This window comes from Tunturibacter psychrotolerans (assembly GCF_040359615.1).
GTDB lineage: Bacteria > Acidobacteriota > Terriglobia > Terriglobales > Acidobacteriaceae > Edaphobacter > Edaphobacter psychrotolerans.
Genome location: NZ_CP132942.1, coordinates 4,313,468 through 5,236,213, shown reverse-complemented (window position 1 = coordinate 5,236,213; position 922,746 = coordinate 4,313,468). Strand labels below are relative to the sequence as shown.

Below are 922,746 nucleotides of genomic sequence, written 5' to 3'. Positions count from 1 at the left end.
CCTGTTCCTTGCATAACGCTGCTGCAACACCGACAGCTTGGCCGTTATGAGCGCATGTGGCCATTACGCGGGTAGAGCCAAATGCAATATGGGTCGCGCTGATAAGCCGCCCGGTAATGAATAGATTGTCCACATTTCGGCTGTACATCGATCGAAAAGGGATCTGGTAGACGCCTTTTGCATGCCACTGTGTGCAACCGGGTTGCGAACTGAATACCCCATCGGCGGGATGAAGATCGATGGCCCAGCCGCCAAACGAAACCGCATCTACGTGGACTGATTGGCCAACGATATCGTTCTGAGTGAGGATAGTATCTCCGATAAAACGACGGCTTTCGCGCTTACCGGGGATCGTGCCCATCCACTCCAATGTTAGATTTTCCGCTTCAGGGAAATTACCCGAATTCTTGATGTAGTTCCAAACTCCGTACGCTACGCGCCAGAGTTCCCATTTGATCTCTTCTGTTTGATGAACGGTATCAAGATTGCCGCCGTACTCAAGCCACCAAAGACGACAGCCGGTGTCCGCGACGCGAAGTTCACGAAATCGCGGAATGGTCGTGATGTCTCCCAGCGCGAAAGAGGGAGCAACATAGTTCACAGGGCGGCCTGTATCCCGAGTATAGAAATAAAGAGAGTGCCCGAGCAGTTCCTTGGTCTCCTCTGAACCGGCAAGAGGCTCATTGAACTCGGAAGCAGCCTCGGCTCCCATACGGAATTCAGCTCCCGAGAGGAATCCAAGAATACCGTCTCCCGAAGCATCAACGAACAGAGGCGCCTCTACGACGTAGAAGGTTTGATTTTGGCTGCAAAAAGCTTTGGCGAGCCGAATCGTTGACCGGTCAGACATCTCAACTTCGTATACGGCCGTGTTGAGCAGTAGTGTAATTCTTGGTTCAAGCGAGACCAACTCAAGCAATATAGAATCGAATACGACCGGGTTTCCTTCTACATTGCGCCACATATTTTCGACAAGAACTTCATCGATGACTCCGCCTTCGCGCGCCCACCGATTGTTATTACCCATATGTGAAGTGGCACCAAGAACCCAAAGCCGAACCTCGCTTGACGAGTTACCGCCAAGAACCGGGCGGTCCTGGATAAGCGTAACCCGAAGCCCCTGCCGCGCGGCAGTGACAGCACAGCATACGCCCGCCAGTCCTCCGCCAACGACTACCAGATCAGTCGTCAAATTGTCTTCTCGCAAAGATCTCATCTAAAGCTCTCCAATGTGACAGCCAGAGCCTCGTACAGGTTGAAACCGCCGTGTTACGTCTCTGGAAAGAGGAGTCACGAGGACGTACCTCCAAGTACAAGAAAGGAGGCTAAAGGTTAAGCGATAAACTTGTCAACCATCAAGCCACCAATATTCTTCCTTTAGACGCGCCGTAACACTACAGGCGCCCACATAATAATTTTATTAGATTAAGCGCTTGACAATGGAACTTTGGCACTCATACTATTCTCTCGCTCAACAAAGGATTAAGTGGGAACTCTTTTTTCCATTTGGTTAAGCGATTGACTAAGGAGATTTGACGAATAATGATCATGATGACTTTCGACCCCCGGACCCCGCATTACACGAAGTCCAGCAACAGTGATTGCCGCCCGTGGACCCGCCTCCTCATGATCATCTTGCTGTGTGGGTTCATCGGTGTCGCGAATGCCCAACAGGATGTCGGGTTCATTGTAGGTACGGTGACTGACTCCAGCGGCGGGGTCGTTCCTTCGGCGAAAGTACATATCATCAATGACAGTACCGGTATTACTCAGGATTTGACGACCAACGAGAGCGGATACTACAGATCGCAACCGCTATTGCCAGGCACGTACTCGACGGTGGTATCAATTGGTGGATTTTCCACCGCGTCGACGAAAGGGCTGATCGTAGATGCTGCGGCAAATGTAACCGCTAATGTCAGATTGGAGGTTGGAAGTCTCACGACGAGTGTGACGGTCGATGCGACTCCGCCGTCGCTCGACGTAGTAGATGCGGAGATCGGCAACACTGTTGACACACGTGCGGCTCAACAGCTGCCTGTAAACGGCCGTAGTGTTCTCGCATTGGCAACACTAAGCGCAGGTGTGGAATCAGCGGTTGGGGCCACGAGCGAAGGTTTCACCAATCGTGGCACGCAAGCCTCCGCAATCCGAATATCAGGTGGAGTTCCAGGTGGCAATAACAATCTTTTGGACGGCGTGACCAACCTGCAAAACTATCTCGGTGAAGTGGCGATCAACGTCAAATCGGATTCCGTGCAGGAATTCCGAATTATGAGCGGAGTCATACCAGCACAATTTGGTTACACCTCGGGTGGGGTAATCAACGTCATCACGCGTTCGGGGGCGAACACCTTACACGGGTCTTTGTATGAGTTCTTCAGAAATGATGCACTCGATGCAAACATCGCCTTTCCCACACCAGTCTTTGGAAAACCAGAGCTACGCTTTAATAACTACGGCGGGACGCTTGGTGGGCCCATCAAGCGAAACAAAGCGTTCTTCTTCGGAAACTACGAAGTTTATAGCTTTGTCAACGACACACCCTTTTACTCGAGCGTGCCGACGCTTCAGGAACGGGGCGGTAACTTCGATGATTTGGGGCAATTGGTAAAGGGCGTTTGCACAACAGTGCCGATTTACGATCCCACGACCGGAACCTCTACAACTCCCCGGACCCAATTTGCGAATAATACTATTCTGCCTGGCCAACTCGACTCAGTGGCTCTAGCCGCGCAAGCAGCTTTCTACCCTCTCCCCAATAACACGACAGGCTCTTACAACCCGTGCACCCATGCGAACAACTATATCGCGAGCCCGAAGATCATCTCGAATGAGAGGCAAGGGATTGCTCGTGTCGATTATCTGCTTGGTCCCAAGGATAGCGCCTTCGCAAGATTTGCATACTACTTGAATTACACCAACAATGGCGCCGGCTATGGTCCCCTGTATAACCGTAATGATACGTTGCAGAATTACACTGGAGTACTATCTGAAACCCATACGTTTTCCTCATCGCTCTTGAATGACGTGCGCATTGCGATGCTGCGATCCGATTTCCCCTTTCAGGGGGCTACCGCAAATCAAGACTATGCTGGTCAGCTCGGCCTAGCAAACGATACGCCAACAGTAGCGCCCATTTTCACAAATGGCCTCTCGACAATTAATGGTGTAGTCGGGTTCCGAGCGTCGACCACCATTGAACTTGTCGACGACGTAACAAAGACTTTCGGAAACCACACACTGCGTTTTGGGTTCGATGGGCGGTTTACTGAGGGTTATAACAATCAGTGCAACCCGTGTTCAGGAAACATCACGTTCAGCCCGAACCAGACAGCCGCCGGAACTAATTCCTCGATTACATCGGGAACAGGCAATCAATATGCTAGCTTTCTGGTCGGAGCGGCCAGCACCGCCAACGCACAACTTGCGAGCGGCATCGCATACCGCAAGCTACAGTATGCCGGATATGTTCAAGACGATTGGCATGCCACGCAGCGGCTAACCCTGAACGTTGGGCTTCGTTACGACTTCCAGGCCCAGCCCACTGAGAAACATAACGGCATAGACGATTTTGATATTACTCAGATAAATCCCGTCAATGGCTATCTTGGAGCGGTCCGTTATGCCGGGGTGGACGGCAATGGGCGAAATTTTGCAAAAGAGAATTTCGGCGATTTCGGTCCACGCATTGGTTTCGCACTAGTGTTGACCAGCGACAACAAAACTGTGATGCGTGGCGGCTTCGCGATCTACTACCCCACGACCGCGCAGGCCTCTTATGATGCCTCGGCTGGAAATACAAACGGCTTCGGAACGCTCACCACTACGTATGCGTCGACTACCACCAACGGACCTGCCTTCACATTGGCAAACGGGCTTCCTTCAGTCCCATCCCCACCGTTGGGTGCAGGCGGTGGACAAAATGCTTTTCTCGGCCAGAGCGGATACTATGTTGAACCGAGCGCGAAGGATCCCCAATCACAGCAATCAACTCTGACGATCTCGCGCGAATTACCTTACGGGATGGTCCTTGATGTCTCTTATCTCGGCAATCACGGTACTCACTTTCTTCTTCCTGCCTATAACATCGATACTCTGGATCCGCAGTACTTCAGTCTGGGGACCGCCTACCTCAACACCTCCGTGCCCAACCCATACGCTGGCATCGTGCCGGGGGCTCTGGGAGCAAAGACCATTACTCGAGCCAACCTGCTCAAGCCATATCCTTATATGCAGAACGTGTACCTGAGCTTTCCTCGTGGTGGGCACTTCGATGGGAACTACCTGTATGTTTCGGCGCAGCGGCGAGCGGATCATGGTCTGCAAATACTAGGCGCTTACACCTACGGTAAGCTGATGAGCCTCCCGATCTACACTGATCTTGCAACGACCTCGGGGATCACTCAGACAGGCACCGGCTTCCAAAATCCTCGCAATCTTGATGGAGACTACAGTGTGGACGCGATCGACGTGACGCATCGCGGAACGATATCAGCTTTGTACGATCTCCCCTTTGGCAGAAATCAACGCTTTCTCTCCCACTCCGGCGTTTGGGATCGATTGGTCAGTGGCTTCCAATATAACGTCATCATGACTGCGGAGAGTGGCAGGCCACTCGGCTTCACGGGAGCCACAAATCAGGGTATTGCGATACGACCAAACTTTGCTCCGGGCGTCAGTGTCGCAGCTCCTCATCGAAGCCGCTCAGAGTGGTTCAATACAGCCGCCTTCATTGATCCACCGGACTACAGCTTCGGCAATGTGCCACGATACTATTCGAAGGTTCGTGGACCGGGAACGCTTAATTTCGACATGTCTATCTTCAAAACAACGCGCATCACCGAGCGAACATCCCTCGAGCTTCGCTTGGAAGCTTTCAATGCACTCAACCATGTCAACCTCCTACAGCCCAACACAACATTTGTCGCCGGCACTCCGGCGAATCCGGCGAATCCAACTGACGAAGGTGGTGGCAATAGTAGCTCCAACTCTAACTTCGGTCAGGTACTCGGCTCCCAAAATGCCAGACAGATACAACTTGGCGCAAAGCTTCATTTTTGAGTGATCAAAAATATAGGATGAAGAACTGAAAGTTCGCTAGTTCTCGTTGAACGTCCATCTGCATGATTAAACTCTCTCGTGCCTTCATTTTCACTTCGCTCTTAGCTTCGACCACATCGCTCCAAGTGGTCGAAGCAAAAGCGCAATCGAAGTCTACGAGGATAATTTCCCCGAGCCTTGCGCCTGATGTAGTTGTTACCAGTCCCGACGGAACGCTTAGCGGCACTATCTTCGCAGACAATTCTTCGGGGCTCAGCTATCAGGTCTCATGGAACGGGCATCCCGTGGGCGGCCCTGGGCACATCGGTTTGAGGCTCGAGAGTCCCAATCAAACTACACCGCATGAGATAGGGCTTCATCCTACCCTCGGAGATATATCGAGGGATCAAATTGACGAACAATATCCCTTCCATGGCGCAAAGGCGACTGCGCAGAACAAAGCAAACATCTTAACCATCTCAGTGCGAGAGGCAAACGCGAGTCCCTACAAGATTGAAGCGCGCGCCTATGACAATGGATTCGCATGGCGCATTTTGCTCCCTGAATCTGCAAGCCCTGTACAGGTATTAGAGGAGACGTCCATTTGGACTCTCCCACAGGGTGAAGTATGGTTTGGAGAACGAAATAACAATTGGAAGCTGAAAAGCTACGCTGGTGAGTTTCGACATACGGCAGTCGATAACTTGCCTTCCATATCGCAGCAGGGACCAATCCAGACCGCACCTTTGGTAGTCGAGCTACCACACAGTGATGGATTTGAATTGGTAACCGAGGCGAATCTTGCAAATTACAGTGGCATGCGCCTTCGCGCAATCGGTAACCGTAAGCTGCAGGTCGATTTCACTGAAGGTTCCAAGGGCTTCGAAATAAATGGAGCTCTCACCACACCGTGGAGAGTCACCATGCTCTGTCGCGACCTCGGTTGTTTAGTCAACAATACTTTGACGGAAAACTTGAATCCACCGCCTGACCCGATCCTGTTTCGCGATACGAGTTACATACATGAAGGCCGTTTCGTCTGGCGTTATATGAGCCGCGAGACGGGCACCCCCGCCCAGGAAGCGGAGTTCGTCGATTTTGCCGCCGCACTAGGCTACGAATATACCTTGGTCGATGATGGATGGAAGACTTGGGAAACACCATGGCAGTCAATGAAGGAGTTGGTTCAATACTCACGATCGAAGAAGGTTGGCGTCTTTGCCTGGAAAGATTCGAACGAGATCAGTGATCCTTCGGGAGACTTTGCCAAGGCGCGGGACTTTCTTGATCATGCGGCTGACGCTGGCCTCGCAGGGGTCAAAATCGATTTCATCAATGGCGAGAGCAAGAAACAAATTGACTTCGAACGACGTGTGCTTGCGTTAGGCGCGGAACGAAAACTAATGATCGATTTTCACGGACTACAGAAACCTACAGGAGAAGAGCGGGCATTTCCAAATGCAATGTCCAGAGAAGCTGTCAGAGGTATAGAGCTAAACCGCATGCCGGAAGGACCTCTGCCAGCAAGTCACAATGCGGCACTGCCTTTTACCCGCTTTGCGGTGGGGCCAGCCGACTATACTCCAGTTAATCTGCAGTGGCCCGGAGAGACCACATGGAGCCATCAGCTCGCCACCGCAATTTTGCTAAGTTCGCCGTGGCTCGTAATCGCCGAAGATCCAGAGTTCCTCCTCAAGAACCCCGATGCCGCGCCCGCGCTCGAAGTATTAAAAGAACTATCCACCAGTTGGGACGAGACGATTGTCATGGACGGCAGTCAAATTGGAGGACTTGTCGGCATGGCACGACGTAAGGGGTCCGTTTGGTTTTTAGCAATCATAAACGGGTCATCTACACCCTCCGCATTGCCAATACTCCCTGCCAAGATTAACCTGACAAACTTCGAAGGCATTGCGCTCTCTAGTCCAGAGAGAAGGTCGTTTGCGTTAGCCAAGTACACCGATGTCGCTGTATGGGATCCGAACCGAAAACTCCAACCAGGCGACGGGTTGGTAGTCGTTTTAAAGCCACGTCACCTGGTTCCGAAATAGGCCAGCTCAAATCGAACTCGGCCGGTGGAGATTATATTGCTTCACTGCTGAGGTCTAATGGGATCGTCATCGAACGAATTCGAAACGCGGAGTTGAGTACAACTTTGAATCGACGGGAAATGCTAAAACTCACCACCGTTTCCGCTGCAGCGGGGCTGGGTTTTGTAGTTATGCCTAGAACTGTCTCTGCGAATGAGATGTCAGAGATCCCCACGAATTTGCTGTCGGCAGATCAGCTTGTATCTGACTTCGCTCAGCCGCCTGCTCAAACAAGACCGTGGTGCTATTGGTATTGGGTAAGCAACTACATCTCTCGCGAAGGGATTACTCGCGATGTGGAGGCTATGGCGCGTGTCGGAATAGGCGAAGCGATGATAGCAAACATCGCAGGTCGGGATACGCCGTTGGGCGATGTCAAATTATTCTCAGAGGAGTGGTGGTCTCTGCTTGAGCATGCTATCCGAGAGGCCAAGCGCGTCGGAATAAATGTTGGGATTTTCAACGGCCCCGGTTGGAGCCAATCAGGTGGACCATGGATTTCAACCGAGCGATCTATGCGCTATGTGGTTTCATCAGAGACCCGAATTGTGGGACCGGCGAGATTTGAAGGAACGCTATCGACTCCGAAAGAGTCATTCCAAGGCATTGGAACTTTGGCATTTCCGGTGCCAAAAAACGATACAGATACCATCGCCGCACACTTCCCTCAGATTCATTGCACCCCTGAGATTGCAAATCCCGAACATTTGATGGACGGTGATCTGAGAACCAAGTGTTTGTTCCCATCCGGACTCGCAGACAAGAAACCATTCGTCATTGACGTTGTGGTTGCAGAACCATTCACGGCGCGCAGTCTAGAACTCTATCCCATCGAGGGCAATGTATATTTCCGCTGCAAATTGGAATATGAGGACGCCTTAGGCGTGTTCAAGGCGGTCCGAACGTTCGTGATGGATAGACGAGGACTCGACCGACCTCAGTTTAGGCTGATAGTGGGTCCCATGGTCACCGGCCCAAAGGTCATAACATTCCGTCCTATCACCTCACGTCATTTTCGTCTTGTCATTGAGAACCTGATTGGAACAGGTGGTCTCACGGAGATCAAGCTCTCCGCAGCCGCGAGGTTAGATTCTTTCGTCGAGAAAGAACTTGGCAAGATGTATCCAGCCCCTCTGCCAGAATGGGATTCATACCTTTGGCCCCCCTCGACCGAACCTGACTCCCCAGACCTTGCCATCGCACCGCGTCAAATAGTTGACTTGAACGATCGTGTCTCATCTGACGGAATGTTGCGTTGGGATGTTCCAGCTGGGGAGTGGATTATTCTTCGCTCTGGGATGATTCCAGTCGGCATCACAAATCATCCCACCACCATCGAGGGACTTGGGCTGGAATGCGACAAGATGAGCCGTGAGGCCGTCGACCTTCATTTCAACAGCTTCGTCGGCAAGCTTCTTCGGAGAATGCCGCCGTCTGACCGTACCGCACTTCGTCATGTGGTGGTCGATAGTTTCGAAGTCGGATCAGAAAACTGGACCGATAACTTTCACGAGCGATTTCAGAAGGTCCTCGGTTACGATCCGCGACCGTGGCTTCCCGTGCTTACCGGTCGGATTGTGGGCACTAGCAATCAATCAGACCGCTTCTTGTGGGACATGCGACGGTTGATCGCAGACGAGATCGCCAAAGAATACGTAGGAGGACTGCGGGAGATTTCTAATCAACACGGACTTCGGCTCTTAGTAGAACCTTATGGATCCTGGGGATTTCCGGCAGAATTCTTGCAATATGGTGGACAAGCAGATGATGTGGCTGGGGAGTTTTGGGTGAATGACGATAAGTTGGCGGCAAAGGAGAATGTAGAAGTGCGAGCGGCATCGTCGTCCGCTCATATTTATGGGAAGCGAGTTGTCATCGCTGAGGCATTCACATCTGCGCGCTCATTCCTCGACTCCCCGGCGCAACTTAAGACTTTGGGAGATTGGGCCTATACCCAAGGGATCAACCATTTCATGCTGCACGTCTATATTCATCAACCTTGGGAAGAAAAAGTTCCGGGGGTGAACGCCTGGTTTGGAACGGAATTCAACCGGCACAATACTTGGTTTGAGCAATCAAAGGAATGGATTGATTACTTGAGGCGTTGTCAATTTTTGCTTCAACAAGGTAGGAGCGCGGCCGATATCGCTTATTTCATAGGGGAAGATACTCCCAAGATGGCCGGCCCGCGACACCCCGACCTACCCGACGGTTATGACTACGATTTTATAAATGCAGAAGTTCTTCTCAATGGGGTGCGCGTTAAAGACGGCTTACTCACAATACCGAACGGGCCGGCTTACAGCTTACTTGTGTTGCCGCCCCTTGAAACGATGCGGCCTGCGGTGCTTAGGAAGATACGTGATCTGGTAGCCGAAGGTATATCTATCCTAGGTGCACCGCCGAACCGCTCGCCAAGTCTTCAGAATTATCCCGCTTGTGATCAGGAGGTACGAGAACTTGTGTCTGAATTGTGGGGTACATTTGAAAATCACGAGGACAGTTTCGCCGAACGCAGTTTCGGCAAGGGACGAGTATTTGGTGGTGGCGACATGCCCGAAGTTCTGAGGCGACTCAAAACTGCATCCGCAATCTCGTGCCCTAAAGAAATTCTGTGGACTCTCCGCAAGACCGGTAACGCAGAGATATATTTTCTCTCAAACCAAACAGACGAGTTCCGATTCGTCGAAGCTACTTTTCGCGTTTCAGGTCGAATCCCTGAATTGTGGCACCCTGACAGTGGAGTTGTAGAGCAGACCGCCTGGTTTTCATATGCAGGCGATCGCACCAGTGTCCCTCTGACATTTGATCCACAAGGGTCAGTGTTTGTGGTGTTTCGTCATCCCGTCCAAGAACCACCCATAATACAAATCGCTGTGAACGATCAACCTATTAGAGAATCCATAGGATTGTGTCCGATTCGCGTTATGCGATCCGAAAACGGATTTCCTTCCGCGACAATATCGCGACCTGGTCGCTACACATTGGAGCGAGCCGATGGCAAGCGGACAAACCTCGACGTCCCAGATATTCCAGCACCAATTCCGTTGAATCGACCGTGGAAAGTGCTATTTCGTTCTAGTAGAGGCGTCGCTCTAAAACAAATAGATATACTCCAGCTGCATTCGTGGGCCGATAGTTCCGATAACCTGATACGTTTTTTCTCTGGCACGGCCTTTTATCAAACTCATGTGAACGTGCCGGATGAAATGTTGATCCCTGGGCGTCGTGTGACGCTGGATCTTGGCAGGGTCGAGGTGATTGCTCAGGTACACGTCAATGGGAAGGACCTTGGTGTTCTCTGGAAACGGCCATTCTCCGTCGATATCACCGATGCAGTATCGCCCGGCACTAACAAAATTGAGATCTTAGTGACCAATACCTGGTGGAATCGGTTGGCTGGTGACGAAGCACTCCGTCCGGATGAACGTACGACATTTACAGTTTGGCAACCGGCAACTCCGCGCGCATTTTTGTTACCCTCCGGCTTGCTGGGTCCGGTCAGCATACGAAACGAGGTTATACGTGAGATCAAAATTTAGCTTATGGGCTTCAAACTAGTTGACTTGACGCCGTGCTGATGCACGTCATAGAGCATCTCTAAATGTCAGCAGTTGAGGACCTTCTCAGTGGTGAGGCGTATTCAACTTGCGTGAAGGTTACCCATCGCGGTTATCGTCCTGGCCAGTGTATTGGTGGTGCCTGATGACAACGGGGGGCCTTACCATCGCATTCCTGTCCCTCTGGCTTGGTCGACCATGGCGATAAACCAGGCACAATTCAAAAGAATGCCCTGATAGAAATCGAAGAGCGGCGAGAGCAGAGAGAGATAGATTTGATCCCGATGTGCGACGGCGTACAGACTTCCTGACATCACGTTGAGCAAACATGCAGCCGCGGCCCACGAAGCGAGGCTCGAAAGACTGCCACCGCGGAAGACGTACAGAAGCGAGCTTCCGAGGAGAACAAAATAAAGTGGCGGGAAGAAGGAGAAATCCAGCAGGAACACAGCCGCAATCCATACCGTAACCTTGAGCGGCGACTTGCCTCCGCGCAGGGTCCTTTTGAGATACCACAGGACAACTTGCATCGTTCCGCGGTTCCAACGATATCGCTGGTTAATTAGGCCGGCCAGTGTCGCTGGGGCCTTTGTATGGGCGACTGCATGGGGCTCGTACTCGATTCTGTACCCGAGCGTGAGCATAGTAAGGGAGAGGTGAAAATCCTCCGCGAAGGTAAGGGGCGAGAATGGCCCTGGTACTTCGTGATTTTCAGAAGCTTGTGAACGCTCGTTTTCTGCCTGCACGCGCTCCAGAGCTTCGCGCCGGAAAAGCCCGATCGGCCCGGGAACAACCATTACCGCTCCAGTGGCACCTTGTGAGAGACGCAAGGCGCCGTTCGCAAGGACATACTCGAACGCTTGGAACAGCCCCACTAACGACTTTCTATTGCGGACTCTGATTTGACCCGAGACAGCGCCTACGCGCTTGTCGCGCATGTGTCGCACCATCAACCTGAGTGCACCGGGCTCGATTCGCGAATCGGCGTCGATACAAAGAATCAAGTTGCCGCTGGCGTGCCTTAGGCCGTAGTTATGAGCGCTCCACTTACCCTGATTGGGCTTTGTGAATACACGCACATCGCACCTACCCTGCGAGGAGCAATGAGTCCCCGCAAAGGAGAGCGCGAGATCGTAGGTGTTATCGCTGGAACCGTCGTCCACGAAGATGACCTCGTAGGCCGGGTAGTCCAGACGCACAAGGGAGCTCATCGCATCCTGAACACAAGTTGCCTCGCAATAAGCGGGTGCGAGGATCGATACATACGGCAAAGACTCATCACGCGGCGACGAGAGCGTCCGCTCGTGCTTCGCCATACTCGCATACGACAGGATAAGCAGGATGCACCAGCGCAACGCCAGCAGGCCTGAGAGGACGCCGAGGACGTAAACACTGACAGAAGCGAGACTCAGGCCTTGGTGGTCGATCTGTGCAGCGGCCTCGGACCACAGCCTGTATGGGGTGTACACCGTCATGAAAATCCCCAATGAGAGTGTGATCCAAAAGAGCCACGAAGTAGCTGCATCGGTCGGCATGAGGTGAAGGCGCCGTGCGTGAGCTTTCCCGGTTTTCATAATCCTCATTGTGAGACCGCCGAAAGATCGCGAGCGGATGGGTCAAGTTGCGCCAGAACCCGGTCGACATCTTCCACCATAGGATTAGCAAAGGACACTCCCGAGGCTGGTTCGCTTCGGCTCGTCCCCTTGTACTCCAGCGTTTTCATAAGATGGGCAGATATTGCCGGTTGTATCGCAAGTGCACTGTGTACCTGTTTCGCAACGACTGATGAAGGCATCTGGTTTCTTAGACTCTCGCCGAGTTTGATACCCAATTGATGAAGCTCTTCTTCCTCTGTTGAGTAGGAAGAACTCTGTTCTGATTCGTCGACATTCTTTGCGGTGCGTGGAGTCAGATGTGCACGTAGCTTCTTGAAGATCCACACGACCATCGGCAGGAGCGAGAACGCCAATCCAGCTTGAGCGATCCGATCGCTATAGAGCGGCGGCCGCCATTGCAGGGTGACAGGTATGGCTCCAGAGGCGAACGCTGCAAACTGCTCCGAAGGAAGATTGCATTCGATCAGTAAGTCGCGGCGGTCGGGGTATCCTGGAACCGCCTGAACCGACTGCAGCCGGCCGAAGACCTCTTCACTCACCAGGGAGTACTTCAGCTTCATCCGCAGCTCCTGGCCGGGCACCAGCATTGATGCTTCACGTGCCGGAAGCTGCACGGTAGCGAGGAAGCCAGGACCTTTCGCCAAAGCGAGGATTACTTTACTGTCCTCGGCGAGAGCTGGGGTTGGGTGACGATAAACCACCGTGCCGGCGAACGGTGCCACAACTCTGCGCTGCCCTTGAAGTTGAAGCAGACTTGTCCGAAGCTCGGAGAGCCTCGCGTCGAGTGCAGCCAACTCCGCCGCTCGTTCGGCCCTTGCCCGTTCACCGTCGCGACGAATTGCTGACTCTGCATAGGCTATCTCTTCGGACCCTGCCTTTGCCGACTGAATGAGATTTTCGCGCTCGAGCAACTCCTTCGCAGCGGTTTGCGCCGCTGTTTTTGCCGCCTCCAACTTATCGCGGGACATAACACCTGCTTGAACGAGAGCGGATGTTCGCATGAACTGCGCACTGGCGGCATCGCTTTTTGCTTGTTCGGCGCCAACGAAGTCATCGTTGTTGAGAACCTGCATGAAAGGGGGATCGGATTGCCGGGCGCCCAATACGCCATAACCGAGTTGACTGAGACGAGCACGTTGAGAGTCGTTCGCATCCTGGGACAATCGTATGTCTTCAGGATCAAGCACTAGGGGCTTTAATCGAGTACTGGCGATCTGGTCCTCCAATACCTTGATCTCGCCTCTGAGTTGCTCCTCTTCCCGATCGGCTTCCGGATCCTCAAAGCTGGCGATCTTGGCACCGTCATTGACGGAATCGCTTTGGATAAGATGGGGAGTCGTCTTTGCATGTGCGCGCACAACGAAAAAATCGGTGCCAAGGATGACGCCAGCCCTTCTCGTCAGTTCGCGGTTCAACCAGCCCCCGGCAAACGCCACGGCGCATAACAACAACCCTATGTACAGCAGGCCGCGCGAGACGTGAGGATCTCCATTGTCGTTGCGCTTCTTCCAGACCGCGAACGAATGAGAGATAACGAATACCAGCCAGCCGACTACTGCGGCCGCCAGCGCGATGTGAAAAGCCCCAACTGAATCATTCACTGTGCATTATTCCGGAACTTAGTATTCACAGGCTGGCCGCAACTGTCGGAGTAATTCCGACACAACAAGATGCCGAATCGTTAGAGAATGCCTGCGTGTTTTCGAAACCGCGTGATCCGACTGCGCCATCAACGCGATTCATCAAATAGAGATTAAGAGAGAACGAACGGAGAAACAATAGAGGGCACTACACAACGCATCGTGTGTTGTTACACGCCGGCCCGCAAAATGGAGCGTCAAAATCGGCGCATGCGTTGCTGCTCTTATGAATCGATCGCACATTAGGCTCTTCCTTGTCGTCCTGGTGGGGGATGGTAGCCTATGTCGCTTGTGAGCCCTACTTCGACATTGCCACGGGAAAGCTTGCCAATGACGTCCCCATGGATGTGAACAACAATAACGCTTCGACAAGCTCGAGCGGCTGCTCTCCTAAGATCGAACAATGCTGTTTTGTTTCGCGCTTCGTAAGTGACGAGTCTTTACGGGTTTCATTACTGGCTCTTACGCATTTATTCATTCCGGTGCCTTCGGCCGTCGAGTAAATATTCAGTTTCTTGGAAAATCGCCGACTCGCAGGCCTTTCTGCATTGAGCTGAAGATTCTCTCTGCAGAAGTGACGGCTGCGCCTATTCCGTTTTGCCATTTGAAGAATCTTTATCTTCCAGATCTCTCTGGATGATGAATGCTTCGAGGGAGAGCAGGTTGTCTTTGAGGGCGTAGCCTTTTGCGCCTGCGGCGAATGCAGCGTGTCTGAGGTCTTCCTGATCGTAGTCGGTGACGATGACGATGAATGCCTGCGGATATGATTTCAGAATTTCTCTTGTTGCACACAGGCCGTCCATTCGCCCCATGCGAATGTCCATGAAGACAATGTCGGGTTGATGCGTCGCATAAGCGCTCAAGGCATCGGCTCCGTCTTCGCATTCGTTAACTTCGGTGGCGAGATAGGAGATCGCTCGTCGTATGAGCTTGCGGACTGCAGGATTGTCTTCAACGATGAGAATGTTCACTTTTTCCCTGGGAATTGGGTAAAGGCGGACCGGTCACGAAGACCGACCCGCCGATTGCCTGGTTGAATGCGCAGTCTTACTGCTGCGTTTACTGTTGCTGTTGCTGCTACTGCTGGGGTTGGACGGAGCTTTCCATGACGAGAAGGCCCTGTGCGTTTTCATCAAGTTCGATGGCGAGAAGCCTGTTCGAGTCGATGGGGTAGTAGCCGAACTGACCAGCCTGTCCTGTGGTATAGGAGTTGAGGCCTGTCACGCTGAGGTTGCCGGTGGACGGGCTGTTGACCTGACCGGAGAGGGTTGCGTTGCTGTAGGTGTCGAACGGCGAGAAGTTAGGTGGATTTGCATCCTGCGACGTGTAGTCGGTGAAACCGGTGATGGCGTTGGAATTGATTGCCACAGGACCGGCGGCGCCGTAAGGAAGGGTGATGACCTCGCCATTATTGAGCACCGGTCCGTAGAGGGAGCCCTGCACTGCGAGAGCATAGTTCCCCTGGTAGGTTGGGGTCGCTGTCTGTTGATAGGCCGATCCGCTGGTTTGCTGCACACCGTCGACGCCCATGATCATTGCGTTACCGCTACCGTCGAGATACATGATGAAGGTCAAGGTGATGTTCGAGAGATTCGAAGGGATTACATTGGTGATGGCGACGCGTCCTGTGGAGCTGACCTGATAGTTCGCACCCGAGAAGCTATTGGGCGTGACGTTCTCAAGATCGTTGAAGGCGAGTTGTCCTGAGGCTGTGTTGCCTGCGCCGAAGACGAAGGAGCCGCCGAGAATCAGGGAGCCGACTGAGTCCGATCCGATGCTGCCGTCCACGTAAGTGGATCCGGAGACGGAGGCGGTGCTGAAGTTGTTGGCGTTGCTGCCCTGAGCCAGGGCCGTGCCGCCCATATCGGCGTTTAGACCGTCTCCCTGACTTTCGATGATCTGGATGGTGTGACCATCGACGATGTACGCGCTCAGGGCGATGGTTGGCACGTTCGAAGCCGTGCTCGGAGTAAGGTTGACAGTGACTCGTCCGTAGGCGTCAGGAGCGCTGACGGATCCGGAGGAGAAGGTCTGCTGGGTGAGAACGGTGCCGTCTGCGTCGGCAATATCGAAGACGCTGTTCGATGTGGAGAGAGTGGCGCCGGTGAAGTTGAGAACACCGCCGAAGGATATCTGATTGTTGTCGGAGGAGTCGTCGTTGCCGTTCATCGAGAAGGCGAATCCGCCGGAGGGTGTGGCTGCGGTGGTTTGCAGATCGAGAGAGCCGGTTGCAGCGGCAGCCGCGTCGAACTCGGAGATCAGCATTCTGGTGTTCGAGACGAAGGTGCCGTGAATCGTCTCCATGCCATTGACGCCGATCTGTGTATTGGCGGTGGCGAGAACAATCTGGATGTTGTTTCCGCTTCCGGTCGAGATAATGCTTGACTGTGCGGGAACGAGTGCATCGCTCGAGCCGATGTTGGGATCGGAGAAGTCCTGCTCACCGCCAGTGATGGCGCCGCTTTTGACGTTGAAGGCAGCAACGAGGAAGTAGGGGCCGTTGAGGTCCTGCCCGGACACATGGAGAACGTAGTTGCCGTCGGCGAGGACGGACGTGGAGCTGCTGGTGATGGTGACGGTCGCCGAGGCCGACTTGGTTTTATCTGTAACGGAGGTTGCGGTCACGGTGACGGTCGCGGGTGAAGGAACGGTGCTGGGGGCCGTGTAGGTGGTGGCCGCGTTGCTCGCGGTGGTGGTGGGGTTGAAGCTGCCGCACGAGGTGCTGCCGCAGGTCACGGTCCAGGTCACGCCGGCGTTCTTCGAGTCGTTGGTCACGATAGCGGCGATGCTGGTGGTTGCATTGATCGCGAGCGATGATGGAGGCTGCGAGGCGAACGCTACGCTGATGGCCGCGCCGGAGGAGGTGATCGTCACGGTTGCGGGGGCAGACTTGGTGTTGTCGGCGACGGAGGTCGCGGTGATGGTTACCGTTGCGGGTGAGGGAACGGTGGAGGGTGCGGTGTAGGTCGTGGTCTGACCGTTGCCGGTAGATGAGGGCGAGATGGAACCGCAGGAGGAACCGCCGCAGCTTACCGTCCAGGAGACGCCAGCGCCCGTGCTGTCGTTGGTGACCTGAGCTACGAGACCTGTGGTGGCGCCTGTGGCCAGCGAGCTGGGGGGCGCGGTGAGGAACGAGACTGAGATGGGACCGCTGGGCGGGTTCGAGCTGGAACCACCGCTGCACCCAACTACCAGGAAGGCGAGAACGCACGCCAATAGGGCTCCGTAGAATTTGCGCAAAGCCATTAGTTGCCTCCATTCTGAAGCGTCTGTGTGTGCACGCGGGTGCCGGTGCGCTCGTGAATCAGAGATCCGTGATCGTTGCGAATCGCGATCGTCTTGCCGCCAACGACGATCTGTTTGGCGACGAGGAGCTTCTGACCATCAACATCCTGGATCTGTCCGGATGCCTGCATCGAAGATCCAGGTACAACCACGTCTTGCAATGCCTTCTTTTGATAGCTGCCGAGAAGGACCAGAACCTTTCCCTGAGGTGTCGCAAGCGAGGCGCAGGACCCGGCGGAGCAACGGCTCGAAGTGGTTGAGCCCGGCTTCTGGATAATGCCGGTGATGGTTGTGAGAGTCGCGGCGGTGTTCCAGCCAACGAAGGTCTTACCCGACGGGCTTGCTGTGGCCCCGGTCTGGGCATTGAGTTCCTGATTCTCCATGCTGCAGAGCAGCGCTATGGAGAACACAAAAAATAGCATCATTTTCATCGTCCCTATCCTTGGTCGCGCCTTCAATAAATTCGGCATCAGGGGCGCGAAATTTGCGTTTTGATGACCTGGTCCAAGAGTAGGGCGAAGCAAAGACGAGAAAAATAGAGGACGTTACACAGGCGTCTGTGTGGTTCTACACAGACGCGAGCGGGGGATGAAAGGGGTTATCGAGACCCGGTCGCAGGCAGGAAGACGAACTTCCGAATCACAATCTCTTCCGGCTCAGGATTTGCCGCGTCTTTGTGGTGGAAGTCGTAGAGATCGATGTGAACCTTTTCGTTGGCGGCCGGTGGGATATCGGAGGTGAATGTATGCTGCGCGATCGTCTTTCCGTTGTCGGCTGACGGTCCGCTTACGGTTTTGAAGCTGACACGATCCGGCTGCCACGTGAAGGCGTGAGTCAGCGGACCCGAGGGGACATCGAAGCGAGAGAGATTGTCCGGGGCATAGAACGGCTGGATGACATACTGGGCGTTGTGGCCGCTTGCAATACCCCATCGGCTGAATTCCATATCCAGCTCGTTGCGGAAGTTGGTCGATTGTTCGTCGTCCCAGAGGAACATGCCCAGGACCGCGGACGGTTTGAGATGCGTACTGTCTTCGGTGGAGAAGATGTAGGTTCCGTAGCCCAGGCTCTTGTCGAGCATGAGTTCGGCGCAGGCCCAGTGTCCGTCGTGGTTGGCCATGCGGAGATGGAGATTTGCATCTCCATCGGTCCAGACGTTGGCCGCATCGTAGGCGTAGGGTTGCCCGCCATGATCGCTGACGCCTGTCTGCACGATCCAGTCGTATCCACTGAAATGAACTTTTGATCTCGACGTGACATAGCCTGATCGTCCCTTGACGACTGTGACCGCGAGGACACCGTTTCCGACCTCGGGGAGGGACATGATCTTCGCTGCAGGATGATATCCCGATTGAACGAGGAGCGCTGCATACTCGGAACCGAGATGGGTTGTGTTTTTCCAGGAGAGGTCGGGCTGAATTTTGGTGTAAGGCTGGTCAGTAAGGGGCTGGAGCCACCAAACGCCGCTGTGCGCATAAAGGACGATCTCGGTGTCGGGAGCGGTATCGCTGATGCGTCCGGCGATCTGCATCATCTGCGAAGGGCCGCCGACTGAGGCGGGAGGCACCATGGAGATATGAACCGTTAGAGTCCTGCTGTGGTTCAGCTTGCAGCCCACCAAAGTCGAAAGTGCGATCGCCAACACAATGCATCCTTGGATGCGAAGGGCCGACGCGCGATGTCGCTCTATCCGATGCCTCATTGCTGATTCACCAAAGCATAGTTGCTGCTACTTCGATCCTTTCCCGGCGAGCGGGATTTCGACGGTCATCACCGTTCCGTGATTTGCTGTTGAACGGATGCGAAAACTGCCACCGAGAGATCTAGCTCGCTCCTCCATGCCGGTGAGTCCGAAGCCGTTCCCGCTTCCTTCGGATCGGCTTCCGGCACTGAAGCCGATTCCATTATCGCGTACGGACAAGACGAGATGTTCGACGTCGCGAAGGACGGTGACCTCGGCTTCGGATGCGCCGGAGTGTTTCATCACGTTATTGAGCGACTCCTGAACGATGCGATAGAAGTTGATGCGCAGCGCGTCCGGGACAGCGTCGTCGATGTTGTCGACGGTGGCATTGATTTTGATTCCGGAGGCGGAGGAGACGGTACGAATTAGTGTTTCCACCGCTTTTGTGAGTCCTAGCCGGTCAAGTTGGAGCGGGCGCAGATTGTACGAGATTTCGCGTGTCTCCTGAATTGCGAGCGCGGCTTCAGCGCCGATCTCCTGCACGGTTTCGGCGATGGCGGCTGAGCCTTTTGCCTGAGCTCGCAAGCTCAACTGGGCAAGATTGCTGATGATGATCAGGCGCTGTCCGAGGCTGTCGTGAAGCTCGGCGGCGATGCGCTGACGTTCGCTCTCCTGAGATGAGATGAGCTGGCGGGAGAAGATGTGCTGCGCGGCCTGGGCCTGTTGCAGCCGGGAGATTCGGTAGTAGAGTATGAGGCTGACCAGGGCCGCCGCAGCCAGAACTTCGAGTGCAATGAACCACCATCGGAGATAGAAAGGAGCGAGAATGGTGATCTCCATGCTTTGCCCGTTCGTGTTCCAGATGCCGTCGCTGTTATCGGCGATGACGTGGAAGGTATAGGAGCCTGGGGGCAGGTGCGTGTAATACGCGGTGCGCCGGGAGCCGGCGTCGATCCAATTGGAATCGAGTCCCTCCATCTGATAGCGGAAACGAATCTGATCGGAACGGATAAAGCTGAGCGCGGTGTATTCGATCTCGAGATTCTGCTTGTCTGGGGGAATCTGAAGCCCGCCGTTGAGCGGAACGGGAAGATGGTCCACCAATGCGGTTTCGATGACAACGGGTGGCGGATGGGGATTGGTACTGACGAGATCCGGATCGACGACGGCTGCGCCGTCCTGTGTGGGAAACCAAAGGGTGCCGTCCTGGGCTTTGATGCCAGCCGGCCACATGCCGCCGTTGCATTCCACGTTCAACATGCCATCGACTTTTCCATAGGCGACGGAGTTGATCGACGAACGTTTTCCGTCGGCAAATTCGTTCAGATCCTGTTTGGCGATTCGATAGATTCCGCGATTGCTGCTCATCCAGAGATTTTCTCTTTTGTCTTCGAGGATCTGAAAGACGCCGTCGTCGAAGAGGCCGTTGCGCTGGGTGTAGCGCACGAACTTTCCATCCTTGTATCGGCCAAGCCCACCGTCGTAGCCGCCGATCCAGAGGACACCGTCGTGATCTTCATAAAGGGCGCGGATGCTGTTGCCGGGCAGGCCATCGCGCTCCGTCCAATGCGTGAACTGGCCATCGTGAATGCGAGTGAGGCCACCGTAACCGCCTGCCCAAATGTCTCCGGAGGCACTCTGAATAATGACGCGCACGTCGTTTGAAGCCAGCCCATCTTGCTGCGTCAGGGTTTTGGCAGGGCCGTTGCGATAAGCCACCAGGCCATTTGTAGTTCCCAGCCAGAGAGTGCCTCCTTTGTCTTCGAAAATCGCGAGGACGGTTGAATCGACGGGAAGAGGCACATCCGGTTTGTGAAACTCTCCGTTGCGAAAGACCGCGAGGCCACCGTGCGTTCCGACCCACAGGTTTCCTTCGCGATCGCCGCCGAGGGCGCTTACGAGCCGTCCGGGAAGACCGTTTTCGGTGGTATAGTTGGTAAATTTTCCGTCCTGAAAGCGACTTAGACCAGAGGACCAGGCTCCCAGCCAGATGGCTCCGGAGGGCTCTTGGTAGACGGGGAAGATGTCCTGATCGATGATGCCCTCAGCTTTGCTGTAGACATGGATTACCTGCTCGCGCAGTTGATGCACGCCGTCGCCTTCGGTTCCAACCCAGACATTGCCCTCTTTATCTTCGAGGAAGCGAGTGTATTCGATCGTAGTTGGCTTTCCCGAGGAGACCAAGTCGAGCGAGAGCACGAGGTGCTGGCCAACGTGCGCGGTCCAGAGGTTTCCGTGGGCGTCGCGATAGGTGATTGCGAGAGGGGCTTTCGGATTGACTGTCTGTATCTCGGTCTTTCCTGCTTGGATGAAGCATTGTTTGCCGTCATAGGTTTCAATCCAGATATTTCTGCCACCGTCGATACCGACGTCCCATATGGCGTTGCGCGAAAGCCATGCCGGCAAAGGGTATTCGACGAGTTTGCCCTCGGCGAAGATGTAGAGCGTGGAGGCTTGCTTGGCCCAGAAGCCTGTGTTCTCCCATCGAAGCGGTTGATAACCGACTTTGACTTCGGCTGGGGTCTGGTCGACGAACTCTGATGATTTGCTCTTCCACTTCAGGATGGAGTTTTGAGACAGAACCCATAGGTTGCCATATTTGTCTAAGGCTGTTCCTCGAATTGTGTCTTCAGGGATACCATCTTCCGGGCCATAGGTGTGGAAGGTGCCCTTGTGGTATCGAGTGAGTGAGCCGCTTTCGAGAGTAAGCCAAAGATCGCCGTTATTATCTTTAACCATCGAGCCAAAACGATTCGAGTTGATGCCGGGCGTGTTGCCTTTGTTGAATACGGTGAAGCGGACGCCATCGAAACGTGCGAGGCCGTTGAGCGTGGCGACCCAGAGATAGCCGTCCTCGGTCTGTGCGATGCCTCGGATTACATTTTGAGGAAGGCCGTCTTCCACCGTCCAGGTCTTCATGCGGTATTGCGTTGCGAGTGCTACCCCGGTCAGAATCGCGAACGACAGCAATGTGACGCTGAGTCGAAAGATCCGATGATTATGCGGGGGCGCAGACATGAAGTACGTATCGAAATTATGCAGCGAGCGAACGATTGAGAACAGCTTTTAAATAACGGGATTTTCGGGCAGGCGGCCAAGCGAAAAGTTCTGAGGGAAATCTACGGTAGAATTTGCGCTGAGATCGCAGCGACCCGAATACGCTATTTGAAATCTAACGAGGCTATTTATGGACGCGAAGGTGCGTATTGTCCTCTCGGACGATCATCCCGTAGTCCGCAAAGGTTTGAAGCTCAGTATCGAGGAAGATGAGTCATTCGACGTCATCGGCGAGGCTGGTGACGGGGAGGCGGCGTGGAGTCTGGTCCAAAAGCTCGATCCGGACCTGGCGCTTCTCGACGTGGAGATGCCGAAGATGAGCGGGCTTGAGGTTGCAGGCAAGATTCGAGAGGCCGGACTCAGGACGCGCATCATCTTTCTTTCGTTTCATAAAGACGAGGACATTCTGCGGGCTGCTCTGAAGGCGGGCGGCAATGGTTATCTGCTCAAAGACAGTGCGATCCAGGAGATTCCTGCGGCGATTCGCGCTGTTCTTGCTGGCGAACAGTATCTCAGCACTGCCATCGCGCTACAGCTTTTGCAGTCTAAGCAGGAGCCGCGTGAGCCGTTGCTGGCAAATTTGACACCTGCGGAACAGCGAATTCTCAGCCTGATTTCGGAGGGGTTGTCGAGTAAAGAGATCGGGGCGGAGCTTTCAATTCACTATCGCACCGTTGAGAATCACAGAACGAACATCTGCCGAAAATTGAATATTGAAGGCGCCAATGCTCTACTGCGCTTTGCGGTTCAAAATAAGCGCATCATCGCGGGTTGATCTTCCCAAGTCAACAAATTTAAATCCCTTGACATCAAAAAGTTCTCATTCGCCGAGAGCAGGCCGAGCCGCTCATCGAGCGCCGAGAAGAAGACTTTTGGTATATGTGAAACCCAACACCGTTTGGCCCTAGACGGAATAACGAGAATATAACGCTCGTAACCGTTACTGACGAGAAGTGCGTTTATCAGGACTAATTTGCCGAACTGTTCCTAAATCAAGTTCAATGAGTGGATTGGTCTGTACACAACAATTGAGATCTCGGTCGCAAGAAGTTTTCGGAAGTGTGGCCGACTTGGGCTCAAGCACTTTAAGTGATGATGGTCAGCCCTTCTTCTTTGCGCAGAACTGCGCTGGACGAGAAAAAAGCGACGCACGGACAGCATACGTATTGCATCCCTCCAGGGATAAGTATGCTGTCCCTGCATGCCTTCCTCAGAAGGCAGCCTGCTACGGAATCGGAATCCCAACCGCAGCCGAGCTGACCTTCGTCAACAACCACTTTCCGTTGATCTTTTTGGCTTCACCGCTAAGGTATACGTGGCTCTTTGCCGTCCAAAACGGCTGGCCAGTGGCCGGATTCGATGACACGTCGAAGTAATGGCATTCGAAATACACCGATGACTTCCATTGGCTGTCACCGTCCTTTACAGGAACATACTTCGTTTTGTACACCGGGGAAAGCGACACCCACCTATTGGCTGGCTGCAACCCGCCGGCAACATACTTGAAGAACGTGCACAGCGTGCCCTGTTTCCCGGCGGCGGATGTGTCGCCCGAGGGTGTAGGGCAAGTTGCGGGATCCTCCGGATCGCCGTTGCCGATGTAATTTCCTGCCGTGGCAGTACTGCCGATAACGGTGAGTTCGGCGTCTTTGGACCAGATCGCGAGTATGTCGCGGGTTCGCTGAATTATCACTGCAGGCGAATCGCCGTTCACGGGATCGTGGACGCTGATTGACGCATGAAAGGTTGCATGAAGCTGTTCCAGTTCCGTCTTTTGGGCCAGTCGTTCGTAATCGTCCCACCAACCATCTGCATGGGCGACTCCTATCGCCGCGATAATTCCGACAGCGAGCAGTGCCAAAAGACGTGCGTACTTCTTCCTGAATGTCGATTTCATGTCCGTCTCCCTCCGATTTTGCGGCGCGATTGTCGTTCTAACCGCGCCTGGTTGTTGGTCGTCACTCCATTTGCGAAAATCGCAGCCGGAACCTGTAAGTGGGCGGTTTTCCTCTTCGGCGGTTGTTATCTCTTTTCCTGGTACGTGACCTGTGGTTCCGTTTGTTGGAATAGTCCCGTTTTCAGCGCTGCCGTCGTGCCTGAAGGTGCGGCTTTACTTACTAACGCGACACCTGCAGGAAAACGTGATCATCAGGAAGTGAGAAAGTGCAAAGATCGTGAATTGCAGATAAAATCCCGACCATCAGGATTGCAATAACTGTTGTTTTTTGTACCGGCTACGATTGGAGGTTGGCGACGTGGTCCAGGAACCCGACGTGACGGCCCTTCTAATCGAAGCAGCGAACGGGAACCAGGCCGCTCAGGAAAAGCTTGTTCCTTTGGTCTATGACCAGCTTAAAAGGCTGGCCAGCGGGTACATGCGGCGCGAGCGGTCGGGGCATACCCTGCAGACCACAGCTCTGGTTCATGAAGCTTATCTCAAACTGGTTGGCCAGCATTCTCCCCACTGGCAGAACCGCGCCCAGTTCTATGGGACTGCTGCCCAACTGATGAGGCGCATTCTGATCGACCATGCCCGCCGCCACCTGCGGGAGAAACGTGGCGGAACCCAAGTGATCCTGCCCCTGGAAGAAGCATTGGCTTTTACCCCGGAACATTCCGAAGATTTATTGAGATTGGACGAAGCTCTCGACCGTCTATCGAAGCTCGATCCGCGCCAAAGCCGCATCGTTGAATTGCGCTTCTTTGGAGGCCTGAGTGTCGAGGAAACCTCCAGCTTTCTGAACGTCTCCCCGATCACGGTCAAGCGGGATTGGGCTGTAGCGAAGGTCTGGCTGTACGGCGAATTGAGGCCTGACAATGGGAATGACGGCAAAACAGTGGGAACTCGTTAAAGACCTGTACCAGAGTGCGCTGGAATGCAGCCCCGCGCAGCGGGCCTCTTTTCTCAAACAAAACGAGCGCGACGAAGTGGTCCGCGACGAAGTGCATCGGTTGCTTGGCATGCACCCTCGTTTGGGAAGCTTCTTATCCAGCCCGGCCTTTGTTGACCCTCGGCGCGCCCCCGCAAATCCGCTGGAACGACTCGCACCCGGTGCAGTGTTAGCGAAGCGGTACCGCATCGTCAGTTTCATCGCTGCCGGAGGTATGGGTGAGGTCTACAAAGCCGAAGATTTGCTGCTCGACCGAATGGTTGCGCTGAAACTGTTGCCAAAGGAACTAGCGGAAGATAGGGACTCGCTGCAGCAGTTTCTGCGCGAAGCGAAAACTGCTTCTGCTTTGAATCACGCAAGCATCTGCAGGGTGTATGACTTTGGAGAAGATGCCGCGAGGGCATTCATCGCGATGGAGTACCTGGAGGGCGAGACACTTTCAGCGCGCATCCAGAGGGGCAGGCTCTCGACGGTCGAGGTCCTGAAGATCGCGATCGCGGTTGCGGATGCACTCGCCACGGCACACCGTAAAGGCATCGTCCATCTCGACCTTAAACCGGGCAACATCATGCTCACCGAAAGCGGGGCAATCTTGCTCGATTTCGGGCTGGCAAAGTACGAACGCCCCATCTTGTTTGTGGAAGAGAACCTGGCAGGCCTTACCGCTGACGTCCAGGTAGTTGGCACGCTGCCGTACATGTCTCCTGAGCAGTTGCACGGTCAACCGGTGGACGCCCGTAGCGACATATTTGCGTTTGGCTCAGTTCTATACGAGATGTTCACGGGAGAGAAAGCATTTCCGCGCAAGCCCACGAGGGAAACATTGATAGCAGTCGAGCGGGAGGAGCCCAGTCCGCTGGACCAATTCGTAGAAGATGTCCCGAATAAAGATGTCCCGAATGCACTGGACCGAATCATTCGTTGCTGTTTACACAAGCGCCCCGAAGATCGCTATGCAAGCATGATGGAGGTTGAGCAAGAGCTCAAAAATTGCGCCGAACTGATTTCAGCGAATGCCATTGGCCTTAACCCGAGAGTGCTCTTCCGGCAAAGCAGGCAGCCCCGCGTCGCAATTCCCGCGCTGATTATCCTCATAGCCTTCATGAGCATCATTGGCTGGGGGATTCACCACAGTTCCAAAGTCAGATGGGCCAGGGAGCAGGCCTTACCGCAGATCGGCAAACTCATCGAACGGGGCCAACCTGGCGAAGCCTATGCGCTTGCTGTTCAGGCCGAGCGATACATTCCGGCTGACCCAACCCTGGCCAGATTCTGGCCCGATATTTCCTGGTCCGATTCCATCATCACCAGCCCTCCGGGGGCGTCGGTCTACCGCAGGAACTACAACGCGCCGAACGCCCAATGGGAATTTGCCGGTCTCTCGCCCATCCTGAAAGGGAGATTTCCCGCTGTGGATTCGAGTTGGAAATTCGAATTGCACGGATATACGACGCTCGAACGCGCTACCTTCCCGTCCGGTCCAATTACGGTGGCGCTGCATAGCGATGGGCAGGCTAACAGAGGAATGGTTCCTGTTGAGCTCGACCAGGAATCAGTGGAGGGCGACCCTTTCGCCCAGTGGGGGATTGTAGGCATTGCAGGCTTTCAGGCCTTGCCTACAGTCCGGATTGGAAAATACTGGATCGATAAGTTCGAGGTCACCAATCGCGAGTTCAAACACTTTGTGGACCAGGGCGGTTACAAGAAGCAGGAGTATTGGGAACACGAATTCCGAAAGGATGGACGCGTCCTTTCGTGGACCAACGCGATGAAACTCTTTGTCGATAAAACGAGCAGGCCAGGACCTTCCACCTGGACACGAGGCGAATATCCGCAGGGTGAGGGCGAATTTCCTGTCACCGGTGTGAGCTGGTTCGAGGCTGAAGCATATGCTGAATTTGTAGGCAAGTCGCTCCCGACCATTTATCACTGGGCTGCTGCTGCATCCCCGACGGACAGCTCCAGCCTGATACCCGCCAGCAACTTCAGTAGCAAGGGGCCTTCGCCGGTCGGCGCTTACCACGGCATGAGCTGGAGCGGCGCTTACGATATGGCAGGCAACGCGAAGGAGTGGTGCGCAAACGAAGCGACGTCGGGCAGGCATTACATCATGGGCGGCGCCTGGGACGAACCTACTTATATGTTCAACTATCCCGACGCTCGTTCACCCTTCGAGCGGTCCCGTGGATTTGGTTTTCGTTGCGCGGAATATGAGTCGACTGGTAGGGACGCCGAAGCAGCAGGAGCTCCGATCACGGTCCAATTGCGAGATTTCGGCTCAGAAAAACCTGTTTCCGATCAACTCTTCCGGGCATACAAGAACGAATATTCTTATGACAAGACGCCGTTGCATCCGAAGGTGGAGTCTGTGGAACAGGCCGAAGATTGGAGGGTGGAAAAGGTCTCATTCGACGCGGCTTACGGCGGCGAGCGAGTCACCGCGTATTTGTTTCTGCCCAGAGGAGCGTCACCGCCTTTTCAAGTCGTCGTGTACTTTCCCGGCGGTGCCGCCGCTCACATGCGATCGAGCGCAGAAGGGATCCAGATCTCTCTTTCAGACTTCGATTTCATTGTAAAAAGTGGACGAGCGGTCCTATTCCCTATCTACAAAGGGACGTTTGAACGCGGCAGCGGACTTAAGCCCATCTACTTCCCAAACACCAGCAGTACTTATCGAGACAACGTCATTTTTTGGTCCAAGGATCTTAGCCGGTCGGTCGACTACCTTGAGACACGCCCGGATGTCAATCCCAACGCGTTGGCCTACGAGGGTGACAGTTGGGGAGCAGCGATAGGGGGGCTCCTCCCCGCTGTTGAAACTCGCTTCAAGGCATTAGTTCTTATAACACCAGGACTCTGGTTACAACAGCCATTGCCGGAGGTGGATCAAGTCAACTTCGCTCCACATGTGAAGACACCTGTTCTAATGCTCAATGGCCGTTTCGATTTCATCTACCCGCCCAAAATCTCTCAAGAGCCCATGTTCCGTCTGCTGGGAACGCCCTCAGAACAAAAGCGCCGCGTGGTCTACGACACGGCACACGACGTACCGCGAACTGAGATGATAAGGGAATCGCTCAACTGGCTCGACAAATATCTGGGATCCGTGAGATAGGACAGCGAGTTTAGGGACACCCTCAATCGGTACAGTGACGGAGATAACGTGCGGTTTCCCTTGACGTGAGGGAGGTACAGGTTGTTCCTGTCTTCTTGCCAAGTGCGCCGGCGTCAGGCTGCGTGTGCTCCAGCGTTCTAATCTTCGCGAAGGGGCGACAACTGAATCTGTGGACCATTCGATGCCTATCAGGCTTCGCGCAAGAACGGTGGTGCCTCTGTCCGAGAACATGCCTTTCACCGGACTCGAAGAACGCTCGGTAAGTGACTCACAAATCAACAGCGGGTTTCGACAGGTAACGCGCCCATTGGCGTCCCATGACGAAGAATAGGGTGCTGGCTCTGGTATCAGAGAACCTTAATCTTCCCAGCACGCTTCATTAGATTCCCTGATACCCATGGATTAATTCCCTGTTATTTGTACTACTGCTAATGCGTGGTAACGAGTAAATGCCAGTCACTCAAGCCAATACAACCGCTGCGAGTTCAATTAGCCTCGCCACAAGCCCCCGAACTCCCTGTATTCATCCCTGTTAACGGGAATTCGGCTGGAGAGCGGTTCGCTGTAGACTGCGTCCACCGCCATTTTATCTATCGGGTCTCAGAGTAGCGATTCGCTACGGTAGAGACTAGAGGAAATCCCCGTAAAATTGAGTTTTCTTTAGCGAGCTTCATCTCGGGAGAGAGTTGCGGTCCGAGCCGACTGGCCTGCGTGGGCAAATTTCTCCGGACTTGTCGGCTGGAGAAATTATTGGGCGATTTTGCATCGCGGCTGGGAGCAGCTGGCAGAGAGGTTGCTGTTCGCAGGGTCTTGCCGACACGCGATGATTCAATTTGAGCCGGCCAATCTACACGTGTCTGCGCCTGGCGCAAGGGCCACCCTCACCGGTAGTATCTCCGCAAAAACGATAACCTTGCCGCCGACCTCGACATGCCAGGCTAATGCAGGGGCTGCCCGTGAAAAACACGCACGGCAGAGGCAGCAAGATCGCCGCTGCGAAATACAGCCACGTGGGTTGCGCTCGCTACCACATTGTGGGGCTGGATCTTATAGCCGCCTGCTTCTCCAGGCACGAGCGGCTCGCTGAGATACCGATATGCACCGTGTTTGTCTCCGAAGAGATCAGATGCAACTGTCGTTGAGGGGATGAAATCATTTCCCGGCGGCCTATAGATCGGTAAGGCCGTCGGTGAGTGAAGAGAAATTCGACGCGCTGCCACACTTAAGAGGGGATCGCGCGACAGCTTCGCGGGAGCATGCGCGAGATGCTGTTTCTGATCTTTCTAAGACTTCGGCTCTGCCACCGAGACCTTTTCCAGTTGAGCAACAATGTCCAGAAGTTCAGTACGGCGAGGCTCCTCCCATAGCTGAGCGGCTGTTCGGCAATCATCGAGCGTGGTATCGAGTTTCCAGACTGCGGGTCCGTCTTCCCTGACCTGATCGGCGAGCTCATGGGCTTTTTCGACGTCTCCGGCGTCAAACGCTGCGCCGAGGTACGTGGGATTCAGCCATTCATCATTTGAGTTGCGTGCGCGAGCGCGCTCGCTTGCGACGAGTGTAATAGACGCAGAGATGCGCGCTCTATCTTCGTCGCCCTTGCGACCCCGAGTGCGATACAACCGAGCCAGGTTCGACGACGGATAGTAATCGTTCAGATCCAGTCTCATTCCGTTCTCGTACTCGGTTATTGCACGGCTAAGATCTGCAGGATCTTTAGTGATATTCTTCCACTTCTGCTTGTAGCGTCCACCAAGCAGACCGCGACGTTCAGATGTGTCACCGCTGGTTCCGATGAGCTCCTTGAGGGCACCGATCGCGTCATCATGATTACCGGATTTGGAAAGCACGAGCGCACGCTGTTCTTTTACAAGAGGCGAGTTTTTGAGATCTGCGGGCAGTTCGTCGAGGAACTCCAGGGTAGTTTTCCAATCGGTGCAGTCACGCAGCGTGTAAAGCAATTCGATGGCTACAGCTTTCTGGATCGGACCGCGGGTGTAGTAACGGTCGCGAAGCTGAAGAGCGCGTGTGCGGCGCTGATCGCCAGTCGCAGAACGTGCTGCAATGATTTCCGCCTGGAAATTGGAGAGTTCCTCAAGGCTTTTCTTCAAGGATGTAGCGCGGAGCGGGTCGAATTCGGGGAATTTGGGAAACACCTGGTAAAAGGGCGAGTCGCCCGCTGCCATGACGGGAATTGCAGTTTGAACGATCTTGATGATCTCGGCGGCGGTTTCGTCGGAAATCGATTCGAGCGGCAATGGATAGCGAATCTGCCGCATTTGGTCGATATCAAAGAGCGCCTTCGACCATGTAGCTGCAGTCATAATGCAGCCTTGCTTTTGCGCAGCATGCCGGATGCCGACTTCGTAGTAGACATTGCCGTTGGGTATGGAAACATCGGCGAGCACGAGATCGGAGATCGCAAGGCGTTCGATCATCTCGTTGATGATGAGTGCGCCGATATCCTCATTGGCACGGACGGGCTCGTAGCCGGCTTGCTGGATGGCGGGGCGGAGCGCTGCTTCCCAGAGACGATCGAAGTTGACCTTGTCGGGCGCTCCACTTCCCGCTGGAGCACCGGTGGGTTTGGTGCTGTACGGCATAACCATGAAGCAGATGGGTGCCATAATGACCTCGGCAACAGATTCTACTCTTCAGACCTGACAGCCGTGTTCACACAGTGGAGATCCTCACACTGTCATCCCGCGCGACTTCGCTTCATGCACGAAGTGAACCGTAATGTCGTCGGGTCCGCGCGAGATTCCGTTCCATATCACTGGAGCTTCGGCAGACACGCCGTTCTGGGGCGCCAGTTGCTGACCGTGATCGAGGAGCTTGAGATTGGTTTCTAAGTCCCTACCCGGCCTACGGGAAGTTTTGAGATCTCGACTCGGCCGTCTTCCAAGTCGACTAGCGGAATTGACCGATAGAGTCACTTGCTTCCGCTTCCGTTCGCTAGCCAAACCTCAAAGTGATTTTGGCGTACCTTTGTGCTGTCCTCGTAGCCCGGCAGATATTTTGGCGCAATAGGTGCAGCTCCGGCGCTCTTCAGAAGGTCAACGATTTTCTGCGCCTCGGGCTCATCGGCTCTTCGGTAATAGCGAACGTCGGTCTTCGTTAGCCCGGCCGCAACAGGAACATACTGGATCCCCAAAACAAGCACGCCTCCCGCGATCAAACGATCTCTTATCTGGTTTGCATAAGCGCGATCGTCCTGGTTGACGATCTGAATGAACACCCGCGGCAGAAGCGTCGACGCCGATTGCGAGTCCACGGCCGTCTGGACATCCTTATTGCTGACACTAGACAGCACCTGCAGGGAAGCCGCAAATTTGGCGGCGTTATCCCGAGCGCTCTGCAGCGCTTGCTCCGATACCGTTTTCTCCTGCTGGGCAATTTTCTGGGAATAGATTGCGTCATCCCTGGCGGTCTTCGCCTGACGCTGTGCGATTATAGCCCACGTCGCGGTCAATACCGCAGCCAGAGTCAGCACGACAAATCCTACGATGGCGATGCGGAGACGCCGCAGATCCCTCCGATCCCGCTCCTGCCTCTCATGTGCCTGGACCCGCTCGAGTTCGAGACGTTGCTCCTCTCTTGCTTTGAGGAGGGTCTGCTTCTCTTCCTCCTGGACCTGGAGCATGGCGAAGCGCTCTTTTTCGGCGACTTCGCGCTGGCGGCGGCCGTCACGGCTGGCGCGGACGACACCTACCAGCAAGTCGTGCGTCAGTTCCAGACGTTGCGAGCCCCCGCGATCTTCGCGACGCACCAGCCTACGCTCTACCAGAGCGTCGATCGATGGCTGAGTGACTCCAGGGATGTTTAAGGCATTTTCGAGCGCCGCGTTATCGCGATACCCGGAGACCGTAAGCAAGTGATCTTCAATGAATAACCTCACCTCCGGGGGTAAATCGGCTGTGCTCCGCTCGTAGAAATCGGCGAGCACCAGCTCCTGATTTCCCTGTAGCAGGCCAGCGGTAATCTTAGGCTCCGCGAGCTTGCGGCGGTGGTTATTCAGCTCGCGGCATACGACGCTCAGCAGCGCGGGTTCGATCTCGAGCTGTGCGAGCGGGTGCTCGCGCGTGTCGGCTGCAACGAAGCGAACCACCTGCTCGGCCACATCTGGGTCGATCAAATGATGTGCATGGTTGACTGCCAGCAACGCCGCTTCACCATTCATGCGCCGGAGCCTCATACGATGGAGCGCGACGGTCGGCATGCGCGGGCGAAGGGTTTCGAGATCGGGCAGGAAGTCCTCGCGGATTCCCAGGAGGATCTCATAATAATGCCGTCCGAAGTCAAAGGCTTTCGCTTCTTCGGGATGCTCATCTAGCCATGCCTTCAATCGGGCCGGCGGACGGCACTCGGCGAGATCGGACAGTTGTTCGATCAATGCGTTGGTTGCTGTCGAGCGCTGTGCGTCGAGGCAACCGAGGGTGAATATCTCCTCGAACTGATCGAATACAAGAAGTGGCATGACGGGGCGGTTGCGAGCATTCCAGAAGTTGTTCGCGTCGCGGTGAAAGAACTCCCAGAGTGTCTCGCCGTTCGTGGGGGGTGGCGCTTCAATCTGGTGGGCAGCGGCTTCACGGGTGATCGCGGTAAGGATTTGCGCGACCAGATCGGGACGCTTCGAAGAAAAGTCGAGGCGAATGTAAACCGGAAAGATATTTTCCTGCCTCAATTCAGGAAAGAGGCCGGCCTGCAATAATGATGACTTGCCCAGGCCAGAGAGGCCAAAGAGCACGGTGAGCCGCTCGCGCAGGACGAGGCGCAACAGTTCTTCGGTCTCACTTTGCCGGCCCTGGAAATAGCCCTGGTCGCTTTCGCGGAAGGCCAGAAGTCCGGGCCACGGGTTGTCCGCGTTGACGGTCGTGCCGGCGGCCATTGCCGGTATCGTATTCTGGTCAACGCTCATGCAGTCCCCAACCGTGTAAGCTGGCGCTTGCGGTAGAGCAGCTTGATGCGATCGACAAAATCGGTTGTGGGCTGACCACCGGGCAATGACGTAGCCTGAATCGTTCTAAATTTCGCAGGCAGTGCCGGATGATCGATCGCTGTACCGTCAATCACCACGGGGAGCAAAAAAGCTTCTTCGCTAGAGAAAGACGCCATTTGAGCCTCCTCCAGGGCGAGATTCCACTCGACCCGGAAGAAACGGCGGTCAGGCGTCAGAGTCTGCTGCGATATTACGGGGACGAAAAGCGAGCACTGATGGATGCTGCGGCGCAGTTTGCCTTCCCACTCATTGCCCGGCTGCAACTGGTCCTTGTCAAAGAATACGTCCACTCCCGCTTCCTCAAGCGCGGCCTTGAGCTTTTCCACTGCTGACCAGTCTCCGCTGGCATAGCTCAGGAAGACGGCACCTGGCTCCAGATCGTGCGGCAGGGCGAAGGCGGAACTTTGTTGGCTATCGCCCCGTCCCGTGTCTGAATGACTCTCCGTCCAACGCTGATGCAGCTCGTTGATGAAGGCGATCGGGTCGGCCTCGCGGAAGATCTGTGTCGCGCTGCTGAAGCGTTCCAGAAAAAGAACCAGATCTCCGTCGTTACTGACGGTGTCGTCGGCAACATAGTCGGTCTTGTCATCGGCGGAAAGACGCTGGTGTTTTGACATGCGCATGAGGAAGCTGGTCAGCCATCCGGATAACCGGGTCCCGAGCACCAAAAGGCTGCGGCTGCCCAGTTCATGGAAGAGCTGCGCAGGCCGCCGCGTCTCCGACTGAAGCGAGTGGAAGAACTCGATTAGATCTTCCTGGGTTACAGCGTAGGCCGGGGTGGCCGAGATTTTACCCATCAGTTGGTAGACCACCGGCTCGCCAAAGCCCGCGAAGTCTCCGGGAAGATCCTGCACCTCGTTTGGAGAGTGCGTAAACCCCCGGGTCTTCTGGTTGCCTCCGAAACGTGTCTGGTTGAGCGCGCGGGTCAGGAAAGAGTCAAACGTAGTAGACACGAAGAGCTGGAGCGGACGAATAGCGGCGAGTTGAAGCAGTGGCACCGGAACCGGCAAGGATTCGGTTTCCGCGGCAACCGTCTTCAGTGCGGCGTAAATCTGTTGCCAGGGCTTTCCCTTACTCAAATAACGGCAGGCGACCTCGTTCAGTTCGGCACCTTGAGGAAGGCCATCGGTACTCACCTTCAGGTAGGCAGCGAGGCGGTCAGCGAGGAAGGGATAGAGAAGCTTGTGCCCCGTCGACTCCGGTAAGGTCAGCAGGTCTTGGCCGACCACGGGCACAACCTTTCCTTCCTCGATGAGTTGGATCAACTGATCCCAGAATATGCTCGGCTCGGCGATGAAAACTCTCCTTCCAAGTAATCTGAAGCAAGAACCATTAGCGTCCTGTGTAGTCTTGGCTATTGTGCGCTCCCTCGCATCAGGTCACAAGCGGTTCTTCGTCCTAGTTCGACGCTACGCCCAACGCGGCGGGCGGGCCATCCCTAAAGCTAATCTCAGCCTGATCCGCTCACTTGACGATAATCGGTCGATGTACTCATCGAAAAGCCCGGCAGGCCTGACGAATCGAGGCCGCTTCCGCACCACTTCCAAGGCCGTCGAGAAGTGGTTTACCGCAATTCGCCGTTCACTCCTTAACATGTTGGTGGCTGAAATTCGATGATGAAGATGAAAATGTTCCGAAGTCGTCATAGGCGGGGCTGGATAGTCGCGCCCGATCGTAGCTCGAGACTGCCCACTGCGCAAGTAGACCTAAATCAGAAATTTTCTTACGGCTGCTTCGATGTCCGTCTCCGGATTGTCCCAGTCAAAGGGCTCTTGAATTAGCCCGCTTAGGTCTGCCCGCCCCTTATCGAAAGATTTCTCAACGAGGAAAAGGACCTGGCGGTTTGTCGCTCGCATCCATCCCCACTCCATCGTGACATTCGGGTTCAACTCACTTGTATGCTGGCTTTCGACAATTGCAATGCCCTTCCCGCAAGCCAGCAGGTAAAATTCCACGTTTTTCCAGAGCAACGGGTTGTAGTTTTTGTCTGACGCCAAGTGAGATCTATAACCGCAGCCGTCAATAGCTACCCTCACCGCCTGAATCACCCTTCTAAGCTGGTCATCAATGGGCGACGCGTTCCCAGGGAATTTGGTCATGACAAAAACAGACTTCTCGAACGGAGAAGTCTGGTGGAAATGAGTCAAATCATTGAAGTGCTCAACTTTATGTGGAGGAAACTGTACCAACCCATGAAGAAGACTTTCCTGATATTCGCGCAGTTTCAGAATCTGCTGCTGGGCCAGTTTGTCCTGTTCGTCCTTCATCGCCTGGGGAAGATTTGTCTGTAGAAGATCACGTCGGTCGTTCTCCACTTTCAACATTCGCGTCATCAATTGGTTTAACAGGTCGAGTGTAGAGGGAAGATCATGCATTGCGTTCCTCCACTGCCGACTGCCACTTGATCAGTTTCATCAGCCTTTGCAGCTGGGAACGATCGTCCTCTGTCATGGAACGACCGTACTGCGCCAACTGGATTGCGGTGGAGGCGAACATCCATTCAGTCGTATGTTGCGATATCATTCGTTCAACGAGCGCAAAAGCTTCGGCCCAGTTCCGGGATATGGTCGCAAGTTCAAGTGCCGCCGCCAATGTCCAAAAGTCCGCACGTTCGTCTTGGAGTGGAGAAACTAGCGCACGCCGCACGAGAGGCACGAAGGTGCCGAGTAAAGCTCTTGCCTCCTCACCCCCATGAATGGCTAGCAAACTCACCAGATTGATGCCCAGGTAAAAATCAGATGGTTGCTTTTCAAACCCGGAGCGATAAGAAGTCACCGCCGAGGCTAGGTCATCAGGATTTCCACTACTCTCATACCGGCCCTTGTAGATGCTGCCAAGAATTCCATAAGTCTCGCTGTCTCCACCTGTCCGTTCGATAAGTTGAGTCATCAAATGGATGGCTCTTGCTTGATCTGAGTCTCCTCCACGCCTGTTGAGCGCGAGTGCCATCATCTGCTGCACTTGTGGCATTTCCCGCATGCTTACTGGGAGTTCATCAGCAAATCGAATTAGGTCATCCCACGCCGAGTTCTCACGATAGCGTCTCAGAATGTCTATAACCGCTGCGGGGTCGACGTCTTCGGTATTCCTGACTACTTCTTCAGCTTGCTTGATTTCTAGACTTGCATCTGAAGTACGTGAGCGGGATCCCACTGGTCTCCGTGCCTTAGCAGGATAAATTCCCCTCTTCCGCTGAACGCTACTTAGTTCCTCAGGCAAGTCAACATGAAGCTGGGGAAAAAACTCGTAGATTGGGCTGTCACTGCCGCGGCGCCCGATGCCTTGGCGAATGGCGGATGACAAATCTCGCCTAAACTGCTCGGCGTGATATCCAGTGACTCGTCCCGCGTCGTCTGTGCGGTAGATCAGGGCTCTAGCGTAAGTGATATCGAATGGCAGTTGCGAGCCGCTCTCCATAACAAGCAACGTGGTTCCACTCCGCAACGCATGACGGAGTCCTAGTTCGTACATCACGTTCGGATCGGCTGTCGTCACGTCGGCTAGAAAGACTTCGCTCGCGATTATCCGCTCCAGAACAGCTTTGTGGATCATGCCGACGCCACTCAACTCATTTGCGCGTATCACTTCATATCCGGCATCGAGTGCTGCAGGGCGTAATACTTCTGCATAGATCTGATCAAAGTCGGTCATGATTTGAGAACTCAGGCTGGTCTTGCGGCCGAACGGAATCGCGACGTAACACGTTTTTACTTGTTCCACGTCAACTCCCCTTTTTCAATTCACTCGACAACTTTTCCAAGAAGATCGCCCTTTTCATCTCTAATTTCTATGCCCCACCACTATCTGAAGCGGCTGACGCCTCATTACAACATGGCGGACTACCTTAAACCAGCTCCGGGCGACGGTCCGACCAACCCTCTCCTGGTTGATGATGCAAGGGTCGGTAGCTAACCCGGACCTATAAGTGCCAAAACTACCGTCGACCGCTTAATCTCCTCGAGCAGTCGTTGTTGCAACATCTCCCGCTGAAATTCCAGACCGATCCATAAAAATGCACTCGGGCCCATTATCGCGCGCAAACGGGAGTAGAGGCCCAGGGCTGCTTGCAGAGAGTCAGTTCGCCGATAGCTAATAAACACCAGAGCTTCGGGTGCTGACGCGGGTTCTGCTTACGCTACCGGAGAACCTGTTTGTCGAGTACTCGGTTGCCAGATAGACGGGCGTGAATTTGCGCGGTTTGCAGCGCTGCTGGAGAACCATAGCGGTCCGAATGAGGTGCCTGTGCTGGCTTCCATGCCTGCTCTTTCGGACTGGATGCGCGATCCGCCAGGCTATGACATTTGGAAAAGGACTAAGGGTTGGCTGCTCGAAGAGGCCCCGGCGCGGGTGCGACGAACGTGACGCTGGTCGCACTGTGGAACCGGGAGGTTGGACTATCGGGGGACGCCGGATTTTATCGAGGCGGCGAAAAAGCGCGGGGGAGCTTCTTGCTTTAGAGCTCGGTTGACTCCTCCAGCTATTTAAGCTTTGGTGTTTATCTTTCTCACTTCATAATTCGCTAAAGGAACGGTCCAAAATGCTCCGCCTGCACCGCGCCCGAAGCGGCCTGGCCGATCTTGAGCAACGTCGGAATATTGTCGGGACAATCCATCTTTTGAATATTGTCAGGATCGACATCCGGGAATCCAAGCGCGTTCAGCCCTGAACGGCTCAGGTCCGCGTTGTACCGCGCATATAGAAAGCTCCGGCCGAGATCCTTCGTTAGCGGTATCTTCGGAGCGGCATAGGACTCTTCTAGGGTCAGTCCGTCTTGCAGGCTTCTGGGCACAAGATCCATGAGTTCGCGGTCCAGCGGCGTACCATACGTACACCGGCCCACGCTGCGGCACGCGATATCTTGGTCCACCTGCATCGCGTACATCAACGCTCCCGGGAGCCCAGCGACAGTGGACACGATATTCTTATTCGGTGCCGCGGCCGTCGCACCCAGAGACTCCGCGGCACCCGTGCCGACAGAGATCAACAACAGGTTGTTTTCTCCCTTCGTCCAGTTCAACCTATACGCAGGCTCGGTTGCCATCCGATAAAGCAGAAACGCCGGGTTGTTATACGGCGTCATTCCTCCATCGACAAACACGACTGCCTTTGATGGATTGGCCGGGTTCCACGTCATGACCTCTGCAGGAAAATACACCGGGGCAGCGGTGCTGGCTCTAACCAACTTCCACAGCGGCATGTTAAGGTTGTTGTCGTTTCGCGCCGGATCGTTGTATTTCGCATCGGGGTTACTGCTCACCGGCCAAGCCGAGTCTGTGGTCACATTCTTCGTCACTACCAGTAGAAGGCATTTCAAGTCGTCGGGATAAAGCCTCGTTGTAGCCCCAAACACCTGCTGTAGCTGTCGAATCAACGGGTCTGCGGTGTGCAGATACTTGAACCGTTCGAGCAGAGCAGAAGGGTCAAACATTGCCCGCCCGAAGTCCGTATAGAACTTGACTAAGTCAGCGGTCGTCATGCCGCGAGCCAGGCTGGCGGCGATAATCGCTCCGGTGCTTGTTCCACCGATGTAATCGAAGTACTCACAGAGCGCTTGTCCAGTCTTCTCTCTGATCATCGCTTCAATTCGCTGTAAAAAGCCAAGCGTGATCAGCCCACGAATGCCTCCTCCATCAAGAGCCAGCATGCGGCGCGGACGATCGTCCTGATATCGATCGAGCAGGGATTTCCAACGTTCGGGATGAATCGGCATAAGAAACCTCAGCGTTTCTGTTGTGTGCTGCGTGCAGGTGTAGCGCGAAAACGGAACGTTCGGTAATCCGAGGCATGTATATGACCATCCTGCGAGACCGCGAATCCGATAGCAAATGAATCCGATAGCAAAAAAAGAATCATTAGGTGACTTTGGCGTGCCTATCGTTTGGCTCTGGATGGTAAAGCAAAGATTGTTGTGCCAGTCGAGAAGTATTTGGAATATGTTCGTGGTCCTAAAGACTAGAGTGTAGAAACCTCAATGATAGGTATGTCGCGCCGCTTGGCCTGTTCGAGAAAATGTGCCGTCACATCATCGGATCCACGCGATTCTTGATTCCAAATAACTAATGCGTGGACATTCGTGCGTTTCAGTTTAGCCTGTACTTGAGCTTGGTCGAGGAGCTTAAGATTTGTTTCAAGATAACCTTCCTGACCCTCTGGCAATTTCAGAACCTCAACAGTCGATCCCTGCAGCACATTCGTGTAAATCTCACCCCAATCGCCCGGGCGATCCGTTACAGAGGACTTTCGGAAATCTTCCGTGTCCGACGGGAGAAAGATGTATCGCGGAACGTGCATCCTCCCGGCAGCATCGAGTAAGAGGAGGTCTGCTCCGCAAGCAGCTGAACTCACAATTGCGACAGGCATTTCTTTTCTCAGTACCTGATTGATTCTCTTGCGAACTTCTGGTACGTTTCTCGCGGGAAAGCGAGTCACCCCGGCATCTGGGGCGTCTACTCGCCGTCCAGCTTCAACAATGACGGGTCCACGAGTTTGTTTTTCTTCGGCGTGCGGCTGCCGAGGTACTGTTGCGGTTAATGCCAGTCCTACCCCTGCGGAAACAAAGGTCCGTCTGTTCATCGACCTACTATAGTCTGGAGGTTAATTTTTCTCAACAAACATTCCGAATAAGGAAGCGGCCGGGTTTATCGCTGCCCTCGCCTCCAGAGCGCAGGCGCGGAAGCTACGACGCCGCCCGGCAGCACATGCGGTCTAACAGGGGAGTCAGATGACATTACCTCAACTAATTGAACTTCAAGCTTTGGACACCATACAAACTGCTGCGGCCAAAGTCCCACTCTCTTGGGATTCGATTATCGTACTTCTCGGCACTCTTGATCAGCCCATCGCCGCTCAGGTGCGATCCATTTGTGCGCGGAGCATTGCCCCAATGGCAGCTCGCACCAAAGCCCTTATTGTGGACGATGGAATCGATTCAGGACTTTCGTTGCTCATGGGCCAAGCGGCCGCCGAAGTCGATCAGTCGCCCAACTTGTTAGGAATTCTCGACTACGAAATAGAGGGTTTCGATCGAAACCACTCGTTCGTCGTACGTTTACCGGCCGAATGGCTTGACTCAGCAAAAGCGAAGTTCCAGCTCACGGTTGAATTGGCAAAAGGTGACCCTGCGTCTGGAATCGGTAAGGTCAACAGCGAGAAGGTGGTGCTAGCCATTCTTTTCGGTGGAGGTGAAACTGAAAGGAAGGCATTGTTGCGTTGTACGCGCCGATCTTGGCCAATCGTCTTGGTTCAAGGAAGTGGTGGTCTGGCTGATTCCATTCTAAACGCTCGGACGCCACCCATTGACGGCATCCAGAAGCCGCCAGTAAATGATCCTGAACTGCGCGAAATCCTTGAAATAGGCGTGATCTACCCTATTCCAATCGAAGACAGCGTGGATGATCTGAATCGCATCCTCCTCCGTCTGATAAAAGAGCCACTGGACACTCTTACTGATGCCTGGGGACGATATGACGCTCTCGACACGGCCGCGATCGAAAAGCAAAGGCAGTTCAGAACGATCCAGAAAGCGATCTTATCTCTCGGAATCATTGCTACAGCACTTGCGATTGTCTCGGCGGGTGGCTTTGTGCCCGATTCTCTCCGGCAACATGTTCCGGTTGCCACTAAAGTGTGGATCGCCCAATATCTACATTCATCCACACTCCATCAGGTAGTGCATGTCCTGCTGATACTGGCTCCGATTGTGATTTCGATTTTGGTCAGCTTTAATAGTCGGTTCCGCGAAGGAAACAAGTGGGTGCTGTTACGAGGATCTGCTGAAGCTCTCAAGCGCGAAATTTTTCGCTACCAAGCGAGAGCCGGAATATACAGTGATCAGAAAAGTGGAGAAAATTCCGCAGAGTCTATACTGGCTGCCAAAATAAAAGACATCAGCGGCAACCTGGCTCAGAGCGAGGTCAATAGGAGCTGCATTGACCCTCGCGCGATCGCGAAGGAAACCGGACGAACATTTATTACACCGGAGGAATATCTAAACGAACGAGTACGGGATCAGATCAAGTATTTTGAGAATAAGACTGCAACTCTCTACTCGCAGCTGAAGCGTCTTCATCTTTACATTCTGCTCGCAGGGGGATTGGGAACTTTTCTAGCAGCGATTAAACTGGACGTCTGGGTTGCATTGACCGTGGCGTTGGCTACGGCGTTTACGACGAAGCTTGAAATGTTTCAGGTTGAAAACTCGCTGATCCAATACAACATTGCTCTAACAAGTTTGAGAAACATTGCATCGTGGTGGAAGGCTCTTTCACCATGGGAGAAAGGGCGCCGCACGAACATAGATCTGCTTGTGGAGCAGACGGAGAAAACATCCGAAAGCGAAACGACGGGTTGGGTTCAGCAAATGCAATCGACGCTCGACAAATTAACAGAGAAGGAGTCCACTCCAGACAAAGGATCCACCAGACTTCAAAAGACCTGAAATCTGCCAGCGTGCGCTTTGCGTTTTGTAGGTGTTTTTCATCCCTAAGTCGGGGATATATTCAGCCTAGCTCTTTATAGAAACCAAGAATCTTTCAGAGCTATTAAGTGGGGACACTTGGTCCTTTACCGAAGGGCTTAGGTTCGTCGGGTCCGTCGAGTTCGTACAGGCGTTCATCTCTGTTTTCAGGAATACGTCGAGATAGCGCCCCCTTTCGAAAGCCGTTCTACTGCTTTTTCCAATTCCGCGTACCAGTCTTGGCCCACGTTGCGCGTTCCTCTTTGCTCACGAAGCAGTCTGAGGTTTGCAAGTGTGCTAATAGTCATCCACAGTTCGTGTGCGTCCGCCACCAGGCTACCCAGCCGGTCTAAAGCCACGGATTCTCTTACTGCGAACGCATCCCATTCTACAAGTCCGCGCATGCGCGAGTTCATTGAGCGACCGTTTCCCGATGCGAATTTACTTTATTCGTCGCCGAAGATCGGGTGGATGCTAGGAATTCTAAAATCGGGCCAGGGAGTCAGTGTGTCGCATTCTATGGTCTGATTGGAACATCATTACCCCGCAGTTTTTGGAGTACTTCGGGAGTAAATGGATTCTGACCGGCTTGCAATGCCTTCACCCAGTTCCCACGTTGTTCCCTGTACGTAGGTGAATCGCTTCCTGTTATACAAGCCTGAAAATCTAGGATTGCGCCTCGAGTATCACCTACAAGCGCTCTTGCCAAAGCCCGGCTGTCTCTGTCGTTGAGATTTTCAGGCTCGATCTCTAGAGCATTCTTGCAGGCAACCATCACTTGTTCAGCGAAGCCCTGCAGACTGCCGTTCCAGCATATATTGTTCCAAGCATTCGCAGAGATCTGGATTGACGGATACAGTTGCAGTGCCTCCTGAAAGGCACGAAGTGCCACTAGGGGCTGTGCTTGAGAGAGAAGTGTTCCACGAATCACAGTAGCGTCAGCGAGGGCCGCCATTCTTTCCTTAGCGACCTCGCGTTTCGGATCAATATTAATCTGCGGGTCGAGTTCTTGAACTCTCCGAAACGCAGCTAAAGCTCCTTCGGAATCCCCCTTACGTGCCAGATCTCGTGCGGCTTGCATCAGTGAGGGATGAACGGGAAGGTCCAGGCACGTTTTTTGATAGGGCCCTTCTCTATACTGTTGCCATTCGGCTAGACTAAGATTTCGGTTTGCCAAATGGCACGCCAGTTTCCTCCATGCTGCGAAGCTAACGTTCCATATTGTGACAATGCCTCCAGACGACGTAGCCACTATTCCCCCATCTTTTGGATTGAAGGCCACTGAAGTGGTATTGAAATTGAAATTTTTCGATCCCCCGAGAGTTCCCAGCAGCCTACCTGACTCAACGTCAAAGAGGGTTATTTCCCCGCCACGGCCACCAGCTGCCAAGGTATTTCCGTTTGGACTGAAAGCCAAATCGGATACACTATTCAAATCGTCGACTCGCCACAACTGGCTTCGTTTGCGTACATTCATCAAAATCACATCGCCCTCAGTGCTACCAGCCGCAAACTTCTCGCCGTCGGGACTAAAGTTCAGATTTGAGATCTCGTCTGCCCCTGGATCCAGGTGAAGAGGACTTAGTGATTCGGAATTCCACATGAGGATTTTGGCTGGGATTGCATCAGCACCAGTGGCGGCCAATAGAGTTCTATTGTCAGGACTAATTGCAAGCGCAGTGGCTGGGGCTTCAGCATGAAGGGTAATCCCCTCATTTCTATGATTTCTTAAGTCCCATCGTACAATTTCGAACTGATTTGACATTGTTCTCGACTCAGGAGCCGTAGACCTACACGTCGCGATAACGATCTCCTGACTGTCTGGACTGAACGCCATGCTTGTGACCATCTGATCAATTGCGATTGGTTTGTCCAACAGGGGAATTCCTCCCTTGGCATTGAACAGGCGAAACTCGCTCTTGGGGCAAGAGTATTTCAGTGGTTCAAGAAACTTTACCGCTGCTACCGTCTGCCCATCTGAGCTCACGATTATTCGGTCCCAGTCCGAGTCCTTCCATATGCTAGTTTGGAGTTCACCAAAGTTTGGACTATCCCAACTGCGGATCTCGACCTTACCGCCTGTTGGAATGTTTCCCGGAATTTGTCCTGGAGTCAGCTTGCGGTTATTCTCGAGTTCGCTGACCACTAGGCGTCCGGTTGGAGTGAAAACAGTTTCAGTTCTCATCAGCGATCTGGACGCACTTGAAATTACTTTATTTAAATCTTGTCGGTCAACACTCCAAAGGGCTATTTGGCTGCCGGCTGCCGACGCAAGCGTCTTGTCATCAGCGCTGAAAGCAATTCTAGTAACTCGGGAGGAGTGCGCCTGTTCTTGCCATATCTGTTGCTTGTTCGCAATGTTCCATATTCCGACATAACCAGATGTATTGCCCGATGCAAGGAGTGTCGCGTCATGGTTAAAAGTAAGACGTGATATTTGCGCGTTCTGCGAGACTGTCTGAAGAGTGGGAGCAGAAGAGGTAATGTTCCAATACCAAATGGTCGAAGAGTCGTAACTCGCAGCCGCAAGAAATTTGCTATTGGCCGAGAACTCGAGCAGCTCAATTCGAGAAGTTGCTGCAGCTGGCAGAGTCTTTCTACTCATATCGTGTAAATCCCACAGACCTACGGTATCCCCATCAGCCGTCGCCAATATCTTCCCATCGTGGCTTAGCGCAATCGCAGTAATATGGGCCCCAATGCTTAGACTTACGCCGCCTTCTTTTTTGCCTGTCAGATCGAAGATTTTGGCGTGGCCGTCGGACGATGACTGTACCAGAACTTCGCTATTCCCACTGAATGCAAGAAGCGACCCAGCACGCAAGGAAGTTGGCGGAATCAGATGGACAGGTTCGCTCGTAGTCGTGTCCCAAACGCGAAGTGGTGCCGAGATTCCGCTTTGATCTCCGAGCAATTGGCCGTATGTGAAAAGTAGACCTCTTTCCGGGAATAGCCTCAATGGAGTTCCAGATCCCAATTTGAGAGCGAGCTCTCCAGAGGAAGATCCATCATCGTCGCGAGTTGAAATCTTGCCACCCGTATCAACCGAGATAAGAGTGTTTCCTCGAAAGGCCATGTCTACGATTGGGGCTTGATCATTTAAAAGAGTCAGGAGGTTGGGAACCGATTGAAGTTCAGTAAGAAGGCCACTCCGGATCTCCGGAGCCTCTCCCTCGCGGCTGGCTTCTACAGCCAATAGAAACGCTAAATCCGGCTGATCACGCAAGCGATTGAGCGCTTGAGCGCTCGTCCGCGCAGCTATCGCAGCTCTCTTCTCGCGGGTTGCTTGGGCGGCATTTTCATCAGCCCGCTTTTTTTCAGCCTCAGCCCTGCTTGTTTCAAACGCCAGATCTGCGATCTTACCGTTCAACAGGCCATTTAATTTCTCCTCCTGGACTTCTGCTTGTTTAGCCTGGAATTCCGCTTGTTTAGCCTGGAATTCCGCTTTTTTAGCCTGCTGTCGCTCTACGAATGCATAGATAGCTATTAGGCTCATCAAAGCGAAGCCGATAAGTGCCGCAATTGAAATGAGTCGAAATCTGCGTGCCTTGAGTTGCTTTGCTCTCAGTTCCTCATCGCGAAGGCTTTGCTCTCGGCGAGTCTTCGCCTCTGATCGCTGACGCTCTTCTTCGCGACCGATTTCATTTATTCGATTTTCCTCACTTGCGCGGAGAAAGTTTAGAGCATCCGAAAAGCTTTGGGTATATCGCTCGGCCCACGTCTCATTCGGCTTACGCTTGTCCCACCAATCCAACGATAACTGCAGCAAGGGGCCTCGCAGATAATCAGGATCGCCCTGAACTGGCTGCTCGGCCCAAGCCGCCAACCGCATCATCGTGCGCCGCGACTCTTCCTCGTCAGCCAGCCATCCTGAATCTTCGGACGGCGGCCCCTGTAGTCGTTTCCATTGCCGCAATAGGGACTCGTGCGTTATGTCCACTTCCCTTATATCGTGAAGGTCTGTTGTCATCGGAGGCATGAGGAAAGATCTGCCCTCGCGCCGAAAGCACTCCAGAACAGAAAGCACCTCTTCCATTGACGCATCAGAAACCGCGCACAGCTCATGAAGCGACGTCGGACGTCGGATCTCACGGCCGGAGGGGTCCTTTTCTCGCAAGCGCTGGAAGATGCGCTTTGTAATCCGGCCACCATGTTCGGGCATTTTGGCGGTAGCTTCGAGATATGCCTCGTCAGCATGACTGGATAATGCATTTTGAAGTGTCCCAATCGCCTCATAGTCCTCAATGTCGACTGGCCTCTCAACGTTCCCTTGGCTGAGCCAGTGATACCAGGTGCGCATTAGTGCATGCTGCATTACCGGTAGTTGATCGGGATCCTCTCCCACATCATTCAGAATGCGTTGTACCAAGCGCGGCGTAATCGCGCTTCCGGCAATGTGGATCGGTCCTTCGATTGCCTTACGACGCTGTTCGCGCGTCATCCTGGGAATTAGATACTGTCCCACGTTGATGGTTTCTGGCAAATCCCGGAAGCGGGCACAGTCTCCGAGAAAATCCGAGCGTATAGTAATTACTACATAAACAGGTGCGCTTCGCTGTCTGGAGACCTCGAGGAGCAATTTGACGAAAGCTGCTTTTTCGTCGCGATCTTCCATATCGCCGTTACGGGATTTGTACCGAAATAATTCTTCAAACTGGTCAACAAGTATCAGGAGGTTTTCACGGAAATCGAGACCTTCTTTTCTCTCATAGATTTTGCTAACAAAATCCGACAGAGAGAGAGAGCTGCTTCGCAAAACATCGACGTCAATCGAAGTGTTGGAGAGGTGAGCTAGATCCAGTGCTGCAGCCAGATTATCGATTGGACGGCTGCCCGGCCGCATATCCACAATGCGCCAATTGGAGCCCGCTTCTACCAGGCACCCTCCTTCCAGAGAAGGCAACAGGCCTGCCCTTACGAGCGAAGACTTGCCACTACCCGATGTGCCGACAACAGCAACGAAGCGCGATTGACTCAGTTTTCGCGCGAGTTCGTCACTCTGCCCCTCGCGGCCAAAGAATAGTTCACTTTCATTCTGGGAGAATGATCGGAGACCCGGAAAAGGTGAGTGAAGAGTTTCATCTAAAGTCGGGCTGGTCGACATCACTGCTCCTTTTCAAGCAGCTGAATGAAGGGTGTGATCTTCTCCGGTCCAAAATCCTCGCAATCGCCCAATAGCAAGAGCGGTGAGAATCCCATTATTTCCAGATAGTTATGATCCGATACCGCGAGGTAGTTGGCCGCCTTAATGTCGTCCTTCGGAGTGGCCAAATAGAGAGCCCGAGTGTAATTGCGCCCCTTCGGCCTGCTGCTTAGAACTTTTAAGATGCTCTTTCGCTTGCGCATTACCCACAAGTCTTTAGCTGTACCGTAGTAAATCAACGCAGCATCCGTGTCTAATATCAGTTCCTCTTCCATCATGCGGAGCTCTTCGGGATCACCCTGAAAGACAGGCACCTCTACCGGATATCCATAGCTGCGCAAATATGCTTTTATCTTCCTTAGCTGTTCCTCTTTAAGATCAGGTTGATCGCATAGTAGATATACGGCTTTCGTCTTGATGGCGACTGGAATCGGAGGCACCTCCAGCTTCTGCGATAAAACATCCAGGACCCCTTCCTTGAAACTTTCAAACGACGTCTCAAATACATCAGCCTTCCCAGAGACCGCGGGTTCGTCCTGTGTCCCGCGTAGTTTTGTAATGAAAGTCTGCTGGGCGTTTTCCGGATTCTGCAGGTCCTCCGGTATCCAAATCAACTGATGAAAATTAATCCTCGCCCCTTGAGCCAGCGTCAGATCATAAGACAGTTCCCCGAGCGACCTCGTCTCCTCTTCAGGAATAAGGCCGTAATTTCGACCGATCAGTTGGACTGAAACGTCAGCATTCGCCAGCAGTGATTCGATGGTCGATACTAATTCGGCGGCTGTATATGGCAAAGGCACCGTAGGAATCACATTGTGACCGCGACCGACAAGCTCACTTTGAATCGAAAGGCGGTATTGTTCCAGGTCTCTCGTGGTTGGCGAAAGAAAAATTGTGCGTACATTCGGTTTTGTCGCACGTTTGGCTTGTCGGAACTTTAACAATGCCCGGGCAACTGTTTGCGCTAGAACATTGACTCGTTCGGCGAAGTTGTCGAAGCGGGGCCTTCCTTCCTGAGACCCAAACTCATAGAAGATGTCGGGATTTTGATCGTCTGTCTGATAGAACTCGTAGCCCAGCGTCGCATCAAAACTCAAAGGTTGTTGAACCCCTTCCGCGAGTCTTGTCTTTACCACTCTTATCAATCGCGATTGAGTATCTGAGCGCCATCTATTATCTCTCTCAGCAGCCTCGACGAAACAGTCCACCTCCTGGCGACAGGAGTCTGAACTTACATAACGAGGGGATAAAACGGAAAGAAATAAGGCTGAACCGGTCACTTTCGGTCGGATGGTGTCCCAAAGAAGATCGAGACCGTTGAGCTTTACATCACGCCAGATGACTATCTGATCGGTTCCTAGTAATTCCTGCAATCGCGTTTGAAGGGCCGAATGAAGATGCGTTATCCAGTTCGCCTGATTGTCGATGTGGCCGTAGCTAATAAACAGATCTACAGGGAAGCCACCAGTGAAGCCCTGCTCCGTGATTAAACTCGGGGTAGACATTGTTGACGCTCGGCTGGCAAAGATATTAGCACCAAGTTAGTTTTGAGCCCAGATCAAACTTTCATTCCGTTTTGGGGCAGGCTCGCACGGACTTCGATTGATAGGACACGTGTCCGAGCTTCTTCGGAGGCGCATCGAGGCCATAAGACTCGGCCGATAGGCCGCACTAGGCGGCATAGTTTCGCGAGCATCGCCGAGATCAGCTTCGGATTCCTGGCGGTAACCACCGGGGGCCTTCGCGCTTGGCAACCCGCACATCGCCTGGTATCGTTCGATTGGCTTGCCGCCTCGGCAAGGTGCTGGTTAATCTGATTTTCCATCGACACGCAGGCTCGGCAGCCGTTTTACCTGAAACTCAGTGGTCTTTCCTGCATTAACGCATAAGCGAGAAATCGGCATATCTGGACGGTACTCAGGCAACGACTAGCGGTATCTGAGTGGGTTCGGACGCCTCGGGTTCGGTCGTCTCAGGGACAATAACAACATTCAGATATTGGAAGTTCGAAAAGAACGGCTTCATCAAATCGCACCCTGAGGCGGATCGGACTCCTCTAAGCGAGGGATACGATCTGACCGACAACTGTAAGGACTTGAGTCACATCGTCGAGGATGTTGGTGAGCTTGGTTAAATCTCCGAGTGAGTCTTTAAGTTCCGTTGTGGCAGCTGTAATCGCTGCCTGCTGAGCTACCATTTGGTCCGCTATATCGCTGAGGGCTGCATTTGAAAGCACCTGGATAGCATGTTCGACCTTGAAAGCGGTGGCTTGAGCCCTGATCTGGTCATTTGGATTGGGTAGAGCATTTACTGCATCGATCCAATCTGAGGTAACCATCTCGTTTCGCAGGCCGACAAGACTCTGAAGGGTCATGGAATAAAGAGCTGAAGATTGCATCGGATTTCTCTCCTGATTCTGAGTAAGTCAATTTATTTAGCAGCGGGATTGACTGTAGTCTTTAGGTCGGAGACATAGCCCGCCATTTGACTGATCGTATTTAGCAGGTCACTAAAGTTGACCTTCGCTCCCTTGTTCGAGACAACGTCGCGAAAAGCTGTCCTAAGCTTGGTAACCGAGTCGTTAGCAGCCTGCGATTTTGCGAGATCTAGTTGGGTGCGAATGAGGGTTTCTCGGTCCTGTACCCATGTCTTGGGGAGTGGGCCGGGACTCTTGAACGGACCGACGACTTTCTCGTCCTCGGTATATGAGTTGATAGTACTTAAGCTCTGGGTGAGGGCGGTGGTCATCACTGAGATGGCTGCCTGCTGCAGCGCAAGCGCCCGATCGATCTCATCAGCGTTCTTCTGTAGATTTGCATCTAAGGCTTTGACTTGAAAGTGTTCAACCACTAGTGGAGCGAACTCCTTCACGGAATCTCCGACTACCTTACCGCCAATGGCTGTGCTTTCAAGGCTTTTATCGATGCTCCCTAACTGCTCCAACAATCCGTCGGCGGACTTGACGATGCCGTCACTGTTTTTGGTGTCGGCTAGAAGCGACATTTGTGTGAAGTACATTCCCAAAATCTTAGTCTGCTGGTCAACCTTGCTAAGAGTTACTAGATATGTCTCCACGTCTGTATTAGCTTGTTTAATTGCCGCCTCTAGGGCGGATGCTGGTGCTTGTGTTTTGATATCTTTCTGTCGAGCCAGCAAAACGCTGTCGGCTTGAATGTATGTGGATGAGAGCTGATCGGATAATGCTGCCTCGGCAGCCGCATAGGCCGTACCGGCAGCCGCCAGATCTGAGAACTGTTTTAATCTTTCTGAATCGCATCCGGCGATTAGAAAGATCGGCAGAAGGGCGCAGGCGTGGAAAACCGTCCTATTCAAGTGAATCTCCGCATGTGAAATTGAAAGAGGGGGCCGAGGGTTGAAGCATCCCATGCTTCAGTCCGAAGGTCAAGAAATATTCGAGTCTGTGGGTAGGGCGCGTCAAATCCCACACAATTGGCTTACCCTCGAACACTCGTCACTAGAGGTTGTAAATGAAGCCGACTGTCCCACTGCCTCTATGACGACCGTAGTGGGAACTCCTTCAGAGTCCATTGTGGGACTACGGATGAACTCGAACACGTTTCCGCATGGGATAAGCGGACGCCTTACGTTGGACCACATGACGGTCAAAGGGTTGCGATCTGACGTGAAGGGGCTTGTTGCCAAAAGTGTGCCATAGTGTTCGCTGAATCTGAAAAAAAGTTACTCGGCTTATGCCTCGTTTGCTAGGATGTGCGTTGTGGCACTCTTCGTCCTTAGCCACGCTCGTAAAGATGGCGAGTGGATCATCTTTTCGTAGCTATTTAGATCGTAATCCTGACGATTTCCTACTTGCATCGCCCAAGTAGAGTGCTATCTTTAGCGTGCAAAACTACGCTCTAGAATCCGTAGTCCACGGCTGATGTTGTTCAAAATCCGTGCACCTTCAGAGGTTCGTCGCTTCTTCGAGTGATGTCACCGAGGCGAGGGGAGCGCTGAAACGCTTGATTCGCGAAATAAACGATGTGCTCACGAGCCGACAAACTTCGCTACAAGTTCTCTGCGAATGCTCTGATGGATGCCTCAATCGGAGCTATATCTGACTTGTCCTCCAACGCGGCGTAGATGTCTCCGCCTAGATCAGCGGGCATCTTCGATCCTTTCTGGCGCACTATCAGAACGCGGTCCTTTCCTTTCGCGCTAATAAAGAACCCAGCTTCCAGCACCACATTGTCACGAGGAATCGTGTTCTCCCCGGGGGTATCCAATCTATCGTCATTTGTGAACAGGAATATACCGCCGCTACAGCGCGAAACTGCCTCGGTTATTTGATCCAAGATGCTCTTCCCAGGGGCGAAGTCGTCGTGCCAATCGAGCGAACTCACTCCAAGTTCGGTGAGAAATCGTTTAAGATTGACTGCCAGCCCGCGTGAACTGCTCGCATAACCCAAGAAGACGTCGCGTCGACGTTCTAACTTCTTCTTCCAAGTCGCGAAAGGTCTGCGGAATGCATCATTCTGGAGCCATCCGATCTGAGCATTCTGAGGTATAGTGATTATCTCGAGGCCACCGGACCAGTTGAAAAGCACCCTTGGCTCGAGGCCCTGTTCGACGGCTGCGAGAATCGGCAAACCACAGGTGTAGGCTACCCCGCCTTCGTAGTGGCAGTACTCCGTAGGCAGTAAAATCTCACGCTGTTCAGTTTGAACTCGCCATTTAGGCAAACCGATTAACGCGGCTCCAGAGCAGCGCCGCATCACCCGATCTACTTCAGCAAGGCTCCAGCCCGTTCCGGCCGCAAGACCCCATCCGCCGGTCGGACCGCCGAACACCTGGGCTTCGTAGCCGAGCCCCTCAATTTCCTTCACTATCGCCCATTTGAGATCGTTCTGGGTTTGATTCAAAGCAAAATCGGCCGGCATGCTGACAAATACTCGCCGCGTTGGCACGTTTGTATCTCCCTTCATTTTTAGTAACTGTTTTGGTTAGACTTGAGAAGGTTCATTTGGGACGACGACTCAAGCGCCGTAGATGAATGCACGAATAGTAATCGATCAGGCAATCAGGAGGTGTGATCCTCTCGCGGGTTCCCTCTATCACACGCTCAACAAAGCCGGCGCTGGATTCGTGCACACAAGTTTAATTAGACGGTGTTAACGCATCGATGAGCGAGGCAGACCCGAACGTACCCATTCCCGCGCCAGCTCAAGTGCGAAGGCGTCGCGGTCTACGACCAGCAGTTCGACGCCAGAATCCGGGGCTTTTCTGGTGCGTTGAACCGGAACGTCAGCCAGCAGAGAGTCTACGATTTGCTGCACCTGGCTCATGCTCAGGTCATAACCATCCATACGAATACAACGGCTGACCCAGCGTTCGCCAATCCATTCCTCAAGTAGCGGTGATCGTACGCCGACCTTCAATTGAAATTCGCTGATTGGTGAAACTTGGGGTGGTCCGGTGGGCGGCGGATTCAGGAATTGATTCCAGGCTGAGGTCTGACGATCGGTCTCGCGTTCAATGTCAGACGATGCGACTCCCACGCGTAAGGTGCGTGCGAACTCGTCCAACTCCGGAAAGGCGCTTGCCAGCCCATCCATGATCGCCGCCGGACTAGCCATTCCAACGAAACGGCCATCCGTGTCGCAAAAGACCACCTGCCGGACGGTGGTGAGCGAACGCAGCAAACTGGCCAGCAGAAAAAGCCGTGTCGACCACCAACGATCTCCCGAATCGATCTGGAGCACCAGCGCCCGCGACATACCGGCATTCCGAATCATGTTCTTTATGCTGAATGAGCTCGAAGCTGAAAGCTGGATCTCAACGCCTTGCGCAAAGGTGTCCATGTCGGGACTCGCGACGGAGGTCTCGCCCAGCACTCGGTCAACCATGTGGCGAGTCAGCCCTTGAGCTGACACCGCCGCTGCAACTTGGCTGGCAAGGTCATCCGGCGTACGGAAGATGCCTGCCAGGTAGTCTGTACCGAGTTCGGAGCGCAGTCGCAAAACGTCTGCACTTGCGCCAGTTACACCCCCCATTGCGTCGACCCTGTTGGGTGGCCAGGGCGTCTCCGGGTCCAGCAGGAAGGCGAGCACAGCCTTGCCGCTGGCCTTCGCCTCGGCAAGCTCTATCTCTGTGATGGAGCGAGGCGACGGTGGCGAGACAGAGAGATCCGGCACATAGCCGAAACGCCAGGCGACGATAATCACATAGACATCGGCGACACGGACATCCGCCTTGCATCGGTCGACTGGTTTGCTACCCTCGGCAATGTACTGTTCCATGCCGATTACGTCGTGTCCCATTCGACGCAGAGTCCGGTCCACCGCAGCCCGATACTCGACCAGATCCTGATAGGTGGAGGAGATGTAAACCTTCATAACGAAATCCTAAACCGCTCTGCAGATCATTGCGGAGACGATCTCTGAGGCGTGCGATTTTGTTCGAGCTAGACGCCGTCTACGGGCCATGATGATGTGCTCACAGTCTTCAACCATCAAACCCAAAAAGGCCGGATGTTTATCATTCCCCCGTTATGACACTTAACCGCATCTTATGCCGGAGCGCCTAATCGATGCAAAACAGCGCGGAAAGCTTAGCAATCTGACGCGTTCGTGCTCGTTAGCGCAAACCTCCCACGCTCGACTGAACAACGGTTGTCGAATATAAGGGCCAGCCAACGCGAAAAGTAGCGACAACTCCGAGCTTTGTGCCACTCTATTGGGGAGGATTAGTGCATGTCCAAACGACTTCGGCTATTTATAAGCCACATCTCCGACGAGAAAGAGTCTGCGGCGAAGCTCAAAAACGTTCTGACACGTGACTTCCTGGATTTATTCGAGATCTTTGTGTCGTCAGACACCGAGAGTATCGCGGCCGGTGACGAGTGGCTATCGTCGGTGGCGCAAGCACTACGCGAATGCGCTGTCGTTGTAATCCTGTGTAGCCCTGAGTCAGTACGACGTCCGTGGATCAATTTTGAGGCAGGAGCCGCTTGGATGAGAGAAATCCCGCTCGTGCCTGTATGTCACTTGGGTCTGCTACCCCGTGATTTGCCAGTCCCGCTTTCTCTGAGACAGGGCGTTGCTCTGAGCGATCCCGAAGGTTTGAAGCGACTCTACAAAAAAATTTCGGAGTTGCTCTCATGCAAAGTGCCCACTCTAGATTTCAGATCACTGAGCCAAGAATTAGAGGTTTCCTACAGTTCGTTCCTGCCCACCAAAGCAGCCCAGGTCGGAATTAAGGAGGACCGCGAAATACGCGAGCGTCTACGTCAGGAACTTATATCTCCTAAGCGCAAATGGAGATCTTTAGAGCGGGTGGCCATTGGAGCCGCCATTTCCGAAGATCACGCTGCGGATCTACTTCGATCAGATCCCGACATTCGTTTTAGCAAAGGCGTGACCGGCAATATCATTGTAGGATTGCGCTCGCGGGTCGGCGTATAAGATCGAATTCCTGATAACGTCGCATTTACTTGCAGTAGTAGGGAATTCTGGGCTCGCAATCCGCCATTTGAATAGAAAGCAGATGTGGCTTTGAACGAATCTTGCTCCTGACTTCACGAGGGCTAGATATTGTGTGTCTGTTACGAACCGTAGCGTGAACCACACAGCCGAAACTTCACTGCTGCCCGGAATCCGGTTCTAGTTCGAATGGCGCGACCGACCCTACCGCTGCACTAAGTGCGGCGGCGACCGCTTCCCGGAGTCAGCTCGATATGGCAACGAGTCCGAAGCACTCAGTACCAATAGGCTTCGATGGGCAAATTATGAGACATATAGAGGAGAGCGTTTTTCGATGTCTAAAAATTCCGATGCGAGTTGTCGTGCTCTGCTCCAAATCTCTCAAAAGCAAACGCGATAGTGTGGCATCCATTCGAGGTATAGTCTTCAATTGACCCCACAACGCGATGACGGACACGCTGCTGATCTGAACATCGTATCAATCATATTCGCCCCAAGCCGACTCTAGCGGTTCCAGCGACGACTGTCGGTATAGATTATTTATGAACTGCGTGTCGACTTCGACCGCGAGACAGCGATAGGGGAGCCAGCCAAAGGCATGTGCGACGTGAGTAAGCTTTGACTTGCGGGGTCAACGCCCCGTTGAGTCTCCAAAATATTTTAGCGATGACCACGAAGGGAGTGCGCGTTGAGACCTCGAGCGTTCGTTGTGATGCCATTTGGTAAGGTTGACGTCCGTGTGGATGAAATTTCCAAGCCTATTAGAGTTGATTTCAACAAAATCTACACTGAACTATTGGAGCCTGCGCTCAGGGAAGCAGGTTGTGATCCATCCCGTGCAGACAGTCAAGCTACCGCGGGCGATATAAGGACCGACATGTTCTTCGATCTCGTCACTGCCGATCTGGTCTTAGCGGATTTATCGATACCAAATCCCAATGTCTACTACGAGCTTGGAATCCGTGACGGAGTATGTGCGCGCGGCGTGTTTATTGTTCAGGGAGGATGGACAGTCAATCGACCCTTTGATGTCGCTTCAGATCGGAGTTTCAGTTATAAGGGGGATCTGTTTTTGATTGATGACAGCAACAGTGGCCCCAATACGAACAATATTGACGTTTCGGCGGAGGTCCAGAGATTAGCCGAAGAATTCAGAAAAGCTTTCGCGTCGGAGTCGCAAGCGACTGGCAGCCCGCTCTACTCACACCTTCCAGGACTAAGACAAGTGGACTGGGAAAATATTGACACGTCGAAGTCCCACTTTTTTGGAACTCTCGAGCGCGATTGGGAAGAGCGAGTCCGGATCGCGCAAGAGCTGCAACGCCCCGGAAACATTATCACCCTTGCGCAGGGAGCTCCCACCAGAATTCATCGGGCAAAGATCCTTTCGCGGGCGGCGCGCTCTCTCATAGGGCTCTGCCAGTTTGCTGCTGCCGAAGAGGTGCTCACAGAAATCCTGCATCTAGCGCCCGATGATGTAGAGGCGCAGCTGCAACTCGGAGTTGTGTTGAATAGCCGTGGAGAGACTGAGAGAGCTGAGAGTCAGATGCGGGCTATTTTGAGCAAGCACGAGACGAATCCCGAAGCCGGGATGGTTCTCGGAGATGTGTATCGCATGCTGTGGTACATGCAATGGAAGAATGGGCATAACGTCAGCGAATGCCGCGAGCGGGCGCGAGATAGTTCCCGCTTGTTGGTTGCGGCTATTCGCAGCTATTTAGACGTGCAGAGTCGCCACCCTGACGAATATCTAAGCGGCTATAATGCACTTCTTCTCATTGCTGTTTTCAAGAAACTATTTCCTCGAATAGAGCTGCCTCACCCACCGATATTTGACCGCGAAGAATTAAGCGTAGTTGTGAGATACGCAGCGAGAGGTGCCGGGGAGAACGCCGAGGTGACGGGTGATTATGACACCCAATTCTGGAGTGCAGTTGCGCTTTCGGGCCTCGAACTGCTGAACGACAACAAGGATGCAGTCCTTCACGGGATCAGGGATGCGTGTGCGGTGCCCTCGGCGACACTCTTTTACCTCCGATCGTTTATGCATCGGTTAGTCCTTCTTGAAAGTCTTAATTTCAAAATGGACATCATCAGCGAAGCTATAACGATCGTTCAGGCAAAACTCGATTCAAAGCGACAAAGGACAACTTGGGGGAAGGTTATTGTTTTTTATGGATATCCCATCGACAAACTGAACAGTTTAGACCCTCGTTTTCCGTCGTCCAGCGTGCCGGCGGTGAATGACAAGATCAAGGAAGCGCTGACTACGTGGGAAGTTGGAAAAGGAGACCTTGCGATTTGCGGCACTGCTACCGAGGGCGATGTAATGTTCGCTGAAGATTGCCTAGATCGCGGAGCCCATGTCCGTCTACTTGTGCTGGAGCCGACTCCAGGCGAACTCGCAGCCGGGTTCAAGAATCCTGCATTGGGCGAATGGACAACGCGTGCTTACGCTCTTGTGGAGCATCCTGGGACCGAAGTTTGGTATCACAAAGAAGAATTAGGCGATGCGGTTGATCCGGCACACCTCCCGGGGCGACAAAACCGTTGGATTTTGAATACCGCTCGTATGGAGGGCGGAAATGCAAGAGGAGACAACGGCCTATATGGAGTATTCCTATGGAACGGCGGGATGGATGTCGACAACTCGCAAGACCCATCTTTCTTTGTCGCCGAACTTCGCAGAGCCAATCCCTATAAAGGAGGCATCTTAGCTATCAATCCGTGTGCGCTAATTAGCGATAAGCCTTCGTCCTAGTTGGGACAAGTCTTGGTGTTGCTCACCCCACACGCATCTCACTCCTGTTGGACTACGTCTCAGCCTATCGAAACTCGAGTTCCGCGGAACTGGAACTTACGAAAAATGTCATTTAGATTGATCTCGCTCGTGCTAACTTCTCTAAGTAAGTTTGCTTATCCTCGCTCCGAGGAATTGCGGTCACTTTGGAAATGTACGGCAGCTCCTTCCTGGAAGAGCGCTTGCGCCTCCGGCGGTGGTCAATATGCCTGGAGGACTTCTGGCAACCTCAAACATCCTTTTTTCTATCCTCGACACAATAAAATTCGCTTCATTACAGCCGGGTCGCAAAGTTTCCAAAATCCACCTCCAAAGCCAAGAACTAGCTTGGCGAGGGAGACCTAGCGATCTGCTCAGGAGCAACTGAAATCGATATTATTTTCGGCGAGAAGTGTCTCGAAAAGAATGCCCATCTACGTCTTCCAATACTAGAGCCAACTCAATGCCAGCTTACCGAGGAGCTTGTCAATCCTGTTTCTAGTGAGTGGGCGGCTCGGAGCTCCTCTTTGCTAAATCATGCGACAGACGTTTGGTATCATCGCACCGAGTTGGCCAAGCCAGTCGATGACACCAACCTGGAGGGACTGCATATCCGATGGATCCTAAATATCGCTCGGATGGAGGCGGAAAACGCAACCGAACCGGCGCGTCTCAATGGATTGGTTGTCATGGATGGCCATCCTAATGTTGAAGATCCCGATGACCCTCTCTAACCCTTGTTTTTATTTCAGTGGTTCGGACTTCAAATCGATATAAAGGCAGAGTAGATCTAATTGACATACGCGACGACACCGAAATTGTGACACCTAGGCGAGAACCGACAGAGATAGCTGAATAGAACAGACATAAGCTTTGGCCGCTTATCATTATTCAGGAATCGTAAATACTGTAATGCAAAAGGTCGCTAAGTGCCTTCCGGGTTTGTTGCAGGATAAGAGGAAGTGGTTCTGCCGCAACCGATTTGACTTTGATAAGTCCGAAACAAATCTCCCACGTCATGAAGAAACTACAATGCATGGAGGTGCTCCCGTGCTAGTCTCTTTCTCATTGCTCCGCGCAATGAGAAAATAGCGCACTCAGGATAAAGACCGTGACTGTTCCTCCCGAAGCGTTCCTCAGCTATACAAGATTGGACGATGAGTATTTTGGCGGAGCGATTACGTCAATGAGGCGATTGCTGGAACTTGGCGTTCAGGTCGTTACTGGCGACCGAACCTTCAAAATTTTCCAAGACGTCGACGGCATCGAGTTCGGTCAAAAGTGGAAAAAAAAGCTCAACGAAGCGATTTCGACGTCGCGGTTTCTGATACCAATCGTCACTCCGCTCTTTTTCAAGAGCGATCCTTGTCGCAATGAGTTGAAGCGGTTCATAGAGCATGAGAGAAGTCTCGGCAGAGACGACCTCATTCTCCCCATCTACTTCGTGACTGCGCCGGTACTCGAACGGCCAGAATTGCTCAGAGACGATACGCTAGCCTCCGAACTCGGCAGCCGTCAGCGATATGACTGGCGTGTTCAGGCAGACTTGCCGCCCAACGACCCGCAGTTACGTCGTGCCGTTCGGGAACTAGCTGAAAAGATCGCGGAAGCCATCGCACGCACGTCAGGTTCAGTTTCCGTTCCGGGACAGGCCGGACGCGGCCAGGATGCTGACGAGGAGGCTACTAAACTATTCAAGCGTCTAGGCCTGGAAAGAGAGACAAAAAAAGGTCGGAAGCTCATTTTGTGGGTAGATGATAGGCCGAACAACAACATCATCGAGCGTCGTTCTATGGCGGCCTACCAGATAGATTTCGTTCTAGCCCAATCGACGGGTCAAGCCTTGGGAGAGCTAAGGACACAACAGTTCGACGCAATCATCAGCGATATGGGCAGACCTCCAGATCCTCGAGCTGGGTACACCCTACTAGAAGCTGTTCGAAGCAGCGGTGATCAGACACCCTTTTTCATCTACGCTGGGTCTAAGAATCCCGCGCATGTGCGCGAAGCGCGCATGCGCGGTGCTCAAGGTACGACGAATATGGGCGACGAACTGCTTCAAATGTTGTTGCAGGCTCTGAATGTGTGAGATCGGTTGGATACCCATGCCAGACATTTCAGAGGGATAGGTTAATCGCGAGATTGTGGCGATTCGACTAAGACCATTGCAACCCGACTGACAACTGCGATTGAGAGGACATGAACGCGCCTGAGTCGGCTAGAACCTCCGGTCGTGCTCTGACGCATTCGCCGCCGTAATTCGGCATCGTCAAGTATTTTGGATTGATGTGACTTCAGTCTTCGGTACAGAACCACCGAACATCTCGCACGAACCCCAAACTGGCCACCAATACAAGAAAACGTCTGTTCCATTCTTACGCCCGTCGAAGCCGTTCGACAGGGAGTGTTTGAAAACGGAAAACGGTTCCATCTTTGGAAAACGGTTCCATCTTTATTGCAGACTCGAGCATAAATTGGGAAGACACCCCCTCCCTCTGTTTCCGGTCTGAACCCGTTCTGACGGGTCTTTATGGTCCGAACGAAAATTCAGACGAGCCGAAAACCTATGTAAAACCAAATACAAGCCTTGACGACCAGGGTCAGGCAATAGATCTTATCCCACGATCAGAGATATGATCTCACCGTGCCGCAGCCCGACGTGGAATACATCCATGAGTGGTTAGGCGATGATGCGGAAAGTGATAATCCTAAGCAAGTGAAATGGATCGTATTTCCAGGCAATCGCGAGTTGTACGCAAAAATCTTTCTCCGAACCGACTCAGTACGAATTATCCAGGCTCGCAAATTCAAGGGAAAGAAAGTGGAGCCGGCCCCCCGCGTCGCCAGCGATGATGGTTCGATAGTCCGCGAAGGCACAACACGGAGCCCTGGAGTCGCAGGTAAAGGTTGCGATACACTCGCCGCTCTCCACATCCCACACCTTGAGCGTACGGTCGCCAGAAGCGGAGACGGCGCGTCGCCCGTCCGCACTCAGCGCTACGTTTCGGACCTCGCCGGAGTGGCCGGTAAGGGTGCGCAGTTCCTGGCCGCTCTCCACATCCCACACCTTGAGCGTGCAGTCGTAAGAGGCGGAGACGGCGCGCCGCCCGTCCCCATTCAGCGCCACGTTCCTGACCGTATCGGAGTGGCCGGTGAGGGTGCGCAGTTCCTGGCCGCTCTCCACATCCCACACCTTGAGCGTTTTGTCGTCAGAAGCGGAGACCGCGCGCCGCCCGTCCTCACTCAGCGTCACGTTCCTGACCCAGCCGAAGTGGCCGGAGAGGGTGCGCAGTTCCTGGCCGCTTTCGACATCCCACACCTTGAGCGTGCAGTCGTAAGAAGCGGAGACGGCGCGCCGCCCGTCCCTACTCAGCACCACGCCACTGACCCAGCCGGAGTGGCCGGCGAGGGTGCGCAGTTCCTGGCCGCTCCCCACATCCCACACTTTGAGCGTGTAGTCGTGAGAAGCGGAGACGGCGCGCCGCCCGTCCTCACTCAGCGCCACGCCATTGACCTCGCCGGAGTGGCCGGCGAGGGTGCGCAGCTGCTGACCGCTTTCCACATCCCATACCTTGAGCGTTTTGTCGTCAGAGGCGGAGACCGCGTGCCGCCCGTCCCCACTCAGCGCCACGGCAAGGACCCAGCCTTCGTGGCCGGTGAGGGTGCGCAGTTCCTTGCCGTTCTCCACATCCCACACCTTGAGTGTACGGTCGTGAGAAGCGGAGACGACGCGCCGGCCGTCACCACTCAGCGCCACTCCATTGACCTCGCCGGAGTGGCCGGTGAGGGTGTGCCGTTCCTGGGCGCTCTCCACATCCCACACCTTGAGCGTGTAGTCGCCAGAAGCGGAGATGGCGCGCCGCCCGTCCCCACTCAGCGCCACGTTTCTGACCTCGCCAGAGTGGCCGGTGAGGGTGCGCCGTTCATGACCGCTCTCGATATCCCACACCTTGAGCGTTTTGTCGTTAGAAGCGGAGACGGCGCGCCGCCCGTCCCCACTCAGCGCCACGTCATTGACCTCGCCGGAATGGCCGGCGAGGGTGCGCAGCTGCTGACCGCTCTCCACATCCCATACCTTGAGCGTTTTGTCATCAGAAGCGGAGACGGCGTGCCGCCCGTCCCCACTCAGCGCCACGTTTCTGACCTCGCCGAAGTGGCCGATGAGGGTGCGCAGTTCCTGGCCGCTCTCCACATCCCACACCTTGAGTGTACGGTCGTGAGAAGCGGAGACGGCGCGCCGCCCGTCCCCACTCAGCGCCACGGCAAGGACCGCGTCGGAGTGGCCGGTAAGGGTGCGCAGTTCCTGGCCGCTCTCCACATCCCACACCTTGAGCGTACGGTCGTGAGAAGCGGAGACGGCGCGCCGTCCGTCCCCACTCAGCGCCACGGCAAGGACCGCATCTGAGTGGCCGGTGAGGGTGCGCTGTTCCTGGCCGCTTTCGACACCCCACACCTTGAGTGTACGGTCGTGAGAAGCGGAGACGGCGCGCCGCCCGTCCCTACTCAGCGCCACTTCATTGACCCAGCCGGAGTGGCCGATGAGGGTGCGGAGCTGCTGACCGCTCTCCACATCCCACACCTTGAGCGTATAGTCGCCAGAAGCGGAAATGGCGCGCCGCCCGTCCCCATTGAGCGCCACGTCACTGACCCAGCCGAGGTGGCCGGAAAGAGTGCGCAACAGTGCGGTGCCCGGCGGGTGGAGCGCGGGCGTCAGTGGCCGGAGCCAGGGTGTTCGCATGCCTTCAGCAACACGCCTCGTGAATTCCTCAATCGTCGGCATGTCCCGGTGGGGCAACAACCGTCCAAGCATCTGTGAAGTGAATTGGCTTGGATCTCGGGCTATCACGTTCGACGACAGCCTGACCGCCCCGCGGATCAGCTCCAGCGCCTCCTTGTCTGAGTGCTGCGCGCGCACATAATCCAGTTGCAGGTCGTGCAGGCGAATACTCTCGTCTGCGCCGTCGCTTTGTGTCAGCGAGCGGTCCACCAATTTCCGGCTGACGCGTCGTGCTTCAGGTCTGTCCACGTTCCACAGTGTTTCCAGAATAGGCAGTGGCGCGGCCATGTCCTCCAGCAACACAGCCAATGCCTTATACCGTTCCTGCATCTCTGGCTTTAGCGACTGGAAGCTAACCTCCACCGCCTTGAAGAAGCTCTGCTGCCCCTCGGGAAGCTGTTCCTGGATGGCTGACAGATCGGCCTTGCGCAGCAGGTCGAGCGTGTCCGTCCAAAACTCTGCGTTCGCGCCACGCAGCATGGCGCCGACCACCGAAAGCGCCAGTGGTAGCCGTCCGCACTCGGCGATCATGTCGTCCGCAGCCGGGGGCAATTCGGCAAGCGGCAGGTTCGCCCACGATGCCAGCAGCTCGCGCGATTGCGAAACATCCAGCAAGTTGGCGCGATGCTCGTGCGCACCGACAAACCGACCGATGGCAGCATCGCGGGTGGTGAACAGAAAACGGGAACGCGGTGACTCGGCAAGCAGCGGCTCGATGTCGGACTTGCTCCACACGTCATCCACCACGATGAGCGCCGCCTTGCTGGCGATGGTGGTGCGGTACTGATGCTCGCAAGCCAGAGCAGTGTTGTAGCCGCTGAGGTCGTCGCCTAGCGCCCTGGCGACCTCGCGCATTTCCTCAATGAAGTCGCGCTTCCTCTCTTTACCTGCGGTGATCCAGACGATGCCGTCGGGGAAGGCGCGCCGCACCACTTCGTCATCAGTGAGCGCCTTTGCCAGCACCGTCTTGCCGATGCCGCCCATGCCGGCCAACGAGGTGAGGGCGATGGGCTGGCGTTGGTCTTCAGCAAACAGCGCGTCGCGCAGCGCGTGCAAGGCTTCAGACCGTTCCAGGTAATTGGCCGCGCGCGGGGGAACGGTGAGGTAGGTAACGCGAGTTTTGCGGTAGGTGTCTGGCAGGATGGCGGTGGCGCCAGTGCGGATATCGGCCAGGAGTTCGCCGAGACGCACAACGTAGCTGGCCTCGTCGGTGAAGTCTCGATACTGCCGGGCATATAGGTACACCGGGCGGCCGGAACTCGTCACGGCCAGCACGGGAATAACGCGCTTACCGTGGTCGAGGGCGAGAAGCTGTTCCGCGCGGCACATTTCTGATGAATAAGAGCCCGGACTTAGCAGCGCGATCATGACTTGGCGCGTGTCGATTTCGCGCTCGATCTGCATGCTCCAAACTGCCCCGCCACCGATACGCTGCGCGTCGAGCCAAGCGTCGAAGCCATGCTTCGTTAGATCCGATTGCAGCCGCTGGGCGAGCGCAGCTCCGTCTTTGCGGGCATAGGAGATAAAGACGCGCGATGGTTCAAACAGTAGCATTTAAACTTACAGACCATTATGAGCGCATAAGGAAAGAGGACAAAGGACAAGCCACAAAGATAACTCAAGCAAAAATCACCAGCCCAAACTCCGTTTCTGGGCATGATGCCGATGTTGGATAGGTTGCGATAAAGGACGTCATCATTCCTTAAAATCGTCGCGTCAGCGGTACGAGACTGCCGCAACAAGGCCATTTACTGCCGATCTCGCACACGCTGAAGCTCGACTTCAGGCAATAAGGCGTAGCCTTACGAAGGGCCGCCAAATTTGCGGCTCTAAGTGGCTTGTAGAGTGATACGGATGTAGTGCAACGAAAATCCAGACGAGCCGAAAACCTATGCAAGACCAAATACAAGCCTTGACGACCAGCACCATTCGTAAATGGCTGGGTCAGGCAATAGATCTTATCCCACGATCAGAAATATGATCTCACCGTGCCGCAGCCCGACGTGGAATACATCCATGAGTGGTTAGGCGATGATGCGCAAAGTGATAATCCTAAGCCAGTGAAATGGATCCTATTTCCAGGCAATCGCGAGTTGTACGCAAAAAATCTTTCTCCGAACCGACTCCGGACGAATTATCCAGGCTCGCAAATTCAAGGGAAAGAAAGTGGAGCCGGCCCCCGCGTCGCCAGCGATGACAGTTTCAGAGTCCGCGAAGGCACAACACGGAGGCCTGGAGTCGCAGGTGAAGGTTGCGATACACGCGCCGCTCTCCACATTCCACACCTTGAGCGTATGATCGCCAGAAGCGGAAACCGCGCGCCGCCCGTCCGCACTCAGCGCCACGTTTCTGACCTCGCCGGAGTGGCCGGTGAGGGTGCGCAGTTCTTGGCCGCTCTCGACATCCCACACCTTTCCGTGCATATGATAAGAACACGCCGCTGCGTTCTTTTCCAGTCATCGAACAAATCTTGCTCAAGATTCAATTGGGTCACTACGTGCTTTCCTTCGCCAACTACGATATGAGAGCGAGGACTGAATCAAGCTGGCGCCCACAGTCATTAACGAGTGACCGGCGCTGATGCGCTGACCGTGGGTTAGGCTGTGAGTTCAGAAGGAAGGCACAGCTCAGAGACACAAGCGGAAGGGAGCCGGTCATGAAGGAAAAACTACATTTTTGGGGTCTGGATGTCCATGCCGAAACAATAGCCGAGCGCGTGGAATAACTGAACGTTTGTTCGGAAGGGAGCAGCAATGAACGCCTTCAAATGGGTTCTTATTGATTCAACCAAGGGTGCTGCCACGCAGGACGGCTCGAAGCTCACGCCTGCTGTCCTCAATCATATTGCGGAGGCAGTCCAAGACCAGGTCAAACAGGAGTTCGCAGCGGAGTGGGGTGCGCAAGCCACGATACGCGCGGGCGCCAACGCGAATGATATTCAGCCTGGTGAATGGGTCTATGGTTTTGTACCGATACTTCCAGACGCGCCCGGCGCAAGTGCATACCATGACATCAATAGCAAAGGTGTCCCCTTTTCCCTGTGCGCTGTTACCACCTGCGGCAGTCTCCTGGGTCCGACCGGCGTGAGCGTCGATGCCTCTCACGAGATTCTCGAAACAGCAGGTGATGAGGGTGCAAACCAGTTTGCCAACGATAACAAAGGTTCGCTGCACGCGTTGGAGATGTGCGACGCCGTGGAGGTTCAGACATACGGCAAGACCTGCAAGGACGGTACCGTCGTTCAGGTCTCGAATTGGCTGCTTCGAGCGTGGTTCGCTCCTGGGACGGCGGGTCCGTATGACTACATGTCTTCTGCGAAGATTGCCGGTGCCGTAGCGCCTCCTGGGCCGTTGCAAACTGCGCCTGGACACGGTGGTAACTATCAGATCATCAGCAAATGGGGTGGCGAGAAGCAAGTCACGGCCGCCGCGAGCCACATCGTAGGCACTCGGCGGAAGGGAAACGATCCTAATTGGAGTTCGCGGGCCGGCCGCCGGTTGAAGGAGATAGAGAGGATGGACCAAATCGCGCGAGCGATGTGAACAGATTTGGCTACTCGTGGAGTAATCGAGCACGATGGCAGCCATCCCTATGGCGAGCAAGACGGTTTGCATTTTTAGCGCGGCTGCCATACTGCTTGGCTTGAGCTGTAGCTTGTTGCGTCCCGAACCTCTTTCAGTTTAGTAAATCCAAGTGGTTGATGATGAAGGACAGTATCGTGTTTCAACAAAGGGGGATAGCAATGGATTCAGGGCTGATCCGGTTCCCCAGAAAGCCTTGACAACATCCCCAGCATCGCGGTCTCGCCGACGTTCTGCTGGGATGGCGCCATTAGCGGCCTTCGCCAGCTTGATCGAACTCATACAGACGCGCACCATCACACGCTCACGCGATCGCCTAACGCAAGAATATGGAGATTCGTTACCTCCCGCTCAGCTCCTCGTCTGACGATCAAGGCTCAAATGCCTTGAGGTCCGTAGAGCTTATGAGCTGTCATCTGAAAGCGCACGGTTGAATTTTCCTCAAGGATAAATCTTGATGGCGCTAAGACTTATAACTGAGTCATGGTGGGTTTATTCCCTGTGGTCTCAGTTATTTCTGAAACCCTCTCTATTGTGGGGATAGTTACTGGATCGCAATACCTGCATAATGAGCTGCTACGGGTGAAGCAAAATTCCTGGATCACGGGCTATACGGAAGTTACCCCCTCCTTGATCGGCTAGCTGGCTAACTTCCTGTTTGCCGAGCATCCACCCGGGACACGAAATAATGGCTGCTCGATGAGCGCATTGGCCTGTTAGCACCAAATGAGACTTTGCAAGCCGACTCATCCAAATCCACGACGTTGACCTCTAGGCGAACCGAAACTGCTGCCAAACGCGATGACGGATCTGCTGGCATTCCGGCTTATTTCTGAGGATGGAGGTCTAGCCAGCGCGCCTTTCTGCTCGGCATTCAACCACTCCTGGACCGGTGAAGCGCATCACACTGCAAGGGGCGAGGAGAATGCCATGGCGAGGACCGACGATGTAGAGTTGGTTGAGGTCGCGGGCCACACGGTGCGCATCAGCAGCCCGTCAAAGCCCTACTTTTCAAGGGGCGTCCGGCTGACAAAGCTGGACATCGTGCGCTACTTCCTTGCGGTCGCGCCAGGCGCGCTGCGCGGCATCGTGGATCGTCCCGTGGTCCTCAAACGCTTTGTAAATGGCGCGGAGGCGGAGCCCTTTTATCAGAAGCGCGCCCCCAGTGATCTCCCGGACTGGATGCGGACGGTGACCTTGTCCTTCCCGTCCGGTCGCACCGCAGACGAAGTGGTGGTGGATGAGGCCGCCGGTCTCGCCTGGATTGTGAACCTTGGTTGCATGGAGTTGCACCCGCACCCGGTTCGCACGGGAGACCTCGATCATCCCGATGAGCTGCGCGTGGACCTCGATCCGCAGCCCGGGGTCGGTTGGAACGACGTGCGCGCTGTAGCCATGGAGGTGAAAGCTCTACTCGACGAGTTGGGTCTGGTGGCGTGGCCGAAGACCAGTGGATCACGTGGTATTCACATCAATATCCGTATTGAAGCAAGGTGGAGCTTCACCGAAGTGCGCCGGGCCGCGCTGGCTCTGGCTCGCGCGGTAGAGAAACGATGTTCGTTGGCGAGCAGCAAATGGTGGAAGGAAGAGCGACACGGAATCTTTCTGGACTACAACCAGAATGCGAAAGATCGAACGACCTGCTCCGCCTTCTCGGTGCGGCCGCTGCCCGATGCGCGAGTGAGCACACCACTGCGGTGGGATGAAGTGATGAGATGCGATCCAGCGGACTTCACCGTGCTTACCATTCCGGATCGATTCGCGAAGATCGGTGACCCGCACGCTGCCATGGACGAACGTGCGGGTGTGCTCGATGCGTTGCTGACGATGGCTGAGCGGGATGAGGCGGAGGGTCTAGGCGATGCGCCGTGGCCGCCTCACTTCCGCAAGATGGAAGGTGAGCCTGCGCGTGTGCAGCCATCGAAGGCCCGCAGCTCCGGCAAGTCGAAGAGGGTGGTCAAAGCTGAAGGTGAAGAGGTTGATCCGGCAACCGCTCCTGTCGCGAAGAAAGGACGACGGCAGCCCACGATGCCCCTGATCGTGGTCGCACAGTCATCCGACAAGGCTGCGGCGGAAGCAGGGCTCGAGCGATGGAAGCAACAGCACTACGAAGCTGCGGCGCTGCTGGCACCGGATGACGTGCTGTTGGACCGCATGCGCGGGTCGGCGTATGTGTGGTATCGCATTCGTGTAAACCTGCGACATGTGCCGGAGACGCTGCGGCCCTCGCAGGATACGCCGGATCCGGACGATGACCCAACACGGGCGTGGCGCGGGACTAAAGAAAGGCCGTGAAGCGCTCGGTTGGAGCCTGTTGACTCGCGGCTAGGTTCGCTCCGGAAAAATGCTCATCAATTCCTCAGGCGGAATGACCTCGAGTTGCTCGTAGGTGCAGTCCATTGGAACCTTGTCAGGACGCCAGCGCCTGAAGTGCGCGAGGTGGCGGAAGCGTGTGCCCTGCATATGCTCATAGGCGACTTCGACCACAAGCTCAACGCGGAGCGGCACCCAGCTCAGGTCTTTGCCACCGCTCCATCGCGACTGGCCGCCGGGCATGCGACCGCCGGCATGTGCGTCCTCGCTTTTCCAGTCTTCCCAGGGATGGTTACGGAGCGCAGCTTCGCGATAGGGTGCGAGAAACTCTACCAGCTCCCTGCGTTTGGCGGCGGTAAAGCTGGCGCAGACCCCGACGTGCTGCAGCCTGCCGGAAGCGTCATGCAAGCCTAACAGTAGCGAGCCAACTGCGGTGCCTTCGCCATCCTTGTGCCACCGGAGGCCGGCGACAACGCAATCGCAGTCACGCTCGTGCTTGATCTTGAGCATGGTTCGTTTGTCTGGCGTATATGGCCCCGCGACGGGTTTGGCAATCACGCCGTCGAGCCCCGCCCCTTCGAAACGTGTGAACCAATCCTGCGCAATCGCGCGGTTCTGTGTTGCGGGCGTCAGATGCAGCGGCGCGTGCAAGTTCACAAGGGCTCGTTCAAGCTCGTCGCGCCGCACGGAGAAGGGCTCGTCGCGCAGGTCACGATCGTCAAGCTGAAGCAGGTCAAAGAAGACAATCGAAGCCGGAGATTGAGCAGCGAGGGTCTTCACGCGCGAGGCCGCAGGATGTATGCGTAGCGTCAAGGCGTCAAAGTCAAGACCGCCATCCCGCGCAATGACGATCTCCCCATCCAGGACGCATCGTTGCGGCAATAGCTTGAGCAGCGGGTCCCGCAGTTCTGGAAAGTAGCGATCGAGAGGCTTGCCGTCGCGACTTTGGAGGAGCATATCCTCTCCGTCGCGAAAAATAATAGCGCGAAATCCGTCCCACTTCGGCTCAAAGATCCATACGTCTGCATCGGAGGGGATCGTATCGACCCGCTTGGCGAGCATTGGCAGGATCGGCGGCGACAACGGTAAGTGCATGCTGTGTTGGATGCGGCTGTCCTTGTCGCGGTTGATCGCTATCTTTTCAGTGGCTTTTTGCTATATTCGCGCTCAAGCTGGCCACCTCCCACAGGTCGAGGCTTTGCAAATACGATTGTGTTTCGTGTTGCTCTGAGAAATGCCCGTTTCGCCCTTTGGACGGAGGAAGCTAAATCCATGTTCTCGGAGAGCGATAAATCGCCGATGCACTCAATAAGTGACTCGGCCTGTTATCACCAAGTGGGACCAGCGAGAATCGAGAGTTATCGATAGTGCGACTCTTCAGGCGCCATAAGCGATGAAGTACACCGGCCAATGCGGGATCCTCTTCGCTACCTCAATTTTCCGTACTCCGCTTTCGCCTGTTGCAAGACGGGAATATCAGGGTCCGCGTCCTTCCATAGCGTAAGGAAATCCTCATAGGCCGCCTTGGCCTTGGAGAGGTTGCCCTCTAACACATAAGCGCGGCCGAGGCCAAGATGGGCAAGCGCACCGATGGGTTGGTTCAGGACGAGGCCGCGATGGTCGAGGATTTTCTGGAACTCCGCGGCGGCTTCGCTACCCCGATGGGCAGCCAGATAGGCTTCGCCGCGCACAAAGACTGGAAACATTGCGGTCCATTCCAAATCAGTAGCTCTCGTCTCCCCAAGCTCATAAGGTGCCGAGGCCGCAAGATTCGAGATGGCGCCGGGAGCATCTCCTTTGTTGAGCGCGAGCCTTCCGCGGACGGTCGGCAGATAGTTGAACTGCACAATCGTGTCTTCCGGAAAACTCTTGTCCAAATCGTCGGCCAGCACCTTCGCTCGCGCGTCATCCCTGGTGTAGGCAAACACGAGCGCAGCAAAATACTGCAGATCGCGGCCGGTTGAGAGCTGCATTGCCAAAGTAGCGCGTCGCCGCGCTTCGTCGGTGTTGCCAAACCAGGCTTCTCTCAGCCCGGAGATGCCGGAGTAGACCGCAGGCGCATCTTTCTCTCCGGCGCGTTGGGCGCTATCCATCGCGCGACGGCTGAACTCGCGAGCTTCTCTGAGGTGCCCTGCGTAGGCGGCAGTATCGCCTTCCATACTCAAAATCTTGTGTTCCCAATTCGGTAGAGACTCCGCCCTTATAACGTGTTGGGCCATCGCCGCCGTATCGTTCTGCACGAATGCCAAAAAATACATAGCGGCGTCAATTTCGGAGGTATGTAATTTGCGTTCAAGAGCCTGCGCGTAGATCGCCTTCGCCTCATCGAAGCGATTCAGAGCGGTGTACGCACGAATGCGGAAAGCATAGGCGAGGGCAAAGTCAGGGCGCAGACGAACTCCCTCGGTGGATTCTTCGGCCGCTCTTTCATACTGTCCAACGACCGGCAAAACCGCCGCCGACAGGTAGATGTGCGGCATCTCTGAGCGCGGATAGTCTTGAATCCAGAGATCGCAGGCTTCAATGGCCTTTGGGATGTTGCCGGTGACTCCTTTATGGTAAGTGGCGGTAATCCAATACTTCTCCGCCTCACTGGACCGGTCGCGCAGTTCATAGGCCTTGGTGCGGTAGTCGACAGAGAGACCGGGTTGAAGGTTATCCGTTGCCTGGACGCCCAGGTAGGCGTAAGCGACCGCAAAGTTCGGGTCGAGTTCGACGGCACGTTTGAAAAACGGCGTTGCCGCATCCGGCTCTTTTGTCCTGAGAATGCGCATGCCGGAGCTATAAGCCTTCAGAGCCTGAAGCGAGGGTGTCGTCGCCTCCTCCAAAGGGATATCAAACTTCCGGATCGTGCTGAGAGACTCGCCCAGCTTGTTCCGCATCTCGACGGAGACCTTTCCAAGTGCATTGAGCACATAGTTCTCGTCGCTCGCCTGTGCCTCCGTGCTCGCCAGCGTCTCTCCGCTTTTGCAGTTGACCGCTTTGAGCGTGAGCAGATACTGCGTGCCAATCTTGCCGATCGAACCCTCGAGCACCGCGGCGCTCGCCGTCCGTTGGCATACCTCCCGCGCAGTCGCCTGTATCAGCTTTGCATCGGCGGATTGGCCCATCTGGCCGAGGGTCTGCTGGATCTTCTCGTCAGGGATAATGCTAAGGAAGGGTGACTGCTCCAATTGCACGGAGAGCCCCTGCCGCAGCGTGCCGTCAAAGACCGGGTCGCCGGTGGCGTTGGCAAAGTCCGCAAGTACGATCGTGTCCTTGTCCGTCAGCGCGTGTACCGTGTGAGGGAAAAACATCCTGCGGCCAGCAGCCAGTCCAATTCCAATCATCAGGATCGCGGCAACAGCGGCCACCCACCATCGAGCGGCTTTCGTGCCCGTCTTCAAACCCTCCACACTGTCGCGCCTTGCACCCTCGCTCCGTTTCGCTGCTTCTGGTTCTGCAACTTCAGAAGCCGCCTCTACCCTGCGTACTTCAGAGATGAGAAACCGATAGCCTCGCTTTGGAATCGTCTCGATGTATCGGGGATCGTCCGCGTTATCGTCCAACGCCTCCCTCAGCTTGCGAACCGCCACCCGAAGACTGCCGTCGAAATAGACAAACGTATCTCCAGACCAGAGACGGTCTCGAAGCTCCTCGCGGCTGACGACTTGCCCGGGAGTTTCAAGAAGCACGAGGAGGAGCCGGCAGGGTTGCTCCTGCAACCTTATCGGTCTCCCGTTCTTGAGAAGTTCACCCGAGGCGGCGTTTACCTCAAACGGGCCAAATCGATAGACGGTTCCTGGATGGGTTTGCACACCTGGGCGCCCCAAGCCGTAGAGCATCGATGAGGAGTCGAGTCTAACACCACGCTAACCGTGGTTCACAGGGCTTTCCTACTCGCCTGAGAGACATGAAGTTAGCAGTTAACAAAGACTTCACCAAGAGTTCTTTTGACCCTGAGGTCCGCTTGCGTTTTGATGTGCCTGCTGAACCCGGTTGGCCGCCCTTTTGGTTCCGCCGGTTATCTCACTCGAGGTATTACAAAATGCTAAAGCAGAAGGCACAAATGAAATACGTAGCGACTATGGCACTAATGCTCAGTCTAGGTGTCGCAACCGTCTACGCACAACGTTATCCCGTAAAGATGGCATATTCGGGAACCTCTGGCGCCAGCGCGATCAATCTGCAGCAGCCCGGCACGACTACTGGGGAAGAGAGTTTCGCCGGGAAAGGCGAACTGGGATCCTTTACATTTCTTCTGATAAGCGCCGAGACAACTTCTCCGCAGCAGCCGCCGCCTAGCACCTGCTCTGGCCCAACTAAGCTTTATTTCATAAGGGTGGCCGGCGCCGGCGTATTCCGCTTCCATGATGGCAGTCTCTTGAAGGTAAATCTCACGCAGGGAGCCGATTGCGTAGATCTCGCGGCCAACCATGGCATCTGTACTCTGACTCTTCAGATCACTGGTGGAACTGGCCGTTTCAAAGATGCGTCCGGCATCCTTACCTTAGCCGAAACGAACGTTCCGGTCTTGGCCGACGCTCTAAACAACCCCGTCTTTTTTGCGAGTACGGGCGAGTTTACCGGAACGGTCTCGGGAGTAGCCAGAGAGCAGGACCCCCAAGAGGAGCGGCAATAGGAAGTCATATCCTTGGTCGTTGCGTTCGCTCTGGGCTTAGCGGCCAAGGGGACCACTTTGGGCAACTGGGGTAAAAGGTCTCGCTGGGATGGTTGGAAGGACAAGTTTTTCAGTGTCGAGATTTCGGTGAGTGATAAATCGCCGAGTCACTCATCGATCAAGCGCCTATTCATACTTCCCGCAAATGTATCCGCTTTCCGCCAACGGAAAAAATTGAAATTACCTCCTGAGAGGTAGCGGGTGCAGAAACACGAAGGCCGCTACTTGAATAGAAGTAGCGGCTCTGTGCTGAGTGGGAAATAGCTGGCTAGCGGAGTGGAGGATTGGCACGTTGGGCAAGGTCGAGCGCCTGCTGCGGGAACCATGCACCTGCTATCGGATCGTCGAGTCCCCAGAGTGGATCGAAGGTAGCCTGTTGAGCAGCGGTGGTGGGCCATCCGGCAGGGCCATAGACGCTGTAGTCCCAGGCCCGCGCGCCACCCGCAGAGTCACAGGTGCCATCGGACTGGCCGGGCGTCTTAACCCATAGGTAAGCGTCCAGCAGCGCAATACCCGTCTTAGCCGTTGGAACGGCACCCAGACCCCGGGTAGGCGGATTACACCAATCTCCGTTGTTCAGTGTCGCTATCACGGTTGAGGGTTGATTGTAAGGCGGGTTGGCGTAGCTGGCTGCATTGAAGGGGCCTTGTCCATTGCGGCTCGTGTCGACGACGAAATGTGTGCTCGGGACTGCACTGCCCATGTTTTGCTGAAACCACTCGTCGGTGTACACCCAGGTGGTAATGTCGTCGGGGTTCACCGTGCCGAGCGGAGAGTAATACTGGCTGGCGCAATAAGAGTAGTTGCCAAGCCGCCACCCACCATCCGCAGGATTCATGCCGAAGGCGATGCAGGAGGAGACCCAGGTATCGAACTTCGACTCGTAGGTAGATAGATTGTAGTTCGAGACGTTCGAGAAGAAACCCTGCGCCTGTTGAACGCCAGCGGTGATCAGGCGCTGAGTAATCACAGGAACGGCCTGCCAATGGGCGTTGCCGCCGTCGATGTAGACGCTGGTCTGGGTCTCCTGCTCGAGCCTCGTGATCCCATAGTTGATCTGGGCGTAGCGGTTGGCGACCGCCTGCGGGATATCGACCACGGTGGGATCATAACCGCAGTCGCTGGGCAGGTCGGCGATTGCGTCAGGCTCGAGCATGATGACGACCTTCTGATTGCCAATGGCCCCGGCAATGGCGTCTATCCAGGCTTCATAGTCGGCCGTGTTCTCGGCACCGCCTGCGGAGTAGCTTCCGCAGTCACGTCCGGGAATGTTGTAAAGAACGAAGACTGGAATGGCACGCTGAAAGTTGGCCTGGCGCAGCGTACTCGTAACGGTAGTGGCGGTCTGTGCGGGGGTATTGCCCGTGAGCCACACAGCCTGTGGGGTAGCTTCCATCTCGGCGATCAGGAGAGCGTTTCTGAGTTGGAACTTCTCGAGCAGCCCGACCGCCTGTTGAATGAAACCATTAGCAGGTTGCGGAACGAAGAAACGGGCGCTTGCGGGGATGGCTTTGTCTGCCGGGGTCTGCGCGTTTGCGTTGGTTGCCAGGGACGTAATCGATAGCAGAGCGGCTGCTGCGAACACTCTGATGAGGATGCAACGGATGAAGCGATCATGCATGGGGAGCCTCCTGAGTCGCCTTCACGAACACACGCACAACGGATACCTGCTGGAGAACATGCGTAGTTTGAAGCGCGGTTCGGTGTACTAACTTATTTAGCTGGGCTGAGATTGTCAATTGGATCGAGACTAGTTGGCGCATACATCAAATGAAGTGAATATCTCGGGTGCCCCCTTCATGCAGAGAGCCGCGCTCCGAGTGTGTCGCTCGGTTAGTTTCGGCTTGAAGATCAATTGCACCGAAACGCCGAGGAGGTGCTTAAGGAACACCTCGATTGAGTGCATTGGTCTGTTATCGCCACTGAGGGCTAAACAGGTCATCATCAGTAAATAGAAGCCCACTTATCAGCACATCCATTACTTCTAGGTAGTTTGTCTTGGAGGTTTCCTAACTGCGTTCACACCCCGATGAATCACGTCACCGCGCCAGCAACACGGCCATATAAACCTACCAAACGCAACGACGCGCCAGCAGCCTCGAAGCCGCTGGCGCGCAATCGTCTCCCGTTAGTACTTCATCGCTTCCAGGTCAGCAATCAACCCGGGCCCCGTCGGCGTCCACCCCAACCGCTCCCGCGTCAGTTTGCTCGAAGCAGACAAATCCATGCCCCGCAAACATCGCCATCCATCCAAAGTATTCCTTCGCCTCTTCGAGCGTGAGACTCTTGACCTCCTGCTTCAGGCCCTTGGCAGTTACTTCCGCAATTTCCTTCGCTGTGATGCCTTCTTCCGCAACCGCGTTATACCGGCTGCCCGCCACATTCTTCTCTAACGCCAAACGATATAGTCGCGCCACATCGTTCACATGCGCCGCTGGCCAGCAATTCTTGCCCTCGCCGAGATACGCCGTAAAACCCTTCTCCCGCGCGATCGCGATCGTGTACGTCACCAGTCCTTGTTTCACCGTCGTGCACCTGCGGCAGTCGAATCACCGACACGCTGACACCCTTTTCGCTCGCCGCAGCGCCTGCCAGCTCCGAGCCGATCCGCGGATTAGGATGCTCGGTATCAAACTGATCTTCCGTCGCAAGCTTTCCGGGCCCATTGCTGCCTACCCCCGTGCCCGACGTCACAAGGAACGGACGCTTCGATCCAACCAGCACCTCTCCCATAGCAATAATCGCGTTCTTATCGTCCTCGCAATTTTTCACGAACTGAGAGAAGTCGTGGTTCATCGCACAGTGAATTACGCCATCCGCATTCTCCGCACCCTTCCGCAAACTGTCCAGGTCCTCGATGTTTCCGTGATGCACTTCGACACCCGATGCTTGTAGCTTCTTCGCGCCTTCTTCTGACCTCGTCAGCCCAAGCACGGTGTATCCCGCGCCCATCAACTCCGGAATGTGCATTCACTTCCACGATTCGTCCGTTGCCGCTGACGGTATCGGCAATGAATGTGTCGCCTGCGGAATCCACCACGATACCGGAGGGAGAGCTCAGGGAAATACTTCCACCCGTGTTGATCGTTTGAACATTCCCCTGAAAGGTCAAACTGAACGACGCATGGGAAACTTGTGCGACGGTGAGAAGAAACAGACAAGCCAGAGCCGACGCAACGCTGCGTAGTCGCAAACCTAAGAACAACATGGAGTTAGCCTTCGGGCGGAGTCAGATCCGCAAAAAATAAATTGTGCCGTTTTGTTTGTATCGGCGCCCAAATGCTCTCAGCATGACCCATAAGTTGTAGAAGGTTGTATCGTGGCAATTCTTTACCCATTTCGGGAAATACAGGCCAGGTTGCAATCCATCATGAACCTGAGATTCGATTGTCGCGCACGAGATTCGCCGCTCCGTCAAAGACGTGCCGAGAACGAACTTGGATAGGTGTACTGATGGAGTGTTTCGACTTAATCGTTGATAAATCGCCAATGCGCTCACCGACACCGGATTAGTAACGATGTCGGTTTCTCGTCAGTTATTCATTGCTTCGCACAATACTGGGAGCAAGACCGGTGAGCGATACAAATAGATCGGCAACGTGTATCGACACCAAGGCTGTCACTGATTGCCATAGTGAAGAGGAGGGAAGCAAAAAGTCTGTGCTAGATATCAGCTCAATCTTCCCAAATTACCAATACAAATTCCCTGATACCGAGGAATTAATTCCCTGTTTTGTGTATCACCTATAAAGGTTCTCTAGCGGAAAACCGATCTTATTCAAGGGAATATTGGCCGCTGTGGCATCCTGACTTCAGGATAAACCCTTGAAACACCCTGTATTTTTCCCTGTTGACGGGAATTCGGACGGTGAGCGGCTCGCATCAGACTGCGTCCACCGCCATTTTGTCTATCGGCTTTCGGAGTAGCGATTCGCTGCAGCAGAGATCAGCGGAAATCCCCATAAAATTTAGTTTTGTTTAGCGAGCTTTATTTCGGGAGAGTTGCGGTCCGAGCCGCCTGACCTGCTTGGGAAATATCTCCGGACTTGCCGGCTGGAGAAAATATTGGGCTAATTTGCATCGCGATTGGGAACAGCTATAAGAAGTCGGTGGAACCTGAAGACCGCTTAGACCATGTTAGAGCTGAGGAAGACTTTCTCCCACATGAGGAGGACCGTTAGGGAAGCTCAAGTACGAAGTCTAGGTCGAATTGGCCATTCTCCGTCCCCCTGTGAGCTGCCTCGGGATAGTCACCGTGACGATGATCAGGGTATCCGAGTCGATGGAACCTTCGATAGAGGTGGCGAGAGAGTACGGTAGGTATACTAAACTCAAAGTCCTTCAGGCTGTCTTTGCTGGAGATTCACCTTTTGCTCGTTGTGCCCGGTCGGCACGTTGGCCTCTTCCGAATGTGTCGAGCCGTCTGCCACAGTGATAGATTCGAACTGAATTTTTTGCAACCCTGTTTAGGAGCCCGATGCTCAAAGTAGCTGCATCTCTTACCTCGCTTTTCGCTTTGTCACTTTTTACTTGGCGTCGCGGCATTTTGAGTGGCGCGCGACGATCAAGCCGCTTAGTGATGCTCCGGTCGGGAGGCATCCAGCTTCTCGCCGCCACCCTGGCGCTTCTGGTGATGACAGCCTGCGGCGGCGGAGGAAAGAGTACCCCCTCCTCTGGTCAACTTCCCACCATTACGCAGCAACCCGCGAATCAGACTGTGACTGTGGGACAGACTGCAACGTTTAACGTGACCGCCACCGGAACCGGGCCACTCACTTATCAGTGGTTCGGCAGCGGAACAGCGATCGCTGGAGCCACTTCAAGCACCTACACCACCCCTGCAACGGCGGTCGGAAACAACAATTCGCAGTTTACGGTGACTGTAACCGATACTGCTGGATCGACCAAAAGCAATCCTGCCACGCTTACGGTGATTCTTAGCTTGCCAGTGATTACGATGCAACCCGCGAGCGTCAATGTTTGCAACAACGCCTCGGCAACGCTGTCCGTAACAGCAACGAACGCAACTTCCTATCAGTGGTCCTTCAATGGATCGCCTATTGCAGGAGCCACCAGTTCGAGCTACTTCATCGCCAGCGCCACTACAATCGATGCCGGCAGCTACACCGTAACGGTTACAAATGCTTCGGGCAGCGTCACCTCACAAGCGGCCACGGTCCTGGTAGGAACGTCTATCACGTCGAATCCTGCGAGCCTTTCGATCGCTCAGGGCCAGACCGCCGCATTTTCCGTTGCGGCCGCGGGAGGCGCTCCCTTTAGCTACCAGTGGTACGCAATCGCTCCCGGTAGCACGACTGGAGTAACAATCGCCGGTGCCACCTTGAGCACCTATACGACTCCGGTTGAGGGAATTAGTTCTAACGGCTCACAATACTACGTCACGCTGACAGATACCTGCGGGAAGGTCCTTACCAGCACCTCGGCTACCCTCACAGTCACGCTGGGCAACGTGCCGCCCACAATCATCACGCCACCTGTCGGTCAAACCGCATCCATTGGTAGCACCCCTACCTTGTCCGTAACCGCTGTCGGACCTCCTACACTCACCTACCAGTGGTATCGCATCCCTGCGGGAAGCATCACCGGTACCGCGATCTCGGGCGCAACCGCGGCCTCCTACACCGTGCCAGCGACAAATACTACTGTCAGCAACGATCAGGATGGCTACTATGTCATCGTATCGAACAGTTACGGGCAGGCGGCCTCTCAACCCGCCATTCTTGCGATTGGTACTGGAATCCAGATCACCCAGCAGCCCGTGACCGTTTACGTCAGCGCGGGAGGATCGGCTACGTTCTCAGTTACCGCTACTTCTACCCTCCCACTGAACTATCAATGGTTTGAGGCCGCGCCCGGAAGCTCCAGTTTCTCCGCAATTTCAGGCGCGACGGGTGCGACCTATACGCAGGCTTCGACCGCCACCACCGACTCCGGCTCGGTCTTTCATGTCGTCGTCAGCAACGGATCTACTGCTTCTGTCACCAGCAGCTCAGCTTCAATTTTTGTTGGAGCTCTAACCAGTATCGGTAGTCTCTGCTCTGGGTGGCTCCCGCTTGGTAATGCCCTTCCTGCTTCATCTTCCTGCACGATCCAACTTTCCGCAGCTACGAACAATCAGGTCGGCGGGATCGTCTGGCCGAACCTCATCTCCACGGGCAACCTTCAACTCAGTTTCACCTTCACCACTAATGATTCGACCAGTCCCCCAGCGGACGGCTTCGCCATGACCTTGGGTGACCCTTCTCTAGGAGCGACGATCACCAAGATCGGATCGGTCGGGAGCGGGCTGGGAGCTGATGGAATCCCCGGAGTTGTGTTCGTCTTCGATGATTACCGTGATGTCAACGATCCACCTGTTCCTTACATTGCTGTGGGTAGAGGAGAGACTGCGCTGTGGCAAAGCCCCTACTTCAACCTCAATGGAAATATCCCTCCCCTCGCCACCGCAGGGACCACGGTATCGCATGCTTATGTCGTCTCTATCGTGCAGGGAAAGATCACTGTCACGATGGATGGCCTGCAGCTTTTTTCAGGCAGCGTCGCTGTCCCTCCTGTCGCCTACCTCTACTTCAGCGCATCCACCGGCAATTTCAATGAACAGACGGTCATCAGCAATCTCTCAGTCACTGTTACCGCACCGTCAAACTAACACAGATTAATTAGGCCTTCCCAAACAATTTCTCTCTTTCTTGCTGATTTCGGCGGTCTTATTTGCGCTACGACGTCATTTGCGCTATGGTCGTGGTGACGCGATGTTGACGAAGACTCCAACGCGGCTTTCCTTTTGTTGTCCTTGTCTGGACTAACGCCTAAATTTGCGCGCGCATTTTCACGTGAAGCGGGTAGACACGTTTCATATCATGCATGATCCTCTCGGCGCCGTATGGCTGAGTCTTCCCCAATCGAGGAGCATTCCATTGGCGAAATGCCGTGTCGCGTGTTGAGTTGGAAATGTTTCCCAACATATCCATGGGTTGATCGCGTACTGCACCTCGTACCACCCAGGTGGGCACATAAGAAAGGTCGGACGATGAAATTGTGTGGAGAGCAATATCTCATCGTTGTGCCGATGCACTTCTGGATTTGGCCCTGGCGCGAGCGGTTGGCGCTTCTGAACTGCTTTGAATTGCATGGTTACATTCCTTGTGTAGTTATCACGACACTGTACGAGTCGCTGCGCTAGGCAGCATCGATCGCGGAGATACAGTGCGAACAACAACCGACGAGTGTTGCATTGCGACTTGTCGGAAGGAAGACCGAAGCAACGGTTAGGTACGGACGAGCAGAATTTGTGAAGCGCCACATCGAGGTCGGCAATACGATCTTCAAAGGTACTACCGTGAAAAGCTCCATTGCGAAACTGCGTCTCATTCGTCCGGACCGTTGCCATCGCGGACGTAAGCGGAGAGATGAACGGCTTTCCAACGCCTCCCCCCGCAGGTGTGCCCGTTGGAGCGGATGGAGTGTTGCATTTCAAGCTGCTCATGGTCCTCATCAAAGAACACGGTGTCTGGTGGATCACGGAATACCATAACGTCGCCGTCACGCCTGAGGCGTAAGCGACTTTTTGCCCTATTGGGCCTGTAAGAATGATGCTGCTTAAGTTACTTCCCGCAAAGTCCGGTTATCGGCAAGTTAGGTCCAAGTCGCCGATAACCCCGGTTCCCGGGAACTACCTCTCGGTGAACTCTCGCATCCTTTATTGTTCAAGCGAGGACGTCTTGAGCGCGCGGGCTGCGTTCGCCCCTGTTTGGCCATACAAGATAGCAGAGTTGAACAATGACCACCGGTGCGAGAACCAGAGCCAAGTAGATGTCTACGGGCCAGAAGAATCGAACGGGTACGCTACAAAGACACCACGCCAACCAATTTGCAATGAAGTAGAGCCATAGAGCGAATATGCAAAGACGAACCGACCTGAAGGAGAGCATGAAAAGCGGAAACCCGCTGACCAAAGCAAACTCCAACAAGCCATCTTTCCAAGTTCCAGGCGGAACCGTCAGACCCATAATCGCGAGGCAGCCATAGAGAGACAAGCCAAGTAGGAGCAGCCCCGCAAGGAACATTCCAACTGCAACAAGAGGTTCTTTCGGTGACGTGGTCAGATGGATTGGAGCGGAGGATTGCTTCGATGGCTTTCGTATCCTCGGACGAGACTTGAAACGAGTTGACCTGAGCGTTGAGGCGCGAGTAATTCCCGGAGAAAGCAACTGGACAAAGCATGGCGAATGCTAGTTTCGTACGTTGTCTCATAGTTGTCCTCGAGAGTGAATTCTTTGAGCAAAGCTGAGGCGTGAAGTCTATCACGCGTCTCGCTTTGCAATGCGATCCGTATTCCCGGCAAACGGGGTTGTGTGACAGATATGGGGATCGAATTTTTGCCGAAAAGCTGACTTTGCCGGAACTACGAAGTTCAGTTCCGCTAAGCCAGGTTGAGTTATCGATAGTCAATGCGCGTGTGATGTTCGCTCTGTTGTAAGCTCATTCCGATGACGAAGAAGACTAGGCCATCGATGGCGCATATGACGTGGTCACGTTTGAGGACCTTGGAAACGGCCAGACGAAACTGACCTTCGTCGGAAACGAGACCATTGAGGACGCGAATGAGAGTGGTCAACTGGAGGGCTGGAACCAGGTACTCGATAAGCTTGCCGCAGTTTTTACGGACCTGGCGCAGGCGAAATAAGAAACTGAAGCTTTGATTCACGAAACTCAATCGTGGAGGAAGAAATGAAAAGAACACCGTTTCTCGCTATCGTCCTGCTGGCATTAGCATTTCCCACCCATGCCCAGGACGCGATGAAGAAAGATGCAGCCGTCAAACCTGCAGATCCGGAATTGAAAGTCGTGCTCGATTCCTGGAATGAGATTGGCCGCAAGCTGACGGCGATGGCCGAAGATTTTCCCGAGGACAAATACGACTTCAAGCCGACACCCGCGCAGCGGAGCTTCGCCGAGCAGTTGCTGCACGCGGCGGGTTCATGCTACTACTTCACGAATCCTGCGATGGGGCAGAAACCTCCCGCGGAAGATCCGAAGCGAGAGCAATACAAGTCCAAGGCCGACATCGTTGCGTTCGTCAAGAAGTCCTTCGCCGATGGCGCAACCGTGATCCAGTCGAAAGGCGAAAAAGGCCTGATGACGGAGGTTGTTTATTACCCTCAGCAGAAAGCGCGCGTTATCGACATTGCATACGGCATCATCGAGCATAGCGGAGAACACTACGGCCAGCTCGTTGTGTACTACCGCCTCGCAGGTCTTGTGCCGCCGGAGTCGCGGCCCAAGAAGTAAAGCTCAAGAGACCAGGTACCCCGTCCTTATCGCGCGCCGTCTGCGCGAATGGGCGGGGATTTTGGTTCTTGGGACCTTTAGTATTCAATGCGCCGCGCGGCATATGGATATCTCTGCTTTCGTTCGTTGCAAGATTTGGGGTTCGGTCGCCGCGCCGACCGTCTCGCCGTCCAGTGCGTATTCCACAATGAGGAAGAAACTCGCTCTGAGTTTCTGTCGTTGATTCGCCAGCGCCCCAACGGTGTCATTACTTCGCCTGGATAATCGTACAGCTCACGCAAAACGGGTTTCGGCAAAATGCGCTTTGTTGTTTGAGGCTGGCATTTACGCGCGGTCATCTGTCCAGTGGGGACATTCGAATATCAGAGTTAGGCTGTCGTAGCCGCGAATACGCCAGCACCGTTTCGGCTACTTCTGCTATATCATGCGGACAAGTATATTCGTAACCTTGCGATAACTGGCGGCCGCGCTAAAGCCTGTCATTCCCGCGAAACGAGGTTATGGGAAACTACGATTTTGAACTTGCCGCAAAGCTGACTTTTCAGGCAGTACGCGGAAATCACTTCCTGCAGATCGAGGAACCCACGAAGACGCCCTATCTTCCGACCTTAAAGCACTGGCGAGATCCTGAAAAAGACACTTTATCTCCTGCTATGACCTACCCTTGGTGTAGCGGGAAATACTACGTGATCACTGCTGCAGAACTGGCGCCCATTCCTCTCTTCGCCGTCCTGGACGAACCCGCGCGCCAAAGACTCGCACAAAAGGCTGCGCATATCCGCGTGGAAACGGTGATTGGGTCATACGCGAAGGCGAGGACCCTCGATTTTTTGTCGTTCTCGAGGGCTTACTGCAGCTATTGAAAGATATTGTGGGACAACGCCGGGAGCTTGAGCAACTCAAGGCGGGCGAGTTTTTTGGCGAGATTCCAATTCTCCTTATCGCGGAGATCGCGGGGAAGGGCAACATTCGGATCGAATCATGGACAGAAGTTACAGAAGTACTTGGTGGAGAGCGACTGGCGCGGATCGTAACTACCACTCGTGAACGAATTTCCACTACGCGTAGTGCCGATGCGTTGTTGCTGATGATCGGCGCGACCGCGAACACATCCTGGCTTCCGCCGACCCTGGAGCGTGATGCCAAAGGCTATATTTACACGGGAAGAGACCTGACCGCGTGGCCTCTTGATCGAGAGTCGTTTCCCATGGAGACAAGCCTTCCGGGCGTATTTTGCGCTGGCGACGTTCGTCACGGTTCGATCAAACGTGTAGCCAGCGGTGTGGGCGAAGGCAGCATGTCGATCGCGTTCATCCATCAATATCTGGCGCTCACCGGCGGGCCTGATCTTACCCGCGTTTGAAATTCCAAGACCCTTTGGATTAGTGGGCCAAGCGGAAAGAGGCGGGGGATGCAACGCCCCGGACAAATCCTCGGCGAAATTTTCGAACTGAGTCGATCCTTGATGCGTGGCCATTTCCGCCGTTGGAAAGGCTGGAGACATTCCCCTGCGCTGGCTCTATCAGGATCCTTCGTTGGTGAGAGAATCCATCGAGGGCGAGCTTATGGCCAGGACGAAGAAAGTTGTCATTACGGCGTTCGGCGACGGATTTGAGAGTTTCGACGAGTCCTACTCGATCTTGAAAAGGGGAGGGGTTCTAGTGGGGTATGGCATGAACTTGCCGGCGTGGACCAATACCCCTGAACGTTCGGTGATCCCTTCAGCTCTCAAACTGTTCTCGAAGAACTTGTTCTTTTGGTCGGGAAAGCGCACCACCTTTTTCGGCGTGAATCGCGGGTCAAAGCACTTCGCTTCAGATCTGCAGCAACTTTTTGAATGGCTCAAAGACGGAAGGATCTCGTGCCAATCAAAAACACCTTCAGGCTTAATGAGATCCAAGAGGCACATCGGGAGTATGCCAGCAGCGAACGCATCGGTTCTATTGTGATTGAGGTTAGCCGATAACAGCCCGTCACAAGATATCTTGCTTTATCCGGGGTCGGGTTCAGTCCTAGCAAGAGCTCTTCTAGTCACTGGCCGTATTGTTTGAAAGTTAAGTCATCGAGAAGCACGTGGTGTTGCATGAGCTGAACTCAGAGTGAAGCTGATTCAGAGAACAACCACGGGGGCTCCTCCATGACGACTGGGAACTATATCGGATTGGACCCAGTTCGCCTTTGAGGCCGAGATATAGCAGGAGAACCTGCTCGAGACGATCCTCGGCCGTCGCCTGGCCCAGGCCGAAAAAACCATCCGGGAGGCATCGAGGTGGGCCATCACCCATCGATCCCGGAAAATGGTGACCCAACCTCGCTTCAGTTCGAGCGTCGTGTTCGCTTGAGCAGCCTGCGCTACGCGCGCCAAGGGCCAGCATGATCATGCCGATACCCCCACAGCGGCTGGAGCGCTTCCTCGAGGGCGGCGGCAAAAGGATCGACGTGAGTTTTGCTTTCGTGCGACACGTCCCGAGGGATATGTGAGGGAGCGCCGTATACCGTGAGCATGCACGATGTTCAAAATCACGGTTTGAGGGTTCTATTCAAGGCGCCTCCTCGCGACCGACACTACCGGCGCCAAACGGCTACCACGCAGGTCCGAGTAAACAGTATCGAAGACGCTCAGGCTATTGATGTTCGCCACTCCACCAATAGTAGTTGGATCGCCGATGTACAAGACATTGCTATCCGCCGTGGTGAACGCTGGCCACCCTGGAAGGCTCGGTCCATTCGGATTGCCCGACTTCGCAAAATTAACCCAGTAGCTGGACATCTCTTCCGCCATTCTCCGATCTGCCTTGGTCCAGCGCCATGGCTCTTGATTCAGATGGTCGAAGACATACCACAGTTCAGCGAAGTGGCTCGCGCCCCAACCCGCGTACAGCGAGCCCGCCGGAAACGGCGGCTTCTGTCGAAACGAATAGTAGTAGACAGGCTTCTGTCTAGTACCTGCTTGCAATCTCGCCCAAGCCCGTAAGTTGCGCTCGAAGCCGAGCCGCGCCTGCCGCGCCTCTTCGTCAGTAGCGTGAGGATACGCTGCAATAAGCGCAGGCGGAAGCTGCCCGAAGCTGTGGTCAATGTCGCTGTCGAACGTGGCGGCCTTCACATGGCCGTCAACGCACGCGCCTCGTCGGCATACGAACCTATCAACAACGGCACATCATTCTGCTGCCCCGCAGCGAACGCCTCGTAGGGCGAAACAGGCAGCACATAAGGTTCGATCACCGCATGAACAATGCCGCCTCCGTCGCCAGTAAACTTGGCGGCCGGCAGACCGCGCAGTTCCTGAAGCGATGTAGCACCCAGCGAAACGGCATACTTCTCTCCGCCGCGTTCTGCATTGGGCAGCAGAAACTTTGGCGCGAGCTGAAGCGGCTCAAACAGACCCCCGCTCTCTCCAATCGCGTGCTGAAACAAGCCCTTCGCCAGCGGCGAAGCCATCAGCATGCTCACCGACATTGACCCAGAGGATTGACCGGCGATGGTTACATTCTCCGGATCACCGCCAAACGCCGCAATGTCCTTCTGGATCCATTCGAGCGCGGCCATCTGGTCCATCAGGCCGTAGTTTCCCGATGAATGGTGCGGGACTCGCGTGTGAGCTCCGGATGCGCAAGAAAGCCAAGCGGTCCCAGCCGATACGCGATCGTGACCACGATCACGCCTTTGTGCGCGAGTTTGTCGCCCCAGTACAAAGGCATCGAGGCCGACCCGTTGATGTAGCCACCGCCGTATATCCAGACGATCACTGGCAGCTTCGCCTGTCCATTCTTCGCCGGCGTCCAGATGTTGAGGTAGAGACAATCCTCACTCACTGCCGGCGGCGTCTCGCCTGGCATGGACACACCCGTTTGCATACACGCCGGGGCAAACGCATCGGCCTTACGCGTGCCAGTCCAGGATGCAACATGTGCCGGAGGCCGCCAACGCAAGTCGCCGACCGGAGGGGCAGCGAATGGAATGCCTTTGTAGACATTCAATCCGCTTTCGTGCACCCCGGATATCGCGCCGGATTCCGTCGAAGCCGTAGGACTTTGTGCCAGCGTGATAGCAGGTGTTGCTAGAACGACGATAAGAAGAAGGGCTCTGATTAAGACCTTGGAAAAGATCGGCATAATTGATGTCCTGCTCGTCAGGTTACTCCTGACAACGTTGTTACTGTCACGAGCTATCTCCGCTGGTTGAGCCGAGTCGGCTATTTACCCACTCTGGGCGAGTGGTGGGCAACTCAGAAGTTGATCGCAAGAGCCGGTCAATAAGTGCTAAATCGCTAAGAACTGCTCAATCGCCGAGTCACTCTCCGACAAATGCGCGGAATTCACTTGTTTGTATAGTCGGCTTGTCGGACAAGTGGCGTTCCGTAGTTCCTTGGAACGGGCTATCGGCAACTTCACACTGGATCAGCGCTCTTTTCGCGGCCGGTTAGCTCTCAGCAATAAAACGATACCCACTGCAATGGCTATACCACCATAAACCGCCACCTTGTCTGTCCAGTCAGGAAACTACCAGGCAGTACATTGATCCCTTGCAGGAACCAAATGACTCCCGCTAGAACCAGAAGACTAGCAGCAATATTCAATGATCCTCATCATTCCTCCCATGCCCGCATTTCGGAACAAAGGCACAGCTGTACATATTACGTCAGGGCAATTTAGGCTCTCCAAGATGATCGCTTGGAAAAGCCGAGGTACCCCATGCACGAAGTTTCACTCCTTCGCCTTTACACTTTGCGGCTTTGCTATCTGATCCTCGCCGTAGGCCTTGGTCTCGTCATCTGGCCGACCGTCGTTCACCACAGCCCGGAGCAAGCCGTTGCCCATGGCGTTCAACTCTCCTTATTCGCAGGTCTCGGACTGACTGCGGTTCTCGGACTCCGCTATCCGGTGCAGATGATCCCATTGCTGCTATTCGAGCTCATCTGGAAAGCGATCTACCTTCTCGCATTCGCTCTGCCGCTGTGGCTCGCTCACCAGGTGACCCCTCCTGCGGCCAGTGATATCCAGGCAGTTCTCGTAGTCGTCATTTTCATTCCCCTCATCCCCTGGAGTTATGTCGTAAGGCAATATATTCTGCGCGCGGATGATCGCTGGAAGCGTGACTAAATCGCTGCACAAGAGATAAAGACAGCACAGCCAAGCTCTAAGGTCTCTGCAAATATCTGAATGTGCCGTTGCTGTCAGCGCTGCCCGTCTTGTAGTGCGCGAAAAACGGGGTTTTGAGAAACGTCAGGAGCGAAGTTGCCGAGAAGGTGACTTTTCGGGAGGTGCGGTATTACTTCCGGATTGCCCGTAATCCGCCCAGGACCCAGAAATCTGGAAAGTCTAGCGCCGATAATGGCGTTCTACCGACTGGAAGATCGCTTTCGATCAGTTGCACACGTCGGAGCAATCCCTCGTCGCAGATCGAATCCATACTTATCAGCGAGGTTATCCTGGTATTCCCCGCATATTGCGTGGCCCATCTCATGTGTGACCGCATAGTCGAGGATACTTCCCGGTGGCAGTCCAAATCTGCGAGCTACCATCGCCTGTCGAGAATCCGCGGTTTCAAAGAGTTCATCTTTCAACACTGTGATGCGGGCGATTCCGTGTCCCCGCCCAACTCCTTTACCGTCTGCCTCCAGGGTGCTGAACCTGCTAGCACGAATGTCCACTGGCCCATTCTTTCAGTTGGATATCTTTCGAGTACCTTTGCCAGCGACGCGACGCTTGTAAGACATTGTGATAGGTCGTAGTCAGTTGTGAATCTTCCCAGGGAAGCCAGTCAGGGCGGTCATATAGAATCCGGCGCCTGTAAATTCCATCTTGTAAGACAGCCCCGGATCCCCTATCACGGGAGCAGGTTCAGAGATCTTCAGTTGGTTAAATCCCTCATTGAAAGATCCCAGAATCGACCTCTGGTCCCCAGGCCGCGACGTCAGAAAGTGTGCTGTCCGTTGATAGGTAGAGACCTCGTATCGATGGCATGCTTCACAAGGGGAATCTCCCGCGTATCCACTGGGCCGCTCGGATCGTCCCTCAGTCTGATTCGTTTCAAAACTGTTACCGGTCAGGAGCGCTTTGTGTGGCGACGTGTCGACCGGCCGCTGGGCTCCAACCTGTCCTTCGCCTAAGGGCCGCCAAATGAGACAACACGCAACGAGGACGTTCAGGGCTAGTCGCAACATTGTCATGGGATATTCCTGCCAGCTGACGGCCTTGGACGCACAGTACTCGAGATCAGCTTCTGATTTGCACTCATTGAAGCAGCATAGGTGGGGCGCCTGGGCTGCGGCTCTCTATCTGGATAGAGCCATCCCAGCATATTGTCGAACGAGCGGTTTTCGAACATTACCACGATGATGTGCTTGATTAGAGACAGATTGGCCACGGGCGCCTCCGGGCGGCTAACGTCGACTCCGAAATGTGGTCACAAGACGGAATGTCTTGTTCTGGATCATCTTCTCGCAGATTGATTAAAATAAGTCGCGGCAATCTAGTTTAGCCTGGCGCCTACAGCACGTAGCAGATGCAGCGAGAGCGGAACGGAACCGAGCCAGGGAGAGACATCCTCCCTACAAGAGGTGACTAATCTCAAAGAAAGACGGATCTTCCTGGGGAGGACCGACTGGTCATGACTTCATCGACAGAGAATTTTGGAGCGAATCCTGACCGGTGGCGTACCTATGCGGTCACAGGCAGCATTGTTTGGCGCCATTCACCAATTGATTCGCATTCGGTTACTGGACCTTTTTGGTCCTTCGCAAAACTCTAGCTCCGATGCAAGTTTCACAAATAAGCAAGATCGATCGAAAAACATTTTATTAATGCTTCCTGTGCATTTCGGCAACATCACGCAACTCCTTGAAACAGATGGCACAGACCCACACTCTACGCCACTGATTACCCGAAAAAATCCCCTTATTGGACCTTTTCTGGACCTTTTGAACGGGCCCAAACAGATCGCGTTTTCGCACCACATGGCTACCGCTGGATTGCTCTTTAGGGGATCGCGCAGGCTCGGCATTTGCCGAAGCGCTCGATGACCGACTCGGCGATTAGTCTTGAATTATGCGAGGGATCGATATTGTCCCTCCCGCGAGGTTTCTTGTGATGTGGCTTCTGGGCCACGAAGCGTTTCTCTGTCTCACGATTGGTTGCGGTGAAAAAGGAGGTTCAATGAATCGTCGTGATTTCTTAGGCACTGCGACAGTTGGTCTGACGGGCGCTCTCGTCGCGCTTGCAGATTCTAGTGCGCAACCGGAACCGCAGGACCGCGGCACTGCGTGGCTTTGCGTCACCTGCGGGACACAATTCCCCTCGGCCGTGCATCCTCCGCCGGCGTGTCCAATTTGCCAAGACTCCCGGCAATATGTTGGCTGGAACGGTCAGCAATGGACGACGCTCGACGAACTGAGTAAGACACATGAAAACGAGATCACTGAAGAGGAGCCCGGGGTGTTTTCGATCCATACCAAGCCCAACTTTGCCATTAGCCAGCGCGCATTTCTTGTCAAAACAACCGAAGGGAATGTGTTGTGGGATTGTGTCGCCCTTCTCGACGAGAAGACTAAAGCGGAGATTCGACGGCTCGGCGGAATCTCGGCCATCGCAATATCTCATCCTCACTTCTACACGACGATGGTTGAGTGGAGCCGAGTCTTTGAGGACGCTCCCATCCATCTTCACGAATTGAATCGTCAGTGGGTTATGCACCCCGATCCCTCGATTCGCTTCTGGAGCGGAGAGGTGAAGCGCCTGACGCCAAACTTGACCCTGATTAAAACGGGGGGGCATTTCGACGGGTTTCAAGTTATGCATTGGTCGCGCTCACGCGATGGAAACGGCGTACTGCTGGCCGGTGATCAGCCCGATGTGTGCATGGACCGTAATTGGGTCACCTTCATGTACAGCTATCCCAACTACATACCTCTCAACCGTGCAGCGATCCAAGGTATCGTCGCCGCCCTGAATCCATACTCGTTTGAGAGATTGCACGGTGCGTTTATTGGCCAATTCCTGACCAAAAATGCAAAGGAAATCGTGAGTCGTTCGGCGGAACGCTATCTCGCTGCTATTTCCTAATTTCGCGCCGTTATGGATTCCGAGCTAGTGACCGGTTCCCGACAACTTGGAAACTTCGATCTCAGTTGTTGCCAACAGGCCAATGCACTCGTTGATGTCGCCAATCTGGTCCAGATTGATACCCGTATTCATCGCCCTCTCTATTGCAGTGACCATCTGTGCTACATCCCTTGAGTCAACTGCGTAAGGTGAGGTGGAGACCGCAGGTTCCTTCCAGGTGGAGAGGATCCTGTGGTCTCACTCACCGTTTACGCGAAGGTTTCGCCGACCAACTCTTCGCTCTTCTTCCAGAGAGCCTTTGCGTTCTCCAGATCGAGAGCGTATCCGCGCACTCCTTCGTCAAGCAAGCCCAGCGTTGCATCATCTGCGACGACCTCACTTACATGGCAGTTCTCGCAATACCGTCCTCCCACCTCTTCGGCGGCCGCAACGACAGCTGCCCATACCGAGGTGGCGGCCCCTTGAGGAACTGATTTGAACTGGAACGATTCTTTGCCCGCTGCTGCGGCCTGTTGATTGATCTGGTCGACCATCTGCTCCAGGCTACCCGGATCCATGTGTCGGGCAAGCTCGGTCTGTATGCCCCCAGGATGTACAGCGGTGGCGCGCACGCCACGGTTATGATGATGGCGATCGAACTCGACCGCGAAGAGGATGTTCGCGGTCTTCGAACGCCCGTAAGCCACGAAGGGTTGGTACGGCGTCGTCTCAAAGTTGGGATCGTTCAGATCCACATTGCTGAACCGGTGTCCCGAGGAAGAGAGGTTGACCAGGCGTCCGCCGTTCTTGATCAGCTTCGCAATTCGGTTTACAAAGACGAAGTGGCCCAGGTGGTTGGTTCCGAACTGCGTTTCGAAACCATCCTTTGTCTTGCCTAACGGTGTCGCCATCACACCGGCGTTGGCGATGATCACATCGAATAAGCGGCCGTCGTCAATCAGCTTGTCCGCAGCAGCACGCACGCTCTCCAGGCTGGCAAGGTCCACCTCAACCAGCTCGAAACTTGCGCCTGCCGCCGCGGCGGCCTTACTGACTTCAGATGTCGCCCGACGTGCTTTCTCCAGGTCACGCGCTGCCCCGACGACATCGGCCCCATGTGCTACCAACGCACGGGCTGTCTCCACACCGAGCCCCGCGGATACCCCCGTCACCAAAACTCGCTTACCCTTGAGATCAACCCCTGCGAGGACCTCTTCCGTCGTAGAATTCGCTCCAAATTTCGCTGCCATGCTGCACTCTCCAATACAAATCTTTGACACCGGCCTCAGCCTGGAATAAAACGGAGTTAATCTCCGTTATGCAAAATAGATTATCGGAGAGCCCCTCCGGATTCAGAAAGCTCGATGAAAACTCCAGCCGTACAAAAAGCCGTTCGCAAGCCCAGAGCCGACGCGCAGCGTAACCGTGAACGGATTCTAGAAGTCGCGAAGCACGTCTTCACCCGCCGAGGCGGAGAGTCCAGCATGGACGAGATCGCTAAGCGCGCCAAGATCGGACCGGGAACGCTCTACCGTCACTTTGCTTCGCGCGATGACCTCTTGGCCGCTGTCTATATCAGCGAGGTCGAGAAGCTGGCTGAGGCACAGAGAAAGCTCTCCGCCGAGTTATCACCTGTCGAAGCGCTCCGGGCCTGGATGCTGGTCTTCATCGACTACATTGCCGCGAAAAAGATCATAGCCCCGGCGTTGGATGCAATGGTCGGCGGCCCTTCGCAGGTATATCGGCAGAGCACTCGCATCATGGAGGAAGCTTCCAATGCGCTGGCAAGTCGCGCAGTTGCAAGCGGAGATCTCCGGCCAGATGTCGATCCAATGGACATGCTGCGTGCGATCTATGGGGTCTCGAGCGCGGGCAGCACCGACGATTGGCCGGCAAAGGCACGCCTTTTCGTGAATATTCTCATCCAGGGCTCTCGGCCTTAAAGAATCGCATCTCCGAGAAGCGGTGCAATGAGCAGGGATGAAGGGCCGAGAGACATCGTGATATCCCGCGACCAGACCGGCAGATCAATGATCCCAAGTCGCCTACCTTCACAGGTCCGTCCTCAATGAGCGCATCGGCGATTTATCACTCAATTGACGACCGGTGAGACAGTTCCAGACTGTTCTTGCAGCGCGTGTTTGAGTTCAATGCGGAACAAATGGATGGGGGTATCGGAAAAGTTCTCATCCGCGTGCAGACCCTCCGGCTGGATTCGGATCACTCCTGTAGCCGAAGTGGGCTGAGCTGCAGGCGGATGATCGGGGGTGAAGTGACGGACCTGCGCCGGCTGGTCCACATACGCTATGGCGGCCCACGCGTCCGTGTGCATCTCTTCGCGGGAGTGCGGCGGCAGGGTGATCTCGAGGATGCGGACGTCTTCTGTTTTCAAGAGCGAGTTTGGTATGCACTGCATTGGCCATAAGAGCGTCCCCTAGAGTTAGAGGAGCAGGTGTGGGAATGATGCATACTCGCAGACGGCGGGCGAGAACGCTCTTGACTTCCACTACGTTACCCGAGAAACCGGTGATCCTAAGGTCTGCCTTCGCGCGCGCAATATTGACCGTTTTGGCGAAGACCCAGCCACCGGCTCTGCTTCTGGCTGCACTGCCGCGTGGACGGTCGAGTACGGCGTGACCAAACCGGAAGAGACGGTGTTGATCCGCCAGGGCATTGAAGCCAACCGGCCAAGCGAGATTTTCGTCTGTGCAAGCAAAAAACGCGGACCGCGTCCACAATGTCCGCGTGGGCGGATATGCAGTGAGGGTGCTGGAGGGAATCGCGATGCTATCGTGTGCCGCTAGGTAGCATTGTTTTTCCGCGGCGTCCCGGGACGCTGAGATTGGTTACTCAGGCTCTGGCGACGGAGATATATAGAGGTGTGTAATGGTGGTGGTGGCCAGAGACCGGATCGAACCGTCGAAGTTTCTGCAGTGCTTCGGAGTAATTGCCTTCCGGTATCTATTTTGTCTCGATGAGCGCTTTGGCGATTTGTTGCTTATCGAGAGTCGGATTGTTAGTTTCCGGATGGCCGACGAACGAGAGACGCATTTTGCGGCACGGCGGCCAAGTCACTCATTGAGATGCTCAGTATTTCCAGTGAACACAAGGGCGCGTAGGTACGAATCCGTGAATACCTGCGAGCATCTTCCGAAATTTATCGTGACTCAGGATGAATGAGCGCACATTGTGAGAGCCAGGTCGAATTTATCGAGTAACTAATCAGGAAATTTATTCGCGTTGCATGCACCTTTTCAAGAGGCAAATAATAGTCTGAAAAGATCCAGATTATGTAGTTAGTTTCAGACCGTCGCCAGTTTAGCCATCGGTTCCTATTCGGTTTCGGCCACAAAGACCGCTGTTGTGAGCCCAGGGACTGTAGCAGTGCCTTCTTTTGAGTTAAAGGTGGATTGCCTCGTTACTGGGTCGCTTGATTTTCGCTGCACCGGGTGCAGATGCAGAGGCAATCCTTCGAGCCGACTATTGGTAAAAGTTGCTGACTCATTGGTTGCGTTGAAGACTACCACGATGTGTTTGTAGATTCCGTAGTTGCCGCCATTCGCATCCAGCTTCATTACGATCAGTCCCGGCGTTTGGTTTGGCCCCGTGTTCAGAAAGGTAAGATTCCGCTGCACTTCCTCAAACGTCGCCATACGGAACAACTCTGAGCTGTAGCGGATATTCAACAGTTCATCGAAAGCCGTCTCAGTATATGCAATATTCGCGGGAAGCGGCGTGTAAGCAGGATCACTAAGCAGCGGCATCATGATCGGCCACTGGGGCTGGTTCTGACTTGCAATGGGCAAACCGATCCCCCAGTTTGCTGTCTTGCCACTCCAGTCGATCTTGTTAAACCAGTCTCCGGAGTTATAGCTGTTCTGGTCCATGTCCTTCGAGCGCAGGAGATCGTCACCGGCCTGGAAGAAAGGAACCCCCTCCCCCAGAGAAACCAGGCTCATGCCCATCACTTGCCTGCGGGCGCGAGTCGCAATGCTATCTTTGAAGCTCGACTTTAGCTGCACCTGATCGAAGAGATCCTGATTGTCGTGGACAGAGGCATAGTTCACGGCCTCAAACGGACTCTTGGTGTATCCCGTCGGTTGTCCGTTGTAGTTCACCTGAGCTCCGGTTACTGTCGTCCCTGCACTGTCGATAAAGCTGTAGTCGCGCAGGTTTCCTGCAAGTCCTACGTCGATCCAATCGGAGTATTGGAGCAATTGGTTTTGCTGACCGTTCGATGGAGGGTTCGCATTGGTGTAATCGCTTGGATCGGTGAAGAGTCCTGTGGCAAATCCTTGTACCCGCTCATCGGTGAACGGACTACCACCGTGAATGCCATCGCGGATGCGGTCGTTGAAGGTGCCAACGCCAAAACCGTAGAGGTTAATCTGCGAGGCATTTGGCCCTATTTGATTGTTCGCAGTGTCTCCAAAGTTGAAACCCTCTCCATACAAGTAGATCTTGGATCCATCCACACCGTCTTTTTCGGGAGTGAGCGAATACAGAGCTTTCTGAATGTTTTTAATATTGTAGGTAAACATGAAGCTCAAGATGTCGAAACGAAAGCCATCGATCTTATAGTCCCTCGCGTTGAGCACGAGGGTGTCGATGATTAGCTTTTCCATCATGCGGTGTTCGCTCGCTGTATCCGGACAGCACGAACCTGTTTCAAGGTTTCCATTCGCATCAAGGCGGTGATAGTAATTGGGCACTACCTCGTCGAGATTGGAGTTGGGACCTTCGCCGCTGGCGTTCGTGTGGTTGAATACCACATCTTGGACCACACGCAGTCCTGCCTTGTGAAGCCCATGTACCATTCCTCGATATTCGCGCACGCGGTCATCGGGATTTATCGCGTAGCTGCCCTCCGGCGTCATATAGTGCACGGGATCGTAACCCCAGTTATACGCAGGACTGGTCTGACTGGCTGCGACGGCCGCCTGCTGCTGCTCCCCGTCTGGCGGATATGCCGCAAGACCAGAGGGAATGATCCATTGGGATTTGTCTTCATTCACACTCGCGAAGTGGAAGGAAGGCAGGATATGAACTGCCTTTAGCCCACTGGAAGCCAAAGAGCGAAGATGCTTCATGCCGTCGGAGTCTTGGTCTTCGAAGGCCTCGTAGAAGCCGCGATGAGCCGATGGAACGGTGAGATCGTTCACGCTGAAGTCGCGAATGTGCAGCTCATACACGCTCACGTCGCTGAAGCTTCTCAGCGCAGGCGAAGTCTCCTCGTCCCAGCCTGCAGGCTTCGTCTCACTGGAGGCAAGATCGGTAACTCTGCTCTTGGTTCCATTCAATCCGATGTCGATGGAATAAGGATCGCTGGTTACGTTTGTGTCCACCGCACCGTCGGCTGACACCCAGACATTCACGCTGTAGAGATAGTACTTATCTTTCCAACTGGAATCCCCGCATGCTACCCATACACCATTATGGTTATGCATCGGGACGACGGACGAAGGGGCCGTATCGGATTCGCGGTCGAAGATCTGCAACGAAACACTCTGCGCAGTTGGAGCCCATACCTTAAGCTTCACGGCACAGTCCTCATCATCGGGCCAGTCACGCCAGTCTTTGTCATCCCAATGGTGGAAGACGACGCCAAGTCTGCCTGGGTAGTAATAAAGATCATCCAGAACGCCGGCGAACTGCATCCCAGTGGCATACTGCAGCATTCCGTTCGATCCGACTGCCGAAAAAGCGAGCTGTCCCTTCAGAGCCGTCTGTAGGACCGAAACCTGCGTATTCTCCGGTAGCTGGAGGACGGTGTAGCCACTCAACTGCGGGTAGCGTAGCAACTCATCTGGAGTCAGGGCTCCGCTAATCGTCAGTGGAATACTGTTGCCTCCAGTGACGCCAGTGGGAGTTACGGATAACCCGCCGGTAAGGCTGGAGCTGATCGCGAAGGTATCTCCGCTTTGGGCAAATTGCGGCTGGATGGCCACTCGTTGGCGATCGAGCCAGTAAGCCTGCTCCACGTTCAACAAACTATTCAGGATCTGGGTCGGAGTCGGCGTTGTAGGGAAGACTGTCGCGTTACCAGAAATTACCCACGCCTGGGTATTGGTGGCGACATCCAGATGCATGTCAGGCCCGGGATCCTTCACCCCCGTGGAAATGTTGTGGATGATGAATCCAAGATCCTTCGGATTCGGAATCAGGCTTATGTCAAAGTACGCACCATAGGAGTCAAAGTTGGTCACTCCAGTCAGTCCGCTGTTGAAGTCGCCGGTATATTCCGCAGTGTCGTTGAAGGCATAGGCGGTCCAGTTTGCATAATTCCCATCCGGCCGGAAGTAGTGGATGCGAGCATATCCGGGCAACAGGGCGGTAGGATTGGTCAGGCTTGGCTGGCTCTTATACAGTTTGCCGATGCCGCTATAACCCCAATACTCGAAGCCCTCCGTTGAAGGATCGACAAACAGGTTGTTTGGAGTGTCTTTCTGGTCTCCACCCGGTGCCGTCGGATTGTGAATAATAATCCCAACTTCTTGCGCGCCGGCTGTCACTCCAACGTCGAAATACGCACCGAAGCTGTCCGTGCCAGTCACTTGAACCGGACCGCCCCCATAGTTGCCAGTGTCTTCCGTAGTGTTATCAAAGGCATAGACCGTCCAACCGCTGTAGTTGCCATCCGGTCGATGGTAGTGAATGCGTATCTTCCCCGAAGGGATGGTCGGATCAGCCGCATGGGCCGGGCCTGCCAAAACGCACAGAAGAAGCAGAAGGACGGAGAACTTGGCTATGCCCAGAAGTCGGTGTATTCCAATGAAGATCTTCATGAGGGCTCCTCGAAGAAACTGGTTAGTTCCGTTTTGAGTTAAGGGCCCGGGTCGTTCGGCGGTCGCCTGAAGCGTCCAATGGCAGCGCCGCGACATTAGTTGAATAGAACTTGTGGTGTCAAGCGAATTGCGGCCTCATTTGCCTGAGGCCGAAAGAAAATTGTGCAGCCTTACAGCTGCCGAACCAACAGCATCCATGGTGGGCATGTAAGGCGTGATCTACCGGTCCATTAATCGCTGCACAAACTCACCATTGCCATAACTCGCATCGGTAGCGATGGACCGCGCTTTCCTGCCTTTCCATCGAGAGAAGCGAGCGATCATGTCGTCTGCGGCTCGAGACTTCTCACTCAGCCGAGCACCACTCATTTGCACGCCCACATCGATACAGCTGTGATTATCAACCAGGTAGTTGTTGTAATACCCCACGATCCATTCACTTGGTTTCGAGCATGATGAGTAGTTCCCGCAAATGTATGGTCCGTGTCTGACTTCAAGGGAAAAGCGAAGAGTGGATCGACAGATCTGCGCAAATGTATGGTCGGGTTATAGGGAGTTCGTCTCTGACGCACAGGAGACTTTCGAGAAGGCAATAAGAAAAAAGGAAGCCGCCGCGGCTCATTGACGTTCCGCCCCAGCCGGTTTTCATGATTTGTCTAGACGTGCTTTAGCAATCGGCTCATTCCAGAAGAAGGTTTCCCGCTAACCCTAATCTGCCCTGTGTCTCATCATCGGCAGCGCTGTGAATCTCTCTTGGTGACTACAGGCCAATTCACTCATTGAGATCTTCTCGAAGACTATTCCAAAAAGTACTGCGAAACACGCTTCACCTTATTTGAAGATACCGGGTTGCTCGGGCCATGCGTGCCTGGGATATCGACGCATCAGTTCTCGACGCACCTGAGGGTACAGGCGCTGCCAGAATCCTGAGAGATCCGTTGTCGTTTGGACGGCACGATGATTCGGAGCCAGCAGATGGATGACAAGTGGTGTTGACTGGGGTCCGACACGCGGTGTGTCGTGCATACCAAAGAAGTCCTGCAGGCGCGACGCTATCCAGGGTGGCCGCCCATGCTCGTAGTGAATCTTGGTATAACGTCCGCTGGGAAGCTTAACACTGCTCGGAGCCAGCTTCTCCAGAAGACGCGCGTCAGGCTGTTGTTGAAGCAGGACGATAAAGTTTTTTGCAGCCTCTCGGAAGTCACGGAGACTGTGCAGCCCCACACACAAGTCACGTACCGTTTGATCTGCCCTCGTCTCGTCCAATCCTGCGAACGCTATGCGAGCACGGAGTTGTTCGAGAGCGTCCTTGTCCACAAAGTTTTCTATGCCCGATTCAAGAACCTTACGGGCTAACAAGTCGGCGGCTTCGGATTCGGGCGCATTGCCGCGAGATTCCTCGAGCACCAGCTTGTCGTAGAGCAGGGCGCGAACGCGTTCGACTCGCTCGGTGCCGCGATTCCATTCCAGGCTCGACGTCTCATTGATGTGATCGGGAAAGAGTTCGAGCAGCCACTCCGGTTCGACACGTGAGACCAGGCGAATAAGGGGCAGCGAATTTTCCTTGCGATCCTCCGCCTCGATGGCGAGCAGGAACTCAGAGGCTGGTGGATGGCCGATTAGTTCGGCCGAGATGCCTGTCGACAACAATAATTGATTGCCTGTTCGACGGCGAGCGACTCGATCAGGAAAACCCGACAGCAGCGAAAGCAGCAGCTCATTCTCGTTATGACGAGCCTGTTTGGGGGCATGTGCCAATCGGGTTAGCTGGCTGGTATGCTCGCGCAGTTGATGGTCCGGTGGTTGATCCAGTGCCGCCAGTAGATCGTTCTTATCGCTTCGCAAGCCGATGCTAAGCATGGCAACAGCTCGGCATCCGTCGTATCCGACTCCTCGATCGAGAGCCTCTACTACGATTCGAGACAGTCGCGGATGCAGAGGGAACCGGACCAGCCGTTGCACCATCTCTCCGGTGGCGCCTATGCGGTCGAGTAACGACTCGGAGACCTGAACCGCCTCAGCCGGTGGAGCGTCGAGCCAGTCAAGATCATCCGGATGTTCGATCTTCATCGCCCGCAGGGTGAGCAACAGTTGAGATAGATCGGCGCGTTCGATCTCTGGCAGGTCGTGTTCTGGACGTAGCAGAAAGTCCTCTTGAGGGTAGAGACGAAGAACCTGCCCTGGTCCGGTACGTCCAGCTCGTCCAGCCCTCTGGACAGAAGATGCCTTGCTGATACGGCTGATCTGCAACGTTGGTAGTCCAGTCCAGGAGGAGTAGGTCGACATCCGCGCCAGTCCGCTGTCGATAACCGCGTTGACCCCTTCGACTGTGACGGAGCTCTCGGCGACGTTCGTGGCGAGGATCAGCTTTCTTTCGACGGAGGGCAGCACGGCGCGGTCCTGCTCGGCCGGCGAAAGATCCCCGTGCAACGGCAATACCACCAACCCCGCCTGCCGGGCAAGCGCCTCACACTCTCGCGCCGCCCGACGGATCTCCGCAATACCGGGCAGGAACAGGAGAATATTGCCAGAGTGCTGCTCCGCCAGCAGCATCTGGACAGCATCTTTTACCTGTGCGTGTAGAGGCGCGGGCGAGTAGGGAAGATGCCGTACCGACAACGGAAAGAGGCGTCCTTCAGAACGAAGTGTCGGGCAGTCTCCGAGATATTGAGCGATAGGCGTGGCATCAAGCGTCGCGGACATCACGATCAGCCGCAGTTCAGGTCGCGTTCGCTGCAGGCGTTTCAGGAGCGCCAGCGCGAGATCGCTTTCCTGGTGGCGCTCGTGAAATTCGTCGAGAATCACGGCGTCGATACCTTTGAGCGTTGCGTCGGTCAGCAGCCGGCGGATCAGGATACCCTCTGTCACAAATCGCAATCTTGTACGCGGTCCCATCTTCTCTTCGAAGCGGACCTGATAGCCGATCGTCTCGCCAACCGCTTCGCCTATCTCCGACGCGACTCTGCGAGCCGCCATTCTCGCAGCGATCCGGCGCGGCTCCAGCACTATGATTTCGCCGTGGACCAAGTCGAGCATCGCTGGCGGGACACGCGTTGTCTTGCCCGCTCCCGGGGGCGCTTCAATCACCAGATTTGAGGTGCAATTAAGGGACGCAAGGATTTCTGGCAGAATTGCATCTATTGGTAGGACGGGCCTTAGGCTCACTGGGACGATCGGAACACATCAATTCTCGAGTCGTCAATCTGGCGTGGATCAGCTGTGGACCGCAATGTCTGAATTCCTCGATGAGTGACTCGGCGATTTAGCACTTGTTGAGGGAGGACGGCGGAACATGAGGCCCGTCGAGTCCAACATGAATTGATCTGGCGGCTCAATCGCCCCGCAGAGCCTCCATCGGAGCGGTTGCGGCTGCGCGGCGAGCCGGCAGGAAGCTGGCTGCCAGGGCCACTACAATGATCAACAGAGCAACGCATCCGAGTGTTAGCGGATCGGACGCGCTCACACCATAGAGCGATTCAGCCAGCACCCGGCCAACCAGCAGAGCATTGAGAACGCCGAACAAAATGCCCAGAGCAGCGAGGCGGAGTCCTTGGCCGAGCACCATGCCGAACACATCACCTCGCTGGGCTCCTAGCGCGATGCGGATCGCAATCTCCCGTGTTCGCTGGCTCGCGGAATACGCGATGATTCCGTAGATACCGACAGCGGCGAGGACCAGCGCGAGCGCTCCGAAGAAGCCGACGACCAGCATCGAGAACATATTGGTCGCCATGGAGCGTTGCGTAATGGCAGTGAGCGTGGAAACCTCAGCCAGCGGTATCCCGGCATCGAGATCTTGAATGATATGACGTGCCGCTCCGATCGCGCTGACAGGGTCGGCTTTCGTGCGGAGAACGACGTGCATCAGCGCCATCGATGGCCAAACCTCCTGCGTGTACGGTTCGAACATGCCTGGGCCGGGCACCACACGCAGGGAGGAATATTTCATATCAGCCACGACGCCGATTATGGTAGCCGGAACACGTTGCGAGGGGATCAGAACCTGTTTGCCGATGGGGTCCTCGTTCGGCCAGTAACCCCTTCGCTCATTCACTTTTGCGTTGTCATTGACTTGCAGTCACTTGAACCCGATAGGGAGATTTCTTAATGAACATTACATCTGAAACAAAGACGGGTACAGCAGAGGAGCCGAGGAGCAGACATTCATTGTTCTGGGGGTCTTGCTTCAGTTTCTCTCCACGCCCGAGCAAATCAACGACCAGATCAGCGTGATGCGCGGAACGGTCCCCTCAGGAGTCGTGATTCCGCTCCACAGCCACGCAGATCCAGAGATATTTTATGTGCTGAACGGTTCGCTTGAGGTATTCCAGGCCGAGGGTCCGTCCGCCTTCTGTCACGGCTCTTCAGAGCCCGAGGAAGCAAATGGATGTCTGGCTCTGCCGAGCGCAGGAACCAATGCCGAGAGGCATACCTTGCGTGCTGTGCATTCTGAACTTATAGGCTTGCGCGCTATCCCTACTCGCCCGGGACACCCGTGCCTCCGCTTGACAGATGACACTTATCTCGGCAACTCGGAGGTTTCAGTGGGTCTGAGTCTCGGTGAGTGATAAATCGCCAAGTCACTAATGACATGCGATGAGTACGGATGAGCATCTGGTGGCGAGTGCGGCAGATTGCGTTGGTTGGCGCCATATCGGTTTGTCCAGCATTTGCCGCCCGAAAAGCAGGCCATGGAAATGACAGAGTTCGAAATGGGGAGAGAAGAAGCTGCATGAGGTGCGAGCCGTTGTTGTAGAGAAGTGGCTGCGTCAGCTGAAGCTAGCCAGGGGAAGTAAGGCGAAAATCCGTTCCATCATGAGCGTCTTGTTCAATCACGCCATCCGTCGCGAGTTCCTGCCTCAGGGCACGAATCCGATCACGATGGTGCGGCAGAGTGGGAAGCGGATGAGGACTCCGGACATTCTTGAAGTGCATGAGTTGGTGGCTGGTGGCCTTGTTCGACCAGCTTTCGCATCGGACCGGGCCATGGTTCTGCTCGATACTGTCACCGGGCTGCGCCGCAGCGAGTTGATCGGACTCAAATGGCTGGATGTGAACTTCGAAGATCTGGAGCTATCCGTTACGCGTTCGGTCTACCGGCAAAGGGTAGGGCGGTGTAAGGCGGAGATCTCGCGGAAGCCGGTTCCGCTCGATCCGTGGGTCGCGGAGGAACTGCTGACCTGGAAGCTCGCCGCTCCTTACAACCAGTCGAAGGACTGGGTCTTCGCCAGTACGCGGAAGAAGGGGAAGCAGCCCTACAGTCCGGACTCTCTGCTAAAGCGGAGTATTCGTCCGGCTGCGGAAAGGGTAAAGATCGCGAAGCACATCGGCTGGCATACGTTCCGGCGCACCTTTACCACCTTGCTCAAGGCCAATGGCGAGGATGTCAAAGTGGTGCAGGAGCTACTGCGGCAAGCAACGGTGAAGATGACCCTTGAGGTCTATGCATAGGCGGTCACTCCGGCCAAGCGCGAGGCGCAGTCTAGGGTGGCGGGTCTGTTCAAAGTGAGGGTCAAATGAGAGCAAGCTCTTATTGGAACTTTTTGAAAAAATGCCAAATCGTCTAAGTTGTTGGAATAGTTGGTGGACCTGATCGGGATCGAACCGATGACCTCTTCCATGCCATGGAAGCGCGCTCCCAGCTGCGCCACAGGCCCACTCTTAGGAAGGACTCTTTCTATTCTGGCCGACAGCTCGATATTAGTCAACGTCAGTGGGAACTTATCTACCCTGCTCCGGTGTCTAAGTCTAATAGAGTGAGCGAGCACTCGGCCGCCGGCGGCGCAGTTTCTAACACCTTCGTGAGCGTCGCGCGCTCCATAGTTGCATAGCGATTCGCCAAGTCGTAAGGTAAAGGACACCCGATATGCAGGCGGGCACGATAGTGGGTAATCTAGCAAGCGCAATAGGCATCACCACCGAAGACGTAGCTCTGGTCGCCGACCTCAAAGCCGGATCCGAGGAGGCGTTCGCCGTCCTCATCGCGCAATATCATCAGCCTCTCTACTCCCTCATCGCCCGCAGCCTCAACGACCCCGCCGACGCAGCCGACATCACGCAGGAAGTCTTCATCAAGGTCTTCCGCAGCATCCGCGGCTTCCACGGCGGGTCCAGCCTGCGCACCTGGCTCTACCGCATCGCTCTCCACGAGGCCTCGAATCAGAGACGCTGGTGGTCGCGCCACAAGAAACAGGAGATCACCATCGACTCCTCTTTCGAAGCCGACCCCGACGCCGAGAACAATCACCTGAGCCTCGCCGCAACCCTTGCCGATCGCTCCGACTCTCCCTTCGACCACGCCGCCCAAGCCGAAGTTCGCGAGCGCGTTGAAGCCGCCCTCCGGCAAATTCCAGAGGCCTTCCGCACGGTCGTTATCCTGCGAGAGATCGAAGGCTTCGCCTACGAAGAGATCGCCGAGATTCTCAACGTCAACCTTGGCACAGTGAAATCGCGACTCACCCGCGGCCGTTCCGCCCTTCGCACAATCCTGAATGCGGATGGCATCGTGCCCGCAGCAAGTTCTGAGTCTTTTCCGGCCTCTCAGGAATCGAAGCAGCAGATGGTGACACGATGACCTCCCTAAGTTGTCAGAAGTGCCAGTCTTCTTTCTCCGCGTATCTCGACGGCGATGTCAGCGGGAAGCAGATGCAAAAGATCGCGAAGCATCTGGAAGACTGTGCCGACTGCAGACAGGACTTCGCCTCCTTGCGCGCCACCCAGCGCGTGCTCTCAAGCGTGGGACAAGCGAAGGCTCCCGCCGATCTCGGGTTGAGGCTCAGGCTCGCTATCTCGCATGAGCATTCCAAGCGCAAATCGAGTTGGATCGACACGGTCAGTCTCAAGTGGGAGAACGCGTTCCGTCCTTTACTGCTGCAGGTTTCTGCAGGTTTCGCCGGCACTGTCGCTCTGGTCGGCGGCATCGCTGTTCTCCTCGGACTCTTCGCTGCACCAGAACCCGTCATGGCAAACGACGAGCCGCTCGGTGCGATGACCTCGCCCCACTATCTCTACTCCTCGGTCAATCCGCATGCCATCCTCACCGACCATGACGGCGTCATCGTCGTGGAGGCCAGCGTGAACTCAGCGGGGAAGGTCTACGACTATCGCATCGTCTCCGGCCCCGAAAGCCCGGCGGTTCAGAGCCAGGTAGTTGATCAGCTCCTGACCAGTGTCTTCCAGCCTGCCAGCGTCTTCGGCGCACCGGTTAGAGGTCGCGTCGTGCTGACCTTTTCAGGCATCTCCGTCCGCGGCTGATAGACGGCACTCGCCGATCCAAAAGTAGAGGTCCATGCAGACTGACCGCGAACTTCTCGCCTCCGCCTACAAGCACTTCAACGCACGCGACATCGACGCCGTCCTGAACCTCATGCATCGCGATGTAGATTGGCCAAACCTCATGGAAAACTGTCGCGCCCGCGGTCACGCAGAGGTTCGCGACTACTGGACGCGCCAGTGGGCCATCTTCGACCCTCACGTCGAACCGACCGGCTTCACCCCCGAACCCGATGACCGTACCACCGTTCACGTCCATCAGGTCGTTCGCGATCTCACCGGCAAAGTCCTCGTCGATCAGATGGTGCAACACGTCTACCTGGTACAGGATGGCCTCATCCGCAGCATGGAAGTCCGCGACAGCGAGCGGTCCTAAATATTGGGGATAAATCGGTTTGAATTCTAGGCGTTAGGCCGACAAATGAGAGGAGAGCATCTTGGTCGCAAAGATTCTCATGGTTCTTAGTGCGGGCATTTGCCTTACGCTCGGAGTCTTCCACCTCGTCTACACCTTCCGGGGCCCATTGCTCACGCCTCGTGACCCGGCACTGCAAATCAGCATGAGCCAGGTCGCCCCCGTCATTACGAATGAAACAACGATGTGGCGGTGTTGGATTGGCTTCAATGCCAGCCACAGCATGGGACTTATTTTGTTCGGCTTGGTCTTCGGTTTTCTCGCATCGGCTCATGGCGAACTCCTCTTCCATTCGCTGTTCCTGCTCGTCGTCGGGCTGGCAATGCTTGGTGGCTTTGTTGTGCTCTGCAAGCTTTATTTTTTCAGTGCGCCTCTCAGAAGCATCAGCATTTCCTTGGCCTGCTATGTCGCCAGCATTGCGGTATCGCGGGCCTCGATAATGCGCTCCTGACGTAAATAGCGATAACGGTCAGAAACTCGGACTGGCTGGTTTCGGATCTTCGGGAGGATGACAGGCGAGCCGTAAGTTATTCACTTATCCGTAAAACGGGCTAGTCGGACATGTGCTGTTCTCGATGCTGGATTCAAACTGACCCCCTACCTGAGAGTTCAGCAGTTTGCCACCCCTCCCTTCGCTCCCATAAACTTCACAGGAGCGTCGAATTCATATCGTGTCCTTTCCCACAAAATCGTTCTTCCGTCGGCATCCGCTGCTCCTCTCGCTGTGTCTGGCATCTTCTTTCCTCTTGCCTTATTGCGGCCTCAACGCACAGTCAAGCTCATCGAGCAGCAGCAACCCGGACAACGCTCCCGACGCAACGGCCCCGAAAGAACCGCCAACGAAGGTTGCGCCTCGAATCGCTCAGCCCGAAGCCGGTGGCTCTGCCATCACGCTCGAGACCAGCGAACCTCTCTTCTATCTTGCCGTTGCATTGAACGTCTGCGGTTACGACACCGATCTAGCCAACTCCGCCCCTGTTCGCCTCAAAATCCGCGATGAGATCAACGCCGAGGTAGCCGACTCCGCCGAGGCACGCACTAGCAGAGACGCCCTCTGCGGCTACGTTCGCGAACACACCCTCGACGACGCCAGCCTGAATCTCGCCCAATATATCTCGCTTGCTCTCTACCTCTCACCACCCCCCGAACTCACCCCCACAGTGGGCGAGACCGAGCTTCCCCCCGACTCCACCCAAGTCGTTAACATCCTTCCGCTCCTCAGAACCTTCGCTGAAGATGTCCATCTCAACGCCCTCTGGATCGAGCATCGCTCTGAGTACGAAGATCTCCTCAAGCGCGTTCACGATCCCCTTACGAAGACAATCCTCGCCTCCAATATCTATCTGCATCTCCCCGTCAGCAGCTACGACGGCCGCCGCTTCCTCGTCCTCCTTGAGCCGATGCTCGCACCCTCCACCACCAACGCCCGCATCTACTCAAACGACTACATCGTAGTCACCTCACCCGCAGGCCAGCCCCTCGGCGCCGTCCACATGGACGACATCCGCCACATCTATCTCCACTACGAAGTTGAGCCGCTGGTCTACTCCCGCGCCACTGCGATGGAACGCCTCCAGCCTCTGCTCAAGGCCGTACAGGACGCCCCACTCGACTACACCTATAAGACCGAAATCGTGCCTCTCATAACCGAGTGCCTCATCAAGGCGATCGAAGACCGAACGATGGATGTCGGCCTCGTCAAACCAGCTAAGCCCACCGCCGTCAAACAGCGCGCCGAAATCGAACAGTACAACGCCGAGCTAAGCACCTACGAGCACGACGCCGAAACCGTTCGTCGCAAAGCCGTCGATCTCGCCATGCGCCAGGGTTGGGTTCTTACCGAGTACTTTTACAACCAGGTCGGCCAGATGGAGAAGGATTCCGTCAGCCTCAAAGAGTACATGGGCGAGATGGTCTACGGCATGGACGTAGAACGCGAGAGCCATCACGCCAGGCAGATCGCCTTCCTGCCCTCAGGCAGCCGCGACGTTCTGCGCCGCGCTCCGCAGCAACTCACTGGCCTCCAACTAGCCGAAGAAAAGATCTACAAGGGCGATCTCACCGGCGCCTCCGACATCGCCACCAAGGTTTTAGCCGACCCCAACGGCGACCACGCCCAGGCCCACTACGTTCTCGCTCGCGTCAATCTCATGCAGCGCCAGCCCGGAGCCGCCTTCGCAGACTTCCAGGAAGTCCTCGACTCCTCCAAGGATCCCCGCACCCTCGCCTGGGCGCACATTTATCTAGGCCGCCTCTACGACGTCAAAGACGATCGCAGGAAAGCCGTATCCGAGTATCAGGCCGCTCTCACCGTCCGCGACGCCCAGCCCGACACCAAGGCCGCCGCGGAGAAGGGAATCAAAGAGCCTTTCGTCGCACCAAAAGTCGCTCAGCAGGCCAAGGACGAAGATGATGACGACGCCCCCCTCGACCCCAGCGGCAAGGCCGAAAAGGACGCCTACCGCCCTCCACCCCCCCACTAACTGGATTCATCCCGCGCAAACCAGCCGCGAACCACCAGTGCGCAACCGTCTCCGTCCGGTAAAGTAAAGCAGGGGAGTTCCATGACGACGCGCCATAAAAAGCCCGGACGATCCCAATCGAACGACGCCCCCCCGGCTCTGTTCGACCACATCTTCCAGCGTCCCGACCTCCTCACCTGGGCCCTTACCCACCGTTCCCTCGCCTACGAAACCAACCCCGAGACCCTCCCCGACCCAGCCGCCGACAACGAGCAGCTCGAATTCGTCGGCGACGCTGTCCTAGGCCTCGCCGTAGCCGAATCCCTCTTCCGCCGCTTCCCAGCCTCTCGCGAGGGCGAACTCACCCGCCTCCGCGCCTCCCTCGTCAGCCGCCGTCATCTCGGCGAGGTGGCCGCCCGCATCGACCTCGGCTCTCTCCTACGCCTCGGCCGCGGCGAAGAACAGTCCGGCGGCCGCAAAAAACCCGCGCTCCTAGCCAACGCTATCGAAGCCGTCATCGCCGCCCTCTATCTCGACGGTGGCCTCGATGCCGCCCGGGCCTTCATCGAAAAGCACATCATCGAGCCCGCTCTCCCCGACCTCCACCTCGCCCTCGACGGCAGCAAAACCTTCAGCGGAGCCATCGGCGACCACAAGTCCGCCCTCCAGGAGCATCTCCAGGCTACAGGCGCCGGCCAGCCCCACTACGTCCTCACCGACCAAAGCGGCCCCGACCACCAAAAGCGCTTCCGCGTCGAAGTCCGTGTCGACGACAAATCCGGCGGCTCCCGCGCCCTCGCCGAATCCGAAGGCTCCACCAAAAAACAAGCCCAGCAGGCCGCAGCCCGTCTCGCATTCGAGCGCCTTATCGCCGAAGCCAACCTTGTCGCCGACTCCGCCTCACTCGACATAACCGCGGAGGTGGTCGAATGACCCAACCCACCGCCGTCTCGAGCAACCCCGCCATCCAAACCGCCTCCGCCGCATCCGAGGCCCCGCAAACCCGTCTGCCAACTCCGCCCCACGCTTCAAACCACCACCGCCGCCACCCGCATCACGACAGGCCCAGCGTCGCCACTGCCCTCCAATCTCTTCTGCACCTCATCGTCATCGCAATCTTCATCATCACCTTCTGCGTCCAACCCTTCCGCATCCCCTCCGAATCCATGGAGTCCACCCTCCTCGTCGGCGACTTCCTCCTCGTCAACAAGCAAGCCGCAGCCCCCGACGGCGCAGGCACCCTCCTTCCCACAGCAGCCGTCCACCGCGGCGACATCATCGTCTTCCACGACCCCGTCGACTCCACCCTCCACCTCGTCAAACGCGTCATCGGCCTTCCCGGCGATCATCTCCGCCTCCACAACGGCCTCGTCTACATCAACGGCCACGCCCTCACCGAGCCCTACGCCGTCTACCGCCCCAGCCCGCCCGACAACTTCCGCGACAACTTCCCCCGCCTCCAGAGCCCCGACCCCGAAATCGACTCCCGCTGGTGGATCCGCATGCGCTCCCTCATCGAAAACAACGAGCTCATCATTCCCACCGGCAACTACTTCGTCCTCGGCGACAACCGCAACGACAGCGAAGACAGCCGCTACTGGGGCTTCGTCCCCCGCGAAGCCATCGTCGGCAAACCCCTCGTCATCTACTTCTCCCTCCTGCCCCATGAGTCCGACGACCCCGCCACCCTCACCCAGCCCGACGCCGCCGCCAAACCCAGCCACCCCCGCCCCAGCAAGCTCGAATCTGTAGTCGACTTCGCCCGTTGGAGCCGCACCTTCCAAATCGTCCGCTAGCCAGTCGAACTTTATTCTCTTACTGAATGAAATGGAGTCGGAGCAAGAGCCTCTCCGTCGGGCGAAAACGTCCACATCCTTCGTTCGACCCGAGTAGGTCTTTCCTTCACCGACGTCAAACGAGTCTCCTCCAGCCTCCCTCCTGGAAACACGACAAAAGAGCTGTTGCGTTCAATGAAGATGTCAGTCCAGTCCTTGACGTAGTCCGGAGTGGACATCAGCCTGTGTAACTTTCCCGCGCGCACCCTGAATATCTGAGTACTCTCCTCCAAAAGACCGCTCCCGTGTCCAGTCGTTGCATGTTCCACCAGGATCAGGTCGGTCCCCGGCAACAGGTTGATCATTTTATGGCTGACCTGTCCGCCAAAGCACTCCAGCATCGTGTGGTCCACAGCCCGCCAGTTATTCTTCCCCGTATCTTCCAGAAGATACAAAAAGGCATAGTCGTGCGCGGTTTCGCACGGCAGTGCAAGCAGACCATAGTTTTTGTTCGCATCGCCGCGTAAAGGCTCAAGCGTAATGCCACGAGTGACCCACGCAGTCGTCGTGCCCCGTGCTATTTCGCCTTCGACGCCGAAGCGTTTCAGCAGATCCACCTTCTGCTCCGGAGTAGCCACAATAAGCGCATTGTCCATCTCCTCTATCGTGCCCGCCGGGACATTACCCGGGATCCCAACTGTTAGATTTAAACCCTGCCCAAGCAACGAAGCTGTCCCCAGACAGAAAAAAGTAATCAGCACAACAAAAGCTCTTCTCATGCGCCAACTCTCTCATCCCTGATGAGCCCTGACAACCGCGTGCATGTTGTATCTCGGGATGCTGGCATTCGCGCCCAGAACAACCGAAGCCACACCTGCCAAATCGTCCGCTAAACGAGACACCGCATTTCCAAATCAATCACGATCCGCTATATTGAAACGCTATTGCCACGAAGTTCACCTATCGAATGCGGAACGAGGTAGATATTGAGCGTCCGATAACCTCTCCATCGGCCACCACATAAAAGAAATCCCGGGCCAGAATCAGAAAATTCCAAGCGACAGAAGTGAGTGGCGGCTAAAAAACGCCACCTGGGCCATTCCCAATTCTTTCGAGAGGAGATTCAAGGACCATGGCCCCCATCTCATTTCTCCGGTTCGCCGTAGCGGCACCGTTCCTGATCCTGGCCTCTACCGCACAAACCCAAACCTCACCCAACAACAAGACAGAAACTCCCACTCAAAAAGGAGTTCAGTTCCAGCTCTCCCCGGCGAAGACTCCTCTCGTCTTCGAGCCCAATCTCGGGCAAGCCGCTTCGAACTTTCAATGGATAGGCCGCGGCGCAGGATTCCGTCTCGGAATAGGCAACGACGGCGCCACACTCGAGTTCGCCGACCGCAAAGCCACCTCACCCGCGAAACCGAAGTTTCTCAATCCATCTGATCTGCTCAAACCGCAGGCAAACCCAAAGAGCGCGCCAGACACCCTCGTGAAACTGCATCTCTCCGGTAGTAACGGCTGGAAGCCGGCAGGAGCCGAACCATCCGGCGGCATCAGCAACTACTTCATCGGAAAAACGCCAGCCGCCTGGCACACCGATATCCCGCAGTACGCGCAGGTCAAAGTGGTAAGCGTCTATCAAGGCGTCGATCTCATCTTTCACGGAGACGAGAGCACACTCGAATACGACTTCGTAATCGCTCCAGGATCCGATCCACGACAGATTCAACTTCAGTTCGAAGGAGCCACCAGCCTCGAGGTGGACAAAGCCAACGGCGACCTCGTGCTCGAAACCGCCAACAAAACCGAGCTTCTTCGTCATGCCCAGCCAAAAATCTATCAGCTGGTGGATGGAAAGCATGTACCCATCAAAGGCGGATTCCAAGTTGTCAAAGGAAACACCGCAAGCTTCACCATCGAAAAATATGATCACGCCAAATCCCTCGTGATCGATCCCACCATCCGATTCGTCACCTTCCTCGGAGGCTCCGACACCGACGCCGCAAATGCCGTAGCCGTCGATGGCCGCGGATTCTCCTACGTCACAGGACAGACCTACTCCGGCAACTTCAACGTCGTCGGAGGAGTCATCCAGACCGGCCGGTCCGGCGACTCCGACGCATTTGTAACCAAACTAGGCACAGGTGGAAACATCGTCTTCTCCACCTACCTCGGCGGCGGAGACAACGACATAGGCTACGGAATCGCAGTCGACGCCAGCGGCGTCTACGTCGCCGGCCAAACCCACTCCGGCGACTTTCCAGTCGCTCAGGCTTATCAGTTTGAAAAGAAAGCAGGCGACGGTACAGTCTTCGTCACCAAGCTCTCACCTTCTGGCAACCGCCTCGTCTACTCAACCTACCTCGGTGGCTCCGACGGCGAGAACGGCGGAGCCATCGCCATCGACGCCTCTCAATCGGCCTACGTAGCGGGACACACCACGTCACGAGATTTTCCGGTTGTAAACGGCTACGAATATTACCGAGGAGCCGCCGTCAGCGGGTTCGTCTCGAAGCTTGCCCCAAACGGAGTCTCGCTCGTCTACTCCACCTATCTGGGTGGATCGAATGTCGATTCAATCTCTGGCATTGCGGTCGACAGCTCGCTCTCCGCCTACGTTACGGGCGAAGCTATATCGAGCGACTTCCCATACGCTGGCTACCAGTCCACCATGTTCGGCGGATCGCCTTCCGCGTTCCTGACCAAGCTAAGCCCGGCAGGGGACTCGCTCGTATATTCAACCTCTCTGAGCCTCGAGACCACCGTCGGCACGGCAGTGTCGCTGGACTCTGCCGGTAACGCCTACGTCGCTGGGACCTTCTGCTCGCCCTGTGAATCGCCACATCCTGATTTGGTATTCGTGTCAAAGGTTTCGCCCGCAGGCAAACTCGCTTACTCCAAACTATTTTCAGGTACCGACGGCAGCTCTGACGGCTACGCGATTGCCACAGACGCATCCGGAGAGACGTGGGTCGCAGGCAGCACCTCCTCCACAACCTTCCCCGGCGCTCCACCCCTCACACCAAACCCAACCGCTGGCTTGCTCATGAAGCTCGACGCAAACGGAAACGGTCCGCTCTACACCATATTCCTCGGCGCCTCCATCAACGGAGTGGCAGTCACAAAGCCCAACTCACGTTGGGCCTCAACTCATACGCCACCATCTACACCGCAGGCATGCGTTACACCGGAGGTAAATCCGCCTCCAACCAGGATGCCTTCGTGGTCAAGCTAGATGAAGAACCCGTGATCATAAACCAGCCCTAAAATCTTGAGACCGTGATTTCTACGGGTATCTCCATACCGAGATCGTAGGCGCCAGGCAAAAGCTGACGCGCATGAGAAGATTGTTCCCTCCATTCGGACATTTCGACGCTAGTGCCGTTAAATAAATTCCCTGCAAATCTGTGCGTCTCCATGCACAAAATTTGCATAGTGCCTCGTTCACTCGATTTAGATCACTCGATAGATCTGGATGTGAAATTGCTTGCACACAACACCTGTATCCAGTAATCGGCGTAGTACCGATACAAATCGAGTCTGAGGCATGCCCATGATCTGGCGAACTCAGATTCGTCCGTCGTCGGTTGTTCGATTCGCCACGTTGCTGACTGTTACGCCCTCGTCTGCTCATGAGCTCCCCGACGATGAGCGACGATGAGTCTTGGGGCCCCCACCCGGATGATCGGTATTTCTGAAGCATTGATAGTTGCACCTGTCTGCTGACGAAATTAATTAGAGGTTGTTAGGGTCGGCCGGAAGTTCTTGTACCCCTGCACCTATTTTTTGAATTCTGCTGATCGCCGAAGTCATTCACACGCTACGAGAGTCTGGCGTTCTGTCGCTGGCACGCTCTGGGCGAACCACGGCCTCAATCGCCAACGACCGACCGAGCGCCGCGCAACATTCACTGACAGTCGCCTGGGAAACATTGCGAACCTTGCCGGCTGCGCAAAATGCACCTTCAAGAAAGGTCGGAACCTGAAATGTTCGTCATGAATGCCCGCATGATCTTTGCAGCATTAATATTCGCAACTCTCCTGTGTCGCGCGACCGCCCAAAGCCAACCGTCTAGCCGACAACCCGACACAGATCTTCTCAAAGAGTTTCGGCCGATCGGCGGCACTGGCAATAACCTCGCCAACCCGCGCCTCAACAGCGTTCCAGGATCGCCGGAGATCGCCATCGCCCCATTGAACTTTGCACGAGGAACAAACGACGGCCTCGTGCCCGCACCCAATCCCCGCACGATCAGCAACGTAATCGCCGGCGGAACCGGTGCTAACGGCCAAAACGCCGAGACCGACGATCCCGTCGCGACCGCATGGCTCTACGTCTTCGGACAGTTCGTAGACCACGATCTCGATCTTGAAGAAACCCCGCTCACCTCAACTGCAATCAACATCGTCATACCACCCGGCGACCCCGTCTTCGCAGCGGGAACAACCATTCCCATGACGAGAGACACGCGCAGTCGCGCCACCAACACCATCATCAACACGGTCGCCGGCTACCTGGACCTCTCTCAACTCTACGGCTCAACCCCGGCAATCGCCGCCAGCCTCACCAACCCCGACGGAACCCTGATGACCTCAGACAACGGTCAGGCTCTTCCCGTCGTCGACGACACCTTCATCACAGGTGATCCCAGGGTGATGGAAAACCCCGAGCTGACCGCCGTCACGATCCTCTTCATGCGCGAACATAATCGTTGGGTCGCCATCCTCAAATCCCAGCATCCCAACTGGACAGGTACGCAGCTCTACAACATGGCAAAGGCCATCACCACCGCCGAATACCAGAACATCGTCTACACAGAGTTCCTGCCAACCCTGGTAGGCTCCGCAATCGGACCATACAAAGGCTACAACTCCACGGTAAACGCCCAGGTCACCCAGGAGTTTTCGACAGCAGCCTTCCGTGTGGGCCACTCACAGGTATCCGACACTCAAGAGGGCCTCGACAACCAGGGAAACGTCATCTTCACCGAGTCGCTCGCACAAGCCTTCTTCAACACGCCGGAGATCGATGAAGCAAACGGAATCAACCCGCTCCTGCGATCCATCGGCATTGATTTCTCTCAGGCGACCGATGTCTACACCGTAGGCGCTCTGCGAAATCTGCTATTCGCGGGCCTCGTCGGTGGAGGTGTAGATGAAATGGACTTAATCGCCATCGACATACGACGCGAAAGCGACGTAGGTCTGGGCACTCTCAACCAGACACGACGAGCCCTCGGGTTGACGCCCTACAGTTCCTTCGCCGACCTCACCGCCGACCCGGTCCTGCAAAGAAACTTCCAAACCGTCTACGGCGACATATCGAAACTCGACCTGTTCATGGGAGGCTTGGCCGAGAAGCACGCTTCAGGCGCAGTCGTCGGCCCCACATTTCAAACCATCCTCGCAGACCAGTTTCAGGCCGTGCGAACCGGCGATCGTTTCTTCTGGCTCAATCAAGGATTCAATAAAGATCTAGCTTCGGCCATATCCAAAACAACCCTCGCCAACCTCATAACTTGGGACACCGACACCACCCTCGCACAACAACCGAACCTCTTCGTGCAGAAGTCGCCACAAGCCCACAATCCACCCCACGTAGCTACCCCCTCCATCATCAATACACACAACCGGAGACCGTCTTTCCAGTACTGAACAAAAATGCGAAGACGGCCATACTTGCATGCGGTACGGCCGTCTTCCACCCGATGACGACAACTCCCAATCTCCCGCCCTTCTGTGCTAAGGTTTCCTCCAGTCCCACAATCATCCAGGCTCCCGAAAGTTTGATCACCCGTATGAAGCGGATTTGCCGAGTTGCTCCGCCGTTGTTTTTGACGGTCCTGCTGTTTTGCTCTTTATCTGCCTTTGCCCAAAGACCCGCCCGGCGACTCACCCAGGCCATCGCGGGATCTGCTCGAACCACGCTCACGGGGTCTCGCACTCCACAGGCGCGACGCGGGCAGGATCTTGGTGCTGTCGCCCCGCAGCTGTCCATCCCCGGCATCACTCTGGTCTTCAAGCGGTCGCCCGCGCAGGAAGCGGATCTTCAGCAACTGCTAGCCTCGCAGCAAAATCCATCCTCCCCCCTCTATCACCAGTGGCTCACGCCAGACACCTTCGCCACCCGCTTCGGTATGGCCGACGAGGACCTCGCTGCCGCAGAAACCTGGCTGCAGTCTCACGGCTTCCATATCGAAAGCACCACCCGCAGCCGCGATCGCATCACTTTCTCAGGCACGGCCACGCAAGTACAATCTGCCTTCGGTACAGACCTTCACTACTACCAGGTAGACGGCGAACAGCACTTCGCCCCCGCTGCCGACCTCACACTTCCATCAGAGCTGGCCGCAGTAACAGCAGCAGTACTCCACATATCGAACTTCCGCCCAAAGCCAACCATCAAAGTACAAACCCGCCCCCAACCCGACTACACGACGCTTTCAACTCAAACCCACTATCTTGGCCCGCAAGATATCGCGACCATGTACGACCTCAACGCTCTCTACAAGAGTGGGTTCACTGGCACCGGTCAGGCGCTGGCTGTTGTCGGTCAGTCCTATGTGGATACTTCAACTTCATCCAAAGTCAGCGCATTCCAAAGTGGTTTTTCAAAGTACAACCCCATCAACGCAGTCTTGGTTCCCGGCTCTGGAGTAGAGGCCGTCTCGCTCGGTGATGAGGGCGAATCAGAGATCGATCTCGAATACTCCTCCGGCATCGCACAAAGCGCCAACATCTTTCTGGTATACGTCGGCGCTAACCAAAACTACGATGTCTTCGACGCGTTAGCGTTTGCCGTCGACCAAAACATCGCTCCTGTGGTCAGCATTAGCTATGGTCTTTGCGAATCGCTTATGAGCGCGACTGATCTTGACGCTGGAAATGCACTCTTCCAGCAGGCTTCGGCTCAGGGACAAACCCTAGTTGCAGCATCAGGCGACAGCGGCTCTACAGCCTGTGCGTTCTTCACATCAGACGGACTCCCTCTCACCCAGCAGCAGGCCCTCGCAGTGTCCTATCCTGCGGATAGTCCTTTCATCACCGCGGTCGGTGGAACTCAGATGGCAGCAGGAACTTTTGCCGCAGGATCCAGTCAGTATTGGGCCAGCGCCAGCATCTTCGATACAGTGAGCTCGCTCCTGTCCTATGTGCCCGAGACAGTTTGGAATGAAGATTCAGCCACAATTGGCATCGCGGCAGGCGGCGGTGGAACCAGTGCTCATTTCACCCGCCCCACATGGCAAAGCGGTGTCCCCGGCATATCATCTGGAGCCTATAGACTGCTGCCTGACATTGCTCTCCAGTCTTCAATCGCTAGTCCCGGATACCTCCTATGCTCCGACGACTCCAGCCTCACTGATCCGGCAACCAGCTGCGTAGGCGACAGTCAGTACACCGTTGCTGGAGGGACATGTTTTGCGACCCCGATCTTCGCAGGGCTAGTAGCTATCTTGAATCAAATCGAGCACGCTACTGGGCAAGGAAACGTCAATCCCGTGCTCTACAGCCTGGCGTCAAATCCCACATCCTACGCCGCCGCGTTCCACGACATCATCTCGGGTTCGAATGCTTGCGTCTCCGGCGTCACCGATTGCGCATCGCCTGGCGAATCGGGTTACGCAGCAACACCCGGCTACGACGAAGCTACTGGATTGGGCAGCATCGACTTCGGCCAGCTCGTAAAGGCATGGCCTTCGAGCAGCACTGCAAGCCTTCCATCGACAGTGATTACCTTTGACGCGAGTAACACTTCGGTCGCGCCTGGAGCCAGTGATCAAACGCAGATCACAGTTGGCATCGTGGTTCCCAATTTTGGTGCTCCTACCCCATCGGGCTCTGTCACCGTATCGATGGATGGCACCGTTGCACAAAAGTCTCTGGCGCTCTCCCCAGATCCCGATGACTCGAGCTCCGCCGCGAACTTCAGCTTCGTAGCGCCGGCAACCAGCGGCTCCCACCTGCTGGCCGTAACCTACCCCGGTGACGCAACCCACGCGCCCTCCAGTGCAACGTTGCCTATCCTGGTCGGAAGCGTAACCGCCACAGGAACTTTCACTGTTGCAGCCGCGAATCTCACGGTCGCAAATGGCAGCCAGGGAAGCATCCCAATCAGCGCCACGCCCAATGCTGGCTACAGTGGCAGGGTCGCCTGGTCGCTCGCCGCCACAACTACTACGGGCACCGCTGAAGTCTGTTATTTCATCAGCCCATCATCCAGCAACCCGAACGCAGCCACACTCACCATCGGAGTAGGCTCGATATGTAGCTCCACTGCCCCCGCTGAACGCTCGAACTTTCGCACTCTCACCTCACGCGCCTCCTCGAGGAAAGAAAACTCATCACCGTGGGGCAACAACGCAAGCCTCGTTGTCTGTGCAAGCCTGATAGCCTGCGGCTCTTTCTTCACGAGAAGACGAAGACTCGGCCCTTCACTATGGATCGTTATAGCGCTCATTACAGCGGCTAGCATCGGACTCTCGGGCTGCGGAGGAAGTGGAGGTGGAAGTTCCGGCGGAGCCGCCAACACAACATCCCCACCCGGCTCGAGCACCTACACCCTCACGCTGACCGGAACCGACTCGGTGAACACTGCAATCAAAGCCTCAACCAACTTCACCCTCACGGTGAATTAACAAGGCCGGGTGCCCTACATCTCGAGTCTGAGATGTGGGTATTCGCGCGCCAGCGCGAACCGCTGTATCGCATTCGGCACACTCCGCGACGCAAACCTACTTCGCCTGAGCCCCAGCCTTCTCAAGTGCGGCGATGTCGAGCTTCTTCATCGTCATCATCGCCTTCATACCGCCCGGATTACTGACCAGTCTGGTTATATCTTTCGGCACGATCTGCCAGCTGACGCCAAACTTGTCCTTGAGCCAGCCACACGCCGTCTCTGAGCCACCCTCGGTCAACTTCGCCCAGTATTTATCGATCTCCTCCTGGTTCTCGCACCGAACCGAGAAAGAGAAAGCATCGCTCAGCTTATTACTCGGGCCGCCATTGAGAAAAGTGACCTGCTGTCCTTCAATCTCAATGCTGATCACGACCAGCGAGCCCTTCGGCCCCGGGCCAGCCTCGCCGGCGCGAAGCTCATCCAGCTTGCGCCCACCCGGAAAAACCGAAAGATAGAAATCCGCCGCAGCTTCCGCGTTGGTGTCGAACCATAGAAACGGAGTGATCTTGTTCATGGATTGACTCATCGAATGACTAGCCTCCTCGAAGTCTGTATTTTGCCGTCGCCCTCCCAAAAGGTCGTCCGGCCCAATGAAAGTTTGACATGCCCGGCACCAAGTCTAAAGTCTCCCAACCCAATCAGCCGCCCAAAAATAAATCCCAAAACCGTGGCGCATTTTTCAAGCCCAAAAACACCACTGCCAAAACACCACATTCACCACGCATTTCACCACAATTACACCATCAAAAAACCACATCCAACCACCAACTCTTCCCCAAAACCCCCCGCAAAAACACCAAAATCCCTCATTCCACCGCGCCCCAAAAAAATCTCACCACTCCGCACCGCCAAAACCTCCCGCCACCCCACCCCCATCAGCGATACACTGATAGATGTATCTGTGGAGAAGAGTCTTGCCCGAAACCATCACAACCGAAGCCACCACCCCCGACGTCGTCCAGCATGAGCAGGCCGAAACTCCGCTCGAGTCCCTCGCCTCCATCTGCACCGTCCTCGCCATCGGCCTCTTCGTCATGACCTTCATCTTCCAGAACTTCGAGATCCCCTCGGCCTCCATGGTCAAGACGCTCCTCATCGGCGACCACGTTCTCGTCGACCGCATCTCCCTCGCCCCACCCGCGAAATGGGCGCCCTTCACCTTCTATCGCGACGTCCAACGCGGCGACATCATCGTCTTCTTCAAGCCCGGCGAGCCTGATCTCTTCCTCGTCAAGCGCACCATCGGCATCCCCGGCGACCGCATCCACCTCCGCAACGGCATCGTCTATCTCAACGGCGTCGCACAAAACGAGCCCTACGCCGGCATGCCCGCCAACGACGACAATCCCCAGCATGCCTTCGATCCCTACCGCGACGACTTCCCCGCCGTCCCGCCCGACAACTACGGCAATGTCACCGCCAGCTGGGGCTACGAACTCCCTAGCCACGTTCAGGATGGCGACCTCATCGTCCCCCCCGGCAAGGTCTTCGCCATGGGCGACAACCGCACCGAGAGCCTCGACGGCCGCTACTGGGGCTTCGTCCCGCGCGAGAACATCGTAGGCCGCCCCCTCTTCGTCTACTGGTCTTTCCAAACCCCCGCTGACCAGATCAACAAACAAAGCATCGGCGATCGCCTCAGCTTCATGGGCCACATCCTCATCCACATCTTCGACCAGACACGCTGGAGCCGCACCTTCCATCTCATCAAGTAAGAGGTTCTTCCGGCGCGACCCAATCCACCGCGCCGGACCAACATTCATGCAGGAAACCAAACCCACCTACGAGCGTCCCATCGACCTCGGCGACGCCGCTGAACACGACACCGCTCCGTCCCTCAGCAAGCACACGCTCCGTCGCCTCCTCTACCTGGCCTTCGCCGTTCTAGCAGTAATGCTGCTCGTCCTGCTTCCTCCCTACATCAGCGTCAACCGCTATCAGCGCCGCATCGCCACCAGCATCGGCAACAGCCTCGGTCGCCCTGTCCACCTCGACAAAGTCTCCCTCAACCTTCTCCCGCTCCCCGGCTTCACGCTCGAAAACTTCGTCGTAGACGAAGACCCCGCCTTTGGCTACGAGCCCGTCATCCGCGCCAACTCAGTGCGCGCCACCCTCCGCCTCAGCTCCCTCTGGAGCCGCCGCGTCGAGTTCTCTACCATCAGCTTCACCGAACCCAGCGTCAACCTCGTCCACCTCTCCAACGGCAAATGGAACCTCGAGAGCATCCTCCTCCACGCCGCCCACATCGAGGCCGCCCCCACCGCCCAGAAAACCTCCGGCCCCGCCCCCGCTTCCCCTATATCGAAGCCACCGGCGCCCGCCTCAACCTCAAGCTCGACCGAGAAAAATCCCCCATCTCGCTGACCGACGCAGACTTTGCCCTGTGGCTCCCTGACCCCCAGCAGTGGCATCTCCGCCTCTCCGCCCGCCCCGCCCGCACCGACACCGACGTCTCCGACACAGGCCTCTTCGAACTCGAAGGAACCCTCGGCCGCGCCGCCTCTCTCGACCAGGTCCCCATCAGTCTCCGCGGCAGATGGCGCAACGCTCCCCTCGGCGGAGCAAGCCGCTTCCTCCTCGGCCGCGACGCCGGCCTCCGCGGCGAACTCGATCTCACCGCCAACGCGCAAGGAACCGTCAGCAACAGCACGGTTCAAAGTCGCCTTCGCCTCACCGACGCCCGCCGCGCCGACTTCGTCCCAGCGCAACCCATGGACATCGACCTCCAGTGCCTCGGCACCGCAACCAGCGACTTCCATGCCTTCGACGATCTTCGCTGCAGCTGGCCCCCCGCCGGCTCTTCCGATGCCCCCATAATCGCCCTCACCGGCACCCTCCCCGATCTCCGCAACCCCAAATCCTCCTCTGTCCAAATCGGAACTCCCGGCCTACCCGCCGCCACCCTCCTCGACTGGCTCCACGTCGCCAGCTCCCGCGTCCCCGCCGACATCACCGCCGCCGGCGCGCTCACTGGCAACATCGCCTACGCTCCCTCTCCAGCCGGCACCCTCCCCTGGCACGGCGACCTTCTCCTCACCAACGCCAGCCTCATCAGCCCACACGCCGGCCCGGCCTCTCTAGTCATCGGCGACGTAGCTCTGCGTTCTCCGACGGCAACCCCTCCCAACCCCCAACAGACCAGGCACCATAAACCAGCTCCTCCTACAGTCGACGGTTTTCAACTGTTCCCTGTATCTCTAGCCTTAGGCGGTAAAGATCCCGCGACCCTCGAAGGCCACCTCGACGCAACCGGCTGCACCTTCCACCTCACCGGAATGGCCTCCAACGCCCGCCTCATGGCCCTGGCCACAGCGCTTCCCCAGCTAGGCGACGGCCTTGCTGAAGCCCTACCCGCCAACCGCGCCACCGGCCCCTACCGCATCGACCTCACCGCCACCCGCTTCTGGGGCCAACCCCAAACTTGGACCGACACCTCACCCCGCACCCCAGCCTCCCACTCTCACCACTAGCTCCACCCGCACCAGATGTCGCCGCTCGCACCGAGAATTTGCCCTGATTACCGCTTTTCTCCTTTCGAGAATGAGATCGTCATTTCGACCGAAGCTACTCGCAGCTTTTAGCGAGTAGCGCAGTGGAGAAACCCCCGTATTTCGTCTTTTGCTGGTCGTTGCTACGGCCCCAAATGCCTGTCAAGCCCCTAAAACACCTAACCCTAACCCACACAACAAGATAAACGTGGCGTATCAGTTACACTCCAAACGCTATACTGGATACAGCACAAAAAAGCCCCGGCATAAACCGGGGTTTTCGTATTTAAGTGCCCATAAACCCTTTGACTGGACGAATTTAGCCGCAACCCTTTTCGAATGACGAATTTGCGAGGAGCGATCTCCCGTAAGTAGTTAAAACGAAACGACTTACACGCGGGTAACCGGGGGGGGGGCGGCACCCCCAAGAGAGGAACGACTAATGCGTAGCAATCTCCTTGATATGGATCGAAGCCGTAGTCTCCGGCACGCTACCGTCATTGACGATCACTTGGCTTGGGGTCCCTTCAAACACAATCCGGGTGGAAGCGCTCGAACGCCCCGGGATCCGCAGCCGCTGCGTCGAGGTCAACGTGCCGGATTGCACCGTCACCGGCACATCCGCCGCGGCATCCCCATCGTTCTTCACCTCAACCGACACCAGATACCCATTTCCCTTGTCCCCGATCTTCTCAAGGGCACGAGGAGTTACATTGGCGATAGAAAGGTCCGGCAGGCCGCGATCCCGATACACCCAATCATCAAAAAACCAGGCCAGATCCCGCTTCGCCGTTCGTTCCAGCACTCGCTGAAACTCCTTCGGATCGCTGTCCAGCTTGTCGGTCCGGTAAGCCTGCAGCGTCTTCTTCAAAGCGTCATCGCCCACCAGCGACCGCAACATCCAGAGGACTGCCGCAGCCTTCGTTCGGTAGTAGACGTCATCACTCGCCAGGATCAGGCTTTGTCCGGGATCGACGGGCCGATCGTTAGCTCCCGCGACCACTACAGAAGTTGGCGCAGAAGTTGCTGTCGGAGCAGGCTCTACCAACGCAAGAGCATTCGTCCCCTCCTGCAGATGCTTTATACCTGCCTCACGCCCCTGGCTCTGCTCAATCCACAGCAGCGACAGAAACTGCGCCACACCCTCATCCAGCCACACATGCGACGACCCAAACCAGGCATGGCTCAACGAATGCACCAGCGAAGGAGCCAACTCATCCGGAGCAGCCGCGCGCATCGACACCACCAGCAAAGCATCGTCCTCAAAGGGCTGCCCCCCATGGTCCAGCACGTTCAGCATCTTCAGCGGCCCGGCTCCCAGCCACTCCGTCAGCAGCGGCTGCACCTTCGTCGACGCCGCACCATAACTCGGCACTGCATCGTAGTGGTCAGTCACTGCCGAAATCAGGCTGTTGTCGGTCACAGTGCCCGCCCGGTCGGTAAGGAAAAGACTGGGTGTACGAAATCCCAACGGCTGCTCGGCGAAATCAGCTGTAGCTATTCCAGGAGACTCAGCCACCGGCAGGTTCTGATTTTCACTCATCTTCTTCAACTGCTCACGTCGGCCACAGAAGAACGCGCCATCCGGCGCATCGCCGACATACTCCACCGTCAGGTGCATTCGAATGGTCGCATCGGCCTGTCGCAGCTTGTTGAGCCCCACACTCTGGAACAGCTTCGCGCCATCGCCCAGAAACACCGGGGCCGCCGCCGTCGGATACCACAGAATGTTGCCGAACCCGCGCAACGCCGTCTGCTCCGAGGTGACTACATCCCAGTCCGCATGAGACGCCTGGTCGAGTGGTGCGCCGATTCGCTCCAGCCGCTCCGCCGACTGCACCACTTCGCCCGAGTAGAAGCCCGTAAGCGCAAGACTAGTTCCCGGCTCAAGCGGCTTAGGCAGAGAAACCACCGCCTCGGTCGCCTTGCCCGTGTGATCGGCATCCGTATCGATCGCATGCTGCGTGAAAGTGAGAGGCACAACGCGCCCCTCGCCTTGCATCGCAAAGCTCTCCCAGCTCAAAGCCGAAGAGATCTGAAATACAAGCCTCGTCAGTGGAGTCTTCCCCGAGTTCTTCACGGTGAATCTCGAGTGCACTGCCAGCATCGACTGTGACGGGGTCACATGAACATCCAGATCGTACGCAGTAAACGTGAGCGACGTGCGCTCCGCATCACTGACCTCAACGGCCACCTGATTTACCGGCGGCTTCTCCTTCTTCTCGACCTCGGGCGTATCCAGATTTCGATCGAACAGCACCTTACCCTGTGGTGGGGGAGGCGAATCAGAAGGAGGAGCCTCCTGCGCTCCCGCCAAACTCACTCCGAAGACAGCCGCCAGAACCAGCCAGCGACCTCCAGCCGAAACAACATCAAAACTCTTCAAGATCCCAATCCCTTACGTTCTTTCAAAGGCTTTCGTGCAGCCGGCGGAGCTGCAGGTTGACGGCGCTGTCGCATCGCCTCATACATCACGACCGCGCCCGCAACCGACACGTTCAGCGATGACACTTGTCCCGCCATCGGAATCCGCAGCAGATGATCGCAAGTCTTCTTCACCAGATCGTGCAATCCAGCGCCTTCACGCCCTAACACCAGAACACAGTCACTCTTGAAGTCGTACTCCGTGTAATCCGGCATTCCACGCTCATCCAGCCCAAGCACCCAGACATGCTTCTGCTTCATCTGCTCCAGCGCACGAACCAGGTTCGTCACCCGAGCGATCCTCACATGCTCCGACGCTCCCGCAGAGGTCTTCGCCACAGTCGCCGTCACCGGCGCCGAACGTCGCTCCGGCAGAATCACCCCATCGACGCCAGCTCCATCCGCAGTCCGCAGCAGCGCCCCAAGGTTATGCGGATCCTCGACGCCATCGAGCGCCAGGAAGAACCTGTGTTGTCCCTCCGCCTTCGGAGCCAGCAGATCCTCGATCCCCAGGAACTTACGCTCCCGAACCACCGCCAACACGCCCTGGTGCGCGTCCGTCCTCGCTAACCGGGTCAACTGCTCCCGCGACTCCAGAGACACCCGAACCCCGGCCGTCCGGCACAGCTCGATCAGCCTCTCCAACCGCTCATCCCGCCGCTCCCGGGCCACACTAACGTGGTCAAGCTGCCGCCCCCCCGCCCGAATAGCCTCCTCGACCGGGTGCAGCCCATAAAGAACTTCCATCCCTCAAGTCTACCGCCCAGCCCGAGAAAAGAGGCGAGGCCTTAGAATGACTGAAGAGTAATACAGTAGGCAGGCCGGGCGGTTGGCGTCTCTTGAAGGAATCTTTTTTGGACCGAGTCGACAAAAAGCGAGTCTTGCCAAGGCAAACGAACGTCTCTAGCAGTGTGCAAAATGGTGCCATCTCGCTAACCTCGGCGCTCGCTGCCCAAGTCTCGAGCGAAAGCGCGGCGATTGCTCAGGGACTCAAGAAGCAAAACCCGGAACTTCTAGACGCCCTCATTGAGCTTTATCAGCACCGCCTTCTGCGATATCTACTTTTCCTCACAGGCAAGCGTGAGGTTGCCGAGGATCTCTTTCAGGAGACGTGGATGCGGGTCCTCCTGCGAGGAGCACAGTACAACGGGAAGGCGCGGTTCGACACGTGGCTCTTTACCATTGCTCGAAATCTGGTGATCGACCTGTCGCGAAAGCGCGTGATGGCCAGCCTCGACGAGATGCGTGAGGGTAAAGAGGACGATCGCCCATTTGAGGTGGCAATATCCGAACCTTCTCCTCTGGAACAGTTTCAATCCCGTGAAAACGGCGCTGAGATCAGTGAGGCGATGCTGAGGCTGGAACCTAGCTACAGAGAGGTTCTAGCCCTCCGATTTTATGAAGAACTCTCCTTGGAAGAGATCGCAAATGTAACTCGTGCGCCTCTATCGACGGTAAAGTCGAGGTTGTATCGCGGATTGGTAGCGTTGAGGCCGGAGATGGAGCGACTTCGCTCTTCTTGTCGCTCGGCGGAGGTCGAGTTATGAGCGAGGCTCGCAACGAATTCTTTCCGCAGGACTATTCCAATACGTCTCATCAGGAAGCTTTGGGAGGAGCTCGTAATCTTGGGGTTCGTGCATCGGTGGTCAATCGAACTCATCGCGTGGTGCGGGAGCGAGCGAAGATGCTTGCCGTGCGGCGTAGTCGAATTCGGAGCTTGTGGATCCCATTAGCGGTTTGTTCCTCGCTGTTTGTCATTATCTGCACTGCAGTTTGGAGCGCGCTGGACGCCTACGACGTAACATCGAACGGCGTTCCGGATGCGAGTAATCAGTTTCTTGTTCTCTGTTTGTGGTTTTTCCCTGTGTCGATGGCTTTGCTCGCTTTGGTGTTGTTTCGCCGTGCCCGTAAGCGCGAGGTGGCTGGATGATGAGATTTTGGAGTCAGGGATCGGATCGATCGCAGGTTCCCCTGGCAGAGGGTGAGGATGAGCTGAGCATGATCCCGACGTGGTCAGTGGTGCTGGCCATCCTGGTATTCGGGGCGGTGCAGTATCTGTTCCATGGCGTGTTGCCGCATCACAAGCATGAGTTGCTGCCGATGCGGCTACTGATGGGGTACTCGTGGGGAACGGCGTTTGCCAGCTATGTTCTGCTGGTGGGGTATGTGAGCCGCGACGTTCGGCGGCGGCGAATGCCGGCTGGATTATGGATGCTGATCGTGGTGGTGCTGCCGGGCGGAATCGGGGCTGTCGTGTACTTCCTCTTGCGGCAGCCGATGCTGATGCCTTGTCCGCATTGCAGTACCGAGATCACCTCCAGCGTGCACTTCTGTCCGCAGTGCCAGTTCCAGCTGGCTCCTGTGTGTGGGCGCTGCTACCGCGGAGTGCAGATTACGGATGTGTACTGCACGCAGTGTGGGCACGATCTTGCCAAGGATCAGGCGCCGGCGCGGCTGCGCGTATATAGTGACTAGTTGCGAGCATGTCACTGACTGCACTTATCATCGACGACGAACCTCTGGCCAGGCAGGAGCTGCAGTATCTGCTGGAGCGCGCGGGTGGAGTTGAGGTTCTGGCTCAGGGAACCAATGGTATCGAGGCTGTGGAACTGATCCGGACGCATAAGCCGGACCTGGTGTTTCTGGATGTTCAGATGCCTGGTCTGGATGGCTTTGGCGTGCTGAAGAAACTGCTGGATCGTAAGGTTCCGATGCCTCAGGTGGTGTTTGCTACTGCGTTCAACCAGTATGCGGTTCGCGCATTCGAGGTGAATGCGGTGGATTATCTGCTGAAGCCGTTCGATCGGAAGCGGGTGATGCAGACGATTGAAAAAGCGCAGGCGCGGCGGGTGGCTCCGGTGGAGTCCGCCAGCGACGCGAAGCTGGATGCGCTGCTGCGGCTGGTCGAGGAACAGACGCAGGCGCCTAAGGCCAACTCCGGCAAGGTGATCGTCCGGGCGCAGAGCCGGTTGCTGCTGGTGGATCAGCGCGAGATCTGCTTCGCGTCGATCGAAGAGGGCACGATCAGTGTCGTGACGCGGGCGGTTGAGGGTCAGTCGAACTGTCGGACGCTGGAGGAGCTGATGGACCAGCTCGATCCGGAGACGTTTTGGCGGGCGCACCGGTCTTATGTGGTGAATATCCAGCACATACGAGAGGTTGTGCCGTGGTTCAAGTCGAGCTACCAGTTACGGATGGACGACGCCCAGAAGACTGAGATTCCGGTGAGCCGGTCGCAGACGAAACGGCTACGGGAGCTCTTCAACCTGTAGGCTGTGGGGGGTACCCCCCCCCCGGGGTTGCCACCGCATAAGTGTTTCATTATCATTGACATACGACCTGCCACGAGCTGCAAATTCGTCCATCGAAAGGGGTTACGGGCAAATTCGTCTTTCTAAAGGGGTTAGTAAAGGGCCCGTTGCGCTAGGCTGATACTCGATTTCCGCAATCGGGATTCATTTGTGATTTCCCTATCTCTTTGTCCAACAACTCGTTAGTCCGTAGTGTGTTTCCCCCAAATAGAAAAAGCCTCGGCTTCGCCGGGGCTTTTATTCACTGTATCCAGTATAGCGGTTGGAGCATAACTCATACGCCAGGCGAATCTTCAGGATTGGCGCGGGGATTTGCAGTTAAGGGGGTTGACAGGTTTTTCCTGTTTTTGGACCGAAGGCAAACTGTGACGGTGAAGTCCTGATCATGTTCCCCGACCAGCTACGAATTTGCGGGTTCCGACGCTTATACTGAAAGCTGAATGAAGCGCCTGGTCGGCATCGTCGCACTCTTGCTCCTGCTCTCTGCCGCAGCGCCCGTTCTGGCCTGCATGACAGACGGCGGAATGAGCCATGAGGAGAACGCCTGCTGCCTAGCCATGCACGGCAACTGTGGCGAGATGGCGAAGACGGGTTGCTGCCGGACAGAAGTTCGGACGGACGAGCATCCGCAGATTGCAACGACGGCTCCCTCAATCGAGCTTCATTGGGCGATTGTCCACTGGCTGACGCCGGTGTTTGCCGCCGTCCAGACGGTTCCATCCCCCTTCCTCGATATTCCTGACGAGCATTCGCCGCCAGGACTACTCATCGCAAAGATTACTGTTCTCAGAATCTGATCTGCCCTTCGTAGCCGATGACCTGCGTGCTTAACGTGCGCCTGTGCCTCATTTGGTTTCAACGAAGGAGTAATCATGAAATGTCTTATGGTTCTGGCATTTGCTTTGGCATTGCCAGGTATCGCTGTTGCTGCTGACCACGGCCCTGTCTTCGGTTATGCCACCCCGGTCAACTCACAGGGGGAACTCAGTTTCGATACCGGCATCTTCGGTAGGAACGGTTCCCAAGGAACACAACTCTCGACCGGGTCCGGCTTTGGATACGGCGTTACCCCTCACATCACCGTCAATGCGTTCCTGCCTGCGATGTTCGGTAGCGGCTCTCTCCCGGAGAGTCGCATCGTGCCCGGCAGCGAGTGGTCTGCCGGAGCGTCATGGCGCTTTCTGCATTCGGTTACGAGTGTCGGAAAGAGGATAGAATCGACCGCCTCTCTTGGGGTCGTGGTTCCGGGGCCGACACAGGACTCGGGGGTTCTCGACGATCTCCATCGAGCACCAGGCGTCGCCGGGACTCTTGCCACCGGACTCGCTTCCCGGAGTCAGTATGTCTGGGTCGGAGGCGGTTACACCCGTTTTGCCGAAGCCTCCCATGATCGAAGGCCGGACACGCTTTCGTGGAGTGGTGTCTATGGCTATCGTCCGGCCAAGCTACGGCGGGGCTACGACCAGTGGGACTACCGGGGTTTCGCAGAGTTCACCGGAGAACATACCGGCAATGTGCGAAGCAGCGGATTGATTCTTCCGAACAGCAGCACGACAACGCTGTGGCTTGGTCCCTCGGTACTGGCCATCTTCAAAAACGTTGCTATCTCAGGCGGGGCGCAAGCTCCTGTCTTTCGTGATGCGTCGGACACGATCTATGGCCGAGAGCGCGTTCGTTTCGCTATCAACTTCAGCTATCTCAAATACTCCGCACACACCAGCTCCCATTGAAAGGACTGACCATGAAGAAATTATTTTTTGCAGCTGCTCTCGCTCTCTCCACTGGCGCCGCTCAGGCTGAATACGAGCAGGTCAACCTTACCGTTTTCGGCATGGACTGCGCTCCCTGCGCCCATGCCATCCACGTTTCGATGAAGGGGATTCAGGGTGTCAACACCGTGGATGTCGATCTGAACACCGGCCTTGTCACGATCAAGCTTAGTCCGGGAAACAGCGCCGCCATAAGTCAGTTCAATCAGGCGGTCGAGAAGAATGGCTTTACTCACAAAGACGCTATTGTCGTCGCGCGGGGAAAACTGACCGGTACGGCGAGCGCGCCATTTTTTGAGGTCGCTGGAACGCAGGATCGCTTTGCTCTGGTTCCGGCTGCTAGTCGGATAGAGGTCGAGGCTCTTCTCGGCAAGACGGTCACTGTTACGGGCGTTCTTCCGCAGGCTCCCAAAGGGAAGGTGTCGGATACGCTGCGCTACAACACCATCACGGAGGCACAATGACACAGACTTCGTCTCCCTGCACTCCTGAAAGGCGGGCCAAGCGAGCGGCCCTGCTCAACTATTTTTCGCTTTTCAGTTCGTTCAGCACGCTTATCTGTTGCGCGCTGCCGTCCGTGCTGGTCCTGCTTGGAATGGGAACGGCGGTTGCATCGCTGCTCTCTGCCGCTCCGTGGCTTGTCAGTCTTTCTCGACATAAAGTCTGGACTTTCAGCATTGCCGGTACGCTCATCGCGGCCAGCTTCGTGATGACGTATGTTATCGCCCCACGATTGCGGGACGGTGAGAGCTGCGAGGCGGACGATCCGAGCACGTGCGGAGAAGTCAGCAAGGTGAGCCGCTTCATACTTTGGGGCTCGGCCTTGATTTGGAGCGGTGGGTTCTTTGTCGCGTACCTGCTGGCGCCGATTCTGGAACGGCTGGACCGCTAGCACGCATGGCCTTCTCCGCGAGGTCGGAGAAGGCCGTGCATGTGTGCTGAACTATGGCGCTGCTCTTTAGGCGTTCCAGGAGGGGACAGTGCGGACTATGTTCCACATCATTTGATCGATGGCTGCGTCGATTTGGTTGGAGGGTTGGGTGCGTGTGTTGGCGAGGGCTGCCCAGCAGAATCCGGTAGAGGTGCGAAGCATGATGGTGGTGGTTCCGGGGAGACTGCCGCTGTGCCACCAGGGGCCGGTTCCGTTGTTGCGAACCATCCAGCCGCGGGCATAGCGTGCGTCTCCGGGTGGGTAGGCGGGAGCGGGGGTGGTCATGAGCTGGATGGTTGCGGGCTTCAGGAGGGCCGGGATGTTGGGCGCGCCGGCGACGTGGTTGAGGAACTGGACGAGTTGCGTGGAGGAGGCGATCCAGCCGGCGTCTGAGTCCATGCGAGTGATGTTGAGCTTGTAGGGGTCTTCGGAGTACTGGCCGACGTAGACGACCTCTTTGGGGGCGCGCTGGCTCTCTTTGTTTTTGGCGATCTGCATGGTGGAGATGCCGCAGGGTGCGAGGATGCTGGCTTGGACGTAGGTCTGGTAGGGCTGACCGGTGACCTGCTCGATGACGCGGCCGAGGATGCAGTAACCGAAGTTGGAGAAGGCCCAGTTGGTGCCGGGAGGGCTGGTGAGGGGCACGTTGACGATGGTTTCGCTTATGAGTTTGGTTTGGTCCCAGCCGTCGTTGTGCATCATGGGGTCGGTGCTGTCGGCGGGCCAGCCGCCGCAGGTGTGGGTGAGGAGATGATCGACGGTGATGTCGGCGACGTACTGCTTGTAGGGTGGATTGCCGTATTTGATGCCGAGGATGGCAGAGGGGCCGAAGACCTTGTCGGTGAGCTTGAGCTTGCCTTGTTCGATGAGCGAGAAGATGGTGACGGAGGTGATGGGTATAGAGAGGGAGGCGATGCGGAAGAGGCTGTCCTGCTGGGCCTGGACGAGGTGTTGGCGATCGGCCATGCCGATGGACTGGTCGTAGACGAACTGGCCGTTGCGGGAGATGGCGATGGAGGTGGCAGGGACGGAGAATTGCTGGCGGAAGGCTCCCGCGATGCGGCCCATCTCGCCGCGCTGCTGGCCGTTGGAGCCGCCGTATTGGGGTTGAGCGAGGACCTTTGGGACGGTGGCGGCTGCTGCGGTTAGGGCGAGATTGTGAATGAGGGTTCGGCGGGTAAGGGAGCGGCTGATGGGGCTTTGAGGTGTTGGGTTCGGCATAGCCGCGGAGCGTCCTTTCGATGAACCGGGTTGGGCTGCAATGCTGGGATTGAATGCTTGGATTCGATCTCGAGATTCGACGAGGATTTTATCCTGCTATTTGTCGTGGCTGCTGTAAAAGGATGTAAGAGTCAGAGAATTGCTGTAGATTTTGCTATGCGGTTGTGCTGCCAGGAGGACGTGGTGAAGAGATACGGCTTGAGGATTCTGGTGTTTTGTTTTGCTTTGATGGTTTTTAGCAGTAGTTTTTTGTTCGCGCAGCAACCGCCCGCGGAGCAACAGCCGGCCAGCGTCGCGGGTAAGTGGACGTTGTACTGCAAGGATCCGAATGGAAGCACCTCTTCGAAGTTTCTTGAACTCGAGCAGAAGGGGAATGTGATCTCTGGCCACTTCAAGGGGCCGAACCAGTCGGGCGGCGTCGAAGGCACGATCGACAATCAGCATCTTGTGGTTCGAACCAAAACGCGCGATGTCTTGACGTTTCGTGGGAGGGTGGATGGGCCGCGTGTCGAAGGCGTGGTTCAAGGCAACACCTTCACTGGCAACTTCCATGATCGGGGAGGGACGGGTTCGTTCCAGGGAGTGCGATCGAACTAGGGGTTGTTTGATGGTGTTCGGTTAGCCGACAGGATCGCCAGCCTTAGAGTGCGCTTCTCTAAAAAACTTCTGTTCTTATGCGCGCAGGGAGACGGTTGAACGAACCGGCTCCCCTGCGTTGATAAGGGTGTGGAGTTTACTTTGCTGCTTTCGGTTTGGCGGCGGAGCCCTGGACGATGAGGTCGTTGTCGACGCTGAAGGTACCTGGGGTTGAGTTGGCCTGCATACCTGCGATAGCGGAGTCAGACTGGTTGAGAACGACGCCGTAGAGGGTGACGTTGCCGTTCTTCACGATGATGTGGATGGCGTGGTAGCCCATGGGCGGTGTGTTGGTGATGCCTCCGGCGGCGAGGGCGATGCCGGCGCCGGGTCCGATGGCGCGGCCGATGCTGCCCTGATTGGCGTTATATTTGCGCAGCGAGGGCTGGGTGTAGATGTTGTTGTAGACGGCGGCGCGGATGCGGTCGTCCATGGGGGATAGGGGAAGGACTTCGATCTCGTTGTCGACCGAGTCGATGCCCGAGATCTTTTTGACGGCGTTTTCGGCGTCACTCTTCAAGACGGGGCGGGAGGCGTAGCCCCTGAGGATGAGGGTCTTTCCTTTAATACCGAAGGTGAGCCAGTCGAAGACGCCATAGGTTGTGAGGTTGGCGAGTTTTTGCTGCACCTCTTTGACGATGCGGAGGGTGTCTTCCTGCGACCATGTGGCGTTGGGCGCGGGAGCAGGCTCCTGAGCGATGAGAGATGGAGCAGAAAGAGTGAAGATGAGCGATGCAGCAAGGGCCGGGATCACGCGACGAGTTGAGCGAATCATTTTTCTCTCCGGTTGCTATGGATTTAGGCTTCCCGCAAAAAAGATACGCTGTGCCGGGAGTTGAGTCCATAGGCGGAGACGGATTAGCGGTTATTGGGCGTGGTCATGGTGTGGGTTGAAGTCGAATACGTAGACAGCGCCGAGGGTGATGGCTTTGGGGCTGATGCTGCCGGAGGCGACGGCGGGGGTGTCCCAGTGCTGGTACTGGAAATCGACTTTGACGGCCAGCTGATGGGTGAGGTTATAGTCGAGGCCGACGCCGGGGGAGAGGACCAGGGTGTTGGAGCTGAGATAGCGAACATTGCCGAAGATGTAGCCGCCGCGAAGGTAGTCGATTCCACCACGTCCGATGAGGAAGTTGGCGTAGGGGTGAACGCGGCCGAGGGGATACTCGACCTTTGGGCCGAGGAGGAAGTTTTTCTGGCTGCTGATGGTGCCCTCGTTGATGGGATAGGAGCCGCGGATCTCGGCGGCGGGACGAAAGCGACCGAAGGTGAGAACAGTAATGTCTGCTCCGGCGGTGACGTCGAGGTTTTTTCCGCCTGCGAGATCGGTAAATGTGCCGGTTCCTCCGACGAAGGCTGAGAGTTGAAGTTGCTGGGTCGCGGTGGGAGTGCTCTGCGCCAATGCGTTGCGGCCAAGGGGGAGCGCGGAGAGCAGGGCCAAGCTGGTCAGCGTTTTCCTAAACTTCATTCGATCCTCTGGCCTCAATTTTCTGCAGTAACGCGGTGCGGCATATGGAATGACTGGTTGCGTAGGTTGGCGAGCGTTCAAGGAGGTTTCCCCTGAAGAGAGTTATCGGCTTGTCGGCCTGAATGCTTATTACCTTTGTGCAATACTTTGGCTGATGGAACTCTGGTTTGGGCGGCTGATTCGGTTGCTGGTGGCGCTGGCTGTTGCAGCCGGGGCCTTGTGGGTGGGGGATTGGGCGGTGCTGCGGGCACGCGTGTCCCATGGGACCGCATTTGAGACAGTGCAGGTTAATCAGTTTCTGGCTACTCCCCTGAAGGGCAGCAAGGTGGAGTACGACTATATGGGGACGGTGCCGGTGACATGCAGCAGGTCGATCTTTCCGCAGCAAGGGAATTCGGCCTGCTGGTGGGTGGAGCGACATAAGGCGCAGTGGGAGTGATGGCGCAGGATTTCGATTCGCGAGTCTAGAGCTCGAAGAGTATCTGGAGAATGTGGCGGGCCAGGTCTTCTGGTTGATGGAAGCGCTTTGGGTTGTCGTCGAAGGCGTCCTGGAGGTAGAGTGCGTCGTCGTCGGTGACCTGGAAGGCGAAGTGGCGCGACTTGCGATCGATTGCTGGATCGCCGGCTACGCCGAGGCCTTTGGCGTAATCAAGAATGATGGTGGGATCGTGATGGGTGATGCGGGCGTCGAACCAGGGGAAGCGGCTCCGGATGAGTTTGACCTCGGTCAGACCGTTGGTCTGGATAGTGGTTTCCGAGGCGGTGACGTCGCCCTGAAGCTGACGCTTAATCTCGGCCACGTCTTCTTCGAGACAGGAAACGAATGCAGCGAAGAAAGGCTTGCCCTGAGTGGTGATGATGCCAGCCTGGTGTTGTGAGCGACCGTACTGTTCGGCTGCTTCGTGGGATTTTTGCTTGATGTCCTGGGCGAGATTCGCGATCCACTCCTTAGCCATGCTGGTGAAGACTCCTGCATCCTTCTGCTTCGCTTGAAAGGTTCGCGAAGAGGATGTTGTTGGTTGGATGGCAGAGGCGGGCGAAAGGCAGTATGGGCGGGGCAGGATGATTTTGGTTGCGGGCTGTGAATGGGGAAGTATATGGTGTCGTCATGCTTGGCGGACGGAGTTGGGACAGTTGGATTGCGGAGTACTCGGAGAGCCATCAGCATCCGCTGAACAGGCTGACGCATACGTTTGGGATACCGATAATTATTTTGTCGCTGCCGGTGCTCTTGGCGACGATCGTGTGGCATCGCTTGTTGTGGATAGGGGTGGGGTTGTTCTGCTTTGGGTGGCTACTGCAGTTTGTGGGACACGCGATTGAAGGAAAGCCTCCGGAGTTTTTGAAGGATTGGCGATTTCTTCTGGTAGGGTCGCGGTGGTGGGCTGCGAAGATGCGCGGGAAGGCTTAGGTCTTCGGGTCTCTCCGGCTTCGGAGCAATGTTGCCAAACTTGGACGACTAATGAGTGGGCTGAGCTCGCCTGCTTTTCCTTTTGGTGTGTGGGTTCTCGTCGTTGATGGTTGCTGCTGCAGCCTCTTTGTCTGAGTACAACTTTTGTGGCAGCTGTGAGTGCCAAAAGGTAACTAGTTTCGTAACAAATCGCGGATAAGCTGGAGACGAATTCGTCGCGGACCCTCTGACTCTTTGAAGTTATGGAAGGTGTGCCTCATTTTGTACGAATGCGGAGTCATTCATGCAGCATAGATTGAAGTGCTCTCCTTCTCTGAAGATTGCATGGATGTTGGGCTTCTGCACCTTTATGAGCGGATGCGGATCAGGTTACGATAAAGGTTTTCCGTCGTCGATCTGGGCGACTGGCAGTACGGTGAGAGTTAGCCAGACGTTGCAGTTGGGGACTGAGACTGGTGTTACCGGGTCGCCTCTCACGTTCTGGGTAAACGGCGTAAAGGGTGGTAACGCGCAGTTTGGAACGGTCGATAGCAAGGGTTTGTATACGGCGCCGGCGCTTGTTCCGACGCCTGATAATTCGGTGACAATCACCAGTCTTGCGAATGCATTTCCGCAGGATGCGCCTGGGATGGCGAAGGTCAGCGTTTTGAATCCGATTCCAATTATTAATTCGGTGACGCCGTCGAGCTTTTCTGAAGGGACGACCACAATAACGATCAGCGGGTCGCAGTTTATCTATGGCGCGCAGATTTTCTGGAATGGTGTGGCGGTTCCGACGACGTTTGTTTCGAACACTGAGCTGGCGGCATCGATCTCGGCGCCCAATCCGGGGACTTACTCGCTGACGGTGAACAACCCCGATCCGGGGGCGGCGAATTCGGCGGTTGTCTCGGAGGTTGTGGGACCGGGGAAGGTTGTGCTCGTCCTGCAAACGAATGCGGGCACGACTGTGCGGGTTACAAACAGCGTGAAGATTGGCTTGACGGTCAGCGGGACGAACAATACCGGTGTGACCTGGACGGTCAACGGGACAGCAGGTGGGAATGCGCAGATAGGGACGATCGTTGCGAACGCAGACGGCAGCGTGACCTACACGGCTCCTGCTGTTGTTCCGGTGCCGAACAATGTTGTGCAGTTGACGGCGGTCAGTCTGGATGATCCGACCGTGTCGATCAGTCAAAACATCTCGGTGTACAACCCGATTCCGATTCTGAACTCTGCGGCTCCGATGACCTTTGATGTCGGGCCTTCGACGGTTGTTCTTAACGGCAGCAATTTTATCAACGGAGCGCAGGTGCTAATGAATGGTGCAGCGGTGCCCACCACGTTCAATAATGATGGACAGTTGACTGCAGCAATCAGTCCGACTGATCCGGGTAATCTCGATCTTCAGGTTTTGAATCCCAGTCCGGGACCCGCGACTTCAACCGATCTTATTGCGCAGGTAAATGGTACGCCGCCGGTGCCGCTGGTTTCGCCAGAGGATGCGTCGCGCTTCCTGGCACAGGCGACCTTTGGGGCGGCGGATGCTGACATCCATCACCTGTCGAAGATTGGCTATACGGCGTGGATGAATGAGCAGTTCAATATTCCTCCGACACTGCATGAGCCTGTTGTCGAGCAGGCGCTGGTGGTGAACAATCCGCCGTGCGCTGTGGGTGACGTGAAGTGCAACGCGGCGCTGTTTGTGCAGAACGATGCGGATGATGCTTATCTTGAGGGAAGCTTCTGGCAACAGGCGATCTCGGGGAGCGATCAACTTAGGCAGCGTGTGAAGTATGCGCTGACGGAGCAGATGGTTGTCTCGAGCCAGGACTTTGCGCTGGCCGAGATGCCACGCGGCATGGCGAACTATTACGACGTACTGGGAGCGGATGCGTTCGGCAACTTTCGACAGCTTCTGGAAGATGTGACGTTGAATCCGATGATGGGGCAGTACCTGTCGGTGATGGGCAATGACAAGGGAGATGCTACGCGCGATCCTGATGAGAACTATGCGCGTGAGGTGATGCAGCTGTTTACGATTGGGCTTTATCAGCTGAATCCTGATGGAACGCAGAAGTTGGATCCGACAGGACAGCCGATTCCTACTTACTCGAATGTGGATGTGATGGGATTGGCGAAGGTGTTTACGGGCTTCAGTTGGAATATACCGGGCGACCAGAGTAATACGGCGTGGTCGAACTGCTGTGCCTATGTCGGGACTGGCTTTGGTGAAGATATTTTGCCGATGCAGAGTTTTCCGAATCATCACTCGACTGAGGAAAAAGATTTTCTTGGGGTTACGATTCCGACTCAGTCGAATCCTGACCCGGTGGGGGATTTGAAGATCGCGCTGGATACGCTGTTCAATCATCCGAATCTGCCGCCGTTTGTTTGCAAGCAGATGATTCAGCATCTGGTGACGAGTAATCCCAGTCCAGCCTATGTGGGACGGGTGTCCGCGGTGTTTCAAGATAACGGGGCCGGGGTTCGCGGAGATATGAAGGCCGTACTGACGGCGATTCTGCTGGATGATGAGGCGCGTAATGCCGCGGCAGCGAGCAGCAATCCTCAGTATGGGAAGGTGCGTGAGGCGCTGCTTCGCTATGTTGAGTGGGCGCGGGCGTTTACGGCTCAGTCGCGGAACGGTGCTTACAATCTCGGGAGCACAGAAGATCCAATTTATGGATTGGGAGAGATGTCGCTTCGTTCGCCGAGCGTCTTCAATTGGTTTGCGCCGGGGTATGTCCCGCCGGGGACGAGCATTGCGAAAGCTGGGCTGCTGGCTCCGGAGATGGGGATGACGGATGTGTCGACTGTTGTCGGATATCTGAATTACATGCAGAGTGTGATTGGAGCAGGCACGAGTTCGGGGCCTGATGTTTTTTCGAACTACGCGACGGAGATTGGATTGGCGGGCACGCCGGATCAACTGCTTGATCGCATCAACCTGCTGTTGATGGCGGGAGAGATGGACGGGACGCTTCGCAGCCAGATTCTTTCTGCAGTCAATGCGATTGCGGTACCAGCGGGAGATCAGGATGCGATCAATGCTGCACTGGCCAACCGCGTGAAGATGGCGATTTTCCTGACAATGGCTTCGCCATCTTTCAGCGCACAGTTTTAGACGGAGAACATGATGAATGAGCATGAACTATCGCGGCGGCAGTTTCTTCGAACAGCGTCGATGGCCTCAATGGCCGGATTCTCCGTGAGTCCTTTTCTTCTTGAATTGAATTCGGTTGCTGCGATGGCTCAGCAGAGCAGTCCGACGGACTATCGCGCGCTGGTTTGTATCTTTCTGGCTGGCGGTAATGACGGGCATGGAACGGTGATTGCGACGGATGCGGAGTCTTTTAGCGCGTTTACGACGGCGCGGTCGGGAGCGCCGGGGCTTGCTTATAGCCAGAGTGATCTTCTTCCGATCGTTTTGAAGACGCCGCAGAGTGGGCGCACGTTTGCATTGAATCCATATTTGACAGGGGTGCAGAATCTTTTCAACGCTGGGCGTGCAGCGGTTGTTACAAATACGGGGACTTTGATCGCTCCTACGACTAAGGCACAGATTCAAGCTAATTCGGTTCCGCTGCCGGCTTCGTTGTATTCGCATTTTGATCAGACGGCGGCGTGGCAGGCGATTGCTGCGAATGGCGGGAGCGCAGTTCACGAAGGCTGGGGCGGGGCGATGGCGGACCTGATCTCGACAATGAATTCCAATGCTGCGTTTACTTGTATTTCGACTTCGGGAATCGCTTTGTTTCTGTCTGGGCAGACATCGTTTCAACTGAATGTCACTTCGGCCGGCCCAATACCGATCTCCGGTTTGGCGAGTCCGTTGTTTGGTCAACAGGCTGGATCGAGTGCGCTGTCATCGATTCTCTCTGCCGAAGAGACGAATCTTTTTGCGAAAGAGTACGAAGTGATCATCGGGCGCTCAATTGCGGCGCAGGCTAGCCTTGCGAGTTCGATGTTACCGGCCGGACCGGGAGGAGTGGCAAACCCACCTCAATATCTGGATCCAGTGCTGAATAAGCTGACGGATAATTCGCTCGCGATTTCACTGCAGACCGTGGCGCGAATTATGGGTGGGAGGAGCAGCCTGGGGGTGAGCCGGCAGATATTTTTTGTTCAGCTGGGCGGCTTCGATACGCATGACAATCAGGCACCGCAACATGCGCGCCTGCTGACGCAACTGGGTGAGGCACTGGAATATTTTGATACGGCTATGACGACCGCGGGGCTGAATAGTCAGGTGACCACTTTTACTGCGTCGGATTTTGGCAGGACGCTGACGGCAAACTCGGCTGGAACGGATCACGGCTGGGGGAGCCATCACATCGTTACGGGGGGCGCCGTGAACGGCCAGGATATGTACGGGCAATATCCGATGATCGGCTCAAACCAGGCAAATGATATGGGAGCAGGTCGGTTGATCCCTACAACTTCTGTTGAGCAATATGCTGGAACGCTTGCGCGCTGGTTCGGGCTCTCGGATGGTCAAGTCAAACAGGTGTTTCCGAATTTCTCCAACTTTGGCTCGAACCCATACATGGGATTTTTGAGTTAGAGGATCTCCCGCTGCGCGGGCTGATAACACTCTTAGCGCAGCCGTTTTCAGGAACAGGGAATTTGCCGAACGGGCAATGAGCTGATGCTGCGGTGTGTTCGGCTCGAGTCTTCGAATGCTGTTCCATCTCATGCAAAAAGAGATGAACCGTTGATGACTGAGAGCGAGCCTTTGCCGCAGATCTTATGCAACTTACGGGTAATGTTCCATTCCGGGACAGTTGCCTAAAGTCATGATTACCAAAGGGCATCATGGCTGTACCTTGCGATCTCTGGCGTTTCTCTCCCCACTTTGGAGCTACGTCGCAATCTCCATCTCCGCCGTTGAGCTTCTGAGGTGAACCATGCTCGCTCTTGATCGATTTGATGTACAGCTTTTCTGTCTGCGTTTCTCTCTGATGTCCTCAACCGATGGGGCCAGTAAGGGGTTGCGTTCTCGAGGAGGATGGTTTCAAGCGGGGTTGTGCACCTTGCTTGCTCTTATGGTGTTGTGCGGAGCGGCGACACGCAGCTACGCGGCGCCGGTGACCTTGCCTGGGGTGACTGTTGTGGGGAATACCTCGGCGGCTCAAACGGTTTCAGTTGTCGTGACGAAAAATGGCCAGTTGGGAAAGGTCAGTGCGCTTACGGGCGGTGTTGCGAATCTTGATTTTGCGATTTCGGGGACTGGTACGTGCTTGACCGGCAGCACGCTTGTAGTGGGTCAGACTTGCAGCTTTCCGGTGACGTTCAGCCCGAAGTACCCCGGTCAACATATAGGAGCGGTGGCGCTATTCGATCCGACGGGGTTGCCGTTGGGCAATACATGGCTGGTAGCGACGGGTAGCGGACCGCTTGCCCTGTTTGTGCCGGGCATCATCAATACGGTTGCCGGCGACGAATCGTGGATCTATCGGGGAGATGGGCAACCTGCTACAGCTTCGCCGATCTTCCTTCCGTTCGGAGTGGCGGTGGATCCGGCTGGAAATATATTCATTGCCGATTCAAGCAACAATCGCATTCGACGTGTGGATGCAGCATCGCAGTTGATGTCGACGGTGGCGGGCAACGGCGACGCGGGTAACACAGGTGACGGCGGATTGGCTACGATGGCTTCGCTCAGCCTGCCGACATCGGTTGCTCTCGATGGGGCGGGGAACCTGTACTTTGCCGATAGTAATAATCATGCGATTCGCATGGTCACGGCGTCGACGGGAATCATAACGACAGTGGCGGGCGTGCTGGGATCGCAGGGGTACTCGGGGGATGGGGGAAGCGCGATCCAGGCTCATCTGAATACACCCGATTCGGTTGCGATCGATCCGGTGAATGGCTTTCTCTATATTGCGGACAGCGGAAACAATGTAGTGAGACGCGTCGATCTTTCGACGGGAATCATCTCTCCATTCGCAGGCAACCACGCGGCAACCTACGCTGGGGATGGAGGGCCGGCGACGAGTGCGAGCCTGAACGGACCGTGGGGCGTGACGGTGGGCCCGGATGGTCAGATTTATATTGCCGACCAGAATAATCACAGTGTGCGCAAGGTCGCGCTCGACGGAACCATTTCGACGATCGCGGGAAATGGAACCTCGGGGTTCTCCGGCGATGGCGGGCCAGCAAGTGGTGCTGTGCTGGACAGCCCGGCGGGTGCCGTGATCGACGCCGCCGGAAATATCTACATCTCTGATGCGGGCAATAACCGGGTTCGAAAGGTGAATGCCGTGACCGGGGAGATCGACACGGTTGTTGGTAGCAACCAGGAGTCATTCAGTGGCGATGGTGGACCCGCGAATGGAGCGGGTATGTATGGACCGTACGGGATGGCGCTTGATGGAACAGGAAATCTCTACGTCAGCGATGTATTTCACAACCGGATACGCCTGGTCCAAAGTATCAACGCGGTGTTGAATTTTCCAGCGATTCGAGTACAGCGCGTTTCGAGCACTGAAGATGAGGAGCTTGAGAATGATGGTAACGCTGCGCTGAATATCTCGGATCTCAACCCTGGCGTCAACACACAGTTGGACCCGGTTGCTACGACCTGCTCGACCACTGTGCCGATGGCTTCGGCTTTCAACTGCATTATTGGTGCGCAGTTTGCACCGACGGTGATCGGCAACCCGGTGAAGGGAACGATTACTGTCCTGTCGAACTCGCCAAACAGTCCGCAGACGGTTACTCTAAGCGGCCAGGTTCTGACGCTTGATCCGTCGACCATTACGCTGAACACCAGTGGCTCTCCGTCCGCTACCGGCGCGCTTGTGACGTTTACTGTTGCGGTGACGAGCACGGGAGTGACACCGACAGGCACGGTTACTTTTCTTGATGGATCGACGACGATTGGGACCGCCAGTCTGAACAGCACCGGTGTCGCGGTATTTCCGACGCTGTCCCTCGCGAGTGGAACTCACATCATTACGGCGAGTTATGCCGGAGATAACAATACTGCGCCTGCAACATCCGCGCCTGTGACTCAGATCGTAAAAGATGGGACCACTACTACTGTGACGTCGAGCCTCAATCCCTCTTCGGCACAGGCCAACGTGACTTTTTCTGCGCTCGTGGTTGGGACTTCGGGAATTCCTACGGGCACCGTTACTTTCACCGATGGAGGAACCCACCTCGGGACGGTCACTCTCAATGCATCAGGAGCGGCCAACTTCAGCACGACATCGCTGATCGTTGGAACCCATCACATCACGGCAAGCTACAGCGGAGACGCCAATTCGATCGCTAGCACGTCGTCGCTTACTCAGGTCGTTGCTGCTTCCTCGACGGCGACTACATTGATTACGAGCAACCCAGATGTTTTTTTCGGAACACCTGTCACTTTTACAGCGAGCGTTACCAGCGGTGGCTCGGTGACACCGACGGGCACAGTTCAGTTTGAGGAGGGCACTGCGATTCTGGGGACTGTGACCCTGGACATTCATGGTTCAGCTACTCTTACTCTTTCGACTTTGTCAGTTGGAGGGCATCCGATTCACGTCGTGTATGGAGGCGACGCGAATAATGGCGGCAGCAGTTCTGCGACGGTGCAGGAGACCATTGAACAGATCACGACGACGACGAGTGTTACGTCGAACTCGGCGAATGCGCCTGCAGGGTCGAGCATTCAACTGACCGCCATAATTACTCCTCAGTCGTCGGTGCCATCGAGTCCGATCACCGGGACCGTGACTTTTATGGATGGCGCGACGACTCTTGGCGCAGCAACGGTGAGTGGCGGTACGGTGACCATTACGCTGAGCTCGCTGGGAGTTGGATCCCATTCCATTTACGCAATCTACGGTGGGTCTTCGATCTATGCGGGAAGCATATCGCCGACGATCACGCAGAAGGTACAGCAGGCGGTGACATCGGGCACGTTGATTGCTTCTGCTAATCCGTCGGTCGCCGGAAAGAGCGATACCCTGACCGTTTCGATCACGAGCAATGGAGGCGTTCCTACAGGCATCGTGACCTTTATGGACGGTACGACTGTGCTCGGGACGGCTGCGCTGAATGCGCAGGGGATTGCGAGCTTTACTGTGCCTTCTTTCTCAACGGGCACGCATTCGATTACGGCCGTATATCTGGGAGACAACAATAATCTCGGAACGACTCCGGCGTTGACGCTGACGGTTCAGCAGGCGACCACGGGAGTTGTAATTTCGACTTCGGGAAGCCCGTCGACTGCGGGGTTGCCGATCACATTGAGTGCGACTGTTACCGGAAATGGCTCAGCTCCGACTGGCTCGGTGACTTTTTATGATGGCGCTGCAGCAGTTGGTACGAGCCCGATCAACGCTGCTGGTCTCGGGACACTATCGTTGTCGTCTCTTACTGTGGGATCTCACTCGCTGACGGCTGATTATTCGGGAGATGCTTATAACGCAACCAGTGTATCGCCAGCGATAACGCAGGTTGTCGTGAAGGCGACGACGACGACTGCCTTGACGGCGAGCGCTTCAACGACGCCGGTCGGCGCTCCAGTGACGTTCACTGCGACTGTGGCCGGTAGCTCGGGTGCGTTGGGCGGGACTGTTCAGTTCATGGATGGATCGACGGTGATCGGCAGTCCTTCCTTAGCAGCGAATGGAACAGCGGTGTTCAGCACTTCGACGTTGATAGTGGGACAACACATCATTACTGCTGTTTATCTTGGCGATACGAATGATTCGGGCAGCACATCAGCCGGGCTGACACACATCGTTTCTCCGGTAACGGGTATTGCTCTTGCATCGAGTCAGAGTCCGGTGAGCGCCGGTGCGAACGTTACGTTTACGGCTGCGGTTGGAGGCTCGGAGCCCGCGCCGACCGGGGTTGTTACATTCCACGACGGCTCTGCAACGCTGGCCGCGATCACCCTCAACGCGGCGGGCGTTGCGGTGTTCAATACTACGAGTCTGGCTTTGGGTACGCACCTGATCACAGCGTCTTATGGTGGAGACGCGAACAATAATGCTGCCCTTTCTTCGACGCTTAGCGAGTTAGTGCAGCGAGCGACGACTCAGACTTCGATGGCGGTGAGTGCGGTGACCTCGACGGTAAACTCAACCGAGACTTTGACTGTCACCGTTACAGGTTCGGGAGGGATACCTGGAGGACAGGTTACGTTCCTTGACGGTACAGCGGTGCTCGGGACCGCAATTCTCAGCGCGAACGGCTCGGCAACTCTCTCTGTTTCGAATCTTTCGCTCGGCCAACACACCTTGTCGGCAAGCTATCCGGGAGATACAAATGATGCGGCGTCTACCTCGCCGCCGCAGACGATTACGGTGAACAAAGGCGCACCGAGCCTAACGCTGGTATCGAGCAGCAACCCTTCGGTAGCCGGGCTTCAGGTGGTCTTTACGGCAAATCTTAGTGGGACGACTGTTGCTCCGACCGGCAGTGTGACGTTCACGGACGGCACCACGGTGCTTGGGTCTTCGCCGATTGCAGCGAATGGAAGCGCTAATTTACCGGTATCAACTCTCTCGGTGGGACAGCATACGATTGTTGCGACCTACACAGGCGATGCGAATAACAGTGCTGCCACGTCGCCTGGCGTTGTGGAGACGATTCAGCAGTCTATGAGCGCGATCACGCTCAACTCTAATAAGAATCCTGCGCTTATTGGAGACGCAGTTACGTTCGCGATGATGGTGAGTGGGACTGGAGCTCAACCGACCGGTACCGTGATAGTCCGTGACGGTGCCAACAGCATTGGTACGGTTGGGATTGATGCCAACGGTCTGGCTACTCTGACTATCTCTACCCTGTCGATTGGGGCGCATACGCTGATCGCAACTTATAACGGTGATTCGAGTCATCCTGGGAGCGTGTCAGGGCCGCTTCAACAAGCTATCCTACAGCCCACTGCCAGCACACTTGTTTCGAGCAGCAACCCATCTTTGTCTGCTACTCCGGTGACGTTCACAACTGTGGTGTCAGGCAGTGGCGGGTCTCCTGTTACAGGCACCGTAGCGTTCCGCGATGGAACGGTTGTTCTCGGCACGAGCATCGTGGCGGCTTCGGGTACTTCGACGTTCACAACGAATGCGTTGAGCCCTGGGCAACACTCGATTGTTGCGACCTACAGCGGTGACAGTGTCAGCCAGACAAGCAGTAGCCCGGTGCTTATCCAGACAGTACAGAACAGTAACACCACGACTGTGCTGACCACATCGGGTTCGCCGTCGGTGGCAGGCGCTTCTCTCACTCTTACTGCACAGGTGACTGGTAAGGGGACAGCTCCTACCGGTCCTGTGACCTTCGAAGATGGGACTACTGTGATCGGGACGACTTCGGTTGGGGTCAATGGCATCGCAACTCTTACGACATCCTCGCTCACTGCCGGTCAGCATATTCTTCTCGCGATCTATCAGGGCGATAGCAACACTCTTACCAGCACGTCCAATCCAGTTCTGCAGAATATCGAACAGCGTACTACGGTTGCGCTCACTGCGGTGAATAGCTTGGGAACCATCAGTGGGACGAGCAGTGGCCCATCTCTGGTTGGCAGTCCGATTACGTTTACCGTTTCAGTGACGGGCAGCAGTACGAACCCACCTACAGGCCTCGTCTCTTTGTCTGACGGATCCACTATTCTGGGTACGTCGAGTGTTAGTAGTACGGGGATCGCGACTTTTACGATTTCGACTCTAGCTCTCGGGTCGCATACTCTTACCGCAAGCTATGCTGGCGACACGCAAAACTTCCCAGGCACTTCGCCTGCACTGACTGAAGTGGTGCAACTTCACACCTCGAAGAATACGCTGACAATCTCTTCGAGCAGCGCGATCGAGAATAAGCCGTTCACGCTGGTTGCAACGCTGCAAGGTGACGCGGCCGTTCCTCCGTCGGGTACTGTGGTCTTCAGTTCTGGAAGTACCACGCTTGGCAGCGCGACTTTGAATGCTTCTGGTATCGCTACTCTGACTACCAGCCTGGGGTTAGGAACTTACAGTCCTATCGCGACCTATCAAGGGGATTCGCAGTATCTGGGATCTGTATCGAGTCCCGTTTCTTTGACGGTGGTTCCGGCGACCAACTTCACGATCGCTTTGAATCCTCCAACCATGCAGATGAAGAGCACGCAGCATGGCACGATTCAGCTGACGCTCACCTCGATCGAGAATTTCACCGATCAACTTTCGCTCGGCTGCGTAGGCCTGCCGCGAGCTGCTACCTGCACGTTTACGGCTGATCAGGTATCGCTCGATGCGAATGGCAAGCAGACGATTAGCCTGACGATTGATACTGGATCTCCGCTGACGGCTGGGAGCATCGCGAAAGCCGAAGTGCCTTCGGCCAGCGGTATCGCGCTTTGCTTCCTGCCAGGTGGACTGATCCTCGGGTTGACGCTTCTGCGGTCGCGACGCGGCCACAAACTGCTCAGCGGTCTTCTGCTTGCATTGCTCTTCACTGGAGCGATGGCGATGTCGGGCTGCGGTGGACTCGATGTGCATGGCACACCGGCAGGCGCGTACACCTTCAATGTGACTGCTATCGGCGCGAAGACGGCGGCGACTCAGTCTGCTCCGATGACTTTGACGGTGACCCAGTGATCAAATGGTTTGATGGCTCACAGCCTCTTTGGAGATTGTCGCGGGCGCTTGTTGTTGTGCTGTTCTTCGCTGGTGCAACACCGCTCCTTCATGCGCAGGCGCTCCCGACTGCATCGGCACCGGAGCCGCGATGGCTGGTGGGGGGAACCTACTCTTTCTTTGCGGCGGATTATGGCAAGCGCGATCTCGGAGGCGGATCCGGCTTCGTCGACTACTCTCGTTCAGAGCGAATTAGCTACGAGGCTGAGGTGCGGTTTCTTACAATCAATGAAGAGGTGGGCACCCATCAGTCAACCTATCTCGTCGGTGGAAAGTTCCCATATCACAGGCGATGGTTGACGGCATATGGGAAGGTGCTTATTGGCGACGGGCATTTTCATTTCCCCTATGATTATGCGGATGGCAATTACTTTGTGCTGGCTCCTGGCGGCGGAGTCGATCTGGCATTGGGAAGAAGCCGATATAGCGTTCGGCTTGTCGATTTCGAATATCAATGGTGGCTCAATTTTCCGTTCGGCACTCTGCGACCGTACGGAGCCAGTACAGGAATTGCAGTTCATTTTCACTAGCCGCTTGTGAATGGGATAGCTTCCCGATTCGCTAACGGACGACTTCATCGATTCCGTGGACTATTTATGTGGTGCTGTGGCGACGGCTACGAGAGAGTCAGCGCATCCGTAATAAAGAAACCACTGGCTGTGAAAGTAGACGAGACCTTCGGCGAAGGTGGTACCTGCGGCGTATTGGCCGGTCTTCTCATAAGGCATGATCGGTTTCAGTACGGGATGCTCGGTCTGTTCGATGAGGTGGGTCGGATCCCTAATGTCGAAGAGGGCCTCGCCAGCTGCATATGCGTTAGGACCCAGATCCGGATCTCCGCCTGTCACTGCATTTTTTCCGTTGTAGAGGACGACGATCCCGGCGGTCGTCAGGACTGGTGGAGGGCCGGTCTCGGGAAACGTGCTGTCAAAGTGTTGAGGACGTGGGCGAAGCACTTCGATGGGATCGCCCTGTGCGCTCTCCAACGGATTCCAGTGGATCAGATCGCTCGAGGTGGCCAGATGGATGGCGCCCTCACCCCAGTACATCCAGAATTCTCCGTTGATTTTAGCGGCTACGAGGCGCCCGTTTTGAAGATGCGTCACGATCCCGGCCGACTTGTATTTGAGTTGGGCGTACTTGCCGTTCGATGCGCTTGCAAATGCAGGACCGTGCTTGGTCCAATGTATTAGATCGGATGAGGTCGCGATTCCTACAGAGTAAGTACTGCGGTTCCACTGTGTGTACGTGAGGACGTAGGCGCCGTCGCTGGTTTCGACGATGCGCGGGTCTTCCACGCCGCCTGGCCATTCCCGGAACTGTTGGGTGTCTTTCGACGGATAGAAGACCGGTTCGGCACGTCGTGTGAAGTGGATACCGTCGTTACTCTCGGCTAAACCGAGGCGTGAGGTGTGCTCGCCAATCTGCATGGTTCCGGAGTTATCTTCCGCCCGGTAGAGCACGAAGACTTTACCGTTGCGAACGATCGCTGCAGGATTGAAAGTGTGAAGAATCTCCCAGTGAATAGAAGCGTTGAGAATAGGATCGGTGAAGATCGACTGCGGACTAGGAGTTATGACGGGATCGCCGTTTGCAGGGCGGGTGAAAGGGCCGATCTCCCATGTGGCCGCACTTTGTGCAGGAAGGACGCTGGCGGCAAGCAAGGGCACTACCATGATCAGCACGCGGTCTATTTTCATGCTGTTTACAGTACAGCGCGTGAGCATTGCTAACAAGGAGTGATTCGGCGACGGGGCTTCAGCGAAAGTCGCTTTTGATCGTTGCGCGACGGGAAAGACGTCTTGGCCGATCTTGACCAGGGAGTTATTGTGTTGGTTGCCTTTCCAAGGCGTAAGGAATGGCGAAGCGGCCAATTTGAAGGATCGAATTGCTGGTGGGAGGCCATATGCGAAAGGATTCGACGCGTGAACCGGTTGCCAGATGATGAGCCGTGACGGTGCCATGTTCTTGCCCGGTTGTGGCATCGTAGAACTTGACGATGAGATCGTCGTCACCACGCCGCCATCCGATTACGTAATTGCCAGCAGCAAGTGAGAGGTCTCCGAAGGTGATGGGAGATTGAACCAAGAGGTAGTGGGAGTATTTTCCGTCGGCGGAGTAGCCGGCGGTGATGAGAACGACACCGGCGATAATCTTTCCGTGAGAGTTGATAATGCCAGAGGCGGTGCGCATCTCTGTTTCGATGTGTTCTTTTTCAACTGGAGCGCGGGCGGGTAGAGCCATCTGCAATTCTGTTGGAGTCGCTGCGCGCCAAGAAGGCTTTGATTGAGCGGCGGCAAATGACGGCGGCACAAGGATCAGAAGCAGGGCTAGGAGAGATGGCTTCATTGGGCGGGTCTCATTTGAGATGTACGATCCCTCGTTGGAGGGCGACGGTTGCAGCGTGAGTGCGATCGCTGACCCCAAGTTTTCCGAGCAGGCTATTGATATGGGATTTGACGGTGGCTTCACTGATTTGGAGGTCGGAGGCTATCTCCTTATTTGCGCGGCCAGCCACGATGCGTTCCAGAACTTTGAGTTCGCGGTTGGTGAGGGCTTGAGTGCTCATTCTCTCGGCGAGCTTTTCTGCGATTGCAGGAGAGATGAGGGTTCTTCCGCTATGAACTGCTTGAACGGTTGCGACGAGTTCATCGACGGTCATTCCTTTAAGGAGATAGGCTTTCGCGCCGGCCTGGAGGGAGCGGAAGATGTCTTCGTCTCCGTCGAAGGTGGTGAGCACGATGAATCTTGCGGCGGGGTCGTTTGCGCGAATCTTCAGGATGGCGTCGACTCCGCTGAGTTTTGGGAGCTGGAGATCCATCAGGGTTATGTCCGGGCGTAAGGTTTTGTGGAGGTCGATTGCCTGCAGACCATCGCTGGCTTCGCCCACTACTTCTATGTCGGGGATGATGTTGAGCAGAGCGACGAGGCCCTGACGAACGACGTGATGATCATCTACTACGAGGATACGAATACGTTCAGGCATTGACTGCTGCCTCTTTTCCTTCAGTGATGGGTGCTTCCAGCGTGACGGTGGTGCCTTTTCCCGGAGAGCTTTCAATCGTTAGTTGAGCATGAATTTGAGCTGCGCGTTCGCGCATACCTTGAATACCAAAGTGCCCGTTCGCGGAAAGATGTCCATCGGTCACCTGGAACCCGCTGCCATTGTCTGAGATCCATAAAAGCAATCGAGTTGCATCGTAGCGAAGCTCGACGGATACCTGGGTCGCGCTGGCATGACGGGCGGCGTTTGCCAAAGACTCCTGGGCGATGCGGAAGACTTCGTCTTCAAAGGGTTGGGCAAGAGGGCGGTAGGTACCGCTGATGTTGAGGTGAGTGCCGAGTTTCTTTTGACTCCATTGGTCAGCCAGGCGTGTGAGGCGTGTTGGCAAGCTGTTCTGCGCGGTAATGGCGCGTAGATTCCAGATGCTTCGGCGAGCTTCGGCGAGTCCTTCGCGGACGTATGTGCGGGTTTGGTCGATCTGTTTTCTCGCTGCGTCAGTTTGAGAGTGGGCGAGAAGTTGGGAGGTGAGTTCGAGCTGTACTGAGACGCCGACGAAACTTTGAGCGAGAGTGTCGTGAATTTCGCGGGCGACTCGGTTTCGCTCGGCAAGAACTGCCTGGAACTGTGATTGAAGGCGGCGAACGCGAAGACGATAGAGAACGAGCGCAACAACGGCACCGAGACCGAGGACCAGCGGGAGAAACCAGAGTCTGCGATAGAAAGGAGGCCGCACGTTGAAGACAATTTGCGCTCCGGTTTCGTTCCATATGCCGTCGTTGTTCGCTGCCTGCACGCGAAAGCGATAGTGGCGGGGAGGGAGATTGGTGTAGTAAGCGATGGGGCGTGAACCGGCGTCGGTCCATCGTTGGTCCAAGCCTTCGAGGAGATAACGATAGCGGACTTTGGCGGGCGCTACGTAACTGAGGCCAGCGTATTCGAATGCAAAGCTGGTGTGACCCGGCGCGATACGTTGTTCGGTGGACGTTAGGGGCATGTCGACTCCATCCACCGTGAAGCGTTCGATGACGACCGGGGGCGGGACCAGGTTTTCCGCAAGATGCGTGGGATCGGTGACGGCGACGCCTTTTCGTGTGGCGAACCAGAGCAGTCCTGCAGTGGTTCTCCAGGCAGCGGGATGACCTTCGCCGACAGCTTCTTCGGTTGGCATTCCGTCGACGCGACCGTATGAGACTGGGTGAGGATCGCACGTTGAAAGCAACCCGCACTTGATAAGCGCTGCAGCGGAGACGCGGATGATGCCTCGACTGGAGCCCAGCCAGAGATTGCCGCGATCATCCTGGAGGATGGAGTCGATGTTCTTAGGCAGGTCATTTCGGTGAAGGGAGATGAAGCCTGTGGTCGTAAGGGCGCTGAGACTGGCTCCCTTTGTTCCGATCCATAGTGTGCCATGTGGGTCTTCGGCGAGAGCGGTGATGGTGTCGCCGGAGAGGCCGTCTTTTTTTGTGAAGGTTGTTATGTGGCCGTCGCGGAGACGTGCGAGCCCGTCGAGCGTACCGATCCACAGGTCGTGAGAGTTGGAGGTATGAGACTTAAGAAGAGCACCGACGAGGTCACTCCCGAGGCCGTCGGAGTGCGTCAGTGTGACGAAACGATCGTTCTGCAAATGTGCGAGGCCGTGGCGAGTGCCGATCCAGAGTGAGCCATCTTCATCACTGAGGAGAGAGCGAATCAGATCATCGGGTAGGCCGTCGGCGGAGGTGTAAGTTCGGATCTTCGCGCTTTCGATATGGTTGAGACCATCTGGCGTGCCGATCCACATACTGCCGTCTGCCCCTGGGGCCAAAGCGAGAATGGTTTCGCTGAGAAGGCCTGAGTGAGTGGAGAGACGCTGAATATTTCCTGATTGCAACCGGTCGAGTCCGTCGCCGTCGGTGCCGACCCACATAGCGCCGTCGGATGCCTGTGTGATGGCAGTGATCAGGTGGTCGGAGAGGCCGGGAATGGTGCGAAAGTTTTTGGGTCTCAGGATTTGGAGGCCGCTGGTTTCTGTGCCAACCCAGAGATTTCCCTCCTTGTCTTGCGTGAGAGAGAGGATGCTGTCGGAGCCAAGGGCTGAAACGGATTGTGGGTGGTTCCCGATTTTGTCGAGCGCGAATAGTCCTCTATCGGTGCCTATCCAAAGTACTCCTTGCGAGCCGGCAAGAACAGACTGGATGCGCGAGACTGGGAGGTCGTGGCCTGTTGTTAGAGTTCGGCTATGTCCGTTTTGTAGCAGCGTGAGACTGGTACCCGTGCGCAACCAGAGACTGTGATCGGGGAGAAACCCGATGCTCTGAATGTCCTTCGGCGTAGATGTGGAGCTGAGTGGTAAAGGGAGAATCCGGCCATGGAGATATTGAAAGATTCCGGAGTTGGATGTGATCCAAATGCTGCCGTCATGTGCTTTGGTTATTGCAGACGGTATAGAGAAGGAGGGAAGGGAGATGCTTGAGAAGCGGCTTCCGCTAAAGCTAACGAGGCCCTCGGTGGTGAGGAGCAAAAGTGAACCGTTGTCTGCCGTAGCGAGATTGGTGATGCGGTTGGGGGGTAAGCCGTCGGCGATAGAATAGCGGCGAAATGTTCCTGCCGAGTACTGGAGGAGGCCGTCGGATGACGCGATCCAGAGTGGCCCGGTGTCACTTTGGGTGAAACAACAGATGTCATCGCTGGTGATTTCGGGAGTGGATTCGGGATTATAGATTTTGAAGTCGACGCCATTGAAGCGAGCTATGCCACCTTCGGTTGCAATCCAAATGTAACCGTCGGTGGACTGGAAGACCTGATGAACGCTGTTTTGGGGGAGGCCATTCTCTGTGGACCAAGACTGATGGCCAAAGCTATTTGGGTCTTGTGACTGAGCAGGGAGAGAGAGCGACGCGACTCCGCACAGCGTCCAGAGGAGTGAGGAGCTCAGGGCGAGATGGAGACGCGAAAGCAAATTCATGCGGAGGTTCGATGTGTGCGCAAGCATGATGCTCGGATTCGCTTCCATTCGGATAATACGTCTTCCTGACCTGAGAATGCGTATCGTTACTTCGGCTTTTTGTCGCGGCAGGAGTGCAGGTAGGCGACGAGGTCGTCAACTTCGGATGCCTGCAGAATGTCGCCGAAGGATGGCATCTGGCGACCACCGTGTGTGATTTGAGTGCGGATCTGGGTTTTGTTCAGAGTGCGACCAACTCCGGACAGGTCAGGCCCTCTTTCCCCGCCCTGATCGCGGATGGTGTGGCAGTGTTGGCAGCCGTTAGCCACGAAGACGGTTGTTCCGCGCTGCTTTGCAGACTCGGCGAATGCGGGGAAACAAGACGCGGATGCCAGAGCAAAGGCTAACGCTGAGCGCAGCAAATTCATTGAGCAGATGTTCCGTTGTGGACGGCGGGTTCGGGGGCAAAATCGGTGTGTGTGTGCCAGGGGACGGTCTCCGATGCGACTTCGTTGTGTCTGCGCAGATATTCAAGCGCGTACGTGCTGGCGGTGGGGTCGTCTTTTTGATCGGCAAACATCGCTGCCTCGTGAGCGGCCTTCTCTTTCATGCCGAGGCGGCGGTAGATGATGGAGAGGATATAGTGTGCGGCCAGGTCGTCGGGATCGATGGATTGTAGAGTCTCGTATTCTGTGCGGGCTTCGTCATATTTGCGCTGCTGATAGAGAGAGAAGCCGAGCTCGCGATGAGCGTCGCGTGAGTTTGGGAATTTTGTGATGACTTCGCGGAGATCGGCGATGGCGTTATCGACCTGACCCTGGTTCCGTTCGACTAACGCAAGGTAGTAGAGCGCACGGGAGTTGTGCGGACTGAGCGCGAGCGCCCTGTCGAGGTTGGTGCGGGAGGCATCGTAGCGCTCCCACTGGAAGGTGGCGATGGCGATGTTGGTAAAGGCATCGGCGTAGTCAGGCCGGAGTTGGGCGACTTGCTGGAATGCGCGGACGCTCTCGGCGTATTGCTGGGCGTCGAGCATGGCGATGCCGTAGTTATTCCAGCGCATCCAGATCTTGTTGTCCTGCGGGTCGACCGCCGGGGGATTGTCGCCGAGGGCGAAAATGCGTGTACGTTCGGACATGGTAACGACTGGCATCTCGTAGTGCTTGCCCATTCCGAAGTCCATGAAGTGCTGATCGAAGCGCCGATAGTTGACCTTAGCGGTGACGGTGATAGGTCCAGTTGCATCAGCGGGTACTTTGAATTGGTAGCGCACGACTTGAGAACGGCCAGAGGCGATGGTGTTGTTGTAGGCCACGACCCGATTATTCCAGACCTGGTGGAGATCATTGATCGTTCCTCTAGTGTTTACGAGGCGATTGGTAAAGCTGTGCGCGCGAGGATCGAGGTCGCCGTTGGGTTGAATTGTCCCGGAGTGCATGAGGGTGTGACCAGCGGCGTCCTTGGCTTCAAACTCGACCCAGCTCTCGTACATGTCGCGCTGCTCGGGTACGTGGCTGTGAGCGATGCCTTTGTTCTGAATGATGATGGTTGTTGTCAGGAGATCGCCTGAGGCGACGGTGAAGTCTTCGTTGCCGAGTGGGGCGATGATTTTGTCTTGATTTTTCTCAAGGCCGAAGATGTCTACGTTGAAGACGCCGGCCTTGAGGAAAGCTACCGTCTTTTCCATCTGAGTGTCGTAGTTGTAGAACTTTGGGATAACAGTGTTGGCGCCGAGCCATCGGTGGGAGGCAAGTTTGCCTTCCTTTGCACCAGAGTCAGAGGTGGCGAGCGCTTCTCGGGTCATATGACAGGTCTGACAGGTGGAGACCTGATCTTTGACGTAGAAGGGAAGAGGCGACTGTTTGGCGAAAGAGGAGAGCTGCCACTCGTCGGATAGGAAGATGGCGCGTTGCCATTTGTAGTCGTTCAGCTGTTTGGGGAGGGCCGCTTTATGGCAGGCCGCACAGAAGTTGCTAGTGCGGTAGAAGTCCTTCATCACTGCTTTGGAGTGGCGGTCGAGATGGGCGAGGATCTCTTTGTCAGAGACATCGCCGTAGATGGGCTGGTTGTTCTCGTCGAGGAGAACAGTCGGTTGTGCCAACACGTAGCTGCCGGTACCGCGCGCATCGACCTTCTGGATGGAGTGGCAAATGGAGCATGTGATGCCATCTTCGTCGAACTTGCGATTGACCGGTGATCCCTTGGTGAGCGCTCCTGAAACGAGTGCGATGGGGTTGTGGCAGCCTTCGCAGTGTCGTGTATATTCGATGCCTTTTTCGGCCGTCAGCAGGCCGGTGTTCCTGATGTACCAAGGGGCGCGAAAGGAGTTAGCGTGAGCGGATTGGCGCCATTCGGCATGCGCCTCCTGATGGCAATGGCTACAGTATTTGGCAACGGGGAAGGCTCTGGGATTGATGAACTGGCCGGTGTCTGTAGTGGCGTTCGACGGCAGGAAGGGTTGATTGGCCCCAAATCTGAAGTTGTAATGTTCTTTGACTGCCTCGGTGTAGATCTCTCGCTGGGCAGGCGTGGTGACGGCATCGGAGGCATGGGTCCCGTCAGCCTTCAAGGCGATGAAAAATGAGGTGGTGGCTGCGCAAATGGCCGTACAGAGGATGATGCGACCGATCCGTCTGTAAGGCATTTTCATAGGAGAAGTGATTGTAATGATCCACGAAGAGCATTCGCTATCGTTCTAGGGGTGGAAAGAGATATCAATCAAAAGTTGGAAGAACAGGATAGGGGTCGTGGGCTTAGATTTTTGCGCCCTTACCTTCAGTCAGACTAACAATCTGGTCGACCTTGGTGATTGTGAATTTCTCTTTTGCCCCGCTGGGCCAGTGTACTTCGATTGAATCGATTGTTGCGGCGTCACCGAGGCCGAAATGAACGCGAGAGTCGTGAGTGGAGGCGAAGCTGCCTCCGGAGGTTATATCACCACGCTGTTTTTGGCCGCCAGCGGTAAGGTAGACCGTAGAGCCGATAGCGTCTCGAGGGCTTTTGGGGCCGCCTACGAGTTTTAGCTCGATCCAGTGATGCTTGTCTGGGGAGACGTTACGGAGCAGGCCGGGGTGGTGGTCGAGTGCGTTGATGACAACATCCAATTTGCCGTCGTTGAAGAGGTCTCCGACGGCCATTCCGCGGCCGGTATAGAGAGCGGCGAGTGCGGTGCCTTCGACCGCGGGTTCGAGATCAAATTTTTTGCCATCGATGTTGCGGAAGAGGAGCGGGCGCTGTGCCCAAGTTGTTGCCCAGGTTGTGTGGTCGACCTGCGGGTAGACGTGGCCGTTCGCAACGAAGAGGTCCTTCCATCCATCGTTATCGAAGTCCAAGAAGGCTGTGCCCCATCCGAGGAACGGAATTGTGGGTTCTGCGATTCCCATCTGGTAGCTGATGTCGGTGAAATTGCCGTCGCCGTCGTTGCGATAGAGCGGGTTGTAGTCGTCTGAAAAAGTTGTGTTGTAGATGTCGATCAGGCCGTTGTTTCTGTAGTCGCCGATTGCGATGCCCATTGATGCTGTCTCGCGGCCGTTCTCATTGAGAGCGTATCCGGAGGCGTAGCTGACATCGTCGAAGGTGCCGTCACCTTTATTGATGTAGAGGTAGTTTGGTGTGGAATCGTTCGCGACGAGAAGATCTGGCTTGCCGTCGTTGTTGACGTCGACGAAGACGGAGGCGAAGCCGTAATATCCGTTCTTGTCGGCGACTCCGGCTTTTTCGCTTACGTCGGTGAACGTGCCGTCGCCGTTGTTGTGAAAGAGGTGGTCTGGTTCCCCCTTGAGGCCGCGTGGGCCGCACATTACTTCTACCCCACGAAACTGGCAGAAGCTGTAGGAGACATTTTTGCCGCCGGATCCAGGCTGGTTTGCGATGTCATAGTGAACATAGCCGGGGACGAAGAGATCGAGGTGGCCATCGCCGTCGTAGTCTCCCCAGGTGGCTCCAGTGGACCAGTTGCCGAGAGTGACCCCGGCTTTCTCTGCGACGTCGGTAAAGGTGCCGTCATGGTTGTTGTGATAGAGGCGATTTTTGCCGAAGTTGCTGACGTAGATATCGGGCCAGCCATCGTTGTCGTAGTCGGCGATGGCAACGCCGATTCCCCAGCGGTCATTGGTGACGTGCGCGTTTGCTGCGACGTCAGTGAAAGTGCCATCGTGATTGTTGTGGAATAGGGCAGCATGGGGCGGTGATGCCTTTCCGCTCATGGCGTCGTAGGTGGAACCGTTGACGAGATAGATGTCCAGCCAGCCATCGTTGTCATAGTCGATGAGTCCGACACCGGATCCGTTTGTCTCGATGATGAAGTTTTTTTCCGGAGTTCCCATTGTGTGGGTCCATGAGGTCAGGCCGGCTTTTGCTGCGATGTCCTGGAAGATGATGGGGCCATTCTTAACGAAGCCGCCGGCGGTGATGGGCCGTTTCTCCGCGTCGAGCACTGCGGGGTGTGCGCCCCCGGTGTTGGCTCCTCCCGTGGCGGGCGCCTGGCCACCTTCTTGAGGTTTGTCAGACTGTGTGTCTGTGGTTTGGGAGTTTGGGGCGGTAGATTGGCCTATCAACACTCCTGAACTCAAAAAGAAGGTTGCCCAGAAGACAAGGGCCAAGGGATGTGAAGTGCAACGGCGGCAATGATGAAGGGTCACGAATGTGTCCTTGTGGTTACCAATTTCAATTTGCAGCGGCAGTCGATTCCTGCACGCATTTCCAGTACTCGAGATGGACTCACGATCATGTTTACCATACGAGCCTCGCATGTGATTGCGAGTTTGTTGTTAGAGATAGCTCGGTTAGTTTGACGCTGGCAGGGGGCGGCCCTTTCCTTCGGTGAGTTCGATGATGCGATCGATTGACGCGGGAGGGTCGAAAAGTTCTGTCCGACCGTTGGGCCAGCGGATTTGGATACTTGTTAGTTGGGTTTCGAGGCCGAGGCCGAAGTGAAGGCGAAGATCGCTGGAAGAGTTGTAGCTGGAGCCGCTTCGAACTTCGTCGACCCAGAGACGGTTTGCAGATTTCAGGGTTGCGCGCGCTCCGATGGCATCGCGGTTCGAGGAGGTGCCGATGAGGTGCAGCCCGAGCCAGTGGTTCTGATTTTTCGCGAAGTTGACGAGGAGCATCGGTCGATCGCTGAGGTTGTTGATGACGGCTTCGAGACGGCCATCGTTAAAGAGATCGGTGATGGCGAGGCCTCGACTTGAGCGGGGATCGGCCAACCCGGGGCCGGAGGTCTTGCTGATGTCGCGGAATTTTCCATTGCCGAGATTGCTGTAGAGGAAGCGAGATTCGCGATAGGAGGAACCTAGCTTGGCGGAGTCAACTTCTGGATAGACGTGGCCGTTTACAACGAGAAGGTCGGGCCATCCGTCGTTATCGACATCAGCGAACATGGCGCCCCAGCCGAGAGCATCGGCGTTTATGCCGAGTCCAGCGGCGAAGGTCATGTCTGTGTAGGTCCCGTCACCGTTGTTGCGATAGAGGGTAGAGGTGTCGTCGGAGAAGTTTGTTTTGAAGAGGTCGAGTTTACCGTCGCCGTCGTAGTCGGCTGCGGTGGAGCCCATGCCCGCCTGTTCACGGCCGTCTTCGTTGAAGGCTACGCCAGCGTCTGCGGCAGTGTCTTTGAAGGTTCCGTCGTGGTTGTTGCGATAGAGGATGGCAGGGGTGGAGTCGCAGGCGACATAAAGATCGGGCCAACCATCGTCGTCGTAGTCGAGAGTAGTGACTGAGAAACAGTAGTGTCCGTTGGTGTGTTCGAAGCCACTAGGCTTGCTGACGTCTTCGAACTTTCCTCCGCCGAGGTTGTGATAAAGGATGTTTGGTGCGCTCTCGAGGCCACGAGGACCACACATGACGGGAACACCTTTCCAGATGCAGCCTGATGTCTGGCCTGGGGTGGGCGTGTGGGCGAGGTCGAAGTGTACATAGTTGGCAACGGCGAGATCGAGTTTGCCGTCGCGATCATAGTCGACGAAGGCGCAGCCCGTTCCCCACTCTTTGCCGGTACCGGCAACGCCTGCCTGCTCCGCTACCTCTTTGAAGGTTCCGTTGCCCTGGTTGTGGAAGAGGCGATTTTTGCCATAGCCGGTAACGTATATGTCGTCGAACCCATCGTTGTCATAGTCTCCGACACAGGCGCCTTGACCCCACCCGGTTGAGACGAGGCCTGCCTTCACGGTGACATCTGTGAAGGTGCCGTCGTGATTGTTGTGGAAGAGATGATTGGTGGGTTTGGCCTGGTTGGGTGCAAGAGTTGTGCCAGGCATGTGCGTGCCGTTGACGAGGAAGATGTCGGGCCAGCCGTCGCGGTCGTAGTCGAGAATGGCGACGCCCGAACCAGTCGCTTCGATGATGTAACGCTTGGAGTCGACGCTACCGTTTACGTCGCGAATGGTGATCCCGGCTTTTAGTGCTACATCGACAAACCAAGCGGGGGGAGGGTGATCGGTGGTTGGTGGGTAGGACTGCTGGCCGAAGGCCGTCATCGCAACCTTAGCGACGACGGCCATTCGAAAGAGTGCTCGAAGCTTCATGGCTTTGAGACCGGGGCAGGCGTGGTCGGTGTTTTCGATTGCGATGATGCGCCCATAGCGACAGTTTTCAGAATCTTTCCACCTTCCTGAATGACGTAAAGATGGTTTGCTGCGAGGTCGGTGAGCGTGTCTGTCGATCCGGATGGCCACTTGATTTCAACCGAATCTGCTTTTGTGGAGTGGTCGAGACCGAAGTGGATACGGAGATCATTCTGCGAGTAGTAGCTTCCGCCGCTGCGGACTTCGTCGATCTGGATGAAGGGTTTGGGCGCGCCTGGCAATGCTGTTGTGACGCTGATCTTTGCGCCGATGCCTGAACGATTGGACTTTGTACCGACCGTGCGAATCTTGATCCAGTTTCGACCGGTGGTTGATTCGCAGTGAAGCAGTTGGGGAAGGCTGTTGATGCAATTGACGACGACGTCCAACACGCCATCGTTGTCATAGTCTCCAAAGGCGCAACCACGACCGGGGGCCGGAGTCGTGATGCCGGGGCCTCCTTGCGCGGTTACTTCTTCAAATTGCCCGTTGCGCAGATTGCGGTACAGATATTTGTGTTCAGCGTAGGGTGCGTCGATGGCGGTTCCATCGACTTCGGGGTAGACGTGGCCGTTACAGATGAAGATATCGGGCCAGCCGTCGTTGTCCATGTCGAAGAAGCCAACGCCCCAGCCGAGATAGCGGGTGTTTACGCCGAGTCCGGACATGTAAGTATGGTCGTCGAAGTTTCCGTCGCCGAGGTTAACGTAGAGCGAATCGGTATCACCGGCGAAGTTCGTTTTGACGATGTCGAAGCGGCCATCGCGATTGAAATCGCCAATGGAGACGCCCATGCCGGCTTGTGGCTTGCCGTCAGGGGAGTAGGCGATACCGGCTTCGATCGCTACGTCTTTAAAGGTGCCGTCTTTTTGGTTTTGGTAGAAGGTGGCGGCGGTGGAGTCGTTTGCGACATAGATATCGGGCCATCCGTCGCCGTCGATGTCGGATACAGCTACCGAGAGGCCATAGGTTCCGATGGTGTCCCACATGCCCGCTTTTTGCGAAACGTCGGTGAAGGTTCCATTTCCATTGTTGCGATAGAGAATGTTTTTGCCGCCCTGAAGGCCGGGAGGGCCACAGGCTACCTGGATTCCTTTGTAGGCGCAGCCGGCGGCTTCGGGGAGAGGTGCGGTTTTGATGTCGAAGTCGATGTAGTTGGCGACAAAGAGGTCGAGATGCCCGTCGCGGTCGTAGTCGAGAAAGGCACAGCCTGAGTTCCAACGCGTCTTCGATTGGAGCAGGCCCGCCTTCTCTGTGACGTCGGTGAAGGTTCCGTTTCCGTTGTTGCGGTAGAGGACATTTTGACCGTAGTAACTGACGAAGAGGTCGTCCCAACCGTCGTTGTTGTAGTCGCCGACGCAGCAGCCCTGACCCCATCCAGCGCGGCCCAGGCCGGCTTTGACGGTGACGTCGGTGAAGGTGCCGTCGCGATTGTTCTTGAAGAGGCGCGAGATGGGCTCCTGGCCCTTTGGGAAGCCGTTGAGTCGAGTGCCGTTGACCAGGAAGATATCGATCCAGTCATCGTGATCGTAGTCGTAGAACGCCACGCCGCAGCCGGTGGTTTCGAGCAGGTATCGATTTTTGTGCTCACCTCCGTAGATTGTTTTTGCGTTCAATCCCGATTGACGTGCCAAGTCGGTGAAGCTGACGCCGAGCGGAGTTCCGGCGACGGGAGAGAGGAGCCCTTTGGGTGCGGGGCGAGGAACAGCGTCATAGGTGGGGCGCGACCCCGGCTGTTGGGGTGGTTGGGGATTTTGCGGCGCTGCCAGGGCCAGAACGTCATCGAGCGAAAGAACCAGTGCAGTGGTGGAGAGCGAGGTGAGAAAGCTACGGCGGGACCAATTCAAAAGGACACTCCTCGGGTAGTTGACCCGGAACCGGCGTTCGGGGTTCCCTGTTCGACGTGTAATTGTAATCACAAAATTGGGAAGGGTTGAAAAGAGTGTTGTAAGCGGCTTACGCGCGGGAGAGAGCTTATATGTCGGCGGATGAGAGTGCTGCCTCTATGGATGAGCGGAAGGAGCATCGGCAGGTGAGGCGGTGTTTGCGATGAGCTTCTTGGCTTTTTGTCGTTCGAGGGCGGCATCGGCGCTTCTTCCCTGCCTGTCGAGAGCTTCGGCTAAAGCGGAGTGAGCTTCGCTGTAGTTTGGGTCAGCGTCTACGGCGGTTTGCAACTGTGCGATTGCCTCTGCAATTTGACCTTGTTTTAGAAGGGCTTTGCCACTATCGAGCGCGAAGTTGGCGCGCTGGCGGCTGACAGCGACGCGGCTGAGAGTGGCGGCTTTTTTTCGTTCGGCTACGGCGCCCTCTGTGTCTCCCTGCTGGCTGAGGACTGCAGCAAGGCTGATGTGCGGGCTGGGCTGGTTAGGTAATAGGTCGATGGCTCGTCGTATCGCGGCGGCGGCCTTTTGTGGATCGTCGTTGTTCTTATAGACATTGCCGAGGAGGGCCCAGGCATCGCCGTTATCGGGACGTAGAGTGGTGGCCTTTTCGAGTTCAACCTGGGAGTCCGCGAAGCGTCCGAGTTGGAGATAGAGAACGCCAAGCGTGTATGGCGGATCGGGTAGGTTCGGATCGAGTTCTTCTGCGCGTTGGAACTCTGGCACCGCTGCGGTCGGGTTGTCTTTTAGCTTTAGCGCCAGCCCAAGATCGTAATGTAGGTGTGAGTTGTCAGGTTCGACAAGGAGGCCCGCACGAAACTGCTCAATGGCGTGGTCGAGATCGCTCTGCTGAAGGTAAGCGACGCCGAGGTCCTGAAGCAGGGTCGCATTCTGCGCGTACAGCGCGAGGGCGCGAAGGTAGAAGACAATCGCACCCTTTGCGTCACCCGTCTGCACGAGCGCGAGTCCGAGATTCGTAAGTGCGGCCGAGTCCTGAGGGCGTGCCGACACGACCTGTTTGAAGAGAGGTAGAGCTTCGCGGGGGTTGTCATTGGCTTGCAGGGTAAGGGCGAGTTCGTATTGGATGTCCGTCGATGCAGGGTCGACCGCCAATGCTTGTCGCAACACTGTGAGGGCGGCCTCTTCCTGATCGTTTGCGCGAAGGGCGCGGCCAAGCTGTAGTACATACTCGACATTTTCTTTGGCGAGCCCGTTCGCTTTCGTGAGTTCGCTAACGGCGGATGCGGGGTTGCCTTGATTCAAAGAGACTGAGCCGAGGTGATAGTGGGCGGATGCCAGCGATGGGTCTAGTGAGATAGCACGTTGGAAGTGAGCGGTGGCATCAGTGTAGTTCTGCTGTTGCGCAAGGATAGTCCCCAGACTATCGTGCAAAGCTGCACTGTCGGGTGCGCCGGCCAGAGCTGCCTCCAATTGCTTTTGAGCTGCTGCTGGCTCTCCCGTTGCGGCGAGCGCGGCGGCGTAGGCGATGGAAGCCTGCGGCGTGAGCGCCTGCGTTGCGTCGACTTTCGTTCTATCTAGGAGCTGAAACATCAGCACCGATTTCTGATATTGGTGTAGTTGAGAGTAGGTAATCGCCAGGTTGAGGGTGGCGTCCGAATTCTGCGGGGCTAGTCTGTGCGCCAATTCGAGTTGATCCGCGGCGTATGCAAGATCTCCTTCAGCAAGCAGGACGGTTCCGAAGGCACTGTGCCCGGCGGCAACTTCAGGGGCTAGTTTGACCACCTTTGCAAACTGTATGTGCGCGGAAAGAAGGTCATTTTGAAGATAGGCTGCGGATCCAGCACGGAACGCGTCCTCGGCTTCCTTCACTCTGTCGGATGTGGCGGTTGGTGCCGGAACTTCCGGCATAGAGGCAGTCTGTGCGAAAGCAGGGGGGATTATCGCTAATAAGCTGAAGATCAGAAGCGAACGTGTCTGGAAGAGTTGCATCTCAGCCCGATTCTAATCATGGATGAAGGGAAGTGGTGTTGTTCGTTTCGAGGGACCGGGCGAAGTCGATATAGTCGCGACCTACGTAGAGTCGGTATCCGGTGCCGTTGGGCGCGGGAAGTACCTGAAGGGGAGTGGGCCGGTGGAGGGTGGCGTCCTTGGTTGAATGGATGGAGAAGAGATCGTGGCCTCCGATGTCCATGACGACGAAGGTATTGCCGGCGATGAAGCCGCAGCCGTATGCGCCTGGCGGAAGCCGATGCCCTTCGATGTCGAGGGACGCCTCAGTGATCAGATAGGCTTGATATTTTTCCTGGACCGAGCTTGAGTAGCCTGAGGTGTCCACGAGGGTAACAAGAAGCAGTGTGTCTTTATTGAACTGCACTCCGCTTGAGTTTCGCGCTTGAATGGGTGCGCTCTGACCGCGGAAAAAGACTGTCGCGGGCAGGAACTTCGCCGCTTCTGACGCAGGCAAAGCTCTCGGTTCATTCGCAGTAGCTGGATCGCTCTGGTATGAGCTGACAGCGGGAGATGCTTCGGGCAAAGAGAGAATCGCAAGAGTAAACAAAAGGATGGAGCGCAACGGTGCATGAAGCATGATCGGCCTCTTTATCAGTGGCATCGTACTTGGTTCGGAGGGAACACAGCAACATGTAGACTGGTGATCTTTTGAAGATGGAGGCTCTATGCGGGCTGCTTTTTCTGTAGTCGTAATGCTTGCCGGAGTAGCGGCCGCTCAGACAGGGATATTGCGGCCGGTCGATGCTTTTCCAATCAGGGAAGATAGTTTGGCGATCCGACGTCACGTTGAGGCGGGTAAGCCTTTCACTGTTGCCGGGACGCGCGGCGCGATGCCCGGGCAACAGGAGGGAACGTTTGAGGCATGGTTGCTGCCTGTAAAGCTGCTTAGCCACTTCGCCATTCGGGCCGATGTGGAGGGGTATTCGGTGCCGATCGACCTAAATGCTGATGCGGCGGAGATCGAGGTGTTTCCTGACCATACGATGATCACGTATTCGCACATTGCGTTTACGGTGAGGCAGATTATGTTTGCCCCGGATGATGCGGAGGATGGTACAGGTGCGGTGGTGTTGTTTCAGGTTGATTCGACCCGACCGGTGGATTTGACCTTCAGCTTTACGCCCGAAATACGGCCGATGTGGCCACAGCGAAGTCAGGGACTTCCATCAGCGGAGTGGGTGAAGCAAGGGAGCGGGGGATTCTATGTGCTCCATACGGATTTTCCCGATCTTGCGGGGGCTGTAGCGATACCGAATTCGCAACCGGGAATATTGGCTCCGTATCAGGAGAAGCCACGGTTTTATCCGCTGGAACTGAAATTGCATTATGACCCTAAACGAGATACGAATCGCTACTTTCCTCTGTTGATGGCGGTGGGGAACACGGTGGAGACTGCGACCAACGCCACTCTGCAAGGGAAACTGGATCGCCTGAACGCGGAATTGCCGCAAATATACGCGAAGCATGCGGAACGATATGGGCAGATGCGAGATAGCCTGACCGCGATTCGCACTCCGGATGCTGGACTGAACGACGACTTTGCATGGGGTGAAGTGTCGATTGAGCAACTGAGGGCGAAGGCGCAACCGAGTGGGGAGATTGGGTTGGTTGCTGGGTACTATTCATCTGGCGATTCAGCGCGGCCAGGATTTGGTTGGTACTTTGGGCGCGATAGCTTGTATACGCTCTATGCGGTGAATGGATTTGGAGATTTCGGGCTGACTCGTGCAGAGCTTGAGTTCCTGATGAAGAGGCAGCGCGACGATGGGAAGATCATGCACGAATACCCGCAGACCGCGGCGTATTTTGATTGGAAAGACTTTTCGTATGCGTATGCTGCTGCGGATTCGACGCCGTTGTTTTTGACCACGATGCTGGACTACCTGCGGACGAGCGGCGATGTTGATTTTCTTCGGCAACATCGAGAGGCAGTTGAAAGAGCGTGGCACTTTGAGACGACCCATGACACCGATGGCGATGGCATTTATGACAATTCGCAGGGGACGGGTTGGGTGGAGAGCTGGCCGTTAGGGATGCCGCATCAGGAGATCTATCTTGCGCTGCTCGATCAGCAGGCTTCGATTGCGATGTCAAAGCTTGCAGAGTTGTTGAGCGATAAGACCACGGCGGATGCCGCGAGTGCGCGTGCTGTGGACCTGTCGAAGAAGATTGAGGCTGAATATTACGATTCTGCACGGCAAGAGTATGCCTTCAGTAGAAATATTGATGGGACTCTTGATCGCACAGCCACAGTTTATCCGTCGATTGCTTGGTGGAATGGTGGCCAGGGGTTGGCGCATCCACAGGCGAGTTTTCGACGGTGGGCGTCGCATGATTTTGCGACGGACTGGGGGTTGCGCGATGTGGCAGAAAGCGAACCTGTGTACGATCCGATCAGTTATCACCAAGGATCGGTGTGGCCACTGTTTACCGGGTGGGCTTCGGTGGCGGAGTACAGAGCGGGGCACGCGCTGGCCGGCTATGCGCATTTGATGCAGAACGCGGATTTGACTACTGCTCAGGATTTGGGTGCGGTGACGGAGTTGTTGTCGGGCGCGTTCTTCCAGCCTTTTGGTCGGAGTACCAGTCATCAGCTCTGGTCTTCGGCGATGGTGATTACTCCGGCTTTGCGGGGTTTGTTTGGCGTAGAGGTGGATGGGCTTTCGAGTTCGATCTATCTTGATCCGCATCTTCCAGCCGATTGGAACTCCGCTACTGTCGTGAGGCTTCATGTGGGTGCGTCTCTGTGCTCGCTCGAGTATCAGCGTCAGGGCAAAGATCTTGTTGTTAAGATTGCGACCATCTCGGGTCCTACTATCAGGCTGAATAGCTTGGTCAAGGACTCGCGAGTTACATATGGAGGGTCGTCGATCATTTTGGCGTTGCCGCCAGTTGAAGTTGCAGTGCCTCACGGGCTGCCGTCACCTGGTGCGCGCACCTCGCAGATGAAGGTGCTTAGCGAGACGGCGGGGCCACATTCACTAAAACTCGAATTGGAGGGTGAGGCAGGATCTTCGGTTGAGCTAAAGGTTCGGCGGAATGAACCGAAGCTCTCACTTCACGCCGAAGGTGGCACGATTATGAGTGCTGCGACCGGATCTAATTCTGGTCTTGAGCAGCTAGTTGTGAAGTTTGCGGAAGGCACCGGCTACCAGCAGCAATTCGTCACGCTGAGTTGGTAGCTTTCAAATGTTGAGCGTAGTGATGCTCTACTCGATGATGGCGTCGCAGCCGCAGCGCATATAGCTAGTTGCGTGACCTCATCTCTATTGGACCTCTGCAATCCAGGTTGCGTAGGGTGCGAGGGTGATTGGTCTGGTGAGAGGTGCGCTGGTGAGGGAAGGGTCGTTGGTTTCGAGTGTTTGGGTTGCGCCCTTGATTAGGCCTAGCGCGGTGTAGTCGTACTTCACGGTTTGGGGTTTGCCCGAGAAGTTTAGCGCTACCAGGACGGAGGGTTTGCCAGCGGGACCTTTGCGAAGGTAGGAGACGACGTTTTCGTTCGGGTCGAGCATCTGCATGCTCCCTTCATAGAGGGCGGTGTTGGTGCGGCGTAGCTCGAGGAGGCGCTTGTACCAGTTGAGCATGGAGTCGTGGTCGGGAGACTCGACGGCGACATTGACGGATTTGTAGTCGGACGCGACGGGAAGCCAGGTGGTATTGGAGGTGCTGAAGCCTGCGTTCTTCGAGTCGTCCCATTGCATGGGAGTGCGTTCGCCGTCGCGGCCCTTTTGTTTTGGCCAGCCCGTGATGCCTTCGGGATCGCGGACGTCTTCGATTCGAGTGGGTGTGGAGGTGACCATGCCGATTTCGTCGCCGTAGTACATCTGCGGCGTGGCGCGCGAGGTGAGAAGCAGGGCAGCCATCATGCGGGCGATGCGTGCCTTCATCGCTGGATCGTTGACGCCGATGCCGTAGCGATCCCAGATGCGGTCCTGATCGTGGTTGCCGAAGAAGAAGTATGGCTGGCCGTGGGCTGGATTGTTCTCGACTTCGTCGAGAAGCTGGCGAAATTTAGGAGCGTTGAGTTCGTTGACGTCGGCTACCTGGAAGTCCATCGGCAGTTGGACCTCGTCGTTGTTCTTGCCGTACATCTTGGAGAGCTCGAAGATGTTGGGCTCGTCGGCTTCGCTGATGAGGACAGGGTTGCCGGGGTATTCGTCGATGACTTTGCGCATCTCGCGCAGCATGTCATGAACTTCGGGCAGGTTGTCGGTGTACTTGTGCTGGATGTTGGGGTCGCCGAATGCGTTGAGGCCGGGCTGGATGGGATCGTCGTGCAGGTTGGGATCTTCGAAGAGGCGCGAGACGGCGTCGACGCGGAAGCCGTTGACACCTTTGTTCATCCAGAAGCGAAGGACGTCCATCATGGCTTTCACGACTTCCGGATTACGCCAGTTGAGGTCTGGCTGCTGAACGTAGAAGTGGTGGTAGAAGTACTGCTTCGTTGCGGGGTCCCACTCCCATGCGGAGTGGCCGAACCAACTCTGCCAGTTGTTTGGTGGAATCGGTTTGCCGTCGGCGGTGTAGCCTTTGGGGTCGCGCCAGATGTACCAGTCGCGTTTGGGGTTGTCGCGAGAGGAGCGCGACTCTTTGAACCATGCGCTTTGGTCGGAGGTGTGGTTGGGTACGTAGTCCATGATGACGCGGATGTTGCGGCGCTTGGCCTCCGCAGTCAGGTGTTCGAAGTCTGCCATGGTGCCGTATTGCGGATCGATGGCTGTGTAGTCGGCGATGTCGTAGCCGAAATCGATCTGGGGCGAGGGGTACATGGGGGTGATCCAGATGGCGTCGATACCGAGTTGCTTGATGTAGTCGAGGCGCGAGGTGATGCCTTTGATGTCGCCGATGCCGTCGCCGTCGGTGTCCTGAAAGCTGCGCGGGTAGATCTCGTAGATGACGCCGTGCTTCCACCATGGATCGGCGGCGGTGTTCTTTTGATCGACTGCAGGTGGGACGTGCGTTGCAGTCTGCGCCCACGCGCCCGGCATGAGACTACCGAGCGCGATCACTGTGCAGAGGAGATAGTTCGTAATAGAGGACGTGAGAAACCGCTTTTCGTTCACGAGCGTCTCCTTCTGTCGTAACTGTTGCTATTTGATGGAGCCGATCTGTCCAATCCACGACGCGTACGGCGGCAGGGTTATGTTTTTCAGGCTGGTCGTTCCTTGCAGCGAAGGCGCGTCGGTGAGCAGCGTGTTGACTGCGCTGCCTGTAACGTTCGCCTGTTTGGCGTTGAGTGAAATGGTCTGCGGCTGCGCGGTGAAGTTCATCGCCACGATGACTGAGGGGTGGCCGTCGACTCCTGCGCGAATGTAGGAGAGGACGGAGGGGTTGCTCTCGTCGATCATGATTTGCTCGCCGTCGCGCAGCGTGGGGTCAGTCATACGCATTGCGATCAGCTTCTTATGCCAGTTCAGGAGCGAGTTGGGATCGGCTTCCTCGGTCTTGACGTTGACGGTTTTGTAGTTCGACGCGACGGGGAGCCAAGTATTGGACGCGTCGCTGAAGCCTGCGTCTTTAGAGCTGTCCCATTGCATTGGGGTGCGCTCGCCGTCGCGGCCTTTTTCTTGTGGCCAGCCAGTGATGCCGATGGGATCCTTGACGTCTTCGCGCCTTGTGGGCGTGGAGGTGACCATGCCGAGCTCCTCACCTTCCCACATGAGAGCGGTAGCGCGGCTGGTGAAGAGAATGGTGGCGAGGATGCGCGCGATCTCCTGATTGTGAACGCCGTCTCCGTAGCGCTCCCAGGAACGGACGTTGTCATGGTTGTCAAAGACGAAGAGGGGTTGTGAGCCATTGATCTGGGTCTCAGCTTCATCAATGAGCTTGCGGAAACGCGGGGCGTCGAGTTTGTCGTGGTCGCCATGGAATCCGACCAGCATGTCCATGGGGAGTTGCAATTCATCGTGCTTGGCGCCCCCGTACCAATCATTGAGCGACGCTGTGTTGGGAAGATAGGTTTCGCCAATGAGGACGCGGTCGCCGGGGTACGTTTCTATCATGGCGCGCATGCGGCGGATGACGTCGTGAACCTGGGGTAGGTTGCTGGTATAGATGTCCTTGAGATTGGGATCACCCTGGGCGTTGATGCCGCCGACTTCGGGTTCATCGCGGAGTTGGGGGTCTTCAAAGAGAGTGGGGATGGCGTCGAGACGGAAGCCGGCTACGCCACGGTCGAGCCAGAAACGCATCGCGTCGAAGCAGGCTTTTTCGACGGCGGGGTTGCTCCAGTTGAGGTCGGGCTGCTGTTTGTAAAACTTGTGGTAGTAGAACTGGTGGACGGCCGGGACCCACTCCCACGCAGAGCCGCCAAAGCCGGATTCCCAGTTGTTCGGTGGTACGCGGCCTTCGTGTTCGAAGCGTTTTTGATAAGCGGTGACGTTGGGGCCGTTGGCGGGGATGCCGTCGTTCCAGACGTACCAGTCATGCTTGGGATTGGTGCGGGAGCTGGCTGAGTCGATGAACCACTGGTGCTTGTCCGAGGTGTGATTGAGGACCATGTCCAGGATGACGCGAATGTTTCGCTGCTTGCCCTCGGCGATGAGGTGGTTCATATCGGCAACGGTGCCGTACTTTGGGTCTACCGACTGGTAGTCGGAGATGTCGTAGCCGAAGTCGACCTGAGGTGAGGGGTACATGGGCGCAATCCAGATGGCGTCGACACCTAGACTCTTGAGGTAGTCGAGGCGTTGGGTGATTCCGTTGAGGTCGCCGATGCCGTCGCCGTTGGAGTCCTGAAAGCTGCGGGGATAGATCTCGTAGACGACGGCGTGTTTCCACCAGGGGCCATCGTCGTGATGGGAAGCGACGGTTGTTGCCTGTTGCTCCTGGCCACGTAGGCCTCCGGAGTTCCATGAAACGGCGGCTGCCAGTATCGCGAGGGCGGCAAGGTGACGCAACCAGGTAAGAGATGGTGCGTTGCGATGGCTTTTATTGTTGGTCAAGTTGCGCCTCCCGGAGTTCGCAACACTATAGCATTTGGCATGCGGGTTCGGACTGATGGTCATAGCGTTAAGGTTACGACCTAACTCGGCGGAAACAGGTTTGATTGCGTGGAATCTAAGTGAGTTTGTGGGCCGATGATGGATGAGTTCCGCATGAGCTGCGAAGCACTGTCTTCGTCTGCAGGAGGATGTCGCGTGTGGGGAGATCGGGTTTCTCCAGCCGTTGGAGCATTGTCACGAGCGCCATGGAACCAATGTCGCCGCAGTTTTGATGCTGGGTAGTGAGAGGAACCGGCAGAAGGCTAGCGTATTTCACGTCATCGATTCCAACGATGCGAATGTCTTCCGGGACACGAACTCCGCGAGTTGCGAGACCCTGCATGATCCGAGCTGCAGTGATGTCGTTGGCACAGACGATTGCGTCAGGACGGCAGTCTCTGAGCACGCTCTGAAGGAAGTGAAGATCCTCTGGATCGCCGATGCATACAAGGTCTTGCTGCTGGGTGAGTCGGCGAGCGAAAAGAGCTTCGCGATAGCCGGCGATTCGTCCGTGAACGGTTGAGGCAGAGAGACGCCTGGCGACAAAGGCGATGCGTTTGGCTCCATGAAGGATGAGGTGCTGCGTGATGAGAAAACCCGCACTGCGATTGTCGATCCCGACGAGGTCATACTTTGAACGAAGTGGATATGGCGCGTAGCACCGGTCGAGAAGCACAACCGGGATGCCTGCGCGATCAAACGCGGATGCGATTCGCCGGTTTACGATGTCTTTTTCCGGCGTGAATTCCAGCGGTGCGAAGAAGACTCCTGAGACCTTTTGCGCGATGTACTTGTGGCAGAGTTGCTCTGCTTCCTTTTGCTGTTGAGCTAACTCGCCCATGGAATGTCCCCACAGGAGAGAGTGTGACTTGGAGAGAGGCGATCGCATCATGCCGTTGCAGATAGGCTCGAAGATCTCGGTTCTGCCAAGATCGGGAATCAGTAAACCAAAGACGTGATCGGTGGAAGAAACAGGGGTGAGGACGTGGGTACCTGAGCCGGGGTGGCGTGATACGAGGCCTTGCAGCTGTAGTTCTCGTACTGCTTTCGCTACCGTGATGCGTGAGGTGTTGTAGCGTTTTCCGAGTTCGGCTTCGCTCGGAAGGCGATCTCCTCTGCGGAGAGTGCCAATTTTTATTGCCGAATGGAGGTCCTCGTAAACCAGTCGATATTTCGGCGTATCAGCCGCCTTTTTCTTATTCTCTGAGCGAATTTCTGGGTTGCTCGCTCCCGGCCTAGCCTCTGAGCGAGGGGTCTGGCTACTCTTCATACAATCCATCCCGAGGAAATTCGTCCAAGGATTTGTTGTTAATGTATAGACAAAGATATTCCCAGATAAGCCGGAACTTTACTAGCCAATCAGCCCGTGGTCAACCTTTTGGTTGATATTTTGTTGCATCCGATGGTCTTCTGGGCTGTCGGCTCCATAGGCGTAAATGGTTATTCACTCATTAGCTTGGCGGGTGATCGATCTTAAATCAAGTGATTTGTTTTCGGATAAATGGTCGGACCAATTATCCTTCTTTTGTCCCGATTCTTGTATCTCCGATCGGATTGTCAATAACTTGCAAAAATCTACCAAGCAAATTGTTGACATGTGGTGAACCTCTCGGTTATTTTCGGGCGATTCAAAAAGTGCGGATCATGTCGCGTTCTAGCGGGATGAGGACTAAGGGCTCGGTTAGGAACGTAGAAAGCGTTTGACTATCGGCGGAGTTCGGGCAGCGCTAACAAAATGATTGCCACAGCTACCGAATGCAGCACCTTTTTGGAGGTTCGTTATGAGATTTGTGACGCGCGTAACGGTGGGTTTGCTATTCGCCGTGTGTCTTCTGGCATTCTCGCCAGTTGCGTATGGCCAGGCGGTCTATGGCTCAATCTTTGGGTCGGTCGTTGACACAACAGGTGCCGCGGTTCCTGGCGCGACAGTTACCGTCACCGACTCGGCAAAGGGAACGTCGGTCACTGCGACGTCCAACGCGAGCGGCGAATTCACTATTGAACATCTCATTCCAGACCTTTACGACGTTACTGTAGCCGCACAAGGTTTTAAAGGGTTTGAGCAAAAAGGCATCCAGCTTTTTGCAGATACCTCGACCAAAGTTGTCGCTTCGATGACGGTGGGTGGATCCGATCAGACTGTTGAAGTCGATGCAGATTCGGTTCCGCAGTTGAAAACAGATCGTGCTGATGTGTCGACGATCTTTGGCACGAAGGACATTAGTGATCTGCCAGTAGGTCAGCGTAACTTTACTAACCTTCAATTGCTGCTGCCCGGTGCGCAGCTGCTTGGTTGGAGCCATGCGCCTGACGAAAACCCACAAGGAAGCGCCCAGATTCAGGTGGATGGACAGGCCTTCGGTGGCGTGGCTTTCATGCTGGATGGAACGGATAACCAAGATCCGATTCTTGGAATTATCGTCGTGAATCCAAATCTGGATTCTCTCTCAGAGACGAAGATCACAACGCAAAATTTCGATGCGGAGTTTGGCAAGGCAGTTTCCTCGGTTGTAACTGCGCAGACGAAATCCGGCTCGAATAAATTCCATGGCTCGGCCTTTGACTATCGCATCAGTACTGCAAACCTTGCGAAGGACCCCTACACTCAATTTCCGGCGGCGGGAGGGCAGGCAGGAAGTTCTATACCTCCAGGGCTCAAGAATCTGTTCGGGGGTTCGATTGGCGGCCCGATTTGGAAGGATAAATTTTTCTTCTTTGGCGACTATCAAGGAGCGCGTCAGAAAGTAGGAACCACTTCTTCTACCATCGTTCCGACTTCGCTGGTTACCTCGTCCTGCTTGAGCGGGAATGGATGCAATTTTAGCGAATTCAATAACCCAGCTCTAAAGCTGAATTATCCCGTCTACCATCAGACTGCTCAAGGGGTCGTGGAGTATCAAGGCGACATCATTCCCCAAAGCGATCTGTCTACTCCTGCGTTGAACTACATCAAGGCGATTTCTCAATTTGCTCCGAACAAGATTGGAGCTAGTGGTTTGCTTGATACCTATGTCCAGGGTGGAACGGGTATCTTCAACAGCGATCAGTGGGATGTGCGCCTTGACGGGCAGATTACACAGAAGGCGCATGCGTTCGTCCGGTTCAGCCGGTTCACCGATACTCTGACGGGGACCCTGCTTCTTGGAGCGGCGGGCGGTCCGGGATTCGGGCTGGGTGGCTATGGCGGCAATTCCGCCGGTGCAAATGACAGCGTGGCCAGTGGTATGGACATAGCAGTCAACTCGACTTTGGTGACCGATTTCCGTCTCGGATACTATCGCTATAACATCAACGACCAGAAGTTCGACGCCGGAACGACAGCGGCTGCTGACCTTGGATTCGGCGGTCTGAATACGGCGGACCCGATTACCAGCGGGCTTCCAGGCTTCCAGATCAATACATTCAATACCAACACCCAGACTGAGTGGGGTGCCGGTCTCAACATCAATCGCTGCAATTGTCCGTTGATTGAGAAAGAAGACCAGTATCAGATTGTTAACAACTGGACGAAGACGATACGCAACCACGCGGTGAAGTTCGGTGTTGATCTGCGCTATGCGCGCAATCTTCGCGTACCGAGCGACGTGGATCGGACTGGATTGTTCAATTTCAACGGAAATGCCACTGCTCCGGCGGACGGCTCTACCCCCGGTCTAGGCATTGCGTCCTTTGTAAAGGGGGACGTCAACACCTTCAATCGGTACGTCAGTACTTCAACCAACGCGAAGGAGTTCCAGAAGCGCACGTTCTTCTACGCACAGGATACTTGGCGAGCGACACCAAAGCTTACGCTCAACTTAGGAGTGCGGTACGAGCTGTACTTCCCTGAAGTGGTCAATGGAGACGGCAATGGCGCGTTGCTGGACCTCACGACAGGCTATCTGCACGTAGCGGGAGTTGGCAATGTGCCAACTAACATGGGGTGGGCAGCTGGGAAGAATACCTGGAATCCGCGTGTTGGATTAGCGTACCAAGCGACGGATAAAACCGTTGTGCGTGCTGGTTATGGTCGAAGCTTTGACCTCGGGGTATTCGGCTCGATCTTTGGCCACGTTGTTACTCAGAATCTTCCAGTTCTTGCAAACCAGGCGATCACAGCGTCAGGATCGAACGCTTCGAGCTATGCCAAACCTTTCGATCTTGCAACTGGACCAGTGCCGAATCAAACGGTCACGGTTCCCTCCAACGGGCTTCTTCCCAATCCTGGCTCTTTAGTAAATACCAAGGCACGTCCTAATCCGTTGAAGCTGCCAACGCTCGACGCATGGAATTTGAGCGTTCAGCAATCTATTACTCCTACCTTATCGTTGACTATGGCCTACGTCGGCAACAAGGGAACGAACACGTTAAGTGCGGGCGATACCAATAACACGAATCCTAATGAGCCAGGGATTTTCCTTCCTGCTTCAGACAGCGTGACGGGTACTCCGCTTCACTACGATCCGAATGGCGGTCAGTGCTGGCCGGCTGGGCCATTTTGTACAGTAGCTGGACAGGTTGGTCCCGTACTTCCCAACGTGCCCGCAATTCAAAAAGTGATCAACCCTGCAACAGGCGCGGTATCTACGCAGAAGTTCCTAGAACGCTATTACGGGGGGGGGCTTCCGGCCTGCCAGGATCCAAACTATTCTCAGCCTACCGGCGAAGCTCTTGCTCCAGGGGCTTGTGGATGGAATCAACCGATTACCTATTACGGAGACAACCAGAATACTCATTTCAATGCGTTGCAGGTAACAGTCGCCAAACAGATCTCTCGTGGGCTGTCGTTTACGGCGAATTACGCATGGCAGCGTGGATTCAACTACAACAACAGTTACGCTACGTGGTTGAAAGCGGCTGCTTATGGCCGCGACGATTCGATTCGTGAACAACAGTTTGTGATCTATGGTCTTTACGAGCTACCGGTAGGTCGCAATAAGCTCTTGCTTTCTCACTCATCACGACTAGTGGATGAGATTGTTGGAGGATGGCAGCTGAGTCCTGTTCTAAACATCTCAAGCGGTCTTCCCTATAGCCTCTCCATGTCAAACTGCGCTTCCTCTGTTGGAGGAACTGGGATAGGAGATAACAGCGGTCACCCAACGGCGGCTCCCTGCTATCCAAACGGAAACCCGGGCGGCTTCAATCCGAAGCAGGGTTCTTTCAACCCGGTCACTCACTCCAGGCCATACTTCCCAGGCTTCGCCGCTCTCTGCCCGGCGACGGGGTCCTCTTCTGGAGGGTTTACCTGCCCTGCTCTCGATCAGATCGGGAACACCGGACGCAATAGCAACTTTGGCCCGCATTTCTTCAATACCGATCTGGCAGTGCAGAAGACCTTCCCGATTAAAGAGAGCATCGCTGCAGTGTTTCGCATGGATGCGTTCAATGTATTCAACTACATTAGCTCTGGCACCCCGAATGGCAACTCTAACAGTCTCAACATCGATAGCCCCGCTAACATCACCAATGGTATCGGAGGTAACGGTATAGGACCTGTTGGAGCTTCGAGTCCGCGTCAACTTGCGTTTACCGCTAGAGTAACGTTCTAGGTAGGCTGCTTACGAAGAGGGGGGAGCTACGGCTCCTCTCTTTTTATTTGAGTTACACTCGGTCCAGATCTTCTATGTGCAGTCCGTTCAAAGTGGCTTTACTTCGCTTTCTGTTCCTTCCGGCGGTGCTGTCCCTATCACTTGGATTTGCGCAGTCCTCGACATCAAATGCACCTACAACGCTGACGCCAGATGCAGCGGTCTCCGCGCCAGGAACTGCTTCTGCCGACGCTTCGTCGAATCTGACGCAGTTGCGAGCGATGATTGATCGGGGACGTTCTGACGATGCCCTGAAGCAATTGGACGCATTGGCTGTGAAACAGCCGGTGGCTGCAGGAGTGAATCGGCTGCGTGGTCTTGCGCTGTACTCAGAGAATGACTTTACTGATGCGGATGTTGCGTTCACGAGTGCTCTGAAACAGGACCCTCACGATCAAGAATCGGCGCAGCTACGTGGGCTGACGTTATTTCGAATGGGACGGCCGGCGGATGCGATTCCTTTGCTCGAGTCCGCTTCGAACTGGAACTTGCAGACGAAGATCGATCCAAACTATGTGCTCGCACTTTGTTATCTCGATACCAATCAATACGACAAGGCGCGCGGGGCGTTTGCGACGCAGTACGGATTTCCGGTTGATTCGGCGCCGGCGTATCTTCTCGCCGCTCGAATGCTGTTGCGTCGGGATTATCTGCCAGTGGCTCAGCAGTTCGCTACGAAGGCGCTGGAGTTGGACCCGCAGTTGCCGCTTGCTCACTCTCTGCTTGGTGAGGTCGCACTCGCGGGCGAACATCTGGACGTAGCTATTGCGGAGTTTGAGAAGGAACGGGTGCGCAATCCGCTGGACGGCAGTATCTATGACCGGCTGGGGGACGCTTATAGCCGCGCCGGCGACTATACGAAGGCGCAACAATCCTTACAACGTGCTTTGCTTCTGGAACCGAATTCGACGGGACCGTATATTCTGCTGGGAAAGGTTCTGCTGAAGCGGCAAGATCCTGCAAGCGCGTTGATGTATCTGGAACGGGCTGAAAAGATGGACTCGAGTAACTACATAACTCATAGTCTTCTGGGACAAGCGTACCGGTCGCTAGGCAGGGCAGACGACGCCAGCCGAGAAACCGAGATCTCCCATAAGATTCAGGCTGCGAGCGAACCCAAACTCGAAACGCTTCACTGAAATCGAGGGGGTTACTTGTCGCGGATGACGCTACGGTGAGTTTCATCGCAGGGTGAGTCTTCTTCGTGGAGCGGTCCGTCTTTTCAGAATGAGAATAGATCCCCGTGGACGGATGCGAGTTTGCCGGCGGCTGGGTACGATCTTTTTTCTAATTTTGTTGGCGATTTCTTATTGGGTGCCGAAGTCTCAAGTTTGCGCCTTTGGTCATACTCGCGAACAACAAGCCAATGTGGCTGAACTACGAGCAAATCCAGATGAAGTTTGTGCAAGTTGTCACAAGGAGGTCTACGAGAAGTACGAGCTTACCCCGATGGCGCGAGCTAGTGGGACGGCTATGGAGGGACTGTTGCAGGGGGGCTTCCTTCATGTCGCTTCGGGCATTCGTTATAAGGTTTTTTCGCGGGATGGTAGAGCTTGGATGTCGTATGACCGCGACGATGCTCCGGAGGCATCGAATGAGCGATCCGTTCTGGACGGTGAGAAAGAGTTGCACTACTTTATCGGCTCCGGACGCCGTGGCCGTACTTACCTTTATGAGGAAGAAGGGCAGTGGTTTGAGATTCCCATCAATTTTTATGGGAAGAAGCAGTTGTGGGACATGGCTCCAAACTATGGCGCAACGAAGACCATGCCTGCGGCGCTGCCTGTCGATTCCAACTGTCTCCATTGTCATGCTTCGGAGGTGCAGATGGCGTTACCTGAAGCTCGTAACCGATACGCGGGGTCCCCGTTCCTACAGGGAGGCGTTGGATGCGCAGCCTGCCATGGTGATGCTTCGAAGCACCTGCTGGCGCAGGGGAGGGGGCCGATTGTAAATCCGACTAAATTGGCTGTCGCGGCGAGGGATAGCGTTTGTCTCCAGTGCCATCTTGAAGGCAATGTAGCTGTTTATCGTGCGGGAAGATCGCTGGCAGAGTTCCGGGTAGGAGACGATCTTGCGGATTACGTCGTTTACTCCGTGAAGGCAAGCGCAAAGACGGGCGGCGGTCGTGCGAGTAGCCAGTATGAGGCTCTTCTACGTAGCGCGTGCAAGCTCGCCAGCGGCGATAAATTGACCTGCACTACCTGCCACGATCCTCACAGTTCGCCAAGTTCGGAAGAGCGAGTCAACTACTTTCGCGACAGGTGTCTAACGTGCCATACGGGCTCGAAAATGGCGACAGCACACCATCCTGAGCAAAAAGACTGTGCGGTCTGTCACATGCCCACGCATGAAGCTGCTGACATTTCTCATGAACAGGCGACGGACCACAATATTCAACGGCGACCGCACTCAGCTTCTCCAACCATACGGCTTTTGGACGCTGCAGAGGAGGACGATCTGTTGCCGGTTGGTAAGGTATCGGCTGGGGATAGAGAGATGGGATTGGCGTACGCACAGTTAGCGGAGAGCGGGAACCAAAAAGATGCGGAAAAGGCATTGCGTCTTCTCCTAAGAGCTGAAAAAAACGGTGCGAGTGACGTCGAGCTTCATACGAAGCTTGGATTTATCGAGCAGATGTCCGGGGATAAAAGCGATGCTCGTAAAGAGTATGCCGATTCGTTGAAGGAAGATCCGTATGATGCTACGGCGTTGGGAAACCTTGCGGTTCTGGATGCGGTATCGGGACACACTTCCGATGCGGTCGATCTGCTGCGGCGAGCGGTGGAGGCTGATCCGAGCCAGATAACGGCCGGGCTAAACCTGGCGTTCATCGAGTGTAGGGTGGGCAACAAAAAGAGAGCTCTAGAGATTCTTACTCGGCTGGCTCGATTTGACCCCGACGATCCTACGCTTCGACAGTTTCTGTCGTCGGGTATCTACGCAGGCGAACGATGTAGCGTTGGCTAGAGGAGTGTCCGACGAGACGGTAAAGAGAAGGATCGTTAAGGATGGTCTGAGTCCTACGCTCCATTTGCAGGTGCGCGAGATAGTTATTGACGTTTAGAGAGGCTAGATTTTTTGCTTCTGTAGATGCTTTGAGCAAAGTGCTTGCCTGGAGCAGCGGGAATACTGTCTACTCGGAGAACGATGCGGCGCCCTTTGTTTACGATCTGTGTGTTGGCTTCTGCGTTCCTCTATAGGGGGATCGGTCAGGCACAGAAAATGCAGGCGACCTATGGATACTACCTGAACGGAGAACCTGTCGGGAGCCTTGCTCCGTCCGGTGCTTCCGCCGTTGTTCTTTTTTTTGCTGCGTCCGACTGTCCGATCTCTAATCGCTACGTGCCAGAGATGCGACGCATTGAAGAGGAATTTGCGGCTCGGGGTGTGGTGCTCTGGTTTGTGTATCCAAATTTTGGAACGACTGCAGATGCTGTGAAGCAGCATGAAGCAGCTTATGGCGCTGAAAATCACGTGCTTCTTGATCCGGATCATCAACTCGTTACTCTTGCTCACGCGAAAGTCACGCCTGAGTCGGCGGTTCTTGTTCCGGATCGGCGCGGTGGGGGCACTTTTCGTGCAGTGTATGAGGGACGCGTTGATGATCGCTATCTTAGTCTTGGGCAGGAACGGTCTAAGGCGACTCAGCATGATCTGGAAAGGGCCATCTCCGACGTTCTCGAGGGTCGTGTGGTGGAGCAGCCAAACGGACCTGCGGTGGGCTGCGGAATCATAGGACGTCCATGACCTTCCCTGGCGCGAAACAGTCTTCGGCGGCACTCCTATGTGCGGGTATATTTCTTGCGCTTTGGGCAAAGCCGACCTCTGTCCGTGTTCAGGCTGCGACGACACCGATTACTTTTAGCCGGCAAGTTGCGCCCATCTTATATAAGCAATGCAGCAGCTGCCATCATCCTGGCGGCTCTGGCCCTTTCAGTCTGCTTTCCTATACCGATGCGAAGCGATGGGGAACACAGATTGTGACCGTTACTCAAAGCCGTTACATGCCTCCCTGGTTACCCGAACCAGGCTTCGGTAATTTTGCCGATAGCCGTCGACTCTCTGCAGAGGATATCGCTTTGCTCAAGGAGTGGGTGGAGGGTGGTATGCCTGAGGGAGATTCCCGAGAGGCGCCGAAAGCACCAGTCTTTTCGGAGGAATGGCAACTTGGGACTCCCGATCTCGTTTTGAAAGTGACTTCGCCCATGCAGGTTCCCGCGTCCGGAACGGATCTCTTTCGCAACTTTATTCTGCCTGTGCCCATCACGGAGACCAAGTATGTTCGAGCGATGGAGATCAAGCCTGGCGCCGCACAAGTGGTGCATCACGCGAATATGCTGATCGATCGCACTGCCTCGTTGCGTCGTCAACATCCGGACGACTGGAAGGAAGGAGTTCCTGGTATGGAGCTCACGGTCGATTCTGGCGACTCTTTCGATCCCGATAGTCACTTTCTCTTTTGGAAGCCGGACTCTCCGGCTCTTGTCGAGCCGAGCGGTATGCCCTGGCGGCTTGATCCAGGTAATGACCTGATTCTGAATATGCATCTTAAGCCCACTGGCAAGATAGAGACTTTGCAAGCCACGGTTGGTCTCTATTTTGCGGACAAGCCTGCTACGGCACATCCTATGCTTTTGCAGTTGGAGCACGACGGCGCTATTGATATCCCTGCTGGAGATGAGGCGTTTGTCATCGAAGATGAGCTCAAGCTTCCTGTCGACGTCGATGTACTGGGCGTCTATCCGCATGCCCATTATCTTGGAAAGAGACTGGAGGGTTACGCCATACTGCCCGATGGAGAAAAGAAATGGCTGGTCCTTATTCGAGATTGGGATATCGATCGGCAGTCAGTCTACCGTTTTAAATTGCCGGTATTTCTGCCGAAAAATACGGTCCTGCACATGCGCTATACCTACGATAATTCGAAGGGCAATGTTCGCAACCCAAACGATCCGCCTATACGGGTGAAGGGCGGGAACCGCTCTGTCGACGAGATGGGCCATCTGTGGCTTCAGGTTCTGCCGCGACCTCTGCCACATACCGAGGAAGATCCCAGGGTTCTTCTCGAGCAGGCATGGATGCAGAACAATCTGCGGAAAGACCCCAAGGATCATACTGCGCTTTACAATCTTGCTTCTGCAGACATGATCTCAGGCGATTATAGGCCTGCTGTCGACCTCTATCGCCGAATTCTAACTGTGACACCGACAGATGTCCGAAGTCTGATTGCCCTTGGAACGGCGCTCGACGGCACCGGAGACTGGCAGCAGGCACGGGGGGAGTACGACAGGGCGTTGACTATCGACCCTCAGAGTGCGGATGCACGCTTCGACCTCGCGCATCTTGAGGCCAAACACGAGAACTATGTGGCGGCTGAACAGGAATATCGTCGCTTGTTGGCGGAGAATCCAAATGATGCTGTTGCACACAATGAGCTGGGGGGGGTGCTCGTTACAGTTGCCCGGACTGCAGAGGCGCGGCAGGAGTTTGAAGCGGCGATCGCTATTGCGCCGAACTTCGATGCGCTGTATAACCTGGCCGGCATTGAAGCGGATAACAACGAGTTGCCCAGCGCGGCGGGGTTATTAGAGCGCGCTCTGAAGCTGCGGGACGATGCTGATGCGCATCAGTTACTAGGGAACATTTATGCTCAGTCCGGAAGGCTCGCGGACGCTCTGGATCAGTTCAAGGCGGTTCAGACTCTGCGGCCTAAAGAAGCGGTGCCGCATCGGCAGCTTGCCCAGCTCTATTCGCAGATGGGACAACTGCGCGACGCAATTAGTGAACAGAATGCTGCCATTAGAATGGAGCCAAAGAATGCAGATGATTGGAATAATCTAGGTGTATTGCACGCTCGCAATGGGGAAGCTGTGTTGGCCCGCAAAGACTTCGAGCACGCTCTGATGTTGGATCCTCAACATGCGGCGGCTCGGGCAAACCTGGCGCGTCTCTGATTGTTGCGCCGTTATTCTCCACCGCCGTTAGACCTAGTTAGGTAGCGATCTTCTTTCGTGAGAGACAGGATCTGAGTTCGCCGCAAATCAATGGATAAACTTCCGCAAAACGGGTTCTCTGCTTTGAAGGCGATATTGATTGGTTCGATCGCTCTTTCGACCTTTGGATCCTCGCAAGAACCTTCGGCTGCATTAAGAAAAGCAGATGCGGCGTATCGTGCGGGGCAGGCCGCTTTGGCTCAGAAAGATCTGAGCGCGGCGCAGGCTGACTTTGAGCAGGTGGTGCAGTTGGCTCCTCAAGCTGAGCAGGGACATAGCGCGCTTGGTGCAGTGCTGGTAAATCGCGGACATGTGAAGGAAGGTATTCGCGAACTTGAAAGAGCGCTCGCGATCAAGAGCACTGACAGCACCGCGCAGATGAACCTCGCGATGGCTTATGAACAGATTGGTGCGTCCGAGAAGGCAGTAGTTTTGTTCTCAAAACTGGAGGCGGACTCACGCTTACAGAAGTATGCACTTCCTTCTTATGTGCTGGAAGGGTACGCTCGCTCGCTTGCGGCGAATCGACAGCTCGGTTCGGCAATAGCGAAGATGAAAGCTGCGCTCGCGACAGATTCGCAGAATGCAGAGTTGCATGATGAGCTGGGATCGCTTTATGCGCAGGAGAAGGAATGGAGTCATGCACAAGAGGAGTTTGCGACCGCGATTCACTTGAATCCGGATTTAGCAGCCGCACATTTACATCTTGGTTTGGCGATGCGGGCCCGAGGAGAAGGGGACGCGATGCCGGAAATGATGGAAGCAGCACGAATAGCTCCACGGAATGCGACGATCGGGTTGGAGCTCGGTAAAACGCTTGTGGCGGATGGAAAGGACGAGCAGGCGATTCCGATCTTCGAACATGTGTTGCAGCTGGAGCCAGGGTCGATCCAGGCATCGTATCAACTCGCTCTCGCATTGCAACGATCGAACCAAGTGCAAGAAGCGATTGCATTATTGAAGGAAGTAGTAGCCGCCGAACCGAGCAACGCTGAAGCTATGACGAATCTTGGAATGGCGCTCAGTCAGGCACAACAGGCTAAAGATGCGGTCCCAGTGCTGCAACGCTCCATTGCTCTGGCCCCGGAGAGCGTGACGGCGCATCAGAATCTTGCAGCCGCTTATGTGCAGTTGAGTCAATTTGGCGACGCAGTGGCGGAACTGCATCAGGCACTCAAGCTGGCGCCAGATGCGCCTCAGCTGCATTATGACCTCGGCCTTGCGCTCAAGATGCAGGATGATGCGGCGGGCGCTATACCAGAGTTAGAGACGGCCCAGAGGCTTGACCCGTCGGCGGCCGAGGCTCCCTATCTCCTTGGCGTCCTGAACCTGCAGACGGGACGGTATGAGGATGCGGCGCGTGAGATGAATATTTCCCTGAAGCTTCGTCCTGAGAACGGAGATGGATGGGCGACGCTGGGGAGCGTATACGAGAAACTGAACAAGCTGCCTGAAGCTACTTCGGCGCTGTATGAGGCTATCCGTCAACTCCCTAATCAGCCTGACCCGCATCTGACGCTCGCAACAGTGTTGACGAAACAGAATCAGCCCGGCGAGGCAGCTGCAGAACGAAAGAAAGCTGCCGAGCTTATGCGGGGCAATATGAACCGTCAGCGTGCGGAGGTCGCTACCAATGCCGGGAACTCTGCGCTGCGCGGTGGCGATGTAGAAGGGTCCATCACGCAATTTCATGATGCATTGAGTTATGACCCGAACTATGTGGAGGCGCATCTCGGCCTTGCAGCAGCGCTGGAAAAGCAGGGCAAGACCGCGGAGGCAGCTGCGGAGCGCCACAAGGCTCAGGCTTTGAAGACAACCGGAACTCCCTAGTTTTGAGCGGAACATCCAATGCGAAGCAAGCGCCAGATGTAGCAGAAAGGCGCCCGTGTACAGTGTCTTTGAGGGTTCGCTATAATTCAGCGCACAGCTGACAGGGGACGACTTAGGCGCGCCTTTTTGCGAGTTGTCCGAAAACATCAACCTGCGATATACCTCCGGTGTTGGGGCTAGGGGAATTTTGAAAAGACAATTCACTGAGTTGAACCGTCGTAAATTTATCCGATCTCTCAGCCGCACCGCACTGGTGCTTCCGTTCGCGGATATTCTGGCGCTGGCTTGGCCGCTGCAGCAGCAGACTCCGCCACCTGCCAAGGGTATAGGCCCGCAGGAACGCAGCTACGATGCAAAGCCCGCACCTCCGCCGCCCGGACAGAAGTCTCCAATAGAGGACACGCCGCTGGGATTGAGTTTCCTTGATGTCGCGAAGGAAGCTGGCCTTACGACTAAGACCATCTATGGGGGGGAAGCAAAGAATAAGTATCTATTGGAGACTACTGGCTGCGGGCTGGCTTTTTATGACTACGACAATGACGGTTGGCTTGATCTGTTCCTCGTGAACGGATGGCGCCTGGAGGGTTTTCCTGTGGGACAGGAGCCCCGGTGCCATCTGTTCAAAAATAATCGAGATGGAACGTTCACAGACGTAACTGCCGGCTCCGGCCTGGAGCATAAGACGGGCTGGGGGCAAGCCTGCTGCGTTGGTGACTATAACAACGACGGTAATGATGATTTGTTTGTGACGTACTACGGGCAGAACGCCCTGTATCGCAATAACGGCAACGGAACCTTTTCCGACGTGACACAACAGGCGGGTCTTATTCAGCCTGGACCGAAGGTGCGCTGGAATACAGGATGTACGTTTGTCGACTACAACCGTGATGGACACCTCGATCTATTTGTTGCCAATTATGTCGATTTCGACTTGAAGACCGCACCCTTGCCGGAGGACGGTCCGTGTACTTATAAGGGAATGCTTGTGGCGTGCGGCCCTCCGGGTCTGCCTGGCGGCCGGAACATTCTTTATCACAACAATGGCGATGGAACCTTCAGTGATGTCAGCGAGAAGTCCGGAATGTGGACTGCCGTAGGAACCTATGGGCTTAGTGTTGCAGCGTCAGATCTGGACAATGATGGTTGGCCCGATATCTATGTCGCGAATGATTCTGCACCGGCCACGCTCTACCTGAACCAAAAGGACGGAACCTTTCGCGATATCGCGATCGAAGCCGGAGCGGCATTGTCGGCCGAGGCCAAACCGCAGGCAGGGATGGGCGTTTCGATTGGAGATTACAGCCATAGCGGCAACCTTGACATCGTGAAGACGAATTTTGCAGGTGACACGGATTCGCTTTACACGAACATGGGGGATGCGACGTTCGAAGACCATACCTATCCAAGTGGTCTGGGGGAAAATACACGACTCCTCGGGTGGGGAGTTGGCTTCTTTGACATGGATAATGATGGGTGGCTCGATATTCTGATGTCGAATGGCCATGTTTATCCTGAGGTGGACAAGTCGAAGGCCGATCTAAAGTACGCGGAACATAAGTATCTTTATCGGAATTTGCGCAACGGCCGTTTTCAAGATGTCACGAATAAAGGCGGCCCTGGGATTCTGGAGGATGTACCTGCACGCGGCTGTGCGTTTGGCGACTACGATAACGACGGGGATTTGGACATCGTGGTCAACTGCATAAATGCAGCGCCTCAGCTTTTGCGTTGCGACTCGACCCTGAATAGAAACTGGATCAAAATTAAACTGGTTGGAGTGAAGTCTAATCGTTCAGGGATAGGAAGCCGAGTGATTGTAACTGCCGTAACAACGCCTGATGCTGCTAAGCCTTCGAGACAGGTTGACGAGCTACGAAGCGGGGGAAGTTATTTCTCGCAAAACGATATGCGACTGCACTTCGGGCTGGACCAGGCGAAAAAAGTGGATTCGGTGGAGATAAGGTGGCTCAGTGGGCAGGTAGATGTACTGAAGGATCTTGAGGTCAACCAACTCTATGTCGTTCAGGAAGGTGGGAAGATCTTGAAAGCGGGCCCACTCAAAGCTGGAAAACGAAAAACTTAGTCGCCTTGATTCGCCTCTATAGCGCGAAATTTGACTTAGTATCGAAGGAATCGTAGCTCGTTTGGTTACCTCTTCTGTTGACACCGTAGCGGGGAACGTTCAAACTCAAGCTCCATGCGACTATCTATTCTCAGTCTTGCAGCAATCGTCTTGCTGCCGTTGCCAAGCCGGGCACAGGTTCCTGTCTTCAAAACGACTCCAGAGGGCAGTGCGATCAAATTTTATGTTAAGGCCTCAGTCGCTCTCGTCGGAAAATTCGACAAGTGGGATGCCAGTCTGACGTTTAGCTCTTCGGATGTAACGACAGCTGTTCTGGATATCAAGATTGCCGCAGCTACAGTGAACACTGGAAGCGGTGTAAAGGACGGCAAGCTGAAGAGTAAGGATTTTTTCAACGTCGAGCAGGATCCGACGATCGAATTCCGGTCAACGAAGGTCGTGCAGACTAGCCCGAACTCTTTTGACATCATGGGGAATTTCTCCATTCGGGGTGTCTCCCGACCTGAGACGTTGAAACTGACGGTTACGGGCAAGGGCACTGGCGCGGGCGTTATCAAAGGTGCAATGGCGTTCGATCGCAAGGATTATGGCATGACGAGCGGGATCCCGTTTGTGAAGATCGCCGACCGCGTTGAGGTCGATGTGGATCTGAAAGTACAGCAGGTTAGCGGGCCCCGGCTGGTCTACAAAGAATAAGCGTTTGTCGCTAATTTTCCGTGCATTGCTGTCGATGGCTAAAGCCGCAGGCAAATTCTTCCTCTGAATTCAGATGAAACCCAGGTTTAGCCAATACCGTTTGCCTCCCCAAACAGTGGGGCTGGCGAGACCGCGCCGCGAGAGGATCGATACTCATCTTCGAGACTTCGTCGCGCACAAACTCGTCACGTCTTTGCGGACCTTTTGTGACTTTTCGAATATGGTTTTGGGAACCATGGGAGTAGCAACGGTTTTTTGACGTTGCAGTGGCTATGTCAAACGTCGCCGAGGTGGATCTGGTACCCGAGGTTGAATGGTGAATCAATGGTGTCGAGGCTGTTTCGGTAGCCACGAACGGGGCGGAGATGTTTCACACTCGTTGCATCATCTTGGCGGGATTGGTCTGCGAAGCGGTATTACTGACCGTATTGCCGGGACACGCATCGCAACAGGACCAGCAGAAGGACAGCATGGCCGGAATGAACATGAGTAGTGGCGGCAAAGGCAACATGAACGATATGGCTGATATGAAAAATATGGGTCCGAGTATGGCTGCCATGGCCGGTCACATGACCATTACTCCGGTGCGGCCGAAGCAGCCGGGCGATGAGGCGAGGGCGAAAGAAATAGTGGCCGAAGCCAAGGCGACCATGGAGCGTTACAAAGACTATCGAAAGGCTCTAGCCGATGGATATGTGATCGCGAACCCGAAGCTCGAACAGCCGCAGTATCACTTCAATAAAGAGGCCAATGCTCGGGATGCTGACCTCCGCTTCGACCCAACCAAGCCAACCTCGCTGCTTTACCGTAGAACTCCTTATCAGCAGTACAAACTAGAGGGCGTGATGTATACGGCGCGGCCAAACGCAACCGAAGAGGACCTAAACAACCGCATTCCGCTCAGTGTCGCGCGCTGGCATGAGCATACTAACTTCTGCGAGGCTCCTGCAGACCGGGTGAAGGACTACCAATCCGCCCATCCGAAGTTCGGCATGTTCGGCTCCATCAACACGAAAGAGGCCTGTGAGGCGGAGGGTGGGATCTTTCACCCCTACATGTTTACCTGGATGATCCATGTCTTCCCCTATGAGAGCGACTTTAAGGATGTCTTCTCGATGAATGACGACATGCCTCATGTCCATTGACAATTTTCGGAAGCAGGAATGATTGCTATCTCGAGATCACAAAGGATTTCAGGTGGGTGCCATCGTAGTAGAACTGCTTTGCAGGGCCTACGAGTTTTTCGTAAACGAAGGACTCTCGGGAGATCGTGGTTTTGGTGCCGTATAGGTCCTGGTAGTGACCGGGCCGGAGTTTCCAGACGACGAAGGGGTCTGCGACCTGTGTGGGAGGGACGACGACTGCGGTGACGGGAAGATCTTTTTTGAAGAAAACGAGGGTGAGTTTCTCAATCGGGTTTTTCTGATCGTCCCGCTGGATCGTCGCCACTAGAAACGACGACTTTCCTTTGGGGTAGAAGTTTCCAGCAGTTACTCCCGGGCATTCGCCTGGATGATTGACCCTGAAGACTTGAGGATCGTTGCCTGAGAGATCCTGCGGTTGCACGATCGTCCAGTTGTCCTGCTCGACGGCCGACCTGACAGACTGGGGCAGATTACTCAGGCAGTCTTGTGCGCGGGAATATGTGGCGAGGCAGGTAAAGATCGCCAGGAACATGCCTTTATAGAAGCTCATGGGATTAGCTTCATACCGCGTACTGGGTTTGGGCGATACATCCTTTGGGGGAGAGGGAACGGTTTGGGCTCCAAGCGCAGGTGCCCACATCTCCGACATTGAGATGTGGGGGCGGTAGAATGCCAGGCGTCTTCGCCAGTCAGTGCGGCTGGAGTTAGAGGTTTCGAGCTTTGTTTCCGGTTACCAGGCGCAGGAGCAAGGTAAGAAGGACTGCTCCGATGATGGCTACGATGACGGTGTAGATGAGGCCACCGGAACCGGCAAAGCCAAGTTTCTGCATGATAAAGCCGCCAACGACGGCTCCAATGATGCCGATGACTATATCTCCGATTGCGCCGTAACCGCTGCCCTTCATGAGCTTGCCGGTGAGGAAGCCAGCGATGAGGCCTACGATGATCCACCAAATGATGAACATTCGCGTTTCTCCTTATTGTTTTGAATTGGGGCCCGTGTGGAGTTGCCTGACAGACAAGCGGAGTGGTGTCCGATCGTTACCCGCGGCTCACATCCGGGGTCTTAGGTGTCAGACCCGTTTCTTTTGCTGCGGGTTGTTTGTCTTCAACACTTTATGCTCAAACTCGACGGATGTCTCAAGAAAAAACTCAGGGATTGGACCACCGCAGATGGTTGCCTGGCGACCGTGGATGGGATGCCTCCCTTGAGTGTGTGACGTAGTATTGGCTGCGTGATAGCAAATCATTTTTCCTGGCACTCTGCGGTGGTGAGCTCCCTGGGGCAAACGACTTTTGGGCGGCTCCTGTCGGCGTTGACTCTTGGCGCTTGTGTGGGTGCTGAGCGACAGTGGAGACAGCGCGCGGCAGGATTGCGTACCAATACATTGGTCTGTTTTGGGGCGGCGGCTTTCGTAGATCTAGGAGTGACGATTGCGCCGGGAACGACGCAGGTGATCGCATACGTGGTATCTGGCGTAGGGTTTCTCGGCGCGGGCGCCATCATGAAAGACGGTGGGAATGTGCGCGGGTTGAACACAGCCGCGACACTGTGGTGCTCTGCGGCTGTGGGAGCGTATGCCGGTGCAGGAAAGGTGTTCGAAGCCGCGTTTGTAGCGGCTTTGTTGATTGCGATCAATTCGGTGCTGCGTCCGCTGTCGCGGTTTATCGATCGACGTTCTCTGGCGGTGGTGGAGACGCATTCGCTTTACCGATTGAGGCTTGTCTGCGATATGGAACATCAGGTGGAGGCGGAGTATGAGTTGACTCGCGCGATCGCTGAAACTTCCCTGGTGTTGCGAAAGACGCACGCTGAGAGGGTGGAAGATACGGACCACTCGATTATCCAGGTGATTTTGGAGTCGCCTACGCACGATGCCAATGTCTTGAATGCGTTGGCGGCGGAGATGCGGGCGTATCCGTGGACGGAGTCTGTGGAATGGACTGAGACTGGAGGCGAGGCGGAATAGACGTTGTGCTGTCGTCGACGGTTCGAAATGTGGTGTGTCGCACTATTTTTTCTGGCGGGAGATTCTGGTGTTTTTGCTGGGTGTTTTTCGAAAAAGGCGTGTTTGGATGTGGTTTTTTGGTGGCGAGAACGTGGTGGAATGCGTGGTAAACGTGGTGTTTTGGCAGTCACTTTTTCGGTGGTGAAAAATGCGCCAGATTTGGGGATTTATTTTTCGGGCTTCCAGTTTTGGAGCGAGACACTGCGTGAGCGTCGGGAGCGCTGGCGGGTTTCGCTGTTGCTCTATTGAACCTCTGCTGCTCGTTAGTGAGTCAGGTTATTGAACAGGCTCAAACGAGAGAGGACTACCTGTTTCACTGATTCGACTGCCGAGGGCAGGATTTTGTAGGGGACGACTTCGTCCGGGTTTTTGGCTAGGCCTTCTTCGAGGCCACGGCGCCATGCAACGCGGAGCTCGGTGTTGATGTGGATGATGTTGATGCCGGCGGCGATTGCCTTGCGGAAGTCTGCATCGTTGGTTGCCGATCCGCCGTGGAGGGTGATGAAGGTTTTGACGGCCTTTTTGATCTCGGCAATTCTTGGAATGTCGAGGTGCTTGGTTGTTTCGCCGTGGATCATGCTCTTGAGCATGCCGTGCATGTTGCCTACGGCAGGGGCGAGGATGTCGATTCCGGTGGCGTCGACGTATTGTTTTGCCTGTTCGGGAGAGGTGAGGCCGCGGGTCAGGTCGGGGGCTTTGTCGTGTATCTCGGAGCCGGTGCCGATGTCGCCGATCTCGCCTTCGATGAGGATGGCGGGGTTGATCGCTTTGAGGGTTTCGACGGCTTCTTTGGTTTGGCGGACATTTTCTTCGAACGGCAGAGCGGAGAGGTCGAAGACGATGGAGTCGAAGCCGGCTTTGGCTGCTTCGATGGCTTTCGCAAGCGAGTGGGTGTGATCTGCGTTGAGGAAGATCGGGAAGTCGGACTCCTCGCGGATGCTACGCACGAGAGCGCCGAGCTGACGCGTTCCTAAAAACTCGCGTTCGCCTTCTGAAGCTCCGACGATGACGGGAACGTTCAGTTTTTGCGCGGCAGCGAAGACCGCCTTCAACAGAACCAAGTCGGAGACGTTGAAGTGACCGACTGCTACTCCGTTTTTCTGAGCTTGCGCTAAGACATCTCTCAATAAGTGCATATGAATCTCCCCTCGGTGCTGATATCTGATGTACCGCCAACACGTGCAGAGTTTACATCCGGCTCTTCACAGAAGTGTGAAAGATAGACAATCGATATTGAGAGTCTGCGATCGCGCTGTTGGATTTATTTCTGGGGGATGGATTGGTTGGTAAGGGGTTTGACGTCGCCGCAGTTGGAGGAGAGAAACTTTGCGGTGAAGGTTTTGCTCATCTCCATGTTGATGGGATGGTCGTGGGAGGTGCCGACGACTGTGGAGTGGCTCGAGCCGGTGAAGTGTTCGGAGTCGGCGAGCTGGAAGTCGGAGTGAGACTTTGAGGTGGCGTTGGGGCTGGTGCAGGTGGTGTCGAAGGCGATGTGGTTGCCGGTCTGGACCTTGTTGGAGATGGTGCACTGGACGTTAGGCGCGGACTTGGTCATGGCGGCGAGATAACTGCTGATGGTGGTTCCGGCGGTGAAGCAGGCCTGGCTCACGATGGGTTCGTTGTCATTGTCATTGAGGCCGATCTTTGCGACGACCTGAGTATTCCAGAGTCCCGGTTTGATGGGGATGTCGGCGAGTTGGCCAGGCAAAGCTGAGACACCGATGAGGAAGAGGGATGCGGTGCAAAGGGTGAGGTGGCGGGAGGGTCTCCGAGGGTTCATTTGGATGCTCCTGGAGTGGATTGTTGCCGGTGCACGGGAGGAGTTTAGCACGTGGGTTGGCTGAGGGTTGGAGCGTAAGAGACGCATGCTACTGCACGAATGCTCACTCATGCGATGAAGCCGCATGAGTGAACACCGTGGGATGCAGTGCAGCTATTCACTTACATCTGGTTATCGTGGATGTTCCCCGCCGTGGTTCTCTGCGCCGTGGTTCTCTGGCTGGCGTTGTTGCAGCTGTTGCTGTTGCGCGGTGTGCCGCTGTTCCATTTGCTGAGTCTGCTGTTGGTGCTGTTGCTCCATCTGCTGTTTTCGCTCGTCGTTTGCAGCCTGCTGCGTAGCTCGCTGATGCTCAGCGTCTTGTCTTTGCTGAAGCTGCTGGTGCTCCTGGTTTTGTTTTGCGATCAGCTTGTCTTGCTGTTGCTGATACTTCTGATCGAGTTTGGGGTTTCCGGTGTTGGGCGACCCGGGCGACTGGTGCGGTTGCACCTCGCTTGCGTGGTTAAAGTTCGCCGGTTGAGATACTGCGTTTGGGCGAGTGTTTGGGTCGGGACGATTGTCTGAATGATAGGGTGCACCTGCTTCGTGAGCGGCGACTACGTCGTGGCCGCTAAACTCGCCGGGTCTCGCGGTTGCGGCGATTGGAGGCTTGCCCTGATTGGTTGAAGCGCGGAGCTGTGGGTTCGAACGCGCTGCCTGGAGGTGTTGCTCCTGAGCGGCGACGGGTGCGATGTGGCGTTCGCGCTCTGCGGCTTCTTCTTGTGAGGTGGCACGTGCTTCGATGCCGCCGTTGCCGCCGTTGTAGCTGACGCGGTTAATGACAGTGGTGTTGTGGACGATGGTGGTGTTGTAGGTGTTGTGAATGTTGGTGACGTTTATGTTGTTGACGGTGCGGTTATAGAAGAAGTGTCCACCGTCCCATCGGCCTCCCTCGTAGCCGTTGCCGAAGTAGCCGAAGCCGTAGCTGATTCCGCCGTAGAAGCCGACCTGCGAGCCCCAGTAGCCCTGATGGAAGAGGAATCCGCTGCCGCCCCAACCCCACCAGCCGGGGGTCCAAAGATAGCCGACCTCGGGAGCGAGAACCCAGGTGCCTGGGACCCAGTAGTAGTCGCCGTAGTCGGCGTCCCAGGCCCAGTAGCCGGGGGTCCAGATGTAGCCGTCGCCTGGGCAGAGGGGCTGCGTGTAGACGGGGAGTGCGGGTGGTCCGAAGGAGACGGAGATGCCGATCTGAGCGAAGGCAGTCGAGGAGATGACTGCTAACAGGAAGCCGAGTAAAAGATTTCGAATGGATGGTTTTGTGCGCATTGTGTTTGCTCCTGAGAGAAACTAGCGTTGCAGTTATGAACAAGGGAATTGAGGTTTAGTTGTCGTTATCTTTGACAAAAACGGTCGTCCCTCATGTGCCGTCAGGGTAGACCACGAGAGCCTCCCGTGTCACATTCTTATGTCGCGTTCTCCGACGATGGTGAAGGCCGGGAGCAAGTTGGTCATGATGAGCAGGTCTCGAACCTTTTTGCCGATGTGGCGCAGCTCGAGCTCGCAGCCCTTAGTGCGGGCAGAGACGTAGATACGGACGAGTGTGCCGAGTCCCATGCTGTCCATGTGGGTGAGGTCTGAGAGGTCGAGGATGAGGCGTGGGTGGGTGGGGAGGAGCTGTGAGACGGGCACGTAGAGGAGCTCGGTGAAACCAGCCAGCAGTTTGCCGCGACAGTGTACGACGGCCAGGGTGCCGCGATCTTCGATCTCGAGCGTGAAGGGTGGTGTGGCGGCGACAGACATGGGTGCTCCTTTGGGAAGCCCATTCTATCGTTCAAGGCAGATATGCGGTACGTCTGCCCGGTTAGTTTCCTTTGTCCGAGTTGGATGTGTGCTTGCGCAGGACGAACTCCTGTACCAAGGCGTTGGCGATTCGACCACCGGTGTTGATGAAAAAGGTGGAGAAGACCAGACCTGGTCCACGATTGCTATTCGGATAGTAGGTATTCGCGAGGGAAGACGCGATCAGATCGCCGCCCATGCTTGAAAAATTAACCTGCTGATGGCCGTTGTCTCCCCTGCAGATGAATGGGGCTGATATCGCGTGGAGCGCGCGAGATTTGCCCGTGCCGGTGCCCTGATAGAAGTAGCGCGGGTCCTGATGGAGAACCGACGGCAGAAGGCCACCGCCGATCATGATGTTAGAGAAGCTGTCAGCATAAGCGGCACCGAAGCGTTGGCCATATCCCTTCCAACCTTGCTGGTAGTCGGGAGTGTCGGCCGCCTGATTGAGTCCTGCAATGAAGAGGTCGCCGGCGATGCTGGCGATATCAGTGCCGGCTTTGAAGGCAAGTTCAAACTTCAGCTTCGAGGTGAGCGGGACGGGGTTCTTCTCGTAGGAGACGTAGAAGTTGGGAATGATGCCGAAGACGCGTTGCTTCTCTGCGTCCTTCGTCTGTTCGATGGCGAGCTGCTCCATTGTGACGGCCGTTACTGTGGTTTCGACGACTGCCGCTTTGAGTTTGATGTCAGTTAGTTCGAACTGCTGGCCGGGGCTGATTGTGACGGGAGGCGCGGTCCAATCGCCGAACCCATTCGCCTTTATGACAATCTTGTGAGGGATGGTCGGGTCGATGTTTTTAAGGACGAAGAATCCTGTCTCGTTCGCGGTGACGGTCTGAGAGTCGCTTGAAGATGGTTCATCGAGGGTGATTGTGGCGTCGGGGATCACGAGGCCGTCGACATCGGTCACGTCGCCGCTGATGCTTCCGCGCTGCGGTCCGTTCGCGACGGCCCGTTGGCCTAACGCGGTGATCGGAGCGACACCTAGAATGAGGGTCAAGAAAAGTCGGCGGAAGCGCATTCAGATTAGCCCTTGGCGACGGTCTACTAAAAAAGATGCGGCAGACTTGCTGAAAGGTTCAGGCATTCATCATTCTTTAGACGAAGGGAGGGTCGTGCGCGTTTGTTACTCAGCTTATGTTGAAGATCGCAGGTGCTTTATCGTGGCTAGCCGGCGAGAAGAAATCGGCACCGGGCCGGTCATTTCCGTGCGACATCGGGATGCGGTGTCGGGCGAGCAGAGCGCCGCAGACTTGTCAATTTTGACGATAACAGCTGAGGAGGAGCAGTGATAGCGTGGCGGAGCAAATTTAATGGAGCACCGCGTGGAGGAACCATGAGATTGGATAGCAAGATTCAGACGGCAAGCTTCGATGCCGGAAGCGCCCCCTGTTAGTTGGGCCTGCCGAGCCAGGAGTATTGCCACGCTATTGAGACGTTCTGATAGTTCCCGCCGAAGCGGATGTATGTGCCGTCGCTATAGTTGATCTTTATGGATTGGTGCTTGCCGAGCGGGACGGAGGCTGTACCTCCGATGCGGGAGCCGGTCTGTCTGGTCTGCAAATTCTTGATGCCGTTGAGGGTTGTGACACCGCCAAGCCAGAAGTTGCCATCGAGCGATATCCAATAGCGCGGCTTCAGGTCATAGCTTAAGTGGCCTTCCAAGGAACCGATCGGTGCTTCGGTTTGAGGCTGAGGTGTAGGTAAAGCGAAGGACGCGGAATTGGTGGTGTAGAACCACGCTCCACCGTAACCGTCGAGAACCCAGTGGTTCCAGCGTTTTGAATAGCCTAGCTCCGGTTTGAAGGCCCAGCGATTGATGCCCCAATTCACGAGCTTCGTCGGGTCATATTGCCCGGTCGGAGCAATGATCTTTACGCTTAGGCCGATCAATGTCTTTTGCTTCCATTTCGAGAACACCTGCGGCGTCATTGCGGGACCGCCCTTCAGGTTTACTGAAAATCGAAGGGACGTATCCAATAGACCGGAGCGATAGAGCGTTTGCTGTTCGCCGAGCACTTGTCCGGTGAAGTTTCCAACGGCGTACGGCAATGACGCCGTGAGATTGGCGGAACGTCCGAAAAAGTTCAAGGTATGGTAGAGGCTGAAGATCGGGACGTTGTAGGATCCGGTTGCGCCTGATATGGGCACTGTTCCGTTGAAGTCCACACCTCCATCAAAGAAGGCCCAGGTAAGGATGACTGCGTTGGTGTGGATGGGCGTGATGACGTAGGCTCGCGGCGACAGATCCTGGGCATGGATTGCCGCAGAAGATAGCGTGACCAGACTCGACAAGAGCAGGACGGAGCGACGTCGCATGGCATACCCGCTCCGCTACTATACCAACCTCTTACAGGCGTTCCGTTCGCTCCTGATACAAGCTGCCGAACACCACGACGGGCATGGATATGTTCTCGACCTTCTGGACAAAACTGAAGGCGAACGGTCCCCGCTCAAACAGCGTTATGTGGCGGAGTAAAAGTCATTCCGATTTCATCGAAATTTTGAAACGCCCAAAGGGTACTTGCCTTGCTGGCCATGTTAGTTTGGCCTGTCGAGCCAGGAGTATTTTCACGCTTTTGAGACGTTCTGATTGTTCTTATGGGATCGACCAGGGAAGACTTTGCGAAATGCATGGGGGAGGGAATCAACGCAGCCTGCTCAGGCATCTCTCTCGTAGCCGCATTGAAGTTCAAATCTTTGTGATGGAGCCTGATTGCGTGAACGGCGCGCTCGTGGAGCGTTGCGGCGGGGCCAAGGCGTCTAGTTGAACCCAAAGGAGCAGCGAGGATGCAGATTACGGCAGAGCAAGCGGAGCGGGTCTTGAAGGCTTCCATACTGAAGGCGAAAGAACTCGGGGTTTCAGTTTGCATTGCAATCCTTGATTCGGGAGGCCACTTGAAAGCATTTCATCGCATGGACGGAGCATGGCTTGGAGTGATCGATGTGGCGCTAATGAAAGCGAAGACATCTGCGCTTTTCGAAATGGAGACGCAAACCGTCGACAACTACAGCAAAGCAGGGGGAGATGCGCATGGACTTGAGCTTACCAATGGCCACCTCGTGACGTTTGCCGGCGGAATCCCCTTTAAGAATGTCGATGGGCACACGATCGGGAGCATCGGTGTGTCGGGGGGAACGTCGGCTCAAGATTATGCAGTCGCTCAAAGCGGTCAATCGGCGTTGAAAGGCTAACTACAAGAAAAGGGAGATCACTTATATGCAGGAGATATTGATCACGGGAGCAGGCTCCGGATTTGGTGAAGGAACCGCTCTGGGATTGGCGCAGAAAGGTCACAACGTAATAGCGGCTGTTCAGAGCTGGCCACAAGTGACTGCTCTGCGGGAAAAAAGCAGCTCGCTCGGCCTGAAAACACTGCGAGTCGAGAAGTTGGATCTGCTCGACAAGTATGATGTGGCGCACGCGCTCAAATTCAAGTTCGACATTCTGGTGAATAACGCGGGCATTGGTGAGGGAGGGCCTATGTCCGAGATTCCCGTTGATCTGGTGCGAGAGAATTTCGAAACGAATGTCTTCTCGGCCTTGGATTTTACCCAGCGCGTGGTGAGGAACTGGGTGGCCACGGGCGTTAAGGGAAAGGTGGTATTCACGTCCTCAGTTGTTGGACTTCTCACGGTCCCGCCGATTCCCGCATATGCCGCGAGCAAGCATGCTGTGCAATCTATCGCTGAAGCGATGTACGAGGAGTTGAAACCCTTTGGAATTCAGGTCCAAACCATCAATCCCGGACCCTACCTTACCGGTTTCAACGAGACTGTGGTTGAAGCCGGTCTTCGCTGGCTCAACGATGACGTGAACTTCATCAAGCGTGACGCCTTCAAGAAAGTGGTTGACGGGCTGCTTGGTAAACCAGAGGGAAGACTCGATCCAAAAGACATGATCGCAAAGATGATTGAAGTGATTCCTTCTCGCGAGGGGAAGTTTCTCAACATCTTTCCTCCTTCGTCGGAAGAATGGGTCAAGAGTTACCAGCAGCAACTCTACGATCGCACTATCTGACAGGCGATTATTGGCGACCGATGGCGAGCTAGCTTTCGTCATCGGTCGCTGTAACTCGCCAGCACTAGCGTCCGGTCCACTAAAGCTCTGCGAGAGCTCGATGCACCAGACTCACGGAAGTAGATCCTTCACCAACGGCCGAGGCCACGCGCTTGACGCTTCCAGCCCGGACGTCGCCCACTGCGAACACTCCTGGCAGGCTGCTCTCAAGCATGAAGGGTGAGCGCGAAATAGGCCACGTAGAATTCCGAGCAGGATCAATTGCCGCTGGCAGATCGCGCCCTGTGAGAATAAAGCCCTTCTCATCGAGAGCCACACTGCCCTGCAGCCAGTCAGTGTTCGGGGAGGCGCCGGTCATGATGAAGAGGTGACGCGTTGGGACCGAACGGACCTGTCCGGTCAGCTTGTCAATCCAACTCACTTTTTCGAGGATGTTCTCGCCTTCAAGACCGCATAGTTCGGAGTTGCAAAGCAACTCGATGGACGGATTCCCGGAGATGCGTTGAATGAGATACCGCGACATCGATTCAGCCAGGTCGCACGCTCGCACAAGCATGTACACCTTGCGTGCTGTCTGCGAGAGGTAGACCACGGCTTGACCGGCGGAGTTGCCGCCGCCCACCACAATGACCTCTTCGTGCTCACACAGTTGGGCCTCGATGTAGGTCGCGCCGTAGTGAACTCCGCGACCCGCGTAGCGGTCCAGGGGGACTGCGGCTGGCTTGTTGTAGCGGGCGCCAGTCGCAATGACAATGGTCCGTCCGAAGAAGACAGTTCCATCGTCCCTGACGAGTTCGTAGGGACGACGGTGGCATCGAAGTTCAACAATCGCACGTGCCAACGCCATCTTCGCCCCAAACTTCTGTGCCTGCTTGGTTGCGTTCGTAGCGAGATCCTGCCCGGAGACCCCGGTTGCAAATCCCAGATAATTTTCTATCTTTGAACTGGAGCCCGCCTGCCCCCCGGGCGCATGGCTTTCAATCAGAAGAGTATCCAATCCTTCCGAGGCTCCGTACACCGCCGCTGCCAGACCCGCCGGCCCAGCGCCCACGATGATGAGGTCGTGCAGCAGGCCGGTATGGATATTGTCGTTAAGTCCGAGGCAGTCGGCCAACTGTGACGTTGTCGGATTGCGCAAAACCATCGTCCCGTTGCCGATCACTATCGGGACCTCAGAGATAGCGATTGAAAAGCGGTCGAGAAGATCCCGGGCAGTATCGTCCGCATCCAGGTCGATAAAAGTATACGGATGACCATTTCGGGCTAGAAACTCCCGAATACGCAGCGTGTCTGAAGAGTGTCGTGAGCCAATGACACAGACATTGCCCAACTGCCGATTGATCAGCATAAGCCTGCGCAACATGAACGCGCGCAAAAGGGTCTCACTCAGACCAGCATCGCGCGCCACAAGAGCGCGAAGCTCATCAGGGCGAATCTCCAGGATCTCACCTGCTTCTATCACTCGGCCCTGCACTACGGTTCGCTGCCCTGCGATCGAGCCCGCCTCGCCGGTGAACATTCCTGCGCACATGTGCGCGACCAGTCGTTCGCCGTAAACAGTTGGCTGAACGATCTCCAGGTAGCCTGATAAGACAAGGAAGCACGGCCTGCCCACCTCTCCCGGCCGATACAGAATCTCGCCAAGCTCGGTTCGGCGCGTCCGTCCATACGGTCGCGCACGATCTATCTCGGCCTCCGTAAGGATCGGCCACATCTCCCTATCCGTGCTGAGCCCACTGAGCGATGGCGATGAGGACATGGCTATAGTCTGAACTCCGAATTACGCAAGTGATTAATGCTTTGATCGTGAGCAATTATTACTGTCGATGTACGAGAATTCGCGAGAGGAAACGGGAAACCCAAGAGAAGCTTTTTCATTTCGTCTGAAGGAGTGCTTGCAGAACTACAGTTTTGTTGTTGTCCTCATCTTCGCTTCACAACAGGGGACGGGCTCTTAGTCCGGAGCTGGGTAAGCACAGTCTAAGCCGGGTCGTTGGAGAACGGCAAATCAATTGACATCTTTAAAGTCCAATCGAAAATTTGATGATGTCTCTTGCCATAGATTTCTCCAGTGCTGACTGGACGACCCGGATACGCTTCGTCCTGGCGTCGTATGCGTGTTCGATTTATTGTGGGTGGCGTTGTTCGAGTAGAAGTTGAGTCAGCCCCTGAAGGCTCTGTTCGGAGGGGCCGGCATAGTGGCGGACCTTCGCAGGGTGCTCGGCTTCTTCGCAGATCAGATAGATGAGGTTCGAGAGAGCTTCGGCGTGATTTGCTGCCTTGCGGAGAAATGCGTCGTTGGTTGGCTGAGATGTGTTGGTGTCAGGGTCTCTCATTGTTGCCTATTTCCAGCCGCGGGATTAGCGTATGGCCAAAGCCTTGGGTTCTATTGATGCAGTCGATAACCCTTGAGATGTATAGACTTATATGTCTGTTGCGCGACATTCTGGAGACGAAGTAGACTTCTAGAACTTTCGCAGCTCTGGCCTGGGGGTCCTACATACCTTGTCCCGACGAATTATGGTGTGTGGCAACGACGCGGCGCTTCTGCAGACTCGCTTGCTGGTGCTCAAACAGGCGGGGTTCGCTGTCATATCGGCATGTTCGCGAGACCAGATTGATTCTTTGCCGCTAGAACCCGCAGTCGAACTTGGAGTTCTTGGACATTCGCTCAGCGAAGAGGAGCAGGCTTCTATTGCTGAGAGGCTGCGTGCGAGGTGGCCGGGCGCGAAGATTCTATTTCTGACAGAGCATCGAGCCTCGCTGAAGAAGGTGGCTGAGAACGTGTATCGATCGGATAGTTTTCAGCCCAGTCAGTTTGTGGCGGATTGCCGCGAGATCCTGGGCGCTTAGGAGGGCTCGTACTTTCGCACGATTGCCTGCATCTCAAAATCGAGATATGGGCACCCCGCCAAATGGTAGACTGTTCTGCCATGCCACATGGTGCCACAACCCTGCTGACCGAGAAGCTGGACGCGGTCGCGATCGACATTGAGGCCATCGAGCGGCTGATCAACACGGAGCCGCTGGACACATCCGATCAGCTACTCGCACTACGCACGATACAGGAGTTATATCGGCGGCTTGCTGACGACCTGCGTGTCGCGATTTCCCTCTTCGAGTGAATCTCATAGCGAACCTGGTTCACGCCTTCGCGTGAATGCCCACATCTCTAAATCCAGCTATGGGTCACCCACTGGCTAATAGTTCAGTGTGATGTGGGAATAAGTCGGGTCGCGGAAGGTTTGCTAAGTGCTTCCTGCAGGGCGTTACACGTATGTTGAATATCGGAGGCGTTCGGTTGCATTGATGTTATTGCGTACGAACTCCTCGGGCACGATTCCACAGATCTGTGCGTGTGCGATGACGAGAGCGTCGCAGCCGGCAAGCTCGGCCTGCTATTCAGGGGGACGGCTTTCGCTTGCGGCTAGATCGCTCCGCAACAAACGCGCGGTGGGCCAGTTTTTTGGGAGGATTACAGTGTCGGTCGGATGTTTATCGATCGCATTAAAGCCCCGATCCAAGAGGCGTGGAATCAAATCTGGCCAACGAGCCCTGCCGCGCCAGTGATAACAACTTTCTTTTTATATCCAGAAGCACTAATTCGATTCGGTTAGCGTGATTTGAGTACCAATTGCAGAAATGTCGGCTCGTTTCCAAGCATAAGGTATAAGCGAGGTGCCCAGCCATGCAGTCGCCAACACGAAGGTCAGCCCGTCGAGAATCTCACGAAACATAGACAAAGAGAAGGATCCCCACATGAGAAGAACAAGGAGAATGGCTGTAGGCACGGAGCGCCGAGTGGTGCCGTTGTCGATGTCTTCGACAAGATATGCCAGTATACCCAAGAGGAAAATGAGGCGATAGTTGTAGCTTGCACCTGAGACAAAGACGAAACAAAAGATCGCAAGACCAGAGATGGCGAGACGGCCTCTGGCATGGTCGAAATCAAGCTGCGGAAAGAACTGGTCGACTCGATCGCGGTAGATGAATGCAGCAACCAGCGACAGGGCGCCGAGGGCGACTCCTCCAAGTGAAGCGACAACACGATGGCGGAATACGGGTGGGACGGAAGCGAAAATGGAATGGCTACCTATTGCCATGAAAAAGGGAAATGCCCCAAAGGACCATTGTGAATCTCGCGGTGTATTTGACAACACGACGGGAAGGCTATGTCCGGCTGTGACTATGAGAGCTGCAATGGAAAGCACTGCGACCAGAAGCGTTTTCATGAAACCGTTTCGATTGCGGATGAAGACGACAGCGGTCACGACAGGATAGATCTTCAGTACGGTCAAAACGCCAACCAGGATACCAGTGAAGAGGGATTTCAGTTCGGCTCGCTGCCGGTCGATTAAAAAGAAGCCGAAGACGAGCAGAAAAAAAATCAGCTGGTCTATGTTGCCACGCTCCACAAGAAACAGGGTGGCCTTCGATGTCAGAGCGAAGAAGACGATGAGTGCGCTCACCCATGTCTTTGTGCGAAATAAGAGCAGGCAAGCAGCGATCGTACTAAGCGCCAGCATCGTTCCAACCAGATTTGTCGAGCGCGAGGTGATACCGAGATATCGCGCCTTGAGCCAGATGGGAGGGTAGTTATAGAGGCGCTGGAAAGGGTCAAAGCTGCCCACCTTGTATGGGTTCTGGCCAGCGAGAAGGCAATCAATGGAGTTGGTAACGGTTATAGTATCTGCAAAAAGTGGGTTGGTTGAAGGGATCTGCATCATCTTCCAGGCAGCCGCCACGTTTCCCCGAGTATAAGTGCCGATGCATAAAAAGGTTGCAATCGTTATAACTGCGACCAGGACAGGCATCCTTGAACGCAAGGGATCCGTCAACTTCTGCACAAATAAGCTCCTCAGTGTTGGAAATGTCGCAATGCGTCAAGAGTAAACCATGTGAGTCGAAATGGCTTGCATCCTTAAGAGTGGAGCTGTTTGGTGTTCTGGTAGCGTACTAGGCCGGTCGGCATGGTGTGTGTGCAGTTTACCCTTCCTGCCCTTCGCAAAAAAATGCGAAGGATGGGGCACGCGATGTTGTGGTTTGATTTTATGTATGGGCCACCCGCCAAGTTTTTTCACGGGCTACCTCTGCTTCTTGGATTGCTCGCCAGTATGGATCAGGAAGTTCTATTTGCCACCGAATTGAAAATTGACGCCCGCCGAATATTTGAAGTTGTTCTGATTTCCGGTATAAGGGGTTCCGTTAACTCCAAAGCGGGTTAGCAGGTAGTCGACCTCAACTGGGCGAAGCTCCACGTAGGGGATGATCGCGTAATCCACGCCGCCGCCGAACTCCATCGCGAAGGCACTGTCCGCACTGCTCTTGTTCGTGATGCCCTCGTCCTCGAGGATCTGCGCAAACTCATTACTATGCGCGGTACCAAAAAGCGCTTCGCCGAATGGCTGGAGTTTGCCGCTATGTTTTTTAAACTGCGGTCCGAACATATAGGTAGTGAGGTTTGCGCTAAGCTTGCCCGGTGGAAAGCCGTCATGTTCGAGCGTGTTCCGCACGCTGGTGCCTTGAGTGTAGAACTGGAAGTCGGCTTTGATCCCAATGAACGATGCGAAGTTGTAGACGCCTGCTGCACCACCGCCGAAGACATTGAAGCTGGTGATTGCAGGGAGATCAGGATGAACATTAACGAAGGAAAAATCCACAGGAATCTCAAACTTCGGATAGCTCGTTTGAGCCTTCGAGATCGTGGCAAGTAACAGGACGCACATGCTGGTCGCTAGATATTTAAACATGTTCATCACCATCGAAACGGTCTTTCTGACTGGACGATTCGGATGCAAGGTTTGTTGTGTTGGAAGTGCTTCAGGCCGGTGGGCATGACTGTGTTGGACAGTTTACATCCCACCCTTCGCAAAAGCGCGAAGGATGAGGCACCCGGTACCATAAAACTTCTTACCAAAAAGGACTATTCGCCCAGAAACCGAGTAGCGGCACCAGTCCCTATCCGTCTGAAAGCTCGATGGCTAGGCCGGAGGGAACTTACCTCTGTTCCTGTTCGATGATAATTGTCTGCTTCGCCGTCAGCGCTGGTTAGAAGAGTCATGGTTATCACGGAAACGGCGGTACCGGTCAAGAAGGGATGCTGGTCCGCGGGCTCGGAGAAAGACGAGGTTTCCTTCGAAGCGTTTCTCGTCGATGATAGCTCCGCCTTCGAGCGAGGCGAGGATGGAGCCTTCGGATTGCGGGAGCCGAAAGCTGGATTCGACGAGCGGGTCGACCACGAGCGCGGCATCGATGGCAGTCAGGAGTTGTTCAAGGCCGGTGTGCTGAAGCGAGGAGACGGGAATCGCTTCGCGATCGCTGGAGAGGTGGGCGAGTTCCTGGGGCGGGACGAGATCGACCTTGTTCAAGACCTGGATGACGGGCTTGGTCGAGACTGCAAGCTCGGCTAAGACTCTTTCGACCTGAGTTTTCTGCTCTTCGCGGATAGGGCTGGCGGCGTCCTGGACGTGAAGAAGAATTTCGGCTCTCTCGACCTCTTCGAGGGTAGCGCGGAAGCTCGTAACGAGTGTGTGAGGAAGGTTGCGGATGAAGCCGACGGTATCGGAGAGCAGGATCTTGCGGCGGGAAGGAAGCTGCAGCTGTCGGAGCTTCGGATCGAGGGTAGCGAACATGCGGGCCGATTCGAGCACGCCAGCCTCGGTGAGTGCATTGAAGAGGGTGCTCTTGCCGGCGTTGGTATAGCCGACAAGGGCGACAACGGGGACCGGGACTGCCTCGCGGCGCTGCCGCTGCTGATGGCGAATGCGGCGGACGTCGTCGAGCTGGGCCTTGATGTGGTCGATGCGAAGGTTGATCTTGCGGCGATCGGTCTCGAGCTGAGTTTCGCCCGGGCCGCGGGTTCCGATGCCACCGCCCAGCTGCGACATGGCGCGACCGCGTCCGGCCAGTCGGGGCAGCTGATATTCGAGCTGGGCGAGTTCTACCTGGATCTGGCCTTCGCGGGTCTTGGCGTGGCGGGCGAAGATGTCGAGGATGAGCTGCGAACGGTCGATGACGTGGCAGGGTAGACGGGATTCGATGTTGCGGAGTTGCGAGGGGGTGAGGTCGTGGTCGAAGAGGACAAGCGAGGCGTTGGTGGAGGCGACGGCCTCAACAATTTCATCGAGTTTGCCTTGACCGACGAGACTGGAGGGATCGGGCCTCTGGCGACGTTGGACGAGGGTGGCGGCAATGGTCGCACCGGCTGATCGGGCGAGTTCCTCGAACTCTGCGCGGCTGGCATCGAAGTCGAGGGTGGAGGCTGCATGGCCCGGGAGGTCTTCTTCTCGAGCCATGACGGCGGCCGCGGTGCGGGCAAGGCGAGCGGCTGCGGTAATCTGCTTGCGCTTGCGAAGTTCTCCGGTGAACTCGACCACGACAATCACGGCAAGTTCCTGCTGAGTTTGCGAGGTACGGAGTTCGCGGGCGAGGAGTGCCGCGTCCTGGGCCTCACTTGCTTCGACAAGACTACGACGGACGGTCTTTCCGCGATTTCGGCGTGATTGCGCTTGATCCGGGGTGCCGTCAAGCTTGGCCTTCTTGCTGGTCAAAGGTGTCTCAATTCAGGGTCGGGCTTCCGACCGACTCTCATAAGGATACTGGATGGGGTTGCGGCACCGATGGCAATCGTTCCTTCCGGCGAGCGCCATCACGCAGTCACCATTTTCGCCGACCAGATCTACACAAACGCTCCGAAACGGTCGAACGCCTTGGAAAAATTGTCTCCGGCGGCGGCGAAGCCCAGGCGGCGAGCGGCTCTTCCGGCGACTCAAAGGCTTCCGCAGAACCTTCTCTCGCTTCCAGAAACTCGATGTCCTCTTCCTCGGATTTCTCAACTTCGCCCCCATTATCGCAGCCCTTCGCCAGGGTGAACACGCCCTAGTTGGAATTGGGATTTTTAGAATGGGCCACCCGCCCTGATAGAGAAACTGGAGCGAACCTGTGACGCAAATCTGAAAGACGAGAGCAGTTCGTGCTTTCGCACGAATGCCCACTCATGCGTGAGACTGCATGAGTGGGCGTTCGAAGAAATGATGGATGTTATTGATTGTTGGCTCGGAGGTGCTTCACACGACGGCGCATCAGGCCTGCCACTCCAACGAACCCACTCCCTAGCAGAATGAAACTCGATGGCTCCGGGGCGATGTTTACGGCATCCTGAGTAATTGTAAAGGTGCCGCCATTCGGATTTAGATCCTGAACTGCAAGATAGATGTCGACCTCGTCTAAGCCGGCAGTCTTGTAAGGTAACGAGACATTGGCGAAGTTGCTGCCGCTACTTCCTGTCAGATCTTGATCGAAGGAGTAACAGTAGTTTCCAGTGTTTGGATTGTCCGAAGGGCACGAGGAAAGACCAGAAGACGGAGGTATCCCAATATCCGGAATGCCTTGCGGTGGCCCGGTGAGATAGAGCGACGCTCCCGTGATTCCCAAGTTCAAATCAAGGCCCTGGGGTGGAAGCAGATATCGGAGGATCAGACGATCGCCTGGTCCGGTTGATGCGTAGTCGAAATCGAAGTCCGAGCCGTAGGTGAAGGTGATGCTGGATGTGCTGACATCCTCAAAGAGCGTGATGGGGATGATAGAAGCACCAACGATGCATGGGCTTACTCCGCCACAGCCTCCTGGGTTCCAGTTCGTGAAATTTACTAAACCGTTTGTCACCGGTCCGACTTGGGCGACGTTGAGCCTTGAGCTCGTCGCCGAGATAATGTCTGCTTTACAAGAGATACTTACTAGTAGGGTGAAGCCCAGACAGAAGAGTGCTTGCAACGATCTTTTTGTAGTGATCATCTAGTTCTCCGAATTTTAAGTTAGCTGCGGCACATTCTTCGGAATGGAGATGTGGACGGAGCAGAGTCACGTCTATGCAATCCGACAGCCAAATGGTTTATTCAAAAACCGGAGGTTATTGAACAGATTCTCCCGATCGCGAACTCGCAGCTGCATTAACTTGCGGCCCAAGATGGAAGTACCCACGTTGACGGACAGAACGAACTTCTCGCAGAGTTGTCCTCCTCGCGGCTCTCGATACTGACAAACCGACCGATTGGAAGCAACGAGCATTACCCAGGCGGTCGACCTAACCGCTTCCGGCCTAACGCCGTACAAAAATAGGGCTCAAGGAGGGATCACGATCTAAGGCCAATGTCGAGTTCGCGATGCTCTTTCTCGGGTGGAGTTGACGGGCCCTAGGGCGTGGGCATCGCAGGAGATTGCTTCAGAAACGAAGGATATATGTCCGAAACCTAAAAGCTCAACCTGACACCTAATTGCGCGGCAAAAGGAATTCCCACAGTAGTCCCAGCACCGAAGAAGTCGCCCAACGCTCCGGCTGACACGCCAAGCTGCTTGAGGCTGGTGATAGGCTCGGTCGCGGTGCAATCAGAATTGGTGCAAATGTCACTGACATTGCCGGCCTGGGCCTGCGCCGAAGGGACAGGCAGCGACGCAACGTTGGTGACGTAGTTCGCACCGGGATTGTTACGGTTGAATAGATTGAAGAACTCGGCAAAGGGCATGACGGTCCAGCGGTCGCTCAGGCGGATGGAGCGGCTGACGCGCAGGTCGGTCTGGATATAAGGAGTGGCGCGGAACTCGTCGAGCGAGGTGGGCGTTCCGTTGACCGCGATGCGTCCGCTGTTGTCGGCGGTGGTGATGGTGAAGGGACGAGCGCTCTCCGCCTGCGACAAGGTGCTAACTTGAAAACCCGCCGGGGCATACCAGGTGAAGGCGAGAACAGCGCGATTGCGCACATCTTCGCCTGATGGGCCGTAGTCGCCGGGCCCGAATGCGTTGAGGGGATCGCAGACCCCATTCACATAATCGAAGAGCTCGCCGAGAACACAGCCCCACGTCTCAGCCTTGGAGAAGGTGTAGTTTGCGACCAGGCTCAGCTTTCGACTCATATTCCCTTGTAGGTGAATGAGCAGGCCGTTGTAACTCGAACGATTGTCGGAGTGGAATACGTTGACGTCCGGGACGTAAGTTGTCTGGTCAGGATCGTTAAGTGGAAGCTGGGGCGTGAATAAGTTCGTTCCGCCAGTGTAACTGTAGGCGCGGTAGCCGTGGTTGCCCTGCTCGTGGATAAAGTCCGCGCTGAGGGACCAACTCGCGGAGAAGGCGTGTTGGACGCCTCCAGAGATATGGATCGCGTAGGGGGTCCGGTACCCGGAGTCGATGATGTTGGCGGTCCCTCCGGCGGCGTCGCACGGGATGCAGCCGGCGTTCTCGGGGCCTCCGGGATTCTGAACTGGATCCACGCAGGGGCCGGGCGGGGAATTCACCGCCTGCAATGCGGTCGCCCAACCATTCTGCGCCAGGTCGTTGAAGTAGAGACCGAATCCGCCGCGCACCACCGTGCGGCCCGTGCCCCCGGGTGACCACGCGAAGCCCAGCCGCGGCGCGAACTGCTTGTGGTCGTCGCCCGGGGCGTGGGAGACAAGAGGGATCCCGAGCGCGGCGAGGGTGATGTCGCCGGGGTTGAAGGCTTGGGTTCGTCCGGACCCGTTGAGCAGGCCGAAAGTAGTCGAGTAGCGCAGGCCGTAGTTCAAGGTCATGTTAGCCGAAGCGTGCCAGGAGTCCTGCGCGTAGAGAGCGAGGCGCTGGACATTCTGCGAAAAGCCGCCACCGAGATTCGATGCCGACGCGCCGTTGATTAGATCTGAGCTGAACTGGGCCTCGTTGTGGAGATAGTAAGTCGGGTTTTGCGGAAGTGCGTAGAGTGTTTCGGTATTGTCGGGGAACGCACCGCCCAAGACGGGCTCATGGATGAAACTAACTCCAAACTCTACGGTGTGTGCGCCCTGGACGTGAGTCATGTCATAGCGAAGCTGGTATTTTTGCTGGTTGCGCAACGACGGGAAGTAAGTGATGGGAGTTGCGAATTGGTTGTCGCCGTAAGTTTCAAAGCCTGAGATTGTGAGGGCTGTCGAACTGAACGGAAATGCAAGCGCAAAACCCAGATTGGAGTTGCGTGATTGCGTGAGGTGCAGTCCGCCGGCGTCGAGCACCAGTTTGCCTAGCCAGGTGGGCGTGAATGTGAACTGGTTTCCGATCACAAGGCTGAAGTAATTGTTGTGCGATAACAGGCCCGTCGATGGCAGCGTGCCTTGCTGCACCAGGTTATTGTTCGTGGTGTAGGTGTCGTTTGAAGCACGGAGGAACCATTCGGACCTGGACGATTGCGACCAGTCGAAGCGCAGCAGACTGAAGTAGTCGCGAAAAGGGATGGGCACGAAGGACGGCACGGCGATGGACGTAACTCCGGGGATTAGCCCCTCGGCGGCCAGCGTGGCCAGTGCGTCGAACTGGGTGATGCTGGTAGGGCTGTACGCGATGCTGGCATCTTCATGGACGTTCTCGAAAGCGGTGAAGAACCAGAACTTGTCTTTGACGATCGGGCCACTGAGCGTGCCGACATAGTTCTGCCGCGAGAACGGCTGTTTCGGGTTAGGCGCGGGGTTCTCGATCGGAAAGCGAGCGTTGAGCGCAGCAGCGCGCTCATAGACGGCCGCCTGGCCGTGCCAGTCGTTGCTCCCGCTGCGCGTAGTGATCACAATGGAGCCGGCGGTGGTGCCACCTGTGTCCGCGTCCTCCTGCGAGGTTCGAATGGCGAACTCCTGTATGGAGTCAGGAGAAAAGTTTTGCAGGAAGCCTCCGATCCAGTCGTCGGAGTTATCGCCTCCGTCAATAGAGAGTTCGTTATTGAGGCCGGAGCTGCCCCCGGTCGAGACTGCGGTGATACGCGCTTTGGTTGGGTCGGATGGCTCAACCGGCTCGGTGCCGGGCGCGAGGTAGGCTATGTTCGCGAAACTCCGCCCGGGCAGCGGCATGTCCTGAAGGTCCTGGGTAGTGACCACTGCCTGGTGAACATTGCTGGCGAGGTCGATCGGTTGGGTGGCGATGGATGAACTTTGCGATGTGACGTTGACACTTTGACTCACATGAGAGGGTCGCAGTGTCACGACGATGTCGCGCACGGTGCTCACGGCCACGGACACGTCCGCTGCGGCTCTCGCAAAGCCATGCGCTTCGACGCTCACTTGCCATTCGCCGGGGGCGAGGTTCTCAATACGGAACTCTCCTTGATCATTCGCGGTCACGCTGCGCGTTTGCGTGGAACTCGGTCGCGTAACTTCGATGGCCGCGCCCGCGATGCGGGCTTTGGTAGAGTCCAGCACCACTCCGCGGATGCTTCCACTCGAATTCTGCGCGTACAGAGAGATTGCCGGGCAGAGACACGCTATGAACGCGAACGCTATTGGGGGTGCTAATCTCGCCGTTCGCATCAGCTCACCGTCTCTTTCGTGGAATGAGCGCCGCACGGAGCACACGTCGTCAATGACGACTTCGTCGTGGAAAGTTTACAGGTTATGCTGCAAAAACCCGTCCGCTTGCCAGCAAAATTGATAATTTAATGGTTTTCCTCTGCTGCTATCTGTATATTTCGCAGCATCGCACAGTCTCTCGGTGAGAACCTCAAGGTCGGCATGTAGAGGGATTTCCGATGAAATTAGTTACAAAGTTACTGATATCGTCAACCCTATTTGCAATAGCTACGTCGGCACGAGCTTGGGATTGTCAGACCGACGGCAGAGTCCACTCCCTGACGGTCACGCTCCAGAAGATGGACATCTCGGTTCAGCCGGTTGGCGAAAAATTCGACGTAGTCTTGCAGATAAAATGTGTCGACGATAAGGTCACACTCGAAATTCCTTCTATAAAGCAAACATTCGAGTCGAGCGAACTTAGTCCCAATTTCACTGCCCCTCCGGGTTTTGTTCCTGACCCGGATGCTCCACCGACGGTCTTTCCAACTTTGTATCCTGCTCCCCCAAAAGGGGACCCGATCCCAGCGTCCTCTTATCCATGCCTGCTTCCTGGTGACAAGACGCCCGCCGATAAGGATTTTCCATGTTTGCCTCCCAACTATCCTCTGGGCGGATTCATTGACACCGTCGAGAACTCCATCCCAGCTGGCTTTCGTCCCACATCCGGACTTCCGTTTCGATTCGAAGTCGAAAGCAAGGTCACTCCCGGTCTGCGCTATAGAGGAGATATCGACAGCCAGGGACGGTTGCAATTTGCAGCTCTGGGCAACTATCCGCTCGAAATAGGAAGATTTGAAACATTGCCAAAGAGCGTAACCTATTCCATTCAGCCGACGACCAAAGTAACTCTCCACAATTTCAGGATTTCCCCCGGACCATCGAACGCCGCAAAATGGGAGCCGAACCACTACGGATGTGACACCAGCGATCCAGACGAGGTGTCCAATGGCACAGAGCCCCCGGGGAGTTGCGATAAACGAATGTCTATACACTTTGACTTTGGCGACTATGACGACCCTCAACGAGGGTTCTTAAACGGTACTTATTATTCGATATGGGCCGATAACTCCGCCGCACTCCACGTTCCCCAAACGAAAGGGTTCAAGAACTACGCTCTCGCCAAGATCAAAGTAGAAAACTTTGGTGAGGTCCATAACATTGAAAAAGTCATTAACCTAACCCGCGATCCGAACGGAGACAAACTATTTGCGGACTATACCTACGCTGAAGGGTCCGTGGCAATTGATCCAACCAACGACAAGAACGTTGTGGTTGCGATTCAGGAACGGAAGAGGAGCCGTATTGGCTTCGTCCTCTCCCGTTCGGCTGATGGGGGTGAGACTTGGACCAAAAAGCGAATAGGGCTGGCCTGCACTGACGCTAAATGTAACTGCACTACGCCCAACCAGAGCTGCCCTGACGCCCCACATTTTCCGAATGAATGCTATTCTCCTGCCTTCCCGTACGACGGCCCTCAACCTTTGGACAAAACGATTCCAACTGGCGGAGTCGATTTCCATATTGGTTTTGACCGGTTCGGAGGACTGTGGCTTAACTATCTAGCGGTCGCCAATCCGCCCGATCATGAACAGCTACTTTATAGTTCTGACAAAGGAGTAACATTCACTCCCATCGTCGAAATGAATGTGTATCCGTGCGACACGGCTGTGCCGGACTCGCCGGTGAATGTTCGGCGCTTATACGAGGGTCTCGATTACGACTATCTCGCTATTGGACCTGATGCGACACATTTAAACTACGACACTGTCTGGACAAGCGTCGGATCAATGCTAAACAATTCCACCCCAAACGAAGACGGTCAAATCGTCAGGGGGATTCGCGTAAAAGGTCTTGGCAAGGAAAATATCGACTTGTCATCCGTAAAGAAATACACCTTACCATCCAGTAAAGAGGCCGGGTTTCCTTCGATCGACGTCGACCCCAGGGGTGCCGTTATCATCTCGCTTCGACAAACCAATGTGAGGGGCACATTTCTCGATCAGATCCAAAACAATGAACGTGGTTGGATTAATGTTCTGGAAAATGGCCTCGCAGACGATCAGTTTTCCGGAAAACGCGAGTTTGCTCTAACTGCCATTGGCAGTGGATATGGGTTGCCGGCCAGGCCGCATAACACGTTTCTGACAACGGGAACTTCCATGCTCGCGATTGATAAATCGAGTCAGCATCCCGGAAGGATTTATATCGTATACGCGAACAGGCCCGGTATTTATAGCAACGCAACCAGACCCTACTTAATCTGGAGCGATGACAAGGGGTTGACCTGCAGCAATCCTATCAACGTATCTACAGATAAGTCGGCATCGACGGTCATCCTTACAACCATCGCGATCGACCCTACAACCGGAGTTGTTGCGCTGGCCTGGGGTGACACGCGTGGCAGCGCGACCAATGAAGAGGTGAATCACTACGGCGTGTTTCTTGACCCGCGCGAGTTACATTAGGCCCCATTGAGGCTCATAGAGTAAGGGAACCCAATGAGAAGAAGTTTCTTCCGCGCGGTCTCTGTCCGTGGCGTTGCCGTCATAGCCAATCCAACACCTGAAATACTGGCCGACTGTTTAAAGAAGTGATTGCCGCCGCTAATTCGCTGCGCTTCTCAATGAGGGTAAATTGCCAACGTACTCAGCGAGGGCCGGGTTAGGTAATGATCTGGCGTCTTCGTTGGCCGATCACGATCTCAATTAGCGACAACAGGCCCGATGCGCTTCACGCAAAATACCTAAGGCACGCTATTGAACTGAGCAGCGAGTTTCTTGATTTGCTGCATCTTCGCGGATAACTTCACCAGGCTCTTGGAACGCTCGGGGCGACAAGCGGGACGCTGACTTTCCTACTTTCAAAAGTTCAAAGAGGAAATAAGGTTCGGCGGAAGCAGTGACCTCAAGACGAAAGTGTTATGTCCAGGTGAATACACTCTGGATATTGTGTATGTCATTAGCAGTGTAAATCCGTCGTAAGTTTAGGAAGGCAATAGAAATGATAGAAGCAAACGTGCATCGGACGTTGATAGGCAAGTCTCTCATCATCAAAGGTGAGGTTACAGGTATGGAGGCTATGCATATCGAAGGCCGAGTTGAAGGCTCCATTGCGCTTCCCGGACAGACGATCACGGTGGGACGAACCGGTCAGACGGAGGCTCAGCTGACAGCCAACGAGATAGTTGTGCTTGGACAAGTTCGAGGGAACTGTCAGGCAAGCGATCACCTTGACATTCGAAGTGAGGGGTCGATGAGTGGGGATGCGATTGTATCGAGAATATCTATCGCAGATGGAGCTTTCGTCAAAGGAAAAATCGACGTTCGCCGCTCTTGAAGCAGGCGATGACACGAGAGACTCTAGCTGCTAAATATTCCTCTTAAGCCTCAGCGATGACGGCGATTGAAATTTTGAGGCCCGGAATGCGCGCCGGAAGTTTGGCACCTTGACGCGCCGGCGGATTCGTGGGAAACCATCGCATCCACTCCTCGTTCATCCCCGCAAAATCATCCTCGTCCGCCAGAATGACCGTAGCACTGGCGATCTTCTCCATTGATGTTCCAGCCGCTTCTAGAATGGCGGCAATGTTATTCAGACATTGCCGTGTCTGCTCTTGAATAGTAGTTCCGTTGATGTTACCCGTCTCCGGCTCTATTGGCGCTGTGCCAGAAACGAAGACGAGACCTGCTGCCTTGACCGCTTGGCTGTACGTCGGTGACGGCTTTGCGGCCTTAGATGTAAAGATGATTTGGCGCGCCATAATAAACTCCCTTGGAGCTTTCACTGAAATGTGCGAACTCGGGCCGTGCGTGCTGCAAGGTCAACCGCGCATCGGTGTGAGTTATCTTGCCAATGCGCCTCAGAATACTGTGCGACTGATAATCATGCAATTTTGAGCGAACTCTACTCCCCGCGGAGGGTGTACGTTAGACAGAAACGCCAGTTCTCCCGAAGATGATTGTCAATGTACGGAATCGTGACTTTGGACCTTCATAGTTCAACCCACGAATTATGATGGGGCTTGATAGTCCACTTTAGACTGTTGCCAAATTATCAATGCACTCGCCAAATATTGCGGGCTGAATTGTATACTTCGGAACTCTCAGAGGGGTGTTATGGAAGTGCACCTGATTGATGGAACCTACGAGCTCTTCAGGCATTTTTACGCCCTCCCATCCGCTAAAGACAGCGAAGGTCGCGAGGTGGCTGCCGTGCGCGGCGTTCTCGGCTCACTCTTGGGCATGATGCAGGCCAATATGACGTACATCGGAGTGGCGACAGACCATGTGATTGAATCCTTCCGGAACCGAATGTGGCCTGGATATAAGACCGGACAGGGTGTGGATTCCGAGCTGCTAGCCCAGTTCCCATTGCTGGAAGAGACGCTCTACGCACTCGGAGTGGTGGTGTGGGCGATGGAGGAGTATGAGGCAGACGATGCGCTGGCGTCGGCAGCTTTCCTCGCACGAGAAGATATTCGAGTTAAGCGCGTGGTCATTAGTACCCCGGATAAAGATCTCGCTCAGTGCGTTCAGGGAACGCGAGTTGTGCAGCTTGACCGACGCAGACGTCTCGAGCGGGATGAACAGGGAGTCATAGAGAAGTTCGGAGTCAAACCAAGCTCCATTCCGGACTACCTTGCCTTGGTTGGTGACACAGCAGACGGCTATCCGGGGCTGCCAGGATGGGGTGCAAAGTCTGCTTCAGCCGTCCTATTGCGTTTTGGCAGACTGGAAGCCATCCCACTTAACGCACAGGATTGGCAGGTGAACATCTCCAACCTGAAAAGCCTCTCCGAAACTTTCAACAGTAAGCGGGATCTGGCCTTTCTCTTCCGAGACCTTGCTACGCTTCGGACTGACCTTCAGCTCTTCGAAACTGTTGATGAGTTGCTCTGGACGGGGCCTACGCCTGCCTTTCCACCCATGGCAGATCGCCTGGACAAGGCTAAGTTCTCGGTGAAACGCGTTTCGCGCTCACATGACGGCAAGATTTCGAACCGCGCCAAGCCTTTGTGACTCGGCCAATCTTCTTCCAGGGAGCAGTAGCTGTCTACCAGGCGGCATATCAGTACTAAATCCTTGGCGAACCATAAACCGCAGGCAGTTTCGCATTAGTTGCGAATTGATCTTGTCAGAAATCTCGTTCTTAACAGCTTATCGCCGAGGGTTACTTGTCCGAGAAGCCGACTATTCGGCCACTGAATAACTTCCGGTCTGCCGACAATTCCGTCCGGAATCCTGAAACGTGGCGCTTCTTGAGTGCTTAGCCCTGTTATCGACAACTGAGAACTATAGTTGCCGATAGGTCAACTTTTCGGGAACTTCGGAATGAGCGCGGTCCTCTTGAAAGCGTGAATACCTGAGGTCGTTAGGAAATCATCGGCAACGGGTATGGGCCTTTAATTCGTACTCGTGATTGTTAGATTTAAGCTCGTGCTGTGGGATGATCCCGCCGATGTGGAAGCTGCCACGCTTACCGTACTGGTTCCGGAATAGGTTGTAGCGCCGACTTTTTGATTTCCCTTGCTGCTCGATCCGCAGCCCGTGGCGATCCCCATCGTGAGCACGCTGAGGACAAGAAATAAGTTGATGCCAATCCGCCTGCGTCGGCTTAGCTTTCTTCGGCGGAGACCTACACACCCCAAGGCACTTGCGAATCCGCCCGGAACAAAGAACATGACGGCGGACAGCCAAGAGTTGCGCGGCATAGCAAGTGACGATGTCTGGACATTGGTGCTTATGGTTAGAGTTGAGACGACAGCGGCTCCGTTTGGAGTGACGGTAGCGGGGCTGAAGGTGCATAAGGAGTCAGCCGGGAGTCCGGAGCAGCTGAACTGTACCTGTTGGTTGAACCCGCCAGTTGGAGCAATGGTAAGAACGACATTGCCTGTGCTCCCTTGTCCGACGGTAAGGGCAGATGGATTGATCGCGATCGAAAAGTCCCGCGCAATGGGCGCAATGGGCGCAATGACGGTCACGTTCGTACTGGAGGATGTGGCGCTGGCGAAGTTTGCGTCACCGGCGTACGAAGCTGTGATGCTGTCGGCTCCTACAGGCAGGGAGGTCACATTCAGGGTGGCTGCTCCGCTCGAGAGAGTCGCAGTTCCTAGACTCGTGCTGCCGTTGTAAAAGGTAACCGCCCCAGTTGCGCTGAGACCCTGTACTCGGGACGGGCTTAGGGTTGCAGTTAAAATAACCTGCCCCCCAGGTGCGGCGTTGGTTGGATTCGCGCTGAGTGACAAAGTCGTCGAAGCTGGCAGCGGCGCGGTGATTGTCACACGAATGCTGGAGGATGTGGCACCGGCGAAGTTTGTGTCACCGGCGTACGAAGCTGTGATGCTGTCGGCTCCTACAGCCAAGGAGGTCACATTCAGGGTAGCTACTCCGCTCGAGAGTGTCGCAGTTCCCAGACTCGTGCTGCCGCTATAAAACGTAATCGTTCCAGTTGCATTTAAACCCTGCACCAGCGGCGGGCTGACGATCGCGGTCAAAACAACCTGGCCCCCATAGGTGGCGTTGGTTGGATTCGCAGTGAGAGACAGGGTGGTCATAGCCGTCTGAGCGGTTAGCGTGGTTGTGCCAGATACGCTGGCGCTGTAGTTGACGTCGCCCGGATAGCTTGCAACCACAGCATGGGGTCCAGTGCCCAGGGGTGAGACTCCACTGACTGTCGCCGTGGCCATCTCTGTCAACTGCGACAGCAGCACGGTAGCCGAGTTGGTATTGTTATTTATCGCCACCAGATCTGCGAAGCCGTCGCCATTAAAGTCTCCCACCGCAGCGAACAATGGATCGCTGCCCGCAGGTGGACTCGCTGCCATCGTAAATGTACCATCCCCGTTTCCAAGGAATACCGTCGCCGTGTTGCTGCCGACGTTCGAGGTCGCCAGATCTGCCTTGCCGTCTCCGTTGAAATCTCCCACTGCAACGGAATAAGGTAGGGAGCCGGTGGCTGGCATCGCAGCACCCGGTGTAAATGTGCCGTCCCCAACACCAAGCAATATCGTTACCGAGTCATTGTCCCCGTTTGCCACCGCCAGGTCGGCATTGCCGTCCCCGTTGAAATCCCCGGTTACGATAGATAGCGGGTCGCTGCCTGTTGCCGGCGATGACGCTGTCTCGGTGAAGGTTCCATCGCCTTTGCCAAGCAAGACTGTCACCGTGTTGCTTTCCTCGTCTGCCACTGCCAAGTCGGCGTTGCCGTCCCCGTTGAAGTCCCCCACCGCGATGGAAACAGGAACGCCGCTCAAGGCCGGGGTCGACACAGTGGTAAACGTACCATCTCCGTTTCCCAAAAGTACTGTCACATTGCGGCCACTCGGGTTTGCCACGGCCAGATCGGCCTTACCGTCCGCGTTAAAATCTCCAGTCGTAACGAAAAAGGGTATGTCGGCGTCTGTTATCTTCTGCCCCTGAGTGAAGGTTCCATCTCCGTTACCAAGCATGACCAAGAGTGCATTGTTGTCGGGGAGCGTTATGACGAAGTCTGGTTTGCCGTCTCCATTGAAATCCCCAGCCACGATGGAACCGGCATTCATGCCTGTCACCGGTACAGCCGGAGCAGTTGTGAAGGTTCCATCGCCATTGCCCAGCAATATGCTCACTACACTTCGTGAACTGAAGATGCTATAAACCGAAATCGCCAGGTCGGCTTTGCCATCACCGTTGAAGTCCGCCACTGCGACGGATTGGGGATTGGGATTCGTCCCGGGATTTGAGGAGTTCAGAAATCCCAGCGCATGAACACTTTGTCCTGTGCCCAGCAACGCTGTCGCCAACACAAAGTTCGTGTTATTCGTGTCGAGAAAAGATACCGTGCCGGTCGGCACGATGCCCTCGTTGCCTGACAATGTCGCGGCCAGCGTATAGTTGCCCGCGATGCCCGTCTCCACGATCGACGTTATAGTCGGATAGCTTCCTGATCCCGTGACCGTCAGCGATGACACGCTCGAAGAGCTTGCCGCATCGCTGCTCGTTCCCTGGAAGACAGATTTATAGCTGTGGCTGCCAATGCCGGGGACGAAGTTCAGTGTTGCTGTTCCGGCGGTGGACAACTGAGCCGTTCCAAGGATGTGAATGTCCGTGCAATACGGCGCTGACGCGTCGCAGAAGTTCACTTGCCCGGTAGTGACGGCTGCGCTCCCGGCCAGCACCGTCGCGGTCAACGTTATCAGGCTTCCGGAAGATACGGTGTTCACCGTGTTTCCACCTGATGTCACTCCCAGTGTGGTTGTCGTCGGCACGCCGGCGAACAGCGGCTGCGAGCCTTCGCAGAAGAAAAGCCCGATCGCCGCAATCCAAAGGGCGACAACCTTCAGATAAGAAGATCGGTGAAAAGACAAAGATCGCGGGCAGCAATAACTGGACCTTGAGAACATGAACGAGGAAGTCTCCGGAACATCTGCGGAAGGTTATCCAGAAGCACGGACAGAGGCGCCAGCCAATGCAATGGAAAGTGGATAGGAGCTAAAGCGGCTGTAAGAGGTTAAATGGAAGAGTGCGGCCGGAGCTGTCAAGAAGACGATAGGCAGATATTTCCATGATTGATCCCCAAACGTTGAGCATTATGCCATTTGTAATCAATCAGGAAGGTAAGGCCGCCAGCAGATAACGCCTATAACACGAAGGCGGTATGCCACGATAATCGCCAAGGCACTCCGGACGTTATCGGATTAGGGAAGGATTCCCGGCGATGCGCAAGTTGATGCTCAATCAAGTCAAGATAAGCGCATTGGTTGTGACTATTTCACTCGGTTGAGCCTGGACCACGTGGAGAAGGTGTCTGGCGCTCAGGTTGATCGGTCGTTGCCGATGATGACCAGCTCAAGAGAAAGACTAGCCATCGACCAGCTTGCTTCCGCAATTCCCATCTGTGGCTTCCCGCCGCCTGCCTGGGAGCGGGGTCTCCCGCCAGGGAAAACGTAGTTCTATAGTTCGCCGTGAGAGACACCCTCTCGCTTGATCCACAAAGGCGGCGATCGGATATCTCGATCGAGTGAATCTGAGCATTTCCCTCTACTAAGTACGCGAGAACCGCATCGCGGCCATACACCGACGGGCCGTCCGGAGGACGTAATTCAATACCCTCAGCGCAGTAAGCCAGTAAGCCTTGTGCTTCCCCAGCCACTTCAAGGTCGATCCACGCTGAGTGGAGTCGCTCGATTGCTTGGATAGTGTGTTTCGCAAGGTCCATAGGCTTTCACATAAATCATAGGCCGATCAATGGTTCGTTCCTAGAGTTGGTCCATTGCTCCCGGGTGACGGGCAAACAGGAAGTAATCCCAAGGTAAGAGTTGCCGACCATCTAGGCTTGACGATCGCAGAGTGCATCGCGCGAGAACATGGAGGCGACGTGTATCTCGAAGAGTCGCGGCCTGGGAGAACAAGTTTTGTTCTGAGGCTTCCAAATCCGGCTCTGGGAGTGCTCTGTACAAATGTTTCTCGATGACAACCTGCTCTCCGGTTCGTTCCCCAAGACATCCCGCAGAATTCGGCACCCGAATCTGCTAGTGGCAGCGAGTCAGTCCGACATCGGTGGCCGCTGTCTCGGCGAGCGTCTTGAATTAAACTCCAGACCTCGTTGAGGAGATCGCTGGAGCACCGATTTCAATTCCAAATCCGAATTTTGCCATCCGAATGCTTTTACTATGGCCGTTAACTATGTCGCGGGAGCAAGGTTCGATGGCGCCGCCATGTCTATTCGGAAGTGCGAAGCGACGAGCGCATTCAAACTCTCCTCTCTGCACCCGAAGGCTGTCTATGCTGATAGACAATGCATCCATATAGGACTACGCTTAAGCCTCACCTAGAGAGGCCCAAGATGATCGCGGTCGGATGCCGCGCTAACTAACCCAGCTTTGTCCATTTTTCTGAAATGAACCGCATTAGGCGGTGATGATGGTAGATATCAAATTTTCCCACCGCTTCAACCCTGACGGCATGTGGCAGTCAATCTGCCCAGAATGTTATAAAACGGTGGTAGAAAGCCGCGAAGAGGAAGACTTACGGCCAGCCGAAGGTACCCATGTTTGCCTCTCACTAAATGGGCGCTTGGTTCGGATCGACTAGCCTTCTTCGCTTGCGCGCTACGAAGAAGAACCTGCATTTCACCCGCGAACTCAGCAGACCCTGCTCCGAACGCCGCAAAGAACGTGGAGGTAAACGTGCGCTCAGAACTTATCTTTCGCGCCAGGGAAACAGTCGATAACAAGTACAAGCTATGCCAGACAACCTCAAAGGCAACTCGCCGCCTTCACATCGCCGCGAAAAACACCACAGACACCATCAACGATGTCCTTGCACGAATAGCTGGTGGCGATGAGTTTTCGCTACCTGTGAATCCCATTCTTGCGTCGTCGTAGCAAGCGTTTGTTCCAGATGAGCATCATTCAGCTAACCTAGATTCAGTATGGAGTCATCGCAACGAACTCACTGCGCTTAGCTGGTCAGCTGGACTTCGCAGATTGCTAGGTTCTCCTAAAGGGTGCCCATTCTGTACTTCGATCGAGTTTACCGAGGCGGAGTTTCATCCTCTCGACCGCACCTTATCCTGGTTCGCGTTAGATCTAATTCGCTGAGTAAATTGTTGGCAAAGGTACTCCGGCTTCTCGATTGCGAATAATGCCAGCCAATGACGTGCCGCATTTTCCCGTGGCGCGGCAGCTCTACTAGAGGAGGAATATGGAAGATACTCGATCTCCATCCGGTGATACCTCGAATGACGTCTTCTTTCGGCTTGAAGCGTTGCACTCTGCCGATACTTTGAACTACCGAATCATCGTGCAAAGTGAAAGCGAGGTACGAGATATTCAGAATGCGCCTGCCATAAGCATGAGCTATTTCATCACTGAGTCAAACCAGACGAAACTACTGACAACCCTGAGCATCTACAGCCAGAGAGGCGAAACCAGTGATCAGGTGCGCCTTCTTTATATGAATGATGTGGCGTTTTCCATCTGGAAAGCCATGGGGAAGGAGCCGAAGATTATCGGCTCACAACATCGACCACCATCAACGGCCCTGCTCACGTTTGGAATCCCGTTCAGTGAGTAAGACCCTGCATAAGACCGGCTTACCTGGTGATCGCTGCAGATCATCGAGCCGAGGTCTATGACGGAATCGGACGGCAGAGTTCACGGGAGGCAGAAAGCAGATAGGGCCTCGCTGCATTATCAGTTTCCGGAAAGTCACATTATCGGCAACTTCGATCTGTGTCCACTCGTGAGCTAACCATGTTGTCGGAGGCTACTTGCAGTCGTCGCCGCACCAAGAGTTCGCCAGCATCGACATGTAGCTCGAAGGTGAGACGTTCGCCTTGTAGTCCTTGTCAATATCCACCTGATGCACGATCACCATGCCCAGCGCAGGCAGGACGGTGATGTAAGTCCCGCCCGTTCCGGCGGCGGTGTACGCGCCCTGCATGAACCCTATAAAGGTCTCGCCGACGAAATATTCTGGTCCCATACTCACCAGAGCAGACCGTAGCCCCAGCGCTCCGGCTCGCCGTAGTTGCGGAAGCCGGTGGGGTTGACGTCGCGGAACGGCGTATGGCGATAGGTACTGTAGCGCGCCCAGTCGCAGGAGATGATCGTCTTCCCACCTCACTGACCGCAGTCCAGCATGAGTAGGCCCAGGCGGGCCATATCCCGCGTGGACAGATACATCGCGTACTCGGGATGAACGCTCGCCGGGTCGAAGTTTTCTTCTGTTTTGCAATGTCGAAGTCCTGAAAGCCAAGAGGTTTGGCGAATTAAGGCGTAGAGACCGGCTAGCAAAGGGACTCCTGGCACAGGCACAGATGGAAAAGCTCTCGCTCTGCGACTGTGCCTGGAGTTGGTCTAGATCCGGACCCTTCCATGCGTCGCTCAGTTCACTCCGACAGTAACCGAGGTAGACTGCACGGTAGCTCCGCTCGTACCGGTCACTGTGACGGTATAGGCGCCGAGGGTGGTACCGGGGTTGGCGGGCGTCGTCGCTGCGTTCGTCGCGCCGCCGCATCCGATGACGGCTCCCGCGATGGAGGCAAAGAGCAACACGGAAAGCAGCGTCTTCCATCGACGACGGCGAGCCGGGATTCCGAAGAGAAGCAGCAACGACATGGAAACGCTGCCGCCAACGGTGGAAATTCGCTTCAGCGGTTTGTCGAGCTTCGCAACGTGCCCAGTTGGGGCAGACGCGCCAGTACCCGTCGTATAGACGGTGAGCGTCGCCGTCACCGCCCCCGCTCCCGTGATTATCGCGACTGGTGTGGGAACTGCGCAGGTGGGTGGATCGATCGCCGCCGCAAGACCGGCGACAGTACATGAGAGCGCCACAGTACCGGTAAAACCGCCGCTGGGCGTGAGGGTGATGGTCGAAGTCCCGGTTGCTCCGGGCGAGGTGATGTTGACTGCTGAACTGGTGAGCGAGAAGGCTGCCACGAATCGACGATTTCGGTACAGGCTATTCGACTCTCCTGCACTTGAAGAGGTTTCCGGCCAGCGAGTTCAAAATCGACCGCGGATTTGTTCGCGACCTGGCGAGAGGCACTGAAGATGTGGCAATTATTTCTGCCATCGTCGCGCTTGGCCGCTCGCTCAATCTCAATATTGTGGCAGAAGGAGTCGTGACTTCTGTGCAACAAGAGTTACGCACTCGTTTGGGCTGCACTTCTCTTCAAGGCTATCTACTCGGTCGGCCCGTCGGTCCAGACCTGATAACTGAAACTGTTCCTCAACTAACATCAACTGTTGAAGAATTGTCTCCTCGCTTGAGTTTTTTGCAGATAACTGGCGGTTGACAGGCAAACTGGAAGTAACCCTGTAGTTCCCGCAAAGTCACGTTTGTGGCAGTTCGGAAGCTTTGGAAAATAAAAGTTGCCGACAACTCCCTTTCAAGGGAACTTTTATGAAGAAAGAGAGACGACCAACTTTTGGATTCATCCACGACGCGCCGACCGCTCATATTTCCACACTCGAGTGAAGAAACCGGCGTAGGCTCTGTTCATGGGAGAACTGACATGATTCTCGTTGTTGGTGCCACCGGCATGGTGGGGATCGAGATTTGCCAAAGACTATCGAGACGAGGCGAAAAGGTTAGAGCGCTGATTCGCACGACAAGTTCGGCAGAAAAGGTGGCACTTCTCCGGGAATGGGGTACGGAAGTATTCGTGGGCGACCTCAAAGATCCCGACTCGCTAGCTGGCGCCTGTCGCGGTGTGAATGCTGTCATCTCGACTGCGTCCTCGACCCTCTCCCGGCAGGCAGGTGACTCGATTGAGTCGGTCGATGACACGGGACAACTGCACCTCGTGGAAGCGGCAAAATCAGCTGGTATCAGTCGGTTCATTTTTGTCTCTTTTCGGCCTCCGGCCGGTATCTCCTCCCCGCTGGCAGACGCAAAAGCGCACGTGGAGCATGCGATCACGGACCTGAACTTTACTACGATCCAGGCTAGTTGGTTCATGGAAGTATGGCTGAGCCCGGCGCTCGGATTCGATTACTTGAATGCTTCGGCTCGCATCTATGGACCCGGGACCAGCCCCGTGAGTTGGGTCTCGCTCCTGGACGTTGCCGAAATGTGCGTTCTTGCTCTGCGGCATCCGGCAGCAGAGCGCAGGACTATCGAATTTGGCGGGCCCGCAGCGCTGAGCCCACTCGATGTTGTTGCCCGTTTCGAAGAGATTGGTGGCAAGCCGTTCAAGCTCGAGCACATCCCGGAGGAGGCGCTACGCACACAGTTTGAGGGAGCAACGGATTCGATGCAGAAGAGCTTCGCCGCCCTGATGTTAGCCTACTCATCTGGTGACGCGATCAACATGACGTCGATCCAGCAAGAGTTTGGAATCAAGCTCACGAGCATTGACCAATTCGCCCGCATTGTTCTTAGACAGACAACGACCTATTGAGTTCAATGTCAGATTTGGGGCGAATAGAAGCAAGACCAAGATCGTTCTATCGTATTGGCCTCTGTTTCGACCACGGGATGCCAATTCAGTGTGGAAATACTCGGACTGCGCCGACTTCCGTAATGCGCGAAATGTTACGTTTTCGGAAACTAGGAGGTTGGTCGGCGGAGATGGATTCGTAACCCTTCAGCGTTCTCCGCCGACAAAGTTGGAAGCTGTCGAATGATTAGTGGTCAGCTCATCGCCGGTATCGAAGCTGCCGGTGACGGGCCGTTTTGAGGCTCGGGGGCAGGGGGCGACGGAACGGGAACTTCACCCAAGTACGCCGCGACGGTGATCGCCGCGATACCCAAATTTTGCGCGATCTCCGAAGGACTCTGGCCCTGCTGCGCGAGAAGTTGGATCTGGGCATCCTGCGACACCTTGACGCTGTCCTCGGAGTTCCCTGTGGGCTTCGAGGCTAGATCGGGGGTTGATGGGGACGCAACGGGCTGAGCCGTGGCCAAGTCGGAGATGGAGATAGCCATAGGGTCTTCCTTCCTGTACACAGTCGAAATCGGCAGACCATTGCGATGGATCATGAGTGGATCAAGAGAGACGAACACTCTTCTGCCAGAGCAGGAAGCATCCTTTCTAGTCAGCTTTGCGGCAAGTTCAAGGTCGAAGTTTCTCATAACCCCGTTTTCAAGGAACTACGGGACGCCACTTGTCCGAGAAGCCGACTTTTCGTCCAAGTGAAAAGTCGCCCACGGGAAATCAGTAAACATTCGTGCGTTCCTCACTAGTTCAATCAAGGGAGCAATCAGCCCAGCCAGCGCGGCAGCTTGATTCCGACGACTGGAATAGAGAAAATGACAGGGTAAAGCTGGGCGCCAATCTTTCAGGGTTTGAACAGCTAGTCGTATGAGTTTTGAAGGAGGTCAGCTTGGGAGCTAAGGGCTTAATTCACTAGTCAGTGACATCTCACTGAAAGTTTTCGGCCAGGGCGATGGAGCTAGTCAGCTTGTACTGCACAAAGTAGAGTGTAAGCCCATTGCGTGACGCCGCCAGACTTGCCGTCCACGGAAGGGGATTTTCCTTAAGCGTGAGCACGGGTGTAGTGCGACGTTTGTGGAAGTCATAGAACATTATCGTTGGACCCGGCTCTGCATCTGCGTCCAGAAAGTAAATTCCGGAATCGACCACCGAAAAGTGGCCCCAGTAGCCATGATGCAGAGCATCCGTGATCTGTTCCTCTGCGCCTCCATTCACCGGCACAGTCCAGATGCCTCCGCCTTCGAGTCTTGAATAATAGAGCTTCTTGCCGTCATTGGACTCGAACGCCGAATAGCCCCCTTGATGAGTGATTTGCGTTTCTTCTCCCGACGCGAGGTCCTGTCGCCAGACCTGCCAGTCTCCCGTATTGTTAGCCGTAAAGTAGATCGACTTGCCGTCACGCGACCAGCTTGGAGCCTGCTGCTCAAATCGATCAGAGCTTACCATGTGCGGATTGCGGCCCATCGAATCCATCACATAGATATGGCTTCTCAATCCCGGCCGATAGTCGAACGCTATCGACTTACCATCCGGCGACCAGCGTGGAGTTCCGGCATGACCATGAAAGTTAGTTAGCTGCAGCGGATCGCTTCCGTCCGATCTGCTTTTCCAGATTTCCATCGTCCAGCCTGCGTCCTGCGCCAAGTCCGACTCGAATACCAGCTCTCGATCGTCGGGTGAGGGTTGAAGAGCCGAACTGGTGCTCCCCGAAGCGAAAAGTGCTTGCACTCCGAGAACTCGTTCACCAGTCCGAGATAGCGTAACGCGCACAGCTTCTGTCGGCCAGGTTCCCGGACTTTGAATATATGCGAGTCGCCTGCCATCGTGGGATTGCGAGCCAACTTCCGGGTAGACGTGCTCGGCTGTCACGGGGCCGCCGTCGAGGGACACTTTCCAGATTCGATTGATACCCTGCCTCGGTGACCGGAAGATAATGCGCTTTCCGTCGGAAGACCACATCAGCGCCCAGAAACTTCCTCCATCCGGCGTGACGACACGAGTGGTGCCTCCCTTCAAAGGGATGGTACAGATTTCATTCACAGTCCTGGAGTGCATACGGATAAACGCAATCGTGTTTCCGTCAGGAGACAATACCGGACTCCGGTCGCCACGGTCCCCCGTCTCCGGATGAGACAGGCACTGTTTCTCGCCGGTTGCCAGTGAGAAGAGAACGATGCCGATCGCACCCTCCGGCGCACAGTGGTCAGCGATTACCAGCGACTTGCCGTCTGCGGTCCAAATGGGCCAACCGGCATTCCCGTAGATGCAAGCCACGCTAGTAACTCTGCGCTCCGCACCGCCCAACGCCGGAACAACAAAGACCGCTCCTCCACTGTCATCGCAACGGCCAAACGCTATCTGATGTCCGTTTGGCGACCAGCTTGCACAGCATGTGAAGCCGCTCTCAGTGTGAGTCAAACGCAGTGGTTTTTCGCCCCCGATCAAGTGGACATACACATCCCCGCGCACTGCGTTCTCCCCATCCCACGTGAACGCAATCTCTTCCGCGTTCGGAGAAAGGGCCGGATCACTGACTCTCCCCGGAAGACTGAGGATCGGAACCATCTGCATTCGGGCCGATGTTCTAGAGACATGTTCGCTGCGATGATTTCTGGCGCGCAAAATCCACCCTGCGACAAAAACTATGATTACAACGCACACGATAGTACCCAGGATGTGGAAGCCGCGTTGCCTGGAACTTTCCGGTATATCGAGCACCTGAGGAATGGGAGGTGTTTCCCTTGCCGTCAGTGCGGCCTGGGAATGGCTCAGACCCGCGGGAGGGTGGTCTGCAGCTGCCGATTGATTCTCGGCGAGAACGACGCCGGCTTGTTCTTCATTTGCGATATCCGACAGCCTTGAAGTATCGCAGACAATTTTTCTTACCGCAGGCGTAAATCGATACCCGCGTTTGTGCACTGTCTGGATGATCGAAGTTCCGTTTTTCCCGTCCCCAAGGGCCTTCCTTAATTGAGAAATATTCTGCGCAAGGGTGACTTCCTCAACAAAGACTTCAGGCCAGAGTTGCCTGATGAAGCTATCTTTTTCAATCAGCCGGCCGTCGCTCTGAACCAGGATCAGCAGCGCCTCAAAGACCTTCGGAGTCAAGACTACCGGCCGCCCATGCCGTAGCAGAAGCTGCTCAGCAGGATCCATGCGGAAGTCGCCGAATTCATAGATGTACTTCACGGATATAGAGATACCTACAAGAACTCGGGCCTCAAAATTCTATCAACTAATTTTCACACTTCTGTCAGGACTTCTTCCTCTGATCTACTGCAAAGTCTCCCTGTCGTTGCGTTGCGGCTCACATTCCCAAGGAGGGTCTATGAAAAACAATTCGACTTTAGCCCCACTGAGCACTATCACACGGAAATTTGCAGTTGGCATCATCATGGCATCGGCCACTTTTGCTCTTGGCCAGTTAAACCATTCAAGCGCCCTCGATGATCGCAACGAAGGGCAGCACAAAAAGTGTTCAAACCGCACACTGACTGGCGACTATGGAATTCAGATTGAGGGCAACAGGACGGATGTGAATGATGCCATCTTGCGGACCCTAGTTCTCGCTCACTTTCGGGGAGACGGCACCCTCACAGAGATCGACCACGTCGTTCTCAACGGCCAGCCTCCCATCGAGGAGTGGAGACCGAGCACCGGCACCTACAACGTCAATCCGGATTGCACCGGATCGGCCTCGATCGACGTTGCGCCCGGCTTTCCTCCGCTTGGCTACCACTTCATCGTGGTGAACCAGGGCCGGAAATTCATCCTGGTGGTCGACGGCGGCGCGATCAACGGGGTCGCTTACAGGGTTGATTGAGTTTGGCCAAGTCAAACATCTAGCCTCGATGAGTGGTAAATCGCCTTATCACTCAATGAGTGCATCAGACTGTTACCAATCGCCGAGATTCACCGGGAGCAACCGACTTGGGCTACGCGGATCCGCCCCTGAGGGGGGCGCGCATTTCATCCCGCGCGGAGCCGGGCCCAATGGTGTCAAGGGACCGTCTCAACGCGCGACAGACCAGTCAAGAATGCACGTCGAGTGCCTCATGCAGCACTGCAGAAGGCCACGGTAACCCGCCGAAGCGCAGTAAGGTCTATTCAGCGACTTGGAGCCGCGAAACCAGGTTCATTATGGCGCTCCTGCCGACGGCGATTTCGCCAGCTACGGTACCGTCAGATGAGAGCAGCACCGCGGAGGGGGTCCCGCCGATGGAAAAGGCGCGCCCCAGCTCAAAGGAGGCATCGTAGATGCTGGGAAAGTGGAGCTCATTTCCATTGCTGGGCGGCGCTGCGGCGCTCTCTATGACAATCAACTCGGGATCGCCGGGGGAGCGGGTCGCCTCCCACTGTCTCAAGTCGGGGAGCATGGTTTGGCAGAAGCCGCAGGCAGAACTCCAGAAGAGCAGCAAGAGAGATTTGCCCCGGTAGGAGACGAGGTCGGCCCCAGCTTCATTTAGCTTGAGCGCAAGCTCACCTGGGAGCGGAACGCCGGGCTGCAGGATCACCTTTGGGCGGTTGGAGGCGGGGATGTGATTAGAGGCGCGGACTCGGCCAGAATCCGGCTGCGGCACGCTGTTAGTGGGTGAACTTTGAGTGGTGAGTCTTTGTGGTGTAAGCGCCACGGATGCAGTGCCAGGGCTTGGCATAGAACGCAGTGCTGAGACGAGGGCGCCGATCTGTTCGCTACCTTGGGCGACTCCGCTGCCAATGGAGCCGTCGGGTGCAACGTGGAGCATGCTCGGAGTGCCAAGGGCCTCGTAGACCTGCTGAACTTCGCGGTCAACCTGAAGAAGGACGGGGATGTTGCGGGCGTTGGCTACCTTCTCGAGGTTCTCCTCTGCGGTGCCTCTGGAGATGAGGATGAACCTCAGCCGGGGATCTTCGTGCTGCCATCGCACGAGCGAGGGCAACAGCGCATGGCAGGGCCCGCAGCCGGGATCGACAAAAGTAAGCAGCAGTGGGGAACCACCGTGAAGAAGATCGGCAAGCGTCCGAAGGCGGCCGGAGAGTTCAGCAAGCTGAAAGTTCGGGGCGCGCGACCCGATGGGTAGGCCTACTCCCGTGTTGATGGCTCGGGAAGTTGCTGCGCCGCTGAGAGCGGTGCCAGGCTGGCGTGAGGAGAGTTCTTCGAACGCGAGCAAGATACGGCCATTCTGCGCAGTGAGTTGGAAAAGAAGGAAGACAATGAAAAGGCCGAGGCAGATTCCGAAAACCGCGAGCAGCAGGGCGGCCTGCTGAATCGGTAAGGCGAGCGCAGTATAAGCGGAGGGCCGCCACAGGACGACGCCGGCCAACGCCATGAGCAGAAGGTTTCGGAAGATAGTGTAGCGGCTGACGGGAGAGGAGCCCAGCTGGCCAAAGCACTGGCAACTAGGACGGCGGCCGAAATGGAGATTGACCCCTATGCCGACACAGAAGGCGCCTAGAAGGGTCAGAGCGGCCACGCCCCCGGACCGTGCCGAAGGAGTGATGAACAGGGCGACGGCGACGCACAACTCGGACAGAGGCAGCAGGATGATCGACACAGGGACGAGAGAGTCGGGCAAGCCGAAGTCTTCGAGCATCTCCCGGGTGGATTGTCTGCTGACAAACTTTGCAACTCCCGCAATCAGGAAGACGAGAGCGAGAAACAGTCTGCAAATCAAGAGCAAGGCGCCCATTCGCTACTCTCCTCGCCATCCATCAAGAGGCGGTGAATGTAACCTCGGCCGGGGCCAACGATAGGGACAGTTCCGCCACGGTCGTGAGCGTGCAGGCAAGAAATGCTTCGCGTTGGCGCAGGCAGTTTGTTGCGTCCGATTCGATGGCTGGCGTAGTATACACGGCAACCGAACGCTTACGACCATTCAACGTTCCACGATCGGAGTGTTCCAATGGCACACTGGTTCGACGGACTTTCGAAGAGCATAGGACGCTTGGAATACTTCAGAGGAACACCTTCGGTTGCGAAGGTGGTGCGTGCGCGACCCGCGCGGCCCTCAAGAGAAAAAGCACGCGTGGCGCAGCGTGGCCCGTGCACCATGTGGCGCGAGAAAGATCTGCTGAGCCAGACCTTTTCCGCGCAAGCCGCGACCTCGTCGGGCCACTATCTCACCTATGACGTCCTCTCTTCCAGAGATCTGAAGACCGGTGCGACCTCTGCATCGACTACGATTCGCAGGGATGGAGAAAGGCTCCTCCAGGTGAAGACGGCGTCGATGCCTGGTGAGGCGTCGAAGCTCTGGGTGGAGTTCGGCCACGAGGTGCAGGGCGCTCCCCACATGCAGGTTACAGTCCGTGGTGAAAAAGCTGAGACAACGCTCGAGGATGGCCACTCCTTCGCGTTGGACCCCAGGGCGAAACGGTTGCTTCACGGAAAGCACCTGGAGGATTCGGCGGCAGTGCTGGATGCTCTGGGTCTTGCCGCAGAGATAAGACTCCCGCAGATATTGCTGGACGGGCGTACACGGGAGGAGATTCGGGAGATCTCCCAGCGGGCCTCGCGGGAGATGCTGGACTGCTTTCTTTTTCCCGAACAGCAGGTGCTCGACCAGATGCTCGACTATGTGCCGGCGTCGTTTCCAGGTTGCAGCGATTGCGAGGACGAATGCGGTAAGAAGCAGACCACCTGTATTGCGGAGGCGGCTAGTGAAGCGAGCGCATGCGGATTTTTCTATGGGGTCTGCTTCGGAGTGCTCGGAGCGATGTGCCTCTCCGACGACGCGGATTGTCTCGCTGTCTGTGACAATCCGCCGGGAAAGTGCTGCCCGGTGCGATGCCAGAGAGGCGGGACGGCGGAGTGCTGCGATGGCGGCAGGCTCTGTTGCGGCGGTCGTTGCTGTCCGGAGGGACAGGTATGCGCCGACCCTGGGAGCGATCTCTGTTGTGCGGTGGGAAGCGGGCCGGCATGCGGCGATTTTTGTTGCCCCTCCGGAACCAAGTGCGCGAGCCACTCACAGGGAGTGTGTTGTCCCGCTGGCGCCGGAGACTATTGTCCCGACGAGTGGGGAACTCCACAGTGCTGTCCCCCTGGAGAAGTGTGCGTCGATCCGTCGTCGGGGCTGTGCTGCCCACGCGATCACGGGCCGGCTTGCGGCGAGTTCTGTTGTGGGCCTAACGAGGTGTGCATGCACGGACAGTGCTGCTCTCCTAATCAGCTCTGCGGCGAGGGAGACAACGCTGTCTGCTGCACCGGGGTCTGCCGCAACGGCCAATGCTGCGAGTGGCCCGCGCACATGTGCGGGCACGTATGCTGTCCACCCTTCAATCTTTGCTGCCAGACTTGGGAGACGTTCGCGACTGGGTTCGGAAGCGGAATCAGAACTCAATGCTGCGGGGCGGGTGACCTCTGCACCGGCGCCGGGTGCTGCCCTCAGGATAGGATCTGCGGACAGCGTTGCTGTCCCGAGGGGCAGCAATGCACCGATCCGGCGAAGGGCGTTTGTGTGCCATGCTCTGGGGAACTCGCGCCATGCCGGACCTACGTCAGGGGAGCCTTCGAAACGATATGCTGCCCGGTAACGCAGACCTGCTGCCTCGGCAAGTGCTGCCCGCCAGGGACCACCTGCTGCACGATCGGAGAAGAGACGGGGTGCTTCGCGCCGTACCAATGCGTGCACTGATTCAGGAACCACGCGAATGGGTGGAGGATCTCCAACGAAGCGTCGGCATACCGCTTGAGCGGAAGTACAAGTAAGCGGATACCCAAATGTTCATTGGCGAGCTACCACCAATGGCCTGCATGCTGACGTGATCATCTCTAGGCCGGCTCGCATGGCAATTTGCCGAAAGCAGGTTGTGTGTAAGTTCACCAGGCGAAACTAGTTAAGTGATGCTCGCCTTATCACTCAATGAGTGCATCGCCCTTTTATCCCCATTAGGGGTAGCCTTCCGTTTAGTTAGTCTTCTGACCGAGTGAAACCCTGGAAGTTGATTGTCTGGTCTTCCTCGGATTCCTCAACTTCGCCCTCATCGTCGAAGCCCTTCGCTAGGGTGAACACGCCCTAGTTGGAACTGGGATTTTTAGGATGGGCCACCCCCCTTCGAAAACTTCTCTGGGATGGAGATTTTTTTTGTGGTGGGGAGTTGTGGTGTTTTTCAGGGGATTTTGTGAAAAAGAGATGTTTTGAGGTGGTTTTTTGATGGTGAGAACGTGGTGGAATGCGTGGTGAACGTGGTGTTTTGGCAGTCACTTTTTCGGGGTGAAAAAATGCGCCAGATTTTTGAGATTTATTTTCGGGTGCTTCCCGTTTTGGGAGTGCGGTTCATTCTGGGTGGCTTAGGAGTTTAGATCGTTCGCGAAGGCTCGCAGTCCATTGAGACTCGATTTCGATGGGGCTTGATTCTCCGGTGGCGTAGTGGTTGAAGCTGCTCCAGCGGTAGTCTTCGGGTTTCGTGACGAGGCCGCGGGTGGTGACCGGGTTGCGGTGGGCACCCGAGCTTTTGTGTGTGGTTGGAAGCGGGAGGGTGGGCCACCCGCCAAAGCCTAGTTGCCTTTTTCTTGTTGTTCAATTCGCTTTTTTAGTTCATCAATATCCAGGCGCGTTTGACTATGAAGCGGCTGATCCTTAGATATAGATAAGAGTTCATTATCATTTTGGTCGCGAACAGAGAAAACGACCGGGGTAGGTGATATGTCTATATCATTGCCTGGTGGGGTGGGTCTGCCTTTGGTGTTTGCTGTGAACCGAAGGACCAAATCGGCGCCCTTTGCGTCCTTCACGATTTGGAATCGCCCCCACTTCGTTAGTTCATCGTAGGCTCGGTCTGTAATCTGTGCGTGGCCCGTTTGATTGTCGATGTATACAGTTTTTGCAGCTAACACGCTGGCTGGGAGCGGAGCAAATTTATCCTTCGCATGAATCGGGGACACGGCGAGAACGAGGGCAAGTGCTACTGTGCTTGCTGCTTTCATGCGGTATCTCCTTAAGAACCATAATCCACTGACTTGTGGAGCACACTCATCGTTGAGGATGGCATTATAGGCTTTCGCCGGAGCTTCGGCTCGCGTTCTAAGCCTAAGGGCATGGTTGGATTTTAGCGGTAGGGGAGGAGAGCGGTTCGTGCTTTCGCACGAATGCCCACTCATGCGGTGAGACTGCATGAATGGGGCACCCGAGGTTAGATCTGGCCATCTGTCTTGGTGGTAGTCCACCCGCGATCAATTTTGATTGGAGTGGGAGTGTTGGCAGCGTAGTGGGTGAAGCTGCTCCACGGATAATCTTCGGGTTTGGTGGCGAGGCCGCGGCTGACGGGGTTGCGGTGAATGTAACGGACCTTCTCTACGAACTTTGCGGTGGTGAAGACGTTGAAGTCGTAGTAACGGGGCTGCCAGAAATGATCGCGGGAGCCTTTGAGGAGCTTTGAGGATTGTCCTTTGAGAACTCGGATGGTGGAGGAGAGGATTCGGTCTTCGGGTTCGCTGAGGAGAAGATGAACGTGCTCGGGCATGAGGACGTAGGCGTAGATGATGAGGTTGTGAGCGCTACGGGTTCGTTCGATGACTTGTTCGAGGATGTGTTTGGGGTCGGGGTTCTGGAGATAGGGGAGACGGTGGTGACAACTGAAGGTGATGAAGTGGAGTTGGCCGGTATTCTGGCGACGTTCGAGGCCTCGAGGCATCTTTGGATTTTAGCGTGGGGGGGAGGAGAGCGGTTCGTGCTTTCGCACGAATGCCCACTCATGCGGTGAGACTGCATGAATGGGGCACCCGAGGTTGTGGCTTGATTTTATGTATGGGCCACCCGCCATCATAATCTCCGATCTTCATGATGAATCGAATGTGATTTTACTGGTGAGTTTACAAAATGTGCACAAAAAATTCGAACGAACAATGAAGACTTTACTCGTTACTCCACGGTGACGCTCTTGGCTAAGTTTCTGGGTTGGTCTACGTCGCAGCCTCGGCGGACGGCTATGTGGTAGGCGAGGAGTTGGAGGGGAACTACTTCTAAGACGGGTAGGAGGAGTTCGGGGGCCTGGGGGATTTGGATGGTGTGCTCTACCAGGTGCTTGATCTCTTCGTCGCCTTCGATGGCGATGGCGATAACGCGGCCGCTGCGGGCGGTGACCTCTTGTATGTTGCTGAGGGTTTTTTCGTACTTGAGGACGCTCGAGGGATCGGTGGGGTCCTTGGTGGCGATGCAGACGACGGGGAGGGTCTCGTCGATGAGGGCGTTGGGGCCGTGCTTCATCTCGCCGGCGGGGTAGCCTTCGGCGTGGATGTAGGAGATCTCCTTGAGCTTGAGGGCGCCTTCGAGGGCGATGGGGTAGTGGATGCCGCGGCCGAGGAAGAGGAAGTCGTTGGCGGTGTGGAAGGATTTGGCGAGCTGGTGGCACTGGTCGTCGACTGCGCGTAGAACGTCTTCGACTTTTCCGGGGAGTTTGCTGAGCTCGTTGACGAGGTGGAGGGATTCGGCGTCGGAGATGGTGCCGCGTACCTGGGCGAGATGGAGGGCGAGGACGAAGAGGGCGGTGAGCTGGGCGGTGAAGGCCTTGGTGGAGGCGACGCCGATCTCGGGGCCGGCGTTGGTGGTGAGGGTGCCCTGGGCTTTGCGGGTGATGGCGGCGCCGACGACGTTGCAGATGGCGAGGGTTTTGCTGCCTTTGGCGGCGAGCTCGGCCTGGGCGGCGAGGGTGTCGGCGGTTTCGCCGGACTGGGTGATGAGGAGGCCGATGGCGTGAGGGTCGGCGATGGGGTCGCGGTAGCGGTACTCGCTGGCGTAATCGACTTCGACGGGGAGGCGGGCGAGGCGCTCGATCATGAACTTGCCGGCGAGGCCAGCGTGCCAGGAGGTTCCGCAGGCGGCGATGGTGATCTGGCTGGCGTTTTTGAAGTCGGCGTCGGAGAAGTGCATCTCGGTGAGGTGGACTTTTCCGGTGTCGAGGGAGACGCGGCCGAGGGTGGTGTCGCGGATGGCGCGGGGCTGCTCGTTAATTTCTTTGAGCATGAAGTGCTTGTAGCCGGCCTTTTCGGCCTGGATGGGGTCCCAGGTGATGCGCTGGATTTTTAGTGGGATCGGCTGTGCGTCGAAATCGGTTAGGTGCACGCCTTCTTTGGTGAGGACGGCTAGTTCGCCGTCGGCGAGGAAGTGGATGTTGCGGGTGTGGTGGAGGATGCCGGGGACGTCGGAGGCGAGGAAGAACTCGCCGTCGCCGATACCGATGACGGCAGGCGGGCCCATGCGGGCGGCGACGAGCTTGTTGGGCTCGTGCGCGGAGAGGACACCGATGGCGAAGGCTCCGGTGATGCGCTTGACGGCGCGGCGGACGGCTTCTTCGAGGGGGATGGTGGGGGCGGAGCCGTTGAGGGGGAGGGTGAGGACGGCTTCGGAGGTGTTGGCGTCGGGCGCGGCGACGGTGGGATTTGGGTTTTTGCCGGCGGCGAGGTTTAGCTCGTCCTCGATGAGGTGGGCGATGATCTCAGTGTCGGTTTCAGAGACGAACTTGTGGCCTTTGGCGATGAGGGCGCTCTTGAGGGAGAGATAGTTTTCGACGATGCCGTTGTGGACGACGACGAGGGTGCCGGAGCCGTCGCGGTGCGGATGGGCGTTCTCTTCGGTGGGGCGGCCGTGGGTGGCCCAGCGGGTATGGCCGATGCCGAAGGAGCCGTCGATGGGGGAGTCGTGGATGACGGTTTCGAGGTTGCGGAGCTTGCCGGGGGCGCGGCGGAGGGCGAGGCCGGTGGGGCCTCCGGCTACGGCGATGCCGGCGGAGTCGTACCCGCGGTACTCGAGGCGGCGAAGGCCTTCAATGATGACGGGGACGACAGACTGAGGGCCGATGTATCCAACGATTCCACACATGGAATGAGTTTAGATGGCGACGACCGATTCTGCCTCAGGGAAGGGCTGGGACTTTTGGGGGAGGTGTTCTGCGAGGGCTGACTTGCGGACGAAGATGGCGTCGACCTGGAGGAGCCTGCCAGTGGTGGGGTCGCGGAAAGAGGGCTCGAGGTCCCAGAGATTGAAGCCGTGGTCGGACATGGCAGCGGACATCTCGGGCATGAGGGTTTCGCCCTGGTAGAGGGGGAGGAGGGACATCTCCAGCTGCACGGCGAGGGCCTGCGAGAGGATTCTGGGAGCTCCGGTGAGGACCTGAAGCTCGAATCCCTGTACGTCGAGTTTGAGGAGAGTGCGGCTTTTGAATGCGGGGGGAGGGAGGACGTCGTCGAGGCGGCGGATGAGGACTTTTTCTTTGTGGAGATAGCCGGAGCGTGGCGCGGCGGAGAGGTGCGAGTCGAGCATGGGGAGGAGGGAGCTGCAGAAGGAGTCGGCAGAGACGTTGATCTCGGTTTCGCCGGTGGTGGCACCGAGGGCGATGCCGGCTACTGTCCAGAGGGGATCGGATGCGGCGGCCGTTTGGAGTTTTTGATATGCGGTGCTGCTCGGTTCGAAGGAGAGGATTTTGCCGCGGTAGTCGACGGTGCGGCAGAGCTGCGCGAATTGGCCGGCGTTGGCGCCTACGTCGAGTATGAGGTTGAGGTTGAGAAGAGAGAAGAGGCGGCGATAGCGGAGTTTTTGTGAGCTGTAGACGTCAGTCTTCCGAATCTGATGGCCGGTGGCTTCAACTACGGAGCGGATGGAGTGTCTTATGGAGTGCGTCATGTTGTTGTCTCGAGGAGGGCGGTTGCGAAAGTTGAACAACTGCGGACTCCTATGGGATTACTGTCTCGACGGGCCGGATAGGTTGGCGAAAGCGCGGAATGTTTTGAAATATGGATGACTCCTTACGATTCTTGAAGTCGTTGGGCGTCCGTTGTTAGAAGTGGAGAACGGAGAGTTGCAGCAACTGGAGACAGATTCTCAAACGGGAGATATACGGCTGCCGCGACGACACACCAAAAGCAGAAGCCTGCCGGTTCAGCCTGGAGCTCTCCGCCGACCGCATTGAGAAAGAGCGCGGCACAGAATAATCCGACGACGGCGAAGCCAGTTTTTCCGGGACGGCTGAGATACAACTTGAATATTCCCCAACCCAGAACTGCCCAAATCAACAGGAAGGCGACCAGGCTCACAAGGCCACCACCAGAATATATTTCGATAAACGCCGAATGGGCGGTGCCCAACCCTGGATTGATCTCGGGCCCGTAGATCCTGGACACGGCGACGTACCCCAATCCTAACCACGGTCCCTTTTCGACAGTAATTTCGATCAAGTGTGTCCAGAGCTCGAGACGTCCGCTAATGGTCAAAAGATCCTCGATCTTGCGTTGAGCATTCAAGGCTGTAATGAGGCTGTCAGCTATAAAAGGCAGAGTTAAAAGAGCCAACGTAGCGGTCTTTCGAAGCACGGGGATTGGTGGACGTCTGAGAACGGCAAGTATCAGGAATGCCAACAATATTAAGTAGCTTGTACGCGTCAAGGAAAAGACAAGTACACCGCCAAAGATGATCGCCCAGAAGATGAATTTTTTTCGAGGCAAGTCACTCTTGATGGTCAGCAATAGAATTAAGCCGATGACGGACACGGTGCCAGTTTGTGCAATCAGGTCGCCTCGGAAACGTGTCGATTCAAAGTCGGATTGGACGAAGACCAGGTCAGGCATTAGAAATGCTGCCGCTATGTCCGCAATCGTCAAAATACCGCATCCGAGGAACAGGTTATGCAGAGTCTCTGCGATTCCAAACCTGCCAGTGAAACGCATGATGAATGCGACCATTACGCCGAGTTGATACACTTTGAACGCTGAAAAAACCGGTGCCTCGGAGAAGAATACGGACACTCCCAAGAGACCAATCAGGATGATGCTTAGTATCTGTAGATTGGAAAGACGGAACTGAGCGGTTGCTTGGGGTTTGGTCTGATACGAAGTGTCGAGGAATAACCAGCAACCTGCTACTCCCCAGACGATCACCTGAAGCAGGATGACCCAGTCAAGCGTGTACGACAACGAGTCAGTGGCGTCTCGCAGTCGAAACTTCGGCGGGCCCGCAAGAAGAAGAAAGAACAGGATTCTGTACGTGAGCGTAGGGTGGCTTGGATGCGAGGCATCGTCAAAGGTATCTGGTGATGAAATCCTCTGTGCCATCAGATTGATGGGGCATCATGTCGGGTTAGGAGCATCATGCCGAACCTCCGATATACCAACCCTACGTCCGGGACTGTGCTGTTTTGTCAGTATCTTGTCAACGATTTGCAACGATTCATGCTGATTGCCTGATCGCTCGAAGTTGCACATGAAGGCAGTGGATCCTGGCCTCCGCGATGGTGTCGCTAGTGCTGGCGTTGACCGCTGCGGCTTCGCTGCAGTTGCGGGGTTGAGAAGCGATCGACAGGATGAATAAGGTTTTACGGGGAATTTACGGGTGGTTGCGGTTCCCAGTGTACCGTAGCAATAGAGTGAGGTGCTGTGCACGTACTCGTTATCAACAGCGGATCTTCGTCGATAAAGTTCTCCCTTTTTGAGGCTGGGGAAGATGAGGCTCGGTCATTGTTTGAGGGAGAGGTGACCGGGATAGGCGGAACGAAGGGGGCCTTCAAATTTCGCGACGCGGGTGGGCGGGATTTGAGCGGTGGACGTAGCGAGGTAGAGGCGAAGACGCCGCTTCAGGCGATCGGGCTGGTTGTTGGGGCGGTGTGTCAGAAAGATCTGCCGAGGGTTGATGCGGTTGGATATCGGGTCGTGCATCCGGGGGCGAAGCTGGACCGACATCAGAGGATCACCGATGAGGTGCTGAAGGATCTTGAGGAGGCGGTGGTTTTTGCGCCGCTGCATGATCCCGCGGTGATTGAAGTGATCAAAGATACGATGGCGAAGTTTCCGAGTGTGCCGCACTACGCTTGCTTCGATACCGTATTTCACCAGACGATGCCAGAGGAGGCTACGACGTATCCGATTCCGCTGGAATATCGGGAGCGAGGAGTTCGTCGGTATGGGTTTCATGGCCTGAGTTGTGAGTCGATTGTGCAGAGTCTGCGAGCGGAGGAGATGATTTCGTTCCCGAAGCGAATGGTGATTGCGCACCTGGGGAGTGGATGCAGCGTGACGGCGTTGGTCGATGGATGTTCGATCGATACGACGATGGGGCTGACACCAACGGGCGGCGTGGTGATGGGGACGCGGCCGGGAGATCTCGATCCGGGGCTGGTGCTTTATCTGCTGCGAGAGACGACGGGCAATCAGGTGGGCGCGCTGGAGAAGATGCTGAATCATGACGCGGGGATGGTGGCTCTCTCGGGGCTGCCGAACGATATGAAGGCTGTTCGCGAGGCTGCGGCCAAGGGCGATGCGCGGGCCCGGCTTGCCACGGAGATCTTTACTCGAAGTGTAAAGAAAGCGCTGGGCAGCTTTACTGCATTGATGGGCGGGATTGATGCGGTTGTATTTGCGGGTGGCATCGGGGAGCATGATGCCCGATCGAGGGAAGAGATTGTTGCAGGAATGCGGGGCTTAGGGATCTCGATTAATTCTGAGTTGAACGAAGCCGGGAGCGACGCCGCGCGGGTCGTAAGTGCATCAGACTCTATAACGGCGGTGCTTGTTGTGCCGACGAAAGAGGATTGGATGATAGCGATGCACGTACACGAGCTGGCGGGATCTAACAATTAGTTCCATGTAAGTTACAAATTTATTTTTCTCTTTCCAACCTAGTGAATTCCGATTCAAGGAGCTTTTTATGAGCAGCACGTCTAAAGAATTGGCCAAGGATAAGGGTCAGGGCGGTAAGCCGCTTTCGGCTGGTGAACTACAGAAGATGGACGCTTACTGGCGGGCGTGTAACTACCTTTGTGTTGGGATGTTGTATCTGCGGGCGAATCCGCTGTTGCGGGAGCCGTTGAAGGCAGAGCATATCAAGAACCGGCTGCTAGGGCATTGGGGATCTGATCCGGGACAGACGTTTGTGTGGGTGCATTTAAATCGTCTGATAAAGAAGTACGATTTGGATTTGATTTATCTGTCAGGGCCGGGGCATGGGGCACCGGCGACACTGTCGAACAGTTACCTGGAGGGCGTTTATTCGGAGGTATATCCGGATAAGAGCGAAGACGTTGCGGGAATGCTGAAGTTCTTCAAGCAGTTTTCGTTTCCGGGTGGGATTGGTAGTCACTGTACGCCGGAGACGCCGGGATCGATTCACGAAGGCGGAGAGTTGGGATACAGCTTGTCGCATGGGTTTGGTGCCGCTTTTGATAACCCCGACCTGATTGTGACTGTGGTCGTTGGGGACGGAGAGGCGGAGACTGGGCCGCTGGCGACCTCGTGGCACTCGAATAAGTTTCTGAATCCGGTGCGGGATGGTGCGGTACTGCCAATACTGCACCTAAATGGTTACAAAATAGCTAATCCTACGGTGTTGGCGCGTATTACGCCTGAAGAACTGGAGTGGATGTTCAAGGGATTTGGCTGGGAGCCGCATGTTGTCGAAGGAGATGATCCGGCGACGATGCATCAGCTGATGGCTGGAGTGATGGAGGATTGCGTGAAGGAGATTCGCGCGATTCAGAAAAAGGCGCGGAGTGCTCCTAAGGGAACAGAGCCGGAGCGGCCGCGGTGGCCGATGATTGTTCTGCGCTCGCCCAAGGGATGGACTTGCCCGAAGGAGATTGATGGACACAAGCTGGAGGGATCGTGGCGAGCGCACCAGATGCCGATTTTGGATCCGGTGACGAATCCGAAACACTTGAAGCTGGTTGAGAAGTGGATGAAGAGTTATAAGCCTGAGGAGTTGTTTGATGAATCGGGCAAGCTGATCGCTGAGTTGAGAGAGATGGCGCCGGTAGGAAAGCGGAGGATTACTGCGAATCCACATGCGAATGGGGGTTTGCTACGGAAGCCTATGGAGCTGCCGGATTTTCGGGACTACGCGGTGAAGGTGGAGAAACCTGGGCAGATCGAGGTTTCGCCGACTGATGTGCTGGCACACTTTTTGCGCGATGCGATGAAGATGAATATGACGAGCTTTCGCGTCTTCGGGCCGGATGAGACGGCTTCAAATAAGCTGCAGGCTATTTATGAGGCCAGCGGAAAGACGTGGATGGCGAAGCTGCTGCCAGAGGATGCGGATGGCGGAGATCTCGCACGCGATGGCCGCGTGATGGAGATTTTGAGCGAGCACACGCTCGAGGGATGGTTCGAAGGCTATGTGCTGACGGGGCGGCATGGATTCTTCTCGTCGTATGAATCGTTTGTGCACATCATCGATTCGATGTTCAACCAGCATGCGAAGTGGTTGGAGAAGAGCAAGCTGGAGTTGAGGTGGAGGGCTCCGATTTCGTCGATCAACTTGCTGATTACTTCGCTGGTGTGGCGGCAGGACCATAACGGATTTACGCACCAGGATCCGGGATTTCTGGACGTTGTGACAAATAAGAGCCCAGAGATTACTAGAATCTATCTGCCGCCTGATGCTAACTGTTTGTTAAGCGTGGGGGATCATTGTCTGCGCAGCTCGAACTACGTGAATGTGATCGTCGCGGATAAAGCGCCGCATATGCAATATCTCAATATGGATAATGCGATAAAGCATTGCACGAAGGGAATCGGCATATGGGATTTCGCGAGTAACGATGCAGGAGATGAGCCAGACGTAGTGATGGCTTGCGCGGGAGATATCCCGACAGAGGAAGCGTTGGCGGCTGTGGCGATTCTGCGAGAGCACTGTTCGGATGTGAAGATTCGGTTTGTGAATGTTGTGGATCTGTTCCGGTTGATGCCGGATACCGAGCATCCGCATGGGCTTTCGGAGAGGGAGTTCGATGGCCTGTTTACGAAGAATAAGCCGGTGATCTTTAATTTTCATGCGTATGCTTCGTTGGTCCATAAATTGACGTACAAGCGGACCAACCACAAAAACTTTCATGTGCGTGGGTACAAGGAGAAGGGGAATATCAACACTCCGCTTGAGCTCGCAATCTTGAATCAGATCGATCGATTCGATCTGGCTATTGATGTGATCGATCGAGTGCCGCGGCTACAGTTGACGGCGGCGCATACGAAGGAGTGGTTGAAGGGGCAGATTATTGAAGCGGTGAACTATGCGCATGAGAACGGCATCGACAGTAAGGAGATTCGTGAGTGGAGATGGCCTCTGTAGATGGCAATAGCCGGACATGAAAAAGCCCCATCCTGCAATGTTCTGCGGATGGGGCTTTTTGCTGCCGGTTTGGGTTAGAAAATGATCTTTCCACCGAATTGAGTGTTGAAGGCTTCGCCGGCTCCGATACCAGGTGCTCCGTTGAAATCGCCGATGGTGTCGCTGAGTTGCGAGCTGCCCCCAACTGCAGGGGAAGGCGGAGCGAAGTTGTTACGGTTGAAGAGGTTGAACATCTCCGCGCGCAACTGGATGGTAAGTCGCTCGCCAATCCTCGTGTTTTTGAAGACGGAGAGATCGACATCACTATATCCGGGGGCGTAGAAGGAGTTGCGGTGAACGGTGCCGAAGGTGCCTAGAGCAGCATTTTGGAACGCGCTGAGGTCGATCCAGTTCGCGGTGGTTGACTGGCCTTGATAGCCCGCGTGTGCCGGAGCAATTTGAACTGCGCGATCGTTGCCTTCATTGGTTCCGCTGATGTCACCTGAGGAGTGAACGGTGAACGGCTGGCCCCCGTGGAAGGTAAGCAGGCTGTTGACCTGCCAGCCGCCTGTGAGGCCCTTCAGATGCTGCGATCCAGGAACTTCGTAGCTCACGAAGCTGACGAAGGTATTCCGTGTATCGAAGTCTGAGTTGCCATAGTCCCCTTTGAAGTTGGTGCTGTCCTGAGGGAGTGCGCCGCGGTAAGCGGTGACTTCGTCAAGAGCGTGAGACCAGGTGTAGATGGTTTGTGTTGAGAAGTGATGCCAGTTGGTGATACGGATTTGTGCCTGAAGCGAGTTGTAATTTGCGGTTCCGATGCTTTCGATCTGGTTGATGTTGCCGTATTGCGGATAGAGGTTGTAGAAGGGGCGCGTTACTTGGCGGTCAATATCGGCATTGTAGACGCCAGGTACTGCCTGGTTGATGTCGAGAAGGCTAAGGAGATGACGTGCTGACGATCCGACGTAGCCTAGCTGGAAGATTACGCTGGGGGCCAGAGTGTGCTCAATATTGAAACTGTAGTTTTCGTTATAGGACGGCCGAAAGTTGGGGTTTACAGAGAAGACGCCGCAGGGTGAGGTTGCCGCACAGGGATATCCGACTGAGGAGGGAAAGATTGGAACGCCCTGCACGATGGTGGTGTTCGATCCTCCATTAGCAGCCGCGACTGAGTAGACAGGGGCTGGACCGCCTGGATTACCCTCAACGCCGTTTGGAGCGGCATTACCGGGACGGTTGTCGAGGAAGGGGTTCAGGTTTGGAGTGTCAGCGTACCATCCGTAGCCGGCACGGATGACGGTGTTGGAGTCGAGAGCGTAGCTGAAGCCGACGCGGGGGCTGAAGTTCTTGTAGTACTTGGAGTAAAGAGAGTCGATCTCGGCCCCCTGGAAGGCGAGACCGTTGGTGGCGGTCAGTCCTGGACGGAAGACCGACATATCCTGGTACGAGTTATGAAGCGGGCCTTCGTAGTCGTATCGAATGCCGTAGTTAACGTTCAGCTTTGGCGAGAGTTGCCACGAATCCCCGGCGTTGAGGAACCAAGTGTTTACGAAGACCTGACGCTCTGGATCTCCGATGGTAATGTTGGCGGCCGATGTTGTTCCGGCGAGAAAGTCCGCGAGAGAGTAGCGATATCCGTCCAGACCGTCGGGACTGGGCGTTGGTGCAACGCCTCCGTTTCTGGCAGTAGCGACCGCTGTGGTTTGAGTTCCGTCGAAGGTGAAAGAGCCTGTGGCATGGCGATGATAAAACTCGTCGAGTTGAGCCTGACGATACTCTCCACCGAAGCGCATCTGGTGCTTGCCTTTGGTCCAGGAGAGTTGATCGGTGAGGTGGCCAGTGATGTCGTTGCGACCCTCAGGAGGTGTGAGGCCGACGGGATCGAAGTTGCTGCTTGCGGCAGTTGTGCCGCCACCTGTGGTCGCGGGCCTGCCAATCGTAATGTTTGGAGCGTTCGGGAAGATGGCGCCGGTGATGAAGCCAAGGCTTTGAACATCCTGGCCGGTCTCGTTGTCGTTGAAGACCTGATTGAAGTAGTTGACTCCGGCGAGGATCTGGTTGGAGATGCTGGAGGAGATCACGCGGTTGTAGACGATGGCGATGTTCTGTACGTGTATTGGTGCGACTTCGTAATAATCGAGGAGCTGGGAGCCAACAGGCGCAACCTGACTGCCTTGACCGACAAACCAGTGGGCGCTTAGGTTGTCCTTGTCGCTGAGGCGATAGTCGACCTTTCCGAGACCGTTCCAACTGTACCCGAACTCTGGGTCACTGGAATGGAAGTTGTTAACTGTACCTACGGTATCTTGGGCGAGGGTGCTGGTTCCCCATAGTCTGTTGAGGACGTTTACCATGAGCGGGTTTACCGCAAGCCCATTCTGGGCAAGGACTGCCGCGGCCTGAGCCTGCCAACCTACGGAGGGCTCGGTTGCGGTTCCAGATTGGCCGATGACAAAGCGTTGATGTTCAAAGGTAGCGAAACCGAATAGCTTGTCTTTGAGGAATGGTCCGCCTACAGAGAAGCCAGTGTTATAGTTGCGAACTTTCTGCTTGGTCGGAGAGAAGGGGCTCTTGGCTCCGAAGAGTTCGTTGCGATTGAAGTAGTAAGCGGTGCCGTGAAGCTGGTTGGTGCCGGAACGCAAGGTGAGGTTCACGGTGCCGCCTGGGTTACGGCCGCCTTCGGGACCGGACTGAGTCTGTGCGGAGAATTGATCGACCGCATCGAGTGGGAGAATGATACCGGCGATGCCGGAGACGCCGCCCTGGTTGACGGCAGGAATGTTGTGCCAGAGGTCGTTATTGTCGACGCCGTCAATCTGCCAGTTCATCTGGTTGGCGCGTGTTCCGTTGAGTGAGCCGAAGCCGCCGCCGCTGTACCCGGCATAGCCCGGGGTAAGGGAGATCATCTGGGTAAAGTCGCGCCCGTTGAGTGGAAGGTCTGACACTACCTTGGCGTCCAATACGGTCGTCTGTGTGGTGGTCGTTGTATCGAGGGCAACGGCAGCTGCATCAACTTCTACCGTTGTGGCCGAACTCGATAGTGGAAGAGAGACGGGAAGAGTGAAAATAACTCCGGCTTGTACGGAGATCTTGTCGGTCTTGACGGTTTGGAAGCCGGAGAAGCTAACCGTGACGCTGTAGCTGCCGAGGGGAAGATCCTGGAAGAGAAATTCTCCGCCGCTTGAGCTTGTGGTTGTGTGCTTGATGTCCGTGTCGGTTTGAACGGCGACGACGGTTGCATTGGCGATGGCGGCCCCTGTGCGGTCAGTTACGGTTCCATTGATACCGCCGCGGAAGGTTTGTGCGTTTGCAACGGATGATCCCAGGATGGTTAGCAGAATGGCGGCGAGACTGTAGAGCACAGCCTGTAAGGGTCTTACTGACGACCTATGCATTTGAACCTCCGAAAAAGACAAAGAATCTCCCTGATCGCTTTGGAGCGATTTTTTTTGAGGTCGTTTTAAACAACAAGCCTGCGTCGCAGCGGGATGCTGCGAGTACGTCACTATGTTCCAAGGGCCAAACGGCTGCTAGAAGTGTGGCGAAAACGGCAAATTAAGAAAGAGTGAGCCAACCCTAAATGGATTTCGAGAATATTGCAAGAATTTTTTTGAGATATCACGCAATGAGATTGAGTGGATTTGAGGGGTTTGGATTAGCGATTCAGTCAGGAGATTTGTAACTTCGAGAGGTCCGAACGAATCTCATCGTGTGCTGAAGCCAGGGAGTTGGCTGAGCGATCTGGCCGCCGGCGTAGTAACGCTACTCTACGAAAATAAATTATGATTATCATGTAAGCCGAATATTCGCAGGGCGGGTTTCATCGACTGCGGGTGATTTTGTGACGACAAGTGAGTGCGGCAAAACGAGGGAATTACGTGGCTTCGAAGATGAGAGAACAGTTTCGCGTCGTCGTGACGGGGGTTGGACTAGTGAGCCCGGTGGGAATTGGCACTGAGGAGAGCTGGGTCGCGTTGCAGCGGGGAGATTCCGGAATCGACAGGATTTCACTCTTTGATGCAGAGAAGTACAGCTGCCAGTTTGCTGGAGAGGTTAAGGGTTTTGCGCCAGAGAACTTCGTCGATCGCAAGGATGTGAAGAAGATGGGACGCTTCATCCAGTTTGCGATGGCGGCGGCGCAGTTCGCGATGGAGCAGTCGAGGTTGGATATGTCTGCGGAAGATGCGGAGCGCGTCGGCGTGTATGTAGGGAGTGGGATTGGCGCATTTGAGGTGATCGAGCGCGAGCATACGAAACTTGAGAGCAGCGGGCCGGATAGGATCTCGCCGTTCTTTATTACGGCGACGATCGCAAATCTGGCGGCCGGACAGATCTCGATACGGTATGGAGCGACGGGGCCGAATATAACTTGTGCGACTGCGTGCACGACGGGAGCGCATGGAGTGGGCGAGGCGTTTCGAATTATTCAACGGGGCGATGCGGATGCGATGATCTGCGGCGGGAGCGAAGCAGCTGTTACTCCGCTGTCGGTAGGAGGGTTTAGCGCGATGCGGGCTCTGTCGACACGAAATGATGATCCTGCGCGGGCTTCGCGGCCCTGGGATCGCGGGCGCGACGGGTTTGTTGTGGGAGAGGGCGCGGGAATTCTTGTACTTGAGGAGCGAGAGCACGCGCTGAAGCGGGGAGCCACCATACTGGCCGAGATCGTGGGGTATGCGGCGAACTCGGATGCGTTTCATACGAATGCTCCGCCGGAGGATGGGCGTGGAGTTCGCCGGGTGATGCAGTTGGCGCTCAAGGACGCTGGTCTCGAGCCGAGTGCGATTCAGTATCTGAATGCACACGCTACGTCGACTCCGCTGGGAGACAGAGCGGAGGCGAGTGCGATCGGGGAGACGTTTGGCGATCACGCGAAGGACCTTCTGGTGAGTTCCACGAAGTCGATGACGGGACATCTGCTGGGTGGGGCGGGCAGCCTTGAGGCAGGGATTACCGTGTTGGCTTTACGAGACCAGATCGCTCCGCCGACAACGAACATCGAAGATCTCGATGAGGTGTGTCAGTTTGGACTGGTGAGGGATCGAGCAATCAGTGCTCCGATGGAGTATGCGATGTCGAACTCGTTCGGTTTTGGTGGAACGAATGCTTCGTTGATCTTCCGGGTACATCATCCTGATGTGTGAACTCATGCGCCGCCGCGACGAAGCTCTTTGGTCTTGAGGACGATGAGGTACTCGTAGAAGGCCTGCAGGGTGGCGTAAGTTAGGCCGGCGGCACCGTCGAGGATGGCGCCGCGAAGGAAGACCATGTAGAGCCACTTGATGAGAGGCCGACCGGGAAGGCGGTAGAAGATGGCCTTCTGGTGGAGGCGGCGGGTGTGGAAGTCAGGGTCGCGGAGGGCTGTGACGAGAGATGGGTCTTGCAGGCCCTGATTGCGGACGATTAACTCGGCTTCCATGGTTGAGTAGAGATTGTGCTTCTCGACCCAACGAGCGATGCCTTTGGAGAATGGGAAGTGATCGAGCGGATAGCTCAGTTGGGCGACGGGGCCGTTGATCTCGAGGACCTCGTTGATGGCGCGGGTGTAGCGTGCGCGCTCGGGGCGGACGAGGCGGATGTAGAAAGGCGAGATCTGGGCGTGCTGGAGCCAGGTGTCGAAGAGGAAGTCGCGGCGGCGCACACGAAACGCTGCGGTCTGATCGGGTGCGGCAAGAGCGATCTGCTGCATCTCGCGGGATAGATCTGCGGTGGGGCGCTCGTCGGCGTCAGGGAGGAAGACCCAGGGGTGCTTGAACTTGATGCTGGTGAGGGCAGCGTTACGGTGAGTGGCGTAGTCGTCGAAGGTACGAGTGTGGACCTGGGCGCCGGCAGCTTTGGCGATCTCCACGGTGTTGTCGGTGGAGTGGGAATCGAAGACGTGGATGTCATCGGACCAGGAGACAGAGGCGAGGCAGTCGGGAAGATCGCGCTGCTCGTTGCGGGTGAGGATGAGAACGGAGATCATCTATCGGGTATGGTATCGCGACGATCTCCGATTATGGCTAGAAGCGGATGACGAGGCCGGTGGTGAGGCTTTGCGGATGGCGAGTGACGCCTTGTTGGGAGATACCGGCGGGGCTATAGCTGTAGTCAGCAATGCGCCAGTCGAGGTGAGGGAGGATGGTGGTGTCGACGCCGCCTACCCAGCGGTAGTTCGCGCTAGTGGTGTCTTTCGCGCCGTTGTTTGTGCTGCTGTAGGAGGAGAACCCGCCAAGGATTTCGACGTAAGGTTTGAGGGGAAACAGGGGAAGGTGAAGTGCGACGCGTGGGCCGAAGAGGCCGCTATTGATATTGTCGGAGAGATCTCCGCGGGCGTCGACGGAGATCGCGATGGGTCCTGCCTTGAAGATTCCGTAGTAGAGGCCAAAGGTTCCGGCGGTGGTCCAGCCTTCGTTTGCGACTTCGGTCTTCTCGCCGCCCACCGTTCCGTAGATCGCGAGTTTTGCTTGCGCGTTGAGGCTCGGAGTGAGAGCTGTGAGCAGAATGAGGGGGAGGAGTATCTTCTTGCAGTTCATGATTAACGGTAGCTGTAAGTCTCGGTGCTGCACAAGTAACAGACTTTGGACGAGGATCAGCGAGAGGCCGCCGGCAGTGAGATTTACGGGGAGATTCGCATCGGCGCCCCGGACATTGTTACTGGTATCATCGGCGGCGGTGAAGAACAATGCCGAATTTGCCTTGTGAAGAAGGCGTGATGCGTAGTGTGCCCGGTGCACCGGGCCAGACGCGGCGAGGGGTATGGGTTCTTACCGCTACGATTCTTGGTTCGAGTATGGTCTTTATCGACGGGACAGTAGTGAACGTTGCTCTATCGGCTTTACAGCGGTCTTTGAACGCTACTGTGACCGATGTGCAATGGGTGGTCGAGGCCTATGCTTTGTTTCTGGCGGCGCTATTGCTGGTGGGGGGATCGCTGGGTGATCTGTACGGGCGGCGGAAGATTTTCGTGGTCGGAGTCGTGCTGTTTGCAGGGGCCTCGGCGTGGTGTGGATTTGCTTCTGACATCCGTGCATTGATTGTGGCCCGGGGTCTACAGGGAGTAGGTGGGGCATTGCTTGTGCCGGGGAGTCTGGCGTTGATCAGCTCGTCGTTCTGCGAAGAGGAGCGCGGGCGAGCCATAGGGACGTGGTCTGGGTTTACGGCGATAACGATGGCGGTGGGGCCGGTGCTGGGCGGGTGGTTGATCGATCATCTCTCGTGGCGGTGGGCGTTCTTTATCAACCTACCGTTGGCTGGTTTAGTGGTGTTGATTTCTTTGGCGCGGGTGCCGGAGAGTCGCGACGAGAAGATGGTCCAGAGGCTTGACGGGTGGGGTGCGGTGCTGGCTACCGTGGGACTGTGCGGGATTATATTTGGCCTGATCGAGGCTGGGCGGGGTAGCGGGCGTGCGCTGGGTGCTGGCGTTATTGGCGTGGCGGCGCTTGCGCTGTTCTTTGCGGTGGAGTCGCGATCTGAGGCGCCAATGTTGCCGCTGGGTTTGTTTCGGTCGCGGACGTTCAGCGGTGCGAATCTGATGACTTTGTTTTTGTATGGTGCACTGAGTGGGGTGCTTTTCTTTTTGCCGTTGAATCTGATACAGGTTCAGCACTATTCGGCTACGGAGGCTGGCGGGGCATTGCTTCCGTTGATTTTGCTGGTGTTCTTGTTGTCTCGGTGGTCGGGTGGGTTGGTTGCGAAGTATGGTGCCAGGATGCCGCTGATTGTTGGGCCGTTGATTGCTGGCGTGGGGTTTGGCCTGCTTCATCGGGTTGGGGTGGGTGGGTCTTACTGGGTGACGGTGTTTCCGGCTGTGATTGTGCTGGGGTTGGGGATGGCCGTGAGTGTTGCGCCGCTGACGACCACGGTGATGAATTCGATCGATCAGAGCCGGGCGGGTGTGGCTTCGGGGATCAATAATGCGGTGTCTCGCGTGGCAGGATTGCTGGCGATTGCGGCGATGGGGCTGGTGTTTTCGACTGTCTTTTATGGACGGCTGGAGCGGGGGCTGGATGGGTTGGGACTGCGTGCGGCGGAGCGCCAGGCGGTGGAAGCTCAGAGGGCGAAGCTGGCGGCTGCGCGGAGCGAAGATGTGCGGGTGCAGCGGCTGATCGGTGAATCGTTCGTTGGAGCGTATGGGGTGGTGTTGTGGATTGCGGTGGGACTTTCGGTGGCGAGTTCGTTGAGTGCGGCAGCATTAATTGAGTCGAAGCCGGCGCCACAGCAAGGTAGTTGAGCTTTTTGTAATGCGGCGTGGGTGCGAAGGTATTACTCGGCGGGGCGGAAGGCCAGGACGGCGTTGAGGCCTCCGAAGGCGAGGGAGTTTGAGAGCGCGAGTGTAGAAGTGGTGGCGCGGGGGGAGCCCAGGATGATGTCCAGTTTGATGGCGGGATCGATTTCGGTGACGCCGGCGTTGGCTGGGAGGCGATTTTCTTCAAGGGCGAGAACGGTGGCGAGGGCTTCGAGGGCGCCGCTGGCTCCGATGGAGTGGCCGTGGAGGGATTTGGTGGAGCTGACGGGGATCTTCGCGGCGTTGGGACCGAAGACTTGATAGATGGCGGCTGCTTCGGTGGTGTCGTTGACCTGGGTGCCGGTGCCGTGGGCACTGATGTAGCCGACCTCGTCGGGCGAGGCGTTGGCGTCCCGGAGTGCGTTGCGCATGGCGGCGGCAGCGCCGTCGGGGTGAGGCTGGGTGACGTGGCTGGCGTCGGCGGTGGAGCCGGTGCCGACGATCTCGGCATAGATGTGGGCGTTGCGCGCGCGGGCGGAGTCGAGGGATTCGAGAGTGAACATGGCGGCGCCTTCGCCGAGGGTCATGCCGTCGCGGTCGGCGGAGAAGGGGCGGCACTGGGTGGGGGAGACGACGCGCATGGAATCCCAGGCTCTGAGGAAGCCGAAGGTGAGGGGTGCTTCGTGGCCTCCGGTGATGGCGGCGTCGATCATGCCGGAGCGGATCATCTGGAAGGCGAGGCCGATGGCGTGGGCTCCGGAAGCGCAGGCGGTGGAGATGTTGAGGGATGGGCCGGTGATCTTCTGGTCGATGGAAATATTGCTGGCGCCGGCGGAGGCCATGGTGCGGACGACGGTGAGGGGATGGACTCGTGCGTCACGGGTGTAGAGCTTGTTGGTCTCAGTCTCTTCGGCCTGGCGGCCACCGCAGGCACAGCCTACGACGATGGCAATCTTGTCTGGTGCGTAGTGGTTGGTTAGTTGGGACTCTGCGGCGGCCTGACGGGCGGCCACGACGGCGAAGTGCACGGTGCGGTCGGTAGCGGTGATGACGCCTGAGTCGAGGTGCTGGCTGGCGTCGAAGTTTTTTACGGCGGCGGTCTGGGTGAAGCGGAGGCCCTGGGTCTTGTCATGAGCTTCGCGGGCTGGGGCTTCGGGGTAGGGAGGGAAGGGGGCGATGCCGGTCGCTCCCGCGAAGAGCGAGGTGCGGAACTCTGCTACGGTGTTGCCGATCGGGGTGATACATCCGAGGCCGGTGATTACGACACGATTCACTTCTTCTCCCTGATGGTGCTCTGGTGATTGTAGATTCCTGGAGGACTAGCTTACCCCTCCCCCCTCCCCCTGGGGGGTATTTTGTAGCTAAGTTACTTGTTTTGATGAGTTTGCGGGTGGTGTGTGCCTGTAAAATATTGCATCTAAAGGGGTTACCTGCAAAATATTCCATCTAAATGGGTTAGGGCGCTGAATAAGTAAAGCCCCTGTTGGTGGCAGGGGCCTTTGTCGGTCTGATTTCATTATAGCTGGGTGAGCGAAACTCATGCGCAATGCGTTTGTGCTGGATTGGCGCGGGGATTTGGTGGTTTGGGGCTTGACAAGAATTTGAACCCGCAAGTTCGGCAATCTACATCACGAGATCGATTGGTCAGGGCTTCAACGCGTGGTATCGTTCGGAGCATCCATGCTGACCCGCATTCTGTTTGCCGCTGTTTTGTGCCTTATCTCCTCTTGTGCTGTCGCGCAAACCGACACTGGCCCTGCGACAGATGTTGAGGCTATCCACAGGCTCATTAACCAGTACACCAAAGCTGTCGATACGGTTGATCTGCAGTTACTCTCACAAATCTGGTCTCATTCGCCAGAGGTTTCATTTATCTATCCATTGGGCGAGGAACACGGCTTAGACGCTATCGAGCAGCATGTCTTTCAGAACGTAATGGGCGGCATGTTTTCGACCCGCGATCTTCTGACAAACAGGGTGGAAATTCACGTGACCGGCGATGCTGCGTGGGCCGAATTTCACTGGGTTTTTCACGCGACTATGCGCAAAGACGAATCAGCTGTAACCACGCGCGGCGTCGAAACCCAAGTCTACCGCAAAGAATCCGGCAGCTGGCGCCTGGTGCATGTGCACTATTCCGAAGATCGTCAAGCCGTCCCTTGAGTACTTGGTTCCAGGACAAAACCCCGATTGGTCCAGCAGCTGGGCGTGAGCTGTACCCCCTAATAAGGAGTGAGCTGAGTTCCTTATCCGACACTTTGGTAGTCGCAGATGAGGAGGGTCAGGTCGTCATTCTGGGAGTTGGAGGACCACTGTTCCAGCGAGGAGATGATCCTGTCGGCTGAGTCTTCGGCGCTGAGATGGGCGACGTCTCTGAGGAGGGCGTGAAGGCGGGTCGACCCGAACTCTTCGCCTTGAGCGTTGGCGGCTTCGAGGATGCCGTCGGTGTAGAGGAGGAGGCGATCGCCGGGTTCGAGTGGGTGCGCGACCGTGGCGTAGGTGGCGAAGGAGAAAGCTGCGAGCATGAGCCCGTTTTCGACGACTTCGACGACGTTTCCCGCGCGCAGCAAGAGCATGGGTGGGTGCGCGGCGGCAGAGTAGCGCAGGGTGGAGGTCGCGGCGTCGAGGTAGACGTAGGCGGCGGTGACGAACTGGTCCTGCGTGTTGCCGCAGAGGACGGAGTTCATTCCGGTGAGAAGTTGGGCGGGATCGGAGGCGTTGGCGCGTTGCGAGGTGGCGGCGAGTTTGACCATGGAGGCGATGAGCGCAGCGGGGACACCGTGACCGGAGACGTCGGCGATGAGGAGACCGGCTTCGGTTTCGCTGCTGATGAGGAAGTCGTAGAAGTCTCCTGCTACGGCAGTCATGGGGACGTAGCGGGCGGCTACCTGGAAGTGAGCGGATTGAGGGTAGGGCGACGGGAGGATCGAGGTCTGGATGCGGCGAGCGATCTCCAGTTCTTTTTGGAGGTCGTTGAACTGTTGATCGCGATGAAGGCTGCGCTTTGCGGCCACGTAGCCGAGCGTTCCGAGGAAGAAGGTGAAGGCGAGCGGTTCTCCGTTGGGAAAGTGTCCGAAGGCTCCAGCGATGTTTTCGAAGATGGCGAAGGCGGCAAAGACCAGGATGCCTCGGCGCACCAAAATGTAGTCGCGGTCAGTCTGCCTTCGGGCTACAGCCTGAATGATCAAGACGACGAGGGTAAGGATGACGATGAGGTGGTTGATCAGCTCAAAGGAGATCCTGTTGCCAAACCAGAATGTGCCTGCGAAGAGGCACAGGAAGGGAATCGAGAGAGCGAGTGCGATCCTGCGTCCTGAGAGACGAGGAAGAAATCCTGCGGCATCGAAGTAGAAGAAAGCGGGAATGGGTACCAGGTATTTGATGGCATCGTGGAGATTGTTGAAGAAGTCCGAAGGCGGGATCATGAGGCGGAGCAAGCCCAGGTCGAGCCACATGCGCTGACCATAGAGAATGGCGAAGAGGCCAAGCCAGAAGACCATGGCGTCGAACTTGCGAGTAAGAAAGGCGAATACCACCGAGATGAGTCCGAACGTGGTGCACGCCGCGCCGAGGAAGAGGTAGAGCTCGTCTCGATGAAAGGTCCGTAGGACCTGGCTGGCGGTCAGCTGAGCGTCACCTGCGTACATACGAGCGAATGATACACGGATGGTTGGGACCGGCCGGCATTGGGTGGCCGTTTGGACGCTGTTGAGGGATCAAATTCAGATGATGAAATTTTTCAGTGAATGAAGGTGAAACAACAGATTCCCTTCGGGAATGATGACCAAGAAAGACAAACGCAACCGAAAAGCAAAATGCGGGGGTCTCTCCGCTGCGTCGCACGATGAGGCCGTGCGACGTCGGTCGAGATGACGAGCTTTTGGGTGAGGAGGACGGAAACAACAGATCCCCTGAGGGGATGACAACTAGAAATGCAAAGGCAAAAGCAACTTCAAAGGCGTTGCTAGTGGGTGGTGATGGTGGAGGGGGTGGTGGCGGTGAGCTTTGTTACGCCTTCGACCATGTCGCCTACGGTGCGGAGAGTGCTGAGGGCTTCGTCGGGGATCTCGATGTTGAAGGCTTCTTCGACCTCGAAGGAGATGTTGATCTTGTCGAGGGAGTCGATGTTGAGCTCGTCGAAGGTGCTGGCCAGGGAGATGGTGTCCGCAGGAATGCTCTTTGATTTGGCGATGATGTCGATGCAGCGTGTAGCGATGTCGTTCATGTTGCTCCGGCGTCCTGGGATAGCCCCAACTTACAGGGATGCAAGGGCCGCTGTAAAGGTTATGTGGCTACCCCTGATTAACCTCAGCTTGTCAGCAGGTGTAATCCGGTTGCAAGCCATTCGTCAATACACCAAAAGGGCAAGGTCGATGACCGATGTGGAGATGGAGGAGATATTCGAGGAGAAGAGGGCGTCGCTGGAAGGCGCTGAGGGTGAGGGCGCGGAGGTGGGGGAAGCGGTCGATGAGGAGCAGGCAGCGGGAGATGATGCGGGACGGGCGCTGGATGTGGCGGTGAGCGTATTGGTAGGCGGCGAGGTTTTCGGTGTGGAGAGAGTTGGCGAGCGCAATCGCCTGATGGAAGCAGAGGCCGAGGCCGGAGCCGGTGATGGCGTCGACCGATCCGGAGGCGTCGCCGATGAGGGCGATGTTGTTTGTTGTGACGCGGCGGAGAGTGCGGCCGAGCGTGATCGATCCGCGAGGAGCGCCGCTGAGGGTTGCTGAGGCTAACTGGCGTTGAAGAGCGGGGAAGTAGGCTAGAGCCTGGTCGACGGTGGGGAATTTTTTGTTTGAGACGAAGGCGACGCAGACCTCATTGGCGGAGGTTGGGGTGACGTAGGCCTGGCCGTGATTGCTCCAATAGACTTCGACGAAGTTGGTCCAGGGGGCGATGGTGAAGTGCTGGCGGAGACCGATGCGGCGGGAGTGGATGGTGGCTTGGGTGAGGCCGGCCCAGGTCGCGATGCGGGAGTGGTGGCCGTCGGCACCGATGAGATAGCGGCCGCGGAGTGTTTGGCGATTGGTGCGGAGGAGGTGGCCGGTGGAGGTGGGCTCGATGCTTTGGACGGAGTTCTCCCAGTGGAAGCGGACGCCGAGAGCGAGGGCACGGTCGAGCAGAAGCTGATGGAGGACGGTGCGGCGGATGCCTCGGCCGGGGCTGCCGGGGAAGATGGCTTCGGCGGCGGCGGGTTGTTGGTTGAGAAAGCGAAGGCCGCGGAGGAGATGGCTTTCGACGTTGCGGAGATCGAGGTTGAGATTGAAGCCGAGATGGCCGAGAGAGCGAATGGCGTCGGGCATGAGACCTTCGCCGCAGGCCTTGTCGATGGGGGGCTGCATGGCGTCGATAACTTCGACGTGAAGACCCTTGCGCGCGGAGGCGATGGCAGCGGCGAGACCGGCGGGACCTGCGCCCGCGATGAGGACGTCTGGTTGCGCGGCTGGGGTGCTAGATGGCATGGAAAAGCGGATCCTCTGAAGATAGGACGTCGCTGGAATGAAGAAGATAAGGGGCTTACAACCAAATTACGAAAATGAGACGAGAGTGTGACCGGTGGTGCTCGGTCAGAGTCCGTTTGTTCTGTGACGTGAAAAGAGAAACGGCTGAATCCTCTTGCGGATTCAGCCGGTGTGTTTTGAAGGAGGCTTGAGTCGGCGCTACCACTGCAAGAGAACGAGCTCCGAACAGAAGGCTGGGCCCATCGCGGCGAGGATGCTGTAGGTGCCAGGCTTGCCAGGGGCGTTGACGAGGACGTCTTCGAGGACGGCGAGGACAGAGGCGGCGGAGAGATTGCCGACCTCGCGGAGGCTGCGCCAGGAGGGCTCGAGGGCGTTGTCTGGGAGGCCGAGGGTGTTCTCCATGGCTTCGAGGACCTTGGGGCCGCCGGAGTGGAAGATGTAGCTCGAAATGTCGCCGAGGGTCAGGCCATTGTCGGTGAGGAAGGACTCAACGTTGCCGCGGAGATGCTCGTTGACGACCTTGGGGACGTCGGGAGAGAGGACGATCTTGAAGCCCATGTCACCGATGTCCCAGCCCATGATGTGCTCGGTGTGTCGGTAGAAGGTCGAGCGCGTGTCGAGGATCTTGGGGCCGGAGATGCAGGTGGCGCAGGTGCGCTTGGCGAGTGCGGTCTCGGAGCCTGCGATGACGACGGCGGCGGCGCCGTCGCCGAAGAGGCCGCAGGAGATGAGGTTGGCGATGGACTGGTCGTTGTCCTGCCAGGTGAGGGAGCAGAGCTCGACGGAGAGGAGCAGAGCGTACTGGTTGGGGAAGGCGCGGACGTAGTCGGAGGCACGGGAGATGCCGGCGGCACCGGCGACGCAGCCGAGACCGAAGATGGGCGTGCGCTTGATGCTGGTGGGGAAGGGCATGCGGTTGATGAGGCGCGCGTCGATGGTGGGACTGGCGATGCCGGTGACCGAGGCGAAGAAGATGGCGGAGATGTCGGCTGGGGTGAGGCCTACGCGGGCGAGGGCGGTGTCGATGGCTTTTTCGCCGAGTTCGACGGCCGCTACGATCCAGGCATCGTTGGTGGGGCCGAATCCGGAGAGGTTCTCATAGACGTCGAGGGGGAAGACGAGATTGCGGAAGTCGACCCCGCAGTTGACGAAGAGCCGGTTGATGAGGCGAGGCTCCTCCATGCGGTCTTGCCAGCGCGCCGTAAGTGCTTCTGAGATTTGTGCCTGGGAGTAGCGATGAGGTGGATAGGCGGTGCCGACGGATGCAATACGCATGCTGATGAGAACCCTTTGTGGTGACTTTTTGAATTGAACTGCATTGGTAATGGTGCACGATTGAGTAGCACGCCTCAGGCGGTGTCGGGAGACGTGGGATTGCGAGATGGGTTAAAGGTACACGCTGAACGAGGTTCAGTGTTGAATTTCAATAGGCGGAGGGCGCGGAGGCTAGTGAAGGCGGGCTATCTGGCGCTGGTAGAGGGTGTTCTTGGGGAACTCCTGGGAGAGGCCGATGAGGATCTGTTTGCCGGACTGGGTGCGTCCGTCGCGAAGCTCTCCGACCGCCAGCATGAGGCGAGCGAAGGGTGCTAGGTAGTGGCCCTGCTCGGCGGTGAGTTTGAGCAGGCGGACGCCTTCTGCTTTGTTGGTGCCGGCGCCGGCCATGCCGAGAAACCAGCGGATGGGAGCGGCCTTGAGACTGAGCATGTAGTTCTCGATGCCGACGGCCAGATTGGCGTCGTAGAGTGTGGGGTTGATTGCGAGGGCCTGCTTGGCGTATTTGCTGGCCAGTTCGCTGTATTTGAAGGCGCCGTACTCGTGACGGTCGATGAGAGAGGCCCAGTCGGCCTGCATGCCGGAGGTGACGGCTTTGCAGTAGAGCGCGTTGGAGTCATTGGGGTTGTGCTGGAGGGCTGCGTCGGCGAGGCGGTTGGACTGGTCGATGCGGTCGTTGAAGCCCTTTTTGAGAACGGGGTCGATCGGGGGACGGGTGCGGGAGGTGAAGCGGTTGTCGTCAGCGAATAGCTCGATGTCGAGAACGCCGAGGATGTTGAACTCCGTGAAGATGTAGGCGGCGGCGTCGGAGGCTGAACCCAGGCAGTCGTCGGGGTGGGCGGTCATCCATTGGCCGAAGTGCGCGTGGGCGGCGTCGAAGTCGAGATTATAGAGGGCGTAGTAGCCATCGTTCAGCGGGGTTCCGGTGAGAGGTGCGCTGAAGGCGAAGGCGGAAGCTGTGAAGAGAAGCAGAAGGAAAGATCCGGAGAGGGCGATGCGCCGGGCGATTCTGGCCGAGGTGTGAGCAGGCGATGCTGCGACCGGAGTTGAAACATGCATTCTTTTCTTTTACCTCATGGACCCGAAACATCGTCTTTTGATTTGACACTTTGCGCAAGGAATTTTCCGAGCGCGATAGGGGCATAGCCTGACCCTTGATTGAGATGCGAAAGATGATCGTGGACCTTCGACATGCAGAATGGAAAATGTGTCATTTTTGGGCAGAGTCAAAAATGCAAAACTGCCGCCGGTGTCAGTTTCCTCTCCTAAATTGCTGATCTGAAATAGGTTTGACGATAAGTTGGCAGCTGATCCGGAAGGATGGGCCATCGGCGAATCATTAATGTGCAGATTCGATTACAGCCGGATCGTCCGGTAGGCGCCGGTTTGTCAGGCCTTGAGCGCCGTCACTTCCTTTTTCTGTTTTTCTTCCAGGTACCAGGCAACGGTCTTCTTGAGGCCTTCGTGGAAGTGGGCCTTGGGTTGGTAGGAAAGCTCCTGCGTGGCGCGGGTAATGTCGGCGAGAGAGTGCTGAATGTCGCCTGCTCTTGGGGGGCCATAGAGCGGCTTGGCCGTGAAGCCGAGTTGGCCGGCAATGGCGGCGTAGACCTCGTTGAGGGTGTGGCTCTTTCCGGTTCCGACGTTGAAGACGCGGCCTGTGGCTACTTCGCTGGGCGCGATGCAGGCGAGGAGGTTGGCGCTGACGGCGTTGTCGATGTAGTTGAAGTCGCGGCTGGTGAGGCCATCGCCGAAGATGGTGGGAGTGATGCCCTCCATCATCTTGAAGGTGAACTGGGCGATGACGCCGGAGTAGGGCGAGTCGGCAGCCTGACGGGGGCCGAAGATGTTGAAGTAGCGCAGGCAGACGCCTTCGAGCCCGTAGGCGCGATAGAAGGACTGGATGTAGTACTCGCAGGTGAGCTTCTGGACGGCATAGGGTGAGAGCGGCCGCGGGAGCATGTCTTCCTGCTTGGGCTGGGTGGGCTGGTCGCCGTAGGCCGACGACGAAGCCGCGTAGACGATGCGGCGAACCTTGGCGTCGCGCGCTGCGATGAGGAGGTTCAGGGTTCCGTTGATGTTGGATTCGTGCGAGGTAAGGGGATCTTTGACGGAGCGCGGAACCGAGGCGAGGGCTCCCTGATGGAGGATGTAGTCGATGCCCTCGCAGGCGGATTTCATGCCGGCTGCGTCCTGGAGGTCCATCTCCTGGAAGTCGATGGAGCGGCGAATGTCTGCCAGGTTGTCGAGATCTCCGGTGGAGAGATTGTCGATGCCGCGTACGTCGTGTCCCTGTTTGACGAGCGTGTGCGCCAGGGACGAGCCGATGAATCCTGCAATTCCGGTGATGAGATATCGGGCCATCTTTCCTCCGCCCAGACGTACCGTGCTGGGAATCTTCCATAATGTGTCGCGCCTGGGAAGCTTCTCTTATTATCAGGGTTCGCAGGATGAAAGCGAGTGCAGGTCGCGGACTGAACACATGATTTAAGTTTGGCGACCAGGAAGATGCAAGTCAATGCGACTTTTGTGCGACGCAGACGACGGAAGAGGGCTGATCAGTTTGCAGAGAGATGGGCTAAAAAATAACAACGGACTTTTGGGCCCTCTTCGAAGGAAATGCAGTATTGTTCCACTCGGTTTGGGTGTCGAAGATGATGTAGTTGGCTGACAGAATAATTTCTCGGGAATTCGATCGTTTTTGTCGAGTTTCGAAAGATGGAGGCACAGAAGGGTGGATGCGATAATCGAGACTATGTCGACATTGAGTCAGGTTGCTTTACCGAAGATTGCACAAGTGCGTATGACGCGTCTGGAGAACCGTACCGCGAAGATCGGAGTGATCGGGCTCGGGTACGTGGGGTTGCCGCTGTCTCTGCTGCTGGCGGAGGCGGGTTTCAAGGTGACGGGATTTGATATTGATACCAAAAAGGTTACAGATCTCGAGGCTGGGCGGTCCTATATCTTTAGAATTCCCGCGGAGGAGATTCAAAGCGCGCGCACGCAGGGCTTCAAGGCTACGGCGGACTTTGCCGGGCTTTCGGATCAGGACGCCATCATCATGTGCGTGCCGACACCGTTGACGGAGCATCGCGAGCCGGACCTGAGCTATGTGGAGAATACGGCGAAGGCGGCCGCTCCCTGGTTGCAGGAAGGGCAGCTGGTGGTGCTCGAGAGCACGACCTATCCGGGGACGACAGAGGATCTGATGATCCCGATCCTCGAGGCGGGGAACCGCAATGGGCTGAAGGTGCAGAGCAAGGGGACGGCCGCTGAGCAGGGAGTGTTTTATGTTGCGTTCTCGCCGGAGCGCGAAGATCCGGGCAATACGACTGTGGCGCGACACGATATTCCGAAGGTCGTGGGCGGTCATGAAGAGATTGCGACCGAACTTGCGGCGGTGATGTATGAGGGCATCTTTACTCGCTCGGTGCGGGTGTCGTCGACGCGCGCGGCTGAGATGACCAAGCTGCTCGAGAACATCTATCGCTGCGTGAATATCGCGCTGGTGAATGAGTTGAAGGTGCTGGCGCTGAAGATGGGGATGGATATCTGGGAGGTGATCGACGCTGCGGCGACGAAGCCGTTCGGGTTTCATCCGTTCTATCCCGGGCCAGGGCTGGGTGGACACTGCATTCCGATCGACCCGTTCTATCTGAGCTGGAAGGCGAAGGAGTACGACTTCAATACTCGCTTCATCGAACTGGCGGGCGAGGTGAATGAGGCGATGCCTGCGCATGTGGTGCAGTATGTTGCGAAGGGCTTGAACCAGAATAAAAAGGCTGTGAATGGGGCACGGATTCTGATGCTCGGGATGGCTTATAAGAAGGACATCGATGATCTGCGGGAGTCGCCTTCGCTGACTGTGATTGAGCTGTTGCGGGAGCAGGGGGCGGAGGTGCAGTACAACGATCCTTACTTCCCGACTGTGGGCAGGGGACGGCACTACAACCTGAATATGACGTGTACGCCGCTCGATGACCTGGGGCAGTATGACTGCGTGCTGATCATGACCGACCATACGGATTACGACTACAAGGATATTGTGAGCAAGTCGCGGCTGGTGGTGGACTCGCGGAATGCGACGAAGGGGATCAAGTCGGACAAGATCGTTCGTTGCTAGATCGTTTAGCAGCCGGCGCTCCGTTTCCCAGCTTAATGATCGCGCCCGGTGCTATCGATTGCGGTGCATTTTGAAGGAACGCATCGGTCGGCAGATGGTGTCGTTTCGAACGGCCTCCTACTCAGCACCGCAGTGAGGTCGAAACTTTCTCGACAGTCCCTCTCAGATACCTGCCTTAGAGTGCGCAAAAGGAGGCGGCCGCGTGGAGTCACGCGGCCGGCTGGATTCAGGGTCTGTTTATGGTTCCATGGCGCCGATGGCTGGCGGGTTGGGTCTGGTGGTTCCGTTGAAGTCGGTGGTGATTCCGGAGATGGCGATACCGGAGTTGATGGCGGGGCTGGAAGAGGTGAGATTGGGATTGATGTGGTTGATGTCAGACTCTGCCACCAGACCGGGATCGGCGCAGGTGTAGATCTTCTCAATGCCAATCGTGCTGTCCGGGCATCCTTCATCCATCGTGCTCCACAGGTTGTGGTCGGCTACCGACCCGGCGTTGGCGAAAGGATTGCCCATCCCGAAGTAAAACCCCGAAGCGAGCCTGTTTCCGTTGCCGGGATCGGGATATCCCTTGCTGATGTTGTTTTTGAAGATAAATGTCGCTCCGTTGGAGAAGCAGTTCGGTGCGAGCGCAGCACAGCCGACGTCGTACATGGTCGTGCCGTAGCCAACGGACGTATTGTTCTCCATCGTGATGACAGTGCCGTTGTTCTCTTGGAAAGACCATTCATCACCGGCGGCCCGGCAGGAATCTGCTCCGTCCAGGGTCCAGCCTGAGGGGTTGAGGGGGAACGCGGAGGAGATGGTCAGAACCCGGCAGTTGCTGATGGACACGTTATTGATGGCGGTCGAGGAGGCTCCGGCTCCGATCTTGAAGGTTGCACCGGCATTGCCCTCCGACCAGGATGTTGAGATGTGAATCGCCGGAGCGGTCTTCACGTCGTCACTGAGATGGAGCCCGTCGAAGCCGTCCTGCGTATTCCAGCGGAAGTAGCTGTGATCCACATTGAGGCTCATGTTGCCTGCGGCGATCTGGACGAATCCGTCGCCGTAGCCTCCGTCACTCTGTCCGTAGCAGTAGTTGAAGGCGTTCTGCGTGTCGGGCTTGGTCATATCGTAAGGCTCGACGGCGACGCAGCCATTCCAGTCGATCGTCGCGTACGAGATATTCATGGTCCCAACGGTCTCGCAGGAGGTGCCGCAACCTCCGCCGTCTCCATTCCAGCCAGCTCCTCCGTTGCCGATGACATAGACATCGGTCGCGGAGAAGACATCGCTGCTGGATTTGTTGAGATGGCTTCCGAGAATGCCGCTTCCCGCAATACCAACCACCGCGACATCCTGGAGGGTCAGGTTGGACGGACCTTGATCCGTCCCGTAGTTGAGAATGAGACCGCCGTAGTGGACGTAGTTCGCATTGGATCCACACTGTCCTGCACCCACGGTATTGGTGCAGGTGTCGGGCTGGGTGATCTCGATGCAGGAGATGTCTACGTAGTTCGTTCCGCGGGTATCGAGAACCGCGAAGGCGTTATCTATACCGCTGAGTACGGTCGGATTGACCAGGTGGGTGTGCGCGGAGTCGTGGCAGCTACCGGCATTCTGGCCGAGGATGCGGGTGTGCTGTGCGGCTGTTCCCGAGGGAGGAGCAGGAAGGATGCAGCTTGAACCGGCGCCCCCACCGACATTCGCCGCAGCACAGAGTCCCCCGAGCTGCGTGTGCCAGTCTGTTCCCACGCCCGCATTCTGCTCGCCCATGTAGTAGGTGTGGGCGGCAGAGGAAGAGTCGGCAAACTGGATGGTGTCGCCGCCCGCCATGTTCGCCCAGCCGCCAGAGTAATTCAGCATCTGATAGGGATGGTTGAAGGCGCAGGCTTGGCCCGTGCCAGACCCAGGATACGCCGCGTTGGTTTTGCCCGTGCACTGCGTGTTGGTGCCACCATCGGCGCGGATATACCACGTCGTGCCGGGGCCAGGGGGTGGCTGTGCTGCACTTAACGTGATCGAGACCGAGACTGACTTCGTCTGGACGGGATTGCCGTTGTCGCTTACGGTTGCGGTGAAGCTTGTCGTGCCAGTGACTGAGGGCGTACCAGAGATCACGCCGGTAGTAGCCGCTAGCGTGAGTCCGGCGGGCAGGCTGCCAGTACTGATCGACCAGGTGTAGGCAGGAGTTCCTCCGCTTGCCTGCAGAGTGCCCGAATAGGCTGTGCCATCGGTGCCTGAGGGCAGAGTTGATGAAGTGATTGTGAGTGGGGGAACGGTAACGACCAGTGGTATTGTGGCGGACGCGGTCTTCGCTGGGCTCTGACTATCGGTGACGGTGACTGCGAGGGAGAAGTTGCCGGTTGTGGTTGGGGTTCCAGAGATGACGCCATTGCTGCTGAGGCTGAGTCCTGTCGGCAACCCAGAGACGGACCAGGTGTAGGGAGCGGTTCCGCCAGTCGCGCTGAGTGTGGCACTGTAGGACTGGTTGGAGGTGGCGCCTGCGACTGCGGTGGAGGTGATGGTGAGAGGCGCGATGGCCGCGGTTACCGAGAGAGGGAGGTTGGCCGATGCGGTCTTGGCTGGACTCTGACTATCGGTGACAGTGACGGTGAGGGAGAAATTTCCGGTTGCGGTGGGGGTTCCCGAGATGACTCCGTTGCCGCCGAGGCTGAGTCCTGCGGGCAACCCGGTGATGGACCAGGTGTAGGGGGCGGTTCCTCCGGTAGCGCTGAGTGTGGCGCTGTAGGGCTGGTTGGAGGTGGCGCCTGCGACTGCGGTGGAGGTGATGGTGAGAGGCGCGATGGCCGCGGTTACTGAGAGAGGGAGGCTGGCCGATGCGGTTTTGGCAGGGCTCTGGCTGTCGGTGACGGTGACGGCGAGGGAGAAGTTGCCGGCTGCGGTTGGGGTTCCAGCGATGACGCCGTTGCCGCCGAGGCTGAGTCCAGCAGGCAGCCCAGAGACGGACCATGTGTAGGGTGCGGTTCCGCCGGTCGCGCTGAGCGTGGTGCTGTAGGGCTGGTTGGAGGTGGCGCCTGCGACTGCGGTGGAGGTGATGGTGAGAGGCGCGATGGTCGCGGTTACCGAGAGAGGGAGGCTGGCCGATGCGGTCTTGGCTGGACTCTGACTATCGGTGACAGTGACGGCGAGGGAGAAATTGCCCGTTGCGGTGGGGGTTCCCGAGATGACTCCATTGCCGCCGAGGCTGAGTCCCGTGGGCAACCCAGTGACGGACCAGGTGTAGGGGGCGGTTCCTCCGGTAGCGCTGAGCGTGGTGCTGTAGGGCTGGTTGGAGGTGGCGCCTGCGACTGCGGTGGAGGTGATGGTGAGAGGCGCGATGGCCGCGGTTACCGAGAGAGGGAGGCTGGCCGATGCGGTCTTGGCTGGACTCTGACTATCGGTGACGGTGACGGCGAGGGAGAAATTGCCCGTTGTGGTTGGGGTTCCCGAGATGACTCCGTTGCCGCCGAGGCTGAGTCCTGCGGGCAATCCGCTAACGGACCAGGTGTAGGGGGCAGTTCCTCCGATAGCGCTGAGCGTGGTGCTGTAGGGCTTGCTGGAAGTTGCGCCTGCGAGTGTAGCGGAGGTTATGGTGAGAGGCGCGATGGCCGCAGTTACTGAGAGTGGGAGGCTGGCCGACGCGGTCTTGGCAGGGCTCTGGCTATCGGTGACGGTGACGGCGAGAGAGAAGTTGCCAGTTGCGGTTGGGGTCCCTGAGATGATGCCGTTACTGCTGAGGCTGAGTCCCGCGGGCAACCCGGAGACGGACCAGATGTAAGGGGCGGTTCCTCCGGTAGCGCTGAGCGTGGTGCTGTAGGGCTGATTGGAGGTGGCGCCTGCGACTGCGGTGGAGGTGATGGTGAGAGGCGCGATGGCCGCGGTTACCGAGAGTGGGAGGTTGACCGATGCGGTCTTGGCTGGGCTCTGACTATCGGTGACGGTGACGGCGAGAGAGAAATTGCCAGTTGCGGTTGGGGTTCCTGAGATGACGCCGTTGCTGCCGAGGATGAGTCCTGCGGGCAATCCGGAGACGGACCAGGTGTAGGGAGCGGTTCCTCCGGTGGCGCTGAGTGTGGCGCCGTAGGGCTGGTTGGAGATGGCGCCTGCGACTGCGGTGGAGGTGATGGTGAGAGGCGCGATGGTCGCGGTCACCGAGAGTGGGAGGTTGGCCGATGCGGTCTTGGCTGGGCTCTGGCTATCGGTGACGATGACGGCAAGGGAGAAGTTGCCGGTCGCGGTTGGGGTCCCAGAGATGACTCCGTTGCCGCCGAGGCTAAGTCCTGCAGGCAGCCCAGAGACGGACCATGTGTAGGGGCCATTCCCTCCAGTAGCGCTGAGTGCGGACGTGTAGGGTTGGTTGGAGGTTCCGGGTCCGACTGCGGTGGAGGTGATGGTGAGAGGCGCGATCGTCGAGCTTACCGAAAGTGGAAGGATGGCCGATGCGGTCTTGGCAGGGTTCTGGCTATCGGCGACGGTGACGGCGAGGGAGAAGTTGCCGGTTGCGGTTGGGGTTCCAGAGATGATGCCGTTGCTGCTGAGGCTGAGTCCTGCGGGCAATCCGGAGACAGACCAGGCGTAGGGAGCGGTTCCTCCGGTGGCACTGAGTGCGGCGGTGTAGGCTGAACCATCCGTGCCGGAAGGCAACTTGACGGAGCTGATCGTTAGGAATGAGGGCGCGATCGACAAAGGTAGCGCAACAGAGTCAGTCTGCGCGGGAATGGAGGAATCTGAAACCGTGAAGGTTACAGAAGTGCTGCCGCTCGAGGTTGGATCTCCGGAGACGACACCGTTGCTTCCGAGACTCAGTCCTTCGGGCAATGCGCTCGATGACCAGGTGTAAGGCGCCGTACCCCCACTTACTTGCAGCGAACCGGAGTAAATTGAGCCAACTACGCCCGCGGGGAGTGAAGGCGTGATTTGTAACGGTGTGGGGACGGTCGGAGGGGGCGGCGTCGAGACAGGAGGTGGAACGGTCAAGCCGAACTGCATTGCTGCCGTTTGTGCTGGGGAACTGGAGTCGGTCACTGTGATAGTGAAAGAAAAAATTCCGTTCGAAGTGGGTGCGCCGGAGATAACTCCTGTCGTCGCGGACAGGCTAAGTCCAGAGGGTAACTGTCCTCCTGTAACCATCCAGCTATATGCGGGAGTGCCTCCGCTCGCGGCCAACGCGACACTATAAGCGGTACCTTGAGTGGACTGGGGTAGAGATGTCGTCAAGAGCGACAGGGGAGAGACGGAAGCACCGTTCGCGGGCGTCGTGATTACGACGGGCACGGAGCTTGAAGAAGCTTTCGTATTGGTGTTCTGGACCTGCAACTGAACCGTGGAGGGTGTTGCGACGATGTTGCTCGCAAGAGGGCTCGAGAGAGTGTTTGAGTCAACGACGGATGTTGCGATTGCAGTCCCATTCCAGAGGATGACGCTGTCGCTCGTGAAATTTGTTCCCGAGACCTTGATGGTCAGGTTTTTTGAACCTGCGGCGATGGTTTGGGGGATGACCTGATTGATAGCGGGTGTGGCCTCTACCTGAACCAAGCCGGAGCCACAGCCGAGACAAAAATGTAGAAGCGCGAGGCTTGCGGTTGCCGCAATCGCCCGAGAGAGTTTCGCCAATTCGCACCTCGATCTACTTCAAGACTTATCGACACTGGAACGACTTAGAGTTTGTAAAAATTACTCGAGGTCGTCGCATCAACTGAAAACTACAGTGAGAAAGTGGTTACTACAGCTACCCAATAGGGGATGCTGGAGTGCCACTTGCGTGTGATTAAGGCAAAATTGTCTCGGCTTTAGGCGCAGAACGCCTATGCAGAGAGAGGAACAATGTGGCAGGCGAATCAGAGGTACTAGTTTGGTTGGAGACAAACCAAAGTAATTCGTGACAAGTATCAAAGAACGACCGCGTCCGGGACATACCACAGAAGTAGTACGAGAGATAAAGGCAGCTTATCGAGGTGTTTCTTTTTCGGACACGATCGATCCGGGCCAGAGGCCCTGCGGTTTGTGACTGCTGAAGTTACTTATTTCAAAGGTGATTCGTGGATTCCAAGAAATAGCTCGTGAGCGTTCTGGAGAAACAAGCAGATCCTCAACGCTTGCGAGTCGAAATGAATTCGCACAGGCCTGTCGAAGAGTTTTGCGTCAACGAGTGGTCTGGAATGAGAAAGTGGGGGAAAGCGAGGATCTAGGAACCTGTCTTCAGTTTTTCTGTCGACGGCACCGGGGAAGGAACACACGCGGCTCTTGTGACAAGGTAGGTTGTGAAGATTAGGAGTAGTGCGAGCAGGCAGCAGTTAGTTGCAAGATAAGTGTTGGTATCGTGCAGAGAACTACGATCGAGAAGAGGGAGAAGGAACCAGAAGGTCAGCACCCCGCCGAGGAGGATTCCTTTAATCTTTCTGCTCTCCTGGGTAAGGGCGAAGCAGAGCAAGACAACCAGGAATACGTAATCGTAGACTAGATGCTTGACGAAGAAGAGGCTGGCAATTGAAATGAGCGTAAACTCGGCAGAGCGCGAAAGGCGGAATCGGCTCAACAAGAGAGCATAGGCCGCGCTACCGAAGAGTCCGATCGCATAGGCAATCTGACGTGCGTGAGGGACATGGGATTTGAGAGTTTGCTCAAGCAGGGTCATCAAGTCCGCGAAACCTGGGCTGACCGCGGTGGGAGAAGAGGAGACGGCAAGCGGTTCGAGCGCAAGTTTGAGAAACGGCGTCTTGACGAGCAGCCAGACGCCAACCAGCCCAACGAGAGGAACAGCGGCAGCATAAAGAAGAAAACGCAGCCGACCACGGAAGAGAAAGAGCATGACGGCCGCAGGCGAGAAGCTGTATTTCGCCAAGCTGACACCAAACGACAAGCCGCCAAGCGCGGTCGAAGTAGCGAGAAACGCGCCGGTCAGGAAGAACAGTTCAAAGAATGACATTTGGCCGACCTCCAGCGTGACGCGGAAGGGAGAACTCATCCAGAGCAGGCAGAGCGCCAACAGGGTGTGGAAGCGGCTCAGTTTGAAGAGCGATTGAAGCATGAGCATGCAAATGATCGACAAGACGACCGTGGTTGTCGTCCAAACAATCTCAGCAGAATCGAAGCTAAGAAGACCGAAGGGGAACAGGAGGAGATAGAGTGAGTGAAGATAGTTGGGTGTGACGAAGTGATCGTAGTGATGAGGGAAATGCGCGAGTTCCTCTTGCCACGGATCAATCCCTTGTCCAACCAAGCGAACCCCCATCCACTGGAGATCGTGGCAGCGGTACTCGATGGCGTGACGGATTCCCGTGAAAAGCGAGACGAGCGCAGCGATGCTCAAGAGGACAAGGACAGCGCCTTGCATCCTATCCAGCTTCAAGGCGTTGCGCATGGGACTTTCTCATCTCTTTTATGCAGTTGAAATAGTTTTCTCTGACTTATTGAGCAGCAGAATAGCACATGAAACAATGCTGCTTCTGTGTGATGTGGTTCGTCATACCGAAGAGGCATATCATGTTGTTCACGAGTCATTAGTTTAAGTAATATGACGATGTGGGCCCCTTCTTTTCTTCCAGTAGTGACACGCAGCGAGTGGGGATCAGAACCGAAATGATAGTTGGTTGCGATGGGCCACGATCATGGGGACTGAAAGTGTTCGAGGTTGTCCTGAACTATGCAGGAGTCAAGTGGGTATCGCGTTCACACTTGGCGGCTCAAGGGTCTGATTGGAGATTAAACGATGTCGTTCATTGATCGCTCACCGATACTGGCCGGGCTCAATTACACAAAGGGTCAAGTTCTGAATCGGCTGAAGCTGCGTGGGCATCTTTCAGGGTCGACAGGCCTGAGCATGTCAGTCGAAGACGCTGCCAACTATGCTCGCCGAGTGGTAGCCGATTACATCACCTACGGAGCGGATGGCGACCCAGAGCGATTGAATGGGAAGGACGTTCTTGAAATTGGTCCGGGAGACAATCTCGGAGTCGCTCTTCTTTTATTGGCACGCGGCGCGCGTACGGTAACTTGTATCGACGGATTCGCACCAAATTTCGATGCCGAACACAACTCACACATTTACCGTTCGATTTATGATGGTCTCAGCGCTGCGGAACGGGAGCGCGTTCACGACGTCGTAACGCTTCAATCTGATGGAACTGCCACCGTCGGGGGTGACCGTCTCATCAGCCGCTATGACGTGCCGATAGACGCGGTTGCGACGCCTCTTGAAGCTAGAAGTTACGACATTATTATCTCTCGTGCCGTGTTGGAGCATCTGGGAGACCTCAAGCGGGGTTGGAAGAATATGGTCACGTGTCTCCGCTTGAACGGCGAGATGTGGCACAAGGTGGATTTCCGAAACCACAATCTCTTCGGCGAAATTCATCCACTCTATTTCCTGACTATCTCCGACAACCTTTGGAATCTGATCTCACGTCCCGACCCAACTCTGAATCGCCTACGACGACCCACCTATCGCGAACTGGCCGCTCGCGATTTTCATGATTCGCGTTGCTACCTCACGCACATAATCGGAGAGAGCGAGATTGCGCCACATGTTGACAGCCTGGTCCCGGGGACGCACTACAACCAACGACACCTGGACATGGTTCAAGCGATTCGGCCGCGGCTATTAAAAGATTTCTCTGACTACAGTGACGAAGACTTACTTGTGACGGGCGTATTTGTCATAGTTCGCGGTGTTCGCACGTCGACAATTCCAAAAGATTCTTAAGGTGTGAAAGTACGCAAGATGGCTAAGGTCGACGTTATTATCCCCGCGTTCAATGCTGCTCATTACCTGCCGTTTGCTATTGAGAGTGTCATGTCGCAGACGTTCGAGGATTGGCAGATTTGGCTCGTGGACGACGGTAGTACCGATAACACTGAGGAGGTGATCGCTCCCTTCCTTCTCCGTCTTGGGTCCAAGATGAAGTACATCAAACAGGAAAATCAAGGACAGCCAGGGGCGAGAAATACTGCTGTTCGCGCCTCAGTCGGCGAGTTCGTTGCTCTGCTCGATGCAGATGATGTGTGGTTGCCTTGCCGCCTGGCCGAATCGTTGAAGATCCTTGCTGAGCGACCGGAGGCTGGTCTTGCTTACGGCGCGGTGACAAACATCGACGCAGAAGGTCGGCCCGCAGGGACGTTTTGGGGAAATCCAAAATACTCCGAAGGACACATCGCCCCGCACATTTACATGCGCAAGGTTGAACTTCCGTGCCCCTCTGTTACGTTCCGAAGGCGATGCATCGACGAGGTCGGTGCCTTTGATCCGGCGATGAAAACGATAGAAGATCGCGATCTTTGCCTTCGTATCGCGTTGCGACATGAAGTTGCGTTCATCCCCAAGGTCATCGCCTACTACCGGGTGTCTGCGGGCTCTATGTCGAGCGATCCCGACCGAGTCACGAGGGCGCAGTTAGCGTTCATTCGGAAGCACTACGGCGAGCAAGGTTGTGGATTGCGCGAGCGCCAGATCTCGTTGGCACGTGTTTACAAACAGCGAGCAGAAGCGTTGAAGCGGCAGAGGCGGCCATGGGCGGCCCTGATGAGTTCCTTGCGAGCTGTAGCCCTCTATCCCTTAGACATAGATAATCCCAGAACCGCAGGGTCACTGCTCTTAAATCTGATTGGGCGCCCCAGGTTCGGCTAGGCCTTCGTTGCTCGTCCACGCAGGGATCGCCATGCCTGCCACACGCCTGTCACGACCACTACAGCTCCCAGGGACTTCATCACCGTAGAAGCATGCGAGGTTGCGTTAGGAGTTTCAGATGCAGGCTGCGAAGAGCTCTTGTCTACTGCTTTAGGTGAAGCATCCCCGTAGCCGTACGGGTGCCAGGTTTCATCCTTCAAGTGCGGGTCACTACAGCTTCCACCGGTCTCATGCAGCCGGGTCGCAGGACACTTCCAATCGCTTTTTGGGCGGAAGGTGACATTGTTGCTGAAGCTAGCTCCCGGATTGGTCAACATCTTGAGGTCGGAGTTGCTGTAAATCGGCGACGGGTTGTTCCCTTCCGAGTTGGGGAAACCGATAAAGATGTTGTCGTCATATTTGATAGCGGCCTTGGGCGAGGGATCTCCCGCATACTCGACCTCCAAAGCAACGTGGTTATTGGAGTAGATAATGTTGCGTTGGAAGATCGCAGGCCGATCTTCCGGCATGGTGATGTCGATAGCGGTATCGCCCGCGCGGCAAAACAGGCCCAATTTGGCGTTGTATGCGGGAGGCGTGCCTGGGATCGCATGCGACATAGCGTCGCAGTTACCGACGATGTAGTTGCCGATCAATGTCGCCGTCGCGCCACCTACTTTAAGCTGCTGTCCCATGTTGCTGAAAGCGAGGCTGTCCGTAACGGTCATGCTGGATCCAGCTCCGCCGATATGGAGCGCGTCCAATCCGTCCTGCGTGTTGTAGCTGGCAGTTCCCTTATCGAAGTGCACTTGCCAGCCGGGAGGGTCACTATCTTTTGTGGCCGTTCCGAAGCCATCGCCATATCCGCCATGGTCCTGATCGGTGCAGTCTCCATAGGGCAACGGATGCACAATGGGGTATTCCTCGGCGCAACCGTTCCAACTGATGTCGTAGTGTTGCACCAGCAGGCTACCTTTGCCGGTGATTCCGTCGTTCGCGTCTGCGTTCCAACCAGCACTGGCGTTGCCTAAGATGTCGATGTAATCCATGACGACGCCATCTCCGGTAGGGCCAGCGATTCCTGAGCCAGCGAGACCATGAATATGAAGGTCAGTAAGGGTGAGGTTTGTCGTCTTGTTGCTGAGCCGGATTCCGACCTGCGCGAAGTCCTGACTCGAATCGCAGCCAAGTTTCTGCGAGGCTCGGCCGCAAGCCGAGAAGTCTGTAATGTCTAGACAAGCGACATCAACATACGATGTGCCGGAGAGGTCGAGAACGTTGGTGGTTGCCCAGCCGCCGTGAAGCTGTGTCTTGGCCGAAGGGCTTCGGCACGAAGCATAGTTCTCGCCGAGAATACGGGTGTGCTGCGCGGCAGTGCCCGATGGCGGCGGAGGTGCTCCGGAGGCGTAGGGGTCTCCCGCAATACCCCAACACGTGTTCTTCTCACAAGACCATGAGGCATGATCCCACCCGACCCTATAGGAAACACCTGTCCCGATCGAACCGCGGAGAATTACTGTATCGCCTCCAGCGATGACCCACCCCCAGTTGGGAAATTTCGTACCTGTGGCGTAGCTGCCATCCTGCCATAGCATACGAACGTCCTTGAACGCGCAGTGCTGGTTAGCTTTTCCGCCAGACGGCGCGGCATCGGCCTTTCCATCGCATTGACCGTTCGTAACATTGGTGGAGTATCGAGTACCTCCATCAGGCCGCACATACCAGGTTGTGCCATAAAGCGGCAAGGAGACGCATCCCGCAATGAGTACGCAAAGCACCTTGAGACAAATGCGAACGTTCATAAGCTCCAGTCTCCGACGGACTCTGGGAGAGTTGCCAGTATAGACGGTCGGGATTCGAGGTCGTCGCGAGCGCTGATAGAAGTGAGCAAGTGCATTTAACGAGACGCAAAAAAGCCGGCCGCGTGGAGTCACGCGGCCGGCTGGTTGGTTTGTGGTTTTGTTTATTCCGTGGCGCCTATAGCTGGCGGGTTGGGTCTAGTGGTTCCGTTGAAGTCGGTGGTGATTCCGGAGATGGCGATTCCGGAGCCGACGGCGGGGCTGGAGGAGGTGAGGTTGGGATTGATGGCGTTGATGTTGGACTCGCTCGCCAGACCGGGATCGGCGCAGGTGTAGATCTTCTCAATGCCAATCGTGCTGTCCGGGCATCCTTGGTCCATCGTGCTCCACAGGTTGTGATCGGCTGCCGACCCGGCGTTGGCGAAAGGATTGCCCATCCCGAAGTAGAACCCGGAAGCGAGCCTGTTTCCATTGCCGGGATCCGCATAGCCCTTGCTGATGTTGTTTTTGAAAACAAATGTCGCTCCGTTGGAGAAGCAGTTCGGTGCGAGCGCAGCACAGCCGACGTCATACATGGTCGTGCCGTAGCCAACCGACGTGTTGTTCTCCATCGTGATGACAGTGCCATTGTTCTCCTGGAAGGACCATTCATCCCCGGCTGCCCGGCAGGAATCTGCTCCGTCCAGGGTCCAGCCCGAGGGGTTGAGGGGGAACGCGGAGGCGGTGGTCAGAATCCGGCAGTTGCTGATGGACACGTTATTGATGGCGGTCGAGGAGGCTCCGGCGCCGATCTTGAAGGTTGCACCGGCGTTGCCCTCCGACCAGGATGTTGAGATGTGGATCGCGGGAGAGGTCTTCACGTCGTCACTGAGATGGAGCCCGTCGAAGCCGTCCTGCGTATTCCAGCGGAAATGACTGTGATCCACATTGAGGCTCATGTTGCCTGCGGCGATCTGGACGAATCCGTCGCCGTATCCTCCGTCACTCTGTCCATAGCAGTAGTTGAAGGCGTTCTGCGTGTCGGGTTTGGTCATGTCGTAAGGCTCGACGGCGACGCAGCCATTCCAGTCGATCGTCGCGTAGGAGATATTCATGGTCCCAACGGTCTCGCAGGAGGTGCCGCAACCTCCGCTATCACCATTCCAGCCTGCGGCTCCGTTGCCGATCACATAGACATCGGTCGCGGAGAAGACATCGCTGCTGGATTTGTTGAGCTCGCTGCCGAGGATGCCGCTTCCAGCTATGCCAACCACCGCCACATCGTTGAGGGTGAGGTTGGAGGGGCCTTGGCTCCCCGCGCCATAGTTCAAGATAAGACCGCCGTAGTGGACGTAGTTCGCATTGGATCCACACTGTCCTGCACCCGCGGTATTGGTGCAGGTGTCGGGCTGGGTGATCTCGATGCAGGAGATGTCTACGTAGTCGGTTGCGCGGGTATCGAGAACCGCGAAGGCGTTATTGATTCCGCTGAGTACGGTCGGATTGACCAGGTGGGTGTGCGCGGAGTCGTGGCAGCTACCGGCATTCTGGCCGAGGATGCGGGTGTGCTGTGCGGCTGTTCCCGAGGGAGGAGCAGGAAGGATGCAACTGGTTCCAGCACCGCCGCCGGTATTGGGTGCAGGGCAGATACCGCCAAGCGTGGAGCTCCAGTCGGAGCCCACTCCCGCATTCTGCTCGCCCATGTAGTAGGTGTGGGCGGCAGAGGAAGAGTCGGCAAACTGGATGGTGTCGCCGCCCGCCATGTTCGCCCAGCCGCCAGAGGAGTTCAGCATCTGGTAGGGATGATTGAAGGCGCACGCTTGACCTGACCCCGAACCGGGATAAGCAGCGTTCGTCTTGCCCGTGCACTGCGTGTTGCTCCCACCGTCGGCGCGGATGTACCACGTCGTACCAGGGCCGGGCTTCTGTGATGTTGACACTGCAACGGTAATCGAAGTCGCGGCGGACTTGATCTGGTCCGGGTTGCTGTTGTCGGTAACGGCTGCGGTGAAGCTGGAGGTGCCGGTGATCGAGGGAGTACCGGAGATCACGCCGGTGGTTGCAGCCAGAGTGAGTCCCGCAGGCAGCTTACCGGAGGTGATCGACCAGGTGTAGGCTGGGGTGCCTCCGCTCGCTTTCAACTGCGACGAATAGGCCGCGCCATCGGTACCGGCGGCGAGCGTGGCCGAGGTGATCGCGAGTGCAGAGGTGGTTGTCTTGCCTGCTGTCACAACCAGCGAGAGCGACTCGGACTTGGTGAGATTTGGGCTAGAGGAGTCCTTGACTGCGACCGTGACGGGAAATGTCCCTGAGGCCGTGGGCGTGCCGGAGACTACACCGGCAGATGACATGGTGATTCCCGCGGGCAACTTGCCGGAGGAGATCGAAAAACCGTAGGAAGGGGTGCCTCCAGTCGCCTGCAACGTTGTCGCATATTTTGTGCCTTGCGTGGCTGCACGTAAGGATGTGGTGGCAAACGCTAGAGCTGGAGTTGCAACCACGACGGTCAGTTGGACAGTCTTTACCTGAGCGGGCTTGGATGCATCCGTAACGGAGTAGGTAGCTGTGAATGATCCTCCTTCCGCTGGTGTTCCATGAATTTGGCCTGTGCTCTCACCGAGAGACAATCCTGGGACGTGAGTTCCGGAAACGAGTCTCCACTGGTACGGCGAAGTGCCGCCAGTTGCTTTGAGAGTAGTGGTATAGGCCTTTCCAAGAGTCGCTTGCGGTACCGATGTGCCGGTGATGGCAAGTGCCGTGGCGGCGTTCGCGGTCTGTGACGGCGAGGCCGCATCCAGACAAGAAAAAATAAGCGCAAGGGTGATGCTCGCTACAAGGGTACTGAATATTTTTCGCAAAATAAGCTCCGTACAAAAAGAGAAATTGGTTAGTCAAATCACGCTGCCTGAGCCGAAACTAACGCGGGACCCAGACATCCGGACGAATATTTTGTTTGGAAATGGTTACTACAGTTACCCTGTAACGGAAACCGGGGCCCACTTCATGTATCGCGAGGCAAAGGTCCTCATCTGCATGTCCAGCTTGTGTTACATGCAGTGAATTCGCAAATGGAACAGGAAATCACAAGATGGGGGATCAAGGGATTAATTACTATAGTAACTCACCCCTGCAGTACAAGCTACTTCGGCCGATAGAACTATCCCACGTTGGTTGTACACACGATCCGGAGCTCGACCAGGCAACCGTCGCAGCGTCCGCGAATATCTTCGGGACAACGGACCAGGTCCAGCACGATGCATGGAGTTTGGGAACGAAGAGGATTCGGATTTGTAAGCTCTATAACGAATTATCTTGCCCGCCTGAGAGAGAGATTGCTCTTGAAAGAGAGCGAATCACCTAACACATCAGAACCGGCAGATAGAAAGAGCGACGACTTAAGAACGAACGCTTCAGAAGAGGTACTTAATTCTTATATCACAGCTGGCCACGCTGAACGAATTTGTAACACTCAATTGTTTTCGCCGCAATTGACAGCCATGATTCCTCTCCAAAGTTCATGCTTCGCACATTATTGGCAAGTTGTGCCCTTAGAGGAGCGTCCTTCGACAACTCGGTGAGTGCGTTGGCGAGTGCGAGCGAGTCTTGAGGGTCGACCAGTAATGCATTTTCTTTGTCCGTGAGCAGTTCACGAAAGACTGGGAGGTCGCTCGCGACGATGGTTTTGCATAGAGCCAGGCCAGTCGCAAGAGCACCGCTCGTCGTGATTGCACGATAGGGATAAACCACGATCTCCGCTGCGCGGTAGAGTGCGACGAGCTCTTCTGCGGAGATGAAGCGAGGATGAAGCTGGACGCGTTGCAGGTTCAGGCGGCGAATTTGTTCGCGAATCTGTTCGAGCAACTGAGGGGAACCTGTGCCCGCGATCAGGAGGTGCGGTTGCTCGGTGGTTGCTTCAACCCGTTGCCAGGCGTCCAGCAGAAGATCAATTCCTTTGTAGGGAGAGATGATGCCCTGCCACAGTACGAGGAGCTTTCGCGGGTCGAGCGCGAAACTTTGCAAAATCTGCTCGGCAGTTACTGGCAGATCGTAGAAGAAGGGACCATGAGCAATCACGGAGACCTTTTCCTCCGGCACGGCGAACTCCTCCGCGAGCCTCTCTCTGACGGTGTCGGAGTGGCAGATGATGCGATCGACCATTTGATAAAGATCGTGGAAGATCCGCTTGTGGCTTTGGCCTGTGTTGTGTGGCAAAAGATCGTGAACAGTTAGCACGATCTTCGAGCCGCGCCGTTGGCAAAGGCGGACGAACCAGAGATCGAACGGCAGGCGCTGGGTCAACATGGTGAGGAACTGTACGTGAACGATGTCGGGCGGGGAGATGGCGAAGCGTATCGATAGTGCGGCCAGATTGAGCAATGACTCGAGGAGCTTGAAAACTCGGCGTGGCAAGCGGGGTAACCGAAACCTGCCGACTACGTCCATGAGCCCGGGGTCGAGCTTGATGCCTCGGCTCGAGAAACATTCGGGGTCGAGATAGTAGGAGATGGACCCGACGGTCACGTTGACGCTTTTGGCGAGGAGCGCCCTCGAGAGATAGGCCGTGTAGTAAGGGACGGTGGCCCAGAGATCCATCATGAAGACTGTTGGCTGCCGTGTGTCTTCGTTCACTTTGTCTTTCCTTGTGAGATTGCGGAAGAGATTGAGTGAGCGGACGCTTGTTGCTTTTTTGCCGCGATTGCCTGTTCGTAGATGTGAAGATAGTCCGTTGTCATCCGCTCTGCAGAAAACTCTTCTTCGATTAGTCTCTTTGCAGCGGCTCCCAGATTTTCTCGTTGCGCTGCGTTGTTCAGAAGGGTCACGATCTTTGCAGCCAAAGCCTCGACATTCTCAGAGGGAACGAGCACTCCGGTGTGGCCATCCACAATTACGTCTGGCACCGCGCCCACCGCTGTTGCGATGACGGGACGGCCACTTGCCATGCCCTCGAGAATAGCCATCGGCAGTCCCTCGTGGCGAGAGGCCGAAACCATGATGTCGAGCGAGGCGTAGACGCTCGGCATGTCGTCTCGACGTCCCAGCATGAAGACGTTATTTCGAGTTTGCAACTCATCGATGAGTAACTCAAGTTGTTCGCGGTCCGGCCCCTCGCCGATTACTACAAACTTCGTGGCCGGGAGGTCTGCCAGGACGCGTGCAGCAGCTCGAAGAAAGATGTCGACGCCCTTCTCTGTGGCTAACCTGCCGATGAGTCCGACAATAGGAGCATTATCTGGTGAGGAGATCTCACGCAGCGAAGGAGCGGCGTTGTCGAAGGGGCGCAGGTCAATGCCATTCCGAACGATGTGGATTTTTTCTTTGCGGACTCCCGCTTTCAGGAGGCGATGTCTTACATCTTCCGAAACCGCTACTACAGCTCCGTAGTTTCGCAATATGAAGCGGTCCGCCGCTCCGTAGAGGGAGACCGTCAGATCGTTGTCGTACCAGGTGTGGCAGGTGGAGACGAGCGGAAGGCTCGATCCGCGCAAGGCGAAGTAGCAGTAGATATCTGCCTTGTAGCCATGGGCGTGGACGACGTCAGCATTCGCACGAGCAACAAGTTCTCGAATGCTCGAAGGTACGGTGCGGTCGATCTGTCCGGCGCAGGAGATCAGATGGGACTCGATGCCCTGGGCGGTCGCGACCTCGTGAAGCTGCAGATTCGGATTTGCGGAGTTCGAAAAAACGCCGAGAATGCTCGAGTGCGAGTTCTCGTTCAGCGTGCGCGACATGTTCAGGATCACGGCCTCTGCACCGTACATTCCGCCGCTACTAATGATGTGCAGGATCTTCATAGGCTGCAGCTTCTCCTGCGTCGGTGGCGGGCTCGTGTCGATTGAGAAGAGCCCAGAGTTTTTCGTAGAGCCGGTCGCCCAGCAGAGTTTTTGCGGTGGCTTTGATCTGATGTTGCCGCTGAAGACCGGATAAAATACCACTCTCAGGTTGCAGGAGCTTTGAGATCCACTCGATCGTCATGTCGCCGCGAACATTGAGGCGACCAACGGTCGGCCCTGCTGGTTGAGGCTCTCCTTTCGGGACCGACGTGAAGACCTGCGTATAGCCGGATTCTCGGCAGGCGGCCAGGATACGCTGATTCGACCTGCCCCCGGGTAACGACATCGCCGTGATGGAGGTTCCCAGTTTGTCTTCGAGCGTGAGCCGTGCTTCAAGGAGTTCTTTTTGTAACTGTGACTGATCGCAATGGGTAAGGAGAGTGTGGGACCAGCCATGAGCGCCGATCTGCTGGCCGGCTTCCTGTAGGGCGCGCAACTCTGCCCAGCCCATGTAGCCTGGCTTTTGGCCGGTCCAGCCCACGGTGATAAAGAACCATGCCTTGATTTCTCGTGATTGCAGGATGGGCAGTGCCCGCTCGAAGTTTGAGATGTGCCCGTCATCGAAAGTAATTTCGGGATAGAAAGCCGAGGTCTTCTCTTCGCTTCTCAATTTGAGAAACAGGTCGACTTGTTTCTCAAATTGGCTTGTCTCGACCACGTAGGAGTAATCGCTTCGGCTTGGCCGAAGTTCGTGGTAGAGAAGGTAGAGTCTGTCCGACGGTTGAGTCACCTGGGTCGTCTCGATTCAACGAGCAATAATTTGTGTTTCAAACAGATTGAAAACCTTGGCTGAATCATACAGATTGTATGGACTAAATCGGAGCCTCGACGAGCTCGAATAACTGCTTGGAGCGCGTGTAGATCCAGGCGATTCTGCGGCCATTGAAGGCGACAGCGGGAGCTGGCGGGCTAACGATGATGCAGCCGTTATCTTTTGCATGAGCCACAGCCTGTTCGATGTCAGTTGTTTCGAAGCAGAGGTGGTAGGCTGCGCCGCCGCCCTTGGCGAGCATCGACTTGATGGGAGAGTCTTCGCTCAGTGGGGCTATGAGCTCGATCTCGGCTACATCGTTTTCTGACTTCGCGAGGAAGTTGACGCTGACCTTTTGAATGGGGTCGTCGAACGGGCCGGAGACGACCTTGTACCCGAACAGTGCCTCGAGGGCGTCGGTCGTCGGCCCTAATTTCGGAACTGCGACTCCTACATGGCGGAGTTTGAAGCCGAGATCCTCAGCGTTCAAAGTGTCGCTCCCTTGGCGATCAACTCTGCCTGGATGAGCGAGACGGTGGTCAGTTCCGGGATGCGGGAGGGATCAAACTGAACGCTGTACTCTCCTTCGACCGCGAGGATCGCCTGCAAGTGGCGAAAGGAGTCCCAGTTGTCGATGGTGCCGACCCCAAGCTCGGGTGTGACCTCTTCAGGCGAGATTTCGAGGACATCGGCGAGAATGTCACGAAGTGACGACGGCACTTGCTGAGAACTCATTCGATTCATTTCCTTCCAGGGTTAGCCACCTTGGGCTCTCAGGAGCCGCGGTGGTCAGATCAATTTGATAAAAGATGGAGTCGGGAGAAGCGTCTCTCGACGTAGCGTCTTTGACAAAGCCGTGATCGACGTAGAAGTCGGCACACGGTGCGTTCTTTTTTGTCGGAATGAACTCGCCCACCAGACGGGTCGCTCCTGCCGTGATAGCGTTTGCTCCGAGATGAGCCAACAGCGCGGTTTCGATGCCGCGTCCGATCACACGGCACGATAACAGCAGGGAGTCGATGGAACAGGTATCACCCTCCGTGCGCGCTAAGGCGAGACCGACGACACCGGCATCGCCGAAACGATCACGTACACGAACGGCGACTGCCTGACCTCCAGGGGAGGAAGCGAACGCTTCGACCTCGGGTGCCGAATGGCGGCGAGTCGTGAGGTTGAACTGATTCGTTTTGGCGAGAAGCTGAACCGAGCGTGCGAGTGGAGCGTCCAAAGCGCTGAGGAAAGTGCAGACGATCTCGAGGGAGGCGAGAAACTCGTCACGATTGCCGACACTGCTGGCCAGCTCTGCTCGTTGGGCCTGCGCTTTATATTCATTCAGGCGATTGACATCGTCATCCGTCACGACGGCTGCATCGAAGAACGGCTGCGCGGATAGAAGATCGACCAGCTTCCAGGGCTCTTCTACCGGCGCCGCGATGACGGCTACCTCCGGCAGTTGCTGGCGGATGGCTTCGCACTCCACGGGGTTGTCGTCGACGAAGACGAAGGAATCGAGGCCGAGAGAAAGCTCTTCTGCGAGTTCGCGAATGGAGGCTGCCTTTTCGTTCCAGCTAATCTTCGTTGCAACGAAGTCGTCCAGAGTAAGTCCAAGGTCGGCGGCTCGGATTTGAAAGGCTTCGCGAACATCTGCGTCGTTGTTCTTCGAGACGATGGCGAGCAGGATGCCTCGAGACGATAGCTGCTTGAGGTATCTCTGATACTCGAGATAGCAGTTGCCTGGGAATGCAGTTCCGGTGGCGATCCCTTCGGGACCTTCTTCTCCGAGAACTCCGCCCCAGAGGGTGTTATCGAGGTCTGTACACAGGACCTTGCGGGGAGCACGGAACAGTGGTGAGAATGACCGGACCAGGCCGCGTGCATAGGTTTCGAAGGACGCTGATGATACAGGGAGCCGCGATGCTAAAAACATTCGCGCGTCTCGCCAGCTTGCGCGGCCATGACGAGCCGCGAGATGATCCACATCGAAGAAGACGCAGTCAGAGACAGTGCGGCATAATGCAGCGAGTCTGTGATTCAGCTGGTAGACGGCGTTGGTCAGGCTGTGGCGGAGATTCGCTTCGCCGACGTCGCCGAGCGAGGTGTGGTCCGGGACGACGCAACCCTGAAAGAGGATTCGAGCGGAGTTGCCGGAGCGACAGTTCCTGAGCAACTGCTCCACTCGGGAAATGGATTCTCCGATTTCTGCTTCGACTGCATCGCCGATGCCATCTGCGCACAACTGCGGCAGGCGACCTGCAATGTCTTCGAGATCAAGAACAATGAAGATGAGGTCAGGCTCGAATTTGGCGAGGGCACTTTGCGGATTGAGCAGCTCATCCACGTAGGAGCCGTAGCCGCCAACGGTGAGGTCGAGCACATAGTTCGACAGTACCGCTTCGGTCGTCAGGAAGGGGAGGATCGGCTCGATCGTTACTGAGCGGACGATGTAGGTTTTGAGCCGGTTGGCCCGCAGTTGACTGGTCAGAGCGTCGGCTATGCCTGTGAACGTCGAGGCGCAGAACATAACGTCGGCTGGTTTGCCGGAGACGGCGAGGAGTTTTCGCGCGAGATTGACCGCGGTGCCTGCATCTTGCGACGAGGCGGCCTCTTTGATGCGCCGGCGCAGATCCTGTCGCTTTGTATCATTTTGCATCGGTGGTCTCCGCTACGGGCGGTGCAGGGGATTCGACAGGCTTCGGCGCACGCATGATGATGCGACCGGGTACGCCCATGACTGTCGCGCCGTCGGGAATGTTGCTCATGACTAAAGTATTTGCGGCGATCTTTGCACCGCTGCCTATCTTGATCTTTCCTACCAGGGTCGCGCCTGTGCCGATGTAGACCCTGTCGCCAAGGACAGGCGCGCCTTTTCGGCCCATCGCGGAGGCGCCGATGGTGACGCGATGGGCGATGTCGCAGTTGCTCCCGATGATTGCTTGAGGGTTGATGTGAACGCCGCCGATGTGCGCGATGTAGAGACCGCCGCCGATCGTCGCCTGGGGATCAAGGCACATCTCCATGACAACTTCTGAAAACATATAAGCGAAAAAGTACACGATCTTCAGGGGAATGCGAATCAGAATAAAAGGGTTCGCAGAGTACAACCAATGACCCAATCGATAGACCGCGATTGCCCACAACGCCGAATTCAACCAGAGCCGCGTTCCGCTATGGCCCAAGGACCGGTATCGTGCAACATCTTCCGAAAATTTTGACATGCTCAATGCCGGAAAACTCCTGGCTCGTCGCGGATTATATCTTGGTACAGCTGAATCTTATCAGTCCGGCGTGGAGTTCCATGGCATGACCAATCCCTCTAAAGTTTGCACCGGAAGGCTTGACAAATGCGTATTGCTGAGACGGTAGACAGGTTGCCAGAACCGGCTTTGTGGTTCACATACTGAGTCAAGATCTCACTTGCTAAACCTTTGCGTGTGCAAGTAGGTTAGGCTTTGTAAGAGTTAGCGGATTGTTCGTCAACGATAGGAATCGCAATGGTTTCAAGCCCCCAGGAAGGTTTTTGAACCACCGTGAGAACGAAAGTTACAATTGTCGTTCCCGCCTATAACGCTGAGCGGTGGCTCCGGGACGCGTTAAACAGCGCGGTCGCCCAGACCTGTGAGGCACACGAAATCATTGTCGTCGACGATGGTTCCGAGGACCGCACAGGAGAGATAGTGCGCAGCTTCGGCGGCAAAATCATATACATCAAACAATCAAATCAGGGTGTTTCGGCTGCGAGAAATACGGCTCTTCGGGCGGCGACTGGTGACTGGATCGCACTTTTAGACAGTGACGACTTGTTTGTTCCTGAAAAGCTTGAGAAGCAAGTAGACGTGATCGAGGCCAATCCAGAGTTGGTCGTAGTTTATTCTGCCTTCCAGTACCTGTTTTCGAATGGGGAAACCCATCCAATGCCTTCTTTCCCTGCCGTGAAGCTCTGGCCGGGACTTCGCTACCGTACGCCAATTCTGCCTTCAACTTCCATGATCCGGCGCTCAGCTCTTGAGGAAGTTGGTGGTTTTAGCACGGAATACCACCACGGCGAGGACTGGGAACTCTGGTTTCGTCTCGTAAGGCGCTACAGTACGAAAGCATTTCAAGACGTGCCTGAGAACCTAACGACCTATCGTCACTGGGAGAATAACGTCACGAAGAATTTTGCGCGAACCGCGGCCGCTGCGTTGCGATTGCTGGATACAGTTTTGCTCGAAGATCTTAGCGGCATCAGAAGAACTATTTGGAAACGCAAGATCGAGTCTAGAATTTTTTTCCACGTCTCTCTGAACTATAGAGAAGCCGAGAGCGAACGCTATTGGGCTTATGCAATCGAATCGCTTCTCAAGTGGCCTTTGTGGGGAGCTGTGGTGCCTGCCTACAGGTATAAAGTCTTTGCGGTTATGCTGTATACGAAGTTGCAAAACTTCCGCTTGAGTGCAACCTACTGGTGGCCGGAACGACGGTGCCGCGAGTCTCTTACGAGACAAGCTGAACTCCCAAGCGAAGTGTCCGTCTCCTGACAACCGGCAAATTCTGAAGCGACCAGCCACAGGGACCTTCAGCCCTAATCTTGTCAGGCCATCCCCTGGAGTACTGGGCGCCGCGATGCCTGCCATCGTCTAAATGCACTCGACAACGGTTTGTGGAAGATTGCCAGTACTGCAAGAAAATATACCGGCAAAGTGAATAAGACCTGACCAAAAAAGGCAACCAGAGAGCCCGGGTGCAGATGACGATCCACTAGCCTGGATGCAATTCCGAACGGGATCGAGCAGAGTACAATCTTCCCCCAACCATCCCAAAGATAGCTTCGGGGCGAAACGCCAAGTTCCTTGCTTACGAATCGTGGCCAGAAGATCAGATGAGCGATGGCCATCGAGATCGATGTGCCCCAGGCTACTCCGTATAGTCCTACGACCTTCACCAGCACAAGGCTGAGGGCCAGATTAAAAACGGCTTCAAGCGCTGCGCACGTGGCAACCGATTTGTGTTTATCGACTCCATACGCGATCTGTCCTGCGGTCGAGTTGCCGATGGTGAAGAATTGACTGATCAATAGGATTTGAAGAATTGTGCCAGAGGTTTCGCTGAACTGCGGTCCCATCCAGAGGCCGATGAATGTCTTACCCCGCAATAACAGAGTGAGGCCGATTGGCAGCATGAGTCCAAGCATGGCCTGGGTTCCGCGAATCAGGAGTTTTTTCAGGCTAGCCGAGTTGCCGCTTGCATCGAGACCGCTTGCCATGGGGATGAAAGTGGTCCCCATCGCGGTGGATATCTGTCCCGAGTACATCGCTAAACTTCCGGCGATCGAGTAGAACGTGACGACGCCCACAGAGAGGAACGCGCCTACTACGATGTTGTCCGTGTAGAAGACGATCTGCACGGCGACGATGATGATGAATGTTTTGAAGCTATAAGACCAGATGCTCTTGAGGGTTTCCATATCGGGTCGAAGAACCAGAACCCGGCACGGCGGGTACAGTTTCAACGCCGAGAGCATCTCTGCAGTGCTGGACGACAGGACGACTCCAAATTCCCAGATGGCCAAGACCACGAGACCATGGCCACTGCGAAGAATGAGAATGACTCCAACCGCTCTTACCAGAGTCTGGGTCATGGTGATCGTGCTGAGGACATCGAAGCGGTTGATCGCTCTAATCACTCCAGTGTAGACACCCGACAGCAGCGAAGCAGCGACTCCTAAAGCGCATAGCAGAACGGTGATTTGTGCTGGCCGTTCTAAATCATGCGGGATTTTGAAGATCTGGGGGAACCAGACGGCTAACCCGATGCTGATGACTACCACAAATGCCGCGATCGCCATGCGAAACCAGAGTGCAGCGCCGATCGCCTTCTGGGCGTCCCGCGTGTTGCCCTCGGTTGCGCTCTTGGAGACGAACCGGGTGATTGCGCTACGCAATCCCAGGTCGAGCATATTGAGATACGAAACTGTGGAGACCGCCAATATCCAGATGCCGTAGATTGTCGCGCCCAGATGACGAACAACGAAGGGAGCTAGAAAGAAAGGGACGACCATGCTGACAGCCATGGCTATCCAGTTCGTTACGACGTTGATCGCGAATCGCTTTTTGCTGGACATTGAACTCGAATCGAAACGTACTCGAACATGACGCGCGTGGCGGCCGGTTTTTGAAAGACGTTGTAGATCTCTACCTGATCACGGTTCTTGAAAAGCAATTCACTTTAAAAACCGGCGGTAAGGCGCGCTACCAGTTTAGTCGAGAGGTCGGATCTACCAGCAGCGATGGTTACGCAGGCTGCCCCGAAAGAGGTAGGCGGTCCGTTTTGGGATCAACGTATCATTCCTTAGATGATATCGCCGAGGAAACAGAACTGGGCATGCCATTCGGTCGCATACTGATCCAACAACGCCGTTTAGTAGAATGACGTCAATCGAGGGATTGTGAAACTTGGAGCTGGTATCTGGAGGATTGCAGGGTCCGACGGGGAGAGGCCGGTTCTTTCCTTTGCAACGAGCCGGAGCTGCCGTTTCCTGTTTCCTCCCGTTACGAATATCGGTGTTGGCTCCAACAGGATCGAACGGTGAAGTTTCTTTTCTGGATGTGCCTCGCGCTTACAGGCTATGCGTACTTTGGGTACGCCGTCCTGCTGTGGATGTGCGTATACCTTCGTAAGCAATCGATCCAGAAAGCAGACTACACTCCTGACGTTTCTATTATTATTGCGGCGCGCAACGAGGAAGCAAATCTGCCGTCGAAGATGGCAAACCTTCGTATGTTGGACTATCCAAAGGAGCAGTTAGAGATCGTGGTTGCCTCGGATGGATCGACCGATAGGACCGCAGAGATTCTTTTGGAACAGCCTCCGCCGGTTGTCCCTATTCTTCTTGAAGAGTCCGCCGGCAAGGCTCGTGCCTTGAATGCGGCTGTCGATCGCGCTAAGGGAGAGATTCTGGTTTTTCTGGATGCGCGGCAGTTTCTCGAACCGAATGCTATCTCGGAACTTGCGTCCTGTTTTGCAGATCCAACCGTGGGCGCAGTGAGCGGAGAGCTGTTACTTGAAGATTCTGGAGCGCGTTCGCACGAAGGGCTCGGCATCTACTGGAAGATCGAAAAGATGGTGCGGAAGCTTGAGTCTGCTTCGGGGTCAGTCGTTGGCGTGACCGGTGCAATCTACGCCATTCGCCGTGAGCTCTACATCGCGATTCCTCCGGGTACGATCCTGGATGATGTCTTTGTCCCAATGAATGTCGCGCGGCATGGAAAACGGGTTGTTTTTGAACCAGCAGCGATCGCGCGGGACCGATTCTTTAACGAAAAAGGGAAGGAGTTCTCGCGAAAAGTTCGCACCTTGACCGGAAACTACCAGTTGCTTCAACTCGCTCCGTGGCTGCTTTCGCCGTCAAATCCGCTTCTCTTTCGCTTTGTCAGTCACAAACTGCTTCGCCTGTTGATTCCAGTCTTTCTTCCGCTGATGCTGGTCGCGGCAGGTATCCTCGGAGGACCTTTTTACGGCGCAATCTTTTGGCTTCAGGTGCTATTCTACGTTGCAGCCACGTGCGGATCCTTGATTCCGTCCGCCAAAAGATTCAAGCCCGTTGGCATCGCCTGCACTTTTGTGATGCTCAATGCGGCTGCGGCACTCGCGTTCTATAACTTCGCTGTGGGGCGGAAAAAAGTATGGCTCTGACAGCTAACGCGAAACTGTGGCGTCGAGTCTGGTCGGATAGGTTTGCCGGCAGTGGGAAAGGTGAATTTTGGGACTAGGACTCGCACATTATGTTCCCCTGATCGCCTATTTGGGGTTCTGGATCATGTGTATCGTCTCTTTGACGGGACGTCCCCTACTGGGTCTCTACTACATGATCCCTTTCTTGCCTTATCGCACGATGCGGGATCACTTTTTGAATTATCCGCTCGGCGGCAATATGCTGACCATTCTCGTATTTGCCGTCATTATCGGTGCCCTCCTTAAGGGAAAATCGATCCCCAAGTCGTCGCTCTACACCATATGGCTGGTGTTTGGTGTCTACCTTTATCTATCGATGTGGTTTGGCACGGCGCTCGGCAATGCGCCTCCGCCGCTCTGGCTCGGCGACGTCAACTTCGAGACGTGGAAAGACTACATGCTGATTCCTTTGGTCTTCACCGCGGCCGGCATGGTCGTCGAGGACAGGAAGGCAATACGGACGGTGGTCCTTATCACGGCGGTTTCCCTCTTAGCAATCGACAGAAGTTGTCTGCTCGAAAGTATGTCCAGAACCTGGGGCAGTTTCGACGAGAATAAAAGAGATACGGGCCCGCTCGCGTACGGTTCGAATCAGACAGCAGCCTTTCTCGCCCAGTTCGCCATGTTTTTCTGGGGTTTCGTACAGTTTGTCCAAAGAAAGAAACTCAGGCTGATCTTCTATGGGCTTGTGGCCCTAACAGTCTTTGCTGACTTGTACACCTTCTCTCGCGGATCGTATGCGGCTCTCCTTGTCAGCATCGTCGTTCTGGGATTCCTGAAGGACCGGAAACTTATCGTGATTGCTGCAGTCTTCCTCTTTACGTGGCAAGCTATTGTTCCAACCGCAGTTCGTGAGCGTGTCGAAATGACGCAAAACTCCAATGGAAAGCTGGAGATTTCGGCACAGGAACGAGTCAACTTGTGGGAGGCAGCAGAGGAATCCATTCTCAGCAGTCCCGTCCTAGGAATTGGCTTCGCCACCTATCAGATAGGGAATCACGTGGATGGGCTGAAAGATACCCATAACTGGTACGTCAAAGTGATGGTGGAGACAGGAATCATCGGAATGATCATCGTGCTTGCGATGCTGCAGCAGGTGCTTGCAGTAGCATACCGCCTCTTTAAGCGAGCAGAGGATCCGCTCTATCGCGGGCTTGGATTGGGATTGTTTGTCGGCATGTGTTCCTGTATTGTCGCGAATTTCTTTGGCGATCGATGGACCTATCTCGAGATTACGGGCATACTTTGGATTCTTGTGGCAGCTGCGATTCGCGCACTTCAATTGGCCGAGACCGAACCCGCGACGGAATCAGCTATCTCCGAAGCCGTCGCAGCTAACCCGTTCCTGGCGTACCGATAATGTGCGGGACCACCGGGGTCTTCCGCCCAGCACCACAGCGACTTTGGCTTCGGGAAACTCTGTATAAGAATGATTAGGGCGCTACACCTTGAGGAATCGACCGGCAACGACGCAAGCTACTTTGAGATGCCTCACGTGCTGCTGGTCCTCGATCAGTTTCCGAGAACACTCGGCGGCGGCGAACGGATCGTACTCAAGCTCGCGGACCTTCTGCCGAAGTATGGATACCGCGTCTCGATCCTTACGTTTTCCGCGGATCCGGCGAGCGCTGGTCTCCAGTCGCCGCCATGCTCCGTGTACCTGCTGCCTTTGCAACGGACCTATGATCTGACGGCAATGCGAGGCAGTTTCGAGCTGAGGAAGTTTCTTAGAGAGCAGAAGATCCGGATCGTTCAGACGTTCTTTGAGAGCTCCGATCTCTGGGCAGGATTTGTAACCAAGGCGATGTCGGGCGCGAAACTTATTTGGAGCCGCAGGGACATGGGCATCCTTCGGACTGGCAAGCATCATGCCGCTTACCGGCTAATGGCACGCGCTCCCGATCGAGTGTTTGCCGTCTCCGAGCAGGTTCGCCAGCATTGCATTGACGTGGATGGAATCAATCCTTCGCGCGTGCAGACAATCTACAACGGACTCGATCTGGCTGACTGGAGCTCGATCTCTCAAGCAGCAAAACATGCAGGCGAGGCTCTTGTCACGACGGTCGGCAACATTCGTCGGGTGAAGGGGCATGATGTTTTTATCAGAGCAGCTGCGTCTGTTGCGGCACAATTTCCCAAAGCAACATTCAGCATCGCGGGGGATGTGCTGGAACCGGATTATTTCGCGGAACTGCAGGTGCTGGTGCGAGACCTGAAGCTGTCCGACAGGTTTCGTTTTGCGGGCGGCGTAAAAAACCTCAGGGAGCATCTTTCCTTGGCCGACATCTTCGTACTACCCTCACGAAGCGAAGGCTTCTCGAATGCAATCGTCGAGGCCATGGCCGCATCGCTACCGGTCGTCGCCACGAATGTCGGCGGAAATTCAGAGGCCGTCCAGAATGGCGTCAGCGGAGTCATCGTGCCGCCGGAGGATCCCGACGCTCTGGCGGCGGCGATTGTTGATCTGCTCTCCGATCCTGCGAAAGCGAGGCAGATGGGGGTAGAGGGTAAGAGGTCGGTGGCCAAAAAATTCACGACCGAAGCCATGATGACCCAAATCACCCGTGTCTATGGAAGTCTGCTCAGGCGTTAGCCTAACCGTGCGAGTTCTCTATCAGCGTCCTTCTCAATCTGGGTGTTCGGTGCCAGGGCTACCGCTTTTTTCAGATGAGTCAAGGCCTCGGCGTTGTTGGACAGCTTGGTGTACGTCATGCCCAGGTGATAGTGGATCGAAGCACTGTTAGGAGCCGTTTTGACGGCATCCTCTAGAAGATCGCGGGCTGAAGCGAAGTTGCCCTTCTGGTAGTAGATCCAGGCCAGGGTGTCAGCTGTGTTCGGCGAAGACGGCATGCCACGCCGCGCTACCTGGGCCAGAGAGAGGGCAACGTCAAGATTCTGTCCGGTGTCCACCATGAGGTATGCAAGGTTGTTGGCGGCGATGGGCTGCTCCGGTTGAATCGCTAGGGCCTTCTTGTAGGTGGCCATGGCGCCGTTGCGATCACCCTGCGACTCCTGCATGGTGCCCAGCATGGTGAGTCCCTGGACGTCGGTGGGGTGGTCAGTTGTCCACTGCTGCCACTTGGCCACGGCCTTGGCAGGATCGCCCGTGGTGACTTCGGCTCGAGTGTAGGTGATGACGGCTGAGCTGTCGTTCGGGTTCAGCTGCATTGCCTTTTCTGCAGTGGCCAGCGCATCTTTGGCATCGCCTGTGTTCAGCTGCAACTCAGCGAGCAGGGTGTACATGTCGGCGTTTTGCGGAGACTTCGCAATCTGTTCCTGCACGCGGCTGATGGCGTTGGCCGGCTGCTTTTCAAACATGAGAGCTGAGGCGAGCAGACGCAGAGAGCGGGAAGAATTCGGGTTCAACTCGAGAGCCTGTTCGAGGAGCGTTTTGGCTTCAGGGGTCTTCTGCTGAAATAGGCGCAGCTGGCCGAGTTCCAGATAGCCGGCGGCGTTTTTTGGATCGAGCTTGATGGCCTGATGGAAGTCCGCGTCGGCTTTGTCGTACTCTTTCTGGCTGCCTTCAGCAATGCCGCGCCAGATGTAAGGGGCAGCGACCTGCGGATTGATTGCAATAGCGGTGTCGGCTACCTGGTGGAGCGTGGTGAAGTCGTGGGTATCGATGGAGATCTCGGCGAGGCCAGCCTGCGCTTCCAGACTGCTTGGGCTAATTCTGGCGGCGTCGCGGAAGCTCTGCTGGGCAACGCTCATGTCGCCCTTAGCGCGTGCTGCGCGGCCAAGCCAGAGTTTGACGACCAGATTGTCGGGATTGGCCTTGGCCGCCTTCTGCAGCGAGTTGAAGGCATCGGCGGTCTTGCCGTCGTTAAGCAAAAGCATGCCATTGAGAACGGCGACTTCGGGAATGTTGTTGTCGGTCTTGGCCAGCTCCGCGCCAACGGTCCTCGCCTTGGGCAGATCTTTGTTAAGAATCAGCAGGCGAAGATATGCGATTTTGAGTGGAACGCTCTTTGGGTGCTTCGCGACCAGGTCTGCGTAGGTCGCCTCCCCCGGAACTAGCTGGTTGGTGCGGATGTAGTAAGTTGCCAGCATGCCCGCACCACTCTCGGAATCAGAGAGATCCTCGGATGCCTGGCGAAGGGTCTGCTCGGCCTTCGCAGTATCTTTTTGGCGCATGTACAAATCTGCGAGGCTGGCGCGCGCCATCACGCTCTTTGGGTCAGCGGCGATTGCGGCTTTCATCTGTTCCTCCGCGCCCTGAAAGTCCCCTTTCTTCTGCAATAGCGATGCGAGGACTACGTGCGCGGTTACGTTCTTCCCGTCCAGAGAGACGGCTTTGCGAAGTTGGTCTTCGCCCGCAGCGGCCGTAGCCGGGTCATTGCTTTGCAACAGGCCCAGAGTGGCATGGAAAGTGGCGCGATTGGGATCTGCGGCGAGGGCCTGCTGGATCTGGGCCAACGCTTCGATGCGATCTCCTTTCGCTGAGGCGATGTTGGAGAGCAGTGCATGGGCGTCAGCATTATTGTTGTCGATCGCCAGTACCGCCGTGGCCTGCGCGGCGGCGCGGTCGACCTGCTTGCCCGCAAGCAGAATGTTGCCCAGATCAATGCGCGCCTGAAGATTGCCAGGTTGCAGATCGACCGTGCGCATCAGCTCCCCATACGCGGGCATGACTGATCCTTGCTTCAGGAAGACCTTAGAGAGTTGATAGTGAGCGTCGGCGTAGTTGCGGTCGACCTTAAGCGCGTTGGCAAACTGTATGGTCGCCTCTTTGTACTTGCCCTGGTCGGCGTAGCGCTTGCCGCTCTCGAGGTAACGCAGCTTCTGCTTGTTCGGATCGCGATGGCAACCGGAGGTGAGTCCGAGGGCAAGCGAGATGGCCAGCACTGTAGTGATTCGACGTGCTACCAAGGGAAGGGGAGTTCTCATCGCGTATTTCCTCAACTGATCTTCAGAACGATCTTGTCATTCTCGCACTGTCATTCTCGCACTGTCATCGACACCGACGGAGCTGACGTGGCACCACGATCTACAACTTACGTGAAACTCCGGCTCATCGGTCGTTAGTCAGGGATAAACCGTGGCAGGTTCGGAGCCATCTGCTGGGTGAATTGAGTAGCCCGCTCTCTGGCGCTTTCTAACGACTCCGACGGCAGAACCTGGGTGATGACGCGAACCAGGGCGCCATCGGTGCGGTTCATCCGGATAGCATCGGCGATCATATAAAGCTTCGCCTTGTACTCGTTGGGGATGCTGCGGCCATGCGCTTGATACCAATAGATAACAAACTGTTTGATCTCCCCGTTGCTGATGACGTATTCGCCCACCCTGTAGTTTTTGCCGTTGATGTCCTGAAAGCTGACGTATCTCTGCGAGTCAAAGGTCCATCCGGCGCCAGGCAGGCAGTTCTGCGGAGAGTGCATGGTTTGACCCGTGCGCTGGCTGGGGAAGTAGCCAATAAAGAGGCTGATAGGGATCGCGTGACTATTCGTGGATGTTAGCGGACCCACGTAGATGCGATTGAGGAAGTCACCCTTACCGAGCACAGCAAGGGTATCGTCGGTGAGCGGAATGTCCTGGGCGGTCAAGCCGTCCAGTTGCTCCGGCATCTGGTTTAGCGGCTGACTGGCGGGCACATAATCCGCATCGCCACGGGTTTGCAGAACGAAAGCCGTGGCGGCAAGTAGAAGAATCACGAGCCAGAAGCGTGGGGATTTCATGTGGTTTGTGCCTTTTCGGGGGAGATCAGCCGCATGGCGCGGTGGACCAGATAGAGACAGGCGAGAGAGATGACGAACATTACCCAGCCGGAGAATTCGTGGAAGAAGCCAAGCGCCTTTTCCGGGTCCCAATACTGGACACATAAACCTGTGCCCACGATGCGGGCTACGTTGGCTGTGACAGCTATGGGGATGCTGGCCAGGGCGAGAATGACGCGGCGCCTCGTGGTGTGCTCCAGAAAATAGCCGTAGAAGACTGAGAGGGTAAACAGACTCATTAGCGAGCGAATGCCGCTGCAGGCCTCGGCTACCTCGAGCTTCATGACGGGCAACTCGATCACGTTGCCCTCATGCAGCGTCGGCACTCCGAGCAGTGGCAGGATGTCACTGGCAATTCGCGAGGCCAGCAGTTGCAGCGGGAACGTGATCTGGTTGAAGACAATCGCGGGAAAAGGAATCGCAAGAACAAGTACCAGAAGAGGGAAGCGTAATGCCCGTACCATCGCCCAGCCGAAGAAGGTCCAGATCAGGCCAGCCATCAGGAAGATGAAGGACATGCGCGAGGTGAACAGTTCGACGCCGTAGATGCCGAGAATCAGGACGGCCAGAGAGAAAACGACGAGTGGCACTCCGAGCCAGCTCTGGCGGATCGGCGTGGACTGCAGCACCTTCCTCTTGTCCCAGATCAGGAATGCGACGAAAAACGGGACCAGGAAGCCGTGAGAGTAATCCGGAAGAGTCGACCAGTCGTATACCAGTTTGATCGCGACGCGGTAGTACAAGACGGCGAGCAGAAGGGCAATTGAGGCGTAGGGCAGCCACTCAAGCCGGGCCTTAGCACCGGAGAGGGAGGTTGGCGGTGGCTCTGGATTGGCCACCTTCGCGGCCGAGTCCACTGCATAAGGCATCGTGTGAGTTGTCCCCCGTGTTGCTCGTATGACGTTATACTTCACCTGATCCCTGTAAGCAATTTATATGCCTCTTCATATTTACCTCTTCGGACCTCGGTTTCTGTATCCGTTTAGGGTCTATCGACACGAAAGTGGTACGGAGAATACCCCCAAAGGGAAAAAACTTTCACACTTGCACTGATAATCTGCACATCGAAGGACCCCATGACGGGCAACGCGCTGGTTTTCTCCCGAATCTATACATTTTTTCCAATTTCCTCGACAAAATTTGGCACAGATCGAGCTTTGGCACGCGCATTGCCTGACAGGTAATAATTGCCGAGAAGATTGGTGAGCTTCGCTGCGAAGTCTGAGTCGACGAGGTACAAAAGAGTGTTCGCCTATGCCTATCTATGACGAAATACTCTCGCCTACCAAGGGGATGCGTCAGAATGGATGTGTCGATCCACGGGAGTCAGGCGAAGGAAGGATGAGGGTTACTTTGATAAAGCAGTTTTGTTCCATGGGTGCTGTGCTGCTGCTCTTACCGATTGCAGCAGGGTCACTTGCAGCACAGGTCACATCACAACCTGCGGCTACCGCAGGCGCAACACAGAATACCGCGCCGAACGGACAGACCACGGCTCCAGCTGACCCAAAGGTTTCCCCAGCCGCGAGCGCCAACTACGCAGGCCCGATGGATGCGAATCGTTACGTGATCGGGCCGGAGGACTCCCTGCAGATCACCGTCTGGAAGGAGCCTACGCTCTCCGGTACGATTCCGGTGCGACCCGATGGGATGATCTCTCTCGTGTTGGTGGGAGATATTCCGGCAGCCGGAATGACGCCCACGGCGCTTTCGACTGACATCGGTCAACGGCTCAAAAAGTACATTCAGGATCCAGTGGTGACGGTAGTGGTTCTCGGAGTCAACAGCCAGCGCGTCTTTCTGGTTGGCGAAGTCGGGAAGGTTGGTCCGGTCGTGATGACTCCGGGCATGACTCCACTGCAGGCGATTGTCACCGGCGGCGGAGTGACGCAGTTCGCGAACGCCAAGCGCATCTATATTCTGCGAACGACGGCAGGAAAACAACAGAAGATCCCGTTCAACTATAAGCAGGCGCTGAAGGGGGAAAATTCGGGGGTCTCGCTTCTTCCCGGAGACACAATCGTCGTCCCATGAAGGAAGGTATGAAGATCCAAACACTGATTTCGGTCTTGTTGCTGTCGATGGGTGCTTCCATCGCACAAGGCCAGGCTTTGCCGACAGCGGAGTCGTCGATGGCTTCCACCCTGGGCCCGAACTTACCTAATCTCGACGGGGTTTTTCACTACTCACTCAGCGCATCGGAGGTCATCCAGTTCGGATACTACGGATCGGGCGAGACGACATACGCGACTGACCTTTCCGGCAATGCCGCCTACACCTCACAGAACACGACACGGCCATTCAGCATGCTCTTCGCGGGCGGTGTGGTTCTGGCGGACCAGACGGCCGGGGGGACCACGTCTTTTTGGAACATTTCGGCGTCACAGGGCTATGTGACTCGTCACTGGATCTTCAATATCTCTGACTCCTTCAGTTATCTGCCTCAGTCGCCCACGACAGGGTTATCGGGAATCGCCGGCGTGGGAGATCTCGGAGCAATTCCGACCCAGGGGCCAGGTGCAGGGCCGATCGGCAGCATCATAACCACCTCCGGCAATCGCATCGGTAACGCCGTCAGCGGCAGCGTAGAGCGGACGCTCACGCGCAATACGTCCATCAGCGGTTCAGGTTCATGGGGAGTGCTTCACTATCTCGACAGCGATGCCGATGCAGGGCTCGATACCAGCCAGGTTTCAGGAACTGTCTCGCTGAATCAACGACTCGATGCACGAAGTTCAATCGGTGTTGCAGCGGTCTATTCGACTTACTCGTATAGCGGCGAAGGAGCCGGCCTGAATACGCCTGACATCGAGACTCGCGGTATCAACGTTTTCTACCAACGCGTATTGAGCCGCACGATCAGCGTCAACGCCTCAGTCGGTCCGCAGTGGGTTTCGAGCTCGAACAGCACCCTCGTCCCCGACTCGACCGATATAGCGGTCAACGCGGGAATCTCTTATGGCTATCAGAATGTGCATGCGGGCATCAACTACAGCCGGGGAGTGAATAATGGATCCGGCGTGTTGCCCGGTGCGCTTTCCGATTCAGTCGTGGCGTCCGCAGGCCGTAATTTTGGCCGGGACTGGGTCGTTGGCCTCAGCGCGTCCTACACGCACAGCGCCGGCCTGGCGCAGTCTTTGAACGGCACCTCGCTCGTCACGACTAACACAATCTATGACACTGTATACGGGGGCGCACAGGTTACACGCCGGATCAGCCCTCACTTCTCCGGGTATGCGAGCTTTACGGCGGCGAGCCAGTCCATCAACAATCTAGTTGAGCCTGTTGCACCAAACATACTCAATAGCAACTTCCAGACATTTGGATTTGGGATCACGTTCACTCCCCGATCCACGAATCTGGGGCAATTCTAAGGAGTCATCATGCTTGGCCATCGCGCATTGACGGTGCAGGACTACCTCAACATCCTGAAGCGAAGATGGTGGATGATTGCCGTCCCCGCGATTATCTTTCCCATCGTCGGGTATCTCCTTACTTTTCTGGTGCAGCCGCAGTATGTCTCCCAGACGCTGGTTTTGGTGGAGCAGCAGAAGGTTCCGGAGTCTTACGTCAAAGCGGTTGTCACCGAGGATCTGAGCGGACGGTTGGCCTCCATGAAGGAGCAGATCTTAAGCCGTTCGAGACTCCAGCCCATCATTGAACGCTTCAACCTGTTTGCCAACGGGAGGCTGTCGATGGACGATCGCATCGACCTTACCCGCAAAAATATCGGGATCACGCCCATTCAATCGGAGATTGCGCGAACCAACGGACTACCAGGGTTCTTCATCTCCTTCAAGGCGAACGACCCGCGCACGGCCCAGCTGGTGTGCGGCGAAATTCAGTCGCTCTTCGTCAGTGAAAACCTCAGCGACCGGGCAGCCTCGGCCGCAGGTACGACCGAGTTTTTGAAGAGCCAGCTGGCCGATGCCAAGGCAAAGTTGGACGAACAGGACGCACGTCTTGCCAAGTTTCAGCAGACTTATATGGGTAAGCTGCCGGGTGCGGAGTCGTCGAACATCAACATGCTGACGACGCTCAACACCCAGCTGGATGCCGCGACCCAGGCGCTTGCTCGCATGGAGCAGGACAAGAGTTACGCGGAATCCATCCTGTCGATGCAGCAGGCTCAGCAGGTCCAGCAGTCGCAGAGCACAGAGCATGGAGCTGTGGCCCCCCAGGCCCAGCAGTTAGAACTCCAGCAGCTTCAGGCGCAACTGGCGGATCTGAAGGCACGCTACACCGACGACTACCCCGATGTGGTCAGCGCGCAGAGAAAGGTCAATGAATTGGAGCGCAAAATGGCCCAGGCACCCGCAGCGCCAACCGTGCCGGCGTCTTCCGCGCCGAAAACCACCGACTCCCTTAACGTGCAACAGATGCGCGCTCAAATTCGCGCAATGGAACTCGGCATCGCTCAAAAGAAGCGCGATCAGGCTGAAGTTCAAGCGCAGCTTCGGACCTATCAGGATCGCGTTGCCTCCAGCCCCGCCGTGGAGGAGGAGTACAAGAGCATCACACGGGATAACCAGACTGCACAGGCGTTTTACGATGATCTGCTGAACAAGCTGAATCAATCCAAGATGGCAACCGACCTCGAGCGGCGCCAGCAGGGAGAGCAGTTCCGGGTCATGGATGAACCAAACCTACCCGAGTCGCCCTCTTCTCCGAAGCGATCCGTCTTCGTCATGGGAGGCCTTTTCATTGGGCTTGCGTTGGGCTTGTCCTTCGTAGCTTTGCTCGAGTATCTGGACACCGCGATTCGCAGCGAACGCGATATCTGGGCGTTTACGAAGCTGCCCACCCTCGGCGTCATTGGACTTACCGGCGAACCGGAGCCTGTGGTCGCGAAGCGCAAGCTCTTCGGCCGCAGCAGTTCGGACATAACCGCGGGCGGCAAGCCGCTGATGAATGCGGGGGGCTGAGATGTATAACACCTTCTTTAAACTCCAGAGCAGTCCATTCGGAACCAGCCCCGATCCTCGGTTTCTTTACATGATGCCGCACACCCGCGAGGCGTTGGCGTGCCTGGAGTATGGAATCTCGGCACGAAAGGGCTTCACTGTCTTGACAGGCGAGGTCGGCACAGGCAAAACAACATTGCTGCGGCGCGCATTGAGCTCCTTCAGCGGCCGCAAGGTCTCGACCGCCTTCGTCTTCAACCCGCGTCTCGATGTGTTGGACTTCCTCGAGTTTGTATTGACCGACTTCGGCATTGTGCCGGCGACGCGGACCAAGTCCGGCATGCTGCTGCAGTTGAACCGCTGGCTGATCGAGCGCTTTCGCATGGAAGAGACCTGCGTGGTGGTCGTCGATGAGGCGCAAAATCTGTCGTGGGAGCTGCTCGAAGAGATTCGGCTCCTCACCAACCTTGAGACCTCATCCGAAAAGCTGTTGCAGATTGTGCTGTCGGGACAACCTGAGCTCGAAGAGAAGCTGCGCCATCCAAGCGTGCGGCAGCTCCGGCAGCGTGTTTCGCTGTGGTGCCGCACCCAGGCCTTGACCGAGAGCCAGACACACGCCTATGTGGCCGAACGTCTACGGATTGCAGGAGCAAGCTGGTCGCTGTTTTCCCTCGAGGCGCTGGATCTGATTCACCGGGCCAGCCGCGGAATTCCGCGCATTATCAACCTGCTGTGCGAGCATTCGCTGATCGTGGCTTATGTGGAACAGGTGGAACAGGTGACCGCCACCATCGTAGAAGGCGTCGCGGCAGAACTGGAGTTGGAGGTACAGCCTTTCATGCTCTCTTCGGCTGTGATCGGCAACGGGGACAAGCAGTCCGGTCTGAACTCGAAAGAAGATAATTTTATGGCAGCTTTCAATAAAGAGCCGGGAAGGCACGATCGATGAGCCGAATCTACGAAGCACTCCAGAAGGCAGAGTCTGACCGCAAATTGGACCGGCGCGAACCGGAGCCGCGAACTCCGGAGGCCTCGGTCAAATCAGCCATCTATGCGACCGCCGTGGCCACCGCTGAGGAAGATCAAGCCAGTGCACCTGCAGAAGCGCGGTCGTATGGTGAGCCCTACGTCACTCCAGTGGACCCCAACGCGCTCGACCTCAGCAGGATTCCGGTCCGCCCCTGGGCACTCTCCCTCGAGCAATTACCGTCGCTGCTCGAGCGCGGACCCGCGGTTGAGCAGTTTCGCAGCCTCCGCTCGCGAATCTTCGAGCTCCGCGATATCAGCCCGCTCAAGACCATCATGGTCACCAGTGGCGTGCCGCAGGAGGGCAAAAGTTTCATCTCGACCAATCTGGCCATGAGCCTCGCGCGCCACAAGAATAGCAAGGTACTCCTGATCGATGGAGACATGCGGCGCTACACCCTCCATCAACTTCTTGGCTGCGAGTCTCATCCCGGTCTTGCGGATTATCTCGGCGGCAAGACGAGCGTGACCGAGGTGATGCAGCGGTCGGATTCGTTTGAGGGGATGACCCCGGGGACTGCCGCGATCGCGCAGAACCTGACCTTTATTGCGGGGGGCAATGGCGGCGACAAGGCAGCTGACCTCTCCGGAAGCCCGCGCTTCGGCGAGTTGATTCGGCTGGCGGCGCCGCACTTCGACTGGATCATCGTTGACTCTTCACCGGTTCTGCCCGTCTCCGATGCCGTCAACCTGGCCCGTTCTTGCGATGGCGTTCTCCTGGTTGCACGCAGTGGAGAGACCAAATTCCCTATTGCGCAACGGGCGCAGAGTGAGCTGAAAGCCTCGAATATTCTTGGATTTGTTCTGAACGCCGTGCACGAGCAACCTCAGGTCGGCAGCTACTATGGATACGATGCCGCCAAACCGTAAGTGGGAGCAATTGACCAGATGATCCGGCTCTTCAACGTGTACTACCCCACCCGTACCATCGTTCTCTTGCTGTGCGAAGCGCTGATTGTGAGTGGTTGCTTCCTACTGGCGACGGTGTTGCTGATGGGGCCGGATACCTACCTCGTTCTGAATTATGAGAACGGGGGATTGAAAATTCTCGGTCTTACGATCCTGACGCTGCTTTGTTCCTACTACTTCGATCTCTACGAGCCACAACGCATCTCCGCAAGTTGGGAGATCTATTTTCGCCTGCTGCTGGTTCTTGGATTTCTGTCGTTTCTGCTGTCGGCGATCATCTACATCTTTCCCGCCCTCGACATCGCTCAATATGTCCTGCTGCTCGGTCTCATCTTTCTCACTCTCGCGCTGGTGGCGTGGCGAAGCGCCTACGAGTGGGTCATTGGGCGAGAGATCTTCCGGGAACGGGTTTATGTTCTGGGTGCAGGCGACCGCGCGCAGGCCATCGTCAACCTGCTCGAGGCACGCAAGGATGCAGGCATGGAGGTGCTCGGCTGGGATGGCGTAGTGGCCGATCGAGACCAGCGCAAAGAGGCCATCCATGTGGCTCTCGAGAAATTCTCCGGGCCGAAGCCGCCTGTCGATCGAGTCATCGTCGCGATTGAGGACCGTCGCGGCGAATTTCCCGTTCGCGAGTTGCTCAAGTTGCGATTCAACGGCGTCGTCATCGAAGATGCGGGAGCTCTGCTCGAGCGGCTTACCGGCAAGCTGCATCTCGACGGGCTGCATCCCAGCAGCTTCATTTACAGCGAAGGCTTCCGAGTCAAGCCGTCTCAGCAGATTGCACGAAGGATTGTCTCGACACTGACAGCCGCAGTTGGATTGTTTCTCTTTCTCCCCTTTTTCCCGATCGTTGTGCTCCTGGTTCGCCTCTCCTCGCCGGGACCGATCTTCTTCCGGCAGACGCGAGTAGGTCTAGGCGGCAAGAACTTCTCGGTCTACAAATTTCGTACGATGCGCACCGATGCCGAGGTCACCGGCGCAAAGTGGGCGACCAAGAACGATCCTCGCGTGACGCGCGTGGGTATGTTCATGCGGAAGACCCGCCTCGACGAAGTCCCGCAACTCTGGAACGTTCTGCGTGGCGATATGGGCTTTGTAGGTCCGCGTCCGGAACGGCCCGAGTTTGTGCCATGGCTCACCGAACAGATCCCCTACTTCAATCTTCGCCACATGATTCGCCCAGGCCTCACGGGCTGGGCTCAAGTCCGCTATGGCTATGGCTCGACTCTGGCCGAAGCTCGCGAAAAGCTGGAGTTCGATCTCTACTACATCAAGCACATGACTCTTGGGCTTGATCTGCTGATCATGTTCGAGACGATCAAGACGATCATTCGGCGGCAGGGCGCACAATAAGACCGCTGTCGAATCTCAAACGAATCAGCTTCGAGTAAAGGATGCGCGTGTCGGTTCTGCGTGCTAACGAATCAACACGGTAAGTCAGTAAATCCGCGTCCGAGACGACAGCGCAGTCTTAACCGTGCGCTCTTCTTTTTTTACCAGATGAGGGATACGCAGGGGCCGAGGGGGCACCTCTGGCATTCCGACCTCGCTCAGTTTGTAGAGCAGCGACCGGTAGCTGATCTGCAGCCACTTCGCCGTCTTTTGCCGGTTCCAGCTATTTTCCTGCAGCACTTTGAGAATGATCTGCCGTTCCAGGTCCTGGGTCGCCTTTTTCGTAATGTTCTTGAGCGAAATCGGCTCGCTGAGGTCGATATCGGTTGTGATTCCGCCGCGCGGAGTTTCGGGCATAAGTTCCGCTACGAGCGCCTCTTCGCTGCCGATCAAAACATAGCTACGGATCAGGTTTTCCAACTGGCGTATGTTTCCCGGCCAGTGATAATTCTGCATAAGGCGAACCGCGCTCTTAGAGAGCAATTCCGGTGCACTGTGGAAGATTTTTGCATAGTGATCGATGAAGTAATCGATCAGGATGGGCAGATCAGCGATCCGTTGGCGTAGAGGCGGCAGGTTGATAGTTACCGCATTGATGCGGAAGAGAAAATCCAGACGGAAGGTTCCATCCTCGACCTGGCTGCGAAGGTCGGTGTTGGAAGCCGAAACCAACCTCGTGACAATATTTCTGGGTTCGTGACCGCCCACTCGGACGAAGGTTCCGTCCTGCAGCACTTGAAGCAGTTTCGACTGAACTCCCAGGTCCAGGCTCCCCACCTCATCCAGAAAGAGCGTGCCGTGGTGCGATTGCTCAACGCGTCCCAGCTTCGTGGACATAGCGCCTGTAAACGCGCCCTTTTCATAGCCGAACAGCTCTGTCTCGAGCAACGTGTGGGGTATCGCAGGGCAGCTTACTTTAACCAGAGAACCCCTGCTCCGCAAAGAGAACGCATGCAGCAGGCGCACGCAGATTTCTTTGCCGGTGCCGCTTTCCCCTTGGATCAAAACGGGGACATCGGTCTCGGCTACTCTCTCCAGCTTGTTTCGAACCGCTTGCATAGCGGCCGTCTTGCCGAAAAAAATTTCGAGAGGCGGGAGATTGAGCGAGACAGCGGATTCGACGTGGTGATCCAAGGTCATTTTTTCCTATCGGCGTTGGGCAAAAACCGCAACTTTGCAATACGGTTCACATATGCACGTCAAGCGCCATTTCTTGTACGGAAACGGATGAAAGCGAGGATTTCGTGGGCCTAATTGCAAGCCCAAATATACGAATAAACTTCAGAATCGGATTGAAGTAGCACTTTTGCATGGGATTTGAAGGTCACCAGGGTCACTTTCACCAAAGTAACCCGCAAAAAAAATTCCACATTTTTTTAGTTTCACTCATGCCAGTACCATGTAAGCTAGGCCTACTTGATAGGAGAGTGGTAAACCTTTATCTCTTTTGTCGGCAAAGTTCGTAACATTTTTTTGCAAAATGCTGCGTCGGACGAGCTAGAATCTGCTGGCGTGGGGGTGGTCAGGACGACCGGCTCCCGTTTGCAACTGTCTAGATCGAGTACAGCCTGACCCTGGGGGCCAACCAGGTTCAGGATCACCGTAGGTTTGGAGAATAGCCAACCTGCAATTTGAGGTACTTTGTATGTCAGCTGCGCTGTCCTATCCCGTCACTGCCTTGAAGTCTACTCGGCCACGTGCTCAGATCCTTATTCTGGAACCGGATCTCGCCGTTCTCGATTATCTTCGCTCTACCCTCGGATCCCGATATTCACTGAGCCTCTTCTCGGACGAGCAGGCGCTGCTCGAGCGGTTGGACAAGTCGGAACAGCCTGATCTGCTTCTGCTTGCCCTGCATACCAACCGCGACCCGATGCCTCTGTTGACCCACATCCGGTGCACCAAACCCAATCTCGCGGTGGTCGTCCTATCCTGCTCGGCGGAACTTCGCGACTTGGAGATGGTGATTCGTCTGGGTGTTCGTGCGATCGTGATGAAGCCGTTTACCGGCAGCGACGTCGAACAGGCTATTGAGGAGAACCTCGCCTCGGCGGAGAAGAAGGTTCCCGCAGCCGATGCCCTGAAAGAGATTCCGCTAAACGAAACTCACTCATTTGTACGTTCCAGCAAAAGGATGCGCGAACTGGAAGCTCAGGCCGCTCTCGTAGCACGTGCCGACATTCCACTCCTGATCCTGGGGGAGAGCGGAACCGGTAAGGAGATCCTCGCGCTCTACACTCACAAAATGTCTGCTCGCAGCCAGAACATCTTCCTCAAGGTGAACTGCGCTGCAGTCCCCGCCGACCTGCTCGAGAGCGAGCTCTTCGGTTACGAGCAGGGTGCCTTTACCGGAGCGGTCAAGACCAAGCCAGGCAAGTTCGAGGTCTGCACCGGCGGAACGATCTTTCTCGACGAAATCGGCGAGATGCCCGCCATCCTTCAGGCCAAGCTCCTGCAGGTGTTGCAGGACGGAACTTTCTCTCGCCTTGGCAGCAGGTCTCCCATGAAAGTGGATGTGCGCGTGATCGCCGCCACCAACATCAATATGAAGGATGCGATGGCCAACAAGACCTTTCGCGAGGATCTGTACTACCGCCTCAACGGATTCACCCTCAGCATCCCTCCGTTGCGCGAGCGCCGCGAAGAGATTCCGGTGCTGTCGGAATACTTTATGCGTAAGGGCGCCAAGAGGTATGGCCGGGATCCGCTGCCCTTCTCGCAAAACCTGCTGAACGCCTTGGCTGATCACTCATGGCCCGGCAATCTGCGCGAACTCGAAAATGTAATCAATCGGTACCTGGTGCTTGGTGAAGAAAGATCGATCGTCGAAGAACTCTCTCCCGCAACGGTCTATCAGGGCGGAGCAGCGGCAGCAGCGGTAGCCCAGGAGTCACCCAATGGCGCCGGGCTCAAAGCGATGGTCCGCAATCTCAAAGGGGATGCGGAGTCGACGGCAATTGCACAGGTACTGGAGGGAACTGGATGGAACAGGAAGGCCGCGGCAAACGACCTGCAAATCAGCTACAAGGCGCTCCTGTACAAGATCAAGCAGTACGACCTGTCACCACGGAACAACCACGCATCCTAAAATCTCAGGGCAAATCCCAAGTCGCCGAAGAGCTGTCTGAACCGTATCGAGTTGTAGTCCGCTACGAGAGCCATGCCGTTCGCGGACTTGCCGAGTCCCGCGAACTTGGCTCCATCGAGCAGCTTCTACGCAACGACCCCGTCTATCCGCTGGACTCCATCCGGCTGAAGCTGCTCGACTCAGACACAGTCGAGGACGTTCCCACCCGCGATGCCAAGGCTGTCTTCTTCGTGAAGACCTTCGATGGTGATCTTCGCCACCGTGCTCTTCACTTTCACGAGCATGCCCCGATCGTGCCAGGGCTGTGGGTACGCGTCTATTTCTATGACGGAGAGATGATCGAAGGAATTATCAGCAATACCCGAGACTTTGTGCTCGAGTCAGGCTTCTTCCTGAGACCGACCGATCCGAACGGAAACAATACGCTGGTCTACGTTCTCAAGGGCGGACTCAAGGACTTCCATGTCCTCGGAATGCGAAACGTCCCCAAGAGCTCGAATTAGTCCGTTTGAAGAGCGGGATGACCTCGATGACACCGATAGTCAGCCGGCTAACCGGCGAGCATTACAAATGGGGTGGTCCGCGCGGAGACGACTGCGACGGCTGGCACCTCGTCAGGACACCAAACCTCAGCATCATCGAAGAACTCATGCCACCCGGCACTATGGAAGTCCGTCACTTCCATGTTCATTCACGGCAGTTCTTTTACGTTCTTGAAGGCGAGTTGACCCTCGAAGTAGAACAGCACAGTTTTATCCTTCAAGCTGGTGAGGGCCTCGAAGTATCGCCTGGACAGGCGCATCAGGCCTTCAATCGAAGTGACAACCCGGCTCGCATTCTCGTCACCAGCCAACCTCCCAGTCATGGCGATAGAGTGAATGCTAAGGACAAGGGCCAAACAAAGTAACGTGATTGATTTAGATCTCGCTTCACTCTCAGGATCTGCTCCTTACCTGTCCAACATTTTAGGTATCTAATATCCTGAACTGACAGATTCGCCAACAAGGTGATTCAACAGCACGGAGGATGTTGAAAGTGGAACAGGAAAAAGATCAGGCAAAGGTAAGCCGCCGCAGATTTCTCGAAGCCAGTTCGGCGTTGTTGGTAGCTGCAACAGGCATGCAGGTCGCTCAGGGACAAGAGAAACAAATTCGTTCGGCAGACCACCACCTTCCGAATGAATCACAGCCCGTTCAGAACAACGACCCGCTCGATAAAGAGAATCCGAGTTCCGTATGGGCTCCTCCGACCGACTCCGGCGGACAGCCTCCATTCAAATACTCTTTTTCACTGTCCCACAAGCGGCAGGAAGAGGGCGGCTGGACGCGTCAGGTCACCGTACGCGATCTCCCCATCTCGAAGAAGATGGCCGGCGTTCAGATGCGTCTCATCACCGGCGGCATCCGCGAGTTGCACTGGCACGTCGGCGCCGAGTGGGCTCTCATGCTTTACGGCAACGCCCGCATTACAGCAGTCGATCAGGAAGGCCGCAGCCATGTCAGCGATGTCACCAAGGGGGATCTCTGGATCTTTCCCGGCGGAATTCCGCACTCCATTCAGGGGCTCGGGCCCGACGGCTGCGAGTTTCTCCTCGTCTTCAATGATGGCAACTTCAACGAGTTCGACACCTTCCTTTTGACCGACTGGATGACCCATACACCGCCCGAGGTGCTGGCGAAGAACTTCGACGTTCCAGAGGCCACCTTCGATAAGGTGCCGAATAAAGAGCTGTTCATCTTCGAACGTCCGCTGCCGCGTTCTTTGGCCGAGGAGCAGAAGCAGGCGGAGGCAGGCACTGGCCGCGTCCCACACAGTTTCGACTTCAAACCAGCCGAGATGAAGCCCACCAAAGTCTCCCGTGGCGGCGAGGTAAAGATCATCGACCAGAAGATCTGGCCTGCGTCCAACATCGCTGCGGCAATCGTTACTCTGAAACCGGGCGGCCTGCGTGAACTGCACTGGCATCCCAACGAAGACGAGTGGCAGTACTACGTCACGGGCAAGGGCCGCATGACGGTATTCTCTGCTGGCGGTCATGCCCGCACCATGGACTTCCAGGAAGGCGATGTCGGCTACATCGACAAATCTGTACCCCACTACATCGAAAACACGGGAGACACAGACCTCACGTTTATTGAGGTATTCCCAACACCGTTCTACGAAGACATCTCCCTCGCAGAGTGGTTGGCTCACACACCTTCGCGACTGGTCGACCAGCACATTCAAGTTGGCGAAGATTTTCTAGCGAAGATACCGAAGAAAGAGATGGTCATTACCCCGGAATAACGGCGCAACGGCATCGCAAAAGAAAAAGGCAGCCACTATGGCTGCCTTTCCTTTTTGTTACCAACGCGGTTACTTATACGCCGACAGGCTCTGCCACCTTCACATTGACTGGAGTCAGCCAGTTGTAGCGGTCGGGAAGCGTGCCATGCACGATGCCGAAGAACTCATCGTGCAATGCTTTTGTGATCGGGCCCATTGTGCCGTCGCCAACAAGAATGCGATCGACAGAACGAAGATGCGTCACTTCAGCAGCCGTACCGGTGAAGAAAGCCTCGTCGCAGATGTAGAGCATCTCGCGGGGGAGAGCCTGCTCGACGACTTCAATGCCGAGCTGCTTCGCCAGCGTAAGAACCGAGCTGCGCGTGATTCCGTTGAGCACCGAGTTTGCCAGCGGTGTGGTGTAGAGAACGCCACCGCGCACCAGGAACAGGTTCTCACCCGAGCCTTCAGAGAGGTAGCCGTTCGTATCAAGGCCAATCCCCTCGGAGTAGCCGTTGATCTCGGCTTCCATGCGAATCAGCTGCGAGTTCATGTAGTTCGCGCCCGCCTTGGCAAGCGCCGGCATTGTGTTCGGCGCTAACCGGCTCCAGCTCGAGACACAGACATCCGCGCCAGATGTGCCGGGAACATACTTGCCCCACGGATAGTTGGCGACATAGACCTCAACCGGCGACCGCAGCGGATTAACGCCGAGCTCCCCATACCCACGAAACGCGATCGGCCGAATGTAGCAAGGAGCGACGCCATTGGCCTCCACAACATCGATCACCGCGGTCGAAAGTTGCTCAACGGTGTAGGGAAGCGGCATCCGGTAGATCTTGGCCGAATCGACCAGTCGCGCCATGTGCTCCGGCAGGCGGAAGATGCCGGCAGCGTTCGGCTGCGCGTAGCAGCGAATGCCCTCGAAGACGGACGAGCCGTAGTGAACGACGTGGGACATGACGTGGATCTGGGCTTTGTCCCAAGGAATCAGGTTCCCGTTGTGCCAGATGTTCGTGGTGGTCTGTATGGGCATTCGTACGCTCCTAAGCGTTGAAGGACCATTATAACGGCTGCCCGGCATGGGAGAATAGAGAGTGATGTTCAATCCACATGCCGTCAGTCTCAGAGGGCTGGAGCATTCGGCGTACGTTCAGTTTTCTGTTCTCGCGCTCAGCTCCATCTTCTTTCTCGTCGATCCGTTCGCTGCTCTGCCCACCTTTCTCGCGGTGACCGCAGGGGCAGATGCGCCGCGTCGACGAAAGATGGCGTGGAAGGCTTCCATTACCGCGCTGGTCGTGCTCAGCGCATTCGCCGTCGCGGGGCAGTACATCTTCAAAATGTTTGGCATCACGCTGCCAGCCTTTGAGATCGCGGGCGGCGTCATCCTCCTGCTCATCGGCCTGGATATGCTCGAAGCCAAACGATCGCCCACGCAGGAGTCGACCGAGGAGACCACCGAAGCCGCACAGAAAGAGGATGCTGGCATAGTTCCGCTCGGAATCCCAATGCTGGCCGGGCCCGGATCGATCACCAGCGTCATGGTACTGGTCGGTCAGGCTCAGACCCGCTGGCAGATGGTGGCGATCCTGGTTTCGATCTTCATTACCGCAGCAATTTGTTATCTCGTGCTCGGAAACTCCGACCGCGTCGCTCGCGGTCTGGGAGAGACCGGTGTCAGAATTCTCGTCCGCATCATGGGTTTGCTGCTGGTGGCGCTCGCAGTGCAATATTTTGTGAACGGCATGGTCGATCTCGGTGTCATCAACAAACCTTAGCCGTCAAAGCCCTGGAACGGCTTTGAGCCGCTTCTAGCGAGCGTTTAAGCATCAATCAGGCCTCAACCCCGGTAACCTTTTCGGCAACTTCGCATTCTAACAAAGCATCAAAACTTTGTTCGCCATCTCTTCACCAAGCGAGAAGAACATGTCCCAGATCGTAGAAGCTACCCCCGCAGCAACTTCGCTCCTCGCCCGCTACAAGGCTGTTCGCCATGCGACCACGCATCTTTGTCGTCCGTTATCACCTGAAGACATGATGGTTCAGTCCTGTCCAGAAGCCAGTCCGGTGAAGTGGCATCTCGCCCACACTAGCTGGTTCTTCGAGACCTTCGTTCTCCGCGAGTTTGCCGCTGGCTACCAGCCCTACCATCCCGACTTCCACTGGCTCTTCAACAGCTACTACAACTCGCTAGGCGAGATGCCCGACAAAAAACTCCGCGCATCTTTCTCCCGTCCTCCGCTCGACGCTATCCTCGCCTACCGCACTCACGTCGACGCTGCAATGACAGCTCTGATGCAGCATCCGCTAGAAGATGAAGCTGCCCGCCGGATCGCTCTCGGCCTCGAGCACGAGCAGCAGCATCAGGAACTCATCGCCACCGACATCAAGCATGCTCTCTTCACCAACCCGCTGCATCCCGCGTACGTCCAGTCGTCTGCAAAGGAAAAGGTCGATGCCATCGCGCCGCCTCTCGACTGGATCGACTACGCCGGCGGCCTCACCGAGATCGGTTTCACTCCAGATCTTGCAGACCCCATCCAATCCGTCTCCTCCTTCGCCTTCGACAATGAGACCCCCCGCCATCGTGTCTACCTCGGGCCCTACCGCCTCGCCACGCGCTTGATCACCTGCGCCGAGTACCTCGCCTTCATTGACCAGAACGGCTACAACCGTCCCGAGCTCTGGCTCTCCGAGGGTTGGACCACCAACCGCGCCGAAGGCTGGCAAGCGCCCCTGTACTGGCGTCGCGATGAAGCCACCAACTCCGGATGGTCGATCTACACCATGCACGGATTCCGCTCGCTCGACGACCTCAGCGAGACCCCTGTCTGTCACCTCAGCTTCTTCGAGGCTGACGCCTATGCTCGCTGGGCCGGCCACCGTCTCCCCACCGAATTCGAATGGGAACACGCCGCCAGCCAACTCGGGCTCCAGCGCAAAGAAGTCGACTTGCAGCCCGCGCTCCTGACGTATTCGCCGCAGACCTCGCCGCAGACGACACCCCCCACCGTCCAGGGCAATCTCATCGAAACCGGCAACCTCCATCCAACCCCAGCCTCAGCACTCCCCGGACTGCAGCAGATCTTTGGCGACGTGTGGGAGTGGACTGCCAGTGGCTATACCGGCTACCCCGGCTACAAGCCTCTTCCCGGCGCGCTCGGCGAATACAACGGCAAATTCATGTCCTCGCAGGTCATCCTTCGTGGAGGTTCTTGCGTCACGCCGGCCACCCACATCCGCGCCACCTATCGCAACTTCTTCTCGCCCTCAACCCGCTGGCAGTTTTCAGGTCTCCGTCTTGCCCAGGACGCGCCTAAGTAAACCCAACACCAACGAAAGTTTCGAATGAAAAGAAAGTCCTCCACGACTCACACTCGCTGGAGGCTTTCCTCTTTTACGAACACTCTGCGAAACTCCTTCACGTAAGCCGATTCGAAGCCGCCACCCGTCCATACCAAAGTCCGGAATCCTTCACGATTCGCCTCTGATCGCGAAAATCTACGTACGTCAGTCCATACCGTTGCGTATATCCGTCGGCCCATTCAAAGTTATCGACCAGGCTCCACGCATGATACGCACGAACATTCGCTCCATCCGCAATCGCTCGCGCCAATTCCGCGAGTATCCCCCGATGAAACGCAATCCTGCGCACATCAGGCACGCGCCCACTGTTGTCAGGCCCATCCAGATAGCAGCAGCCGTTCTCGCTGATCTCAATAATCGGATGGTCGTATTCCCTAGAGATCTGTGTCACCAGGTCATAGATGCCCCGCGGCCATATCTCCAGCCCCGCCTCAGTCAGCGGCCCCTCCGTCGGCATCTCCACATGCATCTGCGTCAGCGGATCCCGACCCGACGACCCACCCTCGCCCTCGGTCTCCGTGCCAAAGTGTCCTCCGGCAGCCTGAGCGCCGTCACTGGCATTCGAGACAATCCGCCGCGTGTAGTAATGAAACCCAACCCAATCCAGCGGCACTTTCATTATCTTGTCATCGCCGTCCTTGTATCCCATCGCCTCATAGGGCGTCGCTCCAACAAACGCTTTCGGATACTCCCCGCGCATCGCCGGGTTCAGGAAATAGAGATTATTCATCGCGTGATACCGCGCCGTCGCCGCTCGATCCGCCTTGCTGTCCGTCTTCGGATAAGCCGGCGCCATCCCATAGGCGCTCCCCACGGTAGCCTTCGCAGACGCTGCCTTGATTGCCCGAAACGCCTCGCCCTGCGCCAGGTTCACCGTATGGGCAGCCTTCAGAAACTGATTGAAGTCAGCCTTGCACGGAGGAAAAACTCCAACACCGTACCCATAGTAGGTAAACGTCCACGGCATATTGAAGGGCGCCCAGGTCGTGATCCGATCACCCAGATGCTTTGCCAGAATCCCCGCGAAGTCTGCATAGTACGACGCCAGATCGCGATTCGGCCATCCACCGCGATCCTCCAACGCCTGCGGCAGATCCCAGTGATAGATCGTGCAGAACGGACGAATCCCCGCCTCCATCAACGTATCCACCAGCCGGCTGTAATGATCGATACCCTTCTGATTTATCGCCCCTGTTCCACTCGGCTGCACACGCGCCCACGACGTCGAAAACCGATAGCTCTTCTGATTCAGCCGCTTCAAAATCGCGATATCGTCTTTATATAAATGATATTGGTCGCACGTCACATCGGCGGTCGCGCCACCCTTCACCTTCCCGACCGTGTGCGCGAAGCGGTCCCAGTTGGATTCGCCCTTTCCATCGATGTTCCAAGCCCCTTCCACCTGGTACGCCGCCGAAGCCATCCCCCACAAAAAACCTTCCGGAAACCGCGCGGCTTCAACTTCGGCCTCTGTCACGGCTCCCGGAACGCTCTCCTGAAACGCCTCCGCACCCGCTGTCCTTGTTGCACCTGCAAGCAGCGCGGCACCTCCCGCAGCCAGGGAACTCCTAAGGAAATTTCTACGATTCATCCCAGACCCTCGTTAGAAAACAGTCCCGCAGCGCACCGCCTGCGGATCTCAGACTGGACTAGGATTATCCCAGCAATGCAGGATCCCATCAAACCCGTCGTCGCCCCACCAACCCCACCGCCCGAAGACACCCCTCCAGAGCTCCTGCCCGAAGACTTCTATTACGAAGGCCCATACCTCGTATTCACCTCCATCTACCATCGAAAGCGCGGCTACTGCTGCAACTCAGATTGCCGTCACTGCCCTTACAAATAGTCCAGTTCACGCAACTTAGTCATGGGCCTGTGGCAGTGGAGGCACTCCGCCGGTCCGCGCGTCGGCAACCGAGGTCTTCGAGTTCCGCAAAGCCGTCGCGGTCCGAACCAGGGTGATCACGCGCGGGTCTTTGCGATACTTTGCCAGTACCTCATCCGAACCCATCGATCCCAGCACATCAAACCCGCCCTCACTCGAGAGCGTCAGGTAGCGAAGCATATTTTCTTCGTCGCCCCGATGAGCATAGAGCCGGGCTATCTCGAAACAATAATGCGCATGGTCCGCCGGCGAGAGCATGTGGGCCTCTACGCCGCTCGCATCGTGATGTTGCATCATGTCCGGATCAAGCGTCAGCGCAATATCAAACTGCTGCCGCGCCCTCTCGAAGTTCTTTTCTTCGAAGTACGCGGTTCCAAGGTTCGAGTGATAGATCGCCGATTTCTTGTCCAGCTTGATCGCCTTGCCGTAATCGGAAATAGCGTTTCCATAGCGCCCATCCACGTACTCGGCCGCACCAAGGTTGTTCCATCCCTGTGCGTTCTTCTTCTGCAGACGAACCACCTGCAGGAAATAAGTCCGCGCAAGCGCGATGTTTCTCAGTTCAAGTTCCGTCACGCCCATACGAATCAGAAGCTCTTGTTGCGGACCACCGCGTTGCATCGCGTAGCCGTAGTAAACCAGGGCATCTTCCGGAAAACGCCGGGCACGTAGTACATCGGCCGCAACCTCCAGCTTTTGCCAAGTGGCGGTCTGTGGATTAGGAAGGTGTGGCTCGATTGTGAACCAGTCTGCGCTTTGGTGTCGCAGGTCGCGGTCAGCGTTGGGAGTGGCGGGCGTCGCAAGCTTCTGCGAGGACATTGGAGAGTTTGAAAACACCAGACCAAGTAAGGGGAGGAGGATAGTAGAGCGAAGAATCGGTCTCATAAGAGGACCTCTCGGACTTCGCCATCATCATCGGCCCCTTATTTAACCCCTGTCAATAGCCACCTTGCCATGGTTTCATAGGACCACCGGAGCCGATTCCAACGAATGGTTTCAAATGCTTAGCCCTCTCCTCAGATCGTCACCTCGGCCGGAGCAGCGCCGCTACCCCCAACCGGAACCAGGGGAGTAGCGTAACGGGGGTGCAGCAGCCGTCGTAGCGGCTTCTCAATGAACAGGAACACCAAAATAGAAGCAAGGATCGACAGGACAACGCACGCCACGGTCACCGCGAAGAGGTGTTTCGAGTGGGCGAATTGGAGAGAGTTCCCAATGAACGATCCATGGATCAGATACAGGCTGTAGCTTGCTTCTCCAAGCAGAATCAAGGGCTTGGCGGCAAGGAAGCGGCTCCACGCGGGCTGCGTTGCAAATCCGAAGATCAGCAGCGCGAACGCGGGGGCGAACGCGCCTGAGTGCATCATCGCGAAGGGTATCCATCGCTGCAGCCCGATCCCAAGCAGCAGCAGCCCGCCTCCCAGCGCAATCGGCCAGTTGCGGCTCCGCGTCGGAAGGCGCAGGAAAGCAAGCCCCGTGGCCACCCCAAGCAAAAACTCAGGCAGGCGAACCAGAGGATTGAGCTTTACCACGCCAAGCCAGAACAGCTGATTGTCGTCTATCCCTGGGTGGGCCACTCCGTCAGGACGCAGTAGCACATAGGAGCCCGTGATCAGTAGGCTGGCCAGCCAGAAGCCCACCATCGTCAGCCGCAGGCGAGGCCACGCCAGCGCGTCCATCCGACGAATAGCAAACGGAAAGACGAGATAGAAAAAGGCCTCGGCCGAGAGACTCCAACCGACAGGGTTCCACGTGAGCAGAAGCTTTGGGAACCACGCCTCGAGAAGAAGCGGATTCGCGGTAAGGGCAAGAAAAGTCACGTGCGCCTGCTTGGTCATCGGCCAGAACATCATCAAAACCGGGATCGTCAACAACAGGGAGAACAGATACGCGGGATAGATCCGCGCAAATCGAGCCTGCCAGAAGCGCCGCTTCTGAATCTGCCGTCCCGAATAAACATAGACCAGGATGAATCCGGAGAGGACGAAAAAGAAGCTGACCCCGACATATCCCAGCAGAGCGAAAGCGAGATATACCTTCGGCCCGCCGCGGTTCAACCCTATCGCATAGACGTGAAAGAGCACGACCCACAGTGCGGCAAAGAAGCGCAGAGAGGTAAGTGCTGGGATGTCTGGTCGACGCGCGGCTGCTGTCTCAGACGGCATGCAAAGGTCCTCGTACCGGGCCCAATGCGGATACCACATGCTAGGCAGTCATCGAGCGAACGTCAACTCACTATTGTGATATCGCGGGCGTCGCCGCCGTCGCAGGAGCCACCACCGGCGTGGCCCCCGCCCACACATTCATCGCCATCCGGGGAAAGCTGAAACTCCCGCCAGCATCGTCGATCACGTTCACCTGGCATACATAAGATCCCGGCTTCAGCTGTGTCAGCGGCACATCGAACTGAAACGCTACAGCTCCACGTTCCGGAATATTGACCACCTTCGCCTCAACTAGTGGTGTTTCATACACTTTCACACCGCCAATCAGAAACTCAATGCTGGTCAGCACCCGCACTGGTCCGCCCTCACGTCGCGTCAACCCAGGAGAACTCGCTGGCTCCGCCGCACCCTTATCCCTCGTAGGGTCGTACACCTCATACAGGAAGTAGAGATGCTGATCCTGCCGAAACACATGCGGCACGTTCGGAATCCATTCCACTCCATCCCGCACCAGGGGGCTCGTCGTCTTCTTCGCCGTATTCGGTACCCGCTGGCTCGACAGCACAATCGAGCTCAGCTTCAGCGGACTCTTCTTCAAATCCGGCACCTGCAGATCAGTCTCGAAGCTACCCATCGCCCCCGTCTGGTTCTCCCGCACCACAAACTTCAGATGGTATCTCCCAGGAGCCAGCGTGAATCCCGTCGAATACTGAATCTTCTTCTGCTGAACCTGCTGGGCCGCATCGAGCGCCAGCTTCACCGTGTCGCGAACATTGCCGACGATGATCCCTTCAGCGTTCTTCACCTGGCCAATGATGTCGATATTTGCCTTATCCCGGTCGCCGTTCTTCACAATATGAATCTGCGATCCCGGAATAATCAGCGACACCGGAACAAAGAACTTGTTATCCCCCATCCGGAAGTACAGCGCTTGCAAATAGATCGCGACATCGGTCGCCGGAAGATCGCTTCGCAGCTCCTCTATCAAAACCTGCTCCCGATCTTCTGTCTTCTGGTGCTGAAAGTCTGCCGGAGCGTAGTATCCAGGCCGATATTCCAGCTTCACGTCCTTCACGTCGCTGCGATTCAGCCGGACCGTCAGATGCCGAAAGCTTCCATCACGCGCCGTGTTGGTCGAGCGGAACCCAACGATGTAATAAGCCTCAGTGTCATGCTGCACCTGCTGAAATGCCGGAGCGAAATCATTTGAATCAAAGAAAGCCTTGCCACCTGTATCAGAGGAGAGCGTTGCCAAGGTCTCCTGCGAACCGAAGTTCGCATCCAACTGACTTTGCATCGCGCCCCCGCTATAGGCCGCTGTTCCACGTAGGCTTCCAGTCGATGCGTTGCCCACCGGCGGCAGAGCTTCCAGCCCCCGCGAATCGACGCTGTAGATCGCCATGTTGGCCTTCACCGCTTCATTCGTCGCCGCACGCATACTCGCCTGGTTCTCGATACCCTGACGCGTCAATCCGCCGCTGAAGTACAACAGGCTCTTCCGCTGGTCCACTCTCTCCAGACTCTTCGCAATCGTCCGTATCGCATAAAGTTCGCGATCCGTGTTCAGCGCGTTGTACTCGCTGTCGTCCGAGGTAAAGCTCGAAGCATCATCCGCCGTTCCGCCCGAATTCCCCCCTTCATTTCCATTCGCAAACCCGGTGCCTTCCGTTCCGTTGTACTTGCCGAGCCCTCGCAATAGCGCCTTTTTATCCGACGTAAAGTCCTGATCCATCGTCAGCCCGGTGGACATACTCACCAGCGCCACAAGGTCTGCCGGCTGCATCTTCTTATTCACATAGTCCTGCGCGGATTCCACCGCACGGTCGATATCCTCTGGCTGCATGCTGCTCAGGTCGAAGAACATCACAATCAATCGGTGATCCCGCAGCGTAGCCGGATTCGCCGCAAACTCCCCATTCACCAGATCCGCAATCGTAGCCTTCCCGATGACGGTCGACTTCTCCCGCAACACCGCCGCTTCATCGACATTCTGATAGTCGAAGCTCTCAATCTTCTGCGGCTTCCCATTCTCCAAAATCGTAAAGTCGGTCGCCTTCAGCCCCTTCACCACTTCACCCGTCTTCTTGTCCCGAACCACCACGTTGGTCAGCACGATGTCGCTCTGCACCTTCAGCGTGAAGCCTCCCGACTGATCCGGCTGCTGCGCCCAGCCATCGCCCAGAGGCATGCCCGCAACCACACCCACCAGCATCGCGACCATAGCTCGACGCCAACTGAAATTCACCGCCTGTCGCAGGCTCATAGCCAGTCGCAAACTCATCGTCCCGCTCCTCAAAACCGGTACCGCGCGAGAACCGTCAGCCGCCGCATCGCCGCTGCCGAGGTCACCTGCCCAAACGTCTGCGAGTTCAAAGTCGTATCGATCCCCGAATACTGAACCGTATTGAACACATTTGTCGCCGTCACCCTCATCTCAAACGACCGCGTCTCCCCAAGCGCAACCGTTCGCGACAGGGAAGCATCCGCCACAGCGATTCCTGGCCCCTCAATCGACCCACGCGACGCCGTCCCGTATCCATTCGGAGCCGCAAACGCCGCCGTATTGAACCAGTCCAGAATCGTCCCCTGCCCTGAAATCGGCTGCGAAAACACCCTGTCCGGCCGCAGCGTATTGTTGGTTCCCGTTGCCGTCTCCGCCACCGTCGAAACATAGTGCGGCGTAAAGTAAGTCCCCGAAGCAAACGTAAAATCCCCCGACAGCGAAAACCCGTCCAGCGCCTTCGACCAGAATCCACCCTTCGTCAGGAAAGCCCGATTGGGCCCAAACGGCAGCTCCAGTACCCAGTTTCCCGTCACCTGGTGCCGCACGTCGAACGAGCTGTTGCCCTCCTCCGCATTCAAATCCATATCATTCTGCGCCGGCACAGCAGCGGTCCCCCCAATGGAGGAAGCGTTATCGATCGAGTGTCCATAGTGATACGTCGCCTGCAGCGAAACTCCCTTCTGCAGCCGCTTCCGCACATTCACGCTCAACTGCTGAAACCGCGAAAATCCGAGCGAATCCTCATAATTGAACGGCTGCGCCCCCGGATTCAGCACCCCCGTCGCCGTCCGATTCGGCGCCCTCACAATATCCAGCTCCCCACCCTTCGCTCCGTTGTACCCAATGTTCGCCACGATCCCGAGCGGAAACGTCCGCTGAATATCAAGGTTCCAAACCTGCACATGTCCCAGTCTGTAGTCCAAATTCGCTGCATAGTTGTTCTGCACCGGCGTCGTCGAGCAGCCAAATCCATTCGCCAGCGTCAGCGTCGTCGGCGAGCATCCAGTCTGCCCCACCACGTTCGTTTGCGTCAGCGCAAACGGCACCTGCGACGACAGATTCCTCGCCAGCGTCGCATACTGCCCCGTATTGAAGTTGATCCCATAGCCCCCGCGCACCACCGTATCTTTGAAGATCTTCAACTTCGGCCGATACGCAAAACCCACGCGCGGCGAGTACATATTCCTATCCGGATTCACCAGCGACCGCACCGTCCCCGCCCCGCACGACCCCGCAATCGCCACCGGACACACCGGTATCACCACCGAAAAATCCGCATTATGATCCAGATTCACCAGCCGATTATCCTTCTCCACGTAAGGCGAAAAATACTCATACCGCAGTCCATAGTTCAACGTCAGGTTCGCCAGTACGCGCCAGTCATCCTGCGCATACCAATCAAAAACATTCGCTCGCAGATACGTCTTCGCCGTCGCTGCCTGTATCGCCGACTGCTGCGGCAACCCTAGTAGAAAATCCGCCAGCCCATACCCGCTGGCCGACAAAACCGGACAAGTCACCGTCGACGAAGGCGTACAGCTGCTCGCCGGATTCTGCGTCGCATATCCCGTAAACGTAAAGGACCCCACTACATTTGTTCCGCCCACCGAATCCGCATGCACCCGCCGGATATCCAGCCCATAGCGCATACTGTGTTTCTTGTATCTGTAACTCACAAAGTCCGAGAACGAAATCGTCTGATTCACCACATCGCTCGGCAGGGCTTGCGTCAGCCCCGTGAAGTTCGAAATAGCCACACTCGGCAACCCGTTATAGATCCCCGGATTCCCGCCAATCACCGGCTTCGGAACACTGATGCCCGTCCCATCGAGCGGATCGGTCCCATCCGTAAAATAATTCCGCGCCATACTGTGCGACCGGTTCCAGTTGATCGAAGCATTATTGGTCAGCTTCCCATATCCAATCGTGTAGCCCGCCGTCACGCCATACCCATCCGTCTCGGTCGCGCCACCAAGCGGCAAAAAGATATTCCGATTATCCGCAGCCGAATGCGAGTAGCTCCCATTGAAGTTGATATTCTGCCGCAGCGTCGCGGGCCCGCTGCCTTGCTGCTGCCTGCGTCCGCCGCCAACGCTATTGTTCTGCCCAAAGTTCCTTACATACCGCAGCGCCGCCGTCGTTGAATTACTCCCTGCAGTCGTAATCGTCTGGTAGTTGTACCCCTGCCGTCCCGTCGCCGGAATATTCGGCCCGGGATAAAAGTTCAGCAGCGCCGCAGCCTGCGGAGACACAGGCAAGCGGTTATTCGCAAACGGCTGCCCCGTCGTAGGGTCATACAGCGTCACTGGAGTCGTCACGCCGCCCACTGTCTGCGTGAGGCCAGAAAAATCTCCACCACGCTCCGCCAGAGTAGGCACCGTGCCATACAGATTCGAAGGCGTAGTATTCCGCTGTCCCGTGACGTTGAGGAAGACGAATTGTTTCGTGCTCGCCTTCACCACGCCCGGTATAAACGGAGACCCCGTGAAGCTCACTCCAAACCTGTTCGTGCTGTAATCCGGCTTCACCACGGGAGCACCCGTCAACGAAAAGTTCGTAGCATCCAGCGCGCCGTTTCCTCCCTGGTAAAAGATCGCTCCATGCGGCTGTGTAGGATTGAACCCTCGAAATCCGCCTCCTCCTCCACCACCGCCACGCCCGCCCCCACCACCGCCTCCGCCCCCAAACCCTCGTCCACCACCACCGCCACCGCCGAATCCTCCGCCACCAGCCAAACCGCCCAACATCCCCGCCACTGAATTCGCAATATCGCCAACCGCGCCGCCCTGTCGTTGCGCCTGTGCAATCGCATCCTGGATTCGCTCCCGCACGTCATCCTCGCTGAATCCCGCAAGTCCGTTCGTCTGCCCCACCGCGCCATTCACCGTCACCGAATCGCTCGCCGCCGCCTCGCCTCCTCCAAGCCCGGACAGCGTCGGCACCTGCGCCCCCGCAGTCCCTCCTCCACCCGCCGTCGCATCCGCCGACCCCGACGTATCTCCAGTGACGCTCAACGCCTGCAACCCACGCGCAACTCCAGCGCTCGTCGCCGCAGCCTGACGCTCCTCCTGCTGCTGCACCCTCGAGGCCAGTTGCAATCCAAACTCCGCCACTTGCGCCGGTTTCCCGCCGTTCTGTCCAGCCGCGTTAATCAAAACCTCTTTTGTATCGGCCGTAAACGCCGCCAGCTCCGCCTTCACCACATAACGGCCATTGCGCGGAACCGTCACCGCAAAGGCACCGTTCACATCGGTCGTCGTCGCGTACTTCTTGCCGGTCAGCGTATTGCTCGCAGTCACTGCAACTCCAGGCAACGGTACCGCTCCCGCCTTCACTATCCCCGAAATCGTCCCACCGCTCGGTTCACTCGTAGCAGGCGTCGTAGCAACCGCAGCAGGTGTCGTGGCAGTCGTAGCAGGTGTTCCAGACGCATTCTGCGCATCTGCCGGTGGTTGAACCGGCGGCACAGCTTGACCCCACACGCTACCCGTCAGCACCAGGCCCACTACCATACCTTGAATCAGTCCCTGCACCTTTACCTCGCCTCGCTTCATCAACCAAGAACACATGATTCTCATCTATTGAGGCGCCGTAGCAGTCTTCGCTGGAGCAGCCGCCCCACTCGGAGCTGCCGCAGATCCGCCGCCCTCAAGCTCCCGTCGTCGTCGCCGCGTCGAAGGATCTGACACACCTAACTCCGTCGGAACGAACGTTCCATTCTTCAGTGCCCCTCGTCCAGCCACAGCGTCTCCAACCTTCACATCCGCAAGCGTAATACTCTCTCCACCAGAGCTGTTCCCACTTCCTGCTGCATTGCCTGAAGCCGCTCCACCACTACCACTCCCTCTTCCGCCACCCGACCCCAACTCAGTCACGCCCGCACCACTCGCAAGCATCGACATCCCGCGCCCGCCGCGTTTGAACGACGTCTGCTCATCCACCTCAATCACCTGGCTCACACCGTCAGGCCGCAGCACCGTGATCTTCAGCGCATCCATATCGATCGCCGTCACGCGCCCCGTGATGAAGACCTTGCCCATCCCTTCGCGCGCCTTCTTCACCTGCTCCGCATCCATCACGCCGATAAAGACTGCATGCACTGTCTTCGTCGCAGGGTCCAGCACTCCCATCGCTCCCACGCCATCTCCCGCCTTGATATCGACCATCTTCGCCGGCTGCCTGTCTTTAGTCACACGCGTGTTCGCCGAGACCGCCACCTGGTACACCTCGCCCGCCTCCGTCTTCACCGTCAGATGATCGGCACTCGCGGTCGTCACTGTGCCGCGCACCATCTGCCCACCCGCAAAAGCCGGCCCTTCCCGTTCGTCATCGCCCTGCTGAGCATGCACCGGCAAAGGCAATACTGCCATCGCCATCAGTAGCAACTTCGCTCCCGAACGCCACATCCACTGCTGTCTCATCCCGCACCATCCGAGTTGCTTTTATCCGAGTCTCGTGCTCATACAGACGGTCTGCCAACGCGAAAGACTCCCCGGCATCCGCAAAAACCTCCGTCAGACCGATCGCAACGCACATCGCTTGTCTTCCTTCGCAAACCCTGCACTAAACTACGGGAATGCATGAGGTAGCACACTCACCCCACACCCACGGCCCCCACATCGAAGGCCACTTCGAATCTACGGAAGTCGTTCGCGATATCGTCATCGGCCTCTCCGACGGACTCACCGTTCCCTTCGCACTCGCCGCAGGTCTCTCCGGTGCCGTTGCCTCTTCGCACATCGTCGTCCTCGCTGGTCTTGCAGAGATCGCCGCCGGCTCCATCGCCATGGGCCTCGGTGGTTATCTCGCCGCTCGCGGCGATGCCGAACACTACGTCTCCGAGCGTCATCGCGAAGAGCGCGAGATCATCGAACGCACTCGCGACGAAGAAGAAGAGATCTACGAGATCTTCGAACAGTACTCAGTCAGTCGCGCCAGCGCAGAGCCCGTGCTCGCAGCACTCAAACAAAACCCCACCGCGTGGGTCGACTTCATGATGCGCTTCGAACTAGGCCTCGAAGAACCCGCCGCAAACCGCGCTCATCGCTCCGCCCTCACCATCGCGATCTCCTACATCGCTGGCGGCCTCATACCTCTACTCCCGTACATGCTCGTAGCCGACAACCTCACCGCTCTCAAACTCTCCGTCGTCATCACGCTGCTTGCGCTCGCTATCTTCGGCGCACTCAAAGGCAAGCTCGTCGGAACCGGCTGGCTACGCAGCGCACTCCAGACCGTCCTCATCGGAGGAGCCGCAGCCGCAGTAGCCTATACGCTCGCCAACCTTCTAAACACCCATTCAAGATGATCGAAACACGGCCGTTTGGGCCCTCCGCTTCACGCTCATGCCCACGAAAATGCGTTTGCGAACACACGCTGGAGTTGAAAATCCAAAACCCGACCCCCCAAAAGCCCTCACACGCCTGTCAAGCCCACAAATCCCGTAAACCTCTCTGGAACAACGACATCCACGTGGCGTATAAGTTGCCGCCGCTCCGTTATAATGAAAACAGAACAAGACAAAGCCCCGACCATCTCGGGGCTTTAACGTTTGGAGCCTGTAAGTCCTTTAGGGAGACGAATTTGCCTCTAACCCATCTGGAATGACAAATTTGCATCCTGTGGAAATCGTAAAGCTCTGAATACAAGAGGCTTACAGTGGACAACCGGGGGGTGGGTACCCCTCATAGAACGTCCTAACGAACCAGCAGCGCCGAACACGCGACGACGATACCGGCCGCGCCGAGGGTAAGCCCAAGCAGGAAGTAGTGTCGCCTTCGCGTAAAAAGCGTAATGGAGCAAAGCACCACTGCGATCTGCAACAACGCCTCGCCAAGATCGTAACGAGAAGCCTTGGCCTCAGCTTTGGTCACCTCAGCCTCGAACTCACCAGCCTTCGCCTGCTCCTCCACGAGATCTTCCTTCCACTTCTCAACGTGAGCTTCATACTCCTTCCGCTTCGACTCCAGCAGGGAAGAGTTCACGGTGGGCTCTATCGCAAGAAGGTCCAGCGTCACCGATAAGTTATCCATGCGAATCTTCTTCGCCTGGTACTCGTTCCACTGATCACCCGCACGCGACTGCATCAGCACAGCCTCAGTGTGAGTGCGATGTCCAAGCACAGTGACCATCGCAACCAGTACGGCAAGTATCGAGATGCCGAGCGAGATACTCTTCAGCGACTCTTCCCCACCGGACTCCCGCATCTGATTGGCAAACTCTGAAACTTCGTTAGCTTCCATAGTGGAACGATTCTAGACCGTCCCACCGGATTGTCAGCAGCCAAACCATCACCGAGGCCACTATTCAAACAATGTCAAAATAGTCGGAACTTTTATCACCCCGTCTTTACTGGTCGAAAGCGACTTTTCGACAGGAAACCTAGATTATTCACAGCCTTGAGCTTGCACAGAGGCTCCGTCGCTGATAATCTCAGGAAGTCGCAAAGAGGCATACGGCAAGAAACGAAGTGGAAAGCATCAAGCTTGCACGGAAACAAAAAGCACGATACTCTAGGTGAGAAGTAAAGCTACACTGCTTCGCACCTTGGCTCTGGCAACACGGGAGCGAGTAACAAGGGAAGACGGAGCGCAGTCCAAGCGTTTGATATCGGTTCAGAGCCTAATGGCCTACCGGCAATCCAAACCCAAGCCACTGCAGTTGATTCAAGATTTATCAGGAGCTAAGTGCTCCGCGCTCATTTTGAGCGTCACGATGTTTTGATATTTTGTGCTGAGTGAATGATTGTCGACTTTCTTTGAAGTCTTCAGGCGGAAATAGAGCTTGAAGAAAACAAAAATAAAAGTTGACAAGCGAGATGAGAGTTGATAATCTCGAAAAGTTCGCTAAAACGTCAAGCGCTGCTGAAGCGCTCCTCGAAGAGCTGAAATAAGGCCAACAGAGAGAGTCAAAAGTAAGTAGCAAATACAGACGACAACAGCGCATCAAGTTCGAGGACACGAATATGGCTTATGCCGATTCAGTCCTTGATCCAAAGCTGCCCGCTTAGGTGGATGCAGTTAGGATCTTTGACAACATAGTTGAACGTGCCAGTCGTGAGATGATACGAAATTTGGTTTAGTCATTCTCACTAGTTATATCCTTCGCTCCTTTCGAGCGAGCGAGGGCGCTCGATCCATCCCGACCCCTGTCGTTGGATGGCGAGCAAACCAAGATTAAACGAGAGTTTGATCCTGGCTCAGAATCAACGCTGGCGGCGTGCCTAACACATGCAAGTCGCACGAGAAAGGGGCTTCGGCTCTGAGTAAAGTGGCGCACGGGTGAGTAACACGTGACTAATCTACCCTCGAGTGGGGAATAACTGAGAGAAATCTTAGCTAATACCGCATAACACTTACGAGTCAAAGCAGTAATGCGCTTGGGGAGGAGGTCGCGGCCGATTAGCTAGTTGGCGGGGTAATGGCCCACCAAGGCGATGATCGGTATCCGGCCTGAGAGGGCGCACGGACACACTGGAACTGAAACACGGTCCAGACTCCTACGGGAGGCAGCAGTGGGGAATTTTGCGCAATGGGGGAAACCCTGACGCAGCAACGCCGCGTGGAGGATGAAATATCTTGGTATGTAAACTCCTTTCGATGGGGAAGATTATGACGGTACCCATAGAAGAAGCCCCGGCTAACTTCGTGCCAGCAGCCGCGGTAATACGAGGGGGGCAAGCGTTGTTCGGATTTATTGGGCGTAAAGGGTGCGTAGGCGGTTTGATAAGTCTGATGTGAAATCTATGGGCTCAACCCATAGTCTGCATTAGAAACTGTCGGGCTTGAGTATGGGAGAGGTGAGTGGAATTTCCGGTGTAGCGGTGAAATGCGTAGATATCGGAAGGAACACCTGTGGCGAAAGCGGCTCACTGGACCATAACTGACGCTGATGCACGAAAGCTAGGGGAGCAAACAGGATTAGATACCCTGGTAGTCCTAGCCCTAAACGATGATTGCTTGGTGTGGCAGGTACCCAATCCTGCCGTGCCGAAGCTAACGCGATAAGCAATCCGCCTGGGGAGTACGGTCGCAAGGCTGAAACTCAAAGGAATTGACGGGGGCCCGCACAAGCGGTGGAGCATGTGGTTTAATTCGACGCAACGCGAAGAACCTTACCTGGGCTCGAAATGTAGTGGAATCCGGCAGAAACGTCGGCGTCTAGCAATAGACCGCTATATAGGTGCTGCATGGCTGTCGTCAGCTCGTGTCGTGAGATGTTGGGTTAAGTCCCGCAACGAGCGCAACCCTTATCTTCAGTTGCTACCATTTAGTTGAGCACTCTGACGAAACCGCCTCGGATAACGGGGAGGAAGGTGGGGATGACGTCAAGTCCTCATGGCCTTTATGTCCAGGGCTACACACGTGCTACAATGGCCGGTACAAACCGCTGCAAACCCGCGAGGGGGAGCTAATCGGAAAAAGCCGGCCTCAGTTCGGATTGGAGTCTGCAACTCGACTCCATGAAGCTGGAATCGCTAGTAATCGTGGATCAGCATGCCACGGTGAATACGTTCCCGGGCCTTGTACACACCGCCCGTCACATCACGAAAGTGGGTTGCACTAGAAGTCGGTGCGCTAACCGCAAGGGAGCAGCCGCCCAAGGTGTAATTCATGATTGGGGTGAAGTCGTAACAAGGTAGCCGTAGGAGAACCTGCGGCTGGATCACCTCCTTTCTAAGAGAGAACGTCTTGGCACACTTCAGCGTCCTGCGATTGCAGGCAGCCTGGTTTTGCGATCAGGTTGAGCTTGATAGTGATGTTGCCAAGTACCATTTGCATGCGCTTCGGTGACTGCAGATGAGCCTGAACTAAACCTTCTCTTTTTCGATATCTTGTCAACACCGATGGTCAATAGCGGCGTAGCTGCTATGCACGTTCAACTGTGTCCTCGAAACCTTTCGAGAGAGCTCGATTCTTGATTCTTCGGAGTCAACAACAGAGCAGCCTGCGCATCAGGCTCCTTGCTGATAAGCTGGAAGTCTGGTGCTGTAGAGTCGGGCCTGTAGCTCAGTTGGTTAGAGCGCACCCCTGATAAGGGTGAGGTCGGTAGTTCGAATCTACCCAGGCCCACCACCTTTATCCCGACGGTTAGTTATGCTAACCATCAAGGGGCTGTAGCTCAGTTGGGAGAGCACCTGCTTTGCAAGCAGGGGGTCAACGGTTCGATCCCGTTCAGCTCCACCATGACTTCTCGATTGGCATGTTCGACATGTAAAGCAAGCGATGTCTGCTTGAGGTTGAGTCTCTGCACTGCGGAGATTGAACCTTGAGCAGGAATGCTCAAGCCGCCCGAGGGCGCGAAGTGATGAAGCAGCAATGCGAATCGCTCCATGATTTTTGACAACTGAATAGATTGGGTAAATATAACTACAAGGCTGAGCAGCTAGCTTTCAGGTTGTTTCTGATTGCGACGCTGTCGTCAGTATTGAGTGTCTTTAGAATAATTTTCGTGTTACCGACCTGATTCTCGCAAGTTGAGATGAAGGTTGTACGACACAGGCGTGGACTATATCAAACGTAGATAGCTCTAGGTTGCAGAGGTTGTCACTCTGCTGCGTGCGAGTAAATTCTATGGTCAAGCTACTAAGGGCGCACGGTGGATGCCTTGGCAGAAACAGGCGATGAAGGACGCGGCAAGCTGCGATAAGCTTCGGGGAGCGGCACACACGCGTTGATCCGGAGATTTCCGAATGGGGAAACCCACCCAGGTAAAACCTGGGTATGTCCAACTGAATTCATAGGTTGGAACAGGCGAACGGAGGGAAGTGAACCATCTCAGTACCTCCAGGAGGAGAAAGAAACCTCGATTCCGATAGTAGTGGCGAGCGAAATCGGAACAGCCCAAACCCGTACTATTTCGGTAGTTCGGGGGTTGTAGGGCCTGCAAAAGTAGAGTTACCAATCTGGTTGCTAGTCGAATCTTCTGGAAAGGAGATCCAAAGAGGGTGACAGACCCGTAGACGAAAGCGATCCAGACTCGAAGCAGGTACCTGAGTAAGGCGGGGCACGAGAAACCCTGCTTGAATCCACGGGGACCATCCCGTAAGGCTAAATACTCGTTTCTGACCGATAGTGAACCAGTACCGTGAGGGAAAGGCGAAAAGCACCCCATTGAGGGGAGTGAAAAGTACCTGAAACCGTGTGCCTACAAGCAGTGGGAGGACTATGCCCGTAAGGGAATGTCTGACCGCGTGCCTATTGCATAATGAGCCGGCTAGTTATTCTTGTCAGCAAGGTTAAGCGTGAGCGAGCCGCAGCGAAAGCGAGTCTGAATAGGGCGATAAGTTGGCAGGAATAGACGCGAAGCGGGATGATCTACCCTTGGCCAGGTTGAAGGTGAGGTAACACTCACTGGAGGACCGAACCGGTGTTTGTTGAAAAAAGCTCGGATGAGCTGAGGGTAGGGGTGAAAGGCTAATCAAATTCCGTTATAGCTCGTTCTCTCCGAAATAGCTTTAGGGCTAGCCTCGGGTGATTTGGATCGGTGGTAGAGACATGGATAGACTAGGGGGCTTTCCGGCTTACTGAATCTAATCAAACTTCGAATGCCGATCACAACCAGCCCGGGAGTCAGACTGTGGGGGCTAAGCTTCACAGTCGAGAGGAAAACAGTCCAGACCGCCTGCTAAGGTCCCAAAATTACAGTTAAGTGGGAAAGGAAGTCGGAACGCTCAGACAGCCAGGAGGTTGGCTTAGAAGCAGCCATCCTTTAAAGAAAGCGTAATAGCTCACTGGTCAAGCGGTCCGGTGCCGACAATACAACGGGGCTAAAACTGTATACCGAAGCAGCGGATGCACACCATTAGGTGTGCGTGGTAGGAGAGCATTCTGTCGTGGATGAAGCGCAACTGGGAAGATGCGTGGACATTACAGAAGAGACCCTGCCGGCATAAGTAGCGATAATGAAGGTGAGAACCCTTCACGCCGAAAGTCTAAGGTTTCCTGAGGAAGGTTAATCCGCTCAGGGTTAGGCGGTCCCTAAGCTGAGGCCGAAAGGCGTAAGCGATGGAAATCCGGTTAATATTCCGGACCTCCCAGTTTTTCGTTATCACGATGGGGTGACGCATAAGGATAGGCAGGACATTATATGGCTATGGTGTTCGATACGCGTAAGCTGGATTCTCTAGGCAAATCCGGAGAGTCTTAACAGTGAGGCGTAAAGCAGTAAGCCGAATGGCTGAAAGCTGCTGATTTCATGGTGCCAAGAAAAACCTCTAAGGAGAGAAATTGGGAACCGTACCACAAACCGACACAGGTAGACGAGGAGAATATCCAAAGGCGCTCGAGTGAAAGCTTGTTAAGGAACTCGGCAAATTAGACCCGTAACTTCGGGAGAAGGGTCGCCCTTCAGGGTGCAAGCCCAGAGGGGCCGCAGTGAAACGCGAACGGCGACTGTTTAACAAAAACACAGGTCTCTGCAAAGTCAAAAACGACGTATAGGGGCTGACTCCTGCCCGGTGCCGGAAGGTTAAAGGGAGAGGTTAGGGCGCAAGCTCGAAGCTTTGAACTGAAGCCCCGGTGAACGGCGGCCGTAACTATAACGGTCCTAAGGTAGCGAAATTCCTTGTCGGGTAAGTTCCGACCTGCACGAATGGAGTAACGATCGTTCGACTGTCTTAACGAGTTGCTCGGCGAACTTGTAGTACCGGTGAAGATGCCGGTTACCCGCAGCTAGACGAAAAGACCCCGTGCACCTTTACTATACTTTTACTATGAGTTACGGCCACTGCTGCGCAGGATAGGTGGGAGGCTTTGATACCGGACTTTTGGGTTCGGTGGAGCCAACGGTGAGATACCACCCTGCGGTTGTTGTGATTCTAACCTGCTCCCGTAATCCGGGAGAGGGACATAGTAAGACGGGTAGTTTGACTGGGGCGGTCGCCTCCTAAATTGTAACGGAGGCGCGCGAAGCTACACTCAGGTCGTTTGGAAATCGACCGTCGAGTGCAAAGGCATAAGTGTGGTTAACTGCGAGACCTACAAGTCGAGCAGATGCGAAAGCAGGCCTTAGTGATCCGGTGGTTCTGTATGGAAGGGCCATCGCTCAACGGATAAAAGGTACGCCGGGGATAACAGGCTGATCGAAGCCAAGAGTTCATATCGACGCTTCGGTTTGGCACCTCGATGTCGGCTCATCACATCCTGGAGCTGTAGAAGGTTCCAAGGGTTCGGCTGTTCGCCGATTAAAGTGGTACGTGAGCTGGGTTCAGAACGTCGCGAGACAGTTCGGTCTCTATCTGCTGTGGGCGTAGGAGATTTGAAGAGGGCTGTCCTTAGTACGAGAGGACCGGGATGGACGAACCTCTTGTGTTCCAGTTGTCCTGCCAAGGGCACGGCTGGGTAGCGAAGTTCGGTTGTGATAACCGCTGAATGCATATAAGCGGGAAGCACGCTCTAAGATGAGATCTCCCAACCCAAAAGGGAAATGAAGGGCCCTAGAAGACCACTAGGTTGATAGGCTGGAGGTTGAAGTGCAGTAATGCATGTAGCTTACCAGTACTAATCGCCCGTTCGGCTTGTCCATAGAATTTACTCTGCGCAGTGAAGTCCACTGTTCTGGAGTCATTCAATACAAGCTTTGTAGTTATATCTTTTGGAAACTACGCAACACGTAACAAACGTCTAATCCCAATCTATTCAGTTGTGGAAGATCGCGAGAGCGATATTTCTAAAGTTTGCCGGTGAGTTTACCGCGAGGGTCACACCCGTTCCCATCCCGAACACGGAAGTTAAGCCTCGTTGGGCCGATGGTACTGCACGCGTAAGTGTGTGGGAGATTAGGTGATCGCCGGCATATTACAGAGCCCCATTCTTTCGAGAATGGGGCTTTTTTATTTCATGAGCTACCCCCAGCTATATATTCGCTATCACTGTAGCTCCGCATGCAGAGTGGCTATGAGTTAGATTCATAGTTACCGCTACTTCATTCTTCCGGAGTTATGACTTTGAGACACGTCAATTTAGTCAGAAAAGCTCTCTTTGCTTTGGTGCTAGTTGGTTTGTACGGATCGGCACAGTTGACTCGCGCACAACAAGCCTCATCTGAATCGCAGTCTCAAAGCGTAGCAAAAGCGCTCCGCACGATCGGGTTCATGACCGACTTCGATGTGAAGGACGATGCTGTGGGAATCTGCAAGGCGGTGATGAACGATGTAGCGCCTGGAGTCCAGGTCATCGACATTACGCACCAAGCGACTCCGTATGACATCGCGGAGGGGGCTAGGTTTCTCGCTGGCTCGGCTCCTTACTTTCCGAAAGATGCAGTGTTCGTGGTGGTCATCGATCCTACTGTAGGGAGTACGCGGCGAGCGATCATCGCGCGCTCCAAGAAGGGGCAGTTCTTTGTATTGCCGGACAACGGCCTGTTGACCTTGGTGCAGGATCGAGACGGGATCGAAGGGGCAAGAGAAATAACCAATCAGGAGTGGATGATCGGGGCAAAGACATCGTCCACTTTTCATGGAAGGGACATCTTTTCTCCGGCTGGTGCGCACTTGGCCCGGGGTGACGATTGGGCTACGGCTGGCCCCCCCGTTGATGTTGCCAGTCTTGTGAGGCTAGATCTTCGTACAGCGACCGTGGATGACGCGGGGTTGCATGGGGAGGTGATCGGCACTGATGGACCGTTCGGAAACCTAGTGTTGAATGTACCAGCGGAAACGTTTGCGAAACTGGGGTACAAAGTAGGCGATACGGTGCCGGTTCAGGTGAATGGACGTACCTATCAGTTGCCCTTTGTGAAGACCTTCAGCGATGTAGCGGTCGGAAAGCCGTTGGCCTATATTGACTCGCGCGGGCGGTTGAGTCTAGGAATCAATCAGAGGAGCTTTGCCGAAACTTATGGGATCCACCCGCCGGCCGCAGTGATGATCGCGAAAAAACAATGAGACGCACACCTAGCAAGCTCGCGCTTTCTCTGCATGGAGTCAGAAGAAACCTGATCCATTGGGTTGAGCTTATTCGTTCGGATCTTTTTGCTGTTTCGCATCTTTCGCCGCGCGGTTAGCTTCATCGGCTGCTTCTTTAGCCTCGCGTCTAGCTTCGTCCGCAGCTTCCTTTCCTTCACGCTTGCCTTCCGCAGCGGCCTCTTTGCCTTCACGAGCAGCTTCACGCGCCTCCTGCTTCGCCTCTTCCATGGCTTGACGCGCATCGGGTGGCATCGAAGTAATCTTTGGCATTGGAGGCATTGGAGGCAGTGGCATCACGCTTCCTTTCTTCACCGAGATGTCGCCCTGACTCGTGGAGATATGCAGAAGTGGGCCTCCCTTGCCAATCGTGCCGCTGATGACGTTCTTTTTGTCGTCATCGTCGTCGGACTTGATTTGAGAGAAGTCGCTTTCAATGTTTCCATTAGTGGCATCGAGCTGGTAACCGAAATTAGATTGTTCGGGAAGAGTCAGATTCACGGAGCCGTTGCGATTCTCCACGGTGACATTCCCAAGGGGAGGAGCGCTCGTAAGATCGACTGACCCATTGCGGTTGGTGACAGTGACGTCTCCGGCGACTCGGTCGAGTGTGACGTTGCGATTGCCTGCGGTCAGAGTCAAAGGGCCGACGGCTTCACTGGCGGAGATGTCGGCGTGGCTGATATCGATCTCGCCATCGAGACGGGCAAACTGAAGATCTGTGCGACTGGTATGAAACTTAATGGGGCCGCGAATGCGCTCGAAGTGGGTGGTGCCGAAAAAATCACCGCTCATATTGACGGGACCGCTGAGATCGGAGAGAGTCGTGTCATGGCCGCGACCCTGAATGGTGAGAGGCCCCGAGACGCTGTGCGCAGAGAGGTCAGAGTCGCTATTGTTGACGTGCGTAATGACCGGACCGGTGATTGCGCTAAGCTCGATGTTGCCGTGGTTGGCGGTGACTTGCAGTGGCGCCTTGAGGGCGCTGACGTGGACGTCGCCATGGTTAGCAGTGATGATAGTAGGAACTGTCGCCGGGATCGTGATGGTGAGATCCGCGCGGGTGCCGTCGATCGCGGGTATGGAAAGATTTAGAGTGTTTCCGCCAGAACTGCTGAGGCTTGGATTGAGGCGTTGAGCTTTGCCGTCGGCGTCGGAGTCAGAGCGAGTGTAGACCTCTTTGTGAACGGAGACGTGGATCTGGTTGTCGTCGCTGGTACCGGAGATGGAGATGTCGCCGCGAGGATTGTCGACGGTGAAGCCTGAGTTGGCAGGGAAGGACTGAGAAAGAGTCTGGTCGCTCTCATGCTTATCGCCAAGGAATTCGTCAATGTTGTCCTGGTTGAGGTTTAGGCCGTTGAGGACGTAGTTGTGACCGTTGCCGTTTCGAACGCTGCTGAAGACAATGCCCGTGATGCCCAAGATCAGCAGCAGCGTGAAGACGCCACCACCGAGACGGCGACGATATCGGGGTTGGGTGGAGTCCGACTGCATGTACTGGTCGTATGCCCATTCCAGAAGCATGACAACTCCGGCGCCGACCAGCAGGAGCGGCCAAAAGCGCCCGTACCAATCCCACAAGCTGTGAGCTCCGATCCGTCCAGTCTGCACGAGCAGAAAGAGGATGCCGATCGTGATAAGTAGCAGGGGCCCAAGGATAGAGCTACGCCTGAGACTGCGAGCTTGGTACCGGTAGGCATCACGCTGAGCGCGGGCTATGTCGCGTTGTGCGCGGGCTTGTTCCTTGAGAACGCGACGCTGATATTTCCAATCGCCTCCGTAGGGAGGGCCGGGCGGTGGTGGATAAGGTGGCGGCGGATAGCTTCCCATTGACTAGCTCCCTTCCTGATCGTGCTGGCTGGAGGGAACGATGTTGGTGCTGGTGGGAGGAGCTGCGGCCGGGGGAGCGGGGGCGACTCCGTACGGATAAGCAACTGCGGCGGCCGAGTTGAAAGAGGTGCGCTGAAAGACTGCCATTAGACCGGCAACGATGATGAAGAATGGCCAGCTATGGGACCAGGAGAGGATGTCAAAAGAGTCGAGCAGGAACAAGACGCCGACGAGGATAACCCAGATGGAACCGCGAAGTGCGCTGAAGAGACGATACTGGTACGCGGGGGTGCCGTCGTCGGAGAGACCCGTTCCTGTGCCGGTCATCTTGTGGACGAAGAGCCAGACGCCGAGTCCGATGAGGAAGAAGGGGATGATTCGGTGGATGGGAAAGTGATGGAAGAGGCCAGCATTTCCGACCAGGAAGACGCAGCCCAGGCCGATGAGCCAGAGAGCGCCCGCGGGAAAGCGATTACGCGGGAGATTCAGGTTGGGATCGACTGGGTAAGCAGCTGTGCCGTAGGGCGGGATGGGAGTTACGGGTGGTGCGGCGTAGCTTTCCCACGGAGATCCCCAGGCAGCTGAGGGTTGTTGGGGAGGGTAACCTGTGGCAGGTGGGGTGTAAGTGCTGCTCGCGGCGGAATCTGAGGTGGCGGTCGTTGCGGTGTCCTGCGGAACGAAGGGAGCAGGAGAACCCGAATGGCTGGTGCCAGGCCAGGATTTTCCGAAGCCAAGACGCTCGCCGAGATCATTCAGGCCAAAAGGATTCGGGAGAGGAGTGCCATCGCGACGGGCTCTAGCAGTGTGGTAGGCCTCGATCACCTGATAGCACATCCAGCCGGCGATGAAGATGCCGAAGATGCCGTGCTCGTCTGCGAGGCTGACAAGAATCGCGAAGACTACCAGGTGCACGACACCCTTGGCGTACTGGCCGTTGTACATGGCGCCGACGCCGGGAATGAAGCCCAACAGCGCGGCTAAGCCGGGATTGGGTGCTCCGGGAGGAGTAGGGGGTGGGACAACGCCGCTAACGGAGTAGTTCACGCCAGCTTCGCTTCCACTGTAAGTGTAAGTGCCGCCCGAGGGGCCGGTTGTGTAGGTTCCGCCAGCAGGTGGGGGAGATCCAGCACCCGCGAGTCTGGCAGCAAGGCAGGGTTCGCAGAAGACAGCAGAGCCGACAGTGCGGGTGCACTCCTGGCAGAGTGGCTTGCCGCAGTTCTGGCAAAAAGCAACACGTTCACGATCAGGATGGTTTGCGCAGTTCATACCAATCCCCCTTCCAACTTAATGACACTGGGAGTAAAGACAACAAAATTCTGAGACTGGAAGGGGAGAGGGGCCCGGGTACTAACAGACGCTACTAGCTGGACATTTCCGCCGGGAATTTCGCGCCGGCTGGAGCCAGGGTTGGGTTTGGGGCTGTTCTGCTTCTGGTCGTTCTTCTGGCCGGGCTTTTGATCCTTTGGATCATCCGGCTGCTGCCCTGCAGGTTTGCGGTTCTGCTGGGCGGCGGGGTCGTTCTGGTTGGCCGGCGTGCTAACCGTTCCGGCCGATCCCTCATCATCCGATGAGCGTTGCAAATCGCGGACGCGAGACTCGAGTTCGTAGACGACCCGAAGGTTGTCTGAGTAGCGCACGACCTTTGCCTTGGCCTCGTAGCAACTGCGCAGGATGCTGGAGGGTTTGAGGTCGCTGGCGTGAAGCTGACTGAAGCGAACCCCGGTGAGGTTCATAGTGAGTGCGATAGAGAAGAAAGCCATGGCAGCAGTCATTGCGAGACGCGGCTGCAACATCGTCTGGCCTAAGGAACGAAGCCCATGGGTGACGCGAGTACGGAAAGGAAGAACCTTGCCAGAGGCGAAAGGATTGGTTGCGAGGGGTGCGCCCAAGGGAGGGAGTAGCGACGAATGGCCGGGGAGAGGGGTCGGTGTACGAAGGTAATCAGTTCTACCGAGGACGATGGGGGGCTGGTCTTCTTTGACGGGACCAAGGGACGATTTGCCGCTGGTCTGGGCGAGGATGCTCTCAAAAAGCGAGGCGGGTGGCTCAGGACGGGGAGACCTAAGCATCTCCATCCACGCCGCTCCGCGTTGAGCATCAGCGAGCAGTGCTGCACAACTGGGGCAGCCGATCATGTGGGTGTCGAAGGTGGCCTGATCTGCCTTCGACAGAGTGCCATCGAGTGCATCCACGAGCATCGCTTCGCATTGCGCGCAGTGCTGTGGATCGCCGGGTCCACCGGGCCCGCCGCTGCCGAATTTGTTGAAGTCTGCCACTTTAAACCACCTGCCCTTCTATACGTTGCAAAAGCCTTGCAAGTTCCCCGCGACCGCGACTGATGCGGCTTTTTACCGTACCTTCGGGTATGCGGAGAACCTGGGATATCTCTTTGTAATCCATATCCTCGAGATCGCGCAGAATAACAGCTTCGCGAAGCTCAGGGGAGAGTTGTTTGAGTGCGTTCTGAACCCGAACTTTGAGTTCCAGACCGGCGACATGATGCTCCTGAGATGGCCGGGGGTCAGCAAGCCGGTCGCCCATGGTGGGACCATCTTCGTCGCCTTCAAAGGTAGCGTCCAGAGAGTCGGAGGCACGCTCGAGGCGAGTACGGCGGAAATGGTCGACCAGAAGATTGCGGGCCAGCGTGGTAATCCAGGTCTGAAAGCTGCCCTTTTGCGTGTCGAAGCTGGAAAGGTTCTTATAAAGCTTGAGAAAGACCTCTTGCGTCAGATCCTCGGCGTCGCTACCTGAGCCGGTAAAGCGGTAGCAGATAGCGTAGATGCGGCGATGTTGCGAGGCGACCAACTGCTGCCAGGCCTGCGAGTCACCTGCCATGCACTGGCGCACCAGTTTGGCGACTGCTTCCTGCGCGGCTTCCTGTTCCGGGGTACGCTCCAACTTCGCCTCAAGTGATTTTGTCGGTGGGAGCAGTGTACCGCGTGGAGCGGGAGCCGGATTGATTTGTTGGTGGACCTGTAGCCTCTCAACAAACCCGGGAGCCGGTTGAGTGAGGTGCTGTGTAGCAACTCGGGGCAGGCGGCGCGCCACGGACTTGAGTCCTGCGTGTCGGCTCACCGTCGGAATCGCCATGTGTAAAACGCCCATGCGTGACTATACGCACAGGCGTTCTGATTGGTTCAAAACACAGACATTGCGTGTGGTTAGGGGGTCGGAGCTGAGATCACGCCACAAGCGATCCGATTGCCGGAGTTACCTGAGGGGTCAGTCTTCATGTCGTCTGCCTTTTCGTGGATGACGATCGAGGTACCGCCATTGGCGAGGATGCTGTTCGCTGCGGTGGGGTCCATCGAGAGGTAGTCCACGTTGAAGGTGGCTTGGCCGAGATGGCCTTCTCCGATGGTGACATTCGTCGGGAGGTCGCCCGCGTGATGGCCCGCCGGGTTCTGGAAGCCGTGCTGTTTGTCGGTTGGATTGAAGTGGCCACTGGCCGTCTTGAAGTCAGGCGCATCGCAGAGTGGCTTGGCGTGGATGTGGACGCCGTGATCCCCAACGGGGAGGTCCTTGAGATCGAGTTTGATATGGACACCCTTCTTGGAAGGACTGAAGGTTGCGGTCCCTGCGTCCTCGCCAGTGGCGGTCTTGATGGGTACGACGACAGCATTCTTAGGCTTGGCGAAGGCGGGAACTGCGAGAAGGCTGAGAGTCACGGCGGCGGCGAGCGTCTTGCGCATTGGCATATCTCCAGATCGACTACCTGATGAGAATACCGAAGTATTTGTTTGGGTTGCGTGAAGGCTCGCAACATCTATGTAAAATTTGGAGATGATTTCAGCGCGACCCCTGTTCCTGTCGAAGTTCCTCGTTTTTTCTTTGCTCCTTACAAGTTTCTCTCCAGCTGTCCCATCCGCAGTTGCGCAAGCTGCCTCGGATGCGAAACCTGCCGACGCCAAGCCTACCGATGCGAAGTCTGCTGCAACGGCGGGAATGTCCACCACGTTGCCGCCCCTGCCAGCGGACGCTCATGTAGAGCAAAGCATGCAGATGGAAGGCAAGACGCTGCACTACACCGTAACGGTTGGAACTCTGCCTGTGCGAGACAGCAAAGGCGCGTTGAGCGGCGAAGTCGTCTACACCTCCTACGTTGCCGAAGGTAAGGACCGGCCCGTAACGTTCGCTTTCAATGGCGGCCCAGGCGCAGCCTCGGTGTATCTGAACCTGGGCGCGATCGGACCGAAGAGAGTAGCGTTTGGCGCTGAGGGACAAAGCCCGTCAGACCCGGCGACGCTGACCGACAATCCGGGGACGTGGCTCGACTTTACGGATCTGGTGTTCATCGATCCGATCGGGACGGGTTTTTCGCGGTCGCTGGTTTCCGAAGAAGAGGCAAAGAAGCAGTTCTATGGCCCGGACCAGGATATTGCCTATTTGTCGCGGAACATCTACGACTGGCTGGTGAAGAACGGGCGACTGCAGTCTCGCAAGTACATCGTGGGCGAGAGCTATGGCGGGTATCGCGGACCGAGGCTGACAGCTTATCTGCAGTCGCAGACCGGCGTCGCCGTGAATGGACTCGTCCTGGTATCTCCGGCGCTCTCTCCGCAGGCCGGTTCTCAGGATCTCTCGCCGATTCCATGGATGATGACGCTGCCGTCGATCGTCGCTGCAAACTATGAGCGGCAGGGCAAGCTGACGAACGAGAGTATGGCCGAGGTGATCGACTACACACGCGGGGAGTACGCGGTGGATCTGATGAAAGGCAACAGCGATCCGGCCGCGACCCCTCGGCTGGTAAAGAAGGTGACGGAGCTGACCGGGCTCGATCCGACGTTCGTCAAGCAGTCGGGTGGACGGCTGGAGACGCAGGCGTTTCTGCGCGAGGAGTTTCGCGAGACGGGCAAGCTGGGCAGCCGGTATGACCCGAATGTGACGGCGTACGATCCGTTCCCTTACAACCCGACGCAGGAGACACAAGACCCGATTTTGTTGAGCATTATTGCGCCCACCACTACCGCAATGGTGGATTTTGTCACGCGAACAGTTGGCTGGAAGACAGATGCGAGCTATAACGCGCTGTCGTTCGAGGTCAACAGAATGTGGGATCAGAGCGGACATGATGGCGCCTTCTCCGGGTCGGCTGCTGCGTCCGATCTGCGAGTCGCGGTAGCGACCGATCCCAAGCTGCGTGTCGTGATTGCGCATGGATGGGCGGATCTGTCCTGCCCGTTCATGGGATCGGTGCTGACGGTGAGCCAGATCCCGACGATGGGCGATGCGACGCGGGTGCAGGTGCACGAATACCCCGGTGGGCATATGTATTACGCACGGCCGGCTAGTTCGTTGGCGTTGCGCAAGGATGTGATGGAGATGGTGTCGAAGCACTGATCTTCGTCGCCTGAATTGAAAGCAAAACGCCAGGGAGACTTGCTCTCCCTGGCGTTTTTGTTGGCCTTTTGACGTGATTCGTCAGATGGAGACGATTGCCGGAAGTTCGAGCTGCTCGGAGTGGTGTTCGTCGAGCAATGGTTCGAAGTGGGTGCGGCAGCGCGCTTCGTAGAGGCCGGCAGCGCCTACGAGGACGAGCTCCTGGCTTTGGCCGAGGCGCTGGGTGTGAATGGCGGGGGCACCGCAGACCATGCAGACGGCGGAGAGTTTGGTGACCTCGTCGGCGATGGCCATAAGGTCGGGAATGGGGCCGAAGGGTTCGGCGCTGAAGGTGGTGTCGAGGCCGGCTAGGATGATGCGTTTGCCCAGATGAACCAGCTCTACGGTGAGTGGGATGATGGCGTCGTCGAAGAACTGCGCCTCATCGATGCCGATGACGTCGATGTCGTCTAACTGTGGGAATAGCGCGGCTTTCAGGTGCTCGACGTTGGTGACGGTGGTGGCTTCGTGGGTTTGCGAGCTGTGGCTGGCGATCGAGGTGCGGTGATAGCGGAGATCGATGTCGGGCTTGTAGCAGGCGACGCGTTGGCGGGCGATGCGGGCGCGCTTCAGGCGGCGGATGAGTTCCTCGGATTTGCCGGAGAACATGGGGCCTACGATGGCTTCGATTCTGCCTGGGATGGGGTGGGTCATTGTGCGGAGGCCTTTGATCGGGGTATCTCGCTATCCTAAACGCGGGGTGCGGTGGATTTCCGGTCCGTATTTTTTCTTCAGGGAGATTTGTGGTTTTTGCTGGGGGTTTTACGGAAAAGAGCGTTTTGAGTGTGGTTTTTTGCTGGTGAGAACGTGGTGGATTGCATGGAAAACGTGGTGAATTAGTAGCGTGTTTTTATGCTCTGAAAAATGTGACACGTTTGTGAACTTTATTTTTACGGCACGCAAAAGTGATCCGGACGCTTGACCGCAGGGACGGGGCAACCATAATATTCGTCCACCGATCCCCCGGGCCCCCAAAGAGGAAGCTTCACAGTCCTGCTTTCGTTGCACGCCGATACTTCTCCCATAACTGATTCGAACGGACAACCCAATTCAACGAGGATATTGCTATGACGCAGCACTCCTTTCGTAATCGTGTGTCTTCTCCCCTAACCTTCGCAGCGCTTGGAGTTATGGCGCTGCTGGCAGGTTCGGCATTCGCTGCCCCAGCCGGCCAGACCGCGAATATAGTCGGGCCGGAAGACGAGTCAAAACCGATCTCAGTGACGGTCTGGCTCAACCCGCATAACAAGGCAGCTTTGGATACGGCTGTCGACCAGATGTATGACTCAAGCTCTCCGAACTACCATCGATTCCTCACGCTGAAGCAGTTCAATGAGCAGTATGCCCCGACGGATAAGGAAGTGGGGACGGTTCGCGACTATCTGACGGCTCACAACCTGAAGGTGACCTCGACGGAGAAGAACAATCGCTTTGTGGTGGCGCAGGGTAACGTCGGGGCCGCGCAGACGGCGTTCAATACCAAGATCAACAAGGTGATGGTGGATGGAGTGATGCACCATGCCAACGCGACTCCAGCCACGGTTACCGGAGCAGCGAGTGCGCTGGTGGCTACGGTGCAGGGGTTGAGCGATCTTCGGTACAAAGCTATGGTCAAGCGTGCTGCCAATCCTGAAACAGGTGTGCCTTACGCGGGGGTTTCTCCTTCTTCTGCCGGCGCCGATGGACTGTTCTTCAGCGGAGATTGTCTCCGTCCAGCGGAATCGCATGTCTTCAAGACCGATGGGAGTTTCCCGGAGGCGTTCTATGCAGGCAATCGCTATGGAGCCGACATCACCAATACCGCGCCCAATCTGCCGCCGTGCGGCTATGACGCGAATGAGATCCAAACTGCGTATGGCCTAAAGCAGCTCTATAAAAAGGGTTTGGATGGTACGGGCCAGACCATCGTCATCGTGGATGCTTTCGGTTCGAACACAATTCTTTCCGATGCCAACTTGTTCTCTCAACTCAATGGATTGCCCGCTCTGACCTCTTCAAATTTCCAGATCGTCACTCCGACCGGCCCGGTGACCTGTACCGCGACCAACGGGTGCATCGCAGGGGACTGGCAGCTTGAAACGACGCTGGATGTGGAATGGGCGCACGCGATCGCTCCCAACGCCAACATCGTCCTGGTGTTGACTGTCGACAACTCATTGACCAATCTTGATCTTGGAGATCTGGCTGCGATCGGGAACCAATATGGCAACGTGATTTCGAACAGCTTCGGGATCTCGGAGATAGCGCTGAAGGAGTTTGATCCAGCGGAACTAGTGGTAGAGAACGGTATTGCGCAGATTGCTGCTGCATTAGGGATCTCGCTCAACGTTTCCACCGGCGACGATGGCGATCAACTTATAACCAATAATGAGGACTTCGGGATCAACGCGGTGTCAGTCAACGCGAATGCCGACTCTCCGTTTGCGACGGCGGTGGGCGGTACCAGTACGTTTCTAGACCCCAAGAACGACATTAAGCTGCAGACGGGTTGGGGCTTGAACGTTGCCTTTTTGACCACTCCAGCTCCTAACGCGCCGCTTGTTCCCCCCACGTTTCTCGGCTTTCAGAGCGGGTCTGGAGGCGGCACAAGCGTTGTTTATGCGAAGCCAAAGTTCCAGAAGAGCCTGAAAGGTAAGTTCCGCCTGTTGCCTGATATCTCCATGAATGCGGACCCACAGACTGGCAGCGAGATCATCGTTTCCCCTGATGGCAATCCTGCAAATGTGACGGTTATAGTGGCCGGCGGGACCAGCCTGTCTTGTCCGATGTTCTCCGGCCTTTGGGCGATTGCGAACCAGGCGGCAGGAGGAGGGCCGATTGGAGAGGCGGCGCCGATCCTCTATGAACTGCCTGACAAGGCGATCATCGACGTCAATCTGACGCCCGTTGATACGCTGCTGAATGTGTCCGGACTTATCATCGATCCGCCGAATGCTCCGATCTTTGAAAGCCAGACTGATTTGGCGCAGCCGCTGCAGAACACGAAGCTGTTTGTCAGCGCGCTATACAACAGCCACAGTTCGACTCGCTGGGATCTGTTCACGTTCGGAACGGACTCGTCGCTGTTCACAGCTCCCGGTTGGGACAACGTGACTGGCCTGGGTACGCCGAATGGTACGACGTTCATCAATCAGGTCGTGAAGGCTGTTCAGTAGGGACGCTGCAAAATTCTGCGTTTGGATTATGGGGCAGGCGTTCGTTAGAGCGCCTGCCGTTTTATTGGGGGCTTAATAGAGTCAGAAAATATGCAAATCACCGAACTTTGTTGTTGTCTCACGCAAAAATGATCTTGACGCTTGACCGGAACGCCGGAACGACCGTAGTATCCATCCACCGACGGCACCTCGCTCAAGACCCTGCTCTGGCAATTCCACGTTCGTTGTACGTCTTGTCGTCCCATGCAATGGATTCAGACACGCAAACCAATTTAGTGAGGCTACTTCCATGAAGCTACGTTCTCTTCGCACCGCGATGGTGCATTCTATCTGCCTGACGGCGGTAGGAATCGCTCTGCTGCCTCTGTCGGCGAGCGGACAAACAACCAGCAATACCGTGAAGGCATCGGATGTCTCGATCGGCAACGTGCTTGCGGTGACTTTTTACCTGCCACTCAACAATTCGCGCGAGGCGGAGGCTGCTGCTGCTGAGCTACAGGATCCCTTCAGCCGGAGCTATCACCAGTTTCTCAGCGTTTCGGAGTTTGTGAACCGCTATGCTCCGAGCGATGCGCAGGTGGAAAAGGTAGAGCGGACTCTCAAGGGCATGGGATTCACGATTCAATATGTTTATCCTAACCACCTTGCGATTGAGGCCATCAGCCCGACCGCGAATGCCGCGAGTGTGTTGGGTCTGAACCTGAAGACCTTCACGGTCAAGGGCCGCACGGGAACGGCTTCAACGACTCCGGTGACGCTGCCCTCTTCCTTGCAGGGCTTGATCCTCGGCGTCGGTGGCATCAATACGATGTCTCATGCGCATCCGATGCACCTCACCCCGGCGGTTGGGCATAGCGTGACGCCAAAGGCTGTACCTGGCGCGCTCACCGGTGGCACGCCTGGCGATTATCTTCCTGCAGACTTTGCAAACTTTTACGACGTCAACCCAATCTATGCACGCGGGATCAGCGGCCGTGGAACCACTATCGGAATCGTAACGCTCAACGACTTCAAGGAGGCCGATGCGTATCTCTTCTGGAAGCTGATTGGACTTAAAGTCTCGCAATCGCGAATCACCAAGGTGAACGTCGACGGCGGCGTGACTGCTTCGACCAACAATCTGGATGGTGAGGGTGAGACAGACATCGATGTGGAGGAGTCGGGAGCGCTTGCGCCTAACGCAAACGTCCGCGTCTACATTGCTCCGAACATCACCAATGCGAACTTCATTAATGGGTTCGAGGCAGCGGCTTCCGAGAACATTGCGGATACCGTTTCGACCAGCTGGGGTCAACCGGAGCTGGACTACTTCTACGACATCGCGACCCATACTGCATCAGAGACCTGGATGCTGCAGGCTTTTCACGAAGCGTTCCTGGAGATGGCCCTGCAGGGACAGACTCTCTTTGTAGCGACCGGCGACTCGGGCGCCTTTGACACGGTTCGTGGGTGCCCGGTGACGGGTCCACCTGCTACAGAGGATGATCCTCTCTGCAACTCACCTTACGCTGTCGACCATCCGGCAAGCGATCCGCTGGTGACGGCGGCGGGTGGGACTACACTTCCGTTCTCGTTCTCGCTGAATGACGGCGTTGTGTTGACCGTGAAACACGAGCAGGCGTGGAGCTGGGATTACATCTCAACCCAGGCGGCGGAGCAGGGACATGCGGCAGACATTCCGGTGTCGGCCGTGTTCTCGGTGGGTGATGGTGGCGGAGTCAGCTCCTACTGGCCGCTGCCTACTTATCAGTTCTTTACTCCTGGCTTCACTTTGACGAAGCCGGGGCAAACATTCAAAGAGGACACCGGTTCGGGGTTGGTGTTGCAGACCGTACTGCCGCCGTTTTTCCTGGGCCGCAACATGCCAGATCTTTCAACCAACGCAGACCCGGAGAGCGGCTATCAGTTTATCGAGGAGGACTCGCTTGGTGACTTCGAAGGCGGCACCAGCTTTGTGGCACCGCAGTTGAACGGCGTTACGGCGCTGTTCGTCGAGGGTCTGGGCCATCGCGTTGGGCAGCTCAATCCGGCTCTTTATCGTCTTGGCGCGAGCGCTACGACGGATATCAGAGACGGCGATAACTGGGGCTACAAAGCCGACTTTGGCTACGACAATGCGGCGGGATTGGGAGTGCTTGACGCAAACAAGCTGTTGAACGGCCTCAAGCACTAACGCCGGAAAGAATGACAGGGCCTCGAACGTTGGTTCGAGGCCTGTCTTCCCTCTCCTTCACAAATTCATCCCTTGTTGTGACGAGGTGCATCGGCTGGCGTCCCATGGGCGCCAGCCTATTTTTTAGATGAATATGTCTGGGGCTTGATAGATGGATTCCTCAGGGGTGTCGGTGGGGCTCTCGAAGTCTAATTTGTAACCGTCGGGGTCCGTGAGGATGACGACCCACATTCCGTTGCCGACGAAGGGGCGTTGCGGGTGAAGGCCTCGCGCAATGGTCTGGTGATAGATGGCAAGAGCATCGTTGCACTGGAAGCAGATTGAGACCCCTTCGCCTCGTTTGGTCGAAGGGGCTTTGCCTGGCTCATACTCCTGGAGCATGTGGGCTGCGCCGTCTCGTTCGAGCCAACACCAGCGGAGCTTTCCGTTGTCGATCCATTCTTTGGTTTTGGTGAAGCCGAGGCCGTCGACGTAGAAGCGGAGGGATGCTTCTATGTTCGAGACCCAGAAGAACGGTACGGCCTGCTTGATGTTGAGGATGCTCTTTTCGGATTCGATCTCGAGAGTTGGCATGAGATTTCCTTTCGACGAAAGATGACTAGTCTGCGAGGGGTTGCCATAGTTCGATGCGGTTGCCCTCGGGATCGGTGATCCAGGCGAAGTGGCCGTAGTCGGCGCTCTGGCGGTCTGGGTCGATGGGGATGTTTTCGGCGGCGAGTTGCGTGAGGAGTTCGTCGAGGTTGTCGACGCGATAGTTGATCATGGCCTGTTGCGGGCCTTTTTCGTTGCCTGGGCCGAAGTTCTTGCTGTTTTCTGGAAAGAGGGACCAGGTGGTCATGCCGGTGGCGGCGGGGACTTCGTCAGTCCAGAGGAAGGTGGCGCCGCCGTAGTCGGAGAGGGTGATGCCGAGGTGTTTGACGTACCAGGCTGAGAGGGATTTAGGGTCGCGCGCGCGCAGGAAGACGCCGCCTATGCCGGTGACTCGGGCCATGAAGCCTCCTTGAATTGAAGTCGAGTATATACACAAGAGATTGATTGCAGGGGGTCTTGGAGGCGGCAGGGGTTGCGCGTTGACCTTTGGAGTTGGTGGCGCGTATGCTCGTCGGCAGTTGATGGGCCCCGAGGATCTGCGCGACGTAACGTGCCGGTACGTGTGGCTAATCAAGAGCTCCTGCACATTCAAGGACGTTACTGCGATCCCGGATTATTTTTTCCGAGGAGATTGCGATGTCTACAACACAACAGGCCGCTCCACAGGGGCGGACGATCAATCCCGATGCGCTGAATGCGTTGTTGGGGCGTGTCGTTCAGGATATGGGTGCGGCGATGAACGCACCTCTGATCCTGATCGGCGACAGGCTTGGCCTCTATCGTGCGATGGGGGATGGAGTTCCGGTGACTCCGGCGGAGTTGGCCAAGCGGACAGGGACCGCGGAACGCTATGTGCGCGAGTGGCTGAATGCAAATGCCGCCGGGCGTCTGGTGGAATACGACGCGGAGAAGGGGACGTTTTTTCTGACTCCTGAGCAGGCGATGGTGATGGCGCTGGACGACACGCCGGTGCATCTGCCGGGGTTTTATCATATGCTGGCTTCGCTCATGAAGGATGAAGAGAAGCTGACGGAGATCTATCGCACGGGCAAGGGGATGGGTTGGCACGAGCATGAGAAGGGGTTGTTTGAAGGGTGTGAACGGTTTTTTCGACCGACCTATCTTGCGAACCTTGTCTCAAGCTGGATTCCTGCGCTCGAGGGAGTGGAGGCGAAGCTGAAGGCCGGTGCGCGTGTTGCAGATATCGGCTGCGGACACGGAGCGTCGACGCTGCTGATGGCGAAGTCGTACCCGGCTTCGAAGTTCTTTGGGTTCGACTATCACAGCCCTTCGATTGAAAAGGCACGCGAGAAGGCGAAGGCTGCGGGAGTCGCGGATCGTGTGACGTTTCAAGTGGCTCCGGCGAAGGCGTTTCCGGGGAAGAACTATGACTTTGTGGCCTTCTTCGATTGCCTGCACGATATGGGAGACCCAGTGGGAGCCGCAAAGTATGTGAAGACGACTCTGGCAGAGGGCGGGACGTGGATGATTGTCGAGCCGTTCTCGAACGACGATACTGCGACAAACCATAATCCCGTGGGACGGATCTACTACTCTGCTTCGGCGACGATCTGTGTGCCTTGTTCGCTTTCGCAGGAGGTTGCGCTTGGCCTCGGTGCGCAGGCTGGTCCTGCGAGGATCGAAGACGTGGTGCGAAAGGGCGGGTTCACGCACTTCCGCAAAGCTGCAGAGACGCCATTCAATATGGTTTTCGAAACGCGTGCTTGAAGGGGAGTTTCGTTGCGTTACTGCTTTTCGACGACGACCGCGGTGCCGTAAGCGAGCACCTCGGTGACTCCGTTCATGAGCTCGTTGGCGTCGTAGCGGAAGGCGATGACGGCGTTGGCGCCGAGCTGTGCAGCGTGGAGTGTCATCATGGCGAAGGAGTCCTGACGAGTCTTCTCGCAGAGCTCGGTGAACAGTGTGATGTCGCCTCCGACGATGGTCTGGAGGCCTGCGCCGATAGTCGCAAGGACGTTGCGCGATCGGACGACGATGCCGCGGACGATGCCGACGTTCTGGACGATGCGAAAGCCGGGAAGTTCGAGGGCCGAGGTGACGAAGGCGGGGTTGATGGAAGAAGAGGGCGGCGGGTAGGTCGACATGGTGGAGAGAGCTCCTTACTGCTGGAATGAGGTACGAGGAGGGAGTGGGTTTGGTTCCGGTTGATGAGCCGTCGCTAGTCGATGTGGAAGACCTCGTCGATGGGCGACATGAGTTGGTCGGGGTCTTTGCCGGCAGTTTCGACGAAGAAGTCCTTCATTTCGGACTGCCAGCGTGCATTGACGGGTTCGTCGCGCATCTTTCTTTGTGCGAGCTGAAAGTTGTCGGTTTCGAGGTAGCCGATGAGCTCTCCGCGAGGCGTGAGGAAGAGGGAGTAGTTCTGCCAGCCGGTGCGTTGCAACGCCTCAATCATGTCCGGCCAGACGGCTGCATGACGAAGACGGTACTCTTCGAGGCGGTCGGGTTTGACTTGAAGCATGAAACAGACTCGCTGCTTTCCATTCTGTTTGCTGGTCATGTCTGCTCCACTTCTCGCTTTAGGATTTAGTGCTCAGGCTGGCGATGAGTTTGGTGACGGCTCCGGAGTCGATGGTTTTGGCGGCGAGTGCGATGCCTGTCCGGAGGTCGAGGGCAAGGTCGGCGACGACGAGGACGGCAGCAGCGTTGAGGAGGACGATGTCGCGGCGCGGGCCTCGCTCGCCGGAGAAGATGGCGGTGAGGATGGCAGCGTTGGTTTGCGCGTTGCCTCCTCGGAGCGACTCGAGGTCGGAGCGCTGGAAGCCGAGATCTTCGGGTGTGATGGTGGTGATCGTGACGACACCGTCGTGAACTTCAGCGAGTTGGCTGGGGCCGCTGATGGAGATCTCGTCGAGGCCTTTTTCGCGGAAGGTGTTGCCGTGGACCACGAAGGCGTGGCGAGTGCCGAGGAGAGCCATGGCTTCGGCGACGATGGAGACCATGTGCGGAGAGTAGACGCCCATTACCTGCGCGGATGCTCCAGCAGGGTTGGTGAGGGGGCCGAGGACGTTGAAGACAGTGCGGACTCCAAGGGCACGGCGGACGGGCATGACGGCCTTCATTGCCGGGTGAAGGCTGGGGGCGTGAAGGAAGGCGAAGCGGTGGGAGCGTAGATTCGATGCGGCGTCGTCGGGGCTGAGGTCGACGGGAATGCCGAGGGCTTCGAGGACATCGGCTGAGCCGGTCTGCGAGGTGACGGCGCGGTTGCCGTGTTTGGCGACCATGAGGTTTGCGCCAGAGGTTGCTCCGGTGGCCGCTGCGACGAGAGCCGCGGCAGTGGAGATGTTGAAGGTACCGCTCGCGTCACCACCAGTGCCGCAGGTGTCTACTAAATTGAGCCGTTCTGCGTCGGTGAGTTGAATGGCCGTGACGGCGGTGCGCATGGCGTCGACGAAGCCTGCGATCTCGGACGCAGTTTCGCCGCGGGCAGCGAGAGCTCCAAGAAGAGCGGCGATCTCGATGTCGGTGAGTTGGCCGCTTAGGATCTGATGCATCAGGTCGCCGGCTTGTTCGCGGGTGAGAGGAGTGCGGACTTCGAGGATCTGCTGAAGATAAGGTTGCGGCGGCATCAATTTAAAGCGTAGCAGGTGGAGAAGAGCAGCGAGTCGTCAGTCAAACGGTTAGCAAATTCGCGAGTCTGTTAGTGTTCGACATTCTTGTTGATTCATTAATCTGTGTTGCGCGGTAACCGCACGGTTGTGCGAGTTTGCGATTGCGAGCTGTTGTTCGAGTCCGCTACACTTCTCGCGCGGGCGAAGTTTTTCGAAGACAACCTATGAAAATTCACGAGTATCAAGCTAAAGAGATTCTGCGGAAGTATGGTGTGCCGGTTCCGAACGGCGAGATGGCGACAACGCTGGAGCAGGCAGACACTGCTGCAAAGAGCTTGTTTGGCGCGGGAAACGCTGTTGCGGTGGTAAAGGCGCAGATTCATGCCGGTGGTCGTGGCAAGGGTGGCGGGGTGAAGCTGGCGAAGGCGCTGCACGAGGCGAATGACGCTTCGAAGGCGATTCTGGGGATGCAGTTAGTGACGCATCAGACCGGACCCCAGGGGCAGAAGGTGCAGCGGTTGCTGATCGAAGAGGGGTCGGCGATTGATCGGGAGCTTTATCTTGGGTTGGTGCTCGACCGGGCTTCGGCGAAGGTGGTGTTTATGGCCTCGCAGTCGGGTGGGATGGAGATTGAAGAGGTCGCGCATAAGACTCCGGAACTTATCTACAAGGAGTACATCGATCCTGCGGTGGGCTTTGCGCCCTATCAGGCGAGGAAGCTGGCATTCAAGCTGGGGCTGAAGCCTACCCAGATCAATGATGCCGTGAAGTTTATGACGGGCTTGTATAAGGCTTTTGTCGAGACGGATTCGACGCTGATGGAGATCAATCCTTTCATCACGACGAAGGATGACAAGCTGCTGGCGCTCGATTGCAAGATCAACTTCGACGACAACGCGATGTTCCGGCATAAGGATCTGAAGGAGCTTCGCGATCTTGCGGAGGAAGATCCGCTGGAGGTTGAGGCGAGCAAGTTTGCGCTGAACTACATCAAGCTCGATGGCACGATCGCCTGCATGGTGAATGGCGCGGGACTTGCCATGGCGACGATGGACATCATTCAGTACGCCGGCGGCAGTGCGGCAAATTTCCTTGACGTCGGTGGCGGAGCGAATCAGGAGCAGATCGAAAATGCGTTCGGGATTTTGCTGAGCGATCCGAATGTGAAGGCGATCTTCATCAACATCTTTGGCGGAATTCTGCGCGTGGATGTGCTGGCTCAGGGAGTGGTGAACGCGGCGAAGAAGCTCGGCGTGAAGATACCGATCATTCTTCGCCTCGAAGGCACGAACGTAGAAGAAGGCCGGAAGATTCTGGCTGACTCGGGATTGAACTTTCAGGTGGGGCAGACGATGAAGGAAGCCGCGGATCTTGCTGTGGCTGCTGCGAAAGGTGGCAAATAATGGCGGTTTTGGTTGATAAGAATACGCGGCTGATTGTGCAGGGAATTACGGGGCGTGAAGGGACTTTTCACGCGAAGGGCTGCGCGGAGTACGGCACGAAGGTGGTTGGTGGTGTGACGCCGGGTAAGGGTGGGACCACGCACGAAGGCTGGCCGGTGTTCAACACCGTTGAAGAGGCGGTGAAAGAGACGGGCGCAAATGTGTCAGTGATCTTTGTGCCGCCGCCGTTTGCTGCGGATGGAATTCTGGAGGCTTCGGCTGCGGGTGTGCCTCTGGTGATTTGCATCACTGAGGGAATTCCGGTTCTCGACATGGTGAAGACGTGGGAGTTTGTGAAGGGAACGAAGACACGGCTGATTGGACCTAATTGTCCGGGAGTGATTTCTCCGGGTAAGGCGAAGGTCGGGATTATGCCGGGGCGGATTCATAAGGAAGGCTCAGTTGGGATTGTGTCGAAGTCGGGAACGCTGACTTATGAGGCGGTTTACCAGCTGACTACGCGCGGGATTGGGCAGTCTACGGCGATTGGAATTGGCGGCGATCCGATTATTGGTACGACGCATATCGATGCGCTGAAGCTGCTGAATGAGGATCCGGAGACCGAGGCGATCATCATGATTGGGGAGATCGGCGGCTCGGCCGAAGAGGCGGCGGCGAAGTACATCAAAGAGCATGTGAAGAAGCCGGTAGTTGGATTCATCGCTGGACAGACGGCTCCTCCGGGACGACGGATGGGGCATGCGGGCGCGATCATCTCTGGCGGCGAGGGTACGGCTGCCGAGAAGATGAAGGCGATGACCGAGGCTGGGATTACCGTGGTGAAGTCGCCAGCGGAGATTGGCGAGGCGATGGCGAAGGTGCTCGGGAAGGCTTAGCGATTTCGTATAGCGAAGACAGTTAGTTAAATGAGAAAGGCCGCAGAGTGATTGCTCTGCGGCCTTTCTGTTTTGAGTGCGTTATTTGATGAGGTTGCCGGTGGTGTCGCGGTACTCGATTGGACCGAGGTTGAGTTCCTTCAGGCTCGGTTCGATCTTTGCGCGATCGCCAACGGCCATCAGGATGAGCTGGTCCGGATGGACGTCGGTTTGAGCGGCTTTCGAGACCTCGGCTGGCGTTACGGCTTCGTATCTGGCGGGTAGCTTGGCGAAGTAGTCGAGCGGGAGGCCGTAGACGAAAAGTTGACGCAGTCCGCCGATGGAGGCTTTGGTGGTTTCAAAGTCGCCGGGGAGTGAATGGAGGAGAGAATCCTTTGCCAGTTTGAGTTCGGCATCGGTGGGGGGATCGGTACGGATGCGGTTGAGCTCCAGCATGAGCTGCTTGGCGGCAGGAGCGGTGACGTCGGTACGGACCTGGGCGCCGCTGTAGAACGGGCCTCCCGTGCGGTACATCATGAAGCCTGAGGTGGCCCCGTAGGTGTACCCGTGCTCCTCGCGGAGGTTCATGTTGATGCGGCTCGCGAAGAGACCGCCGAGTACGTTGTTCATGATCATGACGGCGGGGTAGTCGGGGGTGGTGCGGGGAAGGCCGAGACCGATTGCGAAGAGCGCGGTCTGCGGGGCACCGGGTTTATCCACGATGACAATCTTGAGGCCGGGTGGGGTGGGTGCAGCAGGAACGGCGACGGCTGTGGAGGCTGCACCCGACCAGGATTTGAAGTATTTTTCGGAGAGGTGTTTAACCTCGGATTCGCTGATGTCGCCCGCGAGGACGAGCGCGGAGTCTTTGGGGCCGTAGTGAGCCTGCCAGAAGCTTGCGATGTCGTCGCGTGTGATGGATTTGATGCCATCGGTGTTTCCGATGGGCCGGATGCCGTAGGGATGGTCTCCGTAGAGCGTGTGGAAGCCCACGCGAAGGACGGAGGCTACGGGCTGATCGCCTTCCTGGAGGATGGCGACGAGGCGCTGTTTGCGGATGCGTTCGACCTCGTCAGGTGCGAAGGTGGGGTGTTCGATGACGTCGGAGAGGAGATCGAGGCCGGCTTCGGTGTTGTTGCTGAGCGCGTTGAGGCTGGCATTCGCACTGTCTACGTCTGCGACGGAGGTAAGCGCGGTGCCGATCTGCTCGGCGTCGTCAGCGAGCTGCGTGGCGGAGCGTTGGGTGGTTCCTTCGGTGAGGAGGCGGGCGGTAAAGCCGGCGAGGCCAGCTTTAGCAGGGGTGTCAGACTCGCTGCCGGCGCGAGCTACAACCGCAGCGCTGAAGACCGGGAGCGAGTGGTCTTCGAGCAGATAGACCTGCAGGCCGTTGGCGAGGGTGAAGGTTTTTGGAACGGGAAGATGGAAGGCCGTGGTTGGGCCGGGCGCGGGTGCGGTCTTGCGCCAGTTCTGTTGATCCTCAAATTGCGCGGTGTAGGGAGCCGTGAGCTTGACGTCGGCATCGGTGTTGTCAGGGCTGCGGGGGACGTCGTCTACTACTTTTTTGCCCGGGACGCAGCTGACGACGACGCTTTGATCTTTGCCAAAGTATTGCGCGGCGGCCTGCTTGACCGAGGCGAGGGTGGCGGCCTGGTAGCGAGCGATGTCTTTCGGAAGATAGCCGGGGTCGTCGAGGAACTGGTTGTAGCGGTCGAGCGTGTCGGCAACGCCGCCGAAGCCGCCGAGGCGCTGGAGGCCGGTGATCTTCGCAGTGACGTCGACGGTGCGGGCGCGATCGAGTTCGGCCTGGGTGGGGCCGTCTGTCTGAAGACTGGCTACTTCTTTCCAAAGCGCTGCTTCCAGGGTCTCGAGCGAGACACCGGGTTTGGCGGTGATGTCACAGTTGGCGACCGAGCCTAGCTTGAGGGTGTTGAGATCGCAGGTGACGGTTTGTGCGACCTGCTGCTCATAGACGAGCTTGCGATACAGTCGGCTGGCTTTGCCACCGCCGAGGATGTGAACGAGGAGGTCGGTTTCAGCGTCGCCTGAAGTGAAGACGGGAGGGGTAAGCCATGCGACGGTGAGGCGCGGGAGTTGGACAGTGTCCGTGACAGTGGCGCGCTTCTGAGCGGTGATGGGCGGGGTTTTTACGGTGACTGGCTCGACGGCAGGGCCTTGTGGGATGGGGCCGAAGTATTTTGTGAGGAGCGCTTTCAGCTTTGCTGCGTCGAAGTCACCGGCGATGGCGATGCTGGCGTTATTGGGCGTATAGAAGTGCTGGTGAAAGTCGCGGATGTCGTTGATGCGGGCGGCTTCGATGTCGGCATGGGAGCCGATGACGGAGGCGTAGTAGGGATGATCCTGCGGGAAGAGCATGTGGTAAGCCTGCTCGTCGGCCAACGCGTAGGGTGTGCCTTCGCCCTGGCGGCGTTCGTTGCGGACGACGTCACGCTGGTTGGTGAGCTTGGTCCGGTCGAGGCCTTCGAGGAGGAAGCCCATGCGGTCGCTTTCGAGCCAAAGGCCGAGCTCTAGCTGATTGCTGGGCAGGGTTTCGAAGTAGTTGGTGCGGTCGAAGTCAGTGGTGCCGTTGATGTCGGTAGCGCCTGCGCCTTCGAGATATTTGATGTGAGCTTTTTCGCCGACGTGCTCGGAGCCTTCGAACATCATGTGCTCGAAGAGGTGAGCAAAGCCGGTGCGGCCTGCACGCTCATTGAGAGGACCGACGTGATACCAGAGATCGATTGCGACGAGCGGCAGGCGATGGTCTTCGTGAGTGAGGACGACGAGGCCGTTCGGCAGAGTGTACTTTTCGTACTTGAGTTCGGGGAGCTTCAGCGGCTTGGCGGCCGGCAGATTGTCTGCGGCCATCGCCATCGACGCCGTTGCGAGACCGCAAGCGAGCGTTGCTGCTGCGAATTTCTTGAATGCGAACTGGGGTGCTTTCATCTTTTCTCCACGGAGGCCCGGCCAGGTCTTTGAGAGAGTGCCTGCTTACTCGGATAGGAACGGTGAGAGGATGATACCAATCCCACAGGACAGATGGCCCGAAGATAATGCCGCTTGCGGGGACGCTGCTTTGTATACTTGCCCAATGCGTCTCCTTTCGATCCCTTGCGTCATTACGTTCGCTGCCGTCTGTGTGTCTTTGTGTGCTGAGACTGGGAGTGCTCAGACCGGTGTTCAGGCGGTTTCGGTTTCTTTTCCTGCTGCGCAATCGGCGAAGCCGCTGGACGGGCGGGTGCTGTTTCTGTTGTCGAATGATCCGTCGGAGGAGCCCCGGATGCAGATTGACGACACGCCACGGAGCCAGATCGTCTTTGGTGTGACGGTCGATGGGTTGAAGCCGGGACAGAGCGTTGTGGTGGACGACAAGGCCGCGGGATATCCAATCAGGAGTTTGAAGGATGTTCCTGCGGGCGACTATACGGCGCAGGCAGTTTTGGATGTGTATCAGACATTTCATCGTGCGGATGGCAAGACGATCAAACTGTCGCCGGACCGCGGTGAGGGGAAACATTGGAATCTGGCGCCGGGGAATTTGTATAGCAAGCCAGTGAAAGTTCACGTCGGCCCGGGCGGTGCGCCGATTGCGATTTCGCTGGACCAGGTGATCCCGCCAATAGTGCCTGAAGCGGATACAAAATATGTTCGGCATATCCGCATTCAGAGTGCGTTGCTGACGAAGTTCTGGGGAACGCCGACGTTTTTAAGTGCCGTGGTGCTGGTGCCCGAGGGCTTCGAGGAGCATGCGGAGGCGCACTATCCGTTGGTGATCTTTCACGATCACTACGTGACGGGGTTCGATGATTTTCGCACGACTCCACCTGATCCGAATTTGAAGCCGAGCTACTCGGAGCGGTTTCATCTTGAGGGATACAACCGGATTCAGCAGGAGGAGGCTTACAAGGAGTATCAGCAGTGGATCAGTCCTAAATTTCCACGCGTTCTGGTGATGAAGATTCAACATGCGAATCCCTACTATGACGATTCGTATGCGGTGAACTCCGCGAACCTGGGGCCGTACGGCGATGCGATTGAGACCGAGCTGATTCCTGCAGTGGAGAAGCAGTTTCGCGCGATTGGACAGGGCTGGGCGCGGTTCATGTATGGCGGATCAACCGGTGGGTGGGAGTCACTCGCGGTGCAGATCTTCTATCCCGACCATTACAACGGAGCGTTTGTGGCTTGCCCGGACCCGGTGGACTTTCATGCGTACATGACGCGGGATCTTTATAAAGACGAAAACATGTTTTACCTTCAGGGCGCGAACAAGAGGGTGGAGCAGCCGGCGATGCGTGACTATCTGGGACACACGCTGATCTCGATGCGCGACAACATTGCGTACGAGGCAGCTCTGGGCGACCACGGGCGGTCGGGCGATCAGTTCGATATCTGGCAGGCGGTGTATTCTCCGCAGGGCAAAGATGGATATCCGGAGCCGATCTTCGATAAGGTGACCGGGGCGATCGATCACAAGGTCGCAGAGTATTGGAAGGAACACTACGACCTGAACGCGAAGCTACAGAAAGACTGGGAGACGCTGGGGCCGAAGCTGCAAGGGAAGATTCATCTGTATGTCGGTAGCGATGACACATATTTTTTGAACGATGCGGTCTATCTGATGGAGGATTTTCTGAAGACTACGGGGACACCCGGGCATGGCGTGCCTTACGACGGCGAGGTGCTGTATGGGCCGCGGGCGGAGCACTGCTGGAATGGGGATCCGACGCTGCCGAATGCTTTTTCGCGGCTCCACTACAACACGATGTACCTGCCTAAAATCATGGATCGAATTGCCAAGACGGCGCCGGCGGGAGCGGACGTAACGAGCTGGCGATACTAGGACAGTAGGTGGGGTTGTATAGCCCACCTCGATCTGAGCAAGTAAATCGACCTTTCTTTCGTGTAAATCAACTTCTCTTTGCAAAGAAGTCAAAATAGCAGAGAATAATTGGCACGAAACGCCTCCCAGGTGCATCAAATCGACGCAGCGGTGGGATCGACGCTGAGTCATACTTTCCATTCAGCCATCAATTTATGGGGGACACAACGTGCCATCAACGACCTTCGCGCTAGACGAGCCGGTGATAAGTACTCTTGATGCCGTTGGATACGAGGCACGCCTCGGTCTTTCTAACAATCCTAAAACCCTCACCCCGTGGCTGTTCTATGACGAGCTTGGATCGCATCTGTTCGAACAGATCACCGAACTCCCTGAGTATTACCTCACCCGGACGGAACGCAGCATCTTCACGGCACATGCCGATGAGATTCTTCGCGAAGCTGCGCTTGGGCAGGGGCCAAGAGGAAAACTCACCCTTATCGAGCTAGGGGCTGGCACTGCCACCAAAACCGGCATCCTTCTGGCCGAAGCCGTACGCCAGCAGGGAAGCGTTGTCTACCAGCCTGTTGACGTCTCCGAGACTGCCCTCGCCGAAGCCAGCGAGAACATCCTGGCCAACATTCCCGGCGTCGCCGTCCGCAGCCAGGTTGCTGATTACACACGCGAGGCTCTTCCGCTCAATCGACTCGTTGAGACGAGAACGCTGGCCCTCTACATTGGTTCAAGTATCGGGAACTTCACGCCCGAGGACGCGAAAGATGTCCTTCGCAATCTCCGCGCCCAACTTCTTCCGGGGGACACTCTTCTACTTGGCACGGACCTCGCGCCCAGCGGTGGCTCCAACGCCAACAAAACTGCAGCCATGCTGCTTGCCGCCTACGACGATGCCGCCGGAGTGACTGCTGCCTTCAATCTGAACGTTCTGACTCGGCTGAATCGCGATCTTGGCGCGGACTTTGTGCTTCGAAACTTCCGCCACCGAGCTTGTTGGAACCCAACCCAGTCCCGGATCGAGATGCATCTGGAATCGCTCGCCGACCAGCGCGTTCATATTCCCGCCAACGCCAGCGGCCCCGCATTTACGGTCGATTTCGCCCAGGGCGAAAGCATTCATACCGAGAACAGTTACAAATTTACCGCCCCTGCAGTTGAGGATCTTCTGGACTCCGCTGGCTTCAAGCGGACAAACTCTTGGCAGGACCCGCAACATCTCTTCGCCGTCACCCTCGCGGCTGCTGTCTGACCTAAAGACGGCGATAGTCTCCGCTCTTCCCGCCGCTCTTGCGCACCAGCACGACCTCACGGATTCGGATTCCTTTGTCGAGCGCCTTGGTCATGTCGTAGACCGTCAGCGCTGCAATTGAGGCCGCTACCATTGCCTCCATCTCCACGCCTGTGCCAGCGACTGTAGCTGCGGTCGCCTCTATTGCGACGCCGCCGTCTACCACTCTTGCCTGCACGTCCACGTAGCTGAGCGCCAGTTGGTGACACATCGGGATTAAGCTGGAGGTTTGTTTCGCGGCTTGAATTCCTGCGAATCGCGCGACCTCGAGTGGATTGCCTTTGGGGTTCTGCGGCAGCGCGTTGAGCACCGCATCGGACAGCTCGACAAACGCCGCCGCCACAGCCTCGCGTCGCGTCAACGCTTTCTCGCTCACATCCACCATGTGAGCCTCGCCCGCTCGGTCGTAGTGCGAGAGGTGCAAGGGGACCGGGGTTCGGGGCGGAAAGTCCGCGTCATTGCCGAGAGGCTCGGGGTCGTCATCGATCAGACGTTCGGAGGTGTAGTCCACATCATCCATCACACAAGCCTACCGCAGCAGCCCTGATCTAGCGCAAGAGCACCGTAATGACGTCGCCGGCCGCGAACCGCTCTCTCTCGGGCGGCAGCACGGCGTAGCAGTTTGCCCGCGCATTTGCGGCCAGATCGCCAGACCCCTGCCACCCCACGAGCCGCACCTCCGGCCGTACGCGGTCGGCAGTCCATCGCGCAGGTAAAACCCGCATCAGGCCGGGCTTCCCGGCGACATCCTCGGCCAGTGTCGCCTGCACGAAGCGCGGCCCCTGCGCGGTGGCCCCACCCATCGCTCGCAGCAGTGGTTCAACAAAACAATGAAACGTCACCTGCGTCGAAACGGGATTTCCGGGCAGGCCGAAGAAGAATTGTGAGGGGAACTCGTCAGTGGCCGGCAACCGTCCAAAGACGAGAGGCTTTCCCGGTTGCATCTTCACTCCGGTGAAAAAGAACTCCGCGCCGAGGCCTTCGAGAACCTCCTCCACCAAGTCATACTTGCCCATGGAAACCCCACCCGACAGAAGAATGAGGTCAGAGTCGCGCGCTGCACGGATGGTTCGTTCAAGCTCCGCTCGTCGATCCGGAGCGATGGGCATCTGCACCGGCACTCCCCCTGTGCGCGCCACAAGCGCCGCCAGCCCATAGCTGTTGGAGTTTCGAATCTGTTGCGGTCCAGGGGTTGCATTCAAGGTCACTAATTCATCGCCCGTGGCGACGATTGCGACTCTCGGTCTGCGGAACACCTGCAGGTCTGAGCGCCCGCAAGCCGCCGCAAGCGCGATTTCAGCGCCTTCGATTACAGTTCCAGGGAGTAATACCGATTGCCCCGCCCTGGCCTCCGACCCCTGCGGAACGATATTCTCTCCGCTTCGAATCGTTCGCCCGGCGGTCAGACGAATCGAGTCTTGATCGCGTTCGATATGCTCGATCATTACGACGGCGTCGTAGGCGAGCGGAATAGGTGCGCCCGTCATGATTTCAACGGTAGTGCCATGCTCCAGTGCGCCGCCCTGCCACTGCTCGCCGGCCCTTATCTGGCCCACGACCTTCAATGGGGCTGCAGTATCGGCTGCACGCAGCGCAAATCCGTCGCGGGTCGACCGGTCGAACGGCGGCTGGTCACGATCTGCGAGGATGGTCTCCGCCAGCACGCGGTCTGCGCAAGCCATCAATGCAAGCGTCTCGCTCTGCGGGCGCGGAAGTGCGGCTGCGTGCGCCAGCACTTTTGCGAGAGCTTCGTCGAAGCCCAAAACTCTAGCCGCAGCCTGCACTCTTTTCTCCCTCTCAGCCACTAGCCTGAAAAACAAAAGGCCCCGAGCAGCGTCGCCCGGGGCCTTCCACTTCTTTCAGAGATTACTTCTTTCCAGCCTTGAAGCTCGACTTCACCGGTGCCCCAATGCCCTCGAGGATACCCTTGACATCTGCAGCATGGGCGCCGTCGGGTGCCAGTTCGAGATACTCCTGATAAGCCTCAACGCAGCCCGGGGGGGCCACGATCTTCTGAGTCTTGGGATCGACGGTAGCCAGCGGAATCAGTGCCTGTCCCTTGATGTAATAAGCATCTGCCTTCTTCGGATCGGCTGCGATTGCCTTGTCGGCCGCGGCACCCGCCTCAGTCATCTTGCCTGCGTTGTAGAGCGTTGCGGCTTCGTTGTAGTAGTACATTCCCGCCTTCTCCGGTTGGGCCTTGGCAGCCTGATCGTAGGCGTCGGAGGAGGCCTTGGCGTCCCCTAGATCCGCTTCTGCTTTGCCCAACTGGTTGTAGGCCACGCCAGAGGTCTCGGGGTTTGGCTTCTTAGAGGCGGCGTTTAAATCAGCCGCTTTTTTGTAGGAGGTAGCAGCATCGGTGTACTTCTGCAGGATCGCGGGATCATTTGCAGAGGTACCTGCCGTTTTAGCCGCTTTGGCCGCAGCCTCTCCGCTACCAAGCTGTGCATCTCCCAGTGTGACCCAGAGGATTCCCTCGTCGGGTTTGCTCTCAGTGGCCTGCTTCATAGCAGTGATCGCCGAGTCGTAGTTTCCTGCCTTATTGTCCGCGCGCGCCTGGGTCAGCAGAGTGTTCAGGTTCGCAATCTTCGAATTGTTGGCGACTACTTCGGCGTTCCGCTTCTTGTACTCCTCGAGCGCCTTCCGATCTTCCGGACTCATCTTGCTGATGTACTCGGGACGAGACATGTCGAAGTTCACCAACTTGTCTTCATCCTTGGCGATTGGAACAGTCTCGTTAAAGTCCAGGCTCTTGTCGTCCTGGAAGACGAATACGACATAGTTTCCCGGAGTTATCCCGGTGCCCTTGTAGTCTCCGTTCTGATCGATGGGAAATTTATACGGATACTTGCGATCTTTCGCTTCCGACGAGCGATCCGTCGTCAGTCTAACTTCGCCATGAGTGATGGCGATGCCTGCAGGATTGAGAACATGTCCGTGAATACTTGCCGTCGCCGCTGCTGCTGCCTGTGCTGTCAAGCGAGTGGGCTGGGCCATCGCCAGGATTACCAGCAGAGCGGCTGCCGCGGTGCTGCTTATCTTGAATCCGATACGTTTCATGCTCTTTTCTCCTGGCCCATCAACCTGGGCATAAGTCTTTCTTGCGAAGCGGATTGTACTTCCTCTAGTTTGATTCACTCAATTTGATGCAAAATGCGGCGATCACAGGACCGCATACGGTATGGGATCGGCCGCGCCGGCTTCACGAAATGCCCGCAGTCGCAGAACGCAGCTCTCGCACACGCCGCAGGCCTTGGTCTCGCCGGAATAGCATGACCAACTTACATGGAACGGTGCACCCAGTTCAACTCCCAGCCGGACGATCTCGCTCTTGCGCATCTCGATCAACGGTGTCGCGACCTGGATTTTTCCGTCTTTGGTGCCCATTCTAATCAGCTGATTGAACGCGTCATAGTAAGCGGGACGGCAGTCGGGATAGCCGGAGCTGTCCTGCTCAACTGCTCCGATAAAGACCGTCTCTGCGCCCAGAACCTCGGCCCAACTCACTGCTGCCGAGAGGAAATGCGCATTCCGGAAGGGAACATAGGTCACCGGCACCTCGTTTCCGATGGCCGCCTCATCCCCTGCCACCGGCACCGCGATGGCGGTATCGGTCAACGCCGACCCACCGATCCGCCGGAATAGATCGATCTTCAGGTGCAGCAGCTCTTTTACTCCAACAATGCGGGCAACCTCCTGGGAGGAGCGCAACTCGCGCGCTTCTGTCCTCTGGCCGTAGCTGAAGTGGACGGCGAAGACGTCGTAGTCCCGAGCCGCGAGCGCCGCACACACACTCGAATCCATCCCACCGGACAGGCAGAGCACGGCGCGTGGACGGCTGTCTTCAGCCTTTGTCATCGCCAGCCTCCAACTCGTGCCGCTCCTCTTCGGTTAGCTCGTCTCCGGTCAGCTCTCCAACTGCCTCGCCCAGAATCTCGCGCGCTGTATCTTCGTCCTGCTTGTGCACCAGCAGCCGGGCGCGAAAAGCCAGCGCCAGCAGACTGTTGGCGTTCTCGCCCTGAAGAAAACATTCAATCCCTGCCGACTCGAGCATCCCCTTCGCCATCTGTGCATTCACAGGCTCGAGAAACTTGCCCACAGTTACGAACTTGTCCGGATCCGGTCCTGAATCCTGCGTTGAATCTGTCATCAAAAAGCCGTCTTTCGTCTTACTTCGTTTCGTACGACTGCAAGTGGAAGGTGATCGTTCCCCAAAACAGTCGCGCCTGAATCTGCACCGGCATATGCCGCGCGTCGTCGGTATACCACACCCAGATGTGCCCTCGGTTCTTCACGATTCCCTCGTCGGCAGTGGGCTCGACTTTGAGCGTCTGGAAGGTTCCCGCGGGTGTCTTAATCTCTTCCTTGGATTCCACCTTCATGGCCACCGTCACGGTACGCATGGAGTCGGCCAACGGAAGGCGGATACTCTGGCCCACGGCCATTGGCTGCGAGGCAGCGTAAAACATTGCTGAGAGCGAGTCGGTTACGCAGGCTGGAATCGACGCTACCTGCTCCTTCGACGTTCCCTTTACGAGATTCTTCTCAACCTGTTTCTGCTTACCTTGCGAATAGTCGAAGCTCAGCTCGCTCGATACCTTCCGCCGCCCCTCCTGCACCTGCTTGCTGAAGCCGGTCGAGCAGCCTGTTTTGGTGTCGAAGCCGGCCTGAAACTTATCCACCACGGGAAACAACATCGTCACCGCGCCGGTCGAGTCGGCCGTAGCTGTAATCTTCTGCACCGTCCCCTGCTGCTCTATCTGAAAAACGGCTGTGCCTGCCGTAAAAACTCGCCAGTCAACGGTAAAGGTCAGGGTCTGTTTTTCAGGGAAGGCAAAACTCGGCAGCGGTGGCTGCAAGGTCGGAATGACCACTGGCGTCGGTGCCGGCTTCGGTCCCAGCCCCAAAAGCTGTGCGTTCGCGGTGAGCGAGTCGAAGGAACACGACATCAGGAAAACAAACGCAAGAAAGATCCGTTCCGGCTTCAGCAAAGGGCAGCACTCTCACGAGTTGAAGTTTGTGGGCCATTCCGCCCCAGCCTCCGCGCCTTCAGCGTGGACCCCCCGTCACCCCATGGTGATTGAGAAATAGCCGGACCGCCAGCGCAAGATAGATTGCGCCAGCACCCATAAGAGCATTGTACTCGCGGTGGTGTTGCCACTGTCCCCAGGAGAACCTGCCCAGGCTCGCGTTCTGGTCGGCCGGAAACGACGCCGGCGTGAGTCGTGGCAGCAGGCGCGGCACCTTCGCCGCATATTCGTCGAAGCCCGCAAACTGCTGCCGCAGATAGCCTTCCTCACTTTGAATGGTGGGAATATAGATGACCGCAAACAGCGCCGCCAGCGCAATCAGAATCACCCAGCTGCCTGCTGCAGCCGCGAACCCAAAAGCGATCAGCATCGACCCCAGGTAGAGCGGATTCCGCGTGTACGCATAAGGTCCGGTGAACGTCAGCTCGGCATTCTTGCGAACGTACCCAGCCGCATAGGCCCGCAGCCACACACCCGGAATCACTAGCAGCAGGCTCAGCAGCATTGTCTTCCCGGTTGGTCGCGCCAGCCACAGAAACACCGCGGCAAAGACAAATCCCAACGGCACGCGAATCCGCCGCGCAATTCTCTGCCAACTCGTTCGTTCGCTCACACCTTCACTTTATCCTGTCCGGTACGCAGCAACTCGAGCGCAGCCTCCACGACCTCCTCCACGGTTATCTGCATCAACCCCGATTCGGTACGTGAGTGTCGCGAGTGGTCTGTCGTGCTGGACTCATGCCGCAACACTCGCGCCCTTGCGCCATCGGCCATATATGGGCCATTCCTCGCGGGATCGGTCGGCCCATACAAGCCAACCACCGGCCGCTCCAGCGCAGCAGCCAGATGCAGCGGTCCGGTATCCCCTGCGATCACGACCCCAGCTCTGCGCACAAGCGCGATCATCTGCTCGACCGAGCAGGGAACCGAAATAGCCACGTCGCCACTCGCCTCGACGACTGCATCGGCGAACCGATGTCCCGGGGGGTCATTCACCAGTACGTGGTATCCAGCCCGACCCAAAGCTGCCGCGACGGCGCCGTATCTCTCCGCTGGCCATTGCTTCGCGCCCCATCCAGCCGTTGGTGCAAGATAGGCGAACTTGCCCTTGGTCGATGAGGTCTGAGTCAGGAGTCTGTCACACCATGCTTCCGCCTGCGGATTTATAGGAAGCGTGACCGCCGCTGGCTTCAGAGTCTCGCCCACCGCCGCACCCAGCAACTCGCATCCCTGCTCGACCACATGGGTCGTGCTGGTCGTCACCCGTTGCCCGTAAAGCCGCCGCGCCGCTGCCTCCCGAGGCTTCGCTGGTCCCACAAACACCTGCGCCCCCGCCATTCGCCCCGCAACAGCAGACTTGAGCGATCCCTGCATGTCGACGCACAGGTCATACTCGGCCGCCCGCAACTCACGGCGCACCGTGTTGATCTCCTTCAGGGTAGATAACGCAAAAGGCCGCCTCTTCCACTCTCTTGCAGGATACGGGTGCCACTGATCGACCAGCGGTCTGCTCTCGCTACGCCTCGCTTCCTGCGCAATTCGATGGTGATCCGTCGAAGCCTGCAGCAGAACACTCCAAAAAGGCTCGATCACCCATCCGATAAACCACTCCGGATGAAGATCGCGAAGCGCAGCCACCGCCGGCATCGCGTGCAGCACATCTCCCATCGCGCCAATCCGCACAATCAACACACGCTTCGTACGATCCGCCGCGTGGCTTGCGATATCGAGCGACGAAGAGAGCGTGCGTTCAATGGCCAAGGCTCGATTTTCTCATGTAAGACTTACGCTTCAACATCTCTAGCGTTTGCGTCGATCCAGCCGGCCCACCAGGCTCACCAGCTGCTCCAGCGACTCTTTCTCGTCCAACAACTCCACGTGCAGCCGAGCTACCACGATGGGTCCCACCATCTCCAGCCGGTCTCGCATCATCGGCGTCAACTTTACGGCATCTTTCTCTGTCGTCACAAATCCATTCGCTTCGACCGCCCGTGCCTCGTGCATCAGACGCGAAATATCAGCCTCGGTGTAAGCGTGGTGGTCTTCAAAGGCGACTGTCTTCACCGCTTCATAGCCTTGCCCGGCGAGCATTCTCGTAAAGCTGTCAGGCCTCGCAATTCCGCAAAAAGCAAACGGCATCGTCGGCAGCGCCACCTCTCCAGCCTCACCCAGGCTCAGCTGCCGCCGCGTCACCCAGATCGCGGGCTTGTCCTTTGACTCACTAAATCCGCAGATTACACTCCTCAGAGAATCCGCCTCCTCCTCGCGCAGAATCACGATATCCGCCGCCGCCACGGCCTCGAGCGGCTCTCGCAGATTGCCAGCGGGCAGCAGCGTGTCTTCGACATCCTCCCGCGTCAGAAGAACAATATCGATATCACGAGCCAGTTTCCGATGTTGAAATCCATCGTCCAGCAGATGCACAACAAGTTTTTGCGACGGCTCGCTCTGTTCGGCCATCACGCCGGCCTGATAGCGGTCCGCTCCGACGTACACCGGCACTCCCGATCGCTGCGCCAGCAGCACCGGTTCATCTCCATGCCATCTCGCATCGTCAAACGGCTCGACCCTTGCAATCGCCTCCGAGTCGCGTTTATAACCTCGCGTCAGGATCCGCACTGCGTAGCCACGGTGCCGCAGAATCTCAGCCAGCATGAGAACCACAGGTGTCTTGCCCGCGCCGCCCGCAGACACACTGCCCACACTAATCACGGTGCTCTCAAGATGGAATTGCTTCAACCATCCCCACGCGAACAGCTGCCTCTTGAACGCAAGCGCAGCCCCGTAGAGCGGAGTCAGCGGCAGCAGCCATGGTCGTCGTATCTTCATCGCGCTGCACCAGCCCTCTGCTCCAACAGCGAAACCAGGGCTTGTGCCGTTCGCACAGTTGCGCCCGCCTCTGCTTGAAACACGGCTCGTCCTCGTTGCCCAAGCGCCCTCTCGTCATTCGTCCCCCGCAGAATACCGATCAGAGTCTCCGCGAGTTCGTCCTTGGCAACGATACGAATTGCCTTGGCCTCTTGCATGGTCTTCACGATCTCACGAAAATTCTCGAACGAAGGACCGGTCACCACCGGCACCCCAAACTGAGCCGGCTCCAGCGGATTGTGACCGCCCTTTGGAACCAGACTCCCCCCAACGAAGGCCACCGCTGCCACTCCATACACCGATGCGAGATCTCCAATCGTATCCAGCAAAAGGATCGTGCCCTCGGCGACAGGATCGTTACTCTGCGGCATCTGGCTGCACCGCAAAAACGGAGATCCGCTCCTCTGAATCAGCTGCCAAACCTCTTCAAAACGGTCCGGATGCCTCGGAGCTATCAGCAGCGATGCATCGGGAACCCCCTTCAAAATCGCGGGCCACGCAGCCAATAACGCCTCTTCCTCACCCGCCAGCGTACTCCCCGCGACGATGAGTTTCGTTCCGGAGAGCATGGACGCGATCCTTCTGGCCATCTGGGTGTCGCTTCTCGACTGAACGTCATACTTCAGATTCCCCATCACTCGCACCCGCGTCGTCGGAGCACCAATCTTCTCCAGCCTCTCTGCGGACTCTCTACTCTGCGCAAGAAACAGTGAGATCATCTCCAGGAACGGTCGCCACAGACGCCGCAGCCGCATGTACCTGGGAAACGACCGATCCGAGATCCGCGCGTTGACTACTGCAATTGGTACGCCATCCTTCGCGCACTCTTTGATCAATCGCGGCCAGAACTCGCTCTCCATCAGCACCAGCATTCGCGGCTGCAGCACCCGCAAATACCTCCTCACGGAAAATTTGAGGTCCAGTGGCAGATAAAACACAGGCGAATCCGGCAGTCTCTCCTTTGCCAGTCTCTGCCCCGTCTCCGTCGTCGTCGAAATCGCTACTACCCAACCCGGCAATCTCTCCTTCAGTTCGCGAATCAACCGGGTCGCGGCCATCACTTCGCCCACGCTCACTGCATGGACCCACACCACACTTTGCCCGCTCACCGCCGCATGCAGCCCTCTTGGCACCACCCCCAGACGTCCCCGCAACCCGGCTCTGTATCGTCCGCTGGTCGCCATCCGCACCAGCCAATACGGGGCGCCTACCACCAGCACGGCCAGCAGCAACGAGCTATACATCACCATCATCACCGTCGCCGTGTCCTCGCTTTACCTTGTACGCCAGCGCAGATGATAATCAACTCTGGCCATGATGTCCTACCGGTTCCCCACGATTTCGATCCTACTAGTAACAATTTTCTGCATCTTTGCAGCCACTACCCGGGCCGCCGACAAAAAGGCACCCCCCGCAAAACCTGCCAATCAGTACGCGGCCTTCGAGACGCACGCCAACGAAAAAGTCACTGTTGCCGCCGATCCCTGCGACGATTCCAAAGACTGCGACTTCTTCCGCCTCCCCTACATCCAGCACGGCTTTGTTGCGATTCGCGTCATCTTTACCAACGACAGCGACACACCGCTCTCCCTGGCCGATGCCCGCATCCAGTTCATCTCCATCAACAACGACAAGATTCCCGCAGCCACCGACGATGATCTCCAGCGTCGCCTCTTCTCCACCAAAGGCACAGCCGGCCGCAAGATTCCCATGCCGATGCCCCTGCCGCCCATCACCCTTCACGACAAGGATGTCGACAAATCGATCATCAAGGATGACAACGATTTTGGCTTCAATGGAACCACCGTCGACCCGCATAGCACTCTCGCCGGCTACCTCTTCTATGACGTCCGTTCGCTTCCAGACCAGCCGCTGAAGGGCGCTGAACTCTACATCAAGATGGTCCACACCCTTGACGGCAAAAAGCAGCTCTTCGACTTCAACATTCCCTTCGACAAATGGCTCGCCGCTCAACCTGGTGCGAAGGCCGCCGACGACTCGTCTAAACCATGAGCACAGGAAAATCAGCGATGACCGACCGCCAATCACGTACCGACGACGCGCTCAATCTCCGCCCCGCGACCCCTGCCGACGTTCCGCAGATCCTCAAGTTCGTTCGCGATCTCGCCACCTACGAGCGCGAACCGGACGCGGTCCTCGCCACGGAAGCCGACCTCCTTCGCGATGGCTTTGGCCCCACCAAACGCTTCGACTGCATCATCGCCGAGCTGATCAGCACAGACACGACCACCCCCGCAGGCTTCGCGCTCTATTTTTATAGCTACTCCACCTGGCGCGGCCACGCCGGCATCTATCTCGAAGACCTGTACGTCAACCCTGAGCATCGCGGGAAGGGAATTGGCAAAGCCCTCCTCACTCGCGTCGCCGCGATCGCCGTAGCTGAGGGTTGTCCTCGCTTCGAATGGGCCGTGCTCGATTGGAACACTCCGTCAATCGACTTCTATCACCAGCTGGGAGCTGTGATGAAGTCGGATTGGAAGGGCATGCAGGTCTCCGGCAATGCCCTGACCGCCTTGGCCGCACTATCCAAGTAGAAAAATGATCTAGGCGCCGAGGAATTTGCCCATGGTGCCGTAGGTCCGCTCGTGCTTCGGCTCCTCGCGAAGTTGAAGTCTCGAAGATCCCGCTCGTACCGTCGGAATCTCAGTCGGAACCATCGTGACAGCAACGGGAACCGCTTGAGGGGGACGCCTGGCGCTTTGAATCCAGTTGCCGATCATCGTCACGATGCGTGCTGCCGCCAGACGCTGCGATCCCGCTTCGTCCTTCGTCCCACCTTGAAATTCGCTCAGGACCTCCATCTCATGGCCGTCTGCGAGCAGCCGAAGAGTCCAGGTGTTGCCTTCATTGGGAGACAGAAGAAAGATGGCCCGTAGACTCCTGACCACAAACTCGACGACTGCCACGCCGCGCTGCACATCAAGACGTGGTTCCAGCTCGAGCTTTTCCCTGCTGGTGAAGTCGAACGCTTCTTCGATACGAGCGCCGAGCGTCTGGAGCAAACCTGCCCGCTCACCCTCTCTGCGCCGTTCCTCTTCTTCTGCGACCTTGCGGTCCGCAGCCGCTACAACTATGCGAGCCTCTTCAAACACATCCACTAGCGTCTGTTCCATGGGGAACCTCTTGAGTTAAGGTCATTATGATCGAGACACCGCTAGCCCCCAACTACACAAATGGGTTATACCCAGCGACGCGATCTTTTATGTAAATCCCTGACGACACCGTCTGCATGACTCCCTCTCGCACCCTTGTGCTTGACGCGGCCGTTATAATAAGAGGCAGGGGGCAAGACCGAATCCAAGCCACTTCATCCTGCAACACCGCAGGTAACTCCTGTGGATGGAATACTTTGCCCGGAGTTGGTCCTCGGTATCAAGGGCTGACGCTCTAAGTCCAGACGTAAACCGTTTTATTGGAATACTTTGACCAAAACAAAGGGGAGAGGGGAAGCCCGTGACAACTAGACGAATCAAAATCATCGGCGGCGGCCTCGCCGGCCCCGAAGCAGCCCTTCAAGCAGCAAAGCGCGGCTGCGAGGTCGACCTCTACGAGATGCGCCCCACGCGCTCCACCGAAGCCCACCAGACCTCCGACTTCGCCGAACTGGTCTGCTCCAACTCCCTGAAGTCCGAGTCCGAAAATTCAGCTCCCTGGCTGCTCAAGCAGGAGATGCGTCGAGCGGGCAGCATCCTTCTCGCCGAAGCCGATGCCACTGCCGTCCCCGCTGGCCACGCACTCGCCGTCGACCGCGTCGAATTCTCCAAGCGCGTCGCCGAACGCATCGCCGCCGAGCCCCGCATCCGCGTTCACCGCGAAGAAGTCACCAAGCTCGACGAGCAAGCCCCCGACACAGTAACGATCCTCGCCTCAGGCCCGCTCACCTCGCCTGCCCTCGCCGCCGAACTCCAGCGTCTCACCGGCTCAGACCATCTAGCCTTCTACGACTCGATCTCCCCCATCGTCGACGCCACCACCATCGACATGTCGAAGGTCTACTTCGCCGCCCGCTACGACAAAGGCACCGCCGACTACATCAACTGCCCCTTCACCAAAGAAGAGTACGAGCGCTTCATGGAGGCTCTCACCACAGCCGAAGCCGTCGAATCGAAGGACTGGGAGAAGTTCCCCGTCACCGGCACACCAGAAAAACTCCAGTACTTCGAAGGCTGCCTCCCCATCGAAGAGACCGCCCGCCGCGGCCGCGACACTCTCCGCTTCGGCCCCATGAAGCCCGTCGGCCTTACCGACCCGAAGACTGGCCGCTGGCCCTACGCCGTTGTTCAGCTACGCCAGGAAAACCTCCGCGCCGACAGCTACAACCTCGTCGGCTTTCAGAATCACCTGAAATACGGCGAGCAAAATCGCGTCCTCAAACTCATCCCCGGCCTCGAAAACGCAACCTTCCTCCGCTACGGTCAGATCCACCGCAACACCTACATCCACGCCCCATCGCTGCTCACCGAAACCCTCCAGCTCAAGGCTCACCCGCACATCATGATCGCGGGCCAACTCAGCGGCGTCGAAGGCTACACCGAATCCATCGCATCAGGCATGCTCGCAGGCATCTACGCCGCCGCCATTGCGAACGGCGTCGCGCCGCCAACCGCTCCACGCCTCAGCGCCAACGGCTCGCTCACGCACTACATCACTCACGCTGAAACAAAAAAGTTTCAACCCGCCAACATCACCTTCGACCTGCTCCCACCACTCGAAGAAGATCTCCGCAAAAAGATCCGCGACAAGAAAGAACGCCACAAGATCCAATGCGACCGCGCCCTCGCCGCATGGAACGAGTGGCTAGGTTCCTCGCTCTAACAAAGCCTCCGCGAGCAAGCCGATTTATGAATCGGAAAGTTGATTTCTGAATCTATATATATCGTAATACGATATAATTTCGATATGGCGAAACCTCTTCCAAACGAAGACCGACAAAGACTGCAGACCCTGGCAGAATTTCGATACACGCTCCGGCAGTTTCTTCAGTTCAGTGAACAGCGCGCTGAGCAGGCCGGTCTTCATCCCCAACAACATCAACTGCTTCTACACCTCGCCGGAGCTCCTGACGATGTCGAGACCACGGTAACGTATGCCGCCGAAAGACTAGGACTACGCCATCACACCGTCGTCGAGCTCAGCAATCGCTGCGTCGACGCTGGGTTGATCTTTCGCAAACAGGCTGCGTTGGATCGCCGTCGAGTATTGCTGCAGGTTACGCCAAAAGGACAACGAATACTACAGGCTCTGTCGGACGATCATGAGCGTGAGCTGTACGAACTGGTTCCCAGGATGGTCCGCGCACTGACGACGATTCGTAACTCTCACCGACTCAATGCTGGCGAAGAGGCAAGCCCCGCTGCGACTAAAGGAAACTCCAAATGAAGTCAGAACCATCTGCTCTACGAGACTTCACCGTTGACCGAAGGGTATGGCTGCTCTCAGGAGTCTCGATCGGAATCGGTGCCTGTGCGACAGGACTGGCTGTCCTGCTGCTGCGCCTGATTGCTCTCTCTACCAATCTGTTCTACTACCATCGGTTCAGTACTGATGCGATCTCCCCCGCTGGCAGTCCACTGGGACACTGGATGGTCGTGGTGCCTGTAGTCGGCGGCCTTATCGTCGGGGTCATGGCCCGGTTCGGTTCGGACAAGATACGCGGGCACGGCATACCCGAGGCCATCGAAGCGATTCTGCTTCACCGTGCGAAGGTCGATCCGAAGATAGCAGTGCTGAAGCCGGTCTCCGCCGCAATCGCGATCGGATCAGGCGGACCGTTTGGAGCCGAGGGCCCCATCATCATGACAGGGGGAGCTGTCGGGTCGCTGATCGCGCAATGGATGCACGTAACCGACGCAGAGCGGACAACCCTGTTGGTAGCCGGAGCCGCAGCGGGAATGTCGGCCACCTTCGCGACTCCCGTGGCCGCGATCCTTCTCGCCGTTGAGCTGCTTCTCTTCGAATGGCGGCCACGCAGCCTCGTTCCAGTCGCCATCGCGAGTGCAACCGCGGGCCTCCTGCGTGTCTTCTGGCTGGGTGCGGGACCGCTGTTCCAGATGCCCGTTCTCAGTGGAACTCACCGCATTGCCTTTGCCTTGGGTGCTTTGATGCTGGGTGCTTTGCTGGGGCTGGTATCAGCTGGAATGAGCCGCCTGATGTATGCATTTGAAGATCTCTTCGAGCACCTTCACGTTCACTGGATGTGGTGGCCCGCAATCGGAGGAATCGGGATTGGAGTCGGAGGACTGTTCTTCCCGCGCGGGCTGGGCGTAGGTTACGACAACATCGCGGAGCTGTTGCATGGCAACGCCACCATCGGTCTCATCGTTGGAATCCTCATTGCAAAATCGCTGATGTGGGCCTTCTCCCTCGGGTCAGGAACATCAGGCGGTGTGCTGGCGCCCTTGTTGATGATTGGTGGCGCAGTCGGCGCGATGGCGGGACATCTGGCCCACGCATCGGTCGAAGCACAGGCGTTCTGGGCACTGATTGGTATGGGATCAATGCTCGCAGGTGCCCTTGGCGTTCCTCTTACCGCAATTCTGTTCAGCCTGGAGGTCACGCATTGCCTGCCGGCGCTCCTCCCGCTCACCATGGCTTGCATCGCTTCGTACCTTGTGACGTCGCTGCTCATGCCGCGATCGATCCTCACCGAAAAGCTCAGCCGTCGTGGGTACCATCTGACCCGCGAATATGGCGTGGACCCGTTGGAGTTGGTCATTGTTCGAGAGCTGATGTCTCCCCTGAGCGTTTCCGCGCCGGTTCTGGGAGCGAATGCCAAACTCTCCGAGTTCTATGCGTATGCGGACGGAACCGCGCGCGGAGCCGCTGAGATCATGGCTACGGAAGGTCTGGAAACCTTGATGGTCATCGATCGCGCCACCAGGCAGGCCTGCGGAACGATTTCGCTCAGCGACCTGTTACGCGGACGAGTCCGAACGGTAGAGCGCGAGAACGAACGCCTAAGGCTGTTTGACCATGTCCCGGCAGAGAGCGGCGGCCACAATTGATCGGATCGATACCGAGTAAATTCTGTCAAGCCCCAAAACGCATGAAACCCGCTCCAATCAAGGAGATTCGCGTGGCGTATTAGTTCTGTGCAAACTGCTAAAATTGAAGTATGAATTCAAACAAGCCCTGGCCCAAAGGCCGGGGCTTTGTCTTTATAAGAGGGATGCTATGGACCAACGGCAACAATGTATCTGACTCGCCCTTGCTTCACTTGGAATTTGCGATAACCCAGCCATAGATCGTCTTCAGATCCGCTGTTCGCTGGCCTGTTAGTTCTTCCAGGCAAGCTGAATAGGCCGGAGCTGACGCAGTTCCACCGCTGTAGAGGCCGCTCTCTGCCGTACAGGTTGCGTCTCGAAACTGTATCCAGATACGTTGCGCCACTTTTAGCCGTTGCAGGTCGTCCGGTTGTAATACCTGGGATATCTGGCCGTACAACTGATTTAGTCCGCTATCAGCTGCTTTGTATGCTTTATCGAAGCAATTTTCCATGGCTACAGTTACCGCAACGTTCCGGCAGGGCGCGCTTGGGGAGTTCATGTGCTGGGCTGTGCCGATGGAGTCGAAACAAAGGAAGGCTGCAAGCAAAAGCAGCCAGAAGCGGACAAGGCTGATCATAGCTGAACGATAACAAACGCTCAGTCGACTTCTGTTCGACCGAGCGTGAAATACGACAGAGAGTTAACGCGGGTGCAAAGGCATAAATATACTTACCTCAATCTTCGACTCAGGGTTTTCGCCGAGTTTTCTTGTCCAGATAATTCACGCCGATCACGACGAGTAATATCGGAGGAAAAATTACTAAATCTTCCTTTCCGTAATGTCTCGGAAACTGAAGAATTGCAAGATCTTGAGGATTCATAGAGTTGGGTTAAGCAAGTATATTTATACCGCCGCAAAGTATTGAAAAGAAGTATTTTAGCCGTAAACCATTTAGATACAATATTTTGCAGCGACTACGCCTCTGTATGTCGAAGAAAACAGGAGGCTTGGGGATAAAATACCCCCCGGGGGGAGGGGGGTACCTCGGTAAATAGCTATTCCGTCTTCTTCTTGTTTCGCGCCTTGATTTTGAACCAGATCGGGCTTCCGATGAACCCAAAGTTTTCGCGAATCTGGTTGCCCAGGAATCGCTCGAACGAGAAGTGCATCTTCACATCCTTGTCGGTGAACAGCACGAACGTCGGAGGAGCGACCGCGGCTTGCGTCATGTAGTAGATCCGAACGCGCTTGTTCATCGGCACACTCGCCTTCTGGAAGTCCACCTTCTCCAGAAACCGATTCATCTGCCCGGTGGTCACGCGCTTGCGTCGCTCGCGCGCGACCAGTTCCACCTTCTTGAAGACTTGCTCAATGTTTTTTCCATCAGCCGCAGAAATGAACAACAGGGGAGCATATTCGAGATACTTCAACTTGTCTCGAACGTCCTGCTCATAGAGCTTTTGGTCCGCCGGAGGTTTGCCATCAAACAGACGCATCCCATCCTTGCCGGTGCGGGTCATCAGATCCCACTTGTTCACCACGATAATCACGCTGCGACCACTCTCATGCGCATAACCGCCAATGTTCGCATCAAGCGCCGCGACGCCCTCTGCCGCATCGATGATCAGCAAAGAAACATCCGCCGCTTCAAGATGCTTCCGGGCCATGATGACCGAAAGCTTCTCGGCCATCAGCTTCGTCTTGCCCTTCCTGCGGATTCCCGCAGTATCGACGAATCTGAAGCTGTGCCCATCCCTCTCTACGACCTCATCCACCGCATCGCGAGTCGTTCCAGCAATCGGCGAAACGATCGCTCGCTGCTTGCCAGTCAGAGCATTCAGCAGCGTGCTCTTGCCTACATTCGGACGCCCAATGATGGCAATCTTCGTCTCACGACTCTCATACTCGCCATGCGACCGAAGCATCCTCGGACGTCTCGGCGCAACAAGATCAGCATCTTCGGAGACGAGCGCAGCTCCAGGAGCAACCGAATAGTCCGGCCCGGTTTCGTCCTCCTCAGCCTCGTCGTTCTCCGTGAGCATTGCCTCCGGCTCTTCGATCACCTCAGCCTGCTCCGGGAGAACCTCAAACACCGCATCCAGAAGATCGCCGATGCCAGAACCGTGCTCCGCCGAGATCGGCAACACATTTCGGAAACCCAATCGCCGAAAGTTCTCGGCTTGCGACTGCATCGCATCGGTATCCATCTTGTTGACCGCGAGAAATACTGGCTTACCGCCGCGGAGAAGCAGACGAGCAAGTTCGAGATCTGGCGAAGCCAATTCTGTCCGCCCGTCGACCACCATCACAATGGCGTCCGCTTCTTCGAGCCCAACCTTTGCCTGCCGGAAGATCTCCGCTGGAATCAGCGCTTCATCATCAGGCACAACTCCGCCCGTATCGACGATCCTCGCATCGCGTCCCATCCATTCGATCTCGCCGTAGATGCGGTCGCGCGTAATCCCTGGCTCATCGCCCACAATCGACCGTCGAGAGCCCGTCAGCCGGTTGAACAGGGTGCTCTTACCGACATTTGGTCGACCACAGACCGCTATCAGTGGCAGGTCACGAGCATCTGCACTCTCGGTCTCGGTGACCATCTGCGAAGCCAGCAGCTCAATATCGCGCCAGTCTTCCTCACGCCCGTCCATATTCGACGACCGTGGCGTCTGTCGTCCCACAATCCCATCGGCTGGCCTCACCTGTTTCACCCGCGGAGCTGTGCCCTTCGGCGTCTTTGCCGAAGTTGCCCCATCTGTGCGTATCGCCTTTCGCCGTTCACGTTCTGGAGACTGCTTTGTGATCCGCGAGGCTTTATCCGCCGCTGCCCGCTTGGTCGAAAGGACCTTCCGCTTCCGAGGATCCACCGCCCCGGTCGTGGGCGTAGCCTTAGGAGCGCGCCCCTTCTTCGGTCGCGTAGACGCCTGCCTGTGCTTCTTGCCTAACCGCTTTCTGTCGTCTCGTTGCGCCATTGATCGTGCCTTCTCCCGGGCACCGGAGCGCCTTTCCTATTATATGGAGCCTTGCTCATTCACTCCGAAGGCTCCCCGTCCGACTATCATGGGATAGCCCTACCTGATGTCTACAGTCTCCCCCATCTCGATCACACCGGCCCCACCTGAGAAGCTGCCGAATCTCCGCGACTTCTTCGCTCAAGGTGGAATACTTTCGCGGTCTACCCTGTCGTTTGAATACCGTCGCGGCCAGTACGACATGGCAAAGGCCATCGAATCAGCATTCAAGGAAAAGCGCCATCTCATCGTCGAAGCCGGTACTGGGACCGGGAAGACCCTTGCTTATCTACTGCCGGCTCTGCGTCTAGCACGCGAGCGAAACCAGCGTGTCATCATCTCCACCGGCACCAAAAACCTGCAGGAACAGCTCTACTTCAAGGATGTCCCGTTCCTTGAGTCGCTGCTCGGTCCGCTCAAAGTTTGCTACATGAAGGGGCGCGCCAACTACCTTTGCCGCAATAAACTCTATGCTCTTCGCGATAATCCGCTCCTCAACGGCCTGGAAGAGATCGACCAGTTCCACCAGATCGCCATGTGGGAGAAGGTCACGGACACCGGCGATCGCGCAGAGCTTGACCACCTACCCGAGTCCTCCGCCCTCTGGCATAAGCTGGACGCCCGCACCGAGGTCTGCCTCGGTCAGTCGTGCCCAGACTGGGAGCGCTGCTTCGTAACCGCGATGCGCCGCAAGGCCCTCGAGTCGGACATTGTCATCGTCAACCACCATCTATTTTTCGCCGACCTCAACATCAAACAGCAGGCCGCTGGGGCGCCCGACGCAGGCATTCTTCCTGAAGCTGCCTGCGTGATCTTCGACGAGGCACACGAGCTCGAAGAGGTCGCCTCCAATTACTTCGGCATTGGACTCTCGACCCAGCGTATCGACGAACTTACCCGCGATGTAGAAATCCTCCTTAAAGCAAAACAAGCTAGCAGCAGCGCGATCGAAAGTGCTTGCGCCACCCTCAAAGACCACTCCCGCATGTTCTTTTCGGTCCTTCCGGCTGACTCTGGTGGTAGTTTCAACGGCGGTGGTCGCATGCCATTTCTCCACCGCGAAGCCTTTCTGGAAGAAAGTGGCGACACTTACATTGCGACCAAGAATGCTCTCACCCGTCTAGAGGGCGAACTCGATCTCCTCAAGAACGTCGAAGAGTCCTCGGGCCTTCGCAAACGCACCGCCGACATTCGCGCCCACCTCACCTTTCTTCTCGAGTCTCCCGACCGCAACACGGTCTTTTGGATCGAGCGACGTGCTGCGGGTGGTGTTCGTAACGTCGCTCGGAGTGCACCCTACGTGAGCTTCCACACCCATCTCCAGGCCACGCCCATCGACGTCTCAGAACTGCTTACCACGACCCTCTTTGACATCTACAACTCCGTCATTCTCACATCTGCGACGCTTACGGTCTCAGGTGGCTTCGATCACATCCGTAAGCGCCTGGGGCTCCATACCACCCGCGAACTCATCGTTCCTTCGCACTTCAATTATGAGAAGCAGGCTCTTCTCTATCTGCCGCCCAATATGCCTGATCCGCGCGAGCCAGATTTTCCAGAGCGCGCCGCAGAGCGCATTCGTCGCGTCCTCGAGATCACCAAGGGGCGGGCTTTCTGCCTCTTCACAAGTTACTCGCAGATGCGGAATACGTACGAGCGACTGCTTACCGAGCTTCCGTATCCTTTGCTGCTGCATGGCTCCGCTCCTCGCCACGTTCTATTGCAGCAGTTTCGCGATACCCCTAACGCCGTTCTCTTCGGCACCTCGAGCTTCTGGCAGGGAGTCGATGTGCAGGGTGAGCAACTATCTTGTGTCATCATTGACCGCCTCCCTTTTGCTGTTCCCTCCGACCCTATCGTCGAAGCTCGCATGGAAGCTATCGAAGCTCTCGGCGGCAAGCCTTTTTTTGACTACCAGATCCCTAACGCCGTCATCACGCTCAAACAAGGTTTTGGCCGCCTGATCCGCTCGCTCAACGACCGCGGTGTACTCATGCTCCTCGATCCACGCATCCAGCGCCAGCGCTATGGCCGGATCTTCCTCGAATCCCTCCCGCCCTACCGCCTCACACAAGATATTACCGACGTTGAACAGTTCTTTGAGCATCCCACTTAGCACCAGCTTGACGCGTCAGAAACTTGCGTAGACCATAGTCCGGTGAAGACTCCCTCTCTCGCCGCCTTCCTGCTTGCTTTCGCCGTCCTCGCGCCTGTGCCAATCCAGTCAGAAACCGCTGCCCCTGCTCCTGCGGCCGCCCTCGTCAATGGCTACAAGCCGACTTGGTGGAAAGAGGCCGTTGTCTATCAGATTTATCCGCGGTCCTTCAAGGACTCGAACGGCGATGGCATCGGAGACATCCCAGGAATTACCTCCAAGCTGGATTACCTCCAGCATCTGGGCGTCAACGTCATCTGGCTCAGCCCCCATTACGACTCGCCCAACGCTGATAACGGCTACGACATCCGGGATTACCGCAAGGTCATGGCCGAGTTTGGAACCATGGCTGACTTTGACACGATGCTCGCAGGCATCAAACAACGTCACATGCGCCTCATCATCGACCTCGTCGTCAATCACACCTCCGACGAGCATCACTGGTTCGTCGAAAGCCGCAAATCGAAGGACAATCCCTACCGCGATTTTTACTTCTGGCGCGACGGCAAACCCGGCCCGGCAGGACCCGACGGGAAGCCCACGCTGCTCCCACCGAACAACGATCCGTCTTTCTTCTCCGGCTCCGCCTGGCAGTTCGATCCCACCACCAGTCAGTACTACCTTCACTACTTCGCAGTAAAACAACCCGATCTGAACTGGGACAATACCAAAGTTCGCGAAGAGGTTTACAGTCTGATGCGCTTCTGGCTCGACAAGGGCGTTGACGGCTTCCGCATGGACGTCATACCCCTCATCTCGAAGAATCCAGCCTTCCCCGACCTCACTCCCGACCAGCTCCATAATTATGGCAATGCCTACGCCAACGGTCCCCACATGCACGAGTACCTTCAGGAGATGAATCGTAACGTTATGGCGAAGTATGACGTCATGACAGTAGGCGAAGCCCTCGGTATCTCTCTCGAACAGACTCCACTTATCGTTGGCGACGACCGCCACGAACTCAATATGATCTTCAACTTCGACGCCATCCGCTCTAACCGCGTCGGACGCGGCTTCAAACCCACAGACCCTCCCACTCTCAAAGCTATCTACACCCGCCATGCCGAACAACTCGATGCCCACAGCTGGGACACAGTCTTTCTCTCCAACCATGACAACCCGCGCCTTGTCTCGACCTTCGGCGACGACTCCCCCGAGTTCCGCGTTCCCTCCGCCAAGCTTCTTGAGACCATGCTTCTCACGTTGCGTGGCACTCCCTTTCTCTACCAGGGTGACGAACTCGGTATGACCAACTATCCGTTCAGGACGATCGCAGACTTTGACGACATCGAAGTAAAAAATGCCTACAAGGCGGACGTCGTCACCGGCAAGATACCCGAAGAGACCTTCATCGCGAACCTTCGCCACACGAGCCGCGACAACTCCCGCACACCCATGCAGTGGGACTCTTCCGCTAGCGGGGGCTTCACCACCGCACCCAAGCCCTGGCTCGCTGAAAACCCAAACTACACCCAGATTAACGCGGCTGCCGAGGTCGCTGATCCAGACTCGGTCTATAACTACACCAGCAAACTTATCGCTATTCGTCACGCTCATCAGGCCTTCATATACGGCGACTACAAGGACCTTGATCCCGATAACAAGGCCATCTTTGCATACACTCGTACCCTGGGCACAGAGCGTTACCTCGTCGTCCTCAACTTCTCCAAAGTTCCCGTCGCCTACGCGCTGCCCGGCGCCCTCAAGGCCGAGTCTCTTGTCCTCTCGAACCTCGCGACCAGCGAGCAAAATACGAGTACGCTTCATCTTGCTGGTTGGGAAGCCCGCATCTATAAAGTGCAATAGAGGCGATGGTCCTCGCTCCGCCGCATCATAACGCGCCTCGCACTAAAGGCCGATGCTCGTCTCGCCGTAAAATAAATTATCCGCATGGGACGCAACCTCTTCATTCTCGCTGGCAGCCTAGTCCTGTTCGCCTTCATCTCTTGTGGCGTTGCTTACACCAATATCGCCCAGCAGCCCGGTTCGCCTGGCGATGCCTCTCTCTGGCGTACTATGGGCCTCGGTCTCTTCGTCGTGGGCCTGCTTGTTGCGCTCGCTGGCATTCTTTCTTCGCTCTTCGAACAGGCTGAACGACGTGCCGAGGAAGATCGCCGCGCGAAACGCCGCCGCTAGCCCCGTATCGCCACGCAAAACGGTACAATCGAAGTGAGGCTGCCGCCACGTCCCCAGCCCACGCTCACCCCTCCAGACGCGGCCACTGAAAGATCGAAGGGATTCCCAGACTCATGTTTGAAATAACCGTAGAAGCCGGGTTTTCTTCCGGCCACTACCTCCGCAACTACAGAGGCAAGTGCGAAAACCCGCATGGCCACAACTACAAGGTCTTCGTCACCCTGATCGGAGAAGAACTCGATGAAGCTGGTATGCTCCTCGACTTCAAGCTACTTAAGCAGGTAATGCGCCCCACTGTCGACTATCTTGACCACTTCATGATCAACGACCTGCCCCCCTTCGACAAGGAGATCAATCCCAGCGCCGAGAACCTTGCAAAGTATTTTTACGAACAGACCAGCAGCCAACTCCACGAGATGACTGGCGGACGCGTCCGCGTGAAAGACTGCACCCTCTACGAGACCGACACCAGCTTCGCTCGTTACTACAAATAGTGGCGTTTCGCTAGAGAGACAAGAAATGCATCTAATCGAACTTTATAAATCCGTTCAGGGCGAGTCCTCCTTCGCTGGTCTCCCTTGTATTTTTGTCCGTCTTGCGGGCTGCAATCTCCGATGTGCTTGGTGCGACTCCGAATACACTTTCACTGGCGGTAAACCCTATAGTGCCGATGAGATTGTTGCGGAGATCGAGGGTCTCGCGCCATGCCGCCTCATCGAGTTCACCGGTGGCGAGCCCATGCTTCAGTCCAGAGAGCTACTTCCTCTCATGGAGCGTTTGCTGGCTCAGAACTACACGCTCATGATCGAAACCAGCGGCGAACGCCTTTTGGCTGACGTTCCTAAAGCCGTCCACAAGATTGTCGACGTCAAATGTCCGGGATCAGGTAGTGCAGCCAATAGCTTCCGCATGGAGAACCTCGAAGCCCTCACAAAAAATGATGAGGTAAAGTTCGTTATTTCCCATCGTGAAGACTACGACTTCGCTCGGGACTTCATTCACACGTATCGGCTTCTGGAAAAGGCAGGCCATATACTTCTGAGCCCTGCCTTTAGTAAGGCTCCAAGTCTGCTCCGTACAGCCGACAATGCCACCCTGGATCCTCGCATCCTTGTGGAGTGGATGATGGCTGACGGCATCGACGCACGCTTGTCGCTCCAGATACATAAATTCATCTGGGAACCTATCAAAAAGGGCGTTTAGCTCGAATCAGTTAAGCAAGCCGAGGGAACACACCGCAGCAGCCATCGTGATCAGGACGGCCGTTTCATATCCACTTCCTTTCTTGGTGTGGCTTGGACGCTTCATTTCGACAACCCGACCTCTTTCGCTTTGTCGCTCGCGTTCAGGTAACTTTCGCATTGCTCTTTCACAACACTTGACCAAGGGAATCCAGGCGGCCATCACAACAAAAAAAGCGACGGTCACCACAACAGCAGCAGTATCAGACATTGCAGTCTCCTTCCTTCTAATGCTGGAATAGTGCGTTCATCCATACCCGCGTTACAAGGGGAAGACCGGCGGCTACGCTACCATTACCTATGCGCATTCTTTCTGCCTTTTTTTTGCTCGCGACCATCGCCTGCGCGGCCATCGAAGCTACTGCACAGAACGACCCTCCGCCTCCACAGAAGCCCCTTGAAATCAAAGTAGTCGTTATCAACATGTTCGAGGTCGGAGCAGACACTGGCGATGCGCCGGGTGAATATCAATACTGGGTTGAGCGAGAGCACCTGGACACAGTGCTTCCGTTTCCTGCGGGCTACCACGACCTGCGCCTCAACGAAAAAAGCGGAATACTGGGGGTCCTAACGGGCGTCGGAACTGCTCGCACCGCCGCAACGATCATGGCTCTTGGTCTCGACGCACGCTTCGACTTAACTCATGCCTATTTCCTTGTGGCTGGCATCGGTGGTATGGACCCTCGTATGGGTTCGCTTGGCTCTGCAGTTTGGTCTGATTACATCGTCGATGGCGACCTTGCCCACGAGATCGACGCTCGAGAAATTCCCAAAGATTGGTCGACGGGATACGTTCCGCTTGGTAAATCCACTCCATATGAGCAACCACGCACTGCCCGCTTCGGCGACGATGGAAACGTCTATCACCTCAACCCTGGCTTAGTAGACTGGGCCTTCGCGCTCACTAAGGACACGGTGCTCCCGGACACACCGGCGATGGCTGCTCGCCGTCAACAGTACACCGAAGAGGCGGCTCACCGGCCCCCCTTCGTCCTGCGAGGTGATAATCTCTCCGCTTCGACTTTCTGGCACGGCAAGCTCCTCAATCAGTGGGCTCGCGACTGGGTTAAATATCAGACTGATGGCCATGGTACTTATGCCATTTGCGGCATGGAGGATACCGGCACCCTGCAATCGCTAACGTGGCTTAGTCATGCGCACAAGCTCGATATCAGCCGCGTTCTGGTCCTCCGCACCGCTTCTAACTTCGATCAGCAGCGACCCGGTGCAACCGCCGCGGAAAGCCTTGGCGAAACCAAAATCCGTCAATACAGCGCGTACCTTCCTGCGCTCGACGCTGCTTATCGCGTTGGGCACCTCGTCGTCGATAATCTGGTTGCGAACTGGCAGCAGACTCGAGACCACATACCCACTAGTGCTACCTCGCTAAAATAATCTCTGGAGCGCACACTGAAGATTCTCATTCTCTCCCCACACCGTGATGATGCAGCCTTCTCGCTTTCGCTTGCGATGATTCATTGGCTTACCTCACGCCACACGGTTACGTTGCTCAACGTGTTTACTCGCAGCCGCTATGCTCCTTACTCCGATGCTGGGTTCGTTCACGAAAACGACGAACTCTCTTACGTCTCGGCGATGCGCCTTCGCGAAGACGAACTCTTTCTTCGCCGCATCAAGGAGTCCCTTCCAAAGGGGCTGAAGAACAACCTGAACATGCATGATCTGAACCTCAAAGATGCGCCCATCCGACTGAGAGTGCCGATTGATCAGGTTTGTAATACTCCGGTCAACTCAGCAGACACTTCATTGGAAAAGATCCGCAAAGCTCTCACGCGCCAATCCGAATTGGGAACGATGGAGGCCATTGTCCTTCCTGCCGGCCTGGGCAAAGATGTTGACCATCTCACCGTCCGCGAAGCTGCTATGCCCTTCACTGCATCGCTTCCGGCTGCCTTTTACGAAGATCTTCCTTTTATGGCTACCCACCCTTCCGCCAGAGCTGACCTAGAGACTCTGACTTCGGCTGCTACCGGACGGAATGATCCCCTTACTGAGATCATTTGCCATACCGGCGATTCCGCAGCCGAGGCCATTGTTCGCAAGCGAAAGCTGGTTCTCAACTATGCATCGCAGATTGACGATGAAGCTGGTGTGGTCATCAGCAACTTTGCTACTCACTACGGCGGCGGAGAACGCCTATGGGTCAATAAACTGTGGCACTCGTCCTTCGCCTAGTCATTGAACGGCGAGGAAGGAGTGCCACGGTTCTGACATTCCCTGCGTTGAAGCTCTACCCCAACATCTTTCTTGCTTTCCGACGAACTGTCTCGGTCACGACTCCGTACACAACGTGGGTGGCCATCTCGCTGGTGCGTTCGCGGGTTGTTTGCTCGTGCGAATCGTCTGGAAGACCCAGTGCAGGTAGCCCGGTTCCATGAGTCAGAGAAGTCAGCGCCATTCCAAAGGCGGCACCGTCCTTCGCTGTAGCTTGCGGGTAGTATTCCGCCAGCGCTCCGTATGCGGCACCGGTTAGTGCTCCGAATCCCCAGTGAAGCGTCTCCACCGCAGCGGTCTTCTGCGAGCCCACAAGTTCGTGCCCGACTAGCTTCTCTGCCAGTATTGCGAGTGGGTCTGGCTCTCCATGAGTTCGCCGTCGGTAGATTTTCTCCGTAAGCGTTTTCGCTGCCGTCGCAACTAATCCACCGATCAAGCCTGCCAACATCCCCTTCGCCAACGACCTCGTAACCGTCTTCTCTTTCAACTTCTTCATCGCTCGACCTCAAATCAGTTCATCTAGCCTACGATGCGTCGCAGGCTCCTTTAGGTGTGTCGCATGAAACATCGTTTTTTCTCGATCTCTTGTCAGGTGGTACTGAGGGGGAGAACGGCGTCTCGTCACACTACAAAAGGCGCTGCAGGAATGCAGCGCCTCTGTATTGATGCGTGACGATTACTTGGATTCGACCTTGCTGTGCCAGGAGTGGGCTGATTTTAGAGCGTTGTTGACGTTGGTGATGTTTTCCACGCCGGTGGTGTTGAGCCAATCTTCAAAGGCCTTGGCGCCCTGCTTGGCGTAGATGGCGATGCCGTCTTTCCATGTGGCGCGGCCGCAGAGGACGCCGTTGAATGTGGTTCCGGACTCGACGGCCAGTTCGAGGGTCTCGATGAAGACTGGGTTGGAGACGCCTGCGGAGAGATAGATGAAGGGCTTGTGCGTCATCGTGGCGGCGTCGCGGAAGTGCTGGAGAGCTTCCTTACGGGTGTAGGCTTTCTCGCCCTTGAAGGACTTGGTGCCTTCGACAAAGGCCATCTCGACGGGAACTTCGACCTTGAGGACATCGACGTTGTAGTGTGCTTTGCCGAACTCCGCCATGGAGCCTGAGACGATCTCGGGCTTCTTCTTGGCGTAGGCGACTGACTTCTCATCGCCGCCGTCGGCGTCGTAGCCTACGAATTCGAGGAAGAAGGGGATGTCGTGGGCGACGCACTCGGCGCCGATGCGCTCGATCCAGGCCTGCTTGAGGTCGTTGACCGAGGTCTTCTCGTAAGGGGTGTAGTAGAGGAGAATTTTGATGCAGTCTGCGCCAGCTTCCTTCAGCCGGCGGACGCTCCAGACGTCGAGGAGGTCGGGCAGGCGGCCGGGGGTGGTGGCGTCGTAGCCGGTCTTTTCGTAGGCGAGCAGGAGGCCCTTGCCGTTGCGGTGCTTGGAGGCTGGGAGGCCGAACTCGGGGTCGAGGAGGATGGCGGAGGCGTGCTTGGTGAGGACGGAGGTGACCAGGGTCTTGAACTCCTCGAGGTCGTGGGCATCGGCGGCTGCTCCGCGCTCCTTGGCGAGGGACTTCTGGAGGGATCCGCGCTGGTCCATGGCGGCGGCGGCGATCACGCCACGATGGTCGGAGACGGCCTTAAGGCCGGCTAGCTTTCCTGGTGTCAACTTGATCATGGGGTGCATGTCTCCTGAGACGGTTCGAGTGATGGTAGGACTACGCAGGGTAATTCTACACAGCGGAGGGTATGTTCTGCGTGAAGCGCAAAGCCATCTTGCGAGGTTGCGGATGGTCTACGATTTCGATCTGCGACGGTGCAATTTGTTACAGATGAGATGCTGCGTGGGTTCATCCGGCGTTACCGTGGGTTGCGGCGGTCGGGTGGCAAACATGGCATGGCGTTTTGGGCAGGCCCTACCCATTCGCTTCCTCGTGGACGCGGGCGGACTGTGTGTCAGCCGTTGAACTCACTCCCCTGGGGGGTGCCCCCCGGGGGGTACCCTAGTGTAAGTCTAATGAATACAGTGAGATAGTAAAACGATGGCTGCTAAATTCTTGCAGGTAAAGGGGTTACGGGCAAATTCGTCTCCGGAAAGGACTTAAGGTGTTTCGTGGCTGAACGAGTGTGTCTGCGGCAGTCTTTTCGTCTCCCTTCGATCCACTTCCTTCTAGTTTACGGGATTGAGTGTAACTAATGCGCCACGCGTAAGTGATTGTGGGGAAGGGGGTTAGCATCTTTTGGATCTTGACAGGTTTTCGGGTTGCGGGATTTCCTGAGGATCGTGAAAATCCGGGAAACACCACTTCCGCTGTAACGAATGCTTTCGGTTTGTCCTTTACAGGACAATCTCCACGCGTGCCGTTTGCGCAAACAAAGTTCACATCCGTTTCGTCCCATGGTGAATCTGAGGAGAAAGACCAACGAAGACGTCTGCATAAGCACGGAAGAACGAGCGGCGGGACAGCTGAAATTCTTTCAGGAGAAGCAACATGAGCACTTTGACTGTAGACCGAACCCTATCGCTCTCTACCGTGACCGCCATCATCAACGCGCCGATCGAGAAGGTGGATATTGCAGACTGGCTTCTGCATCTGCCGGATGCGGAATATCAGCGCTGTTCGCACGCACACATTGCGGCGGGGAACACGACCACCGATGATGGTCGTCCGATGTCGATCAATGTCGAGACTATTGGCGATGCGCTGATGGTTCAGCACTACATTGCAGAGGTGCACGAGCCGCATATATGCAAGATGGTTTCGATCTCGGATTCAATTACGGCGAATGGCCGCACTAAGGTGAATGTGGAGTGGACGTTGAGCGTGAAGAAGATTGACGACAAGACCTGCGAGCACAGCAATCACATTCACGGAAGTGCGATCGATGAGTCGATGGCTTTCTTTGAGAAACAGGGGATCTCGCTTGGGAAGGCACGGGAGGCGCGACAGATTGCGTCGGATACGCACAATAAAGAAGAGACGCCTAACTTTGCGAAGAGTCTGGAGCGAAAGGTGTTGGCGAAGTAGCAGAGAAACTCCGGTGCGCTCTCTCGGATCTTCTTGATAAAACAGAGTGATGGTATCGGTTTGACCCCATAGACTGGAAGAAACGAGGTTCGAATGGTTCAGTCTCCTGCATCATCGAAGGATTTTCGGCTTTGGCCGTTCGTAGTTATTGCTGCGGTGATTGGCATCGCCGCGATCGGTTTCGCCTATACGGCTGGATGGCTGTCTCCAAACAGGCTGACGCCCAAAAAGCTGGTAGCTGGTTTGGCGCCTCCGGGCGGACCGGCATTGGGGCATCGGCGCAACCACGCCAAGGGCATCTGCTTTACCGGAACGTTTGAGGCAAACGGCGAAGGTTCGGCACTCTCCAAGGCGCCGGTTTTCGTTCGGGGCCAGTATCCGATTGTGGGACGGTTCAACCTTGGCACTCCGAATCCGAATGCTGAGGACGCAATGGTGCGTACGCGCGGCCTCGGCATCAGCATCACCACGCCGGACGGGCAGGTGTGGCGCAGTTCCATGATCAATGCGCCGATCTTTCCCGTTTCGACTCCGCAGGCCTTCTACGACCTCTTGACTGCCTCCGGGAGTAAGGACCGCGATGCGATGAAGAACTTCATTGCCGCAAATCCGGAGTTCCTTACGTTTCTCCCCTGGGCTAAGAGTGACCAATGGACCGAGAGCTATGCGGAGGAGCCTTACAACAGTCTCAACTCGTTTCTGTTTGTCGATGAGTCGGGCGCGAAGCATGCGATCCGTTGGTCGTTGATCCCGGCGGCACAACCTGTTTCTATTTCGCCAGGGGAACTGGCCAAGCGCGGTCCCGATTATCTTGAGCAGGAGATCACGCAGCGTGTGGCGGCGGGCCCTCAGCACTGGAACTTGATCGTCACCGTTGCCAACCCCGGCGACCCGACTGCAGATCCCAACAAGGCGTGGCCTGTGGATCGTCGCACGGTCAACGTTGGAACAATGACGGTACAGCAGATCGAGCCGGAGCCCGACGGCCCTTGCCGCGACATCAACTACGACCCGACCGTCCTCCCGGCCGGAATCACTACGTCGGATGATCCATTCCCGGCTGCACGCTCGGCAGCGTATTCCCGGTCGTACAACAGCCGCACAGCCGAAGAGGCAGACTATCCGCGTACCGCGACAGGAGCCAAGCAATGATAATAACCCGCACACGCTTTGCCGCGCCGCAGCGATTGCTTCACTGGCTCATGGCAGTCTGCATTCTGTCCATGTTGTTTATCGGTGTAGGTATGGTGTCGACCATCACCACCAAATACCTGACATTGGTCCAGATTCACAAGCCACTTGGTATAGCCATCCTAGTGCTGGCACTTATTCGTCTGGCGTTCCGGCTCTATTACGGCGCGCCTGCGCTGCCGGCCGATTTGCCAGAGCCGATAAAGCTGGCCGCGAACCTGTCGCAGTACATCTTTTACGCGCTGATGATCAGCATGCCGCTGATCGGTTGGGGTATGTTGTCCGCAGCGGAGTATCCAGTGGTGCTTTTCGGCGGTGTGCATCTACCATCGATCCTGCCTGTAAGTCCCAGCCTGCATACGCTGCTGTGGAACGCACATCACTACCTGGCATTTGCCTTTTTCGGAGTCATCCTGATGCACATCGCCGCAATCCTCTTTCATAAGCTGGTCAGAAATGATGGCGTGTTTGAAGCAATGGCTCCAGGGTCCTCACACAATCAGCCAGAGAGACGGGATTGACCGGAATAGTCGGTGGGCGAGCACATCACGGAGCATTCCTGCTCTCCTTGTCCAAACCCATCCTTCGATGTTCTCGAAGAGGCTGACATCAATTTCTTCTTAGTGCGGTGTCACCCGATCTGCTGAACCCACTGGCTCCGCCAAGGCGGCGCCTCGAAGGGGTCCGAGAAATACTGTGTCTCGTGCGCGACCTTACCGTCGCGGAATTCCATGATGCTCACTGTGTATGCTGGACGTCCCTGGTAGACGATGGTGTATTCAGTGATCCAGACGTCACCTTTTCCGAGAATGCGCTTGACACTGAAGCCCGACGGCTTTCCGGGATGATGACTCCGCAAGGCCTGCAAGTTGTATCGGCCGAAGATTCGCTCGCCTGACTGCGGATAATCGCAGATGGCGTCATCGTGGTAAATATCGTGTTCGGCGTTTGCATCGCCAGCTGCCGACGCATTCCAATGTGCGTTCAGGGCTTCACGTATCTGTTCCTCTTGCATGGCCGCTCCAGGTGTTGCTTGGCTTTTTTATGTTGATGAAACGCGTGGAATGAAGCCCGGGCTGCCGGTATTCACGACATCATTGAGTCTCTGCCTTGTCTGAATGCGATTGATTTCGTCAAACTCGTCTTCCGGCAGGGGGGATATGTCGAAATTCTCTTTCGCGCGACCCGGACTTTTTGGGGTGGTGAGCAAAGCCGTGCCGCGCTGCACCGCCCATGCCAGCAGCACCTGCCCCGGCGTCTTTCCAACTCGTGCGGCGATTGATGAAATGACCGGATCGTGGAGTAGCCCCGGCTTCATTCCGTGACCCAAGGGCGCGAAGGCCAGAAGCACAATGTCCTTCTCCTTACAGAACTCCAGAAGCTCCGTTTCCGGCAGATAGGGGTGTGATTCGACCTGGACCACCGATGGTTTGATTCGCGCCGATTCGTAGATGGGCAACAGTTTTTTCAGGCTGATGTCAGACAGTCCGATGGCGCGGCATTTGCCGTGGTCCACAAGACTCTCCAGCGCCCCCCAGGTGTCGAGCAGAGTCACGCCGTCGTCGTAAATTACGTTGCCGCTTTGATCGCGAGGATCCTGGTTGTCTCCGGGTTGAAATGCGAATGGAGTGTGGATGAGATAGAGATCCACATAGTCGAGCTTGAGTCTTTTCAGACTCCCCTCAAAAGCTGGCTCGACGCGCTCGGGTCGATGATTGGTGTTCCACAACTTTGTGGTAACAAAGATGTCTTCGCGCGCAATCCCACCCGCGGCGGATCCCGCCTGCAACGCCTCGCCGACCTGAGGCTCGTTCAGGTATCGTTCTGCACAATCGAAGTGCCGAAATCCGGCTTCGAGCGCCTCTTTGGTAGCACTCAGCGTCACGGCTGGGTCGGGAATCAAGGTGCCAAACCCGAGTGCCGGTATACGGCCCCCTCCGTGGTTGAGTGGGATTCTCGTAAACCGAAAATCAGAAGGCTCGATCATAGTGTGGCCTCCGCACAAACTTGGATTCAGGTTTGTTGCCTCGAGAGGCAATTCTTTTCTCAACAGACGGGTCGGCGCGCGATTACATATTACGATTCATGGCTACTTGTCCGGATAATCGGCTACCGGACACTTAGACCTACGGGAAACTTGCTCTAGTGGCCGGCGGCTGCGTGGGATGCTTGTCTGGGGTCCTGTTCGATGTCTTTGCGACGAGAGGCGAGGAAGCCGAAGAGCGCGATATAGACGTAACAGATCGTCGGGATGACGAAGGCGTGCTGGACTCCGACGCGGTCGGCGAGGTGGCCTTCGGCGAGCGGGAGGATGGCGCCGCCGACGATGGCCTGGACCATGAGGCTCGAGCCTTTGCTGGTGAGCTCCCCCAGGCCGGCGAGGCCGAGGCTGAAGATGCTGGGGAACATGATGGAGTTGAAGAAGCCGATGGAGATGACGCTGATCATCGCGACGTGGCCGGTGGTGAGCATAGTGGTGACCACGAGACAGAAGGCGATGAAGGCAGCCGCAGCGAGTGCCTTCCCGGCGCTGATGTAGCGAAGGACGTAGGAGCCGATGAAGCGGCCGATCATGGCTCCGCCCCAATAGAGCGAGACATAGTGGGCGGCAGTCCGTTCGGGAAAGCTCATGATCTGAGGTAGGCCGAGGTAGTTGATGAGGAAGCTGCCAATGGAAACCTCGGCACCGACGTAGACGAAGATTCCGAGGGTGGCCATGAGGAGATAAGGCTGTTTCCAGATGCTGCCGGCAGGGCGGCTGGCGAGTTCTCCGGGTCGGAAGTCGCGAGTGAAGTCGGTGGTAGGGAGTTTGATGAGGCCGATGGCGACGGCGAGGACCAGGAGGGTGAGAGCGATGGCGAGATAGGGCAGGCGGACCGAGGAAGCCTGCTGCTCGCGGTAGGTTTGTAGAGCTGCAGTAGAGAAGGATTTGAGCGTCTCGGGAGAGGCCTGGATGGCGCCGAGGATGAGTGCTCCGCCGAAGAAGGGAGCGATGGTGGTTCCGAAGGAGTTGAAAGCCTGGGCAAGGTTGAGGCGGCTGGCGGCGGTGGCCTGCGGGCCGAGGTTAGTGACGTAGGGGTTGGCCGAGACCTGGAGGCAGGTGATGCCGGCGGCGAGAATGACGAGTGCGGAGAGGAAGAGCGGAAAGGATGCAGTGCTGGCGGCGGGCAGAAAGAGCAGCGCTCCGGCAGCCATGACGATGAGGCCGATGACCATGGACTGTTTGTAGCCGCGCCAGTCGACGAGTTTTCCGGAGGGCAGCGCAAAGATGAAGTAGGACGAGAAGAAGGCGAACTGGACGAGCAGGGCCTGACCGTAGTTAAGGCTGAAGATGCCCTTGAGGTGGGGAATGAGAATGTCGTTGAGACAGGTAAGGAAGCCCCACATGAAGAAGAGCACCGTGGCGATGCTCATGGCTCGAACGTCGGTGGCCTCGGGGTCGCGGGTGTAGGTGGTCTGCTGGGTAGTAGCTATATTCAAGGTTTTTCCCTGCCTCTTCGGTCTAGTTATGTTGGCGTGAAAGATTCTACAGCGTTAGAGCGGGATTATCAGCATTCGGACGCAAGGGAGTACCTGGCGATTTGCAAGCCCTTGAAAGGCGACGCCATCGCAGGCTCGAGAGACTGCTTGAATGCTGTGGTTAGATTGCGTCCTTGAGGGTGGCGAGCTGGGCGGCGAGGAGTTCGTGGATGCCTTTTTCGGCGAAGTCGAGCATCTGGCCAAGCTGGGCGCGAGTGTACGAGTCGTGCTCGGCGGTGGCCTGGGTCTCGACGAGGCCACCGTTGGCGAGCATGACGACGTTCATGTCGACGGCGGCGCGGGAGTCTTCTTCGTAGGCGAGGTCGAGCAGGACGTTGCCGTCGACTATGCCGACGGATGTGGCGGCGACCATTTGCTTGAGTGGGGATGTTTTGAGGGTGCCGGCTTTTACCAGCTTGCCGAGAGCGAGGGCCAGGGCTACGCAGGCTCCGGTGATGGCAGCGGTCCGAGTGCCGCCGTCGGCCTGGAGGACGTCGCAGTCGAGGATGATGGTGCGCTCGCCGAGGGCCTTCATGTCGACAACGCTGCGGAGGCTGCGGCCAATGAGTCGCTGGATCTCGTGGGTGCGGCCGCCGACTTTGCCGCGTTCGCTCTCGCGGGCGGTGCGGGTGAGGGTGGCACGGGGGAGCATGCCGTATTCGGCGGTGACCCAACCGCGGCCGGAGTTGCGGAGCCAGCCGGGGACGCCCTGCTCGATGGTGGCGTTGCAGAGGACACGGGTGTTGCCGGACTCCATGAGGACGGATCCTTCGGCCATGGCGACGTAGTGCGGGGTGATGCGGATGGGGCGGAGTGCGTCGGCGGGGCGGTGGTCGGGGCGGAAGAGCTGGGGGGAGGGTGTAGCGGTGGTTACAGACATGAGGGAATTATAGTTGGGGTGGTTCTTTGTGCGATGGGAAGGGTTCGGGCGTGAGCCCTTTGTGGGAGTGTTCCGAAATGGGATTGGTTCCATAATGGGAGGACTTGGTTGGATTGGAGTTTTGTTGGGGATTTTGCGCGGCGACGTTGTTTGTGGTTCCGATTTGGGAAGTGGCCGCCGTGAGCGAGGGAGGTGGACAGGAGGCGTTTTCGGTTGATGTGTAATCACTTAGGAAAGGAGTTCCAGTTTGGCACTTGAAGTGATTACAGAAGTGTATCCGCGGTAACCAATATCGAAGCGGAGGAATGGTGGATTTACGGAATGCAGGCAACGCAGAGCAGTACTGCCTTGGGGCCAGAGTTTTGTTCGGGGAAGTTTGCGGCGCTTCGCCATGTGACACGCCAGATGAACCTTAATGGTTCGGCGATGCCGACGGCACGGAAGACGCCGGATGCGCCAGCGGCAGAGGTGGCTGCAATCGCAGGCGTGGCTGAGGGCGCGGGATTGGCGCATGACGCGGGAAATCTGTTGGGGGCACTAAGTCTTTACTCTGACTTGCTGGCTCTGCCTGGCGTGCTGCATGAAGAGCACAAGGAATATGCCAATGAGTTGAGGATGTTGAGCGATCGCAGCTGGGCAATGATTGACCGGCTGGTAAACCATGCGCGTGCAGGTCGCCCCGTGAAGGTGCAGGGGGAGTTTTCGGTGTTGCCGGATGTGGTGGACCGGTTGCGTGGGCTGCTGAGCCGGGTGGCTGGCCGTACGGTGGAGATCTCGTTTGGTGTGGGGGCGTTTCAACCGGTGAAGCTACCGGTGGAGTCGGTGGAGAGAATTTTGACGAACCTGGTGAAGAATGCCGCGGAGGCAACTCCGTGGGTCGGGGCGATCTCGATTCATGTGGAGGGCGTGCGGAGACAGGCGGAGCACGAAGGGGAGGAGCCGCTGCGCCAGGTCGTGATGACGGTGACAGATCGTGGCTGCGGGATGGATCAGGCGGCAGTGCGGCGGTTGATGCAGACTGGCGGTATCTCTTCGGCGAATGGGCGTGGGCTTGGTTTTCGAGTGGTGCGGGAGTTGGTAGCCATCTCGGGTGGGGCTCTCACGATTGAGAGCCAGCCGGAGGTGGGAACAAGCATCTCTGTGGAGTGGAGTGCGATGAAGCAGGTCGAGGCAGTGGCACAACAGCGGAAGGATTTGGAGAGGGAGGCAATCAGGATGAATGACTCTGGAGTGAAGACGGTTGTACGGGGAGAGGCTGGGTGGATCGCATGCTAAGGACGACGGGTTTTGTAACGGCAGGAGCGCAAACCAATGGCACGGGGAATGTGTCGGTGTTGAGCGAGAGGACCAATGAGGAGCAGATGAGAGAGGATGTGGGCACGAATTCGCCGTCGGGTGTGCTGGTAGGAGTTTCGCCGGTTGCGGCGCCGGATGCGCGAGCGCACGCGGTGAGCCCTGCGGAGCACCTGGGGCTGCTGCATGTGCTTGTGGTCGACGATGACGAGGCGGTGCGGAAGGCCTGCTGCCAGATTGCAGCGGGAATGGGGTTTGAAGTGGTGGGCGCTGAGAGTGCAACGGCGGCACGGGAGATCCTCAAGCAGCGGCGGATCGATCTGCTGCTGCTGGATCTGAAGCTGCCGGGCGGAGGTGGGTTGCCGCTGCTGGAGCAGGTGAAGGCGCTGCATCCGGATACGGCGGTAATTGTGATGACGGCGTTTGCGACGGTGTCGTCTGCGGTGGAAGCGATGCGGATCGGTGCTGGCGATTATCTGACCAAGCCGTTTGCGCTGGAGGAGTTGACGGCGGTGCTCGAGCGGACGGGGCAGCAATTGCACATGGATGTGCAGAGCCGGCAACTGCGCGAGAGACTGAGAACGCAACAGGGAATGGGCGGGCTGGTTGGCCGCTCTCCGGAGATGGAGAAACTTTATAGGATCTTGTCGAAGGTGGCTTATTCGACGCATCCGGTTTTGATCCTCGGCGAGAGTGGAACGGGCAAGGAGCTGGTGGCACGATCGATTCACTTCAACGGGCCGAACGCGGCGAAGCCTTTTGTGCCGGTGGACTGCGGGTCGCTTGTTCCGACGCTGATTGAGAGCGAGTTGTTTGGGCATGTGAAGGGAGCCTTTACCGGGGCGGATCGCGCGAAGGAGGGGCTGCTGGCCTCGGCTGACGGCGGAACGGTGTTTTTGGATGAGATTGGAGAGCTGCCGCTCGATCTGCAGGCGAAGCTGCTGCGTGCGCTTCAGGAGAAGGAGGTGCGGCCGGTGGGAGCGACGCAGGCGAGGCCTATCTCGGCGCGCGTGCTGGCGGCGACCAATCGTGATCTTGCGACGATGGTGGAGCAGGGGCGATTTCGCAAGGATCTCTACTTTCGTTTGAACGTGGTGAATCTGCGCATTCCTCCGCTGCGAGATCGGCGAGAGGATATTGCGGTGTTGGCGACGCACTTTTTGAAGCGGATGGAGAAGGAGACGGGAGTGGAGCGGAGTTTCTCGGACTCGATGCTGCGGACGATGGCGGAGTATGACTGGCCGGGCAATGTTCGGGAGCTGGAGAATGCGGTCGAGCGGGCGTGTGCGCTTTCGTCGGGGCCGGTGCTTCACCTTGGCGATCTGCCGACGCAGTTGCAGAACTTCCGTATGCTGCAGGGGGCTGCGATTCACGCGATGGATGAGGACGGGCTGGAGCAGAGTGGCTCGATGGGGGTTCCGGAGGGCGGGATTGTGTCGATCGCCGAGATGGAGAAACAAGCCATTCTTGGGACGATCCGGCAGCTAAACGGCGATAAATTGATGGCGGCGAAGTTGCTGGGGATCGGTAAGACGACGCTTTACCGAAAGCTGAAGGAGTATGGGATTACCGAGGGCTTGAGTGATTGATGGGGAGTCACTGAGCGACTTCATCGCCTGCGCAAGCTTGGTCGATGTGTGATTGAGAATTAGTGGGAAATAAAGAAGTGTGCGGGAGTAGAGCAAGGAGAGCCGCGGCGGTTTGCGGTGGTCCGTGCGCTGAAGGGTAGAATCAGGGCGAAGGAAGGTGCACGGAAATGGAATGTACGCACATGGACCAGATTCGGAAGGTGAAGCCTTCGGCGAAGGGTTGCGAGGAGTGTTTGAAGATCGGCAGCACGTGGGTGCATCTGCGGATGTGTCTGGAGTGCGGCCATGTGGGGTGCTGTGATTCATCGCAGCATAAGCATGCGACCAAACATTTTCACAAGACCCAGCATCCGATTATGCGGTCGATCGAGCCGGGTGAGAGTTGGGGATGGTGCTATGTGGATGAGATGGAAGTCAATGTGGTGTGACTGAAGCTTCTTGTCTTCGATGGTGCTGGAGATTGCTTCGTTTTGAAGAGAGGCTGAGTTTGAAGGCGGAGTCTTCTCGGATTTGGCCGCGGATGGATGGTGTGGATCTTCTTCGCGGACTTGCGATTTGCCTTGTGCTGATGAATCACGTCAACATGCAGCTGTTGGGTGCCAAGGTTCCGTTTACGCACGGGCTGCCGCCTCAGTTGGTGTCTTCGCTGGTATGGAGTGGTCAGTTTGGGGTTCAGATATTTTTTGTGATCTCCGGATTTCTAATAACCTCGACAGCACTGCGGCGTTGGGGTTCCGTGTCCTCGGTAAACGTGCTCGATTTTTATCGGTTGAGGTTTGCTCGCATTGCTCCGCTGCTTCTGCTTCTTCTTTTGATTCTCAGCGTCCTGCACCTGACGCAGGTCGAGGGGTTTGTCGTCGGTGAGAAGACAGGCGGATTGGGACGGGCTCTGGCCGCTGCGCTTACCTTTCATGTCAATCTGCTTGAGGCCCGACGAGGATATCTGCCAGCGAGTTGGGACGTCCTATGGTCGCTGTCGGTTGAGGAGACGTTCTATCTTTGTTTTCCGTTGGTGTGCCGAATGTTTCGCCGCACCAGTTTTCTGTCGGCGCTACTTTTTATTTTTGTCTTCTTAGGACCTTTCGCCCGCTCGGAGGCGTTGAACCATAATCCAGTGTGGAGAGAGTACTCCTACCTGGGAGGCATGGACGGCATTGCGCTGGGTTCTTTGACTGCGCTGTTCTGCACGAAGCTTCGTCTTTCCAAGACGAAGCTTCTAGTGGGGGGCACCGCAGGAGTTTTGATGCTTGTTTTTATTCTTTGTTTTTCGATTCGTGCCGACCGTTTGGGGCTTGGCCGTAGTGGACTGGATATGACGGTTCTCGGTTTAGGCACTTGTCTGGTGCTCGCTGTGGTTTCGCAGACGCGATGGAAAGCTTTGGGATTTGCTGGGCCTTTGGTGCATCTGGGGAGACTAAGCTACGAGGTTTATCTGACACACATCTTCGTTGTTTTGAGTGTGTTTCATCTTTTTCTGGTTCTGAATAAGCCAGTCCGAGTTGTTCCGGGAATGTTCCTTGTGGTCCTCTTGCTTTCGGGGTTATTAGGGGCCGTTGTCTCGCGGAGTTACTCTGAGCCGATGAACCGATGGCTCCGAGCGAGATGGGTGAAAGATACGACGAGGCTTGGCTCGATTCCTCGAGGAGAGGCGATGAGCGTCTAGAGAGATACCACTGTCTCGTCGTTGTGATGAGGTGATGGCGCGTCGGTGGAGGTGTGTCGTGACGATTTGCGGCTACGGATTTGCTATGCTGAACTCATCCTTTGTAAGAGAGAGAGTAACGAGCGATGTCGGAAGAAGCGGTAAAGATTACAGTTCGGCCCAATGGTCCACTGCGGGTCGAAGGACACATTGTTTTGAAGGACGCCGATGGCAAGGAGTGGGATTTGACTGGTAAGCCGGCGATCTCGCTGTGCCGCTGCGGGGCAAGTGAGAAGAGGCCGTTTTGCGACGGCTCGCACAACCGAGTGGGCTTTCAATGTGCGGCCAGGCCTGAAGCAGTTCTCACCTAGAACAAGACCGCAGACTTCCTAGAAAGCGCCGGGCCAAGAGTAGCTCTCGACCGGTTTCTTTCAAAGTGTCTGCGGTTTTTTTGTTACACGCAATGATTTCATTTTGAGGGTGGACTTAATGAGACTTGACGGCCGTTGCGCGGTGTTTCTTTTTGGGTGGATGATGGCTTCGGCAGCGGTGCTCGGGGCGCAAGGGGTTCAGGCAGCGGAGAGGACGCATGCGATCGCACTGCCGGCGGGGCAGGTAGACGAGTATGTGGGGCAGTATCGCGAGACGACCGAGCCGGATGTGGTGAACTCGGTATATCGGGACGGCAACAAGTTGTTTATCGAAGGGGAGCGGTCGCCGCGGTTTGAGTTGCAGGCGGGGTCGGCGGATCATTTTTTTGCGCCTGGGCTGCGCGTGGTATTTGCACGGGACGCGATGGGTAAGGTGTCAGGTTTGACGCGCACGTTGAGTGAGCGCGGGGAACAGGACGTTGTGTGGAAGGAGGAGCGCTTCAGCGATGTAGGGGTGCGACTGAATCAGTTTCGCGAGTATGCACGCAGTGAGGCGATGATTCCGGTGCGGGACGGGGCGAAGCTGCATGTGGTGATTCTGCGGCCGGTGGGGTCGGAGACGAGTGGTGAGGCGCTGCCGTTTTTGATGCAGAGGACCCCGTATGGTACCTCCTGGGTTTCGTCGGCTGTAGTAAACGGCAGTAAGCCGGAGTTGGCGGCGAGTGGTTACATCTTTGTGTTCGGCGATATTCGCGGACGGTACGAGTCCGAGGGCAAGTTTGTGATGAACCGCGCGATTGTTGCCCACACGACGAAGGACGATGTGGATGAGACAACGGATACGCGGGACACGATTGACTGGCTGCTGAAGAATGTGCCGAATAACAACGGCAAAGTGGGTGTGCTTGGGGTTTCGTATCCGGGGTTTCTGGCGATGTCAGCGGGGATCGATGCGCATCCGGCGGTGAAGGCGGTTTCGCCGCAGGCTCCGATGACGAATGTGTGGATGGGGGATGACTTCTTTCACAATGGCGCGTTCCGCGAAACGTATGGGTTCGACTATGTGCAACAGTTGGAGGCACAAAAGACGGATGCGCGCGTGGAGAGCAAGGAAGATACCTTTGATTTCTTTCTGCACAATGTGAACTTCGCTGGTGCTGCGGACGCTGCAAAGATGGAGAAACTGCCGACAGCGAAGGTTTTTTTGACGCAACCGGCTTATACGAAGTTCTGGCAGGATATGGCGGTTGAGAAGCATCTGACGAAGGTTGAGGTGCCGACGCTTGAGGTGGGTGGATGGTGGGATCAGGAAGATATGTGGGGGACGCAGGCAGAGTATGCAGCGTTGAAGCCACATGATGTGAAGGGTGAGGTGTTCATGGTGCTGGGGCCATGGAATCACGGTGGGTGGGGGCCAACGACGCGGCATCTCGGAGTTTTGGATTTTGGGGCAGCGACGGGGGACCAATATAGGAAGACGATTGAGGCACCGTTCTTTGAGAAGTATCTGAAAGGTCGGGCGGGATTTGATTTGACCGGTGTGGCTAGCTTCAGGACTGGCGTGAATACGTGGGAGCGTTATGAGGCGTGGCCGCCGAAGCAAGGGTTCAAAGCGGCGAAGCTCTATCTGACGACGGATGGTGGATTAGAGATGACGGCGCCTCCTGTGGCAGGTGGAGTTGGCGGCAAGATTGCAGTTAACTACAGCGCTAATCCCGCGAATCCGGTGCCTTATCGTAATCGGCCAATTCAGTCGACGTATGGGGATGGGTCGAAGTGGCGGACGTGGCTGGTGGAGGATCAGAGGTTTGTGAGCGGGCGAAAGGATTTGGTGAATTTTTCATCTCCTGTGCTCAGGAAGGATGTCACGGTAACGGGGGATGTTGTCGCGGATCTGTTTGCCTCGACGACTGGGACGGATGGGGATTTTGTGGTGAAGCTGATCGATGTTTATCCGGAGGATGCGCCGGCGCCGATGGCGGGCTATCAGCTGATGATTGTAGATGAGATATTTCGTGGGCGATATCAGAAGAGCTTTGAGACGCCAGAAGCTGTGACTCCAGGGAAGGTGACCGAGTACAAGTGGAGCCTGCATGGCGCGGATCATACCTTTTTGAAGGGGCACAGGTTGATGGTGGAGGTGCAGTCTAGTTGGTTTCCGCTGTATGACCGGAATCCACAGACGTTTGTGCCGAACATTATGACGGCTCCTAAGGGAGCTTATGCAGGGCAGACGATTTCGATTTATGGGTCGGAGAAGTATCCGTCGCACCTTGAATTTTTGGTTCCTGACTAGGCAATGAGGGCGACGGCCGGATGGGGGTGTTGTGAGGATCAAGACGATTAGCAGCCGGGAGGTATACCGGAATCCCTGGACGAGCGTGCGGGAAGATGTGATTGAACGGGCGAATGGCAAGCGCGGGATCTACGGGGTGGTCGATAAAGATCCGGCTTGCATTGTGATTCCGCTGGAGGTGACTGCGGAGGGAGAGTTTGTCTATTTGATTGAGCAGTTCCGCTATACGGTGGGGGCGCGGCACTGGGAGCTTCCGCAGGGTGGGTGGGAGGTGGCGGAGGTGGAGCCCGAAGATCTGGCCCGAGGAGAGCTACGGGAGGAGACGGGTTTGATGGCGGAGCGGATGACACTGCTGTCGACACTGCAGATTGCGTATGGAGTAATGAATCAGAAGCATTATGTGTTTCTGGCTGAGGGGCTGACGATGGGGGAGCCGGAGCCGGATGCGGAGGAGAGCGATCTGGTGGTCAAGAGGGTCGGAGTGCGAGATTTCGAGGAGATGATTCTGGACGGGACGATCGTGGACAACTGCTCGGTGGCGGCGTGGGGGCTGTACCGGTTGTGGCGGGAGCGACGATAGGGGCTTTCCGCTCGAACGGCTTGTTGACGGAGGTATGTGGCAGATGCTGAACTTCGCGTGGCGTGTCTGCATCTAACAAAGTCATCATGGTTCTGCGATCGATCTTCCTTCTCATTACGGTCTTGATTGGGAGCTTTTCCGGGCTGGCTCAGATCGTTACGACACCGCAGGCCCCAGGACGGCAGACGCCTGCGCAACAAGTGGTGGTGCTGCGAAACGCGAGGGTTATTGATGGGACTGGCGCGGCTCCGAAGGAGCATGTTTCGCTGCTGCTGCGCAATGGAAAGATCGAACAGATAGGCGGGGCGGAGATAATGGCGCCAGCGGGGGCGCAGGTTCGCGATCTGACAGGAAAGACGGTGTTGCCGGGATTGATCAGCGCGCATTCGCACCTTGGGTTGATTGTGGATGATGCCGAGTCATCCGCGAGCGGATATACGCGTGAGAATGTGACCGCGCAATTGAAGCAGTATGAGCGATATGGGGTGACTGCGATTTTGTCGCTCGGCCTGAATCGCGATCTGGTATTTGTGTTGCGGGATGAGCAGCAGGCGGGAAGGCTGGGTGGGGCTTCTATCTTTACTGCGGGGAGGGGGATTGGAGTGCCTGAAGGGGCGCCGCCGCTGCCTGCGGCGACGGACCAGATCTTTCGTCCGGCGTCGGTGAAAGAGGCGCGGAGCGATGTCGATGAGATGGCCGCGCAGCGGGTGGACCTCATAAAGATCTGGGTGGATAAGCTGCATGGCAAAGTTCCGGAGATGTCGCCGGAGATCTACAAAGCTGTGATCGATGAGGCGCATAAGCGACACGTGCGGGTGGCGGCGCATGTGTATTCGCTGGAGGATGCGAAACAACTGGTCGCCGATGGCGTAGATGTGCTGGCGCATTCGGTGCGGGACCAGGTGGTGGATGATGCGTTTGTGCGATCGATGAAACCGCACAATGTTTGGTATGTGCCGACGTTTACGGTGGATGAGTCGGCGTATATTTACGCTGAAAATCCCGCGTTTATGAAGACGCCTTTCTTTCAACAGGCTGCAGGACCGAAGCTGCTAGCGAAGTTTGCGGCGCCTGGATACTCGGAGAAGATCAAGCAGGATCCGCAGACGGTGCAACATCAGAAAGACTTCGAGATTGGGCAACATAATCTGAAGAAGCTGTTTGATGCGGGAGTCAGTGTTGGGTTTGGAACGGATTCTGGCGCTTTGCCTGGGCGCATTCCTGGGTTCGCTGAGCATCATGAACTTGCGTTGATGGTGCAGGCGGGGCTAACTCCGTTGCAGGCGATTACGGCTGCCACGGGAGAGAATGCGAAGCTGCTGCATGCGAGCGATCGTGGGACGATTGCGGTCGGAAAGCGCGCGGATCTGTTGGTGTTGGATGCTGATCCGCTGGTCGATATCGGAAATACGCAGAGGATCTTTGCGGTGTACCACGATGGACACAACATCATTGATCTTCCGGCGCGGGCGAAGTAGCAGGTTGATTCGTAATTAATTTGCAGGTGAGTTCTCTTCGAAGGCGATGCTGCAGGTTTCTTTGTCCGATGCGGCGAGACGGTTGCAGTTTTTGAGAGCGTCTTTGCGAGCATCGTCTGCGGTCATTTGTGCTACCGATGAGGCGTAGTGATGGGCAGAGAGGGCGAAGGCCTTGTGTGGGCCGAGGGTGAGATAGCCGCGAAAGGCTTGCTGACCGCGGTCGGAGAGTCCTGCCGGTGGTGGAATGTTGGGGGGAGTGATCTCGGGAAGCGGCTGCGGGAGAAGAACAAGATTGTGGGCTTGGAGGAAGTCGTCGACCATGGGGGACCAGATAGGAATGCCGTGGCTGAAGAGGGTGTGCCCATCTTCGCCAAAGGCCGGAGCGTGGAGGAATTGATCCTGCCCACCGGTGGAACGGAAGGCAGCGTCGAACTGCTGCGCTATCTCAGGCCAGAAGTATTTGTCGTTGTCGGCGTAGATCCAGAGCATTGGTGTGCGCGAGTGCCGGCCAAAGTTGCGATATGCGGCGACGAGACTATCGGAATTGCAGATATCGTGATCGGCGCTGGAGCCGCGGCCTCCAGCGAAGTTGATGGCTGCGACTAGATTTGTGGGAGCGTTGGCGGTGAGAGCAACGGTGGCCATGCCGCCGGTGGAGATGCCGACGGCGAGAACGCGGGCGGGGTCGACGGGTGGGAGCTTGCTGCCGAAGTCGATGGCGATACGGAGATCTTCGGCGGATTTGCGGGCGGCGCCCTCGTAGTCAATCTGGGGGCAACGGCCATTGCCGAGGTAGTCGGGGTTCCCGCTGGAAGAGCCATAGCCACGACGTATGACGACGAGGGAGACGAAGCCACGGCGAGCAAACCAGCGAGCCTGGGGAAGGAAGAGCCAGGGAGTGATGTTGTTGCGCGGTTCGAGCTCGCGGGATGTTCCGTGGGTGATGACGACGAGAGGATGCTTGCCGGGAAGGTCGGCGTAGACGAGAAGTGCGCTCAGACCGTTGGGCGCGGCCTGAGTCCATGGGATGCGGATGAGCTCTTCGTGCATCTGCACTGCTCGTGCGGAAGGCGCCAGCAGGAGGAGCAGAAGCACGAGATCGACGATGCGGGGCTTTGGCGGCACGGATAAACGTAACTTAATCGGATGCGGCAGGATGGGTTTTTATTTGAGGCGTAACTTTTTATGCCGATTTTCCCACTATGTTGCCTGAGATCGAATGTCTTTGCACTGGAACGTTTCATAGCTTTTCGGCATCAAAAAATATCACGTACGTTGTGATGAAAGAAAAGCATGAATGGAACTTTGAACGACCCGAAGGCTGTGAAGCGCCGAGGCGTGTGGGGCTGGATTTCGATCTCCTTGCTGATTGCAGTGATTGTTCTCGCGGTGATTGGCGAGATTGCGGTGCATCGTGCGATGCCGATTTTGAAGGGCAGAGTGATCGAGACATTGAGCACGCGTTTCAATAGCAGAGTGGAGATGGATGCCTTCTCGGTCTCGGTGCTGAAAGGGCTTGAAGTTTCGGGGGATGGGTTGCGGATCTATCCGGAGGATGAAGTAGTCGCGGCAGGGGCGAAAGATCCCCTGATCGCGCTTGGGCATTTCTCGTTTCATGCGAATATGTTGGGGCTGTTTGTGAAGCCGATGCATGTTGGGACGGTGCATATCGCAGGGATGGTGATACATATTCCGCCGCGGGAGATGCGCCAGCAGGCCCCGAAGGGGCAACGGCATCTGGGCAAGATCAAGATTCTGGTGGAAGAGATAGTGTTTGACGATTCAAGTCTGGTCATTGGAACGATCAAGCCGGACAAGGAGCCGAAGGAGTTCGAGATGAGCCGCATCGTGATGCGGAACGTGGGACCTGATGCACCGTGGAGGTATGACGCAACACTCGTCAACGCGATTCCGAAGGGCGATATTCATGCGACGGGAACCTTTGGGCCGTGGAACAACGAGAGTCCCGGCGATTCGAGTGTGTCGGGGAAGTATACGTTTGATCATGTCGATCTGAATACGATCAGAGGGATCGGCGGGATGTTGTCCTCGGTGGGCGACTTCAGTGGGCAGTTGAACAAGATTGTGGTGGATGGGACTACGGAGACGCCGAATTTTTCGCTGGATACTGCGAACCACGGCGTGCCATTGCATACGAAATTCCATGCGATTGTGGATGGAACGAGCGGGGACACGTATCTGCAGCCGGTGGAGGCGCGGTTGGGTGGATCGGATTTTACGTGCAAAGGAGCGATCGTGAATGTGAAGGGGAAGGGGCACATCATCGATCTGGATGTGAATGTGCCCTCTGGTAAGATTCAGGACTTTTTGCAGCTTGCAGTGAAAACTTCGCCGGTGGTGATGACTGGAGCGCTACAGATGAAGACGAAGCTGCATATCCGACCGGGACCTGAGAGCGTTTCGAAGAAGATCGGATTAAAGGGCGGCTATACGCTGCGGCAGATTCACTTTACGAATCCAGAGGTGCAGGACAAGGTGGATATGCTGAGTCTGCGGGCGCAGGGGGATCCGAAGGCTGCTAAGCCGGGCGCGGAGGATGTGCGCTCGCAGATGGTGGGGCAGTTTGTGATGGCGGATGGAAAGCTCAGTTTTAGCAAGCTGAATTACACGTTGCCGGGAGCTGATGTGTCGCTGGCTGGGGAGTACACGCTGGATGGAGAGCGGTTCGAGTTTGAAGGGAAGGTGAGGACCAAGGCGAAGGTGTCGCAGATGGTGGCTTCGAAGTGGAAGTCGCTTCTGCTGAAGCCGGTGGATCCGTTCTTCAAGAAGGATGGCGCTGGAGCGGTGATTCCTGTGAAAGTAAGTGGGACGAGGTCTGCGCCGCAGTTTGGATTGGACCTCGGGCATAAGGGGAAGAAGGATAAGGGAGAGCAAGGAAGGTAAGTCGTTATTGTGCGGGGGTGGTGGAGTTTCAGCAGTTCTGCTCGGTCTAATGGACGGTCTTCATGCGGCGGGACATGAAGTCCATCAGTAGATAGTTGCCTAGGTTTTGCGGGGTGGTGAAGTAGGCCTTGCCGCGGCACATGGCGCTGACCTGCTGGACGAACTGCATGAGAGAGAAGTCGCTCGCGAGCATGAAAGTGTTGATCATGATGTTGGCGCGCTTGCAGCGTGAGACCTCTTCGAGAGTTTCGGAGATGACGAGTGGGTCGAGGCCGAACGCGTTCTTGTAGATGCGGCCGTCGGGGAGAGTGAGGGCGGAGGGTTTGCCGTCGGTGATCATGACGATCTGCTTCATGTCCTTGTTTTGGCGGGCGAGGATGCGCTGCGCCATGCGGAGGCCTTCGCGAGTGTTGGTGTAGTGCGGGCCGACCTTGACGCGAGAGAGTTGCGAGACGGGAATCTCTTCGGCGGTGTCGTGGAAGAGGACCAGATTGAGGGTGTCGCCGGGGAACTGCGTGCGGATGAGATGCGAGAGGGCCATCGCGACGCGCTTGGCTGGGGTGAAACGATCTTCGCCGTAGAGGATCATGGAGTGGGAGCAGTCGAGCAGGACGACGGTGGCGCAGGAGGATTGGTAGTCGGACTGGTGGACGTGGACGTCGGAGTGGTAGATGTTGAGTGGAGCGTGCTCTTCTCCCTCGATAGCAGTGGCTAGACCCTCGCGGGCGAAGACGCTGGAGAGGGTAGCGGTGATGTCGAGGTTGAGAGTGTCGCCGAACTCGTAGAGCTTGCTGCTGCCGTTGGTTTCGACGCCCGCGGCTTCGTGGCGAGTGTCGTGGCGACCAAGGTTGGATTTGCCGAGTGGGCCGAGGAGTTCGCGGAGGGCTTTGTAGCCGAGGAAGTCCATGCCCTTGTCGGTGACCTCGAAGCGGGCTTCTCCGTTGCCGTCGCCTTGTTCGCCCTGACCTTGTTCGGGCATCTCGGCGTTGATGAAGTTCTGCTCCTGCATCTTCTGGATGATCTGGTCGATGAGTTCTTCTACTTGGTCTTCGGATAACGCTTCGTATTTTTCCTGGGCTTCGTCGTCGAAGATCTCACCGGAATCGAGAGCCTGGCGAATGGCTTCGCGGAGATTCTCCATGGTCTGATCGCCGTCGAACTCCTGGAAGCGCGACATGGGGTCGTTGAAGCCAGAGTCGAGCAGGAAGTCGGAGAGAGCCTGCATGAGGTCTTCGAGGCCGAAGGAGGAGGCGAGGTCGCCGGTGAACTTTGTGTATCGGACGCGCTTCATAGTTTGGACCTAGTGGACCCAACGGGTGTTGACGACGGTGAGTTTCGTGCAGCCTGCCTTAGCTGCGAGTTGCTGGTCGGTGAGAGCGGGCGCTTGTGATTGCTGCCTGATCTTTGATTGGAAGGATTTGATGTCGTCGAAGCGAAAGACTTCGCAGCCGCGGAGGAAGTCGACTACTTCGCCGGTGGAGCGCTCGATGGAGTACATGCGGACGAGGTGGGCTTTTTTGTAGATGCCGATGCTGTCGAAGCCGTCGTCGGTGTCGGGATGCATGGGGTCGAGCGTGTAGTCCGGGTCGCCCAGAGGCCAGCCTTCGTCGTGGGCCAGGATGGTGGCGATGTCGTTGAGCTGCGCGGCGGACATGTGAGGGCGCGGCTTTTCCGGCGGAACAACAAGTGCGATGAGCGCGAGTGTGGAGGTCAGGAGCATGGGATCCATGTACAGGCCAACTGAGGAAGACCCGAGTTTATGTGTTTTCCTCAGAAGCGGCTGTGGTTAGTTGAAGCCGCGACGGGTGCGGCTACGGGCGGCTTCTTCGCGGTCGATCTCGCGTTCGCGCATGCGTTCTGCATATTGTGAAGCTTGATCGGTGCGCGATTTCTTTTCTGCGGCGCTGAAGGCGCGCTCTTCGGTGCGGCTGAGGCGCTTGTGGGCGTACATTCCTTCGAGAAGAAACTCAGCGGCGCTTACGGCGATCTCCGGTTTAGACTTTGAGTTGATCTCGAGCGGTGAGAGTTTTTCGATGAGGCCCTGAATCTGTTTGAGCTCTTCGAGGGAGCCGCTGGCGGGTTGCTCGTCGTTGAGTTGAACGGTGCCGCCGAGGTTGAACCACTGCTCGATCTGTTGGGTGTTGGTGTTCGCGAAGTACTTGTCGAAGACAGTGGCGACGGACTGGCGGATGATCTCGCGGATGACCGTGTCTGCGCCGCGCATCTCGCCCTCGTACTCGAGTTCGATCTTGCCGCTGATACCGGGAAGGGCGGTGTAGATGTCGCCTACGCGTGGGACTGCGATGGTTTCATCGTGGAGAAGGGCTCGGCGCTCGGCATTTGAGATGACCAGCTCCATGGTGCTGATGGGGAGCCGCTGAGAGACGCCGCTGCGCTTGTCGACTTTTTTGTCTTCGCGTGCGGTGAAGGCGATCTGCTCGACGATCTGGCGGATGTAGTGGGGGATCTCGATCTTGGAGGCAGGACGTGTGGACCAGGCTTCCTGAGCGGTGATCGTGATGCCTTCTTCGACGTCCTCGGGGTAGTGAGTGCGGATCTCGCTGCCGATGCGGTCTTTGAGTGGTGTGACGATTTTGCCGCGAGCGGTGTAGTCCTCGGGGTTGGCGGAGAAGACGATGGCTACGTCGAGAGGGAGGCGGACTGGGTAGCCCTTAATTTGTACGTCGCCCTCTTGCATGATGTTGAAGAGAGCTACTTGAATCTTTCCGGCGAGGTCTGGGATCTCGTTGATGGCGAAGATACCGCGGTTGGCGCGGGGAAGCAGGCCGTAGTGCATGGTGAGCTCGCTGCCTAAATCCTGGTTGCTGCGTGCGGCCTTGATGGGGTCGATGTCGCCGACGAGGTCGGCCACGGTGACGTCGGGTGTGGCGAGCTTTTCGACGAAGCGGTCGTCGGGCGTCATCCATGCGATGGGGGTTTGGTCGCCCATTTTGGTGATAAGGTCGCGGCTGAACTTGGAGATCGGCGCGTATGGGTTGTCGCGAACCTCGGAGCCGGCGACGTAGGGGCAGTGCGGGTCGAGGAGTGTGGTGAGCGCACGGAGGATGCGGGATTTTGCCTGACCGCGGAGGCCAAGGAGGATGAAGTTGTGCTTGCTGAGGACGGCGTTGACGATCTGGGGGACGACTGTGTCCTCGTATCCGACGATGCCGGGGAAGAGCGGAGTTTTGGTCTTCGCGGAGGCGCGAAGTTTGGCGATGAGATTCTCGCGGAGCTCGTCCTTGACGCTGCGAGCGAGGCGGGCCGGGGTGAATTCGCTGGCGCGGAGAGAGCCTAGAGTGGTAGGGAGTGAGGTCGCCATGTCTAAGTATAGATGTTTGGCGGAGTCGAAGGGTTCGGGGGCATGTGGCGATGAAAGAAAAGGCGAGAATTTTTGTGTGCGAAGGCGTTTTTATTGTTCGCCGGTTTATGTAGTGATGTCGTCGCGCAGGGCTTCCATTTCGGCGAGTGCGTGCTGGTTGTTAGTGCGATTCGCGGTTGCGATGCCGTGGTGAAGGCGGTCGATAGCTTCTTCGGTGCGACCTAGTTTGGCAAGCGTCTGGGCGGACATCTGGTAGGCAGGGACGTAGTCGGGGTTGTGCTGGATGAGGGTGGTGAATTCGGCGAGGGCGGTGTCGGTGTGGCCCTGGCTGATGTGCTCCATGGCGAGGCCGTAACGGGCGAAGGCGTTGGTGGGGTCGGCGGTGAGGATTTCGGTGAGAGCGGCGATCTTGTCCATAGACCGATGGTGCTGTGTTGGAGGTAGGGTTGGCAAGTTTTGTGATTTGGATTGTGTTGTTAGCGTTTGGGTGGAGGCAGCTTGTCTTCGCAGATATTGTTGTGGCGATTTAGACTTGTAGGAATGAGTGATTTGGTTTTAGAGCGGACAGTGGCGGAGTCGCAGTCAGAACGTAGTGAGATCGTGTTGCCGGCGGATTCGAATGCTCTGGGAAGCCTGTTTGGCGGGCGTTTGATGCAATACATCGATCTGGTTGGCGCTATGGCAGCCAGCCGACATGCGCGAGCATTTACGGTGACGGCGAGTATGGATCATCTGGACTTTGTTGCTCCCGTGCGGGTTGGGGAGCTGCTGATTTTGAAGGCGAGTGTGAATCGGGCGTTTCGAACATCGATGGAGATTGGTGTGCGGGTGATGGTGGAGGATGTGCGGGAACAGAGGTTGCGGCATGTCTCTTCCGCTTATTTGACGTTTGTGGCGGTGGATCGCGAGGGAAACCGGTTGGTTGTGCCGCAGGTAGTTCCAGAGACGGAACATCAGAAGCGCAGATTCGAGGATGCGGGTCGGCGCAGAGAGATGCGGGCGGGAGAGACGCAGAGGAAGAAAGAGATGCGGGCCGCTTTAGGGGCGGGCTGGCATGTTTGATCAGTTGCGTTTTTTATCGTGACGCGGATGCTGGATTAATGAAGGTTTAGGAGACGGTTATGGGACATATGGGAGCCGGAGCACCGCAGGGGCCGCAGCCTTTGCCGGGAGTGGCGCATGTTGTGGCGATTGGAAGTGGCAAGGGTGGGGTTGGGAAGACCACGGTTGCAGTGAACCTGGCGGTTTCGCTGGGCAAGCTGGGGTATCGGGTTGGGTTGATCGATGCTGATATCTATGGGCCGAATGTGCCGATGATGCTGGGCGTGACGCGGCAGCCGAATATTGTGGGTGAGAACCGGATCGAGCCGATTCTGTCGCATGGGGTGAAGTTTATTTCGGTGGGGTTGATCTCGCCTGGCGATAAACCCATGGTGATGCGTGGGCCGATGCTGCACCAGATTATTAGGCAGTTTCTGCAGCAGGTGGAGTGGGGAGAACTGGATTATCTGATTGTCGATCTGCCTCCGGGGACGGGCGATGTGGTGATTTCCCTGGTGCAGACCGTGCCGCTGACTGGGGCTGTGGTGGTTTCGACTGGGTCGGGTGTTGCGCTGCAGGATGCACGCAAGGCGCTTGAGATGTTTCACCAGGTGAAGGTTGATGTGATTGGCCTGGTGGAAAATATGTCGCAGATGACGCTGCCGGATGGGCAGGTGATCGACGTGTTCGGCGCGGGGGGAACAGAACGGACCGCGGCGCAGTTTGGCCTCGAGTTTCTTGGGGCTGTGGAGCTCGATCCGCAGATTCGTGAAGGCGGTGATAAGGGTTTGCCAGTTGCGTTGGCGGGACCGGATTCGAAACTCGCGAAGGATTTCTACCAGATTGCGGCGAAGGTTGCGGAGAAGGCGAAGGCAATTGCCGCTAAGAGTGAGGATGTGCTGGAGATCTCGTAAAAATTTGCCCCTGCCGGACAGGCCCGCTACGCGGGGCGGTCACTTCGTGACTCGTATACCCTTCGAAACTGTTTGATCGTTATCGGTCCTCCCGTTGGTCGGATAGCGGGCTTGACGGCTGGCGTAAAGTTATAGGTGGAGGGAAGAATGGCGGATGCGGAGCGGGTTACGGCGCGGCAGAGAGCCATTCTGACGGCCATTATTGAGAGCTATATCGAGACGGGCGAACCTGTGGGGTCGGGGACGATTGCACGGCTGCAACATGGTGAAAGTGGGGGTCTTAGTCCGGCGACTGTGCGGAATGAGATGGCGGAGTTGGCCGATGCGGGGTTGCTGGAGCAGCCTCATACGTCGGCGGGACGGGTGCCGACGGCTCGGGCATTTCGGATGTTTGTGGAGCAGTTGAGTGGTGGGGTGAATCCGCGGATTGATGCGGCGCGGTTGTCGGCGCGGTCACGATCGCAGATTGACTCGAGTTTTGTTGGAGTTGCGGGAACGCAGGCGGTGCTAGAGCGGACCTCGCATGTGCTGGCTACGCTGTCGAGTGGGGTGGGTGTGGCGATTGCTGCGGCGGCAGATGGGGACATGCTGGAGCATGTGCATTTTTCCCGGTTGGCGCAGGCTCGGGTGCTGGCGGTGGTGGTGACGCGGAGCGGGCTGGTGCGGGATCGGGTGCTTGCGCTCGATAAAGATTTGACAGTGAGGGAGTTAGAGGTCGCAGCGAACTTTCTGAATGAGAACTTTCGTGGGTGGAGCGTGGAGCGGGTGAGGGCAGAGATTGCCAGGATGGTGGAGCGGGAGCAGAGCGAGTATCAGCGGTTGCTGAACTCGGTGCAGCAGCTTTGGGTGAAGACGGTGCCCGAGACGGAGTTGCCGATGCAGACCGTTTATGTGGACGGTGTCGCGAATCTCGTTGGTTCTCAAGAGGATAGGGAGAGGCTGCGGGAGGTTTTGACGGCGCTGGAGGCGAAGCAGCGGCTGGTGGAGCTGTTGAATGCTTACATCGATGCGCGGCAGGAGAGCGTGAGGGTGGTGTTTGATCTGGAGGAGCAAGCTCCTGAAATGGCGGGACTTGTGTTGATTGCGGCGCCGGCGCGGATGGGAGGGGAGAGTCGTGGGACGGTGGGTGTAATTGGGCCGAAGCGGATGCACTACGAGAACACGATGAACGCCGTGAGTTACATCGCGCAGGTCTTTGACCGGATACTGCATCCGGTGGAGTGATTTTTTTCTGGGCGTGGTGAGGGTGGCTTTTGCTGGGGTTTTTGAGAAAATAGACTGTTTGGACGTGGTGAATTTGTGGTGTAGGCGTGGTGTTTTGCGTGGTGGATGTGGTGTTTTGGACGTCACTTTTGAGGATCGAAAAAAGTGACACGGTTTAGAGATTTATTTTTTGCGGGTTGTTTGCGGGGTGGGTTTTGAAAAAGTTTAAGGTGGGGACGTTCGGTGTTGGAACGGTTGGCAGAGGATTTTCGCGATGAACGCCAAGGACCAGTTCGCGCGATGGGCCCGAATGGGCAACAATAGAAGAGGTAATTCGATGAGGAGCTCTAAAGAGATGCAGGATGAGATGAACGGGCAGGGAGTTGTTGATCCGGAGGTAGCTGTGGGTTCTGAGGCCGAGCCGATCAATGAGACGAACCCCGCTCAGGCGGAGTTGGAGCAGGTGAAGGGCGAGCGGGACCAGTTGCTGGACCGGCTGGCGCGACTGCAGGCCGAGTTCGACAATGCGCGCAAACGTGAGGTGAAGGAGCGCGCCGACTCGCGGGACTACACGATTTCGAATACGGTTGAACCGTTTCTGGGCGTGATGGATAACTTTCAGCTGGCGCTGAAGGCGAATGGGACGGCAGAGCAGCTGCGGGGTGGTGTGGAGCTGATCCTGAAGCAGATGGAAGATGCGCTGAAGGGGTTGAATGTGCAGCCGGTTGAGACGGTTGGGACGCAGTTCGACCCCCGAATCCATGAGGCGCTGGGAAGCATCGAAACGAAGGAGTTTCCGGACCACCAGGTGCTCGAGGAGATTCGGCGGGGGTATAAGATCCGCGAGAAGCTTTTGCGTCCGGCGCTAGTGAGGATTGCGGCGAATCCGGATCAGGTTGCGGATTAGAAGATTGATGGGCGGGCTTGTCGGCTGGCTGGCTAGCCCGTCTTGCTTTTGGTAGCGAAGTTGAGAACGACTGACGCTGATTCCTACGGGACGAGAACGAGTAACGACAACGACAGAAGAAGCAGATCCCCTTCGGGGATGACAGCAAGAGAACGAGCAGCGGCAACGACAGAGCAGCGGCAACGACAGAGCAGATCCTTGCCGGGTGACAGCAAAGGGACAAGCTTTGGCAAGGTTTTGGAGATAGATTAGAAAGAGATTTCAGGGACATGGCGACGGCAAACGTGACGAAGGTTGACTACTACGAAGTACTAAGTGTTTCGCGAGATGCGAACGACCAGGAGTTGAAGACTGCATATCGCAAGCTGGCGATGCAGTATCACCCGGACCGTAACCCGAACAATCCCGCGGCAGAGGAGAAGTTCAAGGAGTGCGGCGAGGCTTACTCCGTGCTGAGCGATGCGGAGAAGCGTGCGGCGTATGACCGGTATGGTCACGCTGCGTTTCAGAACGGCGGCGGTGGAGCTGGCGGTCCGTTTGGTGGTGGGTTCAACGGCAATGCGCAGGACCTGGGAGATATCTTCGGGGATCTGTTCGGCGAGATGTTCAACATGGGCGGCAATGGCCGTCAGCAGGCTTCGCGGGTGCAGCGTGGACGTGATCTTCGCTACGACATGAAGCTCGAGTTCGAGGAGGCGGTCTTCGGCAAGGAGAGGGAGATCACCATTCGACGCATGGAGACTTGCATTGATTGCAAGGGGTCGGGTGCGGCGAAGGGTAAGGCTCCGGTAACTTGTACGCAGTGCGGCGGGCGCGGACAGCAGAGATTTCAGCAGGGATTCTTTTCGGTGGCGCGGACCTGCTCGGTGTGCGGAGGGACGGGGACGCTGATCGTTGAACCGTGCCAGACGTGCAAGGGCGAGACGCGCGTGACCACAGAGCACACGATTCTGGTGAAGGTGCCGGCGGGCGTGGAGCAGGATACGCGGATCCGCTACTCGGGCGAGGGCGAAGCGGGTAAGTTTGCCGGGCCTGCAGGTGATCTGTATGTTGTGCTGAGCGTGAAGGCGCATAAGTTCTTCGAGCGCGATGGCGATGATCTGCATTGCGTAATGCCGATCTCGTTTCCGCAGGCGGCGCTGGGGACGGAACTCGAGATTCAGACGCTTGAGGGTGCAGCAACGATCAAGGTTCCTGAGGGGACGCAGAGCGGGAAGGCGTTCAAGCTGAAGGGCAAGGGCGTGCCGCATCTGAACTCGCATGGGAAGGGTGACCTGATCGTGGAGATTCGGGTGCAGACGCCGGGCAAGCTGAATAAGCAGCAGCGAGACTTGTTGAAGCAGCTGAGCGAGACGATGGTGGTGGAGAATACACCGACTTCGCGAGGGCTGTTTGAGAAGGTGAAGGATATCTTCAGCTAGTCTGTCAGAACTCCGACCATCTGGAACGCAGGTGGGCACAACACTCTGAGATACAACGCGCGTCTTTCGGGACGCGCGTTTCCTTGTCTGCTTCACATTGGCCAGACCACAATCGCGACCCAGTATCCGGGTAAGAAGATGAGTGGATATAGACTTGGAGTTCGCCGCGGCCTTTCACGAAACACAGACGGGTCTGGCGAACTTCGAGGATGGCGATAGCGAAGTCAAATCCTCTTGGATGCGGCGTCGACGGGTCGTCGTATAGCTTTGCTTCGGATGACTTGATCAGATCTGCGAGTTCATTGCGAATCTGCGATTCAAGTTGATCTTGGTTTTTGATACTCAATCGGCGGTCTAAGCCCGAGAAGAAAAAGCCATAGATTGCTGCGATGACTTTACCCAAGGTCAGCATGTAGCAAGCGTACTAGATGATGTTCTGAGGTTCGGTAGGAAGGCATAATCCCAGGGGTTGCTGCGGGGCCGCGGAAGGTTAGTCATGGAGGGTGGCATGGTCCTGGCGATTTGGCATGCGGTGGTGATGGCGCTGACGATGGGGTGGGAGATTTTGTGGGCGCTGATTCTTGGGTTTCTTCTTTCGGCGGTGGTGCAGGCTGTGGTGTCGAAGGAGGAGATGTCGCGGTTGCTCCCGGATGACAGGGCGGGGACGATTGTGAAGGCTTGCGGGCTGGGCGCGGCGAGTTCTTCGTGCTCGTATGCTGCGGTGGCGCTGGCGAGGTCGATGTTTCGGAAGGGCGCGAATTTTACGTCTTCGATGGCGTTTCAATTTGCTTCGACGAATCTTGTGATTGAGTTGGGGATCCTGCTCGCGGTGTTGATGGGGTGGCGATTTACGGTGGCGGAGTTTGTGGGTGGGCCGCTGATGATATGGGTGCTGGTGGTGCTGTTTCGGATGTTTCTGCCGCGGCCGTTGGTGGAGGAGGCGCGACGACAGGCGGATCTGGGAGTGCAGGGGCGCATGGAAGGCCATGCTGCGATGGACATGAGCTTGCATGAAGGATCGTTGTGGCAGCGGGCCTCTTCGCAGGAGGGACGGACCGCGATTAGCCATTTCTTCGTGATGGACTGGGCTTCGCTGTGGATGGATCTTGTGGGGGGATTGCTGATCGCGGGGGCGCTGGCGGCGTGGGTGCCGAAACATTTCTGGCAGGCGTTTTTCTTTGAGGCGCACCCGCTGCTGGCCAAGATCTGGGGGCCTTTGATTGGGCCGGTGGTTGCGGTGGTTTCGTTTGTTTGTTCGGTGGGAAATGTTCCGCTGGCGGCGGTGTTGTGGAATGGTGGGATCAGCTTTGGCGGTGTGATCGCGTTTCTGTTTGCCGATTTGATTATTCTTCCGATCCTGAATATCTATCGCAAGTACTACGGGTGGAAGATGAGCGCGTTTTTGTTGGTTACGTTTTATGTTGCGATGGCGGGGGCTGCGCTGGTGGTGGAGTTGGTGTTCGGTGCGCTGCATCTGATTCCGCAGGAGCGGAACGCGAAGGTGATGGAGGAGGCGATCTCGTGGAACTATACGACGTGGTTGAATATTGGGTTTCTGGTGGTGGCGGCTTTGCTGGTGGTTAGGTTTCTGCGGACGGGTGGGCCTGCGATGTTGCGGATGATGGCGACAGAGAGTGAGCCGAGTTCAGCCTCTACTTATCAGAGAAAACACCACTAGACGGCGAGGGGCGGGCCGACGAGTTGCATGTCGAACTCGTGGAAGAGGGCGGCGTCCTGGGTGACCATGGCGTTGGTTTTGCTGACTCGGCGGAAGAAGGCTTCCATCTTTCCTGCGGGCGTGAAGGAGATGAGCAGCTTTCCGGGGCCGTTTCCGGTGAAGGCCCAGGCGTGGGGCAGGTTTCGGGGGGCGAGGATGGAGTCGCCGGGGTGCAGGGTGCGGCGTTCGCTGCCGACCTCAGCGAGGAACTCGCCTTCGAGGACGTAGAACCACTCGTCCTGGTGGGGATGGATGTGGCGGGGTGGGCCGCCCTTTTGATGGTTGGCGTGCTCGATGACGAAGAGTTCGCCGTTGGTGTCGGTGGTAAGGACTTTGAAGGCAATGGTGGTGATGCCGAAGTTGTGGATCTCTTCGAGGCGGTCCTGGCCGGAGGGGACGGGGTGGAGGGAGGAGGAGAGAGGGGCGGGGGCTGATTGTCCGAAGGCGGCGGCGGATGCGGCTCCGGCGGCCAGGGAGAGGAACGAGCGACGATGCATGGATGGCACCTCGGCGATGACTGTATCGATTTTCGCGGGGAAAGTCGATTAGAGGAGATCGTGGAGGTGGTGTGTTTTAAATTGGCTATTCCTTTGCGGTGGCGGAGCGGTTATAGATTGCCAGAAAAAGGATGATGAACGGAGTGACGATCTCGGCGACGAGAAAGATTCCGGCGTTGTTCGCGGCGTGATTGTTGTTGATGGTGATTTGGCGGATGTGGCCTACAGCGTCGCCGAGGAGCCATACGGCGTTGGCAATTGCGGTTGCCAGCCAGAAGTTTCCGCGAAACCAGAGGCAGAGAACTCCTAGTACTCCGACGGTGAGATCGGCCATGCCGACTTCGTATTCGTAGGGGCTCGTGGACCAGCCGATGGAGGCCGAGGTCTCGATTGGACGAAAGACGTGCGCGTAGGCGGTGAGCAGTCTCATAAGCCCGACGTAGATGAAGAGGAGATACAGGAGATAGGTGCGGGCGATAGCTGCTTTGCTGCTCCGGCTAGTCGGGGAGAGCGCGAGGTGGATCGACGCGGCGACGAGGGAAAGGAGGACGAAGACCACTTGAAACATGGCGATCCTTTGTGTTTTGAGGATAAGAGAGCCTACCACCGGGCCGGATCGGCAGTTGTCAGATGAGGTGGGTGGAGGCGATGGCGATGGCGGCGATGGCGGCGGTTTCGGCGCGAAGGATGCGCGGGCCGAGGGTGACGGGCTGCCATCGATGCTCGGTGAAGAGGGACATCTCTTCGGGGGTCCAGCCGCCTTCGGGGCCTATGGCCAGGGCGGTATCAGTTTCTTGTTGCGATGAGGTTGCGGCTTTGAGGGCGGCGGTCAGGGTGAGGGCCTGCTCGGTTTCGCTGAGGAGAATGCGGGTGGGGGATTTTTCTTCGGCGAGGGCCTGCTTGAGGGGGATGGGGTCGGCGATATTGGGGATGTCAGTGCGGCGGGATTGTTTACTGGCTTCGAGGGCGATGCGGCGCCAGCGTTCGGAACGCTTGAGCGCGGATTGGGCGAGGTGCTTTTCGGTGCGGCGGGCGAGGATGGGAGTGATGCGAGCGATGCCTAGTTCGGTGGCTTTTTCGATGGCCCACTCCATGTGGTCGAACTTGAAGACGGCGAGGAGGAGATGGAGGGGGAGGGCGGCGTCGGATTCGAGCTCTTCGTGGAGGGTGAAGAGGACTTCGGCTTCGGAGACGCTCAGGATCTCGGCGCGGTGGAGGAAGCCGTTGGAGACGACGTCGTAGACCTGGCCGGGTTCGGCGCGGAGGACGCGGGCAAGGTGGGCGGCCTGGTCGCCGGTGAGAGATGCGGTGGTGGCGGTCCAACGGTCGGCGATCCAGCGACGGCGGGTCATGAGTACAGTTTACGGTTTTGGATTGCGGTCGGGCTGCGCTTCGCTCGAGGTTAGTTGGCGAGCTTTGAGTTGGAGTTGGGGATCGCTTCGCTGGCGCGGCTGATCATGACGCCCTGCTGGCCCTGGTGGTAGAGGTCGACGTTGAGGACAGCGGTGCGGCGGTGATCCCATACGCCCTGGGTGACGGGGAAGTGGAGGAGGATCATGCCCTGGACGGACTGGCCGGGGGTAATCATGGTCTCGCGGAGCAGGGGTTCGGAGGCGAGAGGCTTGAGGGCGGGAAAGGCGGAGTAGACGCTGGCGATGTCGTCTTTTTCGACGGCGCTGGTGGTGATCTCCTGGCCGTCGCCGGTGGTGAGAGTGGCGGTGAAGTCCTTGAGGAAGAGGGGGAGACGCAGACCGTCGGTGACGCGAAGAGTGGTGAGGACGTAAAGGTCGTCGCGGGCCTGGTCGTGGCCAACGAGGATGGATTCACCTTTGAAGACGGTGTGGGCGGGATAGATGGCGGTGTGCACGATGTCCAGATCCGCGGTTTTGTGCGGCGTGAAGCGGACGGCCAGGGCAAGGGTGATGCCCAGGATCAAAAACGCCAACAGGACCGGTGCCAGCAGGTTGCTTCGAGCGGGTTGGGCAAACTTGAGGTCGGACACTGGCATTGAGAATAGCAAGGGTAATTGGTTTTCAGGAAGGTTAAAAGAGCCAGAAGTTTACGTAATCACCTAGATGCGGTTTCGGTAAGCGCTGACTGAGGTGGGAATGCAGGGTTTGTACCACAAGAGTTGTAGGGATGGGGTGAGTCAGTCCTTGTGGACGGCGTACTCCTCCAGAAAGACAGTGATGAGAGCGGCGGTGGGGACGGAGACGAGGGCGCCGACGATGCCTGCGAGGGCGGTTCCTAAAAGCAGGGCGACGAGTACGGTGAGTCCCATGAGATTGACGCTGGAGCGCATGATTCGAGGGGTGAGGATGGCGTTTTCGACGTTGATGTAGATGGCGTAGAAGATGAGGACGCCGGCCATCTTGGTCCACGAGTCGAGGGCGGCGACACCTGCGGCGATGACGATGGTGATGACTCCGCCGGCGATGGGGATGATGTTGAAGAGACCCATGAGGAAGCCGAGGAGGAGGAAGTAGCGCACGTGCAGGAGGCCGAAGACGATGGTGCTGGAGACTCCGAGGACGAGCATGAGGAGACCCTGGCCGAGGAGCCACTTGCTGATCTTGCGCTCGGCCTTTTTGAGGGTGTTGTTGAGGCGGTTGCGCTGGGTGCCGGGGAAGAGAGAGAGGAAGAAGTCGTAGGCGTGCTCGCCTTCGAGCATGAAGTAGACGCAGAGGAAGGCGGCGGTGAGGATGTCGAAGACGTGGGAGAGCCAGAGGGGGAGCGAGGTGAAGATGTAGCCGGCGGTGGCGTCAAAGTAGCCGGCTGCGCGCTGAGCGAAGGAGTCGATGCCGAACTTGTCGGCCAGGGGGAACTTCTTGATGCGGGTGACGATCTCGGGAATGCGCTGGGGGAGTTCGTTGGAGAAGTTGCGAAGGTCGCTGAGGACGGGCGGCAGGCCGGTGGTGAAGAAGAGGGCGAGGACGGCTGCGACAGCCGCGATCAGGATGACGATAGCGATGCCGCGGGAGGGGCGGTAGTTGCGGATCTTCCACTGCCGTATTTGGGTGACCGCGGGCATGAGAACGACGGCAAAGAGCGCGCTGACGTAGAGGATCAGGAGCTCTTTTTGGAGGGTCCAGGCGAGTGCGAGCAGAAGGATGATGGCGAAGATGAAGAGGATGTTGCCGCGAACTTCGGTGCGGGTTCGCTTCTCGTAAGGGGTGAGGTCTTCTGGCGCGGAGTTGGTCAGCCGGGTTCTCCTGTGGGTGCTGACGTGTGAGATGCAGAAAGTGTCTCCGAATCGGTCCGGTGAGGGAGTGCGGAGTTTGAGTCGTGGGTATTGTGTCGAGGAGCAGGTTTAGCCGCTGAGGCGGCAAAGTGCGCCATCTCCGGTGGACGATCGAAGGTCCGTGAGGGGATCGGATCTCATTTTTTTGCCAAGGCCAGGAGCAGAGCGTCGACGGTCTGGGCGGGGCTCTGGTCGGAGGTGGGGATGGTGAGGCCGGCCATCCGGCGGTAGAGGGGGTGGCGGCGCTCGAAGCGGAGTTGGGCGGCGGCGGGGTCTCTGAGGACGGGCCGGGCGAGGGCTGGATCACCGAGATCCTGGAGCATGCAGCGGTCGTAGAGCGTGGGGAAGTGTGCGTCGAGGAAGATGGTGAACGTGTCGGGGGTCTGCTCGAGGAGGAGGCGATTGGTGAGGTCTTCGGGGGTTCCGCCGCCGAGTGCGAGGACGATGTTGCTGTAGCCGAGAGCAGAGGCGAGGGCGGTGGACTCGAGGCGGCGGAAACGGGCTTCGCCGTGCTGCTCAAAGAGCTGGGGGATGGTGGCGTTGGTGCGGGACTCGAGGTGGGCGTCGAGATCGAGGAAGTTCCAGCCGATGCGGGCGGCGAGGAGGCGGCCGATGGTGGACTTGCCCGCTCCCATGAAGCCGGTGAGGACGAGACGTTTGAGGTGGGTTGGGGCTTCGGTCATGGTTTCGATTTGGGGCTTGGATTCGGTTGGGGATTCGGTTTGGGGTTCGGTGGACGTCATTGCCTCTCCTTAGTGTGCCTGTAAACGTTGCAGAAAACGAAAGAGCCGCAACCTGGTGTGGGTTGCGGCTCGGGAAGGTCGAAGACTCTGAAGTTTTTAGGTTTTTTCAGAGATGCATGCGAGGACTCCACTGGCCGCAGGGTTGCGCCAATAGGAGCAGGTAAAAAAAGCGAACTGGAAGCGGCTCGACATGCTGGTAAGACGATACACCGGGGGTTTGGAGGATTGCAAGGGGTTGTAACGGTCACTAGCAGAAAACGCGGGGCTCTGCACTGCGCGTCGGACGTTCTCAGCTCACGCTAACAGGCCAATGCGCTCATTGACTCGGGTTGGCTATACCCATGAAAAAACTCGGCGCAGCACCTCATCGCGGAAGCGTCATTTGCCGAAACTCTGTTTCTACTAAAAATCCCGCTACTCTATTGGGTAATCACTTAAGCTTCAGAGGAGTAGTCCGTGAGCTTAGCTGTTACCCGCACATCATTTTTGGCCGGCCTTGCCATGTGCATCTTGTTGACCGTTGGGTGCGAAACCACGAAGAAGCCCGCAGAACCTGGTCTTTCGCTCTCCGAAGCGCAATCGATTGCAAAAGAGGCCTACATCTACGGTGTGCCGATGGTCGCACAGTACAAGACAATGTACGCATACTCCATCGACAAGGGTGGCCACCAGTACATGGGCCCCTTCGATTCCATCCTTAATATTGCTCGGGTCTTCACGCCTGCCGACACAGCCTTCGTTACGCCCAACTCCGACACTCCTTACTCTTTCGCCGGTCTTGACCTCCGCGCCGCGCCAGCCGTCATCACCGTTCCAAAGATGGAGAAGAATCGCTACTTCGTCTTTCAGTTGATGGACCTTTACACCTTCAACTTCGCCTACATCGGCAGCCGCACCACCGGCAACAACGGGGGAATCTATCTCATCGCCGGACCCGAGTGGAAGGGCGAAGCGCCGAAGAACATCACCAAGACCTTCACCGCCGAGACGGAGTTCATCAGTGTTGTGGGCCGCACTCAGCTGTTCAATCCTGCTGACCTCGTCAACGTGAAGAAGATCCAGTCGCAGTACAAGATCCAGCCCCTCCACGAGTTTCTCAAGACGGCCGCTCCTCCCGCCGCGCAAGCCCGACTGGCCAAAGCCCATCACTCCTGCCGAGCCTTCGCGCACAAGTACTTCCCGAAAGGCGATGCAATCGGCCACTCCATTCAGATGGTAGTTCTAAAAACTCCACCTACATCTGTGACCTGCGCGCCGGGAGCGGACGGCTGGATTCAGATCGTAGGTGTCATCGACGACAAACTCGACGACGGCCTCTGCAATCGAATAATTCCCGAGATCTTTGTCCCATTCACCATGGCGATGTGGAACTACACCCAGTTTCTAATCCGTACCGACGGCGCACCCACAGCCCTCATTCACACCATCGGCCAGCAAGTTGCTTCCGTAGAGCGCGAGCAGCAGATAGGTGCATAGGTCCGTGATCTGGAACACTGGATCAGCACTCAACCTGAGTACGCCGAAGGCCAGCTTCTCTCATGGCTCTTCGGCGCCTTCGCCCTGCTCGCTCTCCTCCTAGCAGCGGTCGGTCTCTACAGCGTCGTCTCCTATACCGTCTCTCATGGAAGCGCTGCGCTATGAGTAGCCGGCGGCCAGCCGCGGCGCGATGTCTTCGCGATATCTCGGCTCGATTGCAAGTCGAAACACTTGCGACTATTCATAGCGATGATGCGAATACCTGCAATTTCCTGATCATCGCCCCTGAGTGATTCAAGCCGAGTCAATCCTTCGGTTTCAGATCAGGAGACTTGCTCTTCACATCCACCTTCAGGTTTTGGCATACGCCTGCCAGGTCGTAATGGTGGTACTCGGCCGGCACATAAACATCAGCTGCGCGATGGCCGGCCTGCTCATCGGCGTTGGGCCGGATGCGAACCGGAGCAGTTGTATCCACTCGCGCAGCCGCCACGATATCGCCGTCTTTGTTGTATACGACGTGTAGTTTCATGCTCGTACCTCCTCTAATGACTCGGCATAACGACGACCGCAACCCGGAACGCCACGATCCCTCCGAGGTCGCTGTGGGCTCGAGTGGTTTCAGTAATAAACGGGTTTTCATTGTTGTCGGTATTGAATGATTCAGAAACCCGTACGAGTTGTGTGTCGACAAAATCACTGAAAAAGCTGACTGCGGCAAAACGGGCTTCGTCCAGCATTCCAGGCCAGCTGATCGTCCACGATACTGTTGATCCGGATGCCTGTCCCACCCAATCCGTCAGACCAAAATCTGCTTGTACGCTCATCATTGGCTCCTTTCACAGCTCACACCGGGTAGTGATCTTAAAGTGACAATCGTTTCTAGGGGAGAATGCCGATCTACAGGAGAGGGAGGAGATCTTTCGGCATGGCGACGGATTATATCTCAGCAACAGGATCAAGCGCGATAGCGGCAGTCTCGCGAGTTAGATCGACAACAGTAACCGCGCTTGTCGCCACCAATCGAAGTGGGCGCGCCTAACCATTCTCGCAATCAACTGGCCGACGCATTGCTACGAAGATTTGGAATCAGGAGCATCCAGGCAACCTTGAAACTTCTCCACGAACTGCGCCACATGCAGGCCATCCGCCAGAGCGTGGTGCACATGGATCGATACGGGCATAGTGTAGCGGCCACCCGCCTCAGTAATTTTGCCGAATGTGATGCGGGGCGCGGAGTCTTCGTGGGAGAAGTCGCGAGCGTGCGAAATGGATGTGAAGTCGAACCAGGGAAGCACCGAATAACGGATCAGGTTCGCCTCCGGATAGCGCTCGATGTCATCTCTCTGCCGCACCCGGTCGAGTTCGATAGCTGCCTCCCGCACGAACTCATCGATTCGCGGTCGGAACTGATAGTGTCCCAAGCCAATGGTGCCATTCTCGCGTCCCACAGCGCTTCCGCCATTGATCAGTTCATAGCTCCAGACGTCGCCGCCAACAATGCGCGTCTTGAAGTTCTCAACTTGGTGCGCAGCGACAAGCGAGCGATGCAGCAGTGACAAAAAGACTGACAGTTGATGCTGCTTGGCGTAACGGTAAGTCTCCGTGCAGTCAACGCGGAGACAGACGCCGTGATAGGGCTCGGTGAAACCCTTGAAGAACTGAAAACTCGCGCGTCGCTCCCAAGTTTCCAGGTCAATCTTCTGTCTGCGGCCAATCACAATTTCCTGCATGCCCCCATGCTAAATCGAAGAAGCCTTCTTTATCGTTGCTGAGGAGAAGCGCGTCGATGAGGACTAATTCTGCCTTTCGGTCGAACACGTATGGGAGACGCTGCACGGATGGCGACTTCCAATCGCCATCGAGCAGCTCAGCCTTCGGCCAGTAATAGCGGACGGTCAGCATGAGGGACCTTCGGTGCGGGCAGCCAGTTCGCTTGCTTCTCTGCTCCCGGGGAGTCGGCCTGGATGTAGAGCGTGAGGCCGCCATCTTTGTCGAGCTTGAGGTGCGGCAGCATCGGCGAGTTGATGAGATAGCGATTGATCGAATTCTTTACCAGAAGCTGGCTCGGGAGGTCGTACATGGTCAGCGACCAGAAGGCGTTGACGGGCAGAAACTGTCCTTTTGCAGAGTGCAGCGGGTATTCGCTCTTGCTGCCGTCGAAGGGCTGGCCGTCGGCGTCCTTGTCCAGAATGGGGTAGAGGGTTTCGTCACGTGAGTTGGCACCGATGCCCATCTGGGTGCCGGTGGCGCGGGCGAGGAAGTGATTGCGGGAAGCTGGCGCAGTTGTTGCCATTGCGCGGCGGTGATCTCCAAACCGTTGTAGCCGTTGCCCGTGGTGCCGCCAGGGGCCGAAGTGCACCATGCGATCGGGTGCGGCGTAGGGATAGGGGTTCATCACAACTCCCCACACGACACTGAAGACGGCGGACGTTGCGGCGATTCCACAGGCGAGAGAGAGAATTGCGGTGATGGTGAAGCCGGGACTTTTGAGTAGCTGGCGGATTGCGTGGCGTATGTCTTGAATGAGAGAGCTCATACAGACTCCAGGTCGCAGCCGATTGGATCTGGAGAGAGTTGGAGCATGTGAGCGACCAAAGCTGTTGGACGGCGGAATGCCTGTTTCCTAGTTTTTGCTGGACTTCTGGAGGTGTTCAGAGGAAACAGTGGGTGAAGCGGTGTCCTCTTATGGACGAGGGAGTCCATAAGCAGACACTCATATGCCCTGGGTAGCGGCTTGGAGTCAGGCTTTTATCGATGGGGCCAGGTAGCCTTCGGTGGCCAGGTGTTGGCCCATTTTGGCGTACATTGCGGGGTCTTCGGGCTGCCAGGTGGCGAGGCCGTCGACGTAGCGGTTGAACATGCAGAAGGCTGCGGCGATTAAGACGGTGTCGTGAATTTCGAGGTCGGTTGCGCCTTGTTCGCGGGCTTTTGCGACGTCTTCTGAGGTGACATGTTTGCCGCCTTGTTGGACTTTGCCCGCGATTGTGAGGAGGGCTTTCAGTTTGTCTGAGACGGGGGCTTGTTCGTAGTTTTGTCTTACCTGTTCGGTTAGACCCCAATCGTTTCCGAGGTGCGCGGCGGCAGCTGAGGCGTGACTGGTCTGGCAGAAGTAGCAGTCGTTCTGACTGGAGACGTAGGTTGCGATGAGTTCGCGCTCGGCGGGGGTTAGGGAGTTGGAGTCGTGAAGGAGAACGTGGGCTAGCTCGCGCATGGGTTTGGCGGTTTCGGGGCGGTAGACGAATCCGCTGCTGATTCCTGCGAAGCCTTCGGGAAGTTTGATGTGGGGCATGAGGTCTCCTTAGTGTGCGGTTTCGGCTGGTAGATATTCTTTGCTGACGTTGACGTATCCTTCGCGGGCGATCCACTTGCCGCGCTCGCGATACATGGCTTCGTCGCGTGGCTGGATGGTGGCGAGGCCGTCGACGTAGCGGTTGAACATGCAGAAGGCGGCGGCGATGAGGACGGTGTCGTGGATCTCGATGTCGGTTGCGCCTTGTGCGCGTGCGGCTGCGACGTCTTCGGTGGTGACATGCTTGCCGCCGCGCTGGACTTTGCCTGCGATGACGAGGAGAGCTTTTAGTTTTTCGGAGATGGCGGCGTTGTGGAAGTCGTGTTTCACCTGCTTGACGAGCGCTTCGTCACCGTTGAGGCTTGCGGCCGCAATGGCTCCGTGGATGGTTTGACAGTAGTAGCAATCGTTTTCGGAGGAGACGTAGGTTGCGATCAATTCGCGGTCGCCGGGGGTGAGGGAGTTGGGGGCGTGGAGAAGGACTTCTACAAGATCGTTGAGCGGCCTTGCGGTTTCGGGGCGGAAGGCCATTGCGCCGCGTATGCCGGGGAGACCTTCGGGAAGTTTGATGTGTGCCATGTGCGGTGTTCCTTTCAGGATGGAATTTGTTCGGGGAGCGGGTTGGTGTTGATGGTTGTCTTCGCGAAGAAGACACGGCGGATCGGGTCGCCGCAGAGCACGATGACCAGACCTACAAGGGCAGGGATGGGATCGTGCATCAGGATCATGAGGTTGATGATGGTGCAGCCGAGGAGGAAGACGATGGGTGCGGCGGGGAACCACCATCGGCGAACGGGCTGCGGCATGCGGAAGAGAGTGGTGACGGAGAGTGCGAGAAAACAGACAGCGGAAAAGATGATGAAGGAGAGGATGCGGTTGAAGGCTCCGAAGCAGAGGACCAACAGGGCGAGGGTTGTTTGCAGGAGGACGGCGTTGGCGGGAGTTCCGAAGCGGGGATGGAGTTTGCCGAAGGGGGCGAAGAAGGCTCCGTCTTTTGCCATAGCGTAGTAGACGCGTGGAGCGGCCATGGTGATGGCCATGAGTCCGCCGAGGACGCAGAGAAGCACGCAGGCGGAGAGGACTTTGCCTCCGGTTGTGCCGAAGAGCGCTTCGCCGAACTGGGCTACGAAGGCGGTGTTGGAGACGATCTTTTCGAGTGGAACGACCATAAGGAACGAAGCGCTGACGAGGAGATAGACGGCTGTGACGAGAAGTACGCCACCGGTGAAGGCGAGCGGCATGTTGCGGCGCGGGTTGCGGACTTCGCCAGCGATCTTGGCGGCCTCCCACCATCCGCCGAAGCTGAAGAAGGCGCTGATTATGGCTCCGGCGACGGCAGCGAAGAGAGGTTCGGAGCCTGGGCGGCGTTCGGTTAAGGGTAAGAGGTTTGCGACGGTAGCGTGTTTGGAGATCGATGCCCAGATGACGAGGCATATGAGAAGTGCGATCTTCAGCAGGTTCGCGGTTGTCATGACACGACGGCTAAGGCGAGTGCCGACGTAGTTGAGTAGAGCGAGGCCGATGAGGATCACGGCGGGGATGACGATTTGCGCGCGTGAGGGGAGACCGAAGAGGGAAAGGACGTAGGGGGCTGCGCCCACGGCAAGCGCGGCGGCGATGCCTGGATCCATGACGGCGGCGGACATCCAGCCGTAGAGAAATGCGAGGCGGGTGCCGTAGCCCTGGCGGAGGTAGACATACTCGCCGCCGGTGAGCGGGTAGGTGATGGCTAGTTCGGAGTAACAGATGGCTCCGCAAAGCGTCATGAAGCCCATGCCGCACCATACGGCGGCTAGCAGGAGAGGAGAGCCCAGGGATCTTGCCATTGCTGCGGGAGTGAGGAAGATGCCGAGCGCGATCGATTCGCCCGTGACGACGGAGAGGGCGGCGGCTAAACCCATCTGGCGGCGTTGTTCCATTAGGGAGCCATGCTACGCGGCGGAAGGGAAATCGCCCATCCATCAAAGGGTGGAGATGTGTGGAGGGGTCGTTAGTTGGTGGATGTTCGAAGTGCGGTTGCGAGGACGGAGATGCCGCGGCGGAGTTCGGCTGGGTTGCAGCCTGCGAAGCCCAGGATGAGTGCGGGTTTTGTGGTGTGTTTTAGGGCGAAGGTTGAGAGGGGGAGAACTTCGAGGCCGAGTTTGGTGGCTCGCTGGGCGGCGGTTTTGTCGGAGATGCTAGTCTTTTGGGTCTTCAGCCACGCTATGGTTCGCATGCCTGCGGCTGCGTCTACCACGTCGAGTTGGTCAGAGAGGTGAGCGAGGGCGGATTCTTTTAGCACCGACATGCGTTCGGCGTAGGTTTGGCGCATCTTGCGGACGTGCTGGTGGAAGTGGCCTTCGGAGATGAACTCGGCGAGGATGGCTTGGTCGAGTGTGGGGGGATGGCGGTCTACGAAAGTTCTTGCTGCTTCGAAGATCTCGACGAGGCGTGGGGGCAGGACGAGGAAGCCTATGCGAAGTGCGTTGAAGAGCATCTTGGTGAAAGTGCCGACGTAGATGACGGAGCCGGATTGGTCGAGGCTTTGAAGGGCTGCGACGGGGCGGCCGAAGTAGCGGTACTCGGCGTCGTATTCGTCTTCGATGATCCAGGCGCCGGCGGTGGAGGCCCAGTGGAGCAGTTCGACGCGACGCTCGGCCGACATGGTGATGCCCAAGGGGAATTGGTTTGCTGGGGTGCAGTAGACGATCTTCGCTTGTGGAGCGAGTTTGCGGGCCGCGGTGACGTTGAGGCCTTCGCTGTCTATAGGGACGGGGACGATTCTCGCGCCAGCGGCACGGAGAGTCTGCCATGCGCCGGAGTAGCCGGGGTCTTCCATCCAAACCTGGTCGCCGGGGTCGAGAAGGAGGCGGCTGATGAGGTCGAGGGCCTGCTGGGCGCCGGAGGTGACGACGATCTGCTCGGCTGTGCAGTGGACGCCGCGGGAGGAACCGATGTATTCGGCGATGACGCGGCGGAGGGGTTGATATCCGGTGGCGCTTCCGTGGCCGTAGAGGGAGCGCGGCGCGTGGCGAAGGACTCGGGCGGCGACGCGTGCCCAGAGTTCAGTGGGGAAGAGATCGATTGCGGGTTCGAAGGAGCGGAAGGCTTTGCCGATGGAGTGCGATGTGGGAAGGACATGTACGTCCTTGAGCATGGCGCGGGTGCGTTTGGAGACTTTGGCTCTGGAGGGCGGTAGGTTGGGCGTGTTGCGGGTGGGGATTGCTTTCATTGCGCGGTCGGGGAGGCCGAGGGTGACGTAGGTTCCGGAGCCGACTTCGGTAGAGGTGTAGCCTTCGGCTTGAAGCTGATCGAAGGCTGTGACTACGGTGCCACGCGAGAGTTGATATTGGTCGGCGAGGCTTCTGGTTGAGGGGAGGCGGGTGCCTGATTTGAGACGGCCGTCGAGGATGGCCGCGCGAAGTTCGGTGTAGAGCCAGCGCCAGAGGTCCTGGTTGTTTGGTGGAGGGTTGAGGGAGAGGTCTTGAAAGGTGTCGGTCTTGGGCATGGGGCTTTCTGCTTCATTACAGGAACGAAAAGTGGACTACTCGGTAGTCTGATTATGGACCTGTTCGATGATCCACAGTTCTACTAGTCTGAGTGTGGAGGAAATAACAATGAAAGCAAGAATGGAACCTCACAAGGCTTCTCCGGCGGCGTATCAGGCGATGATGGGTCTGGAGATGTTTGTTAGTAAGTCGTCGAAGCTGGAGCCGTCGCTGCTGGAACTGGTAAAGATGCGGGCGTCGCAGATCAATGGGTGTGCATATTGTTTGGATATGCACTCGAAAGATGCGCGTGCGAAGGGAGAGAGCGAGCAGCGGCTTTATGCGTTGAACGCGTGGCGGGAGACGCCCTTCTTCACGGATCGCGAGCAGGCGGCTCTGGCGTGGGCTGAGGCGGTGACTCTGGTGAGTGTGGATCATGTTCCGGACGCAGTGTATGAGCATGCGAAGCAGCACTTTTCGGAGGAGGAGCTGGTGAATCTGACGATGGCTGTGATCGCGATCAATGGATGGAACCGGATTGCGATCTCATTTCGTATGGTGCCGGGTGAGTACCAGCCGGTGGTGCGCAAGACAGAGAATAAGTGAAACTTTTGAGGGGCGAGGGCGCAACAGGAGACGGGTTTCGTCCTCGCTGGCCGGAGTGATTTGTTGACTGAGTTTTAATTGTGCCTGGGAACTTCGATAGGCTAGTAGACGTATTTGGGGGCATGAGTTTACTTGTGCGCTCAGTTTTGCTTTGTATGGCGATGGGAGCCTGCTGTTGCATGTATGGACAGGATGTGGTGCCGGCTCAGGCGGATGCTCAATCCACAATTCACGTCTCGGCTAAGTTGGTTGTGCTCGATGCTGAGGTTGAAAACAAGAAGACGGGGAATCTGATTGGAACACTGAAGTCTGACGATTTTGTGCTGTCGGAAGATGGAATTCCGCAGCAGATTACTTACTTCAGTCATGATCAACTGCCGCTGTCGGTGGTCTTTCTGTTTGACCTGACTGAGACGGTGCGTCCGGCCCTTGCGTCGCTTGCTGGGGGTGCGCGTGAGGTGCTGGGTCATCTGAAACCGCAGGATGAGGTGGCGGTGATGGCCTTCTCTTCGCATGCGGAGCTGCTGCAGGGTTTCACTACTGACCGTTCGCTTGCCGCGGATGCGATTGGAAAAGCTTCGAATATGAAGACCGGCGACGGCACGTTTATTCACGAGAGTATGTATGAAGCCGTGGACGAGGCGATGAAGTCGACTACCCCGGGAAGCAGAAAGGTGTTGGTGTGGCTCACGGACGGAACCGCAAATCAGGAAAATTCGCGGACGCGAAAGATCATGGGGAAGGAGGCTCCGGCGTATTTGCATACGAAGGAAGAGGCAACGGCGAGCCTGCTGCGGTCGGGGGTGGTGGTCTCGGCGTTGATCGACCGCACTGCGGAGACGGATGCTGTGATGGTTGCTTTTTTCTTTGTCGCGCATATGGGGGACATCCGCAAGTATGCGGATCAGACGGGAGGGCCAGTTCTGAATACGAGCAAGAAGGAAGTTGCGGACCGGCTCGCCGAGTTGATCGATCAGCTTCGGGGACGGTACACGCTGGGATACAAGCCTACGAACGTGAAGCCGGATGGGACGTTTTGCAAATTGGAGCTCCGGCTTAAGCCGGATGCTTACGCGGAGCTGCCTGACAAGCAGGACGTTGTTGTGCGCACGAAGACTGGCTACTTTCGATAGTTGCCGTCTGCCTGAATGCGTCGCATGTGGATGGGTGTTCGGTTGTACTTTACGTTGGGGTCAATGACAACGACCGCAAAAACAAAGACGAAATACAGAGATCCTTCGCTCCGCTCAGGATGACGACTTCTTAAACTCAATCGGCCACCTCTAAAGGTGGCCGATAGGGTTCATAAATTGGCTATACGGTTTGTGGAACGGGGAGGTCGTCTTCACCGCTGACGCCTTGTTTGAGCTTGTTCTGAATGTTGCTCCAGACGGCTTCGCTGGGCTCTTCGGTTGGCTCGAAGAGGCTGCGGGCCTGGTCGGCTATCGCTTCGAGATCGCGGACGAGAGCTGCGCAGTCGGGATTGTTTTTGAGGAAGGTCTGGAGGCGTGGGTCGGTGCTGACGTGACCGTCGCCGTTGGCAAAGAACTCAGGCAGATATTGCTCGAAGTCGGCCGGGGTCATGGTGTCGAAGTCGAGCGATTGGAATTCAGTCATACTGCTACCTCCTTGAGGCCGTTCGGCTGAGTAGCCGCTTCGGGCTGGCGGAGGAGTTCGCGAAGCTTGAGGCGGGCCTTGTGGAGTTGCGACTTGCTGTTGCCGGTGGAGCACTCGAGCATAGTGGCGATCTCGTTGTGTTCGAAGCCCTCGACGTCGTGCAGGACAAAGACCATGCGGTAGCCGGGGGGCAAGGAAGCTACGGCGCGCTCGAGGGCTACGCGGTCGACTGAGCCGGTGAGAGCGAGGTCGCGGCTGCCGAAGTCGCGCTTGGGTGCGTCTTCTTCCGATGGGTTGATGGTCTCCTCGAGCGAGACCAGGTTTAGGCCTTTTTTGCGGAGATGCATGAGGACCAAGTTTACCGTGAGTCTGTGAAGCCAGGTGGAGAAGGCGGACTCTCCACGGAAGCTGCCGATTTTTCGGAAGAGATGCAGGAAGGCTTCCTGGGTCATGTCTTCGGCTTCAGAGACGTTGCCGAGCATGCGGAGACAGAGGGTGTAAACGCGGCGTTTGTGCAGGGCATAGAGACGGGAGAACGCTTCTGCATCGCCATTCTTTGCTGCTTCGATGGCTTCGGCTTCACCCGCGATGGGTGGATTGCGTTTGAAGACGCCGGGAGTTGGTGATGTTTGTTGGGTCATTTGTAGGCCTTGGACGTCCATAGCTAGACTCCGGACTGATTCGTCATTTCACAGTTTAAGTTTTCGCCTGCATCGAGCCTACCGCAAACGGAGGTAATGTACTGCGCAGATAGGTTGGATGGAGGACAGGGGGGAAGGGTTGTTTGCGGCAAGACATGAGGGCTAAAGGGTTTATGAGCCGATGAAACGGGCGTAGAGGGAGCGCGCGAGGGTGATGTCGGTGGTGCCCTGAATGAGAGCGCGTCCGTCGGGGAAGAGTGTAAATGTGTGCGGGCCGCGTTTGAAGCGGAGGAGGAGCTCGTTGAAGCGGAGGTCGCGGATGTCGGTGTGGGGGGATAGGCGATCGCGCATGGCTTTGAAGTCGACTGGGCGATGGTGCTCGTGGATCTGGACGGAGTTGCGACCGCAGAGAGTGATGTGAGGGCGACCGACGCCGGCGAGATGGGTGAAGATGCGCTGGCCGCAGACGGTACATGCGGAGTTGGGTGTGGTGGTGGTGATTTCGCTTTGTTCGTTCGACCAGAGGTCGTGGGAGAGCAGCGTGCGACGCATGAGATGGGACTGATTGGTGAGGAGCTTGAGGGCTTCGGTGGTCTGGATGGAGGCTGCGAGGTTGACGGCGGTGGAGAGAATTCCCGCGGTGTCGCAGGTTTCTACCGGGCCGGTCGGCGGCTTGGGGAAGATGCAGGCGAGGCAGGCTGTGGGGATGTAGGTTGGTACGTCGCTTCGCTCCGCTCGTTGAGATGGAATGCTGGTTTTGTTCGACTCGGCGGCTTCGCCGCCATCGCTAAGAATGACATCTTTTGAAGAGTCGATAGGTTTGGGCAGGATGTTCATGGTGGCGGCGTAGGCGCCGATGGCTGCGGCGTAGATCCAGGGTTTGGATTGCTGGACGCAGTAGTCGTTGAGGAGGTAGCGGGTCTCGAAGTTGTCGGTGGCGTCGAGGACGAGATGGGCGGATGCGAGGAGCTCGTGGATGTTGGCGGGGACGAGGTCTGCGATGTGAGAGTGCACCAAGACAGCCGAGTTGAAGAGGGCGATCTTGCGGCGGGCGGCTTCGGCCTTGGGGAGGGCTTCGCGGGCGTCGGCCTCGTCGAAGAGGATCTGGCGCTGGAGGTTGGAGGGCTCGACGAAATCGCGGTCGATGAGGGTGAGGGTGCCTACGCCGGCGCGGGCGAGGAGAGAGGCAGTGGCGGCTCCGGTGGCTCCGATGCCGATGATGGCGACGTGGGCGAAGGCGAGGAGATGCTGGCCGGCGGCTCCGATGCCGGGGAAGAGAATCTGGCGGGAGTAGCGGTCCGACTCGGGGATGGCGCGGTCGGTGGGGTTAGGCAGGGGCGTTTCGGAGGGCAGCGTGTCGGCGGGGGTGCCGATGTGGATGCTCGCGGGCCGTTCTTCAAAGGTGGTTGCGGGATGCTTTGACATGATGAAGATCGCACCGTCTAAAAAAGACGGCTGTTTCGTAGTATAGGGAAGGACGGATGTGCAGGAAAACTCGGCTGCAGCCCAAAGGCTTTCGGCATCCTAAGGAGAAGGAGAGTTGCCGCGATTGCGCAGCTTCGGATGCGGACTCGCTGTGCATCATGAAAGACTTGCTGGGCTCCTCAAATTAGATAAGGAATTATGGGTGGTTTTTTGGGTCAGGTGCTTCGAGGTCGTGCGCGAATATCACGGTGGATGAGGTGCGGATGTGGCGCGGCGGCGTTGTGGCTTGGATTGTGGGTGATGGTGGGTGTGGCCGCTGGACAGGAGGTGCCGCAGACTCCGACGCCTCCTGATTCGCAGAATGCCACTCCGGGATCGACCGGCGCAGGAGCGACTCCGACGCAGGGGCCACAGACCAAGCCAGTTGAGGAGAAGAAGACAGATACGTCTCAAGATGCGGAGCCGACGACTTCGGTGTGGCAGTGGAAGGGGCTCATTGTCGAAAAGATCCTGTTCGAGGGCGTGACGTTCGATGCGACTGATACGCTGCCGAAGGAGCTATCCCAGAAGGTTGGTCAGCCGCTGGATCCGCAGGAGGTACGTGCCAGTCTGCGGCGATTGTTTGCGAGCGGGCGGTATCGGGACATTGCGCTTCGTGGCGTGCGACAGGGGGATCAGGTAACGCTGATCTTTGCTGGCGTGGCGCGGTACTACGTGGGGCGAGTGACGATTGCTGGAGTAAAGAACGAGCGCCTGGGTCCGCTGCTGGAGTTTGCGACAAAACTTTCGCCCGGGACGGCGTTCACCGACTCACAGATACCGGCGGGAACGGAAGGGATCAAGGAGATTCTGCAGCAGCAGGGGTATTACGAGCCGACGGTCTCAGTGAAGTCGGAGACCGATGAAGTAGGCCACCAGATAAATGTAACCTATACGGTTTCAATTGGGCCGCAGGCAAGAGTGGGACAGGTTAAGCTTGTGGGCGACGACACGGGGTTGACGCCGGAAGAGTTCCAGAAACAGTCGAAGCTGAAGGAGAATAGCAAGGTGCGGCGCGATTCGACCAGCAATGCGCTGGACCGGCTGCGGAAGCTGTACCAGAAGAAAGATCGACTAGAGGCGACGGTTTCGCTGCAGAAGCAGACGTATGACAATGTGCGGGACAAGGTTGATTACGAGTTCCATGCGAACCAGGGGCCGCAGGTGAAGGTGTCAGTGGAGGGTGCCAAGATTTCGACGGGTCGCCTGCATCTGTTGGTCCCGATCTTCGAGGAAGGGACGATTGATAACGATCTGCTGAACGAGGGCGTCTTCAACATTCGCGACTTCGAACAACAGCAGGGGTTCTTCGATGCGAAGGTAGCAGTGAAGGTTGTGGGGAACGGTACGACGACGGAGCAGGTTGTATTTACTGTAGAGCTCGGGGTGAAGCACAAGGTCGTTGCGGTGGACCTAAAGGGAAATAAATACTTCACGGACGATCTGCTGCATGAGCGGATGCGGGTGCAGAAGTCGAATGCGTATCAGCGGAGTGGACGGTATAGTCCGGCGCTGGTGTCCGGCGATGTGAGTGCGATTCAAGCGTTGTATCGGGCGAATGGTTTTGATGAGGCGAAAATTACGACGGATGTAAAAGATGTAACCGTCGGTAAAGACGGAAAGCCACTGAAGGCGGGTGAGATTGCTGTGACCTTCACGATCGTTGAAGGGCCGCAACAGAAGTTCGGCAAAGTGGACCTGGTGGGAGTGGATGCGAGCCGGCTGCCGGACGTGCGGGGATTAATGAATGCTCAGCAGGGCCAGCCTTTTTCACTGGTGACGCTGTCGGGCGACCGCGATACGGTGCTGCAGTACTACCTGGCGCATGGATTCGACCAGGTGAAGGTTGAGATCAAGCAGACAAAGGAGGCAGCGGACGCGGACAAGACGGACGTGTCGTTGGATGTGACCGAGGGGCAGCAGGTGTTTGTGAACCGCGTACTGCTGTCTGGAGTGGAGAAGACCAAGCCGAGTGTTGTGGCTCAACAGATTCTGGTGCATGGGGGTGACCCGCTGGACCAGACGGCTCTGCTCCAGACGCAGAGAAATCTATATAACATTGCGTTGTTCAATGAAGTGATTGCGGCGGTGCAGAATCCCGCGGGAGACGCTCCGCAGAAGAACGTGGTGCTGCAGGTGACGGAGGCGAAGCGGTGGAACGTAACCTACGGGTTCGGCTTCGAAGCGCAGACGGGAACGCCGCAGCCTGGAACGATCTCGGAGGCGTCGTGCATCCAGCTTGGACTGCCCTATCCCTGTAACCAACTGTCTCCGGAGGGCAAGCCCGGCGTGAGCCCACGGGTTTCGCTGGATGTGTCGAGGATCAATCTGCGGGGAACCGAGGATTCGCTGACGCTGCATACGTCGTATGGATTGCTGGAGCAGGTGGCGATTTTGACGCTGCAGAATCCGCATCTATATGGGAGCAAAAATTTCAGCGCGGCGATCTCTGGCGGGTATTCGAATGTACAGGACATCACGACGTTTGCGGCGTCGACGCTGCAGGGTGATTTTCGAATCACGGAGAAGTGGCGGCGGACGCATACGTTTATTTACGACTTCCTGTATCGCCGCGTAAAGGTTGACCCGAACAGCCTGCAGGTGTCGGCAGATCTGATTCCGCTGCTGTCGCAGCCAGTTCGCGTAGGTGGGCCGGGAGTTACGTGGTTTCACGATACGCGGTCGCCGGGTCCGCTGGATGCGGTGAAGGGAGAGTACTCAACGATACAGGGATTTGTGGCGTCGTCGAAGTTTGGGTCGCAGACGGATTTCTGGAAGCTGGATGGAACGAACTCGACGTACTACCGGTTTGGCAAGCTGAGGTATGTGTTCGCACGCGAGACCAGGATTGGGTATGAGAAGGCGTCGGGGACCAATCCGAACGCGGGAAGCGATGCATGCGTTGGCGTTTTGTTGACGACGAATCCGAGCTGCAACGCGATTCCGTTGCCGGAGCGGCTATACGCGGGCGGCGCGAACTCGCATCGAGGATTTCCGATCAATGGGGCGGGGCCAAGGGACTTGCAGACAGGTTTTCCGGTGGGTGGTTCGGCGGCATTTGTGAATACGTTTGAACTGCGGCTACCGGCGCAGACGTTGCCGGTGGTGGGCAATAACGTGAACTTCGTGATCTTTCATGATATGGGCAACGTGTTTCAGAATGCGAAGGACATGTTTCCAAGTTTCACGCGATTCACTCAGCCGAACAAGCAGACGTGCGCGAATGTGTCGGGGAGTATTGGGACCTGTGACTTCAATTATTTTTCGCATGCCGTGGGGCTGGGGGCGCGCTACCGGACGCCGGTGGGGCCGGTTCGTGTGGACTTCAGCTATAACCTTAATCCACCGGTATATCCGATTATTTACGACTTCAACAATAGCCCTCCGCATGAGAGCCAGGCTTCACACTTCAACTTTTTCTTCAGCATTGGAGAGAGCTTCTAGATGCGTTGGATGACGCACAATACGATGGAGCGGTTGTTGCTGGTGGCGTTCGCGACGGCGCCTGTGTTGATGGGGGTGCCGGTCTGGGCTTCGGTGCAAGCGACCTCTGGGCAGGCCGCGACATCGCAGACTGGGGCTGCGAGTTCGACACTAAATGCTGCGCCTGATTCGGTTGCGCAGCAGGGAGTGGTGCTGGATCGCGTGGTTGCGGTGGTGAACGACGATGTGATTCTCGAGAGTGATGTGGATGAGGAGCGTCGGTTTGAAGAGATTCAACCTTATCGACGAGTTACGGGAGATAACACCAGGGAGAGAGTTCTTGAGCGGCTGGTGGATCGGGCTTTGATTTTGCAGCAAGCGGCGCTGGAGCCGGAGGATGCGGTCTCCGACAAAGACCTCGACGACCAGCTGATGACGTTGCGGAAGGATATTCCCGATTGCAAGCTGCAGTATCACTGTGAAACCGAGGATGGGTGGAAGAAGTTTCTGGGTGCTCACGGGTTTACTGAAGAGGAGTTTCGAGAGCGTTGGCGGCAGCGGATGGAGTTGCTGAAGTTTATCGAGGTGCGCTTCCGGAATGGGATCAAGATCTCGGATGCGGAGATCAAGGAGTTTTATGAGAAGAGGATGCTGCCGGAGTATGCGAAACGGAATGTGACTCCTCCGAAGCTGGATACGATCTCGAAGAGGATTGAAGAGGTGGAGCTGCAGCAGCGGGTGGGCGCTCTTCTGGTGGATTGGTTGAAGTCGCTGCGGGCGCAGGGCAGCGTGAAAATTATGACTCCAGGTGAGGTGGCGCCATGAGCGATCTGGAGAAAAGACTCGAAGAAAAGAAGGAGGAGCTGGAGGCAAAGGTTGCCGGCGAGGTCGCGAAGGTGAAGCGGTCGCTGGCGAAGCGGATGTTGGTCTGGATTGGTTGGATAGTGGTGGTGCTGCTGGTTACGGTGCTGGTGTTGTTTGGGTTATTTGCGTGGTACTCGAAGACGACTGACTTCAATCGGCGAGTTGGGAAGGAGGTCGTCAAAGTCCTGGAAGACGCCACGGGCGGGAGAGTCGAACTTGGCGAGATCAGCTTTGATCTGTGGCACCTTGCGGTTGAGGCCGATGGGCTGGTGATTCACGGGTTGGAGGGGCCGGGTGAGGCTCCTTATCTTGCGGTGAACAAGATTCTGCTTCGAGTGCAGATCTTCGACTTCTTCACGCATGTGGCTGGGAGCGGGATCTCGTCGCACATACGACTGAACTATCTGGGCGTGGAGCATCCACAGTTTCATCTGATCGTGGACAAGGATGGGAAGACGAACCAGCCGGTACCGAAACATCGGAACACGAGTAAGACGTCGGTCACAGACACGCTGCTGGATCTGAAGGCGGAGGAGGTGACGCTGTCGAATGGATTGGTGCTGCTGAATAACCGGGCGATCCCGTTTCATCTTGCGGCTCGGGATCTGAGTGCGGAGGTGCACTATATCGCTGCGACGGATCGCTACGGCGCGACGGTGGATTTGAAGGATCTGCGGACGAAGATGGGTAAGCAGGTGGAGGCGCAGTCAGCGTTGAGTCTGGTGGTGGAGTTGGGAAGAGACGCGATTGACCTGCAGCGACTGGACTTCACGACTGGGAAGAGCTCGAAGCTGGATGCTACCGGGAGTTTCAAACACTTTGCCAAACCGGAGTGGCAGGCGAAGGTGACGGGCACGATCGAAGTGAAGCAGATCTCTGTGCTCGCGGATGTGGATGGTTTGAATGCGGGTACGATCGATCTGGATTTGAACGGGCATAACTGCGCGACGTCGCCTTCGGTTGCGCAGAAACATCCTCCTTTTTGGGAGCGAAGCCATCCGAAGGAGACGCGAGTGCCGCCGCGGCCATTGCCGCCTGATCCGGATTGTGTGGCCGGGTATCTGCTGGCTGGAACGGCGAAAGTTCATAAGGCTGCCTACAGGGATCAAAATGTGCGATTGCACGATATTGATGGCGGCGGGACACTGCACGTTACGCCAACCGAGTTGTTGCTGACGGCACTTACGGGATATCTGCCCGGCGGTGGAAGTGCGGCGGGTGATTTGCGCATTGTGAACTGGCTGGGCGAGGTTCCGCCGCAGGATGTTACGGTCAGCTCCTCAACGGCCAAGGCCGCTGTGACGACAGCGAATACGACAGCCAAAACGATAGGGGCAAAGGAGCCGATCACGGAGCCAGTGAAGGTGCCGCCGGTGCAGGTTGCGCATGCATACCTGAAGGCGATGGTTACAAAGATTCCACTGCGAACGATTATGGATGTGACAGCGCCTGAGCACTATGGCGACCTGGGATTCGACACAGCAGTCAGCGGGCCAGTGACGGTAGAGTGGGGCGGGCCGGCGAAGAGTATCGATCAGACGGTGGAGGTGGATGGGAGTTTGACGTTTGCGCCGACGGGGGTGAAACGCCCGGGAGCGTTGAATGATGTGCCAGTGACCGGGCAGACGCAGGCGCATTACACGGGCCGGAATGAGACGGTTCGAATTCAGCGGATCTCGCTGCAGATGCCAGAGATGAACTTTGAGGCGTCGGGAATATTGGGGGTGAATGAGGGCGACCCGCTGACTGATTTGCGAGTCGATATGACGGTGCGGGATCTATCGGAGTACAACCAGTTGCTGACTACGCTGGACCTGGAGGGAAATGGAAAGCGGGGTGCGGCGGCTATTCCGGTAGTGCTGCATGGCGCGATGCAGTTCAATGGAACGGCGCAGGGGAAGATTGCGAATTTGGATGTGAAGGGCCATCTACAAGCGACGAACGCGGAGTTCGCGCTGGGAACGACGGATGTGCTGATCGATTCGGTGGTGACGGATGCGGAGTACTCGCCGAACACTGGAGTGATCGTGGCGAACTCGACGATCAAGCGTGGGACTGCGGTACTGAATGTGGAGGGTAAGATCGCGCCACGTAAGGTGGTGTCGCGGCGCGGGGTTGCGACCTATCTGTGGGATGACGGGATGTCTTTGGATGCGAAGGCGCAGCTGGCGAACGCGCAGGTTGTCGACGTTTTGCAGATTGCAGGGCAGCAGGAGAAGGTGCCGCTGACGGGATTGGTTGCGTTGAATGGCCACGCAGAAGGAACGCTGAGGAGTTTGAGTGGGGAAGGCCACCTTTCGCTGATGAATGGTGTCGCTTATGGAGAGCCATATGAGTCGGCTTTGGCTGATGTGACGGTGCAGGGGAAAGATCTGGAAGCCAAGAATGTGGTCTTGCGGCTGCATGGCGTGCAGATTGCAGGTAATGGCGGATACGACATGGGCACAGACCGTCTGCATGGACATGTGGAGGGGCACGACATTTTGCTGTCGAAGTTCGAGACGGTGAAGAAGACCGAGAGCGAGGTTGACGGCACTGTGAACATGCTTGCGGATGCGAATGGAACGCTGACGCAGCCCGGGTTGAAGGCGAATGTAACACTGCGTGGCGTGACTTATCGGGGACAGGGGATTGGTGAGGCCGCGGTGGAGGCGCATAGCCAGGGAGACATCGTGTACTTCACGGCGAACTCGACGCTGGTGGGGGCGAAGCTGGATGCTTCGGGACAGACGCGGCTGGATGGTGATTACCAGATGCAGGCGAAGATGACGCTATCTGGGCTGGATATCGGCAAGCCGTTGGCGATGTTTGGGCCGGCGACGATGAAGGCGCAGTCCTTGATCAACGGAACAGCTACTGTGAGTGGGCCGCTGAAGACACCGAAGGCGCTGAGTGGGGAGGCAGAGTTCAGCCAGGTGGATGTGAAGTTGCAGGGGATAGAACTGAAGGCGGCTGAGCCGCTGCGCGTGGGGCTGCGCGATGGTTTGGCGACGCTCGATCAGGTTCATATTACCGGGCAGGATACGGACATGCGGGCGAGCGGGACGGGGCAGCTGTTTGGATCGACGGATCCAAAGGGCGGCAAGCTGGATGTGAGCGCGAAGGGAAGCGTGAGTATGACGCTGCTTCACACCTTCGATTCGGACATTCTTTCGACTGGCAAGGTGGAGTTCACCGTGAGTGCCGGCGGGTATGTGATGAATCCGCAACTGGCGGGGAAGGTGCAGTTCGACAACGTGAATGTTGCGGTCGATGGGGTACCAAATGGGTTGAGTAATATGAACGGCACGCTGGTGTTCAGCGACGACCGGCTGCAGGTGCAGAGCCTGACCGCGACGACGGGTGGAGGCACGCTAAAGATCGGTGGGTTCATTCGCTATAAGAAGGGTTTGTATGCTGATCTTTCGGCGACTGGCGATGTGGTTCGGGTGCGGTTGTATGGGTTGAGCGCGACGGCGAACGCGAATCTGAAGCTGCAGGGAGCGCCGGACAGCGCGTTGTTGAGTGGAACGATTTTGATTACTCGGTTTGGCGTGGGAGCGGACGTGGATTTTGCGGCGTTCGGCTCCGCGGGTGGAGTGGCTCCGCCGCCTGATCCGAACACGCCGGCAAACAAGATTCGGCTTGACGTGCATGTAACGAGTGCGCCGCAGCTGGACTTTCAGAACTCATACGCCAAGCTGGCCGGGATCGTGGACCTGCAGATTCGCGGGACGGCGGCGGTGCCTTCTGTGCTGGGGCGCATCGAGATCAACGAGGGGAGTGCGACGTTTGCGGGCACGAAGTATCAGCTACAGCGCGGAGAGATCTATTTTACGAACCCGGTGCGGATCGATCCGATTATTGATCTGGATGCGACGGCGCAGGTGGAGAACTACGATATTACGATCGGGCTGCATGGGACGGCGACGAACCTGAAGCCAACGTATCGGTCGGAGCCGCCGCTGAGCGAGTCGGATGTGTTTGCGCTGTTGGCGTTGGGTAGGACGCAGGAGGAAGCTCAGCTTTATCAGGAGCGGCAGGCTCAGCAGGGGACCGATCCGACGACGAGTGCGCTGCTGGGTGGTGCGTTGAACGCTACGGTGAGCAATCGCGTAGAGAAGCTGTTCGGTGTGGGGAGCGTGAAGATAGATCCGGCGTTTGTGGGAACGCTGGGCGGGTCGTCAGCGAGGATTACTGTACAACAGCAGTTGTCGCGGCAGATTACCGCCACGTTTGCGACCAATGTAAATACTTCGGCGCAGCAGTTAATTCAGGTGCAGTATGACCTGAATCACGACAACTCGATTGTGGTGGCGCGTGATGAATCGGGCGTATTCAGTATTGTTTATAAGCTGCGAAGAAGGTATCGTTAGCGCGCTGAGCGGATGCTGCATCGTATGAGTGTGAATGATGAGGCTTCAGGTCGTTTATCGCGGCGCTAGGAGTTTCCGGAGGCAGGTATGGAGAGGGTGAAGAATTTTGCGTGCGTCTGTGCGCTGGGATTTGCCGGTCTGGCTATGCTGGGCGGGTCATCGATTGGCGTGGCGCAGAGCACGGCCAGTAGTGTTAGCCCAGGGCCGAACGATGCGCAGATTGAGGTCGATGTGACGAAGGCGCTGGATAGCAAGCGCTTCAAAGATGTGAAGAGTTCGGTGCAGAACGGCGTGGTGACGTTGACGGGAACGGTGGAGCTTTACAGTGCAAAGATGGACGCGGACGATCGCGCGCACCATCGCAAGAATGTGAAGGGTGTCGAAAATTTGATTGAGGTTGCTGGGCCTGAAGTTGACGATGTGACTCTGCGGAATAAGTTGGCGGAGAAGCTGGCATATGACCGGGTGGGATATGGGACAACGGCGTTCAACGCGTTTACGATCGGCGTCGAGAAGGGCGTTGTGACTTTGGGTGGTACCGCGTATGGGCCAACGGATAAGGATTCGGCACTTAGCCTCGTTGAAAACTATCAGGGCGTGAAAGACGTGATCGACAACGTGGAGGTGGCGCCTGTGTCGCCGATGGATGATCGGATTCGATTGGCAGAGGCGCGGTCGATCTATGGGTTTCCGCAGTTGAACAAATATGCTATCGACCCGGCGAAGCCGATTCGGATTACGGTGGTGAATGGGAATGTGACCCTGTCGGGCGTGGTGGATAGCCAATCAGATAAGGATGTGGCGAATATACGAGCGAATGGCGTTCCGGGTGTGTTCAAGGTGGTGAACAACCTGGAGGTAGTTGGTGGTGAGGCGGAGAAATCGGACAAATAAATCGGTTTTGGACGTTTCGGGGCCACGTCGATTAGGTCGGCGTGGCCTGTCTCTTTTACGATGGAGAGATGGCATCGTTGTGGAAGAGTACGGTTGTAACGCTTGAGATGATCAAGTGGGAGCATTCGGTGTTTGCGCTGCCGTTTGCGCTGACAGGAGCAATGCTGGCGGCGGGTGGCTGGCCGACACTGCGAGTCCTGGGCTGGATTATTGTCTGCATGGTGGCTGCCCGGTCTGCGGCGATGGCGTTCAATCGACTGGCGGACGCGCAGCTGGATGCGGCTAACCCGCGTACAGCGATGAGGGCTTTGCCTGCGGGCACATTGAGCAATGGGTTCGTTGCGGGATTTGTAGTGGTGTCGATTGCGCTTTTTTTGTTGGGCGCTGCGATGCTCAATCGGTTGACGCTGGAGCTTGCTCCTGTTGCGTTGCTGGTGGTGCTGGCCTACAGCTACATGAAGCGTGTGACGCGGTGGTCGCACCTTGTGTTGGGGTTGGCGTTGGGAATCGCGCCGTCAGCGGCATGGATCGCAGTTAGGGGATCGCTGGACATAAGGATCATCGTGCTGACGGCTGCGGTGTTGCTGTGGGTTGGCGGATTTGATGTGCTCTATGCATGTCAGGATTTCGAGCATGATCGTAGCGTTGGATTGAACAGCGTCCCTCAGGCGTTTGGTATTACGGCCGCGTTCTGGATTGCGCGCTTGATGCACGTGGGGATGCTGCTGATGCTCTGCTGGCTGATGGAATTGTTCGGATTGGGACGGATCACAATGTTGGGAGTTGCGCTTGTTGCGGGCCTGCTGTTGTATGAGCACTCGATTATTTCGCCGAAGGACTTGCGGCGAATGAATGCGGCTTTCTTTACGCTGAACGGCGTGATTTCGGTAGTGTTCTTCGTGTTCGTCGCGGCAGATGTCTTAGCGCGCAAATAGAAAGGCCCGCTGGACGCGGGCCTTTTGGGGAGAGCATTCGACTTCGCTTAGCTGCGATGCTCGCGTTTGAAGTTGTCTAATTTTTCGTTGACGCTATCTTTGACGTGTTGCGCCGTCGCCGCTATTTTTTCGCGTGTATTGTGAGCGGCATCCTCAGCGCGTTCCTTGTAGTCTTCGGTCCTAGCGTCAGTGCGAGCGTGGGCCTTATCGTTTGCTACCGCAGCAGCATCTTTGGCAGTGCCCCACGTTTCCTTGGCGGCACCTTTCACCTGATCCGCTACGCCGGAGTTGGCGAGTTTTTGATTACCTACTGCTTCGCCTACGCTCTGCTTGATCTTCCCTGCTACCTGGTCGAATTTACCTTCTACCTTTTCTGTGTTCATGGGTTACTCCTTAAGTCTGTGGTGAGTGGGAGGGCTGCGTATTAGCTGTCTTGTTGGTTAAATGGCTCGTCTACCCGACATCAAGTTGAAGATGAGAACGATGATGGCAAGGACCAGAAGGATGTGAATCCATCCACCCAGCGTGTAGCTGCTTACGAGCCCAACGACCCAGAGAATAAAAAGAATAATCGTGATAGTCCAAAGCATTTCGTTCTCCTAGACGATTGCCGGCTATATTCTCCGGTTCGCCTGTGATGGCATTCACAAATTTCAGATCCTTCTTGTGGTAAGTTGCCGGGTTCGTCGAGGGGGTTGCCAAAGGGAATAAAATATGGATCGAGCAGATACGGATACGCGAGGTGGTTGGATTGAAGGTGGCGATTCAGGGGGAGCTGGGCTCGAATAGCCACATGGCGACCGTCGAGATGCTGGGCAACCCAGCGGATTTAGAGATCATCGCATGCACCCTATCGCTACAGGTGCTGGGGAAGGTAGTCGCAGGGGAGGTCGATGCGGCGGTGCTGCCGATCGAGAACAGTTTGCATGGGTCGGTTGCCGAACACTACGATCTGCTACTGGATTCGCCGGTGCAGATTGTAAGAGAGAGCTTACTGCGGATTCGTCACAACGTGATCGCAATGCCTGGCGTGAAGTTTAAAGAGGTGAGGAGAGTGATGTCCCATCCAGTGGCGTTGTCACAATGCCGGAGATTTCTGGCCTCGCATCCTGAGTTGGAGGTGATTCCCTTTTATGACACTGCGGGAAGTGTGAAGCACGTTATGGAGGCGGGTCTGCGTGATGTGGCGGGAATCGCTCCGATGCTTGCGGCCACGGAGTACGGTGCTGAGGTGGTCGTAGCCGGCGTCGAGGATCACGCAGAGAACTACACGAGGTTTTACCTGGTGCGGGCCGACGGAACGACTTTGGCCGAGGCGGACGTGGCACGCAAGAACAAGATGAGTTTGGCGTTCGCCATTGAGAATCGTCCTGGAACCCTGGTGGCTGCTCTGCAGCGACTGGCGGAGGCCGGGGTGGACCTGACGAAGATTGAATCCAGGCCGGTGCCGGGGAGCCCTTGGGAGTACGTTTTCTATGTCGATGTGAGGTTTGATTCGATGGCGGAGGCCGAAGCCGCTTTGGGTGCGTTGCGCGAACATTCCCGAATGGTGAAGGTACTCGGACGGTACCGGGCGGCCTAGAAGGGGCGGGAGCCGACTGGTCAGACTTGGTGAATCTTTGGGCTTTGGCCGACAGTGGCGCGCCGGAAGGTGGAGGCGTAGCATCCCCATTACCGTGAGTTGCCGGGGGACGATGTACGGCGACGGTCTCCTATTTCAGCTCGCGGTGCTCCCGGGTGAGGCCGATATTTGGCAGGACTCGGATAGGCCCTTTTGTTTTATTTGGGGATGAGGCCGGAGAAGTCTTTCTAAATCCAGTTAACCACAGATGGGAATGGGGTTATGGCCGATGACGGAATGTGACGAGACACGATCTCCGGAGTGAGGGCCAGAGTTTGCGACCAGATGAAGACCTGCTGCATCGAATAGTGGATAATCTGATAGAGGTACACTCAATGCCAAGCGACTTTGTAAGTGTGATTCAACCTACGGCGACGAAAAGCGGTGAAGGAGCGGGTGCCGAAGCGGTCGGAAAACGCCCTGTTCCAGTGTTGCCAGTACGGGATACGGTTTTATTTCCCCATGCAGTCCTGCCTCTGACGGTAGGACGCGATAGCTCGATCCAGCTGATTCAGTCGCTGGGCGAGGAGAAGACCATTTTGGTGGTGGCGCAGCGGGATGCGCGGCAGGATGCTCCGGTCGCCGCAGATCTGTTCGCTACTGGTACACGGGCGACGGTTCATAAGGTCGTCAAGATGCCGAACCAGAGCCTGTTTGTGTTCACCGAGGGCAACGAGCGGGTTCATCTTGGCGAATTTGTGCAGCTGACGCCGTTTATGACCGCGGAGTATGAATCGATTCCTGATGTCGAGCCACAGCAAACACCCGAGGCGGAAGCTCTGCAACGGAATGTGGTGAGCCAGTTTCAGCAGATTGTGACTTCATCGCCAACTTTGAGCGACGATCTGCAAACGATTGCGATCAACATCGATGAGCCTGGCCGGCTGGCCGACTTTATTGCTTCGTCGTTGCCGTTTTTGACTACGACTGACAAGCAGGAACTGCTGGAGACACCCGATGTATCGGCTCGTCTGGAGCGCATTAATAAGCACCTCGCGAAAGAGCTGGAGGTGCAGCAGCTGCGCAACAAGATCCAGACCGAGGTTCAGGATTCGGTGCAGTCGTCGCAGAGGGACTATTATCTGCGCGAGCAGTTGAAGGCGATTCAGAAGGAACTGGGCGATGTAGATGACACGCAGAAAGACATCGCTGATCTGAAGGAAAAGATCGAGACGGCGGGGATGCCGGAGGAAGTGAAGAAGGACGCTCTGAAAGAGCTTGGGCGTCTGAGCCGGATGAATCCTGCTGCCGCGGACTACTCGTTGACGCGGAACTATGTGGAGTGGCTGGCCGTGCTGCCGTGGTCGAAGACCTCTTCAGGCGAGGTGGACATTCTGAAGGCGAAGGCGATCCTCGATGAGGATCATTACGGCTTGAAGAAAGTTAAGGATCGCATCCTTGACTACCTTTCTGTGCGGCGTTTGAAGCCGGATATGAAAGGGCCGATTCTGTGCTTCGTTGGGCCTCCAGGCGTGGGTAAGACCTCGTTGGGGCGGTCTATTGCGAAGGCGCTGGACCGTAAGTTCTCGCGTATTTCGCTGGGCGGTATGCATGATGAGGCGGAGATTCGCGGACACCGGAGAACGTACATCGGTGCACTGCCAGGGCAGATTATTCAGCACCTGAAGCGGGTTGAGGTAAAGGACCCGGTGTTCATGCTGGATGAGATCGATAAGCTCGGCCGAGACTTCAGGGGAGATCCTGCGAGTGCGTTGCTTGAGACGCTGGATCCGGAGCAGAACAATACGTTCCGAGATAACTATCTCGATCAGCCATTCGACTTGAGCAAGGTGCTCTTTATCTGCACGGCGAACCAATTGGATACGATTCCCGGGCCGCTGCTGGACCGCATGGAGATCATTGAGCTGACCGGTTATACGGAAGAGGAGAAGGTGAATATCGCCATCAAGTACCTTATTCCCCGGCAGATTAAAGAGAACGGCATTACGGAAGAGCAGATCGAGTTTCCCAAGGACAGCGTGCATCTGATCGCGCGGCACTACACGCGTGAGGCTGGTGTTCGTAAGCTCGAACAGCAGATTGGGACAGTGTGCCGCAAGGTCGCGCGCAAGATCGCGGAGGGCGCGACGGAGAAGGTTGTGATTACTCCGGAGGTCGTTCACGAGTTTCTTGGAGGCATTAAAGTTCGCGTGGATACGGAGATTGCGGAGCGGACCAAGCGGGCCGGCGTTGCGGTTGGACTGGCGTGGACACCGGCGGGCGGCGATGTGTTGTTTATCGAAGCGAATCGGATGAAGGGCAAGGGCGGCTTCACAATCACTGGTCAGATTGGTGATGTGATGAAGGAGAGTATGCAGGCCGCGTTGACCTGGGTGCGATCGAATGCCGCGTCGTTAGGGCTCGATGAGGACTTCACGAAGGATACGGACCTGCACATTCACGTGCCTGCCGGGGCGATTCCGAAGGATGGTCCTTCGGCTGGCGTGACGATGGCGACTGCGCTGGTGAGCTTGTTGACGGACACTCCGGTGCATCCGCTGACGGCGATGACGGGCGAGATTACGCTGAGCGGCAATGTGCTGCCGGTTGGTGGAATCAAGGAGAAGTTCCTTGCTGCGAAGCGAGCTGGCGTGCGGGATGTCATTCTGCCGACGGACTGCAAACAGCAGGTAGATGAGGACTTAACGCCGGATCAAATTGAGGGCGTGACCCTTCATTACGCTACTCGGATTGAGGATGTACTGGCGGTCGCGTTGCCGAAGACGCAGGTCGAAAAGGTCCGGGATGAAGCGGTTCGCGAAGAGGTCATTCACGCTTCCGTGTAAATTGGATTGAGAAAAAAGTGGGCGGTTCGGCTGTTGCCGGACCGCTCTTTTTTTGTTTTAGTGCTAGTTTTTTTTGTTTTGTGGTGCAGTGGCGTTTTTGCGGGGGTTTTTGTGCGGAATGCGTGTTTTTGTGTGGTGTTTTTGTGGTGAGGATGTGGTGATTTGCGTGGCTGATGTGGTGTTTTGGCAGTCATGTTCTGGGCGTCTAAAAATGTGACACGTTTTTGAACTTTATTTCTGGTGGTGAAGGGGATGATGACGATTGGGCACTCGACGCTGGAGATGGAGACGTTTCTGCGGGCACTGCGGGAGAACGGGTGCCACACATTGGTGGATGTGAGGCGTTATCCGGGATCGAAGAGATATCCGCAGTTTGGGCAGGAGAGGTTGTTTGCTTCGCTTGAGGGGATTGGGATTCGTGGGGTGTGGCGAGTGGGGTTGGGTGGGCGCAGGGCAGCACGGAAGGATAGCGTGAATACGGGGTGGCGGAATGAAAGCTTTCGGGGGTATGCGGACTACATGCAGACGCCGGAGTTTGTTGCGGAGATCGATTGGTTGATGGGGCTGCCGGAGCTAGATCGGACGGTGGTGATGTGTGCGGAGGCTGTGCCCTGGAGGTGTCACCGGTCGTTGATTGGCGATGCGGTGCTGGCTCGCGGCGGCCTGGTGGAGGACATCTTCGTGACGACGGCAGGTGGGAGTTCACGGAGGCCACACGGTATGACGGAGTTCGCGCGGGTGGAGGGCGAAAGGCTTTGGTATCCGGGCGTTCAAGAGGAAAGCCTGTTCGATTAAGTTTTGGACCTCTTCTTCCGGTGGGATTTTTTACCGAGCGCGTGGAATAACTGAAACGTTCTGTGCCTCGATCTCACGATCTTGTCGAGCGAGGACGTACGAAGGGTTTCGCGGATAAAGTCTTCAGCAATTCGACGACATAAACGCCTGTGAATTGGAGTATCGATTCTTTCGAGGATTTTGTATGGGTTGTCGATTCTTGCACAACAAACACGTTTGTTCGGAAAGGAGCAGCGATGAACGCATTCAAATGGGTTCTTATTGATTCAACCAAAGGTGCAGCCACGCAGGACGGCTCGAAGCTCTCGCCTGCCGTGCTCAATCAGATTGCCGAGGCAGTCCAAGCCCAGGTCAACCAGGAGTTCGCCGCGGAGTGGGGTGCGCAAGCCACGATACGCGTGGGCACCGCGGATAAGATTCAGCCTGGTGAATGGGCGTATGGTTTTGTATCAACACTTCCAGATGCGCCTGGCGCCAGTGCTTACCATGACATCAATAAAAAGGGCGTCCCCTTTGCCCTTTGCGCTGTGACAACCTGCGGCAGTCTCCTGGGTCCGACCGGCGTGAGCGTGGATGCCTCTCACGAGATTCTCGAAACAGCAGGTGATGAGGGTGCAAACCAGTTTGCCAACGATAACAAGGGTACGATGCACGCGCTGGAGATGTGCGACGCCGTGGAGGTTCAGACATACGGCAAGACCTGCAAGGATGGTACCGTCGTTCAGGTCTCGAATTGGCTGCTTCGAGCGTGGTTTGCTCCTGGAGCGGCGGGCCCCTATGACTACATGAGTTCTGCGAAGCTTGTCGGTGCCGTAGCGCCTGCGGGGCCGCTGCAGACTGCGGCCGGACACGGCGGTAATTATCAGATCATCAGCAAATGGGGCGGCGATAAGCAGGTCTTCGCTGCTGCAAGCCACATCGTAGGTACTCGACGCAAGGGAGACGATCCTAACTGGAGTTCGCGGGCCGCCCGCCGGCTGAAGGAAATAGAGAAGATGGACCAACTCGCACGAGCCTCGTGAGCGGATCCGGCTACTCGCGAAGTATTCGAGCGCGATCACAGCCATCCTGTGGTGAACAAGATTCTGCACACACTGACGGGCTTATCCGGTCTTCAGAGGGCCGGCGACTTTGTAAAGACTGAAGATGATGCCGGACGGCATTGCTTTGATGCTGATGAGTTCGAATGAGCGTGGCGGGGTTCCGTCCGCGAAGATGCGCTTGCCAGTGCCGAGAAGGACTGGATAGACGATCAGCAGAACTTCATCCGCAAGGCCATGTTCGAGCAGCGTCGATGTCAGTGTGGAGCTGCCCCAGAGGATAACGTCCGAGCCGTCCTGCGACTTAATGCGGTGAATGCCCTCGAGGGCGTTCGGTTCAACGCCCTCGAATGGACCCCATGCAAGACTTTCGGGATGGTGGGTAACGACATATTTTTTTGCCGCGTTGAGGCGGTCCGCCATGGGACCGCTCGGCGCCTTTGGCCAGAACCTCGACCAGTTATCGTAGGTGCGACGGCCCAGCAGCAGATCGAAGCTCTCGGGATGCTCCGCGAGGAGTGCGTCCCGGCCAGCGGGAGTCCGATAGGGCGCGGTCCAGTCGCTGTAGGGGAATCCATCGTCATCGGCGGAGTGCTGGATCACGCCGTCCAGCGAGATGTGTTCCATGATTCTGAGTTTTCTCATTTGCGTCTCCGTGTCCTCGGTTGGCGTTTCTATTTTGTTGGTCTTGTGAGGAACTCGCGCACCTCGACCGATGAGCGGCACGCGACGACGGCTTTGCGTCCCCATGCCACGGCCTCGTCCATGTTGGCTGCGTTGAGTATCCAAAATCCACCAATGTGTTCCTTGGTCTCAAGGTATGGTCCATCGGTGATGACCACCCCTCCGCCGGGCTGTTTACGCAGTGATTTCGCGCGGGGCGCCGATTGCAGGCCGCCGGCGAAGAATCTGGCACCGGCAGCCTCCATCTCGTCGTTGAGCGCATAGATATTCCGGACCATCTCTTCGTCCTCTGTGGACCCGTCGTAGCCGTCGGGGTGATGAATAGCAACCAGATATTGCGGCATGTCTTCTCCTGTAATGGTCCTTCAGGCGGGGTTTTCTGCCCGGCCTTCACTATAACGACGAACGGCGAGACCGGAATTCGACAAGCCGTCGGAAAAATCTATTTCCTGGAATTTTGTCTCGTACAAGGCGTCCCCCATGAGCGCATTGGCGAGCCAGTTGTGCTGATTCTGTCCGTTTGCTAGTTTGGCATGCATGCCGCTGAATGCGCCCGAAGATCTGAGCAGGATCATTGAGACTCTTTACCGGTGTGAATCGGGCAGGATTCTGGCTACACTGGTGGGCCTTCTCGGCGATCTTGATCTCGCCGAAGAGGCGATGCACGAGGCCTTTGCCACCGCTTTGGACAGATGGCCACACGACGGCATACCGGAAAAACCGCGCCCCTGGCTGATTTCAGCCGCGCGCTTCAAGGCCATTGACGGAATACGGCGACGGACGCGCTTTGACGGAGTAGAGAAAGATCTTGCGCTGCACCTTGAAGCGCAGATGAACGAAGCACGCATCAACGAAGCGTCGCAGGAAGAGGAGATCGAGGACGATCGACTACGTCTCATCTTCACGTGTTGCCATCCCGCGCTGCCACCGGAGGGACAGATTGCGCTTACACTGCGTGAAGTCTGCGGCCTGCCAACAGAGGAGATTGCCCGGGCGTTTCTCGTTACGCCGGCGACGCTGGCACAACGTATCGTTCGCGCGAAAGCCGTCATCCGCGATAAGGCGATTCCTTACCAAGTGCCCTTGTCGCAAGAGTTATCGGCAAGATTAGGGGCCGTGCTTCAGGTGGTGTACCTGGTCTTCAATGCGGGTTATTCGGCGGTGGCAACGGGAGCCGAGCTGAGCCGCGAGGCGATCCGCCTGGGTAGACTGCTCGTTGACCTCCTTCCGGAACCCGAGGTGATGGGCCTGCTGGGGCTGATGCTGCTGCAGGAGTCGCGTCGCGTTGCGCGAAGCTCTGCGGAGGGAGAACTGATTTTGCTGGAGCAGCAGGATCGGTTGTTGTGGAACAGGGATCAGATCGCGGAGGGCATCTCGCTTACGGCGAACGCTCTTGCATCGCGCCGTTTCGGTACCTACACCCTGCAGGCGGCCATTGCGGCAGTTCACGCTGAGGCTACCTCGACGGCGTCCACGGACTGGCGCCAGATCACGCTGCTCTACGACGGGCTGCTTCGTATTCACCCATCTCCGGTGGTGGAACTGAACCGCGCAGTTGCCGTCGCGATGTGCGAAGGTCCAGAGCAGGGTTTACGTCTCATTGATGGCTTGCTGGCGCGCGAGGAACTCGCCAATTATCACCTCGCGCATTCTGCTCGCGCGGATTTGTGTCGCAGACTGGGACGGCTTTCGGAGGCCCGTGCTTCGTATGAGAGGGCGCTGGCCCTGGCGGGGCAGGAGCCGGAGCGCCGTTTTCTCGCGGGGCGGCTGCAGGAGTTGATTTAGAAGAACTGGCTCTGTCGATTTTCTCTACGCTCGACGACTATAGGGTGAACAATCCAGCGCGCAAGGTTCCGCCGCTAGCCAACAAGAGGAGAGGTCCAATGAAATACATCTGTCTGGGATACTACGAGCCAGCAAAACACGCGAGCATGACCGCGGACGAGCGAAACGCGATGTTCGACGAATGTTTTGTGTATGACGATTATCTGCGCGCCAACGGGCACTTTGTTGGGGGAGAAGCTCTTCAGCCTGAGGAAACTGCGTTGACCGTGTATTGGAAGAAAGGGAAAGTGGCGACGACTGACGGTCCCTATGCGGAGACCAAGGAACAGCTCGGCGGCATTCTCATGCTTGAGGCACGAGACATGAATCATGCCATTCAGCTCATGTCGCAGCATCCGTCACTGAAGTATGGGACGCTATTCGAGATACATCCAACTTTCGATATGAGTGGAATGATTCAGGAGAGCGAGCAGCGACGGGGAAAGGTCGCCGCGCGATGAGGAAAGGCGCGTGGCTTCTCTCACCACGCCTCGTTCGGCTGGGGGATAAGATCACTCATGGTGATTCATAATCTATCTACCGTTTGGAGAGAACTGTGTTGACCGGACTTTTACCGCGAAGTGTTGCCGAGGCAGAAGGACCTGCGTTCTGGTTCCTCAACAATCTGTGCATCGTCAAAGCGACAACGGAGTCAACCGGCGGAGCCTTCTCGATGGTGTATCAGATTGCAGCGCCGGGCCATGCCACTCCCTACCATCTTCATCATGTCGAAGATGAAGCTTTCTATGTGCTGGACGGGGAGTACACGTTTATCTGCGATGGTGTGAAGACGGTCGTCGGACCGGGAGGGTATATGTTTCTGCCACGGGGAATTCCTCACGGAATTCGTGCGAGTGGTTCTGTTCCCGCGACTATGCTGATCCTGGCGACTCCGGGAACTGGGTTCGTCGGAATGATGGAAGAGATGGCAGAGCCTGCTCTAGAGCGGGTCTTGCCGAAGCCGACGAAGCCGGATTTGGAGAAGCTCAATCGCCTTTGTGCCAAGTACCAGATCGATATTCTTGGGCCACTACCGAAGTAGCAACTGCCTCCGTCTCATTCAGATCCTTGCGGTCTCGGTACGTTGCGAGGCCTCTTGCGATTGCTGTCGCAGAATGGCGGCGGGGAGCGCTGGAGTTCCGGTGTCAGGAGGTGGCAGCTGATATCGGGTGTGGCCTTGACCAGGTACCTACCAGTGGGTATGGTGATCTGCAGAATTTCCCGGGCGTAGTTTGTGCTCTTTGGGAGTGAACTTGATTCGGGTTCTTGCGTAGTTCTGAAGACGGTGCTTCGTTGCTGGCTGGGCTCGGCCGGTTTAGCGAAGACCGTAACGGTGACTTCTGTTCGATCAACGAAAGGAGAAGACGATGACGCTTCAAAATGGGAAGGGCGGGCCCTCGAACTTTGTGTGGTATGAGTTGGTGACTTCAGATGCAAAGGCTGCGGAGGCTTTCTATCGCGGCGTGGTGGGATGGGAGGCCGATGTGCAGCCCGGAATTACTCCGGGGGAGCCTTACACGATTCTTAAGGCCGGCAAGGTGCCGGTTGCGGGAATGTTGGCGATGCCGAAGGATTTCTTCGCGAGCGGGAACAAGCCGGGATGGATCGGCTACCTCGGCGTGGACGATGTGGACGAGTACACGAAGCGAGTGCAGGCGGCGGGGGGGAAGGTGCATCGGCCGGTGCGGGAGATTCCGAGCGTTGGACGGTTTTCTGTGGTGGCGGATCCGCAGGGGACGGTGTTTGTGTTGTTTCAGGCGAAGGAAGGGGCGCAGAGGCCGCCGCAGCCGCCGCCCGCAACACCGGGTTTTGCGAACTGGCATGAGCTGCATGCAGTGGATGGGAAGTCGGCGTTCGAGTTTTACTCCGGAATGTTCGGCTGGAAGAAGACCGAGGTGATGGATATGGGGCCGTCGGGGGTGTATCAGATGTTCGCGGCGGATGGTCCTACGATGGGCGGAATGATGACGGCTGAGGATCAGGCGAATCGTCCGGGTTGGATTTATTACTTCAATGTGGACAGCGCGGATGCGGCGGCCGGAAGAGTGAAGGAGAAGGGCGGCAAGGTGTTGATGGGGCCGCATGAGGTTCCGGGCGGGAGTTGGATTGTTCAGGGAATCGATCCGCAGGGGGCTTTGTTTGCGGTGGTTGGGCCTAAGTAATTCCTCAAGGGCTGAGACGAGATTCTCGACCGAAGTTGCTCACCAGGGCGTGAGCAGCTTCGGTCGGCAGTTGCAGAAACAAAGGGGAACGGACAATCGCGGGCAAAGAGGACGGCGGAGATTGAGGAGCGTGGAATGCAGACAGTAATGGTGTTCAACAATGTGTCGCTTGATGGCTACATCGCGGACGATAAGGGTGACATGAGCTTTGCTCGCAATGATGACGCAGAGTGGGATGAGTTTACGCGAGGAAATGCCAAAGGCGGCGGGATGCTTTTGTTTGGAAGGAAGACGTATGACCTGATGGTGGGCTTCTGGCCGACGCCCGTCGCGGCCGCGATGATGCCTGAGGTCGCGGAGAGGATGAATGGCGCGAAGAAGGTCGTGTTTTCGAAGTCAATGGAGAAGGCGGAGTGGAAGAATACGACGCTGGTGAAGAGCGATCCGGTGGAAGCGGTGAGGAAGATGAAGGCGGAAGCCGGGGAAGGGATCGTGATCTTCGGGAGTGGGACGATTGTTGCACAACTGGCGGGAGCGGGGCTGATTGATGAGTATCAGATTGCAGTGATCCCGGTTGCACTGGGTGGCGGCAGGACGATGTTCGAGGGGTTGAAGGAGAAGCAGCGGCTGAAGCTGACGAAGCATCGCGTGTTTGGCAATGGGAGCGTGTTGCTGAACTATGAGCCGGTGCGGTAACTGCGGATTTTGTGTGATGCAGATGGTGCGCGGTCGCCGTTGAGGGTATGAATACGATTCGAAGTTGAGAGCCACCCGTGAAGATTGTGGGTGGCTCTTATGCTTTGAGGTAATTTTTTATGGCAACGATGAAGAAGAGTGTGGCGAAGAAGGGTGCGCCGAAGACGACGGCGACGAAGTCGATGCCTGCGAAGGGGCGGGATCCTGAAGGTGGACTGACTGCGGCTGGACGGGAGTTTTATAAGAAGACTGAGGGGGCGAATCTGAAGCCCGGAGTGAAGGGGAATGCGGATACTCCGGAGAAGATGCGAAGGAAGGGATCGTTTCTGACGCGGCACTTTACGCATCCGCGTGGGCCGATGGTGAAGGATGGACAGCCGACGCGGCTGGCGTTGAGCGCGCATGCGTGGGGTGAGGCGGTTCCGAAGACTGAGGCTGCGGCGAAGAAGCTGGCGGTTAAGGGGAGAAAGCTGTTGGAGAGGTATCAGGCGGCGAAAGAATCGTAGGTTAGGCGGTCGCCCTGGGAGGTGATCGCTGCTGGAAGAGCGAAGTTGCTCGCTGGGGCGGTGATGTTGAGCTTGTGGTGACGTCAAAGACTCGTGCTCGCGTATTCTGATGGGATATGCGGGTGCGAGTTCTTTATTTTGGTGTGCTAAAGGATGCTTTTGGCCGGGGTGATGAGGAGATGGTGTTGGCGGAGGGAGCTTCGGTGGCGGATTTGATTACTGCTTGTCGAGGGCGTTATGCAGGGGCGGGGAAGATTTGGGATTCGATGGCTGTGGCGGTAAATCAGGAGTATGCGCGGGCAGAGATGGTGTTGGGGGAGGGAGATGAAGTGGCTTTGTTGCCCCCGGTCAGTGGTGGCTGAGTTGGTGGAACTGGAAGATAGGCATCGGCAACAACAGATCCCCCTTCGGGGCTGACAACAAGAAATACAAAGGCAAAAGCAAAGGTAAGAGCAAAAGCAAGGGTAGTGGCGACAGTGAGGTTTGGGAGACGGAAGTCGATGCGGGTTGAGATTACGGATGAGGTGATTGCGGCAGAGGAGATCGTCGCGGAGATTAAGGCCGGCGAAGATGGTGCGGTGTGTGTGTTCGACGGGATCGTGCGGAATAATACCCGGGGAAGGAAGACGCTTTATCTGGACTATGAAGCGTACCGGGAGATGGCGCTGGAGAAGATGCGTGGGCTGGCGGACGAGGCGGTGGAGCGGTTCGGCGTGAGGGAGGTGGCACTGGTGCATCGGCTGGGCCGGCTGGTGGTGGGGGAGACGAGTGTGCTGATTGTGGTGGCTTCGGCGCATCGTGGCGCGGCGTTTGAGGCTTGCCGGTGGCTGATCGATACGTTGAAGAAGACGGTGCCGATATGGAAGAAGGAACAGTTTGTGGATGGGGCTATCTGGGCGGATGGAGAGCCGTTTCCTGATGAGATTGCGGTTGCTGGGCCGGAGAGACAGGGATGAAGTGGTCGGGGCTCGTGTTAGGTGCGGGGCTGCTGTTTGTGCGGGGGGATCTGCTTGCGCAGGCTCCGGTGGTGCGGGAACCTCCTCCTGTGGATGGAGCGCAGGCTCCGAAGGATCCGGACGATGTGGTGAGTCCGCCGGTGGTTGTGACGCAGACGGGCGGTAAGACGAATGGCTCGCAGAGCGGATCTCCTACGGGTGGATTTCCGACGATCAAGGTTGAGACGCGGTTGGTGAATGTGGCGTTGAACGTGGTCGATGCGAAGGGTTCGCCGGTGGGTGGGCTGGGAAGGGATGACTTCGAGATTCTAGAGGATGGGAAGCCGCAGAAGATCGCGGTGTTTGAGAAGGAGGCTACGACGCCGCTGTCGATTGTGCTTGCCATTGATGCGAGCGAGACCGTGTTGAGCAGTGAGCGGCTGGAGAAGGAGGCGGCGAAGCACTTTGTGCGAGCGCTGCTGCGGGAGCAGGATGAGTTGGATCTGATGGAGTTCGCGGATGTGGTGCGAGAGATTGTGCCGTTTACGAATCAGCCGAAGAGGATTGAGGCTGGGCTGAATCAGATTCAGCATGGGGATGCTACGGCGTTGTATGACGCGATCTATCTGGCGTCGGACAGGCTGGCGGGGACCTCGGCTGCGAATGGGCGGCGGCGGGTGATTGTGCTGATCACCGATGGCGGGGATACGGTGAAGGGGGCGCGGTATACGCAGGCGCTGGAGCAGGCGCAGAGGGCGGGTGCGATGGTGTACTCGATCATTATTGTGCCGATCTATGCGGATGCGGGGAGGAATGAAGGCGGGGAGCATGCGTTGATTCAGATGGCGGAGGATACGGGTGGGAAGTACTACTATGTCGTGGATCCGAAGGACCTGGAGCCGGCGTTTGCGCATGTGTCGGATGACTTGAGGACGCAGTATTTGTTGGGGTACTATGCGCCGCGGCGAGGAGCGGATAATTCTTTCCGGCAGATCAAGGTGCGGATGGCCGATGCGGAGCTGAAGGGGAAGTATGACCTTCGCTACAGGTCGGGGTATTACGCGGATGCGCGGTGACAGTTATGCGGTCATGCCGGGGCGATGGTGTTCTGGATGAGGGTGATCGTGTTCGCGGGGAAGCCGCCTTCGAAGGCGTTGCGGCGGATTACCTCTTCGTCGGGTGCGATGTAGATGCAGTAGATCTTGTCGGCGGTGACGAAGGAGGTGATCCACTGGACTTCTGGGTCCATGCCGCGAAGGGTGCGGCAGGAGCTCGAGGAGATGGCGAGGAGTTGCTCGGGGGTGAGTTGGCCGGCGTCGGGAATGTCGCGTTCGATGAGGAATTTCGGCATGTCTTGACCTCGGTGTGAGTTCAGCGAGCGGAGTTTCGAGGCAGGCTGGGCCGGGCGCAGGATACTCTGGTGGAACGATAGCACTGGAGACAGTTGCGGTCGATGGGAGGGTTACGGTGAAGAAGTTTGAGTTTGCGCATATTGCCGAGGGGATTGCACGGCAGGCGGGGGCGTTGCTGCGTGGTTTTTATGCGAAGGGTGTGGCGACCGAGTACAAAGGCGATGTGGACCTGGTGACAGAGGCCGACCGGGCGAGCGAGCAGTTGATTGTGGAGAAGCTGAAGGCGGCGTTTCCGACGCATGGAGTGTATGGCGAAGAGGGGACGCGTAGTGGGTTGGAGAGCGAGTATCGGTGGTATGTCGATCCGCTGGATGGGACGACGAACTTTGCGCATGGGTTTCCGGCGTTTTGCGTGGTGCTGGGGCTGGAGAAGCGTTCGGCGGGGCTTGCGCCTGATGCGGATGGGGAGATGGCTGCGGGTGTGATCTACGATCCACTGCGGGATGAGATGTTTTCGGCGGAGCGGGGGAAGGGCGCGTGGCTGAATGGGCGGAAGATCCATGTGTCGAAGACGGCTTCGCTGCAGGAGTCGCTGACGGCCACTGGCTTTCCGAGTAAGAAGCGGCACGAGAGCCCGAATATTCACTTCTATAACGAGATTACGTTGCGGTCGCATGGGGTGAGGAGGGCGGGGAGCGCGGCGTTGGATATGGCTTATGTGGCAGCGGGGCGGCTGGACGGATTTTGGGAGTTCAATCTGAATCCGTGGGATACTTCGGCGGGATATCTGCTGGTGGAAGAGGCTGGGGGGACGGTGACTCACTTTGATGGAGGGAAGTTCACGCTGGATAGCCGCGAGACTCTTGTCACGAATGGGTTGATTAAGAAGGAGATTGTGCATCTGTTTACGGAGATGTTTGCGGGGCGGGAGTTGACGGCGATTCCTTCGGCGGCGGAGTTTGCGGCGAAACGGATGGCGGCGGAATAATGGGATTGATGGATGCTCCGGAGTATAAGTCTCGACCATCCATTTTCTTCAAGTTGCGTATGTTCTGGCTCAAGGGGGAACTCTGGCAACAGCTGATTGTTGTTCTCAGTTTGGCTATTTTTACTCAGCTACTTGGTTATGGATGCGGCAGAGCTATCGATTGCAAGCCCGGCCAGCAGGATGGTCAATGCGGATTGGGCACCTCTATGGGATTGCTTGTCGGCTTTTTTGCGGCGTGTGGAATCGTGGTTTTTGGAGTCGCCGGAACTGTACTCAAAAAAATATCAGCTAAACGGGAAAAAACAGGGAGAAGGCCAATTGCAGTTGGCAAAATTCTCGGCGTTGGCCTTGGCCTGATCTTGTTCTATGTGGGGTCGCCTACGCTTTTTCAGTATCGAGCATATTTAGCCGCTGGGAATTCTAGCGCTGTCGTGCTCAGCGCGGTCGAGGTTGTGGCAGGGTGTTGGCTTATCTTGCGCGCATTTTTCAAGCGCTCACTATCTTGATTCACTTTGCAGCGGAAAAAATTTAGTTTCAATAGCCGTGGCGATTGAGGGTGCGAGGTAAGGTGCGGAAGAGGCGGACGGCTCGGGTGATGTTGTTTGATGAGGCTGGAGATGTTTTGCTGATTCGTTTTGTGGTGCCGCGGGACGGTGGGGAGTTTGTCTTCTGGGCTTTGCCGGGTGGTGAGATTGAAGGGGGCGAGACGGAGCCTGAGGCGGCGGTGCGCGAGGTGAAGGAGGAGCTTGGGCTGGAGGTTCGCGTCGAGGGGCCGGTCTATTGCGATCGCAATCAGTTTCTTCATCAGGGGGAGATGCAGGACAATACGGATTTTCTTTTTTGGGCGAAGTGTCGGCGCGAGGAGCCTCAACTGATGGGAGTTACAGCCGATGAGAGGGAGATCATGCGGGAGATTCGGTGGTGGAGCGAAGAGGAGATTGCGTCGTCTCGGGAGACGATCTTTCCGGAGAACCTGGCGGAGCGGATGCGGGAGCAGATTCGTCGAAGTGAGTTAAATAAGGGCTAAAGCGGTCGTAGTTGCATTGAGGAGCGAGTTGCGGATGAGTGCGGTTGTGCTGCTAAAATCTAGGAACGAGCATATTTTTGCGCGACGAATTTAGACGGGAATAAGGGAGATTTTTGAGATGGCTTATGTGATTGCGGAACCGTGCATCGGGACGAAGGATTCGGCTTGCGTGGATGCCTGCCCGGTGGATTGTATCCATCCGAAGAAGGATGAGTCTGGGTTCGGCGAGTCTGAGCAGCTGTTTATCGATCCCGTAGAGTGCATCGATTGCGGCGCGTGCGTGCCGGTGTGCCCTGTGTCGGCGATCTATGCGGGGGATGATCTGCCGGAGAAGTGGGCGGAGTATCAGACCAAGAATGCGGCTCACTACGGGCGGTAAATTTCGTTTGGTGATTCGAAAAGAGACGCGTGGCCTTCGGGCTGCGCGTCTCTTTTTGTATGCGGTCTGGTTCAGTTGAAGATGAGACCACCGCTCATCTTGTGATGGTGTCGATGACCAGGCCGTGGGAGCCGTTTCTTGCGTAGTCCTTTCCAGTGACCGTGACGTGCTCACCGGCGTAGGGGAGGAGCTTCGGGTTCTGCGATGCCGAGGGTGTGGCGCTGTCGATCGGCAGGTAGATGGTTCCATCATCCTGCAGGATGACAAGAGGAGAGCCATTTTTGGCGCAGCCTTTCGCGCAGGCTACTCCGAGGGGTTTGCTGAGGCCCTTGGTGTACGCACATGCCGAGTCGATGACCCAGCCGGTGACTTTGATGTTTGTCCCGGGTTCTTCTGCCATTGCGATTAGGGAGACCGTCATTGCGGCTGCGATAAAGAGTCGTTTTGTTTTGTTCACGCTTATCCTCCGGAAGTGTTGCGGGCGGCAGAGGGGTTTGCTCGCCGAACGCAATGCTACACCTTGCATGGCTGGAAGAGAGCTATTTTGCGCTTATTTGGAAACCTCAATCGATCGATTGAATCCATTAGAGTGCCAGGTTTTCGTCTGGAAGATGTGGATTCGTTCATCTAGAAAGGTTATATGTCGAAGGTTTGGTTGATTACGGGAAGTTCTCGTGGGCTTGGACGGGCATTTGTGGAAGCGGTGCTTGAAGCGGGCGATCGCGTGGTAGCGACGGCACGGAATCCGGCGCAGCTTTCGGATTTAGTAGAGAAGTATGGGGAGCGGGTTCGTGCGGTGTCTCTGGATGTGACGAGCGAGGCGCAGGCGAAGGGCGCTGTGGATGCGGCGATTGAGAGCTTTGGAGGGTTGGACGTGCTCGTGAATAACGCGGGCTATGGGAATGTTGCGCCCGTGGAAGATACGACGCTTGCGGAGTTTCGTGCGCAGATTGAGACCAATCTCTTTGGTGTGATCATTATGACGAAGGCGGTAATTCCTTATTTTCGCGAGCGTAGAGCGGGCCATATTGTTCAGGTGACTTCTATCGCAGGGCGGCTGGGGCCGGTGGGACGTGCTCCTTACGCTGCTGCGAAGTTTGGAGTTGAGGGTTTCTCGGAGTCGTTGGCGAAAGAGCTTGGCCCCATTGGGGTGAAGGTGACGATTGTTGAGCCGGGTGGGTTTCGTACGGATTTTGCGGGCTCGTCGACTGAGCTTCGGGAAGGGCGCGCGGAGTATGACTCGAGCGTGGGAGCGACGGTGCGATTTCAGCGGAACTACAACGGGAAGCAGCCGGGTGATCCGGCGAAGGCGGCTGCGGCTCTTTTGAAGCTTGTGTCGATGCCGGAGCCTCCTCTGCGGCTTTTGCTTGGGAGCGATTGCTACGGGGCCGCGGAGAAGAGCGCTCTGGCGACGATGGAGTCCGATAGGAAGTGGAAGGATCTTAGTGTCTCGACAGACTTTTAGTGGCTTGTCTGAGTAGATGCATCGGTCAGGCGGGTTAGCGGTGGAATAGTCTGGTAGGGATGATTGAGCGGCAGGGAGAGGCGATCGTGTTGCGGGTGTGGCCGTTCCAGGAGGCGGACCTGCTGGTGAGCCTGTTTACGCGAGAGCAGGGCAGAGTAAAGGGCGTGGCTCGGCATGCGATGCGGTCGCGTAGGCGGTTTGGCGGGGCGCTGGAGCCGATGACCCATGTGAGGGCGACCTATGCCGAGAGGCCGAAACAGGAGTTGATGCGGCTGGATGCGTTTGAGATTTTGAGTTCTCCGCTTTCGCGACCGATTGATTATGCGCGTACGGCGGCGCTGCAGTTTGTGGCGGAGGTGGTGGAGGAGGCGCTGCCGGAACAGGCTCCTGAGGATGCGGTGTTTCGGCTGGTGCTGGCGGTACTCGACCAGATACAGGTGGGTAAGGTGTGGTTGCCGGTGACTTATTTTTCGCTGTGGATGAGCCGTTTGATGGGGTGGATGCCGGAGTTGGGACGGTGCGTGGTGTGTGGGTTGGTGCTGGATCCGAGACACGGGGGCGGGGAGACGGTTTGGTATTCGGCTACGAGCGATGGAGTGACTTGTGCGGATGACCGGCGGGGTGGGAGTGTGGCGCTGTCAGCGGATTCGGTGGGGGAGGCGGTGAGGATATTTCGCGGGACGGTGGGGGAGTTGGCGAAGGAGGATTGGCCAAAGTCGCGTGCCGCGGATTTGAGGAGGTTTGCAGTGGAGACGCTAGAGCGGCATCTGGAGCGGCGTCTGGTGAGTGCGCGGGCGCTGGGTAGAGCTTAGAGTTCTTTGCGCGTGGCGTGAATGTCACTCGATTGATTAGGTGTGTTGTTCAACCTTTTGGTGGATGTCGGAGGTGTTTGGTGTGAGCTAGACTTGGCTTCCTCATGGGCTCAACCAGATTTGCTGCGCCGAGTTCGTCTCGACGGTCGCTAGAGGTCTCTCTGGCCGCGCTGATTGCTGTGGGGGTACTGCTGATTTTCTGGAGTCAACAGCGTTACCCTGCGTTGTTGAAGAAGCTTCATGCTGGCGCGGCGATCAAGGTGGCCGGGCCGATCTCGTTCGATGCGTTGCTGAAGGTGACGCCTGCGATGCCGGCGCCCACGAGAGTGATGCGGACCAGCGTGAACTGGCTATATACGAATCGGTTTGGGATGTACTTTGCGCTGCCGTTTGGAGCGGCGATGATGACGCTGCTGGCAGGTGTGGGAACGCCGCCTAGACGATTTTCTTCGGCGGCAGGGAATGTGTTGTGTGGAGCGGTGGCTGGCGCGCCGATGGGAGTGTGTACGAACTGCGCTACCCCTGTGGCTCAGAGTCTGTTGTTGGCGGGAGCGAGCACGCGGCTGACGGTGGCGGCGATGATCAGTTCGCCGAGCTTCAATCCGGTGGTGGTGGCGATGGTGTTTGTTCTCTTTCCACTGCCGCTGTCGGCGATGCGGATCGTGGCTCCGACGTTGTTGCTGGTTGCTCTGCCGTGGGTGGTGCGTGAGAACGAGCTGACGGTAAAGAGCTTTGGGGTTTCGTCGGGCGCGGAGGGTCTGGGCGCGCGGTTGATTGCGTTTTGCGGAACATATTTGCGGAATCTCTTGCGATTGACGGTGTTGACCTTGCCCTGGATGCTGCTGGCGGCGGTGGTGGGGGCGACGGCGGCTGAGATGATTCCTGCTTATGGGACGCATGTGCCGGTGTCTTTCGTGGGAGTGGTTCTGGTTGCGCTCCTCGGAACGCTGCTGCCGGTGCCTATGGCGCTTGATGTTGCCTTGGCTTACGTGCTTTATCACGCGGGCGTGCCGACGCCGTATGTCGCAGCGATGCTGTGCACGCTGGGGCCGGTGAGTGTCTATTCGTTGAGTGCTTTGGGGAAGGAACTGGGCTGGGCGACGAGCCTGCGGTTGGGTGGAGCAGTCGCGTTGCTGGGTTGCATAGCCGGGTTTGTGATGATGCGATGGCCGGTTTCGTGAATTTGTGCCGCGTCGAGATTATGGGTGCTGCTGCGTCGAAGTTTGATTTGAAGCAGACCGAACAAAAATCATGATGTCGTTTGGCATCTATCGTTTGGCAATTCGCTAAGGGATGTCTTATGAAAATGTGCTAAAGTCACAGGTCCCGGGCCCCCACTTATTCATGATGCACTCTGTGCGAAGGGGGAAGCATGTCCATCACACGCAAACGCCGTTTTTCGATTTTCATTTGCGCGGTAACCGCTATCGCAATCTTTGCGTTTTGCGTGCCCATCGTTGGACATGCCGCCGATAAGCCCCCTTACCTGACGGCTACAGCCGCTGAGGTGCAGGCGCAGATTGGGCTGTCGCGAAAGTTAGGTGAGATGGATGGCGATATTTATTATTTCAAGCCGGCGGGCGCGGGAACGGGGACCGGTCAGATATTTCGAGTATCGAGCAAAGACCAAACCAAGTTTGCTTTCGTTGGCACGATTATCAGCAACCAGTACATGATTTCGACTGCGGAGAAGAGCAACTTTTTCGCGGTGGTTACGGATACGCCTCCAAGCGCGCTTACGGGTGACACGTCTGTTGTGCCAATCGGTTCGGCTCGGCCCGCGAATGTAACACCGACCCCAGTGCCGCCGACGGGCGCAGCTGATGCGGGCAAAGGTGTGGTTTCAGGGAAGGCGTCCTGGGGCGATGGGCACATTCCCGTTGTTCACTTCAATCAGGATCCTCACTTTCATGATGATGTGGTTGCGTGGCGAAAGGGGCATATCGAGATCAGTCGTGATGGCAGCAAGTTTGCCGATCTGGGTTATAGCGGCGGCGGTTATGGGGAAGGGGCTGCTACGAAGGGAATGAAGATGACCATGAATGAGATCGTCGGAGGGGTGAGCAACGGGCGCAAGGCGAATGTCACCAGTTTCGGGTGGGAGATAACGACGATCAAAGGAGGACGGAACACCTCTGTCGATACTGCAGCGTCGATGAATGGGATTTACCAGAAAAGTCCTTATGGGCTTGAAGGAGAATCTGTGGCTGCGACGGAGTTATTCAAGCAGCAGGTGGATCCGACGTTTACTTATCCCGGATATGACAAACTGCGACAAGCCGCTGGTCTTGAGCCTCACCCGAATGAGCCTCCTCCGCAGTGAAGTGCGTCGAGGGTAGAGCTGGACGTGCAAAATTCATGACATGGCGTTCTCTTCAGTACGCACGGGCTGACTCAGCACTTAATCTCTTTATTAGCTCCGGGACGTTTGGAGACAACAGAGGCGAGAGATATTGAAGCAGTCAGTGCATAGTCTTGAAATTTCGACGCGTGGGCAGAGATTGTATGAAATTACGTCGGCTGTCAGCGAATGGGTGAGGCAGCAGAGGATGCAGACCGGTCTGCTGACGCTCTTCTGCCGGCATACGTCAGCATCACTGTTGATCCAGGAGAATGCTGATCCGACTGTGCGGAGCGACATCGAAGCGTATTTCGATCGTATCGCGCCTGAAGGTGGGCCTTACAGGCACGACTCCGAAGGGAGTGATGATATGCCAGCGCATCTGAAGACGGCACTGACTCAGGTGCAGCTATCGATACCGGTGATAGAGGGCGGGCTCGCGCTTGGGACTTGGCAGGGCATCTACCTTTTTGAGCATCGAGTCCGCCCTCATAGACGGGAGATTGTGTTGCACCTGATTGGGGAATAGGTGCGTTCTTTCCACTCAGGATGGGATAGCGAAACTATCGGGACAGCTCGCTTAGTGGGAGTTGCGTTCGAGAAACATGAAGTTGAGCGGCGGGATTCTTTGTGGAGATGTTCCGTCTAAGCTCTGTCATACTTCTGGGATGGCGAAGGTGAGCTTGTTCGCGTTTTGGCGGGGAACGGTGAGGGGATTTGCGGGGTTTCGAGTCTGGGCCCTGTGGTTATGGATCGCATGGGGCTGTTCGGCGTGGGCTCAAGATGCGGATGTTTTAACGTTGCATGTTTATACGAACACGATCCAGATTCCTGTGCTGGTGTTGGGGGCGGATCAAAGGAAGCTTGCGCCGTTCGCTCCAGACAGGTTCAAGGTGAGCTTCGATGGGGGACCGCCGTTCCGCGCCTCGCATGTTCGTCTGGAGGGAGACGATCCGATTTCGCTTGCGATTCTGCTGGATATGAGCGGGTCGGAGCTGGAGCTATCAGCGAAGCTTGAGAACGCGATCGCTAAGCTTACGCCGCTGTCTCTGGGGGCCAAGGATCATGTTTCCATCTACGGGCTGGATTGCGAGTTTACGCAGTTTGCGAGTGACGTGCCAGCAGATGAGGAGCACTTAAAGAAGTCGATTCATGAGGCGCTGCAGTCAGCAGGTGACCGACGACACGCGAAACATGGTCCGAAGTGCGAGTCGCAGGTGCATCTGTGGGATGCTCTGGCCTTCGCGACTAATCAACTCTCCGGGCTTCCAGGACGGCGGGTGATTCTTGCGGTGAGTGATGGGCAGGACAAAGGAAGCACTCATAAGTGGAATCAGGTGAGGGTATTCGCGCAGAATAGTGCGGTGGCGGTCTTTGGTATGAGATACGTGCCTTGGCTTTCGGATGACTCTCCAGCTATGGGCAACGCCATGGAAGATCCTTTTCGTTCGATCTGCGAGCTGAGTGGTGGCCTGGTGTTTTCGGCGAATAGGGCCGATGTCGAAAAGAGGCTAAAAGATTTTGTGGCAATGGTTCGCGGACGCTACATTGTCGAGTTTCCTCGGCCGCGGAACTCGACGAAGGGGCAGCACGAGTTCGTGGTGACCATCGATAAAAGTAAGGCATTTATTCGCTCGACGGGGATTTCTGTTCCTCTGCCGGACGCGAAGGTGCTGGCTGATCCTACGACCGTTCTTCCTTCGGAGAAGGACCCGGCACCGGAGGAGGGAACACGGCACATACTCGAAACTCCTCAGTGAAGTGGGACTCGGGGTGGGTATGTCACAAGAGACGAAGGCGTTGCTCTGGGAGATGCCTTCGTTGAGCGGTTAGAATCGAAAGATTGCGGGAATTGAAGAGAGATATATGACTGGATCGGTTTCTGAGGTTACTGGGAAGAAGCGCGCGCTGACGTTTCAGGAGCTTTTGTTTACGCTGCAGAGGTTTTGGGCGGATCGGGGTTGCGTGCTGCAGCAGCCGTACGATGTGGAGGTTGGGGCGGGGACGATGTCTCCGGATACGTTTTTGCGGGTACTGGGGCCGAAGCCGGTGAGGATTGCTTATGCTCAGCCGTCGCGCAGGCCGGCGGATGGACGGTATGGTGAGAATCCGAATCGGCTGTTTCGGCATACGCAGCTGCAGGTGATTTTGAAGCCGCCACCGGTGCGGATTCAGGAGATGTACCTCGAATCGCTGGTGGCGATTGGGATTGACCTGAAGGAACACGATATTAAGTTTGAAGAAGATAACTGGGAGTGGCCTGTGGGCGGCGCGTGGGGCGTGGGATGGCAGGTGATGCTGGATGGGCTGGAGATTACACAGTTCACTTACTTTCAGCAGTGCGGCGGGATGGATCTGGATCCGATTTGTGGCGAGATTACGTATGGGCTGGAGCGGATTGCGGGATTTCTGCAGGATGTGGATTCAATCTACGACATTGTGTGGGCTGTGGAGCCTGATACCGGGCGCAAGGTGACCTATGGCGAGATGCGGCTCGCGGAGGAGGAGCAGTTTTCGGCTTACAGCTTTGACTATGCCAACGTGGGGAAGCTTTGGGAGCATTTGAATTTGTATGAGGCGGAGTGTTTGGCGCTGTTGTCGCAGGTGAAGGATTTTGGCGACATGGACGAGCTGAAGTTGAAGCGTTTTCCGGTGCTGGGAGCTTATGAGCTGGCATTGAAGTGCTCGCATCTGTTCAATCTGCTGGATGCGCGCGGGGCGATCTCTGTGACGGAGCGCGTTGGTGTGATGGCGCGGATTCGGGCGCTGGTGGTGGGAGTGGCAAAGGCGTATGCGGCGCAAGGTGATCGAGTGAGCGAGTTGGCGAGTCAGCAAGTCAGTGGGATGGTGGGATAGAGATGGCGGATTTTCTGTTTGAGATTGGATTGGAAGAGGTTCCGGCGCGGATGATTGCAGGAGCGCAGATGGAGCTGGAGCAGCGCGTGGTGAAGATGCTGGAGCGCGAGCGGCTGGTGCGATCGGGTGCGGTGGCGAAGAGTTTCGCTACGCCGCGGCGGCTGGCGGTGCGGGTCTCGGGTGTTGCGGAGCGGCAGGAGGATGTGGCTGAGGAGTTGGTGGGGCCTTCGGTGAAGGTGGCCTACAAGGATGGTGTGGCGACGCCTGCGGCGGTTGCGTTTGCGAAGAAGGCCGGTGTGGATGTTGCCGGGTTGAAGACGATTACCAATGCCAAAGGGGAGTATCTTGCGGCGACCTCGGCGAAGGCTGGGCGGGGTGCGGTGGAGGTTATTGCCGGAGAGATGCCGAAGGAGTTGGCTGGGATCTACTGGGCCAAGAATATGTACTGGCGCGCGGGGCGACCGGAGAGGTTCGTACGGCCGGTGCGTTGGATGGTCGCAATGCTGGGCTCGGAGCCGGTGCCAGTGGAATTTGGTGGATATGTAGCAGGGAAGGTTACGTATGGGCACCGGGTTCTGTTTGGGGAGCAGGAGATTTTGTTGAAGGCTCCCGGTGATTATGAGGATACGCTGCTTGGCGGCTTCGTGATTGCTGAGGTTGAGGTGCGGCGGCAGAAGATTCGGAAGGCTCTGGATAAGGTAACGCGGGCTGGCGATTCCGACGGTGCGGGGTTGCGGTGGCGTGAGGATCATGAGCTTGTCGATAAACTGACGCAGTTGACAGAGTGGCCATCGGTGCTGCTGGGTGGGTTTGAGAAAGAGTATCTGGCACTGCCGGAGGAGGTTCTGGTGACGGTGATGCGGGATCACCAGAACTACTTTGCGGTGGAGGATAAGGACGGGAAGTTGGCTCCGCACTTTCTGGCGGTGTTGAACACGGAGGCCGATGAGGCTGGGGTCGCAGTGATTCGGCATGGCAATGAGCGGGTGCTGAGAGCGCGGTTTAATGATGCGAGATTTTTCTGGGAGTTCGATCAGCGGGTGTCGTTGATGGACCGGGTTTCGTTGCTCGAGAACGTGACCTTTCAGAAGGACTTAGGGAGCTACTTTGCGAAGTCGGAGCGGGTGCGGAAGGTTGCCTCCGGCCTTGCGGGGCTGGTTGCTGCGCGAGGAGTTGCGGTGGATGCTGTGTCGCTCGATACTGCGGCATTGCTGGCAAAGGCCGACCTTACTGCGGAGTTGGTGAAGGAGTTTACGGAGCTGCAGGGTGTTGTGGGCGGGCTATATGCGCGGGCTCAGGGCTTTCCGGCGGCGGTGGGAGATGCGATTTACGACCAGTACAAGCCTGAGTCGATGGAAGATGTAGTTCCGAGGACGGTGGAAGGTGCGCTGTTGGCGGTAGCTGACAAGGCGGATACGATTGCCGGGATGTTTGGGTTGGGGCTGGAGCCTACAGGGTCGAAGGATCCGTTTGCGTTGCGCAGAGCGGCGAATGGGATTGTGAAGATTTTGGCGGAGACGACGGTGGAGTTGGCGCTTTCGCTGGATGAGATTTCGGCGCTCGGCACCGATGACGTTGCTGTTGCTGCGAAGACCCGAGGGTTTTATGCGGAGCGGCTGGAGTTTTATCTTCGCGAGGTGCACGGGCAGGCTTATGACATTGTGAAGGCGGTGCTGGCGGCTGGTGCGAGCGATGTAAGGGATGCCGTTGCGCGCGCGAAGGCGGTTACGTCAGTGCGTGGGTCGGAAGATTTTGCTGCGGTGACCGCGGCGTTCAAGCGGATGAAGAATATTCTTTCCCAGGCCAGAGAGAAGGATATCGCGGCGGCGCCGGGTGTTAATGAAGGGCTGCTGACGGAGCCTACGGAGAAGGCGCTGGCGGAGAAGTCGGCGGAGTTGGCGGAGAAGGTGAGTGCGCTGCGCGGGAATGAGAGCTACACCGCCGCACTGGAGCAGATTGCTATGCTGCGGCCTCAGGTGGATGCATTCTTCGAGGCGGTGATGGTGATGTCGCCCGATGAGGCTGTGCGGGCGAATCGGTTGGCGCTGCTCGAGAAGGTGCTGGGAGACTTCTCCGGGATCGCTGACTTTTCGGAGATTGTGGTCTCAGGCTAGGTGGTGATGAGCATGACGCCGAGCATGAGGAGGAAGACTGCGAAGAGCGAGCCCAAAGGTATGAGGACACCTTCGCAGAGGCCACTCCAGCGACTGCAGTCGAGTTGACCGTCTTCGGCGCGGGAGTTGGACTGGAACGTGGGTGCGATCTGTGGTGAGTCAATGTAGTTCATCTTGTTTTTCCTGTTCGAACTTCGTTTGCTCCGGCAGAACGTTTAGACAAAGACTGCAAGGTTCTGTTTCGCATAAAGCTACTGGTTGCGGGATGCGAAGAATGCGGTGAAGGTTGCCATTCTACGCGGGTTTTACGATGTTTGTCATGATGCATGATCCAAACTGTTGACGGCAAGGGTAACCTGAAAAGGCAGTGCCTTGAATGACACTTCCGGGTGATTGGTCAGACCTGCAGTTGTACCAACTCTGTGGGTTGATAGTGTGGGAAGAAGTCGGTTCGTGACAGATCTCTTGGAGTTGGAAGCTCGCCGAATGCCATCGCGGTCTCGTCGCAGGCGTGGCGACGGGCGCAGTGGAGGCAGTCTTTGAGCACCTTGTCGCTGAAAGCTTGGCGATCGTAGGTGCTGAAGTGGAAGTGCTCGAAGAAGTTGGGGATGCGGGTGAAGAGGCAGAGGCACTTGATGCTGCGCGCTTCGGCCTGGCGCATGAGTTCGTGGACGAGCTGGCCACCGGCTCCGCATCCTTTGATATCGGGACGGACGACGATGGAGCGGATCTCGGCGAGGTGCGGGCCATAGACGTGGAGGGCTGCACAGCCGAGGAACTGATGGGTGTGAGTTTCGACGATAGTGAAGGTGCGGATGTTGGCGCAGATTTCGGCGTAGGAGCGGGGAAGGAGGGTGCCGTCGTGAGAGAAGCTGTCGATCAGCTGATGGATGGCGCGGGCGTCCTGCAACTGCGCTTTGCGAGTTCTGAGGAAGATGGTTTTGAGGTCACTGCGGAGGGTGGCGGAGCGGTGTTGCGATGGAGTGAAAGGAGTCTGTGCTGTTGGCGCGATGGGGGATTGGGAACTCGGAGGTTCTAGTACAGGGGACAATGCCATAGGACACTGCGCTTTTCTCTTTGGTGAATCGTGGGCCGGGGCCGGTTGGTAATGGTTACGGTTTGGTTTCTGACTTGAGGAGTTGCTTAGCTGCCGTAGTGGCGGCCTTCGCTTGAGGACTCCCAGGGAATGGGGGCGAAGGTGCGCTGGAAGAAAGTGTTGTCTACGATGTAGCGCTCGTGGTTTTCGCCTTCGATGATCCAGTCGCCGGGATAGGCTTTGCGCTGACCGGAGTCGGTAAGGATGAGGGTGGGGTGGAGGCACTGCGTTGCGTTTACAAGAAGCGGTCTGCGGGTGCGGAAGGTGTTCATCAAACTCTCCTGTCGGCTCTTGTTCTCGTCGACTTGATATATTTCAGCACTGCTTTCGTAAAGATTGCATAAGAGATTTCGATGAAGTTCGTAAAGGCGCTTCGTCTTTGTTTTCTTCGTTTCCTAGGGCCTTTCGGGGTCTTGAAATTTGGACTTGAACGTTGGGTCGACTGAAGCGGATTGGTTGTTCGAACGTCTCATCCTGAGAGGTGGAGTGGCTTTTTGGCTGGATCAATAAGAAGCAAATTTTGTGAGATGCCGCTACTGCCTGACCGCCTATGCTGAAGGTGGCCTTTTTCCGGCGAGGGTTTGACCTGTGATCGTGAGCGATCCAAAGACGCAGAGAAGGCCGGAGCTGGACGCACTGCGTGGGCTGTTCCTGGTGTGGATGACGTTCACCCATATGCCGACACACTTCAGCGACTTTGTGAATCAGCCGGTGGGATTTGTGTCTTCGGCTGAGGGGTTTGTGTTTTTGTCGGCGATGCTAGTCGGCACGGTCTATCTGCGGGAGGCGATGGAGGATGTTTCCGGTGTGATTGTGAAGCTTTGGCGACGGACGCTGAAGATATACGGCTATCACCTGTTGATGCTGGCTTTCGCGTTTACCGTGGCGGCGTTGTTTGCGGAGAAGACGCACCGGGCAGCGATCTATAACCTGATCAATTTTTATCTGGCGCACCCGAAGACCGCGATCATCGGAGGAGTCCTGCTGATTTACTGTCCTCCGCTGCTCGATATTTTGCCGATGTATGTGTTGTTCATGTTTTTGACACCGAAGGCGCTGGCGCTTGGCTTGCGCTATGGCTGGAGGTGGGTGCTGGGTGGGAGCGCGATGCTCTGGATTGCAGCACAGTTCGGATTGAGGGAGCTGGTGCATGCGTGGATCGTGAGGATCACACATTTGCAGATTCCGCTGCAGGAGACTGGCGCCTTCAATCTGTTTGCGTGGCAGGGGGTTTGGATCGCGGGGTTGTGGCTGGGGGCGAAGAGTGTTCAGGGCGAGATGCCGCTGAAGCGGGTTCCGGGATATGCAGTGGCTGTGTGCGGTGTGGTTTGCGTGTTCTTTCTTGCGGTGCGGCATCACTGGTTAGGGCCTGTGTTGAACCAGGAGTCGCTGGGAATTAGCTTGGACAAATGGCAGATTGGACCGATGCGCGTGGTCAACCTGACGGCGTTCGTCATTGTTTGTTACTGGATGCGCCGGTATCTAGTGCGGCTGATTTCTGTTGAGCCTTTTCTAACGTTGGGGAAGGCGTCGCTGCAGGTGTTTTGCGCACACGTGTTTTTTGTCTTCATGGGGCTTGCGCTGTTGTATGAAGACGTTCCGCAGCTGCATGGTGCGCGGGCTTATGGGATGTTGTCTCTTACTTTCGCGGGGCTGATGCTGGTGGCAATACGGGAGGCGAGGCTGCGCAGCGAGGCGAAAGCTGCGGCTGCAGCGGCGAAAAATGCGGCTACGCAAGGGCAGGCTGCGGTGGCCGAGAGTGCTAGTTGACGCGTTGCAGACGGTCGATAAGCTTCTGGGCGAGGGGTTCGCCGGATTCGGTCCAGAGGAGACGGCTGCTGATGCCGCAGTTTTTTTCGACCGAGAGGGTGAAGGCTAACAGCATCTCTACGTTTTGCTGGATGTGCTTGGTGGCGTCTTCGTTGAGTTGCTCGTCTTCGAGGGTCTCGGCGAGCCACGGGGTGTCGAGGCCGAAGTCGATGCGGATGTGGCCGTTCTGGTCGAAGCTGGCGTCGTCGAACTTCGGGCCGAAGCCGAGGATGCGGACGGTGGCGGGCTGGAGCTTCCAGAGCGGATCGAGGGTGGCGGATTCATACTCGGGATCGACGTCGTAGTCGGGGTCGGATTCGGGATTGATGTCGGGGTAGCCGGAGGCGACTTCAGGGGACCAGAGCTTCCAGCGCATCTCGAACTCGTAGGCCATGTCGTCGTGGAGCTGCTCGGTGGCTTCGGCGACGGCATTTTCGATGATGGAACCTGAGGTGTCCTGGTTTTCTTCGGCACGGTCGTCGTTGACGTAGATGCGCTGGTAGGTGGGAGCCTCGGTGAAGCTGATGGGGTAGACGCTGGCCGCAGTTACGCGCTTTTCTCCGCTGATGAGCGCAAACTGGCGCATGACCGAGACCATCGTCGCAGGGAGGGTTTCGAAGCGGAAGTTGGGAAACCAGAGACTGAGGTAGAGCTGATCGGCCATATCTCCAGTTTAGACCTTTTAGGCCTGCTTCGAAGACATGTCCTGCCGGACGGGCCCACTACGCGTGGGGCGGTCACTTCGTGACGCGTATACCTGTCTGGGCAAGATCAGCAGCATCGGGCCTCCCGCTGGTCGACATCATCTTTCCTCCGACCAACGGGAGGACCGTTTCGCCTGGACAAGGAACAGAGGTCACGAAGTGACCGCCCCACGCGTAGTGGGCCCGTCCGGCAGGACATGTAGAGATGAGAAGATAGAAGGTGAATGAACGTTTCGGTAGAGCGGCTGCGGGTCTGGTTGCTGGCGGGCGCGGGCCTGTTGGTGATGGTGATCGCTTCTTTTCTGGGGTATGCGCACTACCGAGCGCACCGGTTCTTGACGAATCTGCCAAAAAAGCTGGGAGTGAATGTCCGGCGAGAGACCAATGGCTTTACGTACTCGCAGTCGGTGCAGGGTCGGACGATCTACACGATTCATGCGGCCAAGGCGGTGGAACGCGCGGATGGCAAGGTGACGCTGCATGACGTGGGAATCGTGTTGTATGGGCGGAAGGAAGATCGGGCCGATCGAATCTACGGGAAAGAGTTTGAGTATGACCAGAAGAACGAGGTCATTCGTGCTGATGGGGAGGTGCATATTGATCTGCAGGCCCCTGCAGCGGCTGATGCAAACGCGAAGATGGACTATGCGGCAGGAAAGGATTTGCATCAGAACCCCGAGCAAAAGCAGGAGCATGAGGCTAAGGATGGGCGGCTAATTCATGTGACGACGAGCGGACTGGTGTTTTCGCAAAAGCAGGGTGTGGCGGCGACGGATAATGACATCGAGTTTGAGACAGGTGGACTGACAGGACATGCCGTGGGGGCGGATTACAACTCTGATTCGGGAGTAGTGGTGCTGCACTCGGCGGTGAGGGTGACTGGGCTGGAGCGTGACAAACCGGTGGTGTTGACGGCTTCTCGTGCGGAGTTGGATCGGCAGCATGAGAGAACGTTACTGACTCAGGCGAAGTATGTCGCGATGGGGGGTAAGGGCGGTACGGGAGAGACCGCGCAGGCGAGAGATGTTGTCGTGCATCTGAGGCCGGATGGAACGGTTGAGCGGGTTGAAGGCGAGGGTGAGGTGAGGCTGACTAACGGATTAGGCAGCTCGATGGAGGCTCCGCGGGGGGAGATGACGTTGAGTGCGCAGAGTCAGCCGCAATCGGCGATTATGCAGGGCGGGGTGAAGTACACGGCGGATGAACCGCTGCGACAGGGTAAAGGTGAGGCGGCGGAGGTACGGACTGCGTTCGATAAGGCGGGTCACCCGGAGCATGTGGTGATGACTGGCGCGGTGCACTTTAAAGAGCGGGTTCGGACGGACGCGACGGGAGAGGCATGGGGAGAGCGCGAGTTGAACGCTGGACAGATGGATGTGGCGTTGTCTGCGGATAAAGCGGGGAAGACGCTGCTGCGAGATGCGAAGGCCACGGGAAATGCGCATTTTAAGGTGATGAATCCGGCTGTCAAGGGTGGCGGGGCCACTAGCAGCTCCTTGGCGGGGGATGTTTTGACGGCTCATTTTGTGAGAGTGGGAGATGCAGACCATCTTGCGGAGGTGCACGGAGATGGACATACCTCGATGCACAGAGTGGATGCGAAGGGAGTGGTCGAAACGAGCTCTGGGGATTCCTTAGTGGCGTACTTCCGTCCAGTGATTGCGGGTGCGACGCGTGGATCGGACGGCAAGGGCCAGGGGGCGGATGAAATTTCGAGCGCAACCGAACAAGGTCATGTGGTGATGACGGAGCTGCCGGTGAAGAAGCCGGGGGACTCGGCCGCGCCGGTTGAAGAACGCGTGACGGCGGAGCGGGCGGTTTATGACGGCGAGTTGGAGCGGACAACGTTGACCGGTAATGTGCAGGTGAGCGATGGAACGAGTGTGCTTTGGGCGGATCGTGTGGTGAGCGAGCAGAAGACGGGGGACGCCACTGCGGATGGTTCGGTGAAGGCGAGTTTTAGTCAGGCGGGCAGTGCGCAGGAGCCGGCGCACGTACTGGCGGCAAGGGCAGAGCTGAAGCATGACTCCCAGGTAGCGATATTTTACGGAGTGACTGGCAAGCCTGCGCGATTGTGGCAGGGGGCTTCGCAGGTCGATGCTCCGGTGATTGAGTTTGAACAGAAACATAAGAGACTGCTGGCGCATGGCGAGGGGCTTGGTGCTCCCGGGGCGGTGCATACGGTGTTGGTGAGTGGTGGGTCTAACGCGAAACCAGAGGCGGCCAAGGCTGGCAAACAGGTGGTTGGTGGGAAGACGAGCGTGGTGCGGGTGGTCAGCCGGGAGTTGGTGTATTCGGATGAAGCGCGGAGGGCAGACTTCACGGGCGGGGTGCAGGTGGATGGCGCTGATGGGAGTATGCGGGGGGAGCGGGCTGTAGTTTATCTGCAGGCGGCGAAGACGGCAGTTGCGGGGGGTGCTGCGGGGGAAGGGTTTATGGGCGGCAGTGTGGAGCGAGTTGTGGCGAGTGGGCATATCGAGATGCAACAGCCTGGCAGGCGGGCGAGCGGAGAGCAGTTGGTGTATACGGCCAGTGATGGCATGTTTGTTTTGACTGGGACGGCGAAGGTGCTGCCGAAGGTTGTGGACGACCAGCGAGGGACCGTGACAGGTACATCTTTGCGATTCCATGCCGGGGATGAGAACGTCGTGGTTTCTAATGAAGGAGACAGTGGCGTGGGGCAGCACGTGCGCACGGAGACGCGGGTGAAGAACAAGTAATGAAGACGTTATCGACGGAGGAGATAGGCAAGTCGTACGGTGGCCGCCAGGTGGTGAAGGGGGTGAGCCTCCAGATCGAGCAGGGCGAGGTGGTGGGGCTGCTGGGCCCGAACGGTGCGGGGAAGACGACGAGCTTTTACATGATCGTTGGGCTGGTACGTCCGGACGCAGGACGGGTGCTGGCGGATGGTCATGACATTAGCCGATTGCCGATGTATCTGCGGGCGAGGAACTATGGCATCAGCTATCTGCCGCAAGAGCCTTCGGTATTTCGCAAGCTGACGGTGCAGGACAATATTCTGGCGGTGCTGGAGGCGCAGCAGTTGAGCTGGGAGAGTCGCCGGACACGCACCGAGAAGCTGATTGAACAGCTAAACCTGGGGCATGTGCGAAAGACACGGGGGTATGCGTTGAGCGGGGGTGAGCGCAGGCGCGTGGAGATTGCGCGATGCTTGGCGATCGAGCCGACTTTTATTTTGCTGGACGAGCCCTTTTCGGGAATCGACCCAATTGCGGTGCTGGATCTGCAGGAGATTATCTTCGGATTGAAGAAGAGCGGGATCGGAGTGCTGATTACCGACCACAATGTGCGAGAGACGCTGTCGGTGACAGATCGCGCTTATATCATTGCGGAAGGGAAGATTTTTAAGACTGGAACGCCTGGGGAACTGGGGCGGGATCCTGAGGTACGACGGATCTATCTGGGCGAAAATTTCTCGATGGGTTGAAGGGCCGCGAAGTTACAACTTCTGTTGTAAGACGAAGATGCTATCGGTGCAGGGCGCTCAGCCTTTGACAGGGTTAGACTTACAGCGAGATCGAGATAGGCAGTAGACTGGCAAAGCCCAAGGGGAATAGCGTTCTGTTTGTAATTAATTGCACAATGAGCACGAGACGTGCCAAACGGCATACATTCAGAGCAACGTCAAAGTGATCAAGTCGAAGAGGGGTTAACGTGCTGCTGCAACCGAAGCTGAACTTGAAAGTCTCGCAACGACAGGTGTTGACGCCTGGACTGGTGCAGATGGTCAGCGTGTTGGCGTTGAACAAGCTTGAGCTCAGGGAGATGATCAACACCGAGATGGTGGAGAATCCGGTGCTGGAGGAGCTAGAGGAGACGGTGGTTTCGCTCGACGAGAGAGCGGGGATTGAAGGGGACCGGGAGCGATCGGCCGAAGAGGTTGCGGCGGAGAGCGAGAGGGTAGAAAAGGACCCGTTCGATGAGATCGATTTTGGCAGCTACTTTCAGGATTATCTCGATCCGGGTTTTCGTACAGCCTCCAATTTTGAAGAGTACGACAAGCCATCGTTCGAGAACTTTCTTTCGCAACCGAGTACTTTGAGCGATCATCTGGCGTGGCAACTGGGTTCGTTGACGCTGACTCCAGAGGTCCGGGCGGCTGCAGAGCTCGTCGTAGGGAATCTGAACGAGAATGGGTATCTGACGGCGAGCGACGAGGAGCTGGTCGAGGCTCTCATGCAGATGCGGGAGCCGGAACGGTCGGAGCCCATTCCATTTGAGCGGGGAACCAGGAGCAAGCCGCCGCATGTGTGGGATATTCCGGAGGTCGGCGGTGTGGAAGACGGCGCTGTGCAGGATGGGTCGGTCGATTTAGCGGCTGCGTCGGACGAGACGGTTGGGGCGTTTTTAGCCGCTGTCCGCGAGGCGCGGAAAGTGGTGAATTTTCTTGATCCGGTGGGAGTGGGGTCGAGGGATTTGCGCGAGTGTTTGCTGATTCAGATATGCGCCCAGCAGGGTGAAGCGGCGTTGGTGCTTCGACGTCAGCAGGCTCACACGGCGGCTGCGGCGGCGGCAAAAAATGGTGCGGCCAGCGAAGAAGATTATGGTGCGGTAGAGGCGGTTGCAGCTGTCGACAATCCCGGTCGCGAAGACGTGTTTAGCATCGCGACGCACATCGTGACGAACTGCCTGCCGTTGTTGCAAAAGAAAGATATGCGCGAGCTGACACGGAGCTGCGGACGCACGGCGGATGACGTGAATGCTGCGGTTGAGTTTATCCGGACGCTCGATCCGAGGCCGGGGCAGCGCTATAACCAAAGCGAAACGCGGCTCATCGAGCCAGATGTTGCTTTTGTGAAGCGCGATGATGTCTATGTCGTATTGATGAATGAAGAGGATATGCCTACGCTTCGGTTGAATCAGGGCTATCGCAAGATGCTGCAGCAGAAGCAGACGGAGAAGGAAGTCAAGGAGTATGTGAAGGAGCGGTACAAGTCGGCGATCCAGCTGCTGCGAAATATTGAGCAGAGGAAGAATACGATCGTGCGGACTTGCGAAGTGATCGTCAGGCGGCAGCAGGAGTTTCTAGAGCATGGGGTGAATGCGCTGAAGCCGATGATGATCAAGGAGGTTGCCGAGGAGATAGGAGTGCATCCTTCGACGGTCAGCCGCGCGGTGGCGAACAAGTATGTTCATACTTCGCAGGGAGTGTTTGAGCTGCGCTTTTTCTTCTCCGAAGGAGTGAACGGGCCGGAGGGCGGCGATCTGCCGCTGGTCCTGCTGAAGCGCAAGGTGAAGAAGCTGATTGAAGAAGAGGACGAGCGCAAGCCTTTGACCGACGACCAGCTGGCGGCTGAGCTGCAGCGGCAAGGGATTCAGGTGACCCGCAGAACGGTTGCGAAGTACCGAGAAGATATGCAGATTCCAAGCACGCACCAACGTCGTGTACGCTGATCGTCTGCGAGAGATACGAATCGATCGCAGGGACGAGGTGAACGTATGGACGTGGAGTACACCGGCAGACAGACGACCATCACAAAGAAATTGAAGTTGCAGGCTGAGGAAGGGCTGGCGGCGATTGCGAAGATTGTCGGCAACTCCGCTAGCGTGCATGTGATTCTTTCCACGGACAAGTATCGTCAGATCGCCGAAGTGACGGTGAAGACCAAACACCAGAAGATGGTGGCGCGGTGCGAGGATACCGAGATGATCGTCGCGTTGCATGACGCGCTCGCGAAGATCGAACAGCAGGCCATCCGCCATAAGAAGAGGTATGGGACGATCAAGCGGCATCCGAAGTCAGATTCGAAGGCCTCGGCGGCTGGGGTTGCGTCGCCGGTTGCGCGGAAGACTGCCGTGGTGAAGGTGGCGACAAAGACCAGCGTTGGGCGTAAGGCGGTACCTATGCTGGTACATTCCTTTCCGTCGCACTCGCCGCTTGCGGAGCCGCACGTGGTGCGCTCAAATGATGCGGTTGCGCTGAGGCCGATGTCGGTGGAAGAGGCGGTGAAAGAGGCCGCGTTTCGTGACCGCGAGGTGTTTGTGTTTCGCGACCACGCGGGACAGGCAATGGTGCTCTATCGCAAGCGCGACGGAAAGATGGAGCTGATCGAGGTTCCTTAAGCCGAGGTGCTAGGATTTCTCCATGGCGAGGAAGCAGGTTAGGAAGAGTTCTGTGAGGTCGTCCGCGAAGACAAGCAGGAAGAAGGTAGTGGAGGCCGTGCTTCCGAAACATCAGGGAGAGTTGGTCATTCTGACTGGGCTTTCCGGGTCGGGAAAGCTGTCAGCGCTGAAGACATTTGAAGATCTGGGCTATTACTCAGTCGACAATCTACCGCTGGAGTTAGTGCCGCGCTTCGCGGATCTTGTGCGACAGTCGGCGGAGATCAAACGTGCAGCGCTGGTGGTCGACGTACGTGAGGGAATGCGGCTCGATGAGTTTCCGGCGATTCTAAAGAAGGTTCGCAAAGTGCTCCCGACACGGGTGGTGTTTCTGGAGGCTAGTGAGAATGCGCTGATTCGGCGATTTTCTGAAACGCGCCGACCGCATCCGATGGGACGCAGCGATACAGTGGTGAAGTCGATTCGAGCAGAGCGTAAGCGGCTGGATCCCATCCGCAACGTTGCCGATATCGTGCTGGATACGACCAAGTTTAACGTGCATGACCTTCGAGCGCATATCAACTCGCAGTTCGAACGTGAGGAGACTGGCCGGGGCCTGGTGATCTCGTCCAACAGCTTCGGGTTCAAAAATGGTGTGCCTACAGAGGCGGATCTTGTATTCGACGTACGCTTTCTGCCGAATCCTCATTTTGTACCGGAGTTTCGCAAGCTGACGGGAAAACATCCCAAGGTGGCGAAGTACGTGCTGCAGTTTCCGCAGACGAAGGAGTTTCTAGATAAGACAACGGAGATGTTGAAGTTTCTCTTGCCTCACTACATCAAGGAAGGGAAGAGCTACCTGACGGTGGCGTTTGGATGTACAGGAGGGCAGCATCGGTCGGTCTTTATTGCGGAAGAGATGAAGAAGCGACTGGCGCAGGAAGGGTATCGGGTGAACACCGCGCACCGCGATATGCCCAAGTAACAGGTCACGATTTGCAAGGGCGCAATAGAATACTAAGATGCGCAGTGTGATGGCAACGATCGGGAGAGTGACGGCTTGAGGCGCATCTGGCGATTGCTGCTGTACGTTCGTCCGTATGCTCTGTACTCTTTAGCATCGGTGGTATTGATGGCAGTGGTCGGCGCGATGGCTGCATTCCGCGTACTGCTGGTGAAGCCGATCTTCGACAATGTGCTCAGTCCGGATGCTTATACGCATGACGTGTTGGCATTTCCCCATGTACCCATTCTTGGAAGACCTCTAAATCTGCACTTTTTAGTGCCCAGTTCGTTCCACAATGCGTGGACGGTGGTGGCGTACGCGTTGGTGGTCTCGGCGCTGGTGAAGTCGGTATGTGACTACGCGGGGACGTACCTGGTGAACTACGCAGGCTTCGGGATGATTACCGATCTGCGCAATGACCTGTACAACGCGGTATTGAGACGGTCGGTGGGTTTCTTTCAGAAACACACGACGGGCACTTTGCTGTCGACACTGATCAACGATATTGAGCGTGTACAGACGGCGATGTCGAGTGTGCTCGGCGAGTTTCTACAACAGATCTTCACGCTGATTTTCATGATCGGCGTGGCGATTTTTTATGGTGGGAAACTTGCCTGGGTGCTGCTGCTTTTTGTTCCTGTGGTGATCTCCTCGGCGCGACGTATTGGACGCAGGGTGCGGCAGACTACGCGTAAAGGGCAGGACAAACTGGCGGAGATACAAAACATTCTTCACGAGACGATTACAGGCAATCGAATCGTGAAGGCCTTCGGGATGGAGTTGTGGGAGATGAACCGCTTTCGGCGCGCGGCACGGCGGTTATTCAGCGCCAACCTGCGGTCGGTTAGCGTGCAGGCGATTAGTTCTCCTCTGATGGATGGGTTGGGTTCGGTTGCGATAGCTCTGCTGCTACTGCTCGGGCGCGAACGCATCAAAAGCGGCTCGATGACGATCGGGTCCTTTATTTCTTTTCTCATCGCCGTGTTTACGCTTTACGATCCCGTACGGAAGTTTGCGCTGTTTTATAACAGCTTTCAACAGGCGCTCGGTGCGAGCGAAGAGATCTTCAAATTTATGGACGCGCAGGATGATGTGCAGGAGAAAAAGCGCGCTTTTGTGTTGAAGGGATTTAACGAAGAGATTCGATTCGAAGATGTCGGCTTCGCCTATGAGAGCGATGGAGAGGTGAAGCAGGTTCTACGTGGGATCAATTTGAATGTGAAGCCCGGGGAGGTCATTGCGTTTGTGGGACCGAGTGGCGCAGGCAAGTCTTCTCTGGTGAACCTGATTCCTCGATTCTTTGATGTAAATGAAGGAAGGATCTTGCTGGACGGACACGACCTTCGCGATGTGACGATTGCGTCGCTGCGGCAGCAGATTGGGAAGGTGACGCAGGAGACGGTGTTGTTCAATGACACGGTGCGGAACAATATCGCATACGGTCAGCCGGATGTTCCGATGAGCACAGTGGAAGAGGCGGCGCGGATGGCGCTGGCGCATGAGTTCATTCTCAACATGCCTGAGGGATACAACACGATGATCGGGGAGAAAGGTACTCGGCTGAGTGGGGGAGAACGTCAGAGGCTTGCGATTGCGCGAGCGATTTTGAAAAATGCGCCGATCTTGATTTTGGACGAGGCGACGTCGGCGCTCGACATGGAGAGTGAACAGTTTGTCCAGGCGGCGTTGGCAAATCTAATGCAAGGACGGACTGTGTTTGTGATTGCTCATCGGCTGTCGACGGTGCGGCGAGCCTCTCGGATCGCGGTGATTGAAGGTGGGAGAATCACGGAGATCGGCCCGCATGACGAGCTGATGCAGCAATCAGGGACCTATCGACGGCTTTACAACATGCAATTTAGCGAAGATGACATTGCCCCGGCCAGCAGCGAAGGCGCTTTGCAGGTCGGGTTGGAGGGGATTGCGTGAGGGATATTTATTCGATGACCGGGTACGCCAGTCTGCGTGGTTCGACGCAGGATAGCGTTGCCTTTACGTTAGCGATGAAGAGTGTGAACCACCGGTTTCTGGATCTTCACCTCCGGCTGCCTGGTTCCTGCGATGGGTTGGAGGTTCAGTTGCGCAGGATGCTCAAGGAGAATCTGCGGCGTGGTCATATCGAAGTAACGCTGCAGCTGGAGCGCAGAGGAAACGTTGAGATCCAGCTGAACCCGGGATTGCTGGAGGCCTACATACAGGCCTTTCGCGAGGCTGCGAGATTGCATGGAGTGGAGAGCGAGCCGGACCTGAATTCGATGCTGCGAATACCGGGTGTGATGAGCTCTGAGAGCGTCGGTGGAGCGGCTGAGATTGAGGGACTCGAGACGGCAGTGCTCGCGCAGATTGTGCCGTTGATTGGGATGCTGAACGAGGGGCGAGCGCTTGAGGGTGCTTCGCTGGCCGCGGAGTTGAAGGCTTCGATGTTACGGCTGCAGGCGTTTGCGGAGGAGATGGCTGGCTTGAGGAATGGAGTGCGCGAGGCGCAGTTCGAGCGGCTGCGGAGCCGGCTGATGGAGTTGACGCAGGGCGTTCCGGTTGGTGAGGAGCGGCTGCTGGCTGAGGCTGCTGTGCTGGCGGAGAAGAGCGATATCGAGGAGGAGATCGTTCGGCTGCGGACGCATGTGGAGCGCTTTGTGGCGATGCTGGAAGAAGGTGGTGAGTTGGGCAAGCGGTTGGACTTTCTGCTACAGGAGCTGAATCGCGAAGCGAACACAATGCTGTCGAAGACCAGCGGAGCGGCGGGCGAGAACAGTCTGCGGATTACGGAACTGGGACTCGAGATGAAGGCAGAGATCGAGAAGGCGCGGGAGCAGGTTCAGAATCTGGAGTAGTTCTTTTGGGTTCGATTGTTAGACTGGCAGAAACAAATTGAACAGGTGATTGAGGCGCATGGCAGGAATACTTTTTATCATTTCGGCGCCGTCGGGTTCGGGAAAGTCGACGCTGGTGAGTCAGCTGCGGACGCTGGTGGAGGGGTTGGATTTTTCGATTTCGTATACGACGCGGGCGCCACGGGGGTCGGAGACCGATGGGCGGGAGTATCACTTTACGACCCGGGAAGAGTTCGAGCGAATGATTACCGCGGGAGACTTTCTCGAGTGGGCGGAGGTCTTCGGGAACTACTACGGGACGGCAGTGTCTGCGCTGGCGCATGCGAAGGATGCGGGAAAGGACTTGTTGCTCGACATCGATGTGCAGGGCGCGATGCAGGTGATGAAGAAGATGCCGGACGCGGTGTCGATCTTCGTTCTTCCGCCGAGTCCGGTGGTGTTGGAGATGCGGCTGCGGAACCGGAGTGAGGCGGAACATGTGACCTCTGAGAAGGTGATTCAGAGCAGACTAGCCGAGGCTCGGACAGAGTTGAAGCGGATGTGGGACTACAAGTATGCGTTGGTGAATGATGTTCTCGACCAGGCTGTTGCTGAGATGCGAGCGATTGTTCTGTCCGAGCGCGGCGAGCGGGACGGGGTCCAGACGCTGGCATCGAGTTGCAGAACTGATGCTGCTTCTCCTCGGTTAAAAGCCGCATTGAGTACCTTTCACGAATAAGTACTAGTTATTCACCACGAATTGTGTATGGCTTTTCGCCCGGGTGAGTTATAACTTCTGCATCGGGGTGAAACGCATGACGATTGAAAATGCATTCCACAATAAGTACAGCCTGGTTAAAGGTGCTGCGCGTCGGGCGCGGCAACTACAGTCTGGCGCCTCTCCTCTGATCGTGGCGAAATCGATGAAGGCTTGCCGCGTAGCACAGGATGAGATCAAGCAGGGACATGTGAAGTTTGTTCTCCCGGAGCGTGTTGTAGAGCCAGTGGTCGATCTTCCTCCGCAATAACCGCGATACCATAGAGCCATGGCAGGTGAAGCAGAGCAGCAGCTGCGGGCTTACGTGGAATATCTTCGCGACATCGGCGTCTATGACTTCTATCGTCAGGGCGAACCGGTGTATGGCGATGACGTTGTTGTTCCTTCGGTGGCGGCGATTGATCTAGCTGCTGTTGCCGAGACTGTGGTGGAGACGCAATCGCTGCCCACGAAGGCGGCGGTCGTCGAACGTCAAGCTGCTCCTGTTCCAATTGCTGCTGCCCAAAGTTCTCCTGCCCCAAGTCGACCTCAATTTCTGGAGCCTCCGATTGCGAAGCTTGTGAGTTTCGACGATCTTGTTCCCCTGCCTGCGACCCGGGTGGATGCGGCGCATAAGGCTGAGGCGTTGGCTACGATTCGTGCTGAGATTGGCGACTGTACGCGTTGCCCGCTGGCGTATGCGGGCAGGCGAACGATTGTGTTCGGCGATGGCGATGCGAATGCGCGGTTGATGTTTGTCGGCGAGGGACCGGGCGCGGATGAAGACACCTCGGGAATCCCGTTCGTCGGTAAGGCTGGGCAACTGCTCAACAACATGATTCAGGCGATGGGCCTGAAGCGGGAGCAGGTTTATATCGCGAACATCGTGAAGTGCAGGCCGCCGGCGAACCGGGTTCCGGAGCCGGTCGAGGCGAATACCTGCGATCAATTTCTGTTGCAGCAGATCGACGTGGTGCAGCCCCAGGTGATCGTAGCGCTGGGGTCTACGGCTGCGACGTACCTGCTGGGTGTGAAGCAGTCCCTGAGCGCCCTGCGGGGCAAATGGCATAGTTGTAGGGGAGCGAAGCTTGCAGTGACGTACCACCCGGCGTTTTTGCTGCGTGACCCGGGGATGAAGGGTGAGGCGTGGAAGGATCTGCAGAGGGTGATGGCGGAGATGGGGCTGAAGGGCGCGAGCCGTGGCTGACGGTGGGGTGGCCCCCCGGGGTCGTCTGGTCTAAGTTCCTTTCTTTGAGTAACATCCATTTTTTGGCCTCTCCAAATTCGTCTAAATAAAAGGGTTGCGGCTAAATTCGTCCAGCCAAAGGGTTTAGGTGCTTAATGGCGAAAAGCCCGCGCAAACGCTCGGGCTTATTCTCATCTCTATTCAGTTTACGAGATGGGAGGTAACTAATACGCCACGCTTATGTCTTTGATTCGGCTTGGCTTATGGGCTTATGGGGCTTGACAGATGTTTTCGTCTTGATTGGAAGGGACGAGCGTGCCATTTGCTCTAAGTACCGAATGAGGTAGTTGTTACCAGTGCCATATTTGAAGCCTGAAAACTAACGTCAGTTTGGACTGAGGTTTCCGAAAACGTGACTTTCGGGAGATGTGCGCAAGACTTCCCATAGGAGGTTCCGATTAGGAAACAGAAGCGCGTTTGGGTTATCAATCCACATCTGCGATGGTTTAGAAGGTGACCTTGCTTATGGATAAGAGAGCACGTCAGTGCCGTCGTGCCAGTGGTTGGGTAACCGGTGGCGAATTAAGAGGGGGCAGATCTCTAACACTGTCGACGGGGATTTCGACCGCACCGTCGTGATCGGCGACATCGTCGTGGACTCCGATACGAAGGTAGAACTCTCCTTTGACAGGCACGCTGATCTCCTGATGGAAGAAGAGACCAGTGTGAAGGGCGCGATCGTAGAGTGCAGGCGCTAGGTCTGAATCGTCGATTCTGTTGGAGGCGTTGATGAGCCTGCCGTCACTCGAATAGACATAGGTGCGGAAGAGGAGGCTGGCGTGATGGTTGCCGTCGGCCGCCTGGGTGAAGATGATCGCGCTGGGATCGGCGGCGATGGTGACGTCATAACGGCGGTACGGGCCTGTGATGTTTCTGGAGGCAATATTGCCGGAAGCGAGGCTGTCTTCCGGATGGCCGGCGGCGGGAAGGATGAGAACCTTGAGGGTGATTTGGGTGGGAACGGGAGAGCCGAAGATCATCGCGTTGTGCATGGGGTCGGCCACATGGTCCGTAGGCAAGGCTGCGAGTGGAACGAAGTGAGAAGTGGTGTTGGAGACTGTAACTGGCGTTGGAGCTTGGGCGGGAACGGGAGCAGCGGCGTAGTAACCGCGACGGTATGCGAGTGAGTAGCCGTTGCGTCGAAGTTTGAGCTGGATCTTGCGAAATTTACCGTCGTTGGCGGTGTCGGTTGGGGAATAAGTAAGGGTGTAGTAGTTGGATCCGGCTTCGATGGACTGAGCGACAGCATCTGCGAGACCGTTGGTGTTGATATAGGCATGGCCACCGGTTTGTTCGGCCATCTGGAGCATGGTGGAGTTGTCATCTGCGTTCTGGCGAATGGAATCGTTGAGATGGTTCGTAAAGACGTCCTGGTTACGACCTTGATTGGGGTCGAGCGTGGGGTTGTACTGCACGCCTGAGCTTTCGACGGAGTATACGGACGGGGCAGCGAGGCCGCGAGCGTCGATCGGATAGACAGCGACCTGGCTCTTGGCGAGCAGGTCCGTAGTCTGGCGAAATTCATCCGAGGAGTCTGCGGCAATCGCGAAGGGGTTGAGGATATTGTCGTCGGGCAGGATGCTGATGGGAAACGAGCCGGAAAACCAGATGAGATTTTTCCTTCCAGGTAGACCGGCGAGGTAACGGGCCATCTGATTCAGTGCGTTGAGTGTGTATCGCGTCCGGAGTTGGAGGTTATCGGAGGAATGCTCGGCTTCGAACTGCTGCATGCGCTGGACGATATACGGGGGCGTATGCCCTACTGACATCTCTAGAGAGAGGGTGTCGGATTTGTCGCCCGTGGCTGCGTTGTCCATCAGCGAAGAGGTCCTCGGAATCTTGTGATCAACCGCGGCCTGGAGCAGGCGGGGATCTGCGGTGAATGGCTGCAGAAGCCAAAGGTGTGTGCTGAGACCAAAGATCGCGAGGGGGACGTTCGGCGGAGATTTCTTGAGGAAAAGGCGAATCTGATTGCGGACATAAGTCTGGGCGTCGTTCGGTGTGTTTAGGGTGTCGAGCAGAAGAATGTTGAGGGGGGCACCCGCAGGGACGTTTGTGTAGTTGGTGAAGTTGCCGGGTGGTAGAACGAGAGGTGGCTCGGGCTTGGCGGGGCTTGCGGTCGTGTGCTCCTCGAAGCTCTTGATGCGTTCGGGAACGTTGTTCTCGAGTACGGTAAAGTCCGAGGAGGTGAGATTGTGAACAGGGTTCTGTTTGTTATCTGTAACTACAACATCCACGATGACGAGCTGTGTCCGGGCCGTCAACGTAGGCGAAGATGCTTGAGGCAGAGCCGGGAAGGTTACGGCGAGGAGTATCGCGAAGAGGGTAGGACGGATCGGCATTGGATACCCGGTGAGACGTCATCCATTTCAACATAGTTGCGGAATTCTGATTCATTTACACGGTTTTCTTGCAAAGTACCGCCAAGACGGCTTGTCGGTCGTAGCAATTCTCTGACCTCGTATGATCGTTCCCTGAAAACGGAGTTGTGGGCAACTTGAAACGAACGGCTGTTCCCACAACGGAACCAGAGATAACTTTGGTTGTGCCGGAGCTCAAGTTGCGCGGCAGCTCAAAATGAATTCTGCCAGGCATTCAGGTGCGAACGTACGTACGAGGACCTTAAATTCTTGCTTATAGAATGAGTCCCATGCCAACCTTCGCCGCCGTGGACACTGGAGAGAACCGGTGCGCTTGAACGGTATTAGAATCGCTCCCTTTTTGTTGGCCTCTATGGCCTGCGCGCAGACTACCTTTCACTTCACCGAGAAACCGGGTCCCCACGCAGTGGGCCTTAAGGTCGTTGAACAGTACGACACTTCGCGAACCTATCGACCTGCGACCGATGAGCTTGGCAAGCCACTGACTGGAGAACGCTCGCGGCCGCTTCAGACGCTTATTTGGTATCCCGCACAGTCAACTTCTGAGAAGGCAATGACCGTAGGCGACTATGCCCAGCTGGCGGCGACCGAGACCAGCTTCGGCAAACCCGACTTGTCGCCTGATTGGAAGGAGTGGATTGACGGGATAAAGCCTACGCTGAAGGACGCCATGTGGGCTCGACGCGATGCGCCGCTTACCGCAGGGCGCTTCCCGGTTGTGATCTACGCGCCGAGCTTCTCTTCGATGTCGTGGGAGAACGCGGACTTGTGCGAGTATCTTGCGAGCCACGGATACGTTGTGATCGCAAGTCCTGATATGGGCACTACGACACGCGATATGTCGGGCGACGTAGCTGGCGTGCGCACGCAGGCTCGCGACATCTCCTTTCTTATTGGATACGCTCAGACGCTACCTGACACCGATATGTCTGAGGTTGCGGTAGCGGGCTTTTCCTGGGGAGGGCTCTCGAACCTGTTTGCCGCTGCTCGAGATTCGCGGATTGATGCGCTTGTGGCACTCGATGGTTCGATGCGCTACTTTCCTGGGCTCATCAAGGATTCGGGAGAGGTGCATCCTGAGGACATGACTCTTCCGCTGCTGTTCTTTACGCAGGGTGAGATCTCGCTTGAAGATTCGGAACGAAATCATTCTGGTCCTTCGCAGACGGGCCCCAACGCTCTTAATGCGTGGACGCATGGCGACCTTATCACGGTTCACGATCTTGCTCTGACGCACACGGAACACAGCTCGATGTTTCAACGCAACGAAGATATCTGGAAGGGGTATGCCCAGGCGCAAAAGGGAGACTACAGCCGCGAAGACGGAATCATTGGCTATGCCTGGATATCGCGTTACACGGTGAATTTTCTCGACGCCTATCTGAAGCATGACGCGACTGCGCTCGCTTTTTTGAAGAAGACGCCAGCGGAGAATGGCGCGCCGCCGCACTTGTTGAGAGTGGATTTTCGGGCAGCGAAGGGAATACCAGCGTCGCTCGAGTCATTTCGCGCGGAGTTGGGGCGGCTGGGGTTCGATCACGCCTCTGAGATCTATAGCTCCATGAAAGAGGAGAAGCCGGATTTCAAACTCGACGAGAGCGCGATGAATGACTGGGCGTATCACCTGATGCAAAGTGGACACCTGCCGGAAGCGACTGCGCTGATCAAGCTGAATATCCAGAATTACCCTGATTCGAGCAGCTCCTATACGACTCTCGGTGAGATTTATGCGAGATCAGGTGATAAGCAGCTGGCTCGTGAGAACTATAACAAGGCGCTGAAGAAGGATCCGAATAGCTCTGAGGCCACGGAAAAACTCAAGGAGCTTGATGCTCCTGCGCCTGTATCGAAGTAGTGCGCTGCCATAGAGACTGCCGGTGTTTCGCTACGAAATTTATGGTGGGGTGATTCGGACGGAGTTGGCTCGGCAGGAGCGGATTGGGCCGCAGGGGGTGGGATGGGCGCGCTTGTCGAGGCAGACCTCGACTGCGGTGAGGTAGTTGTTGCCACAGCTGATGGCTAGGCTGGTGGCGGGGATGGAGGGGTTCGCCGTCTGGAAGAGGTCGATGAGCTGGTTGGGGGTGAGCGAGATCTTGTGGTCGAGCTGGGTGAGCGTCGGCGGAATGGCGACAGATTTGTATGCGGTGCGGGCGAGCGTGAAGAAGGCGTCGGGGGAGAGGCCGGAGCAGGTACCGTGGGTGCGCCACTCGTGCCGAAGGAGGCCGGGGTCGGGATAGATGTCGGAGTAGGAGGAAGGGTCGCGCGGGCCGGGGTCGGTGGAGCAGTTCTGCGGATAGCCACCGTTGGTGTTCTGGGGCCAGAGGCCGTGGAGGACGAAGGCGGGGCGCTGGGCGCACTCGGTTGCGGTGGGGTGTGAGTGGCAGAACTCTGGCGACCAGGAGAGGTTGAGGAGGTAGTAGTCGAAAGGCTGGTCGGTGACAGTTGCAGGTTCGATCGTCTGCGCGGCTGCCGCAGTGGGGCGAGGGGTAGGCTCAGGCGTTGGCCGAGGGGGCGGATTGCAGGCGGCGAGGAGAAGAAGGATCAGAAGCGAGGGTGAGGCTTTCTTCTTCATAGTGGGAGAAGGATAGCGTTTGCGGAGCGATGATGCCAGCGAAGGTCGGTCCTACTTGCTGAGCCATTGGAAGGGCACAGCGGAGAAGCTTGTGACGGTGCGTCTTTAGTGATCATTGACCGTGTCCGACTATGGTTAACCAAATATTTTTGAATCCAAAAATGAGGGCGTATTCTGCATATAGAATGGCGTGTTTCGCATATCAGTGACCAACGGTGAAGGTCTACATTTGAACCATGTACAACGCAAAAGCATTCTCTGCTGCCAGTGCGTCATCGCCGCTTGCATCCACAACGATCGCGCGGCGCGATCCAACCGAAACAGACGTGCAGATCGAGATTCTCTTCTGTGGGATCTGTCACTCTGATCTTCACCAGGCACGTAACGAGTGGAGCGGTGCGCTGCCCACGGTCTACCCCTGCGTTCCGGGCCACGAGATCGTGGGGCGTGTAACCAAGACCGGCTCCGCGGTAAAGAAGTTCAAGACCGGCGACGTTGTTGCGGTGGGTTGCATGGTCGATTCGGATGGCACATGCGAGGAGTGCAAAGCGGGCTTTGAACAGTTCTGCCACAATATGACGCTGACTTACAACTTTCCTGACAAGCACACCGGCGGAGTCACATACGGAGGCTACTCGGACAGCGTTGTCGTGGACGAGAGATTTGTTCTCAAGGTGCCCAGCAACCTTGATCCTGCGGGCGCTGCACCTCTGCTCTGCGCGGGCATTACGACCTACTCGCCGATGCACCACTGGGGCGTGACGAAGGGCAAGAAGGTCGGCATTGTGGGGCTCGGCGGACTCGGCCATATGGGCGTGAAGTTTGCTCATGCGCTGGGTGCGCACGTCGTCCTGTTTACGACTTCGCCGAACAAGAAGGACGATGCTCTGCGTTTACGAGCGGATGAGGTCGTGATCTCTCGCAATGCTGACGAGATGGCGAAGCATGCTGGCAGCTTTGACTTTATTCTCGATGCTGTGTCGGCTGACCACGACATCAACGCCTATCTGGGCCTGCTTCGTCGCGATGGAAATCTCTGCCTCGTGGGCGCGCCGGAGAAGCCGTTGTCTGTGTCTGCGTTCAACTTGTTATTTGGTCGTCGCAGTCTCTCGGGTTCGCCGATCGGCGGTATTGCGGAGACACAGGAGATGCTGGACTTCTGCGGCAAACACAACATCACGGCGGACATCGAGAAGATTCCTATCCAGAAGGTCAACGATGCTTACGAGCGGTTGCTGAAGCAGGACGTGAAATATCGGTTCGTCATCGATATGGCATCTCTGAAGGGCGGGGCGTAGTTTCACGATGAGCAAACACTTTCGGGTTCCCGGCCGTTTGTCGTCGAAGTTGAACGAATCGGGAGTCCGTGTGTCTTCTGTTCTTGAGAGTGCGGGGTTGCCTTCGGGACTCTTCGATCAACCTCGGATTCTCCTATCGACCGAAGAGTTTTTTGCGCTGTGGCGGGGGATTGGGCAGGCGAGCCCAGACCCCGCCATCGGGCTTGCGTTGGGCACGGAGACCAAGACGGAGCACTTCGATCCTGTGGTGCTTGCGGCTCTTTCGACGAGCAGCTTTGGGGAGGCGATGCGGCAGATCGCTCGCTATAAACAGCTCTCGTGTCCGGAAGAGGTTGTGCTTGATCCGGGTGATGAGGAGTGGGCGATTCAGTTTCGCTGGCTGTTGGCGAATGAGACCGAGCCCGCGGTGCTGACCGATCTGTGCTTCGCGTGGGTGCTTTCGATTGCGCGGCATGGGACGGGAATGCGGATTTCCCCGGTGCGTCTTGAGCTGCAGCGACCGCGTGCGAATGCAAGATCGCTCGAGCGACACTTTGGCTGCACGGTTGTGTTTGGCGCGGCGCGAAATGCGATTGTGTTTCGTGCGTCGGATGCTGAGCTACGATTTGTGACTCGCAACGCGGAGCTGTTGGCGATGCTTGCGCCGCAGCTGGATGAGGAGTTGAAGCAGCATAAGGGCGAGGAGAGTTTTCCTGAGCGTGTTCGCGCGACGATTCAGCGGAAGCTTACGGGGAGTCGTCCGAAGATGCAGGAGATTGCGCGTGAGCTTCATATCAGCTCGCGTACGCTGCAGCGGCGTTTGCAGGATGCGGGATCGAGTTTTCAGAAGGCGCTGGAAGAGGCGCGGCATCAGCTGGCGCGGCACTATCTTACGAACTCGCTTCTGGAGTTGAGCGAGACGGCGCACCTGCTGGGGTATGAGGATTCGAATTCGTTTGTGCGGGCGTTTCGGGTGTGGGAGGGTGTTCCGCCCGCGCACTGGAGGGGAACGCAGCGGGAGAAGGCTGTTTCGTAGACTCGTCACGAGTCGGGTGGAGATCGGCAGTGGTCTGGTCGGCTAAGCTGGTGGGATGGCTTTGTTTTGTGATGTTGCTTTGCCGGTGCCGCTGGACCAGACGTTTACCTACGCGGTGAACGGTGTGGTGCCGGTTGTGGGAGCGCGGGTGCTGGTGCCGTTCAGCGGGCAGAGGCTGATGGGTGTGGTGGTGAGGGTGCACGAGGATGCGCCGGTGGAGGAGTTCGAGATCAAGCCGGTGCAGCAGGTGCTCGACGATGCGGCGCTGCTGCCGGAAGAATTGATGAAGCTGGCTGGGTGGATCGCGCAATACTATGTTGCGCCGCTGGGTGAGGTGTTGCGTGGGATGCTGCCGCTGGCGGCGGAGGTGAAGCGGCACTTCTCTTACCGGATCGCGGAGCAGGGGAGGAAGGTGCTGTATGAGGGCGCGATGAAGGGGTCTTCGCGGCGGTCGAAGCTGTCGGTGGAGGAGCAGGATCGCGAGTACTCGGTGCTGAACTATCTGGAGGGCGGGGAGGCGGCGAAGATGTCGGCGCTGCGGTCGGCTACGGGGGCGAATAAAGGGCTGCTGGAGGGGATGGTCAGGAAGAAGTGGCTGTTGCGCGAGGTGATTGCGGAGGAGAGAGACGCGCGGCGGCTGGAGAAGGTGGCGGTGCTGGTGGCAGAGGCGCGGCTGCCGAAGTTGAATGAAAATCAGACGGCGATCCTGGCGGAGCTTGCGGCAGTGGGTGGGCGAATGCGCGTGCGCGATCTGCGGTTGAGTCTGACGCGTGCGGGAGTGCCTGAGTCTACGCTGGGGACGCTGGTGAAGCGTGGGCTGGTGGTGGTGGAGGAGGTCGCGGAGGAGTTTCACCTGGGCGGCGTGGGGGCGCATGGGAAGAAGCATGCGCATGAACACGCCTTGAATGAGGCGCAGATGGAAGCGTTGGGAACGATTGCGGCGGCGATGGAGAGGGGTGGGTTTCGGCCGCATCTGCTCTACGGAATTACGGGGAGCGGGAAGACCTCGGTTTATTTTGCTGCCATGCAGAGGGCGCTTGATGCAGGGAAGTCGGCGCTGCTGCTGGTACCGGAGATTGGATTGACGCCGGCGATGGCGGGGCAGATGGTCGCGGCATTCGGCGGCGAGGTGGCGTTGCTGCACTCGCAACTGACGCCTGATGAGCGCGCTGAGCAGTGGCACAGGATTCGGCGAGGTGAGGCGAGGATCGTCGTGGGGACGCGGTCGGCGGTGTTTGCGCCGATGGTGGATCTGGGGTTGGTCATCGTCGATGAAGAGCATGACTCGAGCTACAAGCAGGAGGAGACGCCGCGGTATCACGGGCGTGATGTGGCGGTGATGCGGGCGAAGTTCAATGAGGCCGTGGTGGTGCTGGGGTCGGCGACACCGTCGCTTGAGAGCTGGTCGAATGCGGAGAAGGGTCGATATGCGCGGGTGGAGATGCGCGCTCGCGTGGCGGACAGGCCAATGCCACTGGTGGAGTTAGTGGATATGCGGGAGGAGTTTCGCGAGACCGGGCAGGAGCAGATCTTTTCACGGAGGTTGATTGAAGAGACGCAAGCCACGTTGGACCGTGGTGAGCAGGTGATTTTGTTGTTGAACCGGCGGGGGTACTCGTCGACGGTGCTGTGCCGGAGCTGCGGGGAGAAGATCGAGTGCGAGAACTGCGCGGTCTCGATGACTTACCACAAGCCCGTGAGTGGGAACGATGCGATTGCGCAGCCGGGGCAGCGATTGGAGTGTCATTACTGCGGGTCTCGCAGGTCGGTGCCGAAGGCTTGTCCGAAGTGCGAGAGCGAACATCTTTATTTTCTGGGGGCGGGATCGCAGCAGGGCGAGGAGAGATTGCAGGAGCTGTTTCCGACGGCGCGGATCGGGCGGATGGATCGCGATACCGTGCGCGGGAGGAGCGACATGGAACGGCTGCTGGCGAGGCTTCATGGAGGCGAGATCAATCTGCTGGTGGGCACGCAGATGATCGCTAAGGGGCATGACATTCATGGAGTGACGCTGGTGGGGGTAATTGGGGCGGACTTTGCATTGGGGCTGCCGGATTTTCGCGCGGCGGAGCGGGTATTTCAGCTACTGACCCAGGTCTCAGGCCGGGCAGGGCGCGGGGATCTGATCGGCAAGGTGCTGGTCCAGACATATCATCCCGAACACTATGCGATTCAGTTTGCTGCAAAGCATGACTACCCGGGGTTTGTGGCGAAGGAGATGCAGTACCGGCGATGGATGCACTATCCGCCGTTTGCAGTGCTGGCGAACGTGGTGATCCAGAGCGAAAAACTGGAGGAGGCTACAGCGTGGGCGGGAACGCTGGGGCGGTGGTTTCAAAAAGCCCGGCTGGATAAGGTGAGGGTGCTGGGACCAGCCGCGGCGCCGATTGTGAAGCTGAAGCGGATCTATCGTTTTCACTTCGTGTTGAAGGCGGAGCGGCGGCAGACACTGGGTGAGACGCTTCGGGCGATGCTCGCCTATGCGGAGACGCAGGAGATCGCGCGCCGGAACCTTGTGGTCGACGTGGATGCGGTTCACCTGATGTGACGCTGCATCGCTGCCATGAATTGTTGGGGAGGTGTGTTGCAGACAACTCCCGGACGCCGGTGCGGCAGGAGATGTTGTGGTGCTTAGTCGAGCAGGTGCAACTCTTTGCCGGGCTTGAAGCGAACTGCCTTGCCTGGGGCAATGGTGACTTCGGCTCCGGTCCGCGGATTGCGACCGATTCCGGTTTTGCGCGGCTTGACGGTAAATACACCAAATCCGCGGAGTTCAATGCGGTCGCCCGCGATAAGAGTCGCCTTCATGCTTTCAAAGATCGCATCGACAGCTGACTCTGCTTTTGTCCTGGGAAGGCCGGTTCTTTCCACCACCCTCTGTATGAGATCCTGCTTAATCATCTTGGCCGCCCTTGGGCTGTAATTTGTTTGAAACTGGATGCTGACCTGGTAGTACGGTGATGTTAGAAACTCAAACTCAGATTGTCAACGAAAGAACGCTACCGTAAGATGAAGAATCTAATGACGCAATGGGACCTGGGAGACTAACGCACCCAATTTACACCCTTCTGCGACAATTAGGGATACCACCATCTGCGAGAATTGAAGAAATTTCAAAAAGCAGGACCGAAGGGGCACCAGAGTGGCAATTAAAAGCGACCGTTGGATTCGCCAGCAGGCGAACGAGCACGGAATGATCTCTCCGTTTAGCGAAAAACAGGTTCGAGAGGGTGTTATCTCGTATGGACTCTCTTCTTACGGGTACGATCTGAGGGTCTCGGACGAGTTCAAGATCTTTACCAACGTCAACAGCGCGATCATTGACCCGAAGGCGTTTGATGAGCGCTCGTTTGTGACGGTGCAGGCTGAGAGCGTGATCGTTCCTCCGAACTCGTTTGCGTTGGCGCGGTCGATTGAATACTTCAAAATTCCTCGCGACGTGCTGACGATCTGCGTGGGTAAATCGACGTATGCGCGATGCGGGATTATCGTGAACGTGACGCCGTTCGAGCCGGAGTGGGAGGGTTTTGTAACTCTCGAAATTTCCAACACAACTCCGCTGCCAGCTCGGGTTTATGCGAACGAGGGGCTGTGTCAGATTTTGTTCTTTCAATCCGATGAGGTGTGCGAGGTCAGCTACGCGGATCGTAAAGGAAAGTATCAAAATCAGCAGGGAATCGTTTTGCCGAAGCTGTAGACGGGTTACGATCTTCTGAAGCGCTGATGACGGCCTACTAAATGCAGGATGCTGAGTAAAGGGGCTGCACAGTCGATGAAGGACAAGAAGGTTAAGAAGGACAAGGGGGCCCTGCGCGTCGGTCTTGTGGCGGCAGACCCTTTACGGGTGTTGGGGCTGCAGACGATCTTCCCCGAAGGGGGCTCGGTGGAGATCGTTCCTCTGTCGGTCCCGGGGGCGCTGGACGCGTCGGGCGTATCGCTGATCCTGATCGATTCGGCTTGTACGGAGCACATCTTCGAGCTGCTGGAAACGTTTCGTCGAAGCCGTCCACGGTTCAGGGTGATCGTGCTGGGGCTTGATGAAGGTCACGATCATATCCAACGCATTATTGGCGCCGGGGCGAAGGGTTACCTGGCCCATTCTGCCAAGGAGAGCGAGATCCGAATGGCGATCGACATCGTGCAGGATGGGTCGGTGTGGGCTCCGCGCAAGGTAATGGCGCGGTTGCTGGAGTCGACCTCGGCAGAATCGAAGGCGACCGCCAAGCCCGCGAAGGTGCCTAAGTTTACAAAGCGGGAGCTGGAAGTGCTGCGGTTACTGGCCGCGGGACATCCTAATCCGGCGATCGGGCGCGAGCTTGGGATCGACGTGAATACCGTGAAAAAGCACGTCGGCAACCTGATGCGGAAGGTTGGGGTTGATAACCGGATCGCCTTGTCGGTTCAGGTGGTGAACGAGAAGCTGTTGTTGAAGCAGTTAACCTAAATTTTGATGAAAAAATTTGGTGATTCGAGGCGGCCATTTTGCCTTGGCGATTAGCAAGTGTTGATACATGTCTACTTAAGCCTAACTTTCGCAACACTATCTTGTTAACCATTAAGTTAACAAAACCTGCTCAAAGGTGTACCCACCTTCGTACCGTTGTGATCGAAGGTAATGTGGAGCAAAGTACTAACAAGCAACACAGACCTGGGAGAGGGGTTGTAGAGATAGCGTCGGAGTTCTACCGACATTATCTCTACAACCCCCATTTTTTTTGCGTGTGTAGGTGTATCTCCGCGTATGCTATTCCCGTCGTGTAGTGGACAACCTCGAGTCGATTTCAGCCGTCCTATATATTGTTGGAAATAGGCAGCTTGTTGGGCCCCCTCCAAAATCCAGAACGATAGACGTGAAAGGGATAACGATAATGCTCAAGAAAATTTCGGTGGCTCTGTGTGGTTTGGCGATGATTGCTGGTTCTCTGTCGGCACAGGCGGAGGGCGACAAGTCAAAGGTGGCAGAGCGTCTTACGGCTGCGGGCCAGGTGATTAGCGAGATTATGGCGACACCGGACAAGGCAATACCGGGTGGGATCCTTGCTGGCGCATCGTGCGTCGTGGTGATTCCGAGTTACAAGAAGGGTGCCTTCGTTGTGGGTGCACAGTATGGCCAGGGCGTTGCCACCTGCCGTACGCCAAGCGGAAAGTGGAGCGCACCTGTATGCGTTCAGCTCGCTGGTGGAAGCTTTGGATTTCAGATTGGTGGACAGGCGACCGACCTGGTACTGGTGGCAATGAACCAGCAGGGTCTGCAAGACATGTTGAAGAACAAGTTCAAGCTGGGCGCGGATGCTGCAGCTGCGGCTGGTCCTGTGGGACGCAATGCGCAGGCAGGAACGGACTGGAAGTTGAATGCAGAGTTCCTGAGCTACTCGCGTAGCAAGGGGCTGTTCGCAGGTATCAATCTGGACGGTACGGTGTTGTCGCAGAATCAGGATGACACACGCGCTCTGTATGGAACGGACATCGGATTCGACCAGATCCTTGGCGGCAAGCAGGTGACGCCGGTTGAGGCTCGTCCCTTCGTGCGGACGGTGGCGAAGTACTTTGTAGCTGCTCGGAATAAGTAACGAAATTCTTGTTTGATTGCGGAGGGGCGGCTTATTCGGCCGCCCCTTCTGTTTTTGCTGCGGCTGGGGTTGGAATCGGTAGACTAGAGGCTTGAGCAAAGTCACGCAAAAAGAGCAGATTGACGCGGAGGTGACATTCCGCGAACGGGTTGAGTTTGCCGTGGTGTGGAGCGGGGTCCACCTGATGCGGTTGTTGCCACGAGGATTGGCCAGAGCGGTGGGCGCTGGCATCGCGGGAGTGGCTTTTCATGGGTTGGGTCGGCTTCGGGGGGTGGGTGTTCGGAATCTAGAGCTTGCATTTCCGGAGATGCCGGAGGGGGAGCGAGAGAAGATCTTGGGTTCGGTGTATCGCAATCTGGGGAGGCTGCTGGCGGAGTTCTGCCTGATGTCGGGATATACGCCTGAGGGGGCGAGCCGGTTTATTCGCTATGAGGGGCTCGAGAACTATGTGGCCGCCCGTGAGCGCGGGAAGGGAGTGCTGGTGTTGACCGGACACCTGGGGGCGTGGGAGCTGTCCAGTTTTTATCACTCGCTGATGGGGATGCCGATGGGGATGGTGATTCGTCGGCTGGATAACCCACTGGTGGATGAGTTTGTGAATCGCATTCGGTGCCTGCATGGCAATCGGGTGATTCATAAGGATGACTTTGCGCGGGGGCTGATTGCGTCGATGCGAGCGGGCGAGACAGTGGGAATTTTGATGGATACGAACATGACACCGCCGCAGGGAGTGTTCGTACCGTTCTTCGGGGTGGAGGCGTGTACGGCGTCGGGAATGGCGCGAATTGCGGCGAAGACGGGGTCGGCGGTGGTGCCGGGGTTTCTGTTGTGGGAGGAGAGCGAGCAGAAATATGTGCTGCGCTTTGGCAAAGAGCTTGAGGTGGTCTGTACCGGCGATTCTGAAACGGATGTAGTTACAAATACAGCGGCGTTTACCGCAGCGATTGAGCGGACTATCCGGCAGTATCCTGATCAGTGGCTGTGGATGCATCGGCGATGGAAGACGCGACCGCCGGGAGAAGAGGGGATCTACTGATGGCGACGATGAGCAAGGTGGCGGATTGGGTTGGGGTGAGCGCGCCGCTGCTGGAGGTGGAGGTTGCGGCGGTCTCAAGCATCGAGGACGCCCAGGAAAACTCGGTGGTGTTTGCCGTGGAGGGCGAGACGCTGGGACGGGCGTTGGCCTCGAAGGCTGGTGTGATCCTTGCCAGCAGAAAGCTGGAGTCGGCGGAGCTGCCGCTCGATCCGCGGGTTTTGTGGGTGAAGGATGCGAGGTATGCGTTCGCAGTGGTGGCGCGCAGACTTGCCGGTGGTGGTGTGCGCGAGGGAGTGCATCCCTCGGCGGTGGTGGGGCAGAAGGCTGCGATTGGCGTAGGAACTTCCATCGGGCCGGGAGCCGTGCTTGGAGATGGCGTGGTGATTGGGAGTGGTTGCGAGATTGGTCCGCGGGTGACGATCTACGCAGGGACGGTGTTGGGGGATCGCGTGGTGGTGCAGGCGGGGGCGGTGCTGGGGTCAACGGGGTTTGGATATGTGCGGAGCGACGAGACAGGGGAGTACCTGATCTTTCCGCAGCAGGGAAGGCTCATCGTCGAGGATGATGTGGAGATTGGCGCGAATACTACGATCGATCGCGGAGCGTTGGGGCAGACGCGGATTGGGCGCGGGACGAAGATCGATAATCTGGTACACATCGGGCACAACTGCGTGATCGGCAAGAACGTGATCATTGCGGCACAGACGGGGATCTCGGGGTCGAGTGTGGTCGAGGATGGTGCGATTCTGGGTGGTCAGGTTGGAATTGGAGAGCACGCAACCGTAGGCGCGGGCGTGATTCTTGGGGGTGGTGCCGGCGTGCTGAGTGGGAAGAAGATGCGCGGGGCTGGAGAGGTCTTCTGGGGAAGGCCGGCACGGCCCTTGAAGGAGTATCTGCGAGATCTTGCGAGATTGAAGCACAGATGATTGCGGCCTGTGCTGCGGATTGTGTGGTGAGCGATGGCGATTGTCGTGGTTGGCGGACATACAAGAAATATCGGCAAGACGAGCGTGGTGGCGGGGCTTATCGCCGCGATACCGGAGATGCATTGGACCGCGTTCAAGATTACGCAGTTTGGACATGGGATGTGCTCGGCAAACGGGGAGCCGTGTGACTGCGAGACGGCGGAGCATACGGTTGCAGTGAGTGAGGAGCGCGTCGGTGGGGACGCTACAACTGACTCCGGACGGTATCTGGCGGCGGGAGCGGTGCGGTCGTTCTGGGTCAGGACTCGCGCCGGAGACTTGTCGGAGGCGATGCCGCGCATTCGGAAAGAGATTGAGCGAGCGGAGAACGTAGTGATCGAGTCGAACAGCATTCTGCGGTTTCTGCGACCTGATCTTTACCTGAGCGTGCTCGATCCCGAGACGGCGGACTTCAAAGAGTCGGCGAAGTATTTTTTGGATAGGGCCGACGCGGTGCTGGTTGTGGAAGGTGTCCTGAAAAGGCCCGAGTGGAATGGAGTTTCGTTGAAGCTGGTGGAGGGAACACCAGTGCTGGCGATGCGCCCGCCGGTTTATGTGACTGAGGAAGTTGTGAGATTTGTGAGAGAGCGACTGCGGACCAGGGCAGCCGTCTAATCCGCGTCCAAAACAAAAGAGCCGCAGGCTGGGATCGCCTGCGGCTCTTCTTTGGTGCGAAGAGTTAAGGTTATGAGATGGTGCCGTTGAGGCCACTGGGGAAGAATCCTCCCGTAAACGCCGTGGCGGTTGCGGGGTTTCCGGTGACGATTGCCAGGATCTGAGTCGAGTTGCGCGACCAGCCCAAAGCGTTGAGGTCCGTGTCAGCGATGGTGGTAGACGTGAAGGCAGGCGATGTGCTGCTGCCATTGAGACTGACTGGGGTTGTTTGGACTCCCTGATCGTCTGCCGTCAAGCCTGCGTACGTGATGAACGGGCTGGTGATGGGGTTCTTGGGATCCGGATTCGCCAGCGTGGAGCGTGCCGCCGAGATTGCCTGCGTAATCGTGCTGAGTGGTCCTGTGCTGACGCCGTTATCGTAAGCGCTGATGACGGTGCGGATCAGACCGGCGTGGTAGGCCTCGACAGCATGAAGCCCGAGAGCTGCGGGGAGGATGCCTTTCTTGTCCGCGATCAGAGGAGCAGCGCCATGGTAGGCCGAGACTCCAACATCTTCGAAGATGTAAGCGCCGATGAGGAAGTTCTGGTCGTTGGCGAAGGGATCGAAGGATGTTCCGATGCCTGCCAGGTTAGCGAGTGCGTTGAAGGATTTGAACAGGTCGATATCGGGCATCGAAACCGCAACGCTACCAAGCGTCTTCTGCAGGAAGAGGACATGCTTGCCTTCTTCCGTGGCCGTCTCTGCAGCATAGGCCTTGACGATGGACGATACGAACGGCACCGCGGCGAAGCTGGGCTTGAGGGTGACGGTACCAGCGGTTCCTCCGTTGACAGCGACGGGAATCGGTGTCGGAAGATTGTCGATGGTGACGCCCGAAACGGCGAGGTTGTAGAACTGTGCTTCGAGGTACTCGAGGTTGAGAGCGAAGTTGAGGATGTCCTGGTCGGGGGTGGTGGTCGACTGGGCCTCTGCTTTGGTTGTACCGCCGAAGGCGAGCGCAGCGAGAGCGGCGCCTCCCATTGTGAGCATCTTACGGCGGGTCTTTACGATGATTTCGTCGAGCTGCTGTGTCTCTAAAGTTGCCATGATCTCTCCGTCCTTAGGATGCCGTTGTTGTGATGGTGCCGTTTAGGCCATTGGGGAAGAAGCCGCCTTTGGACAGGCCTGCTCCGCCAGCCTTGCCGTAGACAATGTGCAGAACCTGATCGGTTGTGCGAGCAAAGCCAAGGGCATTGGTGGGATCAGCAGCAACGATACTGGAGAGGCTAAGCGCGGTTTCGTTTCCTCCGCCCAGAGTGGCGCGCAGTGCAGAAATATCGTTCGCCCAGTTGAGGAAGGTTGCGTCGCCGGTGTTTGCCGCACCACCTGCGATTTGGGTACGGACAGCGGCTGCGTGATAAGCTTCTGCGGCCTGGAGGCCTGCCACGCCCGAGAGGAGAATGTTGCTGATGAGTGCGGGACCTCCGCCGGCGTAGGCGGTGACACCCACATCCTCAAACGTGAAGGCACCGACGAGGAAGCTGTTGGGATCTGCAAACGGATTGAACGGTGTGGTGATGCCGGCGGCGGTTGCGAGAGAAGCGAAGAAGGTGAGGTCGATGGCGGGGCGTGCAACCGGTGTGCCGGTGTTCGCCGTAATAGCACCCTGGAGATAGCGAACGTGATCGAGTTCGGTCTGGGCGAGCTCCGCAGCGAATTGTGCCTGAACCGGCGATGTCCAGGGAACGGCCACGAGATTGGCCGGAACGATGGTGGTGCCTGCGCCGGCAAGGGCATCGGCTGTGGAGAGGCCAGATCCGGTAGCGGCATAGAGATAGAACTCGGCCTCAAGGTATTCGAGGTTGAGGGCGAAGTTCAGAATGTCGTTGTCGGGAAGATCGAGGGGGGTCGGCGTCGGGGTGGGTGTTGGCGACGGCGTGGTTGTACTGCTGTTGCACCCGACTACGAGCGCTGCCGCCGCAGTCGTTCCTGCACCTGCCAGAAACTGACGTCGTGACAGTGCCTTATCAATAAGGTCGTTTAGCTTTTTCTCCACAATTAACCTCTCCTTGGAACGTACTGCAGCTGCATCTATGTTTTGATGACGTACCGAGGAGTGTAATGGATTTGCCGTGGATTGGAAACAGTACTTTAAATGGATTGAACCGGAAGAAGTATCAGGTCATCAACTAGGCCGACTTCTTTTTGAACGAAGGGCTCTGCATAGCGGACGCCAGCGAGCAGGCCATAGTGACGGGCAGTCGCGAAGGTTCGTTCGCGAATCTCTTCTTCGGGGACGAAGATGCCGGTACCTTCAGGTTGCGCGCCGTATTGCGAGCGATAGGCCAGCAGGGATTGCAGGCGCTGCTCGGCAAAGGGTGTGATGTCGACCACAAAGCTGGGGCGGACATCGGCGTAGAGGCTGGCGTACAGAATCTTGAAGGGTCGATGCGGTGGATTCGATTCGCCCGGGGTTACAACTTTGGCAAGGCCGCTGACGAAGCAGGCTTCGTAGCCTAACGTTGCGGTGGTGTAATGGTCGGGGTGCCGACCCTGCCAGTAGGGCAGAATGACGACGCGGGGACGCAGACGGCGCAGGACGGCGCCCAGCTTCAGACGATTGACCAGTGTGTTTTCGACGTTGCCGTCGGGCAGGTCAAGCGCTTCGCGATGGGAAACATTGAGGATGCGGGCGGCAGCGGTGGCTTCGGCCTCGCGCTCGGCAGCCGTGCCGCGGGTGCCGGACTCTCCCTGGGTGAGATCGAGGATGCCGGTAGTCCAGCCACGGGCTTGCATGGCCAGGAGAGTGCCGCCGCAGGTTTGTTCGACGTCGTCGCGATGGGCTGCGATGGCAAGAATATCGAGTTGCTGGGGTGAGGACATAGGGTGAAGAGCTTAAGGGTCACGGCTTCGGGGTAGGGCTCGGTGGGAGACGTCCTGAGCCCTGTTCCCTGAGCCCTTCATTGCATTAGTTTGCTGCGTCAGTGACGGCGTCCATGTAGGCGACGTCGAGGGCTGTGCCCTGAACGATGATGTTCGCGTTGTTGATCTCAGAGCCGGCGGCGGGTGTCGTGCCAATGGCGGGATCCATCGGGGCGGTGATCGCTCCGCCGGTGTAGAAGGCGTGGACCTGCCCCCCGTAGGCGGTGTAGACCTTGTGAAGGCCTTGGACCCAGCAGAGGCCCGTGAGGTCGCCGTAGTAGAACTGGTTCTGGTTGGTATTGGGGTAGGGGACGACGACCGGCGACGTCGCGCTTTGTGTGACGGCGGGAACGATGGCAGCGCTGATTCCAGCAGAGCCTGAGGGCAGTGTGACGAGGGTAAGGCAGTTGTAGTTCGCCGTCTGGTCGGTGGCCTGTCCGGCTGCTATCTGTTGCGCGGCTCGGGCTGCGCGCTCACCGCTGGCGCATAACTGGGAGCCGATCCAGAGCGTGTTGTCGTCGGCAAAGAGGATCTTGGTGTGAGTGCCGTCGGAGATGGAGGTAGTGCTGGTGACGGTGTTGCTGGCAAGGTTGATGGTGGAGAGGTTGCCCGCGAAGAGACCATCGGGCTGGAGCTGTTGGCCAGCCAGGTAGAGGGTCGTCCCGTCAGAGACCGCCGCTGTGACTCCTCCTGCGACTGGAACATTGCGAACGAAGGAGTTCGGATTCTGCTGAGCTGGGCTGGTGCTGTCGGTGTAGCTGTTGACCTGAAGCGCGCCGGGCGAGAGATAGGTGACGCTGGAGGTGGTTCCGCCGCACTCGGCACCGCAGTTGAGAACGTAGACGACACTGCCGTCCAGCGAGACGTAGGCTCCGACAGGACGGTCGAAGGTGCTGGCGGTGGGAGCGGCGGGATTCACGCTGTTGACCGGGATGACGCAGTAGATCGGCAGGTTGAAGGGCTGGCAGTCGACCGCGCCGATGCCTGCGATGGCTGCGGTCGAGGTGAGGTATTGGTTGGCGTTCAGCTTGATGACGCGATAGAGCGAGTTCGAGTTGCGAACCATGGCGAGTACGACCGTGTCGCCTGTGTTGACGACGACCTGAAAGACATTGGGCAGGTTGAGCGCGAAGGTTTTTCCGGCCGTGTTGTCGACGATGCCGAGCAGGCCGGCACCCTCCTCCGCAGAGTAGACGTGGGCGAAGGTCGGGGGAACGGCGATGCTGGTGGATTTCGCGGGGAAGGGCCCGACAGGGCCGGTGACGGCTTCTGTGCCGTAGTTGATGGCCTGTACGTCACCCAGCGTGTTGGAGTAGACGTAGCCAGTGATCTCTGAGGGGAAGTTGAGGATCAGATTCGGAAAGCCGGAGGAGTAGCCGCTGATAGAGAACGAAGTCTTGGTGTTCTGTACGTTATTGCGGAGCGCGCGGAGGGCATCGAGGATCTGCAGGCTGCCGGTGGTTCCTCCGTTGGCGGTAACACTGACCATGACACGATTGGCGAGCTTGCTGGGAGGAATGGGGCGGTTAGCGAACGTAAATTGAGGGAACTTGTAGTAGTACGGGCCGCAGGCTGTGAGTCCCAGAGTGGCGGCGGCGATCAGAAGGCCGCAGAAGATCTGGGCACGGAGAGACTTGGTAAAAAGACTTCGATTCGTCAACGGTAACTAACTCCAACCTGAGCGCTGCGGCAAAATTTTCGGGACCACCGGCTATGTGCCGAGTATAACAAAGGACGCGCCAGACCACGGTTTGGAAGCAATCGGCAAAGGCTTGAATTTTATTGGTTTGGAGCAGGTCCGTCGATTGGCTTAAGATGGTGAGAACACTTGGAGACGGTTATGGCGGATGCGGTAGATGGTGCGAAATCGATCTCTGTTGCAGGATACGCTGCGGTCGACTGTCTGTTTGAAGGCGGCAGGACTGTGCTGTGCGATGGAGCCATGGGCACGATGCTGTACGCGCGCGGCGTCTTCATCAACCGGTGTTACGACGAGCTGAACCTGTCGCAGCCGGAGATGGTGCGGGAGATCCATACCGAGTATCTGCAGGCAGGTGCAGAGGTTGTCGAGACCAATACGTTTGGCGGCAACCGGTTTCGGCTGGGCCTGCATGGGCTGCAGGATCAGGTGCGCGCAATCAACGTGGCCGGCGTGAAGCTGGCGCGGGAGTCGGTGAACCAGATACGCGATAAGCAGGCGTGCGAGGCGTTTGTGGCCGGTTCGATGGGGCCGCTGGGCGTGAGGCTGGAGCCGCTCGGCAAAGTTGGCCTCGACGAAGCACGGGAAGCTTTCGAAGAGCAGATTCGGGCGCTGGTGGAGGGTGGGCCGGGCGTAGGCGTGGATCTGCTGATCGTAGAGACGATGACCTCACTGGCCGAGGCGCAACAGGCAATTCTGGCAGCGCGGCATGTAGCTCCAGGAATTCGCGTGGTGGTGATGATGACCGTCGATGAAGACGGGAACTGCCTCGATGGGGCCTCGGCAGAGGTTGCCGCGATCAAGCTGACCGAGTGGGGCGCCGATGCAGTGGGATGCAATTGCAGCGCGGGACCTGCGACAGTGCTGAGTGTGATCGAGCGGATGCGGCCAGTGACGACGCTGCCGCTGTCTGCGATGCCGAACGCAGGAATTCCGCGCGCCGTCGAGGGCCGCACGATCTACCTGACTTCGCCCGAGTACATGGCCAGCTTTACGCGCAAGCTGGTCAAGGCGGGAGCGAGCATCGTCGGCGGATGTTGTGGAACGACGCCAAGCTATACGCGAGCGATGAAGAGTTCGTTGCGCGCGCTGGGTGCGATGGAGGGTGGCATCGAGGTGATGGAAAACGCTCGTCCGGGCAAGGCGACGACCATCAAGGAGAGCAAGGTTTCGCCCCCTCCGCTGGCGGATCGGTCGAAGATCGGTTCGATGGTAGCCGCCGGCGATTTTGTGACGATGGTGGAGATCGTGCCGCCGAAGGGGATCGACTGCAGCAAGGAGCTGGATGGCGCGGCACAACTTCACAGGCTCGGTGTGGACGCTATCAATGTGCCGGATTCGCCGCGTGCCAGCGCAAGGATGAGCGCGCAGAGCCTGTGCGTGCAGATTCAGCAGCACGTAGGAATTGAGACGATTCTGCATTACACCTGCCGCGATCGGAACGTGCTGAGCATCCAGAGCGATCTGCTGGGAGCGTCATCGATCGGGCTCAAAAATATTCTCTGCCTGACGGGCGATCCGCCGAAGCTCGGCAACTATCCCAACGCAACGGCGGTGTTCGATGTCGACGCAATCGGGTTGGTGAACATCGTCCAGAATTTGAACTACGGCTTGGATATCGGGAAGAATCCTATCGGCGACTCGACCGGCTTTACGATCTCTGTCGCGGCGAACCCCGGCGTTCAGGATATGGACCAGGAGGTGCGCCGGTTTGCGTTCAAGGTGGAGGCGGGCGCAGAATTCGCTATTACGCAACCGGTGTTTGACCTGCGCGTTCTCGAAGAGTTCCTGCGCAGAATCGAAGGCTTCCGCATCCCGGTGATCGCGGGGATCTGGCCGCTGACCAGTCTGCGCAACGCGGAGTTCATGAAGAACGATCTGCGAGTCAGCATGCCGGAAGAGATCATGGCGCGGATGGCCGCAGTGGCCTCGCCTGAAGCGGGCCGGATGGAAGGCGTAAAGATCGCGCAGGAGATGTTGGCAGAGGCGCGGCCGATGGTGCAGGGCGTTCAGGTAAGTGCGCCGTTCGGGCGCTACGGCGTCGCGGCCGATGTGCTGGGGCTGGCCGAAGTCGAGGTTGTGTGATGGCAAACTTTGAAGAGCAGTTGATGGCCTTGGAGTCGGTGGTCGAGAAGCTCGAGCGTGGGGAGCTTTCGCTCGATGAGTCGGTGCATCTGTTTGAGGAGGGCGTGAAGCTCTCGAACGCGTGCAAGAAGGAGTTGGAGGCGGCAGAGGGTAGAATCCAGGTGCTCGTGGAGCAAGGCAGAAATGCGATGCGGGTGGTGAACCTGGACGTCGAAACGAGTGGCGAGGAGTAGGAGCCGGGTGGGCTGTCTGCTTTCGCGATCTAGAACGTAAGTCCATAAAAATAAAGAGGCTAAGAAGTTTTGCGTCTACAACTTCCGAGTCAGAGACTCGCGGCAGGGGGCGTGATTTTCTACAGTCGCGGATTCGAAATCGAGTGCCGTGACCATTGGCGAGATCCGCCTGTTGTGAGTGCTGTGCCATCAGGGCAAACGGCCGATGAAGCCTTCAGTCGGGAAGGTGATCTGGCCGCGGATCGTTCTCGTTGTGAACAGGAAATTTTCAAGAGGAGGAGCTTTGAAGGCTCTGCGTGTGTCTGCACGGAATGATCGCGCGCTAATGCTGCTGGTGCTGGGTGCTTGTCTCGCCGTCTCGGGTTGCGGCAGCGGGGGAGGCTCGACGCTCGCATCTGCAAGTGGCACAAGCTCTAGTTCTCCATCGACGCCGACCCCTACGCCAACACCAACACCAACACCAACACCAACTCCCACACCAACACCTACGCCGACTCCCACACCAACGCCAACGCCCACACCAACACCTACGCCGACTCCCACACCAACGCCAACGCCAACTCCCACACCAACGCCAACTCCCACACCAACGCCAACACCGACACCAACGCCTACACCTACACCGACGCCCACACCGACGCCGACTCCAACTCCGCCGTCGGCGTCTAAAAGCGCCAAGCGTGGGATTGCCTATGATCTGGCGTCGCCGACCGACCTGTCTGCGCTCTCATCCGGTGTGAGTTGGTGGTACAACTGGAGCCCGAGTCCGAACGCGGCCGTTCCGACCGACTATGCGACGCGCTACGGGATGGTTTTCTATCCCATGCTGTGGAACGGGAGCTTCAACGCGGCCGATATTGTGACTTATTTGAAGGCAAATCCGACGATCCAGTACATGCTGGTTTTGAATGAGCCGAACCTGGTGAGCCAGTCGAATATGACGCCGCAACAGGCCGCTCAGCTGTGGCCGCAGTACGAGGCCATTGCCGCGCAGACGGGAGTGAAGATCGTCGGGCCCGCGATCACCTGGGGAACGATGACGAACTACGAAGATCCAGTCGCGTGGCTCGATGCGTTCTACGCCGCCTATGAAGCGGCGAACAGCAACCGCGCGCCGCAGATCGACTACCTCGCCTTCCACTGGTACGACTACGGACTGGATGCGCAACTGGACCGGCTCACCAAGTACGGAAAGCCTTTCTGGGTGACGGAGTTTGCAAACTGGCACAGCCAGAATGACGGCGCACAGATCGACACGCTGGCAAAGCAGGAGGCTCAGATGACCGACATGGTCGCAACCTGCGAGAGCCGCACCGATGTCTTCCGCTATGCGTGGTTCACGGGGCGAGTAAGTCCCGATCCACACTTCTCGAGCCTGCTGGGCGCGACCGGCGTGCTGACCGATCTGGGGACGCTATACCTGTCGTTACCGATGCAGTGATGTAGTCACAAGACCTGATTTCCTGATTTAGGCGAGTTTGAACATTTTCACGTCGCCGTCAATTTCTTTGATTTCAAATCTCTCTTTTGGGAGAGAGAAGTTATCAGTGTCGATCATTCGAATTTCAACAATTGTGAATTCATTTGGAATGTCTACGCCATCAATCACAAAGTCGAAGCCGTGAGAGTTCTTGCCTTTTTGCTTCTTTACCCAAGGTGCGACCCAATTTTCGCGTGACATGTTGGCCGCAACAATGAGATATCTTGCCACACCTATTTCCAAGTCAACAGAATCAGTAGGCTCCTCTAGCCAACAAGCGGAGGGAATGTCTAACAATTCGTTGCCGGATGCATCGCGATAGATTACATGCGCCCTAACTCCATGCAGGCTATGGGCCGACTTTCCTGCAATCCCGTCGTTTCTGAAACCGACTACTAAAGCTGAATACCCTTTGGCGTCGGCAACAAAGCTATCTTTGAAGAAATTAATACTGGTCGTCCTATTCAAGATGGCGACGATGCTAAAAGCTGGTTTGGGTGTAGCAGGAGCGGCGACTCTAGCAGGTTTCGGAGGATAAGCGTAAACCTCAACATTTTGAGTTGTGATGGGACCTGCTGTCCAAGGCGGGTTTGAAGAACTTGTGTTTTTAGTCTCGTTCGGATGTGTGGGAACAGCGCCTTTGCCGTCGTGGGATAACAAGGACTTAGCAATCCCGAAAGCCATTATCAAAATACCGACGAGCATCAAAATGAAAATGGCCTTTTGGTCGACCATAAGGATCAACTTCTCAGGCAATAGATGCTCTAACAAATTGAAATAGTGAGCGGCTTCTAAGAGGCACGCGAGGGTAAAAACTATAGCCCCTACCCGAATCTCTATTCGATGTAGCATCTACGCTTATCCCTCATAAGCGCAATGCTCTCACTAGGATGTAAGCAAGTCGAGGCTAAAAGTTAAGTACCTTGGATTTGTCCATTTTCCAGGACGGGCTTTGCCATTTGGGGTGTCGTCGGTTTGCTCACCGCATCCTTGAACCTAGCGGTCGCGTGAGGTGACGAAGCCGGGGACCCAAAGAAGGGCGCGCTTGGCTTCGGAATCGGGCAGATCGGCGATGGTGAGCCGGGCTGCTTCGGCGTAGGCGCAGGCTGTGTCCATCGCATAGTCGATCGAGCCATGGCGCTGCAGAATCTCGAGAATCTGCGGATGAGAGACTCGGGTGAAGCTCCGGTCGGCGAGAACGGTGCGAATGGCTTCGCGGTCGGCTCCAGTGCCACGCTCGAGTGCGTGAATGACGGCGAGTGTGGCCTTGCCTTCGCGTAGATCTGAAGCTACGGGCTTGCCGAGCACGTCTTCGGCGGCTGTCAGGTCGAGAACGTCGTCGACAATCTGGAAGGCGAGGCCGAGATTGCGGCCATACTCGCCAAGCTGCGCTTCAATCTCCTCGGGGTCGCCGAAGTCGTGGGACGGCGTGACGGCAGCGCCCAGCTGCATGGAGACCTTGAAGAGGCACGCGGTCTTGCGGAAGATGAGGTCGAAGTACTCCTCTTCGTTGATGAGGTGACCAAGCTTTTCGATCTGGAGAAGCTCGCCTTCGACCATCTGCTGGGTGAGCGAGATGAGCAGCTCGAGGACACGGAAGTTGCGCTCCTCAAGCGCCGTCGAGAACGACTGCATGTAGAGCCAATCGCCCGCCAGGACGCACTTGGCGTTACCCCAGGTAGTGTTTGAGGAAGGACGGCCGCGGCGCGTGTCAGCTTCGTCGATGATGTCGTCGTGGACGAGCGTTGCGGTGTGAAGCATCTCCACCACGGCACCGAGCCGGATGCGGCTTTCGCTTGTGCAGCCGAGCGCCTTCGCCGAAAGCAGCAGCAGAAGAGGTCGAATGCGCTTGCCGCCGCCCGCGATCAGGTAGCGTGCGATGTCGGTGATGACCTCGACGTTTGAGGCCGATTGGCGGGAGAACTCCTGCTCAATGGCGGCTAAATCGTCACGCAGGAGGTCGAACACCTCGGCTGCTGTCGCGATGGAGAGCGTACTCACTTACTAGTCAGAGTATCAGGATGTGGATTTGGCTTCAGAGTAAGCTCGAAAAAGTAAGCAAGATTTTTGATCCGGGCAACGCTTTGGCAAGGCGGCAGCAGGAATGGGCTTGCTGCCGCGCTCGCAATGAGAATCCGTCTTAGTTAGAGCGGAAGTTCGTAAACTGAAGCTCGACGCCGATATCTTTGCCCTTGAGCAGCGCCATGACCTCCTGCAAAACGTCGCGGTCCTTGCTGACGACGCGCACAGTATCACCCTGAATGCTGGCCTGTGCCTTCTTCTTCGAGTCCTTGATCGCGGCGACGATGATCTTCGCCTTCTCGGACGGAATCCCCTGCACCAGCTTGATTTTTTGCCGCACGCTCGAGTTCGCCGCAGGCTCGATCTTCTCAAACTCGAGGTTCTTCAGCGACACCCCACGCTTCACCAGCTTCTGCGACAGAATCTCGGTGACCGCCTGAAGCTTGTACTCATCCTGCGACGCAAGCTGAATCGTGTCGTTGCCCTCAAGCTCGATCTTCGACTTCGAATCTTTCAGGTCGAAGCGAGCGTGAACCTCTTTCGAGGCCTGGTCGATGGCGTTTTTTACTTCTTGAATCTCTACTTTGCTGACTACGTCGAAGCTGTTATCGGATGCCATGGGTATGTTCCTTCGTCTGTAACTTTGTCGCTCTCTATTATGTCAGCGCCCGAGTGTTTAGCGCGTCGAGGGGAAGAGATTTTTAAAGTTGGCGGTTGTCAGGTCCGCGAGCTCTTCTGGTGTGATGCCGCGAAGCTCAGCCAGGGCTGCCGCCGTTTGCGTGACAAAAGCGGGCTCGTTGCGTTGACCCCGAAGCGGAATCGGCGCAAGAAATGGCGCGTCCGTCTCGACCAGAATCCGATCCGCGGGGGCGAGCACGGCGGCATCGCGAATACCCTGCGCCTTCGGATACGTCAGGTTCCCCGCAAAGGAAAGATAAAATCCCGCAGCGAGAGAACGTTCCGCCTCAGCCGGAGTACCGGAGAAGCAGTGCATGATCCCAGGCAGCGCGTGCGGCGTCCAATGTTCATCGATCAGCGCAAGAAGATCCTCCCACGCATCAGCCTCGCCATACTTCTCCTTGGCCTGCGGCGTCGCAAGTTCGCTGGTGCGGCAGTGGATCAGGATCGGCTTGCGCAACTTCGCTGCAAGACGCATCTGCGCGATGAAAGCCTCCTGCTGCGTCGCAATGTCGGGATTATCGAAGTGGTAGTAGTCGAGGCCGATCTCTCCGATGGCAACACATCGTTCCCGAGCGGCAAGCGCAGCCAGCTTTTCGAGCGCGTCCGGCCCAGCGTGAGCCGCCTCCTGCGGATGAATTCCAGCGCTCGCAAAGACCTGCGGAAGCCCCTCCCCCGAGGCCGTTTCGGCAATCTCGAGCGCCTGGTGCATCGTCGCGGGGCCATCGCCAATGCCGATCGCCAGAACCGTGTGAACCCCCGCGGCGTAGGCGCGTCGCAGCACCTCCACGCGCTCGGTCGGAGTCTCGTTGTAAAAGTCGAGGTGGGCGTGAGAGTCGATCAGAGGCATCTCTTTCAGGTTATCGCATGAGGCGGGAATCGCAACGCCGGCACAAGCACAACAAAGCAGCAGATGACTGATTTAGTTCGGACCGCGTAGTATGTCCCCATGAAAAATTTGAACCGTCGTGAACTTTGTGTCGCTCTATCGGCTCTTGCAGCGATGGGCGGTGCAGTGGCAGAAGGACAAAACAATGCGCCCGGTGGAGAGCCGGTGCTCGCCCACTCCGAGATATTCTCCTTCGACAAGTTGCCGGTACACGCCTCAGCGAACGGCGGCGCCAGCCGAGCTGTGGTTCAGGGCCGCCTCGCAACGGGAGAGTTTGTCGAAGTCCACGAGACCGCCTTGCCGCCGGGCCAGATGCCGCATCCACCGCACCGGCACACGCACTCGGAGTTCCTCCTGATTCGCGAAGGAAAGCTCGAAGTCACCAGCGACGGCAAGACGGGGATCGTCGAGCCCGGCGGAATCATCTTCACCGCGTCCGGCGTGTTGCACAGCTTGAAGAACGTCGGCGACGTGATGGCCAACTACTTCGTCGTCGCAGTCGGAGTCCAGAAGGTCATCGCCTAACAGGGAATCAGCCTGGCGAAGTTAGTTCGCTGCCGAACCGGACCTCGACCCAAGCCTCTTCCGCGCAACGCCGATCAGACCCAGCAGCCCGGTGCCGAACAGACCGAGCGTGGACGGCTCAGGCGTCTGCGCGGTCGTCTCCGGCGTGATGCTGAGGCTGTAGTCAAGAACAGGTGGATCGCCCTTAGGGTTGATCGCACCCAGGTCAAAGGTGCCGATCAGGAAGGTGGGATTGGCCGCGTCAGGCGCGAAGAGCACAGGGCCGTAGAGTCTTCCCGGAACCAGGCCGAGGCTCAGCCCCCCAAGGAAGCGGAGCGTTGGAAAATCAATGGATTCCATCTCGCTAACCCCGTTCGTGGTGACCAGCGTAGAGACGGTAAAGGCTGTCTCTGAACCGGGCAGGCAGGAGGTGATGATGCCGATGGGGCAGGTACTCTCATTGCCCGGAGGCGAGGCAGGCAGGGAAAACGTGACATCGAGGCCGTTGCCGGTAAGGACGAAGTTATCGATTGTGTCGGCGTGGGCGGTGAGAGAAAGAACCAAGGCAGAGGCGAGTAGGGTAACGGGGAAGACAAACTTTCTCATCGGTAAGAGCTTCTTTCCGTTGATCTGGATAAATTTACGGACAAGCATGCGTCGGCCCAGAGAAGTTGTCAAGCAGATTTTCTCTGCTCCACTTCGAGCACGCAGACTGCCCAACTCATCCTCACAGCCTTCCTCACCCCCAGGAAAGCTCTCGTTTCAACCCAAACGAACTGCTCGCGGCCCCGTCGATCAACATCGAAACTTATTTCAATCGTGAGCCCACGGGGATGTCTTCGGCGAAGGTCGCGAGAACGGGTTTGCCGTCGTCGCCGTGTGAGGCGGCCAGCAGCATGCCATGAGACTCGAGGCCGCGCATCTTGCGGGGCGCGAGGTTCGCAATCACGACGATTTTTTTGCCGACAAGCTCTTCGGGCGTGTACCACTCTGCGATGCCGGAGAGGATCTGGCGCTTTTCGTAGCCGAGATCGACTTCAAGGCGAAGCAACTTATCGGCCTTCGGGATGCGCTCAGCGACGACGATCTGCGCGACGCGAAGATCGACCTTGACGAAGTCGTCGATGACGATCTGCGGGGTGTCGGGAATATCCGAACGAGCCGCCGAGTTGGCAAAGACACCTGAGGCGCGTGCTTCGGTATGGGACGGAGTGCCGGGACGCTCGGTAGAGATCGCATAGCTCCCTGCGACCGTCATTCCGGGCGCTCCTTCGGGCAGCGACGAAGTTCGAGGCGCAGCGGCGGGATCGGTCGGATCGGACGGTGCGGGAGAGGTATGCGTCGTCGTCTCATCCACTAACTTTGAGGGCTTCGGCTGCTCAGGCTTTTCAGACGTAGAGTTGGGATTTTCCATATCAATCATGATCTGCGCGAGTCCTTTGTCTGCTCGTGGAAAGATGGGAGCGAGCGCACCGAATTTCGTTCCAGGTTTCAGTCCGCCCCATTCGAGATTGTTTAGTTCGCCGTTCTTTGCGGCTTGTTCAATATCGCCGAGACCAAGTTGCGCCCATACCTTTGCGGTAGAGAACGGAAGGATAGGGTACAGCAGGGCAGTGACGATGCGGATCGATTCCGCGGCGGCATATAGAACTTGTCGCAATCTAGTCGCTGACTCACTGGTTCCAGCTTTCGCCAGCTTCCAAGGCGCCTGATCGCTAATGAAAAGATCCATTACCGCGATCAGACTCCAACTGGATTCCAAAGACTTACCAAAATCGTACGTACTGAAGCACTTAGTTACTATTTCCAGAACTGCTTCAGGGAAAGAGAATTGATCCGAAATTTCGTTGAGTTCAAACGATGAGTTGTTGTTCTCGAGAAGGGGAATTAAGGAATCACCGCCAGGCCGTCCCTCTGTCTCACCTGCACTGAAATACTGCCGGATCATACTCAGAGTGCGGCTGACTAGATTGCCGTAGCCGTTTGCCAGATCGGCGTTGTAGCGGGTGATCATCGCATCAAAGCTGAAGCTGCCGTCTTGTCCGAACGGGATCTCGCGGAGAAGAAAGTAGCGGAGTACATCGGCGGCGAAGAGATCTTGTTCTTTCTTCGTGCTGTCGGGGAACTGCTTTTTATAGACCTCCGTGCCGAAGGCATCGAGAATCGTCTCGGTGCGGACGACGTTGCCCTTGGACTTCGACATCTTGCTGTCATCGAAGAGCAACCAGCCGTTGGCGACGACGGACTTTGGCGTGGGGATGCCTGCGGCGAGCAGGAACGCAGGCCAGTAGACGCAATGGAAGCGTGTGATCTCCTTGCCCACAAGATGCAGATCTGCCGGCCAGTAGCGCTTGAACTTTTCCTGCTCGGCGGGGTCGTCACTTCCGTAGCCGATGGCGGTCATGTAGTTGGCCAGAGCGTCGAGCCAGACATAGATGACGTGCTTCTCGTTGCCGGGTACAGTGATGCCCCACTTAAAGCTGGTGCGCGAGATAGAAAGGTCTTTGAGGGCCCCCGGAAGATAAGGCTTACCGAGGGCCGACAGTTCGAGGACATCGCCGCGTTCACTTGCTTCGGCGACATTGCCGCGAAGAAAGCTCAGGACTTCGTTGCGGCTCGACTCGGGCTGGATGAGAAGACGATTCTCGGGGTCTTCACTCTCGATCAGATCGATGAGGGGGAGCTGGTATTGGGACAGGCGGAAGAAGTAGTTCTCCTCTGTGACGGTTTCGGTCGGCTTGCCATCGGGCCCGATGGTGCCGGGAGGCCCGTCGACGAACATCTCCTCGCCGATCGAGTACTGGCCGGTGTAGCTGCTGAGGTAGATCTTGTCGCGGTCGAGAAGAAGCTGAAAGAGCCTCTGGACGGCTTCGGTATGACGAGGTTCGGTGGTGCGGATGTAGTCGTCGTAGGTGATGCCCATGCGGTCCCAGAGGGCGCGGAAGGTGGCCGAGACCTGGTCGGCGAATTGAAGGGGCGGAATGCCCGCAGCAGCGGCGGAGCGCTCGACCTTCTGGCCGTGCTCGTCGGTGCCGGTCAGGAAAAAGGTGTCGTCACCGAGCAGGCGGTGGCGGCGCGCGATCACGTCGGCCGCAATGGTCGAGTACGCATGGCCTATGTGTGGGCGTGCGTTGACGTAGTAGATAGGGGTAGTGAGATAGAACTTTTTCTTGGGCATGGGCCAGAGCCCAGTTTAGCAGGGTGACCCGGGAGTTTTCGGGCAAGCGCGTCGTCGCGAGCCACGCACCGAAAAATAAATCTCAAAAAGTTGGCGTATTTTTCAGAGCCAAAAAAGTAGGTGCTAAAACACCACGTTTACCACGCAAATCACCACACCCACACCGGCAAAAAACCACGTCCAAACACACTTTTTGCCAAAAACTCCCTGCAAAAACGCTGTTCCACCACGAAACTAAAAAAGTCCTGAAAAGTCTATCGATCCGGAAGGATTACGTCGGCCAGAGGAGCCGGAACTTCCTCAACGGGAGGCTCAACATGTTCGGTTTCGGAGGCCTGGGCGAGCCGGGCGAGGTTCAGGTGCTGCTCCATGGCGCGACGGGCCTGCTGGGGGTTGTGAGAGCGGATGGCGCGGTAGATCTCGCGATGCATTTCGGAGGATTCTTTGAGATCGACGGCGTTTTGTATGGTCTTGCTGCGAAGCTGATAGAGACTGGCGGTGAGGGTCTCCATCAGCGCGCCCAGGATGGGGTTGCCGGAGGCTTTGGCGATAGTGCGATGGAATCGAACGTCGTGGATCAGGTACTGCTGCGGGTCTTCGAGGGAGGCGTACATCTCAGCCACTTCTTCGGCCAACTCGGCGATGTGCTCGTCGGTGGCGCGCTCGGCGGCGAGTGCGGCAACGTTGGACTCAATGACGATGCGGGCTTCAAACATCTGCCATGGATGAAACCCGTGCAGAGCTCCGAGGACGGAGAAGGAGCTGGAGTCGAACGATGGCGGCCCAGAGGCGACGAAGGTACCGGCGCCGTGGCGGCTCTTCAGGACCCCCATGGCGGCAAGAAATCCAATGCCGGAGCGGAGGCTGGAGCGGCTGATCTTAAGCTGACGAGCGAGATCGCGTTCGGGAGGGAGGCGGTCGCCGGGCCGAACCTCGCCTGAGCTGATGAGAGAGCGAATGTGCTCGACGACGTGCATGGTGAGCTGGCTATGTCCAGAGACCTCGTCGAACTGCTCTTTTGCCTCTTTTTTCACGCTGCGTGCTGCTCCTTGAGCGGGATTTGATGAAGGGTAACACGGCGATAAAGGCGCGTGTTTTGGGAGAGGCGACGGAGCCGGACGCGCGAATGGTCCAATTTGAGCAACATTCGTCAGGTCGTGGGTAAGGCGAGAGTTAGATGGTCTGCCGGGCGCCGAGACGGGGTATGAGTACTTGGAAGATGAGGAGAGCGGTCACGTAGGCGAGGCCCGCCATCGTGAAGATGAGCAAAGGGTGGAGGGAGAAGAAATGAGAGACGAGCCAGGTGAAGCACGCGCCTCCGAGGGCGCCCGCCGCGCCGCCGATACCTACAACGGTGCTGACGCTGGTGGATGGGAACATGTCGGTTGGCGTGGAGAAGAGGTTGGCGGACCAGCCCTGGTGAGCGGCGGTGGCGAGGCAAAAGAGGCCGATGGCCGGCCATGCATTATCGGGGAAGAGAGTGTGCATATGCGGAACCAGCATGATGGGAAGGACGCAGATTGCGCAGATAAGAAGAGCGAATTTGCGCCCGGAGTTGACGCTGTGGCCGTGTTTCATGCGGAAGCCGGAGAGCCAGCCGCCGGCGATGGAACCAACGCTCGCTGCAGCGTAGATGACAATCAGCGGATATTTGACATGACTTAGATTGAGGCCGTAGTTGTCGTTGAGAAACTTAGGGAGATAAAAGAGATAGAACCACCAGATAGGATCGGTGATGCCTTTAGCAATGCAGAAGGCCCAGAAGCCACGGTGGCGGAGAAGGATGGGATAGATCGAACCGCCCTGGGTGACGGGAGCAAGGTTGGCCTGGGTCTGGGTAGCGCCACGGCGGAGTTTGTTGTACGGGAAGATGACCCATAGGATCGCCCAAACGAGTCCCATAGAACCTGTGCAGATGAAGGCGGCGTGCCAGCCCCAACGGGCGGCGACGGCTGCGATGAGGACGGGCGCGATAAACGCGGAAGCGTTGGTGCCGGAGTTGAAGAGCCCGGTGGCGAGAGCGCGCTCTTCGGAGGGGAACCACTCGGTGGTGGCTTTGATGGCGGCGGGGAAGTTGCCGGACTCGCCGAGGCCGAGAAAGATGCGGGCAATGCAAAACCCTGCGACGCTGGTGACGACAGAGTGGCTGATCGAGGCGCAACCCCAGACCAGGATGGCGAGGGCGTAGCCGGTTTTGGTGCCAAGCTTGTCGATGATGCGGCCAGCGAAGAGGAAGCCGATGCCGTAGGCGATCTGGAAGCAGATGAGTACGCGGCCGAAGTTGAGGTTGTAGGCGGTCTGGTGGGCGGCGTCCACGCCCGGAATCCAGCCCATGAAATCGAGGTGGAGGAGCGGCTCGATGAGGGAGAAGACCGAGCGGTCCATGTAGTTGATGGTGGTGGCGAGGAACAGAAGACCGCAGACGACCCAGCGGATGTTTGATTTTTCCGGGGTGGTGGCGGAGAAGCCCGAGTCAGGCAGGCTGGCAGTATTGATCGACATTAGTTGCAACTCCAGCGTAAATGTTGGTCTGACGTGTGCCCCGGACTGGTCCTGCTGCGGCAGATTCGGTGCAAGGGGTGTTGAGGAAGAGGATAGTCCGTATTGGGCACTCGGTGTCAAGCGACATCCTAGCCAATTTCCCGATCATTCCCGGTTACAAATATCTTGCTAACTGCCGAAGCCATGATAATGGGTGAATTCAGAAGATCTGCGCTTGGCGCAGCCCGTGATAGGCGAGCCAAGAGCACGGTATCATCGCTGACGTGGATGAGGTTTTTAATACGGACGGGACAAGTGTCGTGAGTATGGTGTCGCGGCTGCGGTCGGGGGATGTGCGCGCTCTCGCTCGGGCGTTGTCGATCGTGGAGGGTGGCGGCGCGGCGGCGGCAGCGTTGATTGAGGCTTGCCGTGGGTTTGCGGGGAACTCGCTACGAGTGGGAGTGACGGGACCGCCGGGGGCAGGTAAGAGCACGCTGGTAGACCAGATGGTGAGATGGCTGAGGCAGCAGGGGCAGAGTGTTGGGGTGGTGGCGGTCGATCCCTCAAGCCCGTTTACGGGGGGCGCACTGCTGGGGGACAGGATTCGGATGCAGGGTTTTGCCGGGGATGATGGGGTGTTTATCCGCAGCATGGCTTCTCGGGGTGCGATGGGTGGTGTGACTCGCGCTACTGCGGATGTCTGCGTGGTGATGGAGGCGGCGGGGCGGGAGACGATTCTGATTGAGACGGTGGGGGTGGGCCAGGATGAAGTAGATGTGATCGGGCTTGCGGATGTGACTGTGCTGGTGTTGGTTCCCGGGATGGGCGATGAGGTGCAAAGTCTGAAGGCCGGGGTGATGGAGGTGGCGGATGTGTTCGTCGTCAATAAGAGCGATCGTGGGGGCGCCGAACTGGTGGAACAGGAGATTGTTGCTATGCAGGGTTTAGCGTTGGGCCCAGATGGTTGGGTGCCACCGGTTGTGCGGACCGTTGCGACGACAGGGGAAGGTGTGCAGGAGTTGATGGAGAAGGTGAAGCAACGCGCGCTGGAGAAAGTAGCGCGAAAGGTGAGGATTGACGGCGCTGCGGGGCTGAGTGCTGTGCGGCAGCGTGGACTGCGGCTGGATCATCTGGGTGTTGCGGTGAAGAGTATTGCGGGGGCGCGTGGATTTTATGAAGCGTTGGGGTTAGCGGTGAGTCACGAGGAGACTGTGGAGCATGAACAGGTAAAGACGGCGATGCTGCCGCTTGGCGAAAGCCGGATTGAGCTGCTGGAGGCGACGGAGGAAGACTCTACGATTGGAAGATTTCTAGCGAAGCGCGGTGAGGGGCTGCATCACGTTGCTGTGCATGTGGATGGGATTGACGCGATGTTTGAACGGCTGACCAAACAGGGAGTGAGGTTGGCAAGCGATGCGGTGAGGGTGGGGGCAGGCGGACACCGGTATTTCTTTGTGCATCCGGCGAGTACAGGAGGCGTGCTGTTGGAGATTGTGGGAGATGCTGAGCCGCATCAGGGTGCGGAATGATGCGGTTTTTAATGATTCATACGGCTGGTGCGGAGGGGAGCGTCGCGCTGGGAGACGCAGGCGCGGCACAGACGATTGTTGCGACTGAGATGTTGCCGGGGAGAACTTCGTCGGAGCGGCTGGTGCCGGCAGTGCGTCGTCTGATGCGGGCAAGTGGATGGAAGCTGAGTGAACTGACGGCCGTGGTGGTGGTGCATGGACCTGGATCTTTTACTGGTGTAAGAGTAGGCGTGAGCGCAGCCAAGGGGTTGAGTGAGGCGGGTGGTGTGCCGCTGATCGCGGTGTCGCGTCTGGCGTTGCTTGCCGGCTCCGTCGATGACGGCGGTGAGAAGGTGCACACGGTGCTCGATGCGGGGCGCGGTGAGTTTTATTACGGCGAATATGTCGGGCGAAGCTGCGTGCGGGAGGCCTTGATGTGCGCGCAGGATGTGATGGTTGCGGCATCGGGTGGGTTGGTGGTGGTGTGTGAGGCGAAGGTAGAAGAGAGTTTGGTGGAGTTGCGGTTGAGGCTAGTGGAGGAGCCATTGGCTGGGGATGCTTTGCCGTTTGCGGTGGAGCGGGTTGTATCGGGGGAGTTCGACGATGCGGCTACGCTGGATGCGAATTATCTGCGGCGGACGGATGCTGAGATTTTTGCAAAGCCTGCCGTGCCGAGATCGGCTCGATGAGTGTTGTTGATTATCGAGTCCGGGAGGGTGTCGCTGCGGATCTTGTGGGGGTGATGCGGCTCGAAGAGGAGACTGCGGAGGCTCCGCATTGGGCTGCGGCGGAGTATGCAGCAATTGTGGATTCGGGCGGACTTGCTGATGGTGCGGTGAGGAGGCGCCTCTTCGTTGCGGAGGACGAGGCGGGGTTGCTGGGGTTCGCCGTGGGGAAGGTTCTGGTTTCAGAGGTTGTGAATTTGGGGGAGCTTGAAAGCGTTGCGGTGGGCGTGTCGACGAGGCGAAGTGGGGTTGGCAGGATGCTTTGCGAAGCGGTCATTCGCTGGTGTGTGGAGCGGGGCGCGACGGAGATGGAACTCGAGGTTAGGTCTGGGAGTGCGGGGGCGATTGCGCTTTACAGAGGGTTGGGCTTCGTTGCCGTCGGTGAACGTGCTGGATACTATCGAGATCCCGACGACGACGCGTTGCTGATGCAGTTGAAGTTAGCGGAAGGTGCGTAATCCACATTGCCCGTGTTGATTGCGCTGTGATAGTTTGTCGGCCATCAGTGCGTTGTTGTCTGTGCTGGAGGTATTCTCACGTGCAAACTGGCAAGTTCACCGAGCTGCCCCACCCTGCGTCGTTTCCTTCCATTCAACAATTGATGCAAGAACATAGCCTGTATGATCGCAGGCTGGATACGTTGCGATCCAAGTTGTTTCTGACGGATTCCGAACAACTGGAAGAGGTACGTTTGAAGAAGTTGAAGCTCAGACTGAAGGATGAGATCGAGCGGCTTCGGCGGCTGGGAGTAGCATCCTAAGGTCCAAGAGACAAGGCTTCGAGGGCACGGTGGCGATCGGCTGGGGCGAAGTCGCGCCCAAGTCCGAGGTGTACGTGGCCTTATAATCGAGTCACTTATGGTGCGAGACGGTTTCTTCTATGCCTTAGGGCTTGGGTTGGTTGCGGCAGTGCTCTGGTATTTGAATATGCCGATTGCGCTGGTGGCGTTGCCGGTGGTGCTGGCGGCTTTCTTTTTGTGGTTTTTTCGTGATCCGAACAGGACGATTCCTCAGGCGCCGGGACAGATTGTGTCTCCCGGCGATGGCGTGGTTACGGAAGCTGAGTGGATCGAGACGATTAGTGGAAGCCGGTTACGGCTTAGCATCTTTCTGAATGTCTTTGACGTGCATGTGAACCGCTCGCCTGTGGGCGGTGTAGTGAAGGTGTGCGAGTTTCGCAAAGGCGAATTTATGAATGCGATGAAGCCGGAGTCGGTGCTCAATAACGAGCAGACTTTGATCACGATCGACGCCGGCGGTTACGAGGTCAGCTTTAAACAGATTGCGGGGCTACTGGCGCGACGCATCGTTTGCAATCTGAAGGTGGGTGACCGGGTGGAGCGCGGACAGAGAATCGGCCTCATCAAATTTGGGTCGAGGGTAGATGTTCTGATTCCTGCTGCTGCGAACCTGAAGGTGAAGACGGGGGCTCGCGTAAAGGGCGGATCGACTGTACTGGCTGTGCTTCCAGAGCAGGCGCTCAATGAAGCATCGGCAGTGGTGGCTTGATGGAGGATGCACAGATAGGCACTGACGGTAAGATGAGGCGTCAGCCCAGTCGCGGGATGTATGTGCTGCCGTCCCTGTTCACGGCGGGCAACATGGCTGCGGGATACTACGCGATTACACAGAGTATTCAAGGGTCGATGGCGGACCAGAGTTACTTTGACCGAGCTGCACTGGCCCTAGGAATTGCGGTGCTGTTTGATGGGCTGGACGGAATCATCGCAAGAATGACGAATACGACGAGTGACTTTGGTAGGGAACTCGATTCACTTGCGGACGTGATTACGTTTGGCGTTGCGCCGAGTTTACTGGCTTACATTTGGGGCTTCCGCATGTTGCCGTCGATGGCGCATCCGGAGGCGCGGCAGCAGATAGTCCATATCGGGGTGTTTGTCTGCTTTATTTTTTTGATCTGCGGCGCCAGCCGGTTGGCTCGATTTAATATCAGCATCAATCCGCAGCCGCGCAATCCGGGTCGTCCGGGCAAGAAGTATTTTGTAGGGATGCCGATACCGGCGGGTGCGGGCGTGATCAGTTCGGTGGTTCACTTTCAGCGTGGATCGCCAATCGACAACCCGTGGGTTTCAGTGGTGTGGCTTTGCCTGTTGTTGTTTACCAGCTTTCTAATGGTGAGCAACTGGCGCTTCTGGAGCGCGAAGGAGATTACGGTTGGAGCACGACACCCCTACAGGCTGTTTGCGGTTATAGCGGTAGTAGGTGCGTCGATTGTGCTGTATCACCAATACATGCTGATTATTATCGCGATGGCGTATCTGGTATCTGGCGTGGTGGCTCGGCTGGCGTATTCGTGGGGCAGAGAGCGACGGCATTCGAGTGCTGCGATTCGGTGATGCAGGGTGAACAGATAAAATAGTGGTCTGGCTCTTCAGATCCCTTATCTAGACGACTTTTCAGGTAAATATGACGGACACAATGTATCGAATCGGAATTGTTGGTGCGTCCTCGCTTGCCGGTAAAGAGCTGAGCGAAGAGTTGGGTGAGTCGTTGCTGGGAGCATCGGACTTTGTGCTGCTCGACGAAGAGGAGGCGGCGGGACAAGTGACTGCGGCTGGGGATGAGGTTGCGTTTATACAGCGGCTGGAAGCATCTTCTTTCGATCGGATGGACTTTGTTTTCTTTTCGGGCGATGCGGCTGTGACGAAGAAGCATTGGCAGGCCGCGCGGCGTGCCGGCGCAAGTATTGTCGACCTAACCTATGCATTGGAGGACGAAAAGGATGTTCTGGTACGGGCGCCATGGGTGACGGAGATTTTAGCGGACAAGAACCGACAAAGTGGACCGGAACCGGACCTAAAGACGCCTGCCGTTGTCGCGGCACATCCAGTCGCCGTAATGCTTGCCTTGGTTGCGGGAAGGGTGCAAGAGAGATTGCCTTTGACGAGTGTTGCTGCAACCGTCATGGAGCCAGCGTCGGAGTATGGTCGCGCTGCAATGGATGAATTGCATCAGCAGACGGTCACGTTGCTTTCGTTTCAGACGCTGCCGCGGGAACAGTATGATGCGCAAGTGGCTTTCAATCTACTGCCTTCGCTGGGCGATACCGCGAAGGTGAAGTTGCGTGCCACTGAAGAGCGTATCCGCAAACACTATGCGGGGTTGGCTGACTCTCGGCTGCCGACACTTGCGCTGCAGATTGTGCAGGCTCCTGTGTTTCATGGATATGTTGTTTCGATGCTGGTGGAACTCGCCGCAGACAGTACGCGGGAAGAGGTGGAGGCAGCGCTCGGCGGGGAGCATATCGACGTCGTCAGTGAGGAATCTGACCCGCCTAGCAACCTGAGTGCGGCCGGACAAGAGGACGTCATGGTACGAGTAAGTAAAGACGCCGGTGAGGGCGAGCAGGGAAGGCGGTTCTGGCTTTGGCTAGCCGCAGACAATCTGAAGCTAGCGGCGCTAAACGCGATTGCGTGCGGCACGGAGCTGCGACGGTTGCGTCCCTTTGGCAAGATTCAGTAGGTTCGTTGTACCCCATTTTTAGAAGGGTGAGCGAGAAGATTGGAAGGTTTAATGACAGAGAGCGGAATGCGCATCGGGATTGATCTTGGTGGAACGAAAATTGAGGCATTGGCTATCGATGGTCGCGGTACAGAGTTGGCTCGACACCGTGTCGATACGCCGCGAGACGACTATGAGGCGACGATCAAAGCAATGGTTGCGCTTGTTCACCGTATGGAAGCGGAGACCGGTAAGACTGGCACGGTGGGAGCAGGAATTCCAGGAACCATTTCAAGGGTTACAGGGCGTGTTAAGAACGCCAATTCAACATGGCTGAATGGCCAACCATTTCACACAGACCTGACCGCAGCTCTTGGCCGTGAGGTGCGAGTCGCTAATGATGCAAATTGCCTTGCGGTGTCAGAGGCGACGGATGGCGCTGCCGCTGGGGTACGTTTTGTGTATGGCGTGATTCTGGGGACTGGATGCGGAGGCGGAGTGGCTTTGGAGGGGTGCGTCCACGACGGACCGAATGGAGTTGCGGGCGAGTGGGGGCACAATCCACTACCTTGGCCGAAGCCCGATGAGTCTCCTGGGCCTGCATGCTACTGCGGGAATCGGGGATGTATGGAGATGTGGGTCTCGGGGACGGGAATTGCGCGGGATTACAAAAGTGTGACGGGTACTGCGAAGACTACGCGGGAGATCGTTGCAAACTTCGCTGCGGGCGATCGGGTGGCCGCAGAGGCTATCGAGCGGTTCGAAGATCGTCTGGCGCGCGGGCTATCCAATGTGATCAACATCCTCGACCCAGATGTGATTGTGGTTGGCGGGGGAGTATCCAGGGTGGAGCATATTTATGGAGCGCTGCCTAAGCTGTTGCCGCAATATGTTTTCGGAGGGGAGACCTCGACACCGATCGTTCAAGCAAAGTACGGAGACTCTAGCGGTGTCCGCGGGGCTGCCTGGCTTTGGCCTAACCGTCGCGGTTGAAAGTATGTCGGTAGACGAATGCTATGCGATACTAGAGGCATGAGGTCACTAATTTAGCAGGCCAATCTTAGGCGCTCTAGTTTCGCATTGAGTGCTGGAGAGCAAAGAATAGAGTCTCTCAGAGATTGCAAATATAGCCGGGATGGCGGAACTGGCAGACGCAGCGGACTCAAAATCCGCCGAGGGCAACCTCGTGGGGGTTCGACCCCCCCTCCCGGCACCAATACGACAAATGACTTACCAGTAAACGGATCACTTCTGCGCGAGTGCCATTTTTCCCTATGCATGGTCGGTGCCTGTTGCGCCTTTCAGTGCGTGCGGAACGCCCCCCGGATGTGCTTCGGTGTTCACTGATGCGCACCGAGGAGACCGATGGTAGGAACTTCAGAAGCAACCTCGAACAATGAGCGAGGTTGCAAGCCTCCCGCTCCTTAAAAGCCAAAAGTAATCCAGGGCTATGTGATTCTGATTGACCACGGATCTCACATAGCTTTAGTGCGTCCGACTACTGATTTAGCGCTCGATCTTGGAAGGGTTGAAAACACAAGCACACTTCTACTACCCAGCTATTTTCCTCGTGTGGTATGTTGAGCAATTACATCGTATTGCGATGTATTCTCTTGGCAAGAGTTGGCTGTGCCATGGTTAGCTGACTATCAAGTGAGACGAGCTACACGCGGAGCATAGAACATCAACCGCTGTTCGCCGGACTACGAGCGTTCGCGAGTAGCAAGGCAAGATAGACAAATTTGGTCTTGGGGAGATGTCCATGATCTTCTATGTGTTGTTATTAGTTCTTTTTCCGCTGGTTGGAATCGTCGCCGCTGTCGTAGTAATTACAAAAGATTCCATTCAGCGACGTGATCTTCATCGCAACCGATGAAGATGAGGCAAGTGTTACCGTCCCGAATGTGCACTTGGGTCCATCGCAAGGGATTACACTGTTCTTACGCAAAACACAGATGCAACTACGCTAAAAAATAATATGGATGACCCAATGAACCCTGGGTTCGCAGGGACTGGACAGGAAGCACAACTCATCGCCTGGCGAGAACAAAAAAGGTCAGAGCTTCTTGAATTGCGCACTTCCTTTCCTGAAAAGCAACGGACCAGCGCAAGCGATGACGTCCTCAACGGGGTGAATTCTATATTCCAATCCCATGGGACAAGGATTGCTGGTTTCTATTGGCCCTTTCGGGGCGAGATCGAAGTATTTCCTCTAATCCATCGTTTTCTCGCTGAAGGAGGAACTGCTGCACTCCCGATGGTTGTTGGGCGATCGCAACCGCTCACTTTTCGCCTCTGGACCCCAGGATGCCGTATGGTTGCCGGTGTGTTTGGTATTCCTTATCCTGCAGAGTCTCGCGTTTTGGTCCCCGACACTTTGGTAGTCCCGCTGGTTGGTTATGATGATTGCTGTTATCGGCTGGGGTACGGTGGTGGTTATTACGACAGAACGTTGGCAGCGGCTGAACCGAAACCTCTTAGTATCGGCGTAGGCTTTGCGGCCTTGCGACTCGAAACGATTTGGCCCCAGCAGTATGATGTGCCGATGGACTACGTCGTTACCGAGGCCGAAACGATACGACGAAGTGTTTAAAGAGTCTTGACGTCCCGCGTTCTTTGTTGACGAACCTTTCATCTATTTGCGCACATTTGTCAGTCTAGAGTTCCAGTTCTAGCAAATGTACCCGAATATGATCTTGAGTTCAGTAGCTAAGCCCGTACCCGTACGCATAGAGCGGGGGAGCCGAGTCATGTGGTTCAGCGCCATTCTGCTTCATCACTCCATTGAGCGATGAGGGTAGCTCAAAACGCAGATGACCTTGAGGATTTGCGCGACCCTGTAGAACCTCCAGCACCTCTTTGCTATCGATGCCGAAGTCTCCCAGAAGCGCAGTGGCCTTGTCCTTTACATTCGTCAGGATCAGCGGACGTTCGAGGGTAGTCACAAACACTGTCGGTACGACTTTGCTCGCCGCCACGAGTGCCTCATAGTCCGGATCGGATTCGATGTAATTCAGCCTGCCCTCATGCTGACGACTGCCAAAAAAATATCCCCGATGTTCGCTGGCAAACGGAGGTGCTGCGTGGATCACCGCCAAGTCCGCCTTGCTGACCTCCGAAACCACGGTGAAGCCAGCCGCTTCTGCAACCGCCGGATCGATGCCTCGCACATAAAGGCGGAGCTTACTTGATGGCAACGGAAGCAACTTTCTACCCGTGTTCGGGATGGTCTTGTTTTCGAGGATGACAACCGCACGCGCCTGCGCGTCCCCGCCGGCCTTCACGAACTCCCCATTCCCAACGATCTTGCCCGCAGCGGCAACATCCACATACGGATCCTCGAACAGCCCCATCGAGAACTTCTGTTCCAGGATGCTTCTGGCTGCCATTTCTGCTCGATCCCGAGAGATGGTCCCGTTCTTGACGCAGGCCACAATCGCATCTGGATTGTTTGTGCCGCCAATTTGGTCAACTCCTGCATTGATCGCCTTGGCAAATCGTTCCTTGCGGCTCAACGACTCTACGCCCCACGGCACCCCGATATCGGCGGGAGTCGGTTTGGAGCCTTCAGGTTCTCCATTCATGCAAGCTTCCGTACAGTCTTCCGTGATTCCCCAGTCGCTGAGCACCAGACCAGCGAACCCTTCTTTCTTCCTTAGCAAATCGGTCAACAGTTGTTGGTTGAAGCCTGCTCCCACCTGCTCCAACGCTGTTCCGTTCAGAGTCACTCCCTGCAGGATCGCGTAAGTCGGCATCACAGTCGCTACATGAGACCGAAAGGCCGCCACAAACGGGATCATGTGCATTGCTAATTCGTGATCGTCGAGTGCAGCGAATCTGCCGTAGAAATTGTGGCTGTCCCAGCCGTCTTTCACCGCGCCGTATCCCACCCAGTGCTTTACGACCGCGGCAACGCCGTTGCGGTTTAGGCCGTCCTTTCCGTTTTGAATGCCTTCGATGTAAGCCGCAGTCATCTTGCCCGCAACCTCGGGATCTTCACCGAAAGTCCCGTCGATCCGCGCCCATCGGGGCTCTGTTGCCAGGTCGGCTTGGGGCGCTAGCGATTCCCGTATACCGACCGCGATATATTCTTGGCGCACAATGTCTCCAAACCTTCTGGTTAAGTCAACGTCGCCGATGGCGGCGAGGCCGAGCGTCTCGGGCCATTGGGAGAACGCCGGATTCACTGAACTGGCTCCCAGAATATTTTGAAAATGGTGGCGCGGATCGGTCGAGATCGTAATTGGAATGCCGAACGGCGAGGATTCCGCCAGCTCCTGGATTCGATTGTTCTGCTCGGCCAGGCCTTTCGCATCGCCCCCCATACGAGTAATAAAGCTGGAGATATTCCGATTCACGATCAGATCACGTGACTTTTCCAGATCGTATTGATTCCCGGTGCCGATAGCCGCGAGAGCTCCTGAACCCGGCAGCGTTCCATGCACCATCAGTCCGGCCAACTGCTCTACGTTCAGACGCTTGACGAGGTCTGCGGCTCGAGTCTCCGCCGGCAGGCGCCAGTCTTCATACGGATCAAGACGGCCATTCCGATCCAGATCCTTGAACGTCAATCCGTCGACGGTCAGCAGCGGCACGGACCGATGGCCGAACACGCGTTGCGTGGTCCCGTGTTTAAATGACTGCCCAATTCCGACAACACCAGCGCCCACAAAGCAAACCGACGCGAGTAATGCAAGCATCTTTGTTTTCACCAAAGCTCCTCCTCATTTACCGGGTCGCTGCAAGATCGTCCATCGTAAACGCATATCTTCCCAAGATGCTGATTACTCTCCTGAAGGTGAAACGCGTCCGCGACTCTCGTGAACGGTAACATGCATCCTTCGGAAGCGTGAGATACCTAGCGCGTCCCAGTGAAACTACGTTCAGCAGTGGCAATCCAGCGAAGCGCAGTCTCAGGGAATCTATTTAGAAAACCAACTTGCCCGATCTATCCGTCAAATCAGTATCGATGCTGAGGACCCTATGTCGACGCAAAGCAGACCAGTTCTATATCCCACCTTCGTATGATTGGTCAGTCTCGAGTATCCTTCTATAAAGCAATTGGCAAGTGAGTTATTCTCCTTGACGGGGTTAGCTGATCCTGGCTAACCATTGGGGGATTTCGCGCCTCTTGTGTCCTCTCTCACCGGTAACGCGGAGCACGAGTAGCATGTGGTTGGGAAAGATTACGAAGCTCGCTGTTGTCTCGCTTCTCGCTTTAGCGGTCGTTTTCGCGCATGCGCTTTCAGCCGACAATCCCTCCTTCCCAGCGTCTGCCATAGCAGACAAAGTGCTAGTTCTTAAGGGGGAGAGAAAGCTTCTGTTGATGAAGGGCAATGAAGTGCTGAAAACGTACACCGTATCGCTAGGAGGTAATCCGGTCGGCCTTAAGGTCAGGGAAGGCGATCTCAAAACTCCTGAAGGCAACTACGTACTCGATCGGCATAACGCACATAGTCAGTATCACAGGTCCATTCACATCTCTTATCCGAACGCGGAAGACGTGGCTCGCGCAAGAAAACTGGGTGTCCCAACCGGTGGCGACCTGTTCATTCATGGGCTGCCAAATGACTTCAAAGGGCCAGATCAGCGACAGGGTGACTGGACTAACGGGTGCATCGCAGTAACCAATGCAGAGATCGACGAAATCTGGCGAGTGGTAGTCGACGGCACACCGATTGAGATCAAACCCTAATTACATTCTAGTCGCGACCATCTGCGATTGAGGGGCGCTTGAGTTCATTTGGGATAAGGGTAACCCAAGGCCAACTCCTGCTTGAGCGTTCTGTCGTGGTCGTAGATATCGTGAAAGAAGTGAACGTCGCCGTTCTCTTCCACGACAACAGTCATGTAGAAGATCATCACGGGAACAGCTGGGGCGAGATTTACTTGCAGGTTATCTCGGCCGTCGTGCATGGCCTTCTCAACTCGGTCCGAGTCCCAACCGGGAGTGTTGCGGAGGAGCCAGGCTGCAAACTTGGCGGGTTCTTGTAGGTGGATGCACCCATGGCTCGCGACGCGTTTCAACTCTCCTTCTTCGCCTTCCGTTGCCTCAGAGAACATATCGAGGCTCGCAGGAGTGTCGTGGATATAGACGTCGTGTTGGTTGGGGAACATAAATTTGACGAGTCCCATTCCATTCTCGGGACCGGGAGGTTGCCTCACCGTCAGCTGTCCTGATCGAACCTGCTGCAACATCGCAGGAGTGACGTTCCCGGAGCGGATGACTTTCCCGCTTGCGCTGACCAGCTCCAGATTTTGGGTTTCCAGAGAAGGATTTTTTTCCATATCGGGGATGATCTCATTGCGCAGAATATTCGGCGTGGGAGTCCAATAAGGACGAAAGACGAGGTACTGGATATTGCCTTCAAACATAGGTGTTTGGTGGCTATAGTCCTCGCCCACATTCACTCTCATCGTGAGACCCACTTCATTTTTTTCGTTGAACGCGTAGAGGCGGAACTCTGGAACATTGATAACAATGGGAGGCTGTTTGAATGTGTATGGTAACCAGCGGAACCTTTCCAATCCCAACTGCATCTGCTCAATACGATCGCTCAGCGGCACATTCATCTCGACCACGGTTTTGTAATCGAGTTCTCCGGTTGGCCGCAAACCAAAACGTCTTTGAAAGTGTTTGACTGCATCGACCAACGGTCCGTCATAAATCTTGGCGTCAGGTGGTATCGTGACGTTGTCAGGTAGATCGCCCAACAGTCGCAATCGGCTTGTCAGTCCTGCGATCCCTGCGTACTGGCCGCCCGGAGAAACTCCACCGACGTCAAGCACTTTCTCCCCGTCACCGCTCTTCTCCAGTTCCATATAGTGCAACAAAGCGGCGCGGAGTCGTTGGTAGCTTGGGAAAGGGGGCTCGATCCCGGCCAATTCTGAATGTAGATCGGAGCCATCAAACAGTCGTTCGCGCACAAAGTGCGGCAAGTCTAATTTCTTGTGAGAGACATCAAACTCGAACCCTAGATTTTCAGGGTTGATCCTTCCAATGTGCACGTCGGAGACATAGCGCATGATGCACGCGGTGAGAGCGGCATCGAAGCGCGCTTCGTCAGCGCTTTCATGCGGCCCCCGCAACAGTCTTAGGCGATCTGCCCAGCGTGAGGCGTCGTAATCCTCCGCTCGAAGGCCCTCCCGATCGGCGTTCTGCAATATCTGGATCAGCTCGATGGCCTGGGGGGTCGGCTCGCCGTCGCGAACCCATGCCAGTTTGTATCCGGAAGGGCGGTAAAAGTTGACGAGGTGCAACCGGTAGTCTGAGAAGTTGGGCCAACGAAGATCCTCAAGGCGCCCAGAGGCGACGATCGCACTCAACTGAGCCGCTGCACCGTCTGGCTTTTGTGTGGAACTAGCTTTGGCGCTGGCCACGACAGGTGAATTCTTTCCGTTCTGCGCGAAGGTCTGCCTGCTGAACGTCATTGATGCGAAAAAAAGCAGAATGGCAATCTTGAGCTGTCGTGGAGATCGCACAGGGTCATTCCTCTCGGAGTACTTCGCAATGATAAACAGGGGGCACCACAGAGGTATGAAAGTGGCTAGGAATGGAAAGGCCACCGAAAGGCAGATCCGCCACCAAAGGTAGGGATTTTTTGCGCTCGGGCCCGCGTTTGCATCTCCTCGGGCTATGTCACCAGACATCTTCCGACAGACGGCACTTTTTACGATCAGGTCATCTGCAAAACTGAAGTTCAAAGGGGGATGAAGCCCCGACGAGAACTTGACTCTTTCAGGCACTCTGAACACTCTTTGCAACTGACCGCAAGTTTTTGGATGCGTTGTCGGAGGCGGACAAAAAGAGAGCCGTCACCCTTCGAAACCTACCTCTTGGCGCATCAATCTAACCGCATAAGCCAATCATTAGATCGAGAAACAACTCAATCTACTGGACCACGACAATGTTGAGCCGTGCCGGTAGTATTGCGTCGCTGTAAGCCGACCACGAATTTCCGCGGCAAAAACGTATGAGAGGGTGCGCCTTGAGATACACCCTCGTAGATTCGTGCGGGTATTGGAGTGCGACGATGCGTAAGACCCTCGCAGTACTTGTTTGCATGACGGTGACAACACTGGCTTACGGCCAACTTCCCAGCAGCACACTCAACGGCAGGGTCACCGATCCGCAGGGCCTCAGGGTTTCCGAGGCACAAGTGACCGTCACGAATCTGGCCCAGGGCACATCGCGCGAGACGCAGACCAATGCCGAGGGTCTCTACGTATTTCCTTCCCTGGAAGTTGGAACCTACGACCTGCGAGTCGAGAGTCCGACCTTTGCGGCGACCGAGACCCACGGCCTCATTCTCGCAGTGGGGAAGACACAGACAGTCGACGTTGGTCTGCACGCCGCAGGCGCCAAAGAGACAATAAATGTCACTGGCGTCAACCAGGCGGTCGATCTTACGCAGTCTATGATCCAAGGCCAGATCACATCGCAGACGATTTCGAGTATTCCCCTCAACGGTAGAAACTTCCTCGAGCTCGCATATCTCGTCCCGGGTAACCGCCCGGCGCCGACCTTCGACCCCACAAAGACGAACACGCTCGAAGTGAGCTCAGCGGGCGGCTTCGGAAGAGGCGGCAACATTACTGTCGACGGAGGAGACAACAACGACGAAGTGGTTGGTGGCACGCTCGCAAACTTCCCCGAAGACTCCATCCAGGAGTTCCAGATAGCGACCGCAAGATTCACAGCCGAGGTCGGACGTTCGGGCAACAGCATCGTCAACATCGTCACCAAGACCGGGACGAACCAATATCACGGCTCGCTCTTTTTCTACGAACGCAATCGCAATCTGCAGGCACTCCCAGCGACGTTCGACCGGTCCCTCCGGACGCCGCCATTCGACAGAGAACAGTATGGCGCGACGCTCGGTGGTCCTATCCGAAAGGACAAGGCCTGGCTCTTCACAGGTTTTGAATACCGCGACCAGAATGCTGCGCTTCAAACCGGCACGCGTAACTTCACGACCTCTCAGATTCAAAACACCTCCGCTCCCTCCCCACTTCGCGAAGCGCTCTGGTCAACGCGATACGACCAGCAACTCGGCTCAAATAACAACCTCATGGTGCGCTACTCCTTCAATCGTTCCACGGATACAGGGGAAGCCACGCCCTCCCAAACCACACCCTCCTTCACCGCCGCAGAACGGCAGAACTCGCTCAACCGGTTCAACTCGCTCGCCGCTGGTCTCACGACAGTCCTGTCTTCCACCCGCGTCAACAACTTTGCGTTCCACTACGACAACTTCTACAACAACATTCCGCCCTACTCACCAAATGCGCCCACAACGAATCCCCAATTGGGCCTGACCAACGAACTCATCTTTCCAGACCTCGCAGACGGAGCAAACTTTAACCTTCCACAGGCCACCTATCTGAATCGGTATCAGTTCGGCGATGCATATTCCTGGGCCCTTGGGAAGCATGCCCTCAGGTTTGGCGGCGAATTTCAGCACTACACCGCACATGGAGAGATCAACGTCTTCGGCACCGGCACGGTAATCCTGACGACCAACTTCGGCTTTGCCGACCTGAACGGAGACGGTCAGATTAACGATCTTGATATTCCCGAGGCAGTTGGAATCGAGAGCAGTGCGCCGGTCACTCCGGTCCCGATCCCAACAGTCTTCAACAGCTATTTTGCGTTCTATGCCCAGGATGACTGGCGCGTCCTGCCCAAACTGACTCTCAACCTTGGTCTGCGTTGGGAGTATGACTCGAACCTCACCGGGACCTCCAGTGCTCACGACCCGTGCCCCAACCTAACCACTGTGCCGACCGTCCCATGCACCTGGATGGCGAATGTTATCGACCTCAAAAAAACACCCGACAAGAAGGACTTCAGCCCCCGCATCGGTTTCGCCTACGATCCGTTTGGCATGGGGAAGACAGTCATCCGCGGCGGCTATGGCATCTATTACGACCGCATCATTCTCGAAAGCGGTGCTGAAGAGCTCGTGCAGAACGATCGCGCTTTGACCGTCACCCAATACGCGGGCTCTTACTGTGTCTCTCCTTTTGTGCCAGGTCCGCCCAGTCTCAACGCCTGCTTTGCTCCTCAAGCAAGCTTTGGCACAGGCAGTCCCAGCCTCGCAGCGCCATTCAGCGGCCCTCATCAGACCGGCGGAGTGGGCATGATTGGCATGGGCCCCGACGCCCATCATCCTCTCGTTCAACAATTCTCTCTTGGCTTCCAGCAGCAACTCGGCAGCAGCTGGGTCATGTCAGCCGACGGGCTATACGTCTTCGCCAATCGGCAGTTGAACGGCCATCTGCTTCGTAGCACAAGCTCTACATCTCCATACGTCGAGTGCCCAGGCAATGACGTACCGTGCAGCTTAACCGACCCGCTCAACGGAGTCTCCGACAACATCACACTCATCGAGTCCAGGGCAAAGTCCTGGTACGACGGCCTGATCTTCAGTCTTCAGCACCGGCAGTCGCAACTGGGCCATATCGGTTATCAATACAACATCAGCTACACGCTATCGAAGACGCTCGACTACTCCGATGACGATCAACTCACCAACAACAACGCCAACGAACAGGTCAATCTAGTCGAAGGGATCGACCAGCCTCAACTCGAGAAGGGATACGCCGTCACCGATGAGCTGAACCGCATCACGTTCTACGGCGGAGTCCAGTTTCCGTGGCAAATCTCCTTCGCGCCAATCTACACCTTCGGATCGGGTGTGCCCGCCGACACCTTCCTTCCCGGCACAGCGATCAATGGAGCCAGCGGCTCTCGCCTTCCCCTCATCTCGCGCAACTCCCTCGGTCGCGAGATCAAAAACAGCAACCAGCTGAACGCAATGATCGACAAATGGAATGCTCTCCCCGTGTGCCCCGCGGCGTTTCCGTGCCTCGCCGGGGGGACGCTTCAGAACGTCCCGGCTAACATAAACTTCTTCAGTCCGTTCAGCTCTCTCGACTTTCGCTTGCAGAAGCAATTCAAATTCAAGGAAGGAATCGCCCTCAACCTAATCGGAGAAGCGTTCAATATATTCAACGAGACGAACATCCGTGGGACCAGCAACAACAACTACCCAGGCCGCAACATCTCGATCGGCCCATTTCAACCGGCACAAAACGGTCAACGCCCGCAAACAGTGCAGTCGAATTTCTACTCCGCAGTCACAACCGCAGGAGGGTTCTTTGGTTCTGGCGGCCCCAGGGCTTTCCAGCTCGCCGCACGTCTAACCTTTTGATTTCCGCACTCGAAGACCAGGCTCTTACAGGCAGGCCAGACCAATGACCACAATCGCTACCATCATACCCATCGTGGAGGAAGATGCAGCAACCGGCGCAGTAGCGGAGGCATACGCCGACTACCGCACCCGTTTCGAACGAGATCACATCCCAAGCATCCTGAAATGCTTCGCGACTCATCCGCCGCTGCTGGAGCAGATGATCGCACTGGCTTCCACTCTGCTGTTCACCGAAAGCCATCTCAGCCGAAAGATCAAAGAGATGATCGCAACCTACATCTCGGCGCTCAACGCATGCCCCTATTGCCTCGACAGCCACGCGTCCTTCTTGCGAACACAAGGAGGCAGCAACGAGTTATTGCAGGCACTGTCCAACGCAAACCTGGATAGTCCGTCGCTGACTCTCAGGGAGAGCCGCATGCTCGACTTCGTCGGCAAAGTCACGATCGAATCTCACAGAATATCCCCGGACGATATCAACCTGATGAAAAGCGTCGGATGGGCTCAACAAGAGATCGCTGAAGCAGTCCACATCACCGCCCTCTTCGCCTGTTTCAATCGTGTCGCCAATACCTTCGGACTGCCGTCCCAGAACCTCCTCGATCACGGTCCCAATTTGGTGCACGCAAGGGAGAAAGCATGAATACGTTGAATACTGAGCAAGCCCCCATATTTCTTCGCGGAGTCGAAGAGAACCCCAAGCCTAGCGTCTACCGCGATCTCATCGAAAATGCGAAAGGCGCCGGCACCGACTATTGGCAGATTTGGCATCTCCTCGCCTTCGATCCTGAAGCCGCCCATCACCTCGCCGCCCTGTCGCACACCCTCATGCACAGGGAGTGTTCCATCAGCGCCGGCCTGCGAGAACTCATCGCAGCCTACACATCGTCGCTCAATCAATGTGAGTTCTGCATGAAAGCTCACGCTGCCGTAGCCTCACAGTTGTTGGGTGATGAGCCGCTCGTCTGGAGCATCATCCGCGACCTCGACGCCTCTACCCTCGGAGACAAAGAGAAAGAACTCCTGCGATTTGTCCGCAGGGTCACGCTGACCCCATCCTCCATCACCGCAACAGACACGCAACAATTGAACGCCGCTGGTTGGGACGACGCTTCAATCTTCTACGCTATCTCTGCCTGCGCTCTGTTCAACTTCTACAACCGTTGGATCTCGGCAACGGGCGTGAATCCAGTAAGCGACGAGGCCTTCAAGAATCTGGCCTCCCGCATGGCAAGGGTTGGGTACGCCCGATAACGCTCTGGTCTACTCCCCGCGAATTCGAATCTACTCAGGGTGCCGCCCGCAAGCTTTTGAAAAGAAGGGATAACGTAAATGGTCGGGGCGAGAGGATTCGAACCTCCGACCCCCTGGTCCCGAACCAGGTGCGCTACCAGACTGCGCTACGCCCCGAATGTACTGCGGTGAGATGTCGATGAGTGGTGCTTTCCGTAAAACTCAAGCGCGCGGGAAGGCTTGCTGGATCGCTGTACCGACTGAGATAGTTTAGCAGATATCGTGGCTGGGGGCGAAGAGGGGCGGGAGCGGGGACTTCGGTTGGACCGGGTTGGGCGCGAATCTAGCGTGTTGAAGAAAAGGAGCAATCAACAGCGAAGACCAGAGGCTAGGCGATAGTCTGCGCCGATGTGTGGAAGTGCTTGGGCAAGGCAACGATGTCGCTCGGGTGCTTTCGCTCAATAGTGATTCGAGGTCAACGGTGATTCGCAAAATTGGGGAGAGATCTGTGGAGATCCTCCCCAATGAGGAATGGAAGGTTTATTGACTTGGGCGGTTAGTGATTCGTAGTGGTTTTTGGTTTGGCGTAAGGCTGGCCCACCCGCTTCACCGTATCTGCGTCGAAGGTTGAAGTGTCGCCAGGTATGAAGGTGGCTCCGTCCGGAACGAGAGTGCTATCGAGAATACGGCCGGGTTGACCGCTGGTTCGCATAGAGATACGTGCTGGGTCGATGCCCTTTTCGTCGACGAGGTACTGCTCGACGTTGAGGTCGCGTTGGGCGGCGGCGTCGGCGGTTTCGTCGTCAGAGTGTCTGCCAACGATCACGAGTTTGGAGGTGGTGTCGCGGTTAAGCGTGAGGGCGATGTCGTCAAGGCAGGCCTTCCCTTCGTTGTCGACGCGGATGGGACGCTTAATGTCACGCTCAAACGAGACGCTGCAGAGGGGACGGACCTTGGGGACCGGAGGTGGTGGAGGAGTGACGATGGTGACAGTGGTGTCGGCGGTGGCGTGTTTGCCGAGATCGTCGACGACGTTGCAGGTGACAGTGACCGTGCCTGAGGGAGCGCCACTGGTGATAAGCGTGGCAGTGGGGGTCGTTCCCGAAATCTGGCCGGCAGTGGAAGAGTAGGAGTAACTCAGTGTCAAGCCTTCCAAGCTATTGGCGTCGGCTGTGATTGTAGAAGGGTCGCCGGGCATGACAGTGCTTGGGTTGGCGGAGCAAGTAATGGTGGGCGGTGCGGGATTGTGGACACGGAAGCTGGTTGTGCAAGTGGCGCTCTCACCGGGGCGTTTGCCTTCGCTGAGATGGCCGGTGACGGTATAGTCGCCTGGAGCGAGGCCAGCAGTGTTGATGTTGGCGGTGTCATTATTGCCAGTGACTGCGCCGCCGCTGGCGGTCCAGGTGTAGGAGAGCTTCTTCTTCGGTTCGAGATTTGTTGCGGTGCCCGTAACGGTAACAGGGTCGCCAGAGTAGACATTGGTTGGCTGAACGGTGCAACCGAGCTGGACGGGTGGAGGCGGCTTTTGCTGTCCGAGCCGCAGAACTACTCCGGCGGAGAGGCGGTAGGCGGTGATCTCGCCAACGCCTCCGGTTACCTGAGCGGCATCGAGAGGACCGTAATCGACATGGGAGTAGTTGAAGTCTGCCTGGATTAGGCGAAGTGCGAGGTGGTTGTTGAAGTAGGGGAGAACCAGGTCTAAACCCCCTCCGGCGGTCACGCCCCAGCCCCAGGTGCAGGGTTGGAAAGCTGGGCCTCCTGCCCTGGCTCCTCCACCGAGGACGTGGGCGAAGGGGATGAGGCGGCCCTTCTGATAACGCAAGATGGGTCCTGCCTGTGCTGTGAAGTAGCAATCATTCGGGCCGTCGGGGAAGAAGCTGCCTTCAGCCTGAACACCAAGGTAGCGATTGAAGTAGGCCGTGGCGCTGGCGACCGCGCCGGGGTTGATGGGTTGATAGACGAAGGGACCGATTTCGCTGTTGAAGGGATGGAAGTAGGCGTAGCCGCCGTAGAGGTCGAGGCGCGAAAATTCGGGAGGAGGCGTGGAGGCGGTTTTGACAGCCTGCGCTATAGCGGACAATGGCGAAGCTGCGATGCAAAGGGCGACGAGGAGCGTAGTTCCGAAATTGAGAATGCCACCGGCGAGACGCACGGTCGGGGAACTCGATCTTTCGGCGCTCACGGGGCGGAGATGCATAAGGATGAAACCTCCAACTGCGGTGCTTCCTGATTTTTTCTTAACTCCTGTTCCTTGCGAGATCGACAGGACAGACGAGTGACAATGCTGCTACTGACCGACGGACAGAAAGACCGAGGTGGATTGAGCCGGCGTTGTGAAGCTGACGCTGGTGCCCGTAATGTTTACGGTGTAAGTCTGGAATGTGGTATTGAAGCAGCAACCTGCCAGGCCAAGGATACCGAAAGAAAGTAGGATCGCGGTGAGAAGACGAATCTTCGGAGTACCTGGCTTTCTACGGCGACGGAATCCGGCAAACAAGACTCCGAGGCCGGTTAGTTCAAGTGGAAAGACTGCGGCAACGGTGATGGGCGCGAATTCTGTTGCATTGAAAGAAGGGATCGCCGGATTGCGAAGTCTGGCGTCGGCTGCGGTGGTGTTGATGGTCAGGGCGACGGTGGCGGAGCTTCCCGCAGTGAGCGTCGGGTTACTGGCGAAGGTGCAGGTGGCGTCAGCAGGGAGTCCGGAGCAGGAGAGATTGATCTGACCCGCGAAGGCTCCTACTGAGGTGAGAACAACCTGGTAGGTCGTCGTACCGGGACCGCGGATGAGCTGAGTCGGGGGCGTGGCGGAGATTGTGAAACTGCCCACGGGAGTGTTGATGACCTGGGTGAGCGTGGCGGAGCTGGTGGAGAAGTTGATATTGGCCTGGAAGGTGGCTGTAACTGTATGACTGCCGGCGGTAAGTGTTGTGGTGGAAAATGTTGCGACGCCGTTACTGTTTAGGGTGCCGGTTCCGAGGAGGTTGCCGCCGTCAGAGAAGTTCACCGTGCCGACGGGTACTCCGTTTGCAGTGGTGACGGTAGCAGTGAAAGTGACCGAGGCGGCTGCCGCTGCGGGCGAACCAGAGCTTGTGACGGTGGTGGTGGTGGCGACGGGGCTGACATCGAGCGTGCCGGGATGGATGGTCGCGACGTAGTTGCCAGCGGAGGTTCCGGAGACGCTGGCGCCGATGGCGTATTGGCCTGCTGGTGAGGCAGGCGTGGCTGTAGAGGTGTAGTTGACGACCACGTCGTCACCGGGGGCAATGCCAGTGACCGTGCCGGTGAAGGTGGGGTTCGGTACTCCGTAGAGGCGGTTGGCGCTGTTGACGCTTATGACCAAAGCGGCCTGGTTTTGCGTGATGGTGAGCGAGCCGTTGACGAGATTGACAGAGTAGTTGGAGAGAGCCGCGCCGGAGACGGCGGGGATGATCGGATAAGTGCCCACAGCGGAACTGAGGACGGCGGGGCTGGTGAAGGTGGTAAGAACGGTGTCTCCCTTAAACAGGCCGGTGGTTGTGCCCGTGAAGGTTGGATTTGCGGTGTCGTAAGCTCGGGTGGCGTTGTTGGCGGTGACGGTAAGCACAGCCGGCGTGACGATAAGGGTTCCGTTGGTGGTTGTGATGTTGGTGTAGTTTGCGGCGGCTGGGCCGGAGACAGTGGGGATGATGGTGTAGGTGCCGATGGGCGAGGCAGGAGTGTCGGTGGTCGTATAGGTGATGGTGAAGGTGTCGCCGTTAAGAGCGCCGGTGACAGTGCTGGTGAAGGTGGGTTCGCCTCCGCCGTAGGGGCGGGTGGAATTATTCGCAGTTACGTTTACAGCGACGGACGTCGGAGTGATAGTCAGCGTTCCAAGGGTAACGTTGACGGTGTAGTTGGAAGCTGCGGGGCCACTGATGGTGTCGTTGATGGGATAGGACCCGACCGGTGATGCGATGTTGGCCGGAGTGGAGTAGGTGTTGGTGAAGGTGTCGCCGTTGAGGGCGCCAGTAACCGTACTGGTGAAGGGAGGGTTGGGTGTTCCGTAGGTGCGGGTTGTGTTGCCAACTGTGACGGTGAGCGTCGCCTGTGTGACGGTGAGGGTGCCGGGAATAACGATGATGTTGTAGTTGCCTACGTTCGTTCCAGAGACAGTCGCATTGATAGGATACGATCCAGCCGGCGAAGTGATAATAGAGGGAGAGGAATAGGCGATGGTGAGTACGTCGCCGTTGACGGTGCCGCTGCTAACCGTGTTGCCGTTGAGGACGCCGAGGGTAGTGCTGTTAAATGGAGGATTGGCCTGAGCGTACTGACGGGTTGCGTTGAGAACTGTAACAGTGATAGCGACCCGAGTGATGGTGAGGGTTCCGGGCGTGTTGATGACTGTGTAATTGGAGAGCTTTGTCGTTCCGATTGGCGTAAGAGTTGCGATGATGGGGTAGGTGCCTACAGGGGACGTGATTGTCGCGGTACTGGAGTAGGCGACGAGTATGGTTTCGCCGGAAACCACGCCGGTGATGGTGCCGGTAAAGGTGGGATTTGCTGCTCCGTAGGGGCGGGTGAAGTTGTTGACGGTAATTGTAAGTGGAGCCGGAATGACCGTGAGGGTCACATTGCCAGTGGCGGGCGCGTAGTTGGTGTCGCCGGAGTAGGTGAAGGTGACACCGTAGGAGCCCACAGCCAGCCCGCTGTTGAGAGCGTTGCAGGTGGATCCGGTTCCGAGGGTCGCCGTGACGGTGCATAGAATCTGAGTGCCGAAGCTGAAGGTGATTGTGCCGGTTGGAGAGGGACTGCCGTTGGTTACGCTGACATTCTCGGTAAAAGGCTGGCCGTAGACCTCGGTTTCGGGGGGCAGTGTGAACTGAAGCGGTATAAAGACCCGTCCGGTTCCGGTGAGCGTGAGAGTCTCAGGGCTGTTGTAAGCGTTTGAGGGGATATTAACAGTCGCAGTTAGCGGGCCCTTGGCGGTCGGAGTGAAGATGAAGCCCAGGTTGCAGGTTGAGCCCGCGATGATAGTGGTGCCGCAGGTTGTGGTGCCGGGATCGATGGTGAAGTGAGGGTCCGAGGTGGTGATGGCACCGTTGAGGGTGAAGGGAGCAGAACCAAAGTTGCTCAGGCTTTGCTGGATGATGACTGAGCTTTGGCCGACAAGAACTGTGCCGAAGGCGATAGTGGGATTCGGATAAGTGATCTCGCGGATAGAGCTGTTGCCGTTGTCGACCTCGAAGAGATCGCTGTTGCCTTCAACAGCGATGCTAAGAGGATTGTCGATTTGGGCGAGATTGGCGAGGCCTCCGTCGCCCGAGTTTCCAGCGGTGCCGGTACCGAGGATGGTCGAGATGTTGCTACCGTTGCTGGTTGTAGAGACGAAGACGGTGTAAACGACGTTGGCGGTGGCATCGGCGATGTAGAGATCTCCGGCGGCGTCGAAAGCGAGGGAGGAGGGAGCGATGAGAGCGGTGCCAGTGGCTTGGCCGGGGACGGTCGTAGTCGTGGTTCCGTTGCCGGCTATCTCATGAATGATGCCGAATTTATCGACTGCGTAGACAACGTGACCACCGGTGTCGGCGATGTAGAGGATGCCTGCGGCGTCGAGAATGATGCCGCCGGGTGAGACGAAGCTGGCGGTCGTGGCGAGGACGCCGTCGGCCGAGGAGTTACTGCCGCTGCCCGCGATGATGCGGCTTCCGCCGCCGGCGTAGACCTCAATCACGTTATGCGTCGCGCCGGCCTGCGCAATGAAGAGGTTGTCAAAGCCGTCGACGTAGATGGACGTGGGGGTGTCAAGTCCGTTGACGTAGCCATTATTGAGGCTGCCGTCAACGCCGAACCGGGCAACGGTGCCGTGAACGGCGTCGGTCATAAAGTAGTTGCCAGTAGAGTCGATGGTGATGGCTGACGAGGTAAGCAGACCAGATCCGCCTGGGATGATGGGGACCGGTGTGCCGCCGCCAGCCAGAAGGAAGAGGAGGTTACCAGTGCCTGGGGTCGCGCCCGTATCAAGTATGTATGAGTTGCCTGCCGGATCTACCGTAACGGCGGAAGGCGCGTTGAGAGCCTTGACGACAGTGTTGACTGTGCCTGGGGTGAAAACGCCCAGCGAGCCGGTCGCTCGGGCCTCAAGCCCTTGGGAGACGCTGTTTCCGGAGATTGAGTCCGCGAGCTTGATGGGTGCGCTGCGAAGACCGAGAAGAGTAGGTGTAAAGCGGACGAAGACCTGACAGGTGACAGGCGGGGTGCCCGGTGCGGAAGGGGTAAGAACGCCCGTGCAGGTGTTTGTGATGATGTTGAAGTCTGGTCCTGAGGTGACGGAAAGATTTACCTTTTGATTGACGACAAAGGTGACTGGGAGCCCAGCGCTGACACTACCGATTGGAGTGGTGGGAAAGATGATATTGCTGCTGAGTTTGCGCAGGATACTGTTGCCGGAATCGGCGAGGGAGAAGTTGCCAAGGTCGTCGACTGTAATGCCGCGTGGACCATTAAGCGGAAAGTTGAGAGTGGAGGTTCCGTCCTGAGTTGGGCTGTATGGGCCGGAGGCGCCATTGGGCAAGCCCGCGGCGATGGTCAGGTTACTTGACCCGAGGACATAGCTGACGACGACATCTGGACTGGTCTCACTAACGTAGAGCAACTGCGTCGGGGAAAAGGTCAAACCGTAGGGCTTGTTCAGCGCCGTGGCGAAGGTTCCCGAGTTGTCATTGGAACATTGGCCGACGGCTGTCCGATACGTTGAGAGACCGACGATTTGGCGGACGCAGTTGTTGCCGGTATCTGCGATGAAGAGGTCGCCCGCGCCATTGATTGCGAGACCCGAAGGAGCGTTCAACGTGACGCTGCTGGTAATGCTTGGGCAAATTGTGGGTACCAGGGCAGACGGCGCGCCTGCCATGACGCACAAACTCGCACTAGGCGCCTGAAGCAGGACCTGATAAGTGCTGAGCGAGGCCGGGACCTCAGTATCTTGAATTGCGATATATAGATTGTTACTGACGTCGAGGACGAGACCGTTCGGGTTCGGGGTGGCAGATGCCGCGGAGCCGCAGGTGCCGGCGATGGTAGTGAGAGAGGCGACTCCAGAGGCTCCGAAGGGGAGTTTGCGGACGCAGTTATGACTGCTGTCGGCGATGTAGAGGTTGTTAGAGTTGTCCACGGCAAGTCCGGTAGGTTGGTACAGGCCTTGGCCCGGGGTAGGGGTGTTGTTGGTCGCAGTGGAACAGGTATCGCCCTTGCCAGAAACCGCTAGTCCGACCAGAGTGCTCATGGAACCCGTGGTATCGATCTTGCGGACGCAGTTGTTCAGGGTGTCCGATAGATATTGATTTCCATTTGAATCGAAGACGATATAGGACGGAGTATTGAGACTAACCGTCGTCGCAGGCCCGAAGTCCCCGTTAAAGCCTGGCGTAATGGTCCCGGCAAATCGGGTGCCACTCTGCACCAGAGTCAAAACCTGGGCAGATGCGAGAGACGGCAGAATGGCGAATGCAACCAGAACGACCAGAGCAGAGAGGGCCTGGACACCAGAGAGGCGGTTGAAATGCATGGGTGAAGCTCCTAGGTTCGTGCCGCAAAGTGAAGCAGGTGAGTCGTAAGTTGCAGGTAAAGCGGTTCTTGCGGAGTTTTGACCCTTCCGCTGAAAGTAGGTATCCGGTCTCCTGCGCCAAAAGTATTGCATGTAGAGGATTTGAAGGAACTACCTATAAAGTGGCAGTCGAATACGCTTCAAAACGGTTGAACTTAGAGGCCGGAACTGGTTTTCGAAAAAGGCTAACTGCTCAGGAGAGAGGATTGGTAAGAGCAACCAGAGGAAGGAACCTTCGCTAGCAGGCACAAATTTTGTCCGCGAAAGGCCTCCCCAGCGATTTCGAAGGGCCATTCTGGCGTGGGTCGAAGATTCTGCCTATTGCCGCGATGGACAGATGAGACTCTGGGCGGGGACAATGGGAACTGGTGCCGATCAAGACAGGACTTTGGCGTGAGAGAAATTCGACAGATCGTTCGACTTTGGCATCAGGATACGGCTACCGTATTTGTGACCTTGGTGCGGACCGAGGGGTCCAGTTATCGCCGACCCGGGGCTCGCCTGCTGCTCGGGCAGCAAGGAGAGTACGCCGGGACGATCAGCGGAGGATGCCTGGAGGCTGAAGTCGTGCGTAAAGCAGGATGGCTAGTCCAGGGTGGGGCCGTGGTGGAACGGTACTCGACGATGTTTGACGATACGGCAGAGATACCTTTTGGATTGGGATGCGGGGGCGTGGTCGATCTGCTTCTCGAGCCGGCTGATACTCCCGAATGTCGTGCGGTGCTCAAAGCTCTGGAAGGCGCGCTTGCCGGGGATGAGGCAACTGTGCTGACCTGGCTGCCACGTGAGGGGAGGGGATTGAAACGCGCAATACTCGCGGCGAACGGGGATTTTGCGTACGCCAGCGCGGGGCTGACTGAATCCGAACTGGTCGAGGCGAGGGCAGCCGCGTTATCCAGAGGTGAGTTTGAGAGTGTGTGCTCCGAGATTTTTGTGGAGCGGATTGCAACTCCGCAGCGGTTGTTCATTTTGGGGGCGGGTGATGATGCGAAGCCGGTGGTGAGTATGGCGGCGTTGCTGGGGTGGAGCGTTTCAGTGATGGATGGACGGGCGCAAATGGCTCGCGCGGAGCGATTTCCGGAGGCGGAACAGGTCATTGTGACATCGGCCATATCGCGTGAAGTGTTGGTCATTCGACCTGATGATGCAGTGGTTTTGATGTCGCATAGTTACGAACAGGACAAGGAGTTACTGGCTGCGGTGCTGCCGTTGCATCCCAAGTATCTTGGGCTTCTGGGTGCACGCCGCCGAAGTTCGTTGCTGGTGAGCGAGGCGGCAGCGATCCTAGGGTGGACGGTTAGTGAATGCTGCGACCGAATCTTTGCCCCGGTTGGGCTGGACCTGGGTGGTGACGGACCAGAGGCCATTGCTCTCGCGGTGATTGCCGAGGTTCAGGCTTGTTGCATGGGCAAGGTCGGTGCTTCGCGCAGGTTGTCGCCGGAAGATATCGAGAGGCATCTGGCGGAAGGTGATGTGGGTCGCTATCTGCAAGCCCAGTGCGCGCTGGACCTCGCCTGAGGCGGGGTTGGCGGATTATCTTGTGGGCGGAGCTTGGAGGCGGTTGCGTGAGCCGGTAGAGACGACGAGGCATGACGAACGCGCGCACGCTTATTAGATTAAGGTTCCTGTCCGAGGAGTACTAGAGGGTCTGCAGGAATTCTTCGATAAGGTTGGCGGCCACGACGGAGCGGTATTTTGCGGTGCTGCGAATATCGTCGATGGGAATCGTTTCGCTCAGAATCGCGGCCCGGACCTTTGCGATCGTCGCGAATGCGATGGGCTGGCTCTGGAGAGACTGTTCGGTGGCGATCAGACGCGCGGGAGTCTCGCGCAGGCTTGCAGCCCCGATGCGGATGCTTTCAATGATGCCGAGGTTGGTGCGGGCGACTATGGCGATGGCAACCTTTGAAATGGCCTGGGCATTGCGTGTGCCCACTTTGCGAATATAAGTTGTGTAACCGTCTATGTTACGTGAGAGCGTAATGCTGTGGAGAAGTTCGTCTTGGGCGAGATCGGTTTTTTTGTAACTGAGATGGAAGTCGCGGTAAGGGATAGTTCGGATCCCGCGAGTAGAGACGAGGGTGACGGCTGCGTCGTAAGCGAGGAGCACTGGAGGAGAATCTGCTGCGGGGCTTGCGTTGACGATGTTGCCGCCGAGTGTGCCACGGTTCTGGTTTGCGATGCTTCCAGTCCAGCTGGCAGCCTGGGCGAGGATGGAGAATTCGGCGGTGACGATTGGGTGCTTGCGGATGTCGGCGAAGGTTGTAGCGGCACCAATGATTACCGCATCGGGTGTGACCTCGATGAATCGGAGTTCTTTGAGATTCCACAGAGAGATGAGTTTTTTGGGCTGAAGACGTCCCGCGCCTAGTGCTACCATCAGCTCGGTGCCACCGGCGATTGGGGTGTAGTGGTCGGGTGAGTCAGCGAGGACCTGGAGTACGGCGTCGAGAGAGCCTGGGGCCGTTAGTTCGTATTCGGTGACGTTGGAGCGCATTGTTTTCTCTATTGTTGAAGTGGGTTTGTTGGTACACGCACGACGACTATTGTGACTCCGATTGTGAAGTTGCTTTTGCAGCTGCGGCATGCACGGCGTTGAAGATTCGCATGTAGCCGGTGCATCTGCAGAGATTCCCGTTGAGACCTTCCTGAATCTGTAACAGTGTTGGTTGCGGAATGTTTTCGAGAAGGTGATATGTGGCGAGGATCATACCGGGGGTGCAGATGCCGCACTGGGCGCCGCCTTGTTCCAGGAAGCATTGCTGAATCGGGTGGAGTTTCTTGTCGATTGCAATGCCTTCGATTGTGGTGATCTCGGCGCCCTGAGTTTGCAGGATCGGGACCAGGCAGGAGTTGACGAGGTCACCATTCATAAGTACAGCGCAGGCTCCGCATTCGCCTTCGCCACAACCTTCTTTGGCTCCAGTGAGATGCAGATCTTCACGCAAGACGTCGAGGAGGCGCTTCATTGGCGGGGCTTCGATGGCTCTTTTTTCATTGTTAACGGAGAGAGTGACTCGAGTCATTTAGAATTTCCCGCGGTATGCTTGCACCAGTTTGCTTGAAAGATACTTCTCATGATCGCGAATGTTGTATCGTTCACGCCGGCACCTCTGTACTTTCGACCTGCGTGTCACGATCGATGCTGTTTAGGTTTTCCGTTCCAGAGTCAGGTAAGCGGGTGGTGCGCTCGAAGATGTCTTCGGGCAGGAGGGGTATCTCGTTGAAGGCGAGACCGGTGGCGTGCTCGATGGCGTTGAGGATGGCGGGTGCGGGGCCGTCCATGGGGAGCTCGCCTATGCCCTTGGCTCCGTAAGCGCCGTGTGGTGAGGGGACCTCCTCGAAGCTGACATGGATGGATGGGAGATCGGCACTGGTCGGCATAATGTAATTTGTCATCTGGTTGTTGGTGAGATGTCCATTGCGCCAGAGGCACTTTTCATAGAGAGCGTAGCCAATGCCTTGGGCAACGCCACCTTCGATCTGGCCGGCAGCGAGGATTGGATGGAGGACTTTGCCTACTTCTTGTAGGGCGTAGAAGTTGGTCAGTTGCGCGGAGTAAGTAGTTGTGTCGACGGTGACTTCGGCGACGTAGACGGCCCAAGCGTAGGCCGGATAGGCTTCACCACTGTAGGTCTCGTCGTCCCAGAAAATGTCTCCGGGGGACTCGTAGCGAGCTTCGGCCTTGAGGGAGCCGTGCTGGGCGAGGTATTTGAGGGCGGCACGGCAGAATTGAGCTGGCGTGTATCTGGAAGGGGGCAAAAAGGGAGCGAGAGCGGCAAGCAGGGATTGAGCGGCGCGTTCGACGAGTTTACCGACGACCATGGCGGTGCGGCTGGCGACGGTGGGGCCGGAGTTGGGAACCAGAGTTGTGTCAGGTTGTGCGATCAGGACTTCTTCGTAGGGAAGGCTGAGGGTGTCAGCGGCGATCTGGCAGAGGATGGTGTTGGTGCCCTGGCCAAACTCGGTGGAGGAGACCAGGATGCGAGGTCGTCCTTCAGATGTCAGCTCGATCTCGACGAGGGAGTTGAGGCGCCGCTCGCCGGAGCCGGTGAAGCCTGCTCCGTGGAAGAAAGTGGCGAAGCCTATGCCGCGTTTGATGGTGCTGGTCGGGTTTTCAGCGTCGAATTGTTCGCGTTTGGCGTGATAGCTCGATTCTTTAAGAGCTCGTGTGAGTAGATGCTGCATGTCCACGGGGTCTTTGAGGAGTTGACCGGTGGCGGTGCGGTCGCCAGTTCCCAAAAAATTTCTGCGGCGGAGCGCCTCGGGGGTGAGGCCGACGACTTTGGCGATCTTGTCCATGTGGCGCTCGAGCGCGAAGATGCTTTGCGGGGCGCCGAAGCCGCGGAAGGCGCCGTGGGGCGGAATATTTGTTGCGACTGCTTTGGCGCGGACGGTGAGGTGGGGCCAGTGGTAGGGGCCGGGGGCATGGATGGTGCCGCGGGAGAGGACTACTGGGGAGAGGGTGGCGTAGGCTCCTCCGTCGATGGCGAAGTCTATCTCACCGGCGAGGAGCTTGCCGTCCTTGCTGACGGCGGTGCGGTGGCGGGTGCGGGATGGGTGGCGCTTGGTGGTGGCGGCCATGTCTTCGGCGCGGTCGTAGCAGAGCTTAACCGGGTGGCCTGACTTCATGGCGAGGAGGGCGGCGTGGCTGCCGATGACGGAGGGGAAGTCCTCCTTGCCTCCGAAGGCTCCGCCGGTTTCGGTCTGGATGACGCGGCACTTGTCGGCGGGGAGGTTGAAGACTAGCTCGAGGGCGTGGACGAGGTAGAAAGGGCATTGCATGGAGCCGCGGACTGTTACTCCCTTTTCTGGGTCGTACTCGGCGATGACTCCGTTGTTCTCGATGTAGAGCTGCTCCTGAGCTCCGGTGCGGTACTCGCCTTCGACGATGTAGTCGGCGGTCTGCCAGATCTCGTCGGGGATCGGCTTCTTGTCCTTCTGCATGAGGTAGGTCTTGAAGGTGTTGGCGCTTTCGCCTTCGCCCCAGATGACCTGTTCTTTTTTTTCGGAGTCTTCGATGGTGTAGATGGCGGGGAGTTCTTCGTAGGTGATGTGGACCGCGGCGACGGCGGCGGGGAGTACAGCCCGGTTGGGGTGGGCGAGGAGGAGGATGGGTTCTTCGCAGTGGTTGACGTGGGTGACTGCGAGGCAGGGGTGGTCTTTGGTGAGGTGGACGATACAGTTTTCGCCGGGGATGTCGGCGGCGGCGACGATGGTGTACTCGTGCCAGGGGATGGCGGGGTCGAAGGAGATGGAGGTGATGCGTCCGCGTGGGATGCTGCTACGGACGGTGGCGCCGAACCACATGTTGGGGAGGGTGATGTCGTCGATGTACAGGGCGCGACCGAGGACCTTGTCTCTTCCCTCCTTGCGGATGGGGGAGCTGCCAACGATCTGGGGGCGGCTGGTCATGGAAGGTGTTGCATAAGCATAGACCAAGTTTTCGTGGCGGGGGAGAGGATCGTTCGGTTGGGGTACCCCCTCCCCCCTTGGGGGTATTTTGTGGCCAAGTCTTTTATTTTGAATAGTCTGCAGATAGGTTGTGTCTGCAAAATATTCAGGATAAAGGGGTTGCGTGCAAAATACTTGTTTTCAAAGAGATGCCGGCGATTGGCGAAGTGAAAGAGGCGGGTCGGGTCACGCTGATCTTTCGGTTTCGGACGCTGTATTCAGTATAGAAGGTTGGAGGTAACTCATACGCCATGCGATTTCGCTGGATTGGCGCGGGGTTTTGCGATTAAGGGGCTTGACAGTGTTTTTTGCTAGTGAGACGGGCGGGATGACAACGAAAAGAGCAACTGCAACAGCAGATCCCCTTGCGGGGATGACAACAAGAAAGGCAACTGCAAACGCAAATACGGGGATCGTTCCTCTTGAGCTACGCTCAGGGGCAGGATGACGGCGAAAGCGAAGACATCTGTGGGCTAGTGGTAGGTGACTGTGTCCTGGGCTTGATGGGTGAAGTTGTCGTAGAAGAGTCTGTAGCCGGCTTCGTTGCCTCCCTGGACCTGGAAGAGTAGTTCGGAGCGGCCTTCGTGGGCGAAGTCGGCGGTGCCGGCGAGGTGCATGAGCCGGCCAAGATGGTGGACCTCGCCCGTGGGTGAGATGGCGAACCAGTGATCGACGTAGGCGTCATCGGGTGGGCCGTCGCAGAGGTAGCCGCCGAGGGTGATCTGGAGCATGCGCCAGTTGGTTTTGTTCGAGAGGTAGGAGGCGTCCAGCTTGATCTGGGAGTCTGAGTAGGGGGAACTGTGGTAGTTCGGTGGTGAGTTGGTGGTGTTTTGCGTGCAGTTTTTTGGCTGCGGATAGAGCTTGTGAAAAGCCTGGATGACGTGGGTGAGGTCGAGTGGGAAGACGGCGGCGGGTTGCCAGTTGTCGGGGTCGGTGAGGGAGGAGAGGTTGGTAGCGAGGATGGTGTGGGGCGGGTCGGGGCGGTCGGGTGTTGGGCGCGGTTCGAGGTGGAGCACGGCGGCGGGGTTGGTGATGGCCTGGACGCCGATCTCGGAGTAGGAGTGATAGGCCGTGGGTGTGGTTGCGGCTACTTTCGCGACGGATTTGCCTTGTTTGACGAGGGTCCATGTGGTCACGGGCGGATAGAGGTGGACGATGGTTTTGAGGCAGGCTTCGTCCTGACAGGTGGCGTTGTAGGAGCGCCATTGCCGGCCGGATTGATAGAAGAGGACGCGGACTCCGGGCTGGCCCAGGTTGTCGCCACTGCCGGAGGAGGTGGATTCGAAGATGCCGATGATGGGTCGCTGCGCAGAGGCTGTGAGTGCGGGGAGAAGCAGCAGGAGGGTGAGGGCTCGTGGCTTCATGTGAAGTTAGTGTACGCATCGCCGGAGAGAGATTATTCGATTTTTTCTTGATCCGCGAAAGCTTCGTTTCCCTGAGGGCCTGGGAGGATTTCCATGAGATGGCTTCGGGATGTCAGACGCTGTCAGAGCAGCTTCGTTCCTATGCTAGCCTCGAGAGGAGTGAACGCCTTTGCATCAGTCGTGACCGCCACTGTCACCACATTCGCGGCGACCAACATCGATGACATCCTGCTTCTGACAGTTTTTTTCGCACGGCGCGTACCGACGCGGACTATCGTGGCTGGCCAATATCTCGGTTTTCTGGCAATCATTTTTCTAAGTTGTGCAGGGCTTCTTTTAGCGCTCGCAATTCCCCATCCATGGATTCGCGCACTCGGTTTCATCCCTCTTGCACTAGGAATAAAGCAGCTAGTCCTGCTGTTTCGACACGAGGCAGAGGGGAAAAATATAGCGGCCCGACAAAGCGTTGCGTCCATCGCTTTGCTCACGCTGTCTAACGGAGCAGACAATGTGGGTGTCTATATCCCTTTCTTCAGTGTCAATCGCCAATATCTTTGGTTCATCCTGACGTCGTATGCGCTCTTTGTTGCTTTGTGGTGCATGTTGGGCAGGTGGCTCGGAAATCACCCAATCATCCTGAGCACCGTGAACCGTGTCGGGCGCTTGTTGGTTCCAATCGTGTTTATCGGTCTGGGAGTTCGTATCCTGATGTTCTGACCGCGACGATTCGAGATGGGCTCGCCTTCTCAATGAGCGTTAAGTCGCTCAGTCACTCATCCAGACCGATTTGACTTCGATTTGGGTCACGGTATCGAGACGGCGACGCGTCTGATCTCGGTCTTCAGGATTGTCACGCCGGGAGCGGACCATTTTGTTGCCGGAGGCGTTGCTGCTGCGGCGTCTTCTTCGGTTTTGAAGAGGAGAAAACCAAATCCTTCGCCGTTGATGGGATCGACCCAGTATCCGGAGACGAATCCTGGTGCCGTTCTTACTTTGGGCAGGATCTCGTTGTTGAAGGCTTCGGCGGCCTTTGGGGCGAGCGTTGGATCGATGGTGAGATGCATTAGCGCGGCGTGCATAATGGTCTCCTGCGGTCGGCGTGAGAGTGACACGGCGGACCGGACCTTCATCTCTGAAGGTCGGTTATTTTCTATCGAGACCTTGACGGCTTACCTCTGCTGATGGGGGATTTTTTCGCGGCGCGCTTTCTGATTGGTTTCTTTTTGCTGCCTTTGGATTTGGCGGAGGATGTAGACGAAGGGTTTACTACGGTGATGAGTTTTGTGCCGATGGGGGAGCCGAGGCCGGTGCAGGCGTCCCAGCCGGGGCCGGCGGTGAAGCCTGTGGGAGAGCCGGAGTAGTTGGTGCCGGAGGTGATGTCGTTGAAGGCTGCTTTGCCTTTGGCGGCGTAGATGGCGGGTTGGATGAAGCCGGCGGAGGTTCCGTTCTGCGCGTTGGCGACGGCGATGAGTCCGGCCCAGAGAGGCGCGACGGCGCTGGTGCCGCCGATGACCATGTTCTTGCCGTCGACGCGGATGATGTAGCCGGTGGAGGGGTCGGCGTCGCCGGAGACGTCGGGGACGCCGCGGCCACCTGCGGAGTTGGTGGGGGCGGGGACGTTGGAGTTTGCCTGCCAGGACGGGAGCGGGAAGAAGTTGCTGACGCCGCCGCCGGTTGCGCCTTCGTTGTTGGTGAGCTCGTTCCAGACGACCTCGGAGCTGATGGAGGAGCCGCTGGCTTCGAGTTTGGTTCCACCGCAGGCGAGCACGTGGGGGCTGGAGGCGGGGAAGTCGACGTGGTTCTGGCCGTCGGTGAGGCCGTCGGTGGAGCCGTTGTCTCCGGCGGCGACAGTGATGGTGATGCCGAGGGCGGCGGCGGATTGGCAGGCGGCGTCGAGTGCGGTCATGGCCTGTGCTGTCCAGCTGGATTCGGGGCCGCCCCAGCTGATGGAGATGACGCTGGGTTTGTTTGTGGTGTCGTGGACGGCGGTGGCGATGGCGTCGATGAAGCCCTGGTCGGTGTTGGGGGTGAAGTAGACGACGATGTTGGCGCCGGGTGCGACGGCGGCGGCGACCTCGATGTCGAGCATGACTTCGCCGTCGGCGCTGTTGGCGTTGCTGGGGCTGTTTTTGCCGCCGTCGACGGAGACGGTTTTGACTTTGGGGGCCTTCTGGCCGAGGGATTTGAAGTAGGTCGTGAGGTCGGTGGTTTTGTAGCCGCCGCCTAGCTCGATGATGCCGATGGTTTGGCCTGCGGCAGTGGCGTTCGCGGGGAACTGGTAGAGCTGTGCGACCTGGATGGGCGAGTAGGAGGTGTTGGCGCCACTGGCGTGAGGATGGGCGAAGCCTCCGGCCTGGGCGATGTTGGCGGTGATGTCGCCGGCTTCGCCTGCGATGCGAAAGTGGGGCTGGGCTTGCGGGCGGTTGTCGAGACCGAGGACGGCTTCGATGGGGCCGACGAGTTCGCTGGGGAGGGTGATGCTGCCTTCGCGGACACGGTAGGTGGTGCCTTCGTGATTCTTGTGGACGAGGGTGACGCCGAAGGCCTTCTGCATGGCAGCGATGGTGCCGATGAGCTTGAGGGTGCGGCGCTCGGGGCCGGGGGTGTCGGGCGCGACGGTGAGGCCGAACTCCTTGGCGAAGGTGCGGACGAGCTTTACCGCGGCTGGATCGGCGCCATGGTTTTTCTTGTACTGGGCGTGGGTGAGGCGCTGTTTGCCGGTGCGGTTGGCGGCCTTGAGAGGGGTCTTGCGGCGGACGACGACCGAGACGGTGATTCTGGTGCCAGAGGGCGCGGGCTTTTCGTCTGCGGTTTGAACGAAGGCAGACTTTTCGCTGCCGGGAAGTACGGTGCGAGGGGAGGCAGAGATGTGAGGAGTGGATTTCTTTTTCGTCGCCATGGGGTGGTCCTCTCGATTTGCGGATGAATTGGTAGTGAGGGGCCGATGAGTGGAGCGAGATTCGCGAAAACCCATACTATGCCTGCGTCGTTGCGGATGGAAGCAGAGTTAGACAATTATTCGCTACGCCTGAAGGGATAGTGAGCGGAGGTGAACGGCGAGAGAGCAGCAGCGAGGTGTGAGAGCGGAGTCAAGGAACAGCGGATCCCCTTCGGGGATGACAGCCAGAACGACAAAAATGCTCGCACTGGATTTAGGCGCACTGGACGCTTGAAATTGCTAGAAGTGGCGCAGGGGTTCGGAGGTCGTGGAGGATTTGTAGTCGGGGTCGCCGGGAATGGGGTCGAGGTTGGAGCGGAGATCGGCGCTGCGTTCGAGCGAGCGGCTGACGATGTCGCGGGAGCCAAGGCCGACGGCGAGAGCGAGGGTGAGGACGATGCCTCCGAAGAGGATTCCAAAGGCGAGCTCGACGACGGCGCCGCCGATCTGGAGGTGGTCAAGAACCATGGCGGCGGTAAGGACCAGGACGAGCCACTTGATGCCGAGAGAGAGGAAGCGAGCGTACTGGAGCTTTGCGTTGACGGCGCCGATGAGGACTGAGCGCTCGAGGAAGCGCGCGATGAGAGTGCCGGCGATGAGGAGGAGGACGGCTCCGATGGAGTGGGTGAGGTAGGGAAGGACGAAGAGAGAGATTTGGGATTCGCCGGGGAAGGCGGCGTCGAATGCCGAGATGCCGATGAAACAGCCGATGGCGACGCAGCCCCAGAAGACGACACGGGCGAGCAGCGCGGTGGGGCTATGGGCGGGGGACCAGTCGGAGATGGTGGCCGAGGAGTTGCGGGCGAGACGCTCGTCGAACTTGGCCGCGGTGAGGCTGCGGCGGAGAAGCGCGGCGAGGCCCATGCCGATGGCGGTCATGATGACGAGCGCAAGCAGAAGTGCGATGAGAGCCGGGAGAAAGCTCGCCAGTTTGAAGAGGACCTGGTGAGTGGATTGGCGAAGTGCCTGTTCGACTTGTTGCCACATGAGAGGGTCTCCTTACGGGTTGCTGGCCTATTAGTTGCCGCTTGATGTCTATGGATTGAAGCGGTCTGGCCAGCGCCAGCGTGATACGAGATAGGGTTTGTCGGCTTCAAATGCGACGGCGAGATCCTGAATGTGTTTTTCGGGCGCAGTGCCTGTGCTGATAAGAGTGAGATGGGAGGCGACCCAGGCGAGATAGAGGGGCGTGAGCGCTCCGAGAAGGTGACCGCGGTTGATGGTGCGGAGGCGATAGGCGAGGACGAAGTCGTAGACGATGCGGGCCCAGAGATTGTCGGGCATGCGGAAGTTTTCGGGCTGCAGGATGGAGAGCTTTTTGAGTCCGAGGAGCGAGTTGGGTGGCAGGACGAGCGACCAGATCTCGTGGAGGTTGGTATAGGCGAGGCGGAAGGCTTCGAGCATGGGTGCGATGTCGGGGGGCTCGGAGACGGAGGCGGTTTGGGGAAGGATCGGGGCGGGATGAGTGCCACGGGCGCGCTGCCAGAAGGAGGCCTTGGCGTCGATGTCGGAGAAGAAGGAGCCGGCGATGAGGCCGAACAGGCTGTTGAGATCGCGTGCGCTGGGTTGCGGAATGGTGCGTGGGGTGACCTCAACCTCGGTGATGGTGAAGTTGGCCGAGGCCGCTTCGGCGAGTGGCCAGAGGAAGGAGTCGTCCTGCGAGGTGGCGGCGGAACGTTGTGCGATGTTGGCGAGACGGCCGGCCATGCGGAGAGAGAGGCCGAGGTCGAGGGCGAGAGGAAAGCGGGGGCGTGTGCCGAAGAGGGCGCGGGTGACAGGGTAGAGGATCGCAGAGTTGGCGAGGCCTTCGCGGGGGCCGAGATCGTAGTGGGCGACGGAGAGGTCGGAGGTGAGTGCAGATTTTGCGAGAGCGCGAATGGCTTCGGGGCGGAGGGACTGGCACTCAGCGCCGAGGAGGAGACAGGTAGCGGCGTTGTTCTCCTGCGCGAGTTTGTACGCGTTGAGATAGTCGGCTGCTGTGAGGACCCAGGGGGTAGCGGAGACTGCGGTCGGTGTGTATGGAATGAGGCGGAGCGGACTGCCGGAAGAGAGTTGAGGTGCGGCGTCCGGTGTGGCGACCAGGACCGTGTCGTTGGGAAACGCAAGGGCGAGGTTGGCGAGAGTGGCCTCGAAGGCTTCCTGCGGGAGGGAGCCGAGGCTGATGAGCAGACTGCCGGTTGCGGTCGTCGAGGTCATGGCGTTCGAGGTGAGGTCGATATTTGTCTGCGCGGAGGCCATCGTACGATCTGGACTTTCTCGGGTCGGTTAGTGGCGGCTCAGATTCCGGGTATCTGACGGAAGGTTTCGGTGGTTTCGGGATGCACTTTGCAGATGTGGTCTGCCGTGAGTGTACTGCCGATTTCGAGGCGGCGCGAGTGGTCGAGCGAAGGGTGCCCAGATTTGGGGAGGGCTGGTTGTGGGATTATTATTTTTACCGGCATGGTTCGGCGCATTCCATGAGTTCGTCGTTTGTGCATCTACTCTTTTGCGATCACTCCTTAAACAGATGCGCTAAGTGGCATATGTGGTTGCTGGCACTGTAAATACCCGGGAAGGCTGGAGGCGTTTGGGATGGGTAGGAAGAAAGATGGGCCGGTGGCGGGAGAAGACTGACGGCAACAGCGGATCCCTTCGGGGATGACAAACAAGAAAGGCAAAGACAACAGCAACGGCAAGGCAAAGGCAACATCTGTGGGAGGAGTTGTGGCAGAGCCGAAGAAGAAAGAGACCGGTCCGCTGCACGGTTCGAGAATCGAAGACTATTGCATGATCGGGGACTGTGAGACGGCGGCGCTGGTCTCGAGGGAAGGCTCGATCGACTGGCTGTGCTGGCCCTCGTTTCCTGCGGCCGCGTGTTTCGCCGCGCTGCTGGGCACAAGTGATCATGGGTTCTGGAAGATTGCGCCGAAGGGTAAGGTGAAGGCGATTCGGCGGGAGTATGTGGGGTCTACGTTGATTGTGCAGACGACCTTTGAGACGAGAGAGGGAGAGGTCTGCCTGACCGACTTTATGCCGCCGCGAGAGAAGCACTCACACGTTGTGAGGATGGTGCGGGGTCTTCGAGGACGGGTGGCGATGCAGATGGATCTTGCCATCCGGTTTGATTATGGACGAACAATTCCGTGGGTGACGCGCACCGCGGATGGATTGCGCGCGATTGCTGGCATGGACATGATTACGTTGAGGACGAGGGCGAAGTTGCGTGGAGAAGGGATGACCACGCGGAGTGACTTTACGGTGCGTAAAGGCCAGACGATGACCTTTACGTTGACGAACTCCTCTTCTCTTGAGAAAGCTCCGCCTGAACTCTCGACAGAGAAGGCGTATGCGGAGACAGAGAGATTCTGGACTAAGTGGAGCAAGAGGAATGCTTATACCGGCCCATACAAAGAGGCGGTCGAGCGGTCTCTGATCACGCTGAAGGCGATGACGTATCGGCCGTCGGGAGGGATTGTGGCGGCGGTGACGACTTCGCTGCCTGAAAAGATTGGCGGGCCGCGGAACTGGGACTATCGCTACTGCTGGCTGCGGGATACTGCGTTTACGCTGCTGATTCTGATGCATGCCAACTATATGGACGAGGCGGTGGAGTGGCGCAAATGGTTGCTGCGCGCGATTGCAGGGGCTCCCGACCAGGTGCAGACGATCTATGGAATTTGTGGAGAGCGGCAGTTGGTGGAGTGGGAAGCAGATTGGTTGCCGGGGTATGAAGGTTCAAGCCCGGTTCGGATCGGGAACGCGGCGGTGGATCAGTTTCAGCTGGATGTGTTCGGCGAGGTGTCATCGGCTCTGTCGCGAATTCCGCAGGCCGAAGATGAGATTCGCGTTTCGGCGAGTTCGATGCAGGCTTCGTTGACGGATCATCTGTGCAAGATTTGGGAGAACCCGGATGAAGGGATATGGGAAACGCGTGGAGGGGCGCAACACTTTACTCACTCTAAGGTGATGGCGTGGGTGGCGCTCGATCGGGCGATCCGACACCATGAACAGTTTGATGGCAAGGGGGACGTGAAGCGATGGAAGAAGAATCGCGAGATGTTGCATAGGGAGATTTGCAGGAAAGGATTCGATAAAAAACTGAATAGCTTTGTTCAGTCGTATGGGTCGAAGCAACTGGATGCTTCGTGCCTACGGATTGGGCTGGTGGGATTTTTGCCGATGGACGATCCGCGGATTATCGGGACAGTGGAGGCGATCGAGAAACGGCTGATGAAGGATGGATTCGTCGAACGGTACGACACGAAGAAGACCAAGGATGGGCTGGCTGGAAGTGAGGGAGCGTTTCTGGCGTGCAGCTTTTGGCTGGTTACGAATCTGTGGTTGATTGGTCGGAAGGAAGATGCGAAGGCGATGTTTGACCGGCTGCTGGCGCTACGCAACGATGTGGGTTTGTTGTCGGAGGAGTACGATCCGGTGGGAAAGCGCATGGTGGGAAATTTTCCCCAGGCGTTATCGCACATTGCGTTGATCCATTCTGCGTTTGCGATGTCGGGTTTGTGGACGCCGATGGGGAACGCGAGAGCCGAGGCTGGGCGTCGTCGCAAGACTTAAGGGGATCGATCCATCGGTTTGTGGGTATGTTTCTATCGCGATTTGGATCAAGATTTGCGAGCGCGGATTGTTGGCTGAGGATCCAAATGCAACCAACGCGAGGCTTTGCGTCTCTAAGAAGAGACCTGGATCATTTTTTGTGTGGGTGCCTGCGTAATATTTCCTGCCTTGTTTCCTGAACGCCATTTTTTGAACGGTTGATGATGCTACGAATTCCAGGTTCTACTTATAGGCTGCAACTTCATAAAGACTTTACCTTCGACGATGCGGCGAGGATCGCCGATTATTTGCATGAGCTTGGCATCTCGCATGTTTATAGCTCTCCTTATCTGCAGGCTGCGCCGGGGAGCATGCATGGTTATGACGTGGTCAATCATCAGAAGGTGAACGAAGAGTTGGGTGGTGCGGAGGCGCACAGCCGGTTTTGCAAAAAGCTGGGGCAAGCCGGGCTGGGGCAGGTGCTGGACATCGTGCCGAACCACATGTCGCTGGGTAAGGAGAACCAGTTCTGGTGGGATGTGCTCGAGAACGGAACGTCGAGCCGGTATGCCTCGTTCTTCGATATCGACTGGCAGCCGCAGGAGGAGCGGCTGCGGGATAAGGTGCTGGTGCCGATCCTTGGTGATCAGTATGGGCGGGTGTTGCAGGCGGGTGGGATCAAGGTGGTGCGGCGCGGGATCAAGTTTCAGGTGGAGTGTTCGGAGCAGTCGCTGCCGGTGTCGCCGCCATCGTTGCCGGTGATTCTAGGGAAGGCGGCGGAGTATGCGAAGTCAGATACGTTGAGTTTTCTTGCAGCTTCGTTTGGTCGCTTGCCTGCGCCTGAGTACGTGGATCGCCGGACGATTCTGGCTCGGCATCGGGATAAGGTGGTGCTGTTCACTCTGCTGCAACGGTTGTGCGCGGAGGAGCCTGAAATCCTCGTGGCAATGGACCGGTCGATGGCGGAGTTGAATGAGAATTTGGATGCGCTGGATGATTTTTTGAATCAGCAGAACTATCGGTTGGCATATTGGAAGACTGCGGATCAACAGTTGAGCTATAGACGTTTCTTTGATGTGAATACTCTGATTGGACTGCGCGTGGAAAGGGAGTATGTGTTTGAAGAGACGCATGCGCTGCTGTTGGATTGGTTGAAGCGTGGGGTTCTTGATGGTCTGCGGGTGGATCATCCGGATGGGTTGCGTGATCCGATGGAGTACTTCAAACGACTGCGGGAGCGCGCTCCGGATGCGTGGGTGATCGGGGAGAAGATTCTTGAGCCGGGTGAATTTTTGCGCGAGGGCTGGCCGATTCAGGGGACGAGCGGGTATGACTTTCTGAACGTTGCGGCGGGCGTTCTGGTGGCGCCTGAGGGCTTGATGGAGTTGAGTTCGATCTACAGCGGCTTTACGGAACAGCCTACGGACTTTCACGCGATTGCCCATGAGAAGAAGATTAATGTGTCGCAGGAGGCTCTGGGTAGCGATGTGAATCGGCTGACGTCGATCTTTGTGGAGATATGCGAGGCGAATCGCGACCGGCGTGACTACACGAGAGCGGAGGTGAGGCGCGCGATTCGGGAAGTGGCAGCGTGCTTTTCGATCTATCGGACGTATGTGGTGCCGGAGCGCGAGGAGATTACCGAGGAAGATCGAGAGTACATTACGCAGGCGACGGAGTGCGCGAAGGAGAATCGACAGGATATAGATGCAGGGCTCTTTGATTTTCTGCGCGATGTTCTGACGATGGAGGTGAAGGGGAAGCTGGAGAGCGAGTTTTTGATGCGCTTCCAGCAGTTCACCGGACCAGTGATGGCGAAGGGTGTGGAGGATACGGCGTTTTACTGCTTCAACCGGCTGACGGGGATGAATGAGGTTGGTAGCGATCCGGGGCGCAATGGATTGAGCATCGAGGAGTTTCATTCTTACTGCGGCAAGATGCAGGAGACGCATCCGCTGACGATGACTACGCTGTCGACGCACGATACCAAGCGCAGTGATGATGTGAGGGCGCGGCTCGCGGTGTTGTCGGAGATACCGGCGAAATTTGGTGAGGCGATACGGCGCTGGTCGCGAATGAATAACGCGTTTCGGGTGCGAAAACCCTGGGGGGATCCGCTGCCGGATCGTAATACGGAATATTTTTTCTACCAGACTTTGATTGGGGCGTGGCCTTTGCCGATGGATCGCGCGAAGGCATATATGACGAAGGCGGTGCGCGAGGCGAAACAGCAGACGACGTGGGTGGCGAATAACAAGGAGTTTGAAGACGCGCTGAATTTGTTTATTGAATTTACCTATAGCTATGCGCCGTTTCAGCGGGAACTGCAGCAGTTTGTGGAGAGGATTCTGGAGGCGGGCCGTGTGAATTCGCTGGCGCAGACGCTGTTGAAATACACTGCACCGGGTGTGCCGGACCTTTACCAGGGGACGGAGCTGTGGGATCTAAGCCTGGTCGATCCGGACAACAGGCGGCCTGTGGACTATGCACTTCGGCAGCGGTTGCTGGAGGAGTTGAAGCTGATGACTGGAGATGATGCACCGGCAAAGGTGCTGGCAAAGGCCGATGAGGGGTTGCCGAAGATGTGGACGATTCATAAGGCGCTTCAACTGAGACGAGAGAGGCCTGGGTCGTTTGGCGCGGAGGCTGACTACGTTCCGTTGATGGTGGATGGAACGAAGCATGATCACGTGATTGCGTATCTGCGGGGTGAAGATGTGGTGACGGTTGTGCCAAGGCTGACGCTGAAGTTGGGTGGAGCGTGGAAGGATACATCTGTGACTCTGCCGGAAGGACGATGGAGAAATCGGCTGACCAGAGAGAATATTGAAGGTGGTGAAGTCGGGGTGAAGGAGTTGCTCAAGGATTTTCCGGTGGCACTTCTGGCGCGCGAGGACGTGGGGGGGAAGGCTGATGCATGAGTTCAAGGTTTGGGCGCCGGGTGCTCAGAAGATTGGTGTGAAGATTGGCGATGCGACGTATCCGATGAGCGGTCCAAATGAGCATGGATGGTGGACGGCTTCGGTGAAGCAGGCGGGACCGGGAACGGATTATGGATTCGTATTGGGGGATGATCCCAAGGCGTGGCCTGATCCGAGGTCGCAGTGGCAGCCTGATGGAGTGCATGGACTGTCGCGTTTGTATGACCAGGCGACGTTTGCGTGGAGCGATCGGGGCTGGGATGCGATGCCGCTGGCGCGGGCTGTGATCTACGAGTTCCACATTGGAACATTTACGCCGCAGGGGACGTTCGATTCGGCGATTGATAGGCTGGAGTATCTGATTGAGCTTGGCATTACGCATGTGGAACTGATGCCGGTGGCTGCGTTTCCAGGTGGCTACGGATGGGGGTATGACGGGGCATCGTTGTTTGCGGTGACAGAACAGTATGGCGGACCGGATGGGTTGAAGCGGCTGGTGGATGCTTGTCATGAGCGCGGGCTCGCGGTTCTTCTGGATGTTGTCTACAACCACTTTGGACCTGTGGGGAACTACTCCGGAAAGTACGGACCGTACACTACGGAGAGGCATCACACTCCGTGGGGCGGGGCAATCAACTTCGAAGGCGAGGGAAGTGATGAGGTGCGGCGGTTCTTCTGCGACAACGCGCTGATGTGGATGAGGGACTATCACATCGATGGTCTGCGGCTGGATGCGATACATGAGTACGTTGACCGGTCGGCGGTCCACTTTATGGAGCAGCTGTCTTCTGAGGTGAAGGCGTTGTCGAAGGAGCTGGGAAGGCGGCTGGTTCTGATCGCCGAGAGTGATCTGAATGATCCCAGAGTTGTTACCCCTGCGAGAGATGGCGGCTACGGGATGGATGCGCAGTGGAGCGACGATTTCCATCATTCGCTGTTTACGGTGCTTTCGTCGGAGGGTGAGGGTAAGGGCTACTACTCCGATTTCGGAACGCACGAGAAGCTGGCGAAGGCGTTGACCAAGAACTTCGTGCAGGATGGCAGTTATTCGAAGTATCGAAGACGTTCGCATGGACGGCCGGCCGATGATTTGTCGCCGCATCATTTTCTGGGGTACATCCAGAATCACGACCAGGTAGGGAATCGAGCGGTTGGCGACAGGGTGGATCAGACGGTGGGAATCGACCTTGCGAAGGTGGCGGCCGCGCTGGTGTTTACGGCCCCGTTTATCCCGATGATTTTTCAAGGAGAAGAGTTCGCGGCTTCGACACCGTTTCTGTACTTCGCGGATCATGAGGATCCGGAGATGGCAAAGGCAGTAAAGAACGGTCGACGGGGCGAATTCGCTGCGTTTGGATGGAATCCGGAGGACATTCCTGATCCGGAAGATGCGGAGACGTTTCGGCGTTCGAAGCTGAAATGGGATGAGATTCACCAGGGGCGCCATGAAGAGATGCTGGATTGGTATCGCAGGCTCATTCAACTGCGGCGCGAATCTGTGTCGTTGAACGACGGATTGCCTGGGCACGTGAAGGCCAGGTTCGATGAGCGAGGTCGATTGCTTGTGATGGAGCGCGGGGCGGTGGCGGTGATGTGCAATTTTGGGTCGGAGCGGGCGGAGTTTGCTCATCCACGCGATCTCCCCTTGCTGCTTGCTTCGCGGCCGGGAGTCGAGATCAAAGAAGGCTCAGTGATTTTGCCTGCGGAGAGTGTGGCGATTCTGTCAGGGGAGCAAAGCCGCCTGGGTTCTTAGCTTCGCGACGAGTTCGGCGGCGTGGTTGTAACGCTTCGAGCTGATTTTGGTTCTCCCGGAACTTAAGCAGTGGGCGCGGGAGAGCAAAGCGTTTAGCATGGGGCGGTGGGTTTGAATCGGTTCGCTACGGTTTCACCCTTCTTCAAGGCAAAGCTTCTCGATCCCAGGGAAACTTTTGCGTTGCTGGCTCGTCTTCCTTAGTGAATGGCGACTTGGATGAGTAAATTCCAGGCGACCGACGAGAACGTGACGTATTCGGGCTAGAGGAAGTGACCATGTTTAAGATCACTCAGTTTTTTGGGGCGGCGGTATTGGGTGCCGTGATTTCCCCGATGGTGGCATTGTTTGCCTGTTGCGGTGTCTCGGTGGCGCAAACTCCAACAGCTTCCGCACCTGCGGCTGCGCGTCAGATTGGCACCGTGAAGGCAGTGGCGGGAGGTAGTCTGACCCTGACGACTGATGCGGGGCAGGAGGTTGTTGTCAGCGTGGCGGATGGTGCGCGGGTTCTGCAACTGGCCCCGGGTAGTACCGATTTAAAGACGGCACAGACGATTGGCTTGGCGGATATCGCGGTAGGGGATCGTGTGCTGGTGAGTGGTAAGGCGGCCGATGGCGCTGGGTTTACGGCGTCGCGCGTGATTCTGATGAAATCATCGGACATTGCGCAGAAGCATGAAGCGGAACAGGGCGACTGGCAGAAGCGCGGGACTGGTGGCATCGTGAACTCTGTGGATGCTGGCAGCGGTGCGATTACGGTGTCGGTCGGCGCGAAGAAGCTGATTGTGAATACGTCGAGTACGACGAAGTTTCGGCGATATGCGGGCGACTCGGTGAAGTTTGAAGATGCGAAGCCGGGAACGCTGGCGCAGATTCAGGTCGGAGATCAACTGCGGGTACGGGGAGCGAAGTCGGACGATGGATCGTCGATCCAGGCCGAAGAGATTGTCAGTGGGTCGTTTAAGAACGTGGCGGGGCTAATCTCGTCGATTGACGCGGCCAAGGGGACGGTGACCTTGAAGGATCTCGCCACGAAGAAGACAGTGACGGTTCTGATTACTGATAACTCGAGCCTGAAGGCGCTGCCACCGCAGGCTGCGGCGAGGTTTGCGGCGCGGGCCAAGGGCGGGGCCTCGGACGCGGGTGAGGAGTCACACGCTGCGAGCCAGACCAGTGGTTCGCCTGCGGAACGAACGGGCGGTCAGGGGCGGTCTGCTGGAGCGGATCTGTCTCAGCTGGTGAGCCGGCTGCCGAACCAGACGGTTGCGGATCTGAAGACGGGAGATGCGGTGATGATCGTCGCGTCACAGCCGGATTCGACCAGCAGCACGATTACATGTGTGACGTTGCTGTCTGGAGTGGAACCTATTCTTGCGGCAACGCCCAGTGGGGGGCCAGCGTTGACGTTGTCTCCGTGGAGTCTTGGTGGGGGCGACGCCGGCGCGCAGTAGCCGGGGTCCATGAGCGAACGATAAAAGTTTGAGGAGCAGTATGTCATTTCGTGCGGTTCTGAAGTTCGTTGTGTCTTTTCTCATCGCGTTGAGCCCGGTGGTTGCGCGGGCGCAGCAGGTGGGCGCTACGGTGCATGGAACGGTGGCGGATCCTGAAAGTGCTGTGATTCCTGGGGCGACGGTGACGCTTACTCCTGCCTCAGGCAAGGCGTTGGTTACGCAGTCGCAGAGCGATGGAACTTATACGCTGCGTGGGGTTGGTGCGGGAACCTATTCACTGACCGTGACGATGAAGGGGTTCGCTTCCTACGTGAAGCTCGGTGTGAGGATTGCGGCGGGGCAGAATCTGGCGCTGGACGCGCGAATGGCGATTGAGGAGGAGAAGCAGGAGGTCAACGTCAACGCGCAGGGTGGGCAGGTGAGCGTCGACTCCGACAACAATGCCAGCAGTACCGTGATTAAGGGGAAGGACCTGGACGCGCTGTCGGATGATCCTGATGAACTGTCTTCAGAGCTGACTGCGCTGGCGGGGCCGGCTGCGGGCCCGAATGGAGGACAGATTTACGTGGATGGTTTTACCGGCGGACAGCTTCCTCCGAAGTCTTCCATTCGCGAGATTCGCATCAATCAAAATCCTTTTTCGGCGCAGTATGACAAGCTCGGTTATGGGCGGGTTGAGGTTTTTACGAAGCCGGGTACGGATAAGTATCACGGCAATATCAGCGTGCAGGGTGGGGACAATGTGTTCAATACGTCGAATCCATTTTTGGGGGAGTCGAACACGCAGCCGCCGTATTACACGACCTTCATTCTGGGGAGCGTGAGCGGACCTATCAACCGGTTCGCGTCGTTCACGGTGGGTGGATCGCATCGGACGATTCAGGACAACAATATTGTGAATCCGAGCGGGTTTTATGCGAGTTCTGCGACTTCGCTTACGCCTTGTTTGCCCGGGGATCTGACGTGCTCGTATTTTTCTTCTTACCCGGAGTCGGCGCGTGCTTTTTCGCATCCGCAGACGCGCAGTGATGTGGCTCCGCGCGTTGATTTTGCGCTGGGAGAGAAGAACACACTGACGGTGCGCTATCAGTACAACGTGAACGGACAGAACAATAACGGTATTGGGAACACGAATCTTCCCACGGCGGGTTACAACACGGAGTTTACAGAGAATACGGTTCAGATCAGCGATACGCAGATTCTGAGCCCGCGCGTGATCAATGAGACGCGGTTCGAGTATCAGCGGGACTACTCGACGCAGGATCCGTTGAGCACCGATCCGACGTTGTCTGTGCAGGGAATCTTTACGTCGGGTGGATCGAGTCTGGGGACGCAGCAAAGTACCAGCACCCATCTTGAGGTGCAGAACTACAGTTCGATTGCGACGACGAAAAACTTCATTCGGTTTGGTGGGCGGCTGAGAACTACGAATGAATCTCTCTCCTCGAATGCCGGGTCGAACGGGACGTTTACTTACTCTTACTTACTGGATCCTTGTACAGATCCGAATCCCAGCATCAAGAGGCCGAGCAATTGCGCTATTGGTGTGACGGTACCGTGCGCTTCGGCGAATGCGACCATCTCGTCGTACCAGTGCGGGCTGCCGGGGCAGTATGCGACGACGGCGATCAACAAGCTGACGGTGGACGGGCGCGTGACGGATGTTGGGCTGTATGCGGAGGATGACTGGAAGCCGAAGGGGAACCTCACAATTACATACGGTATCCGGTTGGAGGCGCAGAACGTCATTAGTAGCGCGCATGACTTTTCGCCGCGTCTGTCGTTTGCTTACGGAATTCCGCGAAGTGGCGGCAAGTCGCCCACGACGGTGCTGCGAGGTGGATTCGGAATCTTTTACGATCGCTTTACGCTGGCGAATTATCTGACGACGCTGCAGGAGAATGGCTTCAACCAGATCACCTCGACGGTCATTAACCCGGGGAGCGTTTGTACGCCGGTGCCCCCTATCAACTGCGGCAGTCCGACCTCGAACAAGATTACGACTTACGGTCTTGGAGACGGGATACGGAGTTCGTACACGATGCAGGAGGCGGTTGGGGTCGATCAGCAGCTTGGGCGTGCGGCCACGATGTCGGTGAACTACCTCTATGCGCGTGGCGATCATCAGTATTTGAGCAGAAACTTCATCGTCGCCAATGGTTTCGATCAACAGTTTCAGTCTGGCGGGGTCTATAAAGAAAATCAGTTGTTGATCAATGGGAGTGCGCGATTGAAGAAGCTGACGTTGTTTGGCTTTTATTCATTGAACCTTGCGGCTGCCAATACGTCAGGAGCGTCTTTCTTTCCGACCAGCAATACGGACACGAAGGTGGACTATGGACGCGCCTCGTTTGCGCACACAAGCTTCGCGGTGGTGGGCGGGAGCTGGCAGCTTCCTTATGGGTTCTCCGCAAGCCCGTTTGTGATTGCGCAGTCCGGGACGCCTTATAACCTGACGAGCGGGCTCGATCCTACGGGTTCGTCGATTTACAACGCGCGTCCGTTTTTTGAGAATGGGGACAGCGGGAACTGCAAACTTTCGTCCGACTTCAGCGCCACGCAGACGGGTAGTTTGACGCCGGTGCCGATCAACTACTGCTACGGACCTACCAACTTCACGTTCAATCTTCGCGCTTCGCGTGTATTTGGATTCGGGGAGCGGTCTGGCGGGGCTGCAAATTCTACGCAGGGAAGTGGCTCGGGGCGCAACAATGGTCCGGGCGGTGGAGGTCAGGGCGGTGGGGGCCTTCGGGCTGGTGGGCCCGGCGGAGTTCGGGGAGGTTTCGGCCCTCAGGGATCCAGCTCGGGACATAAATATACCTTCACGCTGGGAGCGCAGGCTTTCAACCTGTTCAACGTCGTTCCTTTTGGAACGCCAACAAGCGTTTTGAGTTCGCCGCGATTTGGAGAGTTCACCACGCTGGCGGCGGGGCCGTTCAGCTCAGCAACTGCTGTGCGCCGAATTACGCTGCAGGCTTCGTTCAACTTCTAGTTCGATTGAAGACAGCATAGGCGCGACCTTGGTCTTCGGTCGCGCCTGTGCTGTTTGTGTTGGAGGAGCTTTTACGGCTTGAAGTTTTTCTTCAGGGCCTGCCAGCAGGTGTAGTACTCGCTTTGGCGGGCGGCGGTGTCCATCGCGAACTTTGTGGGACAGCAGACGAAGCGGGTTTCGAACATGAAGGCGAGGGTGCCGTCGAGTTTGACTGGCTTGAGTTCGGCGTTGCTGGCGCGGTCGAAGGTTTCGGCGTCGGGGCCGTGGCCGCTCATGCAGTTATGCAGGCTGGCACCGCCGGGAACGAAGCCTTCGGCTTTTGCGTCGTACTCGCCTTTGACGAGACCCATGAACTCGTTCATGAAGTTGCGATGGAACCATGGTGGACGGAAGGTGTGTTCGGCGACGAGCCAGCGTGGGGGGAAGATGGCGAAGTCGACGTTGGCGGTGCCGGGAATCTCGCTGGGCGAGGTGAGCACGGTGTAGATAGAGGGGTCGGGGTGGTCGAAGCTGACGGAGTTGATGCAGTTGAAGCGCGCGAGGTCGTATTTGCAAGGCGCGTAGTTGCCGTGCCAGGCGACGACGTCGAGTGGTGAGTGGCCAAAGTCGGTGGCCCAGAGATTGCCCTGGAACTTTGCGACGACCTGGAAGGTTCCGTTGTCGCGGTCGTCATAGGCGGCGTGAGGGGTGTGGAAGTCGCGGCTGTTGGCGAGGCCGTTGGCGCCGATTGCTCCGAGTTCGGGGAGGCGAAATTGCGCGCCATAGTTTTCGAGGAGATAGCCACGAGCCTCTGGGTCGAGAAGCTCGACGCGGAATTTGATGCCGCGCGGGACGAGGGCGATTTCCCCGGGAGTGATTTCGAGGATCCCGAGTTCGGTGTGGAGCGTGAGGCGGCCGAGCTGCGGGACGAAGAGAAGTTCGCCGTCGGCGGAGTAGAAGAAGCGGTCGGTCATGCTTTTGGTCGCGGCGTAGATGTGGATGGCGACGCCGGAGTGCATGGAGAGGTCGCCGTTGCCCGCGAGGGTGGTGAGGCCGTCTACAAAGTCGACTGAAGTGGTTGGCAGGGGTAGAGGATCCCAGCGGAGTTGGCTTGGGGTCGTCTCGACTTCGTTGAAGGGGGTGGAGCGGACCATGCCGTTTGCGATGCGCTCGTAGGGTTTGTGCATGACGGAGGGGCGGATGCGGTAGGTCCAGGTGCGGCGATTGAGCAGGCGGGGCGCGGTGAAAGGGCTGCCGCTGAGTTGTTCGGTGTAGAGGCCGAGCGGGGCCTTTTGCGGGCTGTTCTGACCGACTGGGAGGGCACCGGGGTGTGCCTCGGTGGCGAACTCATTGCCGAAGCCGCTGAAGTACTTGAGATGGGGCATGATGATCCTCTTGGTAGAAAATATCTCGGGTCGATGTTTGCTTCGCGACGAGCGAAGAAGGCTTCTTGACGACACAGAAGCTTAGCCGAAAACAGCCGTCTCGTGTTGAGAGAGCTACCGGGTGAGGGAGGGGTCGGCGGTGTCGACCAGATAGGGTTTGGTGGCGGGCTCGTTCGCAGAGGTTGCCGCGGAGATGACGACGGTTTTTGCGTTGAGGAACTCGCGCATGCCTGCGGCAGAGAGCTCGCGGCCGTAGCCGGAGCGTTTGATGCCGCCGAAGGGGAGGCGTGGGTCGCTGGCGACGATCGCGTTGAGGAAGACGCCGCCGCACTGCAGCTCGGAGATGAAGCGCTGTTGTTCGGCGGGCTCGCGAGTCCAGACGGAGGCGCTGAGACCGAAGGGTGTGTCGTTGGCGATCTCGATGGCCTCCTCGGTGTCTTTCGCGCGGAAGAGCATGGCGACGGGGCCGAAGAACTCTTCGCGATAGACCGCGGAGGTGCGTGGAACGCCAGTGAGGACGGTGGGTTCGAAGTAGTTTCCGGTGCCGAGCATGCGTTCGCCGCCGGTGAGGATGCGTGCGCCGGCGTGTGTGGCTGCGTTCACCTGTGCTTCGAGAAGTTCGAGGGCGCGAACGGTCGCGAGAGGACCGATGTCGGTGTCGTCTTTCATGGGATCGCCGACGCGCATGGCTTCCATGCCTGCGACGAAGCGGGATTCGAAGACGTCGTAGATCTCGTCGGCGACGATGAAGCGTTTGGCTGCGATGCAGGATTGTCCGCTGTTGACGCAGCGGGCGCGGACGGCGATTTCGACGGCCATGTCGAGATCGGCAGAGGGCATGACGATGAAGGGATCGCTGCCGCCTAATTCAAGGACGGACTTTTTGATAAGCCAGCCGGCCTGTGCGCCGATGGCTCGACCTGCGGCCTCGCTGCCTGTGACGGTGACGGCGGCAATGCGCTCGTCTCCCAGGACTTTTTCGACCTGAGGAATTTCGAGAAGGAGGTTCTGGAAGGCGCCGCGTGGGAAGCCCGCTCGACGCACGAGGGATTCGATGGCGAGAGCACATTGAGGGACATTTCCGGCATGTTTGAGGAGAGCGACGTTGCCGCCCATCAGTGCGGGAGCGAGGAAACGGAAGACCTGCCAGAAGGGGAAGTTCCACGGCATGACGGCTAAAACGACGCCGATCGGATCCCAACGCACGTAGCTGTAGCTGTCGTCGGTGGGAATGGATTCCGGTGCGAGGATGCGGGCGGCGTGCTCGGCGTAGTAACGGCAGACGCTGGCACATTTGAGGATTTCGAAGTGTGCGGCCTCGATGGGCTTTCCCATCTCCTGGGTGATGAGCGTGGAGAGATCTTCGATCTCGTGTTCGAGAAGGAACGCGAGCTTGCGCATCCAAAGGGCGCGATGCTCGAGCGGCACCTGGCAGTAGGTGGGAAACGATTCGGCGGCGAGAGCGATCTTCTGGCGCGCGGCTTCGTCGGTGAGGGGGTCGAAGCTGCGTAACAGCTTACCAGTGGCGGGATTGATCGATTCGATGGCCATGCTGAGTGCAGAGTTACTCCGACGCTAGTTTAGCAAGGGCTGAGGCAAGCACCTCTACCCCGAGAGTGGTATCCGATGGAGTGGCGTATTCGTCCGGTCTGTGGCTTACGCCGTTGCGGCACGGGATGAAGATCATGGCGATGGGTGCGATGCGGGCCATGAAGAGGGAGTCGTGATAGGCGCGGCTGACCATCTTTTTGTAGGGGATTTTTTGGTCGGCGCAGGTCTGTTCGAGGAGTTCGACGATATGGGGCGAGGATTGTGCAGGGGCGTCGGCGTTGACTAACTCTTCGGTAATTGTGACTTTGCGGCGCAGGCGTAGTTCTTCGCAGTCGCGGCGGAGGGCTTGCATGACGGATTCGCGGCGGGCGGGGTCGGTGTCGCGGATGTCGAGTTGTAGGACGACGCGGCTGGGAACACTGTTGACCGCGCCGGGATGCACGTCGCAGGTGCCGATGGTAGCGACGGTGTCGATGGCTCCGGTGGCGTGGGCGTGCTTCTCGACGGAGAGAATGAGTTCAGCGGCGGCACAGAGGGCGTCTTTGCGATCGGGCATCAGAAGCGCTCCTGCGTGGCCGCCGAAGCCGGTGATGGTGAAGCGATATCCTGCGGGCGCTGCGATGCTGGTGACGAGGCCTAGTGGGATGCCTTCGCGTTCCAGGAGGGGGCCTTGTTCGATGTGGAGTTCGAGCCAGGCGTGGTAGTGGTTCGACGGAAGCTGCACCGAGGCGAGGGAACCGGAGAAGCCTGCGGTCGCACGAACGGTGGCTAGTGTCGCTTCATCTTTGTCCTGCATGGCGTCGGCTCGGCTGGGATCGAGAGTTCCGGAGATGAGTCTGCTGCCGAGACAGCCGATGCCGAAGCGGGTGGGCTCCTCGGAGGTGAACATGACGAGCTCGATGGAGCGACGGGGTTGCAAGCCGCCGCGCTTGAGCGCTCGCATGGCTTCGAGGCCGCCGAGGACTCCGACGGTGCCGTCGTACATGCCGGCGTGAGGGATGGCGTCGGTGTGGGATCCGGTGGCGACGGCAGGGAGTTCCGGCTCTGTGCCCGGCCAGCGGATGAAGATGTTGCCTACAGCGTCGTCGTGGACTTCGAAGCCTTCGGCGGCGGCTAGTTCTTTCAGCCAGGCGCGGGCGCGGAGGTCATCTGCAGAGAAGACGATGCGGGTGACGGAGGTGCCGTTGCTGACGGGCTCGGCGTGGGTGAAGGTGGCGAGGGTTTGGAGTTCGCTTATCAGCCGCGCCTGGTTGATCTGGATCTGGTGTGTCAAAACTTTTCGCCTCGGGTTGCGTGGGATTTGTCGCGGATCTGTCGCGAAATTCAGGCCAGTGGGTGACGGTTCCAGTCTTTGTAGATGAGGTATTTGGCGGGGTGTTTTCCGATGGCGCCAAACCATTGCGGACAGTAGGGTCCCATCCAGATGAAGTCGCCTGCGGTGACTGGGTACCAACTGTTGCCGAGGCGGTAGATGCCACCGCCTTCGAGCATCAACAGGCCGTGCTCCATGATGTGGACTTCCACCATGCTGAGCGCGGCGCCGGGTTGATAGGTCATTGTGTTGACGGCGAAGTCGAAGGATGGCGAGCCGGGCAGGAGGCTGCGAACCTGAACGTCGGGGTCGTCGTTGAGCGGGACCGAGAGTGTTTTGTCTTCGTGGCCTACGAAGGTCTCTGGTGCCGGAGCAGATGCGATTGTTTCGTAGGGCTTTTCGATGACGACGAGTCGTGTGGGCTGCTGTGCGGTGAGGGTGTGTGTGGCGTCCTCGGGGATGTAAGCAAATCCGCCGGGGATCAGTGTGTGGAAGCTGGTATCGGTTGCGAGATCGGCTGCGCCTTCGAGCGCATAGATAAAACGTTGGTTCGACGTTGATCCGAGCTTGCCGCCGGGCTCGAGCTCTGCTGTGTACTGGGTGAAGGCTGCGCCGCCTGCGGGTGAGATGTGAACGACGGCGGCGGCGCGCTCCATGCCTGGCAGCACTGTGCGGACGAAGGTGTCCGGCGTGTGGAGAAGATGATCGCGCTGATTGGTGCTGCGAGTGTGTCCCAGATTATGCATGGTCGTCTTTGGTTTTATCATCACTCAACTGTTCGAGGAACTCCATTGCTGTTGCGAGGGCGGCCTCTACGTCCTGTGGAAGCACGGCTTCGTCGGGATGATGGCTGAGACCTCCGGGGCTGCGGAGAAAGAGCATGGCGGAGGGAATGGTTGGGGCAAGAATCATTGCGTCATGGCCGGCGCCACTGGTCATCCTGCTGTGGGGAAAGCCGAGTTTCGACGCGGCGTTGTGCAGTATGGTCGTCAGGTGCGGATCGAGCGGTACGGCGGGCTGATCCATCTCGATCTGTGTTGAGACTTTTATGCCGCGTTTAGCGGCGAATGAGGTTGCACTGTCGATCAGCGCAGTCACGGCGGCGTGGCGCGTTTCGTCCTTAGCGTGGCGCACATCGAGCGACGTCCGCACTCTTCCGGCGATTACGTTTCCAGCGCCAGGGGAAGCTTCTAACTTCCCAACGGTTGCGACGAGGCCTTTGTGGGAGATGGCGTACTCTTCGACGGCGACGATCCATTTGGCGGCTGCGGCCATCGCGTCGTGTCGCAGGTGCATGGGCGTAGTTCCTGCGTGATTTGCCTGTCCGTCAAAGATGAACTGCATTCGGGTCTGTCCTACGAGAGCCTCGACTACTCCCAGTGAGGCATCTTCGTTCTCGAGTACGGGACCCTGTTCAATGTGAAACTCGAGATACGCGAAGACATCTTTAGATAAAACTGCGGCAGGAAGATGCGCAGGATCGAGGCCGTAGTGCGCGATCGCGTCGGCCACGCTGATGCCATCTTGATCTGTGCGCTTCAGTGCTTCGTCATCCAATCTTCCGACAACTGCGAGGCTGCCGAGGAATGGCTTGGTGAAGCGGACGCCCTCCTCTTCTGAAAAGCCGATGACTTCGATGGAGAACGGAAGTTGACGCCCCTGCAACTCTTCGATAACGGCGATACCAAGGACGACTCCGAGGATTCCATCGAAGGCTCCAGCGTTGGGGACAGTGTCCAGGTGCGACCCGATGATGATGCGCGGTGCATTGGAAGCGGAAGATTGCAACAGTCCGCGAATGTTGCCGATGGCATCAATTTGGACCGTCATTTCGGCCGCTTCCATCCACTGGCGAAGCGATGTGTGAACGGCGTGCATCGGAGGGGTTAGGAAACGGCGTGTGATCTCGCCCGGGACTTCGGTGAATGCGGCAATCTCCCGGCAGCGGGCTATGATCCGAGTGGCGCGATCTATATTTGTTACTGGCATAGGTGCTTATTTGACGATTTAGGATTTGCGACGAACGCGAGCTTCGATGTATCCATGCGGCTCGTCGGTGGGAACGAAGATCTCGTTGGGATTGTCCTGGCCGAAGCGGGAGAGGTCGACGAGGAGGCAGTGTTTGTTTGGCATCGTGATTTCGATCTCGTCGATTTCTGGTACGTCTTCGAGCGCGCTTGCGGCCATCGCGTAGAGAGTTTGCTGCACGGACTTGCTGTCGTGGTTGGCGAAGGTGCGGAGCATGGTCTCTCGAATTTTTATGCGAACGGCTTCGAAGTCGAGGGTAGCGGAGGTATATTGCCACTCGGCGCGGACTGCGGTTCCGAAGAGGCGATCCTTGGTCTCGGGCAGAGTGGTGAGCGAGTCCTTGATGTAGCCTTCGAAGCTGGAGTGCGCGGTCTTGAGCAGGACGAGATTGTCGAGGCCCGAGAGGATAAGGAAGCTCCCGCTCTGTGTGCGCTCTACGTTGGTCGTTTGAAGTTCACCGCTGCCGCGCATGAAGGCGCTGGGATGAGGGTTGCCGTCAACGGTGAGATGCTTCCACATGGTGCTTTCGATGCTGACCGAAGCGGATGAGACCTGCGGATTGTGCCCTAAGAGGAAGTCAACGAGTTCTTTGGCGAAGTCCTCCATCGAGGTTGCTTGGGAGGTTCGGGCAAGAGAGTAGACGGTGTTCTTCATGGTGTCCGTCGACAGAATTTTGCTGTTGTCGCCGTCAAGGTGGGCGCTATCGAAGGCTCCCTTTAGAAGTACCTGAACGGTCCACTCGCGCAGTTCGTGGCCGTGGGAGTGACGGGTCACCTTCATCAAGCGGACGCGGGATTTTCCGTAACGATTTTGAGCCAGCTCAATCATCGGGTCAGCTTCCTCGGTAGGTGGTGTAGCCGTTCGCGGTCAAGAGCAGAGGGATGTGGTAGTGCTGCTCACCTTCGGATACGGTGAAGACAATTTCGACGTAGGGATAAAGGCCGTGTAGCTGGTGTTGTTTGTAGTAAACAAGGGTTTCAAAGTGGATACGATAGATGCCCGGTCGCAAGACGTCTGCTTCGGGCAGAAGATGTTTGCAGCGACCGTCTTCGTCGGTGGTTGCTTCTTTCAGTGTGAACCACTCTTCGTTCGTTATGCGGGCGAGAGTTATTGGAACGCCCGCGGCTGGCCTGCCAAGCGATGTGTCGAGGATGTGCGTGGAGATGCCCATGATTACTCTGACTCTAACCAGCGGTGAAGACGAAGGTGTGTGATCTGGCGTTGTTGTTCGGCTGCTTCACGAAGTTCGGTTGCGTTGTCGTTTTGCATTCGCGTTTCCACAATGGCGAGGATCTCTGCTGAGGTTTTTCCTGAAGCGCACACAATGAAGATTCGGCCGAATCGCTCTTCGTAGCGACGGTTTGCGTCTTCGAGCGCTAGTTTAGTGGCTTCATCTTTTGTGAGCGCGGCGCGCTGCTCCCGTGCCGACCAGCGCAAGGACTCTCCAGTTGCGTGAACCTGAGCATGATTTTGGCCGATGCGGGGATGACTGTCGAAGGCCTCCTGCCATGCGTCCTCTGGGAGACTGAGCCAGATGGAAGAAGATTTTTCGATAAGCGATCCTTCGTCTTCGATCGGACGCGTGGAGGCGAGTGAGGTCGCCCACGCCAGGGAGCCGCAGCAGGGAAGAGCTTCGCGGGCGGCGGCGGCGAGATCGAGTGAATTCCATCGGGCCAGGACTTTGTTCATGAGTGTCTGCCTACTATAACTTGACTTCTCGGCCTGAGGGTGTCGAAGCAAAGATGCCGTTACGGTATACCGGTTCCCCGCGCAGATAAGTAGCTTTCACCACGCCCCGGAGAGTTTCGCCCATGTAGGGTGAGATGGTGTGGCGATAGTGCAGTTTGTCGAGAGTTACGGTGAACTCTGTTTCGGTGTCGAAGAGGATGAAGTTTGCGTCGCGGCCTGATTGGAGAGAGCCTGCTCGATGGGCGAGGCCGGCGAGTGCGGCTGGTGCAGTGCTCATCCAGCGGGTGATGTCTTCGAGCGTGCCGCCGCGATGAGAGGAGTCGGTGTGGATGATCGAAAGGGCGAGAGGAAGGCTGGCGATGCCGCCCCAGGCTTGATCGAAGCGGCCAGTATCGATGCGCTTCATCGCGGGCGGGCAGGGCGAGTGGTCCGTGACGATCATGTCGATGGTTCCGTCGTGCAGGCCGCGCCAGAGGGCGCGCTGGTTTTCTTTGCTGCGGATTGGAGGTGCGCACTTGAGTAGAGTTGCGCCGTCTGGGATATCTTCGGCGGCGAAGTGCAGATAGTGTGGGCAGGTCTCGACGGTGAGGGGAAGGCCTTCGCGGCGTGCAGCTTTCAGTTCGGAGAGAGCGAGCGCGGTGGAGAGATGAACGATGTGCAGGCGAAAGCTGTACTGGCGGCAGAGACGAATCATCAGGCGGATGGCCTGGAGTTCAGCTTCGTCCGGGCGAGACGCGAGGTAGGTCTCGTATCTTCGCCAGTCTGCGTTGGCTAATCGCTGGGTTGCTGCGTCGATAGGGCCGGCGAGTTCGGCATGGACAAGGAGGGGGAGGCCGGACTGCGCGATGGATGGGAGTGCGGCTTCCAACTGCTGTTGGTCGATCATGGTGAAGCCGTCGCAGCCGGGGTAGATGAGAAAACATTTGAAGCCGAGTACACCCGCGTCGGCCAGAGGAAGGATTTGTTGCTGATTGTTTGCAACGGCTCCTCCCCAGGTGGCCCAGTCGATGAAACACTCTCCCTTTGCAGCGTTGCGCTTCTGCTCGAGTGCGGCGACTGTTGTGGTTTCAGGAAGACAGTTCAGCGGCATGTCGATCAGGGTGGTGTAGCCCCCGGCGGCGGCAGCACGTGTTGCCGTGCGGAAACCCTCCCATTCGGTGCGGCCCGGTTGGTTGATGTGGACGTGGGTGTCGACCAGTCCGGGGAGCAGAGCGTCGTTGCCGCAGTCGTGAATGATGGCGTCGGCTGGCACCTCAGATGGGCGGCAGACGGCGCGTATCGTTCCATCTTCTACGAGAAGCGCTCCCGGTTGTGTGCCTTGGGGCGTGACGATGCGTTTTGAGAGAAAGGCATGTGCCATAATTTGATATTCCATCACTTCCGCAACAAAATTGTGATCTAAGGATACCGAGCCGAATGCAGGGCAACCGAATCTTCATGCAGAAAGCGATTGCGCTGGCGACGGAGAACGTCCGGTCCGGTCGCGGAGGGCCGTTCGGCGCGGTGATTGTGCGTGGCGGCGAGATCATTGCGACTGGCGCGAATCTCGTTACCGCGACCAATGATCCGACGGCGCATGGCGAGATTGTAGCAATCCGAAACGCGTGTGCGGCACTCGAGAGCTTTCAGCTTGTTGGCTGCCATATCTATACGAGCTGCGAGCCTTGTCCGATGTGTCTTGCGGCAATCTACTGGGCGCGATGTGAGGCGATCTTTTACGGCGGTTGCGCAGCTGATGCTGCAGCGGCCGGATTTGACGACGCTTTTCTTTATGAAGAGATGAAGCTGCCGCTCGACCAGCGCAAGATCCCGGCGGTGAGACTTCTGCCTGAGGAGGCGATTTCGAGCTTTGAGGCCTGGCGTGAGCGCGTCGGCAGAATCGATTACTAAGACATGGCGATAAAGCAAACGAAGAGAGCTGCGGTCAAAAAAAATAGAGCGAATTCTGGTGTGAAGGTTGCGCTGCTCGGATTCGGCACCGTCGGAGGGGCGGTGGCACGGGTGCTTGCTGCGTCGAGATTTCAGGGTGTCGAGCTGACGCATATCTTCAATCGCAATGTGGATCGGAAGCGTAGCTCGGCAGCCGCGAAGGCCGTACCGGCTTCGGTTGTGTGGACCGATAGCATCGATGTGATTCTGCGGTCGGATGTTGATGTTGTTGTTGAATTGATGGGTGGCCTCAATCCGGTGGAAGGGTGGTTGCGCAAAGCTCTCACGGCGGGTAAGTCTGTAGTTACGGCGAATAAGCAGCTTATCGCTTACCGAGGGACCGGCCTGGCGAAGCTCGCCGAGAAGCACAACGTTCATCTGCTGCACGGTGCGGCGGTCGCGGGTGGTGTGCCGGTGATTCCCGGGATGTTGCAGGGGTTGTGTGGCGATCAGGTGACGCGGCTGAGCGGCATCGTCAATGGTACGTGCAATTACATTCTTAGCCGCATGGAAGCTGGGGCGGATTACAGCACCGTTCTGGCTGATGCACAGCAGCTTGGGTATGCGGAGGTTGATCCGGCGGCTGATGTCGATGGGTATGATGCGCGTGCGAAGCTCTGCATCTTGTCGCGGATAGCGATGCACGCTGAACTGGACCCGGATGCGGTGGCGATGCAGACGATTTCGGCCATTGAGGCGATCGATTTTTCTTATGCGAAAGAACTGAACTGCACGATTCGCCAGGTTTCGCGTGCGGAGCTAGATGGGAAGCTCGTGCATGCGCGCGTGGCGCCGATGCTGGTGCCGCTGGCTTCGCCTATGGCGTGGTCGCATGGGACGCAAAATATGGTGGTCGTGAGTGGGAGATTCGGCGGAGATGTTGTTTTCTCGGGGCATGGTGCAGGCGGGGAGCCAACGGCGGTCGCGGTGGTGTCCGATCTGTTGGCCGTGGCTCAGGGTTGTAAGAGCGTGGAGCTGCCATTGCGAAGACGCGAGGTGACAGGTGATTTTTTTGCGCCGCACTATCTGCGGTTTGTCGTTGATGACAAGCCTGGGATTGTCTCTGCGATTTCGGGTGCTCTTTCGAAGGTTGGGGCGAATATTGATTCGCTGCTGCAACGGCGCGGGTACCCGAAGCATCGACTGCCATTTGTAGTGACGACCGAGCCGTGCCTGAGCTCGACCATTGAGCGTGCATTGGCTTCGGTTGCTCGTATGGATTGCATGTTGGAGAAGCCATTGTGTCTGCAGATGCTTGAGGTGGAAGACAAGGCAGAATAAAAAAGCGGCGCAGGGTGAGTGCGCCGCTTCTTCCGTTGCTGGTGTGGGGTTAGTACTTTGGCAGGGAAGGATCGATTTTGTCTGCCCAGGCGAGGATTCCGCCTGTCAGGTTCGATACGTTCGTAAATCCAGCCTGTTTGAGAGCGAGTGCGGCTCGTTGACTGCGAGCGCCGGACTTGCAGTGGACTACGATTTCGCTGTCCTTCTTGTCAGCTAGTTCAGCGGTGCGAAGAGCGATCTCGCCGACGGGAATAAGTGGGGCGCCGAGATTTACGATCTTGTACTCGTGTGGCTCGCGAACGTCCAGGACGAAGACGTCTTCCTTGGCATCGAGCTTGCGTTTGAGTTCCTGAACTGAGATTTGTGGGATGCCATCGACGACGGGAAGGTCGGTGACAGCCTTGTCGCGGGCGACTTCGAGGGGACCGACTTCGCTCGGCGGCGTGATGCCGCAGAACTGGTCGTAGTCGATCAGTTCGGTTACGGTCGGATTGGGGCCGCAGACGGGGCACTCCGGATTTTTGCGCAGCTTCAGGGTGCGGAAGCTCATGCCGAGAGCGTCGACCAGGAGCAACCGGCCGATGAGTGGCTCGCCGATGCCGAGAATGAGCTTGATGGTCTCGGTCGCCTGGATGACCCCAACAAGGCCGGGAAGAATGCCGAGGACGCCACCTTCAGCGCAGGAGGGGACCAAGCCCGGCGGTGGCGGCTCAGGGTAGAGGCAGCGGTAGCAGGGGCCTTCTTTTGTGCCGAAGACGCTGGCCTGGCCTTCAAAGCGGAAGATTGAGCCGTAGGCGTTGGGCTTATTCAGCAGTACGCAGGCGTCGTTGACGAGGTAGCGGGTCTGGAAGTTGTCGGTGCCGTCGGCGATGACGTCGTAGTCCTTCAGAATCTCGAGCGCGTTGGCGCTGGTGAGCATGGTGTTGTGCTTGATTACTTTGACCGTGGGATTCAGGCCCTTGAGCATGATCTCGGCGGAATCGACCTTGAGCTTGCCGACGGTTGCGGTGGAGTGGATGATCTGGCGCTGCAGGTTGCTGGCGTCGACGGTGTCGAAGTCGACGAGGCCGATGGTGCCGACGCCTGCGGCAGCGAGATAAAGTGCGAGGGGTGCGCCAAGACCGCCGGTGCCGACGCAGAGTACCTTCGCGGCTTTGAGCTTCTGCTGGCCTTCCATTCCTACTTCGGGCAGTATCAGGTGACGGGAGTAGCGGGCGATCTCGTCATTGGAGAGCTTTGGGAGTTCTACAGTCTCTTCGATTGCTGTTGGCATTTTCTTTTCCTCTGCCTCACTTGGAGGGCGTCAAAATCTTCACTTCATAAAACCGCCTTGACGGTTACAAATAGGAAAATTTTAGAGTCGACAGCTCGTTCCCCCGGCGATGGAGGGAATGATGGTGAGCTCATCAGAGTCATTTGCCGCGGTCTCTTCCTTGTTGGGGAGATAGCGGATGTCGTCGTCATTCAGATATACGTTCACGAATGAACGGAGCTTGCCTTCTGGGGTAAACAGGTGCGGTTTGAGTTCGGGGTATTGGACGGTGAGCTGCTGAAACACGCTGCTGACGGTGGTTCCCGCGACGCTGACGGTTTCGAGCCCTCCGGTGTAGGCGCGCAGCGGGGTGGGGATGTGAATGTTCATGCCTGACCTTTCTGGGTTTGCGCCGCTGCTTCGGCGACGTTGGGGGCGATGTCTATCTGAATGGGTTCGTCCTCGAATGTTTTATCTTCTTCCGTTGTGCCGCTCAGCAGGAAGGAGTTCGTCAGTGCAGCTTTGCCCTGTTCGACGCTGGTGATGACGTAGGAGCAGCCGAGCCAGTGGGCTTCGGCGAAGTCGGTCTTCGACCACTGCGCCGGGTGGTCCGGATGAGAGTGGTAGAAGCCGACGATGTCCAGGCCCAAACCGCGTGCCTGCCGCTGGATCTTTACGAGCTCCTGCGGGGCGATGTTATAGCGGTTGTGAGCGGAATCGGTGCGGGTGTTGCCGGCGCGAACGATCTGCTGCACGTGGTTGACTGCCTCGGCGTCATTGCCCTCATCGGCGATGTTCTTGCCGAGCAGGACGCCGCAGCACTCGTTCGGATAGGTCTCCTCACCGTGCGTGCGCAGGGCCTCGTAGTCAGCGTAGTGGATGCGAAGCATCTGTATTACTCCTCCTGCCAGAAGCGTTCGCTCATGTATTTTTCTGCCGAATCGCAAAGGATGGTGACGATGACTGCCTCGCGGCCAAAGCGGGCCTCTTCTTCGCCGATCTTGAGAGAGGCTGCGACGGCGGCTGCGGCTGAGATGCCTACCAGCAAGCCCTGGTTGCGACCGAGATTTTTCACCATGCTGTACGCGGTTTCGGTTGGTATTTCGATGTTCGCGTCGGCGAGGGAGGGGTCATAGATGCGCGGGACGATGGCGGTTGCCATGTGCTTGAGGCCTTCGAGGCCGTTGAAGGGCGAGTCCGGCTGCATGGAGATGCATCGGATCGATGGGTTCAATTCTTTCAGGCGGCGCGTTGTGCCCATGAACGTACCGCTGGTCCCGAGGCCTGCGACGAAGTGGGTGATCTGGCCTTCGGTCTGCTCCCAGATCTCGTTTGCGGTGGTGCGGTAGTGCGCCTTCCAGTTCTCGTCATTCGAGTACTGGTCGGCGTAGAAATATTTATCTGGCTCTGCCGCGGCGAGTTCGCGAGCTTTACGGATCGCTCCGTCGGAGCCGTTGGCAGGGTCGGTCCAGAGGACTTCTGCTCCGTATGCGGCGAGATAGCGCTTGCGCTCGGGGGAGACATTCGATGGCATGCAGAGGGTGACCCGGAACCCCAACGCTGCGCCCAGCATGGCGTAGGCAATGCCGGTGTTGCCGCTGGTGGCGTCCAGCAGGCCACGGCTGTCGGTAAGGAGACCTCTACGCTGTGCGTCGGCGACGATGGCAGAGGCTGCACGATCTTTGACGGAGCCGCCGGGGTTGGCCCATTCGGCCTTCCCAAGTATCTGGATGCCGGGCAGATGGGCGCCTAGGCGCTCGAACCGCACCAGCGGCGTGTTGCCGACGCGCTCGAGGATGCTTGTTCCAAACGGTTTGAGGGTGGTAATCATGCGGCTTCCATCTTCAGATCTTCATGGTGTCATTTGATTCATTTGAAGCGTTCGCACCGTGCCGATTGAAGGACTTCGGCGGATGTGCGACAGTTAATCGAGTCTAACGTATTGCACTTATGGCGAAAAAGATCCCAGTACGAAGCTTCAATGATGTTCTCGGCCTTCTCGGTGGCCAGAGATTCGATGTTGCCCCTGCTCAGGAGGGTGCAAAGCGAACGCCAAATGCTGTGCAGGTAAGGAAATACGGCTGCGCGGCGGAGATTGCTGCGTCACCGGACGGCACCGTGGAGATACTGTCCCGCCCAGGCTGGCTGCTGAACGGCGAGATCGCACGCGTGCTCGACCGGGGCTACCAGAAGTTTCTCCGGACCAGCAAACTTGAAATTCCGGCGATGGCGGATCATCTGCGCTCAATTCACGAGTTTACGGAAGAGCTGAACGAAGCGATTGGAAAGACGAGCCTGTATAACCAGGCGTTGGGGACGACAAGCAACGTCTATCACTACGATCGCGTCGAGGGACGGGACGACTAAGTCTATCCGCTAATAGGCCGCGGCAGGGAAGCGGCTTAGCGGCGCCGATTCTGCTCGCGCTGTAACTCGCGATAGGCTTCGCTTTTGCCGATGCCACGTTCGCGAGCGACACGTTTGAGGGCGTCCATTTCGCTGATTGCTTCTGATTTCATCAAGGCTGCCACCTCGGCGGCCAGAGTTGTCTTCTTGTCTTCGGAGGCGCTTTCTGTTGGCGTAGGCGTGAGCATAAGCACGATCTCTCCGCGGACGCTGGCGCGAGATGCCAACTGTGACCGAATGCCGGCGGCCGATCCTCTCAAGAACTCTTCATGGATTTTTGTTAGCTCGCGCGCAATGACGACGTGCTGCTCTGGACCGAAGACGGCCTCGACATCTGCAAGCGTGTCGAGGATGCGGTGGGGGGCTTCGTAAAAGATGTGCGTTCCGTCGTCTCGTGCAAGTTCTTCGAGCGCGGTCTTGCGCTGACCCGCTTTGGCGGGGAGGAAGCCGTGGAAGGTGAATCGCTCGGTCGTAAGGCCGCTTGCGATCACTCCGCTGATTGCGGCGTTTGCGCCGGGAATCGGGAAGACATCGACTCCGGCAGTGAGGGCCGCAGCGACGATCTGGCCACCGGGATCGGCTATGCCGGGAGTTCCGGCGTCGCTTACTATGGCGATGCGTGCGCCATTTTTTAGCTCTGCTATAAGTTCTTCTGTGCGCGAGCCTTCGTTGTGCATGTGATAGCTCACGGTGGGTGTGCGGATCTCAAAGTGGTTGAGCAGCTTCTGCGTCTGCCGGGTGTCTTCGCAGCCGATGCGGTCTGCCTGGCGCAGCACTCGCAGCGCACGCAGAGTGATGTCTTCGAGGTTGCCGATGGGTGTAGCTACGAGATAGAGTCCCGGTGCGAGGGGCCGGTCGTCTTTGTCTTGGTTCGCGGACATTACTCTGTCTGCCGCAGTTTGCGGCGCTGGTTCAGCATTCCCATGGAAAGCGCGAGATTTTGGGGAGTGATAATGCCGACGATGCGGTCACCCTCGAGGACGGGAACCATCTGTGCGCCCTGACCGGCCATGATGCGACGCAGGGTCTTCACGAGGGAATCGTCGGGTTGTGCAGTCTGGAAGGAGCGCGTCATGACGCCCTGGACGTAGCCGTTACCGTCGCTTTGCAGTGCATCGACGATGCTCTGGCGCGAGACCGCGCCGACGAGGTTCGCTCCCCGGACGACGGGGAAGACGTCCTGCAGGGTGTGGACCGAACGCTGAAGCGCGTCTTCAAGGGTGTCCGAGGCGGAGAGCATGCTGAACTGTGTCAGCATCACGTCGCGCATCCGGACGGCGTCCACATCGGTTTGCAGCAGGAGGCCCTGGTCTTCCATATGCGCGCCAATCATGAGGAAGGCGCCGATCATGACGAGCCACATATTTGGCCCAAGCAGGCCCGCGACGATGAGTGCGATGGCGATGAACTGACCGAGTCCCGCTGCGGCTCGGGAACTCTTCATGACGCCTTTGGTCTTGGCAAACTCGCCGCGAAAGACACGTCCTCCGTCGAGCGGGGAGGCAGGCAAAAGATTGACGACGCCGAGCAGGATATTCATCCACACCGCAGCCCGTAATAGGTGGAGGGGTGACATCCACGGACGCTCGAAGAGGCTAACCTCAGGCGCAATTGTCAGGGTCATTGCGGCCAGGAGCAGGCCGAATCCGATATTTGCTGTGGGCCCGATCACAGCCATGCGCTTCTGCATCTCGGGAGTCGAGGCTTTCTCTGTGGCTTCGGTGGTTGCATAGCTCATCAGGCCACCGACCGGTAGCAGGAGAATACTGCGAATGTCGAGCCCGAACCACGCGGCAGCGATGGCGCGAGCTACTTCGCGAACGACCACTGCGAGCAGCAACAGCAGCCAAAGTGCAAATCCACGGCCTCCCGTTGAGCCGGTCATCGAGGCATAGCTGATCGACAACCCAAGGATGAGGAGGAAGAAGGTGTGGATGCGGACATCCACGCCGAGAAATCTGCCGATCGGAAAAGACCACCCACGCATGTCCTCCATTGTATGCGCAGCGGTTTAGCATTCCGTGTTCCGACGGCTTACCATGATGAAGATGCGCATCATTGCAGGTATTTACCGGTCTCGCCAACTCGCTGCTCCCCGTGGTCTACAAACTCGTCCCACCAGTGATCGGCTACGCGAGACGATCTTTAATATTCTTGCGCCGCGCGTTGAAGGTTGCCGCTTTGTCGATCTCTACGCCGGGACAGGGGCGGTTGGAATCGAAGCGATTAGCCGGGGGGCGGAGCATGTTTGGTTTGCGGAAAATGCTGAACCCGCATTGGTTTCGCTGCGAGACAATCTTGCTGCTCTGAAGATCAGTCGCGGCTTCACCCTGGAGGACCTCGGCGTCGGTGCGATATTGCAGCGTCTTGGCAAGCTGACGCAGCCGGTTGATGTCGTTTATCTCGATCCGCCGTACGAGGCCGAGGACGAATACTCGGGGACGCTCAATTTTTTTGGAAGTGTGCGAGGCCGTGCGATCTTGAGCGCAAATGCTCTGGTTATCGCCGAACACAGTAGCAAGGCGAAGCTGGCGGAGCGCTACGGCGTGCTCGAACATACTCGGCTTTTGAAGCAGGGCGATGCTGCTCTTAGCTTTTTTGCCCCTGCGGCGGCTGAGAAAACCCGCCCCCCTGATGGTGGCCAGTAAGCAGATCGACTTCGAAGGCGACCTCGCGGTCGGTCAGCAGGTTCCATCCCATGCCGTGCAGTGTGCCTGCTTCAATGCTTGTAATACGTACGCCCTCCCAACTGAGGCGCGCCGTCTCCCAAGCTGAGCCGCTTGGACCCCAGGCGATGATTGAGTGAAAGCCGACGAAGAGCAGGAGCTTTTGCGGCACGAGCGGACGCACTTCGACTACTGGCTTCATCGCGACATGAGTGCAATGTTCCGGTTGTGTCGTATAGATCACGTAGGCGTAACCGCCAGCCACAGCGCAGATCTCTCGCGCATCGGGGCATGCGAAGACCCCGGTTGGCATCGTTGGGTCTGTAAATCCAAGAGCGCAGGTCGCGAGAAACGTGCCTTCGCTCGCGGGGTGAACCATCAACTGGAACGCGCCTCGGGCGAGAGCGTCTTCTTCGCCTGCGATCTGCTGCGGGTAGATAAACTGTCGAGCAGGCGCGATCAGAGGAGGCGTCTTCAGGATTTCGACGCTCCAGTGGTGAGGAAATTGTTCGGTCTCATCTGGCGGTCGATCGAGCATCATCGGACCGCGTCCAGTGCCTGCGCTATATCTTCGATGAGGTCCTCGATGGCTTCGCAGCCGACGCTCATGCGGATAAAACCATCGGGGACCACGTCCCCACCCCACTTCGCTCTACGTTCTGCTGTTGTCGTCACACCGCCGAAGCTGGTCGCGTCGGTTAGCAACATCGACCTGGAGAGAAAGGTTTCCGCGGCGGTTTTATCTTGCAGGACAAAGCTCAACACTGGTCCGAAGTAGCGCATCTGTTGCTTCGCGAGCTCGTGGCCCGGATGCGACGGCAGGCCGGGGTACAGCACGCTTGTTACTTCTTTCCTCGTCGTGAGAAATTCGGCGATGCGTTGCGCGTTCTCGCAGGAGCGCTCGAGGCGCAGAGGGAGTGTCGCGATTGAACGCAGTGCGAGCCATGCTTCCATCGGGCCCAGGGCTGCGCCGGTCAGGGTGCGCCACTGGTCGATCTTTGCATGGAGCTTCGGATCGCGCACTGCGACGTGACCTAAGAGAAGGTCGCTGTGGCCGGTCATCGATTTCGAATCTGAGGCGACGGAAAAGTCTGCACCGAGCGCGAGTGGAAGCTGCCCCAAGGGCGTTGGTGTGGTGTTGTCTACCGCGACCAGAGCGCCTGCACGGTGCGCCGCTTCGCTCAACAGGGCGATGTCGCAGATCTCCATCCCGGGATTGCTGGGCGACTCGATCCACAGTAGCCGCGCGCCCTCCAGTAGCTCGGCCTGTGCGTTTCCGGCGGTGGGCGACATACGCAGCGTGACGCCTATGGGAGCGAAGTGTTCTTGCAGCAGATTGCGAGCGGTGTAGTAGGCGTTCGAAGGGAGAACGACCACATCGCCTGGTCGAAGGACCGTTCCAAACACCGCAGCACACGCGGCCATGCCGGAGGCGAAGACAAGCGCGCTTGCCGTGTAGCTTTCGCCTGAGGCGAACTGCCCGGACTCCATCTGGCCGATGGCCTTCTCAAGAGCGGTCCAGGTTGGATTGTGTGAGCGCGCGTAGGTGTAGGGAGTGTCCGATGAATCGCCCGGCGTATGGTACGGCGCGGCGAAGACAGGCCCCGCACTCAGCGGCTCGCCAGGTACGGTTCGGCTCAGTGTGGAACGAATGATTTTTGTGGCGTCGCGCATAGCTTCGAGATGCAGATTGGATCGAACCGATTGATGGTAGCAGGCTCAGCGTGCTTTCTTTTTCGCGTTGCGGGATGGTTTGGCGAAGTGCTCCCATCCGCCTTGCTTCAACTCTTCAGGGCCGCTGTCTGGCACTAAAAGCGTCATGAGAGGCTGACTGGTACGACGAGCCTTGAGGGTTCCAATTCGTGTTAGCGGCACCCCTGCGAGCGAGGTTGGCATCCGTGCCGAGGCGGGCGCGGTGAAGAGTAACTCGTAGTCCTCACCGCCGTGCAAGGCGGCATGCAGGGCAGATTTGGCACCGAGCCTGGCGGCGAGCGGATGGATGGGCAGCGCCTCCTGCTCGATCTCTGCATTCACTCCGGAGGCGCGGCAGAGGTGAGCCAGGTCGGTTGAAAGGCCGTCGCTGATATCGATGCATGCGGTGGCAACGCCTCGCCGCAGAAGGGCTTCGGCGACATCCAGACGTGGTTCGGGAAACATGTGCGGATGGTCTTCGGTGGTTTTTACGCTGGCGATACGTTTTCTTCGGCCAAGCATTCCGGCTAACTCTGCCGCGGCACCGCCTAGTTGGCCGGTCACGTACAGAGCATCTCCGGGAAAGGCTCCCGAGCGTCGCAGGGCCTTACCCTTTGGGGCATATCCGATGAGAACAATGTCAGCCAGGATAAGGGCATTCTTGCCGCCGGGCGACTCCGAGGTGTCTCCGCCCGCAAGAGGCACGCTGTGCAACTCAGCCAGTGCGCGGAGGCCGCTGAAGAATTTCGCTATCCAAGTCCGGCCCTCAGCTTTAGTAAGCATGGAGGAGGGAAGCGCAAGGGAGAGGAAGGCAGCGAGTGGGGTCGCGCCCATTGCAGCAAGGTCGCTCAGGCCACGTGCCAGGCAGCGATGGCCTACCGACTCGGGCGGGTGGGCGTCGCGGCGGAAGTGTCGACCCTCTAGCGTAAAGTCCGTGGTGACAAGTACTTCGCATCCGGCGGGAGGGCGAAGGATTGCGCAATCGTCGCCGATGCCGAGCTTTACCGCGCTGCTGTTCGTGGCGAAGTCGCGCTGGATTTGCTCGATGAGTCCTAATTCTCCGGAGGGTAGCGAGCGCTTTTTCATACTGATGGCAGCATAACCGGAAAGCGCAAATGTGACTCTTTTGTGGGAGTTACAGGTTGAAGATCTCGACTATGCTCGTTTGCACAGCGGGTAACTGGTTTGGTACCCTCTAAGAGGACGCTCAAGAGAGACGAGCAATCAGGAATGGCGATTCCAGAAGTCGATTCGCCTAGCATGATTCTTCCGATTGCAACCTCTCCGAGCCGCGGTTTCGCTTCGCGGTCAAATCTGGGCCAGGGATTTTGATTGAAGCTGAAAAAACGTTACTACATCATGCTCGTCAGCCGTGACGAAGACGGCAGCCTGAATAAGGTTCCGGTCCCCTTACATTACGCATATATGTTTGTGGCAGCCGCGGTTATCGGCATGTTTACCATTACCGGCCTGGCTGGTTCTTATTCACGGATGCTGATCAAAACCGCCCGGTTCAACCAATTGCGCGAAGACCACAACTCGCTTCAGAAGGACTATGCCCACCTTGAGAAGGCTGCGCATGAGAAAGACATTCAAGCAGCTTCGTTGGGTTCTCTGGCAAGCGAAGTTTCCGTTCTGTACGGTCTGACGGCGAGCAAACTTGCTTCGCCCATGGGCAGGCTCACCGACAAGCATCACGCCAAATCTTCGGGAGTAGCCGAAGCGATCGCGACAACGCCGCTCACTGGGACCTCCGACTCGTCGGATAACTCGGAGCAGGGCTACTACAAATCCATCGACGCCTTCTACTCGCTTCGCACGTCCGCGATGAGCGGTACGGCTACTCGGGCGATCTCGAGTCTCAATGGCCCGGGCTATCTCTCCACCGATCTGCTGGGAGCTGGCAGTCTGGAAGTTGCGTCGTATGTTCCGACCCTGTGGCCGATCATGGGGCCCATCACCAGCAGCTTTGGCCAGCGCGAAGATCCGATCCTGGGTAACGGCGAAGGCGAGTTCCACACCGGAATCGACATTAGCGCGCCGAATGGAGTACCAATCCGTGCAACAGGCGACGGCATTGTTCAGCTCGCTGAGATGTCCAACGGCTATGGCCGAGAGGTCGTCATCGACCATGGGCACGGAGTCGAGACGGTCTACGGACACATGTCCGGCTTCGCGTGCATCGCAGGGCAGACGGTGGTCCGCGGTCAGGTGATCGGCTACGTCGGCCACAGTGGACGCACGACCGGCTCACATCTGCACTACGAGGTCCGTATCAGGAATACGCCGGTCAATCCCCACAAATATCTGCGGACGACGCTGGCGGACCTAGGCACTGAGATAGCTAAGGGCCAGTAGTTTCAAGGAAATCCAGACGGCAGAGCTGATATCAGCCTGCCGTTTTTTTGCGTCCGTGATTCGGTGTGACGAAGAAATCAGCCGAGGGCGATTCCCACATAGGGAAAGTCTTTTCTTTCCTTCCTTCGTGCACCATTTGGGTAATATCCACCCCCATTTGCCGCCGATATAGTGACCGATGAAGATTGAAGTGCTGCAATGAATCGCGCCAGTCAGCCTTGGGATCAAAGAAGCGAATCCAATCTGGCTCCACGAAAGAGCGAGACATACATGACTCAAACCTCGGCTGCTTTTCGACGTGACACGCAGAGCCTCGACGGATCCATCTCACTGTCGGAGATTATTTCGGCACTCTCCTATGCGCTGGACCTGACCGAAGGCGCAGTGCATGGGCACGCTCTGCGCAGCTGCCTGCTGGGCATGCGCATCGCCCAAGAGGCGAAGCTGCCGTCGGAACAGACCAGCAGCCTCTACTTTGCGCTCCTGCTCAAAGACATCGGTTGCAGCCGCAGCGTCGGCCGCATGAGCAAGATGCACGGCGCAGAAGACCGCCCCGCAAAGGCGGGTTTGGAATCAGAAGATTGGACCAGGGCGCATAAGCCGAGTCTTTCTACTTTGAAGCTGCTCTGGAGCAATGTTCTTCCTGAAACTGGATACCTGGGCAGGGCCGCTCGATTTGTCAGGAGCGGGGTGACGCATCACCAGAACATTTCTGCACTGAGCAGCCTCCGCGATGATCGTGGAGCCGCCATTCTCAGCAAGCTAGGCATGGATCAGATTGCGGCCGACGCCGTACGCAGCGTAAAAGAGCGCTGGGATGGAAGCGGTCATCCGGACAGTCTTAAGGGAGAGCAGATTCCGCTGCTGGCCCGTATCTGCTCCGTGGCACAACATCTGGACTTCACCTCCGCAACGGATGGGATGCAGAGCGCGATCGACACACTCGAACAGCGCAGCGGCACCTGGTTCGATCCGGAGCTCGTCCGGATGACTCGTTCCTTGCACCGTCGCGGGACTCTATGGAACAACTGCTCTCCTGATAACGCCGAGCAGGATACGCGACAGGCTGTTCTCGACCTGGATTCAGGTAGGCGGCATCAGCTGGAACCAAATCAGATCGATCGCATCTGTGAGGCATTCGCGGATGTGGTCGATGCCAAGTCTCACTTCACTTATAGTCACTCGCAGGGGGTTGCGGACGCCGCCTTCGGCATCGCACAGGCTATGGGACTCTCTCGAGATCGCGCGCAGCTGGTTCGCAGAGCCGCGCTGCTGCACGACATCGGCAAGCTGGGTGTAGCGAATACCATCCTCGACAAGAAAAGCCAGTTGAGTCCGGAGGAGTGGAAGACAGTCTACGAGCATCCACGCATCACTCGACGCATCCTGGAGCGGATTGCACCCTTTCGCGAGATGGCTGTCATTGCAGGCGAGCACCATGAGAAGTTGGATGGCTCGGGCTATCCTGACCATCTGAAGGCGCCTGATCTCTCGATCGAGTCGCGCATCGTTGCCGTTGCGGATGTATACGCGGCGCTCTCGGAGGATCGTCCGTATCGCGCAGGCATCGAGCTTGATGAGACGATGTCAATCATGTCGAAGCTGATCCCAAGGCAGCTCGATGAAAGCTGCTTCGAGGCGCTGGTTTCAGTGGTCTCGGGTCAACAAGAGGCCATCTCTGCGCCAACGGTGTTAATTGTGGGTTCGCCGATGGGCTACCCGTTCAAAAATGCGGGCTTCAAAAACACAGCTTTTGAGAGCGCCCTCTGACACAACAGCTCAGAGGAGCCCTACAAAACAAAAGAACGGCCGATGTGATCGGCCGTTTTTGTTTTAAGTTTGTGTCCCGGGACGAGCTATTTGCCGGTGTAGCTGACGTGCCAGATCGTCTTTGAACCGTCGTCGGTGACGAAGAGCGAACCATCTTTCGCCACGGTCACGCCCACAGGCCGTCCCCAGACCTTTCCGTCTGAGGTAACAAAGCCGGTGAGGAAGTCCTCGTACTCTCCGGTTGCATGGCCGTCCTGCATGGGGATGCGGATGACTTCATAGCCGGAGCGGTGGGCGCGGTTCCAGGAGCCGTGCTCGGCTGCGAAACCGTCACCGTCGTAGGTGGAGGGGAACTGCTTGCCGGTGTAGAAGGCGAGCTCGAGCGACGCAAAGTGCGACTGTAGGATGACGTCCGGGGTGATGACTTTGTCCTTCAGCTCCGGGTGAGTGCCTGCCAGGCGTGGGTCCTGGTGGCCGCCCATGTAGAACCAGGGCCAGCCGTAGAATCCGTCCTCCTTCACGCTGGTGATGTAGTCGGGGACGAGGTTGTCGCCAAGGCGGTCACGTTCGTTGGTGGAGCACCAGAGCTGGCCGGTCGTGGGGTTGATTGCTTCGCCGACGCAGTTGCGAATGCCGCTCGCGAAGATCTTCACGAACTTGCCCTCAGGAGAAAACTCAAGAACGTCGGCGCGGCGGAATTCGTTGGGGTGAGTGTCGGGATCGTCGGCGTTTGAGGCTGAACCGACGGAGATGAACATCCGCTTGCCGTCCTGGGAGAATGCGACGTCACGCGTCCAGTGGCCACCACCGCGAAGCTGAGCATATCCGGGCAGCACCGGCACAATCACCTCAGGTGCGGCACTGGCCTTCAGGTCGCCTTCCTTGTAAGCGAAGCGGACGACGCTGGTCGTGTTCGCGACGTAAACCCACTTCGAATGCTCGCCGAGCGGATAGAAGGCGATGCCGAAGGGGTGGTCGAGTCCTGTCGCGAAGACCTCAGTCGTTGTCGCTTTGCCATCAGATCCGACGCCTCGCAGTACCTTCACCTGGCCGGCTTTGCTGTCTGCGAGAAAAAGATCGCCGTTGGGTGCGGTGCGGATCAGACGTGGCTCCGTGAAACCCTGCGCGTACATCTCAACCTTGAAGCCTGCGGGCGCTACGGGCAGCGCGCCCTCAGGCCGCGGAACGACGCTGGGACCATTGTCGACCGACTCGTCTTCCTTTGGCTCGGGCAGGTCGGCAAGGGTGATCTTGCGGCGGACGCCGGGGTGCTCCTGCGTGTAGTCGGCGAAGGCGGCCTTCCCGGTGATGACTGCGTCGGATTGCGCGAAGGCAGAGAGCGGCAGTATCGACGCCACAGAGGCCAGAGCCAGGACTCGAAGAGCGGAGGGAGTAGAGCTATGCATGAGACGATTCTCCTTGGAGCGTAAAAGTTGTTAGATGCTGCTGCCCAACCATTCGAAGTTGACCGTTGACGGCCTCGAGCTCAACCGCTTCGAGGTTTTCTATGAAGTGGACGAAATGAAAGCGTCGAAAGTTTGAGATCAGCTGCTGATCGGTCGCGGTGGGGAACAGCAAGAGGATACGAACTGCCTGCATAAAGAAGCCGTGCGTGAAGACGACGATACATCCGTCAGATTTCAATTGAGTCAACCGCTTGATCACGTCGCGAACGCGTCCTAGGAAGACGCTGAATGACTCAGCGCCCGGGCCATCGGAGTGAGCGGGGTCGTCTTGCTTCCAGAACTTTAGAATGTGCGGCATCTGCTGTTCTTCGCTGGTGTTTTTGAGCCGCCCAGGCTCCAGATAGTTGAACTCATAGATGGGCCACTCCTCGATCGGCACTTCCGGATAGCGCTGACGGAGGGGCACTGAGGTTTGCTGTGCGCGGGTATAGGGCGAGATGAGGAACACTGTAGGTTCGCAGGAAAATCCATCCGCGAACGCCTTTGCCTGCGCGTGACCAAGTTCAGTCAGTGGATTGGTGATGTGGTCTGGGGGCGTGCCACCTGCGTTTGCGACGCTCTGGCCGTGGCGAATGAGGAGAATCCTGGTCGGTTGCTGCGCGGTATCGTCGTTCATCATGGCTGAGAATCGGGATTGGTTGCTGCTAGTTGCTTAACGAGTTCGAGCGGGATGTTCGCGGTTAGAACAGCTCGATCTTTGTGCTGTTCGATCTTCGTCGAGTCGGTCAGTTCGCGAAACGCCGCATCAGTGACGGGATGCGGTTGCATCTGTGCCTGAGCCTGCTGCACGGTCTTCAAAAGAGTGAGCAACGTGTTGAGAGTTTCTGTTGCGTGGGCTGCATCGGCATCGTTGGGAGTGATCTGCTCGATACGAAGATGAATCGTGCCTAGGTAGCGCAGGCTGGCGACGAAGGTTGTGTCCTCCGGCAGAGGCAGCTGTAAGCCGAAGACGCTGACGAAGCCACGGTCAGAGAAGGGAAGTCCTATGTGGCCGAGCGCCCAGACACTCGAGAAAGCGGGCACATCACGATAGCGTGCCGATAGCAGAGACGAGCCTGAAAACGGCGAAGCCGCAGCACGATGCCGATCGAGGATGGAGTGAATCTGCTCGGCCGTCGGCATGTTCGAGGCGGCGATGGTGTCATAGCCAAGCTGCGCGACTCGCAGAGGCCTGGTCGCTTTTTCGTCGCCGACCCGGACGGTGAAGATATCGTGACCCGCGTAGGTCTCCTTTGCCGTGGCTATCGTTGCGAGGTAGCGAGCGAGGCGCTCTCCGTCGAAGCGGCCCTCGAAGACCTCCGAATAGCCAACGGGGCCGTTCGGTCCGTTGGGATTGTCCATGCGATGCAGTGCAAAGGCGGCTGAGTCGAGATCGCGTTCGGGCACAATGCCTGTGGCGTCGATGAACTGCTGGTATTCGGGACTGCGGTTTATCGGGGAGCGATCGAAGTGGGTCGCGGCGCGCAGCGGCTTCAGGTTGGCGTAGACGATCGCGTCGGACTCCGGCAGAAGCCTCGCAACTTCAGGCGGAGCGGCCTTGCGCAGCACCAGCGCGACCACCAGCGCAGCCATCAGCGACAGCATCAGCAGCAGAGAGTAGCGTGTGCGCTTATGCATTCGTAGGTGCATCAGGGACATGGCCCGTCGGGCAAAGTGTCAGCATAGTCAATACGATTCACGAACTGCAGCGCCTCAAGCAATAAGCATAGCCCATCCTTCTGCCCGATCGCGGATATACGAAGCGAGTTGCCGCGATGCTGGATGTTGCGCAGGTGTGTGAGCGTGTTTTGACGCTACTCGACGATGGCGAAGGTATAGATCTTTCCGCCATTGGTGACGTTGCCAGTGCCTGGCGGAAGGATCCCAAATTCACCGCCTGCGATCTTGTTTTCGACCGTAAATTCGTAGGTGCGCGGAGCGGTTCGCTTCGCTGTAAAGGGGACCTCATCCCGGTCCGCACCTCCACTGGAGTGAAAGACTCCGCCTGTAAGAATGCGGAACTCGCGGTTGCTGGAGTTGAGGCGAAATCGAACGAAGGTGTACTCGCTTGCAGCGACGCCCTCCGGCGTGTAGAGCAGAATCTCAATCGGATGTTTCAGTGCAAGCGCCGATTCCCGGCCATTTACGCGGCCATTGCGATCCTGCTTGATGATTCCGTGAGTCGCAGTCGATTTGATGAATCCGCCCGACTTGATGTGAACGATCTCCGGATCGATCGCGATCCACTTGCCTGAGTGGTCTTTGTAATAAACCCCGATCTCGTTGACGTCGGACAGAACGACAGGCTTCTCTGTCTCGGGTAGGTTGGTGATCTGGCGGCGGCTTTTGTTCATCATCGCGGCGATCACGCCGTCGGAGAGCCCCGCAGTCTTCAGCGCGACGAGGGAGTCGGCGTCGGTGATGTACTTGCCAGGCTGCGTGTTGATGGTCTGGATGATCAGATCGTCACCGAGGCCTGCTTTCATCATTTTGACCACGGAGTCGTTGTTCATCACGGCCGTTTTTGGCGGGGGAGCAGACTGCGAACCTTCAATCAATTGCGGCACATTGTCCGTGCTCTGCGCCACTATCGGGAAAGCGCTGAAGAGAAGAGAAAAAAGTAGAAGCAGCAAACGCATGAAGTTAGTCCGACCGGGTCCCTGGATTCAAACGGATAGAAACAGAAATGCTCGCATAGCCTAGCACGGGATCGCGTTTTGGACGATCTCATGGAGGGCCTCGTGAGCGGAAGAAATCCGCAGCTTGCGCACCATTGCTCCGAGGTTCCTGCTATGCTAAAGTTACGTCTGCGGCGCACTCTGCGCGGGCACTGCTGCGCGTCGAGCGGCTGAGCTTACAGAGAGCAAATGGCTGTTTTGGGCTGGCGTAGCTCAGCTGGTAGAGCATCTGATTTGTAATCAGAGGGTCGGGGGTTCAAGTCCCTTCGCCAGCTCCAGTTTCCAGGCAGCAGAAAAAGAAAGATGGTTTTGGTTGTACTGCTTGCCGTTCTGGCTCAGCAGGCCTCCTGGTCCTTCCTTCAAGGGTAACTACTCGCCCGATTCGCGGTTTAGAATCGTAGTGCGGGCTTGAAAGATTGAGATGTGGGCTGCGCGCTGGAGTTCAAGCAGGATGTGCACAGGTGGCCGAGTGGTTAATGGCAGCAGACTGTAAATCTGCCACTCTTCGAGTTACGGAGGTTCGAATCCTCCCCTGTGCACCATAATTTTGTACTGCTGTTGTTGAAGGTTGCTGTAACTGGTGGTGTTGTGGATCTAAGTCCGGCAAGCAGCGGAAGAATGTGGATTGCGCTGGTTGTGCTGGGGCTGTTGGCGGTAGCGGTCTGGCAGACAATGGAGCCGGGCAAGTATCAGCAGCTAACTTGGATCCTGTTAGGTTTTTTTGCCTTTCGTGTCATACTCGGACGGTTGCGTTCGAGGTAAGATTGAAAGGTTAGTTTTAGATGCTGGCGTAGCTCAGTGGTAGAGCACTCCCTTGGTAAGGGAGAGGTCGAGAGTTCAAGCCTCTCCGTCAGCTCCAGATATTGAAGCAAAGGGCTCGGTCCCTGCAGGTAAGCGGGAGTAACTCAGTGGTAGAGTCACAGCCTTCCAAGCTGTTGGTCGCGGGTCCGATTCCCGTCTCCCGCTCCAAAGATTTGTAGACGCGGTCAGGCAGCAGCGATCGCAGGAGAGTGTGTTGAGCAGTCTGTATCAGCAACCCGTACTTACCGTCTCCGATCCGGAGACCTTCAACGCGGTGAAGGCAGCGGTCGAGGCCTCCTTTTCTTCCGGTCGCGTCGTGGACTTCCTGAAGTCGCTGGAACGCTCGAAGCTGCGGATTCGCGACTTCGAGACGGTTCTCGGCAAGGGAAATCTCGGGGCAGCCACAGAGGCTGAGTACCACAAGCTGGGCAACTCCGATCAGGGCCAGATTCGCGAACTTTATCTCGCCAGCCTGGAACGTGTCGCGCCTGAGCTGCGAGATAAGTTCTTCAAGTTGTACGCGTACTACTGAGATCCAACCTCTCCAATCAAGTTTAGTTTTGCGCTTTCAGTTTTCGTTTGAAGTATTCACCTGAACCCCGGTGCACGCGCCGGCCAACACGAGGAGACGAGCAGTCATGGGCAAGGAAAAGTTTGACCGGTCAAAGCCGCACGTAAACATCGGGACGATCGGGCACATCGATCATGGCAAGACGACGCTGACGGCAGCGATTACGAAGGTGTTGTCGAAGCACAACCCGAAGAACACGTTCCGTTCGTTCGACACGATCGACAACGCACCTGAAGAGCGCGAGCGCGGTATTACGATTGCGACCTCGCACGTGGAGTACGAGACCCCGAACCGTCACTATGCGCACGTCGACTGCCCGGGCCACGCGGACTACATCAAGAACATGATCACCGGAGCGGCGCAGATGGACGGCGCGATCCTGGTGGTTGCCGCAACCGACGGCCCGATGCCTCAGACCAAGGAGCATGTGCTCTTGGCGCGTCAGGTTGGCGTTCCCTTCATCGTGGTGTTTTTGAACAAGTGCGATGCGGTTGAGGACGAAGAGCTGGTCGAGCTGGTGGAGATGGAAGTTCGTGAGCTGTTGTCGAAGTATGACTACCCTGGCGACGACACTCCGATCATCCGTGGCTCTGCGTTGGGCGCGCTGAACGGCGAAGCCCAGTGGGAAGCGAAGATCGACGAGTTGATGGCAGCGGTGGACAAGTACATTCCGCAGCCTGAGCGTGCGGTGGACCTGCCGTTCCTGATGCCGATCGAAGACATCTTCTCGATCTCTGGCCGTGGAACTGTGGTGACGGGCCGTATCGAGCGCGGCAAGGTGAAGGTCGGCGAGGCCTGCGAGATCGTGGGTTTTGGCGACACGCAAGCAACGGTCTGCACCGGCGTCGAGATGTTCAAGAAGCAGCTGGACGAGGGTCTGGCGGGCGACAACGCTGGTCTTCTTCTGCGCGGTATCGCGAAGGAAGCGGTTCAGCGCGGCATGGTTCTAGCCAAGCCTGGTTCGATCAAGCCGCACACCGAATTCAAGGGCGAGGTCTACGTGCTCTCGAAGGAAGAGGGCGGACGTCACACCCCGTTCTTCAACGGCTACCGTCCCCAGTTCTACTTCCGTACGACGGACGTGACCGGATCGGCGAAGCTTCCTGCGGGCACCGAGATGTGCATGCCTGGCGACAACATCCAGCTGGAGATCACGCTGCATACGCCGGTCGCGATGGAGAAGGGTCTGCGCTTCGCTATCCGCGAAGGCGGACGCACCGTCGGAGCAGGCACCATCAGCGAGATCATCAAGTAAAGAATTTCAAACGACTGGCGGCAGGGAGGACTCTGCCGCCTATCTTTTTGATTTATTGCTACATTGTCCTACTCGGCGGCTATCGTTCTGACAGTTCGGAGCTACGGCTTTCCTGAAACACTGTTTTAAGAGATAATTTATGAGGACGAGCGTGGCCTGACCGCTTTTCTTTCCGTCTTACAATCAGGATTTGGTTGCAGGGGCCATTGCCCTGTGTTGCGGCGTGTCACTACGCTGCTTGCCAGCCGAAGTGGCTGGCCACGTTAGAAGGAGATTTACTATGCGCGAGATCATTACTCTGCAGTGCCCGGAGTGCAAGAACAGGAACTACTCAACCACGAAGAACAAGAAGACGACCACCGGCCGTCTCGAGTTCTCGAAGTTCTGCAATACCTGCCGCAAGCACACGGACCACAAAGAAACCAAGTAATCTCCAGCCGGATTTGGGGTGAGACGAACGGTCTCACTCCGCACCACGGGGGAGTAAGCTCAACGGTTAAACTGTCGGTCTCCAAAACCGAACTTCTCGGTTCGAATCCGAGCTCCCCCGCCAGTTTGCCCGGTCCCTCAAGTCCGGGAAGAGACAACAGAACGCACTACGAAGATTGAGGCAGTACTATGGCCAAGACAATAGCGGTAACCGAACAGCCCAGCACCGGATTGCAGCAGTTGAAGGCGCAGCCAGCACGTCTCGGCGAGTTCCTCAAGGACGTTCGCAGCGAGATGCGGAAGGTGATCTCTCCCTCGCGCGCCGAGGTGCAGTCGACCACAATCGTCGTCCTCGTCACGGTGTTCATCTTCGCCGCGTACTTCTGGCTGGTGGACAACATCATCGGACGGGCGATCGAAGCATTGCTACATCGCCTGACCCAGCACTAAAAGATTTCGTATTCCGAGTAATAGCGGTAGAGAGAAGTACACGATGCGTGAAGAAGGCATAACGATGGCGGCAGAAGAGCAAAATCCGGTAGAGCAAAATCCTCAGGGAGATTCCACTGAGCAGCTCGCTCCCCCGGTCAATGAGAACTTCAAGTGGTACATCATCCACGCTTACTCGGGCTTCGAGCGCAAGGTGCGCGAGTCGCTTGAGAGCCGCATCACTGCCTTTGGCCTGCAGAACCGCATCGGTCGCATCATGATCCCGACCGAACCGGTCACCGAGCTGCGAAACGGCAAGAAGTACACCATTGAGCGGGTCTTTTTGCCTGGCTACGTTCTAGTCGAGATGGATCTCGACAACGATTTGTGGCACGTCATCAAGAACACCCCGCGCGTCACAGGCTTTTTGGGAACCGGCGACAACCCGGTTGCGCTGTCTGAGCAGGAAGTCAGCTCCATCCTCTTCCGCACCGAGACCGCAGGCAACAAGCCAACCATGAAGGTCAAGTTCGACAAGGGCGAGCAGGTCCGCATCAACGAGGGTCCTTTCGCCAACTTCACCGGCGCAGTCGACGACATCAACGAGGACAAGCAGACCCTCAAGGTCATGGTCAGCATCTTCGGTCGTTCTACCCCGGTCGAGATCGAGTTTTCCAAGGTCGACAAGATCGTCGACGAGTAGTTCGAGAGTTTTGAAATAACATTAAGCAGCAGGCGTTTCGACACATCGACGCCCGCCGCTGGAAGAGTAAAGAGGATTTACCCGAATGGCACCGAAGAAGATCACTGGATACGTCAAGCTTCAGATCCTGGCCGGCAAGGCCACCCCTGCACCTCCGGTCGGCCCCGCGCTCGGCCAGGCTCAGGTCAACATCATGGAGTTCTGCAAGCAGTTCAACGAGCGCACCAAGGCTCCTGACATGGCCGGACTCACCATCCCCGTCGTCATCAGCGTCTACGCGGACCGCACGTTCAGCTTCATCACCAAGACGCCTCCGGCTCCGGTGCTGCTGCTCAAGGCTGCCGGCATCGAAAAGGGCTCGGGCACTCCGAACAAGGAGAAGAAGGGCAAAGTGACCGAGAAGCAGATTCTCGCCATCGCGACGCAGAAGATGCCGGACATGAACGCAACTACGGTCGAGGCTGCAGCGAAGACCATCCGTGGCACCGCCCGCTCGATGGGCATCGAAGTCGTAGCCTAAGCTCGCGGTATCAACTAGCCTCCGTTTTCACGGGCGAGGACGCAAAGGAACCATTACCGACTCTGTCTGTCGGCCATGGCATCCAGGCGTCCTTTTTCGTCCTTAACTTCGCTTTCTATTTTTTCAGACCGGGGGCCAGGGGCGGCATCGTCTCGGAGGTCTTCGAGTCAAAGGTTGGCAGTATGGAGCGACATCAAACCTTCTCTTCAGATTTGAGAGTCGCGCCCTACGTCGCCTGTGACTTTGTCTTATCGTCCTTGCAGGCCGGATCCTCCACCACGTTCGCATCCCTCACCTCTTCTGAACTCTAGGCAAACAATCTCTGCTGTCTGACAACGGTTGCCACATTCTGCGCCGGCCTTTTGCCTCCGCCTTCTTCGTTCCGAGTCAGCAGGGCATCGCTCGAACGCTTTCCCAGACCGTGGCGCCGGCACGCACCATCGACCATCTTTGCCAGCCGCTCGCGATACTCTTTTCCGGCAAAGTCAGCCGTCGCGAAACGTTTCGCGTAGTCAGTCTGCAGGGTGGGGAAGTGCTCACGAACGAAGCTCAGGTAAGTAGGACGTGAACACGGCTTGAGGAAGAGCGGATGCGCTGCGAAGAAACTCGCACCCACCGCGGCGGCTCGGCGAGCCAGGCTGTCCAGCGCTTCTTCGGTATCTGTAATCCCCGGCAGCAGCGGCGATCCAAATACCCCTGCAACGATTCCCGCCTCTCGCAGCCGCTTCACAGCCTGAAAGCGTAGGTCCGGCCGAGGCGCTCGAGGCTCCAGCAAGCGCGCGAGTTTCGCATCGGGTGTCGTAATCGTCACATGCACTACCAAGGTGTTCCTGCGTGCGATCTCGACCAGCAGATCAATATCTCGTTCAATCAGGCGCGATTTCGTCACGATCCCGAGCCGGTATCCATCCTTCCGCGCAAACACTTCCAAGAGGCTGCGCGTGATCCTCGCCCGCCGCTCGATCGGCTGGTAGGGATCGGTCGCGGTGCCCAAAGCGACTTCATCTCGCTGATCGATCTTTTTCAACTCCTGCTCAAGCAGCCACGCCGCGTTTTGCTTTAGGAAGATCATTCTCTCGAAGGTGAGCGGATCACGGAAGTCTGCCGCGGGGGCTATCCCACCCGGCATCGATTCCCCAAGGGTCTTCGGCGCGATGAACTCATGGGTATACCGCGCGTAGCAGTACTTGCACCCGAACTCGCATCCCCGGTAAGGATTGATGCTGTAAGCCAGCGACAACTGCCTCTTCGAGACCGATCTGTTCAGAATGCTGCGTACCTCAAGCGTCTTGAATTCAATCAGGTGACCGTCATCGGCGTGCTCTGCTGCGGCGGCCATGCGAGCGATTCCGACTGGCATTTGAGGAAGAATCGGGAAGAGTGGAGCGTCATTTGATTTCGCCATTTGTTCGCCTTATGATGTCGAGAGTAGGCGCGCATTTCTAATCCGTCAAGGGCCAATTTAGTAGACTTCCCCGTATGAACTCCGCCCTGGCGGGAAAGCGACCGCCGTTTCGCTTCCGGCCCGAAACCCCGATGAGCGATGAAGACCTGATGCGCTTCTGTGCTGCGAACGACATTGCGCGTGTAGAACGCGAGGTGGATGGGGAGATTCTTGTCATGTCGCCCGCAGGAAACCGCACTGGGAGAAGAAACGCGGCCATAATCAGCGCACTCGACACATGGGCCCAGAAAGACGGACGCGGCTATGTCTTCGATTCGAGCACGGGCTTCACTCTGCCCGACGGCTCTATGCGTAGTCCCGATGCGTCGTGGGTAGAAGCCTCCAGGTGGAACGCACTTAGCCGCGTCGATCAAAATCGCTTTTCGCCAATATGCCCTGACTTCCTGATTGAACTGCGTTCGCAATCTGACGAGTTATCGGCTCTGGAAGCGAAGATGACAAGATGGATTGCGAGTGGCGCGAAGCTGGCGTGGCTGATCGATGCCGAGCGAGAAATTGTTGGCATCTATCGTCCCGGTGCTGCACTCGAAACCTTTCAGCGACCGGGTTCGATTCAGGGTAGCGGAGTTGTTGATGGCTTTACCCTGGATTTGGCGAGAATCTGGGCCTAGGTGGGACAATTCTTCATCTCTCCTCTCAATCAGGCCTATTGTTGTTGACGTTTCGTTGAATTCACGGCATACTTATAAGAGTGTCTCAATGTCAAATTGAGGCCAGTCGAGAACCACGCCCGAAGAGAACAGCTTCAGAGGGGTGGGAGACGAGGAAAAATGGCAAGGAAGCTCTCTAAGAATCTAGTGAAGGCGCGTGCGCTCGTAGAGCCCCGTCCTTATCTGTTAGCGGACGCAGTTCCGCTCCTGCAAAAAGCAAAGTATGCGAAGTTCGACGAGACCGTCGACCTGACCATGCGTCTCGGCGTTGATCCCCGCCACGCGGACCAGATGGTTCGTGGCACTGTGGTGCTCCCGCACGGTCTCGGCAAGTCCAAGATCGTTGCCGTTATCACCTCCGGCGATCGCATCAAGGAAGCAGAGGCCGCTGGCGCCGAGTTCTTTGGTGGCGAAGAGTTGGTCGAGAAAATTCAGAAAGAAGGCTGGACCGCCTTCGATGCTCTGATCGCGACCCCCGACATGATGCGTTCGGTCGGACGTCTCGGCAAGGTGCTTGGCCCCAAGGGTCTGATGCCCAATCCGAAGACGGGTACGGTCACTACCGACGTTGCCGCTGCGGTCAAGGAGATCAAGGCCGGTAAGATCGAGTTCCGCACCGACAAGACTGCGCTGGTTCACGTTCCTGTTGGCAAGCTTTCGTTCGATCCGCAGAAGCTGGTTGATAACGCGATGACTGTCATCACGAGCGTTGTGAAAGCCAAGCCGTCTGCAGCCAAGGGCAAATACATCAAGGGTGTCACGTTGAGCTCGAGCATGGGCCCTGGTATTCAGCTCGACTACGCCGCTGCAGAGGCAGCCGGCAAGGCCTAATTTTTAGCCAGCATCAACCCCTCTGGCCGCGGAAGCGAGGAGCGGGGAAGCGAAAACGAAGAGGATTCAGTCATGGCATTGTCCAGAGCATCAAAAACGGAGAAGGTGAAGCAGCTCGCGACCGAGCTCGAGCACTCGACCTCCGCTATCATCGGCACCTTCAAGGGCCTCACCGCCGCGAAGGACTTCGAGCTGCGCAAGACCGTTCGCGCTGCTGGTGGAAACTATCACGTTGTCAAGAACAAGCTGGCTGCACGCGCCAGCGAAGGCACCAAGATCGAGTCGGCACTTCAGGGGCTCAAGGGCGTGTCGGCTGTTGCCTACACCTCGGGTGACCCTGTTGCCCTTGCCAAGGCCCTTTCGACCTGGGTCAAGGACAACGCCGAGTTTACTTTCAAGCTGGGCATCGTTGACGGCAAGGTGATCGACGTCCGCGAAATCGGCGATCTCGCCACCATGCCGGGCAAGGAAGAGCTCTTCTCGAAGCTTCTCTTCCTCATCCAATCCCCTGCGCAGCGTCTGGCTACTGTCATCAACGCCACCGGCCGCGATCTCGCGGTTGTCATCAATCAGGGCGTCGAGAAGGGCAAGTTCGCTGGCGCAGCCGCTCCGGCAGCTGCAGTAGTCGAAGCGAAGGCAGAAGCTGCGGTTGCCGAGGCTCCCGTTGCTGAGGCTCCGGCAGCAGAAGGTCAACTCGTCGCCGAGGCTCACGCTGTTGAAGCTGCGGCCACTGAGCAGCCTGAAAACTCCACCGCATCGCAGGGTGGGGAAGCCGCGACCACGGACCCGGTCGAAGGATAAACCAAGTTTCGCCTGGTCTTCCCGGGGGCGCTGGTCTGGGCGCAACGGAAACCCTGGAAGGCATAGGCAGCCAAAGCGCATTCAGGCTTTGGTAGAGCAATAAGCACCACAAAGTTCAGTTCTAATTGGAGAAATAAAATGGCAGACATCCAGCAGTTGGAAGATTCAATCGTTAGCCTCAGCCTCCTCGAGGCTTCGGCTCTGGTCAAGAAGCTCGAAGAGCGTCTCGGCGTTTCGGCAGCAGCAGCAGTTGCAGCCCCGGCAGCAGGCGGCGGCGGTGCAGCGGCAGCAGCTCCGGCCGAAGAGAAGACCGAATTCACCGTCATCCTGAAGGATGCCGGCGCGAATAAGATCAACACCATCAAGGCTGTACGCGAAGTAACCGCTCTTGGGCTGAAGGAAGCCAAGGACTTGGTTGACGGCGCTCCGAAGCCTTTGAAGGAAAACGTTTCGAAGGATGACGCAGCTGCCATCGCGAAGAAGTTCGAAGGCGTTGCAACCGTAGAAATCAAGTAATTAACAGTTAGCTTGCACGTTAGGGCGGAACGCGATATTCTTGAGGTTAGAGAAAATTCGTTCCGCCTCGGCGTGCTCCTTGGCGGACTGCGGTATCCAGTACAAAACTTCGTTGTCTCCGGATCATCCTGTCTTCACACAGGCTAAGGAACCGGCCACTATACGCTTCGAGCGGCGGATGCGCATAGTGCAATAAGCAACATGCGAGCGGCACAACTTTGGGGTAGGCGAACCTCAATGGCGGCAGGCATTAATACCACCTATATAGAAACAGTGCACAAGTCGACCTTTGCGCTCATGGGGCATGCTGTCCCTGCGAGCGCTTTGCCGTGTTTACAGGCATCCCCGTTGCTCAAGGGGCAAGCAGCATTCTGCACGCGTTCTTTATAGCAGCTTCGAACGCTCGCAGGTAGTAAAAGTTTCAAGTTTTATCCGTGCCGCGGACCATTACGGCAAAACATTTTGCGCATGGGGCTCGCTGCCATCGAGGACAGCAAGACCCGAAGATCTTAGACACTGCGCGATCAGAAGCAAACCCGGAGGGCCTGACCGAAGCCCTCCCCTAACGAGTGAAGCCAGCAATACGATGCCGGCAAACGCACTCGGGAGGCCTCGACGGTCAGTTTTCAGGAGAGAGCATGTCTGGCGAGTCCAACAACAGCGAAATGCGCGCGATCCGAAGCCGTCTTGATTTTTCCAAGATCCCCACATCCATCCAGATTCCCAACCTCATTGAAGTTCAGCGCCGCAGCTACGAGCGCTTCCTGCAGATGGACAAGCTCCCGCAGGAGCGCGAAGACAACGGCCTCCAGTCCGTCTTCACCTCCGTCTTCCCCATCACCGACTTCCGCAACGTCTCCGAGCTTGAGTTCGTCGACTTCTCGATCGGCAACTGGGAGTGCAAGTGCGGCTACCTCAAGGGTCTCAACCACCTGCGCACGGCCTGCACCAACTGCGGCCACATGGTTATCACCGACCCCTTTCATCCGGGCGACGTTCTTTGCAACTTCTGCGGAACCTACAACAAGAACACACCTGACTTCTGCACCAAGTGCGGCGACCCTGTCGGCCTGCAGCTGAAGTACGACCAGGCAGAGTGCGAAGAGCGTGGCATGACCTACTCCGCCCCTCTCAAAGTCACCATCCGTCTGAAGATCTACGACAAGGACCCGGAGACCGGCGTCAAGAGCCTGCGCGACATGAAGGAGCAAGAAGTCTTCTTTGGCGACATTCCGCTCATGTCGCAGAACGGCACGTTCATCGTCAACGGCACCGAGCGCGTTATCGTGTCGCAACTCCACCGCTCGCCCGGTGTCTTCTTCGAGACTGCGAACAACCGCACCTACTTCCTCGGAAAGATCATTCCGTACCGCGGCAGCTGGGTCGAGTTCGAGTACGACCAGAAGAACACCCTCTACGTCCGTATCGACCGCAAGCGCAAGTTCCTCGGCACCATCTTCCTGCGCGCGCTCGGCCTGCGTACCGATGAAGAGATCCTCAAGACCTTCTACACCGTCGACACCATCAACGTAGCCGACGGCAAGCTGCACTGGAAGGTCGTTCCTGAAGGCCAGCTCAGCAACCTGCAGGGAACTCGTCCGGCCCATGCCATCACCGTCAAGGGTGAAGAGATTGCTCCTGCCACACGCAAGATCTCCGCTCACACTGTGAAGGGTCTACGCAGCCACAAGATCGAGTCGGTCGAAGTTGAGACCAGCGAGTTCGACGGTGCGATGACTGCCTCTGACGTCGTCGATCTCACCACCGGCGAACTGCTCTACGAAGCCAACCAGGAGCTGACCGCCGACAAGCTGCACAAGATCATCCAGTCCGGCGTCACCAGCATCGAGGTCTTCTTCCCCGAGCGTGACGACGTGGGCAACATCATCACCAACACTCTGCGTCGCGACTCCGTTCGCAAGCCTGAGGAAGCTCTCATCGAGATCTACCGCAAGCTGCGTCCAGGCGACCCACCGACGCTCGACACCGCGACTGCACTCTTCGAAGGCATGTTCTTCGATCCGCGCAAGTATGACTTCTCGCGCGTCGGCCGTCTCAAGTTCAACATCAAGCTGTACGAGAACCAGGATCCCTCCGGCCTCGACAACCGCACGCTCACGCCTGAGGATTTCTACGGCACCATTCGCTACCTCCTCAAGCTGCGCAAGAACATCGGCGTCGTCGACGACATCGATCACCTTGGCAACCGCCGCGTTCGCGCTGTCGGTGAGTTGATGGAGAACCAGTTCCGTATCGGCCTCGTCCGTATGGAGCGCGCCATCAAGGAAAAGATGTCGGTCTATCAGGAGATGTCGACCGCGATGCCGCATGACCTCATCAACGCCAAGCCAGTCATGGCCGCGATTCGTGAGTTCTTCGGCTCCTCGCAGCTCTCGCAGTTCATGGACCAGACCAACCCCCTGTCGGAGATCACGCACAAGCGTCGCCTCTCCGCCCTTGGGCCCGGTGGTCTGTCGCGTGAGCGCGCTGGCTTCGAAGTCCGCGACGTGCACCCCACTCACTACGGCCGCATCTGCCCGATTGAGACGCCGGAAGGCCCGAACATCGGTCTTATCTCGTCGCTCTCCTGCTTTGCGCGCATCAACGAGTACGGCTTCATCGAGTCGCCGTATCGTCGCGTGAAGGATGGCCGTGCGCTCGACTACGTCTCCGTGTCGAACGCCGGCGAGTCCGGTCTGCGTCAGGGTGACTACCTCGAGATCGAAGAGGCCCGCGCCAAGAATGCAGAGCTGAAGAAGGCTGGCAAGCGCACTATGGATCTTGCTCCGTTCAGCTTCTACCTCTCGGCTTGGGAAGAAGACCGCCACACGATCGCGCAGGCGAACATCGAGCTCGATGAGAAGTTGAACATCGTGCAGGATGTCGTCGACGCTCGTCGTCAGGGTAACTTCGTCCTCGTCAACAAGTCCGAAGTGGACTACGTTGACGTCTCGCCGAAGCAGCTCGTCTCGGTTGCCGCTTCGCTCGTGCCGTTCCTTGAGCACGACGACGCCAACCGTGCGCTGATGGGCGCCAACATGCAACGGCAGTCGGTTCCTCTGCTCGTCGCTGAAGCCCCGTTCGTCGGTACCGGTATGGAAGGCGTCACCGCCCGCGACTCCGGCGCCGTCATCCTGGCCAAGCGTAACGGCATCATCGACTCGGTCGACTCCGAGCGCATCATCGTGCGCGTAGAAGGCGAGCATCACCCCACGCAGCTCTCGCGTGAGGTTGGTTCGGACATCTATCAGCTCACGAAGTTCAAGCGCTCCAACCAGAACACCTGCATCAACCAGAAGCCGATCGTTCGTAAGGGTGATCGCGTCGTCAAGGGTCAGGTCATCGCCGACGGTCCTTGCACCGAGCAAGGCGAACTCGGCCTCGGCCGTAACGTTCTGGTCGCCTTCATGCCGTGGCGCGGTTACAACTTTGAGGACGCGATCCTCATCTCGGAGAAGCTGGTCCGCGAGGACTACTACACCTCGATCCACATCGAGGAGTTCGAGATCGAAGCCCGCGACACAAAGCTTGGGCCGGAAGAGATCACGCGCGATATTCCCAACGTCAGCGAGCACGCATTGCGCGATCTCGATGACTCGGGCATCATCCGCATCGGCGCGAAGATCGGTCACAACGACATCCTCGTCGGCAAGGTAACGCCGAAGGGTGAAACGCAACTGACGCCGGAAGAGAAGCTCCTCCGCGCCATCTTCGGCGAAAAGGCCGGCGATGTTCGCGACGCTTCGCTCACGTGCCCTCCGGGTATCGAAGGCACCGTCGTCGACGTCCGCATCTTCTCCCGGAAGGGTCAGGAGAAGGACGAGCGCGCCAAGCAGATCGAGCAGGAGATGATCGAGAAGCTCGAGCGCAACCTCGCCGACGAGATTCGTATTCTCACCGACGAGCGTCTCAAGCGCCTCGAGGCCATCCTCGGTACGAAGGAAGTTCTCGCAGACCTGCACGACGAGCGCACGAACAAGAAGTTGCTCAACAAGGGCGATATCCTCGACCGCGACACCATCGAGCTCATCAGCACTCGTAACCTCAAGCGCATCCGCTACGCCGACAAGGACCCCCGCGTCAACGAGCAGATCGATGAGATCGAGGAGATGACCTCACGTCAGATCGATGTTCTCCGCAAGATCACCAACGAGAAGATCGGCAAGATGCAGAAGGGCGACGAACTCTCGCCTGGCGTCATCAAGATGGTCAAGGTCTACATCGCGATGAAGCGCAAGCTCTCTGTCGGTGACAAGATGGCCGGCCGCCACGGTAACAAGGGTGTCATCGCACGCATTCTGCCGGAAGAGGATATGCCGTACCTCCCCGATGGAACTCCCGTCGAGATCGTCCTCAATCCGCTCGGCGTGCCTTCGCGTATGAACGTCGGTCAGATCCTCGAGACGCACCTCGGCTGGGCTGCACACGAGCTTGGCAAGCAGGTCGCCGAACTCGCCGCAACCATGCAGTCGGCCAACGAAGTCCGCGAGCTCTTCAAGGCGCGCTTCGCCGGTACCGCTGCGCTGAACCAGCTTCTTGACCTCGACGACGAGCAGACCCTGCGCGTTGCCGCCGGCATGAAGCGCGGTATCTGGTTCGGCACGGCAGTCTTCGACGGTGCACGCGAGACCGAGATCAAGGCGCTTCTGAAGTCCGCTGGTCTTCCCAGCTCGGGCAAGTCGCAGCTCTACGATGGCATGGTCGGAGAACCTTTCGAGCAGCCCGCCACCGTCGGCTACATCTACATGCTCAAGCTGTCGCACCTTGTCGATGACAAGATCCACGCTCGTTCCATCGGACCGTACTCGCTCATCACTCAGCAGCCGCTGGGTGGTAAGGCACAGTTCGGCGGACAGCGCTTCGGTGAGATGGAAGTCTGGGCCCTTGAAGCTTACGGCGCCGCCTACATCCTGCAGGAGCTGCTCACCGCCAAGTCCGACGACGTCTTCGGTCGTACCAAGATCTACGAAGCCATCGTCAAGGGCGAAGCTGCCATCGAGCCGGGTGTACCCGAGTCGTTCAACGTTCTTATCCGCGAACTGCAGTCTCTCTGCCTCGACGTCGAACTGATCAAACAGGCCGACCAGAAGAAGCAGCCGCTGCCAGCTATCGCCGCAGCAGATTAGTCGATACCGCTCCACCCCAGGCACGGTCCTTCTGAATGAGGCTCACGCTCAACATTCACGAAGGGCCGGCCAAAAGGGAAGAGCAACAAATTGAAGCAGGCAGTGGACCTAACCACCCACCGCCCAGCAGAAGTAAAGCAGCAGTAACCAGCAGCAAGGCGCAACAAACGCCAGACACTGCATACGGAGACGTCAAATATGTTTCGCTCCAGCCCATTTGAACTGACCGGACCCATCGCCGACTTCGACGCCATCAAGATCCAGCTCGCCAGCCCCGAGAAGATCCGCAGCTGGTCGCACGGCGAGGTCACCAAGCCAGAAACCATCAACTACCGCACCTTCAAGCCCGAGCGCGACGGCCTATTCTGCGCACGCATCTTCGGACCCATCACCGACTGGGAGTGCCTCTGCGGCAAGTACAAGCGCATGAAGCACCGCGGCGTCATCTGCGACAAATGCGGCGTCGAAGTCACCCTCTCGAAGGTTCGCCGCGAACGCCTCGGCCACATCGAGCTCGCCAGCCCCTGCTCGCACGTCTGGTTCTTCAAGGGCCTGCCCTCGCGTATCGGCCACCTGCTCGACATCAGCCTGCGTGAGCTCGAAGCTGTTCTCTACTTCGAGTCCTACGTCGTGGTCGATCCAGGCGACGCGCCCGTCAAGGAGCGCGAAGTTATCAAGGACGAGACCAAGTTCCGCGAACTCGATCAGCAGTACCGCCCCTCCGGCTTCAAGGCCATGATGGGCGCCGAGGCCATCAAGGAACTCCTCAAGCGCGTCGAAGTCAACGAGCTCTCCATCGAGCTGCGCGAGCGCATGAAGTCCGAAACCTCGCTGCAGAAGAAGCTCAAGTACTCCAAGCGCCTCAAGATCGTCGAGGCCTTCCGCAAGTCCGACAACCTGCCCCAGTGGATGATCCTCGACGTGATCCCCGTGATCCCGCCAGAGCTGCGTCCTCTCGTTCCGCTCGACGGCGGCCGTTTCGCCACGTCCGACCTGAACGACCTGTATCGCCGCGTGATCAACCGTAACAACCGGCTCAAGAAGCTGATGGACCTCCACGCTCCTGAGGTCATCGTCCGCAACGAGAAGCGCATGCTGCAGGAGGCCGTCGACGCTCTGTTCGACAACGGCCGCCGTGGCCGCGTCCTCCGCGGTGCGAACAACCGTCCGCTGAAGTCGCTCTCCGACACCCTCAAGGGCAAGCAGGGTCGCTTCCGTCAGAACCTTCTCGGTAAGCGCGTCGACTACTCCGGTCGTTCGGTCATCGTCGTCGGTCCCGAGCTGAAGCTGCATCAGTGCGGTCTTCCCAAGAAGATGGCGCTCGAGCTCTTCAAGCCCTTCATCTATCACCGCCTCGAGCAGACCGGTCACTGCACCACCATCAAGCAGGCCAAAGAGATGGTCGAAATGCAGGAACCCATCGTCTGGGACATCCTCGAAGAGGTCATCAAGGATCACCCGGTTCTTCTGAACCGCGCCCCGACGCTTCACCGTCTCGGCATCCAGGCCTTCGAGCCCGTGCTCGTTGAAGGTAAGGCGATCAAGATCCATCCGCTCGTCTGCACCGCCTTCAACGCGGACTTCGACGGCGACCAGATGGCCGTTCACATCCCGCTCTCGCCTGAGGCCCAAATCGAAGCCAGCGTACTCATGCTCGCTTCGCACAACATCCTCTCGCCCGCCAGCGGTCAGCCCATCACCGTTCCGACGCAGGACCTCGTCCTCGGCCTCTACTACCTCACCAAGGCGAAGGTTAACGCCAAGGGTGAAGGCCGCGTCTTCGCCAACATCGAAGAGGTCTTCATGGCTCTCGAAGCGAAGCAGGTCGAGACCCTCACCCCGATCCGTCTGCGCTACACCGGCCCTGTCCTCGACATGACCACCGCGTACGACGATCAGGACCTCACCCACACCGAGCCGGTCGAGTTCAACAAGCAGTACATCAACACGACCGTCGGCCGCGCCATCCTCAACGATGCGCTTCCCGAGGGCATGCCTTACGTCAACGGCCTGCTCAAGAAGAAGGGCATCGGTCAGCTCATCAACTACTGCTACCTGAACCTCGGCCTCGAAGTCACCGTCAAGACTCTCGACCGCGTCAAGGATCTGGGCTTCACCTATGCCACGCGCTCCGGCCTTTCGGTCGGTCTCGACGACATGGTCATCCCCGACTCCAAGTACACCGTCGTGGGCGATGCCGAAAAGCAGGTTCTCGCCATGCAGCAGCAGTACCTCGACGGAGCCATCACCAACGGTGAGCGCTCCAACAAGGTCATCCAGATGTGGTCGGGAGTTACCGAGCGCGTCGCCGATGAGATGTTCAACAACATGAAGCGTGCCGACAAGGAAGGAGCCATGAACCCGATTTACATCATGGCCGACTCCGGTGCTCGTGGATCCAAACAGCAGATCCGTCAGCTCTCCGGCATGCGTGGTTTGATGGCCAAGCCCTCCGGCGAAATCATCGAAACCCCCATCACGGCGAACTTCCGCGAAGGTCTCACCGTGCTGCAGTACTTCATCTCAACGCACGGCGCACGTAAGGGCCTCGCCGATACCGCACTCAAGACCGCCGACTCGGGTTATCTCACCCGCCGTCTGGTCGACGTTGCGCAGGATGTCATCATCTCGCACAACGACTGCGGCACTGTCGAAGGCATCTACGTCACCCCCATCATCGAAGCCGGCGAGACCATCGAGCCCCTGCGCGACCGCATCATCGGCCGCGTCTCGCTCGAGAAGCTCAAGGACTTCGAGGGCAAGACCATCGTCGACATCAACCAGGAGATCGACGAAGATCTCGCCAACGCCATTCAGGCCGCGGGTATCGAGCGCGTCAAGATTCGCTCGGTTCTCACCTGCGAATCCAAGCGTGGCGTCTGCATCCTCTGCTACGGCCGTAACCTCGGCTCCGGCAAGATGGTTGAGATGGGCGAAGCCGTCGGCGTCATCGCGGCGCAGTCCATCGGCGAGCCCGGTACTCAGCTCACCATGCGTACCTTCCACATCGGCGGTACGGCATCACGCGTATCCGACGCTTCGCACCTCGAAGCCAAGAACGTCGGTACCGTACGCTTTATCAACCTCGTCACCGTTCGCTCCAAGGACGGCGGCCTGGTTGCCTTCAACCGCAACGGTTCTCTTGCCATCGTCGATGACAAGGGCCGCGAGAAGGAGCGTTACGCTGTCGTCTACGGTGCCAAGCTCAAGGTCGAAGAGGGCCAGCAGGTAGCGCAGGGCGATCGCCTCGGCGAGTGGGATCCGTACACCTTCTCGCTCCTCACCGAGATCGCTGGAACCGTCCAGTTCAAGGACCTCCAGGAAGGCGTCACCCTCAACGAAGAAGTCGACGAAGTCACCGGCCTCAGCCGCCTGGTCGTTGCCGACTCCTCCGATGAGAAGCGTCAGCCCGCGATCATCATCAAGTCCGCTCACGGCAACAAGCGTTACCTCATGCCTTCACGCGCTCACCTCATGGTGGCCGACGGCGACGAGATCTTCCCCGGCGACATCCTTGCCAAGATCCCACGCGAAACAACGCGTACCAAGGACATCACCGGCGGTCTCCCACGCGTCGTCGAACTCTTCGAGGCTCGCAAGCCGCGCGACCCGGCAATCATCAGCAAGATCGATGGTGTCGTTCGCTTCGGTGAAGTCTCGAAGGGTCAGCGCAAGGTCTACGTCACTGCGGACAACGGTCAGGAAGAGGAGTACAGCGTTCCCCGCGGTACGTACGTCAACGTGCAGGAAGGCGAACGCCTCCGTGCCGGTGATGCGCTCATCGACGGTCCTCGCAACCCGCACGACATTCTGGAAGTTCTCGGCGAGCGCGCATTGCAGCAGTACCTCGTCAACGAAATCCAGGAAGTCTACCGGCTCCAGGGCGTTACCATCTCCGACAAGCACATCGAAACCATCGTTCGTCAGATGCTTCGCTGGGTCAAGATCGAAGAAGTCGGTGACACCAGCTTCCTCGTCGATCAGCAGACCGACCGCTTCCGCTTCAACGCCGAGAACCAGCGCGTGTTGATGTCCGGCGGCAAGCCTGCCATCGGCCGTTCGCTCCTGCTCGGCATCACCAAGGCGTCGCTCTCGACCGACAGCTTCATCTCGGCCGCCAGCTTCCAGGAGACCACCCGCGTACTCACTGAAGCCAGCATCAACGGCTCCATCGACACGCTCCGTGGCCTCAAGGAAAACGTCATCGTAGGCCGCCTCATCCCCGCCGGCACCGGCATGGAGTACTACCGCAACGTCCAGCTCTCACCCGAGCTAGAGGAAGCGGCAGCCCAGGTCCAGCAGGAAGTGGCATCCGCCATCGAAGCCGAAGAGCGCGAGCTAGAGCAGATGCGCATGGAAGGCGAACAAGAAGAACTAGCCGCCGAGTAGGTACTTCGTACCGTTCTCGACGCTTCGCGTGAAACCTTAAACTACAGCAACAACAACGGGCGGACTCGAAAGAGTCCGCCCGTTGTTGTTGACGAATTCCCAAGCGAGCTAAGGTGTAAAAGTTTGCAATCCATTTTCTATGAAATTCGAATTAGAAATATCACTCCCAAAAAATCTACGGTAGTTCTGGCGAGTGCGATCCAAACTCTCTGGGTAGCCCCCGCTAATCACAATAATTTCGGGTTGATTAGTCCTACATAATTGCATTCGTTTTAGTAAGTACTTAAACTCGAAGTCAGCAGATGGCAAAGAATACCCTATAAACACCCATCGGGTAGCTTCGCGTAAGAGTCGCTCTGCTGCGAACCAAGACTTCTGAAACATCGGAAATTCTAATGCCTTTCGATAACTAAACGTGGCAATCCTTGTGCCCAACGGTACATCCTCCGCACATATACACGTAACCTTCGGTATTCTGCTCATTCGCTCCACGGTTGCTTGAGCCCTTGTTTTCTTTTCGCCGATCGATTTCCCGATTCGCTTCAAATCCTCCACCGTCGTTAGCTGATTTGCGATTCGTATTGGCGGGTGGCCCACACATAAATTTCACTAGAACGGGTGCCCCATTCATGCAGTGTCATCGCATGAGTGGGCATTCGCGCCACGCGCGAACCGTCTCGCGGCTGAATCTAAATCTTCAGCGGATGGCCCACCCTTACGACAGCCACAGATGATCGGGTGCCCCATCCTCCGCGCACTTTTACGAAGGGTGGGAGAGTAATTGATCAACATTACAAGCCCGAACGAAATCTCCGTCGCAACGCTCCTGCCAAACCAACCGCGCCGGTGGCCAGCAGAACAAGGGAGGACGGTTCAGGTGTCGCGGTCGTCAAAGTTACCAGGCTTACGTCGTCCACGCCCATATTGAAGTAGCCGTCGTTATCGGCTTCGGCAAAGCGTAACTGGTAGGTTCCGGGAGCGAGCCCCGAGAGATCAAACGTGTAAGAAATGTAAGGATTCACAGTTCCGAGAGGAGTGTCGGACCCCTCGATCAGATTTTCGACGACACCCGAGCCCGTATCAAACGCACTCGCACCTGCGGTGAGGATGTCCACACGGTCGCATTCCACCGAGGAGACCGTGTAATCTAAGCCGCCGCCGCAGACCGTGCCATCAGAACCGTAATTATTGACGAACATGTCGAAGCTCAGAACAGCACCTCCGCCCGGGAGGGTGAAGGTCTGGGTAAGAGAGTGGGCGCCGGGATCGTCCTGATCAGTCACCGCGTAATAGGTGCCTGAAGCTGGTCCAACCGTGGTGCCCACTGATTTATTGTTAACACTGGTCCCGGAAGAAAGGTACCAGGTACCACTTCCCCCAGCTTGGTCTGTTTCGGTCCAGCCGGCTAATGTGCCAGTTTCAAAACCGCCATTTTGAATGAGCTGGTCGGCCAATGCTGGCGACGACGCAACGAGGAATGAGAAAAGGCATACAAGGACCTGACGCAGAATCCGCATAAGGATTCCTCCGATTTAAAGTGCCCCCCGTAAATCTGCTCGGGTGCAGAGTTAATGCAATCGAATCGCCAATGTCCGTTAGCCGCAAGTGGGCAATTGCACAAGCAAATAACTTTTCTTTTCAACATCTCGGTTTCACATGCAAAAAAATGCAACGCTAAGGGGAGTTTTTTCCTTACATCCCCATAAATAGCGGGTGGGCCGGGTGCCCCATATCTCGATTCTGAGATGTGGGCATTCGCGCTGGCGCGAACACCCTTATTCCACGAAGTTGATCAGGACTTTGGGGAGCGTCGGTGCAGATGATAAACGAGGCCTGCATCTAGGAAAGCGGAACCGACACTTTGATTGGAGCCACTCGCGACCGCTCCTAATTCGAACACCCGAACATCGAAGGAGTGATTGAGGCGAACATCAAGACCGCCAGCGAACTCGACATCGCCACTGGTAAATCGAGTGGGTTGTGTAGTGAGATCTTGGGCAGCAGGGCCTGTAATGTCGTTGATCTTGAAAGTTGAGGTAACCACTCCGCCTCCGAGCATGAAATAAGGCCGAAGCGCGACATGTTCGGGTACGAACCCGATTCGTAAAGCCGCTGTTGCCAGGCCTCCTCCACGAACGCCAACACCGTAGGAGCCGCGTACATCCACTCCAGCCGTCAGGCGACTCTGTATCGGAAAGTTATAAAAGACGCCACCGATGAACCCGGCCGTGTCACTCTTCGCTGCGGAGGTATTGTTATTTTCGAAGTCGTAATTGACGAGCGCGACCGATCCGTAGATGGATGTCTGCGCAAGTGCATTCTGTTTGGGAGCGAAAACAAGTAATAAAGCGAGCAACGACGCGAAGCAGCGAAAGAGGGGCACCATGTTCCTTATGTTGGGTATTGGGAAGTCGCAAACTATCGTGGAGTATACCCAAGGTCAGTAACGGCGGGTGGCCCACGTTAGTTGTACTCATTTAATCCAACCACAGATGATCGGGTGCCCCATCCTCCGCGCACTTGCGAAAGGTGGGATGCAAATCGTCCGTACCAGAGGTTTAGGGTCGTCGCGCTTTCCCAAAACGGGAAAGCCCCAAAATAAAATCTAAAAAAGTGGCGTATTTTTCGTAGCCGATTTGAGGTAGTTTTCTGACCATCTTTTACCAGCATTCCACCACAATTTCACCATCAAAAAACCACGTTCTGCACCTCGTTTTTCGCGAAAACCCCTGCAAAAAACAAACTCCACCACGCCAGAAAAAAAGGAAAAACTTACTTGCCGTGTACCCCACATCTCGACTTTGAGATGTAGGCATTCGCGCCACGCGCGAACCCTCCCCGCTCAGCGCCGCGCCCTCACATCACCATAACCACGATCATCTCTGATTCTCAGCCATGATCGCTTTTAGGCCATAGTAGCTGATCAGATAGAACGCAACTCCGAAAGAGATAATGTCCTTGAAGAGAAACAGGCCGGTGTTGTTCATGTAATGGATTCCGTGAACCACGACGGTGTCATCCGGAGTCGTGATCAGCATGCTGCTTGTTGTGAAGAACATGCCGACTAGAATGATCCCGCCCACAATGCCTGATTTTGGCTTGAAGTAGCCAATGATCAGCAGGACTGCTGCTGTCCACTCCGTGATCCCGATCATATCCCCCAAAACATATGGCCCAAAGTGCTTGAACTGCCAACTGGTCAATGGGCTGTTACTGACAAGCGGGATGATGCCCTCTGCTCCGGGTGCTGTCATTTTGAATTTTCCCGCCCACAGCAACATCACGATCATTCCAATGCTGCACACAAGGAAAGGAATATTTCGATCTGCGACAAACGCCGCGATCTTCGTTAGCACACTCTTCGCTTGCAGTCCGTTATCGCCCCATGCCCCAGCAGATGTGGTTTCAGCCATAAAAAGACTCCTTCGTGTAATGTCATCATCGAGCAGATGGCCCACATCTAAAAGTCTCGATACATCTGGCCCTATATCTCGATTTTGAGATGTAGGCATTCACGCTACGCGCGAACCACTCTGCGTTTCCGAGGCAACTATATCACCGCTCAGAGAAGCCCCAACTTCCCGCTCTCGGGCATGGCTCCCGTTCCCCTATCCCGATTTTGAAGTGTGGTTCATGCTGGCGCAAATCATCTTCACACACCTATACTGGCGGCTCACTCCCAGGAGCCACTATGCTCAAAACGATAGGCCTCATCGTTGTTCTGGCTGTAGCTGCAATTCTTCTTCTTGCGCTCACCAAGCCGAGCAGTTTCCGAGTCGAGCGTTCCACCACCATCGCCGCTCCGCCCGAAAAGATCGCCGCACTCATTGACGACTTCCATCAATGGAACGCCTGGTCGCCCTGGGCGCAGCTCGATCCTAACATGAAGACCACCTATTCTGGACCCACCAGCGGCGTCGGCTCCATCTACGAGTGGGAAGGGAACAGCACAGTAGGGAAGGGCCGCATGGAGATTCTCGCCGTCGAACCCACAAAGACCACCATCAAAATCGACTTCCTCAAGCCCTTCGAAGGCCGCAACACCACCGACTTCGTGCTCGAACCGCAAGGCACCGCTACCCGAGTCAATTGGATCATGAACGGCCCGATCAGATTCTTTCCCGGCAAAGTGATGAGCGTCTTCACCACAATGGACAAGGTAATTGGCCCCGACTTCGACAAAGGCTTAACTAATTTGAAATCCGCTGCCGAACACTAGGTAAGTGGCCCCATCAGCTGAGTGCCCAATTCACCTGTCAACTGAAGCCTCTACTTCCCGCTCCTTGACATAGGTTCCCGCATCGCTCACTGAGCGCAGCTGATTCGGCACAGCAAGCGAGATGCGGAGGCCAGGTGACGCATTCATGGCACTGATGACCCCATGATGCGATTCAATCGCTCGTCTCGCAATGCACAGGCCCAAACCCAGATTGGTTTGCGACGGCGAGCGGGCAGGATCCACCTGAAAGAACGGATCAAAGATTCGATCAAGTAAATCCTTCGGCACGCCCGGTCCAAAGTCGCGCACCGAGATAGTGGACCACTCTGCGCTCTGCTTGAGAACAACTTCGATCGTCGCCCCTTGCGGCGAATATCGGACGGCGTTCCGCAGAACATTGTCGATGGCTCGTTTCAGATCCTCTGGGCGACCGAGAATAAGCTCCGGCGCCGAGCCCGTGCATACAATCGAGCACTGCTTCGCAGTCGACTCCAACCTGCAATCGTGAACCGATTCGGCAACCATCGTCTCCAGATCCGTCAGGGTGTTCCGCCTGTCGTCCTCGCCTCCGCCCAGCGGACTGATGCTAAGAGCAGTCAACTCCGAGACGAGGAAGCCGAGACGATCCAGATCCCGCTTCACCTCGTCCAGAGCGGCTTGTTGATCTTCCGCAGTGCGGGCCAAATTCGTCGAAAAGCTCAATCTGGCTAATGGAGCGCGTAGTTCGTGAGAGAGGTCTTGCAACAACTGCCGCTCCCTTTTGAACGCACCCTCAATCCGATCCGCCATCGAGTCATACGAGCGAGCCAGGATGCCGATCTCGTCCTTGCGTTTCGCTCGTATCCGCACTCCCATATTGCCGACACCAAAACTCCCCACAACCGCCGCGGTCCGTCGTAAGGGAAGTACGATATAGCCCGTGCAAAGCGCGCCCAGGCTAAGCACGATGCCTATGATGAGCAGATAGAACGAAAGGAAGGATACAGGTCTCGATTGGATTGGCTTGGTGGCAATGAACCAGTAGGCTCCGTCGTCGGATTGCTGTTCGATATCAAAGACGCCATGATGTTCGCCACGCGCATGGGTCAACGGCGTGGGCGGAAGTAAGTCGAAGTGGTTGACACCATTTTCAACGTCTCTTCCAGAACGATCGAGCAGAAAGTGTTCCCCCCCGAAGTCAGCATCGAGCCTGGCAAGATACGTCCGAAGGGCAGGAAGCCCGCCGTTTTCGAGCGCCGAACGCGCGTCCTGCAGCTCGATGCGGTCCATGGTCTGAAAGACAGGCTGGATGCTGACCCGGTCCATCTTGTCGAAGAAGCCGTGTGCAAGCATTAAACAAATAACCAGAACGAAGAGGCAGCCGATGCTAACCGCGGTGGAGAGCGAGCGCATCATCGTACGTACTCTTCTGTGGCAGCGGGTCGTAAGGCTGTGGGATCTCCGGTGGCTAGCAAGTATCCAACACCGCGCACCGTCTGAATTCCAGCTCCCGCCCGTCCAAGCTTGGCGCGTAAGTGGCTGATGTGCACGTCCAGGCTTCGATCGAAGAAGCTGGGCTTGCGCTCCTGTATCGCTATGGTCAGGGCATCGCGCTTCACCACGCGGCCGCCAGCGCGGCTCAACATAAGCAGCAGGTCGAACTCGACGGTTGTGAGGTCGACCTCAACTTTGGCGCTCAGCACCTGGCGGCTTGATTCAGAGATGCGAATGGCTCCAAAGCTCTGCCACCCAACCTCCTGTTTAGGGGCCTGGGAACGTCGAAGGACGGCACGAATTCTGGCAACAAGCTCTTCGGGTTCGAAGGGCTTGCAGAGATAATCATCCGCTCCTTTGTCAAAACCATTGAGCCGATCGGCTGACAGACTTCTGGAGGTCAGCATGATCGTCGGAATGCTGCTGCTGCGGCGCGTCTGACGCAGGACCTCGAACCCATCGAGGAGCGGGAGGGTAACGTCGAGCAACATCAGGTCGTAGGCGCCTGAAAGCGCCTGTGCCACGCCATCCCGCCCATCGACGCTACAAGTCAGTTGGTATCCGGCGCGGTTGAGATAGAGCCGCATCAAACGGCAGAGTTCAACATCGTCGTCGACAAGAAGCAAAGACGGCCGCGACTCAGAAGATGAGGACGAGCCTGGGGCGGAGCTCATCATGCGTGAATCCCCCGCGCCGCCGCGGCTGCGTCCTCTCTGAATCGTCCGGTCATAACTGTCACTACTGAGCAGCGTTTGTGTTGGAGCTCTGCTTAGAATCTGAATCTACAATTGTGATGCTTGTCGACTGCACTTTCAAGCCTTGAAGCACAGACTTATCTCCTTCGTGAGTGACGGAAAGAGCAAGCGGGCCAGCAGGGGCTGCCGCGGTGGTAATCGGTACCGAGAAGTTAGCTTTATTTCCAGTGATAAACAACTCATTGGAGCCGTCCGCCCACTTGACCGAGTAGTCGCCTGGATTGAGCAGGTGGCTTCCCACATAGACCTTGTCATAAAGCGTGATGCTGGTAGAGTGCTTCCCTGCGGCATACGAAACGCTCGCGAATGAAACCATGGCTAGGATTGTGATCAATAGCTTTTTCAAGTTACCCCCTCTTCGCTCCAGCTAGCTGGTAGCTAGATTGATTGAAGCATCGGTCGTCGGCCGCGAATCATAAGAAGTCTTAATTTGGCGCCTAAGGGGATCGGCCGACCTCGACAAAGGGCTTGACATTGAACGTCAAACCAACAATCCTTCAGTCGCGGTCAAGGAGCCAATATGAGCGACAGCCCCAAAAATCCAGGACTCGACGGTCGTGCCCGTGACAAAGACGGGCAGATCGATCACAAGCATCCCACCACAAAGATCAAACACCTGCGGGAACACTATGGAAAACACTTCGCCCCTGACTGGGACGGCGAGCGCACCCTCGGCGAACTCCTCAAGGAATCCAAGTTCGAATCCCTCTCGCAGTAAGTCAAGCATCACGGGCATCATCCCGCGAGCTGAATCTTTCTAAAGCGAAACCGAAACCGGAGCCGCAGTCGATGCTCCGATCCGCATCGGCTGCCGCTTCCAATATGTCAGAGAGCGCCACACCCACTCCATCGGTCCAAACTCAAAGTACCGCAGCCATATTGAGCTGAACGTCATGTTGAAGATCCACATCCCCAGCACGGCATAGTAGATCTTGTAGTACTCCACATAGCCATACCAGTGCCACGCACCCCACACGAAGATCGTCTTCATCGTGAGACTTGTCAGCAAATAGTTCGACAGCGCCATCTGTCCCACCGCGGCAACCCGCGCCAGCAGCCACCGAAACACCCCCGCCTTTATCAAAATCAACAGCAGCGCAGCATTCCCCAGTGCGCCCGCAATCCTCCCAATGTCATACGGAGATTGCATCCAGATCAACGTATTGAACATGTCGAAGTGTCCGGTCCACGCCTTCCAAGCCCCGATGCCAGGCACCACCCAGCCGATCGGAAGCCCGATCACCGCGATCCACACATATGTCTTCATACTCAGTCGACCGGGCAGAAATCCATTCTTGAACAGAGCCATGCCCAGCAGCATCAATCCCACCCAGTCGCCAAACCCGAAGTACGCTCCCTTCAACTCGCCCAGTAAAACGTTTTGAGCCACATGCCCCTGCGCTGACCAGTACCCCTTCTGCATGGGTGCGATGTCTTCGTACTTTTTCTTATCGGGCGCTCGCCAACGGTCTTGAGCGTTCTGCCACTTCTTCAGATCGCCAATCTCATCCTCCGTCAGTGTCTGATGCTGCGCCAGCTTTGCGTTAGCCTTCGCCGCTGCCTTCTTCGCGCTATAAGCGGAGCCGTACTGGCCGCCCATCATCAATATCGAGTTGAGAAACAAAATAATTCCCGCAGTCCACATCAGCCGTTTCACGCGAACATTGCGGAACGGAAACAGAAACAGCAGCGCCGCCACGCCATAGTAGAAAAGTATGTCGCCGTCCCAGATCAGGTATCCATGCAGCATTCCGATCAACACCAGCCACATATTGCGTCGCGTAAAGATATCTGCTGCCTTGATCCCCGCCCCACGCGACAGCGCCCGCTCCGTCAGCAGAATCACGCCCGCACCAAACAACATGGAAAACAAAGCGCGCATCTTGCCCTCAGCAAAGATCCAGCGCAGAAACCACATCGTGGTATTGATCTTCCAGTGCGGCCCATCGAATACCGGCTTCACCGTGCTCAGCGGATACGCATAGTTATTGAATCCATACGCAAAGTCACAGATGTTCATCACCAGGATGCCCATCAGCGAGAAGCCCCGCAGCACGTCCATGCTGCTGATCCGCTCCGCACGCGCAACCGGCCTAGTAGCACTCAACTCCTCATGCGCCGGTCCAGCCAGTTCCTCAGGAGCCCCTGGCGCAATCATCCCCTCATCGACACCCACTCCCGTAACACTCGCCATCAATCCTCCAGGGACATCGCAAGTCTTTTGGCCCGGGAACCTCGCGCGCAACAATTCGTTCACCGTATATTTAGCCGAAGTATTCCATCGGCAACCTCGCTAATCAAGCGAAATCGCTTGCTCCTGCTGATCATCCACGATTCAAAAACACGGGTCGTTCGCGAGAAAGCCCCTCGCCACGCCCTGACCAATGAAAGAAATCAATCTTTATAGCTTGCACTTACGTTTGCCGCGTATTTTTAGTTCCCTCAATTTAACTCCATCGATTTATGCGCTCCGGCACGATCACATCATCAAAAGAAGCACTCAGCCGTCACCCGCTCGCAGAACCCATCCAAAACCCCGCTCCACCGCATCAGAAAAAAATCGCACCCTCGTGCATTCTGCATCCAACCACCCATGGCACCCTCCCCCATCCCGCCGCCTGACCAACGACCAGCCTTCTGCAGTCCACTCCTGCTTATTGTCATCACCTGCATCGTCATCGCTTCGATTGCGCTCTTTATCATCTTCCATCCGAATCCCAGCGGCAAAGGCCCGCAAAGCCCCACTGCAACTCCCGCAGCCTCGCAATGACGACCCATTCGCGCCAAAAAAAAAGACAGACTCGAATGAGCCTGTCTTTTCTATTTCAATGCAACATCTAACGCTTTGTAGGGAAGGGCTGCGCTAAAACGACTAATTACCGAGACGCCTTCAAAATCACCGCCAGATTCACAGGAACCGCAGTGGGCTGGTCATCCAGGGTGCCCGGAGTGAAACGATACTGGCTGACTGCGTTCAGAACATTGCGGTCCATTACCGGGTTCACCGACTGAACGATCTTCAGATCGGTCGGCTTGCCGCTCGCGTCGACCGTCATCGAAACAACAGCAGTTCTTTCAAATGAGGTCGCTGGAGAAAAGTCGGAGTCCGATTCCACTCCGACGGTGTAGACCAACTTAGGAGCGTTGACTCCGGTAGAGACGCGGACAGAAGACGTTGTGCCGACGGAGTCCGTACCGGTCAACGCTGGGGCAACCAGCTCAGAGCGCAGGGTGTTGGCGGCAGTGGTCTGGGTTTTTGCAGGCGAATTTGCCTGAGCGTGAAGCAACATAGGGGACAGGGCGAGGGTGGCCACAATGACTCGACGCATAATATCAATTCCTAGGGCAAATGTGCCCATCACCACAATAAACCAGGCTAAACATAGTTGTCAATAAAAATGTAGAAGAATGTATAACCAACTTATTTTGAATGATTTATTTCGAGAAAAAGCGACCAAGACAGGAATATTCTTGACCAATTCATTATTTTAAATTCGCTTTTCTTTTGCTTTAAAGTTCCTGGGAGAATCAACAAAGACTGCTCACAACGCGATCAATGAAAACGCCAACCTTTGCTGAGACACAGACATGCAGATTTCGCCCAAAAAACGCATGTCAACCCCCGACGACGATAAAACCCGCGTCCTATAAGGCTTTTCGTGTTGCGTATTAGTTATGCACCGTTCTGTAGAATTAAATTAGGTTTTGGGGCGAAAAGGTCGAAAAACCTCGTCATTAATAGACAAAAGCCATAACCTCAATGGAATGACGATTTTGCGTATAAGCCCTTTGCTGTGACGATTTTAGAGAGAGGCTAAATTGTAAGTAGCTGATAAAGCGATACTTGGGTGGTATAAGCCCAGGGGGGCACCCCCGATTCTGGGTCCGTTTCCGTCAATACGCCCAAAGGTATCCGCAACGCTGCTAACATCCAATTCAATGAAAGTTCTGGTCATAGACATAGGGGGCACCAACATCAAGGTTGCCTCGACCGACATGCGCGTCCCCGTCAAGATTCCGTCCGGTCCTACCATGACCGCGGAAGAGATGACCAAGGACGTCCTCGCCGCCACAGCAGGTTGGGCCTACGACCGTATCTCCATCGGCTACCCCGGCCCGGTGGTCCACCATCGTCCCATCGCCGAGCCTCATAATTTGGGCGCAGGCTGGATCGATTTTCCTTACGAGAAGGCTTTCGGTAAACCGCTCCGCTTCATCAACGATGCAGCCATGCAGGCTCTGGGTGGTTACAAGGGTGGCCGCATGCTCTTCCTCGGCACCGGCACCGGCCTGGGTTCGGCGATGATCTTCGACGGCATCGTCATTCCGCTCGAACTCGCTCATTTGCCGTACAAAAAAGGCCTCACTTACGAACAGTACATCGGTGTCGCTGGCCTCGAACGCCGGGGTGTCAAGCGATGGAGAAAGTCAGTCCTGGACATCATCAATCGCCTTAAGGCCGGCATGGTCTGCGATACCGTGCTCCTCGGCGGCGGTAACGCCAAGCTCATGAAGGACCTTCCGAACCACGTGATCCTCGGTGCAAACAGTAACGCCATCGACGGCGGCATTAAGCTCTGGCAGGACGTCGATCCCGAGCTGACAGGTAACGGCCCCGCCAAGCAAAGTTCGACCAAGCAAACAGCAAAGGCCTGACCAGACGGGGAGCATCCACGACGGTTCGGCAAGCGATAAATCGGTCGCAGCAAGACCGCATCTTCGCTCGCACGATCTCGTGCGAGCCCCAATCGCGGCCTCTAAGGGTCAGAAACAATCCTCACAGGAGAGACACTATGGCGAACAGATACGGCGAAGCCGCTCTCATCGCGGCCCGCATGGAGACCTACGGCAAGGCCATCACTCCCGCAGCCCGCTGGGAGCAGGCGACCGCCAAGCTCTATCCCACCAGCCCCTCGGCCCAGCGAAAGGGAGGACCTCGTTTCGCCTTCCTTAGCCTCTGCGAAGCCGGTCTGGTCAAGGGCATCCCTGCCGGCCAGTACGCCCCCTCCAACAAAGCCAAGGCTTACACCCTTCGCGCCGTGTCGCTTCTCAACGCCGGAACCCATAAGACAGTCAACGCCCTCTGGGCAGAGGTCACCGACGGCGAAGACATCGCTCACAACAGTCAGATGGATGTCGTCCTCGCCCTCTGGAAGAACGGCCTGATCGTCCGCAGCGCCTGAGCCCACGGCACCCACGCCGTCGAACGAAATCTTGACACCTGGCAGGATCAACCTCTTGCATCGGCGGAAAGTAGGAGTATTCTTCTCCCATCAATCGAGACGTCTCCGGCCGCCCCGGAAACCAACATGGAGGACAGCTATGCTGCATCTGATTTGGACGGCTCTCATCGGTCTGATCGTCGGCGCGCTCGCCAAGCTCATCATGCCAGGCAAGGAGCCCGGCGGCATCTTCATCACCATGTTGATCGGTATAGCGGGCTCCTTCCTTGGAACCTTCCTCGGACGGGCGATCGGTCACTACGAGCCTGATCAATCGGCTGGTTTTCTAATGTCGATGGTAGGGGCCCTTATCCTGCTAGGCATCTATCACCTGATCAGGCGCAGTCGGGCGACTACCTAACGATCACAGCCAAGATTTCGAACATTTAGCAATAGCGATTGCAGCTTACCGGACCAGCCCAGACACCGGCTCCGACTCTGGAGCGGAAGGATTGTTTGCGTACCGACGGACTACCTCACAGAACTCAGCCTGAGACACCGGCTTCGCAATAAAATTCCCTTGCGCTTCGTCGCACTTCCTGCGCAACAGAAACCGCATCTGTTCGTCGGTCTCGACGCCTTCTGCCACGACCTTGATGTTGAGTCCGTGAGACATTGCGATGATAGTTCGAACCACCGCTGCAGCGTTTGCATCGGTCCCTGCCTTCTTCACGAAACTCTGATCGATCTTCAATCGATCGACCTGATATTCGAGCAGATACGAGAAGCTGCAGAATCCAGTGCCGAAGTCGTCAATCGAGATACGGACTCCCAACTCCCGCATTCTCTGCAGCTTGTCCAGAACATGCTCGGAGTTCACCATCAACATGTTTTCCGTGATCTCGATCTGCAGTTTGTCGGGGGATAGGCCGCTCTTCGAGAGCGAATGTTCAATCACATGAACTAGATTCTTTTGTTGAAATTGTCGTGGCGATAGATTGATTGAAACGGTCAGATCCATATCAAGCTCGTCTCGCAAGGCTTTACCCTCGCAGCACGCGGTCATGAAGGCCCATTCCCCGATCGGAACGATCAGCCCGGTTTCTTCAGCCAACGGAATAAATTGCGACGGCGAGATGCTCCCTAGCCTAGGATGAGTCCAGCGCAGTAAAGCTTCCATGCCGGTCACTCTTCCAGTCGTCAACGAGATTTGGGGCTGGTAGTGCATGCTGAGCTCTTTGTTTCCCAGAGCGTGGCGCAACGCATGCTCCATCGTGAGACGTTCGGCTGTCTCTTTGAGCATGCTCTCGCTGAAGATCTGGAACTGGTTTCTCCCATTCTCTTTCGCCGCGTACATCGCTGAATCTGCTCGTTTGAGCAGGTGCTTGGCATCGCTTGCAAAGTCAGGGTAAATGCAGACACCGACACTTGCCGTCACGTGCACCAAGTGTCCTTCGATTGAGATCTCCGGCGCCAACCTGGCTACCAGATTGGCCGCACACTGCTCAACGTCGTCGACGGTGGTGATGTCTGGCATCACCACCACAAACTCGTCTCCACCTACCCGCGCCACCACATCCGTGCTGCGTACCGAGCGACTCAATCTCTGCGCCGCTTCGATCAAGATCTGGTCTCCCGCAGTATGTCCCAAGGAGTCGTTGATGCGTTTAAAGTGATCCAAATCGATCACAAAGACCGCGACCTTCGTTCCATAGCGTCGTGCCAGTTCCACCGTCTGGACCGTCTTGTCCTGCAGCAGCGCTCGCCCTGTCAGTCCTGTCAATTGGTCATGCGTGGCCAGATGAGTGACATACTCCATCATCTGACGGCGATCAGTAATATCGAACGCGATGCTCACAAAGCCGCTCACCTGACCAGATGGAGTGGTCACTGCTCTCACGGCAAGATTGATTGGAGTTCTCGCCCCGTCGCGTCTAATCAGCGTCCACTCTTGCTCCTCCATCTCTCCCACGGCTGCTCCAGCCGTCAGAACTTCGAACCCATATTCTTCTAATGTCGCGGCAGAGTCGATAGCGACGGCCCTGCCCAAAAGCTCTCGCTCATCGTGGAGCCTCGTTAGCGAGGCCTTCCCGACTAGTTCCTCACGGCGATAGCCTGTCAGCTTTTCTGCCTCGCTGTTCATCGCTGTAATCATTCCCTGGGTATCGGTTGTGACGATGCTGAAGGGAGCATTCTGAAAAACGGAGTCAGTGAACTCCGCAAGGTGCTCATATCGCTCTTGGGTCTCCTTGGCTCCGCTAATATCACTGAAGGTAATTGCGAGCCCATCTCCGAGCTTCACGACCTGGATTTGCAACCAGGACGCCTTAATATTCGCAGTGCTTACCGGGAACTCTTCATTCAAAGATTCGCCGGTCGCGACAACCCTGCAAAACCTGCCGAACAACGAACCTGAAGCCTTCATTGGAGTCACTGTGCAGAGGGTCTTTCCGAGGAGTTCGGATCGTGATTGTCCTACCAGTCGTTCGATGTTGGCATTGACGTACAACACACGGAAGTCCAAAATCCTGCCCGCTTCATCTCGCACAGATTCAAAAAGCCCAAAGCCATCGAGGCTGGTCTCAGCCGCTGCCAAAAACTGCGAATGCGCCTGCTCAACCCCTCTCATCTTCCCCACGCGGCTATATTCGCGCCACAGCGCCCACACTGCAATCGAGGTGCCCGACATCATGATGATGATGGTGCTCAACTTCCCAACCCCGGCCCCATGATCGACTCGCCAGAGTTGCGTCACCGTCAGCGTAACCGCCACCGCTGAGAGAATTGTCTTCCAGACCCAGGGTCGCTGGGAGTCGAGCGCAGAAGCCTTCAAGAAATACCTCGAAATACAAGCCAGGATTGTGCCAGCATCGTGTTTCCTACCGTCTGCCAGCGTAAACAAACGAAGCCACTCTTTCGCAACAAAATATGTAGTGTCCGGATATCTCCTAAAACGCTTGTTTCGACTCCTTATTCCGCGGTATTCTGCAGCGACGCCTAGTGCAGTCTATTTGTTCCTTGCAGCCCAGGATCAATTATTTCAAGTCCATCTTGCTTGGAAGATCTTCACGGCATATTACTCCTGCGACATCCAGCCGTGCATTTCCATCCAGTTTGCGACCAATGTGGGATAGATGGCTAGCTCGGACATTCCCTTCATCCCTTGCGCCATTCCGGTCCCATGTTGCCCAAGCTCGAAGATGTGCAGCTCCACAGGCACGTCTGCCTGTTTGAGTGCGTCGTAGAACGCAGTTGCATTCATCGGATTTACCGTCTGGTCGGCTGTAGTCGAGAAGATGAAGCAAGGAGAGGTATTTTTCGTCACTCGCTTCACCACCGAGATGGAGTCCAGCATCGCCTTCGTAGGATGATCACCCAGCAACCCTTCCATATTCGTCTTCCTGGGTATCGAGTCGTCCAACGTATATCGTCCGTAGGACACAATGGCGAAGTCCGGCCGATCGCTAACTCTATCGATTGGATCCTCAGCGCCTGAAGTGCCGTTGTCATTCACTGCCGCCAGATAGCTCGCCAAATGACCACCTGCCGAGAAACCCCAAAGCCCAATCTTGTCTCTCGCTACTCCCAGTTCTGCCGCGTGGCTGCGAACATAGCGCATTGCCCGTGCACCATCCAACATTGGAGAAGGAAAGTGGTATCTTGGGCCGAGTCGATACTCCAACACAAAAGCAGTCACGCCGTGCGCATTCAGCCAGCGCGCCTCCTCGCCCCCTTCCTTTTCGATCGCCAGGTGGACGTAACCGCCCCCTGGGATCACGATGACCGCGGAATGTATGCCGGGCCCCGGCGCCGGATACACATAAATCTTAGGGATATCTCCCTCGCCGTCACCCAAAGCACCGGGTGCCCCGTTTGGCCATAGCGCCACAGCCCTTGCGAAGCCTTTCGGAGGCTTCGTAATGGTTGCCGGTTCTACGGCGACGGAGTGCACTGAGGTAGCAGCCGTAGCCGAGGTCGAGGCGCACCCTACTCCAAGGCACCCACAGAAACAACCAAGTGATAGCCAAAGAAGTTGTTTCATCGTCCCGTTAAGATACATGCTTCTCATACGTGGTGGCAGTCCTAAACTTCAAGCCGTTGAATCCGCAGTGGACATCTCGGTTCGATTTATTACGGCAGCTGCAGACTCCACCCGGTTACGTCCCAAATACTTCGCACGATACAACGCGTGATCGGAGGCTGTGAGCAAAGATATTGCCGCGGCGTTCCGGTGCGGTACTCCGGCCGCTACTCCTACACTGATTGTTTGGATCCCAAGTTGATTTCCCGAGTGCGGTACCTTCATGCCAGCCACCGCATGCCGGACGTCTTCGGCGACTTGCACCGCGGTTTCCACAGTCGTGTTCGGAAGGATGACGGCGAACTCTTCGCCTCCAAACCTCGCGGCAATTTCAGCTCTACCTTGTAGTGCGCTCGCAATCACTTTCGCGATGCAGCGCAGACACTCATCTCCACCGACATGTCCGTAGAGGTCGTTATAGGCTTTGAAAAGATCCACATCGATCAGTAGCAGCGCCAACGATTGCTCGTTGCGAGTCGCCCAATTCCAGGCCTCCTCCAACCTTTCATCGAAAGCTCTGCGGTTCGCTAGTCCCGTCAATGCATCCGCGTTAGCCAACTCGCGATATCGCAGTTCGCTCTTCTGCAGCGATATTTCGAGTGCTTTTCGTTCCTCAAGCAGGGCAGCTACCGGGAAGAACGTGAAAAGGGCTACCGCAAGAAAGATCTGCTCAATCACAATCTTGTGGAGCAGATTTGTCCCGGTGATCAGCATTAATGGACCATGTCCGGTAACTGTGAACCAGATCGAGATCAGCGCAATCACAAACACGGCGAGCACAGTGCCCGGAAAGCCCAATCGGAACGTTACGAGCAACAGCGCGGGAAAGATAAAGAAAATTAGCGGGTCCTTGCTGTGACTAAACACCAGTGCCGTCGCGGCAGCCGGCACCAACAGTAACAACAGTGTCCTCGGTAGTTGCTGACTTTGCAGCATTGTGAAAAAGCCTGGTCGCTGCAGAATGAAGACCAATGGCGCAATGATGGCCATACCCAGGACATCCCCGAGATACCAGGTGCGAAACAGCATCCACCAGGGGCCTGCGTTTACAAAGAGCAAAGTCCACGAAGCTCCCAGGGCACTGGTCAGCGCTGTCGCACCCACCACCGCGATTCCAAGAAAGCCCAGCAACGGAAGGCGTTTGGTTAGCTGCAGAGGACTGCCGAACCACCGCGTCAACAGCACAGACGAAATGATCACTTCCACGGAGTTGGCGACCGCCACGCCGATTGACAGCCGCAGCGGATCCCCATAAATCACATCGGCCAACGTATCGGCCAGGAAACCCGCAATAAAATAAGGAATCCAGGTGTTTTTCGGTCGCGCTACCACTAGCGCAAACAAAAGTCCGTTGGTGAACCAGATCGTCGCGACACCGTCAGATTGTCGCGAAAGCACGATTCCCAGCCAGGAAAACAAAAGCAGAACTAAGAATGTCGCAGTCAGATGTCCCCAATGAAGGGGCTTGGACTGTGTATGAGCATTTGGGATCTCAGCGGCAGCACAATCATTTACCTCCACATCGAGCGACGCTTCGCCAACACTTTTGACTATGTCCATCGCATTCTCGTTCCGCATCTCCCAACGATCTCAGCATACTGCAAGGGGGTTGTCTGACAGGTTCAATGCACAGAGCACCCCATACTATCCTTCGCCCGCCTCTCTAGGAATTGTTGATCCCTAGGATTCGCCGGTGATTTGAATGGCCGCAGAAGTCGATGACACAGAATGACCTCACGAGTGCAGAACCCACCTTCTGCCAGCACCTCACTAGAATCCGAAAACCGGAAAACAGAAGAGCAGATTGAAACGATGACTCGATAGTAGCAAGCCGGAGATTTCTCGTCAGCAGAAACGTCTGGTCAAACCACCCCGGATTGAAACCCCAACAATCCGAAATCGTCTAAACTCACATGATCACCCGCCAATTGCTCCGGCCCGTTCTAGTGGCCGTTGTCCTATTCATGCCTAGCCTCTCCGTTCCAGGCCACAGCGAACAGCAAAAAACAGCTCCGCCTGATGGGTCGCCCTCCACCGCGGTACCGACGATCGCCGTCGACGCCCGCCTGGTCAATCTCCCGGTTGTCGTCCGGGACAAGAAAGGAGCGCTCATCCAGAATCTTAATAAGGACGACTTTACCCTTCAGGTGGACGGCAAACCACAGGCCATCCGCTACTTCGATAAGGATATGAACCTCCCGCTAACCTTGGGTCTGCTCGTAGACACGAGCCAATCCCAACGCAGCGTCCTCGGCGAAGAGCGTACCGCCAGCAGCACCTTCCTCGACCAGATGCTGACCAACCCGAAGGATCAGGCCTTTATCATCCAGTTTGCGCGTCAAACCGAGTTGTTGCAGGATTTGACGACGTCCCGTCCGCTCCTCCAGAAGGCGCTCAAAGAAATCGACAGCCCGGGTGCATCCTCGACCGACGACGACACCGACACCCGGAGTCGCGCTCGCGGAGGCACGGTTCTCTACGACGCTCTGTTTCTTGCCTCAGACGAACTGATGAGCAAGCAGACTGGCCGCAAGGCTCTCGTCATCCTCTCCGATGGAGTCGACCGAAACAGTAAGGAGAATCTCGTACGCTCCATCGAAGCCGCCCAACGAGCCGATACCATCATTTACGCCATTTATTTCAAAGGCGAGGAGTCCCATCCACAGAACTACAACCCTCAGCACGGGCGTAGCGGTTATCCTGGGGGTGGTTTTCCTGGAGGTGGATATCCTGGCGGTGGCTACCCAGGTGGCCGTGGGGGATATCCAGGGGGAGGTAATGGTGGGGGTAATGGAGGCAATTATCCGAGCCAGAGTCACGTTGACGGTAAGAAGATCCTAGAACGCATGGCTCAGGAGACCGGTGGGCGCCTCTTTGAAGTAAAGAAGAATCAGGATGTCGCCCAGATCTACAACCAGATAGCTGAAGAACTCCGAGCACAATACCGCCTCGGTTATACCCCCACTCAGGAGGCAGCGTCCAACGGCTACCATCAGGTTGCAGTGGACCTACATCAGAAAGGTCTGGTTATTCAGACCCGTGATGGTTACTACGGCGGAAAGTGACTCTTATCTCGGTCTTTCTAACCTTAGTTTTGCGTCACGCTGCAATCTTCGTGCATCATCTGTGAATAGCGGCAACGCTTCATCGCACAGCCATATGCCACTTCCCACGAAACCCGCACAAGGTTGTCTCATGAATACGAAACTCAGCAATATCTTTCTTGCGGTTGCAACAATGCTGGTGCCGCTCACTGTCAGCTCTCTTGCTCCAGCTACTGCACAGTCCGTCTTCATGGTCAACAGGAACCTCTATTCAGAGACCGCGAACGCCAGCGCCGATATTGCGGCTGCAATGGTCACCGCGCGCCGCGAGCACAAGCGCATCATCCTCGACTTCGGCGCAAACTGGTGCGGTGACTGCCAGGTTCTCGACTACTACTATCGGCAGAGCCCCAATGCAGAGCTTCTCGCGAAACACTTCCTTGTTGTGCATATCGATACCGGGCATGTCGACCACAACGTGGACGTGGCAAAGAAGTATCATGTTCCCATCGCCCATGGCATTCCTTCTCTCGCTGTCATCGACGCTCACGGCAACCTCCTCTACGCCGAACACGAGAAGGAGTTCGAACACACCAGTGTTGAGGCTGTCACTGCCTTCCTCAATCGATGGAAGGCTTAGCCTGCCTCTTTCATGCTTCGGACCGTTCCCATGAGGAGACTCCTTCGTCTTCCCGGGATCCTTCACGGAACATTGCTCCGCGCGATGAGGCACGACAGCCTCAACCTCGCCCAGTCCACCGCCTACTCCGCGATCGTCACGCTCTTCCCGGCGCTCATTGTCGCCGCCGCGATGATCAGTATGGTTCCTGATACCGCGCCGCTGCGTTACCAGTTCTCCATCTTTTTCGATCGCATCCTCCCCCCGGACGTCAGCCCCCTCCTTCAGAGCTACTTCGTCTCCTCGCCGGAAACCGCCCGTTCCACGCATGCTCTCAGCGTCGCGTTCCTGGTCAGCCTCACAGGAGCCTCAAGTGTTCTCGCCACAATTATGGAGGGGCTCCGCCGTGCCAATGACCTTCCTGTTAATTGTTGGACTTTTTGGCAGCGCCGCCTTCGCGCTCTCGTGTTGGTTCCACTCTCACTAATACCTTTTGCTCTGTCCAGCGTTCTCGTGGTCTTCGGTCACTTCATCACGACCTGGCTCGCTGTGCACATTACTCCTTCTGCCCGCACTCCGGTCTATATCTTCGCGCTTCTCATCCGTTGGAGCGTCGCACTCACCGGCAGCATTGGCATCACGGCCCTGATCTATCACATGGGAACGCCTATGCAGCAGTCTTGGAAGCGCACCCTTCCCGGCGCTTTCGTCTCAACAGCCATGTGGTTCCTCGCGACGGTCATCTTTGGCTGGTACGTCACGCGCTTCGCCAACTACTCCCAGGTTTATGGATCACTCGGCGCCGGCATTGCGCTGCTCTTCTGGCTTTACATCATCTCGCTCTGCGTTCTTTGCGGAGCCGAGTTCAATGCCGAGTTCCACTCTCGTTTTTTTCACCCTCATTCCCGGCCCCCTACGCCAAATAACATCGCACCCGGTTAGAATTGCGAGGGAAGTCAAACCTACTGGTCATACCATTCGTAACCTTGGGATGGTGAGAAAGTTTCCGCAAGCTGCCCATGAAGAAATCTTTGAACTCAATGCCCGACGTTGCCCCCTTTATCGCAATGGAACGAGGCCGCCGCGCCAAGATTGTGGCCACGCTCGGTCCCGCTTCAAACACCCCTGAGGTCTTCCGCCAACTCGTACGGGCTGGTCTTGACGTCGCTCGCCTCAATTTCTCCCACGGCAGCCACGATCAAAAGGCCGAACTTATCCGCATGGTCCGCACGATCTCTAAAGAGGAGCGCAAGCCCATCTGCATCCTGGCCGATCTGCAGGGTCCCAAGATTCGCACAGGCAAGCTCAAGGGACACAAGCCGGTCCAACTGGTCGCGGGCAAACGCCTAACTATCACCCCGCGCGAGATCGAAGGCAATGCTGCACTCGTCGGCACCACTTTTAAGACACTCGCTGAAAACCTCGAGCGGGGTTCGCGAATCTTGCTTTCCGACGGCCTTATTGAGCTGCATGTCGAGTCCGTCAAAGGAGTTGACGTTGTTTGCGAGATCGTCAACGGAGGCATGCTCGGCGAAAATAAGGGAATTAACCTTCCTGGCATCGCGGTCAACGTTCCGTCTCTCACGGAAAAGGACGAAGAGGACCTTATCTTTGCCATCGCTCAGGGAGTAGATACGGTCGCTGTCTCTTTCGTTCGGACGGCCGATGACGTCCGCCATGTGAAGAATCGTCTGGCCGCTCTCAAATCTGACGCATGGGTCGTCGCCAAACTCGAAAAACCACAGGCCATCGAGCATCTGGATAGCATTCTTGAAGTCACCGATGCCATCATGGTCGCCCGTGGCGACTTAGGCGTCGAGGTTCCACCAGAGAAGGTTCCAGCTCTTCAGAAGCACATCATTCGGCGCGCCGCGGAGTTCCGAAAGCCCGTTATCACCGCGACGCAGATGCTAGAGTCGATGATCGACAACCCGCGCCCCACCCGCGCCGAGGCGTCAGACGTCGCCAACGCCATCTACGACGGCACTGACTCCGTTATGCTCTCAGCCGAGAGCGCAGCTGGTAAATACCCCGTAGAAGCCGTTGCCATGATGGCAAAGATTATCACCGAGACCGAGCACCAGATCCGCCTCGATCCTCGTCCTGCGCTTGGCCATCACCCTAGTGTCCGCCTCTCCATCGCGGAGACTATTTGCGAGTGTATGTCCCACGCGGCGGACGACCTCGACGTGGCAGCTATCGCTATCTTTACCGAAAGCGGCATGACCGCTCGGCTTCTCTCCAAGTATCACCCTGAACCGCCCATCTTCGCGCTCTCGCCCTTTGAGAAGGTCATCAATCGCTGCATGCTTCTGTGGGGCACTTATCCCATCCTGTGCGCTCGCTTTCGCGATACAGACAAGCTCGTCAACATGGCTGAACAGATCCTCGAAACGCAAGGCCATGTTCACCAGCGCCAGATCGTCGGTATTGTCGCCGGGACTCGAACCAAATCTGGTGCGACGAACTTCATGCGCCTCCATATGGTCGGCGACCGCGATACTGAAACCCCCAAATCCAGGTCGGTAGCCAGGAAAAGAAGCAAATGATGGAATAGAACGCCGGACTCGACTCTCTGTTCGACAAATAAAAAGCTGCTTCGTTGTTCCGAAGCAGCTTTTTATGTAACCAGAGATCCAGCAAATCAGCCAAAACGCAACTTGAGGCGTATGGCGCCAGCGATACCAAAGATGCCTGTACCAAACAGCGCAAGGCTGCTGGGCTCAGGAACTGGAGAATTTTTAACGATGCCGATGGTGGCGACCTCGGGAAGGGCGAGTCCTTTCGGCGCGCCTATCACTGCATATCCGGATCCCCTGGAATCGTTCACATTAATAACGTCCCCGTCGGCGAGAGCAAAAGACACGCCGTTGGCGTCAAAAAACTTAGTGGGCAAGAAGAATGGAGAGGCGACGCCAGAAAAGATCAACTTGTTGTCGTTGCCGTTGAAGTTGTTCAGTCCGACAAGTGATGAAATGTTCGAAGATCCCGCCCAATCTCGGATAGTACCTGTGGCGCCAGTTACGTCATAAACGTCTGTAGCGCCTTCCTCTGTTGCCGTGAATGTACCTGAGCCGGAGAAGAGGATACCCGAAAAACTGAAATCGAAGGTGTCGGCGTGAGCAGTGGAAGAAATTGCGAGAGTAACCAAGGCAAGAATGCAAAGTCCCAGTGTTCTGTGTTTCATGAGGCTCCTAAGAATTGCAGGACGAGTACTTGCAACGGTTCGTAGCATTCTGATGGCCAATTCGGAGACTAGGAAACGCCTTCATATTGGCTTTTGTAATGACAATCTGAAAACGAGTTACATCGATATGCGCAAAAAAATGCATGTTAAAGTGGTATTTATCTGCTCAATTGGGTATTGAGTGAGAATCTATTTCCCACACGAACACAAAGTCGTCTCTCTCGACTTGCTGAATGCTTCTGTCTCTCAATCCAGCAAGCGCTCGGATCCTCGTACAATCGATCTCATGGGCCGCATTCGTATCCTCTCCGACCTCGTGGCGAATCAGATCGCCGCCGGCGAAGTCGTCGAACGCCCGGCATCCGTGGTAAAGGAGCTCCTCGAAAACTCGCTGGACGCTCAAGCAACCCGCATCCGCATCGAGGTCGAGGGCGGTGGCCGAAAACTCATTCGAATAGCCGACAATGGCCACGGGATGGTGCGGGACGACGCCCTCCTTGCTTTTGAGCGCCACGCCACCTCTAAGCTTCGCAATGCGGACGATCTCCTCTCCATCGCGACTCTTGGCTTTCGTGGGGAAGCCCTGCCTTCAATTGCCAGTGTCTCCCGCCTGCAACTGGAAACTCGCGTTGCGGACGAGGTCTCGGGGACTCTGGTTGAGATTGCCGGGGGAAATATTCTTCGCGTCGAAGATGCTGGCCTTCCAGTCGGCACAACCATCACTCTTCGCGACCTCTTCTTCAATACACCCGCTCGTCGTAAATTCCTTAAGTCCGAACAGACTGAGCTATCGCACATTGCTGCTCTCGTCACGCATTATGCCCTCGTACATCCCACAAAACACTTTGAGCTTCACTCCTCCACGCAGGCTCTCCTTGTCGCCCCAGCTGTTGGCAACAGCGCAGATCGACTCTTCCAGATCTTCGGCAGAGAGACCAGCAACTACATGCTCCCCACTACGGCCGAACTTGATTTCACTCGCATCGGTCTGCCCGAGCCCCCTCCCTGGAAGCGCGAAGAGGACTACGTTGCACCCGACCCTGGTTTTCTTCGTCTCACTGGCTTCGTCTCCAAACCCGAGTTGCAGAAGCTCAACCGCAACTCAATTTATGTTTTCGTCAATCAACGCCTGATCCGCGACAAGCTCATCCTCCATGCACTCTCGGAGGCTTACCGCAACATTCTTCCTCCCACTTCTTACCCCGTGGTTCTTCTCTACCTTGAGATGCCGCCTCAAGAGGTTGACGTCAATGTTCATCCGGCAAAGACGGAGGTGCGGTTCCGCCAACCAAGCTTCGTCCATGATTTCGTCCGAGACAGCATTCGTACCACGCTCACTCAGGCGCGTCCCGCTGCAAGCTTCGTTACCGCACTCCAGAATGGCCCGCACGGTGTATCGAGTTCACTCCTCCTGGATGTGAGTCCACTTCCGGGCTCTCCGGACGGCGGGGACTCCATCCCCCAGCCGGTCTTTGGCGCAACCTTCCGACCTACGACATTTGAAGACGGTCGCGCTGAGCCTATGGGTGCTAAAGGGGAAGGAGCTGCCTATTTCTCAAATGGTTCTGAAACCGCCCAGTGGGATATTCCAAACCCCGCTGAGCCCGTAAAGTCCCCCACCTTCGAACTTGCCGCGCCGATCGTTCCACCCTCCCCAGGGCGCTTTGCCTTTTCCGGACACTGTATCCCTGTCGGTTATGATTCCGCGGACGCTGAATCCAATTACGAATCAGCGGCGCCACAGCAAGCAGATACACTCACCGCTCTTTCGACCCTCAAGCCCCTGGGTCAGTTCCGAGACTCCTTTATCCTTGCTACTAACGATGAGGGTCTGTGGATCATCGACCAGCATGTGGCTCATGAACGCGTTTTATTTGAAAAAGTCCTGCACGACCGCGATACAGAACAGATCCAACGTCAGCGCCTCCTCATGCCGCTCCTGGTCGACTTGCTGCCAGCGCAGATGATCACCTTTGCCGAAATTGCCGATGAGTTGGAACGCAATGGTTTTGAAGCTGAACCCTTTGGTCCCCGCACTCTCGCGGTCAAAGCCGCTCCAGTAGGTCTCCAAGGTCGCGAGCTCGAACACCTGCTCGAAGAGATTCTGGCCATTCCGGACCGGAATCGGCAGACCGAGAACTCAGAAGCGCGCCGTCGCCGCATTGCGGCTTCGATTGCGTGCCATGCCGCCATCAAGATCAATCAGCCGCTTGAACTTTCGAAGATCGAATGGCTGCTCGATGCCCTGGGAAAAACCGAACACCCCACAGCTTGTCCCCATGGCAGGCCTATTGCGTTGCGTTATTCCCACAAAGACATACAAAAGGCATTTCAACGCATTTGAGTCACTCGCAACTTTATGAATATTCGTGGAATATCCTTCCCGCCAGCAACCTGCTCTCTGTTTTTGTGCAACCAATCTAAGATCAAATACCGCGTTCTATGGAGGATCTCTTGCGTAAATCTGCCGATAACTCCTGTGTACGACTCCGAGCGGGATATGCTCTCTGTCTGGCATCCACACTTTTTGTTGTCTTCACGGGTTGCAAATCAAGCTCCAGCGGTGGTGAAGGTCAGAGCGTAGAACTCAACGGGGCAGGAAGCACCTTTGTTTATCCCGTAATGTCCCGGTGGACCTCCGCTTTCTCGAACGCGCATTCCAATGTTCGCATCAACTATCAGTCAATAGGCTCAGGCGGCGGCGTACAACAGGTTAAGAACGGCACAGTTGATTTCGGAGCTTCAGATGCCGCACTCAACGACGATCAACTTAATGGCATGAAGCCCACGATCCAGATTCCCGAGTCGGCTGGTCCCGTCTGCATCACCTACTCGTTACCCGGTCTAGACAAGCCAATGCAACTCTCATCGGACGCCATCGCCGGCATCTTTCTCGGTAAGATCACCTCTTGGCATGATCCACTTCTGGTCAAAGACAATCCCGGTGTGAACCTCCCTAATACGAAGATCCTTGTGTCTCACCGTACGGACGGCAGCGGCACGACCAATGCCTTTACTACTTACCTCGCTGCCGTCAGCCCGGAGTGGCAGCAGAAGGTTGGTGTTGGTAACTCAGTCGACTGGCCCGTCGGAATCGGCGGCAAGGGTAGCGAAGGCGTGACAGCGCAGGTTCGTCAAACTCCTGGTGCTATCGGGTACGTTGAGCTCACTTTTGCCCAGCAAAACAAGCTCCCTGTAGCCGCAGTAAAGAACCTTTCCGGCAAATATGTTCTGCCCGACACCGCCAGTACCACGGCTGCCATTGCCGCGTTTACCGATCAACTCTCGAAAGACCCACGGACGCCGATCGTCAACGCCCCGGCTTCAGCTCCAGATGCTTATCCCATCTCCACTCTCACGTTTCTAATCATCCCGAAGGATGGCCCCGACGTGGCCAAGCGTACCGCTCTTAGAAACTTCGTCCAGTACGTCATCACGGATGGTCAGGCTGCTGCAGCGACACTCAACTACGCGCCGCTTCCCGAGGGGGTCAAGAGCTACGATCGGCAACAACTTCAGCAGATGACTGCGGCGGGCCAGCCTCTTCCTTAGCTGAACGCATTTTGGCCGTCTTCTCCGGGTGAAAGATGAAGGTGCTGATGGGGCGGCTTTACCGTTTGCAGAGAGAAACCGCAGATCCTGCTACCTCTGCGGGGGCAGACCAATCGCTTTGGGGTATCCTTATAAAGACATACGAAGCATTTCAGCGCATCTCGCCGATCGTCGCTTGAATCCGAACATTAGTGTCATCCTTTTAGCCCAGGCTAAGGATATGTTGTCGTACGAGCATCGCTCGGCGCAGCAGGAAGGCAACACCTTGAGCAACCTAAGCACCCCCACGGCTGACCAGCTCGCCGCCGCTCGCCTCGTGCATTGGCATCACAACGCCGATCCCATTCTTACAATCAACATGCTCCGCGATTGGCTCAACACTTCAGGGTTGGTCTTCTTTACACCTCGCGCAGCGCAGCTTTCCGCCCCTGCTCCATCCTTCGTTGAAGCGACCCTAGGTACTCCCAATGCTGCCCCGACCCTGGCGGATACTGAACAGTCCCGAAGCCTCCTCTCTCGGCTCATTCTCGATGGCGGCGCGATTCCTCTAAATCTTCTCGGCTCGCCCACCGGCACCGGCAGTGAGATCCCGGACTTCATCGTATCCCCGCTTGCTTTTCCCTATATCTTCACGCTCCGCGGCGACAAGGCCTGGAAGCAGCCGCCGACAACAAGCGGAGCCAGCAAAGTCTCCCCGCTCGCCTTGAACACATACAATCTCCTAGCCGAGCGCGCCAAAGACCACGCCACCGGTATGAGCTCCTATGACCTCACGACGCAGCTCGGTAAGGAGGTCACCGAGACAGCGGTGCTCCGCTCACTGACTGAGCTCTGGCAGCACCTCCGAGTTATTCCAGTTCCGCAACTTGATGGTGCCTCCACCCTGTGGGAGCTCACCACTACTCGTTTCACCAAGCAGATCAAAGCGGGAGCCAACACCGGACAACCTACGGCACTCTCAGCCCTCATCTCGCTGTACCTCGGTCAGGCTATCGTAGCGTCTGAAGAAGACATAGAAACCTTCCTTTCCCCGGTCGCCGCTCGTTCGCGTATCCGCGATGTCATCCATGCGCTTATCTCTGCGCGCCAGCTCGAAACCATCGCCGTAGAAGGCCGCACGGTCCTTCATGTCACCGGCGAGCTTCCTGTATTCCTCGCAGTTGCTGTCCCTTCCACCACTGATATCGACTCTGTCGTCGCGATCGAAGGCGAGAGTAGCGAAACCGGCGAGACGTCTGGTCGCATCACCAAATTCATCCCCAAACCTCGCAAAGTCGGCACGGGATTTATAAGCAAACCGAGTCGCGACCCTGGAGCCGCTACAGCACGCGAGCGCCGCCCCTTTACCCGCGAATCGAATCGCCCTGAGCGGCCAAGCTTCACCAAGCCTTGGGAGGAAGAGAAGGCCAATCAATTTGAGGCCAAATCGTCCTCGCGGCTTTCAGAAGATGGCGGCGATACCGCAAGAACACAGCCTCGCGTCGCCGAACGCAAAACCAGTTTCGACAGAGCAGGGAAACGACCTTCTTTTGGCTCCAAGCCGGCGTTCGGTTCAAAGCCAACATTCGGGGACAAACCTCGCTTCGCCGGCAATCGTCCATCTTTCGGCAAGGACAAACCCTCCTTCGGTCACGATCGGCCGACCTTCCGCCGCAGCGAAGGCTCCAGTGAGAGCCGTCCGCCTCGCCGCGAATTCACCCAGCGACCTTACAGCGATGCCCCGGTTGAGGGCAACGACCGTCCTCGTAGAACGTTCTCCAAATCAAGTACCTCAGGCCGCGATCGTGAAGGCTTCGCCGGCAAACCCAGCTTTGGCCGCGATAACAGCGAGAGGCGTCCTCCTCGCCGCGAGGTCACGCCTCGGCCGGTCGGCGAGTCCCCCGACAGCCGTCCTGCACGACGTACCTTTGGAGACAGATCAGCCAAGCCTGGCTTCGGCAGCCCACGTAAGGCGGCCAGCTTCTCCTCCCGCCCACAGCGAAGTATCGACGGTGGCGACCGCACCAACGGCTTCGCGCCACGGAAATCCTTTGTCCGTCGCGACGAAGCGGCAGGACCTTCTCGCTTTGGCGGCAAGCCCAGTCCCTCCCGCGACCGTAAGGATAGTGGGGGCCGAAGCGAAAGTGCAGCAAGCCGTCCCAGTGGACCACCATACCGAAAGTTCGACGCTCCGCGCAGTCCTCGTTCCTCCCCGTCCGACCGGTCGGCGCGTCGCGAAAACTCTGGCGATTCCTCGCCGAGGCCGAGTGGCGGTTATGCAGGTAAATCCGGTGGGGGATTGGGTGCCAAAAAGCCCTTCGGTAAACCCGGCGGAGGCTATGTTGGAAAATCAACAGGTGGCAGTTTCGCTGGCAAAAAAGCCTATGGAAAATCTACGGCAACGACTGGAAAACCCGCTAGCACTTTCGACAAGTTCAAGGGTAATAAGAAGCCCTTCGGCAATCGACCTCCCGCACGTAAGTTCAAACGTGAGGAAGGGGAATAGGCCGGATGACCCAGCCGCACCAAGACTCTGCCGCTACATCACAGCCTGAAACAAAAAAACGCGAGCGCCCCATCATTGCCATCGACGGGCCTGCCGGTGCCGGCAAGAGCACCCTTGCTGCTCACCTGGCCCGTCGCTTCGGTTTCCTTAATCTCGAGACAGGAGCCATGTACCGTGCTCTTGCCCTAAAAGCGATCGAGAACGACTACGATTTTGATGAAGAAGCTCCCCTGATGGCTCTTGCCGCCCAAACCCGCATTACCCTCGAGCCTCAACTAGACGGTAATCGGGTCCTGCTGGACGGCATGGACGTCTCCCGCCGCATCCGCGAGACGGACGTCACCTCCGCCGCCTCCAAGGTATCCGTCCATCCGCACCTTCGCGCTTGGATGGTCCAGGAGCAGCGCACTCTGGGTGAGGCCGGCGGAGTCGTTATGGAGGGCCGCGACATCGGCACCGCCGTCTTCCCGGACGCCGAGGTCAAGATCTTCCTCGACGCTGCTCCCGAGGTTCGCGGTAGCCGCCGATACCGCCAAGCTGCTCCGCGCTCGCCTGCTCTCGAAGCGACTCGGGAGCAGAATTCGGCGCGCCAAACATCAGATCCAGTGACCGCAGAACAGCAGCGACTCGACGAAGAAGTCATTCTGCGCGAGCTGAAAGATCGCGACTATCGCGATCGCAACCGGGCCGAGTCACCCCTTAGACCTGCCGCCGACGCAGTTATCCTCGACTCTACCGCGATGACTCTCGACGAGGTCCTTCTACAGGCCGAAAAGATCGTCCGCTCACATCTAAAGCATGAACCTGCGTGATATCTAACATCCTCGGAGTACGTTTGTCGAATCCAACTGAGCTTGAATTCCTAGTTTCTGCGCGGATATTCACATTTGTTGCACCATAAATAGTGCGACTGTAACTATTTAGGAGATTAAGTAAAAAAAAAATGCCAAGTGTGCTAACCTTCACACATCGTTTGAAACAGATTGGATTTCTGCAAAGCTCGTACTGTACGAACCCCGATTTGGATCTGGCGGCAAATTCAATAGCAATAAGGAAATAGCGAACATGGAACAAGGAACAGTTAAGTGGTTTAACGATGCCAAGGGGTTTGGCTTTATCAGCCGTCAGAACGGCGAGGATGTATTCGTACACTACTCGGCGATCAATTCGAACGGTTTCAAGAGCCTTCAAGAGGGCCAGGCTGTACAGTTCAACGTGGTAAAGGGACCCAAGGGTTGGCAGGCGTCTGACGTTCAGCCTCTCTAGTCTTTAGCACTACGGCTACAGCAATAACCAAGTTTTGCGAAAGGGATGGCGGTTGCTATCCCTTTGCGCGTTTCTGAAGCCGTCGCTCGGCCGGCATTGACGAGGATGTCATTTTGTTGGCGGACTCGGTGGGACTGTGCTTTCTACCGGCACAATGGTCGAAGTCGCTTTGAACTTTCGATAGTCCGACTCTACCCCATGCACGCTCCCATGCAAATTGAAGAACAGAAGTGTTCTGGCTTCCCCTTGCCCCTCAACCATCGCTGGCAGCCAGACTTCGTTGTTGACCTTGCGCTGCTCCATGGAGAAACTGGTCCCCTTTTGGATGTTCGCCACCAGGCCGCCGCCGATTTTGAAGCTATTTAGAAAATGTCCCTGGGCCTTTACAAGCGTCTGGTCCTGTTCGTCGACCCACGCTGTGCCGACCATATCTCGAATGACCTCTTCGAACCGGGTTTTGGTTTTTGCATTTGGATCGCCCGCGAAGTCAACGGCGATCGTGTCTCTCCCATTCCATTGCACGCGTCGCGCATTTGTGAATCTGCCTAACTCCAATAGTCGCGAGACGGTAACTTCCTCCTCGCCATGCGGTCCAGTCTCTTTTCCCTTCTCGTCCGCTTTCCTGCGTTTCTCCTTGACCTTGAGTATCTCTTTATCTATCCGCTCGTTTTCCTTCTTTTGATCGTCCGCGCTCAGATCTTTTCCGTTCTTCTTCATCAAACGATGAACGGGAACTCCTTCTACCCAGAAGACGTCATATTCTTCTGTCTCAGTCTTCTTGACCGCTCCGTGCCCATCGAGTTCTTTCAGCGTCCACGTCGATCGGTATAAATAGTCCTTCTCGATTGTCTCCGCTGCTCTCTGGTTCGTCTCCACTGCGTGCATTAACCCCTCGATATCAGGTAGTGGACGGTTGTCGATTTTCGCTGTATCGGGAATCGTCACGTCGGTGGGAGTTGCACTCTTTGCACGCGTCCTAATCGATTCGTGCGCAGCGGAGGGAGCTTGGTCGACGGAAGCAAGACCGAACCCCGTCGACAAACTCATCCAACTGAATGCGCAGGCCAAAACCAAAGCCTTGTGAAATACAAATTCCATGTTTTAAACTATAGTTGTGAATCGCAACTCGGTGCAGCGCAACTCACTTAAGTGTCTGATCGTGATAAGGTTCGCGAAACGTCAAGCCCAGAGGTCTTCGTAATTGACCACATTCGTGGCGAAGTCGCCTGTACTTCTCGTATGTCACGAGCGGGCAGGCAAAGGGTCGATCCCTTCCAAGAACAAACGATGTTCGCGGACCGAATGCGTTTACATAGAGCCGGTCATTCATCGCCATTTTGCGCTCGACAAAGGTGCGCCGATTCTTGATCTCGGCTGCGGACGCGGAGCTTCGTACATGTTCCGCGTCTGAACGGTTTTACTTCGGTCAGCGGTGTCGATGTTTCGGAAGAGCAAATAGCTTTAGCGCATCAACTTGGGATGGACGGCAACTCAAGGAGAACTGTTCGACTACTTGCAGCGCACCGAAAAGCAAATCGGTGGGGGCACTCCTTAGGATATCGTCGAACAGCGCACGCGCGACAGTAGGCATTTTTAGTAACTGACTAAAATGGTGGGGTTTACGAGTCTGCACAGAAAGTAAAGACCCAAGCTCGACGAGCCTCGGTCTCCGTTGAGTGAATCGCGAACCAGAAGCTTGATTTGTTTCCAAGATGGTGAGGGGTGCAACTTTATGGTCAATCGTGCTCATCGAGTTCCCCAGGGCACGTGCACCCTTCCGCCGAAAGGTCTAGCATAGAAGTGTACGCGAAAATGGCTCGCGAATAGATCTGAAATGAGGAAGCAATGGCTACAAAGGCAGGGACCCTGACTGAAGCAACACCCACACTGGAACAACACGAACGCGAAACAATCTTCGACATCTTTCGGCGTTGGGGATATTTGCAGGCTTCACTTGACCCTCTCGGCCAATACCTTGCCCCCGAGCCATTTCCTACACCCGCACCTGAGGGCGAAGTCGCCAAAGAGGCGCGCGGTTATTACTGCGGAACCATCGCCGTAGAGTTTATGCATATCCCGAGCCCTGAACAGCGGCAGTGGCTGCAGGAGCGCATCGAACAGATCCCTCCGACTCCCGATCAGGCCCTCATCCTTACCCAGCTTATCCGTGCCGACATCTTCGAACAGGTCATTCAGTCGCGCTACCTAGGCACTAAGCGATTCTCACTTGAAGGAATCACCGCACTGATTCCATTCCTTGATCGAATTCTCGCAGTGAGCGCCGGATCAGGCATTACGAAGGCAATGATTGCAATGAGCCATCGCGGACGATTAAACGTGATGACGAACACAATCGGTCGTTCTCCGTCGGAGATCTTCACCAAGTTCGAAGACGTCGATCCACGTAGCACCATGGGCGGTGGCGACGTGAAGTATCACGTGGGTGCGACAGGCGAATATCATTCGCCCGAGGGGAAAGTTATTTCGCTACACCTCGCTTCGAACCCAAGCCACCTCGAAGCGGTCGATCCTGTTGTACTCGGACGCACTCGCGCCAAGCAGGAACGCATCGGAAAAGACGGGAACAATCAGGTGTTGCCATTGATCATTCATGGCGACGCCGCATTTGCAGGACAGGGCATTCTCGCCGAGACCCTGAACATGGCAACGCTACATGGCTACAACGTCGGCGGGACCATCCATGTCATCGTCAACAACCTCCTCGGGTTCACCGCAATCCCTGAAGAGTCGAACTCCTCGCGATTCGCCACGGACATTGCAAAACGTCTTCCCATTCCCATCTTCCACGTCAACGCCGAAGACCCAGATGCCGTCGTGAGAGTCGCTGCAATCGCTGCGGAATATCGAACGCGCTTCCACTCTGACATCGTTATCGATCTCGTAGGCTACCGCAAACATGGACACAGCGAAGTCGACGATCCCACCGTCACCCAGCCTCGTCGGTATGCGATTATCAAGGACCGTCCCGCACTCTACCAGTCATACGCAAAGCAAATCGGTGTCGATCCCGCCGCCGAGGTGCAGAAGATTCAACAAGAACTCCTTGACGATCAGAAGGCGGCAACGCAGGCCGATCACAAGCCGCAACTAGCCTACCTTCCCGCTTATTGGGATCCCTACAAAGGGGGTGAACTGGAGCCCCAGGACGATGTGCCAACAGGTCTCTCCGCCGAACGGATCAATGCGCTTGTGACCTCGCTGACCTCATACCCAAACGACTTCCATATCCATCCCAAGGTGAAGAAGCTGTTCGAACAGCGTCAGGAAATGGGCGCTGGCTCGCGACTCTTCGACTACGGTATGGCCGAACTCGTAGCTTTCGCTTCACTGCTGGAAGCAGGCACTCCGGTACGCCTCAGCGGACAGGATTCACAGCGGGGAACCTTCAATCAACGCCATGCTGTTATGGTCGATACCGAGACCGAGGTTCGTTACACGCCGCTCGCCCATTTCAGTCGGAAGCAGGGTAAGTTCGAGGTGTACAACTCACTTCTCTCCGAGGCCGCTGTCTTAGGCTTCGAGTATGGCTTCTCGCGCGACTTTCCCGAGACTCTCGTACTTTGGGAGGCGCAATTCGGCGACTTCGCGAACGGCGCGCAGATCATCATCGATCAGTTCATCGCGGCCAGTGAAGCGAAGTGGGGCTTGCTCTCTGGAATTGTCTTGTTGCTGCCGCACGGATACGAGGGCCAAGGCCCCGAGCACTCCAGCGCACGCATCGAACGCTATCTACAACTCGCCGCGAACGACAACATCCAGATCTGTCAGCCGTCGAACGCCGCGCAATACTTCCACCTTCTGCGGAGACAGGCGCTTCGGCCGTGGCGTAAGCCGCTCGTCGTCTTCACTCCTAAGAGCATGCTCCGCCATCCAGATGCCTCCTCCACACTCGCGGATTTTGCCATCGAACGATTTCAGAACGTGCTACCGGACAATGACGTGAAAGACCCGCGCAGACTGCTGGTCTGCAGCGGAAAGATCGGTCACAATCTTCGCGTCGAACGCGAGAAGCGTAAGGACTTCAGCGTTGGCATCATCTTCCTTGAGCAAATGTACCCTTGGCCCGAGGATGAACTACAGGCCGCCCTCGACCAACATCCAGACGCGCAGGAGATCATCTGGGTTCAGGAAGAGCCGGCCAACATGGGAGCGTTTTCCTACGTGATGCCGTTGCTGCGACGTATGGCTGGTGACCGCGCTGTACTCAGCGTCAAGCGCAGTGCGAGTGCAACGCCCGCAACTGGTTCCGCAAAGGCTCACGAGATCGAGGAAAAGACTCTGATCGACCTTGCCCTGGGCTCAGCCGACTAGCTCAACCTGGTAAAATTCCGGGCATACTCTCCTCTACTGTTATGCCTTTGAGTTCAAGGTGCACCGTCAGACGTCGGTGAATGCTCGCGTACTGGATCCGCGACCTCCCTGGCATAGATCTGGTAGGTCGTCTTCGGTGGCTCGTCGTGCTCGTGCAGCGCGCGCACGCGAGCACGGATCGTCTCGTCAGCAGCTGTGATACGTTCGCGGGAGCGGAGGTAATCCAGCCACGACTCCATCACGAAGGTCTCGTTAAGGTGCTTAGGATCGATTGCGTCACGGTAGATGCCCCAACGGATCGCGCCGTCGCGGAGTCGAACACCTCGGAGCTGATGGATGGCAGAGGTGAACTCCGCGTAGTTTTCGAGCGGCACGCGATATTCGATCGAGATGCGGACGGGGCCGTCGGAAGGTTCGGTGTCGAGTGCAAGCTGCGGCGCCGGATGCTTCCATTGATACGGTGTGTGGTCAGGGAGCGGACCTTGCAGGATGTGAAATCTGCGTGCAAATGGAAAGGTGATCAGCAATCCACACGCCGCTGTAGTCAACGCGATCGGCGTTGACGTGTGTTCTGCAATGTAACCCCAGAGAATAGCGCCGATTGCCATGCCTCCCTGAAAGGTTGTCATGTAGGTGCCCAGTGCGCGAGCCTGAACCCATGCGGGAACGGAAAGCTGTACCGAGACGTTGATCGTGGACATGGTGCTGGTCCATGCGGCGCCGGACAGGATCAGCGTGGGGATGATGATCGAAGGGCTGCGTACGAATGCTAGCACCAGCAGCACAACTACGTTGTAGAGCGTCGATGCGGCGAGAATCTGATCTGCGGAGAATCGCTGGCGAATGCGATGGAGCGTTGTAGCGGCGACGACGGCTCCGAGGCCGAGCGAGCCGTTCAGGATGCCGTAACCGAGCGGGCCTTGCTTCAGATCACGCTTTGCGACGACTGCGAGCAGCGACCAAATTGCGGAGATGAAGAAGGTGTAGGTGAATGCCCGCACCAGCGAGGACTGAAGGTCCGGGGCGTATCGCACGTAACGCAGCCCTGAGCGAATCGAGCCTGCAATGCGCTCGGACGGTAACGCTGACTTGAACAGCGGGATACGTTTCCAGTTCACCAGGACCCAAATAACGCCGGCGAACGAGAGTGCGTTGAGGGCGAAGACGGACCCCGCGCCGGTGTGCACTCGCTGAAAGCCTGCAACCATCAGTCCGCCGAGCGCGGGACCGACGGCGCGTGCGAGGTTGTTGCTTGCGGCGTTGAGAGACACGGTGTCCGGGATCAGTTCGCGGGGGACTAGCTCGGGGACGATCGCCTGCCATGCTGGATTGTTCATCGCCGAGCCGATGTTCAGCAGGAAGGTGAACGCCAACAGAGCCCACGGCGACACGTAGCCGATGAAGGTTAGGATCGCGAGGAGTCCCACCGAGGCGAGCATCCAGGTCTGCCAGAAGATGAGCAGCTTGCGGCGGTCGAAGATGTCGGCGGTTGCTCCGGCCAGCAGTCCGAGCAGCAGCACCGGCAGACTGGCTGCGGTCTGCATCAGCGCGATTAGCAGAGGCGAGGCGGTCAGCGAGGTCATCAGCCACGTGCCTGCTGTGTCCTGCATCCATGTGCCGACCGACGAGATTGTGCTGGCGATCCAGCGATCGCGGAACAAGGGGATCGTCAAGGGAGTGAAACCGCTGGACTTTACCTCAGTGTGATCGATTGGGCCAATGTTTGGGGATTCGAGAGGCATCGCTGGGTTTAGTTTACGGTGTTGCGCAGGGACTTGAAGATGTCAAAGAAGGCTGCGCACAGACGACAGGTGGGTTAAAAAAGGAAACCCACGCAGCGCGGTGGGGGCTGTTGCGTGGGTATTCCAGTAAAGCAACGAAGTGGGTGGACTTCGTTATGACTGACTCAACCCGAAGGGAGTCTTGCCACTCGTTAAACATAAAGGCAAAGGAGATGGTAGTCAATAGGCATTTGTGGGGAGTGCAGCGTCGTTACGCGCGTGTTTGACCATCTCGACCAGAACGGAACGGGTCTCTCTGGGGGTGGTGGCTTCGCGCGGGAAGGCTATGCGGGCACCCTTGATTCCTGCGGGTGTTGTGGCGCGAACGTGGAAGCCCAGACGGTCGACCGAGGTCATGGTGGCGGACTCGGCTTCGAGCTTTGCGTGGGTCCTGGTGAGGAGGACGAGGGCGTCGCTGTGGTCGGCGTTCATGTGGTCCAGAATGCCCTGTGCGGCCTCGGCAAGGGGGTCAGGAGAGGCCGCGGAGTAGTCGGGGGCAGTGACCCAGCCCATGACGCCGAAGCCGCCGACGTAGTAGACGTCCACGGGGTCGAGGCGGAAGAAGGCGAAGTCGTTGAAGTCGACCCAGTAATGGCTGTTGGGGTGGGCGCTGAGGTAGAGGTCGCGTGCCTTTGGTTTCTCTTCGTCGGCGATCTGGTGGACGTTTCCGACCAGGGTGACGCGGGCTGCTCCGAGGACGTCGCCGTCCGGCGCTGGCTGGGTGACGAAGAGACTGGCGCGTGGGTCCGCCTTGAGGTTCTGGGTGTGCATGGCCATGGTGCTGATGAGAAACAGGGGGCGCCCGGCGGGGTCGAGTGCGTAGGGCATCAGGGAGCCGAAGGGGAAGCCGGGTTGCTTGCGGGAGACGGTGGAGAGGGTGGCGACGCTGGCCAGGTGGAGCAGGGTGCGGGCACGCTCCGCGTGGGTGGGCTCGGGGATGGGGGGCTGCGGGTTGGGGTTGAACGGTGCTGCGTGCTGGTTCGACATTCGTGTGCTCGATTCCGGTTCTGACTTGCTGCGGCTTGGGGGGTGCCCCCCGGGGTGCCTGCGTATAAGTCATTTAGAATGAATTATTTAGGTGTAGGTGCTGCTTGCAAAATCTTCATAACAAAAGGGTTACAGCTAAATTCGTCCAGTCAAAGGAGTTAGTGGTTGCGGTTAAGCCGTAGAAGCCCCGGTTTGGCCCGGAGCTTCTTCTCTGCTTCCAGTTTACAGGATGGAGGGAAACTCATGCGCAACGCGTTTGTGCAGGATTGGCGCGGGTTTTGGCTCGTTGGGGGCTTGACACGGTTTTTTGGGCAAGTTGTCAGCGACGAAGAGGAGAGACTGCGTCGGCGAACCTGTAACAGGCCAAATACAGGGATCCTTCCCAATTCGACTGCGCTCATGCGCAGGATTGACGACAGCCCAATGACAGCGACATTTTAGTGAGGACGACATCCCGTCAGGCCAGATCACGAGGCAGCGCACATAATCGTGACTAACGTTTAGCGCGGGTGGGTGAAGCCGCAGTCCTTCCATAATTTTTCCCAGCCCCAGATTTGCTCGGCGGCTTTGGGTGGGAGAGGGTATCCGAGCTGGTGGGCGAGCATGCTGACCTGGCCGCGATGGTGTGCATCGTGGGTGATCATGTAGGCGAGCATGGCGGGACCTGCGGGCCATGGTTTGGCCCATCCGTCGCGGTGGAAGGTTTCGATACGGTTGGGTGCTTCCGACAGTGCGCTGGCGAGCATCTCGGAGCAGCGGGCGGCGCTTTCGAGAAGAGCGGTCTGGGTTTGTTTTTGCGTGGCTGTGGCGCGGTTGAGCGTGGCGGGGAGCTGGAGGTGCGGGGCGGAGAGTCTTAGCCACTTGCGGCGAATGTTGTGGACGTGGGTGAAGATGGCGGCGATGGTGCGGCTCTTGTTGCCTGAGAGTTGAGCGCGCCATGCTGCGGGGTCGAGATGTTCGAGGATGAGTTGATTCATTCTCTCGTTCACGGCGTAGCTTTCCACTAGCACTTTGTTGAGGTCGGTGTTGGGGTCCGCTTTAAGTTGGGCCATGGCGTATTTGCAGATGCTTCGCCGGTATGGAAAATTTTTGATGCTCACCCGCGGTGCTGATCGATAAACAAATATACAAACAACGACAACGCAATGGCGCCTTTCAGGTTTGATGCGCGCTCATCTAGGCATGGGGGTCTCCACGAAGTTGAAGGTGATCGGCGTAGTGACCTCTACTGGCTTTCCATTGAGGAGCCACGGTGTGTAGGTCCAGGTACGCACCGCAGCCACGGCGGCGAGGGCGAGCTGGGAGTTCGATACCGTGGTGAGCCACACCGAGCGGACATGCCCGTCGCGGCCGATGGTCGCGTTTATCACGACCGTCCCCCTGTATTGGCCTATAGGAAGCTCCCCGCTGAGTTTATGCCCAGCCATCACGTTGCCAGCGACGGGAGTTGCGGGCTCCTGCTTCTCGATGGACTCCGGATCAATAGCAGGCGGGGTAAGGGCGGAGTTGCTCTCTAACGTGCTTAGGTGAGCTGTCGCCTTCTTCTTTCCGTTGTCGAGAACGGTTAGGTCCAAGGCGACCTCGCGTCTTTGAAAAACTCCCATGGTGTTGCGAATAACAGCCTGTGAGCCGAAGTCATAGATCATCCGCAACGAGTTGGTTCCGGGCCCGAAGCAGTAGGTCGGAAAGAGGCTGAGCGGGGGCTCAGAGTTGTCGTCGATCTTTCGCGCGATCATGACACACTCCAAGGGGATCTTCTCCACGGTAAGGTTACGGAGCACGGGGGTGGACTGGGATATCTCTTTATCGGGCGCCATCGGGGCTACAACCTGACGAAGCAGAAGGTGCAGAAGCAACGGCGGCAAGTCTGTACCCTTCGTTCTGCTGTAAACATTGCCGCTGTGGATGAGCGACGCGGTGTAAGACGGAAAGGTGTAGGTGATCTGGTAGGCAGCCGGGCTGGTCCACCACTCTTCGATGGTGCCTTGTTCGGTTGGCTGGGCCTTGTCGCCAAAGAGTTGGACGTCGAGTTTGAGATGCCAAGGTTGAAGTTCTGGACTTCCGATCCAGCTGGAGTGGCCTGCTTGAATGAGCCGGTTGATGAGGGCGGTGGTGTCGGCGGCGTGGGCGGCAGAGAGCAAACAAAGGCTCAGGAGTGCAGTTTGAGCAGACTTACGGAAGAGCATTTGAGGCGAGTCTATCGCGGTTAGAGAAGCCGGACAACTGAGAAATACGGGGGCGTTGTCATGCTGAGCCGACGATTTCTTGAAATAGAGCGCCAGGGTGAAAATAGGCTGCCTCCGTTCTGGTTCTTGGGACATCGAAGGCTCAACGAGAAGCACACGCTGGAATCGGGCCTAGAAAGCTTTCTTATGAAGGAGAACTCACGATGCCTGAATCTGGTTTGATGTGGATGGGTGGCCGGCGCGGTTGTGACTGCTGCGTAGCGCTAAAACGCAAGTTGATGGTTGGCGCGATTGGTCTAATGTTCGGCGCCTTGCTCCAGGGGTGCTCAGCGGGCAAGCAACCTTCTCAAGGGGAGACGAGTTTGGCCGATGCGGCTAAAGACGTTGCGATTCCCTTGGAGGCAGGCAAGATGAATAATCCGCTGCCTGAGACTGGTGAGGTCGTGAGCCAGGGCCAGGAGGTGTTTCTTGGGTCTTGCGCCCAATGCCACGGTGCGGATGCGCGTGGAGACAGCGACCTCGGGCGCAACATGACCCCGCCCGCGATGGACCTGACCTCAGCTCACGTGCAGCACTGGAGCGACGCGGAGCTGTTTTGGATTATCCAGAACGGAGTTCGCCTGACAGGGATGCCCGCGTGGAAGTCGAGCATCTCTGACAACGACACCTGGAAGCTTGCACGTTACATCCACAGCCTTCCGCACGCTGGGGCTGCGTCCGCCTCCACAACCGTCCCGTCGCAGGCACAGGGCGTTACTTCAGCACAGGACAAGTACACCCTCAAAGTGCCGAATGGCCTCGCGTTCGCTGAGTTCAGAGGATACGAAGGCTGGCCGGTGATCGCCATCAGCCATAACGGAGGTGCGGTCGCTGCGATCCTCGGGAATCCTGCGATGATCAATGCCTATAAGGAAGGAATTCCCGGTAACGGCAAGCCGTTTCCGGATGGTGCCAAGATGGCAAAGGTTCATTGGGTCGCGAAAGTGGACGCCGGTGAGCCTGGTGCTCCGACGGTGCCGGGCGTCCAGCATGACGTTGACTTCATGGTGAAGGACAGCAAGAGGTTCGCGGATAGCGGCGGATGGGGTTACGGCGTGTTCGAGTTCGACGCCGCGTCCGGTAAGTTCAGGCTCGGCAACTTAGGGGACAAGCCGCCGCAGGGGAGCGACGCCAAGTGCGGGTTCGCGTGCCACACAGCAGTGAAGGCGAAAGATTACGTCTTCACTGCTTATGGGCAAAGGTGATGCGGTCGGAGTCGGGTCACTCTGGTGTGAGGAAGCTGCCGCCTCTGAGTTGTTAGAGGCGGCAGATTAGGAGTTCGCGTTCGTAGATCATCTCGGGGGGGAGATGGTCGTGGAGGGCCAGGAAGAGCTCTTCGTGACCCATGACCTCTTGTTTCCATTGGGCGCGGTCTACGGTTTGAAGGGTCTCGAAGGTTTCGCGGGGGAAGTCGAGGCCCTTCCAGTTCATGTCGTCGAAGTGTGGGGTCCAGCCGATGGGAGTCTCTTTGCCCTGGGCGCGGCCGCGGACACGGTCGACGATCCACTTGAGGACGCGCATGTTTTCGCTGTAGCCGGGCCAGAGGAAGCTGCCGTCGGGGGCTTTGCGGAACCAGTTCACGTGGAAGACGCGTGGTGTAGCGGAGAGGTTGCGCTGCATCTTGAGCCAGTGACGGAAGTAGTCGCCCATGTGATAGCCGCAGAAGGGAAGCATGGCCATGGGATCGCGGCGGACTTTGCCGATGGCGCCTCCGGCGGCTGCGGTGGTTTCAGAGCCCATGGTGGCGCCGATGTAGACGCCCGCGGACCAGTTGAAGGCCTGGTAGACGAGCGGCATGGTGGTAGGGCGGCGGCCTCCGAAGATGAAGGCGGAGATGGGGACGCCGTTGGGGTTCTCCCAGTCGGGGTCGATGGTGGGGCACTGGGCGGCGGGGGCGGTGAAGCGACCGTTGGGGTGGGCGGCGGGTTGGTTGGTTTCTTTTGCGATGGCTGGTGTCCAGCGGTTGCCGCGCCAGTCGATGAGTTCGGCGGGTGGGGTGTCGGTCATGCCCTCCCACCAAACGCCACCCTCAGAGGTGAGAGCTACGTTGGTGAAGATGGTGTTTTTGGCCAGCGCGGCCATGGCGTTGGGGTTAGTCTTTGCGCTGGTGCCGGGGGCTACACCGAAGAAGCCGTATTCGGGGTTGATGGCGCGGAGCTGGCCGTTGGCGTCGGGCTTGATCCAGGCGATGTCGTCGCCAACGGTCCAGACCTTCCAGCCTTCGAAGCCGGCGGGTGGGATCATCATGGCGAAGTTGGTTTTGCCGCAGGCGCTGGGGAAGGCGGCGGCTACATAGGTTTTTTCGGTGGTGCCATCGGGGCGCTTGGGGGATTCGACGCCGACGATGAGCATGTGCTCGGCCATCCAGCCTTCGTCGCGAGCGATGTTGGAGGCGATGCGGAGGGCGAAACACTTTTTGCCGAGGAGCGCGTTGCCGCCGTAGCCGGAGCCGTAGGACCAGATCTCGCGGGTTTCGGGGAAGTGGACGATGTATTTTTCATCGTTGCAGGGCCACGGGACGTCCTGCTGGCCGGGGGCGAGGGGGACGCCGACGGTGTGCATGCAGGGGACGACACGCTTTTCGTCTTTGTCGATTTCGGCGAAGACTGGGGCTCCGATGCGGGCCATGATGCGCATGTTGACGACGGCGTAGGCGGAGTCTGTGAGCTGGACGCCGATCTGCGACATAGGCGAGCCAATGGGGCCCATGGAGTAGGGAAGGACGTACATAGTGCGGCCGCGCATGGCTCCTTTGAAGAGGGCCTTGAGCTTTTTGCGCATGACGAAGGGGTCTTCCCAATTGTTGGTGGGGCCGGCGGTGTCCTTGGAGAGGGAACAGATGAAGGTGCGGTCTTCGACGCGGGCGACGTCGTTGGGGGCGGAGCGGGCGAGGAAGCAGCCGGGCCAGAGCTTTTCGTTGAGCTTGGTGAAGGTTCCGGTGTGGACGAGCTGGTTGCAGAGGAAGTCGTACTCGGCCTGGGATCCGTCGATCCAGTGGATGCGGTCAGGCTGGCAGAGGTCTGCCATCTTTTCTACCCAGCGGATGAGGTGTTTGTTGGTGGTGGGTGGAACTGCGATGGCTGCTTCGGTGGTTACTGTCTTCATAAGTCGGGGGGCAAATTCCTTCGCGTACAAGTCTTCGCCTTGGCGGTGGGACTGTCAACCCTGGGGGAGTGAGGGCGATTTTATCGCGACTGACGGCTAGAAGTCTTTTTCGCCAATTCCTTCATTTCATGAGGATTTTTCTTCGCTCGTTGATTTGGGATGAGTTTGAAGCACAATCTGGTTGCGCGCGCTGATAGACTTAAAGTTCTGCGCCGTGACTTCGCGCAACCAGTTCTCTTGAAGCGGTAAATCCGCGACGAGCAATAAAGGAAGAACAAGACAAAGTGGACCAGCAGACCAAGCAAGCTCTTAAGCATGACCAGTTCGTCGATACCACCCAGCATGGGCTGGAGTGGGCCAGTGAAAACCGCCGTTCCTTGATCGCAACCAGCGCCATTGTGCTTGTGGCGCTCCTGGTAGTGGTAGCCGGGGCGCTGATTTACAACAGCCGCGCGGAGCAGGCCTCTGTTGCGTTTGGCGCAGCGATGCAGGCTTACCAGACGCCGCTTGCTTCGCCGGGGCAGCAGGTACCTCCGGGGGTAAAGACGTATGCGTCGGCGACGGAACGGGCCAAGGCCGCGAATGATCTGTTCAACGGCGTAGCGGACAAGTACGGGATGACTCCGGATGGGCGTGTGGCTCGCTACTTTGCTGGGCTGACCTACATGGAAGAGGGACAGAACGGCCCGGCCGAGAGCACGTTGAAGCAGGTGGCGAGCGGATGGAATGGTGACCTTGCAGCACTAGCGAAGATTTCGCTGGCGCAGCTTTATCGGCAGACCGGACGTGATTCGCAGGCTGTGGATCTTTATAAGGAACTAACCGCCAAGCCAACGACCACCGTGCCCGCTGGGCTGGCACAACTGCAGCTTGCTGAGCTGTATGAGGCCCAGGGCCAGCCGGAGCTTGCGAAGAAGATTTATGCGCAGCTGAAGGATAAAGATGCCAAAGGTGCGGCGGGGACGCTGGCTGCTCAGAAGCTGAATCCTGCGCCGACCGGGCCTGGAGGGCAGTAGAACGTCTTTTGTTGGAAGTGGGTTTGGAGTGAGATCGGGATGCAGGGTTTAGCCCTTGCATCCCGAATCTGCGTTAACGGGGAGCTCAGCCGTGGTCTTCGTCGAGGAAGAAGGGAGAGGGATCGCCGGTGGCTTTGACCGCTGTCGCTGCGTCGGTTCGCATTCTCGTGAGGATGCTCCACTGGTCGTTTAGTTTTGGTGGCGCTACCCAGACGGGGAGTGACACACGAAGATACTCGGAGAGAGCGAAGGCCTGGGGTTCGTATAGAGCACGGAGTGTGTTGAGGCGTTGGGCAGCGGCGGGGTCGCCACAGAGCCGGACCTGATTTTCTCCAAGGGCCTCGCACAGATGGTAAAAGTCGTTGGATGGGAGGCGGTCGAGGGTGGCTTGATGCTGTTTTGGTTTTAGTTTCATGAGGCCAAAGACCTCGCTGATGTCGGTAAGCGCGTGACGGGACATGACAAAGGTAAGCTGAGCCTGGCGTGAGTGGGTGCCCTCGATGACCGAGATCAGAAGCGCGCAGGCGTCAAGGATTGAGACAAGTGCGGCGAGCCAACTTTGGGTGTCGTGCTGCGAACGGTAGAAGCAAAGAATGGGGTAGGAGATGTGCGATTCGAGAATCTCTGCCGACCAGCGCTCCCACTCTTCGAGGAGCGCGATGACGGCGTCCTCGCTGCCAGTGAAGGAGTGGCGTCGGATAAGTTCGGCGGCGTTGGGCGGAGAGCCGGCTCTTGCATCGAGTAAGGCTACGCTGATCTCGCGGCGGGAAAATGCCTGATACAAAACGGGAAGATAGCCGATGACGAGGGCCACGAACCCGAGGCCTACGCCTGACTCGAAGATGATGAAGGCTCGAGCGAACGGGCTGTGGGGAACGACGTCGCCGAGGCCCAGAGTGAAGAGGGTTGTTCCACTGACGTAGAGGTCGGTACCGAACTTTGCCCACGCACTGTTGCTGTGGCTCATTATGACGTCGCCAAAGGGGGAACGCATTGAAAAGTAGAACAATCCAAAGCCGAAGATGAGAAGAATTGCCCAACAGAGAAGTAGCAAAAGGAGAGACAGCGGGCCGTAGATGCTGTAGATCTGGTCGCGTATTTTTTTGTTTGAGGCGTGGTCAGCCATGAATACCCAGGGCGCCCAGGTGACGATGAAAAAGATGCGGGTGATTCGGAATCGACCTGTCGGACGCCTGGGAAGGATGATGGTCTGGAAGGCGTCGAGTGCGACACCCCAGCAGAAGAAAAAACCGGCGATGAATGCGGCGACGCGCAAAAGAGGATCCTTAGTTGAAGTCAGTGTTCTGAGGTAAACCTTACCAGAGGTGAAGTTGCGATTCTCTGCGGATAGAATCGCAGGTGATCCCGGCAAACTTGCTTGTGCAAATCTCGTTTTGTGACGTTGCCTGAAGAACGGAGTCTAAATCTTTAGGCGATGAAATCATCGATTTTTGATTAGACAAACATACTTTTTGAAGCCTAGTCTAGACCCATCGGATAAGTGTTCGCGCGCATTTCGCACGGAGGGCAACCATGAAGCGAGTTCTGGTGGTTGATGATGATCGTCTTGTGGCTGACACGCTCACTCTCATCTTCGAGAAGAGTGGTTTCACGGCGAAGGCCGCTTATTCGGCAGATCAAGGCTTAGAGTGTTCGCGTGAATTTGAGCCGAACCTGCTTCTGTGTGATGTGACGATGCCGGGACGAGATGGACTTTCGCTGGTCAGCGATGTGACGCGTGAGTTGCCGGCCTGCCAGATTCTCGTTCTGACGGGGTTTTATTCCAATCTGAAAAATGTGCGGGAGCAGGCGCGCAAACTGTCGCGGCCCGTTGGCATTCTTACAAAGCCGTGCCAGCCGTCGGAGCTTTTGCGTGAGGCTGCCGCGCTGCTGGCAACTGCTTAGAGAAGTGGTGCAGCATGCCTGACCTGGGCCGTACTCTCATCTTTCTCGGTTTGCTGCTGGTTGTGGTTGGTGGGATCGTTCTCGGGTTGAATCGACTGAATCTGCCGGTTGGGCGGCTTCCTGGCGACCTCAACTGGCGTGGCCGGGGATGGTCGGTGTCGTTTCCCATTGCAACTTCAATTGTGATCAGCGTGGTGCTGAGCTTGATTCTCTGGGCTGTGGGAAGACTGCGCCGTTGAACGTCTGAGGAGCCGCGTTGCGGTGCTAGACTCAGGCAAGAATGTCCGAAAGAGAAGACAATCCGCCGACACTGGCCAGCCTGCGAGCGCGGCGAGGGAAGATCCGGACGGGAAGGCGGCCAACAATCCTGAAAACGGCGTCTGGGCCGGTCTTTCAAACGGCACTTTTTTCTGTTTCTGAAGAGGATGTGGCGTTGCCTGTCGCGGCTTCGGTTGAAGATGTTATTCGCGACGAAGTGAGTGAGACTGCGGCGGGGCCTGCGCCGAGAAAAGATGTAGGCAGGAATGACCTGATGACGGAACGCCGGATCTGGAGTGTTCGTGCGCTAGTCATCAATGTTCGTCAGCAGATCGAGACGACGTATACGGACCTTTGGGTCGAAGGTGAGATTTCGAACTGTCGGCACGCGCCTTCGGGACATATCTATTTCACGTTGAAGGATGGCGAAGCTCAGCTGCCGGTTGTGCTGTTTCGGCGTCAGGCTGTTTTGCTGCGCTTCCGGCCTGCGGATGGCCTTGCGGTTTTGGTGCGGGGGCGCATCTCGGTGTATGAGAGCCGGGGTCAGCTCCAGCTGATTGCAGAGACGATGGAGCCACGCGGGGCTGGTGCGCTGCAACTTGCGTTCGAACAGCTCAAAGCGCGGCTGCTCTCTGAAGGGCTGTTTGATGCGGCTCGTAAACGGCAGTTGCCGTCATTTCCGAAGTGCATTGGGATTGTGACTTCGCCAAGCGGAGCTGTGATTCGGGACATTGTCAATGTCGTTCGTCGCCGTCATGCGCGGCTCAATTTGCTGGTGTATCCGGCGACGATGCAGGGAGTGTCGAGCCCAACATCTGTGGCTGCGGGAGTTCGCTGGTTCAATGCGAATCCTTCGCTGGCGGACGTGATTGTGATTGCGAGGGGCGGCGGGTCGATGGAAGATTTAGTCGGGTTCAATGACGAGGCGCTGGCGCGCACGATTGCGGCTTCTGCAATTCCTGTGGTCTCGGCGATTGGGCACGAGACTGACTTTACGATTGCCGATTTCGTCGCGGACCTTCGCGCACCGACGCCATCGGCTGCTGCTGAGTTGGTCACGGCGGCACAGCATCGCATTGAGGAGCGCGTCGGTGCGTTGAGTGCGAGAGTGCAGCGGGCTGGAAGATTTCATCTGATGCATGCGAGACAGCGCTACGCACGGCTTTCTGCAGAGGTTGTGTTGAACCGTCTGCTGGACGCCGTTAGCCGCAGGGGCCAGCGGCTTGATGAGCTTCGGCTTCGTCTTGATGCGGCGGTGCAGCGTAGCGTTCGTATGCCGGGCCAGAGGTTGAATCTGGTGAGGGAGCGTCTTCGCCGGCAAGACACCACGGTTCGCATCGCGGCTACGCATCATCGTCTGGAGGCTTCGACGCAGCGATTGGAGCGAGCCGCAGGTGAGACCGTTGCGAGCCGGCGTACGCGTCTCGAGAGGACGTCAGCGAGGTTGAACGCGCTGTCACCGCTCGCGGTTTTGTCGCGGGGTTATGCCCTGGTTTATCTGCAAGGAGGAGGAGCTGCGGATGACACGTTGCTGCGGTCTTCCGCAGATGCGGTTGCGGGGCAGACAATATTAGCGCGGCTTGCGCAGGGAACGATTGAAGCAGAGATAACACGCACACACCTGGACGTAAAAATAATGGAGACCAGCAAGTAATGAAGAAGCTCTTTGGAACCGATGGCATTCGCGCTGTCGCCGGGCAGTCGCCGTTGGATTCAACCACGGTGTACGCTATTGGACTTGCGCTCGCACAGATCCTCGGAGCGAAGACGCAGAGGCCACGTGTTTTGCTTGGTATGGATACTCGCGAATCGAGCGAGTGGATCGCCGCGACACTGACGGCTGGGCTTGACGCGGGCGGAGCTTCTGTCGAAAACGCGGGCGTGATTACTACTCCGGCGGTTGCGTTCCTGACGCACACGCATGGTTTTGCTGCGGGTATTGTTATCTCGGCCTCGCACAATCCATGGCAGGACAATGGGATTAAGTTGTTTGGGCCTGATGGCTATAAGCTTCCGGATACGGTTGAGCTTGCGATTGAAGAGGAGATCTTTCGCAAACTCGCGAGCGCGACGTCAGTGACACGACAAACGGTTGCGCCTACCGTAAACGATGCCGATCGCGCGGAGTATGTTCGCTTTCTGCTTGCCGCGGTTCCTGGTCTCTCGCTCGATGGGAAGCGCATCGTGATTGATTGTGCCAATGGAGCTGCTTCTTCGGTTGCCCCTCAACTGTTTTCTGGTCTGGGCGGGGAGGTTTTGATTACCCATGCCAGTCCGGATGGACGCAATATCAATGAGGTTTGCGGGGCACTACACCCGGAGATCGTTGCGGAACAGGTGAAGAGTCGGCGGGCTTCGATGGGGATCACGTTTGACGGTGATGCCGATCGTGCGCTGTTTGCCGATGAGTTTGGTCGCGTGGTTAATGGCGATGCGGTGTTGCTGCTTGCGGCACGCGATCTGCAGAGCCGGGGGCTTTTGACGAACTCGACGGTGGTTGCGACGACGATGTCGAACATGGGGCTGGAGGCGGCCCTAAAGCGGAGCGGGATTGGGATGCTGCGCGCGGCGGTGGGGGACAAGTACGTTCTTGAGCAGATGATTGCGACGGGCGCGGCTTTAGGTGGCGAACAATCTGGACATATTATCTTCAGTGGGCGCAGCACGACGGGGGATGGTCTGTTGACCGCTTTGCTGTTGCTGGATGTCGTGCACAGGAGCGGGAAGTCTTTGGCTGAATTGATTGCGGATCTTAAGGTCTTTCCGCAGGTGATTCTCAACGTGAAGGTGAGAGAGAAAAAGCCGCTTGAAGGGATCCCGACGGTGGCTGCTGCGATTCGCGCTGCTGAGGTCGAGCTTGCGGATTCGGGCCGAGTGGTAATTCGTTACAGCGGCACGGAGGCGCTGGCTCGGGTGATGATCGAAGCTGAATCGGAGCCGCTCATGCGACATCATGCTGACACGATTGCTGCCGCGATAAGGACTGAGATCGGGATCTGAAGAGGCTGCGTCCAATGGCACGGGTCTGACGGTGAGGGTTTTCCGTTCTTTTTTGTAAAAGGCGAGGAACTTTTATGCTGCCTGCCGTCTCTCATGGCAATAAGAGGGCATTTTGTGGAATACGAATTCGACTTTAAATCATCCATAGCAAAGAGATGCGTAATGGCGAGGTTGAGCTTGTAGATTCGAAGCAGTGACAAAAGAAGACTTTCATTAAAATTTCGGAAATGTTTTAGGTTTTTTCGGCTTCAACCTCCAAGGCCGTACTTGTAACAGAAATGGATAGTAATCTTGTCTGGCGGGAACATACAGAGATACGAGGAGTAAGCAGATGACGACGAAATTGGCGCCGCTCGGCGAGCGGTCGGCATGGAAGGCGCTGGGAGCGCATTATGAGCAGATTCACGGTACGACGCTTCGGCAGCTGTTTGCCGATGATCCGGCGCGCGGGGAGCGGCTCACCCTTGAAGCTGCCGGAATCTTTCTCGACTACTCGAAGAATCGGATTACAAACGACACGCTGAAACTTCTTATTCAGCTGGCGGAAGAGTCGGGGCTGAAGGCGCGGATCGATGCGATGTTCAGCGGAGAAAAGATCAACATCACCGAGAATCGTGCTGTGCTGCATGTGGCTTTGCGCGCGCCGAAGGGTGAGAAGATCGTCGTCGATGGCGAGGACGTTGTGCCGGCGGTACATGCTGTGCTGGACAAGATGGCGGGCTTTGCGGATCGCGTTCGGAGTGGGGCATGGAAGGGACATACGGGCAAGCGGATTAAGAACGTTATTAATATTGGTATTGGCGGGTCCGACCTTGGGCCGGTGATGGCGTATGAAGCCCTGAAGCACTACAGTCAGCGCGATATCACCTTCCGCTTTGTTTCGAATGTCGATGGTACGGACTTTGCGGAGGCGGTGCAGGATCTCAAGGCGGATGAGACGCTCTTTCTCGTCGCTTCGAAGACGTTCACGACGCTGGAGACGATGACAAATGCTCACACGGCTCGCGACTGGTCGCTGGCTGGGTTGGGCGGTGACGAGAAGGCCGTTGCGAAGCACTTTGTCGCAATCTCGACCAATGAGAAGGAAGTTACGAAGTTCGGTATCGATACGGCGAATATGTTCGAGTTCTGGGACTGGGTCGGTGGGCGGTATTCCATGGACTCGGCGATTGGGCTGTCGACGATGCTGGCGATTGGGCCGGATAATTTTCGTGCCATGCTGGCCGGCTTTCATGAGATGGATGAGCACTTCCGGACGGCGCCGTTCGCGAGCAATCTGCCGGTTCTGTTGGGCCTGCTGACGGTCTGGTACACCGATTTCTTCGATGCGCAGACGGTTGCGGTTCTGCCGTATGAGCAGTACCTGAAGCGGTTTCCAGCATATCTGCAGCAGTTGACGATGGAGAGCAACGGCAAGCATGTAACTCTTGATGGAACACATGTTGCAACGGAGACGGGACCCATCTACTGGGGCGAGCCGGGTACGAACGGCCAGCACTCGTTTTATCAGCTGATTCACCAGGGGACCCGGCTGATACCTTGCGACTTCATTGGGTTCTACAAGACGCTCAATCCGCTGGGAAAACATCATGACACGCTGATGGCGAATGTGTTTGCGCAGGCTGAGGCGCTGGCGTTCGGCAAGACTGCAGAGCAGGTAAAGGCGGAAGGGACACCGGATTGGCTGGTTCCGCACCGGGTGTTTGAGGGAAATCGTCCGTCGAATACGATTCTTGCGGATCATCTGACTCCGGAGGTGCTGGGCAAGTTGATTGCTCTCTACGAGCACGCGGTGTTTACGCAAGGTACGATCTGGAGCATCGACTCGTTCGATCAATGGGGCGTTGAACTTGGCAAGGTGCTGGCGCAAAAGATTATCGGGGAACTGGAAGCCGCGACAGAACCTGCGCTTTCGCACGATACTTCTACGACGAACCTGATTCGGAGATACAGGAAGAATAAATAAGCCAGGCGGCAGCGGACGCGAGAAGACTCTGCGCCGGCTTTCGATGTCCAGTGAATCATAACTACTGAAAGGGAGAGTTCAAATGCAACTTGGAATGGTAGGCCTGGGTAGGATGGGTGCCAACATGGTTCGGCGGTTGGCGAAGAATGGCCATGAATGCGTCGTCTTCGACATGTCGCCGAAGGTTGTTGACGAGATGGGTAAGGAGAAGGGGATCACGGGATCGTCTTCGCTTGAGGATTTCGTGAGTAAGCTCTCCAAGCCGCGTGCGATCTGGTTGATGATTCCTGCGGGAGTAGTCGATCAGACGATCGCTAAGATCGCGCCCCACCTCGAGAAAGACGACATTCTGATCGATGGCGGGAACTCGTACTACATCGACGATATTCGGCGATCGAAGGAGCTTGCGCCTAAGGGGATCCGCTATGTGGATGTGGGTACGAGCGGCGGCGTTTGGGGTCTGGAGCGGGGATATTGCATGATGATTGGCGGACCGAAATCCGTTGTGGAGCATCTGGATCCTATCTTCAAGACGATTGCTCCTGGGATTGGAGATATCGCGAAGACTCCCGGACGCGAGAAGGTTGGCGGGACGGCAGAGGACGGCTATCTGCACTGCGGAGAGAGCGGCGGCGGCCACTTCGTAAAGATGGTGCACAACGGAATTGAGTATGGAATGATGGCGGCTTACGCTGAAGGCCTCGGCGTGTTGAAGGCGGCCAATATTGGCAAGCATACGGCTGAGATCGACGCCGAAACGACGCCGCTGCGTGATCCGGAACATTATCTGTATGACTTCAATCTGCCTGACGTGGCAGAGGTGTGGCGCCGCGGGAGTGTGATTGCATCGTGGCTGCTGGATCTGACTGCGTCGGCGTTGACTGGAGACCCTGAGCTGGCGAAGTTTGGCGGCCGGGTTTCGGATTCGGGAGAAGGACGTTGGACGATCAAGGCTGCGATTGATGAAGGTGTTCCGACACCGGTGTTGACGACGGCGCTCTATGAACGGTTCAGTTCGCGAGGCGAGGCAGACTTTTCGAATAAGCTGTTGTCGGCGATGCGTTTCGAGTTCGGCGGACACCTTGAGAAGCCGGCCGCTAAATAATTTTGAAATTGAGGAGAGTACAAACGTGAGCCAATCTCATTCCGATGCGCTGGTTTTTTTTGGCGCGACCGGCGATCTTGCTTATAAGAAGATTTTTCCTGCTCTCCAGTCGATGGTTAAACGCGGCACACTAAATGTTCCGGTCATTGGTGTGGCGAAGGCTGGTTGGAATCTCGATCAGTTTAAGGCGCGTGCGCAGGATAGTCTTGAGAAACATGGCGGCCTCGATCCTGCAGCGTGGGAGAAGATGAAGTCGCTGTTGCAGTATGTCGATGGCGACTATGTGGACCCGGCTACGTTTGTCGCAGTACGGAAGGCGCTGGGTTCGTCGGAGCGACCGGCTCATTATCTGGCGATTCCTCCTTCGTTGTTCGAGGAGGTTGTCGAGCAGTTGGTGAAATCGGGTTCGGCCAAGGGCGCTCGGATGATTGTAGAGAAGCCGTTTGGGCATGATCTGGCTTCGGCACAGGAGTTGAACCGGATTCTGCTGTCTGCGTTTCCAGAGTCGTCGATCTTTCGCATCGATCACTACTTGGCGAAGGGGCCGGTTCACAACATGGTGTCCTTTCGTTTTTCGAATACGTTTCTGGAGCCAATCTGGAATCGCGATTATGTTGAGACCGTTCAGATCACAATGGCGGAAGACTTTGGCGTGCAGGGCCGAGGGGCTTTCTACGACCAGACGGGCGCGATTCGCGATGTGATTCAGAACCATATTTTTCAGGTGATGTGCAATCTTGCGATGGAGTGTCCGGCGCGCGGCGATGCTGAGTCGATGCGTGATGAGAAGGTGAAGGTGCTCAAGGCCATCCCTCCGATCAAGGCGAGTGATCTGGTTCGAGGACAGTTCCGTGGCTATTTGGATGAGAAGGGCGTTGCGCCTAACTCCAAAGTGGAGACGTTTGCTTGTCTAAAGCTTGGGATTAACTCGTGGCGATGGGATGGCGTTCCTTTTTACATTCGTGCGGGAAAGAATCTTCCGGTGACGTGCATGGAAGTGATGGCGCGGTTTCGCAAACCACCTCACACGAACATCACTGAGCCGCATACGGCGCAGAACTATATGCGCTTCCGGATCAGTCCCGAGATGACGGTAGCGATGTCGGTCTCGATTGCGAACGAGCTTGAGGGTTCGGGTCGCGAGTCAGTGGAACTGATTGCCAGCCGCCACCCGAGTCCAGAGGAGATGGAAGCGTATGAGCGGGTGTTGACGGATGCGATCGCCGGCGACGCTACGTTGTTTGCGCGACAGGATTACGTTGAAGAGGCCTGGCGGATTGTGGATCCTGTTCTGAAGGAAGACACACCGGTGTATGTGTACGAGCCTCAGACGTGGGGTCCGGAGGAGGCGGGTGATCATCTTGTTCCGTGCTGTGGATGGGATAAGCCGCTTGCCCAGGAGCCGGACGACTTCAGAGTCGTCGCAAGATAGAGAAAGAGCCTCGGGCCGGGGCTTTTTCAGGCTCGTGTGACGGTGATCCCTAGCTTTTCGTAAGGACGTAAGAGAGTTTTTTCTGCAGAGCGCTCTGTGATGATGCCGCTGATCTCTGAGAGGGGGACGACGGCGTAGGGAGAGGCTGCGTTGAGCTTTTCGGCGGAGGCAAGGACGATGGTTTCGGCTGCTGCGTGGCTCATGGCTCGCTTGATAGCGGCTTCTTCGTAGTCGCCTGTGGTGAGACCGGTTTTGGGATGGATGCCGGTTACTCCCATGAAGAAGGTGTCTGCGTGGATTTGAGCGATGGTCTCGATTGCGGAGGCTCCGACGGCGACGACGGAGTGTCGGAAGAGGCGTCCACCGATGAGGATGACTTCGATGTTCTGATGGTCGATGAGTTCGAGAGCGATGGTTGGGCTGTGGGTGACGATGGTGGCTTTGAGGTCGAGCGGGATGTGTCGCGCGACTTGCCTGGCGGTGGTGCCGCCGTCGAGGATTACGACCTGGCCGGGTTGAACCATCTTCGCTGCTGCGCGGCCGATGGCTACTTTGCCTTCGGGGGCAATTTGTTCGCGCTGGGTGAAATCTGCGACGGCAGGTGAGGCAGGCAAGGCTCCCCCGTGAACGCGTTGGAGGAGACCCTCTTGGGCCATCTCTCGAAGGTCGCGACGGATGGTGTCTTCCGAGACGCTCATAGCCGCGCTTACTTCTTTGGCGATGACCTGGCCCTGGCGCTTGAGGATGGAGAGGATCTGCTGTTTTCGGTGAGTGGTTAACATTTTCGCTGTTCACGATAATACTTGACTTTGCACGAAATTGCACGATATGGTTTCGGCATGATGAATTTCGTGCAGGCCCCTTCGATGAAAGATCGTGTGCGGATCAAGAAAGTTGAGACGCTGTCGGATGATTGGTACGTGTTGAAGAAGACGACGTTTGATCTGCAGAGGAGCGATGGGACGTGGCAGCAGCAGAGCAGGGAGACCTACGATCGGGGCAATGGCGCTACGATTCTGTTGTATAACCTGGAGCGGCGAACCGTTGTGCTGACGCGTCAGTTTCGTTTTCCGGCTTTTGTGAATGGGCATCCGGGCTTGTTGATCGAGACGGCGGCGGGGCTTTTGGATAAGGCCAGTCCGGAGGAGCGGATCAAGGCGGAGGTGGAGGAAGAGACCGGGTACCGCGTCGATCGCGTTCGGAAGATCTTTGAGGCGTTTATGAGTCCGGGGTCGGTGACTGAGAAGCTCTATTTTTTTCTGGCGGAGTACGACAACGGGAGCAAGGTAACGGCTGGTGGCGGCAACTTCGTTGAGGGCGAAGATATTGAGGTTCTGGAGCTTTCGATCGAGGATGCGATGGCTGCGATCGAGAGAGGCGAGATTGCGGATGGCAAGACGATCATGTTGTTGCAATATGCCTTTATTCACGTGTTCAGCGAGAGAGGAAGGACGATTTAGCCTGTTTGCTATGGGTTGTGACAGATTTCGGTTTGGAGGACTACAATTTCGAGCGTGGTGTAGGTAACGATCTCGAGGGAGTGGATTCTATGGCTACGATGACTGCGGTTCAGCCGGGGACTTTTGGGTTTCCTGTGTCGATCAAGAAACGGTATGAGAACTACATTGGCGGGGAGTGGGTGGCGCCGCTATCGGGACAGTACTTTGAGAATGTGACGCCGGTGACGGGGCAGGTACTGTGCGAGATTGCGCGCTCGAATGCGGCGGATGTGGATCGCGCGCTCGATGCGGCGCATGCAGCGAAGAAGGCGTGGGCGAAGACATCGACGACGGAACGTGGCCGGATGCTGGAGAAGATTGCGCAGCGGATTGAAGACAATCTGGAGATGCTGGCGACGGTGGAGACATGGGATAACGGCAAGCCGATTCGCGAGACGATGGCAGCGGATATGCCGCTGGCGGTCGATCACTTTCGTTATTTTGCGGGCGTGATCCGAGCGCAGGAGGGATCGATCTCGGAGATTGATAAGGATACGATTGCGTACCACTACCATGAGCCGCTTGGTGTGATCGGGCTGATTATTCCCTGGAACTTTCCGATCCTGATGGCGACGTGGAAGCTCGCGCCGGCGCTGGCGGCAGGGAACTGCGTGGTGCTGAAGCCAGCCGAGCAGACGCCGCTGTCGATCCTGGTTTTAATGGAGCTGATTCAGGATATTTTGCCGCCGGGCGTCGTGAATATCGTCAACGGATTCGGGTTGGAAGCGGGAAAGCCGCTCGCTTCTAGTAAACGCATTAACAAGATTGCGTTTACGGGGGAGACGACGACGGGGCGGTTGATTATGCAGTATGCCTCGCAGAATATTATTCCGGTGACGTTGGAGCTTGGCGGCAAGAGTCCGAATATCTTCTTCAAGGATGTCGCGAGCGCGGATGATGCGTTCTTTGATAAGGCGCTCGAAGGCTTTACGATGTTTGCGCTAAATCAGGGCGAGGTTTGTACTTGTCCGTCGCGGGCGCTGATCCAGGATTCCCTGTATGACCAGTTCATGGAGCGTGCCCTGAAGCGGGTGGGTGCCATCAAGCAGGGCAATCCGCTGGACAAGACGACGATGATTGGCGCGCAGGCTTCGAGCGAGCAGATGGAGAAGATTTTGTCTTACTTCGACATCGGCAAGCAAGAGGGTGCGGAGGTGCTGGCGGGCGGGAAACGCGCTGCGCAGACGGGCGATCTGGCGGAGGGCTTCTACATTGAACCGACCGTTTTTAAAGGCAACAACAAGATGCGTATCTTCCAGGAGGAGATCTTCGGGCCGGTGGTTTCGGTGACGACCTTCCATGATGAAGACGAGGCACTGGCGCTGGCGAACGACACGTTGTACGGGCTGGGCGCGGGCGTCTGGACAAGGGATATGAACCGGGCGTATCACTTCGGCAGGGCCATTGAGGCGGGACGAGTGTGGACGAACTGCTATCACCTGTATCCGGCTCATGCTGCATTTGGAGGGTACAAGCAATCGGGTGTGGGACGAGAAAATCACAAGATGATGCTCGACCACTACCAGCAGACGAAGAATCAATTAGTGAGCTATAGCCCGAATGCGATGGGATTTTTCTAAACGACAACAGCAGATCCCCTTCGGGGATGACAACTAGAAAGGCAAGTGCAGGTCTGGCGATGACAGAGGTACCGGAACAGGTTTTGACGACGCCTGCCGCTGAGGAGTTGATGGGCAGGTTGTCGAACAAACATGGGGAGCTGATGTTTCATCAGTCGGGAGGTTGCTGTGACGGCAGCTCCCCCATGTGCTATCCGCGGGGGGAGTTCCTGGTGGGGGATGGGGATGTGCTGCTGGCCACGCTGGGGGAGACCCCGTTTTATATGAGTGGGAGTCAGTTCGAGTATTGGAAGCATACGCAGCTGATCCTGGATGTGGTGCCCGGGCGCGGAGGGATGTTTTCGCTGGAGAATGGGGAAGGTGTGCGATTTCTGATTAGGTCGCGGGTCTTCACCGATGCGGAGATAGGGGCGCTCAGGTCAGCCGGGCGGATCTAATAGTTAAAACTCGGCCGAGATTCTAAGCTTGTTTCTTCACGGCGAGACACTTCGCCATAATGGCGGAGTGAAGGCGCTCGCGTAGACCGGGAGAGACTTCGTAGATCTCGTTGCCCTTGTAGACCTCGATGGTCTGGTGGGTCGTGTTGAGGACGACGCGGCAGTGCTGACAGCCAGCCGTGTGTTCACTGATCTCTTCGCGCAGTTCGATGGTGAGCTGGTCGTCGAAATAATCGGAAAGATGGCTCAATAGGTCCGTGCAGTTCATGCTGGCTGGCCCTCCTGCTTCTGCCGGAAGTATCGGCTGAGGCGCTCGCGCAGTTGAAGGCGCGCACGCAACAATCTGGATTTCACCGCGGGGACGCTCAAGCCGAGTGCCTCCGCAGTCTCTTCCGTGGAGAGATTTTCAACGTCGCGAAGAGTGAAGACGGTGCGAAAGCCTGGAGGAAGACCCTGGATGGTTTTGCGAAGGATCTCGGCAAGCTCGGCCTGGTTGTATTGCTGCTCGGGGTTTGGCCTCCACTCGGCAAAGTCACGAGGGATAGAGCCTTCGTCGGTTTGGACGTCTTCGTCCATGGAGACGGTTTTGCTGGTCTTGCGCTTGCGCAACCGCATGAGACTCTCATTGACCGCGATGCGGACGAGCCAAGTCGAGAACTTAGAGTTTCCCTGGAACTGGTCCAGCTTCTCGTAGGCCTTGAGGAATGCATCCTGCGTAATGTCTTCGGCGTCTTCACGGTTTTGAGTAATATGCTGCGCGACCCGGAAGATCTGGCGCTCGTACTGACGGACCAGTTGCTCGAATGCGGCGGTATCCCCTTCTTTTGCGCGCGCTACGAGCGCTACGTCGGGGTGTACCTCTTCCGTGGCTGGGGATTGGATGGCGGGCATGAGTGAAAAGGTGCGGAAACAACGCCGAAATCGCCTCGTTACGGGAGCGCGAAGATCAGTATCTACAACATAGTAAATGTCGGTGGGTCAGAGAGCAAAGTTATGGGTGTGGGTAAGCCTTTGCGGGTCTTGGTTTCGTAGCGTTTTGAAGCGGTTTCCGGAGAACACGACCTGGGAGGTTTATGTTCTCCGGTGTTGTCGAACATTGATGACGCAGGGGTTACCCGCGGGCGAACTTGCGGCGGAGTGCGCTGGCCGCTGCGACGAGACCTGTGCCGAAGAGGATGAAGGTGCTCGGCTCGGGGGTCGGGGCTGCGGCGACATTGGTGAAGACGAAGTTGTCGTCGTTGTAGTCGAGGTCGGAGCCAGAGAGCGGTTTAAGACCAGTGACCCCGAGATCTTCCATTCCTATGTAGGTGCCTGCGGGGATTCCGCTGACGCCGCCGGAGTAAGGCGTGGAGTAGGCGTGGTTATAACCATCGTCGTTATAGTTGGCCGGTGAGGCAACGCCGAAGTAGTCGACAGAGCTGAAGTACTGTCCAGTAGTGACGTCGTCCAGGATGAAGATGAGTGAGTCTCCAGCTTTGACCGAGAGTGAGACGGACGAGCCGACGGCGGAGCTGTGATTGTCGAGGGATGGCGCGGTCATTGCGCCGGAGGTCTTGTCCCAGAGGATGATCTTGTCGTCGTTGCTCGCGTCGGAGGAGTAGAAGTACGCGGAGACGCTCCCGGTTGCTGTAGCTGTAAATGTGTGGTCGGGGGCGAGCTGACCGACGTTTGCATAGGGGATGGGGTCGGCCAGGAGAGGGGATGAACCGAGGGCAAGAAGGGAAGCAAAGGTGAGAATGGTTAGGCGCATAGTGTTCCTCAGGGCGGATCTGATGACGCTTCTGAAGGAAGAGGAAGCAATCCCGAGACCAAAACAAGATCGTGCATTTTCTTGCATATTTGCACGTGTCTTTCTTTTGTCGGCCGGGAGTGGAAAATGTTTACCCTTACTGTGGAAAAGGATTTTCAATTCGTCATACTGGGATGATCCTGCGCCGATAACACTATAAGGATGCCGAAATGGGCGCATCGTATGAAGTATCTGTGGTGGTTCGTGCTCGATTGTGCTGCGAAGGTGCAGCGGGGCAGCTTAGAGTGGAAGATGTGGGTTGGAGAAAACAAGGGAACAATGGTAACCATCGGGGGTAAGGTTTGGCCGGCGATGGTTGTCGCCATTTTGATTGGGATCACCATGTCGCCCGTGGGGGACGGGCTGGTCGCGCAAACGTCGACGACGACACCGCCAGCGACGCATGCCAATAAGCCGGTGTCCAAAACCGGGACAACGTCTGCGGATGCGGGGAAGGCTGCGGGCACTAAATCGAAGGCTTCGAGTGCGAAGGCAAAGAGCGGTGCCCTGGGTAAGACGACGAAAAAGAAGGGCGCTCCGGCTGGGAAGAAACATATCGTTTCTCGAAAGCCGACGGCACAGACGATTCATTTGACCAGCGCGTTCAAGGCTTCGGAGCAGCTTCGTCCGATGGCTCAGCAGTTGGCGTTGACGCGATCGCCGGCGGCTTACAGTGGCGTACAGGCCTACGCGCGGCAGCATCCGGGTGAGGGGGCCGCTGCGGCGTACCTTGCGCTGGGACATGCTGCGACGCTCGATCATCGGTACGACGATGCGGTGCACAGCTTCCTGCTGGCGAATACGAGTGGCACAGCGTTGGATGACTATGCGGATTATCTTGGAGCGCAGGCGGCGGTGCAGGCGGGACATGGATCGGATGCGTATGGGTTGCTGGACAACTTCGCGGCGCGGCATCCGGAGAGCATCTTCGATGCGAATGCGCCGGTTCTGTTGGCGAACGCTCATCTGCAACAGAACGATACTCAAGGTGCGTTGAAGGTTCTGGTGCCAATGGCTGACTCGGCGCAGGCATCGCATGTGGATTTTCGCTATGCGCTGGCCCGGGCTTATCAGATGTCGGGGGATACGACGCATGCGGCTTCTATCTATCGGAATATATATGTCGGATTTCCTCTGAGTGTGGAGGCAGGGCAGGCATCGTCGCAGTTGCAGGCGATGAACATGCCGCTGACGGCTGCGGAGCGTAAGGTTCATGCCGATCAGCTGTTCAACGCCAAGCGATACGCCGAGGCTGGGGAGGAGTATCACTCGATTGAACGGGATGGTTCGCTGAGCGCGGCGGACCATGATGCTCTGCTGATCTATGCGGCGGCCTGCGATATGAGGATGAAGCATATCAGCCGGCGAGAGGTGGAGAAGCTGCCGGACACGAAAGACGACAGCGCGGCGTTGAAGTTGTATCTGCTTGCGGAGTTGTCACGAAATGAGAATGATCAGACTGCGCACGACGCGCTGATTGCGCAGATGGTGAGGGATTTTCCTGCGAGCAGATGGCTGGAAGAGGCGTTGTATTCGGGCGGAAACATGTATCTGTTGAAGCACGATCCGCAGCAGGCTACTTATCACTACGCTCTACTTGTGAAGCTGTTTCCGAAGAGTACGTATGCGGCTTCGGCGCACTGGCGTGCGGCATGGATGAACTATCGACTGCACAACTATTCGGAAGCGGCGCGGTTGATGGATGAACAGATAGAGATGTTTCCCGCGGGGATTGAAGCTCCGGGAGCTCTTTATTGGCGGGGGCGAATCTTTGAAGACGAAGAGAAGAACTTTGGGCAGGCGGTGAACTACTATCACGCGCTTACCGCCTCTTATGTCAACTCGTATTATGCGGGACTGGCGAGGCAACGGCTCAGTGTGCTGAAGACGCAGGCGACGGATGTTGCTCCTGCGGCGGCTTTGAGCTCGGTGCGGGTGCCGGTGATTCCGGAGTTGACTGGGGAGTTGCCGGAGAACGAGCCTCATCTGATCAAGGCGAGGTTGCTGGCGAACGCGGCGCTTAATGAGTACATCGGGCCGGAGATTCAGGCGAGCTCCACTTCGAGTGAGTGGGGGGCGCTGGCCCAGGCTGAGATCTACTCATCGTATGGTGAGACGACTCGGGCGATTCAGTCGATGAAGCATAGCGGTATCTCCTTCTTTTCGATTCCGCTCGATCAGGTTCCGACGGTGTATTGGAAGCTGTTGTTTCCGCAGCCGTATTGGGCGGATTTAGCAGCGAACGCGCAAAAGAACGTGCTTGATCCTTATTTAGTTGCGTCACTGATTCGGCAGGAGTCGGAGTTCAATGCCGGAGTTGTGAGTCATGCGAACGCGTGGGGATTGATGCAGCTGTTGCCTTCGGTGGGGAAGGCTGAGGCGAAAAAGCAGAAGATGAAGGGCTTCAATGCAAACGAGCTGTTAAATCCTTCGGTGAACCTGGAGTTGGGGACAGCGAATCTGCGGCAGGTGCTGGATAGATTTGGCGGCCAGGCTGAGTATGCGCTTGCGGCTTACAACGCAGGCGATGTGCCGGTGCGGCAGTGGATGGCAATTGGGGATTACAAAGATATTCCGGAGTTTGTGGAGTCGATTCCATACACCGAGACCCGAGAGTATGTGCAGGCGATTCTGAGGAACCGCGAGATCTACCACGCTTTGTATGCGACGCCTTAGGCGAGAACCTTGCTTGCATCTTGTGTGCAAAATGTGGGATTGACAGGGACGGGAAATCCGTTATTCTTTGCACCAGAAGTAGTGCATGGGCGACCAGGCACAAAGTCATCCAGGAGGTCTCTTCCGCAGCCTAAGTGATCAGCATTGGCGCTAGAACGTGAGTCATGAATGCAGACAACCGTTGGAAGAAGAGGCAAGCATGGTAGCGGAATTAAATCTTCTTGAAGTGTGGATCCCGGAGCAAATGCAGCCGGGTACGTTGTTTCTGCTGGAGCAGGCGGGTGACCTGGGAAAGGCGGACAACCCTTACTGGGCGGTGCTTGCGTGCCCATCATGCGGCTCGCTGGGATTGATTACGAAACAGCAGTGTGCTGGGCTGGAGGCCATGATCTGTGGAGCTTCCGATTGCTCGGCAGAGTATTTTCTTGAAGATCAGACGATTCGGTATCGACTGGCGAACTGAAGCGTCGCCACGATTGCGATTGTGCCCGTAAGGTCATTCGTGTCTTAATGCGACGACGGGGTCCATGCGTGAGGCGCGCACTGCTGGGAGAAGCCCGGAGATGACTCCGACTGCGGCGAGAATCGCGAACGAGACGAGCATGATGGTGGGGGAAGCGCGAAGGATGATGTCGCCTTCGTGGTTGGCGGTCTTGTAGATGTCGGAGTAGAGCGGCATCGGCGGGATGAGATAGGCGACGACGACGGCTACGACCATCCCGATGATTCCTGCGAGAAAGGTGAGGGTCAGACTCTCGAGGAGAAACTGCGTGAGGATGTCTTTGCGGCGGGCTCCGAGCGCTTTGAGGAGGCCGATCTCGCGTGTGCGCTCGGTGACTGAGACAAGCATGATGTTCATAACGCCAACGCCGCCGACACCGAGGGTCATAGCGCCGATGATGCCGAGGAGAAGATCGAGTGCGGTGCTGAACTGCATGATCTCGGCCGAGTCGGCGACTGTGTCCCATGTGGGCGTGGCTTTGTCGTCCTTGGGATCGAAGTGGTGTCGCTGGGCGAGAACGGCGCGTACGGCTTGCAGGGCTTTGAGGTGGAGTTCAGGCGCGCTGGGTTGGAAGACAATACTGCCAGGGTCTCGTTGGTTGCGGAGAAGGCGCATCATGTCAAATGGAACGAAGGCGTTCTCGTTGTCGGGGCCGTTGTTGGAGGAATCCTGGATTTTGTTTTTGAGGACGCCAATCACCTGAAAGACGTGGCCTTCAATCTCGACAGACTCGCCGACAGGTGGGTAGCCGTTGAAGAGTTTTTGTGCGGCGTGCGGGCCGAAGATGACGACCTGGCGATGATCGGTAAAGTCGGCAGCTTCGAAGTAGCGGCCCTGATCGATGTTGAGCCTGCGCATACCGCCGTAAGGGAAGTCGATAGCTTTGCTCTGGATGTTGACGACCTTTGAGCCGTACTTGAAGCTAAAGCCGTCGTCGGTCTCGGAGCTGACTGCTTTGAGAAAGGGAACTGCGTCGCGTACTGCTTCTGTGTCGCCGTCGAGGAACTTCACTTTTTTTCCGGATCGCTCGCCTCCCGCCTGCATGCTGGTTTGGCCACCCCACACCATGATGATGTTGTCGCCGAGGCCCATGAAGCCGTTGAGCACGCCTTCGCCGAGGCTCTTTCCGTAGCTGAGCAGAAGGACAACGGTTACCAATCCCCAGATAATGCCGAGCATGGTGAGGCCCGAGCGGAGGCGGTTGCGGAGGAGCGAGTCGAGGCTTTGGCGAATGATTTCTAGCAGGTTCATCTCTACTCTGTCCTCAAGCATTCCATGGGACTAAGGTTGGCGGCACGCAGTGCAGGGTACATTCCTGCGAAGACGGTGATGGCTGCGAGGGTGGTGAGCGATGCGACGATGGCCAACGGCGAGATTACCGGGTGCGGCACAAAGTCCGGGAGTGGGATGTACCGCATCACGATGCAGACACCGACTCCTAGCGCTAAGCCGGCGAACCCGCTCACCAGTGTGATGATTGCGGATTCGACAAGGAATTGTCGTTTGATGTCGATAGCGGTGGCACCGAGGGCTTTTCGGACGCCTATTTCGCGGGTGCGCTCCGTGACTGCGACCAACATGATGTTCATGACGCCGATACCTCCAAGAGCGAGGGTGAGGAGAGCTACTGCTCCGAAGAATAAAGTCATGACGCTGAAGATGCGCTCGGTGAACTTCGAGCCTTCGAGTGTGTCCCAGACCCAGAGAGCTTCTTTGTCATCCGGATTGTAGTGATGGCGCTCGGCGATGATTTTCGAGACTTGAGCTAGCGCTTTTTCGTGCAGCTCGGGCGATACCGGTTGGACGACGATGTTGTTGACGTATCCGCGGATGACCCCGGGACCTTCTGTGGGCGGAAAGTCGCGGGCCATGGCGGAGTAAGTAGTGAAGAGTTGCGTGTTGTCGGGGCCGCTACCGTAACTGCCATTTTGTTTCTTTTTCGCGAGGACTCCAATGACGGTGTACTGGTAGCCGCTTACCATCAGTGGTTGTCCGATGACTGCTTTACCCGGGAAGAGTTGACGGTTTGCTTCGGCGCCGAGGAGGATGACGCGCGCTCCCTCGGCTTCGTCCTGATCGGTCATGAGGCGTCCCTGCTCGACCGTGAGCGAGCGGAATTGCTGATATTGCGGCCATACTCCGCGAACTGCACGGTTGGCTGCGTTCCACTGACTGACCTCGGAGACGCTGCGGCGCAGCTCAGGGCTTACTGTTTTGACAAGGTTGGCCTGTTGCTGGATAGCGACGGCATCATCGATAGTGAGATAGATGTCGCGGCCGGCAGCGTATCCTCCGGCCTGGGCTCCGGTCTTTCCTCCAAAGATGATGGCGATGTCGGTCCCGATAGTTCGGAGATGTTCTTTTTGGTCTACGTTGAACCCGATGCCAAGCCCGACCAGCAGGATCACCGAAGTGATGCCCCAGACGATGCCGAACATTGTTAGAAAGCTGCGGAGTTTCGTGTCCCAGAGTGCAGACAGCGTTTGCATCAGAATTTCGTGGAGAGGCATAGCTGCAGATCGACCCCGGGATAAAATGCGAGCTTCGTCTAGGAAGCTACGCAGGAATGCTCGGCAATGTTCCTTTGCGGAGAGTGTTTTGAAGAATGCGTTAAGATGGTGTAGGCGGATAATTTCTCGCAAGCCCGGATGGTGAAATCGGCAGACACAGCGGACTTAAAATCCGCAGACCTTAACCGGTCGTGGGGGTTCAAGTCCCCCTCCGGGCACCACAGAGTCAATAGTTTACGGAGTTTAGACCGTTTCGCAGCGACGGTCATTTTCACAACGGCCCGCTGCGGCAATCTATGCGCTCAGTCGGTGCTGCTGAATCTTGTAGAGCAGGGTGCGATAACTAATATTCAGGTTCACTGCAGCTTTTCTGCGATTCCATCCTGAGGCAGAGAGCGCGTCCTGAAGGATGCGGATCTCTGTCTCATTCTTGACTTCGTTTACCGCGTTTTTCATGCCGGCGACAATCGGCGATCTGTTAATCGCCGTCTCCGCATGGGTTTCTTCCCTGGAAGAGAAGACTTTGGTTCGCGTCTTGCCTCGCAAGTCGTTATAGGCGGCTTCCTCGTCCCGCAAAATGAGTGTACGAGTCACGAAGTTGCGTAACTCGCGAAGGTTTCCCGGCCAGTGGTATTCCTGTGCCGCTTCAACGATCCGATCCGAGAGAATAACCGACGTTCCTAGTTCGAGTGCTCCCCTGAGAAACATCTGCTCCATCAGCATGGGGATCTCTTCGCGACGCTCGCGAAGCGGCGGGACCGTGATCGTCAAGATATTGAGCCGGTAGTAGAGGTCTTCACGAAAACGCTTTTCCGCGATTGCATCCTGCATATTGATATTCGTTGCTGCCAAGACGCGGACATCCGCTCGAGATGGCGAACGGGCTCCCAGGCGGCAATAGGATCCATCTTGCAGGACATGAAGCAGCTTGGCTTGCATCTGCGTGCTCATCTCACCGATTTCATCCAAGAGCAGAGTTCCCTTATTTGCCAGTTCGAACAAGCCCGGCTTGGATCTTATTGCGCCAGTGAAGGCTCCAGCTTCGTAGCCGAAGAGTTCGCTTTCCAGGAGTTCGGTCGGCAGAGCGGCGCAGTTGATATTGAGTAGTTTTCCCCCGGGGTTTGGGTAGTACTTGTGAAGCAGCATCGCCACAATTTCCTTGCCAACCCCACTTTCGCCGAGGATAAGTACCGGAATGTTAACCGGAGCGAGAAGCCGTACATCCCGGTAAAGCTGCATCATAATTGGGGATGCTGCCAGGAAGAAACGGTTGTTGTCTAACTCCTCCATGTGGTAGTGAGGTACATTTGCTGAAGCGTTGGCGACTGGGCTAGTGGGCGCGAAGGTCTCCTGACTTGGTTGAGCTATTAGCTTTTCGATGTCCTGCCTTAGAAGGGGCATGGTCAGCACTGTACTTATCTTCCACTTCGCCGCGTGGTGTTTCCATGATGTATCTCCGGCCTCTGCGAGGATGCAAAGCTTTTCGCTGGAGAAGTTTTGCAGAAGCGCAACGGCGAAGAGACTGTCATTTGAACTATTCCTTGTCGCATGAATCAGGAGGAGATCCGCGACCAATCCCCGATGCAAAAGCTGGAGCGCCTCCAGAGGGCAAGCAGCGCAGATGACGTTATGGCTCTGGAGTTCAAGCGAACTGTGAATCAGGTTACAGATATCCGCGTCTTCACTAATCACTAAAATTTTCACAGCGCCTAGCATTGAAACACCTCGTAACAGGTTAGGAAGCTGAGCGAACAAAGCCGGAGCCGCGTCTTGAAGCGGACTGTTCGAGTATCCTCACCGCTATCGGCAAGCATCTGCTCAATGTATGCGGGGGACTAGGACGGTCTTATAGGAGCCCAAGAGAACCTCTTGCAAAACTGCCTGCCTTGGCCGACTCGTATATGGCAAGCGAATAACGATAATCTTGCAAAATCTGCAGAAAATAGAGCGACACCGATCTCAGTTTTCTCCGGTAACGCCGAGTTAGGTTACTCGCTTGGTGTGAAAACCAAGGCTGAAAGCCGTCTCAGTCGCTGCTGAAGTGGACCGAATTTATCGCCACCTCTCAGAAGTGTCAAACAAAAAAATAGGAATCCCCCTTCACACTTCTTTGCATAATTTTGCTACGCAATCTAAGTTATTGAAGATCAACGATAGCTATGGCTCTTAAAGACAGAGATAGGGCTGACTGGTCCAAAAATTGACAATTTCGTCAACAGGCCAACTGCATATGAACGAGTTACGAACCCGCATCCCGGTAACTTCCAGGTACCTATTAGAGGTTAGGAAGGGCAATATCAAATATGGCGGTCGGAATCGAGAATCGCCCCATCGCGAACTAGCCTTGCACCAGCGGGAAGAAAGTTCCCAGTCTACGAGCGCAGCTTGTGGTTCACGGGGTTAAGGGAGCAAACACTCAATGCAAGCAACTCACCCGGTGACATGCCGTCACCGGGTGAGTTGCTTGCCTGTCACGCAAACACGTTGTCGATTTTGCTGTTCAATACTCTACGAAAGATGACTTCTGTTAAATTATCGGAACGCTTGGAGTCGAAGACGGGCGGGTCGGTTATGGTACTTTTGCGCTTATCTGATTGGAATAAGCACTTTCCGCCCCGCTTGGTGCCGTTGCTGTGACGACATAGTAGTAAGTGGTGCCGGAGGTTACGGCACTGTCGGTATAGCTCGTTGTGGCCACTACTGCGCTGTTGATTCTGGAGTAGGAGCCACCTGAGACCGTGGAGCGGTACACGTTATAGCCAGCGATTCCTGTTCCGGAGTCACTCCATGAAAGGGCGACAGAGTGTTGCGTGCCGGTTCCGGTTGCGGTGCCGGTGCCGGTTAGAGTCACCGCCAATGATTTGTTCGAAGCGTTGCTTGTGATCGTCAAGGTCCCTTTAGCAGAACTGCTAGTTGTTGGGGCAAAGTTGACGGTTAATTGCACCGATTGTTTGACCGCAAGGGTGATAGGGGTTTTCACGCTGGTAAGCGTGAACCCTGTTCCCGCCACGCTGACGGCAGAGATGGTGGCAGATGCCGACCCTGAGTTGGTGATCGTTGCGGTCAGCGAACTTGTTCCGTTTACGGTTATATTTCCGAAACTCAACGTGGTGGGACTGGAGGCCAAAGTTCCCTGCGTGGCCGAAACGCCGGTGCCGGTGAGCGAGACCGTCAATGGTTGAACAGATGAGACGGTGCTGGCAAAGTGGATGCTACCAGTCGCAGTACCGGTTGCAGTGGGTGAGAAGACAGCTGTGTAGCTCTGTGTCTTGCCGGGAGCCAGCGTAAACGGCGTCTGAAATCCAGAAATGCTGAATGGCGCTGCGGGATCCTGGACAGAATCTATGGTCACAGTCGTCTTGCAGTTGCTTGTGAGAGCAACAGAAGAGGAGATCTGGAATCCGTCAGTCGTGTTCGGGAAAGTGATCGTGGCTGGAGTCTGCGACAGTTGGCACGCGGACGAGGTTGATTGCGCGGGAACTGTAACGGATGTTTTATTGACAGTGATCTTCTGAGCGGTCGCCTGCTCCTGTACCTGCACGGTCTTACGCACACCGGGATCTGGGTCGACATTGCCGAATGATTCTTTGTCGATGACTATGCTGACGGTGGTCCCAGATTCGGCGGGAGTGAAGGTTTTGGGAGAAGTCCACTCTGCGGGCGCGGGTGCGCCCGGGCCTGCGCTGCACGCGCCGGAGGCCTTTGAGGCGCAGGTGGACGCGACCTGACCGAAGCGAAGAGTGATCGATCCTGTTGCCGTGACTGTCTGTCCCTCTTGGGCGTTCAGAGTGAACCAGACCGGAGTGGTCTGAGAGTGGCTGAGTGCGGGAAAAGCGAGAGAGAATGCGGTGATGATTACCGCCAACAGTCTGTGCATCAAATGTTCCTACCTTATCTGGGCTATCTCTAAAAACCAGAAGAGGCAGGGAGGGAGAACACCTGATGGATCAGCAGCCGTTGCACCAAAGACACTGGGGAGGGTCAGGTGTATTGGTAAAGAAATACTCTTTCCACGATAAAGAAGCGCGGTATAGGTACTAGTATACCCGATCAAGTGCGAATTGCAGGTCCGCAATCGTTTGATGATTTGATGAATTGTTCGGAGCGGGTGAGGTTTTGCTTTGTCTGTAATTATCCCACTTCGAATCTGAGGTTTCTGGGAATCAAGCCGACAAATTTGGCGCCCCCTGAGATTTTGCACTCCGGGACCTAAGACTTAGACCTAAGACTTACTTGTTACAACTCCCCCAGCAGCAAGTGGCGATGAACCATCTTCGATGTCTTAGGCCGGCGCCTCTTTTTGCTGTTAGTCGGATCGGCAACTGAACGGCCAACCATCTGGGCCTTCCTAACCAATTCGTGTTATTGTTCGACATTGCAAATGAAAATACCCTTCTAACTGAGAACTGAGGCCCGTCCCCACTCCCCTTGGCCTTCTAGGTAGTGTTTCTAAACGGTTTGTTTTCATTGCGAAATCTGGGAATGAGTTAAGCCGCCGAGCAGCTTCGATCTGCCGGACTAGGCAACCCGATTGTGCAAAGCCTGTTCCTTTTCCCTTTTATCTGCCTCTGATTTGTGCACGTTTTGCAACTTTCAAGAGGTGATGTTGGTGTCAGCTATCTACGCATTTTTGGGGTTTTCAGGCCTAGCTGTATCGGCGTCCGCTGTTTTAGCTGAAGATGCGTCTTCGAAACGAAGTGTGCAACGCATCCGATCTGGAGTAAAGACGCTTCGCTCCAGCGGATTTACCAGAGCTCTACTCTCTGTCCTGGCATGCTGCTTGACAATAGCGACGTCGGGCTGCGGATCGGGAGCAATAGATCCAGCTGCTGGAGGTGGCATTTCTGTATCGCCCGGCACCGTCAACTTTGGAAACGTACTTGTTGGTCAAGAGGTTGATAGCAGCGTAAAGGTGACGAACGGCGGTTCTGCGGCGATAGCTGTCTCTCAAGTCAGTGTTTCAGGCCAGACGTTTGCGCTCGTTGGCGGCACTACTATGCCTACGAGCATTCCTGCTGGTGGCAGCTACACTCTAAAATTTGGCTTTACGCCTACCGCCGCCGCCAACTATTCCGGGCAGGCAACGCTTATGGGTGCGGCGGGGCAGATGGTGGCGCAAGTCCCCTTGCAGGGGCAGGGGACATCTCAGACCGCTCCGCAACTAACCTTAAGCGCTGCAAGTCTGAGCTTTGGCAGCGTAACGGTGAACACGGCGACGACGCAGACGTTGACTTTGACTTCGACAGGGACCTCTCCAGTGACGGTGAATTCTGCTGCAATCACTGGGACTGGCTTCACAATCGTAGGAGGTAGTTTTCCACTTACGCTGAATCCGGCACAGGCTGCGACGTTGCAGGTGCAGTTCGATCCCACATCTCCTGGGGCGACTAGTGGTCAGATCACAATTAGTAGTAATTCTGCGAGTGACAACATGACGGTAGTGGCCCTGACCGGTACAGGGGCCACCATATCGAATCCTCAAACAAGCCCTCACTTGGCCGTGAGCGCTAGCAGTCTGAGTTTCGGCAGTGTGACGGTGAATGCGCCGACGACGCAGTCGTTGACCTTGACGTCGACGGGGACTGCGCCGGTGACAGTGAACTCTGCGACGATCACTGGTGCTGGCTTTACGATCATCGGCGGCAATTTGCCGGCGACGCTCAACCCGACGCAGTCAATGACATTGCAGGTGCAGTTCCTGCCGACAGCGACTGGATCAGCGAGCGGTCAGATCACGATCAACAGCGACTCGTCGACCGGTTCCACTGCTCAGGTGACTTTGAGTGGTACGAGCACAGCGGCGTCGAGCCCGCAGCTGACGGTTAGTTCTTCGAGTTTGAGTTTCGGTAGTGTGACGGTGAACACGGCCACGACGCAGTCGTTGACCTTGACGTCGACCGGGACCGCGCCGGTGACAGTGAACTCTGCGACAATCACTGGTGCTGCCTTCACGATCGTCGGGGGAAATCTACCCGCGACGCTCAACCCTTCGCAGTCAATGACGTTACACGTGCAGTTTCTGCCGACAGCGACTGGATCAGCGAGCGGTCAGATCACGATCAACAGCGACTCGTCGACGGGTTCGACTTTGCAGGTGACTCTGAGTGGTACGAGTGCAGCGGCGCCGAGCCCGCAGTTGACGGTGAGCGCTGCGAGCTTGAGCTTCGGCAGCGTGACGGTGAACACCGCGACGACACAGTCCTTGACGCTGACCTCGACGGGGACTTCGCCGGTGACAGTAAACACGGCGACGATCACTGGAGCTGGCTTTACTATTGTCGGCGGCAGTCTGCCGGCTACGTTGAATCCAACCCAGTCGATGACGTTGCAGGTGCAGTTCCTGCCGACGGCGACTGGATCAGCGAGCGGTCAGATCACCATCGGCAGTAACTCGTCGAGCGGGAGCACGAATCTAGTTACTCTAAGTGGTACGAGTGTAGCGGCGTCGAGCCCGCAGTTGACGGTGAGCTCTGCTGGGTTGAGCTTTGGTAACGTGACAGTGAACACCGCGACGACACAGTCGTTGACGCTGACCTCGACGGGGACAGCGCCGGTGACAGTGAACTCGGCTGCAATCACCGGTGCTGGCTTTGCGATCGTCGGGGGTAGTTTGCCAGCCACGCTAAGTCCGACGCAGTCGATGACGTTGCAGGTGCAATTCTTACCGACAGCGACGGGATCGGCCAGTGGTCAGATCACGATCAACAGCGACTCGTCGACCGGGTCCACTGCGCAAGTGACTCTGAGTGGTACGAGCACAGCGGCACCGAGTCCGCAGTTGACGGTGAGCTCTGCTAGTTTGAGCTTCGGTAGCGTGACGGTGAACACCGCGACGACACAGTCGTTGACGCTGACCTCGACGGGGACTTCACCGGTTACGGTGAGCTCCGCAACGATCACTGGAACTGGCTTTACAATCACCGGGGGAAATTTGCCAGCGACGCTGAATCCGACGCAGTCGATGACGTTGCAGGTGCAATTCTTACCGACAGCGACAGGATCAGCCAGTGGTCAGATCACGATCGACAGCGATTCGTCGACTGGGTCCGCTGCGCAAGTGACTCTGAGTGGTACGAGCACCGCGGCGCCTAGCCCGCAATTGACGGTGAGTTCTGCGAGCTTGAGCTTCGGTAGCGTGACTGTGAATACGGCGACGACACAGTCGTTGACGCTGACGTCGACAGGAACTTCACCGGTTACGGTAAGCTCTGCGACGATCACTGGAACTGGCTTTACGATTGTCGGGGGAAATTTGCCGGTGACGTTGAATCCGACGCAGTCGATGACGTTGCAGGTGCAATTCTTACCGACAGCGACAGGGTCGGCCAGTGGTCAGATCACCATCAACAGTGACTCATCGACTGGGTCCGCTGCGCAGGTGACTCTGAGTGGTACGAGCACCGCGACGCCGAGCCCGCAGTTGACGGTGAGTTCTGCGAGCTTGAGCTTCGGTAGCGTGTCTGTGAATACGGCGACGACGCAGTCGTTGACGCTGGCCTCGACCGGAACTTCACCGGTTACGGTAAGCTCCGCAACGATCGCTGGAACTGGCTTTACGATCATCGGGGGAAATTTGCCAGCGACGTTGAATCCGACGCAGTCGATGAAGTTGCAGGTGCAGTTCCTGCCGACGGCGACAGGATCAGCGAGCGGTCAGATTTCGATTAGCAGCAATTCTTCGTCTGGTAGCACTACCGTGGCGACCCTGAGCGGCACTGGCACGGCCGCGCTAAATCCGCAGTTGACGGTGAGCGCTACGAGCTTGAGCTTCGGTAGTGTGACGGTGAACACAGGGACGACGAAATCCTTGACGTTATCCTCGACGGGGACATCGCCGGTGACGGTGAGCTCTGCGACCATCACTGGAGCGGGTTTTACAATCGTCAGCGGCAGCCTGCCGGTGACACTGAATCCAAGCCAAGCTATGACCCTTCAAGTGCAATTTCTGCCAACGGCGACAGGATCAGCGAGCGGTCAGATTTCGATTAGCAGCAATTCGTTGGCCGGTAGCACGACGGTGGTGACCCTGGGCGGCACTGGCACAGCAGCGCCAAATCCACAGTTGACGGTGAGCGCTACGAGCTTGAGCTTCGGTAGTGTGACGGTGAACACAGCAACGACGCAGTCCTTGACGCTGACGTCGTCTGGGACGTCGCCGGTGACAGTGAACTCTGCGACCATCAACGGTGCTGGCTTCTCAATCGTAGCTCAAAGTCTCCCAATGACATTGAATCCGACCCAGTCGATGACACTGCAGGTACAGTTCGATCCGACTGCGGCTGGATCAGCCAGCGGTCTACTCACCATCAACAGCAACTCGACCAGCGGAAGCACGATTTCGGTTACGCTGAGCGGTACCGGTACGGCGGCGAATCCACAATTGACGGTAAGCGCTGGAAGTCTGAGCTTCGGCAGTGTGACCGTAAACACGGCGACGACGGCGTCCTTAACCCTGACCTCGACGGGCACGACGCCTGTGACGGTAAACTCTGCGACGATCACAGGGGCTGCCTTTACCATCGTTGGCGGTAGCTTTCCGGCAACGATGAATCCTAACCAGACTTTGACGCTGAAGGTGCAGTTCGAGCCAACCACAGCCGGAGCGCTCACTGGACAGCTTACGATTAGCAGCAACTCGACCAGCGGAAGTACGGCAACAGTCTCTCTGACTGGTACCGGAACCGCGGTCGCGCACCAGGTCGATCTAACTTGGAATGCGCCGTCCGGTTCTCCCGATCCTGTGGCGGGGTACAACATCTATCGGGCAACCGGCAGCGGATCTTTTGCTCGGGTAAACTCCTCGCCTGACTCGGCGGTCGATTACGTGGATACCACAGTGGTAAGCGGGAGTACTTATAGCTATCAGGTAACGTCCGCTGATGCGAGCGGTCGGGAGAGCGTTCCAACGAGTCCCGTAACAGTAACCATTCCGTAGCTCTTCACTAAGCGGGGTTCTCTCCATCGGTAAGCCAATAGGGAGCGCGTTGAAATCAGGCGGATTGACGGCGCGTTGGAGGCAAGAAACGGTGTCGATACCAGATTTCCGATTCGGGTGCGGCCGAGCGATCTTGCTGTATGCGAAATTCCATCAGTTTCATGCGCATTGGTGGCGTGACAGTGCGTAGCCTTGGCCGTGAGTAGTTGGAATTTGTATCATTTCTGTTCACAATCAAGAAGACGAGGGGACCGTCGGCGAGGGATATTCTTAGGTCACCAAGTTGCGGCTCGATATTACCAAAGTGTTATACTGGTACTCATCGCCATTCAAGCTACGAAAGCAGCTCGAGGCAGATTCTCGCGTTTTGGATGTCCTTTGTTTATCGAACGAAGTTAGAACCGAAGCTGTATAGCATCGCCTCTTTGTTCTCTTTTTTCTTTTCTGCCTTGAATGTCGGATTTTTTACCCATTCAAGAGGTGATGTTGGTGACCCGTAGTAGTTTCGTTTTTTGGCTCCTAGGCTCCGTAGTTTCCTTCGTATTTGGCAATCAGGCCCTCAAATTCCCCTCTCAAAAAAGATTACATTTCCGGACTATTCCGTCCTTGCCTGGCAGATGGTTTGGGGTGCTTTTGCTCGCGGTCTGCTGCTTGGCGTCAGGAATCGATGCTGGAGCACAGTCGAGTGCGATCGGCTTCGCACAAAAAAACTCAGCCACCCCACAAGCGGCATCAGCAACAGTGAACGTGAAGTACTCGGCAGCGCAAACGGTGGGGGATCTTAACGTTGTGGTAGTGGGATGGAACGATACCACGTCGACGGTACAGTCGGTGAAGGACAGCGCAGGGAACGTTTACAGTCTGGCGATTGGACCGACAAGCGGGACGGCGTTGCGGCAGTCGATCTACTATGCAGCAAACATTGCGGGCGTCAGCAGCAACACGGTGACGGTAACGTTCAGCCAGGCGGCGGCGTATCCGGATGTGCGCATTCTGGAATACCGGGGAGTGACGGCGGTGGATGTGACGGCTGGTGCGAGTGGGAGTAGCACGAGCGCGAACAGTGGCGCGGCGACGACGAGGAGTCCCAACGAGTTAGTCTTTGGAGCGAACACAGTCGCTACAGCGACGAATGCCGCGGGGAGCGGCTTTACGTCAAGGGTGATCACAACGCCGGATGGAGATATTGCTGAAGACAAGATCGTGACGACGGCTGGGAGCAACAGTACCAAAGCGACGTTGGCCTCCTCCGGTCCGTGGGTCATGCAGATGGTCACGTTCGGAACAGTTGCGGTCACTGCGACTCCACAGATAAGTGCGAGCGCCGGCTCGTTGAGTTTTGGCAGCGTCACGGTGAACTCCTCCGGGACGCAGTCGTTGACGCTTACGTCGTCGGGCACGGCGCCGGTGACGGTGAGTTCGGCGTCGGTCTCGGGCACGGGCTTCTCTCTCGTTGGAGGCACCCTACCGGCGACATTGAGCCCCAATCAGACTCTGACGCTGCAAGTGAAGTTCGCGCCGACCGCAACCGGATCCGCGGCGGGAAGCCTGACGATCAGCAGCAACTCTGCCAGTGGCAGCACGAGGACGGTGTCACTTAGCGGAACGGGTGCGACCACAACCCCGCAGTTGTCGTTTAGCGCAACCTCGTTGAGCTTTGGCAGTGTCACGGTGAACTCTTCCGCGACGAAATCGTTAACGTTGACATCGACCGGGACATCGCCAGTGACAGTGAATTCGGCTGCGATCACCGGTGCTGGCTTCACAATCGTCAGCGGTAGCCTGCCGGTGACGCTGAATCCGACCCAGTCTGTGACGCTACAGGTGCAATTTCTGCCGACGGCGACAGGATCAGCCAGCGGTCAGATCACTATCAGCAGCAATTCGTCGACCGGTGGCACTACGGCGGTGACTCTCGGCGGCACAGGCACGGCAGCAACAAATCCACAGTTGACGGTGGGTGCTACGAGCCTGAGCTTTGGCAGTGTTACGGTGAACACGGCGACGACGCAGTCGTTGACTCTGACGTCGTCGGGGACATCGCCCGTGACCGTGAGCTCTGCGGCTATCACCGGAACTGGCTTTACGATCGTCGCAGCAAGTTTCCCAGTGACGCTAAGCCCAACGCAGTCGGTGACGCTTCAGGTTCAATTCGATCCGACAGCAACTGGGACAGCCAGCGGTCAAATTGCAATCAACAGCAATTCCTCTAAGGGCAGCACGGCCTCAGTCGCTTTGAGCGGTACCGGTACGGCGGCGAATCCGCAATTGACGGTAAGCGCTGGAAGTCTGAGCTTCGGCAGCGTGACCGTAAACACGGCGACGACGGCGTCCTTAACCTTGACCTCGACGGGCACGACGCCTGTGACGGCGAACTCTGCCACGATCACCGGGGCTGGTTTTACCATCATTGGCGGGAGCTTTCCGACAACGTTAAATCCTAACCAGACTGCGACGCTGAAGCTACAGTTCGAGCCAACCACAGCCGGAGCCCTCACTGGACAGCTCTCGATCAGTAGCAACTCGACCAGCGGAAGTACGGCAACAGTTTCTCTGACGGGTACAGGTACTGCGGTTGCACATCAGGTCGATCTAACTTGGGATGCACCGTCCGGTTCTTCCGATCCTGTGGCGGGGTACAACATCTATCGGGCGACCGGCAGCGGATCCTTTACGCGCATAAACTCCTCGGCTGATACGGCGGTTAGCTACGTGGATAGTAATGTGGTAAGTGGTACTAGCTATAGCTATCAGGTAACGTCCTCTGATCCCAGCGGTCAGGAGAGCGTTCCAACGAGCCCGGTGACAGTGACCATTCCGTAGTTTTTTCACTAAGCTGGTTCTCTTTCTCCGGAAGCCGACAGGTGGTGGTGGAGCAGTCCGAGATTTAGACTGCTCCACTGCCAATAGGCGGAGCGCGTTACGCAACCACCTTACGCAAATGATCCATACGCTCGATCCCACAAAAAAGCTGCCTCAGAAGAGGCAGCTTTGCGTTTGGTGGCATTGATTGAGTGGATAGCTGAAATCTTAAGACCGCGCGCCAGGGATATTAGGTGGAGAAGCGATTGCTTATGATCGCAGCATTAATATTAATTGGTTGACCCGTCGATCCCTGATGCTTAGGCTGTATTTGGATATGACACTTTTGGAACCGAGTCTCCAGGCCTTTCGCGTACTGCAGAGGCATTTGCAAGTGGCCAATATAGGATGCCTTCTCGAGTCAATGTAGCAATCATCGGCGGCGGAATTGTCGGCTTGGCTACAGGCCTCGAGATTCTCGGTCGTTTTCCAGGTATGTCTCTCGCCGTGCTTGAGAAGGAATCCGAAGTTGCTGCTCACCAGACGGGCCATAACAGCGGCGTCATTCACTCCGGAATTTACTACAGACCCGGCAGCCTTAAAGCAAGGCTCTGTACTGAGGGAGTAAACGCCTTATTGCGCTTTTGCGAAGAGCACGCCATACCCTACGAGATTTGCGGGAAGGTCATCGTTGCTACTTCACTGAATGAGAGCGCGCAACTCGATGAGCTTTATCGGCGCGGAATCGCCAACGGCCTGAAGGGGCTACGAATGCTCACGGGAGACCAGATCCGTGAACTTGAGCCACACGCTTCAGGCATTCGGGGCATACACGTGCCTGGTACCGGCATTGTCGACTATAGGACTGTCGCGAAGAAGTATGCCGAACTTATAGAGCTACGCGGCGGCGCGATTCATGTTTCGCGCGAGGTAACAGCATTGCAGCCTTCGGGCAACAATACGGTAATAGAAACAACTCAGGGGCCGATTGAGGCGCGGTTGGTCGTCAATTGCGCGGGGCTGCAGAGTGACCGTGTCAGCCACATGGCAAACGCCAAACTCGATTTGACGATCGTTCCTTTTCGTGGGGAGTACTATGAGCTCGCTCCAGATAAGCACCACTATGTTCGTAGTCTGTTATACCCGGTTCCCGACCCGCGATTTCCGTTTCTCGGTGTGCATTTCACCAAGCGTATTTCTGGTGGAGTCGAAGCAGGACCGAACGCCGTGCTGGCGTTGAAACGTGAGGGCTATGCGAAGGCTTCCTTTAACGTATACGACGTTTGGGAGTACGCGACCTTTCCAGGTTTTTGGGTCATGGCCGCGAAGTACTGGAACGTGTCCGTGGACGAGTACTACCGCTCATTGAGCAAAGCTGCGTTTGTTCGATCTTTACAGCGTCTCGTGCCGGAAATCACTGCTGATGACTTGATGCCTGGTGGATCAGGTGTTCGCGCTCAGGCGCTCGGCATCAACGGGAAGTTGATTGATGACTTTCACTTTGCTCACACCAAGGGCGTCGTGCATGTGTGCAATGTCCCTTCACCCGCTGCTACAGCTGCGCTCGCGATTGCGAAACACATCGTAGAAACGATTTTGCAGCGCGAGGAAGATTTGCTAACAGTAGGGAGTTGGGCGAAATAGGCAAGCAAGGATGGGCGTCGAATTTTGATTGGAATAAAGATCATTTGCGTTATCGCGCACCATGCCAGCTAATGCGATCAGGGGATTCGGCGCCACGATGTATTGGTAATGAACCGTACCCACAGCTTTGTTGGGATGAGGAAGTGAGAGAACTCGTGGCGTGCACTGAAGCTCGGACGGTCCGGGGTTAGTTAGGTCACGCCTATAGCGGGCTGAGAAGTCTCCTATGATGCCGATGTAGATACAGTTTTGCGGAACAACTGGATTGAGGTAATGGTCCGTCATTCTGCCGGAAGGCGTCGCGCTAAGAGTCCTGCCCATAGGTTTTGTAACTGGCCGAAGCCGGAAGCAAAATCGTAGCTTCCGCCCGAAAGAACAAACTGTCCGTGCAAATCGGAATCGGTCTGTCGTCGCGTATCTAACTCGACTGCTCGCCGATCTTTATTCCGCACTCTGCGGGGTATCCTGCGGTGTAAATGCCTATCGCATCCCGATCGAAGGACGGTTATAAGTGAGGAGAATGCCCTCGATTACGAATTGGGTCTGGTATTCGGAGCCACGTGGATGCAAAACCGCGTTGCCTTCACAGAGCCATCCTGGCTGGGTATTGACTAAATCCTGTACGGAACGGCCAGGCAAAGAAGACAGCCGCTGTGGATCTGCTTTGCACCATCTGCATGACCGAGGGTGGCTGCCGGGATCAATCAGCGGGTCCTCCTCTCGTTCCGGTTCCCTGGCTGATGACCGAAGCAAGGCTGAGAGGAATCGTTGAACCGGATTAACTTGACCATGGTCTGGACAGGAGCGCGCCAGAATGGCCGGTAATTTTCAGACGCACTTCAACATAATTGACTTGGCGCCATGCGGGTAGGGCCGTCAACAATAGAAGGGCCAATCACTATTGCCACAAGTGAGCGCTAGCGACAAACTGACGACGCACGTATACGCGATGCTTCTCCGTGGCAATGGGGAGCAAATATCTTTCATATTTGCCGCGACAATGAACCGATGAGCTTAGTGGACTGACTAACACTTACTTCCCTAGGTCAAAAAAGTAGGAAGGGATCCACTATTAAGACCAACAGATCTGATGGGGTCGCTGCATCTTGAAAGGGGGCCATCGACGGAGTGCTTCTAACCCCTAGGCGCTGCCTATTCACGATCGGCATCCATCAACCCACGAGCTTTCGCCTCCGCCGCTTTGGACGAACTCGACGCCAGCTCTGAAATGGACACCTCACCAAAGTCAACTGGCTTCCGCATGAAGATGACCCCGGCCTGCTTAGTAAAGCCCTCAAAGCATAAAAGTAACAGTCTTAGCCTTGGTGTACTCTGCCGTCGATACTTGCCCAAGCGACGTCCAATTGCTGAATCCATCGAGCTGAACCCTAGCATTCAGTATGTTGTAGTAATTAATCTGTCCTGTACCTGCTCGCACCTTGTTCGCCATCGCGTAAGCTGTTTTGACCAGCTCCTATTGAGGCACCGCTTTCAACCCAGTTGGCGGGAGAAGTTGATTATTCGATTGGGCTGCCGCCTTGAATGCAGCCACTCTTCCAGCCCAAGTACCTTCCGCTTGGTCGCAACTCATAGTCCAGGTCGCTATTATGGGCGTTGCGCTTGTGTTATAAAAATGCGCCCATTCACCGTTCTGGTCCACAGGCTGTGCCCCGTTCACCGAATTTATTGTCGCAAAAGCCGAGTCAAAGAGAGCACCAGAAGGGGCGGTTTCGGCCGTACCAGTACACCAGTTTTGATTCGCGTTAAGGATTACGAGTTCACCTGCCGCAGACGGCGTTAGGCAACTGGAGCATGTCGTGAAGGACGAGACGGCAGAAGCTTGATTGCCATTCTGCCCTCCACTGTCTTTGTCAAACGGTGAGGTGTTTGCACCTGTGATGTCATAAATAAGAACTGAGTCGTTCGAGAGTGTTCCCGCTCTGGTAATAGCCACTGTTGCCGTTGTGGCCGTACTCGCATTTCCCGCGTAGTAGATCTGCGATGAAGCAGTAATGGACGGCCCTCCGGCCACTGTGCCGGTCGATGCCCACGTATTGCCGGGCGTGCTCGTTATGCCAGAAATCGAATCGCCTCCAGCAGTGAAAGACGCAACTAATAGATTGCCAGAGGACGGCATTTGAACAGTCTGGGTGCTTCCGCTATCTGGCATATTGAAATGGCCCAGATGGACAATCCGCATAGCTTGAGTCGGAGCGGTGCCTGCGCTGGCAGATTTGAACACCACAGCGCAGGAAGTGTATGGATTCGACGTTCCGGTCGTCATCTGGGGCGTAAACGAGGTTGTAGTCGAATACACTCCGTGTTGCACAGCGTAACCATCAAAAAGATCGGCGGCGTCGAGATTCCAAGTGATATTCGGCTGGGATCCAGCGGTAAAAGAAGTAGTGGCACCTACTTGATCACTAAACGAAACAAAATAGATCAGGTCGCCGCTGGTAAGAGTGCCAGTGGACGGTCCCGTAAGCGTTTTCCCTGAATTTGCCGAATTGCAATTTGGCGTGGCGTCGACAGCACTTGATGTCGCTACGTTGTAAAACTCCGAGCATGTGACAGCGACGTATCCGCTGTTGTCGCTGCTGGTGGTTACTTTGACCTGACGAACACCCCCGGGGTTGTTGGCCACATACCAGATGTTTTCGACGAAACCAGAGTTGTCTGTGAACGGAAACTGCGATCCAGCCTTCGTCCAGGTTTCGCTTTTATCGTCGCTGATCGAATAGGTTGCGCCGGCGCCGAAGGCCGAACAAACCAGTAAATTCCCCGGCTGTGTTCCCTCCGGGAAATTAATTGCATAGTAATACGCCGGATTTCCCGGCCAGCCTCCAGTGTTGTAATTTAGAGAACTCGGCCCCCAAACGGTCTGCACAAGTGTCGGTGTTTGCGCCCAACCGAGCGAGCAGCAGAGAAGAATCGGAAGGAGGTAAAGTAGGCGTCTCATAATAATTGGTCACGCTGATGTCCACGTGGTAAGTGGATTTCCCGATAGTGTAATTTTGGTTGCTAATGGCGCCGGGGATGATCTGCCTCATGGAGTGGATAGGAGATCTGACATCTCTTCAAGCCCGGTCATCATTCTAGGTTTAAGTGTACCGGTTCCGCTATGGTCCTGCAATAAAGCCACTCGAACAATAGGCAAAATCTTCCACCAAAACAGCGGCGTTGCCGGCATCGAGGTGAAGGTCCAGGCGCTCAAGTACGCTAATGACCTCTCTCAGTGGCACAGGAGGGCTAGCATCAACCTCCATCGTCTCTAAGAGATGGCAATTCACCTGCCTTAGAGACAGGCATAAACCGCTTACACCCGAAGCGTATCTGGCCCACTAACAATAGTGGGGTGTGGGGAGATGAAAGGCGCTGTGCGCTTCCCATCTCCTCACACCCCACAGGGCTACGTCCAGCACGGGGATAACGCGATAGCTGCGTAACTTGGATTTCCCATTGCACAGAACTTCGGATGGCAAAGCCGTAACCAACCGCGATCCTATTGGTGCGATCCTCGAACGAAAATCGCTCGATTCGCACTGCTCATTAGCTGATTGCTGGTTCGTATCTCATCAAACGCCTATTGTGATCGACCGCGAACAAAGTAGCTTTCGTCAAGCGTAGTGTTCGTAGAGTCCTCTACGTTGCGCATTGCGTCTTGCTTATGCAGAGAACGCAAAGTTGCTTTGATTTCTTCCCGAGCCTGATCCAAGGAAAGCTTATCTTTTGTCTCGACTTTGTAGATATCGTACCCGTTAGGATCCGTAAGGACCTCTGAAACTTCGCCTGGCCTCAAGTCCATAACTGAGACCTGACCTGGAGGTAACGAAATGCGCCTGATCACCATGATCGTGTTTGGGGCAGCCGTCTTAATGCCTGCAATTTCATAAGCATCCGCCTGTAGTTTGGTAAACCCCTCTCCAGCTATCGCTCGAGCACGTAGATTGTCGGCCTCCGCTTTCATCGTCTTTTCCGATTTGCGCGAACGCACGCTCGCGTCCGAATCACGAAGTTCTTTGTCAGAAGTTGGTAGTGATTGTTGAATTTTAGGAACATAGATCCGATCTATTTTTGCCTTCTCGAATCTTGACGTGTTGTTAGAGTAGTAGTCTTCGATATCCTTCTCAGAAATTTGTGAGGTTTGTTCCTGGATTACCTTTTCTAACTCACGGGACAAGACTTGGATACGCGCGAGTCTCATTTGCTCTTCAAAGTTCGGCCTCGTGTCTAATCCCATTTGCTCAGCTTTATTGCTCATCACTAGGACATCGGCGTAGTGGAGGGCAAACTCACGGCGCGCGTGTGCAGGCATGCCGGGCTGAATCGCGTTAATCACTTTTTCGAATTGGGCTCGAGTGATTACCGTTTCGCAGTTGGAAGCCGCGGATTCATCAGCCGATGGATTGTCACAGAGACCTGAGATTGTAATTAACGGCTTGTCCTGTGCAGTGTTTGAGATTTCTGATCTATGACCTAAATCACGGGCCGTGGTTGCCATAGTCGGAGGGGTTTGAGCTTCCAGAACGGATCTTGAAGTTGTCGCTTGATACCAGGCGAGGGATGCAAGAAGCAGCCAAAGCAATCTATGTCGTGTCATGAATAATTTAACTTTCATATTTATCGTCAGGGTAGATTTATGCGCCCGCCTGAACTGATGTCTATTTAGGGCACTAATATTATTCGTTTGTTCCCGGGCAACAGAGTTCCCCTTTTATTTCGATTCTAGGGCGCGGGAGCAAACGACGCCATAATGACGCCAGTGCTTTGTGTCCCGTCGGAAATGGTCGTCATACTGACGTTCCCAGCCGGAGAAACCGGAGATCCGCTGCTCACGAAAATCCCCGCCCCACCGATCGCTGCATCAACAAGTATCTGAGTTGCGCCCGCGCCAGCGGCTAGATGTCCGTAAGACCAGAGCCCTTGTACGACCAGCGATCCGGATGCGACAGTGGTCAATGATGTAGTAATGGAGGTACTTGCTGCGGCCGCTGTGTTCGTCGTCGAAGCGTCCGGCTGGGCGATCTGCTTGACGTTGAACCAAGACGCTGCTTCAGATATCAGGTAATGAGCACTAGCCGCGGTTACGACAATGTTGTTGGAACCGCTGGACGGGTTAACGAGGTAGTACAGATATTGCCAGTTGTTACTAGACGGGGCTTGGATCTTGCCAACAAGGGTCATCGGAACACCGGCATAAGTGACAGCCGAAATATCGTCAGCCACGTTATCCCCAATCAGATTAACTATCAGTAGCCGGTTAAGACCGCTCCCCACTGTATAAGAATACGTTAGCGATGTTGTTGATCCGCCATTGTTTCCGCCATCAGCCGAGTTGTCATATGCTATGCCGGCCGTTCCATTTGACGCGAGAAAGAAAGAACTCATTATGCTGGAGGCCGAGTCCTGACCACCCCATGTGTTCGTCATAGACAGCGGGAAAGCCTGAGTGACAGGCGATGGAACGCTCGAAAACATGCCGAGACTCTGAAAGGCCGAATCCTCAACCAGCTCAGTCGAGCCAGTACTCGGAAGAACCTGCACGGGAGCCCACATGCTCTCCGCAACTATCGCGTTGTTGGAACTTGCTGGTAAAGATGTTGTTAAGGTCACACCGGAAGCCGCCGTGGCAGTCGTGAATGCCTGGGGTTGGCCAGATTGTGCGACGTTGTACCAAGACGTAGCTTCCGATATCAGGTTGTGGGAACTGGCTGCTGTGATAACAACGTTGTTTTTTCCGGAGACTGGCGACAGCAGATAATACAGATAGTGCCATAACTGATTTGGCGTTGGCGTGTGGACTTTTGTAACAAGAGTCATCGATGCCCCACCATATGTAACGGAGGAGATATCATCTGCTGACGAGTCGCCAACTAGGTTCACCAGCAGCAGGCGGTTGGAATTCGCGCCGACGGTATACGCATAGGTAAGCGACGTCGTGCTCCCTCCATTGTTTCCACCGTCCGCTGCGTTATCGAAATAGGCTGGAATTGTGACCGTCGCCGCCACTGAATAGGGACCGTAAACGGCATTGACATCTTGAGCTCTTGCTCGATAAGTATAAGTCGTGCCGCCTGCCGCAGAAACGTCGATATAAGAGGTGCTTGACGTCGCTGCGATCTGAGAAAAATTGGAGCATCCAGCGCCAGCACATCTTTCGATAGAATACTGGCTGATCGAACCTCCATTTTCTCCTGACGCATTCCACGACAATGCCCTTAGCGAATTAGCGGCAAAGCCGGATACGATGTACGGTATGACCGGACTAAGTGGCTGGACAATGGAATATGCACTGAAAGTATTGGTAGAGCTTTGAGCGCGGACTCTATAGCTGTAGACAGTTCCTGATGAAATGGTTGTGTCTGTGTAAGTCAGAGCCGGGGCTGAGACGCTGCCGATCTGGCTGAAATTGGAGCAGTTCAGACCCGTGCATCTTTCAACGAGATAGCTAGCGATAATGCCGCCGGTAGATGGCGTCCAACTGAAGACAGCCTCATTCGGTTTGGGCGCAATCGCCGCGATAACGGTTTGCCAGAAGTCACCTGCGGAAGCAATAAAGCTGGAACTATAGTTGCCGACTGTAAGTGCAACTCCCGTTTCGGCGCTGAAGTTTAGGCCGGTAGATGCCGCTTGTCCTGTGTATGCGGTCCCCGCCGTGTAGGTGTTGTTCCCGAATCCTTTAACAATTCCGAGGAGCAGATCGTTCGGCTGAGACGTGATTAATGGACTGCTGCTGATGTACTTAGCAATTGTCCCATTGTCGCCTGTGATAAAGCTATAAGCGTCTATCGGCGAGTAGATGTTGTCGCCCAATAACGCGGCAATCGACATAACTAAGGGTTCAGGCTGGCTGAGCCCGACCGTTACAGTATGGCCTGTCCCAGTTTTCGCGTTTGGAGCGTAGAAGAATTCGCCTTCCATGGGAAATCCGCTACTCCCGACTTTGAAAGCTGGACCGGCCAAGGGAAACCAGGTATTGCCGTAGCTGTCAGTGACCGTGAAGATCGTGTTGTTATGGCAGCCCAGAAACATAACCAATAGATCCGCGCCGGTGCTGTTGAAAGATGAAGACGTAAACGAAGTGCCTTTAGTCGCGTTGTAGTACTGCTGTCCGGCGACATAAGTCGGTACTGAGGTCCCCATTAGGGCACCGGAGAAGTTGCCGGGAGCTGTAATTCCGGCTGTGACCACATAGGTAAAGGCGGTGGTGAGGCTTCCGCTTTGATTGCCGGGGTTGGTGACAGTTACGGTGACGGCGCCGGCGCTGCCCGTCGGCGTAGTGGCGGTGATGGTGGTGGTGTTGACCACCACGACGCTGGTGGCCGCGGTGCTGGCGAAGGTCACTGTTGCTCCGGCCGCGAAGTTGGTTCCTGTGATGGTGACTGCCGTTCCGCCCGCGGTTGATCCGGTGTTGGGCGAGACGCTGGTGACCGTTGGAGCTGGAGCGAAGGTGAAGGCGCTTGCGAGGTTGCCGCTGAGTCCATTGCTGTTGGTTACGGTTACGGTCACCGCACCGGCACTGCCTGCTGGTGTGGTTGCGGTGATGGTGGTGGTGTTGACCACGGTCACGCTGGTGGCCGCGGTGCCGCCGAAGGTTACTGTTGCTCCGGCGGCGAAGTTGGTTCCTGTGATGGTCACTGCCGTGCCGCCGGCAAGTGGGCCACCGTTGGGCGAGACACTGGTCACGGTTGGCGGCGCGATGTAGGTGAAGGCACTGGCGAGGCTCCCGCTCTGACCGCCTGAGTTGGTGACGGTTACCGTCGCTGCGCCCGCACTGGCTGCCGGAGCTGTGGCGGTGATGGTGGTGCTGTTGACGACTACGACGCTTGTGCCCGCGGTGCTGCCGAAGGTCACTGTTGCTCCGGCGACGAAGTTCGTTCCCGTGATGGTGACTGCGGTGCCTCCTGCAGTCGACCCGCTGTTGGGAGTGACACTGCTCACTGTCGGTGCCGGGCCGGACGGGGTCGCGGAGAAGGTCACCATTTGCATGACCCAAGGTCCGGAGCCGCTCAAGGTTGCAGTGGCGCTGTTGCTGCCCGCCGTCGTCACGATCTTGTCTTCAGCTATATCTCCGTCCGGAGTCGTGATGATACGCGAGGTAAATCCGCTGCCCGCCGCCGTTGTCGTCGTCGATACGTAGTCGGCCCCGAAGATCAACTCGTTGGCGCTGGTCGTGGTCGCCGCGCCGCTGCTGGCGGCCGCACTACTCCCGCTTGTGCCTGCCGTCACGTCCAGTGTTGTGACTCCCCGGTACTCCAGGATGCGCACATCCGGAAATGCCGCTGCCTGGCTGAAGGTTACCGTTACCGCGTTGCCGCTGCCGCCCGCTATGTTCGCTGCATAGTAGATCGATTCCTGCAAACCGGTTCCGACCGTCGGCCCGATGGCCAGGCTGTAGGTGTTGCCCGCACTGTCCTTGACGGACTGCACCGTCGAGGTGGTGTCGTTCCACCCCACTGCCACCACGTTGAGGTCTCCCGCTGTCTGGGCTGCAGGGTAGCTCACGCTCACCGTGGCGGAGGCGGCTTGCGGTGTGGCCGAGGCCACCTGGGTGAAGCTGATCGGCACCGATGCGTTATAGGTGTACCCGTTGGTCAGGCTCCCGGTCTGTCCTCCTGAGTTGGTCACCGTCACGGTCACCGCGCCTACACTGCCCGCAGGCGTGGCTGCTGTGATGCTGGTGCTGCTCACCACGGTCACGCTGGTCGCCGCCGTCGAGCCGAACTTCACCGTTGCCCCGGCTGCGAAGTTGGTGCCGGTGAGGGTCACCGCCGTGCCGCCCGACGCAGGACCGTTGTTGGGACTGACACTGATCAGCGTCGGCTGTCCGATGTAGGTGAAGGCACTGGCCAGGCTGCCGCTCTGCCCGTTCACCGCTACCGTCACCATCGTTGCTCCCGCACTGCCCGCTGGAGTGGTCGCTGTGATGGTGGTGCTGTTGACCACTGTCACCGCGGTGGCCGCAGTACTGCCAAACGTCACGGTCGCACCGCTGGCGAAGTTGGTTCCTGTGATGGTCACCGATGTTCCACCGGCTACGGGACCGCTGTTCGGGGACACGCTGGTCACCGTGGGCTTCACGATATAGGTGAAGGCACTGGCCAGACTGCCACTCTGACCGCTCGAGTTGGTCACGGTCACGGTCGCGGCGCCGGTAGTGCCCGCCGGCGTGGTGGCTGTAATGGTGGTGCTGTTCACTACCGTCACACTGGTCGCTGCCGCCGAGCCGAAGGTCACCGCCGCCCCGGCGACGAAGTTGGTCCCCATGATGGTCACTGCGGTTCCGCCTGAAGTCGACCCGCTGTTGGGACTGACGCTGCTCACCGTCGGGGAAGCCGCATAGGTAAAGGCACCGGCCAGGCTTCCGCTCTGACCGTTCACCGTTACCGTCACGGTCACCGCTCCCGCGCTGCCTGCCGGGGTGGTCGCCGTGATGGTCGTGCTGTTCACCACCGTCACGTTGGTCGCCGACGTGCTACCAAACGTCACTGCCGCCCCGGTCGCGAAGTTGGTCCCGGTGATGGTCACCGTCGTCCCGCCCCCCACTGGGCCGCTGTTCGGACTAACGCTACTCACCGTCGGCGAAACTATATAGGTAAACCCGTTGGCCAGGTTTCCACTCTGTCCGTTCACCGCTACCGTCACGGTCACCGCGCCGGCGTTCCCCGTCGGCGTAGTGGCGGTGATGGTGGTGCTGTTCACCACCACCACGTTGGTCGCTTGCCTTCTCGTTTCCAGAATCTCTACCGTGGCCCCCGGGGCGAAGTTCGTTCCCGTAATCGTTATCGCCGTTCCGCCCGCGGTTGATCCGGTGTTGGGCGAGACACTGCTGACGGTTGGGGCTGGAGCGAAGGTAAATCCGCTGGCGAGGTTGCCGCTGAGTCCATTGCTGTTGGTTACGGTTACGGTCACCGCACCGGCGCTGCCTGCTGGTGTGGTTGCGGTGATGGTGGTGGCGTTGACTACGGTCACGCTGGTGGCCGCGGTGCTGCCGAAGGTTACTGTTGCTCCGGCGGCGAAGTTGGTTCCTGTGATGGTCACTGCCGTGCCGCCGGCAAGTGGGCCACCGTTGGGCGAGACACTGGTCACGGTTGGCGGCGCGATGTAGGTGAAGGCACTGGCGAGGCTCCCGCTCTGACCGCCTGAGTTGGTGACGGTTACCGTCGCTGCGCCCGCACTGGCTGCCGGAGCTGTGGCGGTGATGGTGGTGCTGTTGACGACTACGACGCTTGTGCCCGCGGTGCTGCCGAAGGTCACTGTTGCTCCGGCGACGAAGTTCGTTCCCGTGATGGTGACTGCGGTGCCTCCTGCAGTCGACCCGCTGTTGGGAGTGACACTGCTCACTGTCGGTGCCGGGCCGGACGGGGTCGCGGAGAAGGTCACCATTTGCATGACCCAAGGTCCGGAGCCGCTCAAGGTTGCAGTGGCGCTGTTGCTGCCCGCCGTCGTCACGATCTTGTCTTCAGCTATATCTCCGTCCGGAGTCGTGATGATACGCGAGGTAAATCCGCTGCCCGCCGCCGTTGTCGTCGTCGATACGTAGTCGGCCCCGAAGATCAACTCGTTGGCGCTGGTCGTGGTCGCCGCGCCGCTGCTGGCGGCCGCACTACTCCCGCTTGTGCCTGCCGTCACGTCCAGTGTTGTGACTCCCCGGTACTCCAGGATGCGCACATCCGGAAATGCCGCTGCCTGGCTGAAGGTTACCGTTACCGCGTTGCCGCTGCCGCCCGCTATGTTCGCTGCATAGTAGATCGATTCCTGCAAACCGGTTCCGACCGTCGGCCCGATGGCCAGGCTGTAGGTGTTGCCCGCACTGTCCTTGACGGACTGCACCGTCGAGGTGGTGTCGTTCCACCCCACTGCCACCACGTTGAGGTCTCCCGCTGTCTGGGCTGCAGGGTAGCTCACGCTCACCGTGGCGGAGGCGGCTTGCGGTGTGGCCGAGGCCACCTGGGTGAAGCTGATCGGCACCGATGCGTTATAGGTGTACCCGTTGGTCAGGCTCCCGGTCTGTCCTCCTGAGTTGGTCACCGTCACGGTCACCGCGCCTACACTGCCCGCAGGCGTGGCTGCTGTGATGCTGGTGCTGCTCACCACGGTCACGCTGGTCGCCGCCGTCGAGCCGAACTTCACCGTTGCCCCGGCTGCGAAGTTGGTGCCGGTGAGGGTCACCGCCGTGCCGCCCGACGCAGGACCGTTGTTGGGACTGACACTGATCAGCGTCGGCTGTCCGATGTAGGTGAAGGCACTGGCCAGGCTGCCGCTCTGCCCGTTCACCGCTACCGTCACCATCGTTGCTCCCGCACTGCCCGCTGGAGTGGTCGCTGTGATGGTGGTGCTGTTGACCACTGTCACCGCGGTGGCCGCAGTACTGCCAAACGTCACGGTCGCACCGCTGGCGAAGTTGGTTCCTGTGATGGTCACCGATGTTCCACCGGCTACGGGACCGCTGTTCGGGGACACGCTGGTCACCGTGGGCTTCACGATATAGGTGAAGGCACTGGCCAGACTGCCACTCTGACCGCTCGAGTTGGTCACGGTCACGGTCGCGGCGCCGGTAGTGCCCGCCGGCGTGGTGGCTGTAATGGTGGTGCTGTTCACTACCGTCACACTGGTCGCTGCCGCCGAGCCGAAGGTCACCGCCGCCCCGGCGACGAAGTTGGTCCCCATGATGGTCACTGCGGTTCCGCCTGAAGTCGACCCGCTGTTGGGACTGACGCTGCTCACCGTCGGGGAAGCCGCATAGGTAAAGGCACCGGCCAGGCTTCCGCTCTGACCGTTCACCGTTACCGTCACGGTCACCGCTCCCGCGCTGCCTGCCGGGGTGGTCGCCGTGATGGTCGTGCTGTTCACCACCGTCACGTTGGTCGCCGACGTGCTACCAAACGTCACTGCCGCCCCGGTCGCGAAGTTGGTCCCGGTGATGGTCACCGTCGTCCCGCCCCCCACTGGGCCGCTGTTCGGACTAACGCTACTCACCGTCGGCGAAACTATATAGGTAAACCCGTTGGCCAGGTTTCCACTCTGTCCGTTCACCGCTACCGTCACGGTCACCGCGCCGGCGTTCCCCGTCGGCGTAGTGGCGGTGATGGTGGTGCTGTTCACCACCACCACGTTGGTCGCTTGCCTTCTCGTTTCCAGAATCTCTACCGTGGCCCCCGGGGCGAAGTTCGTTCCCGTAATCGTTATCGCCGTTCCGCCCGCGGTTGATCCGGTGTTGGGCGAGACACTGCTGACGGTTGGGGCTGGAGCGAAGGTAAATCCGCTGGCGAGGTTGCCGCTGAGTCCATTGCTGTTGGTTACGGTTACGGTCACCGCACCGGCGCTGCCTGCTGGTGTGGTTGCGGTGATGGTGGTGGCGTTGACTACGGTCACGCTGGTGGCCGCGGTGCTGCCGAAGGTTACTGTTGCTCCGGCGGCGAAGTTGGTTCCTGTGATGGTCACTGGCGTGCCGCCGGCAAGTGGGCCACCGTTGGGCGAGACACTGGTCACGGTTGGCGGCGCGATGTAGGTGAAGGCACTGGCGAGGCTCCCGCTCTGACCGCCGGAGTTGGTGACCGTCACCGTTGCTGCGCCCGCACTGCCTGCCGGAGCTGTGGCGGTGATGGTGGTGGCGTTGACTACTGCCACGCTGGTGGCCGCGGTGCTGCCGAAGGTCACTGTTGCGCCGGCGACGAAGTTCGTTCCCGTGATGGTGACTGCGGTGCCTCCTGCAGTCGACCCGCTGTTGGGAGTGACACTGCTCACTGTCGGTGCCGGGCCGGACGGGGTCGCGAAGAAGGTCACCATTTGCATGACCCAGGGTCCGGCGCCGCTCAAGGTCGCAGTGGCGCTGTTGCTGCCCGCCGTCGTCACGATCTTGTCTTCAGCTATATCTCCGTCCGGAGTCGTGATGATACGCGAGGTAAATCCGCTGCCCGCCGCCGTTGTCGTCGTCGATACGTAGTCGGCCCCGAAGATCAACTCGTTGGCGCTGGTCGTGGTCGCCGCGCCGCTGCTGGCGGCCGCACTACTCCCGGTTGTGCCTGCCGTCACGTCCAGCGTTGTGACTCCCCGGTACTCCAGGATGCGCACATCCGGAAACGCCGCCGCCTGGCTGAAGGTTACCGTCACCGCGTTGCTGCTGCCGCCCGCTATGTTCGCCGCATAGTAGATCGATTCCTGCAAACCGGTTCCGACGGTGGGCCCGATGGCCAGGCTGTAGGTGTTGCCCGCACTGTCCTTGACGGACTGCACCGTCGAGGTGGTGTCGTTCCACCCCACTACCACCACGTTCAGGTCTCCCGCCGTCTGGGCCGCAGGGTAGCTCACGCTCACCGTGGCGGAGGTCGTCTGCGGTGTGGCCGAGGCCACCTGGGTGAAGCTGATCGGCACCGATGCGTTATAGGTATAGCCGTTGGTCAGGCTCCCGGTCTGTCCTCCTGAGTTGGTCACCGTCACGGTCACCGCGCCTACACTGCCCGCAGGCGTGGCTGCTGTGATGCTGGTGCTGCTCACCACCGTCACGCTGGTCGCCGCCGTCGAGCCGAACTTCACCGTTGCCCCGGCTGCGAAGTTGGTGCCGGTGAGGGTCACCGCCGTGCCGCCCGACGCAGGACCGTTGTTGGGACTGACACTGGTCAGCGTCGGCTGTCCGATGTAGGTGAAGGCACTGGCCAGGCTGCCGCTCTGCCCGTTCACCGCTACCGTCACTGTTGTTGCTCCGGCACTGCCCGCTGGAGTCGTGGCCGTGATGGTGGTGCTGTTGACCACCGTCACCGCGGTGGCCGCTGTGCTGCCAAACGTCACGGTCGCCCCGCTGGCGAAGTTGGTCCCGGTGATGGTCACCGATGTTCCACCGGCTACGGGACCGCTGTTCGGGGACACGCTGCTCACTGTCGGCTCCACAATGTAGGTAAAGGCACTGGCCAGGTTGCCGCTCTGACCGTTCACCGTCACCGTCGCGGTCGCCGCTCCCGCGCTGCCCGCTGGCGTGGTCGCTGTGATGGTCGTGCTGTTGACCACCGTCACACTGGTCGCAGCCGCCGAGCCAAACTTTACCGCAGACCCGCTTGCGAAGTTGGTCCCAGTGACGGTCACTGCGGTTCCGCCCGAAGTCGATCCGCTGTTGGGACTGACGCCGCTCACCGTCGGGGGAGCCGCATAGGTGAAAGCACCCGCGAGGCTGCCGCTCTGACCGCCGGAGTTGGTCACCGTTACAGTCACCGCTCCCGCGCTGCCTGCCGGCGTGGTCGCCGTGATGGTCGTGCTGTTCACCACCGTCACGTTGGTCGCCGCGGTACTGCCAAAGGCCACCGTCGCACCCGCTGCGAAGTCAATGCCTGTAATCGTTACAGCGGTTCCGCCCGATAGCGGTCCGGCGTTTGGAGTTACGCTACTTACAAACGGTACGGTGCTCGTGGAAGCAGCTTTGAACGTGACAACTTGCATGACCCAGTTGCCAGCGGCGTTCAGAGGTTCCCACGAATGATAACTACCAGGCACATTTACGAGGCGGTCTGCTGCAAGATCCGAATCCGGTGATGTGATAACTCTGGGTGTAAAGGGCGCGCCGGCCATCACCGTGGTATTACTCTGCACCATGCTGGCCCCGACAATCAGTTCGTTCGCGGCATTTGTATTCACATAGCCACTGTCGGCAATATAGGTGTTTCCCGATGCGCCGGTTGATACATCCAGAGGGCTGAACGTCGCCACTCCGCTGTACTCCAGGATGCGGACGTCCGGCTTAGTTGCCCCTTGATTGAAAGTGACGGTTACCGTATTGGCGGTGCTCGCCAAAATGCTCTTTGCGTAATAGATCGACTCGCTCAATCCCGTACCTTTGGTCGGACCCAATGCCAGCGTGTAGGTGTTCCCAGCGGAATCGGCAACCGACTGCACTGCGGCGGTGGTGTCGTTCCAGCCCACGATGACAACGTTCAGGTCACCGGCGGTCTGCGCTCCGGTGAAGGGAACAGGAACCGTTGTCTGAGTTGATTGGGGCGTGGCTGAAGCGACCTGAACGAATTGAACTCCCTGGAAGGCCGGGGGATTCAGGCCATAGACCTGTAGCTGTCCGGAAAACGATCCAACGTACACTTTCCCATTGGCGATCGTCGGGGGATTGAACTTAGCCGAATTACCTACATCATCCCGTGCCAGATTTTGCGTGCTGTTCCATAGCTCATCAGTAAGATTAGTAGCGTCGAAGGCGCGGACAATCCCAGGAACCTGGGTGCCTTTCGCCCACTGGGAAATTGAGGCAGTTGACCAAAGAACGCCCGTGCCCGTCATGCTCCCATCAGCAGAAATCGAAAGGGCCGCCGCGTTAGGATCACCAGAACTATTCAGCGATGTACCTTGGGAAACTGGGGTCGTGGCAAAAGTCGATCCCTTGAACTGGAATGCCTTCAGATAGTCGCCCGCACCCCAGATGTATATGACCGGCCCAAAGTTGGGGCTATTCCAGTAGATCGGAGAGCTGAAAAAGGCATTAGATGTCGGGGAGAACTCCTGAACATCGTTGTTAGTACTTGAGTTATAGTGGCCCATATTGGCGCTGTTGACTACTCGCAGGGTTGCGTCTTTTCCCATACCTACAAGCAGCGAAGTACCCGGCATCAACATTGGGCCACCGGATCCCAGATCGGTATTATCGGCGTTCAACGTCGCCTGAGTGTCCGGGGTGAAATAGTCCGATACGGCGAGGCTCGAGCCACTGAACTTTATAAATGAATCGCCGTAGTCTGTGCCGCCCGTATTTGCATTGAAGTCACCGTTTCCGGTCATCATATAGATATTGCCCGAGCTGTCAGCAACCGGCCCTTGTCCGGCAGACCACATTCCGCCATCGTCCCCATCTGGAGTAACGTTGAATATCGCCTCTTGTTGCAGCGTTGAGGCGTTGTAGCTCATTACCCAGCCATGATAAACACCACCAATATCGCCGACTGAACCGAACGCTAGATAAAGGACTCCATTCTCGAGAAGTAATGCTGGCCGCTGATGCTGATAGGCAGCTTGAAATGCGACGATGCCACCGGAACTTCCTGTACCGGTCCCGGCTACCTGGCCCGTGATTTCCACTGGGCCGGCAAGCTCTTCGGCTCCAGTTGTCAGGCTCAATGCGTGAAGATAATCGTGATAAGTACTGTTTGTTGTGTTCTTCGTCCTGTCGACCAGATAGATGATCCCTGCCACGGGGTCGATGACGGGCGTGCTGGTGATTCCGATCTCCGGGCTAATATCGTAGTAAGGGCAATCTGCCGGATTGGTATCGCCACTGATTATGCAGATGTCCTGGCTGGGAACAGGTGTGCCCAGGTTCACTTGCCACAAGGGAGCCGGAGTGTTGGGATTGTCGGCGTCAAACGCATATACGCTGTTGTGCTGAGTGGCGACATACACGACATTATGGGTTGCCCCTTGAATCGTAAGTCCTGGAACATACAGCGGCTGGGCATAGATAAAGCCGTCAACCGTGCGCGAGAATAGCTTCCCGAAACTATTTTGGCTGACGTTCGAAGTATTGAGGGTAGTCTCATTCAGGTTCTGTCCGGTGCGAGCGTTGTCGTTGTGCTGGGTCAAAACTGAAACTTGTCCAATAGCACGCATCGGGCTGAGTAGGGTCAGCACCAGAAGGCTGGTCTTAGCTAATCGCATAATTTGGGTTTTCATTTTTCGCACGCTCAGATACACGACCTCGGGATCAATTCTTGCCAAGGCTTCGATCGTTTATAGAGACCGCATTCCAGAGCGGGGATTTCTTGCCGAGGGACAGCGGAGTTACCCCCTGTCGAAGGGAGTTAGTTCGAAGCCGAACTGAGTTGCCTACGATACCAAGCTACTGTGGTCTCAAGTCCAAGGTTGAGGGTGGTTCTGGGATGGTATCCCAGCTTGTCGGACGAGAAGGTGGTGTCAGCTGGCCGTTCCTGCTCAAACGGCCGATCTGGCAAAGCACCGAAGGTCGGTTCGATGGAAGCACCAACGATCTCAGCAATTCGCTCTACGATTTCACGAACTGACACCAATGTGCCCGAGCCGAGATCGAACGAGCAACCCTCAATCCCGGGAGTGATTGCTGCTCTCAGCAAACCTTCAACCACATCGTCAACATAGATCCAGTCCGCCCGCCGCCGACCACTGCTTAGCTTCGGCGCCTCACCGCGGAGCAGATTGAGCGTCACAAAGGGCACCAATTTCTCCAAATCTTTCTGATCGGGACCATAGGTCATAAAGATGCGGGGCATCACAACCGGCAGTTGAAACAACTGTTGGAACATGCGTCCATAAATGCTGCTCGCCCATTTCGACGCTGCATAAGGAGAACAAGCGAAGGTTGTGTCGTCGAAGATTTGCGGTTCCTCTGAGGAACTTGCCAGGACAACGCGCTGGCATCCTGTTTCGGCGGCTGCAGTTAGCAAGTGAACCGTGCTGGCAAGGTTATCATAAAAAGTTGGTAACACAGCCCCTAATTGGCGTGCACCAATAACCTGGCTAGCTAGATGAAAAACTAGATGCGGCTGTGTGTCCTTAAAGATTTGACGAACTGCAACGATGTCCTTAAAATCGGCCTGCCACCATTGAAGGCGCTCGCTTTCTGACTTTCGCCGCTCGCGTGAAACGACATGCAATCTGGCTCCGGAGGCGATAAGTCGGCGGCAAAGATGCGTACCGATGAAGCCACTGCCGCCTGACACGAGCACTGATTTCTCGGCAATTCGATCGGCCAATGTCCATCGTTCCAGATCTATGTCTTCATTGTTTGGCGACATGATCGGCTGGCCCATTTAATTAGCGTCCATCGGATGATTGGAGTTCCCATCTCCAGACAAAACTGGGACCCACTCCGACCGCTCTGACCCGCCCCCGAGTTCCTCGTTACATAGAGTCAGCGACGAAATCACCCTAGGGACGAACTGAAAAGCCGCTGCATAGCGAATTCGCCAATCAGCTCTCTTTTTATTCAAAGGCTCGAGGCCTGCATATCGACCCGGCCAATATCTTCTCAAATAAGGATCTCCTTCGTGAACCTCCTCGAGCAATTCTTCCAGCGGAACCCATCCTAAATCGCGCGCAACTTTTGTCCGGACGTCCAAGTCGATTCCAGAAACAAACACGTATCCATTCGGACTCACCAGGCGAGCAATGTTGCGCAGACACATCTCCGCGCTCGGAGGATCCATATGGCACAGAAAGTTGTTTGCCACTACGATATCTTGGGGACCTAGACCATCGATGACCTCCGGCTCTCCGACATCGCCAACGTGCCACTCGATACCTTCTTTGATCCAAGATTTCACTGTAACGGTGTCTCCGTTCCTGTGGAATAACTCTTCCATCTCAGATGGAGTCACCGCTTCAAATATCTGTGTATCGGTCAATTGCGAGCTTGCAATCGAATACATGCCACATTTCGCAAATTCCACTGCCTGTTTGGAAATATCCACCGCGCGGAGTGTAAGTTTTATATCAGGCCTCGCAGACCGTATTTTCCAAGCCACCGAGTAAGCCTCAGCACCAGTACTGCAGCCTAACACTGTCACTCTTAGGTGACCGCCTTTCGCAGTCCTCTCTAAGAGACGTCGGATCAATTCCAATTCAGGTCGATTTCGAAGAAATAACGTGGCAAAAGCTTGGGAGCGAACTTGCATGCGAGCGACTTTGTGCGAGAAATCACCGCATAGGCGCACTGCACTAAGAACAGCCAAGGACGAAGGCAGATTGTCCCATATTCGCTGATTGAGCCGTAGAAAGGCGTTGACCGGCGATTTTCCGAAGAGCCTCACTCTAACTAATCGCGTCAATAGGGATCCTCCATCTGTCCGATATGCCAAATCTTGACCGACGACATCGGCATTCCACTTGGTAAAAGTATCATTCCCGCTAAACCAGCGCGGCTTAGAAAAAGCAATGAGTGTCATTCTCCCAGAGTAGCAATATTCGATCTTCGGCGGGACCTCGATGAGCATCCCAGGCCCGACATTATATTTATGACCTCCTATAGTAAAGTAACCACTTCCGGAGAGAATGTAGTATGTGCGTGTGATCTTCTTGCTTATCATGAATACATCGTGGCCTTTTTTTACTTCGACGTAGTAGAGCTCTACATCTTTTTGACTCAGTGGGCCAAACGTATATCCCACCAAACCTTTTCCAGTAAATGAGGCTGAAGTCGGAAGCGAATATATATATGCCATTACTGTCTGTCTCCACGATGGGTCTATCCGCGGTGTTTATCCCTGTCATGTATTGGGCTGTGCAGTAGGATGCAACGCACAAGGTTTGAGGTCGAATCACGTATTAGGTATGTCTCTCGTCCCCCTAGTGCACCTTCAGACTGAACGGCTCATGCGGCGGTGTCTCATTTTCGTGCGACTCCTTTGCTGTGATAGTGCTCGGCTCGCCCTTCAGATTCTGCACGCGGCCGGAAAATCGTAGCTTGCGACCGCTCTGTAGCAACCTTCGCGCTGTATTTCTAGGATCCACAGCAGCGTTGCACAGAGTTTCTAGCGTACCCTTGACCAAACGAACATGGCTAAATCCCATGGCCGCCTTATTTAACTCCTCCTTGTGATAGTCCCAGAACTGCTTGTCACGACGTAACATCAGGCTCTTACCTAGGAATCTGTAATATTCCAGCATCAACTGCGCAAGCTGTGCTTCACCTTCCTGAGAAGTCAGGTAGTCCGGAGCATACGTGTTCAGAAGCCGCAACATACTTGGAAAATAGGTGGCCCGTGCCTCGGAAGCTGTCGTGAGCGACCCTGGCCGCACTCTGGTGAAAGAGAGTACCTGATGGACAAAGCCAAAGTCGCACATCTTAAGAAGTGCAAAACACACCTCTGTGTCTGCATGGATGTTGGCCTCGTTGTAGAAGGGATCACGGCTCCTTACCAAATCCGCGCGATAGAGGACTGCGTTTGCCGATCCAAATACATACAGTCCCTCGAGGAGATGGCGGCGACAGATCTCTAGACCGGAAACCAAGGAACTCGGATATGGTAACCCCGTCCACGCAACTCGTTGCCCCTCCAGTGCGTAGGCGCCGACGATTCCGACCGAGGGATGCGACTCAGCGAGGCCGACCATTTGTTCTAGACAATTAGGAAAGATCCAATCATCCCCAAGCACTACCTTGCAGTATTTGCTTTCAGCGGAAATCAGGCGCAATGCGAGATTGTGGTTCGAAATGACGGGTAGAAACTGTTGATTCGCGTGAATCCGAATCCGTCGGTCTCTTGCCGCATATCGGCGGGCGACTTCCAAGGACCCATCGGTGCTGCAGTTGTCGATGATGGTGTAGTTCCAGTTGTGATATGTCTGAGCGAGAACGCTCTCGATACACTCCGCGAGGTGAACCGCCTCGTTGTACACCGGAGTTACGACGCTTACTAAAGGTTGTAATGCGCTGTCCATTCCCCCCCCTTCTGCGAAAAAGCAGAGATCCATGTTCGCTAGGTCGAGTTACCTACGACGGCTCCATTCTTCTCAGATTTCAAGGCATCTAAATAGAACTCTGAATCTCGACACGTGAAAAGCTGGTCGAACTGCGTCTTTAATAACTCAGATCTCGAATACGCCTCCTTGCGAAATTGCGATTTGAGGCCCTCGGCATTTTCGACCAACGATTTAAATGTCTTCTTGAAGTGCTCACAATCAAAGCTCTCTATATTCAGGCAATGTTGGCTATGTCCCACAGTTCGCATCAAGTCGTCTATCTTCTTGTGATAGCTGAGGGCGATTACTGGTTTTTCCAAGAGGTGAGAAAATACTACACCGTGAAACTTGGAAGTAACGACGAAGTCGAACCGAGACATTTCAGTCAACAGATCTTTCAAATCGATACTTGGGGGTATAAACATCTCGCCATGATTACCTGACGGCAAGCTGTTCAGTATCCGTTCTTTTAGATCTTCTACTGCATGGACATCAACACTCAGTTCACCAGAAAATATTCGTAATGTGTAGTCTTGACGAATAAGCCACAACGAAAACTCTGTCAATTTATCTAGATAATGTAAATATGCAGACTTGTCTCGTTTTAGCCAAACCCGTGGATCACAGAACCCAATCGGATTGATTCCTACCAGCGGTCTCAAAGGCTTCACGGTTTCAGTGGCTTCATAGCTTGAAACATCAAGAGCGTAAACAGAATCGGGAAAGACCTCAGTTGTGCGGTTCACTCCTAGCCGCCGGATTAATGCTTGCGACTCGACATCACGAAGTGAAACGTAGTCAGCCAGATGGACGGCAAATTTGACGAAAATTTTGCTTAGATTACTGCTCAAAGGCCCCGCGCCTACGTTGAGGAATAACAGCCTTCTGTTTGCGAGCTTTGTAAGTATCGAAAACTTAAGCACGTTGTAAGGATGTGACCAAGGGCCGCGCCATAATTCTGTCAACTGCCCTCCGCCAGCGATGATCATGGTATCTAGGGACCGTAACACTTTGTAGGACCGGAACAGATGCGCCACTTCTCGGCATAAATGCAAAGCACGCTTGATCATCCCAGAAACAATAGGGACCCTTTTAGAAGTCAATTTGAGTTGAGACCACAGATTCGGATCATCCACCCTTGCTAACCCGGATTTGGCAAGCCCTGGATGCCAATGTGTAATTGAGTAGCAGGCAATATCGTGTCGCTTCCTGGTGTCATCGGGGTTCAGTGAAAATCCAACAATCTCAGTGTCCGGCAGACGTCGCTTGATGTTCGCAATTAATGCCTCTTGGGTAGCAGCATCACCCAGGTTTCCGTACCCCATATGATCTAACAAGCCAATTTTCATAAGCTTTAGCTTCAGCAAAACAACCGGTTCAAATCACCCCTTCGCCACATGATTTGACGCGTTAGGCAAGGTTGGCTCTTCAAGTTCTGTCTTGTGATATTTAACGGACCGATCTGCTTACTATTTCGTCAGCGAATGACGTTTCCAGTCGGTTCCCTATCGTTAGGTTTTTCCGATTAAATTCAATCTTTGGAGATTAGTCCGCGACCTAATGGTCCTTGGTGACTAGGTCCAAAATCTCATATTTACGTTGAAGCCAAATCCCCTTCTTCTCTGGCAGATGAAGGGCGTCTTAATCCCCTGACAAGATCCAGGTAAAGTGCCTTTTGTCCTGTGACGAACAGGAGCATCCCCATAAACGTAATTAGAAGAACGGTGATTTCCAACACAAGTCGAGGCAGCGGAGACAGGAACTGAATGGAAACCGAGCGCACACCGAAGGCAAACCCAGCTGCCACGAGGCTTCCGATCAGCGGTCGGCCAACGGCCACAACAATGTCTCGGAAGGATATTACTGTGTCATGGACAGACCAGATGATGCACGGGATAACCCAGAGCATCATTACTGCCGAGTAGGCGACCGCAACACCTCGGGGCCCGTAAGGCACTGCCACGAGATAGCTCAAGATCATGACGGGAGCGATGACCAGACCCATCTTCAAGCTTCGTTCGACCAATCCTAGTGACGAGAGAAGCCAAAATAAGGGATTGACAATTGCAAAGGCCAAGATCGTTGGGGCCAATAAACGAAAAATTGGTGCCGCGGCCCCCCATTTTGGTCCTAAGAAGACAGATATCATGTCATCCGCAAAAAGAGCGCACGCAACGGTGACAGGTAAGGTCAACGCCAAGATCACTGTATAGCCCTTCAAGAAGTAGTTTTTGAGGCGATCAGGGTCTCCTTGGAGTCGCGACAACGCCGAAAACGCTACCTCACCGGCCGCTGAATTCAGGTTGTCAGTTGGAATGTTGATGAGTTGGTATGCCCTCCCGTAGAGGCCAAGTGCATCAACACCCCAGTATCGACCCAACAAGACCTTTTCAAAATTGTTCGCGACGTACGCAACCAGCCCATTCAAGGTAATCGTGCCGCCAAAACGCATCATCGACCGGATTCCAACTCCTCTACGCGGCCTTCCCGGAATCCACGTTACGGTCAACCAGCAACCAACTGTGTTTGTGAACGGAAGAGTGATGCTCATAGCTACGAGGGCCCAATATCCGTATCCGGCCTTGGCTCCGCCTATGGCAATTGCAGTGCCGACGATTAAACTGACTGTGTTTATCGCTGCCAACGTAGTAAAACGCATTTGGCGCTGCAAAAGCGCCCCGTGCTGTACTCCGGCCGCGTTGAAGAGAAATCCGACCGCCAAGACGACTGTAACCATAAAAAGTCTTGGCTCATGGTAAAAGGCAGTTATGACTGGTGCTAGTGCTATGGCCAAAAGGGTAAGTAACGCACCAACAAATATGTTGATCCAGAACAATGTCGAAATCTGCTCCTCTGTTACGGTCGTACGCTGAATTGCTGCGGACGACAGCCCAAAATCGCGGAAAAGCGTCAAAACGCCGGTGAAGACCGTCACCATGCCCACCAATCCAAAATCTTTGGGCCCGAGGAGTCGGGCTAATATCATCAGGGAGCCTAAGCGAAGAAAGAAGTTAGCGCCTTGGGCACAGAGTCTTGCCAATCCGCCACGTATCGTTTTCTCCTTCAAATCTTTCATCGTGCGTTCACAAGGTGAAACGTGGTTTCCATCATGCCCTCTCGCTGGTTCAACTCAGACCGACAACTTACGACAGTAAAATGCCTCCGCGTAGCCACTGGAAGCAGCACATTCCATTCCCCGAAGCCGCATCAGAGAAAGGAATGTATCTGGTTGAAACCAGCGTTTCGCATGTTGCGACTGAAAGGCATTCATGAGGTATTCGACCTTCTTTTCGCAGACTTCTTTCTCGAGGGGTACGAAGAAGCTTGGGCGCCCCATGTCCCCGTCGTATTTCGGAATCTCGTACTCCAAAATGAAGTGATCGCGGAAAGTATTCCAAGTGAGTTGCGAAATAAAACGATGGTCCTGATGAGCATCGTTACCGTTATGAGTGAAGATAAGGTCGGGGGAAAGATGCTTTAGATCGCTTTCGAAAATTGCCTTCACTTCGCCGCCTACGTAAGGCATGAATCCGTCCTGAAACGTCTTGAAGATTGGTCCCCTTAGTCGGGAGCCAGCAAACAACTGTGCTGCGTGCCGGGCTTCCGTCTCTCGGGTTGCGATCGCGTTGAACACCACCCAGTGAAACTCGCATTCTGGATATTGATCAGCTATACGTAGGAGTGTCCCTCCGCAGCCAATTTCAATATCGTCGGAATGCGCTCCCATGCACAGAATCTTTAGCCCCCCGCCAGCTCTCACGCCGAAATTCAGATGCATCATATACGCGCCGACGCCGCCACCGGCTGGTCCTTGTTTTCTTCAAGAAGCTCACACTGGTAATCTGCCAGTGAATTCGGAGTCTGATTCCACACTTTCCACGGTGCCAACCCCTGGTTTAGCTCCTCCAGATGTTGCTTGTCCTTGAAAGTATCCATGCATTGCCAGAAACCGTTATATTTGTGGGCGAGCAATGCCTGCTTATCAATCAATCGCTGGAAGGGCTCTCGAACTAGTTCCTCGCCAGGCAGAATATGTTGGAAGATCTCGTTGCGCATAGCGAAGAATCCACCGTTGATCCACATATCGGTACGGGTTATTGGGCGAATCTCCCTCACCGTTCCTTCAGATCCCGTATAAACGATGTCAAAACTCGAGGTCGGCTGCACCAGCAGCAAAGAGGCAATGGCATTACTCTTCCGAAATGTGTCGAGCATCCCTGGAAGAGGTACATCGCTTAATCCGTCTCCATAGTTAGCGAGAAACATGTCTTCACCCTGCACGTAGGGCTCGATGGCCTTGAGACGTTGCCCGATGTTGGCATTCGCCCCTGTCTCGACGAAAGTAATTGTCCAGTCGTCCATGTCACGGTTTAGCAGTTCGACGTTCTTCCCACCCTTCGACCAAACAAAATTATTGGAGACAGATTCATCGTAGTGCAGAAAGTAGTCCTTGATACAGTTGCCCTTGTATCCAAGGCACAGGATAAAGTCCTTGTGCCCGAAGTGGGCGTAGTACTTCATCAGGTGCCACATGATGGGTCGCGTTCCAATTTGCACCATAGGTTTAGGGACGTCATCAGCATATCCACGGAGCCTCATGCCCGATCCGCCGCAAAATAAAACTACTTTCATGGCTAGCCACTCCTTACTTTTAGAGAATCGTCGCCTTGGGGATTGGCACTACAAACTTCCCCCCCCACTCACGGATGTACTGCAGTTGCTGCACGATTTCGTGTTGCAAGTTCCAAGGTAAGATCACCACGTAGTCGGGTTTTGTCTCGTGGATTCGGTCGGGGTAATAGATCGGAATGTGTGTTCCCGGCAAAAAACGCCCTTGTTTGTAAGGGCTTCGATCTACCGTGTATTCGATTAGGTCCTTTCCGATACCGCAATAGTGCAGCAACGTTGCGCTCTTACCGGGTGCGCCATAGCCCGCTACACTCTTACCCTCACGAGCGGCTTCAAGCAGGAAGCCCAGTAGTGCTAGTTTGGTCTCCTTTACCTGTTTGGCAAAACTCTTATAGCCTTCTATCGTTCCAAGCCCAGCCTGCTCCTCGTCTTCAATCACACGAGCAATACTCGGTTCTACGGGATGGGTCTCTGCCTCCATACGGCATGCGAACACACGCAATGAACCACCATGCGATGCCAACTCCTCAACGTCAAACACTCTGAGGCCATGTGCCTCCATGAGGCGAACTGTCGTCAACAAGGAGAAATAGGAGAAATGTTCGTGATAAATGGTGTCGAACTCATTGTGCTCAATCAGTTTTAGCAGATGCGGAAACTCGAGTGTGAGGACACCTTCCGGTTTCAGTAGAACCTTCAATCCTTCGACGAAGTCATTCAGGTCTGGCACCTGCGCGAGCACATTATTGCCGAGAACGAGGTCTGCGCTGCGCCCATCACTCGCTAGTTCTTCGGCCAGTTGGGTCCCAAAGAACTTCACTAGTGTGGGGACTCCTTTTTCTACTGCGACTTTAGCTACATTGGCTGCGGGTTCAATGCCAAGCACCGGGACATTGCGCTGAACAAAATACTGCAAGAGATAACCGTCATTGCTGGCCACCTCGACAACGAAGCTTTCTCCGTCGAGGCCGAATCGCGATTTCATGCGGGCGCAGTAGTTGTCTGCGTGCTTTAGCCATGAGTCCGAATATGACGAGAAATACGCGTACTCGCCGAAGATATTCTGTGGGCTTTCGTATTCTTCAAGTTGCACCAAAAAGCAAGTCCGACAAACATAAACATGAAGCGGAAAGTAGACTTCGCCGCGGTTTAGGTCAGCCGAGCCAGGGTAACTTTCGCAGAGAGGGGACATCCCCAGGTCGACAAAGGTGTCCAGTAAGCCGGCTCCACAAAAACGGCATAAGTTAACGGTAACTGCTTTTTGCTGGGTTTCAGCAGTCAGAATCATCGTAGCCATAGGCGGTATCCGAGTTCCTAAATGAATTTCGGTGCTTTTTCAGGCGATAACCTGGGCATGCTGGCTGGCCCATCGCAATGAGCTGTCAAGTTGCCCTGCTTTCATTAGCCTCTGTATTTGCGTGATTCGGATGTAGTGTCCCCGCTCTATATCTGCTGTAGTGAGCCCTACAGCACGGTAAGCGTCATAGAGTTCGCGCGCGCCTTCAAGAGCAGTCCAACGAGGTTGGAACCCCGGCAGCGCGCGACCGATCTTGTCGAAGTTGACGCGATAACAGCGAAGATCTGGGCCGCCACCAGGAGCGTACTCAATGTGGCAACCGGGAACGACTGTAGCGACAATATCGGCGAGGTCGCGTATGCGGAAGTTCTCCTCGTTGCGCCCGACGTTGAAGGTCTGGTTGTGAACTGCTTCGCGTGGTGCACTAAGTACTGCAATCGCTGCAGCAATAATGTCGCGGATATGGACAATAGGGCGCCAGGGAGTGCCGTCGCTTTTTATGTAAATACGGCCCGTGGTGAACGCCGACGCGACTAGGTCATTCAGCACGATATCAAGGCGAAGACGAGGTGAAACACCATACGCCGTGGCGTTGCGCATGTATGTGGGGGTAAAGTTATCGTCAGCCAAGACCGCAATATCGCGCTCGGACAAAACCTTCGATTCTCCATACGGCGTGACCGGGTTTACTTCTGAATTCTCGTCGAGAAGGGAGTCTCCCGCTGCACCGTACGTACTGCAGGAAGATGCAAAAACGAAACGCTTAACACCTGCACATTTTGCTAGCTTTGCCAAATGCACGGAGGCCAAATGGTTGATGTCGTAGGTGAGTTGAGAATTAATATTTCCCACCGGATCATTTGACAGTGCGGCCAAATGCACAACCGCATTGAAGCCCTCAATGTCCGCCTGAGTCAGGTCTCGAAGGTCCTTGCGAATCTCTGGGACCGCTTGCGAATTGGCTCCAAAGTTACAGCCCTCATACAGCCCTGTATCCAGGCCAACCACATCGTGTCCCTCGGCGAGCAACACAGATCCCGCTACTTCACCTATATAGCCTTTGTGGCCAGTCAACAACACTCTCATAAAAGTCCTTTGAAGAAACTCTGTTTTGATGCGATAAGTTTGGGTTCGTTGCAGATATCGTAATGAGGGAGAGTATCTCTTGGTGGGTGAAGCGACCGACAGTGAGTTACCTGAGAGCACGTCGAACAATAAGCCGAACCGATTGCTAGGGAGCTTATTGCTCCAATGACCCGATTGCGAGGGTCTGGGATTCAAAGCAATCCTCAATCGTTAAGCGAGGGAGACAAGAGGCCAGCTTCGCATAATATTCGCGCGGCTTCACTTATGATGAAGAACGGTATATTAGATCGCTCAGCAATATCCAATAGCGAATGGCCACCATCGGAAAGATTGAGTACCCAAAGCCTGGCATTGATCTCCGTCCCGATAGAATCCCCGCCTGTAGTCCTGTAGAGATTTCGCTTTCCGAGTTGTGGCTCACAGTAAGGGCTTTGATTGACGTATCGGCGATTGTCCTCCAGGACATTCACAATCGCCACGCATGCCCGAAGAGATTTGGCCAATGAATCCGGTTGGATGAAATCGAGGTTATCAGCAGAAGTGTGATATTCAGAGAAGGTTCCCCATACGCTTCTCATCAAACAGCCGACCGGGAGATTAAATCCAGGCGAACAGTACTGCCGCTCATCATAGCCGTAGGGAGAAAAATCGAGTACTTCGGCAGGTTCTTCGCAGTGTCGCAAAACGTGTGCCGCTGCGCGATCAATTTCAGCATCTCCACGCCGACTCCTTTTGTAATGAAATCCCCCGGCATCTCCCACGCATGTCAGTACCAATCCATGCCGCACCCGTTTGGATGCTTCCGTGTTTTGCGCTAACCATGTTATCGCGCCGATCGTTCCAGGAATGAATAAAAAACGGTACGAGTAGCGCCGATCGATGTCCGCTAACAACCGCGCTAGGGAAGTCGCAACGGTCAAACCTGACAGATTGTCATTCGCGAGTGACGGATGGCATGAATGCACGGAGAATAGTACTTCCTCGCTTGATTGCCCAGGTAGGTAACTTTCTCCATAAGTCAAATACCCGTCTTCAACCGTCGTGTCGATGCATACCTCGTACCCGTCCTCATCAAGAGCTAACATTTGCTTGTGAGTCAGACAGAACCCCCATTTAGGGCTATAGTATGACGTGCGATAGGGGATTCGGTCAGGATGCTCCGGCAGTGTGAATAGATGTTCTTTCAATTTGCTGAGTGATAACGTAGCGTGAATCGGCGTGCTGTAATTCAACACATGCAGGTTGTTCTCCCTGAAATCCACTACTCGCCGGCCCGCGGAATCTTTAATATAAGCGTCCCGAATGTTCCATTCCTTCGGAACCGTCCAATCAAATACTGCAGTTCCGGTAGCCACCTCCGAAATCTGGAGCGGGATTCTATCTCCAATCATAGCGAGTGTGCGCCGTATGCCATCTCCAGTGATGCTCCGGCATATTGGATAAAGCTCCGCAGCGAATTGGTGTAACTTCTGACCACTTTCCGCCAGCGTTTGTTGTTCGAACCGTTGCAGTAGGCTGATCACGTTGGCCCGAAGTCTGGGTAGATTAGGTCACGATCAGAAATGACTGCAACCGGTCCAGGCCAGACAATCCCAAATGCCGGATCGTTCCATCGCACGCCACGAGCCGATTCTGGATGATAGGGCTCCGATATCTGATAGAAGACCTCCGTCTCATCCTCCAGCGTCAAAAATCCATGCGCGCAACCCTCCGGTATGTAGAGAGCACGTTGGTTTGTCGCTGTCAGTTCAGTTCCAGTCCACTGCTTAAACGTTGTTGAACCTGGTCGCATATCGACCGCCACATCGTAGATCGCGCCTTTGGTGCAGCGCACCAACTTCGCCTCGGCATACCCATCCAATTGGTAGTGCATGCCTCGCAACGTGCCCTTCTTTGAGTTGAAGGAGACACTACATTGCGCGAGATTCGAATTTAACCCGTGTTGTTCAAATTCTTGCCTGCACCATGAACGAGCAAAAAAGCCCCGCTCATCAACTTTCCGTTCGAGCGAGATTTCGAAAACGCCGCCAAGCGCGGCTTCTTGAAAGATCATGTTGGGAATATATGGCGGATTACGACTACCTAGACGTAGGTGCTTTTAGAAGGCCAGCGTTTACAGAGTTTGAAGTTTTTCGCAACTCAGCGTCCGTTCTGCGCATATATAAAATCTCGTTCCGCGGATAGTGACCCGTCAAAATGCTCTTCCGGCTCATAGACGACAACGTCACTGCCTTTGTTTGAGAAGGCGAATGGAACACACAACAGCTTCTTCAAGCGCTCCCTCAAGGCCTGACGCTTTTCTGGTGGCACAAAGAACAGCATGAAGCCCCCATTCCCGGCTCCCAGGAGCTTGCCGCCTAGAGCACCAGCCCCGAGCCCGGCCTCGTAGATCTCATCGATGCTAGCGTTTGAGATCTTTTGCGTCAAGGTTCTCTTTATTTGCCAGCTCTCATGTAGAAGTCGGCCAAAGTCATGCAAAGGGCGACGGGGATTCGCGACGATCTCCTCGGCCTCATCAACGAACTGAAGCATGGTCTTTAGTTCTTGCTGCTTGTGAGGTGTCGCTCTTATTTGTTCCTGTGCAATTTCAGAGGCAGTTCGGGAAAACCCGGTGAAATAGAGAGCCAAATGTTGTTCGAGTTCCGCCAGTCTGTCATGTGAGGCGAACATCCTCTTTACTTCAATCGAACCGTCTTGGTGAAAATTGATGCGGTTGAAGCCGCCGTATGCTGCGCTCACCTGGTCTTGCGCGCCAACCGCCTCTCCTAGCAAGTCCTGTTCCACATGTATTGCTTCAGAGGCAAGGCCTCGCTTGTCACACATCTGATTCTTGAGACCGTAGAGCGCGTGGAGTAGTCCCACTGTAAACGCGGAGCTTGTACCCAAGCCTGTTCGAGCGGGCAGGTCCGCGACATGGTGTATTTCAACTCCCTCATCGACCCCAAGGAATTGGAGGCAGGCACGTACGGACGGGTGCTGGATAGCATCGTTCCTGCTGACGTTTTCAACCGTTGAATAGGAGATGCGACTGTGATACTCAAAAAAAGGTGGTAAGCGCCGGCAGGTGATATAACAGCACTTGTTGATGGTGGTCGAAAGTACGGAGCCGCCGTGCTCCCGGTACCACACCGGATAATCAGTACCACCACCGAAGAATGAAATGCGAAGTGGAGTGCTGGTAATTATCATATTTGCGTTCTCGCTTTGCTAAGCAACTAACTAATTGGAATGCTGGGACCAATTCGATCGCGATCCGGAATGCCACTGTACTCGAGAAATATTGTCTGTTCTACCAATTCGCTAATAATGTGGCCAATCAAGATATGGCACTCTTGAATTCGAGGCGTCTCATTCGATGGCACGCAAAGGCAAGACTCTACTTCGTACTTGAGTTTTCCACCCGTGCAACCTGTCAATGCAATTCTGCGTAGACCCAACTTCTTCGAAGTCGACATGGCGCGAAGCACATTAGCCGAATCGCCACTTGTCGAGATCCCGATCACGACATCGCCTTTCTTGCCTAGGGCCTCAATTTGCCGCGAAAACACAAGATCAAAGCCGTAGTCATTTCCGATGGCTGTCACACAGGATGTGTTAACCGACAATGCCAGTGCCGGTAGCGCTGGGCGGTCAAATGCGAATCGACCTACGAATTCGGCCGCGATATGCTGCGCATCCGCGGCGCTGCCACCATTGCCACAGATAAGTATTTTGTTACCTTGCCCCAACGCTGCCACGATGATTCTGCTGGCTTCGGCCACCATTGAAACTAGCACGTTATCGTGCAATAGTTTCTGTTTGACCTCGATTGAGGCCTGAATCAACTTGGTGACCCGCTTTTCAAAATCACTTGTCTGTTTCACACATTTGTCCTGAGGCAGCCTGTAGCCCAGCCCTCGAATGCCTGATTCGGTGAACCTTCACTCGGGTGACGACTATGAGATAGCTATCGGCGAAATGCGACATCGCTTATCCAATGCGGCAGTTGCTAAACGGCCATACATTTCACTTGCTCGTACGTAGTCGTCAGGAGTGCCAATATCGATGAATATTCCCCGATGTTCGACCGCGTAAACCCCTTGCTCCAAAAGCTGGGGGAAGACGTCCCGTTCCAGACTCGCCGGCCCATCCGGAATTTGCGCGAGGATAGAATTGCTGAAAACGTACACACCTGCATTAATGATGCCGGGCGCGTCTTGACACGACTTTTCTGCGAAACCCAGTACCCGGCTGGCTGCTCCTACATGAACCGTTCCGTAGCGGCTCGCATTTTCAACGGCCACTACTGCTATCGTGGCCAGACTGGAGTGTTTGCTATGAAAATCAATGAGGTCGTTGAAATCAACTTCGACAAACGAGTCTCCGTTAAGTACCAGAAACTCGGATTCCTGCTGCAGATAACGTTGCGCCAGTTTTAAGGCACCTGCCGTGCCCAAAGGGACCGTTTCTTTTGAGTATTCAATAGTCCCACCAAAATCAATGCCATCTCGAAATACCTCTTCAATTTGTTCTGACAGATAACCAGTGCACATCACCAACTGACGAAGTCCTTGACAGGCCAACTGCCGCACAAGCAGCTCCAGAAAGGGACGACCCCCTACTGACGCCAACGCTTTTGGCAATGACGGCACAGCCGACCGTAGCCGCGTGCCCAAGCCCCCAACTAACAAAACGGCTTTCATCTTTAGATTAATGTGTACCTACAACCACCGAATCCATCTTTGACTGCGACGGGAGTTGGACCCTGAGCCACTCTTCGAAAACTACCAGGCTAAACAATATCTTGTGATAGTCATTCCGACCCGACCGATGTTGTTTGAATATCCGCTGGACTGCCGACGGACGCAAATACCGATATAAATGAGATTCGTTGTCCATGAGAATTTGCTCTGTTTTCCCGTTCACGGAGCTACGGAACCAGTCATCAACAACATTTACAGCAAAGCCCCGTTTTTTTCTTCTCATGAATCTTTTGGGGAGGAGATCCTGACACACTTGACGATGTAACCATTTTTGGGACCCGTTTCGTACTTTGAAATTTGCTGGCAATCTCTCCACGTATTCGACCAAGTCTTTATCGAGATAGGGCACCCGAACCTCTAGACCGTGTGCCATCGAGAGTTTATCGCCAAACATGAGGAGTTCATCGGGAAGAGTTGATCTCATTTCCAGAAATTGAAAACCTCCAAGCTCATCCGTCTCGCTCATAAGAGGAAACAAATCCTTCCAGCACTCTAGGATTTCATCTCCCGCATAGTGTTCTAGCATCTCGTCCTGAAACAATCCGTCTATCTCGTTGCCTGGTAGGAGGGACAAAACATGCTGATATCTTCGCAAGCGGTCTTTGACGTCTAGTGAATAAAGACCTCTTTTCAGCGTCTCGTTCCTAGGAAGTGTAGTTATACCGGAAGCGATCGAAGAACGTATCCAGCTAGGTATTCCCATCCAGTAGGCACCATAGCGCACACCGAGGTGACGGCGATAGCCTGCGAACAGCTCATCTGGTCCCTGACCGATTAAAGCAACCTTTACCTCCTCCCGAGCGCGTTTACATAGGAAATACATGGGCACAATTGAAGAAGATGCGATTGGTTCCTCTAAACACGACACGATCGTTTGCAGCATCCCCTCGAAAGTGCTTTTGTCAAGCGTCACTTCTGTATGCTGCGAGGAGAATAGGGCAGCCGTTTCTCCCGCATCCGTCAACTCGTCGTCCGAAAAACTCGAGCCATACCCCACAGTGTATGTCCGCCACGATTTACCGTACAGATTCATCAAAGCGAGCAATAAACCAGAGTCGATACCTCCGCTCAAAAGGAGCCCGACAGAAACATCACTCAGGAGATGTTTCTTTATGGATTGCTTATATAGCTCGAGCAATTCCTCTTGCGCTTCTCCTATTGACTTCATAGGCGAGAATGGCGCTGGTTGATATCTATACCATCGCCGTAGAGAGCCAGTCCCCTTTTCACACACCAACATGGTACCCGCGGCAAGCTTGCGGATGCCTTTGAACATTGTGTAGGGCGACGGAGTATAGCGGTATCTTAGAAACATGTTCAGAGCATTGGGATCGACATCAGGTTGTTCCTCGGTCACAGATTGGATGGCGCGGATTTCCGAACCAAAGTAAAGGTGATCCCTGTCAATCTTGTAGTAAATCAGTTTAATGCCGAACGGATCCCGAGCGACAACCAGCCTCTCTTGTAGTACATCCCAGATAGCCAAACCAAACATTCCGTTCAGGTGATTAAGGACATCATCACCCCATTGTTTATAGCCGTGAACAATCACCTCCGTGTCAGACTTGGTTCGAAAGAGGTGCCCAAAGGCTTCTAATTCACGTTTGAGGTCGGGGAAATTATAGATTTCTCCATTGAAGATGACCCAAACCAATTCCTCTTGATCGGACATGGGCTGATGTCCGCCCTCAAGGTCGATGATCGAGAGCCGTCGAAAACCGAGCCCAAGTGGGCCTGCGACGTAGTAACCTTCGTCGTCGGGCCCCCGATGCGAAATGCTCTTTGCCATTCGTTCGACACTTTGGCGCGAGACCGGAGCGCGGTCGCCGAAGTTATATTGTCCGCAGATTCCACACATATAGACCCATCAGTGCTGTGATTCACGATTGGTGTTGCACGAGTTGTGATACAGCAGGGAACAGAGGCTTCTAAACAACTGTGACTGAGCCCACCGATGCATCGGAGTATTGTCCCAGCTGAGGAGTAGCTGACGGCTTCGGAAGGACCCGTCTGACTTTTGCCATTGCGTGAGATCGGTCACCCGAGACAATATTGCATCTAGTGCAGGAAACCGCCCCTTCAACAAGACAGCCAGGTTAATGCACTCAGCGTAGTCGTAAAGCTCGCGTCGATATATCGTGAGCCTCGGCCTGCGTGAGAATGGTTTGGGAAAGCCTTCGCTATCAAACAAATTCTTCACGTAGTAATCTACACCACGCTCTATCGCCTTAGTGCACTGCTGGTTTCCGGTAAGAGCCTCGATTTTTGCCAGTGCCTTAAGAACAAAGCAAGTATGGAAGTGGTCAACGAAATCTCTTTCACCGTCCGTAGAGTAGTACCAAGAGCCGTCAGCATTTTGAGATTCAAGGACAAAATTCAGATTTCTTTCCGCAACTTTAGGGTACTGTTCGTCCGAAAAATCTAATCCAGCTCTCGTCAGCAGAAATGCCCTGTATGCGCTCGCATTTATGACGCCGCCTGGCGCACTAGGTTCGGGATTATACGAGCAGCTAGAAGCATTCTCTGAGGTAATGAAATCGTGATAGTCATGAAGAGTATGCTGCGCGATCGACTGCATAATCTCCAGCCACTGTTCATTTTTATCGATCTCATACACCTGTAGAAAGGCCTCGTATACATACGGCACGGTTGTTATAAGAGGAGTTGCCTCTCGCATGGTGCCATGCCTAGTTTCCCAATTGAACGGATATCCCCAGCAATAGTAGTCATAACCTGGTGATCGAGTGGCTTTGAGCACCTTGAGAAAATGGACCGCGCGCAAATAGTACTGCTCCTCCCCTAAAACCTGTGAGAGAAAGGCAAAGCCCATCGCATAGTGGGCGTCAGCTATCGGAAACCTCTGTCGCTTCCAGAAGAGGCGACGCGCAGAGGGTACGAATGCCTCGGAGAAGATCATCGGAGACACCGCGATTTTCCCCAGCAACGGCTGTTTGTAGTACAGAGCTTTTGCGCCGCGTCCCAAATTGCTCGCGAAGAAACTTTGATGATCGTACGACGTCTCTCCGAAGCGATCTAGCCATTCCACAAAACGAACCACTGATGCCTGCACTTTTTCGATTTCCGTCATTTGAGATATTTTTGTGATTTGGACTACTCGTTGACGTGCTAACTCGGCTTAGCTTCGAAGCTGTCGATGCGCCTAAACGTCATCAAAGACCTAAGGATGGTCTTCAACTTTTGCATCTGCTCTTTGCGGTGGAACCGCATCAACTGATCAGAGACAGGTCGTTCGACCTGTCGTAGAAAAGCCCATAGATATCCAAGCCCGAGAGCAACACCATCCAGCAAGTATGGACGTTTTGTCATTCTATAGGTGACTCGAAAAAGCTCCCAGATAGGGTGGCCACCGAGATAATAGTCCTTCTCGCCATAGGAGAAGCTTGAGGCAAGGCGACCACGCTCAGCCGTTCCCAGCGTCCGATGATGAAAAAATGACTTCTCTCGAAATGATCGGGTCGTCCATCCCATCATTCGCGCAGTTGTGACTGCCATCCAATCGATGCCCCCAGCCTTGTTAGGACGATATCCGCCAATTTCCTCAAAGCATTGACGTCGAAATAGTTGGCACTGGCCGGAAACGTGGTTTCTTCCTTCAAAACTGTCCGTTTCCGAACTGTAGCCGTGCTCTTTGAATATGGTTCCGGCGACACCGAGACACGGATCTTTCCGGAACTCGGCTTGCAAGAACTCAAAGTGGTCATAATCTAATGAAACGTCAGCATCCAAATTGCCGATGACTTCGTAGCAGAGGTCCTTGACTTTCTCTTGACCAGCATTGAATGCGTATACCTTGGCGGCAAAATTCCGCTCTCTACGGACGGGAAGATCGACAACTTCAATCCATGGGTGTTTCGCGAGATGTGGACGCACAATGTCTGATGTTGCGTCAGTTGAGCCATCATTTACGATCACCCATTTGAGCGGCAATACGGATTGCTTTATCACCGATTGGATTGTCTTCTCAATGAAAGCCTGTTCGTTTCGAGCAGGAGTGATGAGAACGTAGGGTATGGAGTTGTTGCCCATCAAATCACCTCAGAGGTGCTGGTTATCTTTAGTCATCATCTAAAACTTTCGGTCCCAGTATTCAAACATGGACGATAGTGTCTGCTTGATCGAAAGAGTTGGACTCCAATCAGTGTCCTTGCGAAATTTTCTCGTACTGCCGAAGATAATTTTCTCGTCAGACGGCCGCATCAAGTGCGGTGACGATCGAATCATCGCTTTTACTCCCGATAGTTCGATCGCGGTGTGAAGCAACTTACCAATTTCATGCGTGGAGGCTGCGCACAAGTTGTAGGCCTCACCCCGTTTCCCCTTCAGCGCAGCGAGATAGAAACCCTGCACGGTGTCTCTAACATCTAAGAATGCGCGGCGCGGCTTTAGATTTCCTACCTCAATTACGGGTGGCTGCAAACCTTTTTTTATTCGGACTAACTGCCGCACAAAATCTGAGGGGGCATCATCTGTTTTTCCCGGGCCAGTGGTGTTGAATAGCCGTAAATTAACCGTCGGAAGTTCGTAGTCCAGAAAATATTCTCGGGCCAGTAGATCCAGGCACACTTTGCTAATGCCATAAGGGTGAAGAGGTCGAAGCGCCTGGTCTTCGGTGACCGGTATGGCCGAGGGCGGAACGTGCCCATATTCAGCGCTGGAGCACGCTGATACGACGATCGGAGGACGCTTCATGTGTCGCGCCGCCTCAAACAGGTACAGAGAGCCCATGACATTGGACTCGAAAGTTCCGACGGGGTCGGCCCAAGAGACAGTTGGCAGGCTCTGCGCCCCGAGGTGAAATATATGCGACGGTTGATAGTCTTCAAGAAGCCGTGTTATGCGTTGTCCGTTTCGCAGATCGCATTGCACAAAGTGCAAGTTTGCGGCCTTCTGAAATGAATTACAGCCATGCCACTGATAGCTGCCGATTACTTCCCACTTTTTGGCATGAAGAAATTGCACTAAATGGGAGCCGATGAATCCCTCGGCACCTGTGACAAATGCAGTTTTGTGTTTTGACATATTGAGTGTTAAGTAAATTGGTGTTCAGAATTAGCCCTGCTCGTTATGAAGAGGCATTTGCGTCGGGTGATGCGTTCGACAATTCACAATTCGCCGATTTCTCGGGGAACGGAATTCGAAGCAGGTCGGCATATACCTTCATAGTTGTCTGAGCGACCACATCCCAGGAATGTCGCTCGGTCGCGTACTCTCGTATCTGACGCCGCCGTACGTTCAAGTCCACATATAGATCACTCGCAAAGTACTGTTCGATGACCACGGCTAAGGCGACGGGATCTTCGGGTCTGAACGCAAATCCCGTCGAGCCTTCTACAATCTCATCTTTAAGCGACCCCACGTCGGCTGCCAGAACCGGCAGGCCAAAACTGTAGCCAAGAAACAAAACACCACTCTGGTAGATATGCCTGTATGGCAAGACGAAAACGTCAGCCGCCTTGAAGTAGAGTTCGGTCTCACAGTCTGGTATGAATTCTGGCCTGAGGATCACTCGCCCTTTCGCCACGTTTTCACTAATGTCTTCGTGAATCGACTTCCAGTATCTCTCGCAGTTATTCGGCTTGCCCGCGATGATCAGCCGGTAATTCTCGTCATGGCCTAGGAGCAGTCGAAACGCAGCGACTAGGTGTTCCAGGCCCTTATAGGGTGCGATGTTACCGAAGAATAAAACAGTCTTTTTGTCATGGCGAATCCCCAGCTGCTTCTTTGCATCGGATGGAGTGAGACGGGTATTTGGAACAGCATTGTTGATCCCAAACGGAATAACCGTGACGCGTGTGGGTTTTACACCGAACTCCTCGATGAGTTCGAGCTTCATCTTTTTCGTATGAACGAAGATATGATGGACGAGTCGATATTGGATTCGCAGTGTAAGCCGATTGAGCCAAGTGTCTCGGGAGTCTCGTCTGCCCGCATTTACATTGTGCACCGTGAACGCAATCTTTTTACCTAGTAGCCTGTAGTAAAGCGTAAGCAGCGTGCGATCCAAGAATATAAATTTATTGTTCCAGAGAATGTGGAAGATTCTCGGTTGGGAACTCGAAGCGTAGCGAATCAACTTGGCGTAATATATCGAGACTCTGAGGATCTTTCTTGCGAGGCTAGTATCCGGCCGTTGATTGCCTCGTAAGTTAAGAAACTTCACTCCGGGATTGTTTTGGAATTCGGGGCAATCGAGTTCGTCGCTACCAATCAAATCCAGTGTTGGCACTTTTGAGATGAGCGCCGTTGCCAAGCCGAACGCGTAGGGCCTGTCACCACCACCGGTAAGCAGCGCCACTGAGATCTCACGACTTATTTCGTGCGTCGTGAAAGCGGGTAACTCATCCACTGTTTCGTCGCTCTTATCCGAATCCGTGTTCATCGTGGGTCTCAGTGGAGTATCCCTGTGATCTTGAGCCATCCCTGCGTTGAGGAGGCTTGCACCAAGGCCGACCGGCGCCCGTGAACGTACCCGGCGATTTGCCGCTGCATCAATTTACGATACTCTGACACCCGTGTTCTCGGCCGCTCGGTCCGCCTCTAACCGATAGATCGCCCTGTCGCACCGCCTGATCCATGAAGTTTTGATCTGTGGAAGTGTCCTCTGAGCCCATTTTGCGGCTTTCCATCCAAATACCGGTTTCATCCAGGCGTATTTCCAACGCAAGCGGGGCTCATCCAGTCGTCCTTGAAGTTGCGAGGCTAAGCTCTGCATTTCCGCGACAATGTCGGGCCGCTCCGGATAGAAATTGTCATACCAATTCTGCATATACGTCAGGCATGCCTTCCGAACGCGTTCGCTGTCTTCAAGAGATCGGAGGTATTGAATATGCAATTTCATCCCAACTAGCATCGCGTCTTTCTTTCTGTCAGACGCACCGATGTGGCTCAGTCGACTCGATTGAGTAATTCTGTAGAACACTTTTGCCCCCGGCGCGAAACGGGTTCGTTCAGATGCCAAAAGCACACGGCAAAAATATTCGCCATCGTCGTCACTCAGGAGGCGTGTATCCCACGGTCCTGCTGCTTCGGCAAGTTCCCGACTCGTCAACCATGTCGCGGTTTGCATGTGCAGATTGTCACCCATTTTTCTCAGGAGCCACTCAACAGGGGAAAGATCTTGCCACAGCGACGTCGGGATGAAGTGGGCGCGCTGGAGCCGATAGTTGAAGTACGCCCACGACGAGGACAGCAATATTCGCCTGCTGTCGATCTCCCGCAGCGCCGCAAGTTGCAGCTCGATCTTGTCCGGTGCAAGCAGGTCGTCTGCATCCAGCCATTGGATATAGTCCCCCTGGCTGAGGCGCAAGCCATGGTTGCGGGCTGCCGCAGCACCCTGGTTCTCTTTGGACACGACGAGAACCCTCTTGGAGGCAAATCGCCGCGCGATTTCCGCCGTTCGATCCCTCGAACCGTCGTCTACGATGATGATTTCTTTGTGTGGCCAAGTTTGTCCAAGCGCGGATTGGACCGTATCGGCGATCCACTCTTCGGCGTTGTACGCTGGAATTATGATCGACACCAAGGCTTTCATAACAAAATTTTCCTAGACACTGCCGTCAGGTTAAGTTAGAGGGTGCTAGCCACAAGTAATAGCTGCACAACGAGTTGAAATCGTTTCTGGCGTGCCGCGACGAGATCCATACCCTAGCGCGTAACACGTTCGTGCCTAGACTTTTTTGTCTCATCCGGTCACCATTGATTATCGGAACTCGAAAGCACCCGTTGTATGAAAGGAATCCTCCCCCCCGGTTATGCTGACAAGACTACTGCTGTTCATAGTTTTATTTACTCCCCTTTTTAGTCTGACAACCCACGCTGCCACCTCCACCGCCGCCTCTTGCAATTTAAGCGATGTGCAGACCGCCGTAAATGCGGCTGCGGCTGGAGATACGGTAATGCTCCCGGCCTGCTCCCAAACGAACTGGTCTTCAACCCTGACGATCACAAAGGGAATAACCCTCGAAGGCGCTGGCCAAGGACAGACCATTCTGGGCGATAACGTCTCCAAGGGCGGTTCGTCCTGTTCTGGTGGCGGCCCGCTAGTCGCATGGTCAGTTAACGCCCCGAACAGCTTGCGCATGACCGGCCTGACCATCGTAGGCGTTGCGACCGATCCTGGGGTATGCCAGCGTGGCCATATCACCGTCGGCGGCTCCACGCACTCGATGCGGCTCGATCACCTCACGATCAATCCAGCGCAGACCGTAGGTATTTTTATTGACGGGGATATCTGGGGCTTGATAGACCACTTGACTCATGTCGGTACCTTCGTGAACGGCGTGCGGGTTGAGCACGTGAACTGGAATGGAACCTCGAACGACGCTTGGGGTGACCAATCGTGGGCGGCTGCCATCAACTACGGGAGCGCCGAAGGCGTTTACATCGAAGACTCGAGCTTCACCAGCACAGACCCGAACTTCATCGGCGGCGCAACCGACTGTTTCTCGGGCGGACACTTAATTTTTCGCCATAACACTGTCTCGATGTATAACAACCAGTCGCACGGAGCGGACTCCGACCAGCGTCACCGTGCCTGCCGCTGGCAGGAAGTTTACAACAATACCTACACCTATTCGAATGTTAACAACCTCGCCTTCATCAACTGGATACGCGGCGGCACGGGCGTCTTCTACAACAACACCATCACGGCAGCAGGCTACACGAACAAGATCGTTCAAGCGGTCAACTGCCGGGATGCAAGCGCTGGGTGCGGTGGTGGACCCAACTACACCCCATGGGGGGCATGCGACGGCAGCAGCTCCTACGACCAAAACAGTAACGGCGGGTACCGGTGCGTGGACCAGCCGGGTTCGGGCACTTCCAAACTCCTCGGCCCTGATCCAAGCGGAACCACCATTACTCCAGCGAATACGTGGGTTGGGAATATCCTGGACCCCATCTATGTCTGGGGCAACACGCTGAACGGTTCATCGAACAACACAACTTCCGGATCTACCAACGTGTCTGCCAGTCGCGACTACTACGTTGGAACGGCACGTCCCAACTACACGGCCTACACTTACCCACATCCGCTGCAGGGTGGATCAGGCTCTGCCCCCATCCCTCCGAACAACCTCCAAGCTACACCTCAGTGATCGGTGCTTACGGCTACCGGCACTCCTGGGTGCTCTCCAAAACCGCCTCTTTCTGGATTGTCGAGGAAGAGGCGGTTAGCGATTTCCAGGGTAAGTAATTTGTGGATCTCGGTAGTGTAGTTTCGATTTCCCTTGTGATGTTCTCGTACCAGTGCCTCTAGGCCTTTCCGATCGATATATGACCTGGAGAGACTACGAGGGTCAAGCAGCATCTCCCTAACGTATCCGGCGAGAGCATCCCTGTACCAGACCCGGAAATGGAAGATCTTGTGTCTCCCAAGGAAAATACGTTCTAGGCTGAGAGGCGAGCAGGCCTTGTCAAGCTGCGCGAGCCACTGGGGCATTCCCATGTCGTAGGCGTATTCAGCCTTGAAGAGAAACTCAAGAAAGGCGCGGGAGAAAGCCTCGCCGAAACCCCGTTGGTCCCCTCTCACGCCGCGATCGGTCGGGATGCGGGCAAGAGCCGGGTTACCATCGGCAATCAACCGCAAGGAGACGTCGTTGTTCCCGAGCGCCGATTGCGGCGCGCGAATCACTGTTCGGACCAGATCGTTATCAAGAAACGGAGTCCGTACGGAGAGTTGCGTCTCCTCAAGCGCCAGAATGCCGCAGTGATACCAGGGAGCCTGCCGGAAGGCGGCGAAGGAAACTGGGTGTCCTTGAACGACGTCGCGATAGGTTTCCTTTGCCTGACGGATATAGGGGACAAACTCCGGAGAAAACAATCCAGGTGGAGGTTCCTCCGGCTTCAAGGCCCTAGCTCCACGCAGGATTTCACCCCCATAAAGACCCGTCAGCCGCACCGGGGCGATTTCGCGTGCCCTCTCGTGTAGGTACAAATCGGGGGTGAGGCCCACGCTGACGCATCCATCGGTGAGGTAGACCGTGCGCTCGGCATAGTGAGAAAAACGCGAGAGGAATTCTTCTCCCAAGCCAATAACCTGGTGGGGCTGTTCACATAGGCGAGCCACCTCACGTGCCACGACAACGTCTTGGCAGTCGCGGCGCATCCCCCCGAAAGTGTAGCAAGGAAGTGATCCAGGCTGAGGCCTGTGCCAAGCCATGACCATCCGAGTGTCAAGGCCTCCCGTCAAGGACATAGCCACTCGCTGATGGCTTTTGAGGTACCGAGGGAGGTTTCGCGTGAAAACCTGCCGAAGTTCCCTGTAATAGGATTTCGGATCGAGTTTTTCTTGGTCCTCCCATTCACTGGGCTGGAAATAGCTGTGCCTCCGCTCGAGTGAGCTATTTCGAAAAGTCCATGCCGAGGCGGGCGGCAGGAGGTGGACGCCGTCGAAGAGCGTCCGGTTCCCCAAGACAGATCCACAGGCGACGAACTCTCCCAAGCCCTGTGGGCTCATACGCCTCAGTTCAGGACACACGGTGAGAATGGCTTTGGCTTCCGCGGCAAAATAGAACGCGTCCTTCGACTCGTGATAGTAGATCCGGTGCATCCCAAAGCGATCGTTGAAAAGCGTAGATGTCCGGCGATTCCGATCGATCAGGAGCCCGTGAAATCGACCGTTCAAACCCGCTGGAAACGAGGGATCTTCCTCGCCGAGGTGAACCAGATAGTTCGTATCGACCGCATCAAGCTCGTGTCCTCGCGCCTTCAGACCCTGGGTCGTCCCAGACTCCGAATAGTCCTCACCCGAAAACACAACAACTACTTCTCCCCGTTCGCTACGCAGGGGCATTTCAAGGGAAAAGGAGCTTTCTCGCTCAACCCACCCGACGTAGACTCCGAGCGACTCCTCGACCCACGTTCCCGCTAGATAGAAAGGCTCATGAAGAAGGGTCTCCACCATGTAGTGGAGCTGCCGGACAGCCTGCTCTCTTGGAATTTTTGTGACAAGTCCAACGATACCCGGCATTCCTGATCCTAGAGAATCCCTTCAACGGCCTTTAGTCTGCGCGCATTCCATTGGCTTCTAATTTTTAGTAGCTGACTGAGCAGAGGCTTGGGAATACTCTTTAGCAGCCCCCGGTGGAATCCCAATTTCAAGGCAATCTTTCCTTTGATAGTTAGGGGAATGTAATACCGGGGCAGGAGCACCTTCTCAAAGCCGTTTCGCCGCTTGAACTCGGTGAGCGAACTGTCCAGGTCGTTGTAGAGGTAGCTATAGTACATCAGGTAGGAGATCGCTTTTTGCTCGCAGATCTCAACGGCCTTTGCAATCAGGGCATTGGCAGGCCTCTTATCGTAGTGCTTTATCATACTGAGTATCTGAACGATGTTGGCGACCTTGTCGGCATAGGTCATTCTGATGAAACCAATCAATTCATCCTGATAGTACGCTCCCAAGAATTCGTTTCTCTCGGCGTAGGTTGAGTTTTCGTACTTTACCGCGTCAAAGTTTTTCTGGTAATGCCAGAAGGGCCTACCCTGTCTAATCGGGACCTCATTATTGATACCGACGATACCTTTCACAAATTCGTCGTCGAATTTCATCAACTTGACGACGACCCCAGCCTTAGCTGCCTTCCTAACGGCTCTTCGCACGCTGCCTTCGGCCCGGGTGTCCCACCACTCCGAAAACGTGGTTATAGGGATTACAGCAAAATTGTCCCATTCCAAGTGGTAGGTATACTTCGGCGTAGCGTGGGGCAGCTTCTGAACAAACGTGAAGATGTCAGCGTTAAGCTCCGTATCCTTCAGGTGCTGAACGAACGACGCAGGGTCGGCGACCATTTCGCCTTCTACCAAGTCCTCATCCTGAACAGCTGCTATCTTGAGCCATTTGCCGCTGGTTATTACCGTCGTTCCGCCAATCTTGACGGAGGGAACAGATACGGTTTCTCCTTTGATACGGATCTCGGTGTGCCTGACTGGCGCCACCTGGCGAGACTGCGGCATCGCCCCGTCAATTGACTGCGCAGCTTGCCCGTTCGCGCCCATCGTCGTCTGTGATGGCTTGTTAGCCATAAGCCTCCATGTCATGTGCGCCCCGCGCCAAGATTTTTGTGAAACTACCTAGATATTCCTTAGAGCTGTTCGGCCGCCCTTCAACCCCAGTATCTTCTTGCCAAGTCGTCTGGCCTTCCACGGCAGATGGTGGCTCATGTTCCTCATCAGATCGAACGTCTTACTGTGTTCAGGGTGGGGTTGCTCCGGCATATCATCGAGAGGCCGCGTGGCCATTAAAGGGGCACTGAGGAGCTGACAGGGCTGCCCTTTGATTGCTACGAAGGTAATCCTGTCGCCTGGCTTGGTTGGTTCTGCGGGGATGTGACACTCGTAAACCGAAGTAAAGCCGACGTTGCGCAAAAGGTTATAGATCGAGGAACGTGATAGCCAGAAGTTGCGTTCGTTGTCCAAAGAGGCTCCCACCCTGCTCAGCTTCACTTCTTCCGAGTCCCCAGGCCAGTGCTCTTCACCCCAGGTTCCCATGTAGGTTTCGCCGTCGCAAACGTATTGGGTCTTCGGCCAAAGCGCAACTCTCGTATCCACAATGCAGATCTTTCGGCAGACCTCGCTAAGTCTCGCGGCGAAAGAGACCAAATCTGACGCTTCCAAGTGATACAGGATTCCCAAACACAGCACGACGTCGAACTCTCCGTGCTTTTCGACGCTGAGGTTCCGGACGTCGTCCTGCACTACGCTGAGGTTATCAAGGGACAGGGCTTCTTTGACGAATCGCACCTTCTCGGCCCTCGGCTCGCGCCCTTCGACTGCCATGCACAAAGCTTTACGGCGGGCAAATTCGATCGAGTAAAGCCCTTCCCCGCAACCCAGATCCAGGACACGCTGGCCTTCCACCGTTCCCCCCGTGTGATCAAGAACGCATTGCACAACGCGCAGCAGCTTGATTTCGTCGCCAACGATCTCGGCACCCATGGTGTACAGGCCACCTTCCAAGTACACGTTATTACTATCCCAAGCGCCGTATTTGGCGACAACTTGATTCTTTAGATCCAGAATTGCCTTGGTATCCATGATCTACGACCTTTCTCTACGAACGCCGCCTGTTCCTACTGGGAATGAGTGCTTTTACTGATGTGTTGGTTAGCTCCGGACTGAACAGGGCAACTTCATTTGGGAACGCGTGTGGCTTCCGCGTAGCAGTGTGCAGGCTCAGCCGTCACCTATTCAGATCAGCGCACCCTACACCTTTACATTATCGATCTATGACCACGGGTCTCCGATGTACGTCAGCTTGAGCTCATGCTTAGTAGGTTGCGCTCCGCCACTACGACTCGTCACTCACCGAGTCTTGGTATAGCGAGACTTGTGTCTAGTTGATGAGATTCCAAGGCATCTCACCAATTAATTTCGGCTGTTCGCGGGCTACCTGCATTGTCATCTTAGCGACGCTGTGACTTCCAAAGGAACGCGGGAGAGCATCTCTTTGGCCCCAGCGCTGCCGAACGCGGAGTTGTCGAGAATGCGTGCCTTTCCCGACGGCCGTGCAGGGACGACGATCGCTCCCAGAAGGAACGTGAGCCACATCAAACCACTTCTGAAGCCGGCCTCGGTGACACTGTAGAAAAGCAATATGGTCCACAAGGCCAAAGTGAGCGACCCGAAGGCGGAAAATGACTCGAGCCTCGTGCAGATGGTTCGATAGCTGGCGATCAAGAACCAACCAAGCAGGGAGAGTCCAATGATACCGAGGTTGAGGTAGACTTCGAGAAAACCATTGTGTGCCTCATTGATGTGCCCGAGGCCAGCGTTCTGCCAGAACCACTCGAGGCGAGGACCCAGCCAGAAGCTTTCGTAACCAGTACCAAAGAGCGTGCTGGTCTTCATGCTAAGCAGGAAGCTCCATATTTTGGTCCTGTCGGTTAGGGTGGGGTCCCGGCCTACGAGCTCCGCCACCATCGCGCTAATGTTGATCCCAAAGCCGACTGCCAAGACAAGGTATCCACAGATTGCGAGCGGAATCAGTGCCGTGAGCAGAGCAGGACGGCGCTTGACCGCCTTGCTGTGTGCTGCTGCGATCACCAGACAGCCGACCACCAGGCAAATGCGGGAGGTGTCGCTGTCGGAGATGTAGAGGAGCCAGAGCGTCATGGCGATGAATGCAACGTTCAGAAGCATGATCCGTTTCGCTCGTCGCTCCTTGCGGTCGGTCCAGCGCGTCACCGTATCCCAAAAAAAGAAGAGCCCACTGACAAGACACAGTACGCCGAGCATGTTCTTGCCCGTTGTGGCACCCGAATACTGAGCGATACCGGTCCATGGATCCCATGATTTACCTATTTCGGGGTAGTACTTTATAAGCACAATGGAAAGTGGAATCAGTAGAAAGAAAAGGCGGCGAAGCAGCGCGCGGACAGCCTCCAGCGGGCGGCGATCGGACAAGGCGACAAGGATCACCATATAGTTGCCGAGGTCTCGAAACCACCGCTTTAATGCGACGAGGGAAGAGTCGGACCATATGACACTCAGCAGAGCGAAAGAAAGGAATGCCATCAGGGGGACATTGCGAGCTAAGAACTGGCCCCACCTGAAGGACCGCGATATCAGGATACCAATTGCGAGCAAGATCAAGGCAGATGAGATTGTGCGGTCCAAGGGATTCCCTTCCTCGAGAGAATGAGCCGCAATCCCCATCTGGCCGCCGAGCCACTGCGACGGCAGCCGCGACCCCAGGATGAACATCCAGATCACAGGCACCCACAAAGCCGATGAGGTCTGAGAAACATTGGCGGGGTCAAAGTGGAGTAGCCACAATAGAAGGCCAAACCAGAGTAATAGCGCTAAAGAAGGAGGCATCGTATCGCTAGGAGCAGGAATCGAGAGTAGGGGTCATAACAGCTGGACGTTAGCTTGAGCGGACGACCGCCCCAGCGGAGGGGGACTTTCTTCAAAGACCAGGCCATCCTGTGACCGGCCGGCACGAAGCTGATCAAAGATAGCGTCCATGATTTTCGCGGTGAGCAGAATTTCTCGGTAAGGAATGGGAACAGGAGTGTGCTCGCGAATCGAATGGTAAAAGGACTCAATCAAGTACTTCATGCCAGAATCCATATGGAAATCTCTCGCCAGAAATGACCTCACGTTCTCGCGCAGGTTTCCGATGTACTGTTTCGCGAATAGCACAGGCGGAACAAAATGGTCAGCATAGCTCTTGAATTTCGCGCCGCGAAGCTGCAGCAAGATTTCGTGACTTTGGTCAAGAATGAGGCCATTCTTCGGACCATAAATGCGAAACTCGTGCAGGGACGGCTTCATCTGGGAGGAGAAGGTAAAATAAGCTGTAGTTCGCTCCTCTTCGCAAATGACGACTCGAAGTTCGTCTACGAATTCGCCCTCGTTGATTTCCTTGAGAAGCGGGCTGGTGAAGCCGTACGCAACTACGTGAGGCGACTCGCTGGTCAGGAATTCTGCGATTCTCGCAATCCCATGACTGATGATGTTTTGAAGCAATTTTCCCGGCAGTCGGCGGACCCAATGATTCTTGTCACCTAGTAGCGCTCGCGCATAGCTGGGATCACCAAGGTCATACCCATAGTGGCTTTCCATATGTACGGGAGCCCCACCCAGGTAGCCACCCTCAACTAGCGCTCTCATGCGTCGCGCAGCGTGACTGAATTGGTAGTTGTGACCTGCTGTTAGCTTAAGCCCGTATTGGTTGGCTAGATCGACGAGTCGTTGCGCTTCCTCCGCATCAACAGTAAAGGGTTTCTCTACATATACATGACAGCCATTCTCGAGGCAGAATCTGGCAATCTCAAAGTGACTCTCGGGCGGCGTGGTAATGTGTACAACGTCTGGTCGGGCCTCGCTCACAAGTTCAGAAAGATCGGTGAAGTACCGTTTTGCCGGGAAGCGTTCGTAGAGCTGCTTGGCCATCAGCGGCTCTCGGTCGCACACGCCAACGATCTCACATCCTTCCAGCTTTTGGATTTGAGAGGCGTGGGCATCGGCAATCTTTCCGCATCCCACAATGGCCACCTTAAGCATACTGTTTGCCTGTTTCGTGACCTTGAAAATATCTTTGTAATCCCTCTTCCGTAGAGACTCTCGGTTTCCAGCCCAGTTGACGTTTCAATTTATCGTTGCTGTAGCTTGTCTTCTTCCACTCGCTATGCCAGCGACTCTCGGTGAAAGCGGGCGGCAATTGCCCCTTCGACCATTTCGAATACTTCTCCCACAAACAGCAGAACGCGTAACTCATCACGTGCGGCACATAAAGTGATTTGAAGTGCCTTACCTGTTTTTTGTACTGGCGCAAGAACTGCCGGCTCGAGGGAAGGTTATCATCCACGACGTTGAATATCTCGCTATCAACTCCCTTCACTAGGCCAGCTAGTGCGATCGCATCCGCGCAGTTATCAACGTATGTAAACGGGACAGAATTCGATCCGCCTAAATGTAGGAAGAGTCCAAATGTGCCGAGACCCACCCGGCCTGTAACCTCAGAGTTGGCTGCACCATAAACGCTGCCAGGTCTGACCACAACGTATGGAATGCCGAAGTTCTTTGCATAGTCGGCGACGATTTGCTCTTGCTTGACTTTGGCGTAGCAGTAGGCGTCGCCGCTGCGTTCAGGATGTAGCTCCACTGGACATGATTCGTCCAATCGCCGGGACTTTTGGCGATTCGTGTAGACGGCAAACGAACTGACTAAAACAAACCTCTGAAGACGCCTATGTCGGAGACTGGCCTCGAGCAGATTGCGCGTCGCTACCACCGAGTTCATAAATGCATCCGGAAAGGACTTCTCACCAGTCCCAGCAGCCAAATGAAGGATGACGGCGGTGTCTTTGCACGCAGCTTCGCAATCCCCACGAGAGAGGAGGTTGCCTTCGATGATCTCAATTCGTGCGCCCGAGGAACGACGGGCGATGATGGCTTCAAGACTTGTTAGTTCGCTGGAAGGCCTAACAAAACACAAGAGATTCCGAAACCCTCTATTCGCTAGGCTATCGACGACGCGACATCCAATAAAACCTGCTGCGCCCGTGATCAAGATTCGGTCATTCGATCCGACGAGGAAGGAATCGTGTGTCGTTTGCGTCACTGTGTTGATCTGCAATGATATGCCTTTACGGTTCGTCAACTTCGTCCCTGGACTATTCAATTGCGACTCCACAGGAGACGGGAACGTTAATGTTCTCGTTGAATATGATGTCAACATACTTTTCCGAGCGGTGAGCGCCGTTCTCGTTCGATTCCTGCGGACTATAGATTCGCAATCGGAGGTCAGGCCCTGAATTTCGATGATGAGCCGTGACCTTGGCGCGCACAGCATTCGGCTTACTACCGTCAATATCAAATACAACCGACCGTCGCTTTCGGAACCACGCGACTGCCTGTCCGGCCGTTGCGAACCATGCTTTTCTATCTTTCAAGTCTTGAATTAGACTCCGATAACATGCATCCCACAATCTCTCCGAAACGAGGCTACGATCATGCCAGTTAATCGTTATACAACCACCGAGATCGCTTACATTGTCTGTCAATTGCCTAAGGATTTCGGCCGCCTGCCGTTGAGAGAGGCCCATATAAGCCGGGTAAAACAGAGCAGTATCCATGGCATGCATTGGTAATTCAAGGAGTCTATTCACTTGGAGTGGCTTGTAAGCCTGCGTTGTCCCAGCGTGGTACCCCACAGTCTCTTTGTATCCGACCGTGGAATCATAGGAGGCTTCGGCACTCTCAAGCGCAGAGGCCGATTGCTGATCATAGTAGAGCCAGTGCATCCTCACGCCAATGTGAGATTCTCCTGTTAACCGCCGAATTTCCTCAAGTTCTTTCTTTCCATTAGTGCTGTCGATCCACGCGTCGATCCCATGCAATCCCACCTCGCAGCCGGCGCTCACGATTTTCTCGATCGTATCTGCAATGTCTTGAGCGCCATAGCGAGCAGCACGAAAGGCCGGTGCCAAGCCGCCAGAGTTCCTTCCGGGCTCGTCCTTGAACGGGATAATGAAAAATGTTGAAGGGAGCCCTTTTTCCAGTTCGAAGTAACGATCATCGAAACTGCTCCAAAAGTCTTTGGCGTAACCCATAAATACAAAAGGTAACTTCAGTGCAGCTGTCCAATTCTTGAGCAATGCTCGCACACCAATGCGTCCCCGGAAGAAATTGACCCAAGACCCCACGATAGCGCGATACAAGAACCCGAACATCGTATGATCCCATTTGTGTCGACGAATTGAGGGATGATCAACGTCATGGGTCAGGCAAGCTACGAATCGATATCCTTCCGGAACCGGTGGAATCTCAATCAGTGGGACCCCGCTCGCGACGATTAAATCCCGTAACAGCGCTATGTGTAGATCCAGGGTCGGTATGGCGGCGTAAGCCGCAGGCTGCCCCGCTGTTAGCAAAATACCAACTTCACTGAAAAGGTCATAGCCTAGTCGTACCACGAGGCCCATGCATGATTGGTGTTGGTGGATCACAGTCTGCTGAGATTCCTCATCAACTAACAGACGTGACACCTCTTCTCGGAAGGTAGTGCTGTCCCCATAGATCGGGATCCGGCTTCCGTTGTGCAATAAGGTGGTCTTACTTCTTCGAGAGGTACTCTCGATTTGTCCTCCGTCAAATGTTGAGTTCCCACTTGCGTAGATCAGAATCAGCCTTGCGGTGTCTCCGTCAAAGTTGCTATCTCCAGCACAGAGCAAGACATCATATCGCCGACCTCCCCGATAGAACTCCCAAGGAGTCTTGAACAGTTCGAAGAATTCGACAATAACATTATGCTCTGCTGCGTTTGCTATTACGCCGATCATGTCAGATGCTTATCTTGGAATGGTTGAAGGTTCGATTGCGTTCTGCGCCAAGCGTTAGAGCACGAAAGCTCTGACCTATCTCATCAGGCCCCCGACGACGCTGAGTTAAGCATTCTCTCTGATAAGCCCAACCACCAAACCCACAAGCGTCTCCTTCTCTTGCTGCCACGTGTGCGCCAAATAGACTTGCTGCCCACGCTCTGCAACAGCAGCGATCTCTGCAGTGTGCGTGGCCGCATATTCTATTGTCTTTGCGAGCTCCTTTGGGTCCCCGGGCTCAAAGAAGAGCAGAGAATTCGCGTCGAAGTAGTCCTGAATACCTGGTGTGAGTGGAGCAATAACCGGCTTGCCAAGAGCCAGATACTCAAAGATACGAGTTGGTGTGTTGATTTCTGTGAATGCGTTTCGTTGATTGGGGATAATGCCCACATCACAATCTTCGATTTCGTGCGCCAGTTCCTCTAATTTCTTAACTCCGCGATAATACACATTGCTTTCTAGACCAAAGCTGCGAACTTTGTTCATGACCTGCTCTAGATACGGCGTGCTAAGTCCATAGATCCGGAGTGTTGCTCTTGGGATTGTTTTGAAAAGATAAGCTAGGGCATCCACAGCCAATTCCAAGCCATTACGTTCTACTAAAGACCCGTGGTACATGATAATGAACGGCCGGTCGTGCGTGGGGGCAGGATAAGATCGCGCAGAACGATATGGAAAAAGCTTGCTGTCAGGGGAATTCATTACTACGCCTATTTTTGTGGGGCTGCAACTGCGCTCAGAGAATATTCGCCTGCAAGCCATATTGACGGTAATTACCAAATCGGCGCGCGCGATGCTCCATTTTTCGAGACGACGGATCATACAAACGCCAAGGCTTTCTTCGTTTAAGTTAAAGATCGTCTGCATCAATTCAGGCATAGGATCGTGTTGATCGAGAATGACCTTCGCACCGAATAGCTTTGGAAGAAGCGCGCTTAGGATGAGAATGTCGGGCATGTTGTGAACGTATACTAGGTCATAACGCCTCCGAAACGAACGCAAAGCCAAAATTGCGGCTGAGGCAAGAATGAAAGCAGAGTACTGATAAGCGTAGGAAAGGGCGCCCCCGCGGTAATGCTTAATAGGTATTCGTACGACCTCGAGGTTGTGCAGCAATTCCCGCCTCGTCGAACTCTGATTCCCCTCGCAAATGAGGTCTATTTCCATACCTTCTTTGATGAGCGCGTCCAGGGCGCGGCGGGGTCTTGGATCGGCAGGATAAAGAGAGAACACTACCATACCGGCTCTTTTGCCGGCCAACCGTGGTCGTGACGTTATGGCTGAGGCAGTGACGGACCGTCCTAAATCACCATCGACAACGCTGTTTGGATTCCTACTCATGCTAGACACAGCTAGATAGCAACTTTCTCGATGCTAGGTGCGACAACCTTTGCTCGGGCCTCGCGTTCGATTTTCAGTCGGTTGGATGCGCGGATCGCTTCCAGAATCACCGATTCGTCAAACTTGAGCAAAATCTCAATGTTCGGCATAACGCAATGGCCGCCAATTATTCCGGGGAAGTATTTCACAAGAGGAAAGAACTTTATTTCGTCGTAGAACGAAGTGATTTCTTCATAATCGGCTCCCGATTGATCGCAGTATCTCTCGAGCTCCTGAGCCCAGGCGATCATTAAGCCGAAGTAGGTTGTCTCAGTGAGCTTCGCAAGTTCCGTTGCTTCCGGAGATGACAGGATCTTTGTCTTCAATCCTATGGACTCGAAATGCTCGGCCGCCAGATGAGCGCTGGCTGGTTCGATCGCTCCCACGAACTTGGCATACTCGCAGAGCTCGTCAACCATGCGCGCGTGTTTGCCCCGTACGGGACTGTTCACAACTGCGGCGCCTGTTCGTTGAGCGATTAGCCGGGTCGTTCCGACCGCGACAGTACTGTTGATGATCGTTAATTTGGGCTTGAACAAGTCGATGTAACGAGTTGCCTCGCTGACGAAATCCCTGATCTGAAATGGGAAACACACATGGAGAACGTTTACCTGCTCAATTTCTTCGAGTGGTGGTGAAATGTCTACCCCAATTGTGTGGTGGTGTTTGGAAATGAGGTCGAAGAGCGGACTCCCCACTTCTCCCAGCCCGACGACAACAATGTCACTTCTTGTTTTCATGGACGTCAAGAGTCCGCTCCGTGAAGACGATTTGATTAATAACGGGCAAGCTTTGGATCAGCTGATCTCATCCATCGGTTCCGTTTTTAGTTAGGCTGTTTGCTCTTCAGGCATCAAGAAATCTCCGCCTCTGGCTCCCTTAAGACACTTGGAAGTAAAGGCCCGGACCTCTTCAGTGACTCTGGTCTGCTGGTCCCTTGTAAGCTGTGGGAACATTGGCAGAGAGACGATTTCGCCAGCAACACGTCTCGACACGGGAAAGTCTTCAAGACAGTAGTTCAGTGAGATGTAGGCTCTCTGCAAGTGCAAGGGAACTGGATAGTGAATTCCCGTCCCAATACCTGCCTTCTTCAGGTGGCTCATCATACCATCGCGGTCGCGGGTGCGAATCACATAGAGGTGATACACGGCGCGGGACCAGGAAGGCTCATACGGAAGAGTTATAGCTTCGTTGTTTTCCAAAAGTCGGTCGTATTCAGCTGCATGCTCGCGGCGCTGTGTGTTCCATTTTACTAAATGAGCCAACTTCGCGTGAAGAAGCCCGGCTTGAATCGCGTCCAGCCTGCCATTGTAACCTTCTACATCGTGGAGGTATTTTGTCGTTTGGCCATGATCACGCAGCATCTTGATTTTGTCGACAACTCGGGCGTCATTCGTAGTCACCGCCCCGGCTTCGCCACACGCTCCGAGATTTTTTCCGGGGTAGAAGCTAAATGCAGACGCACGGCCCATAGAGCCCGCTTTCATCCAGCGATTGAGGTCTCTAGAAAAGTACTCTGCGCCGTGTGCCTGACAAGCATCCTCAATCACTATAAGACTGTACTGTTCAGCTACTCTCAGGATCGAATCCATGTCGGCCATTTGACCGTACAGGTGCACCGGCACAATGGCGGATACGGGCCGTCCACTCCGAAGGCTGATGAGCTTCCCTGATCTGTCCCGTGAGCATTGCTCTTTCAAATATAGCTGGAGCTTCTCGACCGACATATTGTAAGTGCGCTCGTCTATGTCGATGAATTCCGGCGTAGCTCCGGCTTGTGAGATAGCTTCCGTGGTAGCGATGAATGTATGCGGCACTGTGAGTACAACATCGCCACGCTGAACCCCGCAAGCCATTATGGCGAAACGCAAAGCATCCGTACCACTGCTGACGGCAATAGAATGGTTTGTGCCACAAAAGGCCGCAAATGCTTCCTCAAAAGCCTCGACCATAGGACCGCCAATGAAGCACGCCGTTTGCAAGGCTCGGCGAAATACACCAGTGAGTTCCTGCTCAAGCTCCAGGTGGGGGGTGACCAGATCAAGAAATGGGATGTTGTTGGGTATGCTGTTCACGATTGGCATTAGGACCTTCCGCTGTCTGTTCCATATAACGCAGAACCCTAGCCGGATTGCCGGCTACGATCGAGTTGGGTGGGACATCTTTTGTTATGACGCTACCCGCACCCACAATTGCGTTCTCGCCGATGTTGATATTCGAGAGAATCGTCGCGCCCGATCCGATAGATGCGCCTTTTTTGATTACCGTCCGTTCAACCTTCCAATCGGTTTCGGATTGAAGGTTTCCATGCAGAGTGGTGGCACGAGGATAGCCGTCATTGATGAACATCACTCCGTGACCGATAAAGACGTTGTCCTCGATTACAACGCCTTCGCAGATAAAAGTGTGACTGGAAATCTTACAGCGATTGCCGACGCTGGCATTTTTCTGAATTTCTACGAATGCGCCGATTTTTGTCTCGTGTCCGATCTCGCATCCATACAGATTAATGAATTTCGACAGCTGCACATCTGTTCCAAGTCTTACGTCGTCCTTGATGCAATTGTAGGAGTTCATAGGTAGACGAGAGCTCCTCTTTTGCCAAGTGATTCGGTGGCTGCTTCGAGTATTTTGACTACTCGCAACCCGGCGCATCCATCGTTGGACGGATCCCGGTTACTGGAAATGCAGTCTACGAAGTAGGAAAGCTCTTGACGAAGTGCTTCGATCTGTTCTAGTTGAGGAGCCCACATGTCTCCGGAACGATAGTTAACTAGCAATTCGTAAACTCCTTCTCGGTTGGTGATGTCCACTCCCTTATCGTAAACTTTCACCTTTTCATCAGCTTCGAGATCGTTCCAGACTAGCATTCTCTTTTCTCCACCCATGAGAGTGGTTCTAACCTTCACAGGGGATAGCCAATTGACATTGATATGCGCTATAACCTTCTCGGGGAAATAGAGCGTCATATAGGCCACGTCCTCGTGGCCGTTGAGATGTTTCTGCCCGGTCGCGACGATTGCCTCAGGGCTTGTTTTAATGAGGTAGTCCATGATCGAAAGATCATGCGGAGCAAGGTCCCAAAGCACGTTGATGTCGTGCTGGAACAGGCCCAGATTGACGCGAGTAGCATCATAGTAGTAAAGCTTCCCCAGAGTTCCTTCGTCGAGCAGTTGCGAGATTTTTTTTACTGCACCGGTGAACAGGAAGGTGTGGTCGACCATGATTTTAAGATTTTTTCTCTGGGCTAGGTTGATCAACTCCTCCGCCTGCTCGGTGTTGCTCGTGAACGGCTTTTCAACGAACACGTGTTTACCATTCTCTAGCGCAGCTTTTGCCAATTCGTAGTGCGTCCAAACCGGGGTGACGACGGCAACGGCGTCTATCTTAGTCGACGAGAGCACCTCGAACGCGTCCGAAGTCACGTGAATGCCGGGATAAGCCTTCTGCGCTCGCTTACGCGCAGATGGGCTCATCTCCGCAATTGCAATCACCTGAGAATCCTCAAGACTCGTGAGGTTTCTCACGATGTTTGGTCCCCAGTAGCCGTAACCGATCACACCGAAGTTCAAGACGTTTTCACCAAGTTCATATTCTTAGGTAGTTGGAGGCGCTCTGAAGGGAAGGCAAGTCTAGGCACAGGATGGAGCGGAAGGAGTATCGACCGGAATCGGAAAGCAATTTTCGAACCGGCTGACCCGATCACATGCCTTGCACGCTTTGGTTGTAAGCTGCATCCAGCAACCAGCAGACCGACATAGCTCCGCCCTGTGGGCCACAGCCCGTGTTTTTAATGCATGGCAGGGAGTTCGAACGGTTTTGTGGATAGACGACAAACTAGATAGCACGTCTATGGCCATAGGGCATAGCCATAATAAAGGTAAGATATTTAGGGTTTCGCGCTGGATCCATAGAAAATTACCCGTGCTCACCCACCTAGGATCTCCCTGCGGTAATCCTAGAACCAGTGCCTTGCATACACACGAAACAGCAGATTGCACACCTTCCGGCTTGGAGCAACGTGAATGTCAATGGGCACCTGCGCCCCCGATCACTGCACGCGGCGTGCGCATCAAAATCTTAATGTCCAGCCAAGGAGACCAGGACGTTGCATATCGCAGATCTAGACGAACCATTTCATCGAATTTGACAGTGCTTCGTCCGGTAACCTGCCACAACCCGGTAATCCCAGGTTTGACTTCTAATACCCGTCGACGATGCCAAGTCTGATAAGCTGCCAATTCGTATGGGATTGCGGGACGGGGACCGACGAGTGACATATCTCCTTTCAGAACGTTTACCAACTGCGGCAGCTCATCTAGGCTGGTTCTGCGCAAGAATTTTCCCAATCGCGTGATCCTAGGATCGTTCGTCATCTTGTATACGTCAGCATTGCCGTTGGACGTCCTATGCTCCAGCTGGCCAGCGATCAATTTAGTCGCATACTCTTTATGAACGCTATGATCATTGTCTGCGCGCATCGACCTGAATTTTAGGAATGTAAAACATCGACCGTACTGCCCGACTCGCTGTTGTCGAAAAAGTACCGGACCTCGGGATGATGCCTTGATTGCCACCGCAATCATCAATAACAAAGGTGTGCAAACCATCAACATTAGGGAGCTGCCGACAAAATCCATTACTTGTTTTATGCGCAACAGGGAAGATCTGTCTTTATCCGGGATTAGCAGATCAGGATATAAGGACGGATTGCTTGGTCGCCCGGGATTATCTTGGTCCCAGTCATCCGGGAAGAAGTGGAAGGAAATGCTAATTTGATTGAATTGATCAGTTGTTAACTGGTCTCGCAGGGTGGTACTCACCTTGTTTATGATCGCGCTTAGAATTGAATTTTTGTCAGTGCATGAGAGCCCTGTAAACATCACGCCAACGGCAGTCCGGTCCGTGTACCATCCGATCACGTCGGTTTCTCTGATGGATATTGGGAGGACCGACAGCGTATTATCTAGAGCTTTCCCGTTCTTCTCCGAACTCTGGTGGTTGCCACCCTCAAGTAGCATAAGCAGGAAAGGTTCTCTAGATCGCTCAGTTCTCTTGCGCTCGACCGCGATCATGCGCTTGAAGGTCTCTTCTTTCAGGACCTCGCGTGCTCCAGTGGCCGGCCATTCAAGTAGGGGGTTAGCGGTATTGGGATCTTTATCTGGACGTAGCAGAGTCACAACTAACTCCTCTCTCGGTGGTTACGCCACATGTCATCGTTCCGTTATGACGGTGATGAACTGCTCTTGTCTTGTGTCCTCCCTCTCTCTGAGGCGAGAAAAAAGAGGATTGCCGTTGTTCGGTAAATGGATTGAGCTTCGGAATTGGAGTCAATCATTTGTGCGGGATGGTTGCCGGGCTGTAATAGTAGTCGCTGGTAGCCGCGTTGTTGGAGCTGTTCACCAAGGCCCCGATTAGTTTTCTGCGCTCGATCGCTTCTAGACCCCTCAGTAATTGCCGCTTCTCTGTACTTCCTTGGCGCGTAGCCAAGAGAATTCCGTCTGCTAACCGCATCCAGACGCTCGTGTCAGCCAAAGGGAGCACCGGAGGAGAATCGATGATGATCCAATCAAACCACGCGGTCAATCGATCCATCAGAGTAGACAATCTTCCCGATTGTAAGAGTTCCAATGCATTGCTGGGGGCACTGCCCGCTGGCAATATCCAGATGTCCGGCTCTTCGAGATGGTAGATACTCGCTGCTAAGCTGCTTTCGCCTTCTAACCATTCACAGAGGCCCGGATTCCTTCCAAGTCCGAACATCTTCGATAATGACGGGCGCCGCAGGTCCCCTTCCAACAACAATATCTTCTGTTGCGTCTTCACGGCGAGAGTGCAGGCCAGATTGCCCGCAACCATGCTCTTTCCCTCTTGGGGAATTGTGCTCGTTATCAGTACTTTCTTGAGCGTTTGATCGCGGCGGAGATGTCGCAATCGTACTGTTAGAAGACGGAATGCTTCCGCCGCCGGGCTCGCGCTCTCAGCGAGGCTTACTAACCGGCTCTGAGGACCGAGCGCGACCTGCAGCGACCTAAATTGACCGAATGGATTCAGTTGTTCTTCAGTCTGCGGTAGTTCGACTGCTACGGAACTTTCGGATAGCGTTTCACCATGCGGCTTACTCGGTAGACCGGACAATGCGTCGCGATCCGCGCTTTTCGGTGTATCAAGGTGCTCAGATAGAACGGTCGTCTTCCATCTGGGCGGGATGCCGCGTTCGGTGCGCTGCATCATTTCAGCTGCTTGTGACCGCTCCGACAAATCAATCCCAGAGCGTTCGGCTTCCGACCTCTTCAACGCGTCAAAGATACGGCTCATGTTTGCTCGCTTCGCCAACTAATACAGCCCCGAGAAGCTGATCGTCCGCTCCGGACCAGCGCAAGGCGGGATACGAATGATTGAGCAGCTTTGTCATACACAATAAATCTTCGCGCTTGGTCGAGGCAAAACCATGTAGGATCCAACGTGAGGTCGAACGGATTAAGCCTGAGATTGAAGAATGCTTCGCACATTCGGAAATCGGACCTAATCGTGCAAATAGCTGAGCGCAGAACCCGCCAGCATGGTGGTTATAACTACTGCGGCTAAGGCCCATCCCAAAACCATTTTCTTCCTTCTGCTTTGTTCATCCGATGCGCTCACGATCTCCGGGATCTCAGAAAGAATCGCCATTGGCAGCAGAATCTTGAGTTCTTTTTCACTGTGCAGGCGATCGTCCATAAATTCCAGTCCAACCACCACAGCGAGACCAAAGGCAAGACCGACGCCCAGCCCGATTCCACAAAATTTGAGGCGATTGGGGAAATCCGGTTTCACCGGCAAACTTGGAGGATCAATCATACTGAATCGCTCACCCTGCTGCATATGCTCCATGCTGGTAGCCATTGCTGAGTCGTTTTGCTTTTTTAGAAGCTCATCATAGTTAGCCTTAGTTTGATCATAGCCGCGGGTCAGATCTGCCAACTGTTGCTCACGTGCGGGCGCCGAGTTCAAGCGATCCTGATAGCTGTTGACTCTAGCTTTCAGCCCGGCAATTGACTGCTCCCGATTCGCAATTTCTCCCTGGTTGGCTTGGAACTGGCCTTGGAGTTGCAATAGAGGTGAACTTTGTAAAGGGTCCGTTCCGTCGTGTGCAGCGGTACCGTCGTCGACCTGCCTCCCAGCATTGCCTTTCGTCTTCAACTCAGCAACGAGTGCACTCCTCCTCTTCTCCGTCTTGGCTATTTCGTCCTTCAGGGTCTCGACTTCCGGGTAGTGATCGGTGTAGCGAGAACTAAGGTCTACTAACTTCGACTTCAATTTATCGAGTTCCTGGTCGAGCCCTGCCAAACCTGTTGGGGTACCATCGGCGGATCGGGTGGTCGCATGCAGCGTACGGTATTGTTCGATCAGTGTCTGGAGGTAGACTCGCTGCTGCTTCGCGGTGTTGAGACTGTCCTGTTCGTTCTGTAGTTGTGCTTGAAGGCCGCTCAGGATCTGAAGGTTACTTGCTTCCTGGGAAGGTAATTCACCTTCATGCTCCCCTTTAAATTCCCGAACTTTAGCTTCCTGCTCGGCCAGACTCGCACGCGCATTTTCCAATTGGCTTCCGATAAACTTGGTGGTGTCCTCTGACTGTTGCTGGCGTACTTTGAGATTCTCGTTGATGAAAAGATCGGTCAGTTCGCCAGTCACTTTTTGGGCAACCTGTGGATCGCGCGCCGAGTAGTAAATCCTGAATGCCGTGATTTGGTCTCCGTGAGAGTCACGCACTAACTCGATGTCTATGTCCTTGCGCATCAACTCGACTTTTTCATCGGAGGTGGTCTCACGATGATTATCGTCATAGAGATGCAACTTGTCGATGATCGTAAGCAGGCGCGTACGGCTTAGAATTTGTTGAGTTATACTTTGTAGGCGGTTCTGTAGATCGTCGCTTACATTGGGCTCAACATAGTTTTTCGGCATTGTAGGCTGCTCTACTAGGATCAGTGTGCCCGATTTATAGCGCACCGGTAGAGCCCAGCTCGCTCCCCAAACCACGAGCCACCCTAAAAATACTGGTACTAGGAAATGGATGTGGCGGCGGCGAACTACCTGAAGGTAGTGCCCGATATCCAGCCCTTCCGGGTTTTTTTCTTCGTAGATCTCTTCCATGATTATCTTCCCAGTGGCCGCGTGAGCCGATAGGAGACGGAAACATACCCGCGATTGCTGTCAGGAGTTTCGGATATCACTGCGACACTTCCATAACTCTGGTGTAGGTGGACATATCCAAATTCTGCCGCGAAGTGTTCGCCAATTAGATGCTGCACTACGACGGTTCCCGAAACCGTGTGCCCCCCTGGGCTTGACGAGAAGACGAGAGGGAGAACGTTTTTGTTAATTGAATAGCCTCCGGCCAACCCTACAGTCCAGGTGGGTAGTATTTGCCAGCGTGCCGACGTGTTTGCGCTATTCGAATTGAACGCTCCAGGCAAACCGGTACCGCCGCTTACAGTTCGTGAGTAGTCGGCTACGAAATTGGTGTGGCTTCGTTGCCAGCTAATGCTGGCCACTGCCGATGGCGTCCAGAAGGCGACTCTTGGCGAGGATGACTGAGTGGCGTCCAAATGCTGCGGACCTGCCGATACGTATAAGGACAGCGATGGTTTCAAAGAGATCGTGTAAAAGGGCAGAATGGTCTGCGTGTGTACTTCAGTCTGGGTATTGAAGGGATTGGCCTGAGCGTTCACTGGATTACCTGTGCTACTTAGATATTGGTAAATCACACCCATGTACTGCGCACTGGACAGGCGATGATTATAGAAAACCGAGCCTCCCAGTGAATTCGAATTGCTAAGACCGGAGGCCTGCGTTGAATCGGAGTAATCACTCTCAGCGAAGGTTCCGGCACCACCGATCATGCCATTCCGGCTAATTTGATAACTTAGTGCCGCATTAGCTACATTGCTGAGTTGGTTTGCGTAAGGAGCTACAACTTCTGGTTGCGGGGCCTGTGTTGAGCCGGATGAGAGTCCCCCCGACAGGAGAGGGAGCTGGTCGAACACATTTGAACTCTTTTGAAAAGAATCTCTAAAGCTGATGGTCGTGTGTTGACTCAGTCGGGATTGAAAATTCAGAGCTGCACTCTGGTTTGCGGCATTGAGCGCGCTGGTGTTCTGGTAAAAGGTGAAACCTGGACTAAATTGCAGCGTTAGCTGTTGTCGTGGGGTGGTTTGGTTGAGCGAAATAGAGGGGAGAATAGAGTAAATGCCGTCAGCGATCGGAGTGGCGCCGCTACCTACGATGACGTTGTCATCGTAAGATCCAGTGAGAGCCAACCCAGCAGACAGATAATTTGAACGTGCTTGAGATCCGACCGTGGTCGGATAAGCTTGACCGCTGAGAGGCGGCGGGGTCAGCATGCGATCTTCATCCGACGGCCTGGAAGCTGTCTCATATGGAATCGATCCAATCTGCGACCAAACCGGAGTGGTCGATAGCAGTATGAGACTGAGAGAAACACGTGTGCGCATAAGCGTGTTTAGGGCACGACAACGGTGTCGCGCGGCTCGAGCTTGATGTTCTGGTTCTTGCCTTTGAGGAAGTCCTTATAGTTGAACATGATGCGAGTCTGGGTGCCACCAAGGTTCTCCCGGAGAATGTATATGGATTTCTGCTTAGCAAAGTCCCGAGGCCCGCCGGCAATCGCAATCGCGTCCACAATCGTTGGCGCGAGTGCAAGTGAATATGATCCGGGCTTTACGACCTGTCCGAGAATGTTGAACTTCTTGCTGTTAATCTGCTCGACCATCACCGTGACTTGCGGTTTGGTGATGTAGTTTCGGAGTTTGGCCGCGAGGTCCTCTTCGAGTTGCAAAGGTGTCAATCCTGCCGCAGGAACCTCCCCCACAAGAGGCAATGAAATCTTTCCGTCCGATCGCACTTGAGTTGACGGGGAGGAGAAGTCAGGTTCTTTCCAGACATTGATCGCAAGGACGTCGTCATTACCAATGACGAAGCTATCATCGCTTGGCTTGGAATCCGGTATGGCTGGAGGTTGTGTGGGGGAGTTAGCTGTCGTCGCTGCCGAGGTTTTGCGAGCGGCCTGACTAGGAGCTGGCATTTGTCCCACTGCAATGCCAGAAATGGCGATCACGAGGATTCCTGATACTACCAAGTGATATGAGCTACTTTTCACAACGACTCCTGTCGGGGTTGGCGGAGGAGTTGCGCTCTGTCTGATACATTTCTATCGGGACATGGCAGAAATCCGGCCGCTCGCTTCCGAGCCCGTTCGCTCTTCTCAAACACTAAATATTTGCCGGTCACCATGAAGTGGGGATTCACCAGATCTTCCGGTTCCCACAAATTGGTGACCCAGACCTAAGCCATTCGAGCTCAGTGCTGGCGCTGGCTCCACATCAGTAGCGTCAATTTCGACCGCCACAGACTTCGCCATCATGTCCACAGAAAGAATCAGACGATACAAATTCTTTTTGCGGACCAGAACGCCTTCGACGCCTTGAAGTGAACCGCGGATGACTCGAACCCGCTCGCCACATTTCAGGAACGGATGCGGTTCAACACGAAAGGGTCCTTCAACTGCCTTTCGAATCGTTTCTACTTCGACTCCGGGGATCATCGCGACGTTTTCGCCGTGGAACAGAATCATGTGCACGCCAGGAGTCGTAACAACTTGCAATCGGCGATTTAGTCCCCCCCGCACGAATACATAGCAGGGAAATAGCGGTAGGGTAAGCTTCTTGCTTCTGTCTTTCCAGAGCCGTATCGACTCATAGAGCGGTAAGAACACCTCAAAATCCTTGGCCGACAGTATTTCGGCTACCGTCTTCTCGTGCTGGTGACGGGTGTAAACCGCCCACCAGTCTTGGGTTTCGCGTGTTCCGGCGTCAATGATTTGGGAGGTAAGCAAGTTACTTCACTTCTCCTTTGATGGAGCCGTATTCCTGCATTCAGTCACACGTAGCTCCGCCCTGTGGGCCACATCGTGACTTTTAATGCATGGCTCAGAGTTCGAACGCTAACTGGAACATTGAGAGTTGCAGCACGATGATGGCCAAAATGCGGTCGAGGGCAAGAATTCGCTTCACAGCAGTTATTGTGGGGTTAGGGGACAATTAGCGGCATGGAAACGACCCGATTTGTCCGCTCGGCTGCAGGGTCTTGCATACCCATGTAAACAATAATTTGCACTCCCTTTTCCATTCGCGTCCACTTGTAGAGGATCATTCTGTGGTTCAACCTCTTCCCATGAGGGCGGGTTTGGGGGCAAAGGCTTGAGGTAAAGGAAGTGGATCAATTTAGAGTTGTTGAAATCTTTGCAGAATGATTTCGCGCACGAACCGGAAGTGGGGTCGCACGAAATACATTTTCACCAAGACGGACAAGAATCAGCGCCTCCACTCCTCAGACACCGAATGCTGATCGATCCTCATCTTGCCGATCTGTCCAAGAATACGCGGATGGGTCGTATCAAATAGTAGAGGGCATGGAGCGATTTTGGTAGAGGGAATGCTGCCCGATCTCTCTCATTTGGTCGTAGGAGGCTAGTTGACAAGAAAAACCCAACCCGATCGCGGAAGTCGAGCAACTGGATGCTGTAAGGAATCGGGCCCGGTGGTGTGCTTCCTGGAGCATCAAACAAATTCTCCTGAATATGTTGCGCGAGGAAACGCGCGGTCGTGTCCCCTTCACAACGACGAAGGATAGTTTGAGGGACTGGGGCGGCCGCCACTCGATACGCAAGCAGTATGCCCAAAGCGAGCGTTCGGCATAACCCCGCCTCTTGAGCGTCAGAAGTGACCTCTTTCCAATCAAGGCCAGGAAACGAAGTCAGTAGTTGCGCGACATCGCAGATCCAAATAAGTCGCGACCACATATGCTTGCTCCCATGCATGCATAGCATCAGCAAAGTGATCTCGGGACTCATACCCGGAACTTCCGCCCCTGCTAGCATCGTAGTTCGTCGCCTTGGCCACACCCAATCCATACCAAGATCGCGCTTAAACCTTGGTACAGTAAGCTCAAGTCTCCATCGAAGCTCTAGCACCCTTCCGTCCGTCTTGCGTTCGAAATGGTATTCGTAATAACCCAATTGGGCTGGCGTTCCGTCCGCGTTCACTGGAGTTTCTAGCTCATATCCTCTTTCCAAGACAACAGTTGTGGCCCGCACAAGGTCCCTGTAATGGATGAGCAAATCCAAATCACCGGCAGGACGCGTCGTTAGATCATGGTAGATAGACGCCCCAAGCACAACCCCCTTGAACGGAATGGCAGGAATCATCTTGTCTTCGAGTGCTTTAATCACAGCGATCAATTCCACTGCATTCGCCAAACTGTTGAACATATTCGTTTCATACTCGGTTTGCGCACGGTTCCAGACGAACTGCGGAATTGCCGGACCCATGTCCGCAAGCCGCAAAAAGAGCATCGTCAAAACGCGATGCTCCTCCGCCAGTTCAAGGAGCGAGTCCCAGTCGTCGACATTAGCAGCAAGGCGATGGATTTGTTCTGCATCGGTCGACCGCGCCACGGCAAGCAATAATTCGCACGACTCGCGATCTGCTTGCATCAATTCCTCCGCTTAGGTAAGACACATCGCAATATGTTGCGATTTACATCCTTGAATGGAACGAAGCGTTACCGTGATCAAATGTTCTGGAGGAGTATCGGACTTCCTCTTTCCGATGCAAACTCCTGCGTGTTCCCTGTGGAGTTCTGATCAGAATGCCTGATTTCTATAACTTGCATTTTGGTTACCGAGATGCAGCACGGTTACTGCACTTGGTTCACCACTTAGAGGCCTGAGAAAAAAAGTTGTTACTAAAGATATTTGTTGCAGAACGGGCAAACTCTCGTATTCTCCTGACAAATGGAAGGGATATACGATAGACCCTACTTGCTGACCCAAAAAGAGAGGTCAATATGCAAATTGAGCGTACCAATTCAGATGCTTTGGTTATAAATAGGCTACCCGACGGTTCAACCGTTATTGTAGATGCGGAAAACGAGTCGGTTTTCGCATTGAACTCGACGGCCGGCGCAGCATGGGATGCTTGTAGCGACCCGACAACACTCGCTAAAGTGGCGGAAAATATGCAGCGATCCTTCGACCCTGGGATAAGCGAAGAGCTTGCGGAAGAGGCAATTCGGCAACTGCATGATAAGAAACTGGTCAAAACATCGGGAACGCCTTCAGAGTCATCCAGACGCCAATTCATCACAGCGATGAGTTCCATCGCCCTACCGCTCGTCGTGTCATTATCTATCGGGGAACAGCGAGCATTCGCCAAAGTAGCATCGTCTGGTGGCCAAAGGGGCGACCCAAAGCCAAAGCCAAAGCCAAAACCCTGTGCGAGTATAAGACGCGATTGCAAACCATAGAAGGCGTGCGAGACAATTGAACATATTCCCAGCGCCTCCGCCGATGCGAACTACTCGGGGTCGTGCCCCGGATATCAGGCCGCGTGCCCAGCGGTTACGCGGGGCGGATAGTTACTCGGGATTGGAGTAATGTCGGCGGCATGACTGATTAATAGATATGCCCATCTACGCTTTCGAAATGCGCGCCTTCGACTGCGACGTTCGTGTAGCAGCGGATTGCCTTGAGACCTACACGGTCCTGGAACGCTATGTCTTCCCATCGTTTCCGAGAAGAGCTAATGCCACTTGCAAAGCTGACATCTTCATCCAAATAGACAGAGTTGCGAATCAATTTCAGTTGTCCGTTGACGGCGTTATGGTGTCATCTGCTGCCCAGGCGAACATTTTGGTGCCCGATCTTATAAGGGCGCTCGATGATGTTGTCATTCGACGCCTGACGGAGCTCCACGCAGTGCATGCAGGTGCAGTCCTGTTGGGGGAACAGGCGTTGCTGCTTCCGGGCATCACTCATGCAGGAAAATCGTCGCTTGTGGCCGAACTGTTGCGGCGAGGTGCTACTTACTTTTCTGATGAGTACGCGCTGATCGATTCAGCGGGACGCGTACACCCATACCCACGGCCTTTGCTCCTCCGTAATGGCTCGCCTGAACAATCTCCGTGGCTTCCAGCGGAGTGCAATGCCCACACAGGGGACAGCCCAGTGCCAATTGGCTGGATTCTGTCGCTTGAATACTTACCTGAAAACACCTGGAGTGTCACGGTAGTCTGTCAAAGCGAGGCGCTTCTGATTCTCTTGCGTAACACGCCTCACATTTTGTCGGAATCTCCAAATATGGTTGCAGCCTTCCAACTTGCAGTCGGGGGCGCCAAATGTTACTTTGGGCGCCGCCCCGAAGCTGACGAGGCTGTCAGCCGAATTCTACAGTTGGTTGGAAGCCCACTTTGACGCATCCTGCGTCTGCCAGATGACCGGGATGAGCGCGTAGATACCAAGTAGAATGGATATCTAGGCCATGTCCATCACAGTTGGGGATCAAATCGGCGACTATGAAGTGACAGGCACCCTAGGTGTCGGGGGTATGGGGCAGGTATATCGGGTGCGTCATACGATTTCGCACAGGGTCGAGGCCCTAAAAATTCTTGCATCAGGCCGGCCTGTGACCGAAGAGATAGTTGGACGCTTTCTTCGCGAGATCCAGTTATTGGCCAGTCTTCATCACCCGAATATTACAGCGCTCCACACCGCCTTCCGTCACGAGGGCGAACTGATCATGATCATGGAGTTCGTTGAGGGCCTGACGCTTGGCGCAAAACTCAATGCAAGGCAACTAATGTTAGGGACAAGCCTCAACTACATCCAACAGGTTCTCGCCGGCTTAGCCTACGCACATGAGCGTAAAATCATTCACCGTGATGTGAAGCCGTCGAACATCATGATTGGGAGCAACGACCAGGTTAAGCTGTTGGATTTTGGGCTAGCCATCCCGGCGCTTGGCCGTGAGTTTACGCGAACAGGCACGATTTTAGGCTCGCTGCATTACATGTCGCCCGAGCAAGTGTTGGGAGAGCAAATTGATGCACGGTCCGATGTCTATTCGGTTGGAGTAACCCTTTATCAGTTGGTCACAGGACGCCTTCCGTTCGACGGTCCTAGTGAGTACTCCATAGCCAACGGGCATTTGAAGTCCGAGCCTATTAATCCGACCACAATCAACTCCGACCTTCCTGTTCGTCTTTCGGAGATTGTGTTGAAGTCGCTGGCGAAATCCCCGGCAGATCGCTTCCAGACCGCAAAAGAGTTTCTAGGTGCCCTAGGTACACTTCGGTCCGGCGAGACGACGACGTTGGTGATCTCCGCCCAGCCCGATCGAGTGCGTAATGGTCACCCGGAATATGCTGAGGCGGCCTTCGTTTCAAGCAGGCCTGAGAAGACCGTCTTCGATGCGACCGTGCTTGAGGCGATAATCCGCGATTTGGCATATCACGTCGGTCCGATAGCGAAGATTGTGGTCAGTCGCGCCGCAAAAAAGGCGCTGACCCTGGACGATCTCTATGAGACGGTTGCGGCGGAGATTGGCACGGAGGAAAGGCGCAAGACCTTTCTCGCCACTCGACGAAAATCCTCCGCCTCCAACTAGCAATTTCTACCTGTCGAGCATCTGTATTGCCTTCTTGAGGCTTACGTACATCCGGTTGAACGAGGCGGTGACCTCAGCGATCTCGTCTTTTCCCTTATAGGTGAATTCAGGTTGGTCGAGATCTCCGTTGCTGATCAGATCGGCAATTGCCGCAAGTCGTCGCACGGGTCGAATGACGATGAAGTAAAGTCCCAAATCGATGACTGCTAAGGTAGCAAGGAATGTTGCAGATATATAGATCAGCAGCGTGTGATAAAGGCGAGAGGCAATTCCTTCGGCTACCGCCGTAGGCACTGAAACAATCTGAGCCCCGATGATTTCGTTTAGCGTCCATCCAAATCCATTTGCGCTGCCGTAGGTGAGAATTTCGGTCGGAGGCGCTGTCGCAGCAGACCCGTGGCACACCAGACAGCTCTTATTTGTGGTGATCGGTTGTGATAGTGAGATTGATGTGCCCGTGGCCGTTTGCCGTTCGCCAACCAACTGCTTCTTGTCTGGATGATTTCTGAAATAGTCAATGATGTCGGCCTCCCACTGGTCTGCTCTGTCCCTGGGATTCGTAGGGTTCAGAGCCGCCTCTTTGTAGGTGTAATCCGGATAGTCTTTGCGTAGATGGTTGAACGTCACGGTTGCCGCGTAGAATGGAATGCTCTGGGGGAGGAAACGTTTCGTACTTTCAGGTGTCGTTTCAAGTAGAGGATCCAACTCCTGCTCCGTATAATCCCGGGTTGACCGCGCGCTGGAAAGCATCAGCTTCGCCTGTTGCAAGGTCTGTTCGCGTGCGTTTTCTTCAAGAAACCCGCGCGAAAGTCGCGATACGAAAAGCAATCCGACACCAAATAGCAAGATCAGCAAAATATTGAACTTCGCCAATAGCTTCAATGAAGTTAACCTCTCTTTCTACTGTCATCTATGAAGAATAGGCTATTTCGCTCTGCTCGTTTTTTGCTTGATCCGATGGTCCAGGGGGAGTTCTTGCCTTTGTGCCGTTCCGGTCAAACTAAGCCCTATTATGACAATTACTTGTGATCAAGTACTGATCTTTGCAAAAGAGCAGTGGCAGGCCTCATCAAGGTGCGAGGTGAGGATTGACGGTAGAAGTGCTACGCGTTTTGTTTCAGCGATGTATCATAGCCGTGATTCGGTATTCTGAATCAACCAGGTTAGTGCAATAGAGACTAACTCGATAGATTGAGCGAAGCGTGGGGGGACGTCCCTCCCGAGGGCAAACTCGCAGCATTTCGTTGAAGCGTATCTGTTCAAAATCGAGTCTACCTTCGCTAACAGGAATCGTTCGATTATGCGCAATGTCGTGCTTAGTTACTCCGACGCCAAGGGACATCACAGTTTTTCTCTCAATCGCAATTCAACGTCTATTGGCCGTTCGCCGTCTGAAGACATCGTGCTCGACGATCCCTGGGTTTCACGTCGGCACGCGTTAGTAGTCCAAGACGGCAATGACTATACCGTCGTTGATCGGAACAGCACGCACGGAACATTTGTGAATTCGGTACGCGTTGAGAAGTCAATGCTGCGGTTTGGGGACGTACTTCAGATGGGTTCCCTCAAAGGGCCACATTTGAGGTTTCACCTTCGAGAAGATGGTAAAACCACCTCCACTTCACGGTCCTCAGCCGTTCATCTGCTTTCTTCGCTTAGCGAACTAAAAGCCTTCCCTGACGAACTGCGCCCAGCTGTCCGTGAAATGGACAAGTTGAACTGGCTCTTACGCGCGGCGAGGCAACTCAACGAGGGAGGCGCGATTGGAGACATTCTCGGCGCGTTTCTCCATTTGGCATTGCAGCTTACGGGACTGGAACGAGGGTTTGTCTTTCTTCAGGAGGTGGGGGGGCTGCACTTGGCGCAGGGGCTTGACGTCCACGGAAACGCGGTGGAGGAAGATTCGACTGTCTCACGTAGGGCTATGGAAATAGCAATCGAGAGTGAGTCGAAGTTCTCGATCAGCGACACATTGGCCGATAAAGAAGCATCGGAATGGTCGAGCATAATGACTAATAAAATACGCAGCATTTACAGCATTCCATTGAGAACCCGAGCCTCAGAGGAAGAACCTGCCCAGTTGCTTGGTTTGCTGTATCTCGACAGCCGAATCAGGCTCGGAGAACTGAGTGAGATTGACCACCACTTGCTCGACACTCTGGCAACAGAGGCGTCAGCACTCTTGCATAATGCTCTACTTGTAGAGGCGGAATCAAATGCGCGGCAGGCACGGGAAGAGCTTGCCGTGGCAGCCAAGATCCATAGTGAGCTCATGTCTATTGCGTTGCCAAGCATCCCGTATGCGACGCTGCGGGCAAAGAGCGTCCCTTGTCTTGCCATCGGGGGAGATTTCTATGACGCTGTCGCTCTTAGCGACAGCATTTGCGCTGTCGTTGCAGATGTATCTGGCAAAGGAGTTTCTGCCGCCATCGTGGCGGCTACGATGCAAGGAATTATTCACTCTCAACTGCTCGCGGGCTTCACTCTTCCTGAGATAGCATCTCTGGTGAACCAGTTTCTGTGCAGCCGCAAAACTGGCAAATACGCAACGATGATTTTGGTTAGGTTGTTTCCGGACGGCTCGGTCGAATACCTGAACTGCGGCACGATCCAGCCTGTTGCAATTCTTGGTGGGGAAGTGCGGCGTTTGGAAACAAGCAGTCTTGTTGTTGGGCTCATCGCAGACGCGAATTACATCTCCGGTCACGTCGCTTTGCGTCCAGGGGAACGTCTTCTTCTGGCTACCGACGGAATTACTGAGGCAGAGAATAGGTTCGGCGAACAATTCGGCGATTCGGGACTGATAGCTGTTTCTCATTTTGAGGATGTGGATTCGATTCTCGAACATGTTGAAAACTTTCGAGCTCCAAACCCAGCTGAGGACGACTGCACTTTACTGGAGGTACGGTACGATGGCCCCATTGTGCCCGAATAATTGGAGGCTATTTGGGAAGGCCAGGGACTGGGTTCGAACGCTACTTTCGGGCAAAAGGGCTTCGCAGGATCCATGCATCGCTTTTAAACTTAAGACAGTAAAGAGTGGCTATGCAAAATTTTTTAGAAGTGGCCATAGCAGTCCCATACTCTTTCCCCTAAAGTCAATTCTACGAAGTAACGATTAGATTATTTCGAGTAGTTTGTGGCTAACAGGGTGTTGCGAGTTTGGATTTCCCAACTTTCGATGCGAGCCTGTCTCGTCAAGTCTCCCAAGACCGAAGGGAAGATTTTGAATGGTCCGCTGTTCTTCGGAAGATTCAACCATCTATATTGTCAGCGCGTTAGAACAAGTTCCACCCTCACAGCGTTGAACGTCGGATAAATAAAACCCAGGCGTGATTCCAATCTGTTCCATCTCGGATCGGAACTCCTCAGTGCGTGAAGCGACGGGTAAGGTGCGACCAACTTTGGCCGCTTACCACACTCATTCACGAATGGATCTGGTGGAACCCATGCCTAACTAAAACGACCGCGTCAATTGCAATTCGATTGGCGAAGGTCGACCTGAAATATAGTTGTCGACTCGCGATCATGCATCGCGATGTCGCATTGATGACTTTGCGAGGCACAGGAGACAAACCATGAAGACTCTATTAAGGGTGATAGCACTCTTTTTCGTGACTGCGGTGATCGGACAAGGGCAGGCGATCTCAGTCAACGGGGGATCAATCCAAGGCACGATCACAGACAATACGGGAGCAATCGTGCCCGATGCCGTGGTCATAATCATTGGAAATGACACCAACTCTTCAAAGACCTTGAAGACCGATGGCAGCGGTTTCTATAGCATCGGGCCATTGACTCCTGGGCCTTACACGGTGACTGTGGACGCTGCAGGATTTCAGAAGCTTACGGTGAAGACTGTTGTTCGCACTGGTACAGCAACCAGCGGAAATTTCAAACTAATCGTCGGTTCCTCAAGCGAGACTGTCGAGGTAAACGCAGGCGCACTTCAGATCAATACCGATCAGGCTGGTGTCAGCGACGTTATTACGAAGGATCAGATCGATTCATTGCCGGTTAACGGCCGCAACTTTCTCGATCTTGCCCAGATCGAACCAGGGGTAATCCTTCAGAGCGGGGAATCGTTCGATCCAACGAAAGCTGGCTACTCTGCGATTTCGACAAGCGGTGTTTCCGGCCGCACGACACGCATTCTTCTTGACGGCCAGGACATCACTGACGAGAACGTAGGGACAACCATCTTTAATGTGTCGCAAGGCGCGATCGGTGACTTCCAATTGAACCGCTCGACACAGGACGTTTCAGGCGAGGTAACTTCTACCGGTCAGGTTTTGGTGTCCACGAACTCCGGAACCAACGGATTTCATGGTCAGGCTTTCTATAACTTTCAGGATCACAGCGCGCTTTTTGCAAGAACGGCAGGTGGTATCGACACACCGTTCCAACGGAACCAGTTCGGTGGGAGTATTGGCGGACCCATCATCAAGAACAAGCTATTCTTCTTCGCAAACGCCGAACGCATCAAACAGGAGTCCCCGGTTTCTATCACAATGGCTCCTCTGTTCTCCACAATTCAAGCAGCCTTCCCAACTATTCCTTCTCCATACAGGGAAACCTACTCGACGGCTCGTCTGGATTACGACGCACCGAAGGGCGTGCACTTCTTCGCTCGTGCTAACTACGACGTAAACAGTTCCAGCTCCAACTTCGGTGCCGGCTACGAGATATACAACAACCGCGATAACACGCCAGGTCTTGCCGGCGGAGCTGACTTCACGACGGGGCACTTCACTCATTCTTTCCGAGGCAGCTACGAGAAGTTTCACAATCTCCTCATTGACGGTACGACGGGAAACAGCAGTGTCTATAACGGATTCCCTGGATTGAATTTCCGCCTTAAGACAGCCGGGCTTTTCTCGGGACCAAATATTGATTCGCCTCAGCAGACTTTCCAGTCGGATAAGCAGTTTCGCTATGACGGAAGCTGGACGAAGAGCTCACATCTGATTCGTTATGGATATAGTCTCAATCGTATTCTTGGCGGAGGCTTCGCGAGTTTCCTTGGCTTGGCTCCTCGAGCATCGCTCACGGCGTCTACCGAACTTGCTAATTGCGGAAGCGGAACTCCAGGTCCGTGCCCCTCAGATCCATTGAATGGATACTATGCGGCCACTGTGTTGTTCGGTAACGGCCAGGGCTTTTTCACGGAGAACCCCGGCTTTGATCTACCAGGCGGCGGGGTCCAAGATTGGCGCGAAGGTGCTTACGTCTCCGACAACTGGAAGATTACTCCGAGCTTCACGCTTACAGCCGGTGTCCGATGGAGTGTCGATACGGATCGGGCCAACCAGGATCTACCGACTCCTCTCTGCTCCGATGTGACGCTGACGCCTGCTCCTTGCTCCGGTAGTGCGCCACTCTTCGATCAGTTTCAGCCTGGACTGGGGAAGAAGATTCACCAGCCCTACGCAAACTTCGGTCCTCAGCTTGGGTTCGCTTTCAGTCCTGGTGATCATAAGACCGTTGTACGCGCGGCCTTCGGAATCTTTTATGAGGGTGATGTATTCAACAACACTACCAACTCACGTCAGGCTCTGATCAAAACGGGGCTATTCAACGACACAAACCACAGTGTCTGCGGTGGAACGAATTCGTTGACATTGCCGGACGGATCTGTGGTCACTAGCGATGGTGGCGTTTCCATTGCCAACATCTGTACTGAGCCGTTGAGTCAGGCAGGTCAGCATTTCATTAATCTTCAAAATCTGTTTCAGCAGGTGACGAAATCGGTCGGTCCCGCCAGCAACGGCCAGTATGTTGGGAATACCCTGACGATAGTTGGTGCGTATGCGGCCCCTTATCGGACCCCGTACTCGGAGCAGTACAACGGTGGGATACAGCGCGAAATCTTCAAGGGCGGCATTCTATCGGTTGACTACGTGCACAATTCAACTCTAAAGATTGCTCAGCAGATTGATGTAAACCGCGTAGGCGCGGCACGCACTCTGAACACCGCAGCAGCCCAGAACGCGATTGCTACAACCACTAGCTCTTTCCACTGCGCCGGCGGATATAGTTCCGCAGCGATCACCTGCGCAATCGCAGCAGGAGCGCAGATCGCTGACTTTGCAACGAGCGGTCTTGACTCGGGAAATACCTTTCTCAATAGCAACCCTGCGTCGTACAACGGTCTGACGGTGGCTACTGGAGCGGCGTTCCCAGGCTTCAATCCAAATTTGGGGCAGGGGCTCTTTCTATTTCCTGCCGGTAGATCAGGTTACGATGCGCTGCAGGTGGTCTTCCGAGAGCAGAAAGCACATCCGGTTCCTGGCGTGATGAGTTCCAATCTTCAGATCTCGTATTCTTTTTCGCGTGCGGTATCTACGGCAAACCCGGCGACAAACAACGGGAATACGGGTGTAGGGGATCAGTTCTTCTCCTCGCCGTCTTACGACTATGACAATCCGACTGCATACATCGGTCGAAGTGGGCTGGACCACACTCACGAGATCTCATTCGGCGGATCGGCGACGTTGAAGTATGGCCCGCAGATCGGTATCATCGGTCACTTCTTCTCCCCGGCGGCGACTAATTTATACCTAGACAACGGAGGAACCAGCGGTAGTGCTGTTGGTGGCATCTTCCAGTCCGATGTGACTGGCGATGGAACGATCGGCGACATCGTGCCAGGGACGCAGCCTGGAGCATTCATGCATCAGTACAAAGGAAATAATCTTAACAAGTTGATCTCTCAGTACAACGCAACCCAGGCCGGTCAGTTTACTCCTGCGGGTCAGGCGCTGATTACGGCCGGGCTCTTTACTCCGGGACAGCTGTCAGCTCTATCTGGAACCCAGCAGCCGATTTCTCAAGTACCGGAAGCGAACGGTCCAGAAAACGTCTATTATCGCAACCTTGATGTGAGTGTCTCGTATCCGATTCGTCTAAGTCGTGTGCGGGAGGGAATGTCGTTGGTGCCTGGGATCGCGTTTTATAACATTGGCAACTTCTCGAACTTTAGAGACTACATCGACGGTACGTTGGCAAATACGACGACTGCACAGGGCGGCGCACTGAGTGGTTTGCTGAACGGTCCGAACGGCTTCGCAGACCACGATCTGAATCGTGTCCAGCGCGGTTCGGGTACATCGGATATAGGTGGACCGCGGACTACGGAGTTCCAATTACGCTTGAACTTCTAACCGTTCTCGGGAATCGCTCAGCGCGTGATTATGGGACGACGACGTCGAAGACTCCGGTCTCGATCGTCGTTCCATGTTTCATCTGGACGAAGATTCGGTAAGGGCCTGAGGACGGAAATCCGTATGGGAACTCGACCGTGTTTGAGAGCGGTTCGTTATGAGCAGTCATATCCATGCCCATAGCGCCATTCATCGGCTCGTGGTTGCTCGCGTGGCTAGCGGTGTTATCGTTGGCGAGCATGAGTGCAGCCATCGCCGCTGAACCCTCGGGATGAGTATGAGCAAAGACGGTACCGTCTGTCTTGACGAATGCAGCATGACCAGCCATGCCCATGTAGGGCTGTACGTCCGTTGCGGGCTTTCCGTTTGCATCAAGTAGATGAAAACGGAAGGCGTACGCGGTGTTCGCGCTGACGGCAGAGGGACGATCCCAAACCATAACGTATTCATCGGGCAGTTTGTATGAATTGCCGAGTGGGCTCTGGCTGAGCGGCGGCGGAGATCCGCTTGCGTCGTCTGCGCCGAGCGGTCCGCCTGGCATATCGGCTGGAACGGTGATGGTCGAGACGAGTGTTTCGGGGAAGCCGTTCGCGTGAACGATATCGCCGTAGAGCTTGTAGGTGCCGGCTGGCATCGTGGGCAGCGAGATACGGAAGTCTCCTGCGGAGGCGAGTGCAGGATGCAGATGGAAGACCGCATCCATCTCCGGCTCTCGAATGGCGTAGAGATGCATCAGATGTCCATGGTCGGGAAGGAAGTCCTTGTTGGAGCGGAAGGTTCGCTCCTTGCCTCCGTCGTAAGACTGCACGTTGAGATCGAGGAGATTGCCTGAGAGTGACGGCATCACTGACATGGGATGATAGACATCGAGCGCGTAGCTGGCTGCCTCGACGTTCCACCAGGCCGCGCCTCCCCAGAGCAGGAGAGCCATGCTCACGAGGCTGCCTGCAGTAGCGAGAATGGTTCTGCGTCTGCGGTTTGGAGACGGAATGGCGCCTGGTTCCAGGCGAGCGTCACGGACTGCCGCTGCGACGATACCGGCCATGCTGACAACCAGGAAGAGACCAAGGATCCCGAGCGTGATGCCGAGGCCGTGTTGCATCTTCAGCGTCGAGAGAGCGACAGCGGGTACTGGAACCGAGACGGCTTGATCGCCGGCGTCTCCTGCGATCTCGAAGCGGACCTGCCAGGAGCCGGAAGCCATCATCCAGATGCTGCCGGTGAAGAATGCCGGGTCGGCGGTGGAGTTGGTCATTGGATCGGACGTGGGAGGATGCTTCGACGCTTCGCCTGTGATGGGAAGGGGCGTGATGTGGATGTTCTTGACGGTCGCGCCGCTTGAACGTACTTCTACCGTTGCAACACCTGGAATGACGGTTGGTGTGCGAATGGTGACGAAGAGTTTGTAGGGGCCTGCATCGACCTGCTCGAAGACATCCTTGCTTCCTACGTGTGCATGGGCTCGCGGAGTAGCGATGAAGGCGCAGAGCAAGAGGAGCAGGAGGACGCTAATTGGCTTGGACGAAGACTTCACCGTTGCACGCTCCGCATCCAGCGTCCGAAGCTCAGGCCGATCCAGGTTCCGATGGAGCCGTAGATTGCCGCACGCAGCAGCCCACCAAACAGTACGGTGCCTTGGTCGGGGTTGAAGAAGAGACGCAGGCGATCGTAGCCGTCGGGACGTGAGTTGTAATCGAAGTAGATGGTGCCGAAGAAGCGATTCTCGGATGCTTTGGAGAGCAGGAAGCTTGCGAATGGCCACTCGACGAGGAACAAGACCGCCATGAAGAGGAAGCCGGAGGCTAGAGCTACCATCCATGGTTTCCAGCTACGGGTTCGCTGCCAGAGGAGATCGAGTGCGAGCGCGGGAGCGAAGATGAGGACGGGGAACTTCGCCGGGACCATGTGGGTGACGGGATAGAAGACGGGGCCGAGCTTCGGCTGCGCGGGGAAGAGAGGAAGAATGAGAATCTCCGCGATGGCGAAGAACATGTAGACCATCGCGGCTGAGGTGGCGGCCCACTTGTACCGCGAGGCTTGGGAGAGCATGGCGAAGACTACCGGCAGACCGATTCCCATTGCGATGTAGGCGGAGGCTGAGTGCAGCTGAACGTCCCAGGTGTACTCGATCAGGAAGAACATCTGGCCCGTGACGAAGAGACCGCCGATGTAGAGCAAGAGGCGCTGCAGCGTCTTGAAGGTGTGTTCGTTGGGCTGTGATCCTTCGACTGCGCAGCGATTCATCGCGGCGAGGATGAGAAAGAGTACGCCGACTCCGACGCCGCGAATGCCTAGAATCAGCAGGGTGTGGGGTGGGCTGACAATTTTTACGTCGAGACCGTAAGCGGCGTGCCACCAGTTGTCGAACGGGGCTGAGGTGATCATTGCTATGCCACCCCAGGCGGCGATGAAGGCTCCGAGCGGGGCGCGGAAGCCGAGAACGTTTACCGAAGCGGCGCGGAGGCTCGAGGAGGAGCGCCCGAAGGTGTTGGCCAGCATGAGATAGCCGCAGATAATCGCGGCCAGAACGCCACAGGCATAGATGGCCATGTGAGCGGGTGTCCAGAAGGTGTCGCGGCCTATGGAGCGATGCCAGGAGACATCCCAGGCTCCGCCGATGGAGGCGGAGGTGACGGCGAGAGCGCCCCACCAGATGTACCAGGGAACACTCCAAGTCTTCGACACAACCAGCGTGCTGGTTTGCTTATCAGCGTAGGGAGTCGGGAAGGTGGAAGAAGCCATGGTGACCTCGCTCTCAATTGCTCCTATCTTATATGTTGCCTCGCGTTGATTTGTCAGGGGTTGGGGGGGGTGCCCCCCCTGGGATACCCTTGGCTAAGCCACTTATTTTCAGGTGTTTGCGGTAACAATGGGTGCGCAAAATCGTCATTCTAAATGGCTTACGGGCAAATTCGTCTAATCAAAGGAGTTATCTGGCTTAAATGAGGATACCCGGCCGTCTGCCGGGTCTCGGTGTTCTTCTATTCCAGTATAGCTGTCGGCGTCTAACTAATACGCCACGCGGATCTCTCTTATTTGCAGAGAGATGCGTGGTCTGAGGGCTTGACAGAATTCCGATGTCTTTGAAGCGGAACTGCGGTTGAGCAGACTATGCTTTTGTCGCGCGTGGAGTCCGAGGGGTGGTTCCCTTCTTGCCTCTTGGTGCGCGTGGGGTGCTGGTGCTTCGGATGACGTTAGTGACGGCGCGAAGAGTTTCATTGGCCAAGGTGTCGTCGTCCACAGCGCGAGCGATGACGATGGCGCCGACGAGGCTTGCGTGGAGTGCGATGGCTCGCTCGCGGCGGATGCTGGCGGAGTTGCCCTCAACGATTTCGGACAGGTAATCGATGAAGGGCTTGAGTTCCTCGGTTACGTTGTGGCGGACGGCGGTGCTTTGCCGGGCGATCTCTGAACCCAGAGCGGCCAGGGTGCAGCCTCGACCGGCATTGTCGCGATGTTTGGCGGAGAGGTAGGTGCCCGTGAGCGCACGGATGGGATCGCCACCGGTCTGCTCGATTGCTTTGATCCAGTTGTCGCGCATCTTTTGAACGGCGCGTCCGCAGGCCTGGGCGACGAGATCTTCTTTCGACTTGAAGTGGCCGTAGAAGCCGCCATGGGTGAGGCCTGCGCTCTTCATGAGATCGGCGACGCCGATGCCGTCGATTCCTCGCTCTCGAAAGAGTCTGGCGGCGACTTCAAGGATTCGCTCCCGATTCTCTGCGGCTTGGGCGCGGCTTACTCTCATCTGGTTCGTACCTCGGGGATCTAAGTTCGTATTTTATTTTATGACGATCGTCATGATTGTGATCTGTGGATAGAGGGAGCGATCCGTCTGCTGGTGAAATTTGCTGACTGGCGAGGAAGTTTTGCGATAGAGTAAACACATCTTTCAAAAAACCAGATTTTTCAGTTCCGTGCTTCAGGATATGCGGCTTCCGCAATGTCTTTGGCGGAGCTTCCATTCTTTTCCGTTGTATCGGAATGTTCGTTCTTTTGCAGACGTATTGGGATTTTAATTCGTCAGAAGAAAGAGGTGGAGTGATGGGAATTTCGCGGCGTGATTTTTTGATGCGAGTAGGGCAGGTGGGTGGCTATAGTGCCGCGTTTGCAACGATGCAGTCGCTGGGGCTGATGCCGATGAAGGGCGTGCAGGCCGAGGAGATTCAGGCGGCGGCGGGTGTGGGCAAGGGCGTGAAGGTGGTGGTGCTCGGCGGTGGGATCGGTGGCCTGGTTTCAGCCTATGAGCTGCGAAAGCTTGGGTATGACGTGACAGTGCTGGAGGCGCGCGAACGGCCGGGTGGACGCAACTGGACGGGCAGGGCCGGCGTGGAGGTTTGTTTCTGCGATGGGTCGAAGCAAGCGATTAAGTGGGAAGAGGGGAACTATCAAAACCTTGGACCGGCGCGGCTGCCGAGCATTCACCTGACGATGCTGGGGTATTGTAGGGAGCTCGGCGTTCCGCTGGAGGTGGAGATTAATACGTCGCGCTCCACGCTTCTGCAGAACGACCGGGCGAATGGCGGCAAGCCAGTGCTGCAGAGGAAGGCTATCAACGATACGCGCGGGCATGTGTCGGAGCTGCTATCGAAGTGTGTTGCACAGGGGGCGCTTGACTCGGAGTTGAGCAAAGAAGACCGCGAGCGGATGACGGCGTTTCTGAAGTACTACGGACCGCTCGACGACAAGGGCGCATATGTTGGATCCGACCGGGCGGGATATAAAACGACGCCTGGCGCAGGGGCACAGGAGGGAATACCGGAGGTGCCGCTGGATATGCGTGTGCTGTTGGATGAAGACTTCTGGTATGACCTGTTTATCGAAGAGAATTTTGACTGGCAGGCGACGATGATGCAGCCGGTGGGTGGAATGGACCGAATACCGTATGCGTTTGCGAAGTCGCTGGGGCCGATTGTTCAGTACAACTCGCCGGTGACGGAGATTCGAAAGACGTCGAACGGTGTTCGCGTGTCGTATACGCAGGGCGGAGCGACGAAACAGATAGAGGCTGCGTACTGCATTACGGCGCTGCCGTTTTCGATGCTGAAGAAGATACCGAATGACCTTTCGAAACCGTACAGAAAGGCAGTGGATGAGAGCACGATGGGCGGGGGGTACAAGATTGCGTGGGAGAGCAGACGGTTCTGGGAGCAGGACTACAACATCTATGGCGGGCTGTCGTATCTGATGGAGGGGCCGAGTCCGATCTGGTATCCGTCGTCGCGGCTGATGCACCCGACGGGAGTGGTGGTGTCGGGTTATTCGGATGAGCTGAATACGCCGTTTTACAACCTGACGCTGGAGGAGAAGTTTGCGGCATCGCGGGCATCGATCGAAAAGATTCATCCGGGGCATGGGAAAGATCTGATGAATCCTGTGTTTTGCGGATGGAGCCGCGTGCCGTGGAACGAAGGCTCGTGGATTAGCAGCTACGGCGGTGGAAAGAGCGGTTATGACGTGATCATCCAACCGGATGGGCCGATCTACTTTGCCGGAGATACGGCGAGCCACATTGTGGGATGGCAGGAGGGTGCGGCGTTGAGTGCGCGGCGCGCTGTAGGAATGATCTCGGACAAGGTGAAATCGGCGAAGCTTGCCGGGGTTGCTGCTGGTGCTGTGCTTAGCTAACTTTTTCTGCATAGGAGCGATGGATGAAGATTCGATGCGGTGTGATGGCGGCAGCGCTGTTGGCTGTTGCGTGTGGAGTGCAGGCGCAGGTCGTGGTGAAGCATCTTCAGCCGAATGAGAAGTTACCCATTGCGAATGGGGTTTGGGCTGGAGATACGCTTTATTTGAGTGGGCAGCTTGCTTCGCCGGTGACGCCTGCGGATGAGGCAAAGGGGACGGCGGCGGTTTATGGAGATACGAAGACGCAGGCCACGAGCGCGTTGAATAAGATCCAGGCGCTGCTAAAGGAGCAGGGTTTGGATATGAAGGATGTGGTGAAAATGACTGTGTTCCTGGGCGGCGATCCGGCGAACGGAAACAAGATGGACTTTCCTGGGCTGCAGGCGGCATATACGCAATTCTTCGGAACGAAGGATCAACCGAACAAGCCTGCGCGGAGTACCGTTCAAGTAGCGGCGCTGGCGGCTCCGTGGGCGTTGGTTGAGATAGAAGTGATCGCGGTGAGGGGGAAGTAGAGCTTCCTTCCCGCGCATTACTTTGTTACAGAGCCCTGGCGATTGCCGGGGCTTTCTGTTTTGAGAGTGGGTAGGATTTTTATGCCGCTCGTGCGGAGTTGCGGTTTGATGCGCCTATCGTGAGGTTGCTTGCGTGTGATAGAAAGGCACTCGTCACTGGGTCATCTGCGAGTTGGTTTGAGAGACGAGATGTTGTTTGCGCCGCACTTACAGCGTCGCTGAGGAGAGTGAGATGGCAGAAGCAACTTGCGATATCGGATTGATCGGGTTAGCGGTGATGGGCCAGAACCTTGTGCTCAACATGAATGACCATGGGTATACGGTTGCCGTGTTCAATCGCACGACCTCAAAGGTGGATGAGTTTTTGCGCGACGAGGCGAAGGGGACCAAGGTGGTGGGGACGCACTCGATGGAAGAACTGTGTGCTTCGCTGAAGCTGCCGCGCCGCGTGATGTTGATGGTGAAGGCGGGCGAGGTGGTCGATCAGACGATCGAGCAGGTGCTGCCGCATCTGGCGAAGGGCGATATTTTGATCGATGGTGGGAACTCGCTGTTTACCGATACGAACCGGCGGACGAAGGCGGTGGCGGAGAAGGGGATTTTGTTTGTCGGCACGGGAGTATCGGGTGGGGAAGAGGGCGCGAGGTTTGGGCCGTCGATTATGCCCGGGGGAAATCCTGCAGCGTGGCCGCATGTGAAGGAGATCTTTCAGGCGATTGCGGCGAAGGTGCAGGATGGAACTCCGTGCTGCGATTGGGTGGGTGAAGATGGCGCGGGGCACTACGTGAAGATGGTGCACAACGGGATTGAGTATGGCGATATTCAGCTGATCTGCGAGGCTTACCAGTTGTTGAAGGATGGCCTGGGGCTGTCGGCGGATGAGTTTCATGATGTGTTTGCGGAGTGGAATAAAGGCGAGCTCGATAGCTATTTGATTGAGATCTCGGCGGCGATCTTTGCGAAGAAAGATGATGACGGGAAGCCGATGGTCGACAAGATTCTGGATACGGCAGGGCAGAAGGGAACGGGGAAGTGGACCGCGATTTCAGCGCTTGATCTGGGGATGCCGGTCACGTTGATCGGGGAGAGCGTGTTTGCGCGGTGTCTGTCGGCGCTGAAGGAGGAGCGGGTTGCGGCTTCGAAGGTGCTGGAGGGGCCGAAGAAGGTGCTGACGATCTCGGAGAAGAAGGAGTTTATTGAAGATGTGCGGCGGGCGCTTTATTGCTCGAAGATGGTGAGCTACGCGCAGGGGTATATGTTGCTGCGTGCAGTGGAGAAGGAGCAGAAGTGGAATTTGAATATGGGCGGCATCGCGTTGATGTGGCGGGGCGGATGCATCATTCGCAGCGTGTTCCTTGGGGATATTAAGGCCGCGTTCGAGAAGGATCCGAAGCTGCAGAACCTGCTGATGGATAAGTTCTTCTCGAGTGTGTTGAACAAATATCAGTGGTCGTGGAGGAAGGCGATCATTCACGCGATCGAGATTGGCGTGCCGATGCCTGCGTTTTCGACCGCGCTGGCTTTTTATGACGGCTATCGGACGGAACGGCTGCCGGCGAACCTGCTGCAGGCTCAGAGGGATTTCTTTGGAGCGCACACGTACGAGCGTGTCGATAAGCCGCGAGGGGAGTTCTTCCATACCAACTGGACTGGACGGGGTGGGAAGGTTTCTTCTTCGACGTATAACGCTTAGGTTGTGCCGGATCGCAAAAGAGCCAGGGGGTGTGCCCCTGGCTCTTTGATTTGTGCGAATGAGTGTTTAGTTTTTCGCTGTGGAGTCGTTCCGACCGCGTGGGTGGTTGCCAAGGCTTTGGTTCGGCGGGTGCCGATGGCGGTCCGGATTACCTCAGATGCTGCCAGGCGTCCCAGGTAAATATGCCGATGATTCCCGCGGTCATGATGGCAGCGGCAACACCAAAGACACGGACGAACGGCGCAATTTTGGTGACTTTGCGGACGATCTCGGTCTGCATTTGTTGCGAGTGAGCCGGGACGCCGTCACTGAGGAAGAGTTGGTCTTCTTCGTAGCGGGTCAGTTGTCCCTTGTAGGCGAGAAGCGCGAGGAAACAGGCTGAAAACACCGCCCAGACTATTAGGAGAACAGGTAAAGCGCTCATAGCGGTTCCTCCGCCCTAAAAACAGGGCCGACGTACTGATTTAGACGGTCCAGGGGCCGATTCGTGCGACGTTTAGTCTTTCGTAGAAGGGCCGTCCGCCGCAATCATACGCTTTGGGGATGTCGGTTCGACAGGGTTTTTCGAGGGGGAGCTAAGTTGTAACGGGGCTGGAATGTTAGTGATGAGAGGCCCAGCGAAGGGCCAGAACAGCTATCGTCACGACCGTAGCGAGGACGGCAGACAACATGATGAAGATGAACCAGGCAGCGCGGATAGCCGCCTTTGGCGAGGGCTGGGTGATGCCCATGGTGTTGATAAAGGCGTTCGAGATGAAAAGGAGAAGCTTCACGTTGATTTGATGGGACCCAAGTGCAATGGTAGCAGGATATTGTCGGCACCTGGCTGAATCGAAGGAGGGTGTGGCTGCATCGTATTAGAATGAGGGCTTGCCGGGGTGGTGGCAGGCGCATACACTTAAAGATGTCTGAATGAGACAAGGAGATTTGCCGATGGCTACTGCAACCGTAACCCCTGAAGTCGTTGTTGGAGCACCTGCTTCGACTACGCCTGTAACGCTGACCCCGGCCGCGATTAATAAGGTTCGGGAGATTATGGCGACCCAGACTCCGGTTCCTGCTGGACTCCGGATCGGTGTGGTTGGTGGTGGATGTTCGGGTTTCCAGTACTCCATGTCGTTCGAAAATCAGAGCGGAATGATGGACAAGGTCTATAAGTTTGAGGATCTAAAGGTGTTTGTGGACGCGACTTCGGCGATGTACCTGAGCAACTGCACGGTGGATTACGTGGAGACGCTCGAGGCCGCTGGGTTCAAGTTCGAAAATGCGGCAGTGAAGAGCACCTGCGGTTGCGGATCGAGCTTCAGCGTTTAGTTTCTTGAGAGTTTGTTGAACAAAGAAGCTCCGGCAATGGCCGGGGCTTTTTTTGTTGTTTGGGCTACTGGCTGGCGGCTGGGGCGCAGCGCCTCGTGAGTGGTCGAGTTAGTGGCGAATAAGGAGTGCGGGTAACTCGTCGAGAACTCTGTGGAAGGCTTTGGTGTCGTCGAGGACGCGGCCAAGGATGAGGGAGCCTTCGATCTGGATGATGGCCTGCTCGGCTCGTTTACGTGCCTCGGAGGCGGGCAGGCCGCTCTCTTTGGCGAGCTCGGTGAAGGCTTTGAGCCAGCCCTGGAGCGCTCCCTTGAGGGCTGCGGTGAGCTCTGTGGTTCCACCGGCGAGAGAGAGCACTTCAAAGGCGCACGGCAGGGTGCCGTCTGCATAGCAGATTCGTAGCTGCTCTGCGACGGCACGGAGTTTTTTGCGGGGATCTCCGGGATTTTTGAGGGGCTCGAAGACGTTCTGCTGCAACCATGCGCAGGTTCCCTCTGCGACTGCCAGAGCGATCTGTTCTTTGCCTCCGGGGAAACGGTGGTAGAGGCTTGCTTTTTCGAGTCCTGTCGCCTGGGACAGGCGGCTGAGGCTTGTACCTTCAAAGCCGTAGGTGCGAAATACCTTTGCGGACCGGTTGAGCAGCTCCGAATCGCTTACGGTTGAGTGTGCCATATGAGTTCTCCCTGGTACCAACTCTATTGGAGTATCCCGAACGTTCGGTCGCTTCTTTTTATTGAATAGGACTATTTTATAAATCCTCGAAACTTTACCGAACGTTCGGTATCAAACGTAGTGAGCCAGGATTTGAGGCTTGCAGCTTATTTTCAACCAATGAGGAGAAATTTCATGTCACGTCTTTCCGCTATTGACCCCAACGTTGCAACCGGCAAGGCCAAGGATCTGCTTACCGCTGTCCATGGCGCGCTCGGGATCGTCCCAAATATGACCAAGGTGATGGCCAACTCGCCTGCTGTGCTCGAAGGGTATCTTGGGCTGAGCGGTGCGCTCGGCAAAGGTTTGCTTGATGCCAAGACACGGGAGCAGCTGGCTCTTGTGACGTCGCAGGAGAATGAGTGCGACTACTGCCTGTCCGCACATACGGCTATTGGCAAGATGGTTGGCCTGACGCCGGATCAGATTGTGGAGGCCCGCAAGGGGCATGGCAAAGATGCCCGCACGACTGCGGCGTTGACGTTTTCGCGTAGGGTTCTTGAGACTCGCGGTCAGATCAGCGATGCCGATCTGGCGGCGGTGCGTGAGGCTGGCTACAGCGATGGGGAGATGGCGGAGATTATCGCGCATGTCGCGCTCAACGTGTTGACGAACTACTTCAACAACGCTGCGCAGGTCGATATCGACTTTCCGAAGGTCTTTGCGAAGGCAAGCTAAGTTGCCAAGCTCGCCAGCTGCAGGTCTACAGTTGCCCCGGAGCCCATATCGGAGAGTCAGCGTTTAGTCTTTTGAGTTGGGTTAGGAAAAGCCCCGCGATTGCGCGGGGCTTTTTACATGGAAGGGTTTACAGGTTTGTAGGTGGCGATGAGCCGAGAGACTAAAACGCCTAAATATAGAATGCCCAAAACAGATTGAACGATCGATAAAGACCGTGCTTGATCGCTGACGGCGGAGATCCCCGCGGCTCCCAACGACGTCATTGTGAGGAAGCTGTAGTAGGTGAGGTCGGGTTGCAAGGGGAGCGTGTGGTGGTTGAGCGCCGGATCGAGGAAGAAAGCGTCGTGCTGAAACGCGACCAGAATGGAATAGATCCTGGAGAATGCGAAGCCTGCTAAAAGGTAGATCGATACGGCGCCGTAGATGGCATCTGAGGTGGTTTCGTCCTTCTGGAAGACCCTTTTGAAAACGACGATGATGATGAAGATATCGAAGGCGACGCTCATGCCGGAGCGCACAAGTTGTAATTTGCTCATCGTGATCTCACGCAGGATGAAGGGGTCAAGCAGAAGAGGCGCTGCAAAGACCAGCGCAATAATCCATGTCGCGCGGCGGAAGCTCACGGCGTAAACACTGGATAACGCGATCAGCACGTTTAATAGCCGGAACCATAGCGCGATTGTGGCGCCAGAGCCCGCGTAAGGGTAGACAAGTAACTCGATGAGCAGAAAGGCGAAGAGAAAGACAAATTTCCCGCTTGCTTTGGGAGGCTCTATCCGGTTCTCTTGATCGATCTCTTCGGCCATCAATCCGTCCTCAGGAGTGATCTATCTCTGAGCCGCAACTCGCTTGGCGATGATCAGGGTGATGTCATCGAACTGGTCGGGTGCGCTGAAGTGCAAGACCTTTTGGACGATTGTATTGGCTAACTCCGCGGAGGGCAGTCCCCTGTGGCTTCGCAGTTCTTCTATGAGTCGAACTTCGCCGAACTCTTCGTCTGAACTGTCGGAGGACTCTGTGACGCCGTCAGTGTAGAGCGCGAGGAGATCGCCTTCGTCGAGCCGGCTCTCTGAGACGCAACACTTCCAGTCTTCGAAGAGTCCGACGACGGTGCAGGTGGGTTCGAGCCGCTCGAGTGTGCCGTTGCGGCGCAGTATCAGGCCGGAGAGGTGTCCGCAGTTCGCGTAGCGCACGCGTTCGAGGCGGTGGTCGTACTCGGCGAAGAAGAGAGTTGCGTAGGAGCTTGTGGCTGTATTTTGAAACAGCAGGCGATTGACGGAACCGAGGAACTCTTCGAGATGGTCCATGGCGCTGACACATTGGCTGCGCAGGTTTGCCTGCAGATTCGCCATGAGCAGCGCGGCTGCCATGCCTTTTCCGGCGATGTCGCCGATAACCAGGGCGACGCGGTCGGGGCCGAGGTCGAGAAAGTCGTAGTAGTCGCCGCCTACGGAGCGGGCCTGAACGCAGACTCCCGCGTAATCGAGGGCGGAGATGGCGGGCAGACGCTGGGGGAATAGGCGTGCCTGCACCTGCTTCGCGATCTCCAGCTCTTGGGCCGCGCGTTGTTCGATCTCCATCTGCTCGGCGAGTGCCTGGCGTCGCGCGTCGATCTGGCGGGTGACGTCGTCGAAGCCTGCGAGCGCGAAGGCGTTGCCGTCAACATCTTCGAACCGGCAGAAGGTTCCGCCCCACGAGGGGCTTTGTGGCGGGATGGGGAAGTGTACTCCGCGTTCGGACCACTCGCGGTATTTTCCTTCGACGTCTTCGGTTAGAAAGGTGACGAGTCCTGAGTTGCCGATGAAGCGTTCTTCGTTCCAATCGGTTCTGGGAATCACCAACGCGAGGACTGCGGTGCCGTCGGGAGGAGCGACCTCGACCCAGCGATTGCCGGATGCAAACGTGACGTCGGCGATGAGGGTGAAGCCGAGCTGATCGACAAAGAAGCGTATGCTGCGCTCCTGGTCCCGGACGTAGACGTTGGCAAAGTGAAGGCGAAGGTAGGGACCTGTGCCATCCAACCTGACACCGGAGCGATTGCTGATGGCAGCGAAGTCGGCCTCTTGCGCGGCGGACACGATCTTGTCTGACATCCAGCCGCTTTCGGGCAGTGGGTTCTTCGGCTCCGGCACGGCACCCTCCTGTTCCCCAACATGCTACAGCGACATTGGGTCGAGGAACGAACCTGTCTTAGAGATGTTCGCGACGAGATGTCCGCGACAGGTTCGTTCGATTGGGAGAGACGTGTCATGCGGTTGCGTTAGTGAGCGCCTTCGGATTTGCCGCTGGGTTTGAAGGCCTTGGTGAGCAGGACGAGCGGGGCTGCGATGATGGTGATGACGCCGATGATGTGGAAGCAGTCCATGAAGGCGAGGAGCTGGGTCTGGGCGTGGAGCTGGTCGTAGACGCGCCCGTACGCTGCGGTGACGGCGTCAGCTGGGGAGAAGCCGTGGGCTTGCAGGTAGGCGGCGGTCTGGTGGATGTTTTCCTGCAGGCTGCTGTTGGAGGGAGCGAGGGTTGAGCCGACGCGCTCCTGGTGGAAGTTTTGCCGGCGCTCGGACATGGTCGTGATGAAGGCGATGCCGAAGCTGCCGCCCCAGTTGCGGAAGAAGTTGGTGAGCGATGAGGCTTTATTATTTTGTGCCGGGCTGAGCTGCGAGTAGGCGATGACCGAGAGAGGCACGAAGAAGAAGCCGTAGCCGAGGCCTTGCAGGGCGCGGGCGAGAGCGTAGTGCTTGTAGTCGGTGTCGAGGTTGAAGTGGCTGTAGTGAAGGAAGGACATGCCGACGATCATCACCGCGCCGAACAGCAAGATGCGGGGTTTGACGATGCCTCGTTGCACTAGCTGTGCGCCTACTGGTGCCAGGAAGGTGATGACTAGAGCCCCAGGCCCAAGGACCAGGCCCGCGTCGATCGCGCGGTATCCGTAGAGGGACTGGAGGAGCTGCGGAATCATCGTGGTGGAGGCGAAGAGGCCGAAGCCGAAGACAAAGTAGAAGAAGTTGGCGAACGCGAAGTTGCGTATCTTGAGCAGGCGGAAATCGATGATGGGGTCGGGAGTGTGGAGCTCCCAGAAGACGGCCGCGGTGAGGCACCCAACGCCAATAACGAACATCCAGATGATGAAGGGGGAGCCGAACCAGTCGTCGATCTGGCCGCGGTCGAGGAGGACTTCGAGAGCTGCCGAGCCCAGGCCGACGAGCGCGATGCCGATGCCGTCGACGCGGAGCTTGCCGTTGACGCGGACGGTCTTGCGCTCTTCGGCGTAAGACTCCGGATCCTGGACGAAGCGGTTGGTGAGGAAGAGGGAGAGCAGGCCGACAGGGATGTTGATGAAGAAGACCCAGCGCCAGTTGTAGTTATCGGTGATCCAGCCGCCGAGGACGGGTCCGATGGCGGGGGCGGTGACGATGGCCACCGTGTAGAGGGCGAAGGCGGAGGCGCGTTTGGCGGGAGGGAAGGCGTCTACGAGGATGGCTTGCTCGACCGGGGCGAGACCACCACCGCCGATGCCCTGAAGGACGCGAGAGAGCAGCATAATTCCCAGGGTGGGGGCGATGCCGCAGAAGAAGGATGTGATGGTGAAGAGCGCCACGCAGGCCATGTAGTAGGTCTTGCGGCCGAAGACGCGCGAAAGCCAGGCCGACATGGGCAGAACGACGGCGTTCGCGACGAGGTAAGTGGTGAGGATCCAGGTGACTTCGTCGTAGGAGCGGCCGAGGCCGCCGGCGATGTAAGGCAGGGAGACGTTGGCGATGGAGGTGTCGAGCAGCTCCATGAAGGTGGCGATGGTGACGGTAAGGGCGATGACCCACGGGTTGATAACGGGGCGGCTTCGGGGGGCGGAACTGGTTACCTTGGGCTTTGTCGGGGCGGCTAGCTCTGGTTCAATGAGGGTGGCGGTGGCCATATTTTCTCGTTCTCCTCCTGAAGCGCCGGCACGGTCTCTCAAAAAGAGACTGAACGGTTTCTTTAAGCATCTGATTCAGTAGAAGAGCCGCACGATGCGTTTTCTTGCTGCTGTAGGATTTTTGAGCAGGTATCGCGGCGAGGGAAGAGATATGGGAAAAGGTGAGTTGACGCGGCAGAGAATCATCGAGGAGGCGGCCCCGATCTTCAATCAGCGGGGGTTTGCCGGTTGCTCGATGCAGGATGTGCTGGATGCGACGGGGTTGGAGAAGGGTGGGGTGTATCGGCACTTTGCCAGCAAAGAGGAGCTTGCTGCCGAAGCGTTTCAGTACGCGTGGACGCGGGTGGCGAAGGCTCGGCGAGAGGGGCAGGACGCAATTCCCGGTGCGGTGGAGAAGCTGAAGTATTCCGTGAGACGGTTTGCGGAGACTCCGGGGGTATTTCCTGGAGGGTGCCCATTGATGAATACGGCGATCGATGCGGATGACGGAAATCCGGTGCTGCGAAGTTTGGTGTGTGTCGCGATGAAGGAGTGGAAGGCGCGGCTTGGGAGCATCGTCGAGGACGGGATCGCAAACGGGGAGATTCGGGGTGAGGTTCAGCCGCGGCGGGTTGCAAACATGATCATCGCGACGCTGGAGGGAGCGTTGATGATCAGCCGTCTGGAAGGGAACCGGACGGCAGTACAAGACGCGAGGGAGGGACTGGAGATCATGCTGGACAGGATTGTGATTTCACCTTCGGCCTGACACGTGAGCTTGTGGATATAACGCAAAGAAAATCCCCGGATGTTCTCGGGGTTTTTCTTGTTCGTTGGTCTCTCTAACCGAAGACGATTTTATCGCCGACGATCATTGCACGGTGACTTGAAAGTTGATGGCGTGCGAGAGGTTTCCGGAGGAGTCTGCCCCGGTCAGGGTTATGGTTTGGGGTCCGGCCGGAGTGCCTGGATTTGTCGGAGGGTTGTTGTTTGAGGGGGAAGAAGAGCTGCAGCCCGAGAACGAGAGCAGACCGGCAGCCAAGAGTAGTGTGAACAGGGTTGCGCGCGCGAGGCGGCGGTTTAGTCCGCGAAGTTTGCGGGGGGACAGGGTTAGCAGGATGAAGCTCGCCCATGCGATTCCCTGCAATGAGAGCGATCGATCGCGCAGGCGGGCCGTCGAAGGGGCGGTGGTTGTGATGGTCAGAACGCTGGTGGCAGCGCCGCTGGTTGGGGTTACGGAGGCCGGGGCGAAGGTGCAGGTTGCTCCGCTGGGGAGTGTGCCGCAGGAGAACTTCACGGTGCCGCCGTAGCCGCCAACTGGGGTCACTGTGAGTGTAGTGGTCGCCGACTGTCCAGGTGAAATGGTCGCCGAGGATGGGGATGCGGTGATGGAGTAGTCGGGCGTTGCGATTGCGACGGTGACGGTGGCAGAGGTGCTGCTCGAGTTGTCGACGTCACCTGCGTAGCTCGCCGTAACTGCGTAGCTGCCTGCGGTAGTGAAGGTGAAAGGCAGGGTAGCGACGCCGTTGGTAATGGAAGCAGTGCCGAGCGTGGCCGTTGCGGAGGCAAAGGTGACCGTTCCGGTCGGGTTGAGTCCCGAGACGGTTGCGGTGAAAGTGAGATGCTGATTGGTTCCGGCGCTGTTGGTCGACACAGAGAGAGTCGTTGTGGAGGTGACGAGAGCGACAGGAATGGAGATTGCATTGGAAGAGCTTGCCGCATTGTTGGCATCGCCAGCATAGTTGACTACGACTGGATAGGTGCCGATTGCAGCGAATGAAGTTGTGATGGCTGCTGTGCCGTTGGTGATAGAAGCGGTTCCCAGGTTGGTGGTTCCGGTGACGAAGGTGACGCTCCCGGTGGGTATGGCGCCCGTGACCGTTGCGGTCAGGGTGAGTTGCTGACCTGGCGCTACGCTACTTGCGGAGGCTGTAAGCACAGTCTTCGAGGGCAGCGGAGCGGGGGGTATTGAAGCTGGATTCAGCAGGTTGAGAAACGGAGTAACTGCCCCCGTTGAAAGCCCGGAGGCGTAGCTTGCTGAAGATACGGAGACGTAGTCCAATTTATTGTCGTTCGGGAGCGGTGCCTGATTGTTCAGGCGTGCAAGTGTCGCAGTCGCTGAAAAGCCAGCGGATGGATAGTATGTGTTGGGATCGGCAACAAAGTTACCTTTACCGTCTCCGAAAAAGACTAGAGGTTGGGAAGTACTCTCATCCCTTGTCAATACCTGCAAGAGTATATCCGGATTTCCGTCTCCGTTGATGTCGCCGATGGACGCACCAATTGGGCCTGCATACAAGGCCATGGAATTGGATCCGATAAAATAGGGTGAGGTCTGGAAAGTTCCGTCGCCGTTGCCGAGATATACGCCGTTTTCGATCAACAGATCGGGCTTTCCATCGCCATTCAAGTCAGTGACCGCGAGGAGCGTTCCGGGGATGCCTAGAGGCTGTTGTTGGAAGGTTCCATCGCCATTTCCAAGGCTAACAGTGTTTTGCCCAACGAAATCCAATTTGCCGTCGTTGTTCAGGTCCGCTGCGAAACCAAGATTTGCGGGAAGGTTACTGGTGTTTGCCGGTGTTGGAATCGACACGGAAGCGGCAAAGGTTCCATCTCCCTTCCCTGCAAAAAAGAGCGTACCGCTTGGAGTGGACTGACGAAGCGTTCCGCCATAAGGAACGATCAGGTCGAGCTTGCCGTCGCCATTGAAGTCGCCAACCAACGGTGTGCCTGCCCCGAAAACACTCAGAAGAACCGGGGCTGAACCTGGCTTGAAGGTTCCATCGCCGTTTCCGGCATAAAAAAACATCTGCGCGTTCTCTACAATTGTTTGATTACCCTCGTCTGCAGCACCGGGCAGGATGACGATTGCGTCTGGCTTGCCGTCACCGTTGAAGTCTCCCGAGACGATGACCGGGCTCGAAAATGAAACCTGGGGCTGGGTGCCCCCGGTGTTATGCGTTGTTGTTGTGAAACTTCCGTTTCCGCGACCGAGGGACGCTATCAGATTTCCGCCGAAGTCCACCGCGAGTATGTCAGTCAGACCGTCTCCATTGAGATCGACGAAGACTGGAGCACCTGGAACTCCTGGCCCGTAAGGAGGGATGGTCGTCAGGGGAGCCTGAAAGGTGCCGTCCCCGTTTCCGGGCATAAGGAGGTTCTGGCTCGAATTATGTTGGTAGAAAACAAGATTCGTGTTCCCGTTGGCGGCCGTTTGGGTTGAGACAGTCGCGGTCGCGACGGTTCCGACGACACTGGGCGCACTGACCCCGTATGCCGGACCGGAAGTGAATTTCCCCGTGCCGTCGCCCAACAGGATGAGCGTGTCACTGCCGACTAAGGCAAGGTTGACGATGCTGCTACTAGCAGTGTTCTTGAAAGGCAACAGGAGAGAGAAGTTTTCTGAACCTGGTATAGGTTGGCTGGGGGTAGTAGTGAAGCTTCCATTGGATGCACCCAGCAGGATTTGCATTGACGCCGGTGCCGGAAGAGAAGTGTAAGGCTGGGAGAGATACGCGATGTCGGTCAGACCGTCATTGTTCAGGTCTGCTGCGACATAGGGTGTTGCCGCTGCAGTTTGTATGGGTGTCTGGAGTGTTCCGTCGCCGTTTCCTAACAAGACTTGAGCGGGCGAACCTATGATGATGTCCTGTTTGCTGTCGCCGTTGAAGTCGCCGATCCCGATTGGCGAGGAGCCATTGGTAACGGTGAAGCTTTTGGGTGAAGCGAGGGTGCCTGGAGTGCTGGCGCCCTTATTGAGCAGAACGACCACGGTGTAGGTTTGGCTTGGCGGGATGGACGTACTGGCTCCGGCGCCGACAGCGACGTCGAGATATCCGTCTCCGTTGAGATCAACCAGCGGAGCGATCGTGGTTACACCGGGCGCAGCCTGGTATGAGGGTGTCTGAAAAGTGCCGTCTCCATTGCCGAAAAGCACTGCGACGAAGCCCTCCTGGCAGGTCAGCACGACATCCAGTTTGGTGTCTTTGTTCATGTCGCCTACCACAAGGTTCTGTGGTGTGCAGGTCAGGCCGCCGGTGACGACTGAGGTGGGAGGGTTGGTCGCACCCTGATTGAGGAGCACGGTGATTGCGGTCGCAGAGGATATGTAGACCTGGTCCGGAAGCCCGTCGCCGTTGAAGTCTCCCGTCACTTCGCCGGCGAATGCTGGCGACAAGCTAGGTACTGGGTAGATTGGGGTTTGAGTCTGTGCCAAAGCGGTGAGTGAAAGGAGTGTCGCGAAGAGGAGAGCGAGGAGAGATCGGGCTCCGGGGGGGATCTTGAACCAAGGGGTCGCAGTCATTGCGGCATGTCCTTCAAAGTTGCTCAGCGAGAATGGTTGAGGTTGTAGTGGCCGTATCCCATGCGGCAGCGTGACTCTCCTTCAAGGTTTCGTCGGAGGGCCGTACGGACTGCCACGCAGATGATACAGGATTGCGGTTTTGGAGTCCTGTATAGATTTGTGACTCGTTTGGGGGATGGTTCCCGGGCAGATGCGAGTTGCGCCCGAGGGCGGTTTTGTTATTGGAACGTCTAAGATGGATTGAGTTACTTCAAGATGGCTGGGGCGTATTAGAGGTCTATGACTGAGTTTGTTATTAAGCTGGCGGATGAGCGTGGGCGGGTGATGGAGCAGAGCCATGCGGCGGCTACGGCTGAGGAGCTGAAGGCGCGGTTTACGCAGGCTGGGTACTACGTCTACTCGGTGAAGGCGAAGAGTGCGCTGGGGGCAAGCAAGAAGAAGGTGAAGCTGGAGACTTTTCTGGTCTTCAATCAACAGTTTTTGACGTTGATCAAGGCGGGGTTGCCGATTCTGGGGTCGCTCGAGCTGTTGGGCAAGAGGCAGAAGATTCCGCACTTTCGTGCCCAGCTGGAGGACGTGGCATCGCGGGTGAAGACGGGCGAGTCGATCTCGCAGGCGTTCGAGGCACAGGGTGGATTTCCGATTGTGTATACGACGACGCTGCTCGCTGGAGAGCGGTCGGGAAATCTTGAAGAGGTACTGCAACGATTTTTGGACTTTCAGCGCGTGTCGCTCACGTTCCGGAAGAAGCTGAAGGCAAGCTTGATCTATCCGGCGTTGCTGGTGGTGATGGTGATTGGGCTGTTTATCTTTTTGATCACGTTTGTGGTGCCGCGGTTTGCGCAGTTGTATGACCAGTTGGGAACGAAGCTGCCTGCGTTGACTACGTTTTTGCTTGATCTGGGGAAAGAGGCGCAGTCTTACGGAATCTATGTGGCAGTGGTGGCGGGAGTGGTTGGATTTCTGCTTTATCGCTGGTCGAAGACGGACGCAGGCGCGAGACTGATCGATAAGATTCGTATCAAGCTGCCGGTGTTTGGCAGTGTATGGCTGAAGTACCAGGTGGGGTTGTTTTCGAGGACGTTGTCTACGCTGCTGACGGGAGGGTTGCCACTGGTCCCCTCGCTTGAGACGGCGGCGAAGTCGATCGATTCGCGAGAGATTGCGAGCGCGGTCTATAAATCGGTTGAGACGGTGCGCGAAGGGAAGGGTTTATCGGTTAGCTTGCAGGCGACGAAGGTGTTTCCTGAGCTGGCGATTGAGATGATTGAGGTCGGTGAGTCGACCGGTGCGCTGCCGCAGATGCTGAACTCGGTGGCGGAGTTCTTTGAAGAGGATGTGCAGACGAATCTTACGGCGGCGATGAGTTTGATTGAGCCTCTGATCCTGATCATGATGGGGTTGGTGGTGACGACGATCCTGATTGCGCTGTATCTGCCCATCTTCAGCTTGAGCGCGGGTGGTTCGGGAGGGCAGTAGGGAACGACGGGATTCTTCGCTGCGTATGTTTCCTTATCCTCGCGTGTCCGAGCGTAGTACGGCTTGGCCTCGCGGCGAGGAGGGCGTATGGGCGCAAAAACTCCGGTGCGCGGAATCGAGGCCGGTGTCTATCCTGGATGGCTGAAGGTAGGCTTCTGGATTTGCGTCGTGATTGCGGTTGCAGTTGTGTTGCGCAGGGTAGCGGTACTTGTGCATCCGACGCAGGCCGGGGTTGTCGGATCTTCGCCGACGGCTGCGCTTGATGCGGTGTTTGCTTCGCATGCTGCTTTGACGCTTGCTCACATTCTTCCGGCGATGGCGTTTGTTCTGCTGACGCCGTTTGTACTGCGGCTGCGAAGTGGCGGGGGTTGGGCGGAAAAGCTGTTCTTTCCGCTGGGCGCCTGGGTCGGAGTCACTGCTTATGCCATGAGCACTCATCCGGTTGGCGGATGGGTGGAGCGATCCGCGGTTCTCTTCTTCAATAGCCTTTTTTTGTTTTCGCTTGCGCGAGCATTTGTGGCTGCACGCCGGGGCGAGGCGATTGAGAAGATGCGATGGATGTTGCGGGCGGTTGCAATTCTTCTAGGGATTGCAACCACGCGGCCGGTGATGGGGGTGTTCTTTGCGACGAGCCGGTTGACACATCTTGAGCCGGGGCAGTTCTTTGGCATTGCGTTCTGGATCGGATTTTCGATCAACACGATTGCCATCGAACTCTGGCTGCGCTCGCGGGGCGATCGGCTTCCCGTCGTGGGTTAGCGGCGCGTTTGGGCCGCGATCTTCAGCGGAGAGGTTACAATTCGTCAAGCTCTGACAGGGGGAATGAGTTGACTGTGATCTCTCGACGTTGGGTGTTGCGATACGCGGCGGCGGTGGCTTCGCTGATTGTGCTGGTTGGGTGTACCAGCTCCTACTACAAGGCGATGAAGACGTTTGGAAAAGAGAAGCGCGACATCCTTGTGTCGCGGGTGAAGGACTCCAAGAAGGACCAGCAGCAGGCGAAGGAGCAGATCAAGACGACGATGGAGTCGTTTCAGGCGCTGACGGGGTTTCAGGGTGGATCGCTTGAGAAGAACTATAAGAAGTTGAATGGCGAGTACGAGAAGGCTGCGGATAGCGCGCAGAAGCTGCATAACCGGATCGACTCGATTGATCAGGTCTCGAATGATCTCTTCAAGGAGTGGCAGAAAGAGATTGACGGGATGGAGAACAAGAAGTTGAAGGCGCAGTCGGCGGTGATGCTGCGGCAGTCGCGGTTGAGTGAGGCGGGGTATATCAAGTCGATGCGGCAGACTGAGGCGCGGATGACGCCGGTGATTACGGCGTTTCGCGATCAGGTGACGTTTTTGAAGCACAATCTGAATGCGCGGGCGATTGGGTCGTTGAAGGGGACTTCGGCGAAGATGTCGACTGATGTGGATGTGTTGATGGTGAGTTTGGATGGGTCGATGGCGCAGGCGGATGCGCTGATTGCTTCTCTGAATGCGGATCAGACTTAGAAGAGGTAAAAGCGCACTACGCGTGCGGCGGTCACTTCGTGACTTGTATACCGCTTCGCCTGGTCCTCCCGTTGGTCGGCGACGGGATTTGATCCCGACCAGCGGGAGGGTTCTTGCCGCTTGGGTGCCTTGACCGGTATACGTGTCACGAAGTGACCGCCCTCCGCGCAGGAGGTCCTTCAGACTGATTGATTCAGTGCGCGTTTGGCGGCGAGCGAAAGCATGAGGCGCGAAAAGCCGCTAAAGATCATGCTGATGCCGACTAGTGTTCCGATGACCCAGACAGTGCTGGCGGGCCACGAGCGCCAGATCATAATGGCGAGGATGAGGGTGATGACGCCGTCGAACAAGAGCCAGCTCGCTCCGTGGCGGGGACGAAGCTGGAAGGACTGGATGATCTCGACGATTCCTTCAAACACCAGATATACAGCGAGGATCAGGGTGAGGACGATAAGGGCGTCGAGCGGGTGCAGCAGCAGATAGACGCCAGTAAAGAGATAGATCGCGCCGACCAGCAGCTCCCAGAGCACACCGCCTGTGGTGTGGGTCTTGAAGGCGAAGACGAAGTGTGTGATTCCACTGACGATCATGGCCCAGGCAAAGATGAGCGTGACGGCGAGGCCCGAGAACGGCGGAATCAGGACGGCGAAGAGACCAGCAAGAATCAACAAGATGCTGAGGGCGATGGACCAGTTGATGGCCTTGGGGGCGAGAGCGGAGAGGGTCGGCGGGTAAGTGCTCATTGCTGGGTCCTCCAAAAGACGTACGTATGTGAGGCCAAAGGTGTTGCGCGGAGAATACCATAAGAGCTGATTTTGCTGAATAATAGAAGATTGGACGGATGTTTTCGTCTTTGGCGGATTCCGGCCCCGGGTAGTGGCGGAATTAGCACAACAAAGATCGTTTGAACGCACCGTGAATGACGCGAAGGTGTGAGTGACGGTTGGATGTAAAGGGAGTCTTACGAATATGGCAATAGCACCATTGGCAATACCGATCAATGAAGCGGGTATGGGTGAGACAGAGCGTGCTCAGCTGCTGGCGCGTCGCTACCGCGCTGATTTTGTGGACCTGAAGAACTTCAAGATCTCACACGAGCTGTTCAAGAGCGTGCCCGTGGACATGATGTTCCGGTACAACTTCGTGCCGCTGGAGCAGATGGAGGGCAAGCTCGCGATTGCGGTCTCCGATCCTTCGAAGTTGATGGTGCTGGACGAGATTTCAGGGCTGCTGGGCCAGAGGCTGGTGACGCGGGTGGCGACACTGAGCCAGATCACCGAGCTGCTGAAGAAGACCGAGCAGAGCCAGCGCGTGCTCGATGAGGCAAGCGAAGGGCTTGCGTTCGATGTGTTGTCTGGCGACGACAACCAGGATTCGAATATTTCGATTGAGCGGCTGACGAGCGAAGACGATATCTCGCCGATCATAAGACTTGTTGATACCACCATATTTACTGCGCTGGAGCGGCGTGCCTCGGATATTCACCTTGAGACGTTCGATGATTCGCTGCTGGTGAAGTACCGCATCGACGGTGTGCTGCAGCAGGCGATGGCTCCGATTGCGCGCGAACATCATCAGACGATTCTGTCGCGTATCAAGGTCATGAGCGAGCTGGATATTGCCGAGCGCCGCGTGCCGCAGGACGGACGTTTTCGGGTTCGGTACAAGGGCAGACTGATCGACTTTCGTGTGTCGATTATGCCGACCGTGCATGGCGAGAATGCTGTGCTTCGTGTGCTCGATAAAGAATCGATGTCGGAGAAGTTCACCAAACTTTCATTGGATGTCGTGGGCTTTGCGGCGAAGGACCTCGAGAGATTCAGGCGGTACATCAAAGAGCCGTACGGCATGGTGCTGGTGACGGGACCGACGGGGTCGGGTAAGACGACGACCCTTTATGCGGCGTTGAACGAGATTAAATCTGAAGAAGATAAGATCATCACGATCGAAGACCCGGTGGAGTATCAGATCCGCGGCATCACGCAGATTCCCGTGAACGAGAAGAAGGGGCTGACGTTCGCGCGCGGGTTGCGCTCGATTCTGCGTCATGACCCGGACAAGATTCTGGTCGGTGAGATCCGCGATGCGGAGACGGCGCAGATTGCGATCAACTCCGCGCTGACGGGACACCTTGTGTTTACGACGGTGCACGCGAACAACGTGGTCGATGTGCTGGGACGGTTTTTGAACATGGGTGTCGAGCCCTACAACTTTGTGTCGGCGTTGAACTGTATTCTGGCGCAGCGGTTGGTGCGGCAGGTGTGTGAATTTTGCGTGAGAGATGTTCACTATAGCGACGCGGAGTTGCATGCCAGCGGGCTCGATCTGCATGAGTGGCGTGGGTTCAACTTCCGCGAAGGGCCGGGATGTATTGAGTGCGGCGGAACGGGATATCGCGGTCGTTCGGCGATTCACGAACTGCTGGAGCTGGACGACGAGATTCGTGAGATGTTGCTGGCGAAGAAGCCGGGAAGCGAGATTCGTAAGAAGGCCAAAGAAAAGGGCATGGCGTTTTTGCGCGATTCGGCGCTGGAGCGTGTGCGGGACGGCATTACTACGTTGCGCGAAATCAATAAGGTGACGTTTATTGAGGCCGGACGGTAGAGCGGGCCGCGAGAACACGGTTTGCCGCTGCGCGCACCATGATGGTGACGTAGTGTCAATCGATAGAGCAAGGTAGTCTAGGACGGAATGGAAATTTTACCGAAGACATTGGGCACGCGGCCGCGGCTGGCGGTTGAGGTTCGCGCAGAGGGCGTAGTGGCGGCGCGGGCCGAAGATGCGGCTGCTCTGTTGACGTCGGTGGCGCGGGTGGATCTGGCTAGTGGTGCGCTGGCGCCTGGGTTGAAGCCCGGCAACGTCGTCGATAAGACGTGCGTGTCGTTGGCTGTGCGCAAGGCGCTCGATACTGTGTCCGGTCGTGGCTCATCAGATCGCGCCGAGCGTGGTGCGGGTCGTCTGCGCGATGTGACGCTGGTGGTGCCGGACTCCGCGGTGCGGGTGCTTTTTCTGGACTTCGATCAGCTGCCGACGAAGACAGTCGAGGCGTTGCCTCTGGTGCGTTTTCGATTGAAGAAGCTGCTGCCATTCGACGCGGATGACGCGATGGTGAGCTACCAGGTGATGTCGAACGAGAAGGGAACGATCAAGCTGCTGGCGGTTGCTATACCGAAGGCTGTGCTTGAGGAGTATGAGGCCATGGTGCTTGCGGCTGGATACCTTCCGGGGGCAGTGCTTCCAAGTACGTTGGCGGCGCTGGCGGGGCTTGATGAGACCACAGCGCCGGTGCTGGTGGTCAATGCGGGGTTGGGTTCGGTGACGACGGCGATTGTGCAGGCGGGAGTTCTGCTGCTGCATCGCTCGGTCGATATGGGCACGGGGCCGAGCGTCGGTGCACCGATTGAACTTGTCGAGACCTCGATCCCTTTGGTGGACCGGGAAAGTTCGGCGCAGGAGTGGGCACAGCAGGAGCCGCTGGGGCCGGGTGGATGGGATCAGTTCGATGCGCATACTGAGATGCACCCTTCGATGCTGGGAACGGCATTGGTGCGGCACATTGAGGCTCAGGCGGCAGCGCGCGAGGTGGCGCAGGCGGTGAGTGTGGCGGCGGCTTACTTTGAAGACTCGCTGCAGACTGCTCCCGAACAGCTTCTGGTTGCGGGAACGCTCGGTGCGGAGACGCTGGCTGAGGCGGCGGAGTACGGGCTGGAGGGTCTGAGGGTGCGCGAGTTGGTGGATGCGGGAATGATGGAGGCGGGAGCAGTGACGGCGAGTGTGCCGCGAGGCTGGCTGGCCGGCGTCCGGGGAGCGCTGAAGAACTGATGCGGATCTCTGTCAATCTTGCGAATCGACCGTTTATTGAGCTGAGGCCGCTGTTTGCAAAGCTGCGGTTGGCGATGGTGGTGCTGGCGCTGCTGGCGGTGGGACTGGGGTTTGCGCTGCACTCGCTGAATGCGAAGGCCAGGGTGGCGCAGGCGCAGATGGCTGCGCTGAAGGCGAAGACGCAGCGGTATCAGCAGGAGCGCATGGCGAATGAGGCGAGGATGCGGCAGCCACAGAATATGGCTGTGCTTGAGCGATCGCGTTTTCTAAATGCTGCGTTTGCGCAAAAGAGCTTCAGCTGGACGGCTGTGATGATGGACCTTGAGAAGGTGCTGCCCGCGGGTGTTCAGGTGACGAGCATCGATCCGGTGATTTCGAAGGAAGGCGACGTGAATATTCGGCTGCGCGTGAGCGGGGATCGCGAGAAGGCGGTGCAGCTGGTGAGGAATCTCGAGACGTCGCAGCGATTCCTATCGCCTCGGCTGGCGTCAGAGCAGGCGCAAACGCAGGAAGGAAACCGAAATGCCGCGCAGCTGACGGCTCCTGGAGCGGTGCAGTTCGATGTATTGAGTGGATATAACCCGCTGCCGGAAAAGCCTGTGAAGGATGCCGCCGCTAAAGACAAGAAGGACAAGAAAGACAACGGCGATGCGACGGAGAGTGATTCGGGTGTGGTGAAGAAAAAGAGGATGACACCGAAGAGTGCGCTCCCCGGAGCTGGCGCGGTAAAGGCTCCGGCGCAGAAGGGAGCCGCGCGATGACGACGGTAGCCGAGAAGAAACGGACTGCAGTGGCGGCCAAGCAATTTGCCGAGAAGGCGAGCCGACTGGGCACGCTGAAAAACTTTCACATTGCTGGAGCGGTGGCGCTTGGGTTGGTCAATCTTTACCTGCTGGCGCATATGGCATTTGCGTGGCGCGCGGCGAACAACCAGAACGCCGCGGCGTTGGCGGACCAGACGGTACAGATGAAGACGGCGGAGATTGCGAGACAGCCACTCGAAGGGTTGGATGAGAAGCTGGCGCAGGCCACCAAAGATGCCGACAAGTTTTATAAGGAGCGTCTGCCGTTTGCGAACTCTGAGGTAGCAGGAGAGTTGGGCGCGTTGGCGAAGAAGCAGGGTGTGAAGCTGACGAGGGTGCAATATGCATACTCTCCTGTGATGGATGGAACCGCGGGGGCGCTGACCGAGGCGCGGATGGATGCCAGCCTGAGCGGGGACTATCGGCCGCTGGTGGTCTTTATCAACTCGCTCGAGCGGGACAAGATGTTTTTCCTGATCAGCGGGCTTACGTTGACTGGTCAGCAGAGCGGAACAGTGGGGCTTCGGCTTCGGCTGACAACGTACCTGCGATCGCCCGTGGGGACCGAAGGCTCTGACAAGAGTGTGGCGGGTGCGGACGAGAAGAAGGCTGCCGACAGCTCTTCTGAAAATCTTGAGGCGGGAGGCCAGCGATGATACGGCTGACTGCGGATCAACAGAAGAAAGGCGGCGCGATTGCTGCGTTCGTGCTGGTTGCGGCTGGAGTTTTGTACTACGAGCTGCGCGACGACAGCCCTGCGCCGGTAGCGCCGCCCGTCGTGGTGACCGCTCCTGCGAGGTCTGCTCCTGCTGCGGGAGCAGTAGTTGCGATTCCGTCAGGAAACATCGCTGGTGCTGCGGCCAAAAAGCTTGGAACAACTTCCGCGCAGCTTGATCCGACGCTGCGAATGGATGCGATGCTGGTCACGGAGTCGCTGGTTTACTCGGGTGGCGGACGGAATATCTTTTCCGCAAGCTCGGAGCCGGTCGATATCCCGAAGCCGATTGTGCCCGTGCGGAAGGTGAAGGCTCCACCGCCGGGACCCCCGCCGCCACCACCGGGTCCACCACCCCCGCCGCCGATCGACCTGAAGTTTTTTGGGACGGCGACCGGAGCGGATGGAAAACGCAGAGCGTTTTTACTGCACGGGGAGGATGTCTTCCTCGCCTCCGATGGCGATATCGTCCAGCGGAAGTATAGAGTTGTGACAGTGTCGGCCAACTCGGTGCTGGTGGAAGATATGGCGAATAATAATAAGCAGACCCTGCCGCTGCTGGCGCACTGAGACAGCCGGTGCGTGAGGTAGACGCGATGAAGAGACTTCACTTCCAATGCGGGCTTGATGGCCATCCCTCATCTAAGAGAGTGGTGGCTGATCTGCGAATGGAAGAGCGGCATGGAGAGCAGGGCTTCATGCTGGTAGGGTTGATCGTTGCGATCTTCATTGTTCTGCTGGTGTTGGGTATCGCCGCGCCGAAGATGGCCCAGGAGCTGAGGCGCGACCGCGAGGTGGAGGCGGTGCATCGCGGCAATCAGTACGTGCGGGCGATCCAGCTCTACTACCGGAAGTCCGGCAGCTATCCTGGCTCGATGGATGCGCTGGCCAAGGGCACTCCGGTGAAATTTCTGCGCCAGCAGTACATCGACCCATTTACCGGGAAGTCTGATTGGCGCCTGATCCACGTAGGTGAGGCAAAGACGACGGTAAAGGGACTCTTCGGCCAACCGCTGACGGGCCTGGCGCCGGGGCTGGGGTCGGCTTCCGGATCAGCCTCTTCGGGAGCGATCGGTGCAGGCGCCGCCGGTTCGGGGTCGGCGTTTGGCGGGTCCAGTGGAAGCGCGTTCGGTTCGTCCTCGTCGGGGTCGTCGAGCGCCTTTGGCTCTTCGGGGCAGGGAACGGGCGGACTGGGTAGCGGAAGCTCCTCCTCAGGGCCTGGTTACAGCAACACGAGTGGCACGGGAGCTTCCAGCACGGGAGCTTCCAGCACGGGAGCTTCCAATGCGGGAACGCCCAGCGCGGGAGGGGCGACCACCGGAACAGACAGCTCGGGGACTGGCTCAACGACGACGGGTTCAAACAGCACGCTCGGTTCGATCGCTGGAAACGCGAGTCAATCCGGCTCAGGCTTTGGGGTCGGCGGCGCGCCCTTTGTAGGTGTGGGCATTCCGAAGGAGGGAACGTCGATCGTCGTGCTGAACGAACAGAAGTCGTACAACACCTGGGAGTTTATCTACGATCCGCGAATTGAGCAGCTGAAGCAGGCCGCGGGGCTACTTGGCGGCGGAAATCAGGGGCTGGGTTCCGCAGGCGGAATGAACTCGGGCGTGGGAGGCACGGGGACTGGCACCTCGGGATATGGAGCTTCCGGCACTTCAGGGTTTGGATCTTCGTCTGGATCGAGCTTCGGTTCATCGGGTTCGAGTTACGGTTCTTCGTCGGGGTCAAGCTTTGGATCGTCGCCAAGTTCAGGAAATGGATCGTCTCCGAGCTCTGGCACACAGGGGACCGGTACGACGACACCAACAACTCCGCAGCAGCAATAAACGAAAAAAATACGCGAGTTTCTGCCGCGAGCTCGCTTCATTTCAAGGGCTATGAGCGATTAGGGCTTGTTTATCGCCGTTGACTTTTGATCGATGGTGCGAAGACGCCCGATACGTCCATGCGGACCCACGACGAAGGGAAGCGAGAGCGCGTTCCAGTTCTTGTCGGCACCAACGGGATCGGTGGATGCGGGCGTAAGCGGACGCCAATTCTTGCCGTCGTCAGTGGAGATGTCGGTACCGTTCGGGCCAACGGTGACCCAAAGTTTTTGGGTTGAGTCATAGTTTACTGAGGAACGGTAACCATGAGGTGGGGTGATGGCTTGAAAGAAATCAAGATCTGCACCTTCAAATACAGCAGTTCCGTTTATACTGTCCGGTTTCGTATAGTCTCCGCCGACAATGACAAATTTGCCATGGGTCTCTCCAATCGAGAAGCCCCCCGCCGCCTTACCCACAGCGAGTGGTAAAGATCTCGAGATGCCTTTTATGAGGTCCTGCGCCGAAATATTGGGCAGTACTCTCCAGAACATAGGACGGGCTGCGATCAATTTAGGATGAGGGCCACCGGTTACAAATGTCGGATAGGTAAAAGATACGAGCAGCGACGAGTTACTGGCCGCGAAGACCGCGTCATCAGTTTGAGCTGGGTAGATATGCTGAGAACGCCTCTCTTGGTGAAGAGCATTCCATGTCTCTCCGCCGTTGGATGTTTGAAAGAAGGCGAAGGCATTCAAGGCTTGCACCCCCTTTATTGAAACGGGATCGCCGAGGACAAACCCTTCCTGGCGATCAATAAACTGAAGCGCATCCCAGAATCCTTCTTTGTCAGGATTGGTGAAGAGGAGTTTCCAAGTCTGACAGCCGTCGGTGGTTTTGTAGAGGCGGGACTGATCGCCGGGGCCGCTGGACATGACGATGGCGGTGTTTTCATCGAAAGCCTGAACGCCGCGAAAGTCGAGCTTCTCTGCTCCCGGTGGTATCGTGCAGGTCTGCCAGAGATAGCCACCGTCTTCGGTGCGGAGCACGGTGCCGTCGGTGCCGCTGGCCCACGCAACTCCACCGCCGACGTTGTGAATGCCGCGCAGGCTGGCCGTGGTGTGGGACTCTTCGATATCCCATTGAGCATAGGCGTGGCTTGTGGCTTGTGTTGCTGCCAAAACGAGGGACAGGAGGAGAAGAACGAATCGCATCTGCTGACTAGTGTATGACGGCCGTCTGCTGCGACGTGTGTTCGCAATGTGACGCGATGGAGATTCGTTCGAAGACCGCTGCCTACTAAACATAAAAGCTGGCCGGACTCAGTTGGCGGTGAGACAGCAACTGGATGCCCGGCCGTTCCGTGCTACGTAATTGCTCCAGTCTTACGCCTTATTTGCCTCTTGCCAGAGTCCGAGCGCCGCGCCAGTGGGATCGAGAATGATGCTAAACCAGCCTGTGTGCGGAACCTCCTGCACGTCTTTCATCACCTTTGCGCCGAGGCTCGTGGCTTGCTTTGTAGCCGCGTGGATGTCATCCACCAAGACATAGGGGAGCCAGGATGAAGGTGCTCCTGGGACGGGATGTTTCATCATGCCACCGCCGGGGCCTTCGCCTTCGGGTTTGAACATCGAGTACGTCATGCCGCCGCCCATGTCCATGTCGCGGATGTTCCAGCCGAACATGGTTGTGTAGAAGGTTTTGGACTTCGCGACGTCGGTGCTGCCTAGTTCCATATGACAGAAGGGATGTGCCATGGTTTTGTCCTTTGGATTTTGAATTGATACTTCGCGGCCCCGCGTGCACGAAAGAATTTTACTTGGAAACGATGACGGGAGTTGAGTCACCATTCTTCCAAGGTGGAGACCTGCGGTTGCCTGGGGAATTCCATGACGAAGCGCCTTGGATGGATCGGTGTTCTCAGTCTGGTATGCGCTGGGGTGAGCGCTGGGCCGGTGATAGAGGCGCAGAACGGGTCAAATCGTGGGGCAGGTTCGAATGCCAGGGCGGCGCAGCCCCAATCAATGGGACACCGTCCGGCGCCAGGCGCTTCTGCACCAAAGGGACAAACGAGCAACAGTGGCCAGCACCCGGGCGGGTCGATGCAAACACCACCGTCAAGCGCTGCAAAGTTGCCGTTAGCAGGGGCGGCACAACCGCATCCCTCGGGTGTTGTAACAGCGCAGACTTCCGGGGTTCCACCAACCCCGCCACCCCAGTCGAACCAGCTATTTGAATCGAATCTTCACGGCATGAATTCGCTCGCTGTATCGCGGGGATCGGATGCCCAGGCGCAACCATCAACGGCCGGTACGTTGAAGGCGAATTCACAGAACCAGACACTGACGCAGAACCAGACATCTACTCAGAACCAGACATCGACACCGCTCTTGATGGAGGAACTGAAGCCAACAAATGGTGGGAAGCCTTGGAACGGAGTAGGCCCACCGAAGCAACCGACAACGCCGAATACGCAAAATCCGAATCCGAATCCGAATCCAAACCAGAAGCAGAATCCGAACCCGAACCCGAACCCGAACCCGAACCCGAATCCGAATCCGAATCCGAACCAGAAGCCGACACCGAAGCCGAATCCGAATACGAATCAGAAGCCGCAGCCTTCGCCGAAGGTGTACCGGCCGCCACGCTGGCCGCGACCGATAACATTGCCGTCGTTTCCGTCGCAGCAGGTACTTCCGGCGAATCGCAACCTACAGCCGGGACCTGCCGTCTCGTATTCGCCGAGCGTACCAGACCAGACGCCTCCGCCAAGCATCGCAGACCCGGCGCCGAATGGATCGCAAGCGAAGGCGCCCTCTGAAAGCCCGACAACAACGCCGCCGCATCAGGATCCGCCAAAGTCGGACCAACCAGGGCCTCAGCAGAATCGGGATGAAGGAAAGGTTGCAACGAATCGGCACACGCGGGCGCAGCATGATGTTAAGCCGGTTCGGTCAACCATTACGAACCAGCCGCCATCGTCGGTTCGACCCGCGGTGAGGAAGAAGGCCCTGGTTACTGTGTCGCTGGCTTCGATGGCTGGGGTGGGATTTTGGATCTTACACATGCTGCTGAACGTCACGACAGGCTGTCGGTGGGATGTGCCGAAGGTGACTGTCGTTGGCCCGCAGCCGCATCTGTCGTTGAGCTTTGTCCCTGACATGGGGCCTGCGGAAGAACGCATCACGTTTTTAAAAACGAAGCGAAGGTCCGGATAGGAGCAAGCGATGACCAAGCCTGAAGAGGAGAGCACAAAGAAGGACTCGGCAGTTCTGACTGAGGATTTAAGCCTGGGGGATCTGTTTTCGCTGGTCAAAGGCGGAGAGGTGGAGACCGATCTGAAGGCGGGACTTGGCGCAGAGGAGCTGACCGAGCTGCGCAAAAAAGTCCCGAAGGTGATCTCGTGGAGCAGCATTCAGGAGGGTGTAACCGATTCGCTCGAGGAGACAATGCACGTGAGTGTGCTGGCGTTGCTGGCGAACGGATGGAAGCACTATTCAAAGTTCATGGAAGACGTGCGGCGGAGCCGTGGGAGCCCGGAGACGGAGATCGTCTCTGTTCTCGCGGACCACTCGATCCACTCCACCCTGCACCCGCACGTGGATGTGCGGCTGGGAGGCAAGACCGTTCACGAGATCGCCTTCGACGTTGGCCTGGTGACGACGATCCGGGGGCTGGTGCTCGGGTTGAAGAAGGGAGAGATTGTGTCGATTGAGCTTGGAGAGTGTGAGTGGACCGGGAAGATTGCAGTGGCGGAGGTGGATGTCCTCGAACGAAAGCTGAAGAAGCTGACTCTGCCGGGACATCTTCGCCTGCAGCATGGTATTCCGATTCCGTTCGGCCGCGAGGGAGCGCTATCTGGGAGTGAGAGTTAGGGTGTGGGTGGTGGCGGCATCGACCGCGGCATTGCTAAAGGGTAGCGGAAAAGTAGTGCCGTGATACCAGGCAGGCCACTGGTCCATGAACCACGCGCTCAGAGGATTGGAAGATTCGCCGAGCACAAGGTTCAGGGTGCTGTGGTCGAGATCGGAGAGGTCGGCGGTGAAGCGCTCGGAGGGACCGAAGCTGCGGCCTACCTGCTTGACCGTGACGTCATCGCCACTTTGAGGTTGCAGGCCGGGGCTGGTCGGCACGCCGAGGATGCGCTGAAGAATGGGAGACTGACTATAGATGGGGTGCTCGATGTCGATGGGTCGGAACTGACCGTACTGCCACTTGGCGAGGTCGATTGGAGCATGGTTGTCGACGAGAGCCTTTGAGACGGCGGCTGTGAGGAGATCGTCCCAGGTGGGGTAGGCGGGAGGCAGCCAACGGCTGGGCGTGTGCATGATGAGCCACTCTTCCGCATAGGCTTTGTTGCCCCAACTGTAAAGAGCCGCTCCGGTGCGATGGGCTACGGGCTGGAGATCCGACTTGATCTCGGGCTGAGACTTGAGCTGTGGGTCGAGCAGCAGTGGCCACAGCGCGGCGCGAGTCGCGACAACGATGGCTGGAGCTGCGGCGTCTGCGTCGACGGTGCCGTTCCAGTCGCGGAGCAGGTCGGCTGCCTGATGGAGTCGCTTTGCCGCGTTCTTGTCGGTGGTGAACTCGGGTCTGGTGGCGTGATCGATGGCGTAGGCAAGGCGCTGCGCGATGACGTGATCGACGTCGGAGTAGATGTCGGTCTGGAGCGCGAGCATGTCTTCCGCTGTGAGCTTATCTTTCGTCTCGAGGGCGCGTGCGGTGAGAACCTTCCAGATGCGCTCGTTGCGGTAGGGCGCGGCCCAGTTGAGCGTGATGGGGTACGGGTAGTCGTCACCGGTCACGCGTGAGTTGGCGGTGGCGAGGATGCCGTTGGGCGGGTCGCTCGCTCGCGGAAGCAGGTCGTATGGGATTGTCCCGACCCACTCCTGCGTAGCATCGAGCGCGTCGCTGGGAACCGGGCTGATAGGGCTCGGCGTGGCGATGTTGCCGCGAATCGGAACCTTTCCGACGGCGTGGTAGCCGATGTGGCCCTGATCGTCGGCATAGACGACATTCTGTGCAGGACCGCCGAACGTCGAGAAGGCCGAGACAAGGCTGGCGCCATCAGTCGCTGAGTTGACGGCCAGGAAGGATGGCGTGATGTTCGCAGGATCGTAGATCGTCCAGTGAAGAGAGAGGCTGCGCTTCTCGCTCGGAAACATACCTGAGACGATTGGAGTCGTCATGCCACCGTGTTGCGTTGCAGGTACATCGAGCAAAATATCCTTCGCGCCTTTGACATGGATCACCTCCTGCTGATGAATCACAGGGTGCCACGCGCTGTCGGCAGATTGATACTCCATTGTGGTGCCGCTGCCGCGTATATGTTCAACGGAAACGTCCTGCACCTCGGCGCCGAGGTTGGTAAAGCCCCAGGCAACATGGGCGTTGTGGCCGACGATGATAAACGGCACCCCCGGAAGAGAGACGCCCGCAACGTGAAGTTCCCCATTTGCTGTGGGTGCCTCAAGGTCAGCCTGATACCAGATGCCGGGCACATTGTGCGCGAGGTGCATGTCGTTCGACAGCAGCGGCTTGCCGGTGACCGTGTGGGCGCCCGAGACAACCCAGTCGTTCGAGCCCGCAAAGCAGCCTTCGCAGACCGGATTTTTGAGCGTCTGCTGCAGCGCGAGCAGATCATCAATATTCGCGGTCGGAAGCGACGGCCTGCGAAGCTTCGTCTGCGATTCATCCAGCGGAACATCAGGAATGTCCTGCTGCGGCGCGGTCAGGTCGACGGTAGGTTGAGCCGGCGGATGATCGCGCCATGAGTCCACAGGGTAGAGGTCACCAACAAGGTGAGAAGGCAGAAGCGCAGTCAGCGCTTCTCGATTCAGCTGCGTCGGAAAGCTGTTGGTCAGGTCCTGAAACATCACCAGGCCAATGAGAAGCGAGTCCCGAGGAGTCCATGGCGTCGGTTCGTATCGCAGCAGCCGAAACTCGAGGGGCAGATGAGCACTCTGCGTGGCAATGGACGCGTTGACACCGGCGGCATAGCGCTCAAGCAGATGCAGCTGGTCAGGCGAAAGGGTTGTAAGTGCACGGTCTGCAGCGGCCCTGATCTGCAGGGTGCGTTGCGCGCGATCGTGTGGAATCAACGTTGCCCCGAGAATCTCTGCAAGGTTGCCAGCCGCATGGCGACGCAAGGCGTCCATCTGCCACAGACGGTCCTGCGCGGTCACGTAGCCCTGGGCCATCACGAGGTCGTCGAGCGAACTTGCCCGAAGGTGGGGAACCCCATGTGCGTCGCGCTCGACCGTAACCGGAGCGGAGAGGCCGGACAGCGAAATCGAGCCATCAAGTTGGGGCAGAGCATCGTGCAACGCCTGCCGTGTCCAGTGACGCCCGTAAAAGAACCCAACTGTAACGCAAAGAACAAGAAGCGCGGTGAAAATAACGACAAGCCGATAAAAGATCCGTCTGCGTCGAACCTGCAGGGCGGTCCGGGCTTCTTCCGGGGAGGCAGCGGCGATCGATTCGTACGGATTCATGGCCTGATCGAAGTGTAAATGGTGAGCGGCGATTGGCGCGCAACTGGAACGGCCGCCACGCACGTCAATTAATTTGGTTCACTTAGCATCATTTTTAGAGACACTGTGTGTAATGTAGCTCGAACCGCTGTGCCGGACCGAAACGGAGGTGTTATGGAAGCTGGATCCAGTCTGCATGCTGTCGAGACGGTCATCCTTTTGCTGCTGGTTCTGGTCGCGGGGTTTGCTGCGATGGCGCAGCGGATCAAGGTGCCGTACCCCATCGTGCTCGTGCTGGCGGGGCTTATTATCAGCTTCCTGCCGCGGATGCCGCGCGTGCCGCTCGACCCCGACGTCGTCTTCGTCGTCTTTCTTCCGCCGCTGCTGTACGCGTCTGCGTGGGCGATGTCTTGGCGGGAGTTTCGCCGCAACGCAATCGTGATCGGTCTGCTCGCATTCGGACTGGTCGGATTTACGGTATGGGGAGTAGCGTTCTTCTCCGATCACTTCATCACAGCGCTCGACTGGAAGGCTGGCTTTCTGCTCGGTGCCGTGGTGGCGACAACCGATGCGATCGCTGCGACCTCGATCGCAAAGTCGATTGGCCTTCCCAGGCGGATCGTCGACATCCTCGAAGGAGAGAGTCTCCTCAACGATGCGACCGGTCTGCTCGCGCTCGAGATAGGAATTGGAATCATTCAAGGCGGACACACTCCAACGCTCGGTGGCGGCTTTTTGAGGCTGCTCTATCTGGTCTTCGGAGGAATTTTGATCGGTCTGCTGATCGGAATTGTCATCGGCTGGCTCGAAAAGTTCATTGACGACGGCCCCGTCGAACTGGTGGTGAGTCTTGTCGTTCCGTACGCAGCTTACCTCGCAGGAGAACATGCGAAAGCATCTGGAGTTCTAGCGGTAGTGGCGAGTGGAATCTATATGAGCCGCAAGAGCACACAGTTCTTTTCGCCCGCAGTGCGCCTGCAGGTAAATGCGGCTTGGGATGCGTTGACCTTCATGCTGAACGGCCTGGTTTTTGTATTGATCGGCTTGCAGCTGCCCTACGTGCTGGCCGGAATTCACGGCAAGTTCAGCAAGGGAACCCTGATCTTTTATGGCGCAGTCTTCAGCGTCGTCCTAATCGTGTTGCGAATCATCTGGGTCATTCCCGTCTTCAAGATTGCGGCGTATATCGACCGGCGTTGGATGAAACATAAGGAAGAGGCGCTTCAGCCACGCGAAGTCTTTGTCGTAGGCTGGACAGGGATGCGCGGTGTAATCGCGCTCGCAGCCGCAATCTCAGTTCCCGAGATAATCGGAGATGGCAGATCCGAGACGAGAAACCTTATCGTGTTTCTTGCATTCTGCGTAATCCTCGTCACCCTGGTGCTGCAGGGCCTCACGCTGCCCGCACTGATCCGTCTGCTGGGCCTCGCAGGCAGCGCAGGAATGGATCCCGAGGAAATAGAGGCAAGACGAATCGTACTGCGCGCGGCCGTTCACCATCTCGAAGAAGCCCGCAAGCATGATAGACATGGCGACGAGCACCTTTACGATGATCTGATTCATCGCTACAGGCACAAGCTCGCAGCCGTCGGAGGAGGCGAAGATGGAGATCTCGAAACCATCGACACCGAATCCATCACGCGCTCGCGGAGCATTCTGGAAGACGCGCTACAGACCGAACGGCGCACCCTCATCTCTCTGCGCGACAGTGGGCGTATCGGAGACGATGTGCTCCGAACGATGGAGCGGGAGCTGGACCTCGCGGAGACGCGGTATCAGGGAACGCCGATCGTCTAGTTCGATCTTTTAATACCTGACGTCTCAGGACTCGATGGGACGCTCAAGCAGGCGCGTATAACCTGCGTGCGTGCGGGGCAGGGTAAAGATAATGACCAGCACGATCAGGATAATGATCGGCAGGATCACGATGCTGCCTTCCGGGCCGGTCGTGCCTCCACTCAGCAACGGCTTGCCGACGGGATGCGTGGCGAGGAGATGGTGTTGCACCATGATGCCGCTATCGGCGACACCGTAGAGGAAGGATTGTCCCCAGTCCCACGTGGTGTGGAAACCGATGGCCCACCACAGAGAGCCAGTGCGCCACAGAACCAGGCAGAACATCATGGAAGCGATGGCCGCGGTTAGCAGACCAATAGGAGACTCGCCGGGGTTGCTGCCGTGGGCGAATCCGAAGAGCGCCGAAAATATGATTGCCGAAGTCCAGAAGCCCAGAGCTTTGCTGTGAGGTGTTTTGAATGCCCACTGAAAAATACCCGCGAGGCCGCGAGTCAGCGTGTACTGAAGATAACCGCGTGTGAAGTACTCCTCTAACAAGCCAACAACGAAGAACATCAAGAGCCACTGTGCGCCGTAGCGAAAAATGTCAGTACCGAAGAGGAGGCGCTGGTCAAACACGAGAAAGCCGGCCTTCCAGAGTATGAAGATGAATGGCGACAGGCAGATAATTCCCCAGGCCAATCCCGCGATAAAGTGACGGACCTTGCTCAAGCCTCCAAGTCCGTAGACCCCGATCGGGCGACGCTCCACCTTCGACATGATCCATGTGACAAGGCAAACTCCAATCAACGGAATGGCTTCGTTCAGAAACATGAAATGAAACGGCATGGTGTTCTGCGACGACGCGTTGTGCGTAGGAGGATGAATCTTCACCGCGATCAGGTGCGCGACCACCATGAACGCCCCGAAGAGAGCGGCGAAGAGCAGGATGCTCCAGCCCGCGCGAAGTCCTTCGTCGCCGAAGAAGATGTTGCGCAGCGGCGAGGGAGGCGCACTTGGAGGCAGGGCAGTCGATGGGAGCGTAGTGTCGTCGGATCGATCGTCGGTGTGAGTCTGCAAAGGAGTTTCCTCTTGGTCTGGACTGTATACGCGGTGAACTTGTTCACCCGGGCCTTATCTTCATGCCTCGATAGGGGGCGAGGGCAGCTTTGAGGCGTAGCCCGAGTTGGTGCGCGGCAAGGTGAAGATAATGATGAGACTAACAAGGACCAGGACGAGCAGAACGAAGATGCTTCCTTCGGGACCTGTGGCCCCGCCGCTCATCAAGGGCTTGCCGAAGGGGTGCGTGGCAAGGAGATGTTGCTCGATCATGATTCCGCTGTCGGACGCGCCGTAGAGGAAAGATTGAGCCCAGTCCCATGACGCGTGAAAGCCGATGGCCCACCAGAGCGACCCGGTACGCCAGAGACTAAGACAGAAGACGAGGCTGACGAGGGTGGCGGCAAGTAGGCCGATAGGAGACTCGTTCGGGTTCTTGCCGTGGCTGAGGCCAAAGAAGAGGGCGATGAGGATCGCGGCCGTCCAAAAGCCAAGCGCCTTGCTGTGGCGCGTCTTGAAGATCCACTGGTAGATGCCGGAAAGCCCACGGCTGATTGTGAAGAGTAGGTAGCCACGATTGAGGTACTCCTCGAAAAATCCGACCAGAAGGAAGCCAAGGAACCAAAGTGTGCCATAGCGGAGCGCATCGAAACCAAACAAGAGCCGGCCATTGCTTACGAAGAGGCCGGTCTTCCAGAGGATGAGGCAGAGAAGGGAGAGGCAAGCAACTCCCCAGGCGAGACCAGCGAGGAAGTGGGAAAGCTTGCGTCTGCCACCGAGGCCGTAGACAGAGTTCGGACGTCGCTCGATCTTCGACATAATCCAGGTGACGAGGAGGGTTGCCGCGAGAGGGAGCGATTCAGCGAGGAAAGCGAACCTGAGAGTGACAGATGATTGGGTGGCGCTCCGTACGGGTACAAGATGCAGGAGCGGACCCAGGGCGTTCACACCCCAAAAAGACACTGCCATGAGCGCAACGAAGATGAGAATGCTCCAGCCCGCCCGTAGTCCTTCGTCGCCAAAGAAAACGTTGTGCAGCGTCGAGGGACGCTCAGGGGGCAATTGATCGGTCGGAGAGAGTGACGGGTCTGGAAGTAGATCTGTCGTTTGGGTCTGCAAATGGAATCCTCTTGATAAGGTCGGTATACGACACCGGCCAGCAGTAAGTTCCGTAAGTCGCAGAAATCGCCAGGAGGCGGGGTGCGCTATGCTGGACTCTTCACACCTTCGAGAAAGGTGTTGAGCGCGGGAGATGGACGATTTGGACTGTAAGATCTTTTATCACGACAAGTGCTTCGATGGAGCTTGTTCGGCTTCGCTTTTTACGCGGTTTCACCGGGAGCGCGTGAAGACGGCGGACTCGTACTCCTACCACGGGCTGGTGCACCGGGCCGGAGCGCTATTTGACGAAGCGGAGTTCACCAGCGGCGAAAACGCAATCGTGGACTTCAAATACTCAGCTTCGCCAAAGGTTACATGGTGGTTCGACCATCATCAGAGCGCGTTCCTGACGCCCGAGGACCAGAAGCAATTTGAGGCAGGACAGGCTGATGGGTCTGAGCGCATGCGAAAGTTTTTCAACCCGAACTACATCTCGTGCACGAGCCTGATCGCAGATATCGCGCAGGTCAACTTCGGCTTCGATACTGCACCAGTGCTGGAGTTGATCAAGTGGGCAGACATCGTCGATGGCGCGCGCTACGAGAGCGCGAAGGCCGCTGTCGAGATGGCCGAGCCGGCGATGAAGTTGACGATGGTGATTGAAAGCTCTTCGGACAATACGCTGGTGCAAAGACTGATTCCGATCCTGACCGAGATGAGTCTGCAGCGTGTCCTGGACCAGGGCTTCGTGCAGGAACTCCTCGGTCCCCTGATGGACCGGCATTGGGCGGCACTCGAGCTGATCAAGCAGCGATCGACAGTGGATCAGGGAGTGATCACCTTCGACATTACGGATCAGCCGACCGAGGGCTACAACAAGTTCATCCCGTACTATCTGCACCCGGACGCGACCTACAACGTGGGCCTCAGCAAGTCGAGCTTTCGGACGAAGGTGTCTGTCGGAACGAACCCCTGGACGAAGCTGATGCCGTCTGACCTCGTGAACCTCGCTGCGATCTGCGAGCGCTACGGCGGCGGCGGCCACGCTCGCGTAGGCGCGATCAGCTTTCCCCCCGACAGAGAAGACGAAGCGCGAAAGGCAGTGGGGGAGATCGTAGCGGAGCTAAGAGCAGCTTCCAGTGGTGACAGAAAAAATAGTTGAGAACGGTGGCGCATTTTTCGTGGCCGGAAAAGTGACGGTTTCCGCACCACGTTTACCACACATTTCACCACGTTCTCACCATCAAAACACCACACCGAAAACGCACTTTTTCTAAGACACCCCTCAAAAACACCAGCAAAAACAACAAAACCCCGGAGCAAATTAGCTCGCCCCGTGGTCTTATTTTTTTCTGAAATGTTTTTAAGGTTTGAGCTTCGTGAAGAGATTGAGCTTAGTCAGGTCGTTGAAGATAACAAACGCAAAGAACGCCAACAAACAGACGAACGCAACCTGATAAACCCGCTCCTTGATCTGCTGGTTCACATCCCGCCGCATGATGGTTTCAATCAACAAAAACAGGATCATGCCACCATCAAGAATTGGAATCGGCAGAAGATTGAAGATCCCCAGATTCAACGAGATATAGCTCATCAACCCAATCAACGGCATCCATCCCGGCATCTGCGCCGCCTGATGAATCTGCTGACCAATCCCAATCGGACTCTGCAAGCTCTTGACCGAAACCTGTCGCGTGAAAAGCCGCTTGAGCACCTCAACGATCAGCAAAGATCCCTTCTTGTTGAACTGCCAAGACGCAACCACGGCCTTATCAAAGGGCAAACGCTCCACTTTGACTGGCGGTTGCACCGCAACAAAACCAAGCCGATAGTCCTTTTCCTTAGGCCCACCGGGCGTTTCTGCGAGTTCGGGAGTGACCTGAATCGGAAGAGTCTGCGCTGTGCCGTCAGCTGCTGTGCGCTGAATTACGAGGGACGCGGGCTTGCCTGCCTGATCCTGAAGGTAGGACAAGAGAGCAGGAACGGAGTGCAGCTGAAGGCCGTCAATGCTCACGATTTTGTCGTGCGGCTTGAGACCGGCGCGGGCTGCAGGCATACTGGGTTCAAGAGAGTCGACCTGGACCGGAGTGGTCTGCATCTGCGGAATGATGCCCAGGTTGTCGAGTGAGAAGTCGTCGGGAGCGCCTTTGTTTTCGACGAAGAGTTTGGTGTCCGTACGTTGTCCGTCGTGAATGAAAGAGAAGGGAACGGTCTGGTTAAGATTCAGCAGCGAGCGTATGCCGACCTGATCCCAGGTGGGATTCTCGATGGTGTCATAGTGGACGATCGTGTCGCCGCTGTGAATGCCGGTACGGGCGGCGGGAGTGTTCGGCGTAACGTAATCCGTGTGCGCGGGCCCGTCGATAAACTCCTGCACCTCGTTGTGAAGCATAGAGACGCCAGTCATGAGGCCGAGTGCGAGGATGAAGTTGGCGATGGGGCCTGCGAGAGCTACGAGGATGCGCTGCCATCGGGGGTGGGCGTTGAAGTCGCCCGGATCGGTGGGCGCGACGCTGCCGGGGCTGAGTTCGTTTCCAGAAAAGCCCATCTCGCCAGCCATTTTGACGTAACCGCCGAGAGGGACAGCGGCGATCTGGTACTCGGTGTCGCCGCGGCGGAAGCCGAAGAGGCGTTTGCCGAAGCCGATGGAGAACACTTCAACGCGGATGCCGCAGAGCTTTGCGACGGCGAAGTGACCGAATTCGTGGACCAGGACCATGATGCCAAGGACTATGGCAAGCTGGATGATTGTCGACATGGAGAGAGTCAGGACCTCATTGCTGTATTTCGAGTTTTGCTACCGTCGGGCGCCGGTGAATTGGCGGGCAATCACTTCGCGCGCACAGTCACGCGCGGCAAGATCTGCATCAAGCACATCGAGGATAGACGCCGGGGATTGGCCTGAAGTTAGCTGCAGCACATCTTCTATTGTACGCGGGATGCCGAGGAAGGGGATACGTCCTTCGAGGAAGGCGGCTACGGCGATCTCGTCTGCAGCGTTGAGGGCGATGCAGGCGTTGCCGCCAGTTTCGGCTGCTTCATAAGCTAGACGTAGGCAGGGGAAACGGGTTAAATCGGGCTGAGAGAAGTCCAATTGGGAGAGTGTCGTGAGGTCGAAGGTAAGGGATTCTTTCTCGGTTACGGCGACACGCTCTGGGTAGGCGAGGGCGTAGAGGATCGGAAGGCGCATGTCAGTGACCGAGATCTGGGCGAGGATGCTGCCGTCAACGAACTCAACCAGGGAGTGAACCGTGGATTGAGGGTGGATGGTGGTTCGCACCTGTTTTGCAGGCAGGTTGAAGAGCCGGCAAGCCTCGATGACCTCGAAGCCCTTATTCATCATCGTGGCGGAGTCGATGGTGATGCGCTGGCCCATGACCCACGTGGGGTGCTTGAGGGCTTGCTGGGGAGTGATGCGCTCGAATTCTGCGATTGGAGTGTTGCGGAACGGACCACCTGAGGCGGTAAGCCAGATTTGTCTGACCTCAGCTGCTGTGCCGCCGCGCATGCACTGGTGGACGGCGTTATGCTCCGAATCGATGGGGAGGAGAGCGACGTTGTGTTGTTTGGCGGCTGCGATGATGAGCTCGCCAGCGGCGACGAGGCACTCTTTGTTGGCGAGCCCGATGGTTTTGCCAGCACAGACTGCGGCGTAGGTGGCTTCGAGACCGGCTACACCGACGATTGCTGAGACTACGAAGTTGACCTCCGCCAGGGTTGCGACGTGGATGCTTCCTGATGTGCCGTGAACTACTTCGATGTTGGTGATGCCCTCGGCTTTGAGACGGGATTTCAGATTCTCGGCTAATGATTCTGTCGCGAGGGAGATCGCCTTTGGGCGCCAGCGGAGGCACTGGGCGAACGCAGCGTCGATATTATTGCCGGCTGCGAGGGAGATGACCTGATAGCGGCCGGGAAAGGATTCGCAGATAGAGAGAGTGCTGTGGCCGATCGAACCGGTCGAACCTAGGATCGCTAACTTTTTCACAAGCTTTATTTTCGCAGAGTTTGAGGGGAGATGTTGTGAGGTCATTGTGGCGCGTGTTTGGGCGGCGTGGCTCGAAAGGTAGGCGGAAGAAAAAAGGGCCTCATCACCAGAGGCCCTCTTGCGTCGATTGTGATCATTCTGTTGGGGGTTGAAGATTAGGCCCGGTCATCTCGGGGCATTGACAACGACGTAGGTGGTCGTGGTGCCGGCCATTTGCGGTTGATACCAAGTACTGCCGCATTGTTGGTAAGCGAGACCATTGACGATGGTGGTGACGCATCCTGATGGGGGCCTGTCGACTATCGAACCGACGACGGCAGCAGTGACGACGGCCGTGGCCGTTACGGCAGCAGCCACGGCAACCGGGTGGTAGCAGCAGCCTCCGCCGTAGTAGCCGCCTCCGCCATAATAGCCACCGCCATGGTAGCTGTTATTGACGTTGACGTTGACGTTTCGATTGACGTTGACGTTGGAGTTGTAATTGCGATTGACGTTGGTGTTGTTGTTCCGATTGTAGTTATTGTTTCGATTGACGCTGCTGTTAGCCGTGCTGCGCGTCGCATGACCACCCCCGCCGCGGTAGCCACCACCACCACCACCGCGCCTTTGCGCTGAAAGATGGGTGCTGAAGACCAGAGTGGCCACGAAGAAAAGAGTGAGGAAAAGATTGGATCGCTTCATAGGTCTCCTTTACTGGGCATTCTTGGTGGTATCGGCGTTGAGGTCTTTGAGTGGGATGCGCTCGGCACCAAGGGGCGGGTCGAAGGTGAAGGCCGCTTCGTTATAGGAGGGGGCCAGGTTCCAGGTGAGTGTAGAGGTGTGCTGTGGCCTGGCATCGTCGGTAAGGGTCCGAATGACAAACTTTTTTGGAAGCGGGAAGTCTCCCAGCTGGATCCAGATTTGCCAGTCGATGCCCTCCTGACGAAAGGCGTAGTGTTCGCAGGTGATGCCCTGGACAGAGCTCGGGCCGACGTCTATTGCGGAGGTGATCTTCTTGACGGCGGACTCATCGGTTCCCCATTTAAAGAGATCGACTAGGGGTATTTCGATGCCGTACTCACTATCGACTTTATCCACCAGCTCACGAGTGGTGGGCGGGGCCGGAACTGTGGCGTAGTAGTTGAGGAGCTTGCCATAGACGGTAAAGTTTTTTCCGTCGTAGAAAAGGAAGGTGTTTCTGTCGTCACCTTTCAACTCGGCGCGGAGAAGATTTGGAGCGACAGCCAGCAACGTGCTCGATCTGGTATCTGTGATGATTTCTCCATCGTCGAGAACATCATCGTTCGTAGATTCCGAGTCGACCTGGAAGGCTTTGAGGGAGCGGAGATAAGTCCCCATCTTGTTGAGGGCGTCCATGGCGTCCGGATCGATTTCGGGCGCTGATTTCGCATCCGCTGCCTGTCCGGTCTTTGCCAGCACTCGAGTATCGGCAGGATTGCAAAGGATCGCTGCCATTCCAAGTAGGATCGCTGCAAACCGAGCTAAATATTTCAAAGAGGTTCGAGACCTCACAGATTCGATGAGGTCGGATTTGGAGGAGGAGTGATTCCAACGAGCGGGGGGCTTTTCCAGAGGGATCATTTTATGCCTCGCTAACATTTCGGGATCGAATGGTTTGAGGTGCTGGTTTGCAACTATGAAAAGCAAATAGCTTGAGAGGCGAGAATCATAAGGCAAAACAGGCTCAAAAGATATCAAGAGCTGAGCAATATTTGAATGCAGCCTAGATAGCGGACGGAGCCTAGATCACAGTAGCCATGCTGAAACTTCTTTGAGGCGCAGGCAATGAGACCTTGGTCCTATGTCCTCGCGAGCTGAGATGTATTCAGAGAATTCGAAGGCCTAAACACGGGAAGCGTCGACCGGAGGGCAACGAGTCCAAAGTTGTTGAAGGCGACAGATTCCGGCGGATTTGGGTGCTGGTGGGTTAGAAACGGCCCAAGCCGAAGTAGTCCTTGAGGAGCAGGATGTACCAGAGGACCGGCGCAGCGACGAGAAGGGCGTCGATGCGGTCTAGGATGCCGCCGTGTCCGGGAAGCATGGTTCCGGAGTCCTTGACGCCTGCGCCACGCTTGATCGCGGACTCGAGGAGGTCGCCGAGCTGCGCAGCTACGTTGAGGATTGCGGCGAGGAGGAGCGACTGCCAGAGAGGTTCTGAGATGTGGAGGATGGTGTCGCCGTGTGCGGTAAGCGTGTCGGCGATGGCAATCACGATGCCAGCGGCGATCATACTGCCGGCGATGGAGGCAATCGAGCCTGCCCAGGTTTTGCCAGGACTTAGGCGGGGTGCGAGTTTGCGTTTGCCAAAGGCTCGACCGATGTAAAGAGCTGCGATGTCACCCGCCCAAACGCAGACCATCAGAAAGAGGACGAGGGCAGGGCCGTCTTCCTGCTTCCAGAGGAGGGGAACCAGGGTGAGAGGGTAGGCGATGTAGATGAGGCCGAAGAGTCCCTGTGCGGTGTCGGGAAGGACCTGGCTGAGAGGGGCGCGGAAGCCGTTCCAGGCGAAGAGTGCAAGGGTGAGAGCGCTTAGAACTGGGAGCTGATCTTCGACGGGGAAGTTGGGCAGGGTGACGATGAAGGCAAGGGCAGTGCCGAGGGCCATCCACCAGATGGGGATGCGAAGTGTTGCCCCGTGAGTTTCGGCGCCGACTGCGGCCAGCTTGAGGTATTCGTAGGCGGCCAGTTCGGCGACGATGGCGGCAAATAGCGTGATCATCCAGAGCTGGCCGAAGAAGATCAAGGCAAAGACGGCGAGGATGAGGACTGCGGCGGTCAGAATACGTTTCATGAAGTCTTGAACAGAATATATTGAAGCCCAGAAAGACTGCTTTAATTAATATCTTGACTTATCAAGATATATCTTTATATTATCTCAACATGAGAAAACCATTTGAACACTACAACAGAGGTTGCTGCGGCAGGGAAGAAGGCCGTGGTGAGAGACACAGGGACGATCAACAGAGGGGCGGATTCGGGGACTTTGGTGGAGGGCGGCAGGGCTTTCGCCGTGGACGTGGCGGGCCGATGCGGTTCTTCGGGGCTGGCGACCTTCGCTATGTGATTTTGCAGCAGATTGCGGATAAGCCAAGCCACGGCTACGAGATCATCAAGTCGATCCAGGAACAGTTGGGCGGCATGTATGCTCCGAGCCCGGGCGTGGTTTATCCGATGCTGACGATGCTCGAGGAGATGGGACATGCGACCGTGGTCTCCGACGGGGCACGAAAGCTTTACACGATCACGGAAGAGGGATCGAAGTCGCTGGCGGAAAACAAGGCGGCCGTGGAGGCGATCTTCGCAAGGATGGACCGGGCTCGCAGCGAGCAGGGGAGTGATCGTTCGCCCCAGATCGAACGCGCAGTCGAGAACTTTCGTATGGCGCTGCGGATGAAGAAAGGTCCGCTGACGACAGAACAGATTCACGCGATCACCGACATCATCGATGCGGCGGCGAAACAGATCGAGAGGTCCTGATGAACTCTTACCGTTACAAGATCACGGTTGAGGCGCTGACGGGAGCGAAGGGAGAGCCGGTCGAAGGACAGACTCTTTCCTTTGAGGCTGCAAACCATGACGACCTTTTGGGGATCGTCGAGCGAATGCGGGCTCGTCTGCCGTTCGATGGCGATACGGTGGCTTCGCTTGGAATCGGACTGAAACTGTTCTCTGAGATAGCGTTGATGCAGCGGAACGATCCGATGTTTGCGATGATTCGTCCAGCGTTGAACGAGTTTGTGCGCGCGTTGAAGCAGAGGTCTGCCGAAGAGCTGCCGAAGAACTTGGGTCTTCTCCTCTAGAGTCTGAGAAATCCGCTGAGGGACCATATGCCTGTTGTATCGCTTGGGACTGCGGGCGACTAGCCGCCCGCGCACTGAGAGAGAGGAATGTTGTTTGCCTCGCAAAAGGAGTCCTGTGAGGCTTTCATATTTGCCAGTGAGTTTTCGGTCTCGTGGTGCCCGATGAGGACGCCTGCAACGGCTGCGCCCACAACGACGCCGCTGACGATCAAGAGGGTTCTGGCGGTGTGGTATTTGGGGACGGTGGTAAGGTCGGCGGTCTCGTCTGGAGAGAGCGGCTGACCAGCGACGACCTTGACTCGGCTCACAAGGTTGGTCTCCGCGATAGAGACCCAGCGCGCTAAGACCTGGTTCTTTCCCGTGACATTTACGGGCGAGGTAATCGTCCAGATGGCGATATGGGATTTGGGGTCGAAGATGGTGAGCTGAAAGGACGGGCTGGCGACGGAATAGACGCCCCCGCGATTCCCGGTCACCTCAGTAATGGGCGCGATGTCTTTAAGCTTGAAGACGAGATCGGCTTGGTCTGGGGAGTTGACGAGCTTGTAGCGGCCCCAGGTTTGAAGCGCCGCGTAGATATCGTTGAAGGCTTTGGTTGCGTCGATTGGAAAGTTGGGGTCGGTGCCGGAGTTGGTGAGGAAGACTGTTTGGGCTTGCTGGATTTGGGATGGGACGGGGGCCGTCGGGGTAGTTGATTGAGCAAGGGTCAATTGAGTGGAGACGAGAACCGAGGCAAGAGAAAAGCAGAGCAGTTTCCGCAACAGGGTATTCATGATTTCCTTCCTTAACTTCTTTTTCCTCTGGCTCGTTGAAACCATGAAGTTAAGGGAAGTTGTATCTTGAATTGGCTAAATATATTGATAGCAAGAAGGTTGTACGATTACGAAGGATTATTTCGGCGCGGAAATATGTCCGTTTCTGAGTGGCTTGTCGCGGGTGGAAATTTCTAACGGCGGGTGAGAACGGCGTCGGGCTTTGCTTCTGATTTGCTCTCGGCTTTGGCGTCCGATTTGGGGATGAGGTGGTCTTTGATCTCGGCGGCGACTTCCTCGGCGGGCTCGAGATTGTTGAGGTCCTCGTCGGTGAAGCTTTCGCCGAGACCCCCGAAGCGCCGCTCGCGATGCTGGTAGGCGTTGATGGCCTCAAGGAGATGCAGCCCGTTGAAGTCGGGCCAGAGGCGATCAGTGACGAAGATCTCCGAGTAGGCGATCTGCCAGAGGAGGAAGTTCGAGATGCGCTGCTCGCCGGAGGTGCGGATGACCAGGTCAGGGTCGGGCATGTGAGCGGTGTAGAGGGCGCGGGCGATGCTGGACTCATCGAGGGACTCGAGGGCGCCGGCACCGAGGAGGTCGTCGACCGAGCAGCCACGGGTGTGGGCTTCGGTGGTGAGGTCTGTAAGGAGGGAACGGACGGCGTCTACGATCTCGGAACGGGCTCCGTAGTTGAGAGCCAGGGTAAGAGTGGTGCCAGTGTTTTTCGCGGTGGATTCGGAGGCCCACTGCATGGTGTCCTGCACCTCTTGGGGCAAGTCGTGGGTGCGACCGATGTAGGCCATGCGAACGTTGTTGTCGTTCATGCGCTTGACGTTGCCAACGAGGTAGCTCTTGAGCAGCTTCATGAGGAAGCTGACTTCAGATTTGGGCCGGCGCAAGTTGTTTTCGAGGGAGAAGGCGTAGAGCGTCAGCCACGGCAGGTTGATTCGGGAGGCGGTTTCTACGACGAACTGGACAGATTCGGCGCCCTTTTGGTGGCCTAGAAAGCGCTTGAGGGCTCGTTTGCCGGCCCAGCGCCCGTTGCCGTCCATGATGATGGCAACGTGCTGAGGGATTTTTGCCGGATCCAGCTGTCGATAGATGCTCAGCTCGTCGGCAGAGAGTTCATGGCTGCGGTTGGGGACGCGGCTGGAGTCCGATAGAGGAGTTGATGCGCGCAAAGCGACCTCGCAGATATTGACGCTAGCACACCGGTGATGGGCGCGCAATCAACCGCCCCGGGTTTTGGGGAGCGATAAATGCGAAGCGGATGATGTGAATCCCGACTCGAAGTTTTTTCGCTGGGGCTGCTAGCCGTTGCATCTTTCGATTGCAGAGGGTTTAGCGGCCTTCTGAATTGCACATGGAATGGAACGGCTGCAAGATTGCCTGTTTGTGGCGGTCAATCTTTACTGGCCGACGCGTGAGCAAAAGTGGCGTCTACGCTGGCCCGTCACAGACCGACTGAAAAGAAGATTTAGCGGAGAGGAGAGCATCACCATGTCAGTGGTGCTCTCCCTGGAGGTTGTTACGAGCTAACCGAAGTTAGGCTGTGCGGCGACGGCCGGCAGCTAACTCGCGAACATGGTTGAGGAAGATGGAACGTTGAAGATCGTCGAGTTGCGAAGTGTACATCGCAATCTCAGCGAGGAAGGGGTCAGTCATGAGGACCGCGGTCTCGTCGCGATGGCGAGTGTTGGAGTCGCGCAACAGAGCGGAGATGTCGACCTGGAGAGCCCGTGCGAGGCGATCCAGAGAAGATAGGGTCGGCATCGCCTTGCCATTTTCGATCTTGGAGATATAGGTGCGGGGAACTCCCATACGGGCTGCGAGCTGGCGCTGAGAGAGATTGCGCACGTGGCGCAGATCGCGAACAGCGTGGGCAACTTGCAGGCCGCCATCCTGAGTTGTGGGTGGGGGAACCAGCGCCAATGGTGCCGGAGCCGGTTCGGGCTCTTCGACCTCTAAACATTTGTGGCAGCGGCGGCACAGCGCATTGGCTGTTCGAAACTGCACCAAACTACAGTGGTCGCAACGCAGTACCTCACGCTGTTCGACAGGTGCCATCATGGTTGCCATAAGTTTTGTTGTTGCGAAGGGACCCAGAGCAAGGACCCAGCACATGTCCGATAACGGAACATATGATGTGCCTAGATTGACACTGGGACTCGGGTGAGTCAACAAAAAAACCGCAGACAAATCCACAAAACCCTAAAAAAACCAGAAAGGAACCAAAGTGGTAACTTGCCTGCTCGTCTCGGAGCAGATAGGGGTTTGGCGTTAGATTGGAAAGGGGAGTTTCCGAATGAGCGATGGCTTTAGAAGGGCGCACGCGGTGGCGTTACTGGAAGAATGGACCAAGGGAGACAGCCTGCGGAAACACGGACTGGCGGTATCGATATGTACCGAGGCTTACGGTGTGATGGAAGCCTCGCGGCTAGGGTTAGAGGGTGAGAACGCGTCCGCGTTTGTAGAAAGATATGCAAGTGCCGGACTGCTGCACGATATGGATTATGAACGGCATCCGACATTGGGGGAGCATCCGTTTATTGGCGTGAACCATTTGCGTGAGTTGGGATGGCCGGAGGATGTGCTGCATGCGATTCTGGCGCATGCGGATTACTCAGGAACGCCACGGGAGTCGCATCTCGATAGGGCCTTGTTTGCCTGCGACGAGCTTGCGGGCTTTCTGACGGCCTGTGCGCTGGTGAAGCCCTCAAAGTCGATTCATGACGTCGAAGTTGGGGGAGTGAAGAAAAAGATGAAGGACAAGGCGTTCGCGCGGGCGGTGTTGCGAGAGGACATCATAGATGGGGCAGAGTTGTTGGGGCTAAGTGTGGACGAGCACCTGGGAAATTGCCTGAGGGCGATGCAGGCGCGGGCGGAGGAGTTGGGGCTTCAAGGGATCAAGCCAGCTAGCTAGCAACCCAGCAGCTCTGTGGATTGGATGCGCGGGATATTCGCTTGTGCAAAGGCTGCGTTCGTGCCGCTGATAGAGCCGGGTAAATCGACGGGGCGAGTGGCGTCTTCGACCACGATGATTTCGAAGCCGTGAGCTATGCCATCAAGGGCAGAGTAGCGAACGCAGAAGTCGTAGGCCAAGCCGCAGAGGAACAAGCGGGAGAGGTTGCGTTCGCGAAGATAGCCGGCGAGGCCTGTTGGCGTGGTGTGGTCGTTTTCAAGGAACGCGGAATAGCTGTCGATATGGCGGCGGAAGCCTTTGCGGAGGATGACCTCGGCGTGGGGGATGTGGAGAGCCGGGTGGAAGGCTGCGCCCTCGGTGTGTTGCAGGACGTGTTCGGGCCAGAGAGTCTGAGAGCCGTAGGCGACTTTGACGGTCTCGTAGGGCCGCTGGTCGTGGGTGGTGGCGAAGGAGATGTGTTCGGGTGGGTGCCAGTCCTGAGTGAGGACGACGTGGTCGAACTTTTTTGCGAGGGTATTGATGAGGGGAACTACGGAGTCGCCGTCTTTGATGGGTAATGCGCCGCCAGGCATGAAATCGTTCTGGACGTCGATGACCAGGAGTGCATCTTGAGGGCCTAGTGTGATGGGCATATTTCTCTTTTAGCAGGTGCCGCTATGGTTTGAGGTTTTTCGTGTCCTGGATGGTGCCGATTTTTATGTCGGAGTTTTTGCAATTTTTGTCGAGGCAGAATCCAGTGATCCAAACTTCGCCGTCACCCAGCATGACGCCCTGAGAGTTGACGAAGAGAGCTTCGTATTTCTGCTTTAGGATTACGTCGGAGATGTCGTTGGTGATGATGCGGTCGTAGTCTTTGATGAAAGCCTTGGGGGTTTTAATGGTGATGGGGTGTTTGCCGGGGTTGACCTTGATGGGGTAGTGAACGAGGGCAGCGACGGCGGCAGTATTGTGCTTCGCAACGGATGCCTGAAGGTCGGTGAGGAGACGTTCGACCTTGACGTGACTTCCGACCGAGAGATCGATGGATTTGTCCAGGTCGGTCGGGGTGGTTTGCGCTGCGCCATAGACAGTCGAGACGAATGAGCTGGAGATCAGGATCAGAGATGCGAGTCGGGTCAGGATGGTCATTCCGTCTCTCCATGGAAAGGTCAGGATTCAGTTCGAAGATAGCCTACACGGGTTCGGGCGAGACGGTGAACGTAATGTGTGACTAAGATGCTATGCAGACAAGTTTTGTGACTTGGCAGATGGCGGAGGAATTGAAGTTGGAGAGTGCGTTGGTGTCGAAGTTGGATGTGAAGGCGCTTCGGTTTGGTGCGAATCGGGCGGCGCTACAGGTGCTGATGGCAGCGTTGCGGGTGGAAGAAGATGAGATTCGGCTGGGCGGCGGAGCGAAAGCTGCTGAGGCTCAGAAGGCCAAAGGGCGGCTGACTGTGCGGGAGCGATTGGTGTTGCTGTTGGATGAGGGCAGCTCGTTTCTGGAGTTGGGGCTTTGGGCGGCTCATGGGATGTATGGCGAGTATGGTGGTGCCCCGGCAGCAGGGGTGGTGACGGGCCTGGGCAGAGTGAATGGGCGGCTATGCATGATCGTGGCGAATGATGCGACGGTAAAGGCAGGGGCGTTCTTTCCGATGACGGCGAAGAAGGTGCTGCGGGCGCAGACGATTGCACTGGAGAACCGGATTCCGACGCTGTATCTGGTGGACTCGGCGGGTGTATTTCTGCCGCTGCAGGAGGATGTGTTTCCGGATACGGACGATTTTGGCAGGGTGTTTCGTAACAACGCGGTGATGAGCTCGCTGGGGGTGCCGCAGATTACCGCGATCATGGGGATGTGTGTCGCCGGGGGCGCGTATCTGCCGGTCATGACGGACACAGTCCTGATGACGGAGGGTAGCGGATTATTTTTGGCGGGCCCTTCGTTGGTGCAGGCGGCGATCGGGCAGAAGACTGAGGCGGAGGAACTGGGCGGGGCATCGATGCATGCGGAAATTTCGGGTACGGTGGATTTTAAAGAGCCGAACGATCATCTATGCCTTGCGCGGTTGCGTTCTTTGGTGGGAAAGATTGGCTTGCCCGCGAAGGCGCCGTTCAGCGTTGTCGATTACGATTCTGCGAAGGATGCGCCCAAGTATGCCGTGGGGGATCTGTATGGATTGATCGATCCCGATCCTGCGAAGGCTGCCAGCAATGTCTACGATATGCGGGAGGTGATCGCGCGGATTGTGGATCGCAGTGAGTTCGATGAATACAAGGCGGAGTTTGGGCGAACGGTGTTGTGTGGGTATGCACGGATTGGCGGTCGCGCAGTGGGAATTGTGGCGAACCAGAAGATACATCAGTCGCAGACGGTGGCTGTGGGACCTCAGGCTGGGGAGAAGCGGACGGAGTTTGGCGGGGTGATCTATACGGAGAGTGCACAGAAAGCGGCGCGGTTCATTATGGATTGCAACCAGAGTTTGATTCCGCTGATTTTTTTGCATGATGTGAACGGGTTTATGGTGGGGAAGGACGCGGAGTGGAGTGGGATTATTCGTGCGGGGGCAAAGATGGTCTCGGCCGTGTCTACATCCGTGGTGCCAAAGATTACGGTCATTATTGGGGGGAGTTTTGGGGCTGGGCACTACGCGATGTGCGGAAAGGCTTATGATCCGCGCTTTTTGTTTGCATGGCCCACGGCGCGATATGCGGTGATGAGTGGGGCTTCGGCGGCTACCACTCTTGCTGAGGTCAGGGCGAAGCAGGTTGAGAGAGGGGGAAAGGTGCTGACGGAGGCGGACAAGAAGGCCTTGTATGACGAGATCAAGTCTTCATACGATGCGCAGGCCGATCCGAGGTATGGGGCGGCAAGGCTTTGGATCGATGCGATTATTGATCCGGTGAAGACCAGGGAGGTGCTGATAACGGCGCTAGAGGCGGCTAGTCTGAATGCCGAGGTGCCGAGGTTTAATCCTGGAGTCTTGCAAACGTAATACGGGCTCTCCGCTTCCCTTAGAATAACGACGCAAAACTAATGCCAGTGGATATATCGGTTCAGGAGTTGAGAGTGGCAACGAATGCGGTGAAGATTATTGAATGCCCGCGGGATGCGTGGCAGGGTTTACCGAAGAATATGCCGCCGGAAGTGAAGGCGGACTACCTGCGGGTATTGATTGCGGCAGGGTTTAAGCATATCGATGCGGTGAGCTTTGTTTCGCGGTCGGCGGTGCCGCAGATGGCGGACTCGGAGTTGGTGCTGGAGTATCTGGACCCGCCGGATGATGTGGAGATTATTGGCATCGTCGTGAATGCGAAGGGGGCGGAGCGCGCTGTGAAGACGGGGAGCTTGCAGACGCTGGGGTTTCCTTATTCGGTGTCGCCGACATTTTTGCAACGGAATCAGAACCAGACGCCGGAGGAATCGCTGGAGGAGTTGGAGAAGGTTGGTACATTGGCGTACAAGGCGGGGTTGGATGTTGTGGCTTATATCTCGATGGCGTTCGGAAATCCTTATGGCGAAGCGTGGGACATTGATGAGGTTGTCGCGGCGTGCGACCTACTGGCGGATAACGGGGTGACGCAGATCTCGCTGTCGGATACGGTGGGGCTTGCGACACCAAAGCAGGTGAGTGATGTCATTGCCGATGTTCTGGCTGTGCATGATGGGGTCGAGATTGGAGCGCACCTGCATGCGAGACCGGACCAGGCCGCTGCGAAGATTCGTGCGGCGTATGAAGCGGGCTGCCGGCGATTCGATGCGGCGATTGGCGGTTTGGGTGGATGTCCTTTTGCACAAGATGCGCTGGTGGGGAATGTTGCGACGGAAATATTGCTGGCTGAGTTGAAGGGTTTAGGTGCGGAGCTGGAGCCACTGAGGCCACTCGATGGGTTGCTTGCCGCCAGCGGAGAGATCTCTCGGAAGTACGGGGAGAGGGTGCAGTAAAAAAACGATTCTTAAAGCCTGGGTCTGGAGGGTTTGTGGATTATGTAACAATTTTGGTTACGGACGTGGACCAAGTCCGGATGATTACTCTGAATCGTCCGGAGCGGCGCAATGCGATGACCCCTGAGATGCAGCAGGAGTTGATTGTCGCGATGGAAGAGGCTGCTGCTAGCGACTGTAGCGTGGTTGTGTTTGCCGGCGCGGGAGAGGCGTTTTGTGCTGGGTTGGATTTGAGCTCGCTGCAGGGGATGAATGATAAGTCCGCTGCGGAATTTACCGCGGATGCTGAACGAATTGCAAAGCTGTTTCGAACGCTCTACGAACTCCCGAAGCCCACGATTGCGGCGGTCCACGGAGCCGCAGTTGCGGGCGGGACAGGGCTGGCGACTATGTGCGACTTTACGCTGGCGGTGCCGGGGGCCAAGTTTGGGTATACAGAGGTAAAGATCGGGTTCGTGCCTGCAGTTGTCTCGGCGTTTCTCGTGCTGCAAATCGGGGAAAAGGCGGCGCGCGATCTGTTGCTGACTGGGCGACTCTTTACAAGCGAAGAGGCTGAGCGCCTGGGGCTTGTGAACGAAGTTGTGCCGCCGGAGCAGCTGGCGGCGCGAACGCTGGAGTTGGTGGCGCTGTTGAAGGCGAACAGCCCTGCAGCATTGGCGGCCACAAAACGGCTGCTGAGGACGCAGAACAAGGCGTGGCTGGATACGGCGATCGCGGAAGCGCTGGCGGCCAACGCTGAAGCACGGGAGACTCATGACTTTTGCGAAGGTGTGGCCGCATTTCTTGAGAAGAGGAAACCGGTTTGGGGAAAGGGCTAACGACAATTGTGGAGGAGATATCAATCGTGGTTCACGAATTGGATAGACTGTCTTGATGATTGATGTTGTCGAGGAAAAGCGTGTAGGGGTAGCGCGGGTGCGGGTGCGGTATGCCGAGACCGACCAGATGGGCGTGGTGTATCACTCGAACTACTTGATCTGGTTTGAGGTGGGGCGGGTGGAGTTGATCCGCAGCATGGGGTTGAACTACAAGCGGATGGAAGTGGAAGAGGGGCGTGGGATCGCGGTGGTAGATGTGCATGTGCGGTACCGTGCGCCGGCCCGATATGACGATGAGTTGGTCGTCGAGACGAGGCTGTTGGCCGCACGCGGTGCGGTGATCAAGTTCGGCTATAAAGTGCTGCGGGTGGAAGATGGGACCTTGCTGTGCGAGGGTCAGACTGTCCATGTCGTGGTGGGTAAGGATATGAAGAAGCAGTCACTGCCACCGAAATATGCAGCACGTTTTGCGGCGTATCTCGATCCTCGATCATCTGATGTGCAGTAGCTGCAGCTCAGATCTGTGATGAGGTGAAGGTGAATGAGTACTGACAAGAAGGTTGCGCTGATTACTGGTGGTAATAAGGGAATTGGCCTCGAAACGGCTCGACAGCTCGGAAAGCTTGGAATCACGGTGCTGATTGGCGTTCGCGATGAGGCGAAAGGCGAAGCAGCGGTCGCAGAGTTGAAGAAGGATGGCGTCGAGGCGCGGGCAGTGAAGCTGGATGTGGATAATTCGGCGGATTATGCGGCTGTGGCGAAGTTGATCGAGAAGGATTACGGGCGGCTGGATATTCTAATCAACAATGCTGGAATCTTTCTGGATGGGCGGAAGGCAAATGAGACGTCGACGACCTCGAAGGACATTTTGCAGAAGACTTTCGATACAAACTTTTTTGCCGTGGTAGGGCTGACTCAGGCGCTGCTTCCTTTGTTGAAGAAGAGCCTGGGGGGCCGGATTGTGAATCTGTCGAGCATTCTAGGTTCGAATACGCTGCATGCTACGCCGGGATCTTTTATCTACGATGCCAAGACCTTCGCGTATGACGCTTCGAAGTCGGCACTCAATGCCTTTACTATTCATCTTGCGCATGAGTTGAAGGATACGAAGATCAAGGTGAACTCGGCCCACCCGGGGTGGGTGAAGACGGATATGGGCGGCGAGGGCGCGCAGTTGGATATCGTGACCGGTGCGAAGACCTCGGTGGAGCTGGCGACGTTGCAGGATAGCGGACCAAATGGTGAGTTCCTTCACCTTGGTAAGCCGTTGCCCTGGTAGTTTGCTGCGTTAGTTGATGAGCAGGCCGCGAGGTTTGACGTTCTCGCGGATGAAGGTGATGGTGGTTTCAAGCGGCGTTCCCGGTCCGAAGATGGCCGAGACGCCGTTTTCTTTTAATTTCGGCTGGTCTTCGTCGGGAATGGTGCCCCCCAGGACGAGGAGGATGTCTTCGGCCTTCTGGTCGCGGAGGAGGGCGGTGATTCGGGGGACGATTACGTTGTGGGCTCCGGAGAGGATAGAGAGGCCGATGCAGTCGACGTCCTCCTGGATGGCGGCGGAGACGATCATCTCGGGGGTTTGGCGGAGGCCGGTGTAGATGACCTCCATTCCTGCGTCGCGGAGGGCGCGGGCGATGATTTTGGCGCCACGGTCGTGGCCGTCCAGGCCGGGTTTAGCGACCAGGACACGGATTGGGGTGGCAATTGGCATTGAGTGGTGAGTATAGCTGGCGGTTGGGTGGTTAAGGTACCCCCCTCCCCCCTGGGGTATCTTGCAGGGAAGTACTTTAGGTTCTGTTAGTTGCAGCGGGTTCCTGTCTGTAAAGTATTCATTCCAAATGAGTTATTGCTAAAATACTTGAAATCAGCAGTTTACGTGCTCTCTGCTTATCGACAAGAACGATTGAACCAAGCTTCTGATTTCAATCAGCTCCTTTCTTCAATTATAGAGAGTTGGGCTGGGTAAATACGCCACGCAGATCGCCTGTGCTGACGCGGGTTTTCGCAGGAATGGGGCTTGACAGGATTTTGGGAGGATTTCGCTATCGGCGAAGCGGGTTTCCCCAGTTTGGATCGAATTCTTTGATCCGGGGGAGAGGCTATGGCTTTATCTGTGTCCTTGTTGTGGTTTTTGATGGTGATTGATGGTGGAAACGTGGTGTTTTGGTGCCGTGAGCTCGAGGTAAGAGGTTTTAGAACAAACCTTGGCTCACTAACTATGCGCGCGCAAGACTCGTCACCTCACCTTCTTCTTTACTTGTGTGCGTTGGGTGCTTCGAATAGGACGAGGTTGTCACGATAGTCGATGTGCATGACAAGCTGTTGGAGAGTGGGGTAGCCGAGGAAGCCATGAACTCCGTTGAATCGCGACAAATTTTGCGAGTTCATGCCGACTACCGGGAGTCTCAGGCCGGCGAAGTCAGCGGTGAAGCTGCCTGTTTCTAAAAGGTTGCTCATTCCGGAAAGGCCTCGAGAGTAGGTTGTGCTTTCTTTGGTATGCGTGACCTGCTTAGCGAAGTTCGTGTCGATCATATTGGTGAACGAGCCGGTATCTACGACGAAGAGTGTTGGCTTGCTGCTGTTGATGACGGTGGGCATGATGATCAGATGATCACGGCGGTAGATGCTGGTCCAGTTCTGCATGGTTGGCGCTTTGAAGCGGTCGAAGCTGCTGAGGTCGTTGGCGGGATCCCCGCCGAGCGCGTCCAGCGGTGCTGGAGCAGGGGATGGCGGTTGGGGAAGGGGCTCAAGCCGGATCTCGTGCTTTACGTAGTCGAGTGTGACGAGGTAGCGAGAGAAGATGTCTGTACCTACGAGGCCGCCTCCTGTATCCATGGCCTGGCCGATGTGGCCGCCCCCCAAGACGCCGAAGTTGTCGAGAACGGACACGTTGCAGTTTTTGAACTCAACGCCTCCGATACGAACCGACGCGGCGGTGAACAAGTCGATTGCGTTGGCTTCCTGATCGCCGAAGCCCCAGACGTGTGAGGAGCTGATCTTTTGCAGACCCATTCCGGCGTATACGCTTTGCGTGAGAAGGAAACCGCTGGCACCGGTGTCGATCTGAAGGGTTCTCTTGTGTCCGTTGAACGCGATTTCGAGTCCGTAGTGATCGATCCCGGCGGCGCCGTAAACGGGCGTCATCGGGATTCGCACAGGGGTGGTGACTGAGGAGAGTTCGCAGCGATTTTTCAGGCTGGAGGTGTTCTGGTTGAGTTGGGTCGTGAGATTGGTGCGGCGCTTGTCGTCGAGCGTTTTGGAGTCGTGAATAAAGCTGGCGAGCTCGGCTGTAGACTGTGCGTCGTTCAGGGAGTTGATCCAGGCGAAGCGGATGTTGTCGTTGTTGGGACTTAGCTGATGAGCAAGTGCGAGGTGCTTTTGGGCGGTGGAGTGGTAGCCGGCGAGTGATTCGTAGCCGGCGAGACCCTCATAGGCTGACGGGAGACAGGGGTCGATTTTGAGCGCCTTGAGCATGAGGGCATAGGATTCAATCCAGTCTCCTTCCGCGTAACGGAGTTCGCCGGCAGTGACGATCGCGACAGGATTTGTTGGCTCGGCGAGGGTCCAGGGGTCGATCATCTTGCGGGCATCATCAAGTTTGCCCAGGCCGATGAGACTGTCGATTTCGAGCTGGCGACTGCGGCTATCTTTGGGGTCAGCCTTGTATCCGGCTGCGGCGAGGTCGGCCGCTTTTTTGAAGTCTCGCCGGTAGAAAGCGACCTCGGTGTCGGTAGGGGGAGTCTTATCGATCTTGCAGGTTGCGTTGCTGGCTGCCGGAGATGATTGGGCGGGACTTGTTGAGGTGAGGAGAAATGAGAAGAGGAGGGAATACAGGAGCTCGGGAGCTAAGACTTTCATGTTTAGCTGAATATATTTAAGAAAAAGATTTCATGCATCCCCCGAATTAGTTAATTGTATTCGCAGTGAAACTCTAGAAGTCGTCGGCGTCGCCGATGGGCATGCCGGATGATTGCCAGGTTGGTGACAAAATGGTGTTACTTATGGGCGGCGGCTGCTTCGAAGAGAACGAGGTTGTCGCGATAGTCGATGTGCATGATGAGTTGCTGGAGGGTGGGGTAGCCGAGGACGCCGTGAACTCCGTCGAATCGTGCAAGGTCTGCTGGGTCCATCGCTGTGGCAGGGAGACGCAGGCCCGCGAAGTCAATGACGGATGTGCTTCCTTTGGTGTGCGTGAGCTGGCTGGCGATGTCAGTGTCGATCACGGTGCTGGACGAACCGGTGTCCACCATGAAGAGCGTAGGCTTCTTACCGTTGACGACAGTGGGCATGATGATCTCAGGACCTTCGCGATAGATGCTGGTCCATTTCTGCATGGTTGGTGCTTTGAATCGGTCAAAGCTGCTGAGATCGTTTGCCGGATCGCCACCGAGCGCGTCGAGCGGTCCCGGCGGAGGTGACGGTGGTTGCGGCAGTGGTTCAAGCAGGACCTCGTGCTTTGCGTAGTCGAGGGTGACGAGATAGCGAGAGAAGATGTCGGTACCGATGAGTCCGTCCCCTTGATCGACACGCTGCCCAGCGTCGGCTTCGCCGCTCACGGCGCTTGGATTGTCTACAGCAGTGACGTTGCAGTTTTTGAACTCGACGCTTCCGATACGAACGGACGCGGAGGTGAACAGGTCGAGGGGAGAGGATTCCTGAGTGCCTGGGTCATATACGTGGGAGGAACTCACCTTTTGCAGACCCATGCCGGTGTATGAGTTGTGCGTAAGGAGGAGGCCGCTGGCTCGGGTGTCGATCTGGAGGATGCGCTTGTGGCCGTTGAAGGCGACTTCAAGACCGTAGTGGTCGACGCCGACGGTGCCGTAGACGGGTGCCATAGGGATTCGGACGGGGCTGGTGGCGGAGGAGAGCTCGCAGGGATTTTTGAGGGCGGAGGTCTCCTGGTTGAGTCGGGTAGTGAGACTGGTGCGGCGCTTGTCGTCGAGCGTTTTAGAGTCTTGGATATATTTGCCGAGTTCGGCCACAGACTGTGCGTCGTTCAGGGAGTTGATCCAAGCGAAGCGGATGTTGTCGTTGTTGGGGCTTAGCTGATGAGCGATGGTGAGGTGCTTCTGTGCCGTGGCGTGGTAGCCGCTGAGTGTTTCGTATTGGGCGAGACCCTGGAAGGCGCTGGGCAGACAAGGGTCGGCCTTGAGCGCCTTGAGCATGAGCGCGTAGGACTCGATCCAGTCTCCTTCCGCGTGGCGGAGCTCTCCGGCGGTGACGATGGCGACAGCGTTGGTTGGCTCGGCGAGGGTCCATGCATCGGTCTTCTTGCGGGCTTCGTCGAGTCTGCCGAAGCCGATGAGGCTGTCGATTTCGAGCTGGCGGCTGCGACTATTTTTGGGGTCGGATTTGTATCCGGCTGCGGCGAGGTCGGCTGCTTTTTTAAAGTCCTGGCGGTAGAACGCGAGCTCGGTGTCGGTAGGGGGTGTCTTGTCGATTTTGCATGTTGCGTTGCTGGCTGCCGGAGATGATTGGGCGGGGCTCTTTGAAGGGAGGAAGACTGCGAAGAGGAACAGACACGGGACGGCGCGTGAGACTTTCATGTTCAGATGAATATATTTAAGAAAAAAGATTTCATCCATCCCTGCCGATATTTAGTAGAGCTCGACCGTGATTCTAGAAGTCGTCGGCGTTGCCGATGGGCATGCCGGGCGGGGCTTCGATGGGTTTGGCGGGGATGAACTTGGTGGGGTCGCGGTTGAAGTCGTTGATGCGGTCGATGAGGGCGGCGCGGTGGATGGCTTCGGCGGTGTCGGTTTCGGTGACGGAGGCGGCGGTGGTCCACTGCTTGAGGAGATCGTTGATGTGGGAGCGGGCGATGGCGCGGGCCTGCGTGGAGGCTTGTGGGTTGACGGCGAGAGAGAGCATGGCTTCGAGGGCGCGGAACTCTACGGCTCGTTCTACTTCGGAGGAGATGGTGTGGCCGGCTTCAGGGCGCTCAGCGGTGGTTTGGGAGATTGCTTCAAGGACGCCGCGGAGGGAGGGGCCGTCGGCGAGGCGCATGTGGTACTGAACGAGGCGCGAGGCGCGGGCGGGGTCGAGGAGGACGTTGAGGGTGAGGTCGGCGGCGGACTCGGCGGTGGCGATGGGGTCGAAGGTGAGGCCGGTTTCGGAGGGGAAGGATTCGCGTGTGCGCGGCAGGCCGGGTGGGCGGGGTGGGAGGATTTTTAAGAGCGGCTCTGGGAGGGTGAGGGTTTCGGGGGAGAGGGTTTTGAGGACGGCGGTGAGGGCTTTCTTTTGTTCGGCAGCGGGGACGATCTCCGGGGTAGGTTGGCCGTCGCCGCGGAGGTTGTAGCGGTAGTCGAGGCCGCCGATCTCTTTGATGGTGGCTTCGGTTTGATAGCGGTGGAGGAGATAGAGGGGGACGAGGGTGTCTTCGAGCTGCGCCATGGGCGTGCCTAGGGTGATGGCGTTCTCGTTGAAGCGGGCGAGGGCGGCGGTGCGGATGGTTAAGATACGGTCTAGCTCTGCTGCGGGATCAGTCCCGTTGTCCCAGAGGTGGGCGTGGGGTTGCGCGCCGCCGAGGGGACGGGCGTCTTCGTCGGTGATGTAGAGGAGACCGGTTTTTTCGCTGGCTTCGAGGATGGCGTTGAGGGCGGCGGGGTCTTCTGTTGGTTTTTTATTGCTGTCGAATTCGCGGTAGCCGTAGTTGATGGCGACCTTGTCCCAGATGCCGATGTTGACGCCGTAGCTTTCGGTGAGGGTGGGGACGCCTTCTTTGCTGAGGGTGATGTAGGGGTGGGGGTAGTCCATGACGGAGACGGACTCTTCGGGGGTGTGGGGGAAGGAGCTGGCAGCGAAGTTGTGAGCGAGGCCGAGGGTGTGGCCGGTTTCGTGGGCAGCTAACTGGCGGGTGCGGGCTAGGACCATCGCTAGCATGGGGTCGTTCGCGGGCGGGAGGGGTTTGCCGTTCTCATAGGGGCTTAGGAGGGCTTCGGCGATGAGGTAGTCCTGGCGGCTGCGGAGGGAGCCGAGGGTGACGTTGCCTTTGATGATTTCGCCGGTGCGTGGGTCGGCAACTGCAGACCCGTAGCTCCAGCCGCGGGTGTAGCGGTGGACCCACTGGATGATGTTGTAGCGGATGTCCATGGGGTCGGCGTCGGCGGGGAGGATGTCGACGCGGAAGGTGCCTTTGGCCCAGCCTGCGGCCTGGAAGGCTTGATCCCACCAGCGTGCGCCTTCGAGGAGGGCGGTGCGGATGGGCTCGGGAGAGCCGCGATCAACGTAGTACTGGATGGGGGTGACAGCTTCGCAGCTTTGTTTGCAGGAGGGATCTTTTTTGATGAGGCGGTGGCGAATGATGAACTGCTGATCGAGCGGGGCGCCTAACGGGGTTGCGTAGTCTCGGTAGCTGGTGGGGAAGTAGCCGGCGCGTGGGTCGAAGCGGCGTGGAGTGAAGCCGGGGCCGGGGAGTTCGATGAAGGATTGGTGCTCGCGGAGGGTGAGGGCGTGAGGGTCGGGTGTGACGTTGTTGACGAACTCGGCTTTGGTGGGGTCGTCGGTGGTGAAGGTGAGGATGGATTCTACTTCGGTGTTTTTGAGGAAGGCTTTGGTGGCGTCGAGGGCAATGGTGGAGCGGGTGGGTTCGAGTTTGTAGGCGCCTTGCTTGGTGGCGGTGAGGGTTTCGGCTACGCCGTGGGCGTCGCGGAGGTAGAAGTCTGTCGCGTCGATGAGGACGGCGCCGTTGGGGTCTTCGGCTTCGACCTTGAAGCCGTAGAGGATGGATTCGGGGAAGGACTGGTGGACGGCTAGCTGCTCGAGCGGGTCGGTGGAGGTGGAGCGGAAGGATTGGTTTGGTTCGACTAGGAGGACCTTGGGGCCGGTGCGCTCGAAGTGAAGGATTTCGCCGGAGGAGATTTGGCCGCGGTCGAGGCCGAGGTCGTTAGAGCCGGTGCCGTAGGGGAGGGAGTGGGTGTAGAGGAGATCGGGGCTGCGGCCGTTGGCGTCGAGGTGGGGGAGTTCGAGATAGAGCTTGCCGGTCTTGGCGTCCCAGTCGAGTGGGAGGTAGCCGTCGAGGTGCTTCATGCCTGCGGTCTTGGCGGCGATGGTTTGTGCGGAGAGTGTTGCGGGGAGGATTGCGGAGATGGCGAGGAGAGCCAGGGTCGGGCGGTTGGGCATGATTTGTTTTACACCAGCGAGGAGGCGGTTTCGGTTTTGCTCGGAGAGACTGCAGAGCGGACAAGACAAAATGGGGGCTCCGCTGCGCTGCGGTGAGGCTGTGAGCAGCTCGGTCGAGATGACGGGCTTTTTTGTTGTATGAAAAAAGGTGATGGCAACAGAAGAGACAAGGCAACAGCAGATCCCCTTCGGGGATGACAACAAGAAAGACAACTGCAACTGCAATTGCAAGAACGACACATGCAACTGCAATTGCAGGAAGTTGCATGCAACTGCAAAGCAAAATGCGGGGTCTCCATTGCGCTGCTTAGGTGAGGCTGTGAGCAGCTTCGGTTGCAATGACGAGCTGTGATCTTTTCAACGAACAGACAATTTCAAGGATGATGAAGTTAGCGGTTGCGGGTGGTTTGCCAGGCTTTGGCGTGTTGCCAGCTGGTGTAGGTGGAGTGATAGAGGTGAAGCAGGAGGCCTTCGCGGCCGTCGAGGAAGCCGAGGCGGAGGAGATAGTTTCGCAAGAAGGTGAGGATGGGCCGGACTAAGACGTTGTGAAGGAGGGCCAGGCGGGAGCTGCTGGTGTGGCCTTTGTCGATGATGGTCTGCGCGCCGAGGGTGCTGTAGCGGTTGAGGCTTTCAATGTAGCTCTCGATGGTGGGGTACGCGTGGTGGACGAGGTCATGCTTGAGGGTTTCGGTGACGCCGTCGAGGGCGATGGTCTCGTGGACGGGGCGGTTGGTGAAGCGGGCGGGAGGAGCGAAGTTGGCGGAGTGGCGGCGGAAGAGGCGGAGATGCGGGTCGGGGTAGAAGCCACCGTGGCGAATCCAGCGGCCGAGGAAGAGGTTGCGGCGGCGCAGGAGGTAGGCATCGGCGGTTGGGTCGCCGGAGAGCACGGCGCCAATCTCGGCCTGGAGCTCGGGCGTGAGAGCTTCGTCAGCATCGAGAGAGAGGATCCATGTGCCGGTGCAGCGCTCGATCGCGAAGTTTTTTTGACGGGCGAAGCCTTGCCAGGGTTCGAGGAAGAGTTTGGCTTTGTAGGAGGCAGCGATCTCGAGGGTGCGGTCGGTGGAGCCGGAGTCGACGACGATGATCTCGTCGGCGAATTGGACGCTGGCGAGGGTGCGGGCCAGATTGGCCTCTTCGTTGAGCGTGATGATGGCTACGGACAGCTTCGGCGTCATGATGGCTATCTCGCCCTCCCTGCTACGGGAGCGGAGTCGTAGGAGATTGTTTGTTTTCCGCCCCTGAGCAGATGTGCTGGGCGGTTGCGCAATTCTAACTTGCTTTGCTCGAAATGAAGATTGATTTGTTTGGGTCCGCGCTAGGGGAGGGTGATGGTGGGGTCGTTGAGGTGCTCGCGGAGCAGGCGCTGGGTGAGGGTTTTGAGGTCTTCCCCGGTCTTGGTGAGTGTGAAGGCGTTGGTGGCTTCGGCCCACTCTAGTTTGTAGCTGGTGGATTGAGCAGAGATCCAGACCTGACGGATAGGAGTGTTGGGGGTGATGACGAACTTGCTGGAGCCGTTCTCGAAGATGATGTTCATGACGCCGTTGTTGTCTTCGAACTCGAAGCCTGCGTCGTCGTCCTCGGCGGAGATGAGGGATTGCTTGAGGGATTCGAGAGCTTTGTCGGATACGCGGCGGAAGGTGGCTTCGTCGATCATGTGCTTAGTTTACCCGGTGTATTCCTCTTGGGCTGTTTCGGCGATGGCCTGCGCTGGGGTAGAACGTTGCGCGAGGATATGGCCGGCGGCGACTGAGGCGACGCATAAGACGACGGACAGAAGAACATTTGCCAACGCTCTGCCCCAGGCGCCGGAGCGCATGAGGTCGAAGGTCTGCAGGCTGAAGGAGGAGAAGGTGGTGAAGCCTCCGCAGATGCCGACCATGACGAAGAGGCGGAGGTTGTCGGAGGCGGGGAAGCGACCGCTTTGTAGCGTGAGGGTGCCGAAGTATCCGATGACGAAGGAGCCGAGCACGTTGATGAGGACTGTGCCGAAGGGAAAGCCGATGCTGCAGGTGAGAGTGAGCCGCGTGATTGTGTAACGCAGAAGGCCGCCTAACGCACTGCCGATTGTGACCCAGAGATATGACATCGTCTGCCTCGTTGTTCCTCAGATTAAGAAGATCGAATTGGCAGAGGTCATCAGCCGGATCTGTACGGCGGTTTTGGGAGACCTCATTCCCATCAACTTATCGTACCAGTATTGATGCGGTGTTTTTTTATATGCTTCGATACGAAAAAGCGGCCGCCCCATGTTGCGAGCGGCCGTGAGGAAGGACGTCTGTTGACTACTGCACTGTGAGTGCAATGGTCGTGTTCTGGGTGAGGCTGCCGGAGGTGGCCGTGATGGTCACCATCTGTAAGCCAGCCGGGGTGCCGGGCGTTGCCGGTGTGGTCGGCGCTGGGGTGGAGGCGACTGGAGCTGCGCCCGGGTTCGAAGAGCCGGAGCAGCCTACTACTACGCCGGTGGAGATGACGAGAAGAGCGAAGAGACTTAGCAACTGCAAGGGGGTTGACTTGCAGATGGCGCGTCTGCGGGTGAACACAAGAAGAGAACCGAAGGGCAGAAGGAATGCAATAGTGATAGCGGCTGGGCCTTTGGTCCAGGGAGCGTGCTTCTGGAGGTGTGCCATGCCAGCCGCAGTCTGGATGGTTACGGTGCTGGTGACTGCTGCTGTGGGTGAGACCGAGAGCGTGCTGGGTGAGAAGGTGCAGGTGACACCGACCGGACCGCTGCAGGACAAGGCTACGTTGCCGGTGAAGCTGTTGGTGGGTGCGACGCTGATGGTTGCTGTGGTGGAGTTGCCTGCAGTGACGGTGGCAGCGGAGGTTGATGCGCTGAAGCCGAAGGCTGCGGGGGCGGTGGAGGCTGTGGTGTTGGCGATGCCGGCGAAGAGGCCGTGGGCTTCGTTGGTGAGGCCAGCGGCGATGTAGAGCGTGTTGGGATCGCCTGCGCCTGCGGGGGTCGCGTTGCTTTCGCCGAAGACAATCTCCCAGAGAGAGGCAAAGGCGAGAGGCTTGCCGGTTGCGTCGGTGAGCTGGCCGAGGAAGGCGAAGGTGGTGGGGTTGTAGACGTTGATGAGGCCGTCGCCGAAGTTGCCGACGAGGAGGTCGCCGCCGAAGATGCCGAAGCCGGTGGGGGCGATGGCTACTCCCCAGGGCGCGTTGAGGTTGCCGCCGGTGATGGCTCGTGAGACGAAGTTGCCGTTGAGGTCGAATACGTCGACGATGCCGTTACCGGCTCCTACGGTCTGAACGTAGCCGATGGCTGCGGCGCGGGATCCAGATGCGGAGATGGCATAGGGTCCCACGATTGGCGAAGGTGTGGGAGTTGGCGTTGGCGTCGGCGTAGGTGTTGGGGTCGGAGTGGGCGTTGGTGCGGCGGGTGAAGCGGTGTTGGTGGCGCGAAGGGCGTAGGTGACGAAGACCTGGTTGCCGATGACGTGGACGGCGAAGGGCGCATAGTTGGCAGGGAGGTTGGTGTCGGTGAATGCGCCGGCGAGTTTGGCGGCGTGGAAGCTGGTGTCGTAGACCTCGATGTCGGTGCCGGCGCCGAAGTTTGCGGCGAGGAGGAAGGTGCCGGTGGAGTTGGTAAGCTGCGCGATGTCGGTGTAGACGGCGTTGGCGGAGCTGTTGTTGAGGGCGAGTGCGGCGACGGGGTTCGTGGTGCCGAGAGCTGCGTTCCAGCCACTGATGGTGCCGTCGAGCGTGGAGAAGAGGAAGGTTGCAGCGGAGCCATTAGGCAGCTTGAAGTTCGCTGTTGAGGAGTTGAAGATGGTGCCGGTGGGAGTGCCTGTGCCAGTTCCTGCGGCGGTGGGGATGGTTACCTTGAAGGGGATGGTTCCTGTGGCTGTGGCGACGTAGTCGAGGCCGGTCGCCTGGGTGTTGATCCAGAAGGCAGGTCCGACGGAGACACCCCAGGGATTGATGAACTGAGGATCTGTAACGGCGGCGGTTACCGATCCGTCCGAGAGGATGTTGGTTGCCTGGTAGGAGCCGGCAGTTTGAGCAAGGGCTGCAACGGTGAGAGAAGAGGTCGCGAGGAGAAGAGCGAAGAGATTTTTTGCGCTGGATTGAATTTGTGTGCGAAGACCGCGACGCGAGGTGAGCTTATTTGCTGCAGGGGCCGAAGAACAAGATTTGTTTGGCATGATCTCTTTTCTCTGCGAGTGTGTCGCAGATTGCTTGCCGGATGAAAGACACGGGTCCGGTCAAGTTGAAGAGTAGAGAGAGCAGAAAAGGGAGTTGTCAGGAGGTGGTCAGGCGCGAGTCATTTGAATGCACTATCTGAAGTTGTTGTACGCGGAGGGAGAAAAGGGTGTGGTTTTTTCATCTGAGACGTGAACTTTACTCTCGGAGCGGCGGCCTCAGGCGGGGCGAAGTATTTGATACTCCGCCCCAGCCCAACGCCACTGGCTTTGCCTCCACTTGATCTAGAATTCAACCCGCAAGGCGATCTGACCTGTACGGTTGCCAGCGTTTTCCGCAGTTTGAGGACCATTAACACCGAGCACGCCAAAGGACTGCTGGTTGCTTATGTTCGTCGGTGGGGGAGCATAGTTAGTGCGGTTGAGGACGTTGGTAAATGTCGATTCGAAGCGCAGACGCCAGTTGTCCCTGACAGCGATCAGCTTGGCAAGGCCAGCACTGACTGCGATCGTTCCGGGCGCCTCGAGAGTACCGACACCAGCGTTGCCAACCCGCCCCGCATTGAGCGGCGTGTGAGCAAACGCACTGAAGTTGAAATAATTACTTGCAGACCGATTGGCGGGAATTGGATTGCCAACCCTATCCGGGCGGACAATCGATCCATCTCCTGCCGGATCGGTGTTGGTCTGGTCAGCGGTAATGCTATCGGTTGGAGTGAGGTACGGCCCTGTTTGCAGCAGCGTGATTGTGTTGACATTCCAACCGCCGAGGATGCCGCCGACAACGGGTGAAGAGTTCAACCACTGTCGTCCCTTGCCGAATGGCAGCTCGTAGGTCCCGACTACAAGAAGACGCTGACGCCGCGTTCCGACAACATTGCCACGGTTTGCACTGATGTCGAAGCGGTTGAGATCTGCAAGACCATAGCGAGTCTCGCCCTGGAACGCGGTTGGAGCATCGCCCTGAGCGTCACTGATATTGTGGGTCCAGGAGTAGTTGGCCTGGTAAGACAGCCCCCTTCCCATCCGGTGAGTTGCTTCCAACTCAAGTCCCTGGTAGTTCTGGCCGCCAAGGTTATTCGTCGAGAAGATGACTCCCCAATTCTGGAATGGAGCGTTGGCGAAGTTATAGGGCGTGGTGCTGGGTCTGGTCTGATTCAGGTTCTCCGAAACGTTGAGCCGGTAGGAGTTCATGCCTACGTAGCTGATACGCATCGAAGTGTTCGAGGTGATCTCTCGTTCAACCGTCACGTTCCACTGTGCCGATTGCGCATCACGGTATCGCGGATTTGTAGCCTGTTCCAGCTCTCCTCCGCCAAACTGTAATCCTGCGCCAGGGGGCGTGACCTGTGGGAACGTAAAGATCGGCACGCCATTGTTGTTGTTCTGCCAGGTGTTGACGGCGGCTTGTGGGTTGCTCTCATTGTTGTTTTGCAGTTGCCCCAGTGCGGTCACAGTGAATATGCCGAAACCGGCGCGAACTACCGTCTTATTGTCAGGCCTGTAAGCGAAGCTGACGCGTGGGTCAAAGTTACGGAGATACGTCTGCCGGAGACCCGTCGACACGCCGTCCTGGCTATTTGTAACCACAGGAGTACAAGTAGCAGGGTTGTAGTTCGGATTGACACCGCCCAGGCCACAAGCGTCAAACGAGGCCAGAAAGTCGGGAGCCGGCTTGAGGCCGTTCAGCAGGATGTTGTTTACGATGACCGCGCCTTGTCCGTTTGCACCCGGTCCGTTGTAGTTGGGATCGAAGTTCGCCTGAATTCCGTTCTTGTCAACGAACGGAGGGAGCAGTTCCCATCGCAGACCGAAGTTGAGCGTCAGGCGATCATTTATTTGCCACTGATCCTGTCCATAGATGCCCGTCTGAGCGCCGCCTGCATCATCTCTCGGCCCAGTTACTGCGAAGTAGGTGGTGTTGGGAGCGCCAAGCAGAAGATCACCAAAGGAGCTTCCGGTAAATGTTTTTTGATTGAAGGTGAATAGACCGTAGTCATCCGAAGGCGTCTCGATCTCAGGCACGGCGAAGCGGACCCAACGAACATCCACACCGGCACGAATGGTGTGCCTGCCACGGCTGTAAGTGAAATTGTCCGCAATCTGTTTGGTCGTGGACTGAGTGGGCCCGACATGGTCTCTGCCGATTGGAGTGAAATTGGTTCCGTCGGAGAAGACGATGCTGGGAAATCCTTGATCTGTTGGATGGTTGGAGACGTTTACGCCCTGGGCACCACCCACCTGAAGATTCAGGCTTTGAAGAGCAGCCGCCCCTTCAATTCCGAAGTTCGGGGATAGAATCGTGTCCGTGAAGCCATAGCGAAACTCATTCAGGAATCGGCTGCTGATTACGTAGTTGTGGGAGATGAGGAAGCTACGATCATGTTCGCTATCTACATCGTTTGGCAATAGCGGATTGACTACGTTGACAGTGAGATTTTTTCGGTTGAAACGCGCATACACCTGTTGCTTCGACGTAAGCACCTGATCAAGACGAGCGTCAAAGCCATCTGTATTCGATGGAATCGGAACCAGTGTCTGGTAGTTGACGCCGCCGGGAGTGGAGGGCAGGTTCGGAAGCGGGTAATACTTGTTGAGTAGCGCCGTTGCGAATGGGCTGATATTTGGAATGGTGAAGTTAGGGTACGGTTGTCCAGTGGAAGGGTTAGTCAAAACCCCGTTAGGAAGAGTGGACGCAAGCTCACTTAAGTTGCCTGTTCTTTCGAGTGCAGTCGGTACGGTGTATTGCTCTGCTTGCGATGTCCGTCTCCTATTGCCTTCGTAGTCAACGAAGAAGAATGTTTTGTCGTGGCCGTTATAGAGATGCGGAATAACTACCGGACCACCGATGCTGCCGCCAAAAGTGTTGAAGTGTTTTGGGGCCTTCTCCGCGAAGTTCAATACGCGAGCATCAAGTGCATCGTTCTGAAGATATTCGAAGAGGCTTCCATGAAGGTTGTTCGATCCGCCCCTGGTCGTGAATGTGACATCGCCGACCTGCGCAAACTCAGCATTGTTGTTGAATGCTGTAACTTTCAGTTCCGCAATTCCCTCGGGAGAAGGATACGGATTTGCACCGGCGGCGCTGTTGAAGACGTTTGTGGTTGAGATTCCATCGACAGAGAAGCCGATCATGTTTGAGGTTGCGCCACCAATGGCGATATTTCCCTGACTATCCTGTTGCACGTTCGCAGAAGCAGTCAGTGCGGCCAATGGGCTGGTGGTTGAAGCACGGAAATTCAACGGCAATTGGCCTATTTCGCCATTTCCCTTGGAGTCTCCGATCACACCGTTCTCTGTATTGACCTGGGTTGCCGAAGAGGTGACCTCCACGGTGGTGGCCTGCTGGGCAATCGTCATCACGAGTGTGTACCGAAGGTCCTGTCGAGCGGCCAGGGTGACACCGGAAACGATCGAGTCGGCGAATCCATCGTGCTTCGCACGAATGCTGTATCTGTTCGCGAGGACGTTCTCAAATGCATAGCTACCGGTAGCATCCGCTGACACCGTGCGGTCAGTATTTTCATCGATGCTGTGTAGCGTGATCTGCGCATCTGGGATTGCGGCGCCAGTGACGTCCTGAACGATTCCGCGAATGCTACCAAATGTAGATTGCGCCTCCGAGCGAGAGTTGCTCATGCAGAGCAGCGCGACAAGAATAGTCAATAAGGTTGTTAGATAGTGCTTTTGAGCGATTCGCGGACGTGAAGGAGACGGCTCTGTGCCTTTTTCACAAAATGTAGTTGCCTGCGAGCGGATAGCCTCCAAATACAAAGACATCAAAGAATGATAAGTAGGGGGTGAAATGGGACGTATGGTTCCTCTGTAAGAGGCCATGGTTTTTCTCCAGTCTGTCAGCACAAATCGGCTGCCATGTCTCATCAAAGACGACATCCCATGACTACAACCTAAGTGAGATAGGAACATTTATGGTTTGCTTATAACTTTCTTCGTCTCGACGCAGAGTGGCGCGATAATTGCGAGTAAATCAGCAGTATTCTAATAAGTAAGAGATGAAGTCCACGCAAGTCACCAAGCGCCTGCTGCATACCGTCGTGATGGTTCCACTTATTCCATTGCTCACAGGCGCCATCTATCTAAGTCACGGCAAAGCACTGACCGCGGGCCTTATCGAATTGGTTGTTGTGATGCTGGTCGCTTTTCGATGGGGATTTCCTGAAGCGGCAGTCGCCTCAGTATTGTCGGCCGCATGCCTTGACTACTTCTACATGCCTCCTATTTTTTCACTCCTTGAACATGATCCTCAGGACTGGATCTCATCGGCGATATTCGTCACTGTCGCTTTGACGGCTGGTCACTTTGCAGACCGGATTACGGGGAAGGCCTTACAAACTGAGAGTGAACGGACAAGACTGGAGAAGCTCTATCTGACGAGCAGGGATATTCTCATGTTGGACCGGCGTGATGAAGTGGGTGCACAACTAACACGACTGATTGCTGATACGTTTCATGCTGATGTTGTGGCCCTGTGGGACGCGCGCGAAGTGCGAATGGACCGGGCAGGGAAAGATACAGTTCCGGACGATGAAGTTCGCGCAACGTATTTTCAAGAGCTTTGTGAGAATGATCTAGTATCTTGCAAATTCAAGCGCGTGTTGAGACTGGGGACCAGGCCTGTCGGCGCAATCTACCTTGCAGGCTCTTCCAATAAGAGCTGCCTGGATCCTCGATCCGTGGATGCGATTGCTTCTCTCTCGGCGATTGCCCTGGAGAGAGCGTATTGTTTTTCCGCGGAGAGTAATGCTGAAGCTGCAAAGCGGAGCGAACAGCTGAGGTCGACCGTTCTCGATGGTTTGGCGCATGCATTCAAAACGCCGCTGGCAACAATCCAGAGCGCAAGTTCAGGATTGCTGGAGATTAGCCGCCTTGAATATCCGGAGAGAGAACTCGTGTCCCTCATCGATGAACAGGCGACACGTTTAGCTAAGCTGACCGACCAGGTGCTGCGAACCGCTGAGTTAGATGAGGGGCAATTAAAGGTGGAACGCGAAAGGCTTTCGCTAGACCAATTGTTCCGGGATTGTAGAGCGCAAGTCGCCCATAGTTTGACGGATCATCCTCTACGGACCATCGACGAGACATGGGGAAGCTACGTGTGGGCAGACTTACGTTTGCTCGAAATGGCGCTTTTGCAAATGCTCGACAACGCTTCGAAATATGGAAGTCCCGGTTCGCCAATCACGCTCCGTGTGAGGTCGACCGACACGGAGGTCGTGTTCAACGTGCAGAACGAAGGATCTTTTATCGAGCCTGAAGAGAGGCTGCGGATTTTTCAGCGCTTTTATCGGTCCCCCGGGTCGCAACATAAGGCGCCAGGAACTGGCATCGGCCTTTCTGTCACCAAACGTATCGCTGAGGCGCACACCGGCAGAGTGTGGGTTGAATGCGAGTCAGAGGTAAGCACTACGTTCTCGTTCGCGCTACCTCTCATTAACAGGGAGGCCTGAAATCGACGACTCACAAGGAAGAGTACTGATAGTAGAAGACGACACGGCGCTGCGACGCAGCCTGCGCACTACCCTTGACGTCATGGGCTTCGACATAGGCGAGGCCGGCAATGGAGAAGATGGCCTCACCCGTCTGCGCATGGTTGATTACGAGGCAGTGCTGCTGGATATTAATATGCCTGGCATTGGAGGGATCGAAACCTGTCGGCGCATCAGGCGTGCGTATACGAAATTGCCGATTCTTATGCTGACGGTTCGTGACAGTGAAGATGATAAAGTCGAGGCGTTGGAGGCGGGCGCCGACGACTACGTGACGAAGCCATTTCAAGCGCGCGAGCTAGTAGCCAGGATACGTGCCGCTATTCGTAGATTTCGGGCACCCGAAACTCCGGCCGAGATGCCCATCAGATATGGAGCAATAACGCTTGATCCCGTTCGACGGCGCGTCGAGCGATCTGGGATCGAGGTCCATTTGACGCCACGTGAATTCGATGCTCTTCAGCTTCTGATGGCGCATGCCGGTCGGCCGGTTATGCATGCTCGAATACTCGCGGCACTACGTGGCCCGGACAACGGAAATGATCGTGCGTACCTACGCGTCCTCATTGGCCAGCTTCGCAAGAAACTCGAAGACGATCCCGCGAATCCAACTTATATCCTGACAGATAGCTACATTGGATATCGCTTTCGCGAGCCGTAGCCGTTTGGATTTCTATGCGTCACAGTCGACGTAGGATTTATGCGATTTGGAAATATCGCGATGTGGGAAAAGTCAAAGAACAACTTCCTACATCGTTTGGAAAACGGTGCGTGTCTCCCACTTTCGCACAGCCAGAACGGCTGCTGCTCGGTTCATTAGTTCACAAAGATAAACGATTAGGACCGATCTTTTCGTCGGGCGCGCGGCGGTGGCAACCATGCGCGCGACTGTCCATGACAGCTTCTACTCTCCAGAACGCAGGGGAAATTTCGATACCTCTAACGCCCGGAGGATGGCCTCCATGTTCTTCTTGGACGGCAGCTCTTCTCAAATCCATTGCCTGTGCATGGGCGCCACGTGGCGAGACCCAAAAAGCGTTTCTCTCCCGAAACGCAGCCACATGATACCGTGGAAGAACAAAATGCCCGATGCAATGGGAAAACTTGGGTTCGATTCGGTCGGTCGTGGCAACAAGTCACGAACTAAGGCGACGACGTTGGTAGGGTTCTGTAAATGGTTCTCGGCTGTGGTGCTTTGCAGCTTGCCGACCTGTGCGGCTCATGGTCAGCAGACGCAATCGAGCTCCGCTCCGGTGGTGGTTCAGCCTGGGGCGCCGGGATCTCCGAGCAAGCGGCTGCCGCCTTCTACAACGGGGACGGTACCGCGACGGTCGCAGGCTGATGTTGAGTTCATGCAGGGCATGATCATGCACCATGGGCAGGCGGTCGTGATGACGGATCTAATTCCGTCCCACACGGAAAATACGGAGATTCGCTCTTTGGGGGCGCGGATCGGCCTCTCTCAGGCCGATGAGATGAAGTTCATGAAGCGCTGGCTGAGGGCGCGTGGGGAGTCCGTGAGTATGGCCATGGCTGGGATGCCGGATATGGATAAGAACGGTAGCCCGATGGCGGCCATGCCGGGCATGCTGACGCCGAAGCAGATGGATGAGCTGCGACAGGCTAAGGGCGCGGAGTTTGACAGACTGTTTTTGACGGGAATGATTCAGCATCACAACGGGGCGCTGGTGATGGTGAAGCAGTTGTTTGATACGCCCGGTGCGGGGCAGGATGCTGAGCTGTTCGACTTCGCTACCGACGCTGACAATACGCAAAGGGCCGAGATCGCAATTATGCAGAACATGTTGAAGGAGAAACGATGAACCGTACGCAGTCACTCGCTTTCCGTTTGGCCGGTGTGGCCTTTGGCACGGCTTTGGTGTGTTCCAGTTGGGGAGCTTTGCTGGCGCAGGCTCCGGGCGCTCCGGCTGCTCCGACCGCGAAGGCGGCTGCGGAGGAAGACGAAGATCCGTTTGTGCCGCAACCTGCTGTGCCGCTGCCGCCGGGAATGACGGGATCTACGACGAGCGATCCGCGCGTGGGGCTGAAGGCTGGACTCTACGATGCCGGTGAGACTGCGATGGGGATGGAGCATCTGGCGTTCGTGAAGAAGCCGGAGGCGTTTCAATTGTCGGCTACCAATCCGGACGATCCTGCGGTCCAGAAGAGTCTGGACTTGCTCGGCGTTAGCAACAAGGGCAAGATACCGAAGCCCATGCAGCTGGTGATTGCGCAGCTTGCTTTCTCAAACTCGGACTTTGCGTTTCAAGGAACGCATCTGTTCCAGGGCAACTTCTATGGCGTGAACTTCTACGACATCTCGAACCCCGCGAAGGTGTCGCTGATTACTTCGCTGGTGTGCCCGGGTGGGCAGGGCGACGTGTCGGTGTATGGGAACCTGCTGTTTATGTCGGTGGAGATGCCGAACGGGCGGCTGGATTGCGGAGTGCAGGGTTTTCCGCCGTTGCCGCCACCGGAGCCGGGGCATGAGAAGGACCACAGAATTCCGACGGCGAGTCCGGACCGCTTTCGCGGTGTGAGGGTTTTTGATATTTCGGATATTAAGAATCCGAAGCAGGTAGCCGCGGTGCAGACCTGCCGTGGGTCGCACACGCATACGCTGGTGGTGGATCCGAACGATAAGGACAACGTCTACATCTATGTTTCGGGAACTTCGTTTGTGCGGCAGAGTGAAGAGCTGGCAGGCTGCTCGGGGGAGGAGAAGCCAGATAAGGATCCGAATACATCGCTGTTTCGGATCGATGTGATCAAAGTGCCGCTTGCTGCGCCGCAGCAGTCTAAGGTGGTTTCGAGTCCGCGAGTGTTTATCGATCCGCGCACGGGTGCTTTGAACGGCCTGAATAACGGTGGAAGCCACGATAAGAAAGCAGAGAAGCCTGCGGACACCAACCAGTGCCATGACATCACGGTGTACTCGGCTTTGGGGCTTGCGGCTGGTGCGTGCTCGGGCAATGGCATTCTGCTTGATATTAAGGACCCCGTGCATCCGAAGCGCGTGGACGCGGTGAACGATCCGAACTATTCGTACTGGCACTCGGCGTCTTTCTCGAACGACGGAACGAAGGTGGTGTTTACCGATGAGTGGGGAGGCGGGTTGCAGCCACGCTGCCGTCCGACGGACCCCAACAAGTGGGGAGCGGATGCGATCTTCAATCTGAAGGACGACAAGCTGTCGTTCGCGAGCTACTACAAGATGCCAGCCGCTCAGACGGAGACGGAAAACTGCGTGGCTCACAATGGCTCGTTGATCCCAGTGCCCGGGCGTGATATCGAGGTGCAGGCGTGGTACCAGGGCGGCATCTCGGTGATGGACTTTACGGATCCGGCACATGCGTACGAGATCGCCTACTTTGATCGCGGGCCTGTCGATGCGAAGACACTGGTTTTGGGCGGGGATTGGTCTGCGTATTGGTACAACGGCTACATCTATGGGTCGGAGATCGCGCGCGGACTGGACGTGTTCAAGCTGGTTCCGAGCAAATTTCTGACTCAGAATGAAATTGATGCGGCGAGACTTGTTCAGGTCAACGAACTGAACGTACAAAACCAGCAGAAGATTGCGTGGCCATCTCATCTCACCGTTGCGCGAGCTTATGTGGATCAGTTAGGGCGTTCGCAGGCGCTGTCGACAGCACAGATTGCTGATTTGAATAAAGCAATCGAGCGGGCGCAGAAGTCACACCTTGGCAAGAAGGATGTGGCGAAACTTCGTGGCATGGCGGGGTCTGTGGAAACTAGCGCTTCTGATGCGAAAGACGCGAAGGATGCCCAGCGGCTGCATGATCTGGCTCACATCCTGGAGAATCCGACAGCCTAGCCTAGAGATGGGCTGGCACACTGGCCATGATTCCGAAACGAAGGTGGTGTCGCGTTGCTGTTGCCGGATGTTCTGGCGACCCTGCACTCTCGGCTAAGAGTTAGGGAGCCAATCTGCCGGACGTGACGGTGATTACGGAGAATGTCCCCGAAGACCGGATGACCGTCTTTCCCTTATCGGTTGGTCGCTGGTCTGAGGGCACTCCCGTTGAAGATTAAGTTCTGATTCACTGTGCCGCCTATCGTCACTTGGATGACAGGAAAAAGAACGGCCACGGTACTTCGTGGCCGTTCGATAAACAAGGTGGATTGGCCTGTCTAATTTGCAATGGTGATGGTTAGCGCTACGGCGTGTTGTGTTGCGCCCGTACTATTTCCGGTTGAAGCGACGACCGAAATCTGACTGGATTGCCCGGAGTTGTTGTTTGCGGAAGACGCGCATCCGGTAAGTTGGATTACGAGAAACGCGGAAAGCAGGGTAAACAGCCGAAGGGGCTTTCTGCTGCGAATCCGACCGAAGACTGGGGATAGACAGATGAGAAACCCGAGGGCTACGGAAGTGGTCTTGCCCCAGGGGCTAGCATTCGTTGGTTTTTCGCGCAGCATGGCGGTTGAAGCTGTCGTCGCGAGGGTTAGCTGAGTGCTAACGGTTGCGCCGGCCGCCGGGGTGACGGTGATTGGCGAGAAGCTGCAGGTTGCGTAAGATGGCAGCCCGACACACGAGAACGTCACCGGCTGGTTGAAGCCGTTCGTCGGTGTGATCGTTATACCCACAGTGGTAGTCTGCCCACGTTGGACGGTCAACGTCGAGGCACTTGGTGTGAGTGAGAAGTCTGGAGGGCCAGTGATGACCTGGGAGAGAGGCGAGGACACGGAGCCAGTGAAGTTGGCGTCGCCTGAGTAGACGGCGGTGATGTTGTAGCTTCCAGCGGTTGTAAGCACATTGCTCGTAAAGGCCGCACTCGATCCGGTTAAGGGCGCCGTTCCGAGAATTGCGGAGCCGTTCATGAAAGCGACGGAACCTGTGGGGGTTCCCGAAGTAGCGGGAGTGACAGACGCAGTGAAGGTGATGCTTGCACCAGCGACGGCGGACGTCGCCGACGTGGTGATGGCGGTTGTGCTGCCGGCTTTGGTGACTGTTAGCGTGCCATTGACGGAGCTGACGGTGTAGCGGGCGAGGTTCGCTCCGGCAGCAACAGGAACAACTGGATAAATACCTGCAACGCTTGAGGCGACGGCGCTGGTAGTCGCGCTTGCGGTGACGACGTCGCCGTTCACCAGTCCGGTGACGGTCCCTGTCAGAGCGGGATTCGCAGAACCGTAGGGACGCGACACGTTTGCGCCGGTTACCGTGAGCGGAGCGGGGGTTACTGTAACCGTATTTGCGCTGGTGGCGGATACATAATCAACTGTATCCGTTGGAGTGAAGACGACTGACACCGGTTGGATTCCAGGCAGCAAAATCGTGCCACTTGCCGGTGTGAAGACGAAAGCACCCGGAGTCGATGCAGAGGCATGCAGGCTGTTCGCCGACAGAGGGATTCCATACGTTATTACAAGTGGGGCTCCCCACGTGATGACAGGGGTTGCGTGGCCAACGTTGTACGAGACGGCGTTGCTTGACGCCGCCAGGAAGTTTGTATCGCCGGCATAGTGAGCAGTAATTGTGGCGTTGCCAGACGGTAGAGAGGAGAAGTTGAATGATGCGGTTCCCGAGGCGAGCGGTGCAGACCCCAGGCTGGTGGCGCCGTTGAAGAAGGTCACAGACTCACCATCTGTGCTCGGATTCGGGGCGCCCGAGGGAGTGAGCGAAGCGGTGAACACCGCCTGATTGCCGTAGGAGCTGCTCGGCGGCGCTGCGCTCAGCGTGAGCGTTGGGGGGACAGTCCGTGCCACAAGTTCTACCGTTGCAGAGGTGCTCGGAGTGAAGATGCTGTCGCCCAAATAGCTTGCTTCGATCTGATGAGTGCCTACGCCGGTAAGGGAGATGCTGTTCGCCGTGGCTGACACCGTTACTGTGTTCTGCGCCAACAAAATGCCTAGCGTCGAATTCCCCTCCTCTCCTTGGAGAGAGGCGAGATCCGAATAGCCATCACCGTTGAAATCCGCCACAACGAGCGAGTCAGAATAAGTCCCGCTGAACGGACCGAAGAGTGTGAAGGTGCCATCTCCTTTTCCTAACAAAACCGTTGGCCCGATGACGGCGTTGCTATTGCCGGAGACAAACGCAAGATCCGCAATGCCGTCGCCGTTTACGTCTCCGACCTTCATAGAAGTGGGAAGATTGCTGGGAAAACCGTTTAATAGCGGAGTGGGAATACTGGCTCCGGCGGTGAAGGTTCCATCCCCATTTCCGAGGAAGATAGAGACGCTGTCAAGAACGTTGAAGGCAAAGTCCGCCTTACCATCGCCGTTGAAGTCGGCTACTGCAATCGTGTCCACGTCGAAACCGCTGGCTGCGGTTTGAGCAACGGCAGTAAAGGTCCCGTCTCCATTTCCGAGAAACACTGTTGCTTTGTAATCGGTCTGGGTTACGACGATGAAGTCCGGCTTGCCGTCGCCATTAAAGTCGCCGGTTGCGATCAGGGCTGGGCCGCCGTTGGTAGTTGGGCTCGGCGCTGCTATAAAGGTTCCATCCCCTTGCCCTAACAGGATCGTGACACTATTGCTTCTATCGTTTGCGACGGCGATGTCGGGTATGCCATCCATGTTCCAATCGGCTACGGTCATCGCTGCGGGAAATTGACCTGTGGCGGGTGTTCCTGCAACTGAAAAGGTTCCATCTCCGTGCCCCAAAAGGATCGTCACGTTGTTGGAGCTACCGACGACGGCAAGATCGAGATTGCCGTCGGAGTTGAAGTCGGCGGTCGCGATGCTTTCTATGTAGGTGTAGGAGAAGGGTTGTGTGGGAGTCAATTCACGGAAGGTGCCGTCTCCGTTACCCAAACCGGTGGTTAGATTGCCCAGGTTATCAATTGTTACAAGGTCGACCACGCCATCATGATTGAAATCGCCAGCTGTCGTTGCCACTCCTGACACGGTGGGGCTGGTTGCACTTAGGAAATTTATTGGTCCGGCTGTGGCCGTCTGGAGGGTAGAGATTGCCAAAATGGCACCTCCTTTGTCGTGTCAACGAAGGAGACTGCGCCGGTCGGCGACCCGCTAGAGGATGACACTATAGCGTTCAGCGTGTAAGCGCCGGGAGTACCGGTCGATGCGATTGTTGAGGTCGTCGGATGCGTTCCAGTGACGGTCAAGGTACCAACGGTAGATGAACTGGCGGTAAGACCGTTCGTCCCACGAAAGATCGCCTTGTAGCTGTGAGTTCCAATTGCCGGTATGAAGCTAAACACGGCGTTGCCGGAAGTTGTCAGCTGTGATGTTCCCAGGAGATGGACGTCAGTGCAGAAGGGGGCCGCTGCATCGCAAAATGCAACCTGACCGAGAGCAACCGGAGAACCCGCCTGACTCACAGTGGCAGTAAGAGTCGCTACGGTTCCCTGCGCAATGCTTGTCGTCGGAGTGCCGTTGTGTGTTATGGCGAGAGCCGTTGTCGATGGCTGCTGAGCCTCTAGAGGAACGGCGAATAAAGCCAACAGGACGAAGGGGATAATCGATTGTGCGATAGCGAGGAAGTTGCGGCGTAGGGGATAAAGAGAGAAATGACCCGATACAGCTTTTGAAGACATTCGGTCGAACTCCTAAGGCAGAAAAATTGCAAAAAAGATAAGAACGGAAATCGGCTTCAACCCAAGTTATAGGGTGTGTGGGTTGAATCGTCTCACAAATTCTACTCGGCTGGATTGCTTTCGACGAGAACTAGAGATCAACGAAAGTTGTACGGTGTGGTGGGTGTGACTTCTCGCTCGCTTGGTGGCCATTTTGCTAAAACTGGCCAAATTCAAGGATCAGGTGTCGTCTCAGTAGAAGCGTCCCTCGAAGCCGCTCCCGCAAAGTCCGCATTTTCGGCAATATCGTTCGGCCCCCTCAAAAAAATCCTCAGTGGACCCCCTCATTGCTCGGGCGGAGACAGTCCGCTTGGGTAAAGAAGCAAGACAAGAACATCTTGATATATTGGATATCTCAAAGCGAAACGCCAAACGGATGGCTTTGATCGCACCTCCTTTCTTGCCTGCAAACATTTCGACCAGGAGAACACATTGCGCCGTCGCTCATTTATCGCCGCACTCCCGCTTGCTATCGCTTCGGTTCATCCATCCATTGCCATTGCCCAGAGCGACGACCGGAAAACAGGCGCATCGAACACTTCGCTGCCGAAGTTCCAGCCCTCAGGCGACGAGCGCTTCGTACGGCCAGACGTTCACGCCGGCGATCGCGTTTCAGGTGCCAGCTTCGCCAGCCGTTCCGCCGCGATGGGATGCTCTGGAGCCGCCGGTACAGCCCATCCCATCGCAACCTTGACTGCAATCGAAACCCTGAAGCGAGGCGGCTCCGCAATCGACGCCGCTATCGCCGCCAACGCCTGCCTCGGCTTCCTCGAGCCTACGAGTTCCGGCATCGGTGGCGACTGCTACGCAATGATCTGGGATCCAAAGCTCGCCAAGGTCGTCAGCCTAGCTGGCTCCGGTCGTTCTCCGAAATCCCTGACACTCGAGACCGCTCGCTCCCGCGCCAAAGACGGAGTTCTCCCATCACTTGGCGCAATCACGGTCTCCACCCCAGGAGCACTCGACGCCTGGTGGACCCTCCATCAGCGCTACGGAAAACTCAAGTGGGCTGAGCTCTTCGAGCCCGCGATCCATCTCGCCGAATCCGGCGTGCCTGTCCCACAGATCATCGGCTACTACATCAAGCGAAACCTCACTGCCTTCACACGCCCTGGCTCGGGAGTCGAAGAGACGGCAAACGCGATGCACACCTGGGCACCCAACGGCAAAGCTCCGAACGAGGGTGATGTCTTCCGCAATCCCGATCTCGCCCGCACGTACAAAATGATCGCCCAGGGAGGCCGCGACGCCTACTACGACGGCCCCATCGCCAAGACCATCGACGCCTACTTTAAGCGCATCGGCGGCTGGCTCTCCGCCGAAGATCTTCGCGACCAGCACGCCGAATGGGGCGACCCTCTCGTCACCAACTATCGCGGCGTCGACGTCTACGGCATGGCCGCCAATACGCAAGGTCTCGCCACTCTCCAGCTCCTCAACATCGCCGAAAACTTCGACCTCCGCAACATGGGCTTCCAGTCTCCGCAGTCTATTCACGTTCAGATCGAAGCCAAGCGCCTTGCGTACGAAGACCGCGCCCGTTACTACGCCGATCCCCACTTCGCCAAAATCCCCTACGAGTTCCTCAACTCAAAGTCCTACGCGGCCGAGCGCGCCAAACTCATCAAACTCGACAGCATCCTCACCCCCGTACATCCTGGGCAGGCTCCCAGCCACGGCGACACCACCTACTTCACTGTCTCAGACAAAGACGGCATCATGATCTCCATGATCCAGTCCAACTTCCGCGGCATGGGCTCCGGTCTCGTCGCCGACGGCCTCGGCTTCATGTTCCAGGATCGCGGCGAACTCTTCTCGCTGCAGGACGGTCACCCAAATATCTACGCCCCCGGCAAACGTCCTTTCCAAACCATCATCCCCGGCTTCGCCACCAAAGACGGCAAGCCGTGGATGTCCTTCGGTGTCATGGGCGGAGACATGCAGCCTCAGGGTCAGGCTCAGATCATCATCAACCGAGTCGACTACGGTCTGGATATTCAGGCTGCCGGCGACAGCCCTCGCTGGCACCACGAAGGCAGCTCGCAATCCATGGGCGAAGACGCCAAAGGCCTTGGCCCAACAGGTATTCTGCGACTCGAAGCCGGAGTTCCGACAGCGACCCGCGAGTCCCTCATTGCTCTAGGTTGGCCGATGGGACCCTCCGACGGCGGCTACGGACGCTATGAATGCATAGAACACCGCATGGACGGCACCGACCGCGTTTACTCTGCGGCCTCAGAGATGCGCGCCGACGGCTGCGCCCTCGCTTACTAACATGGCCCCAACAGCTTCCGAATCTGTATGGGAATGTAAACCGCCTGCCACTCGGTACGTAACGGTCCGTGAGCGCAGCAGATAGCTTCTGCTTACCTAGTCGGCTTGCACTGGCAAGCATCATAAGCTTAGATTTCCGGGGCGATTTACGTATAAGGCCGAATTTTCTTCAACTCAGCTCGATGAGTGCACTGGCGATTTAGCGTGATGATCAATTGGCCCTTAGTTTTTCGCGTTACCAGGGGGTAAAGCCAAACAAGATTCCAGGCTGCTCGATGCACGCACTACCGGTAGAGAAATCGAGTTCGGCACCCGCTGAGTAGGCTAAACAGTCTCCTCCGATAGTGATCGACATCAACACGGGCAAGTTCGCTGCGACTGGAAATGGATTGGCCAACTGTAGATAGTCGACGGCGTCATAGGTTCTGGAGCCTGACTTAGGCCAGCAGCCTCCATCATGGTCTTCATCGAGTCCACCATTGCTGCCATCTGCCATATCCGTGCGGAGTAGCCCGTTTGGATCGATCTGCTGGATCGCGATACTCGACCGAAACTTCAACCCGAAAAAAGGTGGTGTCCAGCAAGCTCCGGGAAACGCCCACTGACAGAATCCGTTGTAAGCCACAAGCGAAAATAATCCAAAAGTTCCATCTTGCGGTGGCGTCCACAAGTAGTTCACTACTGCCGTAATACCGGGACCCCACGACTTTAGAACGGGGGTATACCACCTGAATTTCAATAGTGTGGCCCGATTTGCCATCGTGAGTGTGGCACCCGGCGGAATGCCCTGATCGACCAGCGAGGTGGAACTCGGTATCCAGAGATAACCATTCGAGACATCTTCGGGCGCGGGTGAACCTCCCGGACCACCTCCCGAACGATTCGTTCTGTTCTTCATCAGGCGGTCGATCAACTGCCGATGTCGAACCTTAACCTTCGTCGTATTAGCCTTAAGTTTCTTCTTGATGCCAGCCAACTCGCGGATGACAGACTCCACTTCCGTCTCCTGCCGCTGAGCGATCAATCCATAGTCGACTCCGGAGGCCGCGAACGCCTTCTCCATAATCCGCTGGCGATACCTATCCCCGACTCTGGCTCTCCGCTCATTGCTAGTCGCAAGTTGCCGCTCCAGATCCCGATTGAAAGAGATGCGTTCCTTCTGTTCTTTCAATCCACGCGAAATGAGAGTACGTTCGGCCTTCGAAAGTGCCATCGGCTCCTCCACCACAAGGGCCCAAATTGCAGGAAACGAGAATACCATGAGACATGACGTGCATTCGCTCGATGCTTTGATCCTCTGAAAACTTTGGATGGATCGAACCAGCCGTGGTCTTAAGCTTGCGGTGTTTCAGCATCAAAGGGTTAGTGAGTTGTGGCTCTTCGAGATTGAATTCGAAGGGCCACTTTGAATTCCGACTTATAGGTGTCCGGTTCCGCTTTATGGGGGTCGGAATTCAGCTGTATGGGATATGAATTCAAACTTATGGTGGAAACCACACCATTTGAGAATTTGTCTGGGGACTGATGAAAAATAAATCCGCATGTAATCCGCTTGTGGGTGGTAACAAGGTGACGCCACGAGAATTGGCGACGGTTTCTCTTTCGCCTGTCGAATAAGATAGAGACGAACAGATCTCTTCATGTCGACAACTCCGACCACTCACCGCATCCTTGGCATCGACTTCTTCGACGGCTCTGCAAAAGAAGCCATCGACATCATGCGCACCAAAGGCGGTCTCCTCGTAGTCCCCGCAGCCCCAGCCCTCAAGGACCTCGACCGCAGCCCCGACTATCGCGACGCTCTGCTCAACGCGGACCTCGCGATCACCGATTCTGCCTTCATGGTCCTCATCTGGAATCGTCTGCAGCCGATCCCCATCAAGCGCCTCTCCGGCCTCGAGTACCTCCGCGATCTTCTCCTCGAGCCAGACGTTCGCCAACCCGGCAACACGCTCTGGATCATGGCTAGCCCAGTCAGTACGAAGCGCAATCTCGACTGGCTCGCAGGGCAGGGAATCGTCATCCCGGAAGACAACATCTACATGGCTCCGATGTACGGCACCGCGCCGATCGACGACCCCACTCTGCTCGAGCGCCTCAACCGTCTTCGCCCTCAGCATGTCATCGTCACCATCGGTGGTGGAACGCAGGAACGTCTTGGCCTCTACCTCAAACGCAATCTCGCCTATCGCCCCGCCATCCACTGCATCGGCGCCGCCATAGCCTTCCTCTCAGGCGACCAGGTTCACATCCCCGTCTGGGCAGACAAGTTCTACCTCGGCTGGCTCTTCCGATCCCTCGCCGAACCCAAGCGCTACATCCCCCGTTACTGGGACGCCCGCAAACTCCTCGCGATCATGCTCCGCAACCGCAGCCGACTCCCTAAACTGAGATCCGAACTGAGATCTTAGCCAGACTGCCCGCTAACTTCTGACTAATCAGATACCTGTCTCAAAAACGGACACCTCAGGCCGGCGAATCGAAAATAAACTTGAAAAAGATGGCGTGTTTTTCGACGCTCAAAAAACGACGTACAAAACACCACGTTCACCACGCAATCCACCACAACTTCACCACGATCTCACCACCGCAAAACAGGCAAAATAAGTAAAAACCCCCTGAAAAGTGAGGTTTCTCCCTGCTGATTTTTTTAGTACCTAAGTTTGCAACTTCAAGCATCGTTTCTCACTTTCCCGGCGTCCGAACCGATAGGCAAACCAGGGAAAACCCTCATGCTCACCAGAAAGTTGTATTACCCACCCCGGTACCCCAAACCTAGAATGAGCTTCATGCCGGCCTCCTTCGCAGCGTGCGTCAAGTCTCTGATTTCATTACCGAAATCGCATCTCTTGTCCATCACGTTCGCAACGTTGCTGCTCGCGACTGCGCGCGTACTTCCGGCCCAGGGCCTCGAATCCTCAGGAAATCTCACAGTAGCCGAGCAATACCTTCTCGCCGCCGCGAACGAAGACCGCGTCAGTCAAGGACTTCAGCCACTTCGCTTCGACCCCGTCCTTGCAGAAGCCTCCGCCGTCCACGCTCGCGAGATGGCCGCGCACGCCGAAATCTCCCATCAATTCAATGGAGAACCCACGCTCGCGGAACGCGGATCCAATGTTGGCGCGCACTTCAGCCTCATCACAGAAAACGTAGCCGAAGCCCCCACCTCCGTCATCATTCACAATCTCTGGATGCACTCGCCCGGCCACCGTGCCAACCTGCTCGATCCCAACGTAGATTCGATCGGAATCGCTATCGTGACCCGCGATCACCAGCTCTACGCGGTAGAAGACTTCGCCAGCACAGTTCAAACGCTCTCGCTCAACCAGCAGGAGCGCACAGTTGCCAGCGTTATCGCACAATCAGGCATGCGCGTTGCCGCCACCACCGAAGAGGCTCGTCGGACATGCACAATGTCCTCCGGCTACGCGGGTTCTCGCCAACCCTGGTACATCATGCGGTATACCGCCGGAAGCTTGAACCAAATTCCCGACCAACTCAAAAGCAAACTGGCGTCGGGCAAATATCACCAGGCCGTAGTCGGAGCCTGCTCGACAACACGAAACAGCCCCTTCACGGCCTATAACATCGCCGTCCTCCTCTACCCTTAGTCCGAAACAGCAGCCCATATCCCAGCCGTCGCCATTCCTGGGAAGCAGGGTGCGATGCGATCTGGTCCTGACAGCCGCTGAAAGCATCTATGACCGATCTCTCCGGACAATGGCGCCTTGAGATGCTGCCCACAGCTCTCAGTTAGATTGTCGTCGTTTGGACTTCACAGTTGGAAACAGTTGGGAGTTACGGGCATTCGTCCAGTATGAAAAAAGGCGCTCTTTGCGCCCATGGTGACTATCTGCACGTCGCCATGACAGTAGCCTTTGACCCCTCTATCCCGATTTGTTATAACTGAACAAGCGCGTGAGTCTCCCGCGGGTCCAAAAAGACGTTCCTGAGTAGCTCAATGGCAGAGCATTCGGCTGTTAACCGAAGGGTTGTAGGTTCGAGTCCTACCTCAGGAGCCAATTTAGAATCAATAAGTTAGATCCTCCCAGACACCTCCAAAAAATGCCCCAAAATGACCGATTGTGGGGGATTTTGTGGGTACCTCAAATAAAAATCATTCATAATCCTGCTCAATTGTGAGCAATGACTCGGCCGAGAATTTCCTGCGGTGTTCGGTCGATACGAGGGGGGATGCTACGCGACCTTCGAATTTCGAGAACCCTTCGGGAGGGGCTTTTTCGTCGGTGGTCGCTTGACGATCGATTCGAGCGCTTCGCGCTTCGCTTCCATTCGAATGTGGCTATAGTGCTTGAGCATGTTCTTCGAGACATGACCGGCGATGTCCATGATGGTCTGGTCTCCTGCTCCGCTTTCGGCTAGATCGGTGATCATGGTGTGGCGATGATCATGCCAGCGTCCCTTAACCTTGGCGTTTTTGCGCACGTTGTTCCATGCAGTCTTCAGAGTCGTGACCGGTCTTGTAGGATCGCTCGGACGCGGCTTCCCGAAAGGGAACACATACCAGTCCGGCTGGATTGCTGAAAATCTCTCCTGGTACCACTCAGCATATTCGCTCATCGTTTCCGATAGAGCGGAGTTCAGGGGAATTGTGCGTCCTTCACCGGCCTCGGTTTTGCTCTTGCCTACTGTCAGGTAGCCGCGTTTCAAATTGATCTGATTCCAAGTGAGCTGTTTCAGCTCGGCATCCCGTATGCCAGCATTCAGGGCGAGCATAATGGCCGGATAGATATGAGGAGAACGCGCCTTCTTTGCTTGGTCTAGCATTCTTGCCTTTTCTTCATCGGTATAGGCTTTGCCGATGGGCTTGCCAACCTTAAGTTTTAGTAGCTTTCTCTTCCGGAGGCGGACGCGAAGAATATCTCCGAGCTCGTCTAGAATGCGAAGCAAAAAGCCCACCTCCTCGTTGATCGTTTTCGGCGCGGCGCCTTCATTGAGGCGCTCGTTTTGATAAGAAGTTAGGGTCGCTTCGTTGCAATCCACAAACATTTTGGATCCCACGAGTCTCTTGACGTGGGCTATGGCGTACTCGGCAAACGTCGCTGACTGCGGATGACGCAACTTGTAAGCTGTCAGGTAATCGTCTGCCAAATCGCCGACTGTTCTTACCCTTTCATGTCGTGTGTCTGACACATTGTTGAAGCCCTCTTCGAGCTCTCGCTTTCGATTTCGCTCCGCGGTTCGGGCGAGTGTTTTTGATGTACTCTTACTGGATTCTCTTATCCGTCTGCCCGCAAAGGAAAACTCGTACCACCAGATCTCACCACGCTGAAAGATCGCCATGCCTATCCTCGTTTTTGAATACGGCCGCGCTCAGAATAGCTGGATGCCGGGGGAATGCGTACCGTTTCGCCCGTCCCACCACTGGGCTGCGCTTCCATCCACAAGGTTAAATCGTATTCCCCATAGCGGACCAGACTTCCCAGTTTTCGAAACTTCGGTCCCCGGTTTTCTAGCCTCCAGCGTCGAAGGGTTGCCAAACTGACATGAATTCGATCGGACAGCTCGATCTCCGTTAAGAATTGGTCAATCATTCATCTGTCCCTTCTACGAAAGTTATTCAAAATAAAGGAATAACGCTTGGGATCGTCATCACAGCGATGTCAGAGCATCGGTACAGCTTTAGCGATAAGGATCGGCGAAACCATGAACCTAAGTCCAATTCCAATTGGTTAGAGCGCTATTCCTGTTGGTAATAACGAGGACTCTAATGTCCTGCGGATGCGGCATCATTCGAAGCTTCAATCCGCATCCAAGGGTGGCCAAGTTTCGCTAAACCAGTTGAACCGAAGAATGTGGACGAACGTTCAGATCAAAGTCACGGCATGACCCGAACGGAAGTGCGATCAATCCACGGTGACAGTCATTTAGGGCATATCCTTGACGATGGCCCCAAAGACCTTGGAGGACTGCGCTATTGCATAAACTCCGCGTCATTGCGCTTCATTCCCCTCGATGAGTTGGAGAGCGAAGGATACGGTAAATATCTCGAACTGTTTGAGAAGAAAGAACAGGAGTAACAACATGGCCTCATCGAACGAGCGCGCAATTCTTGCAGGGGGATGCTTCTGGGGAATGCAGGATCTGATCCGCAGCTTCCCGGGCGTGATTACGACGCAGGTCGGATATACGGGCGGCAATATCGCAAACGCGACCTACCGCAATCACGAAGGCCACGCCGAAGCGATCGAAATTATCTTCGACCCTCAGCAAGTCACCTATCGTCGACTCCTGGAGTTTTTCTTCCAGATCCATGATCCTACGACGTTGAACCGTCAGGGGAATGACACCGGCACAAGTTATCGTTCGGCGATCTTTTTCACGACAGACGAGCAAAAACGGATTGCTGAAGACACCATTGCCGATGCCAATGCTTCAGGGTTGTGGCCTGGGAAGGTCGTGACCGAAGTGGTTCCGGCAAGTGCATTCTGGGAGGCCGAGCCTGAACATCAGGATTACCTCGAGCGCATTCCCAATGGATACACGTGCCATTTTGTCAGACCGAACTGGACTCTACCGAAACGAGCCGCTTAGGCAAGTATCCTAGCCACGTAGATATAACCCGCGTGGGCTATGTATGGCGATCAGGTTTTTTGTGTTCACTGCATCGTAGGCAGGAGCTGTTCTTACAGAAAGCGATCATACGTAAGCAGTATGAAGTGGCAGGAAGACCCGAAGGGTGGTGCCGTGCTTCTTCGATTCGTTACTGCTCTCGATGCTGATCCGTCCCCCGTGGCCTTCGACAAATTGCTTGGCGACGAATAATCCAATTCCGGTGCCAACCGTAGTCCGTGTAGTAAAGAAGGCGTCAAAAACCCTCGGCAAATCCTTCGGTGCAATTCCGACGCCATCGTCTTCAACTGTCAGGACAATTCCATCATCCTCACTTGAGGCATCGCAAACTGAAACTGAGAGAGTACCACCGGGGCGCATGGCGTAGATTGAGTTCGCGATCAGGTTAGAGACCACTTGCATCATCTCGCCTCGGCGAAGCACGATCTTTGTCGAAGGGCCGATTGACCTCGATTGTGGCGCCGGGGGCAGGCGACTATCGATAAGGCGTTGGGGGAAAAAAGGTACAGGATCGGCTAGTGGATGGATGACTTGAGCCGGTCAAGTCAATGGATCGAAGAAGAGGACCTTGGGCGGACCTTTGGATGCCCTCTGCCCGAAACTCCGATTGTCTAAAACTCGTTTCGACCGCGTATTGCAGCGAGAAATAGAGATTCGGCATCCGAAGGGGAATGTCCGAGATAGACAAGATCAATGAACTGTCTGAGCCAGATGAGCTACCTCCGGTCCACGATGATTCCGCCGAGTATGATGCCGGTTTCCAAGCCGGCAAAGCGGGCAAACCGAGTGACGGGAAGACTGTAGACTGGCACCGAGGGTGGGCAGATGCGCAAGATTAGTTGATTCGCGCGGATCGACGGTTGGATTGATTGGTTCAGCAGAACTCCACTACGGTGGGACGATGCTGATGATGCGACACTTTCACAACGTTCCGCAAGATCGGGGCATCACATTGACAAGATCGGGGCATCACATTGATAAGCTGTGACCTATCTTATGACTGAGTTCAGACAAGCCAAGTTCGATGTCGCAGCCTTCCTGGCCAGCGCAGGACTGGTTAGAGCAATCGTTCACTTAAAACCTAGGTAAGCGGGCGTGAGATCAACTAAGGTCATGTGGAAACCACGACGATTCGGCGGGTTCGGGCAGAATCGTAAATTGCTTCCATAATCCTATGATCTTTGAGGCCTTCCTCACCGGGGGTGTGAGGCGTCTTGCCTTCCAGGATGCACTCCGCGAAATGATCCATTTCTAAGGCAAATTGGTCTTCTTCCTCTATCTGCGGGACTATCTCAGTCTCTCTATCGCCGTCAAGATGCGACCACTTAAGGCGATTGCCGTGGTAGCCGTAGGCGGGAGACATATCAGCCCACGCTTTTGTTCCTTCAAGCCGGAGAAACTGACTTTTGTGAACGTCGTAGCTGGTGGTGCAGGTCGCCGCAAAACCACTGGGGAACTTCAGGCTGAAACTGCAGCTCGCTTCTACTTCGGTGAAACGTGGGTCATCTTTCGGTTGAAAGATAGTGGCCATCACCTCTGTCGGTTCTTCTCCAGATAGAAAGCGTGAGGCATTCAGACAGTACAGACCCACATCAGGAAGGCAGCCTCCGCCAGACAGAGATTTTTTTAGTCGCCACTGAGTAGGATCGCCCTGCTGTTGAGAGTTCGAGGATACGAAGCCGCGCAATGCGCCGAGTTTACCTTCAGTTACCAGTTGCCGGAGCGCGAGGTTATGAGGCTCGTACTGTTGTCGATAGGCGATCATGAGCTTTACTTTGGCCTCTTTGCAGGCTGAAATCATATGTTCAGCCTCGCGGGAGCCGGTCGCCATCGGTTTCTCGCAAAGAATGTGTTTGCCTGTTCTCGCCCCACGAACGACATACTCTTCGTGCATTCCGTTTGGCAACACCACATAAATCACTTTGACTTCTGGGTTCTTGCCCAATTGATCAAAATTTGCATAGTTATAGATCGCGGTAGGGGCGATACCATATTGGCCCGCGACCTTTAGCGCCTTCTCGCGATCGCCACTCACTAAAGCCACCGGTTTGCAGTATTGAGAATGGCCAAAAGCCGGAAGTATCTGATTGAGTGAAAGTCTTCCTAGGCCGACGATCGCAAAACCAATGCGCTGGTCCATAGGAAGGAAAGGGCCCGGAGCTTTTTCATTTTGTTCGGATGGACCGTGAATCTGAGAAAGCTGAACTTCGTCAACCTGATTGATCTTTCCTCCCGGCTCTTGCGCGAACGAGCTCGCGCTCAATGCGGTGGCGGCCACTGAGTGAAGAAAGGTACGACGAGAAAGTTCAGTGATAGGCATATTGATTAGCTGCGCATATGTTCCTGCTCAAGTTAATGAGGCAGGATTTTGTATAAGTTTGGCATCGACGATCGCGCCGAACCGCTGGTTATGCTGATCCCTTTTCGGCCCACGGGTCGATCACGATTTTTGTTACGTTATCCTTCTTATCCCGCCAAACTTTGTACATCTCAGGTGCTTCGTCCAGTGTGATGCGATGAGAGATGAGGTAGCTCGGATCGATCTGGCCTTGCTCGATTCGTTCGAGCAGAGGCTTCATATAGTTATGCATGTTGGTCTGACCCATTTTCATGGTGATGCCCTTGCCGAACGCGGCTCCAAATGGGACCTTATCGAGCAGTCCACCATAGACACCCGGAATGGATACTGTTCCTCCTTTGCGAACCGCCTGTATCGCCTGGCGAAGGACGCCGGGTCGGTCCGTCTCGAGAAGAAGACTTGTTTTTACCTTGTCGTAGACACCCTGAAGTTCGGTTGAATGGGCCTCGAGCCCTACGGCGTCGATACAGGCATCGGGGCCGATTCCGCCGGTAAGGTCCTTCAACGCGGTCAACACGTTCACATCCTCCTCAGAGTAATCGACGGTGATTGCCCCAAGTGATCGAGCTAGTTTGAGTCGCTCAGGAAATCTATCTATGGCGATCACTCTTCCGGCGCCCAACATGAAAGCACTCGCGATTGTGAACTGCCCAACTGGCCCGCATCCCCACACGGCTACCGTGTCTCCGGGTTGGATCTGGGCATTTTCTGCGGCCATATAGCCTGTCGGAAAGATGTCTGAAAGGAAGAGAACCTTCTCGTCAGGAAGATCGCTTTCAATCTTCAGCGGCCCGACGTTGGCAAACGGCACTCGAGCGTACTGAGCCTGACCCCCGGCATATCCGCCCATCATGTGCGAGTAACCGAAGAGACCAGAGCCCGAGTAACCGTACGCCGCCTCCATCAGATGCGAATTTGGATTGGTGTTGTCACAGGCCGACCAAAGCTTCTTTCGGCAGAACAAGCAGTTTCCACAGGCAATCGTGAACGGAACCACGACGCGGTCTCCGCGTTTCAAGTTCGTCACATCGTTCCCGACTTCCTCTATCAGTCCCATGAACTCGTGCCCGAGAATGTCACCTGCCTCCATGGTTGGAATGAAGCCGTCGTAGAGATGCAGGTCAGATCCGCAAATCGCGGTCCGCGTGATTTTTATGATGGCGTCATGCGGATTTAGCAACGTAGGGTCCGGCACATTTAATGTCTCGAGTTTTCCTGTTCCCATCCAACAAACTGCTTTCATAATCTTTCTCCTGTTTCGTGGCAGAACTCTTAATTGATTCAGCTCGCCTTTTCGGCAGGCGGAGTTGTAATCGTCTCCCCGTAGAGTGACTTCTTCATCTTTCCAATAATTCCTCGAGGACCATGCGGCTGGCCTTGCGTGCGGGGAATCTCGCCAGTCTCCGCGAATGCCTTGAAGTGTCGGAGATTTTCGATTACAGATTGTTTTGGATTGCGTCCGACAATCGTCTCCCAGGCGTTAGCGATCTTCCCAAGATGAAACTCCTGCAAGACCGTAACCAACGTCCCTCGGTCTCCGGGGGCGGTATCGAAGATGACCTCGCCCGCATTGCTCGAATCCCCCGCGATGGAGCGCCACGCGATTCTTTTGCCGGGCTCATCGGCAAGGATCTCGGAATCCCATTCGATTTTCTCCCCGTCGGATTCCATGACCCAGTGGGAGGTTACGTCGCCTATCCGTCTCACCGACGTCATTTGCTCTTGCCACTTGGGAGCGCTCTCGACGTCCCTCCACAGAGCATAGAGTTCACTGGCGTCAGCCTGAACGATGGCGGACGTTCTCGCCCAAATCTTTCCATCTTTATCTTGCGGCGGGGCCAAATAGCGCCCGTCCATAACGACAGCTGCACTCGCTGAAAATAGAACCTGTTCGGCATTCGGTTTTTCCATCAAAGGGTGTGACATCTTAATTCCTCCGTTGTATCTCTTCGGAAAGGACTGTAAAACTAGTCGTTCGAGAATGACGACCCCACTAGGGCATCTCTCTTCAAATTAGCTAGCCTTCTTTTCGTCCTGTGGCGTTGCCATCTTTTCGTGCATGGCGGCCTTGACGCTGCCGGGGGTGAAATTCGCGAGCATCCCTTCCATCTTCGTCTTCATGGATGCGGAGTAGACATGGTCTTTGCCGTCCATGAGCGCATCAACACCCTGACGTGCTACGTCTGCCGGAGAGCTATCCAATTTCCCCTTCTGGCCGACTTCCGTGTCGTCCATCCCCGCCCGGTGAAAGAAGTCCGTATCGGTTGGACCCGGCTGCAGAGCTGTTACGCTGACCTTTGTATCCTTCAGCTCATAGCGAACGCTGTGGGCGAAAGACAGAACAAATGCCTTCGTTGCGGCATAGACCGCCTCACGAGGAGCGACCATTTCTCCAGCGATTGATGCGGTAAACAAAATCCGACCGGAATTTCGATCTGCCATGTGGCGCACAACATATTTAGCCAACTGGACCGTGCTGGCGCAGTTCAGATCGACCATGTTGAGTTCCTCGTCCAAACTAGTCTCCAGGAAGAGGCCTCCAACTCCGACACCAGCGTTGATACAAGCCACATCGACCTGGCGTCCTGATGCCATGATCTGCTTCCAGAGGATCTGAGGTCCGTCTCGTTGCGCCAGATCCACTTGGACTTCAGTCACTTGGACTCCGGAAGCGCGTAATTCTGCAGCAGCCGGCGCGAGTCGATCCCCAGCGGAGGCGACGATCAGGTCGTAGCCTCTGCGGCCTAACTCTTTCGCCAATTCATATCCAATCCCACTCGATGCTCCCGTTACTACCGCCAACATTTGTCCCATAAGAAGCTCCCACAACCGATTTGCGCACGATCATTCACGGACTGTGATGCAAAAGTTGAAGGTCGCGTTTTTTTGAGACGAAAGGAGGCGATTCTGTTCTGTCGGATTGCCGACAGGAGACCCAGGTAGTTCTTGAACCATCTAGCTATGGAGAAGAAATGCGCATCTTACAGATTGGTGGTTTCCTATGATTGTTCCGCTGGTTTTTGAAGACGAATGGCTAGCTGCTTTGGAAGATTTGCCGGTTTGGGCACCCCCACCGAAGCGCGTAGTCGTGCTTGCTCCCCACCCTGACGATGAAACTCTGGGAGCCGGAGGCTTCATCGCCGCCCAATGTCTTCGAGGCACAGACGTAGTAGTGGTGGCAGCCACCGATGGAGAGAGCGCCTACGGATACGATCCCGGTCTGGGGAAAATTCGTGAGTTAGAGCAGCGAAATGCATTGAAGCGTCTAGGCGTTTCGGCCGAGAACATTAGTCGATTGCGCCTTCCAGATAGTGATGTCGCGGCCCATGAGGCTCGATTAGTTGAGCAACTCCTGCCCTTCGTGACGAAAGACACGCATCTCATTGCTCCGTGGCGCGGCGACTTTCATCCAGATCATGAAGCCTGTGGCCGTGCGGCAGAGCGTGTCGCATTTCAGACCGGAGCAACGCTAACCTCGTACTTTTTTTGGACATGGCATCGTGGGGCGACTGCGTCGCTGGACAAGCTAACATTGCGTTCATTTCCTTTGGACCAGAGGCAACAAAAGAGTAAGTCTGAGGCTCTGAAGTGCCATAGTTCACAACTAGCACACGATTCGGGTGAGCCGATCTTGCCCGACTCCCTGCTGGCGCCTGCGAGGCGTCCTTTCGAGGTCTTCTGCATTTCATGACGACCAATACCACTAATCAGGAGTTCTTTGACGCGAAGTATCGGGAAAACGACGATCCCTGGGCATTTACCTCAAATGACTACGAGCAGAAACGCTATTCCGAAATCCTCCATGCACTGGATAGTCGTCGCTATAAGCGTGCGTTTGAACCGGGGTGCTCCATTGGCATCTTGACCGCTCGTTTAGCGTCGATTTGCGAGCATGTCGACGCAATCGAAATCTCACCGACTGCTGTAACGCTGGCGCGCCAACACTGTGCGCATCTGGCCAACGTCAACATTTGCTGTGGTTCTTTACCCAACGATGTTCCAGCTGGAACGTTCGACCTCGTCATTCTGAGCGAAATTGGTTATTACTTCGACCGCCAGGAACTCTTTCAAGTCGGATCCGACCTAGCGGGACGCCTGGAGCATTCGGGTGTTCTGTTGGCAGTTCACTGGCTCGGACATTCTGCGGATCATCTTTTGGATGGAGATTCGGTGCATGAGGTTTTGAGCTACCTCGGTGGCCTGACCCTCGAGTACTCTGCGCGTCACATCGGGTTTCGAATAGATCGGTGGATCCGAGGATGATCAGTGACCCATGGCATGTAGGCATCCTGATTCCCGCTCGCAATGAAGAGAAACTTCTTCCTCGTTGCCTCGAATCCGTCTTCGCATCGCTCTCAATGCTTCCTCCTTGTGTGACTACCGACGTGATCGTGGCAGTTGATCTTTCGACGGACCTGACCTTTCAAATCGCGAAAGAGATGACGCGGGGACGTGGCTTGGCGATATCGATCGAATCCGGTGTCGTTGGTAAGGCCAGGGCTGTGGCGGCTGAAACTGCCATGCAGCGTTATCGGGGACCGTGGAACCGTCTGTGGTTGGCAAATACAGACGCGGACTGCGTCGTACCAGACACCTGGGTCATTGAGCAGTTACTCCTCGCAAACAAGAGCGCGGAGGCGGTCGCGGGCACAGTAGAGGTGGATTCATTCGAAGAACACGGTCCTGAGGTACTGGAACGATTTCGCGCGAGTTACGTGATTGGTTCTGATGGCTCGCATTCGCATATCCACGGAGCTAACCTCGGTATTCGCGGAGACGTCTACCGGAATTCCGGCGGCTGGCGGGAACTTGCAACTGCTGAAGATCATGACCTCTGGCACCGATTGCGGGACTTGGGTGTTCGACGGGTGTCTGTCGATCACACCAGAGTGACTACAAGCGGACGAAGAACAGGGCGAGCCCCTCATGGCTTTGCGGAGGCTCTCGCCGCGCATAACGAGGTGGCCGCATGAAACGGCCGGAGTTGATCTCGCGACTTCGCACGCTTGTAGCAGAGGATCTACCGCTTCCGGGTGGTGGCGCGACTCCATTGCGCCATCAGCGCCTGATGGAGATTGGGCGAGAAGATCTCACTTTGGCTCGCTTGGCCGAAGCCCACTGGGACGCGGTTGCCATATTGGCCGAAGCCGGAAGACAGCCTCTTGCAAACAAGCTCTATGGCGTCTGGGCATCGGAAAAGCCAGGGGAAGCGTTGGAATTGAAGTCGGGTGCGAGCGGGATGACCATTAGTGGGTCAAAGATGTTTTGCAGTGGGGCTGGTTTGGTCGACCGAGCACTTGTAACAGTCGGAATTCCAATGAATTTGCTGGTCGAGATCGATTTAAGAAGAAATGCTGCCAACACTCAATTCGATGGCACCGCATGGAAGACAAGGGCGTTCAGTGAGACCAACACTAGTAACGCTACCTTCGAGGATGCAACCGTCACAGAAGCCGACGTGATCGGTGATCCCGGATGGTATACCGATCGACCCGGCTTTTGGCACGGTGCTTGCGGTCCTGCGGCTTGTTGGGCGGGCGGAGCCATCGGGTTGGTGGACTTTGCCATGCGCCAGAAACGGGACGACACTCATACTCTGTCACACTTAGGCGCAATGTTCGCATCCAGTTGGGGACTAAAGTCTTATCTCGATCAAGCCGGAAGAGAGATCGACGCTGATCCCAAGGATGGAGACGAAGCGGAGATTCGGGCGCTTTCGCTTCGGCATCTGATCGAGCAGCTCTGCACGGATGTTCTTCGCAGAATCCCGCGAGCCTTCGGGCCCTATCCTCTGGCGATGGACGAGCCCGTCTCGCTTCGATATCAGGAGCTCGATCTGTACTTGCGACAATCCCACGCCGAACGAGACCTCGACCGACTAGGTACAAGGCTTAGACAACTCAAGCATCGGAGCCAGAGCTTTTAGCCTAATGCAACTCATGGAGACAGTATTGGACTCACACCAACATCGTTCCCTGTTCCCAAAGGATTGGGAGGAGCAGTTGAACTGCTGGCTTTATTAGAAAGTGAGGAAAGATGAAATCGCTAGTAGATCCAACAAAGTTGAAACCGGTTGATAAGAAAGATGGCATCTTTCAGGTGATTGTGGAAACCCCGAAGGGGAGCCGCAACAAGTTTGCATTCGATCCCGATCAAGGGATATTTGCCCTGAAAAAAGTGTTGCCGGCTGGGATGGTCTTCCCCTATGACTTCGGTTTTTTGCCTCAGACGATTGCGGACGATGGCGACCCAATCGATGTGCTTCTGCTGATGGATGAACCGGCCTTTACCGGTTGTGCGGTTCGTGCGGTTCTCATCGGTGTGATTGAAGGGGAACAGGCCGACGGTAAAAAGAAGGTTCGAAACGATAGATTGCTTGCGGTTGCAGAAGCCAACCACATGTATTCAAACATCCGAAAGCTCGCGGATCTTCCCAAGAAGTTTCTGGATGAGTTGCAGGATTTCTTCGTGAACTATCACAATCTTGAAGGCAAAAAGTACAAGCTTCTTGGCTGCAAAGGCGCCGATAAAGCGCTTGATCTGATCAAGAAAGCGCGCAAAGCGAGCTGAAGGAGTGATCTATGAGTGAGCTAATTATCAGATTTCTCATTGGCGGGGTCGTGGTTAGCTTATTCGCAATCATCGGGGACATCTTGCGACCAAAGAGCTTTGCCGGATTGTTTGGGGCCGCACCCAGTATTGCTTTCGCTACTCTAGGGCTAACCATATCGCAGCGTGGTAGGCAATATGCGGCGACTGAAGCCCACTCGATGATCTTGGGGGCTTTCGCTTTCCTCATCTATAGCGCCTGCGTCTGCGGTGCGTTGGCTCGCCATAAAACAGCCGCGCTCCCAACCGCGATCTTTCTGATGTCAGTCTGGTTTGGAGTGTCGCTGGGGCTGTGGCACTGGTGGGGAAGACTGAACTGACATGATCAGAATGGATTTCTCATCGCTGAAAGAAACGAAGCCCCACCAATACGCCTTGCGATTCGTGTTCGGTGGCATATGCACCGTCCTGGCTGGTCTCATCGCAAAACGCTATGGACCGGGTTTGGGAGGTCTGTTTCTGGCATTTCCCGCCATCTTCCCGGCGGGCGCTAGTTTAATCGAAAGCCACGAGAAGAAGCGAAAGGCGCAGCATGGTTTCGACGGAACGAAACGAGGTCGGCTCGCGGCGAGTATCGACGCATTGGGTGCCTCTCTCGGGTGTCTCGGTCTAATGGCATTTGCGTTCACCCTATGGATCGGTCTGCCTGAATACAGTGCGGTCCGCATCCTTATGGTCGCTACCGTCGTTTGGCTTGGAGTCTCGACTCTGCTCTGGACCATTCATCGGAATCGGTTCTTTCATAAGCGAAATGCTGACGCAGATCATTAGGGCAATAAGATTCGACGATTTCACGAGTCTCAGAATCGAGAGATGGCAGCATCACCGAAGATACTGGACCTCCATGCAACAAGCCGATATTGCACATCATCCAACGGCACGAGGAGCCCATGACCACTAAAAAATCCACTGCCCAAAAAGCATCGAAACGGAAATATTCGAAGTCTGCAGGAAAAAGTGTTGAAACAGAGATGAAAGCGAGAAAGGAAGGCAAGTTACGGAGTGGCAAGAGTGGTAAGAAAGTCACAAGCAAGAAGCAAGCTATTGCTATAGGGCTCTCCAAGGCTCGCAAGGCGGGCAAGAAGGTGCCGAAGAAGAAATGAGACATTCAGCTCGAGCAGATCAGGCTTTCCATTCGGCGATCAGGATAAGTCGCGCGCTTAGTAAGACAAGCCAGACCCAAACAGCAAGAGGCCAAGCAAGTGCCGGGACAGGTTGCTGATGTGGGCGCTCCTTCTAGCCACAATCGCGGGGTGCAGGGGTTTCTAGAAGAGTTGGGTCCCGGGTTGATCACGGGTGCTGCCGACGATGACCCATCAGGTATATCGACCTACTCGGTTGCTGGGGCTTCGTTCGGATACGCCACGCTCTGGACCGCGTTATTATCTTTCCCCTTGATGGCGGCAATTCAGCTGATGTGCGCACGCCTCGGTATGGTGACTGGGTGCGGACTCGCCAGTGTGATTCGAACTCGCTACTCCCGATGGGTGCTGTGGCTTGCGTGTGCGCTCGTGGCAATTGCCAATGTTTTTAATATAGGTGCCGATCTCGGCGGGATGGCAGAAGCAACCGAAATGATGACGGGTGTCCGCGCGTACTACTGGGCGCCGTTTTTGGCGGCACTCATCTTGGGTTTGTTGCTTTGGACTTCCTATCGGACCATGGCTCGGATCTTCAAATGGCTGACGTTGGTTCTCTTCGCTTATGTCATCACCGCATTTCTCGCGCATCCAGATTGGAGGGCGGTAGCCCGGGCCACCTTCGTCCCCCACATTGAATACAGCAAAGACTATTTCGCGGTGCTGGTTGGAATTTTAGGAACTACTATCTCGCCTTATCTCTTCTTTTGGCAAGCAGCCCAGGAGGTGGAGGAAGACCGAGATCACGGAAAGACCACTGTCGCGGAAAGACGGGGAGCGACGAACAAAGAGCTTGCAGCTGCAAAACGAGACGTTGTTACCGGGATGCTACTGTCCAACACTGTGATGTACTTCTTAATTCTGACTACCGCGGCAACCCTTCACGCACACGGCACGACGGATATCCAAACGGCCAAGCAAGCAGCTGAGGCTCTGAAACCGCTCGCTGGCCAAGGTGCGTACTGGCTTTTTGCTGTCGGACTGATTGGGACTGGCATGCTTGCCGTCCCAGTCCTAGCCGGTTCTTGCGCTTATGTCGTAGCGGAGGCGTCTAAGTGGCGATCGGCCTCTCTCAATTTGAAGCCAGGGCTGGCGGCTAAGTTCTACATCGTAATTGGCATCTCGATAGTAGTCGGACTCGCCTTCGATTATTCCGGGATCAGTGCGGTGAAAATGCTGTTTTGGTCGGCTATTCTGAACGGTCTGTTAGCTCCGCCCTTGGTGGTCATCGTGGTTCTCCTCACAAGCGACAAGAAAGTGATGGGTCATTGCGTCAATTCCAATGGAATGAAGATACTCGGATGGGCATGCGCCGTCGTCATGAGCGCCGCCGCGATCGGACTGTTAGCTGCCCTTCGATAAATCTGACTTGCGGGTTTGTCCTGGTTTAACGTCCCGCAAGGTGACGTTCACCGGGCACGAAACCTGCATCCAACATCCTCAGAACAAGCGAGGAGGATATATGAACACTGACGCGCTCCCTGAAGGCCGCAGCTCTCTACAAAAGGTGATCCTGGTGGCGACCGTTGTCTCCGGCTTCGCGGCAGCTTACCTGATGTATCGTCGGGGCGAATCGTTGGGGTCTATTGCAAAACAGACGATTACCAATCCAGTTGGCTCACTGGTTTCGGAAGTGAAAAATTCGGTCTAGCGTTGTCGGAAGAGTCGATAGCCTCGCAAGTGAGGTGTCATCAGGTGGCGTTCGCGCCCGCATGTTACACTTCCGCGCATGCCTCTCATTCTGGTTCTAATCCTTCTCATCCTCTTATTCGGCGGCGGTGGCTACTATATGGGCCCCGGACTTGGCTACTATGGTGGCGGCGGTCTTAGTTTGATTCTTGCACTGATTGTCATTTATCTGCTTTTCGGAAGAGGTCGGGGGCGCCTCTAGCCCAAACTTTTTCAGGGCTTGGGTGAAACAAGGCTATAAAAGCGGTTCAAGCTAGCGTAGCCTGGGCCGAGAACCTCGACGCTTGCTTACCTAATCGCGTGAATCACAATTCGCTATCCGTCTAGGCTGCGGCAACTTTGAGTACACGCTGCATGAGTTTCATCAAAACAGTTTCCTCCCATTGAAGCTCTCTTGGAGACTCCTGGGATTGCTGCTCTCTCCTTGTTTTGGTAAACGCACCACTCATGTAGGCTTCGATCACTAGGGGGTGGATGTAGCACTTCCGACAAACAGAAGGTGTATTTCCTAGCCTCGCCGCCACAGTTTTGACGATCTCCACCACATTCTTCTTCGCTTCGCTCTCCGACTCAAACACATCGAATTCCTGCAACTTCGCGCAGGCCATAACCGTACCCGTCCAAGTTCGGAAGTCTTTGGCAGTGAAGTATTGCCCCGTCGCCTCGCGGAGGTAGTCGTTGACGTCGGCAGAATCGATTGTGTGATGCTCCCCTTCGCTGTCGACATACTGAAACAATTCGTAACCGGGGATATCTTGGCAGCGCTGAATGATCTTCGCCAGCCGTCGATCAGTGATATCCACCGCATGTCGCACGCCGCTCTTTCCCTGAAATTTGAAGGTGATAGTGGATCCGTCGACTCGGACATGTTTGCCCCGCATCGTAGTCAATCCATAGGATTGGTTTTGTTTTGCATACTCGATATTCCCGACCCGAATCAGGGTGGTTTCCATCAGACGCACGATTGCTGCCAGGATTTTCTCTCGTGGAAGAGCCGGTCTAGCAAGGTCCTGTTCGACGCGGTCGCGAATCGTCGGGAGGGCTACCCCAAAAGCCATCATGCGTTCGTACTTGGTCTCATCCCGTACCTCGCGCCAGCGCGGGTGATATCGGCTCTGCTTCCGCCCCCTGGCATCTCGTCCGGTAGCCTGCAAATGTCCCTTCGGGTTAGTACAAATCCACACATCAGTCCAAGCGGGAGGTATGACCAATGACTTGATACGAGCGAGAGTCTCTAACTCGCGTACTTGCGCTCCCTCCGCGTCGAAGTAGCGAAACCCTTTCCTCCATCGCTTGCGCGTGATCCCGGGCTTAGCGTCGGAAACATAGCGCAGACCTGCGCTTTTCGCCGATTCAACTGGGTCGGTGACGATCTCTAAGTGCGGCATTGTCTTGGCCAAAGGAATTCCCCGCCTCTGAAACTGACAATTGGATGCAGAGTTTGTATCCGCAGAGGGCTGAATCCAACCCGAACAAGGGTTTAATCAACCGACCGCTTACTAACAATGGTAAAGGGCCCGAATTGATCTAGCCACAATAGCGGGTTGCCCCAGCCACTCCATCGCAAAGTATGTGCCACAACGGTGCAACGTTCAGAAGTGGGACCGCCTCTTACACAATGAACTCATGATCGAACTGTCGTTCGGTCTCGCCGCCAACTGGAGAAAACATGAAACACACAAGTCAAATAATTTTCTGCGCAGTCCTAGGATTTGCCGCAGTTCTAGCGCCCCTAAAAGCAAAAGCCGCCACTGACGACGACAAAAAGTTTTTGGCAATGGCAGCCCAATCGGACCAAAATGAGATTGCACTTGCCAAGCTCGCGGATGAGAAATCGACCAATGCCGCCGTTAAGGCCTTCGCGCAGAAGATGATTGCCGAGCATACGAAGATGACGGCAAGCATGAAGCCGTTCGCTGAATCATGGGGTTTGACGCCTCCCAGCGGTCCGGATGCCGATACTCAGAAAGAGATAGACAAACTGAATAAACTCTCGGGAAATGACTTCGATAAGGAGTATATGAAACAAATGGTGAGCGATCACTCCAAGGCATTAAGCGCCTTCACAAAAGAGGCGAAAGATACAAAAGACATGAAATTCCAAGCGGTCGTGCTTCAAGGAAAAACGGCCGTTGCTGCACACAAGAACATGGCGTATGACCTTGAGAAGAAATTATGACGTCGGCCGTTTCGCTGACATAGCGGAAGCCCTCTTATCACTAGGAGGGCTTTCTTATGCTTCCGCGCGACGAAGTTAGTGGGGAGTGTCTTCCCCTAGAATGGGGCCCACATGGGCCACCTGCGCACCTAAGTTGCCCACGGCTATCGAATAGGCAAGTTGCCACCATCACCACAGAAGGCAAATTGATCGAGACAAAGTAAAAGCGACTCAACAGAAGACGGGGCGGTTGTTCATACATTCCTCTGCGCCAGCTGCGCCAATGGCAGAGAGATGCGAAAGGAGGTACCCGACCTACCTTGTTTTCGCGAAAACCGAAAACGCAGTGTCCCTCGATGTTTCGAGACAATTCTGTGCGAAAGCCAGAGTCCAAGTCCGGTACCCGATATTTTGCTCGTGACGTAGGGTTCGAATAGACGAGATGAGAACTCGTCTGCGATACCTTCGCCGTTGTCAGAAACAAGGATGTGAACTGATTGGCCCCTGCTCTTTACCCGGACTGAGATTCTCCCTTGGCCACGTGGGAGAGCATCCACTGCGTTCAGGATCAGATTCGACAATACCTGCAATATCTCGCTCCCAAAAACAGTTGCTTTCGCAGGTCCTTGGAACTGCCGATCAACGCTGATTTGGTGTCTTGCGAGCTTATCCGCGTGCAATCGGAGAGCGGACTCCGCGATATCGACTAGATCAAATTCTTTCGCTTCCGCATGTTCTCGATGGAATGTTAGGGCCTGGCTCGTGACTCGACCGAGCGTTGCCAATTGCTCCTCGATGACGAGCATGTTTTCGAACACTTGCCTTGGGTCACCCTTTTGAATCTTGGTGAGATAAACAAGATTTGTAATCGCCTCAAGGGGATTGTTGACTTCATGCATGATCGCCCCCGCGTAGCGGCTGGCGACCGCAAGGCGCTCACTTCTTTCTAGCGCTCGTTCGGCCTAATTGAGTCGTTCTCGCAGTGTCTGCTCATTCGTCATGTCCATTGACGCTCCGGTGCAATGTCAGTGCTCCGTGCGCACTAAAGCCTTCTACTCTCTGACTACGTTGAACTGGATAAAGTTGGATGTCATGAACGACCGGATGAAAACGAAATGGAACGGCTAAATAAACTCGTCCTCGTTCATCCACCAAACAGGCAAATCCAGTTCTGGACCAGCCGGCCTCGGGCACAATTTCCCGTTTCATGAAGGCAGCCCCGATCGAAGGTCTATGCAGCGAAAACTTAAGAGTTTCAGCGGGCACACTTCATGCTCGTCTCGCATCCTACATTCATCGGTACTTAGCTTCGCACTGCGAGAATCCCTTTCTGCGTCGACGGTCCGGTATACAAGGGGAAAATCGTGAAAAAGACAACGAACCATGCGCCGGTCAAAAAGGACCGCGACGAAACAGGGAACGGCGGAGAATTACACCAACGTGCAGGTGGAACCCATCCCCAACTGACTACCCAGCAGGGGCAAGCTATTTCGGACGATGAAAACTCGCTCAAGGCATCCGCTACTTCACGACCTGGCCCGGTGCTACTGGAAGACTTTGTTCTTCGGGAGAAGATCAACCACTTTGATCATGAGCGTATTCCGGAGCGCATTGTCCATGCGCGGGGCGCGGCAGCCCACGGCTTCTTTGAACTTACGGAATCCTTAGAGAAGTTCTCCAAGGCTCGAGTGCTCAGCAAAGTCGGAGAAAGAACTTCAGTATTTGTGCGTTTCTCGACCGTGGCCGGAAACGCCGGTTCCTCCGATATGGCGCGCGATGTGCGCGGATTTGCAGTAAAGCTCTATACGAAGGAAGGCAACTGGGACCTGGTGGGGAACAACATCCCGGTCTTCTTCATTCAAGACGCGATCAAGTTTCCGGATCTCATCCATGCTGCGAAGCAGGAGCCAGATCGGGGATTCCCACAAGCGCAAACTGCGCACGACACATTCTGGGATTTTGTCTCTCTTACCCCTGAGAGCACCAATATGTTGATGTGGATCATGTCAGACCGCGCGATCCCCCGTTCCTTTCGGAATATGGAAGGGTTTGGGGTGCACACCTTTCGTCTTCTCAACGCGGCAGGTAAAAGCACGTTCGTCAAATTCCACTGGCGGCCCAAATTCGGGCTCCAGTCCGTGGTCTGGGATGAAGCCCTCAAAATCAGCGGTGGCGATCCTGACTACCACCGTCGCGACCTTTGGAACTCCATCAATGAGGGCAATTTCCCGGAATGGGAGTTGGCAGTTCAGTTGTTTGACGAGAAGTTCGTAGAGAAATTCGAATTCGATGTCTTGGACGCAACGAAGCTCATACCCGAAGAGCAAATACCCCTTCGCGTGATCGGTCGCATGGTGTTGGACCGCAATCCGACCAATTATTTCTCGGAGACCGAGCAGGTCGCATTCATGACCCAAAATGTCGTTCCGGGAATCGATTTCTCCAACGATCCGCTCCTCCAAGGTCGAAATTTTTCTTATCTCGATACTCAGCTGTCTCGTTTGGGAGGCCCCAATTTCGCGCAGTTGCCTATCAATGCTCCTAAATGCCCCATGATGAACTTTCAGCGCGACGGACACATGCAATTCGAGGTCCCTGCGGGCCGCGTGTCGTATTCCCCGAGTTCGCTTGAGGCCAATACTGCTCGCGAGGATTCACAACTAGGTTTTATCTCTACGAAGGAGCATGTTGAAGGGGACAAGTTGAGGATTCGGCCCGAGCTTTTCGCAGATCATTTTAGCCAGGCGCGTCAGTTCTTCTTCTCCCAAACCGAAACAGAACAAAACCATATCGTCTCGGCGTTCATCTTTGAGCTAAGTAAGGTCGAAACCGTGGCGATACGCGAACGCACGCTAGGCCAGCTCGCCAACGTCGACATGGGAATCGCGCGAAGGGTCGCAGACGGGCTTGGAATGCCGGGCAAGGTAACCAAGGTCGCTACAACAGTCCCGGCACGAGAGGACCTACCTCCATCTTCAGCTCTCAGTATTTTGAAGAAGGCGAAGAAGTCTCTGGAGGGCAGTTTGATCGGCTGTCTCGTCGCCGATGGCAGCGACGCGACAATCGTTGCGAACCTGAGAAAGGCTGCAGCCAAGCAAGGCTGTAACGTCAAGGTGATTGCCCCGAAGATTGGGGGAGCGAAGGCCAAGGACGGAACGGTGATCCCTGCCGATTTCCAGTTGGCTGGGGGGCCGTCCGTACTCTTCGACTGCATCTTCCTGGCACTTTCCGGCGAGGGTGCAGAGACGCTTTCAAATGAAGCTGCGGCCGTTGCTTTCGTGCATGACGGATTCGCTCACCTGAAAGTGATCGGAGCGACAGCGGAGGCCCAACCTCTTCTCGACAAAGCGGGCGTGATTGCCGACGAAGGCGTTCTTATAGTGAATCGAGGTGCAACAAGCAGTGCCTTTCTAGAGCGGGCCGCTCTGGGGAGAATTTGGAAACGCGAGCCGTCCGTACGCACCGTCTTTTAACAACGGACCTCGATCAGGATTGCTCACTTTGGCGGATTCAGGAAAACTGGGTTCACTATATGGGTTCACTATATGTGACCCCTGAGCAAACGACCCGGGTGCTCTTGAGCATCAGATGTAGCAGTTTGTAACCAGTGTCAGAACAAAAAGGGCGGCAACTCCATGGAACAGGTATTAACTGAAAAGCCTTTCAATTCCTATTCGAGTCACTTCGAACGTAACGAAGCGCACTCCTCCGGAGTCTCCTGGTCAGCGGTGATTGCGGGCGCCTTTGCGACGGCTGCTCTGTCGCTCATTCTTCTCGCGTTGGGTACAGGCCTGGGCTTGTCCTCTGTGTCTCCCTACTCCGGCTCCGGTATTTCGGCGTCTACTGTCGGCAAATCAGCGATCATTTGGCTGATCGTCATGGAGATACTGAGTTCTGCGATGGGTGGCTATTTGGCCGGACGCTTGAGGACCAAATGGGCCAGTATTCATAACGACGAGGTCTATTTCAGAGATACTGCCCATGGTTTTCTCGCGTGGGCGACAGCGTTCGTGATCACCGTTGCATTTTTGGCCACAGCTGCTACAACCATGATCGGTTCGGGTTCGTCTCCGACGAATCCAACTAAAAGCGGTCAATCTCGAGCCGAAGGCCTCGACCCCAATGCCTATTTCGTCGACACTCTCTTTCGCATGGATGCGAGCAAACCGGATGCGACGAATGCGGCCGCCTCAGTAGAGGCGGGAGCTATTTTTGCTCATGCGCTCGCGCAGGGGGATTTCACGACGGCGGATAAATCCTATCTCGATCAACTGGTTTCCGCGAGAACGGGCCTGCCTCAAACTGAGGCAGATAAACGGGTCTCGGATGTGTTCTCCAATGCCCAGCAAAGTGTAGAGGCGGCTCGTAAAGCGACGGCCCATACGCTTTTATGGATATTCTTGGCCCTCCTTATTGGAGCATTTTGTGCAAGCTTTTCCGCGACCATCGGAGGCAGGCAACGCGACAATGTGGTCACCGTATAAGAACGAACCGGCGCTCTGAGAAAGTATTCAATTGCTACGCAACCATAGATGGGGAGAATTTCAATGCGTTCTATCTTGCTCTTGTTATTAGGCGTCCCGATCCCAATCGTCTTACTGATTGCATTATTCAGTCATTAACATCGCCTTTGGCGAGCAGCTTTGGCCCATGCGGGAAAGTGATAGGCTCATGAAATGCTTTATCGGCTTGCCTTCCAGATGACTGGAGACGGGTATCTTCGAGTCACAGGGGTGGCCCGGGATTCTTCCGCCGTCTCTGCTCTTCATCTTAATGACAAAGTATTCGGCGCAACAGTTCGAGCTGCCCAGATGGCACCTTTTCAGACTCTCCGTCTTTTAGAAGCGGCGAGAGAGGCAGGAAAACAGCCAGGTGTTGATGTCTGTTGTGAGGCTGTAGAACTGACTCCGGAGCAAGTAGAGACCATGTGTTTACAGGCTGGCCGAGTCAAGATCGCTTGACAGCGTTTTAGCGGCACTCGTGAGTTCTGCGGACCGTTATGTCGTCCTAAATTTGTCGGCAATAAACAAAACCGGAGGTGGCCATTTCGGGGGCCTCCGGTTTTGCTGGCGAGGAAAACTAAGCCGCTTTCTTAGTCTTCCCGGTAGCGGTGGATTTGTCGGTTTTCTTTGCCTTCTCCTTTGCCGAAAACTCCTCCTTCACCTAGAGCGATGGCATCGGTATCCCTAGCGAGCGAGCTCGATCATTAACCCCTCTGAGTCTTCAAGTTCGACCAAGGAATCAACCTGCTCTCCCTCCCGATCGGAACGGATCGAGGCGATGACTGTCCCAGCTTCTGTCTTTGCCTGAACTGAGTCATTGCCCAAGTTCAACAAGACTAGGAAACGCTTCCCCACGCCGCGGCGCTCATAGCGCAACAGGTTCTCGTCAGCAACAACGGAAAGCATTTCGCCACTCACCAGCATCGGATACATGCGGCGAAGGGCGATTAGCTTGCGATAGAGATTCAGGAGGGATGATTCCTCTTGCTCCTGTGAAGCGACGTTGACGAACGTGTGATCGCCTCCGAGAGGCAGCCATGGTTTGCCGCAGGTAAACCCGGCCAGAAGGGAACCGTCCCATCGCATGGGGGTTCGCTCCGGATCGCGGCCCATCCCTATCCCCGGCTGATTCTTTTCTGCAGGGTCCTGCACCTCTTCCGGCGGAATCGGCACATTCGTCATGCCGATTTCCTCGCCGTAGTATATGGTCAGCGTTCCCGGAAGGGTGAGGAGCAACATGGCTGCGACCGGAGTTTGCTGAACCCCCACTCTCGTTGCGATGCGAGCGTTATCATGATTCCCCAGCACCCAATTGGGCCATGCTCCAGCTGGCAGAGCATTCACGTATTCAGAGATGACTTGCGCTACTGCTTCCGCGTTCCATGCACTCTGGAGCAGTAGAAAATTGAAGGGCAAATTCGTCCCCTTCAAGTCCTGCCCGTAGTACGTCATCAAGTCCTTCACCGGCAGGTATATTTCGCCAATGAGGACGCGGCCGGGGTAATCGTCCACGACCGCTCGCATCTCGGCTACCAGAACATGGACATCAGGGCGATTGGAGTCGTACACATGAAGAAGGCTATTGCTGGATGGCTGGTCGGGGCCGTAACCAGGATTCGGCGGATTGTCGCGATATTGGTAATCCTTGATCATCAGCCACATCACATCCACTCGAAATCCGTCTACCCCGCGTTCCAGCCAAAATCGCAGGACGTTGAACATGGCTGACCGCACCGCTGGGTTGCGCCAGTTCAAGTCCGGCTGCTGCTTCAGGAAGGAATGATAGTAATACTGCCCCGTTGCTTCATCCCATTCCCATGCGGAGCCGCCGAAGTTGCTCAACCAGTTATTTGGTTCATCTCTCCATAGGTACCAATCTCGCTTGTGGCTTTCGCGCGAGGACCGGCTTTCCAAGAACCACGGGTGGCGATCGGAGCTATGATTCGGCACAAAATCGAGGATCACCTTCAATCCTCGCTGATGAGCTTCAGCCAGAAGGCGATCGAAGTCTCCCATTGTTCCGAAGATTGGGTCGATACCACAATAATCGGCTACATCGTAGCCGAAATCTGCCATTGGCGATGGATAGATGGGTGAGATCCAAATTGCGTCGATTCCGAGTTGCGCCAGATAATCCAGCCGCTGCAGGATGCCATCCAGATCTCCGATGCCATCGCCATTGCTGTCCTGAAAGGAACGTGGGTAAATTTCATAGATGATCGCGGATTGCCACCAAGCGAGTTCCTGCATCTAACTCTGCTCCTGAAAAGAATTCGGAAACTGAAAGACTGCTCGCATGATCAACGACCTCTGGTATAAGAACGCCGTCATCTACTGCCTTTCAGTCGCTACATATATGGATGCTAATGGGGACGGCATCGGAGACTTTCAAGGGTTGATGCGTCGCCTTGACTACTTGCAGGGAATGGGCGTCACAGCCATTTGGCTAATGCCTTTTCAGCCTTCCCCCGGCAAGGACGGCGGGTACGATGTCGCAAACTACTACGGCGTCGATCCGAGATACGGTACTCTCGGCGACTTTGTCGAGTTCACGCATGGCTGTAAGCAGCGCGGAATGCGCGTCCTCATTGATCTGGTAGTCAACCATACGTCCGATGAGCATCCTTGGTTTCAAGAGGCGCGTCGCGATCCGGAGTCCAGATACCGCGACTGGTATCTATGGTCGAAGAAGAAGCCAAAGAACGCTAGTTCGGGCATCGTGTTTCCTGGCGTGCAGAAGTCAACGTGGGACTACGATGAAGCCGCAAAGGCCTTCTACTTCCACCGCTTCTATGAGTTTCAGCCTGACCTCAACACCTCGAATCCCGAAGTCCAGGCTGAAATCCTTAAGATCATGGGTTTTTGGTTACAACTTGGGGTATCGGGATTCCGCATGGACGCCGTCCCTTTTGTCATTTCGCAAAAGGGAGCAAGTATCGCCAAACCCAAAGAGCAGTACGACATGCTACGCGTCTTCAGCCAGTTTCTGACCTGGAGGGAGGGAGAGGCGATCATCCTGGCAGAGGCGAACGTTCTTCCAGGAACCGACATGAAATACTTCGGCACCGCAGGCGAGCGGTTGCAGATGATGTTCAATTTTGAGGTGAATCAGCATCTTTTTTACGCTCTCGCCAGCAGCGATTCTCGGCTCCTTGTTAAAGCAATGCGGGCGACCAAGTCGCGTCCCACTACCGCGCAATGGGGACAATTTCTTCGGAATCATGATGAACTCGATCTTGGCCGTCTCGAAGACAAACAGAGAGAAATCGTCTTTGCGGCGTTTGGCCCCGATCCGGAGATGCAGTTGTATCAACGTGGCATCCGGCGTCGACTTGCACCTATGCTTCAGGGAGATCGGCGCCGGCTGGAACTTGCTTATAGCCTAATGATGACTTTGCCGGGGACTCCCGTCGTTCGTTACGGCGACGAGATCGGGATGGGTGACAATCTCAAATTACCTGAGCGGAACTGCGCTCGTACGCCCATGCAATGGTCGACGGAGCCGAATGCCGGTTTCACCAAGAGTGAAAAGCCTGTCCTGCCCGTGATTAGCGATGGACCATACAGCTTTCAACACGTCAACGTCGCAGATCAACGCCGTGACCCTAACTCACTTCTGAACTGGATGGAACGCATTATCCGCATGCGCAAAGAGGTCCCCGAGATTGGCTGGGGCGATTTTTCGTTTGTTTCGACGGGAACCCCGAAAGTTCTGGCAATTCAGTATGACTGGCGCAACAACGCTGTACTCTGCGTCCACAACCTTAGCGGCGAACCGCGTGAGGTGCGCCTCTCGGTCGACGCCGACGAAGAGAAATGCGTGCTCGCCAATCTTCTGTCTAACGACCACAGCGAACCCGACGCCAGCGGTAAGCACCGCATGCTGCTCGAACCGTACGGCTATCGTTGGTTCCGTGTATGCGGCCTGGATTACCTGCTCAAACGCACTGCCGTCTAACCTCGCATCCAACTGTTGAGGCTTACCGGAGATCTAGCCGGTAGGCTGGGGAGGTCTGATATGGTTCATGAATTTATAAACGGAACCTACCGGGAAACGAACCTTACGAACGACTCCGACGAGTACCTGGCGAAGCGTGAGGAGTTGCGTCTGGCGGAAATCGAGTTGATGAAACATGAAGAACGAATCGCTGCGTTGCGTCGCGAGTTGCCGCAGGGGGCAGCACTCCAGGACTACGAATTTGTCGAAGGGCCGGCCAATCTCGATGCGGGCGATGAGCCTATAAGCAAGGTAAAGTTGAGCGAGCTTTTCACGGCAGGGGAGCGTCCGCTGGTGATCTATCACCTAATGTACGGCAAGAAACAGACCAATCCGTGTCCAATGTGCACGATGTGGATTGACGGATTGAACGGCGTGGCGCAACACATCGCACAGAACATTGATTTCGCAATCGTCGCTGCTGCGGAACCTAAGGCGCTGCGCGATCATGCGCGGGCACGCGGTTGGAACAATGTCCGATTGCTCAGCGCGGGTTCAAGTACCTTCAAATTCGATCTTGGCAGTGAAGATGTTGACGGAGGGCAGGATTCCACCATCTCTGTTTTTGCGAGACACAGTGACGGCCTTGTGCGGCACTTTTATACCGCACATCCTAGGATGTCGTCGGAGATCAAGGAACGCGGAATCGACTTGCTCGCGCCACTGTGGAATTTGATGGATCTGACCCCCAAAGGACGAGGGGAGTGGTACCCGGCACTCGCCTACGGAAAGAAAGCGCAAGCGTAGGAAAACAGAGGTGGGAGGACTACCGCGCGGGGTTCTCCTTTAAAGAGACTTAGAACACAAAAGAGAGCTATTTGTTCCTCCTTCGAGTCTGGCGGAAGACGTGAGAACGTCTGGGCCAGGAGAGGACGAGCTGCCTACCATGATTTAGTGTGCCTAAAGCTACTTCGAAGGCGAGATCAGTCCATTCTCGACTAGGATGGACGGGGAGGGGTTGGATTTCTAGGTTCCTAAACATCGACCGGTATAGAAATGGCCCCGAGTTTTGAATTGGTAGTTCACTGGCCCGATAGGTGATTTTTGCAAAAGGAAAAGTCAGCGTTAGAGACGGTATCTGGTCGTATTATCGGCACTGGCGAGATGGCAGATTTGGTGCGTGATTATGACTGGAGTTCGACTCCGCTCGGCCCCATTGAAACTTGGTCGAAGGAACTTCTCACGATTGTCAATCTAACCCTGGCTTCTTCCTCCCCTGCAAGGACCATGTGGGGACCTCAGCTCATTTTGATTTACAACGACGCCTACCGTCCCATTCCTGGGCCCCGTCACCCCTTCGCACTGGGAAAATCAGCCCGTGAGGTCTACAGCGAATCGTGGCACGTGGTGGGACCCCTATTAGAACAGGCACTTGCCACAGGAAAAACAGTCTTTCACGAAAAGCTTCTGGTTCCGCTTCCGACGGAAAACGGTGTGAGGGACGCCTACCTGAATTACTCCTTCAACCCGATCTTCGAGAACGAAGCCATCGCCGGCCTCTTCGGTTCCCTTCATGACGTTACGGGAGAGGTCGTGGCACTTCGCAAGCTCGCCGAGAGTGAAGCGCGGGCTTCGCGGATTCTGCAAAGCATCGGCGATGCCGTGATCGTCACCGATGAACATGCTTGCATTACCGACATGAATCACGTCGCGGAAAGTCTGACGGGCTGGACTCTGAAAGACGCGCGTGGCGAGCTCCTGAGCGCCGTGTTCCGCATTGTTGACGAGAAATTGCGGGAACCTGTGGAAAGTCCGGCGGACAAGGTGCGCCGTCTCGGCACCATTGTCGGCCTCGCCAATCACACGATCTTGATCCGAAAGGACGGGACCGAGACGGCCATTGATGATAGCGGCGCTCCCATCTGGGACGATGAGGGCAAGCTAACCGGCATCATTTTAGTCTTTCGCGATATCACGGAACGAAAGCTCGCCGAAAGGGCCATGCTGCGAGAAAGAACCAGAGCGTTCGAGGCGCTTCAACAGGCACCGGTCTTCTTTGCCCTTTTGCAAGGACCGGACCACGTCTTCACCATGGTGAATCCGTCCTACCTGCGTCTGGTGAACAACCGTGATGTCCTGAACAAACCCGTACGCGTGGCCTTGCCGGAGGCCGCGGGGCAGGGCTACATCGACATTCTCGATAAGGTCTTGCAAGGCGAGCCATTTGTTGGAAATGGCATTCGGTTTCAAGTCGAAGCGGCCCAGGGTCTGCCGTCAGATGAGCGTTACCTCGATTTCGTGTACCAGCCATTGCGTGAGGTCGACGGAAGTGTTTCGGGGATCATCGTGGTCGGAAACGATGTAACGGATCGGCAAACTGCTGAGGAAGCGATGCAGCGGCTTGCTGCAATCGTGGATTCCTCCGACGACGTGATCCTCAGCAAGGATCTCAACGGCATTATCACGAGTTGGAATGGCGCGGCCAGTCGTCTCTTCGGTTATACCGCTGACGAGATGGTCGGCCAGTCGATTCTCAAACTGATCCCCGATGATCTACGAGCTGAAGAGAAAAGGATCATCGAGACTATCCGCGCGGGACAACGTGTAGAGCACTTCGAGACCGTTCGTCTTACAAAGGACGGCAGACTGATCGAAGTCTCCGTCACGGTTTCTCCGATCCGAGGCGATCGCGGACTCGTCATTGGAGCTTCCAAGATCCTTCGCGATATTTCTGACCGGAAACGCATTGAACGATCCTTAATGCAAGCGGAAAAAATTGCAGCAACCGGACGCATGGCAGCGACCATTGCGCATGAGATTAACAATCCTCTCGAAGCGGTGATGAATTTGCTGTATCTGCTTCGTTCGAAGATCACCGACGAAGACGGCCTGAACTACCTTTCGACCGCCGAAGACGAACTCGGACGCGTCTCCCATATAGCCAAGCAAACGCTCGGATACTATCGCGAACACACTGCGGCGACTTTAGCGTCTCTCAGTGAGATAGCTCAACACGCAGTCATTATCTATGAGCCGCGCTGCAGTGCGGCCGGCATCAACTTCAGCACATCCCTGCAATCTTCGCGTAAAGCGATACTTCGTCGAGGGGAGATGATGCAAGTTATCTCGAATCTCATTGCGAACTCCATCTACGCCACGCCGAGCGGAGGTCATCTATCCGTTTCCGTAGAGGATATTGAGGAGCCCGCCAGTGGAACATTGCTGACAATCTCTGACGATGGCGAAGGCATCGCACCCCGCGATCTTCCGAGGGTGTTTGAGGCCTTCTTCACGACTCGTTCCACTGTGGGTACCGGAATTGGACTGTTCGTTGCGAAGCAATTCATCGAGGGCCACGGAGGTCAAATCAGCATCACGAGCCAAAGGGATGTGGAGAGCCATGGGACAACAGTTCGGGTATTCGTGCCTCTGCACACGCTCTACGATGTTCCACGGAACGCATAAGATCTGCCCTCGAATCTCGTAAGGAAGCCCCGAATCCCTTGACCTTTATCCGCAAGTGTGACGTAACCAATTTACGGTCTTTCTCGCACCGATTGTTAACTGTTCAGGTCGCGGCTGTCGTGTTCAGAACTATTCAGTCTTAGGTGTGGAGTGAGATCGGATTAGTCAAATCTGACGTTAGGCGATACGTTGGAAAGATGGCAGAAATAGACGAAGTTAAAATGAGGCCTTCGAATCGAAAGCTCATCCCAATCCTGTTGTCTGGCGCCATCTTATTTGTAATCGGCAACGTATGGATTGCGCTCAGTTCCGTGCAGGGTCTCGAAGATAGTCACAGATGGGTTGATCACACATGGGAGGTGATCGCTCAAGTCGAACGCGTGATCAGCGCGGCTAAGGACGCAGAGACTGGAAGTCGCGGATATCTACTGACGGGAGACCAAAAATTTCTGGAGCCTTACCGCAAGGCGAAGACGGAACTGCCGGTAAGTCTCAGCGCATTTCAGCAGCTGACGTCGGATAATCAGAGCCAACAGGTCCGAGCAGAGGAGATGCGTCAGGTGATGGAGCATCGACTCTATCTCTCCGAACAAGTCAACGCTCTACGCTCGTCCACTGTCCCCCTGGAAACCGCTCGTATGACAGAGAATCTGAGTGCCGGCAAGGCGGATATGGACCGCATGCGTATGATCGCCGATGAAATGGAGAATGAAGAGCGGCGCCTTCTCGGCGATCGAATACGCACGGCCAGAATAGCGGTTCAAAAGGTGCGATTCACACTCGGGGCAGCAAGTGTCCTCGATGTGATCCTGATTGTGCTCATGTTTCGATATTTTGCCCGCGAGCGTGACCTCCGGCTGGCCGCTGAACAGTCGGCCCAGCGTTTAGCTTTGTCCCGTCGTGAGGTGGAGCGTAAAGCAGAAGAGATTCAACTATTGAATCAGAGCCTCGAACTTCGTGTACAGCAAAGGACCTCCGAGTTAGAAACTATTAATAAGGAGCTCGAGGCGTTCAGTTACTCGGTATCGCACGATTTGCGGGCACCCCTCCGAACGATTGATGGCTTCAGTCTCGCTCTTGAGGAAGACTATGCCGACGTCGTAGGTCCCGAAGGCAAAGACTATATCCAGCGCGTCAGAACTGGCGTTCAGCGGATGGGAAGCCTGATTGATGCGCTGTTGCAGCTGTCCCGAATTACGCGAGCGGATCTTGACCGTGAGTCGGTCGATCTGACGGCGCTTGCCCAAAGCGTCGCCAGCCAACTGACCGAGCAAAATCCTGCGCAGAAGATCGATTTCACTATCGAGAGTGACCTGACTGCCCAAGCTGATCCGAAACTCCTCCGGGTCGCTCTCGAAAATCTGTTGGGCAATGCAGTCAAATTTAGCTCAAAGAAGCCAGAATCGAGGGTAGAATTCGGATGGGATCCCACTCAAACCGCTTGGTTTGTTAGAGATAACGGAGCAGGGTTCGACATTCATTACAAAGACAAATTGTTTAATGCCTTCAATCGACTCCACGGAGATAAAGACTTTAAAGGTTCGGGAATCGGATTAGCGACGGTGGCGCGCGTGGTACGTCGACACCACGGAAGAATATGGGCAGATGCAAAGGAAGGAGAGGGAGCAACTTTTTGGTTTACTCTAGGATGACGTTATGACGGATAAAACAAAATTGATATTGCTAGTTGAAGACGATCCCGATCACGAAGCTCTGACCATTCGCGCTTTGAAAAAATCGAACATGGCAAATGAAATTCGCGTGGCGCGGGACGGCGAAGAAGCTGTCAATCTGCTTTGCGGGCCAGACGCGATTAAGCCCCAGGTCGTCCTGCTTGACCTCAAACTGCCGAAATTGGATGGCCTTGAGGTTCTGAAGCGAGTTCGTGAATGCGACGACACGCGATTGCTTCCGGTGGTCGTGTTGACCTCGTCTGATGAAGAGCGAGATGTAGTACGCAGCTATCAACTTGGCGTGAACAGCTATATTCGTAAGCCGGTAAATTTTAATGATTTTGCAGAGGCCACTCGCCAACTGGGAATGTATTGGCTTGTGCTGAATGAATGCCCGCCGAATTAGACCGCCAAAATCTAAGCATCCTTCTAGTCGAAGATAATCCTGATGACGCCGCCCTCCTCGAACGGCATCTGCGACGCCATGGTTTTTCACCCTCGATTGCCAGGGTAGAGAACGCGATCGCGATGCACTCGGCACTGGAGGGCGAAGCATTACCCGACATCGTGTTGGGTGACTACAATTTGCCGAACTTCAGTGGCCCTGAGGCTCTTCAACTTTTGAAGGCATCCGGATTAGATATTCCATTCATCATGCTCTCTGGTGCCGTCTCGGAACAGACAGCAGTGGATTCCATGCGTGCTGGGTCGCAGGATTATGTCTCCAAAGAAAATCTCACGCGGCTCATTCCTGCTATAGAGCGCGAGGTCAGGGAAGCCAGTGGACGACGAAATGCAGAAGCTACGTTACGCCGTAGTGAACAGCATCTTCAGTTCGCGATGGAAGGCGCAGGCCTAGGGATGTGGTGCTATGACCCCCATGAAAAGACCTTTATGGCGGACGCGACAATGCAGCAAATTTTCGGCGCGACCGCGCGGGCCGGTACCCTCGAATTTTGGAGTGAATTTTTACACCCCGACGACCGGGGGATGGCCGCCTCCCGTTTTGAGATTGCCATGGCAGGCGGGCCGCAGTATGACATCGAATACCGGGTTATGCGCTCGGACGGCATACGATGGGTTCGGTCCAAAGGACGTGTTGTGGGGAGCGATATCGCTTCCGCAAGCATGTTTGCCATCGTTGAAGACATTACGGATAAGAAGCAAAGCGAAGAAGACTTCAAGATCATCGCCGACCGACTGCTCCTAGCGCAGGCCGCAGGAAAAATTGCCTCTTGGGAATGGGAACTTGCGACCGGAAACTTCATTTGGGATGGAGGGACCGAGTGGACGTATGGCCGGTTAGCCTCCGAAATGACTCATGTCGACCAGATCTTTCTTTATCTCCATGAAGAAGACCGCGCCAGGGTTGCGGACGACTTGATTCCGGCCATGGAAGGCCGAGGAGAATACCGTTCTCAATTCCGGGTATTGTGGCCGGACGGCTCGGTGCACTGGTTGGAAGCCTGGGGGAAATCCGTTTTTTCGGCCGACGGCATAGTCGAGAGGGTTACAGGAATCAACGTCAATATTACCGATCGAAAACTATCCGAAAATGCCCTCATTCAGAATGAAAAACTGGCCGCAGTGGGTCGCCTGGCATCCAGTATCGCCCACGAGATCAATAATCCACTCGAATCAGTCACAAACCTTCTTTATCTAGCAGAGAAGACCGAAGATTTTCAGGAAGCCCGCAGATACCTAGCCACGGCCGATGTCGAATTACAGCGAGTGTCTGCGATCACCAACCAGACCCTGAGATTTCATAAGCAATCCAGCAACCCAACTGAAATGAATCCCCATGCACTGATTGAGAGCATTCTTGCGATCCACAACAGCCGTTTGGCGAACTCGAATATCAAACCCGAGAAGCTTGTGCGCTGCTCTCGGCCTGTCCTTTGCTTCGAAAGCGAGATTCGTCAGGTGCTGAGCAATTTGATCAGCAACGCCATCGATGCGATGCACTCTGAAGGCGGTCGTCTGTTGGTGAGGTGCCACGAGAGGATGGACTGGGAAAGCGGACGTCCAGGATTAGCCATCACAGTGGCCGACAATGGTCCGGGGATAGCTCAGGAGACGATGTCGAAGGTTTTCGACGCGTTTTTCACGACAAAAGGTATCGGAGGCACAGGGCTTGGACTCTGGATTAGTCAGGAAATAATCCAACGACATCAAGGAAAGTTATCGGTGAGAAGCAGCCAGGCTCCAAGAAATCACGGAACTGTCTTTACTGCTTTTCTCCCCTTCGATGCAGCGGTTCGCTAACGTCCAACTGATGGTCGGATTCTGAAGTTACGATGCATCGTAGCGAACTAAGCGGCCGCCTGGACAGGCAGCGCGATGCGAAAGATTGTCCCGCTCTTGCCCATGACATTGTTGCTCCGATATTTGATCGTGCCGCCATGACCTTGAACAATCTCTCGTACGACCCAGAGGCCGAGCCCGTTGCCTTCGGATTTGCCGCTCTTGAAGGAGTCGAACAAAGTCTCCCTGAATGCGTCCGGGATCCCTTTTCCATTATCGGCAATCGTAATGATCACATTTGGGTGACGCATCGCCACTCGGACGTGGAGATTTCCGGAATGGGGTAGCGCTTCAATCGAATTGAGAAGAAGATTTGTAAAAACCTGGAAGATCTCGCCTCTTTTCACAGAAGCTACCGCGGATTCAACCGATCTCGTTAGGACAGTGATTCTCTTCTTGGAGATGTGATGATCATGAAGGCGGAGTGCCGACATGGCCAACTCCACCAAGTCTATTTCTTTGGGTTCTGCTTCCACGCGAATGAAAGCGAGACTCCTGGCGGTGATCTCGCCAAGGCTGCGAAGTTGGAGGTCTGCCTCATCCAGATATTCGAGGCCCAGTTGCGGTGGCTGAGTGGGGGTTCTCGCCAGATAGATGAGATTTGTGAGCGCCGCCAGTCGGTTGTTGACTTCATGCATCGTCGCACCGACAAGCCTACCCGCGAGAGCTAGCTGGTGATACCTTCGGAGGTTTTCTTCGCAGACTCTGAGCTTCTGACCTTCGTCCTCAAAGGAGTCGCGAGGTGCGAGAGGCGAGTCCATGAAGCATTCTGAGTGGATTAGATCGATAAAGGTTGGCTCGTCAAGACTTCGCGGATGTCACAACGCGATACGTCTCTTAGCCGACGAAGATCCAGGTCGCGAGACCTAAGCTCGGAGTTTTGCAAGAAGGTCGGCCGGATGGACTGGTTTTGACAGCAGATCGAAGTCATACCCCTGCTCGCGAGCCTCGCGCAAAAGATCGGCCGTCGCGGCCTGGCCAGAGAAGAGCAGGATCTTACAGTCAGGCTGAGCTTCGCGGAAGTGAATCGCCAGTTCGACACCCGTCATGCCTGGCATCATGACGTCACTGATGAGGAGATCAGGAGCTAACTCAGCACGGGCGGCGATGGCCTTCTCGGGACGATCGAAGGCAGTCGCTTGAAAGCCTGCTTGGTTCAAAATAACGGCGAGTGTTTGGGCAATCACCGCTTCGTCGTCAACTACAAAAACCACACGTTTCATGTCTGGCACAGGCCCCTTCATTTCGTGTTCTAGGATACACTCGGTCATTCTTTGATTCCGAAACCTAACAACCCCCAAGAACCGGGATGTTCATCGTTCGTTTACACCCGTACGAGTAGCAGATGGCAGAAGGTATCTCTCCTATCGAACCCGGCGATCGGGAAAAGTTTCTGAGTCGGGAAGGCCAGAAGGAATAAGCCATCCTTACGAACTGCGGGTACGAGCCGAGACATTTCATCCTCGTCGGAACAGTTTAACTACCAAACAGATTCAATTGCGGTGCCGGAAAGATCCGTTTCTTTGGCATTTCGTCGTCGAATACCGTCCGCCCTCCGAGTAACGGGGAGGTCGCGCGTTCATGCCTGATCGCGGCGTCGAAGTCGGTAAGTGGTTCACACTCTTCTTCAACTTTGCGGGTCAATCGATCTAGACGCGCGAACCCTTCAAGCTTCTCAGTATGTCCCAGGCGAGCCGCCTCAAGACAACGCCGCAGCACGCCAAGCGAGTCATCGTAAGTCTTGAGCGTTACCGGAAAAGGATGTCCGTCTTTGCCCCCGTGAGCGAACGAAAAGCGCGCTGGATCGGAGAAGCGGGCCGGCGCTCCATGAACGACTTCCGCAACCAACGCCAAAGATTGTAGCGTTCGCGGTCCCAGCCCCTCTACAAGGAGCAACGAGGAAAAGTCCCGAAGTTCCTGCTCGTGCGCCACAGCCAACACGGCACCCAGTCGCTTCAAATCCACATTTTCGGCACGAACGTCGTGGTGCATCGGCATGATGAGTTTGCGAGCGTCATTCAAAGCACTCGGGACGGGTCCCCTTGCAATCGTGAGCAGGGCACTCTGGGCCTTCCGCGCGCGTACGTCCACAAGGTTGAGTATCTCGCCTTGGGGCTGGCCCACGATGGCTGTATGTGGCGCAGACACGAAATCGCGCACGCTGGCCGAATGCCAGTGATATCGCCGAGCCAAGTGGCTGTCGGGATTCATTCCTTGTTGGACGACAGCCCACTCCCCCGACTGAGTTATTACGAAAGAATGCAGATAGAGTTGAAAGCCATCCGCAACCGCGTTGTTATCGATGCGCGCGGTCAATCGGCTCGTGCGTGCCAAAGCATCACCATCGAGCCCCGTCTTTTGCGAAAACGCACGCAACTCGTCTGGTGTACGAACGGAGTGCCGACCACGACCGCCGCAGACCATCAAACCAAGTTCCGAGAAACGCGGATTCATTCCTCGCTTTAGCGCCCCGAGCACCGAGGTTGTAATACCGGAAGAGTGCCAGTCCATACCCATCACGGCGCCATAGGCCTGAAACCAGAACGGATCGCTCAATCGGGTAAGGAATTCGGATTGCCCATAGTTCAGGATGACTTGCTCGGCGATAGCAGTCCCCAGCTCCGTCATACGACTGGCGAGCCAAGGAGGCACACGCCCGCCGTGAAGTGGAAGATCGGCTGTGCCTGAGCGCTTCATATCGTCGCCTCGCCATACTATTTTCGCTCTTTATTCGCTTTATATCAAGCGGCGCTAGACGGTTGTCTGCAGCTCCAATCGCCCCTGCACCCGTTCGCGCAGACTCTTCGCGTCAAAAGGAGCACGCACCTTCATGTCGTTATCAAAGTAGAGATAAACGTCGCGCGCCGGAATTTTTATGCACCGTTCCCCACAAGCGAACCGGCCACTCGGCGCATCGTCTCCTCCCGCCCATGCGACGACGCGGTCGGCCCAGACATCAAGTGCTGCATCGTCGTAGCCGCTGGCGTAGAGCTGTTCCGACCCATGTAGCCTGCAATAGACGAAGTCCGTAGTTACGTCCATCAATAGTGGCCACTCCACCGTGTCGGCCACGACCGAGCCGATGTTATATCGCCGGAGTAGTTGAATGAACTCTGGAACAGCAAAACTCTCATGCCGAATTTCGACACAATGCCGAATCTCTTGCTTGGCGGTTCCTCGTTCGACTGTTGTATGCGCCCGGCCATGCAACTTCGGCCCGTGTGCGCCAGCGAGTTGAGCTGCTTGCTTCATCGTCCGGGGTAGCATTTTGAAGAAAGACTCTAGCTTGACGGGATCGAACACAAACCGTGGCGGAAACTGCCACAGCACCGGCCCCAGCTTCTTACCGAGACGCAGAATCCCCTGTGCGAAGAAGTTCGCAAGCGCATCTTCAACGTCTCGTAGCTTTTTCATATGAGTGATGAAGCGCGATCCCTTCACCGCGAAGACAAAATCATCCGGCGTCTCTTCAGCCCATTGTGCGAAGTATTCGGGTCGCTGGAGGGAGTAGTGCGTCCCGTTGATCTCAATCGAGTTGAAGTTCTTTGCCGCGAAGGCAAGCTCGCTGCGTTGCGGGAGTTTCGGAGGATAGAAAACGCCCCGCCAACCAGCATAGCGCCATCCTGAAATACCGATGCGTACTTCGCCCGCCACTAGTACGGTGTCCTTCCACCCGTTGCGCCGAAGACTTCTCCAGTAACATAGCTCGCATCGTCACTGGCCAGAAAGACAAACAGCTTGGCCAACTCAACCGGCTGTGCCGGCCGCTTGAAAACGGTATTTTCGCCAAACTTTTCAACCTTTTCAGGCGGCATCGTCGAGGGAATCAGCGGCGTCCATACTGGTCCTGGGGCAACGGCATTTACACGTACGCCCTGTTCCATTGCGAGCTTCGCGACCGATTTCGTCATACTCAGTACGGCTGCTTTCGTCGCGGCGTACGCTACCAAATTTTCACCCGGTTGATATGCCTGAATGGACGTTGTGTTCAAAATAGAGGCACCTGGCTTCAGTTCCTTCAGGGCTGCTTGGGTTAGAGCAAATGTGCCGAAAATATTGGTATCGAAGGTACGCTTTACCTCATCGAGCGGCACATCTTCTAACTTGTCGTGTGTCATCTGGAAACCCGCGTTATTCACGACAATGTCCAGTCTGCCAAACTCTTTCACTGCAGCAACGACGAGCGCCTGACAGTATTCGAGCTTGCGAATGTCGCCGGGAAGCTTAACGGCTTTACGCCCGGCCTTCTCTATGACTGCAACGACTTCTGCAGCATCCGGCTCCTCCTCTGGCAAGTAGCTCAACAGCACATCCGCGCCCTCCTTGGCGAAAGCAATCGCAACTGCCCGGCCAATGCCGGAGTCGGCTCCTGTGACGATTGCCGCCCGGCCCTTGAGCTTCCCTGTGCCGACATAGCTCTCTTCGCCGTGATCAGCGGACGGATTGAGTTTTTTCACTGTCCCGGGATGGGTCTGCTCTTGTTTTGGAAAGGGTGGCTTTGGCCCTACCTCCCGCGGATCGATGTTCATGGCGATGCTCCTTCCCACCCTGTGATGCATTAACCGCGAAATACGTTCAAGAATTCTGGAGTGTGGCCTTTCTGTTTACTTCCTTTGGAGGTTGGATGGCATCTACACCAAGATGTCGTTGCCAGGCGTATGCCAGCAAGATGACTGAGTACTGTGGATCGGCGTTTCGATGACAACCAAGGCCAAGGAAGATGCCGCGAAATTTGTTCCACGGGAAAGGACATTGCCCGTCCTTCGAAAGGCCGTACAAAAATGCCATGGCTGTGACCTCTATCGCTATGCCACCTAAGCGGTCTTCGGAGAATTAGAGACTGGACTGAACGCAGCAAAACCGAAGGTCTCGATCATGATGATCGGCGAGCAGCCTGGAGACCGTGAGGATAAGGAAGGCCGCCCTTTTGTCGGACCAGCCGGACAGCTTCTCGATCAATGCTTGGAAGAAGCTGGGATCGATCGACGCGACGTCTATGTCACGAATACGGTGAAGCACTTCAAATGGGAGCCGCGTGGCAAACTACGAATCCATAAGAAACCAAACATGAAAGAGATTCATGCCTGTCGACCTTGGTTGGAGGCAGAGTTAGAGACCGTGAAACCGACGCTAATTGTATGTTTGGGCGCGGTCGCCTCACACTCCCTCTTGGGTTCGAACCTGAAGATCACGAAGGTTCATGGCAAAGTCCAGCAGGTCGAAGGGCTTCCACCTATCATCGCGACCCTGCACCCGTCCGCAATTCTCCGGGCTCACACAGACGAAGACCGTCATCGCCAGAGACACACATTGATAGATGATTTATCGAGAGCCGCAAAATTTTTATCGCAATAGAATCCGCTTCGCCGTAGCGCGTGAGCTATCGGCGACCCGAACTCCATCTACGACCTACGCAATGTCCCATGGTGAGCAACCAGACTGCTGCTCTTAGGCGGCTTTAGTTCGCCGCGTTGTCTTTTTCGTTTTCATTCCTTGTGAGAGGCTGCTACGTAGCGCATCCATGATGCTGACCACCTTGGCGTTCTTTGGTTCTGGCTCCGGGACCGGTAACGGCTTTCCTTTCCGCTTCGCCTCGACCAGTTTTTTTACCGCCGCCTCATAATCATCTTGGTATGCGGACAGATCCAGCTTAGACGTTTTCCCCTTGATTAGCTGTTTAGCCAAGGAAAGCTCGTCTGCATCTACGGAGAATTCCTTCACACCCGAAAGGATCGATGTCGCACTACGCAGCTCATCCTCGTATCGAAGCACGTATAACATCAGACCCTTCTGTTTCGGGTCCAAAGGAGCTCCGATTGCCACGAGATGTTCACGGCCGCTAAAAGCGATCTCGCCGATGCCCAAGGTGTTCGTTTGCGCGAGGGCTTTGCGCATGATGCTGAGCGCCTTTGCCTGAACCTCATCTTTCGGGGCCACGAAATAGGGCCGGTCGAAAAGCCCAGGGGATATCTCGTCGACGTTGACAAATTGATTGATTGGCATCGTGGTTGCCGTCGGAAGGCGAAGTGCTTTTAGCTCCTCCGGATCGATCTCGATGTATTTGTCTTTGGCGTACTCGAATCCTTTAACGATGTCCGCCTTTTTGACGTCCCCTGCTTCGTCCACATTCTGATGATGCACGCGCTTATGCGTTTTCCGATCCATCTGATGAAACTGAACCTGCTTGCCAGGATTGGTAGCAGGAAAAACCTTCACCGCGATGGAAACGAGTGAAATTTGAATGGATCCAGACCAGGTCGGCCGCGTTGGCATTATCTCTCCTCTAAGTCCTAAGATCAGTAAATTAAAAGCAATTTGCCGCGTCTATGCGCGACCACTGCCAACAACTAAACGCTTCGGGATGATTTAACCCTGCTTTTTCTCCGAGGAACTCGCTCGGGCAACTTTAGGCCACGACTTGACTCTTCCCACTCTTTTACGTCTACACCTTGCTTTTCAAGTTTGGATTTATTCGCCTCAAAATATCGCCTTTGCGCTTCGCTCTTGAATGGCATAGATCCTCCTCTGTAGATAGGATGCCCATTCGCCACAAGCCGACTAATTTGCAACCCAATACTCGGCCTAGATATGCACTTTGACCGATCCGCAGGGTCTCTGGACACGTCGCGATCTTCGGGCTTTTAAACGGCTGATACAACGTCTTGGTCTCAACCCAATTCAAATAGATATTGAAAAGACGAAACCAGCCGATGGAGCGATCTACGGCGAGCAGACTCTTCGCGCTTCTCACTTTTACTGCTGGAGCGGTTGCTGCCTATTTGATGTACCGGCGAGGGGAATCTCCATTTTCCATCGCAAAAAATACCGTGCTCTATCCAATCGGGTCGCTCGTCTCCGAGATCCAGAACACGACCTCAGAAAATCATGCCTGAATTTCCATTACATGGCGTAGCCGATTTGAAGGAGAACGAGAAGAAGCTCGTCTCAGCCGGTAAGGCCAAGATCCTTGTCCTGCGACATCAGGGCAAGTTGTCGGCTTTTCAGAGTAACTGCCCACACGCCGGCGGCCCTCTTGAGAAGGGGGCCATTTGTAATGGAAGACTTGTCTGTCCCTGGCATATGGGGACCTTCCGAATCCCAGATGGACAGCTCATTGAACCACCCGCAATGGACTCACTCGAAACATACCCCCTACGAATCGAAGGCTCAAGCGTCTTCGTTACATTTCCCACAGCTAAGGCGGTCGAGCGCCCCACGAAGGTCTCGCCGTCAATAGTCGGCAAGAAAAGAATGGTCATCGTGGGTGCCGGCGCAGCCGGTTCAATGGCCGCAAAGACACTCCGTGAAGAAGGATTTTGCGGTGAAATCGTCGTCGTCGACCCCCGCCATGAAGAGCCTATCGACAGAACCATGCTGACGAAGATGGCGTTAACCGATAAAACACCGGCCAATCGCGTGCAGCTTCACTGCCTCGATCGGCTCGATGTTATTCGCCTACGATCGTCAGTGAAATCGCTTCGAGCGGATCGAGGTCTGATTACCCTGAGTGATGGTAGAACAGTACGGTTCGACGCGGCTCTCGTCGCTACCGGAGGAACGCCGAAGCGGCTTCCCATGCAACATCCAGAGAACGTACACACCATCCGGCATATTGATGACCTGAGCGGGCTCCGATCGATCGCACGTAAAGGCCGTCATGCAATCGTGCTGGGGACGAGCTTCATTGGAATGGAAGCGGCGTCGGCCCTAAGACAACGTGGCCTGACCGTGACGGTGATTGGCAAGGAGAGACTTCCTTTCGAGCAGCAATTCGGCTCCAACATCGCCTCAGCTCTACTTTCACTCCACAAACGAAAAGGGGTGGGCCTTGTCCTCGGGGTAAACACTCTCCAGGTAACGTCACGAAATGTCCTGGTAGATCAAAACGGTCGTTCCCGGCGAATCAATGGCGACTTTGTCATCCTCGGCGTAGGCGTGGAACCGAGCCTCAACTTTGAACATGATCTACCATTAGCTGCTGACGGTGGCGTCCTGACAGACGAATCGTTAAGAGCCAGAGACAAAGTATGGGTGGCTGGCGATATAGCAAATGTTGCAGGGCTTCGTATTGAACATTGGAGAGTCGCGCAGCAGCATGGGATGCATGCCGCTAAGCAAATGCTTGGACAAAGGACGCCGCTCCGCAATGTTCCGTTCTTTTGGACTTATCATTTCGAAAAGACAATCAAATATCTGGGCCACGCGGACACGTGGGACGACGTCTCCATTACCGGCGATGTTCGTCGTCTTAATTTCATTGCCCTACTAAGCAGGCGCGACGAAGTCATCGCTGTAGTGAGTTGTGACCGCGACGAGGAGACGGCGCTTCTTGCAGAACTCATGCGGAAGCCCATTTCTTCAAAACAAGCTCGCAAGGCTATCCAAAGCATCCGGCGTAACGGTTAGAACGGATTGTCATTCTGGCCGTCCAGAACTCCGCGACTCTCGAAGGATCTGATGGACTCCGCGCACGATTGGCGGAGCGCTGAGCCATTCAGGTCCGGGGAATTAGCCGCGATTGCGAAAAGTCCTGACAAGCTAGGGTCGACTACACGCGAACAGCTAATCAGAAGATGAGTCCAACACCGGACGTGAACGCAGCAGCGTTCGATGGCGGCGCATCAGCAGTACGAGAGCGCGCCGAATATAGATGGCAAGTAATGGCATCACGATGGCAGCCAAAGCAGCCCACACAATTAGTGCATGCCATTCCCACTGCCAGATGTCGCGAATCAGGCGCCAGGGATGATGGCTCAGATGCTCGAGCTGCTGCCGACTTAGCGGAAGGCGACGAGTGTGAAAAAGATGTACACCCAATTGAACGAATGGAAGAAACAGAAGCAAGTGCAGCGGCGTCATAACATGGGCACCAATCTGTGACGCGACTTGGCTTAGACCGAACATCCATGCAAGAAGAACGACCAGAAGCGTGGTGATGCCCACCGACGGATTGATCCCGATAACAATGCCCAACGCCAAACTCCACGCCAGCCGCCGCGGTGTAACCCCTCCACGGAGCAGACGCAGCAGTGGCCGCAGTATCCTGCAGCGAAGGAATTCACGTATTGACTCGGGAACTAACACATGAGCATTCGGATGCGATGAGGGTGCTCTTCGGTTGCGAAGGTAATTTCTCATACAACGCGGAGATTGCTGATCGGCTATCAAGATACCAGCTGGCCAAAGACAGCATTTAGATCAACCCGTGTGGCTACGGTCTCGACTGCCTGGCTGAACGAATCGTCATTGGAACCAAAACCGTCGCCTTGCGCTTCGCGATGACGCTGCTGTCGGCGAATACAAGAACATTCAAGACCTCCGAATTGGCGGAGCGAGCATCCTATTGAGTTGCGATGTCTTGGGTTTCAAAGGAAAATCTCGACTCCCGCTTGATTGAGAGCCGACCGTCTCACAATATTTATCCCGGAATTGAGGTGAACAATGGCCAAGCTGTCGACCTCGGCACGAAAAGCACTTCCCACTAAATCTTTCGCAGAACCTGATAAACGGAAATACCCGATCGAGAATGAAGCACACGCGAAGAATGCTCTGTCACGTGTTGCGCAATCCGGAACACCCGCGGAAAAAGCTAAGGTCAAAGCCGCTGTAAAGAGGAAATATCCCTCTATCGGAAAGAAGGACAATTGATTTAGGAAAATTGAGCCGCCATCGGAACGTTAACACTGCGAAAGACTAATCCAAGCTGTTAGGAGATGAAATGGCCGATCCGAAGAAATGCGAAAACCCAGCCTGTAGTTGTCTTCCTGCCAAGGGTGACAATTTCTGCAGTCCTCATTGTGAGGGCGCAAAAGGAACGACAGAAATTATCTGCGAATGTGGCCACCCCTCGTGTCGCGGCGACGTCACCAAAGTTTAGTTGCCAATTCGTCGACGGTTTGGGCGATCCCGCCACGGAGGCATCTCTTAAGCGAAATTAGCCGTCTACCATCGAACCCATAATGATGGCGTCCGATTGCGGAGTGGGAAGATGAGCGATTTATTCGATACGGAACCCAACCGCGAGGAGTGCGAGTGGGAAGAGCGAGAGCTGGAAAAGAATGGCTTGCACTACGAGCTGACGCGGCGCCGGTTTGTGCAGACAGCGGGAGTGCTTTCAGCAGGAGCGGCGGTTGGCTTGCCAGGAGTTGCTATCGCGGAAACTCCGATGACCCGACCGATCACCTTAAAAGTGAACGGCAAGTCTCAGCGTCTTTCGCTCGACAGTAGGACGTCCTTGCTGGATGCTCTCCGAGAGCACCTGGATTTGACCGGGACCAAGAAGGGTTGCGACCATGGCCAGTGCGGAGCCTGTACGGTTTTGATCGATGGGCGCCGTATCAACTCCTGCCTGACGCTGGCGTTTGCCGCGCAGGGGGCTGAAATCACGACGATCGAGGGATTGGCCACGAAACTGGACCCGAAGGACCTGAGCGAGCTACACCCAATGCAGGCGGCTTTCCTTGAGCAGGACGGTTATCAGTGCGGCTATTGCACCCCCGGTCAGATTTGCTCAGCGGTAGCTGCAGTAGAGGAGCACAAGCGCGGCGCGCTATCGATCGTCAGTCTTCATACTGGCAAGACGGATCCTCCGGAGATCACGGATGACGAGATCCGCGAGCGAATGAGCGGCAATATCTGTCGATGTGGCGCGTATCCCAACATCGTGGCGGCGGTTCGAGCTGTAACAAGAGGGGTGTCTGCATGAATTCCTTCAACTATGAGAGGGCGGCAACGCCCGACAATGCGATTCGCTCGGGGTCCTCGCAGGGAGCAAAGTTTCTGGCTGGAGGGACGAATCTTGTCGATCTGATGAAGTACGGTATCGAATCGCCAACGACGCTTGTGGATATCAATCATCTCGATCTGGCAAGGGTAACCACGAACGCTGACGGTGGTGTAACGATTGGCGCGTTGGTGAGGAACTCCGACTTGGCGGATCACACGCTGATCAAGAATCAGTACCCGTTGCTCTCGCAAGCACTACTGAGCGGCGCTTCTCCGCAGTTGCGCAATATGGCAACAACAGGAGGCAACTTGTTGCAGCGGACTCGTTGCTACTACTTTACTGATGTCAGCTTCCCTGCGTGTAATAAGCGCATACCGGGCTCTGGATGTGCAGCGATCACGGGTTACAACCGCATTCACGCTATCCTAGGCCAGACCGATAAGGGCGCGACGAGTGGAGAGAGCTGTATCGCGACCCATCCCTCTGACATGTGCGTAGCGATGGCGGCGCTGGATGCGAAGGTTGAGGTAGAGGGGCCAAAGGGAAGATACACCATCCCATTCGCTGAATTTCATAAACTACCGGATTCGAATCCCTCGGTTGAGACGGCATTGCGTGCGGATGAATTGATTATGGCCGTTACACTGCCGCCGCCCAAGTTTGCGAAGAACGCTTACTACCTGAAGGCTCGCGATCGAAACAGCTACGCCTTTGCTCTGATCTCGGTCGCCGCCGGATTGGAGATGGACGGCGATCGTATCCGGTCCGCAGGTCTGGCCCTGGGAGGAGTTGCGTTAAAGCCATGGCGAAGAGTGGAGGCCGAAAGAGCGTTGGTGAATAGTCCGGTGGGGATCGAGAGCTTCAATCGAGCCGCGGAGGTTCTGCTGCAGGGAGCGAAGGGCTACGAACATAATGCCTTCAAGATTGAACTGGCGAAGGAGGGTGTGGTACGAGCATTGACGCTTGCTTCCCAGGGCACAACCGAGGGGGTACGGGCGTGATGCAAGATACTGGGTCACCACCGAAGCCGGTTAAGCAGCTCGATCACCGATATGAAGGAATCGCGAAGGTGACGGGGAAGGCACGGTATGCGGCTGAATTTGCAGAGCCGTTTTCAAAGTCTGATCTCATTTATGCGTATATCGTTCAGTCAACAATCCCCAGCGGTACGATTGTATCGATCGATCGGGTTGCTGCGGATCGGGCCCCCGGAGTGATCGCCATTCTGACACCATTCAATGCACCGAAGCTGAACCCGGGACCTCCGCAGCCGCCCGCTCGAAGGAATTTGAGCCTGCTGCAAGACGCCGATGTGTTTTACAGCGGACAGCCGGTGGCCGTAGTCGTAGCTCGATCGCTCAACGAGGCTAAAGCGGCAGCGGCAAAGATGAAGTTTATCTATTCGGCGAAGCCTGCGCGGGTGAACTTCCTGCAGAGCCTGGGCGATGCGAGGTGGCCGAAGAACCCCGGCAAGGAGCCTGCCGGAAATCATCGCGGGGATTTGCAGGCGGCGTTCTCCAAATCGTCAGTCATCGTAGAGAACACCTACATAACCCCTATTCAGCACCATAATCCGATGGAACCACACGCGACGATTGCGTGGTGGGAGGGCGACAAGCTCAATATCTACGACGCTACGCAGTACATTTCGGGCGACCGAATGTCGCTGGCAAAGACACTGAACATCCCAGTCGATTACGTTCATGTCATGAATCCGATCGTAGGTGGTGGCTTTGGATCGAAAGGGTCGATGTGGTCCCACGTTCCGCTCTGCGCCATTGCTGCGAAGGTCACTGGGAAGCCAGTCAAGCTGGCGCTAGAGCGCGAGCAGATGTTTGGACCGGTGGGTGGGCGGCCATCCACGGTCAACAAGATCAAGCTCGGTGCAAGCGCGGATGGAAAATTGTTGGCCATGCAGCACGACGTCGTGATGAATGCGTCGGTGATGGAAGACTTTGTGGAACACTCCGAGGGCCCGACGAAGAATCTCTATTGGAGCGAAGCAAACTCGGTGACGGCTAAGGTGGTCGAGGTGAATCTCGGCGTCTCGACTTTCATGAGGGCACCCGGCGAGGCACCCGGAACCGCAGTACTCGAGATCGCCATGGACGAGCTGGCAGAGAAGTTGAAGATGGATCCGGTACAGTTGCGACTGGTGAACTATGCCGACAAAGACCCGAGCCATGATCGACCCTGGTCAGACAAACACCTGCGCGACTGCTACACGCAGGCGTCGGAACGATTTGGATGGTCGAAGCGGAGTGCAACACCTGGGACGAAGACCGAAGGCAATGCGCTAATTGGTTACGGCATGGCGACGGCGACCTATCCGGCGAATCGCAGTGCGGCGCAGGCGGTTGTGCGGCTACTCCCAGGCGGAAGAATGTTTGTAGGTTCGGGAACTCAGGACCTCGGCACCGGCACTTACACGATTATGGCGCAGCAGGCTGCCGCGGGCCTTGGAATTGATCCCAAGATGGTTGAGGTAAACCTAGGTGACTCCACCCTTCCCAAGGCCCCGGTATCAGGTGGCTCGCAATCTTCCGCGTCGGTGCTCCCGGCGATTCAGGATGCGACGACCCAATTGAAGTTGAAGCTGGCCGATCTGGCAATCTCCGACGCGGGTTCTCCTTTGCATGGTCTGAAGACGCTGGACATCGAGGTGGAGGGTGGCAAGCTCGTCAATAAGAGCAACCCTTCCCAGACAGACAGCCTAGTTGATCTGATTGCCCGAAACGGTGGAAAACCAGTTGAAGCGATGGGTTCGGCCGAACCATCGGAATCAAGGGACGCTATGACCTTCGCCTCATGGGGAGCGGTCTTTGCCGAGGTCGCGGTGGACAAGAGCACCCATATGGTCAAAGTACGCCGAGTTGTCGCAACGTATGACATAGGCACGCTGCTCAACAACAAAACGGGCGTAAACCAACTAATGGGAGGCATCACCTGGGGAGTTTCCTTCGCCTTGTGTGAACAAGCCCACATCGACCCTGTGTACGGACGTGTGGTCAACGAATCGCTAGCCGAGTACCACGTGCCCGTTAATGCTGATATCGGAACAATAGATGTGACTGTGTTGAACATACCGGACCTAAAATTCAATCCCGTGGGATCACGGGGTATCGGTGAGATTGGGATTACTGGGGCCGCGGCCGCTGTTGCCAATGCAATCTACAACGCAACCGGCAAGCGAATCAGGGAGTATCCGATTACGCCAGATAAAATTATGACGGCTCGAAATACAATCTGATTCGCGGAATGTAGTATGGACTGGTCTGAGGCACAGCCGTGTCGAACACGCACCTTTGTCCCAACGCAGCAGTTTTGACAGCGTGAACAGCTGGCCTTGAGCCCGTCGCCTCTTCCGAAGACCAGAATAGATGAGAATCACACGAGGATAATGTTAGGCCGCCGCCACCGTAGTAGCGACGTCGGGACCCATAGTAGCCTCCGCCATCGGGGGAGCGGTTTTGGGAGTGGGCGCCACTTCCGGGCCGCATGCCGTTCGCTGGATCTGGGGAGAGAAGCCAAAAGAGCCAACAATTTGGGGAGGAAACGAAGCTTTTGTGCGCATACGTCGATATGCCTCTACAATTCGTAACTGCGTACGAACACAATGACTGAGGGATCTGAAAATGGCTGAAAAAACGATAGTGGAAAAGGCTGCGGAGGCGGTTGGATACGGAATTGCGATGGCAGAAGATGTGGCAGGCTCCGTCAAAACCGCTGTGGGCGCAGCCGTGACCACTGTTACAGAGGTCCTGACGAAGACACCATCGAAGAAAGCCACAATCAAAAAGACTGCTCAAAAAGCACCTGCGAAGAAGGCTGTGGCCAAGAAAGCTGTCCAGAAAACGCCTGCTAAGAAGGCCGCCAAGAAAGTAGTAGTCAAAAAAGCTGTGGGCAAGAAAGCTCCCGCTAAGAAGTCATCCGCCAGGAAGGCTGCGAAGAAAGCCATAGCGAAGAAGCCCGCAAAGAAGGTTCCGGCAAAGAAAGCCGTGAAGAAAACTGCGACAAAAACCATAAAGAAGACTGGCCGGCTACGGCGATAACTGTGAGGGAAAATGGCGAACGATAAGGCAAAGAAGAAGGCAGCGAAGAAGGTCGAAAAAGCGGTTCGAAAAGCCGTGAAGAAGGGCCTAACCGAGAACGCGGTAGAGAAAGCCGTATCGCTGGGCATGGCTAACGGCGTCCAGAAGAAGCCTGTCGGCAAAGCTGCGGCTAAGGCCGACGAACTTGAAGCCAAAACTGCCTGAGTACGTTTCATTCCAAGCCTGCTCGTTGGCGAATTCGTTCTCTCGGCGCTTCGGTTTCCCGAGTCGAAGACCTAAGTTCTAAGCGGATTGATTGTCGCAATAAAAGGGGAAGGTGCAGGAGGGGGAAAGTCTCCTGCCGCCTGCGAAGGGCTCGGGCGAGATGCAACAAAATGGGGCTGCCGGTAGGCAGCCCCATTCCACGCGCGAGGAACCTAGGCAGCTTTCTTAGCTTTGGCAGCTGGCTTCGGTTCGGGTCTTACTGACTTTTTCGCCTTCTCTTTGGCGGCGAACTCCTGCTTCACCCTTAGACCGATAAGATCGGTATCGACCTTGTAAGTCATTGCCGCGTCGCGCAGAGCGCTCGATCCATTGCTCCGCCCCGATGCAAGTAGGACACTAACCTCGACAAGCAAGCGAGAGAGCGTTCCTTCGTCAGCACGACGCAGGAAAGCAGCAAACAGTTTGTCGAGCATGTCTGTTTCCCGGTCTTTGCGGATGCCATGCTGTCGCGCCAGTGTTTGCAGCTGCCACTCGTTCAAGAGCGGAAACGTCTGCATGAGGACAAATAGCAAATCGCGCTTCATCAGGCGTACTGGAACTGCATCCCCGATGGCTTTCAAGACGCGAATGCCCGTGGTGTTGGCGATGGCTTGCTCCTTGCGTTGCTTTTCCTGCTCAGCTTTCCATTTCGCATCGTCACGGTTCTCCTTCTGCGACGGGTCAACAATAGCGGCGACATCAGTTGGCACAAGAACAGAGTCTTCATCAGCGAGGTATTCCGCTTCGAAGAGTTGGCATTCGAGCTGATCACACCAGGGTTTTATAGAGTCTTCTTTCGAGACATGGAGATAGGAGAACTCAATGTGGAAGAGCTTCGTTTTAGAGCTGCACGGCGAGTGGTCTGAGTTTGCCGCCGGATGCAATCATTCCGCCACCCATGACAACCTTATGTCGCCAACGAATGCAACGTAATGCCGCCACTTGATTGGTTTCTCGGCTGAGTGTTCACAATCTCATCCACGCTGACGCGTGTGTGTGGCAGATTCTAACTCGCCTCAAATCCACCGGTTTTCATACACTGCTACAACTGGCCATTCGAACTAGTCCGAACCAGACAGATCCGGACGGTTCGCAATCGATCAGGAACTCACAAGGCTCTCGGCACAGGACTCAATGAGTGCATTGCCCCATTGGTAACAGCTGAAGGATTCAACTGAGCGGATCACCGGCCTTTAGCGTTTAAGGCGACTTGAGCACAGGCTCCAAGTAGCGCACCAGCATTTGATTCAAGGCGTCGATCATTCGCGACCGGTCAGAGGTCCTGCGACCCGCCAGGGCGGGCAGGAAACCTATCAAGGCGGTGTGGACAATTTCTGCGCTCCACAAAGCGTCCTGCCTATCGAGTTTTGGATTTCTTGTACTTAGCATCTTGGAAACGATGTCGATAAAGGTTTGAACAAGGAGGCGCTTTTGTGCGGCGGTGTCCTTCGAAAGAGGAGCCTCTGCATATAAAGTACGAAATGCAGGATGCCTCCGATGAAACTCAATCACGACTCCGGTGACCTGCCGGATGGCCTCTTCCAAAGACGCTGACGCAAGTTTCTGTGTGTCCGCAGCTCGCTCCTCTTTCGCCAGATCCATCGCGTAGCGGGCCACGAGCGCATTGGCGATAGCTTCCTTGTCTGGAAAGAACTGATACAGCGTTGCCGGGGAAACCTTCGCTCCGGCAGCAATGGCGTTCGTGGTTGCCGCGTGGTAGCCAAGCACTCCGAAAATGCGGCCGGCCATGTCGAGCAGACTTGCCACACGGCGTTCTCCCCGAACGTTTCGCTTCCGATCTGGGACAAAAACTGACATGTATTGATGTTCTCACATTTTCCAACTAAATACTTGCATCCTTTCTCGATTGCAAGTATCTACTTATATGTCGCAGGGGTCGATGCTCCAGAGGAGACAGGCGAGGAGGCAGGCAATGAGCAAGTTGAATGCAAAACAGCAAGGAACCGCGGTCGTGACGGGCATTTCGTCGGGAACCGTACGAATCGAACAGAGACATAAATCATAGGAGAAATACATGAAGAGCTGGCAGTTGAAAAAAAGCGGAAGAGAAAACCTTCACCTTGTCGAGGGTGCTACACCCCAACCGGGGCCCGGCGAAATTCTAGTTCGTACCAAGGCAGTATCGCTGAACTATCGCGACAAACTCGTTATTGAAGACAGATATCCGCTACCCATCTCGTACCCTCTGGTGCCTGGATCGGACTTGGCGGGCGAAGTGGTCGCAGTCGGTTCTGGGGTTTCTCGCTTTAAGGCGGGAGACCAGGTGATTTCGCACTTCAGGCCGAAGTGGCTCCGTGGAGTGCCTTCGCACGAGGATCTGCGCGAAAACCTTGGTGGTCCACTTCCAGGCGTACTCACCGAATATGTCTTGCTCTCTGAACAAGGTGCGCTCGCCTATCCCGATTATCTGACGCCGGCAGAAGCGTCAACGCTACCGGTGGCTTTGGTTACCGCATGGGTTGCGTTGTTCACGCTCGGCAACCTGAAGCCGGGAGAAACCGTCCTGCTTCAGGGAAGCGGCGGCGTCTCGCTGTTCGCTCTGCAACTGGCGGCGGCGCATGGCGCTCGTGTGCTGGTGACTTCCACAAGCCCAGGCAAGGTTGCGCGCCTGAAACAATTGGGCGCCGCAGAGGTTATTGATGCGAGTGTGAACCCGGCATGGGATGAGGTCGTACTTCGCCTCACCGACGGACGGGGCGCCGACCATATCCTTGATGTCATCGGAGGAGACGCTGTACCCCGGTCCATCGAGGCGGCAGCGTGGAGAGGACATATTGCCCTAATCGGGATCATGGATCGTCCTTCTACGACGATTTCGATTCCGAATGTGATGGTCAAGAATCTGCGACTTCAGGGTGTGAGCCATGGCTCGCGAGCCGACATGGAAGAATCGCTGGCATTCGCGGAAAAGCATCGAATTCAACCGATCATCGATGCCAGATACACTTTCGACGCATTGCCCGATGCCCTCGATCACCTCGATCGCGGTCCATTTGGCAAGGTTGTCGTGGAAATCAATTGAGCGGATCACCCGGCCATTCGCATTGCGAATGGCCGATTTTCCAGATCGCGTAGACAGAATTTGCTCAAATTAAGCGCTCATCTCGGCCAGCGTGAAGAACCGGTCCCTAGCGTTAGGCGGCTAGAGCACAGGCTCCAAGTGGCGCACCAACATTTGATTCAAGGCGTCGATTGTCCGCGATCGGGCAGATGTCTTGCTTCCTGCCAAGGCTGGCAGGAAGCCTATCAAGGCGGTCAGGACAATTTTGGCGCTCCAGCAAGCGTCCTGCTTGTCGAGTTTGGAGTTTCTCGCACGCAGCACCTCGGAGAGGTGGTCGATGAAAGCTTGAGAGAGGAGGCGCTTTTGTTTTGCAGCGTCCTTCGAAAGGGGAGCCTCTGCGTGCAGAGTCGCAAATGCAGGATTCAGGTTTTATTCTGTAGCAGGGTTTGCAAACGAACCTTCGCACGCAGGAGTCTCGATTTGGCGGCGGCCGACGAAATTCCGAGAGAATTACCTATCTCCTGTATGGAGTATTCCTGCGCCTGTTGAAGCTCTAGAGCACCTCGGAGAACCGGAGGCAGCCGACGAATTGCTTTCCTGAGCAGTTCCGATCTTTCGTGTCGCACATAGCCGCGCTCAGGAGTTTCCCGGCAGTCCGGCAGTTCCCGCCTGTCATCAGATATGAAGTCATCGCCACTAGCGTCGATCGAAAGCTCCTTGTTTGCGCGCTTTTTCCTCAAAATCATGAGCGACGTGTTAATCACGATTTTGGTGACCCACGTCGAAAAACTGGATCTACCTTCGAACCTATTGAGATGGACAAAAACTTTGAGAAAGGTATCTTGGAGAGCATCCTCCGCATCTTCCCAGTTTCTGGTAATTCGATATGCGGTCGACAAAATTCTAGGGGAGTGACGGTCTCTGAGTTCAACGAAGGCATTGACGTCACCGTCTTTTGCCGCCAAGACCAGCCATTCGTCGCTCATCTGTTTTAGAGTGTGGCTCAGGAAAGCGCCGCTATTTGTGGAGATTGGTAGGTTCATTGAGTCGTCCATCCTCCGAGGTAACAGCAATGAAAGCGTTTCTTGGGCGTAGCTTGATCCACACATTCAATGTCAGTGCCACTAAACTTGACTCACAAATGCTGACGCGGACACAATCTCGCCGTCCCCAAGCAATTCGACTATGACCTTCCCAGAAGAGGCCGCCCCCTAATGGGTGCGTCCTTTAGGACCCTCGTTCCCGGAACATCCACTCCTTGATATAAGGCGAACCGTGCAGCACCGCGAGGCCGTGCGCCACGCAGGCGTTCAGAAAACGAACGGCTTCGATATCCACGAGATGCACCTCTTCCAAATCCAAAGCTACTCGTGGTCCGGCACGCTCGATCTCATCCTTCAACTGATCGAGTTGCTCAGCCCGAAGCTCACCGCTCAGCCGGATTTGCGTTCTGCGTCTACCAGAAAGCCGTTCAATTCTTAGCGTCATGGATCTCTGTAAGCCAAGCCCACAGATGCCAATGCAACCAATGGGCCGTTCACGATTCGCTGAAAGAATGCGACTTCGAGTTGCCGCTGGTCCTGAATTTTGAGGAATTGCCGTCTGTTGAGGAAAATGCGGGTGGATTAGCAGGGCCGCGGCTTTCTGCGAGCGCGCCTTCAATCATTTCCTTTTCCTGGCTAAGAAGGGCGTCCCCCAGTGCGACTGTGGGACCGGCAACGCGGCTTGTGGGTTCGCGTTTGAACCATGTCTCATCCACAGAAAAAGTATCACTGTCGCTCAGGATAATGGCTCGCTCAATTACATTTTGTAGCTCCCGAACGTTGCCCGGCCAGCCGTAAGCTTGAAGCAATGTAAGGGTTTGTTTATCGATTGTTCTGAACTTCTTTCCCATTTTTTTCCCAAAGCGATCAATGAAGTACTCGACAAGCAAGGGAATGTCAGCCACACGTTCACGCAACGAAGGCATCTCAATAGGCACGACATTCAGCCTGTACAGAAGATCTTGGCGAAACTTGCCTTTGGCCACGAGCGCGTCTAAATCGCGGTGGGTGGCGCTCAGCACTCTCACGTCAACCGGAGTTGGCTTGTTGTTGCCGACGCGTTCGATTTCACGCTCTTGCAGCACCCGCAATAGTGCGATTTGGACTTCTTGTGGTAGGTCGCCGACTTCATCCAGGAAAATCGTCCCACCATTCGCCGACTCAAAACGCCCCACGTGCCTTTGTGTCGCACCTGTGAAGGCGCCCTCCTCGAAACCGAAGAGCTCTGAAGCAACCAATGATGGTGGGATTGCCGCGCAATTCACACCAATAAATGCTCGTTTCGCCCGGTTGGATCGCTTGTGGATAGCGCGCGCAATCAACTCCTTTCCCGTGCCGGTTTCGCCTAAGATTAGAACCGTGGAATCGCAAGCTGCCAGCTTGGTCACCTGGCCGAGCACCTTACCCAGGGTTTCAGACGAACCGACGATGTCCTCAAACATCGAGTCACGATCGATCTGCTCCCGCAACGCCAGGTTTTCGTTGCGTGTCCTCTCCTCGGCTTTTTTACGATCATCAATATCGGTTCCCACGGAATACCACCGTGTGATGCGCCCTTGTTCATTCCGCATTGGATTAATACGAAAATGAAACCAGCGATACTGTCCGTCCTTTCTTCTTAGCCGAACTTCGAGTTCGAACGGGGATCCAGCCAAGAATTTGTTTGGGACTTCGCTCAAAAAGCGTTCCGCGTCCTGTCGGTGAACCCGCATATTCTGCTCCGACGGGACCGACCACCACCGATGACTAGTACTCTTCCACTCCTCAAGGGTAATCCCGTGATATGCGAGCGCGGCCTGGTTGTTATAGAGAGGAATTCCATCAGGCCCAATTTCGGAGAAGTGTATCGGAGCGAGGTCGAGGAGTTGTCGCGCTTCCCGTTCGCTTTGTCGGAGTTTCTCTTCCGCCTCCTTGTGCTCGGTGATATCGACAGTAGTCCCGATAAGCTCCACGACGTCGCCCAACTCGTTCAAGATTGGATGGCCTACAGCATGGAGATGCTTGATCGCTCCATCGGAAAGAACAATGCGGTAGTCCGCCTCATAATCTTTTTTCTCGGTTTCGCATCTTTCAACGAACTCTTGAATGCGCTCCTTGTCCTCGGGATGACTCTTGCTTAGCCAAAAATCAGGAGCCGAGATGTCCTCATCCGGCTTGACATCGAATATTCGAAAGATTTCCGGAGAGACTGTGACTCTCCGCGATCTAACTTGGTATCTCCAACTACCTGTGTGGCTTATCCTCTGTGCCTCAAGCAGATCATGTTCGCTCCGCCGCAGGGTTTCTTCTGCGCGTTTCCGGTCCTCGATGTCAGTGTTTATCCCGAACCACTTGACGACGTTTCCGAATTCATCGCGTAACGGGTTAGCACGAAGCAAGAACCATCGATATTCGCCGTCGAAGCGGCGCAGGCGCGCTTCGCTCTCGCCTTGCTTACCAGAAGCCATAATGGATTGCCACGACCCAGCCAGGCTGTTAAGGTCGTCCGGATGAACCGCAACAGTCCAACCCCAATTTGTCACCTGTTCCGCGGGGAGACCCACATAATGGAGGTAATGCTGGTTGAAGAATTCCGCCGAGCCGTCCAGGCGAGCGGACCAGGCTAGGGCTGGAATCGTATCGATTGCCATTTGAAGTCCGTTTTCGCTGCTCTTGATTTCGACGAGGGCGTTTTGAAGAGCAACGTGTGTTCGTTTGGACTCGATAGCGATTCCGGCAACGCGGCTCGCGCAATCGATCAACTGGATTGCGCTATGCCCCGGATGCCGAACTTCGCCATAATGCATGTTAAATCTCCCCAGGACTTTGCCGCTGTGCGACATGATGGGGCTCGACCAGGCGGCATGCACGCCATTCGGTAGAGCAAGGCCCTTTAAGTTGGCCCACTTTGGGTCAGAAGCGATGTCAGAAACGAAGACCGGCTGTCTAAGGTAATCGGTCGTGCCGCACGACGCGACAGTAGGACCGATGTCCAATCGATCGATCGCATCGCGGTATGCCTCGGGCAGGCTTGGGGCGGCGGCACATTTCAGGTGCACACCATCCTCCGAGAGAAGGAAAATCGAGCACAATATTCCGTTACTGTGTGCTTCGATCAGGCGGATGATACTCGTCAGAACTTCGTCCAGGGACGCATCGAGGAAGATCATCCTCAGTGCATCGAGCACCGCCTCACTGGACAGTGTTTCCACGGGAGTGGGCGATTTGGGCGTCTGGCCCGGTCGGGATGTCGACGTTCGGGCGTCCGCCATGATAAAGCCGCCTAGCCACGATCCCCAGAAGTATCGCACAATCACAAACCGCGACGCACCCGAAATGGGATAATAGTCCAACCACCCCATGTGATTGAAAGACAACGAACTTGCAGAGTTCGACGGCACACGGGGGAGTCGCTCGTCGATCTAACCCAACCCCGAAATTCGAATGTGACGCACTTGCAACCCTCCGCGTCTTCCCGTACCCGCCCGATCTCTATTGCTTCCTGCGACCACAGTTATCGCGTTTCTCTAACCAAACAGGAATTCCCCAAAATTTAGGATTGGCGTCAAATCTAAGTCCAATCTCCTCATGGAATTGAGAATGGCCATCGAGTTGCATTAGTACGAGGTGGTCCACGCAAACAGAGAGTACATGATGCCGAAGAATCGAGAGAAAGGACATGAACTTCAGTTCTTAGAGAAGCGTTCTCCGGGCCCAAAGTGTTGCGAGATTCTGCTACTCGGGACGGAGGCGCGCCCTGAGCACAGGCTCCAGGTAGCGCACCAGCATTTGATTCAAGGCGTCGATTGTTCGTGACCGAACCGATGTATTGCGGCCTTCCAAAGCAGGCAGGAAACCTATCAAGGCGGTCAGGACAATTTTGGCGCTCCAGCAAGCGTCCTGCTTGTCGAGTTTGGGGCTTTTCGCACGCAGCACCTCGGAGAGGTGGTCGATGAAAGTTTGAGAGAGGAGGCGTTTTTGTTCGGCAGCGTCCTTCGAAAGGGGAGCCTCTGCGTGCAGAGTCGCAAATGCAGGATGCTTCCGATGAAACTCGATCACGACCCCGGTGACTTCCCGGAGGGCCTCTTCCAAAGGCGCTGACGCAAGTTCCTGCACGTCCGCAGCTCGCTCCTCTTTCGCCAGATCCGTCGCGTAGTGGATCACGAGCGCGTCGGCGATGGCTTCCTTGTTTGGAAAGAACTGATAGAGCGTAGCCGGGGCAACCTTTGCTTCAGCAGCAATGGCGTTCGTGGTTGCCGCGTGGTACCCAAGTTCTCCGAAGATGCGGCCCGCCGCATCGAGCAGACTTGTCACACGGCGTTCTCCCCGAGCGTTTCGCTTTCGATCTGGGGCAAAAACTGACCTGTCTTGATACTCTCACATTTTCCAAGTAAATACTTGCATCTTTTCTTGCATACAAGTATCTACTTGTATAGCGCCAAGGTTGATGCTCCAGAGGAGGCAGGCAATGAGCAAGTTGAATGCAAAACAGCAAGGAACCACGGTCGTGACAGGCATTTCCTCGGGAATTGCCTCCGACACGGCAAGTCGCCTGGTCGAATCGGGTTTCTTCGCACGTCGAACTCTGTCCAGGCATTTTCTGCTTGTCTGCATGTGCGTGGCGACTTTGGCAATCCCTCTTGCGGGATGTAAGTCAGCAGCAGACAAGAAACCATCTTCACCGGCGGCAGTAGAATTTGCGGCGGTTGTGCCCAAGCCAATTCATCTGTCTGACGAATTCAACGGCCGTATCGCATCCATCAATTCCGTAGATGTGCGGGCCAGGGTAACAGGCTACGTGGATAACGTTGCCTATCGAGAGGGAGACAGCGTAAAGCGCGGTGACCTGCTCTTCGTCATTGATCCGCGGCCTTACCGCGATGCTCTCGATAGTGCAAAGGCAAGCCTGGAACGAGAGAAGGCAGCGGCGGCATTCGCCAATATTCAGGCGAAAAGGGCGCAAACACTGAATGCTTCCAACGCGATTTCGCAGGAAGAATATCAGAATCGTGACTCTGATCTCTCTCAGAGCATTGCTCGCGTGCATGAAGCAGAAGCTGCCGTTGCAACGGCAGAGCTCAATCTGTCCTTTACGGAAGTACGATCACCGGTTGATGGACGAACCAGCCGAGCCCAGCTCACGCGCGGAAATCTTGCACAAGCCGATCAAACGGTGCTGACCACCGTCGTGTCACAAGATCCTGTCTATGTGTACTTCGATTGCGATGAGCAGAGTTATTTGCGCTTTCAGGAGAGAGTTCATCGCGGAAGCGGAGTGAGTTCGGCGAACCCCGTGCGTGTCGCTCTGGCGAATGAGACCGGCTTTCCCCATGTCGGCAGGGTTGATTTTCTCGACAACCAGGTCACTCCATCGACTGGAACAATTCGCGCCCGCGTCGTGCTCCCCAATCCTGATCACCTTCTCGCTCCTGGCCTCTACGCGCGCGTTCAGCTTGAAAGCTCCGGCGCCGTACAGGCGCTTCTGGTGGATGACAGAGCGATTCTTACCGATCAGGACCAGAAGTATGTGTACGTGGTCGGCCCAGGTAATGTGGCGCAGCGCAAAGATGTCGTAACTGGAAGCATGGCGGACGGTCTGCGCCTGATTCGAACCGGTCTTTCTCCAGGAGACAAAGTGATCGTCAGCGGATTGCAGCAAATCTACTTCCCCGGCGCCCCTGTCGCTCCCACAGAAGTCGCAATGGGACCGGTAACTGCCAGCATTACCCCCACTCCCGCTCAAGAAGCGCAGAAATAAGGAAGAGGCAGATCATGGATTTCTCAAAATTCTTTATCGACCGGCCGATCTTCGCAATCGTCCTGTCCATCATCATCTTTTCTCTCGGATTGATTGCCATTCCTCTCCTTCCATCCGGGGAATATCCCGAAGTGGTCCCTCCGAGCGTGGTCGTCCGTGCCACCTATCCCGGCGCCAATCCGAAAGAGATCGCCGAGTCGGTGGCGGAGCCGCTTGAAGAGGCGATCAACGGTGTGGAAGGCATTATGTACATGAAGTCTGTCGCCGGCTCCGATGGCAGTCTTCAGGTCGTGGTCACCTTCCGGCCTGGGGTCGATCCCGATACTGCGGCCGTACGTGTGCAAAACAGGGTCAGTGAGGCACTGTCTCGGTTACCTGATGAGGTGCGCCAGTTTGGCGTAACCACGCAGAAACAATCGCCCACGCCGCTCATGTACGTGAGCTTGTATTCTCCCGACAATCGTTACGACTCACTGTACCTGCGCAACTACGCGGTCCTGCATATCAAGGACGAGTTGTCGCGCCTACCCGGTATTGGTGATGTTCAGTTGATAGGTTCTGGCGATTATGCCATGCGTCTCTGGCTCAACCCGAACCAACTTGCCTCGCGCGGTCTTACCGCCGCCGACGTGGTCAACGCTGTACGTGAGCAGAACGTGCAAGTGTCAGCAGGACAGCTCGGCGCCGAGCCCTCGCCGAAGACCACCGAGCTTCTAATTCCGATCAACGTGCAAGGACGCCTCCGCAGCGAAAAGGAGTTTGGCGACATCGTGCTCAAAGATGGTGCGGACGGCCAAATCGTACACCTCTCCGATGTTGCACGGGTGGAACTTGGCGCCAGCGACTACACCATGGATATGTACCACGACAACAAAAAGGGTGTGGCAATCGGGATATTTCTTACCCCCGGAGCCAATGCTTTAGGGGTTGCCACTTCGGTGTATGCACAGTTGCACAAGTTGTCTGCAGAGTTCCCTGCCGGCATGGTCTACAAGCCAAACTGGGACCCAACCGTATTCGTGCGCGAATCGATCCGTGCGGTTGAGCATACATTGATCGAGGCCGTAGTGTTGGTGGTGCTGGTAGTGATTCTGTTCTTGCAGACCTGGCGCGCCTCCATCATTCCGCTCGTTGCGGTGCCAGTCTCGGTGGTGGGCACATTCGCGTTTCTATATCTCTTGGGTTACTCGATTAACACACTGACCTTGTTCGGCCTGGTACTTGCGATCGGCATCGTCGTCGACGACGCCATTGTTGTGGTCGAGAATGTCGAGCGCAATATCCATGAGGGCTTAAGTCCGCGGGACGCTGCCCACCAGGCGATGAAAGAGGTATCAGGTCCCATCGTTGCGATCGCGCTCGTGCTCTGCGCGGTGTTCGTGCCTATGGCCTTCCTTTCCGGCGTCACCGGCCAGTTCTACAGACAGTTCGCGGTAACCATCGCGATCTCGACCGTGATATCTGCGATCAATTCGTTGACGTTGTCGCCAGCGCTCGCAGCAAAGTTACTCAAAGGGCACGATGCGCCCAAAGATGTGCTGGCGCGCGGCATCGAACGCACGTTCGGCTGGCTGTTTCATCCATTCAATCGCTTCTTTGAGCGTAGTTCGGAGAACTATCACGGTACGGTGGGGCGCACTCTACGTCACCGAGGAGTCGTGTTCGCGGTCTATGCGGTTCTGCTCGCCGCGACCGCACTGTTGTTCATCAAAGTGCCGGGAGGATTCATTCCAACCCAGGACAAACTCTATCTTTTCGCCGGGGCCAAGCTGCCTGAAGGCGCTTCGCATGCCCGTACCGGCGCGGTGTCACGCAGACTGATCGACGTGGCACACAGCGTGGATGGTGTCGATATGGTGGTCGACCTCTCAGGCTTTAACGGCTTGCAGCAAATCAATACACCCAATAATACAGTTGCCTACGTTATCCTCAAGCCGTTTGATGAGCGCCGTCGGAGTGCAGCGGAGATCAACACAGAACTTAACGCCAAGTTTGCGAACATCAAGGATGGCTACTCCTACGCGTTGATGCCGCCACCCATTCAAGGTCTCGGCAACGGTTCGGGTTATTCGCTTTATTTGGAAGATCGAGCAGGGCTCGGGTATGGTGCTCTGCAGAATGCATTGAGCGCCTTCCAGGGCGCCGTCGCACAAACACCGGGAATGACCTTTCCCGTCAGTTCCTACCAGGCCAACATCCCACAACTCGAAGTGAAGGTGGATCGGGTTAAGGCTAAGGCGCAGGGGGTTGCGTTATCCGATTTATTTGACACCCTGCAGACCTATCTTGGTTCGGTCTATATCAACGACTTCAATGTATTCGGACGCGTCTACCGGGTCATGGCACAGGCCGATAGTACCCATCGCCAGCGAGTCGAGGACATCGGCAATCTGCGTGTGCGCAATGCGCGCGGTGAAATGGTTCCTATAGGCTCGATCGTGACGGTAGTGCCGAGCTATGGACCTGATCCGGTTATGCGTTATAACGGTTACCCGGCTGCCGATCTTATCGGCGATTCCGATCCCAAAAAGCTCTCATCTGGACAGGTTGTTACAAAACTGACGGAGATCGCCGACAAGGTGCTGCCCCGTGGCATCGTACTCGAGTGGACAGACTTGAGCTATCAGCAGGTGACACAAAGCCACGCAGCCGCTGTCGTATTTCCACTTGCTGTGATGCTGGCCTTCCTTGTGCTTGCCGCTCTTTATGAGAGCTGGACGCTACCGCTGGCGGTAATTTTGATTGTGCCTGTGTGCATGTGCGCGGCACTCCTTGGCGTGTGGCTTACAGGTGGCGACAACAATGTGTTTGTGCAGGTGGGCTTGGTGGTTTTGATGGGCCTGGCTTGCAAGAACGCGATCCTCATCGTCGAGTTCGCTCGAGAGTTGGAGATGCAAGGCAAAAGCATCGTTGAAGCTGCGCTCGAAGCCTGTCGCATGCGCCTGCGTCCTATCGTGATGACCTCGATTGCCTTTATCGCCGGTTCGGTTCCATTGCTTCTGGGGCACGGCGCCGGCAGCGAAGTTCGCGCCGCGACTGGCATCACAGTCTTCTCTGGAATGCTCGGTGTGACGTTATTTGGTCTCTTCCTGACTCCGGTGTTCTATGTTGCTCTGCGTACATGGACGAAGAAAGAGTTTCGCGAAGAATGGGAAGAGGTTCACGAGGAAAAGGAGGAGAGCAATGCTTAATCGCAAATCAATTCTGGCGACGGTGCTCTCTCTTGGGCTTACCGCATGTTCCGTTGGTCCCCGTTACAAACAGCCAACGCTTGCGCTTCCGCAGCAGTTCACCGCCCCCGATACAGCTTCCGTTGACGTCAGTCCCCATGCGGACGCGAACGATCCGGAGTTCTGGCATAGTTTTCATGACCCAGAACTCAGCTCGCTTGTGCAGCGCGCGCTTACCGCGAATAACGATCTGCGCGCCGCGCTTGCCCATTACGACAGCGCTAATGCCCTATTGCATGAAGCAAAGTTCGATCGTTATCCCACGGTAACGATGAGCACGAGCGTGGGTAGGCAAAAACTCAGTGCAGCCCAGGCGCTCGGCTATCCTCGGAATAGTCGCTTTTTCGACCCAGAGATCAATGCAAGTTGGGAGCTCGATTTGTTTGGTCGCGTTCGTCACAACATAGAGGCACAACGCCAGCGGACTCTTGCGGATGCAAGTGATCTTGCTGCGATGCAGGTTACCGTGGTTGGCGACGTTGCAAGTACTTATATAGACCTCCGTGGACGGCAGGAACTTCTTCGGGTAGCGCGGGAGAATGTTGCGAACCAGCAGGAGACAGTAAGGCTAGTTGACGCGACTTACTCGGCTGGTAGAGGAACACAGTTCGATACGGCGAGAGCACGTGCTCTTCTCGAGACAACTACCTCTCGCATTCCGGAACTGCTCGCTGCGATCGCACTCGATGAACATCGCCTTGCCGTGCTATGCGGGCTTTCCCCAAATACTCTCGTCTCTGAGCTTGAAGTGGCAAGGCCACTACCCGCCCTACCTGAGCGTATCACTCCCGGAACACCAGCTGATCTTGTACGCCGCCGCCCCGACGTAAGCGCGTCGGAGGAACGCCTGCATGCCGCGACGGAACAAATCGGTATTGCCACTGCGGACCTTTTCCCACGTGTCAACTTCGCGGGCCTTATTGGACTGAACGAGATTCATGGGGATACGCCATTTGACGGAGTCAGTGCTGTGAACCTGGCGGAATTGAACATCGATTGGTCCTTTCTTGACCGAGGAAGAGTTCGCGCTCGAATCGCGGCAAGCCGAGCCGATGGCGATGCGCAACTTGCCCAGTATCAGCAATCGGTTCTCTTGGCTCTCGAGGACGTTGAGAACGCTCTTGTGAGCTATGCAAGGTCGCAGGACCGTGACGTTCAACTCCAGCTCGCTGCCGAGGATAGTAAACGTGCAGCCGATCTTGCCAGTGTTCGTTTCAAGAATGGGGCGACCGGCTTACTGGACCTGCTGGACGCGCAGAGAGTTGAACTGCAGGCCGCAGATGCTTATGCGGAAAGCCATTCCAACAGCGCCCTCTCTGCCGTTCTACTGTACAAATCGCTTGCTGGCGGATGGCCGCAAACTCTTCCTCCGGCTGCGAGAGGCGGAAGACCCTGAACCATACGCGATCTTTTTATCGCAACCTATGAAACAACCTTCCTCTCTGGGGCAAAGAGTCGAATAGTGCCCTGCGATCAGGATCAATTCGAACGATAACTCAATCATCGGAGAACTGTATGAAGAGCTGGCAGTTGAAGAAAAGCGGAAACGAAAACCTTCACCTTATCGAGAGTCCGACGCCCCAGCCGCAGGCTGGCCAAGTTCTGGTTCGCACCAAGGCCGTATCACTGAACTATCGCGATAAGCTCGTCATTGAAGATAAATATCCAGTGCCCATGTTGTACCCTCTGGTGCCTGGATCGGACCTGGCGGGCGAAGTTGTCGCAGTCGGTTCCGGAGTATCTCGCCTCAAAGTGGGCGACCAGGTAATTTCTCTCTTTAGGCCGAAGTGGCTCCGTGGAGTGCCTTCGCCCGAGGCGATGCGCGAAAACCTCGGTGGCCCACTCCCGGGCGTGCTCGCCGAATATTGTCTTGCTGTCTGAACAAGGCGCTTGTCTATCCCGATTATCTGAAACCGGAAGAAGCATCAACGCTGCCGGTGGCTGCAATTACTGCTTGGGTTGCGTTGTTCAAGCATGGCAATCTGAAGCCGGGAGAGACGGTTCTGCTTCAGGGAAGCGGCGGTGTCTCGCTATTTGCTCTGCAATTGGCGGTGGCACATGGCGCTCACGTGTTCGTAACTTCCAGAAGCCCAGGCAAGATTGCGCGCCTGAAACAATTGGGAGCGGTAGAGGTTATTGATACGAGTACGAACGCAACATGGGATGAGGTTGTACTCGAGCTCACCCATGGACGCGGTGTCGACCACGTCCTCGATGTCATCGGAGGGGAGGACATATTGCCTTGATCGGCATCATGGATCGTCCTTCTACGACATTTTCGATTCTGGCCGCGATCGCCAAAACTGTACGACTTCAGGGCGTTAGCGTCGGCTCGCGAGACGATGCCAGATACAGTTTCAACGCGCTACCGGATGCCGTCGATCACCTCGTCGTCCTTGGTGGAATTGCAAATTGAGCAGCAAGGGATGAGATTTACAGGGTGAACGGCAAACTCTGGGAATTTAGACGACGGAAGGTAGTGATCGTAAGTAGATGGAGACGTGACCCCGCACATAGGACAGTACTTCAAGACCCTAAGGCCGTGTGTCGAAGAGATCGCTTTCTTTAGGTCCTTTACCCCCGATGATCGATTTGAGTAACAGCTCACCAATGACCGTCGTATAGGAGTGAGTGCCCGATTGGGTGTAATGGAATCGAGTTCATTCTGTTCAAGTGCGTCTGCGAACAGTGCGTAACTGCTGACGATCTCGTTGTGTTTGGAAACGAGCAAGGCCTTGTGATCGATTCCAGCCGACACCTTTTTGGCATCACGGATCAGAACGAGATACTCGACGTGGGGCGGATTGGTTGGAAACGCTATAGAAGCGCTTCACGAACTCGCGGGCAGGGTCATACACGATGGCCGCATCGCCACGGCTTTGTACCTGACGGAGCACCTGAAACATGAGCGCGGACTTGCCAGCGCCGGTGTCCCCGATTATCTGCATGTGCTGCGCCTCGGCACGCATGGGGATGCGGAGCATAGGAGTCATGTCGTTCGTCTTGAAGCCGACGCCGTCGCCCTTCACGGTCTTGTTGAATTGTTGCGGCGTCAGCATCTCCGGGCCTTTGAGGCGACGCCCGTACTTCAACTGTTTCTGGCGTTGAACATCCTTGAAACAAGCGATCGGCAATAGGACCAGGAATGAACCTCCGCCGCCAAGAACAGGGGGCCGGAAGAATGCGAAGAGCGTCCTCCCTTCGAAGACAACACCCTTCAGATAGAGGCTGAACCGGGCATCCACATAGCTCCTGGCGGGTGCCCGAAACAGGAGCGAATAGCCGCGATCGCGAGCGTCTGCGGAAAGAGCGAGCGGTATGAGTTGGCCGCCCGAGTCCTCAGTCTTGCCGAGAACTACGTCATCGTTCATGGCAGGACGTGGAGTGCTTCGCGGACCACCGACGAAGAGCAGACGATAGGTGCTTTTGTGGCTCTTCATGACAGAGCCGAAAGCCGAGGAACGCTCGTAGGCGGGAAGGCAATACCGTTCCAAGGGTGTCGCCAAATGGATGCGAACGCAGACAGCGATGAAGGTAAGAAACGCGACGCCAAAGGCTACTGCATATGTGTAGATCGGCATGTGGCGCGGCCAGATGACAGTCTCTTTTCGACCCCAAACAGTCTTTGCCATGACTACCTCCGCCTTTCTGCGATGAGCTTGGCAGCAAGGTCGTACTTGGTCGCACCGATCTCATTCACCAACTTGTCGAACGCTTCAGCGGTCATTCGTTGTCCAGTTCCGAGTGAACGGAGGACGTTGACCAGGAGGAGCCGAACGCCGACGATCTCAGACAGGGCGATGAGTTCGGTGTCGTTCGCTCCGCTGCGAAGGCTACGGAGAGTAAGGTCGCGAAGCCACTCCCCGGTCGTCTTGCCATCGGCAGACGACGCCCTCTCGACGGTGCGATATTCCGTCTCCGTGAGCTTGGTGCTGAGCGTCTGATTGCGGCTCTCGCGACCCCGCAGCGAGCCTCGTTTCGCTGGCCGTTCTGTATCTAAAGTCGGCATCGTTATCGCCCTCCATTTCCGAAAACTCAGGGAGCTAATCGGCTCCCGGCAATTTGCTAAGTGCTGGCGTTTCAGTGGGAACCCATTAGCTCCCGCAGGGAGCTAAACAGCTCCCTATCAGGGGTGGAGTGTCAACATTCTTCCGGTGCGAAGCACCGTTGTGGTCCTGCGACGGATTTGAATGGAGGATCATGCCTTTGATCCTGCCGCTACTGGTGTGGGAATAGATAAGGATTCAAGCGCGGAAATGGGCTTCTTTCCCGCTGACTCGACTGCTTCCGGAGCAGGCGCCTTTCGGATTCGAAGTGTGGAAGCAACTTGTCGCGCCTCTGGGGTCTTCAGAAACTCCTGGAAGTCGCGATCTTTCGAGAAGACATAGGACAGGGCTTGCTCCACGACATCGTCGGCGCAAGCACGAATGAAAGCCGCGTACTGGTCGACCTGTGTGGCGGTCGTATCGGATAGGCGAATAGAGGCGCTGATCTGTTTGGTCTGGATGACTTCGAGTAATGGCATTATGTTCTCCTGTCAGGTTTGTATTAGGCAATTCTTCTGCGGGACGATCATGCGCGCTGCGGTTGCAGTAATCTCTCGCGCACGAGCCGAGCAAAGTGTGGTCGAAATCTCGAAGCGACGGCGGCATTCGAGCATGGTGACGATGTCTTCGTGAGGAACTCCCTCGAGCATCCAAAGCCGAGCGGATGCGACGTCAACCGTTCGTTGCGCATAGTAGAGAGGATTGGGCTTATCAGCACGACGGGAAGCTAGTTCTTTAGTCAGTTTCGCGGCATCCCGGCCGTCAGCGAGTCCCTGAGAGACCCAAGCCCAATCGCTCTCCGATGTGCTGTGCAGCCCAGGTCTTTTCGGAGTCAGGTCTAAGCACTCAGAGAGCGCAGTGCCGACGGAAGCTATCGGCAACAGAAAGTCAATCGGCTTATGTACCGAATTGCCAAAATACTCAGCGCTCACGAGGTAAGCTGGATCGTATTTGCGATTCAGGAAGCCGGGTATTCGAAGTACACGATTGCAATCGGTGCAAGCTGGGTCGCCACCGAAAGCGATTGCGAGATGCTTGAGCAAATCTTCCTGACTCACCAAATCGAAGCCGTCAACACGCCAAAGAGCCTGATACTTGCCGGGCGATGTAGACAGGATGACGGTAGGTGCGGGTATAAGTTCGGTGGACCGGACCGTCGCGATTCGAGCCTCGCCGTCTGTGTCGATATCAATGTAGATATGGCGTACCGATGCGATGCTTTCTTTCGTGCGCTTCCTGCTGCCTGAACGAAGTGGATTCGCCGCTACATAGATGTTCGCGCCGGTGGTGTTTTCGTAGGCGAGCCATCCGAGATATCGAAGACCAGTTGCTTGTTTCACGGTCACGATCCGTTGCGTGACCCTGGCGGTCGCTTCGGAGCGCAATAGGAGGGCGATCGTTTCTTCCGGGGCAAAGCACCGAGTCAAGAACTCTTGGGCTGATTTCAGGTTCATTGCGAAGCCTCACAGTGATGGAAGCCCGGCGCTAGCCGAGCTTCCGTGAAAGTAATGAAGAAACGGCCTATGCGGCCGCGTCCTCCTGCGGAGTATCGTCTTCTTCCTGCTCCTCAGCCGTCGATTTGGCGGCGCGATCCAGCTTGAGAATCGAGTTGACCCGAATCTCCCAAACGGTCTGCTCTGAATTCGTCTTCTTGCTGTCATACTTCCGGCTGCGCAGCTCGCCCTCGACCTGTATATGAGCGCCTTTCTTGAGCGTGCTGGCGAACTCTCCGAGCTTGCCGAAAGCGACGCAACGGTGCCACTCGGTATGTTCGATGTACTTGCCGTCCTTTTTGTAAGAGCTCTTGGTTGCCAGCGAGAGGGTGGTCAGGCTGCGGTTATCGTTGGAGCGAACCTCTGCGTCGTTGCCGAGGAAGCCGATGAGGGTAACTTTGTTCTGGTACATGATGGTGTTCTCCGTTTCGTTGAATTTCCCGTATCTTGCTCGGGTCACTCCCGGCAAAGCCTGGCGAGCGGGCCCGGCTCCCAAGTGCCAAGCTCTGCATTTGCGGAGGGTCGGTCGTAGACGGAAACCGTAACCCGTAGGGCGGCGAAGCCGAAGCAGAAGAGCGCCGAGCCGCTGGGCGCCGGATAGGCCCCGAAGCGTGATCCCGAGTAGAGGACGGGATACGAGGCGGAAAGACTCTCAATGCACCAAAGTCACTCTTCACGTCTCGGCGATAGAAGTTCGTCCGAACTGCGGCCCATCTCGGGCGGGCTGAGACTCCGATTGAGGATGGCTTCGAACTGTGCCTGTCGCGTCCTTCGCGGCTCGGTATGGGCACGCTACGCGCTTCTTGAGACGAGTTGGGCTGTGCAGCCATATTGGCAGCTTGATCGGACATCGAAGTGACCTCAGATTCGGATTGGGTTCTTAGCTGGATTGCCTGCGTTCAGGCGGCGGAAGCACGATAAATGTCCTCCGTCTGAAAGGATTGGTCCGCATGGGTGTAACCGTTCACTTTCACCAACTCGCGAACTCGACGGCGGCCGGTATGGTCGCGTTCGCAATAAAGGACGAAGTCAATCGCTTCTGCGGTCTCAGAACGCACAAACGCATGGTTCAGATTTGCCCTCGCACTCAGGGCCAAATCAGATAGGCGATTAAGGGCATCCCACGCAGACTTTGCGTGGATGGTCGAAAGTGTTCCGCCGTGGCCAGTATTCATAGCTTGCAACAGGTCGTAGCCGCACTCATCGCGGATTTCGCCCATGATGATTCGGTCGGGACGATGGCGGAGAGCGGCGGCCAGAAGTTGGCTTGAAGTAATGGCTACCTGCCCCGGAATCGCCTCTACAGCCTCCCAGCGAACTGCATTTGGATGAGACACCTTCAACTCCGCGGGTTGCTCGATTACGACGAGACGCTCGTGCCTGGGTACGTGGTCGAGGAGCGCCTTCATTAAGGTAGTTTTCCCTGAGCCGGTTCCGCCGCTGATGATGCCGTTCTTTTTGGCGTTCATTAGGCTTACTACTTCGTTTCTGACGTGCGACGGTAGGCTGCCCGATGCGATTAGCTCATCCGAGGTATACCAGCGGTTGAATTTGCGGATGGTAAGGGTCGGGCCGTTGATGGATGATGGGGCACCAACCACGGCAACGCGGGAGCCGTCCGGCAAGCGCGTGTTAAGGATCGGATTCTGGGACGAAAGATCTTGCCCCAGGATGCGGGCCACACGCTCGATTGCCGCCTGCAGCCGATCGTTGGAATAGGGCGAAGCAAGAGGAATATGCTGGACCACGCCGTTCCGGTCCGCGAAGACGCCGGTGGTGCCGTTGATCATCAGGTCCGAAATAGACGGGTCAAGCAACAGCTCGCGCAACTCCTCGGGGAAAAACGGCAAAATCAGGTGATAACTCATCGGGAACCTCCGGCCGGAACTTGGCTGGGGAACGACTGCAGTGGTCCGGTAGTTCCGGGGGCGATCAGATCAACCGAGAGCCGGTTTTCGTGAAACTCGGTGACGGTCAAGCCGAGGGGGTTGATCGTCTCGAACTGCGGAAAGATCTTCGCCTGATCGCTAACCTGCTTTGGGTTGAGGTAATAGGTCACTGTCATCGCCCAGTGCTCGGTTCTCGGCTCCCGCGAGTTGTGGGGCGAGTAGAGCTTGTCGAGAGTAATCAGGGCATTCCCACGTGCGATTCTGGCTCCCTGAACAGTCTCCTCAGACATAGAGGTGATCGTGACATTCTTCACCTCCACATCGCTCTGTTCGATTTGGCCTCCCACGACCTGGGAGACGAAGTGATTTGCGTTGTCATCGGTCATCAACTGGGAGGCCAACGTCTGGGAGAGAAAATAGTAATTCAGGGGGTACTTCTTGGCCACCGTATCGCGGCTTATCGTGTACCGGTAGTTGGCCCAATCGGTCAGATAAGTGCGAACCTCACCCTCGCGCGGGCTGTAATTCAGGTCGCTGTAAGCGATGGCCTGAGCGCGTCCCATCTCGTCTATCCGGATGTACCGATTCGCCATCGGCCGGTGAGCCAGCGAGACATTCATCCCGATGGAGGCCAGGAGCGCAACGGCCCCACATCCAAGTGCAAATCGATAGGCTTTCCGCTCAGCATAGTGCGAGGCATACACCTCATTGCCGATCTTGTCGGCGAGGAGCGCGTGCTCCCGAGTAAGGGTGGTTTCAATGCGTGCTGTGTGTGCTGACATGGGGTTTGCTGCTCCTTTCCGAGACGGCCTTGAAGATAACGCATGCGTAGATCAAACCAGCGACGATGACTCCAATTGCGAGTAGGGCCAAGATGGGCCTCACGGATCGCTGCGCGGTGCGAGTACTACCTGCAGCAGTCCCGACGAACAGGGCTAATAAGAAGTTCCACATGCTATGCACCTCCAGCCTTCTTCATGAGGGCCATGCCGCCGATGCTTCCAGCCACTCCGGGGGCAGCCGAAACTAGTCCAGCCGCTCCACCGAATATGGCCTGCGTCATACTCGGAATGAAGAGCATATTAATGATGAACGCGATGAAAACCATCACGCAAGGGATAAGATTTGCAAGCCACATCTCCATCGAATAGTTGCCATTGAACGTCTGTTGAATGAAGGCGTTCATAAAGCCGGCCCACACGAAGATGAAGGCGCCGGCAACAGCCCTGATCATGGCGAAACCTATTAGGACGTCTAGGAAGTGAAAGAACTTCGATTGGAAGGTCTTCGTCATAAGCAAAGGTACAAAGATCGGCCCGAAGAGCGCGGTTACGCCGTATAGGATGAATGAGCTGCAATTGATGACAAAAAGGATTGCGGAAGCCAGACCGAGAAGAATCTGCACAAGGATATAGCAAAGGATCTGAGTGGGTGCCGTGATCGACGGCATCGCCGTGTTGTCTCCAGCCGTTTTAACCAGTTGAAGCAGATTGTCGAGAGAATTCTGATCGAAGACGGCCACCATTGACTGAGCGATGTAGGAAAAGAAGTGATTGATGCCGAAGCTGGCTCCCGGAAACGGATTGACCCAATAGTTTTCGAGCAGGCAGCAGACAATCAGCCGCAAGAGGAAGTTGGTCATATCGCCAACGCGTACCGGCTGTGTGTGGAAACGAAGGGTCATGCCGGTGGTATTCCAGTTGATGACCATACTGATGAGCACAAAGAGCGAGATGGCGCTTAGTTCCGTGAGTCCAAGCTGGGTCAGCGCTCCGCCGTTTTGCGTCGTCAGATTGGTGAGGTTATTCGTGAACTGGTAAAGCCAGTTCACGCCGGAACTCGCGCTTGGTAGAGCTTGGGCTAACAAAGTTATCGATGCCATCGGGACACTCTCTCATTAGGGGACGTAGGTCTTCCAAGTCTTGCCTTCGTTTGCAGCGGAGGAGCTGTGCTTCTTCTTGTCCTTCTCTACCTGCTGTCGGAAAGCTTCATCTCGTTTCTTCTGTTCTTCGGCGTCGCGCTGTTGCTGTTGGAGAATGGCGGCTGCCTTCTCGGCAGCGCGACGTTGATAGATCGCGGCACCGCCGATGACCGTCAGTGCCGCAAGGATCGCAAGTAGGATCTTCGTATTGATCGCACTCGGCATTGGGAATCAACTCCGCCCTAAGGAAGATAGGTCTGCCAAGTATTCGATTCGTTGGCAGCGCTGGTATCGTTCGTCGAGCGCTGCTGCTGGACTGTAGCGGCTGTGTTCAGGTCTAGTACAGCAGCGTTACGTTCCTGCATGTTGGCGACCGTCATCTGAGCGGCAAGACAAGCCTGCAGCGTACCTTGCGCCTGCATCTCCGACATTCTTTGGGCTTCTGCCGCGTTCAATAAGTTGAGTTGCTCGATCTCACTGTTCGTCGAAGACGTGATATCGAGTTGCTGTTGGGCAAGGAGCGAGTTGGCGTTGGAGTTCTGGTTGCGACCGCTTCGATATGTACCCACTGCAGTAAGGCAATCGGGCGAGATCGCATCCGAGGTTTCGATCATCGCGAGCTGGGCACGCTGCGCACTATTGACGTTCTGCCCCTGGAGGTAGGCTGACGTACTACCACTCATCGGCATTGTGGCGGTCTTCCACCCTGTCAGCGATGCCGACGGCGAGTTGGCATTCAACGCAATGTTGATTCCCGCCGTCTCGCCGAACATGCTAGCGACGTTCATGTTTTCGAGCTTGGTGAGAGCCGTCTGCCACTGCTGTTTTACCGAAAAGTGCTCGATGTTGCTCTGAATGGTTTTGAGCTGGTTGAGAGCCGTTGTCGCCTGTGAGACGAGGCTGGCATAACTGGTTGGGTCGAAAACGATGTCGCCTACACCGAAGATCGCGAAGCTGGGGGTGGCCGTAGCCAGAACCAAGCTTCCAACGATGAGGTACTTCTTATTCTTTGTCTTGATTAATTTCATACGGGCTCCTGACATCGGGTTGGGGTTAGCAGCATTCAGAGCTGGTGGGATCCATCCGCTCTACAGGGTTGAGTCGACGCGGTGTTCCGCGTAAGACGGAATCAAGATGTCTCTCCCCACATACACGCGGGCACGGGAACCCTCTTTGAGAGTGATGATGGGTAGGCGATTCAGGAAGTGATTGAGGACCTGCTCCCCCTCTTCGGCCATTTGCCCGGAGATCCCATTGCGAATCTGGGTGGAGGGCGAGAGGATACTGCCGTCGTTCCCGATTTGTGCGAGTCCGCCCAATCCGCCGAGCGCGGCAGCAGCGGCAAATGCCTGTAGGTAGCCGTGGTCGACCTTAGTGGCTAAGCCCGTTGTTCCAAGCGGATCGAGGCCGATGTATTTATCGAAATCCAACGAGAATCCATCTGGGCAGACGGCGCGATGGAAGGTGACGAACATCTTTCGCTGCTGGGCGCTTCCGACACTCTGAACGGTGCCTATCAACCTGGTGCCCTGAGGCATAAGAAGCTGCTGATGGTCGTGGGAGTAATAATCGGTCGTCAGCATGATCAAGATCGGTCCAGTCAGTCCACCGTCGATGTGATTCGTGACGACACCCTCGAAAACAGTTCCTTCGAAGACTCGGTATAAGCGCCCCTGATAAGCGTCGAAGTCATATCCGGCCAACGGATTGGTCTTGACGTCGGCCTTGGCAGGCTGGTCAGAAGCGGTCTGCGAAGGACTCCGCCTTATTTCGCCACTACCGGCGTCAGACGGAGTGGCCGTCTCTCCTGTCATCTTGACGGGAGCTTCTTCTCGTTGCCCAAGCACAACAGTAGGTGCCTGGCTGGAGGCTGAAGACGCTCCTCCTGCGTGCGCAAAGTCGATGGCGACCGTATCGCTATTGATAGCGTCCTGTTGCTGCTTCTCGCGAGCAAGCGCCCTTTGTTTGGCCTCGGCCTGGACTTGAGACGCGTTTGACGTCTGAGTCGGAGCATTGGGGCTATCGCCGTAGATCAGGCCCCACAGTTGGAACATCTTTGGGTGTTTGCGGACGATAAGCCACGCGCCGCCCGCCATCATTGGGAAACTGAATACGGCAATCATTCGGAACCCAACGAGGAAAACCGTTACCGTGACGAATGTGATCGCCATCCATGCCGAGAGATCCAGGCCAAGTTTGGCCCTCGGTCGATTCAGCGCTTGGTTGATTGGTAACGGTTCTCCCCGCTTGGTCGTGTGCATGGCACCCTCACATTGACTGGCCGGTCAGAGACCCGATCCAGCCAGCACCCCATCCGAGTACGCCCGCACCGAATAGCGCACCGAAGAGGCCCGGTATGGCGTCTTGAAAGCGACCGCTCATCATCCGAATGCCGGCGAAAATGAGACCGCCAAAGCAGATGACAGCACCCGCGTAGATGGCGAACGTCTTGAACGTTCCCATGAGGGTCTGAGCCCCCGAGAAGTCCATCGTTCCTTGGGCATGTGCGACTGTGGCAAATGAGAGCGCCACAAGAGCGGGTGCGAGGGCGCGTACGGCCCGACGCACGGTTTCTTTTCGAGCGGTTGTTGGCCTCCAGATGGAGGTTCCTCTTGTCGAGGGAGGGCCAGGGGTAAAAGGCAACCGAACGGATGACTTATCCGATCGAAGGACGGGTAGGATTTGGTCCACATTGCACCTCCGCTGACCGGGTGCGTCAGCATGGCGCAAAACTAGAATGACCCAATCAACCGAGTCCAATAACTTTTAGGAACACCGTTATTCCAAGAGGGAATAGTGGTTGCTATGCGATGTAGTGGCGAAGCACTTCTGGGGTACCAACTCCAGTCTGAATGAGACTGGCTTTGACCGAGGGTTTGCTCTCCAAAATGCACGAGAACGAGGTGCCATCCTCGAAGTCGATCTGCAACTCGGCGCCGTCTGGCTCAGCTCGATATAGTTTCAAACATTTCACAACCTTACCGACGATTTCAGTGCACTCGATGATGTCTTCAGGCATTTCCAGACTCTCCGCACTACCCGCACTTGGTACAGACTTGGCCATTATCACACTCATCGTGTGTAGACTCATAGTGGTCATAATCGAAGTATGGAGGTGTGCCTCCTACTTCCATTAAGTCTCGTTTCGGCTCAAGAATACGGAGCCTCCGCGATGACCGTGGATTTTCTCAAGAAGAACTGGCGGAGCGCGCCGGGCTACATCGCAATTATGTCGGCGGAGTAGAACGGGGAGAACGCAACATCGCCCTCGAAAACATCGTCAAGTTGGCGAAGGCGCTCTCAATTCCCACGCGGGATCTATTCACTGACTTTCCTTGAATGGGGAAGGGAACTGCGGTGGGCGTGTTACCGGGCCTAACGGGAAGGACCGTCGGAAAGATGCATTTTGCCGATGACCCCTGGACGCCGTTCGACTGTCGGTTTTGTTGTTTTTAACAAGAATTGGGCTCCAAAAGACTGTGGGGGATTTTGTGGGGAGAACACTTCAAAAAGGTGGGTAATCTTGAGTAGTCCCCACAGTCAGAAAATTTCCTAAGCACTCAACAAGTCTCGCTAAATAAGCAACATATGGTACCGATGAGCAATGCTGAAACGAGCAAATGTCTAGCTGTTAACCGAAGGGTTGTAGGTTCGAGTCCTACCTCAGGAGCCAATATTATCAATAGCTTACATCAATAAAATCCATGTGATAAAAGTAGACTTTGGGGATATCTTTGGGGACCCCTAGGTTTACGCACCAGCGACTGCGGGGACCATCGCCTTGCGTCTTCTCACGAGGGTTGTACGGTCGCCTGCAGGGGATTTGCGCAGAACATATCTACAATGCAGAGATTTTGATGTGTCCTAGGCGCAATCGGTTCCACGTGTACATCGGCAGACACCTTTAAGATGTGACTCCCTTTCCGACAACTCATCGCTGATCTGAGACGGAAACCCAGAAAAGGAATTGTCAACTTAAGACGCTGAGGGACATTCTGAGCTGGGAACGGTGCGGGTTTTTTGCGCTCGCTTAGGCCGCGGTCACTTCCCGCCAAACCGCGAATGACCGCGGTCGCAGGAGTCGGTGATTACTAGACCTCAATAAGTGTCGGCCCACTGGGAACAGATTTCGGACGGCATCATGGAGGGAGAGAAAGCGTTGTGCGTGTCTGGCAGATTTGAATCGGCGCATCGGTCGTTGCCGTTGGCGCGTCGGCTGAAGCGAAACTTCGACGCGATTGTTGGCGTACCGCTCCACCCTGTGAGTTACGTTGCTGAAGATGCCTCGCATGGCAGCGAAGTAGCTCTTCAATTTGTCGGTGATGATCTGCAGTGGGTCCGAACCCTGGCCACGCAAGAGTTTTCGAAAAAACGCTCTGCGGCGCGCTGATCAGATGCGGCTGGACCAGAATGTCGATCACGTCGCCGCCCTGATCCACGGCGCGCCACAAATACCTCTGATGGCCGTTGATTCGAATGAATACTTCATCCAAATGCCAGTGGTCTCCCAGCCGTCCTCTCGTAGCTTCAATCGCCGAGAATAGTCGAGACCGAGCTTCTCACACATCTCTGCCGAATCGTTTCATAGGATACGATGATGCCGCGCTCGGCCAGAAGATCTTCGACATCCCGGAAACTCAGGCAGAAGCGATGATAAGTCCACACCGCATAGCTGATCTGGGAAGGGAAACGATAGCCGGAGTAACGAAAGCAATCACTCTTCATGGCACCAGTGTTTTCAAGTTTCGTGCGCAAGTTGACAATGCCCTTGCGGAGTCCAAGTACGATTCCAAAAGAAATCTCACCTTCACAGGTGAAAAGACCCGATGTCAAACTTGCTGCTCACGATGCTGGGGGCTGTCGCGCAATTCGAACGCGAGCTCATCAAAAAGCGGCAGCGAGAGGTCATCGCGTTAGCCAAGGCGAAAGGAAATGTGTATCAGCGAAGAATGCCGAGTCTTACAAAAGAGAAGATGGCATTACTGCGATCACGAGTCAAAGCAGGGGAAGGGAAGACGACACTCGCAAAGGAGTTTGGCATATCGAGAGCAAGCGTCGACAACTACATTGCGGGAGAAAAGTGCTGAGGCAGCCTTCGGAGTCGATTCAAATACTGTGCGATGAGTATATTGGCCTGAAGTCAACAGTTGAGGTCGGAACTGCTTGCAGATCTCTCGACACTTGTCGCTTTATTCGGAATCAATCTACGCCGTCTTCAATGAAAAGTATGCCGGCGGTTTCACGACAACTCTTCTGGATTTTTCGTTGAAAAGAAAATTTAAAATCTCCTGTTGCTTTCCAAAAGGAAGCATGTCAAGATTCCTGTTGGAAACCTAAAGGTGAATCTCCGATGAAGGAAAAGCCGGATGTATTGCAGGGAACCCTCACGCTGATGGTGCTCAAGACGCTGGATGTCCTGGGGGCGCAACACGGTTGGGGAATCGCGCGGCGCATCGAGCAGATCAGCGAAGACCTTCTGGCTGTCAACCAGGGCACGCTGTATCCCTTGCTGCTCAAACTCGAGCATGAAGGCTCAATCGCCTCCGAGTGGGGCGTATCGGAAAACAACCGCCGTGCGCGCTTCTATCGGCTTACTGCGGCCGGCCGGAAGCAACTCCAGGCGGAGGCCCGCGATTGGGAGCAGACTGCGGCCATCATCGCGCGCTTCTTCAACGTCAAGGCGGAGGATCTAACGTGAAAATCCTGCGACGCTTTTTCATACGCTTATCCAACCTCGCCACAGAACGCGGTACCGACCAGCGCCTGCAGGAAGAGATCGCCGAACATCTCGTCTTACAGACAGAAGAGAACATGCGCGGCGGAATGACGCCGTCTGAGGCGCGGAGGCAAGCGACACTCAAGTTCGGGCCGGCTCAAGCCATCCGGGAACGCCACCACGCCGAGCAAAGCATTCCCTTCATCGAGAATCTGCTCTTCGACCTGCGGTATGCGGTTCGCATGCTTTTGAGATCTCCAGGATTCTCTTTCATTGCCATCGCCACGATCGCGCTGGGCATTGGAGCTACCACTGCGATCTATAGCGTGATCGACGCCACGCTGCTGCACCCTTTGCCGTACCCAAACCCTGCCGAGTTGGTGCGCGTTATGGACGACCTTCCCGGC

742 protein-coding genes, 12 tRNA genes, 3 rRNA genes, 2 pseudogenes and 1 riboswitch (2 of these 760 only partly in view) are annotated in these 922,746 nt (G+C 56.3%); of the genes and pseudogenes, 370 read left to right on the top strand and 389 right to left on the bottom strand.

Translation table 11 applies throughout. The features are described 5' to 3' along the window. Positions 1–1,216, bottom strand: the 5' portion of a protein-coding gene (locus RBB77_RS21945) for an FAD-dependent oxidoreductase (protein ID WP_353063835.1). 1,037 nt of this gene lie to the left of the window's left edge; the window shows 1,216 of its 2,253 coding nt (coding positions 1–1,216); it begins with the start codon at positions 1,214–1,216; its stop codon lies beyond the left edge, outside the window. Between the two features lie 326 nt (positions 1,217–1,542). Here RBB77_RS21945 and RBB77_RS21940 point away from each other — a divergent pair, with 326 nt between their 5' ends. The 3 genes from RBB77_RS21940 to RBB77_RS21930 all read left to right on the top strand — a co-directional run bounded on the left by RBB77_RS21940 (position 1,543) and on the right by RBB77_RS21930 (position 10,675). Further along, entirely contained in the window at positions 1,543–5,064 is a 3,522-nt protein-coding gene (locus tag RBB77_RS21940; protein WP_353063834.1) for a TonB-dependent receptor, read from the top strand. Positions 5,065–5,126: 62 nt separating this feature from the next. Continuing rightward, positions 5,127–7,094, top strand: a complete 1,968-nt coding sequence (locus RBB77_RS21935) for a glycoside hydrolase family 97 protein (RefSeq protein WP_353063833.1) — start codon at positions 5,127–5,129, stop codon at positions 7,092–7,094. Between the two features lie 119 nt (positions 7,095–7,213). Continuing rightward, positions 7,214–10,675 (top strand): glycosyl hydrolase, encoded by a 3,462-nt coding sequence (locus RBB77_RS21930; protein WP_353063832.1) that lies wholly within the window; start codon positions 7,214–7,216, stop codon positions 10,673–10,675. 179 nt (positions 10,676–10,854) lie between these two features. On the opposite strand, the gene RBB77_RS21925 is transcribed toward RBB77_RS21930, so the two are convergent. The 7 genes from RBB77_RS21925 to RBB77_RS21895 all read right to left on the bottom strand — a co-directional run bounded on the left by RBB77_RS21925 (position 10,855) and on the right by RBB77_RS21895 (position 21,936). Beyond that, the gene (locus RBB77_RS21925; protein ID WP_353063831.1) at positions 10,855–12,267 is read right to left on the bottom strand and encodes a glycosyltransferase family 2 protein; all 1,413 of its coding nucleotides are present in this window, start codon (positions 12,265–12,267) and stop codon (positions 10,855–10,857) included. A 5-nt stretch (positions 12,268–12,272) separates the two neighbouring features. After that, positions 12,273–13,910, bottom strand: coding sequence for a hypothetical protein (locus RBB77_RS21920; RefSeq protein ID WP_353063830.1), 1,638 nt, complete (start codon positions 13,908–13,910; stop codon positions 12,273–12,275). 626 nt (positions 13,911–14,536) lie between these two features. Next, entirely contained in the window at positions 14,537–14,920 is a 384-nt protein-coding gene (locus RBB77_RS21915) for a response regulator transcription factor (RefSeq protein ID WP_353063829.1), read from the bottom strand. Positions 14,921–15,026: 106 nt separating this feature from the next. Further along, positions 15,027–17,195: a beta strand repeat-containing protein gene (locus tag RBB77_RS21910; protein WP_353063828.1), complete on the bottom strand. Its 2,169-nt coding sequence runs from the start codon at positions 17,193–17,195 to the stop codon at positions 15,027–15,029. Beyond that, positions 17,195–17,665: a hypothetical protein gene (locus RBB77_RS21905; RefSeq protein ID WP_353063827.1), complete on the bottom strand. Its 471-nt coding sequence runs from the start codon at positions 17,663–17,665 to the stop codon at positions 17,195–17,197. The genes RBB77_RS21910 and RBB77_RS21905 overlap by 1 nt, the downstream gene beginning before the upstream one ends. 167 nt (positions 17,666–17,832) lie before the next feature. After that, positions 17,833–18,876, bottom strand: a complete 1,044-nt coding sequence (locus RBB77_RS21900; protein WP_353063826.1) for a hypothetical protein — start codon at positions 18,874–18,876, stop codon at positions 17,833–17,835. Between the two features lie 87 nt (positions 18,877–18,963). After that, the gene (locus RBB77_RS21895; protein WP_353063825.1) at positions 18,964–21,936 is read right to left on the bottom strand and encodes a ligand-binding sensor domain-containing protein; all 2,973 of its coding nucleotides are present in this window, start codon (positions 21,934–21,936) and stop codon (positions 18,964–18,966) included. 169 nt (positions 21,937–22,105) lie between these two features. Here RBB77_RS21895 and RBB77_RS21890 point away from each other — a divergent pair, with 169 nt between their 5' ends. Further along, the gene (locus RBB77_RS21890; RefSeq protein ID WP_353063824.1) at positions 22,106–22,750 is read left to right on the top strand and encodes a response regulator transcription factor; all 645 of its coding nucleotides are present in this window, start codon (positions 22,106–22,108) and stop codon (positions 22,748–22,750) included. Between the two features lie 450 nt (positions 22,751–23,200). On the opposite strand, the gene RBB77_RS21885 is transcribed toward RBB77_RS21890, so the two are convergent. Continuing rightward, entirely contained in the window at positions 23,201–23,872 is a 672-nt protein-coding gene (locus tag RBB77_RS21885; RefSeq protein WP_353063823.1) for a hypothetical protein, read from the bottom strand. A gap of 358 nt (positions 23,873–24,230) precedes the next feature. Between RBB77_RS21885 and RBB77_RS21880 the strand changes: the two genes are divergently transcribed. Continuing rightward, complete coding sequence (locus RBB77_RS21880) at positions 24,231–24,827, top strand: sigma-70 family RNA polymerase sigma factor (RefSeq protein WP_353063822.1); 597 nt, start codon at positions 24,231–24,233, stop codon at positions 24,825–24,827. After that, positions 24,793–27,981: a protein kinase domain-containing protein gene (locus tag RBB77_RS21875; protein ID WP_353063821.1), complete on the top strand. Its 3,189-nt coding sequence runs from the start codon at positions 24,793–24,795 to the stop codon at positions 27,979–27,981. Before RBB77_RS21880 ends, RBB77_RS21875 begins: the two co-directional genes overlap by 35 nt. Positions 27,982–29,264: 1,283 nt before the next feature. Here the strand turns inward: RBB77_RS21875 and RBB77_RS21870 are convergent. From RBB77_RS21870 to RBB77_RS21840, 7 genes are all read right to left on the bottom strand, one after another. Further along, positions 29,265–30,416, bottom strand: coding sequence for a TRAFs-binding domain-containing protein (locus RBB77_RS21870; protein WP_353063820.1), 1,152 nt, complete (start codon positions 30,414–30,416; stop codon positions 29,265–29,267). A 494-nt stretch (positions 30,417–30,910) separates the two neighbouring features. After that, on the bottom strand, positions 30,911–32,896 hold the full coding sequence (locus tag RBB77_RS21865; protein WP_353063819.1) for an nSTAND1 domain-containing NTPase: 1,986 nt from the start codon (positions 32,894–32,896) through the stop codon (positions 30,911–30,913). Then, entirely contained in the window at positions 32,893–34,212 is a 1,320-nt protein-coding gene (locus RBB77_RS21860) for a toll/interleukin-1 receptor domain-containing protein (protein WP_353063818.1), read from the bottom strand. The genes RBB77_RS21865 and RBB77_RS21860 overlap by 4 nt, the downstream gene beginning before the upstream one ends. 471 nt (positions 34,213–34,683) lie before the next feature. After that, positions 34,684–35,352: a hypothetical protein gene (locus RBB77_RS21855; RefSeq protein ID WP_353063817.1), complete on the bottom strand. Its 669-nt coding sequence runs from the start codon at positions 35,350–35,352 to the stop codon at positions 34,684–34,686. Next, positions 35,345–36,697, bottom strand: coding sequence for a TRAFs-binding domain-containing protein (locus tag RBB77_RS21850; RefSeq protein ID WP_353063816.1), 1,353 nt, complete (start codon positions 36,695–36,697; stop codon positions 35,345–35,347). Before RBB77_RS21850 ends, RBB77_RS21855 begins: the two co-directional genes overlap by 8 nt. 799 nt (positions 36,698–37,496) lie before the next feature. Beyond that, entirely contained in the window at positions 37,497–38,687 is a 1,191-nt protein-coding gene (locus RBB77_RS21845; RefSeq protein WP_353063815.1) for a patatin-like phospholipase family protein, read from the bottom strand. Between the two features lie 242 nt (positions 38,688–38,929). Continuing rightward, the gene (locus RBB77_RS21840; RefSeq protein ID WP_353063814.1) at positions 38,930–39,550 is read right to left on the bottom strand and encodes a hypothetical protein; all 621 of its coding nucleotides are present in this window, start codon (positions 39,548–39,550) and stop codon (positions 38,930–38,932) included. A 148-nt stretch (positions 39,551–39,698) separates the two neighbouring features. Here RBB77_RS21840 and RBB77_RS21835 point away from each other — a divergent pair, with 148 nt between their 5' ends. Further along, positions 39,699–41,414: a DUF4231 domain-containing protein gene (locus RBB77_RS21835; protein ID WP_353063813.1), complete on the top strand. Its 1,716-nt coding sequence runs from the start codon at positions 39,699–39,701 to the stop codon at positions 41,412–41,414. A 535-nt stretch (positions 41,415–41,949) separates the two neighbouring features. Here RBB77_RS21835 and RBB77_RS21830 read toward each other — a convergent pair. From RBB77_RS21830 to RBB77_RS21805, 6 genes are all read right to left on the bottom strand, one after another. After that, a complete protein-coding gene (locus RBB77_RS21830) occupies positions 41,950–46,536 on the bottom strand; it encodes a WD40 repeat domain-containing protein (RefSeq protein WP_353063812.1) in 4,587 nt (1,528 codons plus the stop codon). After that, positions 46,536–48,080, bottom strand: coding sequence for a DUF4062 domain-containing protein (locus tag RBB77_RS21825; protein WP_353063811.1), 1,545 nt, complete (start codon positions 48,078–48,080; stop codon positions 46,536–46,538). Before RBB77_RS21825 ends, RBB77_RS21830 begins: the two co-directional genes overlap by 1 nt. 551 nt (positions 48,081–48,631) lie before the next feature. Next, a complete protein-coding gene (locus RBB77_RS21820; RefSeq protein ID WP_353063810.1) occupies positions 48,632–48,973 on the bottom strand; it encodes a hypothetical protein in 342 nt (113 codons plus the stop codon). Positions 48,974–49,005: 32 nt separating this feature from the next. Continuing rightward, positions 49,006–49,908: a hypothetical protein gene (locus RBB77_RS21815; RefSeq protein WP_353063809.1), complete on the bottom strand. Its 903-nt coding sequence runs from the start codon at positions 49,906–49,908 to the stop codon at positions 49,006–49,008. 692 nt (positions 49,909–50,600) lie between these two features. Then, the gene (locus RBB77_RS21810) at positions 50,601–51,500 is read right to left on the bottom strand and encodes a nucleotide-binding protein (protein WP_353063808.1); all 900 of its coding nucleotides are present in this window, start codon (positions 51,498–51,500) and stop codon (positions 50,601–50,603) included. 204 nt (positions 51,501–51,704) lie between these two features. Next, entirely contained in the window at positions 51,705–52,928 is a 1,224-nt protein-coding gene (locus tag RBB77_RS21805) for a DUF4062 domain-containing protein (RefSeq protein ID WP_353063807.1), read from the bottom strand. Positions 52,929–53,285: 357 nt separating this feature from the next. Here RBB77_RS21805 and RBB77_RS21800 point away from each other — a divergent pair, with 357 nt between their 5' ends. The 4 genes from RBB77_RS21800 to RBB77_RS21785 all read left to right on the top strand — a co-directional run bounded on the left by RBB77_RS21800 (position 53,286) and on the right by RBB77_RS21785 (position 58,882). Beyond that, on the top strand, positions 53,286–53,996 hold the full coding sequence (locus RBB77_RS21800) for a toll/interleukin-1 receptor domain-containing protein (protein WP_353063806.1): 711 nt from the start codon (positions 53,286–53,288) through the stop codon (positions 53,994–53,996). Positions 53,997–54,726: 730 nt separating this feature from the next. Beyond that, positions 54,727–56,775: a tetratricopeptide repeat protein gene (locus tag RBB77_RS21795; RefSeq protein WP_353063805.1), complete on the top strand. Its 2,049-nt coding sequence runs from the start codon at positions 54,727–54,729 to the stop codon at positions 56,773–56,775. A gap of 545 nt (positions 56,776–57,320) precedes the next feature. Beyond that, positions 57,321–57,527 (top strand): hypothetical protein, encoded by a 207-nt coding sequence (locus tag RBB77_RS21790; protein ID WP_353063804.1) that lies wholly within the window; start codon positions 57,321–57,323, stop codon positions 57,525–57,527. Between the two features lie 377 nt (positions 57,528–57,904). Beyond that, complete coding sequence (locus tag RBB77_RS21785) at positions 57,905–58,882, top strand: TIR domain-containing protein (protein WP_353063803.1); 978 nt, start codon at positions 57,905–57,907, stop codon at positions 58,880–58,882. A gap of 690 nt (positions 58,883–59,572) precedes the next feature. On the opposite strand, the gene RBB77_RS21780 is transcribed toward RBB77_RS21785, so the two are convergent. Next, complete coding sequence (locus RBB77_RS21780; RefSeq protein WP_353063802.1) at positions 59,573–63,124, bottom strand: NB-ARC domain-containing protein; 3,552 nt, start codon at positions 63,122–63,124, stop codon at positions 59,573–59,575. A 518-nt stretch (positions 63,125–63,642) separates the two neighbouring features. Next, positions 63,643–63,993: a WD40 repeat domain-containing protein gene (locus tag RBB77_RS21775; RefSeq protein WP_353063801.1), complete on the bottom strand. Its 351-nt coding sequence runs from the start codon at positions 63,991–63,993 to the stop codon at positions 63,643–63,645. Positions 63,994–64,323: 330 nt separating this feature from the next. Between RBB77_RS21775 and RBB77_RS21770 the strand changes: the two genes are divergently transcribed. Together RBB77_RS21770 and RBB77_RS21765 are read left to right on the top strand one after the other, a co-directional pair. After that, positions 64,324–65,112: a hypothetical protein gene (locus RBB77_RS21770; RefSeq protein WP_353063800.1), complete on the top strand. Its 789-nt coding sequence runs from the start codon at positions 64,324–64,326 to the stop codon at positions 65,110–65,112. Positions 65,113–66,081: 969 nt separating this feature from the next. Next, entirely contained in the window at positions 66,082–67,446 is a 1,365-nt protein-coding gene (locus tag RBB77_RS21765) for a DNA polymerase domain-containing protein (protein WP_353063799.1), read from the top strand. A 30-nt stretch (positions 67,447–67,476) separates the two neighbouring features. Here RBB77_RS21765 and RBB77_RS21760 read toward each other — a convergent pair whose 3' ends face one another. Both RBB77_RS21760 and RBB77_RS21755 read right to left on the bottom strand, forming a co-directional pair. Further along, entirely contained in the window at positions 67,477–68,559 is a 1,083-nt protein-coding gene (locus tag RBB77_RS21760; protein ID WP_353063798.1) for an ATP-dependent DNA ligase, read from the bottom strand. A 332-nt stretch (positions 68,560–68,891) separates the two neighbouring features. Beyond that, the gene (locus RBB77_RS21755) at positions 68,892–71,261 is read right to left on the bottom strand and encodes a winged helix-turn-helix domain-containing protein (RefSeq protein ID WP_353063797.1); all 2,370 of its coding nucleotides are present in this window, start codon (positions 71,259–71,261) and stop codon (positions 68,892–68,894) included. A gap of 251 nt (positions 71,262–71,512) precedes the next feature. On the opposite strand from RBB77_RS21755, the gene RBB77_RS21750 reads away from it, so the two are divergent. After that, positions 71,513–72,085: a hypothetical protein gene (locus RBB77_RS21750; protein WP_353063796.1), complete on the top strand. Its 573-nt coding sequence runs from the start codon at positions 71,513–71,515 to the stop codon at positions 72,083–72,085. 307 nt (positions 72,086–72,392) lie between these two features. On the opposite strand, the gene RBB77_RS21745 is transcribed toward RBB77_RS21750, so the two are convergent. The 3 genes from RBB77_RS21745 to RBB77_RS21735 all read right to left on the bottom strand — a co-directional run bounded on the left by RBB77_RS21745 (position 72,393) and on the right by RBB77_RS21735 (position 75,094). Further along, on the bottom strand, positions 72,393–73,745 hold the full coding sequence (locus RBB77_RS21745; RefSeq protein WP_353063795.1) for a glycoside hydrolase family 6 protein: 1,353 nt from the start codon (positions 73,743–73,745) through the stop codon (positions 72,393–72,395). A gap of 529 nt (positions 73,746–74,274) precedes the next feature. Further along, the gene (locus tag RBB77_RS21740; RefSeq protein WP_353063794.1) at positions 74,275–74,505 is read right to left on the bottom strand and encodes a hypothetical protein; all 231 of its coding nucleotides are present in this window, start codon (positions 74,503–74,505) and stop codon (positions 74,275–74,277) included. Continuing rightward, on the bottom strand, positions 74,486–75,094 hold the full coding sequence (locus RBB77_RS21735) for an NAD(P)H-binding protein (RefSeq protein ID WP_353063793.1): 609 nt from the start codon (positions 75,092–75,094) through the stop codon (positions 74,486–74,488). Before RBB77_RS21735 ends, RBB77_RS21740 begins: the two co-directional genes overlap by 20 nt. Before the next feature lie 1,609 nt (positions 75,095–76,703). On the opposite strand from RBB77_RS21735, the gene RBB77_RS21730 reads away from it, so the two are divergent. The 7 genes from RBB77_RS21730 (at position 76,704) to RBB77_RS21700 (ending at position 83,385) form a co-directional block, all read left to right on the top strand. Next, positions 76,704–78,794 (top strand): immunoglobulin domain-containing protein, encoded by a 2,091-nt coding sequence (locus RBB77_RS21730; RefSeq protein ID WP_353067689.1) that lies wholly within the window; start codon positions 76,704–76,706, stop codon positions 78,792–78,794. Between the two features lie 760 nt (positions 78,795–79,554). Then, a complete protein-coding gene (locus RBB77_RS21725) occupies positions 79,555–79,704 on the top strand; it encodes a hypothetical protein (RefSeq protein ID WP_353063792.1) in 150 nt (49 codons plus the stop codon). Positions 79,705–80,672: 968 nt separating this feature from the next. Continuing rightward, a complete protein-coding gene (locus RBB77_RS21720) occupies positions 80,673–80,831 on the top strand; it encodes an SRPBCC domain-containing protein (RefSeq protein ID WP_353063791.1) in 159 nt (52 codons plus the stop codon). A gap of 44 nt (positions 80,832–80,875) precedes the next feature. Continuing rightward, positions 80,876–81,436 carry a DinB family protein gene (locus RBB77_RS21715; protein ID WP_353063790.1) on the top strand — a complete coding sequence of 187 codons (561 nt, stop codon included), beginning with the start codon at positions 80,876–80,878 and terminating at the stop codon, positions 81,434–81,436. Positions 81,437–81,936: 500 nt separating this feature from the next. Then, the gene (locus RBB77_RS21710; RefSeq protein ID WP_353063789.1) at positions 81,937–82,299 is read left to right on the top strand and encodes a hypothetical protein; all 363 of its coding nucleotides are present in this window, start codon (positions 81,937–81,939) and stop codon (positions 82,297–82,299) included. After that, a complete protein-coding gene (locus RBB77_RS21705; protein WP_353067688.1) occupies positions 82,239–82,799 on the top strand; it encodes an FAD-dependent oxidoreductase in 561 nt (186 codons plus the stop codon). The genes RBB77_RS21710 and RBB77_RS21705 overlap by 61 nt, the downstream gene beginning before the upstream one ends. A 106-nt stretch (positions 82,800–82,905) precedes the next feature. Next, positions 82,906–83,385, top strand: coding sequence for a hypothetical protein (locus RBB77_RS21700; RefSeq protein WP_353063788.1), 480 nt, complete (start codon positions 82,906–82,908; stop codon positions 83,383–83,385). Positions 83,386–83,972: 587 nt separating this feature from the next. On the opposite strand, the gene RBB77_RS21695 is transcribed toward RBB77_RS21700, so the two are convergent. From RBB77_RS21695 to RBB77_RS21685, 3 genes are read right to left on the bottom strand one after another with little or no spacing between them, the layout of a single operon-like run. Continuing rightward, positions 83,973–84,539, bottom strand: coding sequence for a carboxylesterase family protein (locus RBB77_RS21695; RefSeq protein WP_353063787.1), 567 nt, complete (start codon positions 84,537–84,539; stop codon positions 83,973–83,975). Beyond that, positions 84,536–84,991, bottom strand: coding sequence for a carboxylesterase family protein (locus RBB77_RS21690; RefSeq protein ID WP_353063786.1), 456 nt, complete (start codon positions 84,989–84,991; stop codon positions 84,536–84,538). Before RBB77_RS21690 ends, RBB77_RS21695 begins: the two co-directional genes overlap by 4 nt. Further along, positions 84,991–85,548 carry a carboxylesterase family protein gene (locus tag RBB77_RS21685; protein WP_353063785.1) on the bottom strand — a complete coding sequence of 186 codons (558 nt, stop codon included), beginning with the start codon at positions 85,546–85,548 and terminating at the stop codon, positions 84,991–84,993. Before RBB77_RS21685 ends, RBB77_RS21690 begins: the two co-directional genes overlap by 1 nt. A gap of 579 nt (positions 85,549–86,127) precedes the next feature. Here RBB77_RS21685 and RBB77_RS21680 point away from each other — a divergent pair. Further along, positions 86,128–86,535, top strand: a complete 408-nt coding sequence (locus tag RBB77_RS21680) for a hypothetical protein (protein WP_353063784.1) — start codon at positions 86,128–86,130, stop codon at positions 86,533–86,535. Positions 86,536–86,774: 239 nt separating this feature from the next. On the opposite strand, the gene RBB77_RS21675 is transcribed toward RBB77_RS21680, so the two are convergent. After that, positions 86,775–87,086, bottom strand: a complete 312-nt coding sequence (locus RBB77_RS21675) for a hypothetical protein (protein WP_353063783.1) — start codon at positions 87,084–87,086, stop codon at positions 86,775–86,777. A gap of 515 nt (positions 87,087–87,601) precedes the next feature. Further along, a complete protein-coding gene (locus RBB77_RS21670) occupies positions 87,602–87,802 on the bottom strand; it encodes an alkaline phosphatase family protein (RefSeq protein ID WP_353063782.1) in 201 nt (66 codons plus the stop codon). A gap of 788 nt (positions 87,803–88,590) precedes the next feature. On the opposite strand from RBB77_RS21670, the gene RBB77_RS21665 reads away from it, so the two are divergent. After that, on the top strand, positions 88,591–89,496 hold the full coding sequence (locus RBB77_RS21665; RefSeq protein ID WP_353063781.1) for an MBL fold metallo-hydrolase: 906 nt from the start codon (positions 88,591–88,593) through the stop codon (positions 89,494–89,496). A 248-nt stretch (positions 89,497–89,744) separates the two neighbouring features. On the opposite strand, the gene RBB77_RS21660 is transcribed toward RBB77_RS21665, so the two are convergent. After that, positions 89,745–90,725 carry an SDR family NAD(P)-dependent oxidoreductase gene (locus RBB77_RS21660; RefSeq protein ID WP_353063780.1) on the bottom strand — a complete coding sequence of 327 codons (981 nt, stop codon included), beginning with the start codon at positions 90,723–90,725 and terminating at the stop codon, positions 89,745–89,747. A 114-nt stretch (positions 90,726–90,839) separates the two neighbouring features. Here RBB77_RS21660 and RBB77_RS21655 point away from each other — a divergent pair, with 114 nt between their 5' ends. After that, positions 90,840–91,418, top strand: a complete 579-nt coding sequence (locus RBB77_RS21655) for a TetR/AcrR family transcriptional regulator (protein WP_353063779.1) — start codon at positions 90,840–90,842, stop codon at positions 91,416–91,418. Positions 91,419–91,567: 149 nt separating this feature from the next. Here the strand turns inward: RBB77_RS21655 and RBB77_RS21650 are convergent, their stop codons facing one another. The 4 genes from RBB77_RS21650 to RBB77_RS21635 form a co-directional block, all read right to left on the bottom strand. Beyond that, on the bottom strand, positions 91,568–91,891 hold the full coding sequence (locus tag RBB77_RS21650; RefSeq protein ID WP_353063778.1) for a hypothetical protein: 324 nt from the start codon (positions 91,889–91,891) through the stop codon (positions 91,568–91,570). A 916-nt stretch (positions 91,892–92,807) separates the two neighbouring features. Next, positions 92,808–96,260 carry a pullulanase-type alpha-1,6-glucosidase gene (gene pulA, locus RBB77_RS21645; RefSeq protein WP_353063777.1) on the bottom strand — a complete coding sequence of 1,151 codons (3,453 nt, stop codon included), beginning with the start codon at positions 96,258–96,260 and terminating at the stop codon, positions 92,808–92,810. A gap of 831 nt (positions 96,261–97,091) precedes the next feature. Beyond that, the gene (gene hrpB / locus RBB77_RS21640; protein ID WP_353063776.1) at positions 97,092–99,425 is read right to left on the bottom strand and encodes an ATP-dependent helicase HrpB; all 2,334 of its coding nucleotides are present in this window, start codon (positions 99,423–99,425) and stop codon (positions 97,092–97,094) included. Between the two features lie 166 nt (positions 99,426–99,591). Further along, entirely contained in the window at positions 99,592–100,209 is a 618-nt protein-coding gene (locus RBB77_RS21635; RefSeq protein WP_353063775.1) for an FtsX-like permease family protein, read from the bottom strand. Positions 100,210–101,075: 866 nt separating this feature from the next. Here RBB77_RS21635 and RBB77_RS21630 point away from each other — a divergent pair. After that, positions 101,076–101,711: a tyrosine-type recombinase/integrase gene (locus tag RBB77_RS21630; protein ID WP_353063774.1), complete on the top strand. Its 636-nt coding sequence runs from the start codon at positions 101,076–101,078 to the stop codon at positions 101,709–101,711. A 130-nt stretch (positions 101,712–101,841) separates the two neighbouring features. Here RBB77_RS21630 and RBB77_RS21625 read toward each other — a convergent pair. Further along, positions 101,842–101,917, bottom strand: a tRNA-Ala gene (locus RBB77_RS21625). 209 nt (positions 101,918–102,126) lie between these two features. Here RBB77_RS21625 and RBB77_RS21620 point away from each other — a divergent pair. From RBB77_RS21620 to lepB (RBB77_RS21590), 7 genes are all read left to right on the top strand, one after another. Next, complete coding sequence (locus RBB77_RS21620) at positions 102,127–102,834, top strand: RNA polymerase sigma factor (protein ID WP_353063773.1); 708 nt, start codon at positions 102,127–102,129, stop codon at positions 102,832–102,834. Further along, positions 102,831–103,514, top strand: coding sequence for a zf-HC2 domain-containing protein (locus tag RBB77_RS21615; protein ID WP_353063772.1), 684 nt, complete (start codon positions 102,831–102,833; stop codon positions 103,512–103,514). Before RBB77_RS21620 ends, RBB77_RS21615 begins: the two co-directional genes overlap by 4 nt. A gap of 34 nt (positions 103,515–103,548) precedes the next feature. Next, positions 103,549–103,908 (top strand): nuclear transport factor 2 family protein, encoded by a 360-nt coding sequence (locus RBB77_RS21610; protein WP_353063771.1) that lies wholly within the window; start codon positions 103,549–103,551, stop codon positions 103,906–103,908. A gap of 61 nt (positions 103,909–103,969) precedes the next feature. Continuing rightward, positions 103,970–104,398, top strand: a complete 429-nt coding sequence (locus tag RBB77_RS21605) for an LIC_13387 family protein (RefSeq protein ID WP_353063770.1) — start codon at positions 103,970–103,972, stop codon at positions 104,396–104,398. Positions 104,399–104,618: 220 nt separating this feature from the next. Next, complete coding sequence (locus RBB77_RS21600; protein WP_353063769.1) at positions 104,619–106,430, top strand: tetratricopeptide repeat protein; 1,812 nt, start codon at positions 104,619–104,621, stop codon at positions 106,428–106,430. Between the two features lie 81 nt (positions 106,431–106,511). Further along, complete coding sequence (gene rnc, locus RBB77_RS21595; protein WP_353063768.1) at positions 106,512–107,342, top strand: ribonuclease III; 831 nt, start codon at positions 106,512–106,514, stop codon at positions 107,340–107,342. Further along, positions 107,339–108,205: a signal peptidase I gene (gene lepB, locus RBB77_RS21590; RefSeq protein ID WP_353063767.1), complete on the top strand. Its 867-nt coding sequence runs from the start codon at positions 107,339–107,341 to the stop codon at positions 108,203–108,205. The genes rnc and lepB (RBB77_RS21590) overlap by 4 nt, the downstream gene beginning before the upstream one ends. 11 nt (positions 108,206–108,216) lie before the next feature. Here lepB (RBB77_RS21590) and RBB77_RS21585 read toward each other — a convergent pair whose 3' ends face one another. Further along, entirely contained in the window at positions 108,217–108,963 is a 747-nt protein-coding gene (locus RBB77_RS21585; RefSeq protein WP_353063766.1) for a hypothetical protein, read from the bottom strand. A 353-nt stretch (positions 108,964–109,316) separates the two neighbouring features. Between RBB77_RS21585 and RBB77_RS21580 the strand changes: the two genes are divergently transcribed. The 3 genes from RBB77_RS21580 to RBB77_RS21570 all read left to right on the top strand — a co-directional run bounded on the left by RBB77_RS21580 (position 109,317) and on the right by RBB77_RS21570 (position 116,819). After that, positions 109,317–111,419 (top strand): SBBP repeat-containing protein, encoded by a 2,103-nt coding sequence (locus RBB77_RS21580; RefSeq protein ID WP_353063765.1) that lies wholly within the window; start codon positions 109,317–109,319, stop codon positions 111,417–111,419. Between the two features lie 751 nt (positions 111,420–112,170). Next, on the top strand, positions 112,171–113,838 hold the full coding sequence (locus RBB77_RS21575; RefSeq protein WP_353063764.1) for a peroxidase family protein: 1,668 nt from the start codon (positions 112,171–112,173) through the stop codon (positions 113,836–113,838). Between the two features lie 143 nt (positions 113,839–113,981). Next, positions 113,982–116,819: a protease pro-enzyme activation domain-containing protein gene (locus RBB77_RS21570; protein WP_353063763.1), complete on the top strand. Its 2,838-nt coding sequence runs from the start codon at positions 113,982–113,984 to the stop codon at positions 116,817–116,819. Between the two features lie 96 nt (positions 116,820–116,915). Here the strand turns inward: RBB77_RS21570 and RBB77_RS21565 are convergent, their stop codons facing one another. Then, positions 116,916–117,374, bottom strand: coding sequence for a VOC family protein (locus tag RBB77_RS21565; RefSeq protein WP_353063762.1), 459 nt, complete (start codon positions 117,372–117,374; stop codon positions 116,916–116,918). A gap of 400 nt (positions 117,375–117,774) precedes the next feature. Here RBB77_RS21565 and lepB (RBB77_RS21560) point away from each other — a divergent pair, with 400 nt between their 5' ends. Continuing rightward, positions 117,775–118,575, top strand: a complete 801-nt coding sequence (lepB, locus tag RBB77_RS21560; protein ID WP_353063761.1) for a signal peptidase I — start codon at positions 117,775–117,777, stop codon at positions 118,573–118,575. Positions 118,576–118,621: 46 nt separating this feature from the next. Then, positions 118,622–119,224 (top strand): AsmA family protein, encoded by a 603-nt coding sequence (locus RBB77_RS21555; RefSeq protein ID WP_353063760.1) that lies wholly within the window; start codon positions 118,622–118,624, stop codon positions 119,222–119,224. Positions 119,225–120,787: 1,563 nt separating this feature from the next. Here the strand turns inward: RBB77_RS21555 and RBB77_RS21550 are convergent. Further along, positions 120,788–122,734, bottom strand: a complete 1,947-nt coding sequence (locus tag RBB77_RS21550) for a M1 family aminopeptidase (RefSeq protein ID WP_353063759.1) — start codon at positions 122,732–122,734, stop codon at positions 120,788–120,790. Beyond that, positions 122,731–123,519 carry a 23S rRNA (guanosine(2251)-2'-O)-methyltransferase RlmB gene (gene rlmB, locus RBB77_RS21545; RefSeq protein WP_353063758.1) on the bottom strand — a complete coding sequence of 263 codons (789 nt, stop codon included), beginning with the start codon at positions 123,517–123,519 and terminating at the stop codon, positions 122,731–122,733. The genes RBB77_RS21550 and rlmB overlap by 4 nt, the downstream gene beginning before the upstream one ends. A gap of 164 nt (positions 123,520–123,683) precedes the next feature. On the opposite strand from rlmB, the gene RBB77_RS21540 reads away from it, so the two are divergent. The 8 genes from RBB77_RS21540 to RBB77_RS21505 all read left to right on the top strand — a co-directional run bounded on the left by RBB77_RS21540 (position 123,684) and on the right by RBB77_RS21505 (position 128,744). Continuing rightward, positions 123,684–124,319 (top strand): RNA polymerase sigma factor, encoded by a 636-nt coding sequence (locus RBB77_RS21540; RefSeq protein ID WP_353067687.1) that lies wholly within the window; start codon positions 123,684–123,686, stop codon positions 124,317–124,319. Continuing rightward, positions 124,316–124,702 (top strand): hypothetical protein, encoded by a 387-nt coding sequence (locus tag RBB77_RS21535; RefSeq protein ID WP_353063757.1) that lies wholly within the window; start codon positions 124,316–124,318, stop codon positions 124,700–124,702. Before RBB77_RS21540 ends, RBB77_RS21535 begins: the two co-directional genes overlap by 4 nt. Next, on the top strand, positions 124,699–125,247 hold the full coding sequence (locus RBB77_RS21530; RefSeq protein ID WP_353063756.1) for a zinc ribbon domain-containing protein: 549 nt from the start codon (positions 124,699–124,701) through the stop codon (positions 125,245–125,247). The genes RBB77_RS21535 and RBB77_RS21530 overlap by 4 nt, the downstream gene beginning before the upstream one ends. Before the next feature lie 8 nt (positions 125,248–125,255). Next, positions 125,256–126,044, top strand: coding sequence for a LytR/AlgR family response regulator transcription factor (locus RBB77_RS21525; protein ID WP_353063755.1), 789 nt, complete (start codon positions 125,256–125,258; stop codon positions 126,042–126,044). Between the two features lie 479 nt (positions 126,045–126,523). Continuing rightward, positions 126,524–126,880, top strand: coding sequence for a hypothetical protein (locus RBB77_RS21520; protein ID WP_353063754.1), 357 nt, complete (start codon positions 126,524–126,526; stop codon positions 126,878–126,880). A 75-nt stretch (positions 126,881–126,955) separates the two neighbouring features. Beyond that, positions 126,956–127,813 carry a hypothetical protein gene (locus tag RBB77_RS21515; protein ID WP_353063753.1) on the top strand — a complete coding sequence of 286 codons (858 nt, stop codon included), beginning with the start codon at positions 126,956–126,958 and terminating at the stop codon, positions 127,811–127,813. An 11-nt stretch (positions 127,814–127,824) separates the two neighbouring features. Beyond that, entirely contained in the window at positions 127,825–128,316 is a 492-nt protein-coding gene (locus RBB77_RS21510) for a heavy-metal-associated domain-containing protein (RefSeq protein WP_353063752.1), read from the top strand. Then, positions 128,313–128,744, top strand: a complete 432-nt coding sequence (locus tag RBB77_RS21505; RefSeq protein ID WP_353063751.1) for a hypothetical protein — start codon at positions 128,313–128,315, stop codon at positions 128,742–128,744. The genes RBB77_RS21510 and RBB77_RS21505 overlap by 4 nt, the downstream gene beginning before the upstream one ends. A 66-nt stretch (positions 128,745–128,810) precedes the next feature. Here RBB77_RS21505 and RBB77_RS21500 read toward each other — a convergent pair whose 3' ends face one another. Further along, positions 128,811–130,004, bottom strand: a complete 1,194-nt coding sequence (locus RBB77_RS21500; protein ID WP_353063750.1) for a serine hydrolase domain-containing protein — start codon at positions 130,002–130,004, stop codon at positions 128,811–128,813. A 183-nt stretch (positions 130,005–130,187) separates the two neighbouring features. Here RBB77_RS21500 and RBB77_RS21495 point away from each other — a divergent pair, with 183 nt between their 5' ends. Next, positions 130,188–130,601, top strand: coding sequence for a hypothetical protein (locus RBB77_RS21495; protein ID WP_353063749.1), 414 nt, complete (start codon positions 130,188–130,190; stop codon positions 130,599–130,601). 136 nt (positions 130,602–130,737) lie between these two features. Here RBB77_RS21495 and RBB77_RS21490 read toward each other — a convergent pair whose 3' ends face one another. After that, on the bottom strand, positions 130,738–131,415 hold the full coding sequence (locus tag RBB77_RS21490) for a BON domain-containing protein (RefSeq protein WP_353063748.1): 678 nt from the start codon (positions 131,413–131,415) through the stop codon (positions 130,738–130,740). Between the two features lie 90 nt (positions 131,416–131,505). Next, positions 131,506–132,108, bottom strand: a complete 603-nt coding sequence (locus RBB77_RS21485) for an outer membrane beta-barrel protein (RefSeq protein ID WP_353063747.1) — start codon at positions 132,106–132,108, stop codon at positions 131,506–131,508. 154 nt (positions 132,109–132,262) lie between these two features. Here RBB77_RS21485 and RBB77_RS21480 point away from each other — a divergent pair, with 154 nt between their 5' ends. Continuing rightward, positions 132,263–132,547, top strand: coding sequence for a hypothetical protein (locus tag RBB77_RS21480; RefSeq protein WP_353063746.1), 285 nt, complete (start codon positions 132,263–132,265; stop codon positions 132,545–132,547). Positions 132,548–132,572: 25 nt separating this feature from the next. Here RBB77_RS21480 and RBB77_RS21475 read toward each other — a convergent pair whose 3' ends face one another. Next, positions 132,573–133,064, bottom strand: a complete 492-nt coding sequence (locus tag RBB77_RS21475) for a hypothetical protein (protein ID WP_353063745.1) — start codon at positions 133,062–133,064, stop codon at positions 132,573–132,575. Between the two features lie 125 nt (positions 133,065–133,189). On the opposite strand from RBB77_RS21475, the gene RBB77_RS21470 reads away from it, so the two are divergent. The 5 genes from RBB77_RS21470 to RBB77_RS21450 all read left to right on the top strand — a co-directional run bounded on the left by RBB77_RS21470 (position 133,190) and on the right by RBB77_RS21450 (position 145,652). Continuing rightward, positions 133,190–133,519, top strand: a complete 330-nt coding sequence (locus tag RBB77_RS21470; protein ID WP_353063744.1) for a DUF962 domain-containing protein — start codon at positions 133,190–133,192, stop codon at positions 133,517–133,519. 283 nt (positions 133,520–133,802) lie between these two features. Beyond that, positions 133,803–136,628 carry a DUF1800 family protein gene (locus tag RBB77_RS21465; protein WP_353063743.1) on the top strand — a complete coding sequence of 942 codons (2,826 nt, stop codon included), beginning with the start codon at positions 133,803–133,805 and terminating at the stop codon, positions 136,626–136,628. A 9-nt stretch (positions 136,629–136,637) separates the two neighbouring features. Beyond that, positions 136,638–138,068, top strand: coding sequence for a DUF1501 domain-containing protein (locus RBB77_RS21460; protein WP_353063742.1), 1,431 nt, complete (start codon positions 136,638–136,640; stop codon positions 138,066–138,068). Between the two features lie 460 nt (positions 138,069–138,528). Continuing rightward, positions 138,529–145,083 (top strand): Ig-like domain repeat protein, encoded by a 6,555-nt coding sequence (locus RBB77_RS21455; protein WP_353063741.1) that lies wholly within the window; start codon positions 138,529–138,531, stop codon positions 145,081–145,083. Next, the gene (locus RBB77_RS21450; protein WP_353063740.1) at positions 145,080–145,652 is read left to right on the top strand and encodes a hypothetical protein; all 573 of its coding nucleotides are present in this window, start codon (positions 145,080–145,082) and stop codon (positions 145,650–145,652) included. Before RBB77_RS21455 ends, RBB77_RS21450 begins: the two co-directional genes overlap by 4 nt. Positions 145,653–145,712: 60 nt before the next feature. Here the strand turns inward: RBB77_RS21450 and RBB77_RS21445 are convergent, their stop codons facing one another. The 11 genes from RBB77_RS21445 to RBB77_RS21395 all read right to left on the bottom strand — a co-directional run bounded on the left by RBB77_RS21445 (position 145,713) and on the right by RBB77_RS21395 (position 162,034). Then, the gene (locus tag RBB77_RS21445; protein ID WP_353063739.1) at positions 145,713–146,822 is read right to left on the bottom strand and encodes a glycoside hydrolase family 130 protein; all 1,110 of its coding nucleotides are present in this window, start codon (positions 146,820–146,822) and stop codon (positions 145,713–145,715) included. 124 nt (positions 146,823–146,946) lie between these two features. After that, positions 146,947–147,471 carry a hypothetical protein gene (locus RBB77_RS21440; RefSeq protein ID WP_353063738.1) on the bottom strand — a complete coding sequence of 175 codons (525 nt, stop codon included), beginning with the start codon at positions 147,469–147,471 and terminating at the stop codon, positions 146,947–146,949. Positions 147,472–147,481: 10 nt separating this feature from the next. Then, entirely contained in the window at positions 147,482–148,108 is a 627-nt protein-coding gene (locus tag RBB77_RS21435; protein ID WP_353063737.1) for a response regulator transcription factor, read from the bottom strand. Continuing rightward, the gene (locus RBB77_RS21430; RefSeq protein WP_353063736.1) at positions 148,101–151,118 is read right to left on the bottom strand and encodes a sensor histidine kinase; all 3,018 of its coding nucleotides are present in this window, start codon (positions 151,116–151,118) and stop codon (positions 148,101–148,103) included. Before RBB77_RS21430 ends, RBB77_RS21435 begins: the two co-directional genes overlap by 8 nt. A 38-nt stretch (positions 151,119–151,156) precedes the next feature. Next, a complete protein-coding gene (locus RBB77_RS21425; protein WP_353063735.1) occupies positions 151,157–151,477 on the bottom strand; it encodes a c-type cytochrome in 321 nt (106 codons plus the stop codon). Further along, positions 151,474–153,690 (bottom strand): tetratricopeptide repeat protein, encoded by a 2,217-nt coding sequence (locus RBB77_RS21420; protein ID WP_353063734.1) that lies wholly within the window; start codon positions 153,688–153,690, stop codon positions 151,474–151,476. The genes RBB77_RS21425 and RBB77_RS21420 overlap by 4 nt, the downstream gene beginning before the upstream one ends. A 109-nt stretch (positions 153,691–153,799) precedes the next feature. Continuing rightward, positions 153,800–155,602 (bottom strand): CRTAC1 family protein, encoded by a 1,803-nt coding sequence (locus RBB77_RS21415; protein WP_353063733.1) that lies wholly within the window; start codon positions 155,600–155,602, stop codon positions 153,800–153,802. Between the two features lie 228 nt (positions 155,603–155,830). After that, positions 155,831–157,567 carry a CRTAC1 family protein gene (locus RBB77_RS21410; RefSeq protein ID WP_353063732.1) on the bottom strand — a complete coding sequence of 579 codons (1,737 nt, stop codon included), beginning with the start codon at positions 157,565–157,567 and terminating at the stop codon, positions 155,831–155,833. After that, positions 157,564–159,453: a CRTAC1 family protein gene (locus RBB77_RS21405; RefSeq protein ID WP_353063731.1), complete on the bottom strand. Its 1,890-nt coding sequence runs from the start codon at positions 159,451–159,453 to the stop codon at positions 157,564–157,566. The genes RBB77_RS21410 and RBB77_RS21405 overlap by 4 nt, the downstream gene beginning before the upstream one ends. 156 nt (positions 159,454–159,609) lie before the next feature. Beyond that, on the bottom strand, positions 159,610–161,355 hold the full coding sequence (locus tag RBB77_RS21400; protein ID WP_353063730.1) for a tetratricopeptide repeat protein: 1,746 nt from the start codon (positions 161,353–161,355) through the stop codon (positions 159,610–159,612). Positions 161,356–161,452: 97 nt separating this feature from the next. Next, positions 161,453–162,034, bottom strand: coding sequence for a hypothetical protein (locus RBB77_RS21395; protein WP_353063729.1), 582 nt, complete (start codon positions 162,032–162,034; stop codon positions 161,453–161,455). Between the two features lie 88 nt (positions 162,035–162,122). On the opposite strand from RBB77_RS21395, the gene RBB77_RS21390 reads away from it, so the two are divergent. Continuing rightward, a complete protein-coding gene (locus RBB77_RS21390) occupies positions 162,123–164,639 on the top strand; it encodes an MGH1-like glycoside hydrolase domain-containing protein (protein WP_353063728.1) in 2,517 nt (838 codons plus the stop codon). An 84-nt stretch (positions 164,640–164,723) separates the two neighbouring features. Here the strand turns inward: RBB77_RS21390 and RBB77_RS21385 are convergent, their stop codons facing one another. From RBB77_RS21385 to RBB77_RS21375, 3 genes are all read right to left on the bottom strand, one after another. Continuing rightward, positions 164,724–166,520 (bottom strand): alpha-glucosidase, encoded by a 1,797-nt coding sequence (locus tag RBB77_RS21385; protein ID WP_353063727.1) that lies wholly within the window; start codon positions 166,518–166,520, stop codon positions 164,724–164,726. A gap of 27 nt (positions 166,521–166,547) precedes the next feature. Beyond that, positions 166,548–168,401, bottom strand: coding sequence for a glycoside hydrolase family 13 protein (locus tag RBB77_RS21380; protein ID WP_353063726.1), 1,854 nt, complete (start codon positions 168,399–168,401; stop codon positions 166,548–166,550). Positions 168,402–168,516: 115 nt separating this feature from the next. Further along, entirely contained in the window at positions 168,517–169,710 is a 1,194-nt protein-coding gene (locus tag RBB77_RS21375; RefSeq protein ID WP_353063725.1) for a GntR family transcriptional regulator, read from the bottom strand. Positions 169,711–170,221: 511 nt separating this feature from the next. On the opposite strand from RBB77_RS21375, the gene RBB77_RS21370 reads away from it, so the two are divergent. From RBB77_RS21370 to RBB77_RS21330, 9 genes are all read left to right on the top strand, one after another. Then, positions 170,222–173,971: a TonB-dependent receptor gene (locus RBB77_RS21370; protein WP_353063724.1), complete on the top strand. Its 3,750-nt coding sequence runs from the start codon at positions 170,222–170,224 to the stop codon at positions 173,969–173,971. Between the two features lie 92 nt (positions 173,972–174,063). Beyond that, the gene (locus RBB77_RS21365) at positions 174,064–175,149 is read left to right on the top strand and encodes a tetratricopeptide repeat protein (protein WP_353063723.1); all 1,086 of its coding nucleotides are present in this window, start codon (positions 174,064–174,066) and stop codon (positions 175,147–175,149) included. 310 nt (positions 175,150–175,459) lie between these two features. Further along, positions 175,460–176,980, top strand: coding sequence for a tetratricopeptide repeat protein (locus RBB77_RS21360; protein ID WP_353063722.1), 1,521 nt, complete (start codon positions 175,460–175,462; stop codon positions 176,978–176,980). Between the two features lie 180 nt (positions 176,981–177,160). After that, on the top strand, positions 177,161–177,760 hold the full coding sequence (locus RBB77_RS21355; protein WP_353063721.1) for a redoxin domain-containing protein: 600 nt from the start codon (positions 177,161–177,163) through the stop codon (positions 177,758–177,760). Beyond that, the gene (locus RBB77_RS21350; RefSeq protein ID WP_353063720.1) at positions 177,757–179,967 is read left to right on the top strand and encodes a tetratricopeptide repeat protein; all 2,211 of its coding nucleotides are present in this window, start codon (positions 177,757–177,759) and stop codon (positions 179,965–179,967) included. Before RBB77_RS21355 ends, RBB77_RS21350 begins: the two co-directional genes overlap by 4 nt. Positions 179,968–180,057: 90 nt before the next feature. Further along, on the top strand, positions 180,058–181,836 hold the full coding sequence (locus RBB77_RS21345) for a tetratricopeptide repeat protein (RefSeq protein ID WP_353063719.1): 1,779 nt from the start codon (positions 180,058–180,060) through the stop codon (positions 181,834–181,836). Positions 181,837–182,023: 187 nt separating this feature from the next. After that, positions 182,024–183,919, top strand: a complete 1,896-nt coding sequence (locus RBB77_RS21340; RefSeq protein ID WP_353063718.1) for a CRTAC1 family protein — start codon at positions 182,024–182,026, stop codon at positions 183,917–183,919. Positions 183,920–184,033: 114 nt separating this feature from the next. Beyond that, entirely contained in the window at positions 184,034–184,615 is a 582-nt protein-coding gene (locus RBB77_RS21335; protein WP_353063717.1) for a YceI family protein, read from the top strand. A 365-nt stretch (positions 184,616–184,980) separates the two neighbouring features. Then, a complete protein-coding gene (locus tag RBB77_RS21330) occupies positions 184,981–185,760 on the top strand; it encodes a hypothetical protein (protein WP_353063716.1) in 780 nt (259 codons plus the stop codon). A 25-nt stretch (positions 185,761–185,785) separates the two neighbouring features. Here RBB77_RS21330 and RBB77_RS21325 read toward each other — a convergent pair whose 3' ends face one another. Next, on the bottom strand, positions 185,786–186,310 hold the full coding sequence (locus RBB77_RS21325; protein ID WP_353063715.1) for a hypothetical protein: 525 nt from the start codon (positions 186,308–186,310) through the stop codon (positions 185,786–185,788). A 154-nt stretch (positions 186,311–186,464) separates the two neighbouring features. Then, the gene (locus RBB77_RS21320) at positions 186,465–186,725 is read right to left on the bottom strand and encodes a GlsB/YeaQ/YmgE family stress response membrane protein (protein WP_353063714.1); all 261 of its coding nucleotides are present in this window, start codon (positions 186,723–186,725) and stop codon (positions 186,465–186,467) included. A gap of 270 nt (positions 186,726–186,995) precedes the next feature. On the opposite strand from RBB77_RS21320, the gene RBB77_RS21315 reads away from it, so the two are divergent. Continuing rightward, the gene (locus RBB77_RS21315) at positions 186,996–187,730 is read left to right on the top strand and encodes an MgtC/SapB family protein (RefSeq protein WP_434557085.1); all 735 of its coding nucleotides are present in this window, start codon (positions 186,996–186,998) and stop codon (positions 187,728–187,730) included. A 27-nt stretch (positions 187,731–187,757) separates the two neighbouring features. Next, positions 187,758–188,018 (top strand): hypothetical protein, encoded by a 261-nt coding sequence (locus tag RBB77_RS21310; RefSeq protein ID WP_353063713.1) that lies wholly within the window; start codon positions 187,758–187,760, stop codon positions 188,016–188,018. Positions 188,019–188,032: 14 nt separating this feature from the next. Here RBB77_RS21310 and RBB77_RS21305 read toward each other — a convergent pair whose 3' ends face one another. The 6 genes from RBB77_RS21305 to RBB77_RS21280 form a co-directional block, all read right to left on the bottom strand. Then, positions 188,033–188,905: a class II fructose-bisphosphate aldolase gene (locus RBB77_RS21305; RefSeq protein ID WP_353063712.1), complete on the bottom strand. Its 873-nt coding sequence runs from the start codon at positions 188,903–188,905 to the stop codon at positions 188,033–188,035. Between the two features lie 125 nt (positions 188,906–189,030). After that, positions 189,031–189,549, bottom strand: coding sequence for a DUF3617 domain-containing protein (locus tag RBB77_RS21300; RefSeq protein WP_353063711.1), 519 nt, complete (start codon positions 189,547–189,549; stop codon positions 189,031–189,033). 171 nt (positions 189,550–189,720) lie between these two features. Further along, entirely contained in the window at positions 189,721–190,851 is a 1,131-nt protein-coding gene (locus RBB77_RS21295) for a YXWGXW repeat-containing protein (protein WP_353063710.1), read from the bottom strand. Positions 190,852–190,980: 129 nt separating this feature from the next. Next, positions 190,981–191,325, bottom strand: coding sequence for an STAS domain-containing protein (locus RBB77_RS21290; RefSeq protein ID WP_353063709.1), 345 nt, complete (start codon positions 191,323–191,325; stop codon positions 190,981–190,983). Between the two features lie 61 nt (positions 191,326–191,386). After that, positions 191,387–192,364: a carboxypeptidase-like regulatory domain-containing protein gene (locus RBB77_RS21285; protein ID WP_353063708.1), complete on the bottom strand. Its 978-nt coding sequence runs from the start codon at positions 192,362–192,364 to the stop codon at positions 191,387–191,389. Positions 192,365–192,756: 392 nt separating this feature from the next. Continuing rightward, positions 192,757–193,683 (bottom strand): transporter, encoded by a 927-nt coding sequence (locus RBB77_RS21280; protein WP_353063707.1) that lies wholly within the window; start codon positions 193,681–193,683, stop codon positions 192,757–192,759. On the opposite strand from RBB77_RS21280, the gene RBB77_RS21275 reads away from it, so the two are divergent. The 3 genes from RBB77_RS21275 to RBB77_RS21265 all read left to right on the top strand — a co-directional run bounded on the left by RBB77_RS21275 (position 193,682) and on the right by RBB77_RS21265 (position 195,385). Continuing rightward, positions 193,682–193,843: a hypothetical protein gene (locus RBB77_RS21275; protein ID WP_353063706.1), complete on the top strand. Its 162-nt coding sequence runs from the start codon at positions 193,682–193,684 to the stop codon at positions 193,841–193,843. The two genes, RBB77_RS21280 and RBB77_RS21275, sit on opposite strands and share 2 nt — an antisense overlap. Positions 193,844–194,154: 311 nt before the next feature. Beyond that, on the top strand, positions 194,155–194,559 hold the full coding sequence (locus RBB77_RS21270) for a GlcG/HbpS family heme-binding protein (protein ID WP_353063705.1): 405 nt from the start codon (positions 194,155–194,157) through the stop codon (positions 194,557–194,559). Between the two features lie 25 nt (positions 194,560–194,584). Continuing rightward, positions 194,585–195,385: an SDR family oxidoreductase gene (locus RBB77_RS21265; RefSeq protein ID WP_353063704.1), complete on the top strand. Its 801-nt coding sequence runs from the start codon at positions 194,585–194,587 to the stop codon at positions 195,383–195,385. Between the two features lie 79 nt (positions 195,386–195,464). Here RBB77_RS21265 and RBB77_RS21260 read toward each other — a convergent pair whose 3' ends face one another. Both RBB77_RS21260 and RBB77_RS21255 read right to left on the bottom strand, forming a co-directional pair. Further along, positions 195,465–197,099 (bottom strand): FAD-dependent oxidoreductase, encoded by a 1,635-nt coding sequence (locus RBB77_RS21260; protein ID WP_353063703.1) that lies wholly within the window; start codon positions 197,097–197,099, stop codon positions 195,465–195,467. 412 nt (positions 197,100–197,511) lie between these two features. Further along, a complete protein-coding gene (locus RBB77_RS21255; RefSeq protein WP_353063702.1) occupies positions 197,512–197,721 on the bottom strand; it encodes a hypothetical protein in 210 nt (69 codons plus the stop codon). A 169-nt stretch (positions 197,722–197,890) separates the two neighbouring features. On the opposite strand from RBB77_RS21255, the gene RBB77_RS21250 reads away from it, so the two are divergent. Both RBB77_RS21250 and RBB77_RS21245 read left to right on the top strand, forming a co-directional pair. Beyond that, positions 197,891–198,238, top strand: coding sequence for a hypothetical protein (locus RBB77_RS21250; protein ID WP_353063701.1), 348 nt, complete (start codon positions 197,891–197,893; stop codon positions 198,236–198,238). A gap of 80 nt (positions 198,239–198,318) precedes the next feature. Further along, positions 198,319–198,510, top strand: coding sequence for a hypothetical protein (locus tag RBB77_RS21245; protein WP_353063700.1), 192 nt, complete (start codon positions 198,319–198,321; stop codon positions 198,508–198,510). A gap of 474 nt (positions 198,511–198,984) precedes the next feature. Here RBB77_RS21245 and RBB77_RS21240 read toward each other — a convergent pair whose 3' ends face one another. From RBB77_RS21240 to RBB77_RS21215, 5 genes are all read right to left on the bottom strand, one after another. Further along, entirely contained in the window at positions 198,985–200,232 is a 1,248-nt protein-coding gene (locus tag RBB77_RS21240) for a glycosyltransferase 87 family protein (RefSeq protein ID WP_353063699.1), read from the bottom strand. A 282-nt stretch (positions 200,233–200,514) separates the two neighbouring features. Continuing rightward, the gene (locus RBB77_RS21235; RefSeq protein ID WP_353063698.1) at positions 200,515–201,135 is read right to left on the bottom strand and encodes an outer membrane protein; all 621 of its coding nucleotides are present in this window, start codon (positions 201,133–201,135) and stop codon (positions 200,515–200,517) included. Between the two features lie 288 nt (positions 201,136–201,423). Continuing rightward, positions 201,424–202,680: a GTPase HflX gene (hflX, locus tag RBB77_RS21230; protein WP_434557126.1), complete on the bottom strand. Its 1,257-nt coding sequence runs from the start codon at positions 202,678–202,680 to the stop codon at positions 201,424–201,426. 745 nt (positions 202,681–203,425) lie between these two features. Next, positions 203,426–204,178 (bottom strand): PEP-CTERM sorting domain-containing protein, encoded by a 753-nt coding sequence (locus RBB77_RS21220; protein ID WP_353063696.1) that lies wholly within the window; start codon positions 204,176–204,178, stop codon positions 203,426–203,428. 455 nt (positions 204,179–204,633) lie between these two features. Continuing rightward, positions 204,634–207,675, bottom strand: coding sequence for a TonB-dependent receptor (locus RBB77_RS21215; protein WP_353063695.1), 3,042 nt, complete (start codon positions 207,673–207,675; stop codon positions 204,634–204,636). A 1,022-nt stretch (positions 207,676–208,697) separates the two neighbouring features. Here RBB77_RS21215 and RBB77_RS21210 point away from each other — a divergent pair. Further along, the gene (locus tag RBB77_RS21210) at positions 208,698–210,182 is read left to right on the top strand and encodes a hypothetical protein (protein WP_353063694.1); all 1,485 of its coding nucleotides are present in this window, start codon (positions 208,698–208,700) and stop codon (positions 210,180–210,182) included. A 535-nt stretch (positions 210,183–210,717) separates the two neighbouring features. Next, the gene (locus tag RBB77_RS21205) at positions 210,718–211,053 is read left to right on the top strand and encodes a bactofilin family protein (RefSeq protein ID WP_353063693.1); all 336 of its coding nucleotides are present in this window, start codon (positions 210,718–210,720) and stop codon (positions 211,051–211,053) included. 43 nt (positions 211,054–211,096) lie between these two features. On the opposite strand, the gene RBB77_RS21200 is transcribed toward RBB77_RS21205, so the two are convergent. After that, a complete protein-coding gene (locus RBB77_RS21200; protein ID WP_353063692.1) occupies positions 211,097–211,477 on the bottom strand; it encodes a RidA family protein in 381 nt (126 codons plus the stop codon). 355 nt (positions 211,478–211,832) lie between these two features. Between RBB77_RS21200 and RBB77_RS21195 the strand changes: the two genes are divergently transcribed. Beyond that, complete coding sequence (locus RBB77_RS21195; protein WP_353063691.1) at positions 211,833–212,735, top strand: 5'-3' exonuclease; 903 nt, start codon at positions 211,833–211,835, stop codon at positions 212,733–212,735. Between the two features lie 383 nt (positions 212,736–213,118). Here the strand turns inward: RBB77_RS21195 and RBB77_RS21190 are convergent, their stop codons facing one another. After that, the gene (locus RBB77_RS21190; protein ID WP_353063690.1) at positions 213,119–216,061 is read right to left on the bottom strand and encodes a beta strand repeat-containing protein; all 2,943 of its coding nucleotides are present in this window, start codon (positions 216,059–216,061) and stop codon (positions 213,119–213,121) included. Between the two features lie 404 nt (positions 216,062–216,465). After that, complete coding sequence (locus RBB77_RS21185) at positions 216,466–216,912, bottom strand: YybH family protein (protein ID WP_353063689.1); 447 nt, start codon at positions 216,910–216,912, stop codon at positions 216,466–216,468. 970 nt (positions 216,913–217,882) lie between these two features. On the opposite strand from RBB77_RS21185, the gene RBB77_RS21180 reads away from it, so the two are divergent. Then, positions 217,883–218,080, top strand: coding sequence for a DNA-directed RNA polymerase subunit omega (locus tag RBB77_RS21180; protein WP_353063688.1), 198 nt, complete (start codon positions 217,883–217,885; stop codon positions 218,078–218,080). A 319-nt stretch (positions 218,081–218,399) separates the two neighbouring features. Continuing rightward, positions 218,400–218,771, top strand: coding sequence for a hypothetical protein (locus RBB77_RS21175; RefSeq protein ID WP_353063687.1), 372 nt, complete (start codon positions 218,400–218,402; stop codon positions 218,769–218,771). 192 nt (positions 218,772–218,963) lie between these two features. On the opposite strand, the gene RBB77_RS21170 is transcribed toward RBB77_RS21175, so the two are convergent. Both RBB77_RS21170 and RBB77_RS21165 read right to left on the bottom strand, forming a co-directional pair. Continuing rightward, on the bottom strand, positions 218,964–219,182 hold the full coding sequence (locus RBB77_RS21170) for a hypothetical protein (RefSeq protein ID WP_353063686.1): 219 nt from the start codon (positions 219,180–219,182) through the stop codon (positions 218,964–218,966). Positions 219,183–219,583: 401 nt separating this feature from the next. After that, the gene (locus tag RBB77_RS21165; protein ID WP_353063685.1) at positions 219,584–220,138 is read right to left on the bottom strand and encodes a hypothetical protein; all 555 of its coding nucleotides are present in this window, start codon (positions 220,136–220,138) and stop codon (positions 219,584–219,586) included. Here RBB77_RS21165 and RBB77_RS21160 point away from each other — a divergent pair. Beyond that, a complete protein-coding gene (locus RBB77_RS21160) occupies positions 220,132–220,497 on the top strand; it encodes an EAL domain-containing protein (RefSeq protein ID WP_353067685.1) in 366 nt (121 codons plus the stop codon). The genes RBB77_RS21165 and RBB77_RS21160 overlap by 7 nt on opposite strands. 219 nt (positions 220,498–220,716) lie before the next feature. Next, entirely contained in the window at positions 220,717–221,604 is an 888-nt protein-coding gene (locus RBB77_RS21155; RefSeq protein ID WP_353063684.1) for an SDR family oxidoreductase, read from the top strand. A gap of 233 nt (positions 221,605–221,837) precedes the next feature. Here the strand turns inward: RBB77_RS21155 and RBB77_RS21150 are convergent, their stop codons facing one another. Further along, positions 221,838–222,278 carry a hypothetical protein gene (locus RBB77_RS21150; RefSeq protein WP_353063683.1) on the bottom strand — a complete coding sequence of 147 codons (441 nt, stop codon included), beginning with the start codon at positions 222,276–222,278 and terminating at the stop codon, positions 221,838–221,840. 289 nt (positions 222,279–222,567) lie between these two features. Then, positions 222,568–224,829, bottom strand: a complete 2,262-nt coding sequence (locus RBB77_RS21145; protein ID WP_353063682.1) for a winged helix-turn-helix domain-containing protein — start codon at positions 224,827–224,829, stop codon at positions 222,568–222,570. Between the two features lie 139 nt (positions 224,830–224,968). On the opposite strand from RBB77_RS21145, the gene RBB77_RS21140 reads away from it, so the two are divergent. Further along, positions 224,969–225,463, top strand: a complete 495-nt coding sequence (locus RBB77_RS21140; RefSeq protein WP_353063681.1) for a hypothetical protein — start codon at positions 224,969–224,971, stop codon at positions 225,461–225,463. Between the two features lie 280 nt (positions 225,464–225,743). Here RBB77_RS21140 and RBB77_RS21135 read toward each other — a convergent pair whose 3' ends face one another. Beyond that, a complete protein-coding gene (locus RBB77_RS21135) occupies positions 225,744–227,309 on the bottom strand; it encodes a MauE/DoxX family redox-associated membrane protein (protein WP_353063680.1) in 1,566 nt (521 codons plus the stop codon). 213 nt (positions 227,310–227,522) lie between these two features. Here RBB77_RS21135 and RBB77_RS21130 point away from each other — a divergent pair, with 213 nt between their 5' ends. Beyond that, positions 227,523–229,250 carry a hypothetical protein gene (locus RBB77_RS21130; protein WP_353063679.1) on the top strand — a complete coding sequence of 576 codons (1,728 nt, stop codon included), beginning with the start codon at positions 227,523–227,525 and terminating at the stop codon, positions 229,248–229,250. 863 nt (positions 229,251–230,113) lie between these two features. Here the strand turns inward: RBB77_RS21130 and RBB77_RS21125 are convergent. The 5 genes from RBB77_RS21125 to RBB77_RS21105 form a co-directional block, all read right to left on the bottom strand. After that, on the bottom strand, positions 230,114–230,542 hold the full coding sequence (locus tag RBB77_RS21125; RefSeq protein ID WP_353063678.1) for a hypothetical protein: 429 nt from the start codon (positions 230,540–230,542) through the stop codon (positions 230,114–230,116). Positions 230,543–230,748: 206 nt separating this feature from the next. Continuing rightward, complete coding sequence (locus RBB77_RS21120) at positions 230,749–231,249, bottom strand: REP-associated tyrosine transposase (protein ID WP_353063677.1); 501 nt, start codon at positions 231,247–231,249, stop codon at positions 230,749–230,751. A 227-nt stretch (positions 231,250–231,476) separates the two neighbouring features. Continuing rightward, a complete protein-coding gene (gene glmS / locus RBB77_RS21115) occupies positions 231,477–233,432 on the bottom strand; it encodes a glutamine--fructose-6-phosphate transaminase (isomerizing) (protein WP_353063676.1) in 1,956 nt (651 codons plus the stop codon). Positions 233,433–233,441: 9 nt separating this feature from the next. Further along, on the bottom strand, positions 233,442–234,233 hold the full coding sequence (locus RBB77_RS21110) for an FkbM family methyltransferase (protein WP_353063675.1): 792 nt from the start codon (positions 234,231–234,233) through the stop codon (positions 233,442–233,444). A gap of 122 nt (positions 234,234–234,355) precedes the next feature. Then, positions 234,356–235,519: an O-antigen ligase family protein gene (locus tag RBB77_RS21105; RefSeq protein WP_353063674.1), complete on the bottom strand. Its 1,164-nt coding sequence runs from the start codon at positions 235,517–235,519 to the stop codon at positions 234,356–234,358. Between the two features lie 459 nt (positions 235,520–235,978). Here RBB77_RS21105 and RBB77_RS21100 point away from each other — a divergent pair, with 459 nt between their 5' ends. Then, complete coding sequence (locus RBB77_RS21100; RefSeq protein WP_353063673.1) at positions 235,979–237,178, top strand: acetate/propionate family kinase; 1,200 nt, start codon at positions 235,979–235,981, stop codon at positions 237,176–237,178. A gap of 67 nt (positions 237,179–237,245) precedes the next feature. Then, positions 237,246–239,663, top strand: coding sequence for a phosphoketolase family protein (locus tag RBB77_RS21095; RefSeq protein WP_353063672.1), 2,418 nt, complete (start codon positions 237,246–237,248; stop codon positions 239,661–239,663). Between the two features lie 74 nt (positions 239,664–239,737). Here RBB77_RS21095 and RBB77_RS21090 read toward each other — a convergent pair whose 3' ends face one another. Next, positions 239,738–243,037 carry a TonB-dependent receptor gene (locus RBB77_RS21090; protein ID WP_353063671.1) on the bottom strand — a complete coding sequence of 1,100 codons (3,300 nt, stop codon included), beginning with the start codon at positions 243,035–243,037 and terminating at the stop codon, positions 239,738–239,740. A 495-nt stretch (positions 243,038–243,532) separates the two neighbouring features. Here RBB77_RS21090 and fabF point away from each other — a divergent pair, with 495 nt between their 5' ends. Next, positions 243,533–244,786: a beta-ketoacyl-ACP synthase II gene (gene fabF, locus RBB77_RS21085; protein ID WP_353067684.1), complete on the top strand. Its 1,254-nt coding sequence runs from the start codon at positions 243,533–243,535 to the stop codon at positions 244,784–244,786. Positions 244,787–244,788: 2 nt separating this feature from the next. On the opposite strand, the gene RBB77_RS21080 is transcribed toward fabF, so the two are convergent. Further along, on the bottom strand, positions 244,789–245,607 hold the full coding sequence (locus tag RBB77_RS21080) for a glycosyltransferase family 2 protein (protein WP_353063670.1): 819 nt from the start codon (positions 245,605–245,607) through the stop codon (positions 244,789–244,791). Positions 245,608–245,644: 37 nt separating this feature from the next. Then, the gene (locus RBB77_RS21075; RefSeq protein WP_353063669.1) at positions 245,645–246,307 is read right to left on the bottom strand and encodes a hypothetical protein; all 663 of its coding nucleotides are present in this window, start codon (positions 246,305–246,307) and stop codon (positions 245,645–245,647) included. Between the two features lie 29 nt (positions 246,308–246,336). Here RBB77_RS21075 and RBB77_RS21070 point away from each other — a divergent pair, with 29 nt between their 5' ends. Further along, positions 246,337–247,854, top strand: coding sequence for an MFS transporter (locus RBB77_RS21070; protein ID WP_353063668.1), 1,518 nt, complete (start codon positions 246,337–246,339; stop codon positions 247,852–247,854). Positions 247,855–247,886: 32 nt separating this feature from the next. On the opposite strand, the gene RBB77_RS21065 is transcribed toward RBB77_RS21070, so the two are convergent. Then, positions 247,887–249,122 (bottom strand): beta-ketoacyl-[acyl-carrier-protein] synthase family protein, encoded by a 1,236-nt coding sequence (locus RBB77_RS21065; protein ID WP_353063667.1) that lies wholly within the window; start codon positions 249,120–249,122, stop codon positions 247,887–247,889. Between the two features lie 406 nt (positions 249,123–249,528). Between RBB77_RS21065 and RBB77_RS21060 the strand changes: the two genes are divergently transcribed. After that, a complete protein-coding gene (locus RBB77_RS21060) occupies positions 249,529–250,011 on the top strand; it encodes a YybH family protein (RefSeq protein WP_353063666.1) in 483 nt (160 codons plus the stop codon). Between the two features lie 83 nt (positions 250,012–250,094). Here RBB77_RS21060 and RBB77_RS21055 read toward each other — a convergent pair whose 3' ends face one another. The 6 genes from RBB77_RS21055 to RBB77_RS21030 all read right to left on the bottom strand — a co-directional run bounded on the left by RBB77_RS21055 (position 250,095) and on the right by RBB77_RS21030 (position 256,940). Then, positions 250,095–251,495 carry a PP2C family protein-serine/threonine phosphatase gene (locus tag RBB77_RS21055; RefSeq protein ID WP_353063665.1) on the bottom strand — a complete coding sequence of 467 codons (1,401 nt, stop codon included), beginning with the start codon at positions 251,493–251,495 and terminating at the stop codon, positions 250,095–250,097. 317 nt (positions 251,496–251,812) lie between these two features. After that, positions 251,813–252,073 carry an acyl carrier protein gene (locus tag RBB77_RS21050; protein WP_183978369.1) on the bottom strand — a complete coding sequence of 87 codons (261 nt, stop codon included), beginning with the start codon at positions 252,071–252,073 and terminating at the stop codon, positions 251,813–251,815. A gap of 91 nt (positions 252,074–252,164) precedes the next feature. Then, a complete protein-coding gene (locus RBB77_RS21045) occupies positions 252,165–253,307 on the bottom strand; it encodes an NAD(P)/FAD-dependent oxidoreductase (protein ID WP_353063664.1) in 1,143 nt (380 codons plus the stop codon). Positions 253,308–253,505: 198 nt separating this feature from the next. After that, a complete protein-coding gene (locus tag RBB77_RS21040; RefSeq protein WP_353063663.1) occupies positions 253,506–254,582 on the bottom strand; it encodes a type III polyketide synthase in 1,077 nt (358 codons plus the stop codon). Positions 254,583–254,753: 171 nt separating this feature from the next. Further along, positions 254,754–255,638, bottom strand: coding sequence for a hypothetical protein (locus RBB77_RS21035; protein ID WP_353063662.1), 885 nt, complete (start codon positions 255,636–255,638; stop codon positions 254,754–254,756). Between the two features lie 330 nt (positions 255,639–255,968). Then, entirely contained in the window at positions 255,969–256,940 is a 972-nt protein-coding gene (locus tag RBB77_RS21030) for an SDR family oxidoreductase (protein ID WP_353063661.1), read from the bottom strand. Between the two features lie 391 nt (positions 256,941–257,331). On the opposite strand from RBB77_RS21030, the gene RBB77_RS21025 reads away from it, so the two are divergent. Then, positions 257,332–258,699 (top strand): nucleotide sugar dehydrogenase, encoded by a 1,368-nt coding sequence (locus RBB77_RS21025; protein ID WP_434557084.1) that lies wholly within the window; start codon positions 257,332–257,334, stop codon positions 258,697–258,699. Between the two features lie 237 nt (positions 258,700–258,936). Here the strand turns inward: RBB77_RS21025 and RBB77_RS21020 are convergent, their stop codons facing one another. Then, a complete protein-coding gene (locus RBB77_RS21020) occupies positions 258,937–264,294 on the bottom strand; it encodes a putative Ig domain-containing protein (RefSeq protein ID WP_353063659.1) in 5,358 nt (1,785 codons plus the stop codon). Between the two features lie 571 nt (positions 264,295–264,865). Next, positions 264,866–266,041, bottom strand: a complete 1,176-nt coding sequence (locus RBB77_RS21015; protein ID WP_353063658.1) for a glycosyltransferase family 87 protein — start codon at positions 266,039–266,041, stop codon at positions 264,866–264,868. A gap of 348 nt (positions 266,042–266,389) precedes the next feature. On the opposite strand from RBB77_RS21015, the gene RBB77_RS21010 reads away from it, so the two are divergent. After that, on the top strand, positions 266,390–267,382 hold the full coding sequence (locus RBB77_RS21010) for a class I SAM-dependent methyltransferase (RefSeq protein ID WP_353063657.1): 993 nt from the start codon (positions 266,390–266,392) through the stop codon (positions 267,380–267,382). A gap of 3 nt (positions 267,383–267,385) precedes the next feature. Further along, a complete protein-coding gene (locus tag RBB77_RS21005; RefSeq protein ID WP_353063656.1) occupies positions 267,386–268,303 on the top strand; it encodes a glycosyltransferase family 2 protein in 918 nt (305 codons plus the stop codon). On the opposite strand, the gene RBB77_RS21000 is transcribed toward RBB77_RS21005, so the two are convergent. From RBB77_RS21000 to RBB77_RS20960, 9 genes are all read right to left on the bottom strand, one after another. Further along, the gene (locus RBB77_RS21000; protein ID WP_353063655.1) at positions 268,300–270,084 is read right to left on the bottom strand and encodes a hypothetical protein; all 1,785 of its coding nucleotides are present in this window, start codon (positions 270,082–270,084) and stop codon (positions 268,300–268,302) included. The two genes, RBB77_RS21005 and RBB77_RS21000, sit on opposite strands and share 4 nt — an antisense overlap. Positions 270,085–270,245: 161 nt before the next feature. Then, a complete protein-coding gene (locus tag RBB77_RS20995) occupies positions 270,246–272,918 on the bottom strand; it encodes a putative Ig domain-containing protein (protein WP_353063654.1) in 2,673 nt (890 codons plus the stop codon). A 577-nt stretch (positions 272,919–273,495) separates the two neighbouring features. Further along, entirely contained in the window at positions 273,496–274,689 is a 1,194-nt protein-coding gene (locus tag RBB77_RS20990; RefSeq protein ID WP_353063653.1) for a glycosyltransferase family 4 protein, read from the bottom strand. Then, a complete protein-coding gene (locus RBB77_RS20985) occupies positions 274,686–275,852 on the bottom strand; it encodes a glycosyltransferase family 4 protein (RefSeq protein WP_353063652.1) in 1,167 nt (388 codons plus the stop codon). The genes RBB77_RS20990 and RBB77_RS20985 overlap by 4 nt, the downstream gene beginning before the upstream one ends. Then, a complete protein-coding gene (locus RBB77_RS20980; RefSeq protein WP_353063651.1) occupies positions 275,830–276,621 on the bottom strand; it encodes a polysaccharide deacetylase family protein in 792 nt (263 codons plus the stop codon). Before RBB77_RS20980 ends, RBB77_RS20985 begins: the two co-directional genes overlap by 23 nt. An 82-nt stretch (positions 276,622–276,703) precedes the next feature. Further along, positions 276,704–277,132 carry a VOC family protein gene (locus RBB77_RS20975; RefSeq protein ID WP_353063650.1) on the bottom strand — a complete coding sequence of 143 codons (429 nt, stop codon included), beginning with the start codon at positions 277,130–277,132 and terminating at the stop codon, positions 276,704–276,706. Beyond that, positions 277,129–277,377, bottom strand: coding sequence for an acyl carrier protein (locus tag RBB77_RS20970; protein ID WP_183978333.1), 249 nt, complete (start codon positions 277,375–277,377; stop codon positions 277,129–277,131). The genes RBB77_RS20975 and RBB77_RS20970 overlap by 4 nt, the downstream gene beginning before the upstream one ends. After that, the gene (locus RBB77_RS20965) at positions 277,343–279,292 is read right to left on the bottom strand and encodes an HAD-IIIC family phosphatase (protein ID WP_353063649.1); all 1,950 of its coding nucleotides are present in this window, start codon (positions 279,290–279,292) and stop codon (positions 277,343–277,345) included. The genes RBB77_RS20970 and RBB77_RS20965 overlap by 35 nt, the downstream gene beginning before the upstream one ends. After that, positions 279,282–279,659 (bottom strand): serine O-acetyltransferase, encoded by a 378-nt coding sequence (locus tag RBB77_RS20960; protein WP_353063648.1) that lies wholly within the window; start codon positions 279,657–279,659, stop codon positions 279,282–279,284. The genes RBB77_RS20965 and RBB77_RS20960 overlap by 11 nt, the downstream gene beginning before the upstream one ends. 510 nt (positions 279,660–280,169) lie before the next feature. Between RBB77_RS20960 and RBB77_RS20955 the strand changes: the two genes are divergently transcribed. Next, entirely contained in the window at positions 280,170–281,159 is a 990-nt protein-coding gene (locus tag RBB77_RS20955) for a glycosyltransferase family 2 protein (RefSeq protein ID WP_353063647.1), read from the top strand. A 53-nt stretch (positions 281,160–281,212) separates the two neighbouring features. Here RBB77_RS20955 and RBB77_RS20950 read toward each other — a convergent pair whose 3' ends face one another. Then, a complete protein-coding gene (locus tag RBB77_RS20950) occupies positions 281,213–282,742 on the bottom strand; it encodes a lipopolysaccharide biosynthesis protein (RefSeq protein WP_353063646.1) in 1,530 nt (509 codons plus the stop codon). 50 nt (positions 282,743–282,792) lie between these two features. Between RBB77_RS20950 and RBB77_RS20945 the strand changes: the two genes are divergently transcribed. The 4 genes from RBB77_RS20945 to pelF all read left to right on the top strand — a co-directional run bounded on the left by RBB77_RS20945 (position 282,793) and on the right by pelF (position 286,945). Further along, on the top strand, positions 282,793–283,050 hold the full coding sequence (locus RBB77_RS20945; protein WP_353063645.1) for a hypothetical protein: 258 nt from the start codon (positions 282,793–282,795) through the stop codon (positions 283,048–283,050). A 156-nt stretch (positions 283,051–283,206) separates the two neighbouring features. Next, positions 283,207–284,313: a glycosyltransferase family 2 protein gene (locus RBB77_RS20940; RefSeq protein WP_353063644.1), complete on the top strand. Its 1,107-nt coding sequence runs from the start codon at positions 283,207–283,209 to the stop codon at positions 284,311–284,313. A 124-nt stretch (positions 284,314–284,437) separates the two neighbouring features. Next, complete coding sequence (locus RBB77_RS20935; protein ID WP_353063643.1) at positions 284,438–285,712, top strand: O-antigen ligase family protein; 1,275 nt, start codon at positions 284,438–284,440, stop codon at positions 285,710–285,712. A 69-nt stretch (positions 285,713–285,781) separates the two neighbouring features. After that, the gene (pelF, locus tag RBB77_RS20930; RefSeq protein WP_353063642.1) at positions 285,782–286,945 is read left to right on the top strand and encodes a GT4 family glycosyltransferase PelF; all 1,164 of its coding nucleotides are present in this window, start codon (positions 285,782–285,784) and stop codon (positions 286,943–286,945) included. Here pelF and RBB77_RS20925 read toward each other — a convergent pair. The 3 genes from RBB77_RS20925 to xrtA form a co-directional block, all read right to left on the bottom strand. Further along, positions 286,942–289,239, bottom strand: coding sequence for a tetratricopeptide repeat protein (locus RBB77_RS20925; protein ID WP_353063641.1), 2,298 nt, complete (start codon positions 289,237–289,239; stop codon positions 286,942–286,944). The two genes, pelF and RBB77_RS20925, sit on opposite strands and share 4 nt — an antisense overlap. Before the next feature lie 134 nt (positions 289,240–289,373). Next, positions 289,374–290,030: an exosortase C-terminal domain/associated protein EpsI gene (locus RBB77_RS20920; protein WP_353063640.1), complete on the bottom strand. Its 657-nt coding sequence runs from the start codon at positions 290,028–290,030 to the stop codon at positions 289,374–289,376. Continuing rightward, positions 290,027–290,938: an exosortase A gene (gene xrtA / locus RBB77_RS20915; protein WP_353063639.1), complete on the bottom strand. Its 912-nt coding sequence runs from the start codon at positions 290,936–290,938 to the stop codon at positions 290,027–290,029. The genes RBB77_RS20920 and xrtA overlap by 4 nt, the downstream gene beginning before the upstream one ends. A 385-nt stretch (positions 290,939–291,323) precedes the next feature. Here xrtA and RBB77_RS20910 point away from each other — a divergent pair, with 385 nt between their 5' ends. From RBB77_RS20910 to RBB77_RS20885, 6 genes are read left to right on the top strand one after another with little or no spacing between them, the layout of a single operon-like run. Further along, entirely contained in the window at positions 291,324–292,103 is a 780-nt protein-coding gene (locus tag RBB77_RS20910) for a polysaccharide biosynthesis/export family protein (RefSeq protein WP_353063638.1), read from the top strand. Positions 292,104–292,111: 8 nt separating this feature from the next. Beyond that, positions 292,112–293,443 carry a hypothetical protein gene (locus RBB77_RS20905; RefSeq protein WP_353063637.1) on the top strand — a complete coding sequence of 444 codons (1,332 nt, stop codon included), beginning with the start codon at positions 292,112–292,114 and terminating at the stop codon, positions 293,441–293,443. A 9-nt stretch (positions 293,444–293,452) separates the two neighbouring features. Further along, complete coding sequence (locus RBB77_RS20900; protein WP_353063636.1) at positions 293,453–294,994, top strand: GumC family protein; 1,542 nt, start codon at positions 293,453–293,455, stop codon at positions 294,992–294,994. A 1-nt stretch (position 294,995) separates the two neighbouring features. Beyond that, positions 294,996–295,922: an ExeA family protein gene (locus RBB77_RS20895; RefSeq protein ID WP_353063635.1), complete on the top strand. Its 927-nt coding sequence runs from the start codon at positions 294,996–294,998 to the stop codon at positions 295,920–295,922. After that, a complete protein-coding gene (locus RBB77_RS20890; protein WP_353063634.1) occupies positions 295,919–296,869 on the top strand; it encodes a CpsD/CapB family tyrosine-protein kinase in 951 nt (316 codons plus the stop codon). The genes RBB77_RS20895 and RBB77_RS20890 overlap by 4 nt, the downstream gene beginning before the upstream one ends. Continuing rightward, on the top strand, positions 296,870–298,264 hold the full coding sequence (locus RBB77_RS20885) for a TIGR03013 family XrtA/PEP-CTERM system glycosyltransferase (RefSeq protein WP_353063633.1): 1,395 nt from the start codon (positions 296,870–296,872) through the stop codon (positions 298,262–298,264). It begins immediately after the preceding gene. An 84-nt stretch (positions 298,265–298,348) separates the two neighbouring features. On the opposite strand, the gene RBB77_RS20880 is transcribed toward RBB77_RS20885, so the two are convergent. Beyond that, positions 298,349–299,362, bottom strand: a complete 1,014-nt coding sequence (locus RBB77_RS20880) for a sigma-54 dependent transcriptional regulator (protein WP_353067683.1) — start codon at positions 299,360–299,362, stop codon at positions 298,349–298,351. Between RBB77_RS20880 and RBB77_RS20875 the strand changes: the two genes are divergently transcribed. From RBB77_RS20875 to RBB77_RS20855, 5 genes are all read left to right on the top strand, one after another. Further along, positions 299,255–299,557, top strand: a complete 303-nt coding sequence (locus RBB77_RS20875) for a hypothetical protein (RefSeq protein ID WP_353067719.1) — start codon at positions 299,255–299,257, stop codon at positions 299,555–299,557. The genes RBB77_RS20880 and RBB77_RS20875 overlap by 108 nt on opposite strands. 391 nt (positions 299,558–299,948) lie before the next feature. Further along, positions 299,949–301,391, top strand: a complete 1,443-nt coding sequence (locus RBB77_RS20870; RefSeq protein ID WP_353063632.1) for a sigma-54 dependent transcriptional regulator — start codon at positions 299,949–299,951, stop codon at positions 301,389–301,391. After that, positions 301,286–301,894: a DUF6982 domain-containing protein gene (locus RBB77_RS20865; RefSeq protein ID WP_353063631.1), complete on the top strand. Its 609-nt coding sequence runs from the start codon at positions 301,286–301,288 to the stop codon at positions 301,892–301,894. The genes RBB77_RS20870 and RBB77_RS20865 overlap by 106 nt, the downstream gene beginning before the upstream one ends. A gap of 17 nt (positions 301,895–301,911) precedes the next feature. Beyond that, positions 301,912–302,298 carry a cupin domain-containing protein gene (locus RBB77_RS20860; RefSeq protein WP_353063630.1) on the top strand — a complete coding sequence of 129 codons (387 nt, stop codon included), beginning with the start codon at positions 301,912–301,914 and terminating at the stop codon, positions 302,296–302,298. Positions 302,299–302,426: 128 nt separating this feature from the next. Next, positions 302,427–303,677, top strand: a complete 1,251-nt coding sequence (locus RBB77_RS20855; RefSeq protein ID WP_353063629.1) for a cupin domain-containing protein — start codon at positions 302,427–302,429, stop codon at positions 303,675–303,677. Positions 303,678–303,750: 73 nt separating this feature from the next. On the opposite strand, the gene RBB77_RS20850 is transcribed toward RBB77_RS20855, so the two are convergent. Next, entirely contained in the window at positions 303,751–304,692 is a 942-nt protein-coding gene (locus RBB77_RS20850) for a branched-chain amino acid transaminase (RefSeq protein ID WP_353063628.1), read from the bottom strand. A 64-nt stretch (positions 304,693–304,756) separates the two neighbouring features. Here RBB77_RS20850 and RBB77_RS20845 point away from each other — a divergent pair, with 64 nt between their 5' ends. Together RBB77_RS20845 and egtB are read left to right on the top strand one after the other, a co-directional pair. Further along, the gene (locus tag RBB77_RS20845) at positions 304,757–305,434 is read left to right on the top strand and encodes a MarC family protein (protein ID WP_353063627.1); all 678 of its coding nucleotides are present in this window, start codon (positions 304,757–304,759) and stop codon (positions 305,432–305,434) included. 148 nt (positions 305,435–305,582) lie between these two features. Then, on the top strand, positions 305,583–306,980 hold the full coding sequence (egtB, locus tag RBB77_RS20840) for an ergothioneine biosynthesis protein EgtB (RefSeq protein ID WP_353063626.1): 1,398 nt from the start codon (positions 305,583–305,585) through the stop codon (positions 306,978–306,980). Between the two features lie 97 nt (positions 306,981–307,077). Here the strand turns inward: egtB and RBB77_RS20835 are convergent, their stop codons facing one another. Beyond that, the gene (locus RBB77_RS20835) at positions 307,078–308,613 is read right to left on the bottom strand and encodes a glycoside hydrolase family 1 protein (RefSeq protein WP_353063625.1); all 1,536 of its coding nucleotides are present in this window, start codon (positions 308,611–308,613) and stop codon (positions 307,078–307,080) included. A 75-nt stretch (positions 308,614–308,688) separates the two neighbouring features. Here RBB77_RS20835 and RBB77_RS20830 point away from each other — a divergent pair, with 75 nt between their 5' ends. After that, positions 308,689–308,868, top strand: a complete 180-nt coding sequence (locus tag RBB77_RS20830) for a DUF5522 domain-containing protein (protein ID WP_353063624.1) — start codon at positions 308,689–308,691, stop codon at positions 308,866–308,868. A 15-nt stretch (positions 308,869–308,883) separates the two neighbouring features. On the opposite strand, the gene RBB77_RS20825 is transcribed toward RBB77_RS20830, so the two are convergent. The 5 genes from RBB77_RS20825 to RBB77_RS20805 all read right to left on the bottom strand — a co-directional run bounded on the left by RBB77_RS20825 (position 308,884) and on the right by RBB77_RS20805 (position 317,777). Then, complete coding sequence (locus RBB77_RS20825) at positions 308,884–309,792, bottom strand: tetratricopeptide repeat protein (protein WP_353063623.1); 909 nt, start codon at positions 309,790–309,792, stop codon at positions 308,884–308,886. Between the two features lie 131 nt (positions 309,793–309,923). Then, positions 309,924–311,072 carry an acyltransferase family protein gene (locus RBB77_RS20820; RefSeq protein ID WP_353063622.1) on the bottom strand — a complete coding sequence of 383 codons (1,149 nt, stop codon included), beginning with the start codon at positions 311,070–311,072 and terminating at the stop codon, positions 309,924–309,926. A 70-nt stretch (positions 311,073–311,142) separates the two neighbouring features. Continuing rightward, positions 311,143–313,353 carry a VWA domain-containing protein gene (locus RBB77_RS20815; protein WP_353063621.1) on the bottom strand — a complete coding sequence of 737 codons (2,211 nt, stop codon included), beginning with the start codon at positions 313,351–313,353 and terminating at the stop codon, positions 311,143–311,145. Between the two features lie 11 nt (positions 313,354–313,364). Then, entirely contained in the window at positions 313,365–316,925 is a 3,561-nt protein-coding gene (locus tag RBB77_RS20810) for a TonB-dependent receptor (RefSeq protein WP_353063620.1), read from the bottom strand. Positions 316,926–316,934: 9 nt separating this feature from the next. Beyond that, positions 316,935–317,777 (bottom strand): hypothetical protein, encoded by an 843-nt coding sequence (locus tag RBB77_RS20805; RefSeq protein ID WP_353063619.1) that lies wholly within the window; start codon positions 317,775–317,777, stop codon positions 316,935–316,937. 155 nt (positions 317,778–317,932) lie between these two features. Between RBB77_RS20805 and RBB77_RS20800 the strand changes: the two genes are divergently transcribed. Further along, positions 317,933–318,664, top strand: coding sequence for a VIT1/CCC1 transporter family protein (locus tag RBB77_RS20800; RefSeq protein ID WP_353063618.1), 732 nt, complete (start codon positions 317,933–317,935; stop codon positions 318,662–318,664). A 388-nt stretch (positions 318,665–319,052) separates the two neighbouring features. On the opposite strand, the gene RBB77_RS20795 is transcribed toward RBB77_RS20800, so the two are convergent. After that, a complete protein-coding gene (locus RBB77_RS20795; RefSeq protein ID WP_353063617.1) occupies positions 319,053–319,598 on the bottom strand; it encodes a DUF4337 domain-containing protein in 546 nt (181 codons plus the stop codon). A 933-nt stretch (positions 319,599–320,531) separates the two neighbouring features. On the opposite strand from RBB77_RS20795, the gene RBB77_RS20790 reads away from it, so the two are divergent. The 6 genes from RBB77_RS20790 to RBB77_RS20765 all read left to right on the top strand — a co-directional run bounded on the left by RBB77_RS20790 (position 320,532) and on the right by RBB77_RS20765 (position 327,244). Continuing rightward, positions 320,532–322,031 (top strand): 16S ribosomal RNA (locus tag RBB77_RS20790). A gap of 322 nt (positions 322,032–322,353) precedes the next feature. Then, positions 322,354–322,430, top strand: a tRNA-Ile gene (locus RBB77_RS20785). A 35-nt stretch (positions 322,431–322,465) separates the two neighbouring features. Beyond that, a tRNA-Ala gene (locus RBB77_RS20780) sits at positions 322,466–322,541 on the top strand. 389 nt (positions 322,542–322,930) lie between these two features. Beyond that, a 23S ribosomal RNA gene (locus RBB77_RS20775) occupies positions 322,931–325,881 on the top strand. Positions 325,882–326,034: 153 nt separating this feature from the next. Continuing rightward, a 5S ribosomal RNA gene (rrf, locus tag RBB77_RS20770) occupies positions 326,035–326,151 on the top strand. The 16S, 23S and 5S rRNA genes sit together here with 2 tRNA genes alongside, the layout of an rRNA operon. A gap of 298 nt (positions 326,152–326,449) precedes the next feature. After that, positions 326,450–327,244, top strand: coding sequence for an SAM hydrolase/SAM-dependent halogenase family protein (locus tag RBB77_RS20765; protein ID WP_353063616.1), 795 nt, complete (start codon positions 326,450–326,452; stop codon positions 327,242–327,244). Between the two features lie 69 nt (positions 327,245–327,313). Here the strand turns inward: RBB77_RS20765 and RBB77_RS20760 are convergent, their stop codons facing one another. The 5 genes from RBB77_RS20760 to RBB77_RS20740 are packed head-to-tail and all read right to left on the bottom strand — an operon-like array spanning position 327,314 to position 332,784. Then, positions 327,314–329,092, bottom strand: a complete 1,779-nt coding sequence (locus tag RBB77_RS20760; RefSeq protein WP_353063615.1) for a DUF4097 family beta strand repeat-containing protein — start codon at positions 329,090–329,092, stop codon at positions 327,314–327,316. A 3-nt stretch (positions 329,093–329,095) separates the two neighbouring features. Further along, complete coding sequence (locus RBB77_RS20755; protein WP_353063614.1) at positions 329,096–330,358, bottom strand: B-box zinc finger protein; 1,263 nt, start codon at positions 330,356–330,358, stop codon at positions 329,096–329,098. Further along, complete coding sequence (locus RBB77_RS20750) at positions 330,355–331,368, bottom strand: anti-sigma factor family protein (protein ID WP_353063613.1); 1,014 nt, start codon at positions 331,366–331,368, stop codon at positions 330,355–330,357. The genes RBB77_RS20755 and RBB77_RS20750 overlap by 4 nt, the downstream gene beginning before the upstream one ends. A 1-nt stretch (position 331,369) precedes the next feature. Then, positions 331,370–332,197: an RNA polymerase sigma factor gene (locus RBB77_RS20745; protein ID WP_353063612.1), complete on the bottom strand. Its 828-nt coding sequence runs from the start codon at positions 332,195–332,197 to the stop codon at positions 331,370–331,372. Positions 332,198–332,253: 56 nt separating this feature from the next. Further along, complete coding sequence (locus tag RBB77_RS20740) at positions 332,254–332,784, bottom strand: superoxide dismutase family protein (RefSeq protein WP_353063611.1); 531 nt, start codon at positions 332,782–332,784, stop codon at positions 332,254–332,256. Between the two features lie 139 nt (positions 332,785–332,923). Here RBB77_RS20740 and RBB77_RS20735 point away from each other — a divergent pair, with 139 nt between their 5' ends. Continuing rightward, on the top strand, positions 332,924–334,435 hold the full coding sequence (locus RBB77_RS20735; RefSeq protein ID WP_353063610.1) for a S10 family peptidase: 1,512 nt from the start codon (positions 332,924–332,926) through the stop codon (positions 334,433–334,435). 81 nt (positions 334,436–334,516) lie between these two features. On the opposite strand, the gene RBB77_RS20730 is transcribed toward RBB77_RS20735, so the two are convergent. Continuing rightward, positions 334,517–335,128, bottom strand: coding sequence for a thymidine kinase (locus tag RBB77_RS20730; protein ID WP_353063609.1), 612 nt, complete (start codon positions 335,126–335,128; stop codon positions 334,517–334,519). A 413-nt stretch (positions 335,129–335,541) separates the two neighbouring features. On the opposite strand from RBB77_RS20730, the gene RBB77_RS20725 reads away from it, so the two are divergent. Both RBB77_RS20725 and RBB77_RS20720 read left to right on the top strand, forming a co-directional pair. Next, on the top strand, positions 335,542–337,629 hold the full coding sequence (locus tag RBB77_RS20725; RefSeq protein ID WP_353063608.1) for a S53 family peptidase: 2,088 nt from the start codon (positions 335,542–335,544) through the stop codon (positions 337,627–337,629). Positions 337,630–337,918: 289 nt separating this feature from the next. Beyond that, positions 337,919–339,802 (top strand): S53 family peptidase, encoded by a 1,884-nt coding sequence (locus tag RBB77_RS20720; RefSeq protein WP_353063607.1) that lies wholly within the window; start codon positions 337,919–337,921, stop codon positions 339,800–339,802. 123 nt (positions 339,803–339,925) lie between these two features. On the opposite strand, the gene RBB77_RS20715 is transcribed toward RBB77_RS20720, so the two are convergent. Further along, on the bottom strand, positions 339,926–340,375 hold the full coding sequence (locus RBB77_RS20715) for a VOC family protein (protein ID WP_353063606.1): 450 nt from the start codon (positions 340,373–340,375) through the stop codon (positions 339,926–339,928). Positions 340,376–340,400: 25 nt separating this feature from the next. Next, the gene (locus tag RBB77_RS20710) at positions 340,401–340,793 is read right to left on the bottom strand and encodes a VOC family protein (RefSeq protein WP_353063605.1); all 393 of its coding nucleotides are present in this window, start codon (positions 340,791–340,793) and stop codon (positions 340,401–340,403) included. A 236-nt stretch (positions 340,794–341,029) separates the two neighbouring features. Here RBB77_RS20710 and RBB77_RS20705 point away from each other — a divergent pair, with 236 nt between their 5' ends. Continuing rightward, complete coding sequence (locus RBB77_RS20705; RefSeq protein WP_353063604.1) at positions 341,030–342,121, top strand: class I SAM-dependent methyltransferase; 1,092 nt, start codon at positions 341,030–341,032, stop codon at positions 342,119–342,121. A gap of 17 nt (positions 342,122–342,138) precedes the next feature. Here the strand turns inward: RBB77_RS20705 and RBB77_RS20700 are convergent, their stop codons facing one another. The 3 genes from RBB77_RS20700 to trpD form a co-directional block, all read right to left on the bottom strand. Continuing rightward, positions 342,139–342,498, bottom strand: a complete 360-nt coding sequence (locus RBB77_RS20700) for a YbjQ family protein (RefSeq protein ID WP_183978250.1) — start codon at positions 342,496–342,498, stop codon at positions 342,139–342,141. A 74-nt stretch (positions 342,499–342,572) separates the two neighbouring features. Continuing rightward, the gene (locus tag RBB77_RS20695; RefSeq protein WP_353063603.1) at positions 342,573–342,914 is read right to left on the bottom strand and encodes an L-rhamnose mutarotase; all 342 of its coding nucleotides are present in this window, start codon (positions 342,912–342,914) and stop codon (positions 342,573–342,575) included. Between the two features lie 19 nt (positions 342,915–342,933). Beyond that, on the bottom strand, positions 342,934–343,983 hold the full coding sequence (trpD, locus tag RBB77_RS20690; RefSeq protein WP_353063602.1) for an anthranilate phosphoribosyltransferase: 1,050 nt from the start codon (positions 343,981–343,983) through the stop codon (positions 342,934–342,936). Between the two features lie 206 nt (positions 343,984–344,189). Between trpD and sucC the strand changes: the two genes are divergently transcribed. Further along, the gene (gene sucC / locus RBB77_RS20685; protein ID WP_353063601.1) at positions 344,190–345,368 is read left to right on the top strand and encodes an ADP-forming succinate--CoA ligase subunit beta; all 1,179 of its coding nucleotides are present in this window, start codon (positions 344,190–344,192) and stop codon (positions 345,366–345,368) included. Then, entirely contained in the window at positions 345,368–346,243 is an 876-nt protein-coding gene (gene sucD / locus RBB77_RS20680; protein ID WP_353063600.1) for a succinate--CoA ligase subunit alpha, read from the top strand. The genes sucC and sucD overlap by 1 nt, the downstream gene beginning before the upstream one ends. Positions 346,244–346,324: 81 nt before the next feature. Here sucD and RBB77_RS20675 read toward each other — a convergent pair whose 3' ends face one another. Continuing rightward, positions 346,325–349,165 (bottom strand): M16 family metallopeptidase, encoded by a 2,841-nt coding sequence (locus tag RBB77_RS20675; RefSeq protein ID WP_353063599.1) that lies wholly within the window; start codon positions 349,163–349,165, stop codon positions 346,325–346,327. Between the two features lie 145 nt (positions 349,166–349,310). Here RBB77_RS20675 and RBB77_RS20670 point away from each other — a divergent pair, with 145 nt between their 5' ends. Beyond that, entirely contained in the window at positions 349,311–351,062 is a 1,752-nt protein-coding gene (locus RBB77_RS20670; protein ID WP_353063598.1) for a hypothetical protein, read from the top strand. Positions 351,063–351,270: 208 nt separating this feature from the next. After that, positions 351,271–352,305, top strand: a complete 1,035-nt coding sequence (egtD, locus tag RBB77_RS20665; protein WP_353063597.1) for an L-histidine N(alpha)-methyltransferase — start codon at positions 351,271–351,273, stop codon at positions 352,303–352,305. 1 nt (position 352,306) lies between these two features. Here egtD and moaC read toward each other — a convergent pair whose 3' ends face one another. From moaC to RBB77_RS20615, 10 genes are all read right to left on the bottom strand, one after another. Then, entirely contained in the window at positions 352,307–352,864 is a 558-nt protein-coding gene (gene moaC, locus RBB77_RS20660; protein ID WP_353067682.1) for a cyclic pyranopterin monophosphate synthase MoaC, read from the bottom strand. Positions 352,865–352,892: 28 nt separating this feature from the next. Beyond that, positions 352,893–354,128, bottom strand: coding sequence for a molybdopterin molybdotransferase MoeA (locus RBB77_RS20655; RefSeq protein ID WP_353063596.1), 1,236 nt, complete (start codon positions 354,126–354,128; stop codon positions 352,893–352,895). A gap of 82 nt (positions 354,129–354,210) precedes the next feature. Continuing rightward, complete coding sequence (locus RBB77_RS20650) at positions 354,211–355,404, bottom strand: tetratricopeptide repeat protein (RefSeq protein ID WP_353063595.1); 1,194 nt, start codon at positions 355,402–355,404, stop codon at positions 354,211–354,213. A gap of 102 nt (positions 355,405–355,506) precedes the next feature. After that, entirely contained in the window at positions 355,507–356,202 is a 696-nt protein-coding gene (gene queC, locus RBB77_RS20645; protein WP_353063594.1) for a 7-cyano-7-deazaguanine synthase QueC, read from the bottom strand. Next, positions 356,189–356,494, bottom strand: coding sequence for a DUF2007 domain-containing protein (locus RBB77_RS20640; protein WP_353063593.1), 306 nt, complete (start codon positions 356,492–356,494; stop codon positions 356,189–356,191). The genes queC and RBB77_RS20640 overlap by 14 nt, the downstream gene beginning before the upstream one ends. A gap of 19 nt (positions 356,495–356,513) precedes the next feature. Beyond that, entirely contained in the window at positions 356,514–357,335 is an 822-nt protein-coding gene (locus RBB77_RS20635; protein WP_434557083.1) for a DUF3108 domain-containing protein, read from the bottom strand. Positions 357,336–357,393: 58 nt separating this feature from the next. After that, entirely contained in the window at positions 357,394–357,987 is a 594-nt protein-coding gene (locus RBB77_RS20630; protein ID WP_353063592.1) for a methyltransferase family protein, read from the bottom strand. Beyond that, entirely contained in the window at positions 357,984–359,135 is a 1,152-nt protein-coding gene (locus tag RBB77_RS20625; protein WP_353063591.1) for a glycosyltransferase family 9 protein, read from the bottom strand. Before RBB77_RS20625 ends, RBB77_RS20630 begins: the two co-directional genes overlap by 4 nt. A 39-nt stretch (positions 359,136–359,174) precedes the next feature. Further along, positions 359,175–360,203 (bottom strand): tetraacyldisaccharide 4'-kinase, encoded by a 1,029-nt coding sequence (lpxK, locus tag RBB77_RS20620; RefSeq protein ID WP_353063590.1) that lies wholly within the window; start codon positions 360,201–360,203, stop codon positions 359,175–359,177. Further along, the gene (locus RBB77_RS20615; protein ID WP_353063589.1) at positions 360,200–361,495 is read right to left on the bottom strand and encodes a 3-deoxy-D-manno-octulosonic acid transferase; all 1,296 of its coding nucleotides are present in this window, start codon (positions 361,493–361,495) and stop codon (positions 360,200–360,202) included. Before RBB77_RS20615 ends, lpxK begins: the two co-directional genes overlap by 4 nt. A gap of 61 nt (positions 361,496–361,556) precedes the next feature. On the opposite strand from RBB77_RS20615, the gene RBB77_RS20610 reads away from it, so the two are divergent. Further along, on the top strand, positions 361,557–362,255 hold the full coding sequence (locus tag RBB77_RS20610) for a hypothetical protein (protein WP_353063588.1): 699 nt from the start codon (positions 361,557–361,559) through the stop codon (positions 362,253–362,255). Between the two features lie 17 nt (positions 362,256–362,272). Then, entirely contained in the window at positions 362,273–362,797 is a 525-nt protein-coding gene (locus RBB77_RS20605; RefSeq protein ID WP_353063587.1) for a GNAT family N-acetyltransferase, read from the top strand. 9 nt (positions 362,798–362,806) lie between these two features. On the opposite strand, the gene RBB77_RS20600 is transcribed toward RBB77_RS20605, so the two are convergent. After that, complete coding sequence (locus RBB77_RS20600) at positions 362,807–363,376, bottom strand: hypothetical protein (protein ID WP_353063586.1); 570 nt, start codon at positions 363,374–363,376, stop codon at positions 362,807–362,809. 340 nt (positions 363,377–363,716) lie between these two features. Here RBB77_RS20600 and trmFO point away from each other — a divergent pair, with 340 nt between their 5' ends. From trmFO to RBB77_RS20585, 3 genes are all read left to right on the top strand, one after another. After that, a complete protein-coding gene (trmFO, locus tag RBB77_RS20595; protein WP_353063585.1) occupies positions 363,717–365,078 on the top strand; it encodes a methylenetetrahydrofolate--tRNA-(uracil(54)-C(5))-methyltransferase (FADH(2)-oxidizing) TrmFO in 1,362 nt (453 codons plus the stop codon). An 84-nt stretch (positions 365,079–365,162) separates the two neighbouring features. Further along, on the top strand, positions 365,163–365,642 hold the full coding sequence (locus tag RBB77_RS20590) for a MarR family winged helix-turn-helix transcriptional regulator (protein WP_353063584.1): 480 nt from the start codon (positions 365,163–365,165) through the stop codon (positions 365,640–365,642). Then, entirely contained in the window at positions 365,639–367,267 is a 1,629-nt protein-coding gene (locus RBB77_RS20585) for a chloride channel protein (protein ID WP_353063583.1), read from the top strand. Before RBB77_RS20590 ends, RBB77_RS20585 begins: the two co-directional genes overlap by 4 nt. Before the next feature lie 208 nt (positions 367,268–367,475). Here the strand turns inward: RBB77_RS20585 and RBB77_RS20580 are convergent, their stop codons facing one another. Both RBB77_RS20580 and der read right to left on the bottom strand, forming a co-directional pair. Then, positions 367,476–367,886 (bottom strand): lysozyme inhibitor LprI family protein, encoded by a 411-nt coding sequence (locus RBB77_RS20580; RefSeq protein WP_353063582.1) that lies wholly within the window; start codon positions 367,884–367,886, stop codon positions 367,476–367,478. Between the two features lie 419 nt (positions 367,887–368,305). Then, on the bottom strand, positions 368,306–370,222 hold the full coding sequence (der, locus tag RBB77_RS20575) for a ribosome biogenesis GTPase Der (RefSeq protein ID WP_353063581.1): 1,917 nt from the start codon (positions 370,220–370,222) through the stop codon (positions 368,306–368,308). A 106-nt stretch (positions 370,223–370,328) separates the two neighbouring features. Here der and RBB77_RS20570 point away from each other — a divergent pair, with 106 nt between their 5' ends. The 5 genes from RBB77_RS20570 to RBB77_RS20550 all read left to right on the top strand — a co-directional run bounded on the left by RBB77_RS20570 (position 370,329) and on the right by RBB77_RS20550 (position 375,755). Further along, on the top strand, positions 370,329–372,377 hold the full coding sequence (locus tag RBB77_RS20570; protein ID WP_353063580.1) for an ATP-dependent DNA helicase: 2,049 nt from the start codon (positions 370,329–370,331) through the stop codon (positions 372,375–372,377). Positions 372,378–372,419: 42 nt separating this feature from the next. Further along, positions 372,420–374,222, top strand: coding sequence for a glycoside hydrolase family 13 protein (locus RBB77_RS20565; RefSeq protein ID WP_353063579.1), 1,803 nt, complete (start codon positions 372,420–372,422; stop codon positions 374,220–374,222). 84 nt (positions 374,223–374,306) lie between these two features. Continuing rightward, positions 374,307–374,552 (top strand): hypothetical protein, encoded by a 246-nt coding sequence (locus tag RBB77_RS20560; RefSeq protein ID WP_353063578.1) that lies wholly within the window; start codon positions 374,307–374,309, stop codon positions 374,550–374,552. A gap of 113 nt (positions 374,553–374,665) precedes the next feature. Further along, positions 374,666–375,046 (top strand): 6-carboxytetrahydropterin synthase QueD, encoded by a 381-nt coding sequence (gene queD / locus RBB77_RS20555; protein ID WP_353063577.1) that lies wholly within the window; start codon positions 374,666–374,668, stop codon positions 375,044–375,046. A gap of 25 nt (positions 375,047–375,071) precedes the next feature. After that, the gene (locus tag RBB77_RS20550) at positions 375,072–375,755 is read left to right on the top strand and encodes a 7-carboxy-7-deazaguanine synthase QueE (RefSeq protein WP_353063576.1); all 684 of its coding nucleotides are present in this window, start codon (positions 375,072–375,074) and stop codon (positions 375,753–375,755) included. A gap of 6 nt (positions 375,756–375,761) precedes the next feature. On the opposite strand, the gene RBB77_RS20545 is transcribed toward RBB77_RS20550, so the two are convergent. Next, the gene (locus RBB77_RS20545; protein ID WP_353063575.1) at positions 375,762–376,004 is read right to left on the bottom strand and encodes a hypothetical protein; all 243 of its coding nucleotides are present in this window, start codon (positions 376,002–376,004) and stop codon (positions 375,762–375,764) included. An 89-nt stretch (positions 376,005–376,093) separates the two neighbouring features. Between RBB77_RS20545 and RBB77_RS20540 the strand changes: the two genes are divergently transcribed. Together RBB77_RS20540 and RBB77_RS20535 are read left to right on the top strand one after the other, a co-directional pair. After that, positions 376,094–377,188, top strand: coding sequence for a purine nucleoside permease (locus RBB77_RS20540; protein WP_353063574.1), 1,095 nt, complete (start codon positions 376,094–376,096; stop codon positions 377,186–377,188). Positions 377,189–377,263: 75 nt separating this feature from the next. Next, positions 377,264–377,989: a hypothetical protein gene (locus tag RBB77_RS20535; RefSeq protein ID WP_353063573.1), complete on the top strand. Its 726-nt coding sequence runs from the start codon at positions 377,264–377,266 to the stop codon at positions 377,987–377,989. Between the two features lie 55 nt (positions 377,990–378,044). On the opposite strand, the gene RBB77_RS20530 is transcribed toward RBB77_RS20535, so the two are convergent. Both RBB77_RS20530 and RBB77_RS20525 read right to left on the bottom strand, forming a co-directional pair. Beyond that, on the bottom strand, positions 378,045–378,524 hold the full coding sequence (locus RBB77_RS20530; protein WP_353063572.1) for a DUF1440 domain-containing protein: 480 nt from the start codon (positions 378,522–378,524) through the stop codon (positions 378,045–378,047). A 180-nt stretch (positions 378,525–378,704) separates the two neighbouring features. Continuing rightward, positions 378,705–379,694, bottom strand: a complete 990-nt coding sequence (locus RBB77_RS20525) for a tagatose 1,6-diphosphate aldolase (RefSeq protein WP_434557125.1) — start codon at positions 379,692–379,694, stop codon at positions 378,705–378,707. A gap of 817 nt (positions 379,695–380,511) precedes the next feature. Here RBB77_RS20525 and RBB77_RS20520 point away from each other — a divergent pair. The 3 genes from RBB77_RS20520 (at position 380,512) to RBB77_RS20510 (ending at position 382,760) form a co-directional block, all read left to right on the top strand. Then, positions 380,512–381,048, top strand: coding sequence for a hypothetical protein (locus RBB77_RS20520; RefSeq protein ID WP_353063570.1), 537 nt, complete (start codon positions 380,512–380,514; stop codon positions 381,046–381,048). 93 nt (positions 381,049–381,141) lie between these two features. Further along, positions 381,142–382,200 carry a catalase family peroxidase gene (locus RBB77_RS20515; protein ID WP_353063569.1) on the top strand — a complete coding sequence of 353 codons (1,059 nt, stop codon included), beginning with the start codon at positions 381,142–381,144 and terminating at the stop codon, positions 382,198–382,200. After that, positions 382,197–382,760: a cytochrome b gene (locus RBB77_RS20510; protein WP_353063568.1), complete on the top strand. Its 564-nt coding sequence runs from the start codon at positions 382,197–382,199 to the stop codon at positions 382,758–382,760. The genes RBB77_RS20515 and RBB77_RS20510 overlap by 4 nt, the downstream gene beginning before the upstream one ends. A gap of 110 nt (positions 382,761–382,870) precedes the next feature. Here the strand turns inward: RBB77_RS20510 and RBB77_RS20505 are convergent, their stop codons facing one another. The 4 genes from RBB77_RS20505 to rph form a co-directional block, all read right to left on the bottom strand. After that, positions 382,871–383,254 (bottom strand): nuclear transport factor 2 family protein, encoded by a 384-nt coding sequence (locus RBB77_RS20505; protein ID WP_353063567.1) that lies wholly within the window; start codon positions 383,252–383,254, stop codon positions 382,871–382,873. Positions 383,255–383,281: 27 nt separating this feature from the next. Further along, the gene (locus RBB77_RS20500; protein ID WP_353063566.1) at positions 383,282–384,226 is read right to left on the bottom strand and encodes an aldo/keto reductase; all 945 of its coding nucleotides are present in this window, start codon (positions 384,224–384,226) and stop codon (positions 383,282–383,284) included. A gap of 155 nt (positions 384,227–384,381) precedes the next feature. Then, positions 384,382–385,719, bottom strand: a complete 1,338-nt coding sequence (locus tag RBB77_RS20495) for a sugar MFS transporter (RefSeq protein WP_353063565.1) — start codon at positions 385,717–385,719, stop codon at positions 384,382–384,384. 160 nt (positions 385,720–385,879) lie between these two features. Then, complete coding sequence (gene rph, locus RBB77_RS20490) at positions 385,880–386,638, bottom strand: ribonuclease PH (RefSeq protein WP_353063564.1); 759 nt, start codon at positions 386,636–386,638, stop codon at positions 385,880–385,882. Between the two features lie 321 nt (positions 386,639–386,959). On the opposite strand from rph, the gene RBB77_RS20485 reads away from it, so the two are divergent. From RBB77_RS20485 to RBB77_RS20450, 8 genes are all read left to right on the top strand, one after another. Next, positions 386,960–387,913 carry a HAMP domain-containing sensor histidine kinase gene (locus RBB77_RS20485; protein WP_353063563.1) on the top strand — a complete coding sequence of 318 codons (954 nt, stop codon included), beginning with the start codon at positions 386,960–386,962 and terminating at the stop codon, positions 387,911–387,913. Beyond that, positions 387,907–389,520, top strand: a complete 1,614-nt coding sequence (locus RBB77_RS20480) for a sigma-54-dependent transcriptional regulator (protein WP_353067680.1) — start codon at positions 387,907–387,909, stop codon at positions 389,518–389,520. Before RBB77_RS20485 ends, RBB77_RS20480 begins: the two co-directional genes overlap by 7 nt. Positions 389,521–389,687: 167 nt before the next feature. After that, positions 389,688–389,948: a ubiquitin carboxyl-terminal hydrolase 14 gene (locus tag RBB77_RS20475; protein WP_353063562.1), complete on the top strand. Its 261-nt coding sequence runs from the start codon at positions 389,688–389,690 to the stop codon at positions 389,946–389,948. 92 nt (positions 389,949–390,040) lie between these two features. Beyond that, positions 390,041–391,183, top strand: a complete 1,143-nt coding sequence (locus tag RBB77_RS20470) for an acyltransferase family protein (protein WP_353067679.1) — start codon at positions 390,041–390,043, stop codon at positions 391,181–391,183. Between the two features lie 125 nt (positions 391,184–391,308). Next, a complete protein-coding gene (locus tag RBB77_RS20465; RefSeq protein WP_353063561.1) occupies positions 391,309–391,533 on the top strand; it encodes a CDGSH iron-sulfur domain-containing protein in 225 nt (74 codons plus the stop codon). 118 nt (positions 391,534–391,651) lie between these two features. Further along, entirely contained in the window at positions 391,652–393,829 is a 2,178-nt protein-coding gene (locus tag RBB77_RS20460; protein ID WP_353063560.1) for a CocE/NonD family hydrolase, read from the top strand. Positions 393,830–393,860: 31 nt separating this feature from the next. Continuing rightward, complete coding sequence (locus RBB77_RS20455) at positions 393,861–394,409, top strand: NUDIX hydrolase (protein ID WP_353063559.1); 549 nt, start codon at positions 393,861–393,863, stop codon at positions 394,407–394,409. Between the two features lie 86 nt (positions 394,410–394,495). Beyond that, positions 394,496–395,887, top strand: coding sequence for an amidohydrolase family protein (locus RBB77_RS20450; protein WP_353063558.1), 1,392 nt, complete (start codon positions 394,496–394,498; stop codon positions 395,885–395,887). 15 nt (positions 395,888–395,902) lie between these two features. Here RBB77_RS20450 and RBB77_RS20445 read toward each other — a convergent pair whose 3' ends face one another. Then, on the bottom strand, positions 395,903–397,012 hold the full coding sequence (locus tag RBB77_RS20445; RefSeq protein ID WP_353063557.1) for an alpha/beta hydrolase family protein: 1,110 nt from the start codon (positions 397,010–397,012) through the stop codon (positions 395,903–395,905). A gap of 168 nt (positions 397,013–397,180) precedes the next feature. Between RBB77_RS20445 and RBB77_RS20440 the strand changes: the two genes are divergently transcribed. Next, positions 397,181–398,791 (top strand): AsmA-like C-terminal region-containing protein, encoded by a 1,611-nt coding sequence (locus RBB77_RS20440; RefSeq protein ID WP_353063556.1) that lies wholly within the window; start codon positions 397,181–397,183, stop codon positions 398,789–398,791. Positions 398,792–398,837: 46 nt separating this feature from the next. Here RBB77_RS20440 and RBB77_RS20435 read toward each other — a convergent pair whose 3' ends face one another. The 4 genes from RBB77_RS20435 to RBB77_RS20420 all read right to left on the bottom strand — a co-directional run bounded on the left by RBB77_RS20435 (position 398,838) and on the right by RBB77_RS20420 (position 402,530). Further along, the gene (locus tag RBB77_RS20435; protein ID WP_353063555.1) at positions 398,838–400,082 is read right to left on the bottom strand and encodes a vWA domain-containing protein; all 1,245 of its coding nucleotides are present in this window, start codon (positions 400,080–400,082) and stop codon (positions 398,838–398,840) included. A gap of 9 nt (positions 400,083–400,091) precedes the next feature. Then, a complete protein-coding gene (locus tag RBB77_RS20430) occupies positions 400,092–400,520 on the bottom strand; it encodes a hypothetical protein (RefSeq protein ID WP_353063554.1) in 429 nt (142 codons plus the stop codon). A gap of 57 nt (positions 400,521–400,577) precedes the next feature. Further along, positions 400,578–402,113, bottom strand: a complete 1,536-nt coding sequence (locus tag RBB77_RS20425) for a sigma 54-interacting transcriptional regulator (protein ID WP_353063553.1) — start codon at positions 402,111–402,113, stop codon at positions 400,578–400,580. 105 nt (positions 402,114–402,218) lie between these two features. Continuing rightward, positions 402,219–402,530 (bottom strand): tetratricopeptide repeat protein, encoded by a 312-nt coding sequence (locus tag RBB77_RS20420; protein ID WP_353063552.1) that lies wholly within the window; start codon positions 402,528–402,530, stop codon positions 402,219–402,221. 123 nt (positions 402,531–402,653) lie between these two features. Here RBB77_RS20420 and RBB77_RS20415 point away from each other — a divergent pair, with 123 nt between their 5' ends. The 6 genes from RBB77_RS20415 (at position 402,654) to RBB77_RS20390 (ending at position 409,277) form a co-directional block, all read left to right on the top strand. Continuing rightward, on the top strand, positions 402,654–403,175 hold the full coding sequence (locus RBB77_RS20415) for an acyl-CoA thioesterase (RefSeq protein WP_179581726.1): 522 nt from the start codon (positions 402,654–402,656) through the stop codon (positions 403,173–403,175). 59 nt (positions 403,176–403,234) lie between these two features. Then, positions 403,235–404,068 carry an Mrp/NBP35 family ATP-binding protein gene (locus RBB77_RS20410; RefSeq protein ID WP_353063551.1) on the top strand — a complete coding sequence of 278 codons (834 nt, stop codon included), beginning with the start codon at positions 403,235–403,237 and terminating at the stop codon, positions 404,066–404,068. A 147-nt stretch (positions 404,069–404,215) separates the two neighbouring features. Then, positions 404,216–405,292: a heat-inducible transcriptional repressor HrcA gene (hrcA, locus tag RBB77_RS20405; protein ID WP_353063550.1), complete on the top strand. Its 1,077-nt coding sequence runs from the start codon at positions 404,216–404,218 to the stop codon at positions 405,290–405,292. Positions 405,293–405,608: 316 nt separating this feature from the next. Beyond that, positions 405,609–406,178, top strand: a complete 570-nt coding sequence (locus tag RBB77_RS20400) for a nucleotide exchange factor GrpE (protein WP_353063549.1) — start codon at positions 405,609–405,611, stop codon at positions 406,176–406,178. A gap of 269 nt (positions 406,179–406,447) precedes the next feature. Then, entirely contained in the window at positions 406,448–407,599 is a 1,152-nt protein-coding gene (gene dnaJ, locus RBB77_RS20395; protein ID WP_434557082.1) for a molecular chaperone DnaJ, read from the top strand. A gap of 508 nt (positions 407,600–408,107) precedes the next feature. After that, a complete protein-coding gene (locus RBB77_RS20390) occupies positions 408,108–409,277 on the top strand; it encodes a permease (protein WP_353063548.1) in 1,170 nt (389 codons plus the stop codon). On the opposite strand, the gene RBB77_RS20385 is transcribed toward RBB77_RS20390, so the two are convergent. The 5 genes from RBB77_RS20385 to RBB77_RS20365 form a co-directional block, all read right to left on the bottom strand. Continuing rightward, positions 409,274–409,813: a cupin domain-containing protein gene (locus RBB77_RS20385; protein WP_353063547.1), complete on the bottom strand. Its 540-nt coding sequence runs from the start codon at positions 409,811–409,813 to the stop codon at positions 409,274–409,276. The genes RBB77_RS20390 and RBB77_RS20385 overlap by 4 nt on opposite strands. Positions 409,814–409,898: 85 nt before the next feature. Then, positions 409,899–410,381, bottom strand: coding sequence for a DUF6790 family protein (locus RBB77_RS20380; protein ID WP_353063546.1), 483 nt, complete (start codon positions 410,379–410,381; stop codon positions 409,899–409,901). A gap of 58 nt (positions 410,382–410,439) precedes the next feature. Beyond that, entirely contained in the window at positions 410,440–411,165 is a 726-nt protein-coding gene (locus RBB77_RS20375) for an RsmE family RNA methyltransferase (protein ID WP_353063545.1), read from the bottom strand. A gap of 50 nt (positions 411,166–411,215) precedes the next feature. Next, positions 411,216–411,821, bottom strand: coding sequence for a hypothetical protein (locus RBB77_RS20370; RefSeq protein ID WP_353063544.1), 606 nt, complete (start codon positions 411,819–411,821; stop codon positions 411,216–411,218). A gap of 141 nt (positions 411,822–411,962) precedes the next feature. After that, on the bottom strand, positions 411,963–412,883 hold the full coding sequence (locus RBB77_RS20365) for an AI-2E family transporter (protein ID WP_353067677.1): 921 nt from the start codon (positions 412,881–412,883) through the stop codon (positions 411,963–411,965). Between RBB77_RS20365 and RBB77_RS20360 the strand changes: the two genes are divergently transcribed. Continuing rightward, the gene (locus RBB77_RS20360) at positions 412,827–413,045 is read left to right on the top strand and encodes a hypothetical protein (protein WP_353063543.1); all 219 of its coding nucleotides are present in this window, start codon (positions 412,827–412,829) and stop codon (positions 413,043–413,045) included. The two genes, RBB77_RS20365 and RBB77_RS20360, sit on opposite strands and share 57 nt — an antisense overlap. Positions 413,046–413,191: 146 nt before the next feature. Here RBB77_RS20360 and RBB77_RS20355 read toward each other — a convergent pair whose 3' ends face one another. After that, on the bottom strand, positions 413,192–413,797 hold the full coding sequence (locus RBB77_RS20355; RefSeq protein ID WP_353063542.1) for a shikimate kinase: 606 nt from the start codon (positions 413,795–413,797) through the stop codon (positions 413,192–413,194). A gap of 456 nt (positions 413,798–414,253) precedes the next feature. On the opposite strand from RBB77_RS20355, the gene RBB77_RS20350 reads away from it, so the two are divergent. After that, on the top strand, positions 414,254–415,273 hold the full coding sequence (locus RBB77_RS20350) for a DUF1254 domain-containing protein (RefSeq protein WP_353063541.1): 1,020 nt from the start codon (positions 414,254–414,256) through the stop codon (positions 415,271–415,273). 304 nt (positions 415,274–415,577) lie between these two features. On the opposite strand, the gene RBB77_RS20345 is transcribed toward RBB77_RS20350, so the two are convergent. The 8 genes from RBB77_RS20345 to RBB77_RS20310 form a co-directional block, all read right to left on the bottom strand. Then, a complete protein-coding gene (locus tag RBB77_RS20345) occupies positions 415,578–415,805 on the bottom strand; it encodes a hypothetical protein (protein WP_353063540.1) in 228 nt (75 codons plus the stop codon). Positions 415,806–415,818: 13 nt separating this feature from the next. Continuing rightward, positions 415,819–416,103 carry a hypothetical protein gene (locus RBB77_RS20340; protein WP_353063539.1) on the bottom strand — a complete coding sequence of 95 codons (285 nt, stop codon included), beginning with the start codon at positions 416,101–416,103 and terminating at the stop codon, positions 415,819–415,821. Between the two features lie 243 nt (positions 416,104–416,346). Next, complete coding sequence (locus tag RBB77_RS20335) at positions 416,347–417,006, bottom strand: CatA-like O-acetyltransferase (protein WP_353063538.1); 660 nt, start codon at positions 417,004–417,006, stop codon at positions 416,347–416,349. Positions 417,007–417,143: 137 nt separating this feature from the next. After that, positions 417,144–417,812 (bottom strand): DUF1214 domain-containing protein, encoded by a 669-nt coding sequence (locus tag RBB77_RS20330; protein ID WP_353063537.1) that lies wholly within the window; start codon positions 417,810–417,812, stop codon positions 417,144–417,146. A gap of 204 nt (positions 417,813–418,016) precedes the next feature. Then, complete coding sequence (locus tag RBB77_RS20325; RefSeq protein WP_353063536.1) at positions 418,017–418,565, bottom strand: carboxymuconolactone decarboxylase family protein; 549 nt, start codon at positions 418,563–418,565, stop codon at positions 418,017–418,019. Positions 418,566–418,574: 9 nt separating this feature from the next. Then, positions 418,575–419,144, bottom strand: coding sequence for a carboxymuconolactone decarboxylase family protein (locus RBB77_RS20320; protein ID WP_353063535.1), 570 nt, complete (start codon positions 419,142–419,144; stop codon positions 418,575–418,577). A 14-nt stretch (positions 419,145–419,158) separates the two neighbouring features. Continuing rightward, entirely contained in the window at positions 419,159–420,484 is a 1,326-nt protein-coding gene (locus RBB77_RS20315; RefSeq protein WP_353063534.1) for an APC family permease, read from the bottom strand. Between the two features lie 71 nt (positions 420,485–420,555). Then, complete coding sequence (locus tag RBB77_RS20310) at positions 420,556–422,052, bottom strand: PLP-dependent aminotransferase family protein (protein WP_353063533.1); 1,497 nt, start codon at positions 422,050–422,052, stop codon at positions 420,556–420,558. Positions 422,053–422,161: 109 nt separating this feature from the next. On the opposite strand from RBB77_RS20310, the gene RBB77_RS20305 reads away from it, so the two are divergent. Together RBB77_RS20305 and RBB77_RS20300 are read left to right on the top strand one after the other, a co-directional pair. Continuing rightward, entirely contained in the window at positions 422,162–422,638 is a 477-nt protein-coding gene (locus tag RBB77_RS20305) for a carboxymuconolactone decarboxylase family protein (RefSeq protein WP_353063532.1), read from the top strand. 134 nt (positions 422,639–422,772) lie between these two features. Then, the gene (locus RBB77_RS20300; protein WP_353063531.1) at positions 422,773–423,771 is read left to right on the top strand and encodes a VWA domain-containing protein; all 999 of its coding nucleotides are present in this window, start codon (positions 422,773–422,775) and stop codon (positions 423,769–423,771) included. 181 nt (positions 423,772–423,952) lie between these two features. Here RBB77_RS20300 and RBB77_RS20295 read toward each other — a convergent pair whose 3' ends face one another. The 3 genes from RBB77_RS20295 to RBB77_RS20285 form a co-directional block, all read right to left on the bottom strand. Continuing rightward, a complete protein-coding gene (locus RBB77_RS20295) occupies positions 423,953–424,255 on the bottom strand; it encodes a hypothetical protein (protein WP_353063530.1) in 303 nt (100 codons plus the stop codon). Next, on the bottom strand, positions 424,252–424,917 hold the full coding sequence (locus tag RBB77_RS20290; RefSeq protein ID WP_434557081.1) for an RNA polymerase sigma factor: 666 nt from the start codon (positions 424,915–424,917) through the stop codon (positions 424,252–424,254). The genes RBB77_RS20295 and RBB77_RS20290 overlap by 4 nt, the downstream gene beginning before the upstream one ends. Positions 424,918–425,067: 150 nt before the next feature. Further along, on the bottom strand, positions 425,068–426,321 hold the full coding sequence (locus RBB77_RS20285) for a ThiF family adenylyltransferase (RefSeq protein WP_353063528.1): 1,254 nt from the start codon (positions 426,319–426,321) through the stop codon (positions 425,068–425,070). A gap of 252 nt (positions 426,322–426,573) precedes the next feature. Here RBB77_RS20285 and RBB77_RS20280 point away from each other — a divergent pair, with 252 nt between their 5' ends. The 5 genes from RBB77_RS20280 to RBB77_RS20260 all read left to right on the top strand — a co-directional run bounded on the left by RBB77_RS20280 (position 426,574) and on the right by RBB77_RS20260 (position 436,831). After that, positions 426,574–429,804, top strand: coding sequence for a POTRA domain-containing protein (locus tag RBB77_RS20280; protein WP_353063527.1), 3,231 nt, complete (start codon positions 426,574–426,576; stop codon positions 429,802–429,804). Next, a complete protein-coding gene (locus RBB77_RS20275; protein ID WP_353063526.1) occupies positions 429,805–430,608 on the top strand; it encodes a SurA N-terminal domain-containing protein in 804 nt (267 codons plus the stop codon). It begins immediately after the preceding gene. After that, a complete protein-coding gene (locus RBB77_RS20270) occupies positions 430,605–435,002 on the top strand; it encodes a translocation/assembly module TamB domain-containing protein (RefSeq protein ID WP_353063525.1) in 4,398 nt (1,465 codons plus the stop codon). The genes RBB77_RS20275 and RBB77_RS20270 overlap by 4 nt, the downstream gene beginning before the upstream one ends. 87 nt (positions 435,003–435,089) lie before the next feature. Then, positions 435,090–435,896 carry a BON domain-containing protein gene (locus RBB77_RS20265; protein ID WP_353063524.1) on the top strand — a complete coding sequence of 269 codons (807 nt, stop codon included), beginning with the start codon at positions 435,090–435,092 and terminating at the stop codon, positions 435,894–435,896. Between the two features lie 68 nt (positions 435,897–435,964). Further along, positions 435,965–436,831: a UbiA-like polyprenyltransferase gene (locus RBB77_RS20260; protein WP_353063523.1), complete on the top strand. Its 867-nt coding sequence runs from the start codon at positions 435,965–435,967 to the stop codon at positions 436,829–436,831. Positions 436,832–436,878: 47 nt separating this feature from the next. Here RBB77_RS20260 and RBB77_RS20255 read toward each other — a convergent pair whose 3' ends face one another. Then, positions 436,879–437,214, bottom strand: coding sequence for a CsbD family protein (locus RBB77_RS20255; protein WP_353063522.1), 336 nt, complete (start codon positions 437,212–437,214; stop codon positions 436,879–436,881). Between the two features lie 57 nt (positions 437,215–437,271). Then, on the bottom strand, positions 437,272–437,421 hold the full coding sequence (locus tag RBB77_RS20250; RefSeq protein ID WP_353063521.1) for a lmo0937 family membrane protein: 150 nt from the start codon (positions 437,419–437,421) through the stop codon (positions 437,272–437,274). A 152-nt stretch (positions 437,422–437,573) separates the two neighbouring features. Between RBB77_RS20250 and pheA the strand changes: the two genes are divergently transcribed. From pheA to RBB77_RS20230, 4 genes are all read left to right on the top strand, one after another. Beyond that, positions 437,574–438,413 carry a prephenate dehydratase gene (gene pheA / locus RBB77_RS20245; RefSeq protein WP_353063520.1) on the top strand — a complete coding sequence of 280 codons (840 nt, stop codon included), beginning with the start codon at positions 437,574–437,576 and terminating at the stop codon, positions 438,411–438,413. Positions 438,414–438,787: 374 nt separating this feature from the next. After that, entirely contained in the window at positions 438,788–441,238 is a 2,451-nt protein-coding gene (gene lon, locus RBB77_RS20240; protein WP_353063519.1) for an endopeptidase La, read from the top strand. Between the two features lie 252 nt (positions 441,239–441,490). Next, positions 441,491–442,033, top strand: coding sequence for a DUF488 domain-containing protein (locus tag RBB77_RS20235; protein WP_353063518.1), 543 nt, complete (start codon positions 441,491–441,493; stop codon positions 442,031–442,033). Between the two features lie 236 nt (positions 442,034–442,269). Next, on the top strand, positions 442,270–443,055 hold the full coding sequence (locus RBB77_RS20230; RefSeq protein WP_353063517.1) for a hypothetical protein: 786 nt from the start codon (positions 442,270–442,272) through the stop codon (positions 443,053–443,055). An 81-nt stretch (positions 443,056–443,136) separates the two neighbouring features. Here the strand turns inward: RBB77_RS20230 and RBB77_RS20225 are convergent, their stop codons facing one another. From RBB77_RS20225 to RBB77_RS20215, 3 genes are read right to left on the bottom strand one after another with little or no spacing between them, the layout of a single operon-like run. Further along, positions 443,137–443,718, bottom strand: coding sequence for a dihydrofolate reductase family protein (locus RBB77_RS20225; protein WP_353063516.1), 582 nt, complete (start codon positions 443,716–443,718; stop codon positions 443,137–443,139). A 29-nt stretch (positions 443,719–443,747) separates the two neighbouring features. Further along, entirely contained in the window at positions 443,748–444,101 is a 354-nt protein-coding gene (locus RBB77_RS20220; RefSeq protein WP_353063515.1) for a YciI family protein, read from the bottom strand. Between the two features lie 21 nt (positions 444,102–444,122). After that, complete coding sequence (locus RBB77_RS20215) at positions 444,123–444,332, bottom strand: hypothetical protein (RefSeq protein WP_353067718.1); 210 nt, start codon at positions 444,330–444,332, stop codon at positions 444,123–444,125. Here RBB77_RS20215 and RBB77_RS20210 point away from each other — a divergent pair. The 9 genes from RBB77_RS20210 to RBB77_RS20170 all read left to right on the top strand — a co-directional run bounded on the left by RBB77_RS20210 (position 444,295) and on the right by RBB77_RS20170 (position 450,956). Continuing rightward, entirely contained in the window at positions 444,295–445,542 is a 1,248-nt protein-coding gene (locus tag RBB77_RS20210; protein ID WP_353063514.1) for an RNA polymerase sigma factor, read from the top strand. The genes RBB77_RS20215 and RBB77_RS20210 overlap by 38 nt on opposite strands. Positions 445,543–445,640: 98 nt before the next feature. Continuing rightward, the gene (locus RBB77_RS20205; RefSeq protein WP_353063513.1) at positions 445,641–446,042 is read left to right on the top strand and encodes a YciI family protein; all 402 of its coding nucleotides are present in this window, start codon (positions 445,641–445,643) and stop codon (positions 446,040–446,042) included. Positions 446,043–446,140: 98 nt separating this feature from the next. Beyond that, positions 446,141–446,623: a cupin domain-containing protein gene (locus RBB77_RS20200; RefSeq protein WP_353063512.1), complete on the top strand. Its 483-nt coding sequence runs from the start codon at positions 446,141–446,143 to the stop codon at positions 446,621–446,623. 325 nt (positions 446,624–446,948) lie between these two features. Further along, positions 446,949–447,743, top strand: a complete 795-nt coding sequence (locus RBB77_RS20195; RefSeq protein WP_353063511.1) for a VOC family protein — start codon at positions 446,949–446,951, stop codon at positions 447,741–447,743. A gap of 135 nt (positions 447,744–447,878) precedes the next feature. Beyond that, positions 447,879–448,439: a dihydrofolate reductase family protein gene (locus RBB77_RS20190; RefSeq protein WP_353063510.1), complete on the top strand. Its 561-nt coding sequence runs from the start codon at positions 447,879–447,881 to the stop codon at positions 448,437–448,439. A 119-nt stretch (positions 448,440–448,558) separates the two neighbouring features. Next, entirely contained in the window at positions 448,559–448,945 is a 387-nt protein-coding gene (locus tag RBB77_RS20185; protein ID WP_353063509.1) for a DUF6321 domain-containing protein, read from the top strand. A gap of 122 nt (positions 448,946–449,067) precedes the next feature. After that, the gene (locus RBB77_RS20180) at positions 449,068–449,307 is read left to right on the top strand and encodes a MoaD/ThiS family protein (RefSeq protein WP_353063508.1); all 240 of its coding nucleotides are present in this window, start codon (positions 449,068–449,070) and stop codon (positions 449,305–449,307) included. Positions 449,308–449,445: 138 nt separating this feature from the next. Further along, the gene (locus tag RBB77_RS20175) at positions 449,446–449,901 is read left to right on the top strand and encodes a molybdenum cofactor biosynthesis protein MoaE (RefSeq protein WP_183980953.1); all 456 of its coding nucleotides are present in this window, start codon (positions 449,446–449,448) and stop codon (positions 449,899–449,901) included. Further along, complete coding sequence (locus RBB77_RS20170; RefSeq protein WP_353063507.1) at positions 449,898–450,956, top strand: VWA domain-containing protein; 1,059 nt, start codon at positions 449,898–449,900, stop codon at positions 450,954–450,956. Before RBB77_RS20175 ends, RBB77_RS20170 begins: the two co-directional genes overlap by 4 nt. 11 nt (positions 450,957–450,967) lie before the next feature. Here the strand turns inward: RBB77_RS20170 and RBB77_RS20165 are convergent, their stop codons facing one another. Continuing rightward, a complete protein-coding gene (locus RBB77_RS20165) occupies positions 450,968–451,231 on the bottom strand; it encodes a DUF4242 domain-containing protein (protein ID WP_353063506.1) in 264 nt (87 codons plus the stop codon). Between the two features lie 116 nt (positions 451,232–451,347). Between RBB77_RS20165 and RBB77_RS20160 the strand changes: the two genes are divergently transcribed. The 4 genes from RBB77_RS20160 (at position 451,348) to RBB77_RS20145 (ending at position 453,626) form a co-directional block, all read left to right on the top strand. Further along, positions 451,348–452,220 carry an inositol monophosphatase family protein gene (locus tag RBB77_RS20160; RefSeq protein WP_353067676.1) on the top strand — a complete coding sequence of 291 codons (873 nt, stop codon included), beginning with the start codon at positions 451,348–451,350 and terminating at the stop codon, positions 452,218–452,220. Next, on the top strand, positions 452,220–452,726 hold the full coding sequence (locus tag RBB77_RS20155; protein WP_353063505.1) for a hypothetical protein: 507 nt from the start codon (positions 452,220–452,222) through the stop codon (positions 452,724–452,726). The genes RBB77_RS20160 and RBB77_RS20155 overlap by 1 nt, the downstream gene beginning before the upstream one ends. Positions 452,727–452,788: 62 nt before the next feature. After that, positions 452,789–453,247 carry an NUDIX domain-containing protein gene (locus RBB77_RS20150; protein ID WP_353063504.1) on the top strand — a complete coding sequence of 153 codons (459 nt, stop codon included), beginning with the start codon at positions 452,789–452,791 and terminating at the stop codon, positions 453,245–453,247. Between the two features lie 118 nt (positions 453,248–453,365). Next, positions 453,366–453,626 carry a 4Fe-4S dicluster domain-containing protein gene (locus RBB77_RS20145; protein ID WP_429628672.1) on the top strand — a complete coding sequence of 87 codons (261 nt, stop codon included), beginning with the start codon at positions 453,366–453,368 and terminating at the stop codon, positions 453,624–453,626. Between the two features lie 94 nt (positions 453,627–453,720). On the opposite strand, the gene RBB77_RS20140 is transcribed toward RBB77_RS20145, so the two are convergent. Next, positions 453,721–454,083, bottom strand: a complete 363-nt coding sequence (locus tag RBB77_RS20140; protein ID WP_353063503.1) for a hypothetical protein — start codon at positions 454,081–454,083, stop codon at positions 453,721–453,723. A gap of 183 nt (positions 454,084–454,266) precedes the next feature. On the opposite strand from RBB77_RS20140, the gene RBB77_RS20135 reads away from it, so the two are divergent. The 8 genes from RBB77_RS20135 to glyS all read left to right on the top strand — a co-directional run bounded on the left by RBB77_RS20135 (position 454,267) and on the right by glyS (position 463,214). Next, entirely contained in the window at positions 454,267–455,091 is an 825-nt protein-coding gene (locus tag RBB77_RS20135; RefSeq protein ID WP_353063502.1) for an oxidoreductase, read from the top strand. A 59-nt stretch (positions 455,092–455,150) separates the two neighbouring features. Continuing rightward, entirely contained in the window at positions 455,151–455,903 is a 753-nt protein-coding gene (gene recO / locus RBB77_RS20130) for a DNA repair protein RecO (RefSeq protein WP_353063501.1), read from the top strand. A 104-nt stretch (positions 455,904–456,007) separates the two neighbouring features. Next, positions 456,008–457,084 (top strand): hypothetical protein, encoded by a 1,077-nt coding sequence (locus RBB77_RS20125; protein WP_353063500.1) that lies wholly within the window; start codon positions 456,008–456,010, stop codon positions 457,082–457,084. A 191-nt stretch (positions 457,085–457,275) separates the two neighbouring features. After that, a complete protein-coding gene (locus tag RBB77_RS20120) occupies positions 457,276–458,226 on the top strand; it encodes a hypothetical protein (RefSeq protein ID WP_353063499.1) in 951 nt (316 codons plus the stop codon). A gap of 142 nt (positions 458,227–458,368) precedes the next feature. After that, positions 458,369–458,773: a secondary thiamine-phosphate synthase enzyme YjbQ gene (locus RBB77_RS20115; protein WP_353063498.1), complete on the top strand. Its 405-nt coding sequence runs from the start codon at positions 458,369–458,371 to the stop codon at positions 458,771–458,773. Between the two features lie 148 nt (positions 458,774–458,921). Further along, entirely contained in the window at positions 458,922–460,004 is a 1,083-nt protein-coding gene (locus tag RBB77_RS20110) for a hypothetical protein (RefSeq protein WP_353063497.1), read from the top strand. 106 nt (positions 460,005–460,110) lie between these two features. Continuing rightward, positions 460,111–461,100, top strand: a complete 990-nt coding sequence (locus RBB77_RS20105) for a glycine--tRNA ligase subunit alpha (protein ID WP_353063496.1) — start codon at positions 460,111–460,113, stop codon at positions 461,098–461,100. Positions 461,101–461,102: 2 nt separating this feature from the next. After that, entirely contained in the window at positions 461,103–463,214 is a 2,112-nt protein-coding gene (gene glyS, locus RBB77_RS20100) for a glycine--tRNA ligase subunit beta (protein WP_353063495.1), read from the top strand. Here the strand turns inward: glyS and RBB77_RS20095 are convergent. From RBB77_RS20095 to RBB77_RS20085, 3 genes are all read right to left on the bottom strand, one after another. Beyond that, positions 463,211–463,387, bottom strand: coding sequence for a hypothetical protein (locus RBB77_RS20095; protein ID WP_353063494.1), 177 nt, complete (start codon positions 463,385–463,387; stop codon positions 463,211–463,213). The two genes, glyS and RBB77_RS20095, sit on opposite strands and share 4 nt — an antisense overlap. Before the next feature lie 224 nt (positions 463,388–463,611). Beyond that, positions 463,612–464,271: a GNAT family N-acetyltransferase gene (locus RBB77_RS20090; RefSeq protein ID WP_353063493.1), complete on the bottom strand. Its 660-nt coding sequence runs from the start codon at positions 464,269–464,271 to the stop codon at positions 463,612–463,614. An 86-nt stretch (positions 464,272–464,357) separates the two neighbouring features. Further along, positions 464,358–464,582, bottom strand: coding sequence for a hypothetical protein (locus RBB77_RS20085; protein ID WP_183980970.1), 225 nt, complete (start codon positions 464,580–464,582; stop codon positions 464,358–464,360). 322 nt (positions 464,583–464,904) lie between these two features. Here RBB77_RS20085 and opgC point away from each other — a divergent pair, with 322 nt between their 5' ends. Next, on the top strand, positions 464,905–466,080 hold the full coding sequence (gene opgC / locus RBB77_RS20080) for an OpgC domain-containing protein (protein WP_353063492.1): 1,176 nt from the start codon (positions 464,905–464,907) through the stop codon (positions 466,078–466,080). Here opgC and RBB77_RS20075 read toward each other — a convergent pair. Continuing rightward, entirely contained in the window at positions 466,073–466,783 is a 711-nt protein-coding gene (locus RBB77_RS20075; protein ID WP_353063491.1) for a hypothetical protein, read from the bottom strand. The genes opgC and RBB77_RS20075 overlap by 8 nt on opposite strands. A 264-nt stretch (positions 466,784–467,047) precedes the next feature. Here RBB77_RS20075 and RBB77_RS20070 point away from each other — a divergent pair, with 264 nt between their 5' ends. From RBB77_RS20070 to RBB77_RS20025, 10 genes are all read left to right on the top strand, one after another. Then, positions 467,048–469,543 carry an LptA/OstA family protein gene (locus RBB77_RS20070; RefSeq protein ID WP_353063490.1) on the top strand — a complete coding sequence of 832 codons (2,496 nt, stop codon included), beginning with the start codon at positions 467,048–467,050 and terminating at the stop codon, positions 469,541–469,543. Then, a complete protein-coding gene (lptB, locus tag RBB77_RS20065) occupies positions 469,543–470,271 on the top strand; it encodes an LPS export ABC transporter ATP-binding protein (protein ID WP_353063489.1) in 729 nt (242 codons plus the stop codon). The genes RBB77_RS20070 and lptB overlap by 1 nt, the downstream gene beginning before the upstream one ends. A gap of 227 nt (positions 470,272–470,498) precedes the next feature. Beyond that, positions 470,499–472,238, top strand: a complete 1,740-nt coding sequence (rpoN, locus tag RBB77_RS20060; RefSeq protein ID WP_353063488.1) for an RNA polymerase factor sigma-54 — start codon at positions 470,499–470,501, stop codon at positions 472,236–472,238. A gap of 45 nt (positions 472,239–472,283) precedes the next feature. Continuing rightward, positions 472,284–472,907: a ribosome hibernation-promoting factor, HPF/YfiA family gene (gene hpf, locus RBB77_RS20055; RefSeq protein ID WP_353063487.1), complete on the top strand. Its 624-nt coding sequence runs from the start codon at positions 472,284–472,286 to the stop codon at positions 472,905–472,907. Between the two features lie 22 nt (positions 472,908–472,929). Continuing rightward, complete coding sequence (gene rapZ / locus RBB77_RS20050; protein WP_353063486.1) at positions 472,930–473,871, top strand: RNase adapter RapZ; 942 nt, start codon at positions 472,930–472,932, stop codon at positions 473,869–473,871. A 75-nt stretch (positions 473,872–473,946) separates the two neighbouring features. Then, positions 473,947–475,821, top strand: a complete 1,875-nt coding sequence (locus RBB77_RS20045; protein ID WP_353063485.1) for an ABC transporter ATP-binding protein — start codon at positions 473,947–473,949, stop codon at positions 475,819–475,821. Further along, positions 475,818–476,723 (top strand): YicC/YloC family endoribonuclease, encoded by a 906-nt coding sequence (locus tag RBB77_RS20040; RefSeq protein WP_353063484.1) that lies wholly within the window; start codon positions 475,818–475,820, stop codon positions 476,721–476,723. Before RBB77_RS20045 ends, RBB77_RS20040 begins: the two co-directional genes overlap by 4 nt. 58 nt (positions 476,724–476,781) lie before the next feature. Further along, positions 476,782–477,441, top strand: a complete 660-nt coding sequence (gene gmk / locus RBB77_RS20035) for a guanylate kinase (RefSeq protein WP_353063483.1) — start codon at positions 476,782–476,784, stop codon at positions 477,439–477,441. A gap of 76 nt (positions 477,442–477,517) precedes the next feature. Next, positions 477,518–477,730 carry a DNA-directed RNA polymerase subunit omega gene (gene rpoZ / locus RBB77_RS20030; RefSeq protein WP_353063482.1) on the top strand — a complete coding sequence of 71 codons (213 nt, stop codon included), beginning with the start codon at positions 477,518–477,520 and terminating at the stop codon, positions 477,728–477,730. Between the two features lie 18 nt (positions 477,731–477,748). After that, positions 477,749–478,666, top strand: coding sequence for a uracil-DNA glycosylase (locus tag RBB77_RS20025; RefSeq protein ID WP_353063481.1), 918 nt, complete (start codon positions 477,749–477,751; stop codon positions 478,664–478,666). Between the two features lie 521 nt (positions 478,667–479,187). Here the strand turns inward: RBB77_RS20025 and RBB77_RS20020 are convergent. Beyond that, positions 479,188–481,047 (bottom strand): VWA domain-containing protein, encoded by a 1,860-nt coding sequence (locus RBB77_RS20020; protein WP_353063480.1) that lies wholly within the window; start codon positions 481,045–481,047, stop codon positions 479,188–479,190. 352 nt (positions 481,048–481,399) lie between these two features. Between RBB77_RS20020 and RBB77_RS20015 the strand changes: the two genes are divergently transcribed. Further along, a complete protein-coding gene (locus RBB77_RS20015) occupies positions 481,400–482,941 on the top strand; it encodes a tetratricopeptide repeat protein (RefSeq protein ID WP_353063479.1) in 1,542 nt (513 codons plus the stop codon). Between the two features lie 39 nt (positions 482,942–482,980). Here RBB77_RS20015 and RBB77_RS20010 read toward each other — a convergent pair whose 3' ends face one another. Further along, on the bottom strand, positions 482,981–483,658 hold the full coding sequence (locus RBB77_RS20010; RefSeq protein ID WP_353063478.1) for a ribonuclease T2: 678 nt from the start codon (positions 483,656–483,658) through the stop codon (positions 482,981–482,983). A gap of 236 nt (positions 483,659–483,894) precedes the next feature. Between RBB77_RS20010 and RBB77_RS20005 the strand changes: the two genes are divergently transcribed. From RBB77_RS20005 to priA, 3 genes are all read left to right on the top strand, one after another. Next, complete coding sequence (locus RBB77_RS20005; RefSeq protein ID WP_353063477.1) at positions 483,895–484,956, top strand: NAD(P)-dependent alcohol dehydrogenase; 1,062 nt, start codon at positions 483,895–483,897, stop codon at positions 484,954–484,956. A 70-nt stretch (positions 484,957–485,026) separates the two neighbouring features. Next, positions 485,027–485,971, top strand: a complete 945-nt coding sequence (locus RBB77_RS20000; RefSeq protein WP_353063476.1) for an AraC family transcriptional regulator — start codon at positions 485,027–485,029, stop codon at positions 485,969–485,971. A gap of 55 nt (positions 485,972–486,026) precedes the next feature. Beyond that, the gene (gene priA, locus RBB77_RS19995) at positions 486,027–488,519 is read left to right on the top strand and encodes a replication restart helicase PriA (RefSeq protein WP_353063475.1); all 2,493 of its coding nucleotides are present in this window, start codon (positions 486,027–486,029) and stop codon (positions 488,517–488,519) included. 83 nt (positions 488,520–488,602) lie between these two features. On the opposite strand, the gene RBB77_RS19990 is transcribed toward priA, so the two are convergent. After that, positions 488,603–488,872: an HU family DNA-binding protein gene (locus tag RBB77_RS19990; RefSeq protein ID WP_158943184.1), complete on the bottom strand. Its 270-nt coding sequence runs from the start codon at positions 488,870–488,872 to the stop codon at positions 488,603–488,605. Between the two features lie 241 nt (positions 488,873–489,113). On the opposite strand from RBB77_RS19990, the gene dcd reads away from it, so the two are divergent. From dcd to RBB77_RS19960, 6 genes are all read left to right on the top strand, one after another. Beyond that, positions 489,114–489,668, top strand: a complete 555-nt coding sequence (gene dcd / locus RBB77_RS19985; protein ID WP_183810299.1) for a dCTP deaminase — start codon at positions 489,114–489,116, stop codon at positions 489,666–489,668. 75 nt (positions 489,669–489,743) lie between these two features. Then, positions 489,744–490,415 (top strand): response regulator transcription factor, encoded by a 672-nt coding sequence (locus RBB77_RS19980; protein ID WP_353063474.1) that lies wholly within the window; start codon positions 489,744–489,746, stop codon positions 490,413–490,415. Positions 490,416–490,839: 424 nt separating this feature from the next. Further along, positions 490,840–491,541, top strand: coding sequence for a lipid-binding SYLF domain-containing protein (locus tag RBB77_RS19975; protein WP_353063473.1), 702 nt, complete (start codon positions 490,840–490,842; stop codon positions 491,539–491,541). Between the two features lie 184 nt (positions 491,542–491,725). Further along, positions 491,726–492,577, top strand: a complete 852-nt coding sequence (locus RBB77_RS19970; RefSeq protein ID WP_353067675.1) for a lysophospholipid acyltransferase family protein — start codon at positions 491,726–491,728, stop codon at positions 492,575–492,577. After that, positions 492,538–493,503 carry a UDP-3-O-(3-hydroxymyristoyl)glucosamine N-acyltransferase gene (gene lpxD, locus RBB77_RS19965; RefSeq protein ID WP_353063472.1) on the top strand — a complete coding sequence of 322 codons (966 nt, stop codon included), beginning with the start codon at positions 492,538–492,540 and terminating at the stop codon, positions 493,501–493,503. The genes RBB77_RS19970 and lpxD overlap by 40 nt, the downstream gene beginning before the upstream one ends. Before the next feature lie 33 nt (positions 493,504–493,536). After that, the gene (locus RBB77_RS19960) at positions 493,537–494,157 is read left to right on the top strand and encodes a hypothetical protein (protein WP_353063471.1); all 621 of its coding nucleotides are present in this window, start codon (positions 493,537–493,539) and stop codon (positions 494,155–494,157) included. Between the two features lie 70 nt (positions 494,158–494,227). Here the strand turns inward: RBB77_RS19960 and RBB77_RS19955 are convergent, their stop codons facing one another. The 4 genes from RBB77_RS19955 to RBB77_RS19940 all read right to left on the bottom strand — a co-directional run bounded on the left by RBB77_RS19955 (position 494,228) and on the right by RBB77_RS19940 (position 498,719). After that, the gene (locus RBB77_RS19955) at positions 494,228–495,244 is read right to left on the bottom strand and encodes a ferritin-like domain-containing protein (RefSeq protein ID WP_353063470.1); all 1,017 of its coding nucleotides are present in this window, start codon (positions 495,242–495,244) and stop codon (positions 494,228–494,230) included. A 13-nt stretch (positions 495,245–495,257) separates the two neighbouring features. Further along, the gene (locus RBB77_RS19950) at positions 495,258–496,193 is read right to left on the bottom strand and encodes a ferritin-like domain-containing protein (protein WP_353063469.1); all 936 of its coding nucleotides are present in this window, start codon (positions 496,191–496,193) and stop codon (positions 495,258–495,260) included. Positions 496,194–496,288: 95 nt separating this feature from the next. Then, positions 496,289–497,020: a bacillithiol biosynthesis deacetylase BshB1 gene (gene bshB1 / locus RBB77_RS19945; protein WP_353063468.1), complete on the bottom strand. Its 732-nt coding sequence runs from the start codon at positions 497,018–497,020 to the stop codon at positions 496,289–496,291. An 85-nt stretch (positions 497,021–497,105) separates the two neighbouring features. Continuing rightward, the gene (locus RBB77_RS19940) at positions 497,106–498,719 is read right to left on the bottom strand and encodes a hypothetical protein (RefSeq protein ID WP_353063467.1); all 1,614 of its coding nucleotides are present in this window, start codon (positions 498,717–498,719) and stop codon (positions 497,106–497,108) included. 180 nt (positions 498,720–498,899) lie between these two features. Between RBB77_RS19940 and RBB77_RS19935 the strand changes: the two genes are divergently transcribed. Together RBB77_RS19935 and RBB77_RS19930 are read left to right on the top strand one after the other, a co-directional pair. After that, positions 498,900–500,843, top strand: coding sequence for a bifunctional homocysteine S-methyltransferase/methylenetetrahydrofolate reductase (locus RBB77_RS19935; protein ID WP_353063466.1), 1,944 nt, complete (start codon positions 498,900–498,902; stop codon positions 500,841–500,843). Beyond that, positions 500,843–501,076, top strand: coding sequence for an exodeoxyribonuclease VII small subunit (locus RBB77_RS19930; RefSeq protein ID WP_353063465.1), 234 nt, complete (start codon positions 500,843–500,845; stop codon positions 501,074–501,076). The genes RBB77_RS19935 and RBB77_RS19930 overlap by 1 nt, the downstream gene beginning before the upstream one ends. Before the next feature lie 189 nt (positions 501,077–501,265). Here the strand turns inward: RBB77_RS19930 and RBB77_RS19925 are convergent, their stop codons facing one another. Next, on the bottom strand, positions 501,266–501,754 hold the full coding sequence (locus tag RBB77_RS19925) for a hypothetical protein (RefSeq protein WP_353067717.1): 489 nt from the start codon (positions 501,752–501,754) through the stop codon (positions 501,266–501,268). Between the two features lie 7 nt (positions 501,755–501,761). On the opposite strand from RBB77_RS19925, the gene RBB77_RS19920 reads away from it, so the two are divergent. Further along, the gene (locus RBB77_RS19920; protein WP_353067674.1) at positions 501,762–502,517 is read left to right on the top strand and encodes a glycoside hydrolase family protein; all 756 of its coding nucleotides are present in this window, start codon (positions 501,762–501,764) and stop codon (positions 502,515–502,517) included. Between the two features lie 27 nt (positions 502,518–502,544). Here RBB77_RS19920 and RBB77_RS19915 read toward each other — a convergent pair whose 3' ends face one another. The 4 genes from RBB77_RS19915 to RBB77_RS19900 all read right to left on the bottom strand — a co-directional run bounded on the left by RBB77_RS19915 (position 502,545) and on the right by RBB77_RS19900 (position 506,106). Then, positions 502,545–503,291 (bottom strand): hypothetical protein, encoded by a 747-nt coding sequence (locus RBB77_RS19915; protein WP_353063464.1) that lies wholly within the window; start codon positions 503,289–503,291, stop codon positions 502,545–502,547. A 261-nt stretch (positions 503,292–503,552) separates the two neighbouring features. Continuing rightward, positions 503,553–504,557 carry a polyprenyl synthetase family protein gene (locus RBB77_RS19910; protein ID WP_353063463.1) on the bottom strand — a complete coding sequence of 335 codons (1,005 nt, stop codon included), beginning with the start codon at positions 504,555–504,557 and terminating at the stop codon, positions 503,553–503,555. Positions 504,558–504,696: 139 nt separating this feature from the next. After that, positions 504,697–505,197: a YajQ family cyclic di-GMP-binding protein gene (locus RBB77_RS19905; RefSeq protein WP_353063462.1), complete on the bottom strand. Its 501-nt coding sequence runs from the start codon at positions 505,195–505,197 to the stop codon at positions 504,697–504,699. A 57-nt stretch (positions 505,198–505,254) separates the two neighbouring features. Next, positions 505,255–506,106 (bottom strand): TatD family hydrolase, encoded by an 852-nt coding sequence (locus RBB77_RS19900; protein ID WP_353063461.1) that lies wholly within the window; start codon positions 506,104–506,106, stop codon positions 505,255–505,257. A gap of 99 nt (positions 506,107–506,205) precedes the next feature. Between RBB77_RS19900 and RBB77_RS19895 the strand changes: the two genes are divergently transcribed. Further along, entirely contained in the window at positions 506,206–506,670 is a 465-nt protein-coding gene (locus RBB77_RS19895; RefSeq protein ID WP_353063460.1) for a cupin domain-containing protein, read from the top strand. 21 nt (positions 506,671–506,691) lie between these two features. Here the strand turns inward: RBB77_RS19895 and RBB77_RS19890 are convergent, their stop codons facing one another. The 4 genes from RBB77_RS19890 to RBB77_RS19875 form a co-directional block, all read right to left on the bottom strand. Then, the gene (locus tag RBB77_RS19890) at positions 506,692–507,255 is read right to left on the bottom strand and encodes a PEP-CTERM sorting domain-containing protein (protein WP_353063459.1); all 564 of its coding nucleotides are present in this window, start codon (positions 507,253–507,255) and stop codon (positions 506,692–506,694) included. Between the two features lie 202 nt (positions 507,256–507,457). Beyond that, entirely contained in the window at positions 507,458–509,827 is a 2,370-nt protein-coding gene (gene metG / locus RBB77_RS19885) for a methionine--tRNA ligase subunit beta (protein WP_353063458.1), read from the bottom strand. A gap of 254 nt (positions 509,828–510,081) precedes the next feature. After that, on the bottom strand, positions 510,082–510,861 hold the full coding sequence (locus tag RBB77_RS19880; RefSeq protein WP_353063457.1) for a FadR/GntR family transcriptional regulator: 780 nt from the start codon (positions 510,859–510,861) through the stop codon (positions 510,082–510,084). A 139-nt stretch (positions 510,862–511,000) separates the two neighbouring features. Beyond that, entirely contained in the window at positions 511,001–512,329 is a 1,329-nt protein-coding gene (locus tag RBB77_RS19875) for an MFS transporter (protein ID WP_353063456.1), read from the bottom strand. A 305-nt stretch (positions 512,330–512,634) separates the two neighbouring features. Here RBB77_RS19875 and meaB point away from each other — a divergent pair, with 305 nt between their 5' ends. The 10 genes from meaB to RBB77_RS19825 all read left to right on the top strand — a co-directional run bounded on the left by meaB (position 512,635) and on the right by RBB77_RS19825 (position 520,595). Further along, entirely contained in the window at positions 512,635–513,837 is a 1,203-nt protein-coding gene (gene meaB, locus RBB77_RS19870) for a methylmalonyl Co-A mutase-associated GTPase MeaB (RefSeq protein WP_353067673.1), read from the top strand. Next, entirely contained in the window at positions 513,834–514,505 is a 672-nt protein-coding gene (tsaB, locus tag RBB77_RS19865) for a tRNA (adenosine(37)-N6)-threonylcarbamoyltransferase complex dimerization subunit type 1 TsaB (RefSeq protein ID WP_353063455.1), read from the top strand. Before meaB ends, tsaB begins: the two co-directional genes overlap by 4 nt. Further along, positions 514,502–514,999 (top strand): GNAT family N-acetyltransferase, encoded by a 498-nt coding sequence (locus RBB77_RS19860; RefSeq protein ID WP_353063454.1) that lies wholly within the window; start codon positions 514,502–514,504, stop codon positions 514,997–514,999. The genes tsaB and RBB77_RS19860 overlap by 4 nt, the downstream gene beginning before the upstream one ends. 80 nt (positions 515,000–515,079) lie before the next feature. Then, on the top strand, positions 515,080–515,301 hold the full coding sequence (locus RBB77_RS19855; RefSeq protein WP_353063453.1) for a DUF465 domain-containing protein: 222 nt from the start codon (positions 515,080–515,082) through the stop codon (positions 515,299–515,301). A 97-nt stretch (positions 515,302–515,398) separates the two neighbouring features. Beyond that, positions 515,399–516,049 (top strand): phosphatidylserine decarboxylase, encoded by a 651-nt coding sequence (locus RBB77_RS19850; RefSeq protein WP_353063452.1) that lies wholly within the window; start codon positions 515,399–515,401, stop codon positions 516,047–516,049. Then, positions 516,049–516,897 carry a CDP-diacylglycerol--serine O-phosphatidyltransferase gene (gene pssA / locus RBB77_RS19845; protein WP_353063451.1) on the top strand — a complete coding sequence of 283 codons (849 nt, stop codon included), beginning with the start codon at positions 516,049–516,051 and terminating at the stop codon, positions 516,895–516,897. Before RBB77_RS19850 ends, pssA begins: the two co-directional genes overlap by 1 nt. Before the next feature lie 70 nt (positions 516,898–516,967). Beyond that, positions 516,968–518,023 (top strand): Asd/ArgC dimerization domain-containing protein, encoded by a 1,056-nt coding sequence (locus RBB77_RS19840; protein ID WP_353063450.1) that lies wholly within the window; start codon positions 516,968–516,970, stop codon positions 518,021–518,023. A 51-nt stretch (positions 518,024–518,074) separates the two neighbouring features. Next, entirely contained in the window at positions 518,075–518,995 is a 921-nt protein-coding gene (mak, locus tag RBB77_RS19835) for a fructokinase (RefSeq protein WP_353063449.1), read from the top strand. Positions 518,996–519,131: 136 nt separating this feature from the next. Then, a tRNA-Leu gene (locus tag RBB77_RS19830) sits at positions 519,132–519,218 on the top strand. Between the two features lie 762 nt (positions 519,219–519,980). After that, positions 519,981–520,595, top strand: a complete 615-nt coding sequence (locus RBB77_RS19825) for a 5-formyltetrahydrofolate cyclo-ligase (RefSeq protein ID WP_353063448.1) — start codon at positions 519,981–519,983, stop codon at positions 520,593–520,595. 109 nt (positions 520,596–520,704) lie between these two features. Here the strand turns inward: RBB77_RS19825 and RBB77_RS19820 are convergent, their stop codons facing one another. Then, complete coding sequence (locus tag RBB77_RS19820) at positions 520,705–522,714, bottom strand: glycoside hydrolase family 3 protein (protein ID WP_353063447.1); 2,010 nt, start codon at positions 522,712–522,714, stop codon at positions 520,705–520,707. A 458-nt stretch (positions 522,715–523,172) separates the two neighbouring features. On the opposite strand from RBB77_RS19820, the gene RBB77_RS19815 reads away from it, so the two are divergent. Next, positions 523,173–523,697 carry a L,D-transpeptidase family protein gene (locus tag RBB77_RS19815; RefSeq protein WP_353063446.1) on the top strand — a complete coding sequence of 175 codons (525 nt, stop codon included), beginning with the start codon at positions 523,173–523,175 and terminating at the stop codon, positions 523,695–523,697. Positions 523,698–523,741: 44 nt separating this feature from the next. Here RBB77_RS19815 and RBB77_RS19810 read toward each other — a convergent pair whose 3' ends face one another. Next, positions 523,742–525,484: a L,D-transpeptidase family protein gene (locus RBB77_RS19810; RefSeq protein ID WP_353063445.1), complete on the bottom strand. Its 1,743-nt coding sequence runs from the start codon at positions 525,482–525,484 to the stop codon at positions 523,742–523,744. 551 nt (positions 525,485–526,035) lie between these two features. On the opposite strand from RBB77_RS19810, the gene RBB77_RS19805 reads away from it, so the two are divergent. From RBB77_RS19805 to RBB77_RS19795, 3 genes are read left to right on the top strand one after another with little or no spacing between them, the layout of a single operon-like run. Then, positions 526,036–529,218, top strand: coding sequence for a TonB-dependent receptor (locus tag RBB77_RS19805; protein WP_353063444.1), 3,183 nt, complete (start codon positions 526,036–526,038; stop codon positions 529,216–529,218). A gap of 43 nt (positions 529,219–529,261) precedes the next feature. Then, positions 529,262–529,861 carry a carboxymuconolactone decarboxylase family protein gene (locus RBB77_RS19800; RefSeq protein ID WP_353063443.1) on the top strand — a complete coding sequence of 200 codons (600 nt, stop codon included), beginning with the start codon at positions 529,262–529,264 and terminating at the stop codon, positions 529,859–529,861. Next, entirely contained in the window at positions 529,858–530,472 is a 615-nt protein-coding gene (locus tag RBB77_RS19795) for a peroxidase-related enzyme (RefSeq protein WP_353063442.1), read from the top strand. Before RBB77_RS19800 ends, RBB77_RS19795 begins: the two co-directional genes overlap by 4 nt. 79 nt (positions 530,473–530,551) lie before the next feature. On the opposite strand, the gene RBB77_RS19790 is transcribed toward RBB77_RS19795, so the two are convergent. The 3 genes from RBB77_RS19790 to RBB77_RS19780 all read right to left on the bottom strand — a co-directional run bounded on the left by RBB77_RS19790 (position 530,552) and on the right by RBB77_RS19780 (position 537,976). Then, positions 530,552–530,628: transfer RNA gene (locus tag RBB77_RS19790), tRNA-Pro, on the bottom strand. Positions 530,629–531,007: 379 nt separating this feature from the next. Beyond that, positions 531,008–532,648, bottom strand: a complete 1,641-nt coding sequence (locus RBB77_RS19785) for a hypothetical protein (RefSeq protein ID WP_353063441.1) — start codon at positions 532,646–532,648, stop codon at positions 531,008–531,010. A 90-nt stretch (positions 532,649–532,738) separates the two neighbouring features. Continuing rightward, on the bottom strand, positions 532,739–537,976 hold the full coding sequence (locus RBB77_RS19780; protein ID WP_353063440.1) for an MBG domain-containing protein: 5,238 nt from the start codon (positions 537,974–537,976) through the stop codon (positions 532,739–532,741). A gap of 432 nt (positions 537,977–538,408) precedes the next feature. On the opposite strand from RBB77_RS19780, the gene RBB77_RS19775 reads away from it, so the two are divergent. After that, positions 538,409–539,533 carry an XdhC family protein gene (locus RBB77_RS19775; RefSeq protein WP_353063439.1) on the top strand — a complete coding sequence of 375 codons (1,125 nt, stop codon included), beginning with the start codon at positions 538,409–538,411 and terminating at the stop codon, positions 539,531–539,533. A gap of 121 nt (positions 539,534–539,654) precedes the next feature. Here RBB77_RS19775 and RBB77_RS19770 read toward each other — a convergent pair whose 3' ends face one another. The 4 genes from RBB77_RS19770 to RBB77_RS19755 form a co-directional block, all read right to left on the bottom strand. Next, the gene (locus RBB77_RS19770) at positions 539,655–540,512 is read right to left on the bottom strand and encodes an FAD binding domain-containing protein (RefSeq protein ID WP_353063438.1); all 858 of its coding nucleotides are present in this window, start codon (positions 540,510–540,512) and stop codon (positions 539,655–539,657) included. Between the two features lie 46 nt (positions 540,513–540,558). After that, the gene (locus tag RBB77_RS19765) at positions 540,559–541,041 is read right to left on the bottom strand and encodes a (2Fe-2S)-binding protein (RefSeq protein ID WP_353063437.1); all 483 of its coding nucleotides are present in this window, start codon (positions 541,039–541,041) and stop codon (positions 540,559–540,561) included. A 73-nt stretch (positions 541,042–541,114) separates the two neighbouring features. Continuing rightward, positions 541,115–543,430: a xanthine dehydrogenase family protein molybdopterin-binding subunit gene (locus RBB77_RS19760; RefSeq protein WP_353063436.1), complete on the bottom strand. Its 2,316-nt coding sequence runs from the start codon at positions 543,428–543,430 to the stop codon at positions 541,115–541,117. A gap of 512 nt (positions 543,431–543,942) precedes the next feature. Next, positions 543,943–544,833 (bottom strand): hypothetical protein, encoded by an 891-nt coding sequence (locus tag RBB77_RS19755; RefSeq protein WP_353063435.1) that lies wholly within the window; start codon positions 544,831–544,833, stop codon positions 543,943–543,945. 159 nt (positions 544,834–544,992) lie between these two features. On the opposite strand from RBB77_RS19755, the gene RBB77_RS19750 reads away from it, so the two are divergent. Beyond that, on the top strand, positions 544,993–545,550 hold the full coding sequence (locus RBB77_RS19750; RefSeq protein WP_353063434.1) for a cadmium resistance transporter: 558 nt from the start codon (positions 544,993–544,995) through the stop codon (positions 545,548–545,550). 86 nt (positions 545,551–545,636) lie between these two features. On the opposite strand, the gene RBB77_RS19745 is transcribed toward RBB77_RS19750, so the two are convergent. From RBB77_RS19745 to RBB77_RS19730, 4 genes are all read right to left on the bottom strand, one after another. Then, the gene (locus RBB77_RS19745) at positions 545,637–545,912 is read right to left on the bottom strand and encodes a hypothetical protein (RefSeq protein ID WP_353063433.1); all 276 of its coding nucleotides are present in this window, start codon (positions 545,910–545,912) and stop codon (positions 545,637–545,639) included. 71 nt (positions 545,913–545,983) lie between these two features. Then, complete coding sequence (locus RBB77_RS19740) at positions 545,984–547,732, bottom strand: S53 family peptidase (protein ID WP_353063432.1); 1,749 nt, start codon at positions 547,730–547,732, stop codon at positions 545,984–545,986. Positions 547,733–548,011: 279 nt separating this feature from the next. Beyond that, positions 548,012–548,758 (bottom strand): hypothetical protein, encoded by a 747-nt coding sequence (locus RBB77_RS19735; protein WP_353063431.1) that lies wholly within the window; start codon positions 548,756–548,758, stop codon positions 548,012–548,014. 48 nt (positions 548,759–548,806) lie between these two features. Further along, positions 548,807–550,009 (bottom strand): hypothetical protein, encoded by a 1,203-nt coding sequence (locus RBB77_RS19730; protein ID WP_353063430.1) that lies wholly within the window; start codon positions 550,007–550,009, stop codon positions 548,807–548,809. A 399-nt stretch (positions 550,010–550,408) separates the two neighbouring features. Here RBB77_RS19730 and RBB77_RS19725 point away from each other — a divergent pair, with 399 nt between their 5' ends. The 5 genes from RBB77_RS19725 (at position 550,409) to RBB77_RS19705 (ending at position 561,415) form a co-directional block, all read left to right on the top strand. Further along, on the top strand, positions 550,409–552,322 hold the full coding sequence (locus tag RBB77_RS19725) for a glycoside hydrolase family 15 protein (protein WP_353063429.1): 1,914 nt from the start codon (positions 550,409–550,411) through the stop codon (positions 552,320–552,322). Positions 552,323–552,522: 200 nt separating this feature from the next. Continuing rightward, on the top strand, positions 552,523–555,222 hold the full coding sequence (gene treY, locus RBB77_RS19720; protein WP_353063428.1) for a malto-oligosyltrehalose synthase: 2,700 nt from the start codon (positions 552,523–552,525) through the stop codon (positions 555,220–555,222). Further along, positions 555,215–556,975 (top strand): malto-oligosyltrehalose trehalohydrolase, encoded by a 1,761-nt coding sequence (treZ, locus tag RBB77_RS19715; RefSeq protein WP_353063427.1) that lies wholly within the window; start codon positions 555,215–555,217, stop codon positions 556,973–556,975. Before treY ends, treZ begins: the two co-directional genes overlap by 8 nt. A gap of 275 nt (positions 556,976–557,250) precedes the next feature. Continuing rightward, a complete protein-coding gene (locus tag RBB77_RS19710; RefSeq protein ID WP_353063426.1) occupies positions 557,251–558,423 on the top strand; it encodes a DUF5666 domain-containing protein in 1,173 nt (390 codons plus the stop codon). Between the two features lie 40 nt (positions 558,424–558,463). Next, complete coding sequence (locus RBB77_RS19705) at positions 558,464–561,415, top strand: TonB-dependent receptor (protein WP_353063425.1); 2,952 nt, start codon at positions 558,464–558,466, stop codon at positions 561,413–561,415. Between the two features lie 71 nt (positions 561,416–561,486). Here the strand turns inward: RBB77_RS19705 and hmgA are convergent, their stop codons facing one another. From hmgA to allB, 9 genes are all read right to left on the bottom strand, one after another. Next, positions 561,487–562,779, bottom strand: coding sequence for a homogentisate 1,2-dioxygenase (gene hmgA / locus RBB77_RS19700; RefSeq protein ID WP_353063424.1), 1,293 nt, complete (start codon positions 562,777–562,779; stop codon positions 561,487–561,489). Positions 562,780–562,893: 114 nt separating this feature from the next. After that, positions 562,894–564,330, bottom strand: coding sequence for an NAD-dependent succinate-semialdehyde dehydrogenase (locus tag RBB77_RS19695; protein WP_353063423.1), 1,437 nt, complete (start codon positions 564,328–564,330; stop codon positions 562,894–562,896). Between the two features lie 13 nt (positions 564,331–564,343). Then, positions 564,344–565,603, bottom strand: coding sequence for a M20 family metallo-hydrolase (locus RBB77_RS19690; protein ID WP_353063422.1), 1,260 nt, complete (start codon positions 565,601–565,603; stop codon positions 564,344–564,346). A gap of 50 nt (positions 565,604–565,653) precedes the next feature. Beyond that, on the bottom strand, positions 565,654–566,388 hold the full coding sequence (gene allE, locus RBB77_RS19685) for a (S)-ureidoglycine aminohydrolase (protein WP_353063421.1): 735 nt from the start codon (positions 566,386–566,388) through the stop codon (positions 565,654–565,656). Beyond that, positions 566,381–567,631 (bottom strand): allantoate amidohydrolase, encoded by a 1,251-nt coding sequence (locus RBB77_RS19680; protein ID WP_353063420.1) that lies wholly within the window; start codon positions 567,629–567,631, stop codon positions 566,381–566,383. Before RBB77_RS19680 ends, allE begins: the two co-directional genes overlap by 8 nt. 18 nt (positions 567,632–567,649) lie before the next feature. Beyond that, positions 567,650–568,498 carry a factor-independent urate hydroxylase gene (gene pucL / locus RBB77_RS19675; RefSeq protein ID WP_353063419.1) on the bottom strand — a complete coding sequence of 283 codons (849 nt, stop codon included), beginning with the start codon at positions 568,496–568,498 and terminating at the stop codon, positions 567,650–567,652. A gap of 4 nt (positions 568,499–568,502) precedes the next feature. After that, the gene (uraH, locus tag RBB77_RS19670; protein ID WP_353063418.1) at positions 568,503–568,841 is read right to left on the bottom strand and encodes a hydroxyisourate hydrolase; all 339 of its coding nucleotides are present in this window, start codon (positions 568,839–568,841) and stop codon (positions 568,503–568,505) included. 2 nt (positions 568,842–568,843) lie between these two features. Next, a complete protein-coding gene (gene uraD / locus RBB77_RS19665; RefSeq protein WP_353063417.1) occupies positions 568,844–569,359 on the bottom strand; it encodes a 2-oxo-4-hydroxy-4-carboxy-5-ureidoimidazoline decarboxylase in 516 nt (171 codons plus the stop codon). A 13-nt stretch (positions 569,360–569,372) separates the two neighbouring features. After that, positions 569,373–570,719 (bottom strand): allantoinase AllB, encoded by a 1,347-nt coding sequence (gene allB / locus RBB77_RS19660; protein ID WP_353063416.1) that lies wholly within the window; start codon positions 570,717–570,719, stop codon positions 569,373–569,375. Between the two features lie 56 nt (positions 570,720–570,775). Between allB and RBB77_RS19655 the strand changes: the two genes are divergently transcribed. Then, positions 570,776–571,249, top strand: coding sequence for a nucleoside deaminase (locus RBB77_RS19655; protein WP_353063415.1), 474 nt, complete (start codon positions 570,776–570,778; stop codon positions 571,247–571,249). Positions 571,250–571,252: 3 nt separating this feature from the next. Then, on the top strand, positions 571,253–572,569 hold the full coding sequence (locus tag RBB77_RS19650) for a homoserine dehydrogenase (RefSeq protein ID WP_353063414.1): 1,317 nt from the start codon (positions 571,253–571,255) through the stop codon (positions 572,567–572,569). A 49-nt stretch (positions 572,570–572,618) separates the two neighbouring features. On the opposite strand, the gene moeB is transcribed toward RBB77_RS19650, so the two are convergent. From moeB to RBB77_RS19630, 4 genes are all read right to left on the bottom strand, one after another. Then, positions 572,619–573,842, bottom strand: a complete 1,224-nt coding sequence (moeB, locus tag RBB77_RS19645; protein ID WP_260698509.1) for a molybdopterin-synthase adenylyltransferase MoeB — start codon at positions 573,840–573,842, stop codon at positions 572,619–572,621. A gap of 81 nt (positions 573,843–573,923) precedes the next feature. Then, on the bottom strand, positions 573,924–574,211 hold the full coding sequence (locus tag RBB77_RS19640) for a MoaD/ThiS family protein (RefSeq protein WP_260698510.1): 288 nt from the start codon (positions 574,209–574,211) through the stop codon (positions 573,924–573,926). After that, positions 574,208–574,711: a M67 family metallopeptidase gene (locus RBB77_RS19635; RefSeq protein WP_353063413.1), complete on the bottom strand. Its 504-nt coding sequence runs from the start codon at positions 574,709–574,711 to the stop codon at positions 574,208–574,210. The genes RBB77_RS19640 and RBB77_RS19635 overlap by 4 nt, the downstream gene beginning before the upstream one ends. A gap of 5 nt (positions 574,712–574,716) precedes the next feature. After that, positions 574,717–575,652, bottom strand: a complete 936-nt coding sequence (locus tag RBB77_RS19630; RefSeq protein WP_183981065.1) for a PLP-dependent cysteine synthase family protein — start codon at positions 575,650–575,652, stop codon at positions 574,717–574,719. A gap of 119 nt (positions 575,653–575,771) precedes the next feature. Here RBB77_RS19630 and RBB77_RS19625 point away from each other — a divergent pair, with 119 nt between their 5' ends. Next, complete coding sequence (locus RBB77_RS19625) at positions 575,772–576,188, top strand: hypothetical protein (RefSeq protein ID WP_183981066.1); 417 nt, start codon at positions 575,772–575,774, stop codon at positions 576,186–576,188. Positions 576,189–576,223: 35 nt separating this feature from the next. On the opposite strand, the gene rsmI is transcribed toward RBB77_RS19625, so the two are convergent. Both rsmI and RBB77_RS19615 read right to left on the bottom strand, forming a co-directional pair. After that, positions 576,224–577,108, bottom strand: coding sequence for a 16S rRNA (cytidine(1402)-2'-O)-methyltransferase (gene rsmI / locus RBB77_RS19620; RefSeq protein ID WP_183981067.1), 885 nt, complete (start codon positions 577,106–577,108; stop codon positions 576,224–576,226). After that, a complete protein-coding gene (locus RBB77_RS19615) occupies positions 577,108–578,214 on the bottom strand; it encodes a site-2 protease family protein (RefSeq protein ID WP_353063412.1) in 1,107 nt (368 codons plus the stop codon). The genes rsmI and RBB77_RS19615 overlap by 1 nt, the downstream gene beginning before the upstream one ends. A 52-nt stretch (positions 578,215–578,266) precedes the next feature. On the opposite strand from RBB77_RS19615, the gene rsmD reads away from it, so the two are divergent. Next, positions 578,267–578,875 (top strand): 16S rRNA (guanine(966)-N(2))-methyltransferase RsmD, encoded by a 609-nt coding sequence (gene rsmD / locus RBB77_RS19610; protein ID WP_353063411.1) that lies wholly within the window; start codon positions 578,267–578,269, stop codon positions 578,873–578,875. Here rsmD and RBB77_RS19605 read toward each other — a convergent pair. Genes RBB77_RS19605 through thiL form a run of 3 tightly spaced genes read right to left on the bottom strand, consistent with a single transcriptional unit; the run spans position 578,817 to position 581,671 of the window. After that, positions 578,817–579,434: a hypothetical protein gene (locus RBB77_RS19605; RefSeq protein WP_353063410.1), complete on the bottom strand. Its 618-nt coding sequence runs from the start codon at positions 579,432–579,434 to the stop codon at positions 578,817–578,819. The two genes, rsmD and RBB77_RS19605, sit on opposite strands and share 59 nt — an antisense overlap. Further along, entirely contained in the window at positions 579,431–580,567 is a 1,137-nt protein-coding gene (locus tag RBB77_RS19600; RefSeq protein ID WP_353063409.1) for a cystathionine gamma-lyase, read from the bottom strand. The genes RBB77_RS19605 and RBB77_RS19600 overlap by 4 nt, the downstream gene beginning before the upstream one ends. A 45-nt stretch (positions 580,568–580,612) precedes the next feature. After that, positions 580,613–581,671, bottom strand: a complete 1,059-nt coding sequence (thiL, locus tag RBB77_RS19595; RefSeq protein ID WP_353063408.1) for a thiamine-phosphate kinase — start codon at positions 581,669–581,671, stop codon at positions 580,613–580,615. A gap of 252 nt (positions 581,672–581,923) precedes the next feature. Between thiL and RBB77_RS19590 the strand changes: the two genes are divergently transcribed. Further along, complete coding sequence (locus RBB77_RS19590) at positions 581,924–582,943, top strand: M23 family metallopeptidase (RefSeq protein WP_434557124.1); 1,020 nt, start codon at positions 581,924–581,926, stop codon at positions 582,941–582,943. Between the two features lie 31 nt (positions 582,944–582,974). On the opposite strand, the gene RBB77_RS19585 is transcribed toward RBB77_RS19590, so the two are convergent. Further along, complete coding sequence (locus RBB77_RS19585) at positions 582,975–583,211, bottom strand: hypothetical protein (RefSeq protein WP_353063406.1); 237 nt, start codon at positions 583,209–583,211, stop codon at positions 582,975–582,977. Positions 583,212–583,213: 2 nt separating this feature from the next. Here RBB77_RS19585 and RBB77_RS19580 point away from each other — a divergent pair, with 2 nt between their 5' ends. After that, positions 583,214–584,713, top strand: coding sequence for an HD-GYP domain-containing protein (locus RBB77_RS19580; RefSeq protein WP_353063405.1), 1,500 nt, complete (start codon positions 583,214–583,216; stop codon positions 584,711–584,713). Positions 584,714–584,799: 86 nt separating this feature from the next. Here the strand turns inward: RBB77_RS19580 and RBB77_RS19575 are convergent, their stop codons facing one another. The 4 genes from RBB77_RS19575 to RBB77_RS19560 all read right to left on the bottom strand — a co-directional run bounded on the left by RBB77_RS19575 (position 584,800) and on the right by RBB77_RS19560 (position 588,797). Beyond that, complete coding sequence (locus RBB77_RS19575; protein ID WP_353063404.1) at positions 584,800–586,119, bottom strand: PQQ-dependent sugar dehydrogenase; 1,320 nt, start codon at positions 586,117–586,119, stop codon at positions 584,800–584,802. Further along, positions 586,112–586,798 carry a histidine phosphatase family protein gene (locus RBB77_RS19570; RefSeq protein WP_353063403.1) on the bottom strand — a complete coding sequence of 229 codons (687 nt, stop codon included), beginning with the start codon at positions 586,796–586,798 and terminating at the stop codon, positions 586,112–586,114. Before RBB77_RS19570 ends, RBB77_RS19575 begins: the two co-directional genes overlap by 8 nt. Further along, entirely contained in the window at positions 586,795–587,796 is a 1,002-nt protein-coding gene (locus RBB77_RS19565; protein ID WP_353063402.1) for a hypothetical protein, read from the bottom strand. Before RBB77_RS19565 ends, RBB77_RS19570 begins: the two co-directional genes overlap by 4 nt. Positions 587,797–587,972: 176 nt before the next feature. Beyond that, positions 587,973–588,797: a hypothetical protein gene (locus RBB77_RS19560; RefSeq protein WP_353063401.1), complete on the bottom strand. Its 825-nt coding sequence runs from the start codon at positions 588,795–588,797 to the stop codon at positions 587,973–587,975. A gap of 241 nt (positions 588,798–589,038) precedes the next feature. On the opposite strand from RBB77_RS19560, the gene RBB77_RS19555 reads away from it, so the two are divergent. From RBB77_RS19555 to rplK, 12 genes are all read left to right on the top strand, one after another. After that, positions 589,039–589,114: transfer RNA gene (locus tag RBB77_RS19555), tRNA-Thr, on the top strand. 177 nt (positions 589,115–589,291) lie between these two features. Then, a tRNA-Tyr gene (locus tag RBB77_RS19550) sits at positions 589,292–589,378 on the top strand. After that, positions 589,371–589,598: a hypothetical protein gene (locus tag RBB77_RS19545; protein WP_353063400.1), complete on the top strand. Its 228-nt coding sequence runs from the start codon at positions 589,371–589,373 to the stop codon at positions 589,596–589,598. Before RBB77_RS19550 ends, RBB77_RS19545 begins: the two co-directional genes overlap by 8 nt. A 22-nt stretch (positions 589,599–589,620) precedes the next feature. After that, a tRNA-Thr gene (locus tag RBB77_RS19540) sits at positions 589,621–589,695 on the top strand. A gap of 35 nt (positions 589,696–589,730) precedes the next feature. Continuing rightward, positions 589,731–589,805, top strand: a tRNA-Gly gene (locus tag RBB77_RS19535). A 46-nt stretch (positions 589,806–589,851) separates the two neighbouring features. Further along, complete coding sequence (locus RBB77_RS19530) at positions 589,852–590,169, top strand: hypothetical protein (RefSeq protein ID WP_434557080.1); 318 nt, start codon at positions 589,852–589,854, stop codon at positions 590,167–590,169. Between the two features lie 106 nt (positions 590,170–590,275). Beyond that, entirely contained in the window at positions 590,276–591,463 is a 1,188-nt protein-coding gene (gene tuf, locus RBB77_RS19525) for an elongation factor Tu (protein ID WP_353063398.1), read from the top strand. A 280-nt stretch (positions 591,464–591,743) separates the two neighbouring features. After that, positions 591,744–591,893 (top strand): 50S ribosomal protein L33, encoded by a 150-nt coding sequence (rpmG, locus tag RBB77_RS19520; RefSeq protein WP_013579310.1) that lies wholly within the window; start codon positions 591,744–591,746, stop codon positions 591,891–591,893. 47 nt (positions 591,894–591,940) lie between these two features. Further along, positions 591,941–592,016 (top strand) — tRNA-Trp (locus RBB77_RS19515). A gap of 65 nt (positions 592,017–592,081) precedes the next feature. After that, positions 592,082–592,342, top strand: a complete 261-nt coding sequence (gene secE, locus RBB77_RS19510; RefSeq protein ID WP_183787580.1) for a preprotein translocase subunit SecE — start codon at positions 592,082–592,084, stop codon at positions 592,340–592,342. Positions 592,343–592,385: 43 nt separating this feature from the next. Further along, a complete protein-coding gene (gene nusG / locus RBB77_RS19505; protein ID WP_353063397.1) occupies positions 592,386–593,024 on the top strand; it encodes a transcription termination/antitermination protein NusG in 639 nt (212 codons plus the stop codon). Between the two features lie 85 nt (positions 593,025–593,109). Beyond that, complete coding sequence (rplK, locus tag RBB77_RS19500) at positions 593,110–593,544, top strand: 50S ribosomal protein L11 (RefSeq protein WP_353063396.1); 435 nt, start codon at positions 593,110–593,112, stop codon at positions 593,542–593,544. Positions 593,545–593,851: 307 nt separating this feature from the next. On the opposite strand, the gene RBB77_RS19495 is transcribed toward rplK, so the two are convergent. Then, positions 593,852–594,949: an SPL family radical SAM protein gene (locus tag RBB77_RS19495; RefSeq protein WP_353063395.1), complete on the bottom strand. Its 1,098-nt coding sequence runs from the start codon at positions 594,947–594,949 to the stop codon at positions 593,852–593,854. Between the two features lie 74 nt (positions 594,950–595,023). On the opposite strand from RBB77_RS19495, the gene RBB77_RS19490 reads away from it, so the two are divergent. From RBB77_RS19490 to rpoC, 6 genes are all read left to right on the top strand, one after another. Next, positions 595,024–595,620: a Uma2 family endonuclease gene (locus tag RBB77_RS19490; protein ID WP_353063394.1), complete on the top strand. Its 597-nt coding sequence runs from the start codon at positions 595,024–595,026 to the stop codon at positions 595,618–595,620. 159 nt (positions 595,621–595,779) lie between these two features. Continuing rightward, positions 595,780–596,490 (top strand): 50S ribosomal protein L1, encoded by a 711-nt coding sequence (gene rplA / locus RBB77_RS19485; RefSeq protein ID WP_353063393.1) that lies wholly within the window; start codon positions 595,780–595,782, stop codon positions 596,488–596,490. A 72-nt stretch (positions 596,491–596,562) separates the two neighbouring features. Then, entirely contained in the window at positions 596,563–597,291 is a 729-nt protein-coding gene (gene rplJ, locus RBB77_RS19480) for a 50S ribosomal protein L10 (RefSeq protein WP_353063392.1), read from the top strand. 138 nt (positions 597,292–597,429) lie between these two features. Further along, complete coding sequence (gene rplL, locus RBB77_RS19475; protein WP_353063391.1) at positions 597,430–597,807, top strand: 50S ribosomal protein L7/L12; 378 nt, start codon at positions 597,430–597,432, stop codon at positions 597,805–597,807. A 638-nt stretch (positions 597,808–598,445) separates the two neighbouring features. Further along, positions 598,446–602,933 carry a DNA-directed RNA polymerase subunit beta gene (rpoB, locus tag RBB77_RS19470; protein ID WP_353063390.1) on the top strand — a complete coding sequence of 1,496 codons (4,488 nt, stop codon included), beginning with the start codon at positions 598,446–598,448 and terminating at the stop codon, positions 602,931–602,933. A gap of 198 nt (positions 602,934–603,131) precedes the next feature. Continuing rightward, on the top strand, positions 603,132–607,322 hold the full coding sequence (gene rpoC / locus RBB77_RS19465; protein WP_353063389.1) for a DNA-directed RNA polymerase subunit beta': 4,191 nt from the start codon (positions 603,132–603,134) through the stop codon (positions 607,320–607,322). A gap of 791 nt (positions 607,323–608,113) precedes the next feature. On the opposite strand, the gene RBB77_RS19460 is transcribed toward rpoC, so the two are convergent. The 3 genes from RBB77_RS19460 to RBB77_RS19450 form a co-directional block, all read right to left on the bottom strand. Continuing rightward, positions 608,114–608,647, bottom strand: coding sequence for a PEP-CTERM sorting domain-containing protein (locus RBB77_RS19460; protein ID WP_353063388.1), 534 nt, complete (start codon positions 608,645–608,647; stop codon positions 608,114–608,116). 467 nt (positions 608,648–609,114) lie between these two features. Beyond that, complete coding sequence (locus tag RBB77_RS19455) at positions 609,115–609,708, bottom strand: hypothetical protein (protein ID WP_353063387.1); 594 nt, start codon at positions 609,706–609,708, stop codon at positions 609,115–609,117. Positions 609,709–610,198: 490 nt separating this feature from the next. Next, positions 610,199–610,735 (bottom strand): DUF417 family protein, encoded by a 537-nt coding sequence (locus RBB77_RS19450; protein ID WP_353063385.1) that lies wholly within the window; start codon positions 610,733–610,735, stop codon positions 610,199–610,201. Positions 610,736–611,013: 278 nt separating this feature from the next. On the opposite strand from RBB77_RS19450, the gene RBB77_RS19445 reads away from it, so the two are divergent. Continuing rightward, positions 611,014–611,541 (top strand): SRPBCC family protein, encoded by a 528-nt coding sequence (locus RBB77_RS19445; protein WP_353063384.1) that lies wholly within the window; start codon positions 611,014–611,016, stop codon positions 611,539–611,541. A 30-nt stretch (positions 611,542–611,571) separates the two neighbouring features. Here RBB77_RS19445 and RBB77_RS19440 read toward each other — a convergent pair whose 3' ends face one another. The 3 genes from RBB77_RS19440 to RBB77_RS19430 all read right to left on the bottom strand — a co-directional run bounded on the left by RBB77_RS19440 (position 611,572) and on the right by RBB77_RS19430 (position 614,115). After that, a complete protein-coding gene (locus RBB77_RS19440; RefSeq protein WP_353063383.1) occupies positions 611,572–612,936 on the bottom strand; it encodes a sensor histidine kinase in 1,365 nt (454 codons plus the stop codon). Beyond that, positions 612,933–613,691: a response regulator transcription factor gene (locus tag RBB77_RS19435; protein ID WP_353063382.1), complete on the bottom strand. Its 759-nt coding sequence runs from the start codon at positions 613,689–613,691 to the stop codon at positions 612,933–612,935. Before RBB77_RS19435 ends, RBB77_RS19440 begins: the two co-directional genes overlap by 4 nt. Positions 613,692–613,752: 61 nt before the next feature. Further along, entirely contained in the window at positions 613,753–614,115 is a 363-nt protein-coding gene (locus RBB77_RS19430; RefSeq protein WP_353063381.1) for a hypothetical protein, read from the bottom strand. Positions 614,116–614,289: 174 nt separating this feature from the next. Between RBB77_RS19430 and RBB77_RS19425 the strand changes: the two genes are divergently transcribed. Beyond that, a complete protein-coding gene (locus tag RBB77_RS19425; RefSeq protein ID WP_353063379.1) occupies positions 614,290–614,487 on the top strand; it encodes a hypothetical protein in 198 nt (65 codons plus the stop codon). Positions 614,488–614,526: 39 nt separating this feature from the next. On the opposite strand, the gene RBB77_RS19420 is transcribed toward RBB77_RS19425, so the two are convergent. From RBB77_RS19420 to RBB77_RS19410, 3 genes are all read right to left on the bottom strand, one after another. Next, positions 614,527–615,963: a DUF418 domain-containing protein gene (locus RBB77_RS19420; protein ID WP_353063378.1), complete on the bottom strand. Its 1,437-nt coding sequence runs from the start codon at positions 615,961–615,963 to the stop codon at positions 614,527–614,529. A gap of 293 nt (positions 615,964–616,256) precedes the next feature. Beyond that, a complete protein-coding gene (locus tag RBB77_RS19415; RefSeq protein ID WP_353063377.1) occupies positions 616,257–616,472 on the bottom strand; it encodes a hypothetical protein in 216 nt (71 codons plus the stop codon). A gap of 173 nt (positions 616,473–616,645) precedes the next feature. Next, positions 616,646–617,098: a TonB family protein gene (locus RBB77_RS19410; protein WP_353063376.1), complete on the bottom strand. Its 453-nt coding sequence runs from the start codon at positions 617,096–617,098 to the stop codon at positions 616,646–616,648. A 610-nt stretch (positions 617,099–617,708) separates the two neighbouring features. On the opposite strand from RBB77_RS19410, the gene RBB77_RS19405 reads away from it, so the two are divergent. From RBB77_RS19405 to RBB77_RS19395, 3 genes are all read left to right on the top strand, one after another. Continuing rightward, on the top strand, positions 617,709–618,425 hold the full coding sequence (locus RBB77_RS19405; protein WP_353063375.1) for an ROK family protein: 717 nt from the start codon (positions 617,709–617,711) through the stop codon (positions 618,423–618,425). A gap of 137 nt (positions 618,426–618,562) precedes the next feature. Next, the gene (locus RBB77_RS19400) at positions 618,563–618,952 is read left to right on the top strand and encodes a DUF6979 family protein (RefSeq protein ID WP_353063374.1); all 390 of its coding nucleotides are present in this window, start codon (positions 618,563–618,565) and stop codon (positions 618,950–618,952) included. Positions 618,953–619,091: 139 nt separating this feature from the next. Further along, positions 619,092–619,352 carry a GlsB/YeaQ/YmgE family stress response membrane protein gene (locus tag RBB77_RS19395; RefSeq protein ID WP_353063373.1) on the top strand — a complete coding sequence of 87 codons (261 nt, stop codon included), beginning with the start codon at positions 619,092–619,094 and terminating at the stop codon, positions 619,350–619,352. A 45-nt stretch (positions 619,353–619,397) separates the two neighbouring features. On the opposite strand, the gene RBB77_RS19390 is transcribed toward RBB77_RS19395, so the two are convergent. The 3 genes from RBB77_RS19390 to RBB77_RS19380 form a co-directional block, all read right to left on the bottom strand. Further along, positions 619,398–621,764, bottom strand: a complete 2,367-nt coding sequence (locus RBB77_RS19390) for an EAL domain-containing protein (protein ID WP_353063372.1) — start codon at positions 621,762–621,764, stop codon at positions 619,398–619,400. A gap of 243 nt (positions 621,765–622,007) precedes the next feature. After that, the gene (locus RBB77_RS19385; RefSeq protein ID WP_353063371.1) at positions 622,008–622,973 is read right to left on the bottom strand and encodes an alpha/beta hydrolase; all 966 of its coding nucleotides are present in this window, start codon (positions 622,971–622,973) and stop codon (positions 622,008–622,010) included. Between the two features lie 48 nt (positions 622,974–623,021). Continuing rightward, entirely contained in the window at positions 623,022–624,572 is a 1,551-nt protein-coding gene (locus RBB77_RS19380; RefSeq protein ID WP_353063369.1) for a sensor domain-containing diguanylate cyclase, read from the bottom strand. Between the two features lie 353 nt (positions 624,573–624,925). Here RBB77_RS19380 and RBB77_RS19375 point away from each other — a divergent pair, with 353 nt between their 5' ends. The 4 genes from RBB77_RS19375 to pyk all read left to right on the top strand — a co-directional run bounded on the left by RBB77_RS19375 (position 624,926) and on the right by pyk (position 629,224). Beyond that, on the top strand, positions 624,926–626,077 hold the full coding sequence (locus tag RBB77_RS19375; RefSeq protein ID WP_353063368.1) for a VWA domain-containing protein: 1,152 nt from the start codon (positions 624,926–624,928) through the stop codon (positions 626,075–626,077). 130 nt (positions 626,078–626,207) lie between these two features. Then, positions 626,208–626,696 carry a thioredoxin family protein gene (locus tag RBB77_RS19370; RefSeq protein ID WP_353063367.1) on the top strand — a complete coding sequence of 163 codons (489 nt, stop codon included), beginning with the start codon at positions 626,208–626,210 and terminating at the stop codon, positions 626,694–626,696. Between the two features lie 30 nt (positions 626,697–626,726). Continuing rightward, positions 626,727–627,617 carry a YihY/virulence factor BrkB family protein gene (locus RBB77_RS19365; RefSeq protein WP_353063365.1) on the top strand — a complete coding sequence of 297 codons (891 nt, stop codon included), beginning with the start codon at positions 626,727–626,729 and terminating at the stop codon, positions 627,615–627,617. A 98-nt stretch (positions 627,618–627,715) separates the two neighbouring features. Next, on the top strand, positions 627,716–629,224 hold the full coding sequence (gene pyk, locus RBB77_RS19360; protein ID WP_434557079.1) for a pyruvate kinase: 1,509 nt from the start codon (positions 627,716–627,718) through the stop codon (positions 629,222–629,224). 95 nt (positions 629,225–629,319) lie between these two features. Here the strand turns inward: pyk and RBB77_RS19355 are convergent, their stop codons facing one another. Continuing rightward, positions 629,320–629,862, bottom strand: a complete 543-nt coding sequence (locus tag RBB77_RS19355) for a PEP-CTERM sorting domain-containing protein (RefSeq protein WP_353063364.1) — start codon at positions 629,860–629,862, stop codon at positions 629,320–629,322. Positions 629,863–630,148: 286 nt separating this feature from the next. On the opposite strand from RBB77_RS19355, the gene mutL reads away from it, so the two are divergent. The 5 genes from mutL to RBB77_RS19330 all read left to right on the top strand — a co-directional run bounded on the left by mutL (position 630,149) and on the right by RBB77_RS19330 (position 637,165). Continuing rightward, the gene (gene mutL, locus RBB77_RS19350) at positions 630,149–632,206 is read left to right on the top strand and encodes a DNA mismatch repair endonuclease MutL (RefSeq protein ID WP_353063363.1); all 2,058 of its coding nucleotides are present in this window, start codon (positions 630,149–630,151) and stop codon (positions 632,204–632,206) included. Positions 632,207–632,316: 110 nt separating this feature from the next. Continuing rightward, positions 632,317–633,414 (top strand): phosphate ABC transporter substrate-binding protein PstS, encoded by a 1,098-nt coding sequence (gene pstS, locus RBB77_RS19345; protein WP_353063362.1) that lies wholly within the window; start codon positions 632,317–632,319, stop codon positions 633,412–633,414. A gap of 175 nt (positions 633,415–633,589) precedes the next feature. Continuing rightward, the gene (locus RBB77_RS19340; RefSeq protein WP_353063361.1) at positions 633,590–635,899 is read left to right on the top strand and encodes a hypothetical protein; all 2,310 of its coding nucleotides are present in this window, start codon (positions 633,590–633,592) and stop codon (positions 635,897–635,899) included. A gap of 5 nt (positions 635,900–635,904) precedes the next feature. Continuing rightward, positions 635,905–636,711, top strand: coding sequence for a (d)CMP kinase (gene cmk, locus RBB77_RS19335; protein WP_353063360.1), 807 nt, complete (start codon positions 635,905–635,907; stop codon positions 636,709–636,711). A gap of 253 nt (positions 636,712–636,964) precedes the next feature. Further along, complete coding sequence (locus RBB77_RS19330) at positions 636,965–637,165, top strand: cold-shock protein (RefSeq protein ID WP_013581125.1); 201 nt, start codon at positions 636,965–636,967, stop codon at positions 637,163–637,165. A gap of 108 nt (positions 637,166–637,273) precedes the next feature. On the opposite strand, the gene RBB77_RS19325 is transcribed toward RBB77_RS19330, so the two are convergent. Further along, complete coding sequence (locus RBB77_RS19325) at positions 637,274–638,263, bottom strand: hypothetical protein (protein WP_353063359.1); 990 nt, start codon at positions 638,261–638,263, stop codon at positions 637,274–637,276. Between the two features lie 747 nt (positions 638,264–639,010). Here RBB77_RS19325 and RBB77_RS19320 point away from each other — a divergent pair. Continuing rightward, positions 639,011–641,497 (top strand): 2-oxoglutarate dehydrogenase E1 component, encoded by a 2,487-nt coding sequence (locus RBB77_RS19320; RefSeq protein WP_353063358.1) that lies wholly within the window; start codon positions 639,011–639,013, stop codon positions 641,495–641,497. A gap of 53 nt (positions 641,498–641,550) precedes the next feature. On the opposite strand, the gene RBB77_RS19315 is transcribed toward RBB77_RS19320, so the two are convergent. From RBB77_RS19315 to RBB77_RS19300, 4 genes are all read right to left on the bottom strand, one after another. Next, positions 641,551–643,239: an MFS transporter gene (locus RBB77_RS19315; RefSeq protein ID WP_353063357.1), complete on the bottom strand. Its 1,689-nt coding sequence runs from the start codon at positions 643,237–643,239 to the stop codon at positions 641,551–641,553. Between the two features lie 219 nt (positions 643,240–643,458). After that, positions 643,459–644,265 (bottom strand): HugZ family protein, encoded by an 807-nt coding sequence (locus RBB77_RS19310; protein ID WP_353063356.1) that lies wholly within the window; start codon positions 644,263–644,265, stop codon positions 643,459–643,461. A 500-nt stretch (positions 644,266–644,765) separates the two neighbouring features. Beyond that, entirely contained in the window at positions 644,766–645,317 is a 552-nt protein-coding gene (locus RBB77_RS19305) for a DinB family protein (RefSeq protein ID WP_353063355.1), read from the bottom strand. 120 nt (positions 645,318–645,437) lie between these two features. Continuing rightward, positions 645,438–646,586 carry an energy transducer TonB gene (locus RBB77_RS19300; protein WP_353063354.1) on the bottom strand — a complete coding sequence of 383 codons (1,149 nt, stop codon included), beginning with the start codon at positions 646,584–646,586 and terminating at the stop codon, positions 645,438–645,440. Positions 646,587–646,654: 68 nt separating this feature from the next. Here RBB77_RS19300 and RBB77_RS19295 point away from each other — a divergent pair, with 68 nt between their 5' ends. Further along, positions 646,655–647,695 carry a cytochrome P460 family protein gene (locus tag RBB77_RS19295; RefSeq protein WP_353063353.1) on the top strand — a complete coding sequence of 347 codons (1,041 nt, stop codon included), beginning with the start codon at positions 646,655–646,657 and terminating at the stop codon, positions 647,693–647,695. Between the two features lie 52 nt (positions 647,696–647,747). Here the strand turns inward: RBB77_RS19295 and RBB77_RS19290 are convergent, their stop codons facing one another. Further along, a complete protein-coding gene (locus tag RBB77_RS19290; RefSeq protein WP_353063352.1) occupies positions 647,748–649,595 on the bottom strand; it encodes a phosphoenolpyruvate carboxykinase (GTP) in 1,848 nt (615 codons plus the stop codon). Positions 649,596–649,879: 284 nt separating this feature from the next. On the opposite strand from RBB77_RS19290, the gene RBB77_RS19285 reads away from it, so the two are divergent. Further along, complete coding sequence (locus tag RBB77_RS19285; protein WP_353063351.1) at positions 649,880–650,611, top strand: tetratricopeptide repeat protein; 732 nt, start codon at positions 649,880–649,882, stop codon at positions 650,609–650,611. An 85-nt stretch (positions 650,612–650,696) separates the two neighbouring features. Here the strand turns inward: RBB77_RS19285 and RBB77_RS19280 are convergent, their stop codons facing one another. Next, positions 650,697–651,887 (bottom strand): potassium channel family protein, encoded by a 1,191-nt coding sequence (locus tag RBB77_RS19280; protein WP_353063350.1) that lies wholly within the window; start codon positions 651,885–651,887, stop codon positions 650,697–650,699. 257 nt (positions 651,888–652,144) lie between these two features. Between RBB77_RS19280 and RBB77_RS19275 the strand changes: the two genes are divergently transcribed. The 7 genes from RBB77_RS19275 to zwf all read left to right on the top strand — a co-directional run bounded on the left by RBB77_RS19275 (position 652,145) and on the right by zwf (position 660,277). Further along, positions 652,145–652,516, top strand: a complete 372-nt coding sequence (locus RBB77_RS19275; RefSeq protein ID WP_353063349.1) for a response regulator — start codon at positions 652,145–652,147, stop codon at positions 652,514–652,516. Positions 652,517–652,530: 14 nt separating this feature from the next. Beyond that, a complete protein-coding gene (locus tag RBB77_RS19270) occupies positions 652,531–652,755 on the top strand; it encodes a DUF2905 domain-containing protein (RefSeq protein ID WP_183979016.1) in 225 nt (74 codons plus the stop codon). 188 nt (positions 652,756–652,943) lie between these two features. After that, complete coding sequence (gene xseA, locus RBB77_RS19265) at positions 652,944–654,428, top strand: exodeoxyribonuclease VII large subunit (RefSeq protein WP_353063348.1); 1,485 nt, start codon at positions 652,944–652,946, stop codon at positions 654,426–654,428. Continuing rightward, entirely contained in the window at positions 654,428–655,774 is a 1,347-nt protein-coding gene (gene glmM / locus RBB77_RS19260) for a phosphoglucosamine mutase (RefSeq protein ID WP_353063347.1), read from the top strand. Before xseA ends, glmM begins: the two co-directional genes overlap by 1 nt. Before the next feature lie 331 nt (positions 655,775–656,105). After that, complete coding sequence (pgi, locus tag RBB77_RS19255) at positions 656,106–657,740, top strand: glucose-6-phosphate isomerase (protein WP_353063346.1); 1,635 nt, start codon at positions 656,106–656,108, stop codon at positions 657,738–657,740. A gap of 82 nt (positions 657,741–657,822) precedes the next feature. Beyond that, the gene (gene gnd / locus RBB77_RS19250; protein ID WP_353063345.1) at positions 657,823–658,845 is read left to right on the top strand and encodes a phosphogluconate dehydrogenase (NAD(+)-dependent, decarboxylating); all 1,023 of its coding nucleotides are present in this window, start codon (positions 657,823–657,825) and stop codon (positions 658,843–658,845) included. 25 nt (positions 658,846–658,870) lie between these two features. Beyond that, positions 658,871–660,277 (top strand): glucose-6-phosphate dehydrogenase, encoded by a 1,407-nt coding sequence (gene zwf / locus RBB77_RS19245; RefSeq protein WP_353063344.1) that lies wholly within the window; start codon positions 658,871–658,873, stop codon positions 660,275–660,277. A gap of 26 nt (positions 660,278–660,303) precedes the next feature. On the opposite strand, the gene RBB77_RS19240 is transcribed toward zwf, so the two are convergent. Next, a complete protein-coding gene (locus RBB77_RS19240) occupies positions 660,304–661,059 on the bottom strand; it encodes a DeoR/GlpR family DNA-binding transcription regulator (protein ID WP_353063343.1) in 756 nt (251 codons plus the stop codon). Positions 661,060–661,116: 57 nt separating this feature from the next. Here RBB77_RS19240 and RBB77_RS19235 point away from each other — a divergent pair, with 57 nt between their 5' ends. The 3 genes from RBB77_RS19235 to RBB77_RS19225 all read left to right on the top strand — a co-directional run bounded on the left by RBB77_RS19235 (position 661,117) and on the right by RBB77_RS19225 (position 663,793). Further along, positions 661,117–661,737 (top strand): NUDIX domain-containing protein, encoded by a 621-nt coding sequence (locus RBB77_RS19235; RefSeq protein ID WP_353063342.1) that lies wholly within the window; start codon positions 661,117–661,119, stop codon positions 661,735–661,737. Between the two features lie 89 nt (positions 661,738–661,826). Beyond that, on the top strand, positions 661,827–663,356 hold the full coding sequence (gene adh, locus RBB77_RS19230; RefSeq protein ID WP_353063341.1) for an aldehyde dehydrogenase: 1,530 nt from the start codon (positions 661,827–661,829) through the stop codon (positions 663,354–663,356). A gap of 26 nt (positions 663,357–663,382) precedes the next feature. Beyond that, on the top strand, positions 663,383–663,793 hold the full coding sequence (locus RBB77_RS19225) for a DUF779 domain-containing protein (protein WP_353063340.1): 411 nt from the start codon (positions 663,383–663,385) through the stop codon (positions 663,791–663,793). Between the two features lie 22 nt (positions 663,794–663,815). Here the strand turns inward: RBB77_RS19225 and RBB77_RS19220 are convergent, their stop codons facing one another. The 3 genes from RBB77_RS19220 to RBB77_RS19210 all read right to left on the bottom strand — a co-directional run bounded on the left by RBB77_RS19220 (position 663,816) and on the right by RBB77_RS19210 (position 665,543). Then, positions 663,816–664,061: an anti-sigma factor family protein gene (locus RBB77_RS19220; protein ID WP_183979002.1), complete on the bottom strand. Its 246-nt coding sequence runs from the start codon at positions 664,059–664,061 to the stop codon at positions 663,816–663,818. Continuing rightward, the gene (locus tag RBB77_RS19215; protein ID WP_353063339.1) at positions 664,058–664,684 is read right to left on the bottom strand and encodes an RNA polymerase sigma factor; all 627 of its coding nucleotides are present in this window, start codon (positions 664,682–664,684) and stop codon (positions 664,058–664,060) included. The genes RBB77_RS19220 and RBB77_RS19215 overlap by 4 nt, the downstream gene beginning before the upstream one ends. Before the next feature lie 220 nt (positions 664,685–664,904). Further along, positions 664,905–665,543 carry a PEP-CTERM sorting domain-containing protein gene (locus RBB77_RS19210; RefSeq protein ID WP_353063338.1) on the bottom strand — a complete coding sequence of 213 codons (639 nt, stop codon included), beginning with the start codon at positions 665,541–665,543 and terminating at the stop codon, positions 664,905–664,907. Positions 665,544–665,765: 222 nt separating this feature from the next. Here RBB77_RS19210 and RBB77_RS19205 point away from each other — a divergent pair, with 222 nt between their 5' ends. Together RBB77_RS19205 and RBB77_RS19200 are read left to right on the top strand one after the other, a co-directional pair. Next, a complete protein-coding gene (locus RBB77_RS19205) occupies positions 665,766–668,258 on the top strand; it encodes a transglycosylase SLT domain-containing protein (protein ID WP_353063336.1) in 2,493 nt (830 codons plus the stop codon). Between the two features lie 199 nt (positions 668,259–668,457). Next, the gene (locus RBB77_RS19200) at positions 668,458–668,721 is read left to right on the top strand and encodes a hypothetical protein (RefSeq protein ID WP_353063335.1); all 264 of its coding nucleotides are present in this window, start codon (positions 668,458–668,460) and stop codon (positions 668,719–668,721) included. Between the two features lie 33 nt (positions 668,722–668,754). On the opposite strand, the gene RBB77_RS19195 is transcribed toward RBB77_RS19200, so the two are convergent. Continuing rightward, positions 668,755–670,011, bottom strand: coding sequence for an ABC transporter permease (locus RBB77_RS19195; RefSeq protein WP_353063334.1), 1,257 nt, complete (start codon positions 670,009–670,011; stop codon positions 668,755–668,757). A gap of 2 nt (positions 670,012–670,013) precedes the next feature. Beyond that, entirely contained in the window at positions 670,014–671,249 is a 1,236-nt protein-coding gene (locus RBB77_RS19190) for an ABC transporter permease (RefSeq protein WP_353063333.1), read from the bottom strand. Positions 671,250–671,402: 153 nt separating this feature from the next. On the opposite strand from RBB77_RS19190, the gene RBB77_RS19185 reads away from it, so the two are divergent. Further along, a tRNA-Leu gene (locus RBB77_RS19185) sits at positions 671,403–671,491 on the top strand. A 73-nt stretch (positions 671,492–671,564) separates the two neighbouring features. On the opposite strand, the gene RBB77_RS19180 is transcribed toward RBB77_RS19185, so the two are convergent. Further along, positions 671,565–672,962 carry a sigma-54 dependent transcriptional regulator gene (locus RBB77_RS19180; protein ID WP_353063332.1) on the bottom strand — a complete coding sequence of 466 codons (1,398 nt, stop codon included), beginning with the start codon at positions 672,960–672,962 and terminating at the stop codon, positions 671,565–671,567. Between the two features lie 877 nt (positions 672,963–673,839). Further along, positions 673,840–675,147, bottom strand: coding sequence for a choice-of-anchor D domain-containing protein (locus RBB77_RS19175; RefSeq protein WP_353063331.1), 1,308 nt, complete (start codon positions 675,145–675,147; stop codon positions 673,840–673,842). 903 nt (positions 675,148–676,050) lie between these two features. On the opposite strand from RBB77_RS19175, the gene RBB77_RS19170 reads away from it, so the two are divergent. From RBB77_RS19170 to lhgO, 3 genes are all read left to right on the top strand, one after another. Continuing rightward, positions 676,051–680,205: a choice-of-anchor D domain-containing protein gene (locus RBB77_RS19170; protein WP_353063330.1), complete on the top strand. Its 4,155-nt coding sequence runs from the start codon at positions 676,051–676,053 to the stop codon at positions 680,203–680,205. Between the two features lie 651 nt (positions 680,206–680,856). Next, positions 680,857–683,028 carry a choice-of-anchor D domain-containing protein gene (locus tag RBB77_RS19165; protein ID WP_353063329.1) on the top strand — a complete coding sequence of 724 codons (2,172 nt, stop codon included), beginning with the start codon at positions 680,857–680,859 and terminating at the stop codon, positions 683,026–683,028. A gap of 387 nt (positions 683,029–683,415) precedes the next feature. Continuing rightward, positions 683,416–684,651 (top strand): L-2-hydroxyglutarate oxidase, encoded by a 1,236-nt coding sequence (gene lhgO / locus RBB77_RS19160; protein WP_353063328.1) that lies wholly within the window; start codon positions 683,416–683,418, stop codon positions 684,649–684,651. Positions 684,652–686,125: 1,474 nt separating this feature from the next. Here lhgO and RBB77_RS19155 read toward each other — a convergent pair. The 23 genes from RBB77_RS19155 to RBB77_RS19040 form a co-directional block, all read right to left on the bottom strand. Continuing rightward, positions 686,126–687,610, bottom strand: a complete 1,485-nt coding sequence (locus RBB77_RS19155; protein ID WP_353063327.1) for a hypothetical protein — start codon at positions 687,608–687,610, stop codon at positions 686,126–686,128. Between the two features lie 624 nt (positions 687,611–688,234). Next, complete coding sequence (locus RBB77_RS19150) at positions 688,235–689,269, bottom strand: peptidylprolyl isomerase (RefSeq protein WP_353063326.1); 1,035 nt, start codon at positions 689,267–689,269, stop codon at positions 688,235–688,237. 107 nt (positions 689,270–689,376) lie between these two features. Beyond that, positions 689,377–701,295 carry an IPT/TIG domain-containing protein gene (locus RBB77_RS19145; RefSeq protein ID WP_353063325.1) on the bottom strand — a complete coding sequence of 3,973 codons (11,919 nt, stop codon included), beginning with the start codon at positions 701,293–701,295 and terminating at the stop codon, positions 689,377–689,379. Positions 701,296–701,438: 143 nt separating this feature from the next. Then, positions 701,439–702,422 (bottom strand): NAD-dependent epimerase/dehydratase family protein, encoded by a 984-nt coding sequence (locus RBB77_RS19140; protein ID WP_353063324.1) that lies wholly within the window; start codon positions 702,420–702,422, stop codon positions 701,439–701,441. Further along, positions 702,423–703,832, bottom strand: a complete 1,410-nt coding sequence (locus tag RBB77_RS19135; protein ID WP_353063323.1) for a CheR family methyltransferase — start codon at positions 703,830–703,832, stop codon at positions 702,423–702,425. Positions 703,833–703,956: 124 nt separating this feature from the next. Beyond that, positions 703,957–705,051 (bottom strand): glycosyltransferase family A protein, encoded by a 1,095-nt coding sequence (locus RBB77_RS19130; protein WP_353063322.1) that lies wholly within the window; start codon positions 705,049–705,051, stop codon positions 703,957–703,959. Between the two features lie 38 nt (positions 705,052–705,089). Beyond that, positions 705,090–706,421 (bottom strand): polysaccharide pyruvyl transferase family protein, encoded by a 1,332-nt coding sequence (locus tag RBB77_RS19120; RefSeq protein ID WP_434557078.1) that lies wholly within the window; start codon positions 706,419–706,421, stop codon positions 705,090–705,092. 245 nt (positions 706,422–706,666) lie between these two features. After that, positions 706,667–708,148 (bottom strand): lipopolysaccharide biosynthesis protein, encoded by a 1,482-nt coding sequence (locus tag RBB77_RS19115; protein ID WP_353063321.1) that lies wholly within the window; start codon positions 708,146–708,148, stop codon positions 706,667–706,669. A gap of 54 nt (positions 708,149–708,202) precedes the next feature. Continuing rightward, positions 708,203–708,853, bottom strand: coding sequence for a PIG-L deacetylase family protein (locus RBB77_RS19110; RefSeq protein WP_353063320.1), 651 nt, complete (start codon positions 708,851–708,853; stop codon positions 708,203–708,205). After that, positions 708,850–709,704 (bottom strand): sugar phosphate nucleotidyltransferase, encoded by an 855-nt coding sequence (locus RBB77_RS19105; RefSeq protein ID WP_353063319.1) that lies wholly within the window; start codon positions 709,702–709,704, stop codon positions 708,850–708,852. Before RBB77_RS19105 ends, RBB77_RS19110 begins: the two co-directional genes overlap by 4 nt. A 19-nt stretch (positions 709,705–709,723) precedes the next feature. Next, complete coding sequence (locus tag RBB77_RS19100) at positions 709,724–710,989, bottom strand: class I SAM-dependent methyltransferase (protein ID WP_353067670.1); 1,266 nt, start codon at positions 710,987–710,989, stop codon at positions 709,724–709,726. Between the two features lie 48 nt (positions 710,990–711,037). Next, positions 711,038–712,084 (bottom strand): NAD-dependent epimerase/dehydratase family protein, encoded by a 1,047-nt coding sequence (locus RBB77_RS19095; RefSeq protein ID WP_353067669.1) that lies wholly within the window; start codon positions 712,082–712,084, stop codon positions 711,038–711,040. A gap of 203 nt (positions 712,085–712,287) precedes the next feature. Then, positions 712,288–713,607 (bottom strand): DUF4910 domain-containing protein, encoded by a 1,320-nt coding sequence (locus RBB77_RS19090; protein ID WP_353063318.1) that lies wholly within the window; start codon positions 713,605–713,607, stop codon positions 712,288–712,290. Further along, positions 713,604–714,137, bottom strand: coding sequence for a dTDP-4-dehydrorhamnose 3,5-epimerase (gene rfbC, locus RBB77_RS19085; RefSeq protein ID WP_353063317.1), 534 nt, complete (start codon positions 714,135–714,137; stop codon positions 713,604–713,606). Before rfbC ends, RBB77_RS19090 begins: the two co-directional genes overlap by 4 nt. Before the next feature lie 86 nt (positions 714,138–714,223). Next, on the bottom strand, positions 714,224–715,273 hold the full coding sequence (locus RBB77_RS19080; protein WP_353063316.1) for a GHMP family kinase ATP-binding protein: 1,050 nt from the start codon (positions 715,271–715,273) through the stop codon (positions 714,224–714,226). A 26-nt stretch (positions 715,274–715,299) separates the two neighbouring features. Further along, on the bottom strand, positions 715,300–715,947 hold the full coding sequence (locus RBB77_RS19075) for a D-sedoheptulose-7-phosphate isomerase (protein ID WP_353063315.1): 648 nt from the start codon (positions 715,945–715,947) through the stop codon (positions 715,300–715,302). Between the two features lie 72 nt (positions 715,948–716,019). Beyond that, on the bottom strand, positions 716,020–716,766 hold the full coding sequence (locus tag RBB77_RS19070) for a nucleotidyltransferase family protein (RefSeq protein ID WP_353063314.1): 747 nt from the start codon (positions 716,764–716,766) through the stop codon (positions 716,020–716,022). A 7-nt stretch (positions 716,767–716,773) separates the two neighbouring features. Next, positions 716,774–718,684, bottom strand: coding sequence for an asparagine synthase (glutamine-hydrolyzing) (gene asnB, locus RBB77_RS19065; protein ID WP_353063313.1), 1,911 nt, complete (start codon positions 718,682–718,684; stop codon positions 716,774–716,776). A gap of 9 nt (positions 718,685–718,693) precedes the next feature. Next, the gene (locus RBB77_RS19060; RefSeq protein ID WP_353063312.1) at positions 718,694–719,914 is read right to left on the bottom strand and encodes a hypothetical protein; all 1,221 of its coding nucleotides are present in this window, start codon (positions 719,912–719,914) and stop codon (positions 718,694–718,696) included. 38 nt (positions 719,915–719,952) lie between these two features. Next, positions 719,953–720,873 (bottom strand): glycosyltransferase family 2 protein, encoded by a 921-nt coding sequence (locus RBB77_RS19055; protein ID WP_353063311.1) that lies wholly within the window; start codon positions 720,871–720,873, stop codon positions 719,953–719,955. 39 nt (positions 720,874–720,912) lie between these two features. Further along, positions 720,913–721,866: a GDP-mannose 4,6-dehydratase gene (locus tag RBB77_RS19050; protein ID WP_353063310.1), complete on the bottom strand. Its 954-nt coding sequence runs from the start codon at positions 721,864–721,866 to the stop codon at positions 720,913–720,915. Positions 721,867–721,909: 43 nt separating this feature from the next. Further along, positions 721,910–723,226 carry a glycosyltransferase family 4 protein gene (locus RBB77_RS19045; RefSeq protein WP_353063309.1) on the bottom strand — a complete coding sequence of 439 codons (1,317 nt, stop codon included), beginning with the start codon at positions 723,224–723,226 and terminating at the stop codon, positions 721,910–721,912. 114 nt (positions 723,227–723,340) lie between these two features. Continuing rightward, a complete protein-coding gene (locus RBB77_RS19040; RefSeq protein ID WP_353063308.1) occupies positions 723,341–724,378 on the bottom strand; it encodes a glycosyltransferase family 2 protein in 1,038 nt (345 codons plus the stop codon). Positions 724,379–724,598: 220 nt separating this feature from the next. Here RBB77_RS19040 and RBB77_RS19035 point away from each other — a divergent pair, with 220 nt between their 5' ends. After that, the gene (locus RBB77_RS19035) at positions 724,599–725,942 is read left to right on the top strand and encodes a hypothetical protein (protein ID WP_353063307.1); all 1,344 of its coding nucleotides are present in this window, start codon (positions 724,599–724,601) and stop codon (positions 725,940–725,942) included. Here RBB77_RS19035 and RBB77_RS19030 read toward each other — a convergent pair. The 19 genes from RBB77_RS19030 to RBB77_RS18940 all read right to left on the bottom strand — a co-directional run bounded on the left by RBB77_RS19030 (position 725,936) and on the right by RBB77_RS18940 (position 749,607). Continuing rightward, positions 725,936–727,639: an asparagine synthase-related protein gene (locus RBB77_RS19030; protein ID WP_353067668.1), complete on the bottom strand. Its 1,704-nt coding sequence runs from the start codon at positions 727,637–727,639 to the stop codon at positions 725,936–725,938. The genes RBB77_RS19035 and RBB77_RS19030 overlap by 7 nt on opposite strands. Before the next feature lie 185 nt (positions 727,640–727,824). Next, positions 727,825–728,868 (bottom strand): hypothetical protein, encoded by a 1,044-nt coding sequence (locus RBB77_RS19025; RefSeq protein WP_353063306.1) that lies wholly within the window; start codon positions 728,866–728,868, stop codon positions 727,825–727,827. A 48-nt stretch (positions 728,869–728,916) separates the two neighbouring features. Then, positions 728,917–729,879: a class I SAM-dependent methyltransferase gene (locus RBB77_RS19020; RefSeq protein WP_353063305.1), complete on the bottom strand. Its 963-nt coding sequence runs from the start codon at positions 729,877–729,879 to the stop codon at positions 728,917–728,919. 363 nt (positions 729,880–730,242) lie between these two features. Further along, on the bottom strand, positions 730,243–731,358 hold the full coding sequence (locus RBB77_RS19015) for an O-antigen ligase family protein (protein ID WP_353063304.1): 1,116 nt from the start codon (positions 731,356–731,358) through the stop codon (positions 730,243–730,245). A 336-nt stretch (positions 731,359–731,694) separates the two neighbouring features. Then, positions 731,695–732,843 (bottom strand): Gfo/Idh/MocA family protein, encoded by a 1,149-nt coding sequence (locus tag RBB77_RS19010; RefSeq protein ID WP_353063303.1) that lies wholly within the window; start codon positions 732,841–732,843, stop codon positions 731,695–731,697. A gap of 1 nt (position 732,844) precedes the next feature. Continuing rightward, positions 732,845–733,972, bottom strand: coding sequence for an NAD-dependent epimerase/dehydratase family protein (locus RBB77_RS19005; RefSeq protein ID WP_353063302.1), 1,128 nt, complete (start codon positions 733,970–733,972; stop codon positions 732,845–732,847). Then, positions 733,965–735,632, bottom strand: coding sequence for a hypothetical protein (locus tag RBB77_RS19000; RefSeq protein ID WP_353063301.1), 1,668 nt, complete (start codon positions 735,630–735,632; stop codon positions 733,965–733,967). Before RBB77_RS19000 ends, RBB77_RS19005 begins: the two co-directional genes overlap by 8 nt. 105 nt (positions 735,633–735,737) lie before the next feature. Continuing rightward, complete coding sequence (locus RBB77_RS18995; RefSeq protein ID WP_353063300.1) at positions 735,738–736,910, bottom strand: glycosyltransferase family 4 protein; 1,173 nt, start codon at positions 736,908–736,910, stop codon at positions 735,738–735,740. A 113-nt stretch (positions 736,911–737,023) separates the two neighbouring features. Next, a complete protein-coding gene (locus tag RBB77_RS18990; protein WP_353067667.1) occupies positions 737,024–737,791 on the bottom strand; it encodes a hypothetical protein in 768 nt (255 codons plus the stop codon). Between the two features lie 90 nt (positions 737,792–737,881). Next, on the bottom strand, positions 737,882–739,135 hold the full coding sequence (locus RBB77_RS18985) for a DegT/DnrJ/EryC1/StrS family aminotransferase (protein ID WP_353063299.1): 1,254 nt from the start codon (positions 739,133–739,135) through the stop codon (positions 737,882–737,884). After that, positions 739,092–739,628, bottom strand: a complete 537-nt coding sequence (locus tag RBB77_RS18980) for an acyltransferase (RefSeq protein ID WP_353063298.1) — start codon at positions 739,626–739,628, stop codon at positions 739,092–739,094. The genes RBB77_RS18985 and RBB77_RS18980 overlap by 44 nt, the downstream gene beginning before the upstream one ends. Continuing rightward, a complete protein-coding gene (locus tag RBB77_RS18975) occupies positions 739,625–740,623 on the bottom strand; it encodes a Gfo/Idh/MocA family protein (RefSeq protein ID WP_353063297.1) in 999 nt (332 codons plus the stop codon). Before RBB77_RS18975 ends, RBB77_RS18980 begins: the two co-directional genes overlap by 4 nt. Positions 740,624–741,079: 456 nt before the next feature. Then, complete coding sequence (locus RBB77_RS18970) at positions 741,080–742,231, bottom strand: sugar transferase (protein ID WP_353063296.1); 1,152 nt, start codon at positions 742,229–742,231, stop codon at positions 741,080–741,082. A gap of 154 nt (positions 742,232–742,385) precedes the next feature. Continuing rightward, positions 742,386–743,369 carry a CpsD/CapB family tyrosine-protein kinase gene (locus RBB77_RS18965; RefSeq protein ID WP_353063295.1) on the bottom strand — a complete coding sequence of 328 codons (984 nt, stop codon included), beginning with the start codon at positions 743,367–743,369 and terminating at the stop codon, positions 742,386–742,388. A 207-nt stretch (positions 743,370–743,576) separates the two neighbouring features. Further along, a complete protein-coding gene (locus RBB77_RS18960) occupies positions 743,577–745,187 on the bottom strand; it encodes a GumC family protein (protein ID WP_353063294.1) in 1,611 nt (536 codons plus the stop codon). A gap of 2 nt (positions 745,188–745,189) precedes the next feature. After that, complete coding sequence (locus RBB77_RS18955; protein WP_353063293.1) at positions 745,190–746,437, bottom strand: hypothetical protein; 1,248 nt, start codon at positions 746,435–746,437, stop codon at positions 745,190–745,192. A 119-nt stretch (positions 746,438–746,556) separates the two neighbouring features. Continuing rightward, positions 746,557–747,171: a polysaccharide biosynthesis/export family protein gene (locus tag RBB77_RS18950; protein ID WP_353063292.1), complete on the bottom strand. Its 615-nt coding sequence runs from the start codon at positions 747,169–747,171 to the stop codon at positions 746,557–746,559. Positions 747,172–747,318: 147 nt separating this feature from the next. Beyond that, the gene (locus RBB77_RS18945; protein WP_353063291.1) at positions 747,319–747,948 is read right to left on the bottom strand and encodes a UpxY family transcription antiterminator; all 630 of its coding nucleotides are present in this window, start codon (positions 747,946–747,948) and stop codon (positions 747,319–747,321) included. A gap of 519 nt (positions 747,949–748,467) precedes the next feature. Further along, complete coding sequence (locus RBB77_RS18940) at positions 748,468–749,607, bottom strand: nucleotidyltransferase domain-containing protein (RefSeq protein WP_353063290.1); 1,140 nt, start codon at positions 749,605–749,607, stop codon at positions 748,468–748,470. 353 nt (positions 749,608–749,960) lie between these two features. On the opposite strand from RBB77_RS18940, the gene RBB77_RS18935 reads away from it, so the two are divergent. From RBB77_RS18935 to RBB77_RS18925, 3 genes are all read left to right on the top strand, one after another. After that, the gene (locus RBB77_RS18935; protein WP_353063289.1) at positions 749,961–750,419 is read left to right on the top strand and encodes a PqqD family protein; all 459 of its coding nucleotides are present in this window, start codon (positions 749,961–749,963) and stop codon (positions 750,417–750,419) included. 157 nt (positions 750,420–750,576) lie between these two features. Then, entirely contained in the window at positions 750,577–751,365 is a 789-nt protein-coding gene (locus RBB77_RS18930; protein WP_353063288.1) for a hypothetical protein, read from the top strand. A 67-nt stretch (positions 751,366–751,432) separates the two neighbouring features. Next, positions 751,433–752,557 carry a serine/threonine protein kinase gene (locus RBB77_RS18925; protein WP_353063287.1) on the top strand — a complete coding sequence of 375 codons (1,125 nt, stop codon included), beginning with the start codon at positions 751,433–751,435 and terminating at the stop codon, positions 752,555–752,557. Between the two features lie 6 nt (positions 752,558–752,563). Here RBB77_RS18925 and RBB77_RS18920 read toward each other — a convergent pair whose 3' ends face one another. After that, a complete protein-coding gene (locus RBB77_RS18920) occupies positions 752,564–753,439 on the bottom strand; it encodes a Tll0287-like domain-containing protein (protein ID WP_353063286.1) in 876 nt (291 codons plus the stop codon). Positions 753,440–753,857: 418 nt separating this feature from the next. Between RBB77_RS18920 and RBB77_RS18915 the strand changes: the two genes are divergently transcribed. After that, positions 753,858–755,492: a SpoIIE family protein phosphatase gene (locus tag RBB77_RS18915; protein ID WP_353063285.1), complete on the top strand. Its 1,635-nt coding sequence runs from the start codon at positions 753,858–753,860 to the stop codon at positions 755,490–755,492. A 643-nt stretch (positions 755,493–756,135) separates the two neighbouring features. Continuing rightward, positions 756,136–759,720: a TonB-dependent receptor gene (locus tag RBB77_RS18910; protein WP_353063284.1), complete on the top strand. Its 3,585-nt coding sequence runs from the start codon at positions 756,136–756,138 to the stop codon at positions 759,718–759,720. 28 nt (positions 759,721–759,748) lie between these two features. On the opposite strand, the gene RBB77_RS18905 is transcribed toward RBB77_RS18910, so the two are convergent. The 3 genes from RBB77_RS18905 to RBB77_RS18895 form a co-directional block, all read right to left on the bottom strand. Beyond that, on the bottom strand, positions 759,749–761,254 hold the full coding sequence (locus tag RBB77_RS18905) for a hypothetical protein (protein WP_353063283.1): 1,506 nt from the start codon (positions 761,252–761,254) through the stop codon (positions 759,749–759,751). Further along, the gene (locus tag RBB77_RS18900; protein WP_353063282.1) at positions 761,251–762,462 is read right to left on the bottom strand and encodes a hypothetical protein; all 1,212 of its coding nucleotides are present in this window, start codon (positions 762,460–762,462) and stop codon (positions 761,251–761,253) included. Before RBB77_RS18900 ends, RBB77_RS18905 begins: the two co-directional genes overlap by 4 nt. Before the next feature lie 367 nt (positions 762,463–762,829). Continuing rightward, positions 762,830–763,465, bottom strand: coding sequence for a TetR/AcrR family transcriptional regulator (locus RBB77_RS18895; protein ID WP_353063281.1), 636 nt, complete (start codon positions 763,463–763,465; stop codon positions 762,830–762,832). A 296-nt stretch (positions 763,466–763,761) separates the two neighbouring features. Between RBB77_RS18895 and RBB77_RS18890 the strand changes: the two genes are divergently transcribed. From RBB77_RS18890 to gnd (RBB77_RS18880), 3 genes are all read left to right on the top strand, one after another. Next, on the top strand, positions 763,762–765,345 hold the full coding sequence (locus RBB77_RS18890) for a flavin monoamine oxidase family protein (RefSeq protein ID WP_353063280.1): 1,584 nt from the start codon (positions 763,762–763,764) through the stop codon (positions 765,343–765,345). A 23-nt stretch (positions 765,346–765,368) separates the two neighbouring features. After that, positions 765,369–765,860 carry a RidA family protein gene (locus RBB77_RS18885; protein WP_353063279.1) on the top strand — a complete coding sequence of 164 codons (492 nt, stop codon included), beginning with the start codon at positions 765,369–765,371 and terminating at the stop codon, positions 765,858–765,860. Positions 765,861–766,092: 232 nt separating this feature from the next. Beyond that, positions 766,093–767,553, top strand: coding sequence for a decarboxylating NADP(+)-dependent phosphogluconate dehydrogenase (gene gnd, locus RBB77_RS18880; protein ID WP_353063278.1), 1,461 nt, complete (start codon positions 766,093–766,095; stop codon positions 767,551–767,553). A 148-nt stretch (positions 767,554–767,701) separates the two neighbouring features. On the opposite strand, the gene RBB77_RS18875 is transcribed toward gnd (RBB77_RS18880), so the two are convergent. Continuing rightward, positions 767,702–767,977, bottom strand: coding sequence for a hypothetical protein (locus tag RBB77_RS18875; protein ID WP_353063277.1), 276 nt, complete (start codon positions 767,975–767,977; stop codon positions 767,702–767,704). A gap of 175 nt (positions 767,978–768,152) precedes the next feature. Further along, positions 768,153–768,326, bottom strand: coding sequence for a hypothetical protein (locus RBB77_RS18870; protein ID WP_353063276.1), 174 nt, complete (start codon positions 768,324–768,326; stop codon positions 768,153–768,155). A 160-nt stretch (positions 768,327–768,486) separates the two neighbouring features. Between RBB77_RS18870 and RBB77_RS18865 the strand changes: the two genes are divergently transcribed. Continuing rightward, on the top strand, positions 768,487–768,867 hold the full coding sequence (locus tag RBB77_RS18865; protein ID WP_353063275.1) for a HesB/IscA family protein: 381 nt from the start codon (positions 768,487–768,489) through the stop codon (positions 768,865–768,867). 108 nt (positions 768,868–768,975) lie between these two features. On the opposite strand, the gene RBB77_RS18860 is transcribed toward RBB77_RS18865, so the two are convergent. Continuing rightward, positions 768,976–769,536 carry a TetR/AcrR family transcriptional regulator gene (locus tag RBB77_RS18860; protein ID WP_353063274.1) on the bottom strand — a complete coding sequence of 187 codons (561 nt, stop codon included), beginning with the start codon at positions 769,534–769,536 and terminating at the stop codon, positions 768,976–768,978. A gap of 174 nt (positions 769,537–769,710) precedes the next feature. On the opposite strand from RBB77_RS18860, the gene RBB77_RS18855 reads away from it, so the two are divergent. After that, entirely contained in the window at positions 769,711–770,253 is a 543-nt protein-coding gene (locus tag RBB77_RS18855; RefSeq protein WP_353063273.1) for a carboxymuconolactone decarboxylase family protein, read from the top strand. A 113-nt stretch (positions 770,254–770,366) separates the two neighbouring features. Here RBB77_RS18855 and RBB77_RS18850 read toward each other — a convergent pair whose 3' ends face one another. From RBB77_RS18850 to RBB77_RS18840, 3 genes are all read right to left on the bottom strand, one after another. Next, the gene (locus RBB77_RS18850) at positions 770,367–771,059 is read right to left on the bottom strand and encodes a hypothetical protein (protein ID WP_353063272.1); all 693 of its coding nucleotides are present in this window, start codon (positions 771,057–771,059) and stop codon (positions 770,367–770,369) included. Between the two features lie 21 nt (positions 771,060–771,080). After that, positions 771,081–772,385, bottom strand: coding sequence for a PP2C family protein-serine/threonine phosphatase (locus tag RBB77_RS18845; RefSeq protein WP_353063271.1), 1,305 nt, complete (start codon positions 772,383–772,385; stop codon positions 771,081–771,083). Between the two features lie 128 nt (positions 772,386–772,513). Further along, entirely contained in the window at positions 772,514–774,163 is a 1,650-nt protein-coding gene (locus tag RBB77_RS18840) for a DHA2 family efflux MFS transporter permease subunit (protein WP_353063269.1), read from the bottom strand. A gap of 94 nt (positions 774,164–774,257) precedes the next feature. On the opposite strand from RBB77_RS18840, the gene RBB77_RS18835 reads away from it, so the two are divergent. Beyond that, positions 774,258–774,911 carry a TetR/AcrR family transcriptional regulator gene (locus RBB77_RS18835; protein WP_353063268.1) on the top strand — a complete coding sequence of 218 codons (654 nt, stop codon included), beginning with the start codon at positions 774,258–774,260 and terminating at the stop codon, positions 774,909–774,911. Positions 774,912–775,013: 102 nt separating this feature from the next. On the opposite strand, the gene RBB77_RS18830 is transcribed toward RBB77_RS18835, so the two are convergent. Continuing rightward, positions 775,014–778,445: an FG-GAP-like repeat-containing protein gene (locus tag RBB77_RS18830; protein ID WP_353063267.1), complete on the bottom strand. Its 3,432-nt coding sequence runs from the start codon at positions 778,443–778,445 to the stop codon at positions 775,014–775,016. A 279-nt stretch (positions 778,446–778,724) separates the two neighbouring features. Between RBB77_RS18830 and RBB77_RS18825 the strand changes: the two genes are divergently transcribed. The 3 genes from RBB77_RS18825 to RBB77_RS18815 all read left to right on the top strand — a co-directional run bounded on the left by RBB77_RS18825 (position 778,725) and on the right by RBB77_RS18815 (position 781,423). Next, positions 778,725–779,924 carry a type II secretion system F family protein gene (locus tag RBB77_RS18825; RefSeq protein WP_353063266.1) on the top strand — a complete coding sequence of 400 codons (1,200 nt, stop codon included), beginning with the start codon at positions 778,725–778,727 and terminating at the stop codon, positions 779,922–779,924. Between the two features lie 87 nt (positions 779,925–780,011). Then, complete coding sequence (locus RBB77_RS18820) at positions 780,012–780,683, top strand: DUF2306 domain-containing protein (RefSeq protein WP_353063265.1); 672 nt, start codon at positions 780,012–780,014, stop codon at positions 780,681–780,683. A 74-nt stretch (positions 780,684–780,757) separates the two neighbouring features. Next, the gene (locus RBB77_RS18815) at positions 780,758–781,423 is read left to right on the top strand and encodes a DUF2959 family protein (RefSeq protein WP_353063264.1); all 666 of its coding nucleotides are present in this window, start codon (positions 780,758–780,760) and stop codon (positions 781,421–781,423) included. 179 nt (positions 781,424–781,602) lie between these two features. Here RBB77_RS18815 and RBB77_RS18810 read toward each other — a convergent pair whose 3' ends face one another. After that, positions 781,603–782,166, bottom strand: coding sequence for an HdeD family acid-resistance protein (locus RBB77_RS18810; protein WP_353063263.1), 564 nt, complete (start codon positions 782,164–782,166; stop codon positions 781,603–781,605). 226 nt (positions 782,167–782,392) lie between these two features. Here RBB77_RS18810 and RBB77_RS18805 point away from each other — a divergent pair, with 226 nt between their 5' ends. From RBB77_RS18805 to RBB77_RS18780, 6 genes are all read left to right on the top strand, one after another. Then, positions 782,393–784,027, top strand: coding sequence for a GspE/PulE family protein (locus RBB77_RS18805; protein WP_353063262.1), 1,635 nt, complete (start codon positions 782,393–782,395; stop codon positions 784,025–784,027). A gap of 87 nt (positions 784,028–784,114) precedes the next feature. Continuing rightward, on the top strand, positions 784,115–785,245 hold the full coding sequence (locus RBB77_RS18800; RefSeq protein WP_353063261.1) for a hypothetical protein: 1,131 nt from the start codon (positions 784,115–784,117) through the stop codon (positions 785,243–785,245). After that, on the top strand, positions 785,245–786,006 hold the full coding sequence (locus tag RBB77_RS18795) for a PilN domain-containing protein (RefSeq protein ID WP_353063260.1): 762 nt from the start codon (positions 785,245–785,247) through the stop codon (positions 786,004–786,006). Before RBB77_RS18800 ends, RBB77_RS18795 begins: the two co-directional genes overlap by 1 nt. Further along, positions 786,003–786,704, top strand: coding sequence for a hypothetical protein (locus RBB77_RS18790; RefSeq protein WP_353063259.1), 702 nt, complete (start codon positions 786,003–786,005; stop codon positions 786,702–786,704). The genes RBB77_RS18795 and RBB77_RS18790 overlap by 4 nt, the downstream gene beginning before the upstream one ends. Beyond that, a complete protein-coding gene (locus tag RBB77_RS18785; RefSeq protein WP_353063258.1) occupies positions 786,701–787,333 on the top strand; it encodes a hypothetical protein in 633 nt (210 codons plus the stop codon). The genes RBB77_RS18790 and RBB77_RS18785 overlap by 4 nt, the downstream gene beginning before the upstream one ends. A gap of 83 nt (positions 787,334–787,416) precedes the next feature. Beyond that, on the top strand, positions 787,417–788,592 hold the full coding sequence (locus RBB77_RS18780) for a type II secretion system protein (RefSeq protein ID WP_353063257.1): 1,176 nt from the start codon (positions 787,417–787,419) through the stop codon (positions 788,590–788,592). Between the two features lie 59 nt (positions 788,593–788,651). Here the strand turns inward: RBB77_RS18780 and RBB77_RS18775 are convergent, their stop codons facing one another. Together RBB77_RS18775 and RBB77_RS18770 are read right to left on the bottom strand one after the other, a co-directional pair. Further along, positions 788,652–789,785, bottom strand: coding sequence for a WD40/YVTN/BNR-like repeat-containing protein (locus RBB77_RS18775; protein WP_353063256.1), 1,134 nt, complete (start codon positions 789,783–789,785; stop codon positions 788,652–788,654). A gap of 171 nt (positions 789,786–789,956) precedes the next feature. Then, a complete protein-coding gene (locus tag RBB77_RS18770) occupies positions 789,957–790,328 on the bottom strand; it encodes a VOC family protein (protein ID WP_353063255.1) in 372 nt (123 codons plus the stop codon). Positions 790,329–790,460: 132 nt separating this feature from the next. Here RBB77_RS18770 and RBB77_RS18765 point away from each other — a divergent pair, with 132 nt between their 5' ends. Both RBB77_RS18765 and RBB77_RS18760 read left to right on the top strand, forming a co-directional pair. After that, the gene (locus RBB77_RS18765; RefSeq protein WP_353063254.1) at positions 790,461–791,789 is read left to right on the top strand and encodes a hypothetical protein; all 1,329 of its coding nucleotides are present in this window, start codon (positions 790,461–790,463) and stop codon (positions 791,787–791,789) included. Between the two features lie 9 nt (positions 791,790–791,798). Next, positions 791,799–792,446, top strand: a complete 648-nt coding sequence (locus RBB77_RS18760) for a hypothetical protein (RefSeq protein WP_353063253.1) — start codon at positions 791,799–791,801, stop codon at positions 792,444–792,446. Here RBB77_RS18760 and RBB77_RS18755 read toward each other — a convergent pair. Then, a complete protein-coding gene (locus RBB77_RS18755) occupies positions 792,426–795,065 on the bottom strand; it encodes a penicillin acylase family protein (RefSeq protein ID WP_353063252.1) in 2,640 nt (879 codons plus the stop codon). The genes RBB77_RS18760 and RBB77_RS18755 overlap by 21 nt on opposite strands. Positions 795,066–795,218: 153 nt before the next feature. On the opposite strand from RBB77_RS18755, the gene RBB77_RS18750 reads away from it, so the two are divergent. Continuing rightward, positions 795,219–796,841: a Na+/H+ antiporter gene (locus RBB77_RS18750; RefSeq protein ID WP_353063251.1), complete on the top strand. Its 1,623-nt coding sequence runs from the start codon at positions 795,219–795,221 to the stop codon at positions 796,839–796,841. A 24-nt stretch (positions 796,842–796,865) separates the two neighbouring features. Here the strand turns inward: RBB77_RS18750 and RBB77_RS18745 are convergent, their stop codons facing one another. Both RBB77_RS18745 and RBB77_RS18740 read right to left on the bottom strand, forming a co-directional pair. Beyond that, entirely contained in the window at positions 796,866–797,900 is a 1,035-nt protein-coding gene (locus RBB77_RS18745) for a CPBP family intramembrane glutamic endopeptidase (RefSeq protein ID WP_353063250.1), read from the bottom strand. Positions 797,901–797,960: 60 nt separating this feature from the next. After that, the gene (locus RBB77_RS18740; RefSeq protein WP_353063249.1) at positions 797,961–798,998 is read right to left on the bottom strand and encodes a CPBP family glutamic-type intramembrane protease; all 1,038 of its coding nucleotides are present in this window, start codon (positions 798,996–798,998) and stop codon (positions 797,961–797,963) included. Between the two features lie 133 nt (positions 798,999–799,131). Here RBB77_RS18740 and RBB77_RS18735 point away from each other — a divergent pair, with 133 nt between their 5' ends. Next, the gene (locus RBB77_RS18735; protein WP_434557077.1) at positions 799,132–800,142 is read left to right on the top strand and encodes a DHH family phosphoesterase; all 1,011 of its coding nucleotides are present in this window, start codon (positions 799,132–799,134) and stop codon (positions 800,140–800,142) included. Between the two features lie 201 nt (positions 800,143–800,343). Here the strand turns inward: RBB77_RS18735 and rseP are convergent, their stop codons facing one another. The 5 genes from rseP to RBB77_RS18710 form a co-directional block, all read right to left on the bottom strand. Continuing rightward, positions 800,344–801,738, bottom strand: coding sequence for an RIP metalloprotease RseP (rseP, locus tag RBB77_RS18730; RefSeq protein ID WP_353063247.1), 1,395 nt, complete (start codon positions 801,736–801,738; stop codon positions 800,344–800,346). A 39-nt stretch (positions 801,739–801,777) separates the two neighbouring features. After that, positions 801,778–802,968, bottom strand: a complete 1,191-nt coding sequence (locus RBB77_RS18725; RefSeq protein WP_353063246.1) for a 1-deoxy-D-xylulose-5-phosphate reductoisomerase — start codon at positions 802,966–802,968, stop codon at positions 801,778–801,780. Between the two features lie 165 nt (positions 802,969–803,133). Next, positions 803,134–803,649 (bottom strand): hypothetical protein, encoded by a 516-nt coding sequence (locus RBB77_RS18720; RefSeq protein WP_353063245.1) that lies wholly within the window; start codon positions 803,647–803,649, stop codon positions 803,134–803,136. A gap of 9 nt (positions 803,650–803,658) precedes the next feature. Further along, positions 803,659–804,423, bottom strand: coding sequence for a DUF2092 domain-containing protein (locus RBB77_RS18715; protein ID WP_353063244.1), 765 nt, complete (start codon positions 804,421–804,423; stop codon positions 803,659–803,661). A 472-nt stretch (positions 804,424–804,895) separates the two neighbouring features. Continuing rightward, entirely contained in the window at positions 804,896–805,759 is an 864-nt protein-coding gene (locus RBB77_RS18710) for a phosphatidate cytidylyltransferase (protein WP_353063243.1), read from the bottom strand. 102 nt (positions 805,760–805,861) lie between these two features. Between RBB77_RS18710 and RBB77_RS18705 the strand changes: the two genes are divergently transcribed. The 3 genes from RBB77_RS18705 to RBB77_RS18695 are packed head-to-tail and all read left to right on the top strand — an operon-like array spanning position 805,862 to position 806,768. Beyond that, positions 805,862–806,032 carry a hypothetical protein gene (locus RBB77_RS18705; protein WP_353063241.1) on the top strand — a complete coding sequence of 57 codons (171 nt, stop codon included), beginning with the start codon at positions 805,862–805,864 and terminating at the stop codon, positions 806,030–806,032. After that, positions 805,996–806,445: a PadR family transcriptional regulator gene (locus tag RBB77_RS18700; RefSeq protein ID WP_353063240.1), complete on the top strand. Its 450-nt coding sequence runs from the start codon at positions 805,996–805,998 to the stop codon at positions 806,443–806,445. Before RBB77_RS18705 ends, RBB77_RS18700 begins: the two co-directional genes overlap by 37 nt. Beyond that, a complete protein-coding gene (locus tag RBB77_RS18695) occupies positions 806,445–806,768 on the top strand; it encodes a DUF3861 domain-containing protein (RefSeq protein ID WP_353063239.1) in 324 nt (107 codons plus the stop codon). The genes RBB77_RS18700 and RBB77_RS18695 overlap by 1 nt, the downstream gene beginning before the upstream one ends. A gap of 59 nt (positions 806,769–806,827) precedes the next feature. Here RBB77_RS18695 and RBB77_RS18690 read toward each other — a convergent pair whose 3' ends face one another. The 3 genes from RBB77_RS18690 to RBB77_RS18680 all read right to left on the bottom strand — a co-directional run bounded on the left by RBB77_RS18690 (position 806,828) and on the right by RBB77_RS18680 (position 809,599). Continuing rightward, on the bottom strand, positions 806,828–807,541 hold the full coding sequence (locus RBB77_RS18690) for a hypothetical protein (protein WP_353063238.1): 714 nt from the start codon (positions 807,539–807,541) through the stop codon (positions 806,828–806,830). A 173-nt stretch (positions 807,542–807,714) separates the two neighbouring features. Next, positions 807,715–808,701, bottom strand: a complete 987-nt coding sequence (locus RBB77_RS18685) for an isoprenyl transferase (protein ID WP_353063237.1) — start codon at positions 808,699–808,701, stop codon at positions 807,715–807,717. 364 nt (positions 808,702–809,065) lie between these two features. Then, entirely contained in the window at positions 809,066–809,599 is a 534-nt protein-coding gene (locus RBB77_RS18680; protein ID WP_353063236.1) for a helix-turn-helix domain-containing protein, read from the bottom strand. Positions 809,600–809,825: 226 nt separating this feature from the next. Here RBB77_RS18680 and RBB77_RS18675 point away from each other — a divergent pair, with 226 nt between their 5' ends. Then, positions 809,826–810,443 carry an HD domain-containing protein gene (locus RBB77_RS18675; protein WP_353063235.1) on the top strand — a complete coding sequence of 206 codons (618 nt, stop codon included), beginning with the start codon at positions 809,826–809,828 and terminating at the stop codon, positions 810,441–810,443. Here RBB77_RS18675 and pncA read toward each other — a convergent pair. Next, positions 810,440–811,075, bottom strand: a complete 636-nt coding sequence (gene pncA, locus RBB77_RS18670) for a bifunctional nicotinamidase/pyrazinamidase (protein WP_353063234.1) — start codon at positions 811,073–811,075, stop codon at positions 810,440–810,442. The genes RBB77_RS18675 and pncA overlap by 4 nt on opposite strands. 22 nt (positions 811,076–811,097) lie before the next feature. Next, entirely contained in the window at positions 811,098–811,571 is a 474-nt protein-coding gene (locus tag RBB77_RS18665) for a hypothetical protein (RefSeq protein WP_353063233.1), read from the bottom strand. Between the two features lie 92 nt (positions 811,572–811,663). Here RBB77_RS18665 and RBB77_RS18660 point away from each other — a divergent pair, with 92 nt between their 5' ends. The 5 genes from RBB77_RS18660 (at position 811,664) to RBB77_RS18640 (ending at position 816,462) form a co-directional block, all read left to right on the top strand. Beyond that, complete coding sequence (locus RBB77_RS18660; protein ID WP_353063232.1) at positions 811,664–813,415, top strand: acyl-CoA carboxylase subunit beta; 1,752 nt, start codon at positions 811,664–811,666, stop codon at positions 813,413–813,415. Positions 813,416–813,489: 74 nt separating this feature from the next. Continuing rightward, positions 813,490–814,365, top strand: a complete 876-nt coding sequence (locus RBB77_RS18655; protein ID WP_353063231.1) for a hydroxymethylglutaryl-CoA lyase — start codon at positions 813,490–813,492, stop codon at positions 814,363–814,365. 35 nt (positions 814,366–814,400) lie between these two features. Further along, a complete protein-coding gene (locus RBB77_RS18650; protein ID WP_353063230.1) occupies positions 814,401–815,183 on the top strand; it encodes an enoyl-CoA hydratase/isomerase family protein in 783 nt (260 codons plus the stop codon). Positions 815,184–815,238: 55 nt separating this feature from the next. Beyond that, complete coding sequence (locus tag RBB77_RS18645; RefSeq protein WP_353063229.1) at positions 815,239–815,691, top strand: acyl-CoA thioesterase; 453 nt, start codon at positions 815,239–815,241, stop codon at positions 815,689–815,691. A gap of 33 nt (positions 815,692–815,724) precedes the next feature. Further along, positions 815,725–816,462: an SDR family oxidoreductase gene (locus RBB77_RS18640; RefSeq protein ID WP_353063228.1), complete on the top strand. Its 738-nt coding sequence runs from the start codon at positions 815,725–815,727 to the stop codon at positions 816,460–816,462. Between the two features lie 9 nt (positions 816,463–816,471). On the opposite strand, the gene RBB77_RS18635 is transcribed toward RBB77_RS18640, so the two are convergent. The 9 genes from RBB77_RS18635 to RBB77_RS18595 form a co-directional block, all read right to left on the bottom strand. Continuing rightward, positions 816,472–816,891, bottom strand: coding sequence for a cobalamin B12-binding domain-containing protein (locus tag RBB77_RS18635; RefSeq protein ID WP_353063227.1), 420 nt, complete (start codon positions 816,889–816,891; stop codon positions 816,472–816,474). A gap of 542 nt (positions 816,892–817,433) precedes the next feature. After that, the gene (locus RBB77_RS18630) at positions 817,434–819,038 is read right to left on the bottom strand and encodes an aspartyl protease family protein (protein WP_353063226.1); all 1,605 of its coding nucleotides are present in this window, start codon (positions 819,036–819,038) and stop codon (positions 817,434–817,436) included. A gap of 137 nt (positions 819,039–819,175) precedes the next feature. Further along, a complete protein-coding gene (locus RBB77_RS18625) occupies positions 819,176–820,729 on the bottom strand; it encodes an aspartyl protease family protein (RefSeq protein WP_353063225.1) in 1,554 nt (517 codons plus the stop codon). Positions 820,730–820,802: 73 nt separating this feature from the next. Further along, entirely contained in the window at positions 820,803–823,304 is a 2,502-nt protein-coding gene (locus RBB77_RS18620) for a zinc-dependent metalloprotease (RefSeq protein ID WP_353063224.1), read from the bottom strand. 389 nt (positions 823,305–823,693) lie between these two features. After that, positions 823,694–824,479 (bottom strand): glycosyltransferase family 2 protein, encoded by a 786-nt coding sequence (locus RBB77_RS18615; RefSeq protein WP_353063223.1) that lies wholly within the window; start codon positions 824,477–824,479, stop codon positions 823,694–823,696. Positions 824,480–824,619: 140 nt separating this feature from the next. After that, positions 824,620–824,958, bottom strand: coding sequence for an iron donor protein CyaY (gene cyaY, locus RBB77_RS18610; RefSeq protein WP_353063222.1), 339 nt, complete (start codon positions 824,956–824,958; stop codon positions 824,620–824,622). Positions 824,959–824,967: 9 nt separating this feature from the next. Continuing rightward, entirely contained in the window at positions 824,968–825,390 is a 423-nt protein-coding gene (gene crcB / locus RBB77_RS18605) for a fluoride efflux transporter CrcB (protein WP_353063221.1), read from the bottom strand. 34 nt (positions 825,391–825,424) lie between these two features. After that, positions 825,425–825,490: riboswitch (Fluoride riboswitch) on the bottom strand. Between the two features lie 96 nt (positions 825,491–825,586). Beyond that, positions 825,587–827,449: a TIGR03118 family protein gene (locus RBB77_RS18600; RefSeq protein WP_353063220.1), complete on the bottom strand. Its 1,863-nt coding sequence runs from the start codon at positions 827,447–827,449 to the stop codon at positions 825,587–825,589. 282 nt (positions 827,450–827,731) lie between these two features. Next, on the bottom strand, positions 827,732–831,085 hold the full coding sequence (locus tag RBB77_RS18595; protein ID WP_353063219.1) for a TonB-dependent receptor: 3,354 nt from the start codon (positions 831,083–831,085) through the stop codon (positions 827,732–827,734). Between the two features lie 374 nt (positions 831,086–831,459). On the opposite strand from RBB77_RS18595, the gene RBB77_RS18590 reads away from it, so the two are divergent. From RBB77_RS18590 to RBB77_RS18570, 5 genes and pseudogenes are all read left to right on the top strand, one after another. Next, positions 831,460–832,914: a sensor histidine kinase gene (locus RBB77_RS18590; RefSeq protein WP_353063218.1), complete on the top strand. Its 1,455-nt coding sequence runs from the start codon at positions 831,460–831,462 to the stop codon at positions 832,912–832,914. An 82-nt stretch (positions 832,915–832,996) separates the two neighbouring features. Beyond that, positions 832,997–833,209: pseudogene (locus tag RBB77_RS18585) on the top strand (response regulator); the annotation flags it as partial. Between the two features lie 177 nt (positions 833,210–833,386). Then, positions 833,387–833,614, top strand: coding sequence for a winged helix-turn-helix domain-containing protein (locus tag RBB77_RS18580; RefSeq protein ID WP_353067666.1), 228 nt, complete (start codon positions 833,387–833,389; stop codon positions 833,612–833,614). Between the two features lie 421 nt (positions 833,615–834,035). Then, positions 834,036–834,776: a DUF305 domain-containing protein gene (locus tag RBB77_RS18575; RefSeq protein WP_353063217.1), complete on the top strand. Its 741-nt coding sequence runs from the start codon at positions 834,036–834,038 to the stop codon at positions 834,774–834,776. Further along, positions 834,773–836,791, top strand: a complete 2,019-nt coding sequence (locus RBB77_RS18570; RefSeq protein ID WP_353063216.1) for an LVIVD repeat-containing protein — start codon at positions 834,773–834,775, stop codon at positions 836,789–836,791. The genes RBB77_RS18575 and RBB77_RS18570 overlap by 4 nt, the downstream gene beginning before the upstream one ends. Before the next feature lie 317 nt (positions 836,792–837,108). Here the strand turns inward: RBB77_RS18570 and RBB77_RS18565 are convergent, their stop codons facing one another. Beyond that, positions 837,109–839,898 (bottom strand): beta strand repeat-containing protein, encoded by a 2,790-nt coding sequence (locus tag RBB77_RS18565; protein WP_353063215.1) that lies wholly within the window; start codon positions 839,896–839,898, stop codon positions 837,109–837,111. Further along, on the bottom strand, positions 839,856–840,479 hold the full coding sequence (locus RBB77_RS18560) for an Ig-like domain-containing protein (protein WP_353063214.1): 624 nt from the start codon (positions 840,477–840,479) through the stop codon (positions 839,856–839,858). Before RBB77_RS18560 ends, RBB77_RS18565 begins: the two co-directional genes overlap by 43 nt. Positions 840,480–840,950: 471 nt before the next feature. On the opposite strand from RBB77_RS18560, the gene RBB77_RS18555 reads away from it, so the two are divergent. Beyond that, positions 840,951–842,792 carry a gamma-glutamyltransferase family protein gene (locus RBB77_RS18555; RefSeq protein WP_353063213.1) on the top strand — a complete coding sequence of 614 codons (1,842 nt, stop codon included), beginning with the start codon at positions 840,951–840,953 and terminating at the stop codon, positions 842,790–842,792. Positions 842,793–843,027: 235 nt separating this feature from the next. Here RBB77_RS18555 and RBB77_RS18550 read toward each other — a convergent pair whose 3' ends face one another. Continuing rightward, positions 843,028–844,005 carry a hypothetical protein gene (locus RBB77_RS18550; RefSeq protein ID WP_353063212.1) on the bottom strand — a complete coding sequence of 326 codons (978 nt, stop codon included), beginning with the start codon at positions 844,003–844,005 and terminating at the stop codon, positions 843,028–843,030. 427 nt (positions 844,006–844,432) lie between these two features. On the opposite strand from RBB77_RS18550, the gene RBB77_RS18545 reads away from it, so the two are divergent. The 3 genes from RBB77_RS18545 to RBB77_RS18535 all read left to right on the top strand — a co-directional run bounded on the left by RBB77_RS18545 (position 844,433) and on the right by RBB77_RS18535 (position 846,814). Next, complete coding sequence (locus RBB77_RS18545; RefSeq protein ID WP_353063211.1) at positions 844,433–845,203, top strand: WecB/TagA/CpsF family glycosyltransferase; 771 nt, start codon at positions 844,433–844,435, stop codon at positions 845,201–845,203. A 438-nt stretch (positions 845,204–845,641) separates the two neighbouring features. Continuing rightward, positions 845,642–846,403: a CAP domain-containing protein gene (locus tag RBB77_RS18540; RefSeq protein ID WP_353063209.1), complete on the top strand. Its 762-nt coding sequence runs from the start codon at positions 845,642–845,644 to the stop codon at positions 846,401–846,403. Between the two features lie 336 nt (positions 846,404–846,739). Continuing rightward, positions 846,740–846,814, top strand: a tRNA-Asn gene (locus RBB77_RS18535). Between the two features lie 175 nt (positions 846,815–846,989). Here RBB77_RS18535 and RBB77_RS18530 read toward each other — a convergent pair. Then, positions 846,990–848,096 carry a tyrosine-type recombinase/integrase gene (locus RBB77_RS18530; RefSeq protein ID WP_353063208.1) on the bottom strand — a complete coding sequence of 369 codons (1,107 nt, stop codon included), beginning with the start codon at positions 848,094–848,096 and terminating at the stop codon, positions 846,990–846,992. A 461-nt stretch (positions 848,097–848,557) separates the two neighbouring features. Here RBB77_RS18530 and RBB77_RS18525 point away from each other — a divergent pair, with 461 nt between their 5' ends. Continuing rightward, complete coding sequence (locus tag RBB77_RS18525) at positions 848,558–848,833, top strand: peptide-methionine (R)-S-oxide reductase (RefSeq protein ID WP_434557123.1); 276 nt, start codon at positions 848,558–848,560, stop codon at positions 848,831–848,833. 4 nt (positions 848,834–848,837) lie between these two features. Next, on the top strand, positions 848,838–849,347 hold the full coding sequence (gene msrA, locus RBB77_RS18520; protein ID WP_353063207.1) for a peptide-methionine (S)-S-oxide reductase MsrA: 510 nt from the start codon (positions 848,838–848,840) through the stop codon (positions 849,345–849,347). A 105-nt stretch (positions 849,348–849,452) separates the two neighbouring features. Here msrA and RBB77_RS18515 read toward each other — a convergent pair whose 3' ends face one another. The 5 genes from RBB77_RS18515 to RBB77_RS18495 all read right to left on the bottom strand — a co-directional run bounded on the left by RBB77_RS18515 (position 849,453) and on the right by RBB77_RS18495 (position 854,559). Further along, on the bottom strand, positions 849,453–849,791 hold the full coding sequence (locus RBB77_RS18515; RefSeq protein ID WP_353063206.1) for a sensor histidine kinase: 339 nt from the start codon (positions 849,789–849,791) through the stop codon (positions 849,453–849,455). 706 nt (positions 849,792–850,497) lie between these two features. Further along, the gene (locus tag RBB77_RS18510) at positions 850,498–851,706 is read right to left on the bottom strand and encodes a Gfo/Idh/MocA family oxidoreductase (RefSeq protein WP_353063204.1); all 1,209 of its coding nucleotides are present in this window, start codon (positions 851,704–851,706) and stop codon (positions 850,498–850,500) included. A gap of 88 nt (positions 851,707–851,794) precedes the next feature. Then, on the bottom strand, positions 851,795–852,988 hold the full coding sequence (locus RBB77_RS18505) for a zinc-dependent alcohol dehydrogenase (RefSeq protein ID WP_353063203.1): 1,194 nt from the start codon (positions 852,986–852,988) through the stop codon (positions 851,795–851,797). 38 nt (positions 852,989–853,026) lie between these two features. Then, a complete protein-coding gene (locus RBB77_RS18500) occupies positions 853,027–853,671 on the bottom strand; it encodes an SRPBCC family protein (protein ID WP_353063202.1) in 645 nt (214 codons plus the stop codon). Between the two features lie 87 nt (positions 853,672–853,758). Beyond that, positions 853,759–854,559 carry an SDR family NAD(P)-dependent oxidoreductase gene (locus tag RBB77_RS18495; protein WP_353063201.1) on the bottom strand — a complete coding sequence of 267 codons (801 nt, stop codon included), beginning with the start codon at positions 854,557–854,559 and terminating at the stop codon, positions 853,759–853,761. Positions 854,560–854,746: 187 nt separating this feature from the next. Between RBB77_RS18495 and RBB77_RS18490 the strand changes: the two genes are divergently transcribed. The 11 genes from RBB77_RS18490 (at position 854,747) to RBB77_RS18440 (ending at position 861,384) form a co-directional block, all read left to right on the top strand. Next, on the top strand, positions 854,747–855,436 hold the full coding sequence (locus RBB77_RS18490) for a PIG-L deacetylase family protein (RefSeq protein WP_353063200.1): 690 nt from the start codon (positions 854,747–854,749) through the stop codon (positions 855,434–855,436). Further along, entirely contained in the window at positions 855,433–856,008 is a 576-nt protein-coding gene (locus RBB77_RS18485) for a class I SAM-dependent methyltransferase (protein ID WP_353063198.1), read from the top strand. Before RBB77_RS18490 ends, RBB77_RS18485 begins: the two co-directional genes overlap by 4 nt. After that, positions 856,005–856,718: a glycosyltransferase gene (locus RBB77_RS18480; protein WP_353063197.1), complete on the top strand. Its 714-nt coding sequence runs from the start codon at positions 856,005–856,007 to the stop codon at positions 856,716–856,718. Before RBB77_RS18485 ends, RBB77_RS18480 begins: the two co-directional genes overlap by 4 nt. Continuing rightward, the gene (locus tag RBB77_RS18475; protein WP_353063196.1) at positions 856,715–857,671 is read left to right on the top strand and encodes a hypothetical protein; all 957 of its coding nucleotides are present in this window, start codon (positions 856,715–856,717) and stop codon (positions 857,669–857,671) included. The genes RBB77_RS18480 and RBB77_RS18475 overlap by 4 nt, the downstream gene beginning before the upstream one ends. A gap of 110 nt (positions 857,672–857,781) precedes the next feature. Beyond that, positions 857,782–858,315, top strand: coding sequence for an inorganic diphosphatase (locus RBB77_RS18470; RefSeq protein ID WP_353063195.1), 534 nt, complete (start codon positions 857,782–857,784; stop codon positions 858,313–858,315). 11 nt (positions 858,316–858,326) lie between these two features. After that, positions 858,327–858,674, top strand: a complete 348-nt coding sequence (locus tag RBB77_RS18465; protein ID WP_353063194.1) for a DUF3147 family protein — start codon at positions 858,327–858,329, stop codon at positions 858,672–858,674. 1 nt (position 858,675) lies between these two features. Further along, positions 858,676–859,125 carry a DUF3147 family protein gene (locus RBB77_RS18460; protein WP_353063193.1) on the top strand — a complete coding sequence of 150 codons (450 nt, stop codon included), beginning with the start codon at positions 858,676–858,678 and terminating at the stop codon, positions 859,123–859,125. Between the two features lie 119 nt (positions 859,126–859,244). Continuing rightward, complete coding sequence (locus RBB77_RS18455) at positions 859,245–859,457, top strand: DUF6496 domain-containing protein (RefSeq protein WP_353063191.1); 213 nt, start codon at positions 859,245–859,247, stop codon at positions 859,455–859,457. Positions 859,458–859,556: 99 nt separating this feature from the next. Then, positions 859,557–860,855 carry an Nramp family divalent metal transporter gene (locus tag RBB77_RS18450; protein WP_353063190.1) on the top strand — a complete coding sequence of 433 codons (1,299 nt, stop codon included), beginning with the start codon at positions 859,557–859,559 and terminating at the stop codon, positions 860,853–860,855. A gap of 100 nt (positions 860,856–860,955) precedes the next feature. After that, positions 860,956–861,144: a hypothetical protein gene (locus RBB77_RS18445; protein ID WP_353063189.1), complete on the top strand. Its 189-nt coding sequence runs from the start codon at positions 860,956–860,958 to the stop codon at positions 861,142–861,144. A 78-nt stretch (positions 861,145–861,222) separates the two neighbouring features. Beyond that, positions 861,223–861,384: a DUF3309 domain-containing protein gene (locus RBB77_RS18440; RefSeq protein WP_353063188.1), complete on the top strand. Its 162-nt coding sequence runs from the start codon at positions 861,223–861,225 to the stop codon at positions 861,382–861,384. A 121-nt stretch (positions 861,385–861,505) separates the two neighbouring features. Here RBB77_RS18440 and RBB77_RS18435 read toward each other — a convergent pair whose 3' ends face one another. Continuing rightward, a complete protein-coding gene (locus RBB77_RS18435; RefSeq protein WP_353063187.1) occupies positions 861,506–862,582 on the bottom strand; it encodes a DNA topoisomerase IB in 1,077 nt (358 codons plus the stop codon). A 269-nt stretch (positions 862,583–862,851) separates the two neighbouring features. Between RBB77_RS18435 and RBB77_RS18430 the strand changes: the two genes are divergently transcribed. Then, positions 862,852–863,361 carry a DUF4142 domain-containing protein gene (locus tag RBB77_RS18430; RefSeq protein WP_353063186.1) on the top strand — a complete coding sequence of 170 codons (510 nt, stop codon included), beginning with the start codon at positions 862,852–862,854 and terminating at the stop codon, positions 863,359–863,361. A gap of 233 nt (positions 863,362–863,594) precedes the next feature. Here RBB77_RS18430 and RBB77_RS18425 read toward each other — a convergent pair whose 3' ends face one another. Next, positions 863,595–864,146: a sensor histidine kinase gene (locus RBB77_RS18425; RefSeq protein WP_353067665.1), complete on the bottom strand. Its 552-nt coding sequence runs from the start codon at positions 864,144–864,146 to the stop codon at positions 863,595–863,597. Between the two features lie 558 nt (positions 864,147–864,704). Between RBB77_RS18425 and RBB77_RS18420 the strand changes: the two genes are divergently transcribed. Both RBB77_RS18420 and RBB77_RS18415 read left to right on the top strand, forming a co-directional pair. Then, positions 864,705–866,813: a catalase gene (locus RBB77_RS18420; RefSeq protein WP_353063185.1), complete on the top strand. Its 2,109-nt coding sequence runs from the start codon at positions 864,705–864,707 to the stop codon at positions 866,811–866,813. A 162-nt stretch (positions 866,814–866,975) separates the two neighbouring features. Further along, positions 866,976–867,824 (top strand): hypothetical protein, encoded by an 849-nt coding sequence (locus tag RBB77_RS18415; protein WP_353063184.1) that lies wholly within the window; start codon positions 866,976–866,978, stop codon positions 867,822–867,824. Positions 867,825–868,526: 702 nt separating this feature from the next. Here RBB77_RS18415 and RBB77_RS18410 read toward each other — a convergent pair. Next, on the bottom strand, positions 868,527–870,092 hold the full coding sequence (locus RBB77_RS18410; protein ID WP_353063183.1) for an alpha-amylase family glycosyl hydrolase: 1,566 nt from the start codon (positions 870,090–870,092) through the stop codon (positions 868,527–868,529). A 46-nt stretch (positions 870,093–870,138) separates the two neighbouring features. Here RBB77_RS18410 and RBB77_RS18405 point away from each other — a divergent pair, with 46 nt between their 5' ends. The 6 genes from RBB77_RS18405 to RBB77_RS18380 all read left to right on the top strand — a co-directional run bounded on the left by RBB77_RS18405 (position 870,139) and on the right by RBB77_RS18380 (position 879,182). After that, positions 870,139–871,800 (top strand): alpha-amylase family protein, encoded by a 1,662-nt coding sequence (locus tag RBB77_RS18405; RefSeq protein ID WP_353063182.1) that lies wholly within the window; start codon positions 870,139–870,141, stop codon positions 871,798–871,800. Positions 871,801–871,860: 60 nt separating this feature from the next. Beyond that, entirely contained in the window at positions 871,861–872,586 is a 726-nt protein-coding gene (locus RBB77_RS18400; protein WP_353063181.1) for a DUF899 family protein, read from the top strand. Positions 872,587–872,943: 357 nt separating this feature from the next. Beyond that, entirely contained in the window at positions 872,944–875,244 is a 2,301-nt protein-coding gene (locus RBB77_RS18395; RefSeq protein WP_353063180.1) for a PAS domain S-box protein, read from the top strand. A gap of 197 nt (positions 875,245–875,441) precedes the next feature. Further along, positions 875,442–876,896 carry a sensor histidine kinase gene (locus RBB77_RS18390; RefSeq protein ID WP_353063179.1) on the top strand — a complete coding sequence of 485 codons (1,455 nt, stop codon included), beginning with the start codon at positions 875,442–875,444 and terminating at the stop codon, positions 876,894–876,896. Positions 876,897–876,900: 4 nt separating this feature from the next. Then, the gene (locus RBB77_RS18385; RefSeq protein ID WP_353063178.1) at positions 876,901–877,323 is read left to right on the top strand and encodes a response regulator; all 423 of its coding nucleotides are present in this window, start codon (positions 876,901–876,903) and stop codon (positions 877,321–877,323) included. Further along, positions 877,308–879,182, top strand: coding sequence for a PAS domain-containing protein (locus tag RBB77_RS18380; RefSeq protein WP_353063177.1), 1,875 nt, complete (start codon positions 877,308–877,310; stop codon positions 879,180–879,182). Before RBB77_RS18385 ends, RBB77_RS18380 begins: the two co-directional genes overlap by 16 nt. A gap of 47 nt (positions 879,183–879,229) precedes the next feature. Here RBB77_RS18380 and RBB77_RS18375 read toward each other — a convergent pair whose 3' ends face one another. The 5 genes from RBB77_RS18375 to RBB77_RS18355 all read right to left on the bottom strand — a co-directional run bounded on the left by RBB77_RS18375 (position 879,230) and on the right by RBB77_RS18355 (position 883,750). Further along, positions 879,230–879,982, bottom strand: coding sequence for a sensor histidine kinase (locus tag RBB77_RS18375; RefSeq protein WP_353063176.1), 753 nt, complete (start codon positions 879,980–879,982; stop codon positions 879,230–879,232). 105 nt (positions 879,983–880,087) lie between these two features. Continuing rightward, entirely contained in the window at positions 880,088–880,444 is a 357-nt protein-coding gene (locus RBB77_RS18370) for a response regulator (protein ID WP_353063175.1), read from the bottom strand. Positions 880,445–880,697: 253 nt separating this feature from the next. Then, entirely contained in the window at positions 880,698–881,918 is a 1,221-nt protein-coding gene (locus RBB77_RS18365; RefSeq protein ID WP_353063174.1) for a DUF763 domain-containing protein, read from the bottom strand. Between the two features lie 54 nt (positions 881,919–881,972). Then, positions 881,973–882,875 carry a DUF72 domain-containing protein gene (locus tag RBB77_RS18360; RefSeq protein WP_353063173.1) on the bottom strand — a complete coding sequence of 301 codons (903 nt, stop codon included), beginning with the start codon at positions 882,873–882,875 and terminating at the stop codon, positions 881,973–881,975. After that, positions 882,875–883,750 carry an SDR family oxidoreductase gene (locus tag RBB77_RS18355; protein WP_353063172.1) on the bottom strand — a complete coding sequence of 292 codons (876 nt, stop codon included), beginning with the start codon at positions 883,748–883,750 and terminating at the stop codon, positions 882,875–882,877. The genes RBB77_RS18360 and RBB77_RS18355 overlap by 1 nt, the downstream gene beginning before the upstream one ends. A gap of 316 nt (positions 883,751–884,066) precedes the next feature. Between RBB77_RS18355 and RBB77_RS18350 the strand changes: the two genes are divergently transcribed. Further along, positions 884,067–884,576: a UdgX family uracil-DNA binding protein gene (locus RBB77_RS18350; protein WP_353067664.1), complete on the top strand. Its 510-nt coding sequence runs from the start codon at positions 884,067–884,069 to the stop codon at positions 884,574–884,576. A 93-nt stretch (positions 884,577–884,669) separates the two neighbouring features. Here RBB77_RS18350 and RBB77_RS18345 read toward each other — a convergent pair whose 3' ends face one another. Then, positions 884,670–885,494 (bottom strand): Ku protein, encoded by an 825-nt coding sequence (locus tag RBB77_RS18345; protein ID WP_353063171.1) that lies wholly within the window; start codon positions 885,492–885,494, stop codon positions 884,670–884,672. A gap of 612 nt (positions 885,495–886,106) precedes the next feature. Here RBB77_RS18345 and RBB77_RS18340 point away from each other — a divergent pair. Beyond that, entirely contained in the window at positions 886,107–887,627 is a 1,521-nt protein-coding gene (locus tag RBB77_RS18340; RefSeq protein WP_353063170.1) for an FAD-dependent oxidoreductase, read from the top strand. Positions 887,628–887,783: 156 nt separating this feature from the next. Here the strand turns inward: RBB77_RS18340 and RBB77_RS18335 are convergent, their stop codons facing one another. Then, the gene (locus RBB77_RS18335) at positions 887,784–888,359 is read right to left on the bottom strand and encodes a DUF2062 domain-containing protein (protein ID WP_434557076.1); all 576 of its coding nucleotides are present in this window, start codon (positions 888,357–888,359) and stop codon (positions 887,784–887,786) included. 303 nt (positions 888,360–888,662) lie between these two features. On the opposite strand from RBB77_RS18335, the gene RBB77_RS18330 reads away from it, so the two are divergent. From RBB77_RS18330 to RBB77_RS18315, 4 genes are all read left to right on the top strand, one after another. Next, on the top strand, positions 888,663–888,869 hold the full coding sequence (locus RBB77_RS18330; protein WP_353063168.1) for a DUF6582 domain-containing protein: 207 nt from the start codon (positions 888,663–888,665) through the stop codon (positions 888,867–888,869). Positions 888,870–889,209: 340 nt separating this feature from the next. Then, a complete protein-coding gene (locus RBB77_RS18325) occupies positions 889,210–889,926 on the top strand; it encodes a 2Fe-2S iron-sulfur cluster-binding protein (protein WP_353063167.1) in 717 nt (238 codons plus the stop codon). Further along, on the top strand, positions 889,923–890,948 hold the full coding sequence (locus RBB77_RS18320; RefSeq protein ID WP_353063166.1) for an FAD binding domain-containing protein: 1,026 nt from the start codon (positions 889,923–889,925) through the stop codon (positions 890,946–890,948). Before RBB77_RS18325 ends, RBB77_RS18320 begins: the two co-directional genes overlap by 4 nt. Continuing rightward, the gene (locus tag RBB77_RS18315) at positions 890,948–893,197 is read left to right on the top strand and encodes a xanthine dehydrogenase family protein molybdopterin-binding subunit (RefSeq protein WP_353067663.1); all 2,250 of its coding nucleotides are present in this window, start codon (positions 890,948–890,950) and stop codon (positions 893,195–893,197) included. The genes RBB77_RS18320 and RBB77_RS18315 overlap by 1 nt, the downstream gene beginning before the upstream one ends. A 153-nt stretch (positions 893,198–893,350) precedes the next feature. On the opposite strand, the gene RBB77_RS18310 is transcribed toward RBB77_RS18315, so the two are convergent. Further along, positions 893,351–893,521 (bottom strand): hypothetical protein, encoded by a 171-nt coding sequence (locus RBB77_RS18310; RefSeq protein WP_353063165.1) that lies wholly within the window; start codon positions 893,519–893,521, stop codon positions 893,351–893,353. Between the two features lie 61 nt (positions 893,522–893,582). Between RBB77_RS18310 and RBB77_RS18305 the strand changes: the two genes are divergently transcribed. Then, positions 893,583–893,999: a hypothetical protein gene (locus tag RBB77_RS18305; protein WP_353063164.1), complete on the top strand. Its 417-nt coding sequence runs from the start codon at positions 893,583–893,585 to the stop codon at positions 893,997–893,999. A 12-nt stretch (positions 894,000–894,011) separates the two neighbouring features. Then, positions 894,012–894,203 (top strand): hypothetical protein, encoded by a 192-nt coding sequence (locus tag RBB77_RS18300; protein WP_183816740.1) that lies wholly within the window; start codon positions 894,012–894,014, stop codon positions 894,201–894,203. Positions 894,204–894,415: 212 nt separating this feature from the next. Here RBB77_RS18300 and RBB77_RS18295 read toward each other — a convergent pair whose 3' ends face one another. Together RBB77_RS18295 and RBB77_RS18290 are read right to left on the bottom strand one after the other, a co-directional pair. Continuing rightward, the gene (locus tag RBB77_RS18295) at positions 894,416–895,126 is read right to left on the bottom strand and encodes a hypothetical protein (RefSeq protein ID WP_353063163.1); all 711 of its coding nucleotides are present in this window, start codon (positions 895,124–895,126) and stop codon (positions 894,416–894,418) included. A gap of 316 nt (positions 895,127–895,442) precedes the next feature. Continuing rightward, a complete protein-coding gene (locus tag RBB77_RS18290) occupies positions 895,443–896,009 on the bottom strand; it encodes a TetR/AcrR family transcriptional regulator (RefSeq protein WP_353063162.1) in 567 nt (188 codons plus the stop codon). A gap of 268 nt (positions 896,010–896,277) precedes the next feature. Here RBB77_RS18290 and RBB77_RS18285 point away from each other — a divergent pair, with 268 nt between their 5' ends. Next, positions 896,278–897,285, top strand: coding sequence for a zinc-dependent alcohol dehydrogenase family protein (locus tag RBB77_RS18285; RefSeq protein WP_353063161.1), 1,008 nt, complete (start codon positions 896,278–896,280; stop codon positions 897,283–897,285). 120 nt (positions 897,286–897,405) lie between these two features. On the opposite strand, the gene RBB77_RS18280 is transcribed toward RBB77_RS18285, so the two are convergent. The 5 genes from RBB77_RS18280 to RBB77_RS18260 form a co-directional block, all read right to left on the bottom strand. Then, complete coding sequence (locus RBB77_RS18280) at positions 897,406–897,669, bottom strand: hypothetical protein (RefSeq protein ID WP_434557122.1); 264 nt, start codon at positions 897,667–897,669, stop codon at positions 897,406–897,408. A 17-nt stretch (positions 897,670–897,686) separates the two neighbouring features. Continuing rightward, on the bottom strand, positions 897,687–898,307 hold the full coding sequence (locus RBB77_RS18275; protein ID WP_353063160.1) for an RNA polymerase sigma factor: 621 nt from the start codon (positions 898,305–898,307) through the stop codon (positions 897,687–897,689). Positions 898,308–898,491: 184 nt separating this feature from the next. Next, positions 898,492–898,752, bottom strand: a complete 261-nt coding sequence (locus tag RBB77_RS18270; RefSeq protein WP_353063159.1) for an STAS domain-containing protein — start codon at positions 898,750–898,752, stop codon at positions 898,492–898,494. 49 nt (positions 898,753–898,801) lie between these two features. Beyond that, complete coding sequence (locus RBB77_RS18265) at positions 898,802–901,558, bottom strand: sigma 54-interacting transcriptional regulator (RefSeq protein WP_353063158.1); 2,757 nt, start codon at positions 901,556–901,558, stop codon at positions 898,802–898,804. A gap of 463 nt (positions 901,559–902,021) precedes the next feature. Continuing rightward, positions 902,022–902,600 carry a TetR/AcrR family transcriptional regulator gene (locus RBB77_RS18260; RefSeq protein ID WP_353063157.1) on the bottom strand — a complete coding sequence of 193 codons (579 nt, stop codon included), beginning with the start codon at positions 902,598–902,600 and terminating at the stop codon, positions 902,022–902,024. 298 nt (positions 902,601–902,898) lie between these two features. Here RBB77_RS18260 and RBB77_RS18255 point away from each other — a divergent pair, with 298 nt between their 5' ends. The 5 genes from RBB77_RS18255 to RBB77_RS18235 all read left to right on the top strand — a co-directional run bounded on the left by RBB77_RS18255 (position 902,899) and on the right by RBB77_RS18235 (position 909,520). Further along, the gene (locus tag RBB77_RS18255) at positions 902,899–904,044 is read left to right on the top strand and encodes an efflux RND transporter periplasmic adaptor subunit (protein WP_434557121.1); all 1,146 of its coding nucleotides are present in this window, start codon (positions 902,899–902,901) and stop codon (positions 904,042–904,044) included. Positions 904,045–904,058: 14 nt separating this feature from the next. Next, positions 904,059–907,235 (top strand): efflux RND transporter permease subunit, encoded by a 3,177-nt coding sequence (locus tag RBB77_RS18250; RefSeq protein ID WP_353063155.1) that lies wholly within the window; start codon positions 904,059–904,061, stop codon positions 907,233–907,235. Then, positions 907,228–908,670: an efflux transporter outer membrane subunit gene (locus tag RBB77_RS18245; RefSeq protein ID WP_353063154.1), complete on the top strand. Its 1,443-nt coding sequence runs from the start codon at positions 907,228–907,230 to the stop codon at positions 908,668–908,670. The genes RBB77_RS18250 and RBB77_RS18245 overlap by 8 nt, the downstream gene beginning before the upstream one ends. A gap of 119 nt (positions 908,671–908,789) precedes the next feature. Further along, entirely contained in the window at positions 908,790–909,155 is a 366-nt protein-coding gene (locus RBB77_RS18240; RefSeq protein WP_353063153.1) for an alcohol dehydrogenase catalytic domain-containing protein, read from the top strand. 56 nt (positions 909,156–909,211) lie between these two features. After that, on the top strand, positions 909,212–909,520 hold the full coding sequence (locus RBB77_RS18235) for a zinc-binding dehydrogenase (RefSeq protein WP_353063152.1): 309 nt from the start codon (positions 909,212–909,214) through the stop codon (positions 909,518–909,520). A 522-nt stretch (positions 909,521–910,042) separates the two neighbouring features. On the opposite strand, the gene RBB77_RS18230 is transcribed toward RBB77_RS18235, so the two are convergent. The 13 genes from RBB77_RS18230 to RBB77_RS18170 form a co-directional block, all read right to left on the bottom strand. Continuing rightward, positions 910,043–910,906, bottom strand: coding sequence for a type IV secretion system DNA-binding domain-containing protein (locus tag RBB77_RS18230; RefSeq protein WP_353063150.1), 864 nt, complete (start codon positions 910,904–910,906; stop codon positions 910,043–910,045). 2 nt (positions 910,907–910,908) lie between these two features. Continuing rightward, positions 910,909–911,283 carry a hypothetical protein gene (locus tag RBB77_RS18225; RefSeq protein WP_353063149.1) on the bottom strand — a complete coding sequence of 125 codons (375 nt, stop codon included), beginning with the start codon at positions 911,281–911,283 and terminating at the stop codon, positions 910,909–910,911. Positions 911,284–911,472: 189 nt separating this feature from the next. Next, complete coding sequence (locus RBB77_RS18220; RefSeq protein WP_353063148.1) at positions 911,473–911,799, bottom strand: hypothetical protein; 327 nt, start codon at positions 911,797–911,799, stop codon at positions 911,473–911,475. 12 nt (positions 911,800–911,811) lie between these two features. After that, on the bottom strand, positions 911,812–912,774 hold the full coding sequence (locus tag RBB77_RS18215; RefSeq protein WP_353063147.1) for a RepB family DNA primase: 963 nt from the start codon (positions 912,772–912,774) through the stop codon (positions 911,812–911,814). A gap of 67 nt (positions 912,775–912,841) precedes the next feature. Then, positions 912,842–913,225, bottom strand: coding sequence for a single-stranded DNA-binding protein (locus RBB77_RS18210; RefSeq protein ID WP_353063146.1), 384 nt, complete (start codon positions 913,223–913,225; stop codon positions 912,842–912,844). Between the two features lie 487 nt (positions 913,226–913,712). Then, positions 913,713–914,681: a CpaF family protein gene (locus RBB77_RS18205; RefSeq protein WP_353063145.1), complete on the bottom strand. Its 969-nt coding sequence runs from the start codon at positions 914,679–914,681 to the stop codon at positions 913,713–913,715. Beyond that, on the bottom strand, positions 914,678–915,484 hold the full coding sequence (locus tag RBB77_RS18200; protein ID WP_353063144.1) for a type IV secretion system protein: 807 nt from the start codon (positions 915,482–915,484) through the stop codon (positions 914,678–914,680). The genes RBB77_RS18205 and RBB77_RS18200 overlap by 4 nt, the downstream gene beginning before the upstream one ends. Before the next feature lie 173 nt (positions 915,485–915,657). Further along, positions 915,658–916,584: a type IV secretion system protein gene (locus RBB77_RS18195; RefSeq protein WP_353063143.1), complete on the bottom strand. Its 927-nt coding sequence runs from the start codon at positions 916,582–916,584 to the stop codon at positions 915,658–915,660. A gap of 15 nt (positions 916,585–916,599) precedes the next feature. After that, complete coding sequence (locus RBB77_RS18190; protein ID WP_353063142.1) at positions 916,600–916,848, bottom strand: hypothetical protein; 249 nt, start codon at positions 916,846–916,848, stop codon at positions 916,600–916,602. Between the two features lie 17 nt (positions 916,849–916,865). Continuing rightward, positions 916,866–917,651: a hypothetical protein gene (locus RBB77_RS18185; protein ID WP_353063140.1), complete on the bottom strand. Its 786-nt coding sequence runs from the start codon at positions 917,649–917,651 to the stop codon at positions 916,866–916,868. Between the two features lie 60 nt (positions 917,652–917,711). Then, positions 917,712–918,884 (bottom strand): TrbI/VirB10 family protein, encoded by a 1,173-nt coding sequence (locus tag RBB77_RS18180; protein ID WP_353063139.1) that lies wholly within the window; start codon positions 918,882–918,884, stop codon positions 917,712–917,714. A gap of 7 nt (positions 918,885–918,891) precedes the next feature. Then, positions 918,892–919,224, bottom strand: coding sequence for a hypothetical protein (locus RBB77_RS18175; RefSeq protein WP_434557120.1), 333 nt, complete (start codon positions 919,222–919,224; stop codon positions 918,892–918,894). Between the two features lie 202 nt (positions 919,225–919,426). Next, positions 919,427–919,642 (bottom strand): hypothetical protein, encoded by a 216-nt coding sequence (locus RBB77_RS18170; protein ID WP_353063137.1) that lies wholly within the window; start codon positions 919,640–919,642, stop codon positions 919,427–919,429. 98 nt (positions 919,643–919,740) lie between these two features. Here RBB77_RS18170 and RBB77_RS18165 point away from each other — a divergent pair, with 98 nt between their 5' ends. Beyond that, positions 919,741–919,962 carry a helix-turn-helix domain-containing protein gene (locus tag RBB77_RS18165; RefSeq protein ID WP_353063136.1) on the top strand — a complete coding sequence of 74 codons (222 nt, stop codon included), beginning with the start codon at positions 919,741–919,743 and terminating at the stop codon, positions 919,960–919,962. A 691-nt stretch (positions 919,963–920,653) separates the two neighbouring features. On the opposite strand, the pseudogene RBB77_RS18160 reads toward RBB77_RS18165, so the two are convergent. Beyond that, positions 920,654–921,348, bottom strand: a pseudogene (locus RBB77_RS18160) (IS6 family transposase). A 101-nt stretch (positions 921,349–921,449) separates the two neighbouring features. Between RBB77_RS18160 and RBB77_RS18155 the strand changes: the two are divergent. From RBB77_RS18155 to RBB77_RS18145, 3 genes are all read left to right on the top strand, one after another. Next, on the top strand, positions 921,450–921,710 hold the full coding sequence (locus RBB77_RS18155; protein ID WP_353063135.1) for a recombinase family protein: 261 nt from the start codon (positions 921,450–921,452) through the stop codon (positions 921,708–921,710). 263 nt (positions 921,711–921,973) lie between these two features. After that, positions 921,974–922,321 (top strand): PadR family transcriptional regulator, encoded by a 348-nt coding sequence (locus tag RBB77_RS18150; protein ID WP_353063134.1) that lies wholly within the window; start codon positions 921,974–921,976, stop codon positions 922,319–922,321. Beyond that, positions 922,318–922,746, top strand: the beginning of a protein-coding gene (locus tag RBB77_RS18145; RefSeq protein ID WP_353063133.1) for an ABC transporter permease. The gene runs 2,292 nt beyond the window's last position; the window shows 429 of its 2,721 coding nt (coding positions 1–429); it begins with the start codon at positions 922,318–922,320; its stop codon lies beyond the right edge, outside the window. The genes RBB77_RS18150 and RBB77_RS18145 overlap by 4 nt, the downstream gene beginning before the upstream one ends.

Excerpts from the sequence above, each read along its gene's own strand:
- RBB77_RS21940 (WP_353063834.1), top strand. The coding sequence starts at position 1,543 with ATGATCATGATGACTTTCGACCCCCGGACCCCGCATTACACGAAGTCC.
- RBB77_RS21935 (WP_353063833.1), top strand. The coding sequence starts at position 5,127 with ATGATTAAACTCTCTCGTGCCTTCATTTTCACTTCGCTCTTAGCTTCG.
- RBB77_RS21930 (WP_353063832.1), top strand. The coding sequence starts at position 7,214 with ATGCTAAAACTCACCACCGTTTCCGCTGCAGCGGGGCTGGGTTTTGTA.
- RBB77_RS21925 (WP_353063831.1), bottom strand. The coding sequence starts at position 12,267 with ATGAAAACCGGGAAAGCTCACGCACGGCGCCTTCACCTCATGCCGACC.
- RBB77_RS21910 (WP_353063828.1), bottom strand. The coding sequence starts at position 17,195 with ATGGCTTTGCGCAAATTCTACGGAGCCCTATTGGCGTGCGTTCTCGCC.
- RBB77_RS21905 (WP_353063827.1), bottom strand. The coding sequence starts at position 17,665 with ATGAAAATGATGCTATTTTTTGTGTTCTCCATAGCGCTGCTCTGCAGC.
- RBB77_RS21895 (WP_353063825.1), bottom strand. The coding sequence starts at position 21,936 with ATGTCTGCGCCCCCGCATAATCATCGGATCTTTCGACTCAGCGTCACA.
- RBB77_RS21890 (WP_353063824.1), top strand. The coding sequence starts at position 22,106 with ATGGACGCGAAGGTGCGTATTGTCCTCTCGGACGATCATCCCGTAGTC.
- RBB77_RS21885 (WP_353063823.1), bottom strand. The coding sequence starts at position 23,872 with ATGAAATCGACATTCAGGAAGAAGTACGCACGTCTTTTGGCACTGCTC.
- RBB77_RS21875 (WP_353063821.1), top strand. The coding sequence starts at position 24,793 with ATGGGAATGACGGCAAAACAGTGGGAACTCGTTAAAGACCTGTACCAG.
- RBB77_RS21870 (WP_353063820.1), bottom strand. The coding sequence starts at position 30,416 with ATGATCGAACGCCTTGCGATCTCCGATCTCGTGCTCGCCGATGTTTCC.
- RBB77_RS21865 (WP_353063819.1), bottom strand. The coding sequence starts at position 32,896 with ATGAGCGTTGACCAGAATACGATACCGGCAATGGCCGCCGGCACGACC.
- RBB77_RS21855 (WP_353063817.1), bottom strand. The coding sequence starts at position 35,352 with ATGCATGATCTTCCCTCTACACTCGACCTGTTAAACCAATTGATGACG.
- RBB77_RS21845 (WP_353063815.1), bottom strand. The coding sequence starts at position 38,687 with ATGCCGATTCATCCCGAACGTTGGAAATCCCTGCTCGATCGATATCAG.
- RBB77_RS21840 (WP_353063814.1), bottom strand. The coding sequence starts at position 39,550 with ATGAACAGACGGACCTTTGTTTCCGCAGGGGTAGGACTGGCATTAACC.
- RBB77_RS21835 (WP_353063813.1), top strand. The coding sequence starts at position 39,699 with ATGACATTACCTCAACTAATTGAACTTCAAGCTTTGGACACCATACAA.
- RBB77_RS21830 (WP_353063812.1), bottom strand. The coding sequence starts at position 46,536 with ATGTCGACCAGCCCGACTTTAGATGAAACTCTTCACTCACCTTTTCCG.
- RBB77_RS21825 (WP_353063811.1), bottom strand. The coding sequence starts at position 48,080 with ATGTCTACCCCGAGTTTAATCACGGAGCAGGGCTTCACTGGTGGCTTC.
- RBB77_RS21820 (WP_353063810.1), bottom strand. The coding sequence starts at position 48,973 with ATGCAATCTTCAGCTCTTTATTCCATGACCCTTCAGAGTCTTGTCGGC.
- RBB77_RS21805 (WP_353063807.1), bottom strand. The coding sequence starts at position 52,928 with ATGAAGGTTTACATCTCCTCCACCTATCAGGATCTGGTCGAGTATCGG.
- RBB77_RS21800 (WP_353063806.1), top strand. The coding sequence starts at position 53,286 with ATGTCCAAACGACTTCGGCTATTTATAAGCCACATCTCCGACGAGAAA.
- RBB77_RS21795 (WP_353063805.1), top strand. The coding sequence starts at position 54,727 with ATGCCATTTGGTAAGGTTGACGTCCGTGTGGATGAAATTTCCAAGCCT.
- RBB77_RS21780 (WP_353063802.1), bottom strand. The coding sequence starts at position 63,124 with ATGCTACTGTTTGAACCATCGCGCGTCTTTATCTCCTATGCCCGCAAA.
- RBB77_RS21775 (WP_353063801.1), bottom strand. The coding sequence starts at position 63,993 with ATGCACGGAAAGGTGTGGGATGTCGAGAGCGGCCAAGAACTGCGCACC.
- RBB77_RS21770 (WP_353063800.1), top strand. The coding sequence starts at position 64,324 with ATGAACGCCTTCAAATGGGTTCTTATTGATTCAACCAAGGGTGCTGCC.
- RBB77_RS21765 (WP_353063799.1), top strand. The coding sequence starts at position 66,082 with ATGGCGAGGACCGACGATGTAGAGTTGGTTGAGGTCGCGGGCCACACG.
- RBB77_RS21760 (WP_353063798.1), bottom strand. The coding sequence starts at position 68,559 with ATGCACTTACCGTTGTCGCCGCCGATCCTGCCAATGCTCGCCAAGCGG.
- RBB77_RS21750 (WP_353063796.1), top strand. The coding sequence starts at position 71,513 with ATGAAATACGTAGCGACTATGGCACTAATGCTCAGTCTAGGTGTCGCA.
- RBB77_RS21745 (WP_353063795.1), bottom strand. The coding sequence starts at position 73,745 with ATGCATGATCGCTTCATCCGTTGCATCCTCATCAGAGTGTTCGCAGCA.
- RBB77_RS21735 (WP_353063793.1), bottom strand. The coding sequence starts at position 75,094 with ATGCACATTCCGGAGTTGATGGGCGCGGGATACACCGTGCTTGGGCTG.
- RBB77_RS21730 (WP_353067689.1), top strand. The coding sequence starts at position 76,704 with ATGCTCCGGTCGGGAGGCATCCAGCTTCTCGCCGCCACCCTGGCGCTT.
- RBB77_RS21725 (WP_353063792.1), top strand. The coding sequence starts at position 79,555 with ATGAACGGCTTTCCAACGCCTCCCCCCGCAGGTGTGCCCGTTGGAGCG.
- RBB77_RS21715 (WP_353063790.1), top strand. The coding sequence starts at position 80,876 with ATGAAAAGAACACCGTTTCTCGCTATCGTCCTGCTGGCATTAGCATTT.
- RBB77_RS21710 (WP_353063789.1), top strand. The coding sequence starts at position 81,937 with ATGGGAAACTACGATTTTGAACTTGCCGCAAAGCTGACTTTTCAGGCA.
- RBB77_RS21690 (WP_353063786.1), bottom strand. The coding sequence starts at position 84,991 with ATGGACCAGATGGCCGCGCTCGAATGGATCCAGAAGGACATTGCGGCG.
- RBB77_RS21685 (WP_353063785.1), bottom strand. The coding sequence starts at position 85,548 with ATGCCGATCTTTTCCAAGGTCTTAATCAGAGCCCTTCTTCTTATCGTC.
- RBB77_RS21680 (WP_353063784.1), top strand. The coding sequence starts at position 86,128 with ATGCACGAAGTTTCACTCCTTCGCCTTTACACTTTGCGGCTTTGCTAT.
- RBB77_RS21665 (WP_353063781.1), top strand. The coding sequence starts at position 88,591 with ATGAATCGTCGTGATTTCTTAGGCACTGCGACAGTTGGTCTGACGGGC.
- RBB77_RS21660 (WP_353063780.1), bottom strand. The coding sequence starts at position 90,725 with ATGGCAGCGAAATTTGGAGCGAATTCTACGACGGAAGAGGTCCTCGCA.
- RBB77_RS21655 (WP_353063779.1), top strand. The coding sequence starts at position 90,840 with ATGAAAACTCCAGCCGTACAAAAAGCCGTTCGCAAGCCCAGAGCCGAC.
- RBB77_RS21650 (WP_353063778.1), bottom strand. The coding sequence starts at position 91,891 with ATGCAGTGCATACCAAACTCGCTCTTGAAAACAGAAGACGTCCGCATC.
- pulA (WP_353063777.1), bottom strand. The coding sequence starts at position 96,260 with ATGAAGATCTTCATTGGAATACACCGACTTCTGGGCATAGCCAAGTTC.
- RBB77_RS21635 (WP_353063775.1), bottom strand. The coding sequence starts at position 100,209 with ATGAAATATTCCTCCCTGCGTGTGGTGCCCGGCCCAGGCATGTTCGAA.
- RBB77_RS21630 (WP_353063774.1), top strand. The coding sequence starts at position 101,076 with ATGAGCGTCTTGTTCAATCACGCCATCCGTCGCGAGTTCCTGCCTCAG.
- RBB77_RS21620 (WP_353063773.1), top strand. The coding sequence starts at position 102,127 with ATGCAGGCGGGCACGATAGTGGGTAATCTAGCAAGCGCAATAGGCATC.
- RBB77_RS21615 (WP_353063772.1), top strand. The coding sequence starts at position 102,831 with ATGACCTCCCTAAGTTGTCAGAAGTGCCAGTCTTCTTTCTCCGCGTAT.
- RBB77_RS21610 (WP_353063771.1), top strand. The coding sequence starts at position 103,549 with ATGCAGACTGACCGCGAACTTCTCGCCTCCGCCTACAAGCACTTCAAC.
- rnc (WP_353063768.1), top strand. The coding sequence starts at position 106,512 with ATGACGACGCGCCATAAAAAGCCCGGACGATCCCAATCGAACGACGCC.
- lepB (WP_353063767.1), top strand. The coding sequence starts at position 107,339 with ATGACCCAACCCACCGCCGTCTCGAGCAACCCCGCCATCCAAACCGCC.
- RBB77_RS21585 (WP_353063766.1), bottom strand. The coding sequence starts at position 108,963 with ATGAGAAGAGCTTTTGTTGTGCTGATTACTTTTTTCTGTCTGGGGACA.
- RBB77_RS21580 (WP_353063765.1), top strand. The coding sequence starts at position 109,317 with ATGGCCCCCATCTCATTTCTCCGGTTCGCCGTAGCGGCACCGTTCCTG.
- RBB77_RS21575 (WP_353063764.1), top strand. The coding sequence starts at position 112,171 with ATGTTCGTCATGAATGCCCGCATGATCTTTGCAGCATTAATATTCGCA.
- RBB77_RS21570 (WP_353063763.1), top strand. The coding sequence starts at position 113,982 with ATGAAGCGGATTTGCCGAGTTGCTCCGCCGTTGTTTTTGACGGTCCTG.
- RBB77_RS21565 (WP_353063762.1), bottom strand. The coding sequence starts at position 117,374 with ATGAACAAGATCACTCCGTTTCTATGGTTCGACACCAACGCGGAAGCT.
- RBB77_RS21555 (WP_353063760.1), top strand. The coding sequence starts at position 118,622 with ATGCAGGAAACCAAACCCACCTACGAGCGTCCCATCGACCTCGGCGAC.
- rlmB (WP_353063758.1), bottom strand. The coding sequence starts at position 123,519 with ATGGAAGTTCTTTATGGGCTGCACCCGGTCGAGGAGGCTATTCGGGCG.
- RBB77_RS21535 (WP_353063757.1), top strand. The coding sequence starts at position 124,316 with ATGAGCGAGGCTCGCAACGAATTCTTTCCGCAGGACTATTCCAATACG.
- RBB77_RS21530 (WP_353063756.1), top strand. The coding sequence starts at position 124,699 with ATGATGAGATTTTGGAGTCAGGGATCGGATCGATCGCAGGTTCCCCTG.
- RBB77_RS21525 (WP_353063755.1), top strand. The coding sequence starts at position 125,256 with ATGTCACTGACTGCACTTATCATCGACGACGAACCTCTGGCCAGGCAG.
- RBB77_RS21520 (WP_353063754.1), top strand. The coding sequence starts at position 126,524 with ATGAAGCGCCTGGTCGGCATCGTCGCACTCTTGCTCCTGCTCTCTGCC.
- RBB77_RS21515 (WP_353063753.1), top strand. The coding sequence starts at position 126,956 with ATGAAATGTCTTATGGTTCTGGCATTTGCTTTGGCATTGCCAGGTATC.
- RBB77_RS21510 (WP_353063752.1), top strand. The coding sequence starts at position 127,825 with ATGAAGAAATTATTTTTTGCAGCTGCTCTCGCTCTCTCCACTGGCGCC.
- RBB77_RS21505 (WP_353063751.1), top strand. The coding sequence starts at position 128,313 with ATGACACAGACTTCGTCTCCCTGCACTCCTGAAAGGCGGGCCAAGCGA.
- RBB77_RS21500 (WP_353063750.1), bottom strand. The coding sequence starts at position 130,004 with ATGCCGAACCCAACACCTCAAAGCCCCATCAGCCGCTCCCTTACCCGC.
- RBB77_RS21490 (WP_353063748.1), bottom strand. The coding sequence starts at position 131,415 with ATGATTCGCTCAACTCGTCGCGTGATCCCGGCCCTTGCTGCATCGCTC.
- RBB77_RS21485 (WP_353063747.1), bottom strand. The coding sequence starts at position 132,108 with ATGAAGTTTAGGAAAACGCTGACCAGCTTGGCCCTGCTCTCCGCGCTC.
- RBB77_RS21480 (WP_353063746.1), top strand. The coding sequence starts at position 132,263 with ATGGAACTCTGGTTTGGGCGGCTGATTCGGTTGCTGGTGGCGCTGGCT.
- RBB77_RS21475 (WP_353063745.1), bottom strand. The coding sequence starts at position 133,064 with ATGGCTAAGGAGTGGATCGCGAATCTCGCCCAGGACATCAAGCAAAAA.
- RBB77_RS21465 (WP_353063743.1), top strand. The coding sequence starts at position 133,803 with ATGCAGCATAGATTGAAGTGCTCTCCTTCTCTGAAGATTGCATGGATG.
- RBB77_RS21460 (WP_353063742.1), top strand. The coding sequence starts at position 136,638 with ATGATGAATGAGCATGAACTATCGCGGCGGCAGTTTCTTCGAACAGCG.
- RBB77_RS21445 (WP_353063739.1), bottom strand. The coding sequence starts at position 146,822 with ATGAAAATAGACCGCGTGCTGATCATGGTAGTGCCCTTGCTTGCCGCC.
- RBB77_RS21440 (WP_353063738.1), bottom strand. The coding sequence starts at position 147,471 with ATGAAGCCATCTCTCCTAGCCCTGCTTCTGATCCTTGTGCCGCCGTCA.
- RBB77_RS21435 (WP_353063737.1), bottom strand. The coding sequence starts at position 148,108 with ATGCCTGAACGTATTCGTATCCTCGTAGTAGATGATCATCACGTCGTT.
- RBB77_RS21430 (WP_353063736.1), bottom strand. The coding sequence starts at position 151,118 with ATGGAAGCGAATCCGAGCATCATGCTTGCGCACACATCGAACCTCCGC.
- RBB77_RS21425 (WP_353063735.1), bottom strand. The coding sequence starts at position 151,477 with ATGAATTTGCTGCGCTCAGCGTTAGCCTTTGCTCTGGCATCCGCGTCT.
- RBB77_RS21420 (WP_353063734.1), bottom strand. The coding sequence starts at position 153,690 with ATGCCTTACAGACGGATCGGTCGCATCATCCTCTGTACGGCCATTTGC.
- RBB77_RS21410 (WP_353063732.1), bottom strand. The coding sequence starts at position 157,567 with ATGAAGCTTCGAGCACTCTTTCGAATGGCCGTCGTCGCTAAGGTTGCG.
- RBB77_RS21400 (WP_353063730.1), bottom strand. The coding sequence starts at position 161,355 with ATGCCGGAAGTTCCGGCACCAACCGCCACATCCGACAGAGTGAAGGAA.
- RBB77_RS21395 (WP_353063729.1), bottom strand. The coding sequence starts at position 162,034 with ATGCTTCATGCACCGTTGCGCTCCATCCTTTTGTTTACTCTTGCGATT.
- RBB77_RS21390 (WP_353063728.1), top strand. The coding sequence starts at position 162,123 with ATGCGGGCTGCTTTTTCTGTAGTCGTAATGCTTGCCGGAGTAGCGGCC.
- RBB77_RS21375 (WP_353063725.1), bottom strand. The coding sequence starts at position 169,710 with ATGAAGAGTAGCCAGACCCCTCGCTCAGAGGCTAGGCCGGGAGCGAGC.
- RBB77_RS21370 (WP_353063724.1), top strand. The coding sequence starts at position 170,222 with ATGAGATTTGTGACGCGCGTAACGGTGGGTTTGCTATTCGCCGTGTGT.
- RBB77_RS21360 (WP_353063722.1), top strand. The coding sequence starts at position 175,460 with ATGGCGCGAGCTAGTGGGACGGCTATGGAGGGACTGTTGCAGGGGGGC.
- RBB77_RS21355 (WP_353063721.1), top strand. The coding sequence starts at position 177,161 with ATGCGGCGCCCTTTGTTTACGATCTGTGTGTTGGCTTCTGCGTTCCTC.
- RBB77_RS21350 (WP_353063720.1), top strand. The coding sequence starts at position 177,757 with ATGACCTTCCCTGGCGCGAAACAGTCTTCGGCGGCACTCCTATGTGCG.
- RBB77_RS21345 (WP_353063719.1), top strand. The coding sequence starts at position 180,058 with ATGGATAAACTTCCGCAAAACGGGTTCTCTGCTTTGAAGGCGATATTG.
- RBB77_RS21335 (WP_353063717.1), top strand. The coding sequence starts at position 184,034 with ATGCGACTATCTATTCTCAGTCTTGCAGCAATCGTCTTGCTGCCGTTG.
- RBB77_RS21330 (WP_353063716.1), top strand. The coding sequence starts at position 184,981 with ATGTTTCACACTCGTTGCATCATCTTGGCGGGATTGGTCTGCGAAGCG.
- RBB77_RS21325 (WP_353063715.1), bottom strand. The coding sequence starts at position 186,310 with ATGAGCTTCTATAAAGGCATGTTCCTGGCGATCTTTACCTGCCTCGCC.
- RBB77_RS21320 (WP_353063714.1), bottom strand. The coding sequence starts at position 186,725 with ATGTTCATCATTTGGTGGATCATCGTAGGCCTCATCGCTGGCTTCCTC.
- RBB77_RS21310 (WP_353063713.1), top strand. The coding sequence starts at position 187,758 with ATGTGGTGTGTCGCACTATTTTTTCTGGCGGGAGATTCTGGTGTTTTT.
- RBB77_RS21305 (WP_353063712.1), bottom strand. The coding sequence starts at position 188,905 with ATGCACTTATTGAGAGATGTCTTAGCGCAAGCTCAGAAAAACGGAGTA.
- RBB77_RS21300 (WP_353063711.1), bottom strand. The coding sequence starts at position 189,549 with ATGAACCCTCGGAGACCCTCCCGCCACCTCACCCTTTGCACCGCATCC.
- RBB77_RS21295 (WP_353063710.1), bottom strand. The coding sequence starts at position 190,851 with ATGCGCACAAAACCATCCATTCGAAATCTTTTACTCGGCTTCCTGTTA.
- RBB77_RS21290 (WP_353063709.1), bottom strand. The coding sequence starts at position 191,325 with ATGTCTGTCGCCGCCACACCACCCTTCACGCTCGAGATCGAAGATCGC.
- RBB77_RS21275 (WP_353063706.1), top strand. The coding sequence starts at position 193,682 with ATGGCATACCCGCTCCGCTACTATACCAACCTCTTACAGGCGTTCCGT.
- RBB77_RS21280 (WP_353063707.1), bottom strand. The coding sequence starts at position 193,683 with ATGCGACGTCGCTCCGTCCTGCTCTTGTCGAGTCTGGTCACGCTATCT.
- RBB77_RS21270 (WP_353063705.1), top strand. The coding sequence starts at position 194,155 with ATGCAGATTACGGCAGAGCAAGCGGAGCGGGTCTTGAAGGCTTCCATA.
- RBB77_RS21265 (WP_353063704.1), top strand. The coding sequence starts at position 194,585 with ATGCAGGAGATATTGATCACGGGAGCAGGCTCCGGATTTGGTGAAGGA.
- RBB77_RS21260 (WP_353063703.1), bottom strand. The coding sequence starts at position 197,099 with ATGTGGCCGATCCTTACGGAGGCCGAGATAGATCGTGCGCGACCGTAT.
- RBB77_RS21255 (WP_353063702.1), bottom strand. The coding sequence starts at position 197,721 with ATGAGAGACCCTGACACCAACACATCTCAGCCAACCAACGACGCATTT.
- RBB77_RS21245 (WP_353063700.1), top strand. The coding sequence starts at position 198,319 with ATGCCACATGGTGCCACAACCCTGCTGACCGAGAAGCTGGACGCGGTC.
- RBB77_RS21235 (WP_353063698.1), bottom strand. The coding sequence starts at position 201,135 with ATGTTTAAATATCTAGCGACCAGCATGTGCGTCCTGTTACTTGCCACG.
- hflX (WP_434557126.1), bottom strand. The coding sequence starts at position 202,680 with ATGGCTCGAGAAGAAGACCTCCCGGGCCATGCAGCCTCCACCCTCGAC.
- RBB77_RS21220 (WP_353063696.1), bottom strand. The coding sequence starts at position 204,178 with ATGATCACTACAAAAAGATCGTTGCAAGCACTCTTCTGTCTGGGCTTC.
- RBB77_RS21215 (WP_353063695.1), bottom strand. The coding sequence starts at position 207,675 with ATGCGAACGGCGAGATTAGCACCCCCAATAGCGTTCGCGTTCATAGCG.
- RBB77_RS21210 (WP_353063694.1), top strand. The coding sequence starts at position 208,698 with ATGTCTATACACTTTGACTTTGGCGACTATGACGACCCTCAACGAGGG.
- RBB77_RS21205 (WP_353063693.1), top strand. The coding sequence starts at position 210,718 with ATGATAGAAGCAAACGTGCATCGGACGTTGATAGGCAAGTCTCTCATC.
- RBB77_RS21200 (WP_353063692.1), bottom strand. The coding sequence starts at position 211,477 with ATGGCGCGCCAAATCATCTTTACATCTAAGGCCGCAAAGCCGTCACCG.
- RBB77_RS21195 (WP_353063691.1), top strand. The coding sequence starts at position 211,833 with ATGGAAGTGCACCTGATTGATGGAACCTACGAGCTCTTCAGGCATTTT.
- RBB77_RS21185 (WP_353063689.1), bottom strand. The coding sequence starts at position 216,912 with ATGGACCTTGCGAAACACACTATCCAAGCAATCGAGCGACTCCACTCA.
- RBB77_RS21175 (WP_353063687.1), top strand. The coding sequence starts at position 218,400 with ATGGAAGATACTCGATCTCCATCCGGTGATACCTCGAATGACGTCTTC.
- RBB77_RS21170 (WP_353063686.1), bottom strand. The coding sequence starts at position 219,182 with ATGGGACCAGAATATTTCGTCGGCGAGACCTTTATAGGGTTCATGCAG.
- RBB77_RS21155 (WP_353063684.1), top strand. The coding sequence starts at position 220,717 with ATGATTCTCGTTGTTGGTGCCACCGGCATGGTGGGGATCGAGATTTGC.
- RBB77_RS21150 (WP_353063683.1), bottom strand. The coding sequence starts at position 222,278 with ATGAGAAACTTCGACCTTGAACTTGCCGCAAAGCTGACTAGAAAGGAT.
- RBB77_RS21140 (WP_353063681.1), top strand. The coding sequence starts at position 224,969 with ATGAAAAACAATTCGACTTTAGCCCCACTGAGCACTATCACACGGAAA.
- RBB77_RS21135 (WP_353063680.1), bottom strand. The coding sequence starts at position 227,309 with ATGGGCGCCTTGCTCTTGATTTGCAGACTGTTTCTCGCTCTCGTCTTC.
- RBB77_RS21130 (WP_353063679.1), top strand. The coding sequence starts at position 227,523 with ATGGCACACTGGTTCGACGGACTTTCGAAGAGCATAGGACGCTTGGAA.
- RBB77_RS21125 (WP_353063678.1), bottom strand. The coding sequence starts at position 230,542 with ATGAAAGCAGCAAGCACAGTAGCACTTGCCCTCGTTCTCGCCGTGTCC.
- RBB77_RS21120 (WP_353063677.1), bottom strand. The coding sequence starts at position 231,249 with ATGCCTCGAGGCCTCGAACGTCGCCAGAATACCGGCCAACTCCACTTC.
- glmS (WP_353063676.1), bottom strand. The coding sequence starts at position 233,432 with ATGTGTGGAATCGTTGGATACATCGGCCCTCAGTCTGTCGTCCCCGTC.
- RBB77_RS21110 (WP_353063675.1), bottom strand. The coding sequence starts at position 234,233 with ATGACGCACTCCATAAGACACTCCATCCGCTCCGTAGTTGAAGCCACC.
- RBB77_RS21095 (WP_353063672.1), top strand. The coding sequence starts at position 237,246 with ATGAGCAGCACGTCTAAAGAATTGGCCAAGGATAAGGGTCAGGGCGGT.
- RBB77_RS21090 (WP_353063671.1), bottom strand. The coding sequence starts at position 243,037 with ATGCATAGGTCGTCAGTAAGACCCTTACAGGCTGTGCTCTACAGTCTC.
- fabF (WP_353067684.1), top strand. The coding sequence starts at position 243,533 with ATGAGAGAACAGTTTCGCGTCGTCGTGACGGGGGTTGGACTAGTGAGC.
- RBB77_RS21080 (WP_353063670.1), bottom strand. The coding sequence starts at position 245,607 with ATGATCTCCGTTCTCATCCTCACCCGCAACGAGCAGCGCGATCTTCCC.
- RBB77_RS21070 (WP_353063668.1), top strand. The coding sequence starts at position 246,337 with ATGCGTAGTGTGCCCGGTGCACCGGGCCAGACGCGGCGAGGGGTATGG.
- RBB77_RS21060 (WP_353063666.1), top strand. The coding sequence starts at position 249,529 with ATGCTGACCCGCATTCTGTTTGCCGCTGTTTTGTGCCTTATCTCCTCT.
- RBB77_RS21055 (WP_353063665.1), bottom strand. The coding sequence starts at position 251,495 with ATGTACGCAGGTGACGCTCAGCTGACCGCCAGCCAGGTCCTACGGACC.
- RBB77_RS21050 (WP_183978369.1), bottom strand. The coding sequence starts at position 252,073 with ATGAACGACATCGCTACACGCTGCATCGACATCATCGCCAAATCAAAG.
- RBB77_RS21045 (WP_353063664.1), bottom strand. The coding sequence starts at position 253,307 with ATGCCATCTAGCACCCCAGCCGCGCAACCAGACGTCCTCATCGCGGGC.
- RBB77_RS21040 (WP_353063663.1), bottom strand. The coding sequence starts at position 254,582 with ATGCGTATTGCATCCGTCGGCACCGCCTATCCACCTCATCGCTACTCC.
- RBB77_RS21035 (WP_353063662.1), bottom strand. The coding sequence starts at position 255,638 with ATGCATGTTTCAACTCCGGTCGCAGCATCGCCTGCTCACACCTCGGCC.
- RBB77_RS21030 (WP_353063661.1), bottom strand. The coding sequence starts at position 256,940 with ATGGCCCGATATCTCATCACCGGAATTGCAGGATTCATCGGCTCGTCC.
- RBB77_RS21025 (WP_434557084.1), top strand. The coding sequence starts at position 257,332 with ATGTCGACATTGAGTCAGGTTGCTTTACCGAAGATTGCACAAGTGCGT.
- RBB77_RS21015 (WP_353063658.1), bottom strand. The coding sequence starts at position 266,041 with ATGCGCAACGCCTTGAAGCTGGATAGGATGCAAGGCGCTGTCCTTGTC.
- RBB77_RS21010 (WP_353063657.1), top strand. The coding sequence starts at position 266,390 with ATGTCGTTCATTGATCGCTCACCGATACTGGCCGGGCTCAATTACACA.
- RBB77_RS21000 (WP_353063655.1), bottom strand. The coding sequence starts at position 270,084 with ATGAACGTTCGCATTTGTCTCAAGGTGCTTTGCGTACTCATTGCGGGA.
- RBB77_RS20985 (WP_353063652.1), bottom strand. The coding sequence starts at position 275,852 with ATGAAGATCCTGCACATCATTAGTAGCGGCGGAATGTACGGTGCAGAG.
- RBB77_RS20970 (WP_183978333.1), bottom strand. The coding sequence starts at position 277,377 with ATGAGTTCTCAGCAAGTGCCGTCGTCACTTCGTGACATTCTCGCCGAT.
- RBB77_RS20965 (WP_353063649.1), bottom strand. The coding sequence starts at position 279,292 with ATGCAAAATGATACAAAGCGACAGGATCTGCGCCGGCGCATCAAAGAG.
- RBB77_RS20960 (WP_353063648.1), bottom strand. The coding sequence starts at position 279,659 with ATGGAGATGTGCCTTGATCCCCAGGCGACGATCGGCGGCGGTCTCTAC.
- RBB77_RS20950 (WP_353063646.1), bottom strand. The coding sequence starts at position 282,742 with ATGTCCAGCAAAAAGCGATTCGCGATCAACGTCGTAACGAACTGGATA.
- RBB77_RS20935 (WP_353063643.1), top strand. The coding sequence starts at position 284,438 with ATGTGTATCGTCTCTTTGACGGGACGTCCCCTACTGGGTCTCTACTAC.
- pelF (WP_353063642.1), top strand. The coding sequence starts at position 285,782 with ATGATTAGGGCGCTACACCTTGAGGAATCGACCGGCAACGACGCAAGC.
- RBB77_RS20925 (WP_353063641.1), bottom strand. The coding sequence starts at position 289,239 with ATGAGAACTCCCCTTCCCTTGGTAGCACGTCGAATCACTACAGTGCTG.
- RBB77_RS20920 (WP_353063640.1), bottom strand. The coding sequence starts at position 290,030 with ATGAAATCCCCACGCTTCTGGCTCGTGATTCTTCTACTTGCCGCCACG.
- xrtA (WP_353063639.1), bottom strand. The coding sequence starts at position 290,938 with ATGCCTTATGCAGTGGACTCGGCCGCGAAGGTGGCCAATCCAGAGCCA.
- RBB77_RS20910 (WP_353063638.1), top strand. The coding sequence starts at position 291,324 with ATGCCTATCTATGACGAAATACTCTCGCCTACCAAGGGGATGCGTCAG.
- RBB77_RS20905 (WP_353063637.1), top strand. The coding sequence starts at position 292,112 with ATGAAGATCCAAACACTGATTTCGGTCTTGTTGCTGTCGATGGGTGCT.
- RBB77_RS20900 (WP_353063636.1), top strand. The coding sequence starts at position 293,453 with ATGCTTGGCCATCGCGCATTGACGGTGCAGGACTACCTCAACATCCTG.
- RBB77_RS20895 (WP_353063635.1), top strand. The coding sequence starts at position 294,996 with ATGTATAACACCTTCTTTAAACTCCAGAGCAGTCCATTCGGAACCAGC.
- RBB77_RS20890 (WP_353063634.1), top strand. The coding sequence starts at position 295,919 with ATGAGCCGAATCTACGAAGCACTCCAGAAGGCAGAGTCTGACCGCAAA.
- RBB77_RS20875 (WP_353067719.1), top strand. The coding sequence starts at position 299,255 with ATGCAGCAGGCGCACGCAGATTTCTTTGCCGGTGCCGCTTTCCCCTTG.
- RBB77_RS20880 (WP_353067683.1), bottom strand. The coding sequence starts at position 299,362 with ATGCAAGCGGTTCGAAACAAGCTGGAGAGAGTAGCCGAGACCGATGTC.
- RBB77_RS20870 (WP_353063632.1), top strand. The coding sequence starts at position 299,949 with ATGTCAGCTGCGCTGTCCTATCCCGTCACTGCCTTGAAGTCTACTCGG.
- RBB77_RS20865 (WP_353063631.1), top strand. The coding sequence starts at position 301,286 with ATGGAACAGGAAGGCCGCGGCAAACGACCTGCAAATCAGCTACAAGGC.
- RBB77_RS20860 (WP_353063630.1), top strand. The coding sequence starts at position 301,912 with ATGACCTCGATGACACCGATAGTCAGCCGGCTAACCGGCGAGCATTAC.
- RBB77_RS20850 (WP_353063628.1), bottom strand. The coding sequence starts at position 304,692 with ATGCCCATACAGACCACCACGAACATCTGGCACAACGGGAACCTGATT.
- RBB77_RS20845 (WP_353063627.1), top strand. The coding sequence starts at position 304,757 with ATGTTCAATCCACATGCCGTCAGTCTCAGAGGGCTGGAGCATTCGGCG.
- egtB (WP_353063626.1), top strand. The coding sequence starts at position 305,583 with ATGTCCCAGATCGTAGAAGCTACCCCCGCAGCAACTTCGCTCCTCGCC.
- RBB77_RS20835 (WP_353063625.1), bottom strand. The coding sequence starts at position 308,613 with ATGAATCGTAGAAATTTCCTTAGGAGTTCCCTGGCTGCGGGAGGTGCC.
- RBB77_RS20830 (WP_353063624.1), top strand. The coding sequence starts at position 308,689 with ATGCAGGATCCCATCAAACCCGTCGTCGCCCCACCAACCCCACCGCCC.
- RBB77_RS20825 (WP_353063623.1), bottom strand. The coding sequence starts at position 309,792 with ATGAGACCGATTCTTCGCTCTACTATCCTCCTCCCCTTACTTGGTCTG.
- RBB77_RS20820 (WP_353063622.1), bottom strand. The coding sequence starts at position 311,072 with ATGCCGTCTGAGACAGCAGCCGCGCGTCGACCAGACATCCCAGCACTT.
- RBB77_RS20815 (WP_353063621.1), bottom strand. The coding sequence starts at position 313,353 with ATGAGTTTGCGACTGGCTATGAGCCTGCGACAGGCGGTGAATTTCAGT.
- RBB77_RS20810 (WP_353063620.1), bottom strand. The coding sequence starts at position 316,925 with ATGTGTTCTTGGTTGATGAAGCGAGGCGAGGTAAAGGTGCAGGGACTG.
- RBB77_RS20805 (WP_353063619.1), bottom strand. The coding sequence starts at position 317,777 with ATGAGACAGCAGTGGATGTGGCGTTCGGGAGCGAAGTTGCTACTGATG.
- RBB77_RS20800 (WP_353063618.1), top strand. The coding sequence starts at position 317,933 with ATGCATGAGGTAGCACACTCACCCCACACCCACGGCCCCCACATCGAA.
- RBB77_RS20795 (WP_353063617.1), bottom strand. The coding sequence starts at position 319,598 with ATGGAAGCTAACGAAGTTTCAGAGTTTGCCAATCAGATGCGGGAGTCC.
- RBB77_RS20765 (WP_353063616.1), top strand. The coding sequence starts at position 326,450 with ATGACCGACTTCGATGTGAAGGACGATGCTGTGGGAATCTGCAAGGCG.
- RBB77_RS20760 (WP_353063615.1), bottom strand. The coding sequence starts at position 329,092 with ATGGGAAGCTATCCGCCGCCACCTTATCCACCACCGCCCGGCCCTCCC.
- RBB77_RS20755 (WP_353063614.1), bottom strand. The coding sequence starts at position 330,358 with ATGAACTGCGCAAACCATCCTGATCGTGAACGTGTTGCTTTTTGCCAG.
- RBB77_RS20745 (WP_353063612.1), bottom strand. The coding sequence starts at position 332,197 with ATGGGCGTTTTACACATGGCGATTCCGACGGTGAGCCGACACGCAGGA.
- RBB77_RS20740 (WP_353063611.1), bottom strand. The coding sequence starts at position 332,784 with ATGCGCAAGACGCTCGCCGCCGCCGTGACTCTCAGCCTTCTCGCAGTT.
- RBB77_RS20730 (WP_353063609.1), bottom strand. The coding sequence starts at position 335,128 with ATGACCCACCCCATCCCAGGCAGAATCGAAGCCATCGTAGGCCCCATG.
- RBB77_RS20725 (WP_353063608.1), top strand. The coding sequence starts at position 335,542 with ATGACGCAGCACTCCTTTCGTAATCGTGTGTCTTCTCCCCTAACCTTC.
- RBB77_RS20720 (WP_353063607.1), top strand. The coding sequence starts at position 337,919 with ATGAAGCTACGTTCTCTTCGCACCGCGATGGTGCATTCTATCTGCCTG.
- RBB77_RS20715 (WP_353063606.1), bottom strand. The coding sequence starts at position 340,375 with ATGCCAACTCTCGAGATCGAATCCGAAAAGAGCATCCTCAACATCAAG.
- RBB77_RS20710 (WP_353063605.1), bottom strand. The coding sequence starts at position 340,793 with ATGGCCCGAGTCACCGGCATAGGCGGCGTCTTCCTGCGCGCGCGCGAC.
- RBB77_RS20705 (WP_353063604.1), top strand. The coding sequence starts at position 341,030 with ATGTCTACAACACAACAGGCCGCTCCACAGGGGCGGACGATCAATCCC.
- RBB77_RS20700 (WP_183978250.1), bottom strand. The coding sequence starts at position 342,498 with ATGTCGACCTACCCGCCGCCCTCTTCTTCCATCAACCCCGCCTTCGTC.
- RBB77_RS20695 (WP_353063603.1), bottom strand. The coding sequence starts at position 342,914 with ATGACCAGCAAACAGAATGGAAAGCAGCGAGTCTGTTTCATGCTTCAA.
- trpD (WP_353063602.1), bottom strand. The coding sequence starts at position 343,983 with ATGCCGCCGCAACCTTATCTTCAGCAGATCCTCGAAGTCCGCACTCCT.
- sucC (WP_353063601.1), top strand. The coding sequence starts at position 344,190 with ATGAAAATTCACGAGTATCAAGCTAAAGAGATTCTGCGGAAGTATGGT.
- sucD (WP_353063600.1), top strand. The coding sequence starts at position 345,368 with ATGGCGGTTTTGGTTGATAAGAATACGCGGCTGATTGTGCAGGGAATT.
- RBB77_RS20675 (WP_353063599.1), bottom strand. The coding sequence starts at position 349,165 with ATGAAAGCACCCCAGTTCGCATTCAAGAAATTCGCAGCAGCAACGCTC.
- RBB77_RS20670 (WP_353063598.1), top strand. The coding sequence starts at position 349,311 with ATGCGTCTCCTTTCGATCCCTTGCGTCATTACGTTCGCTGCCGTCTGT.
- moaC (WP_353067682.1), bottom strand. The coding sequence starts at position 352,864 with ATGGATGATGTGGACTACACCTCCGAACGTCTGATCGATGACGACCCC.
- RBB77_RS20650 (WP_353063595.1), bottom strand. The coding sequence starts at position 355,404 with ATGAAACGTATCGGATTCAAGATAAGCAGCACCGCGGCAGCCGCTCTG.
- queC (WP_353063594.1), bottom strand. The coding sequence starts at position 356,202 with ATGACAAAGGCTGAAGACAGCCGTCCACGCGCCGTGCTCTGCCTGTCC.
- RBB77_RS20640 (WP_353063593.1), bottom strand. The coding sequence starts at position 356,494 with ATGACAGATTCAACGCAGGATTCAGGACCGGATCCGGACAAGTTCGTA.
- lpxK (WP_353063590.1), bottom strand. The coding sequence starts at position 360,203 with ATGAAGATACGACGACCATGGCTGCTGCCGCTGACTCCGCTCTACGGG.
- RBB77_RS20615 (WP_353063589.1), bottom strand. The coding sequence starts at position 361,495 with ATGATGGTGATGTATAGCTCGTTGCTGCTGGCCGTGCTGGTGGTAGGC.
- RBB77_RS20610 (WP_353063588.1), top strand. The coding sequence starts at position 361,557 with ATGATGTCCTACCGGTTCCCCACGATTTCGATCCTACTAGTAACAATT.
- RBB77_RS20605 (WP_353063587.1), top strand. The coding sequence starts at position 362,273 with ATGACCGACCGCCAATCACGTACCGACGACGCGCTCAATCTCCGCCCC.
- RBB77_RS20600 (WP_353063586.1), bottom strand. The coding sequence starts at position 363,376 with ATGGAACAGACGCTAGTGGATGTGTTTGAAGAGGCTCGCATAGTTGTA.
- RBB77_RS20590 (WP_353063584.1), top strand. The coding sequence starts at position 365,163 with ATGGCGAAACCTCTTCCAAACGAAGACCGACAAAGACTGCAGACCCTG.
- RBB77_RS20585 (WP_353063583.1), top strand. The coding sequence starts at position 365,639 with ATGAAGTCAGAACCATCTGCTCTACGAGACTTCACCGTTGACCGAAGG.
- RBB77_RS20580 (WP_353063582.1), bottom strand. The coding sequence starts at position 367,886 with ATGATCAGCCTTGTCCGCTTCTGGCTGCTTTTGCTTGCAGCCTTCCTT.
- der (WP_353063581.1), bottom strand. The coding sequence starts at position 370,222 with ATGGCGCAACGAGACGACAGAAAGCGGTTAGGCAAGAAGCACAGGCAG.
- RBB77_RS20570 (WP_353063580.1), top strand. The coding sequence starts at position 370,329 with ATGTCTACAGTCTCCCCCATCTCGATCACACCGGCCCCACCTGAGAAG.
- RBB77_RS20560 (WP_353063578.1), top strand. The coding sequence starts at position 374,307 with ATGGGACGCAACCTCTTCATTCTCGCTGGCAGCCTAGTCCTGTTCGCC.
- queD (WP_353063577.1), top strand. The coding sequence starts at position 374,666 with ATGTTTGAAATAACCGTAGAAGCCGGGTTTTCTTCCGGCCACTACCTC.
- RBB77_RS20550 (WP_353063576.1), top strand. The coding sequence starts at position 375,072 with ATGCATCTAATCGAACTTTATAAATCCGTTCAGGGCGAGTCCTCCTTC.
- RBB77_RS20545 (WP_353063575.1), bottom strand. The coding sequence starts at position 376,004 with ATGTCTGATACTGCTGCTGTTGTGGTGACCGTCGCTTTTTTTGTTGTG.
- RBB77_RS20540 (WP_353063574.1), top strand. The coding sequence starts at position 376,094 with ATGCGCATTCTTTCTGCCTTTTTTTTGCTCGCGACCATCGCCTGCGCG.
- RBB77_RS20535 (WP_353063573.1), top strand. The coding sequence starts at position 377,264 with ATGATTCATTGGCTTACCTCACGCCACACGGTTACGTTGCTCAACGTG.
- RBB77_RS20530 (WP_353063572.1), bottom strand. The coding sequence starts at position 378,524 with ATGAAGAAGTTGAAAGAGAAGACGGTTACGAGGTCGTTGGCGAAGGGG.
- RBB77_RS20520 (WP_353063570.1), top strand. The coding sequence starts at position 380,512 with ATGAGCACTTTGACTGTAGACCGAACCCTATCGCTCTCTACCGTGACC.
- RBB77_RS20515 (WP_353063569.1), top strand. The coding sequence starts at position 381,142 with ATGGTTCAGTCTCCTGCATCATCGAAGGATTTTCGGCTTTGGCCGTTC.
- RBB77_RS20510 (WP_353063568.1), top strand. The coding sequence starts at position 382,197 with ATGATAATAACCCGCACACGCTTTGCCGCGCCGCAGCGATTGCTTCAC.
- RBB77_RS20505 (WP_353063567.1), bottom strand. The coding sequence starts at position 383,254 with ATGCAAGAGGAACAGATACGTGAAGCCCTGAACGCACATTGGAATGCG.
- RBB77_RS20500 (WP_353063566.1), bottom strand. The coding sequence starts at position 384,226 with ATGATCGAGCCTTCTGATTTTCGGTTTACGAGAATCCCACTCAACCAC.
- rph (WP_353063564.1), bottom strand. The coding sequence starts at position 386,638 with ATGTCTGTAACCACCGCTACACCCTCCCCCCAGCTCTTCCGCCCCGAC.
- RBB77_RS20485 (WP_353063563.1), top strand. The coding sequence starts at position 386,960 with ATGCAGGCAACGCAGAGCAGTACTGCCTTGGGGCCAGAGTTTTGTTCG.
- RBB77_RS20480 (WP_353067680.1), top strand. The coding sequence starts at position 387,907 with ATGCTAAGGACGACGGGTTTTGTAACGGCAGGAGCGCAAACCAATGGC.
- RBB77_RS20475 (WP_353063562.1), top strand. The coding sequence starts at position 389,688 with ATGGAATGTACGCACATGGACCAGATTCGGAAGGTGAAGCCTTCGGCG.
- RBB77_RS20470 (WP_353067679.1), top strand. The coding sequence starts at position 390,041 with ATGGATGGTGTGGATCTTCTTCGCGGACTTGCGATTTGCCTTGTGCTG.
- RBB77_RS20465 (WP_353063561.1), top strand. The coding sequence starts at position 391,309 with ATGTCGGAAGAAGCGGTAAAGATTACAGTTCGGCCCAATGGTCCACTG.
- RBB77_RS20460 (WP_353063560.1), top strand. The coding sequence starts at position 391,652 with ATGAGACTTGACGGCCGTTGCGCGGTGTTTCTTTTTGGGTGGATGATG.
- RBB77_RS20450 (WP_353063558.1), top strand. The coding sequence starts at position 394,496 with ATGGTTCTGCGATCGATCTTCCTTCTCATTACGGTCTTGATTGGGAGC.
- RBB77_RS20440 (WP_353063556.1), top strand. The coding sequence starts at position 397,181 with ATGAATGGAACTTTGAACGACCCGAAGGCTGTGAAGCGCCGAGGCGTG.
- RBB77_RS20435 (WP_353063555.1), bottom strand. The coding sequence starts at position 400,082 with ATGAAGCGCGTCCGATACACAAAGTTCACCGGCGACCTCGCCTCCTCC.
- RBB77_RS20430 (WP_353063554.1), bottom strand. The coding sequence starts at position 400,520 with ATGGATCCCATGCTCCTGACCTCCACACTCGCGCTCATCGCACTTGTT.
- RBB77_RS20425 (WP_353063553.1), bottom strand. The coding sequence starts at position 402,113 with ATGGCGACCTCACTCCCTACCACTCTAGGCTCTCTCCGCGCCAGCGAA.
- RBB77_RS20420 (WP_353063552.1), bottom strand. The coding sequence starts at position 402,530 with ATGGACAAGATCGCCGCTCTCACCGAAATCCTCACCGCCGACCCCACC.
- RBB77_RS20415 (WP_179581726.1), top strand. The coding sequence starts at position 402,654 with ATGAGTGATTTGGTTTTAGAGCGGACAGTGGCGGAGTCGCAGTCAGAA.
- RBB77_RS20410 (WP_353063551.1), top strand. The coding sequence starts at position 403,235 with ATGGGACATATGGGAGCCGGAGCACCGCAGGGGCCGCAGCCTTTGCCG.
- hrcA (WP_353063550.1), top strand. The coding sequence starts at position 404,216 with ATGGCGGATGCGGAGCGGGTTACGGCGCGGCAGAGAGCCATTCTGACG.
- RBB77_RS20400 (WP_353063549.1), top strand. The coding sequence starts at position 405,609 with ATGAGGAGCTCTAAAGAGATGCAGGATGAGATGAACGGGCAGGGAGTT.
- dnaJ (WP_434557082.1), top strand. The coding sequence starts at position 406,448 with ATGGCGACGGCAAACGTGACGAAGGTTGACTACTACGAAGTACTAAGT.
- RBB77_RS20390 (WP_353063548.1), top strand. The coding sequence starts at position 408,108 with ATGGTCCTGGCGATTTGGCATGCGGTGGTGATGGCGCTGACGATGGGG.
- RBB77_RS20385 (WP_353063547.1), bottom strand. The coding sequence starts at position 409,813 with ATGCATCGTCGCTCGTTCCTCTCCCTGGCCGCCGGAGCCGCATCCGCC.
- RBB77_RS20380 (WP_353063546.1), bottom strand. The coding sequence starts at position 410,381 with ATGTTTCAAGTGGTCTTCGTCCTCCTTTCCCTCGTCGCCGCGTCGATC.
- RBB77_RS20375 (WP_353063545.1), bottom strand. The coding sequence starts at position 411,165 with ATGACCCGCCGTCGCTGGATCGCCGACCGTTGGACCGCCACCACCGCA.
- RBB77_RS20370 (WP_353063544.1), bottom strand. The coding sequence starts at position 411,821 with ATGCCAGTGTCCGACCTCAAGTTTGCCCAACCCGCTCGAAGCAACCTG.
- RBB77_RS20355 (WP_353063542.1), bottom strand. The coding sequence starts at position 413,797 with ATGACGTCCACCGAACCCCAAACCGAATCCCCAACCGAATCCAAGCCC.
- RBB77_RS20345 (WP_353063540.1), bottom strand. The coding sequence starts at position 415,805 with ATGAAACTACACGTCGTATACAACAAAGACGGCGATATCGTGGCGGCT.
- RBB77_RS20340 (WP_353063539.1), bottom strand. The coding sequence starts at position 416,103 with ATGATGAGCGTACAAGCAGATTTTGGTCTGACGGATTGGGTGGGACAG.
- RBB77_RS20335 (WP_353063538.1), bottom strand. The coding sequence starts at position 417,006 with ATGCAGGAAATTGTGATTGGCCGCAGACAGAAGATTGACCTGGAAACT.
- RBB77_RS20330 (WP_353063537.1), bottom strand. The coding sequence starts at position 417,812 with ATGAGCTCTCTCATTCAAGACATACGCCACGCAATCCGCCAGCTACTC.
- RBB77_RS20325 (WP_353063536.1), bottom strand. The coding sequence starts at position 418,565 with ATGCCCCACATCAAACTTCCCGAAGGCTTCGCAGGAATCAGCAGCGGA.
- RBB77_RS20320 (WP_353063535.1), bottom strand. The coding sequence starts at position 419,144 with ATGGCACACATCAAACTTCCCGAAGGTCTCCCCGGCATACGCGGCGCA.
- RBB77_RS20315 (WP_353063534.1), bottom strand. The coding sequence starts at position 420,484 with ATGGAACAACGCCGCCAGATGGGTTTAGCCGCCGCCCTCTCCGTCGTC.
- RBB77_RS20310 (WP_353063533.1), bottom strand. The coding sequence starts at position 422,052 with ATGCCCAAGACCGACACCTTTCAAGACCTCTCCCTCAACCCTCCACCA.
- RBB77_RS20305 (WP_353063532.1), top strand. The coding sequence starts at position 422,162 with ATGAAAGCAAGAATGGAACCTCACAAGGCTTCTCCGGCGGCGTATCAG.
- RBB77_RS20295 (WP_353063530.1), bottom strand. The coding sequence starts at position 424,255 with ATGACTGAATTCCAATCGCTCGACTTCGACACCATGACCCCGGCCGAC.
- RBB77_RS20290 (WP_434557081.1), bottom strand. The coding sequence starts at position 424,917 with ATGGACGTCCAAGGCCTACAAATGACCCAACAAACATCACCAACTCCC.
- RBB77_RS20285 (WP_353063528.1), bottom strand. The coding sequence starts at position 426,321 with ATGTCAAAGCATCCCGCAACCACCTTTGAAGAACGGCCCGCGAGCATC.
- RBB77_RS20280 (WP_353063527.1), top strand. The coding sequence starts at position 426,574 with ATGAGGTGCGGATGTGGCGCGGCGGCGTTGTGGCTTGGATTGTGGGTG.
- RBB77_RS20275 (WP_353063526.1), top strand. The coding sequence starts at position 429,805 with ATGCGTTGGATGACGCACAATACGATGGAGCGGTTGTTGCTGGTGGCG.
- RBB77_RS20270 (WP_353063525.1), top strand. The coding sequence starts at position 430,605 with ATGAGCGATCTGGAGAAAAGACTCGAAGAAAAGAAGGAGGAGCTGGAG.
- RBB77_RS20265 (WP_353063524.1), top strand. The coding sequence starts at position 435,090 with ATGGAGAGGGTGAAGAATTTTGCGTGCGTCTGTGCGCTGGGATTTGCC.
- RBB77_RS20260 (WP_353063523.1), top strand. The coding sequence starts at position 435,965 with ATGGCATCGTTGTGGAAGAGTACGGTTGTAACGCTTGAGATGATCAAG.
- RBB77_RS20255 (WP_353063522.1), bottom strand. The coding sequence starts at position 437,214 with ATGAACACAGAAAAGGTAGAAGGTAAATTCGACCAGGTAGCAGGGAAG.
- RBB77_RS20250 (WP_353063521.1), bottom strand. The coding sequence starts at position 437,421 with ATGCTTTGGACTATCACGATTATTCTTTTTATTCTCTGGGTCGTTGGG.
- lon (WP_353063519.1), top strand. The coding sequence starts at position 438,788 with ATGCCAAGCGACTTTGTAAGTGTGATTCAACCTACGGCGACGAAAAGC.
- RBB77_RS20235 (WP_353063518.1), top strand. The coding sequence starts at position 441,491 with ATGATGACGATTGGGCACTCGACGCTGGAGATGGAGACGTTTCTGCGG.
- RBB77_RS20230 (WP_353063517.1), top strand. The coding sequence starts at position 442,270 with ATGAACGCATTCAAATGGGTTCTTATTGATTCAACCAAAGGTGCAGCC.
- RBB77_RS20225 (WP_353063516.1), bottom strand. The coding sequence starts at position 443,718 with ATGAGAAAACTCAGAATCATGGAACACATCTCGCTGGACGGCGTGATC.
- RBB77_RS20220 (WP_353063515.1), bottom strand. The coding sequence starts at position 444,101 with ATGCCGCAATATCTGGTTGCTATTCATCACCCCGACGGCTACGACGGG.
- RBB77_RS20210 (WP_353063514.1), top strand. The coding sequence starts at position 444,295 with ATGCCGCTGAATGCGCCCGAAGATCTGAGCAGGATCATTGAGACTCTT.
- RBB77_RS20215 (WP_353067718.1), bottom strand. The coding sequence starts at position 444,332 with ATGATCCTGCTCAGATCTTCGGGCGCATTCAGCGGCATGCATGCCAAA.
- RBB77_RS20205 (WP_353063513.1), top strand. The coding sequence starts at position 445,641 with ATGAAATACATCTGTCTGGGATACTACGAGCCAGCAAAACACGCGAGC.
- RBB77_RS20195 (WP_353063511.1), top strand. The coding sequence starts at position 446,949 with ATGACGCTTCAAAATGGGAAGGGCGGGCCCTCGAACTTTGTGTGGTAT.
- RBB77_RS20190 (WP_353063510.1), top strand. The coding sequence starts at position 447,879 with ATGCAGACAGTAATGGTGTTCAACAATGTGTCGCTTGATGGCTACATC.
- RBB77_RS20185 (WP_353063509.1), top strand. The coding sequence starts at position 448,559 with ATGGCAACGATGAAGAAGAGTGTGGCGAAGAAGGGTGCGCCGAAGACG.
- RBB77_RS20175 (WP_183980953.1), top strand. The coding sequence starts at position 449,446 with ATGCGGGTTGAGATTACGGATGAGGTGATTGCGGCAGAGGAGATCGTC.
- RBB77_RS20170 (WP_353063507.1), top strand. The coding sequence starts at position 449,898 with ATGAAGTGGTCGGGGCTCGTGTTAGGTGCGGGGCTGCTGTTTGTGCGG.
- RBB77_RS20165 (WP_353063506.1), bottom strand. The coding sequence starts at position 451,231 with ATGCCGAAATTCCTCATCGAACGCGACATTCCCGACGCCGGCCAACTC.
- RBB77_RS20155 (WP_353063505.1), top strand. The coding sequence starts at position 452,220 with ATGGGATTGATGGATGCTCCGGAGTATAAGTCTCGACCATCCATTTTC.
- RBB77_RS20145 (WP_429628672.1), top strand. The coding sequence starts at position 453,366 with ATGGCTTATGTGATTGCGGAACCGTGCATCGGGACGAAGGATTCGGCT.
- RBB77_RS20135 (WP_353063502.1), top strand. The coding sequence starts at position 454,267 with ATGTCGAAGGTTTGGTTGATTACGGGAAGTTCTCGTGGGCTTGGACGG.
- recO (WP_353063501.1), top strand. The coding sequence starts at position 455,151 with ATGATTGAGCGGCAGGGAGAGGCGATCGTGTTGCGGGTGTGGCCGTTC.
- RBB77_RS20125 (WP_353063500.1), top strand. The coding sequence starts at position 456,008 with ATGGGCTCAACCAGATTTGCTGCGCCGAGTTCGTCTCGACGGTCGCTA.
- RBB77_RS20120 (WP_353063499.1), top strand. The coding sequence starts at position 457,276 with ATGTCCATCACACGCAAACGCCGTTTTTCGATTTTCATTTGCGCGGTA.
- RBB77_RS20105 (WP_353063496.1), top strand. The coding sequence starts at position 460,111 with ATGACTGGATCGGTTTCTGAGGTTACTGGGAAGAAGCGCGCGCTGACG.
- glyS (WP_353063495.1), top strand. The coding sequence starts at position 461,103 with ATGGCGGATTTTCTGTTTGAGATTGGATTGGAAGAGGTTCCGGCGCGG.
- RBB77_RS20095 (WP_353063494.1), bottom strand. The coding sequence starts at position 463,387 with ATGAACTACATTGACTCACCACAGATCGCACCCACGTTCCAGTCCAAC.
- RBB77_RS20090 (WP_353063493.1), bottom strand. The coding sequence starts at position 464,271 with ATGGCATTGTCCCCTGTACTAGAACCTCCGAGTTCCCAATCCCCCATC.
- RBB77_RS20085 (WP_183980970.1), bottom strand. The coding sequence starts at position 464,582 with ATGAACACCTTCCGCACCCGCAGACCGCTTCTTGTAAACGCAACGCAG.
- RBB77_RS20075 (WP_353063491.1), bottom strand. The coding sequence starts at position 466,783 with ATGGCCGATCAGCTCTACCTCAGTCTCTGGTTTCCCAACTTCCGCTTC.
- RBB77_RS20070 (WP_353063490.1), top strand. The coding sequence starts at position 467,048 with ATGAACGTTTCGGTAGAGCGGCTGCGGGTCTGGTTGCTGGCGGGCGCG.
- lptB (WP_353063489.1), top strand. The coding sequence starts at position 469,543 with ATGAAGACGTTATCGACGGAGGAGATAGGCAAGTCGTACGGTGGCCGC.
- hpf (WP_353063487.1), top strand. The coding sequence starts at position 472,284 with ATGGACGTGGAGTACACCGGCAGACAGACGACCATCACAAAGAAATTG.
- rapZ (WP_353063486.1), top strand. The coding sequence starts at position 472,930 with ATGGCGAGGAAGCAGGTTAGGAAGAGTTCTGTGAGGTCGTCCGCGAAG.
- gmk (WP_353063483.1), top strand. The coding sequence starts at position 476,782 with ATGGCAGGAATACTTTTTATCATTTCGGCGCCGTCGGGTTCGGGAAAG.
- rpoZ (WP_353063482.1), top strand. The coding sequence starts at position 477,518 with ATGACGATTGAAAATGCATTCCACAATAAGTACAGCCTGGTTAAAGGT.
- RBB77_RS20025 (WP_353063481.1), top strand. The coding sequence starts at position 477,749 with ATGGCAGGTGAAGCAGAGCAGCAGCTGCGGGCTTACGTGGAATATCTT.
- RBB77_RS20020 (WP_353063480.1), bottom strand. The coding sequence starts at position 481,047 with ATGCCGATCCGTCCTACCCTCTTCGCGATACTCCTCGCCGTAACCTTC.
- RBB77_RS20010 (WP_353063478.1), bottom strand. The coding sequence starts at position 483,658 with ATGAAGAAGAAAGCCTCACCCTCGCTTCTGATCCTTCTTCTCCTCGCC.
- RBB77_RS20005 (WP_353063477.1), top strand. The coding sequence starts at position 483,895 with ATGTACAACGCAAAAGCATTCTCTGCTGCCAGTGCGTCATCGCCGCTT.
- priA (WP_353063475.1), top strand. The coding sequence starts at position 486,027 with ATGGCTTTGTTTTGTGATGTTGCTTTGCCGGTGCCGCTGGACCAGACG.
- RBB77_RS19990 (WP_158943184.1), bottom strand. The coding sequence starts at position 488,872 with ATGATTAAGCAGGATCTCATACAGAGGGTGGTGGAAAGAACCGGCCTT.
- RBB77_RS19980 (WP_353063474.1), top strand. The coding sequence starts at position 489,744 with ATGAAGGACAAGAAGGTTAAGAAGGACAAGGGGGCCCTGCGCGTCGGT.
- RBB77_RS19975 (WP_353063473.1), top strand. The coding sequence starts at position 490,840 with ATGCTCAAGAAAATTTCGGTGGCTCTGTGTGGTTTGGCGATGATTGCT.
- RBB77_RS19970 (WP_353067675.1), top strand. The coding sequence starts at position 491,726 with ATGCGGTTGTTGCCACGAGGATTGGCCAGAGCGGTGGGCGCTGGCATC.
- lpxD (WP_353063472.1), top strand. The coding sequence starts at position 492,538 with ATGGAAGACGCGACCGCCGGGAGAAGAGGGGATCTACTGATGGCGACG.
- RBB77_RS19960 (WP_353063471.1), top strand. The coding sequence starts at position 493,537 with ATGGCGATTGTCGTGGTTGGCGGACATACAAGAAATATCGGCAAGACG.
- RBB77_RS19955 (WP_353063470.1), bottom strand. The coding sequence starts at position 495,244 with ATGGCAACTTTAGAGACACAGCAGCTCGACGAAATCATCGTAAAGACC.
- bshB1 (WP_353063468.1), bottom strand. The coding sequence starts at position 497,020 with ATGTCCTCACCCCAGCAACTCGATATTCTTGCCATCGCAGCCCATCGC.
- RBB77_RS19935 (WP_353063466.1), top strand. The coding sequence starts at position 498,900 with ATGGCGGATGCGGTAGATGGTGCGAAATCGATCTCTGTTGCAGGATAC.
- RBB77_RS19930 (WP_353063465.1), top strand. The coding sequence starts at position 500,843 with ATGGCAAACTTTGAAGAGCAGTTGATGGCCTTGGAGTCGGTGGTCGAG.
- RBB77_RS19915 (WP_353063464.1), bottom strand. The coding sequence starts at position 503,291 with ATGGTCGACCAAAAGGCCATTTTCATTTTGATGCTCGTCGGTATTTTG.
- RBB77_RS19905 (WP_353063462.1), bottom strand. The coding sequence starts at position 505,197 with ATGGCATCCGATAACAGCTTCGACGTAGTCAGCAAAGTAGAGATTCAA.
- RBB77_RS19900 (WP_353063461.1), bottom strand. The coding sequence starts at position 506,106 with ATGCCTCTGATCGACTCTCACGCCCACCTCGACTTTTACAACGAGACT.
- RBB77_RS19895 (WP_353063460.1), top strand. The coding sequence starts at position 506,206 with ATGAAAAATTTGAACCGTCGTGAACTTTGTGTCGCTCTATCGGCTCTT.
- RBB77_RS19890 (WP_353063459.1), bottom strand. The coding sequence starts at position 507,255 with ATGAGAAAGTTTGTCTTCCCCGTTACCCTACTCGCCTCTGCCTTGGTT.
- metG (WP_353063458.1), bottom strand. The coding sequence starts at position 509,827 with ATGCCCAAGAAAAAGTTCTATCTCACTACCCCTATCTACTACGTCAAC.
- RBB77_RS19875 (WP_353063456.1), bottom strand. The coding sequence starts at position 512,329 with ATGTCGATCAATACTGCCAGCCTGCCTGACTCGGGCTTCTCCGCCACC.
- meaB (WP_353067673.1), top strand. The coding sequence starts at position 512,635 with ATGGTGTCGCGGCTGCGGTCGGGGGATGTGCGCGCTCTCGCTCGGGCG.
- tsaB (WP_353063455.1), top strand. The coding sequence starts at position 513,834 with ATGATGCGGTTTTTAATGATTCATACGGCTGGTGCGGAGGGGAGCGTC.
- RBB77_RS19860 (WP_353063454.1), top strand. The coding sequence starts at position 514,502 with ATGAGTGTTGTTGATTATCGAGTCCGGGAGGGTGTCGCTGCGGATCTT.
- RBB77_RS19850 (WP_353063452.1), top strand. The coding sequence starts at position 515,399 with ATGGTGCGAGACGGTTTCTTCTATGCCTTAGGGCTTGGGTTGGTTGCG.
- pssA (WP_353063451.1), top strand. The coding sequence starts at position 516,049 with ATGGAGGATGCACAGATAGGCACTGACGGTAAGATGAGGCGTCAGCCC.
- RBB77_RS19840 (WP_353063450.1), top strand. The coding sequence starts at position 516,968 with ATGACGGACACAATGTATCGAATCGGAATTGTTGGTGCGTCCTCGCTT.
- mak (WP_353063449.1), top strand. The coding sequence starts at position 518,075 with ATGACAGAGAGCGGAATGCGCATCGGGATTGATCTTGGTGGAACGAAA.
- RBB77_RS19825 (WP_353063448.1), top strand. The coding sequence starts at position 519,981 with ATGGATGACCCAATGAACCCTGGGTTCGCAGGGACTGGACAGGAAGCA.
- RBB77_RS19815 (WP_353063446.1), top strand. The coding sequence starts at position 523,173 with ATGTGGTTGGGAAAGATTACGAAGCTCGCTGTTGTCTCGCTTCTCGCT.
- RBB77_RS19805 (WP_353063444.1), top strand. The coding sequence starts at position 526,036 with ATGCGTAAGACCCTCGCAGTACTTGTTTGCATGACGGTGACAACACTG.
- RBB77_RS19800 (WP_353063443.1), top strand. The coding sequence starts at position 529,262 with ATGACCACAATCGCTACCATCATACCCATCGTGGAGGAAGATGCAGCA.
- RBB77_RS19795 (WP_353063442.1), top strand. The coding sequence starts at position 529,858 with ATGAATACGTTGAATACTGAGCAAGCCCCCATATTTCTTCGCGGAGTC.
- RBB77_RS19785 (WP_353063441.1), bottom strand. The coding sequence starts at position 532,648 with ATGCATCTCCGCCCCGTGAGCGCCGAAAGATCGAGTTCCCCGACCGTG.
- RBB77_RS19780 (WP_353063440.1), bottom strand. The coding sequence starts at position 537,976 with ATGCATTTCAACCGCCTCTCTGGTGTCCAGGCCCTCTCTGCTCTGGTC.
- RBB77_RS19770 (WP_353063438.1), bottom strand. The coding sequence starts at position 540,512 with ATGCGCTCCAACGTCACCGAATACGAACTAACGGCCCCAGGCTCTCTC.
- RBB77_RS19765 (WP_353063437.1), bottom strand. The coding sequence starts at position 541,041 with ATGACTCGAGTCACTCTCTCCGTTAACAATGAAAAAAGAGCCATCGAA.
- RBB77_RS19760 (WP_353063436.1), bottom strand. The coding sequence starts at position 543,430 with ATGACCAGCCGCCCCCAGATCGTTGGCAGCTCCCCCATCCGCAAGGAG.
- RBB77_RS19755 (WP_353063435.1), bottom strand. The coding sequence starts at position 544,833 with ATGAAGCCACGAGCCCTCACCCTCCTGCTGCTTCTCCCCGCACTCACA.
- RBB77_RS19745 (WP_353063433.1), bottom strand. The coding sequence starts at position 545,912 with ATGCACGCCGCGCTAATGCATCTCACCATCGATCCAACGCTCGCCCCA.
- RBB77_RS19740 (WP_353063432.1), bottom strand. The coding sequence starts at position 547,732 with ATGGCGACGAAAAAGAAATCCACTCCTCACATCTCTGCCTCCCCTCGC.
- RBB77_RS19735 (WP_353063431.1), bottom strand. The coding sequence starts at position 548,758 with ATGTGGCAACAAGTCGAACAGGCACTTCGCCAATCCACTCACCAGGTC.
- RBB77_RS19730 (WP_353063430.1), bottom strand. The coding sequence starts at position 550,009 with ATGGCCTCCGCGCAGACAAATATCGACCTCACCTCGAACGCCATGACC.
- RBB77_RS19725 (WP_353063429.1), top strand. The coding sequence starts at position 550,409 with ATGACAAACAAGAAAGGCAAAGACAACAGCAACGGCAAGGCAAAGGCA.
- treY (WP_353063428.1), top strand. The coding sequence starts at position 552,523 with ATGATGCTACGAATTCCAGGTTCTACTTATAGGCTGCAACTTCATAAA.
- treZ (WP_353063427.1), top strand. The coding sequence starts at position 555,215 with ATGCATGAGTTCAAGGTTTGGGCGCCGGGTGCTCAGAAGATTGGTGTG.
- RBB77_RS19710 (WP_353063426.1), top strand. The coding sequence starts at position 557,251 with ATGTTTAAGATCACTCAGTTTTTTGGGGCGGCGGTATTGGGTGCCGTG.
- RBB77_RS19705 (WP_353063425.1), top strand. The coding sequence starts at position 558,464 with ATGTCATTTCGTGCGGTTCTGAAGTTCGTTGTGTCTTTTCTCATCGCG.
- hmgA (WP_353063424.1), bottom strand. The coding sequence starts at position 562,779 with ATGCCCCATCTCAAGTACTTCAGCGGCTTCGGCAATGAGTTCGCCACC.
- RBB77_RS19695 (WP_353063423.1), bottom strand. The coding sequence starts at position 564,330 with ATGGCCATCGAATCGATCAATCCCGCCACTGGTAAGCTGTTACGCAGC.
- allE (WP_353063421.1), bottom strand. The coding sequence starts at position 566,388 with ATGCATAATCTGGGACACACTCGCAGCACCAATCAGCGCGATCATCTT.
- RBB77_RS19680 (WP_353063420.1), bottom strand. The coding sequence starts at position 567,631 with ATGCCAGTAACAAATATAGATCGCGCCACTCGGATCATAGCCCGCTGC.
- pucL (WP_353063419.1), bottom strand. The coding sequence starts at position 568,498 with ATGATTGAGCTGGCTCAAAATCGTTACGGAAAATCCCGCGTCCGCTTG.
- uraH (WP_353063418.1), bottom strand. The coding sequence starts at position 568,841 with ATGGGCATCTCCACGCACATCCTCGACACATCGCTTGGCAGGCCAGCC.
- uraD (WP_353063417.1), bottom strand. The coding sequence starts at position 569,359 with ATGAACAAAGTCCTGGCCCGATGGAATTCACTCGATCTCGCCGCCGCC.
- allB (WP_353063416.1), bottom strand. The coding sequence starts at position 570,719 with ATGGCACATGCCTTTCTCTCAAAACGCATCGTCACGCCCCAAGGCACA.
- RBB77_RS19655 (WP_353063415.1), top strand. The coding sequence starts at position 570,776 with ATGCAGGGCAACCGAATCTTCATGCAGAAAGCGATTGCGCTGGCGACG.
- RBB77_RS19650 (WP_353063414.1), top strand. The coding sequence starts at position 571,253 with ATGGCGATAAAGCAAACGAAGAGAGCTGCGGTCAAAAAAAATAGAGCG.
- moeB (WP_260698509.1), bottom strand. The coding sequence starts at position 573,842 with ATGCCAACAGCAATCGAAGAGACTGTAGAACTCCCAAAGCTCTCCAAT.
- RBB77_RS19640 (WP_260698510.1), bottom strand. The coding sequence starts at position 574,211 with ATGAACATTCACATCCCCACCCCGCTGCGCGCCTACACCGGAGGGCTC.
- RBB77_RS19635 (WP_353063413.1), bottom strand. The coding sequence starts at position 574,711 with ATGCTTCGCATCCACTACGCTGACTACGAGGCCCTGCGCACGCACGGT.
- RBB77_RS19630 (WP_183981065.1), bottom strand. The coding sequence starts at position 575,652 with ATGATTACCACCCTCAAACCGTTTGGAACAAGCATCCTCGAGCGCGTC.
- RBB77_RS19625 (WP_183981066.1), top strand. The coding sequence starts at position 575,772 with ATGGCGAAAAAGATCCCAGTACGAAGCTTCAATGATGTTCTCGGCCTT.
- rsmI (WP_183981067.1), bottom strand. The coding sequence starts at position 577,108 with ATGTCCGCGAACCAAGACAAAGACGACCGGCCCCTCGCACCGGGACTC.
- RBB77_RS19615 (WP_353063412.1), bottom strand. The coding sequence starts at position 578,214 with ATGCGTGGGTGGTCTTTTCCGATCGGCAGATTTCTCGGCGTGGATGTC.
- rsmD (WP_353063411.1), top strand. The coding sequence starts at position 578,267 with ATGATGAAGATGCGCATCATTGCAGGTATTTACCGGTCTCGCCAACTC.
- RBB77_RS19605 (WP_353063410.1), bottom strand. The coding sequence starts at position 579,434 with ATGATGCTCGATCGACCGCCAGATGAGACCGAACAATTTCCTCACCAC.
- RBB77_RS19600 (WP_353063409.1), bottom strand. The coding sequence starts at position 580,567 with ATGCGCGACGCCACAAAAATCATTCGTTCCACACTGAGCCGAACCGTA.
- thiL (WP_353063408.1), bottom strand. The coding sequence starts at position 581,671 with ATGAAAAAGCGCTCGCTACCCTCCGGAGAATTAGGACTCATCGAGCAA.
- RBB77_RS19585 (WP_353063406.1), bottom strand. The coding sequence starts at position 583,211 with ATGTCTCGCTCTTTCGTGGAGCCAGATTGGATTCGCTTCTTTGATCCC.
- RBB77_RS19580 (WP_353063405.1), top strand. The coding sequence starts at position 583,214 with ATGACTCAAACCTCGGCTGCTTTTCGACGTGACACGCAGAGCCTCGAC.
- RBB77_RS19575 (WP_353063404.1), bottom strand. The coding sequence starts at position 586,119 with ATGCATAGCTCTACTCCCTCCGCTCTTCGAGTCCTGGCTCTGGCCTCT.
- RBB77_RS19570 (WP_353063403.1), bottom strand. The coding sequence starts at position 586,798 with ATGATGAACGACGATACCGCGCAGCAACCGACCAGGATTCTCCTCATT.
- RBB77_RS19565 (WP_353063402.1), bottom strand. The coding sequence starts at position 587,796 with ATGCATAAGCGCACACGCTACTCTCTGCTGCTGATGCTGTCGCTGATG.
- RBB77_RS19560 (WP_353063401.1), bottom strand. The coding sequence starts at position 588,797 with ATGCGTTTGCTGCTTCTACTTTTTTCTCTTCTCTTCAGCGCTTTCCCG.
- tuf (WP_353063398.1), top strand. The coding sequence starts at position 590,276 with ATGGGCAAGGAAAAGTTTGACCGGTCAAAGCCGCACGTAAACATCGGG.
- rpmG (WP_013579310.1), top strand. The coding sequence starts at position 591,744 with ATGCGCGAGATCATTACTCTGCAGTGCCCGGAGTGCAAGAACAGGAAC.
- secE (WP_183787580.1), top strand. The coding sequence starts at position 592,082 with ATGGCCAAGACAATAGCGGTAACCGAACAGCCCAGCACCGGATTGCAG.
- nusG (WP_353063397.1), top strand. The coding sequence starts at position 592,386 with ATGCGTGAAGAAGGCATAACGATGGCGGCAGAAGAGCAAAATCCGGTA.
- rplK (WP_353063396.1), top strand. The coding sequence starts at position 593,110 with ATGGCACCGAAGAAGATCACTGGATACGTCAAGCTTCAGATCCTGGCC.
- RBB77_RS19495 (WP_353063395.1), bottom strand. The coding sequence starts at position 594,949 with ATGGCGAAATCAAATGACGCTCCACTCTTCCCGATTCTTCCTCAAATG.
- RBB77_RS19490 (WP_353063394.1), top strand. The coding sequence starts at position 595,024 with ATGAACTCCGCCCTGGCGGGAAAGCGACCGCCGTTTCGCTTCCGGCCC.
- rplA (WP_353063393.1), top strand. The coding sequence starts at position 595,780 with ATGGCAAGGAAGCTCTCTAAGAATCTAGTGAAGGCGCGTGCGCTCGTA.
- rplJ (WP_353063392.1), top strand. The coding sequence starts at position 596,563 with ATGGCATTGTCCAGAGCATCAAAAACGGAGAAGGTGAAGCAGCTCGCG.
- rplL (WP_353063391.1), top strand. The coding sequence starts at position 597,430 with ATGGCAGACATCCAGCAGTTGGAAGATTCAATCGTTAGCCTCAGCCTC.
- rpoB (WP_353063390.1), top strand. The coding sequence starts at position 598,446 with ATGTCTGGCGAGTCCAACAACAGCGAAATGCGCGCGATCCGAAGCCGT.
- rpoC (WP_353063389.1), top strand. The coding sequence starts at position 603,132 with ATGTTTCGCTCCAGCCCATTTGAACTGACCGGACCCATCGCCGACTTC.
- RBB77_RS19455 (WP_353063387.1), bottom strand. The coding sequence starts at position 609,708 with ATGGTGCCCCTCTTTCGCTGCTTCGCGTCGTTGCTCGCTTTATTACTT.
- RBB77_RS19450 (WP_353063385.1), bottom strand. The coding sequence starts at position 610,735 with ATGGCTGAAACCACATCTGCTGGGGCATGGGGCGATAACGGACTGCAA.
- RBB77_RS19445 (WP_353063384.1), top strand. The coding sequence starts at position 611,014 with ATGCTCAAAACGATAGGCCTCATCGTTGTTCTGGCTGTAGCTGCAATT.
- RBB77_RS19440 (WP_353063383.1), bottom strand. The coding sequence starts at position 612,936 with ATGATGCGCTCGCTCTCCACCGCGGTTAGCATCGGCTGCCTCTTCGTT.
- RBB77_RS19435 (WP_353063382.1), bottom strand. The coding sequence starts at position 613,691 with ATGATGAGCTCCGCCCCAGGCTCGTCCTCATCTTCTGAGTCGCGGCCG.
- RBB77_RS19425 (WP_353063379.1), top strand. The coding sequence starts at position 614,290 with ATGAGCGACAGCCCCAAAAATCCAGGACTCGACGGTCGTGCCCGTGAC.
- RBB77_RS19420 (WP_353063378.1), bottom strand. The coding sequence starts at position 615,963 with ATGGCGAGTGTTACGGGAGTGGGTGTCGATGAGGGGATGATTGCGCCA.
- RBB77_RS19415 (WP_353063377.1), bottom strand. The coding sequence starts at position 616,472 with ATGATAAAGAGCGCAATCGAAGCGATGACGATGCAGGTGATGACAATA.
- RBB77_RS19410 (WP_353063376.1), bottom strand. The coding sequence starts at position 617,098 with ATGCGTCGAGTCATTGTGGCCACCCTCGCCCTGTCCCCTATGTTGCTT.
- RBB77_RS19405 (WP_353063375.1), top strand. The coding sequence starts at position 617,709 with ATGAAAGTTCTGGTCATAGACATAGGGGGCACCAACATCAAGGTTGCC.
- RBB77_RS19400 (WP_353063374.1), top strand. The coding sequence starts at position 618,563 with ATGGCGAACAGATACGGCGAAGCCGCTCTCATCGCGGCCCGCATGGAG.
- RBB77_RS19395 (WP_353063373.1), top strand. The coding sequence starts at position 619,092 with ATGCTGCATCTGATTTGGACGGCTCTCATCGGTCTGATCGTCGGCGCG.
- RBB77_RS19385 (WP_353063371.1), bottom strand. The coding sequence starts at position 622,973 with ATGAAACAACTTCTTTGGCTATCACTTGGTTGTTTCTGTGGGTGCCTT.
- RBB77_RS19380 (WP_353063369.1), bottom strand. The coding sequence starts at position 624,572 with ATGGACATAGTCAAAAGTGTTGGCGAAGCGTCGCTCGATGTGGAGGTA.
- RBB77_RS19375 (WP_353063368.1), top strand. The coding sequence starts at position 624,926 with ATGATCACCCGCCAATTGCTCCGGCCCGTTCTAGTGGCCGTTGTCCTA.
- RBB77_RS19370 (WP_353063367.1), top strand. The coding sequence starts at position 626,208 with ATGAATACGAAACTCAGCAATATCTTTCTTGCGGTTGCAACAATGCTG.
- RBB77_RS19365 (WP_353063365.1), top strand. The coding sequence starts at position 626,727 with ATGAGGAGACTCCTTCGTCTTCCCGGGATCCTTCACGGAACATTGCTC.
- pyk (WP_434557079.1), top strand. The coding sequence starts at position 627,716 with ATGCCCGACGTTGCCCCCTTTATCGCAATGGAACGAGGCCGCCGCGCC.
- RBB77_RS19355 (WP_353063364.1), bottom strand. The coding sequence starts at position 629,862 with ATGAAACACAGAACACTGGGACTTTGCATTCTTGCCTTGGTTACTCTC.
- mutL (WP_353063363.1), top strand. The coding sequence starts at position 630,149 with ATGGGCCGCATTCGTATCCTCTCCGACCTCGTGGCGAATCAGATCGCC.
- cmk (WP_353063360.1), top strand. The coding sequence starts at position 635,905 with ATGACCCAGCCGCACCAAGACTCTGCCGCTACATCACAGCCTGAAACA.
- RBB77_RS19330 (WP_013581125.1), top strand. The coding sequence starts at position 636,965 with ATGGAACAAGGAACAGTTAAGTGGTTTAACGATGCCAAGGGGTTTGGC.
- RBB77_RS19325 (WP_353063359.1), bottom strand. The coding sequence starts at position 638,263 with ATGGAATTTGTATTTCACAAGGCTTTGGTTTTGGCCTGCGCATTCAGT.
- RBB77_RS19320 (WP_353063358.1), top strand. The coding sequence starts at position 639,011 with ATGGCTACAAAGGCAGGGACCCTGACTGAAGCAACACCCACACTGGAA.
- RBB77_RS19315 (WP_353063357.1), bottom strand. The coding sequence starts at position 643,239 with ATGCCTCTCGAATCCCCAAACATTGGCCCAATCGATCACACTGAGGTA.
- RBB77_RS19310 (WP_353063356.1), bottom strand. The coding sequence starts at position 644,265 with ATGTCGAACCAGCACGCAGCACCGTTCAACCCCAACCCGCAGCCCCCC.
- RBB77_RS19305 (WP_353063355.1), bottom strand. The coding sequence starts at position 645,317 with ATGGCCCAACTTAAAGCGGACCCCAACACCGACCTCAACAAAGTGCTA.
- RBB77_RS19300 (WP_353063354.1), bottom strand. The coding sequence starts at position 646,586 with ATGTCCCAAGAACCAGAACGGAGGCAGCCTATTTTCACCCTGGCGCTC.
- RBB77_RS19295 (WP_353063353.1), top strand. The coding sequence starts at position 646,655 with ATGCCTGAATCTGGTTTGATGTGGATGGGTGGCCGGCGCGGTTGTGAC.
- RBB77_RS19290 (WP_353063352.1), bottom strand. The coding sequence starts at position 649,595 with ATGAAGACAGTAACCACCGAAGCAGCCATCGCAGTTCCACCCACCACC.
- RBB77_RS19275 (WP_353063349.1), top strand. The coding sequence starts at position 652,145 with ATGAAGCGAGTTCTGGTGGTTGATGATGATCGTCTTGTGGCTGACACG.
- RBB77_RS19270 (WP_183979016.1), top strand. The coding sequence starts at position 652,531 with ATGCCTGACCTGGGCCGTACTCTCATCTTTCTCGGTTTGCTGCTGGTT.
- glmM (WP_353063347.1), top strand. The coding sequence starts at position 654,428 with ATGAAGAAGCTCTTTGGAACCGATGGCATTCGCGCTGTCGCCGGGCAG.
- pgi (WP_353063346.1), top strand. The coding sequence starts at position 656,106 with ATGACGACGAAATTGGCGCCGCTCGGCGAGCGGTCGGCATGGAAGGCG.
- gnd (WP_353063345.1), top strand. The coding sequence starts at position 657,823 with ATGCAACTTGGAATGGTAGGCCTGGGTAGGATGGGTGCCAACATGGTT.
- RBB77_RS19240 (WP_353063343.1), bottom strand. The coding sequence starts at position 661,059 with ATGTTAACCACTCACCGAAAACAGCAGATCCTCTCCATCCTCAAGCGC.
- RBB77_RS19235 (WP_353063342.1), top strand. The coding sequence starts at position 661,117 with ATGATGAATTTCGTGCAGGCCCCTTCGATGAAAGATCGTGTGCGGATC.
- adh (WP_353063341.1), top strand. The coding sequence starts at position 661,827 with ATGGCTACGATGACTGCGGTTCAGCCGGGGACTTTTGGGTTTCCTGTG.
- RBB77_RS19225 (WP_353063340.1), top strand. The coding sequence starts at position 663,383 with ATGACAACTAGAAAGGCAAGTGCAGGTCTGGCGATGACAGAGGTACCG.
- RBB77_RS19220 (WP_183979002.1), bottom strand. The coding sequence starts at position 664,061 with ATGAACTGCACGGACCTATTGAGCCATCTTTCCGATTATTTCGACGAC.
- RBB77_RS19215 (WP_353063339.1), bottom strand. The coding sequence starts at position 664,684 with ATGCCCGCCATCCAATCCCCAGCCACGGAAGAGGTACACCCCGACGTA.
- RBB77_RS19210 (WP_353063338.1), bottom strand. The coding sequence starts at position 665,543 with ATGCGCCTAACCATTCTCACCTTTGCTTCCCTTCTTGCCCTCGGTTCA.
- RBB77_RS19205 (WP_353063336.1), top strand. The coding sequence starts at position 665,766 with ATGAAGTATCTGTGGTGGTTCGTGCTCGATTGTGCTGCGAAGGTGCAG.
- RBB77_RS19200 (WP_353063335.1), top strand. The coding sequence starts at position 668,458 with ATGGTAGCGGAATTAAATCTTCTTGAAGTGTGGATCCCGGAGCAAATG.
- RBB77_RS19195 (WP_353063334.1), bottom strand. The coding sequence starts at position 670,011 with ATGAACCTGCTAGAAATCATTCGCCAAAGCCTCGACTCGCTCCTCCGC.
- RBB77_RS19190 (WP_353063333.1), bottom strand. The coding sequence starts at position 671,249 with ATGCAAACGCTGTCTGCACTCTGGGACACGAAACTCCGCAGCTTTCTA.
- RBB77_RS19175 (WP_353063331.1), bottom strand. The coding sequence starts at position 675,147 with ATGCACAGACTGTTGGCGGTAATCATCACCGCATTCTCTCTCGCTTTT.
- lhgO (WP_353063328.1), top strand. The coding sequence starts at position 683,416 with ATGCCTTCTCGAGTCAATGTAGCAATCATCGGCGGCGGAATTGTCGGC.
- RBB77_RS19155 (WP_353063327.1), bottom strand. The coding sequence starts at position 687,610 with ATGAGACGCCTACTTTACCTCCTTCCGATTCTTCTCTGCTGCTCGCTC.
- RBB77_RS19150 (WP_353063326.1), bottom strand. The coding sequence starts at position 689,269 with ATGAAAGTTAAATTATTCATGACACGACATAGATTGCTTTGGCTGCTT.
- RBB77_RS19145 (WP_353063325.1), bottom strand. The coding sequence starts at position 701,295 with ATGCGATTAGCTAAGACCAGCCTTCTGGTGCTGACCCTACTCAGCCCG.
- RBB77_RS19140 (WP_353063324.1), bottom strand. The coding sequence starts at position 702,422 with ATGGGCCAGCCGATCATGTCGCCAAACAATGAAGACATAGATCTGGAA.
- RBB77_RS19135 (WP_353063323.1), bottom strand. The coding sequence starts at position 703,832 with ATGGCATATATATATTCGCTTCCGACTTCAGCCTCATTTACTGGAAAA.
- RBB77_RS19130 (WP_353063322.1), bottom strand. The coding sequence starts at position 705,051 with ATGGACAGCGCATTACAACCTTTAGTAAGCGTCGTAACTCCGGTGTAC.
- RBB77_RS19120 (WP_434557078.1), bottom strand. The coding sequence starts at position 706,421 with ATGAAAATTGGCTTGTTAGATCATATGGGGTACGGAAACCTGGGTGAT.
- RBB77_RS19115 (WP_353063321.1), bottom strand. The coding sequence starts at position 708,148 with ATGAAAGATTTGAAGGAGAAAACGATACGTGGCGGATTGGCAAGACTC.
- RBB77_RS19110 (WP_353063320.1), bottom strand. The coding sequence starts at position 708,853 with ATGATGCATCTGAATTTCGGCGTGAGAGCTGGCGGGGGGCTAAAGATT.
- RBB77_RS19105 (WP_353063319.1), bottom strand. The coding sequence starts at position 709,704 with ATGAAAGTAGTTTTATTTTGCGGCGGATCGGGCATGAGGCTCCGTGGA.
- RBB77_RS19100 (WP_353067670.1), bottom strand. The coding sequence starts at position 710,989 with ATGATTCTGACTGCTGAAACCCAGCAAAAAGCAGTTACCGTTAACTTA.
- RBB77_RS19095 (WP_353067669.1), bottom strand. The coding sequence starts at position 712,084 with ATGAGAGTGTTGTTGACTGGCCACAAAGGCTATATAGGTGAAGTAGCG.
- rfbC (WP_353063317.1), bottom strand. The coding sequence starts at position 714,137 with ATGATCTTTCAAGAAGCCGCGCTTGGCGGCGTTTTCGAAATCTCGCTC.
- RBB77_RS19080 (WP_353063316.1), bottom strand. The coding sequence starts at position 715,273 with ATGATAATTACCAGCACTCCACTTCGCATTTCATTCTTCGGTGGTGGT.
- RBB77_RS19070 (WP_353063314.1), bottom strand. The coding sequence starts at position 716,766 with ATGAAAGCCGTTTTGTTAGTTGGGGGCTTGGGCACGCGGCTACGGTCG.
- asnB (WP_353063313.1), bottom strand. The coding sequence starts at position 718,684 with ATGTGTGGAATCTGCGGACAATATAACTTCGGCGACCGCGCTCCGGTC.
- RBB77_RS19060 (WP_353063312.1), bottom strand. The coding sequence starts at position 719,914 with ATGACGGAAATCGAAAAAGTGCAGGCATCAGTGGTTCGTTTTGTGGAA.
- RBB77_RS19055 (WP_353063311.1), bottom strand. The coding sequence starts at position 720,873 with ATGGGCAACAACTCCATACCCTACGTTCTCATCACTCCTGCTCGAAAC.
- RBB77_RS19050 (WP_353063310.1), bottom strand. The coding sequence starts at position 721,866 with ATGTCAAAACACAAAACTGCATTTGTCACAGGTGCCGAGGGATTCATC.
- RBB77_RS19045 (WP_353063309.1), bottom strand. The coding sequence starts at position 723,226 with ATGAACACGGATTCGGATAAGAGCGACGAAACAGTGGATGAGTTACCC.
- RBB77_RS19040 (WP_353063308.1), bottom strand. The coding sequence starts at position 724,378 with ATGAAAGCCTTGGTGTCGATCATAATTCCAGCGTACAACGCCGAAGAG.
- RBB77_RS19035 (WP_353063307.1), top strand. The coding sequence starts at position 724,599 with ATGCTGACAAGACTACTGCTGTTCATAGTTTTATTTACTCCCCTTTTT.
- RBB77_RS19030 (WP_353067668.1), bottom strand. The coding sequence starts at position 727,639 with ATGCCCCTGCGTAGCGAACGGGGAGAAGTAGTTGTTGTGTTTTCGGGT.
- RBB77_RS19025 (WP_353063306.1), bottom strand. The coding sequence starts at position 728,868 with ATGGCTAACAAGCCATCACAGACGACGATGGGCGCGAACGGGCAAGCT.
- RBB77_RS19020 (WP_353063305.1), bottom strand. The coding sequence starts at position 729,879 with ATGGATACCAAGGCAATTCTGGATCTAAAGAATCAAGTTGTCGCCAAA.
- RBB77_RS19015 (WP_353063304.1), bottom strand. The coding sequence starts at position 731,358 with ATGGCATTCCTTTCTTTCGCTCTGCTGAGTGTCATATGGTCCGACTCT.
- RBB77_RS19000 (WP_353063301.1), bottom strand. The coding sequence starts at position 735,632 with ATGATCGGCGTAATAGCAAACGCAGCAGAGCATAATGTTATTGTCGAA.
- RBB77_RS18995 (WP_353063300.1), bottom strand. The coding sequence starts at position 736,910 with ATGGTAGTGTTCTCTCTTTATCCTGCCGATCCAAGACCCCGCCGCGCC.
- RBB77_RS18990 (WP_353067667.1), bottom strand. The coding sequence starts at position 737,791 with ATGAAAACAAGAAGTGACATTGTTGTCGTCGGGCTGGGAGAAGTGGGG.
- RBB77_RS18985 (WP_353063299.1), bottom strand. The coding sequence starts at position 739,135 with ATGCCAATCGTGAACAGCATACCCAACAACATCCCATTTCTTGATCTG.
- RBB77_RS18980 (WP_353063298.1), bottom strand. The coding sequence starts at position 739,628 with ATGAACTCCTACAATTGCATCAAGGACGACGTAAGACTTGGAACAGAT.
- RBB77_RS18965 (WP_353063295.1), bottom strand. The coding sequence starts at position 743,369 with ATGAGCCGTATCTTTGACGCGTTGAAGAGGTCGGAAGCCGAACGCTCT.
- RBB77_RS18960 (WP_353063294.1), bottom strand. The coding sequence starts at position 745,187 with ATGGAAGAGATCTACGAAGAAAAAAACCCGGAAGGGCTGGATATCGGG.
- RBB77_RS18955 (WP_353063293.1), bottom strand. The coding sequence starts at position 746,437 with ATGCTGACCCCGCCGCCTCTCAGCGGTCAAGCTTATCCGACCACGGTC.
- RBB77_RS18940 (WP_353063290.1), bottom strand. The coding sequence starts at position 749,607 with ATGCAAGCAGATCGCGAGTCGTGCGAATTATTGCTTGCCGTGGCGCGG.
- RBB77_RS18935 (WP_353063289.1), top strand. The coding sequence starts at position 749,961 with ATGCAAATTGAGCGTACCAATTCAGATGCTTTGGTTATAAATAGGCTA.
- RBB77_RS18930 (WP_353063288.1), top strand. The coding sequence starts at position 750,577 with ATGCCCATCTACGCTTTCGAAATGCGCGCCTTCGACTGCGACGTTCGT.
- RBB77_RS18925 (WP_353063287.1), top strand. The coding sequence starts at position 751,433 with ATGTCCATCACAGTTGGGGATCAAATCGGCGACTATGAAGTGACAGGC.
- RBB77_RS18915 (WP_353063285.1), top strand. The coding sequence starts at position 753,858 with ATGCGCAATGTCGTGCTTAGTTACTCCGACGCCAAGGGACATCACAGT.
- RBB77_RS18910 (WP_353063284.1), top strand. The coding sequence starts at position 756,136 with ATGAAGACTCTATTAAGGGTGATAGCACTCTTTTTCGTGACTGCGGTG.
- RBB77_RS18900 (WP_353063282.1), bottom strand. The coding sequence starts at position 762,462 with ATGGCTTCTTCCACCTTCCCGACTCCCTACGCTGATAAGCAAACCAGC.
- RBB77_RS18895 (WP_353063281.1), bottom strand. The coding sequence starts at position 763,465 with ATGAGAGTAAGCCGCGCCCAAGCCGCAGAGAATCGGGAGCGAATCCTT.
- RBB77_RS18890 (WP_353063280.1), top strand. The coding sequence starts at position 763,762 with ATGGGAATTTCGCGGCGTGATTTTTTGATGCGAGTAGGGCAGGTGGGT.
- RBB77_RS18885 (WP_353063279.1), top strand. The coding sequence starts at position 765,369 with ATGAAGATTCGATGCGGTGTGATGGCGGCAGCGCTGTTGGCTGTTGCG.
- gnd (WP_353063278.1), top strand. The coding sequence starts at position 766,093 with ATGGCAGAAGCAACTTGCGATATCGGATTGATCGGGTTAGCGGTGATG.
- RBB77_RS18875 (WP_353063277.1), bottom strand. The coding sequence starts at position 767,977 with ATGAGCGCTTTACCTGTTCTCCTAATAGTCTGGGCGGTGTTTTCAGCC.
- RBB77_RS18865 (WP_353063275.1), top strand. The coding sequence starts at position 768,487 with ATGGCTACTGCAACCGTAACCCCTGAAGTCGTTGTTGGAGCACCTGCT.
- RBB77_RS18860 (WP_353063274.1), bottom strand. The coding sequence starts at position 769,536 with ATGGCACACTCAACCGTAAGCGATTCGGAGCTGCTCAACCGGTCCGCA.
- RBB77_RS18855 (WP_353063273.1), top strand. The coding sequence starts at position 769,711 with ATGTCACGTCTTTCCGCTATTGACCCCAACGTTGCAACCGGCAAGGCC.
- RBB77_RS18850 (WP_353063272.1), bottom strand. The coding sequence starts at position 771,059 with ATGGCCGAAGAGATCGATCAAGAGAACCGGATAGAGCCTCCCAAAGCA.
- RBB77_RS18840 (WP_353063269.1), bottom strand. The coding sequence starts at position 774,163 with ATGGCCACCGCCACCCTCATTGAACCAGAGCTAGCCGCCCCGACAAAG.
- RBB77_RS18835 (WP_353063268.1), top strand. The coding sequence starts at position 774,258 with ATGCGTTTTCTTGCTGCTGTAGGATTTTTGAGCAGGTATCGCGGCGAG.
- RBB77_RS18830 (WP_353063267.1), bottom strand. The coding sequence starts at position 778,445 with ATGACTGCGACCCCTTGGTTCAAGATCCCCCCCGGAGCCCGATCTCTC.
- RBB77_RS18825 (WP_353063266.1), top strand. The coding sequence starts at position 778,725 with ATGACTGAGTTTGTTATTAAGCTGGCGGATGAGCGTGGGCGGGTGATG.
- RBB77_RS18820 (WP_353063265.1), top strand. The coding sequence starts at position 780,012 with ATGGGCGCAAAAACTCCGGTGCGCGGAATCGAGGCCGGTGTCTATCCT.
- RBB77_RS18810 (WP_353063263.1), bottom strand. The coding sequence starts at position 782,166 with ATGAGCACTTACCCGCCGACCCTCTCCGCTCTCGCCCCCAAGGCCATC.
- RBB77_RS18805 (WP_353063262.1), top strand. The coding sequence starts at position 782,393 with ATGGCAATAGCACCATTGGCAATACCGATCAATGAAGCGGGTATGGGT.
- RBB77_RS18800 (WP_353063261.1), top strand. The coding sequence starts at position 784,115 with ATGGAAATTTTACCGAAGACATTGGGCACGCGGCCGCGGCTGGCGGTT.
- RBB77_RS18795 (WP_353063260.1), top strand. The coding sequence starts at position 785,245 with ATGCGGATCTCTGTCAATCTTGCGAATCGACCGTTTATTGAGCTGAGG.
- RBB77_RS18790 (WP_353063259.1), top strand. The coding sequence starts at position 786,003 with ATGACGACGGTAGCCGAGAAGAAACGGACTGCAGTGGCGGCCAAGCAA.
- RBB77_RS18785 (WP_353063258.1), top strand. The coding sequence starts at position 786,701 with ATGATACGGCTGACTGCGGATCAACAGAAGAAAGGCGGCGCGATTGCT.
- RBB77_RS18775 (WP_353063256.1), bottom strand. The coding sequence starts at position 789,785 with ATGCGATTCGTTCTTCTCCTCCTGTCCCTCGTTTTGGCAGCAACACAA.
- RBB77_RS18770 (WP_353063255.1), bottom strand. The coding sequence starts at position 790,328 with ATGGCACATCCCTTCTGTCATATGGAACTAGGCAGCACCGACGTCGCG.
- RBB77_RS18765 (WP_353063254.1), top strand. The coding sequence starts at position 790,461 with ATGACGAAGCGCCTTGGATGGATCGGTGTTCTCAGTCTGGTATGCGCT.
- RBB77_RS18760 (WP_353063253.1), top strand. The coding sequence starts at position 791,799 with ATGACCAAGCCTGAAGAGGAGAGCACAAAGAAGGACTCGGCAGTTCTG.
- RBB77_RS18755 (WP_353063252.1), bottom strand. The coding sequence starts at position 795,065 with ATGAATCCGTACGAATCGATCGCCGCTGCCTCCCCGGAAGAAGCCCGG.
- RBB77_RS18750 (WP_353063251.1), top strand. The coding sequence starts at position 795,219 with ATGGAAGCTGGATCCAGTCTGCATGCTGTCGAGACGGTCATCCTTTTG.
- RBB77_RS18735 (WP_434557077.1), top strand. The coding sequence starts at position 799,132 with ATGGACGATTTGGACTGTAAGATCTTTTATCACGACAAGTGCTTCGAT.
- rseP (WP_353063247.1), bottom strand. The coding sequence starts at position 801,738 with ATGTCGACAATCATCCAGCTTGCCATAGTCCTTGGCATCATGGTCCTG.
- RBB77_RS18720 (WP_353063245.1), bottom strand. The coding sequence starts at position 803,649 with ATGAAGCGATCCAATCTTTTCCTCACTCTTTTCTTCGTGGCCACTCTG.
- RBB77_RS18715 (WP_353063244.1), bottom strand. The coding sequence starts at position 804,423 with ATGGCAGCGATCCTTTGCAATCCTGCCGATACTCGAGTGCTGGCAAAG.
- RBB77_RS18710 (WP_353063243.1), bottom strand. The coding sequence starts at position 805,759 with ATGAAACGTATTCTGACCGCCGCAGTCCTCATCCTCGCCGTCTTTGCC.
- RBB77_RS18700 (WP_353063240.1), top strand. The coding sequence starts at position 805,996 with ATGCGGTTCTTCGGGGCTGGCGACCTTCGCTATGTGATTTTGCAGCAG.
- RBB77_RS18695 (WP_353063239.1), top strand. The coding sequence starts at position 806,445 with ATGAACTCTTACCGTTACAAGATCACGGTTGAGGCGCTGACGGGAGCG.
- RBB77_RS18690 (WP_353063238.1), bottom strand. The coding sequence starts at position 807,541 with ATGAATACCCTGTTGCGGAAACTGCTCTGCTTTTCTCTTGCCTCGGTT.
- RBB77_RS18680 (WP_353063236.1), bottom strand. The coding sequence starts at position 809,599 with ATGGCAACCATGATGGCACCTGTCGAACAGCGTGAGGTACTGCGTTGC.
- RBB77_RS18675 (WP_353063235.1), top strand. The coding sequence starts at position 809,826 with ATGAGCGATGGCTTTAGAAGGGCGCACGCGGTGGCGTTACTGGAAGAA.
- pncA (WP_353063234.1), bottom strand. The coding sequence starts at position 811,075 with ATGCCCATCACACTAGGCCCTCAAGATGCACTCCTGGTCATCGACGTC.
- RBB77_RS18665 (WP_353063233.1), bottom strand. The coding sequence starts at position 811,571 with ATGACCATCCTGACCCGACTCGCATCTCTGATCCTGATCTCCAGCTCA.
- RBB77_RS18660 (WP_353063232.1), top strand. The coding sequence starts at position 811,664 with ATGCAGACAAGTTTTGTGACTTGGCAGATGGCGGAGGAATTGAAGTTG.
- RBB77_RS18645 (WP_353063229.1), top strand. The coding sequence starts at position 815,239 with ATGATTGATGTTGTCGAGGAAAAGCGTGTAGGGGTAGCGCGGGTGCGG.
- RBB77_RS18640 (WP_353063228.1), top strand. The coding sequence starts at position 815,725 with ATGAGTACTGACAAGAAGGTTGCGCTGATTACTGGTGGTAATAAGGGA.
- RBB77_RS18635 (WP_353063227.1), bottom strand. The coding sequence starts at position 816,891 with ATGCCAATTGCCACCCCAATCCGTGTCCTGGTCGCTAAACCCGGCCTG.
- RBB77_RS18630 (WP_353063226.1), bottom strand. The coding sequence starts at position 819,038 with ATGAAAGTCTTAGCTCCCGAGCTCCTGTATTCCCTCCTCTTCTCATTT.
- RBB77_RS18625 (WP_353063225.1), bottom strand. The coding sequence starts at position 820,729 with ATGAAAGTCTCACGCGCCGTCCCGTGTCTGTTCCTCTTCGCAGTCTTC.
- RBB77_RS18620 (WP_353063224.1), bottom strand. The coding sequence starts at position 823,304 with ATGCCCAACCGCCCGACCCTGGCTCTCCTCGCCATCTCCGCAATCCTC.
- RBB77_RS18615 (WP_353063223.1), bottom strand. The coding sequence starts at position 824,479 with ATGACGCCGAAGCTGTCCGTAGCCATCATCACGCTCAACGAAGAGGCC.
- cyaY (WP_353063222.1), bottom strand. The coding sequence starts at position 824,958 with ATGATCGACGAAGCCACCTTCCGCCGCGTATCCGACAAAGCTCTCGAA.
- crcB (WP_353063221.1), bottom strand. The coding sequence starts at position 825,390 with ATGTCATATCTCTGGGTCACAATCGGCAGTGCGTTAGGCGGCCTTCTG.
- RBB77_RS18600 (WP_353063220.1), bottom strand. The coding sequence starts at position 827,449 with ATGCCAAACAAATCTTGTTCTTCGGCCCCTGCAGCAAATAAGCTCACC.
- RBB77_RS18595 (WP_353063219.1), bottom strand. The coding sequence starts at position 831,085 with ATGAGCAACTCTCGCTCGGAGGCGCAATCTACATTTGGTAGCATTCGC.
- RBB77_RS18590 (WP_353063218.1), top strand. The coding sequence starts at position 831,460 with ATGAAGTCCACGCAAGTCACCAAGCGCCTGCTGCATACCGTCGTGATG.
- RBB77_RS18575 (WP_353063217.1), top strand. The coding sequence starts at position 834,036 with ATGCCCGATGCAATGGGAAAACTTGGGTTCGATTCGGTCGGTCGTGGC.
- RBB77_RS18570 (WP_353063216.1), top strand. The coding sequence starts at position 834,773 with ATGAACCGTACGCAGTCACTCGCTTTCCGTTTGGCCGGTGTGGCCTTT.
- RBB77_RS18560 (WP_353063214.1), bottom strand. The coding sequence starts at position 840,479 with ATGTCTTCAAAAGCTGTATCGGGTCATTTCTCTCTTTATCCCCTACGC.
- RBB77_RS18550 (WP_353063212.1), bottom strand. The coding sequence starts at position 844,005 with ATGGCACTTTCGAAGGCCGAACGTACTCTCATTTCGCGTGGATTGAAA.
- RBB77_RS18545 (WP_353063211.1), top strand. The coding sequence starts at position 844,433 with ATGTCGACAACTCCGACCACTCACCGCATCCTTGGCATCGACTTCTTC.
- RBB77_RS18530 (WP_353063208.1), bottom strand. The coding sequence starts at position 848,096 with ATGGCGATCTTTCAGCGTGGTGAGATCTGGTGGTACGAGTTTTCCTTT.
- msrA (WP_353063207.1), top strand. The coding sequence starts at position 848,838 with ATGGCCTCATCGAACGAGCGCGCAATTCTTGCAGGGGGATGCTTCTGG.
- RBB77_RS18515 (WP_353063206.1), bottom strand. The coding sequence starts at position 849,791 with ATGATGCAAGTGGTCTCTAACCTGATCGCGAACTCAATCTACGCCATG.
- RBB77_RS18510 (WP_353063204.1), bottom strand. The coding sequence starts at position 851,706 with ATGCCTATCACTGAACTTTCTCGTCGTACCTTTCTTCACTCAGTGGCC.
- RBB77_RS18505 (WP_353063203.1), bottom strand. The coding sequence starts at position 852,988 with ATGAAAGCAGTTTGTTGGATGGGAACAGGAAAACTCGAGACATTAAAT.
- RBB77_RS18500 (WP_353063202.1), bottom strand. The coding sequence starts at position 853,671 with ATGTCACACCCTTTGATGGAAAAACCGAATGCCGAACAGGTTCTATTT.
- RBB77_RS18495 (WP_353063201.1), bottom strand. The coding sequence starts at position 854,559 with ATGGGACAAATGTTGGCGGTAGTAACGGGAGCATCGAGTGGGATTGGA.
- RBB77_RS18490 (WP_353063200.1), top strand. The coding sequence starts at position 854,747 with ATGATTGTTCCGCTGGTTTTTGAAGACGAATGGCTAGCTGCTTTGGAA.
- RBB77_RS18485 (WP_353063198.1), top strand. The coding sequence starts at position 855,433 with ATGACGACCAATACCACTAATCAGGAGTTCTTTGACGCGAAGTATCGG.
- RBB77_RS18480 (WP_353063197.1), top strand. The coding sequence starts at position 856,005 with ATGATCAGTGACCCATGGCATGTAGGCATCCTGATTCCCGCTCGCAAT.
- RBB77_RS18475 (WP_353063196.1), top strand. The coding sequence starts at position 856,715 with ATGAAACGGCCGGAGTTGATCTCGCGACTTCGCACGCTTGTAGCAGAG.
- RBB77_RS18470 (WP_353063195.1), top strand. The coding sequence starts at position 857,782 with ATGAAATCGCTAGTAGATCCAACAAAGTTGAAACCGGTTGATAAGAAA.
- RBB77_RS18465 (WP_353063194.1), top strand. The coding sequence starts at position 858,327 with ATGAGTGAGCTAATTATCAGATTTCTCATTGGCGGGGTCGTGGTTAGC.
- RBB77_RS18460 (WP_353063193.1), top strand. The coding sequence starts at position 858,676 with ATGATCAGAATGGATTTCTCATCGCTGAAAGAAACGAAGCCCCACCAA.
- RBB77_RS18455 (WP_353063191.1), top strand. The coding sequence starts at position 859,245 with ATGACCACTAAAAAATCCACTGCCCAAAAAGCATCGAAACGGAAATAT.
- RBB77_RS18445 (WP_353063189.1), top strand. The coding sequence starts at position 860,956 with ATGAACACTGACGCGCTCCCTGAAGGCCGCAGCTCTCTACAAAAGGTG.
- RBB77_RS18440 (WP_353063188.1), top strand. The coding sequence starts at position 861,223 with ATGCCTCTCATTCTGGTTCTAATCCTTCTCATCCTCTTATTCGGCGGC.
- RBB77_RS18430 (WP_353063186.1), top strand. The coding sequence starts at position 862,852 with ATGAAACACACAAGTCAAATAATTTTCTGCGCAGTCCTAGGATTTGCC.
- RBB77_RS18425 (WP_353067665.1), bottom strand. The coding sequence starts at position 864,146 with ATGCTCGTCATCGAGGAGCAATTGGCAACGCTCGGTCGAGTCACGAGC.
- RBB77_RS18415 (WP_353063184.1), top strand. The coding sequence starts at position 866,976 with ATGGAACAGGTATTAACTGAAAAGCCTTTCAATTCCTATTCGAGTCAC.
- RBB77_RS18410 (WP_353063183.1), bottom strand. The coding sequence starts at position 870,092 with ATGCAGGAACTCGCTTGGTGGCAATCCGCGATCATCTATGAAATTTAC.
- RBB77_RS18405 (WP_353063182.1), top strand. The coding sequence starts at position 870,139 with ATGATCAACGACCTCTGGTATAAGAACGCCGTCATCTACTGCCTTTCA.
- RBB77_RS18400 (WP_353063181.1), top strand. The coding sequence starts at position 871,861 with ATGGTTCATGAATTTATAAACGGAACCTACCGGGAAACGAACCTTACG.
- RBB77_RS18395 (WP_353063180.1), top strand. The coding sequence starts at position 872,944 with ATGGCAGATTTGGTGCGTGATTATGACTGGAGTTCGACTCCGCTCGGC.
- RBB77_RS18390 (WP_353063179.1), top strand. The coding sequence starts at position 875,442 with ATGGCAGAAATAGACGAAGTTAAAATGAGGCCTTCGAATCGAAAGCTC.
- RBB77_RS18385 (WP_353063178.1), top strand. The coding sequence starts at position 876,901 with ATGACGGATAAAACAAAATTGATATTGCTAGTTGAAGACGATCCCGAT.
- RBB77_RS18380 (WP_353063177.1), top strand. The coding sequence starts at position 877,308 with ATGCCCGCCGAATTAGACCGCCAAAATCTAAGCATCCTTCTAGTCGAA.
- RBB77_RS18375 (WP_353063176.1), bottom strand. The coding sequence starts at position 879,982 with ATGGACTCGCCTCTCGCACCTCGCGACTCCTTTGAGGACGAAGGTCAG.
- RBB77_RS18370 (WP_353063175.1), bottom strand. The coding sequence starts at position 880,444 with ATGAAACGTGTGGTTTTTGTAGTTGACGACGAAGCGGTGATTGCCCAA.
- RBB77_RS18365 (WP_353063174.1), bottom strand. The coding sequence starts at position 881,918 with ATGAAGCGCTCAGGCACAGCCGATCTTCCACTTCACGGCGGGCGTGTG.
- RBB77_RS18355 (WP_353063172.1), bottom strand. The coding sequence starts at position 883,750 with ATGAACATCGATCCGCGGGAGGTAGGGCCAAAGCCACCCTTTCCAAAA.
- RBB77_RS18345 (WP_353063171.1), bottom strand. The coding sequence starts at position 885,494 with ATGCCAACGCGGCCGACCTGGTCTGGATCCATTCAAATTTCACTCGTT.
- RBB77_RS18340 (WP_353063170.1), top strand. The coding sequence starts at position 886,107 with ATGCCTGAATTTCCATTACATGGCGTAGCCGATTTGAAGGAGAACGAG.
- RBB77_RS18335 (WP_434557076.1), bottom strand. The coding sequence starts at position 888,359 with ATGAGAAATTACCTTCGCAACCGAAGAGCACCCTCATCGCATCCGAAT.
- RBB77_RS18330 (WP_353063168.1), top strand. The coding sequence starts at position 888,663 with ATGGCCAAGCTGTCGACCTCGGCACGAAAAGCACTTCCCACTAAATCT.
- RBB77_RS18325 (WP_353063167.1), top strand. The coding sequence starts at position 889,210 with ATGAGCGATTTATTCGATACGGAACCCAACCGCGAGGAGTGCGAGTGG.
- RBB77_RS18320 (WP_353063166.1), top strand. The coding sequence starts at position 889,923 with ATGAATTCCTTCAACTATGAGAGGGCGGCAACGCCCGACAATGCGATT.
- RBB77_RS18315 (WP_353067663.1), top strand. The coding sequence starts at position 890,948 with ATGCAAGATACTGGGTCACCACCGAAGCCGGTTAAGCAGCTCGATCAC.
- RBB77_RS18310 (WP_353063165.1), bottom strand. The coding sequence starts at position 893,521 with ATGCGCACAAAAGCTTCGTTTCCTCCCCAAATTGTTGGCTCTTTTGGC.
- RBB77_RS18305 (WP_353063164.1), top strand. The coding sequence starts at position 893,583 with ATGGCTGAAAAAACGATAGTGGAAAAGGCTGCGGAGGCGGTTGGATAC.
- RBB77_RS18300 (WP_183816740.1), top strand. The coding sequence starts at position 894,012 with ATGGCGAACGATAAGGCAAAGAAGAAGGCAGCGAAGAAGGTCGAAAAA.
- RBB77_RS18285 (WP_353063161.1), top strand. The coding sequence starts at position 896,278 with ATGAAGAGCTGGCAGTTGAAAAAAAGCGGAAGAGAAAACCTTCACCTT.
- RBB77_RS18275 (WP_353063160.1), bottom strand. The coding sequence starts at position 898,307 with ATGAACCTACCAATCTCCACAAATAGCGGCGCTTTCCTGAGCCACACT.
- RBB77_RS18270 (WP_353063159.1), bottom strand. The coding sequence starts at position 898,752 with ATGACGCTAAGAATTGAACGGCTTTCTGGTAGACGCAGAACGCAAATC.
- RBB77_RS18265 (WP_353063158.1), bottom strand. The coding sequence starts at position 901,558 with ATGGCGGACGCCCGAACGTCGACATCCCGACCGGGCCAGACGCCCAAA.
- RBB77_RS18255 (WP_434557121.1), top strand. The coding sequence starts at position 902,899 with ATGTGCGTGGCGACTTTGGCAATCCCTCTTGCGGGATGTAAGTCAGCA.
- RBB77_RS18250 (WP_353063155.1), top strand. The coding sequence starts at position 904,059 with ATGGATTTCTCAAAATTCTTTATCGACCGGCCGATCTTCGCAATCGTC.
- RBB77_RS18245 (WP_353063154.1), top strand. The coding sequence starts at position 907,228 with ATGCTTAATCGCAAATCAATTCTGGCGACGGTGCTCTCTCTTGGGCTT.
- RBB77_RS18240 (WP_353063153.1), top strand. The coding sequence starts at position 908,790 with ATGAAGAGCTGGCAGTTGAAGAAAAGCGGAAACGAAAACCTTCACCTT.
- RBB77_RS18230 (WP_353063150.1), bottom strand. The coding sequence starts at position 910,906 with ATGGCAAAGACTGTTTGGGGTCGAAAAGAGACTGTCATCTGGCCGCGC.
- RBB77_RS18225 (WP_353063149.1), bottom strand. The coding sequence starts at position 911,283 with ATGCCGACTTTAGATACAGAACGGCCAGCGAAACGAGGCTCGCTGCGG.
- RBB77_RS18220 (WP_353063148.1), bottom strand. The coding sequence starts at position 911,799 with ATGCCATTACTCGAAGTCATCCAGACCAAACAGATCAGCGCCTCTATT.
- RBB77_RS18215 (WP_353063147.1), bottom strand. The coding sequence starts at position 912,774 with ATGAACCTGAAATCAGCCCAAGAGTTCTTGACTCGGTGCTTTGCCCCG.
- RBB77_RS18210 (WP_353063146.1), bottom strand. The coding sequence starts at position 913,225 with ATGTACCAGAACAAAGTTACCCTCATCGGCTTCCTCGGCAACGACGCA.
- RBB77_RS18205 (WP_353063145.1), bottom strand. The coding sequence starts at position 914,681 with ATGAGTTATCACCTGATTTTGCCGTTTTTCCCCGAGGAGTTGCGCGAG.
- RBB77_RS18200 (WP_353063144.1), bottom strand. The coding sequence starts at position 915,484 with ATGTCAGCACACACAGCACGCATTGAAACCACCCTTACTCGGGAGCAC.
- RBB77_RS18195 (WP_353063143.1), bottom strand. The coding sequence starts at position 916,584 with ATGGCATCGATAACTTTGTTAGCCCAAGCTCTACCAAGCGCGAGTTCC.
- RBB77_RS18190 (WP_353063142.1), bottom strand. The coding sequence starts at position 916,848 with ATGCCGAGTGCGATCAATACGAAGATCCTACTTGCGATCCTTGCGGCA.
- RBB77_RS18185 (WP_353063140.1), bottom strand. The coding sequence starts at position 917,651 with ATGAAATTAATCAAGACAAAGAATAAGAAGTACCTCATCGTTGGAAGC.
- RBB77_RS18180 (WP_353063139.1), bottom strand. The coding sequence starts at position 918,884 with ATGCACACGACCAAGCGGGGAGAACCGTTACCAATCAACCAAGCGCTG.
- RBB77_RS18170 (WP_353063137.1), bottom strand. The coding sequence starts at position 919,642 with ATGCCTGAAGACATCATCGAGTGCACTGAAATCGTCGGTAAGGTTGTG.
- RBB77_RS18155 (WP_353063135.1), top strand. The coding sequence starts at position 921,450 with ATGTCAAACTTGCTGCTCACGATGCTGGGGGCTGTCGCGCAATTCGAA.
- RBB77_RS18150 (WP_353063134.1), top strand. The coding sequence starts at position 921,974 with ATGAAGGAAAAGCCGGATGTATTGCAGGGAACCCTCACGCTGATGGTG.